The organism is Nocardia sp. NBC_01499, from assembly GCF_045040275.1.
Lineage (GTDB): Bacteria > Actinomycetota > Actinomycetes > Mycobacteriales > Mycobacteriaceae > Nocardia.
This window is the reverse complement of record NZ_CP109426.1, coordinates 2700091-3622836: the sequence shown is the minus strand read 5'-3', so window position 1 is coordinate 3622836 and position 922746 is coordinate 2700091. Positions and strand designations below refer to the sequence as shown.

Here is a 922746-nt window from a genome sequence, read left to right as displayed (position 1 = left end):
AGGCTCTCACCCCCCGGGACAAGCCGGAGGCCATCGACTGATGTCTGCTACTTTCGTTGTGGCGGTTCAGGAAAGACTTCGCTGGGCCCAGGTGCTCCTGACGGCATGGGGGTTTGGATGGGGTTCATGCAACTGCGCCGACGATGTCAATCGTTGGTGAGCCAGATGGATCTGCCTTCTTTTTCAGACGCTCAGGCCCTGTGCCGCAGCCTTTCCGAGCAGCGGGGGCGGCCGATTTTCCTGCACCCGCTCCCGCCGCAAAACGAGACTCAGGCGTGTGGGCTGTGGCTGGAAACCGATGAAGACGACCACATCTTCTTCGAGCAGAAGACCTCTCTCCTACATCAGGACCACATCCTGTACCACGAGCTCGGCCACATGTTGTGCGACCACGACATGCAGGGAATCGCCGAAAGTGATGCCGTCGGTTACGTATTCACCGATCTGGGTCCGGGGTTGATTCGACGGCTGCTCGGGCGAACGAATTACACGACTCGGCAAGAGCAGGAAGCCGAGATGATTGCCGGTCTGCTGCACGCACGCGCCCGCAACGCGCCCGCACCGCCGTCGCCCGGACTGCTCGGCGAATTGGAATCCCGGCTCCGGTTCCAGCCGCCGTCGCGCTGACACCATCGTCACCCGACTGCATCGTGCGCGTACCCCGGCACTTCTTAGTGCCCCATTTCGGGCAAGCGCTGCCTTCGTAACGGTCGCCTGCCACGCCGGAGCTGGGGACTGCCTAGCAGGTTCTGAGACTCTGTCGGCCCAGCGGGTCGAGTGCCTTATGCAACGCCTCGAACAGGGCGGTTCGACGCGGGTCGTGGCCGTATCCGGAGATCAGGCGGTTGGGGATGTAGCCGACTGCGAGCTGGTAGGCGGGGTCGACGAAGGCTAGGGAGCCGCCTTTGCCGCTGTGTCCGAAGGAAGTTTCGGTGAGCAGCGGGAACGTTCGGCTGGGGAGGCTGTAGCCGAGGCCGAATCGCGTCGGTGCTTGGAGAGTGAGGTCGTGACCACCGGCTTGTTCAGTGGTCGCGGCCGTGATCGTCGCGGGCGAGAGCAGGGGTGCTACCGGATCGATGAGCGCGGCGTAGAGGTGGGCCAGGGCGCGGGCAGTGGCGACACCGAACGAGGGGATTTCGGCGAGATAGGTTCTGGTGTCGGTGAGGTCGATCGGTGACGTGGTGACCGTCGGCGACGACGGTCGAGATGCCGAGCGTTCCGGTGATTCGGTGAAGATGAGGTGCGCAAGGCGGTGATGCTGATCCGCAGGCAGCGCGAAGTGCAGATCGAGCTGTAAGGGTTGCGCGATCTCCTCGGCGAGGAATGCCGATACGCTGCGGCCGTCGATACGCCGGATGAGCTCACCGGCCAGCCATCCGAAAGTCAGTGGGTGGTAGCCGTGGGCGGTTCCTGGTGTCCAATAAGGCTTTTGCGCGGCGAGCGCGGCGATCATCGGCGTCCACCGCAAGGCTTGCTCTAGTGGCAAGGGATTGTCGATTCGGGGCAATCCGGCTTGGTGGCTGAGCAGCCACGCCACAGTGACCTCGGCTTTGCCCGATTGAGCGAATTCGGGCCAGTAGGTGGCCACAGGTGCGGCGGGATCCAGCACACCGCGGTCGATGAGACTGTTCACACAGGTAGCTGTCACGCCCTTCGCGGTCGAGAAGAGCCCGCACAGAGTGTCTTCTTGCCAGCGGCGGCCGGTGCGGGGATCTGCCATACCACCCCACAGATCGACCACGCATTCACCGCGGTGAAAGACACTCAACGAGGCACCGATCTCACCGTGCTGAGCGAAGTTCTCAGCGAAGGCGTCGCGTACAACGGCGAACTGGGGAGCACAGCTGCCGTGAATCGGGACGGTAGCGGTCACGGGGAGCCTCCTACTCGTTGTGATGGAGTGTCGATGACGTTATTGCGCGACAGTGTCGCCAGCCGGGGTGAGCTGATCGACGAAGCCTTTCACCAGCGGTGAGTTGCGGGCCCGAGTGACTTCGAGCAGGAAGATGAGTTCGGCTTCGAGATCCGCGCCTCCCAGCTCCGCTATGTTCGCAATCCGCGGATGGCTGTGGCTGTACAGCCTGGCGCGTTGCGCGGCGTAGATGAGGCAGGCGGCGGTCACGGCATCGACGCGGTCGGAACCGACATTCTCGACCGTGCGGCTGACGCGATCGATCACCGATGGCGCGATGTGATCGGTGAGAATCAGTAGGGCATCACGGATTTCGATGACCATGCGATACAGACGAAATTCCGGTGAGTACACTGCGGTGAGGGTGTCGACGGCCCTGGCTCGGGGCCGCATGAGTGTCACCTGTGGGGTGGTCGTGATGAGTTCGGACCATAGTGGCCACAGTGTCCACCCCCTCTGGAGGTTCTTCGCCCACAGGTATACGGCGGGCGCCATCGGCAGCGCTACGCCGACGGCTTGCAGGATCTCTTCGATCCCCGTGAGTGGCGGCACGTAGCTGAGGATCGCCCGGTTAGGGGTGATCAGATAGCAGATGAATACCGCCCACAGCAGGCAGGCGAAGCCCGCACCGATGCCGAATATGAGCAAGCCCCAACGGACTTGCCATTCGCGCGCGCGGCGCCAGTACCGCCAGCAGATCACCGCGACGATGGCGTCGGCGATCAGGTGATACCCCATCAGCAGGTACCAGCACAGGACAGGGATCTCGGGTGTCCGCCCGTTGAAGTGCTGGTGCGGGGCTGAGGAGAGATCGAAGTAGATCAGCACAACCGCCATCACCGCGGCAGCGGCGAATAATGCCCTGGTGTGCTGACGGCGATCGGCTGCTCGCAGCACGAGATGAATCAACACGGTGGCTGCGGCGACGTCGCACAGATTCCGGCCCAGATCAATGAGATGGACCGGACCGCCGACGATCCTGCTCAACCCCTCGCTGATCGGATCCTGATACAGGGTGGTGGTCAGAGCGATGAGCCCGACAGCGAGCCACAGATCACGCTGACGTCGATCACGCACCGCCGCCGGTGCCCGCAGAACCGTGACGACCCACATACATACGAATCCGGCGGTTTCCAACCACGGCATCATGACGGACCGAACTCCTCGATCATCCGGCGGCGGTAACCCAGCGCGGCCTCGAGTCCTCCCAACATCCCCGCCGACGGTGGGGTGACCGGGTTGGTTGCCGGTGCGAAGATCAGGCTGGCCAGCATTTCTGCTTCTCGTTCCTGAACGGTGCTGTAACCCGTTGGCCCGAGCATGTTATGGACCGCGCCGAGGACCAGCTGGTCATCAGTCGGCCGGTCCGGCGGTGTATCAAGCACGAAAATCGTGTGGCCGCAGAGAAAGTGCGCGAGTTCGTGAACGATGATGTGGTCGCGGTGTGGCGCGGTGGTCCGATCCTGGAAAAACAGAAAATCCGCACGGTCGGTGCGCGCACACAACCCGCGCAGCGGAGGCTGTTCTCCCGCCTGTGTCGCACGGGTCAACGAATGCAAAATCAGCTCCCGGCCACGCCGTTCGGCGACAATCTGGCACAACCGCTCGACCGAGAACGGTTGTGGCAGACGAAGTTCGGCGGCCAAGTGACGACACCGGCGAAGCATCCTGCGGTCCTGCGCGTACCCCCGCCCCCAGCGCGCTCCCACCCAGCCCCCTCACTCAACCAACTGTGCCGTTGCGTCCTGTTGCGGCACCGATGTCCGATCGACTCTAGCTCTTCGCGCGGACGCGCGCCGATCGGCCGATCGGCCAGAAGTCCGGACTGCATCATGTGCTGCCCGGCGGGCAACGTACACCGAAGTCGCATTTCAATGCACCCGCTTAAGCTGACAATTTGTTTCAATCTTACATTGCCGCAAGGGGATTGGCCCGATGATAGTGTCTTGCCTAGTACCGCTTTATCCGCTTTAGTGGACGGCGTTGGGGACGACAAGTCGGCCGTTCACGGTCCGTGATCGTCACGTCCGGCGAGGGGGAAGCCATGGATTGACCGAGGGTCTCCGGATTTACGGCACGGGGGCCTGCCGACTGCCGGACGCAGGTCGGGGTGTCCTACACCTCTGTCAGTCCGCCACGAGGCCAAACACTAACCACCACAGAACGTTTCGAATCGCGAATCAGCGCCGCACCCGATACCGGCCGTCGCATGCGGAGAGTGGATCCCGGAGGGGAGGATCCACTCTCCGCCGCATCGGGCCTCACCGTGATCTGGTCGACGCAGCAAACACGTTGTTGCACAACGGAATATCACCGACCAGTGGCAGGAAGTGACCGCATCGAGAAGGGTCGGGGTCTATATCTGGCCCGCGTCCCGGGCGAGCAGTGCGGCCTGGACCCGATTGGTGACGTCGAGGGTGGTGAGGATGCGGCTGACGTGCGCTTTGACAGTGCTCTCGCGCATACCGAGCGTATCGGCGATGTCGGCATTCGTCGCGCCTTCGGCCAACAGGCGCAGGACGTCTCGCTCACGTGCGGTGAGGCGGTCGATATGCGCTCGCGCGGTGGCGGTTTCGCGGTGGGCGGTGTGGTGGTAGCGGTCGATGAGTTTGCGGGCGGCGGTGGGGTGGAGCATGGCGGAGCCCGCCGCGACCAGGTGAACGGCGCGCATGATTTCGGCGGGGTCGGTGTCTTTGAGCAGGAATCCGTCAGCCCCGGCGGTGAGCGCGTTGTAGACGTATTCGTCGAGATCGAAGGTAGTCAGCGTGATTATCTTCGGTGGGTGCGGCAACGCACGAAGGCGGGCGGTGGCGGTGATGCCGTCCATTCGAGGCATGCGCACATCGACCAGCGCGACGTCTACGCGGCGGGCTTGCGCCTCCTCGATCGCCTGCAGGCCGTCGGCGGCTTGGGCGACAACCTCGATGGCGGCATCGCTATCGAGAAGGTCGGCCAGTCCGAGCCGGACCAGAGCATCGTCGTCGACGATCATGACGCGAATCATGGTGCGGCGCCTTCCTGTTCGGTTCGGCGGCGGTCCTCGGCACCGGGGTGCGGAATGCGAGCGGCGACCCGCCAGCTCCCAGCCCCTGATGGCCCTGCTTCGAGGTGCCCGCCAAGGGTCATGATCCGTTCGCTGAGGCCGATGAGGCCGAAGCCTGAGGTCACTGGGTTACCTCCTTGTGCGGCAACGGTATTGGTGACTTCCACTACGGTGGTCGGCGGCCCGTAGTCGACAGAAACATGCACCGCTGCGTCGAGGGCGTGCTTGCGAGTATTGGTCAGCGCCTCCTGGATAACACGAAAGACAGCGAGACGGTGGGCGGCGGGCGCGTGGGTGGCGCGACCTTCGCAGGTCATCTCGATGTGCTGCCCGGCGGCGATCGCCTCCTCGATCAGCTCGTCGACCTCCCGAAGGACTGGAGCCGGGGGCGCGCCTCGCGCGACGTCGTCGGTATCGCGCAGGGCGCCGAGAACATCGCGCAGATCGGCGAGGGCATCGGTGGCCGCGGTGCGCAGCAGGGAAATCCGTTCGGACACGACCGGGGGTATCGGCTCTTTGTGCTTGCTCAGTGCGCCGGTATGCAGCGCGATCAGGCTCAGTCGATGAGCGAGTACGTCGTGCATTTCCGCGGCGATCGCCGCACGTTCGGCGAGCCTGGCCGCTTGCTCACGCAGCGTCCGTTCGCTGCGCAGATGCTCCACCCGCGCGACGAGGGCCTCGACCAGGCGACGTCGGCTGCCCGCCCACAAGCCGAGGACCACCGCAAGCAGCAAAAACATCGTTGGACCGTATGGCTGCGGAGCCCACAGACTGATCCGGGGGTTGAACAGTAAATTGCCTGCCATGGCGAGCACGACGCAACCGGTCGCCGCCCAAGCCCGGCCGCGCGCAGCGAGATAGAACAGGGCCAGCAGAAGTGGAGGCAGCATCAGCCACCCCCAAATACCTGCCGCAACGGTCGACAGTACGGGTGCTGGGGCGGAATACCGCGGCTGCACAAGCAGGGCGACACCACAAAGCACCACAGCGACGCTGTACCAGGTGACGTACCCGTCAAACGACATCGCACCGTTTATTGCCGCCAGGTAGCTCGCCAGCATGACAAGCACCACCCGGCCGACGGCTACCGCACGCGGTGGCACTTCGCTCCAATGCACTGTCCGATCGTATTCAGATATCGGCAGGCCGCACGTCCGACGATCGGGCATCTTCACCCCCTACTTTCGTCGGTGATCATGGTCGTACAACGGTGGATTTCCCGGGCGCGCACCGGCAATAGCGTCAGCAGAATGAAAGAATCACTCCTCGCTGAGGACCGTATCCCCTTGCGGCACAACGCTGGTGGACGAACGTTCCTCATCGAGGCACTGACGAATTTCCGGACAACCGGCGCCATCGCGCCGAGCAGCCGTCGTCTGGCCACTCGTCTCGCTGCCCCGTTGCAGGCTCGAACCGGACAGCCACTCACCATTCTGGAAGTCGGCGCCGGTACCGGCTCGATCACCCGCACGCTCATTCCGTTACTCGGCTCCGGCAGCCGCCTCGACATTGTGGAGGTCAACCCGCGCTTCGCCGCTCACCTGCAGCACCTCGTGCACACCCATCCAGCCGCCGCAAGTCGGGTGCGTGTACATCGAACGCCCGTCGAGCAGTTCGAGACCGGTCACCGATACGACAGCATCGTCTCCGGGCTGCCCTTCACCAACTTCCCTGCGGACCAGGTCCGAAAGATCATGGACCGATACCTGGAACTGCTGTATCCCGGTGGGGCGCTTACCTATTTCAGCTATCTCGCCACCGGCCACGCACGACGGCTACTGGCCTCCCGCGCTGAGACAGCCCGGCATCGAGCCGTCGACGAGATCTTGGCCGACTACCACCGCCGCTACGCCACCGGTTGCTCGACGGTCTGGGGCAATGTTCCACCGGCGCGGGTGTGGCAGCTACGGGCTCCGGTGCTGTCCGCAGTACCGCACTCCGTCCAAGCCGAGCCCGGCGCGCTCCGGTGAGTTCGCTCGCGCATCATCTGGCCCAACTCCCAGCGCTAGCCGCGTATGGATTCGTTGCCATGGCGATCTTGGCCGAATCCGTCCTGCTGGTAGGGGCGTTTGTCCCCACTTTGACGATAATGCTGACCGCGGGCGCCCTTGCCCGCACCGGCCAACTCGATCTCCCGATCGTCGTTGCCGTTGCCGCGGGCACCGTGCTGTTCGGGGATGCGCTCGGCCACCGGACCGGCCATCTGCTCGGCAGCCGCGTCCGCATCGGCCGCCTTGGACGCCGCATCCCGACCACAGCATGGCAACGCGCCACCGACCTGATGAACCGCACAGGCGGCCAGGCCGTATTCATCTGCCGGTTCCTGCCTGTCCTGCGCACCCTCGCTCCGCACCTTTCCGGAGCCACCGGACTGCCCTACCGGCGTATCGCGCCCTACAGTGCGGCCGCCGCACTCCTGTGGGCGGCAGCCGAAGCCGGTGTCGGATACTCAGCCGCCGCTACCTTCGGGCGCCGCGCCGACGCCGGTACCGTGACGGGCGTCGCCGCGGCGGTGGCCGCAATTCTCCTCGCAACAGCAGCGATCGCAACATTCCGACGCACTCGACATCCCAACCCGGATCGACTTCACTAATGGATTCAAACCCCCTGCGTTACTTGAGCTTTCAGCGTTCATCACGCCAGTAGGTGGACGCGACCGCACTGCCCGGACCACGGGGACTCGGATCGCTGTTCGGCCGCCCATCCGTAGACAGCGTTGCTACGAACTACAGCATGGCTTCGCATATCTCAAGCAAGACTGGGTGCTCGTAGAGAGGGTAAGTATGCGTCGGAAATCAGCAAGTGTCGTTGTGGCAGGACTTGCGATCGCGACTTTGGTAGGTGTTCTCCAGGCCGGTAACGCCGCCGCAGCAGGCAATCTCGCGGAGGAGTGAGTGGCAGGCCCGGCGTGCGCGATCGTTGCCGTGTCGATCCCGGCGCTCAGCATCGCCGCGGTCACCACCAACGCCAAGCCGATCCCCACCATACGATCACCCATTCCAGCCTCCCGTGATAGCGACGAAACCGAAGTAGACCGATCACACCGAAAGACCAGGACCGGTCCAAGAGCCTATTCGGAACCACGCTGACCATGGATGGGGCACGCTACAACGCACGCTCATCGGCAAGGGCGGACGTTCTATCAATCGAGATGATCTTGTCCCGTTGGTCTTCCCAGGGCGAACGGAGAGAACTCGGGGAAGTCGAATACTTGCCAGACCGGAAACCGGTGGGGCGGGCCGGATTCGGCCCGCCCCACTGCTTCGATACCGAAGCCTGCCTGGCTAGTAGTAATGAGCCCGGCCGGCCACCGGTCGTCCCAGCGCGCCGAACAAGGCCAGGGCCGCACCGACCACCAGGGCGACAATGCCTAATGTCCACAGAACCGGGATCCCGAGCAGGAAACCGAGTACCAGCAAGACGACACCCAACGTAATAATGACGAACTCCTAACCGTGATGCTCTCGCATCGCATCCGATCGGCTGCGCTGGTGCGAGACTCTGATCGACCAGCTGATACCCGGCGTTGTTGATCTCAAACTGGCGAGTGACTGCATCTGCCACGCAGCCGATCTCGCGCCGGAGATCGCCCGGCCAGCGGCATGAGCGGATGGCGCGATAGGTGGTACAAACTGTCTGGTGGCCGGTTGATCGAGGCTGCGATCAGAACCCCGCCGACGGAACGTGCGTAGTCGGGGGCGAATGGTTGAATCAGATGTCCGCGCGAGCACGCGCGCGGTCGCCGAGCCAGCACAACACGAACGCGGCAATCAGTGCGACGGTTAATCCACCGTCCCACGCGACGGTTGTGCCCGCTTCCGCGATCCCGCCTCTGCCGAGGAAGTAGATCGCGGTCACCGTCAGGGCGAGCTTGTTCGCGATCATCAGCACCCAAATCGCGCCATTGCGGTCGGGCTGGCGCGCCAGCACCGCGAACAACCCGGCACACAGGAACAGGCCGTACATACGCCACGCCTGAACCACCAGTGTGTCGTTTCCGGCGTGGCGCAGGTCGGCGACGCTGGAGAGGGCGGCGGCCAATGCCGAGAGAGCGGCCAGCCAGGCCAATGCCTGTCCAGTCGGGCGAAGCATGGGGTGCATCCCGTCACGATAACAACCCGGCCTCGCTATGCCCGAGACACATTTCAGGCGGTGAGACGTTCGGCGAACCGTCCGGCGGTGCCGCCGATCCGGGCATGAAGGGGTTACGACAGAACTCGGCTGCAATGCGCGCGTCTCGGCATGTGCGTGCGTTGGGAAGCCTTGTCGACCAAGGTATCTGGACGATCGAGTAACGCGCTGCTCCGCAGCGGCATTTCAGTGCGTAAGTGCAACACGCGGCCGGTGGCTGCGAGTGCGCGCGTGGCGGGCAGTCACTCGGGGTGCCGGTGCCGCACGGGGGCCGGGAGGCTGGTTCGTGGTGACGGTCAGCGGTTGAGGTAGGCGGCCAGGCCACCGAGTTCCTCGTTGGCGATGAACGCCGAACGGAGGGTGATGATGGCCTCTTCGACATGGGTGGTGCAGCCCCAGGCCGAGTCGCCCCACGAATCGGCGACCTTCAGCTCGGCCGGCGCGGTGCAGCCGGCGGTGCCGCCGAGCTGGCAGTGCTCAGGGTGCGGCGTGGCGGCCTGTACGGCAGCCGCGGCTCGTATCTGGGCGGCGAGCTCGGCGGCGGCAGCGGCGCGTTGCTCGGCCTCGTCGCGCAACTGGGCATGGCAACGAGCAGCGTGTTTCCCGCGAACGCGACGTTCGGCTCGCACGAGTGGTTGATGAACAGCATCACGCGCTCGTACTCGTCATCGGTCTTCGCAACGAGGTGCAAGGTGTCATCGATCTGAATCTCCGAATTCTGCAAAGCTCGAGCCAGCGAACTGCACGCCGGCCCGAGCTTTCCGCACCCATCGACAGCGATCGTCGGGCCGTGACGACCGCCGACTCGTCCTCGTAGCATCGTTCGAGTCGATCTTCCGACCGTTATGCTGCGCTCGGCAAGCCGTTGCGACGTCTGCACGGCCACCAGAGGAGGAAGCTCATGTCGAATACCTGACGCCCGATCGTGCGGGCGTGGAGTGGACATGTACCCGCGGATCAGGCGGAGCCCTTCCATAAATACCTCGTGACCAACGCGATTGCCGAGATGCGCGGTATCGAGGGCATCACCTCGGTGACAGCCCCTCTCGGAGCCACATCCTGTAATCGGCTGCTTAGAGCGTGCGTTGGGAAGTGCTGTCAGCCAACCAGTTTGGACGGCCGACGACGCGCGCCCATCGGCAGATCCGGACGTTCCGGCACGCCCTTTCCCCACCCGCCTGCAATGCTTCGGTGAAGTCGTCGTAATCGGTCGACTTAGATGTCTCCTCCACCACGAGATCGGAATCCCCACGAGGACCGTTTCAGCACTGAACGATTGCTACATTTCTGACCTCACGGTAGCTGCACGCGAGGTAACCCGATGCAAGCGATGAGCACCGCAGACGAGCGGTAGCGGAATCCGAGTGCCAACTCGATCGCCCGCTGCCGGTCCGAGACCTGCTCGACGTCGGTGTCTTCGTCGGGTGCCGCGGGCCTTCGGCCGCGCAGCAGCCGAAGCGCCTCTGCGACGACCATGTCCGCGATCGGGCGTCGCTCGGCGTCGTAGGTGTCCAGCAGTCCCGGACCAGCCGTCGAATCGAGCACTGCGGCGAGTTTCCAAGCCAAGTCGTAGCCGTCACCGATGGCTGTGTTGCCGCCGAACCCGCCGCTGGGTGGCGTGACCTTCGCTGCGTCACCGGCCAGCAACACCCGCCCCACCCGGAACCGGTCCGCGACCGCGGCCGCCATCTCCCACGGTCGCACGGCCCGGATCTCGGGCTCGAGATCGGGCAATTCGGTGATCATCCGAATCAGCTCGATACAGCGCTCGCGGGTGAAGTCCGCTGGAGATTGTCCATCGCCCGGGTCGTAGCCGACAGAGAGCAGATGCCGGTCGATGGCATGATCGACGGTGATGAACACCCCGTCGACCTTGGACAGCACGTGCAGCGTCGGCCGCTGCGGTTCGACCAGATCGCCGAGATCGGCGTCGAAGATGACGCTGACGTTCTGTGACAGGGCACCCGGGCCGTGCCGGTCGATGCCGAGTGCGTCGCGCACGCTGCTGCGGCTGCCATCCGCGGCAACGAGATACTGGGCGTGCACCCGGCTCGTTCGGTCATCGTGGCGGCCATGCACCACGGCGATCACGCCGTCGTCGCCGTGGCTGAAGGACACCAGCTCGGTGTCGAAACGCAGTTCGGCACCGAACTCCTCCGCACGGCGACGTAGCAGTGGCTCCAGCTTGTCCTGACCGGCCGTACCCAACCCGGCCGACGAGAGGTTCTCGGAATCGGTTGGGGCAGTTTCGGAGACGTCCTCGTGAAAGGTCGGTTCCGAAAGACCGGCCGCGATCCTGACCCGAAATGTGGCCGGACTCGACGTGACCGTCGGTACGTCTCCGGCGATTCCACCGAACCCGAGCAGTTCCATTGTGCGCTGGTTCTGCCCGACCGCCCTGGGGAACAACGAGCTCCCCGAACGCCGCTCGACCAGCAACACCGCTACGCCCCGCCCCGCCGCGCCAGGAACATCGCACTGGCCAGACTGGCCAGTCCCGCCCCCACAACCAGCACCGAAACCCGTTCCCGCACAACTGTTCCCCTTCGTCAACGAGCGACTTGCGTCGATGAATCCGGACCTACGGTACGACCGAGCTCAGTTATAGTCAGTCTTGAATAATCAAGAGCTTAGCCGCGAAACGGCCTCTTCTGCCACGGAGCGGGCGTTGGTCGGCCGTCCAGAATCGTTGGCTGACAGCGCTTCCCATTGCGCGCGAGTAGGCCGATGAGCGTGTGTGCTGGACCGGGGAAGCCGCGCCCCGCCCGCAAGTGGCTGGGGTCGTTCGCATCGACAGGGACCGGTACTCACAGGCGAGTATTGCGGACCGTGACGGCCATCCGGCGCGGCCGACCGTGCAGCAGACTGTCCGTGTTGGGTGCCACCGTCAGGCCGATGGTGTCGGCGATACGGTCGGCTACTACCGCGATGCAGCTCGTGCGCGGTCTGGGTCTTTCCTCGCCGAAGGGCCCGTTGATCCAAACCGGCATGGCCACAACCCTATCGACGGATTCCATTGACGGAGCCTCGAGTACGGCCGCGCCCCGCATACCGATCGCTGCGCCACGCCGAGGCTCGAACGTTCTGGTACTAGTGCATCGTCAGGCAACCTTCAGTAGGTAATCGGGATGTCGGATCTTGGAGCCGACGGCGAAGTCGCGGATCGGGCCGGCGTGCTGGTTGCGCCAGCGGATATAGGTGCCGATCGCGTCGTCTTGCTCGTCGTGGCTGCGGTGGTCGGTGCCGTTGAGCGCGAAGTACCGCAGCGCGGCGAACTCGCACTCGATGCGGTTCAACCACGACGAATACGTCGGCAGGAACACCAGTTCCATGTCGTTGGCCGCGCACCACGCCCGGACCTCGGCACGCTTGTGGACCGAGTAGTTGTCGAGGATCAGGTACAGCTTCTGCCCTGGCCAGCGAGACCGCAGCGATTTACAGAAGGCCAGGAACTCGGTCCACCGTTTCCGGTCGCGGATCCGGTAATACAACTGGCCGGTGGCCAGATCCAGCGCACCGAACATGTGTCGCACGCCTTGGGTGCGGTGATAGGTCGCTCGCAGCCGCCGCGGTCGGCGTTGGGTAAACCACCCTCGCCCGGCGCGGGGCTGCAGGTTCAGTGGCCCGAACTCGTCCACACACACCACCCGCCCGTCAGCGGGCGGATGATCGTACAGATCAAGTACCCGAGCCATTTTCGGGCCGAACTCGGGATCGTTGCTGGCCTTCCACGTCTTGGTCGCTTGCCACGACACCCCACCGACCCTCAGGATCTGCCGCACCGTTTCGCGACTGATATCGGCAATCCCGTTGATACGCAACACGTCTGCCAGCTTCGACAAACTCCACGTCGAGAACGGCCACCCCAGGTCACGGGGACAGCACCGGGCGATCCGACAGATCCGCTCACGCGTTTTCGGATCCGCTTTGGCCGGCCTGCCCCCGCTCCATTTGGGTCCAAAGCACCGAACCCATGGGCGTTGAAGTCGTGAATCACTTGCCGCATATAGCCTTCGGAGACCTGCATCAACTTCGCGATCAACCCGACCGGTTGATGCTGCGCCGAAGCCATCACCACCACCGCCCGCCGCATCCGCACCGGCTGCTGGCTACGCCGCGCGATCTGAGCCAGCTTCCGCCCCTCTTCCGGGGTCACCGCTCTGACGAACACATCCGGCTTCCTCGCCACCGGCCATCACCTCCTCCGGCAGCATCACCGAGCAAGCCCGGCCAGGGCAACACGACACCCGGTTACCGCAGCAACCTATCCGGACGAGGCACTAGCCGCGGAGCGCGCGTTGGTCATCCGTTCAAACTGGTTGGCTTACAGCACTTCTCAACGCGTGTAGCCGAATACCGTGCGGTCTACGTCGGTAGTCCCGCTCACCGCTGTGGTGCGATAACCGCGAAGCCGCCGGACAGTGCCGTGACTGTTTGTCGGATCCGCTGATGGAGATCGGATCCGGTCTTGGCGGTCAGCGCTATGTGCTGCACGACGCCGACGAACGCTTGCGCGAGCAGTTCGGGCTCGGCTGATGCCGCGACCCGACCGAGCCGTTGCTCGGCGAAAAAATAAGCGGCAGCTGCGCTTTCGACCGCCTCCAGCCCCGCGGTGCGGTCGCCGAGCACCGCACGCACACGATCGACCAAGTCGGGCCGGGCGACCAGCAATCGGGTCGAGGCCATGACGGTGATCGGCGGGACGGCCGCCATGACATCGCACAGATTCGCCACGACCTCACCGCTGCCCGCGCGCTCCGCCAGCGTGGCCGCCCGAGCCGAGACCACGAAGGCGCGATCGAGGGCATAGTCGGCCAGGAAACCGTCCAGATCCGTGAAGTGGGCGTACAACAGCCCGGTTGCCACTCCCGCCGCGCTGGTCACAGCCCGGCCGCTCAGCTTGCCCGGTCCGTCGCGCACGATCAGCCGCTCGGCGACGGCGAACAGTTGCTGCCGGATTTCGGGAATGGCCACACCTCTGGGCACGCCGTCCAGTGTATGGGTATGGCCGCTGCTGTCGGGAGCAGGCTTGACCACAGTTTGAACGTGCGCTCATACTTCGGTTTGAACACAGGCTCAAACCGGGTCGGCACGCTACGACGGCATCAGGAGACGCATGAATTCCGAGAACAGACGCAAACGAGCAGTGATAGCCGGTGCGGGAATTGCCGGTCTGGCCACCGCGCTGCGACTGCATCGAGCGGGCTGGGAGGTCCTCGTGATCGAGCGCGCCCCGGCTCGGCGCAGCAGCGGCTACCTGGTGAACCTGGGCGGCTCCGGCTACGACGCGGCCGAACGGCTCGGGCTGCTGCCAGCGCTGACAGCGCACGATATCGGCTGGTTCACCAGCGTCCTGGTGCACGCCGACGGACGGAAGAAGTTCACGGTACCGACCGCGATCGCCGAGACAGCCGGGGGATCGCGCACGCTGTCGCTATTCCGCGGCGATGTGGAAACCGTGCTGTACGAGGCGGTTCGAGACGCGGTCACGATCCGCTTCGACACCACCGTCGATACCGTCACCCAGCATGCGGACGGCGTGCGGGTGGTGCTGAGCGACGGCGAGGCGGTGCAGGCCGAATTGCTCGTCGGCGCAGACGGTGTGCACTCGCGGGTGCGCAAACTGATATTCGGGTCCGACACCGACCATCGGGTCGACCTGCAACACATCGTGGCGGCACTCCCGCTGCCCCGGATGCCCGTCGACGTGCCGGAGGGCGCGGGCGCGACCTACATCGGTCCGGGCCGCACCGCAGCAGTGATCAACATGGGCCCGCGGCGATCTTCGGCCTTCTTCACCTACCGCGCCAGCGATTCTGCGGCCGAGGTGGCGCGCGGACCCGTGCTGGCGTTACGGGAGATCTTCGGTGATTTGGGCGGCGGCGTGCCAGATGTGCTGCGGCACCTCGAATCCGACCCCGACACAGCCTATTTCGATTCGGTGAGCCAGATCGTCATGGACCGCTGGAGCAGCGACCGAGTCGTCCTGGTCGGCGACGCCGCCTGGTGCGTCACCCCGTTCGCCGGATACGGCGTCGCCCTCGCGCTGCTGGGCGCCGAGCAATTGGGCACCCTGCTCGATGAACACGGCGACGACATCCCCACCGCGGCGGCACACTGGGAGCAGTTGCTGCGACCCGAGGTGCGCAAGCGGCAGGCGTTGGCTCGCAAGGGTGCAACTCGGTTCGCCCCGCCCTCGAAGCTGCACGTACTGATCGGCGATCTAACGATGCGGGCCATGGCACTTCCCGGCATTCGCGGTGTAATTCTGCGCTCCATTCAGCGCGCGAATGCCTAGGAGTCAGGGTGTCTTCTCATATGTGGTGTCGGCGATCACCGTGCCGAGTTGCCGACGTCGTCGCGAGGTGGGCGGGGCGAGAATTCCTTCCTGCCTGCACTCCGAGCACGGAATCGACCCCGCCCCGCGACGATCTCCCTAGAGTCGATTCTGTACCACGGCCACTTGCTGGGGCCGGTCTGGTCAGCGCGACAGCATGTCGCGGATCGCCTGACCCACGGCGTCCGGGCGGATCCAGGCCATGCCCGCGATATCCGCTCTATGCCGCTGCGCGGGCGTTGGCCAACCGTCCAAGCGCGCGTCGGATCGGTTGGCCCGGTTACAGCTCGTTCAGTCGCTTCCAATCGTGGGACCAATGCGCATCCGCCCACTCCACAAGTCGATCCAAGTGCTGACGCACCTGAATCTCGAGAGCCGCGCCCTTCTCTTGGAGAGTCAGGCGACCGAACAGTGGACGCGTACTCCCGTCGACAACGCCGAAGATCCCAGGGACGGAATCGAACCAGAAATCCCGCCACTCATGCTGGTCCGCGTCGACGCGGATCCTCGCAAGCACCCACCGACCCTCATACTCCAGCGCCAGCCGCTCGAGGAGGTCCTTCAGGATGGTGGACGGCTCGTGCCCATCGGCCCAGTGAAGCATCGCCACCGGCACTACAACCGACCGTTGGAGTACATCCCTCTCGAAGGCCGCATCATCCACATCGAAATAAGACTTGCCATAAAGGATCTCCAGGATGGTGCCGACCAACGGGCGCCAGAGTATTCGGTCGGCGGGTGGGATCTCGAGGCGGAGGGGTTAACGGGCGCTGCTCGCCCCGCGTGTGGGCAACAGGCCGACATCTCGACCAATGCGCGGTAGCCGCTTATCGCGCGGTCGGACGCTGAAACATACTGCCGCCCAACAGGTCGGTAGCCGATGTGCGTGCGTTCGACCGACCGTGATCAACAGTTGTCACCGAATACTTGCTGTGGTCCGCTGTCAACGGCACGCGAATAGTTGGCACAACCTTGGCGAGGCGGTCGAACGCATCGTGGCCAGTCTTCAAGGGGAACTGTCTGGGGAGGCAGGTCGTTTCGAGTCGGTACGTTTGATTCGTAGTCACATCGAGCGGGGACGAGGTGGAGGGGTCTAAATGATGACACTGGGTGCTGCTGGACAAGCGATGGGATTGGTCCGGCGCACGGTGCAGCCGTCCATACCGCTCGCCGATTCGCTACCGTGCGTGATTCGGCTGCGCGCGTGCATGTTTGGCACCCCGGTGACTGAGTGCGAGTCCAGATTAGAGGCGGCCTAGGTGTTCACGTGGTGGGGCGATCTGGTTTGTCGGCTGCGATTCGGGGTCATCGGTGTCGCGGTGGCGGGCCTGTTGGCGTTGGGTGCTTATGGATTCGGGTTGGAGGATCATCTCAGCTCCGGTGGCCTGTTCGATCCGGGATCGGAGTCATCGCAAGCCGGGCGGCTGGCGGATGAGGCGTTCGGCCGCAACCATGACGTCGATGTAGCACTGCTTTTTACCGCGCCTGACGGTGAGACGGTCGATGATCCGGAGTTCGCCCGTACGGTCACCGACCATCTCAACAGCCTGCCGCGCGACTATCCCGACCAGATCGCCGGGATCAACGCCGCGTACTGGCGGACCGAGACCGGCAAGGCCAGCGGCTCGGCCGCGGCCACCAAGGACCGCAAGCATGCGATCGCGTTGATCGCCATTCGTGGCGACAGCGACACCGAGATGGTGCGCAACTACCGCAAGGTCAAAGACGTCTTCGCCATCCCCGGTGTCGACGTGCAGGTCAGCGGGATACAAGCGATCGCAGGCACTTTGAACGATCGGATGTCCGACGATATCCGCCGGATGGAAGTTATCGCGCTGCCTGCGGTGGGGTTGTTGCTGTTCTTCATCTTCGGTGGGATCGTCGCCGCAGCATTGCCCTTGACCATCGGTGCCTTGACGATGATCGGCTCGATGGGCATCATGCGGATCTTCACCAACTTCACCGAGGTGAACTCCTTCGTTTCCTCGGTAGTGACAATGATCGGCCTGGGTCTGGCGATCGACTACGGGCTGTTCATCGTGAGCAGATTCCGCGAAGAGATCGCCGAAGGTTATGACACGCGCGCAGCGGTTCGCCGCTCGGTCATGACTGCGGGCCGCACCGTGGTGTTCTCCGCGACGATGATCATCGCCAGCCTCGGCGGCATGCTGCTGTTCCCACAGGGCTTCCTCAAATCCATGGCCTACGGCGCGATCACCACGGTGACGCTGGCCGCGTTCACCGCGATCACCGTGCTGCCCGCGATGCTCGCCGTCCTCGGCAAACGAGTGGACGCGTTGGGGTTCAAACGGTTCCGCAAGACCAAGACCGCCGAACAGATCGAGAACGGGTTTTGGGGCCGGATGACGGTCTGGGTGATGAAGCATCCGATAAAGATCGCCATTTCTATCTGCGTCGCGCTGGTCCTGTTGATCCTGCCGGTGCAGCATCTGCTCTTCGGCGGGCTCAGTGAGAAGTACCTGCCCCCTGGCGACGAGGTCCGCCAGGCGAAAGAACAGATCGACACCTACTTCCCGGGGCGCAGATCCGACCCACTCGAGCTCGTCTTCGTCGCCGACGACAGCACTGCGGTAGGGGCAGCGTGGAAACAAGCCAACCAGGCTCCTGGGCTCACCACCCCATTCGAAGTGCCCTCCCGCGCCAACACTCGACCCGACGTCTACCGCACCAAGGCAAGCGTGGCCGACATCAACGACGCAGGAAAGACGATCAACTACCTACGGACCCTCGAACTGCCAGAAGGGGTGACCATGCTGGTCGGTGGGCTGCCCGCGATGCAGAAAGACAGCATCGACGCCCTGCTGGTCCGCATTCCGTTCATGGTGGCCCTCGTCCTGTTCCTCACCACAATGCTGATGTTCCTGACCTTCGGCTCGCTGGTGCTACCGATCAAGGCAGCTTTGATGAGCGCGCTCGGATTAGGTTCCACGCTCGGCATTTTGACCTGGATCTTCATCGACGGACACGGCGCGGGCCTGCTCAACTTCACCCCGCAACCGATCATGGCACCGGTACTGGTGCTGATCATCGCGATCATCTACGGCTTGTCCACCGACTATGAGGTCTTCCTGCTGTCGAGAATGGTCGAGGCACGAGCACAAGGCGCCTCAACCACCGAGGCGGTACGCATCGGCACCGCACATACCGGCCGCATCATCACCGCGGCCGCGCTCATCCTGCTCGTGGTGACCGGCGCGTTCGCGTTCTCCGATCTGGTGATGATGCAGTACATGGCCTACGGCATGATCGCCGCACTGTTCATCGACGCCACCATTCTGCGCATGCTGCTCGTGCCGGCCACGATGAAGCTGCTCGGCGACGACTGCTGGTGGGCACCGGCCTGGATGAAGAAGATCCAGCAGAAGATCGGCCTCGGCGAACCCATACTCGAACACGAACATCCCGGCGGCGAGGTCGTCGACCTGGTGAAGACCACCCCGATCACCGACCCGGTCACCGAACAGCTCACAGCAGTCAGCGATGCGCGATCAACGACGAGTAAACCGATCTCCCACAGCCCCCTGCCCAGGATCGAACAGCCTCGTGGACACCGATTACCACGGCCACCACGCACTTTTCACACCGACGACTCCGACGCACCCACCCGACCGATCGGCAAATGACCCCTCGGCCTGATCATCAGCGGTATGAACAGAGCAATCGAGTCACTCGGCACTTGCCTCCGGCGCTCCGGATGACCAATCACAATCTGAGGCTCGACCCCGACCGATTCCCGACGGTGTGGTCCAAACCGGGCGTTCAGTCATCCGTGTTCGACAACTTCCTGCTCGGGCAAGGCAAACCTTGGCCGACAGTTAACCCCGCAAACGTCCGGTATTGGCCGCAGAGTGCGCGTTGGTCATCCGTCCAAAACGGTTGGCTGACAGCGCTTCCCAACGCACGATATTGCCGAATTGAGGATGATCGCTTGGGAGTTCCTACCTTGCAGATCGATCCGAGCCTCGGAATAGGCTTCACCGGGTGAGTTTCAGATTGGCGGCGTACGCCGTCTGCCTTGAAGATGGCCGCGTACTGCTTGCTCGTCATGTCGTCGGAAACGGCGAAACCACTTGGACGCTTCCGGGTGGAGGGGTCGAGCACGCAGAAGATCCTTTCGACGCGGTAACCCGGGAACTCCGCGAGGAGACCGGATACGACGGGGTCGTCGAACGTCTACTGGGCGTGGATTCGAGAGTGATCCCCGCAGCTGCAGCCCGTGCAGGCGCCGAGCATCAAAACGTTGGAATCTTCTACCGCGTCCGCGTCGCCAGCGGCAGGCTCAGAGCCGAATTGAACGGGGCGACCGTCGAGCCGACCTGGACCATGATTCCTCAGGTGGCCTATCTGCGTCGATCATCGCTCGTCGATACAGGCCTAGCTCTGGCACAGGTGTCGCCTGCCAGGGTGATGGGACCACCGGTTTGCCATGAGCATGGGACCGGGTTGGACCCGGTCGCGGGCCGTGTGCTGATGGTGACTGACGACCGAGTCGCTGGTCAATCGGTTGCGGGCTTGCCGTGGCGTGGCTTCTGGCGTTGCCGGTAGGACTCGCCCTCGACGACGAGTTCGTAGGCGGCTGATTGCAGTCGGTCCATCGCTGATTGGGCCAGCAGCGGGTCGGCCATCATGGTCAGGATTTCGGGTGGTTCCCGGTTGCTGGTGATGATGGTGGAAGCTTTGCGGTGACGTTCGACGATCAGTTCGTAGAAGTCGTTGGTCTCGGTGGCTTCGAGCCGGTGCAGGGCCAGGTCGTCGAGGATGAGCAGGTCGACGCGGTGGAGTTTGCGCATCTCGTCTTCGTAGCTGCCGTCCAGGCGTGCCCCGCGCAGGCGTTTGAACAGCTTATCGCTGCGTTCGGTGTGAACCGAATGGTGGCGGCGGACCGCGATGTGTCCTAATGCGTTGGCCAGGAACGTTTTTCCGACGCCCACCGGTCCCATGATGAGGATGTTGTAGGCGTCGGCGAGGAACCGTAGCGAGGTCAGCTCCGCCCAGAGTTCGGAGTCGAAATTGACTGCGGTGGTGTCGTCCCAGGCTTGCAGCTGCATCTGCGGGTCCAGATGCGCGGATTTCGCGCGGCGTTGGGCGGATTGGCGGTCGCGGCGGGTGACCTCGTCGGAGAACAGCATTTCCAGGAAGTCGTGGTGCGGCAGCCGATTCGATCGCGCCAAAGCCAGGCGTTCAGGCAGGGTGTCGAGCAGTTGCCCGAGCTTGAGCCGGCGCATCAACGTTTTGAGTTCCGGTGAGATATCGATCGGTTTGACCGCCGGTGTCGCGGCGGGTCGGCGGGTGGTCATGACGGCCTCCTGATCTCGAAATCGGTTGTCGCGCGGACGAACCGGGACGGAGTCGGCGGTGGTGGCAACAGACTGAGCTGCTGGCCGACCGCGCTGCGGGTCAGCATGCGATCGATGACGCCGACATCGACGACCTCAGCGTCCAGGGCGCGGCGGCAGGCGTCGTCGACGGCGGCGGCGCCGTGACGGCGAACCAGCCCGAGCAGCCGGTAAACCTGGCGCATCTTCGTCCAGGGCAGCGGATGTTCCAGCACCTCCGCGGCGTAGATCCCGACATGAGCGCCATGCTCGGATGCCTTGCGCTGCAAGGTATTCAAGTCCCGCATCGCATAGACGCTGACTTCACTGGGCAGGTCGGCGGGATCGGTGTGCCGGCGGCCCGGCGCCATGACCGGGTGGACCTTGATCAGCTCTCCGCGCCAATACAGTTTCACCGTGGTCGAATCAAGGCGGGCATCCAGGCGGACCCCGACGAGTTCACCGGGAACGCTGTAGAGAGCTTTGGCGATCTGAACATGCCTGTCGGGAGCCACCTTCGGTCGAACCCAGGTCGGGATGTCGAACGGCTCCTGCGAGAGTGGTTTCAACTGCGGGGCCTCCTCGGCGGCGAACACCTCCGCCGGGCGCAGCCGGGTCGTGCCATGGATCCGCATCCCCGCCGTTTCCGCGCACCACTTGGCGGCTCTGGACCGGCAGTCCGACAGGTCCCGGAATTGTTCTCCGGCAAAGAAATTAGACCGCGCATAGGGCACGCAGCGTTCGACGCGGGGTTTGTCGCGGGGGCTGCGGATGCGGGCCGGATCGATGGCGAACCCACGCGTCTGGGCATACTCACGAAACGCGTCGTTGAGTTTCGGATCAGTCGAATCTGCTTTGTCCACAATCGTTTTCATGTTGTCCGGGATCACCACCGCGAACACGCCACCGAAGAATACCCACGCCGACTCGAACCCGTCGATCACATCGTTGAGGGTCTGCCGGTAGCTCGGATAGATCAGCATGTGCCGCGAATAAACCGCAGTGAAGATCAACCCCTGCACCACCCGACGCCGACCATCATCGGCATCGGTGAGCATCCCCAGCCTGCCGAAGTCGACCTGCACCTCAGCACCGGGTTCGCAATCGGCAACCCGCACTGTAGTCCGGCGTTTCCCGAACCCCAATTCTGTTGTCGCATAACGGTTCAAAGTCCGATATGACACCACCACACCACGGCGTCCCAGCAGGATATGGATTTTCGTCAACGTCAGGCCCTCATCGAGCCACGCCTTGATCTGATCATGTTGCGCGGCAATGGTTTCCCACGCATCACTCTTCCCGTTCGGGCGTTTGCGCCGAACCCCGGCTATCACCGCCGCGACTAGCTCATCGGTCAACTGGGCTGCATCACCCTCACGATCGAGCCCACACGAACGCGCCACCTCCACATACCGGCGCACCGTCTTGCGGTCGGTCCCCGACAACCGGGCCACCTCCCGCAAACCCAGCCCCTGCAGCCACAGCCGCAGCATCTCCACGATCTCGATCACCGAAACCTCCCGGTAGCTCATTGGGCCAATACAGCGGCCGAACGACCGGGAACCCCGCAGCCACGCCGGGTGGTCCCATAACTGGCAAAACCCCTACCCAGGTGGTCCCATCAGTGGCAAACAAGCGGTCCCATACTCATGGCAAAACCGTCTCTGAAGTGGTCCCTTCTCCCTGGCAGCCGACACACAGGCGGTTCCGCCAACCGGTCATGTAGCGTCCACTCCGGTCGGCGGCCTGATCCAGCATTGAATCGCTGCCAGCTACTTCTTGAGCGGGAACCGCGGCTGTGGAACCACCGGACCGACTCCGGATGAGTGCACCATAATGCCGCGTTGCGCGCTGATCGAACCGGCCAGTGCGGCTCTGCGGAAGATCGACCAGCGGTACCGATCCGAGGCTGGGTTCAACGCCGAAACTGCCGATTTCACGTCGTGGGTGAAGGCCGGACCGTGGGGGCCGATCGCGGTCGGGTTGAGGCGCGGATGTCTGCTCAGCTGAGATAGACGGCCATCCCGGCTGCTGCGAGACACGCTGCGGCTAAGAGCTGCAGAATTCGGTCGCCCAACACGATCTCTTCGGGTTCACCGGCCTGGCCGCCATCGACGTCGACCGCGTAACGCAGGAGGCTGATCGTGAAGGGAATCATCGAGATTGCGAACCATGGGTTGTCCTGGTGATCGGGCTCGAACGCCCACAGCCCGTAGAAGACCACGACCGCGGTACCGGACAAGGTCCATATGAAACGCAGATAGGTAGGCGTGTAGTACTGCAGCGACTTGCGAATCTTGGCACCGGTGTCGAGCGCGATCCTCAGCTCGGCATAGCGCTTGCCCGCGGCCATGAACAGCGAGCCGGAGGCCGCGATCAACAGGAACCATTGGGACAGATGAATGTTCGCCGCCACACCACCAGCGACCGTGCGCAATACGAAGCCCGACGACACGATGCAGATGTCGAGCACCGCTTGATGCTTGAGCCCGAAGCAGTAGGCGAGCTGGATACCGATGTACACCGCCATCACCACTGCCAGCTGCCACGTGGCCGCGAATGAGATCAGGATCGAGGCGCCCAGGAGTACCACCGACAGCGCGTACGCCAGATTCACCGGCACGACACCGGCGGCGATCGGCCGGAAACGTTTGGTCGGATGAGCTCGGTCTGCCTCCACATCGAGCGCGTCGTTGACCAGATAGATCCCCGAGGCCGCCAGACAGAACACCACGAACGCGATACCGATATGAAGGACGCGGGTCAGGTCGGACAAGACGAAGGTGTCAGTACCCGGAATCGTGCCTGCGGCCAGCGGCGCGGCCAGCACCAAGACGTTCTTCACCCACTGGCGTGGCCGCACAGCTTTGACCAGTCCACCAGCCAAGGTCTTGGGCGGTCCGGAAAGGACAGCGTCGTCGAGTTCGATGGTTGTTGGCTCTTCACTCATATCAACCTGCCTGCTTCCCGTCGCGGTGCACTAATCTCGTTGCGCGGCTGGCACTGCCGCCATTACGCCGCCGGGATTGTGTCGACCGTAGAACCGCCCACGACATACTCCCAAACATCCACCCGTATGCCTTCGGTCAACCTTTCTTCTACCTCCGCCAGTTCGACGGAACGGGCGCGAAGCCAGCAGCACAGGCAGTTGAGCGAGCGATCGTCAAGTCGAGATCGACTGACCCGCAGAACGTCCGCTACCGCTGGGCGGGCGTTCTGAGCGACGAGATCAACAACATCCGATATTGCCGTTGCGCCGCATCATACGGTTGTCCGACCGCAACCAATTGTATGTAACTATGGGTATCGGTTACCTCTGAGGCTTCGGTTGCTGGGCCTGGCCTCCAAGGCCAACCCGCCGACCTCACGTCACGACCTTAGGAGACTGCCCCATGTCTGACGGCACCGCGGATTCGCCATGGCGACGGCCCACCCTCATCGCGACGCTCGTCGCCGCGTTCATCACGCAGAACTCGATCGCGCTGCCCTACCTATGGCGCAACGGGCCGAAGTCGGTGCTGGATTTCTTCGTTGGCGACATCTACAAGACGGTGCCGGGCCGCTTCGCCATGGTCGACCTCGCCTTCGTGGTGCTCGGCTTCCACCTATGGGCCTTCTCCGAAGCACGGCGGCTCGGCATCGTGGGTTGGTGGGCTATCTCGTTCGTGATGACCTTCTCGGTGGGTATCGCCACCGCGATTCCGTTCTTCCTGCTGGTCCGCGACTTCACGATTGACAAGGCAGCAAGCAGGCAATGAGTCACGCCGCCGACCGTCTTCCACGCCAAAGATAGTCGCCATCCGGTAGCCGATTGCAGGTCGTTTGGCGGGCCGCCGTCTGGTTGGTGGGTCTTGTTCAGTGGGGTGTTTGGGGGTGGAGGAGTTGCTCGTTGAGGTGCCTGCGCACGGCGTTCATATCTGTGGGTGTGTCGGTGGTCAGGATGCCGGACAGGTCGGCGCAGGCATGGGCTGCTGCGCTGGATCGCGGCAGCATGACGGTTTCGTAGGCGCGAACGGCACTGTCCACTTCGGAGTGTGTGGTGAGGGCGTCGGCCAGGTCGACGCCGTCGAGCATGGCGAGGTTGGCCCCGATGCCGAGCGAGGGCATGAGGTGGGCGGCGTCACCGAGCAGGGTGAGACCGGGGGTGTGGTCCCAGGTGTGCCCGAGTGGCAAGACGTGCAGGGGGCGGTTGACGAATCCTGCGTCGCTGTCGCGCAGCAGGTCGAGCAGGCTGTCGTGCCAGCCGTCGAACTCACCCAGCAGGTACTCCCGCACGGCCTTGCTGTCCTGGAGGTCCACGCCGGCGGCAGCATGCCAGTCGAGCGGGATGTCGAGTATGGCGTAGACGCGGACACGGCCGCCGCTGTTGCGCATGGCGCACAGAGCTTTGCCGGCGGAACTGGCTCTCAGGGTGCCGTGGCCGACCAGGTTCGCGATGGCGGGGTGCCGGGCGTCGACGTCGTCGAATTGGGTCTCGACGATGGTTGTGCCGAGGTAGCCGGGCACGGCGCCAGATAGGGCCGGGCGGATCCGTGACCAGGCTCCGTCCGCGCCGATGACCAGGTTGAAGTCCTCGGCAGTCCCGTCGACCAGGTGTAGGCGGGCGGCGCCGTCGACCAGCGGCGTCGCCCCGCTGGCAGCGCGGCCCCAGCAGATGGCACCGTCGGCGAGAGATCCCAGGAACAGAGCCCGCAGCTGACCGCGATCGATTTCCGGCGCGTAGTCCTCGCCGTCGGCGGGCTGGTCATGGCGCAGGACCGCCGCGGTGGCGGGGTCCAGCACGCGGCGCTCTTGGCCCTCGGGGCGGGCCAGGGTGCGGAACTGTTCGAGCAGGCCCGCGGCGCGCAGGGCTGCCTGGCCGGTGTCGGGGTGCAGGTCCAGGGCGCCGCCCTGGACGCGAGCGTCGGGGGATAGCTCGCGATCGAACACGGTGACGGGCAGGCCGCGCAGCTGCAGGACGCGAGCGCAGGCCAGGCCGCCGAGGCCGGCGCCGATGATCGCGATACGAGGGTTGCTCATGGCGAAGTGATCCCTTCTGGGTGAGCACGCCCGGAGTTCCGGCACGTTCACTCACAAAATCATATTGACTACAAAAGTGCAATGAATAGCCATTCGTTGTGGCTACGCCTTTGCGATATGGTGGGCGGCATGAGCGAGCCAATCGGGCGCCGAGAGCGTAAGAAGGCCCAGACGCGCCAGGCCCTGTCCGATGCTGCGGTGCGGTTGTTCGTCGAGCGCGGCTACGACCAGGTCGGCGTCAAGGACGTCGCTGACGCCGCCGACGTGGCGGTGACCACTCTGTTCAAACACTTCCCCAGCAAGGAAGCCCTGGTCTTCGACCTCGACGACGACATCGAGGCCACGCTCGTCGCGGCGGTGCGCGACCGCACCCCCGGCCAGTCCATCCCCACCGCCCTGCGCGAGCACATCCTGCGCCGACGCGAGCACATGCTGCGTCGGGCGGTCACCGACATGCGCACCGCTGGCTTCCTGCGCATGGTCGAGGACACCCCCGCGCTGCGCGACTATGCCCGCCGCATGTGGCAGCGCCACGAGACCGCCCTCGCCCACGCTATCGCCGAGGACATCGGCGCCCCCGCTGACGACACCGCCTGCACGGCTCTGGCCCGTTTCGCACTGGAAGCGGCCGATCTCGTCCACCGACACACCAACCCGCAGCAAGCCGCACACACGATCTTCGCCCTACTCGAGCGCGGCTGGGCAGCCGACCACCCGACAGGCTGAGTCAACCAAGCCTCGACGACGGCCACCGCGCACGCGACATCTCGGCGAGGATTGTCAGCGCCGCACGATCACGGATCAACTATGGCCGCCCCAAGCATCCGGGCCCCGCACACGCTTATGCCGCGAGCCGGGCGTACTCGGTGACCCCGTTGATGGTCGGCAAGCATGCTCTGCGTGCGCCGGGAGATCGGTGCGATGCTCGTATCCGAACTGGCGCAACACGGTGCTCGTGCGAGCGATGCACCACCATGCATTCGGAGGCACTGCCCGGTTGGATTGCTCGACGCCCCCCGGGGCGCGTGCGGGCTGGTGTTGCCCGGCATCGTTGAGCATGGGTACTTCATCCGATATCGACGTCACCTTCGCCGGTGACGATCTCGTATTGAGGCTGGCTAGCGCGGTCTATCTGGCCCGGTTCACCGGAAGCTCCCGTATCCACTGCGGATCGGACCTGCGCCTGTACTTCTGCTGGTGCACCGAACACAACCTCCTGCCGTTGCTGGTGGTGCGGGCTGAGATCGAACGGTATGTGCGGTGGATGCAGGAAATCCGCCGGTTCAAACCCTCCACCGTCGCCCGCCGCACCGCGGTCGTCACCGGGTTCTACCGCACCTGCGTCATCGACGGCGTCATCGAGCACTCGCCGGCCGAGTATGTTCGCCGCCCGCGAGTACCGAACGAGTCACCGACACTGGGGCTTTCGCACCTGCAATTCGAAGCGCTGCTCACCGCAGGCCGTGATTCAGCGAATCTGTTCGACTTCGCACTGGTAGCGATGCTCGGACTGCTTGGGTTGCGGATCTTCGAGGCGTGCAAGTCCGACGTCGAGGACATCGGTGAGGAACGTGGCCACCGCGTGCTGCGAGTGATCGGGAAGGGTTCCAAGCTCGCCCTGATCCCGCTCCCTCCAGCTGTCGGGCGGGCGATCGACCGCGCCGTCGGGGACCGTGATCGTGGGCCGATCCTGCTCAACACCCGTGGACGGCGCATGGATCGTCATTGCGCCACAATACGATTGCGGCGCCTGGCCCAGGATTCGGCGACGCGGCTACCGAGGATGCACCCGCACATGCTGCGCCATTCCTTCGTCACCACCATGCGCTACGACCGCGCCCGCACCAACATCGACCGCCACCCCAACTACATCCTCGCCGCCAACATGGCCTCAGGCACATAACAACTCAACGCATGCACATAGCCGATTACACGATGTGGGGATTGCGCCAGTCGGGTTCGTAGGAGGCAACGGGGCCGGTCAGATCGTGGTGGCGACCTGGTCATGAATGTCCGCCAATGCTGTTGCCAGTTGGCGAATTCCAGGATCTTCGACCGGGTAGTGCCCTGCCTGCTCGAGGACGAAGAGTTGCTTCGGTGCGGCGATGCGATCGAAGAACATCCGACTGACCGCCAGCGGCGTCCAGCGGTCAGCGCCGGGGTGCAGCAACCACACCGGGCAAGCGGTGAAATTCTCCGGCTCGACCAGCGGAACCGATCGCAGGTAGGTGCGCAAGAATCCCAAGGGCACCCACACACCGCCGCCTCGTGGATCAGCGGTGACGATAGCGTTGAGGTCGGAAAGGTTGGACATCGCAGTCACGTTGGCCACCAACCGCATTGGCACACGAATACCATCGAACGCCGGGACCAGCAGTCTCGGGCCATAGTGTCCGAGCCAGCGGTGTCTGCCGATACAGCGGCGAGCTCGACGCGATCGAGGGTCGAGTAGACAGGTGACCGCGAGAGCATCGACCATGCCGGTACGGGCCGCGGCCTCGTAGGCCAGCATTCCGCCCATGCTGGCCCCGAACACCACCAAGGGGCGTGGATCGGCCGTCTTCTCGGCCCGAACCAGATCGGCGACGCAGTCGACCCAGTCCGGATAACGCACTGCCCGAGCCGATCTCGTCTCGGTGTGCCCGTACCCCGGCAGATCGGGGACCAATACCTCGAAGCCCAGCTGTGCCGCCATGGCCGCGAACGGCCACATCACCGCCGCGTGCCCGCCTCCGCCGTGCACCAACAGCATGCGCACCGGGTCATCCGGTCGAGCAACACGCTCGACGTGGATGCGTGCGCCACGCCAGAGCCACCACGTCGACTCGGGTCGAAGGCTCGGGTCCGGACGGAGATCATCGGGGAGAAATGCCAGGTAGGAGTCATGCATGCCATAATGATTCGAGTAATCCTCGGTTTTGACAACTCGGTTTCGGGAGACCATGTCGACCCCACGCAAAACCCCGCGCCAGCAGCGATCGGAGTTCACCTTCGACGCGATCCTCGACGCGGCTGCTCGACTTTTCCAACAACATGGCTACGCCGCGACCACCACCAACAAGGTCGCCGAACTGGCCGGGGTGTCGATCGGGACGCTCTATCACTACATACCGAACAAAGACGCGCTGCTCTACGCACTCGCCGAACGTCACCTCCGCGACGGCGCAGCGGACCTCTTGCCCGAAGCGGCCCAATTACGCAGCGAGCAGCCACCTTTGGTCGATACCGTGCGGCGGCTGATCACCGCAGTCGCACGCCTGCACACTGCCGAGCCGCAAATGCATCGCCTGCTCTACGAACAGGCACCCCGCACGCCCGCAAGCATCGAAAAGCTCAAGCAGTTCGAACAACTGTTGGTCGGCGAAGTCGCCTTCCACCTGAGCCGCCTCGGCGCCGGCGGAACCGATCCGACACTGACCGCGGTACTGCTCGTCCAAGCTGTCGAAGCCCAAATCCACGGCATCGTTCTCGACCCACTCGACGGTCGCACGATCGACGATTCTGTCGAGACCGTGATCGACTTCTGGACACGAGCACTCACCGCACAGATCGCCTGATCGCACAGTAGAGCACTCAGTCGAATATCCGGTCATGCCGCGACCCGCGCGTTCCGAACGGATGATGTCCAGCCGTTATTCATAGGCGCGCCAACGCATCTGGAGCGTCCAGCCACTGCCGAACAACGCGCACGCTCAGGTCCACCTGTCGACCGTCGGATCGATAAGCTACTGCCGTGAAAGAGACGTCGGGAAAGGGCGACGGCTGTGAACTGCCCGCCATCGCTGTCTATTGGCTCAGCGACGATCCGCAACCGGGCATCGTCCTGGTCGAGTTGGTAGATGCACACGGCCGACCTCACCAACTGGTCGACAAGACACCCTCGTTCGGCGGGGAACTGCTTCCCACACCCGCCTATCCATGCCCCACCACGAACCAGTGCACTATCGAGGACATCGACGACGGCATAGCTACCGTCAGCACATGGTGGCTATCCGGCGGCCCCGACGATGTGCCGTTCGTCTTCGAGATACGACTCGACACCCTCGGTCCAACTGACCGCCTACCACTGTCGAAGGTTCTGCCGTAGCGCGCTTTGGTCGGTCGTCTAGATCTTGTTGGTAGACACAGCTTCCCAACGACCCGAGCGCAGCAAGCTGCCGAACGCTAGTGGATGGATCGCGGCGCTATCTGGTCACACTTCGTGGGTGTGATTGCCCTTTCCGACACCGACTGCCGCCCACCCACTCGCAACCTCAATCGGCCCGTGCGCGGCTTCGACGATCTCGGTCCAATCGCTGAGCGGAGGCACACCCCATCGGATCCTATGATCTCCGTCGAATTCGATCTCGTCGTCGATCCTGGAGGTGTACCAGTGATCGTTACATCGAATCGCGACGAATGTGTAGATGCGCCGACTGCCCTCCCATTTGAGCTGAACGGAATGCTGGACCGAGAAACGGACAGTTGAACCCTCAGTCGGTTCAGGTGGACGGTCTTTGGGGTCGGACATGGTCGGGCTCCTCAGTTTTCACTCGCCTATTCGAACTACATCCATAGCCCTGCGGCCTCACTACCGGGCCCGGCGACGAACGACGCCCGTCGTAATGGGTTCCGCGCCCATGGATTCATAGCGTATGACTCTTACATCGAAGACTGGGAACACTTCGTTTCTACTTCTCAGGGCTGACGACCTACAGGACGTTCACACCGATACCTGGGGTGGAGGCGCCGATCCCAACCTCGTCGAAAACACTTACGCTCTTGGCGTTGATTGATCAACTACCAGGTCTCGGACGCCCTCGCCACAGGCCTCGTGCCCGCGATCGGGCACATTCGATGCGCCGGGTGTTCCACCTGCCTGCGGTAGGGTGTTGGGCGTTCAAGCTCGACATTCGACCGTTTGACCTGGGGGGCGTATGGCTACGTTCAAGGCCGATCTGGAGACACTGGGGAAGCTCGCAACAACCCTGCACGATCTGGCCCGTCAAGCCGGGAGCACCAAGCCGAAACGGGTAGCTGCTGTGAGCCCGCATGAGCAGCTGCAGTCAACCGCCGCTGGCTTGTTCCTCGAGAGCGAACAGCTTCTCGGAGTGCTGATTCCGACGATCAAGGAGCGCCTGGGCGAGACCGGGGACGTGATGGCCAACGTTGCTCGTCAGTACAAGGACACTGACGAGAGCAATGCCAACAGCATCTTGGATGTCTACCGCAAATCGACCGGCGACTGGACTGCGTAGGAGCGGGGATGACTCTGAAGATTTGGATCGACTACGCCGATCCGTCGAGCCTGATCGCCCTCGGTGATTCCTGGGTCGCTTTCGGTACCGACCTCGAGCATCTGTTCGACCGATACGTAGACGCTGTCACGAAGGTGAACGACACGTACTGGGAAGGCCAATGTGCGCAAGCGGCCCAGGACCGAGCGCTGGCTGACCAGAAGACCATGCAGACCCTTGCCGACAAAATCAGCACCGTCGCCCAACGCGTCAAGAACGGCTACGACGAGATAGATGCACCGCTTCGACGGGCCCGGGGAGCTCTCATCGAAGCGGAACGTCGCGGCTATTCGATCGCCGACACGCTCGCGCTGAGTATTCCACCTGGGAAGTCGGTCAGCGACGAGGACAAACAGGCGCTGCTCGACCTCCAAGCTGAACTCAACGACGCCGCCCGTTCCACTGTGCAGGCCGACAGCAAACTCCGCGACGACCTGAACAACGCTCACGCAGACCTTCGAGCGGCCTTCATCGCTTCTCCGGCTGCCCTCGGCACCGATCAAGGCAAAGCCGACGGATCGAATCTGATCACCCAACCGGTCAACCTGAGCCAAGACGGCATACAGCGTCTTATCCAGGCTGGTCAGCTGACGCCTGATCAGGTGGCGGCATTGCAGCGTGGCGAGACGACTACGATCCCCGCCTCGCAGATGGAGTACTTGAACGGGCTCAGCCACTCGCTCGACGGCAAAAGCCCTCAGGAAATCCAGCAGATCATGAGCAAGCTCCCGCCAGATGGACAGCGCGCGTTGGCGAACTCGCTGCAGATCCTGTCGAACCCGTCGATCAACGCGGGAGCGGTGGCAGCCGATGACAAAGACCTGCCCAACAGCGGCAAGGGCGGACTCGGCCAGCTGCCGAAACAGATGCAGGCCTCACTGACCCGCAGCGACCTCGTCACGGACAAGTCGAAATACGGCATCGCCCATGAGGTCAACCTCAACGGGGTAGCCGACAACCAGGCGATCGCAAAGATAGTCGGCGCTGGCGACCCGCAGTACCGTCTCGGAACTGACGTCGACCGCAAGCTGCTCGACGTGGGAGCGAAGTACCTCGACGGCTACGAGAACTTCAAAAACTCCGACGACTTCATCCACCCGTCACTGAAGATCGACGGAGCTGATCCCAGCGTCGTCGGGCAGTTCGGGCCGCGTATCAGTGAGGACATGTTCGCCGTCGCCGGTACCGACAAGGCAGCGGTTGAAGGTCTGGTGACCGGCCCAGACCACGAGAAGCTCATGCATAACGTGCTCACTCACGAGTGGAGTGACCGCGGTACTGCTGTGTCCACACTCTTCAAGTTCGACCCGCAGGATTCGGTCGTCGAAGACCCGAACAACCCGATCGATGTGAAGACAGCCCAGCGGACCGGCCACATCATGAGTTCGGTCGGTGAGTACCTCGCCGGTGGCGGAGACCCGAACGCACGCTGGAACGAACTGACCAAGATGGACAACCACGGCATCAACGGCCACAGCATCGGTCAGCTCAATCCGACACTGGTTCAAGAGATCTCAAGAGGAATGTCGCCCTACGTCGACGTGCTGGCTGGCACCCCGCGCCCCGAACTGCCTGGCTTCGACGTGCCCCATCACATCAACAGCGATGGCAAGATATCGACCTGGCTCGACCCTCAGGGGAATGGCTCCTACAAGGGCGCAGCCAACATCTTCGGTCTGATGAACACTGACCACGACCTTACCGGTGCTGGCAAGACTTTGAACGGCGCCGCCATGTTCGGCGTTCTGCGCAACGAAGGGGTGTACGCGCACGATCCCCAGCTGCCGGGATCTACCGACAGCTTGGCCACCGCCGGGCGGCTGAACGCACTTGTCGACAAAGGCATCTTCGCAGCCTCCGAGTCCAACCACAGCAACAACTATGCCGATGCGCAAGATATGTATGACCGCAAGCGCGCGGCGTACGACGAGATGAAGGCGATCACCAGCCGGAGTCTGACCGAGTCTCTGCCGGGAGGCAAGTATGGCGGCGATATTCTGACTGGGGGTGGCGACAATCTGAAGGAGTTCTTCACCGGCGCCAAACCAACCGAGTCGGAACTGCCAGCTGTCGCACCACCTAACTTTGCGCAACGAAGCCACGAGGTGCTCTCACAGGCGCAGATCCCGGAGAATCTGCAGAGTAGATATTCTGATCTGTTCGAAAACGGTGGGCTGAAGTCTTGGGAATCGATTCAGTTCGACCCGAAGAATGAACACCTGACAACTGAGCTGAACGAGCTGTTCAACAAGATCGGCCAAACCGACGACGGTCACGGTGCTACGTTGCGCAATGCTTACAGTCAGGTCATCCTCGATGTTCAGGGCAAAGGTAAATGAGCCGGAACAATCGTATCCTCCTCGCCTGCCTCGCCGTCGCCACTGTCGGCACGGGGGTATCCGCCTGCGATCAAGAGGAGCCATCGAAACCGGACCCCTCGTACTCCAACGTGTGGTCGGCCGACCATGGAATCGACCTGTTCTCGCGCGGAGCAGAACTAATACGCGCCGCTCACGAATCCGGATGGATCGTTAGTCATGTCGGCATCAACAACGCATACTCCGGATACCGTGAAGCCCTCGCGCCTCCCGACAACGATCACAATATGGACGTCCTGTTCACCGAAGTGGCGCCAGATGAATCGGCCGAGTACTGGCTGCAGACCAAAGAGACGCATCATAGCCACATCACCGCATACTCCGCCGACGACAAGACAGTGACGGCCACTGTATGCCGATACGTAGTCCCCGAAGATAGTGTGGGTGCGAGCGGAAGCGATCTCCGTGACTTCACCTCGAACATGTCCGTGGTTGATATCCGACTAGAGAATGCGACCGGCAACGCAGGCAAACCAGGGATAGCCGACCGCGATCCCAACCAGCATGATCCGGCGGCACACCGGCCACCACGATGGAATGTGTTCGGAGACTGGAAGATTACTAAGATCAAAAAGAATCTGGACTCCGATCCCGAAGGCTGCCGGACCTGGTTCCAGCAGCAGATCCCTGGCCTTATCGCGGAGCCGGACTCGAAAACCCTGAAGCTGTCGCCTACCGTCCAGATCCCTCCACAGCCTGTCGCTGTCCAGTATCCGGAATGGATTGGTCCATCTAAGTGATAGACCAAGAAGGTCGAGCCAATAACCTATTTGGCGAGAAGAGCTGACGGGGACTGTACAAACAACGGTGTAACTCCGAAACAAGGAGTGGCACATGAACTCTGATGTGGTGGCGGTCGAGGTGGCCGATACTGATTCGGTGGCCAGACCCAGGAAAGCGAAGACGTCGGTGGTGGATGCCGAGCTGGTGGGCCGGCTCGTGGCCCAGGCCCGCGCGAGCGGGCTGCAGTTGACCGGCGAAGACGGTCTGTTGGGGCAGCTGACCAAGATGGTGGTCGAATCGGCTCTGGACGGGGAGATCACCGATCACCTCGGCTATGACCACGGCGATCCGGCGGGTCGTGGAACACCGAACTCCCGCAACGGAACCCGCTCGAAGACGGTCGTGACCGATGTCGGTCCGGTCGAGATCGATGTCCCGCGTGACCGCGACGCCAGTTTCGAGCCGCAGATCGTGCGTAAACGCCAGCGCCGGTTGAACGGGGCGGAGAACATGGTGTTGTCGCTCTCGGCCAAGGGCCTGACTCATGGCGAGATCTCGGCGCATCTGCGCGAGGTCTACGGCGCCGAGGTGTCCAAGCAGACGATCTCGACCATCACCGACAAGGTCATCGACGGCATGACCGAATGGCAGAACCGGCCCCTGGACCGGGTTTATCCGGTGATCTTCCTGGACGCGATCCATGTCAAGATCCGCGACGGGAAGGTCGCCAACCGGCCGATCTACCTCGCGTTGGCCGTCACGGTCGAGGGCGGCCGCGAGATCCTCGGGCTCTGGGCCGGTGACGGCGGTGAAGGCGCGAAGTTCTGGTTGCAGATCCTGACCGAGCTGAAAAACCGTGGCGTCGATGACGTCTGCATGCTCGTCTGCGACGGGCTCAAAGGACTACCCGAAGCGATCGGGCAGACCTGGCCGGCCGCGGTCGTTCAGACCTGCATCGTTCATCTGCTGCGCGCGTCGTTCTCCTATGCCGGGCGCCAGGACTGGGCCGTCATCGCCAAAGCCTTGAAACCGGTCTACACCGCCGCGACCGAAGCCGCGGCGTTGGAACGGTTCTATGAGTTCGCTGAGGTCCGGGGCGCGAAATATCCTGCTATCGTGCGGCTTTGGGAAACCTCGTGGGCCGAGTTCACTCCGTTCCTGGCCTTCGACACCGAGATCCGACGGGTCATCTGTTCGACGAATGCGATCGAGTCGGTCAACGCTCGTATCCGCCGCGCGGTCCGTGCTCGCGGCCATTTCCCCAACGAGCAAGCCGCCCTCAAATGCGTCTACCTCGCGGTCATGGCCCTCGACCCCACCGGCGAGGGCCAGAAACGATGGATCACCCGATGGAAAGCCGCGCTCAACGCCTTCGACATCACCTTCGAAGGCCGACTCACCGCCGGCCGAAAATAGTTCAATCAACCCGAGTTACACCGTTACCTGGACAGACCCAGCTGACGCGACGATCCCAGCGATATCTTGGACGTGTTCGCACGCGTTCCAATCTGTGAGCGCGGCAGTGCTGCTCACTGATATATCGAGAGTCCCGTCCGGGTCGGTCAAGACTACGAAGCAGGCTTCACTCTCAGGCCGCTTGTAGGTGATTGCGTCGCTGCCGTTTACCTTTATTTCGGTGGCTGCGGCGCCTTCGCGCTTCCGGAAATCGTCCAGTGTCAAATTGGTTGATGAGATCGTCAAGGAACCTACTGTCCGCGTCTGGCCGCGCACGTCTTGTTTGCGATCAAAGGAGCAACCGATGAACGCGTAGTCGTCGTGAACCTGATCGGCGCGCTCGCGGGTCTTGGGCTCGAATCCGGCTTTGGTGACGGTGTCATCGCCTACCTCGACACACGGATCTAGTTGGACCGGCTTGCGCGAGTTGCGGGGCTGATCAGGGGCAGGCCCTATCGGCACCGCGAGAACGGGTTTCGCAGTTGTCGATGTGACTGTGCTGGTCGGCTCGCTTTTGTGATCACTGCTTGTGCAACCGACAGTGATGATGGCAGTGGAGGTCAAAGCCAGAGCAATCCCGAGGTATTTCATTGCTCTCAGCTACCAGTCCCTGGCGTGTTCTCGAGAAGCTTGATTCTGCCCGCATTGAGCTGATCTGCTTCTGAGATGAGCTGACCAGCCCGCAAGAAGGCTTCCTGAAGACGCATTGCGCCGTCGATCAACTGGTTGATCACACCTATCCCTTCAGCAGCCTTGTTCGAGAATCCTCGTTGCAGATCTTGCCCAGAAGCAAAGCCACCGAACCCGGTCGCGTCCTGAGCACGAGTCAGCTTGGTCCGTACCTTCGTCAGCCCGTCGATCATCTGGTCGTAGAGCTGAACCGCCTCCCGTACGGTGTGCTCCTCGAACCGGATCGAGCCAGAGCGCGCGGCCTCGTTGAATGCCGCGATCTCAGCCTGACCGAGTTTGATATTCGCGCTGGTCACGCCCAGTCCGTCGAAATGATCCGGAGAGGGCACAATCACACAGCTGCCCCGCCACCGCGACAACGCATCCAACAATGCCCACAACGCCGACGTTGGAGGCGCGGCGCCCAGCAACCGCTTCAGATCGAATCCCTCGCGCCAGGCGAGCTGGCGCAGTTGCTCGGCCGCTCGGCCGCCCGACCGCTCATCCAACGCGAGCAGCATCGACCACAACGTCGCGATCGGTGGCCCCTCTTCACAGAACACCCGTCCCTGGACAGTTCCGCCGTTACTCGCGGCCAGCTCCTCCAGTCGACCTTCCATCTCCGCACGCTGGGACCCCACCAGCCGCAACTGCATGTACCCGTACATTTCAACAGTCACGAGACACCGCCACGAGACTCTCGAGCACCGCTCGCTGCGGCGGCAGAACCCGAGACGGCTCGTCCAGCCACACCCGGTAGCCAAGCCGCTCATCGACCGGGGACGGCAAAACGGTGTAGGTCGACGCGATCCCGATGTTCAAACGCAGCAGTAGAGCGAACAACTCCAGCTCTCTACCGTCGGTTGGCCCGGTAAGAAACGTCGCCCGAGCCGAGCCCGGGTGCGCAACCACCGGTCCGGGACGTCCCATGCATGCCCGTACCCTCAACGCCAGAACTGACGGCATCGCCACCGCGCCGACGAAGTCTGCGTGTACGACGATTCGTCGCGTCCCGGGCGCCACAACCGCCGGAAAACCCAGATCACGCCGGTACTGCCGGCAACGGTCGACCGCTCTCTCCGTCTCCGCCGAGACCGGACCGATGGTGCACGTCGGCCAAGGCCCGCGGCAATGACTTGCTCTAGTGCGCATCACACACCGCCTCGACGCGCTTCCCCATCGCCGGTTCTAAAACGTGCTGCATAACCATCACCCCTACTGATTCCGGTTCCCGCGTCGTATCTGCGACACGAGTGCCGACCTGCGCAGCTGAGATGTGACGGCCGACACAGATACCATAGAGTGGTCAAGATGACCAATGCAAGAGATAGTCCCTAAAACCGGTTCATCAGATGCTTACAGATGCCCGTGTAGTCTTTGTTCCTCAGTTGCCTGACCTGGAAAGGACCGATGTGGCGCCGCTTTCGCCGACCGTCGCTCGCTGGGAACTGACCTCACGAATCCGGATGCACAGCGCCGAGCTCGGCTTCACTGGAGCGATGATTGCCCAGCATCTCGGGTTCTCACCGACCTACTGGTCCAAGATCGACAAGGACCGCAAGGTCCTGGCCGAAGACAAACTTCGACTGCTCTTGGACCTGTTCGCCCTGAGCCAGGAAGAGCGCGAGGACCTACTCACCCTCAGGGCCGCCACCACCCAGCGAGGCTGGTGGGTCAAGTTTCCGAATCTGTTCAGCACCGAGCACCAACGACTGTGGGGCCTGGAATACGGTGCATCGGAGCTCAGCTGCTACGAGAGCCTGCTAATTCCGGGGCTACTGCAAACCCCGAACTACGCCAAGGCGCTCATCGACGGCGACGATATCTTCATTCCAAAGAAGGAAGTCCCGAAGCGCGTTGAAGCCCGCATGATCAGGCAGCAACGCTTGACCGGCGACGACCCGCTGCAACTGAACGCTGTGATCAGCGAAGCTGCGCTGCATCAGGAGATCGGCGGCCCCGAGGTTCTTCGCGAACAGCTGCTGCACCTAGCGACGCTCATCCGAAATCACCCGGACACCATCGACATCCGGGTGATGCCGTTCAAGTCGCCCAAGGGCTACCTGATCGGCGGAGCCGCTTTCTACGTGATCGAGTTTGACCGGCCTTTGCTGCCAACGGTGGGATGGCACGAGTCGGCCGCAGTCTCCGGCATCATCGAGAACCCGGACCTTGTGCGCGATCTCTCGGTGGCATTCGAAGCGGCCCAGCGTAATTCGCTGGATCCAACGGATACGCTGGCATTGATCGAAGACGTCGCAAGCAGGTTAGGACAGTAGCTATGGGTAACGGCGGTGAGACCGGACACCGCGGGTGGTTCAAGTCCTCGTTCAGCAAGGACGCGAACTCCTGTGTGGAAGTACGGTTCTCGGACGATGGCACGGTCCACATTCGAGACAGCAAGTACCAAGGGCGGCGCGACGATCAACCGACGATTGCTATCCCTGCTGACGACTGGGACGAGTTCCTCCGTCTCGCCGCAGACGGTGACGAGTCTCCGAGCGAACTTATCGTTCCCGTAGTTGAGCATGACGAGCACACGGGCAGCACGACCGTGCGCGATGCCGTTGGCACCAAACTTGTGTACACCGCACGCGAATGGAACGCCTTCACCTCGGGGATTCGGGCAGCGGAGTTCGCCCTTACATCAGCCTGACCGGTCGAACTTGTAGGTTCTCAGAAGTCGTGGCGGAATCTCAGAACGTTTGGCGGTGACGTGGCGGATCCGCCACGGTTCTGAGATTCCGCACACTTCGCTGGCACATTGGCATGCTCGGCAGGTGCGGTGATCGAAGCGACCTCCGCCGACCGGCTGCCCTGGTTGTTCGTCGGCATTCCATCCGATGATCAGCTCGAAGTGCGGTGGTCCGACTGCCCCGTTAAGTAGCCGAATACCGTGCGTTCAGTTGGCCGTACTGGTCCGCCATCACGATCGCACCGAGATGCGCTTACCCAACTGACCGCCTGAACCCGCACCGCCTACCGCGCCGACCAGAACGGTCACGACGGTGGCCTGCCGAGAACTATTGCAACACAACACATTCTGTTAGATTCTCGCCGGGCCCTCGGTCAGCGCCCCGGGCCGAGGACACAGAACTCGTTGCCCTCCGGGTCGGCCAGGACTGTCCACGGCACGTCGCCCTGGCCGATGTCGCTGTCGGTGGCGCCCAGCGCCCGCAGCCGGGCCACCTCCGCCGCTTGATCGTCACCGGCGTACGGCAACAGGTCGAGATGCACGCGCGTCCACACGGTCTGCACGCCGGGCGTACGGACGAACTCCAGATAAGGGCCGACACCCTTGGCTGAACGCAATCTCGCGTGATCATCGGTCACCTCGTGCAGGGTCCAGTCGATCGCCGCGCCCCAGAACCGGGACATGGCCCGCGGATCCGCGCAGTCGACCACCACCGCGGCGATAGGCCCGGTGTCGCGGTAGATCTCCCGAGGCTCCAGCACACGGAACATGTTGCCCTCCGGGTCGGCCAGGACCGTCCACGCGACGTCGCCCGGGCCCACGTCGGCGGGCCTCGCACCGAGATCGGCGAGGCGCGCGACCAACTCCGCGTGATGGGCCGCGGAGGTGGTGGCGAGATCGACGTGGACCCGGTACTTCACCGTTTCGGGGTCCGGGACGGCAACGACATCGACCCAGACAGCGACGGGGTCCGGCCAGACCAATCCGACGGGTTCAACGTTGGTCACGCCGGGTCCCTCGCTGGAAACACCCCAGCCCAGCGCCTCCGCCCAGAACCGGCCTAGCGCGGAGTCATCTCGGGCCTTGATGTTGACTTGAACAAGCCGTGTCGCCATGCGGGTGATCCTATGCACGTTGTCCTGCAACGGCATACACAAATTTCGACGCCGAGTAGAGATCAACTCACTCCCCACCGCGACACTCAGCTCGCCCAGCACAACCCGAGCTATCGCGCTGCTGTCCTCGCCACGCTCGGCAAGCATCACGGGCTCAGCGGTACTCGTCGACGCGGGCCTGAGTAAACCGTCTGACTCCCACCCGGTCGCCTTGACGATTCCGTCTGGCCGGCCGGTGTTCAACAACGATTGATTTATCGACACAGCTATTATGCTCGGAGCCCCTAATCGACCCTGCCCCACTGAGAGTGCCGGAGAAATCCTTTGAGAGGGATGGCGGTTCAGCGCCGCGACCACCCTCAAACGAACGTCCGGTATGCCGCTTACCGCGCGGTCTGTCGACGAAAAATGATGCGGCTCAACATATCCGGCACTAGCCGATGAGCGGGTGTTCGGGAACGCCGCCTCAGCCAATCGATGCACCGCAGTCCATGACTTAACCTCGACACAGGACCTGGAGTAGGTGGAACAGGTGGGCTTCCCCACCAGTAAATACTGCTGTCATCGACTCGGAGGTTGTCCAGTGCCCTGCTGAACGGTTCGCCGATGTCGGAGTCCGCGACGTCGCGACCATACCCCCGGATCCGGAGCAGCGGTCAACCGGGGGGAGTACATGCTCGAAACGTGTTGTCACGAGGGTCATAAGCCGAGCTCCCCAACGCAAGGCGGCCATCGAAATACGGGGGTCGGTAGACGACCACGAAGGTCCACTCATCCTCGCGGCCCCTGTCGGGTGTGGCAGCATGGGCAGTACTCAGATCGACCACTGCCCATGCCCGACTAGTTCGCCACAGGTTTCTCTGCCGAGTCTTTTCGGAGTCTGATGTCCTGGAGGAGCCCCCATCCGAATCTCAAACGGTACCACTGATCACGATCGGTATCTCGGGCATTGTAGGTGGCGTAGCTTCCCCAAGTCTCTGTACGTGTTATCTGATCAAAGTTGCCTACCAAATCTCTTTCGGTAAAATTCCATGGCGTTATGCCACTTTCGGTATAGTGGCCAGTAAATCTTACGAATTCAGCATTCGACAGCACTTTTCCCGAAGGGTCGAAGGTTAACACTACATCGAATTCCGGCCAGAGAGGAAAATTGTACGCGTAAGCTTGATGGTCCGGGCGGGCAGGGGAGCTCACGCAAACCTCGCTCAGCATTGTTCGGATCTTCTCCGCCGAACCACCCAGCGAAAGCTGGGTCGATCTTTGAATATTTTCGAGGCTGGCATCCATGTCGTCGATCGAACACCCTAGCTCGGCCAAAGCGGTAGTCAGCAAAGATTCAGGCGGGTCCATTGTCTTCAATAGATATAGTTGAAAATCCATTACTCCAAGACTGTCCGAGGACACAGGAATCCTTTCAACGATCAGAAATGATAGGGCTCATTATTATAGATGTCGACATCAGCATGGAGGGGATCGGGGACTTCTGCCGAAGGGTAGACGCTCACTTTACCTGCGTGCACTGAACCATCGAGGGAAATGATCAGAGCGTCTGTCTTTGCTCCCAATCTTGATCCGTAAACAACCACGCTGCCATCTCTCAACACATGTGGTTGACCAACCCCGTAGAACGCCGCCGTCGCAGCCGCAAGAGCGACTAGCGCGGCATCTCTCTGACCGAGCCCGAGTTCACTAACCTTCGCACTGATCTCCTCCGATACACTTTCTATTTCACCCGCCGATTTCGCTGCTTTGGCGTCCTCGCCAATCACCCGACCCACCTGAGCTAGCTGCTCATCTTTGTTAGGTGGTGTCTTGCCCGACTCGTAATTATCAGCTAGTGACTGCGCGACCCTCAGAAGAATGTGTCCCAACGCGTCGCCCGCTGCTATCGCCGCCCCGGCCCCGGCTCCGATCGTTGCCACCATGAGCGATGCTGCACCTGCCAACGTGCTCCAACCGACGGGCATTTCCCCGGTGTCTGGTGTCCGCCCGTTCAGGTCTTTGCGGTTGATGGGGTCGGCGTTGGCGTAGTCATAGTTGTTGGCGGATCCACCGGAAACTGGATCGGTTTGCAGGAATCGTCCGAGTATGGGCAGGTAGGTGCGGGCGCCCATTTCAAGGGCTTGTTGGCCGGCGAGGTGTTCGACGGGTATTCTGTGCTCACCCAGATATCCGAAATCGAGGCCGCCGGAGGCGGTGTCTGGAATCGGAATGTCGCCGATGACGCCGGTGGTGGGGTTGATATTCTGACCGAACGGGTCATACAGGTGAATGCTGCCGGTACGTGTGCCCGCGCTGTCGGCGGTGAACAGGATATCGCCGTGGATGTTTGGATAGGAGAACGTGCTGGGCTTGTTATCGGTGTACGTCTTTGTGAGAAGTACGCCGCCGGATAGCGGCAGGGTTCGCTGGAGCAGGTTCCCGTTGCCGTCGAGGACGAATTCAATGCTTCCTGTCGGGCCGGTGTAGCCGTAGCGGTTAGTGCTGGAGGTCGGTGAGTCGTTGCTCTTGGTTTGGACCGACCGCATCATGATGCGGTCGTTGACGTCACGCGTGTAGTTGACGGCGGTCCCGTCTGCGGTGCTGGTCGAGAGGTGGCGGCGGGTCGAGTCATAGCCGAGCGTGTCACCGCCGATCTTCGTCGCGTTGCCGTAGGCGTCATAGCTGAATGCCAAAGTGGTGGCACCGTTTGTTGAGATTAGCCTGTCCGCGTTGTCGTAGCAGTAGTTGGTCGTAGCTGCCGGAGCACTGTCGAAGCTGTCGGTGAATGATGTGCGGTTGGAGTTGAGTCCTGCTTTTTTGTCGGGTCCGCACCCGTTGTCCCCTGCATAGGCGTACGCCAGCTGGTGGTGTGGGACGGCGGCGGCGATCAGGCGACCGACACCGTCGTAGGTGTATGACGACTTGGCTGTCGCTCCGGAGCTGTCGGTGATCGTGTCGTCGGTTATTCGCTGGTCACGAGCCCGAGTCACCGTGTCGGAAACCGTCGACCCGCCTGCCTTCCAGGTGAGGGCGCTGAGAACACCAGCGTCGTCACGGCCGATCGCCAGACTGGAACCATTGCCGTAAGTTGCGCCGCTCAAGATCCCGGCGTCGTAGCCTGGTGTAGCCACTGTGACCCCGTCCAAATCCATGCTCGTGAGGAGAGTGGCGCTGTCCCAGTGATAGTCGATGGTGGAGGTGACGCCCTTGATGATGCTGGTGTCGCGAACCTTACGACCCTCACGATCATATCGACTGGTCGTGACCACACCATTGGCGTCGGTATAAGACACGAGCTGCCCAACCAGGTCGACCATGATGGTGGTCGGACCGGATTCATCACTGACCGTCTCGACGAGCGGGTTCCCGTTGACGGCGTAGTCGTAGGTGACTGTGCGAGCGGGACGGCCGTCCATCGCCGGGTAGGACTGTTTGATTATCCGGCCTCGGGCGTCGAAGCTGGTGCACGACCATGGTTGAGTGTTGATCCGTGACGCGACTACCCGTCCGGCGCCGTCATACACGGTTTCGGCAGCATTGGCCGATCCGTCAGCGTTCTTGGCCGCAGTGAGGGTCTTGACCATGCCGGCCTGGCTCACCGCCGCAGACTGCGAGTCGCACGGGTTGACACGGGTTTCATTGTCCCCGTAGTAACTGTAGGTGGCGCGTTGAGCCGCATCGGTGATGTCGCCTCCTGGCAATGCTTGTGCAAGTTTCCGCAGGTAGCCTTGGCCGGGGCGTTCATAACCGTTGTGGCGCACGAGGTTCACACCATCCGGGTCGTATGTCGCCGAGGTTTCCAGTGCGAGCACCGGATCGATCCCGTTCGCGGGATCTGCGAATCCGGTCACGACTTTTTTCGATGGCGCGTGCCCCGCGTTGGGGTCAGCGGCGTTGTCGGCTACGTTGCTGGTCTGCAGACCGTACCGAGGTGCCAAGCTTTGACCGGGCACGGTCACCGGATTGTCGGTGCCGGGAGGTGTCCAGGTGAAGTTGAGTGCACCGGTCTTGCCTGAATGGTTGTAGTAGTCGATCCGGATCCGGTGCCAAGTATCCGCGGTGGTGTTGGTGTATGTGCCCGGGACGGCGGTTGAGTTCTTGTCGGTCCAGGAGTTGATGATCGAGACGTCATCGATCCATAGCCGAACACCGTCAACCGCGGTCAGGCCGAGCTTGTAGGCGCCTGCTGCGGGGAACAGGGTCTCACCGGTGAACCGGCCTGACCAGCCGTTATCGTTTGCGACGGGTGGATTGGCACCCCAGTTCGCCGACAAAGAGCCGTCTTGGGTGCCGACGCCGGTCTGCCAGATAGCAGGGGTACCCGACAGGAGCGGGTTGGCGTAGAACTGGGCTTGCAACCCGGCTATTCCCTCGTCGTATCCGGTGTGAGCGTGCGGAATCGTGCTGGCACACGCCGTTGTCGGCAGCTGACCTTGGAAACACGACGCCGGAGCCGGGCCGTAGGTGTCGGTCAGTCGATCCGCGTGATCATAGACATTCGTCGTGCGCCGCCCGGTCGTGTCCACCACGGCGGTCGGCTTGTCCTTCGCATTCCATTCCATATTCGCGGTGAATCCGTCCGCATTGGTCGTCGCCAACGCACGGCCGGAATTATCGAAGGTCACCTTCTTGGCATTCGTAACGTCGGGAAGGTAGACGCTCGCGTTGTACTCGCCAGGTCCGCCGTAGAGGTAGCCGTGGCTCATTTGGTTCGTGCTGGGCCTGGCGTCGCCCGTCGGCATCGTGATCTTCGTGGGTCGAGCGCCAGGCTGATCGCGGCCCACGACCTCCCACGCGTCATAGAACGAGTCGTACTCGATCTGAAAGCGGTCATTGAGACCATCCGGATTCGCCGACGCCGTCGCCAGCCAATCATTGATCAACGGCGTGCGCATCTGCATCAACGGGCCAATGGCATCACGCAACTTCTGTGCCTGTGCACTATCGGCGCCGACCTTAGGGATCTCAATATTGGCACTGAGCTCGTCCAGATAGGTGTAATCGCCGACGTCGTTGCCGGGGTTCTCGACCCGGTCCAGCGTTCCCGCGATCGAATACCACAACCGTGTCTCCGTGCCATCCCAGTACTTGATCCGGCACAACATCTGCGACGGCGCACTGCCAATCGCACCCGGCGGTTTTGTCGCGCCACCGTAGCAGCTGTCACTGCTGTCGGTGTTGTAGTACAGAGTGTGTGAACGCTTTGACACCGGATCCTTGACCTGTATCAACCGCGATGGTGTACCACCATAGACGTACTGCAATGCGGCAGGCTTCTTCGAATCCAGTACCGACGATACCGCTCCCAACGTGCCATCGGAATTAAACACCGAAGCTATATCGCCCTCGGTGACAGTGATCTTCCCCGAGTTGTCGACAGCGAGCACACCATCCTCATTCGCGGGTGGTGTATAGCCGCCAGCGGAAGCTTTGCTCCAGGTGTGTTTGGCCCCGGTGCCGTCAGTCAGTACGACCGAGCCGTCCAGCATCTCCGCCTTGCTGTAGTTACTGCCCTGCACCGACAGTGTCCAACCGTTGGGCAGTGGTGATGGATCCGAAGAGAACAGCCAATCGGTCTGGACAATCTGCGGACTGAGATTGAAGCTTCGCCCGCCACTGTTGGTGGCGCTCCTGGTCCATAACACCATCCGTGGCGTGTCGGTCGTGTGGTGATATAGCTCGATCTTGATCGGAACCCGCACACCGGCAGTCAGTGACACATCCTGGGATCCCTTGGGGCCCGCAGTAGAGAAGTCGCCGGCCAGACCGGAAGTGTTCGGGTTGTCGTAGACCAACTGGTTGTTGATCCAGATCCGCGCGCCTTCGGCGTGTACGCCATCGAAACGGAAATCGCCCGTGGAAGGTGGCTTGAACTGACCTTCCCACCGAACTACATACCAATCCGGATTCAGCCCTGAGGGAATCGGATTCGGCTTCCATGGCAGGTTGTCAGAGGAATTGCTGAGTACGTTGCCCCAGTCCAGGTTCACCTGCGGCTCGGTACGCACCATCACCGGAACGTCATCCGGCTTACCGGTGTGAGTGGAATCGTTGAAATATGAAGCCCGCACGCCATGGGGCTCACCCTGCCGAGAGTTATAGGCCAGAGCAACACCCGATTTTCCACCGACCGAAACGAACTGGGGACCTCCCGTGCCAGTGTGGACATTGCCATTGAAAAGATTCACTTCGATGGGGCCTACTGCATCGATCGTGGCCTTCCCCGTATCACCAACACGCTGATTTACGGTGAAGTGTCCGACCCATTGCGGAGTCGTCATGGTCGCACCGCCAGACAGCGCGGTGAGCACCGTCCATGTGTACTTGCCTCCATCATGAAGCACATTCGTAGGCACAGACCAGGTCGGATCCTTCAGGCAGCCCGAGTCCACTACGCTGCCGGAGCGGCCATCGAATCCGGTCGCCACCTTGAAGCAGTACAGGGTGCCGTCGCCGGACGGGTTCGTGACCGGGCTCACCGCCAATGTTGGTGTGGGCGTGGCAATCACGCTCTCATCGGCCGGTGCAACCAGGGTGGTCGGCGGTGGTGCGGTGCCGTAATCGACAACCAAGCTGGCCTGTAACGTCTTGAACGAGACGTCATCGGTTTCCCCACCCGAGAGCAGGAACCAGGCGTTGTTGTCCTTCGCGGTCACGCGATCGGCGATGTAGCCGGTCAGCGTCGAGGAGAACATCGACCCCGAATCGCCCAGCAACGCTGACGCCAACTGCGGGCCAGTGGCTTTGTAGCCCAAAGGATTCGACGCCTGATACAGATTCGATGTCACCGGCGCCGAGGTTCCAGTCTGGCCGGTGCGCTGAAAATCCATCCGGGCGCCGATCACAGTCTTGCCGAACAACGCAGCGAAATCGAAGCGAAATGCCGAGCGCCAGAACAGATTCGCGTTGTCCGGCCGGGAGTTGCCGACCTGGATCCCGCACGTGTTGTCGCATTCGGGGGCGCTGCCCGAGGAGTACGCTCTTGTCTCAGCGGTATTGCCGAACCCGTAGGTGTAAGTAGGGTCGACCGTAATCGGGAAGGCTCGCTTCTTGTCGGTCAACCAGCCCTTGTCCACCGACACCGTCAACGACCACGAATCCCCTTTACGCGCAAGGGAATACTTCCCACCCGTACGCGCCGAAGCGGCCCTCTTCTTGTCCTTAGCGTTTTTGTCGGCCGAATCGAACACCTGAATGGGCGGTAACGCCGCGACCTGCACAGCCTTGCCGTCGGTGACTACTACACCATCACCCTTGACCTGTGGAGTCAGACCGTTACCGAGCTTCATCGTGAACACCCAACGGCCGTCACCAACAGCCTTGGCCTCCTTCACGATCACCGCCTCTTTAACCGCGCCTGGCTCCACCGTGTACTGCAGGTCCTGCCCTGGCATCACCTCGCGGTAGGTGACCGTCGAACCCGACACCTCCCGCTGCGTCTTGTGCGCACCATCGAGCCCCAGCGACACCGGGGCGTTGCCCGCGTCGACCTGAACCAGCGCCGGATCATCTGCGTAAGGCGCGAACTGTGCGTGCGCACCATCACGCGCCGCGGCCGCGGTCTTCGAACCGGGCTTGTCCAGCACCCGGGTGTCCATCGGCACCCACCCACCGTGCTCGTCACGCACACTCACCGGTGTCTGCGACAACACCACCGAATGCGAACCATTCTTGTTGACGTACTCGACCGAGTTCTCGGTCCGTGACGCCTCCTTCGACGTCTTCGGATCGAAACCCTCGTGCGTCCCGGACGAGGTCGTCCCCGCCCCCAGCAACGGCGCGAAATCGGCTTTCGGCTGCGCAGCAGGGTTCTGCCGCAACGGTTTCGGATTGTCGACCGGACTCAGCACCGGCACGTCACGAGGTTTCGACGGTCCGGCCAGCGCAGGTGGCGACAACACCACGTGCACCAGCGATACCGCCATCGCCACCGCCACCACGAACACGGCAATACGAACAAACGACGACCACGCGACATGACGCAGCCGGGCGCTGGGGTTTGCGGCGGCGGCACTTAGCCGTGCCAGCGCGGTAATCGTCGCGGGGACGGCGGCGACCCGAAACTTCCGGGCATGTCGACGCTGACCGCGTATCTGGTTATACCGACTGAATGTCATAGTCCCCTCCTGCTCACCGCTGATCAGGAGACATCCGCACTTGGCCGTCGAAATGCCCACAGGCCCAAGGGAATTACTCCTAGCTCGATGCTAGGGCGACAAGATCACCGGAGGGAATGAGGCGTCATCTGGGGAAGGAGCGTGATCGGGGTGGAGCAGGGGTCATGCACCGAATGTGCAGAAGGCGGCAGCCAGGACTGGGGAAGTCGTGCCCCGGCCGAAACACACCGCGAATTGCGGAAGAATTTGTGCTACAACAGAAGTCGGCCGGGCTGCAACCTGGCGCAAGCAGGATCGAAGTAAGCGAACAACAACAGGTCAGCCCGCAATCGAGACGTGTAGACAACGGGGATAGTTCGAGGCCCGTCGCTTTGTGCCAGCGAGCCCCGGATAAATTGGCAGAGCCCCGGCGGGGTCGATTCCCGCGCGAAGAAATCGAGGCTGCTTTCAGAATCTCGTTGGCCTCCTTCAGATCTCGGACTTCTCGTTCGAGCTCCTTGATCCGCGCCTGCTCGACACTTCGTCACACCGGGAGCCTTCCCGGTGTCGATCTGGCCTGCTTCACTCGAAGGGGACAAACGCTTCTCTGAACTATGAGATCCGGCGGGTAGGCAGGGTCGGGCGGATGAGTTCGAGCAACTGGCCGTGCAGGGAGCGGGTGCTGATCAGCGCCGAACTGGTCCGGACAGGAGCGGGCCGCCGTCGAGATCGGTGACCACACAGCCAGCCTCTTCGACGATCACCGGCAGGGGTGCAAGGTCTTCGTAGCCTTGCTCGGTTCCGCCGATGACGATCGCATCGATCAGTCCGATGAGGAGCCCGGTTATCCCACCGAGGTAACCCGTGATGTTGACGTTCAGGTGCAGGATCGTGAGTAGGTCGCTGGGCCAGCGGCTGGGATTGACCATCTGAACGCGGGTGTCGGCCATCTCGGTGGTGTGCCGCAGGATCGGTGTGGTCTCTGCGCTGCCGGTCCGAATCCGGCAGCAGCAGCCGGAGGATGCGGCGAAGCTGATGCGGCTCTACGGTGCGGATCCAGATCAGGTTGACCGCATCGAATCGCTTGCTCGAAGAGCGGACGAGGGGACTCAGCTTGCCCCATACAGCGAGGTATTGCCCGACTGGTTCCGCACCTTCGCCGGCCTCGAGGCTCTGGCGGCAAGTCAGTTCACTTATCAGGCAATGACGCTGACTGGCCAGCTTCAGACCGAGGCTTACGCCACCGCCTTGCTGAGTGGTGGTTTGCAGATCGCGCCGCTGGATCTGCCACGGGCCATCAAGGCTCGGATGGCTCGTCAGCGGCTGATGAACGCTGAGAACCCATTGCATCTCGAGGTTGTGGTAGAAGACGACACCCTTGGACGGCTCGTCGGCGGACCCGAGGTGATGTTGACGCAACTGCGGCATCTGCTCGATCTGATGAAGCAGCCCAACGTCAAACTGCAAGTCATGCCGAAAACCGCAGCGGTCCATGTCGGTCTCGACGGAGACTTCACGCTGCTGGGATTCAGTGAGGCGGAAAGCATCGGCTACATCGAGTACCAAACCGGGTCCGTGTACGTGCAGGATCCTGCCCAAGTCGCGCTGTATAAACTGATTGCTGATCGGCTCCGGGCGTTGGCTCTGTCCACTGATGAGTCGGCTCAGGTCATCCTGGACCACGTCGATCGTCTTCAACGAGCGTAGGAGCACAGAATGATTTCCCGGGACCGCCTCACATGGCGGACCTCCAGCCGCAGTGGGACAAACGGCGGGCAGTGCGTCGAGATAGCGTTCGACGCCGAGGCACGACTCGTGCTGATGCGTGACAGCAAATTCCGGCGCATCCCGCAAGACTTTCGCGTTGATGAGCCCGTGATCGAGATACCTGAGGCCGATTGGTCAGCCTTTCTCGCTGCGGTGACCAGCACGACGGTACGAACGCCCCGACAAACTCCCGCGATAGTGCCGCGCTCCTCTGGTGAAGTCGCGGTCCGCGGAGCGGATGGAACCACCCTGACCTTCACGGCTGAGGAGTGGTCCGCCTTTGTGGAGGGTGTTTTGGACGGTGAGTTCGCAGCCGCATAAGGGTCGGAACCGATTGATCACCTCAGGAAAGCGAGACCTTGATCTGTGGATGGCAACGCGATCGACGTGGGTATGTCTGAGACTGGGCGTAGTTTGCGTTTGATCGTCGCAGGTGGCGGCACCGGCGGGCATATCTATCCAGCATTGACCACCATCCGGACCCTGCGTGCTCAGCTTGCTGCCACGGGCGGCCATCTGGAGGTGTTGTGGATCGGGAAGGCGGACGGACTCGAGGCCAGGATTGCCGGGGCCGAGGATATTCCCTTCGCGGCAGTCGCCACCGGAAAGATCCGCCGCGCCGCGAATCCGCTGAAGATGTTCAGCCGCACCAACATCACCGATATGTGCAGAGTGCCGGTCGGTGTCGTTCAGGCTTACCGGCTGGTCTCCAGATTCCAGCCTGACGTTGTCCTGGCCACGGGCGGGTACGTCGCGGTCCCTGCTGGCTTCGGCGCGTGGTTGGGCCGCCGCCCGCTGATCGTTCACGAGCAGACGGTGCGCCTCGGGCTGTCCAATCGGGTCCTCGCGCAGCTCGCTACCCGTGTTGCGGCGTCCTCCGAGTCCTCTATCCCTCTGCTGCCAGCAAGGGTGCGTTCGTCGGCCGTAGTGACCGGCAATCCCGTTCGTCCGGAGCTTCTCGACGGTGACGCTGACAAGGCCGTTGCGGCCCTCGGACTCGTGGGGTTCGACCGCGGATTGCCTACGATCTACGTCACCGGCGGAGCGCAGGGCGCGGTGCAGATCAATCGCGTTGTGCGCGAGCTGTTGCCTTGGCTTCTGCTGCGGGCCAACGTCATCCACCAGTGCGGAAAAGCTTCCGCCGGGGAGCTGAAAGCGTACGCTGCGACCCTCGCACCGGAGCTTGCCTGCCACTACCTGGTGACTGAATTCGTCGGCCCGGAATTGGCTGACGTGTTCGCGTTGGCCGACGTGATCATCTCCCGAAGTGGCGCAGGGACGATCGCCGAGATTACCGCCCTCGGCAAAGCTTCGGTGCTCATCCCGCTCGCCTCGGCGGCGGGCAACGAGCAAACGCACAACGCGAGGACTCTCGCCGATCGCGACGCGGCGGTGGCGTTGCTTGGGGAGGTGTCGAGTCCGGCGTTGCAAGCCGCGATCACGTCGTTGCTCGCCGATCCGGACCGCCGCGCTGCCGTCGCCGAGCAAGCTCGTCTGTATGGTCGCCGCGACGCCGCAGAACAGCTCGCTCATCTCGTATTCTCCGTCGCCGATCGCCTGGTGTCGGCTCGGGCCTGAAGATGGTGATCGGCGCCGGATTCGATGAGCGTCAGGCACTTTTCGAATACGGTATACGGGTGCCCAAAAGGGGCAGGTACATCGTCGTCACCGAGGTAGAGCGATAGCTTCGGCAGTGCGCGGGCATCGCAGCGCTCACGCAACGCAGTCAGGTTCGTGCGGTCCATCGCTAGAACGATGTCGGCCCAGTGCAGCAGTTCGGCGGTGACCGCGCAGGCCCGGTGCGCCGTGAGGTCGTAGCCATGGGTCGCCGCAATCGCAATCATCGCTGGATCGGCGGGCCTGCCGACCCATTTGTCGGCCAGCAACCCGGCCGATCGTAGGTCGACAGCCGCGCCGCCGCGCTGGGTCAGGACGGCAGCGGCGAGAGGAGACCGACAGCTGTTGCCCAAGCACACCGTCAGGATCCGCTGTCTCGGTGGCATCGACACGATGCTCATAGCGTCTCCGGCCGAGGTATCAGGACGGCTTGTTCGAGAACGCTCGCCACGTGGTGGACATCGTTCTCGGTCATCGCGGGATGAAATGGCAGCGACATGATCTCGGTGGCGGTGGTCTCGGTGACCGGTAACGGTCGATACCAGCGCAAGAACGCGGGCTGCGTGTGATTGGGCGGATAGTGCACTCCCACACCGATGTTCAGATCGCGCATGGTCGCGAATATTCGGTCGCGGTCAGGAACTCGGACTACGCAGTTGAAAGGGACGCTGTGGTCGACGTCGACGTCAACCAAGTTCACGGTTTCAATGGCGGCCAACTCGCGAGCGTAGGCACGCCACAAGGCTTTTCGTTTCTCCTCGATCACCGGGAAGTGTGCCAGTTGTACGCGGCCGACCGCCGCGTGCACCGCTGAGAGGTGGTATCGCCACCCACGTACATCGACCTGGTAGTCAGTGGTGCGGATACGGGCGGACTGCGATTGGGTGACACCCATCAGTCGTAGAGCCCGAACCTGATCAGCGTCGTGCTGGTCGCGTGGGATCAGCGCGCCGCCTTCGATGCACGTGAGGTTCTTGATCGGCCCGAACGAGAAACACGTCAGCGCTCCGGTCGTTCCGACCAGCTCGCCACCGAGGCGAGATCCGAAGGCGTGCGCCGCGTCCTCGATCAGGGTGATGCCGAGATCGGTTAGCTCAGTGCGGATTTCGCTGAGGTCGACTGCGCGTCCGCCATAGAGCACCGGAAGTACCGCGCGGGTGCGTGGTGTCAACGCCGCTCGTACCGTGGTGCTGTCGACACACTGAGTGTCGGCGGTTATGTCTGCAAAGCGTGGTTGCGCGCCTGCCATCAGGATCGCGTGGACTGTCGCGCAGAAGGTCTGTGACGGCACCACGACCTCGTCTCCAGGGCCGACTCCAGCAGCCAGCAGACTCAGATGCAAAGCCGCCGTGCACGAGTTCACCGACACGACATCGGGAACGCCCAGGAATTCGGCGAGTTCGGTTTCGAATGCATCGGTCGCGGTGTTGTGCCCGAATTGCCCAGCCCGCAGCGCCTCCGACATCGCAGCGAATTCCGGGCCATGAAGGAACGGCGCCGCGTTGCGGCTCGCCGATTCGAAGAGTGTCACCGTTGGCTCCTTTCACGACAACCCGGAACAATCGCGCTCTTATCTGGCTGGGTGTCGCTGATATCCAGCGTGGTCACGCATTTGGTCAACCGGACCCCGGAGCGATACGACAGCCGCTCGTGCACCACCGGCTGCCCCCACAACCCAGCCAGGGCCTCGGCGACGAGATCGGCACCGGCCGCTTCGGCGAGCCGGAAACCGCCCGCGATACGGGCGTTCATCTCGGTGATGAGGACCCGTTCTCCTGGGCATTCGCGCACAAACCCTTGCACACAACACAATCCGGTCGCCTCCACCGCCGTCAACGCCTCGGCGACACGGTCGCGGACCTGCACGTCGTGGAACGTTTCCCCTACCATCGACAGTCCACCTTTGGTCAGCAGCCGGTACCGCAGAATCACCGACGCCTGTCCCGCGCGGTCGACCAAGCAATCCGCGGTGAACTCGCGGCCCTCGATACGGGCTTGCACGATCGGTTCGGGTACCACCTCACACAGCACGCGGGCCTGACGAGGCGTCTGGCAGAACACCACGTCCTTGGACCCCTGCCCGCGGCGAGGCTTGACGACCAGCACGCACCTTGGCGGGATCGAATCGATCTCCTCAGGCCCCCACGTCACCGGCGTCGGCACACCGTGTTCGGTCAGCAATCGATAGAAGAGGGCCTTGTCCAGGCACGCCTCAACCATCGGCCATGACGGCAACCAAGTTCGCACTCCGAACTGTTCGAGATCGCTACGCAGCATGAGCAGCTGCGGCAACTCGGACTCGACCGCCGACAGGATGCCACCAGGACAGAGCTCCCGGCACAGCGCCAGCAGTTCTCGTCCGTAACCGTTGCTGGTCACCGGCATGGTCAACCGAGCCGTCACACCGGGCAACGAGAGCCCGCACGCCAGCGGGTCGGCGTCAGTGGCGATGACCTCGCAGCCGAGTTCCATCAGCCGTTGCGCGAGGTCGAATCCCGGCTGCCCTCCGACCCCCGTCACCATGACACGCTGCGTCATCGCATTCACCCGCGCGTGTTCTCGATATTGACCGCAGCGATCGGAGCCGCTGGGTTGCGTGGCTCTGGCGCCCACCGATCAGGGTTGTCGCGATACCAGTCGATGGTGTCAGCGAGGGTGTCGTCCAGCGATCGCTGCGGCCGGTATCCGAGGTCGGCAATTTTCGACCAGTCCATCGCGTAGCGACGGTCATTGGAGCGACGGTCCTCGACGAATCGCACTCGATCCCAACCGGCTCCGAGCTTGGCGAGGATGCGGTCGGTCAGTTCCTGGTTGGTCAGGTCCGTACCACCGCCGAGGTTGTATATCTGTCCCGGCTCGCCACATCGCAGAACCAACTCCAGGCCCGCGCAGTTGTCTTGAACGTGCAGCCAGTTGCGGACATGTCCGCCGTCACCGTGTAGCGCGACCGGCTCGCCCTTCAACAACCGGGTAACGAACAACGGAATGATCTTCTCAGGATGCTGTCCGGGCCCGAAGTTGTTGGAGGACCGCGTGATACACACCGGCACGCCGTAGGTGTGGAAGTACGACAGTGCGATCAGATCCGAGGCCGCCTTGGAGGCGGCGTAGGGCACCGTAGGGCGCAGCGGGAACTCCTCGGTCGCCTTACCCGAGAGTAGAGGGCCGTACACCTCGTCGGTCGATACGTGCACGAATTTTGCTATACCGCAACGCATTGCAGCGTCGAGCAGTATCTGGGTACCGAGGACGTTGGTGGTGACGAAGTTCCCTGCCTCGAAAAAGCTGCGGTCGACGTGAGACTCGGCCGCCAAGTGCACCACCGCGGTGTGCGTTTCGATGAGCCGTTCAACCAGCGGTCCGTCGAGAATGTTGCCTTCCACTACCGTCAGGCGGGGACACGACAGCAGTTCGCCGAGGTTTTCGCGGTGACCGGCGTAGGTGAACGCGTCCAGGACGGTGACCTCGATGTCATCGGCGGCCAGCAGTTGCCGTACGAAATGTGACCCGATGAAGCCCGCCCCGCCGGTGACCAGGACCTTGCCCGATCGCAAAGGGGGCGTACGTGCGGTTCCGCTGAGGACAGCCGCCCGCCCCCTGGGACGGCATACGTCTGGTGAATGGTGCTCGGCTGCAATGTACTTCGCTGTGCAGTGACTCGCAGAGTTGTTGCTCACAACCTGATCCCTTCCCGCGACCACGCCGTGACGGCATGGTCGATTGACCAACGGCGGGGCGGTGTCGTGTGAGCCTCTACGAAGCTGCCGCTGCGGTTGACTACCCGGCGCTCTGTTCGCTCGCCGCCGGGATCGTCAGCTCGTACACCGCCCGTGTCTTTCCCGGCCCCTTGAAATCAGTAATGACTGAGACCCCGTCAACGGTCCGGTCGCCGGGGACATTGCAGAAGCCCAGTGCCGACCACGCCTGATGGGCTGCGCTGTTGTGTGGCTCGGAGGTCAGATAAATCCGGCGACAGCCCATCTCCACTGCCCGCTCCCGCACACGCGCGAGTAGCCCCCTGGTGATGCCGCGCTTGCGATGGCCGGGGTGGGTCATCACATCCTGGACATACATCTCGCTCGGATCGTCCTGACTGCGGAAAGCAATTACCACTCCCGCGACCTGGCCCTCGACCAACGCCACAGGACATGTCGAGGAAAACAAGGTCGCGTACAGCCAGTAATCGGAGTAGGTGCGTGCGGTGATGAACGGATCTCCCAGCTGCATGAGGGCGATCACGTCGGTAATCATCTGAGGGCGCAACGGTTGGATAATCATCACAACAGTGTCCAGGCGCAACCAGCACGGCGTGCGGATGCGCCTCGACCGTGGCCCCCGAGTTCGGCAGCGATGTGCCGCCCTGGAGAGGTTCCACCAGTCTTCCTCCGATCTCATTCGCGCTCAACGGCTTGCATATCCAGTGAAGCGGTGGCGGCGCAGGTGAGGGAATGATGAACTGGACTCATTCACGGTTCACTCAACTCATGCGAGCGCGGACAGCCGGGGGCCAGAGGCTTGAACACACCATCGCCAACCAGCACGGTCGAGGAGGCCGTCCGGGCGTTCGCGGCCGAGGTCACCTACTGGCGTGAGACGCACGGGCTGGACAAGAAGGCCCTCGCCATCCAGATGGGATTCGACCCCTCCTACGTCAGCCACATCGAGTCTCGTCGGCACAAGCCCACCGAGGACTTCGCCCGCAAAGCCGATGCGGTGCTCAACGCTGGCGATGCCATCGTGCGACGGTGGAGAGACTACGAAGCGGCCAGAAAGCCCCTGTCCAAAGCGACTCGCGACCCGACCTTGGCGATCACCCCGGTGTATCCAGGTGCGGACCTGGTTGTCGAGCACGATGCCGCTCGGCTCGACTACGACGGCGCCACCTACCGGCCCACGATGCACCGCCGCGTGCGCAACACCGGCACCGAGCCGATCACCCGTTATCTCATTCGAATCAGCGTCGATCGCTATCCCGACCAACCGGACCGGTCCAAGGTCCACTACCGCCAAAATCCCTTGACGTGGGACGAGCTCGGTTTGTCGGCAGCTTGCCAGGGCGAGCCGATGCGGTGGGAGATCAAACTAGATATGGACTCCTGCAAGGAAGCATGGTTGCTGTTCGAGAACGACAACGGCAAGTTCCCGCTCTATCCTGGCCAGTCGGTGTGGATCACCTACAACTACGGTGTCGGCGACAACAAATGGGGACACTGGTTCCAGCGCGCGGTCCGTCTGCCTACGGAGCGATTGGAGGTCCAGCTCGCCTTCCCCGCAGCCTTGGATCCAGTTGTTTGGGGTACAGAAACCTCGATGACAGCCAACGCTAGGCCCATTCCGACCGCGCCGACCCGGAATGAAGAAGGGGACATGGCAGTCTTCGTGTGGAACACCACCCGCCCGCCGCTGCACACCAGATACCGCATGGAATGGCGCTTCCGCTCGCAACCCGAAAACACAACACAGGGAGAGGAGTTCTCGTGATCGAGACCAAGCCCAGCGACTCCATGCGTGACCTTGGAATCGTCCAGTCCAACGCCCGGAGCCTCTATGAGCGCTGCACGGCGCTCGACCTCCCTGCCGAACTTCCCCTAGCGGAAGCGATTGTCTCTCAACTGATCACGGCGATGCGCCGCGTCCGCCGCGTGCATGACTTCGCGAAGGGATCAGGCATCGCGGCCCCTCAGATCGGGATCCACCGACGCGCGGCCATAGTCCAACCACCCGATGAAAACGCGCCGACCATCGTGATGCTGAACCCACAGATCACTTCCTGGTCAGATGCCGAAGACGAGCAGTACGAAGGGTGCCTGAGCTTCTTCGACGTACGCGGCCAGGTCCCACGTCCCCTATCAATCACCGTCGAAACCAACACCCCCGCAGGCGAATCCACAGTCGCCGAATATCACAACGGGCTCGCTAGACTCATCCACCACGAAATCGACCACCTCGACGGCATCCTGTACACCGCACGCATGCGAGCAGGCATTGAGCCCATTCCCGTCGAGCAGTATCGCCAAACTGGACACACCTGGAACTACGACCATCAGTAGCTGGTGAGCTTATAAGTGGCGGTGCCCCCTAGCGCTTCGCCCTGTCGGCACTGTCACAACAGGAGGGGTGGTAGTCACCGGTTGAGTGGTACGTGCTGGCCGTCGTCGGCGGGGTGACCACACTATCTGTCATCGTTCTTTCATCATTGTTGTCACGAATCCGCTCGCTTCCCCACGGCTGACCGGTCGAGCGCATGCTTAGCAAACATCCGCTCATGCCGATGTGCGTGCGTTCGACCGACCCGGATTAGGCGGTCGGCCGAACGCTCGTAGGACATCCGATCATGGCAATTGCGGGGTGCAACCGCGCGGTGCGGCTACTCCGAGCGAGGCAGCGAGCCGCGTTCTCGGGGTGTGGATGGGTTGGGATGTCGCGGTGACATATTCATCGGGCCGATGCTGCGGGCTTTCAGGACTTCGGGGCGATCCGGGGGATCTTTACCACCGGATGCGGGAGCCCAAGAGCCTTCGACGACGCCTTAACAGCCTTCTCCTCCGCCTCGGCAGCCTTGTCGGCGAGTGCTGCATCCGTAGGCGTTTCGGCGGCCTTCGCGGCGGCGTCTAGGGCGGCACCGGCGGAGTCTGCGTTGGCGGCGGCGTTGGAGTCGGCATTAGCCGCGGCGGTGGCGGCGGTGGAGGCGGCGTTGGCGGCGGCGTAGGCGTAGGCGGCAGCAGGGGCGGCTTTGGCGGCGGAGCTGGCGTTGATGGCAGCGGCCTCGGCGTCGGCGGCAGGGGCGGTGTCGCGGTTAGTAGTGGCGGCGGCGGCACGGGCGGCGGCGCTGTAAGCGCGCTGGCAGGCTTGTATGACCAGTTTCTTTTCCTCTGATTTGGCCTTCTCGCCCGTGCAATGGCCCTGCCACGGCGGATCCGCGTATACCAGCTGCGGATCCGCGTATGCCGGCGCGGCCGCAATACCCACTCCCAGACACGCGGCAGTAAGGGTCACCACCGACATCACCCCACGCATACCATTCTTCACACGTACCTCCATGACAAGTGATGAACTTGAACAACTATGGACAACGGCGGGCATGTGTACATCAGCAACCAGCATCACCAACCCACGACTTATTCGACGCAACAGCCGTGACGGATGGGACACCGTCCCCAAGGACCGTAGCCAAACCCAACCCCAACTCACCCCCCATCCGCCTCCGACAGGCCGGACTCGAAACGTCCGCATCTGCCGCATACCGCGCGTTGGTCAAATGTCCAGAATTGTTGGCAGGCAGCGCTTCTCAATGCGCGCTCATGCTGAATGCGGGATGTTCAAGTAGGCGTCCGCACTGCCGCTACCAGTTGGTACACCGGAATCGGCAACAAACCCACCCACCGGCGCCAGGCACCGTAGCCTCATAGTAAATGCCGCTTCCCGACCGGTTGCGGAATCCATTGTGTGAGAGGGGAACAGGCCGATGACCGACGGGCGATTGGTGGATTTCTACAGTTGCGAGGGCAAAGCGGACGGGAACTATATCCACCCCACGGACTGCCACCAGTGGATAACCTGCGTGGACGGGATGTACGCCTACGAGAACGACTGTCCGGATTGCCATATCGACCCGAACAACTGTCCGGAGGGCAAGCTGTTCTACGACCACGGGACCGACCACTGCCTGTTCCTCAGCGAGGCCGGCTGCGTCACGGATCCTCAAGGCTACTAACGCGATATCGGGAGGTCGTCCACCAGATCCCGGATCGCGTAACTGCCGCCCCGGGTCGGGGACGCGATCCGTCCTCGGGCGTCGACCAGCACCGCCGCGGGCGTGCCGCGCAGCCGGTATCGGGCAATCAGTTCGGTGTTGTCGAGCACCAGCATCGAGGCCACGTTGTGCTCGCGCGCCCATTGTGTGGAGGCGACGGGATTGTTGTTTCCGATGACCACGATGGTGGTGGTATCGAGCAGGCGTTGCCGCCATCGCGGGAGTTCGGCGGCCACAGTCGCACAGGGTGTACAGCCGGGGTGCAGGAACAGCAACAGTACCGGCTTCCCGGCCGTCAATGCATCGCCCAGACTGCGGCGTTCCCCGTTGAGGTCGCTCAACTCGAAGGTCGGTGCGGGTTCGCCGATCGGCAAGCCACCGGTCCCCGGTTGTCCGGCGGAACGTTCCGCCATCCGACGACGCAACTGCCGCAGTTCTAGCTGTTGATGACATAGCAGCGCGGCGAATCCGGCGATGGCTGCGAGGCCGACCCACCGATCGGCCGGCAACGCTTGTGGCACAGTGTTCTTCGCCAGCGAACCCCATACCGCGAGTCCGGTCAAGGCGATGATTGCTGCGTTGCGGACCAGCGTCGCCCGCCCGATCGGGGCGGTACTGGCCGCGCCGAAACACGAGCATGCGGGTCGTTGCCCCCGCGCGAGTAAGACCGCCACAGCTGTACTGAAGCCGATCAACAGCACCAGCGCCGCCAGCCCACCCCACACCGCCGTCCACGACGGCAGTACCGCGGCCGCGACAACGAGCTCCACCGTTGGCAGCGCCCACCCCACTGTGGCGACCCAACGGGCCGGTACGCCGAACTCCTGGACTGCCTTTCGCGTTCCGTCGCGATCAGTCAATTTCGCGATACCGGCCCACCCGAACACCACAGCCACCAGGAGTCGTGCGATCCACACGCCATAACTGATCACGCGATCATTGTCGTGCACGGCAACCCTTCTCGCCGGAGATTGCCGTCCCTACGCCAGGGAGCCGGTTGGTGGCTGGTGTGTTCAGGCGAGGGCAACGACGGGGACGTTCATCGCGCCGCGGCGCAGATTGATCACCGGATCGGTCGAGGCGCGGGACCAGAAACCGGCGAATCGTCCGCCGAATACGAAAACGTCTAGGTCGTAATACCATTCGGGTGCACCGGGTAATGCTGGTGGGTGGATGTACTGTTGCACGACGTAGCGTTGTCCACTACATGCGGCGGCGATCGCGGCTCGCCAGCGCGCGGGGGCGGTTACCGGGCCGATCAAGACTCCGGTGCCGCCGGAGCGGTCGGCCGGTTTGATGACCAGTTGGTGCTGGTGGTCGGCGACGTACTGTGGCGACGAGATGGGATTGTGGTCCGGATCTGTGGTGGTGTCGTCGCTCAGTAGGCGGGTCCATGGCAGATGTCGGTCGATCAGAGCCTGCTCGGTGTCGGTCCACAGGTGCGCTGAGCGCGGATCGCTCAGCGCGGCGAGCATCGCCTTGTCGCTGTGCAGATACAGCGACGCCAACGGGTTGACGAAACAGCCCGAGGTGCGGGTTTCGGCGAACAGATACTCCGCAGCCGCTGGAAGGGCGAGCAAGGCCGCCGGGTCCATGTTGTTACACAGCAGATCCGCTGTTCGGCCGCGACTGTCGCGGATGGTCCCGGATCGGATGCGTAACTCGGTCGCGTTCACCTGGTCGGCAGCGATTCCCTTGCCGCGCAACATTTTCAGCATGGCGGGGACCTCGACCTGGTACTGCCCGTCCAGGCTGACCACGAAGACCTCATCCGGTGTGCCCCGATGTTGTTGAGCGTAGGCGTCGAGTAGCTGATCGATGTAGAGATCGGGCTGCTCGAGCAGAGGCTGAGCCATCTCCACCGCTTCCGGCGGGTCGGCGACCTCACGCCAGATGCGCATCAACTGCGCCGTGTAGAGCACACCACCAGGTCGACACGCGTTGATCTCCACGATCTTGTACTCACCGTTGACGTCGAGCAGCCCGTCGAACCGGCACACTTGATTGATCGGCTCGAACATCGGAAGTCCCAGACGTTCACCCGCGAGACCGGCGGGGAACCCGGGCCCGCCCTCGAGCCGATAGCGAACTGCCTTCTCCAACACCGCATGTAGTCCTTCGGTGGCTGTCCGCACCGCGTGCGCTGTCGAGGCCGGCACCACCAGCGGCTCGAACCGGCACGGATGCACCGAACCGTAGAACATCATGCCCGCGCGTTCGAGTGCCTCGCTCAGGACCGCGTCCCCGGCACCATCTCGACCGTGCGGTGCCATCTCGAGCTGGTCAGCTGACACGACCAAACCGGCAGCAGGGTCGGTTTCGTTGATGGTCACAAGCACTCCTTGGTCGGACCTTGTTGACCATTGAAGCTGATACCACCCGCCGGCGATGCCACCCGCACAACAGTCGCATCCTCGGAGGTCGACCACACTCGAAACCGCGACTGAACGAACATCCTGAAATGCCATGCCGCGGCCCGCGCGTTCGTGAATGTCCGTATCTGCCTGCCGGGGCGTTCGCCCGGTCGCCCGGACTCGCGTCAGATCCGCTTGGCCGACATGGCCTCCGGCACGGCTAGCCGCTTGCCACGAGGGCTATTTGCTGTTGTCCTGGTGGAGCCAGGGTGCCGACGTGGCCCAGAAGATGATGTTCGCTCCTAACGTTGTCCGCGGATAAGGATTCCGCCATATTCGGCATGGGATGACCGAGAAGCGGGGCGGTTCCGATGTCCGCGCCAACACAACGGTGGCCCGGCAGAGCTCCACTGTCCAGGAGCTAGTGGCAGGCGTGCAGCCTGACATCGCGCAGCCAGGTGCACTTACCTTCTCGTTGGACCAGAACAGGTACCGCCGATGGAACAAGGTGTTGCATCCGCCCAGGACACCGCCCTCGTCATCTCGGATGACAGCGGCAACCCCATTCACCGAGTCGCGCTGATCAACGCGTCGTCCGCTTCGGCAGACGATCCCAGCGCGGCCGCGACCGAGTTCGTGATCACTTTCGATGACATCAGGACCGAGAACATCGAATAGCTGCGGCCGTGACCGGGCCTGATGTCGTCCAGCGAGACGGGCGCCCCGACATGAGCGGATACCCATGCGTCGCAGTGCATCTCGCTCCAGCGCCCGAGCACTCAGCGCCATAGCGTGCGTTCGGCCCGGCCATCCGCGACAGAGCCACGGATGGCCGAACGCGTTGCGGTCGCCGGCTGGGAGAGCGCGCGGCATTCGGCAGTTGCGCGAACGTTCCAGAGGAGTTGGCGGCCAACCGTTCTGGACAGTCGACCAACGCGCGCTCAGCGGCATGGGATGTTCATCAGACCCTGGCCAGAACTACTCGTATGGCCCGGTTTCGAAAACGGCCGGGGCATACAGCTGATCGTGTCGCCGATGCCCCGGCCCGTGCAGTGGTTAGAGGGTTCTGACGTTGTTCGCTTGCTTGCCCTTCGGCCCGTCGGTGATGTCGAACTGCACCCGCTGGCCCTCCTCGAGAGTCTTGAAACCTTCCATGACGAGCGACGAGAAATGCACGAAGATGTCTTCCCCGCCTCCGTCTGGGGTGATGTAGCCAAAACCTTTGGTGTTGCTAAAGGACTTCACAATGCCAGTGGCCATAGCTGCTCCCTCGTGAAAAGCGCGCGAACTGTAACGACCCGTCGGCCCCCACAACACTCATCGTCTCCTGATCACCTTCGCTGGAGCAGAGCTTCCGGAGCTCGCAGCGACCAGATCCATCCGAACTCGCTACCGCTCGGCGGTGCCCTGCTACTTCGACGTCCTGCTGTCGTTGAAGCCTTCTTCATAGCCTGCCGAGAAGTCGGGAGTGGCATCCGGCGGCGACGAGGTGTACCTGGCTCGCTTCTTCTCGCCGTCGCTGGAGCCAGCCTTGTAACCGGCCTGGTAGTCCGCAGTTTGTGCCACAATTCCTCCGATGTCGACGTGTCGGCGACAGAGCGCGCCGATGTGAACCTCTACTCGGTTAATTGCCTTGCTAGACAAGGTTATCCGAGTGACTCGAGGCGCCGGGGCGAAGTTCGAAAAACGCTGCAAGTGCACCAGTCGCCCCACGGGCTGTGTCGCTGAGGGTGAAGGTCATCCGCCCCCGGCCGGTGTCGCTCGCGACGTAGGCTTACCCGATCGATCTGAAATGCGTAGGGGTACAATATGAACCGGTAAACGGCCTACGGCTCTGATGGTGTCGCCGTCGAGGTTCCCGCAGCCGTGTCACCGTGTGACCTGCCGGATGGTAACTATCCGATGCCCGATGTTCGAACCAGCGACTACCGTGTAGAGGGCGGGGAGGTCCCGGTCCGCGACTGCTCCCCGTGCTCGATCGATCCGAATAACTGCCCAGACGGGTGGTTGTGGTACGACGGGCCCACAGATAGTTGCTTGTTTACCTCCGAGGCGAGTGGTAGCGGATATAGCTCGCAACCGCCATCCCGACGATGACACTCACCATGGCGGACAACCACTCCGGCTGGAAACCCACAGCCGACGCCCACACCTTGCTACTCGAGCGGCGGGTTCAGACGTCGCCCAAGCAGGCCCTGCACCCGGCGGCGATCGACATCCCGCGTGCTGTCGGTGTGAGGCGGACTCGAAGTTCGGGGACCGCACCGTCCGCACCGAGGAGCTCGGGGCTGCTCACCGAATCGACCAGGCTCGGTAGTTGATCCGCGATCTCGGCGGCCAACTCCGCGGGATCTTGCCCCAGCGCGTCGGCCGCTTCTGCCAGTTGACTCTCCCCGATGATCAGCACGACCTGATCTGCGGTAACGGGTGCGTTCGCGCCGGCGCCGAACCATGACTGCGCGTGTGACTCCAGCCCGGCCTCGGCCAGGCTTTCGGTCGGGATCGTCAATATCATCGGGGATACTTCGCCACCATCGTTCGCCACGGAGTCATTCATACTGAACATGGTCGCGCACATCGGCACTGCCACAGGGACTTTCAGGCATTGCCGGTGCGGACTCGCCGACAACACCCCGGTTCGGTGGGGTGAGACCGGTTGTGTCTCAGGGCATCAGACAAACGGGTAGTGGATGATTGGGCTGGGTTCTCGTTTCGACTCGAGGGGGTGTCGTGCGCAAGCAGTTAGATATTCGGCCAATGTCGGGCGAGGTGCCGATCGCCGTGGCACCGCACGGGCTTCCGTTGCTGGGGCATCTGGTCCCGCTGGTGCGCGACCGGCTGGGGTTCCTGGCGTCGCTGCCCGCGCACGGTGACCTGGTCAGCATCAGGATCGGACCGGTCACCGCAGTGGTGGTCTGCGACCCCGGCCTAACTCAGCAAGTGTTGCGACAGGATCGCATCTTCGACAAAGGCGGACCATTATTCGACGCGGGCCGGGAGGTAGCAGGGGATGGCTTGGGCACGTGCCCCTATTCCGGGCATCGCCGTCTGCGGCGGCTGATGCAGCAGGCGTTCCATCCGGACCGGATCGCCGGTTACGCGCCGGTGATGAGCCAGCGGATCACGGAGATGACCGAATCCTGGCACGACGGGCAAGTCGTAGACGTCAAGGCGCAACTGCACACCCTCACCTCGACGGTGATCGCCGCGACACTGTTCACTCAGTCGATACCGGGGCCAATCCTGGAACGGCTGCTCTGCGCTGTCGAGACCGTCTTCGACGGTGTGATATCGCAGACGTTGATGCCGCGGTGGCTGCGGCGGTTGCCGATTCTCGGTAACCGCGCTTACTGGCGGGCGATCACCGATGCGCGCGTCGTCCTCACCGAGATCATCACCGAGCGCCGCGCCGCGGGTGTGGATCATGGTGATCTGCTCTCGGCGCTGATCGCCGCCCGCGACAGCGATGGCAGCCGACTCAGCGATGTCGAGATCTGCGATCAGGTCTTCACGTTTTTCTTCGCCGGTACCGAAACCACGGCCACGACGCTGGCGTGGGCGCTGCATCTGCTCGCCTGCTATCCCGACGTCGCCGAACGGCTACATACCGAACTCGACACGGTCCTTGCCGGACGGTCCGCGCGCCATGAGGATCTGCCTCACCTGCCGCTGACCGGCCGGATCATCACCGAGACTCTGCGCCTGCGGTCACCGGCGTGGCTGGTCACCCGGATGGTCAGTGAAGACACCGAGCTAGGTGGCCATCGCCTCGCCGCGGGTACCACGGTGATCTACAGTCCCTACCTGATCCATCATCGTAGCGACCTCTACCCTGATCCCGAGCGATTCGATCCCGACCGCTGGGACCCTGCTACGACAACTCCGCCGCCCCGAAATGCCATGGTGCCGTTCGCCGACGGTGCCCGCAAATGCATCGGCGACGTTTTCGCCGTCACCGAGACGACCCTGGCCCTGGCTAGCATCGCCGCTCGTTGGCAACTGCACTCCCTGCCCGGTAGCGACACCAGCCCGAGTCTGTCTATAACGTTGCAGCCCAAGCAGTTACGTATGCGCGCCACCGTCCGCGGGAGCGTCTGATATCCCCGGCAGCGCGTCCGAACTGCGGACTGATCAGTCGAGTTGATCCCACCACCAGGCGATGTTCGGGTACGGCGGTGGCGTGAGCCCGTATCGCGACGGCTGATCGGTGCGGGTTACGTGCGGGCGGCCCGCCGCGGCGGCAAAGCGGGCGGTCATTGCGCACCAGTCGAGGACTCCGCTCAGCGTGGTACCGAGGTTGGTCAGATAGACCGAGGTCGAGGAGCTGACCCGGGGCAGGGTCTGCCTGCGTAATTCGAGGAACAGCAGCATGATCCGGTCGCACAATTCGACCGCTTCGGCCAGGGCTTGGTCACGACTGCGTCCTTCGGCCCGCAGTACGTTGACGATGTTGCGGTCGGTCGGGGTTTCCTTGGCGTGGGAAGACACGTCGGCGTACAGGTTTATCAGCATGCCCGCTGCGTGGGTCAACGCGGTGACGGCAGGGCTTTCCCGTTCGGCCGCAGGAAGTTCCGTGCCACCACACACCTCCACGGTGATCGTGACGGTGCGGGCGGCGCCGTCGAACAGCTTGGTGAACAGGTACTCGTCGATGCCGGGCAGTGTTTCGGTGAGCGCGTCGTCCAATTCGAGTGCTACGCCGAGCAGCCACGCCTGATTCGCGTCGACCCACAACCGGACCAGAGCGGCCGAGACGTTCTCGTCCAGATAGCGGCGCATGCCACGCAGCAGCGCCACGTGCGGCGGATCATCTGCGACCTGCGCCAGCGGTGCTTCGAGCGCCCGCAGTAGGCGGGGGATCAGCGCACGGTATTGGTGGCGGCGTTGGGTGACGGTGCCGGTATCGAAGAAATCGTCGACCTGGTAACCCCAATACATGTAGGTCACATAGAGGAGCAACAGTTCATCGGAAGCTTCCGGGATCATGCTCCCGGTGACTCGTGCGCTGTCGGTGGCCAGTGCGTTCTCTCGCGGCATGGTCGCATCGCCGAACAGCCGCAACCGCTCCATCCAGTCGAACGAACGGTCTTGCACGAGTTTGGCGTTCGGATGAAACGACAATGGGATGGGGCAGTAGAACGCGAGCGCCGTCGGCCCACTCTTGTCGAGGACTCGATCGTCGGGAACGGACTGAGCGGTCACGGGCGACTCCTCGGGTAGTGGCGAATCAGGTTGTGCAACTGAGGCGATCAGGTGGACCTGGTGGCTGCGGCATGGACGAGCTGACGTAATGCGAGCTCGGCGTCGGGTTCCAGCGTGCCGGTGCCGAGGGCGGCGAGGGCCTGCGCGACGCGAGTGTCGATCATCTGCTCCACCGCGTCGCGCGCACCGGTCTCTGTGACCACCCGCCGGATATGGCAGGCACCCCGCTCGGTCAGGCGCGGATTACCGAGATACCTTCGCAACAGCCGTCTTTGGACCGGAGTGGCGAGCTCATAGGTGGTGGCGATCAGGACGGTATGCTTGCCCTCGCGCAGGTCGTCGAGCGTGCTCTTACCGGTGTCACCGGAATCTCCGAACACTCCGAGCAGATCATCACGCAACTGGAACGCATCACCCAGCGGGATCGCGTAATCGGTGAGCGTTTTCAGCTGAGCGCTACCGGCCCCGGCGAGCATCGCGCCCAGTTGCAGCGGACGTTCGATGGTGTACTTGGTCGTCTTGAGCCGGATGATCCGCCACGCGACATCCAGATCCGCGGTATCGCGCCCCGTCGCGGACAGGTCCAGAAACTGCCCGATCAATGTCTCGGTACGTAACGCATTGAGCGTCGAGCGGACCGCCGCGAACCGCCCCTGGTCGCCGTCGCGATCCTGCAGCAGTTCGTACGACCACCCTAATGCGATGTCCCCCAAAAGAATTGCCGCATGCTCACCGAGACTGTCGGCATCGCAGCGTTGCTGATACCGAGCGGCGAACACTCGATGCGCCGTCGGCCGACCACGCCGCAGCGCGGAGTGATCCATGATGTCGTCGTGGATCAGCGCGAACGCGTGGAACAACTCCAGCGACGCCGCCACCCGCCACACGATCGAAGTCGGCGGTTCACCTGTGACCGCTTGCCAGCCCAGCACACACAGCTGCGGTCGAATCCGCTTGCCCCCGGCGGCAAGCAGATCCCGCAATAACCCCGTGAACACGGCCAACTCCGGCAGCTCCACCGCGAGCCGATCCTGCTCGTCGAGAAACCCCCGCAGCAATGTCTCCACCACCGAGCCGATCCCCGCCGCGTCCAACGCCATCCCGGGCAACTCCGTCGCGACCGGCCCTGGACCGGAACCGCTCCCTTGGTCGGGATCCACCATCGTCACGATCAGCCTCCCCACCCGCGCTCGCCTACCGAGATTTTCGCAGAGTGCGGGTTGACGCGGAGCGAAATCCCGATGCTACGACAACGACAAGCACCCAACCTTGGTCCGAAACATGTTCCGCCTGTGACTGATTCACGAGGTAGGCCAGGTGCGCCCCGCGCGGCGCGCATCCGACAGCGAGTGGTGCTGGACGAACAACCAGCGAAGGCAGACCCGACGGCATATTCGTAACCATCGCGGGTTCCGGATGGCACAGATTCTCCTACTACCTAACCAAGCCCAGCGGTTACTCCACCCCGCAGGCATGTCGATCGACCTCGCGGTCTCACGCTCACGAAGGTCCGGAAATGCCGCATGGCGCACGTTGGCCAAATGTCCAGAATCGTTGGCCCTTCGTGCGACGCGCGCGGTATCTTGTTGGCGCCGAACCGATTTCGGGTACGCCTCAATCCGGCATGCGTCATGCTCAGTATCGGGCCTTGACCGACAGTGGGCCAGACACCTTACTGATGTGGAGAGCGCAATGGCGAGTGTCAATTTCCGGGAACCAGCAAACGGGGCGACCGTACCCAGCTCGTTCGACGCCAGCTTCGGCGTGAGTGGGATGGAAGTCAAACCCTCAGGTGACATGACCCCCAACACCGGGCACTTCTGCTTGATCATCGACGGAGCCCCGGTCCCGAAAGGTCAGGTCGTCCCAGTTGCGGAGACGTCTATTCACTACGGAAAGGGGCAGACTCGGACCACAGTCAACCTGTCACCCGGCCAGCACACCTTGACCTTGCAGTTCGATAACGGCGCGCACCTGTCCTACGGGCCCGACCTGAGCCAGACGATCACCGTGACGGTGCAGTAATTACGCGGCCGACCACGAATCCGCTTCACCAGTAGCGATCATCGGAGCACGCCGCCGCAGCGACGCTGAGCCGACGATCCTGTCTACCGCAACCGACCCGGTCGACCAGGCTTGCAAGGTTGACCGGGCAGGTCTGCGAACGTCCGGTATTGGCACCCCTACTTATCTCCGAACGATCCGTTCTGTGAGGTCGGTCGTTCAGGTCCGGTGCGGTGACCCCTTTGGCACCCCTTGGTCCTTGAGGCCTTCATAAAGGCCGCGGGCGCCGCGCCCGGACCTCTCTCTGACGGCGGATCCGGTTGGCGCGGTGTGTCTTCCGGCTCCAGCGTTGGTGAGCAGCTGAGATTGTTCGTGGTTCGAGCCCTCCCGCGCGACCAGACGCCCTGCTGAATCGAGAGCCTGTCGAGCTCTGATGCAGACCGGTGCCGTGCGGGTGCGCTGGGATCGCGAACAGCTCATCGGAGGCAAGCCCAACAGGCTCGTAAGTAGGGTGCTGCGCGTTCTCGCCAGGGTTTCGACCAGCGGTAACCATCTGATGGAGGACGGATTTGAACCGATATTGCGGAATCGACTGGGCCGAAGGCCATCACGACATCGCGGTCGTCGATCGCGACGGTGTGCTGGTGGCGAAGAAACGGATCGCCGACGACCCCACGGGTTTCGCCGAGCTGGTCGAACTACTGGCCGAGGCCGGTGACACCGCCCAGGATCCGATCCCGATTGCGATCGAGACTTCGCGCGGGCTGATGGTCGCCGCGCTGCGCGCAAGCGGGCGACCGGTCTTCGCGATCAACCCGATGGCGGTCGCGCGTTATCGCGAACGCCGTAGCCTGGCCCGCGCGAAATCCGATCACCTCGACGCGATGACCTTGGCCAACATTTTGCGTGTCGATGCCCATATTCACCGACAACTGCCTGCCGATAGCGAACTCGCCCAGGCGATCACGGTGTTGGCTCGGGCGCAGCAGGATGCGATCTGGCGGCGAACCAAGGCCAGCAACGAGCTGCGCTCTCTGTTGCGCGAGTATTACCCATCGTTCCTGACCACCTTCGCGGCGAGATCTGTCACCAACCTCGCCAAAGCTGAAGCGCGAGCTGTTCTTTCGATCGCGCCAACCCCGGCGCGAGCGATGAAACTGACCAAGACCCGCGTCGCAGCGGCATTGCGCCGGGCCGGACGTCAACGCGGCATCGACCAACTCGCCGCCGACATCGTCGACGGATTGCGCAAACCGCAACTGCGCCAACCAGAGTTGGTGGAAACTGCGATGGGCCGCCAAGCCGTGGCACTGCTGGCCATGCTCGATGCCGCCTGTGCCGGTGCTGCTGACCTGGAGCAGGCCGCCGCCGAGGAGTTCCGCAAACATCGCGACTACTCCATCATCACCAGTTTCCCTGGCTTGGCCGACCTCACCGGGGCTCGGATGCTCGCCGAGCTCGGCGACGACCGCACCCGCTTCACCAACGCCCGAGGGTTGAAGGCCTATGCCGGCTCGGCGCCGGTCACCCGAGCATCCGGCAAGACCATCTCCATCACCCACCGCCGGATCAAAAACGATCGCCTCGCGGCCGTCGGCTGGGTGTGGGGTACCACCCTGGTTGTCTTGTCCGGTCCGGCCTATGAGCACTACCGGCGTCGCCGCGACCACGGCGACCGGCACGCCCCCGCGGTCCGGCACCTGTTCAACAAAATGCTCGGACAGCTCTACCACTGCCTGCAAACCGGCCAAACCTACGACCCGACAAAAGCTTTCAACCAACCTCCCACCACGCCAACGACATCCGCCGCAGCTTGACAGTTAGCGGAATCGGAGGTCTCTATGTCAAGACGTCGGTGTGGGTGTGGGGTTAGCCTGTTTGGTGGGTCCGGGTTGTGGCTTGTCCGAAGGATCGGTGTTCGGGTTGGAGCCGGTCGCGCTGGAGTCAGTAGTCGTTCCCGATTGCCCTCCCGGGCCCGCCCATTCGCGTTGTCGTTGATCGGTGAGCATGCGTGTGTAGATGGTGTTGGAGAGTCTGCGTTTGAGCGCGCGTAGTGCTTCCATCGACGTCTTTCCGCTGGTTCTGCGGGTGTCGTAGTAGACCCGGCCGGCGGTGGGGTGGCGTAGTTGGACGACGGCCATGATGTGCAAGACCCGGTTGATTTTGCGGTTGCCGGCGCGCGAGAGCCGGTGGCGTTGTTGTTCTCCGGAGGAGACGTCCAGGGGTGCGGTGCCGTTCCAGGAGGCGAACCGGTCCCGGTTGGCGAAGCGGTGGATGTCGCCGGTGTCGGCCAAAAGCCTTGCCGCGCTGGAAGGTCCGATGCCATTCAAATCCATCAGCGTCGAGCCGCGGTCGAGGACGAGCTGGCGTAGTTCTTTGTCGGCGGCTCTGATCCTGCGGTCGATGGTTTCGAGGTCCTCGATCAATTCCGTCGCCAATCGCTGCTGGACCGTGGTGACCGGGTCGGTCGCGGTGATCGTGGCGAGCAGTTCGCGGGCTTGGCGGGCGGAGAGGAACTTCTTGGCGCCACCGGGAATCAGTTCCAGCAGTACCCGGTGCAGGCGGTTGAGGGTGTCGGTGCGAGCGTGACCGAGCCCGTCGCGTCGATCGGCGAGCATGCCGAGCGCGATCAGTTCCGGATCAGCGGCAACGCGACGCAGATTCGGTGCGTGCAAGGCTGCGAGGGCAACTGAGTGCGCGTCGACCGGATCGGTTTTGCGGCCGTTGCCGGTGGCGAAGACCCGCACTTGCGCGGAGAGTTTCGTGGGAACGTCCAAGACGGTTTCTCCGTCATGGATCAGGCGATGTGCGAGGTGACGGCCCACACCGTTGCAGCCCTCGACCGCCCAGATCCGGTCGGTGAATCGTTGTGTGGCGGTGCGCATTTCCGCATAGCCGTCGGTGTCGGTGTCGTATCTGCCGGTGGCTAGGATCCGTCCGGTTTTGTCGATGATTTCGATGGTGGCCGAGCGTTTGTGTGGATCCATTCCGATGATGACGGTCATCGCCGTGGCCTCCCGTGGTCTGCGATCGTGTTGGTGTCCGTGCCGGGAGGGCATTGCTAGTTCGAGCGTGGGGCAGATCCCTTTCGAGCCACTCCGGCACGGCACCCGGTGGGAGGCAAACCAATTAGAGAGCCACACCAATCACGACGGTGGGCAGCCGCTGAGAGAGCACCCCACCGGGCACCTGAACCAAATCCTGGCCGGGATCTGATCCTGACACCAGTCTCTAACTAGCCGCTGCGCGGGCGTTCTGCGCGACGAGATCGACTGCCGCGCAGAACATCCGATATTGCCGATGTGCGCGCCTCCATCTGCGGATCGGCAATATGGTGCGTTCCAGGCCCCGCGCAGCCCGTTAGGTATCCGAAGTACTGCGAGTGGTTTTGGAGGACAATGAAGCTCGCCGTCTCCGCCGAGGCGGCGATCATCCCGAGATCGGAGTAGCTGTGGCCGAGAACGACAAGGACGACAAGAAGAACGATGTCGTTGACGTACTGGTCGACCTCAAAGTGGCCCTCCAAGCCGAGGGCGAAGGGGATGACGACAGCGAATAGCTGCGTCGACCGTTAGCGCTTGCTAACGAATGCTCCCGTGCTGAGAGGGTCGCACGGGGGCGTTCCTGTCTCAGTGCGGCTGAAACCCACGCCAGATATTTTCGCTCATACATCCGGAAATGCCGCTGGGCGTGCGTTCGACCGACCGAGATGAAGTGGTCGGTCGAACGCCCGGAGAACACCCGTTCTCAAGTCCGCGGGCGCAGGGCATACGCCGGAACCAGCTGATCCGGCACCCGAAGATCCGGACGGCCATCGGCGTACTGCACGGTGAACGTCACCCTGCCCAGCCAATCGCCATCCACCGTCGGCACCCAATGTGTCAGCAAGCCCGGACGCTCACCACGCATCACCACCCCAGCGCCATTGGTGTGCTTCGGCGTGCCCGGATCACGAATCACGATGGCATCCAACCGAACCCACACCGGCTTCGGCTGCTCCACCGCCGTCCGGTAGTAGTGACCCATCGCATTCGGATACGCCAACTCCGGCTCCGTACCCTCAGTCCGCTGCGGCCCATCACTCGAACCCATGTTCGAATACTAGCGATGGGTACTCACGCGACGCCAGCAAACCTACGCACGCCTGGCAGCTAACGCCCCATCAGCACGGCACTTATCGTAGGCACTCGGTGTCGGCTTCTTAATCTTCGCCTCGCATGCGGCGTAGGCCTTCTGATATGCAGCGCCAGCCTTCGCATCCTGGGTTTTCAGCTTGTCCAGACATTGCTTAAAGCCCGCGTAATCCTTCGCCGACGAACATCCCACGATCTGCTCGTCGTCGACACCGGCGAAGGCAGTTCCCGCGCCGCCGACAGCCACCAACACCGTCGCGAACGCGACAACGACAACACTGCTGAACCTACGGTTTGCCATGATCCTCCTGCTACTCAGTTCTGAATAGGAACACCAGGTGCCCACCGAGAGACCACGAGGCGCAGACACCACCTCCCTATTCGTTACTGCCACCAGGAAAGACTTGTGCCCATCACCCGAACCCACCAGACTCCGTCGTTCGATCACGGAAAAACGCCAGCCAGTCGACAACGCCGCGATCCTCCTCGGGTCCGCGATCCGGCTCCGGCTCACACCTGGGAGCAGGCATCAACCGAGGGCGAAGCTTCTTCTCATCCGTCATGCCAACTTCGACGCCGCCACCCACGCCACGGTCCCAGCCGAACCCGGTGACACCAGCGGACATTCCCCCGCCTCCTCATTGCCGAAGTATCTGACCTCACTCGCACGAGTCAAGAGCGCCGATGAGACCCCCGGCTGCACCAGCACAGGCGATAAACCGGCGTCGCTGCTACTGGATCTGATGGAATCGCCACGCGTCACGGACGATGTTGACGATGTCGGGGGTTTCCGGTGTCCATTTGAGTTCTCGCTGAGCCAGTTCAGACGAGGCATACAACGTTGCCGGATCACCTGGCCGCCGAGGGGCGTGCTCGACCTCGAATGGCAGTCCGGTCACCTTCCGAATCGCTTCGATCACTTGGAGATTCGAGAATCCGATGCCGTTGCCAAGGTTGTAGATCCGGTGTTCTCCGGGGTGAATACGGTCCAATGCGAGCAGGTGTGCGCGGGCGAGGTCGGTGATGTGGATGTAGTCGCGTACGCACGTGCCATCTGGGGTCGGGTAGTCGTCGCCGAACAGCGAGAACTTGTCGGCGCGGCCGAGGGCGGCGTCGAGTGCCAATGGGATGAGATGGGTTTCGGGGTTGTGGCGTTCGCCGATCATGGTGCCGTCGCCGCAGTCGTGGGCACCGGCGACGTTGAAATAGCGAAGCGAGGTCGCGCCGAAGGGGAACGCGCGACAGAAAGTGGTGATGGCCCGGTCGATCGCGAGTTTGGTGTCGCCGTAGGTGTTGACCGGGTTGGTCGGCGAGGTCTCGGCAAGTGGGAGCTCGGTCGGGTCCTCCTCTTCGGCGCTTCCCTCGGCTTCTCCGCAGGCCTGACCCTCAACGTCTACGGCGACCGAATTCCACGCATCCAGCAGTACACCGCCGACGAGAAGCAGTTCCTCGACGGGCTCGACTCCTACGACGGCCAACTCTCCGTCATGGCGAGGAAATACCGGCGAGAAAGCGTGGACCTCGCCAAAGCCGTCGTCGCCGACCTGCGAACCGAAATCGCCGCCCATCCCAACAGCGACCGCGGCCCGCAACAAGTCTTCGTGGCCCGCCGCGTCACCAACGAATACGCCGTATCGGCGGAGGAGGCCAAGACCTTCGTCGCCCTGGCCGCCACCTATTTCGCACCAGAATTGCTGTAGGCCGCGTCTAGGGTTGCCGCGGCGCGCCAACGCCTCGTCGATGGGGGGTGTCGAAGACCGAGGTCAACGGACAGACACGGCACCCAGCCCCGGAGCCGGTGGCGATGAAGCACAATTTCGACCGCGAGGGCTGCCTGGCGAGGTCAAACGCGTACCCGGAAAACTGGCGATGGTTGCCACGGATCCCGCGCTCGGTTGAACCCCATCGACGTCGCAAGGATCGTCGGAGCATCGGCGGACACCTCACTACGGTAACAAGGCAGCGCGCTCGAGATCGTGTCTCCTAATGGCCTGAGCCATTCGACGACTCGAAGTTATCTGGGTCTGTCCGGCGATTTTCGACAGGAGATGTGCCAGTGCATTGACGCACGCGGACTTCCGTCGATCAGGAGGGTGGCTTCTTATGCTCTGGACCTCGCGCCGACTCCCATACACCTTCGGTAAGCGCGTCGGTCAATCTCCGCTGGCGTTGAGCGCTTCAGCGCACCGGTCAGGCACGGGCAATTGTGGGGTGCCCGCTATCCCAGGTTCAGCGTTGGCCTGTCGCGGCTACCACCTGACCCGCACACCGTGTCCGGAATACATGCCGCTGTCCGGCGGGCGGGCCGCGCAGATCCGTGGTTGCCTGTTTCCGCCCAATGCCCTGATTCAGGGCGGCACAGGGCCACGCGGAGGCGACTCGAGCAGGGCCGACTTGACGATTCCGCCCGTATTGAGGGTCGATCGTTCCGCGTCCGGATTCGTATCGGCCGAACTGACGGGAATGCGGCGATGAAGCTCAGGGCCAACGAGTTTGGCGTGGGAGATGGCAAGCGGTGGCTCACTCGTGAGGAAGCGGGCGAATACATGAGTGTTCACCCTCGCGAACTGGGCTGTCAAGGGGCACGGACCCCGCTACTCGAAGCCGTCCGGCAACTCGTGCATGTATCGGCTTGTAGACCTGGACGCCTACCTCGAGGCACGCATGGTGCACACCGAGGAGCAGCCGGAAGCAGCGTGAGCAACAGGAGGGAGAACCGCAATGCCAAGACCAGCTACCGAACTCGGCGGCTACGGCGACATAGGTGCTAAAGAGCAGAAGGACGGGAAGTGGCGGGCGTGGGCCACGTTCCGCGACTATGACGGAAAGAGCCGCCTCGTGGAAGCATCCGGGCCGACGGAGAGTAAAGCGAAGGCAGAATTGCGGAAGAAGCTCGCGGCTCGGCAGAAGCAATACAAGGGCCGTGCTCGAGGCAAGGTCACGCGGGATACGCGCCTTGCGCTCCTGATGGATATGTGGCTCGAGGAGGTGAAACGAGATGAAGGTGTCGGTCAGCAGTCCTATGACCGGTACAAGGGTGAAATCGACGCGAGCGAAGACAAGCGCGCCAAGAAGAAGGCGGTCAAGCTGCGCCCTGCACTCGGCAATCTTCGTGTGTGGGAAGCGGATACAGGCCGACTCGATGACCATATCCAATCGATCGCCGCTGCCGGGCTGAAGTCGAAGGCGCGACTGCACAAGGTCATTCTGACCGGCATCATGGGGGTCGCCGTCCGACACGGTGCTCTCACCGAAAACCCGGTGCGTGACACGTCGCGTATGCGCAGGCGCAAGCTCAAGCCTCAGCCCATCGAACGGGAACGGTTGGACGGCTTGCGTGCTCAGCTTCGAGAGTGGCTGGCAGGGAATGAGATTCCGGGAACGCCCGCGTACACGTACGGGCCGCAGCGGGATCGACTTGTACTCGATGTGGCTGATCTGGTTCTCGGCTCCGGAGTGCGGCCGGGCGAAGCGCTGGCGGCAGCATGGGACCAGTTCGACCTCGAGGTGAAACCGGCGACGTACACGGTGTCGGCGACGGTCGTCAGGCTTGCGGGGAAGGGGCTGTTCCGTCAGGAGTGGGCGAAAACCGATGCCGGGCACAGGATTGTCGCGCTCCCGGAGTTCACGACCCGCATGTTGAAGCAGCTGCGAGCCGATCCGAAGTACGGCGGGATGTGTGAGGTGAAGGCGCTGCGCGAGGTCGATGGCGAGGTGGCGGAGGTGGAGGACAAGGTTGCACTGGTCTTTCCGGGCCGGGGTGGAGTGCTCCGCGATCCGCACAACTTCAACCGGACGTGGCGGGAGGCGCGTGGCACGCTGTACAAGGATGTGACGCAGTACACGTTCCGGAAGACGGTCGCGACGCTGATCGCTGAGGCGTCGGATTCGAAGACGGCTGCGAAGCAGTTGGGGCACTCGCGGGAGAGCGTCACGGAGCGGCACTACATTGCTTCGCCCGCACAGGCACCGGACTCATCGGCCGTGCTCGAGTTGGGGTTTGGCGGAACCAGCTGACGGACAGTCGTCGCTGAATTCTTGTAGTATTTTTGGAAATCGCCCTATCTGACGGGCCTGGTCCAACCGGTAAGCCGGTTCTGACCTGCCATTTATGGTGCGCCATCAGGGACTTCGACACACTTTGTCCATCCGCAGCCATAGCTGCGGTGTTCATGCGCTAGAAGGTAGCCCTCGGATCGGGGCCGGTCAAGGGCATCGATTATGCTCGTCGACGGTCGCCTTGGCGAACGCCTGGAGTGCGAACCACACGGTCGACAACACTCCGTCGTTCGGCCCGAATTTCAGCAGCCAGCCGGGGTATGTGTCCGTGAGGCTGTGACTCCAGACGCTCTCTGCCATCTGACGGGTCGTCCACAATTAGCCAGGCGCGGACGTTCGCGTCCGCACGCTCCGCGGCGTGTCCGGCCAATTACATCGTTCGCCACGAAGTCTCCCGCAGCGGATGTAGCCCGGCGGCGGGCAAGGCGGGTAAGGACTCTGGGAGGTGGCGGGCCAGCCCGGTCAGGTTCGCGGTGCGTTCGCGGCGGTCGAGTAGATCCCGCTGGATTGTTGTCTGTATCGCTGAGGATTCGCGCGAAGATGACCCGTGCTCTCGAGTTGGCTACCCTCACCAGCTCAGAGGTGGTCGAGAAAGTGTTGGGGGTGGCCGCGGTCGCGGGCCGCTTCGATGACGGTGACCTGACCGCGATCCTCGATCACCTCCCGAAGTTCTCCCGTGTTGGCGAGGTGGTGCGTGTCGACGAGACGCATTCGGCCCAACCCGGCACCGCTAAGGCGTCGAACATCGTGGTCAGTCTAAAACTGTGGTGCGCGGCCACTGGTCGCCGTAACATTGGTGTCAGGCGACGTTCTGTGGCCTGGTAGGACGTTCAGTTGGTGTGATCCTGGGTGGTCGCCGTTCAGTGCGTTTTCGGCTGGCGGTGCCGAAGGTTGCGCGCGACATAGTGCTGATATTTTCCCCATAGCCAATCAACCGATTCGGCGACGCTGGTGGCGCTGCCCCGTGCATGTTCGCGTTTGGGTCGATCCCGGTGATGTAGTCCGGTTCAACCAATTTCCCGGGTCGATTATTCGCGTGTCGGTGGTGTTTGTCGGCGTATGCCAGTCGCGGTGCTGTGCCGTGACTTCGGTGTTTGGCTGGACAGTGAGAGGAAATTAGAAGTGGCCAGTCAATTCGATACTGCCGCACGCGCATACGAAGCGTCTGCGACGGTCATTCCGATCCGGGAGTATATCGAAGCCCCTTCGATTCGTGCTTTGTGTGGTGACGTACATGGAAAACTGGCGTTGGATCTGGGCTGCGGCACCGGTCTCTACACTCGCCGATTAGCGCAGTGGGGCGCCAAACAGGTTATCGGCGCCGACATCGCGGAGGGGATGCTGACGCAGGCTCGAGTGATAGAGGCCGCCGACCCTCTGGGGATCACTTATCTCAACCGCGACCTCACCGAACCGTGTCGTTGCGATGCGGAGTATGCACATCTGAGCGGGCAGATCGACCTGGTGTTGGCGGTGTACGTGCTGTGCTACGCCACCACCGTGGAAAACCTGGAAGCGATGTGCCGCAGCGCCAAGCAGGACCTGAAACCCGGCGGGGTGTTCCTGGCTCCGACGCTGAATTCGGGGTACGCCGACGAAAGCGAACACCCCGGGTATTACGCGGACTATTACGCCGCCTACGGGTTCGGGATGTCCGCGGTCACGCCACCAGCACAGGAGGGCGCCACGGTCACCTTGTCGATGTGGTTTCCCGACGGTTCAGGTGTGGACCCGGTCGCGCTCGACGCGGTGTGGTGGTCGCAAGACACCTACGAGCGAGCGCTGCGCACAGCAGGTTTCACGAGCATCACCTGGCATCGGATGGAGGTCTCGCCCGAAGGGGTACAGGCCTTCCCGGCACCGTACTGGGACCGATATCTGGCTAGGCCACACGCGTTGGTGGTGGAAGCGCGATGACCTGTGTTCTGGACAGGGTGGTGCTACACGGGCCGACGGCGCACGAGAGAGCGGTGATCGATGCCGGTGAGGCGATCATGCTCGGGGTCTCGCCGTTCAATTCCTTCTATCGTCCGGCCACTATCGAGTCCCTGGTGGGCTGGGCGGCGGCGCGCTTTTGTCACGTCTACGTCCTGCTGCCGGGGATGGAGGCGTCGCAACGGTTCATCGCGGCCGGTATGGCGCCTCGGCAGGCGGTACGCAAGATCATCACCGCAGTACATCAGCAGCGTTGCGCAGCGCGCGGGGCTCTGCTCCGGGCCGGGCGTAGTGACCCGGACCGGTATGTGCTGGTGTGGTCGCGCTTTGCTGGCAACCCTCGCTACCGTGCTCTGCGCGGTCACGTCGAGGACGCCTACTACACCGTGCCGCCCGTGCAGGTTCTGATCAGATCGATGGTCACCAGCGTGCTGACCCAGACCCACGGCACTGCCCCGTCGGCGGCAGCGATCGATATGAATGTGCCCTACGTGTTCGCCGAAGCACCGTTGCTGATCGATGCACCCGGTGTGCTGGGCCATCAGAATGTCGTGTTCACCTACCATCAGCCCGTCCCGCTGCATGACCTGTTCGCCACCGGCATCGTCGCTGACCTGCTGCCGGGTGCCGGTCACGCCGTGGCCCAGCTGACCCTTGACGGAGGCACCGCGTGAGCACCTTTGAACGATCCGTAGAACCGCTGCCCGATGTACTGACAATGCCACTGCAGGACGGTACCCATGGTACGGAGCCGCCGATTTTCACATGGTTACGACGAGAGCGGCCAGTCGCGAAAGTTGTTCTGCCCTCAGGCGATCAGGCGTGGCTGATCACCCGCTTCACCGATATCACCGCCATCGGCTCGGACCGGCGGTTCTCCCGAGACCTCACCGGCAGCGGCTCGATACGTTTGGCCGGTGAGGACTTCAACAGTGTCCGAGGCGGCATCTTCAACCTCGATCCACCCGACCACACCCGGGTGCGCCGCGTCCTGCAACGCTATTTCTCCCCTGCTGCTGCGGTGTCGTTGCAACCGATCATCGCCGGGCATGCCAACCGGTTACTCGACGCGATGCAAGCCGGCCCCAACCCCACCGACCTGATGAGCGCCTACGCCTTCCCACTCGCCCTGCACATGGCATGCGAGGTCATGGCTGTGCCAGTCGAGCAGCGCCGCAAGATCATTCCCGACATCCATGTGCAGATGGACTTGACGCAGCAATCGGCGATCATCGGCGCTTCCACCCAACGGATGATGGAGTTCGCCGATGAGGTCCTCGAATCCAAACGCGCTCAAGGCGCGACTCTCGACGATCCGATCGGCGCTTTGATCTGTGCCAATGATGTCGGCGACATCACTGCCGAAGAACTGCGTGGCACAGTGATGTATCTGTTCCTGACCTCGGCTGAACCGGTTACCGGCCCGACCGCCGTCGCCGTGTATACCCTGCTGCGTCACCCTGACATCCTGCGTGCCCGACCGCCCGACAACGACACTCCCAATGACTTCTGGGAACAAGCCGTCCGCGAAATCTTACGGCTACACCACAATTCGGCGACGTCGCTGCCGCGGGTCGCCACCGAGGATGTCGAGATCGCCGGAGTCACCATCCACAAGGGCGACTCGGTGATCACCCCATGGATCGCGGCCTCGTGCGACCCGCAGCAGTTCAAAACGCCAGAAAAATTCCGATTGGGCAGAGGCCGCGGCGAACACTGCGAAGTCACCTTCGGCACCGGACCACACTTCTGCCTCGGCGCCAACATCGCCCGCATGCACCTGACAACCGCGCTGCAGACCCTATGGTCACGGCTGCCGGAACTGACACTGGCAGTCAAACACGAAGACATTGCCTGGGAACCCCCCGACTTCCTCTTCACCCGCCCAGTCGAACTACCCGTCTCCTGGTAGGCGAGGAGGAATTCGAACAGGGGTTCGCGTAATATCAATCGGCCAAGCTCTATATCTGTCATCTCGGCGACAGGACTGTCACCGAGCGGCATCGGGGTCAAAGGCGCAGCACCCGTGTGCGTCTCGCTGATTCAGGGACGAAAACGGTTGCCCTACGGAATGATTGCGTGCGCGCGCGTTGGATGACCGGAGCTTGCGAAGGAGTACTGCCATGGCCCCTGCGGTGCAATTCACGGTCAATCCCGCAGGGCCGACCTCGTTGGTCGTCGGCGGCCCGAGCGGGCAACCGGGCGTGGAGGTACGGAATACCGGCGGCGGCAGCGTTGCACCGCAAACCGTCCGTGTGACCCTTCCGGCAGGGGGCATCCTCCGGTTCGCGCCCGAGGTGGGCTCGCAGCTCGTGCTGACGGTGTTCACCCCAGGTGGAAACAGCTCGTACTACGCCGAGCTCGACCCGAATTCCAACCCCACATCTCTGACCTTCCGCAACGTCGACGTGAGTTCGTCTGAACCTGGCGCGGTGTCAGCCTTGTGGGTTTCGGTGTCGGCCTTGCAGGTTCCGGCCGGCCCGACCGCCCTGACATTCAACGTCGGCGGACAAATATCGCACTCCGGCGAGATAGACGTCAGCCGGACCGACCGCTCTTGAGTGACAAGTAGTCAGCGAACTCGCTGACGCACAGCTGGTTTTCCGGCGAGGAACCACCAGGAACACTGATTTGCCGACGTTCGGACGAGATATCTGAACAAGGCCGGTGCAGGGCGCCGACTCGGTCAGCTGGTGTGGTCGGGAGTGGCGAGCGCTCGGATGAGATCGGTGAATCTTGTTGTGAGTTAGACGAATTCGGTGATCGCTTCCGTCGTCACACCACCGCACTGGAAGGCCGTCGGCTGTCGCGGCGGCGCATTGATCAGGTGAATGCCCGGACCTCGCGAGGATCGGACCAGATCCATGAGCAGTCGATCAGCGAGGCGCGTCCGCTGCGCTGTCTGGTCCGAGGGGAGAGCCGGATACGACGATCCGTCTCCCTCGGTGGCGGGCGAGGCGGGCGAGGACTCTGGGGTGCAGGAGGGTGAGGGGGTTGTTGATCATTTGTCCAGTCAGCATGACGCGGCGGTAGGTGTCGGGGTCGGTGGGGAGTAGTTGCAGGAGCTGGTCGAAGTACCAGTGTGCGAGGCGAGCGGACAGTCCGGCGTGGGTGGGGTTCCAGGCGAGGTCGGCGCTGGCGGCCATGAGCCAGGGCAGGCGTAGCGAGCGGGCGGCGCGGCGTTGGAACTGGCGGCCGAGCCCGGTCAGGTTCGCGGTGCGGTCGCGGCGGTCGAGCAGATCGCTCAGGATTGTCGCCTGTATCGCTGCCACCGTCATGCCTTGGCCTTGAACAGGGTTGAGTATGCAGACCGCGTCGCCCAGGCACAGTAGCCGGTCGGGCCATCGGCGCATCTGGTGGTAGGGGGTCCATCGGTTGGCCAGCTTGACGAACCGGTAGAGCGCCCCGGCGGGTGTGGCGTCGGTGATGCTGCTGGCGATGTGGGGGTTGTGCAGGGATCGGGCGTAGTCGAGGAATCCGGCTTCGTCGGTGGGGGTCGGTTCACCGCCCGCGCCGATGAGGCAGACGATCCAGTGTCCTGATTCGACGATGGCGATGCCGCCACCGCGGCGCACGGCGGGGGCGTAGGTCACCTCTCCGGTGAGTGTCCAGTCGGGGTTGATGTCTGGGGGACTGTCGTACAGGCGTGAGGTGTAGGACAGGTTTCCGTCCACGACGCGTTCAACCGGAGGCGAGAAGCCGGCCTCGGACAGCCAATGTGGCAGTTTCGAGGTCCGGCCGCTGGCGTCGATGACCAGGTCCGCCTCGATCGTCTCAGCCGGGCCGGGTGAGGTCGGCGAGGCCTTCCGTGGACGTCCGCACACTCCGGTGACCCGGCTCCGCGCGGCATTCCAGCACAGGTCTTCGACGCGAAAGCCACCGCGGATGGTGACCCCGGGCAGGGCCATGACCCGGCGTCGGATGCATCGCTCGAGGGCGACCCGGGTGCAGGTCTGTACCGACTGGCCGATGGCGCGTCGCGGTGCCCAGCCGGTGGGCAGCATCACCAGGGTCAATTCCCCGTAGTCGAAGACCGGTGCGCCCATCTCGGCGAGTTCGGTGCGGATACCGGGGAACAGTTCTTCCAGAATGCGGGCGCCCCTGGCGAGTAGGCCGTGCGGGTGGCGGGCTTGCGGTATGCCGCTGCGGTATTCGGTGTCCGCCGACACCTGGTCTTGCTCCAGGACGGTGACTCGATCGAAGTAGTCGGCCAGGACCCGCGCGGCGAGCAGCCCGCCGATTCCGCCTCCCACGACAGCAGCGTGCTGCCAGACCCGTGTGCTCGAGGAGTTCGTGACCGACATCGAGATGCACCCTCCGTTCAACCAGTCGGCAACAGCGTTGTTCGTCGGTGGGTCACCGCCGGATGCGCTCGATTGCCTTGCGGGTGGCGCGCTGGGCCTGCGCGACGGCGTTGAGACCGAGCAGGAGCGGGCGGGCTTTCCAGCTGGTCAATGTGGGTGCCAGCCCAACATTGTGCAGCAGGCTGAGGAGGTCGTAGTCGGCTTTGCCATGGCGGACCTGGAAGCCGCCGGGGCCGTCGGTGGTGCGGACGAAGGTGTAGCGGTCCACGCCGTGGAATTCGAAGCTGGCGCCGTTGGGGGCGAGTTTCGGGCTGGTGCTGGTGCAGGGCCACAGGTGCAGCGGTCCGGTGAAGGTGCCGATCGCGGTCCAGGGGATGCAGCACCGGGCGTTGCCGTCCTGCACGTCGATCCAGGGGTCGTCGGCGGGGTAGCACCGCAGGTCGGGCATGGCATTCCAGAACTGGCCACAAAATGTGCGGAAGTCCTTGCGTCCGTTGACGTGCTGGTCGTAGCTAGTCGGATGTTCCCACTGAACATCCGGAGTCACGCAGGCATCCACGGCGTCGTAGTCCTGGCTGTTGTTGGCACTCAGCCATGCCCTGGCCCATTCGGTCATGCCGTGCGCGGGCATACCCTGCTCGATCAGTTCCTGTTCCCGCGCGGTGGCGCGGGCGAGGAGGGTCTCGGACCTGGTTTCCCACCAGCTTCGGCGCTCGTCGAGGTCAGTGACGGACATTAGGACACCGCTCCAGCGGTATTCGGGGTGTGCAGCAGCTCTTCGGCTGGGTTTACCGACATGTCTGGCTCTCCGTTCGGCCATGTCCGGCGGTCGGGGCGAAGACATGGCGGCTACCGCGAATACCGGGCCCGCTTTTATTGGCGTCAGCCCTTATTGGCTGCCGCCGTCGGTCACGCTGTTTCGCTCAATCCACAAATGCATATTCCGCACGCGCAAGCCTTGCGTACCAGTAAAAATGGAGTATTGCCTACTATTCACCCGGAGGAGCGAAGGATCAACCGCTATGACGCACAAGCGTGATCTTCACCGGGAACGGCTCGCGCACCTCGCGACACAGGCGATACGTCGTGACCAGTGAACCCACCGGGGCAGCGGTAGGACATCAGATGTTCGCGCACCTGCAGGAATGGCGGCTGTATGAGGCCGCGCACCCCCTGCTGGTCGCCGTCGCGGCGATATCGTTGACCGGGCACCATATTTGGGATTGGCGGGTGCTCCTGCTGTGCTTCGCCATTCTGACGGGCTGGATAGCTGGGCTGTATCTGGGGGACTACCTGGGGCGAGGACAGGACGCGCTGGTAAAACCTCACCGTCCCATCCCGTCCGGGCGCATCACCGCGCGCACCGCGACCCTGTGTGCCCTCGGTTGTGCCAGCGCGGGATGCCTGGTCATTCTCGTAATCAACTGGCATGGGCTGATTATCGTGGCATTGATGGTCGGCGCCTACTGCGCCTACAACGTTTTTCTGAAGTCTCACGGCATTGTGGGCGACGTGGTGGAGGCGCTGTCGACATCGGTCTGCGTGTTCCTGGTCGGCACGACCTTCGGCGCGTCATGGCCACCGCTGCACCTGGTGCCGGTTGCGACGGTGTTCTTGCTCCAAGCCAGCTTCTCCAACGTTGCCCTGGCCCTGACCGATATCGAGGGCGACCGCCGCGTCGGCTGGCACACGCTGCCGGTTCGTCGAGGCGTACCCACCACCCTGGTTGTTCTTGTCGGGATCGGTGCCTTACAACTCATCTTGGCCGCGTTGGCCCCGGTCTATCTCCCCGACATCGGCTATGTGCCGGTGTTCGGGCTGTTCCTGCTGAGTTCCACCGCGTTGACGGCGACCTCGATCCTCATCCTCGCCACGGCACCGCGCCCACTGGCGCGTACCGATGCGTTGCGGGCATTCGAATATCACCTGATCGACAAAGCGGTGCTGCCCGGCGCTTTCATCGCTCTCGCGACCGGCCCGCTACCGGCGCTGGCCCTCACCGGCGCGGGCGTGCTGCTGACCTGGCCTGCCGCGCGCACTCTGCTGTACCGGTACGAACTCGGCCGGCCACGGCCCACCCAACCTGCTTAGTACCGGCGTATACCTGCGCCATGCACCAGCATGACCTCGGCCGAACAGCTGCGTCCAAACAGTGTCGACCTGCGCAAAAGGCAACAGTGGCCGGACGGCACCACGCTTGACCGCCGCCCGGTGGGGAGCCGCCCGAATGACTGCGGAACAGGCAGTGCCGCCACTATCGTTGTTGATCGTGACCCAACGAGCCGGGGGGAAACCATCATCGGCCGGGGACCTGCCGCCTGCACTGGCACCACGGCTGGCGGCGTTGCTCGAGCGTGTCTTCGACCGGCCGCTACCGTACCGAGTCAGCTTGTGGGACGGCAGTTCCGCCGGCCCGGCCGACGCCCCGACGCTGGTCATCCCGACCCCGCGAGCACTGCGTCGCCTCTACTTTCCCCCCAGCGCCCTCAACTTTGTCCGCGCCTACAGTGCCGGAGAGATCCGCGTCGACGGAGACCTCGTCCAATTCCTGTACGACATATTCGACTTCCTGACCGCTGCCATGCCGCGTACTACAGCCCAGCGGGGCGCACTGCTGAAACGAGGACTGCCCGCCGGGCTCGGCCTGCTGCGTCTCGGGCTGGAAAACAAGGCAGTCGGATGGCCCCTGCCGCGACCCGAGTCGGAGATGCGACGCTCGCTTCGCGGGACCGCCGCCGTGCGCTACCACTACGAACTGAGCAACGACTTCTACGCCATGATCCTCGGACCCACCATGGTGTACTCCACCGCGTGCTGGTCACCGACCACCCCCGACCTGGACTCCGCCCAACGCAACAAGCTCGACATCATCTGCCGCAAACTCGAACTCCGCCCCGGTTCGCGACTGCTCGACATCGGATGTGGTTGGGGCTCACTGCTATTGCACGCCGCCGAGCACTACGGCGTGACCGCGGTCGGTGTCACCCTCTCACCACAGCAGGCCGAATACGCCACCACCCGCATCGCGGCCACTGCGTTCGCGGACCGGATCGAGGTCCGCGTGTGTGACTACGCGCTGGTAGACGACGGGCCCTACGACGCCATCAGCAGCATCGAAATGAACTCACACCTGCCCCGGGCCTCGTTGCCCGGCTACGCGCGCACACTGCACCACCTACTGAAGTCAGGCGGTCGGCTACTGCAGCAAAACATCTCCACCAGCGACGAAGGTATGCGCCACGCGCGTCGCATGCGCTGGCTGAACCGATACGTCATTCCCGACACGTCAACGACAACACTGCACGACTGCCTCGACGCGCTGGGCCAGGCAGGCCTCGACGTCATCGACATCGACGACATCACCGCCGACACCGAACCGACCTACCGAGCCGTGCTCGCCAACTTCGATCACCACTGGGACTCAGCGGGCGCCGAGATCGGCATCGAGCAAGCCAGGGCCTGGTATCTGTTCCTGGCCGCCTTCCTGGGCACGGCCTACGCAGGCTGGTTCACCTTCGAACAGATCACCGCCGTGAAACCGTAAGAGTTCGTATTCGCGCTGGGATCGGATTGGCCTGGTCTCGCTGAATGCGGCCCTACGACGAGCTGATAACGACACGCGGGCAGCCAACGAGGCCGCGACACAAGGCCCAAGTGACCGCCGAATCGCCTCGGCTCCAAGGACCTTCGAGTCCGGATGAGCAGGTCACTATCAGTGTCGACCGTCAGGCAATTCCCCCAGGCTGCCGTCACGGAATTCCTCCAGTAGACGTGCCTCGCTGCGAGCGTAGCGAGCCGCTTCGAGGTGGTCAGCTGGCGGGTCGGCCTGGCCGTTTGCGGGGCCGGAACGAGGGTCCGTCCATCAAGACCTGATGGCTGGTGTTGATCAGTCTGTCGAGCAGGCTTTCGGCGACGACCGGGTTCGGGAACAGGGCATACCAGTCCTTCGGAGCGCGGTTGCTGGTCAAGATCAGCGGCTTGGCGCTGAGCGCGCGTTCGCTGATCAACTCGTAGAGGTCATCGGCGTGCAGGGCGGTGTGCTCGCGCATCGCGAAGTCGTCGAGGATCAACACGTGCGGGCGAGTGTATTCACGAATCCTTTTGCCCCAGGACCGATCCGCGTGACCACCGGCCAGATCAGCCAGAACGCGACTGGTCTTCGCGAAGCGGACGTCACCGCCGCGGCGGGCGACGGCATGGCCCAGTGCTTGTGCGACATGGGTTTTCCCGACTCCGACCGGGCCGTAGAGGATGACCGATTCCCCGGAATCGAGCCAGCGCAGCGCGGCCAGGTCGCGGATCATCGCCGAGGGGAGTTTCGGGTTCGCGGCGAAGTCGAAGTCCTCGAAAGTGGCTTGTTCTTCGAACTTCGCTCGCCGGATCCTCCTTGTCAGGGCATTGGTTTCGCGGCGGGCGATCTCGTCTTCGCAGAGGACCTGCAGGAACTCGAGGTGCCCGAGTTTCCCGTCGCGGGTTTGGGCCAGGCGGGCGTCGAGAGTGTCGAGCATGCCGGTGAGTTTCAGCGCGCGTAGAACATCGCGCAGGGCGGGGTCGCTGATGGACATGAGTGTGTATTTCCTTGCTGGAGTGAAGAATTAGGAAAGAATTGTTGGCCGGGTGGCGGGCGGGTCAGTTATTGGCGAACTGGTCGGGACCGCGCAGGAACGCCGGGACCTCGGCGATATCGCTGGTAGCGGTGCCGCCGAATGGGTCTTCGGTCTCGGTGCCGACCGCGAGGATGCCTTTGACGGTGCGGTAGGACGGGTCGCCGACCTCGATCGCGCGTGAGCAGGCCGCTTCGAGGCGGTCGAGACCGTATTTCTCGCGTAGCCGAAGGATGCCTTGCGCGGCGCGTAGATGGTGGATCGCGTTGGGTGACAACAGATCACCGATCACCAGCTCGCAAGCCGGGCCGACATCGATGGCGATCTTGCGGCACCAGGTCGGGCCTTGCAGGTGGAACGCGATGGTCTCGGGCGGATAGTGCTCCATATTCGTCGCCCGCCCCGCCAGGCGGCGGACATGGGTCGCGACGACGTGCTGGTCGCGGAAGATCTGCACGATGTCACCGCTGGTGCGGGCGTGCAGGGTTTGCCCGATCAGCCGCCACGGCACCGAATACAACGCTTTCCCGATCTTGATGTGGGTGTCGAGCCCGACTTTCCCGGTCGACCACACCGACAACACGAACGGCGCCGCCGGCAATGGCATCAGCGCGTCGCGTTCTGTCGCTTCGAACACCGGCAACGGTTGCCCACCGTCGAGCGCCCGCGAATTCCGCAACCCCGCGACGTCGCAGCACCACCGGATGGCTTCACCTTGCATCTGGGCCAGGGTGCTGAATTCCCTTCCACGCCAGAAGGAATCGCGAATGTACTGCATTTGACGTTCGACGCGTGGTTTATCCTTCGGTTTGCGGACCCGAGCCGGGTCGATCAACGTCTGGTAGTGGACGGCGAGTTCGGCGTAGGTGCGGTTGAGTTTCGGGTCGTAGAGATCGGGTTTGTCGACGCCGGTGCGTAGGTTGTCGATCACGAGCCGGGCGGGGACTCCGCCGAAGAACTCGAATGCCGCGACATGGGAAGCGCACCACGATGTTTGATCCATCGACAGCACCGGTTGCAGGAACGGCATCCGCGAGCACGAGAGCACCATCACGAACGCCTGCACCGTCACCCGCCGCCCCGAGGTCGGATCGAACCACGACCCGAGCCGGCCGTAATCGATCTGGGCTTCGCTGCCCGGTGGCACCGGCGGGCGCATCACCGTCACTTTGGCCCGGGCGGCCTCGTCAGCGAAATGTGTTGCTATCCAACGGCGTACAGATGATTCCGATACGTCCACCCCGTGGTCGTCGCGTAAGCGTTGCGCGATCGTGGCGACCGTGACACGGTGACCCAGCCAGGACTTGATCCGCTCAGCGTGCGGGTCGATCAACGACCATGTCACTGCCCGCGCGCCCGGATCATGCAGTGCGGGAAACCATTCCGCGACTCGCTCGGCCCACTGCTCAGCAGAAAGGGGTGGGCTCGCGCCCGGTGTTATGCCAGCGGCAACCGCTGGCGCGACGTACTTCCGGATCGTTTTCCGGTCGATCCCCAGCGATGCCGCCAGTTCGCGTTGTCCGCGACCGGCCTGCCAGTGGGTGTAGAGCTCGACAAGATCGAACATCGAGAAACTCCTCCTCGCCATCTCTTTCTCGCTCTCCTCGCCGGAACAACCGTCGAGGACAAGCGAACATGTGTGCGAGACACGCCGACCGGCGACACACCGCCAGGTGGGGGAATTACGTGACGGCCGGTGGAGGAATTGAGTGACGGACAGTGGGGGAATTCCGTGACGGAACTACCCCTCACCTGGGGGAATTACTTGACGGCTGACACTATCAGCTGTGCGGAGATGAAAGCCGACTAACACGGCTCGGCATGAAGGGTGGGTCGTCGGTCGCCTCCACCATCGACCCACTCGAGGGGGCCCAGCGGTTACCGAGCTCTAACCCTTGTCGATCCGGCCTTGGAATCTATACAGTCTAATCTGACTGTTTAGTGACGGGCTCGACAGCAGGCGACTGTTGGTGCGCCGAGGGCAAAGGATTCAACAATGAGCGAAGCTTTGGCTGTTCAGCGTGTCGAGCGGACACAGGATCGAATGTGGCATGACGTGTGGCTGCCCGCGGAAACGGTCGAGGTGCGGGCTTGGGCGCGGAAGGCGGTCGAGCGGGTGGTTGCGCCGGTGGCGCGGCGGATTGGGTCGGTCGAGGAATCGGTGGACAGTTTCCCGTGGGATGCGTTTCGTGGGCTGGCGGACTCAGGTCTGTTCGCGGTGCCGTTCGACGCGCCGTTCGGCAAAGGGCTGGAGTATCCGATGCTCGGTACGTGCACGGTGACCGAGGAGATCGCTTATCACTCATCCTCGATGGCGGGGGTGTTCGATGGTCAGTGCATTCTGGTGCCGCAGGCGTTGAGTTTCGCCTCGGCGGAGATCCGGGCGCGGTTGCTGCCGAAGTTGATCTCGGGGGAGGAGGCGTTTTCGTTCGCGACCACCGAACCTGATGCCAGCAGCGATCTTTCGGTGTCGGCCCTGCAGACGGTGGCTGCCGAAGTCGAGGGCGGGTTCGTGGTCAATGGCCGCAAGCGGTGGATCACCAACAGTGTGGTGGCGACGTGGGCGGCGGTTCTCGTCCGCACCGGCGAGCGGATGAACATGCTGCTGATCGATCTGAAGAACTCGCCAGGGGTGCGGGTCGGTGTTCCCGATTTGAAGATGGGACATCGCGGCCAGTTGACGGCCGACATCGTGTTCGACAACGTCTTCGTTCCCCGCGAGAATCTGCTCGGTGCTGCGGGAGCGGGGCTTTCGGTGGCGTTGTCGTGCCTGACACGTGGGCGGATCGGCATCGGCGCGGCCGGTGTAGGGGTGGCGCAGGCGGCGGTCGATCTGGCAGTGCACCGGCTGCGGACTCGGCAGTTGTTCGGTGGGCCGTTGGGCAAGATGCAGTACTGGCAGTTCAAAATGGCCGAGCGGGCGACCGAGATCGAGTGTGCGCGAACGCTTTACCAGAAAGCCGCGACCCGGCTCGACCAGGGCGACCGCAACGCCGAGCCGGAAGCGGCGATGGCAAAGGCCTACGGCACCCGGATCGCGGTCGATACCGTCCGCGATGCCATGCAGATCTACGGTGCTTTCGGATTCGCGCGCCAGGTCTCCGAGACCGGGGAATCGGTGCGGTTGGAGGAATTGTACCGGGACGCCAAGATCCTGGAGATCTTCGAGGGCGCCAATGAATTGCAGCAGTGGGTCGTGGCGCGGCAGCTGATCGGCCGCGACGTGACCGGGTGACGGTAATTTGATGCCGATGACGCACAACGAGGAGACCCGCAAACGCGCGGTGCAGCAGCGCAGCACCTCGAGCAAACGCCGGATCCTGGACGCGGCGGTCAAGGTGCTTATCGAGGAAGGTTACGCAGGGGCGACGACCATCCGGATCCAACGCGAGGCCCAGGCCTCGCGTGGCGGTCTGCTGCACCACTTCCCGTCGCGCGATGAGTTGCTGGTGGCGGCGGTGCATCACCTCGCCGCCGAGCGGGTGCGTGACCTCGGCGCACGCACCGACTGGCCGACCCCACTCGGCGACCGGATCGACGCCGCCGTTGAGGCCATGTGGCAGACCTACGCGCAGCCGTACTTCTGGGCGTCGATCGAACTCTGGGTGGCCGCGCGCATCCACGACGAACTCCGCACCGCGCTCGCGCAGGAGGAGAAAGTGATGGGCTCGATGGTCCGCGTGGCCACCGCCAACTTTTTCGGCGCGCAGATCTGCGCTGTCCCGGCCTATCCGACGGTCCGGGAGCTACTGAACACCAGCATGCGTGGTGTGGCCATGACCTACACCTTCGAGTCCCGAGACCCACGCACCGACCCGCACCTCGTCGAGTGGCAGACACTGGCTCGAAATCTGTTGCTGTCCAGCTGACTCGAGTATCCGACCGTGGCGCTCGACCGCGGTTGAATTAGGACTCTCGAGGTGGACCTAGCAGGAAGTTATCGCGAGCGTTGCTGTTTGGCGTCCGGAGTCTCGGTCACGGCGACCTGATGTCGTGACCTTGTAGAAACCGTCACGTCAGCTTTCATTTTGCCCGGAGTGCTCCGTCCAGTCCGCCGACGTCGGTGATTTTCCATCCTGCGTTCTTGTCGATGGTCACCGTGTAGGTGACTGTTGTCTGTACGCCTGCGGGTGTCTGTGCGCTGGTCGAGTTCACGTCGAGGAAGGCGTTGACCTTGTAGATGCCGTTTGCTTCGGCGGTAACTACTGAGGTGATCGGGGTGGCCTTGGAGGTCCATTGCAGCGGCAGCAGGACTTGCTGGAGTTGTGCGGTGGTGGCGTCGAACTTAGCGGCAAGCTGGGGGGTGGTGTTGATTTTGAGCTTGTCGAACCAGGCTTTGGCGTCGCGGTAGTCGATGGTCGATGCGCCGATCGCATAGTCGGTGGCTAGCTGCTGGGCATGCTTGGTGTCGGCTGCACGGGCGTCGCGATCGGACAGATCACTCGCAGTCGACCAGTAGAGGCCCGCGAAGACACAGGTAGCCGCTGCCAGTCCTGTGATGATCAGGGCGGTGAGGACGGTCGAGACTTTGATCGCGATCTTGCGAGGCTGTTTCGTGGTCGTCTCGTTCGTTTGCCGCACGGATTCTGCTGCGGCATCATCTCTTTCGACTATTGCTGTGCTCATATCTCCAGTACTCCTATGTTGTGCGGGGATCGGAAATCGTTCGGCGGGCGGCTATTTGACGTTGATTCGCAGGTGTAGTGCGCCGTCGTCAGCGGTGGTATCGAGCGCTTGTGCGATGAGTGCGCTGATGTCGAGCCGACTCACGGCGTTGGTCGCCTGGCCGATCAGCGGTTGGATTGCTGGTACCAGCGGGGCCAGGTCAGGTCCCATCTTGTCGAGGTAGGCGTTGAGATTGCCGAGGAACGGGACGACGCCGTCGCCGGTGGTGTAGGCGCGCGGGTCTCGACGATCGGCCAGTTGCGCGACCTGGTCGATGACATCGTTGGCTTGCTGGCCGAAGAACGTCAGCAGTGGCCCGATTTCTTGCAGGGACGGACCTGCCCAGTCGATGTCCGCGCCGACGGTCTGCAGGTCGGTGAGCAGTTGCCGGAACGCGGCGGTGCGGCTGAGGACGGTCGCGGCCAGCAATTGGGTCGAGCGTTGTAATTGCGGTATCACGGGCTCGGTTCCGGTGAGGGCTTGGTCGAGGGTGCCGACCAGGGATTGGACGACGGTGGGGTTCAGTCGATTGATCAGGTCCACGACGCGCACAGCGACCTCGGGGATCGACATGGGGGCCTTGGTATTGCGCAGGTCGAGATGCTGATCGGCGGCTATGTAGGGTCCGTCGCCGTTGGCGGGAATGAAGACGATGTAGGCCTCGCCGAGGGCTGAGAGATTCTCGATCCGCACGGTACTGGCGGTGGGTACCCGATAGGCGCTGTCGAGGCGGATACCTGCTTCGACGCCGCTGGCAACTTTTCGAATGGCGGTTACCTTGCCGACTTCGACGCCGGCGAGCAGGATCGGCGAGTTCGCCGCGAGCCCACCGGAGTTCGGGAGCAGCATGGTCGCGTTCGTGTAGTCCTTGATCGGGTCGAAGCGCAGCACCCCGAACGCCAGGTAGCCGATGCCGACGATCAATACGAGCAGGATGGCCCCCAGTGAGCAGGCCGATCGTAGTTTCATCGCACGGCTCCGATCATCCGCAGCATTGCGATGATCTGATCAGTGCGATCTGTCGCCGAAAGGGACGCGGGATCGGAAACTGTCGCGCCGACCACGTTCACCTTGGGTCCCATCTGGGTGAACGGAATGAGTTTGTTCTGAATGAGATCGACGAGCTTGTTCAGGTTCGATGGCGTGCTCAGGTCCAATGGGCTTCCGGTGAAAAGCACTGGCACAACAGCTTTGGCCGCATTGTCGAGTGATTGGACCAGTGATGTCAGCCATAACGCATTGTGGGAGAGCGGTCCTAGTCCTGTCAGGACGAGGATGATCTGCACCACCGAGTTGTAGGTGTCCGCGACATGCTGGGCGCCGTAGTCGGTCAGCATGTCGTTGAGGATGGCTTTGTCGTCGAGGAGTTGCTGGGCGTTGAGCTCGAGTCCGTCGAGTACGGAATCGACGGTCTGGAGGTTTCCCGCGACGTCGGTGAGGTTGTTGCCCAGTACGCCGAAGATGCGGGCGGTCTCGTTCGGATCTTGTGGAAGAGCGGTATTGAGCTGTCGGATGATGTCTTGGAAGTTGGTGACGATGCCACCACCGGCGGTAGCCGCGAGTCCGGCCATGGTGTCTTCGATCTGGGGCGCCTGCGATGTCTGTGTGATCGGGATGGTCGCTCCGGAGGCGTAGGTCGCCCCTGCGGTGGCAGGTGGAGTGATGAGCGCGATGTGGACGTCACCGAGTGGGGTGTCCTGCCGGAGTTCGGCCGTGGTGGTTGTGGGCAACAAGATGGTGTTCTCGATCGTGACGTCGGCGACGATATAGCCGCGCTTGCCCGGGACCCCGGCGACCGGGCTGTGCACGGTTGCTGCGGTGAGGTTGCCGACCTGGACTCCGTTGGCGATGACCTTGGCCCGGTGTGGCAGATTCAGCACGTTCGCGAATTCGATGTGCAGCGGGTAGGTCGCACTGGAAACGGTCGTTCCGGGAACCGGTATCGAGGACGGGTCGAATCCGCAGCCGCCTACAGTCAGGGCCGTCGCTACGGTGGCGGTGGTCAGGCGGAGGAATCGACGCCGCCGGGGGTGGTGGTGTGTCATCGTGCACCTGCTGATTCGAGCACCCATCGGGTGAGCGAGATATTGACCAGACCATTGGTGGTGTCGGTGCACTGGCCTGGTGTGATCAGGTTGATCGCCGAACACAGTTGCGGTAGTTGTGGTTCTGGGATCGCGACTCGCGGTGGCGCGTAGGTCAGTGACACGCGTTTCGTCGCGGGGTCAACGGCGGTGGCGAACGCGTCGGCGATAGTGGGCATCATGTCGATGGCTTCGCGCAGGGAGCTCAGGCCGGCCGTCATCAGCTGAGGCAGATTCGGTACCGCGTCCAGTCGGCGCAGCAGCGGACCGCCGAACATGATGGTGAGGTCGTTGAGCGGTGGCAGCACATCGCGCAGCTTCTCGAAGATCGTGATGATCGGTGCCATGACAGTGTCTTTGGCGGTGCGGAGTGTTTCCGCGAATCGGGTCAGGGTGGATTTGATGTCGGCCCAGCCGTTGCTCGCGCTGTGCGCGAGACCTGACAGGGCGTCGAGCAGCGCGCCTATGTGCCCGATCGCCGCATCCGGTGAGTTCAGCACGGAACCGAGGTGGCGGATGATGGTATTGATCTGTTCGCCGGTTCCTGCGGTCGCGTTGTCGAGAGCAGCCAGTCCGCCGACGGTGAGATGGGGGTGGTCGGTGCTATTTGCATTGTTCAGTTGATCCGCGAGATCGGCTATGGCCGTGAAGGTTTGGGACATGCTCTTGGGAGTCACCGTCTTGGTGATGCAGTGGGCGGGGTCCCGGCCCGCACCCGTGGGCTCGGCACCGATGAGCGCCAGGCGACGGTCGGCGACGAGGGTGTCCGACAGTGTGGTCGCGCCACCGTCGGGCGGGAGTTTGCGCGAGGCGGGTATCTCGAATTCGACCCGAGCAGAGCCACCTTCGACTGTGATGTCGGTGACCTTGCCCTGCGGGATGCCCATGATCGTGACGGCGCTGTCCTTGTACAAGCCGATACTGTCGGGCATCAGCGCGCAGTAGCTGCGCATCCGCGGTGTCGGTTGCACCAGTTGGTAGCCCGCCACCACCGCCCCGGCCAGGCAGATGACCAATGTGAACGACAGCAATCCGCGCGAGTCCAGCATACGGTTGATCATCAGCATGTCCTTCCCGGTACGGGGACACACAGCGCCGCAACGGAAATGGTGGCGCTGGACTGGTCGATCGTGACCCCGCCCGGCGCGGTGAGCAGTGGCTGCACTTGGCGCTCTAGCGCGGCGATGGAGTCGAGCAGCGCACCGAGTTCGGCGCCGATCTCGTCGAGTTTCGGGATCGCATCGGCCAGGCCCTGTGCCATGGGTTGCAATGTCGCGTCCCACGCCCGCCCCAGCGGCGCAATCCGCGACAGCACCTCAGCTACTGTGCGCAGCGTCCGGCCAATCTCGGCGGCGTGGTCGGTGACGATCGTCTCCAGCAGGCCCAGTGAGGTGATCAGTTGCCAGACAACCGCTTTGCTCGCATTGAGGGAGGTGAGGTATTCATCGGCGATGGCGAGCGTGCGCGATACGTCGGCGTTCTGCTTGTCGAGGATCTCGACGATGTCGCCGACCGCGCTCACCAGCCTTTTGAACGAGTCGGGGCTATTGTCGATCGAGCTCGCCACCGCATCAAGATTGTGGCGCAAGACATTTCCGTCGATTCCTTGGAGAGGTTCGATCGCATCCTGGAACAGCGCCCGGCAGGTTGTAGGGCAGGGTCACGTGATCCGACGGGATCTTCGCCGAGCCCAGTGGCCGGGTTCCTGCCGGGTGCAGTGCGACATAGTGGCCACCGACGATGGTCAGCATCCGGATATCGATCGTGGACTGGGCCCCGACGAAGACGTCGTTGTCCACGGTGAGCGTCATTTCGACGCGGTCGGCCAGCAGTGACAGTGATTTCACCGTCCCCACGGTCATTCCGGCGACGCGCACCTCGTCTCCGACTCGAGTCGCTCCCGCGTCGGAGAGTTGCGCTGTGTACGTTGCGGCGTCGCCATCAGCCACATACACCAGTCCGAACGCGGCCGCCACGACGACTACACCCAGCAATCCCGCGAATCCCCAGCGCACATCCGAACGTTGTTGCGTGACACTATCTTTTGGCGTCTTCGCGCCGCGGGACGGCCGAAATGACCGCAGTCGTTGCCTCAGCGATTGCACAGTGTGATCCTTTGTCCGCCGATGAGCATCTGCAGAGGTTGGGGAGCCTGCGCCGTACCGTGCGCGCAGGTCAGGTCTACGCTCGGGCCGCTCGCCGGAATCAGATTCGCGAGCGATTGCAGTAGCGCGGGAAAACGATTCATCACCTCGACCGATGTCTTCGGGTCGGGGAAGGCATTGCGCAATGCGGCGTCCAGGTCGGGATCGGGGTCGCCGTTGAGGCCGAGCTGCGCGAGCAGGTTGTCGATTGGTGCCAGCACCGGCGGGATGGTCAGCGCGAAGTCGACGAGCCCGTCGATCTTCTGTTGCAGGTTCTGAAACAGCTTGGTGAGCTGTGTCAGCAATACCAGGGCGTTACCGGACTTTCCGGCGAGCTGGTCGCAGACCTGGGCCAGGTTGTGCACGAGCGTCGAGATCACCTGCTGGCGATCGCTGGTGTAGCGGCTGAGCTTGTCGATCGCGTCCAGCGCCGGACCGACGCCGGTACCTTGGCCCTCGATGACCGCGAGCATGCTGGTCGCGAATTGGTTGATATCGGCCGGTGCCAATTCGGCCAGTACCGGTTGCAGACCATTGAAGAGTCGGGTGATGTCGAAGGAGGGCACGGTCCGGTCGGTGCCGAAGGTCTGGTTCGGGCTGTGCCGGTTGCCGGGGGCGGTCGGCTGCTGGATGTCGAGATAGCGCTGACCAGCGAGGTTTTGGTATCGGATGGCGAGGGTGCTGTTGTCGAAGAGGGGTTGTGCGCGCTGCACGGTGAACCCGATCTTGACCTCGGCGCGGTCCAGGTGCAGTTCGGTGACCTTTCCGACCGGGGCCCCGTACATGCGTACGTCGTCGCCAGTCTTGAGTCCGTTGATATCGGTGAATATCGCCGTGTAGGTGTCGGTGTCGCCCTCGACCGGCCTGATGATGGTCTGGAAGACCCCGATCAGCAGCACAATCATTGCCGCGGCGAAGATGGCGGTCCGCAGTAGAAGTGAACGAGTCGATCTCACCGGCCGCTCCCCGGCAGCGGTGCGGGCAGTCCGGCCAGCAGCGGCACTGCCAGCCCAGGGACGCTCCGCAGCTCGACCGCAAGGTCCAGGACTGGGCCGTTGGCGGTGTCATGGAAGGCCTGTGCGAGCTGGTCGAGCAGTTGGCTCAACTCATGGCCGGAACGTTGGGGTGTAGCAACTGATTGCGCGACCGCGTTCAGTAGTGGCGCGAGCGCGTCGGTGTATCCGACGTAGTATTGCCCGCCGGTGGCGAGTGCACCGCTGAGTGCGGGAATCAGGCCGTCTGTGACCGCAGCGATGGTCATATCGAAGCGAGCCCGGTTGGCGTCCGAGGCCATGTAGGTATTGGCGTACGGGCCGTGCAGCAGGCGAAGCCCGCCGTCCAACGTCGAAGGTGTTCCGGCAAGGGGCTGCTCGAGCTGTCCTAACAGGAATGACGACGGAAGTTTCTGGGTATCGGCCATCGCACGAACAGTCACGACGATCGACTCGAACAACGGGGCGAATCCTTTGAGATCGCCCGAGAGTTGGGACAGCACTGTAGCCAACTGCGGTGTGAGTACGTTGTCGGTCAGACCGCCGACCCCACGCAGGAGCGTCGAGATCGTGGCGTCCCGGGTGCGTGCGGCCTCTACACCGCTCAGATCCACCACCGAGTCATTGCCGAGAGCCGTTCCCCCCGCCCCGGGCCGCAACTCGATTTCGCTGATGCCGAACAGATTTCCCGGTGCGAAATCGACACCCAACGTGTCGGTGAGGCCGAACAGCTGAGACTCGTCCAGGCGCAACATGATTCGCTGGCGGCCGCCCGGGATCGGGTCGATCGAAGCGACCGCTCCTACTTTGACACCGTCCAGGCGCACGTCGGCACCGGACTTCAGACCGGAACCGGTCTGCTGGGTCAGCAGGCTGACTGACATGTCGTTCGGTGCCTGGTCGGACGATATGACTCGCCCCCCGATCGTCACGAGCACCGCGATCGCGATCGCGCAGAGACCGAACAGCCTCGCGCGAGGCTGATCGACTGCCGCTCCCGACATTTCGAATTCCGACATCAGCTCACCCCGTGAACGACAGGGGTGTGCTGAAACCCCATAGAAGAATGGTCATCATCATGTCGAGGGCGATGATCGCGACCAAGCTCGCGCGGATGGCCCGGCCCGAGGCGATACCGACGCCTTCGGGGCCCCCGGTGGCGAAAAACCCTTGATAGCAGTGGATCAGGATGACCGCGACTGCGAACACGACCACCTTGATCACCGCCGCTGCGATGTCCCAGCCGAGCACGAACTGGAAGAAATAGTGGTCATAGACTCCGCGTGGTTCGCCATGGACCGCGGTAATCACCGCCGCACAGGCGATGTAGCTCAGGATCAAAGCGATCAGGAATGCCGGAACGATCGAGACGACACCGGCGATGATCCTGGTGGTGACCACGAACGGCACCGATCGCACCCCCAGGGCCTCGACCGCGTCGATCTCCTCCGAGATCCGCATCGACCCGATCTCGGCGGTCATCCGGCACCCGGCCTGTGCGGCAAACCCGACTCCAGCTGCGATCGGCGCCAGCTCGCGGGTATTCGCGAACGCTGAAATGACGCCGCTGACCTGGCCCAGGGATACCAGGTTCAACGCACTGTAGGCCTCGATGCCGATCGAAGCACCGACAGCGCCGCCCATCACCACCATCACCGCCGCGGTGCCGCCGCCGACGATTACCGAACCACGACCCCACATCATGTCGGTGATCGTCAGCATCGTCTGAGCGCGATAATGCTTGAGCGTCAACGGAATCGACGTCAGCGCTTGCCAAGAGAAACCGAGCACCAACCCGAGCTTGTCGATCGGCGACCAGAATCGGAGGCGGCGTCGCAACCTAGCCAGCGGCCGCAATGCGGGCGGCACATAGGAAGTCGCTGTCATTACGCGAGCCTGGTGGGGAAGAACATGGTCACCAGCTGAGTGATGACCACATTGACCAGCGCGATGGACACCACCGACAAGATGACCGCAGCGTTCACACCGTCGGCTACACCACGCGGACCGCCCTTGGCCTCTAATCCGCGCTGGCAACCGATCACCACGACCAGGTAGCCGAAGATAGTCGACTTGCCCAGCGACACCCATACGTCGATCGAGGTAGTGAACGAGCCGAAGGACGCCCAGTAACTGCCCGGCGTCACATCCAGAGCTGCGATCGCGACGATGTAGCCGGCGGCGATACCGACCACGATGATGAGGATGTTGAGCAACGGCGCAACGATCAGCATCGCGATCATGCGTGGCACCACAAGGCGTTGCACCGGATCGATGCCCATTACCCGCATGGCGTCGATTTCCTCGCGGATCGTGCGAGCGCCCAGGTCGGCGGCGATCGCCGCGGACCCCGCACCGCCCAACAACAGCCCTGTCGCCAGCGGCGCGCCCTGCTTGATGACGCCGAGTCCGCCCGCAGCACCGATCAGGGAGTCCGCACCGAGCTGGTGAACCAGGTTGCCGACCTGCGCGGACACGATCACCCCGAACGGAATTGCCATCAGCACACCGGGAATCGCGGTCACCGTGATGAGAAACCATGCTTGCGCCAAGGTTTCGTGGGTTTGCAGTCGCAGCCGCACGAGATCGACCACACCGATCTTCGTCGCCTCGGCACCCGAACGCATCGCACGACCGAATGTCGCGACGCTGGACAACACGGTCGTCGAAACATTGGACCGCAGAATATCGAGCGACGACTCGGATTTCCTGCGAGGTCGCGCCGCGACGTCGCGCCCGTCACCCACTGTGGGCACCTGAGGGTTGAATGGGGGCCAGGTCGAGCGAGGTGTCGGCAAGTGTCTGCGAATCAGTGCGGTCCACGGTCGTCCTTTGTGCTCCTGAGCGGGCGTTCTTTGGTCGCAGGCAATGACTTCGAGCATGATCTCGTCGGTGCCTGCGCGGCGGTGAAGACGGCACGGTCGATCCAGCGTGCCGCGTCCCCCGTTCGTGGTGATGGACCGCCTCGCGGAGGAGGAACTCGCGCAGTGGACGTGGGAATCGGGATGAGATGGGTATCGATGCCGACCATGCGGTGCCACCCTTAGTCATAGATCGAGGACGACACGGGTGTTCGCAGGTGCTCGGGACACGCATATCATCATCGCTTGGCCCGAGACCCGTTGCGGGTCATCGAGGTAGGTATCGTGGTGTTCGACAGTTCCTGACAGCACCCGTGTTTCGCAGGTGCCGCATATTCCGGACCGGCACCGAAACGGTGGCGTGAGCCCTGCTGCTTCGAGTGCTTCCAGGACTGATTTTTCTGGTGGCACCCGCACCGTTCGCGCACCCCGGAACAGCTCTACTTCGAACGCTGCTCGGGCAGCGCCGTCGGCGATGGTGTGCGGCGGCGGGCCCGGTTTGCGAGGCTGGCTGCGTCGAAACAACCAGTTGCCCATGGCAGTTCAGTTCATCCCGATGGGGCAACCGGCAGGGGTGTGCGCGGTGGCGTCGTGATGGTCGTAAGGGGTGGTGTGAATGTCTTGTCGGGCAGCTAACGCCTTGGCGAAGCGGACGTTCAGATTCCAGAACAGATCACTGCGACGAGCTCGCCGTATCATTCGCTGCTCAGCGAAGGGAAACCGATCCAAGACCCTGCGGGTCACGATGTTGGCCTTGACCGTCAACCCTGTCAGGGCGATCCACGGCCGAAGGTTCACCTCAGCCACACTCGTTGTCTTCGTCAGGGCGCGCACCAGTGGTTCGCCCGCGAAGTAGGCCAACGCGCCCAGCATTGGTCCTACTGCTGCTCGACTCAATAGCCCGCGCACACCGGATGTGTTGTCCAGCGCCGAATCTGCGGCACCGGCCATGACACCGGTCCACTCTGTCGGCCCGCCCGTATATGCGCCGATGTAGTCGAACATCTCTATCGCTTCGGCGCCCGAACGGGGAATGAGTTCTTCAGCGACACCGAAGACGTAGGCGATGTAGGACCAGTAGGTCATCACCGCGTCGAGATCGTCGGTGCTGCAGCGGCGCCCGTACGCATGATCAGCCAGCAGCGGCATCAATCCGAAGTTGGTCGCTGCCCCCATCATCGTGCCGTTCGAGATCGGGTTGCCGTGCTGCTCGAAATGCTCGTCACCCCACGACTTGCGTAATCCGGCCCGCGCCTGGGAATGCATCAACCGCACTCGGACGGTGTCTTTGAACACCGGGGAATACCGATCCATCCCACCCGCTCGGGTGGCGTTCAAGAACCATGTGTTGGTTTCGAACGTGCGGCGAACGAAGTCGTTGACCAATCTGCCGGTCGCTCCCGTCGCCGAGGACACTTCGGCGCCAACGAACGTGGCCAGGATATCTAGGGCCAACATGGCCGTTTTCCCGGCGAAGGACGCATTGATCCAGAGTTGACGCCCGCGCTCCCACACCGCTGGGTCATACCATTGGGGTGGATTGTCGAGCCGGTCGAACAACGCCACCAGCTCCGCGGGTGGATCGAGCACCGACCCGATTCCGTCATCGAGTGCGGCATCGAGCATGGCCCGGCCCTCGGCCATCCCGACCCGCCGGAACGCCTGCACCACCGCGTCCATCTGCTCGTCACCCTGCCACAGGTGATCGACCATCAAGCGAGTCGATCGAGTAGCGACCGGTTCCTGCTGCCAGTGCATCCACGGAGAAGTCAGTTGACGCCGCGGAAAATCCCATAGCGCCGTGGTCGACCTCGCGCGCATCGGTGCCAGGCGCAGGTCCATTCCCGCACGGTAGTAGTAGTCGAATCGGTGCGGCCTAACGTCTCTCGACGGCGGGATCGGTACTGCTGCTGTCACCATGACGTTGGACTCCTTTGTCGCTGGTCGAGTACACCGAGAGTAATAGTGAGTATCATTCAGTTTCAACTCAGTTTCAGGTACTCCACGACACGGCACCGGTAAGGCGTATATGAGCAGCTCCAAGCGATATCGGCCAGTTCAGAAAAGAGCTGAAGGCACGATCGAGAAGATTCTCGACAGCATGGCTCAGCTTCTCGAGGTGCACGGTTATCGGAGTTTGACTACGAACATGATCGCTGAGCATGCCGAGGTCAGTATCGGGACGGTCTACCGCTACTTCAGTGATAAGGACCAACTGCTGATCGCGTTGAGTGATCGGGCCACCGCCGACATCACCCACATGCTGCTGGTCACGCTGACCAAGATGGTGAACCTCGGCACCGACGAGATGGTACGGCTGTTTGTGGAGGCACTGGTTGGTGCGATCGAAGCCAATCGCGGCGTCATTACTGCGGTGGTCGGCGAAGTCCCGCTCGGGACTCAAAGCAACATGCTGCCCGGGGTCGAACAGCAACTCGAGCAATTCGCGCGCATACATCTCGCGATCCAGTTTCCCGAGCTCGACGACGCGACCATCGACGAGCTCGTCTACATCGGCATGGGCGTGGGCCTGTCGGCAGCATTACGGATCGCGATCGACAGACCAGCCAACCTCGACAGAGACCGCCTCATCGATCGCACCGCGACCTTGCTGACCAAAGGCCTATTCGCAATCGCCTGACCTATCGCCACCCTTCGCCTCCAGTCCGCGCTGGTACGCGATGACGACCACGGGATGGCCGAAGATGATCGACTTGCCGACGCGGATTGGGGACGCTTCTTGTGGCGAGGCCCGTTCCGGCATCTCGATCTCCCTTCGGCTAACCGGGAGTACTCAATATCGTGTCCGGTGACGCCGAGGTCGGTACGGTCCTGACCGAAGATCCGCGAGTCGATGTCATCAGCTTCACTGGCTCCGAAAGAATCGGTGCGCGGGTGCTCGCGCAGGCTGCGCCGAACATCAACCGTGTGCTGCTCGAACTCGGTGGCAAGTCGGCGCTGATCGTCCGCCGCCGACGCCGACATCGCCGCCGCGGTCGGGTACGCCGTCCGCCAGATCATCATCCAGGCCCGTGAGGAGATCTTCGGACCGGTCGCCGTCGTCCTGCCGTTGGACGATGACACTGAAGCGGTAGCGATCGCCTACGACAGCCCCTACGGTCTCGGCGGCCACGTTTACAGCGCGGATACCGAGGTGGCGTTCGCGATGTGCCGCCGCATCCGGTCGGGTTATCTTGCGATCAACGGTGGAGCGGGCGGCATGCACCCGGCATTACCGTTCGGCGGGTACAAGCGCAGCGGACTCGGGCGTGAGTTACCCGGAGAGGACGATGTCGAGCAACGCCTGGGGTCTGTCTTCGCTGTTTCGTAGAGCGAGCCAGCAGCCGTCGACCGTAGTCCAGTCGTCCCGGTTGCTGAAGCGCATTCGAAACGTGGCGGTTGCAGTTGAGGTGCCGCGAAGGAGTTCTAGTCGGCACTGCCCGATAGCGGAGAGGTCGTCGGGATGGATCTCTGGGTTGCTGCGGCGCAGATGGTCGGCGAATGTTGTTGCGACGGTGATCCAGTCGTAGATGAGCCCGGTTTGGAGATCTATCATGCCGATCGAGTGTCCGAGCGATGTTGGTACCGCGTGTAGTGCCAGTGATCCGACGTCAGCGGGTGGGGCGGGTTCGATGAAACTGATATCGACCAGTAGGCCCCTGATGGCAGGACCTGTGTTGATTGGATCGGTAGTCGCAGCGATGTGGAGGTGGCGGCGGCCGCGGGTCTCGGTGCCGGAGAGGGCGATATTGCCGCTCCATCGTCGACTGTCGCGGACCGGGTCGAACAGGGCAAGGAAACCGTGCCGGTCATCCCATCGGTCAACGTGGGACATCAGATCGGGAAGTGTTCGTGCAGAAAGTGTTTCGCTGGCCGGGAGCCCAATTAACGCTTCGGCGTCAGCGGCCATGTGTGCGACGCCGGTCAGCGCGTTCCATTCGATGGTGCCAACCAGCGGCATTGGTGGTGTTGCCTCGTTCTTGGTCCCCGCCCACAACCCGACGCCGTAAACGCTTCCGGCGGGTCCCAATACCGGCATTGCCGCGATTCGCAGGATGGATCCGGAAGGCAGGTGCACGGTATCGCGCTGGGACTGTCGAGTGATCGCACAACGATCGACGACGGGTTGCAGTCGTCGGGCTACCCCCGCGCTGGTGGCGATGCCGACCCGGCTGAGGTTGGCGAAGTGCCGTCGGTAGCGGCCGTCGATGATCACCGAAGGGCGTGCATCGACAGACAGCGTTTCGACGATGACCCATTGTCCGCGAGCGGTAGAGCTTCTCGGTTGCAGGTCGCGTACGTCAGACCGATGACGTGGCATGTCGGCAGGGGAGGGACTTGAGGTATGGGCGAGGTCGCAGGCGTAGTGGCCTCTAGACGATGGACGCGTGTCAACGGGCAGCGGGACCTCCGGGCGGGTGGACTTGACGGGTCCGGTTGGGTGGACAGCAGATCTTCGGGCCGGTGGACATCAGTTCTCCGGCTGAATCAGGTCAGGTCAGTGGCGTCACCCCCTTGCCGGCGAATGCTTCGGCCAGCCGGTGGGAATCACCTTTCGTCAGCACCAGGTGCGCATGATGCAGGAGCCGATCGACGGTCGCGGTGGCCAAAGTTTTGGGCATGATCGAATCGAATCCGCTGGGGTGGATATTGCTGGTCACCGCGATAGAACGCCGCTCGTAGGCGGCGTCGATGACACGGTAGAACGCTTCGGCGGCGTCAGCGCCAACCGGCAACATGCCAATGTCATCAACCACGATCAGATCGCAAGAGCAGATGCGGGCAACCGCGCGAGCGATCGAGCCGTCGACCTTGGCCTTGCCGATCATGGTGGCCAGGGATTCGAGGGTGAACCACGACACCCGCAGATCTTTCTCGATCGCCGAATGCGCGAGGGCTTCGACGAAGTGACTCTTGCCCGTGCCGGAGGGGCCAGCGACAGCTAAATTCTCATGTCGCCCAACCCATTCCAGAGTGGAAAGCGCATTCTGCGTTGCTTCGGAGATCGTTGACTCCTCCGGCAGCCACGACGAAAACGTCTTGCCAGTGGGGAAATTCGCGCGTTTGCGGCGTTGGCGGCGGGTGGCGGAGTTGCGTCCGGTGACCTCCTCGTTGAGTAGTACCCGAACTACCTCTGCGGGGTCCCAGCGTTGGGCGCGGGCGGTGGCCAGGACATCGGGTGCGGCCTTGCGCAGATACGGCAGCCGCATCCGGCGGCAGATCGCTTCCAGTTCGTCGGGCAGCGCCGGGGCTTTCGGGTGGCTCATGCTCCGAACCTCCCCCAGCCCGCGGTCCCGGGTTGGACCGAATGCGCCTCGTCGGCGCGCACGACGTCGGCGAGGCTGGAGAACTTGGCGAGGTGATCGAGGATGGCGGCGGTGTCGCCGTCGTCGAACCGTCCGGCGACCGCAGCGGCACCGAGAGCTTCGTCGACCGCATCGGCCCCGGTGATAGCGGCGAGCTCGAGAGCCCGGGTCATCTTCGCCCGGATCCGCGACACCCCGGTGGCCGAGGCTTCGGTGAGCCAGCGGCGGGCGCCTTCACCGAGGTCGAGAAACGCGATCTCCTCAACCGTCCGAGGCCGCAATTTCCGCACCCGCGGTAGATCCCCGCCCGCGTGATGGGGATAGTGCTCGTCGAGGATGCGCGGATTACCGGGCGTCGAAAGCTGGTGGCGGGCAATCTCGGCCAGCCCGTGCGGGGTTCGGGCGGTGATGACCAACTCCTCACCGGCGACGCGGCACCACACCTTGGCGCCCTGGTGCCCGTCCGGGGTCGAATACCGCACCGACCCCCATCGAACAGTCTGGTCGTCACCGACGAGGCGTTCCTCACCCAGAGCGATCGCATGCGGTTCGCCCGGCAGCACATGCAGATGCTGACGCTCGATCCCCAGGCGAGCGATCGGCGCGACACCGGTCTCGCGATGCGGGCGGGCGTTGATGCGTTCACACCACGCCCAGCACGCATCCGCCAGCTCGGTGAACGAGGAATACTCGGGCAGCAGATTCGCCGTGGTCGGCACCAGATCGGCTTTCGCGATCTTCACCGTGTGTTCCGCGCCGCCCTTGGACTCCGGATCGAAGGGCTCGCATGTTTCCACCTTGCAGCCGTAATGCCTTCCGGCCGCGACCATTTCCGGATGCCGCACCGGCAGCCCTGCGATCCGGTCCACCGTCACCGTTCTCGGGTTGTCGGTGAGCAAATACGTTGGGGCGCCACCGATCCGGCGCAACGTCACATCAATGCCCAGCACCAGCGAACCCAGGGTTTGATCCCACGACGGGATCACCACCCGATATCGTGACCACGCCAGCCAGGCGCAGAACAACTGGGTCCGCCGACCAGCCACCTTCGGGCCCTCACCCCAGTCGAATTGCAGCCACATGCCCGGCTCGGGCAGCCACGGCCGATATTTTCTGCGGTGGCCGGCCTTCCACGCCGTCTTCGCCTCGGCGACCGCGCGGCGCGTCGAGCGGTCGGTGCCGGTGAACCCCATCGCCTGCAGTCGTTGATGCACCACATCAGCGCGCACCTTGCCCTGGGACTTGTCGACCCACTCCTCGATCTTGCCCACGAACGGGTCGATCGACTTCGGCCGCGGCAGTTTCACCAGCGGATCGCGGCCCGCGTCGCGGATCGCGACATACCGGGCCACCGTCTTCTCATCCACCCCCGACAACGCTGCCGCCGAATGCGCGCAGCGTGTCAAATCGAACGCTTCCAGAATCTCCATGATCTCCCTGTCAGACTTGGTCAACGGGATCCCTTCGACGCAGTTGGCGAGCGATCACACACCACTCAGCCAACCCGCCCGAAGAGATCCCGTTTCGCATTTACTCAGGCGTGTCCCGGAGACCCAGACGTCCGCCCATCCGGAGAAATCATGTCCGCCAGCCCGGACCCATATGTCCATCCACCCGGATTATCCGGCGTCCGCTGGCAGACGCGCGTGAGGTGGGTTGGGCCGCCTTGGACGGTAGGTCGGCGCGCTGCCATCGGAAGGCGACAACGCGTCGTCAGCAGTGGTCATTGTGAACCTCCGCTGATGACGTTCTCGCTGCAACTTCGGGGCGCCTCGGATGCTGCGGTCGGTAAGGATCTGCTGCTCGAGGCGGCTTTGCGGTATCGATAACGGTGCAGCACGCTGACACGAGCGATCGTTTGGACGAGCAGCGCACGCACGCATACGGGGCAGCCGGGATCGGCCAGAGGGCTGGTCCCGTGGTGATGGCGTGTATCGGAATAGACATGGGCGCCGCCTCCTCGCGTGAACACGATGCTGGTTCTGGCCTTCGCCTAGGCGAAAGCGCCACCATGTGTCAGCGGGACGTGCGCTGCCGAGAGAAACAAGCAACTGCCGTCTCCAGCGGATATTGATAGCTGGATGCTATATGGCAGAGTAGTGAGTTTGCCGGAAAATGTCCAGCGAAATGGGCAGGCAGGTTATGAACTATCCGCACGAACCTTGACCAGCGCCGCGGTGGGGGTCACGGTTTCGTCCAGGATTACCAGGGACGCGACAATGTTGATTCTGATCCAGCCTCCATCGCTGCTGCGTACTCGGATATGGCCCTCGGCCGGTGCTGTCCGCACCGCCTCGGCCAATGCCTTCGCTTTGGCGACATCCTCAGGATGTATTGCCGGATCGCGTTCGGGATGTCCCGTCATTTCGCATTGCACCGTTGGCATCGGGGCGGATAGCCAGCGGATCGCGGTGAGCGTTCGCAGGTCCACGAGTGCTGCGTGCGCGCCTGCCTGCGAAGCCATCTCGGCCTCCATGAGGCTGTCGGCGAACGTCAGCGGGTCCGCGATCGCGGACGATCCCTCGGTGATGTCCTGGGTCACGCCATGGAGCCAGCGTTTGCCGTCGTCATCGACGGACAATCGGGCGGCGAAGTGAAAATCGCGCAGTACGTCGTCGTACCGCCATATCTTCCATACTTCGTGAACTTGCGTTCCGACCTGGCCGGCCATCACCCGCGCCAGCGCAACTTCCTGGTGTCGCGCCGCGGTCGTCACGCCAAACATCGACTGCACCCTAGAGATCTCGGTAAGGGCTTTCTCTGGTGGAATTCGATACACCGAATGAACGTCAGCGCTGGCCAGGCATGTGCCGCGGTCGACATCCCACACCCATGCGCCGGTGGGCAGGCGTTCGGGTGGCGCCGAGGACTCCGGCCCTGCCCACACTTGGACAGCGTTGACCATACCCAGGGGAGATAGAAACGGCTCCGCGATGACTTGGACGCCCTTGGATCTGGCCTTGGCGCGGTAGGGCTCTTTCGATTGGTACGCCCCGGCGACCGCATCGATGATCGCTTCGCGGTGAGCTCCACGAAGCTCGTTTTCCAGCGGCCGCAGCGGTCGAACGTGTCGCCCGATCGCGATGACACGAGGCGGTCCGCCTCCAAGCGTTTCGACCAGAATCCAGCTGGCGACCATAGCTTCGACGATAGGTCAGGATGCGGTGGATGTGGGCGATACGGGCGATCGCTTTGGATTGCACTTCGGCTACGTCCGGCATGGCCGGAGCCGGTTCCCCGGACGCAGGTCTGCATCTGTTGTCGGTAGATCGAGTGCCGCGAATGATGCTGTTTGCTTGCCCCTCGAGCGTTCGAATGTGGGACGCCACAGCGTCGCCGTCCAAGAGTTGCATAGGTGAGTTGATGCTCGGGTGGGTTACCCCGTCGCGTTGTCCAAAGCTGTCGGGAACTCCCGCTGGCGGATTGCGCGAAGGTTGCGCACAATTGTGATGTGAGTTACATTCGTGAATGCCCCGTCTGAGGGGTTTCCCGGTAACCGCAGTGCGGAACCGGACGAGGGCTGGACGATTCTGACGCGAATTTCGCTGTCAACCCATACGGGTGGGGACTTCATATTCCACGCGGGACAAGCGCTTTCGACCGGCATGGCAGCTCTGTGCTCGACCAGGGTTCAATGTGCTTCCCATGTAGGAAGTTTCGATTCTCCTGGCTCCGGGTGGAGGAGGCGGTCGCTATGAAACATTTCTCTCGGCAATCTACTGCGGTGATGCATCCCGGCAATCGGAGTGCGGATCAACCGGTGACTCAACGTTTTCAGCGGCGCCCCGATGTTCTGCGAGATGCGGGACTCAGTGAGCGCCTCGAGCGGCTGTACGACGCGATGGTCGATGATGACCGGCGTCTGCGGAGGCTGGTTCAGGAACGTCGCCGACTGCAAGACGGCCGGGAGCGTTCATGCGGTTGTGGGCTGCGCCAGCATCGGATCGCAAATCCGAACGAAGGATAGGGCTTTCGCGTAACTCACAGGTCCGTGGGCGGAATTCGGGCTTGGTGTGGTGGCGCGGTTGCTGGCGTCTGCCTCGTGAGTAGATGCGTTGACGAGGCCCCTGCACGTCTATACGGGTTCGATTGATGGCGGTTCGGTACGCGAAATGTGTTGCGAACCAGTGTCAGTGGAGGTGATTGAATGGGCGATAGTGCTGCCGATGGTATGAATAGTGCTCCGACCGAGCGGATCCTGCGGATCCGGGAGATCAGTGCTCGAACGGGAGATACGCCAGATCGTATCCGTCATCTGCGTGTGGTTGGGCACGAGTTGTATTCGCGGGCTTGGAAATCGGGACTTGCGAAGAATTCTCCGCTGAAGCTCGAGGCGTCGGCAGTTGATGCCTGGGTGGCGGCACGGAAGCGGTCAACCGGCCGGGAGGCGTCGTGAAGCCCGGCATCAGCGTCGGGAGCCGGGGCCGATTTCCCGTTGCAGTGCGGTTGTTGATCGGTGGAACTGTGTGCGCTGTCGGGGTCGGTGGCTTGACCGGTGCGGGAGCGGCCACCGGAAGTCCTTGGCCTGGTGCGGGATTGGCGGTTTCTGACTGTCCTACAGTGGCCGGTGTATTTCTGCCTGGTACGTGGGAAACGAACGCTCAAGCCGATGAGACGAAGCCGGTTGGGTTGCTAGGTCCGGTCGCGACTCGTTTGTCGGAGCAGTTCGGCGACAAGTTCGCCTTCCGGTTCCCGGCATATGCGGCTGCGGCGTTCGATGGGATGGCGTATGGGAACAGCAAAGCGACCGGGGTCGCTGCAGCACGTCGGGTGATTGGAGATTTCGGGCAGAGTTGCGGTGCAACGAAGTTCGTGCTGGCGGGTTACTCGCAGGGCGCTGACGCGTTAGGCGATATCGCAGGATCGATCGGTTGCTCAGGCGACCCGATCAGTGCGGAGCGGGTGCTGGCGGTGGGATTGATCGCTGACCCACGGCAGGGGACCAACGGCGGGAAGCTGGTTGGTCCGCAAGTCGACGGTGAAGGTATCGCTGGTCCACGCCCGGGTGGGTTCTGTGCCTTGTCTGCCGTGACGGCCGAAATATGTGCACAGCAAGACAAATACTGCGCGACCAACGCGTCGGCCAATCCCATTCTGGCGGGCCTGGGGCGGATCCTGTCGCAACCTGTCGGCGCCGCGGGCACGGCCACCGAGCAAGACGCTGGCTCAACGTCGGATCTGATCGGGTCATTGGTCTCCGATGTCGGCAACATCGACCTGACGGGTCTGCGGTCCAGCATCGAAAAGGTTGTCGCCGCTGCGGGACAAGGACAGGTCGACGCCAACGGTGTGTCGGCGGCGGTGCACGAGATGCAGGCAGCATTAGGGCCCCTCGGTGAGCTGGCCTCGTGGGCGAAGGTGAACCCTGGGGCAGTATCAGGTTTGTCGAATGATGCTGCGGGCTCACCTCAACGGGTGGCCGGCGAGGTGGTCGGGGGACTGTCGCGATCGGACCTGCCCGCTGCGCTGACCTCGTTGTCCGAACTCGCCGGGTCGGCAGCGGGCACGCCGAGCGGTGATGACGGCGCGGCAGCTGCGAGCCGGTTCGCCTCGGCGACAGCGCCGTTGACCGAATCAATGGGCTCGTCCTCGCCGGAGGCGTTGTCACAAGCGTCGCGGGCGCTAGGCATCCTGAAGCCCTCGGTTGTGGTCGGGCAGGTGAGCAATATCGCCACCAACGGGTTGAAGTTCGCAGGGAATCTGCCCGCGGTCGTGGATACGGTGTCGCGGATCGGCGTGGCGATCACGGAGACAAACGACGTCGCGGCGAAGGTGACGGTCTTGCACGGTCTGTTCGGTGAACTGAACACCCTGTTCAAGCCCCTGGTGGTGCTGGCTGACGGTGTTGATCTGCGGACGGTGTCGCAGCTGGTCGCGATGATCCCGGATACCTCCGGCACCGCGCAGACCGCCTCGGTCCTCGTCGGGCTCTTGGACAACCTGAACGTCGTCAAGCTGGCCCGTCAGGTCGGGCGACTGCAGGAGGACCTGTGGAGTATCGCCGAGGCGATCACCAAGGGTGCCAACCCGATAGAGGTCGGGACGCGACTGGTTGGACTGGTGCCGACGATGCTCGGGTTCGTCAGCTTGGCGGTGGACACCCTGACCGACACCGCCAGCCACAGCGACGGATCCGAGCCGACAGCACCTAACGGTGCCGGGGGCTTGGGTGCGGTGGCGCAGCAGTTGAGCGATAGCCTCACCGGGCAAGGAGGCGAGGACCTTGCTCAGCTCACCTCCGAGGGGGTGAGCGCGGCGAACTTCTTCGCCTCCGGTGTTCATCAGGGCTACGAGCACTATCTCGTCGATGGACAACGCAATGCCGTTGACTGGCTGACTGATTGGTTCTCCGCCCGTATCCGCACCGTCGCGGGGGTGGTGTGATGGCCGCCCCGTTGATTGGCCTGCTCGGTGTCGGCGGTGTGGCACTCGTGGCCGCGGTCGCGTTCATGCTCGGGTCAGGAGACCGCAAACCGCCGAACCCGAACTGCCTACCCGAAATTCCCCGTACCTATCAGCGGGTATCGACGGGCGGGGTGGTGATGCCGCTGGCGCAGGGCACGTACACGGTGTCCTCGCCGTTCGGGTCGCGCGAGGGAGCGGTGCATCGCGGTGTCGATCTCGCCGCGCCGTTGGGGACACCGATCCTCGCTGCAACCGATGGCCGGGTGGCCGCGGCGGGCCCCGCCGAGGGGTTCGGGCATTGGATCATCATCGACACCGTCTACGACGGAGCCCCGCTCTCGACGGTGTACGGGCACATGAGCGCCGGTGGGGTCTTCGTCAAGACCGGCGACGAAGTCCGTGCCGGGCAACCGATCGGTGCGGTCGGCAGTGACGGTGAATCCACTGGTCCGCACCTGCATTTCGAGGTCGTACCGGGTGGGCGGCTGCAGGGTGGGCAACAGATCGATCCGATGCCGTGGCTCGAGCAGGCGACGAAGGCCGTGCCCGGCGGGCACGTGATGCCGGTGGCGCACGTGGGTGCACCGGGTGGTTCCCGGGCGAGTTCGCGATCTCGCTGGATGCTGGGATCGGCTACGGCGATGGTGGGGTGTGGCCCGAGTTCTGCTGTGGTGGCGGGGGTTTCGTTGCGCCCAGGCTCGGTGCCAGCTGAGTACGAACTCTGGATCGGCAAGGCCGCGAGGACCTGCCCAGAGGTGACGGCCCCGTTGCTGGCGGCAGAGTTGAAGCAGGAGGCGGGATTCAACCGGTTCGCCCGATCGCCAGCCGGTGCGCTGGGGCCCGCGCAGTTCATGCCGGATACGTGGGCGCGCAACGGTGTCGACGGTGATGGTGACGGGCGTGCCGATATCTACTCGGTCCCGGATGCGGTGATGTCGCAGGCGCGATATGCCTGCTCGCTGGTGGAGATCGCGAAAGCTGGCCTGGCAGAAGGAAAACTGCGTGGTGATCTCACTGAGTTGTGGCTGAGTATGTACAACTGTGGACCCGAGGGCACCCTGAGCCAGGGCGGGGTGTGTCAGAACGCGGAGACCTTGGGATATGTGAAAGCCATTCCCCGCATGGCCGCCGAGTACGCCGCGGCAGAGACCACGCCTGCCGCCGAACAGCGCCCCAGCCGGAGCGCTCAGGCGAGCGTGGCAGGGGGTGAGCGCTGATGACCGGCCTGAACCCCGAGGCAGAGGCCAGTCCTCCCGTCACGGCATCTGATCGCTGGGTCAAGGAGGCGGATATGGAAGAGACCACTGTTCGCGCCGGGGATACCGAGGCGGAATACACCGCCGAACGTCCGGTGGACCTGCGGCGACAACGGCTTCGCCGACCACCGCCCACCGAAACCGAGGACGAAAGCCTCGAGGCGCCGACGACACAGGATGGCCTCGACGAGCCGTCGGTATCGAACGATCCCTATGGCGTCGGGGAAGCGAACCTGTCGCCCACTCCGCCGTCGGCACATGATGTCGCGGCAGCGCGGGAGATCCGGTTGTCGATGCTGCTGCGACCGGCACAGGGAGCGGAAACCGATCCGGCCCAGTGGGGGTGGCGCGGCATCCTCAATGCTGCTGGGCTGCGGCTCAAGCCTGTTCGATCGAGTCCGGAGGTCGCGTATCGGCATGCGGTGGAACGGATTCGGCAACCGTTGCCCGGCACATCGGTGGTCGTTGTGGCCAACCCGAAGGGCGGATCGGGAGTGACGCCGGTGACGGTGGTGCTCTCGGCACTGTTCGGACGGTTGCGTGGCGGGCAGGTAGTGGCCTGGGACGCCAACGAAGCCTGCGGCACCCTGGCCGCACGTGCCGCGACATGCAGCGGCCCGGAATCGGTGTGGGACGTACTGGCGCATGCACGAGAGTTGTGCTCTGCCAACGGAGATGCCTCCGCCTTAGGTCGGATGTTGCAGCGACAGCCAAGCCTGGACGAGATACTCGCCTCCGAGCAAACCCCCGGCGGCAGTGTGAATATCGGGCGCGAGGAGTGCGCGGCGATCCTGGCCGTGTTGCGGCGGCACCGCTCGATGATCCTGATCGATACCGGCAACAACGAACGCGCACCAGCGTTTCGCTGGAGCGTCGAGAACGCCACCCAACTCGTGGTGCCGGTCGTGAACCGCCGCGACGTCGTGGTGGCGGCGCTACGGCTGCTCGATGGCGTCGCTGATGCCGGGCACGAAACCTTGGCCGCCAACGCGATCATCGTGCTCGCCGAGCACGGCGACATCCGCCAGGAAAGCGAGGTTACCAATGCTTTGGATCGTGCGGACATCGGGCGTGTCCTGCGGGTTCCCTATGGCCCGGTGCTGGCGGGAGGGGAGCGGATCGCGGTGTCGCGGTTGGACCGTGCGGCACTGTGGGCATGGTCGCAGGTTGCCGCAGCGGTCGCCGATGGCGTGGCGGAAACCCTTGCGGCGCAGCACGCACCGATAGAAACGGCCTTCGTGCCGGATTCGCTGCGCCTGGGTGAAAGCCAGGAATCGTTGACTCATCGGCGTCTGCTGGCCTACGCGTTGCACGAAGGGGCGGGATCCCGCACAGGTCGCTACCAGGTGCCCACGTGGGCCCAACCCGACCATGACCAGGCGCCGGGCTGGTGAGAGACATCAGCGGCAGCAGAGCACGGGAAGCCGACCGACCCCGACGAAACCAACAGAGCGGCCCCGCGAAGATGCCCGGACGCTTCTGGGCAGGAGGTGAAGCAATGATGGGTAAAAATGTTGTGCCACAACGGCTATCAAAGTGCTATCGCAACGCGGTGGTGGTCGCAATGAGCGTGGCGATGGTGGCGTTGGCTGGGGTGGTGCCGGCGTCAGCGCAGGGCATTCAGAACCCGCTGGGTGGGGTGAGCCCGGATTTCGGCTTGTTCGGGGGAGCCCTGGACGCCACCTGGAAACGGATCGTGGCGTTCCTGTGGGCGTTGGTCATCATCGGCGCGTCGGTACGCGTGATCGTGGGCGCGTTCAAGGTCAAACGCGCCAAGAGCCGCGGCTATGCCAACGATCTGTCCGAAGGCTCCGAAGAGCTGCAAGACGCACTGATCTCGGTCGGACTCGTCGCGGCGGCTTCGCCCCTGGTGGCGACCATCCTTTTCGTCGTCGGGGGATGACGCCGTTGGTTCAGCACGTGAGCTGTGTGAGCGATGGAACTGGTGAGACGGACAGGAGGTGGGCAGATGCGATGGACAACAAGCAGATTCGCCGATATTGGTCCGGAATCGATAGCAAGTAGACAGTGTGACTCTCGGTCGGATGAGGCAGGTGAGCAGACCGACCGGCGGCGGGCGACGGTGATGCGAAAGGTGCTGCTCGGCGGGGGTGTGGTCTTGTCTGTGGGGTTGGCTGGGTTGTTGATTGTCGGGTCCTGCGACGCAGATAACGCCACTGAGCGCGGATCCGGCGCGACGGTGCGGCTGGCACACGGACCGACCAGCGTCCGCGAGGGCGTCCCGGTGGGATACGCCCATGACCGTGAAGGCGCGGCGACCGCGGCGGTGAACACGATGCAGGCGTTGACCCAAGCAGGGCAGGGCCGGATCGCGATGGACGCGGTCGAGACTGCGTTGCTGGCGCGAGATCCTGGCCCGCATTTGCGGGATTCGATGCGGATCGGACGGGACCGTCCCGCCGGCTCGGATGTGGTCAATGTTGTTCCGGCGGCGGTCAGCGTCACCGCGTTCACCTCGTCGTCGGCGCGGGTGATGGTGTGGACGATGGCGGTGTCGCGCTCGGCGATCACCGAGGGTGCGCCGGTGTCGGTGGTGACTGCGTGGGCGACCCACACGGTGGAGTTGGTGTGGGAACGCGGGGACTGGAAAGCCAAAGACGCGATCGGCCGCGTCGGGCCCTCCCCGGACGAAGTCGTCGCACCGGGCGCGGATTCCCCGCTGAGCCAGCCGCTGCAATCGGGCTACTACACCGTCTACGTCAACTAACGGGGGTGAGCGCGATGAACCGACACCAGGTGATCACCGTGATCGCGACGGTGTTGTGCGCGTTAGCGATCGGTGCTGGCACCGGCGCAGCGACCGCAGTTGCCCAACCCGATGCCCCGCCACCTGCACCGAAATCGTTGCCCCACGGATTCCCGCCCGAGTTGCGGCAGTTCGTGGCCGGTACCGATGAATTCGGCACCGCACCATGGTTTTCCGGAGCTTGCGCGAACCGGGGCGGCGATATCGGCGGCTATGTCAACGCCGTGATGGGTGTCGAGGACCGGCTGGCGTACTGGTCGGCCAGCGACGAACAGAAGAAGACATTGCTGGGTGGCACGAGCGCGAATCCGGACGCCGGACGTTGGATCCAGGAGGGGATCGAGCCACCGAAAGAAATGCTGCCCAGAGTGTTTCCGGCAGGGGATGGGACATTCCATTTGCCTTCACCGGCGTGTGCGGAGGATATGAAGCGGTGGGGGACACCAGCGTGGAACGCCTGGGGTTTCGACTGGGCCAAGACCCCGGACCGGCAGTCGATGCACGAGATCACCAAAGCCACCGGCGAAGACTTCTCCGCGGTGCCAGGGCGGGTGTGGACCGATCCGTGCGGTGTGGATCAGTCCTACTGTGTGCACGCGTTTTTCGTCGACTGCACCCACGCAGACCCGGCGAGCGGGGATCTGGTGCGATGCCTGGACTGGAATCGAGCCGTCGGCAAGTTGTTGGTCGGGACCGCGCAGTGGCGTGACCGCAACACCTCCTTTGGTGATCGTTTCGGCAAAGCGATGTTCGGGGCTGCCGGGCAATCGGCTGGCGGGGCGTTCACTCAAGCGTTCGCCTGGCTAGTGGATGTCACCGGCAAGGTGGTGCGGTTTGTTGATGATCCGCAGTCGGTGATCGATGACTGGGCCAACTCCTCCAAAGCCAGTGCTTCGGAGTTGAGCGCGAAGGTCCTCGACGGGCTGGCCGCGACCGGGCGCTTCGACCCGAGTGCGGGGTGGTTTCTGCGCTGGTACGCCTTCAGCACCGGGATCGGGGTGATGGTGATGGGGTTGATGACGCTGATGGCGTTGTGGCGGACCACCTCTCGCGGCGAAACCGTGAAAACCATCGCCGGGGACCTGTTCGGGTATATGCCCGCCGGGGTGCTGATGATGCTGTTCGCACCCATGCTCGCCGCGATGCTGGTCGAAGCGGCGAACCTGGCCTCGGAATCGGTTGCGAAGATGGTCGGCCCGGACATGGGCGAGATGATCGACCACCTCAAACGCTTCACCGGCGAACTCACGGCCACCGACATCGCCGGCGGTGTCTTGGTCGGGTTGTTCTTGTTTCTGCTGTTGATCGTGTGTGCGTTGTCGGTGTTCGCGGGGTTGTTGATGCACCAGGTGGCGTTGCCGTGTCTGGCGGTGGCCGCGGGGATCGGGTTCGGGATGTGGGTGCACCCGCAATGGCGCAAGAAAGCCCTACGCCCGGTGCTCGTCTTTATCGCGATCGTGGTGTCCAAGCCACTGCTGTTTCTGCTGCTGGCCACCCTGACCGGAGTCATCGACGCCGGACTTACCGATACCGCTGAACAACAACCACTGGGCACGCTGGGGCAGTTGTGCCTGGTCGTTGTCGCCTTCGGAGTCGCAGGTCTGGCGCCGTGGTCGCTGCTGCGTTACGCGCCACTGTTGCCGTCGCGCTCGGATGCTGCCGGGTTCGGCCAATCACCCTCGCTGATGGCCGGCGCGGTGGGCGGTGCGGGTACGGCGATGTGGTGGAGCAGCCGAGGGGCCGGGGGCAAGGGGGGTGGTGGGCGCGAGAGCGCGCCCCCTGATAGCGGAACCGGCGCGGGAGGCGGCACGAGTGATCCAGGGTGGCGTACCGCGGGCAGTAGCGACGGGCGGTCAGCGACCGAATCGCGGTTCGGGCAAACCCTGGCCCGCAATACCGACGGTTCCGCGGGTTCAGGCGGTGGAAAGCGTGGCCCTGGCGAGGCGGGACGGTCCGCGACAGCTCCGGTCCGGCGGTTGGGTTCGGCGGCGTTGTCGGCGGGAATGGTTGCCGCCCCGGTCGCGGCGCAGGCGGCCAGTGGCGCGCTGAGCAAGGCACGCTCGACCGCAGAAGCCGCACCGGGAGACGCCGAGGAGTCCTCATGAGCACCGGCGCACGGACCTCGATCCTCGGCGGGGAGATCGCCCGCCGATCCTGGCTGGGCCTGTCACGCCCGGTCCTGATCAGCTGGGCCGTCGCCTTTGCCGCCGCAGTCGCGATCTACGTGCTCGGCGGCGGGCAGGTGTGGGCGATCGCCACCGCGATCATCACGCTGGTGTCGGTGTTCGCGGCCACGATGGAATGGCACGACAAACCCTCATGGGCGGCCCGCCGCTCCCACACCGCACGCACCCGGTTGCGGCGTCGACGCGGTGAGCACATCTACCGCCATCGCAACGACCCCCACCACGGTGACCCGCAGCTGGACCCGGGCTGGGCATTCCCACCACCCCTAGGTAACACCGCACCGTTACCGGTGACAGGAACGGGTTTGGACGACATGTTCATCGTCCGCACCGCCAATCCTGGTGAACGCACAACGTATTCGGTGATGGTCGCGGTGGAAGGAGTCGCTGACGGCTTACGCGGCGACAGCGCCTATGCGGCCACGTCGGCATCGTTCGGGACGTTCCTCGCGCAATTAGCGCGCGCCGGCTCTCACATCCGGGGCATCCAACTGCTGCATCGCAGTGTCCCGCACGACATGACCCGCCACACCCGATGGGCCCACGCCCGGGTCACCCAGCTGACCGACCCACGACTGGGGCCCGCGGTCGAATCCTATGGCGCACTGATCGACCTCACCGCACCCCTGGCCGAGGAGCACAGATCGTTTGTGGTGCTGCGGATTCCGCAGACCGAGACCTTCATGGCCGAGACCGCACGGCTGGCCAGAACCAAACACGCCACCACCGCCGCAGCGATCGCGCAACTCGTACGTGACGAAACCGAACGCGCCACAAGACTTCTCGTCATGGCGGGCATGGGACGCATAGATGTGCTCGGTGAACGTCGGGCATGCGCGATCATCCGTGCCTTCCTGGACCCCAGCTTCAAGATTGATCGCCATCGCGACGCCACCTGGACCAGCTGCTGGCCCACCTACATCGGCGGGCCCGAGAGCGTTGCCGTGGGAGCCACAGGCGCCTGGCGGACTCGGGTCGGCTATATCCGGCCGCGTGCGATCGAGCCCGTCGAGCTCGGACCGTTGTGGTTGGCACCGTTGCTGACCGGAGTGGAAGCCGATCCCGGCGATGACGAGACCGCGCCGATGCCCACCATCCGCACCATCAGCGTCCGGCTGGATTTCGTGCCCGCCCACCGGGCACGTGCAGCCGCACGCGGGGACTTCACGGCCGATCAAGCACGCAAGACCAAGGAGGCCAAGCGCGGCAAGCTCGACGACGGTTCGACCGAGGTCTTGACCAATGCCTCCGGTCGTCGCCGCCACGATCTGGTGCCCGGATCCGGACACCACGGTGCAGTGTATGCCGTGGCGATCGCAGTGACCGGCCGTGACCCCGATGACCTAGATCGCGCGTGCATGCGGGTCGAAGAGGCCGCCAACGATTCGGCTATCGCCGGAATCGACTGGGCCACTGACGATCACGACGTAGCGATGTTCACAACCCTGCCTCTAGGACGCGGCCTCGCCGCCACTCCCTACACACGATAAGGAGGCGAGCGACCATGCAAAGACACCCTCGCACCTGTAGTCAGAAGCGCGACAGCGACGAATCCCGTTGGCATCGAACTGGTTTCGCGTACCGGAAACCTCCGACCCGCCAGCCTCACGCCCTGCGCGAAGAGGAGAAAGGCAGCAGACCAACCTCAGCGGAGGATATCGCCGAGCGCGAGCTCGCGCGGTGCCCGGGGCCGAAGCGGCGACGTGGGCTGGACCGGTATGGCTGGTACGAGCCGCGGTTGGAGGGGGCGTGGTCGACCACTCGCCAAGCCGAGGCATGGAACCTGGCCACCAGCCGACGCCGCTCGCGCCAGGACGGTGTGCTCGCGGGCCTGAACACCATCTCCCAAGAACTGGAAATCGTCGACGCCTTCGCCGCCTACGGCAGTGAAACCAGCGGCATCAACGTCGTCGTTATCGGTGACATCGGGCGCGGCAAGAGCTCCTGGATCAAAACCGTTTGCGTCCTACGGCAATTGGTGGCCAACCGCCAAGTTGTCATCCTGGATAAGAAGCCCCAAGCTGGCGTGGGCGAATACACCCCACTGGCCCAGACGCTGGGCGCGGAAAGCATCCGATTCCGGGTCGGCGGCCATGGAGCGTGCCTGAACCTGCTGGATCCGGCCATCAGCGCCCGCGGCGACCATAGCGGTGGCATCGACGGAGTCGTCCCGGCCGGGCAAGAAGCACTCGTGATCGCGGTCCTGACCGACGCCATGGCCCGTGAGCTGGACGAGAAAGAAAAGGCCGCCGTCGGCGCCGCACTATCGGCTGTCACCACCCAAGCCCGCCAGGCAGGCAGGGATCCCATCATCCGCGACCTGGCCCTGCGGCTGCTGGACCCGAACCCCGAAGACGGCAACGGATTCGGGCCACGCTGGAGCGAGCGAGCCCTGGAATGGGGACTCGAGCCAGGGCTAGCGCTACTGCGCCTGGCCGAACGCGACCTACGCGGACTCGTCGATTCACCCACCAGCCCCGCCGTGCGCACAGCGCTGGAGAGCCATCCGCTGGTGCACTTCGATCTCAGCGCCCTGCCCACCGAAGGCCCCGCGCTGCGGGTGGTGATGACCACCGCCAACACCTGGCTGGCCAACAAGTTGGCCGCACGTTCCTCGCGGTACCAGCAGACGATCCTGGTGGTGGAGGAAGGTTGGCACGTCGCGGCCGGATCGACCGGTGAAGTGTTTCGGGGCAACGTCAAACTCTCTCGCGGACTGGGCCTTTCGACTATCGCCGCGTTCCATCATCCTGCCGACCAGCCTGCGGATTCGCCGGCGCGGGCGTTAATGAGTGAGGCGAGCATCGTGGTGTTGTTCGGGCAGTCCCGGGCCGACGATGCGGCCGAGACGGTGCGCCTGTACCGGCTTCCCGCCGGCACCGAGGACACGCTGATGCGGTTGGGGCGCGGGCAGTGCCTGGTCAAGATCGGTACCCGAGATCCGTTCCTGCTCACCCACATTCGCTCCCCGCAAGAGATGGTGCTCACCGACACCGACGCCGCGATCACCGGCCGACAAACATCAGACGACACCAACACCATCGTCGAGGACATCGCGTCATGACCGGGCGCCGACTACCGAACCCAGTTCGCGGGGAACCGGTGCTGCCCGCCGGAGCTGTCCTGGCGATCTATGCCGTGACCACGGTCGTTGCAGGTGTAGTCGGCGGCGGCGCGGTCTCGGGCGTGCTCGCCGGGCATGGGATCGGGTTGCTCGCGCCCGTGCAGATGATTCCGACGCTGGGGCGCCTGGTGCGCAGTCCTGGTAACCCTGCTGCGGCGTGGCCTGGTGAGCCTCGACCGGGACCGGCCTGGTTGACCTGGTTGTGCGTCGTCGTGGTCGGCACGGTGTGGTGTTCAGTGGCGGTCATCTGCAGTGAGGAGCTCGATAGCCGACGCCGCCACCGCCACCGGCCCGGCCTGGCAAACCGATCCGACCTGCGACGCGTCGGTCTGAACCGGCACGGAGCTCTCCAACGCGCCCGGCACGAATTCCCCAGCCTGGTCCCGCGATCAGAGCTCAGGAGGAGGTGGCGGCGATGAGGAGTCGGTACTTGTCATGTCCACGCGGCACAGACCTCTCACTGGCAGCGGTCGACCTCGGTGTCCTTGCCGACAGACCGAGCGAGCACGTCTACCTGCAGCACCGCGACGGAGTGATCGTCCACGGACCGACCGGCGCGGGCAAGACCTGGCGAGTGGCCTACCAACGCGTATGTGACGCACCAGGATTCGCCCTTGTCACCACCACCAAAGCTGACCTCGTCGCCGCGACCATCGCCCACCGTGCCCAACGAGGCCGGGTAGCTGTGTTCGATCCGGAAGGGTTGACCGGCTGGCCCGCCGGGCTGCGCTGGTCGTTCTTGGCCGGCTGCACCGACCCCGACACCGCGATCCGCCGCGCCGACGCCGCAGCACGCGCGATGCCCCTCGAAGGCACCCGCAACGGCGCCTACTTCGAGCAGAAAGCCTCCACCGTCCTGCGGTGCTGCCTACACGCCGCCGCGACGGCGAACTACTCGATCCGCGATGTCCGAGTATGGATATCGGCACGCACCAACCGCACCCCCGTCGACATCCTGAGCCAGACCTTGCCCGATTGGGCCAGCGAACTCGACCAAATCCTCGTCTCCAGCAGCGAATCCACCGACGACGTCCTGGCCGCCGCCTCACGACTGCTCGAACCGCTAGCCTCGCCGAAACTGCTGGCCGCCATCGACGTCGAGCTCTCGGAATCCTTCGATATCGAACAGTTCGTACTCTCGGGCGCGAACACCCTGTATCTGGTCTCGCGGGGCAGCACCCGATCCATGGCACCCTTCGTCGCCGCGCTGGCCGCCGAAGTCCATCACGTCGCCGACCGCGCTTCTCAACGGATGCCGGGCAAACGCCTGGATCCACCGGTCCGGCTTGTTTTGGACGAAACCAATAATGTCGCCCCGATCCCGGACCTGCCCCAGATCATGACCGACTCCGGCGGCAAAGGAATCTGTGTCTGGGCCTTCGCCCACAACCAAGACCAGAACGAATTACGTTGGGGGACAGAGGGCGGACGCGTCCTGCCCCAATCGGCCCCGGCGATGCTGATTCTGCCCGGCCTGCGCGGCACCGACGAACTCGCCGCCATCTCGCGACTGATCGGAGAACGCCGCAGCTGGGAAGCCAGCCTGCACCAAGGCGGACGCACCTACCAACTCCACGACGACACCGTGCTGCGCGCCGACGAGATCCGCGAACTGCCCAGCGACCACGGGCTGCTGCTGTATCGCAACGCACCCGCTTGCCTGCTCCGGCTGCCCAGCGTGTGGGAGATCCCACGCTGGCGCAGACAAGCTCTTGCCTCCACCGCGCTATTCGACCAGATCATCGCCAGCGGAACCGTTCCCGCACACCTGCGCCCGGCCGACGAACACGGAGGCTCGCGATGAACACGGCATCGTCGGACCCGAAACCTTCAGCGCCGCAGTATGACCCGTGCCGCTACAGCTGGCGCCACCTCGACCGCGACGAGGCCGCAGCGTTGTGGCGGGAACTGATCGACTGGGTCGGCTGGCTGCGAGCGACCTACCAACTCGGCTCGCGCATCCCTTCCTGCTGGTTCCAGCATGACGGCGTACGTGAGGAACTGACCGCCCTGATGGCCGCCCACACCGCGGCCTACTGGTGCGAGCCCGAAACCACGGAGCTGCCTCGTGAAGACCCGACTGCCTGGCACACCCAATGGCTATGGCCCACTGTCGAACGCCTCACCAAAATCTCGGACTTCTCCGCATGCCAACCCAACTACTGCCGCTACACCCACCAACCCCAACCCACCCAAGCCAGCCTCGCCGAATACGTCGCCGCCGACCTCGATCGCCACAGTGAGGGCACACACGGCGGCGGGCAGTGACCGCCGCCGTTGACGAGCCAACAACGCCGACATGAACAGTGAAAGGAGCTGGTACACGACATATTTCGCGACCGAGAAGGAGGCGATTGCATGGACGACGACAGGCAGGCCCCACACCTGGGACACGACTTCAGCGAATCCGGGATGCGTGAGGCATATGACGATCTCTACCGGCTGCGTCAACGCTCCATCACTACCGAGTCCGCCACCGAATACCTGGCACTGAATACTGCAGCGACCCAACTGGAACGGGCCTGGCTGACCGGTCCACCCCAATGGGCACTACGGTGGCGCTACCTCGACGCCGCCATCGAGGACTGGGCAAACGACCCGGACCTGGCGCGTCAGAACCTCGACGAAGCCGTCCACGGCTCCGTGCACAACCCTCCCAACCTCACCCCGACCGTACGAGCGAGCCTGGAGCAGGCCGCACGGCTGGTCCGCCGCGCCAGGATGGCCGAACCCACCGACACCAGCTCCCTGGCCTACATCGCCACCTACACCCACACCGCAACTACCACGGGCGACCTCGGCGCACATACCAGCTGGTGGAAAGCCCGCGAATGGGTGCGCGAACGCGCGGTAGCCGACGCTGACACCCCCGTCGACCTGACCGTCGCCGCCCATGACGTGGTCAGCGGGAAACGACGTCTGTTGACCATCGCTACCGCGATCCCCGCCGCTGAGGTGGTCACCGAGCTCGACCGTCTTACGACGGTGCTCAGTGGTGCTCGGGAGCGCGACGGGAAACCCTTCGTCGACGACCTGCACTACGAGGTCCTGTGTGACGACTACCAGGCCGCGATGATCTCAGCCCGCCATCCCGACGCTGGAACCCTGCGATTCGAACACAAGCTGTACGCCGATGACCTGCGCGACCAAACCCTCGACTTCGCTACCAGTCTCGGCAGACAGGACACTGTCGCGGAACTGGCAGACATCGACCGCACCGCACGCCGCGATGTCGTCTTCCTCCCGGCGCCGGGTTCCAGCTGGCTCGATCAGATCACCGACCACGCCGAACAAGCCCACCAACAGTTGGACTGGCAGGGCATCGAGATCCATTACCCCCATCCCCACGACCCCACCCTGATCATCCAGGCCGGACACACCCCCGTCCACCATGCCAACCGCTGGTACGGCCACCAGCTCCGACTGACCCAACTCGGCGACGCCCACACCGGCGAGCTACACCAGATCGGGCGATACAACTCCTGCGAAGAACTACTCACCGCACTGCAATACCACACCAATACAACAGATCCCGGCCATGACGGAGAATCCAGGGTTCCCGCCGATGTGACGGCTCGGCTGCGCGAATTCGACCAGCAACTCCGCGAACTCGGCACAAACCTGGCCACCAGCAGAACCATCCGGGTCGCGATCCGATCCGGACAACCGATCCAGTGGACGCGATCCGGAAATCACTCGAACACAACAGGATTCACCTCATCAGGTGAGCGCGACCCGGCCCAAAGACTCATCGACCCGGCCGTCACTGTCAGCCAGCGCCACCGCACCAGTACTGACAGCACACGAACGCCACGACCAGAGGACAGCCCAGCCCGTGATGCCGCAAGGAAACGCCGCGAGCGAATAGCACGCCAGCCCAACCGGACCCGGCCTCACCGCCGCCACCCGTGACCCAACGTCGAGGAGGTTCTCATGGCGCAGCCACACCACAACGACACCGCCGCGGGGGCCTCCGCGGCCGCCGCCAGCGACGCGATCCAAGCCATCCGAACCCTGGTCGATGCCCGCGACATTCGCGCTGCCAAACAACAACTGCGGCGAACCCAATCCCACCTCGACGACCCCACCTGGGCCATGATCGGCGAAATCGCCAACACCCTGCGCTACAAAACCCACGACGTCGCCCTCACCAAACTCCGCAAACTCTGGCGAGACAACGAACAACACCGCACACTCATCGAAGCATGTGTACCGAAAACCGATCAACACCAATACATTCCAGACGTTCAACCCGCCGCGACGCGACGAGCTGACCCACCGTGGCGTCGACCCGGACGCGTCGAGCGCCGAGTCGATGAAACCAAGCGCACCGAACTCCGCCAACGCACCGGAAGTGCTGGCGCGACCCGCGTGGACGCCTACGAAGACCAACTCGCCACCGAGGAACGCGTAGAGCCAGGGACACCGCGTCCCGAACTGATCGTTGATCGCCGAGACTACGATCGCGACGCCGCCGCCAAGGTCACCGAACCCTTGTGCGTGTCATGCCGACTCGAACGCGCCTGCATCGACCGCTGGACCGGCCAAATCACCACAGGCCACGGCGACGACGGCCTGTGCGGAACCTGCCGCGAAGAAGCACGCCCAGGCATCCCCGAACTCCCACTCGGGCACAATCGTTCTCAAGCCATCCAGGCTCGCCTGGACACCATCGCCACGAACTTCGACAGTCACAATCCCGAGCTGTTCCGGCAAGAGTGGCGCTATGGAGACCGCCTCACCAAGTCCGTCACGCAGGCCTGGGTCAAACAGCGCAATCCGAATGGGGGCGTAAGTCACACGGCGACAACCGAATCGGTCGACTTCAACGGTGAATGCACTGAATGCGGTGACTGGAGACAGCTGCGCGCCGACTTGTGCGTGGACTGCCACAAAGGCTTGAACGGCGACGTAGTCGTCGCCGGGGCACTGGACCCCCTCACGATCAAAGGATCGTTCAAGAGAGACCTCAATGACGACGCCGCGATCGAGGAGCAGACGCGCGTGCATGGTGGTACCGGTCAAGCAAACCAGGACCGGTACCTGGAGGAATTCATGCAACGAGTCGAAGCTGGGGGATCGCGGGACGACTCGGTGGCAGCGAAGCCGACGGAACACGACGCAACTGGCCCAATCAACGATCTTCGAGGACAAGGGGCGCGGGCATCGCAATCGAACCGCGCAGACCGGACCCGCATTGAGCCCGATGTGCGGGCACCAGATGCAATGCAGCGCAATGGAAGAGCCCTAGAGACACCGTCCAACGGTGCGAAAAGGGAAGTGCGCAAGTCCAGAGAGGCGACAGTACGACAACGTCAGGAACTTCACAGACATGCCACCGCCGCGACGCGCAGCCGAGGTCGGCGAATATGAGTGGAGCGGTGACAGCGAGCTTCGTCTCTTCTTGGTGACAGGAACAACCTGTAATCGGTGACAACCGTCGCCTGCAACACTCACCGAATGCGGTGGTCGGTAGCAAACGGTGGTGACAACTAGGACCTGCCGACACAGCGAGTTGAGCGCGGAGGGCCTTGATCTCGTCGGCCGGTTCCTTGACCCGGTTGCGTGCGAGTTGGAGGCGGCGGCGGCGCGCTGGGCCGCGAATTCGAACACGGCACGGAGCAGACAGCAGATCGCTTCGCCGACGCCCCGGCCCGTTCTGTGGTCAGGGATTCTGGACGTTGGTCGCCTCCCGACCCCTTGCCCCGTCCACGACATCGAACTTGACCTTCTGGCCCTCCTTGAGCGTCTTACGACCGTCCATGTTGATCCCTGAGAAGTGCACGAGGAGGTCTTCCCCGCCAAAGTCAGGGGTGATGTGCCCCATCCCTTTGCTGTCGTTGAACCACTTCACGATGCCGGTGGCCATAAATGCTCCCTATGAACTCGTGCGAACTGTGAAGACCAGGCGGCCCCCACCATGCTCATCGTCTCCCGAAAACCTCTGCGGGCGCTGAGCTTCCGCAAGGGTCGCTGCCGCTGAAACCGTCGAACCGTACGCGTCCCGGTCATCACCGATGGCAAGCAAGGACATGGCTCCCGCTTCGAGGACACCCGAGCACGAACGCTCGGTAACTAGCCGAATATCGCGCAACTGGCGCTGTGCTTCGCTCAACGGCCAGAACAGCTACCACTCCAGAATGTTGAACCGCGCGGATTCGTCGTCAGCGCTGGGCTCGCCGCCGCCGAACGCCCGAAGGTAGAAGGCTTTGGGCGCGACTTCCTCGGCGGTGACTTTGACGAACTTGTCCGTGGGTACCTGTTGCCAGTAGTAGTGCGGGCCTTTGTCGATGAACCGCCAGCGGCAGGTGCTGGATGACCAGGCTTGCGGGTATCCGTCCTTGGAGTCGAGCCAGTAGTCCTTGTAGGGGCCCTCGGTCATTTTGAGCCGGCAGGTGAACCCTTCCTCCTCTTTCTCGAGGTCTGAGAACCGGAAGCGCTGATGGTCGACCGCGGTGCCGGCGTTGGTGAACAGCAGGTATGAGGTGTAGGTGCGACCACCAGGCGGGTTGTACACCTTGTGGTATTCGAACGACAGCTTGTCGTAGCTGCTGATAGCGCCACCGGTGATGATGATGCGAACGTCGCCGTTGCTGGGTGCCATGGGCCATCCCCTTCCATCCCACGGCGGTCGCGGAATGCGTACTGCCGCTTGGTCAATGGTCCCTCACCGCTCGCGGCTGAGGTGCCGATCAGCCAGATTGACCGAGGGCCGGGTCTTTGGGTGGTTTTATGTTCAGGTCGCGGACTCCTTCGCGATCTTGTGGATGAGTGAGCGACTACGAGCCTCATCCAGGGCCGGGCGTTGCAGCTCGGCGTACGCCTCCTGATACCGCTGCAGTTCGTCGATCTTGTCGAGATACAGCGTGTCGGTGAAGCTCTCCAGGCATACGACGGGCGGTTCAGTCAGACGTGCCGTTGAGTGCCTCGGGAATTCGAGCAGCCCGAACGAGGCGACGTCGATTCCTCCGTAAGCTTCGGCGCTCAGCGGTATGATCTGTACGGAGACATTCGGCAGCTCCCCAGCTACGGCCAGGTAGTTCAGCTGGTCTGCCATGGCAGACCGCCCGCCGACGGCCCGGCGCAGGGCGGCCTCGTCGATGACAGCATGCAGCGACAGTGGTTTGGCGGGGTCGTAGAGGTGAGCCTTTCGGCGGTTGAGCAGTTCGATGCGACGTTCGACCTCAGCAGTAGGCATCGTCGGTGTCCTCAGCCAGATCAGCGCTCGGTGGTATTCGTCGGTGTGCAGTAGTCCGGGCAGGAGTGTCGTCTGATACGAAATGATCCTTTTCGCAGCGTCTTCCAGCCCTACGAAGAATTTGAAGTGCTCGGGAATCACGTCCTCAAATTTCTGCCACCATCCCCTTTCGCGAGCTTCCTCCGTCAATTCGAGCAGAATGCTCGTCGTGGCCTTGCTCGCCCCGTATGTGTCGCATAGCCGCTCTATGAACAGCGGATTCAGCCGTGTGGGCTGTCCGGTTTCCATCCGCCACAGCGTCTGTTTGGCAACGTCGATCGCTTGGCGGGCGAGTTCGGCGCTGACGCCTGATTTCTCCCGTAGTTCGCGCAGCTGACGTGCCAGCATGCGGCGGGCGAGGGTGGGTCCGGTGGAGGTCATAGCAATTCCCTTTCGTGTATCGGCGGAGTTTGTCGCGGCTTAGCTCCGTTCTCCTTTGTCGCGGATAGTGTCTGCAGTGCAGTCGATTTGGCGGCGAGGTCTGTATACGTTCCGTGTCTTGCCCGTTGGTCGTGCTGGTGGCGGATGTGAGATATGTTGTGCAGCAGTACTATTCAGCATGGAATAGTGATCTCTGGAAGGCGGCGAGTTCTCTGCTCGAGCTCGTCAGCTAGGTCTTGGTAGGCGTCACCGAGGTCGGCGAGCTGCACAGAAGCCTCGTGGAAAAAAGCATCCGGCGCGGCAGCCAGCGCGATATAGGTTTGGACGGTCGCGTGCGCGAGCCGGTCGATGACCTGACCCATCGTGTGGGTATGCACTCGTGCGCCCGGGAACGGAATCGGCGTCACCGAGACCACCCATTCATCGATATCGCACATCAAACGAGCGTGATGCCAGTCGGTCTGCTCGAGCGCGCAAAGTGGTGTGTGCTCGCGCGTTTGATGCAGTGCGGCGAGCTCGTCGGCCGCGTCCAACAGCGCGATGTCCTCGATCGGTGGGAAGCCCCTGCAAGCGGCTAAGACTGCGTCCTTGCCCGGAAGTCCCGTTCGACTATCCATCGGCCGATGGATGCCCATCTCTGATCATCGACCGTTCGGCCTCGGAGCTGTTCTGGTCGGCGGCGGACAACTTCCCTTTGATGTAGGCCACCGTTTCGATGAGCGCACGCTGATGCGCGTCGGAGGGGAGGGCGTCGTGCTCGATGTCCAATCTGTTGAGCACCTTCTCCACATGCTGGTCGGCAAGTGCACGGAACTCGATGTCGGTGTCTCGCGGCTTAGCGACGCCGAGGGGAAGCCGTGGGTCGAGAACGGTTCGTAGGGTCAGGTCGTAGTTGAAGCAGTGGTTTGCGACCAGGTCTTCGAGGTGCTCGATGCGGTGCGGGTCAGCCGGTTGGCCGCGATATTCCAGCGCTGCCTCGTAGTAAGCGAGCGCGTCGGGCACGCTGCGGTCGATCAGGACGACGTCTGCATTGGTCCATGCTTCGATTTCGTTGCTGATGCCGCGGGTGACGATCCACAGGGTCGACGCCCAGGTGTGGCGGTACAGGATCGGCAGCCCGATCTGTTGCGCGTGGAGACCGAGGTCCGCGACCATGGCGACCTCGATCCGGTCTCGGCGCAGCTCAGATGCTACGCGTTTGAGCCAAGATGTCTTGCCGGTCGAATGAGTGCCGGTCAGGGCGATCGTGACCGGGCGTATGACCTCGGGACGGGTCTCGTTCACCACAGACCGCCCTCGGGTTCTGCCTTGGGCACGAATTCTTTTGGCGCCGCTGCACTCACCAGTCCGGTCCAGTCCAGTCCGCCATCCTCGACCAGCCTGGACAGCAGTTGCCACGCAGCCCACGCGTCGTAGCCCGCCCTGTGATATCCCTGCTCGGTGACCGCCGAGGTGTCGAGCTGTCCGTGATCGATGAGCTTGTCGAGGCTGTAGCTAGGCAGACCAGGCCACACCACCTTCGCCAAGCGCAAGGTGTCCAGGACCATCGGTGGGTTCCAGTACGGCAGATGCGACGCGAGTACTCGCTGCTCCACTCCCGCGTTGTGCGCCACCAGGGTTTGTCCGGCGAGGGCAGCATCCACGTCCGGCGCGACCTCGACCCACAGTGGACAGCTTTCGACGTCGGAGTTCTTGATGCCGTGCACCTTACGAGTGACGATCTGCGTGATCGGCTGCTGTGGCTTGATCAGCCACGCCCGCATGTCATCGATGCTGACCGACTTGCCGGAGGCGGAGAGAATGGCGATCTCGATGATCTCTGGCGGCGTCTGACCGTTGCCTTCAACGTCGACGACAGCGATATCTTTGCCGCGCAGCGTGTTCGGAATGTCGGTCACAACGTCTCCTTCGTGATGGGCCAGCCGAGGTCTGCGCGGCCGTGCCGGTGGGGGTGGTGTGGTTTGCTCGCGTCGTGCACCTGGTAGCCCAGGCTGTGTTGCAGTAGATAACGCGGCTGTTCGGATAGGCCGGTGACGACGATGGCGCGGTCGTTGATCTCCACCAGGCCTCCGCCGAGCTTTGCAGCGAGCACGGCAACCTGGTCGGTATCGGGGCGGTGCCAGGCGTTCGCGCAGCGTTTGATCTGTGCGGCAGGGCAGATGTCGCACAGTTCGCGGATACCGTAATGGCCGTTGTAGTCGGCGACGCTGTGGGCGTAGGTGACCGCGCAGCTAGTCTTGCGGAACAGCGGTGAGCCGGTCCCGTGTTCGGCGGCCGCGGTGAGGATGCGCTTTTCGAGGTCTTCGGGGAAGACCTTGCGTCGAGCGCCCTCGATGTACGGTTCGGGAAGCCCTTGTGCCTGGTAGTAGTCGCGGATCTGGTTCTTGTAGAACAAGCCGGTGAAGACTGTTGCGTGTGCGTGGTAGCTCAATTCAAACGCGCGCTGGAGGTGTTCGTCGGAGTCGTTGAGCACGGGCACGATCGGCCGCCAGTACAGGACGACCCGGTACCGCTTGGCGTGCCCGAAGGCCGTCCGCAGTGAAGTTGCCGCGATGTTGGAGTCGACCGGCTCGATGCGGTCATCGTCGATGCCGGAATGGGTGACCAGTACGGTGAGTCGAATGTTGTTGAAGCTGTTGAGGATCGCGCAGTCCTCTGGCTCGATGCGCCACCGGGTGATGACAAGGACATGGTTGGTGAGTCCTCGCTGGTCGAGTAGGCGCAGCATCTCGAACGTATGTGGCTTGACCGGCGGCAGCATCGGGTCGGTCGCTCGATTGAACAGCTGGATCGGTGTGACGTGCGGCTGGAAGTAACGATGTTCGAACAGCGTCGTGGCCGCCTCGGTATCCGTCATTAGGGCGCGCGGCACTTTCATGTCGAAATTGTCGAACACATGTCGGATGCAGTAGCCGCAGTCGAGCGGGCAGCCGACGATGTGGTTCACGCTCAGACCGGATTTGCGGTACTCGATAACGTCACGCAGTTCGGGTTGCAACCCTTCCAGCTGTGCGACGGTGAGGACAGGCAGTTTTCGACCGGCGCGGGGTGGGGGCGCTAACTGCTGCTGATCGGCCATTCTGGCCACCTTTCAATCGGGGAAACTTTTGTCCGTGGTGTTTGGCCAGAGGAGTCCGAGGGCGCAACAGCCGCCCGCCGCCGATGCGGAGTAAGCGTTCGATTGATGGCGCGCTTCTTGTGACACCGCGCCACGCTGCACTCGCTGTGCTCCGGCTCCTCGGCTATCGCCTGCTCGACAGACAGCGGCCAGATCGGCTTCTCATGCGAGAGACGTCGTTGGATGTCGGAGACGGTGACCTTCTTCGATCGCCGTTCCAGCAGGTTGAGAACGGCCCATGCGAGCCCAAATAGGCTCGCCGCCAACGCGATTCCACCCAGAAAGACTGACAGGCCAACCAGCAGTGCAGACGTCATCACTAGTCCCCGCCCTCCGTGATGCGGGGACGCCACGGTCCGGGGTTCTGGGCAACCAGATCGTTCCAGCGGCACGCAAGGTCACCTACTTGCTGCCAGGCTGTATGGACTGAAGGTGTGGATACGTCCTTTGCTGCCAGGAGGCAGTACTCGGCAGCGACGTAAGCGGCTGCCACTGCATCGAGGGCCGCACCGACCGACTGTGCCGGCGCGCGCCTGCGGCTTGGCTCAACCACGTAGAGTTCGGTCCAGTTGTCGATCAGGGTCGCGACTTCTGCTCGGCGGCAGTCAATTTCGGCAAGACGCTTTGCGGACAGGTGCCGTTCCCGGTGCAAATTCGCGAAAGCTTTCGCCCACTTGATGATCTGGTGGTCGCCCGGCGACCAGCCAACCTCGCCGCGGAACGCAGCTAGAATCTGATGCCAATCCGGCAGCGACTCCTGACTTGAGCAAATCGGCATGACGTGCCTCCCCTTGCGGCGGTAGGAACACCCGATGCCGGAGTGGTCACGCGGAATCGACCCAGCCGATCTTTTCGGGCGCCGGATTCGCGTACCGAGATGAGGAAATCGCCAATACCCGGCACCGGGTGCGGTCTCACGATGGCTCGTACAGCCGGTCCATGACCGGTCCATAACCGGCCCATTTCGGCTCATATTCGGCCCATTTCGCATCCGCACCTGCCACCGCGCGGTGAAATAGGCATACCGTTGGCCGTGGGTGGAGGTAGGCATGAACACAGAACCGCGTACCCGCTTGGAACAGCTCGCGATACAGAACAGCCTTGGGCCGATTGACTTCGTCCGAGAGTTCAAGCGTCAGGCACAGGCCCTGGGGCTCGACCTCGACGTGTCGCTAAGCGCTGCGAAACGATGGATGAAAGGTGATCCGGGTAAGCCTCGCGACGCTTTGTCAACGGGCAGCGGGACCTCCGGGCGGGTGGACTTGACGGGTCCGGTTGGGTGGACAGCAGATCTTCGGGCCGGTGGACATCAGTTCTCCGGCTGAATCAGGTCAGGTCAGTGGCGTCACCCCCTTGCCGGCGAATGCTTCGGCCAGCCGGTGGGAATCACCTTTCGTCAGCACCAGGTGCGCATGATGCAGGAGCCGATCGACGGTCGCGGTGGCCAAAGTTTTGGGCATGATCGAATCGAATCCGCTGGGGTGGATATTGCTGGTCACCGCGATAGAACGCCGCTCGTAGGCGGCGTCGATGACACGGTAGAACGCTTCGGCGGCGTCAGCGCCAACCGGCAACATGCCAATGTCATCAACCACGATCAGATCGCAAGAGCAGATGCGGGCAACCGCGCGAGCGATCGAGCCGTCGACCTTGGCCTTGCCGATCATGGTGGCCAGGGATTCGAGGGTGAACCACGACACCCGCAGATCTTTCTCGATCGCCGAATGCGCGAGGGCTTCGACGAAGTGACTCTTGCCCGTGCCGGAGGGGCCAGCGACAGCTAAATTCTCATGTCGCCCAACCCATTCCAGAGTGGAAAGCGCATTCTGCGTTGCTTCGGAGATCGTTGACTCCTCCGGCAGCCACGACGAAAACGTCTTGCCAGTGGGGAAATTCGCGCGTTTGCGGCGTTGGCGGCGGGTGGCGGAGTTGCGTCCGGTGACCTCCTCGTTGAGTAGTACCCGAACTACCTCTGCGGGGTCCCAGCGTTGGGCGCGGGCGGTGGCCAGGACATCGGGTGCGGCCTTGCGCAGATACGGCAGCCGCATCCGGCGGCAGATCGCTTCCAGTTCGTCGGGCAGCGCCGGGGCTTTCGGGTGGCTCATGCTCCGAACCTCCCCCAGCCCGCGGTCCCGGGTTGGACCGAATGCGCCTCGTCGGCGCGCACGACGTCGGCGAGGCTGGAGAACTTGGCGAGGTGATCGAGGATGGCGGCGGTGTCGCCGTCGTCGAACCGTCCGGCGACCGCAGCGGCACCGAGAGCTTCGTCGACCGCATCGGCCCCGGTGATAGCGGCGAGCTCGAGAGCCCGGGTCATCTTCGCCCGGATCCGCGACACCCCGGTGGCCGAGGCTTCGGTGAGCCAGCGGCGGGCGCCTTCACCGAGGTCGAGAAACGCGATCTCCTCAACCGTCCGAGGCCGCAATTTCCGCACCCGCGGTAGATCCCCGCCCGCGTGATGGGGATAGTGCTCGTCGAGGATGCGCGGATTACCGGGCGTCGAAAGCTGGTGGCGGGCAATCTCGGCCAGCCCGTGCGGGGTTCGGGCGGTGATGACCAACTCCTCACCGGCGACGCGGCACCACACCTTGGCGCCCTGGTGCCCGTCCGGGGTCGAATACCGCACCGACCCCCATCGAACAGTCTGGTCGTCACCGACGAGGCGTTCCTCACCCAGAGCGATCGCATGCGGTTCGCCCGGCAGCACATGCAGATGCTGACGCTCGATCCCCAGGCGAGCGATCGGCGCGACACCGGTCTCGCGATGCGGGCGGGCGTTGATGCGTTCACACCACGCCCAGCACGCATCCGCCAGCTCGGTGAACGAGGAATACTCGGGCAGCAGATTCGCCGTGGTCGGCACCAGATCGGCTTTCGCGATCTTCACCGTGTGTTCCGCGCCGCCCTTGGACTCCGGATCGAAGGGCTCGCATGTTTCCACCTTGCAGCCGTAATGCCTTCCGGCCGCGACCATTTCCGGATGCCGCACCGGCAGCCCTGCGATCCGGTCCACCGTCACCGTTCTCGGGTTGTCGGTGAGCAAATACGTTGGGGCGCCACCGATCCGGCGCAACGTCACATCAATGCCCAGCACCAGCGAACCCAGGGTTTGATCCCACGACGGGATCACCACCCGATATCGTGACCACGCCAGCCAGGCGCAGAACAACTGGGTCCGCCGACCAGCCACCTTCGGGCCCTCACCCCAGTCGAATTGCAGCCACATGCCCGGCTCGGGCAGCCACGGCCGATATTTTCTGCGGTGGCCGGCCTTCCACGCCGTCTTCGCCTCGGCGACCGCGCGGCGCGTCGAGCGGTCGGTGCCGGTGAACCCCATCGCCTGCAGTCGTTGATGCACCACATCAGCGCGCACCTTGCCCTGGGACTTGTCGACCCACTCCTCGATCTTGCCCACGAACGGGTCGATCGACTTCGGCCGCGGCAGTTTCACCAGCGGATCGCGGCCCGCGTCGCGGATCGCGACATACCGGGCCACCGTCTTCTCATCCACCCCCGACAACGCTGCCGCCGAATGCGCGCAGCGTGTCAAATCGAACGCTTCCAGAATCTCCATGATCTCCCTGTCAGACTTGGTCAACGGGATCCCTTCGACGCAGTTGGCGAGCGATCACACACCACTCAGCCAACCCGCCCGAAGAGATCCCGTTTCGCATTTACTCAGGCGTGTCCCGGAGACCCAGACGTCCGCCCATCCGGAGAAATCATGTCCGCCAGCCCGGACCCATATGTCCATCCACCCGGATTATCCGGCGTCCGCTGGCACGCTTCTCGACAAGTCCTGGAGGCGTGGTTCGGCGAGGCGATCGCTGTTCTGACCGGACCACCCCTGTACCAATGTCGACAAGTCACTGAACAGGAGCTCGCGGTGAACGCAGCACATGACTCGGTGAGCCACGCCATCGAAGCGGCCTCAGCGTTGGATCCCTCAGCACTAGAGCACTTGCACGCAGCGGCGGGGGCTGCTGCGCGGGCGTACTGCGTTACACCGCCGTTAGAGATGCTGACGGATCTCGTCGCGCTACGAGACACCATCTACGTCCAGCTCGATAGAACCCACAAGCCGCTACAGCAGGCTGAGCTGTATCTACTCGCAGGTCAGGTGTGCGGACTGTTGTCGTCGGTCTCGTGGGATCTCGGGTTGTTGAATGCGGCGGAGGAACAGGCAAGGGCGGCATATACCTACGGCAATGTCATCGATCATCTGTCGTTGCAGGCATGGGCACGCGCGCTTCAAGTAACTGCCGCATTCTGGTCCGGCTATCCGCGGCGTGCCACGAAGATCGCGGCAGCAGCGCTGGACCAAGCGCCGGTGGGAACGGCGCGAGTGAGGTTACATAGCGTGAACGCACGCGCGCTGGCCCTCATCGGTGCTCGAGGCGAGGTTCGTCACGAACTCGATGCCGCCGCAACCGAACTCGACCGGGCGGGCACTGACCCCTTTTTGGACGAGATCGGCGGAGAGCTGGCCTTCGACCGAGCCAGGCGGGGCCTGTGCGCGGGCGCATCTTATGTAGCACTCGGAGACGGTGACCAAGCGCAGCAGGAAGCCGAAGCCGCAGTGGAGCTGTTCGCCTCTATCCCCAACGACCAACGGTGGGAAGCTGGCGCACTCAGCGCGCAAGTCGACCTCGGCGCCGCGCGTACGCTTCGTGGCGACCTGGCGGGAGCAGCGGCAGCGCTCGAGCCAGTCTTTCTACTCAAGCCTGCGCGTCGGACGGAGGCCATCGCGCAACGGCTCCTGACGCTGGCACAGGTGTTGGGTACCACCAGATTTCGAGGTGCCAGCGAGGCGGTCGCGCTTGGCGGGACAATCGAGGATTTCACGTCTATTTCGTTGTCGCGCACGTCAATGCGTGCTCTTCCGCCATCGTCGTAGGCGGCCCGCTATTCGGCTCCGCAGTGGTCGAGTTGGGCGGCGTCCCACAGGCCGAGGATGGATTGCTCCCGCTCGGGGGAAATCCCGAGTTCGCTCGCCCGTTCGTGATCGATCGCAGCGCCTCCGCCAGTGAGCCACGCCCAGGTGTCCGCCGCTGTCTCGCGGACCGGGCGAGCACTGAATCCCGCGTCACGGGCGTGCTGGGAGTCAACTTTCCACGCCCCCTTATAAGTGCGCCAGAGCGGTAGTTCGGTCCATTGCCGAATCCCTTGTGCGGCAAGCCATTCTTCGTCGGTCACCCACTCCAATGCGGCCGTCGATCCGGTCACGGATCGACAGACGTTCAGCAGGTCGCCCATCGTCTCGCGGCCGGGCGCGGTCACGTTGAAGGTCCCCGTCAGCTCGGGGCCGAGGGCAAATTTCGCGACGTCGCGCACATCCACTGGCTGAATCGAACGTTCGGGACGTCCCGGAGCCAGAACTCGACCACCCCGCTGCATTCGGCGCAGCCACCATTCCAACCGCCCCACGTACTCCATCGGCCCTAAGATGACGCCAGGCCGAAGAATCGTCGCACGGTCGTCTCCGAAGACCTCCAATACCGCCCGTTCGCACCCGGCCTTACCGAAACCGTAGGTCGATGGGCCAGGATCACCGTCGTATCCGTAGTCAGGGCCTGCATCGGAGGGGCATTCCAGCACAGGTGACGCCTCCGTCAGTGGCTCGACTGGCCAACCTTCGTACACGGAAACGGTTGATATCAACAGGTATCGGGCGGCGACCGGCTCCAGGACACGTGCCAGTTGGAGTGTTTCGCGAGGGACAAAGCTCGACGTGTCGATCACGAGATCCCAGTCGCCGGCCTCGGCCAACCGAGCCAAGTCATCGGAGTTTGTTCGATCACCTCGGACGGTGGTCACACCGTCGACGTCTGAACCGCTTCGGCCCCGTCTGAAGGTTGTAACGTCGTCGCCGCGGCTCACCGCCTGCTCCGCGATCGTCCGGCCGAGAAACCAACTTCCGCCCAAGATGAGAACTCGCACCCTTGCCATTGTTACCACCGATCACTCGATAGGCGAGCGGTTCCCCAGTCGAGCCAGTAGAGCAGACAGCAATGCAGCGCGTTCGGGCATCGCGGTTACGTCGACGTGTTCGTTGCGAGCGTGAGGGTGCCCACCGATCGCGCCGAGACCATCCAGTGTGGGGACGCCGATTGCCGCGGTGAGGTTGCCGTCCGAGCCACCGCCGGAGCGAACCGCAGTCACTCCGGCCAATCCCAACCCTTTGGCCGCCTCTGCGGCTTCAGCCACGAGCAAGTGCGCCATCGGTTCCTCAAACGGCGGCCTGTCGATACCGCCAGTTACAGTCAGGATCGACTCGGGGAGATGTGGCGATAGCGTTGATATAGCCCGGTCGACCTCTTCCAGGCCAGCAGTTGTCCAGGAGCGAGCATCGACATGACACTCCGCGTACTCCGGAACTGTGTTGACCGTCGTTCCCGCAGACATCACTGTTGGCGTCACGGAGGTTTCGCTTGTCGTCAGGCTCGCGATGGTGATGATCTGGTGAGCAAGCTCTAACGCTGCGTTGACTCCAAGCTCGGGTTCAAGTCCAGCGTGAGCTGCCTTGCCGGTGACTTCGATCCGGTAGTTGGCGATACCTTTTCGACTCGATTTCACGGCTCCGCCGTCGGCACTGGGTTCGCAGACGAGGACCGCGCCGGCTTTGCGTGCTTGTTCCTCGATGAGCTTCCGCGACGTCGCAGAGCCGACCTCTTCGTCGCTGGTCAGTAGCACGCTGACGTGCGATGAATCGGTGAGAAGTTCGATCGCGGTGATGGCTTGCACGATGCCGGCCTTCATGTCGAATGCGCCGGGTCCGCTGGCAATACCGTTGGTGAGTGTGAACGGCCATTCGGCAGCGGTCCCGACTGGCCAAACGGTGTCGAAGTGACCCAGCACAAGCACCTTCGGGTGTTCGGCCTCAGACAGGAGGTGGACGTTTTCGCCGACACGGACTTGATCGACCGGCCGACCAAGCGCCTCAGATAGCCACGGTTGCAGTAGCGACGCACATACGTCCAGGTGAGCCGGAGAATTCGACGGCGATTCGCAGTTCACAAGCGTCTCGAGTCGTTCTTGCATCTGCGGAAGCTGGCGCGCAGCCGCTTCTAACAGGTCCCTGTTGATACCCATACAGCGATCTTCCTCGTCTGCTGTTAGGGATTCTTCTCGGGCCATGCCACGGACAGGGCGCCTGACGGTCCGGTATGCGACGCCGAGCATCGCGGAGAGACCCTCTACTCTGCGTGATCTGCCCACGGGCATGCAGCTACAGCGGCGTCTATCCGGCTGGAAGGACGTCGGTTAAGAGACTCGGCGCCCTTGCTCGCAGATCACCGTGATGCCTAGGCGAACCGCATCGAGGGTTGCTTCGAGCCGGTCTGCCAACAACGGCTTCACCTTGCTGCGGGCTTCTTCCACCGTGTGGAAGTCCGCAGACAGGATCTCGGACTCGGTGAACTTCATTGCGGCAACGTCGTCGTTGGTGAGCAATCCTCCGTCGAAGACGAAGATCACGCCTTCCGGGCGCGAATCCTGCGGGCGCACATAGTCGACTACCAGTAGCCGCCCAAGAGGCTGGTCGCGGCCGATCTCCTCACGCAGCTCGCGTTGCGCCGCTGCCCAGGGCGCCTCGTCCTCCTCGACTGCGCCGCCGGGAATCTCGAAGTTCGGTTTGTAGGAGGGTTGCACCAGCAACACCCGATTCGAGCTGTCTCGAAACAACACCCCGGCGGCCATTCGCTTGCGCGGCAGCCCCGCCACATATTGCTCAACGGGCAATACAGCAGCGGTTGATCGAGGTGAGGAGTTCGATGTCGTCACCATCCGCACTTTAGCTAGTCCGTGGGCAACTCTCATCGGAATCTCTTTGTGTTAGCGCACATCAAGGTCTGGCTATGAGCGGGATTGGGCGGCACCGCCAAGGCGATCAACTGTCCGAGTTCGAGTCGCAGGTGGAGCGGGTCGTCGGTTAGCGTCCGCGCCGGATTCGGTTCGGCGGCGATGGGGTCGGCAGGTGTCGGCGTCGCCGGTGTCGCGTCGGTAACGGCGGGCGGCGGGGTTCGTCGACAGGGGGAGATGTGGCAGTACCGTGAGGTGCCGCTGCCGTCGGCTCGGCAGCGAGGATGCGGAGCCGAAGTTGTTCGGCGTAGCTGGCGAGTTCGATGTCCATTCCAGGATGGCGCGTGGGTACGGGCAGAATTTTGCTGCGGTGCGGGTCGTCGTGAAGAGCGTGGAAGTGGTCTTGCGGCGCACCGAGGGTGGGGTTGACGTTGATCCTGGCGAGGAGTGCTGTTGCTGCCTGCTGGGATAGGTCGGTGAGTGTGTCGAAGCGGGCGGTAGCGGTTGCTGGCGGCGTGACCGGGCGATGGTTGTTGATCCAAATGTCGGCTCGGGAGCGTAGGACAGCGGCGGTGTCGCGTGCGGTGGCGAGGGATTGGCCGAGGTCTTGATAGTCGTTGGTGGCGATCGCGGCGACGAGTTCGGGGGTGTCGAGGCCGTGGGCGTCGGCGAGTGCGATGGTGTCGAGTAGCTGCTGATACTTCGGTGACCGTGCGGCGTCACGGGCGAGCACGACTGGTAGCGCGCGGTCGAGAAGATAGGCACCGCGTGCGTGGGCGAGTAGCTGGTAGGCCTGGTCGTAGGCTGCGCGGGTTCGGCGGTCGGCGGCGGCTTGTTCGGCGCGCATAACGTCGACGGCGGACAGATTGTCGTCTTCTCGGGCCAGGACGCGGGCGAACATTTGTAGGGGCTCAATGGGGTCCTTGGGTTGTTGGTTGCCGGTGGGGTCGATGAGGGTGTCGGTGGCGAGGAAGATCTGGTTGAGTTCGGATCCGCGGGTAAGCCCGACATAGGCGAGGGCGCGTCCGAGGATCTCGTTCATCAGTACGTAGCAGCGACGGACGGTGATGCCTTGGGCGCGGTGGACGGTGGTGGCGTAGCCGAGTTCGACGTGGTGCCGGACGTAGTGGGTGGGGAGGTGGACGCTGCCGCGATGGTTGGTGCCGACCGCGGTGACGCTGCCATCGGGATGGACGGTGTGGATCCTCCAGAGGTCGCCGTTGTCGATATGGGTGCCATGGCGGAGGCCGCCGGCGATGCGTATGAGTGGGTTGTTGAGGCGGGTGACGATGGTGTCACCGACATAGCCGGTGTGGTTGTCCGACAATCGGACTCGGCCTTTGGCGGTGTCTATGCGGCCGGTGAGAGCGTGCCGGGCCTGGGTGGCGGCGTTGAGTGCGGAGACATCGTCGAGGGTGGCGGCGATCATGATCGAGGAGATTCCAGCGACGGTGTCTTCGAGATGTGCGGTGAGTATGGCTGCTCGAAGTTCATCGCTCATTCCCGATGCCACGCGGTCGTGGCTGTCGTAGAACTCCCATGCGTGTTCGAGGTTGCCGTTGCGGACGGCGAGGGTGGCCTCGGCTTCGTCGGGGTCGGTGAAGCGGACGACCTCACGGAGTTGGGGTGCTCGGGTATCGCGGGCGAGGGTGCGGAAGATGCCGCCGGCCTCGACGGCGGGGAGTTGTTCGGGGTCACCGATTCCGCGCACGACCGCACCGTGGGTGTGGGCCAGGGCACGCACGGCGTCGAAGTCCGCGGTGGCGGCCATCGATGCTTCGTCGATGAGCAGCATGGTGCCGCGGGTGATGCCGGTGGGGACGCCGTAGGCGGCTTGGGTGAGGAGTCGGTCGACGGTGTGTGCCGGGATGGTGAGGGTGGTGGAGAGTTCACGGGCCGCTGAGGCGGAGGGCGCCAGGGCGATGACGTTGCGTCCGGAGGCGCGCCAGGCTTCGGCGACAGCTTTCATCGCGGTGGTTTTGCCGGTGCCTGCGGGCCCGACCGCGACCGCGAGTTCGGTGGAGCAGCAGCACAAGTAGTGGGCGATCTCGCGTTGCCCGTCGTTGAGGACGACTCGGTCTTTGTTCCTGATCTGGGTGATCGCGACATCGACGAGGTGGGCAGAGATTGCTTGGCTGCTGGGGGTGTGAGCGGATTGGAGGAGTCGGGTTTCGGCGTCGAGAACAGCGTGGGAGGTGTAGCGGGTGGCGCCGGTGAGGGTGAACACGCTGTGGCCATCGCGGCGAGCGAGCGCGTGGGGGACAGGGTCAGGGTGGAGGGTGAGTTGGATGCTGTGCTGATTCCGGACCATAACGGTGATGTGTTCGACGGCGGCACGATGGTTGGTGTCGGTGGGGAACTCGATGACGGCGAGGCGGTCTTCGACCGCGGAGCGGATGTTGGCTTCGGTCCAGGTGGCTCGGCGCCGCGCGACGGTGTCGGCCACGTCTCGAGCAATCCGATCTGGTGCCCAGATCGCGCGTAGTCGTGCGGTGTGTACGGCTGAGATGCGGTCCAGGAGCTCGAGATCCGGATGCGGATAGAGCAGCTTGCGGACACTCTGAGCGGCTCGCGCCCGAGCGGCCGGTGTAGCGAAGGCCGCGCAGTCGAGGTGGCGGTCGATGCAGTGGTCGAGTTGCTGGCCAGCACTGTCGATGATGGCACGAGGGCCGCCGAGGTCGACCCCGATCGCGATGGCGATCTGTTCTGGATCGGCGGGGTGGTGGGTGTCCGGGTGGGTGTGAAGGTGGAGGAGGTCGCGGGCGAAGCTGGCTCCGTTGCGGCCTTCTGCGAGGAACCGGTGGAAGCGCGCGTCCCATTCGGTGACCATCTCCCGCAACGATTTCGGGAGCGGTTTCGCGGCGCGGGTCTGCAACGTTGCTTGCTGGGCAAGGCGGTACTGGACTGTGGTGCTCGGGTTGCGGCCGTGGCGGGCGCGGTAGTCGGCGACGAGTTGTTCGGTGCGGGCGATGATGTCGGGAGTGCGGGAGAACTCCTCGATCATCTCCTCGGTGATGCCGACGACTTCGAGGACGGGTTGCTTGCCCCGGCCGCGGCTGCGTTCCTCGCTGCGGAACCCGACTTGGCGCCGGACCTTGCCGATGATGATGGCGTTGTAGCGCGAGGAGAACGACACCGCAGACGCATACAGCGGTCGCGCGTCCAGGGCCGACCATTTGCCGTCGGAACCGAGAACCTTGCCGGAAACGACGGCATGCGTGTGGAGATTCGGGTCGCCGGATCGGTTGTCGAAGTGATCGAACGCGGCGATCACGAACCCTTCGGCGTCGATTTGGCGGGTGCCGTTGTGACCGCGGCGGGTGACCGCGCATTGGGATTCGGCCCACGCCAGGACTTCCCGCACGGCCTCGGTGTGGCAGCGCCAGATCGCGTTGCGGAGCTTGTCGTCGCCCAGGCCCCACAGGATTGAGATCGACTTGGGTGGAGTGAAGACCAGATCGAACCCGGCCACGGCTTTGCGGCTGTCCGACTTCTCCTCGGCCAGAACGGTTTCGATTTCGCTGCGTTCGGGTTCGCGACCGAGAGTGGCGGTGAGGTGCTCGCGGGCGGCGTCGGTACGCAGAATGCTGCGCTCGTCCCAGGTTGGGCGACGCAGATGGACGCTGGTGAAGGTGTCGATGTTGCGGGTGAGGAGGTCGGTGATCGGGGAGGATTTGTTGGTGAATTCGTAGAAGCTGGCACCGAGTTTGGCGGCCTCGATCGCTTGCTTGGCGGTCCGAGTGGCGGCGATTTCAGCGGCGATGATCGTATTCGCGTGCGGATGTAATCCTTCGCCGAACAAGGCTTGCATTTGAGCCTCGGTGACATTCCCAGATATCCCTAATCGGGCGGTTCCGGTGCCGAGCCATATGCCGGGTGGGGTGCCGCTTTCGAGGTAATAGTCGGTGAGATCACGGGTTCGATCCCGTAGGCGATCACCGCTGGCTACCTGGCCAGTAAGGTACTGGTAGCCATCGCCTGCATGGAGTCGATGGATCGTCATCACGTATCGAAGATAGCGCGGAAATTGACGTCGAATAGAACATTACCGACCGGTAGCATCCGGATGCAAGAGGTGTGGCAGTTGGAAGAAATGGAACCCATATGGGAAGTGGAGGGGAATGGTGGCGATGGTTGTGTAGGTAACAATTCGATGAGATTGTGGAAATGGAGCAAGAATTGATCAGATGAGAATTCCCGTGCCTCGCCGCGCGTAGCGCGGCGGCGATGCGGGTGCGAGGAGGTGGGGTATGGGTGCTCAGGAGGTGTCGGCGCGGAAGTGGGCGCGCAGTGCGATGGCAGGGCTGCTGGAGGCGCAGATGCGGGCGGCGCGGGCTGCCGAGGCGGACCTGGTCGAGTTCCATAAACACGCGGGCCGATTGCGGCGAGCCGCGGATCGCCGCGACGCGGTGATCGGGAGTGCGGTCACTCGATACGAGGCGATCGCGGCCGAAGCCGAGGCGGCGCAGGGCGCGGTGTTGAACAGGCTGGAACAGCGTGGCATGGACGAAGCACAGCTAGAGGAAGTGACCGGAGTTGGTGCGACGGAACTGAAGAGGTTGCGCCGCATCGGCGCAGCTGCCGCGACCCCGAGGGGCAACCGTCCAGAGCCAGCGCGGACGATGCGACGGTCATCATCGCGGTCGCAGCGCGAGTTAGTCGATCAGGACCGAGTGAGGGACCAGGTGTCGCAGCCCGGGGAGTCGGAAGAACGCGCGAGCCAGTCGGGATCCCCAGGCACCGTGTTTGGCGGCCCAGGCCCAGTTCCCGGCTAGCCACAGCAGGAACCCGCCGGCGAGCCAGGGTAGACGAGCGGGTAGGGCGTAGTCGGGGAACAGCACGATCCCTAGTAAGGCGTCGAGGACGATGAGGAATCCGAGGATGCGGGCGAGCATGGGGAACAGCGACCAGATCACCAGCAGTACGAGAGCGATGAGTGCGACGAGCCAGATCAGCGACATCGGTGGACCTCCGATCATGCCGAACATGCAGCGGGGGAGTCATTTCATTGCAGCGCTAAACCGGTCGGTATGGAAGTGATTGCGGGGAACCGAGAGAAAGTCGTGGACCTGGGCGACCGGACCGGGGCGGGTGGCAGATTGGTGCGGTATAGCGAGGCGTTCGTGTTGAGAGCACAGTGCGTGGGCGGATTCGCGGTCAAGCGAATCATCGAGCGCGACGGTGAGCTGGCGAACATGCTCGCGCAGTAGGTGGATGTCGGAAGTCAGAGTGCGGATGCGTGATTCGAGTATTCCGATCAGCGTGAACTGGGCGGCGGCCTGCGTTGCGGGGTAGCAGGCTGACGAGACATATGTTGGAGGCTTGTCGAGCGGCGCAGGGAGCGCGAGGTTGTGTGATCGGTCGTGCTCACGCGGGAGTGGGAATGGGGTGGTGTCTTGGGCGGACATGATCAGTCACCTCCAGCGGGGGAGAGACGTACTACGAAGCGGCGTGTTCAGGTGTGCGCCGTTGTGCGACGAAGCGGTGGCCGGGCGGGGCACCGTAGTGCCCCGCCCGGTAGGTCAGAACGGCGGTTCGTCGTCGGCGCCGACACCGACGAGTTCTCGGTCCTCGGCCGGTGCGTCATCGGCACCGGGCTGGGAAGACGAGTGCGGGACGGAGCCGCTGTCGCGGGGGTCGATTGCTCGGCGATCGAGCTTGGCGACCTTCGCGACGGCGTAGCGCAGGTCAGGGCCGATGCTGTCGACGACCAGCTCGTTGACCCAGCGCTTCTCACCTTCAGGGGTGTCGTAGGTGCGCTGCTTCAACTTGCCGTAGACGATCACCCGCATACCGCGCCGCAGGCTCTCGACCGCATTTTCGGCCATGTCCTCCCAAATAACGCAACGCATGAACACGACGTCGCCGTCTTTCCATTCATTGTCCTGGCGGTCGAAGATTCGGGTGTTCTGCGCGACCGAGATGGTGGTCACCGACTTACCGCCGCGGGTAAAGCGCTGCTCAGGGTCCTCGGTGACGTTCCCGACGACGGTGATGAAAAGGTCTCCAGCCATGACAGATCTCCTAACAGATGGGTTTGCTCGGAAAATGGAATGGACCGACAACCCCAAACCCGATCGGTGATCGGAGGGGCTGTCGATCTGCGGCCGTGGCCATCAGAGGTGGGTCGGGCCCGCAGGGCCGGCGAGGGTTCCGCGCCGTCGGTAGGGGATCGCCGTAGGCGACCTGAGCGCAGCGAAGGCTTGTCCGCTACCCGTCGCGGCGCGGGTTCATCGCTGGTTTACCCGCCCCGGCTCTGATCCCCTGTGGGGCTGATCGACAGCCACGTCGGACACCGATCAAAACGCAGAACGGAAATGCTGTACTTCGGGTTCACAGCCAGGCGCGAGGATCACTACGGCGACATCGAATCGGACTCGCCACCATGGCCCTGGTTGCTCGGCCAACCACAGCAACGAGAGGCGGCGCAGGCGTTGCTGTTTGGCGAAGCTGACTGCCTCTGCCGGAGCCTGGAAAGGCGGTCCGGTGCGTGCGCGTATGTACACGAACATGGTGGTGCCCGCGTCTTCGGCGATGAGGCTGATCTCGCCGTAGGTGCAGCGCCAATTGCGGGCGAGGATCTCCATCCCCGCGTCGGTCAGGTATTGGGCAACGAGTTCGTCGGCGGGAATCTTCGGTGTCGGATCGGGTTTCATCTCGCGGGTCCTTTCTGACCGAGGTGGGGTTGGTTGGGTGTTGTTGCGGGCGTGTGCTGTTGGTGGTTCAGGGGTCGGGGATGAGGTGGCGAGGTCGGTGGGCGCCGTAGGTGAGGCCGTTGGTGATCGCGCGGTCGAGTTCGTTGTGGGTGAAGCCGTCGATGCCGACGTGTTTGACCGCGGCTGTGGTGAGTTCGGCGCGGACCTGTTGTTCGGTGAGTTCGCCGGCGGCGACGAGTCGTCCCAGAGCCAGGGCGGCGCGAAAGAGGGTGGCGTTGCGGGTACGTGGTGCAGCATTGGCGACCTGTCTGGCCTCGTCGGTCACGATCGCGGCGAGGTAAGCACTCGGATGTCCAGGTGGCGGATCCGATGAAGGTTGGGGTGGGGGTGGGGCCAGCAACTCGACAAGTGCAGGGGGCAATTCGGCTATCGGGTGTGTATCGATGAGCCGATAGGTTCCTGTTCGTGTGCGCGAGCCGGCAGCGACGACGTATCCACCGCGTCCTCGCGAATCGATGAGAGGCCCGATGCGCCCGACCGAGCAGCCGAGTTCCGGTGAGGTCGGCGCGCGATAGTAGAAGTGCGCTCCGCCTGACGGAGTCCGCACCGCGAATGTGTGCACGGCGGACGGATCACCCGTGATCGCCGCCAGTCGAGCCAGTAGCTGCTGTGTTGTGGGCACGGCCGACGCGGGATCGGCCCGGCGGATGTCGATGTCGATGACCAGCAGGCCGCTGAGGCCGGTGGCGATGGCGATATTGCGGCGCGGGTTCTCGTTCCACCAGCGCCGGATCTGGTCGGGATCGGTGGTGGCATGGCCTGACCAGTCGCCTTGGAGGGCTGGGGTTTTGGCGTTGGGACGCAGCGGGAAGACGTACCAGCCGCGCCCTGCGGCGCGCATCGCCGCTTCGCGCAACGGATTGGCCGCAGACACGGGAATCCTCCTGGGAAAGTGTGGGTGCGATGAAAGGCAGCGGCGCGCGCCGTGGTGGCCGTGCGCCGCTGCGAATGTGAGGGTGGGGTGGGTCGGTCAGATTTCGATGCAGTCGGGGTCGCGGTCGCCGACCGCGACTTGCTCGATGGGGGTGAGGGTGTGCCCGATCTCGGCGAGGAATCGCAGGTAGCGCTGGACTCTGGGGTCGTCGTAGCGCCAGGCCTTCTTGCCGGTGCGCTGCTCACAGGCGGCGAGCACCAGCGCGAGCAGCACGACCCGGCACCGCGGGGGTCGGGCGTTCTCGATGCTGCTCAGCAGTTCTGAACGCCATCCCTTGACGCCCAGTAGATCCATCGCGAGGACCGTTGCGTCGTGGCTGTCGAGTAAGCCGGGCTCGGTGATGACGGAGGTGACGACGAACGACGACGCTTGTTGGGGAGGGTCGTTGTTGCGGGACAGCAGCTTCTGCAGGAAGTCCCGTCGTGCTTCCATTGCTGCTTTGCCGAGTTTGTCGAGCTCAGTCGCGCGCTGCTCGGCGAGTTCGCGTTGGCGGCGTTCTTCCTCGGCCCGGGCTCGCGCTTCGGCTCTCTGTTGGGCGAGCGCCTCCGCGCGTGCCGCAGCGTCAGGATCGTCCTCGGCGGGCGCGGTGTCGCTCGAGTCGGCCTCGTGACGGTCGCTGAGATCGGTGACCGTGTCGGGTTCGATGGTGTCGGTGAGTTCGTGGAGCCCGGCGGCGTCGAGTTGGTCGGTGGGTAGGTAGTAGTAGGCATCCCACAGGTCGTGTTGTTCGACTTCGCGAGCGTGGCGCATGCCCTGGGTGGGTGTGGCATCGGGATAGCGTGCGGTGGCCCAGTCGACCGTGTCGGGATCTACTGGTTCGCCGGTTTCGCGGTCGAGGGTCGCGACGTCTTCGAGCAGATCGCAATAGACCGCCCACCGCTGCGGTTCGGCCTGAATCTGGGCCAAGCTGACGGGCTGATCGTCGGCGGTGTACAAGCGCGTGGCAGAGAGGAATTTGGGGTCGGCGTAGTCGAGGTCGTGGGTGAGGATGGTGAACCCGGCTGCGGCGTAGGGCAGTGAGGCCTGCAGCAGTTTGCGGCGTTCCTCGCGTTGGTTGGCGATGCGGCGTGCTTCGAAGGTGAACATGCTGGGTGGGGTGTTGAGCAAATGCTGTACCGCCTCGGTGTCGCCGACGAGGTCGTACTCGGCGAGGATGGCGGCTTGTTCGAAGTCGAGTTGCCCTTCGTCCACGATCTGTCGAGCGGTTGGCGAGTGGCCGACCTTCTCGGCGAGTTTGACCTCTTCGCGGTCGGTTTGCAGCTCACGCGCGACCCGGGTGACCGAGGCGCCGAAGTCGAGCATCTGGGCGATGCCGGCGGCGCGATCGCCATCGGTGAGCGGGATACGGCGGTCGTTGACCGTGATCTGATCGCTGATGCGGGTGATCTCGGCTTCCGCGGTGCCGGGATCGGCAGCCGTAGTGATCCACACCGGCACCCGTGTGAGCCCGAGCTCGAGCGCGATCAGGGTCCGTAGCTGGCCGTCACGGACCTCGATAGTGCCGTCGGGCATCCGTTCTGCCTTGATCGGCAACAAGATGCCGCGCTCGCCGATCGATGCCTTGTATTTGGGATGGTCGAATACGACATCACTTGAGTTCGATTAGGTTCCGCGGGTCGGGGGAGCCACGGGCCGGGGGTTTGCTGGTTTCTGCAGCTTGGTCGGTGTGTCGAAGTTGCTTCGGGATTTCTGAAGTGATCTCATCAGGGTCGATCTCCTCTCGCATGTTCCGAAGGCAAGGAGCGTGGGTTGGCTGTTGCTGTGGTTCAGGATCTACGGGTGCATCGACCGGCGGCGTCGCCGGAGGAGCTGGAGGCGTTCGAGACCGATGTGCTGGCGGGGCTGGTGCTGGCGCGGTCGGCGGCGGGGCTGACGGATGCGACGATCCGCGGTGATCTGAGCAATCTGGGACAGATCCGCGAGTGGTTCGGGCGCCCGTTGTGGGGGATGGAGCCTTCGGACGCGGACGGCTATTTCGGCCGCGAGCTGCGCGGCGCGCCGACCGGGACGCGGTTGGCACGCGCGGCGGCGCTGTCGGTGTATTTCGAGTTCCTGGAATTGCGGCACAAGGTCGAGCTGCACGCGATGACCGGCCGGGTTATCGAGTGCCCGCTCGATGAGATGAACCGTCCTCGCGGCCGCAAGGACGCCAAGTTACGGATCCCGCCGTCGGAAGCCGAGATCGGGACCTTGTTCACTGGGTGGGCGCAGGAGCTTGCGACATGCCGGAAGTTCGCGCCGGCCGCGCGCAATTATGCGGCAGCCCGGTTGATGGCTGATGTGGGGGTGCGGGTCAACGAGGCCCGCCATCTGGACTTGGCCGATATCCGTTGGGAGCTGGGGCGATTCGGCAAGCTCCACGTCCGGGTCGGGAAAGGCGCCCGCGGGTCGGGGCCGCGGGAGCGGATGGTGCCGTTGATCAACGGTGCCGACCGCACCCTGCGCTGGTATGTCGAGGACGTGTGGGGTCAGTTCGGCGATGACCCAGCCCGCCACGGCGTGCCGTTGCTGCTGTCCGAACGCGCGTCTGCGACTGGAGGGCGGTGCCGGGTCGGCTACGACACACTGCGGGCGGGACTGGCCGAGGCGACCGCGACGCACCTCCCGGGATGGGCCGGGCGGCTGACTCCCCATGTTCTGCGGCATTTTTGCGCCAGCCAGCTTTATCTGAACGGGATGGACTTGTTTTCGATCCAGGAGCTCTACGGGCACGCCTGGGTGGCTTCCACGATGAGGTATGTCCACGTGCACCGCAGCCGGATCGAGGACGCTTGGATCGCCGGTCAGCAGCGAGCCGCGACGCGGCTGGAAGGACTGATGTGAATGCGCTGGAACCTGCGCCTGGCCGCGGCTAACCGCGGTATCTGGCAAGCCTCCGAGTTGCAGCGTCAGCTGGCCCAGCACGGCCTGGTGATCTCGGCAGGCAAGATGTCGCATCTGTGGTCCGGACAGCCGGCCTCGATCAAACTCGCCGACCTGGACGTCCTGTGTGCGGTGCTCGGGTGCCAGGTCGGTGAACTGCTGATTCCGGAGCCCAGCGCGGTAACGCGCCCCAACGCTGGGGCCGATGCGGATCCGGCTGTGGTGAACGCGCCACCGCGCGTGGTCCCACGCCGCCGCGACGGACGTTCGATTCCACCGCGGTAACCGGTGGTCACACGAAACGGCAGCGGGCCGAGGATCGCCCGATCGGTGACCAGCTGCGTCGAATGTCTGGCCTGGGGCCTGACCTATGCCCAAGGGGTGTGCACGGCCTGCTACAACTTCTCCGCCGACGGGCGGCACCCAGTCGGCGACTGCGGCGCCTGCCACCGGCGGATGCCACTCAAAGACGACTACTGCCGGCTGTGCTGGTGCCAGGCCGTCGAGGACCGCGCGGTCACGGCCGACAACCCTCGCGACAAGGCTGTGCTGGCTCCCTATCTCCCGCAGGTGCGCTATCACCAACTGTTCCTCGCCGACCTGTATCACCGACACAAACCACCACACATACCCGCGCGGCGCGGAGCGAAAGGGCCCCGGCTCGAGCCGGCCGCGTTCGCAAGCCGTCTGCGCCCTGACGGGGTGCAACTGATCATGTTCACCGACCTGCTACGTACCTACCGCTACGGCACCATCGATCTCAGATCAGTTGCACCACCGAATAATTCATGGCTATCGTGGGCGCTGCACCTGTCCGAGGCTATGAGTGAGACACACGGATTCTCACCGGCGACGCGTCGGGCGCTCAATCGGAACCTCGTGATGCTGCTGGCCAACCACGTCGACGGCGACACCGTGCGAGTATCGGAATTTCACGATGTGCTGCGCGGGCGGAAGGCTGGTTTGGTCCACGTCATCGATGTCCTGTCGAGGATGGGCGTGCTCGTCGACGATCGACCGAACGTGTTCGACACCTGGCTCGAGACCAAACTCGCCGATCTTGCCCCTGGAATCGCCGCCCAGGTCGAGCGCTGGGCCCACCTGCTCCGCCACGGCGGACCCCGCCGCCCGCCGCGTCGGCCGCACACCGCACTCGGCTATGTCTACGGAGTGCGTCCCGCGCTGCTGGAGTGGTCGAGCCGCTACCAGCATTTGCGCGAGGTCACCCGTGACGACGTACTGGCCCACCTCGACACCGTGCGCGGAAACCAACGCCATCTGATCATGGTGACGCTGCGGTCGCTGTTCGGCTGGGCCAAACGCGACGGGGTGATCTTCCGCAACCCGTGCGCCCGGATACGCATCACGAAACCGCCACCGCCGATCTGGCAACGACTCTCGCGCGAGGAGATCGCCGCAGTCCTCGAGGCCGCAACCACTCCGCACGCGAAGCTGTGCATCGTGTTGGCTGCAGTGCATGCTGCCCGCCGCGGCCACATCCAGGCCCTGCGACTCGACGATGTCGATCTCGGCAACCGGCGCATCAGCATCGACGGGCGGACCCGCCCGCTCGACGAGCTCACCCACCAGGTGCTCATCGAATGGCTCGACCATCGGCGGCGCCGCTGGCCCAACACCGCCAATCCGTATGTGCTCATCAACAAGTCCACCGCACTACGGACTGTCGCGGTCAGCCCGAACTTCTTCAGGCGCTTGGGCGTAGTACCCGCGAAGCTGGAGCGACTGCGAATCGATCGGCAACTCGACGAAGCGATCACCTGCGGCGGCGATCCGCTACACATGGCTGCCGTCTTCGGGCTCGCCGAACCCACCGCCATCCGCTACGCCACCAACGCCCAGCAACTACTCGCTCACGATCATGCCACCGCACGGCCAGGTTCCTTGCCAACCCAAGTGCCCACACCCCAGAATGAGGTAGATCCACACTTGGGTTCGACTCGAAAACACTTGGGTTCCAACGAACTCCGGTAAGTTGTGTCGTCGAAAGTTCGGCGGACGTTGTCGTCCACCACCAGAGTGCGGGGGTCCAACGAAGGCGGCTGGACCAGGAGTTGTTCGAGAGCGTCGGTGGATTCGGAAACTGGTGCGGATTCGGCGATGTCTATCGACATGGTTGTCTCCCTTGATGTTTCAAAGGTTGCCGGTGATCGACGCGCGGATTCGGCCGGGCGTTGCAGTCGTGTATTGCTGTGCGCGGGCGCGGAGGTGCGGGCCTACGGTTCGTGGAAGCCGGTCTCGTAGCCGTGGCCCACGCAACGCAGGCAGGCCAGGTGACCTTCTTCGCCGACGCAGTTGAGACGTCGAACAAGATGGAAGTCGCACCGTGCGGCGGCGACCGCGTCCGCGAGCCAGCTGTGGTACTCGACGAGCCAGAGGTCATCGCCGCAATGGCCGCACACGCGACGAGACTCAGCTGATACACTGGTGAAGGTCATGTATTCGGTGAGTGCGCTATTCCCCGTGCAGCTGCACGGGTCTGCTCCGGGGGCAGCCACTGGCTGGCTTGCACGTCGCCAAACTGACGCTGAGGGGCCAGGTCGGTGAAAGTTGTGTCGGCGATGGAAGCGTCCGACGAATCCGCCGCAATGCTGCGGATTTAGGCGTCCGGCTCGATGAGCCGCAACACCCGAGTCGACGCGCGCTGAACGAGGTCGCGCCGACCAAGTCGGCGGGGGTGAAGCGGTGTCAGGCTTGTGCGGAAGACGCCGCCAGAGTCTGACTTGGCACGACGGACAGGCCGCGGCGGGTCACTCGCATCCGTAAACCGTTGGTGCGAATCATGATCCAGCCGACTGCGGCTGCTGCGCATGCGGATACCGCACCGCAGGCCAACAAGCCGATTCGTGGGCCCCACTCTTCGGTGACCCAGCCGATGATCGGTGCGCCGATCGGGGTGCCCCCAATGAAGACGATCATGTGCAGCGACATCACACGGCCTCGCATCGTCGGTTCGGTGGCCAACTGGATCGTGGAGTTGCTCGACGTAAGGAAGGTGAGCCCGAGCAGACCCACGGTTGTCAGCATCGCCGCGAACAACCAGTAGTGCGGCGCGAACGCCGTGACGGCCTCAAGGACACCGAAGCCGAAGGCGGTGCCGACCAGCAGGCGCATTCGCACCCGCGGGCGCCGCGAGGCCAGTAACGCGCCCACCAATGCCCCCACCGCCAGCGCCGTGTTGAGCAGCCCGTAGCGTCCGGCGTCGATATGGAAGACGTGATACGCGAAACCCGATAGCACGGTCGGGAAGTTGTATCCGAAGGTGCAGACGAACCCCACCAGCACGAGCGGTCCGATCAGGTCCGGACGCGCAGCGACGTAGCGCAAACCCTCGCGCAGCTGTCCCTTCCGGCGGGGCACCTGCGGCACCGGCCGCAGCTGTGCGGGCCGCATCAGCAGCAACCCGCCGACCACCGCTATGAAGGAGAAAGCGTTGATCGCGAACGCCCACCCGGTACCGACCGCCGCGATGACCGCACCGGCCACCGCTGGCCCGGTCATCGACGCGGTCTCGAAGTTCACCGCGTTGAGGCTGACTGCATTGCGCAGTTGTTCTTGGCCGACCATTTCCGCGACGAACGTCTGCCGGCTGGGACTGTCCACCGCCGTGACCAGCCCGAGCAGGAAGGCCAGCAGGTAGACGTGCCAGACATGCACCGACCCGGTGAGCGTCAGGATCGCGAGAACTCCGGCCAGCACACCCATGCAGCTCTGGGTGAGCATCAGCAATTGTCGCTTACCGAAGCGGTCCGCGATCACCCCGCCGTAGAGGCCGAACAGTAGTACCGGCAAGAACTGCATGGCGATGGTGATCCCGACAGCGAAGGAGCTGCCGGTCAGGCTGAGTACCAGCCAATCCTGAGCGATGCGCTGCATCCAAGTACCGGTGTTGGAGACCACTTGCCCGGCGAAGTAGTAGCGGTAGTTGCGGACGGCGAGTGAGGCGAACATGCCGCCCGCGCGGCGGGACGGTTGCACCACCGGGGCGGCGGTGTCCGCGATGTCCTCGTCGGCTGCGTAGGCTATCTCGTCGTCGCGGGTGGTGTCGGAGACGGCCGAGGTATTGCGGGCAGAGCTATCAGGTGCGGAGGCGCTGTGGTCGTGATCACTGCGGCGGCAGCCACCGCGGACAGGGTCTTCCGTGTGAGCGATGTCCGGGCCGTATTCGCCGTCTCGGATCGTCGAGCTCACTGCTATCTCCCCTGGTGTTTGAATCCCTCGGTGTTCGGCCGGTTGGAATGGTGGAGACCGACTCAAAAGTCCATGGATAACACCACATTCGCCGTCTCCTGCGCCCTGATGCTGCGCCCCACCCCGGACCTGGTCGACCACAACTGGCGACGCCTTCAAACTAATCGATGAGGTTGCCTCAACGGGGCGGACGCCTAGTCTTCAGCCCAATCCCACTGGTACGACCCGGCAGCCACCGAGGCGCGGCTGGACACCATGACCGTGCAGCGCTCCGGGTTGTGGACTCCGGGACGGTTGAACTTCGCAATCAGATAGATACAGTGCTGAAGCTAGCCGCCACCTCGGCACTTTGCGTCTATTCTTCGGTGGCGCAGGGTGTTTGGGTGTCGAGGTAGTCGGTCCAGCTGGCTTGGGCGAGGCGGGCCCAGGCGTTCGCGGTGTTGGGGGATATGCCGAATAGGTCGCTGACCACGATCGGTGGAAGCTCGGTGACGGCTGCGATCATGGCACTGTTGTGCGCGATCGCGCTTGGCAGGCCGTATCGCGCCATAGCACCGCTCATCGCGGAACGGCTTCGTGGTCGGCTGGGTGGGTGCCCGGGGAAGAGGTAGACCTGTCGTGCGTCGGCTATGTCAGAGGGGGTGGTGAGGCGCCTTGGCCGGGCGATCTGGTCTTCGATCAGTAGCGTCAGTTTCGGTGGAAGCAGAACCGGATGTGCGCCAAGGGTGAGATAGGAATTGGTCTTCCCGCGTTGGAAGCTGTTGATGGTCAGTTTCACAATGCGAGTGACAGGGATTGCATAGAGACGGACCAGCGCACCGACGATGCGGACTTCGGTAGGGAGGCTGGTGTCGTTGAGGCATCGGCGAAGTTGGTCGCGCAGTTCGTCGTTGCTGATGAACCGTCCGGGTGGGCTGTTTCGTCTGGTCGGGAAATCGAGGGGACCGGTGAGTCGGCGCGCGCGAGCCCAGCGCAGCAGAGCGCTGGTGTGCCGGTGGGCGCCCGGGTTCGTGTCGAGCCAGAGATCGAGCTGTGCCTGGGTGAGGTGATGGAGGGGCGTATCGACGCTGTCGATCCAGTTCATGAACACGATGGCGGCGTGGATGTCGCGGCGGTCGGCCCCTGCGGCGTCGTGGCTGTAGCGGCCGCGGGCGGCCCGCCGGCGGGCGTCGCGCACGATCTCCCACTCGGCGAACGGCGCGATCAGCGCCCGCTGGTGTGCGGGGAGATCAGCGAGAGTGCGGCTCACCCAGAGCTGTAGTTGGTGGAGCGGCTCCGGTCTGGGCTCGAGAATCGTTGTGGCGACCAGCAATTCGCGGAAGTAGCGGATGCTGCTGGATTGCGGTAGCTCGTCGAGTAGTTCATGAGTGATGCCGTCGTGCTGGCTGACCAGGCGGGCCAACAATGTAGCGGCGGGACTGGTGGCCAGCCATGAGAGCGTGGAGAACGGCCGTGCGGCGCTGAGTGTGTCAGCCAAGGGGCGTAGCCGTTCGGCCACGGTGCCGTCGTCGCCGCTGAGAAGATCATGGACACGGTCGTGGGCGACGCAGCGAGCGCATGCTCCTGCGCTGTGCAGCATTCCGGGTTGCCCGCATCGGCGGCAATCGTAGGTCGTGTCGGCACCGCAGCAGGGTCCGCAGATGTCACGACCGTGGTCGTCTCGGCCGATCAGGACCCGGGGCATGTCGCACATGGGGCAGGGTGTGGGGTTGAGTTCACGGCGCTGATAGCAGTCGCGGCAGACGGTACCCAACGGCCAGATCGCGCCCAGACGCCGTGTTTTTCGGCACAGAGTACAGAGGCTGGGTCGGTAGGGTCGGCACGAGTTGCAATGGAAGGCACCGCCGCGCAGCTTGCTACCGGCGCGGATGCGCCCACAGACCACGCATTGGCCGAGGTTGCGGTAGCAGCGTGTACAGGACGCGGGTCGGCCGTCACCGCCGCGATGGCGGATCGTGCCCAGTTCGCCACAGATTCCGCACTCCTTGGGTGGAGCGGTGTAGCAGCGACGACAGACCGGCCCGGCGTCGCCATGGGCCACTATGACCGTGAGTTGTGCGCAGTGTGCGCAGTGCTGCTGTGGGCTCGGGGCGCATGCCCAGCACAGCGGAGCGCCGTCCTCGCGGCGGCGACCCTGGGCCACGCGCCGATTCCCGCAGCCTGCACATTCTTTGAGGAATCCCGGTTCCCGGCAATAGCAAGCGTGGCAGATCGGACCTTCCTCGCGGCGGGCGGTGATCCGCCCAGTAAGTCCGCAGCGCGCACACTGTCGTCCCTCGCTGTCGAGGCACAAACCGCAGCAGCGGCCTTGTTCGGACAGCCTGTCGAGTCGACGGTCGGTGCGGCCACAACGTGCGCAGCACAGCAGGGTGACCGCGTGCCCGTAGCCGGCAGCGTCGAGCAGCCGCAGCAGTCGCGGAAGCGAGGCCGGGCAATGCGGCGAAGGCGCTGTCAGCGCGGCCGGGTGATCCGCGAGATGATCAGCCAATCGCCGGGCTCCCCGCGGACTCCACCCTTGCGCTTGTGCCAACATCGCCTGAGCCTGTTCTGCACCGAGTACTGGTCCGACGATTGTCTGCAGATACACAACGAGGTCGGTGCGGATCGCGTCGAGCTCACAGCGAGCCGCGGCTAGTCTCTCCTCCGCCCGAGTCATGGCTTCCCGGGTCTGCGGACCGTCGAGCGCCGTGAGGTGATCGAGTGCGAAACGCTGGTGCCGTCAGCGGTCTTGCGGACTTGTTGGTTGACCACCTCGGGCCGGAGGAGATCGTTCGGTGTGCAGTCCAGGATGTCGCACAATGCGACCAGGGTGTCCATGCTCATCCGCTGGGGCGGCTGAGTGACCAGGCGGTAGACCTGCTCACGCGACAAAACCACGCCTCGCTCGGCCAGCAGCGGCACCAGGTCCGAGGTCTGGAACAACTCCCGCTCGGCCATGACCCGCCGAAGCTGCCACTGGTACCCCATCTTCTTGTTCACCAGCGTCATCCTTCCCAATCGTCGCCGAGGCGTCCCCGTAACGCGGTCTCCAGCAGCTTGTTGCGGTACTCGTTGGAGACCCCCATATAGATCGCCGTGGTCGCGGCGTGAGAATGCCCGACTTGCTCCTGCACGAAGCGGGCCGGATATCCGAACTCGGTCAGATGGGTGATGTAGGGGCGCAGGCAATGCAAATCCAGCGAATCATCCAGGCCTGCAGCGCATCTGGCCGCAACGAACGCCTCATTGATCGAGCGCGGAGACAATCGTCCGGTTCGTTCGGTCACCCACAGCGCGGGATGGTTCCTCGGACCGAACAACGGACGATGCTCTCCGAGCCAGTCCCCAAGCGTGTCGAGAACCCAATCCATCTCCGGCACCAGAAGCACAGTCCGCCGCTTGGCCGGTGCACCCTTCGGCGCCTTGCCGTAACGCACCATAAGGCAACCCATATTTCCGAAGGTCGGTGCCTTACGGTTGCGCCGCAGATCCGTCAAATCCAGGCCGGATGCCTCGCCACGGCGTAACCCGAAGGCGTACACCGTTTTCAGCACCGCCGCATCCCGCGCCGCGCCCAGGGCGCCCTTGCGTCCCGAGCCCCTGATCCGGGACGGTCGGGCGTCGGCGGCGTCGAACAAGGCCTGGACCTCGTCGTAGGTCAACGGCCGACGGCGCGGGTCCGCCTCGAACTCCAGCTTATGCGCGACCGAGTTGCCCTCATGAAAGATCAGCTGCGGAAAATCACCGAAATGCTCCTCGCACAACGGCATCCAGTCATAGCGCGGATCCAGAAGATATTCGACGAACAAGCTGATCGTCACTTCGTAGTTGCGCGCCGTCGAGGACCGGATTCCCTGATCACCTCCGCGCAGATGATCAATGAACGCTTCGCCATCCGCCGGAGCCCACTCCCACGGATACAAGCCCGTGAAGCGGCTGAAGCGTTGTATCAGCGCCAATCTCGGGCCGATCGTCGCTGCGCGCAGGTACCGCGCCGATTGCTGACGACGCCAACCCTGCAACATCGCCTCGAACATCGCCGGAGCCGGATCGAGATGAACAACGTTGTCCGCCAACATCAACCGCGCCGAACCGGGCGCATCGGAAGTCACGAACCTGTTGTATCAGATGCATCATTGATGCATTGCTGAAACGGGCCAGGGCAAACGAAATTCCGATCCCACTGTCATCCCGTATCGAGCACGCAACAAGCAGGGGAGACGGCGGTTCTACAAAGTTGCGCTATGTTGCATCAAATGCAATTCCTCCTAATGCGGCGTGGGCGGAGCGCCCCATAGGCGAGGCCGTCGTCGATTGTCCGGGCGGCCTCGGCTTCGGTGAATCCGTCGTATCCGATGTGCTGGCGGGCGGCATCGTGCAGGACCGCGCGAGCCTCATGTTCATCAAGTTCTCCGCCGCCGACGAGCCGTCCCAACGCCCCCGCGGCACGCAGCAGTGTCAGATGCCGTTGGCCGGTGGGTGCTGAGGTGACCGCGTCCGCCTCGCTACGGAGAACCTTCGAGATGTAGGCGTGGGCGCGATAGTCGGGTAATACCAAGGGATGTCGCGGCGATCGTGGCGGCGGCGTGAGCGCGTCGGCCAGCCAGTCGGGCAGGTCCGCGACCGGTGTGCGGCGAACGATCCGATACACGCCGCTGGAGCAGCGCGACCCGGGCGCGACGACATAGCCGCCGACGCCGCGGGTGTCCACATGCCAGCCCAGCCGGGCGGTGCTGTTGCCGAGATCGGACCGCGGTGGCGGCCGGAAATAGAGATGCCATCCTGCGGGGGTTCGAACGGTCAGGGTCTGCGAGGGAATCGGCCTGCCCGCGCCCTCGGCCAGGCGGGTCAGCACATCGCGTCCGTCGACGGCGCCGGACCATTGCGGAGGTGGGTCGCCGTCGGCGCGCGCGTCGAGGTCGAGGATCAGTAGTCGGCTGGGATCGCAGGCGATACCGATGTTGAACGGCATCGTGCGCCAGAATCGGCGGATAGCAGCCTGCTCTCGGGTGGCGGCGTCCTGCCAGCCTTTGATGGCCGGGCGTTTGTCGGCTGGGCGCAAAGGAAACACATAGTTCCCGGCCGCCGCCGCGGCCAGTGCCATCTGCATCATCGGCGCGACCCGTTCGGTGAAAGGGGCACCCGGCGCGATGTGGGCTAATTGCACGTCGACCGCGTCCGCCCACTGTTCGACGGTCATGATCGGTGGCCCGTCGGCTGGCGATCGGGACGCGGATCAGTGGGGTCGTATCGGCCGGGATTCCAGTCCTCGACGTCGGTCCCGCATACCGCGCACTCGGGATAGGCGGAGCCGTCGGCCGTGACCTCCACATGGTGGCGATGTGTGCTGTAGATGCAGCTACAACCCGGTTCGGCGTAGCATTCGCGTTCGCCGCCGTCGGGATGATTGTGGTGCCACTCCCGCGCCGAGACGTCCTGCTCGTCGAGGATCGGGCAGTCCTGTAACGCGGTGATGATCCGGTCGAGCTCACGCAGCGCGGCGGCGTCGTCGGCACGCACGGTCAGGGTGTGGATCTGTCCGCCAGGCCAGAGATCGATGCGATAGTCGGTGCCGAATGGTGAGACGGCGGCGATGCAGTGTTGCGCGACTGCGTAATTGGATTCGTGAATTGCTGTGTCGCCGCGGGCGTTGACCGACAAGGGTGTGGTCAGCCAGAACCAGTCGTGCCGATCGCTTCTGCGGGCCCACCAGACGTTATCGCATTCGCGGCCGTGGGTTTGGAGGTCTTTCCCGAGCGGAATGGCTGCGGCGATTCGATCGGCATGGCGCTTACGTGCTCCCGGCATAAGATTTGTCCCTTCCTACGAGCAGGGCGTTCGGGATTCGGCGGTGCCCACGTGAGGTTCCGGCGGGCTGTTGCTCGTCGCGCGGCCCGCCGGAAATCGGGCACTGATCGGTTGGTCGGGGAACCTCAGACCAGGACGGGCACGCGGCGGCGCCGCGCTGCGACGGTATGCGGGGTGGTCGTGCGGCGAGCTACGTAGCGGGGTGCCAGATATTCGTCTGCGTACCAGCGGCCCGGTGAAAGCCGCGGGTGATTGGCGTGCTCGCCGTCGACCGCCGGATCCACGCCCGGTCGAAAGATCCGCAAGTGGCCGGGACCGACGGCGTGGTCAGGGCCGAGCGCGTCGTTGAACCCTGCGACGCTGGCGGGGTCGACGACCACGACATTGGCCACGCCCGCGACCGCGGCAGCGGTGCGGTTCGCGATCGTGTCGAAGCCGGACGCGCTACGGCGCAGGCGGGTGAACAGGTCGGGCATGTGCATCATCACCACGATCGGCACGCGACGATCGAACGCCGATACCTGCTCGGCAAGCTGTTCACCAGCGGCGGCCGACCCGGCAATATAGCGGGGCGCCGTGGTCAACAGGTCCTCACCGACAGCCGGCCGCAAGCCGTGACCGAGCAGCGAGGCCACGATCGACGGCGCGCCGCACGACCGACCCTCACCCCGTACCTCGACACTGATGGTCGTGGAAGACGTGCCCGACAGGCGGCGGTCTTGCACAGCCCACAGCCGTGTCCGCTGAATGGTGCCTCCGTCACGCAGCTCGACCAGCGACGCCGAGTACTCGTCGTGATCGGGGCGCGAAAGCTGTTGGCGTGCTGTGATAAAAGAGTTGACCGATGCTTCGGCGGCGACCCAGGTCGTGAACGCCGCCATCGCGGAGGCGAGTGCGTGCTGGGCGTGGTCGGTCCACGTCGCGGTGTAGAGAAGTTTCATGGCTCACTCCAGTGACGAGGGGCAGTGCGAACACCCGCAGAGGCGGGGCTCGGCCCGTGTGGCGGGCGCGTCCCCCTCGCCACGGCGTCGGGAAGGGTGTCAAGCCTGCGGGCGCTTTTCCCGCAGGCTTGACACACGACCGAGCGCCGTCGGCAGCATCACAAGCGCCCGCCACACGGGCGGACCCGACCACAACACCGACACGTCAGTCGGAACTCAGGAAGTAGCGACAGACGGCCAAGACAAGACCGCCATGCCGTCAGCCCGAGGGTCGTGGATGTGGTTGCGGCGGTGGGTCTTCGGGACTGTGGCACGCGCCCTGGTATGGCGATGTCGTCCGGTCGTCGTGTCGTGCAGCGTTATCGCGCCGGACGGTCGGGGGGTGTACGGAGTCCGTGCGGGCTCCCGGTGCGCGGCCAGCTGATGGTTCAAGGTCGGCGGCGCAGTCGTCGCAAATGCCGATCAGGTTGCCGAGAATCAAGTGCTTCGGGGAGATGGTGACGTTCTTGACCGCGTGGCAGTGCTCGCAGTATCCGATGGTGCGCATGTGTTGATGCCTTTCTGCCGGACTGTGTTTCGCGCGTTCCGTGGCCGGCGTGCGTGCGGGGTGTTGAAAGGGTCTGGTAGCGGCGCGGGCTCATGTTCGAAATCGCCGCCGGAGATGATCACCAGCACGCAGGTTGTCCGGCCGGGAGCGCGCAAGTGCGCCGTCGATGGCCTCGTAGTCAGCGATCTACGAGTGGAACGACCAATCGCCGGGTTGGGGTGCGTCGAATGGATAGCTCGGCACATGCGCGTGGTCGAGAATCGGCGCGTCGTCGTAGGGCTTGCACCAGGATCCGTCATCTGATGCGGTCGCGTGGCAGGCGGGGTCGGTGCAATTGCGGTGCCATCCGTGGAATACCGCGGCGTAGGTCAGGTGGTCGCAGTTGACCAGTAGCGAGAGACGACCGTCACGCGTCACGGTGGTGTCGGTGCCGCGGCGGGTGGCGAACAATCCGACCACCAGGCTGTGCCAACTGCGCATCGCGTCGAGGTAGTGCGTCGATGTGTGGCCGTAGTAATTGGCCAGCGACGAGAGGTGGTCTTCACACTTGGCTATTTCGTCGGCAGCATCCCGGCTGAGGTGTATTTGGAATTGGTGCGGGCGACGGTCGATGACGGTCGGCTGGGGTTCGGGCACGGCCGGGTCGTCGAAGGTACTCGGCCAGATATTGACCAACTCGAATCCGATCGTGGCGGCGGCGCCCCATTGGTCGGCGCGGGAGGTGACCGCGCCGGCGAGTGCCTGCCACTGGATGCTGGGAATCGCGAACTGTCGAGGATCGAGTGGATGGTCGTGGTCGAAGTCGTCGAACCGGCGGCCATGGTCGGCCAACAGCGTGTCGAACAGGCCGCGAACCGCGGCGGAGAACAACTCCGGCATCGATGCCGCGTTGGCGATCCTCTGGGCGAGGGCACCGATTTCGGTGTCGGTCAACGCACGACGAACCTCTATCGCAGGGATGGGCATCACAGACTCCTGGTGAGTTGGAGCGCCTGGGGCGCAAGGCAATTGGCGTTGCGTGCGGGTTTGGTGCATAGCCTGGACGCAAGGCGGTCACACTTCGACGGTCCGTGGGCGTTGTTCGGCGGCCGACGAGGTGGGCAGACGTGGCCCGGTCACGGTGGCGGCGATTCGGTGTGAGTGGATAACGGTCGAGGGTCACCGGGATCGGCTCCGTGGCAGGTGATTCGGAAGCTGGTGGACCACGCGGGAAAGCGCGGTCCTGAGAGTGGTCTCGGCGAGGAGGTCGGGCGGTGCCGGACCGCCCGACCCGACTGCGTCAAGCGGCGGCGCGTTCGGCGTAATGGGTCTGGACGTGGTCACGTAGTTGGTTGTGGACCTCCTCGACCCACGCGATGTCGCCCTCGATTGCGATCTCGGAGACCGCGACCGCGACAGGTTCGCCGCGGGACACGAATGTGGGTGTTTTCCCGGCTCGATACGCCGTGATGTGAATGACGCCCGGCTCGGTCACCGGCTCGTGCTCGCCGCGCCACCAGTTCTGCGGATGACGCCAGAACGCGCGGTACTCGACGTCGCCGACCCGCCATTCCCAGCGTTCACCCTCGGCGGCGTGATGGTGATCGAGTTTGACGCTGCCGCGCTTCTTGCTCGGACGCGGACGGACAGGCGCGGCGTCGAGGTTCACGAACACCTCGGGGAACTGCTCACGGGCCTGCGCGGCGGTGAGATGGCCGACCACCTTGTGATACGGCAACGGCTGCGGACGGCAATTGCGGCGGGTCAGGGCCCCCATGGTTTGGATTCGCCCGCCGACGGTGTCGTAGAGACCGGCCACACTCACCGACTTCGGATTGACCCGAGCGACCTCGTGCCAGCTTCCGTGAGCCCACGCGACGAAGTCCCCCACCGCGAAATCGTCCGGACTCCAGACATGCACACCCGCCTCGTCGAGGACGCGCCACCAGTAGTCGATTTCCTCGAGTTTTTCCACGATCTCGGCGCGCGTGATCGCCAAGACGTGATCCGACCACCGGTCGCCATGCTCTTCCAGTGCCTTGCCGATTCGGCAGAGATCGGTTTCGATGCCGAGGATGCGGCGCTGCGTGGTGCCTGGGTCTCCTTGTAGGCACGGAAATTCGCTGCCGCCGTCGCACGGTCGATGCGATGTTTGGCCTTGTCGTAGAGGGCCCACGCCTTGCCCTCACGCTGCCACAGCCGATCCAGCAAGCGCCGGTGACGATGCTCGGAATGATGGCCAACGAGAATCGGCTGACCGTTGAGCATGTCGTAGGTGCGCTGGTTGGCCGCTCGGATGGTGTCGGATGTCCAGAACTCGCGCCGCGCCATGTACTGCTGGTAGGCGGCCCGGTCGCTGGCCCGGTCGTATTTCTCCTCCATGAACCCGGCAAAGTCGACCGCCGGCGTCGTGTCATCGATTTCGACATCGACCTCGTGACCGAGTTCGCGCAGACGCGCGACCGCAGCGTCGATCTTGTAGGTGTCGGCGCGGCGGCGCCGCGAGTGCGGCAGATACCAGAACGGGTCACCCAACTCCTCGTCGTCGGGAAGGTTCTCTGACCCCCGGAAATTGCAGGGCCACTCGGTGAGCGCCTTCCCGATCCCGGTCATGCCGCGGCAGGTGCCGTAGACAAGCGTGCCGAGTTGACGGTTGTGGCGAATTGTGATGCGACTCATCTGATTACGTCCTTCCAATGAAGGTGCAGTCGAAAAATCAGAGAGCGCGCCGGACGTGAGCGGTGTCGGGCGATGCTCGAGCAAGCCGATCCCGGGTGCGGGACCAGGGAGGCGCCGGAGTCGCAGTCGGGACTGGCGCGGTGTGCTGGCTGTCGGTGTCAGCGGGGGCGATGCCGACGATCCGGATGACGAAACAATCCGTGTTCTCGGTGCGATCCCTTCTCGAACCGCAGACATCTTTAAGTGGGTGTGAGGGTTGTTCAGATAGCGCGGCTGGTGGCGAAGCGCGGTTCCCGGCGCCGCCCGCGCATCAGATCGGTGCTGAGCTGGTCATAGCCGGTAGCGAGATCGATCAGCGCGGTCTCGATCTCACGGATCCGCGCAGCCCCGGCCCCGGCGAGAACGGCACGGGTGATCGTGAGTGCGACAAGCCGGTCGATCACCGCGACCAGCGGCTCGGTGTGCACGCGGGCGTTACGGCGACGGCGATGCGGCAGCCGCTGGCGGATGTGATGGTCGAGCTCAGCGAGCAGTACCTCGTGGGTGAGCGCTGATTCGGTGGCCGCGGATTGTTCCCCGGGCTCGAATCCGGGATGTTCCTGGTTGTGGCTGCGCCAGCTGATGGCCGCCAAATCCCTTACCAGACCCAGCATTTCCGGATCGCTACCGGTGATGAGAGTGCGAGAAAAACACGCGGCGACCAGCAGTGGGGAAGCAGGCAGCCGGTGTCCTGAATGGCGAGAACGTGTACGCAGCCACCAGCGCGCTGTTGCGCGGGCGTGTGCCAGCGGGAGACGCCGGGACATCATTGCCCCGCCTTGGGGCGCGAGGCTACGTTGACCGGTTCCGACCGCAACGGTCGAGCGGTGTCGGGGTCGGTGAGTGCGGAGACCGGCCCGGCGTAGCCGAAGTGAGCGCGGCGGTCGAATCCGTCGCGAGTGATGGTGTCCGTCATCGCAATTACCTCCTGTGGTGGATGGGGGATGAAGCGGGGTTCAGGCCAGGCACATCGCGCGGACAGCGAGATCGTCGATGGAGTCGGCGCGGTCGGGCCGGAATCGGTTAGAAGAGCTGTCGGGCACGCGGTGGCGGTGTCGAAGACGGCTCATCGGTGTGGCAGTGGTGTTACTGATCGCGGATGCGCTCTACGTGCCCCAACGGTGGGTGCCAGCGCACGGCAGCGCGTGCGTGCCGCGCAGCCATGCCAGCACCGCGCTCAGCGTCGGTGCGCCCAGGACAAGGAATTCGGTCGACGCACCGAACTCGGGTAGCAGCGCTTGCGGCACGACTGCATGGGTGATTCCCAGCAGCGGAGCAGCATCGAACGCGGCCCAGGTCCCCTCGACCGCACGCAGTGCGCCATCGAGTCCGAGCTCGGCCACGAACAGGATCTTCTCCAATGGCATCGAACGAAATCGCCCTGCCGCCGCGAGGACTGATACCGCCACTGCCAGATCGGCGATGCCCGCGGGATGCGGCATACCTGATATCGATAGCTGAACTTCGACTGGCGGCCACAGCTCAGCGCTGTTGAACAGTGCGGCTCGTACCCGATCTCGACACTCTTGAGCCAAGTCCGTGTATCCGGATTCCGTAGGTGCGGGGGCGCCGAGGGTGGCGGTCACCGAGAAGGGCTGGGCCACTGGGTTTCCCAGCGTGACCGACCACGCCATCGCCCGGGTCATCGCGGGCCTGCCTGGCGGTCGAGCGCGATCGGCCAATCACCGGCTACCACCGCGGCGGCGAGCTCCACGCCCAATCGTGCTATCAAATCCTGTATCGGACGGCACGCCTCCGACGCCTTACGCGACAACAATGCCGACGCACGGTGCCGCGTATCGGCCTTCACCGCGATACCTTCCCGAACAACGACCACCGGCCATGACAACTCTGCGTGGCGCTGAATCGTAGATTGGGCGAGCGGCCGGCTCGACGACGACCGGTGGTCCTGCGGCGGGTGAGAGTAGGTGTCAGACCGATCTTGGTCACCATCGAAAAGTGAACGAACAAACGGTGATTCATGAAATAGCTCCTTCGGGTTGGTCCCGGAGGTCGGAAGTGAGTAGAGGAGCTGCTGACTGATGGGTCTCCAGGACGCAGTAAGCAGGAATGGGGCCCAGCGAAACCGACTGGTATGCAAGCACATTCGATAAAGTCGCGTGCGTAGACTCAGCGGATGAACCGCTGCGGTGCGGTGGGGCTGGTGGGCGCACTCAACAGGCACCCGCGTCCGCCGGTGTAGAGGGTGCCGCCCACCGACCGCGCGCACGAAACAGCGTCGTGAATTATGTTTGAGCTGAATCGGTTTCGTATCGTTCGCGGAGGTTCGGGGATCGTCGCTCGACGCTGCTGGAAAGGGTGCTGATGTCGAGGGCGGCTTGCCAGTTGCGCCACGCGCCCTCGATCGTGGGTCGCGAGCGCTGCGATCCAATCAAAACCGCGTACGCATGTCCGAAATCGATGGCACCAGCAGAGCTGATGCCGATGGCGTTGCAGTACCCGCGCGCGTAACCGATAGCTTCGAAGCACAGCAGGTGGGCTTGGCGATCTGTGATCGCGTGAAGCCACTGCTAATCGGTTGGTACGCGACTCATGAGGAAGGCTCCGGCCAGTCGGTGTCGATACCGAGTCCGTTGACAAATTCGGCACCGGAGCGACCGAGGCGACGCATGCTTTCCGGGTCCAGACCCAACTCAAGCGCCGCATCGAGCATGACCGCGAACGAATGCTCGGGATCAGCCTGCAGCGCCGCCTGCACCGCGACACCCGCTAATGCGCCGTCGCGACGAACATAGGCACTGTAAGCCAGCAGGGTCGCTGCCTCAGCGCGTTCCGGATCGGGCAAAGTACGGGTCAAATACGACCACAACGATTCGGCAGGGTGTGCAAAGTTGCTTAGCGCTGTGGCCAGCAATCCATCTCGAGTACGACGATCAGCCAGCAAGGCAGCCGCTTCGGCGGTCTGCGAAACCGTTGGCGGACGGCCGGAATCGAGCCCGGCGATAAGTTCGAGTACACGCTGAAAACCCCAACGAGTACCGCCGTCAGGATCTCCGTCACGTCGGCTTGCGGCATAACGGCGGAGAACTGCCGCTCTCGCCGCAGGCAACCGGAGGCTGACGCGTTCGATTGTTTCCTGATCCGGTTCGATCAAGGCAAGAAGTTCCGAACGCGAAGCGTAGACCGGTTTGTCCTCGGCGCTCGTTGCCATCGAGGTTGTCGGGTCCGGAATCAGCCCTTGGCGAGGGGGCCCGAGGATGGTCCACCACAGCCCGCCAGGCTCGATCGCCGCAGTCGCCCACCCGCTGGCTACACCGATCGGGTAACCAGCGAGATTCTCGACGAGGGAATCGATCAATGTGGCGTGTGCTCCGCGATCACGGCTGCCTCGCTGCGGAGCAGGGCCTGTGACCCGGTCATCGACGATCACCGCCAAGACCTCGGTGGAGTCAGCCGAAGAGCAGATCGTGGCGACAGCCTCGGCAGCAAGTTCAGCAAGACCGCGGATGAGCCCGTCAGGCAGATCGAGATCGAACCGCATAACTACGAACACATGAGCATTGTCAGGAGGCGGATCACACTCCGGATCGGTCAACACCGCGATCAGGAGGGAACGTTCAGGAACAAAGCCGAGGATCGCCGGTATCGCGGCGATCAGATCACCAGCATCATCAAGATAAGGCACGGGAACTCCTCTGCTAGAGAACAGGATTGGAGAGAGAGCAAACCGAATCTCTCGGTTCGTCACCGCTCGCCGACGGCGAGCAATCAACCCACCCCAAGACGGTGTAATGAGTCGTTGGGCGGTGGGTGTCGCCTGGAGGCACGCCCGCGGCGCGCGAGTGCTGGCCACGGACCTCCGCGCCGAAATGGACGAAGTCGCTACCCGGTTCGACCGGGTGTCTGCCTGGTAGGCGATGTGTCCAAGGAGGACACCGCGGTGCGGTCGGTGGCCGCAGGTCGAACAAGGTGTCACTCGCGAACTTGGTCGGCCACGGTCGGGGTATCGGTGGTGCGGAAGATCCGCGTTGGGATGCCCGCTTGCTGGGCCATGCGGGCGGTGTGGGTGGCACCGGCCGAGTCGTTACGAATGAACGCCACACACAGATCGGCGCCGGCTCGCACCATCTGCTCGTTACGTACGAACCCGGCGCGGCGTCCGAGCCGGTCCCAATCGGCAGGATGTCGCTCGACCCGGCCGCCCCATGCCTGCCAGCACGCCTCGCATTGGGCGTCGGCGCCACGCGGGCAGGTCCCCGATACCAGCACCACGTCCGGGGACCAGAGCTCGGCCAGCGCCGCCCGGATGGTGGCGTGGTCGGTCCAACTGCGGGAGCCAGTGATCAGGATTCGGCGGCCGCGACGCAGCGGGGCGTCGGGAGCCGGCGGTGGAGTGTGCGAGATGGTGACGGCCAATTCCAGGCGCATGCCAACGGTGTCGAAGGTGGGCTGGCTGAACATTGCTCTGTACACGACAACCTCCAGGAAGTGAAGCATGTACCGGTGCCGGAGAGAGCCGGAAAGTGGTTGAGCGCAATCGGTCTCGACGCCGGGCCCGTTCTGTGGGGCGCGCGTCGGCAGCCGCGGCGGCGGGAAGGGTGTCAAGCCCGCGGGCGCTTTTCCCCGCGGGCTTGACACACGACCGACCGCCGACGGCACCATCTCCGAGCGCCCGCAGAACGGGCCCGGCGACGCGACTATTCAGAAATCGGTGTAGTCGGTGAACCGCTCGCCGGTCGCGGGGTCGCCGTGATAGACGGCTGGTCCATCGTTGAGGTTGATGCGGATCGGTCCGGTGTGATCGAAGGTGTCGATATGCACCACCGGGCGATCGTCGCGTTCCCCGCGATACACCGTGACGTCGATGTCGTCGCGGGTGATCCGGTCACCGACGAGTTCGGTGCCGCGTAGGAAGAGTCGCGCCTTTGTTTCGGGGTCGACTGGATCGATGTGCAGCACAGTGTGTCCCGATCGATCCTGTTCCGCGCGAAGAGATCCCCACCGTGCGTCGGTGACGACGATCGGCGTGCGGGTGGCGGACGAATCTGCCGGTGGGGTTGTACTCGACCGACGGTAAGGTTCACGGTCGTCGGTGAGTGCGCTGATCGGGTTGGGCAAGTTGGCGCGGGCCTCGGCGATCGCCTCGCCGAGAAGATCGGAGGCGACGGTGGCGAGCTGGTCTTCGAAGTCGGCGTTCGGATCGAATTTTGCTCCGACGGACGCCTCTAGTGTTGGTCGGCTGAGTAGATCGGCGCGTACCTGTCTGCCGGGTCGCGCGTCGGTCTTTATGTGGGAGCCCACCGCAGCTCGATAAGCGGCTACTTTCGTACGTTGAGCCGCGCCGTCTCGAGCGCCACCGTCTCGAGCATTCTGCCTCGGCAATTTGCGATTGGGGCTGGGGTTCACGCCCGCGTGGACTGACTTGGTCTGCACGTGCGTGACACCAATGCTGCGGCGATTGAAATGCATTGTGCGTCAGCACTATCGGGCTGTGGGGCACACGTTCCATCCCGACGCCGGTGTTACTTCGTTGACGATGATGCGTTCGATCCCGGATCCTGGGAAACGAGTGGCTGCCGCCCCGACGGAGGTGTCTGGCGGCGCCGCAGCTAACGTGTTTGGCCAATAGCAATCAGGTATGACTGTTGAGGAGTGATGTGTCCGAAACTTCTAAGCTCGTCCCGTCAGTGTCCTCGGCCGTAGTCGCGATTGACTTCGGCACCAAGGGATCCGGCTACGCATGGGTGATTGTGGACACGGAATCGTGTGAGGGCGAGTGACACCGAAGCAGTGCTCTGTTGTAGTTCATGTCGACTTCGGCACCCACGGGTCCGGCTATGCATGGGTGGTACTCGGGACTGCAAACGATGACCCCATGACCCGGCAGATCAGTCTTCTCGACCATTGGCCGGGCCAGCCGTTCAAGTACCCCAAGACGCCCAGCTGCCTTCTTCTCAACACCAAGAACAAGGTGGTTGCGTGGGGCGCCGAAGCGAAAAACCTCGCGCGGACAAGGCAAACCAACCGTCGGATGGCGAATTACAAACTGAAGAAAGGTTCGAAGATCTCGCTGCATCGCCGACATACTGGATCTCAGCCGGGTGGTGTCCTTGCCATCAACGACCAAGAGCGATCGCGGGAAAGGCTGGCGGCGATGATGCTCAAACAGATCTATGACACGGCCGTCAGCGAGGTCAGCCTCAGCGGCTACGGTCCAGATGACATTCGCTGGTCGATCAGCGTTCCCGCAACATGGGAAGACTCTTCCAAGCAGGCCACTCGCCGTGCTGCCGTTGCCGCAGGGTATCCCGACGAGCGCCTGACGCTAATCTATGAACCCGAAGCGGCGGCCTACTATGTCCGCGTTTCCGGAATCAAGCCAGTAGGGATCGACGGTGCCCCGCTTCCGGATATGAACGATCCCGGGGCGCGCTTCGTGGTGGTCGACTGTGGCGGTGGGACAGTCGATATCACGACCTATCAGGTCGAAGATGACGGCGGGTTGGGCGAGATCGGAAAGCCCACCGGCGGACTGCTCGGATCTCTGATTCTCAACAAGGCATTCCAGCAGCGGATACTGACCTCCCGCTTGGGCGGAAAGGTTGAGTACAAGCGTCTCAGCGCCGTCATGCCGTCGATCATCGGGGACCTGATCGATGCTTTCGAGCAAGCGAAGTATCACGTCAGTGCTCAAACGCCAGCCTCGATCGATATCCCGATTCCTGTAGAGCTGCACAGGAATCTGACCGATGAAACTATCGCTGGCCTTCGTACGGTCCAGGACGGTGTGGACACCCGCATCGTGGTGAACCCCGACGAAGTCCGGTCCTTGTTCGAAGAAGTGATCGCTCCGATCACCGAGATGATCGACGTCCAACTGGACGAACTCCAGCGACAAACCACGCCGCGTGCTGGCGGTGAACTCATCATTTTGGTGGGGGGATTCGCCAGATCCTCCTATCTGAAACAGCGCTTGAATACTCACTTCCGGGGCCGTGCATCGATCCTCATTCCGCCTCACCCGGAAGCCGCAGTCTTAATTGGCGGGGCACATTATTCCTACGACCCTCAGACGCGGCGCCGCCGGTCGAAATACACATATGGAATCGCGATGGCGAAGCCATTCGAGTCCGGCGATCCCGAGAACGCTGCAGCGATCACTTGGGAGGGCGACAAGGTATGCACAGAACGATTTGGAATATTTGTCCGAGCAGGTGACTCGGTCGCGGTTGGCCAAGAGGTAACAGAAGAGGACCTGGAACCAATTGGCGAGAAAACCCGGAAGGTGAGCGTGCGCCTTTTCCGAACCCGCGATCGCGATCCGAGGTACGTGACCGACACAGGCTGCGAAGAGATCGGTTCAATGTCACTGAATCTTCGCGATGTCATGCATCTGGAAGTGCCCAAGCGAGGCTTCGATGTCTCGATATCCTTCGGTGAGACAGAACTCTCGGCGACAGCCACCCAAAAGGCAAACGGTGTACGTAAACAGATGCAGGTGGATTTCCACGACCGATAGGAGCTGCCCCCGACGTCCGTGTGGCGATCCAGTCTGATGTGGTCTTGGTTTACTGGCCGAACGGTTCTGGCACAGTCAGCTTGAATGAGCAGAATGGATTGATGCGGGCCAACGGCAACTGCAGTTTAGTCGATAGAAGAAAGAAGCCGGTCGATAGCGAGGAATGCGGGCCGGCTTCTTCTTTCGACTCTTGGATGCCGCGGTTGGCAGATTCGGCGCCCTGTTAGCTTCGAGCTCGACCGGTGATTGTCAATCCTGTGACGCAGCCTGCCAGGTCCTTGCGCGGCGCCGACGAATCTCGCGGGTTGGGAAGGCCTCACGACCAGGCGGGTCCGGCAAGACCCTGGCAAGCCACGTTTGGTCGGAGCTGATGGCAGCGAAGTCTCGGTGCGCGTGGTGATCGTGTCCGTAAACGTGGGCGAATCGCAGTTGTAGGAGCCCTAGGCCTGTTCGCTGTCGACTCGAGTGTGTAGGTGCAGTGGGGTAGAGGACGTGGGTAGCAAGGTGCGGCCAGCGGTCGGCGGTCTCGGTACGGGGTTGGTCAGGATCGGGTCGATCCACGGGGCAGGGTGCCTGTTTGGGACGTGGCAGCTCGTGTGGGAGTGTGGGCGAAACGCGAGCAACGGTTTCGGCGATCTCTCTGTACGACCTGCGGTCGAATTCGCAGAGCACGCATCAGGGGTGCGGCGAGGTTGGCTGCCCGATAGCAGAGAAGGACGGTAATGTCTGGAGCGGACTCTGCGGTGTTGCTGCATCCTGAGGATCTGATCGACGACAGCGAGCTTGAGTCCGCGGCAGGAGATCGCCTGGCGCATGAACGGTTCTCGGCACAGCTGGCTGCTGTGGTGAAAGCTGTTCCAGCACGGTCGAATATCGCCTTATACGGCGCGTGGGGGTCGGGCAAGAGCAGTATCGCGAACATGTTGCGCACCGAGCTGACAGCGCATCGATCCGGCATCGCATGGTGTGGTGGCGGCCGGAAGGTAAAGTTCGCGCGCTTCGACGCTTTCAAATATGCCGAGACGCCGCTGCGCCGCAATTTTATTTCCGCGATCGCCACCGAGCTCGGGAACTACGATTCCCGATTCCACGCCGGCATGTATTCGGCCACGACCATCACTACGATCAACCCGTCCACGACACAGTGGCGGCGAGTGATCCTCGTCTTCCTAGGGTTGCTAGCGGCGGTCGCTGCGGTCGCAATCGCAGCGGTCGCGGTACTGGCATGGCTTCGTCACGGTCCGTTCTGGGGAAACTTCCGGTCCATGGTGGGCACGGTGGCCATGGCTGGGCTGGTTCCTGCCACCTTGGTCAGCGGGCTGGTCTCCTTGGCGGCCAAGCCGTTGCAGGTTGAGCAGAAAAATGACAAACCGGACAGCGGTGAGCAATTCGAAGCGCTGTTCAAGGCTCTTATCGATGGGAGCGGAGCCGATCGTGTAGTGGTTTTCGTCGATGAGCTCGATCGCTGCTCAGCCTCGACTGTCGCCACGACGCTCGACACCATCCGTACTTTTTTCCAGGCTCCCAAATGCGTCTTCGTCGTGGCGGCTGACCGGCGGATGCTTGAGGAGGCGTTGACCAGGGCCGAGCCGGCCCAGCCGACACCGGCCGATCTGGTCAACCCGTACTACAGCACCGGTAGCGCATATTTGGACAAGATTTTTCAATACCAGCTCAGTCTGCCCCCACTGTTGCCGCAACGCGTCACCCAGTTCGCGCTCGATGTCGTCGAGGGACATGGCGGGGTGTGGTCGGAGATCAACGCCGCCTACGTGGTGTCGGTACTGGTCCCCACCCACGTCCGCAGTCCGCGCCGGGTCAAGCATCTGCTCAACACGTTTGCGTTGACATACCGCAGCGGACAAGATCGCCACCGGCAGGGACTGCTGATTGAGGATCCCCGGGACAATGCGGGAGCGCTCGCGAAACTCGTGTGCTTGTGCGTGGAGTTCCCGTTGTTCGCTCGCGACCTCGAAATCGACGCTCGGCTGCCCGAGTACGTCCTGGCGCTGCACGCCAAACCCAGCGCCTCCCAGCCTGGTTCGGTTTCAGATGCGGCCTGGGCCCTGGCCAGGCGGTACTCGCTTGAACAAGCCCCGCCCGCAACTCTCCTCACCTCCATCGCAAGCGAAGGCTCCGAAAGCGGCGACAGCGGTGAAGCCGAAGGTGACGAGGTCGTCACCGTGGCCGAGGTACACAACAAGCAGCTCATCGACTACCTCACCCGCACCCGCGCTATCAAGGGCCCGTCGCGGGATCTGGTGTTTCTGCACAGCAGCGGCACCGCGTTCGGGCTCGACGGTGAGCTCTCGACCGCGATCGAGGAGGCGGCCGAGAACGGCTCCGTCGACTCCATCGGCACCCGGATCGCAGCTTTGACCGCCACCGAGCAACGCGCCGCCCTCAAACTGCTTGTTGCGCAGATCAACACCGGGATCGGTGTCGGGGTCGCCAACGCGGCGCACACTCTGCTCACGCTGGTAGCTAAATATCCGTCCCTGCCACTCGACGAGGTCGCCGATGCCGCCGCTGCCGCGGTCAATCACGCATTCGCCACCTCCGAGGGTCTGCTCGATAGTGACACCGTCGGCCCAGCCTGGTCGCTAGCCACACAGGGGACCGAATCGGAATCCAAAGCACTGCGCGCCAACATTTTGGCCACCGTCCGCGCCGACAGCTCGAACTACGATGCGGAGTTCGTGCTGACCGACCCGATGCCGGCGATCGACACCGACGCGGACGCGGTTGGCGAGATCATCGCCGCCTATGTGGTATCCCCGACCGGCCCCGACGATGTCCGTCTGCTGGCGAATCTCCCCGACCCCACGCTGTCTCGTGTCATTGGGGTTAGTGGCGTACGGATCACGCGCCTGCTCGGTGCTGACCTGTCCGCTTGGAGCCGCGAGTCCACCGCGACATCGGCCGAACCAGCGGCCAGCGGACATGACGATTACGACCCGCGCCGGATTGTCACGGCCATGGCCGAGCTGGCACGCGACCGTGCCCACGCCAGCGCCTCGCTGAGCGAAGCGATCGTGTCAGTGCTGCTGGGTTGCAATCACCAGAGTGCTTTCGATGCGGTTTCCGGAGTGCTACCAGCGATGCAGCCGAGCACCGACCCCGCCCTCGTGGGTACGCTACTGACCGCCGCACACGGTTATCGGGTCGGGACCCGCCGGTGCTGGCTCGACACGATCGCTCCGGCCGCGATCACTGCACAGCACGCTGGCGAGTTGAACAAAAATCTGCTCCAGCTGTGGTCAGACACGATCTCCGAGGAGCCGAGCGAGGCAATCGACGCCGTAGCTAACGTGCTGGAGCCGCTGCTCGCGGCCGCCGGATCCAGGCAGGACTTCGACATCACCGACCAAATCACCGCCGACCTCGCCAGTGTCGCGACCGATCCCGCCGATGCCGCCCAGCGTCTGCTGCTGCTTGAGCGGACCGGCCCGTTCGCGGCCCTCGGGGTCCTCAACCTCGCACTCTTGGCTCGCGAAGTCGCCACCTCCCTGACTGAGGCTGCAACCCGGAATTGGGTTGTCGGCCCCCATGATTTGTTTGTACGGCGGCTGCGCGGCGTCGGCTCGAAGCTTTTCGAGACGCTGGCCGCCTCCAGTGACGACAGCGACCTGGCGCGGAATCTGGTCACTCAGCTGCAGGCCTGTTCGTGGCTGGCCGAACCTCAAAGGTCCACTGCGGCATTAGGGTTGGTGGCCGTAGCGGGATTCTCGCGGATCGCTGCCGAGTGTGTGCCGACCGCCGGGCAGATTGCTGACCTGCTCAGCGCACACCGGGACGAGGCGGTGGACGCGAGCGCGCTGTGGGTGCAGGTGCGCAACCCCTCGCGTACCGAGTTGCAAATCGTGCTGCGCCACGTCTTGGACCACAATCTGTTGACCGAGCAACTGGCGACCGCGATCGGCGAGGTCCGCGGTCAATGGAGCAGGAACGAGCAGTTCAGCTTCCTGATCGACCATCTCGGAGCCCACGACCGAGGACTGCCTGGTCCGCACGTATTGACAGCCACCGGTCTGGCGCAACTCAGCGACGACCTCGTCGCCGAGCTGCTCATCGCCCGCTATCGGGCCTGCACCACCAACCAGCAGCGCAAGTGGGTCATCGAGGTGTGGGCAGCTGCCCGAATCACCGACTCGCAGGTCCTACGGCGGCTCATCGAAGAGATAATCCTGCCGCTGCTGGAATCCGACACTCATCGACATTTCAATAAAGGACAGGTCGACATCGCTTTGGACGCACTGCCGATCGTAGGAACGCCGTTGCCAAGCGGTGTCAAGAATAAGCTCGGTGCCGCGCTCGGCAAGGCCACCGCCGACGACGAGCGTTTGTCCAAGAAGTGGCATTCAGTCGCCGAGGTACTCGGATACAAGGTCTCACGCAGCGGGGGTCTGCTGCGCAGACGCACAGATGTCGAATACGGCGGCGAATCCTGAACTGTCGATCGACCAACGATAGACCAGCCGACAGCTTCACCGTGACTGGAACCCGCCTCAGGTTGGGGCGAATACACTCGATGCACCTGCAGGTTCCTGCCACCAGCGTTGCGAGAATTTGCGAACCCGCCCATTTCAGGTGGCCTCGGGCATGATCCGCATACCGATCCGGACGTACTCCGGATTGAAGCGTTCCACGCAGACGAATTCGCGAAGGCGCTCACCGTTCCAACGGTGGTCGAGGAGGTTGCGGCACGCGAAGCTCAAGTGCCCGATCCCAGCGCACAGGTCGATGATGCGGGTTCCCACGACGTCGATCCGCATGTCGCCCGCCAGCCCCAGGGGCGTGAAATACGCGCCGTCCAAACAATGTTCGGGATTGGCGGCCTCCTGCCAGTGATCGAGTACGAACCTCTTCTCCTCGTCATCGAGGTCGCGGTCGGCATCGACCAACGAGCAAGCTTCACGATGCAGCTTGGCTTGGCTCCTGCTCAATGTCGTAGACATACAAAACTTCCTTCGCTGAGGGCCCCGTTGCTGATGGCTGGGCGGTGGGGTTGGATCGTGCCGATGCGCCGCGCGGGTGGGCAACGCATCGAAGAGCGAAATCTGGTTGTACGCCGGGACTCCGGAGCGCACACCGGTCGTTATGGCACGGCGCGGTGGGCGTGGGATCGGTTGCGTGGGAACGGGATCGGACCACAGACGGGGGTCGGCGGCGGCCACAGGCTCGGCGCAGGCACACAACGCGTCCATGGCCTTTTCCGCCAGTAAAGGGCATAGCGGAAACAATTTCGGCAATCGGTGATCATGCGTTCGCCGGTGACCGGGCCGGAGCGAGAGAGATGCTGACAACCAGGCAGCCGGAGATGGGCAGTGCGTGAGACCATCGACCAGGCTTGACTACCACTGCTGTGGGGCAGGTGACCGGCCAACGCGAGCGCAGACTGGGATTGGAGGAAATCTCAGACGGGACAGGACGAATGGAAACTCCCGCCGCCGAGAAACGCGCTCTCTCCAAACAGAGGTCGGGTTCGCGGGTTGGCGGGCCGGCCGTTCAGTCAGCCTCGGCGGCGGAAAGGGGTGTCAAGCCGCACGCTTTTCGCGGCTTGACACCCCCCGCCGCCAAGGCAGACTGATAAGGCCCGCCGACCCGCGAAGACTGCCCTGTCGTCTACCTCAATCCGCGTCGTTCTCGCCTAGGAGCATGTGCGTGAGCGCGGCTCCCATTCCGAGCACCACAACCGGCAGGCACGCGACCATTGTCGTGATCGGCCACGGTGCGATCCGGGTTCCTGCGGCCTGCAACAGGTGGTAAGCGATCTGTCCGGCAGCGCCGAGCGTCAAGCTACCGATGGCCGACCACTTGGCGTAGTTGACGGTCTTCGCGGTCCGGATGCGACCAGACAACCAGACATACAAGGCGTACGACGCGTAAGCCTCGACGCCGATCGGCAGCGTGATCGCGGTGTTGAGGCGGGCGGAATCCCAGATGCCCGGCAACGGATGGATGACACCGAATCCGGTCAACTCGCCCAGACCGACCCACCCGGACCACACCGCCACCGCTGCGGGCAGCGCGATCAATAGTACGGGCCAGATCCTGACCGGGCGAGACGACGTTCGCGGTGCCTCAACTGCTCGCGCGTCGCGACCGGATTCGTCGTCGGTGACCTCGTCAACCGTCAACTCGCCGAATGATGACGCATCGACCAGGCGGTCTTCCGGCCGGGGTTCATCGGCAGGCGACGCGTCGACCTCATCATTTGTACGAGACTCTGTCATTGCCGCGTCCACCAGCTGCTGTTCGAGCTCGAGTGTCGTCACCTCAGTGACCGTGTCCTCCCTGTCCGCGAGGCCGACGCCGTCAGGCGCCTCAGGCAGGATGGCGGCGACCCTGGCGGGAGCCAGCCGATCCGGGCCGGCAGGGCGAGACCGGCGATGGTGAGTTCGCCGCCAATCGTTTACCACGTTCGATGCGTGCTGACGCGAGACCTGCGCTCCGCAGCGCGCCAGTACCGAGCGCACGTCGTCGGTCTTCGGGTCTCCGAACAGCTCACACACGAGCTGCATCATGTCCTTCTTTGTCGAGCAGCCTTCGAGAGCTGTTCGGAGCATGACATCATCGGGCACCTCCTCCAACTGGTTGAAATCTTCGGAAAGCAGTGCCACCGCGCCTTCACTGCCGGGGCATGTCGTAGGACACGTCGCTTCGATGCTCATATTGATGTCCCCGTCCGAAGGTCGGAGCCGTGTGTTCGGCGCGGGTCTGGTCCTGCATGGCAGGCCGCAGGCACCGCCGCATCAGGGACTTGTCCGGGCGCGGTGTATCTGGATAATCGCCAGCGTCGCGACCTGCGGGTTGCCAGAGACCATGAGCCGCCGTTGCCGATGGTGGATCGACGTACCTGGTGAATGCAGAATGAAGCCCTGGGTCGCCGTTCCGGGAAGGTGCAGGTCACGACTTTGTTGGCCAGATTCAGTGAGGCATTGGCCAGGTAGCGCGGCAGACTCGCCATATGTCGTGAGTTTTGGCCAGATACCTTGAGCCAGGACAGGACTTGCCGCAGGGACCGTCGCCGCCACTGATTGATAACTAACGGATTGCTGCGCTCGGAAACTGTCCGGCGTGTCGCATCCGACACGCCGGATGGATCTCTCGGATCGAGAGCTGGGCCGACGTCCATGCCTGACGCAGTCAGCGGGTTGTGAATGGCGGCAAGGCGGTATCGGCTTGTAGGTGAAAGCAGTGTCGAAGAGGTGATGCTGGCAAGAAGCCGAAGGCCAGGGCGAGGTCTGCGGAGGGGGTCTGCCACTGAGGTCGGACGACTTGACGACACCCACGGTTTCCCCCATGGTTTGAATGGAAATCGTCGGGATTTGTCAGGAAGTGCTGGGTACTGTCGTGCGGCTAACGTCGCAGGTGCTGGGCTGTTTTGAGAAATGTTGAGTCGTCCGCGGATCCTTCGAACCCCCGCGTGGGGGTCAGGGGTTCGAGTCCCCTTAGCTCCACCAAATGTCCGTTACTCGAACCCGGCATCGAAAAAATGCCGGGTTCGAGTAACGGGCTTTTTTGGTTTTTGAGGCTCTTGTCGATGGCTGATGTATGTTTCGCTGGCGTCGGTGTAGGCGCACAGCGACTGATTTTGTCTCGTGTGCGCTGTTTCGCTGCTTGGTGGAAGTCGTTGAATGGGTTGCTGAGCGTGCCTCTGATCGAAATCTCCTCGTCGATATAGAACCGTTGGTAGAACGTCTGATTCATGAGTCGGCGGGTGTCGTCGGACGCGTTGCTGTACATCGTATGTGGGTCGGACATGAAGCTGATAGCAGTCCGCAACGCATTGGCACCGACTCCCAGTTCGGCGTGGGTGCCGAGGAGTCCTTCATTCGCGCGATCGCGCTCGACCTGGATCCGCCGCAGACGTATCTTGATCTTCTCCTGGGGGATTGAGCCGTCACCGGCCAGATCGAGCAGCCGTTCCTCTTGGCCATCGAGCTCATCGAGTCGCTGCTTCAGGCTGTTGTGCATGGTTCGGACGGTGCTCTGCTCGTCAGCGAGGACAGCGTCGAGTAGCGCGTTGACTTTGGAACTCTGTCACGCTGCCCGGGACGACTGCGTATGTTGCGAACGTCTTGGACTCGGTCGAACAGCTCCTGATCGACCAACGGTTCGTGTCGGCCTGGATAGACCTGCCCCTTGTAGATGATGTAGCCGCGGAGCGGGCGTTCAGCGCGGTGTTCGGACGTGCAAGTACGTACGGCGGCTGCGAGGATTCACAGCATGATCTGGCCGATGCGAATACCCGTCGATCGACTAGATGACGGCGGGGTGTCGTTGCGTTTGTATTCATCCGCCGACGCTCGGCAGTTGTTCGATGCGTTACAGGACGAACGTGCGTGGGAACACATTCCTCGCAGAGTGCCAAGAGATTTCGGCGAGCTCGATACCGATGTTCGAGCTGCGTTGGCCGACGGCCGTCGTCTGACGTTCACTGTGCGCAGCGCGGCGACGGTGGTGGGCAGGACATCCGTGATCTGGGAACCGTCGGCTCCCGATGGCGTCGAAATCGGTGGGACACAGTTTGGTCCCGCGGTGTGGGGTGCTGGTGTGAACACGCGGGCGAAAGACATGTTGATCCGCGAGGTATTCGATCAGGGGGCAGCGTGGATCCGGTTTCGGACCGACGAACGAAATGACCGTTCAGCAGCCGCGATCCGAAAGCTCGGTGCAGTGGACCTCGGCGTCCACCAGGACATCCGTGTGCGTCGGGACGGCACCGTACGTCGTAGCCGGTTCTTCCGCCTCGATCGTCGCGCAACGTAATCGCAGCGCGGATCCATGTACGGACACTGGGCTCTGATACGCCGCAAATGCTGCGGTGCGGGCGTTCGGCCGCCGCTCGCGTCCGCTCCAGATCGGTTGGTCGGCACAGCCTCCGGGGCGGCTTACCAACGCACGATATTAGCCGCTGGGCGAGCGGTTCGAGACGAATATTGGATGGGCGACACACCAAATCAACTCGCGCCACCGCACCCCCGTCAGGCAAGCTCACCGCATGACCGACGCTTCTCCGGCCCGCTACGACTGCTCCGTGCTCCTGGGTGCGTATCTGGATGCGGTAGGAGAGTTCGCCACGCTCAATGGCAAGACCGGTGCGGAAGCCGAATCTGCTTATGCGAGTTGGTCACCCGACGCGGTCATACGCTCGAAGTCCCGTCTGGCCTACCTCGCTGGCCTCGAAGGATTGTTCGGCGTGGATCTCGGACTTCCCGACCCCCTTTCCGGATCCGGCGACGCTCGCCATCGAGTCCTGCTGATATTCCTGCACAAAGCAGCACGGGTGTACCGTGCGATCGGAACGCCCCTCGACGGATACATGGAGGCAGGACTGCTTGTGAGAGCGATGGAAGATGTCGGCATCTCGGAAGCGGTCATCGACAGCTGCGCGCGCATGCAGCGCCCCGCCGAAACCCTGCGGCGGCAACACCTGGAATTGCTCGGCACTGTTCTCCGCGGATTGCTCGGTGAACGAGCTGATGCGGTCTACGCACTCGATGACCCGGCCGCCGCTGACATCGTCGTCCCCGAGCCCTGGGATCCGTGGGCTTCCTGATGATCTGCCCAGTCGCGCGCACGGTAGGCCACCGGATCACTGAACTGCTGTTCACGGCAACACCCGGCTCACCGAACATCCTGTACTAGCCGCTGGGCGCGCGTGCTGTGCGGCGGATCGGGGGTGTCCCTATGGTTTTCGTCAACTCGGCCTGATCGCTGATCCGGCAAGCCCGGTCTTCGGTGGTTGAGCGATGAGATGGTCTGCGGCGCATAGTGTGTGTCCTGTGCAGTCCGAGACCGCTGAACACATTGCCTCGTAAGCGGATGGGTCTGGTGCGTTGTTCGTCGATGAGTTGGACCGGGTGATGTTGGTCGAACCGACACCACCCGGCAGCTCCCAGTAGTCCTTATACGTCGGTGTTGTGGAGGCTGAGGAGTCTCCCTATGTCGCGCGGGGGTCTGACGGACCGGTCAGCTATCGGAATTTGGCTGGTGCAGAACAGGTTCGAATCAGCCCGGGCGGCACGAGAGTGCGAGTTCGCCTGCGGGCCGCGCAGCACTTCGCGGACAATGAGTGTGCGACCCCGGTTGCGTCGAATGTTGTTCGCCGCGACCGACGTTCATCACAGCGGCGAGCTGTTACCCCACATCGTGGTGCGTGTGGTGATGGTGTCGTCGAGATACCAGAACAGGGGACATCGATGGACACTTCAGGGATTCCCGAAGGCGAACAGCTGTACTTGTTCACGGGCGGAACGATATTGACCGTCGACCGGACCTTCTCGATTGCCGAGGCAATAGCGGTTCAGGGCGATCGGATCGTAGCGGTCGGCGCGGAGGCGACGGTACGCGACATCGCAGGGGTGGGAGCCACGGAGATCGACCTGGCGGGCCGAACGATGTTGCCGGGCTTCATCGATGCGCATACCCACGTATTGACGGGCAGCATGGTGGCGGCTCTGATGGAGTACGTCGGCATGGCGCGCTTCGCCACCGTGCGAGAGGTACTCGATCATCTGACAGACATGGCAAGGCAAGCGCCCGAAGGCAAGTGGATCCTCGCTCGCAATTTCGATCCGGCAGTGCAGCCGGATCTGGCAGCGCTGACGTTCGCCGAACTCGACGCGGTGTCGACCACGAACCCGGTGTTCGTCCTGAACGCCTCCGGACACATTGCCTACGCGAATTCCGCGGCGTTCGCCGCCGCAGGCATCGGGGAGGATGTGGCGGATCCGGAAGGGGCCGAGTTCGTTCGCGATGCCGACGGAAAACTCACCGGGACAATGAAAAACGGTGTCGCGTACAACCAGGTCCTGGGGAAATGTGACGCCGCTGCCGGATTGAACCCGGTCGACGCGCTGATCGACCTACTCGAAAGTTGGCGGCAGGTCGGGTTGACCACGGTGAGTGAACTGGGATTGGGCACCTTGAGCCACACGCCCGACGACCTCACCGTCCTGACGCAGGCGGCTGGCACCGGCAAGCTCGAGACCCGTATCCGCGCCTACCCCTTCTACACCCTCGGGACCGACACCTGGGACGCGGCGGGGGTGCGGCCGGGCGATGGTGACGCGTTGGTGCGTATCGCGGGCTACAAACTCGTCGCCGACGGCTCCAACCAGGGATTCACCGGCCTGCAACGCGAGCCGTATCTCAATACCGACAACTACGGAATCGCCTACATGGAGCCTAAGGTGCTCGCCGCGGAGGCGGTCGACCGCGCGAGCAAGGGCTGGCCGCTCGCGATCCACGGCAATGGCGACGCCGGTATCGACAACATCCTGGATGCCTGCGACGCCATACGCGATGCCGGGGTTGAGCCGGGCGCCGCGCGAGTCCGCATCGAGCACTGCTCGATCCTGCACGACGAACAGATCACCCGCATGAAAGACCTGGGCGTATCCGCCAGCTTCCTGATCGGGCATGTCCATTACTGGGGTATTGCGATGCGAGACACAGTCTTCGGCGCACAGAAGGCATTGCTGCTCGACCGGTGCCGCAGCGTGGAGGCAGCGGGAATCGGGTTCACGCTGCACTCCGACTTCATGGTCACCGACCCCCATCCATTGCACATGATCGAGATGGCCGTCACCCGTCGTACGTGGAAAGAACCCGACTATGTGCTGGCACCCGAAGAGCGCATATCGGTGGAATCAGCAATCCGCGCCGTGACCTCCGAGGCGGCGTGGCAGCTCTCCTCCGAACATGAAGTCGGCAGCCTCGAAGTCGGCAAATACGCCGATTTCGTCATCCTCGACCGAGACCCCCGCGTCGTCCCACCGGATCAGATCAAAGACATCACGGTCCTGGAAACCTGGATGAACGGCAACCAGGTCTATTCAGGGAGCTACCGCCGACCGTCGACAAGCTGATCCGGCGGTTGGATCACGTCGACGTGGGCGACTTCCTCTGCCGCAGGCCCACTCGGGTCGGTCAGCGACGAGGACAGGTAGAACGGGCATTGCGGCGATACGGCAGTGACCGCAGCAAATCACGACAGGTGTCGTGCACATGACCGTGGATCGAGTTCTCAATATCCCTGGGGACAACGACGGTTGCTTGGGTGTGGCTGCGGAATCTCGACATTGGGCGAAATGCCAAGCAGAGACCGGATCCGGTTCCGTTGACTGACAAGGCTTTACAGTGCATGGTCACGCTGGCGTGTGAGGATGGGGCGATGACTCAGGTTCCAGAAGGTTCGGCAATTCCCATCGATACCGCCCAGGCATACAACTACGACAGCATCGCCGAGGGCTACACCGCTGAGAATGAGACCAGCCTGCTGAACGCGTATTACGAGCGGCCCGCGACCCTGGAGCTCGCCGGCGACGTGGCTGGCCGGCGGATCCTCGATGCCGGATGCGGCTCGGGTCCCCTGTTCGCCGAGCTGCGCGATCGAGGTGCCATCGTGACCGGCATCGACGCGAGTGCCGAGATGCTGGAGCAGGCTCGTCGGCGGCTGGGCGCCGCCGCGGACTTGCGGGTAGCCGATCTCGCGGACCCGCTGCCTTTTTCCGACGATGTGTTCGACGATGTCGTCGCATCCCTGGTGTTGCACTACCTGCAAGACTGGGGACCGACACTGACCGAGCTGCGTCGCGTACTGAAACCTGGTGGCCGACTCATCGCTTCGGTCGAGCACCCTTTCGCCATCTGGTTCTGGCAGCGCTCGGAGGGGCAGAAAACGGACTATTTTGAAACTCGCAAGCGGACCGACGAGTGGAACATGGACGGGCAGATCACCCAGTTGACCTTCTGGGACCGGCCGTTGCACGCGATGACCGACGCCTTCACCGCAGCAGGCTTTCGCGTCAATATGATCAGCGAGCCGCCGCCAGCGCCCGCCGCCCGCGATCAGTTCCCCGAGATCACCGGCACAAGCTTCCTTGCCTTCCTGTTCTTCGTCTTGCAGGCCGACTGAATATCGTGGCTTCGGAACAGCACGGAGCCATAGAGCTATATGCCTCAGAGAACCGATGTAAAACTCCGCCGGAGTATCTGCGATGCTCGGCCATCACCACCGACCGGTTGCCGGGAACCCACCGGACGGATCACGATGTTCGGCCCGTCGACCAGTACCGCACGGTTCGTATGCTGGTCCGTCAGGTCCACCAAATCGGTCATTGCACGAACCGAACCCTCCGGGGTCGGTACCGCGGATTCTGCGGTACCAGCCCCGGAGTCGTTTTCGGGTTGAGATGTCCCGCAACCGAATTGCGGCCAGATCCATGCGCCACCGCGTCAGGTAAGTCGGCGCGGTCCGGCTGGCTATGCGCGCAGAATCGTTCGGCGAGCTACCGGCTGTGGCCTAGCGGACAGCCGCTTTCAGTGCGGCCTCGATCACGGTGGTGAGTGTGTCCAGGTATTCGTCGTCGCTGTTGCCGTCCATGATCAGCATGCGGAAACCCAACGGTGCGATCAGCAGATCCACGGCCAGGTCCTCGTCCAGCCGGGCCGGGAGTTCGCCCCGATCGATCGCGGCCCGCAACATGGCCCACGCCGCTGTCCGGCGTGGTTGCGCCACGTCGGTGTGCATCACGTCCGCGAGCGCGCTCGTGTTGCGGGTCTCGACGAACAGCCCGAGGCCGGTGCTGCTGACCAGTGGGTTGGACATTTGGCCGCGCAGGGTACCGAGGTACTCGCGCAGATCGGTGCGCAGGGCTCCGGTGGCCGGGATCGGCGGCAGTGTGTCCTCGACCGCCTTGCGGATCAGTTCGGTGAGCATCTCCTGCTTGGATGACCAGCGCCGATACAGCGCGGCCTTGCCAACGCCGGCGCGCCGGGCGACCGCCTCCATCGACAACCGCGCATAGCCGGACTCGGCGAGCTCGGCGAAGGTCGCCTCGGTGATCGCATCGGTCACCTGCTGCCGCAGGGCCGCGCCGCCGGTTGCCGTCCGCTCTGATGCCATTGGCCGAGCCTAACCGAGACGGAACGGTTGCGTTCCGTAGGGTGCCGGTGCTAGCGTCGTTTCCATCAAATGGAACGGCTCCGTATCGTTCCGATATTGAAGGGAAGCGGGCAATGAGGTTCCTCTACGACAACGAGTCCTTCTCCTTCGAGGCGCTGCGGGCCGCCGGTTACGCCACCTACGGCGGCGCCGAGCTCGGCGAGGTCCTGGTGACCTGCCGCCGGATCCCGGAAGGGGACGAGGAGGCCTGGTCGGCCCAGTGGGCCGCGACGGCGGCGCGGGTCGAGCGCATCGGCCGCGACGCGCTGGCCGCCGGGCATCGGGTGAGTGCGCGCGAGGCGCTGCTGCGCGCGTCGAACTACTACCGGACCGCCGACTTCTACCGGCGTGCGGACCCGGCGAACGACACCGAATCCGCGCGGCTGGCCAAGGCCTCCCAGCAGACCTTCGCGGACGCGGCGGCCCTGCTCGACACCCCCGCCCGCGCCTTGCGCATCCCGTACGAGGACACCACGCTGCCCGGGTATCTGTTCCTCGCCGACGATTCGGGGCGGCCTCGCCCGACCGTGCTCTACCACGGCGGTTACGACTCCACCCTCGAGGAGGACTACCTCGCGCTCGCCGCGGGGGCGCTGCGGCGCGGCTACAACGTCCTCGCTTTCGACGGCCCCGGTCAGGGTTCGAACGTGCGCGAGCAGGGCCTGCACTTCCGGCCGGACTGGGAGGCCGTGGTCACCCCGGCCGTCGACTTCGCGTTCGCCCTGCCCGAGGTGGACGCGGACCGGCTCGTGCTCGTCGGCACCAGCCTCGGTGGCTACCTCGCCGCGCGGGCGGCCGCGTTCGAACACCGCATCGCCGCCTGCGTACTGCACGACGGCGTCTACGACTCCCACGACGCCGTCGTACCGATCGCCAGGATGGCGGCCGAGACCCCCGGCGGCATGGAAACCGTGATGGCGCAGAGTATCTCGGCGCGCTGGTTGGTCAACAACGGCCTGTGGACCTTCGGGGTCTCCGACGCCGACGAACTCGTCAAGGCATTCCAGGCCTACACGATCGAGGGACTCGCGGACCGGATCACCTGTCCGACGCTTGTGCTGGATGCGGAAAACGACCAGTTCTTCACCGGTCAGCCCCAGCGCATCTTCGACGCACTGACCTGCCCCAAGGAACTGATCACCTTCCGCGAAGACGAGGGCGGCGGCGAGCACTGCCACGAAGGCGCGGTCGCCCTGTGGCACCAGCGCACCTTCGACTGGCTGGACACCGTGCTCGCACTCGCGTCCGCGGAATAAACGGCGGGCCCGCGCCGCCGCCTTCGAGCGATCGGCTGTTCTGAATTACGAGTGGCCGCCCACGATTTCGTCGTTGCAGCCGCGCTATCGTTCTCTACATGGGCAGGGTGCTGGTGTAGCGCCGCATGGTGGCGGTCGTCTCGTCAGCAGGGTTGTGGCGTGTCTGTCTGTGCTCGTTGCTGGGCGACAATGCCATCCGGAATAACCTTCGCTACGAACAATCTCCGAATGAACATTCAAACCATCGCAAATCCAATTGCGGGCAAATCAAAGCAGACGGTGCGGACGAATGCTGGGTTCCGGCAATCCGAGTGTATGAGCCCGCTGGCTCCCTGTACGGTAAACAAGGCTGACCGGCGGTGGCGGTTGCGCGACAGCTGAAGTTCGCCGCATCCGCGTGCCGAGCTCATTGCGATCGAGGCATTCAAGGCATAATTTCTCGATCAGGACATGATGTGACAACCGTCTTGGTTGGGCTGCAAGGTGCCCCTGCGGTGCGTGACTTTTATCAGCGTTTTTGCGTCTGACAAGGAGTGCGGCGACATGTGCGTGACCGGCTGGAGGCCACTGAATCAATAAGCATCACAACAGCTTTGCCGGGCTCTGGGGTCGCGAGGCCGGTCCATCCGAACAATGGAGGTCGAGATGTCCAGTAAGGCGCAACGACGCGTCCGCTGGTTCGGTGTTGCCGCCGTGGCCGTCATGGTGACGTTTGCCGGGCCGGTGATTGTGTCATCGAGTCCGGCGGGTGCGGCGCCACCCCTTCCACAGGTGGATGAGTTCTATCAGCCACCAGCCGGTTTCGAGGCCGCGGCGCCGGGCGCGATTTTGCGATCCCGGCCGATCGAGTTGGTTGCGCCGTTGCCGGCGCAGGCTTGGCAACTGCTTTATCGCACCACCGACGTGTTCGATCGGCCGGATGTCACCGTCACCACGGTGTTTCTGCCCAACAATGTCCGACCGGACCGGCCGTTGGTGTCGCAGCAAATGTTCGAGGACGCCTCCGGTCCGCTGTGCGTCCCGTCCTACGGGCTGCAGGCCGGTGCCAAGTCCTCTACGGAGACCACGGGGCAGATAACGGATTTGCAAACCATCCTGCAGAACGGCTGGGTGGTATCGGTGCCCGACTTCGGAGGGCGATTCGGTCACTTCCCGGTTGCCCAAGAGCCCGGTTACATGACGCTGGATGGCATTCGCGCGGCCTTGCAGTTCGCTCCGCTCGGTCTCGGCTCCGAGTCCCGCATCGGTTTATACGGGTATTCGGGCGGCGGGTTCGCGACGGGGTGGGCGGCTGAGCTGCAACCCAGTTACGCACCCGAGCTCAATATCACCGGCGCCGCGTACGGCGGCCCCGGAGCTGACATCAACGCGGCATTGTTCACCACGAACGGCGGACCCTTCTCGGCCATAGTTGGTAGCGGTCTGTCCTCCTACTACGCCACCTATCCCGAGGTCAAAGCGGCGATGGGACCGCACCTGACACCCGAGGGAGCGGCCGTGATGGATCAGATCCAGACGCAATGCCTATCGGTCACTCTGGTCCAGCAGTTCATGTCCGACTGGAAACGGTATTTTGACATCCCGCTCGACCAGGTCCTGGCGTTGCCGCCGCTCGCCGAAGTGATCGACAAGGCCAGGTTGGGTACCCACGCGCCGGCTGCGCCGCTTTATGTCATGCAAGCTGTGCAGGACGAAGTGATTCCGGTGGGCTCGACCGACCGGATGGTCGAAGATCTCTGTGCTCGTGGGGCTCGGGTCACCTATATACGTGATCAGCTAGCCGAGCACTTGAGCATGATTCTCTCGGGCGCCCCTGCCGCGTTCTCCTGGCTGGCGGAACGCCTCAACACCGATACTCCGGCGCCGGCCGGATGCAGCACAACTACCGTGCTGTCCCAACTCATCGCCCCGAAGTAACCGGTCGGGCAGTGCGCCGGGCCCCGTAGTCGCGGCTCGGCGCACTGTCAGCCGGATCCCGAGGCGTCGCGGGAGGATTCGTTATGTCGTCTGAAGAGTCGGTTCGGGTGGCTCGAGGTGGGTCCACGGGTGTGCGGCCTCGAGCTGGGCTGCGAGTTGTAGCAGCAGGAATTCGCTGCCGGGCGCGCCGACGAACTGACTTCCCAGCGGCAGTCTGGCTGCGGTCCAGTGCAGCGGAACGGTCATCGCGGGCCTGCCGGTGACATTGGCCAACTGTGTGAACGGTGCCCACGACAGATTGCTCAGGATATTGTCGTAAGGGTTGTCGGTGGCCGTGATGGCTTCGCCGACACCGGATTCCAGCAAAGGCCCGAGTATCTCTCGTGTCATCGCCGGAATGTTTTGGGTGCCTGCCCGCGGTGGTGGCTCGGTGAGGGTTGGGGTGAGCAGCAAGTCGTAGGTGTCGTGGAATGCGGACAGAGCCCGGGTGTGCAGGTTCCATCGCTCGCACGCGTCGACTAGCGATGTCGCCGGCAGCGCGCGTCCGATGGCGGCCATCAGCCGGGTGTCGAAATCGAAGTCGGCTGGGGTCGCGCCGGTGCGCTGGCATGCCGCGGCGATGTCGCAGGCGCTATGGGCCAGCCAGACCGTGGCGAAGTCCTTCGTCAGCTGGCGGTCATCGATGTTCGGCGCGCCGGGTTCGACGTGGTGGCCCAATGATTCCAACAGTGAAGCGGTGTGTTCGAGCGCGCGTATCGCCTCCTCGTGAACCGGTGTGCCCAAAGGGGATTCATGCGTGAACCCGATTCGCAACCGCGGCGGGGTCGTATGCACTGCCTCGCCGTAGGCGTATCGGTGTGTTTCGGAGTAGTACCGTGTCGCCGGATCCGGACCGGCCATGATGTCGAGCATGACGGCCGAATCACGCACGCTGCGCGAGAGCACGCCCTCGACGGCTGCCCCGTGAACGGCGTCGCCGCCGTCCACGCCGCAAGGGACCAGGCCTCGTCCGGACTTGAGGCCGAACAGGCCGGTACACGCCGCCGGGATGCGGATCGAGCCGCCGCCGTCGTTGGCGCCGGCCATCGGGACGATTCCGGCCGCGACGGCGGCGGGGCCGGCGGAGGAACCGCCGGATGTGTGGTCGAGGTGCCATGGGTTCCGGGTGATGCCGAAGGTTTCGGTCTCGGTGACGCCCTTGCTGCCGAATTCGGGTGTGGTGGTCTTGCCGAATACCACCAGCCCGGCGTCGAGCCATCGTTGCACCAAGAGGCTGTTGCGCTCGACCGGGAGGCCGCGCAGTGGGCGGGTACCCGAGCTGGTCGGGTAGCCGGCGAAATCCTGGCTCAGATCCTTTATGAGGAATGGTGCTCCCGCGAGCGGTCCATCGGCAGGCCGGTCTGTGAGGGTACGGCCGACCTCGGCCATGAGCAGGCTTATCGCGTTGATCGCCGGGTTGACCCGCGCACAGCGTTCGAGTGCGGCGTCGAGCAGTTCGTTCGGATGAACCTCGCCTTTGGCGACCAACTGGGCTACCGGTCACCCTGCCGATCGACGCCGCCATGGTCACCGGAATACCAACTCTCGCAACACATCTCGAACAAATCGGCCAATTCCTCAGCACCACTGCGCGCGCCATTGGCACACCCAAGAACAAACCGGCGACCGCCTGACAACTTCCCGGGGGTAAAGAAAACTTTTGGGTATGCTTTCTGTGGGCTTCTGGAAGTAAAAATGATAGTGACCCGCACGACGTGAACAGGAAGATCGTCCTGCTACTCGGGAAGTCTTAAGGCAAACAGACCAATTTTTGTCGCTCAGGCCGGATGCCGCATCGGTAGTCCCGGAGACCCTACTGATGACGAGAGGTGGTTTCTTTTTATGGTCGCGAACGGCCAAGATCGTGTCCCAGGTCCGGAAGAAGCGGTGACGGAATTGACGATCGACTCCCAACAGCCGGTCGTGGCTCTCGACGACGCCCCCTTCGGCCGGGCCTGTGCGTTGACCGAACTGCCCTCGGGTAATCCGGCATCGCCGTCGGACAATTCGACCATCGTTCATTACAGCGGCGTCATCGATGCGATCTGGACCATCGGCAAGAAGCTGCACGGCGGCACTATGGTCGCCACCAGCGCCGCCGCCGCGACCCGAGGGTTGCGCACCGCTCATCCGGAATCGGCAGAGATGTTGCCGATGGCGGCCAGCACCGACTTCCTCGGGGCGCCCGACCCCGGCCGAGTCGACTACGAGGTGCGCATCCGCAAGACCGGCCGGCAGATCTGCCTGGTTGACGCGGATCTCGTGCAGGGTGGGCGCACCCTGGTGCACACCGCATTCACCTTCGGTCACCTCGACGACGCGCCACCGGTCTACGCCCCCGAGAGCTATACCGATATGACCACCGAACCGACCGTCGACGCCGTCGCCTACGGGCCGGATTCGCCCATGCGCATCGCCCACCTCAGTCAGGGCGCCTCGGTGGCCATCGATCCGATCTGGGCTCGCTTCCTCGACGGTGAGCAGGGCGAGCCCCGGCTACGGCTGTGGATCCGCCCTCGTCAAGCCGATGAGCAGAACCCCGAGGTGGCGACTTACTTCGCGATGATGGCCGGCGATATGAGCCCGCCGGTATCGATGAATCTGGGACGTTTCGGCTGGTCGCCGACCGTCCAGCTCACCACTCATCTGCATCGCCGTCCAGCACCCGGCTGGCTGCGTGTCATCGCGACAACGCCCGAGGTCGGCGAGCGGATGTTCGTCCAGGATCAGCTCGTTCTTGACGTCACCGGGGCGGTGATCGCGCAGACGCGCCAGCTCGCCCTCATTCCGCTGCCGCGTTGACAGCGCCGCTGCTGCCTGCCGCACACCGATAGCCTCAGGACGATGAACAGCTGGCCTCGCTGATCGAGAGAACCCTGCTCGCCGTGCCGCGTCCGGCTCGGACTATATGCCGCACCCGGTGCACGACCTTCAACCGTTGGTGCGGGCCTCCGCTCGTCGGGCGCAGTGATCGCTTGGTTGTGTGAGCGCTCTCTCTAGACCGGTAACCGCGACGGGCAAAGTGACGGGCCCCGTGGCCTGCGAATTCTCGCGCTGCGCAGGCGATTTGACGTAGCGTTCTCCGCCGCGTAACTTAGTTCGAGTCAGAGCGACACGGACACCGACCCGGAGCCGAGAAGCACAGCGGAAACGCTGAGTGGATGGCCTGGGAAACGAGGTAGGACGAGGAGCGCCTGAAATCACACTAGCTCTCTCGGAGGCAGAACTTGCTTCTTGGCTGAGCTAAGCTGGATAAGTTGCCTCATCGACCAAGCGAACATAGTTCGGGCGGTGGTGTGTGCGTGTGTTCTTTGAGAACTCAATAGTGTGTCGATGAATGTCAGTGCCAATATTTTTATTGGTTCCGGCCTCGCATACCCCCCGGTTGTTGAGGTCGGACATTTAGTCAGCAAATCTTTTTGCTGGCGTTTTGTTTTGCTAGGTTTTCGGACTCTAGTTATTCTTCTGATTAGCCCTTCGGGGTAGGTCAAGAGTCTTCAACGGAGAGTTTGATCCTGGCTCAGGACGAACGCTGGCGGCGTGCTTAACACATGCAAGTCGAGCGGTAAGGCCTTCGGGTACACGAGCGGCGAACGGGTGAGTAACACGTGGGTGATCTGCCTCGCACTTCGGGATAAGCCTGGGAAACTGGGTCTAATACCGGATATGACCATGGGACGCATGTTTCGTGGTGGAAAGATTTATCGGTGCGAGATGGGCCCGCGGCCTATCAGCTTGTTGGCGGGGTAACGGCCCACCAAGGCGACGACGGGTAGCCGACCTGAGAGGGTGACCGGCCACACTGGGACTGAGACACGGCCCAGACTCCTACGGGAGGCAGCAGTGGGGAATATTGCACAATGGGCGAAAGCCTGATGCAGCGACGCCGCGTGAGGGATGACGGCCTTCGGGTTGTAAACCTCTTTCGACAGGGACGAAGCGCAAGTGACGGTACCTGTAGAAGAAGCACCGGCCAACTACGTGCCAGCAGCCGCGGTAATACGTAGGGTGCGAGCGTTGTCCGGAATTACTGGGCGTAAAGAGCTTGTAGGCGGTCTGTCGCGTCTTCTGTGAAAACTTGGGGCTCAACCTTAAGCTTGCAGGCGATACGGGCAGACTAGAGTACTTCAGGGGAGACTGGAATTCCTGGTGTAGCGGTGAAATGCGCAGATATCAGGAGGAACACCGGTGGCGAAGGCGGGTCTCTGGGAAGTAACTGACGCTGAGAAGCGAAAGCGTGGGTAGCGAACAGGATTAGATACCCTGGTAGTCCACGCCGTAAACGGTGGGTACTAGGTGTGGGTTTCCTTCCACGGGATCCGTGCCGTAGCTAACGCATTAAGTACCCCGCCTGGGGAGTACGGCCGCAAGGCTAAAACTCAAAGGAATTGACGGGGGCCCGCACAAGCGGCGGAGCATGTGGATTAATTCGATGCAACGCGAAGAACCTTACCTGGGTTTGACATACACCGGAAACCTGCAGAGATGTAGGCCCCCTTGTGGTCGGTGTACAGGTGGTGCATGGCTGTCGTCAGCTCGTGTCGTGAGATGTTGGGTTAAGTCCCGCAACGAGCGCAACCCTTATCTTATGTTGCCAGCGCGTAATGGCGGGGACTCGTGAGAGACTGCCGGGGTCAACTCGGAGGAAGGTGGGGACGACGTCAAGTCATCATGCCCCTTATGTCCAGGGCTTCACACATGCTACAATGGCCGGTACAGAGGGCTGCGATACCGCGAGGTGGAGCGAATCCCTTAAAGCCGGTCTCAGTTCGGATCGGGGTCTGCAACTCGACCCCGTGAAGTTGGAGTCGCTAGTAATCGCAGATCAGCAACGCTGCGGTGAATACGTTCCCGGGCCTTGTACACACCGCCCGTCACGTCATGAAAGTCGGTAACACCCGAAGCCGGTGGCCTAACCCCTTGTGGGAGGGAGCCGTCGAAGGTGGGATTGGCGATTGGGACGAAGTCGTAACAAGGTAGCCGTACCGGAAGGTGCGGCTGGATCACCTCCTTTCTAAGGAGCACATCTCCAGAGCCGTCCAACATAGGTTGGATCGTGCCTGGCAGAGACCGTTTAGTTCTCATATGTAGAACTGCGGACGCTCATGGGTGGAACACTGACTACTTCTCACGCATATGGTTGGTCCTCAGTGATCGACTGCGGGGGATATATCGACACACTGTTGGGTCCTGAGAGAACACGCGAGTGTTTCTCTGGGCAAGATAACGATCCGCTCGGATCTTCCTCGATACCGCCAGTTTCGACTGGTCAGGTCAAGGAGCCCGATCTGAGTGGGTGTGTTGTTTGAGAACTGCACAGTGGACGCGAGCATCTTTGTTAGTAAGTGTTTAAGAGCGTACGGTGGATGCCTTGGCACCAGGAGCCGATGAAGGACGTAGGAGGCTGCGATAAGCCTCGGGGAGCTGTCAACCGAGCTGAGATCCGAGGATTTCCGAATGGGGAAACCCAGCACGAGTGATGTCGTGTTACCCGCATCTGAATATATAGGGTGTGTGGAGGGAACGTGGGGAAGTGAAACATCTCAGTACCCACAGGAAGAGAAAACAATAGTGATTCCGTGAGTAGTGGCGAGCGAAAGCGGAAGAGGCTAAACCATGCACGTGTGATACCCGGCAGGGGTTGCGTGTGTGGGGTAGTGGGGCTCACTTTCTTACTACTGCCGTAGTGGGCGAGAGTCAGAAACCGTTGTGTTAGTCGAAGTGGTCTGGAACGGCCTGTCGTAGAGGGTGAGAATCCCGTAGACGAAAACTCAGCGGCTCTTGTAGTGAGTACCCGAGTAGCAGCGGGCCCGTGAAATCTGCTGTGAATCTGCCGGGACCACCCGGTAAGCCTGAATACTCCCTGGTGACCGATAGCGGACTAGTACCGTGAGGGAAAGGTGAAAAGTACCCCGGGAGGGGAGTGAAATAGTACCTGAAACCGTGCGCTTACAATCCGTCAAAGCCTGTGAGTCATTTGGTTGACTGTGGGTGATGGCGTGCCTTTTGAAGAATGAGCCTGCGAGTTAGTGGCATGTGGCGAGGTTAACCCGTGTGGGGTAGCCGTAGCGAAAGCGAGTCCGAATAGGGCGGTAGAGTCGCATGTTCTAGACCCGAAGCGGAGTGATCTACCCATGGCCAGGGTGAAGCGACGGTAAGACGTCGTGGAGGCCCGAACCCACTTAGGTTGAAAACTGAGGGGATGAGCTGTGGGTAGGGGTGAAAGGCCAATCAAACTCCGTGATAGCTGGTTCTCCCCGAAATGCATTTAGGTGCAGCGTCACGTGTTTCACGCCGGAGGTAGAGCTACTGGATGGTCTAGGGGGCCTACAAGCTTACCGAAATCAGCCAAACTCCGAATGCCGGTGTGTGAGAGCGTGGCAGTGAGACTGCGGGGGATAAGCTTCGTAGTCGAGAGGGAAACAGCCCAGATCGCCGGCTAAGGCCCCTAAGCGTGTACTAAGTGGAAAAGGATGTGAAGTCGCGAAGACAACCAGGAGGTTGGCTTAGAAGCAGCCACCCTTGAAAGAGTGCGTAATAGCTCACTGGTCAAGTGATTTTGCGCCGACAATGTAGCGGGGCTCAAGTACACCGCCGAAGCCGCGGCATTCACACAATACGTCCGCACATCTCTACGGGGGTGTGTGCAGCGGTGTGGATGGGTAGGGGAGCGTCCTATAGCCATGGAAGCAGCAGGGTGACCTAGTTGTGGAGGCTATGGGAGTGAGAATGCAGGCATGAGTAGCGAAAGACGAGTGAGAAACTCGTCCGCCGAATGACCAAGGGTTCCTGGGCCAGGTTAATCCGCCCAGGGTGAGTCGGGACCTAAGGCGAGGCCGACAGGCGTAGTCGATGGACAACGGGTTGATATTCCCGTACCCGTGTATCCGCGCCAAATATCGAATCAACTTTGCTAACTGTCCAAATGTTCTCTTATCAAGCCTTCGGGCGAGAGGGAGGATTGCTGCACAGGACCCGGGTTGTAGTAGGTAAGCGATGGGGTGACGCAGGAAGGTAGCTGGGCCAGTCAGTGGTTGTACTGGTGTAAGCCTGTAGGGCGTGGTGTAGGCAAATCCGCACCGCATGAAGCCTGAGAGGTGATGCGTAGCCGATTGAGGCGAATTCAGTGATCCTATGCTGCCGAGAAAAGCCTCTAGTGAGTTGGTACACGGCCCGTACCCCAAACCGACACAGGTGGTCAGGTAGAGAATACTAAGGCGATCGAGAGAACTGTGGTTAAGGAACTCGGCAAAATGCCCCCGTAACTTCGGGAGAAGGGGGACCACAACCGGTGACGGAACTTGCTTCCTGAGCTGGGGGTGGTCGCAGAGACCAGTGAGAAGCGACTGTTTACTAAAAACACAGGTCCGTGCGAAGTCGTAAGACGATGTATACGGACTGACGCCTGCCCGGTGCCGGAAGGTTAAGAGGACCGGTTAGCACTTTTGGGTGCGAAGCTGAGAATTTAAGCCCCGGTAAACGGCGGTGGTAACTATAACCATCCTAAGGTAGCGAAATTCCTTGTCGGGTAAGTTCCGACCTGCACGAATGGCGTAACGACTTCTCAGCTGTCTCAACCACAGACTCGGCGAAATTGCATTACGAGTAAAGATGCTCGTTACGCGCGGCAGGACGAAAAGACCCCGGGACCTTCACTATAGCTTGGTATTGGTGTTCGGTACGGTTTGTGTAGGATAGGTGGGAGACTGTGAAGCGGGCACGCTAGTGTTTGTGGAGTCATCGTTGAAATACCACTCTGATCGTATTGGACTTCTAACCTCGGACCATGATCTGGTTCAGGGACAGTGCCTGGTGGGTAGTTTAACTGGGGCGGTTGCCTCCTAAAATGTAACGGAGGCGCCCAAAGGTTCCCTCAGCCTGGTTGGCAATCAGGTGTCGAGTGCAAGTGCACAAGGGAGCTTGACTGTGAGAGCGACAGCTCGAGCAGGGACGAAAGTCGGGACTAGTGATCCGGCACCGGCAAGTGGAAGCGGTGTCGCTCAACGGATAAAAGGTACCCCGGGGATAACAGGCTGATCTTCCCCAAGAGTCCATATCGACGGGATGGTTTGGCACCTCGATGTCGGCTCGTCGCATCCTGGGGCTGGAGTAGGTCCCAAGGGTTGGGCTGTTCGCCCATTAAAGCGGCACGCGAGCTGGGTTTAGAACGTCGTGAGACAGTTCGGTCTCTATCCGCCGCGCGCGTCAGAAACTTGAGGAAGGCTGTCCCTAGTACGAGAGGACCGGGACGGACGAACCTCTGGTGTGCCAGTTGTTCCGCCAGGAGCACTGCTGGTTAGCTACGTTCGGAAGGGATAACCGCTGAAAGCATCTAAGCGGGAAGCCTGTTCCAAGATGAGGTTTCTCACCCTCTTGAAGGGTTAAGGCCCCCCACAGACCATGGGGTTGATAGGCCAGAACTGGAAGCCCGGTAACGGGTGTAGGTGACTGGTACTAATCGGCCGAGGACTTACCAACAAAGAAGCTACGCGTCCACTGTGCAGTATCTGAAACAACACACATTTGTGTGACAGTTTCATAGAGTTACGGCGGCCATAGCGGCAGGGAAACGCCCGGTCCCATTCCGAACCCGGAAGCTAAGCCTGCCAGCGCCGATGGTACTGCACTCGACAGGGTGTGGGAGAGTAGGACACCGCCGGAACATCATTCACGAAAGCCCCCCAGCTCACGCTGGGGGGCTTTCGTCGTTTGCGCGTCTATCGGCGGCGGGTGATACGGCTAATCGGCCCCGATGCTCGAGGGCCGTAGCGGATCGATAGCTATGGGTTCGCCAGGTCGCCAACCGCTCGGGTCGCGACCTGAGCGCGTTGAGAAGCTTTGCGAGCCAAGTATTTTGGACGACTGACCCAACGCGCGCTCCGCGGCGTGAGCGCGCATTCGGTGACCGGTGACGGAGCGGTCGTCTGCGCATTGGTTTTCACATGACAATGACTTGGCATCCGTCGAACATGCCGTAGGACGCCAAGGTCTGCGTATTTTGAAGTAGTACGAGATTCTGATTCTTGGTGTCGTCGAAGTAAAGATTGGCGCTGTCGGGAAGGAAGCCGGGCTTGGTCTGGGCAGTCTGTTTCACGATGGCCGCCTTGAGCTGGGCCACCGTCGCGCTGGGAGCGATTGCCACCGAGATCGTGGCGGACTGTCCCACAACGTTGACCGTGATGGTCTGGACTGCTTGTCTTGCCGGGCTATCGAGGAAGGTCCCGGATAGAGCGGGCGTTGCCTGGGCAACAGCGGGAGTGATGATGATTCCGGCAATGGACAACACGAGCAGTGCTCGGCAAATCATGTCTGGCCCCTTCACATCCTGCATGGGCGTCCGTTCCCTTCGGCGCGAAGAGGAACGGGAACAGCGTACGGTCGGGTTCGCCGACGGCGTCAGCATTCGGGGCAGTGGCGCGTTGCCGAGATCGAGACGATCTCGAGCCGCTCCTGTTCCACTCCGGACAGCATTCGAACCGCGCAGTATGCGGCTATCGGATGTTCTGTGTGGTTCGGCCGACCGCGTGATGGTGGTCGGCCGACCGCGTGGCTCCGTGGCGCAAGCGGTGTGCCACGAGCGAATGGGATCACGCAGGGCGAGATGCGTTGCTGGAGTGTCGTTTTACCAGATCAGCGCAGGGCCCTCTCAGGGTCGACACCGCACTCGGGCTGAACGCGCGGGTCGCGGCAGAAGAGTGCGCTCGGCATGTGATCGAAAGATTGGACAACACCCCGCCCCATCCCGGCTGCCGGTAGGTCCGAATACATAGAAATACGGCGGACCAGATCGGCTGGTCTACCACTACGGATGGGAACCGCTATGCGTGCAGATAGCATTCGATCCATCGCTCTGCTTGCCGCAACAGCCTTGATTGGTACTGCCTGGGTGGTCGGTGCGCCTGCCGCCCATGCGGCTGATATCGGATACGAATGCTCGATCGTGTCCTTTGGGGGGAGCAGCGTATACGCGCACAACTGCAAGGCGATCGGTGGAGCACCTGCGAACGATAAGTACGAGAAGACCGTGGAGAGCAAAGGGGACGGCGATCCGCTGCCAGCCATCCCCATCAAAAGCACCAAGAGCGGCAAGACTGTGTTTTGCTCGCAAACCTATATAGACGCGCCCGATCTTGTCGGCGAAGCGTGCGATACCGCGGACCGTCGCTGATCCGTTGAAGCTTCGGTCCGTTCACTAAAGTCTGGAGCGATCGTCCCCGATCAGCTCAACCTCTCCGAGCCCGGTCAAGATGGCCGATGAGCGCATATCTGCTTGGATGCGCACACATCGGCACTATCGGATGTTCCAGAGGCGTTGGTGGCCAGCTGATCCGAGGCCGGGCCACCAACGGCTCCGAGCGCGCGGGTCGCGGCAGATCCGGACGTTCCAGAAACGCCGGTGGCCAACCGACAGCGGTCAAGTCACCATCTGCTCGGAACGTGTGGGTCGCGGCTACTTAGCTCACTCGTTCTGACTGAAGTCCGCATGGGCGAGCGCGATACAGCAGTGCCTTTCGAAACGAGCCGGCCCGTGCTGGCGCTTGCACGGTGAACGGACGGTCGGTCCGTGCGGCCCTCCGAATAGAGGTCGAGGCACCTGGGCTCGGCATCAACTTGCTGCCGCGAGCACCCGCCACTTCTTTCTGGGACGTGAGCGGGGCTGCGGAGCCGCGTATTCGATTCGCCGACGCGCTTCGTAGGCACTGATCCGCAGCAGATCAGTCAATAGCTCAGCGGTATCCCGATAGCCGGTGTCGGCGGCGAGGCCACGACGCTCGGCTTCGGCGACGGCCGCGCGCATGGCAGCGTCCAGTCGCCTCCGGCGACGTTCGGTTTCGACGAGGGTGCGCAGCAAGTCGACATCGGCCAGTTCCGGCAAGCCCGGCGCTGGAGCATCCGGCGCCAGCGCGGTCGAATGTATGTTCACCCGAACGAGCCTACCGCAGAATAGAACATATGTTCGATGATTCAGCCTGTCGGGCATGTCCAAGCCCGCGCCACTGTCGGTGCACCGTCGGCACCCTGTCGGCGGCGCGTACGCACGATGTCGGTGCCATGTGTGGCTGACCAGCATATTTGTCACTTTTTGCGCTATCTGTCACCGTGGTGGCAGGGGTGTGACTGGATGTCGGCGGCTGTTGTCGGGAGCTTCCGGACCTCATGGCGGCGCGGACCTGGACCGTTCTACGCAACCACGAGGCTCCTCGGCTTGCCCAGGGCCGCTTCGGATCGATGATCTCGACGGGCTGGGCGTCGGTTACCGGTGCGCGGCCAGAAACGGCAGGACGACGTCGGCCATCTTGTCTGGCACTTCCTCGGCGAGGTCGTGTCCGGCGTCGAATACGTGGCCGGTGACGTCGTGGGCCATGAGTCGCATCTGGGATTCGTTGCGGTCGCCGATGAACGCGGATCCGCCGAGCGCCAGGACCGGGATGTCGAGTTTCTTCTGTGCGGCTTGTCGGTTCTGTTCGGCGTCGACGAGCATCGCCCGGTAGATCGAGAGCATCGCGCGGATGCCGCCGGGCATGGAGTAGCAGCGCACGTATTCCTCGACCGCGTCGGTGGTGGCGGTGTCGGGGTGGCTGCGTTCGAACTTGATCATGTAGGTGATCAGCTCGCGCTCGTGTCCAGCGATCAGCATTTCGGGTACGTCGGGCTGGAAGTAGAAGCCGAGATGCCACAGATGCATGCCGCTGGAGACGTTTTCGGGGGTGAGGGCGGTGTGGTCCTCGAAGCCGAATCCGGGGAACAGGGCCTCGGCGGATACGAGGGCGGTGACGTGGTCGCGGTGGCGGGCGGCGAGCTGGTAGCCGATCACCGCTCCCCAATCCTCGCCTGCAACGGCGTAGGTCTCGTGTCCGAGGTAGGTCATCAATTCGGCGATGTCGTCGCTCATCGTCGCGGAATCGTAGCCGTCCGGCGGGCGGGCGGAGTCGCCGAGACCGCGCAGGTCCGGCACGACGACGGTGTAGTGGGGCGTCAGCTTCGGGACGAGGTGGCGCCAGTGGTAGCCGGTCTTGGGCACGCCGTGCAGGAGTACCACCGCGGGGCCGGAACCGGCTGTGCGGTAGTACAGACTCGTTCCGTTCACGGCGGCTCGGCCTGTGCGGACGGGCGTTCCAGCATGGTCGAACATCATGTTTTCCAACTTTCCTGGTGACTTCGCGTCGGCCTCGGCATCGACGCCTTTTCTGGATCATCTGATACAGATTGCGGGCATGGAAAAGTCAGCCGAGGGCGACCAGGGCTACCTCCACGAGGGGTTCGAGGGTGTGGGCATCCGGCGTGATCTTCGATGAGACCAGTAGTCCGTTGAGGAAGGTGACGAGGAAGGTGGCGAGGGTGTGTGGATCATGCTGCGCCGCAATCTCACCCCGTGCTATCGCGACCCGCAGCACCTCTGCGAGCGCGTCTCGGCTGGCCTCCTGCACGTCGCGCACCATGCGCCGGATCGCCGGATCCGCAGGCAGTCGCTCGCAGGCGGCATTGACCACCAGGCAGCCCCGGCCGTCGTGTTCGACGGCGATGCGGATTCGCTCGATCAGCATCGTGCGGATCGCCGAACGGGCATCCGCCCCCTGCTCGAGGCTGCGCAGCGCGGCCGCCGCGAGGGTGCTGCGGTAGTGCTCCAGCGCGGCGCGGTACAGACCGTCCTTGTCGCCGAACGCGGCGTACAACGATCCCTGCCCGATCCTCAAGTGTTCGGTCAGGTCACGCACCGAGGTCGCCTCATAGCCACGCGACCAGAACAGCTCCATCGCACGGCCCACCGCCGCCTCGGTGTCGAACTCCCGGGTCCTCGCCATGGAGCAACCGTAGCTTATCTGGATCGTTCGCTCAAGAAAAGGCCTACGTGCTCGGTCCATGGCCCGGGAACCGTATCGTAGAAGCCCAGTCTCATTGAGCTCGAGGCAGTCTCGTGGATCCATTACCGTGACGCCACAAAAGGGGGGAGCGTGCGCGATGAGCGATCCCATCGCCTCGCGGGCGCGGCAGATCGCTCGTTCTGATGTAGTTCTGCACGGCGAGGAGGCCGGGGCGGGACCGACCGTCCTGCTGTTGCACGCCGGTGGTGAGCGCCGTCAGGTGTGGCGGCCGGTCATCGGCGTACTCGTCGATGCGGGGTTCCGTTGCGTAGCCTTCGATCAGCGCGGGCACGGTGACAGCGATGGCTCGCTGAACGCGCTCGCGCCCTGCGCGGCCGACGTCGCCGCCATGGTCGACGCCGAGCCGCAGGGATGCGTAGTCGTCGGCAACTCGCTCGGCGGGCTCGCCGCCCTCGGCGATCCGGCGGTTCGAGCGAGGGTTGCGGGCCTGGTGCTGGTGGACATCGTCCCCAATCTCGCTCCGGACCGGGTCCGTCGTCACCTCGGGGATGTCGGCATGCTCGGCAGATATCCCGAGTTCACCGACGACACCTTTGCTCAGACTCCACGACTGCGGCAGATCGCCACGGAGCTCGACCTGCCCGTCCTGCTCGTCCGCGGCGGCCGTTCGCCCCTGACCGACGATGACGTCGACGGGTTGCTGCGCCTGGCCCCGCAGACCACGGTGACCCGCATCCCCGGTGCGGGACACCTCGTCGCCCGAGATCAACCGGTGGCGCTGGCCGAAACCATCGCCGCGCACGCCACCGAGTGGGCCCGCATCGACACTCTGTGAACGCGTAAGCCTCGATGGCAGAACGGATCAGTGCGACCCGTCATCGAAACCCTGGGCAGCCACGCCATTTACGTCTCCCGCCCCGACGTGGTCGCAGACATCATCCGGGACCGATGACAGCGACGCGCAAGCCATTCGAAACACGGCTAGCCCGAGAACGACTCATTCGACGCGATTACCTTGCGGCCGAGAGGTTTTCAGAGCTCAGCCTTGCGGAAGCACTGTGCCCTGGCAGATCGTGGCCGCGCGACTGGTCGGGTCGGACAAGGCGCTCGGATCCGCGAGCGGGTCGCGGTCGAGTAGCAACGCGTCGGCCACCGAACCCGCGGTGATCGTCCCGGTGTAGGAGGGCATCGCGATCCGTTCCGCGGCGTGCCGGGTCGCCGTGACGATGATCTCGGCGGGGGACAACCCTGCCTTGGCGAACAGTTGCAGTTCGCGCAGCAACGCCAACGGCGGCGACGGTATCGTCAGCGCGATATCGCTGCCAGCAACGATTTTCACCCCGGCCGCGTGCATGATAGGCAGCGTGCGCATCCCGTACCGGAAACGTGCCATGGATTCCTGCGCCGGGTGGTGCGGGAACGGTCGCCCGAATCCCGGCCGTGCCGCCACCGCCCGCGCTCCGGCTTCGTCGATGATTCCGTCGACAAGAAGTTCCCGCAGGTAGCCGGTGTCGCCGCCGTGCCCGAGCTGTTCCCAGGTCACCAGGGTCGGGCAGTAGTAGGTTCCGGAACTGGCCAGCAGATCGGCGAGTTTCCCGGCTTCGGTCAGATCGTCGTCGCCCGACGGCAAGGGGGCGTGTTCGACGCAGTCCGCCCCGGCCGCTACCGCGTCTTCGATGTCGGCGTGCGTGCGGATATGCACGAGCACTTTCTTCCCCGCCTCGTGCGCGGCCTCCACCATGACGTGTAAGGCGCGGCGGGACAGTTTGTCCGGAGCCCCTGGGTCGCCGTCGTAGATGAATTTGACGAAGTCGACGTCCTCGGCCAGCTCGAGCACCAGCCGACGGCCCTGGTCGGGATCGCTGACCTGACGGGCCATGGCCGGATTGCCGTGTGCCTGCAGCGGCCAGCCCTCGACCCCGGTGAACACCGGACCGGCGAAGAAGAGTTTCGCCGCCCCGCCCGGATCGGCTTGCGTGCGCACCGCGTGGTCGATGGCCAGCGATCCGCCCAAGTCCACGACCGTCGTGATCCCCGTCGCCAGGAAATCGGCCAGTGCCCGCATGACGAACGGAACCTGCTCCGGTTCCGGCAGGCTGGCCGCGTAGCCGGCCAAATGTGTGTGGCTTTCCCACAATCCGGGGATCAGGTATCCGCCGCGGCCGTCGACGACCTCGTCACCGGTCGGCACCGCGTCCGGTGCACTGGGCCGGACCTCGGTAAACCGTTCGCCGGTGACGACGACTTCCGCGTCTTTGATCGGCGCTGCGCCGGATCCGTCGATGACTGTCACGTTCCGAATGATCATATGAGCAAAGTACATCGGATCCGATATTAATTCTAGATCGGATCCGATGTATCTTGGACGGCATGACGGATTGGCGCCCCGAAGCGGCACCCGCCCAGCTGATCAACCATGCGGCCCGGCTCTTCGCCCTGCTCCATGACGGTCGCCTTCGCTCACTTGGCATCGCGGCCGGGCAGATCCCCGTCCTCGGCGCGCTGGCGGACGGATCCGCGCTTACCCAAAAGGAGCTGGCCACGCGATCCAGCGCCGGGCAGCCCGCCATGGCCGAACTGCTGGCCCGCATGCAACGCGATGGGCTGATCCAGCGCACACCGCACCCGAAGGATCGGCGCAGCAGCTTGGTCGCGCTCACCGACCGGGCACGGTCGCTGCTGCCCGAGGCGCGGACCGTGTTGTCGCAAGGTCACGCGGACGCGCTCACCGGCTTCGACGAGAGCGAGATTCAGCACCTCGCGGCTCTGCTGACGCGTTTGATCGCGAACTTGGAGCAGGCCGTGTCGTCGGCTGGTGAGAGCCGAACGGACAGCACGCCGACGGAGGACTGACCCTGCCTATCGCTGCTGGTGCCGCGAGCGCCGGCGTCACCAGGATGGGGCTGATGCAGAAATTATGTCGCTACGGGTAGAACGAACAGTCATGCGCCCTTTGATGATTTTGCACGGTGCCTGGCTGCAACCGGCCCACTACGACGAGATCGCCAAGCACCTGCGCGGCGACGGCATCGATGTCACGGTGCCCGACCTGGCGGGGCATTCCCTCGAAGACAGCACCCGGCTTGTCCAGGACCTCATCGATCAGGCGGCCGAAGCGCCGGTGGTACTGGCGCACTCCTTCGGCGGTGTCACTGCGACGGGTCTGAAGGGAATCTCGCATCTGCTGTATCTGTCGAGCTTCGTCTTCGACGTCGGCGAGAACGCCCAGCAGTGGATCACGCGGATCGAACAGGAGACCGGTCGCCAAGGTGCCCCGCTGCCCGTCACCGTCGACGACGCTGGCATGACCCGACTGGATCCGGCTGGTGCCCGCGAAGGCCTATTCGCCGACTGCGCAACGCAAGTCGCGGACCGAGCGATCGATTTGCTACGCCCGGAACCCGCTTCGATTTTCACCGCCGCACCCGCACATGCGGCATGGAAGGACACCCCGTCGACCTATATCGCGGCGACTGAGGATCAGGCGATCCTGCCCGAAATGGTCGCCCACTTCACCCAACGCTGCGACACCACCGTGACGTTGCCGGGCGGTCACTGCGCGTTCCTGAGCCGACCCGCCGACGTCGTGCCCATAGTCCGCGACCACCTGTGACCCACACCCGCGCACGACCGCGGGCTCGCTGTCACGCGAAGTCGAAAATCGGTGGCAGCACGACGATCACGGCGGCGGCCCACGCCCCGTAAACCGGCAGGTACTGGGTCTGCCAGCGTTCGACGTCGGCGAACCCGCGCCGACCACGGACGAACCCGAAGCCGAGCCGAACCGACCACACCAGATTCACCAGCAGCACCAGGTTCATGCCGAGCGCCACCGCCTTGTTCGGGGTGAAGCCGAATTCCGCGATACGCGAGAGCATCGCGGCCAGCATCACCACATCGACGGCGAGGGCGCTGACGATGAGGACCAGTTGTAGCCGGTCGAAGGTATCGGGCGCGGCCTGCGGATCGCGCGCGGAGATCGCGTACAACAGCAAGCCGAGCACCACCACGAGAATCAGGTCCATCAGGATCAGCAGATTGCGGTCGATGTCGATGACGCTGCGGTTGGCCGCGAAAGCCCCGAGCAGCGCGAGCAGCATTATGACGGTGAGCGGGGTGAACACGCGCGTGAGTACCGGGGCGATGTTCTCCACCACGTTCTGCTTGGCCTCGACCAGCCAGGCCGCAACGATCACCGCACCCGCGACACCGAACGGCAGCACCCAATCACCGATGACCCCTTCGATATCCACGTCGAGGGTGCCGAACGCATTGACGGTCAGTGCCATCAATACGCCACCGCCGAAGGCGAGCAGGGTGAGGTAGACAATCCATTCGCCGGTGAATCGGATGAAATCCATTCGGCGCCGGTCGGATCGCCACTCCCCGCCGACGTACGCGAGGCCGACGACGAACCACAGCGCGATCGGCGCGTGGATCGCGGCGATGATCTCGGTCGATCCGTCCGGGTCGAAGGGAAAGACGTTGAGCACCACAGCGGCGAGCGCGAACGGCACGAGCAACGCGGCGGCGACGCGCGGCGTCACCTGACGTTTCCACGCGAAATACCCAGCGAGGAAAGGTAATACGAACAGACTGGCATTGCGCGCTACCGCGGCACCATCGAGTACCGCGAGGCCGAGCTTCAACGTCAGCGCCGCGATGACGGCCAGGGCGAGCACGACGATCAGCTCACGCTTGGGCCGGGCGTCCCCGCCTTCGGGTTCGGCGGGCAGCAGTACCAGCTGTTTCCACAGCCGATCGGAGTGTTCGCGCGCGAACTCGCGGGAGATCGAGTCCACGCTGCCCATTCGTTTGACCGCGACAAGGAACGCCTCGTCGGCGGCGAGTCCGACGCCGGTCAGATCCGAAACCTGCTCGCGCAGATGGTCTTCCATCTCCTCGACGTCGACGGCTGATATCGCACGATGCCGCTGGACATATCCGCGCCACTGTCCGATCTGCGATTCCAGCTCGGCATCGGTACTCATCACGCCCATCCCTTCGCCGTGTTCGGCGGCTGCTCGACGCTGCGCCAGACCTGTCCGAGTGCGTCTGCCACGACGGCCCATTGGATGCGGCGTTCCGCGAGCGCGGCCCGGCCGGAATCGGTGATCGCATAATGTTTGCGCCGTCGCCCGCTGTCGGCGGACTGCCAGGTCGACGTCACATGGCCGAGCCGTTCCAGCCGGTGCAGCAGTGGATAGAGCATCCCGTCGGTCCATTGCATACGCCCACCGGACAGCTCGTTGACCCGTTTGAGAATGGCGTACCCGTAGGACTCGCCGTCGGCGAGTATCCCGAGCACGAGCGGCGTTGCCGACGCCGCCACCAAGTCTTTGTCGATATGCACCGGACTCCGATACCTAGATCTGCTAGGTATCGACGTTAGCAGAAACGCGGCAGGCAGCGAGTCGGGATGGTCTGCGTGCCGCCACGTCCCGTGGCATCCCAGCGAGGCGAGCGGACTGTGAATGGCAAGATCAAGCGTGACGCCGTCGTGAGCTCGTTCGCACGCTGATCGACGAAATGTGCGGCGTGCACGACGACGCCGCGAGCCGGGTGCGCTCGAGGCTGAACTAGGCACGGACGCATCCGACCACTCGGCGTCGATTCGCCGGATTTCCTTCGAGGAGCAAGCCGATGACCGACCTCACCGAGCCGAAATACCAGGGTGCCGCAGCGGATCTCGACGCCCTGTCGGAGATCGAGCGCCGCACGCGCTGGCTGGCGGTGGCGATGATTCATCACGCCAACCGGGTGCGGCCGAACCCGTCGGGACTGAAGGTGGGCGGTCACCAGGCGTCGTGTGCGTCGATGACCACGATCATGACCTCGTTGTGGTTTACCGCCTTGCGATCCGGCGACCGGGTTTCGGTCAAACCGCACGCCTCTCCGGTACTGCACGCCATCAACTACCTGCTCGGCGAGTTGGACGAGTCGTACCTGACCACCCTGCGTCAATTCGGCGGCCTGCAGTCCTATCCCAGCCGATCCAAGGACCCTGATCCGGTCGACTACTCCACCGGATCGGTCGGGATCGGTGCGACCGCCCCGATCTGGGGAGCGATCGCCCGCCGCTATCTCAACTCCGCGCTGAGCGTCGATACCGGCACCGGCCGTCAGTACTCCCTGGTCGGCGACGCGGAACTGGACGAAGGCGCGGTGTGGGAGGCCATTGTCGATCCCGGTAACGCCGAGCTCGGTGAGATCGTGTGGATCGTCGATCTGAACCGTCAATCCCTGGACCGGGTGGTGCCCAATATCGCAGTGGGCCGACTGGAGGCCATGTTCGCCGCCGCGGGCTGGCAGGTGCTCACCGCCAAGTTCGGGCACCTGCTGGAATCGCTGTTCACCCGGCCGGGCGGTCCCGCGCTGCGCACCCGGGTCCTCGAAATGCCCAACCCCGAATACCAGCGACTGCTGCGCTGCGATGCCGACGAGCTACGGCGCCGACTGCCCGGCACCGGCGCCGACCACGCGCAATTGACGGAATTGATTGCTGGACTGGACGATTCGACCCTGCTGGCCGCGATCCGCAACCTCGGCGGGCACGATATGCAGGCCTTGATCGATGCCTATGCGCAGATCGATGACACCCGCCCGACGGTGATCATCGCCTACACCATCAAAGGCTATGGACTGCCGACGCAGGGCCACCCCCAGAACCATTCGTCGTTGCTGTCGGTGGCCGACTACGAGTCCCTCGCCGCGGAGCTTGGTCGGGATCCGCAGCACCCGTGGGAGCGGCTCGCCGACGACAGTCCCGCCGCCCGGTTGTGCACGGATACCGCGGCGCGGCTACGTCGCGACCCCGTTCACCCGATCGAACCACCCAGTGTGCCAGGGGATTTCGGCCGCACGCCGAAAGGCAACGCCACCACCCAGGCGGCATTGGGTCGAACGCTGCTCGATCTGACCCGTGCGGCCCCGGAACTAGCGCGGCGCGTGATCACCGTCAGCCCCGACGTCAGCTCCACCACCAATCTGGCGGGCTGGATCAACAAGGTCGGCGTGTGGTCGACCGCCGAGCGGCACGACTGGTTCGCCGACGACGCCGAAACGCTGGTGCGGTGGCGCGAGCAACCCACCGGTCAGCACATGGAACTCGGTATCGCCGAAACGAATCTGGTCGGACTCATCAGCGAACTCGGTGCGACCTGGAGCCGGTGGGGGCAGCCCCTGTTCCCGATCGGCGTGCTCTACGACCCGTTCGTCGAACGCGCACTGGAGCCGTGGACCTACGGCATCTACGCGGGCGGTCAGTCCATTCTGATCGGGACACCGTCCGGTGTCACCCTCGCCGCCGAAGGTGGTGCCCACCAATCGATTACGACACCGTCGATCGGAATCGAGACCCCCGGCCTGATCTGCTACGAGCCCGCGTTCGCCATCGATGTGGAATGGACTCTGCTCGCCAGCATCGCGCGGCTCGGCCGACCGGACGGGACCTCGGCGTATCTGCGGCTGTCCACCAGGCCGGTCGAGCAGCACCTCGCCGAGGTGCCCACCGATCCCGCCGCCAGGGAACGCCGTCGCAAACAGGTTGTCGCAGGCGGATATCCGCTGCGCCGACGCGACGGTGCGGTCGTCACCATCGTTGCGATGGGTGCCGTCGTGACCGAGGCAGCGGCGGCCGCCGAACGTCTCGATTCGGCCGGAGTCGTGGCCGACGTCGTCTGCGTCACCAGCCCCGGGCTGCTCTTCGAGGCGATGCAGGCCAGGCAAGGACGCGGCCATGGCGACAGCTGGATCCTGGATCAGCTGTTTCCGGCCGGCCGGGCCACGCCGATGGTGACCGTCCTGGACGGCCATCCGCATACGTTGTCCTTCCTGTCCGGGATCAACCGGGTACATCACATCGATCTCGGTGTGACTCGCTACGGACAGGTCGGCTCTCTCGACGAGGTGTACCGCTACCACGGCCTCGACACCGACAGCATCGTCTCCGCCGCGCTCGACGTCCTCGGCGCCGCTGGCTGACGGTTTGAACCGGGCCGCGAGTCTAGGTGCGGCAGCCGCTACCCGGAATGGTTCGGCATGTCCTGCGATGCGTGGAGCCACGCCTTGCGCACGATAAGCCGTATGACCAGTACTGACGAAGGCGGGCCTGGCGCATCGGCCGCGTGGTGGAGGCGTGCCGCCTGGAAGTTCTGGGCATTGCTGATCTGTGGGGTGCTCGGGTGGGTTGTGTTCGTGGTCGGCCTGGTCGCAGCCATTCAGAACGGGCGGAATCTGCACGCTTACCAGGCGGAACCGCACCAGCAGATCGCGGCAACGGTCACCGGGACGGTCATCCGTGAACAACTGTCCAGGTCCTCGACCTACGAACTGACGGTGACCGCAGCCGACGGCGCCTCCCGCATCGAGTTCCCCCGCGACAACCCGATCGTCCGCCGCGCACGCTTCGGTACGCTTGTCACGCTCGAACAATGGCACGGGACCACCGTTGCGGTGCGTGCCTTCGATATTCGGGTGCAGACCACCCGCTCGCCCTCCGTCGCATTGCCCCGGTCACTGGGCTACGCGCTCGGCGGGGCGGGGTTCGGGTTGATCGGTTCGGCATTGTGGTTGCTCGAACGCGACCGCACCCGATACGCGCCACGTCGCGAAGCGGTCTGCGTCGCGCTGACCTTCGACGCGATGATACTCCTCGCCGCTGCCCTGCTGGTGATACGAGATCCCTTGCGGGAGAGCCGGTTCACGCCTTGGGGCCTGTCAACGGCAGCGGCAGGATGTGTCGCGGGTATCGGCGTCGGCCTGTGGCACTATCACCGGTCTCAGCGGAACCCACCACGTCATGGCAGGCACAGCGCGATCGGATGAACCCGCTGAACTAGGGCGGAAGTGCTCAACGCATTACAGCTCAGTCATGCGACTGCAGCCAGTGCGCGGGACGGCCGAGCCGAACCGCGCGACGCGCACCCGGGTAGCGCCGGGCCACCGGTCAGGCCGACCGTCGCTTCGATCGTGATGGGAAGCTCGGTCAAGCGGTGATGTGCTCTTCGACGATGAAAGACCGTGTGCGAGAACGATCGAGGAAGGTGCACTCGTCCTCGGCGATCCCCGAGCCGGGTGCGTACATGACCGCCACCCACGACTCATAGGCCGCACGGTCGGGAAAGGTCAGCTCGGTGATGATGTCGACGTCTCCTTCGGCCGCCTCGTCGGAGACGACGTAGTTGCGCCGATAGCTCATCGGCACCGGAGCCAGGCCGGTGACAAGGGGAACATGGTGGTGTTCGTAATGCTCGATCAACTCGTCTCTACTCAGCCCCGACTTCTTCACAAGCAGGGCAATGACCTTGAACATCCTGCTCAGTCTCCTAACTCGATGGCGATCAATTCTCAGCGTTCGGTCGCACACCCTGCATGGCGTGGTCAATCGCGCATGAGCGGTTGTGCGGGGAGGCCGGTATTCTCCAGATCCGGCCTACGCGTACATAATTCGCCCAAGGTGTCGGGAAATCGCCGCGAATCGGCCGATAGTGTCCGCTCAGACCGGATGCCTGACAGCGTGTCCAATCCTCGGCTAGCGCAGCACTCGAGTGACGAGCCGGTCGGTGAACTCCTTCGGGACGGGCTCGCCGGTCACCAGCACGCGGTAGTAGATCGGTCCGACAAGCTGGTCTACCAGGAAGTCGAGGTCGGTGTGTGGTGGCAGCTCGCCGCGGTCGAGAGCGCGCTGCAGGGGTAGGCGATCGCGTTCGCGCTGCTTGCCGAGGTGGTCTGTGCGGAGCCTGGTAGCGACCTCCGGGTCGTGCTGCGCTTGGCCGGCGAGGGCGCGGAAGACGGCGCCGGCGTCGGAGGTCGTCAGGAATTCGGCGAGGTTGCGCAGGTGTTGGCGCAGGTCTTCGCTGAGGTCGCCACTGTCGGGCGGCGTGAGGTGCTGTGCGGCGTCGTCGGTGAAGGCGTCCATGAGGATCTCGGTTTTGGATGGCCACCAGCGGTAGATGGTCTGCTTGGCGACACCGGCCCTGGCCGCGATTCCTTCGATCGTGAGTCCGGCGAACCCGCGCTCGGCCAGTAGGTTGTCGGTTGCCTCGAGCACCGCTTGGCGGGCTTCCTCGCTGCGCCGGTGCCGGTTTCCGTGGTGGGCGCGGCCGGTGTCGCCTTCCATTCGGGTTCTCCTCTCGGGTGTTGGAGCGGCGTTCTCAGACCTAGACGCAACGCAGCGTTGCGTCTACTCTAGCGGCATGACCAACACCTTGCAGAGCTACCCGGCCGCCTGACCATGTGCAACGCCTGCGGAGTCGCCACCCACGTCCTCGAACCCGCCGCTCCGGCCCGCAAGTTCGCGGCCCTGCGCAACCGCGACTGCCGGCCGTACCTGTTCGGTGCCGGACTGTCGATGATGGCCGACAATATCGAGCACGTCATTACCTATTGGGTGCTCTGGCAGAAGTTCCACTCACCGGCGCTGGCCGGGTTCGAGGTCATCAGCCACTGGGTTCCATTCCTGCTCTTCTCCGTCTACTTCGGATCGCTCGCGGACCGCCACGATTGCCGTCGGCTCATCCAGGCGGCGCAGGTCCTGTTCATGGCCGTCTCCGCAGCCTGGGGCGTGCTGTTTCTCACCGACTCGCTGCAGGTGTGGATGGCGTGCGTGCTGCTCGTCCTGCACGGTTGCGCCGGGTCGCTGTGGGGTCCGGGGGAGCAGTTGATGCTGCACGACTTCGTCGGGCACGAGGACCTGCCGAGCGCGGTCCGGCTCAACGCCACCTTCCGCAGCCTCGGCATCCTGTTCGGCCCGGTGGTCGGCTCGGCGCTGCTGCTCGGTCTCGGCCCGACCGCCGGCATCTTCGCCAATATCCTGTTCTACCTGCCGCTCACGCTGTTCCTGTTCCGGACCAAGTTCACCGGCCACACGCGCGACGGCGGCGTGGCACGGCCGCGGCTCGGCGTGCTCGACGCGCTGCGTGTGTTCCGCGAAGTCCGGTCGAACCACACGATGGTCAGCATGATCGTGCTCGCCGGGCTCGGCTCGCTATTCGTCGGAGCGTCGATGCAGTCGTCCATGCCGATCTTCGCGCACGACCTCGGTGCGGGCGATGCCGGACTCACCTACGGTGTGCTGCTTTTCGCCAACGGGGTCGGCGGTGTGATCGGTGGGATTCTGCTCGAAGCCACCGGACGCATCAAACCGACCGTCAAGGCCGCCGTCGTCAGCACCGCGATCTACGGACTGACGAGCGTGTTCTTCGCCGCCACCACCAGTTATCCGTTCGCGGTCGTGATGCTGGTGATCGGCGGGGTGGCCAACCTGGCATCGATGTCGATCGGGCAGACCATCGTGCAGCTGCTCGCCCCGGCCGCCGACCGAGGCCGAGTGATCGGGCTCTATGGCATGTCTTCCAGCGGACTGCGCGCAGGCAGCGGCTTCACCGTCGGACTCGCCGGCGCGGCCATCGGCGTCCACTGGTCGCTCGGGCTCAGCGCCGCCGCCCTGTGCCTGGGCACCGCGGCCGCCGCGTTCTACGCCCGACAGGGCAGGGTGCGTCAGGACTAACGGCTCCCAGTGCCTGAGTGGGCGGTGTGAAAGGTACTGATCATCTGCGCCCACGCATGACCGGTCGCGCAACGCTCGCCACCTGAACTCGCCGAGAAGCGCACGGCACCAACGGTTTACCGGGTTGTCTGCGCGCTGGTCGTGAGGAATTGCAAGGTGCTGTTCAAGACGGGGGAGAAGCGGTCGATGGTGTCGGCGCGCAGGCGGTCGGGCATGCCTAGCATTCGATGGTCCACGCCATCGTCAGCAGGTGCTGGGAGCGGGCTTTCCGGCGAAGCGGTCGGCCAGGTAGGTCAGGGCGGCGGGTAGTCCGGCCGCGGCCTCGGTACCGTGCTCGCCGATCGGATTCTCCGCTCGCTGCACTGGAGTTCCTGCGGCACAGTACTTCTCGGCGAGTGCCCGCGCGGCGCCGATGGGGGCGAACTCGTCAGCGATCGCGTGATAGAGCAGCACCGGCGCGGTGGGCGCGCCTTCGCGGAAGAGCGGGCTTGCCTTCCGGACGACCCTGCTCAACTCGGCGTTGTTCGTGATCGAACCGGGCCAAGCCTCCAGGTCTGTCGCGCTGAGAAAGGGGTGCGCGAGTGCGGCGTCATGCAGGCAATCTGTTCGGCTGGCGGCAAGCATCTTGCGCCCGGATTCGTTGAGGTACTGACCAACGTCGGCCTCCGGATAGGACCGGTTCAGGCCAACCAAGCCGATGACGACCGCGCCGCCCGCGATTCCGCCGCTGAAGCCCGACATGGTGGCCTCGAGGTCGGCGACAACCCCGCCCAATGCCGCGCCGGTCAAGTGAAGTTCTGGGGCGTAGGAGCTTTGCGCTTGGGCCGCGATAGCGGTGGATTGCGCACCGCCGGAGTACCCCCACAGGCCGATCGGGGCAGCGTGGTCGATAGCCGCAGGCGTGAATGCTTTGGCGGCGCGAATACCGTCAAGGACGCCGTGGGCGTAACCGTCGGCACCGAAGAAGTCGGAGTCCGGCCCCTGATAGTCCGGCACTACCAGGGCCCAACCTTGTTGGAGCGCAAGACGAATCACTCCGGTCTCGGCGAACGCGTTACTCGGACCGGCGTCGAGACCGCCGCGTAACGCATAGGACGGTGCGCACTTCGAGCCGACACCGTCTTCCGCGACCTGATACGACAACAGCGGACGAGGGCCGGTGCCGGTCCATTCTTGCTGCGGCACAAGGATTGTGGCGAGGTAGGCGCTCGGCCGTCCTTGATTGTCGATCGTCTTGTACTGCACCTGCCACGCGTTGGCTGGCAGCGGCTGCAGGAAGGACTTGGCGTCGATCGATCGGGACGCGAGCACTGTGCCGTTGGGCAGGTTCGCGATACCGGGAGGTGTGGTGTAGAACGAGTCCTGGTCCGGCAGCGGCACTGCCGTTGCCGCGGAGGCACACGCTGTCACCAGTCCGAAAACCGCGGTGACGACAGCAGCCTGCAACGTCACGATCCACCCTGTCCGCATCGCGGAAGCCCCCTGAGAACCTGTTCTAGTTCACGTATTCGGGAACCCTATCGCACCTGGCTGTCGACCGTACCCAGTTCTTCTCGCGCAGTTCGTTTCTCGCGCGCCCGACAACGAGAGCGTGTCGGCGAGTTCGGTGGACCTGCTCGTCGCGGCGAGTCGACTAGTACTCCAGCCGCACTTCGTGATGTTGTTGGGTAGCATACGGTTTCGTGCTGGTTGATGAGGATCTGGCTGCGTGGACGGCCGGGTTGGATGAGTTGTTTGCGCGGGTGGCGGGCCGGTTTTTGCGGGCGGAGCCGCGGTTGCGGGCGCGGGCGTATGTTCGGGGGCTGTTGGCGCCGTTGGCGGGAAAGAACAGTTGGACGCTGGCCGAGGTGGCCGGTGAGGCGACACCCGACGGGATGCAGCGGCTGCTGAACATGGCAGCGTGGGATGCCGATGGCGTGCGCGATGACGTTCGGGCGTATGCGGTTGAGCATCTGGGCGACCCCGATGGCGTGCTGGTTGTCGATGAGACCGGATTTCTGAAGAAAGGCGTGAAATCGGTTGGGGTGCAACGGCAATACTCGGGCACTGCTGGGCGGATCGAGAATTGCCAGCTCGGTGTGTTCTGTGCTTACACGAGCGTCAAGGGCCGCACTCTGATCGATCGGGAACTGTATTTGCCCAAGTCGTGGACCACCGACCGGGAACGCTGCCGAGCGGCCGCGGTGCCCGAGGAGGTCGACTTCGCCACGAAACAGGTTCTGGCTCAACGGATGCTGGCTCGCGCTCTGGATGCCGGCGTGCCTGCCCGGTGGGTCACCGCCGACGAAGCCTACGGGGGTGATTCGAAGTTCCGCAGGTGGCTCGAGCAACGCCAGATCGGGTATGTGGTGGCCGTGCCCAGCAGCGCGCCGATCGTGAGCCTCGGGGGCGACTCGCGCGCGGACCGCCTCGTCGCCGACGCGCCGCAGAACGCATGGAAACGCCTGAGCTGCGGAGAAGGAGCGAAAGGGCCTCGGTTGTTCGACTGGGCTGTGGCCACACTGCCCACTGAGAGCGAGGCGGGCCCGGGGTGGCGACGTTGGCTGCTGGTCAGGCGCTCGCTGACCCGCAACACCAAGGGCGAGCTCGAGATCGCCTACTACCTGTGCGGTGCACCGATCGGCACCAGCGACGCCGAGCTCATCCGGGTCGCCGGCGCCCGCTGGTCGGTCGAGGACTGTTTCCAGACCGCGAAAACCGAGGTTGGTCTCGACCAGTATCAGGTCCGCCGCTACGACGCCTGGTACCGCCACATCACCCTGGCGATGCTTGCCCACACCTACCTCGCCGTGACCGCCGCCATCTCCCCAAAAGCATTGGCAGCGGCCTCATTCCACTCACGCTCGGTGAAATCAAGCGTCTCCTGGCACACCTGATCACCCCGACCCCGAACCTCGCCCAACTGCGACGCTGGTCGACCTGGCGACGAAGACACCAACACCGCGCCAAACAAGCCCACTACCAGCGAAGACAGACCCAACATCACGAAGTGCGGCTGGAGTACTAGTGCTGCAACGGCAGATCGGTTGCTGCGATGGCCTGGATTGCGTTGGCGAGTGTGTTCGTGATTCGCGAGATGGCCGATAGTTCCGTCGGGTCGAGGTCGGTGAGTATCGCGGTTGTCGCGGTGCGCACTCGCGAGAAGAGGGGACTTGTTGCGGTGGCCGCCGATTCGGTGGGGATGACACGGATAATGCGGCGGTCGCGGGGGTCGTGTTCACGGCGGATGTAGTCGAGGGTTTCGAGTCGCCGTAGCGCGGCGCTGAGGGCCGATGCCGACAGTCCAACAGCTTTGGCCAGGGCGCCGGCCGGGAGCGGGCCCTGTCGGTTCAGCACGTCGAGGCAGCGGAGATCGCTGCGGGCGACGCCGAGTCGGGTCGCCGCAACCTGATCGAGAAGGTCGAGGCTTGTCGCGAGATCGCGAAAAGCCGCGACCGCGCAGGTCACCGGGTCCGGATTCGGGTCTGTCGCATCGCTCCGTATTGATTCCACCATTTGACTATTGTAGCGTGGAAGTAATTGCTCGACGTGTTCGGAGGAGGTAGCCGATGTTGTCGGAAGCGGCGTGGTTCGACATTGTGACCATCCAGGACTTGGTGAGTCGTGAGCGGTACTGGCGCGATCGCGAGGATTGGGATGCCATGCGGTCGGCGTATACCGATGACGCCCAGATTCGGGTGACATGGTTCGAGGGCTCGATCGATGACTACATCGAGGGCTCGCGCAATCCGAGTTGGGATGCCGCGTCGTGGTCCAAGCACCGGCTCTCACCCAGTGTCGTCACCGTGGATGGCGACCGGGCGCTGGCAGAGACCTCGGCACTGGTTGAACTGCGAGTCGAATTCAACGACACATTGATCGACCTGATCATCAGCGTGCGCTTGCTGTCTCGGATCGCTCGGACGCCGCGAGGTTGGAAGCTGGCGAGCATGGACGCGATCTACGAAAAAGACGTGGTGACGCCGGTCTATCCCGCCGATCGGTTGGCCATCTCCGCCGTCGACACCGCACCGTATCGACGCTCATATCAGTTCCTTGCCTACGGCGGACAGGGACAACTGCCCGAAGACATTCCCGGCGACGACAAGCCGGAGTTGGTTGACGCTCTTTACGACGCCGCCCATAAGTGGCTACGCGCGTAAGACTGACGCGCCCGCCCGGCATCGACAACTCATCGGGCGGTTGGCCTTGTCGCCGGTAGTGGCCGAGGCGGCCTGGTGTTGCCGCGCGGTTTATATGGATGTTCGCCGGACAGGTGGAGCCCGTATGGTCTTGTTCCGATGGCAAAACCGACACACGACCACAGATTCCTGGTAGGCACCGATACCACCAGAGCGCCGCTCGTTCTGTTGCACGGCTCAGACGGCACCGAATCCGATCTGATGCCGCTGGCCGAGGAATTGGCGCCAGGGGCAACGAAACTCGGCATTCGTGGAGCAGTTGCCATGGATGGAGGGTATGGCTTCTTTCGTCGTTTTCCCGATCGCCGGGTGGACGAGGCAGACATTGCGGCCAGGGCGCCGGTGCTGGCGGAATTCATCGAGACATCCTGCGCCGGTTACCACCTCACCAGACGACCTATCGCAATCGGCTTCTCCAACGGCGCGATCATGGCCGCAGCCCTGTTGATGACCCGTCCTGACCTGCTGGCCGGAGCGATCCTGTTCCGACCCCTTTCCCCATTCACCCACGATCCCGACTACCGCCTGGACAGTGCACCGGTCCTGATAATCGACGGTGCGAAAGACAGCCGCAGATCATCCGGCGACGGCCTACGACTGGCCGAACGCCTCCGTCACGCTGGCGCGCGGGTGACCCATCATTTGCTGCCGGTCGGCCACGCGGTCACCGCCGAGGACAAAGAGATCGCACACAAATGGCTTCGGACGCTCGAGCTTTGAACGTCGCCGACGACCTCACAACGCGCAACGTCCGGACACGCACCCGCGCACGACTATCCGGTGGGACGTTCGAGGGCCTTGCGCCGCACAAGGCTTCGCACTCTGTGGTCTGTCGGCCCCGCACTCCGCGGCAGCTACGACGTTCGCGAGATCGACTGCCGCCCACCGGTTGTGGCTGGCCGGTCGCGGCGGATGCGAACGTGCGCTGCGCAGTAGATGGGTGCGCAGGACGAAGGCTGTCGAGCAGGATGTCAGGATGATCGCACCCAGAGTCACCTACGACGCGGTAGCCGACGCCGCATACATATACCTCACGCGCGAGATCCTGCCCGGCGGTGTGGCCACGACCGTTTCGGTTGATCCGATCGCGATCGACGGCATGGTCAACCTTGATCTAGACGCTGAGGGCCGCATTGTCGGGATCGAGGTGCTCGACGCCAGGGCGAGGCTGGATCCGGACCTGCTGTCCGACGAGTGACCCCTGGGCGACCGATCATGTACGGCAACATCGGGCCGGAGAGGCAGCCTGTATTCGGCGCGTGCCTGTGTTCGGTTGGCAACCTTCCGAGATGCACTGTTGGACAACTGATCACGGGGAACTGAGGTAACTCTCCTCTCGGCCGATACCGCCCTCAGTTCCCCGTGATCATCCGACCAACAGCGGTTGGTGCTGGAAGTGCCTCGAGTACTTGCGCGCCTGGCGACACCCCGGTGGTGTCGTCACTGGCTCGGCTGCGCTCTGCAGGATCTGATCTCGATCGTTGCCGGACTAGGCAAGCGCGGCCTCGGATTCCGGTCCTTCTCCAGCGACCCGGCTGCGGCGAGCACCAGGAGTGCGCGGGTGGATATCGGTTCTGATTTTGCCGCGTCGCTGAGACTGGCGACAATGGCTGCATGGTCGAACTCGTGCTGGTCCGCGGCGATATCACCGAGCAGGAGGTGGATGCGGTGGTGAACGCGGCGAATTCGTCGCTGCTCGGCGGCGGGGGCGTCGACGGGGCCATTCACCGCAAGGGTGGTCCCGCGATCCTGTCCGCGTGCCGTGACCTGCGGGCGTCGCATTATGGGAAGGGGCTGGCGACCGGGAAGGCTGTCGCGACGACCGGCGGGAATCTGCCCGCACGATGGGTGATTCACACGGTCGGGCCGGTGTGGTCGGCGCAGGACGACCGATCGGCGCTGCTGGCCTCATGCTACCGCGAATCACTGCGGGTAGCAGACGAGTTGGGTGCGCGAACGGTAGCGTTTCCTGCCATCTCCACCGGCATCTTCGGCTGGCCGATCGACGACGGCGCCCGCATCGCGATCGAGACGGTGCGGGCCGCCGACACCGCGGTGCGGGAGGTGCGTTTCGTACTGTTCGGCCCGGATGCCTACGACTCCTTCGCCGCGGCAGTGTGATTCGCGACGCTGTCGATCACCCTCGCAGCTCCGTGTTCCGGTTGTCGATGGTTTCGGCATTGCCGCTCAACCAAGTCCGCGAAGTTTGCGCTAATGGGCTGAGGTGTCCCAATGGCGGACAGCCCAGCCGACAGTCAGCGGCGGCGCACGATCAGCTTTCCTCGGGCCTGACCTTTTCGGCGTAGCTTCTCACGAACTTTGACAGGCCTTCGCGGCAGTAAGGATCACGTCGATCACCAGGCTTGGCTGGGACAGCATGGGGACATGGCTGCTGTCCGCCTCATAGACGGTGGCGTCCATGCGCTTTGCGCAGAAGCGCTCCAGCTCCGGCTGGACGGTGCGGTCGTGCTTGCCGACGATGTACCAGCTCGGCTTCGACTTCCATGCGGTGCCTTCGACCTTCTGGTCGAACAGGTCTGTGGCAGGCACGCCCTGGGTCGCCCAGACGATCTTCTGCTCCTGCTCGGAGAGGTCTCCCGCGAAGCACTCGATACCGTCCTTGCACAACCAGATTCGACCGTCCACGATCTCGATGTGGGCGAACACGTCGGTGGTGGGGAACTTGGCCTGCAATTGTCTCCCGGCTATGCGCACCGGCGCTGCGCTTTCGCGAGGTTCGCCAGCCGAAGCCTTTGCACCGCAAGCCTTCTCGATCATCGCCTAGTTGCGCTGAGCCTTACGCTTGGCCCACGCCATCCGCAGCAGATAGACCGGGGTCGGCGGCACCCACCCGAGCTGCATCGCCTGCCCGAGATCGTCCCGGTTGGCCCAGTGCTCGATCACCTTGCCGTCCGCGATCCGCAACCAATGTGACTGTGTGACAGCGAAAGTCTTGCCGGTCGGCGGGAACACCTGGTCCACCTGCCCGTCCTCGCCGTACGCCACGAACGGACCGGTGTGGCGACCGTGCATGGTGGTGTGCAGCACCACCAGATCGCCGTCCACAACGGCAGTCTCGATGGTGTGATGGAGTTCCGCGTATGCGTCGCGCAGCCAGATCGCCGTGGCGTAGTACGCGGCGGGTCCGCGCCCCCGGGAGGCGGGCGGCTCGGCCTTGGCCTCCCGATTGGTCGCGTCCGGGTGGATTATCGCGTCGAAGTCGGCGCGCGCACCGTCGGCCATGATTTCCAACGAGCGGATGGCCACTGCGCGCGCGGTATCGGCCGCGGTCCGGGAAATGTTGTCCATAAGGACCTCGCAATCGAGTACGGGCAAACTTGTCTGCACTGTGTATCGACCGCGACGCGCATTTGGTTAAATCCCGTCGGCCGCAGCGCCGATCATCGCCGCCGACAGCGGTTGGCAGGGTCCGCGTTCGCGGCCGAAACGCCCACCGACAGAACGAATCCCGTGCGACTGGCAGTTTGTCGGTCATGGCCAGTATGGTCGGGGCATGTCGACGACGTCGGACTCCTTCCCCCGCCGGAGCGCGCGCACCCAGCGATTCACGCTCGGCGCCCCGCGTGCTTTCACCGTGGCACCCGACGGCGCGCGCGTCGTCTTCCTGCGCTCTGCCTCCGGTACGGACCGGGCGAGTTCGGTGTGGGTCCTCGATATGGCGCTGGGCGAGGAGCGGGTGGCGGCCGACCCGCGCGTCCTGCTCGGCGGCGCGGCCGAAGACCTGCCACCCGAGGAGCTCGCGCGTCGCGAACGCAGCCGCGAGGGCGGCGAGGGCATCGTCGGCTACGCCACCGATAACGCCGTGGAGTTGGCGTCATTCGCATTATCGGGCCGGTTGTTCGCGGCCCAACTGCGGGATGGCACGGCACGTGAACTCCCCGCCGCCGGACCGGCGATCGACCCGCGCCCTTCCCCCGACGGTCGGCACGTCGCCTATGTCGCGGACGGTGCGCTGCGGGTCGTGCGCACCGACGGCGAGGACGAGCGGGCGCTCGCCGAGCCGGAGTCGGCCAACATCACCTATGGTCTGGCCGAGTTCATCGCGGCGGAGGAGATGTCCCGCTCCCGAGGCTTCTGGTGGTCGCCGGACTCGCGGCGGCTGCTGGTCGCGCGCGTGGACGACACACCGGTACGGCGCTGGTGGATCTCCGACCCGGCCAGGCCGGAGGTCGACCCTCGGTCCGTCGCCTACCCGGCGGCGGGCACCGACAACGCGGACGTACGGCTGTTCGTGATCGGCCTGGACGGGGTGCGCACGGAGGTCGTCTGGGATCGGGCGCGCTATCCGTACCTCGCGCATGTGCACTGGTCGGAAGCGGGTGCTCCGCTGCTGCTCGTACAGGCGCGTGATCAGCGCAGTCAGCTGTCGTTGGCGGTGTCTCCGGAGACAGGCTCGACCCGGGTCGTGCACGGCGACGACGATCCAGTCTGGTTCGATCTCTTCCCCGGCGTGCCCTGCTGGAGCCCGTCGGGACAGCTCGTACGGATCGCCGATGAGGGCGACGCACGTGTCCTCACGGTCGGTGAACGCCCGCTGACGGGCCCAGAGTTGCACCTGCGCGCGGTACTCGACGTCGGGCCGGACGACGTGCTGGTCACCGCGTCGGCCGGGGCCGAAGCCGCCGAGCCCGAAACCGGCGAGATACACGTCTATCGCGTCAATGAGCTCGGCCTGGAGCGTGTTTCGCACGAACCGGGCGTGCACTCGGCGGTGCGCGCGGGGGGCGTCACCATGCTGGTGTCCGCCACCCTCGACCGGCCGGGCACCCAGGTACAGGTGCTTCGCGAGGGGACGCGGGTGGCGACGATCGCCTCGTTTGCGGAAGATCCCGGTCTGTCCCCGAGGGTGACCCTGACCGAGGCGGGCAAACGGCGCATCCCGTGCGCCGTCCTGCTCCCCAGTGATTACGACGGCACGGCGCCGCTCCCTGTCCTCGTCGATCCCTACGGCGGTCCGCACGGTCAGCGGGTGCTCGCCGCGCACAATCCGCATCTGACCTCGCAGTGGTTCGCCGACCAGGGATTCGCGGTCGTGGTCGCCGACGGGCGCGGCACCCCGGGTCGCTCCCCGGCCTGGGAGAAAGCGATCCGCGACGACCTCGCGGCAGTCGTCCTCGAAGACCAGGTGGACGCGGTGCAGGCGCTCGCCGAGGACTTCCCCCTCGACCTGAACCGGGTCGCCATCCGCGGCTGGTCCTTCGGCGGTTATCTGGCGGCGCTCGCGGTGCTGCGCCGCCCGGACGTCTTCCACGCGGCCGTGGTTGGTGCGCCGGTCACCGATCTGCGTCTCTACGACACCCATTACCAGGAGCGCTACCTCGGCCACCCGGACGAGCAGCCGGAAATCTATCGGCGCAACTCGCTGATCGACGACGCGGGCCTGGTCGACGCGGTCGAGCCGCACCGGCCGATGATGATCATCCATGGCTTCGCCGACGACAATGTGGTGGTCGCGCACTCCCTGCGGTTGTCCTCGGCTCTGCTGGCCGCCGGTCGGCCACACGAAGTGCTGCCACTGTCCGGCGTCACCCACATGACCCCGCAGGAGTCGGTCGCCGAGAACCTACTGCGCCTCCAACTGGACTTCCTGCGGCGCTCGCTCACCTAGCCGAGCAAACCCGAAGCGGGAGTTGCGATCTGGTCGGTGCCCGAGCTGGTTCGGGTCGCGCTCAGTCAGCGACTGGATTGCGGCGGGTGACGAGTACGTGTTCACGCACGTAACGGACCGACCCGGCCGAGCACGCCAGCGGTGGCGCCCATTGCTTTCGACGGCGAAATGTTGCGGATCACCGAAATGGGCCGGTCACGCCGGAGTTCGGCCATTATGGCTGTGGCACAACGGGTTACAACCTTGCTGACGGCACGGGCATCGAATAGTCCTGTCGGCCAACCGATCTGGAGCGGTGGTGGTCGACTGTCCGGGTCCGCGAGCCATGGCCCGGTTCTGGGGAGCCCCGACACCATGCTCGTTGACACTGGCCTACGCCCCTCAACACCTCCTGCTCGACCCCGCGGCACCCATGTGTGCCACCATCGTCCTGCTCGGTGAGCCCGGCTGGTGAACCGACGCTTGACCCATTGAGAGCGGACATCCGCCCGGCGACCCGGATGTATTGGCCGATAACCGATTACCAGCCTCGATCCGCGGTTAGCATCCGATATCACACCACGGTCCGATACCACGTCATACCAAGGGATTACGGGCAACGAGAATCCGGCGGATAGCTTCGGAGTATCGAAATCGGCGCCCTGGTCCGAACATCGACCGGCCTGGCATTGTCGACGGACGGAGGTGGCGTCTCCGACTCAGCTCTCAGGAAGATCTATGACGACACCTGCTTTGGTCCCCGAGTCACCCGCGCGGACACCGCGGCGCGGCGCCGACGGCGATTACCCCCGCCTGTTGCGCCGGATCTCCGAGGCGGGGCTGCTGAACCGGCGTCCGGTCTACTATGCCGTCCGGCTCAGCCTCGTCGGCATCGCGTTCGCGGCTGGCTGGGCGGCGTTCGTCCTCATCGGCGATTCGTGGTGGACGCTGCTGGTCGCTGGCTTCATGGCCGTGACGTTCGCGCAAGTCGCGCTCGTCATGCACGATGTCGCACACCGCCAAGTCTTCCGGCTCCGGCAGCCGACGGAGTTGGTGGGACGACTCGTCGGCAACGCGGGCATCGGCCTCGGCTACGGCTGGTGGCAGGACAAGCACACCCGCCATCACGCCAACCCGAACCACGAGGAACTCGACCCCGATGTCGCGCCCGACATTCTGGTCTGGTCACAACGGCAGGCACGGTCCAGCCGCGGTCTGGCTCGTCTCATCGGAAGGGCGCAGGCGTTCCTGTTCTTCCCGCTCCTGTTGCTGGAGGGCCTGAACCTGCACGTGGCCGGCGTACGTGCGCTCAGAAGTCGATCGGTCAAACACCGCGGCGTGGAGGGCGCACTGCTGTTCGGCCACTTCGCCAGCTACCTGACCGCACTGTTCGCGATTCTGCCCGCCGACAAAGCCTTCGCGTTCATCGCCGTACACCAAGGCCTCTTCGGCCTGTACATGGGCTGCATCTTCGCCCCGAACCACAAAGGCATGCCGACCTTGACCGGCGACGACCGCCCCGACTACCTCCGTCGTCAGGTGCTGACCTCCCGCAACGTCCGCGGTGGCGTGTTGACCGACCTCGCCCTCGGCGGGCTCAACTATCAGATCGAGCACCACTTGTTCCCGAGCATGCCGACGCCGAACCTGCGCCACGCCCAGGTGATCGTCCGCGACTACTGCACCGAAATCGGCGTGCCCTACCACGAAACCGGGTTGATCTCCTCGTACCGCGAGGCGCTGACACATCTGCACCACGTCGGCGCCCCGCTGCGCGCCCCCGATAGCCGAAGTGCCACAACGTAATCGTTGAACACAAGCTGGCCTCTGCTAGCCGCCATCAAGCCTCAGGGCGTTGAGCCACAGGTGGGTGAGGGTCGCCGCGGTGTCGTCGAGTGAGCTGCCGGCCTTCGACGCTTGATAGAACGCGCGCTCGGTCATCCACACGAGTGCGGTCGTGATGGCGTGCGCGCCGGTCGGACCGTGGTCATCGGCAAGCCCGGCGCGCCGGCCGATGCCCCGGGTGATGTCGCGAATGGCGGCGACGGCCGAATGCCAGCTCTCGCCGACGGCCTCGACGGTGGGGCTGAGCTCGACGGCGGCGCGCATGACATTGCCGTGGTCGCGCCACATGTCGCGGGTCTGGTCGATGCTGCGGCGCAGGGCGAGCGCCGGTTCGCCGGAGGCGTCGGCGGCTTCGATCTCCGTGCGCAGCGTGGCCACGGTTCGCGCGACCAGGGCGGCAAGGACCGCGTTCTTGGAGGCGAAGTAGAAGTAGAACGCTCCCCGGGTGATGCCAACCGCCTTGGTGATCGTCTCGATCGTCATCCGATCGAATCCGATGGCGTCCAGCTGCTTTTCGGCGGCGTCGAGGATGGCTTGCTCGCGCTGGTCGCCCTTGGTTGGCGCGGTCCGGCGGCGGCCGCGGGGGGTTCCGGTCTCGGGCACGAACGCCATCCTACCCCGGGAAGATTATTTTCTACACTGTGTTGATTTTATATAACAGAGTGTAGATTTGCCGGATGACTGATCGAATCACCGGCAAGACCTTCCTCATCACCGGCGTGAGTTCCGGCTTCGGACAGGCGATCGCGCGCAAGGCCATCCAGGACGGCCACGTCGTGGTCGGCACCGTCCGCCGCGAAGCCGATGCCGCGCAATTCCGAGCACTGCATCCGAGCCGCGCCCTCGCGCGGATTCTCGACGTCACCGACGACGCGGCGGTCCTCGACACGGTGAATGACATCGAATCGACGGTCGGCCCGATCGACGTCGTTATCGCCAACGCCGGATACGGCCACGAAGGGGTCTTCGAGGAATCGCCACTGGCCGAACTGCGAAACCAGTTCGCGGTCAACGTCTTCGGCGCGGTCGCCACCATCCAGGCGGTGCTGCCGCACCTGCGGGCCCGGCGATCGGGCCACATTCTGGGCATCACTTCCATGGGTGGGCTCATGACGGTGCCGGGCCTGGCGTACTACCACGGCAGCAAATACGCCTTGGAGGGAATTCTCGAGACGCTCGGCAAGGAGGTCGCCGGGTTCGGCATCCACGTCACGGCCGTCGCGCCCGGTTCGTTCCGCACCGACTGGGCGGGGCGATCCATGGTTCGCACCGAACGTTCGATCTCGGACTACGACGAGCTGATGGATCCGGTGCGCGCACACCGAAGGGCGGCCGACGGCAATCAGCTCGGAGATCCGGAAAAGGCCGCGGCCGCAATACTTTCGGTGATCGGGGCGGCGGAGCCACCGGCGCACCTGGTACTCGGCTCCGACGCCCTGCGGCTGGTGCGAGCCGGGCGAGCGGCCGTGGACGCCGAGATCGACAAGTGGGCCGACCTCTCGCGCACCACGGACTTCGCCGAAGGCGCACAACTGCCGGGCTGACCCGACAGCCGCACCGGCGCAGTAGCGTTCGGTATTCACCGAGTAACCAACCGGCCAGCAGCGCCGGTACCGAAGGAAAATCGCGCGGCTGCTCGGCACGGCAACGCCGAGCAGCACTCCCCAGTTGCGCATTGCCGCATGTCAGACGGTGGGGAGCAACGGTTTTCGTGGTGGAGCCGGAGGGGTTCGTATCGTGACTCTGTCCTCATTTGTCTCTCCGCACTGCACATAGCCGTTTTCGCTGAACGGCAGTGCTCCCATTACTTCCGCGCCGCTGTTGCCTTTCCTTGGAGCAAAACAATGATTCGCGCCCGTGCATTGCAGGCGACCTTCGCCGCACTCGTGACCGCCTTGCTGCCCGCTACCGTCGCCCTTGCCGACACCCCGGCATCCACCGACTATGTCGCACTTGGCGACTCATACTCGTCCGGCGTCGGCATCGGCGACTACCGCCCCGACAGCGGTGACTGCCTTCGCAGCGACTCCGCCTACCCCGCACTATGGGCGGGATCCCACGCGGTGGGCTCCTTCACCTTCAACGCCTGCAGCGCCGCAACCACCCAGGACGTGCGCAACAGCCAACTGGGCGCGCTGAACGACCGGACCGGCCTGGTCACCATCACCGCCGGTGGCAACGACGCCGGCTTCTCCGACATCCTGCGCTCCTGCGTGTTCCCCGCCAGCGACGCCAGCTGCGACGCGGCCGTCAACGGTGGCATCTCCTACGCCAACCACACACTGCCCGGCCGCCTCGACGGGCTCTACCAAGACATCAAGGCCAAGGCGCCGAAAGCCAAGGTCGTCGTCCTCGGCTACCCGAGGCTCTTCGAACGTGATGCCTGTCCGTTGAGCTTCAGCCTGCACAAACGCGACTCCCTCAACCGCGGGGCCGACGAACTCGACCGGGTCATCGCGGCCCGTGCCCAGTCCGCCGGATTCAGCTTCGCCAACCCGACCTCCCGCTTCGCCGGGCACGGCATCTGCGGTGAAGATCCGTGGATCAATCAACTGAACATCGCCGACCCCGTCGAGTCCTATCACCCCAACGAGGACGGCCACGCCCACGGCTACCTGCCAACACTGAACGCGGCGACCGGGCAACTGAGCCAGCGGGTAGCCGGCTGATCGTCTCGCTCAGGCCTGGACTTCGGCCGGTGCGACCAGGCCGAGCCAGGCCGCCGCGAGTGCGGCGTGACCAGCCGGTGTCGGGTGCACGCCGTCCTCGGCCAAGTACTCCGGTCCGGTCGTCGCGGCGAGCTCGGCGAACATGCCGTCCGCGGCAAGCAGCCGCGCGCCGTACTCGCGGGCGAGTTCGCGCACGACCTGGATCTTCGGGTCCAGGTCGGCGCGCCACTGCTTGCGGCCCGCTTCGTCGATAATCGCGTAGCCGTTGCCGACCTCGATGGCGCCGCTGATCGGCAGGAGGAACGGCTCGATGAGGATCAGCTCGGCACCGGTGTCGGCGAGGGGTGCGAGCAGCCGTTCGTATCCCGCCGCGTAGTCCTGCGCGGAGATCAGGTAGCCGTCCGGGGCGAGCGAATGCCAGCCGACGTCGTTGATGCCGACGAGAATCGACACCACGTCCGGGCGTGCGTCGAGAACGTCTGCCTGCCAACGTGTTTCGAGGTCCATCACCTTGCAGCCTGCGAGCGCGGAGTTCAGCCAGGTCACCGGCCGGTCCGGGTGCCGCAGTCGCCACTCGTCCGCGATGCGCAGCGGATAGCCGAATCGGTGGCCCTCTTCGTTCTCGAGCCGTTGCGGGTCGGTGATCGAATCGCCGGTGAACAGCACGGTGCTGCCAGCTCGGAGGGTGATCGGCCTCCGCTCGTGCACATCGAATTCATCCATGAGCCAATGCTTTTCGACACCTCTTGCACCGCCCTGGCGCGACGCTTGCGGCGCGAATTCGTTGCCACGGCGCACGATCCCCCCGACCATTGCGCCCGGCCTTCTGCGGTCTTGTCGCAGGTCGGCTCGGTTTCTAGCGTTGAGAGTCGAGGCCGCTATTCCATCAGAGCAACGGAGTACATGATGAATGCAACTATCCGCGCCGGTATCGCTGGCGCCGCCGTGATCAGTGCGCTGATTCTCGGTAGCGCACAGGCTTGGGCGAACAATGACAGCCGCTCGCAGGTCGCACCGGGGGACAGCAGCTCGCAGAGTGGGAATCCGAATGCGACTCGGGAGGGCGTCGCGACTCGGGACGGCGCCGACACGTGGACTCCGAACAATCGGGACGGCGCCGACACATGGACTCCGAAGACTCGCGACGGCGCCACTACTCAGGACGGCATCCGCGTCAACGCGAGTCCGGACGGCATCCGGGTGAACTGATCCCGGCGGGATCGACCGGGGCGGGACCCAGCAACCTACGCCGGACCGGCGTTGGCCGTTCGCGTGTGCTGGCTCCCGCTCGCGAGTCGATGGAGTCGGACCGGCTCTGCTAGCGTGGAACTTTGCTAGCAAATTGCTGGATCCGCAGTGGCGGCGTGGTCCGAGGGGATCGACCCGCGGCTGATCCGCCCGAGGACGGGAGTCATGATGCGAGGCGTTCTGAAGTGTGCGGCAGTATCGATTCTTCCGATGGTCACGTTCGTCATATCCGCTGGTCCAGCGTCTGCGGATCCGACGTCTTTCGAACCTGCGCACGTCGACGCTGGACCGGGGTGTTCCGGAACGGTCAGCGCCGAGGTGTCGTACAGTCAGGGCCAACAGGCCCGTGAGTTTGCGAACTTCATCGATAGCTCGGCAAGGGTAACGGTGAATTTCGCTCCCGATGCCGCCAGCAATCCGTTCAGCTCGTTGTCCGCTTCGATGGGCAACAACTGTCAAATCTCCACGACGGTCACGATGCGCAATCTGGATACCGGTGTGAGCAATACCGAGACGCGGACAACCGAGCACGACAGCCATTACGGGTGGAACGCCGCCTTCTTTACGCTCGACGGTGCTGGCCGCGTCGCCGTCCAGGTGAGCACGAACCCCAACCCGTCCGAGCTGACCATCGACGTGCCCCCGCCCTTCTAACCGCCGGGACCCGCGACGCCGCGGACGTACGATGCGTAGGTGCAGAGCCGCGAGGTCAGCTGGTCGCTCGGTCCGACCACCGTGTACGGGACGCTGCTGCGGCCCGACGGCGAGGGTCCGTTCCCCGGCGTAGTGCTGGTGGCCGGTAGCGGTCCCACCGACCGCGACTGGAATTCGCCGCTGCTTCCCGGATCCAACGGAAGCGGCCGCCTGCTGGCGGAGGCGCTCGGTCGGGCGGGCATCGCCTCGTTGCGCTACGACAAGCGCGCGTCGGGACCCCATGTGCGGGAGACCATTCCGCTGCTGATCGGCAAGATGAGCATGCAGAGCCACCTCGACGAGCTCACCGGCGCCGTGCGCGCCCTCGCGGCCGAGGACAACGTCCGCGCCGATCGGATTTTCGGACTCGGCAACAGCGAGGGGACGCTGCACGTTCTCAATTACGCGATGCACGACGTCGAACCCCCTTTCGCCGGGTTGGTGCTCACCGGCCCTCCTGGTCGCGCCGTCGGTGACGTGGCCAGATCGCAGTTGGCCGCGCAGGCGACGGCGATCCCCAACGGCGCGGAGCTGCTCGGCCTGTACGACGCGTCGATCGCGCGGTTCCTGGCGGGCGAGCCCATCGCCGCGGATCCCGTTCTCCCCGAAGATGTTACGAATATCCTGCGCGCCTTGGAAAGCCCGGCCAATCTGCCCTTCGCCCGCGAGTTGTGGACGGCGGATGCGGTGGCCCCGCTCGGCCGGGTGAGCGTGCCCGTCCTCGTCGTCATCGGCAAGAAGGACGTTCAGGTGGACTGGCAGGTCGACGGCGATCCGTTGCGACGTGCGGCCGCGGGGCGCGAAGACGTGACGTTCCTGTTCCCCGAGAACGCGAACCACGTGCTGAAGCACGAGCCGAGACCGCGTTCGGAGCTGGTTCAGGCCCAGGTCATGGTCGGTTACAACGCTGACGATGCCAGCCTGGATCCGGAGGCGGTGGCCGCCATCGTGGCGTGGCTGGCAGCCCGCGAATGACGACTCCGCCGTCGACGCGGACCGTGCTATCCGAATCGCTTGCGGTGCAGCAGATTACGCATCTTCCGAGCCGACCTTGCGGACTCGGGTGGTCGCCGCGGTGACGCGCTCGCCCTCGTGATTTTCGGTGCGCAGTCGGGCGACGGGGCCGCCGTCATGATCGACGAGTGTCGAGTGCGGTTCGTTGCCGGTGAAGGCGTGGCGTTCGCCCCACTGGCGCAACGCCACGACGATGGTGAACAGATCCTGCCCGGCTGAGGTGAGTTCGTAGCTGTGCCGCTTGCCGCCCGGAGCGGTGCTCGTGGCGAGGATGCCGTGCTCGACGAGCCTGCGCAGGCGATCGCTGAGGATGTTCCTGGCGATCCCGAGCCGCTGCTGGAATTCGGTGAACGTCGCCGCGCCGTCCATGGCGTCACGCACGATCAGCAGGCTCCATCGGTCGCCGACGAGGTCGACGGTTCGCGCGACCGGGCAGGTGGGGTCGGTCCACTCGCGGCCGGAACCGAGCGTCGTGGTCATGACCCTCCTCCTGATTGGTTGCACTTCGAAACCATTATGCCCTACGCTCCAATGGTTGCATTTTGCTACTAATTTTGGAGGGTGTGGTGGCGACAGGAGTTACCAGGTCGCAGCGGTTCGTCCTGGCACTGGTGTGCGCGGTGGCCGTGTCGACGATCTATGCGATCCAGCCGGTATTGGCGACAGCGGGCAGCAGCCTTGGATTGGCGCGCGGGTCGCTGGGCTGGCTGGTGGCCGCCGGGCAGGTCGGCTACTTCGTCGGTCTCGTGCTGCTGGTCCCGCTCGGCGACGTGGTGAATCGGCGTCGGCTCATCACCGTGCATCTCGCGCTCACCGCCGTCGGGGCCGCGGTCGTTGCCGTCGCGCCGAACGGTGCCGTCGCGGTGACGGGGCTGGCGATCGCGGGTCTGTTCGCGGTTGTTGTTCAGGTGACCGTTGCCTACGTCGCCGCCGTGTCCGCGCCGAACGAGCGGGGCCGCAATATCGGCGCGGTCACCTCCGGTGTGGTGATCGGCATCCTCGGCGTCCGCGTCCTCGCGGGAGTTCTTGGCGACACGGTCAGCTGGCGCGCCGTGTACGCACTGCTCGCAATGCTCTGCGTGGCACTGGCTTTCACCGTCCGCGCGACACTCGACCCGGACCGCGGCACTCCCGGCGCACGCTACGCGCAGGTGCTGGCATCGATGGGGCGGCTCGTGCGCACGGATCGCCTGTTCCTGAGCCGAGGGCTGATCACCTTCTTGCTCTTTGCGTCCTTCGGAACCCTCTGGAGCGGGCTCGCTTTCCCGCTCGGCACCGATCCCTGGAACTTCGGCACCACCCAGATCGGCCTGTTCGGACTGGTGGGCCTGGCCGGAGCACTCGGCGCCGCCCGCGCGGGACGATGGGCCGATTCCGGTCGCGCACAAGCGATTACCGGTTCCGCCCTGGCGCTGCTCACCGCCTCCTGGCTACTCATCGCCCGGACCGAAGCAACCCTGTGGTTGCTCATCATCGGCATCATCCTGCTCGACTTCGCCGTCCAGGCAGTACATGTCAGTAGCCAACACCTACTGACCGCAGCCCATCCAGACCAGGCCAGCAGCGTCATAGGCGCCTACATGTCCTTCTACTCCCTCGGATCCGCCCTCGGCGCGATCACCACCACCTGGGCATACGGCACCTGGGGCTGGTCGGGCTCCTGCTGGGTCGGCGCCGCCTACTCCTTTGCCGCCCTGGCCCTGTGGGGCCTGGCCCAGGCGACCCGCATTGCCCGACCGGCCGCGCCAGACCGCGCCCGCCCTTTGCCGGTCGAGTTGGCTGCATCGAACGAATGCTGTTGGTAGAGCTGAACTTCAGGCGCGATTAGGTGGGTCTTAACGACACCGCCGGGAGTGGTTTGTTTCGATACGCTGACCCATGAAATAGCTGCCGCTGCGCAATGGCGCGCTATCGCCGGGTGTGCTGAAGCGAGTGGCTGAAGCGGGTGGTGCGGCCGCGAATGATGTTATGTGGGAAGGGATTCAAGTGATGAGGGCGCGGCGAATGCTGGCGGGAATGGTGGCAGCGGTGGTCGCTGCGTTGTCTATTGGGGTGGCGGCTCCGGCACAGGCTGATCCGCTGCCGCAATTGACGACCGTCGGAACCTCGCTCTACACCTTCGGCGACGCGAGCTTCTGCGCGGGCGCGATCGATGTCGCACTCGAGGCCGCGCCGCGGCGGCCCGGCCACGTGCTGGCACATGTGACACCGCGCGGTTACCTGGGCGGCCCGTGCGGCAACCAGGTGAAGCTGGGCTGGGTGGGTTCGGCGGGTCCGCGAACCCAGGATGTCTATGTCGGCGCCGACGCGACGCCGGGCGACACCGTCACGGCGGACCTGTGGGTGGGGATGGGACCGGCCAAGGTCATGGCGGCCGCATGGCCCATCAAGGGCACGTTCGCGGAGTGGTATCTGCTGGTGCCGTAGCGCGCCTCCGGCAGCCAGCAGTGGACCCGGGATCCGGCGGCATCGGCGGGCGGTCCTGACGCCGCACGAATTCGATGCCGCCGGAATCCCTTTGGTCGAATGCGCCCACGGACTCGGCATACAGGAAGCACACCGGTGATTCCCAGCTGACGTTCAACTTTGTGTGCGACCTTTGCGGTTCCTGCTTGCTGTCGAGGATGAGGTTTGATGAGGGTGCTTGATGGTGTCGGCCGCGGCGCGGCCGGTATCGGCGTCGGGCTGGCAGTGCTGATGCTCGGATGTGGGGTGGCGGGCGCCGATACCGTGGTGCCGCTGCCTGCCGGTGAGCAGGCATTGACCACGGCGACCGGTATTCCGGTTGACCTGACCAGGACCGGTGAGACCGCGATCATCTCACCGTCGCTGGCCGCCAACGGCATGTCACGGACGGCGCAGCTATCGGGTACCGCGTATGCCACGGTCCCGGGCGCGACGGGCGGCACCTTGGAAACCGGGTATCTGGTCGGCTGCCAGGTGGATCTATCCGGTGGGTTGTCGCTCGGCGGTGATGTCTACCTGTCGCCCGAATCGATGTCGCCGGAATTGAACCCAAGTATCAAGCTGGTGCCCGGGGGAGTGGCGGTGGTGAAGTTCGGCTCCAAGACGATCGATCCCGCGGCGGGTGCCGTCGGTATCGCGTACCGCAATCGCGGTATTCAGCTGAGCGGGTGCGGTGGATTCGCGGAGGCGCGCGCCTACAGCGCGTTGACCGTCACCAACGACAAGGGTTCGGCCGAAGTGACGTTGTACGGCGACCCGTTCAGCGTCGGCTGAGCGACGTGAATCGATCGAACGAGAGGAACAGCGCGATGCGCGGTTCACTGTGCGCCGCGCTGGTCGCGGGCGCCTTCCTGCTGGTGCCGACCGGTCTGGCACGAGCAGACACCCCGGTGACACTCCCCGACGGGCACGACCAGTTCACCACTCGCGACGGTGTCGCCGCCGCGGTCGACCGCACCGGCGAGCAGGCGACGATCTCCGGGTCGATGGCGTCGAGCCCGCTCTCCCGCAACGTGTGGGTGTCCGGTGTGACGTCGATACACCTCACCGTGCCCGCCGGTGTCACGGTCAGCGGCGGCCGGATCGAGACCGGCTATCTCGTTGGCTGCCAGGTGGATCTGGGCAGTGCCACGCATGCGGACGGCAGCGGCGATACGCCGAGCGACCCGAAAACCGACACCCCCGCCGGCCCCGATAAGGGCGGCAACGGGGGCAGCGACGGCCTCAGTGCTGGCGGTTACGCCGGTGGCACCGTGAACAATTCGGGCGTCTCGCCCTACGCCGACCCCTCTTTGAGCATTCAGCTGAAGCCAGGCAAAGTAGCCACCAAGAAGATCGAGGACTACACCTTCACCGGCACCTCCGGCATCACCCAATACGTGAATCACACGCTGTCCGTGGAAGGTTGCGCAGGCGCCGCCGAAGCCCGCGCCTACACGACGGTCACGGTGCACGACAACGTCATGGACGACACCGAAACACTGTGGGGCCAACCTTTCAGCATCGGCTAGGGCAATGTCTGAATACTGCTGGACCGCAAGGGGATTCGCGGCACGGTCCCGTTCGGCAAATCTCCGCGACACTGCGCGGCCAAATCCGGCAGACTGTCGGACATGGACATGGTGACCATCCGTAAGGCGACCCTCGCGGACGATGCCCAACTGGCCGATCTCAATTGGCGCAGTTGGTCTCCGGTGTCCGAGATTGCTCCGCGCCCACCTCGGGGCCGTCCGTTCTTCGGCGAATCCGACTCGCCGGAGCACTACCTGGTCGCGGTACTCGACAACCGGGTCGTCGGCTATCTTCGCCTGATTCAACCGATTCCGGTCCCGAGCTGTGCCCACGTCCGCCATATTCAGGGCTTCGTCGTCGATGAAGAATTCCGCGGCAACGGTATCGGCTCCGACCTCATCGAGAATGCCGTCGCCGAATCCCGTCGCCAGGGCGCGACCCGCCTCAGCCTCCGTGTCCTGTCCCCCAACACCGATGCCCGCCGACTCTACGAACGCATGGGCTTCGTCGTCGAAGGCACCCTGCGCGGTGAGTTCCGCATCGACGGCGAATACGTCGACGACATCGTCATGGCGCGCACGGTCTGACCTCGGCACTTGCTACGGCACCATGGAGATATCCCAGAAAGCGGCGTAGCGGCCATCGCGATGCAGTAGTTCTTCGTGGCTGCCCTGTTCGACGATGCGGCCGCCGTCGAGGAAGACGATGTGGTCGGCGCGTTGCACGGTGCGCAGGCGGTGCGCGACCATGACCACTGTTCGGCCCGCCATCAGGCGCTCGATACCCGCGTGGACGGCCGCCTCGTTGGTCGGGTCCAGCGCCGAGGTCACCTCGTCGAGTAGCACGATGGGGGCGTTCTTCAGCAGCGCGCGTGCGATCGAAACACGTTGGCGCTCACCGCCGGACAGCAGTGCGCCGCCTTCGCCGACGTGTGTCGCCCAACCGCCGGGCAGGCGCTCGATCACCTCGTCGAGTCGCGCGGCGGTCGCCGCGGCGCGCACCTCGGCTTCGCCGGCGTCGGGACGGCCGAGGCGTACGTTCTCCTCGATGGTGCCGTCGAAGAGATAGACATCCTGGAAGACGATGGCGATCTGCCGCATCAAAACCTCGGTGCTGATGGCGCGCACATCGACGCCTCCCACCCGCACCGCACCTTCGTCTACGTCGTAGAACCGCGCGAGCAACCGCAGCAAGGTGGACTTGCCCGCACCCGATGGTCCGACAATGGCGAGCCGCTGTCCCTGTGGAACAGCCAACGACAGGCTGTCGATCAAGGTGCGGTTGTGCTGCCGGAAGGTCACAGAGTCGAACCGCAGGTCGCGGCTCACCGGCTCGATCGGTTCGCGAGCTTCCGGCAGCGGCTCGGCGCGCAGCACCGCGTCGAGCCTGGCCAGTTCGGCACGTGCGCCGCGCAGTTTCCCGCCGATATCGGTCAGCGAGAGCAGCGGATCGGCACACCGGGCGGTGAGCACCAGGATCGCCAAAACCTCTGCCGCGCTGATGTTTCCGCCGAGTGCGAGGTAGGTGGCGAGGATCAGCAGCGCGGTGAACATCGCCTGCACCGTGAGCGTAAGGCCCACCGCGCCGGGCAGCGCCGACAGCGTGGAACGCCGGGCCGCACGCTGGACGTCGGACAGCGAGTCGTCGAGCAACCTGAACCGCGCACCGGTCCGGCCGCCAGCCCGCAGCACCGGCTGGGCCTGCAGGTATTCGATGACTCGCGCCGAGGCCTCGCGCCCGCGTTCGGCGCTGTCCGCATCGGCGGCGGCCATCGAGCGTCCCGTCCAGATCTGCACCGCCGCGACCAGCGGCACGGCGACCAACGCGGCCAACCCCAGCTGCCATTGGAAGGCGAACATCACGACGATGATCGTCAGCGGAGTGACACACGCGGAGATGAACGGCGCAAGCAGATGCGCCGCCACACTCATCGCCTGCAAGAGACCGCGACTGGCCAGCACGGACACCTCACCGACCCGGTTGGCGCTGTACCAGCCAATGGGCAAGCGCGCCAGATGATCACCGAGCCGGTGATACATCCCGCGCAACATCGTCGCCCCGACCCGGAACCCGGACAGGTCGCTGCGATAGCGCAGCGCCGCGTACACCGCGACCGCGACCCCGAACGCGATCAGCCAAGGTTCGGCAGCGCCGGGGTCACTCCCGAACAGCGCCCGCAGCACGGGAACCAGCAGTGCGTAGGACAACCCCTCGACAATCGCGGTGAGCGTCATCAGGGCCATGGTGTGGCGCATCGACCGGGCGTACTCAGGGCCGAGCACCTGCAGCAGCATGCGAATCATCGGAGCTCATCTCCTCGCGGTACTTGGGTTTCGATCTCTGCGGCCTGGTGCGAACGCCAGAACTCCGCGAATCTTCCGTTCTGCGTGAGCAATTCGCCGGGCCTGCCCCGTTCGACGATCACCCCGTCGTCGAGCATCACCACGGTGTCGGCGTCGGCGACCGTCTCGAGTCGATGCGCGATGACGAGAATCGTCCGATCGCCCGCCAGCGTCGAAAGGGCTTCGCGCACCGCGTGTTCGGTCTGCGGGTCGGCGAAGGCGGTTGCCTCGTCCAGCACAAGCACCGGTGCGTCGGCGAGCAGGGCGCGCGCGATCGAAATGCGTTGCGCCTCACCGCCGGACAGTTCGACATCCGCGCCGATCACCGACTCGTAGCCGCGCGGCAGCTGGAGAATTCGATCGTGGATATTCGCCAGCTTGGCAATGCGAACCACCGCATCGAGGTCGGCATGCGGAACCGCCAGCGCGATATTGTCCGCGATCGACGCGCGCAACAGGCGAACGTCCTGGAAGACGAAGGAGACCGTCCGGTAGAGGTCCCGACTGCTCAGTTCCCGCAGATCGACACCACCCAGGACGACCGAACCGTGCGTCGGGTCGAAGAATCGCGGCAAAAGCTGTACCAGCGTGGACTTTCCGCTGCCCGAAGGCCCGACGAGCGCGGTGACCGTCCCCGGTTCGAGCACCAGGTCGATGCCGCGCAACACCTCGTGATCGGCCTCATAGCCGAATCGAACATCCCGCAGCTCGACCCGATGTCCCTGCGCCGCAACCGGATTCATCGGCTCCGGTAGGGGTGGCACGGCAAGCACGTCCTCGATCCGCCCGACCGCGCGCCAGGCGGCCTGCATATCGTCGAAGCCGTGGCCAAGTGCCGCCACCGGAGCGGTCAGGCCCAGACCGAGCAGCAGGAACGGCAGCAGATCCGCCGGGGCCAGTGCGCCGTTCGTGATCAGCGCGGTACCGCCGATCAGCACGACGAGCAGCACGAACGGCGGCGACAGCGCCAACTGCATCCCCGCGGCGATCGCGGAGACCGCGCGCACCCAGTGCAGGAAGGTATCGACGAAAGTGTCTGCGGCCGTGCGGAATTTACTGTGCGCGCGCCCGGATCCGCCGAACGCCTTGACCACCGAGATGCCCTGCACGAACTCGACCACCGAACTCGCGATCTGGCCCATGGCCGTATCGAACTCCTGCTGTTCGCGCAGCCGGATCGGCGTCATCATCAGGGGGACAAGCGCTATCGCCAACACCACCGGTATCAGCGTGATCAGCGTGAGCCGCCAGTCGACGGTGCAAAGATAGCTCAGCGATACCAGCGGCACCACGAACGCGGAGACGAGCTCGCCCGGCGCGTGCGCGATGAACGGGTGCACGGCACCGACGTCCTCGCCGACCACCTTCGCCAGCTCGCCGGTTCGGCGCCGCGCGAACCAGCCGATCGGCACCCGCCCGAGCCGCGCGGCCAGCTGCCTGCGAAACGACAGTTGCACCCGGCTGTCGACGACATGTCCGATGCCCGCCGAAGCGGCCGTGAACAGCAGTCGCACGAGTAAGCCGACCGCACCCGCGATCACCACGGCCCAGACATGACCGTGATCGAGCGGACCCGGCGACAACAGCGTGCGACCCAATTCGACGACCGCGAGCAGCGGTGCCAGACCCGCGACGGCACCGATGACCTGCAGCACGATCACGGCGGTGAAACTCAACAGATGTGGGCGCAGTAGACCCGAAATACGCTGTCCCGCTGCGGAATCAGCACTCGGTGGTGGTGTGGACTGCTCCCTCGCCTCGGCAAGGTCGATCACGGTCATCGTTCCCCCGTTCACAGTTTTAGTACGCGTATAAATAAGGTACCTCGAGCGGAACCGGTAGGCCACAGATCGTGTTTTGCTAACTTGCCCTGAGAGAAGAGGGGTGGCCGTTGACAGACCACGAGAGTTTCGAGCACCAGGAACTGGTGGCAATCGACCGGTTGCTGCGGCTGGGCGCCGACCCGGGCGTTGTCACGTCCTACGGTTCACACCCGGACCAGGTGATGGAGGTGTTCGGCGAATCGGGACCAACCGTGGTGAACATCCATGGCGGCTACTTTCGGCCAACCATTGATCGGACCCATGCCAGGCCGCTCGCCCGCGCCCTCGCCCGCGAAGGGTTTCGGGTCGTACTGCCGGAATATCGGCGCGTGCCAGGCGAACCCCAGATCGCGATCGAGGATCTGGACCTGTTCGAGACCGGCTTGACCGAGCCGGCGCTGTGGGTCGGCCATTCCGCGGGCGGGATGCTTGCGCTGACGCGGGCCTACCAGCGCCAGGCCGAGGTCCTCGCCTTGGCGCCGGTGGCGGATCTCGCACGCGCGTCCCGGCTGCACCTGGCCGACGATGCCGTCACCAGGTGGATGGGCGGGACTCCCGAACAGCACCCGCGCCGGTATGCCGACCTGGACCCCCAAGTGCGCCTGTCGCCGCGCCAGCCCGGTGTGCTCCTGGTGCACGGCACCGACGATCAGTCCGTTCCCGTCGCGTTGAGCCAGGACAGCCCGGCCGAATCGGTGGTGCTGCCGCACACCCACCATTTCGATCTCATCGACCCCGAGTCCGAAAAATGGCCGACGATACTGGAATTGGTGCGCTCGGCAGTGCGGGGGCTGACGGAAACGCGGTGAGCTGCCAGGTGCGAGCCGCGGCGGTGTCGGCGGGGTGAAATACGGTGTCCGTATCACGACTGACGACGCGACGCAGGGAGACACATGCCGAATCGGCCACCAGCCAGTTCGTTGACCAGCGCCGAGGCCCTGGATCAGCTGGAAACGCGCTACGCCGAATCCGTCGCCGCGTTGCGCGATGCGATCCGGGCCTTCGTCGAGAACGGCACGGTGCCGGACGAGGCCACCCGCGCCGCCGGGCTGTTCGTCTATCCCGAACTGCGCATCAGCTGGGACGGCGCGACGCCGTCGAAGAATCGTTCCCGCGCGTGGGGACGATTCACCCGCCCCGGCAGCTATGCCACCACGATCACCCGCCCGGACCTGCTGCGGCACTACCTGGCCGAACAGCTGGAGATGATCGAGCACGACTACGACGTGCGCATCGAGGTATCGCCGTCGCGGCAGGAGATCCCGTTCCCCTACGTTATCGACCGCGCCGACCTCGCGTTGGACAGCTCGATGGCCGCGGTGATGGCGCGGTATTTTCCGACCACCGATCTGGCAAGCATCGGTGACGAAACCGCCGACGGCATCTTCAATGCGATCGACACATTCCCGCTCAGTCATTTCGACGCGCTGCGCACCGATTTCTCGCTTGCCAGGTTGCAGCATTACACCGGAACGCCGGTAGACCATTTCCAGCCGTTCGTGCTCTTCACCAATTACACGCGTTATGTCGATGAATTCGTGCGCTGGGCGTGCGAGCAGATCGCCGATCCCGACAGTCCCTACGACGGTCTCTCCTGCCCGGGCGGCACGGTGATCGACGCCGAAACCCTCGGCGCGGCAACGACTTCGGATCTCGCGTGGAAGAAGCATCAGATGCCGGCCTGGCACCTGACCTCTGCCGATCGACGCGGCATCACCCTGGTGAACATCGGCGTCGGGCCGTCGAACGCGAAAACCATCTGCGATCACCTCGCGGTGCTGCGCCCGCACGCGTGGCTGATGATCGGCCACTGCGGTGGCCTGCGGGAGAGCCAGGCGATCGGCGACTACGTGCTCGCGCACGCGTATCTGCGCGACGATCACGTGCTGGATTCGGTGCTGCCGCCGGATATTCCGATTCCGAGCATCGCCGAGGTGCAGCGGGCGCTGTACGACGCCACCAAGATCGTCAGCAATATGCCGGGCGAAGAGGTGAAGCAGCGGCTGCGCACCGGCACCGTGGTCACCACCGACGATCGGAACTGGGAACTGCGCTACTCCGCGTCGGCCCTGCGTTTCAACCTGAGCCGCGCGGTCGCCATCGATATGGAAAGCGCGACGATCGCGGCGCAGGGGTATCGCTTCCGCGTGCCCTACGGCACCTTGCTGTGCGTCTCGGACAAGCCGCTACACGGCGAGATCAAACTGCCGGGCCAGGCGAACCGCTTCTACGAAGGGGCCATTTCGGAGCACCTGCAGATCGGCATCCGTGCCGTGGAATTGTTGCGCGCCGAAGGGGATCGGCTGCATTCGCGCAAGTTGCGCACCTTCAACGAGCCGCCGTTCCGGTAGTCAACCCTGGTCGCCGCGGCTCGGCCTCGCTGATCGCCGGGCCGCGACATGGTCGGGACGGCAGGGCACATGGGCGCGGGCGGCGATGGTCGCCGCGGCGTGGTGCACACCGGGTACGAGCGCGGGTTGGTCCAACGCCCAGGTGGAGTGGGTCTTCGGGCCCTTCGTGATCCGATGTGATCGGGGCGTTATCGGCCCGTGATCGACTGTGGCGCTGTTAATCAGCCCTCAACTCGATTTTAGAATTCGACTCACAACTCGTGGGTTGCTTCGTCGCGTCTTAACCTCATTTGCGGGATCAACAATTTGGTGGCACCAGCGAGCTAGGCCACCCGACCAACGGCGATCGGTAGGTCCCGACATGCAGCTCGACTCGGCAGCACCGAGCCTGTGCCTTTGGGGGACAGGCGATCCGACACGCGATCGACCACTCCGAAAGAAGCGTCTCATGGGTAAGCACAGCGCACCTAGCAAAAACCAGATCCCGGCCCGACTTGCCATTCTGTCGACGGCGACCTTGATCGGCCTCGGCGTCTCGGCGCACAGCGGAGCGGGACAGGCCGTCGCGGAATCGACGACGACCACCACCGCCAACCAGGGTGACCAGGTAGCACCGGCGCCCGCGAAGGCGAAGCGGGTCATGGCCGCCTCCGGGCACTCGGTCAGTCGGCAGGCGGGACACACCAGCCGTGCCGCGACAACGCCGAAGAAGAAGAAGCCCGGCGCCAAGCCGAAGGCCACCCCGACCGCGCAGCCGGGCGGCAACCCCCTCGAGCTGCTGAACAGCGGCAGTGCCGCGCTCGGCGGATTGGCCAAGACCCTCGAAACCGGCAGTGCCGCAATCACACCGCTGGCCAAGGCGCTCGCCACCGGCAGCACGGCGGCCAGCGGTAGCGCCGCGACCGGCAGCAAGGCCGCGGGCGGACTCGCGCCCCTGCTCGGCCTGCTCACCGGCAGCGCTTAGATCTCAGGCCACTCGAGGCCGCCAACCAGCAACAAGAAGGCATCTCATGGGTAAGCACAGTGCACCGCGAAAAGTTTCGCCGACCACAATGCTCACATTGTCCACCGCTTTCGGAGTATCAGCTTTCGCTGCCACTTTTGCTGGAGCTCCTACGGCCTCGGCGGGTCCTGATTCGCCCGCCGATGAGGTGATCAGCCTTACCAACGCTGCACGCACCAAAGCCGGCTGCTCTGCTTTGAAATCCGAGGAGCACCTCACCGAAGCCGCGCAGGCCCATACCAAAGATATGGCGGCCAGCGGCAACCTGGACCACAACTCGTCGAAGGGCGATCCGGGCGACCGGATCGGCGCGGCGGGCTACAAGGCGCAGACCTGGGCCGAGAACATCGCCGAGGGACAGACGAGTGCCTCCGAGGTTGTCGACGCGTGGATGAACAGCGAGGGCCACCGCGCGAACATCCTGAACTGCGGGCTCAAGGACATCGGCGTCGGCTACGCCAAGGCCGGCGACGGAACTCCTTACTGGACACAAGATTTCGGTGCGTCCAATGGTGCTGACAAGGACAAGGACAAGGATAAGGACAAAGAGAAAGACAAAGGCAAGCCGTCCGGAGGAGGGGACAAGCCTTCCGGCGGCGGTGACAAGGACAAGCCCGCTGGCGGTGGCGACAAGCCTTCCGGTGGTGGTGACAAGGACAAGCCGTCCGGCGGTGGCGACAAGCCTTCCGGTGGTGGTGACAAGGACAAGCCGTCCGGCGGTGGCGACAAGCCGTCCGGTGGTGGCGATAAGGACAAGCCCTCCGACGGAGGCGACCAGCCTTCCGATGGCGGCGACGATTCGTCCGAGGATCCTTCGGGCGGCGGCGGCGACGATTCGTCTGAAGACCCTTCGGGCGACGGTTCGGACGACTCTTCCGGCGACGATTCGTCGCAGGATCCTTCCGGTGACAGTTCGGACGAATCTTCAGACGGTGAGGGTGATTCGTCCGAGCAGCCATCCGGTGACGGCTCCGATGAGTCTTCGGATGACGGAGGCGATTCCGCCGAAGGCGCTGGGGGCGATGGTTCGGACGAGTCTTCCGACGGTGCCGGCGATTCGCTCGGGGATTCCTGGAGCGACCTGTTCTCCGACGGCGCGGGCGATGCGTCTGAAGCGGGCGATGCGTCCGACGCGGGCGATTCGGCTTCCGACAGCTTCGACTGGTTCGGCAATGGCGGAGGAGGCGACGCATCCGAGGACGGCCTCGGGGCGCTTACCGGCGGAGGGGACAACTTCGGCGGACTCGGCGACCTGTTGGGCGGACTCGGCGGCGGCGGAGACGCTCTCGGTGGACTCGGTGACGCGGGAGACGCCTTGGGCGGACTCGCGGGTGCCGGCGACGCCCTTGGCGGACTCGGTGAACTGGGCGAAGGCCTTGGCGGACTCGGCGAAGGCCTCGGCGCACTCGCCGGTGGTTTATAGCTAGTCGGCTTACTCCGATTCGATCGCCGAACAAGGCTGACTGCCAACCTTGTTCGGCGATCGTCTGCGTTGCGGTCGGGGTGCTCAGCCGAGTTCGGCGAGTTGCGCGACCGCGGGAGCCATCCCGTCGATCCACGCGGCGGGCGAACCCGTGGTCGGGTTGATGATGACGGCGTGCACGCCGAGCTTGGCGTAATCGGCCATCTGCCGGACGAACTCGTCGCGGGTGTCCGGGGTCGGCCGCGGATTGTTGGCCATGATGGTGATCCGGAGGTCGTGGTAATCGCGGCCGACGTCGTCGCAGTGCCGCCGCAGCACGTCGAGCTTGTGCTCGACGTCGGAGGGCGAGCTGCCGAAGAGGTTGCACGCGTCGCCGTACTGAGCGACCAGCCGAAGGGTCTTGCGTTCGCCGCTACCGCCGATGAGGATGTTCGGCCGGTGCAGCGGCTGTGGCGAGCAGAGCGTCTCGGCCAGCTGGTAGTGCTTGCCCTCGAACGGCCCGTTGTTCGCCGGATCCCACATCTGCAGACAGATGCGCAGCGCCTCCTCCAATCGCTCGAACCGTTCGGCGATCGGCGGGTACGGCACGCCGAGCGCGAGGTGCTCGCGCTCGAACCAGGCGGCGCCGATCCCGAGCGCGGCCCGGCCACCGGAGAGCACATCGAGCGTGGTGACGATCTTGGCGAGTAGGCCGGGGTGGCGATAGGTCACGCCGGTGACGAGCAGGCCGAGTTCGATAGTGGAGGTGTGCGCGGCCAGGAAGCCGAGCGTGGTGTAACCCTCGAGCATGTTCGACTCGGCGGGTAGCCCGGTCGGCTCGATCTGAAAGTAGTGGTCCATGAAGGACAGCCAGGTCGCACCGGACGCCTCGGCCGCGGCGCCCACCCTGGCGAGTTCACCGGCGATCGCGGTGTCGCCGCCGTCGATGTCGAAAACAGGGATATGAAAACCGAGCTCCATTGAAGGATCTCCTCGCGTGTCGGTAATCCAGAACTGTCACGCTACGACCTGGAGTGCACTCTAAGTCAAGTGTCGCCGCCGCCGCAGGTCTGCCACGCTCGAGCGAGCGGCGAATGTACGTTCGTAGATGTTGCAATCCCCTGGGAGCCGGTCGACGAGGAAGTAGGTGCGATGCACTGGGACCAGATGACCGCCACACCGGACGAGCTACGCGAGCGCGCGAACCGAGTCCGGCGCGCTGTCGGACAGCTCGGCGTGCTCGAGTCGATCATCAACGCGGCGGACGGCCCGTGGCTCGGCGCCATGGACGCCGACGGACGCGGCGCCGCGGAGCTGAAGATGCACCTGGCCGGGCGTTATCGGCTCACCGCCGTGGTGACGACCGCCGGAAAGCTCAGCCTCGTGCAGATGAACGCGCCGACGCCGGGTCTTGCCGCGGAACGAGTGCTCTCCCCGAAGACCGCGTCCCGGCGGGGCTGGGACGCCACCGAGGAGATGCCCAAGCAGCCGGAGTGGCTCGACTACGTCGTGGAGTGGGTCCGCAATGCCAGCGAAGACGTCGACCGCCGTGCCGTCATCGAATGGCGGTTGAACGGGGCCGACCAGAAGCTGGCCGCCATGGACGACACGATCGACAGCATGCGCGCCAGCCTGCTCGAGCGCGAACAGCTGCGCGATGAACTCGCCACCGAGGTGGTCGAATTACGGACCGAGCTCGAATCGCTCGACAAAGCCGACGCCGGTTGACGCACCGCGGAACGCGCCGTACTCGGCGCGTCCGCTCGTGCGTGAAAACCACTGGGCGAGTTGCTTGATCGGGCGGTAGTGGAATTCGCGGCCGGCGTCGACGCCCGCGATCGGTGCCCGTTCGTTCACGCGGTGGATGCGGTTGGCGTCGGCGGACGCCATGAACATTCCGCTGACTCCGTACATCGGAATCCCTTTTGCCGCACGCGAATTTGCTGTCGGTGGCGCCGGTGGACAGGAAAGAACTCACTGCGGCGGTGGGGAACAATTCTTTCGTCAACGCCGTGACGGCGGTCATGACATCGGATTCGGTAAAGCCAGCGTCGAGTGGCTTGTCAGCGTGTTTGCTTGACTGGCGGCCGAATTTATCCCACAGTGATCTCGTTTCCGCGACCGTCGAGTCGCGTTCCCTTGTTTACATTCTGTGGAAACGAGAGGTGAGAGTTTGCGTACCGAACGACTCGGAAGGGGTTGGCCGACAAAAGCTGGCCGCTCGCTAGGCGCTGTCTTTCTCGCGGCGACAATTCTGGCCGGTCTTGCGATCGGCGCGGCGCCGGCCGCCAGCGCCGAGGACGGTTTCGCGCCGGGCGACGTTCCGTTGAGCCGGTATGCCGAACTCGGCCCGTACGAGACGGCGCAGACCACCGCGACGCACAGCTGTGATTCGTCGCCGTATGGCTCGGCGGTCAACAACACGTGGCGTTTCTGGGGTAATCAGTCGGAACTGCAATGCACCAATATATTTCCGTCGGGAACTGATTCGCCATTCGGTGTCACCTTCTATTACCCGAAGGACATCACGACTATGAGCCCGCTTCCGGTGCTCGTCTACTCGCCTGGTACCGGTCAGGAACCTGGGTATTACGACTCGAGTGCCCGCTTCTGGGCGAGCTACGGATACGTGATCGCGATGCCGTACGACCTGCTCAATTCGACTCCGGAAATGGGTCTCGGTGGCGTACAGGCACTTTCGAATGCCAACAAGAATCCCGAAAGCCCGATGTTCGGGAAGGTCGATCTGAGTCGCGTCATCTTCGCCGGACATTCCGGCGGCGGCGGGGCAACCCAGCTCAATGCGAGCGTGCCGCCCGACGCGTGGCACCTCATCGATCCGGACGTGAAGATCATCGGCGCGGTGCCAACCGAGCCGAGCCCGTACGCACTCGGCATCCTGCTCACCGTGCCGACCCTCTACCTCACCGGCTGCAACGACGCGATCGTATGGCACTGGTACTACCCGATGTGGACCCAATACCACACGGCGATAACAGTTCCGGCCTACCTCGCGTGCATCAGAGGAGGCACCCACATCACGCCGATGGACGACCCGGCGCATAATCCGTTCGCCCCGCTCACCCTGGCCTGGATGCAGTATCTAGCCAAGGGCGACAAGGACGCGGCAGCGTATTTCGTCGGTCCGAATTGGACGCTGCCGGGTGACCCCGGCGTGGAATACGTGATGCGTAATGCCTTGGCGGATCGTCTTCCCGAATAGAGCTACCTACGTGCGGGGACCGGCGGTCCGCAGCCAGCGGGCCGTCGGCCTCGACAGCACCGAGACGACCGTCAGGCACAGCAGCACCAATCCCGCGGCCATCGTCATCCCGGTGGTGCCGTTCGGGCTGTCGTACAGGTAGCGGACGGGCACCAGGCTCGCCAGATAGCTCGCGCACCCCACAAGCACCAGCACCCGACCGAACCGCCTGCGGGCCAGCAACAGCACCGCCCCACCGAGGAGCAGTAATGCCGCGCCCGCGGCAAGCACACCCGACGCGGCCCACGGCGCGATGTGCGGATCGTGACGCTCGACGAGTGCGCGCATGACATAGACCCGCGGATAGGCAACGAGGTACGCGGCCACAGCGCCGAGGAGCAGCGCGAAAACGCAGGCACTGAACACGCTGCGGCGACCACTCGGCGACGGTCGATCAGGCTTGGGCGTCGGGACACGGTCGGCAACCGGTGCCGCTGTGCGCTCGCCAACGGGTCCCGCCGTGCGCTCGCCAACGGGTCCCGCCGTGCGCTTACCAACCGGTGCCGCCGTGCGTTCGCCAACCGGTGCCGCCGTGCGTTCGCCAACCGATCCCGCCGTGCGCTCGGCGACCGGTGCCGCCGGCTGCTCGTTGACCGGTGCCGGCGCCGCCGGTCGATTCTGACCGTTCTGATTCAACGCCGTCGGCGCGATTCGAGCGGCCGCAACGGCCGTTCGAGCTGGCGTCGCGGCGGGTCGGCTGTGCAGGGAATCCCAAGCCGCCGAGGCGAACTCGCGGCAGCTGCCGAATCGGTCGGCGCGCCGCTTCGCCATCGCTCGGATGATCACCTCATCCAGTGCCTGCGGGGCACCGGGGCGAACGGAACTGAGCCGAGGCACCGGCTTACTGATGTGCCCGGCGACGATCTGTCCTGGATTGGTCGCCGCGAAGGGCGGGCGGCCCGCAAGCAACGTGAACAGGGTGCAGGCGAGCGAGTATTGATCCGACCGGTGATCGACCAGCTCGCCGGAGAGTTGTTCCGGGGAGGCGTAAGCGAGCGTGGCACTGAATGTTCCGCTCGCGGTGAGCTGGGTGTTCGAGTCGAGCAGGCGGGCGATCCCGAAATCGGTCAGCACCGCGCGCTCCGCGCGACCGGTGTCCGGCGACGACAACAGAATGTTCGCCGGTTTGATATCGCGGTGCAGCACCCCACGGCTGTGCGCGTAGTCGAGCGCGGAGCCGGTTTCGGAGACGATGCGCAGGACGCGGTCGATCGACACTTCCCTCGGGTTCAACCGCGCGGCATCGGAGCCGTGGATGTACTGCATGGCGATCCACAGGTGCCCGTCGTGGGTGCCTCGATCATGGATGCCGACGATCCCCGGATGATCCAACCGCGCGACAACATTGGCTTCCAGCTCGAACCGCCGCCGCACCTCCGGATCCGACGACACGTCGCGATTGAGCAGCTTGAGCGCGACCTGTCGCGGCAGCCGTGGATGCTGCGCCAAATAGACGGTGCCCATCCCGCCCCGCCCGAGTACACCCTCGATGCGGTACTCCGCGAACGACTCGTTCACCCCGAGCTGCATCACGCCTATCCCTACTCCTTTCGAACAGAACTATCCGCTGAGGAGTTAACCACCCCCATCCGCAACACGCACCCTCCGAATCTGCTCCCCGCTGCCGTTGCGCCCCCGGTTCAGCGACAATCCGACCGTTGCTCATGAGTTGCGCGGGCAGTTGTTCCATGGAAATCGGCGGACCGCCAGGTCAGTAGCGGTCCGCCGATGTTCACCAGAGAACCACCGACAGGTTGTTCGCCGTGGCGATCGGATCGGTTTTGACGTGTACGACGCCGCCGCGATCGTTCGGGTCGAACCACCAGCCGTTGGGCGCTCGATTCAGTTCGTCGAGTCCAGCCCGCTGGGGCAGTGCACCAGCCGAGGTGTGGGCGGCCTTGGGTGCGGTGTTGGTATGCACCGCGAGTTCATAGCGACGGGCGGCAGGCTTGCCCGGATACGATCCCGAACTCGCGCCGATGGTCACCTCGACCGAACCGGGCGCGGGCGATCGCACGGCGAAGTCCTGCGAGGCCTGCTCGCCGCGCTGATAACCCCGGGTTACCCCGTCGTCCTCGACCAGCTTGAAGCTACCGGCGGCCTGCGGGTAGATGTCCAGATCCAGCACGCTCTGGTCGCGAGTCCGCCATGACTGGGTGCCCTCCGCCCACATCGGCACCACCGCGCCGGCGCGTACGAACAGCGGAAGCGTGTCCAGCGGAGCGTGATAGCCGTTCACCGTGGTCGGCCCGGTCCAGGTGCGGCCGGTCCAGTAGTCGATCCAGGTGCCTTCCGGCAGGTATATCCCGTCGCGCTTATCCGAGTCGTTGTACACCGGCGCGACGAGAAAATCCTTCCCGGAAAGGAATTCGTAACGCGCCTGATCGCCCCACGTGGCGGGATCGTGCGGATACTCCAGCGCGAGCGGCCGAACCTGGCCGACGCCGGTGCGATTCGCCTCCGCCGCATACGAATAGGTGTAGGGCAGCAGTCTTTCCTTGAGCTGCAAGTACTTTCGGTTGATCGCGGTGTACGGCTCGCCGTAGCGCCACGGCTGCTTGTCGTTCTTCGCCCAGCCGTCCATCGACATGATGGTGGGCAGGAACGCCTTCCACTGCAGGTCCCGCGTGTAGGTCTGCGGGCTGCCGCCGAAGATTCCGTCGACATCGCCGGAGTTGTACGCGATGCCCGACATCGTCGAGCCCGCGTAGGTGGGAATCTGCCAGCGGATGTAGTCGTAGGAACCGGATTGGTCGCCACTCCAGAGGACCGCACAGCGTTGCGCGCCAGCCCAGCTCACCGGGGTCCAGACGAAACCACGGGCGTCGCTGTTGTCTTCGATGCCTCGGTGCGCGCTGTCGCAGCCGTCGAGTGCGAACTGGTAGCCGGGACCCACCCAGGCCACGTCCAGCTTGCGCACTCGCACACCGGCTTTGACCTCGTCGGCCTGATGCGGCAGCCCGTTCTCGGTCCACAACCCGAGCTGCATGTTGTCCTTGCGCAGCTCCTCGCCGACCTGCGGCAGATTCTCGTAACCGCAGCCGTAACCGTCGTTGACGAGCATCCAGCCGTTGGGCATCTGATTGCGCACATACCCGTCGGCGATGCCGACCGCGTCGAGGGTGTGCCGCTCGCCGCGGTTGGCGTTGTGCAGGTAGCAATCGGAGTCGCCCATCTCCAGCCCGTAGATCGGCGGCAGGAACGGCCTGCCGACCAGCGCGGTGTAGGCCGAGATCACGGCCTTGGGACCGTCGCCTACGACGTAGACCGCATCGAAGCGGCGTTCCTGATGGGTGGTGCGCGCCGGGTCGGTGAAGGCGTAGCTGCCGGGCGCGAAGGTGTTGCGCAGCACGCCATACCCGTTGCTGGACAGGTAGAACGGCTGCGAGTTCGGCGCGCCGCCGTCGTTCCAGTTGTCGTCGGCGAAGATCTTGACGGTCTGGTCACGGTGGCTGAACCGGCCGTTCTGCTCACCGCCGCCGAAGAACTGTTCGCCCTGTCCGCGGCCGAGGCTCTGCGTTGTCGCGTCCTTGGTCCAGGACAGCGGTGCCGACTCGGCCCAGATCTGCCTGGTGTCGGCGCCGTCGTAGAGGGCGAAGCGCAGCGGCGACTTGTAGGCGCGCAGCGTGAGATCGGCGGTGGCGATGGCCCAGTACTTGCCCTTGTCCACTCGCTTCGAGGCGGCGGGCGGGACCTTCGTCGGCAGGACGATCTTGTCGGCGGCCGGGTCGGTGAACGTGCCGTCGGGCGCCATCTGCACGCGCACCGCGCCGGAATTGGGGAAGCTCACCCGGACCGCGGCCGCGCCGGAATGCAGGGTTGTCGTCGCGCCGTCGTCGGCGATGCCGCTGAGATCGGCGAGCTGGCCGGAATCCGAATCGGCCAGGGCGGTTGGCATGGCGACCAGGCTGCTGGCGACAACCAGCAGGCCCAGCGTGATGTGCGTGATTCTGCGCATTCAGAGACCTTTCACACGCGAGCATGCCGCACTTCGAGGGGTGCGAGTCATGATCAAGTAGAACCACACCTGGGCGGCCATCTCGACTGGCGCGCAACTGGGGATAGCTGTCCCAAAAGCGGAATCTGTTGTGCGAGAGGTGCTTACGCTATTCGAACAGCACGCAGGTTGCGGCGGTCGCGTCGAGTGAGCCCGACGGCGCGGCAGGCAGGCCGGTGGTGGGGTCGAGGTTCAACCAGGTCACCGAGTTCGACTTCTGATCGGCGGCATACAGTCGCCGCCCGTCCGGGCTCAGTGTCAGGTCACGGGGGAACTTTCCGCCACAGGGCGTGGTGCCAACCGGCACCAGCATGCCGCCGACGATGGCGAAGGTCGCGACGTTGTCATGGCCACGATTGGCGAGGTAGAGGAACCGGCCGTCGATGGCGACCACCGGCGCGGACGGGTAGTTCCGGTCGCCGCCGCTGTTCAGATCCGCGGGCAGCGACTGCCCTGGTCGCAGTTCACCACGATCGGCCTGCCAATCCAACACGGTGACAGTGGAATTCAGCTCGTTGGCGAGGAAGGCGGTGCGCCCGTTGGGATGGAAGGTCAGGTGCCGCGGTCCGCTGCCCGGCGCCAGCGTGACCTGCGCGTGCTGATTCAGCTTGCCACCGGCCAGTTGGTAGACATAGATCGAGTCGACGCCCAAATCCACCGCAAGCACCCAGCGGCCGGAGGGATCGATGGACACCTGGTGCGCGTGCGGTGCGGACTGCCGATCCGGATCGGGTCCGCTGCCGGTGTGTTGGATGACGTCGACGACCGCGCCGAGCCGTCCGTCGTCGGCAACGTCGAGCACGCTGACGCTGCCCGACTCGTAGTTCGCGGTCAGCACGTAACGGCCGTCCGGGGTGACGCACAGGTGAGTGGGCGCATTGCCCTGTACCGCAACAGTATTCAATATGGTCGGCCGCGACGAACGCAGGTCGATCGCGGTGGCCGTGCCCGCGCCGGAGCCCTCGTTCACCGCGTACAGGTAACGCCGATCGGGAGACAATGCCAGGAAGGACGGATCCGCGACGTCCACCGTGCTTTCCACGGTAAGCCGACCCGTGCCGGGATCGACGGTGGCGACACTGATGCCGGAACCGCCTGCGCCACTGGAGGTATAGGAGCCAATGAACGCGCGCGTCCCGTTCGCCGCGCGTGCCACCGTAGGCCGTATCGCTCCGGTCGCCACCGCGACGCCGACGCCGACCACGCCGCCGAGTAGTCCGAGCAGATGCCGTCGTCCGAGCTCACCATCGCGCATCGTCTTCTCCTTTTGCCCCGCGTTCGGGTCAGAATGTCCCACGTCACCCCAGTCCGCAAGTGGCGCAACATATATTGCATAGTCCGCAATACAACTCGGCCGCCGTTGCAAGTGGTGTGCCCTCTTCGGTCGGTCGCCACGAAATGCCTCACCAGGGTTCCCCAGTTTGCAGTGGGGAGATCAGAAAACCTGCCGGTCTGCCACGGGCATTCGCTCGGAATGGTGCACCTCGGCCCAACTTCCCCAGTTGAGTGTCTGGACGCGGCGGGGATCCAAGGGGAATCTTGTGGCTGCCAACATCCCATAGTCACGGCACCTGAGCTCAGGTGCTGCTCGGTGTAATACCGTTACAAGACAGGCGGTTTGAGACATGTCGACTCTCCTCAGCGTTATGGACACCGTTAATTACATTGCCACGAGCTCGGGTTCCAGCGATGCCGGCGATTCGCTCAGCGGTGGTGGGTCATCGACCGGATCCCTCGGCACCGGGCTTGATATTGCCAAAGTGGCCCTCAAACTCCTCAGCCTGCTTGTCGGCAATTTGTCCTGACCGGTAAATCGCGATATTCAGCGCGGCGCCAACGGTCGCCGCGCTGAATATGCGTTGGCACTGCCAAGGAATCCCGGCGATCGGCCGACTCTGCCATTCGGCGATGAGCGGCCGACCGAGTTCGGTAGTGAGGTTCAGATGTCAGTCATGCATTCGTCCAATCGCTACGTGGTGGCGACGATGGTTGCCATCGGGGTAGCCGTCGCTTCCGCTACTGTCGCCGCTCCGGTTATCGCGCACGCGGCACCGGCTGACTGCGCGGAGACGTTCAATCTGTTCATCCCCGGCACCTGGGAGACCAACGAAAACGCCGACCCCGCAAAGCCGATCGGCATGCTCCGGCCGATCGCCGAGGCCATCCAGCGTCAGCAGGGACCTAAATCCGACATCTACTTCACGCCGTACATGGCCCGCGCCTTCGACAACGGCCACACCTACGCGGACAGCAAGAACACCGCGCTGGTCAATGCCCGCAAAGCGCTGCGCGACTACGACAACCGTTGCCCCGCTGCGAAGTTCACGATCACCGGTTACAGCCAAGGCGCGGACGCGGCGGGCGATGTCGCCGCCGAGATCGGCAACGACCGCGGACCCGTGCCACCGGACCGGGTCCTTGCCGTCGGTCTCATCGCCGACCCGGCGGCAGGCACCAAGGGCGAAACCGCCGTCGGCCCGCACACCGCTGGCTCGGGGATCGCCGATCCCCGGCCGTCGGGCATGGGCAAGCTCACCGGCCGGGTCAGCTCGATCTGCGACCCGGGCGACCTGTATTGCTCGATCAAGAAGGGCGACAACCCGTTACTCGGGAAACTCGGCTCGCTGCTGAGTAAGGTGCTCGGCAACTCCAGCATGGCCAAAACCCTGACGTCGAATGTCACCAAGGCCGACCTCCCCGGTCTGGCCGGTGCCGTCGACGAGCTGTCTACCAGCCTCACTGCGCCAGGCGGTATCAACCTGACCCACGTCCGCGACACCGCCGCGAAGCTGGAGGTTACCCTCAAAACGCTTGCCGGTCTGCAAGATTCCGGCGCCGCCGACCGATTGTCCGCTGCCCCAGCCGGATCGGCCGAGAACAACGCGGGCCGGGTGCTGATCAAGGTCGGGGAATCCAATCTGACCGGCGCCGCGACAGCGGTGGGCACGATTGCCGACACCGCGACCAGCCTGTTGAACAGGGGCATTCGCACACTCCAAGCGAACTCGCCTGACGCGACCACATTGACGATCAAGATCGACGCACTCGTCGGTCAGGTCGCACCGCTTGCCGACCTTCCTGCGGCCATCCTCGGATCGGCATCGAAGATCCTGGCGATGCTGAAACCCACTGTGCTGGTTGACCAGACCCTAGACGTCGTCGCCAACGTCACCGCGCTCGACTTCCACGCCATCCTCGACAATCTCGCGCTGCTACCGCAGAAGGTGGCGGCGATGGACGCCAAGGGCGCCCATCAAGTCGCCGGTGCCCTGAACAACGAGTTCAAACCGTTGGTCGATCTGGTCGCGAGTTCCGACCTGAAATCGGTCGCACAGGTGCTCTCAACGGTCCCGAACTCGCAGGGCTACGTCCAGATCGCGACGTCGATGACCGCGATCCTGTCCACTGTCGATGTCATCCGGATGGCGACCCTGGTCGGCCAGATCCAGGAAATCGCGTGGTCGGTGCTGGAGAAGCTGGCGCCGCCGCCGGGGCAGGCACCCGACCCGGCCGGTGCGGCGGCGATGCTTTCCGGCCTGCTTCCGGCCGGCCTCGAGCTGGCCACGGTCGCGACCGGCCTGCTCACCAGCAACAACACCCAGCACCTCGACCTCGACGACCTGAGCGCCGCGCTCGCCAAGACCGCGCCGCCTACCCGGGGCATCAACCTACTGTCACTCATCCGCGACGGCCTCAGCGCCGCAAGCTTTTTCGCTTCCAACGCACACATCAACTACGGCGCCCTAGTCGTAGACGACAAGGGCCACAACGCCATCCAGTGGCTTGGCGACTGGATGAACGGCCAGATCGGCCAAGGTAATTGAGGCCAACGTGGTTAGTGTCGGGGACATGCGAATTGCTGCGGCGCAGGCACGGCCTGCCTGGCTCGACCCAACGGCGGGAACGAAGATCGTCGTCGACTATCTGACTCAGGCCGCGGCGGCCGGGGTGGATCTGGTCGCCTTCCCGGAGACGTTCCTGTCCGGCTACCCGATCTGGGTGGCGGACACCGGGGGAGCCCGGTTCGACGACCCGGCCCAAAAGGCCGCCTACGCCTACTATTTGGACGCGGCGGTCACCCTCGACGGACCGCACCTCGCCACGATCCGCGAGGCGGTCGCCGACCTCGGGGTGTTCTGCTACCTCGGCATCACCGAGCGCGTGCGCGGCACGGTGTACTGCACCCTGGTCGCCATCGACCCGGCCCGCGGCGTAGTCAGCGCGCACCGCAAGCTGATGCCGACGCACGAGGAACGGATGGTCTGGGGCATCGGCGACGGCAACGGGTTGCGCGCCCACGATGTCGGCGAGTTCCGCGTCGGCGGGCTGTCCTGCTGGGAGAACTGGATGCCGCAGGCCAGGCACGCGCTGTATGCCGACGGCGCGACCCTGCACGTTTCCACCTGGCCCGGGTCGGTCCGCAACACCAAGGACATCACCCGTTTCGTCGCCATGGAGGGCCGGGTGTATTCCCTGGCCGTCGGCGCCGTTCTCGACTATGCCGACGTGCCAACGGATTTCCCGCTTCGCGACGAACTCCTCGCACTCGGCAAGCCCGCGGGCTACGACGGAGGCTCCGCCATCGCGGGCCCGAATGGCTGCTGGTTGGTCGAACCGGTGATCAATGACGAACGACTCGTCATCGCCGATATCGACCTGGCCGAAATAGCAAGGGAACGACAGAATTTCGATCCGACCGGACACTACTCTCGCCCCGATGTTTTCACCGTGACCGTGGACCGTCGGCGCCGGAATGCCGCGAATTTCGTGGAGGAATAGCGGTATTCGGCGTCGGGGCCTGAACATCGGCGGTACTGCGGGCGAACTGTAGCGCCAGACGGTGTCAGCGGCGTCGCGAGTCCTTTACATTTATTTTCATGTGGAAATATCTACTATGTCTATTCGTCACTCTGGCGGTGATCACCGCCCCCGGTCTGGCGTATGCGGCGGATGCATCGGTCGAGGTGCGGGGCACGGTCTTCATCGATAAGAACGGCAATGGTGTTCGCGACAGCGGCGAGGGGGGACTGCCGGATGTATCGGTCACCGATGGATCGGTGTGGGCGAAGACCGATAAGGACGGCGGCTACCGCCTGCGGATAGATCCGGGTCGCCGGGAAACCGATCTGGTCCATATCGTTTCGCCGGACGGGTACACCCCGGCGCTGCGCGAGGACTCGGTCCCGCGTTTCTTCCGCGCGCTCGACGAGGGCACACCGCGGCAGGACGGCATCGACTTCGCCCTGGTCCCCGACAAACGGGCGGACGATCCGCGCGAGGCGTGGATCATGTTGTCCGACACCGAAACCGACAATCGCAGCGACGCCTCCGCCGCGGCAACGCAGGCCCAGTGGACCGGGCAGGTCGAGGCGATGGCGCGCAACCGGGAGGCCACCGTCGCCATCGCGACCGGCGACATCACCGTCACCGACTACACCGCGCCCAACCGGCGCCAGGGCAGTTACGACATCCTGCGCAGCGGCCTGACCAAGGGCCGCTTCGGTCGCCCGTTCTACCCGGTGATGGGCAACCACGACGCGGGCGGGACCGGCAGCACGTCCGGGTATGCCGCGAGCATGGAGATCTACCGCAGGAACATGGGGCCGGAGTGGTACAGCTTCAATCGCAACGGCCGCCACATCGTGGTGTTGGAGGACAACTACGACACCACCGGGCTTGCCCCGCAACTGCAATGGCTACGCGAGGACCTGAGCCGCCATGCCTCGGGTAAGCAGGTGTTCGTCTTCGCCCACCGGTCGCTGTTCACCAAATGGGGTGCGGGACAAGCTATCCAGCCGATCGTCGACGAACTCGCCCGCTACGACGTGCGGATGTTCGCGGCGGGCCACAACCAGCAGAGTGAGTTCCGCCGCGGCGCGTTTCCGCGCTCGGTTGAGGTGAACAACATGGGCGCCACCTACGGCATCGACGGCGCACAGCCCGGGTACAAGGTGCTCGACTCCGCTGGCATCACCGACAATCCGACGACACCGGCGAACGAGGACACCGGTTACGTGTCCGGCACGCACCGGCAGTTCTTCGTGCGCGACCGGACGGCACTGGTAAGTCCGGCACCGGACAGCGCTCATCGGGCAGGTGCCTCGATCCCGGTCGATCTGTATGTCGAGGACGCCGGTCGGACTCCGGCGAATGCGCAGGTCGTGGTGCGTAATGAGCGCAACGGCGAGGCGTGGCGCGCGGATCTGCGCTTCGGCCGCACGGAGGCCACGCCCGGTTGGGTGAACTGCTACACACCGCCCGGTGGGCGGGCCGAGTCCTGCCCTGCCGTCCGAGCCAATTGGGCGACCGCGCACGGGAGCATCCTCTTTCTGCAGCCGGGGACCTACCGCGTCGAGGCGACCGCGACCGATACCGCGGGCGGGAAATGGCCTGTGCTGCAAGGTAGTTTCCGCGTGCTGCCCGTCGGCGCACCACCGGCGGCCGGAGCGGACTGGCCACGTCAGGGCGGAACCGAATCGGGTGGATCCACCGCGGTATCGGACCCGGGTGCGGTGCTGGATCAGCGGTGGTCGGCCAACACCGGCGAGCAGTTCGGCCTCAACGGCGCCGCCGTGGCCGGTGACCTGGTGATCGTGGCGTCCCAGGCCTTCGCCTCGCCCTACAACCAGGTGCTGGCCTATCACCGCGACACCGGCAAGGAACTGTGGCGGACCTATCTGGATGGTGACGCCGAGTCCTTCCCGACCGTGCGGGGCGGCCAGGTGTATCTCACCACCGGAGTCGGCCGGGTCTACGCGCTCAACTCGCGCACGGGTGTCATCGACTGGCAGACCATCGATGACGAGAACCGCACCGGGAAGACGGTGCGTCGCTACGGCCGGGCGGGCGGGCCGGTGAGCGTCTTCGACGTGCCTGAGCAGAACCGCGCGGTCGCGATCTACCAGGCCTACGACCAGATCGTCTGCCGGGACGCCAAGACCGGGAACCGGCTCGGCGGCGGCTTCCCCGCGCCCGCCGGTTGGGGCGAGTTCCACAGTGCCGCCGTGCGCGGGACGGACGCGAAAACGGCCTACCTGCACTCGGGTTCGAGTCAATCCCTCGTCGCGATGGATCTGACCACCTGCACCCGCGGATACTCCGTCGACACCGCGGGCGGCCTGTACAGCCACTCGTCCCCGGCGTTCACCGACGGGGCTCGTCAGCTGATCACCATGACCGGCGGTGGTCTGAACGGCCATGACCCGAGGGACGGGCGCGCGCTGTGGCACGCCGATATCCCGGGCAGTGCGTGCGAACCGGGACCGCCGCCGGTGACCAGTCCCTCGGTGCGCGGGCAGCAGGTCTATGTCGCGGCGATCGACGGCAAAGTCCGTGCGTTCGACACCCTTTCCGATAAACCGGCCCAGCCCGTGTGGGAGACCGGCGTCGGCTACCTGCCGGGTACCGGTCCGCTCGATGACCCCGCGCGGGTGGCGGCGGGCTGCACGGCCGCGCCGAACGCGCCCGCGATGCACGCGCTGACCACCGAAACCGTTGTCTACGCGGGCACCTGGGACGGCAGGTTGGTCGTGCTCGACCGTCAGACCGGAAAGCTGTTGAGCCAGTACACCTTAGGCGGCGCGGTCGCCTCGGCGATGTCGGTGACCGGCGACTGGTTGTTCGTCCTCACCACCGACGGCACCGTGCACGCACTGGCGCGCCGCGCTAGCTGAACCCCTGAGCGGCCCGTCGATCGCGGCGGGCCGCTCAGGTGTCAGTGCTGGGTCCAGTCGGGCTGGGTGAAGTGGGCAACGCGGGCGTTCGTGTGATCTCGGCCGAGTAGCACCACCTCGCGGAACTGCCAGAGCATCGCGCCGGTCGGTGCGTGAATGGTCATGCCGTCGCCGAGTCGCATCTGTAGCAGGCCAACGTTTTCCGGGACGGCGGCCGCCGCGTCGCGGAGTTCGGGTTGCGGCACGGCCTCGTGCGGGGCGACCCAGTGCGGCACCTCATCGGCGGCCAGCCGGGCGAGCCGGACCAGGTGCACCGAATGCACTTCGTCGGGGCTCGGCGTCAGCTCGATCGCGCCGGGCAGTGCCGCGACGAACGGCGTGATGACGAAACCCGATGCCGCGGGGAAGTCGTCGAGCCTGCCGAGCAGGTCGGCGGGAGTGGCGGTCAGGCCGAGTTCCTCGTGCAGCTCACGCAATACGGCCTGCGCCGCGGTCTCGCCCTCGTCCAGCCGACCGCCGGGCAACCCCCACTGTCCGGCATTGCGGCCACGATAGGCGCGCCTGATGACGACCACCGATGGTGCGCCATCGCCTTCTTCGACCACGCACAGCAGCACCGCCGCACGGCGAATACCCGGGGCGGCGGGAACTTCGGTATGCGGGAATGCGCGCAGTCGGGTGCGCGCGAGGTCGCGGAAATCGTGCACGGTCTCGGGTACCAGCGGTCCGGCGGTTGGGCCCATGCCGTCGATCTTGCCCCACCCGCCCACCACTACATCTTGGCGTATCGGGCCATGACGAAGCTGTAGAGGCCGTAGGTGATGATGCCGAGGCCCGCCACGATCAGCAAGATCAGGCCATAGGGTTGCGCCCCAAGGGTTTTCAGCGCACCATCGAGTCCGGCCGCTTTGTCCGGTTCGGACTGGCTCACCGCGAGGATCACCAGCAATCCGATGGCGGCCACGGCAAGCCCCTTCGCGATGTATCCGGCCATCCCGAGCCGTCGCACCAGGTCGCCGGTGTTGCCCTCGAGATCTTTGAGGAACTTCTTACCGATCCCCTTGTAGACGTGATAACCACCGACCCCGATGACGATCAGTCCGGCAATGACAAGAACGATCGTGCCCGCGGTGTTCTGCATCAATCGCCCTGTGGTTCCGGCACTCTGCTGGCTACTCGACTTGCCACGGCCGCGCGCGAATCCGAACGCGGACAAGGCGAACGAGAAATAGATCACCGCCAATGCGACCGCCTTCACTCGGCGAAACGCTTCCGACTTCTTGCTGTCAGCATCGGGTTTCGACGCACTGCCGAACGCCGCCTCCGCAAGCCGCCACAACCCCATCAACACAAATGCCACCACACCGATCCACATGACAACGATCCCGCCGGGCTTACTCGCCAATTCGGCCAACGCTCCGGACTGATCAGCAGTGCCACCCGGCCCGCCGAGCGCGATCCGAATAGCGATGTACCCGATGATCAGGTGCACGATGCCGGTCATGACGAACCCCGCCCGCGCGAACCGCTCGAAGACGCCGTTCTGCGCGATCTGCCCCGCTGTGGAAGACAATGTGCTGCCCCGTTGACCCCGGGACCTGCCCGTCCCCGTCGACAACCCACTCATCAGACGCCCTCATCTCCCTCGAACCGGACGTCGGGCAGATACCCGGCACCGAGGGATCGAAACACCGCTCAGCCGCCGGCACCGCACCACCGCTGGCCTACGGGCACGCGGAAACTTACGAGTTATTGATGTGGCGGTAATCACCGATGTTCGCGATTGGCGGTTACGGTACATTGGCGTAGGAATACCTGTATTCGCTGGGAGCAAGAGCTTTCCAATCCGCCAGGGAGACAACCTGTGCCGGATGCGTGACTATTCGGTGCCTAACCGGAATCCGCTATTTGGGTGTATTGCCCGAAATTCTCGAAACCGACGGCAATGTCGGTCTTGGCTGCGGACGAAAGACGTGATCGATCGCGCGGCCTGATGCACAGGAGTGTTCATGGCAACCATCACTCGCGGCTTCCGCGCCGAACGGGACAACTCCACTCGCCACGGTGGGTCGGCGGCCCCGGTGTATGTCAATCTCACCGACAAGGCCTTCCTGCGCCTGCATCACGGTTACGGCATGCCCGTTGTCACGCAGACGCTGACTGTGCTGGACCGTCGACCGAGCGACGATCAGCTGAATTCGATGTACGCACGGCTGAAGTCCGGACCGCTGTCGCGGCGCGTGCGCCGCTCGGTGGTGCCGTTCGCGCGAGCCCGCTGGGTGCACGCCGGCACCGCCCTGCCGCTGTCCGTTGCCGCCGACCCGATCGACGAGGCCGACGCATTGACGTGGGCGAACGAGCAGGCGCAGTATCGCCTCGATCCCGATGGGGGATATGGGTGGCGATTGTCTGCCGTGCCAACGCATTCCGGCGGCATGGTGGTCTGCCTGACCAAGTCGCACGCCCTCGCCGACGGTCACGCGGGACTGATGGCCGAGGCCGGTCTGGTCGACCCGGGACTCGCCACGAACCGCGGCCTCGATGCCAGGGTCGGCGTATGGGACCAACTCTCCGACGGCGCCCACCGCGGCATTACCGTTGCGCGACAGGCGGTTACGGAGATGCGCCGCGCCGCCCGCGACCCGCTGCACCGCGCGGCCGTACGCACGGCACTGTTCTCCCGTCCGCCGGAGCCAGAACCCGACCCGCAGGGTTGGCGTGAGCAGTCGGTGGTCCTCACCTTCGATGCGGCGCAATGGAAATCGGCGGCCGAACGCGACGGCGGCACGACCAATACGCTGTACCTGGCGCTGACCGCCGATCTCCTCCGGCGCTGCCCCCTGGTGGACAACATTCCGCCCGTGCTGACACCCGCCGTGCGAATCCTGCGCGAACACGATCAGCAGGACGCCAATTCGTTTACCAGGGTGCCGATCGTGGTGCAGCGCGAATGGCTGGACAACCACGACCTGACCTCGCTGCGCGCGGTGAGCAAGGCGGCGTTCGCGGCGGTGGCGACGGTCGGCTCCGGCGTACTCTCGCAGCCACGCCAGATACCACCCGATCTGCTCGACGTCCTGCCCGACGGCGTCGTCCATCGACTGCTGGAAACCGTGCCGATCACCGTCGGAATGTGTTCCAACATGGGTGTTCTCGACTCCTTTGTCGCGCCGCAACTCGGCCGGTTCGAGCCGTCGCTGCACATGAAGCGAGCCGTCGTCCAGGGCATCGACGCGCCGCGCACCGCCAGGCAGCCGGTCGCGCTCGCGACGTGGCTGTCCGAATCCAACGGCAAAGTGCACTGGGCCCTGGAGAGTCTCAAGCCCGAGATGGCGCACACCGCTGCGGAATTGGCCGATATGGCGAAGAAGGTCGCCAGATCGTGGGGCCTGCACCCGCTGCACATCTACACCGGTGACACGAGCAGACTCACCTGAGGTCTACTGGAACAGCTTGAGCAGGTTCACGATCAGGCGGTCGAGCCCATAGGCGAAGGGCGCGGCGACCCACAGCCAGGAGAAGATCAGCAGCGGAACGCGCCGCGCCGCGGCCATTTCCTCGGGCTCGCTCATGCCGGATTTCCTTCCGTGACAACGTCCTCGGTGGGGACCTTCCGATGGTGTTTCGCCGCGACCGGGCGAATCAGCTCGTTGGCGACGAAGCCGACGCAGAGCAGCGTGATCATGATGGCGAACGAGGCACCGTACAGCTCGGGCCCCGTCTTGCCGTGCCGCGCACCGGAATCCGCGATCGCGTTGACGATCAGCGGCCCCGCCACACCGGCCACCGACCACGCCGTGAGCAGCCGGCCATGGATCGCACCCACCTGATAGGTGCCGAACAGATCCTTGAGATACGCCGGAACCGTGGCGAATCCACCGCCGTAGAACGACAGGATCACCATCGCGCCGAGAATGAACAGGGGCTTGTTGGTCTGGCCGACCGACCACACCAGCGCGTAGGCGAGCGCACCGACGCCGAGATAGATCCGGTACACATTCTTGCGGCCGATCACATCGGACAGCGACGACCAGCCGATCCGCCCGGCCATATTGGCCGCGGACAGCACCGCGACGAAGCCAGCAGCGGCGGCCGCCGTCACCGGCGTCGAGGTCTGCTTGAAGAAGTCGGTCACCATCGGCGCCGCCTTCTCCAGGATGCCGATGCCAGCGGTCACGTTGAAACACAACACAATCCACAGCAGCCAGAACTGCGGCGTCCGGATCGCGTCGTTCGCCGCGACATCGTGCACGCTGATCAACTTCGCCGTTTTCGGCTGCGACACCCACCCCGCAGGACGCCAACCCGGCGGCGGCACCCGCACGAGCAACACGCCGACCGACATGAACACCGCGTAGACCACACCCATCACCAGGAAGGTCTCGGCGATGCCGACGTGGTCCGTGCCGAAGGACGACAGCAACTGGGCGGTCCACGGCGACGCGATCAGCGCGCCACCACCGAAGCCCATGATCGCGAAACCGGTTGCCATGCCTGGCCGGTCGGGAAACCAGCGGATCAGGGTGGAGACGGGGGAGATGTACCCGATACCGAGTCCGATCCCGCCGACGAACCCGTAGCCGAACACGATGAGCCAGTAGGCATTCGCGTACGCGCCGAGCGCCGAGATCAGCAGCCCGGACGAGAAGCAGACCAGCGAAACGGTCATCGCCCAGCGCGGGCCACGGCGTTCCACGAGCGTCCCGCCGAAGGCCGCCGACAACCCGAGCATGACGATGGCGATCTGGAAGGGCAGCGCACTGCCGGTCCCCGAGATATCCATCGCCTTTTCCAGCGGCGGCTTGAACACACTCCAGGCGTAGGCCTGCCCGATGGCGAGATGAATGGACAGCGCGGCGGGCGGAACCAGCCAGCGGCTCCATCCCGGTGGCGCGATGACGCGGGAGTATCCGGTGGTAACTGCGGTCATACGACGATCTCCACTCTCACTGTGTGGCGATCATAGGACTCGCGTCCCATCGTGATGGAGGTTCTGCGGCAACAACTTTCACCAGCCACCGGTCTGCCGACATCGCCGCCCGGAAATCCATGCCTTACCAGCGGCAACCCGCCCCGCACGGTGCGCGGGGCGGGCCGGGTCGAATCAGACGCCAGCGGTCACCGGGTAGTGGTCGGACAGGTTGGTGTAGGTGTAGTCCTTGCCCTGGCTGGTGACCGTCCAGGCGGGACAGGCCTCCTTGACGACGCGGTTCTGCCAGCTCGCCGGCTTGGCGTGGCCCTGACGGTGCAGGACGTAGTCGAGATCCTCGCGCGGATCGTTCGGGTAGCGGAAGTTCGCGATCGAGTTCTCCTTGGTGTCGAAGGAGAACGGGTGTCCGGTGCGGGCGGTCGCGGGCTCGAGGCGGGCGTTGGCCAGCATCGAACCGTATTCGGCGCTGTGCGAGTCGACGTTCAGATCGCCTGCCAGCAGCACCTGCTCGTTCGCTGGGATGTTCTTCGCGGTCAGGAAGGCGTCGATCTCCTTGAACTGCGACGCCCGATCACGCGCGGCCTCACCGGCGCCACAACCGGAGTCGGTCGACTGGCTGTGCGTGCCGACCAGGTGCACCTTGCTGCCGTTCACCGAGAGCACCACGTAGGCGATGCCCTTGTTGGCCCACCAGTCGGCGCCGCAGGCATCGGCGAAGATGAACTGCTCCTTGCGGATGATGGGCCACTTGCTCAGGACGGTGACCCCGCCGTCCTCCGGCGTCGCGGAGCTGTACTTGCCGCCGGTGGCGTCCCAGCCGTCCTTCGAGCGGCCGACGACCGGAGTCTGGTGCGGGTATTCGGCTTTGGCTTTCGCCTTCAGTGCGTCGGAGGCCTCGTTGTCGAACATCTCCTGTAGGACGACGACGTCGTTGCCCTTGAAGAAGTCGGTCTTCGGGATCTCCGCGGCCCGGTGGTCCTGGCCCCAGTTGGGGTACAGGTTCTTGCTCATCAGGAAGGTGTTGTACGTCAGCACCCTGAGCTCAGGGGTCGATGCTGGTGCTGCGGAGGCCTGCGGGGCACCCACCATGAGGGTGGTGGCGAGTGCGGCGATGATGCTGAGCCGGTTGGGCTTTGGTAGCGGCAAGGCACTTCCTCGAGTCTCATAGATTCCGGATATAACAGGCATGATCCGACCAGGCGTCGATGACGCGTTCGTGACGTTTTCATGATCTTCCGTCCGCTGTCGGGCGTCGGATCGATGGCAAACTGGACGAAACAGCTTGGCCTGGATCGGTTCTCAGCTCGATGTGAATTTGCTGGTCGCGGTACACATCGAACTTGTTTTGGGTAACACGGAGTGGCACAGCAGGTTCGATCACTCCTGCTGCGCTCTAGATAGGCGAATATCAGCGCTGGCGAACGTGCGTATAAGCCCGTCGCGCCGTGCCGTTCGCGGCATCGACGGTGTAGGCGTCGACAGTGACGGCGTTGCGGCGGATCTTCGCGAGCATGAAACCGAGGCTCGAAAAGTCCTGCCAGAACGACTGATTCGTGACCGAGGACGAGCCGTCACTCTTCTTGGCTGACGCACCGCAGACGATCTGCTGGGTACCACGCGCGGTGCCAGCGGTATCCAGGATCTGCATGGTGTGGTCATGGCCGGAGAGGATGTAATCCGCTCTGCCGCAGACGACTTCTTCGAACAGTTCCTTCAGATGACGGCCGCTCATGTAGTCGCCGGTGGTGACCCCGTCGTAAGCGCCCGCGTTGCCGTGCTTTCCATTATTGCGGTACGGGTGATGGGTCAGCACGATCTTCCACGTCGCGCGGGAGGCGGTCAGCGCACGATCCAGCCACTCGCGCTGCTGGCGCATGTACGGGCCGTCCCACTGGTAGTTCGGATCGGTCTGCAAGACCGTCGAGGAGACGGGAACGGTGTCGAGCGCGAAGAACTCGACCAGCGGCGCACCCGCTGCGGGCAGCGCCACCTGGTAATACCGGGACGGCATGTACCAGCGGGCGGAGCGCTGGTGATAGGCAACCTCGTGATCCCCCTTGCTCGGATTCCCGCCGCTGCCGGCGAACGCCCCGCTGCAGTCGTGATTGCCGAGGACCATCAGCCACGGCACGTCGATGCCCGCGTTTGGCTGCTCGAACTTTGTCGAGAACTCGTCGTCATCATCGCTTTCCGCGCCGTCCTCATAGATGTTGTCGCCGAGCCCGACCGCGAGCGACACCCCCTCGGCCTGGCAGATCCGCTTCGCTGCGGCGGCCACCGCCAGTTGCCCGGCCGCGCCGGTGCCCGCGTCGCCGGTGATGAGCACGTTGATGTCCGCGCCGGTCGGCATCGGAAACTTGCCGTCCGCCTTGGCGATACCGGGCAGCGCCAGGCTGCCGGCCAGCACGCTCGCGCCGACGAGCAGCCCGCGCCTGGAAATACACAGCTGGGTATTTCGGTCCACTTAATGCTCCCCTGTGTCCGGTGGATTGAAGTGACAACGTTTAACTGGACCGAGCGAACTGCGCACGGTAAACATCGGACGAATCGCCATCTTTCGGGCAAACAGGAGGTTGCGGGCAGTCCGCTGCGACGCGGTGCGTGGTCAACGGCCCGACCTCGGTCCGGCAATGCGGTGGCCCGGCACCTGGCGCGACCCGACCGCGGGATGCTTCGATCGGGGGTATGACGGATAACATCGAGCCTGCGCGCACCGTGACCGCCAGCCGCGATATCGCGGCAACGCCGGAACGCCTCTTCGAGCTGATCGCGGACCCGGTACAGCAGCCGCTGTGGGACGGCAATGAGAATCTGGCGAAAGCCGTGACGCGACAACGTGTCCGCGCGGCGGGTGAGGTGTTCACGATGACGCTGACCACCGGCGCCGACCGCGACAACCGCGTTGTCGAGTTCGACGAAGGGCGGCGCATCGCCTGGCTGCCGTCGGCGCCCGGCCAGCAGCCGCCGGGGCACCTGTGGCGCTGGGAGCTCGAGCCCGTCGACGCGACGCACACCCGGGTCACCCACACCTACGACTGGTCCGAGCTGACCGACGAGAAGCGCATGGTTCGTGCCCGCGCTACCACCCCGGCAAAGCTCCAGGCATCCCTCGACAAGCTGGCCGAACTCGCCGAGCGTCGGTGAATTCGGCTGCGGGACACCCGGGATCGGCGGTAGTTGTCGGTGGCTCGGTCTAGCGTGATCCACGGTGACGAATGCTGTTCGGCCAGTAGAGGAGAACCAACATGACCGTGCTCTCGGATCGACCCAATACCGCCTTGGTGGTGATCGACGTCCAGAACGGCGTGGTGGCGGTGGCGCACCAGCGTGACGCCGTTGTCGCCACCATCGGCACGCTCGTCGACAAGGCCCGCGAACAGGGTGCCCCGATCGTCTGGGTCCAGCACTCCTCCGAGGAACTGGTGCGGGGGACCAAGGACTGGGAGTATGTCCCGGAGCTGGTCCGGCTGGAGTCGGAACCGTTGGTGCACAAGATGTTCGGTGACTCCTTCGAGGACACCGATCTGGAAGAGGTGTTGGCGAAGGCCGGCGTCGGGCGCTTGGTGGTGACCGGCGCGGAGACCGATGCCTGCGTCCGATCCACGATTCACGGCGCCTTCGCGCGCGGCTACGACGTGACCCTCGTCGGCGACGGGCACACGACCTTCGACAAGAGTGAATGGGGAGCCCCGCCGCCGGATCAGGTCATCGCGCATACCAACCTCTACTGGCGCTACGAGACGGCGCCCGGCCGCACCGCGGGTGTCGAGGACGCGAAGGATGTGACGTTCAGCGGCTGAACGTGGCCGTTCCATCGCGGATCGACCTGCCCGGCCGGGCATGCCGTGAGATAGCTGGTGCGACAAAGGAATTCGTCGTGGCGACAACTGCGACAACCCAGCGAGACCACCTTGTTCCGGATATCCTCGGAGCATGGGTACCTCGGTGGCAGACCCGCATCCGCCAGTGGCCGTGTTCCGGGGACTGAAGGACGGGGGAACCGTCCCGACGTTGAATGCTCGTATCCGATCCGAAGCGCGCCGGACCGCGCAGGCGCTGGCCGAAGTGCCGACGCACGCCGGTCCGAACGAACGCACGGCAGCCCTTCAACGCGCCGCAACCGCCGCTGGCGAGCTGGTCGACGCGCTGTCGGTGGAGACGGGTCCGATCATCGGTGCGGATCTGCCCGCGGAATCGGTGAGCCAGTCGTTCTTTCGGGTCCGCGAGGTCGACCTGACCGATCAGCAGGCGGCCCTGCACGGACTGCTGGTTGTCCATCGCGGATTGCAGGATCTCTGCCGCGCCCCGCTCTCTGGTGCCGACCTGGCGGTGGAGGTCGCGGGAATGCGGCAGGCCGCGCTAGACCTCACCGGTGCCACGGAGTCCGACGAGCCGCCGGTCGCGGACTTACCCAATTCGGCGACAGCGCAAGGGATTTCGTTGGAGAGCGAGTGGACGGCGCGGTGGCTCGTCGGACACCAGGTGCACGTGCTGTTCAATATCTGCGCGGCGGTCGCGGTGACCGATGCCGCGCAGCATCTGCGGGACGGCGCGACCGACGCGGCACTGTCCCGGCTCGAGCATGCGACGACCTATGTGCGCGGCTTTCCCGCGGCGATGACCCACGCCAGCACCATCCCGGTGGAGTACTACATGGCATCGGTACGGCCGACCATGCAGCCACCGGATGTGTCGATCCCCTTGAGCGGACGACAGCATCGCGGCTACAAGACCTTCCGCGGCGCGATGAAAGACCTGCTCAGCGTGGTCCCAGACACCTTCGCGGAGTTACACGCCCGCGACCCGGAACTCGCCGAGGCCAGGGACGCGCTGCTGGAGGCCGACCTCATCGACAGCGAACGCCATGTCACGCTTGCCTATTCGATGGTGCGGCTGCGCCGTTCCATCGCGCAGTTGACCACCGGCCCGGACAACGCCGTCGGCGAACTCCGGCTGATGCGGCACCGGCGGGCGGCCCAGTACGCGCCGCTGATCCGGTTCGGCGACCACTACATCGCCGACGCCATGTCGACCCTGCGGCAGCGATGACGCACGAGATCGCCGAAGCCGCCGTCTACACCGTAGATCTGACAGTGGACCCCGCCGACACGGCCGACATCGACCAGCTGGCGCGTGCGCTCTGCGGCGATGCGCGAGACCGGGTGGACGATCCCGAATGGGTCGCCCGCGCACGACATTCCTGGGACGCGCTACCGCTGCCACTGCGCCGCGGCGTGCGCGAATTCCGGCGGCACTCCGGCCAGCGCGGCACGCTGGTGATCAGCGGCCTACCGGTCGACGAGCCGATGCTCCCCGCCACCCCTTCGACACCGGACTCGGTGCAGCGCGTGGCGACCGTCGCCGCGGCGGTGCTCACCATGCTGGCGTGCGGACTCGGTGACCCCGCCGCATACCTTGCCGAGAAGTCCGGCGCCCTCGTGCAGGACGTCGTTCCGGTGCGCGGCAAGGAAACCTTCTCGGGCAACGCCGGTTCGGTGCTGTTGACCTTCCACAACGAGAACGCCTTTCACCAGCACGAACCCGACTATGTGCTGCTGCTGTGCCTGCGCGCGGATCACGACCGGATCGCCGGTCTGCGCACCGCCTGCCTGCGCGAAGTGCTGCCACTGCTGACGGAGGCGAGCCGCGAAGCGCTGTTCGCACCGGAATTCATCACCGCGCCACCGCCGTCCTTCCCGTCGGACAGCGAGGCACGCGCGCCGAAACCGTTGCTGTCCGGCGCGGTCGACGACCCGGACATCCGGATGGCCACCATCGCGACCACACCGCTGACCCCGCGCGCCGAAGCGGCACTGACCGAATTCGGTCAGGCCTGCAATACCGTCGCCCACATCACCCGACTCGCCCCCGGCGACCTTGTCATCGTGGACAATCGAGTCACCGTCCACGGCCGCACCGCCTTCCACCCCCGCTACGACGGCGCGGACCGGTGGGTGCAGCGCACCTTCGCCGTGGCCGATCTCCGCCGTTCCCGCGACCACCGCCCCGACGACGGCTACGTCATCGCCCGATGAGCAGAACTGAATAGTGGCCAGGCAGCACACCTGAGGAGTTGCACGATGGCACATCCCGAGAGTCCGACCGACGAACGCACGTCATTGCCGGATGCGGCGGTTCCCGCCGTGCTCGACCCGGCTCCCAACGGCGATCTGCGCCGAGAGTTGTTGCTGATGCGGGCTTTTCAGAGCCGGATCGGCGGCCCACTGCTGCGGCGTTTCGCCGATCCGCAGCAGATCCTGGAGACCGGGATGGGGTTCTGGCCGTCCAAGGTCGTCCTGACCGCGGTCGAGGCGGGTGTGTTCACCGAGTTGGCGGTGCGTCCGCTGTCACAACAGGATTTGATGGAGCGGCTGGACTGGCAGCCGCGCGCCGCTGGCCCTTTCCTCGGCGCGCTCGTCGACATGGGTCTGCTTCGCCGCGATCGCACTGGGCGCTATACGAATTCGCGGCAGGCCGCGCTGTTCCTCGACCGGGCCAAACCCAGCTACATCGGCGGCCTGATGGAGCTGTCCAGCACTCGACTCTACGATCTGTGGTCCGGGCTCGGGGATCTGCTGCGGACCGGCAAACCCGGTGCCGAAGAGGAACAGGGCGAGAGCGAATTCTTCTCCTCGCTCTACGGCGATCAGGTCGCGCTGCGGAAATTCCTGGCCGGAATGACCGGGATCTCGACCGGCGAGGCGATGCTCATCGCCGCGCGCTTTCCCTGGAAGCGGTTCCGGACGTTCCTGGATGTCGGCGCGGCCCAAGGGGCATTGCCGGTGCGGATCGCACTCACCCACTCGCACATTCGCGGGGTCAGCTACGACCTCCCTGCGGTGCGGCCGATCTTCGAGGAGTACGTCGCGTCGTTCGGACTCAGCGATCGGATCCGGTTCACCACCGGTGACATGTTCGACGGTCCGCTGCCCACCGCGGACGTGATCTCCTTCGGCCACGTCCTGCACGGCTACAGCGAAACCGTGCGGCGTGAACTGATCGCCAAGGCGTACGAGGCTGTCCCGCCGGGCGGCGCACTGCTCGTCTACGACGCGATGTCCGACCCCGGTCGCAAGCGCAACCTCGTCAGCTTCCTGTCCAGCCTGAACATCATGCTGGAGATGCGCGAAGGCTTCGAGGCCAGCACCACCCAGTGCGCGAACTGGTTGCGCGAGGCAGGCTTCGAACAGATCAAGACGCGGCACCTGATCGGCCCCACGTCCATGGTGTTCGGGCGCAAGCCGGGCCGATTGGCGGATCGGCGGTAGTCGCCTACAGGACGTCGTCGTCGGGGGCGTTACCGGCGGCCCAGATGCCGCGGACATGCCCGATGTGTTTGCGGAGGAATCGTTCGAGTTCCTCGTCGTGGTGCTGTTCGATCAGGTCGATGATGGTGTGGTGTTCCTGCGCTGATTTGTCCAGCTCGCCGCGCTCGACGAGCGCGGCGAGACCGAACAGGCGGGTTTGGGCGCGCAGGTCGCCGACGATCTGCGACAGGCGCGGGTTGCGGCAGTAGTCGAGCAGCATCAGGTGGAATCGGCGGTCGGCGTCGACGTATTCGACGAGATCGCCGCGCTTGGCCGCGTCGACGATCTTGTCGGCCTGCACCCGCAGGCCCGGAATATCGGCTTCGGGGATTTCGCCGACGATCGAGCGGACGCTCGGCGGCTCGAGCAGCATCCTGATCTTGGCGATCGAATCCAGGTCGGCGTCGGAGATCTCGGTGACCCGGAAACCCTTGTTCGGCACCGAGATCACCAGACCCTGCTTGACCAGATCCAGCATGGCCTCGCGCACCGGCGTTGGGGAGACCCCGAAGCGCTCCGACAGCCACGGCGCCGAATAGAGCACGCCGGGCTCGAGCTCACCGGAAATGATCGCGGCACGCAGCGCGTCGGACACGTGATCGCGCAGCGTTGGCCGCCTGGGTATATCCAACCGTTCGATCATCAATGCGCTCCGGGTTTCTCCTGGGTACGAGCACCGCTGGTATCAGATTAGTTAACTGTCAACAGTGTTCAGCTTCGAGTGCCGGTAGCTGAACGCGACGTACACGCCGAGGCCGATCAGTAGCCAGACGACGAACCGTAGCCAGGTGACCCAGGTGAGGTGGCTGATCAGCCAGATCGAGAAGACGATCCCGATCAGCGGCACCACCGGAACCCAGGGCGTGCGGAACGCGCGCTCGACCTCAGGGCGGGTCCGGCGCAGCCGCATGACGCCGAGCGCGACCACGATGAACGCCATCAGGATGCCGACATTGGTGAGCTCGGCGGCCTCCCGGATCGGCAGGAATCCGGCGATCAGCGCGGACACGATGCCGACCGGCCAGATCACCCGGGTCGGCACCTTGCGGACCGAGCTGGACTTGGCGAAGTACGACGGCAGCAGGCCGTCGCGGCTCATCGCGAAGCCGACCCTGGTCACGGCGAGCATGTTGGCGAACGCCGATGTGGTGACGCCGACAACCGCGCCGACCGCGATGATCAGGCCGAGGACACCCATCCCGACCGAGTCGAACGCGCTGGAGAACGGTGACGAGACGTTGATGTCGGTGTAGTTGACCATGCCGACGATCACCAGACAGACCAGCAGGTAGACCACCGACGCGATGCCGAGGCTGATCATGATCGCCTTGGGCATCAGCTTCTTGCCGTCCTTGGATTCCTCCGCGGCGGCGCTCATCGCGTCGTAGCCGTAGACCGCGAAGAAGGCAAGCGCCGCTCCGGATACCGCGCCGCCGACGCCGAACGGGAAGAACGGCTGGTAGTTGCCCGCCTTGATGTGGAACGCGCCCGCCACCACCACGATCGCGACGATCACCATCTTCAACGCGACGAGTCCCGTTTGCACACGCGCGGATTCGCGGGTGCCGCGCGAGAGCAGGAAGGCGAGCAGCAGGCACAGCAGGACGGCGAACAGGTCGACCTTGTGTCCGGAGCCGGTGCCCGGCGCGCCGAGAGCCCACGTGGGCAGGTCGAATCCGATGTAGTGGGTGATGTAGTTGAGATACCCGGACACCGCGATCGCCACGACGGACACGATGGCGGTGTACTCCAGCAACAGATCCCAGCCGATCATGAATCCGATGATCTCGCCGAGCGCGACATAAGAGTAGGTGTAGGCCGAGCCCGCGCGCGGGACCATGCCCGCGAATTCGGCGTAGCAGAGCCCGGCCGCGCCCGACGCGACGATCGCGATGGCGAACGAGACAAGCACCGCCGGACCGGCCACCTCGTTGGCCACGACACCGGCCAGGGAGAACACGCCCGCGCCGACCAGCCCGCCGAGGCTCAGCGCGACTAGCTGCCACAGCCCCATGCTCTTCTTGAAATCGCCGGTGTCGGCGACGATTACCGGCATGCGCCGCATGACGCCGCCCTTGGTGAGTGGTTGGCGTGCGGGTCTGGTGACGACTGTCTTCATTGACGGTGCCTTTCGGGGTGGAGCTAGTGGAGCGGGTGGTGATGGCTAGAAGACGAAGCCCTCGGGGAAGGGGTCGGTGGGATCGAGGAGGTAGTTCGCGGTGCCGGTGAGCCACGCTCGGCCGGTGATCGCGGGCACGATCGCGGGGCGGTCGCCGACCGTTGTGGTGTCGACGGCGCGCGCGTAGAAGGTGGTGCCGATGAACGAATCGTTTTGCAGCACTTGGTCATCGGTGAGGAAGCCGCGGGCGTGCTGGCGGGCGAGCAGTGCGGAGGTGCCGGTGCCGCAGGGGGAACGGTCGAACCAGCCGGGGTGGATGGCCATCGCGTGGCGGGTGTGTGCTGGCTCGGCCGCGGGGTCGAGGAACAACACGTGTTTGCATCCGGCGATGCGCTCGTCCTCGAGATGTACTGGACGCCGGAATTCGTTGATGGAAGCCATGATTCGCAGGCCCGCGTCGAGGATGCGGTCCTTGTGCGCGCGGTCGAACGGCAGTCCGAGCTTGCCGAGGTCGACGATTGCGTAGAAGTTGCCGCCGTAGGCCATGTCGTAGCGCACCGTGCCGAGGCCGGGCACCTCGACTTCGTTGTCCAGGCTGTCGCAGTACGCGGGCACGTTGCGCAGGGTGACCGAATCGGCGTGGCCGCCGCTTACCGCGACCGAGGCGACGACGCGTCCGGCGGGGGTGTCGAGGCGAATCTCGGTGACCGGCTCGGTGATCGGAACCATGCCCGCCTCGACCAGCGCGGTGGCGACACCGATGGTGCCGTGCCCGCACATCGGCAGCAGGCCGCTGACCTCGATGAACAGCACGCCGTAGTGGCCGTCGTCGGTGGTCGCCTGCTGCAGGATGGCACCGCTCATCGCGGCGTGCCCGCGCGGCTCGTTGACCAGCAGTTTGCGCAGGCCGTCCAGGTGCTCGGCGAAGTGAATTCGCTTGGCCGCCATGGTGTCACCGGGGATGGTGCCGACGCCGCCGGTGATCACCCGGGTCGGCATGCCCTCGGTGTGCGTGTCGATGGCGGAAATGATGGTGTTGCTGCGCATCAGTGTCCTTTGTCCGCGTTCGGTGTCGGGTTTACGCAGGTCCCGCAGGCCGCGTCGTTGTCGAGTTCGGCGAGTTCACGCAACCGCACGGGAGCGGCGAGCGGGCGCCACGCTGGACTGGCGGCGGCGAGACCTGTTGCGGCGGTTGGCTCGTCGGCCACGCCGTCGGAGTAGGGCCGATCGCGCAAGGCATCGATATTCGCCGCACACATCCGGCCCTGGCACGGTCCGAGTCCGGCGCGCGTGGCCAGCTTGGCGGAGCGGTAGCCCTCGCCCGCGGCGGTGGACCAGGCGGTGGTCAGTTCGCCGCAGGTGGTGCCCTCGCAGCGACAGATGACGGTGTCGGGGCGGGACCAGGTCAGCACGCCGGGCCGGATCGGGTGCGCGGCCGCGAGCCGGGCCACGAACTGCTCGGCCGTGCGGTGGCGTACTCGCAGCGCCCGGTCCGCGGTGGCGCCCGCGGCGGCCAGACCGGCAACGGCGCCCTCGATGGCGGCGACCTGTGCGCCGCCGATGCCGGTGATTTCCCCTGCGGCCCACACACACTCGGCGCTGGTCTGCTGATTGTCGCCGACCTGTACGAAGCCGTGCGCGGTCAGTCGCGCCCCGGCGGCGACCGCGAGTTCGTGCTGCGGGGTGAAGCCGTGCGAGACCGCGACTGCGTCCACCGGCACCGTGCGGTGGCTGCCGGGGATCGGCGCCCAGTTCTCGTCGAGCCGGGCGACGGTGGCTTCTTCCACCCGTCCGTCACCCGCGACCGCGACCACCGCGTGCGCGGTGCGCAACGGAATCCGGTGCCGCACACCGCATGCCACGTACTCGATCAACTCCAGGGCCTTACCCGCGCTGTGCCGCAACTCCCACGGCCGCGCGGCCCAGTGCCTGGCGATCCGGCGTCCCGGGTTGGCTTCGAGCACCGCGCGCACCTCGGCGCCGTTGTCGGCCAAGGATTGTGCGACCGGCAGGAGGAATGGGCCGGTGCCGGAGAGCAATACGGTCTGACCGACGAGTAGCCGCTGGGTCTTCGCGAGAGTTTGTGCGGCACCGGCGGTGTAGACGCCGGGCAGGTCCCAGCCGGGGAACGGGCATACCCGGTCGTAGGCGCCGGTGGCGAGAACCAGTGCGTCGCCTTGCACTACGCGGTGCGTCCGCCGATCGCCCTCGGCGCCGATCAGCAAACGGACTGCGGGACAACCACCTTCGAGGTGACGCTCGACCTGATAGACCGCCGCCAACGGAAGGTATTCGCAGCGCGGGTGTTCGATCAGCAGGCGGGCGCGGCGGGCGGCCTCGGCATACCCGTGCCCGATACTGAGCGGCTGACGGACGCTGTACGCGGCCGGGATGCGCCGGTTGTACTGGCCGCCGAGTGCCTCGTTCGAGTCGATCAGCGTCACGGTCGCGCCGTGCCGCAGCGCGGATTCGGCGGCAGCGGTACCGGCCGGGCCGCCGCCGATCACCACAACATGTCTGGTCACCGCGCGTCTCCCGCCAGCCTGGTCTGGGTGGTGACGGTGTCGCCGTCGCGGGCCTGGCGCCTGCACAGCCGGACATCCGGCACGCCGTTGACGGTGGCGACGCAGTCGAAACACACTCCGATGCCACAGAACACGCCGCGCTGGCCGCCGGTGGGTGCGGTGCGCCATTGCGAACGTCCGTCGGCAAGCAGCACCGTCGCAAGGGTTTGACCGTGTACGCCAGGAATCGGGGTCCCGTCGACGGTGACCGTCAGCGGCCGGTCGCGGCGGCCGACGGGATCGGTATCCGGCCGAATGATATTGGGGCTCATGCCGTCACCGCCCTTGTTGCCGATAGACCGCCGTGCCAGGTCGAACCACTCGTCGGCTGAAGGTCATCATCAGCGTGCCTGGTCGACCGGATGCCGCCCTCGGTCGAACGCGCGCTGGCAAGCCCGCTCATCTGTAGACCTTCTCGTTGCTCGGTTCGGTGGGGCTGGTGATGACGGCGGGGCGGTCGACCGCGAAGGCCGCGATGTCGACCTCGTCCCGCCGACCGGCCAGCGCCGACGAAATCAGTTGGGCGGTACCGACCGACAGGCCGATGCCCGCGCCCTCGTGGCCGGTCGCGTGCCACAGGCCGGGCAGTCGCGGATCGGGCCCGATCACCGGGAGGTGGTCGTCGACGTAGGGGCGGAAGCCGCCGTAGGCGCGCATGATCGCGACGTCGGCGAGAATCGGGCACAGCCGCAACGCCTTTCGGGCAATCGCGGCCAGGCTGTCCGGGCGGATCCGATCGTCGAAGCCGCACTGGCGGCGTGACGAGCCGAGCAGCAGCGGGCCGCCCCTTGTCGATTCGACGACCGCCGACGATTGCAGGGCAGCATCCGAGCTGCCAACGGCACCAACATAATCGGCGTCGTAGACCTTGTGGAACACCGTCGGCGGCATGGGTGCGGTGATGAGTACATCGCCTCGCCGTGGCTTGATCGCGATCGGCGCGCCGAGCAGCTCCGACACCGCGCCCGACCACGGGCCCGCCGCGTTGATCACGACATCGGCGTGCCGTGGTCCTCGGGTGGTCCGCACACCGATCAGCCGGCCGTCCCGGATCAGCGGCGCGGTCACCTCGCAGCGGGTCTCGACGACCGCGCCCGCCGCGATCGCCGAACCGAGCAGGGCCGTCGCGGCACCGGCCGGTTGCACCTGCGCGTCCTCGGGGTAGTACACGGCCGCGCACACATCGCGGGTGAGTGCGGGCTCGGCCGCCGCCAACTGATCGGCGTCGAGATGTTCACACCGCACCCCCGCGCCGCGCTGGCCGTCGGCGAACGCCGTCAGCGCGGTGGCGCCCGCATCGGTGGTGGCAACGACTATGCCGCCCTTGGGTTCCCATTCGATGGTGGCCGCGTCATGGCCGAGCCGCTCGAGGACGGTGGGCCACAGCCGCCGGGAGAGCTGGGCGAGTGCCAACTCGGGGCCAGGCCCTTTGTCGGACACGAGCACATTGCCTTCACCGTGCGCGGTCGTGCCCGAGGCGACCCCGCCCCGCTCGCAGACGCGGACCGAAGCACCGTCCAGGGTGAGCCGCTCCGCGAGTGCGCAGCCGATCATGCCGCCACCGACGATCAGGACATCGGTTCCCCGCAGGGTGGGCGAGGCCACGGTCATTGCGCGCGTGCTCCGTTCACCGACCGCGGCACGGAAAGCGGGTTGTCCGTGCGTAATTCGAGCGGCAGCAACTCCTCGGGCACCGACTGGTACGTCACCGGGCGCAGGAAACGTGAAATCGCCGCGGTACCAACGGAGGTCGCCGTCGGGGCCGTCGTCGCGGGGTAGGGTCCGCCGTGCTGCTGCGCGTAGGTCACCGAGAGCCCGGTCGGCCAGCTGTTCCACAGCACCCGCCCGGCCGTACTCACTGCGGCGGTGGTCAACGCGCGCGCGGTGTCATCGACGTGATCGCCGAAGAGGGAGACGGTCAGCTGCCCACCTACCGAACGGGCCAGCTCCAGCAATTCGGCGGTATTCCGATAGCTGACGAGAAGCGTTGCCGGGCCGAACATCTCGTGCAACAGCGCGTCGCGATCGGACAGCACCGTGCGCGCTGTGGTGGCGAGCAGCATTGCCTCGCCCGGTCCGCCGCCCGCGAGCAGTTCCACGTTCGGGTGCGCGCGTACCTGCTCGACGGAGCGCGCGAATCCGGCGGCGATCTCCGCGTTGAGCATGTCCCCGGTCGGCACCGGACGGCTACGGATCAGCTCGGCCAGTTCGCTGAAAACCGGTGCTTCCTCGGGTATCGCGACCAAGCCGGGTTTGGTGCACAGCTGACCAGCGCTCGCACTGACCGCCGTGAGCAGCCCCGACGCGATCTCCGCCGCCCTGCTCCGCGCGGCCTCCTCGGTGACGAATACCGGGTTGATCGAACCGAGTTCGCCATAGAATGGAATCGGCACCGGACGGCGCGACGCCAGATCATACAGTGCCCGCCCGCCCGCGGTGGAGCCGGTGAACGCCGCGGCGGCGACGGCGGGATGGGTCAGCACCCGCACCCCCGCGTCGCGGCCGAAGACGAGCCCGAAAGTCGCACTCGGGGCGCCACATTCGGCAAGCACGGCACTGATCAGCCGACCGACCGCGACGGACAGCGCGGGATGTCCTGGGCTCGCCTTGACGATCACCGGGCAACCGGCCGCCAGCGCGGCGGCGGTATCGCCGCCCGCTACCGAGAAGGCGAACGGGAAGTTACTCGCCGCGAAGTTGACCACCGGGCCGAGCGCGATATTCATCCGCCGCAGGTCCGGCCGCGGCGCACCCATCGGCCATTCGGCGTCCGCGGTATCGATGCGCACGTCGAGGAAGTCGCCGTCGAGCACGGTCCGCGCGAACAGGCGCAGCTGGAAACTGGTACGCCGCAGTTCACCGACCAGCCTCGGCTCGGACAGGTGCGTCTCCCGCATGGCGAGGGGGATCAGCTCGGCGGCGTGCGCGTCGAGCCGGTCGGCGATGCCGCCGAGCACCCCGGCTCGATCGGGCAGTTCCATTGCCGCCCAGGGTCCCGCGGCCGCCGCTGCCGCGACGGCAATGGCGTCGACCTCGTCGGCGGTCGTGTCGCGAACGGATTCGACCGTGCTCTCGGACATCGCTAGCTCCTCGTCTTTCGTGTGCAACCGGCTACGGACTGCTTACCGGTAACCCTTGGCGAGCACGTCGCGGGTGTCCTCGGTGATCTTCGCGACCAGTTCGGGTGCCAGCGGAACCCGAGGCGGACGGCACTTGCCGCCCGTGCGCTCGGCCAGGTCCATCGATAGCTTGATCGCGTGCACGAACTCGGTCTTCGAGTCCCAGCGCAGCAGCTTGTGCAGGTCGCGGTAGAGCGGAAGCGCCTTGTCCAGATCCCGGTTGACCGAGGCGTTGTACAGCTCGACCGTTGCCCTGGGGATCGCGTTCGGGTAGCCGGCGACCCAGCCGACCGCGCCGGCGATGCCGAGTTCCAAGACCACGTCGTCCGAGCCGACGAGCACGTCGAGTTCGGGGGCGAGCTCTTTGATTTCATAGAAGCGGCGCACGTCGCCGGTGAACTCCTTGACCCCGACGATCAGCCCCTCGCCGTGCAGCTCGGCCAGGATGTCCGGGGTCAGGTCGATGCGCGTGTCGATCGGGTTGTTGTACGCCACGATCGGCAGGCCGACCTCGGCCACCGTGCGGTAGTGATCGAGGATCGAGTCGCGTCCGCCGCGATAGGTGTTGGGCGGCAACAGCATTACCGCTTGAGCTCCCGCTTCGGCGGCTTGCGCGGCCCACTTGCGCGCCTGCAACGCCCCGTACGCCGCGATCCCCGGCATCACCGTGAAGCCGGCGGGCGCGGCCGCGACGGCCGTCGCCACCACCCTGGCCCGCTCCTCGTCGTCGAGGGTCTGGTATTCGCCGAGCGACCCGTTCGGGCTCACCCCGTGGCAGCCGTTGGCGGCCAGCCACTGCACGTGCTGAGCGTAGGCGTCGTAGTCGACCGAGTAGTCCTCAGCGAACGGCAGCGTGGTCGCGACCAGGATCCCGTGCCAGGGCTTGGTCACGGCTGAGGTGATCGGTTCGGACATGTGAAGCCTCCATCTGCGCGATTGTCCGGACCAACAATCAGTCCGGATGTCATGTGACGTGTGACATTGCACAAGGTAGCGGAGTGATGCCTGTCACGCAAGAGGGCGGAAGTGACTGGGGACACTGAGATTTTCGCGCTACCGAACGCACAAAAGCGCCAAGCCCCGGCGGCGGCGCTCGCCGTCCCCTTCTCGAGGATGGCGTTGCGGCTGTTCGACTTTCGAGCAGCGCGCGCTGTGCCGGGGCTTGGCGTTATTCGGATCCTGATCAGCGAGGGACCGGGGTGACCGCGATCGGCGGAATGGCCTCGACGCAGGAGGTCGGTCCGGTGGCGCCGGTTCGGATGAACCGGGCGACGATATCGGTGACGCAGCCGCTGGGTTCCAGGTCCGGGACGTGGCCGGTGTTGGGGACCGACAGGAACGTGGCCCTCGGGAATCCGGCGGCTACCCGCTGACCGTTCGCGTCGGGGGTGATGGCGTCGAGGTCACCCGACATGACAAGCACCGGGACGTTCGGCAGCGCCTCGCGGAGATGGCCGGGCACCGACCGGGTGAGCCCTGGCCACCGGATGCACGCGTCGCCGCCGTCGCGTTGCCCGCCGCTGAATCCTTCGGCGCTGAAGGCGCCGACGCCGTCCGGACCGGCCGCCGCGAGCCCGCTTCGATACTGCTGAATCCGCTCGGGCACCGCGGCCTGCCGCGACCAGAGGTTGGGGTAGTCGTTGCAGGCGACGGTGATGAAGAGGTCGATGTTCTCGGCGGTCGGCTCCGCGCCAGCGTGCTCGGCCCATTGCCGCAGCCCGGTGTCGTCACCGTTGGCGGCCGCGTGCAGTGCGGCGGGCAGCGTGCCCATCAGGGTCGGCTGCTGTGGATCGGCGCCGACGTTGGTGCTTGCCACCTCGAAGACGAGGGTGGCGAGCTTGCTTTCGCTGAGCTGCAAGGGATGCTGGCCGGTGATCGTGAGGGGGTGCGTGGCAAGTCGTTGCGCCACCGTGCGCAGATGGTTGACGGCGGTCGCGCCGTCGCAGGCCTTGCTTCGATCGCAGATCCGTTGCAGCGCAAGCGATACCGCTTCGGCATTGGGTCGCGACAGCAGGTCGACATCGGGCGGGTACGCGCCGGAGAGCACGATGGACTGCACGTGGTCGGGGTGGCGTTCGGCGTAGATCGGCATCAGGTAGGTGCCGTAAGAGATGCCGTACAGCACCAGTTTCGGGATGCCGAGCCGCTCGCGGACCGCGTCGAAGTCGTCCGCGGTCGCCGCCGAGGTGTATCCGACGGCGCGCTCGCCGAGCTGTTCGGCGCAGCGTGCGACCGTCTGCTGCTGGTACTCACGGGTGCCGAGCTCGTACCCGGCCTCGTCCGCGCCGCAATCCAACGGGCTCGACAGCCCGGTACCGCGCGGGTCGATGAGCAGCAGGTCGTGATCGTCGAGCAACTGCGCGGACAGCTGGGTGGCCTGTGCGGCGTGCGCGATCAGCGGAACGCCGGGCCCACCCGGATTCGGTGCGATCGTGCCTGCCGAGGGCGCGTCGAGTTTGCTCCGCCGGATAAGCGCGTAACTGACTGCGACAGTGCCTAATTCGGGTCGATCGGCGACCAGTGGTCGGGACTGCACGCCGCAATCGACCTGATGTCCCGGCACGGTCGGGCACCAGTCGGGACCGGGTGGTTCTCTGTCGCCGCATGCCGTGACCAGAGTCGCGGCGGCCAGTGCGGCTAGCAGGCATGCGACTGCCCGCATTCCTTTGCGCATCCTCGAAATCCCTTTCCTCGGTACATCTCCCGCATTCGACGGGGTGTTGAGAGGAATCCTGGGCGGTCGAGGTCAATGCTCGGCGAGCGTCACGGAAGAATCAGGTAAGAATCCATTCGCCGTCCGCCGATCGGGATTCTTACCGCAGTGACGGCGGTCACGAAGTGAATAGCCTGATACCCACAGACGCGCTACTCACCAGCAACAATGACAGCGTGACCACACCGAGCTCGTCAGTACCCGCCGCGTCGGTGCTCGTCGTCGAGGACGACCCGCACGTGCGCAGCACCCTGGACCAGCTGCTTCGCTTCGAGGGCTACACCGTGCACCTGGCCGGGGACGGGCAGCAGGCCCTCGAAATGCTCGAGGGGATACAGCCGGACATGGCGGTGGTCGACGTGGTCATGCCACGTATGGACGGACTGTCGCTGTGCAGGCTGCTGCGCCGTCGCGGTGACCGGTTGCCGATCCTGGTGCTCACCGCCCGCCACCAGATCGGCGACCGCGTCGCCGGGCTGGACGCGGGCGCCGACGACTACCTGCCCAAGCCGTTCGCCACCGACGAGCTGCTCGCCCGGCTGCGGGCGCTGCTGCGGCGCAGCACCCTGGACGAGGACGGCACCGTCCTTTCCGTCGCGGATCTGACATTGAACCCGGCGACCCGTGAGGTGTACCGAGGTGATCGGGCGATCGAGCTCACCAAAACCGAATTCGACGTGCTCGAGCTGCTGCTGCGCAATGCGCGAATCGTGTTGACCCGCAGCCGGATCTACGAACACATCTGGGGTTTCGACTTCGACACCGATTCCCGCTCGCTCGATGTGTACATCGGCTATCTGCGCCGCAAGACCGAACAGGACGGGGAGCCTCGGCTGATTCACACGGTCCGCAACGTCGGTTACGCGGTCCGTCCCGCCTGATGTTGCGCGCCAGGATCACCCTCGTCGTCATCGTGGCCGTGGTCGCCGCGATCGTCGTCACGCTCGCGACGTCCTATCGCGGGGTCAGCGAGCTGGTCGGTAATCAGATCGACCGCAGCCTCAACGATCGCGTCGACGCCGTCATCGCCGTGCTGCCCGCCGTGTTGCCCGAGCGGGTCGACACCATCGAACAGCTGCTGTCGGCCGACGGTACCGCCCACCCGCTGGCGCCGGATCGGATGCCGCTCCCGGTGGCCGAGGCCGACCGCGTCATAGCCCGAACCGGTAGCGGCACAGCCGAATACAATCTCGACCTGGACGGCGAGCCGTACGGAATCCTCACCAAACCGCGTCCCGGCGGCGGCGCGGTGATGGTGGCGCAGCGCTATCACGAACCCGAACGGATCGACAACGAATTCCTGTGGCGCACCGGCGGTATCACCGCGATCGCGGTGGCGCTGTCGGCGCTGCTGAGCTGGCTGGCGATCGGGCGCATCCTGCGACCGGTCCGCCGCTTGCTCGCCGCCACCGAGCACATCAGCTCAACGCAGGATCTGTCGGTGCCGCTGCCACCCACCGGTCGCGACGAAATCGGCAGGCTCACCGGCAGTTTCGATACCATGCTCACCGCACTGCGGCGCTCGCGCGCGCAGCAGCACCGGCTGGTGCAAGACGCGAGCCACGAGCTGCGTACCCCGCTGACCTCCATCCGGGGCAGCGCCGAACTCCTGCAACGCGCCCGAGGCCGACTCGGCCCTGACGACGAAACCCAGGTCCTCAACACCCTCGTGCAGGAGTCCGCCGCGCTCGACGCGCTGGTCGCCGAGCTCGTCGAACTCGCCACCGACCAGCACACCGCCGAAGAGCCCACCGTGCTCGAGCTTGCGACGCTTGCCGAGGACTGCGCGCAACGCTTCCGGCACCGCAGCGGCCGCACCATCACCGTGACCGCGGATAATCCGGTGCCCGTGCTCGCCAGGCCGAGGGCACTCGCGCGATGTGTCGACAATCTGCTCAGCAACGCGATCAAGTTCAGTCCGCCGGATACCCCGGTCGACGTGCACATTCATCGCACCGAGTTGACGGTGCGCGATCAGGGTTCCGGCATCGCCGCCGACGACACCGCCGCCATCTTCGATCGCTTCTATCGTGCCGCGAACACCCAGGGCACACCGGGATCCGGGCTCGGTCTCGCCATCGTCGCGGATATCGTCGCCGCGCATGACGGCACCGTTTTCGCCGAGCACGGTCCCGGCGCGCGCATCGGTTTCCGGCTCCCGCCGGTCGAGCAGCCGTCGAACGGGCGCCGCCGCAGTTGACCGGGGGGGTCAGCTGGACTTGTGGCCGATGCCGCCGTAGATCACCAGTCGGGTGGCGGGCAGGTCGTCATCGAGCCATTCCTGCGCGGGCACCACACCGGGATCGATGAGGTCGAACCCGTCGAAGAACGCCGCCGTCTCCGCCCGCGTTCGGTACACGACCTGGGAGGGGGAGTGGTTGGTGTCGTCTTGTGACTGGTCGATGAAGTCCGGATGAGTCTCGTTGGAGCCGTGGGTGATCGCGAGGTAGCTGCCCGGCGCCATCACGTCGCGGAACTTGGCCATGATCTGGGCCGGGTGCTCATCGTCCATCACGTAATGCAGCACGCCGATGATGAGCAGCGCTACCGGCTCGTTGAAATCGATGAGCGAACCGGTCTTCAGCCGATCGATGATGTCGTCGGGTTGGCGGATGTCGGCCTTCAATGCCGTCACCCCAGCGGAATTCGCCAGTAGCGCGTCGCAGTGCGCGTGCACGATCGGGTCGTTATCGATGTAGACCACGCGCGCCGACGGCTCGATCTTGCGGGCCGTCTCGTGCACGTTGGGCGAGGTCGGGATGCCGGCGCCGAGATCGATGAACTGCCGGACACCGGACTCGGCGGCCATCTGGACCGCCTTCACCAGGAACTGTCGGATGAACCACGCCAGCGTCTTGGTGTCGGGCGCGATGGCTAGCATGCGGTGCGCGATTTCACGGTCGATGTCGTAGTTGTCTTTGCCGCCGAGCATGTAGTCATAGATCCTGGCCGAGCTCGGCACGTTCGGATTGAGCCCTGGTGCTCGGTCTACGTCCGACAAGGTGTCCTCCCGATCCTCGACCACAATCGTAGCGATCTTCCCGGCTGGATGGTGTGCTATGCCACAGTGCGACAGACCTGGTGCGGCGCACGCACCGAATCACCCTTTCGCGGCAAGTGTATTCGCTCGCGCCATCAGCGCGTCGGCCACCGGACGTGGGCGGCGGCCGAGGCCGCACGCGGTGGCGACGCCATCGACCGGCCTGCCGAGCGCCTGCTCGATAACCTGCAATGTTTTCAACTGTTCCACTTCGGTGGGACTGTCGTGCACCATGCCAGCGTAAAAGTCGGTGCCCGCGCTGAGCTTCAGATTCGCAAGGGGCGCATAGAATTTCGGCTTATCCGACGGTGGTATGTCGCCCGCCGCGAACGGTGCGTGCACGAACGCCAGAGTGCGATCCGCCGGCCAGTGCCTGACTATCGAATTGGCCAGATCCACGAACGGTCGAACAGTGCGTAGCGTGGCACGGGCCTTGTTGTTCATGCTGCCGAGACACAGGTGCACCCCGAAGCGGGTGCCCGGCGGAGCGGCCGCGGCCAGCGCGGCGATGCCCTTCCCCAGTCCGAGCACCCGATTGGCGAGTTTGTGCAACGGCTGCGTCTGCGCCATCAGCACCAATTCGGCGGTCGCTTCGAACTGTATGACGACGTCGTCACCGGCCAATTCACGGATCGCGACGATATCGCGCACCGTCGCGTCGGTGAAAGCCTTTTTGTTTCGCAGCACACCGGCAGCACCCATGGCGACGAACGCCATGGTGAAATCGGTCGCCATCCCGATCTGCAGTGCGAGCCCGGACAAATCGCGCTCCGCGCGCAGCGCGTTGAATACCGGAATCGCTTCCTGCGCCTCGCGGAAATACCCGAGATCCATCATGTCGCCGGTGAGTTTCTTGCCGCCGGCGGCCTGGTAAATTGTCCGTTCCCGGCTCGTGCGCCACTGGCCAGGTCGCTTCGATTCCAATGCGCCCTGCGTCATCAGATTCTCGATGATGGGGCGGATGTAGAACTCGTAGCGCGCCGTCTCGCCGGTGGGCAACGTGCGCAGCTGGGCACCGGAGCTGTCCAGCATCGCTCTCATCGCGGCATCGGTGCTCTCGGCTGGAAAACTTCCCACGTAGTGCACCGCTCGCGTACCCATGGGTCGGATACTAGACCGACGGTTTGCTTTGTGCGCCCCTCCTGGCTGACCGATACGACTCGTTGTCGTACTGTGACCTCGCGTAGTCACCGGGGCGCGGGCGCGCTCCGCGCTACCATACGGCTGCCGCGAATCAGGTTGGGGGGTACCATCATTCGCCGTGTGATGGTTCGCAGCTCTACCGGCCCATGTCAAGGAGGCGGCTCGACCATGAAGAAGCTCTACGCACGGATGATGAAGGCATCGTGCCCCATCGATCCCGAAACCATGGCTACCACAGTCCCATTCCTGCAGCACGACACCGTGCCGTACGCGATGGCCGACCACGGTGCCAGGCAGATGTTCTTCTTCGTCGATCATCAGGACAATACGGTCTTCTCCATCACGATCTACGACACCAAGGAAGACCTCGACAACGCGATGCGCGACTCCGACAGCGAGTTTCGGTTCTCGACCCTCGCCAAGCTCGGTTGCACGGCGGTGGACGCACGTACGTTCGAGGTGGTCGCCGGAGCCGTGAATCCGGACGCACCCGAGGTCGATTTCGCGAAACTCATTCCGCCGATGAACTCCTGAGCGGTCGTCCAACTGGTCGGGCCGGTTTAGTAAGCGCGCCAAGGTATCTCCGTCGGCGGTTCCGACAGTAACGAGTATTCGAAGTCTTCGCGATAGGTATTGCGTATCACCAGTACGGGGGATAACCTCCGGACTGACAACTGAAGCAGGATGCCAAAGTGGTTATCCTCGTGTAACTCCGAGGGGAGCGCGTCGCGTGCGGGCCTTCTTAAAAGCGTTTGTCATGTCATCAATTCTCTGTCTGGTGCCGGTGGTTGCCCACGCCGACGACACCGTCCTACCGAATAACTGCTCCGCAGTGACCTTTCCGGTGCCGCCGACGGGCAATCTGGCCGCGACCCTATGCATGCCGTCGACGCCGACGAGCACCATCATGGTGTTGATGCCGGGTTCCAATTACAATCACACCTATTGGGATTTTCCGTACGCCCCAGAGACTTACAACTTTCGGCGCGCGATGAATGCCGCGGGTTATGCGACGCTGGTGGTCGATCGGTTCGGCGACGGTGCGAGCACCCGCCCGCCGAGCGCGACGCTGACGGCGACCGGATCGGTCATCGCCCTGCATCAGCTGGTCGGTGCGGTGCGGCAGGGGCTGCCCGGCGTGCAGCCGTTCAGTAAGATCATTACCGGCGGCCATTCGCTCAGTTCCGGCGTCGCGGTCATCGAGGCGAGTACGAACCATGATGTCGATGGTGTTCTGCTCACCGGATTTTCACACGCGCTGAATATCGTCGGGACTTTGGGTGTTGTGTCCACCTACTATTCGGCCGCGGGAGATCCGAAATTCGCCGGCCAGGGATACGACCCCGGCTATCTGACCACGCGGCCCGGGACTCGCGCCGGTGATTTCTACGGTGCCGGTGACTACGATCCCGCGGTGCTGGCGACCGACGAGGCGACCAAGGAGGTCTTCTCGCTGACGGAGTATCCCGACGGTCTGACATCCACCCTGCCGCCGACAACCAACTTCATCGACGTGCCGGTCATGGTCGTCAACGGAAGTGAAGATCGCTTGTGCCTGAACGCATGCGCGAGCACGGCGACCCTGGCCGCCGAGGAGGCACCGTATTTCGGTCCGGCTGCGAAGCTGCGCACGTTCGTGTTGCCGGGTTCCGGACACTCGGTGAATCTGGCACTGAACACCGGCGCATACCAAGCGGCCGTTAGCGATTGGATGAAGTCGACATTCTGACAATCACCTAGTACCGAGGGCGGGAGCTTCGACAGCTCCCGCCCTTACTGGTTCGCGGACCGACCGTCCTCGCCGCCGTCAAGTAAGTTCGGCTAGTCGCGAACTCGCTTCTTACGCACGGGGTTTCGGATCGATGGGCGATCCGTCGGCGGGCTCGATGCGCGGGTCGGCGAAGATCTCGGTGCCTGGTGCGTCGGTGGTCATGCGGGCCGCGGCCGCATCGGTCACCCGTATGGCGTACAGATCGTTCGCCGGGTCGACGGCGACCAGGCCGTAGGCGGTATCTACGTCGTCAGCGGTGAGTTTCAACTCCCGCAAGGCGGCCTCCAGGGTCGCCTCCTGCGGGAGCCGAATGGTGAGCAACGGCATGCCACTACGTTACGCGCGGGTGGCGGTTCGTTTCAGCTCCGCGAGGATGGCCGAGGCGTCGGCGATGCCGTATCCGTAGTCGTAGTTGTAGCCGCCCGGCTGCGCGATCGCGGTGCGCTGCAACAACGCTCGCAGCTGGGCGGGCGGCAGCTCGGTCGCCGACCATTTGGTCCGAATGGCGGTGACCAGGCCCGCCGCCACCGGCGTTGCCGCGGAGGTGCCGGTGTCCGGGTCGGTGGCGCCGAAGACCGTCGACCCGAGGAAGTGGGTGTAGGCGCAGATATCCGGCTTGCGATCGGTCAACCGGCCTGGTCCCTGCGAGGAGTAGCCGACCCGCTGATTCTTGGTGTCGACCCCGGCGATGGACAGGACGCTCGGATGCGAGTTGGCCCCGCCGATCGGCTTGCTCGGGTAGGCGCAGCGACTGTCCGGGCAGTCACGCCCGCAATTGCCCGCGGCGAAGATGATGTCGGCGCCAGCGGATTCGAGCGAGCCGACGATCACGTTGAACGGGTGATTCGGATTGTCGGAATAGTTGCCAGGCTGTCCGACGGGGAAGTCCCAGCTGGGTGAGAATGCGCCCCAACTGTTACTGATCACCAATGCCCGCGACGCGGCTGGCTGATCGCTGAGCACCGTACGCAGGTGCGCGTAGCCAGCGAGTGCGTCCGACAGCAGTCCGTCCATGACGGTGCCGCCCTGCCGTTTGCTCTGCAGCACCGGCAGATCGAGCAGGGTGGCCTTCGGTGCCGCGATGAGCGCGTCGAACGCGCACATCGAGCCGTGGTCCACCGGAAACTCGCCAGCGGTACCGGTGACGCCCTGCGGATTCCAGCTGCGCGCCTTGTCGATGTTCACGGTGCCGCCGCGGACCTGCTTGACCTTCGCGGCGTTGATGCCGGTGTCGACGATCGCCAGTGCCACCGAATTCCCGTCGAGTCCGGCGGCCGTCAGATCGGCGCTGTGCAGCAGCGTTTCGACATCGTGCCAGGTGCCGACCGCGGGCGTGTCGCCGCAGGTGAGATTGGTTTGAATGATCGGATCGGCGAATACCCCGGTGACGCTGCGGGCCGCCGACAGTTGCGTCACGCTGTCCGCGACGCCGTCATCATCGATCTCGCCGCGCACCAGCACGGACGCGTCCTCCGGTGCGAGCGAAAAGGTCGGGCGATCGGTACCGGACACCGCGGGAACGGATTTCGGCACCGCGACCGGACGATAAGAGTGATCTAGCACGATCACGGGCAGATGCCCGGCAACGTCGGCGGAAGCGACCGAAACCGCACGGTCGGCCACTGCGGTAATCAGATCGACGGACGGACGAAGCTGAATAAGTACGCGCATATCTGCCATGATGCCGCGCCGCGCCGCAAAGTTCCCGCCGGGCACGCCAAGTACTGGTGCGGTGGATGCGGTATACCGACCGATGATGGTGAGAAGTGCAAGCTGCCAGCAATTTCGCCGGATGACGTGGCGTGGATCACAGTACGGTGTACCGCCGAGGTTTGCCGGATCTGCGGTCAGGCATATCGGGCAGTGGTAGGTGGTCGGTACTGTCTGTGTCTCCGCGCAAGGTTGCTTACATTATCGCCGCACGTCAGCGGCCAGAAGTGCTGTGCCACCACTATATTGATGTCTTGTGAAGTGAAATCCCTTTTACTGCAGCATCTTTCGATTTCCGATCCGTTGCCGAGTGGCCGCTTCGATCGCTAGCCTTGTTGCGGTTGCCGACGTCGTCGACCTTTATTCAGCAGGGCGGCAACCACGTTCATCCAGTACATCTCGAACAGCCGCCATTGGCGCCCGGCGAGGCCAAGATATACACCAACGGCAAATGCGACGGGGAGTACCAAGCCCATTGACCCGCAAGAACTGACGAGCACCCGGCCGATCGATGGCCGGGTGCTCAGGGGAACGTGTTCAGTCCGTTTGGATTTCGGTGCGGTCGGCGCTCCACAGGGTGTGGTACTTGCCGGGCATGTCGATGCGCTCGTAGGTGTGGGCGCCGAAGTAGTCGCGTTGGGCCTGGGTGAGGGCGGCGGGCAGGCACTTGGCGCGCAGGCCGTCGGACCACTGATGTGTGCTGTCCATGTTATGAATCCATTACCTGGCGAAGGCGTAATTGATCCGGAACATTATGCTCCGCAGTATCGGTCCTTGACTTGGGCAATGTTATGGATACATGACATGAGTTGCAAGTGATGGTACTGTAACGTCATGACGCAACCTCGGACGCGACGGCAGCTGGTTCAGCTCGGCGCGGCGTTGCGTAAGGCGCGCATCGATGCGGGGTTGACCCAGGATCAACTGGGAGAGCTGGCGGGGGTCTCTCGCCAGCTGGTGAGTCGCGCAGAGACCGGCAGCCCGCGCGGCGAAATCGGTCGTGTCATCCAAGTCGTCAGCGCATTAGGTCTGCAATTGGTCGCTGTGCCCATGTCGCGCCGCACCACGGCATCACGTGATCAGCAGGCGATTCAGGATGTATTCGCCCGGATACAGCAGGGCGTGGCGCCGAACCCGCAAGTTCCAGAGTCCCATGAGTGATCTGGTAGTGATCCTCAACCGAGTATTGATCGGGGCCGTCACGCATGCAGGCGGGCGGCCCCGCTTCACCTACCTCGACGACTATGTCGTCGATCTCGACGCCACCCCTTTGTCGTTGTCGATGCCTCCGGTAGAGGGCCGAACCTACGACCATCGCGTCACTGAGCCGTGGCTGATGAACCTGCTGCCCGATGATGCCAATGTGCGTGAGCGTCTGGCGCGTGAGTTCGATGTGTCGTCGCGCAGTGCGACCGCGCTGCTCGAGCATATCGGTCGCGACTGTGCCGGGGCTGTGCAATTGGCGGCACCCGAGGACGTCGAGGATGTGCTGAACCGCCCCGGCAGCGTGGAAGAAGTCACCGACGTGCAGATCGGTGAGCGGCTGCGCGGGCTGCAGAGTGCGCCGACGCAGTGGACCCGCGCCGACGAGCGTTGGAGTTTGGCGGGAGCACAGTCCAAGTTCGCTGCTGTGCGTACCGTCGGCGGGTGGGCGTACGCGCATGGCAACGCTGCCAGCACGCACATCATCAAACCGGGAATCGGACGCTTTCCGGGCCAGGCGTTCAACGAGCATCTGTGCCTACGCGCACTGGCGGCACTCGGGATTGTTTCTGCGGCATCTGAATTCATCGAGTTCGATGGCGTCGCGGCGATTGTCGTCGAACGGTACGACAGGCTACGTAGTGCTGATGGCCGTGTGCTCCGGCTGCACCAGGAAGACATGTGCCAAGCACTGTCGGTGCCGCCCGAGCGCAAGTATGCCTCCGAGGGTGGGCCGTCGGCCACCGCGATCGCAGGCCTACTCGCACGCAAGGCCAGTCGGCGCGATGTCGACCGATTCACCGACATCGTTATCGCTCAGTACTTACTCGGCGCTCCAGATGCCCATGCCAAGAACTACTCGGTGATCCTCAATGGAGTCGACAGCACGCTCGCGCCGATCTACGACGTAGCGAGTTCACTGCCATATGATCCCGAACGAGGATCGGATCTAGGTCGAGCGGCGATGCCGATCGGCGGTTGGTCGAAGTTCGGCGAAGTCACCTTGCATCACATCGAGAAGTTCGCGCACAAGGCGGGCACTGATCCTGATCGACTTGTCGCACGGACTCGCGAAATTGCCGCCGGATTGCCCGGGGCACTGGCCGAAGCCGATCGCGGCATCACCGACCCGGTACTTGTGTCGCTGCGTACGCGGCTCGTCGACACAGTAGCCGAGCACTGCGCCACCATCGACGCATAGTCGAGAACGACTGTCGCGCAATCTTTTTCGTGCCATACACGAAATCATTGGCTAATTCGGACGCGGTGAGTGAAGTGGCGTGGGGAATGTGACGAGCACCCGGCCGATCGATGGCCGGGTGCTCAGGGGAACGTGTTCAGTCCGTTTGGATTTCGGTGCGGTCGGCGCTCCACAGGGTGTGGTACTTGCCGGGCATGTCGATGCGCTCGTAGGTGTGGGCGCCGAAGTAGTCGCGTTGGGCCTGGGTGAGGGCGGCGGGCAGGCGCTTGGCGCGCAGGCCGTCGTAGTAGGCGAGGGAGGAGGCGAAGGCGGGGACGGGGATGCCGAGTTGGACGGCGGCGGCGACTACCCGGCGCCAGCTGTCGATGGCGTTCTCGATGGCTTCCTGGAAGAAGGGGTCGAGGATGAGGCTCGGCAGTTGGGCGTTGGTGTCGTAGGCGTCTTTGATGCGGTTGAGGAAGCGGGCGCGGATGATGCAGCCGCCGCGCCAGATGGTTGCGAGGTCGCCGGGGCGAAGGTTCCAGTCGTATTCGGTGCTGGCGGCGGCGATCTGGTCGAAGCCCTGGGCGTAGGCGACCACCTTGGACGCGTACAGCGCGCGCTCGATGTCCTTGGTGAACTGCTCGATATCGGTCGGCTTGTCGGCGAGCTGACCCGAGGCCAGTCCGACGGCGGCGCGGCGCTGGTCGGTGGCGCCGGACAGCGCGCGGGCGAACACGGCCTCGGCGATGCCGGTGACCGGGACGCCGAGATCGAGCGCCGCCTTGACGGTCCAGCGGCCGGTGCCCTTCTGCTCGGCCGCGTCGAGGATGACGTCGACGAGCGGCTTGCCGGTCTTGGCGTCGGTCTGGTTGAGCACCTCGGCGGTGATCTCGACGAGGTAGCTTTCCAGCTCGCCCTGGTTCCAGCCGGTGAACACGTCGGCGATCTGCTTGGCGTCGAAGCCGAGGGCGTCGCGGAACAGGTGGTAGGCCTCGCCGATGAGCTGCATGTCGGCGTACTCGATGCCGTTGTGCACCATCTTCACGAAGTGGCCCGAACCGTCCGGCCCGATGTGCGTGCAGCACGGGGTGCCGTCGACCTGCGCGGCGATCGACTCCAGCAGCGGGCCGAGTACCTCGTAGGACTCCTTCGGCCCGCCGGGCATGATGGCCGGACCGTTGAGCGCGCCTTCCTCACCGCCGGAGATGCCGGCGCCGACGAAGTGCAAGCCGCGCTCGCGCAGCGACTTCTCCCGGCGGATGGTGTCGGTGAACAGCGCGTTGCCGCCGTCGATGATGATGTCGCCCTCGTCCATCGCGGCGGCGAGTTCCTCGATCACCGCGTCGGTCGGGTCGCCCGCCTTGACCATGATCAGCACTCGGCGCGGCTTCTGCAGCGCGCCGACGAACTCCTCGATCGTCTCGGTGCGCACGAAATCGCCCTCGCTGCCGTGCGCCTCGAGCAGCGCGTCGGTCTTGGCGATGCTGCGGTTGTGCAGGGCGACGGTGTGTCCGTGCCGGGCGAAGTTGCGCGCGATATTGCTCCCCATCACTGCGAGGCCGGTGACCCCGATGTGGGCGCGTGCGTTCGATCCCGCCGATGACGTCATGCTGATGGGCCTTTCACTCGGCGCGGACCTCGCCGCGCTCCACCGACTTCTCGACTAACGGGCAGCTGATCGCCCGAGCAAGCGGTTCGCACCGAACCCGCAGGTCGCGCGGGTCCGATGGTTCCGCTTGTGCCGCAAGAGAACCTGCCGTCCAACCTACATGGGTGGCTTTTCGGGCTTGTCGGGTCGGCCTCGATTGGCGCGGCCGCGCGGTCGGACAGGGCGCGGTCCCAGCGGCGATGGCAAGGGGTCTTGTCATAGGATCATCCGATGCCGTTACGCCGCTGGATAGTCGCTTTGACCGTGTTCGCGACGGCCACCATGGCCGTCGGTTGCGGCGGCGGGGGAGCGTCGACCGCCGCGCCGGTGAAGGTCGGCGTGCTGGTCATCACGATGTTCGACCCTGAGGTCGAGCCGTGGCTGCAGCGCGAGTCGCTGCCGATCACCGTTGACGTCCCCACCTCCTATAAACCGGTGCACTGCAATGCCGACGGGCTGTGCGTCGCCGAGACCGGGCAGGGCAAGACCAACGCGGCGGCCACCATGATGGCTGTGCTGGACAGCCCGAAACTCGACTTCAGCACCGCCCACTTCCTCACGGTCGGCACCGCGGGCGCGCCGCCGGACCAGGTCACCCTCGGCTCCGCGACCTGGGCCCGCTGGGTCGTCGACTTCGACCTCGGCAACCACCTCGTCCCGGCCGAGGCGCCGGGCCTGCCGCACGGCTACCGCCCCGTCGAGAACTACAACACCGCCGCCTATCACCTGAACGAGCAGCTGGTCGACACCGCGTTCGGCCTGACCGAGCACGCCCCCTTGACCGACAGCCCCGAGGCCGCCGCCGAACGCGTCCTGTTCGGCCAAGGCGACCGCAAGCCCTCGGTGACCAAGTGCGACACCATCACCGGCGACGACTGGTTCTCCGGCAAGGAACTCTCCGACACCGCGCGCTACATCATGGGCGTGCGCACGAACAACCAGGGCAACTACTGCACGACGCAGATGGAAGACAACGCCACCGCCGCGGTACTCGACCGGCACGGCTACCTCGACCGCTATCTGTCGCTGCGCACCGTGAGCAACTTCGACCAGCCCTACCCCGGCCAAAGCGTGGCCGACCACCTCGACCAGCATTCCGCGGGTTTCCGCCTGTCCCTCGACAACGGCTACACCCTCGGCCGCACGGTCGTCGACCACTTCCTGAAGAACCCCTACCAACCGGCTCGCTGACCGCCTTGTCTGTGAAATTAAGTTAGGCTACCCTCATGTTTTGCGCGCGAGGGGTGCGTAGTCGACCCCGTTGGTCGATGGGTTTCGGTGGAACGCAAGGGAAGTCACACATGACGAAGAACGGTGCGGCCGGATGAACCGAGGCGCTCATCGCGAACGAATCGCCGAGGTACTCGATGCGGCGGCGGGCGGGGCCAAGGTGCCGTACCCGATCGGGCTGCGCGAGGCGACCGTGCGGGACGTGCGCATGGTCGGCGCCGGGCTGCGGCGGTTGACCTTCGCCGGGCCGGAGCTGGCAGGGTTCGAGAGTCATGCGCCCACCGAGCACGTTCGGCTGATCTACCCCGACGCCGATGGCACGTTGCGGCTACCCGAGCAGGTCGATTTCAAGCTGAAATGGCCACGCCCGCTGCCGATTTCGCGGGAATACACGGTGCGCCGCTACGACCGGGCCGCCGGCGAACTCGACATCGATTTCGCGCTGCACCCCGGCGGACACGCGGCGGAGTGGGCCGCGGCGGCGACGCCGGGGGACACCGTCTACATCGCGGGCCCGCCCGGCGGATTGATCGTGCCGTTCATCTACGACCGATACCTGCTGGCGGGCGACATCACCGCGCTCCCGGCCATCGCCAGCTGGCTGGAGGCGCTGCCCGCCGACGCGGCGGGCTTGGCGTTCATCGAGGTGGTCGATGCCAGCGAGGAGGTCGACCTGGTCGCCCCCGAAGGCGTCGAGGTGCGGTGGCTGCACCGCGGCGCCGTGGCGGCCGAGCGCTCGGATCTGCTCGAGCAGGCCGTGCGCGCGGTATCGCTTTCCGAGGGCGAGCGGGTGTACGCGTGGATCGCCGCGGAGGCGGGCGTGGTGCGGCCGTTGCGCCGCTGGGTGCGTGAGGTGCTACGGGCCGGGCCCGATGACGCCGAGGTGTCCGCCTACTGGAAGGCGGGGCAGGCGGACTTCGACGAAGACGACGACCACTGAACCACGCTGTGACTCGCTGAACCACGCTGTGTCCCTGGCATTTTCACTTCCGCCATGTCCGCCACGGTGCGCGCCTTAACGCGGTGGCCAGGTTCGCGCGCAGGATGATCAGCACCAGGAACGGACCGCCGATCGCCGCCGTCACCACCCCGACCGGTAGCGGATCGGCAAATAGGCTCCGGGAGCAGAGGTCCGCCGCTGTCAGCAGCAGCGCGCCCATGATGCCGGAGGCGAGCAGCGGCGGCGACGCGAGTCGGCTCAGCCGCACGGTCACCTGGGGTGCGATCAACGCGACCGCGAAGACCGGTCCGGCCGCCGCGACCGCGATACCCGTCAACAGCACCGCGGTGAGCAGCAGCGACAGCCGCACCGCGGTGAGCCGGACGCCGAGCATGACGGCGACATCCTCGCCGAGGGTGATCGCGCGCAGCGGGAAGGCAAGGGCGACAGCGATTACCGTCAACCCCCCGATGCCCCACACCGTCATCCACACCTGCGACCACTGCCGCGGCTCCAACGCACCGACCAGCCACAGCTGCGCCTGCCCGACATCGCGAATATCGGCCTTCGCCAACATCCACTGCGTCAGGGCCGACACGATGGCGGTGACCGCGACACCGACGAGTACAAGCCGCTGATGTCCAACCCGGCCGAGCGCGCTCACCACGAGAACGAATATCCCGGTGAGCAATCCGCCGGCCATGGCCGCCAGCGGCAGGCCGAGCGCGGACAGCGTCGAGATGGTGTGGCCGCCGACCCCGGTCACCACGGCGACCGCGGCGGCTCCGGCACCACCGGTGACACCGAGCACATCGGGGGACGCGAGCGGATTGCGCGCGATGGTCTGCACGATCGCTCCGCTCAGACCGAGCGCAAGCCCAACCAGCACGCCGAGCACGGCGCGTGGCAGGCGCAGTTCGTGAATAACGAAGGCGTTCATGCTGTTTCCGCGCCCGAACAGGGTGGCAAGCACATCGGGCAGTGAAATCGCGAGATCGCCCGTGCCGAGGCTCACGCAGAACAGCGCGAACGTCGCCGCCGCGGCCGTCACGGCCACCACGACAGGGCGCAAGCGCCAGCGGACCGAGATCTGCGTACCCGGTATGCGCACCGCGGGTGTCGGGCGCCTGGCCTCGAGCTGCGCGGTCATCGCGCACCCGACTTGCGCCACAGGACGACCGCGAGAAAGAACGGGGCCCCGAGCAGTGCGACGACGATGCCAGCCTGCAGTTCCCCCGGCCGCACCGTCACGCGCCCGACGATATCGGCGGCAAGCAGGATGACCGCACCGATGACGGCCGAGCAGGGCAGCAGCCACCGATAGTCGGGTCCGGTCAGCGCGCGCGCCAACTGCGGAACCATGAGACCAAGGAAGGCGATACTCCCGCACGCCGCGGTCGCCGCCCCCGCGAGCAGGGTGACGGTCAGGATGCCCACCAGCCGACCACGGAACACGTGGACGCCGAGCGACGCCGCGACATCATCACCGAGATCGAGCGCATTGAGCACCGGCGCGCACAGCGCCGCGAGCACGAAGCCGATCACCAGGAACGGCAGCACCACCCGGAGCACCGGCCACGCCAAGCCGCCCACCGATCCGGCGCCCCAGAACCGCAGCGCGTCCAGCGACGTGCGGTCGCTCAGCGCGATCGCGCCGGTCACCGCCGACAGCGACACCGAGATACCGGCACCGACCAGCACCACCGACAGCGGTGACGCACCCGACCCGAGCCCCGCGATGGCGAAAACCATTGCCGCGGCGAGCGCGGCACCGAGGAACGCGAACCAGACGTAGGCCGTCGGTGACGTGAGGCCGAAGACCGTGATCGCCAGCACCACGGCGAGCGCCGCGCCCTGCGTGATGCCGAGCAGACCTGGGTCGGCCAGGGGATTGCGCGTGTATCCCTGGGTCAGCGCACCGGCGAGTCCGAGTGCAGCGCCGACGACAACGGCGAAGACGGTGCGCGGAATGCGAATAGTGCCAAGGACATCGGCCGCCTCACCGGAGGCGCCCAACAGGCCATCCCATATCTGTCCCGGCGTCAGCGATCCCGACCCGATCATCAGGGACGCGACCATCGCCACCGCCAGCCCCGCCGCCAGCAGCCCGAGGGCGAGCGGCGGGGCGACGGTGCGGGAGCTACGGCGTGGCATGAGCGGCGGCGCTCAGCTTCGGTAGTGCATGCGCGATGAGCCACGGGATGTTCAGCACGTTCGGCGCACTGATCGCGTACACCAGCGGCGGATCGGTCAGCGCCACATACGCATTCCCCTTCACCGCGGTCAGCGAGCGGAAGATGGGATTGGCCTCGACGCTCGTCTGCAGAGCCGGTTGCAGAAACCAGGTGAGCAGCACATCCGGGTTGTAGCGGGGGATGTTCTCCCAGCTGACCTCCGCGGCGAACTTGGCCGAGTCGGTCTGCTGACGCAACTGCGCGAGCTCGGGCAGCGGGGTGAAGCCAAGGGTCTTCAACAGTTCGATGCGCGGATCGGTATCCAGATAGACGTTCAGCCCGTCCGGCTTGGTCGCGCTGACCACCGTCGCGGTCTTCCCGGCGAACTCGGGATGCTGCGAACGCGCCTGTGCGAGTTGCGCATTCGCGTCGGCGACGAGCGCGGTGGCCTCCGACTCCTTGCCGAGGGCCTTGCCTGCCAGCATGGTCTGGTCCTGCCAGCTGGTCTGCCATGGCTTTCCGGGATAGCCGACGGTCGGGGCGATCGCCGACAACTTGGCGAACTGGTCAGCGGTGACGCCGGATTGCACGGCCAGAATCACATCCGGGCGCAGGGCGGCGATCTTCTCGTACGGCATCGACTTACTCGTCGCCTCGAACGTCTCGGGCGTCGCCGAGCCGAGTTTGTCGCGCACCCAAGGCATTACGGGGTCATCGGAGCCGGAGTCGGACTTCATGTTCGGGATGCCGACCGGCGTCACGCCCAACGCGAGTGCCACCTCGGTGGAACCCCACCCAAGGGTGACCACTCGCTTCGGCGCACTGGGAATCGTCGCCGGTCCCAGCGCCGACCCGATGGTGACCGGGAAGGCCCCGCCCGCCGGTGCGCTCGACGTGTCGGTGGCTTGCCCGCCGCTGGTGCAGCCGGTCGCCAGCAACACCGACACCGCCGCGGCACAACCTGCCACGGCCCGCAGCACGCGTCGGCGAGAGGGTAGCTCCGGTCTGGTGCGAAGGGGACTTTCTAACATAGGGGGCTCACTCTCCTGTCGACCAACGCCCGAGGGCGTCGTTGATGACTGGCTCCATGCTCACCCGACAGCACCTCCACGATGCGTTGGGCGTAGGCGGCACGATCCATCACGGCTTTTCCTTTCCCAACAGCGGCGCGGCGGCCAGTGACGTCAACGCGACGAGTACCAGTGCGGCCAGTCCGTAGACCATGAGAGCGGTTCCGGGACTGAAGAATTGGCCGACGATCCCGGCCACCATGGAGCCGATGGCGGTACCGGCGACGGACTGCACCATGAGCAGGCCCGAGACGCGGCCGCGCAGCTCCTCGGGCGCGTCCCGCTGCAGAATCGCGTAGCGCAGCACCATGTTCAGTGCACGGGCCAAACCGAATCCGGCCAGGCCGAGGAATACGAGCGCGGCGTGCGGTGCGAGCCCGGCGACGATGACTCCGATCGGCATGAGCGCCAACGAGATCAGCAGTGCGAGGCCAGGACGGCGACTGCGGCCGATCCACCCGCTGGTGAGTGAGCCGAGTACCGCGCCGGCACCGGGTGCGGCATAGAGCAGGCCGAGAGCGGTATCCCCAACGCCGAGTTCGTTCTCGGCCAAGGCGGGCAGCAATACCAGCGGACCGCTGACCATCATGGCGACGGTGCCGGTCAGCAGGGCTGCGCGAATGACCTTGTGCCGGGCCGCGAACGCGATGCCGACGGCCAGCTCACGCAGCGGATGCGCGACTTCCCGCGCGGGCGGCGGCTGCGGTCCGATGGACCGGATCAGTCCCACGGTGGCCGCGGTAGCGCCCGCACAGAGGAAGAACGGCAGTGCCACACCGGTTTTCGCGATCAGCAGGCCGGCGATCGCCGGGGTGACCATGGTGCCCAGATCGGTAGTGAGCGAGGTCAGCGCACCGGCGGCCGCCACTTTCTCCCGTCCGACGAGCATGGGGATGAGCGCCATGAGCGCCGAACCGCTGACCCCGCCGGCCAGGCCGTCGACCACGCCCGCGGCGTAGACGACGGCCAGCGACGGATGCGGCAGCAGCGCGTTCACACCGAGCGCGAGAAACCCGAAACCGGCTGCGCTGCGCGACCATTGGATGACATCGCGCCGATCGTACCGGTCCGCGACTACCCCGCCCGCCAGACTCCCGGCGAACAGGGCGATCGCGGTGACCGTGGTGACGCCGGCGACATGCAGGGACGATCCGGTGGCCTGGTAGACCTGCACGGGCAGTGCCACCATGAGCAGTCCGATACCGAGCACCGAGATCAGCCGGGCCGCGAAGGCGTTGCGGAATGCCCGGCTGGCGTGCAGGGGCGAGGTATCGATCAGCAGGCCGCCGAAGCGTGTCACCTGAAGCGCTCCGCCAGCAGGTCGAGGGTGGCCATGGCGCCGCGGTAATCCGGACGCAGGCTGGTGGCCGGCAGATCGTAGACCTGTCCGGCCCGGAACGCCGGCAGCTGAGCCAACATCGGGTCTTCCTTCAGCTGGGCAATGTTGCGGCCGCCGTCGACCATGATCACGAACAGCACCGGTGCGTCGACGACGGTGCTCAGCAGTTCGGGGCTGAAGGTCACCCAGTCGCCGGCCGCGGGCCGGGCCGGGTTGCCTGCCTTCGCCTCGACCTTGTCGTCCATGGTGATGCCGACCGAAGACAGCAGTGTGGCCAGCAGGGTGTTGGGGGCGATCAGGGTGGGCTTGTTGTCCTTGCGGGACTGCATCACCGCGGTCGCGCCCTGCGGCACCTTGATACCGGCCTTCACCTTCGCGACCTTGTCGTTGTACGAGGTGATCAGGCCGTCCACCTTCGCGGACTGGTTCACGATGTCGGCCACCGACTTCAACTGGTCCTGCCAGTTGGTGCTGTTGGACGGCACCAGCGCGGTCGGGGCGATGGCGGTGAGCTTGTCGTAGTCGTTGATCGACTGCTGGCCCGGGTAGCCCGGTCCGCCACCGATGATCAGGTCCGGCTGCTTGGCAGCGATGAACTCCAGGTTCATGCTGTCACCGGACGGCACCACCTCGGTGCCCTGTTGCTTGGCGTCCGCGGCCCAGGCGGCGGGGAACTCACCGGGCTGCAGCGTGACGCCGAGCAGCCGTGGATCCGCGGCCTTCACCTTCACCCCCAGGTCGTAGAGGTATCCGGCGAGTGCGCCGTTGACGACCACGATGCGCTGCGGGGCGGCGGGCACGGTGACGACGCCCTTCGCTGTCTGCACCTGGCGAGTGCCGGATTCACCCGGCTGGTCCGAGGTGGAGCTACCGCAGCCTGCCGCCGTCGCGGCCACCGCGACGATCAGCAGAGCAACGGCGGCACGCACGCGTGTCGTCATTCGGTGAACTGACATGAAAAGTGTTCCTTCTTCTAGGGGGAGGTTCAGGTGCGGAGCGCCGGATCCACATCGAGGAGCGCCGCGACCTCGATCAAGCCGATTGTGGCGATATCGTTGTGCGAGTATGGAAGTCGGCGCACAGTCAGCCGTGCGCCTGCGGCCTGCCACCCGGTCATCTGGGCGGCGACGCGTTCGGGTTCGGCGCCGGTGTCGCCGGAGTACAGGACCATGGTTCCGCTGTAGCGCGGTGACTCGGATTCGGTGACCATGCGCAGCAGCGCCGTCGCGGCGGTGCGCACAGCGACCGACAGTTCCGGTGAGTACTCGGCCATTTCCGGTAGCAGCGCGTCCAGCCCGGTGGGGTTCGCGAGGGACTGGGCGGCGCGATCGGTGAGATTCGACAGCGGATACGAATCGAGCAGACCCACGTAGCCGACCGGCTCGCCCTCGGCCTCCAGGATCGCCGCCATCGCGTGGGCGATATTGCCGCCTAGCGAGTAGCCGAGCAGATGGTAGGGACCCTGCGGCTGGATACGGCGAATGGCCGTCAGGTAGTACCGCGCCAGGTCGTCGAGGGTGCGAACGTGGAAATCCCTATCGGTCAGGCTGGGCAGCTGCAAACCGACGATCGGCCGGTCGACGCGCAGCAGCCGGGCCAGCGGCGCGTACTTCCACGCCGTGCCGCCGATCTGATGGACGCAGAACAGCGGTGTGGCCGAACCTCCGGTGCGCAGTTCCAGGACCGGATCGAGGCGGCGGCCAAGGGCGGCGAGGCCGTCCGCCGGCCGTGCGGTGCCGGTTTCCGCCGTGCCGATCCGCGATGCGAGCGCGCGCGGTGTCGGGGCGGCGAAAACATCGTCGAGTACCACCGCGAAGCCCGCGCGGACCAGTCGGCCGATCAGGCGCACGGCGATGAGCGAGTGGCCGCCCTCGGCGAAAAAGTCTGCGTCCACGTCGATCTCGGGGATCGACAGCACGGCGGCCATGGTCTCGCGGACGGCATCGAGCGGACCCGCATCGCGCATGACGGTCGTTATCATCGGCTCGGGTGCGGCGGAATCCGGCGCCGGGAGCGCCTTGCGGTCGATCTTCCCGCTTGCGGTGCGCGGAATATGGACCAGCAACAGGAAGGCAGCCGGAATCATGTACGCGGGCAAGGCCGTACGCAGCTGTTCGCGCACCGCCTCGGTGTCGAGCTCGACCCCGGACCGGGCGACGAGATAGGCGACCAGGCGCTGATCGCCCGGGGTGTCCTCCCGCAGCAGCACGACGGCCAGGGCCACACCCACGCAGGCGAGCAGTGCCGATTCGATATCACCCAGTTCAATCCGCTGGCCGCGCAGTTTCACCTGGCTGTCACTGCGGCCGACGTAATCGAGTTCACCGGCGGGGGTCCATTTCACCAGATCGCCGGTGCGGTACATCCGTTCGCCGCCCGCTCCGCCTGACCGCGCCCCGAACGGGTCGGCCACGAAGGCGCCCGCGGTCAGATCGGGGCGGGACCGATAGCCGCTGGCCAGTTGGATGCCGGTCAAATACAGATCACCGATGGTGCCGACCGGGACCGGCCGCAGCCGATCGTCGAGGACATGGACGCCGGATCCGGCGGCCGGGACGCCGATCGGGACCGATCGAGTGTCGGCGTCGACGGTCTCGTGATAAGTAATGTTGACCGCGGCCTCGGTGGGGCCATACAGGTTGTAGACGACGGCTCCGGTCAACGCGCGCATCCGATGCGCCGTCGCCGGGGGCAGCGCCTCTCCGCCGATGTAGACGCAGCGCAGATCGGTGCAGCCGGACAGGTCGGCCTCCTCAGCGAGCACCGTGAGCATGGAGGGCGTCATCTGTATGGCGGTGACCCGCTCCGCGCGCATGAGCTGAGCCTGGTAGAACGGGTCGCGGTGACCGCCGGGGCGGGTCAGCACGATTCGGGCGCCGACGTGCAGCGGGAGGAACAGTTCCACCATGGCGGCGTCGAAAATCGGTGGGGTGCGGTACAACACTGTGTCGCCGGGGCCGAACCGGCATTCGCGCTGCAGCCATTCGAAGGTGTTGACGATCGCCGCGTGCGGCACGCTCACACCCTTGGGTACACCTGTGGAGCCTGAGGTGAACAGCAGATAGGCGGTGTTGGCGGAGCGCAGCGGTGTAAGCCGATCGGCATCGGTGAGTCCGGAGTCGGGGAATCCACCGGTGTCGATGTCATCGAGGGTGCGCAAAACCAGTGCTGGAGCGGCGGTTTGGAGGATCTTCTCGATGCGCTGCGCGGGCTGGTCGGGATCAACGGGCAGGTAGACGCCACCGGCTCGGCAGATGGCGTGTGCGGTGACGACCGCATCGATGGTGCGCGGAATGGCCACCGCGACAACCATTTCGGGACCAATGCCCCGCGAGACGAACCAGCGGGCGAGCCGGTTCGCGCGGGAATCGAACTCCCGGAAGTCGATCGTGACACCCTCGGCCGTGACGGCCGGGGCGGCCGGGTCGACGGTCGTGCCCCAGTCGGCCAGGGTCGAGCCGCGCAGATCCGGTTCGGACGCTTCGGCGGCTACCGGCCGATCCAGGAAGACCGCGGCCCGCACATCCTCGGTGACGGTGACGGCGGTCAGGATCTCGTTGAGCCGCTCGGCGATCCACCCCAACGTGGCATCCGAGACCCCGCTGCGGTCGTAGCCGATCAGCAGGGTCAGCTGGTCGCCCGGTGGGGCGACCAGGGTCATCGGATAGTGCGTGCCACCGTGGTTGTGGAAGGCCCCCCGCCGAAGCTCGTGCGACTCCGGTTGCCCGACACCGGAATTCGGGAAGTTCTCGAAGGTGACCAGGGTGTCGAAGAGGGTCCCGACCCCGGCGATACGTTCGATTTCCGCCAGACCCGCGTGATCGAACTCCTGCATGGCGAACTGGTTTTCCTGCAATTCGGCCCACTGCTCGAGCAGTGCGCGGTCCGGGTCGAAACTGCAGCGGACCGGCACAGTATTGGCGAACAGGCCGACCATGGCCGCCACGCCAGGCAGTTCGGCGGGGCGGCCGGAGACGGTCGCGCCGAATACGACGTCGGTGCGTCCGGTGAGTGCGGCGAGCACCAGCGCCCAGGTGCCCTGTACCAGTGTGTTCATCGTCAGACCGCGACGGCGGCCGAGATCGGTCAGCGCTGCGGCAAGCGATTCGGGCAGTGGGACTTGCCACTGCCGGAACTCGCGATCGCGGAAGGTGTTCGCGCGCACCAGCGTCGGCGCGGTGAATCCGGCAAGCCGCTCGGACCAGGCTGCTCGGACCGCCGCGTGATCGCGGGTGGCGATCCAGGACAGATAGTCGCTGTACGGTGCGGGCGAGGGCAGTCTGTCACCGTGATAGACAGCGAGCACTTCCCGCAGCACGATCGGCGTTGACCAGCCGTCGATGACGAGGTGATGGGTATTGAGCACCAGTCGGTGTTCGTTACCGGGCAGGCGAATCAGCGTGGCGCGTAACATCGGCGACCGATCCACCGTGAAACGGTGTCGGGTCGCTTCGGCTTCCAGCCGGTCGGCGGCGGCAACCGCGGCGCGCAGTGGCAGCCCGGACAGGTCGACCTCACGCCACGGCATTCCCACCGACTGGGGGATCGCCTGCACCGGCTGATCCAGGCCTTCGTAGTGGAAGGCCGCGGCCATGGTGGTATGCCTGCCGACCACGGTGTCGAAAGCCGCCGACAGTCGCGGCCCGTCCAGCGGACCGTGCAGGTCGACGCGTGCGCTCAGGTTGTAGACGTCTGCCGCGCCATCGCGAATCGCGTGGAACAGCAAGCCTTCCTGCAGCGGCGACAGCGGCAGCAGTTCGGCAAGCGGACCGTGCGCGGTCTCCAGAACGTCGATGTCGCCCTGGGAGACGGACACGCCGGGGCAGTCCGACGGCGTGAGACCGCCGGGAAACAGCACCGCGTGTGCGGCGAACGCCTCCAGGGCGAGTTCCCAGTGCCGCTGGAGTTCCGCGACCCGGTGTGTGCCGAGAATCCGGCTCGCCGCAGTCCACTCCACGGCGATCCGGGGCGCACCCGGCTGTGCGGTAGTGGGTTCGTGCACGAAGACGTTGAGCGAAAGTACTTCCGTCAGCGCCTTTTCCGGTGGCTCCGTCACCGCGAAGGGGTCGTGTTCGGGCAGGCTCCAGCCGAGGGCGGCGCCCCCGCCGAAGCGGCCGAGATAGTTGAGCAACACCTCGGGTGCTCGCCGCGAAGTGAGCAGCGGCGCGGTCTCCGGGTCGAGCATGCGCAGCACGCCGTAGCCGACCCCGTTGCCGGGGACGGCCCGCTTGGCCTCCTTGACCGCGCGCAACAGCCGCCCGGCCGCCGCGCCTCCGGCCAAGGCGTCGGCGAGCCCGTCCGGGTCATCGATACCGGTCGCGGGCGTCCACACGGGGTACTCACTGGTGAACCAGCCGATGGTGCCCGCGAAATCGGTATCCGCACGCAGAGGCTCACGCCCGTGTCCTTCGACCGTGACGGGTCGACCCGATTCGAGTGCCTCGCCACGCTCGTGCCGCCAGGCATTGAGCGCCAGCATGAGGGCAGCGAGCAACACCTCGTCGGTCTTCGCCCGATACGCGGCGGGCAGCGTGGTCAGCAGCGCCTCGGAGACTTCCGGCGCGGCGAAAGTCCTTGTACAGTCCGCACTCTCGACGAGATCCAGGCCATGGTCGAGCGGCCGTGCCCCGAGCGCCGCGACCATGCCGTCACCGAGAGCCTGCTGCCAGTGCGCCAGTTCTGAGCGATACCCGCCCGCAGCACCGGACTCGGCAAGCAGCGTGGCGTACCGTCGCCACGAACTCTCCTTGGCAGGCAGCGCCGCCGGACGGCCGTCCCGCGCCGCCACGCACGCCTCGTACAGCTCGGGCACCAGAATTCGCCACGAAACACCGTCGACCACCAGGTGATTGGCAACCAAGATGAGGCGGTCGGCCACGTCCGGCGCCATCCGAACCAGCGCGGCACGGATCTCAATGCCCTCGGCGGGAGCCAATCCCGTCGCCAGATCTGCCACAACCCGTTCGATGAACGCCGCGCCGGACTCCGCCGACCCTCCATGCGGAGCAACAGAATTCGAGACAGCAGCCGACCCATCCGCAGATCGAGGTCGGTCGTGGAACGCCATCTCACGGACCAGATCGGACGCGCGTATCGCGCCCATGTCCGCGATCACCAGTCGGGGACCGGTGTCGGTTTCGTCGAACACCAGCCGCAACGCGTCGTGGCGGTCGAGCAGGGTTTGCAGGCCGGTGATCAGGTGGTCGAGCGAGAGGTCCTCGTGCAGGGTCAGCGCGGTCCACTGGGCGTATCCGGCGATGGTGTTGCGGCTCCGGTTCACTTCGAGCAGTGCGCCCACCATGGGCGGGATCGGGACCGGGCCGGTGGCCTCGTCCGGTGTCGCGGTGCCGGACGCGTGCTCCACGGGTTGGGCCGCGGCGGCGATGGTGGCCAGATCGCGCTGGGCGAGTAAGGTTTTCGGCTGGACGGCCAATCCGAGGGCACGCAATCGGCTGCTCACGCCGATGGCGGTGATGCTGTCGCCGCCGAGTCCGAAGAAGTCGTCGGTGACGTTGACGCGCGCCACACCAAGCACCGCGGCGACCACACCGCAGACCGCGCGCTCCGCATCGGTATGGGGTGGCCGTCCGGTCGAAATCACTTGGGGCGCGGGTAGTGCCGCCCGATCGAGCTTGCCGTTTACGGTGGTCGGCAGGGCGGCCAGCACCACGAGCGCCGACGGGATCATGTGGTCGGGAACTACGGTGGTCAACCGATGCCGCAGCTGGTCGGTATCCAGCGTTGCGCCCGCCTCTGGGACCAGATAGCCCACCAATCGGTTGCTGTCGCCGGTCTTTCGGATGGTGGCCGCCGCGGCGGCCACGCCGGGCAGTGCGCCTAGCGCGGCCTCGACCTCGCCCAATTCCACGCGATAGCCGCGCACCTTGATCTGCTGGTCGGCACGGCCGAGGTAGTCGTAGCCATGGCCGGGCAACCAGCGCGCCCGGTCGCCGGTGCGGTACATGCGCTCGCCCGCCGCGAACGGGTCGGCGACGAAGCGGTCGGCCGTCAACGCGGCACGGCCGAGGTAGCCACGCGCCAATTGGGTTCCGGCTAAATATAATTCGCCGATCTCGCCGTCGGGCACGGGTTGTAGCCCACCGTCGAGCAGATAGGCGCGGGTGCCGGCCAAGGGGCCGCCGACGTGCGGGAGCGCACCGGTCACGGGCGCGCTGAGCGCGTCGACGGTCGCCTCCGTCGGACCGTACATATTGCGGGCCGGCACATCTGACGCGGCGATCGTCGACCACAGCGCGGGCGGGGTCGCCTCGCCACCGAGGAGTAGCAGCTCGGGGCGGTGCACGCCACCGAGTAACCCGTTGTCGATCAAGGCGGCCGCCATCGACGGGGTGGTGTCGACGACGTCGATGCGGTCGGCGGCAAAGGCGGCGACCTGTGCGGCGGCATCCTTCTGAATGTCGTTGTCGTACAGGCAGATCCGGTGACCGCACCATAGCCACAGTAGCTGGTCCAAGGCCGCGTCGAAAGCGAAGGAGTAGGTGTGGGCAATGTGCAGCTGCCGTCCGCCCGCACGGGCGGCGGCGTCGGCGTAGACGGTCGACAGGTGGTGATGCAGCAGCTGCGCCATCGCACCGCAGGAGATCTGGACACCCTTGGGCCTACCGGTGGAGCCGGATGTGTACACCACATAGGCGAGATGCGCGGCCGAGCGCGGCGCGGCGAGTTCGGCCTCGGTCAGCGGACCGCTTACGAGCTCGGCGACAGCGTCCCGAATCGCGCTGTCCGACAACCGGATCAGCCGGTCGGATCGGTCAGCGAAAGTCGCGTCCGCCACCGCGTCGTTGGTCAGGATCAGCACCGGTGCGGCGTCGTGGACGATGTCGGCGAGCCGCTGCGCCGGGTGCTCGATGTCCAGCATGAGGTAGGCCGCGCCCGCGTGCCGCACTGCGAGCAGGGCGACCACGATGTCCACGGTGCGCGGCAGCGCGATGCCGACGATGTCCTCGGGACCGACGCCTCGGCCGCGCAGATACCGCGCCAGCCGGTGCACTCGCGCACCCAGTTCGGCCGCAGTGTGCTGCTCGCCGCCGCCGACCAGCACGATGTCGTCCGGCCGTGCGGCGACCATGCGGTCGAAGACCTCGACCGTGTCCTCGGGGTGACCGGGCAGTGGCGCACCGGCCCGCTCGACGGCGATGCGCGCGCCGAGCTCTGCCGGATACAGGGTGATTGCGCCGATGTGCCGGTCCGCATCATCGACCAGTTCGGTGATCATCCGGACCAGTGCGTCCAACCGGCGGCGCACCGTCTCCGCGTCGAGCGACCGCGCGTCCACCTCGAATCCGAGCTGGATCCGATCCCGCGACAACGGCGTGACGGTCAGGCCGAGATCCTCTGGCGGGCCGCCGGCGACATTGCGCAAAATGCCTGTGGCGCCGTCGAAATCGAGGGCGAAGTCGAAAGCCTTCAGATTGATGCCGATGCCGTGCAGCAGCGCGCCGGTCTGCGTACCGCCGAATTCCCGCGCCAGATCCTCACCGCGGAATCGCTGGTGGGCGCGCACCTCCCGCAGCGCGTCGGTCACCCGCTTGCCGAGTTCGCCGAGGCGGTCCTGACCGGACGCCGGAATCCGCAGTGGCAGTACATTGACCGCCATGGACGGTGTGGTGAGCGCGGTCTTGCCGACTCGCGCCATCACGGGCAGGGCGATGACCACATCGGTCTCACCGAGCAGCCGATGCACGAATCCCGCATAACCGGCGACAAGTACGTCGGCCCAGGTGATGCCGGTCGCGGTGGCCGCCGCCTTGATGCGTGCCACCAGGTCGGCGTCGAGGACGGCGCGCGCCTCGTTGGTCTGCTCGACAGTTCCCTCGGGTGCGCGGCCACGCCCGTCCAGCGGCGGCAGCGGGGCGAGCCGATCCCGCCAGTAGTCGCGGTCGTGCCGATAGGCCTGGCTCGCACGGTATTCGAGGTCTTCCTCGACGAGCGTCCGGATCGAGCCCCACCGCGGCGGCGGTGCCTCGCTGCCGCGGCGCAAGGCGGTGTAGTGGGTGGCGACGCGGCGCGACACCATGGCCGCGCTGTATCCGTCGATGATCAAGTGGTGGTAAAGCTGAATGCACCACACGTCGCGGTCGGTGAGTCGCAGCAGCGTATAGGTGTACAGCTGCCGGTCGACCATGGCGCGGCAATAGGTTGCGGAGCGTTCGCGTTCGGCCGCGACCAGCCGGTGTGCGGCGGCGGTCGGGTCGGTCTCGCCGCGCAGGTCGACGAGCGGACGCAGTTCGGGTTCCAGGTCGGTGATCTGCTGTCGCGGGCCGTCGGCGGTGTCGCTGAACCGCAGTCGCATGGTGTCGGTCTCGGCGATGGTCCGGCGGATGGCGGTGTCGAGCAACGCCACGTCGATGGCCTCGGGTCCGGAGATCTCGAGCACCTCGCCGACCAGGTAGCTGAGCGATTCGGGGTCGAGATGCTGGGCGTTCCAGATCCCCAGTTGCGCTCCGGTGAGCGGTAATCCGAGATGACCTGCGCTCGCGTCGTCCCGTTCCACCGGTCTCACGGCAACTCCTTCACCATCAACGTATTGCGACCCCTCCCTCGGTCCACCCGGGCTCGAGGAGAGTCCAACAACGGAGGAAGGAAACATAGGCTAACCTAATTTAACTACCAATAGGAAATAGAAGCCCCTCATCACCGGATCGGCCACTTCCCGGTGCTGCGTCAGCTCACGCCCGCCGCGTTCTCGGCGAGCGGAATCACCAGCGGTGCACCGGTTTCCGGGTCGTCGATGATCCGGCAGCCGAGGGCGAAGACGTCCCGCACCAGTTCGGCGGTCGCGATCTCACGCGGCGTACCGGTGGCGATTACCCGGCCGTCCCGCATGGCGATGAGGTGATCGGCGTAGCGGAAGGCGTGATTCAGGTCGTGCAGGACGGCGACCACGGTCCGGCCGGATTCCCTGTTCAGCTTGCGGCACAGATCCAGCAGGTGGATCTGATGCGCGATATCCAGGTAGGTGGTCGGCTCGTCGAGCAGAATGATCGGCGTCTCCTGCGCAAGCACCATGGCGATCCAGACGCGTTGCCGCTGTCCGCCGGACAACTCGTCCACCGAGCGGGCCGACAGGTCGGTGACGCCGGTGGCCGCCATGGCCGCGGTGACCGCCACCTCGTCCGCCTGCGACCACTGGCGTAGCAGGGTCTGGTGCGGATATCGGCCGCGCGCGACCAGATCCGCGACTCGGATGCCGTCCGGGGCGGTGGAGGACTGTGGGAGCAGACCGATGCGGCGGGCGACCTCCTTGGCTGGATAGGCGGTGATGTCCTTGCCGTCGAGCAGCACGGCACCGTCTTCCGGGGTGAGCAACCGAGCCAGCGCACGAAGCATGGTGGATTTCCCGCAGGCATTGGGGCCGATGATCACCGTGAAGGCCCCGTCCGGAATATCCACCGAGAGTTGGTCGCTGATGGTACGGCCGCGATAGCCGAGGCGCACCCGGTCGGCCCGCAATCGGCTCCGATCCTCCTGTGCGCTGTGCCCATTCGTCTGCGCCAGCGCTCGATCCGCGCCATCGGTATCCCATTCGATTCCGGCGCTGTGGTTCTCGTTCATAGTCGCTTCCTCTAATCCCGTCGCGCCTCGGCGACCAGCACATATGCCAGATACAGCCCGCCAACCGAGACGGTGACGACGCCGACCGGCAGCGTGGTGGGTGCGAATATCCGCTGCGAGATCCAGTCGCAGGTCACCAGCAGCAGCGCACCCATGGCAGCGGCGGGAGCAAGTGCGGTGGAGGCCGTGCGAGCCAGGCGGCGGCCCAATTGCGGTGCGGCCAAGGCCAGGAAGGCAATGGGTCCGGCGACGGCCGTGGCGACGGAGCAGAACGCGACGCTCAGCACGATCAGTAGCATGCGGTCACGTCCGACCCGGATGCCGAACGCCTGCGCCAGATCGTCACCCAATTCCAGGATCCGCAAGCGGGGCGCGGCTGCGAGAGCGGCCACGCCGAGTACCGCCAGCAGGATGAGCGCGGGCGCGACCTGTGCCGTGGTGACCCTGCTCAGCGACCCGGCGCCCCATGCGGCCGCCGACATGGCAGCGGTGAGATCGGCGCGCAGAATGAGCCAGGTATTGATCGAGGCCAGCATGGCGCTGACGCCGATGCCAACGATGATGAGCCGGAAGCCGGTGACATTGTGCCGGAAGGCCAAGAGCTGAATGGCAAGGGCCGCAGCCAATCCGCCGAGGAACGCACCCACTGAGGTCTGGAATCCGCCGCCGCCCAGCGCCAGCATGACGATGAGCGCGCCAGTGTAAGCGCCGGTGTTGAAGCCGACCAGATCTGGGCTGCCGAGCGGATTGCGGGTCACCGATTGCAGGATCGCGCCGCTCACACCGAGTGCCGCGCCCAGCGCCAGCGCCAGCACTACGCGCGGAAATCGCCAGTCCCACACCACGAGTCGGTCGAAACGCTGATCTCCGACGAACAGCGCACGCAGTACCCGATCCGGTGGAATCGGGTAATCGCCGGTGCCGAGCGACAATACGGCCACGACCAATGCCGCGGTGACGAGGATCGCGCACACCACCACGGTGCGAACACCCACACGGGCGGCGAGACCGCGGGTTCGGACCACCAGCACCGAGCGGCCGAAATCGATTGCGGTCATTGCGCACTCACCCGGGTACGCCGCGTCAGCCAGATCAGGATGGGTGCACCGAGGAAGGCGGTCACCAATCCCGCCGGCACTTCATCGGGCCGAACGAGTATGCGCCCGAGCATATCCGCACCCAGCACCAGAATCGGCGCGAGCAGCATGGAGTAGGCGATGATCCAGCGCTGGTCGGGTCCGACGATCCAGCGCGCGATATGCGGCACCGCCAAGCCTACGAAGGTGATCGGCCCCACCGCGGCAGTCGCGGTGCCGCACAGCAGGGTCAGCGACGTGACAGTGAGCAGCCGGGTCCGCCTGATGTGCACCCCCAGCGCGTGGGCGAGGTCGTCACCTAGGGCAACGGCATTGAGCGAGCGCGCGGCGATCACCGCCGCCACCAGGCCTACGAGAATGAACGGCGTGGCGCCGGCGATGACGTCGTGGCCGCGCCCGGTCAACGCGCCTGCATCCCAGTTCCGCATTTGGTCGAAGGCCTTGGGGTTCAGCAGTATCAACCCCTTGGTGAGTCCGGACAGCACGGCCGTGATAGCGACCCCGGCCAGTGTCAGCCGGATCGGATCGGTCCCCTGCCTGCCCGCGGTGCCGAGCCGATACACCACAACCGACGCTACTGCGGCACCGATGAACCCGAACCACACGTACGACGTGATCTCGGTGACTCCCAGGAAAGCGACCGCCATCGCGATGACGAAGGCCGCTCCGGCATTGACGCCGAGCAGACCAGGATCGGCCAGCGGATTGCGCGTCAACCCCTGCATGAGGCATCCGGCCACGCCAAGCGCCAGTCCGGCGAGCAGTCCGAGCAGCGTGCGCGGCACCCGATACTCGGTGATGACCAGCGCGTCCGCCGATCCGTCGGCGCCCCATAGCGCATCCCACACCTGCCCGGCCGGAATGGCCTTGGTTCCGACCATGAGGCTGAGTAAACAGGCAGCCATCAGTACGGCAGCCGTCAGCAGCCACCCAGGCCAGCGCCTTGTCCGTGCGCGCGTACCTTCCATCTGGTAATTTCTCCACGATTTCCGAGCTGTAACAGGGCCTTCGGCGACGGTTCCGCCGGGCAGGGAACACAATCCTCGAGCAACGTTAGAATTTAGGTTTGCCTATCCTAGCGTGCTAACTCATTCGGAAGTAATCGCCAAGTAGGACGACCAGTGAGCAGCCCTGTGCCGCACGAGAGACGATCTCTCACACTCGGCGTGGTGGAGCTTCGAGCATGGCGAGATAAGTTGTCGCGGTGTCGGTTTCGGCGGCGCCGAGGCGGCGGTAGATGTCGATGGCGTGGCGCAGGTTGGTGGTGGCGGTGGCGGTGTCGCCGAGGGCGGCTTGGCAGCGGGCGGTGCCTTCCAGTGCGCGGGCTTGCTGGATTGGGCTGTCGATGTCGCGGGCTGTGGTCAGTGTGTCGGTGAACATCGTCAACGCCTCGCCGGGTTCGCCGGTCGCCAACAGCAGCTTCGCGGTGCTGATCAGTGTCTCGACTTCGCCGAAGCGGTAGCCGATCTCGCGGAACAAGGCCAGGGCTTGCCGGGAGAGGTCGGCGGCCTCCGCGTTTTTCCCGGTTTCCCGGCACACGGCGCCCAGGTTGGCGAGTGCCTCGGCTTCGCCGATGCGATAGCCGATCTCGCGGAACCAGGTCAGGGCTTGCCGGGAGAGGTCGGCGGCCTGCTTGTGGTCCCGGGTTTCCCGGCACACGGTGGCGAGGTTGTTGAGGTTGATGGCTTCGCCGAGGCGGTACCCGATCTCCCGGAACATGGCCAATGCCTGCTGGATCAGATCGGCGGCCTGCCCGTAGTCCCCGGTATCCCGGCGCACCAGGCCGAGGTTGCCGATCCAGCGGGCTTCGCCTCTGCGGTGGCCGATCTCCTGGAACGCAGCCGTGGCGCGCAGAAAGAAGTCGGCGGCCTGCCCGTAGTCCCCGGTCTCGCGGCGCACACTGCCGAGGAAGCCGAGGGCGTCGGCCTCCCCGAGGGCGGAGCCGGTCTCCTTGAACAGGATCAAGGCCTGCTGGATCAGATCGGCGGCCTGCTCGTAGTCGCCGTTGTCGCGGAGTACGCCACCGAGTCTGGTCAGTGTGCCTGCTTCGCCGACGGGGTGACCGATCGACCGGTACAGGGTGAGCGCCTCCCGGAGCACGTCGGCGGCCTGCCCAATGTCACCGGCGTATCGGTAAAAACCGCCGAGGTTTGCCAGGGTGTCGGCTTCGCCGATGGGATAGCCGGTCGACCTGTACAGGGCGCGAGCCTGCCAGAGCACGTCCGCGCCTTGGTCATGGTTCCCGGTCTGCCACTGCAGGACGCCGAGGTTGGTGAGTGCGTTGGCATGGCCGAAGCGGTTGCCCAAGCGGTCCGCGGCCTCAGCGGCACGCCGGTGCAGTCGCAGCCCTGATGACCACGGCCCTTCGCGTTCCAGCAATTCCGCGAGTACCTCGGTCAGTCCGACCAACCGGGCAGGATCGTGGTCAGCGGCGTACTCGACGCAGGCGAGCAGGTTGGTTCGCTCGGTACGCATCCACGCCAGCGCGTGCACCGCGTCGTTGAATTCCCGCACCAGGGCACCGCGCACGCCGGAGCTGCGGTTGCCGTCGGCGGGGCGGGGTCTTCGCGTCAGCCATTGGTCCGCCGCTGCCGCGGTGTGGCGGTAGTAGTCCAGCAACCGCTGCACCGCCGCGGCGACGTCGCTGGTCGACGTTGCCGCGGCGAGGGCGCGCACGTATTCGCGCACCAGGTCGTGCATGCAATACCGGCCGGGTGCGGTCTCCTCGATGAGGTTGTCGGTGTAAAGAGCGTCCAGGTCGGCTCGTGCTTCGGCGAGCGGTATGTCGTTCAGCGCGGCCACCGCATAAGCATCGAAATCGGTGCCAGGGTGCAGTCCCAGCGTGCGGAACAGTCGCTGCCTGCCGGGTGGCACCTCGTCGTATGAGGCGGTGAACGCGGCACGAACCGCGCGCTGACCGGCGTCGAGTTCACCGAGCCGATCTCGGGCGGCGCGGAACTCCTCGGCCAGGCCGGTGAGAGTCCACACAGGATGATGGGCGAGTCGGCCGGCCAGTAGCACGATCGCCAGCGGCAAGTACCCGCACAACCGGACGATCTCGGCGACGGCCGCGATGTCGTCGCCTTGTGGGTTGCGTTGGGCCAACTGGCAGAACAGGTCGACCGCGCTGTCGGGATCGAGGGTGTCCAGTGGCAGCGGGAGGGCGCTGTCCAAGGCGATGAGTCGGCGGCGACTGGTGATCAAGGTGAGGCATGCCGGCCCGGCCGGTAGCAACGGTTCGATCTGGTCCTGGTCGCGGGCGTCGTCGAGGATCAGCAGTACCCGTTTGGTGGAGACGCGGTCGCGCCATAGGTCACGCCGTGCGTCGAGAGAGTCCGGGATGTGGCTCGGTGCGATGCCGAGGCCGGTGAGCAGGGTGGCCAGTACCTCGGTGGGATCGGCGGGCACTTGGTCGGGGGTGTGGGTGTTGAGTTCGACGAAGAACCTGCCGTCGGGAAACCGGTCTGACAGCAGGTGCGCTGCGCGGGTGACCAGCGCGGTTTTCCCGACGCCAGGCATGCCGTCGATGGTGTGGATGGAGACCACCCGACCTGGCCCTGCCGCATCCATGATCCGCTCCACCTCGACCTCACGCCCAACAAACGTGGGGACATCACGTCGCAATGAGGTCAGCACCGTCGGGCGTACGGGCTGAGCGCTTGCCGCCTTCCATAAACGCCGCCAGGCCGACCGGTTCGTCAAGACCGACGGCACGGGACCGGATGTGTTCCGCGCTAGCGCGATCAACGTCACCAGCACCGGATCCAACGATTCGAATCGGGAGGGCACATTGCGCCCGCTTCGCCAATCGCTGATGCGCTGCATCGATGAGCGCTGGTTCTGTGCTTGGGTGCGGGTGGCCTTGAGCCGTTCCTCGGTGGCGGTCGTGACCCGCTGCAGTGTGGGGTTGCCTGCGGCTTCCCACAGTTCCGTCAACCTGGCCACGAACAGCGTCCGCGGCGAAGCGTCTGTACCACGACCTGCATTCGGACCGGTCTCGCTCATCATGACGTGCACGTCAACAGACGATAAGGGCACAATCCATCGATTGGGACCCGAGCTCGCCCATCTTTGCTCTGGATGGCGACTGTGCCCGATATGGCGACGTCAGTTCCTGTCGCCGTCGGCGGCCCTGAGCGGACAGTCGCACGCCACATCCCGTCCCTTCCCGATGTCGGGGGCGACGCCTACGACATCGGTGCGGGGCGAGGATTCCGACGACCTACGCGGCGACCGCGGGTCAGGTTGCGGACGCTTGCGCGGTGAGCGCGGCCCGTAGGGAGCGACGGCTGATCTTGCCGACGCCGGTCTCCGGGAAGCTCTCGACCACCTGGAGCAGGTCGGGGATCTTCCAGGTGGCCACACCGCGCTCCCTGACGAACTGGCGGATCTGACCGAGCGCGGGCGGTGTGGTGGGATCGGCGGCGAGCACGAATACGCAACTGCGTTCGCCGAGCCGCTCGTCGGGCACCGAGACGACGATCGCGTCTCGAATCAACGGATGGTCAAGCAGATGCTCCTCGATCTCCTCGGCCGAGATCTTCTCGCCGCCGCGGTTCACGCGGTCGCCGAGCCTGCCCTTGACCACCAGATTGCCGTCCGCGCGCAGGTTCACCACATCGCCGGTGCGGTACCAGCCGTCCTCGGTGAACGAGGACGCGTTGGCCTCGGGATTACGGTAGTAGCCGCGAATCGTGTACGGCCCCTTGGTGATCAGCAGACCGTCGGTGCCGGGCGGGACGTGGTTGCCTGCCTCGTCGACCACCGCGACCTGATCGTGCGCGGACATCGGGCGACCCTGGGTGGCGAGCACCACTTCTTCCGGATCGTCGAGCCTGGTGTAGCAGACCAGGCCCTCGGCCATGCCGAACACCTGCTGCAGGGTCGCGCCGAGGGCGGGCCTGATCCGGCGGGCCAGCTCGTCCGGGCAGCGAGCGCCACCGACGAGCAGCACTCGCAGGCTCGAAATGTCGTATTTGGTACTGGCTTCCGCGCGTTCGACCCACAGCCGGGCCAGCGGCGGGACCAGTCCGGTGATGGTGACCGAGAACCGCTCGATCGCGCTGAACGCGGTGGTGGGGGAGGGGTCGATGGCCATTGCCACCGTGCCGCCCGCCCACAGCGCGCCGAGAATGCCCGGCGAGCTCATCGGGAAGTTGTGTGCCACCGGCAAAGCCGCGAGGTAGACGCTGGTGCTGTCGAGTTCGCACAGCTCCGCGCTGCGGCGCACGCTGTAGAGGTAATCGTCGTGCGTGCGCGGGATGAGCTTCGGCGTCCCGGTGCTGCCGCCGGACAGCTGCAGGAACGCTACGTCGGAGGCCGCGACGGCCGGCAGGTCCCTCGGCGCGGCGCGCAGGGTATCGAGGGCATGCGTGCCGCCGGGTAGTGCGGGGCGCTGGTGGTCGGGAACGATGATCAGGTGCCGCAGGTCCGGGGCGTGGTCCCGCAGGATCGCGGCGAGGGTGGCGTGATTGAACGTCTGGTGGTGATGGCAGGTGACCATCGCTACCGCGCCGCTGGCCTGCGCGATCGGGATCAGCTCGGACTGGCGATGCGCAGGCAGGCAGAAAACCGGCAGCGCACCCGCGTAGAAGAGGCCGAAGATCACCTCGACGAACTCGGCGATATTGGGCAGCTGGACCAGGACCCGATCACCCGGCCGCACGCCGAGTTCCAGCAACCCGGAGGCCAGCGATGTGGCGCGCGTCGCCAGTTCCGCGTAGCTCCAGCGATTTCGGTCGTCTACCACGGCAATCGCGTCCGGCGTCGCCGCGGCGCGGGCGCTGAGCATACTGCCGAAGGTCTCGCCGGTCCAGTACCCCAACGCTCGATATTGCTCGACTTCCGTTGCGGGCCAAGGGGTTAGGTCGGATTGAGACGGCACTGTCGAACTCCTTCATACCGAAACGTCGTTGATTTACTTCTATCGAGAATTAAGGTTAGGCTAAGTATATGTCTAGGGCGAGTAAAGCCGATGGCGGTGTGATCATCACCGGCGCGGCCCGTGGTATCGGCCGCGCGGCGGCGCAGATCTTCGCGGCCAGGTCGGCGTCACCGGTCGTGCTGTGGGATCAGGATCCTTCCGTGCACGACACCGCCACCGAGCTCGGCGCGACCCGGGGCGAGAGCATCACCCGTGCGCAACAGGTCGATGTGACCGATGCCGATTCCGTGGACAAGGCGTTCGTCGCGGCCGTCGAACGGGTCGGTCCGATTGAGGCCGTCGTGCACGCGGCGGGCATCTTGGAAACCGGTTCGGTGGCGGAACTGACCGGCGCCCAATGGGATCGGTGCCTGGCGGTGAACGCCACCGGGACGATGAACGTCACCCGACGGGCCGCCGCCGTGCTCGCCGCGAACGGCGGTGGCTCGATCGTGGTCGTCACCTCGAACGCCGCCGGAACACCTCGAGTCGGCATGGCCGCCTATGGCGCGTCCAAGGCCGCGGCGCGGGCGTTCGCGATGGCACTCGGCCTCGAGGTGGCCGCCGCGGGCGTCCGGGTGAACATGGTGTCACCGGGGTCGACCGACACACCCATGTTGCGTGGCATGTGGACCGCGGATGCGGCCGAATTGCCCGAGTCGGCCCGCCACCGCCTGCTGGCGGGTGACGCGGAGAACTTCCGCCTCGGCATCCCACTGCGCCGGGTGGCGCAGCCCGAGGACGTAGCCGAAAGCATCTACTTCCTGACTTCCCCGCGTGCTCGCCACATCACCATGCATGACCTGCGTGTCGATGGTGGCGCGACGTTCGACGCCTGACACTGTCTGAATCACTGAACAGGAGAAGACTGTTGGCCATCCCGCCGATAGCACCGTATTCGATACCGGCGCGCGAGGACGTCGTGGCGAATCATGTGCCGTGGTTGGTGGATCCGTCGCGTTCCGCGCTGCTGATCCACGACATGCAGCGGTATTTCATCGACGCGTATCAGCCGGACCTCGAACCGATCGCCACTGTCATCGCGAACATCCGGCGGCTGCGCGAGCAGTGCAACGCCGCCGGTGTTCCGGTGATCTACACCATGCAGCCCGGCGATCAACATCCCTCGCGCCGTGGCATTCTCGCTGATTTCTGGGGTAGCGGACTCAGCACCGGGCCGTCTACCGAGGTGGTCGGCGACCTGACCCCCGGCCCGGCCGACATCCAGGTCACCAAGTGGCGCTACTCGGCGTTCCAGCGGACCGACCTGCGCGAGTTGCTGAACCACTACAACCGCGACCAGCTCATCATCACCGGCGTATACGCGCACATGGGCTGCATGCTCAGCGCCGCGGACGCGTTCATGAACGACATCAAGCCGTTCGTCGTGCTCGACGCGACCGCCGACTTCGGCCGCGATGAGCACGTGATGGCCATGAACTACGTAGCCCGCCGCTGTGGCGCGGTGACGACGACCGACGCGCTGGAATTCGCGCTGCGGCAATCGAATGCGGCCTGACGCGGGTCTGCTGAGTTACACGGAGGATGAACATGAGCGAGCCGGTTAGCATCGGCCGCCAGGACGTGATCGCCGATATCGCGGCCGCGTTGGGCGTGGCACCGCATGAGGTGCCCGAAGACGCGGATCTCACTGACGCGGGCCTGGATTCGGTGCGATTGATGTCGCTGGTGGAGAAGTGGCGCTCCGACGGCGCGGATCAGGCGGACTTCGCGACCTTGGCGTCCGAGCCGGTGCTGAGGGCCTGGCTCGGCGTCCTCGTGCCCGCGGACCGGGTAATGACAGGCCGAGCCGTGGACCAGATCGTCGATGAGGGCGTGCGGGTCGATGTCACGCACGGGCCGACCGGCCTTACCGAGACGCGGGCAGGGAGCTAAGAGCACGTCAGCTTCGCTACCCGCCGATCGGCGGTGATTCGCGTAACCCGGTGTGCACCTTGGCATCTGGGGCGATGACGGGCGCCAGGAACTGGATTCGCCGGCAAAAACGTACCGCTTGACAGGATTAGGTGTGCCTACCCTAAGCTCACCGCATCCCGACCACACCTAAGAAGGACCTGAGAATGTTGATGAGGAACTTTGCCGCGACGGCCACGCTGCTGATCGCAGCGCTCGGCGTCACCGCCGGCACCGTCAACGCGGCCCCGGCCGCGGACGCACCGATCAATTTCACCGCCGAATCCACCGAGACCCAGTCCGTCGTTTCCATCGACTCCGGCTCCCTCGTCGTCGAGGACAACGCGCTGAAGATCAAGGCCGCCAACGGCACTGTCGTCGCGGGCACCCCGCTGCAGTTCCGGCTCGATGACTTCACGTTCCCCATCGCCGCCGACGTCGCGGGCCGCACCGCGACGCTGACCCCGCAGCTCGACATGAACAAGGCCGTCTACACCCCGGTCGCCCTGCCCTTCGAGGACAAGGCGCCGTGGAAGTCGGAGTACGACCGTGAGCAGGCCGCCTGGTCGCGGATGACCGGCACGATCAGCCTCGGTGCCAGCATCGCCACCCTGGTCGGCGGCATCGGTGGCGCGGCCGTCGGTTGCGTCCTCGGCGGCATCGTCGGCGGCGCGGTCGTCGGCGGCACCATCATCGGCCTGTTCGGGCCCTTCATCGGTGGCATCGCGGCAGGCTGCCTCGGCGGCGCGGCCGCCATGGGTGCGCTCGGCACCGTCGCGGGCCAGATCCTGATCACCGCCCCCGTCGCGATCGGCGCGGTGATTCAGTACTTCACCACGATCAATGCCCCTTTCCAGGGTAAATGATCTGACCTGCGGAAACAGGGCGCGCTAGAGCCCTGACCAGGTACTATTGCGGCAGCGTGATTACCATCACAGTTCAGCTCCGGTGTCGGTGAGTGTATCTCGCTGGCACCGGAGCCTTTTCATGTGCGCGGCTCGTGGATGCGATGGCAAACGCGAGGGAGGGGGCGCGGCCAACTAGTAACAGGTACCAGCTCGGCGCATCCCAGCCGAACCGCGCGCCCAGCGGCAATATCGGATGTTCGCGAAGTCGACCGGCGGCTAACGGCTACGGCGCACTCGAACGCCCGGAACGCGGCATGACACGATACAGGGCGGCCCTCAATCGGCCCTTCAGGACGGCACTGAGGGCTTAAGAGAGTCCGCAGATGTATGCGGACTCCCTTCGGACTCGGCCTGACTCGAACAGGCGGCTACCCTCTCCAAACTGCGGGCGCATTCATCCGGGAGCCAGTGCACCTTAAGCGAGGACAGAGCAGACCGTATCGCCCAAATCGAGCGGATGGCAACGAGATATCCCCTGCCTTGCCGCTCTGCCTCAGAAAACGGGCATCTGGCCATCGGTGCAGGTTCCTTCGGCCTGGCCGCACTCGGCTCGTTCCGAAGCGACCCGTAAGCGGCTACCGGATGTGCCGACGGTGCGCGTCTATCGTGGTGGTGATCATGTTCGACCTGCTGTAAGGAATCTTTGTGACCGCGGTATTCGTGAACGGCAACCCAGAGAGCGCGGCGATCTGGGATCCACTGCTCGCCGAACTGAACCGCACCGACGTGCTGCGCCTGTCCCCGCCCGGGTTCGGAGCGTCCATCCCGGCAGGTTTCGACTGCACGGTGGCGGGCTATCGCGACTGGCTGGTTGGCGAGTTGGTGGCGCTCGGTGAACCGGTCGACCTGGTCGGCCACGATGTCGGCGGCAGCACGGTTGTCGGCGTCGCCATGACCCGGCCGGACCTGCTGCGGACCTGGGCCAGCGACTCTGTGGGGGTGTTCGATCCGGAGTACGTCTGGCACGGATTGGCCCGGGAATGGCAGACATCCGGGGTGGGTGAGAAGTCGATCGCGGACTGGATGGGCGGCACGGCCGATGAGCGTGTCGAACGCATGGTCGCGGTGGGCCTCAGCAGGGCAGTCGCTACCCAGCTCGCCCCAGCCCAGGGGCCGGAGATGGGCCACGCGATTCTCGCGTTCTACCGTTCCGCCGCCCAGCCGACCATGGCCGAACTGGGCCGTAACCTCCCCGCCGCAGCCCAACGTCCCGGTCTGGCCATCATCGGCACCGAGGATTCGTTTGTCGGCTCAGTGGAGATGCGCCGCCGGTCCGCAGCCCGCGCAGGTGCTCGCGTCGGCACGCTGGACGGTCTGAACCACTACTGGATGGTGCAGGACCCCGTCCTCAGCGCACGAGTACTCACCTCGTTCTGGGCTGAATACGACTGACCGATTCACGGGCCGTAATCGGCTAGGTGCGGATGTTGGGAAGCCTTGCCCGTCAACCGATCTGATCGACTGACCAACGCCCGCGCAGCGGCATGAGCGCTCACTACTTCCGAACGTAGTCAGCTCCTAGCTGTTCGACTGTATGCGGGTTAGCCGAAGCCACTTGTGCCAGCATTGGCTGCAGTCGGCTGAGCGGCAGTGCATCCAGCCGTCGCACACCTCGTCCGGCATCCACAGCGTGTGCTCGGAGATCGGATGCGGGCATTGGTCACAGACCTCGGGCGGAGTCCACTGCGGGTTGGGCTCGCTCATGAGCAGCAATCATCGACGATCGGCGCAGATACCGGCAGGCCGGGGCCAAACGTCGAGTAGCGCAGTAGCCGTTCCGATCAGCGCCATAAGCGTCAGTTCAGTGGTTTCTCAACGAGTCGCAGTCGGCTCAGGAACTTTCGAGTCCGAGTGCCTTCGCGCGGAACACGAGCGCGTCCATCGCCCAGTGAAGGCTTGGCTTCGGCTCCATCCCCGACCCGTCGCGCAGCGCTTTCACTGCTTGGATCTTGCGCCCTTCCTGAAACAATCGATCGAACTCGGCACGAGCCTCGACAGGCAATGCAGGCCACTCGGCACGCACGATGCATTGGCTACAGATTTCGGAGAACCTGGACCGCAGAGAGGTCTGCAGCACACCGCATCCCAGACAAGGAGCCGAGATGTACTGCTCCGCGCAAGCAGCACAGAGCACCGCAAGCCCAGCTTCGGGCGCGTTTCCTTCCGCTCCGCACATCCAGCAAGTAAGTCGCACGGCTCCAGTTTGCACTGCCAGCCTCGGATCGACACGGCCACTTGATCTTCCACCGCCCAGGCTGGCCGGTTCGGTCAGCGCGGTATGCGGCTACTCAATACTGGCGGTAGGACTTGACCTCGGCCAGGATCGGGTCCAGGTGCCCGGTGAGAAGCTCCCAACATTCGGCTGCCCACCGTCGGTATTGGTGTGGCTCTCTATTGGGTTGTCTCCCACCGGGTGCCGTGCAGGGAGTGGCTGAAGAGGGGCCTGCCCCAAGCTCGAACTAGCGGTGCCCTCCCGCACGGACACCACACTGTCGACAACGGGAGGAACCAGCGGTGACCGTCATCATCGAGTGTGGGCGGTGGCAACCGACCCTGAATATTTCACGGCACCCTAGCCCCGCAATCGCGCCGTAACGCGCGCAAAAGCCTTGCCCGGCAACATCTCTCATGATCAGCCCGGCTTCGCGCCGCCGATTTCTGTAAGCAACCCCCACAACATGAGGCAATGAACATGCGCATGCACCCCAACTTTTACACCGTTGACCATCGGGGTCCCGGACGGCTGAGCATCATGGCCAAGCCGCGCGGCGGAGAGTGGCTCGAAGACGAGATGACCGCTCTGAAGGCGTCCGGTGTCGACCACTTGGTCTGCGCGCTCACCACCGCTGAACTCTACGAGTGCGACCTCGGAGCCGAAGAGCGCACAGCACGTGAGGCTGGCCTGCAGTTCGTTTCCATCCCGATCGTTGACCGCGGCGTCCCCGACCGGGCCAGCGTGCTGCCGACTCTCCAGCACCTCGCTGCGGAACTGAACGACGGCGCACACGTCCTCACCCACTGTCGCTTTGGCATCGGCCGCGCATCGCTGCTGGCCGCCGCGCTCCTCGTCATCAACGGCACCGACCCCGACACGGCATGGAACCGACTCGAACAAGCTCGTGGACTCACCGTCCCCGACACCCCCGAGCAACGCGAATGGACCGACAAACTGCCTCGACGGCCGCTGTCCTGACTAGCGCTGTGGGACCACCCATCGCACTGCTGACCGATGATCACCGAGCGTCGCGTACGGGCTGCCGCACCCCTTCGGGGCTTGCCACTCAGCCCGTCGCTGATCGATAGCTGTGGCCCGTGTGCGACGTTCAGGAACGGACGTTGTCCGCGGGCGCGGTCCAGCCGGTGGAGCGGATCCACTCGGCCAGGTCCCGGGTGGCCGGCTCGATCGCCCGCACCGCTGCGAGGTCCGACGGGTATTCGGACGCCGCGGCGAACTGGCGGAACATCGCCTTGTCGAGGTCGTTGCCGAGGACGCTCAGCGGCAGGGCCTCGTAGCGTGACGGTAGCCCGGCGTGCGCGCCGAACGCGGCGGCGATCTGGCTACCCGTCAGCTCGTCGCCGACGACCTCGACCGCTCCGCCGGGCACGTCCGCTGTGCCGAGCAGGATCGCGGCGGCGACCTGTCCGATGTCCTTGATCGAGATCATCTTCAGGGCGATGTCGTCCGGCAGCGGCACCCTCAGCACGATCGTTCCGTCCTCCAGGCTCGGCGCCATCACGGTCGCGAAGTTCTCCATGAAGGCGGTCGAGCGAACCATCGTGGCCCGCAGGCCGGAATGCTTCAGGTATTCCTCGATCCGGAGCTTCGAGTCGTGGTGCGGCACGCCCGTTTCGCGATCCGCCCCGAAAACCGAGTTGAACACGACGTGCGGCACCCGCGCCGCCACCGCCGCGTCGACGAGGGCGATGCCCACTCGGACCTCCTCCTCGACCTCCTCGAGGCTGTTCGCCTCCGGGGTCATGAAGGAGAACGCGTCGACCGCCTTCAGCGCGGCGACCAATGACGTCGGGTCGTCGATCCGGACAGTCGCCAGCTCGACGCCTCGGGCGGCCAGCGCTTGTGCCCGGTCGGAATCGGGGGAGCGGACGAGGGCCCGCACCCGCGCTCCTCGGGCCAAGAGCGCGTCGATGACCGCCCCGCCCTGCTGCCCTGTCCCACCGAAGACCGCGATCACGCCGGTTTCCTGCGTGTCCATGTCGCCCACCTCTCATTGGTTCATGCCATGAACAATATTAGTTCATGGCATGAACTTCCGCAAGGCGTGCGGGTCTGCCGAGGGTTCTGCGCGGTAGGTCAGGACGTGGCGGACCCCGGAACGCCCGCCGCGTCGACGATAGAGGTGGCGACGCGTTCGAAGTCGCGCTGGTCGTCGGCGTCGAGGTTCTCCGCGATGTCGGGCAGGCGCTTGGTCGTCTCGGCGAAGATGGCTTCGGCGAGCACCTTCCCCGAGGGTGTCACGCCGAGCATGATGACCCGCCGGTCCTGCTCCGAGTTCACCCGGCGGACCAGGTCGCGTCGCTCGGTGCGGTCGACGAGTTGGCTCAGCGCGTTCTTGGTCATGCCGAGCGAGGTGGCAAGGTAGGCCATCTGCCGCGACTCGTCCTTGATCGCGCACAGCAGTGTGGCCTGCGTGGGGGTCAGGTCGTACTCGGCGCAGATCTGCGCGTATCTGCGCTGGATCAGGACCGAGAGCCAGAAAAGCTTGTCGCCGTAGCCCACGCCCGCCTCCACTCGTCCGGTGCCGAACGCCCAGTCTACCGCCGCGGACTGGCTCGCCCGACCGCTCACCTGCCGGTGAAGTCCGGCTTCTGCGTGGTCTGGAACGCCGCGACCCTCTCGGCGAAGTCCTCGGTGCCGAACAGCCCGACCTGCCCCCGCGTTCACGGGCGAGCGCCGCGTCGAGCCCCGTGAGCGCGGTGGCGTTGAACGCATCCTTGGTCCGCGCGTGCGCGGCGGTCGGCCCAGACGCCAGCCGCCGCGTCTTCGCGCCAGGCTTGAGCCAAGAGAGCCTCCGGTGTGCGCCCCAACTACCGCTTGCTCGCCACCTCTCTGTGGGACCTCGTGGCTAAGTTCGTTCCCCGCCTCTGGCGCACCGTCATCCGAGTCGGCATGGGCAGCCTGCTCAGGTCGATCGACTTCGGGGTGCGGCTGGCGCACGACTCGTGGCGCCGATCGCTCGCAAGAGGCCAGGGCCGACCTCCGACCAGCCGATCAACAGGAGCGGCCCTACCGCGTCGAACGCCGCTTTACCAAACTCGCCCGCGACCAGAGGCTCTGCCACGTTCAGCGCGAGCGTGACCACGCTAGCGAAGATCAGCAGCCGGCGAGCAGACCGCAGCACGTCCGGGGACGCACCGGTGAGCGCCAGGTGCCGCGTGCCGAGCAGCAGCCCGAGGATCGAAAGGTCAACCGCGGGAGCCACCAGCGGCGCGACCCAGGCAGGCACGCCGAGCCGGAGGGCGAGGTTGAGGACGTCGCCGAAGCCGAAGAGAAAGGTGAGGCCGATGACGACGCCGATGATCACGGTGACAGCCTGAACCACGGCAGCCCCGTCCGAACCTGATCGAGTCGACATAGCTGCAGGACGGGTCATCGGGCACCACCTGCTTCGATGCGCGGACGTCCGTGGCTGTCTCGGGTGGGGATGCCGCGTTCGCGCAGCTTGTTCAGGACGGTGGTGTGGTTGACGCCGAGGTGCCAAGAACTGCCCGAACCTGTCTCCCGATCAGGTGCGCGGTCTTCGACTAAAGATCTGGACGGATGACCAACGCGCGGTATGCGGCATGACAGGATGTTCACGATGGGTATGGAGAACATCGACGACAGCACCACGCTTCCAGATGGTTGGACCATCAGCGATGTGCGGCGACGCGCCGGGATCGACGCGGCGCTGCTGCTGGACCCGAGTACCCCGGTCTATCTGGCCCCCAACGGACCTGACCAGAGCACACCGCTGAACGTCGACCTCATCCTGGACTTCTCCTGCCTGTATCTCGCACGCTGCGTAGATGACAGTGAGTGGTACATGTGCCAGCGTGCCGCTCCAGAACAACCGATCTTCTGCTGGTCGAGCTACGGCGCAGACCTGGGTACCGCGATCGACAATCTCTGACGCGGAGGTTGGCTCGACCTTCTCCACAGGCGGAAAGCTTTGCCCGGCAAGCGATCAGGAGACGGCCACTACGGTGGCGCAGGGCTCCGACCGCCGGTCTCAACGACCCCGCTGCGGTATGTGCGGACGTTCATAGTGGGGTATCGCAGCAGGCAAAAGAACGCGGGTAAGCGGCGAAAATCGTAAGGCACTGCACTTCTGTCCGTCGATCGGTGGACAGCCGATTCAACTTCCCGGCTGTTCCGGGAGGTCCAGCGCGGCAACAGACTTGAGTCATGACGGCAGTGCGGGTGCGTGGATTGCGCAAGGAGTATCCGGGGCAGGTCGCGGTGGCCGGGCTCGATTTCGATATCGGGCAGGGTGAGGTGTTCGCGTTGCTCGGTCCGAATGGCGCGGGCAAGACGACGACCGTGGAAATCTTGGAGGGGCACCGGGATCGGACGGCGGGTGAGGTCAGTGTCCTCGGTGAGGATCCTGGCCGGGCGGGCCGGGCTTGGCGGGCGCGGCTGGGCATCGTCTTGCAGACCGCGACCGACGTGGCCGAGTTGTCGGTGGCGGAGACGGTCCGGCATTTCGCGAAGTACTACCCCGATCCGCGTGATCCGGAAGAGGTGATCGACAAGGTCGGGCTGAGCGAGAAGGCGGGGGCGCGGGTGAAGTCGCTGTCGGGTGGGCAGCGGCGGCGGGTCGATGTTGCGCTGGGCATCATCGGCCGTCCCGAGCTGGTGTTCCTCGATGAGCCGACGACCGGGTTCGATCCCGAGGCTCGCCGCCGGTTGTGGACGCTGATCGGCGGGCTCGCGCGGGAGGGCACCGCGATCCTGCTCACCACGCACTACTTGGACGAAGCCGAGGCGCTGGCCGACCGGGTCGCGGTGATCGCCCGCGGGCGGGTCGTCGCCGAGGGCACCCCGCGTGAGCTCGGTGGCCGTGCCGGTGCGGAGGCGACTGTGCGCTGGGTGGATGAACGCGGTGAGCACGTCGAGCGCACGGCGTATCCGACGAAGCTCGTCGCCGAGCTCTCCGCTGGGGGTGGGGAGCTCGGCGAGCTGACCGTGACCAGGCCCAGCCTGGAGGACATCTACCTCGAGCTGATCGCAGAGACGCCATGACCACGCTCGCTCTGCCCGGCACGTTCTCGCTGGGCCTGACCCGCGGCGGCGCGGAGCTGCGGCAGTTCTTCCGCAACAGGGAACAGGTGGTCTTCACCTTCTCCATGCCCGCGATACTGATGATCCTGCTCGGGTCCATTCTGGACGGTCCGACCGCGCAGGTGTCGGTCAGCTCGGGGCAGCTGCTGGCCGCGGGCATGATCGGCGCGGGCATCGTCTCGACGTCGTTCAACAGCATGGGCATCGGCCTGGCCGTCGACCGGGAGAGTGGCGCGCTCAAACGGCTTCGCGGGACACCGATGCCCGCGGGGTCGTATTTCGTCGGGAAGATGGTGCTGGTGGCGGTGTCCAGCGCGGTCCAGTCGGCGTTGATGATCGCGGTGGCCGTGCTCATGTTCGAGCTGCACCTGCCGTCTGAGCCGGCGCAGTGGCTGACGTTGGCCTGGGTGTTTGTGCTGGGCACCGTGTCGTGCACGCTGCTCGGCATCGTGATCGGCTCGGTGCCCCGGTCGACGAACGGGGTCGTCGCGGTGGTCAACCTGGTCTATCTGGTGTTGCAGTTCATGTCGGGGGTGTTCGTCACCCCTATCACGCACCTGCCGAAGGTTATGGTCGACGTTGCGTCGGTATTTCCGCTGAAGTGGGTGTGTCAGGGCTTCCGCTCGGTGTTCCTGCCCCCGGAGGCAGCGGCTCAGGAAATGGCGGGGACATGGGAACTTTCGAGGGTGGCGCTGGTGCTCGGCGCCTGGTGCGTGGTGGGACTGCTGCTGGCGAGGCTGACGTTCCGCTGGACGAACGAGGGCCGGTGAACCCGTCATCGCGCAGCGCGTGGCAGCGCTTCCGCTGGGTCTGGGACGTGGTATTCGGGGTGGCCTACGTCGGGACAGTGGCCTACGTCCTCACCGACGAGCCGACGACGGCGATAGCGGCCAGACTGGTCAGCGTCGCGGCGCTGACCGGGATCGCGATCGTCTACTTGTCCCAGGGCCGCCGAGCCCTCACCCGCGAGGACAACGACACACAGCGCTGGCTGTTCGCCGGGGTTCTGTCGCTGCTCATCGTCGTCGCGATGTTCGCCGACCCCAAAGCGAGCTTCGGTCTGTTCATCGTCTGCCCGCTGGTGTACATGACGCTGGACTTCGCACCGGCCGCCGCGCTCACGTCATTGACGATCATGCTGAGCCTGGTCGCTTCGATCGTCCGCGACGGGGCCGAGGCCCTGGCCATCGTGGTGCCGATGATCGTGATCGTCTTCAGCATGCTCACCGGGCGCTACATCACCGGGATCATCGAGGAGAGCCATGCCCGCGCCGGGCTGATCGAGCGGCTGGAAGCCAGCCAGGCCGAGGTCGCCCGGCTCTCCCTGGAGGCGGGCACGGCCATCGAGCGCGAGCGATTGGCCCGCGAGATCCACGACACGCTGGCGCAGGGATTCACCAGCATCGTCACCCTCACCCAGGCGATCGAGTCCGAAATGGACACCGACCCCGCCGCAGCGAGACGGCATCTCGGCCTCGCCGCGCGCACCGCGCGAGAAAACCTCGGCGAGGCACGGACAATGGTGGCCGCACTCGCGCCTACCGGGCTGGCGGCGGGATCGCTGGAGGAGGCGCTGCGACGCCTCGCCGACCGGCTCGCCGAGGAGAGCACCCTCACGGTGACCTACGAAGTGCACAGTCCGTTGCCGACACTGCCGATGGCGACCGAGGTGGTCCTGCTGCGTGCCGCGCAGGAGGCACTGGCCAACATCGGCAAGCACGCGTCGGCGTCGGCGGTGCTCGTCCGAGTCTCCGCCGTGGACGACTCGGTACGTCTGCTGGTGCACGACGACGGCGCGGGTTTCGACCCCGGCGCACCGACCGGGGGGTTCGGACTGTCCGGGATGAGGTCGCGGGCGGGGCAGATCGGCGGACGACTCAGCATCCGCAGTGGATATTCCGAGGGGACCGACGTGGAACTGCAGGTGCCCGCGTGATCACGATCATGCTGGTCGACGACCATCCCGTGGTGCGGGAGGGACTGCGCGGGATGCTGGAGTCAGAACCAGACTTCAGTGTGGTCGGCGAGGCGGGGTCCGGCGACGAAGCCGTCGCGCTCGACCGAGTCAAGCAGCCAGACGTAATCCTGATGGACCTGCGGATGCCCGGCCTCGACGGCGTCAGCGCGACCAGGAAGATCCTGCGGCAGACACCGCGGCGGCGGGTCGTCGTGCTGACCACCTACGAGACCGACGCCGACATCCTGCGCGCGGTCGAGGCCGGCGCGTCGGGGTACCTGCTCAAGGACGTGTCGCGGACCGAGCTGGTCGGGGCGATCCGGGCGGCAGCCCGCGGGGAGACCGTGCTGGCGCCGTCGGTGGTCGGGAAGTTGGTGAACCGGGTGCGGAACCCGGAGCCGCCGCCGTTGTCGGCCCGCGAGACGGAGGTGCTGCGGCTTGTCGCGAAGGGCGGGACGAACGCGGACATCGGGCGCGCGCTGCACATCAGCGAGGCGACAGTGAAGACGCACCTGCTGCGCGTGTTCGGAAAGCTCAGCGTGTCCGACCGGACCGCCGCCGTCACCACCGCCATGGAACGCGGCCTCCTCAGCTGAACAGCCAAAGCCCGCTGTCTATCGGCGGTCAGTAGCGGGGAGGCGGACTCGGGACCGACGTACTGGAATCGGCATAAGCGCGCTTTGAGAAGCGCTGTCAGCCAAACGTTTTGGACGGATGACCAACGCGCGGTATGCGGCAGATACGGACATTCGCTGCGGGTCGGCTGGCGTGAGGCCCCGTCGATGTGGACGGCTTGGCTACTAGGCGGAAGCAAGCCTGGGATCTTGACCGGTTCGGGGCCGCCGAAAGCCTTCTGCGACGCTTCGACAGCTTTCTCCTCGGCCTCTGCTGCCCTGTCGGCGACCGCGACATCGGTGGGTTTGTCGTATGAATCGTGGGCGGCGGTGCGGGCGATTTCCGCGCGGCCTGGTCGTAGGCGTCGTCCTCAACGGCGGCATAGTCATAGGCGCCGGGATCGATCCTTACCCGGCGCTGGACGAATAGCCGCTGCTAATTGCTCAATCCAGGCTCGGACCAGTCCACACTGAACGCCGCTTTCGCCGCCTTTTCCTCGGCATCGTCGGCCAGCAGGCGCTCGTCCAGGTCGTCGTGTTCACTCATATCCTTGCCCGTCTCGTAGGCAGCCACAGCCCTGGACTTGAGTTCCTGCCACACCATGGGCAGTTTATTGTCGTCATGGACCAGGCCGTCACTTCTGGAGCCGCCGGCCTGAAATTCACAAAGGGCGGCAGGGTGGTCGTCTTTACAGGGAAAGCACAGGCTTCCCCCATGCTCTACCAACGCGAAGCAGTGGATATATACCACTTCAGACGCCAGAGCCGCATAGGCGTCTGCTGGAGAATCGAACTCGGACTTGCGCTCTGTTCCTGTGACGCCCATCGTCCCTTCTATCTCGTAGGGCGTGCGATCCCGCAATTTCTTTGCGTTGGGTACGTTGTCGAAGCGTGCCTGAGCACTGGCCAAACGCTTTTTGTGACAGGCGTCCACGGCCTCTTGGTCACCGTCGGCAGCTTTTTCCTCCGCCGCGGTGCACACCTTGGGTGCCTTGGCAGGGTCGGCGGTGACCACCGTCGATGGCACCAACATCCCGACAACGACACCAACTGTGCAGGCCACAGCGGCGAGAACACGAGAACGAGCGAACATGGGATCCTCCGGATTCGATGTCGAAGTTCAGTACCTGCACCATCTGAGCACAGGCGCACACACCACCAGCCAGGACACGGCGGCGCGACACAGCTGACATTCGTTCCGACTGGTCATTCGGATGGGTCGGGTACCGAGGGAGTTCGAACAAGCCGAATCGGGTCGCTCGGTGCCGCCAGCCCAACCACCGGTCGGACGCCACCTTGGTCGGCGGCGCGGCGCTGGACGCCCTGCCGAGCGGGTCCGCCTGCTCGCCGCGGCGCTGCTGCTGTACTGCCCGTTCGCCGCAGTACCCACCTGCTGAGCGCGATTCAAGTGCGCGGTAATCGGCATTATCGGATGTCCGTGAGCTGCGCTGACCGCCTGCGACGACCGGCGTCGACACCCGAGAGCCGTCCGTCGCCGGATGGGTTCAAAGGCAAGCCCCGGAGGGGCGCGGCAGTACCTCAGGGTTGGCCCTGAGGTTTGGGCGTGCTGTGGTGGTTCGGTCCCCCACCATGGTTACGGGCCAATATCCCCCCGAACCGAGGTACAGGGTGGGGGAGGCACCCTCCCTAGCCCTCGGTGGCCCACCCTCAGGCATACGGGCCAATCACGCACCCGACAGGGGGAGGGGGTGGAAGTGTGCACTGCCCGACACGGGAGCGGCAGCGTGCCCTCTGGGCGGGCAGGGTGGCACTGGGTAGCCGGGTGCAGGCTCCGGCCTGCCGGGTGAGACTCGGTCTGTGTCGGCACAGATGCGTCCGGCTTAGCGTTGCTCGAATCCGACTGTGACCGTGACGGGTTGGCTTAGCTCCGACGCTCAGGGCTTAGCCCCTGGTACCCCCAGGGGAGGGAATCCCATCCCCTGTCCTTAGACCGGCTCGTAATGCGGGTGCCTGGTTCTGTACGGGTTTCAGGGCTTTCGTCCATCTAAGCCGCGGTGCACTGTTTGCGCTGCTCAGAGCAGGTTTCTGAGCTTCCGGACGATTGTGAATCGAGATCGCTCGTTCGCTGCCGAACCATCGGTAACCGACCGCACGTAACACCCCATCCGGAATCACGGCTGGTCCGAATACGTGGAAGTACGGTGAGCTGGACAAGCTAGCCCGCCGACCACACGATTGGAGCTACACATGATTCGCCGTGTCGTGATCGCCTCGCTTGCCGCGACGTTCGCCATGGGGGGAATTGCATTGGCCGGACCCGCCTCCGCAGATTGGGCTGACGAGTGCGCGAAGGAATCAGCTACCTATGCCGCCTTCAAAAAATGTGTGATCGACAAAGAAGCCGCAGCGGCGAAGCGGCGTGGCGACAATGAGTACGATGGACCTAACTAGCCACTAATTAAATCCCCGGTGGTAAACGCATCGATTTACCACCGGGTGGTTCCACCCTACCTTGAGGAATTGACGATCCCGCTCCATTCGGATCGGGCTCGACTCATAGCTAGGCGTTGTTAGAGCTGTGAACGACATCACCGGTCGCGGGATTGTCCTCGGTCGCGGCCCTGCCCCTGTTGTCTGCCGTGTCCTTGAACCGGAGGTGCGTGCCCGGGTGGTTCCCGTACCGCTCCGCGTGGGTCGGTGGCTTGACCTAGCCAGTGGAGCCGTTGTATCTCTGTGAGCCGTCCTTGTTCCTGGAGTCGTTGGTACGCGGCGTTTCTGGCCGCGTCTTGTTCTCTGGCCGCTTCGCGTGCTGCTGCCTGCGCCTTGTCTGCCGCCTCACGTTCAGTGGTAGCGGCCTGGTTCAGCTCCGGGGTAGGTCGTTCCCCAACCTTCGGGGTTTCGCGCTCCTGGGGCCGATCAGGCACTGGGAGCGGGAATTCTCGCAATACCTGTTCGCGGGCTTCACGTTCGACTCTTTCCCGTGCGGTTTCGGGCGACTCTCGTTCCGGAGTGGTCTTCTCGGGTGCTTTGTCAGCCGACGGCGCAGGGCCGGACTTGAGTAGGGCCTGAAATTCCCGCACGACCTTCTCAGCAGCTACACGGGCCGCCCGATCGCGCTCGGTCTCCGGTGCTTCACGCTCCTTGGCCCGCTGTTGTGCCTGCTGGGTGCGTTCGGCTTGTACGCGTTGTGGGGCTTCGGCTCGGCCACGTTCGGCGCCTTGACTGAATCTTTGCACCGCCTGGAACTTGCCCTTCACTTCACGAGCCTTCGTGAGCGTGACTTGCTTTTCCCGGCGTTTTTGAAGGTCTACACCCTTTTGTTCTCGCGCTTTCTGCGCAACCCCCGGCAGTTCGAGTTGTTGTGCGTTCTTCTCGCGATTGAGTCCTTTTGCGAACACGTCGCGGGCCTGCGCCCGAGATATTTCGACGTGAATCACTCTGGCGCCGAATTCTTTACGTAACTCGTTCAGATGTCTTTCGTAAGCCGCCGACATTTTCTCACCGGCGACAGTCCGAACGGTAAGCGTCTCGATCTCACGTTTCGCGAGAAGTTCGCGATCTTTCTTCAATTCCCGGATATCGTTTTTACTGCCAGTCTGGCCCGACTTGTCATCGATGGCATGAACCTTGCCCAGATCGTCGGTCCTGGCCTTGTCGTAGAATCTCAGGCCATGCAGCGTGGAATACGGGTCCGGGTGACCGACATATCCTTTTTCTCGGTCGTGAAAGACTGCTTCGGTGCCGTTCTCGAAGATTCTTCCGCGTTCGGGTGGGTTGAAGTTCTCTCGAATCTTGTCGTATTCATCAGGCATGCCAGCCCACCCCCCGAATGTGAACTCCGAGCTAGAACAACCGGCTACGCGCCGTCGCGGGACGCCGCGTATCGCTCCGCGAATTCGCGTATCATCTCTGCCATACCGGAGAACATTCCGCCGTCGGCCGGGTCGTAGTCTTCAATCATGAGTTCCATCAACCCGTATGCGGTGTCGCCGCCGGTGTGAAATCCGTAGTTCAGAATCGGATTCACATGATCGTAGAAAGAATTCTCACGACCGAACCATTCGTAGTCTTCCCAGTGTGCACCCGCGAACTTGATAAAGCACTCACCGAGAAAGCAGATGAACGCATCGGCTATATCGGCGTTTTCGGGTGCCATCGCGGTAGCCATGTCCGGGAACAACTCCGCAACTGTCGCATCGAGCCGTTTCACTTCCGGTGAATCTTCCGGCCATGGCTCGGAAGGAATCTCCCGTATGCCTGCACGGTCCATGAATTTCTGAGCTTGTGCTTTGCGCCGTTCGGGGTCGACCCATTTACCCCACTCGGTTCGCTCGACGCCGAGATCCATAGTCAGTTGTTCGTCGTCACTCACATCTACCCCTCTCGTTGCGGCCAGAGTCCCGCGTCCACGGGCCAAGGTACAAGCAGACTGACTCTGTCATGGCGGGCCTTGGCTGGTGTCGCTCCACCGTGTCGGGTTCAGCGCCCAACGGGCGTAAGTCTGTTCAGGTGACACGGTGACCACGTCGACAACTCGCGTGAGTTCACAAGGGATCTCGTTGTCATCGAAGTGCGTGGCGTTAGGCACGATGACGGCGTCGGCCCTAGCTCGTCGTGCTGCGGCTATCAGGTCCGTTAGCGGATGCTCAGTGCTCGCACCGAAGACTACGGTTTTGGTGAGGTTGTAGCCGAGTCGCTTTGCGAGATTACGGATTTGGGTCTCGTTCCAGCCCTGCGCTATTCCGGCGATGTCTTTGCGGAGGTAGCCGATGGCTACGGGCTTGCTCCCAGAACCAAGCATCGTCATGGCCCTTCGTAGAGTCGTTCGTTCGGGAGTCGATCCAATCCCGTTGTGGCACCGGGGATCAGGCACACGCTGTCGATGTAGTGCCGCTGGCGTTGCTCCTCCAGGAAGAACAGCGCCGAGGTAAGGCAGGCAGCAAAGTCCAGCTGTTCGCCCCGCAGCGTGACGCGTAGGTGCAGGTCCGGCTCGTCAGGATGAGGGGATCGCTGCTCGGCAGTCATCGCGACTGCCGATCGCTGCCGCTGTCGGCACCGGGCTCCACCCGTGCGAAGTCGGCGCGGTCGTCTACGACCCGCGTCCCGATCCACGGGCAGCGGCCCGGAACTATCCCGTCGTGATCGCCGATCTTGCCGTCGACCACCGGGACCATGCCGGAACAGAGCATCGACGGGCAACCGACCCTGAATATTTCACCGGCCTTGTGGAACAGCACGGCCCCGCCTTTGCACTGCGACGCCTTGATCCACGGGCCACACCCGCACCCACATCCGCAATCAGCCATGATGCACCGCCAAGGATCGCGACTCGCGATTGATACCGGTACATCCGAGGATCGCGTCCACGACGACACGGGCCGAGGGACGAAAGGTGTTGCGTGGTAGCTCTATCCAGCGTCTGCTACCCCCTCCCGGTTCACCTGTGGGCGACGGCAACGCGATGGCACCCGCACGAACGATGCTTACGTTCAGCGGGAAAAGCTGGTTGAACAGCCGCGTGTCGTCATCGGGCACATCAGGACGAACCAGGAACGTCCACCGGTTCGACCCGACGTGCAACACGATCGGCCCGACCGCGACGCCGTGACGCTGCATATGTTGGCGCAGAACACTTCCCAACGTTCCGGGCATCGTCAGTGCGCCGGTACCCCCGGCAAGGAAGGTGATTCGCCCGGAGCCGGGCGGGTCGATGTTGGCGGCTAGACCGCACACCAACCGGTAGTAGACGCATCGCGAAACTGGTGTATCCCCAAACGAAATGTTCTTCATCGTGATTCAAGCCCCCTGCTGGCATCGCACGGTTTAGGTGTGCCCAGCCCCTAGCGGTTTGAGGGTTGCTCCGTCTTGGGAGCGCGTTCCGGGCACGTATTCAGACAACCACCCGATATGCCCGGAGATGCGCGGCTTCGTGTCCACATGCGTCCTCAGCTCCCGTTACGCTGGAACTGTGGAGCCTGGACCGCTGTTGCGGGCCGCCCGCGAGGCGGCGGGTATTTCGCTGCGTGGCATGGCTGAACGGACTTTCTACAGCCGCACGTACCTGAGTGCGATCGAGACTGGACAACGCCCGGTGCCTGCTGGGGTGACGGCCGCGTACGAACGCGTGCTTGCAACGACAGACCTCGGACGGCTCACTGCCGCGTCGAGTTCGGCGGCCAGCGTAGACGCCAACGCCTTGTCCGACGTAGCGGTGATGCTGGCGGCTATCCGCCGGATAGAGGACACAACCGGGGCTCTGGCGGTACTTCCGGCGGTGCGTGGCATGTCATCGATGACCGAGCAATTCGTCCGCGAGGCCCGTACCGGACGAGACACAGCAGCAGCGGTCGCGTCTGAGGTCACGCAATACCGGGGCTGGCTGGAACACGCAGTCGGAGCGGACACAGCCGCTCGCCGGAGTCTGACGACAGCAGTGGATTTGGCGGCGGAATCTCATGACCCGGACCGACTCGTACACAGCTTGGGTTTTGCCGGTTACGTCGCGTGGGGTGCGACCGGGGACTACGACGAAGTCATTGGGTTATCGGACGCGGCACTCAATGTGCGCGGGGCACACCCTGTCCTAGTCGCCTACGCCCGTATGCGGCGGGCCGAACTACTGGCCGCACGCGGAGAGACACTCGAGGCGCAACGCGCTCTGGCCGCTGCTGACGAAGCGACGGCATCGGCGGACGGCATCGAACCACCGGACGCAATGTACTGGTGGACACCCGGTTTCGGAGCTGTGCAACGAGGCGGTGTTCTCGCGCTGCTCGGAGACTCTGCCCAAGCAGTCGAAGAAGCTACGGCGGGCCTTGCTGAGATGCCGATCGAGCACCGCCGAACGGAGTGGCTCGCATCCGCGCTGCGACGTGTGGACCCGGATCTTACCGGGACCTGATTCCGAGTCAGGATCACGAGGCATTGGCACGGCGGCCGGGGCAGGGTTTACCAGTCGATATCGTGTCCTGTGTCAGGTTCGGACTGGTAGGGGGGATTCTGATTGGCGCTGTAGTCGTCGGTGTAGTCGGTGTGGTGGCCGAGGTCGGCGGCGTCGATCGCGTCCGCGATTTCTTGCCCCGCCGGGTCGGGATTGTGGGGTTGTGGAGTGGGTTCGGGTTGGTGAACAGTGATGCCGTTTAGGTCGATTTCCAGGCGTGCCCAGAGTGCGGCGGCGGGCATTTCGTCGGGGAGTGGTCGTTGCTGTGCGGCTTGGGCGAGTTGGTGTTCTATGTCGATTCCGGCGCGGGCGGCGGCGTCGACGTGGCTGGCGATGGCAGGCCACGTCGGGTCGGTGCTGATGCGAGGGTCGATTCGGTCGGCCGTTGCGGCCCAATGATGTTGGGGTAGTTGGGTATTGTCGTCGTGGTCGAGGATGCGGCGTTGGAGTTGTTGCTGGTGGGCGCGTTCGATGGTGGTGTGGCGGGTCGGTCCGGTGGGGCGGTGATCGGTGTCGGGGATGTGGAGTCCGGCACGCCAAATAGCTAGGTCGGCAAGCAGTTTGGGGTCCGCGAGCAGAGCTCGCGCCCACCTAGGGGCGGTGGCCGGGGTCCACGCTTGGGCGGTGTCGCTGATCTGGGTGGCGAGTTCGGTCACGATCTGCTGGCGGGCTCGCACGGGCGCGAGGGTGTCGGGGTCGAGGGTGTTGGTGGGTAGTCCGGGTATCCATGGGAGTGGGCCGGGTCCGGTCGAGTGCGCGCCGGTGGGGTCGATTCGCCAGTCCAGCACGGCGGCGGGGTCGGTGGCGGTGTCGAGTTCGCGGCCGGTGATCGCGGTGTGCAGGGCGGTGATCGGGTCGCCTCCGGCGAGGGTGAGCATCGCCAGGTGCTGGCGCAGGACCGGGTAGGCGGGGCTGTCGGTCAGCCCTGGCAGGAGCTGTTCGGCGACGAGGTCGATGGTATCGAGTTGTTCTGTGCCGCAGGCGTGTTCGGCGGTCATGGCCAGGGTGTCGAGGTAGATGTCGATGGCGCGGCCGATGCGGCGTGCGGGGTCGAGGGCATCGCGGAGTTCGGTGTGGGCGGATGTGGCGGCACCGTCGCGGTCGAGGATGTATTGCAGGTGTTCGGTAGCGGTGCGCGGGTAGTGGGCGGGAAAGGTGTAGATGTCGCCTTCCTCGCCGCCCATGGCGGTGGCGAGGTAGGCGTGGTTCGCGCGGCGTCCGCGTGTCATCGCCACATAGAACTGTTGGCGGGACTCGCGCCCGGACAGGGCGACGTGGCAGGTGTCGGCGGTGATGCCTTGGGCGGAGTCGATCGTGGCGGCGTAACCCAAATGCAGGTGTTCGCTCACGTACTCCGCAGGCAAGCGCACGACGGCAGTGGTGTCGCGGCCGTGGACGCGCCGCGCGAGGGTCAGTGCGCCGTCTGGGTGGACTTGGCGGATGGTCCAGGTGTAGCCGTTGCGGACCCAATCGTGTTCGCCGACGCGCAGGCGGGGGTCGTTGCGGCGGGTGCGCACAGTGTCACCCGCCGAGGCCACCAGGCCGTCCGCGAGGGCGATAACGGGACCGGAGGGTGTTGCGGTGTGGGCGAGCCGCTCGGCGCGGGCACGCATGTTCAGGGCGGTCACGATGTCGCGGGTCGGGGCCAGCATCACCGCGTGCGCGCCTGCGGCGGTGTCGGCGGCCCAGCCAAAGTAGGTGTCTTCATAGACGCTGCCCAGGTGCCCGGCGTGGATACGGCCATGGTCGAGATACCAAGCCAAGGCGAGCGGATCACCGATGCGTATTCCCTTGGACGCCAACGCTTCCCCTCGACTGGCGAAGCGCACCACCTCGGTGAGAGTGACCGGCTGTGTGGGTGCGGCGTGGGCCATGTCGGCGGCGGCGCCACCGGCATCGATGGCCGAGAGTTGGTGGTCATCGCCGAGGCATCGCACGGTCGCGTCCCGGCTGGTCAGATACCGCAACAGGTGCAGACGTTTGGAGGTCGGCACCGTGATGTGTTCATCGATGATGACCAGGGTGGTGTCGTCGATGTCGAGCACCCATTGCGGCAAGTGAGGCGGATACTCGCCGGTGAGAGCGGCAGGGTGATGAGCGTCGAGGACGTGGAGAAGTTTGTCGACGGTTTCCGCGCGGGTACTGATCGCATGGCCCAGTTCTGCGGCGGCGTTGGCGGTGGGAGCCAAGCCCAGCACGGTCCCGCCGGCCGATCGCCAGGCGGTGGTGAGCACTGCCATGGCGGTGGTCTTGCCGGTCCCGGCTGGGGCGTTGGCGGTGTGCACGCCCATCCCGGCAGCGGCGAAGGATTCGATGACACGGACCTGACCGAGGTTCAAAGGCTGGTCCAGGTGCGCGGTGTTGTAGTCATCGACCGCGACGGCGACATATCCGGGGTCCAGGATGCGCCCGCCGGGTTCGACGGCCAGGGCGATGAGTTCGGCTTCGGCAGCGAGAGTGGCGGCGGTGGTGTAGATCTGAGAGTTCACGCGAGTGTGGGTCGGGGTGCCGTCGTCGCGGCGCAACCATGCCGGGACCGCACGCAGATCGGGCTGCTCGGCCACGTCGGGATCGCCGCGCGCGAGTGCCGATGTCGGCGCGAGCGCGTGCGCGCAGACCTCTGCGGTGACGCGGGCCCAGTCCGCGGGAGCCACCTGCCCGCGGAGTTGGCGTTCGACCTCGGCCCGCAGATTGAACGCACGCCAGATCGCGCGCTTGTCCGACACCGCCGCCAACGCCCGACCGCTGATACGGGCGACGAACGCGTCATCGGGTGCCGGACGCGCGACGGGTGCGACAGACAAGACGCGCGCGATGATGTCGTCCACAGCCTCGGAGCCGCCGAGTAGTTCGGCGGCTTCCTCGCGCCAGTTCGCGCGTTGCTGGGTGCGTGAACCCGGAAGATGTTTGCCGGGTCGGGTTTCCAGAGTCGCGCGCTGGGCCAATCGGTGCACTTCGCCGGGCTCGGGTTCGCGTCCGAACGCGGCCTGCCATGCGGCAGTGAGGGTATCGAGGCGATCGGTGATCGCGGCCCCGCGCCGAGACCACAGGTGGATCAGCGGCAGCGGCACACCGACGATCTCACGGACACGAACCCGTTCGGGGTCGCGGTCGAGGCGGTCGGTAAACCGCAGGCCGAGCGCGGTTTCGAGGTGGTGTTCCAGGCGGGTGTCATAGATTTCGGAGACCGTGACCACTGCCTCGTGGATGGTGGTGCCGTCGATGGTGCGCCACTTGCCGTCGGTGGTTTGCACGCGGTTGGCGATCAGGACGTGGGTGTGCAGGTCGGGATCGGAGGCGCGGGAGTCGCGGTGGGTGAAGGTCGCGGCGACCGCGCCTTGCACTTGGACTTGGCGAATACCGTTGCGACCCAACCGGGTGAACAACGCCTCCGATTCCAGCCAGGTCAGCGCATCGGTGACCGCGTGCCGGTGCGCGGTGGCGATCATGTCCGCCAACGGTGGTGAGGCAATCGCCCACAACGCTGACACACTCTTGACGGGACTGAACGTGAAGTCGTATCCGGCGACCGCCGTGCGGTCGGGACGGGAGTTCTTGACCACCCACCCCGACAACTCACGCGCATCGAGCGGTGCGCGCCGGTACTCGGCGGTGAACATGTCGGTGGCGACTCTGGTGCCGATCCGAGCGCGGACAGCCTCGGGGATCGGCGCGGTGACGCACGCGCCCACGCTGGTGTTGTAGTCGCGGTATGCCTGAGCCTTGGCCGCGCGGTAGCCCGATGTAGAGGTATAGACCGGATAGCGGTTGCCGAGTCTGGTTGCCTTCTCAGCCATCCGGGCGGCCTGGGCGCGCGGCATACCGGCAGCGCGATGGCGGGCGGTGGCGCGTGCGCGGACCTGTTCGGCATCCGGGTGGATCCCTTCGCCGAACAGATTGCGCATCTGCTCCTCGGTCACCTCCGTACCGGGGTCGATACCGAGGGCGGAAAGTCCGGTGCCGCGCCAGGTTCCGGGGGCTTCGCCGTGTTCGTTGTAGTACTCGGCCAGTGAGGCGCGCCCGCGCGCGCTGGTGTCGTTGGCGGCGGTGTTTCGCAGGTAGTACTGGTAGCCGTTGCCTGCGGCGACTTTGTGCATCGTCGCGACCATGCCTCCATGAAGCGCCTACTACACTTCGTAATTCAAGAGATCAACCCTTAAAACTAGCTGAGAACAACGATTTCCGGGGCGATATGACCCCGAGATGCAAGATGTCTGATTGTTGATAAGTGAGGTGATAGGGGGGTGGGGTATGTGGTGGGAGGGCGAGAATGGGTGCGCGGGTGAGGCATACAGCAGATGAAGGTGAAGGGGTGCGGAAGTCGGTGGTAGCGATGCGTGTGGGGTGAGTACGTGTCGGCCGGGAGTAGGGAAGTGAGTCCGGTGGACCCGGCGCGCCGGACGGCGCGGGGCACGCGACCAACGGGCGCGGCCCGCGCGACGAGCGGGAGCCCCGAGGGCTCAATCCGGGTTACTCGGGCACTGTCGATCTACAGGCATACTGGACTCAGGGAATCAGGTTGACGGGTCGGTCGGAGAAGAGAACCGCCATGTCACCTGACAGGAACCCTCGCGCACACACCAGCGGGTTCGACCTAGCCACCAACAGCGATAGCGATCAGCAGATTCTCCGATGGCGCGTTCGCAGGGCTGCTCGAGGGAGCGGGTCACCGGACGGCGGACGCGCAGGTCAACGGCCACGATGGCGGGCTGATGTCGGCTCGGAAATCCGATGACGGACAAGCCTAGACAGCGGCGGAACTGGTCACCGGAGGAGCTCGAATACCTCGATCGGGTACAGCAACGGTTGTCCGGACCGCTGACCGACCAGCAACTCTCGGTGCTGAGGCGGTGGTGGCGCGGCGGCTACCGTACCGACACCACCACCGATCTCACGCGACCAGACGGGCAATCACGATCGTCTCCACGCCGGGCGAACCGCCGAAACCGCGACGCTTCCCGGCCGGATAGATCGTGATCGACAGCAACGACCGGATGATGTCGCGCTTGGCCTGCAACGGTGTCTGTTGCTCGTCGTCCCACTTCGCGCGGGCGTCCGGCCCAGCGGCGGCGACCACGTGCGGCATCGGCATCGCTGCCTGAGCGCGGGCCTCGGCTGCCTTGATCGCGGGCAGCTTACGGTCCTTGTACTGCTTGATCTCCATCGGCGACAACTCCGCCTCGATCGCTTCGCCAACCCACTTGTCGTAGGAGGCGCGCAATGCCTTGGCTTCGGCACCAGCGGCGGCGGCTTCCTCATCGCTGCGTTCGAGCGCGGCCAGCAACTCCGGATCCTCGAGCCGCCGCAACACCGTCTCTTCCACCAGGTCATCAACGAGCTCAGCGTTGCGGGCCACACAGAACCGCTCGCACTCATAGGTCCTCGCCTTGCCCGCCGACCCACCCGAACGCGACCGGACCTTGCCGCCATCACACTTACCGCAGCGAGGGATACCCGAAAGCAGCCAACGCGGCGCGCAACCCCGATTGCTCGTCAAGCGAGCTGGGTCGGTGAACATCGCCACCAACCGATCGTGATCCTCGACACTGATAATCGAATCCCACTGCGCTGCAACAGTTTCGGTCTTACCCGTCGCCTTGTCCTTGTGGGCGCGCAAACCAGCGATAGTCGCACTGACCAGCACATTGCGGACCGCGACATGATCCCAGAGAGTCATCCACCCCTTGTCACACGGGCAGTGACGGCGGTCGACTGCTTCGAGGACCTTACGGCCCTCGGTGACCGAGCACACCCGGCACGGCAACCCCATACCCGCGCTCGGCACCGGAACCGCCTCGCCGGTCAACCACCGCGCGATACTGGTAGCAGACTCCAATCCCAAGGCACGTCTGGCCATTTCACGCACAATCGGCGCGGTCACCTCGTCGGGCACCCGCTCTACCGCCTTACCGCGCTGGTAGACGATGCGATACCCGAACGCTTCCTTACCGTGTGGCTTGCCGTCGAGGAAGTTCTGCTTGAGCTGCTGCATCGAATCGAAACGGTTCTGCTCGGGCTGGTACTCGTTGTCCACAGCCTCCTGCGCCAGAACCCGGCGATCCTGCGGGTTGTTCATGTCGTAGAGCTGACCGCCCGAATACCAGAACACGCCCAGCTTGGCGCACATCTCGCGCAGCAACGCGAAGTCCAGCAACTGGCGATTTGCTCGCGAGGACGAGCGAGTGATCAACACCCACTGCTTACCCTCCGGGGCAGGCTCGGCCAACCCGGCCACCAGATCCTTATAACCAGGACGTTGTTTGACGGTGTGCCTCGTCGCGCCGATATCGGTGTCGGTCGTCACGCGTGGGTCCGGCCACCCGAACCGAGCGCACTCCTCCCGGCCCCACCGCACCTGCTGCGGCACCGACAGACCCTTGTTCTTGTCCTGCGAGTTCCGCCCATAGATCCACGGAACTAAATCGGGGAAATCCTTGGGGTTCAACGGCATAACCCCAGCGTACGCCGCTACCACCCCTAACTGAAGTTAACCACGATCAACCAGCCGTTCAACGCCCCGGCCAAGTAAGACGGTTTCGTATTCAGGTCAGGCCCCGCTTCGGCGGGGCCTGACTCGTATGTCCGGTTGTCTCTGTATGCAGCTGAATCCGACTGTGGCGCCGAGGTTTCGCGCTGCTGTACGCCGGGTGTCAGTTGGGTAGCGGGCCGACGGGCACCGGTGTGCGGTGCGCCACTTCGGATTCCGGTCGCCGGATCTCCAGCAGTCCTGCGGCCCCGAACTTCCGGACGAGGTCCGAGTCGGTGATCACCTCGAGGAACTTTTCGACATGCAGCGACTTGTCTCGCGCGTGCACCGTCAATTCCCGGCGAATCGGACGGGCCAGTCGAATGATGGACAGCAGCCTTGCCGAACCGTGCAGTGCCATCTTCGGCACCAGTGCGACGCCGACGCCGTGTTCGACCAGGCTGAGCGCGGTAGTCACATCGGGCGCGCGGACGGCGAATCGGACATGCACGCCCGCTCGGCCCGCCTCGCGCGAAACGGTGTCGGTGAGATCGGAATTCGCGCCGCAGCGGATCCACGGCGCCTCGACCAACTGCTTCCATGAGCCGTCGAAGCTGCTGCGCTGGCTGGGATGGCAGACGACGACGAGTTCTTCCTCGCCGAAGCAGTGCACGACGCGCGAGCTGGATTGCTCCAGCGGGCCGAGCGCGACATCGAGTGCGCCCTCTTCCAGGGTCGCGTTGAGCTCGCGCAGGTCGGTGAACGCCCTGACCTCGATGCTGTCGATATTGCGTTCGTGGCGCATCCGGTAGATGAGCGGCGGCAGCAGCTTCTGGGCGATGGTCGGCGTCGTTCCGACGGTCATCACACCGTCGCCGAACGTCTGCCCCATCGCCATTGCCTGCCTGGCGGATTCGACGACGTCGGAGGCCTGGGCGAAGAACTCTCTGCCGAACTTGGTCAGCCTCGACCTGCGTGACCGCGGGTCGAAGACCTTTCGGCCGAGCGAGGTCTCCAACGCGTCGATCTGTTGGGACATCGCGGACGGCGTTATTCCGAACCGCCTGGCGGCGGCCGAGAGCGAGCCGAGTTGCACCGCGTTCACAAAGTAATCGAACTGTCGCAACGTGATCGTATTGGAAGTTAGCAAGGGGTAATCAGACATCGGCAACCTTTGTATCGAGCCGGGGCTCATCCGCAGCACCTTCGGTCCATCACTGAAAATTAAGTGAGCATTCCGTCACCGAGTCATGGCACCTGCCGGTCGGCGTGGACCGGCAAACACATCACATTCTTTCGTTAACTGTGCGTTCATCCGCGAATTGTGGCGAGAGTCTGAAGGACTGCCTTCGAGGTGTTACGCCGACTTGTGTGCAAGCAGTATCTACTGCGGCGGTCATTCCGTCAAACGTTACGCCAAGCTAAACCTTCCTGTCGTACAGATCACATTTTAGCTTCAACTGAATTACTGGTTCTCGCTCCGACCTGGGGATCGCCATTGGAGAACGGTCGCTCGCCAAGTGAGGGCGCATGACCTTCCTTCGGGGCCGCAGGATGGGCGCTATACCCCTATCTTGACCACAAATGGCCTTGGCTAGGTGCTGATTCAAGGGAAATCTGAAAGGACTTTAGCCCGCCTAACAACAGGAGGTGGGGGCCATTCGTGGAGCCTATGCTCGGCATTCACTCTGTTCCGTGTGAAAGGGTCATCGGCACCGTTCGTAGCCGTGCTGTGATGCTGTGGTGATCTGCTGGAGCAGGGTGTGTGATCTGGTCGTGATCAGCTGTTTGTCCGACTGTTAATCGGATCTTGATTCGATGTAAGAATGTCCGTTCTTCTTGTTCGTCACACCGGCGAGTTCTACGCTCGGAAATGGAAGCCGACAGCCCGTAGGACCGCGTACTTGACCGCAGAGCGGCGGTCGAACGGCTCCGACCGGCAGTTCGAACCAGGTCGTACCACGTGGAGGGCTGTCGGCTTCGCCAGCGATCGGTCATTTCGAAGGAAGGCACTCATGGGGAAGCACAGCGCGCCGCGAACCACTGTCGTCCCAGCGCGTTTGGCAATGCTCTCGACGGCCACGCTCATCGGCCTCGCGGTCTCGGCCAACGGCGGAGCCGGGCAGGCCATCGCGGACGACACGAGTTCCACCGTCTCGGGGGACGGGGTGTGGGTCACGCCGCCGAAGCAGGCGGTGGCCGCGCCGCCGAAGCAAGCGGTGGCCGCGGTGGTCCCCGCGTCCTATCAGCACCAGGCCCGCGCGGAGCAGGTCGCGCCGATTGTCCGAGCGGAGCGTGTCGCGCCCGTGTCGAGCAAGCGGCCGATGCACCGTGCCGATCGGCCGACCGCCAAGCCGGGCAAGGCCACCAAGCCGGGCGGCGCTGCGAAGCCGGGCGGCACCCCTAAGCCCGGTGGCACCGCGCCCCTGGCCACCATCGTCGACTCGCTCAATACCGGCAGCGCGGCGTTGCCCCCACCGCTGCGCGCTGTGCTGGAGGATCTGGCCAAGCAGGTCGGCCCGGTACTGGCGAAGGGCTTGCTGCAGTTGATCAACAGTGGAAACCTGCCGAGCTCGAACGCGCCGGCCCCGACAGCGCCGAGCCCGAAAGTGCCGAGCCCCAAGGCCAGGCACGCGGCCCCCGCTCCGGCCGCGCCAGCCGCCGCTGCTGACGAAGACGACGACGAAGACACCGGCGGCGTCGACAGTGTCGGCGTCCTCGGGAATCACGGTGGCGCTGGCAATACCGACGCCACCGACAACACCGATGTCCGGGACAGCAGTGAGGTTCCGGACGACGACGCCGATTGGACCCCGCTCGCGCTCGGTCCGAGTACTAACGGCTGATCTGTATCTATAGGTTCGACAACTCTCGAAGGAAATAGTGCGTTTCTCTCCCGCTACAATGCTGTCCTTTTCCACCGCCGTCGGCATCTCGGCTTTCGCCCTCACCGTTGCGGGGGCCCCAGCGGCCCTTGCCGCACCACAATCCACCTCCACCGCCGACGAGGTGGTCAGCCTCACCAACAATGAACGCGCCAAGGCTGGCTGTTCCCCGCTGAAAGCGGAAAGCCACCTTACCCAAGCCGCGCAGGGCCATTCGGAAGATATGGCAGCTGGCGGCTTCATGGATCACAACTCATCGAAGGGCGATCCGGGCGACCGGATCAGCGCCGCGGGCTATCACGCGCAGACCTGGGCGGAGAATATCGCCGCGGGTCAGCGCAGCGCCTCCGAAGTGGTCAGCTCGTGGATGAACAGCGCTGGCCACCGCGCCAACATCCTGAACTGCGGGCTCAAGGACATCGGGGTCGGCTACGCCAAGGCCGGGAACGGCACGGCCTACTGGACGCAGGACTTCGGCACCTCCGACGGCCAGGGTGACGAGCAGCCCGCGGAGCCGGGCGGTAAGCCGGGTAAGCCGGGCGGCGATACCGGTAAGCCCGGCGGCGATACCGGAAAGCCCGGGGGTGACACCGGTAAGCCGGGCAAGCCCGGCGGTGGTTCGCCTTGGGATCCGTGGAACCCCGATGATGGCTCCGGTGACAATGGCGGCGATCCGGGCGGCGACGGTTCCGACGACAATTCGGACAATGGCGGCGATTCGCCGTGGGATCAGTGGGGCGACGGCTCCGATCCCGGTAATGGCGGCGACTCCTGGAACCCCTGGGGTAATTGGAATCCGTGGGGCGCCGCCGATTCGAAACCGGGTAACACCGGCGACGCGTCGTGGGACCCGTGGAGCAATGGCTTCGATAAGCCTTCGAGCAACGGCGGCGATTCGCCGTTCGGTGGTGCGTGGGGCCAAGAGTTCGACGACCTCCTCGGGCAGCTCGCGGGCAAGGGTGGCTGGTAGTACGCCTCACTAGCGGTGCCGCCGGATTCAATGACGCGTCCGGCGGCGCCTTTTTGTCCGCTGACCACTGCCCACATCGGTCAGCGGATTCTTCGCGCTTGTGGGACTTCTCTCAGTCCGTAGTCGACGAAAACCCGCCGCACCGAAGGGGTTCAGCGCGGCGGGCGGTGAGTTATGTTGTGAAGTCAGCTGTTCGGCGGGGTGCTCGTGCAGGTGGGGTACGCGGTGTTGTCCGCGTCCAACGCGTTGAGCACGAGCTGGGCCACCACCTTGTCGTAAGGCAGCAGGAGATGGTCGGTCAAATCGCCGGGGCAGTAGTCCTGGACGACGTAGTTGCTGATGCTCGGCCCCTGCTGGATCCCGCTGGTGTACGGCACCACGAATTCGTCATGGCTGGTAACGATGTTGGTGTAGGTGACGCCGGGAACCGTTGTGCCACTGGCGGTGAGCTTGCGCAGGAAGTCCGAGCCGGTCTGAATCTGTAAACAGGCGGCGCAGATCGGGTCGACGACGGCGCCGAGCGCGGGTGCCAGCCGCAGTCTGGCGGCAAGAGCGGTGAAGAGGGCGCCGAACCCGAGGGAATTGGTGCCGTTCCAGCCAGGGCCGATCGAGATGAAGCGATCTATCTTTTTCGCGCCACCGAGGAACTTGGCGTAATAGTCGGTGACCAGGCTGCCTTCCGAATGCGCGACGATATCGACGCTTTGCACACCGGTCGCCGCCCGCACCTTGATGATGAAGTCGCGCAGCTCCTGCGCGCTCTGCTCGATCGGCAACAGCCCGCCGAGCGCGCCGAGCGGTCCTGGCATGCCTGGAATCGCACCGTAGGTCAGGGTGTAGACGCAGTAGCCATTGTTCGCAAGCAGCGGTGCGAGCGCACCCCAGTCCAGCCGAACGGTCTCTGGCCCGCCGTGTACAAGAACGATCGGATTCGGGTGCAGCGCAGTGGGTTTGCACGTCCAGTCGTTGGCGCCGGGCGGTGCCGCGCCTGGGTTGTCCCGCTCGGCGTCCACCGCATCGCTGAACAGATAGGAGACGGGCCGCAACCCCGCGGAATCGCCCGGCTCGCCCGTCGCGGCGGGCGCGGCAAGGAGACCGGCGAACATCGCGGCAATGGTCATCGAGACAATGGGAGTAAGGCGCATAACAAGGCCCCTTTCTGCGAATTAGTCCAGACCAACTATCTGTCCACAGAGTGACAACAACAACACACTTCAGTTGACATCGTGTTGTCTTTGTCACCGCCGACTCCGCTGAATATCACTCCTACTTAATTTGCTTAACCGGCACCTGAAAACTACGTCGGATCAAGGTGATTCGCGGTCACCGAACGGCAGCGTCCGCTACGAAGAGCAGTGCCTCTTCGTAGCGGACGCCATCGGCTCCGGCGATCAGCGCCACCCTGTCTCAGGCGCTGAACAGTCCGCCGTCACCGAATGCCAAGTCGGCGAAGCGTTCTCCGATGCGGCGGTGGGTTGCCGAGTCCGGGTGCAGCTCGTCGGGCAGTGGCAGCTCGACGAAATCGGTTTCGCCGTAGAGCGAACGACCGTCGAGATAGTGCAGGTTCGCGTCGTCGGCCGCGCGCTGCTTGACGATGCGGGCGAGCTCGTCGCGGATGACGTTGAGGGTCAACCGCCCGGTGGCTCGGTCCGCCGGGTCGCCGGTGGCGCGGAAACTCACTCTCGTGCCGTCGAATTCGATCGCACAGGGGCCTGGGGTGTCCTCGTGGATCGGGCAGAGAATGGGGGAGACGACCAGCAACGGTGTGTCGGGGTGGCCTTCGCGAATGGTGTCGAGGAAGCCGTGCACCGCGGGACCGAACGCGCGCAACCGCATCAGGTCGGCGTTGACCACGTTGATGCCGAGCTTGAGGCTGATCAGATCCGCCGGGGTGTCGCGAATGGCGCGCGCGACGAACGGATCGAGCAGGCTGTTGCCGCGCAGACTCAGATTGATCAGCTCGACACCGCCCCGCGCGGCCGCCAGCGCGGGCCAGGTGGCCGTCGGTACCTCGGCGTTGGCCCCGTGGCTGATCGAACTGCCGTGGTGCAGCCACGTTTTGCGGCCACGGTCCGGCGTCGGCTCGACCGGTGCGTCGGTGCGCAGCACGACCAGCTCGGCGATTTCCGTGTGCGGCAGCCAGATCTCGATGTCCTTGGGGTCGGCGGGCAGGTCGGCGAATCGGACGGTGCCGACCGATCCCTGCTCGGTGACCTTGGTCTGGGCCGCCATATCGATGATGTGGCGGGTGCCGCCGGGCACGCTGGCCCGACCGGAATGCGTTCCGTCGACGAGCAATTCGTACACACCGTCGGGCGGCGGCGGTGCGCCCCGGTAGACGGTCCGCGTCGGCAGCACGTCCAGCTCGATGACGGTCGCGCTGGTCCGGAAGGCCACTCGGACGCCGCTGGGTTGGGCCTCGACCATCGCCAGATAGTCGTCGGGGAACTGCTTGCGTGCCCACTCGGGCAGCCGGTGCGGCAGCACGCCGTGCGCGGTGCGCTCGAGGTCGAGTGCGCCGCGGAGGATGGGGGATTCGATGGGGGTGGTGATCCAGGTGGTCATTGGGGTGTTCCTTAATGAAGTCGCGGAGTTTACCGCGCCAGCCGGTAGGTTCGGCGGGCAGTCTCCGAGAACAGCGAGGCCAGTTCGGTTTCCGAGGCGCCCGAGGCGAGCCGTTTGAAGGTGTTCCACAGCGTCGCGTATCGGGTTCCCATTTTGTCTACGGGGAAGTTGCTTTCGAACATGCAGCGGTCGGGGCCGAACGCGTCGATGCAGGTGTCGAACCACGGATGCCACAGGGCGGCAAGCTCTTCCGAGGTCGGCGGGGTCGGCGTGGTGCGGTAGTCGAAGGCGGCCGCGGTGGCGAGGATGCCGCCGAGCTTGCAGACGACATTCGGCCGTTCGGCCACTTCCCGGATGCCGCGCGCCCAGGTGGCGAAGTGCTCGGCCCGGTCGGTGGCGTAGGGGCCGAAGCCGAGCGGCGCGCCGCAGTGGTTGAGCACCAGGCGCAGCTCGGGAATCGCCTCGGCCAACTCGGCGGCGTCGGCGAGTTGGGGCGACAGGATCCACAGGTCGAGCGTCAGGTCGCGGTCGGCGACCACCCGCGCGCAGTCCCGAATGGCTGGTTCGGCGAGCATGTGCGGGCGATTGCCGGGATGACTGAGCTTGATCTCCTCGCTCGCGTCCCAGCTTGCCCCGAACCTGAGCCCCCGAAACCGACCCTGACCGGCCGTGATGTGGTGCTCGACGACGTTATCGACAATGGCGGCGCCGAGCCCGAAATCGGCCCGCCCGATGATCCCGGCGGCCACCTTGGTCGGGCCACCGGCCGCGTCGCTGGTCGCGGCCAAGCGCGCGATGGTCTCGGTCTCGCCGACCGGACGCAACTCCGTCGGCCCATCGGTGCGGTAGCCCGACATGGCTTCGGCGTGCACCGTGCCGATCACGGTGTGCCCGCTGCCGGTGTCCGCCGCGAATTCCTCGAGCAGATAACGGAATCCGGGGTGGTACCAGAGGTGATGGTGCGCATCGATGATGGGCAAGCCGGGCAGCAGGATCTCCTCCTGCGGCTGCCGCGCGAGCCAGTTCTCGTCCGGCGGAAAGATTCGGCCGAACTCGGTCGGGCGCGTGGTAGGGGAAGCCGGTGCGTTCATGGTTGGTCTCCCGTCGGTCGCACTCGCTAGCTGATTTAACAAGTCTATACGCTAAACTACCTAGAGACATTAGGCAAATGAGTTAGATATGTAGGCAAATGAGGAGGACGGCATGGCACGCGCGCGGATGACCGACGAGAGCCTGATCCAGGCGGCGGCGGAGCTGGCCGACGAGGTCGGCTTCGACAATGTGACGGTCTCGGCGCTGGCCCGCAGGCTCGGCGTCAAGGACGCGAGCCTGTACTCACGCCTCGAAAATGCCCGCGACCTGCGGGTCAAGGTCGCGGTGCTGGCGCTGGCCGAACTCGCCGACCAGGTCGCGGACGCGCTGGCCGGTCGCGCGGGCAAGGACGCCCTCGTCGCCTTCGCCAACGCCTATCGGGACTACGCGAAGAAGCACCCGGGCCGATACGCCGCGACCCAACTCGACCTCGACCCGGAAACCGCCGCCGCCAGTGCGGCCATGCGGCACGCGGAGATGACCCGCGCGATCCTGCGCGGCTACGACCTGTCCGAGCCCGACCAAACCGACGCGATTCGCCTGCTGCACGGCACTTTCTACGGATACGTGAGCCTGGAAACGACGGGCCGCTACGACAGCCACCCCCGCAATGTCGAGGACTCCTGGTCGAGGGCGTTGGACGCGCTCGACGCCGTCCTGCGGAACTGGCCACCGGCCTGACCCGCGTCCGCTTGTCGTACCCGGCTTCTAGATTGGTGCGGGTGAACCGTACAGATCGGCTCTATGCCTTGGTCGAGGAAATGCGAGCGGTCGCGCCGCGCCCGCGAAGTGCGCGCTGGCTGTCCGGTCGTTTCGAGGTCAGCGTGCGCACGATCGAACGAGACATCAACGCGCTGCAGCAATCCGGGGTGCCGATCTATGCCGAGCCCGGTCGCACAGGCGGCTATTGCCTGGACAAGGCGCGCACGTTGCCGCCGGTCAACCTGACGCCGGGCGAGGCGGTCGCGATGGCGGTGGCACTTCGGCAATTGGCGGGCTCGCCGTTCCAGGCGACCGCGGGCTCGGCACTGCGCAAACTGGTCGCGGCAATGCAGCAAGACGATGCCGCCGCGGCGCACGACCTGGCCGGTCGCGTCCACCTGCTCGCCGACGTGTCCGCCATACCGTCGATGCCGCGCATGGTGGCCGACGCGGTGGCCACCCGCCGCGTCCTGCGCATCGGCTATGGCGACCGCGCGGGTGCCGCCACGATGCGCGACATCGAGCCGCTCGGCTATATCGGCAAGGAAACCCACTGGTATCTGGTGGGTTGGTGCAGGCTGCGCGACGCACTGCGGGTGTTCCGCACCGACCGGATCAGCTCGGTCTCGGTTACCGCCGAGATCCCCGCGCAGCGCGCGCTGCGCAGGGAGGACCTCGACATCCCGTACGGCGTCGTCGAACAACTCAGTTTGAGTTGAGTGGCCGGCCCCGAAGCGGGACCGGCCAGCCGACTCAGGAACGGACGGAAGGCGGTGTGAACACCGCGAACTGATTGCCGTCCGGGTCAAGCAGGTGTGCGAACGTCACCCCGGTCGAGTTGACCACGGGCTCGCGCTGAACCTTGCCGCCCGCCGCTTCGGTCCGTCGGCACGTCGCCGCGACGTCCTCGACCAGCACGCCGAAGACCGCGTAGTTGGCCAGCTCGCCCTGTGTCGCGAAGATCGCGCCGCGCAATCCCTGCGCGTCACCCGTCGAGATGACCTGGTACGCGGGGTCTGTGCTCGTCGTATTGTCCTGCGCGGCAGTCCAACCGAACACCTCGCCATAGAACCGCTTCGCACCTTCGGGGTTGTCGGTGCCGATCTCGAACCAGCCGATGCCATTGAATGCGGGCATGTCATCCCTCTCGTGTCGCGCCGGGCTCATCCCGGCTTGTTCCACTGTCGAGGGCGTTGGCGACAACCCCCTGTCGGTGTTTTCGCGACTTTCGGGACAACGTTTACCTGCGGCGCAGCAGCACGCCGCGGAGGAAGGCGGCCTGGCCCGCGTGCTGGATGTCGTCATCGACGACACTGATCAGCCGGACGGCGAGCGTGACCGGGGGATCCCAGCGGGTGTCGACGACGCGGGGGAGATCGGCGTCGGTCAGCGCGGAGACGTATTTGATCGTCTGCTCATGCACCGCGTCGTAGTAGCCGAGGAGCAGCTCCGCCGACACCGCACCGAGCTGGGCGACCTCGTCCGGGTTATCGCCGTAGCCGGTCGCGGTGTCGTCGAACGGCAGGCCGAAGCGTTCGGCCCAGCCCGCGGCCGTCCACACCTGCTCGATGTCCGCGACGTCGGCGATGTGGTCGTCTTGCACGCGGGTCAGATGCCAGATCAGCCAGGCGATGGAGTTGGCGCCCGGATCCAGTTGGACGGCCAGTTCGTCGCTGGTCAGGCCGGACACGGCGCCGTGCACGTTCTCCTGCACGCGGCCGAAGGCGTCGATCAACAAGTCAGCGCTAGTCATGATCGGGTCCAATCGTGTGGTGGGCGTTCATTATTCCCGCACACGGTGGCGCGCCGCACAGGGGCGCTGGCGCGGCTATCACCCGGTCCGTTCGCCAGAGACCGCGCGAGGGTCACTCACGCGCAATGAATTTCGCCGGAGCGCTCCGTGAGTGGAAGGTGAATTCTTCGCGTCGGCACGCGCTCGGATAGACCGTTGCTACCACCACCATTACGCTGACCGCACGTCGGCAAACGGATGGACAACCCGGGACTGCGCTACGGTCGGGTAATTGCCGGTAAACGCAGGAAAACTGTTTCAAGTAAAACTACATACGCTTTCAAGTCGCTCTAAAGAGCGGCCGGCCGATCTGATCCGGTAGCCGAGCGCGACGCTGCGCGGAGGCCAAACTGCCTGGCCAGCAGACTGTTAGCCCTTGGTAACGGCCTGCTGGCATTACGAGCGTAGCGCAACTTTAATTCGTATTAAGACCGGCATGTAATCTGCGACACTTCGACACCGGCTCGGCCACGACAAATCATGGGACGATGACTATTGTCGTTTCGCGCACGTGAAATGCAGTTCACCGGATCACCTGAAAATTATCGCGATGCAGTGGAGGTAAAGCCCAGTGGGTAGACGACTTTTTCGGCAGGCAACAGGTGGCCGGAAACTCAGACCGATCCTCGCGGCGTTCGGTGCGCTGACGATCAGCGCGGTCATGGCCACCGCTGGCACGGTCACCGCCAACGCCCAGCCGATCTGGCCGAACCCGGACCCGGATCCGTTCTACGCCGCACCGGCCGACATCGCCAGCAAGTCCAACGGTGACGTGCTCGACGCCCGCCCGATGCCGCCGCTGTTCTACTTTCCCGGCGCCTCGGTCACGCTGATCAAGTTCCGCTCGACCAACTCTCAGGGCAAGCCGATCGCGGCGACCACCACGGTGATCACGCCGATCATTCACCGCGCGGACGCGCCGCTGCTGTCGTTCCAGCACATCATCAACGGGCTCGGCACCCAGTGCGCGATCTCGCACGGGCTCTACGCCAACGACACGAACTTCATCGTCCCGTTCGCACCGGCGCTGAACGTCGCGCTCGCCCGTGGCTGGTCCGTCTCCCTGCCCGATCACCTCGGCCCGAACAGTGCTTACGGCGCAGCGAGATTGGGTGGCCAGATCACCCTGGACGGCGTCCGTGCCGCGCAGCGACTGCCGCAGCTCACCCTCGGGAAGAGCCCGGTGGCGCTGGCCGGTTACTCCGGCGGCGGCATGGCGACCGCGTGGGCCGCCGCGCTCGCGCCGAAGTACGCGCCGGAGCTGAACATCGTCGGCTCCGCCGAGGGCGGTACCCCGATGAACCTGCAGACGATGGGCTGGGCCATCGGACACAACCAGCACCCGGCGTTCGGCCTCGGCTTCGCCGCCGTGCTCGGCCTGGAGCGGGAGTACCCGGACCGGCTGCCGATCACCGACGCGCTGAGCGAGCGCGGCCTCGCCGCAGCCAGGGAGATCGCCAACAGCTGCACCAACGACCTCATCGCGCGCGGTGTCGGGCACAGCTTCGACGATTACGCGAAAGACAATGTGATGGCTCATGATCCGAAGGCGTGGGCGGTGGCCGACGAGAACAGCGTCGAGCTCTACAACGGTGTGCCCAACGCGCCGATCTTCGAATGGCACTCCCCGCAGGACAACCTGATCCCGCTGGACGCGATCGCGAACACGGTCAACCGGTACTGCCGTGCGGGTGTGCGGGTGGAATCCGAGCTCTTCCCCTCGCCGGACCACCTGACCACCGCCGTCATCGGCTTCCCCTCGATGCTGAACTGGCTCGACGGTCGATTCGACGGCAGGCCTGCGCCGAGTAACTGCGCCTAGTCGGACAGCTGCCCCTGATCGGTAGCTCGCGCTGCCGGTCAGGGGCATTGTGCTGCGTCGATGTGCTTGTCCGACAGATCAATCGCGCGCCGGCAGCTCGCATCCGTCCGGACCACACACGTCCGCACCACCGATCGTCTGGATAGCAGGTTCGCGATCGGCCCACGCCTGATCGAGAGCCTGAGCGAACACGGCGGTCGGCTGCGCGCCGGAGACGCCGTACTTACGATCGAACACGAAGAACGGAACGCCGGTCGCCCCGAGCTGCGCCGCCTCCTTCTCATCGGCCCGCACGTCGTCGGCGTAGGCATTCGGGTCGGCGAGCACCGCGCGCACGCTCGACTCATCGAACCCCGCGGCGACCGCAAGCCGAACAAGTCGCTCATGATCGCCGAACAGTGACTCCTCCTCGGCGAAATTCGCCCGATAGAGCGCATCGAGCAGCGCTTCCTGCCTGCCCTGCGCCAACGCGAAGTGCAGCAGCCGATGCATATCGAACGAGCTGCCGTAATCGCGCCCCTCGGTCAGATACGGCAACCCGACCTCCGCCGCCTGCGCCCCGATCCCACGCTCATTGGCTGCGGCCTGCGCCGCACTGATCCCATACTTCCGCGCGATCTCCTCGATCACCGGCCCCGACTCCCCAACAGGCAACGTCGGATCCAACTCGAACGACCGATGCACCACCTCGACATCGTCGCCATGCGCAAACCCCGCCAACGCCTGCCCGAACCGCTCCTTCCCCAGGTAGCAGAAGGGACAGTTGATATCGGTCCAGATCTCAACCCGCACGCCAAAACCCTCACTCTCGCCTAACCCCCCCCAGCTAAGCAACACCCGAGCAACCAAGTCTGTTCCAACGGATTGCGCTCGCCCACGAGTGGCACATGGTGGCGATCCGTTCTCGACGTTCGCCGCCATGCGCCACTTACGGCGGTTACGTCACCGGTGGTGGCTGGACGAATACCACGCTGTCCGGAATCGCCGCACCCACCTTCGGATGCGGTGGTGGCGGAGTGACCGGGGCTTCCTCGGTTTCCGCCTCGTCCTGAATCTCGTCGGGTGTCTCATCCGCCATGGGGATCACTCCTGATCTGTCACATCGTGACAAGAGTCGGTGCCTGACCAGTCCAGTTTCCGCCCCTCCTCAGCGACACGCCAGATCGTGGGTGTCTCGGGTAGGTCAGTTCAGGCGAGCGACATACGCGAGCGTTCTTGGGGCGCCGTCTACTTCGAGTTGAAGGTGCAGGGTGGTGTCGGTGCGCTGAGTGCGCAGCAGGACTTGGTCGCCTGCGGTGATCGCTCCGACGTGTTCGATGATGGCGCGGTATGGAGCGATGTGGGTGGATTGTTGGTTGGCGAGTCCTTCTTCGACGGCTTGCCAGTGGACGGCGTTGTTGACGTGCCCGTAGCGGTCGAAGTCCGCGACGCGTAGTTGGAATGAGGTGGGGGATGGGGTGGTAGCGGATATTCGCTGCAGGGCTGGCTTCCAGCGGAGGCGGTGCTCGGTGGTGCTTGCGAGCATCGGCGCCATGAAGCGGTCTGTCATGCGGGCGGGCCGGGCGGCGACCGGGTCGATGTTGATGAGAAATTGTTCGGCTTCGATCAAACCGCCGTTGCCGCTTCGGATTTGGATGCGCGCGGTGAACCAGCGATTGGACAGGGCCGATGGCCAGCGGCGTAGGTGCACTCGGTCGCCGAACTCGATCGGGCGGAGTACGTCGATCACAGTGCGCGACACCAACCAGGCGGGATGCAGGTCGCCGTCGTCGACGACCTGTAGCTGTTCGTAGCCCAAATCCATTGCGTAGCGGGCGATTGCGTCGAGGCGCAGCCGTTGTTCGGTATCGGTGTCGGCGAGACGCACCGGCCACGCGGATTCGAATGCGGCGTGCCCGTCGGGGCACGGTGGCAGGGGATAGGCGATCTCGGCGCCCATCAACGATCCTTCGAGGCTTGCGCTGTCGATGGGGTAACAGGGTGCTTGCGTCGTGCGCGCAGGACTTCCGCGCTCCGATTGCACCAGTCGAGGGCTTCCCGCTCGAATGAGATACCCCGCAATCCGACGAGATATGGCCCAACCCAAGGGCTTTGGGTCAGGAAGGTCTCCTCATCGAGGTCGCCCCTCGCCTGGATCAGCCGCCGCTCGAATTGCTCGATCTTGCCGCGCGCCTCGTCCGCCCGCTCTTCGAGCTGTGCGATCAGCCGCGCGGAGTCACCCGCCTCGGCACCCTGCATCTTGACGAGCAGGTCGTCGCGTATCGCCGAAGGCTTACTCGGGCCCGCGATGAACGCGGACATCTCCGCTGTGCCCGCCTCGGTGAGCGTGTAGACCCGCTTGTTGGGCCGACCACGTTGCGCCACTTCGCGTCCCGCCACCAGACCGGCCGACTCGAGCTTGGCCAACTCGGTGTAGAGCTGCTGGGGCAGCGCATGCCAGTAGTTCGAGATGTTGACGTCGAACAGTTTCGCCAGCTGGTACCCGGACAGTTCGTTGCCGAGCAGTGCCGCGAGCACCGCGTGTCGTAGTGCCACCACATGCCTCCCGGGAAGTCGGGGCCGAGCTTATAGTCAAAAATTGACTTAGGTCAATCGTTGAATATCACCAAAGGGGATCTTTCGGTCTAGAAATGAGTGAGACAGGCTGTTACTGTAAACAGGTGTCACATTAACCTCGACTGGATATGAGGTAGACGTCATGGCTACTAAGTCGGCAACGGCGCCGTCTCGGAGTGCGTATGCGGGGATCCTGACTACGTTGTCCGAAGGGTCGGTGAACAAGCACTTCGATCCGTATACCGAGATCGATTGGGACGCGCCGGAGTGGGCGGTGGTGCCGAACGATCCGCGCTGGATTCTTCCGGCGGACAGTGATCCGCTCGGCGCGCATCCCTGGTATCTGGCGCTGCCGCAGGCGCGCAAGATCGAGATCGGGATGTGGCGGCAGGCCAACATCGCGAAGGTGGGGCTGCAGTTCGAGGAGGTGCTGATCGGCGGCGTGATGAACTACCTGTTCGCCGTGGTGCCCAACGGATCCGGCGAATTCCGCTACCTCAACCACGAGGTCGCCGAGGAAATCAACCACACCTTGATGTTTCAGGAGATGGTGAACCGGATCGGCGCGGACGTGCCGGGTATGAGCCGGATCATGAAGGTGCTCGGACCGCTGGTTCCGCTGCTCGGCCGGTTCTTCCCGACGACCTTCTTCGTCGCCGTCCTCGCGGGCGAGGAGCCCATCGACCACGTGCAGAAGCAGGTGCTGCGCGCGGGGGAGAACGTGCACCCGATCATGCGCGACGTGATGCGCATCCACATCGCCGAGGAAGCACGCCACATCGCCTTCGCGCACGAATACCTGCGCCACCGCGTGCCCGAACTCGGTCGCGTGCAACGGGCGACGCTGTCGCTGGCCTACCCCATCATCATGTTCATCGCCTGCGACCTGATCGTGAAGCCGCCGCGTTCGCTGTTCCGCGAGTTCGACATTCCGCTGCGCATTCGCCGAGAGTTGTTCTGGCGCAGCGCCGAAGCGCGTTCTCGCCGCCGCGACTTCTTCGGCGAGGCGCGAATGCTCGCGAACGATATCGGACTGATGAACCCGGCCGCGAAGCTGACCTGGCGGCTGCTGCGGATCAACGGCGGCGAGTCAAGGTACCGGGGCGAACCGGTGCGCACCCGCTCCTGAATTCGCGAGGCTCGGCGCTCATCCCCACGAGCGCCGGGTCCCCGGCATTCCGGTGTGCCCCTGCGCATCCGGCACCACGCCGAGCACCTGGTGCAGCCCGAGCCCACCGTCCTCGAAACCGAGCGCCGAGGCAGCCATGTAGAGCCGCCAGATCCGGGCCCGCCCTTCACTGGCTAGCGAAACCGCTTGCTCCCAACCACTTTCGAGGTTGGCGATCCAGGCCCGCAACGTCAGCGCGTAGTGCTCACGCAACGCTTCGACGTCGCGCACCTCGAATCCCGCCCGCTGCATCGCCAACGCGACCTCGCCGACATCGACGAGCTCCCCGTCCGGAAAGACATAGCGGCCGACGAACGACCGACTCCCCATGACGGATCCGCCCGCGGAGGAGATCGCATGGTTGAGTAGTCGTCCCTCGGGCCGCAACAGCGCACGCAGGGTTTCGAAGTACGCCGCCGCCCGCTTGGTACCGACATGCTCGAACATGCCGATCGACGAGATGGCATCGAACTGCTCGCCGCGCAGATCGCGATAGTCGGCAAGCCTGATCTCGACGTTCTCGGACAGCCCCGCCTCGGCGACCCGCTTGCGCGCGAGCTCGACCTGAGCACTGCTGATCGTCACCCCGACCACCTGCACGCCATATGTCGCGGCCGCGTGCATCGCCATGGAACCCCAACCGCACCCGACATCCAACAGCCGCATCCCCGGCCGCAGATCGAGCTTGCGGCAGATCAGATCATGCTTGGCCTGCTGCGCGTCGTCCAGCGAAACGGTGTCGTTCGCACCGCCGTGACCGTCGTCGTCCGCCGCGACGAACCGCGCACACGAATACGTCATGCTCGACCCGAGCACCAGCCGATAGAAGTCGTTGCCGACGTCGTAGTGATGACTGATCGCCGCCGCGTCCCGCCGTTTGGTGTGCAGCGGCCCGCGCTGCGGCCGCGCCTCCTCCGGCGGCAGCTCCGGGCGCCGCCCGAGCGCGCCGAGCTGCCTGGCCGCATCGATGGCCTGCCAGGCCGCGCCGGCGCCGAGCTTGGCATCGCCTGGCGCCGTCGACGCCAGTGATCGAAGGATCGTGAAGATGTTTCCGTCCAGGTCTACCGCGCCGGATACGAAGGCCCGGCCGATGCCGAGTTCGCCTGGCGCCCACACCATATGACTCAGCGCGTCCTTGGAATTGATCCGGATGGTTCCGGCGCATTCGCCCTCGGGTTCGATCGCGCTGCCGTCCCAGAACTCGAAGCGCACCGCCGAATGAGACCCGAGCGCGGCCCGCGCCAACGGCTCGAACACGGCCGCAACCGTCATCTTGTTGCCCATAGGACCACTATGGCCCGCACCGCCCGCTGACCACAGCAACGACTTGCCAGGAGTGTCGGGGGTGCGTCAGCGATCGGCCAGGCTCACCGCAACATCTCGCCAGCGTAGAGGGCGTAAACGGCTGCGGCGGCGCGCATCTTCTGCTCGTCGACGTATTCGTTCGGCCCATGGGAGACGTCGAGACGTCCGGCGCCGTAGCCGAAGGCGGGGATGTCGAGTTGGGCGTACCAGCGGGTGTCGAGGATGCCTGCGCACATCTCGAAGGGCGGTTGCGCGCCGACCACGCGCGAAACGCAGTGGGCCAGAGCCTGTCCCGCCGGATGGTGTTGATCGGTGCTCGCCGACGGCTGGAATTGGGTGAGTTCAACGGTCACCTCGGCGCCGATGCTGTCGGCGGCGTTCTCGATGATCGTTGTCAGATTCTTCAGTTCGACCTCGAGATCTTCTTCGGGATTGAACCGGCTGTCGATGGTGAACCAGCTCGTGCCGGGGACCACGTTGAAGTTCGACCCGCCGCCGGACAGCCCGCCGACGACGACCATCGATCCACGCGCGTCATTGCCGTCCATCGCGAACGCGGTGTGCTTGTCCATCATGGTGCGGACGTACTTCTCCAGCGGCGCCGCGATCCGCACCATGTGCTGGAACGAGTTGATGCCCAAGTTCGCCTGGCCGACGTGCGCCGCACGCCCGTGCACGGTGACCCGCAGGCTGACCGCCCCGCGCGCGGCGTGCCAGATCGTGCCCGCGCTCGGCTCGGCGGTGACCATGGCGACCGCTGCCGGAGCGATCAGACCGTGCTGGCGCAGGTAACCCGATCCCGCGACGCTGCCCGTCTCCTCATCACACACCAGGTGGATGACGATCTTGCCGTCGCCGAGCAGCCCGAGATCCTTGGCCGCGGCGGCACCGTACAGCATGCTGACGATCCCGCCCTTCATATCGGCGGTGCCACGTCCGATGATCTTGCCGTCCGCCCGCCGAGCGGTGAACTGCTCGCGATCCTGGACCGGCACAACATCGAAATGCCCATGGAAATATAGTGTTTTCGCGCCGGAGCCGACGGTCGCGCGGACGATGCACGGATCCTCCTGGGCGTCCACCGCTGGCACCCCGATGATCTCACCGCCGAGACCTAAACCGGTCATGGCGTCGCTCAGCGCACGGGCACAGTCACGCAGGCCGCGACCGGGCGGATTCTCCGTCTCGTGCGCTACCAGCGCGGTCAGCAGGTCGGCCATCTCGTCGGCGCGTGGTTCGAGCCAGGCGTGCACCTGGGTGGAGCTGTCGATCGTCACGAATTCGAGTGTCGCCGACGGCGGATGATTCCGTGCGCGGTTCACCCGAGAGCTTTCGCCTAGCTCGCCGGTTGCTCGGTGTTTCGGCCTGAACCGAATCATGGTGACCGCGCCCCGTTCTCGTTCATAGGCTCTGAACAGTGACAACGAGGAGTTGGAAGATGATGGAGAACACAGCGGTACGCGCCGACGGCGGTGTCGCGATGGCGGTGGCTCGACTGGCCGACAGTCTGGCGGCGGAATGGAAACGGGGGCGGCTGCGGTTGACCCCGATGTGGTCGCGTCGCGACGAGCTGGCGGCGAAGGAGTCGCTGACCGCAGCGAACACGGGCGACCTTTTGTTACGGCTCGACCCGCTCGTCGCGGTACGGTGGCGAGGTTCTTGGTGATCGGAGGTGCCGTCGTGCGGTATCGAGTTGGCGCGGCGCGGGGTGGCGGCGCGGGTGGTTCGGGCGTTGCCCCGCGCGGGCGAGGTAGCCGCGAATGAAGCGGATCTATTGCACGCCAGACGATTTGCTGCGCATCCGCGTCGGCGCCCCACTCGGTGCCGTCGCGGAGACGATGCTGGCCACCCGGGTGGTCCAGCGTAGAAACGTCGCCGGTTTCGCGGGCTGGCGCAGTCAGGTGCGCAGCGCGATTCCGGCCAACTTCGGTGTGCTCGCCGACATCTTGCCCGCCGACGATTCGTTTCTCGACCTGATTACGCCGATTCGGGGTGCCAGGTCGATCGCCGCGGGCATCGAGGCGTTGCATCTGGTGTCCCGCGACGAGGTGCGGATGGAGGTGGAGAGCCTCATCCGCAACCGGGCGCGGGAAGGGCGAGCGCCCCTGCCCGCATGGACGGCCGAGCTGGCGGACCGGGACGGCACCGCGCGCCGCAATGTCGCCGACGCCGTCGAGGCGTTCCATTCGGTGGCGTTCGCCGGACGCTGGGCCCATATTCAGTCCTATCTCGAGCAGGCCGCCGAACGGATGGCGCGCACGGTCGCCACCGAAGGCGTTGAACGGATGTTCGCCGAGCTGCACCCCTACGTGACCTGGCGCGCACCGGTGCTCGAAGTCCACAGGCAAGGCGATTGTCTCCACGATGAGTACCTCGACGGCCGGGGGATGGTCATCATCCCGTCCATGTTCGCCTGGCCCCAACCGCTCACGCTGACCTCCCTGGTTGACAAGGACGCGCCGCTGATGGTGGTCGTTCCGGTCCTGCGTGACATCAACGATTTCACCACCGCGTGGGGTCCGCGCGCGACCAACGAGACCCTGACCGCCCTGCTCGGCCGCACCCGCGCGGCCGCACTGCAGGTGATCGCGGAAGGGTGCAGCACGACCGAACTCGCGCGGCGACTTGGGGTTTCGCCGGCGACGGCGAGTGAGCACGCGTCGATCCTGCGCGAGTCAGGACTCATCGACAGCTGGCGGCACCGCAATGCCATGCGCCACGAGGTGACGACCCTCGGCGCGGCGTTGCTCGACGGCAACGTCGGCAACCTCGGCAGCAACGTCCGCATCGCGTAAAACCTTGCGCGGCAGTGGCGTAACTCAGAACGCATCCGCACAGCCGCAGGAACCACGGGTCTTCAGTTCCGCACCAAGGCTGACCACTCCCGGCTCGGCGGATCCGGTGTCGATCTGTTTCAGCAACAGCTCGACCGCGAGTTCGCCCATCTTCCTGGTCGGCTGGACCATGGTCGTCAAACCCGGTCTGGTGTAGCGGGAGTACTCGATACCGTCGAACCCGACGATCGCGAGATCGTCAGGGACGCGCAGGTTCGCGTCGTAGGCCGCCCGCAGCATGCCCATCGCTTGAAGGTCGCTGGTCACGAATACCGCAGTGGGCGTGGTCTTTCCGCTCATCAGCTCGCCGAGCGCGCGATAGCCCGCGGCGCCGCCGAATTCGGCACGTACGACAACACTTTCGGGCAGTCCGGCCTCGTGCAGCGCCTGCCGATAGCCGACCACCCGCTCGTCGGCGGTCGACACGTGCGGTCCACTGAGACAGGCGATTTCGCGATGCCCGTGGGATATCAAGTGCTCCACGGCAATTCGGGCACCGGCGAGAGAGTCGCACATGACGTGCGCGCAGCGTGCCGGGTCGATGATCCGGTCTACCGCGACCAAGGCCATGTCGGCCGCCGCGCAGGCGTCGGCGATGCCCGACTCCCAGGACGACGAGATCGCAAGCAGCCCTTCGACTCGACGGTCGATGAACGCGCTCACATACGCGCGCTCCCTGCCCTCGTCGCCCGCGGCGTTCCCGACGATCAGCGGATATCCCCGCCCGAACGCGGCCGCCTCGACGACCGCGGACAGCTCGGCGAAGAACGGGTTCGCCCCATCGGGGATGACCATCCCGAGCGCGTGGCCTCGGTTCATTCGCAGGCTGCGTGCCGACATGTTGGGCCGGTAGCCGAGCTGCTCGATGGCGGCTTCGATGCGGGCCCTTGTCGCGGGCGCGACCCGCCGCGGACCGTCGTTGAGGACGTAGCTCACCAGGGCGGGTGAGGTGCCTGCGAGCCGGGCAACATCGGCTCGGGTGACTGCCATCGGGGCACTCCTGTCGTGCTGGCAATTCGTGCGAGCTGTCGAAGAACCCTTGACAGCTTCGTGATTCGGGTCACACACTACACATCAATTCGTGTTGTCAACACGAGTTGAAACTCGTACAGGATAGGTCGAATACCAGATGAGCACTCGATACCGGTTCGGGCTTGTTGCCCTGGCACTCGTCAGCGCGGTCGCCCTCACCGCCGGATGCGGCCGCGGCGGCAACGCCTCGGCCGACTTCAAGATCGCCGTAGTCACCCGCAACTTCACCAACCCCTACTGGGCGGCGCTGCGCGACGGCGCGATGGCGGAGGGCAAGCGGCTCGGCGTCGACGTCGCGGTGCAGGCGGGGCAATCCGAGACCGACGCCGACGGCGAGAACGCCCAGATCTCCACGCTCGCGGCGCAGGGCTACGACTGCTTCGGTGTGGTGCCGGTCAACGCGACCAACGTGATCACGCCGCTGGTTCCGGTGGCCCGCAAGAACATTCCCATTCTCAACCTGGATACCCAGATCGACGCGAACGCCTCGAAGCAGGCCGGGGTCGACTACGCGAGCTTCATCGGCTCCGACAATCTCGCGGCGGGCAAGATCGCGGGCGAGAAGATGCTCGCCGCACTCGGCGGAGCCGGGAAAGTGATTGTGCTGCAAGGCATTGCCGGTGAGCAAAACGGCATCAACCGGGACAAGGGATTCACCGACGCGGTCGCGGGCAAGCTGGAGATCGTGCAGCGCGCGCCCGCCGACTACGAACAGGACAAGGGCCTCACGGTCACCGAGGCGATCTTGAAGGCGCATCCCGACATCACCGGCGTCTTCGCGGCCAACGACACCATGGGGCTCGGCGCCGCGCAGGCGATCAAGAACGCGGGCCGGACCGGGCAGATCAAGGTGATCTCCGTCGACGGCATCCAGGCCGCGCTCGCCGCGGTCAAGGCGGGCACCGTCTACGGCACCGTGACCCAATACCCTTACGCCGAAGGCCAACTCGCGGTTCAGGCCTGCCTCGCGAAGCATCAGGGCAAGGCCATCCCCGACCGGGTGGTCGCGCCGATCGCGTTCATCGGCCAGGACAACGTCGACCAGCAGATCGCCGCGTTTCCCCAGCCCATCGCCGCGTTCGACAATCCGCTGGCCGGGCTGGTGAACAAATGAGTAGCGTCGCCGACATCGCGCGCGCCGCACCGGGGCGGCTCGGTGAGCGGCGCATCCCGGCCAAGCTTGCCGACTACGCGGCGCCGATCGCGCTGGTGATCGTGTGGCTCGGGTTCTTCATCGCCACGCCGAACTTCTTGACCGCCAGCAACATCGACGATCTGCTCGTCGCGTCCACGATCCTGACCGTGCTCGCGCTCGGTCAGCAGTTCGCCGTGGTGGTCGGCGGCATCGACCTCTCGGTCGGCGCGACGCTGCCGTGGTCGGCGGCGCTGCTCGGCTATTTCACCAGTCACGGATACCCGGTGGTGACCGGCATCGTGGTCGCGATTCTGGGCGGTTTGCTGGTCGGGGTGATCAACGGGGTGCTGATCGGGCACTTCCAGATGACCGACTTCGTCGTCACGCTCGGCTCGCTGAGTGTGCTCAGCGGCTGCACCCTGCTGCTCACCAGCGGCAACAGCGTCGCGGTGAATTCGTCCTTCCTGCAGAGTCTGGCGTTGGACGGCGCCGGACCGCTGCGCTGGTTCTGGCTGCTCGCCTTGGTCGCGGCGCTCGGCGTGGCTGGCATTCTGTTCCGCACCAGGGTCGGCACCCACCTGCTCGCCACCGGCGGCAATATCGACTCGGCCAGGGAGACCGGCATTCCGGTGCGCCGGATCCGGTTGCTCGCCTACAGCGCCTGCGGGCTGCTGTGCGGCGTCGCGGGTGTCATGCTGGTCGCCCGCAACGGCGGCGCGGACCCGTCCCTGCAGACCACCTATCTGCTGAGTTCGATCGCCGCGGTGGTGCTCGGCGGGTCCTCGCTCAGCGGCGGCAAAGCGTCGGTGCTCGGCACCGTGTGCGGCGCGATCCTGTTCACCTCGCTGATCAACGGGTTCACCATCCTCGGCATCTCGCAGTACTACCAACCGATCGCGGTGGGCGCGGTATTGCTTCTCGCAGCGGCTATTTCGCGATTCCGGAAGTAGGGCAAGTCATGACAAAGCCGATGCTAGAGGCGCACGGCCTGACGAAGTCGTTCGACTCCGTCCGCGCGCTCGACGATGTCACCCTGACCATTCCGGAGGGTGAGGTCACCGCGCTCGTCGGTGACAACGGGGCGGGTAAATCCACCTTGGTGCGCTGCCTCACCGGCGTGCAGCCACCCGATTCCGGCGAAATCCTGTTCCGTGGCACACCGGTGCGGCTCGGATCGCCGGAGGACGCGCGGAAGATGGGCATCGAGACCGTCTATCAGGATCTCGCCCTCATCGACGACCTGACCGTGTGGCAGAACCTCTTCCTGAACCGGGAACTTGTCTATCCGTTCTGGCCGATCAAGATCGTGAATCGGAAGGCGATGATCGGCAAGAGCGGGGAGATCCTGCGCGATCTCGACGTCGACGTGCCCTCGGTGCGCACCACGGTGCGGCGGATGAGCGGTGGTCAGCGGCAGAGTATCGCCATCGCCCGCGCGGTCGCCTGGGGTAAGTCGATGGTGATCATGGACGAGCCGACCGCCGCGCTCGGTGTGCGCGAGACCGCCGCGGTGGAGAAGCTGGTGCGCGGCCTGCGGGACCGCGGGGTCACCGTGCTGATCATCAGTCATGACCTGGCTCAGGTGATGCGTATCTGCGACAACGTGGTTGTGCTGCGCCGTGGTCGTTCGGTGGCCGCGCATCGGGTCGGCGAGATCGATGGTGATCGACTGGTCGCGTTGATCACCGGGGCCGCGCCGGGCAATCTGGAGGCGAAGTCGACCGTGCAACAACAGGTCTCGTGAGCGAGCGGCAGCGGGCGAGCCGAAGGCGCAGCGCGCCACCTGGCACGACGGGACCGAGCGGCAGCGTCACGGTCATCGGATCGATGAACCAAGATGTGGTGTGCGAGGTGGCGCGGCTGCCCGGGCCCGGCGAGACGGTGCTTGCCCTCGGCTCGCGGACGAATCCGGGTGGCAAGGGAGCCAATCAGGCGGTTGCCGCGGCGAAGGTGGGCGGGAGCGTGGAGTTCGTCGGCCGGGTCGGTCGTGATCCGGCCGCCTCGGCGCTGCGGGACTCGATGGGCGAGGCGGGGGTGAAAACCACTGGGCTGCGCGAGGTTCCGGGCGTGCCGACCGGGCGGGCGTACATCTCGGTTGCCGGAGGCGAGAACCAGATCGTGGTCGATCCCGGTGCCAGCTTCGTCTGGGAATCGAGCAGCGAACTGGCTGCGATGGCCGAGGGCGAGCTGCTCGTATCGGCGGATGTGGTTGTCGCACAGCTGGAAATACCGCTGGCGGTGGTTACCTGGGCCGCGGGTCTGGCCCGCCGGTTCGTCCTCAACGCGGCACCTGCCGCCGAGATCGGCGATGAACTGCTGCGCCGGTGTGATCCGCTGGTGGTGAACGAGTACGAGTTGGCGGCGATCAGCGGTGCGGCGACCGGAAGCAGGGAGCAAGCAGGCCGAGCCGCGCGTTCGCTGTGTTTGCGCGGAGCCCCGTCCGTCGTTGTCACGATGGGTGCGGTCGGTTCGATCCTGGCGCGCCGAACGACGGAAGTAGTCGAGGTCGCGTATCAGGCTGCGCCACAGGTGGAGTCGGTGGATTCGACCGGGGCGGGTGATGCGTACGTCGGCGCGTTGTCCACCGCCTTGGCGGACGGAGTCGACCTGGGCGAGGCGGTGGCCTTTGCCACGGCCGCCGCCGCACTCTCCGTCCAGTCGCCGGGCACCCAGGCCTCCTATCCCACTCGCGAGCAGGTCATCGCGGCCCTCGCCGCGGTGCCGCCCGCTCATCGACTCGACTGAACTTCGTATCACCACAAGCAGATTGGAAGCCCTGTGCGTACCGGTGGATTGATTCACGCCGAACTGATGTCGGCACTCGTCGCCCTCCGCCACACCGACACCTTCGCCGTGAGCGACTCGGGCCTGCCCGTGCCGCCCGGGGTGCCGGTGATCGACCTCGGAATCAGCTACGGCATGCCGCGATTCGCGCCCGTGGTCGAGCTGATCCTGGATGAGGTTGCCGTCGAGGCCGCCTGGGGGAGTGCCGACGTTGTCGCCGCGAACCCGGAGGCGGCCGAGTTGCTGACTCGTTTGAACGCGGAGTTGCTCGACCATGCAGAGTTCAAACGGCGGATCGGTCAGTGCCGCTTTGTCGTTCGGACCGGTGAGGCGCGGCCGTATGCCAACGTGCTGCTCCGGGCGGGCGTGCCATGGTTATAGAAATCGACCCTCATGACGCGCGGTGATCGGACAGACTTTCCGTGACGGCCTTGCCCCCTGATCGAATGCGGGGCTGTGCCGCCTATGAGGGAGGCAACGATGATCCGACGTGGACCGGTTTCGGTCGCCGCGCTCGCCGCCTTGGCCATGCTCACCGGTTGCGCGAGTTCACCGGCGAATGTGGCTGAGCCGGTCGCCAGGACAGACATTTTCGCGTATGCGACCAGCACGGAACTGGTTGTCGCGGACGGAACCGCAATCGTGTCCAGGACGCCGGGGACGTTCGACACGACCCGCGATGTCGGCGTCACCAAAGACGCGAAATTCGCTTTTTGGAAGGAAGATTCGCCGGACGGACCGGTCATCGCGGCAGTATCCACAGGAGCACACGCCCAGCCTCTTCGGCTGCCCTGTGGTTGCCGTCAGGTCCTATCGCTCAGTGGAAGCACCATAGTGTGGTTGCAAGCGCCCGCCACCGTGATGCGCATGGATCTCGCGGCGGCGCAGCCGAAACCGAGCACGTGGCGCGCGATCAGCCCGGAACCTCAAGCGCAACAGCGCATAGACCTGCTGGCCGTCCACGGCGATCAACTACTGCTGAACCGGTACGGGATAGAGCAGCAGTACGACTCGATCAAAAGCCAGCTCTTCTCGATCGAAGCCGACGGCACAACACACCTGCACGGACCGCTCTCCGACACGAAGGCGTACTTCTACAGCGCCGCATTCAGTCCCGACGGTCAGACGGCCGCACTGTCCCAATATGCGGTTCCCAGCAGCTATCTGCGGGACATGGCGTGTAGCCAAGCCGTAGTGTTCTTTCTCGACCTGTCGTCGGGCGCCTTGCAATCCACGGTCCCGGCACCCGAGAACTGTTCCAGCGCACTGAAACTCCGATGGGACACTCCCGACGGTCCCACTCTCGCCGTCGATCGGTGGCCCGCCTTCACCAAGCCGACCGACGCACAGACAACGCGCTGGCAGAGCAAACAGCGCAGCTGGACACCCCTCGACCCCCAGATCGCCGACCGTGCCCAGACCTCGGCGGGCACGACTGTCGAACTGTCCAAGCCAGGCAGCGCCGGTTTCTATGACGTCTACTTCATCAAGGACGGTCAACGCACCAAGCTCGCCGAACAGGTCTATTCGATCGCTGTCCCATGAGCGACGACCACCCCGACGCGGTGTCCGAAAACCGCGTGAGTTCGCGCGGCCGGTGATCTAGCGTTCGGTAAATGGAGCAAGTCGTTCGTTCGGGCGATCGGAAGGCCGTTGTCGCGGCCGCGGTCACCGTGGTGCTGTGGGCCTCGGCCTTCGTGTTCATTCGGGTTGCGGGAGAGGACTTCTCGCCGGGATCACTGGCGTTGGGCCGACTGCTGACCGGGGCGATCGCGCTCGTCGTGATCCTGGTCAGCACGGGCGAGGGTATGCCAGCGCGGGCCGCGTGGCGCGGCATTCTCGTGTCCGGGGTGCTGTGGTTCGGGGCCTACATGGTGGCGTTGAACTGGGGCGAACAGTATGTCGACGCGGGCACCGCGGCGATGGTGATCAACATCGGTCCCGTCATGATCGCGGTGTTGAGCGGATGGCTGCTCCGGGAGGGATTTCCGGCGCGCCTGATGGCCGGGATCGCGGTGGCGTTCGCCGGAGCGGTCGTGGTCGGCCTGTCGAACTCCGGTGGCGGCAGTGCCGCGGTACTCGGCGTGGTCCTGTGCCTCACCGCCGCTGCGGTATGGGCGGTGGCGGTGGTCGCGCAGAAACCCGCGCTCATGCACGCGTCGGCCCTACAGGTAACCACCGGCGGCTGCGTCATCGGCACAATCGCCTGCCTCCCGTTCGCGGGCCAACTGGTCAGCGAAGCCGCCGCCGCACCACTGTCCGCGACCTTGAGCGTGGTGTACCTGGGCGTATTCCCCACCGCATTGGCATTCACCACCTGGGCCTACGCCCTGTCCCGCACCACAGCCGGAAAGATGGGCGTCACCACCTACGCCGTCCCCGCCTTGGTAGTACTGATGTCCTGGATCGCCCTAGGCGAAGTCCCCCACCCACTAGCCATAGTCGGCGGCCTACTGTGCCTATCCGGTGTCGCGATCACCAGATCACGAGCAGACAAGCCCGTCACCCCGGAAGACGCGGTAACACAAGAGGTAGCGAACCCAGCAAAGTAGTCACGCCACGGCAACGGCCTACCGAACACCACACCCGCACCGCTTCTCGTCCCCGCCCCGCCGAGTCGGTTCCCACCCGCCCTTTGATTCACCGCGCGGCAACCCAGAAGCCGTGCGGCCTGAGCTGCGTGCCGGGGGTATCGGTCGATGCCGTTGCCTAGGATTGTCGCGGATGACGACCCCGAGGTGGCAATGTCGACGTAGTTAGGTCAGCGCGTACTGAGTGGAGGGGTTGCTGTGGCAGATGATCGGAACTGCCGGACCTTCGCAGCAACGCGGCGCCGTTGGGGGCGCAGGTTGTTGGGGGCGACGGTTGCTACGGGGACTGGTCTCGTTCTGGTGGTGGTTGGCGCGAACATCCGGTTGTGGATGGTGTCGGCGGGCCACCGGTTCGGCCCTGATAGCGCGCCTTCCGTTCCGGTGGTGATCGTGCCGGGGGCGAAGGTTGGGCCGGATGGGGCGCCGATGGCGTATTTGCGTGGACGGCTCGATGTCGCGATTGAGCTCGTGCGGTCGGGGAAGGCGAGGGAGATCTTGATATCCGGCGATGCGGCTGGTAGCTCGGGTGACGAGATCGCTTCGATGGCGAAGTATCTCGTCGACCATGGAATCGATTCGGCACTCGTGCGTTCCGACGGTGCGGGCTTGTCGACCCGCGCCACCTGCGAACGCGCCAAACAGTTGTTCGGGATCGACCGCGCGATCATCGTCACCCAGTACCGGCATGTGCCGCGAGCCGTCGCGCTGTGCCGCGCCGAAGGCATCGACGCCGACGGAGTCACCGCCTACTGCGACTGTCGGCGGACAACGTTGATACGCAACAACATCCGCGAATGGCTAGCCGCCCCCAAGGCGGTCGCCGCGATGATCTGGCGCTGACCATGCGACCCGTGGTTGTCCAGGTGTACGCCGAGATTTCCGCTGCGCCGCAACGACTCTGGGAGTTGCTCACCGACTGGGAACACCAGGGGGAGTGGATGCGCGAGGCCTCCGACTTCGAAGTGGTGTCGCCACAGCGCGCTGGCGTCGGAACCACGGTAGCGACCACCGTACGGATCGCCGGAATAACCACCCGCGACCGGATCCGCGTCGACATATGGCAGCCCCCGACCGGATCCGCCCCCGCCCACCTCGGAATCGTGCACCTGGGCTGGGTGAAAGGCCGCGCCGACATCCACCTGACCGAACTACCCGACGAACGCCTACGCCTCGACTGGACCGAACAACTACACCCACCCCTCGCCCTACTAGGCGCAACCGCAATGCGCCTGCTCACCCCACTCCTCACCCACACCTTCCGCCGCGACCTCACCCTCCTGCGAACACTGGCCGAGCAAACCTGACCCGCCACCCCCATACCCGAGATCCGCACCCCCACTCGGGATCCGCACCCTCTCCCTAGGCACTCAGAAGGGGTGCAGATCTAGCGAAGGAACCCAACTGCCCCAACACGTCCCCCTCCATGATCAACGAGATATGACGGCGTCCCCACCCACACCCTCCCGCCACCATGTCCCGCTCGCCGTCAACCCCGCCCCCGTGCGGGACATGAGGGCGGCCCTACTCGCATTTGCGCGCCACCATGTCCCGCTCGCCATCAGCCCTGTCCTCGTACGGGACATGAGGGCGGCGTCACTTGCACTTTCGCGCCACCATGTCCCGTTGAATCGTGATCGCCGCTGCCCGGCGCACCATCAACCACACGGGACCCATCCGGGCGGCCATCAACGGGCCGTTGTCGATCAAACGGGACATAGTGGCGGGCTCACTCGCAGGTTGCCGCCGTCATGTCCCGCTCGCCGTCAACCCTGTCCTCGTGCGGGACATGAGGGCGGCGCCACTTGCACTTTCGCGCCACCATGTCCCGTTGAATCGCGATCGCCGCTGCCCGGCGCACCATCAACCACACGGGACCCATCCGGGCAGCCATCATCGGATCTTTGACGATCAAACGCGACATAGTGTCGGGCTCGCTTGCCCTTTGCCGCCACTATGTCCCGTTCGCCGTCAATCCCGCCTTCGTGCGGGACATGAGGGCGGCCCTACTCGCACTTTCGCGCCACTATGTCCCGTTGGTTTGCTGTCGCCGTCCTTCCACACCACCAACCACACGGGACCCATCCGGGCGGCCACCAACGGATCGTTGACGATCGAATGGGACATAGTGGCGGGCTCGCTAGCACTTTGCCGCCGTCATGTCCCGTTCGCCGTTGACCCCGGCTCCGTGCGGGACATGAGGGCGGCGCCACTCGTACTTTCGCGCCGCCATGTCCCGTTCGTCGTCGATCCTGCCTCCGTGCGGGACATGAGGGCGGCGCCACTTGCACTTTCGCGCCACTATGTCCCGTTCGTCGTCGACCCTGCCCCGTATGGGACATGAGGGCGGCCCTACTCGCACTTTCCCGCCACTATGTCCCGTTGGATCGCGGTCGCCGCTCCACGGCGCACCACCGAGGGCGCGGGCCCCAGCTCGGCAGCCATCAACGGATCGTTGACGATCGAACGGGACATGGTGGCGGGCTCCACTTGCACTTTGCCGCCACCATGTCCCGTTGATCATGAAATTCCACTATCTAAAAGACCCACTACCCGAATGACGCTCGAGAACAGCACCACAGCCAGTCCTCCCCTCGGAAACCGCAACCTCACCACCTAGGCCGCGGCAGAGAAAGCCGGGAACCCCACCTCACGCGCTCAGCACTACCCGGGCATCCCACGAACTGTCGAAAACCAAGGGACAGCACACCATTGGACTTCCCTCAGTACTCAACTCAGAGACACTCGGCGGATCAGGACTGGCGCTGCGTGGTGAGCCCGGCGGTCAACCCGCCGTCGATGACGAACTCCGACCCGGTGCAGTACCGCGCCTCATCGCTGGCCAGGAACAGCACCAGATCGGAAACCTCCGCCGGCTTCGCGGCTCGCCCCAACGGAATACCGAGTTCCTCGGCCTTCAACCCCTCGGTCATCTGAGTGTCGACGAATCCGGGGTGGATCGAGTTCACCCGCACATCGAATCGGGCGTACTCCAGCGCGACGGACTTCGTGATGCCGCGGACACCGAACTTCGACGCGACGTAGGCGTGCAGTCCCTGACTGCCGCGCAGCCCCTCGACCGAGGAGATGTTGACGATCGATCCGCCGTGTTCGAGCATCGCGGGCACCGCCGCCTGCATGCCGAGGAACGTCCCGGTCAGATTGATATCGATGATCTTGCGCCACGACTCCGGCGTGGTCTCGGCCAGCGGCGCGATGCCCGCGATGCCCGCGTTGTTGACCAGCACGTCCAGCCGGCCGAACTGTTGTACGGCGGCCTCGACGGCGGCCTTCCACTGCTCGGGGTCGGTGACGTCGAGCTGCACGTATGCCGCGTTGTCCCCGAGCTCATCGGCCAGCGCTTTGCCGTCGTCGGCGAGGATGTCGGCGATCACCACCTTGGCACCCTGGCTCGCCAGCAACCGAGCGTGCGCGGCACCCATTCCCCGGGCACCACCGCTGATCAGGGCAACCTTGTCTTGAACTCGACCCATTCCAACTCACCTCTAGCTTTCGATTCGATCAGTTAATATTGAGCGTGCTCATTTTTGAGCTTACTCAGAAATCGGGACAGGCCGCGAGGTATGCGAGCATGAGCCTGATCACTACCGAAGGGAGATGCCGTGCCGATGGCCGCCGAATCGACGACACAATCCCCCGGCCGCCGCGAGCGCAACAAGCAGGACAAACAGGACCGGATCTTCCTCGCCGCACAGCAGCTGTTCGTCGAACGCGGCTACTCGGCGGTCACCACCCAGGAGATCGCGAAGGCCGCCGACGTCGGCGCGGGCACGCTGTTCACCTATGCGTCCTCGAAGGCCGAGCTGTTGCTGATGGTGATGAATACTCAGGTGGAAGTGGGGACGAGCCGAGGCAAAGCGGTGGCGTCGAGCGAGGAGTCGATCGTCGCGGCCGTGATGGCACTGTTGCACCCGCTGGTCGCGATCAGCTTGGCGCAACCGGAGAACACCGCCGTCTACCAGCGCGAGATCCTGTTCGGTGCGCCCGGCCGACATCGCACGGAAGCGCTGAACCGGATCCGGGAGTTCGAGCACGCGATCGCCGACATCCTGCGGCGCGGTGACATTCGGGCCGACATCGATGCCGAGGGCGCGGCCCGCACCATCTTCTCGGCCCTGCACATGGAAGTCATTCGGATGGGGCTCGGCGCGGAAAGCGCGGAGACCCTTTCGGCCACACTGCGTTTCCACGTCGACGTGCTGCTGCGCGGTGCCCTCGTGCCCGGCGGATCCTGACCGCTGGCGGACGGTCAGGATCGCGGTGGTGGCTACTTGTCCGGGTTCGGCGGGAACTGTCCGTTGGCCGTGACGGTGGTGCCGTTCAGGGTGAACGTCACGTTGGTCGGTCCGCCGGACGGGCAGCACAACGCGTCTTCGGGCTTGGCCCAGCGGTACTGCACCGAAACGGTGTTCCTGGTCTTACCGAGCACCGTCGTGTAGCTGTAGTACTTCGACGTTGCCGTCCCGAGGTACTTACCATCGGTGAAGTACAGGATATGGACCCCGGGATGAGTTCCGTCCCAGTCCACCAACATCCAGGACAGCACGCCGGAGCAGCCTGCCGAGATCGGATCATTGCTGGCGTCCTCGATGATCCACGGGTAGCCCCCGGCGTTCGGCGCCAATCGGGCTACCGCGCTGTGCGCGAGTTCGGAGTTCCGGTCGAAGCACAATCCGTGCCCACTGCCGTTAGGGCCTTGGTCCGCGGCCGGTGGCGGGGCAGGCGCGGGTTCCTTCTGATCGACCGGCACGCTGGCGGGCGGCGATCCGACCTCGGGTGTATTCGGCTGTGCCTGTGGCGGATTGGTGGGCTGATCGGCGTTGCCCGACTGGGCCGGGGCGAGCGCGTTGCCCGATGCGGTGGGAACCGCCGACGGGATCGGGGTCCTGGTGGCCTGCGATGCCGGGCTTGAACCGCAGCCGGTCGCGCCGAGTACGACGCTCGCGGCTAGTGCGGCAAAAGCCCATGACTTGATGTTCATAAAACCCCCGGAATAGGTGTGGGCGGTGTGCGATTGTGCCGCCGCAACTGCCTCGGTCTCCCGAAGCACGAACGCGGTCCTCCATCCACGAACCTGCGATGACAATTGGTCATCGGGTGAATTGCGGGCCACGTTACCAAGTTTCAGGCACGGCGCGACGCCACAAATAGCGCCACTACCGTCGGGGCCACCGACACAAAGGGCGCGAATTGATGCCGCTGCCGAGTGTCGCGTTGCTCCCGCGCCGTCCGCTGAGAAAGAATCTGAACACCGAGCACTACCGGTGACCTGGGTTTTCCGTCTAGCGACACTGCGAAGCGAGGACGTGCATGCGGAAGTCGAGGGTTCCTCTGGTGCTATCCGGTGTGCTCGTCGCCGGTTCACTGGTCGCGGCCGCCCTGATGTACGAGCCGCGCGGAGCAGAGCACGAGGGCCCGGGTCGTACGGGCCCGGCGCGCGAGGAGATCGGCCCGTCGCGCGGTTTCGATCCCGCTTTCAAGATGCGTATCGCGCAGGCCGAGGCTTACGCGAAGAGCCGTCCCGGATTCACCGGGATCGTGGTGCGCGATCGCCGCACGGGTGCGGTGTGGCGCAATGCGAATGCGGCGACACCGATCTGGGCGTGCTCGACGCCGAAGCTCGCGATCGCGGCGGATCTGCTGCTGCGCGACGACCTCGGTTCGATCACCCTCGGCGACGAGGACCGCGAGCTGATGCACCGGATGCTGCACGCCAGCGACAACGACGCGGCCACCACCCTGTGGGATCGCTACGGCGGGGAGAAGTCGTTCGCGCCGCGGTTCCGCTCGTTCGGCATGGCCGGGATCAAATTCGCCGACCGGCACCCGGATTCCTGGGGGTGGATCCAGGCCTCGGCGAACGATCTCGAGCAACTCATCGACTTCGTTCTGGAGAAGATGCCCGCGCGGCACCGGAACTATCTCGTCGAGGAGATGCGCTCGGTCGACGGCGCGGACTCGCTCGATACCAACCAGCGGTGGGGTGTCTGGGGCGCGGGCGACGCGGCCGCGCCGGGAAACAAGAACGGCTGGTCCGACGACAACGACGACGGCTCGTGGCTGATGAACTCCGTCGGGTTCGTCGGGCCGCGTGAGCAATTCACCGTCGCCCTCATGAACAACACCCAGCGGGTCGAGGACGGTTACCAGGTCGGTAAGGAGACCGTCACCAAGGTGAGCGAGATCCTGTTCAAGGACTACTTCAGCTAGCTCACGGCCGGTAGGGCGGTGCCACGCCCCAACCCCAGTGCGGCATCGGCGCTGCCAGCGGCGGCGTCGCGTCGGGCTGTGAGTTCGCGTGTGCCAGCCGGGTGCCCCACTCGATGTAGGAGGCGAAGGCGGCACGGAATTCCGGGTCGCCGGGCAGGCCGACCTCGTCGGCGGCGTCCATCAGCAGATTGACCCACCGGCGGCGCTGCGGCTCGGTGATCGCCTTGCCGAGGTGCTCGCGGACCATGTGCGCGTAGCCGCCGCGCTGGGTGCTGTAGGTGTCGGGTCCGCCGAAGACCTCGGCGAGCCACATCGCGACGTATTTCGGATGTCCGGGATCCATGCCTCGGAACAGCGGTCCGACCAGATCGTCCTTCAGGACTTCCCGATAGAACACCTCGGTCAGTGCCTCGAAAGCCGCAGTGCCGCCAGCCCATTCGTACAGGCTGGGCACCGCCTCCGCCGCGCTGGTTGCCTCCGTCATCGTCGGTCTGTTCAGTTCCACTGCGACTGGGTGCGGGTCCGGCCGGAGGATCCGGTGTTCGCCATGGTCTGCAGGTCGTCCAGGAACTTCTCGACGGCGTCCGACTTGATCTGCGGCGATTGGACCTGCTCGCGCACGCTCTCGGTGGTGTGGCTCATCACCTGCTTGGCGAAGTCGGTCTTGAGATCGCGGATCAGCTGCCTGCGCATCAGCTCGATCTGGTCGCGGCCCTGCTTGCCGACCCGTTCGACCTCGGCGGCCGCAGTCTCCCGCATCTTCACCACGATGTCCTCGGCGTCGGCGTGCGCGTCCTCGAGGAGTTGGGCGAGTTCGGCTTTCGCCTCGGCCATACCCTCGTCGTATACCTGCTTGGCCTTGCTGAGCCGGGCCGCGGCCTGCTCGTTCTCTTCGATCTGCTTCTGAATGTCACCCTGCGCCTTGGTCATCATCCGTTTGACGATCGGCACGACCCATTTGGTCATGGCCCAGACGATGACCGCGAAGCCGAACAGCTGGCTGAAGAACACCTGCCACTCGAAATGGATCTGGTAAATGCCCTCGGCAAGGATGTCGCTGCTAGGAGTCATGACGACGCCCGTCCTGTCTGCTGACCTCGGCTTGTTTCGGCCCGGCGATCATCGTCGACACCGACCACACGGTTGGCGAGTGATCGAGCCAGTGGCTCGACGTTCTCGCGCAGTTCCGCGGCGATCTGATCCGCCTGCGCCCGCAATTGCGCCTCGGCCTCAGCGACAACGCCGTTGGCCTCCTGCTGCGCCTGCCCGCGCATCTCCTCGAGAATCTCCCGGCCCTCGGCTCGCGCCTTGCTCCGGATCGCGGCCGCTTCCGACCGCGTCTTCTCCAGCGCCGCATTATGTTTGGCTTCGGCCTCGGCGAAAAGCTGCCTCGCCTCTTTGGTCGTCGCCATGGTCTCTGCGGCCCGCTCTTCGCGTTCCTCCAGAACCTTGCGGATCGGTGGAACAACGAAGAACCAGATGACGCCGAGCACGATCAGGAAGATCAGCAGCTCGACGAAGAAGGTGCCGTTGGGGATGAGGAAGTTCTCCGCGGCAACTACATCGGTTCTCGGAGACATACCCGGTTACTTGCCGGGAGTCGCGAATACGAAAAGAGCCATGAAGGCTAGGTTGATGAAGTACGCCGCCTCGACCAGACCGACGGTCAGGAAGAAGATGCCGCGCAACCGACCCTCGGCCTCCGGCTGACGGGTGACACCATTGATCAGCGCGGCACCGGCCAAGCCGTCACCGATGCCTGCGCCGATGGCGCCACCGGCCATGATGATGCCGCCGCCGATGAGGGCGCCCTGGATGATGGACGCGGTGGTTGGGTCTGCCATTTTCTACTTCCTATTCTCGGATGTGGGCTCGATCGACGCTCGCCGATCAGTGGTTTTCGTTCTCCAGTGCCATCGACTGGCTGAAGTACAGAACAGTCAGCAGTGAGAAGATGAAGGCCTGAATAGCGCCGACGAACAAGTCGAACATTTTCCAGACAGCATTGGGGCCCCAGCTGATCCAGAAGGGGAACAACGTGATCACCGAGAGCATCACGCCGCCGGCGAACATGTTTCCGAACAATCGCAGCGACAGCGAAAGCGGCTTGGCGATTTCTTCGATGACATTGATGAACACCATCGGGCCCCAGCCCGTGTGTCCCTTCAGTGTCGCCTTCAGGTGTCCGAACAGACCGCGCCGCGCGACGCCGGCGGACTGGTAGGCGATGAACACGAACAACGCGAGCGCGTAGACGAAGTTGACGTCCGAGGCGGGCGGCGCGAGCAACTCGCCGTCGCCGATCTGCACCGGAAGCACCGACAGCCAATTCGACAGCAGGATGTAGATGAACAGGGTGACCGCGAGCGGGAGGGCGAACGGCGCGACCTTCATGCCGATGGCGCTTTCCACCTGGTTGCGCATCTGGACCGTCACGGTTTCGAAGAACAGCTGCACGCCGTTCGGTACCCCGGAGGTGATCTTGAGCCGCAGGTAGAAGGCGAGGCCGAGGACGATGAGCGCGGCGACCGAGGTCGACACGATGGTGTCGACGTTGAAGGCCATGCCGAAGAGGTGCGCGACCGCGTGATGGCCGACCTTGATCTTCGGTTCCTCTGCGGGGGCCTCCTGGCCGAGCAGCGTGACGCTCGAGGCCATCTTGGCTAACGAAATGGCTGGGATCGTCATGGTGTCTGGCGAAGCCCTTTCAATTCAGGCAGGACAGTGTTGAGGACCAGGGCGACTTGAAAGAGGGCAAGGCCGAAGAAGATGCCGACGCCATTGGGTCGTGCGAAGAAGGCGACCAGGATGGCGACGGCGGTTATGCCGAGCAGCCGCAGCGCCGAGGAACCAACCAACCGCTGCTTGCTCGGTGCTTCCGAACTGGCAATTCGGGTGATGGCCCACAACGTGAGTTGGGCATTCAACCAACCAACCGCGAGTCCGGCGCAGATGAAGGTACCGAGCAACAGTCGGTCGATCAGGCCGGTTATCCCGAGGGCCAGCACACCCAGAGCGATCGCGGCAATAGCCGCGCGACGTATCTGAATCTTATTCACGTCCACACCGACACCGCCCTCGCCCATACCCCCACCTCATAGTGGGGGACGTGATGAATCGATAGCATACACATGTGAACCACCCTGCGTGGCAAGGTTTTTGATCTTTGTTGACCCGATCTTGAATTTGGCTACAGACATCTTCTGGTTACTGTCGTGAGCCGTTCTTTGCGCACATCACATACAAGCGCAGCGCTATTCCCGAAGTCCCGCAGAGCCTTTACGAAACGGGCTGACATGGGGAAAGTCTGTTGCCCGCTGAGTCAACTCGTGTGCGATCTACGGAGCCGGGTTATATATGCGAGGAGTATAGCTAGTAGGGTGGTGAATCGGTGGCAACTTAGCGCTCTCTGGTCAGTGGCCTTGTCGGTGACGGGTTACCACCGAATCGGCTTGTCCAATTAGTTCCATTTGTCTGAATTGTCCTAATTTGAGATGCTAACTACTTGCTGCCGGGGGCTGCTGATCCACCGCTCGGGGCGAGTCACTCTCGGGCAAGTGCACAAGAATCAGCCCGACCCCGGCGATCAGGAAGTTCTGCAGCGCCGCCGAGGACGCGTTCACCTCTTTGTTCGCCCACATCCGGAACCATTCGCCCGCGATGGTCAGGAATCCGCCGAGGAACAGCAGCGCCACCATGGTCCAGCCGAGGCTCGACAGTTTGGCTGCCACACCGGGACCGGAGCGCAGGCGCCGCGGCCATCCGCTCAGTTCGCGGATCCATGCCACGGTGGCGGCCAACAGCACGAAGGCGATCAGGAACTCCCAGATCACGATCAGGATGTAGGCGACAAGAGCGACGTTGCCGCTGGTGATCGCCCGCCACTCGGTGCCGGAGTGGTGGATCGTCGACCGCATGGACAGCACGTCGGCCACGCCGCGCCGGTTGGTGTCGGTGTCGACGCAGTTGGTGACCGCGACGAACAAGTAGTAGAAGCCGGTCATCGCCGCCAGCGCCGCGACCGCCATCCGGCGGCTGCCAACGACGTCGAGCATTCTGGTACCGCTGAGTGTCATCTGCCCTGCCTCGGATCGGCTATCGACGAGTAGTGCGGGAACGGCCCGGTTTGCGGGTACCGGTCTGCGTCGAACAGGTCGACAAGATCGACAAACCTGGATCCGACCCTATTTTAGGGTCGGCTCGGCCGTGCGTGGTCCCGTATCTCGCCGTCGACGGGTGGTCGCACGATGGTCGGCGGGTGATCAGCCTGGGACGTAGGGCTCGCCGTCGGCCTTGGGCGGACGCACCTGCCCGACCGCGCCCGCGACGGCGATCACCGTAAGCAGGTACGGCGTCATCTGCAGCACCTCGGTCGGGATGGGCGTGGCCAGCACTTGCAGCTGACCCTGCAAGGCCTTGGTGAAGCCGAAAAACAGTGCAGCGCAGGTCGCGCCGAGCGGATGCCAGCGGCCCATGATCACCGCGGCCAGCGCGATGAACCCGTTGCCCGCCGTCATCTCCTTGGTGAAGCCGCCGGTGGATCCGATGGTGAAGTAGGCGCCGCCGAGCCCGGCGATGGCACCGGCGAGCAGCACGGCCTGATACCTGACCCGCAGCACCTTGATCCCGACGGTGGCGGCGGCGCGCGGATGCTCGCCGACCGCGCGCACCCGCAGCCCCCATCGGGTCCGATACAGCACGAACCCGAGCAGGACGACCGCGACGACCATCGCGTACACCAGCGCGGTCTGGTCGAAGATCGTCGGCCCGATGATCGGGATCGACGACAGCACCGGAATGGCAAGCGGCTGCATGGTTCCCGGGTTGTTGAACCGGGCCGTGCCGTCGGTCAGACCGGTGAGCTGATCGAACAGGAAGCCGGTGATACCGGTCGCGAAGACAACGAGCACCACGCCGAGCACGATCTGATTGACCAGGTAGCGGATCGAGAACACCGCGAGCAGCCAGGCGATGAACACACCGGCGACCACCCCGGCCAGTACCCCGACGAGGAAGCTGCCGCTGACCGTCGCGATGATGGCGGCCGCGAACGCACCGGCCAGCAGCTGACCCTCGATGGCGATATTGATGACGCCCGCGCGTTCACACAGCACGCCCGCGAGCGCACCGAGGATCAACGGCGTCGACAGCGCGAGGGTGCCCTGAATCTGGTTGGTGAGCGGGAAGATCTTGCCCGACGCCGCCCAGCACACGAACGTCACCACGAACGCGATGCCGAACACGGTGAACAGCACGGCCGCCCACCGGCCGGACAGGCCGCGCCACAGGTGTGCGATCGCGATCGCGAGGGCGATCACCGACAGCACCAGGGCCGCCGGCTTGGCCGCGACGTTCAGATCGGACGGGCCGGCGGTATCCGGTGCGGCCAAGCGGAAGTCGACGGTGCCCGACCTGGTGAACACCGCGAGCGCGACCGCGGTGACCGCGAGGATCAACAGCAAGATCCCCAGGCGCAGACGCTGTCGGTGCTTCTCCGGTGACTCGAGCCCGTGGGCGGCGACGACACCGGCTGTGGTTGTCGCCATTCAGTTCCACCCTTTCGCGAGTACCGCGTCCGCGCGCTCGGCGCGGATCCGGAAGACGGCGCGCACCAACGCCGGTGCCGCGACCAGCACGACGATCACCGCCTGCAAGACGGTCACCAGGCTGAGCGGGGTGCCCGTCGCGGCCTGCATCTCGTTGCCGCCCGCGTTCAAGGCACCGAACAGCAGCGCCGCGTAGACCGTGCCGATCGGACTGCCTCGGCCGAGCAGCGCGACGGTGATGCCGTCGAAGCCGAAGGATCCGGCGATCCCGTTGGTCAGCGGCAGGTCGGTGCCGAGCACCTGTTGGGCACCGGCGAGCCCGGCGAGGCCGCCCGCGATGAGCATCGCGAGCACATACGCCCGGCCGACATTCATCCCGGCCGTGCGCGCCGCGTCGGGATTGGCGCCGACCGCCCGCAGCCGGAAACCCAGCGTCGATCTCGACAGCAGCCACCACACGAACGCGGCGGCGCCGAGGGCGACCAGCAGCCCGAGATGCAGTCGGGTATCGCCGAATCGGGGCAGCTGCGCGGTGTCGTCGACGACCGGGCTGATCGGCTCGTTGCGGCCGGGCCGCTGCAACCATGAGGTGGTGAGCAGCCAGGTGAGCGCGTACAGCGCGACGTAGTTGCCCATGATCGTGGAGATGACCTCGTGCGCGCCGGTGCGCGCCTTCAACAGTCCGACGATCCCGCCCCACAGCGCGCCACCGGCGACACCGGCCACCAGCGCGACCACCACGTGCAGCACCGGCGGCAGGTGCACCGCGAAACCGACCCAGCCCGCGAACAGCGCACCGGCGATGAGCTGACCCTGCGCGCCGATATTGAACAATCCGGTGCGGAACGCGAGCGTGACGGCAAGGCCGGTGCAGATCAACGGGGTTGCCGCGACCAAGGTTTCGGCGATCTGATGCTTGCCGCCGAACGCGCCGAGAAACAGTGCCTTGTACGTATCCGAGACGGCGCTGGTCGCCGCCGACACCGAATCCATCGGTCGCGCAAAGAAATAGCCGAGCGCGCCGGTCACACTCGGATCGCTGACGATGATCAGCAGCGCGCCGACGACGAGTGCGAGCAGCACCGCCAGCGCGCTGACGATCAGTTCCCGCACCCAGGGCCGGTCGGGTCCACTTCTTTTCGAATCGCTGCGCGCTGGTTCAGTCACGGTCGCTCCCCGGTAGCGCGCCCGCCATCATCAGGCCGAGCTGATCGCGCGGGGTGTCCGGGCCGACGATGCCGACGACGCGCCCGCGATACATGACGATGATCCGGTCCGACAGCGCGTAGATCTCGTCGAGCTCGGTCGACACGATCAGCACCGCGGTGCCCTGATCACGTTCGCGGACAATGCGTTTGTGCACGAACTCGATCGATCCGACATCGAGGCCTCGGGTGGGTTGTCCGGCGATCAGCACCTCGAGCGGCCTGGACAGCTCCCGCGCGAGGACGACCTTCTGCTGATTGCCGCCCGACAGGGTGCTCACCGAATCCCCGATGGCGCGGGTGCGGATGTCGAACTCCTCGATCCGTTGTGCCGCATTGTGTTTCATTGCGGCGCGCGACAGCACGCCGTGGCGGGAGAACTCCGGCCGGTCGATCAGATCCAGCACCAGATTCTCGGCGACGCTGAAGGTGCCGATGCAGCCGTCGTGCGAACGATCCTCGGGCACATAGCCGATACCGGCGTCCAGATGCTGGCGCGGTGATCGGCTCGCCACGTCCAAGCCGCCAACCGTGACCGTGCCGGCCACCGGCGTGCGCAGCCCGAGCAGCGCGCTGACCAGTTCCGACTGCCCGTTGCCGACAACGCCTGCGATGCCGACGATTTCGCCGCCGTCGACGCCGAAGGACACCTTGTCGACCACCACGGTGCCTGCCGTGTCGACCACGGTCAGATCGGTGACGACCAGGGTCGGCCCGGTCGGCTCGGCGGGCGTCTTGGCGACAACGAGCTCGACCGAACGGCCGACCATCAGTTCCGCGAGTTCGCCTTCGGGAGTGGCTGGTTCGACGGTGCCGACCACGGTGCCGCGGCGGATGACGGTGATCCGATCGGCGATCCGGGTGACCTCTTTCAGCTTGTGCGTGATGAAGATGATCGACGTGCCGTTCGCGGCGATGGCCCGCAGCACACCGATCAGCTCGTCGATCTCCTGCGGGGTGAGCACGGCCGTCGGCTCGTCCAGAATCAGCACTTCGACGTTGTTGGCCAACGCCTTCAGAATCTCCACCCGTTGCTGTTCGCCCACCGACAGGTCCGCCACCAGCGCGTCCGGATCCACCGGAAACCCGTAGCGCTTGGACAATTCACGCACCTGCGTGCGGGCCGCGCCGCGATCGAGCAGGGCGAAACCCTTGGTCGGCTCCCGGCCGAGGATGATGTTCTCCGCGACGGTGAACACCGGGACCAGCATGAAATGTTGGTGCACCATGCCGATTCCGGCGGCGATCGCGTCGCTGGGCGACAGACAGGTCACCGGCGTGCCATCCAGGAGGATCTCGCCGTCGTCGGGCTGTAACAGCCCGTAGAGCATGTTCATCAACGTGCTCTTGCCCGCGCCGTTTTCCCCTAGCAGGCAATGGATTTCGCCTGGTTCGACGACAAGGTCGATGTGGTCGTTGGCCAGCAAAGTGCCGAATCGTTTGGTGAGACCGCGTAATTCGAGCCGCATATCGCTCCCCGTTGTGACGGCCGCGGCTCACTTGGCTGCGGGCTGGGCCTTCGACGTGAGGGTGATCTTGCCGCTCGCGATATCGGCTGCCAGCGCGGTGATTTCGCTCTTCAGCTCGGCCGGGATGGTGGCGTCGAAATCGTGGTACGGCGCAAGGCCGACACCTTTGTTCGCCAACGTGCCGACATAGGCCTGGTTGCTGAACTGCTTGTTGTAGGCGTCGGTAACCGTCTTCGTCACCGCCAAATCCATCGCCTTCTCGACGCTGCTCAGCAGGGAGGAACAGTATTCGGCGGCGCTGACACAGCCGTCGGTGTCGACCCAGATCGCGGTGACCTTGCCGCCGGAGGAGTGCGCTGCCTCCAATGCGCCCAGGCCCGCCGGGCCTGCCACCGGCAGGATGATGTCGGCGCCCTGGCTGATCAGATCGTTGGCCTTGGTCTTGCCGATGTTCTTGTCCTGGAAGTCATTGGTGATCACGCCCTGCTGGGTGGCCTCGTCCCAGCCGAGCAGCTGGACCTGCTTGCCCTTGGCCTTGTTGTAGTACGCGACGCCCTCGGCGAAGCCGTCCATGAAGATGGCGACGGTGGGGATGTTGATCCCGCCGAACGTGCCGACCTTGCCGGTCTTCGTCTGCGCCGCGGCCAGGTAACCGGCCAGGAACGACGGCTGGGCGGAGTTGAACGTCAGGCCCTGCAGGTTCGGCAGCGGCGGGTTCTGCTGCGTATCGGTGTAGGCGTAGTCGACGATCGCGAAGTTGACATCCGGATTGGCCTTGGCCGCGGCGTAGGTGGCATCGCCCTGCTTGAAGCCGACCGTCACGATGATGTTGCACTTCTGCCGGACCATCGTGTTGATGTTGGTCGGATAGTCGTTGTCGGACTTCGACTCCAGCTGCGCCTTCGAGATGCCGAGCGCGGTCACCGCGTCGGTGAGCCCCTTGAAGGAGGTCTGGTTGAACGACTTGTCGTCGAACCTGCCCGAATCCGACACCATGCAGGCCTTGAAGTCCTTGGCGCCCGCGTCGCCGTTCTTGGCCTGCTCGGACGGCGGACTACCGCACGCCGCGACGGTCAGCACGAGAACACCGGCAGCGGTGAGGCTGTGCGGCCACCTACCCATATTTGCCTCCTGAAACGCGATACCCCGCAACCCAACTCACCCAATTTGCCGAGAGAGTGCGGTAGTGGGAGGAGTTTAAGACGCGGAACCGATCTTGGCTCGGTTTCCGCGTCATCTCCGACCTCGGGTCAGGGGGCCTATTTGCGCGCGGGTGCCGAACGCAGGATCAGGACGGTGACCTCGCTGGGGGCGAAGACGCGCAGTTGGGGGCCCCAGAAGCCGGTGCCTCGGCTGGTGTAGAGCTGGGTGTGGTCGCCGTGGCGGCTCAGGCCCGCGACAACGGGTTGATCGAGGCGAACCAGGTAGTGGAACGGCCAGATCTGGCCGCCGTGGGTGTGGCCGGAGATCTGCAGTGCGATGCCGGCGGCCGCGGTGGCGGCGATCTGCTTGGGCTGGTGGGCGAGCAGCACCACCGGCAGTGCCGGGTCGGCACCGGCGAGCGCGGTCGGCAGGTCGGGTCCGTGGCCGGGCAGGCCGACGCCGGTGGGGTCGTCGATGCCGGCGATCACCAGTCGGTCGCCGCCTCGGGTCACCGTCTGGTGCTGGTTGTGCAGTGGCTGCCAGCCGATCGACGCCATGTGGTCGATCCAGCCCTGTGCGTCGCCGAAGTACTCGTGATTGCCGGTGATGTAGAACCGGCCGAGTGGCGCATCGACCTTGCCGAGCGGGTCGACCTGCGGGTGCCGCTTCGCGACCGAGCCGTCCGCGAGATCGCCTGCGTGGCAAGCGATATCGGGCCGCTGCTCGTTGACAAGGGCGACAACCTTCGCCGACCAGCGCAGTCGATCCAGGGCGGCGAAGTGCGTATCGGTGACCACCACTAGGCGCAGCCCATCGAGTCCTTGGCCGAGCCCGGGTATCGACACATCGACCGTGCGCACCCCTGGCACCCGCCGCGCCTCGAAGATTCCCCAGGCCACCAGGACGATCGACACCGCGAGCACGCCCACCGCGACGACGCGCGAGCGAGCCGGATCGTGCACGCCCGCGATGGCGAGCACCAGCCCGACGATATTGCCGATCACCGACCAGCTGAACACCACCCACGCCACGCCGAGCAGCGTGTCGCCCACGATGGACGCGGCATCCGACTGCCTCGGTCCGTGTCCGAGGAACATCGACGCCGGCAGGCCGACAAAGGTGAGCAGGAAGACCGCGGAACCGAGCCAGAACAGCGGCCCGGTGCCCTCGGTGGGCGCGCCGACCAGGGTCCACCACGGGACCAGGAACAAGAGGGCGGGGATCGCCAAGAACAGGGCAACGCGGGGAACGTATTTCAAGAGACCATCCTCGTCGGCACGGAGTGCTGCGCGCGGTCCCTCCGCCCGGCGCGGGCGCTATCGACGATAACAGCGCCGACCGGACAGCTCAGCGACGAACCACACCGCACGGTCTGTGCGATGTGGTTCGGGTCGATTCGGCGTGGGTCAGCAGGAACCGCTGCCGCTGCCGCCGGTGCCCGGTGCGCCCGCGTGCAGGCCTGCGCCGCCGCTGCCGCCCGCGCCGCAGGCGCCGAGCACGCCGGTGCCGGTCTTGGCTCCGCCGTTGCCGCCATTACCGCCTGCCCCGCCGGTCCCGAGAGGTCCGGCGCCGCCGTTACCGCCACGTGCGGCCGCGCCGCCACTGTTGTTCGCGCCGGAGGCGTTGCCCCCGTTACCGGCCTTGCCGCCGCGCCCGCCCGTGTCGACAGCCTGGGCGACACCGCCGAGGCCGCCTGCGCCGCCGGGTGCACCGGCTGTGCCCGATCCGCCGGTCGCGCCCGCGCCGCCGTTGCCGCCCGCGCCGCCTGCCCCACCGGAGCCGCCGGTGGGTCCGCCGAGTCCGCCGAAGCCGCCTGCGCCACCCGCACCGTGCAGTCCGAGTCCGCCGCTTCCGCCTATCCCGCCCGCGCCGCCTGCACCGCCACCGAAGCCGTTGCCGCCGTTACCGCCCGCGCCGCCGGGACAATCCGGAGTGCCGTTGGTGCCGTTGCCGCCCGCGCCGCCCGCTGGCTGGGAGGCCGTGCCGTTGGCGCCGTTGGCGCCGTTCATGGCGCTGCAGGTGGCGAAAGCCGGTGGGGCGATGGCGATCATGGCGCCGGTGGTCAGGATGATGCCGCCGAAGAGGGCGGCGATACGGGTGCGTGCGGTGCGCTGGGTGGTCATGTTTGTGCTCCTAAATCGCTGATGCGCTGCTGAATTGCTGATGCGCTGCGGCCGATATGACATCGACCATGGCGGCGCGCGTTATCGACTTCTCCGCTTCGGTGTGAAGTAACGGCGAATACGCAGCGCGTCACGGCGCATTCACCGGCTCGCCGTTTATTGACAAGCCAATTACTTCGCCGGTTTCGTCAGCGGTGGTGGAAGCTGGAACTCTGCCGTGGACATCAATCTGATGTCGCCATGGGCTGGAGCAGCAAATTCAGCCTACGCCTTTTTGGTGTCGATTACTACGGAGTTCGCGCCCGATAAATCGAATTATGTATTTTCACATGGCGTTTTACGAAAATGGGTAGGATATTGCTTGCGGCGTCGGCTATTTCGTCGGATCGAGCCGAGTCTGCTGCTCACGGGCTGGTTGGGGCGCAATCGGGTGTCCGCGTGGTTAATACGGGATGGTCGGCGGGGTGCCTGTTTGTGACAACTCTTACTTGGCGAACGACCCTTTCCTTTGTTGACGTGTCTTGAATTCTGGCCATACCGTGCGTCCCATGGATGCTCGATCTGCGGCGGTGCCGCGTTTGTCCAGATTCGTTCTGGGAGTTGTTATTTGTGCATTGGCGGTGCCCGTTGTAGTGGCGTCGGCCGCGAACGCCGACCCCGATACGCGGGATCTCGACACGCTGTTCGGCGGAATGGGCTCGCACCAGGTGATTCAGACCGCCGCCACGATGGCCTGTCCCGGGCCGGGTGCCCTGAGCGGTGAGAATATGGTCGTGCCACGCCGATGTCAGGGCACTTTTCCGTCCGGGCCCGGATCGCCGGTCGGTGTCCAGTACTACTATCCGGCCGATATCGACCAGTTGGGCAGGGCACCCTCGATCGTTTTCACCCCGGGTATCCTTGCCGAACCCGGCTTTTACGACGCGATGCTGAAGCAGTGGGCCAGTTACGGTTTCGTCGTCGCCGTGTCTTTCGATTACTTCAATACCATGTCGGAAATGCAGTTCGCCGGTCTTGCCGGGTTGAAAGAGCGCGACCTCGATCCGGCCTCGCCGCTGGCCGGAAAGGTCGACTTCGGTCGAATCCTGTTGGCCGGTCATTCGGCAGGCGGCGGTAGCGCATTGCTCGCCTCGAATATCGCGCCGCGATTCCACGCGCTCGACGCCACCTTCCAGGTGGTCGGCTCGCTGGCCATGGAGCCAGGCCCGTTGGCGGCCACCAACTTCGTGCCGACGCCGACCTTGATCATCCAGAACGCCAGGGACTCGGTGGTGCCCGCGGGTGGCTGGGTCGACTGGTATCAGTACCCGGGGCTCGGCGCCGCGCCCGCCTACGTGGCCACCCGTAAAGCGGTGACGCACAACGATGTCGAGAACGCGCTGCTCGCGTTGAACGCCGAGCACAGCCTCGCGCTGGCCTGGCTGCTCACCGTCGGCATGCGGGATCCGGTGGCGAGTCAGTTCTTCGTCGGCCCGGACTGGAAGCTGCCGGGCGAACCGAATTACGCGAACGTCCGGCGCAGCCCGAAGGCCGACCAATGGCAGCTCGCGCCGCCCGCCGGAGCCGACACGATCGTCGGCGCTCGCACGGTGACGGGGCCGATCGAGCAGACGTTCCTCGAAACCGGCGGCCAAGTGGTCTGGGGCGCACCGCTCGACGACGTACGCGACACCGCCGACGGCGGCCAGTTCCAGCGATTCGAGCGCGGCGTCTTCTACCGCAAACCGAATGTCAACGGCGGCAAGGCCTATGCCGTGAACGGGCCGATCCTCGCGAAGTGGGGCGAGCTCGGCTGGGAGCGCGGACCCCTCGGATATCCGACCAGCGATGTCTACACCCTCTCCACCGGAGGCTTCGTCGTACCGCTGATCGGCTACTTCGGCGACACCCCTGGCCGGTGGAGCAAGTTCGAGCACGGCGTGATCTATTGGACCGAAGGCACCGGCGCGCACCCGATCTCGGGCCCGATCTATGACATCTGGCGCAAGACCGGTTACGAAAGCGGCTCCTACGGATACCCGATCGGCGACGATTACCGCACCCCGGACGGCGGTATCGCGCAGCGGTTCCAGCGCGGAACCATCACAGTCACACCATGATTCGGCCATCGAGGGCGGGATGGTCGAGCATCACCGCAGCGGCATGAGACTCGGGCTTGACTCGGTTGCAGGGGCAACTTACCCTCGAACCGCCACGCGGCAACCATCGTCGATAGCTTTCATTCAGTGGCGTTGATTACGAGTGGGGGGCGAGCGGTTGGCGGAGTTGAAGGCAGCGTGAAGGCCGAACGCGAGTTGCGTCGCCGCCTCCGTCGTCTGCTCGTCGAGCTGGATATTCAGCCGCCATTGGATGTGGCCATCCTGTGCCAGCGGGTTGGTGCGCAGCGCGGGAAACCGATCCAGCTGGTGGCGCACCCGATCCCGATACCCGGCCCCTTCGGGGCGTGGATCGCCACCGCCACCGTCGATTACATCCTGTACCAGCAGGAGACGACCAAAGCCCACCAGGACCACATCATTCTGCACGAACTCGGGCACCTGCTGGCCGGTCACCACAGTGACGAGCAGGACGATTCGCTGATGACCGAGCTGTTCCCGTTCAGCGGGCTGAGCCCCGACGACGTGCGAACCGTCCTGCGCCGCACCTGTTATGACACCGTCGAGGAACGCGAAGCCGAGACGGTGGCCACGATCATCCTGGAATGGGCTTCGGTGCTCGACTGCATCGCCCCCCGGCCGATATCGGACGTGGCCGCACAACGCCTCGGCGCCGCACTGAACGACCGGCGGGGCTGGCTGTGATCGGCATACAGATCGTGGTCGGTCTCGGTCTCCTCACCCTGGCGTGGATGCTGTCGCTGGTGGCGCGCAAACCGCGTGACGTGCGGCTGCGTTCGATCACCGCCGCGGTCGCCTGCTGGACCGCTGGCTTGCCCTTCGTGGTCTACGCCTCCAAGGGCGTGGATTTCCTCGGTCTCGAACCCATGTGGTCCCAGCTGATCAATCATGTGCTGATCCTGACCGGCGCGTACTGCCTCGTGTGTTTCTTTTCCTACAGTGCTTTCGATCGTCACCAGGCCGGTGTCCGAGCCAAGTGGCACGCGCTCGTGCTGGTCGCGGTGGTGAGCACGGTGATCGTCGCGGCCGTGATCATGCCAGCGGAATTACGCACCATCGGCGCGCAAGTGACAACGGGCAAGGGTCAAGAGGCGCGCGGCGTATTCAGTATCAGCCTGTTCTACACAACCGCGAATTGCTATCTGCTTGCCGCGTTCCTGAGCGCGGCGATGGCGACCCGCCGCATCGTGCGGCACGCCAAGGGCGGGCTTCGGCTCGCGCTGCTGATCACCATGGCCGGGCTGGCCACGCTGATCGTTGCCTTCGCGATCTTCACGATCAGCAGCAGTCTGCACTTCGCGAACACCGACCTGCCCGACGCCGTCCGGGTGGCCGGAGTGATGTTGCTGCTGCCCGGCTTCGGGCTGTTTCTGCTCGGCATCACCGTGCCCGCCGCCGTCACCAGGGTGGCCGCCGGACGCGTCTGGCTGCGTCACCTGCGGGCTTATCACACGCTCACTCCGCTGTGGACGCTGCTGCACGCCGAATTCCCGGAGGACGCGCTGATCCGCGTGCCGACCAGTCCGCGACTCGACCGACTACGGGTCACCGGTGTGCACCGCCGCTTCTACCGTCGGGTCATCGAATGCCGGGACGGGCTGGTCCGGATCAGCCCGTACATGGCCCACATTCAGGCCGCCGACCTCCAGAACGCCGCCGCGCCAACACAACTGGCGCAGCAGCTCCGGCAGGCCCTGCATGCCCGCGCGTCCGGCGTCGAGGTCCGCGGTCGGCCGATGCCGATCGCCAGCCCGGTGGCCGCTGGGCTGGACGCCGACGTCGACGAACTTCTCGCGCTGGCCAGCGCGTTACCGCCGGTCGGTGCTTCCGCGCGCTGAGATCGTCACGACGAGGTCAGTCGCGCGCCCCAGCTGGTCCGCACGGTGGCACCCGGGGTCAGCCGGATCAGGCCGTCGCCGCTCTGAAAAGCGTTGGGCGGGCAGGTCATCGGCTCGGCAGCGAGGCCGGTGCGCCGGTGTGCCGTAGCGAGTGTGTCGCCGGTGAACAGCTGAATCACCGAATAGGAGTCGTCCACCCATAGCTCGGCGACCGCATCATCGTTGCCTCGCAACCGAACCCAAGCCCGGCCGTCGGCATCGCGGGCGAGATCGGTGAACGGATCGTCGATCACCAACGCGGCGAGCGGCTTTGGCGTTGCGAAGTCGAACGGAGTACCGCTGACCGCTTCGGTGCCGACCGGAAGGTGGCGGTCGGGGTCGGTGACGATCCGGGTCGCCGCGTCGAAATGCAGGACCGCCGTGTCGATTCGGCCGCTACCTGGCGAGAGATATGGGTGCTGACCGCAGCCGTACGGTGCCGCGGTATCGCCGAGATTGGTCGCGGTGGTGGTGACCGTGAGGCCGTCGTCGGCGAGTACGTAGCGGATGGCGACATCGAGATAGAACGGATATCCCTTGCGCGGGTGCAGCGTGGTCCGCATGGTGACCTCGTTCTCCTGCGCGTCGGTCGCCCGCCACGGCCGCCAGCGCAGCAGCCCGTGGATCGCGGTCTGCTTCGCCGGTTCGGTCAGCGGAACCTGTTGGTCGACGCCGTCGAAGCGATACTTGCCGTCCGCGAGCCGATTCGGCCACGGAATCAACGCGGTGCCGCGACCACCGTCGGCCATATCCATCACGTCGTAGGGCTCGAGCACGTCGCGGCCACCGACCCGGAACTCCCGGATGCCGCCGCCGACTTCCACGATGACCGCCCGCTGGTCGCCCCGGCCGATCGAGAATTGCTGTCCGGAAGGTGGCGGCGTCATAACTGACGACGGTACCGCCGCCGAGCACCTCGCTGATCAGGTGGGCGGAACTCAGTCCGACGTGGTCGCGGGCGCGCCGTTCGGCACCGGTGTGACAGCCAGGCTTTGGGTCGCGGCGTGCAGGGTGCCCGCAGCGGCGGTTTCCCTGGCGAAGAAGGTGCCGACGTCGGCGACCGCATTCATCAGCTGGGCAGGGAAGACGACGGTGGTGTTCTTGTCGACGCCGAGTTCGATGAGCGTCTGCAAGTTGCGCAGCTGCAGGGCAAGCGGGTGCGCCATCATCGTGTCGGAGGCGTCACCGAGTGCCGCCGCCGCCATCGATTCACCCTCGGCGGCAATGATTTTCGCACGCTTCTCGCGCTCGGCCTCGGCCTGGCGCGCCATCGCCCGCTTCATGCTTTCCGGCAGTTGAATGTCCTTGAGTTCGACCAGCGTGACCTCGACACCCCATTCCAGCGTGGTGGTATCGAGGATCTCCCGAATGCCGGCGTTGATGATGTCGGTCTCGGCGAGCGCCTCATCGAGGGTGTGCTGTCCGACCACCTTGCGCAGTGTGGTCTGCGCGATCTGATCGATGGCCGCGTAGACGTTTTCGATCGCGACGACCGATCGCTCGGCATCGACGATGCGGAAGTAGGCCACCGCGGAGATATCGACGCTGACGTTGTCTCTTGTGATGATCCCCTGCGACTGGATCGGCATGGTGATGATCCGCATCGTCACCTTCCGCAGCTGGTCGATGACCGGAATGATGAAGTTGAGGCCGGGTTCGCGGACCGCGATCACCCGCCCGAGGCGGAACAACACGCCCTTTTCGTACTGGGTCACTATCCGAATCGACAGCGCCGCCCCGATCAGCGCCAGCACGACTATGACCGCGACGATGACGAATACATTCATGACTTGCGCCTAACTCGGAGCTAGTGGTTCGGGGGGTTTGATGGTGGCATCAACTCCAGTAGACGCCGCGTATGGCATAGTGTCAACGTCGTAGGCCTACACCCGTGACCTACCGAGACGCTGAGGGAATGAGGACCGCCGGTATGACCGTGCCCCCCGCCAAACGCGGCAATTCTCGATCGGGAAACTCGCGAACCGACGGCGCGACTTCGGGTCGGGGCGAGGGTCCGGTGACCAGGGCGGCCGTGTTGGACGCGGCGCTGGCGATCATCGACAGCGATGGTGTGGACGGGTTGTCCATGCGGCGACTGGCCGACGCGGTCGGGCGGGATCCGATGGTGATCTACCGGCACGTGCCGAACAAGGCCGCCGTCCTCGACGGTGTCGCCGAGATCGTGTTCGCCCAGCTGTCGGTCGACCCCACCGACTCGGACTGGGTCGCGCAATTGCGAGCGGTCGCGCGTGACTTCCGTGGGCTGGCGCTGGCGCATCCAAAGGTGGTGCCGCTGTTGGTGACTCGCCCGCTGGCGACGCCGCTCGGCTTGCGCCCGACGTCGGTGGTGCGGCCGCTCGAGGACATGCTCGCGCTGCTCACCCTGGCCGGTTTCGCGGGGGCGGACGCGCTGCATATCTATCGCGCGCTGTTCGGGTTCCTGTACGGGCACGTGCTCAACGAGTTGCAGGAGATCGTCGAACGCCCCGACGAGACCGACGAGGTGCTGCGGCTCGGGCTGCATCGGCTGCCGATCGCCGAGTTCCCGCTGCTGCGTGAGCTCGCGCCGGTGCTCGCCGCCTACGACGGCGCCGTCGAGCTCGAACGCGGGCTCGACATCCTGCTCACCGGCCTCGCCGCGACGCTGCCAGGGCCGGGCTGACGGCCTAATCCGGCCCGCTCCCACCCTCGGCGTCCCAACGCTGCTGTGCGGCAACCAGTTCGGCGATTCGGGCGGTGTCCTCATCGGCACTCAGGTTCGGCAGCGGCGCGTCCGGGGTCATCGTCGTGTTGAGACCGTCGATCAAGATATCCAGGCCGAGTTCGAGTTCGGCGAGACCGTCGTAGGCGGCGAGGTCCGAGGCGAGGCTGCGGAGCAGGGGGAATTCGCCGATGGGCAGGCGGTTCAGTCCCATGCGCAGTAGGTCGGTCGTTTCCTCCGGTCGTTCGACGACTTCCTGTAACTCGGTGAGGATGTGGCCGTAGAGGAAGCCGAACAGCGCCCGATAGATGTGTAGTGCGTCGGTGCCGCTGAAATCGGCGTGGGTGAGCAACTCGAGCATGTGCTCCAGTGGCCGCAGGGTGCCCGTCGGCCGCAGTCCGATCGGCGTCGCCAGCGGGTGGGTGACCAGTAGCGGAACCACATTCGGATGGGCGACTGCCAGCCTGCGGAAATCGCGTGCGACGACCCGCAATTGGTGCTGCCAGTCGGGGTCGGTGGCGTCGACCGACAGCTGAGCGAACACGATCTCGGCGACGCCGTCGAGCACCGCGGCCTTGTTCGCGGCGTGCCGATACAGCACCATAGGATCTCGGCCGAGTGCCGCGCCGAGACGCCGCATGGACAGCTGGTCGACGCTGTCCTTGTCGATGATCTCCAACGCGGCCGCCAGCATCGCGGCCCGCGTCAGCGGATTGTTCCTGCCGTTCTTGCGTGCGGGGGGAGGCGCCTCGGCGTCCAGGGGGTCGTCGGGTCCGGCCCTGATTCGATTCATGGAATCGAGCACCTCTTCTGCTAAACGATGCGCTGTTAACGTTGTAAGCCTACGCTGTAGACATACGCTGTGACGGAACTCGAGGACACCAAGAATGGCAATTACTGAAGTTGCTGCCTATGCGCACCTGAGCGCGGCGGATGTCGAGGCGCTCGGGCTCGAACTCGACGCGATCCGCCGCGACATCCAGGAGCAGCGCGGTGCCAGCGACGCGACCTATATCCGTCGCACCATCGCGTTCCAGCGCGCGCTCGACGCCGCGGCCCGGCTCACCATCGGGCTCAGCCGAGGCCGGACCGGCTGGCTCGCCGGGACCGCCGGGCTGGCGCTGGCGAAGAGCATCGAGAACATGGAGATCGGCCACAACGTCTGCCACGGCCAGTGGGATTGGATGAACGACCCGGAGATCCACTCCAGCACCTGGGAGTGGGACATGGCGGGTGTGTCGGCGCAGTGGCGCTATTCGCACAACTATCGCCACCACATCTATACCAACGTGCTCGGCATGGACGAGGACATCGGGTTCGGCGTCATGCGGGTGACCCGCGACGAACGATGGAAGCCGGGACATCTGCTGCAACCGCTGCGAAACCTGTTGCTGGCGGCCACCTTCGAATGGGGCATCGCGCTGCACGGCCTGTATTCCGAACGCGATCGTGCGGTGGGCGCGGCGGAGAAGGCCGCGCACACCAAGGCCTTCCTCGGCAAGATCGCCAGGCAGACCGGCAAGGACTACCTGCTCTTCCCGGCGATCTCCGGACGACGCTGGCGGCGCACGCTCGCCGCCGACGCGAGCGCGAATGTGCTGCGCAATCTCTGGGCCTACGTGGTGATCTTCTGCGGCCACTTCCCTGATGGCGCAGAGAAATTCGAGCCGACCGTCGTGGCGGACGAGACGAAAGGGGAGTGGTATCTGCGGCAGATGCTCGGCACCGCGAATTTCGACGCGGGCCCGGTTCTTGCCTTCCTCAGCGGCAACCTCTGCTATCAGATCGAACACCATCTGTTCCCCGACCTGCCGAGTAATCGGTATGCCGAGATCGCGCTGCGGGTGCGGGCGCTGTGCGACAAATACGACTTGCCCTATACCAGTGGGTCATTGCTTCGTCAGTACCTGCTGACCCTGCGCACCATCCACAAACTGGCGCTGCCGGACAGCTTGCTCACCGCGACGGCCGACGACGCCCCGGAGACCGCCTCGGAACGAAAGTTCTACGGCGACAAAGTATTCGACGCACCCGATAGCGGTCGGCCACTCGGCCGCAGCGGGCTGCGCACCGCGCTGCGGCGGGCCGAGAAGTCCCGCGTCGCCGTTCGGCGATCGCAGCACCGCCCGATTCGGATCAATCCGGCCGATACTCGGCCTAGGCAGGAGGATCGGCCATGACGAAATCGAAGACTCGCGTCGTCGAACGCACGCTGCGCCTGCGGCTCAAGCCCACAGCGCCCAAAACCGGTTACGTCGACGGCGCCTGGTGGCCGCACAGCGATGAATTGGCGGCCGAGCTGCCCGCGCTGCTCGCGGCCGTCGCGGGGCGGGTCGGGACGATCCATCATGTTGCCTATCCGCTCGGCGAGTGGGCACGCACCCCCGATGAGCTCGTCGTCGCAGGTCAGACGGTGCGGGTCGAGGGAATTCGGCAGGGGACCGGGCACACCGTCGAGCTGCTCGGCGTGAAGAATCGCAGGGTGGTGCTGTTGGTCGTGCCGCCCGGCACGGTCGAGCGCGACGCGATGGCGACGATGACGTCGGCCTCCGCCGTCGACAATGAATCTGCGGTCGATGAGCTGCTGACGGCGGGCACCCGCCAGCGCGGCGATCACGCCGAAGGTGTTGCCGCGGTGCAGCGTTGGGTTACCGAAGGTGGTGCCGACCGAGGGTCGCGCTGATCAGGGAATGCGGGCGACCGCGCCGAGCATGGAGACCGCCTCCGGCCTCGGGTGCGGGCGCCATTCGCCGGGACGCCACGTCATCACCGAGCCGATGCCCGGCGAGACGAGTTCGAAGTCGGTGAAGAAGCGGGTGAATTCCTCGGTGGTGCGTAATCGGAACGGAACCCCGCTGCGTAGGTTGGCCGCGTTCGCCTCGGCGAGCTCGTCGGGGGAGAGATGGTCGCTGGTGGCGTGGGTCATCACCAGGTAGCTGCCCGAGGGCAGCGCGTCGCACAGCTTGCGCACCAGCTCGTAGGGGCCGTCGTCGTCGGTCATGAAGTGCATGATGGCGACAAGCATCAGCGCCACCGGCTGGTCGAGATCGAGGACTCGGAGCAGGTCGGGGTGGGTGAGGATGCGGTCGGGATCGCGGATATCCGCGTCGAGGTAGGCGGTCGCGCCCTCGGGGGTGCTGTTCAGCAGTTCACGGGCGTGCACGAGCACGATCGGGTCGTTGTCCACGTAGACGACGCGCGATTCGGGGGCGATGCTCTGCGCGATCTCGTGCACATTGCCCGCGGTGGGCAGGCCAGCCCCGATATCGAGGAACTGCCGGACGCCCGCGTCGGCCAGGTAGGCAACCACGCGCCGCAGGAAGCTGCGATTCTCCAGCGCGGCCAGGCGAATGGTGGGAAACGCCTCGGCAACCATATCGGCCGATTCCCGGTCGGCGGGGAAGTTGTCCTTGCCGCCCAACCAGTAGTCGTACCGGCGCGCCGGATGTGGCTTCGACACATCGATCTTCGCGGCTGACGGCTCCGAGTTCACAACGCCCTCAATTCATCTCGACTATTGTCATCATGTCAGCTCGAGTTGCGAACCGGTAGCGATGGTGGTGTCGCACCGCCCGGAAGGCTCCGCCATGTCATTGCAATACAGCCCATACGACTTCGACGTGCACAGCGACCCGTACCCGTACTACGCCAGGCTGCGTACCGAGGCGCCGGTCTTCCGTAACGATACCGATGATTTCTGGGCGCTGTCCCGGCACGCGGATGTCCTTGCCGCACTGCGAGATTCGGACCGATTCTCGAACGCGAACGGTTCCATTCGGATGGAACCGGCGTTCTGGGGGCCGCAGGCGGAGCAGATGTTCTCCTTCGTCGCGATGGACCCGCCTCGGCACACCCGGCTGCGCGGGCTGGTCGCGCGGGCCTTCACCCAGCGTCGGGTGCAGGGTCTCGAGCCCCGGTTGCGGGAGATCGCTCGCGGGCTGCTGGCACCCCTGCTCGAGCGCGGCAGCTTCGATCTGATGGCCGAATTCGCGGGTCCGTTCCCGACCGAGGTGATCGCCGAATTGGTCGGCGTTCCCCAGGGGGACCGGGACATGCTCCGCAAACTCGGCATGGAGATCATGTACAACGACGAGGAATCCACCGACCTGCGGCCCGAGGCGGTGCAGGCGATCGGCGCGGTCATCGGCTACTACACCGAGCTGACCATCGCACGGAGCCAGGACCGGCGCGACGACCTGCTCTCCGGCCTGCTCGACGCGGCGGACGGCGACGATCGGCTCACCCCCGAGGAGATCGTCGGGGTGCTCATCCTCCTGGTCGGTGCAGGCATCGAGACAACCATGCTGACCATGGGCAACCTCTGGCACGCCGCGTGGCAGCACCCCGACCAGCGGCGCAAGGCGTTCGACGGGCAGATCGACGCGTGGATCGCCGAGGCGATGCGCTACGAACCGTCGACGCAGACCGTGCTGCGCACGGCGACCGAGCAGTTCGAACTGCACGGGGTGACCGTTCCGGCGGGCGCGCGCATGCTGCTGGCGATCGGGTCGGCCAACCGCGACCCCGAGGTGTTCACCGACCCCGACCGGTTCGACCTTGACCGCGACACCAGCGCGTCGCTGGTGTTCAGCAGCGGCAGGCACCACTGCCTCGGCGTCAACCTCGCCCAGTTACAGATGCGCGTCGCACTCGAGGAGATCGTCGCCAAGGTCGCCGACTACGACATCGACCCCGACGGCCTGCGCCGCATCCACGCCTCCAACACCAGAGGCTTCGCCGCCCTGCCCACCACGATCACGGCCCGCTGAACCGACTCGGCCCTCAGCCAGCTGCGGTCGCGGCCGTGCGACACCCGGGTTGACCGGGCTGGCCGGGGCGGGCAAGGTGGGCCGATGGGCAGTGAAGAGGTCCGTGCCGGGGTTGCGCTGACCAATCTCGACAAGCCATTGTTCGACGGTGCCGAGGCGACCAAGCGTGATTTGGTCGATTATCTCGAGGCGGTTGGTGAGCGGCTTGTGCGGCAATTGCGGGGTCGTCCGCTTTCGGTGATTCGGGTGCGGCCGGGGCAGGAGCCGTTTATGCAGAAGAACCTGCCCAAGTACACCCCGGATTGGGTGCCGCGGGTGACGGTGTGGGCCGAGAGTTCGCACCGTGAGGTGACTTACGCGCTTGGCGACGATGTGCGGACGCTGCTGTGGTTCGGTAATCAGCGTGCGGTCGAGTTCCATCCGACGCTGCTGCTTGCCGACCACAGTAAGGGTCCGACGCATCTGATCCTCGACCTCGACCCGTCGCCGGATCAGCCGTTCCGTCAGGCTGTGCTGGCCGCGAAGCTGATCCGCGAGGCCCTCGCCAACGACGGGCTCGCCGGTGCGGTGAAGACCAGCGGGGCCAAGGGCGTTCATGTGTTCGTGCCGTTGCGACCCGGCCTCGCCATCGATGACGTCGCTGCGGCGACCCGTGCGGTCGCCGCGCGGGCCGAGCGGCTCGATCCGGACCTCGCCACCACCGCCTTCATCCGTGAGGATCGTGGCGGACGTGTCTTCCTCGACTCCACCCGCGCGGGCGGAGCGACCATCGTCGCCGCCTACAGTCCCCGAATACGTCCGGGCACCACCGTGTCGTTCCCTGTCGCCTGGGCCGACCTCGACGACGTCACTCCCCGCGATTTCACCGTCCGCTCAGCGCCAGCTCAACTCGGCGACCGCGATCCGTGGGCCGATGAAATGCCCGAACCGCAAACCCTGCCCGCCGACCTCATCGCGGAAGGGCACACCATTCCCATCGCCCGCGTGCAAGCAATGCACGAGGGTAAACGCCGTGCCCGTGCGCGCCGCGCAAATGCCGAACCGGAGTCGTAAATAGTATTGCCTCCGCGTGCCAGCACCGATCGGCGCGAATTCTCTTGCCATACTGCTGGTCAGTTATAGCGGCCACCGGAAATGGAAGGGATTCTCAACTGTGCTACGTGGAAATCTGAGCTCCGTCAAGGGTTTTGCGCTGGTGTTGGCCGGTGTGTTCGGCCTTGGGTTGCTGGTCGGGGTAGCGCCGCCCGCACACGCCACTACCTGCGCGGCGGTACCGGATCGCAATGCCTATGACGGGGCTTGGAAAGGCGGCGAGCACAATACGCTGGTGACCGGATTCAATGGTCTCATCAGCTTCGGGGAGACCAAGTACACCAAAGCGGGGGCGGAGCCGGTGGTCTGGCTCGGCCAATTCACGGTAGACGCGAAGAATGTGCTGACAAAATGGACCGGAACGCAGTTTATCGGCGACGGCAGCACCCTCGACGCCCTCGTGTCGACGGTGACGTGCGATGCGAGCAACAAGCCGATCAGTTTCACCGCCGACGTTATCAATACGACCACAGACCACAAGAAGACAGATCTGGGCACTTTCACCCTGAACAAGGTCGCGATCGGTTCGATTTCGCGGTAGTTCCAGCGGTGGGCCCCAGCCGGATACGGATGCGGCTGGGGCCTGGTGGATCGGCATCGCCGGCCGTTAGTCGGGCAGCACGAGGCCGGTGGCGGGTGCGGTGCCGTCGATGAGATAGCGGGCGATGGTGTCCTGGGTGTGGCCGGGGTGGAGGAAGGACGTGTGTCCGTCACCGTCGCGGGTTACCAGGACGGCACCCTGAATCTGCGTCAGCATCAGTTGTGCCCAGCCGTAGGATGTGGACGGGTCGTGGGTGGCGTTGACGAGTAGCGGTGCGATGGTGGGTTTGGCGGTGGTTTCCCTTGGGGGATTGGTGAATTCGGCGGGCCACCCCTGGCACCACGCGACGTAGCTGTAGGACTGGCCGACGCCTCGGGTGTGCGGCGCGATGGTGCTGAGCAGTGTCTGCTGGGCTTTCAACGCGGGATAGGTATCGAAGTCGGCCTTGAAATCCGCGCAGCCGACGGCGAGGTCGGCGCGATTGCTGTCGGCGACCTGCTTGGCCGGGGCGAGATCGCTCGCGTCACCGTTGCGGGCCCGGTCGAGCGCGGCGGCCAGGCCGGGCCAGCCCTCGACGCCGACGTTCGGGATGGGATCCTTGAAAAGCAGATGGCCTTGGATGCCGCCGAGCAGGTCGACGGCCCCGACCTCGTCGCGGCAGTTGCCGGAGATCTGGCAGCCCGGCGCGGGCAACGGCTTTTGCTCGGCCCTGGCGACTAGATCATCGAGGACCTTGGACGGATCCTGGTCGCGCAGTACGCATTCCGCCGCGGACCGGCACCAGAGTGCGAAGCGGTTCCAGCTGTCCTCGAAGGCGATGGATTCGTAGTAGCTCATCGTGCCGGCGGGTTGCGAATGGACGAGCGCCCCGTCCAGCGCCAGGGTGCGGCTCTTGTCGGGGAAGAGGCGGGCGTACTCCGCGCCGATCTCGGTGCCATAGGACAGGCCGAGGTAGTTCAACGGCGCCCCGCCGAGGCGTTGACGCAGCACCTCCAGATCGCGGGCGACGTTGACCGTGTCGACATGATCGATCAGATCACCGGTCAGGCGACGGCAGGTTTCGCCGAACGCGCGGTTCGCCGCCACCAGGTTGTCGAATTCCTGTTGACTGCTTGGGAATTGGTTCGGCGGCCGGTTGGCGAGGTCGGGGTCGCAATGGATGGCCGGTTGGCTACTGCCGACGCCGCGTGGATCGAATCCGATCAGGTCGAAGCGCTGCCGGATACTTGCCGGGAAGAGACCCGGTTTGCCGCTTTCAGCGGCCACGATCTCCGTTCCCGCACCGCCGGGTCCGCCCGGATTGAAGACCAGGTCCCCGATCTTCTGACCCGTATCGCTGGCCGGCAGCCGGTTGACGCCGACCTGAATCTTCTTGCCGCCCGGGTTGTTCCAATCGAGTGGCACGTCGATGGTCGCGCATTGCACGGCGGCGCCATGGCCCGGTGGGCAGGCGACCCATTTGATGGGCTGCGTGTTGTTCGCGGCGTCGTCGGACGTCCTGTCGGAGCTGCATCCGGCGCAGAACGCGACGGCGGCCAGCGCGGAAAGCGCCAGCCGCGCCGCGGTTGTGATACCCATCAGCGGATACCCCCTCCATGTTTCTGTCTACTGACGGATCCGCGGCCCCGCGCTCAGACGGTGAGCGGGAGCATCGGGATCGAGTCGTCGCCGAAGTCGACCGGCGGCGCGGGCATGAGCTGGATGTCGCGTTCCTCGGTCCAGGCGTAGTGGCGCAGGGTGTTGAACTGTGCGACGAAGTGATCGCGCCAGGGCTGCGCGCCGAAATTCATCGCGGTATTGACCTGCAACCAGCCACTCGTACTGAAGTTGACCGAGCCCTCCCAGCATTGCGGGCCGCTCGGGGTATCCGCCACCATGCCTTTGGTGTGGCAGATGTACTTGCGGCCGCTGGTGCTGGTACCGATGGTGACCTCGATACCGGCGTCGACGAGCTGCTGCACGATCGGCTTCTGGGTCGGGCCGGCGGATTGGGTGCGGTCGAGGTAGAGGTGTAGCGGTACGCCGCGCTTGTGCGCGGCGATCAGGTTGTCGGCGGCATCGGTCAGGGTGAAACCGTAGGCGATGAGCCAGGTTTCGCCGGGCGCCGCGACCAGCTCGAGGAACCGTTTCTCGGCTTCCGCGTGGTCGTCGGGCATCAGGTAGCACGTCATCGGACCATTGATCACGAAGGGCATAACTGCACCGTACCGGCGATGTCCACCCCTGAGCAGGAGGCGACCTCGAGCAAGTCGCCGCGCAGCGCCTAGCCGTCGCCCCGGACGGCGGTTCGGACGAATCCGCCGGCTCCGGCAAGCAGCTTCCTGGCCGCCGCCACATCGACGCCGGTCAGCTGCATGACGATCGCGGTCTTCGGGTGGCCGTCGGCGGCGTCGAGCAGCGCTGCCGCGGTGGCGTAGTCGACGCCGGTCGCGTCGGCGATGATGCGGCGCGCCCGGTCGACGAGCTTGGCGTTGGTCGGCTTCAGGTCGACCATGAGGTTGCCGTAGACCTTGCCGGACTGCACCATGGTCGCGGTCGACAGCATGTTGCACACCATCTTCTGCGCCGTGCCCGCCTTCAAACGGGTGGAGCCGGTCAAAACCTCAGGGCCCGTTTCGATTTCGATGCCGACGTCGGCGTGCGCGCTCAACTCGGCATGATGATTGCACGAGACGCCGACGGTGGCGGCGCCGATGGACCGGCCGTGCCGTAACGCGCCGATCGCGTACGGGGTCCGTCCGCTCGCGGCCAGCGCGACGATCACATCGTCGGCGGTCAGGTCGATATCGGAGAGATCGTGCACGGCCCGCGCCGGGTCGTCCTCGGCGCCCTCGACCGCGTGCGCGAACGCGACCGGGCCGCCCGCGATGATCCCGATGACCTCGTCGGGCGCGGTGCCGAAGGTCGGCGGGCACTCGACCGAGTCCAGCACGCCGAGCCTGCCGCTGGTCCCCGCGCCGACATAGATCAACCGGCCGCCGTGCCTGCGCGCGGCGACGATCAGGTCGACCGCCCTGGTGATATCCGGAATCGCCTGCGCGACAGCGGAAGCCACCCCGGCGTCCTCGGAGTTCATGGTGCGCAACAACTCATCGACCGACATCGAGTCGAGTGCGGTAGTCCGCGGATTCGCTTCCTCGGTAGTCAAAGTACTGAGCTCGCGCATATCGCCTCCTGTGTCGTGCCGGAATATCGGTCGAACGAGTGCTGCTTTCATGGCGCCTTTCGCGTGGTACGGGAAATCCTGCGATCCGCGACCGCGTCATGGGTCCGGCGCAGCGCGATCGCCGCCGACGGCGTGCGTTGCAGGACACCGATATACAGCGCGTCGACGATGAGCAGCTGGCTCATCCGGCTCGCCATCGCGGCCGAACGGAAGCCATCCTCGCGGCCGGCGACCAGCACGGTATGCGCCGCCGTCCTGGCCAGCCTGGACTGCGCCCCCGCCGTGACGGCGACGGTCGTCGTCTGCCTGCCTGCGGCCCGGTCGACGGCGTCGACGACGGCGGCGGTCTCGCCGGAATGGGAGAAGGCGATGATCACGTCGCCGGCTTCGAGCAGGCTCGCCTGCACGAGTGCGTCATCCTCTGATGTGCAAGCGACACACCACATTCCGATTCGGGTCAGCTTCTGCGCCATGTCCATGGCGACCAGCCCGGACGCGCCGATCCCGATGAGTTCCACCCGCCGCGCGCTGACCAAGGCGTCGACGACGGCGGCCATGGTGGCCGGGTCGGCGAGGTCGGCGGTGGCCACCATGCCCTCGGTCTCGAAGGCGGTGAGCTTGTGCAGGACCTTCGACAGCGAGTCGTCGATGTCGATATCGGTCGCGAACACCGGCGAACCGTCGTCTTTGCTGGTGGCCGCCAAGGCCAGTCGCAGCTGCGGATAGCCTTCGTAGCCAAGTGCTTTGGATAATCGGACGACCGCGGAGGTGCTGGTCGAGGCGCGCTCGGCGAGTTCGCTCACGGTCAATTGCGCCGCGGCGGCGGGGTCGTCGCGAATGACCTGGGCGACCCGCAGCCCGGTCGGCGTGAGCCGAGGGATCGCCCCGAGTAACCGGGTGCGCACGTCGTCACCGTCAGACATGGCTCACCAACCTGAGCTGTCGCGGTGCCGCGCTTGGCGATTCGGGCAGGGTGAGCGGCCCGGCGCCGGGCGTGATCGAACCGAGCACCGTCGCTCGGGTCGCGCCGGTGCACGCCGCATCACTGCCCGCGAGGCCGTGCATGGTGAGGAAGCCGAGCACGGCGAACGCCGTGGCTTCCTTGGCGGCCGACGGCAGCCCGAGCTCGTCGGAGGTGCATAGGGTCGCGTTACCCAATCGCTGGCCGAGCATGCCCATCAGCGTCGGATTTCGCGTCCCGCCGCCGGACACGATGACTTCGTCCGGCTCGAAGGGCGCCAGTGCGTCGGCGATGGTATGTGCGGTCAGCGCGGTCATGGTGGCGACGATATCGTCCGTCGGCAACCGGTAATCCGGCAACACTCGCTCGACATACGCGCGGTTGAACAGCTCCTTGCCGGTCGTCTTCGGCGGTGCCGCCCGGTAGTAGCTATCGGCGAGAAGCGCTTTCAGCAGTCGCTCGTCGACCGTGCCGCGGGCCGCGCGCTGGCCGTCCCGATCGAAATGCTCCGCGCCGTCGGTCGCGAGTTCGACGGCGGCATCGATCAGCGCGTTGCCAGGGCCGGTGTCGAAGGCGACGGGGGATTCGCCGGTGACGGTCGCGTTGGCGATGCCGCCGATATTGAGTGCGGCCGAACGGCCGGGCCGTCCCGCGAGCCACAGCAGGTCGAACAGCGCGACGAGCGGGGCACCCTGCCCGCCGGCGGCGATATCGCGCGAGCGGAAGTCGTTGACGACCGGTAGCCCGGTCAGCTCGGCGATCCAGGACGGCTGGCCGAGTTGCAGTGTGCCGTATGTCTTTCCGTCGGTCACCCAGTGATAGACGGTCTGGCCGTGCGATGCGACGAGATCGGCTGTGCCGTCGAAGAACTCGCGCACCGCCGCGTCGGCGGTCGCCGCGAACTCCTGCCCGATCGCGGTGTCGAGTCGGCACACCGTAGCGATGTCGACCGTGCCCGGCGGCAGCGCGGCGATCAGTTCGGCGCGCAATCGATCGGGGTAGGCGCGGCTCAGCAGGCCGACCGTGTCGACGTGAATAGTGTTGTCCCGCAGGTGAATATCCGCGCCGACCGCATCGATCGCATCGTGCGATGTGCCGGACATCAAGCCGATGACGCGCACTAGGCCACCGCCTCCTTGATCGGCTCCTGCGGCGTCGGTTCGGGCGCCGGATGGAAGACGCTCGAGATCCCGCCGACGACCAGCGTGACGATCACCCCGATCGGCACCAGCCACTGCGCGGCGATGCCCTTCTCGGTCACCTTCCCGGCGACGGTGACATCGATCTTGATGACCCGCACGACGAACGTCATCACGATCACCGTGACCACGAACGCGAGCACCGCGTCGAACTGGTTGGCGCGCTTGATAAGTCGGCCGAGCAGGAACGCGCCGAGCAGTGCGCCGTAGGTGTACCCGGCGATGGTCAGCGCGGTGAGGTACACGTTCCCGGTCGTCGCGCTGAACCCCATCGCGAACAGCGCCATCAGCACCGCCCAGACGAGCGTCATGTAGCGCGCGAGCTTCAGCAGCGACTCGTCGGAGATCTCGCGGCGCGAGAAGCTGCGAACGATATCGGCGACGGTCGAGTTCGACATCGAGTTCAGCGCCGAGGACAGCGATCCCATCGCGGCGCCGAGGATGCCGGCGACCAGCAGCCCGGAGATCACCACCGGCAACCCGTGCAGGATGAAGTTGGGGTACAGGTTGTCGGAGGTGGCCAGGCCGAGCTCCTTGGGCGACTTCCCGCCGTTGTACGACCACAGCAGCGCGCCGACCAGCGAGAAGGCGGCGAACTGGATGGCGACGAAGATGCCGGAGCCGATCATCGCCTTCTGGCTGTCCCGCAGCGACCTGGTCGACAGGATGCGCTGCACGATCAGCTGATCGGAGCCGTGCGAGGCCATCGCGAAGATCGCGCCGCCGATGATCGCCGTCGGCAGCGCGAAGGTGCTGGTGAGCACGTGGGCCAGGCCGAAGTCGGTATCGAAGATGTGGAACTTGCCGTTGTGCAGCGCGTCCGACCAGCCCTTCGCGCCGACGTGCCCGGTGAGCACGCCGATCGCGATGATCGCGCCGGACACGTACAGACCCATTTGCAGCGCGTCGGTCCAGATGACCGCCTTGATGCCGCCGAGGTAGGTGTACACGACGGTCAGCACCGTCAGCACGATGATGATCACGTCGTAGCCGAGGTCGAGGCCGAACTCGCTGAGCAGCAGTTTGATCGGAATGGCGGAGGCGAACAGCCGAACACCCTCGGCGAGCAACCGGGTGAACACGAACGTCACCGACGCGACGCCCTGCAGGTAGCGGCCGAATCGCAGCTCGAGATACTGGTAGGCGCTGACGAATCCGCCGCGCTTGTACAGCGGGATCAGCGCGGTCGCCACGATGGTGCGGCCGATGATGTATCCGATGGCCAGCTCGACATTGCCGAAGGCCTGGTCGGTGTACGCGCCGCCGGGCACCGAGATGACCGTGAGCACGCTGGTCTCGGTCGCCACGACGGAGAAACACACCGTCCACCACGGCATCTTGCCCTCGCCGACGAAGTAGTCGGTGCTCGACTTCTGCTTTCCGGAAAGGCGAAGGCCGATCCACGCGACGACGACCAGGTAGACGACGATGACGGCGACGTTGAGTGCGTTCATCGCAGCTCCTCGGTAACGCGACTGGCGGATTGAAAGTAAGTGTCAGGGTCGATACAGATTCTGTCAACGAGTGTCACGTGATTCGTACCACCAATGCCTCCAGCACCGTTGTCGTGTCAACGGCGAGCAGCGCGGCACCGTCGATCGGGCCGCCGCGCGCCGTCCGTCGATCGATGACCTGCGCTATTGCCGCATCGAGCGGATCGAGGAGCGCCGGGCCGAGGTTGGCCAGTCCGCCGGTGATCGCGTAGGGCACCGGCGGGTGGATGCCGGACCGGTCGATCGCGGCGAGGACGGTGCGTGCGAGTGCGCGTCCGGCCGCCGTCATGAGGGCGGCCGCGGTCTCGTCCGTCGCGGCGGTCGCGGCGACGACAGGGGCGAAGCGAGCGGCGAGCAGGGCTGGGTTTTCGTGCTGGCCTAGGTGTTTCGGCAGTTCGTCGAGCTGCACCCCATAGTGCTCAGTGGCTTTCGCCGCGAGTTCGGTGTGCCCGCCGCGCCCGTCATAGGAGCGCAGCGCGGCACGCAATCCCTCGACCCCGATCCACGCGCCGCCGCCTTCGTCGCCGAGCAGTGGACCCCAGCCGTCGGTCCTCGTGAATCGTCCCGTCGCATCGACCGCCGTAGCCACGGCGCCGGTTCCGGCGGCAAGAACAACGCCCGGCGCGCCGCCGAGTGCACCGGCGTGCGCGGTCACCGCGTCGGAGGTGACGGCGACGGCTCGTGCGCCGGGGATATCGGCCAGCTGTCGCGCGAGGAGTTCGGCCGCGTCGGGCGCGGCGGCGGCACCCGCGGCACCGACGAACAGCGTGAAGGTCGTGTCGGCCAGTGCCAGTCGACCGACCACAGCGCGTATCGCGCGGTCCGCCGCCGCGACACCTCCGGCGTACGCCAGCCCGGGTGCGCCTGGCCCATCGGCGGACCGCGTCTCGCGTCCGTCGAGCCGAAGGGAGCCCCGGCACCCGGTCTTGCCGAGGTCGATCGCGAGCACGTGGTCGGTCATGCGGACCATCCTCGCGCGATTGCCCGCGCCGCGGTGTCGCACGTCGGGAACATTCGTTCAAGACACGCGCCGGGCGAGCGGCGACACCGACCTGGCCACCTCGGACTGGGAGCGCCACCCGGACATCGACGAACTGCTGATGGTGGGTAGATGACCGGCTGCCGGACTGTCGCCGTGCCCGGCGCGCATTCGTGGCGAGCGGGTCGAATGCGCGCAGCTGCGGCTTATCGACGGTGGCGGCGTATTCGCTGCTCGGCGTCGCGCTGTCCGACCTCGATGACGCGGTGGTCGATGTCGGCGAGCTGTGCGGCTGCGACACGCGCCGGTTGCGCGCGCAACTGCCATGCTGGTGCGCTTCGATCACGCGGCCGCCGGTTTGGCCGCGGGCGTCGACTTCGCCGAGGTCGCCTTCGCGTGCGGGTACGCGGATCAGTCGCACATGTATCGCGACGTAGTGAGCTTCACCGGGCGCACTCCCGGTGCGTTGATCGGCTGACGCGCGGTCCGAGGGGTACGCGCGTCAGCCGATGATCAGCGAATCACGGTGTGGAGTAACCGATCAGGGCGCCGATGCCCGCGCCGATGGGGATGGTGACCAGGGCGCCGACGCCGCCGAGGAAGAAGCCGATCACCGCGCCGATGCCAGCGCCGATCAGGGCGCCGATGCCGGCGTTGTACTGCTTGCGTGCCACGGTGTCGTCTTGTTCATCGACGAGTTGTGCCAGGCGCGAGCTGGTTTCCGGGGCGCTGACGGGGGTCATCGTCAGTGCGCGCCCGCTGTCGCTGATTTGTGGCCGCAGGCCGAAGGTTTGGCCGTTGGCGGTGAAGGACGTTGGTAGCGTCGCGACGACATTGCCCGCGCTGTCGGTCAGGGTGATCGCGGCGGCGTCACTGGTCAACGCGAAGACACCCGCGTCGACGGTGGTGATCACCCCGCTGCCATCCGTTGCCGTGGTGTATCCGATTCCATGATCAACGCTGGACACGCTGACCTCGGCCGACGGCTCCGATAATGGTTGGGCGTGAACGATGCCCGCGGTAATTCCGGTGGCGCCCACTGCGAGAAGGGCGGTGGCAAATCCTTTGACTTTCATCGTGTTTCCCCACATGTTCGGTCGGCCACGACAGCCGATACGTCCCCGTGAAGCCGGATCAGGCCACCTCCATTCTCACTCCGCGGCCTGCGTCGAGTGATCGATTCCGCGAATTCCGCGCAACGAAATTCGGTGAATTTGCAGGTGTTGAATTGCCACGAGCGCAGGGTATTCAGGCCGCGATGGTCAATGCGAAGGGAGCGAGACCCCGGTTTCGGATGAGCGAAGGGATAAGCAGCATCATGGCTTCCGTGCCGCGAGCGGTGCTGAGATCGCCGAGATCCTCGATCCAGTCGGTAGGCCAGCCGAGGTCGGTGAGTAGCGCGGTGACCACTGTTTTCGCCGCCGCGTCATTGCCGGAGAGGAACGCGGTGGGCGGTATGCGCAGGCTGTGCGGGTCGGTCATCACGGTGAAGAACATGGTGTTGAGCGTCTTCACCACTCGCGTCGCGGGCAGTGCCGTCTGCAGGAGTTCGGCGAGACTGTGCTCGGATCCGCTGGGGCCGTGGGTATTCGAGACGTCGACGAGGATCTTGCCGTCCAGCGCCGCCGACAGCGCGCCGAATCGTTGGATCGCGCCGTCGCCCGGAGTGGCGTTGATGACGAGTTCCGCACGGCGCGCCGTCGACTCGTAATCGGCGACGGTGATGGGTGCGCCGGTCCAGTTCAGTGCGTCGGCATTTCTGGTTCCGATGGTGACGTCGTGTCCCGTGGTGGCCAGTTTGTTCGCAAGCACGGTAGCTACTCGTCCGGACCCAAGGATTCCGATGGTGCTCATGGTCTGTTCCTCAGTGGTTGTAGGACAAAGGATTTCGATGGTCAACGGACTGTGGCGAGGACCTGCCGCGCCGCCGCGTGCAGTCCGGGAGCGGACGCGAGGAAGTCCGGGCTGCTCAGCTGCCACGGGTTGCCCTCGGTGTCGGTGACCGTGCCGCCCGCCTCCGCCACCAGCAGTGCGCCGGGCAACAGTCCCGAGCGGACGGCGCTGTACTGCCAGAACACATCCGAGCGCCCGGCGGCGACCTGGATCAGTTGCAGTGTCGCCGGGACCGACACCTTGATGACGAGTGCGGCCTCGAGCATGGCGGTGACCGATTCGCCGATGCGGCGGAAGGTATCTCGGTCCTCGCCCGGCTTCGCCTGCCCGGTGCCGACGAGCGCGGCATCGAGTCCCGTCTTGGCCGACGCGCGCAACGCGACGCCATTGCGGAAGGCGCCGCCGCCGCGCACCGCGGTGTAGGTCTCGTCGACCAGCGGGAGGTGTACCACGGTCAGGACCGCCTGGTTGTCGCGCACGAGTGTGGCGGTCACCGCCCAGTCGGTCATGCCGTGGATGTAGTTGATATTGCCCTCCACCGCGTCGGCGACCCACCATTCGCCTGCGGGAAGGTCGCCCGCCGCGAGTTCGTCGTCGACCCAGCCTGCGCCCGGCCTGGCCGCGAGCAACGGCTCGCGCAGGAACGGCAGCGATTCGGCATCGGTGGCGGTGATCGCGGCGAATACGGCTGCGCGGTTGTCAAGCTCGGTCCGCGGCACGAAGCGTTCGCGCAGGTGTGCGCCCGCGGCGCGTACCGCGGTAACCACCGCTGGCAGGAGTTCTCGGTCCGCCTCGACGGTGGCGTTCAGCAAAGTCGACATGGTGATCCTGTTCGAAAGAGAAATCGGGAGAAGTGTTTTCGTGAGTTGCTGCCTTAACGCTAGAAAACGTGACCGTTGTCGTCAAATGCATTCCAGTAAGTAATAGAGTTACTCTCATGCAATTGGATTTGAACCTGCTGACCGCGTTGGACGCGCTGCTGGAGGAGGGCAGCGTGGCCGGTGCGGCGGATCGGCTGCATCTCACGGCGCCCGCGGTGAGCCGGGCGCTCGGGCGGATTCGGCGGGTGATGGGCGACGAGATCCTGGTCCGGACCGGGCGGACGATGACGCCGACGCCGCGTGCGCTCGCGGTCCGCGAACAAGTGCACGCGCTGGTCCAGCAGGCACAGCTGGTGCTGTCGTCCGAACACGACCTCGACCTGACCACGCTCGAACGGACATTCACGCTGAAATGGCATGACGCCGTGGTCAATACGATCGGTCCCGACCTGCTCGCGACGGTCCGCGCGCAGGCCCCCGGCGTCCGGCTGCGCCTACTCGCCGAGGCGGACGCCGACACCGACGAACTGCGGCACGGACACGTCGATCTCGAGATCGGCTCGAATCCGCCTGCGTCGGCGGACATTCGGCACGAGATCATCGCGAACGACCGACTGGTGGTCGCCATCGGCCGGGACCATCCGGCGCGCACGTTCACTATCACCAATTACGTTGGTGCGGAACACATCACGGTATCGCGGCGCGGACGCCTGCACGATCCGATCGATGATCTCCTGCACGCGCGCGGGCTGACCCGCCGGGTCGTCGCCACCGTGCCGACGGTCGCCGCGGCGCTGCGGTTCGTCCGCCGCGGCGATCTGGTGGCCACCGTGCCGGAGCGGATGACCGAGGCGATGACCGCCGAACTGGGACTGCGCCTTGTCCCTCTTCCGCTGGAGCCGATATCGATCCCGGTGATCGCGGCCTGGCATCAGCGCTACGACGGCGATCGGGCGCATACCTGGCTGCGCGAACAGGTCCGCACCGCCGTCCATCAGGCCGTTGACCGCCCGGCAGCTCAGCACGGCCGCGAGTAACCGATCGTCGTTGTGTTCGCGCGATCGTCGCTCCGGCGACGCCAAGAACATCCGGACCGGTTGGTCGATTACCGTACGATGCCGCAGTGATTACCGAAGCTGCCGTCTATCTCGATGGCCTGACTCAGGTCGAGATGACGGAATACGGCCCGAACTGGCGTCAACCAGGTGCGTTCGCCTGGGTGAGCGTCCAGGAGCCGGACGCCGGGGATCTCGCGCGCCTGCACGCGGCGGTCGGTGTCGCCCCGCAGGCACTTTCGGCGGCGTACGAGGATCTGCAACGGCCCGGCATGCAGGTCGTCGAGGACGCGGTGATCGAGGACGGCCGCGCCGAACTGCGCGGCGGCCCGCTCGCCCTGTTGCGCGGCGTCCTCGATCTCGTCATCGACAGCTATCTGCTGCTGATCGACGACATCGATCGGGAGATCAGGTCGGTAGAGCGTGAAGTCTTCCCGCTGCGCGGTACCAACCCGGTGGAGCGGATCTACCGGCTGCGGCGACTCCTGACGGATCTGGAGCAGGCCACCGGGCCGCTGGTCGACGAGCCGCTCGAACGTCTCGTCCGCCGCCGCCTGCCGACCTGGGTGAGCGCGGACCCCTACGCCGCGGAAATCGGCGAACAGGCGCTGCACGAGATCGACCGGCACTTCCGCCAGATCGACGGGCGGGTCCGCAGCCGCCGCGAACTGCTCGATGGTGTGTTGAACGCCAACCTCACCCAGGTCGGGATCCGGCAGAACGACTGGCTCTGACCCGACACACCCGACGCCGGGAGCTGCGATCTGATGACAGCGCTCGGTGGAATCGCTACTGTCCGAGGACATTCAAGGCAGATCGTGTCGGCAAGCGCTGGTGATCTCACGCGTGTCGCGGGTTCTGCCCCTTCTCGACCTGGGGAGAACGCAGTGAGATTCACAAGAGCTGGCGCGTTGACGGCGGCGGTGTTACTGGCCACAAGCCTTGGGCTGTCCGGATGCTCGTCCGACGACAACACCGACTCGGGCATCGTCACGACCAATATCACCGAGCCGCAGAACCCGCTGCTGCCCGCCAACAACAACGACAATAACGGCAGCCGCATCGTCGACCGGCTCTTCGCCGGGCTGAAGTACTACGACGCCGACGGCGTTGCCCACGACGACATGGCGCAGTCGATCGACTCGACGGACCGGAAGAACTACAAGATCACCATCAAGCCGGACTGGAAGTTCACCGACGGTACGGCGGTGACGGCGAAGTCCTTCGTCGACGCGTGGAACTACGCCGCGCTCGGCACCAACGCGCAGCTACAGGGCTACGCCTTCTCGAACGTCGTCGGCTACGACGACGTTGCGGCGGAAAAGCCGACGGCACAGACGATGTCGGGCCTGAAGGTGGTCGACGACCACACCTTCACCGTCGCGCTGAAGAGCCCGTCGATCGACTTCGAACTCGCGCTCGGCTTCCAGCCGTTCTATCCGTTGCCGGAGGTGGCGTTCAAGGACATCAAGGCGTTCGGCGAGAACCCGATCGGCAACGGACCGTACAAGATGGCGCGCACCGGAGCGTGGGAACACAACGTCAAGGTCGATCTGGTGCCGAACCCGGACTACAAGGGCGCACGCCCGGCCAAGAACAAGGGCCTGCGGTTCACCATGTACCAGTCGTTCGACACGGCGTACGCGGACCTGCTCGCTGGCAACCTCGACACGCTCGACACGATTCCGGACAGCGCGGTGTCGTCCTATAAGAAGGACCTCGGCGATCGGGCCATCACCAAGCCGACCGCGCAGAACCAGCACATCAGCAGCCAGCCCAACATCCCGCACTTCGGCGGCGAAGAAGGCGTGCTGCGCCGCAAGGCGCTCTCGATGGCGATCAACCGAGAGCAGATCTGCGACAACATCTTCCACGGCACCAGGGTTCCGTCGCGCGACTTCACCGCGATCACGCTGCCCGGCTTCAACGGGAATCTGCCTGGCTCGGAGGTCTTGAAGTACAACCCCGAAGAGGCGAAGAAGGTGTGGGCACAGGCCGACGCGATCTCGCCGTGGTCGGGTCGCTACGAGATCGCCTACAACTCCGATGGCGGCCACCAGGCCTGGATCGAAGCGGTGGCGAACAGCATCAAGAACACCCTCGGTATCGAGGCGATCGGGTCGCCGTACCCGACGTTCAAGGACATCCGCACCGCGATCACCGCGGGGACCATCGGTAAGGCGTTCCGCTACGGCTGGCAGGGCGACTACCCGACGATGCTGCAGTTCCTCACCGCGGAGTACTACACCGGGGCCGGGACCAACAACGTCGACTACAAGAATCCCGAGTTCGACAAACTCATCGACGCCGCGCTGGCCGCGCCGAGCCTCGACGAGTCCTACAAGCTGGTCGCACAGGCACAGACCTTGCTGTTCCGCGACATGGCCGACATCCCGGTGCTCGACTACATCGCCACCGCCGGCCGGGGCGAGAAGGTGAAAAAGGCCGAACTCACCTGGAACGGCCAGTTCGATTTCGAGAACATCGAGAAGTAATCGCCCGGTGTGCCGCGCCGTCGGAAACGGCGGCGCGGCGGCACGGGTGTGCCCGCTGCCGAGCGCGACTCGGTCCGGGTAGGCTGACCCGTCGATCGGACACGCGCGCGTAAATGAGGTGGTGGCGGAATGAGTGAACGGGTATCCGAATCCGTGACGGAGACAACAACGGTCGCCGTCACGGTGCCCGCGTCGCCGGAGCAACTGACGATGCTGCGCGCGCTCGCCGAGACGGTGCTGCTGATCGCCGATTTCGGGCTCGACGAGGTGACCGATATCCGTCTCGCGCTCGACGAGATCGCGACCGTGCTGATGCAGGACGCGGCGCCCGGTTCGACCATCGATTGCGCGTTCACCTATCGCGAAGGCGTGCTCAGCGCCACCATCCGCGCGGTGGGTAAGTCCGAAACAGAGGTCGGCGCAGGAAGTTTCGGCTGGCATATCGTGCAGACCCTGACCGATTCGGTCACCGCGACCAGGGCGCCGTTCGATGCCGCCGTTTCCGGCTACCCGACTGTCGTCGACTTCGTCTGGGCCCGGGGCGACCTCGATGAGCAATGAGGCGACAGCGTCCGGCGTAGGCAGTGAGCCACGCCGACGTGGTGGGGACAGCTACGACAATATCGAGCCGCTGTTCCTCGAGCTGAGTGAACTCGACGCCGACGACCCGCGACGCGCGGTCGTGCGCGACGAGCTGATCAGTCGCTGCCTGCCGCTGGCCGAGCACATCGCGCGCAAGTTCACCGGCCGCGGCGAGAACTTCGACGACCTGCTGCAGATCGCCCGCGTCGGCATGGTCGCAGCGGTGGACCGTTTCGACGCCTCGCACGGTTCGCCGTTCCTCGCCTTCGCGGTGCCGACCATCATGGGTGAGGTACGCAGGCACTTCCGCGACTACACCTGGTCGGTGCGAGTTCCGCGACGGCTCAAGGAGATTCAGCAGACCATCGCGCCCGCGATCGAGACGCTCGCGCAGCGGCTCGGCCGGATGCCGAAGGCGCGCGAGATCGCCGACTATCTCGACGCCGACCTCGTCGAGGTCACCCAGGCGTTGATCGCCCGCAACGCTTACCAGACCACCTCGATCGATGCCGGTCTGGACAGCGACGACGACAGCGCGCCGCGTTCGCCGCTGGACACCCTCGGCGCCGAAGAGCCCGAATACCAGACCGTCGAGGACTACCTCGCGGTGAAGCCGCTCATCGCGGCGCTGCCCGAACGCGAACGCCAGGTGCTGGTCATGCGGTTCTTCGAGTCCAAGACCCAGGATCAGATCGCCGCGCAGCTCGGGGTGTCCCAGATGCAGGTCTCGCGGATACTCTCCAAAACGCTGAGTACGTTGCGGGAACAGGCATTACGCGACTGACACTGCCTGCGGCGGTGTTTCGTGGACGAGCGGTGGCCGGATCGGTTTGAGCGCGATGGCGGCGCCGGTCACCGCCATCCAGGTGGGCCGCGGGTAGAAGATGAGCCGCTCGGTGATGCCGATCTGCGGGCCGATCGCGAGCAGAGTCATGGAGCGTGAGTTCTCAACTGTAGTTCATCAGTGTAGGCCTACACTGTTGACAGTAGGACCTGGGCGGCGTGTACTGGGAAGACACAGACAGATCTGAGGATCATCATGCTCGTCATCATCGGGCTCGTCGTCCTGCTCGCCGCCGTGATCATCGGGGTTATCGGCGTGTTCGCCAATAGCGGCGGCGCGCACGCGTTGACCGATAACTTCGCCGTCTTCGGCTATCACGTCACCGGCTCCACCGGGGTGCTTTTCCTGTACGGCATCGTCGTCGGCGCCATCGGACTGGCCGGGCTGAGCCTGCTGCTCGCCGGTGCCCGCCGCACTGCCCGCCGCGGCGCCGTCGCGCGTCGCGAGCTCGCGGAAACCCGCCGGACGCCGGTCTTCGGCAGTCGCCGTATGCCCGACCAGCCGCCATCGAACCCACCCGTCCGCGCCGATCTGCCCGGCACCGAAGCCGGGGCCGGTGCGGTCAGCAACGTCGCCGGGCAGGGTACTGGCGGTCAACCCCTACCCGGCGGCCAAGGCCGACCGGCCGCCGGTCCGCAACCAGCCGAGGGTGACGGCCGGCCCGCACGGACCAGCCAACGCCGGTTGTTCAGACCGAAGTCTGCCGATTCGCTGCCGGCGGACACCGCGCGTAAGTAACCGCGCGGCGGTAGTGTCGGTCGGTCGGCGAGGGTGTGGCGGGCTACCGTTGTCCGGTAGCCGACCGACGAATGGGGAATGCCTTGAGCAGCGACAACGCTACGCGGCTTGCGGTGCTGATCGACGCCGACAACGCCCAGCCCGCCATCGCTGACGGGTTGTTGGCCGAGGTGGCCAAGTACGGGACGGCCCATGTGAAGCGGGCCTATGGCGACTGGACCAGCACGAACCTGAAGGGGTGGAAGGATCAGCTGCTCGCGCAGTCGATTCAGCCGATCCAGCAGTTCGGCTACACCACCGGCAAGAACGCCACCGACTCGGCGATGATCATCGATGCGATGGACCTGCTCTACACCGGCAACCTCGACGGCTTCGTTATCGTCTCCAGCGACAGCGATTTCACCCGCCTGGCCAGCCGCATCCGCGAATCCGGCCGCACCGTCTACGGATTCGGCCAGCACAAGACGCCGAAACCCTTCGTCGCCGCCTGTGACAAGTTCATCTACACCGAAAACCTCACCGGCACAACGGATGAGTCGCCGACGCCCACCCGTCGGCCCGCCGCCAACCAACTCAAGGGTGACGCGAAACTCATGAACCTGCTCCGCAACGCCGTGGACGCCGCCTCCGACGATTCCGGCTGGGCCACGCTGTCCAGCGTCGGATCGATCATCAACAAGCAGCGGCCCGACTTCGATCCGCGCACCTATGGTTACAGCAAGCTCGGTGAACTCTTCGTCGCCACAACACTTTTCGATTCGGATACGCGCAGCCCCGGCGAAGGCAAGCAGGCCGTCACCTACGTCCGCGACATCCGTAATCGCCCGGCGACCAAGTGACGGTCTCGGCCATTCAGCCGTGATGATTCATGCCAGGCGTGCCCTCGGATTCCATGCCTGGCATGTCCATTCGCATCGGCGCGGGCTGCTGGCCGGGGGCGAGCACGAGGAATTGCCCCATCATGCCGTGGTCCTCGTGCAGCAATAGGTGGCAGTGGAACATGTAGGGATAGGTCGGGTCGCTGTGCTGCGCGAAACGCATTGCCAGCCGGTAGGTGAACCGCGGCTCGGTGTAGAGGGTGTCCTTCCAACCGGCGAGGGCGGGCGGCGGGGCCTTGCCGTCGATGTCGACCACTTGGAACTGGACGTCGTGCACGTGGAAGTTGTGTGGCCAGTTGTCGTTGTTGCGCACCGTCCACACCTGGGTGGTGTCGACCGGGATGGTCATGTCGATGCGGTTCATATCCATCCGACGGCCGTTGATCATGAACCATTTCAGTTCGAAGGTGTGGTCCGGGGTGGTGCCTGGCGCGGCGAGGGCGGGGATCGATGCGAGCGAATCCGGAACGGGCGCGGACGTTTTCGGGCTGGGTGCGGCGCGAAGCTGCAGGATGTCGAAGGTGTCGTCGAAGCCGAACGCGGCGGCGCGGTCGATGTCCCTGCGTTGCTCGATCGGCAGTGATCGCAACATGACCCGCTCGGCGCCGCGCAGTTCGACCACGATCTCGACGCGTTCGCCGGGGCTGACCTGGATGCTGCTCAGCGTTGCCGGTGCCGTGAGCAGGCCGCCGTCGGTGGCGATGAGCTGGAAGGTGCGGTGGTCGTCGAACGCCAGGTGGTAGATCCGGCCCGACGATCCGTTGAGCATTCTTAGGCGAACCCGGTCGGTGCGAACGTCCAAATACGCTCCCGCGATACCGTTTACGACGATGGTGTCGCCGAGCAGGCCGATATCGGTCGGATCGGATTCGTCCAGTGCGCCGTCGGCGGTGAAGCGCCGGTCCTGGATGACGAGCGGAATATCATCGACCCCATACTCTTTCGGCAGATCGAGGGTGTCTGTTGACTCGTCATCGACGATGAACATGCCCGAAAGTCCCCGGTAGACATGCTTTTCCGTGGCGCCGTGCGGATGCGGGTGATACCAGAGCGTCGCGGCCTGCTGGTCGACGGTCCACGCGGGCTCCCAGGTGCCGCCGACGGCGATCGTCTGATGCGGGCCGCCGTCGCACCGCGCGGGCAGGTGCATGCCGTGCCAGTGCACGGTGGTCGGCTCGGGCAGGGAGTTCCGGATGGTGAACGCGACCGATTCGTTGCGCTTGGCCCGCAGCGTCGGGCCGAGGATCGCGCCGTTGTAACCCCAGGTCGGCGTGCGCTTGCCCGGCAGCATCTCCGACGTGCCCTGCTGGATGTCGAGGGTGAATCGGCGGACGCCGTCGGCACCCACCGACGACGAGGCGAGCGGTGGTATCGGAAGCGGCCTCGAGGTACTCGTCGCGGAACCCGGGATCGGCGCGCCCGACCGCGCCGCGCATCCGGCGAGCGGTACCACGGCGAGTCCGGCCAGGAAGCCTCGTCTCGAGACCACGTTCACTCCTTCGATCGGTGTTGCATCCAGCCTCGATTGCCGATGAGTTGCGGGGATCGTCCGCGTAGTCGCCTTTCTGGGGCGTTTACTCCGCCCGCGGACCCTTGTGGAAGCGGGCATGACGTGCTAGCGACGCATCGTCGGTCGTTCGAGCACGGCATGCCATCGCCGACGACGAATCCGCGGTCCCCTACCGTTGACGTGTGATGGAGATCCGGTTGCGGCGCGACCTGCGGCTGGTCGTGCGCTGCCTGCCGCTCGTGCTGGTCCCGTTGCTGTTGGTGGCGAGCACCTTTCCCGGCCAGTACCGGGTGCCATGGAGTTACTGGCTGCTTGCCATGCTCGCGAGCGTGCTGTTCGTGGCGGGGGATCGGTGGCCGCTCGCGGTCTCGGTGGCGCTCGCGGCGCTCGCCGTGCCGATGTTTCGCACGCACGCGTGGGGACTATCGGGTCTGGTGCCGTTTCTCGGTGCGGTCGCCCTCGTCGACGTGGTGATGCGCACCCATCGGAACCGGCGGGTTGCGCTAGCGGCGGTGTGCTGGGCGGCGGCCGTGCTGCTCGGCCGGTGGGGTAGTCACGAGGCCAGCCTGTGGGGCGCCGCCACCGTGGTCGAGGCGGGTACCTATATGGGGGTGCCGTTGTTGCTCGGGCTGTATCTGCGTGGTCAGCGGGATCTAGCGGCGACCCTGCGGCTGCGCGCCGCCGACGCCGAAACCCGTAGGGCCGAAACAGAATTGCGCACTCGGGCGGCCGAGCGCAGCGCGATGGCGCGGGAGTTGCACGATCTGATCGCGCACCACATGGCCTCGATCGTGCTGCGTGTCGGTATCGCAAGGCATGTCGTCGCCGAGCAGGATCCTCGGGTCGACGCGGTGCTCGACGACGTGCGCGATACCGCCGCCGACGCGCTCGCCGATATCCGCCGGTTGCTCGCCGCGCTGCGCGATCCGGAACTCGGCGAGGTCGCGCTCGTGGACGCGGCGGCCGTGCGGGCCGAGATCTCGGCGGCGGTGCGCCGGGTCGAGGTGGCCGGATTCACCGTCGAGGCCGATATCGCGCCCGATCTGGGCGGACTCGACGCGATCGGCAGGCTCACCCTGCTGCGGCTGGTGCAGGAATCGCTCACCAACGTGATGAAGCACGCCGCGCCCGCCACCTCGGTCCAGGTCGGTGTGCTCCGGCGCAGCGAGGGGGTCGCGGTGCACGTCCGCAGCGGCACCGGCGTCTCCGGGACGAACCCGGCCGGGCACGGCATCATCGGTATGCGGGAACGGGTCGAACTCGCGGGCGGCACCTTCGCCGTCGGGGCGACCAGGCAAGGATGGGAGGTGCTCGCCTGGCTGCCCGGCGTCGAGACACCGGCCGGGGCGGGGGCCGCGCGATGATCACCGTATTGCTGGTCGACGATCAGCGCCTGGTCCGCGCCGGGCTGCGCATGCTCATCGAATCCATCCCGGATTTCGAGGTTGTCGGCGAGGCCGCGAACGGCATCGAGGCCATCCGGCTGAACGCGGAACTGACCCCCGACCTGATCCTGATGGACCTGCGCATGCCCGGCCTGGACGGCGTCGCGGCGACCGAACAGATCGTCGGCGCCCGCCCGTCCGCGAAAGTCTTGGTACTCACCACCTTCGACGACGATGACCACCTCTTCCCAGCGCTGGCCGCGGGCGCCACCGGCTACCTCGTCAAAGACACCGCCCCCGCCGACCTGCTCACCGCCATCCGCCGCACCGCCGACGGCGACATCCTCTTCTCCCCACCCCTGATGCGCCGCCTGGTCGACCGCGTAATCGAAACCCGCCCCACCTCCGAACCCCCCGCCACCCACCCAAACCTGACCCCCCGCGAACACGAAGTCCTCACCCTCATCGGCGAAGGCCTGAGCAACCAAGAAATCGCCACCCACCTCCACCTGGGCATCACCACCATCAAAACCCACGTAGCCAACCTGATGGACAAAACCGCCTGCGACAACCGCGTCCGCCTAGCCGTCTACGCCCACAAACTCGCCTAGTCGCGCATCGCCAGTTCGATCGCCTCGGTCAGCTGAGCTGCCAGCGGGCCCAGGGGTGTTGCACTTATAAGTTGCGGATTCGGCCGGAGTCCTCATCGGCCTCCGAGGCGGCGACACAATAGAGATGCCCGCCGAACTGTCTTCGCTTATCGGCCAGGTTCTCGACCTGGTCAGCCGCGGCTGCACGGTGACAGTGGCCAGTGTGCCCAACGAACTGACCACGGCGGTCGGAAGGCCGCCTGTGCGCCGTCGCGCGTGACTCGGAGTCGGGTGTGCTGGCTGCGGCGGCGAACCCTCGCGGCATGCGGGGTTACGTCGTCGGCTGGTGATTGCCGCCTATTTTGGTGCGGAGATCTCGAGTTCGCTCAGGCTCGGATGGATGGCCGGGTCTGTGGCGGTGACGTCCAGTCGGATGTAGCGGGCGGAGATCGGGCTGGCGGTCGTGCCGGATGTCGCGTCGACGGTGACCGTCGTCCAGGTCTTGTTGTCGGGTGACACCGAGAGGGTGGATGCCGTCGGTGCGGGATCCGACCAGCGCGGGAGTATCCGGCCGACAAGGGTTTCGGCGCCGAGGTCGACGGTGAGGGTGCCTTGCGCGGCGTCGGGAGCCCAGCCGGTGGCGGTACTGCCGTCGACGGCCGCCTCGGCGTATCGGCCGGGTTCGGACGAACTCGCGGACACGGTCTTGCAGCGGGCGATGTTGTCGGTGGGCGCCAGGTCAGGGCGGCGGGTCTTGACGCTCAGCGGATGATCGCCGCTGACCAGTTGGGTGCCGGTCGAGGTCCGAACCTGCATTGCCGCACCGTCTTTCAGTGTGAGCCTGGTGTCGACCGGTCCTATCTCGGCGTCGAAAGTCCGTCCCTGCCAATGCATGCCGCGGATGTGCAGCCCGTCGCTCAGTTCCGGCGGCAGCATCGGATCGATGCGAATCTCGTCGGCCCGCAGGCGCAGCCCGAGCAGGCCGTTGGTGAAGGTCTGCAGGAATCCGCCCGCGGCGGTGACGAAGGTGAAGGCGGGCGCACCGGCCAGCGCGTCCTTGACGCCCGCCTTGTTGCCGCGCGCCTCCGCGAACTGCCCGAACGGCGCCCGCTCGAACGGCCGGACCGCGCGTTCGAGATAGGTGTCCGTCGCGCAGCCCGGCGTGCCGATCGCCGCGGCGTCGATGGCGTGCACCGAGTCGGTCATCGCCGGACCGTCGGGATCGGTGCGTTCGGCATAGTATTCGAGGGTATTGGTCGAAACCTCTTGCGACATAGGCCATTCCAGCGGATAGATCAGCAGTACGGTGTCGGCCTGTTTGATGGGTGTTCCCGGATAGCCGTCGTACTGGGCGAATATCTGCCGCGCCGGATCGAAGGGCATGCGCAGGTGGTCGGCGATCGCGGTCCACTCGGGCGGGGCGGGCTCGCCGACGATCTCGGCGGCGCGGGCCGCATTGCGCAGTGCCAGTGCGGCTACCGCGTTGGTGTAGACCCCGTCCTTGACGCCGTTGCTGTATTCATCAGGGCCGGCGACGTTCTCGATCGAGTAGCTGCCGTCCGGGTTCGGCGTGACGCGCGAGGCCCAGAATTCGGCCAGGTTCCGCATGATCGGCCAGCCGCGCTCGCGCAGGTAGGCGGTATCGCCGGTGGCCAGGTAGTACTGCCAGGCCGCGAGGGAGATATCGCCCTGCAGGTGGATCTGGGTCAGGCAGTGCGGCGGATCCCAGCTGTGGCATTCCGCGAGCGCGCCCCGGCTTTCACTGGTCCACGGGTAGAAGGCGCCACGGTAGCCGAGCTGTCGAGCGTTCGCCTGCGCGGCGGGCAACGTCTTGAACCGGTATTCCACCACGGATTTCGCGAGATCGGGCGCCAGCTGGAGCAGACCGGGGAACATCCAGATGTCGGCGTCCCAGAACACGGCACCCGCATAGTTGTCGCTGCTGAGTCCGACCGGCGAAATACTGTTGTCCTGTTGGGAATTCGTGCTCGAGTACAGCGAGTACAGCGCACCGCGGGCCCACGTCTGCAGGTCGGGACCGCCGGGGATCTCGATGTCGCCGCGCCACAACGATCGCCACGCCGCCGCGGTGTCCGCCAGCAGGTCCGGCCAGCCTTTACGTGCCGCTCCCTGCGCCGCGTCCTTGGCCGCCGCCAGGGGATCGCGTGTGGTGAGCGCGGTGTCGACGCCGACGAATTTGGTTGCCTCGTAAGTCTTTCCGTCCCGCACGGTGAGACGGTTCTGCTGGCTGACGGTGAGATCGTGTGCCGGGGCTGGCTGCCGCGTTGCTCCGGTGCTCAGCACGGAGGCGATCGCGCCGACGACTCCGGTGCCGTCGGTGCGGAAGCCGACCCGGATATCGCCGTCGCTCGCGCCACCCTCGGTCTGCGTCATCCGGCGAGCGCCTGCGCCGTCGAGCAGATCGGTCACGGCGATCTCGCCGGACCAGTGCGGGACGAGCGTGAGATGGACCGCGCCGACATGCTGATCGACCCGATCCGCGACCACGTCGTACACCAGATCCGTCGCCTTGCCGTCCCGGCTGGTCCAGGTGAGCGCCGTGCGCACCAACCCGCACCGCAGGTAGCGGGTCTGCGAGAAGTTCGTGATCTGCGCGGCCGGTGTGTTCGCGGCGTACGTCTCGTCGCCGACACCGACCGTGAGCGCGGACCAGTTCGGGATCGCCGCCGCGACCTCCCGATCGTCGGCCAGCCCCGGCGTGTGCCCATACAGACCGGCGACGAAAGCGCCGTCGTACCGCGGCGTGTACAGCGGCCAGCCGCTCGTCTCACCCGTCGACGCGTACCCCGCGCCGCGCGGCGGCACCCGCAGGCCGAGGTACCCGTTGCCGACGAACGGATGCTGCTGGAACGAGGCGTCCACCTCGGTATTGGTCGACGTCCACCCCGGTGCGGACGCGGCATCGTCACCCGGGCAGACCGGCGCGGCATCCGCGCGCGAGCCGTGCCGGACGGCGAACAGAATCCCGCTCGCCACCAACGCGACTACCGCGACAAGCGCGATGCCGATCAGCACTGTGGTGCGAGAACGCAATCCCTACCTCCATGTGACGCATGGACGATCGTGTCGTGCCCGGCTGCTCCGCCTGAGCTCCATGCAATCACGACCAGGGACAGCCCGCCAACAGCCGCCCCAAGATCGACCGAGGCACCCGAACGGCGACGTTACGGGGTCGCGGTGCGGGCGTTCGGGTCGAATCCGCCGGGGATCTCGTAGACGACACCGGTGAAGGTCGCGCCGAAGAGGCGGCCCGCCGAGAAGCCGTTCGTGCCGCGGCCGTAGGTGAGCACGCTCGTCAGCGGGTTGCCGCCGCCGAGGACGCAGTACTGGTTCGGGGCGTCGATCCGGATGACCTGGCCTGCCGTATTGAGGGGGACCACCGGGCGGTCCAGCGAGTCGAGGGTCAGGCCGTCCGGCGCGGCGAGCGCGTCGGCGCCGCCGAGGTCGAGCAGTGACTGGGGAGCGCCGGGGTTGGCGGTGGGAATCCGGCTCACGCCCGGGTTGACGAATGTCCTACTGACGTAAAGGTATTCGTCGTTCTTGCCGAGAACCGCGCCGTTCGCGCTCGGGAACGACGTCCAATCCGCTTGGACCGCTCCGTTCGGATAGACCCGGCCGACGAGATCGCCGAAGTCGTTGGTGGCGTAGACGGTTCCGTCCTGCGCGACGTCCATGCCGTTCGCGGCGCTGAGCCCCGAGGCAAAGGGCGTGACCGCGCCCGTATCCGGATCGAGCTCGATGATTCCGGCATGGCGCAGCGTGTCGCCGACGAAGGACCGTGCGTCCGCGCCATAGCCGACCAGCAACTTGTCGCCCGGTGTCCAGGCGAGCGCGCCGCCACCGCCGCTCGGCACCGTCGCGATGGGGACCGGGATCGCGCCGGGTGCGTCGATCCGATACACCCGACCGGTCGCCAGGTCCGTTGTATAGGCCCGCCCACGCGCGTCGACGGTGAGCCCCTCCAGCGCGCCGGGCAATGTCGCCGCCAGCACCGTCGGCTGACCGGCCCCGCCGCATACCGGCGCGGCGCTCGCCGCGGGCGCGGCCACCCCCGACAACGCGGCGAAGGTCAGTGCCGCCACGGCGACCGTTGCCTTGTCCATGCTGCTCATTGCACACCTCAGCTGTCTGGTGGTGGGTGCGATTCGCCGCCACGGAGCACGAATCGCCGAATGGTGCCGGGGGAATCCAGTGCAGTATGCGCCCGTTGCCGCGGAGATCCGCGCAACGCCGGTGGTCCTGGCGTGGCACTGCGAGACGATCAGCGCCGCACCGGGTTTGCGGTCGGACGGCGGCTAGGCTGCAGCGACGAGGTGCTTGTCGCCTCCGGTGCGAAGGGATGGTGCGGTATGGGTGACGAGGTGGCGACACCGCCGTTCGCGGAGATCGTCAACGGGGCACTGGAATTCACCATTCCGGTCGCGCACCGGATGGGGGTGACGGCGGTCGAGGTGCGGCGGGGATTCGCGGCGACGACGGTGCCGATCGAGGGCAACGGCAACCACTTCGGCGTGATGTACGCGGGCGTGCTGTTCACGGTGGCGGAGATCCTCGGTGGCGCGATCGCGGTCGCCACGTTCGACAACGCGGAGTTCTACCCGCTGGTCAAGGATCTGCACGTGTACTTCCGCAAGCCCGCGAAGACCGATGTGCTCGCGCAGGCGAGTCTGTCGGCGGCGGAGATCGCTCGGATCACCGAAGAGGCTGCCGCCAAAGGGAAGTCGGACTTCACCTTGACTGCCGTTGTCACCGACGACGACGGCGTGGTTGTCGCGGAGACCGAGGGGCTCTATCAACTGCGAGCGCACGGCAAGTAGGCGTTCGGCGCGGCCCCGTTCCTCGGAGAGTTCGCCGATATTCGAGGCATTGCACGGCGAAGTTTTCATCGGCGTCCCGCTGAGCGGGACGCCGATGCGACCGAAGACACAATTCACCAGTGATCTCGGGCACATAACGTAACAATTACCTCGGGTAATGAAGATTCCTTTTGCCTGCTCGAGATGCATAAACGGCATAACTCTCCAGTTTCGGTTCAGGTAGTCCCTTCGTGATCGCGACGTGATTCGCAGCGACTTCTTCGCTACCGTCGCCGGGGCCCGATCGATGACGGGCTCGAACTCGAACCGCTGAATGCCGGCAACCCTGCCCCGCGGCTCGAGGGTCCCCGACCTACCTGGGGGCAGGGACACGGCGAGCAGGTGCCGTGCCGGTGGGCGCAGGCAGGAACTCCTATGTCGCATAACCGCAAGATCAGCACCCGCGTCCTCGGCTTCACCGCCGCACTCGGCACCCTCGTCGCCATCCCCTTCGGTCTGTCCGCCACCGCGTCGGCCCACGACTGGGACGCCGTCGCACAGTGTGAGAGCGGCGGCAACTGGGGCACCGAGACCGGCAACGGCTTCTCCGGCGGCCTGCAGTTCACCCAGAGCACCTGGTCCGCCAACGGCGGCGTCGGCAACCCGAGCAACGCGAGCCGGGCCGAGCAGATCCGCGTCGCGGAGAACGTGCTCGCCACCCAGGGCCCCGGCGCGTGGCCCGTCTGTGGCGCGTACCTCTAAAGTGTGACCGGGGCCTACCTCGAAAAGCGGTAGGCCCCGGGCTATTTCAGGGCGACTGATTGTCTGGTGCAATTGGCCGACTTTTACGCCTTCTTCCGCACGCTGAAACTCTTGTCGAATTATCGAACCGGGATGTGCCGAGCGAGCGCTCAGGTATTTCATCCCACGATTTCGAACTAGAACACGTTTCGGTCTCGTGGCGCGAAATGCCTGCGGGTCGTGATGCCTATCACTAGCCTGTTGCCACCCGGCTCATTCGTGCTGGCTCGAGGGAGAGCCGGACGAGATGCCGTGGCTAGAAAGGCATCTCGACCATGAGCTCGACCCAGACCTCGGCACCGCCGACCATTCTCACCGGGCTGTGGCAGCGCAAGCTACCGCACTATCCCGATACCCCCGCCCGATCCTGGTATCTGACCGTCGTTGTCATCGCCTCGATCGCGCTCTACTACCAGCTGTTCGTCACCGGTGCGGTGGGCAATGAGCTGATCGCCTATTTCCACCTGTCGTTCGCCTACTTCGTCTGGATCTTCATCATCGGTGCCGCGTTCGGCGCGATCGCCTCGGTGGCGGCCGGTCTGCTCGATCGGTGGGGCCGGGCGAACATCGTGGCCTATGGCGTGGTGATCTGCTCGCTGCTGACGCTGTTCGCGGTGCCCGCGACCACGACGAAGGAGCAGTACCTCGTCGTGTACTGCGTGGTGAGCATCGTGGAGGGCGCGGTGCTGGTGGCAACGCCCGCGCTGATCCGTGACTTCTCGCCGCAGCTCGGCCGGGCCTCCGCCATGGGGTTCTGGACCCTCGGTCCGGTCATCGGCGCCCTGGTCACCACTCAGATCTCCACCCGGACGCTGGACGCGCATCCCGACTGGCAGTACCACTACCGGCTGTGCGGCGTGATCTGCCTCGTCATCGCGGTGATCGCGCTGGTCGGCCTGCGTGAGCTCAGCCCGCGACTGCGCGACCAGATCATGGTGTCGCTGCGCGATCGGGCGTTGATCGAGGCGCGGGCCCGCGGACTCGACGTGCAGCAGCTGGAGCAGGGGCAGTGGCGCCAGATGCTGCGCCCCAACATCGTCGGTTCGGCGTTGGCGATCAGCCTGTTCCTGGCGTTCTTCTATACGATCGTGTCCTTCCTTCCGGTCTACATGGCGACGAACTTCGGCTTCAGCCCGGCCAAGGCCAACGCGCTCGGCAACTGGTACTGGACCGCCAACGCGGCCGCGCTGGTGCTGGCCGGGATCGCCTCGGACTACCTCAAGGTGCGCAAGCCGTTCATGATCGTCGGCGCGGTGATCAGCGTCGTCGGCATGTATCTGTTCATCGGGTACACCGACAAGCCGGGCACCGACTACTACACCTTCGGCTGGGTGTTCGTCATCATCGCCGTCGGCACGGGCATCGCCTACTCGACCTGGATGGCCAGCTTCACCGAGACGGTCGAGGAGCGCAATCCGGCGGCGACCGCGGTGGGTCTCGCGGTGTGGGGCGGCACGCTGCGCAGTGTCGTGACCGTGGTGCTGTTCGGCTTGCTCGTGGTCGTGAACGCGGCCGGTCCGCTCGTCAACTACGGTCCTCGGCTGCAAGAGATTCAGGCGAAGTACGGCCCGCAGCTGGCGACCATCCAGCAGGTCGGGCCGGAAACCCTTGCGGCACTGACCAAGAACCCGAACGAACCGGCCGCGCAGGTGGCGGCGCTGAACAAACTGACCGGCGCGGCACCCGCCGACATCCAGGCGGCGTTCGCGCTCACCGCCCGATATTCGACGGAACTCGCGACACTGCAGGCGATCGACCCGGCCACCCAGGCGACACTGGCCGCCAATCCCACTGACGGGACGGCCGGGCTCGCGGCGGTGGGTCAGGTAGCGCAGAAGTTCGGCATCCCGGTGGATCAGGCGATCGCCCGGCTGACCGCGGTCCAGCAGATCCCGCCCGCCGACCTCGCTGTCCTCAGCACGGTGGGTCCCAAGCTCGCACAGGCCGGTGCGCAACTCCAGTCGGTCGGCACCATCCCCGCCGACGACCAGGCCTATCTGGCCGCGCACGCCAAAGAAGTGCAGCAGGCCAAGGCCGATTCGCCACACCAGTGGGCCCGCTGGTGGTGGATCTGCCTGCTCGGTCAGGTCGCGTTCATGCCGTTCGTGTTCCTCATGGCAGGTCATTGGAACCCGAAGAAGGCCGCGGCCGAGGCCGCCGCGCACGACCGGATGGTGCAGCGGGAACTGGCGGAACTGACACCGCTGCCTGTCGATCGGTAACCGGCGGGCTACTCGACGCCGAGGGTTACCTCGGTCGACTTGATCAGCACCTTCACCGGGACGCCGTCGGCGAGCTTCAGATCGTCGACGGCGTCGCGGGTGATCGAGGAGGTGATCTCGTCGCCGCCGGTGAGACGGACCCGGACCACGGCCATGGCCTCGCCGCGGGTGACCGAGATGACGGTGCCGTCCATTTGGTTCCGGGTGCTCAGTCGCATGTCGGCGAGCATACGCAGGCCGACCGCGGCGGGGCGGGATATGCGGGCGGTGTCTATCGGGGGATGGCGGAGGGCAGCGGGTGGTCCGGCTCGAGCGCGGGCAGGCCGTCGAGGCTGGCGGCGTTGTCGCCCGCGATGCGGCGGGCGAAGTCGTCGTCGGTGCGGCGGGCGTGCAGCGTGTCGAGCACCGGGCGTTCGTCGACGAGCTCCAGATAGGGGACCGAGTAGCCGCAGGAGTCGGCGATACGGTCGATGCTGACGACGATGGCGGCCCGGATGCCGGGGTGCTGCAGGCCGAAATGCGGTCGGAGGGTGTCGAATTCGGCGGAGTCGGGGCGAACGACGCGGCCGGTGCCGAAGAGCCGCAGGATCTTCGAGGTGCGGGTGAACGAGCAGAACATGATGGTGATGCGGCCGTTCTCGCGCAGATGCGCGATGGTCTCCGAGCCGCTGCCGTAGAGATCGAGGTAGGCGATGGTGTGGTCGTCGAGGACGGCGAAGGTGTCGCGATAACCCTTGGGGGACAGGTTGACCCGGCCGCCGTCGACGGGTGCGGTCGCCACGAAGAACATCGACTGGTCGCCGATGAACTTGCGTAGCGCGTCATCGAGGTACGGAAAGACCTTCGCCATCAGGGCCCCTTCCCTAGTCGTCCCATGACAGGGCTTCGCTTCGAGGGTAACGCCGGGGCCGGGTCTCGATGGGCGGCTGAGGCTCAGATCACGTGTCAGGCCCGCCAGAGTTGGTCGCCCGCGCGGGAAATCACGATGTTCGGCACCACCGCGTTGCGGGACAGACGGGTGATGGCCAGGACCATCTCGGCGATGTCGCCGGTGCTCAACATGGCCGACTGGTCGAGGACGTCGCGTTTCCACGCGGTCATGTCGGTGTCGACGTAGCCGGGGGAGATGGCGGTCGCGCTGACGCCGTTGGCCGACTCCTCCAGGGAGACGGTTTCGCAGAGCGAGATCAACGCGGCCTTGGTCGCGCCGTATGCGGCGAGACCCGCCTCGCCCGCGACACCCGTGATGGAGGCCAGCGCGATGATTTTCGCGCCGTGCCGCGGATCGTCCTGTGCGCTTTTGCGTAGCAGTGGAAGTGCGGCCTGGATGAGGGTGATGGGCGCGCGGAAGTTGACGTCGAGCATGCGCTCATAGGTCTTCACCGGCATGTCGGCGACCGCGCCCGCGGTGCCGGTGCCCGCGCTGAGGACGAGGGCGTGCAGTCCGTCGAAGTGCTCGGCGTGCGCTTGGACCAGCGCGCGTACCTGGTCGAGGTCGTTCATCTGGGCGGCAACGGGATTCACCTCGACGCCGGTCTCCTCCCGCAGCCGGGTCGCGGTCTGCGCGAGCACCTCCTTGTTCCGTGCCGCAATGGTCAGCTGGTAGCCCTCTTTCGCCAGGCGGCGGGCCACCTCGGCGCCGATGCCGCGCGAACCACCGGTGACCAGTGCGCTGCGGAGGGTCATCCGAGCGTTTCCAACCCGGCGTCGAGCAGCAGCGGCACGGCCGCGCCGATCGTGGCGAAACCGTCGCCCACCGTCTTGCCCGCGAGGAAGCGCTGATGAATGCCCTCCGCGATGACCGCCAGCTTGAAGTAGCCGAGTGCGCGGTAGAAGGGGAGCTGTTCCAGCGGGTAACCCGTTGCGGTGGCGTAACGTTCGGCGATCTCGTCGGTGGACAGGAAGCCGGGGTTGGCGCTCGGGGCGTGCCGGACGCCGAGCACCGGCTCGCAGCGGTCGTCCCAATAGACCTGGAGCAGGCCGAGATCGGCGAGCGGGTCGCCGAGTGTTGCCATTTCCCAGTCGACAACGGCGGCGATCCTGCCGAAGTCGGTGCGGTCGACGATCGTATTGTCCAGGCGGTAGTCGCCGTGCACGATGGTCTCGGCTACCTGTTCGGGCAGCTCGGTGCGCAGTGCGTCGGTGAGGCGGTCGAGCGCGCCGAGTTCGCGGGTGGCGACCCGGTCCCATTGGCCGCGCCAGCGTTTGACCTGGCGGGCGAGATATCCGGCGGGGCGGCCGAATTCGGCGAGGCCGACCGCGGTGTAGTCCACCGCGTGCAGTGCGGCCAGGGTATCGATGAGGGCTTGCGAGCAGGCGCGGGCCTGGTCGACGGTGAGTTCGGCGGTCTGGTCGCCGTCCTGTAGGACATGGCCGTCCACGAAGGCGACGACGGCGAACGGTACGCCGATCACCTCGGTATCCTCACACAGCGCGATGGCCTGCGCGACAGGGACATTCGTGTCGCGCAGCGCCGCGACGATGCGGTATTCGCGGGCCATGTCGTGCGCGGTGGGGGTGAGCGGGCCCAGCGGTGGGCGGCGCAGGACCCAGTCGTTCGTGCCGTCGTTGAGCCGGTAGGTGAGGTTGGATTTGCCGCCCTTCAGTAGCGCGGCGGTCAGTGGTCCGGCGGTCTGCGGCACGTGTGCTTCGAAATACCGTTGCAGTGCGGGGAGGTCGAGTCCGGCCAGTGCCGCCGTCATCGGTTCACCTGCTCGGTGATCCGGCCCGCGCTTCGCTCGACTTGGCAGGGCGTCATCCGAGGCGCTCGATAATGGTGGCGTTGGCCAATCCGCCTGCCTCGCACATGGTTTGCAGGGCGTAGCGGCCGTTGGTCTGCTCGAGATGGTTGACCATGGTGGCCAGGATACGGGTGCCGGAGGCGCCGAGCGGATGCCCGAGGGCGATCGCGCCGCCGCGCGGGTTCAGCTTGGCCGGATCCGCGCCGAGTTCGTGCTGCCAGACGAGTGGCACCGGCGCGAACGCCTCGTTCACCTCGTAGGTGTCGATATCGTCGATGCTCAGCCCGGCGCGTTCCAGGACCTTGCGGGTGGCCGGGATGACGGCGGTGAGCATGAGCAGCGGATCGTCACCGACCACCGAGAACGCGTGGAATCGGGCCCGGGGTCGCAGGCCCAACTTGTTCGCCGCTTCCTCGCTCATGATCAATGCGGCCGAGGCACCGTCGGTGAGCGGCGACGAATTACCCGGCGTGATCGACCATTCGATCTCCGGGAACCGGCGGGTGAACTGCTCATCCACGAACGCGGGCCGCAGCGCCGCCAATCCCTCGGCGGTCGTTGTCGGGCGGATGGTCTCGTCCGCGGTCAAGGTGCCCGCGGCAACCAGCTCGTTCGCGAACCCGCCCGCCGCCGCCGTTTCCGAGGCAAGCCGATGTGAGCGAGCGGCGAACTCGTCGAGCGCGGCCCGATCGAACTTCCACCGCGCACTGATCACCTCCGCCGCAATCCCTTGCTGCACAAGCCCTTCCGGATACCGATGCGCCAGCGGTCCCTGATTCGGATCCTTACCCTGCGCATTCGAGAACATCGGCGCCCGGCTCATCGACTCCACACCGCACGCGATCGCGACGTCATACGCCCCCGAGATCACACCCTGCGCCGCGAAATGCGCGGCCTGCTGACTCGACCCGCACTGCCGATCCACCGTCGTCGCTGGCACCGACTCCGGAAACCCCGCGGCAAGCGCGGCCGTCCGACTGATATTGAACGCCTGCTCCCCGCTCTGCGTCACACACCCGCCGACCACATCATCGACCACCGCCGGATCAAGCCCGTTCCGCGCCACCAACTCGGCCAACACCCCGGCCAGCAGCGTCGCCGGATGCACCCCCGACAACCCACCCCCAACCTTCCCCTTGCCCGACGGGGTACGAACGACATCGACGATGACGGCGGACCTCATGGTCGCCTCCGATCAGCTAAGTTAGTTGCGATTCTCGTCTAAGTTAACACGGATTCGCGTTGCGCTGTGAGGGTACGACCACGTCCGCCGAGCGTCACGATCAGTCGTCGAAGATGGCATTCATTGAGTCGGCGACGACGGCCTTGTCCATCCAGGCTTCGAGCTGTTCGGTATCCAGGCACGAAACAATGCGCGTGCGAATGTCGTCCGGGACCGAGAGGCCGCGCGCCATAAGGATGCGCAGCAGTGCCTTCGCTTCGCCTTCGGCGCGACCTCGGTCGAGTCCTTCGGCGCGGCCTTGATCGAGCAGCCCGTCGACCCAGTCGTCGCGGTATGTGGGGCTGGCCATGAGTTCCTCCAGGGCTTTTCTGGCCGCGTCCGAGGCGGCTTGTCGGACAAATCGAGTGTAAGTGGTGCGGGTCTCGCGATCGAGGGCTGCGAGGTTGTCGAGGACCATGCGGCGGTTGGCGTCCTGGTCCAGGTCAAGGGCGTTGGTAAGGGTTGCGAGGACGGTGAGTTCGGGTGTGACGGAGTCGAAGGCGGGGTTGGTCGGATCGGGGGTGTTTTGTGGGCCGATGACGATGGGGTCGAGGTCGAATCCGGGGTGGCCGGTGCGGACTGTGCGGCGGCAGGCGCGTGCGGTGGCTCGGGTCGAGGCGATGACTACGAGGACGGCATCGCAGTTGTGTTGGGATTGGGCGATGGCTACATAGGCGGGCCATGCTCTGCGCTTGCCGCGTTTGGGTGGGGCGGACTGGGATTCGGTGACGACGACCAGCTTTCCGTGGGTTCCTTCCAGGAGGGTGACGGCGTCGGCGTGGTACTCGGGCGGGTCGCAGGTGCTGAGGTTGCTGTCGGTGATGGTGGCGCGGGTGTCGTCGGCCAGTTCTATGCCGGTACCCGCTAGCAGTGCGGCGGCCAAAAGCGGGTTGTGGCGCAGCAATTCGAGAGGGGCTTCGTGGCGGATGCTCGGCATGGCGGGAAGGTTGTCACGAGCCACCGACAGGTTTTTGTGGCTCAGGTCGCCTCGGCCGAGACACGCCGATCAGCTTCGCACACAGTTTATTTCGGCATCCGGGGGTGGGTGGTGGTGGCCGTGTGGCGGAAATGCGAATTACGCCGGATAGGTATGTGTTTCTGTGGCTTTCACAGCGGCCCACAGTTTGAGGCCTGGGCGGAGGCGGAGGTCGGCGACGGTGGCGGGGGTGACGTCGGCGAGGACCGGTGGGGTGCCGTCGAGGCGGAGGCGGATGGTGTGGGCGTGTTGTTCGATGCCGGCGATGGTGACCGGCCAGGTGTTGCGTTGGCTGCCGGTGGGGTGGTCGGGGTGCAGGCTGACGGCGGTGGGCGGGAAGGCGATGTGTACCGCGCCCCGGCTGGGTTCGGCGGCTGTGAAGGTGCCGCCGGTGTCGAGGTCGACGGTGGTGCCGTTGGCGATGCCGCGATAGAGGTTGAGGCCGACCAGGTTTGCGACGTAGTCCGAGCGGGGGCGGTTCGCCACTTCGCTCGGGGAACCCTCCTGGACGACGACGCCGTCTTCGAGGATGACGAGTCGATCGGCCAGCACCATGGCATCGAGCGGGTCGTGGGTGACCAGTACGGTGTGGCCGGGGTAGTCGGCGAGGTGGTGGGCGAGGTCGGAGCGCACGCGTAGCCGGGTGCTCGCGTCGAGTGCGGCCAGCGGCTCGTCGAGGAGCAGCAGCGCGGGGTCGGTGGCGAGGGCACGGGCGAGGGCGACGCGTTGGGCTTGACCACCGGACAGGGCACGCGGTTTGGCCTGCAGGTGCTCGGCGAGTCCGACGCGTTCCAGCCACTCGGTGGCGCGGGCGCGGGCGGCGGTGCGGCGCTGGCCGCGAGCGCGCAGGCCGAACGCGACGTTGTCCAGCGCGCTCAGGTGGCCGAACAGCAGGTAATCCTGAAAGACGACGCCGACCTCGCGGCGCTCGGCGGGCACGAACACCTTAGGCGGTGCGTCCCAAGTCTTTTCGCCGATCCGCAGGACGCCACCGGTGAGCGGGGTCAGCCCGGCCAACGTGCGCAACGCGGTGGTCTTGCCCGCGCCATTAGGCCCGAGTAGCGCGACGACTTCCCCTGGTGCCACGGACAATTGGATGTCGAGCTCGAATTGACCTCGGGTGACCAGCAATTCGGCGTCCAGGCTCATACCGCGCCCCGAATCCACCGCTCGCGCAACGCGACGAGCACGGCGACCGACACCGTGAGCAGCACCAGGCTGAGCACGATCGCGTCGTCCGGATCGGCTTCCAGCGCAAGATAGACCGCAAGCGGCATCGTGGTCGTCTTTCCGGGAAAGTTACCGGCGAAGGTGATCGTGGCACCGAATTCGCCGAGCGCCCGCGCCCAGCACAGCACCCCGCCCGCGACGACACCCGGCAGCACCGAGGGCAGCGTCACGCGCCGAAAGGTCAGCCAGCGCGACGCGCCGAGCGTCGCCGCCGCCTCCTCGAACCGCGGATCCGCCGCTCGCAGTGCGCCTTCCACCGAGATCACCAGAAACGGCATCGCCACAAACGCTTCCGCGACCACAACGCCCGCCGTCGTGAAAGGCAGTGAGACACCGAACCATTCGTACAGATACCGCCCGATCAGCCCGCGCCTGCCGAGCACGAGCAGCAGCGCGACACCGCCGACCACGGGCGGCAGCACCAGCGGCACGGTGACCAGCGCCCGCAACACCCCGCGGCCAGGCACCTCGCCGCGCGCGAGCAACCACGCCAACGGCACGCCGAACACCAGGCAGAGCACCGTCGCCAGGCTCGCGCATTGCAGCGAAAGCCGAAGGGCCTGACCGACTTCGGCGTTGAACAGTCGGCTCGGCATGCCGCGCCACGGCGCCCGCCACAGCAGTCCTACCAGCGGAACGAGCAGAAACGCCAGTGCGCACAGCGCGGGCAGCAGCAGCACGAGCGGTCGCCGTCCCTGTGCCGCCCGCCGCCGCGGCACCCGCGTCACGGTGCGTCGAATCCCGCCTTGGCGAACACCGCCCGCGCCTGATCGGACTTCACGAAGTCGACGAACGCCGCGGCCGCTGCCGAATTCGGCGCGTGCGCCAGCGGCGCGACCGGGTAGTCGTTGATCGCCTGTGACGCCTCGGGGAAGTCGATACCCTGCACCTGATCGCCCGCGGACAGCACGTCGGTCCGATAGACCAGTGCGGCATCGACCTCGCCGAGCTTGACCTTCGTCAGCACCGCCTTCACGTCGGCCTCGCGGGTATCGGGCTGTGGGTTGATGCCTGCGATGTCGAACACCGTCTTGGCGGCGGCGCCACACGGCACCTGTTCGGCGCACAGCGCGATCTTCGGCTCGGTCTTGCCGAAGTCGGCGAGGCCGGTGATGTGGCCAGGGTTGCCCTTGGGTACCGCGATCTCGAGCCGGTTGCGCACGAAGGTGAACGGCGCGCCGCTCACCTCGCCCTTGTCCTGCACCTGCTGCATGTTCTTGGGTGCCGCTGAGGCGAATACGTCGGCCGGGGCGCCCTGGTTGATCTGCTCGGCCAGTGCCGAGCTGGCACCGAAGCTATAGACCACCTTGACGCCGGGGTGCGCGGCCTCGAACTGCTTGCCGAGGTCGTTGAACGTCTCGGTCAACGAGGCCGCGGCGAACACCGTGACGGTGCCGCCGACCTTATCGGTGGCCGCGGGCGCCGCCTTGTCGTCGGAGCCGCAGCCAACCAGGGTCAGCGCGGCCACACCGGCAACGGCGGCGACGCTCAGCGAACGAATCATTTTCGACCTCATCAACTTTCCGGAATCTCGACTACGACATGTGTCGACTTGACCGATGCCACCGCGACGCTGCCGACCTCGAGCCCGAGCTCGTCGACCGATTCCCGGCTCAGCAGCGACACCAGCCGGAACGGTCCGGCCTGCATCTCCACCTGCGCCATCACGGTGTCCTTGAGTACCCGCGTCACGATGCCGCGCATCCGGTTGCGGGCGGACGCGGCGACGGTGACGCCCGGCTCCGGGGTCTCGGCGGTGGCCTGCAGGAATTCGGCCAGTTCCCGGCCGCGCACGCCCTTGCGTCCGTTGCCGAGCTGGATCGCGGTGAGCCTGCCCTGATCGATCCAGCGCCGCACGGTGTCGTCGCTGACTCCCGCCAGCACCGCCACCTCACTGATCCGCAAATTCGACACGAATCGCAGTTTATTGCCGTATCTGCGGAAAGCAAGGGGCGGCTGTTGGGCGGCGTGGCGGGCCCGGGTACGTGCGGAGGTCATCGTCTCGACTGTGTGGGCGGGGGCTCGCCCGGCATCGACCCACGTGTGCCCGCGCGATATACAGCGGCCGCGCGACCGATTTCTCCGATATGTGCCTGCTGTGGTTGTTGTGGTGGAATTTCCGGTGAACTGTCTCACAAAGGCCACCGCCCGAACTTCCAGCGGTGCTTCTCAGGAAAACGCTGAAACCCTTGTTGGGCATATCATTTCGCGTCGCATTCACGGATCGTGTCGTGCTCCGTTCCGCTGATCGAACCGCCGGACACACCCCGCGATCATTACATTGGAGGGGATTTCGCAGTCCCATCTGATGGAGGAATTTCGGTGCCGATTATCGATCTGGGTTCGTCAGCGTTGAATCTCGCGAACGTAGTGACGTCCATTGCCGCCAACATCACCTACCTGTTGCAGGCCTGGCACGTCATCTAATCGACCCCGTGACCCGGCGGCACCGCACCCTTCGCGTCGCCGCCGGGCACAGGCGATAGATCGTCAACGCCGCCGCGAGCAGCCGCGAATCGGGGGGCTCGGTCGGATCGATGCCGGTGAGTTCGGCGGTCCCGGCCTGGTGAGCTGATGTTCGAGCAGTAGGTCAGCGGGCCGATAGACGCCCGGCGATTTGCCGAGCAGACGGGCCAGTTCGGCGAGATCGCTGGCCTCGCACGCGGTCCGCGGCCCGTCGGTGGATCGGCCGCCGTACGCCGCGACCGTCGAGGCGAAGCCCGGTGCGTCGTTCCCGCAGAGTCCGCGCTGAAGTTTGTGTGTCCGATCACAAATGTCCGGCTTTTGCTCTAGCGTTGGGGCGGTTGGTGCCGAGAGGGGCTGTGGATGCGTAGCGGGATGTTGAGTCTGGCGCGGTTGCGGGAGCTGGTCGCGGTAGGGGAGATCGACACGGTGTTGGTCGCGATGACCGACATGCAGGGTCGGTTGCAGGGAAAGCGTTGCGCGGCACAGTATTTCCTGGACGAGGTGGTGCGGCACGCGACCGAGGCGTGCAACTATCTGCTCGCCGTCGACGTGGATATGACCACGGTCGACGGGTACGAGATCTCGTCGTGGGACACCGGTTACGGCGACTTCGTCCTGCGGCCGGACCTGAACACGCTGCGGCTGGTGCCGTGGTGGCCCGGCACCGCGCTTGTCCTGTGCGATGTCGAGAAGGTGCAGCCGGAACGCGAGCCCGTCGGGGTGTCGCCGCGGCAGGTGCTGCGTGCGCAACTTGACCGGCTTGCCGAGCGCGGGCTGCGCGCGTTCGTCGGGACGGAACTCGAATTCCTGGTATTCGACGACAGTTACGAGGCGGCGTGGTCGGCCGGCTATCGCGACCTGCGCCCGGCCAACCAGTACAACGTCGACTACTCGCTGCTCGGCACCGGGCGCATCGAGCCGCTGCTGCGCCGCATCCGCACCGAAATGGACGGCGCCGGAATGTATGTCGAGTCGGCCAAGGGGGAGTGCAACCCCGGTCAGCACGAGATCACCTTCCGCTTCGACGAGGCGCTTGCCACCTGCGACAACCACAGCATCTACAAGACCGGCGCGAAGGAAATCGCCGCGCAGGAGGGGCGCAGCCTCTCGTTCATGGCGAAATACAATGAGCGCGAGGGCAATTCGTGCCATATTCATATCAGCCTGCGCGGTGAATCCGGCGAGGCGGTACTCGCGGGCGACGAGGCGAACGGATTCTCGCCACTCATGCGGCATTTCGTCGCGGGCCAGCTGGACTGCTTGCGCGAGTTCACCTATCTGCTCGCGCCGAACATCAACTCCTACAAGCGATTCGTGCCTGGCAGCTTCGCGCCGACCGCCGTCGCCTGGGGACGCGACAATCGAACCTGCGCGCTGCGCGTGGTCGGGCACGGGCAGTCGCTGCGGCTGGAGAACCGGGTGCCGGGCGGCGATGTGAACCCCTACCTCGCCGTAGCCGCCGCTATCGCGGCCGGGCTGCACGGTATCGAGCAACAGCTGCCGCTGGAGCCGGAGTTCAACGGCAATGCCTATCGTTCGGAGCGGCCGAGGGTGCCGCGCACGCTGCGCGAGGCCGCGCAGCTCTTCGGGGACAGCAAGGTGGCACGAACCGCGTTCGGTGATGATGTAGTTGAGCACTACCGCAATGCGGCGAAGGTCGAACTGGACGCCTTCGACGCCGCCGTCACCGACTGGGAGCGAATTCGTGGATTCGAACGACTCTGAGGTTCTGAACACTGGAGTTGTGCACGCCGGGCCGCGGCCCGTGATCGGCCTGCCGACCTACCTGGAGCCGTCCCGTTTCGGGTCGTGGAATGTCGACAGTGCCGTGTTGCAGGCCAGCTATGTCCAGATGGTGGTGGACGCGGGCGGCGTTCCGGTGCTGCTGCCACCGGCCGGGGTCGCCCGACCGGAGCTGGTCGCGCGGCTCGACGGGCTGGTGCTGACCGGCGGCGCCGACGTGTCGCCGTCCCGATACGGCGAGCAGGCGCACGCGCTCACCTACACCAGGCCCGATCGGGACGAGTCCGAGTTCGCGCTGTTCGCGCTGGCGCGCGCGGCCCGGCTGCCGGTCCTCGCGGTGTGCCGTGGTTTGCAGGTGGTGAACGTCGCGTTGGGCGGCACGCTGGTGCAACATCTGCCGGACGTCGTCGGGCATGCCGAGCATTCGGGCACCGTCGGCGGCTTCCTCGTCACCGAGGTGGTGACCGTGGCCGGAAGCCGGGTTGCCGCCATCGTCGGGTCGCAGGTCAAGGCCAACTGCCACCATCATCAGGCGATCGACGCGCTGGCAACGGATTTGGTGGCTACCGCGCACGCGGCGGACGGCACGATCGAGGCGGCCGAAACGGCGGACGGGCCGTTTCTGGTCGGCGTGCAATGGCATCCGGAGGTGGATGCGGTGGACCGTCGATTGATCAGAGCACTGGTCGCGGCGGCCGAAGACTATCGAAGGGAGCGGATTTCGTGACGACAGCGCAGGTGGTCAACCCGGCGACCGAGCAGGTCGTGGCGACGGTCGAACTCGTCGGCGAGGCCGAGACCGACGCCGCGATCGAACGGGCCAAGCGCGCCGCGCGTACCTGGCGCGACGTGGCGCCTGGCGATCGGGCCCGGCTGCTGCGCCGGTTCGCCGACGCCGTCGACGCGGATCTGGAGCGGCTTGCCCAGCTGGAGGTGACCAACTCCGGGCACACCATCGGCAACGCGCGCTGGGAGGCCGGCAATGTCCGTGACGTGCTGCATTATGCGGCGGGCATCCCAGAACGGTTGTTGGGCAACCAGATTCCGGTCGCAGGCGGTGTCGACATCACCTTCCACGAGCCGCTCGGCGTGGTCGGGGTGATCGTGCCGTGGAACTTTCCGATGCCGATCGCGGCGTGGGGGTTCGGGCCCGCGCTGGCGGCGGGGAACGCGGTGGTGCTCAAGCCCGCCGAGCTGACGCCGTTGACCGCGATTCGGCTTGGCGAGCTGGCGCTAGAAGCTGGCTTGCCGGAGGGCGTTTTCCAGGTCCTGCCCGGCAAAGGATCGGTGGTTGGGCACCGGTTCGTGACTCATCCCGCGGTGCGCAAGGTGGTGTTCACCGGGTCCACCGAGGTCGGCACCCAGATCATGGCCGGTTGCGCGCGGCAGGTGAAGCGGGTGACGCTGGAACTCGGTGGCAAGAGCGCGAATATCGTGTTCGCCGATGCCGATCTGGAGCGGGCGGCGGCCACCGCGCCCTACGGTGTGTTCGACAATGCCGGGCAGGATTGCTGCGCGCGGTCACGAATCCTGGTGCAGCGCAGTGTCTTCGACAAGTTCTTGGCATTGCTGGAACCGGCGGTTCGCGGGGTGAAGGTCGGTGATCCGGCGCAGGAGTCCACCGAGATGGGCCCGCTGATCTCCGCCGCGCACCGCGAGCGGGTCGCCGCGTTCATCGAGCCGTCGACCAAGGTCGCGTTCACCGGCGAACGGCCCGACGGACCCGGATTCTGGTATGCGCCAACGGTTGTGCTGCCGGACGCGCCCACCGACCGGGTGCTTACCGAGGAGGTGTTCGGCCCGGTGGTCGCGGTGCTGCCGTTCGAGGACGAGGCCGACGCCATCCGGATCGCCAACGACACCGAGTACGGGCTGTCCGGCTCCATCTGGACCAACGATGTCGGCCGGGCGCTGCGGGTTTCCCGTGCCGTCGAGGCCGGGAACCTGTCGGTCAATTCGCATTCCTCCGTGCGGTATTGGACGCCGTTCGGCGGATTCAAGCAGTCCGGGCTCGGCCGCGAACTCGGCCCCGACGCCGCACTCGCGTTCACCGAAACCAAGAACGTCTTCATCGCCACCTAGTTGACCCAACTCTGAACTTACCCACCCCGGCCGACTCCGTCGGCCTACCGTCCCCCTAACTTGACAGGAGATGCCTTGCAGCGCTTACAGGATCGAGTCGCCGTCGTCACCGGCGGCGGGAGCGGCATCGGTCTCGCCACGGTCCGCCGCTTCGCCGCCGAGGGCGCGAAGGTCGTCGTCGCCGATATCGACGCGACCACCGGTGCGGCGGCGGCCAGCGAGGTCGGCGGCTTGTACGTCAAGGTCGACGTGACCGACGAGGCGCAGGTCGAGGCACTGTTCCAGACCGCCGTCGACACCTACGGTGGACTCGATATCGCCTTCAACAACGCGGGAATCTCACCGCCGGAAGATGATTCGATCCTCACCACCGGACTCGACGCGTGGCAGCGCGTCCAGGAGGTGAACCTGACCTCGGTCTACCTGTGCAGCAAGTACGCCATCGGCCACATGCTGGAACGCGGCAAGGGGTCGGTCATCAACACCGCCTCGTTCGTCGCCGTCATGGGCGCGGCCACCTCGCAGATCTCCTACACCGCCTCCAAGGGTGGTGTGCTCGCGATGAGCCGCGAACTCGGAGTGCAGTTCGCCCGCAACGGAATCCGGGTCAACGCACTCTGCCCCGGCCCGGTGAACACGCCGTTGCTGCAGGAACTGTTCGCCAAGGACCCGGAGCGGGCCGCCCGCCGCCTCGTGCACATCCCGACCGGGCGCTTCGCTGAACCCGAGGAAATCGCGGCCGCCGTAGCGTTTCTCGCCAGCGACGACGCCTCGTTCATCACGGCATCCCAGTTCCTGGTGGACGGCGGGATCTCCGGCGCGTATGTGACACCGCTGTAGACCACGGGCGCTGCTCGTCGTTGGGGTTGCCTGTACTACTTGCTCGGGATCCGCACTGGCTCGAGTGTCGCGTCGTCGCCGAGCTTCAGGCTCGGCGACGACGCGCACTGTGGTTCTCGGCAGCCGCTTACAAGATGTTGTTCAGCTGCTGCAGCTTTTCCAGCAAGCCGCCGCCCGGTGCGCTCGGGGTGGCTGGGTTCGCCGGGTTAGCTGGGTTCGCCGGATTGGCCGGTGTGGCCGGGCTGGCCGGTGTTGCCGGGGTACCTGGCGTAGCCGGGTTGGCTGGTGTGGCCGGGTTAGCCGGGTTGGCTGGCGCGGCAGGCGGTGCGGGTGCTGCTTGCCCGCCCGGTGCGGGTGCCGCTTGTGCGGGTGCCGGTGCCGCCGGTGCGGGTGCCGGTTGGTTGGCTGCGGCGACGCCGGTGAGTAGCAGTGATGCGGTCAGCCCGGCGGCGGCCGCGGTTCCGATCAAGATCTTCATGTGTAGCCCCTTCTCGTCTCGAAGTGGTACATGAGTGCATGTTTATCAAACGCTCAACCCGCTAGTGGCTCGGCACAATGCGCAAAACCGTCCGCCTTGCTGGGCCTACGCCGACGGCAGTTACCCACGGCCCGCTGGGCGCGCGTGGTCCTCTACCGGATCGGTCGGGAGTGCGGCCGAGCGTCGTCGCCGAGCGCCACGCTCGGCGACGACGCTGACCAGTGTCGGTTTCCGCTGCGACGGCAACCCGTATCGCTCGAGCGTGAGCGGCTGCCACCGCGGCGGCGGCTCGGATTGTCGATGATGACGTCGAGCGGACCGATTGCCAGTTCAGTCGCGGGTTCGCACCCCGGTGACGATGGGGCCGCAAGCGCGCCCCGGCTGGACTGGCTGCGTCGCCCTATGATGCTCAGCCGCCCAAGCGAGGCAGGTTGCCGAAGCTCGGCATGTTCGGAGCGCCAGGCGCGCTGGGTGCTGCGCCGGGTGCGCCACCGGGTGCTGCGCCGGGTGCGCCACCGGGTGCACCACCGGGTGCGGCGCCGCCTCCGCCCGGCAGGTTCACGCCAGGGATCTGCGGCAGGTTCACGCCGGGGATCTGGGGGAGTTGGGCGCCGCCTCCTGCGCCGCCGCCATTCGGGCTGACCTGCCCGCCGCCTCCTGCGCCGCCGTTGGGGGTCAGGATGTTGCCCTGCGCCCCGCCGCCATTCGGGTTGACCTGCCCGCCGCCTCCTGCGCCGCCGTTGGGGGTCTGGAGGGTGCCCTGCGCTCCGCCGCCATTCGGACTGGCCTGTCCGCCGCCTTGCGCGCTGCCCTGTGGACCTTGGGCGCCGCCTTGCGCTCCGCCCGAGGGTTGGCTGACTGTCGTGATCCCAGCGATCTGGGACGCATCCGCTGCGGCGATGCCGGTGAATATGAGTGACGCGGTCAGCCCAGCGGCGGCCGCGGTTCCGATCATGATTTTCATGTGGAGCCCCTTCTCGTATCGAAGTGGTACATCCGTACATGCTGATCAAACGTTCAACACGTTAGTGGCTCACATCACAATGAGCAAAACTGGTCGGTATGAAATGGGCCCGAGGTCGGGGAATTGGTTTGCCGCCGACGCCGCTCGGCATCGCCTTTCAGCGGGACTATCGCGAAAGTGGGCGGCGAGGGCCGGCCGTGAAGGATTCGGTCAGCTCGACACGCCGATGGCGGAGCTGAAGCCGGTGGGCGTCGTCGCCGAGCGGAGGCGCGGCGACGACGCCGAGCAGTTATGGCTTCGCTTCGACGCCCTACCCGCTACCGCTTGGGGAGCGGTCGCCACCGAGGTGGCGAGGTTCGTTCGTGCACACGTCGGGCGGGCCGATCGTCTGTTCAGTCGCAGGACTGCACCAGAGTTGTTATCAGCGGGTGCGAGCGGCAGGAGTGCCGTTGTTCGTGCTGGGAGTGCCCGCGCCTGCGCCGGTCCCGTTGCTCGTGCTCGGGCTGTTCGCACCGGCGCCGCTGTTCGCGCCGCCCGCGCCCGCGCCGCTGTTGGCACCGCCTGCACCGGCGCCGCTGTTGGCACCGCCTGCACCGGCGCCGCTGTTCGCGCCGCCTGCACCGGCGCCGCTGTTCGCGCCGCCTGCACCGGCGCCGCTGTTCGCGCCACCTGCACCGGCACCGCTGTTCGCGCCACCCGCGCCCGCACCGCTGTTCGCGCCGCCTGCACCGGCACCGCTGTTGGCACCGCCCGCGCCGCTGTTCGCACCGCTCGCGCCGTCTGCTCCGCTGTTCGTGCCGTCTGCGCCAGCGCCTGAGGGGTTGTCGCTGCTAGCGCCGTTGTCGGTACTAGTGTCCGGGCAGTTCTTCTTCGGGTCCGCCTTCTCTGCGGACGGGTCGCTGGGCTGCTCGGCAGCCGGGCCGGCGCTGCCGGTGCCAGTCAGGCCAGCCGCTCCGCCTGGCAGTCCGCCGCCGTTTCCGACACCAGGGGCTGCTCCGCCGGGAGCGGGTTGGGCCGGCTTGTTCGTGCCGGACTTGTCGCCCGAGCCTTCTTTGCATTTCTTGGGATCGGGCTGGCCGATCAGTGTGAATCCACCGACCGAATGATCGGGCTGGAATGTATTCGCTCCGGCGGCACCGGCTAGCAATAGTGTCGCGGTCAGCCCTGCGGCGGCCGCGGCTCCGATCTTGCAAATCATATGTGTAGCCCCTTCTCGTTTCGAAGTGGTACATGCTGATCAAACCCTCAACACGTTAGTGCTGATACTTCGAAATGAGCAGGACGCCGGTAGCGCAGGCAAGTCACCGCCGATCGGGCCACATCAGCCCATATGGCCTGGAATTCGAATTAATTTGGTCCTGCCATTTCCAGGGCACGACCCATTCCCGAATCGAACGAAATTAAACCGCCGGATTCAGAGAAAATTGGCGAGCGAACGGGACATGGCTGAGGCGAACATTGCGAACGCGCTCGGCCATGTCCCGTTCGTGCCAGGCTATGGGGCTACGGCGGCCTTGCCGGGGAGTAATGAGTCCAGGCTGAGATCGTCGCCCGCGTCGGGGACTTCCGTGCCACGCAGCGACGTGCCGGCCGTCTCGCGGAGGAAGCACCAGGCGACCAGGCCGACGAGGCTCGCGCCGACCATGTAGAGGGCGGGGAACAGCGACCAGCCGGTCCATTCGATCGCGGCCTCGTTGACCAGCGGCGCGGTGCCGCCGAAGGCCGCGGTGGACACGTTGTAGGCGAGCGCGAAGCCCGCGTAGCGGACCTGGGTCGGGAAGATCGCGGGGAAAGTAGAGCTGATCGTCGACAGCTGCGGGACATACAGCAGGCCGAGCACGACGAAGCCGGTGATGGCCCAGCCGGTGCCCTTGCCCATCAGCCAGTACATCGGAATCGCGAGCAGGCCGAGACCGACCAGCGAGAACAGCCACATCGGACGACGCCCGACCCGGTCGGACAGTCGGCCGAAGAACGGCAGCACCAGCATCATCACCGTCTGCCCGATCAGCATCATCGTGGTCGTGGTCGACTCGCCAAGGCCGATGGTTTTCTGCAGGTAGGTCGGCTGGTAGGTGAGCAGCGTGTAGTTCACGACATTGAGGGCGACGACCAACCCGGCCATCGTGAGCAGCTCGCGCCGGTAGGTGGTCACCAGTTCGCGCAGGCCGCGCAGGCCGCCGGGCGGATGCTTCTTGTCCTCCTCGGCGACTTCGCTGAACACCGGGCTCTCGTCGAGCTTCGAGCGCAGGTACCAGCCGATCAGACCGAGCGGGACGGCCAGCAGGAACGGGACGCGCCAACCCCAGGTGTGCATCGCGTCGGAGCCGAACGCGAGCTGGCAGACCAGCACGGTCGCCGAACCGCCGACAAAGCCTGCGAGCGTGCCGAATTCGAGGAAGCTACCGAGGAAGCCGCGCCTCTTGTCGCTGGCGCATTCGGCCAGATATGTTGCGGCGCCGCCGTATTCACCGCCGGTGGAGAAGCCCTGCACGACGCGCAGGGTAATGAGCAGGATCGGCGCGAGCACGCCGACCTGGGAGTGGGTCGGCAGGATGCCGATGGCGCCGGTGGCCGCGGCCATCAGCAGAATCGTGGTGGCCAGCACGGCTTTTCGGCCGATCCGGTCGCCGAGCGGACCCCACACCATGCCGCCGAGCGGGCGAAGCAGGAACGAGACGGCGAAGCCGAGCATGGTGCCGAGCGTGCCGAGATTCCCGGGGAAGAAGGCGTCGGTCAGGTAGGTGGCCGTCGCGGCGTAAACGCCGTAGTCGAACCATTCGGTGGCATTGCCCATCGCGGAAGCGGCGACCGATCGCCGTAGCGGAAAACTCTCCGGGTCCCCATCAGTCACGTGCGCGTCCTCTCCAGCCCGTCGAGCGGACCTCGTTTCGGCCTACCTCCGGGTCCTGACACCAGAGACTGGGCACGAATTAGACCGATACCCACGTTTCAATCAGCGCAAACCGCGATCTCCTGGCGCATACGCACCGTGTGGACGTCACGACCTGCGATGAAGTGCATGGATGCGACGATGGTAACGAATTGATAACGGAGCCGCAACCGGACAGCGCCGGTTCGTCGCCGCAGGTCGCCCGCCAGCGGTGCTCGATGCCGTTCGCCGTCGCCGCCCGGCCCCGCCGAGTGCGGCACCGAACAGCGCAAGGCAGGTCCAACCGAACCAGTTCCCGAACCGGGCGTACACCGTGCTGCCCGAGGTCAGCGGAATATCGGCGAGCACGGTCCGCGTCATCGTGACATCGGTTGTCGCGGAAGCGAGTACATGCCCGCGCGAATCACTCGCGACGAGTTCGCCGAGTTGTGGTGCCCGCGCGACGCCCATGCCGAATTCGACGCCACGCATGACGGCCATCCGGCTGTGCAGCCAGTAATCGCTGGTGAAATCGAGCGCGGGCACCAGCAGCAATGTCGTACCGCGGCGCTGGTTTGCCAGGACGAGGTCCGGGTGGTCGAGGTCGAAGCAGACCGCCAAGGCCCATGGCTTGCCCGGGACGCTCTGCCATCGCGTGCCCGGCTGGTTCTCGTCCTCCAGTCCTGGAATCAGGTAGTGCTTGTCGTACCGCACGCCGGAGGGATAGTCGATCGCGGAGTTGTAGCTCTCGCCGCCCGTCGTCAGGACCAACCCGGCGATGACCTCGATGTTGCGGCGAGTCGCGACATCGGTCAGCGGCCCGGACAGCAGTGCGATAGTGGAATCGTCGGCGCGCCAAGACTTTTCCGGCAGCACTACTACCCGCGCACCCTGGTCGGCCAGCTGGTCGATCTCGACGACGGCCCGCGCCACCATGTCGCGTCCGTCGGCCGAATCCACCGGGACGTAATCCGGCGGTTGTGCCACCGCGACCAGCCCGACCCGCACCGTGTCGCGCTCCTGCGGAACGGCCAATCGCCAGAAACCGAACGCGCCGAGTGCGATCAATACCGCCGCCGTCGCTCCGGCCACTCGAAGTCGTTGCACCCGAGTCACTTCCGGTGCGAACAGCACCGCGATCGCCGAGGGCACCAGCAGGATCAGAAAGGTGACACCCCACACGCCGGTGAGCGCGGACGTCTGGATCACCGGCAGCACATCGGCCTGGGTGTAGCCGATGCTCCACCACGCGCCGAACGGACCCGCCACCGCGAGCAGGAATTCCACGCTCACCCAACCGGCGGGCAGTGCCACCACCGCGAGACCTGGCCGTCCGCGCACCAGCAGGGCGCGCGTCACCGTGCTGACGCCGCCGAACAGCAGCGCGGTCCCGCCGAGCAACAGCACCGTCACCGGAACCGGCTGTTCGATGGATTCGGTGAGGTAGCCCCACAACTGGAGCGCACCGCCGAGCCAGGACAGTACCCCCGCGACGAATGCCGTGCCCGCGGACACCCTCGGCATCAGCAGCAACACCGGCATCGGGGCCAGAAAGGCCAACCCGGTCAGCGGATGTAGCCCGGTGCCGAAATGCCACAGCAGCGCGGAGGTCAGGACCGCGAGCGCGGCCAGCAGAAAGCGTTTCACCACTTCGATGTTCGACGCATGACGCGTCCAGCACATCGCCGAGACGAGCCAACCCGACCTCCCTCCTGCGGTGGCTCAACCGGCTTCGGTCGCGGCCCCCGGTTTCACCAGACCGGCCTCGTACGCGAACACCACCGCCTGCACCCGATCGCGCAGACCGAGCTTGGCGAGCACCGAGCTGACGTGCGTCTTCACCGTGTGCTCGCTGACCATCAGCGCCGCGGCGACCTCGGCGTTCGACAGCCCACGCGCCAACTGGCGCAACGTATCCCGCTCCCGCTCGGTCAGCTCGTCGAGGCGGCGCGCGAGCTCGGGTCGCGGGTGTCCGCGCTGGGTGAGTTCGGCGATCAGCCGCCTGGTCACCGTCGGCGCGAGCAGTGCCTCACCCGCGGCGACGACGCGAACCGCGTCGACCAGCTCGTCGCGGCGGACATCCTTGAGCAGGAACCCGCTCGCCCCGGCCCACAGCGCGTCGAAGACATACTCGTCGAGGTCGAACATGGTGAGCACCAACACTTTCGCTGAGGTCTCGGCACAGATGCGGTGGGTAGCGGCCACGCCGTCCAGGCGCGGCATCCTGACGTCCATGACCACCACATCGGGCATGAGCACGCGGGCTTTCTCGATCGCTTCCAGTCCGTCGGCGGCCTCACCGACCACGGTGAGATCGGGTTGGGCGTCGAGGATCAGGCTGAAACCGGCTCGGAACAGGTCTTGGTCGTCGACGACGAGTACGCGCATGCTCAACTCCATTGTCCGAGCGGAAGTTCGGCGGCGACGTCGAAACCGTTGTCCGAGGGGCCATGTCGCAGCGTGCCGCCGTTGCCGGTGACCCGTTCGCGCATGCCGAGCAGTCCGTACCCGCCGGACTCCGTGCGCACCGGGCCGACGCCGTCATCGGAAACCCGTACCGTCAGTAGCTGATCCGACCAGCACAGCGAGACCCGCACGCCGGTGGCCCGCGCGTGCTTCATGGTGTTCGTCAACGCTTCCTGCACAACGCGGTACGCGGTGACGGCGACATCCTCGGACACCGTGCGCCTCGGTCCGTCCTCGTCGAGCGACGCGGTCAGACCGCCGCGTCGCGACAGTTCGACAAGGTCGGCGATCGCCTCGATGCCTGGCTGGTGTCGCGGGTCGCCGTTGTCGTCGCGCAAGGTGCCGAGGCTGCGCCGAAGTTGTTGCACCGCGACACGACCGGTCTCCGCGATGCTCGCGAAGGTGGCGTCCGCGCGCTCGCGGTCGGTGCCGGTGAACAGCGGGCCGGTCTCGGCCTGGACGATCATCGCACCGACCGAGTGCGTGACGATGTCGTGCATATCCCTCGCTATCCGCAGGCGTTCCCGGTTCAGCGCCGCGAGGCGTTCCTCGTCGAGGCGGCGGGCGCGTTCCTCGAGCATCTCGATCTGCGCCCGCCTGGCCCGGACGCCGGTGCCGAGCGCCCACGCGGTGAGGAAGGACATGGCCGCGTAACCGTAGGAGTCCGGGCTCTCGTTGGGGACGACCAGGGAGAACAGAATGCCGACGGCACCGGCGACGAAGGCGCCGCGCCGTCGCACCGGCGGGCTGTACGCGGCAATGGTGTACGCGCAGACGATGGTGCCGTAGGGCAGGTCGGGCATGGCGTGCAGGCAGGCGAGCGCGGTGATCGCCGGGCCGACCACGAGGAATACCGTCACCGGCGCGCGCCGCCGCCACAGCACCGGCACCGACGCGACCGCTGACAGCACGAGCACCAACCACGGCCGACCGTCGAGCACGGCGGGCCCGATGGTGGCGACGGTGATCATCACGGTCAGCGCGAGATCGACCGCGCTCGGCGGGAACCGCTCGAACCGTTCGGTCACCCGCCGTGTCGCGTCGTCGACGGCACCCGCGGCCCGGGCGATCGCACTGGTAACCCTCACAACCAGTCAGTGTGGCCTGTCCGTGCGCCCCATGGCTTCACTCTCCGGACTGATAACCCCTCACCCCTGCGGATGAGGCCGCGGCATCGCGCCGTGAGCCGACCTCCCTGCGACCCCATCGGCCCTTCACCCCAGGCCACGGGCTACGTCGCCCAGCCGCGAGTACAGCACGCCGAGATCACGGCGATACTGCGGATTAGACGGATCCGCCAGGATCAAGTCCTCGGCCAGTTGCAGGCCTCGGCGATAGTGGCGCTCGGCTTCGGCGCCGTCGCCGGTAGCGCGCGCGAGATTGCCGAGCTTGTCGCAGCAGACCAGGAGGTCGCGGTGGTACGCGAGGCCGGTGGTATCGGCGGCGATCAGTTCTTCGATGATGGTCATGGTGAGCCGGTAATGCTCCGCCGCCGCATCGAACTCGCCGCTGAGGTGCGCGACGTCGCCCAGTTTGCGGTAGGTGCAGGACAGGTCGAGTCGATACGTCGAGTTGGCGGGTTCGGCCTCCACCAGGCTCATATCGACGGCCAAGGCATGCTGGCACAGACGATTCGCCTCGACGAATTCGCCACGGGCGGCGGCGATGTCGCCGAGCTTGATGTACAGGACCGACATGTCGCGACGGTGTCCGCGGTCGACCGGCTCGACCTTTGCCAGCTCTTCGGCCATGGCCAGTGCGCGGTTGTATAGTCGCGCCGCCTCCCTCGAGTCACCCAGCGCCACAGCGGTGTTCCCCCACGCGTTGGCGGTGATCAGCAAGTCGCGGCGATGGGCGTGATTGCCGGGCTCGGCCGCAAGCAGCTCCTCGGTGATGGTGAGCGAACGCCGGTAATAGTGGGCGGCTTGCTGGTGGCTGCCACGGTCGCGGGCTAGATTGCCGAGTTTGTCGCAGGTGACGGACAGGTCGCGACGGTAGGCGAGGTTGCCGGGTTCGGCGTCGACCAGAGCCTGGGCGACATCGAGGGCTCGCTGATACAGGCGATCCGCCTCGCCGACATCGCCACCGCGCCGAGCGAGGTCGCCGAGGCGGTCATACGAGACCGAGAGCTGTTGGCGGTAGTCGAGATCGGCGGGTACGGCCGCGACGAGCTCTTCGGCGATGGCCAGTGCGCGGCGAAAGAGTCGGTCCGCCTCGGCGACATCGTCATTCGCGCGGGCCGTGCGACCCGCCCTGTCGAAGCAGGACCAGACATCGCTGAGGTATGTGGTGTCGGCGGGTTCGCTCGCCGCGAGTTCTTCAACGATCGTGAGGGCCAGCAGATGTAGGCGCAGCGCCTCGTCGCCCTCGCCGCGGGCCAGCGCCAAGGTGCCCAGTTTGTCGTAGGAGATGGAGATGTCGCGGCGGCAGCGCCGATTGGTCGGGTCGGCTTCGACCAGCTCCTCGGCCAGGGTCAGCCCGCGCCGAAAGTAGCGGTCCGCCTTGTCGAAGTCGCCCTCGGCGAGGGCGAGTTGGCCGAGCTTGTCGCAGGGGACCAGGACGTCGCGCCGGTAGGTGTTGTTGGTCGGGTCGCTGGTGAGTAGTTCCTCGGCGATGGTCAGTGTTCGCTGGTAGAGACGCGCCGCTTCGCCGCTGCCGCCGGGCTCCGAGTCCGCCATTTCGCCACCCCCACAGAGAAATTGGTCGAGCGATTCACCTCTCTTCGGCAGCGTAACAACGGGGTCCGACAAGGCGTCGAGATCGCGTGATCAGCTGCTCGCGGGCCAGGTCTCCTCGACGATCAGGCGGCCGGCGCGTACCGCTGCCGCGTGGTGGTCGGCGACCAGGTCGGGTGGGTAGGTCGGCCAGAGGGTGATGGCGCCGGTGGCCTTGTCGATGGTGCTCACCGTGCCGCCGATGGGCAGCGGGCTTGGCGGAGTGCGGGTTTCGGTGGGTGGGGGTGGGGTGAAGATGGCGACGACGACGAAACAGCTGTCGAATTCGGTGATCCGGTTGGTGATCCCATGCCCGGCGTCGTCGTCGAAGGACAGGTAGCGCTCGGTGAGGCGCTCTGCTTCGGCGAGGGTCACCGGGGTGATGCACTCGGTCGGGTAGGCATGGATGTCCATGGTGTCGACGGCGGCCACCGGGGGTGGCGCCAGCTCCTTTCCGCAATCCTGGTGCCCCACTGTGCCGTACGCGCGTGGCGGTTGTTCGCGTTGTCCGGGATTTGCTGCCGGACGGCGCGGTGTGCCGGTCAGTCGAAGTGCACGGTGGCGAGCATACGGCGGGCAAGGACCTCGGTGTCGGTATCGACCGTGGATCAGGCGGTGACGCGCAGTTCCTCGGCGGTGATGTCTTCCAGCGAGCGGCGGCGGGTCTCGATCAGGAAGACGATGCCAGCGACGGCCGCGATAGCCATCGGGACCGCGCTGATGAGCGCGGTCACCGAGATCGACGGCGTCGCAACGGCGAACACGACGAGCGCGATCACGATGACGCCGCCCGCCTTACTCATACCCGCCGCCAAACCAGTTCCGCGGGACCGTATTCGGGTCGGATAGGCCTCGGCACCGTAGGCAACGAGCACCGCGACCACCGAGCTCGCGCCCCAGATCGGCGGAATGAGCAGCGCGTACAGCAGCGTCTTGTTGTCGGCGACGTTGTCGCCGAACGCTACGAAACCGAACAGCGAGACCGCGAGCAACGCGCTCAGTATCACCATCGTCCACTTGGACGAGCGGTGATAGCAGTAGGCGACAAGGAAATTGAGCGGTACGCCGATCAACGCCGAGTCGCGCAGGATCTGATCGGCCGAGACGCCGCTGTACCCGAGCTGGCGCAGATTGGTCGGTAGCCAGAGCTGGAAGCCGTAGACGACCAGGCCGACACCGAGCCCGACCAGCACGAGCACGGTGCTGATGCCGCCGAACGGCGGCTGCCATAGTCGGCGGTACCCGCCGTCGACGCCCGATTCGACGGTGAGCTCGGAGTGCTCGACCGTGACGATGGACGCGTTGTAGGCGCGCAGCACCTGCTCGGCCTCGTCGCGACGGCCGAGGGCGAGCAGGAAGCGCGGCGACTCCGGGACCCAGCGGGTCAGCATGATGGTCAGCAGTCCGGTGGGGAAACCGATCAGCCACATCACCCGCCAGCTGTAGGTGTCGCCGATGGTGGACGACAGCCAGCTGGTGATCACGTAGGCGCCCGCGATATCGCCGCCGATCAGCACCATCAGCCAACCGCGGTGCCGCGCCGGAATCGTCTCGGCGAGCAGCGTGAACGCGATCGGCAGCATGCCGCCCGCGCTGATGCCCATGATCAGGCACATCAGCAGATTCAGCTGGAAGATCGGCATGGTGCCGCAGATCGAGGTGGCGACGAAGAAGACCCCGGCCAGCAGGATGGCCGCCTTGCGTCCGATCCGGTCGCCGAGCCAACCCCAGACGAACGAGCCGATCACCGTGCCCGTGATGCCCGCCAGCGGCAGCAGCGCGGCGGGCAGGCCGCCGCCGGGATTGGTCGCCGTCTTCAAGCCGTATTCCTTGGCGACGCCGGGCACCACGAACGCCAGCGTGGTCGGCTTCATCACGTCGATCGTGACGGCCGCGGCCATCGCGAGCAGCAGCACGATGTGCACCCGATTGATCGGCGCGTCGTCGAGCGCGCGCACCTGCAGGTTCGACACCTGATCACGGTGTGCGCCAACGGGAATCAGGCTGTAGGTGGTGACAACGAGGCCGATGACGATCAGCACCATGCCGACGATCATGCTGACATCCATGGGCATATCCGCCATGTGATAGCCCATGTCCCTGGACTGCCAGAACATCGGGAGGTGCAGTGTGGTGCCGAGAGCGGTTGCGGCTAGACCGAACCAGAAGGCACGGGTGCGCCGTCTGATGGGTGTCTCAGTACGGACAAACATCACTCAGGCTATCCGAAATACATTGCCACATTCTGGATTTCGAGATCCTTCGGACAGCGGATCGGCTGGCTCAGGTCTATAGCACGGCTTGGGTCTGGGTCACCTTCGCGACGAGCTTGCCCGTGTCATCACGGATCTCGGTTTCCACCACGATGAACGAGCGACCCGCGTGCAGCGGCGTCGACGAGCCGGTGGCATAGCCGGAGCGGACCGCGCGGACGAAGTTGGTCTTCGATTCGACCGTGGTGGTGCCCGCCTTGCCTTCCGGCAGGTTCAGGTAGGCACACACCGCGCCCGTCGCGTCCGCCAGCGACATCAGCACGCCGCCGTGCAGCACGCCGCCCAGCGTGCACAGCGATTCGGCCCAGGCGACGCGGCTGCGCACCAGCTCGGGCCCGTGCTCGAGCACCTCGATACCGAGCCGCTCGGTGAACGGCATGGTCTGGTGGAAAAGCTTGGTGCCCGGCTCATCGATCATGATCGCGATACTGCCCGATCCGGCGCCGCCGGTCGATTACCCGCGAGGTAATGCTTATCGGTCCGGCCAGGTGCGCCGTTGCGCGGCATGGGTGCCCACCGCGGCGATCACCAGGGTGGCGGTGAGCCCGCCGAGCAGCATCACGGTGGCGGGCGAACCGCGGTCGACCACCAGGCCACCGGCTAGTGCGCCGAGGGAGAACGTCGCCTGGAAGGCGGCGGTGAACAGCACCGAGGCCGCTTCCGGCGCGTCAGGGACCGCCTTGGCGAACCAGGCTTGCGAGGACACCGGCACCGCACCGTATCCGATGCCCCAGATGACAAGCAGGACAAGGGCACCCGCCTCCCACCGGCCGAGCACCGGCAGCAATAGCGTCGCGGCCGCGATCAAGGCCGCGGCGCAGCCGAAGGTGAGGTGCGGTCGCCGCGTGATCGCGGCGCCGCCGAGGAAGTTGCCGAGAATGCCCGCGCTGCCGTAGATCAGCAGCAGCAGCGTGATCATGCCCGGTCCGAGATGGGTTACCTGTTCGAGGAACGGTGTGACGTAGGTGTAGGCGCCGAACTGGGCAAGCACAACGAGAAACGTTGCCAGCAACGCGAATCGGACGTTGATGCCGCGAAGTAGCCCGCACAGCACCGACGCTCGAGTGACAGTGCGGGCGGGCAGCGGCGGCAGGAACGTCGCAAGCATGCCGAGCACCACGGCCGTCAACACCCCGACGACCACGAAAGTCGTTCGCCAGCCCGTGATCTCGCCGAGCAGGGTACCCGCCGGCACGCCGAGCACGGAGCCGAGCGGCACCGAGGAGAAGATCACCGCATTGGCCCGGCCCACCGACGGCGCGGGCACCAGGCGCTCGGCCAGCCCGGCCGCGATGGACCAGAATCCGCCGATGGTGATGCCGACCAGCACCCTGGACACCAGCACAACCCAGTACTCGGGTGCGACAGCGACCAGTACGTTGGCGAGCACTAGTAGAAACATGAACAGGCACAGGATGATTCGCCGATCGATCCGCCCGGTGGCGACCGTTGCCACCGGCGCGGTGACGGCGGCGACCAGCCCGGGCATGGTCATCATCAGCCCGGCCATGCCGTCGGAGATGGTGAAGTCGGCGCCGATCGAGGTGAGCAGGCCGATCGGCAGGATCTCGGTGGTGACGATCGAGAAGATCCCGATCATCACCGAGACGACGGCGAGCCAGCTGGTCAGTGTGCTGCGGGCGGGCGCCTCGGGAGGGGGAGTGAGAACTGTGGTCACGCCGCCAAGTTCAGCAGCGGTTCGGCCGGAGATCTGGCGGGTTTACGCCACGACCGTATCGATGGCGGAAAGCCGCTCAGCCGCGTGCGGCACGCATCGGGGCGAGGAATTCGGCGTTCGTCTCGGACTTGCGCAGGCCTTCGAGCAGCAGGTCGAGGCCCTGCTGGTTGTCCAGGGTTGCGAGGGTCTTGCGCAGGGCGTGAGTCGCGGTCAGCTCGTCGGGTGCGAGCAGCAGCTCGTCCTTGCGGGTACTGGACTGGCCGATATCGACGGCGGGGAAAACCCGGCGGTTCGCGGCGTTTCGGTCCAGTTTGAGTTCGGCGTTGCCGGTGCTCTTGTACTCCTCGAAGATCACCGTGTCGGCCAGCGAGCCGGTCTCCACCAGCGTGGTGGCGATGATGGTGAGCGAGCCGCCGTTCTCGATATTGCGGGCGGCGCCGAGGAAGCGCTTGGGCGGGGCGAGCGCGGAGGCGTCGACACCGCCGGAAAGCACCCGGCCGGAGCCGGTGCTCGCCAGGTTGTAGGCGCGGGCGAGGCGGGTCAGCGAATCGAGCAGGACCACGACGTCGCGGCCCATTTCGACGAGTCGTTTGGCGTGTTCGATGGCGAGTTCGGCGACCGCGATGTGTTCACGGGCCGGTTGGTCGAAGGTGGCCGCGGCGACGTCGGCGGGCACGGCCCTGGTCAGGTCGGTGACCTCCTCTGGACGCTCGCCGACCAGCACGAGCATCAGCTCGCACTCGGGGTGGTTCTTCGCGATGCCGTGCGAGATCGCTTGCAGCACAGAGGTTTTGCCTGCTTTCGGGGGAGCGACGATGAGTGCGCGCTGCCCCTTGCCGATCGGCATGACCAGGTCGGTGACACGGGTGGTCATGGCGTGTCGTTCGGTTTCCAGGCGCAGGCGTTCGTTGGGGTAGATCGGCACCAGGTCGGCGAAATCGGGCCGGTGCCGGATCTTGTCCGGGTGCTGTCCGTTGACGGTGCCGACGGTGTGCAGCGGCGCGGGTTTGCCGTTGTCGCCGGTGGATTGTGTTGTACCGGTGAGGAAGTCGCCGCGACGCAGGTGGTGTTCGCGGATCAGTCGTTGTGGCACGGTGATGTCGTCGGGGCCGGGCAGGTAGCCGTCGAGGCGCAGGACGCCGCGGGTACCGGCGAGGTCGAGGATGCCGGTGACGGTGCGGGCCTGGTGCTGTTCGGCCGCTGGGTCGTCGGTGGGATTGTCGTTGATTGTGTTGGTATTCATGGGATTTCCTTCTGGGGAGTGAGTTTTGGGTACGGCGAGCAGCCGTGAATGCGACGGCACGAGACGCGTCGCGGGGCAGGATCCTCGGAGGTATTCCGGAACGGCTCTGTTGACCGGGTCGGAAAGGGAGGGATCTCGAAATTCTTGTGGGAGAACTACCTACATCCACAAGTAGAAGACGTGGCCGAGAGTACAGGTTCGATCTTCGGCGCGCAATGGTGTGGATAGCCGGACGGGCGGATGCTGCACACCTTCGTCGGCAACACGTTCAACGACCTTCGTCATAGGGATATTCCCGTGCGGGTAGATACAGCGAGGCCCGGCAGGCGACGCGGGGAGCGTCACCGGCCGGGCCTCGGCGGTGTTCGGGGCTGGGTTTAGCCGTAGACGGAGCTGAAGAACTGGACCGCGCTGGCGATGCCGACCGGAACGCCGAGCAGGATCATGCCCGCGGCGGCACCGAGGGCGATGCCGACACCGGCGCCCGCGATGCACAGGCCGACCGGACCGGCGAAGAACGTCGGAACAACCAGCGGCGCGCCGATGATCGCACCCGCGACACAGCCGAGGGCGCCGCCGACGATGGTGCCGACCAGGGTGCCGATGGCGGTGGCCAGGCCGAACTGGGTGGCGGCCGTGCTCAGCGCGGTGTTGAAGTCGACCCCAGCGACGTCCTTGGCGTCGACCGGCTTGAGCATCGCGGCAGGGTGGGCGTCGGCCACGTTGGTGCTAGGCGTGAAAGTGGCGGTGTTGCCGTCGATCTGGGCCGCAATGGGCCATTCCATACCGTCTTTGAGGTAGGTCAATGGCATGCCAGCAACCAGGTGTCCCTGATTATCCAGAACCTGGAATTGCGTGCCCTGTGTCGTCAACGATCCGGCCTCGGTCTTCAGCACAACCGATTTGTCGACCACATTCGCGGTGTAGTGGATGCCGGGCAGAATGTCGGTCTGCACGGTCGACCCCGGGGCGGGGGCCGGTGCGGCAGGCTCGGCGTAGGCGGTGCCGCTCGTGATCCCTACCGCCGCAATAACCAGTGTGGACGCGGCAGCGAACTTCTTGACCCTCATACTTTTCAAACACTTTCCTCAGCAGGAGCACCTTCGGCCCATCAGGGGGCCCTAGCAGGCGCGGCCCATCAATACGAACCTTTGGAAAGGGTCGTCGCACATTATTACGAAGGTGTAACGAGAGGCGCTAGAGAAACGTCAAATAGCAGTGGAATGTGTTAAAGAAACATAAATTCGGACATTTGGTTAACTTTTAGCATCCGATAATGTGGCGCGCGACACGTTATTTCGTGTTTGAACGAGTCGCGCGTGGATCAGCTGATGCGCGCGACCACCGCGCCGGGCAGCAGCGGCAGCACCACATCCAGCAGCCGCCACGGCCACGCGGGCACACACGCCCGCCGCTGTTCCTTCTCGATCGCACCGACCATCGCGGCGACGCCCTTGTCCAGCGGCACCACCAGTCGCGTGTCGCCCGCCTTGGCGGCCATGTCGGTGGCGATGAACCCCGGCAGCAGCGTGGTGACCGCGATCGGCGACTTCGCTAGTTCGGTGCTGAGCGCCTGGCCGAGCGCGGCGAGGCCCGCTTTGCTCGCCGAGTATGCGGCCTTCTTGCCGGGCAGTCCGCGCACCGCGCTCATCGAGGACACCAGCACCAGATGCCCGGCGTTCTGCGCGCGGAAGATCTCCAGCGCGGCCTCGGCCTGCGCGAGGGCGCTCACGAAGTTCGTTGTCGCCGTGGCGATATTGGCGTTCGCCCGGCCGCTGCCGATTACCGCGCCCTTGCCGAGACCCGCGTTGACGATGACCCGGTCCAGTCCGCCGAGTTCGTCGCGCAGTTCGCCGAAAACCCGAGGCACGGCGACATGTTCGTCGACGTCGAGCGCGCGGACCGCGACGGTGATGTCGGGATGTGCCGCGACCAGCTCGTCGCGCAGTGACTCGAGCGCGTTCAGCCGCCGGGCGCACAGCGCGAGGTCGCGGCCCCTGCTCGCGAAGTCGCGGGCCATCGCGGCGCCGAGGCCTGCGCTCGCGCCGGTGATCAGAATCTTGGTCCTCGTCATGGGCCCGACCCTAGCGAGGCGTCGGCGTCAGCCGCCGGACGATCCTGTGCGCGGCGGCGGGGGAAGCAGCCGCCACGGGCCGCAGCTCACCGTCTTGAAGGCCACGTCGGTCGGCTTGATCTCCGCCCGGATCGGGCCGAGCCGGGTGAAGTTGTTGCCGATGATGTAGTTCATATCGGTGTTGTCGCCCTCTACCTTCCACAGCCTGCGCCAATCGCAGCCGTGTGCCGGGTCGGGTGTGCCTGGCGCCTCCCAGATACCGGGGAAGATGTCGACGCCCACCAGGTAGACGCCGTCCTCGGGCATCGTATTCGCGGGTTCGGCCGCCGCCGTTCCGGCGCCGAGCATGGTCATCGCGGACGTCATGGCGCCTGCGATCAGGAGCGTGCTTGCACGCATGGCGATGTTCTCCTCGAATCGTGCCGCAACCGCCGCGCAGCGGCTGACCTGGGAGATCCCCAAATCTCCGGGGCCAAGATCTACCAGACGGCACGGCTGAATGTGCCACATTCCACTTTTCTTGTGTGCACGCATAATTAAATCGCGCACGATGTTGTCATCGGTCGGTCCCGCCGCGATATCCGAGGTATGACATGTGCTCGGCTCGAGTCCGTCCGGACGGTGCGACGGTCTACATCGTGTGGCGCGCGGTGCGCGGGGTTATGTACCGACGCCGGTCTGGCCGCGGTGCTGTCGACCGACCGGGCGCTGCTGCACTGGCGGGCGATGCGTGCGCTGGGCGATAGCGGGCTGGCCGAGCAGGCGGTGCAGGAGGCGCTGCTTCGGGCCTGGCGCTCATGCGGGTTCTTCGATGAGAGCAAGGGCAGCGTCCGAACCTGGCTGCTGGCGATCCTGCGCAATGTCATCATCGACATGATTCGCTCGCGGGCCGCGCGGCCGGGCGATACCGGCTGGGACGAGGTCGGCGAGCTCAGCGACGTTCGCTACGCGCATCCCGATTTCGCGGACGGTTTGATCGACGGGATGCTGGTCGCGGAGTTGCTCGCGCAATTGCCCGACCCGCAGCGCGAGGCCGTTGTCGAGGTGATCCTGCGCGACAGGGCCTATCAGGAAGTTGCCGATGACATCGGTGTTCCGGTCGGCACGGTGAAGACGCGGGTGCACTACGCGCTTCGCTCGCTGCGCAGGCTGCCGCGCGGCGCCTGATTCGCCGGTGAACACGCCGCGCTAGCGGTAACGGTTGAATAACTGGGGTTGCTATGCTGAGGCACGCGTTGCGAGAGTGAACCACTGGGTTTGGTGTTACTAATGGGAAGGGAGGGGTGCCCTGTCCCGGGGCACCGACCGAACATGAAACAGCCAAGCATCATCAGGGCCGGTATCTGTTCCGCCGTCACGGCCGCGGTCACGGTGACGCTGTCCGGGTTCGTTCCGGTCATCGCTACGGCCGATCCGGCGGTGCCGGAACTGGCCAACAAGCTCGCGGGCAAGACCGTGTTCCTCGATCCGGGCCATCAGGGGCCCGGGCATACCGAGAACGTCGCCAAGCAGGTCAGCGACGGTCGCGGCGGGACAAAGGACTGTCAGACCACCGGCATGGTCACGGTGAACGGGGTTCCCGAGCACACCATCAATTGGAATGTGGCGCAGTTGGTGAAGACCACGCTGGAGAAGTTCGGCGCGCAGGTGAAGCTGAGCCGCCTTGATGATCAGGGTTGGGGCGGTTGCATCGATGATCGCGCCAGGGCCGCCAATGCGTCCGGTGCTGCCGTCGCGGTGAGTATTCACGCCGACAGTGCGCCCGCCGACCAGCGCGGCTTCCACCTGATCATTCCCGAGCTGCCGATTCCCGACGAGGCGATCAACGCGATCCAGTCCAACGCGGGACGTGCCGCGTCGACCGCGATGCGCGACGCCTACCTGGGCGCCGGGTTCCTCCCGGCGAAGTACGCGAGCGCGGATGGTTTGATGCCGCGCAAGGACATCGCCGGGCCCGCGCTCACCGCCGTGCCGGATGTGTTCATCGAGATGGGCAACGGCGCCAACGTCGATGACGCTGCGGTGCTGGAGAGCAAGGAAGGTCAGCTCAAGCACGCCATCGCCATCACCACCGGGCTGGTCGGCTACCTGCTCGGCCCGCAGTCGGTGACGCCGAATGTGACCGGTGACAAGCCCGCCGCGGCTGCTGTGCCGCAACAACATCCGGCGGCGGCCGAACCGCAGGCGGGGGCACCGGCCCCGCAGCCAGCGGCGGCCGAACCGCCCGCGCAGTCGGCGCCGCAGCCACAAGCCGTACCGCAGATGCAGTTCGCGCCGCAGGTTCAGTCGAATTCGCCGCAGTGGCAACCGCATCCGGCGGTGACCGAGCCGCCGACGGTGACCGAGCCGCAGTCGCAGGTGCAGGCCGCACCTCAGGTTCAGTCGAATTCGCCGCAGCTGCAAACACATCCGGCGTCCGCTGAGCCTCCGGCGGGCGTACCGGCGGTGAGCGAGCCGCAGTCGCAGGTGCAGTTCGCGCCGCAGGTTCAGTCGAATTCGCCGCAGCTGCAACCGCATCCGGCCTCGACCGAGCCTCCGGCAGGGGTGCCGGCGGTGACCGAGCAGTCGCAGGTGCAGGCCGCGCCGCAGGTTCAGTCGAATCCGACGCAGTGGCAGCCGTATCCGGCGTCGACCGAACCGCCAGCGGGCGCCCCGGCACAGCAGGGGCAGACCGCACCGCAGGGCCAGTCGTCACCCTTTACCCAGCAGTCGCCGTGGCCGGGCACCCAGCAGTCGCCGACCACACCGGGCACCCAGCAGAGCCCAACCGTGCCGGGTGAGCAGAGCGACATGTCGTCAGTCCGCGAAATCATGGACATGGTGCTGACCCTGTTGATGCCGCTGGCCAAGTCCCTCGGCGTGGACAACAACATGGTCACCGCCGAGCTGATCAATCTCGCCTACGCTCTGGCGGCCAAGTTCATCGCCCCCGCCAAGTAGCGGCTCCGCACGGCCGAACGTCACCCTCGACGAGGGTGACGTTCGGCATTTCCCGGCCAAGTATGGTGGTCGGCGTGGCTGACCGGATACCTGTTGTGATCGTCGCGGGTTTTCTCGGTTCCGGGAAAACAACGCTGCTCAACCACCTGCTGCGCAACAGTCGAGGCACCCGAATCGGCGTGGTCGTCAACGACTTCGGCGCGATCAATATCGACTCGATGCTGGTCGCCGGGCAGGTCGACGCCATGGTTTCGCTCGGCAACGGCTGCGTCTGCTGCGCCGTCGACGTCAGCGAATTGGACGAGCTGTTCACCCGGCTCGCGCAGCCGCGCGCCAAGATCGACGTGATCGTGGTCGAGGCAAGCGGTCTCGCCGAGCCGCGCAATCTGATCAGGATGGTGGTCGGCAGCGACAATCCGCGCATCCGCTACGGCGGACTGGTCGAGGTGGTCGACGCCGAGCAGTTCCCGGCGAGCAGCGCGCGCCATCCCGAGCTGACCACGCATCTGCGGCTGGCCGATCTGGTGGTGGTCAACAAGGCAGACCGGGTGCCCGAGGCGCAGCTGAGCGCATTGCGGGGCGATATCGCGGAACTGATCGGGCAGGTACCGGTGTACGCGACCACGCACGGCAGGCTGGAGCCCGGCCTGCTTTTCGACGAGCCGTTGCGCGAAACACCAAGGGTCGCCGAGCAATTGAGCTTCGACGAACTGCTCGACGACCACGATCACGACCACACCGAGCACCGTCATCTGCACGACGACTACCTCAGCGTCTCCTTCACCAGCGAGCGAGCCCTTGATCCGCGCCGGTTGATCGGTTTCCTGGAGGACCCGCCACCCGGCCTGTTCCGCGCGAAGGGTTTCGTCGCCTTCGCCGTCGCGGACGAGCGCCGCAAGTTCGTGCTGCACCTGGTCGGCCGTCATCTCGTGTTCGAGCCGGAGAACTGGGCGCGCGGCGAATCCCGCACGACCAATCTTGTGCTGATCGGCGCCGGCCTGGATACCGAGGTGGCGACGAAACGGCTGCAGGACACCGCCCACCTCGACGACGACCCGCTCGACCCGCAAACCATGCTCGGCGTGTGGCGCTACACGCCACACTGAGTTCACCCACCCGTCGGCTTCGCCTCCTGCCGTCCCCCTGACGAATTTGGCGCGTTCGGCCCGAAGCTGGCGCGTTCGGTGCTAGCGGCGGCGCCGGGCGGACATGAGACTGTCCTGGTGCCCGCCGCGTCGGCACGTGCGCAAGGGTGCGAGCAAGCCGCGCGCGGTGTCGGGTCGGCGCACCGATTCATGATCGAGACGATTCGTTTTGCGACCGACGGGAGTTTTCCATGTCAGATTCGCTGGAGAGCGCCACGGCGTACGTGATCGAAGTGCTGGAGGCCAAGGGCACCGCCACGCGCTACGACTTCGACGTGCCCGGCATTGTTGCCGAATCGCATGCGATTGCCAACGGCTGGGATTTCCGCGCGATCGAGGACGCCACGTTCTGGGGGATCGTGGCGCGTTTCCTCAAACCGTGAGGCTTCAGTAACCGTGAGGCTTCAGTCGAAGCGGGCGGCCTGTTGCCCGCGTGGCGCCGCCGTCCAGCGCCTGGCCGCGCGGCGCATCGAGCCCGCGTCGGAGTAGCCGAGGAGTTCGGCCTGGCGTGACCTGGTGAGCGGACCCGCCGCGCTGAGCCGGGCTGTGCGCGCCCGATCGAGTTCCTGCCGCCACGTGGTGCCCGCCTCCATCAAACGGCGCTGCAGCGTGCGCGGGCTGGTGGCCAGCCTGCGCGCCACGTGATCCAGCGAGACGTCGCCGGTTTCCAGCGCGTCGGCCAGCGCGGCGGCGACCCGTTCCGGCCAGGCGGTGGCCAGCGGCGGCGGTGGCGGCAATGCCTCGGCCAGCGGCTGCAGTATCGCGGCGAGTATCGGATCGCTGGTGGTCAGCGGCAGGTCCATATCGCTGGCGCGAAAGACCATGGCGTCCACCGGTGCGTCGAATTCGATCGCGGCGGTGCCGAACACCTCGACGAACGTCTCCACCTTGACCGGTGCCGACTGCCGCAGCGAAACCCGCAGTGGCACAACCGGTTCACGGACCACCCGCCTGGCCCGGCTGAGCACGGCGGCCAGGCCCCACAGCTGGGTGAGGTCGCGGCCACGGCCCTCGCCCCGGATAATGTCCAGGTAGAGGGTCACTTCGCCGTCGTGCTCGGCGACCAGGTCGAAGCGGTGGTTGGTGGTGACCGCGGCGACATAGGGCCCGCAGGTCGCCAGGCCGGCGCCGAGCGTCGGCGCGGTGGAGAACAGGTAGTCGTACAGGCCGAGGGTAGGCAGTTGGTAGCGCCGGGCCACGTTCAGCGCGACGTCCGGATCGCCGAGCCCGTGCTCGCCGATCTCCCACAGCCGGGAGAAGGTGTGGCTCGGCAGGTGCACGTCGTCACCGGCCATGGTCCATTCGGGCAGCCCGGTCTCGCGGATCAGCCGTTCGCGATCGAGACCGGCCGCGCTGAGCTGAGAGATGACGAACCGGTGCAGCAAAACCTGATCGGTACCCATCGCGTCCTCCCGCGCCTCCGGCGAACTGCGTGTGCGGAAACGCTATCTTCGGCGTGTTGATTCGTCATGGGGTCGGTGTGACGGCTTGGTTAACCGCACGCATTGACCCATTCGGACAATCCGTCGGCGAACAGCTGTCTTTTCCAGATCGGCACGTCGTGCTTGATCCGATCCACCAATGCGGCGCAGGCGGTGAACGCCTCGGCGCGGTGCGCGGCGGCGACCGCGACCACGATCGCGTCGTCGCCGATGGTCAATGCGCCGACGCGATGCACGGCGGCGACCGGCAGGCCAGCCGATTCCGCCAGCTCGGCGCATACTTTGTGCAGGAAGCGCTCGGCCTCGGGATGCGCCGAGTACTCCAACGCGGAAACGGCCTGTCCGCCATCGTGATCGCGGACCTTGCCGGTGAACACCACGACGGCGCCGTAGTGCGGCCCGGTCACCGCCGCCTCGACCGCGGCGGCGTCGAGCGGCTGGTCGCTGATCCGGGCCAGCCGGACGGTTGGTTCAGTTGTTGTCATGGCTTCCGCCTCCGGCTACTTGCGCGAGCAGATGGTCGAGCAGCGGTTCGAGCACCGCGATGCCGTCCTTGACGCCGCCGGGGGAGCCGGGCAGGTTCACCACCACCGACCGTCCGGCCAGCCCGGCAACGCCGCGGCTCAGGGCGGCAAGGGGGAACTTCGCGGTGCCGCGCTGGCGGATCGCCTCGGCGACGCCGGGCAGTTCGCGGGTCAGCACGGCGAGGGTGGCCTCCGGGGTGGCATCGGTGGGGGAGGCGCCGGTGCCGCCGGTGCTGATCACCAGCGACGGTTCGAAGCGCAGCGCGTCGGCCAGTCCGACGGTGATGTCGGCGTCCGCGTAGACCAGCGGTCCGCGCACCGAAAAGCCAAGCCCGGCAAGCCATTCCGTGAGCACGGGGCCGGTGGTGTCGACCCGGGTGCCCGCGGCGGTGCCGGTCGAGGCGACGAGGACAACCGCGGAACGTGCGTCTTCCGGCAGTGTGTTGTTCGCGGATTCGGTTGCGTGGGAGTGTGAATGAGGTCCGTCGGTGACACCCGCAGCGGAATCCGTTGTGCCGCTGACTTGGTGGAGCCCGTCGGCGGGAACAGCGGTCGGCTCCGACTCGGGCCGCACCCAATGTCCGTGCTTACCGCCCTCTTTGGTGAGCAGCCGCACCCCGTTGAGCGTCGCCGCCGGATCGACCGCCTTCACCATGTCGTGCAGCGTCAGCCCGGCGACCGCGACCGCGGTCAGCGCTTCCATCTCGACACCGGTGGGCCCCTTGGTCTTCGCGGTGGCCTCGATGGTGATGGTGGTGTCGGTGAAGCCGAATTCGACCTTCACCGAGGACAGGGCGAGCTGATGGCACAGCGGGATCAGCTCCGAGGTCTTCTTCGCGCCGCCGATGCCGGCGATCCGCGCGGTGGACAGCACATCGGCCTTGGGCATGTCGTCGGCCCGCACCAGCGCGACCACCTCGGCGGTGGTCAGCAGCTCGCCCGCGGCCACCGCGATGCGGACGGTGTCGGACTTGGCGCTGACATCGACCATCCTGGCCCGGCCCTCGCCGTCGACATGGGACAACTCACTCATCGAACTCTCCTGGGACACAGCGGATCACAGCGCCCACACGCGCACGATGGCGCCCGCGGGCAGCGAGGTGACCTCGGCCGGAATATCGATCAACACGTCGGCCCACGCCATGCTCGCGACGAGATGCGACCCTGGCCCGGACACCACCTCCACCGCGTCCGGATGCCAGTGCAGCGCAGGCAGATCGCCGTGTGTCTTGCGAATCAGCTTGCCGCGCAAGAACTGTCGCTTGCCCTGCGGTGAGCGGGCCACCTCGTTGCGCAGCGGCAGTTCATAGATGTCGACGTGGGGCAGTCCGGCGAGACCGCGCAGGATCGGCCTGGCGAACACCTCGAACGACACCATGGTGCTGACCGGATTGCCGGGAAAACTGAGCACCGGGACACCGTCGACGACGGTCAGGCCCTGCGGCCCGCCCGGCTGCATAGCGACCGAGCCGAACGTGCCGCCGAGCGGTTCGAGGACGTCCTTGACCACCTCGAAGTCGCCCTTGGACACCCCACCGGAGGTGAACACGACATCGGCGGACCTGGTCGCGTCCGCGAGCAGCTCGCGGAACTGGGCGGGATCGTCGGTGCTGTGCGCGACCGAGACGACGCTGACCCCGTTCGCGGTGAGCGCGGCGGCCAGCGCGATGCCGTTGGAGTTGTAGATCTGTCCAGGGCGCAGCGTGCTGCCCGCCGGGACCAGTTCGTCACCGGTCGTGATGACCGCCGCCCGCACCGCGCGGAACACCGGCACGGTCGGCAGGCCGACCGCGGCGAGCGCCGCGATATGCCGGGGCTCCAGGGTGGTGCCCGCCTTGGCGAGCAGGTCACCGGCCCGCACGTCGGTGCCCGCCTCGCGCACGAATTCCCCAGCGCTGCGGCCGCGTTCGATGGTGACGGTGCCGTCGTCGGCGTGCGCGTCCTCCACCGGGACCACACAGTCCGCGCCGGGCGGGATCGGCGCGCCGGTCATCACCTTGATCGCGGTGCCTGGCGGCAGCGGAGTGCGTCCGGCCTTGCCCGCCGCGACGACACCGGCCAGCCGCAGCGTCACCGGCGCGACGACCACGGACGCGGCGCGCACCGCGTAGCCGTCCATCGCCGAGTTGCGGAACACCGGCAGATCGACCGGCGAGCGGACGTCGTCGGCGAGTTGCCTGCCGAGCGCGTCCGGCACCGAGACGGTTTCGACCGGGCGCGCGGCCAGCGGCCGCAACAACTGTTCGATGGTGTCTCGGTAGTCATCGACGGGCCGGGCCGAGACGCTGGCGGGCCGAGGGTTCATGTGAGCAAGCCTAACGTCCGCTGATCGAGGTCAATCGGCCGTCTGGCTTGTGTGAACCTCACAATCTCCCGGCGCGCGCGGTGCGCGATTCCGTACCTTCTGCGACTGACCAACGACGGGCGGAGGTCATAATGGACAGGTGACTCTGGTCGAGATGGGGATTCCTGCCGTGCGTTCCGGGCGTCCCTCGCTCGACGGGCGCCCCGATACGCCGTTTCTGCTCGACCGATTCGGGCGGGTGGCCCGTGATCTGCGCGTCTCCATCACCGAGAAATGCTCGCTCCGGTGCACGTATTGCATGCCTGAGGAGGGCCTGCCCGCGATTCCGCACCACGAACTGCTGACCGTCGAGGAGATCGTGCGCCTGGTGGCCATGGCGGTGCGCGAGCTCGGGATCGAGGAGGTCCGGTTCACCGGCGGTGAGCCGTTGATGCGGCGCGACCTCGAGCAGATCATCGCGGGCTGTCACGAACAGGTGCCCGACACGCCGCTGGCGATGACCACCAACGGCGTCGGCCTCGAGCACCGCGCGCACGCGCTCGCCGCCGCCGGACTGCACCGGGTGAACGTCTCGCTGGACACCGTCGACCAGGCTGGATACGCCAAGCTGACCCGCCGCGATCGGCTCGACTCGGCGCTGGCCGGTATCCGGGCCGCCCGCGACGCCGGGTTGGCCCCGGTCAAGGTGAACGCCGTGCTCATGCGCGAAACCCTGTCCGGCGCGGCCGATCTGCTCCAGTGGTGTCTCGACGAGCGGTGTGCGCTGCGGTTCATCGAGGAGATGCCGCTCGACGCCGACCACGAATGGGCCCGCACCAACATGGTCACCGCCGCCGAACTCCTGGATGTGCTCGGTGCCCGCTTCGAGCTCACCGCGACCGGCCGCACCGACCCCTCGGCCCCCGCCGAGACCTGGCTGGTCGACGGCGGTCCCGCGACGGTCGGCATCATCGCGTCGGTCACCCGCAAGTTCTGCGACACCTGCGACCGCACCCGCCTCACCGCGGACGGCATGCTGCGCTCTTGCCTGTTCAGCGACCAGGAGTACGACCTGCGCCAGGTGCTGCGCTCCGGCGCCGACGACGCCGAACTCGCCACGCTGTGGCGCGGCGCGATGTGGAACAAGTGGGCGGGCCACGGCATCGACATCGAGGGCTTCGTCCCGCCGGAACGTTCGATGGGAGCCATCGGTGGTTGAGATCCGCTACTTCGCCGCCATCGCCGACGCCGTCGGCAAGGACCGCGAGACCCTCGACCTCCCGGTCGGCGCCACCGTCGCCGACCTGCGCTCGTCGCTGTCCGCCTCGTACGGCCCCGATCTCGACAAGATGCTGTCGGTCTGCGCCTATCTTGTCGGTGACGAGCTCACCCGCGACCCGCACACCGCGTTGACGCCCCGGGTGGACGTGCTTCCGCCCTTCGCGGGCGGCTGACGTGTAGAGAAAGCCATGCGTTGTTCGTCGTCTGGGTAGGGAAGGGTATCGGGCTCTTCCGTTCGAGGAAGGTTGGCGACCATGCACTACTTGGCGACGATTGCGGGAACCGAGCAGACGGCTCAGCCGGGAAGTCCGGAGTTCGCCGCGGGGCTCGAGAAGTACGCGGCATTCCAGGAGGCGGCCGGCGCGGCGATCGCGGGTGGTGCGGCATTGTTCCCGGCGACCACGGCGGTCAACGTCCGGCGCAGCGGCGATCAGACGTTGGTGACCGACGGTCCGTTCACCGAGCAGGCCGAGGTGGTCACCGGGTTCTACGTGTTCGACGTGCAGGACCTGGATGAGGCCATCGAGCTCGCACGGCGGATTCCGTCCGCCCTGCACAGCGCGATCGAGGTGCGTCCGATGGTGGGGTGGACGCCGCACGACACACCGGGCGCGGACTGGTGGACCGCGCTGCTGTGGGAGTCGCGGGCGGACATGATCGCCCCGGACAGTCCGGAGTGGGCGAAGATGGCGCTCGAACATGGGCAGTTCGCGGAGAAGGTCGGCGAGGCGATTCGCGGCGGCGGGGCGTTGCAGCCGCCGGATACCGCGACCATCGTCCGCGTGCGCGACGGGAAGTTGCTGCTCACCGATGGCCCGTTCACCGAGGGCGCCGAGGTGGTCGACGGACTGTACGTTTTCACGGCGGCGAGTCCGGCGGAGGCCACCGAGATCGCGGCCCAGATTCCGCGGCGACCGCAGGGACGCTCGGAGATTCGGCGCATCGTCGACATCGGCTTCTGATCGTGCCCGTCCCGGCCGTCGACGGCATCTATCGTGCCGAATTCGGCCGGGCCCTGGCCACGGTCGCCAGGTTGGTCGGCGACATCGGGCTGGCCGAAGACGCGGTGCAGGAGGCGTTCGCCGACGCGTTGCGCACCTGGCCGGACCGCGGTGTGCCCGCGAATCCCGGGGCCTGGATCACCACCGCGGCCCGCAATCGCGCACTGGACCGGCTGCGGCGCGAGTCGGCCAGGAGCGGCAAGGAGCAGGACGCGGTCCTGCTGACCGCGCCGAGCGAGGAGATCGACATGTCGCCGGTAGCGGACGACCAACTGCGGATGATCTTCACCTGCTGCCATCCGTCGCTGTCGCCGGAGTCTCAGGTCGCGCTGACGCTGCGGCTGGTGTGCGGGTTGCGGACGTCGGAGATCGCCAGGGCCTTCCTGCAACCGGAACACACAGTGGCCCAACGTCTTACCAGAGCCAAGGCGAAGATCCGCCAGGCGGGTATTCCGCTGCGGGTACCGCCCGCGCCCCTGCTGCCGGAGCGACTGCCCGCGGTGCTTGCCTGTATCTATCTGGTCTTCACCGAAGGCTACTTCGCCACCTCCGGTCCGACCGTGGTCCGAGATGAGCTGTGTGACGAGGCAATTCGGCTCGGCAAGCTGTTGTGCGCGCTGCTGCCCGACGAGTCGGAGGCGCGGGCGCTGCTGGCACTGATGCTGCTCAACGACAGTCGTCGCGCCCAACGGCGAAGTGCGGAAGGCGAATTGGTGCCGATCGAGGAGCAGGATCGGCTCGACTGGAATCGGGCGCAGATCGAGTCGGGACTGCGCTGCCTGATCTCCGCCGCCGCGGCTGGCACCGGCCCCTATCTTGCGCAGGCGCGGATCGCCGGTGCCCATGCCGTCGCCGCCACGTGGGAGCAAACAGACTGGGCCGCAATAGTTTCCGGATACAACGAGCTGTGCGCCTACGCTGACTCGCCCGTCATTCTGGTGAATCGCGCGATCGCCGTAGGGTTCCTGCGCGGCTTCGACAGCGGTCTCGCCGCCCTCGACGAGGTCGCCGACCATCCACGCTTGGCCGCTTCACATCTCGTCGCCGCGACCCGCGCCGATCTGCTTCGGCGCGCCGGGCGCTACGCGGAATCCGCGACGTACTACCGCATCGCGCTGGACCGCGCGTCCAACGAGCAGGTCCGCCGCTTCCTGTCCCGTCGTCTCACGGAGGTGACGGCGGCCTCGTAGCGGAATCGGCTGGCCGCCGGGCGAGGCGCGCGGTCCGACCGCGGTAGCGGGTTAGCATCGGCGCGCCAACGTGTTTCGCCGCCCGAGGAGGCCGATCGGACATGGTTCAACCGCCGCAACTCGCCCGTCACCCCGCTGTGCTCAAACTGCAGGAGATGCGGGCAGCCAGCCTGCAACTTCGGATCGCCGACGCGATAACCCAATTCGCCGGATCAATGCAATTCGTCTACATCCACGCCATCATTTTCGCCATCTGGATGGTGTGGGGCGAGGCGACACCGTGGCCGACGCTGACGCTGGTCGTCTCGCTGGAGGCGATCTTCCTGTCCACCTTCGTGATGATCGGCCAGAACCGTCAGGCGCAGTTCCAGCAGATCAAGGCCGACCACGATTTCACCCAGCAGGAACTCGAACTCAAGACCAACACCGAGCTCACCAGGGCGATCCACGCGATGACAAGCGAACTTCTTCGCCGTGACCAGGCCGGGCACGATCGCTAGTCGCGCCACCAGGTGTCGAGCGGGGTCACCGGGACGGTGCGCTTGTGCCGGGTGTTCAGGTAGATCGATTCGATCCGCTCGGCGACCTCTGGGGTGACGTCTTTACCCTCCAGATAGTCATCGATCTCGCGATAGGTGAGGCCGAGGGCTTCCTCGTCGGGTAGCGCGGGCCGGTCGTCCTCCAGGTCGGCGGTCGGCACCTTCGACCAGATGCTGTCCGGCGCCCCCAACTCGCGTAACAGCTCCGCCCCTTGATGTTTGGTGAGACCGGTCAGCGGCGTGAGGTCGACGCCACCGTCGCCGTACTTGGTGAAGAAGCCGGTGACCGCCTCCGCCGCGTGGTCGGTGCCGACCACGAGCATGTTCTCCTGACCGGCCAGCGCGTACTGGATCACCATCCGCTCGCGCGCCTTGATATTGCCACGCACGAAATCACGCAGCTTGTCGATCTTCAGCGCGGAGGCGACCTCCCCCGCGGCCGCGTTCGCACTCGGGCGCACATTCACCGACACCGTCTTGTCCGGCTGAATGAAACGCAAAGCGGCGCGCGCGTCGGCCTCATCGGACTGCACGCCGTAGGGGAGGCGCACCGCGATAAACGTCGCGTCCACCTCGTCCGCGCGCAGTTCCTCCACGGCGAGCTGGCACAACCGCCCGGTCAGCGAGCTATCCTGGCCGCCGCTGATGCCGAGCACGAAACCCTTTGCGGGAGTGGCGTTCAGATAGTCCTTGAGGAAATCGACCCGGCGCCGTATCTCGTCCTTCGGCTCGATGCTCGGTTGAACGCCCAACTCGGTGATGATCTGTTCGCGCAGGTTCCGCATGGCAGCCCACTTTACTGTCAGTTCACCGCGAGACAACGCGACGAACGATCGCTTCCCAGTTATCACCGATCTGGTCGCGGGAATACCCCTGTGCATCCATCTGATGCATGACGAGCGCGGCACTGAGCGTGCCGAGCAGACTGTCGGCGACCAACGGGATCTCGCCGGGGATGCCGGCCTGCCGCAGCAGGATCGACACGTGCGTCTTGAGCAACAGATACGGCGCGCCCGAATAGCGGTCCGCCGCCTCGCCGACCTCCGCCGCGCGATACAACTCGCCCTCCACATCGATATCGAGCAGCCGAGCCCGGCCGAACGCGATCAGCCGATCCAGCGGCGGCGCGCCGGGCCCGAGCGGCGGCGGCCCGAACATGAACGCCTCCTGCGTCTTGCGGTCGGAATGATCAAGCAGCGCGAGCAAGAGCCCGGACCGGCTGCCGAACCGGCGGAACACGGTGCCCTTGCCGACACCGGCCAGCTTGGCGAGTGCGTCCATGGTGAGACTGTCGACGCCCTGCTCGCGCACCAACTGTTGCGCGGCGTCGAGCAGCAGCTGCCGGTTGCGTGCCGCGTCGGCGCGCTCGGCGGGTCCGGCCGCGCCGGGCGGGGGCGGCCCGATCCCGAGCAGCGGACGCTCCCCGGGCAAGGGGACATCCGATGTGGGGTAGCTCACAGCACTCACTCAATCTCCGCGGGAAGTAATCGGACCACGGTCCGGTTAGTCATCAGTGAAAGTTCGGACAGCACACCACTCAGTACACCAGGAGTCGTCATGGGCCAGACCCGCATCCTCGCTCTCGTCGGCAGCCTCCGCGCCGCCTCGATCAACCGCCAGCTTGCCGAGACCGCCGCGCAGACGGCCCCGGAAGGCGTCGAGGTCACCCTCTATGAAGGCCTCGCCGACATTCCTTTCTACAACGAAGACCTCGATGTCGTAGGCGCCGTGCCCGCGGCGGCCCAGGCGCTGCGCGATGCGGTCGCCGCGTCCGACGGCCTGCTCGTGGTGACCCCGGAGTACAACGGCACCATGCCCGGCGTGTTGAAGAACGCCATCGACTGGGCCTCCCGCCCGTACGGTGCCGGTGTGCTCAAGGGTAAGCCGACCGCCGTGGTCAGCGCGTCGATCAGCCCGAACGCCGCGCAGTGGGCCCATGGCGACGCGGTGAAGTCGCTCGGCGTCGCCGGTGCCAGCGTCGTGGAATCCGCGCATCTGCACTTCGCCACGATCGGCGAGCGGTTCGCCGCGACGCACCCGCGCGAAGACGCCGAGGCGCTCACCGAGCTCGCGGCCACCCTGCACGAGCTGGTGCAGGCCACTCGGGCCGAATTCGTCGCGGTGTAAGCTTCGCGTCCGGTCTTCTCGAGGGTCATCTCCACGCGATGGAGGTGGCCCTCTTCGTCTGTTCAGGGAGTTTGCTGGAAATCAGCTACGGTACGAAATTGTGATCTGCACCACGGTCGTGTCGGGTTGCGAATCGAGCGTCCAGGTACTTACCGCCTTAGAATTTCATCAATGTGACTCGCAACATGTCGTGTTGGATGAATCTGTCGGCCACTAGGTGTAGTGTCTTCGGTACTGGAAGACGGCAAGGCACCCCGCTCTGCGAACACCAGCCCGAAGGGGCTGAGCAGGGGATTCGAGTCCAGATCCAGGAGTTTGCGCAGCAAGGTCGGAACGTGCATCGCTAGGTCGCTAGAACGATCGGCATACGGATCACAGGCTGTGGATCAGGCACAAGGAGAAGAGGGATACCAATGACCGTCACCGTGTACACCAAGCCCGCTTGCGTCCAGTGCAATGCCACCTACAAGGCCCTCGACAAGGTCGGGGTTGACTACGAGGTGATCGACATCTCCGAGAACGACGAGGCACGTGACTACGTCATGGCCCTCGGCTACCTGCAGGCTCCGGTCGTCGTCGCCGGTGAGGATCACTGGTCCGGCTTCCGCCCCGACCGCATCAAGTCGCTCGCCACCGTGGCGGCCTGACCGCTTCCACTTTTCGTTCCTCCGAAAGGAGAGGTGACCGTGTCCGAAGAGGCCGCGCTCGTCTACTTCTCCAGCGCCTCGGAGAACACGCACCGTTTCGTCGAGAAGCTGGGTCTCCCGGCAACTCGCATTCCACTGCACACCGCCGATTCGCTGCGCGTCGACGAACCCTTCGTGCTGATCGTCCCCACCTATGGGGGCGGTCGGCACGTCCTGGGTGGGAACAGATCCGACAAGGATCTCGTGCCGCGGCAGGTCGCCAAGTTCCTCAACGATCCGCACAACCGCGCGCTGCTGCGCGGGGTGATCGCGGCGGGAAACACGAACTTCGGCGATACCTACTGCTATGCGGGAGACGTGATCTCGCGTAAATGCGGGGTGCCGTACCTGTATCGCTTCGAACTCATGGGAACCGCCGAGGACGTCGAGCGCGTCCGAGAGGGATTGGGATTGTTTTGGCAACAACAACGACAGCACCGGCCGGAAAAACGGCTCGCTTAGAGCAGTCTTCCGCCCGCGGTGCGGACGCCACCGAGGTCATGGACTACCACGCCCTCAACGCGATGCTGAACCTGTACGGCCCGAACGGCGAGATCCAGTTCGACAAGGACCGCGAGGCCGCGCACCAGTACTTCCTGCAGCACGTCAACCAGAACACCGTCTTCTTCCACAACCTGGACGAGAAGCTGGACTACCTGGTCGACGAGAAGTACTACGAGCCGGAGGTGCTGAACCAGTACAGCCGCCCGTTCATCAAGCAGCTGTTCCAGCAGGCGTACGCCAAGAAGTTCCGGTTCCCCACCTTCCTCGGCGCGTTCAAGTACTACACCTCGTACACGCTCAAGACCTTCGACGGCAAGCGCTACCTGGAGCGCTTCGAGGACCGCGTCTGCATGGTCGCGCTCACCCTCGCCGCCGGTGACGAGGTGCTCGCGGGCAAACTGGTCGACGAGATCATCGACGGCCGCTTCCAACCCGCCACCCCGACCTTCCTCAACTCGGGTAAGAAGCAGCGCGGCGAGCCCGTGTCCTGCTTCCTGCTCCGCATCGAGGACAACATGGAGTCCATCGGGCGTTCCATCAACTCCGCGCTGCAGCTGTCCAAACGCGGCGGCGGTGTCGCGCTGCTGCTCACCAACATTCGCGAGCACGGCGCGCCGATCAAGCAGATCGAGAACCAGAGCTCGGGCGTCATCCCGATCATGAAGCTGCTCGAGGACTCGTTCTCCTACGCCAACCAGCTCGGCGCGCGACAGGGCGCCGGCGCGGTGTACCTGCACGCGCACCACCCCGACATCTACCGCTTCCTTGACACCAAGCGGGAGAACGCGGACGAGAAGATCCGCATCAAGACCCTCTCGCTCGGCGTGGTGATCCCCGACATCACCTTCGAGCTCGCGAAGAAGAACGAGGACATGTACCTGTTCTCGCCGTACGACGTGGAACGCATCTACGGCGTGCCGTTCGCCGACATCAATGTCACCGAGAAGTACTACGAGATGGTCGACGACAAGCGCATCCGCAAGTCGAAGATCAAGGCCCGCGAGTTCTTCCAGACCATCGCCGAGCTGCAGTTCGAATCCGGCTACCCGTACATCATGTTCGAGGACACGGTGAACCGGGCGAACCCGATCGCTGGCAAGATCACCCACTCGAACCTGTGCTCGGAGATCCTGCAGGTGTCGACGCCGTCGATCTTCAACGACGACCTGTCCTACGCCAAGGTCGGCAAGGACATCTCGTGCAACCTCGGGTCGCTCAACATCGCCAAGGCGATGGACTCACCCGACTTCGCGCAGACCATCGAGACGTCCATCCGCGCGCTCACCGCGGTCTCCGATCAGACGCACATCTACTCGGTGCCGTCGATCGAGCAGGGCAACAACGAGTCGCACGCGATCGGCCTCGGCCAGATGAACCTGCACGGGTACCTCGCTCGTGAGCGGGTGCACTACGGGTCGGAAGAGGGCATCGACTTCACCAACATCTACTTCTATACCGTTGTCTACCACGCGATTCGGGCGTCGAACCTGATCGCGAAGGAGCGCGGCAGCTACTTCGGTGGCTTCCCCGAGTCCAAGTACGCCAGCGGCGAGTACTTCGACAAGTACACCGAGCAGGCGTGGGAGCCGAAGACCGAACGGGTGGCGCGGCTGTTCGCCGACGCCGGGGTACGTATCCCGACCCAGGACGACTGGCACGAGCTCAAGGCCTCGGTCATGGAGCACGGCATCTACAACCAGAACCTGCAGGCCGTCCCGCCGACCGGCTCGATCTCCTACATCAACCACTCCACCAGCTCCATCCACCCGGTGGCGTCGAAGATCGAGATCCGCAAGGAAGGCAAGATCGGCCGCGTCTACTACCCGGCCCCCTACCTCGACAACGACAACCTCGAGTACTACGACGACGCCTACGAAATCGGCTACGAGAAGATCATCGACACCTACGCGGCCGCCACCCAGCACGTAGACCAGGGCCTGTCCCTGACGCTGTTCTTCAAGGACACCGCCTCCACCCGCGACCTCAACCGGGCCCAGATCTACGCCTGGCGCAAGGGCATCAAAACCCTCTACTACATCCGCCTGCGCCAAATGGCCTTGGAGGGAACCGAAGTCGAGGGCTGCGTGTCCTGCATGCTGTAGGCGTCACCGCCTACCGATCGTCCGCGAAAACCTCAGTGCCGTTGCGGTACTGAGGTTTTCGCGTTTCATGCTGACGATCGGCGGCGGTCGAACTCTCCCTCGGTTACCTTCTCCGGTCGGCACCCGTCATATAGGCGACGACCGAATACGCCTGAGGCGACAATGGAGTGGAGAACACTGGTGCTGACAAACGTTATGTTCGCGACGATCTACGTCACGGATCAAGACCGCGCGTTGACGTTCTATACCGAAGCGCTCGGCCTGGAGAAGCAGATCGATTACAGGGGGCCCGATGGACGCTTCCTCACCGTCGGCTTTCCCGGCCGTCCGGTCCAGATCATCCTGTGGTCGCACGCGCCGTCCGCGGGGCAGCCGGTCGGGGCGCGCCAGGGTGTGGCTCCGGGTCTGCTCGTTCTCGAATCCGATGATCTGCGAAAGGATTTCGAGGTGCTTCGGCAACGAGGCGTGACATTCACGCAGCCCGAACCGCAGGTCTATCCGTTCGGCGTCCGTGCCGAGACGCTGGATCCGGACGGCAACCGGATCTCGTTCCGCCAACCGCGCCGTACCGATGGCTGACCGCCCGGACCTGGTGGCGCAGGCGTTCGAGGCCCAGCGCGATCGGCTGCGCGCGGTCGCCTACCGCGTGCTCGGATCGCATGCCGACGCCGAGGACGTGGTGCAGGAAGCCTGGCTGCGGCTCGCTCGCCAGGACGCGGCGGCCATCGAGAACCTGGCCGGGTGGCTGACCACGGTGGTCGGCCGGATCAGCCTGGATGTCCTTCGATCCCGCCAGACCCACCACGAGGCGCCCTACGACGGCCTGCCGGAGCTCATGGTGACCGCCGAAGACGAACCCGAGCCCGCCGAGCACGTGGCACTCGCCGACTCGGTCGGCCTCGCGCTGCTTGTCGTGCTCGACTCGCTCGGGCCGAGCGAGCGGCTTGCCTTCGTCCTGCACGACATGTTCGCGGTGCCGTTCCACGAGATCGGCCAGATCCTCGGCAAATCCGCCGACGCCACCAAGATGATCGCCAGCCGCGCCCGCCGAAAGGTGCAATCGACCGAGCGCCCGGCAGTCGCGGGCCGGGCGCGGCGAGAGGTGGTCGAAGCGTTCCGCGCGGCAGCGTTCGGCGGCGATTTCGCGGGGTTGCTGCGCGCGCTCGACCCGGAAGTGAAGCTGACGGTCGACACTCCCGGCGGCGTGATCGTCCGCCTCGGCGCCACCGAAGTCGCCGCGGGCGCGCAACTGTTCGCCGGCGCGGTCGCGCAGCAGCGGGCGGTGCTCGTCAACGGCCTGCCCGGCTATGTCTCCTGGCGCGAGGACGGATCGATACTCTCGCTCATCTCGTTCACCGTCGTCGGCGACCGGATCACCGCCATCGCCATCGTCACCGACCCCGCGAAACTCGCCGCGACACACCTGCCGGACCCTGCGTAAATCGACTGCGCGAAAACCTCAGTGCGACAGCCGCATCGAGGTTTTCGCGATCAGTCCATTCGCTCGATCTGGCGGATCTTGTTCATCGCGTCCAACGCGGCGACCTTGTAGGACTCGGCCAGCGTCGGATAGTTGAACACCGCGTCGACCAGGTAGTCCACCGTGCCGCCGCAGCCCATCACGGCCTGGCCGATGTGTACCAGTTCGGTTGCGCCGGTGCCGAATACGTGCACACCGAGCAGCGACCTGTTCTCGCATGAGACCAATAGCTTGAGCACGCCGTAGGAATCGCCGATGATCTGACCCCTGGCCAGCTCGCGATACCGGGAAACGCCGACCTCGAACGGAATTCGCGCCGCGGTCAGCTCGTCCTCGGTCTTGCCGATGAAGCTGATCTCCGGGATCGTGTAGATGCCGATCGGCTGCAACGCCGAAAGCGCCTGCACCGGTTCGCCGCACGCGTGATGCGCGGCAAGGCGTCCCTGCTCCATCGAGGTCGCGGCCAGCGCGGGGAACCCGATCACGTCGCCGACCGCGTAGATGTGCGGCACCTCGGTGCGGAAGAACTCGTCCACCTGGATCCGGCCGCGCTTGTCCGCGCTGAGTCCGGCCTTCTCCAGCCGCAGGCCGGCGGTCATGCCCTGCCTGCCCGCCGAGTACATGACCACCTCGGCCGGAATCTTCTTGCCGCTGGCCATGATGGCGAGTGCCCCGCGCGGGTGCCGCTCGACTGCGGTGACCGTCTCCTGGAAGCGGAAAGTGACCGCGAGGTCACGCAGGTGGTATTTGAGCGCCTCGACCACTTCGATATCGCAGAAGTCCAGCATCCGCTCCCGCGATTCCACCACGGTCACCTTGCAGCCGAGCGCGGCGAACATCGAGGCGTATTCGATGCCGATCACGCCGGCGCCGACCACGATCATCGACTGCGGCACCCGCTCCAAATCCAGGATGTCGTCGGAGTCGATGATGGTCTTGCCGTCGAAGTCCACCGTGTCCGGCCGGGCGGGCTGGGTGCCGGTGGCGATCACGATGTTCGCCGCGGTCACCTTGGCCTCCTGACCGGTGCCGTCGATCACCTCGATGGTGTGTTCATCGACGAAGGCGCCGAGACCGGGCAGCAGGGCGACCCGGTTGCGGGAGAGCTGATTGCGGACCACATCGACCTCGCGGCCGATCACGTGCTGTGCGCGGGAGAGCAGGTCGGCGACGGTGATGTCGTCCTTGACCCGGTAGCTCTGGCCGTACATCTCGCGCTGGCTCAGGCCGGTCAGGTAGAGCACGGCCTCGCGCAGCGTCTTGGACGGGATGGTGCCGGTATTGATGCACACCCCGCCGACCATGTCGCGCCGCTCCACCACCGCGGCCAGTTTGCCCAGTTTCGCGGTGGCGATCGCCGCCTTCTGGCCGCCGGGACCTGACCCGAGAACCAGCACGTCGAAGTCGTACATGCGCCAAGTCTGACAGTGGAATATGAAATCCACGGTCACTTCGGGTAACCGGTCGAGCGAACACGGGGGACTGGTGGTGACGCCAGTCCCCCGTGCTTGCCGATCGCGGTCGGATACTCAGGCGAGGGCGGGGGCTACTTCGCGCTCGAAGAGTTCGATCCCGGACGTGTCGTAGGCGGCCTCGGGGAAGTTGAAGATGGCGTAGCCGAGGCCGAGGTCACGGATGGCGGTCAGGCGTTCGATGACCTGCTCGGGGGTGCCAACCGCGAAGGACGGACGGAACATGTTGTCGACGAAGGTCTTGGCTTGGCCGTCGCCGATCACCGAGGCCAGTTTGGCCTGCACCGCCGAAAGGCGTTCCTCGACTTCGGCTTCGGTGGACGCGATCACCACGTTGAAGTTCGAGGAGCGCACGATGGCGTCGAAATCGGTGCCGACGTCGGCACAGTGGGCGCGCAGGATCTCGGACTTCGCCGCGAATTCGTCCGGTGCGCCGCTGAAGTTGGTGTACTGCGCGTACTTCGCCGCGATCCGCAGCGTCTTCTTCTCGCCGCCGCCCGCGATCCACAGCGGAATCCCGCCGTCCTGCAACGGAAGTGGCCGCACGATGGCGCCGTCGACCTGATAGTGCTTGCCGTCCAGGGTTGCCTTACCCGTTGTCCACGCCTGACGGAAGATCTGCACGCCCTCGTCCAGCCTGGCGAGTCGCTCGCCAGCGCCGGGGAAGCCGTAACCGTAAGCGCGCCACTCGTGTTCGTACCAACCGCCGCCGATGCCCATCTCGACCCGGCCGCCCGAGATCAGGTCGACGGTGGCCGCGACCTTCGCCAGGTAGGCCGGATTGCGGTAGCTCATCGCGGTGCACATCTGCCCGAGCCTGACCCGCGAGGTGGACGCCGCGAACGCCGACATGAGGGTCCACGCCTCGTGCGTCGCCTCCTCGGTCGGCTCCGGAACGGTGTGGAAGTGGTCGTACACCCAGACGGACTCCCAGGTGTCATTGGCATCCGCGCGTTGCGCGAGATCCCGCATCACCCGCCACTGGTCCGCCGGGTCGATGCCGACCAGGTCGAGTCGCCAGCCCTGCGGAATGAAGATGCCGAAGCGCACAGATTTCTCCTTCGTATGTTTGCCCCAAACCTACTCAATCGTCCCGTGCTCGGCTGATCGAGGCGTGGTGGCAGCGCCGGCCGGGCGAGGCTCAACGCCCACTGCGTCTAACCCCGCACCCGATCAACCAACGGGTTTCTCCCAGACAGAGACGTGCTTGCGGCTCTCGTTGGTGAAGGGCTCGCGCAGCCAGCCACCCCAGCGGTCGCGCAGCCGTAGCCCGGCGAGCTTGGCCATCAGATCGAGCTCGGCAGGCCACACGTAGCGGAAGGGAATCGATCGGTATTCGCCTGTGCCGTCGACGATCTCGAGGTAGTTCGAGCTCATCTGCTGGGTGGCGATATCGTAGCGGTCGAATGCCCAGCGAGTCGGGCCGTCGTGGAACGGGACCATGGTCTGGCCGGGTGGCAGGCTGCGCAGATCGGGGACGCCGACCTCGATGACGAAGCAGCCGTCTGGTTCGAGGTGGGCGGCGGCGTTGGCGAAACACGCGACCTGCTCGGCTTGCGTCGTCAGGTTCATGATGGTGTTGAAGACCAGGTAGGCGACGGAGAACGGGCCGTCGACCCTGGTCGTCGCGAAGTCGCCGATCGTCACGCCGATCGCGGCACCGCCGGGTTTCGCGCGCAGCCGGGTGACCATGGCGGGTGACAGGTCGATGCCGTGCACCGGGACGCCGCGGCGCGCCAGCGGTAAGGCGATGCGCCCGGTGCCGATACCGAGTTCCAGTGCTCGGCCGCCGTCGGCGAGCCGCACGAGCAGATCGACCATCGGTCCGACGACGTCCGGCTCGAACAATTCCGCGTACGACTCGTCGTATTGGGCCGCTACCCGCTCGCCGAAGTGGTCGTCCATCACCGGACGGTATCGCGCCAAACACGCACGGCGCACATGGTTTTCACGCGGACGCGGCCGAAGGGGTCAGCGGTCGCGGCGTTGCCAGGTTGTCCAATAGCGGTCGTCGGTGGGGGGAGAATCGTTGGGCGGGAGGACGATTGGGTCCGGCTCGCCGGGGGTGATTTCCGGTGCGACCTCGTTCGTCGGGTAGGGGTGTGTGCTGTGTACCGGCGTGGCACCGGTCCAGGCTCCGTGCGCGGTCGGGTGTCCGGCGAAATGGCGTTCCAGCAGTTCGGCGCCGCGCAGCGTGCCGCCTGCCGCCGTGAACCCGGCGGCTACGCTGGCCGCGCCCGCACGGCAGGCCACCGCCTTGTCGATACCGGCGCGAAGAGTTGCGGCGGTGAGCCGTTTCGCGGACACCCAGCTGCCCGCCTCGTTGCCGACCACGCGCCGCGCGACCTCGGACTGGCTCCGCCCGAATGGCACCACACACACGGGAACGCCTGCGGCCAAGGCCTTTTGGGTGATTCCCATGCCGCCGTGCGAGACGACGACGGCGGCACGGTCGAGGAGGAGATGGTGTGGCACGAACTGCTCGACCCGCGCGTTCGGCGCGACCGTGAAGGTGCCGGCGTCGATGGCGCCTGCGGTGACCACCGTGTACAGCCCGCTGTCGGCCAGCGCGTCCATGGCGGCCTGGGCGAGTCTGCCGTCGTCCTGGAACTGGGTCGAACAGGTCACCAGCGCGAGCGGCCGATCGATCTCGTCGAGCCAGGCGGGCGGCTCGGCGTCGGGCGCCCACAGGCCGGGACCGATCTGGTGCACCGTCAGCGGCCAGTCGGTGCGCACATCGTCGAACGGCGCCGCGGTGAAGTTGAGCATCAGCGGTGGCTGCCGCAGGTAGTCAACGGTGTTGTCCAGCGGGTCGAGCCCGTAGTACTGGCGCATGTGATTGAGCTGCGGCAGTACCTCGTTCCATCGGCGATTGAGGAACCACTGCAGGCTGTTGTCGCGGACGCGGCCGAGCAGGTCGGCGCGCGGTCTCAGCCCCGGGCCGAAGGGCGGCGCGTCGCGCGAGGGGAGCGGCAGCAACATCGGCGCCCAGGACGCCCACGGCAATCCACTGGCCGCGGCGAGGATCTGCGCGCCCGGCGCGCTGACGTCGATCAGCAGGGCGTCCGGCCGCTCGGCGATGATCGCGCTGCGCAGCGCCTGGATCTCGTCCGGGATGCGGCCGACGAGCGAGCGAAGGGCCGCGCGCAAGGCCGCGATCCGCGAGGTGGTTGCCCAGTCGTACAGAGTGTCGCGTGCCAACTCGGGCGGGAGCTCGCGGGCAGTGATGCCGAACGTCTCCAGTGCCTCTTCGCTGCCGGGCAACGTCAGCACGGTCACGTCGTGGCCGCGCGATACCAGCTCCGCCAAGACCGGCGCGACTGGATACAGGTGTCCTTGTGCCGGTGAGGTGAATGCCAGTATTTTCGTCATGACACAGGCTAACTTGTAGCTAACCATCACGTCACCCGTACTGGCGATACGTTATAGACCAGTTAAATAGATTGCCGTACACGGATACCCTCGTATTATGCGATATGGCAGCGGTTTCCATCCGTAACGTCATGGTGGCCGATACGGTGCATGTCGAAGAAACAAACTTGAGGTATGAGAATGTCGTGAGCTCGCCAGTCGCTTGTGGCAAATAGTTAGCTGACTCTCGAGTGGATACCGGCTCGCCGAGGACGTCACCTGACCGATCGAGACGAACCGCTACCGTCGATATGGCACCCGCCGGGCGAGAGGACGAAGTATGACGAACACCATCGGCCTGCTGCTGTTCCCCGGAGTCGAAGAACTCGACGCCGTCGGCCCGTGGGAGGTCCTCGCCTTCTGGACGCAGTACTACCCCGACGACGGCTACACGGCATTCACGTTCTCGATGGACGGCGGCCCGATCAAATGCGCGAAAGGCATGACGATCGAGGCGGAGTACTCCTTCGCCACCGCCCCGCGCCGGGACGTGCTGATCTTCCCGGGCGGCAAGGGCACCCGGCCGATGGTCGACGACGAGGCGATGCTGTCGTGGACGCGCGCACAACCCGAGACGACCCCGCTGATCACCAGCGTGTGCACCGGTTCGCTGGTCCTCGCGGCGGCGGGCCTGCTGTCCGGCCGGCCGGCGACCACGCACTGGAAGTCGCTGGATCGGCTTGCCGAACTCGACCCGACCATCGAGGTCCGCACCGAGGACCGCTACGTCGACGACGGCGACATCATCACCTCCTCGGGTGTCTCCGCCGGCATCGACATGGCACTGCACCTGGTGCGGCGGCTCGCCAGCGCCGAGCGCGCCAAGGAGATCCGCAGCCTCATCCAGTACGACCCGATGCCGCCGGTCTGATCCTGCGCCCGAACGAATTCGCTCGCCACGGCACCGCTGCCCGAGTCATGCTTGGACGCAAATGAATACAGATGGACAACCACGACTCGGCGTCGATTTCGGCCGAGTCATCCAGGGGCGGCCCTGCTACCCGGCGACGAGGACACGGTCTTCCTCTCCGGCGGACTGGACGAGGCCCTGCGAACTCCGCCGAGCCCCAACGCCTTCGACGTGCTGCCCCGGCTGGTCCAGCTCTTCGGGGGCCGGGCATGGGTGATCTCCAAGTGCGGGCCACGGATCGAACAGCGCACCCGGCAATGGCTCGACCACCACGACTTCTACGACCGCACCGGCATCCAACGCGAGAACCTGCGCTTCTGCCGCCAGCGCGCGGACAAGGCGGGGCACTGCGCCGACCTCGGCATCACGCACATGATCGACGACCGGATCGACGTGCACCACGCGCTGCGCGGCCAGGTGCCGCACCTGTACCTGTTCGGCGCGCAATCGGAACCGGTGCCCGACTGGGTGCACCACGTGCCGACCTGGATCGACGCGGAGTCCGCCGTCGCTGCCATGGTCGACTGACCAGCAAGATCGTTCGTGGTGAAAACTTCACCGAAATGCCTGTATCCTGCACAGGGATGCTTTCGCATCCGATCAACGTTTCACTGATGGTGCGGACGTGTCACGTCTGCGGCAGCGACGAGAAGGAGGTGGGGTTGCCATGCGCAGCGAACCTCCCAGTCGAAGGCCGCGCGGCGCCGCCCCTTCGCACTCCTGAGTAGTTAGCGACAGTGGGGCCGGGCGCCCGCGGTGTGAATTCTCGCGCTCCCCATTCACTCACGCATATTGCTGAGGACACCTCATGTCGCAGACCGATGTCATCGAAGTACGTCCGACGCTGTCCGAATCACTGCAGGACATCGCCGACAGCCACCGTGTCGACGCCGCGCTTGCCTGGCTCGACAATCACCCGCCGCACGTCATCGCCGACCAGCTCGCCCGGATGGACGCCGTCCAGGCCGGGATGGCGTTCCGGTTGCTCGACAAGGACCTGGCGCTGGCCGTCTTCGAAGAACTCGAGCCGGTCGACCAGCAGCAGATCCTGCAGGGCCTGCGGGACCAGAGCTTCCGCGACCTGATCGAGGGCATGGCGCCCGACGACCGGGCCAGGATGCTGCGTGAGGCGCCGGCGAAGGTCGCCAAGAAGGTGCTCGCCGGGCTGAGCCCCCGCGAGCGGCGGATGACCGCCGCGCTGCTCGGCTACCCGGAGGGATCGGCGGGTCAGTACATGACCCCCGAGGTCGTCGCGCTGCCGCAGAACCTGACCGTCGCCGAGGCGCTGACCATGGTGCGGGCCAAGGGCGCCACCGCCGAAACCGTCTACACGCTGCCCGTCGTCGACGCGGGCCGACGGCTGACCGGCATCGTCGAACTGCGCGAACTGGTGCTCAGCAAGCCGGACGCGATGATCGCCGAACTCGTCGTCACCGAACCGGCCTGCGCCCGCGCCACCGACTCCGCCGAGAAGGCGGCCAGGCTGATGCGCGAGACCAACGACATCAACATGCCCGTCGTCGACAGCGAGAATCGGCTCGTCGGCCTGCTCACCATCGACGACGCCGTCGAGGTCATCGAGGCCGCCGACAGCGAGGACGTGGCACGGCAGGCGGGCTCGGCGCCGTGGGAGGGCCACTACATGGCCGCGGGCGTGTTCCAGCTGGCCCGCTATCGCGCGATGTGGTTGCTGCTGTTGCTGTTCGCCGCGACGCTCACGGTCAGCGTCACCGACATGTTCGAGGGCACGCTGCAGCAGGCCGCGCATCTGGCGCTGTTCATACCGCTGCTCATCGGCGCGGGCGGCAACGCGGGCGCCCAGGCCGCCACCTCCTGCGTGCGTGCGCTGGCCGTCGGCGAGGTGCGGGTCACCGACCTGTTCAAGGTGATCTGGCGCGAATGCCGCGTCGGCCTGGTGCTCGGATCCATGCTCGCCGCAGCGGGATTGGTGATCGGCGGGCTGTTCGTCGGCCCGCGCGTCGCGGTGGTCGTCGGCATCACGCTCGTGCTGATCTGCGGCTGGGCCGCCACCATCGGCGGCACGATGCCGCTGCTCGCCAAGAAGCTGCGGATCGACCCCGCGGTGGTTTCCGCGCCCATGGTCACCACCCTGGTGGACGCCACCGGGCTGATCATCTACTTCACCACCGCCAAGCTGGTGCTCGGCATCTGAGCCGAACTACCCTCCGGCGCAAGTGATTCCGAATCACGGGTCGTGCGGTAGCGGCCCGGGGTGGTGCCGATGATGGTGGTGAAGGCGGCGATGAAGCTGCTCGGATTCGCCCAGCCGCAGGCGTGGGCGACGCGGATGGTGTCGTGACCGTCGGCGAGCAGAACCAGTGCGTGATGGATGCGTAGCTGGGTGCGCCACTCGTAGAAGGTCATGCCGAGTTCGTGGTGGAACAGTCGGCTGAGGGTGCGGGCGCTTGCGCCGATCGTCCGGCCTAGTTCGGCCAGCGAGGTGTTGTTCGCGGGTTCCTCGTACAGGATCTGGGCGATGGCTTGTAGCCGGTCGTCGCGTGGTTCCGGCAGCTGCAGTGGTTGCTCGTGTGCTGCGTGGAGCTCATCGACGAGGACCCGACGGAGGCGAGTGCGTGCGGCGCGGTCGTAGTTGGTCGCGGCGCGGTCGTAGTTGCGTGGGCCGGTGAGGCTGAGCAGGATTTCGCGGGCGAGGTCGGAGGCCGTGAACACGGCGGGATGATCCGGTACCAGCCGGGCCAGGGATGCCGGTAGGAACACGATCCGCATATCGGTGTTGCCGTGTGCGCGGTGGTAGTGCGTGAATCCGGCTGGGGTCCAAGCGATTCGATTCGCCGGAACGATAGACGTGCGATGTTCGGTGTGCACCGACAGGACGCCGCGTGCCGCGTACACCAGGTGTCCCCGTGGATGGGCATGCATTGAGCTCGTTTCCCCCGACGACCACAGATGCGCGCCGCCGGACGGCCATATCCGCGATATCGGACCCGGTGCGGGAGGTTGGCGGCCAACGAGCATGAATTGGCATTCTAGCGGTGGCAGGCCACCCCGCGCGCTGGCGATAGTGAAGGCATGGGCGATTACGAGATGGGGACGACAATGCGAGCTGCGGTCTGTGTGCGAGCGGGCGGTCCGGAGGTGCTGGAGATCCGCGAGCTGCCGGTTCCGGCGGTTCGAGCGGGCTGGAGCCTGGTGCAGGTGCGGGGCACGGGCCTGAACCGGTCGGAACTGCGCACCCGGCAGGGACATTCGCCGAACGTGGCATTCCCTCGGGTACTCGGGATCGAATGCGTGGGAATCGTGGCGGCCTCGACCGATCCACTGTTGCCGGAGGGGACGACGGTCGCGGCGGTGATGGGTGAGATGGGCCGGGACTTCGACGGCGGCTATGCGGAGTACGCGTTGTTGCCGAATTCGCTGCTGATGCCGATCACTACCACGTTGCCCTGGGACGTTGTGGCCGCGCTGCCCGAAACGTACTTGACCGCGCAGGGTGCGTTGGACGCGTTAGGAGTCGTGCATGGACGTTTGCTGATCCGCGGCGGGACCTCGTCGGTGGGAATGGCCGCCGCATCGATCGCGTCCGGCAACGGTGTCGAGATCGCGGCCACCACTCGGCGGCCAGACAAGATCGACGCGTTGACGATGGCAGGCGTCGACCACGCACTCGTCGACGACGGCGCATCGCTGACGGAGCAGGTGCACGCGATCTGGCCCGAGGGCCCGGACTATGTGCTGGATCTCGTCGGGTCGAGCACGGCGGTGGACTCGCTGCACCTGGTCCGTCGTGGCGGAACGGTGTGCGTTTCGGGCTCGCTCAGCGGGTGGCTGATTCCGGACTTCGAACCGATCGCAAAGATTCCGTCCGGGACCAAGCTCACCGCTTTCCACAGCGACACTATGAAGGGCAGCGCGGGCAAGGCCGTGTTGCAACGCATCGTCGACCAGGTCGAGGCCGGTGTCTACCGCCCCAACGTCGACCGAGTCTTCGGCCTGGACGACATCGTCGCGGCCCACCGCCACATGGAAGACAACCAAGCCACCGGCAAGCTGGTCGTCATCCCCTAACCGCCCGCAGCTCCCGGCGCGCACGTATTCGCTGACGACTTCGTGCGCGTCGGCTCCCTGCGGTCACGATTCGGCCACTTGTCACGCCGCATTACCTCCGCTGTATGCAGTTATACGTGCGTGGCATGTGTGATCAGGTCGGACACACCACTGGGCTCCCGGTGCTCCCACGCGGTTGGGCGGTGAAAAGGAGTCCGTGCGTTGATGTTTGAATGACTCGACTGACCGATGACGGCCGCATGAGGGGCGAATGAGACAGATTTTGTTCTCGGCGATGATCGCGCTAGCGGTGTCCATCACCTTGACACCATTGCTGATCAAGCTGTTCACCAGGCGAAAGGTCGGGCAGGAGATCCGGGCCGACGGACCGGCCAGCCATCAGGCCAAGCGCGGCACACCGACCATGGGCGGCATCGCGATCCTGGTCGGCATGTGGGCGGGATATCTCGGGGCGCACCTGATCGGAATCCGGCATGACGCGGAGGGGATATCCGTCTCGGGGCTGCTCGTGCTCGGTTTGGCGACGGCGCTGGGCGTTGTCGGTTTCCTCGACGACTTCATCAAGATCCGCAAGCAGCGCAACCTCGGGTTGACCGCGACCGGCAAGTACGTCGGCCAGCTCGCCGCCGCGGTGGTCTTCGGCATCCTCGCGCTGCGCTACCCCGCCAGCGGTCTGACGCCAGGCAGTCGGCACATGTCCTATGTCCGGGACGTGGAAACCATTTCGTTCGGAGTGGTCGGGTTCCTGCTCGTCGTCAGTTTCCTCGTGGTGGCCTGGTCCAACGCGGTGAACATCACCGACGGCCTCGATGGTCTCGCCGCCGGATCGATGAGCTTCGCGCTCGGCGCCTACGTGATCATCACCTTCTGGCAGTACACCAACGCCTGCGCGACCACGCCGGGCGCCGGGTGCTACAACGTCCGCGACCCACTCGACCTGGCACTGGTCTGTGCCGCTGGCACGGGTGCCTGCGTCGGATTCCTCTGGTGGAACGCCGCACCGGCCAAAATCTTCATGGGCGATACCGGTTCGCTGGCGCTCGGCGGACTGCTCGCGGGTCTGTCGATCACCACCCGCACCGAGTTGCTCACCGCGGTGGTCGGCGCACTCTTCTTCGCCGAGATCCTCTCGGTGCTGCTGCAAATCGTCGTCTTCCGCACCACCCGCAACCGACTGTTCAAGATGGCGCCCTTCCATCACCACTTCGAACTCAGCAAGTGGGCCGAAACCACCGTCATCATCCGGTTCTGGTTGCTGGCGGGAATCGCCTCCGCGGTCGGCCTGATGCTCTTCTACGGTGAATACCTCGCCGCGATCGGTTGACCACCGCGTTCATGCCTGCGCCTCGCTAGCGCTCGGCTCCGGCACGAGCGCGTGCTCGGCTGTGCCTATTGTTCGCTCGCGCATGAGCGGTGCCAGCGTTCGACGACCTGGGCCATCTGCTGGCCGAGGTAGTCGAGGTATCGGCCTATCCCGTCCAGCCTGGCGCCCGCTGGCGTTGTCACACCGAGGAGTTCGGCCCCGCGGCGGGCGGTCTCGGCCTTGACGTCGGCGGCGCGGGCGAGGTTCAGCGTGGTGCGGTACCAGGTGTCGTCGTCGATGCAGTATCGCTCGCGTCGCGAATCACGTTCCCGGCGAAGGAGATCCCGTTTCGCCAGCGCGCCGACGGCGGTGGAGACCGAGGCCGGGCTCACGTCGAGCTGGCGCACCAATTCGGCGGCGGTGAGACTGCCGGAATCGGTGAGATGCAGACAGGTCATTATCCGAGCCTGCATCCGTGGCATGCCGTCGTAGACGAGCAACTCGGCGAAGTGTGCCGCGAAATCGCGCACCGCGTCGTTGTCGATCGTGAATCCCGTTGCGTCCGAGTGCGGTGCCGCCGCCGCTTTGCTTCGTCGGGCCCGTGCCGCGGTGGCCCGATGGGCGCGGTCGGCGCGATAACGACCGGGTCCGCCGTTGCGGGTCACCTCGCGGCTGATCGTCGAGGCGGGCCGCTCGAGCTGGCGTGCGATCTGGGTGTATCCCAGCCCATCCGCCAGTCCGGCGGCGATGCATTCCCGCTCGTGCAGGGTGAGCCTGCCGCCCGGCATCGGTCCTCCTTCTGGTTCCCCGTGCGGTATGCGTTCAGTGGCATCTCATTGCATGCCGGGTGTCCGGTGTGTGCGTTCGATGGCAAGGTCATTGCACGGATGAAATCGAATATACCTGCGGGGATTGTGAATTGCTGAGCCATCTCTGTTGAGCAATCCTTGAACGCAACCTAGCGTTCGGTCGATACTGAAACTTGTGCGCCAGTGAGGAATCCGATGACCGAACCGCTGACCACCGTCGTCGCGTTGCCTACCACCCGTCCCGCGGGTTGCCCCTTCGATCCGCCCGTCGAACTCGCGCGGATTCGTGAGCGAAACCCGTTGACCCGCATGGTATTTCCGGACGGGCACCACGGCTGGCTGGCGACCGGGCATGCCACGGTGCGCGCCATCCTGGCCGATCCTCGGTTCAGCGCGCGATCCGAGCTTCTCCACTCCGCGCTGGCGGATCTCGGCCCGATGCCCCCGGCGCCGCCCGGCGACTTCCTTTCCCTCGACGCACCCGAGCACACCCGTTATCGAAAGCTGTTGTCCGGCAAGTTCACCGTTCGACGGATGCGGCTGCTCACCGAGCGGGTGGCACGGATCAGCACGGACCACCTCGACGCCATGGCACGAGCCGGTGGTCCGGTGGATCTGCTGACCTCGTTCGCCTATCCCGTTCCGGCGCTGATGATCTGTGCACTGCTCGGTGTGCCCGAACCCGACCGCGATCGGTTCCAGCGCCTGGTCACCAGCCTGGTCGCCACGCTGAACGACCTGGACCTGCCGCCGGAGGAGCGTCTCGAGCAGTGCCTCATCGCTTTCGAGGAAGCTCAGGAATACATGCGGGACCTGGTCGCCGCCAAACGAACCGAACCGACCGACGACCTGCTCAGCGATCTGACCGACACCGATCTCGCGGACGCCGAACTCGCCGGAGTGGGTGTACTGCTGCTGATCGGCGGCTTCGAGACCACCGCGAACATGGTGGCACTCAGCACTTTCGCGCTGCTGACCCACCCGGAACAGTTGACGGCGCTGCGCGCCGACCCCGATCGGGCGGTCGATGAACTGATGCGCTATCTCTCCGTCGTCCACACCATGACGCGTTCCGCATTGGCGGATGTCGAACTGGCCGGTCAGCTGATCAAAGCCGGTGAAACGGTGGCCCTTTCACTACAGGCCGCCAATCGAGATCCGGCCGAATTCGACCACCCGAACACCCTCGACCTGTGCCGTAACGCACTGGGACACCTGGGTTTCGGACACGGCGTCCACCAATGTCTCGGCCAGCAGCTGGCCCGCATCGAATTGCGAACCACCCTGCCCGCCTTACTAACCCGATTCCCCACCCTACGACTAGCCGTACCCCCGGACGGCATCCGCATGCGCCCCGACGGCATCGGCGTCCACGGCGTCCAACAACTCCCCGTCACCTGGTAGCACAATCCCCGGTGGTCACCTGTTGGTCAGTCGATCATGGGGAACTGGTGGCGGTGGTCTCTCGGCCGATGCCGCCACCAGTTCCCCGTGATCACTTGTCCAGCAGTACTTCTGGGATGGATGCCGAGGCGTCGGTAGGTATCACGGGCGGTTGAATTCGCCGTCTACGACACCAGCGGTGAAGGTGTCCCATGCGCCGGGGGTGAAGACCAGCGCTGGACCGGTGGGGTTCTTGGAGTCGCGCATCCCGACCATGCCGTCGTCGAGATGCGCTACCTCCACACAATCTTTCGTAGCAGTGCTGCGCGTGCTCTTGAACCATCGTGCATTAGTTGTGTCGATGTTCATGCGGCGAACTCCTCTGCAATGTTGAGGATGAGAGCGCGGCTGTCGGCCTCACCCAATGCCAGACGCTTGAGATCTGTGCAAACCATACGATACGCGGCAACCTCCTCTGGGCGCTCCAAATATAGATCGCCGGTAAATCCCTGGACGTAGACCACCGGTGGCTCGGTCAGGTACGCGGTCGGGTGTGGTGGGAACTCGAGTAGCACGAATGTGCCCACCGTCAGAGCCTGATAAGTGCCTGTCGAAGTTGGTACGACGCGCACTGAAACAGTCGGTAGTTGTGCGATATTGGCGAGATGTGTCAACTGGTCGGACATCACTCCGGTGTTGCCGGTCGTGCGGCGCAGCGCCGATTCGTCGATGAACACGTCCAGCGTCATGGGATTGGCTTCACTGGTGAGTCGAGCCTGTCGTTGTGCGGCGACATTGATCGTCGTCTCTACGTCTGATGTCGGCTTGTTCGGGTGCTCGACCCAAAGCATCGCACGGCGGTACTCGGTGGTCTGCAACATTCCAGGCAGGAACGTTGTCTGATACGAAATCGCGCGGTGCGCAGCGTCTTCCAGCCCGACGAACAGCCCAAAGCTCTGTGGTATCGCGTCGTCGAACGCATGCCACCATCCTTTCGCCTTTGTCTCTTCGGTGAGTGTCAGCAGCACCTGCGTCAGCTCTGTCGATACTTCGTATATTTCGCATAACCGTTTTACGAATAGTGCGTTTAACCTGATCGGGATCCCGTTCTCCATGCGCCAGAATGTTTGTTTACTGACACCGATCTCGCTCCGCGCAGCTTCCAAGCTCACACTCGCCGCTTCGCGGGCTCGGCGGAGCTCGCGGGCCAGTAGCCTGCGGGGAAGGGTCGAACCAGTCGTCATGGTTGCATCTCCGAAGGGTAGCTAACGAGGCAGGTCCATTTTGGAACCCACATGTGGCAGCAACTGTGGAACCTTCCAGAAATGCTGGCGAGTTCAGTCCCGGAAGGGTTCCGATCGTTTGGCTGCGGTGTTGCAATGCTTGTGTGCCTGGAAAACCGAACCGATCGGCTTCCGGGTTCATACAACCAGCAGACCCTAATGGAGGTTCGAAGAATTGCCGAATTGCCCAGCGCGAGAGCGCAACAGGAACAGTCCAGAATGGAAATCCCATGCCGGAAAAGAGCTTTGGCCAGTGTGCAAAGATATGAAATGCCAGCTGGATGCCATGGAGAATCGCGAGTCCCACATAGAGTTCGGACTATCGGCGCTCGCGGACCGAGCACGAAGATTCGATGAGCGATTGCGATCGCTGGAGCTAGCAGTCGGTGCGGTCCGGTTCGATGTCGGCGGGCTCACCGCGGACAGCGCGGAGGTGTTGAGCATCCTCCGGAAAGCCTATGGCGAGGGGTAGTTCGGAGGGGAACCCGAGCGGGAGACCGCTCGGCCCCGACACTCGAGGGGAGTGCCGGGGTCGAGTACGGCAGTTCGGTGCTAGCGGACGTCCGATGCGAGATGGCGGCCGGATCGGTACGTCACCTACCGAGGTCGAATCGTTCGGCGAAGCGCGACATTTCGTCGAGTTGGGTGTCGGGGTCGGTGCTGCCGATGACGATTCGGGTTACCCCTTCGGCGGCGAGCCCTTCGACGCGTTCGGACGGCATGTCGATCGATCCCCAGCGGGTGTACTGCAATGCTTCCGGATCGCGGCCTGCGGCAACGGCTTCGGACTTGGCGAGGTCGAGTTGGCTGGCGCGTTCGTTGGGGCTGAGCATGCCGCCGGGGAAGTAGCCGTTGCCCCGTCGACCGGCTCGGCGAGCGGCGGCGCGGCTGGAGCCGCCGATATGGATCGGAAGGTGGGGGACGCCAAGGGGTTTCGGGAAGCTGACCAGGGAGTCGAAGGCGAAGAACTCGCCGTCGAAGCTGATGCCGTCGGCGCCGCCGGACCACAGTAGGCGCAGTACGTCGATGGCTTCGTCGGCTCTGCGGCCACGGGTGGCGAAATCGACGCCGGTCGCGGCGGCTTCGCCGGGCATTGTGCCGAGCCCGACGGTCAGCAGTCGCATGCGACCGCGAGACAGCACATCGATGGTCGCGAGGCGTTTGGCCAGAATCACCGGGTGGCGGTACGGCAGTAGCAGCACGCCCGTGCCGAGCAGGATTCGCTCGGTGGCCGCGGCGACGAAACTGAGGCAGTCGAGCGGGTCGGGATAGGGCAGGGTGGTCGGCATCTCGAAGTCGCCGACCTTCGCACCCGGATACAGCGCGATGTGATCGGGAAGATACAGCCCCTCGAATCCGCAGGCTTCCGCGTGCTGCGCGAAGGCGATGATCCGATCGGGGTCTGTTCCGTAATGCGGTGTGCTGTAACTGATCGCGAACTTCATCGGTGTTCCTCGGGTCACGTAGGCAGCGACGATCGCACAACCGGCCTACCGAGACCAGTTGCCGGACAGGTGATTACGCGAATTCGCAAGCAGGCGAATGCTGCTCGGCGCCGTCGAGCCGGTGCCGGAGTTGGGCACGCAGCGCGGTCAACCGGACCAGCGCGTCGTCCACCTCGTCGAGCTTGCGCCGCAGCACCGCGACCGAATCCGGGCAGACGTCACCGGAGCTGTTCCCATCGCGCAGGCAGCTGACGAAGGGCCGGATGTCGTCGAGGTCGAAACCGGCCTCGAGCAGCGTCCGAATCTTCAGCACCACCGGCAGCTCCGTCGCGTCGTACACGCGATACCCGTTGGTGGAGCGGCGCGCCCGCACCAGCCCGTGCTGCTCGTAGTACCGCAGGGTGCGGGTACTCGTTCCGGCCTGTTGCGCCAGCTCACCGATCAGCATCCGACCTCCTCCGAGCGACCGTCACGGCCACGCTAAACGTTGTCGCCGGTGTCAACGCAAGCGCCGCCGCACGCCATCCCCAGACGCGAAACGGCGACGGAAGAATCCGCCGCCGTCTCAACCGGGTGTGTCGCTCAGAACTCCCAGTCTTCGTCTTCGGTGTTCACGGCCTTGCCGATGACGTAGCTCGAACCCGAGCCCGAGAAGAAGTCGTGGTTCTCGTCCGCGTTCGGGGAAAGCGCCGACAGGATGGCCGGATTCACCTCGGTCTCGTCCTTCGGGAACAGCCCCTCGTAGCCGAGATTCATCAGCGCCTTGTTCGCGTTGTAGCGCAGGAATTTCTTGACGTCCTCGGTGAGGCCGACCTCGTCGTAGAGGTCCTGGGTGTATTCGACCTCGTTGTCGTACAGCTCGAACAGCAGCTCGAAGGTGTAGTTCTTCAGCTCGTCGCGCTCGGCCTGGCTGACCAGCTCCAGACCCTTCTGGTACTTGTAGCCGATGTAGTAGCCGTGCACGGCCTCGTCGCGAATGATCAGCCGGATCAGGTCAGCGGTGTTGGTGAGCTTGGCCCGCGAGGACCAGTACATCGGCAGGTAGAAGCCGGAGTAGAAGAGGAAGCTCTCCAGCAGCGTCGAGGCCACCTTGCGCTTGAGCGGATCGTCGCCGTTGTAGTAGTCCAGCACGATCTCGGCCTTGCGCTGCAGGTTACGGTTCTCCTCCGACCAGCGGAACGCGTCGTCGATCTCCCTGGTTGAGCACAGCGTGGAGAAGATCGAGCTGTAGCTCTTGGCGTGCACCGACTCCATGAACGCGATGTTGGTGTACACCGCCTCCTCGTGCGGGGTCAGCGCGTCCGGGATCAGGCTCACCGCGCCGACGGTGCCCTGGATGGTGTCCAGCAGCGTGAGGCCGGTGAAGACCCGCATGGTCAGCTGCTTCTCATCAGGGGTCAACGTGCCCCACGAGGGGATGTCGTTGGACACCGGAACCTTCTCGGGCAGCCAGAAGTTGCCGGTCAGCCGGTCCCAGACCTCGGCATCCTTCTCGTCGGGCACCCGATTCCAGTTGATGGCCGATACCCGATCGATCAGTTTCATCCTGCCTCCACACCTTTCCCGAGCCCGCTGCCGTGACGGATCTTCTCTCCCCGGGACACTACTCCTTGGGGGTGACAAGTCCGTGCAGCACAACACCTTGTGTCGCAGCGATGCGTGTCACCGAGGCGAGAAACGCCGGGAGCCATCGCGTGCGGCCCCCATTCTGCGCCACGATCGCGCGAACAGCCACATCGGTGCTGGCGCGCCGCGCGAGATCGCTCATTGTTTGCCTGCGGACCACCGCGTGCTCGCACCACTGCCTGCTCGGCGCGCGGCACGTTTGCCCGACCCGAACCGGCGGGCCGCGCGTCCCGGTGACCCGCCCGCCGACCTGCGCCGGTTTTGCCTGATCAGAGGCTACGTTGGGCCGAAAGATGTCTCACGCGTTTCGGAAGGAGTGTGTGTTATGACTAGTCCCGGACCTGTCCGGACCGGCCCGGTGCTCAATGACATGACCATCTTCGCGGGCGTCCTGATCCTCATCACCGGTGTGCTGCACCTGCTGACCGCCATTGCCGCCATCGCGGGTCGCGACATCTTCGTGGTGCACGAGGATCAGGTGTTCCTCATCGACGTCTCGGCGTGGGGCTGGGTCCATCTGGTGATCGCCGTGCTCATCCTGATCGCCGGTTTCGGCATCGTCACCGGAAAGACCTGGGGTTACCTCGCTGGCATCGTGATGGCCTCGATCAGCATCCTGGACAACTTCCTGTTCGCGCCGATCTACCCCTTCTGGGCGCTGGTGATCATCGCCATCGATGTCCTGGTGATCTGGGCGCTGGCCCGCCAGTTCTCGGTCCAGTAGTCGCGCGAATTCCTCGGCCCCGGTGACCCTTTGGGGGTGCCGGGGCCGAGTCGTGCTGGTGGATGGCACATTATGGAGACCTCTGCTCGGCCAGGAGCCACTCAACGGTGGGGATCCATCCCGGCCCCGCGCGAAGTCTCGCGGCGCGCTGGAGAATCATCGAAATCTGATCCCCCCGTTACCTTCTTCGTGGCCCTGACACGGGGCCACGGTCGCCAGGCCCGGTATGACTTCTTCCCCCTGTCGTTCGCATGATCCGGGGGGTGGTGTCGCCGGGTTCCTGGTGGCGTCGACGGACCGCTGATGGGGACAGGGCTGCTCGTAGGTCTCTTCGTAACGTGGGTGCCGGGCGTTGACGCTGGATCGGCGACCGACCGGGTTTCGACGCGATGAGGAAATGCGAAGTGGCACAGGCGTATGCCGTGTTCTGCGGCATAGACGTGGGAAAAGGCGAACACCACGCCGTCGGTATCGACACCGGCGGCAAGCGGCTGTTCGACAAGGCACTGCCCAACGACGAAGCACGGCTACGAGCTGTCTTCGACCAGCTCGCCGCCCGCGGCCCGCTATTGATCGTGGTCGACCAGCCCAACACCATCGGCGCCCTGCCGGTCAGCGTCGCTCGCGCCTGCGGCCACGACGTCGCCTACCTGCCCGGGCTGTCGATGCGGCGCATCGCCGATCTCTATCCAGGACAAGCCAAAACCGACGCCCGCGACGCCTACATCATCGCCGACGCGGCCCGAACCATGCCCCACACACTGCGCCGCGTCGACACCGGCGACGAAACTCTCACCGAACTCGGGGTCCTGGTCGGCTTCGACGACGACCTCGCAGGCGAGGCGACACGCACCAGCAACCGCATCCGCGGCCTGCTGACCAGCATCCACCCAGCACTCGAACGCGTTCTGGGACCGCGCATCTCGCATCCAGCAGTCCTGGAAATCCTGTCTCGTTGCGGCGGGCCACAAGGAATCAAAGCGGCGGGCAGACGCAAACTGACCACGATCGCGACCAAACACGCCCCACGCATGGGCGCGCGGCTGGTCGAGGAGATCTTGGCCGCGTTGCCCGCGCAGACGGTGACTGTTCCCGGCTCGAATGCCGCCGAGATCGTGCTGCCGAAACTCGCCGATTCTCTGAAAACTGTTCTGTTGCAACGCAAGAGCGTCGCCGAGGATATTGAGAGGATGCTCGATGATCACCCTCTTGCCAAGGTCCTGACCTCGATGCCCGGCGTCGGCGTCAGGACCGGAGCCCGCATCCTGCTCGAAGTCGGCGACGGCACGGCCTTCGCCTCGGCCGGCCACCTCGCCTCCTACGCGGGCATCGCCCCGGTAACCCACCGCTCCGGCAGCTCGATCCGCGGCGAGCACCCCGCCCGATCCGGCAACCACAAACTCAAACGCGCCTTGTTCTTGTCCGCATTCGCCGCCCTACACGACCCGGCCAGCCGCGCCTACTACACGCGGAAACGTGACGAAGGCAAGAAACACAACGCCGCCCTCATCTGCCTGGCGCGGCGCCGCTGCGACGTCCTCTACGCCATGCTGAAAACCAAACAGCCCTATCGCATCCCGGAGGCCGCCCAGGCTTAACCGGTCGACAAGACCGCACCACGGGAGGCGTCACGGCGTTGCAGGCTGTCGATGTCACCTGACAGCGAATCCATCCTCCAGATATGCCATCACACCCTCAGAACGAGCGCGACGCGCTGCCACCGTCCGTCGAGCCAACACATCCGGGAGTCGCTTTGCGACCTCGGCATCATCGCACCACGCCCAGCTTCGAAGCTCTTCCGCCTGAAGGTTTATCGCCGCCGTGTGCTCAGCACTCAACGCTCCACCGTCATAGACAAACATCACCCCGTCACCGGGATAGAGACCAGACGGAACCCAATCCACCACCAACAGTCGCCCCAGGGCCACCGTCAGGCCCAACTCCTCACCGACCTCCCGGACAGCCGCGGCATAGGGCGACTCATCGGCCTCCACCACGCCACCCGGCAGCTCCCAGTAGTCCTTATACGTCGGTTCGACCAACATCACCCGGTCGACCTCATCGACGAATAACGCACCGGCCCCCATCCGCTTACGAGGCAGCGAGGCAATGTGTTCAGCGGTCTCGGAGTCCATCGGCACACACTATGCGCCGCAGCTCATCTCACGCTCAATCGCAGACCGGGCCCTACCGGACGCGCGATCCATCCCGGCCGAATTGACGAAAACCATAGGGACACCCCCCTGTGAAAAGCGACGTTTGGGTAGAGCGCTGGTTGCGGTGGCGGCGATAGCGCAGAGTGCGGGTGTCGAGGGCTACGCAGGGTGCCAGGGCGGACGCGGACATGAGCAGGCCGGTGTCCTCCATGCCGCGCATGGCGGCCCACCCGCCGGTGGCGAGGAGTAGGTCGCGGTGCCACAGCACACCGGCGGGATGTACCGGTAGGCGATAGTGATCCGGGTCGGTCACCCAGGCGTCGACCACTGCGCCGCGGGCGAGTAGACCGGCTTCGAAGGGGAGCGGAACATCCATCAGCTCACCGGAATTCAGCAGGTCACCGGCCAGTCCGACGGTGAAACCGGCGGTCGGGTGCTGCCGCAGCGCGGTGGTGAGTACGGCCAGGGCCGTTGGTTCGAGTTCGTCGTCGGCGTCGAGGTTTTGGATCAGGGTCGCGGTGGCGCGACCGAGCGCGACATTGCGGGTGACCGCCGGTCCCTCGCGAGTGCCGTTGAACGCCAGGCGCGTCCGCGGGTCGTCCGCGGCGCCGCATTCGATCAGTGCCGCGCGTACCGCCGCGGCATCGCCGTCGACCTGTACCAGCCAGGTCCAGTCCGGATGCGTTTGCGCGCGCAGCGATCGCCATGCCGACGGCAGGTAGCGGGCGTACTCGGCGTGCACCGCTGTGACGACCTCTACCCGCATAGCGAGCAGTGTGCCATCGTGACGATCATGGTTCGGATGTGGTAGGCAGTGAGCTCGGGCGTTCGGTGGTCGTCGGGAGGCAGGGGCACGGATGGATCACGAAGTGGTCGAACAGGCACTCGCGGCGCTGGCGGCGTCGGGTTCGCGGCAGTTGGATCGCGATTGTGATCGGTACGCGCGGCGCTATATCGATGAAGGGGTGGAACCGCAGTTCGAGATCCGCTCAACGGATTTCGGCGGCGATCCGTACTTCATCTGCGCCGACCGGTACTGGAATCACCGGCTGACCGACGAGCCGACCCTGCACATCGCCGTCGAATGCGCGGGGTGGTTGCGCGAGCATGTCGCGGCGGGTTGCCGCGACGCGATACGCGAAAAGTGGGCGCTCGGTTACGCATTCATCACCCGCAGCTCGGTGGAGTCGCTGGACGAGGTCGCCGACGCGACCCGCGATATCGTCGCCAACGACGATCGTGACTGCAGCCGAGCCTATTTCGCCACCCTGTATCACGCCGACAAGCTTGCCGCGAACTTCCAATTCGACGAACTGCATCAGTTCCTGGAGTCGTCGCCGCTGTCGATGGCGGCCGGAACCCACCGTGCGGCACCGCTTTTCATCGCCCTACAGGCCTTCGCTGCATTCGGTAGCCGCCGCATCACCGAGGAATACGCGCGCAGCCTGTTCGACCGCGCATGGCACGCACCCGACCGCACGCACGCGACAATCGACGTCGCACTCAACGGACTCGCCGTCGGCGTACCGTTCGACGCACAGGGCGAACTGCTGCGCACCCACGCCGCGGAAGCTGTCGCGGCGTACCCCGAAAACCACATCTTCCACTACCGACTGGCCACCGGCCAGTACCTGTGCGCCGCCTATGACGCCGCCCTCGACAGCATCGACGCCGCTCTACGCCTGCTGCCAGCGATCGGCTGGCGAGTCAGCCACGAACTACTGCAGGGCCAATACCTCACCAAACGCGAAGCAATCCTCAACGGCCGCACCGAAGCTCACCGCGCCGCCGCCGACCGAGAACGCGTCCAACACCACGAGCACACCATCGCCGGAATGGCCGACACCGTCCGCAACTCGATGCTGCGCACCGTAGAAGTAGTCTCCGTCTTCGCCGCCATCATCGCCTTCGCCGTAGGCTCCCTGAACGTCTCCCTCAACGGCAACCTCCACCTCTCCGAACGACTCTGGATAGTCACCCTCCTAGGCGCAGGCCTCCTCCTCTTCGCCCTCCTCATAGTCGGCGGCAGCTGGCTCATCGCCCGCCGCCTATCCGGCGAACACACCGACTAGCCTGCCCGCGAGTAGCGCCGGTCAGCGGCGTGCCGTCTAAAGACTTGGCAAGACTTCTGAAAAAGTTCAGAATGGAGCCATGGTTACTGAAGTGCAGTGGAGCGAGCTACAGCGCGACCCCAAAGCGGTCGCCAAGCTGGCCGATCAGGGCGATGTCCGGGTGCGGCGTCGTGACGGCGCGCCGCTCTTACTGATTCGGGAAGACCGCGCCCAGGAGACGTCCGAAGGCTCGATCACGGCAGCAAGGGCGCTGCGCAACGTGTTGGTCCACTTGCCGGTCGATATCGCGGCGCGAGCGCTACTGGACGAGTTCCCCTGGGTGGATGTGCTCCCGACGGAGGCCCAGGCGCGTTTCGTGAAGGACTTCGCCCGTGCTTTCCAGGCTTCGGCCGAACTCGGGCAGTGGTCGGTCCTTGCCCAGACGATCGTGGAATGGCGAAGTACTGCCGCGATCTATGCCGATCCCGTCCTTGCCGAGCAGCTGTCCGGGCCCGTGGATAACGACTTCGGTCCGGTGACCGAACCAATGGGGGAATGAAAGTATGTCGGCCAAGCGTGGTGACCGAGTAGCGCCGCCTGCGCGGCCAGGTGCGTGGGAGGCGCGATTCGCGACGTCTGAGGCGGCAAAGGGGTGGGAAGACCTATGCCGGGCGGCGCCAGGCGGCATCACCTCCTGCTGGCTCGGCGGTAGCCGAGGGTGGCGGGGATGGCGAAGAGGGTGATTGCGCCTAGGGACCAGAGGAGGGTGAGGGTTAGGGGGCGGGTCAGGGGGCCTTCTAAGGCTAGGGCTTTCATGGCGTCTACGGCTACGGACATGGGTTGGTTGCGGACTACCGGTTGGATCCATTGGGGGTAGGCGGCAAGGGGGACGAAGCCGGTGCTGAAGAACATCATCAGGGAGGTGAGGATGGTGATGCCTTCTACCAGGGCGGCTTTGGCGGTGAAGACGGCGACCGAGGTGACGACGGTGGCGAAGGCCAGGCCGAAAAGCACTGGGATGAGCAGGAATACGAGAGTGGCGAGGATGCCCTGGTGGAAGCGGAAGCCGAGCAGGTAGCCGACGAGGATGATGGCGAGGGTGCCCGCGAAGATGCGACACCCCTCGGCGAGGATGCGGGAGGCGAGGCCGGAGGCGCGGTGCACCGGCAGCACCCAGAAGCGGGCCAGCAGGCCCGCCTCCCGTTCCCGGCCGAGCAACACACCGCAGGCGACGGCACCGGAGACGGCACCGGCGATGGTGACCATCGGAACGGAACCGTAGAGCGCGCTGTCCCCGGTGAACTTCCGAATCTGGCCGCCGACAACAGTTTCCAGCATGACCAACAGCAAGCACGGGATGATCAGCGCTTCCAGCAGCGTGATCGGATTGCGCACCCAGCGCAGCAACAGGCGTTGCGTCTGAATCAGGGTGTGCCGCACCAGCGACGCGTACGACACCTCCGAATCGGTACGGGCAGTGCGATCGGCCAGCAGCGCCATCACGCCCTCCCCGAACTCAACCGGACGGTCAAGGGAATACACAGGACGAGAATCGCGGCCGTCCACGCCAGCGACGGCCCCATCAGCGACCACGTCGCCGTGCCCGCGTTCCCCAGCGTGTCACCCGCCAACGCGCGCAGCGCGAGCACGAACTGCGACACCGGCTGATTGCGCACGAACGGCTGCACCCACGCCGGAAACTGGTGTGCCGGAGCAAGGCCCGCCGACAGCATGCCGAATATCAAGGGCGGCAACACAAGTGCCTGGGTGACCGCCTCCGGACTGCGTGACACCGTGCCGATCACATCCGCGCCGAGCGTCAACGCGGTGCCGATGAGCATCGACAACAGCAGGAACCCGACGGTGTGCGCGGCATCCAGATAGAACCGAAACCCGATGACGTAGCCGCAGGCGATGGCGGAGCACAGCGACAACGCCAGCCGGAAGACGTTGCCGGACATCCGCGCCGCCGCGGGCACGAGCCGACCGACCGGCATCGACCCGAACCGCCGATTGAGCCCGGCCACCGAGTCGGTCGCCGATCGGAACGCGGCCGAGATGGCGGTGAACGCGGCGGCCTGCAGCACAACGAGGGGCATCATGAACTGCGCGTAGCTGCTGAATCCGGTGCCGGCGAAGGTCATCACGGTCTTCAGCGGAATGTAGAAACCGGCCGTGAAGGTCGCGGGCGCCAGGATCGAGGTCAGCACCTCACCGGTTTTGACCGAGGGCACGATCAGCCGCGTCGTGAGCACCCACCACTGCCGCGCCCGAGCCGGGGTGGCACCGACGTCGGCCAACCAGGTCCCCGTGGTCATGAAACTGCCTCCACATCAACGACATCGGCCTTGGCGCCGTCCGTAGTGGCGAGGTGGCCGGTCAACTGCAGGAACACGTCATCGAGCGACGGCCTGCGCAGCGCGATATCGACCAGTTCCACCTCCGCCCCGTCCAGGCGACGCAATGCCTCCGCGAGCGTCTTCGCACCGTCCGGCGCCGGGATGGTGATACGGTCCGAATCCGGTGTCAGCGCAACGCGATTCTCGTCCGGCAGCAGCGAACCGAGCGCGGCGGCGATGACGTCCAGATCCTTCAGATCCAACGGCACCACCTCGCAGTAACTTCCGCCGGTCCGCGACTTCAGTTCGTCCGCGGTGCCCTGCGCGATCACCACGCCGTGATCGATCACGATGATCCGATCACTCAGTGCATCAGCCTCTTCCAGATACTGTGTGGTGAGCAGGGTGGTGATGCCCGCCTTCTTGAAACTGCGCACCAGGTCCCAAACCCCTTGCCTGCTGCGCGGATCCAAGCCGGTAGTCGGTTCATCGAGGAACACCACGTCCGGACGGACAACGAGACCGCAGGCGATGTCGATGCGCCGCCGCATACCTCCCGAATACGTGCCGACCCGGCGCCCCGCCGCGCCGACGAGATCGAACTCGGCGATCAGCTCATCCGCGCGGGCGCGGGCGGCGCGCTTGCGTAGCCCCATCAGCCTGCCGAACATCACGAGATTCTCGTAGCCGCTGAGCATGTCGTCGAGCGCGGCGTACTGCCCGGTCAGCATGATGGATTTGCGCACCGCCGCCGGATCGGCGACGACATCGTGCCCGGCGACGAGCGCGCGTCCCCGGTCCGGCGCGATCAACGTCGACAAGATGTTCACCATGGTGGTCTTGCCCGCGCCGTTCGGGCCGAGGATGCCGAGAACCTCGCCCGTCGTCGCCGCGAAATCGACTCCGCGCAAAGCCTTTACGGCGCCGAACGACTTCTCGATGCCCTCGACGACAACTCCCTGATCGGAATTCATGCCTGTCCCTCCAAATGTTCGTCGAGTACGCGCGCGATGATCGGCAGCACATGCGGCGCGGTCAGCTCGTTGTGCGTGACGTCGATGTCGTAGTTGACGACCGCACCGGTCGCGTACGGCCGCCAGCCGTCCGGACCGACGAGGTCGGAGCTGTCCACGGTCGCGCTGAAATACAGCACCTCACCGTCGAATACCGGACGCTGGTAGCCCGCTCGTGCGCGCGCCGCCGCGTTGTACGACTCGGTCAGCCGCTCGATCATGTCCGCGTCCACGACCGTCACGCCCCCGAGCCGGTCGCGGATGAGGTCGGCCGCCTGCTGCGCGGTGGCCTCGGCGGGCACTTCGTGGATCCCGAAGATCGAACCGAAACTGTTGACGAAGGCGCCCGCCGTGAGTTGCTCGACGTCGGCACCGTCGACATCGGCGGACTCGGTGTCGAGCAGCGCGACAATGCCGACCCGGCTGCCGGTCTCCTGTAGCCGGGCCGCGATCGCGTGCGCGATCAGCCCGCCGAACGACCAGCCGAGCAGGTGGTAGGGGCCGGACGGCTGGATGGCGCGGATCTCGCGGACGTACCGGTCGGCGAACTCCTCGATCGAACGCAGCGATGGTTCGCGGCCGCTGAGATCCGGTGCCTGTAGCGCGATGATCGGGCGGCCGGGGCGTAGTACCTGCGCGAATCCCAGGTAGCTCCACGATATTCCGGAGGACGGGTGGATGCAGAACAGCGCGGGTTCGGTGCCGTCCGAGCGGATCGGCAACACCACGTCCAGGCCGAGGGTGGCTTCCATCGCTGGCTGGTCGGCCGCGACCGCCACCGCTTCGTCGGCCGCGGCCGTCTGCGCGGCGGCAGTTCCGGTGAACTCGGCTGCCGCCCGGAGCACATCGATCCACAGACCCGCCAGCTCGGCGATCTCGGCACGGTGCAGCAGCGTCTTCGGGAAGGTGAAGTCCGCACGCAGCCGAGCACCGACCACCACCGTGCTCACCTCCAGCGCCGACAGCGCCGGGATCTCGGGATCGTCGACGGCCGACAGCTCGCCGAACTCGTCGGTCGGCGTCCAACCAAGGCCGTGCAGTCCGGCCGGGACATCGCCGACCGACCGCCGGCCCCGATGGCTGAAGCCGACTTCCGGAAGACGGTGGGCTCCGCTCAGTTGCGCTGTCGTGTCGGGATTGAGGTAGCGCAGTAGCCCGAACCCGATTCCGTTGTCCGGCACCGACATCAGCTGATGTTTCACCGCACGGATCGCCGTGCCCATCGCCGCACCGCCCGCGAACGCCGCATCGACGTCGACCTTGTCCAGCTCGAGCCGCACCGGATAGCTTGTGGTGAACGAGCCGATTGTGCGGGAAAGCACCGCGCCGGGGATCGCCTGCCTGCCGTCACCCGTGAGCCGGACCAAGACGCCCGTGCCGGTATCGCCGGATCGGCTTGCGCGCCAACGCATCAGAGCGAGCGCGAGCGCGGCGAGCAGGGTGTCTTCGGCGTCGCCGCCGAACAGGGTTGGCAGCGTGGTGAGTACCGCGGTGGTGACCTCCTCCGACACCTCGCATCGCACGGTGCGCAATGCGGGTGCCATATCGACGGTCGAGTCCAGCGCACGGGAACCGAGGAACGGGTCAACGCCCGCGAGCACGCCTTGCCAGTATCCAAGCTCGAAAACCCGGTTGGCCGTGCGGGATTCGTCGACCAAGGCATGTGCCCACCGGCGCATCGAGGTGCCCGTCTCGGCGAGCACCGGGGTGTTGCCGACCGACACCTGCGCCCAGGCGGCCACCAGATCCGGCAGCAGAATGTCCAAGGAGGTGTCATCGATCAGTAACTGATGCGCCAGCACGATGAGCCGACCCGTCCTGGTCCTGGTTCCGGCGTCGCCGACCGGATCGAGCCAGATGAACCGCAGCACAACGCCGTTCGCCGGATCCAGCCGGTTCGTCTCGGAATGCAGTTCGGCCACCGCGTATTCGCGCAGATCGACACGATCGGCGACGGCATCGAACTCGATGCGGTGCACCAGTGGGTCGACATCGACAGCGCCGGGCTCGCTCACCATGATGCGCCAGCCATCCTGGTCGTTCGCCAGCCGGGCGCGCAGCATGTCGTGCCGGTCGACGGCCGCCGTGAGGGTGGCGACCAGTTGCGCCCGCTCGATGCCGACCGGAAGTTCGAGCACCGCTGTCCGAACCGAGCGGGGGATACGTCCGCCCTGCTCGATCAGGTATCGCATCATCGGCGTGAGCGGCAGTTCGCCGATGCCGCCGCCGGGCAGCTCGGGCAGTGCCACCACCGCGTTGGCGGCGTCGACGACCGCCGCGAGTGCGGCAACGGTGCGGTGCTCGAACACCTGCAACGGTGTGCAGGCGATGCCCCGCTGTTTCGCCAGGGACACCAGCTGGATCGCGAGAATACTGTCGCCGCCCAGCTCGAAGAACGACGCGTCGACACCGACCTTGTCGAGACCGAGTAGCTCGGCGACGATCTGTGCCAGTGCCTCCTCCGTCGGCGTCCGCGGCGCCCGGTACTCGGCCTCCTCGGCACTGAATTGCGGTGCGGGCAAGGCCTTTCGGTCGAGTTTGCCCACTGCGGTGAGCGGGATCTCGTCCAGGACGACAAACGCGGACGGGACCATGTAGCCGGGCAAGGTGTCGGCCGCGATGGCGCGCACCCGCGCTATATCGAGTTCCACGTTAGGTTTACGCACCAGGTAGGCCGCCAAGGCGGTCGATCCGGCCGGTCCTTTGACGCCGAGTGTGAGGGCGAAGTCGACGCCGTCCATCCGGCCGAGCACGGCATCGACCTCGCCGAGTTCGATCCGCTGGCCGCGCACCTTGACCTGGAAATCGGTGCGGCCGAGGTATTCCAGGGCCAGCGTGCGGTCAGCGGCGTGCGTCCACCGCACCAGGTCGCCCGTGCGATACATCCGCTCACCCGGTGCCCCATAGGGATTCGTGACGAAGCGTCCTGCGGTCAGCCCCGGCCTGGCGTGATAGCCACGGGCCAGCGCGTGCCCCGCGAGGTAGAGCTCGCCCGCGACGCCGACCGGAACCGGGTGTAGCCGACCGTCGAGCACCATGGCGGTGGCGCCGCGTATGGGCGGACCGAGCGAGACCTGTGTGCCGGTGGTCAGCGCGGAACCTGTTGCCGCGATGGTGAACTCGGTCGGCCCGTACAGGTTGACCATCCGCCGGTCCGGTGCGCGTCGATGCGCGATGCGACCGTGCTGATCGGCTGTGCCGGGTCCACACCAACGCTCGATGAGCTCGGCGCCCACCGCCTCACCGCCCACCGCGAGCACCCGCACACCCGACACCTCCGCGGGATCGATCGTCGCGAGCGCGGACGGCGTGATGATCATGTGCGTGACGTGCTCGGCGTCGATGAGCTCGGCCAGCTCGCTGCCGCCGTACACCTCCGCGGGCGCGACGACCGCCGCCGCGCCCCACCCGAACGCCATCAGCGCCTCGAAGATCGATGCGTCGAAACTCGGTGAGGCAACATGCAATACCCGGGCGTCTTCGTCCAGATCGAGCAGGTCGTGTTGCATCCCGAGCAGGTCGGCGATGCCACGATGCGAGACGGAGACGCCCTTGGGCGTGCCGGTCGATCCGGAGGTGTAGATCAGCCAGGCGGGGTTGTCCAGCCGGATCGGTCCCGGCAACTCGTTGTCCCGCAGTGGACGTGCGCTCGCGGCGGACCAGCGCTGCACGAGGTCGATGTCGTCGAGCACGAGCCACCGGGTGCTGTCCGGCAGCGACGGCCGGTAGGCGAGCGTCGTGAGGCCGACGCGCGCACCGGAATCGGTCAGCATGTGGTCGATCCGCTCGATCGGGTGTTTCGGGTCGACCGGCAGGAAAGCCGCCCCGATCTTGGCCGCGGCCCAGAGGCCGGTAAGCAGATCGGGCGAGCGCGGAAGGCCAAGGGCAACTACGGTTTCCGGTCCAGCACCCGCTTCGAGGAGTAGCCGGGCCAGCCGATTGGCGTGTGCGTCGAGTTCGCGGTAGGTCGTCGTATCCCCGGCGGCAATCACGGCGGGGCGATCCGCGTACCGGGCTACGGTGGCGGCGAGCAGCTCGGGAAGTGTTGTCGTTCCTACACTTTCGAAGCCGCGCACCGGTATCAGCGTCGCGCGTTCGTTGTCGTCGAGGATGTCGATATCGGCGAGCCGCACGTCTGGCTCGGCCAGCACGGTCGCGAGCACGCGCCGCCAGCGGGTGGCGAACGACGCCACCGTCGCCTCGTCGAACAGGTCTGTCGCATAGGTCAGCACACCGGCCAGTCCGGCCGGACCCGTGGCGTCGAAACGTTCGCGCAGGTCGACCGTCAGATCGAATTGCGAAGCGCGCCGGTCGAAGTCCTCCACCTCGAACCGCAGCCCTGGCAGCTCGAGCACGGGCTCGATGAAGTTCTGCAGCGACAGCGACACCTGGAACAGTGGATGGTGCGCCGTCGACCTGGCCGGATTCAACGCCTGCACCAGCCGCTCGAAGGCAACATCGGTGTTCGCGAACGCGTCGAGATCCGCCGAGCGGACCGCGGTGAGGAAGTCGAGGAAGCCGACGTCGGGATCGACCGGCGTGCGCAACGCGAGGGTGTTGACGAACATGCCGACCAGCTCATCCAGGGCTTGCTCACCCCGCCCGGCCACCGGCGTGCCGACGACCACATCATCGGTGCCGCCGAGCCGGGCGAGCAGCACGGCGAGTGCCGCGTGCACGACCATGAACAGGCTGACGTTGTGTGCCGCGGCGAATTCCACCATGGTGCTGTGCAGTTCGGCATCGATGCCGAACTCGACGTCGGCACTGCGCATCGTCTGCACGGCGGGCCGTGGCCGGTCGGCGGGCAACTCCAGCACGTCCGGCGCACCGGCGAGAGTATCGGTCCAGTACCGAACCTGCTGTGCCGCCAGCGATTCCGGATCGGCTTCGCTGCCGAGCACCTCGCGATGCCACAGTGCGAAATCGGCGTACTGGACGGCGAGTGGCACCCTGGTGGTGTCGGCGCCGGACGCCCGCTCCGAGTACGCGGCGACCAGGTCGGTAGCCAGCGGTGCCATCGAGGCGCCGTCCGCGCTGATGTGGTGCACCACCAGCACGACTACGTGCACCGACCCGATTTCGGTTGGTACAGCGGCGGATACCGGTGCGTCATCCACCGGAGCGAGGGGGTTCGAATCCACGGAATGGCCAGAGGACACGGCAGCCACCCCCGCCGAATGGCTGGATATGGCTGGAACGCCGCCGAACGGCCCCGAGGACACCGGCCCGGAACCCGCTGTATGCGCGGGCGGCACCGCTCCGGTGGTAGCCGACGCGAACGACGCAGCCGGATCTGTTGAATCGGTGATACGGAACAATCCGACCCGTAGCGGCGGCTCCGAGCTGATATCGAATCCCTTCCCCGCCAGGGAACTGATCCGATCACGCAGGGCCACACCGTCTTCGGTGGCCACCACGGTCAGCGCGGGAGCTGCCGTCTCGATGCCGACGATGACCTGACGTGGGCCGTCGGCGTCGGCGGGGTAGATCGTGCGCAGGCTCTCGTGCCGCCGCACGACATCGGTCAGTGCCAGCCGCATCGCGTCCACATCGAGGTCGCCGGTCAATCGCAGCGCGACCGCGATGTTGTAGGCGGGCGAGGCCGGGTCGAGCCGGTTGAGCACCCACATGCGCTGCTGCGCAGGGGACAACGGGATGCGGTCCGGCCGAATCCGCGGCGCGAGGGCGAAGCGACCCGGTACGCCGTTGGTGGCGGGCACGACGCGTGCGGACAGTTGCGCGACGGTGGGCGCGTCGAACAGGTCGCGCAGCGCGATGGTCGAGCCGAGCGCCGAATTGACCCGCGCGACAACCTTGGTCGCGCTGAGCGAGTTGCCGCCGAGCTCGAAGAACGACTGGTCGACGCTGACCCGCTCGCTGCCGAGCACCTCGCCGAACACCGCGGCCACCGCACGCTCCACCGGTGTGCGCGGCGCGAGGTAGGGCCGATTGGTGTCCGAGAAGTCCGGCACCGGAAGGGCTTTACGGTCCAGCTTGCCGACCGGCGTCAGCGGAATCGAGTCGAGGACGACGAGGTAGCCGGGCACCATGTACCCGGGCAGCTCACCGGCGATCCGCACGCGCAGCCGCTCGGTATCCAGCGTGACACCCTCGGCGGGCAGCACATACGACACCAGCACGGTCGCACCGGCGGGCCCGGCCCGTCCGATCGTCACCGCGTACTCGACCTGCTCGTCGCGGGACAGCACGGCGTCGATCTCGCCGAGTTCGATGCGCAGGCCACGAATCTTGACCTGGAAGTCGCTGCGGCCCAGGTACTCCAGCTCATAGCCGTCGCGGCCGACAACCCAGCGCACCATGTCCCCGGTCCGATACATCCGCTCGCCTGGCTCGCCGAACGGATCGGCGACGAATCGACTCGCCGTCATCTCGAAGCGGTTGAAGTAGCCGCGAGCCAGGGCGGGTCCGGCCAGATACAGCTCACCGGCGACACCGACCGGTACCGGGCGCAACCAGGTGTCGAGCACCATGTTCGCCGCACCGCGGATCGGGCCGCCGATCGTGATCGGTTCGCCAGCAACGAGTTCCGCCGGTCCGGTCGCCCAGATGCTGAACTCCGTCGGACCGTAGAGGTTCACCATCCGCCGACCGACGGACCACCGTTCGATCAGCTCCGGTGTGGCGGCCTCACCGGCCACCGAGAGCACCCGCAGGTGGTCGAGATCGGTCGGTTCCATGGTGGCCAGCGCGGACGGCGTGATCACCGCGTGGGTCACCCGTTCGGTGCGCAACAGTCGTTCGAGTTCCGTGCCGCCGTAGACATCCGGCGGCGAGACCACCAGCCTGCCGCCCGCGCCGTGCGCGGTGAGCAACTCGAACACCGAGGCGTCGAAGCTCGGCGACGCCACCTGCAACGCGCTCGCGGTCGGATCCAGCTCGAGCGAGTCACGCTGGGTGGAAACAAGATTCGCGATACCGCGATGACTGAGCAGCACCGCCTTCGGTTTGCCGGTGGAGCCCGAGGTATAGATCAGGTACGCCGTCTGGTCGATATCGATCGGGCCGCCGCGTTCCTCGTCGGTGATGGGTGCCGCGGAGACCGTCATGACCCGGCGGATCGTGTTGAGGTCGTCGAGCAGCAGCCAGTCGATGCTGCCGGGCAGCGTCTCGCCGGTCGCGGTGACCGTCACGCCGATCGGCGCCTTCGAATCGGTGAGCATGTGCTCGATCCGTTCGACCGGATAGTTGGGGTCCAGTGGCGCGAACGCCGCGCCCGACTTGGCCAATGCCCATACCGCGACAACGGATTCCAGCGATCGGGTGAGGGCGAGTACGACGAACACCTCGCGCCCGACACCCCGGTTCAGCAGCAGCCTCGCGAAGCGATTCGACCAGGAGTCGAGTTCGCCGTAGGACATGGTGAGGTCGCCGACACTCACCGCGATGGCATCGCTGTCGATCGCCGCACCGGCCGCGAGGATTTCGGGCAGCGTGCGCGCGGGCAGCGACTCCGGCCCCCGAACTGGCAGCAGCGCGGCACGTTCGGCGTCGTCGCAGTACTGCAGTTGCGAGACGAGGGCGCGCGGATTGTCGGCGAGCTGGGTGAGCAACCGGACGAAGCGGTCGAGCAATGGTTGTGCCGCAGCGGGATCGAGCTGGTCGGCCATGAATTTCAGGCTGACCCGCAGGGTGTCGTCGCCGTCCGTGCCGCGCAGCGGAATGACCATGAGGTTCAACGGATATGGCGTCGCGTCGGTGCCTTCGACGTCGAGCACCCGCATGCCAGCGATGTCCAAGGCCTGAGAGAGGGCTTCGCGGTCGATCGGATAGGACTCGAAAACGGTGAGGGTGTCGAACAACTCGGCGAGACCGACGGCCTGGTGGATCGCGGCCAGCCCGACGTGCTGGTGATCCATCAGCCGCGCCTGCTCGGCCTGCAGACGAGCGAGCAGGTCGACCACCTTCTCCGCCGGGTCAAGCCGCACCCGCACCGGCAGGGTGTTGATGAACAGCCCGACCATCTCTTCGACACCGGCCAGCTCCGGCGGCCGACCGGAGACCGTGCCACCGAACACTACATCGGTGCGGCCGGTGCGCATGGCGAGCAGCATCGCCCAGCTCGCCTGCACGAGTGTGTTGACCGTGGCCCCGGATTCGCGCGCGGTCGCCTCCAATCGGGCGACCGTGTCGGCGGATAGGTCGGTGGACAGCATCCCGGTCTCGGTCGACTCGATGCCGGCCAGGGTTGGCACCGCGCGGGTCGGGGTATCGATCCCCGCTAGGGATTCCGACCATGCGGCAATAGATTCGGCGTCGTTTCGTTCATCGAGCCAGGACAGAAACTCGCGGTAGGAGTGCGCGGGCGGCAGCGCCGACGCGTCACCCGAGGTGACGTAGAGAGCGAGCAGTTCGCGCACCAGCAGTGGCGTCGACCAACCGTCCAGCACCAGATGGTGATTGGTGAGGACGAAGCGATACGCGTCGGGCTCGGTCCGGATCAGGGTGCAACGCAGCAAAGGCGGACGGGTGAGCTCGAATCGGGTGCGGGCGTCGAGTGCGATCACCCGGTCCAGTTCCCGCTGCCGCACCGCGGGATCGGCGATATCGGTCAGATCCACGTCCTGCCAGTGGATTTCGGCGTCGGCTAACACCAGCTGACGGGGACCGTCGTCGGTTTCCACGAACGCGACCCGCAGGTTTTCGTGCCGGGCCACCAAAGCCTGTGCGGCGGTGCGTAACCGGGCCGAGTCGACGGTGCCAGCCAGGGTGAGCAGCGACTGCACGGTGTAGCCGTCGGCGGTGTCGGAGTCATAGAGCGCGTGGAAGAGCAGCCCGTATTGCAGCGGCGAGAGCGGCCACACGTCGGCGAGGTTCGAGTAGTCGCGTTCCCAGGTGTCGATCTGCCGCTGCGTCACCGAGACGAGGTCGAAGTCGGACGGTGTGCGCCCGCCCGAGCCAGCGGATTCGGCGTGCTGCGCGAGTGCCCGCAGCGCCTCGGACCAGAGCTTGGCGAGCCGATCGACATCGTCCGCGTCGAGCAGCCGAGACGCGTAGGCCCAGGTCACTTCCAGGCCCGTGTCGGTCAGCATGGCATTGATGTCGACGACAGCGGCCAGCGGTGCGCGATCGTCCTGCGTCGCCGTAAAGCGTTGCGGCAGCCAGTGTCCCGCCTTCGCGCCGGTGTCAGCTCGGCCAAGGTAGTTGAAGCTGATCTGCGGGGTCGGGCTGTTGGCAAGTGCCGCAGCGGATTCGGCGCTGAGGTAGCGCAGCATGCCGAAGCCGATGCCCTTGTCCGGCATCGTCCGAAGCTGTTCCTTCGTGGCCTTGATGGCGATGCCCGCCGCCGGGCCACCGGCGAACGCCTCGGCGAGATCGATCCCGGCCAGGTCGACCGTCACCGGATACACGCTGGTGAACCAGCCCACTGTCCGCGCGACATCGGCACCGGGCAGGATCTCCTCCGCGCGGCCATGACCCTCGAGAGTGAACAGCGTCGCCGTCCGGTCACGCCACCGGCCGACCGCCATCGCCAGCGCGGCGAGCAGCACATCGTCTGCGCCACAATGGAATCGATCGGGTGCCGTGGTGAGTACGGTATGCGCGATATCGGAGGCGATCACCGTCTGCCGGTGTGCCATGGTCGCGACGACATCGACGGCCGGATCGGGCAGATTGGTGCCGAGCGCCGGGTCCGGGGTCGCCAGGATCTGTTGCCAGAGCGGCAGTTCGGCGGCACGCTCGCCCGCCTGCTCGGCCTGGCCGTGCGCCCAGCGCCGGAACGAGGTGCCGACGGGCGCGAGCGTGCCACCCATGGCGGCGGTGGCCAGATCAGGCAGCAGGATGCGCCAGGAGACACCGTCGGTCACCAGGTGATGCAGCACGAGCCAGAGCACCGGCTCCGCCTCTTCGATGAGCACGAAGCGTGCCACGACACCGGCCGCCGGGTCGAGCAGGTCCGCGGCGCGCTGCAATTCGCGCTCGCGCACCTCCGCGCTATCCGCACCGGTCGCGACCGCCTCGACCAGCGATTCGGCGTCGATGGCACCGCGGTCGGCCACCGTCCATTCCCAGCCGTCGTCGCCGCGCCGCAGCGCGGAACGCAGCAGATCATGGTGGTCGAGCAACGCCTGCACCGCCGTGACCAGCTGCCCCCGCTCGAAGCCAACGGGCAGACCGACGAGCACCGCCTGGCTGAACCTGGGCCAGCTGTCACCCTGATCCAGCATGGCGTGCACGATCGGCGTGAGCTCGACCGCGCCGACACCGCCGCCGGGCAGCTCGTGCACCGCCTGCGTTCGCACCTCGGTCGCGACGGCGGCCAGCGCGGCAACGGTCTTGCGCTCGAACACATCCCGCGCGCTGAGCCCGATGCCCGCCGCCTTGGCCCGTGACACCAGTTGGATGGACACGATGCTGTCACCGCCGAGTGCGAAGAAGCTTTCGTCGACCCCGACCGATTCCAGCCCGAGCACCTCGGCGAACAGTGCCGCCAAGGCCTCCTCGCGCGGCGTGGACGGCGCCCGGCTGACAATCGCCCGCGCCCCGAAATCCGGCGCGGGCAGCGCCTTACGGTCCACCTTGCCGAGCGGCGTGAGCGGGATGCTGTCGAGCACCATCACAACGGCGGGCACCATGTACGCCGGAAGTGTCTCCCCGGCAGCGGCTTTCAGTGCTTCGGGATGTAGCTCGGCACCGGGCTTCGGCAGCACGTACGACACTAGTGCGGTAGCGCCAGAACCGGTCTCGGCACCAAGGGTGATCGCGAAGTCGACGTCCGGATGACGCTGCAGCGCGGCGTCGATCTCGCCGAGTTCGATACGGAAGCCACGGACCTTCACCTGAAAGTCGCTGCGGCCCTGGTGCTCCAGCTCGAGACGGCCACCGCGGGTGCGCCAGCGCACCAGGTCTCCGCTGCGATACATCCGCGCACCGGCCTCGTACGGGTTGGCGACGAACCGCCCTGCGGTGAGCCCATTGCGCCGGTGGTAGCCGCGCGCGAGCCCGGGGCCCGCGAGATACAGCTCACCGACGGTGCCGGGCGGCACCGGCCGCAACCACGGGTCGAGCACCACCGCGGCGACACCGCGCACGAGTCCGCCGATGGTGACCGGCGCCCCGGGTACCAGCGGCTCGCTCAACGTCACGGTCACGGTGGTCTCGGTGGGCCCATACCCGTTCAACAGCGTGCGACCGGACCACTTGGCCACCAGCTCGGGCGGGCAGGCGTCGCCGCCGACGATCACGGTGCGCAGGTCGGGCAGCGTCGCCGGATCGAGCGAACCGACAACGGCCGGCGTGACGTTGAGGTGCGTGACGCGGTGGGCGCGCAGCACTTGCGCCATCTCCTCGCCCGCGTACGCGGCGGGCGGCACGACGGCGAGGGTGGCACCGGCGGCCAGGGTCACCAGGATCTCCTCGACCGAAATGTCGAAGCTCGGTGAGACCGCATGTGCGACAACGGAATCAGCGGTCACGCCGAAACCGGCACCGGAGCCGGTCGCCAGGTTGGCCAGTCCGCGATGGGAAACCAGCACGCCCTTGGGCAAACCGGTCGATCCCGAGGTGTAGATGATGTACGCGACCTGATCGAGGTGCGGCGGGGCAACGACGGCTGTCGAATCCTGGTCGCGCACAACGCGTGAGGTGGCCTCGTCGTCGAGGATCAGCCAGTTCACCCGATCCGGCAACGACTTGCGGGCGGCGGTGACGGTGACACCAGCGGCAACGCCGCTGTCGCCGACCATGTGCTCGATCCGATCGGCGGGATAGGTGGGATCGATCGGCACGAACGCGGCACCGGTCTTGGCCACCGCGATCATCGCGAGTACCGACTCGGCTGAACGCGGAATCGAGATCGCCACGGCGCGTTCCGGTCCGGCACCGGCCGCGAGGAGCACCCTGGCCAGCCGATTCGTCTGCTCGTCGACTTGCCGATAGGTCAACATGGCCGCTTCAGCCCGGATCGCCACCGCGTCGGGGTCGAGTGCCGCACCGGCCGTGAGGATTTCGGGCAGCGTGCGCGGCGTGACACCGGCGGGCCCACGGGCGGGCACCAGCTCGGCCTGCTCGTCGTCGGACACCACCGGCACCGTCGAGAGCGCGGCCTCCGGTCCGGCGGCGAGGAATCGGTGCAGGAACACCAGGAATCGGCGATGCTGCGCCGCCAATTCGGCGTCGCTGTACAGGTTTCCGTTGCCCTGGAAGTCGATGTGGGTGCTCTCGCCACCAACGCCCGGATACAGGTTGACGAACAGATCATCGATCAGCCCGGAGGTCAGCACATGCAGCCGCCCGGTGACCGCACCGAGCTGAATTCTGGTGTCCACCATCATCAAGTTCACCGAGGGACCGAACGACGCGGCCTCATCCATCGGCCAGCCGAGATCGCGGAAGATGTCCTCCTGACGGTAGCGCTGCCGCCGCAACGCCCCGGTCAACTCACCCTGCGCCGCCCGGATCACCTCGCCGACCGTCGTGCTCGGCGTCAGCGTCAACCGCAGCGGAACGACATTGGCGATCATCCCGCCCGAACGGCGAAGTATCGCCGTCGTGCGCGCCGAAACAGGAAGGCTCAGCACGACTTCCGGCGCGCCGGTCATGGCGGCTAGATACGCGCCGAACGCCGCGACCACGGTCGGCGCGACACCCGACGAGGCGGCCTTCGCGACGGAATCGAGCAGCGCCGCGGTCTCCCGCGGCAGCGCACCAGCGACCCGATTCGGGTGCGCGTCGACATCGGCGGTGCGACCGGCCAGGCTCACCGGATCGGCCATCCCGTCGAGATGTTCGAGCCAATGCTCCCGATCGGAGGCGAAACGATCCGAATTGCGGTACGCCAGATCGGCTTCGACGATTTTGCGCAGATCCTCGGCCTTCGCGGCGGGCGGCTGTTTGCCCTCGACCGCCGCGTTGTACAGCTCGCCGGTGCGCTGCACCACGGTCAGCGCGCCCATGCCGTCGAGCACGATGTGATGGATGCGCGAATACCAGTACCAGCGGTCGTCGGCGAGCCGCAGCATCGCGACGCGGACCAGGCGGTCCCTGGTCAGTTCGAGCGGCGCCTCGTATTCCGCGCGCATCCACGCGTGTGCGGCGGCCTCCGGGTCGCGTTCGCCGCGCAGATCCACCGTGAGCAGGCTGTCGTCCAGGGTGGTGTCCACGAACTGGTACGGATGGCCGTCGACCTCGAGCAGCCGCAGATACCCGGTGCCGAACTCGCGCCCGGCCTGCCGCGCGGCGCCGCCGAGCAGGTCGAGGTCGATCGGTCCGCTCAACTCGACGTACTGCGCGATGGAGATCGGAGTGTCGCCCGCAATGTGCTGGGCGAACCAGATGCCGCGCTGGGCCGCCGACAGCGCGAAGGCGCCATCGGGCAGAGCTCCGCCGGTCTCGAGGGGCGAGGGGAGAGGCTGTTGCATGAATAGTCCTACGTTCTTACCGCCCGCAGCTACCGCGGCGTGACCGCCGCCAGCCACCGCGGTAGTGGTAGTACCCGCCGCACAGCTCGCGACAGGATTCATTCTGAACCGATGACGTGTGCACCGATGGCGATTGCCGACAAGTAGGGGCGAACATGCCGCCGGGCGCGCCCGAACGTCTTCGGGCGCGCCTGGCGGGTCAGGCCGCCAGGGGCAGCTGGTCGGCCTCGGTGAGTGGCGCGTCGGAACCGGCGAGGTAGCGCTGCAGGGTCGAGCGGTCGTCGAGCACCAGCCAGGAGATCGCGTCGGTGAGCTCGCCGCGCTGCGCCTTGGTTGTCACGCCGAAGGTGGTGCCGAGCAGGAACGTTCCGTCCGCGGCGGCCGGTACCGGTGTACCGCCGATCTTCACGATGGCTCGTTCGGCGACTACAGACTCGATCTCGTCGGTGATGACGATGGCGACGCGGCTGTTGGCGCCGGCGCCGATCCCGAGCAGCAGCCTGGCCAGCCGGTTCGACCAGCGATCCAGCTCGGCGTAGGTGAGGGCGCAGTCGGCGGTGGACACCACGACCGCGTTCGGATCGACCTCGGCGACGGGCCGCGCGAGCGGCAGCAGGCGGAGGTTGTCGGCGAGCGATTCGGTCAGCGTATGCATTGTGGTTGTCCCTCGGAGTCTCGGTGAAGAGGTCTTTTGCGTACCTCTAAATCTCGTCTACGAGGGAGAACTTCGACAGCAACCCAAGCGCTGGTGGTTGTCCCTCCGAGGGTGGGGAAATTCGCACCCAAGGGGGTACTGCGGAACTACATCAATCTGTGACGAAGCCGTTGAGTGTGCCGTTCAGATCGGTCAGTAGCGCGCGGGCGGCGACCAGACCGTTGCCGTGCCAGACGGTGTCCTCGACGGCGAAGACGCGTTTGTCGGTGGCGGCGCCGAGGTCTTTCCACTCGTCGGTGCGCATCACCTTCTCGCCGTGCTGCTTGCCCTGTTCACCGGCGAGGATCACGTAGATCAGGTCGCCTTCCACCTTGGTGGCGAACTGGTCGGGGTTGACGTCGAAGGACGGGCCGCGCTGGGCGGTCGGCCGCTGCACACCCGCGTCGCTGATGACCTGACCCGCGAAGCTGTTGTTGCCCTGAATCTCGTTGGTATCACCGGTGAATCGGATGAGCGAGGCCTGGGTCTGACTGGACGAGATCGCGTTGCCGGTGTCGGTGGCCTCGGTGCGGTAGTTGTCGAGTGCGGTGTCCGCGGCCGCGCGTCGGCCCAAACCCGTTGCGAGCGCGGTGAATTCGGCCTGCCAGCTGTTGTTCGCGCCGACAAGCACGGTGGGCGCGATGGCCCGCAGCGTGTCGAAACTCGCAGTGGTGGTTGGGATATCGCCGAGGATGAGATCGGGATGCAGATCGGCGATCAGCGCCGGATCGGGCTGCGCGGCCGAGCCGACGCCGGGGATCTTCAGCACGCCGGTGCCGAGATAGGCGGGCTGCGGGCTCGGGCCGTCCAGGGTGACCGCGCCGACGACGCGCTCCCACAGCCCGACCGCGCACACCGCGTCCAGCGCCGAGGTGGTGAGCACGACGATGCGCTGCGGATCGGCGGGCACCTCCGAGACACCGGCGGCATGGGTGACGGTGCGGGTGCTGCCGTTCGCCGGATCGGGTGCGCTCGGCAGCGCACAGGCCTTGGTGGTGTCGCGCTCGAGCCCGATGACGCCAGCACCCGCGATATTCGTGGTGGTGCGCACGATGCTGCTCGCGTCGTCGGGCTTGCTGCTGCAGCCCGCGGCGACAACGGTGACGCATAACGCCGCGACGGCGACGATCCGGCGCGCCACGCGGGCGGTGCCGGATCGGGGAGAAGCTGTGCGGTTTCGGGTGCGAACGAAGGCGCTCAGCGGCATGCGGGTGAGGGTACATGCGTCGGCGCGGCAGGAAGGGGAGAGGTCAGTGTCGCCGCGCCGTCGCGGGAGTCGTCAGGCCTTGTCCCCGCCGAGGCTGAACCGGGCGCCGGTGATATCGGTGACCGTGGCCAACCGGCCGAATTGGGTGTCTTCGGGCGGACGCACCACCGAACCGCCCAGCTCGACGACCTTGGCGACCGTCTTGTCCACCTCGTTCGCGCCGAAGTACACGCCCCAACCGCCTGGCACGCCCTCGGGCAGGAAGGCCGAGGCATCGAGGACACCACCGAGCATGGGGCTGTCCGAGTGAATGGTGGTGTAGCGGAACTCCGGTGCGTCCGAGATGGTGAACGGGTCCTGCCAGCCGAAGACATCGCGGTAGAAATCGAGCGAGGTGTCGTAGGCGCGGGTGTGCAGCTCGAACCAGGAGGGCACGCCGTCGTTGTCGCCCCAACGTCCGCCGGAGACCGGGGCGACGGTCTCGATACCGCCGAAAGTGCCTGCCTGCCAAGCACCTACGCCGACTCCGCCCGCGTCGCCGAGCACCGCCATGCTGCCGAGATCGCCGACCCGCATCGGCGGCACGACCACGGTGCCACCCTGTGCGACCGCCTTGTCCGCGGTGGCCTGGATGTCGGTACTCGCGAGGTAGACGGTCCACTGCTCCGGCGCGTCGACATCGTCCTCGCTGTGTCCCATGGCGCCCGCGACCGCGAGACCGTGCTGACGGAACGTGACATAGCCGCCGAACTCCTCGGCGGCGCGCTCGGCGGTCCACCCGAACAACTCGCCGTAGAAGGCGATGCTGCGATCGACATCGGAGGTGTAGAGATCGACCCAGCAGGGATCGCCGGGCTTGGGCTGGTTCTGGTCGGTCATGGCTGATCTCCTGGACAGGGGTGGAAGACTGATCACCGATATAGACGCCTGCCGCGGACGAAACTCATCGCTGCCGTCGATCAGCCCGGCCGACACGGTGGCCGACCGGCGCGGTGTCTGATCAACGCAGTGCCCGATCAACGAAATACGACACAGAGTAGGACCCGTGCGGATTGCTGCGGCAGCACGGTTTACGATTCCAGGAGCGCAAGCGAACTGTCGTCTGTTCCGACACGGGGATGGATGCAAGCAGCGGAGCCTGCGGAGCGACCTAAAGGCACCTTCAGGAGGATCAGTGACTGCGGTAGAGCCCCAGCCAGTCCAGCAGTTGGAAGCGACTCGGCCGTATCCGGCGCGGACCGGGCCGAAGGGTTCGTATCTCTACAAGATGGTCACCACCACCGACCCCAAGGTCCTCGGCGTCATGTACCTGGTGACGGCGATGAGCTTCTTCCTCATCGGCGGCCTGATGGCGCTGATGATGCGGGCCGAGCTCGCGCGGCCGGGTCTGCAGTTCCTCTCGCCGGAACAGTTCAACCAGCTGTTCACCATGCACGGCACGATCATGCTGCTGTTCTACGCGACGGCCATCGTGTTCGGCTTCGCCAACATCGTGCTTCCGCTGCAGATCGGCGCCCCCGACGTCGCCTTCCCGCGACTGAACGCGTTCAGCTACTGGCTGTACCTGTTCGGCGGCACGATGGCGACCGCGGGCTTCATCACCCCGGGCGGCGCGGCCGACTTCGGCTGGACCGCCTACACCCCGCTGACCAGCATCCTGCACTCGCCCGGTGTCGGCGCTGACCTGTGGATCCTTGGCCTGGCCGTCTCCGGTCTCGGCACCATCCTCGGTGGCGTCAACATGCTGACCACCGTCGTCTGCCTGCGTGCCCCCGGCATGACCATGTTCCGGATGCCGATCTTCACCTGGAACATCGCCGTCACCAGCGTGCTTGTCCTGCTTGCCTTCCCGCTGCTCACCGCGGCGCTGTTCGGCCTCGCCTACGACCGGCACCTCGGCGGCCACATCTACGACCCGGCGTCCGGCGGCGTCCTGCTCTATCAGCACCTGTTCTGGTTCTTCGGGCATCCAGAGGTGTACATCATCGCGCTACCGTTCTTCGGCATCGTGTCCGAGATCTTCCCGGTGTTCTCGCGTAAGCCGATCTTCGGTTACACCACCCTCGTGTACGCGACGCTCGGCATCGCCGCGCTGTCGATCGCGGTGTGGGCGCACCACATGTACGCCACCGGTGCCGTGTTGCTGCCGTACTTCTCGTTCATGACGTTCCTGATCGCCGTGCCGACGGGTGTGAAGTTCTTCAACTGGATCGGCACCATGTGGCGCGGTCAGTTGACGTTCGAGACGCCGATGCTGTGGTCGATCGGCTTCCTGGTGACCTTCCTCTTCGGTGGTCTCTCGGGTGTCATCCTGGCCAGCCCGCCGCTGGACTTCCACGTCACCGACTCGTACTTCGTTGTCGCGCACTTCCATTACGTGCTCTTCGGCACCATCGTGTTCGCCACCTTCGCCGGTATCTACTTCTGGTTCCCGAAGATCACCGGCCGGATGATGGACGAGCGCCTCGGCAAGTGGCACTTCTGGACCACGTTCGTCGGCTTCCACACCACGTTCCTTGTGCAGCACTGGCTGGGCGCCGAGGGCATGCCGCGTCGCTACGCCGACTACCTGCCAAGCGACGGCTTCACCACGCTGAACACCATCTCCACCATCGGCGCGTTCATCCTCGGCGCCTCGATGCTGCCGTTCCTCTGGAACGTCTTCAAGAGCTTCCGATACGGCGAGGTCGTCACGGTGGATGACCCGTGGGGCTACGGCAACTCCCTCGAATGGGCGACCAGCTGCCCGCCGCCGCGGCACAACTTCTACGAGCTGCCGCGGATCCGGTCGGAGCGTCCGGCCTTCGAGCTGCACTACCCGCACATGGTCGAGCGGATGCGCGCCGAAGCGCACGTCGGCTGGGGTTCGGGCAAGCACGCCACCGACGTCCACGAAGGCGCAGTGGTCACCAAGTAGGAATTCAATTACGACGACGAGTGTGCACCTGCTGGTCAACGGCGGGTGCACACTCGTTTGTGCAGCACAGCAGCGACGTGACAACGAGGTCAAGCGCAACCAACTTCTAGCCTGGAGTACTTCAGTTGGCCGACACCACCGTTCTCGTCACCGTCACCGGACCCGACCGTCCCGGTGTGACGTCCGTGCTGCTCGCGGCGATGTCCCGGCACCACGTGAGCCTGCTCGACGTCGAGCAGGTCGTCATCCGAGGTCGGCTGACCCTCGGCGTGCTGGTCACCTGCCCAGGTGACCCCGAGTCGCTGCAGGACGAACTCGAGGAAGCGATGAACACCGTCGGCGTGCACGTCGACGTGGAGGTCGACGCGGCGATCGGCAGAGAGCCGATGTCCACCCACGCGGTGGTCATCCTCGGCGCCCCGGTCACCGCACACGCGTTCAGCGCGGTATCGCGGCAGCTGGCCATCCTCGGCGCCAATATCGACACCATCCGCGGCATCGCGGACTACCCGGTCACCGGGATGGAACTGCTGGTGACCGCGACCGACACCGGCGCGGACACCGACTCGAGGTTGCGTACGGCGCTGGCCGAGGTCGCGGTGGCCGAGCGGGTCGACGTCGCGGTGGAACGGGCCGGACTCGCCCGCCGGGCCAAGCGGCTCATCGTGTTCGACGTGGACTCGACGCTCATCCAGGGCGAGGTGATCGAGATGCTCGCCGCGCACGCGGGTGTGGAGGCGGAGGTCCGCAAGGTCACCGAATCCGCCATGCGCGGCGAGATCGACTTCGGCGAATCGCTGCGGCAGCGGGTCGCGACTCTGGAGGGCCTCGACGCGTCGGTGATCGAAGAGGTGGCCGATCGGATCGAGCTGACTCCCGGCGCCCGCACCACCATTCGCACGCTGCGCAGGCTCGGCTTCCGCTGCGGCGTGGTGTCTGGCGGTTTCCGTCAGGTGATCGAGCCGCTGGCGCACGAACTCGAGCTGGACTTCGTGCAGGCCAACACCCTGGAGATCAAGGGAGGCAAGCTGACCGGCCGGGTCGTCGGCGAGATCGTCGACCGCGCGGCCAAGGCCACCGCGTTGCGCAAGTTCGCGGCCGAGGCTGGGGTGCCGATGGAGCAGACGGTCGCGGTCGGCGACGGCGCCAACGACATCGACATGCTCAACGCGGCCGGGCTCGGGGTCGCGTTCAACGCCAAACCCGCGCTGCGCGAGATCGCCGACGCGGCACTGTCGCACCCCTACCTGGACGCGGTGCTGTACGTGCTCGGCGTCACGCGGCACGAGGTGGAGGCCGCCGACGCCCGCGACGGCGGCGTGCGGCGGGTGCCACTCGATCAGTGAACGGCCGGTAGCACGGGCACCGTAGTTTTCGCTGTTGTTAATCTAATTCGACAGTAGTGCAGTGATTTTCGTCGCTAGCGTCGCTGCATGACGAACAATGAAGTGGCAGAACTGGTCCTGGCTCCCGCAGCGGATCTCGCGCGGCGGATCCGCGGTCGCGCGATATCTCCGGTGGAGGTGGTCGAGGCGTATCTGTCCCGGATCGAGGACAAGAACCCCGCGCTCAACGCCTACGTGAGCGTGCTCGCCGACGAGGCGCGGGCCGCGGCGAAGACGGCCGAGGACGAGGTGGCCGCCGGGCGGGTGCGCGGACCGCTGCACGGGGTGCCGATCGCGATCAAGGATCTCTTCGACTTCAAGGCCGGTGTGCCGAATACGTTCGGCGTCAAGGAGTTCGCCGCCTATGTGCCGGAGGAAACCGCGCCGCACGTGCGCAGGCTCGAGGAACTCGGCGCCATCGTGCTCGGCAAGACGAACACCCCCGAATTCGGGCACAAGGCGACCACCGACAACCGGTTGTTCGGCCCGACGAGCACCCCGTTCGCCCTCGACCACAACGCGGGCGGTTCGTCGGGCGGCAGCGCGGCCGCGGTCGCCGCGGGACTGTGCGCGTTGTCGCAAGGCTCCGATGGTGGTGGCTCCGTACGCATTCCGGCCGCCATGTGCGGTGTGGTCGGCCTCAAGCCCAGTTACGGACTACTCGCCGGGGTGGTGCGCCCCGACGCCTTCTTCACCATGGACCCGTTCATGGGCAACGGCCCGCTGGCCCGTTCCGTCGAGGACTGCGCGCTGATGCTCGACGCGATGGCGGGATTCGACGAGCACGATCCGGGCAGCGTGCCGCTGCCGACGCAGCGGTACAGCGACGCGATCTTCGCGCCCGTCGCCGGCCTGCGGGTGGCGTATCTGCCGACGCTCGGCGGGTTTCCGGTCGAGGCCGAGGTGCGCACGGTCGTCGACGCGGCGGTGCGCGCGTTCGACCTTGCTGGCGTCGAGGTCGAAACACCCGAATTCGCGCTGCCCGCACCGCATCAGGAGGTCACCGACCTGTGGCTGCGGCTCACCGGGTCGGCCATGGTGTCGCTGATCGAGATGTTCGGCGATCTCGGGCTCGATCTGCGCACCGTGTCCTGGGACAACCTGCCGCCGCAGCTGCGTGACGCCGCCGACCGCGGCGCCGCGATGACCATGGCGCAGAATCGCCGGGATCAGTTCCTGCGCACCGCGATCTTCGATGCGATCCTGGCCGTCCTCGATCGCTACGACGCGATCATCACCCCCACCCTCGCGGTGGCCGGGGTGCCCAACGCCGACGACGGCTGGACCGTCGGGCCAGACTCGGTCGACGGGGAGACCGTCGATCCCGTACTCGGCTGGTGTCTGACTCATCCGTTCAACTACAGCGGCCACCCGGCGATCTCGGTCCCCGGCGGCACGACAGCACAGGGGCTGCCGGTCGGCATGCAGATCGTCGGGCGCCGTTTCCGCGACGACACCGTGCTGAGCCTTGCCGCGGCGTTCGAGCGGATTCGCCCCTGGCAGCACACCTACCAGGGGTTGCTCGGCTGACCGGGCGCACGAGGAGCCAATGGCCGGATTCGTCGGACACCGTCGGTAAGCTGGCGCCGACCAGGATCGTCAGGGCGAAATCGGAGGGTGCGTTGCGGAAATCTCTGCTTGTGCTGCTGCTCGGATTGGCTGTTGCCGGGTGCGGTAAGAACGATTCGTCCTCGGACGCGACCTCCTCGGCCGCGCCGACCTCGGCCCAAGGGCCTGCCGCGGTGACGGCGGGCCAGGCCGATAACGGGCAGGAACGACAGGTCGCCGTCGGGCAGTCGCTCGTGGTGACGCTGCCAGCGAACCCGGCGACCGGATACCTGTGGCAGATCACCGAGCTGGACGCGAATCTGCTTCAGGCGCAAGGCGATCCGGGGTACAAGCCGGATCCCAACGTGCCGGTCGCGCCCGGCTCCGGCGGCGGTACGGTGTGGACCTTCGTCGGTAAGGCCCCTGGTACCACCAAGCTCTCGATGGATTACCTGCGGCCGTGGGAGCAGGGTGTCGAACCCGCGCAAACGTATTCATTGACGATCAAGGTGGAGTGATGTCGAGCATCCCGGAATGCGGTGCCGGAGTCCGGGACGCCCTGGAAAACCCTGTGCGGCCAGTCGAATTCGATGCGGAGGGCTTCCGCGTCCGGCACGCGGAACTCGCGCGGGGCTACGGCGGCGCCGGCGACCCCGACGATCCGGCCATGGTGCAGGCCATGCAGATCGTGCTGCACCTGCCCAAGGTGGATCCGCCGCCGCGCAGCGTGCTGCTCGCCGCGGCGGCCACCGCCTCGGTGGCGCTGTGCCTCGATCCGAGGGTCGGTCCGGACGGCGAGTGGGCGTCGCGCTACCTGGCCTGGAAGCGTTCACGCATCCGCAAGGTGAGTCGGCGCGCCCGTGGCGCCCAGTGGCTCGCGGCGAACGAGGTGGACGGCATCACCGTCGACCTCGACGGCGCGCAGGCCCGCGCACTCGTCCCTGGACCGGTCCGCGACGTCGACCCGCGGATTCGGCGTTTACAGATCGGCGGCACCGACCTCGAGCACGACGACCCGGGGCCCGCCGATCCGGAACTGCCGGTGCTGTGGGTGAATTCGGCACTCGGCATGACGCTGGGCAAGGCCGCCGCGCAGGTCGGGCACGCCAGCATGTTGCTGGCCGGTGCGTTGACCGCAGAGCATGCGCTGCGCTGGGCCGAGCGGGAATTCCGTTGCTCGGTAAGGGAAGCCGATGCGCGACAATGGAAGGCGTTGGCCGATCAGGTCGCGCGCGGCACGGCGGTAGCTGTGCGCGACGCCGGGTTCACCGAGGTGGCGCCCGGCTCGATGACGGTGATCGCGGTGCCAGCCCGATCGTCGTAACCGTCGCAAAGACGCCCGCGCGGAATGTGCGTTGCGCGGGTCGAATTGGGGTATCACTCTGAGCAACTTCACCGAGGACGTTGTGCCCTACCCACGCCGAGCTCTCCCAGTGGAGGCTTGTAGTTATCGCGGCATCGCGTCCTTGCCGACCGAAGGAAGGACCAGCTATGACGACGCTGCTGGTGATTCTCGCCCTGTGGGTGCTCCTGTCGGTTCCCTTGGCCCTCATCGTGGCCCGGCTGCTGCACAAATCGGGCGATGACGACCATCAACCTCCGGAACAACCCGACGACCAGCGCCTTCGCGATCTCTTCGCGCTCGGCCGCCGCCGCTGACCCCAGCGACACGCTTTTCGCACCGCCCGCGTTGGCGAGTAGTCGGGCGGGTGGGCCAAGATGGACCGCGTGCCGCAACCGGATCCCGATCTGCTCATCGATTTCACCGACGTCACCGTCCGCCGCTCGGGCCATACGCTCGTCGGCCCCGTCACCTGGCAGGTCGAGCTCGACGAACGCTGGGTCGTGCTCGGGCCCAACGGCGCGGGCAAGACCTCACTGCTCCGCATGGCCGCCGCCGAGATGCATCCGACCTCGGGTACCGCCCATCTGCTCGGCGAGGTGCTCGGCAAGGTCGACATCAGCGAGCTGCGCCCGCGCATCGGCTTGTCCTCCGCGGCGGTAGCGGGCCGGGTGCCGCGCGAGGAGAAGGTCAGCGATCTGGTGGTGTCGGCGGGATACGCGGTGCTCGGCCGCTGGCGCGAACGCTACGACGACGTCGACACCGATCGCGCCGTCGACATGCTGGAAAGCCTGGGTGCCGAACATCTTTCGGACCGCACCTACGGCACGCTGTCGGAGGGCGAGCGCAAACGAGTGATGATTGCTCGCGCGCTGATGACCGACCCGGAACTGCTGCTGCTCGACGAACCGGCCGCCGGCCTCGACCTCGGCGGTCGCGAGGAACTGGTGGAACGGCTCGGCGATCTCGCCGCCGACCCGGACTCACCCGCCATCGTCCTGGTCACCCACCACGTCGAGGAGATCCCGCCCGGGTTCACCCACGGGCTCCTGCTCAACGAGGGTGAAGTGGTCTCGCAGGGACTGCTCAGCGACGTGCTGACCTCCGAAAACCTGAGTGACGCCTTCCGCCAATCCATCGCACTCGATCGCGTGGACGGCCGCTACTTCGCCCGTCGCTCGCGCCGCGCCGGAAAACACCGCACCCGCTGACACCCCCGTGCCGTAACCCCGACCGAAGGCGCCCTTCATCGCGTCCGCCCCCTAAAGGTCGCCTTCGGTCGCTGCCTGGTCCCCGACTGAAGGCGACCATTTGCTGGTGTGGGCGGCTGAAGGGCGCCTTCGGTCGGTCGCTTGCGGGACCAAGCACGCGTTAGGGTGCAAGGGTGAGTGAGACAAATGCGCAGGGTGACTCTCAGCTGGTGCCGCCCAAGGATGCGTCGACGGTGATGCTGGTGCGCGATGGCGCCGCAGGGCCCGAGATCTTTCTGCAGCGCAGGGTTGGTGCGATGGCGTTCGCGGCCGGGATGACCGTGTTCCCTGGCGGCGGCGTCGACCCCGCCGACGGCACGGCCGACATCGAATGGGCCGGGCCCGAACCCGCTTGGTGGGCAGAGCGTTTCGCCACCACCGAGCCGAGGGCCAAGGCGCTCGTCTGCGCCGCCGTGCGCGAGACATTCGAGGAATGCGGTGTGCTGCTTGCCGGTCCGACCGCCGACAGCGTGGTCTCCGACACCGCGGGCTATCGCGAGGCACGCGGCAGGCTGGAACGACGCGAACTGTCCCTCGCCGGTTTCCTCGCCGCGGAGCATCTGGTGTTGCGCGCGGATCTGCTTCGGCCGTGGGCGAATTGGATCACGCCGGTGGTCGAGCCGCGGCGCTACGACACCCGGTTCTTCGTCGCGGTACTGCCGGACGGACAGCTGGCCGACGGCGCGACCACCGAGGCGGCGGAGGTGCAGTGGCGTACTCCGGCCGAGGCACTGGACCGGTGGCGCGCCGGTGCCGACATCCTGCTGCCGCCCACCTGGTCGCAGTTGGACGCGCTCGCTGAATTCGGTTCCACCGCAGAGATTTTCGGCGCCGACGCGGTGATCGAGCCGATCATGCCGATACTGTCCGACACCGTGGGACAGCGGGTGCTGAGCTTCCCGGACAGTCAGCGCTACTTCGCCGATCTCCCGGATAGAAGCAGGCTCAAGGGATCCGTCCGCAAGTGAGTCCTCGGGTGCGCACCCGGTAGCGTTTCCGTCCATGGCCGAATTCGTGACCCTGGATCTGCCCGAGGGTGCTACCGCGCGCCGCGTCGCCGTCCTCCGGATCGCCCGCCCGCCGATGAACCTGCTCAACGCGCAGCTGGTGCGGGAGCTGGCCGCGGCGGCCGAGACCGTCGCCGAGGACCCGTCGATCGCCGCGGTCATGCTCTACGGCGACGAGCGGGTGTTCTCGGCGGGCGACGACCTGACCGAGCTGGCCGGACTGAGCGAAGACCAGGCGCGCGCGATGGCGAGTGATCTGCAGCATGACCTCGGTTGCCTCGCCCGGCTGCCGCAGCCGACCGTCGCGGCGATCAGCGGCTACTGCCTCGGTGGCGGGCTCGAGCTCGCGCTCGGCGCGGATCGGCGGATCATCGGCGACAACGTCAAGCTCGGCCTGCCGCAGATCAAGGCCGGGCTCATCCCGCTCGCCGGGATCCGCCGCCTTTCCCTGCTGATCGGCCAGGGACCGGCCAGGGACCTCGTCTACAGCGGTCGCTTCGTCGAGGCCGACGAGGCGCGCACGCTGGGTCTGGTCGACGAGGTCGTCGCGCCCGACGATGTCTACACCGCCGCGCTGCAGTGGGCCGGGCAGTTCACCGACGGCCCGGCCCGCGCCCTCGCCGCCGCGAAGGCGGTGTTCGAGGCGGGCCCGCACGGCCTCGACCGCGCACAGACCGAATGGTCTGATTTGTTCGCCACCGAAGACCGCCGGATCGGGACCGAGTCCTACCTGGCGGACGGTCCGGGCTCGGCGGCATTCGTCGGTCGATGAGCCGTCCCGAACGCGATCTTTGAAGTCCGGTTTGTGACGGTCTGAGCAGCGGGTTGTCGAAGATCACCTGATCGGAACAGGTTCCTATCTGGCCAACGGTCCAGATGTGGCCGGAAATCATGGGCCGACAGCAGGCCGGATCTGCGTGTTTGGGTAGGCTTGGCGTCCATGACGGTACGTCCCGACGACCCCGCGCCTCACCCGCACGCCACCGAGGCAGAGGTCGAAGCAGCGCGCAAGGATACGAAGCTCGCCCAGGTGCTCTATCACGACTGGGAAGCGGAGACCTACGACGACAAATGGTCGATTTCCTATGACGAGCGCTGCATCGAATATGCCCGCGGTCGGTTCGACGCTGCCGTCGGTCCCGCCCCGCTGCCGTACGACCGCGCGCTCGAACTCGGTTGTGGCACCGGCTTTTTCCTGCTGAACCTGATGCAGGGCGGCGTGGCGAAGACCGGCTCCGTCACCGACCTGTCGCCGGGCATGGTGAAGGTCGCGCTGCGCAACGCGCAGAACCTCGGCCTCGACGTGGACGGCCGGGTCGCCGACGCCGAAACCATCCCGTACGAGGACGACACCTTCGATCTCGTGTGCGGGCACGCGGTGCTGCACCACATCCCGGATGTCGAACTCGCACTGAAGGAATGTCTGCGCGTGCTCAAGCCGGGCGGCCGCTTCGTCTTCGCGGGCGAGCCGACCACCGCGGGCAACTTCTACGCACGCTGGCTCGGCCGGGCCACCTGGAAGGCCACCACCACCGTCACCAAGCTGCCGCAGCTGGCCGGTTGGCGGCGTCCGCAGACCGAGCTCGACGAGTCCTCCCGGGCCGCGGCGCTCGAGGCGGTCGTCGACCTGCACACGTTCGACCCGCGCGACCTGGAGCGGATGGCGAGCTCGGCCGGTGCCGTCGACGTCAAGGCGACCACCGAAGAGTTCGCGGCCGCGCTGTGGGGCTGGCCGGTGCGCACGTTCGAGGCGGCCGTGCCGGACGAGAAGCTGACCATGGGCTACCGGTTGGCCATGTACAAGGCGTGGCTGCGGCTGAGCTGGCTGGACGAGAACGTCATGCGCCGGGTGGTGCCGCGTCAGTTCTTCTACAACGCGATGATCACCGGCGTGAAGCCGGGTAGTTCTGCCAAGTAGTGGGCTACGGCTTCAGTCGCGAGGACGTCGCCTTCCTCGGCAGCACGGCGGGCACTGCCGCGCTGACCGAGGTGGACCGGCTGGAGCTGTCCCAGGCAACGCATCTGCGTGATCTGGAGCGGGTGCGCCGCGAACACGGCGGGCGGGCGGCGGCGCTCGTCGAAACGGTGCGCCTGCGCCGCAAGGCGGGTGCCAAGCTCGCCGGCGCGGGGGACTGGTTGTTCACCGACGACGCCTTGCAGCAGGCGACCCCGACGCTGGTCGCGCGCCAGCGGGCCGCCCGGTTGGCCGGTCGTGCGGTGCACGACGTGACGTGCTCGATCGGGGCGGAACTCGCCGAGCTGGCGCGGGTGTGCACGTTCGTGATCGGCAGCGACCTGGACGATGTGCGGTTGTCGATGGCCGCGCACAACCTCGCCGGACGCCGAAATGTATTGCTGGCCAAGGCGGATGCGCTCGTGCCGGTGAGTAGGGATACCGTCGTCATCGCCGATCCGGCGCGGCGAGCGGACGGGCGGCGCACCCACGATCCGGCGAAACTGCAGCCACCACTGCCCGACCTGCTCGCCGCCTACCCCGGCCGCGATCTCGCCGTAAAGTGTGCCCCCGGACTGGATTTCGACCGACTCGACTGGTCCGGCGAGATCGAAGTGGTCTCCCTCGACGGCGCCGTCCGCGAGGCCTGCCTCTGGTCGGCGGGCCTGACCGACCCCGCCGTCACCCGCCGCGCGACCGTATCGTCCTCGGCCGGAACATCTTTCACCCTCACCGACGCGGACACCGACGACATCCCCGAACGGGAACCCGGCGACTGGATCATCGATCCCGACGGCGCCGTCGTCCGCGCCGGACTTGTCCGCCACTACGCCGCGAAACATGCCCTCTGGCAACTGGACCCACGCATCGCCTACCTCACCGGCGACACCGTCCCACCCGGAACCCGAGGCTTCCGCATCATCGACCGCCTCGACTACCGCGAGAAAACCCTGCGTGCCGAACTCCGCCGCCACGACTGCGGCCCCCTGGAAATCCTGATCCGCGGCGTAGACGTAGACCCCGACAAGCTCCGCCGCACCCTCAAACCCCAAGGCACCCAACCGTTCACCCTGGTGATCACCCGAATAGGCCGCACGCCGACGGCCTTCCTGTGCACCGCCGTCGCGGCTACTCGCTGACGCGTCAGCGTTCGGGCTTGAAGACGAACAGTTCGCCGATGCGGGTGGCGACGATGACCTCGCCCTGCGCGCCGATGGAGGTGCCGGTTGTGCTGCCTTGCGCGCCGGGGAGCACATCGGAGTCGATGGTGGTGCCGGTCTTGGTGTCGAAGGTGATGAGGTTGAGGCCCTCGCCGATCGCCGCGGCGGTGTAGCCGGTACCGCCCGCGGTTTGCACGGGCGTGCCGCGCAGGTCGAGATCCTTACGCTCCCAAGCGATCTCCGCGGCATTGCCCTTGTCGCGCAGGGCGAGCAGATAGCCCTCGTCGCCGGACGGGATGATCAGGCCGTCGCTGGACACCGAAATGCCGCCGCGCGGTGTCCATTCCAGCGGCTGCACCCATTTGGTGCGCCCGTCGGCGGTATCGACGGCGATCAGCCGCTTGCTGTTGTCGCCGACGTAGACGGTCTTGCCGTCGGGCGACAGGGTCGGGCTGGTGGAGCTGCCGCCGGACAGCAGGTCGGCACGCCATTCCTGTTGGATCTTGTTGTCCGCGTAGCGAAGTGCGACCAGGGCGGCGGTCGGTTTGCCCGGCTGCCATACCGTGACGTAGAAGCGTCCCGTCGCGGCGTCGACGGCCGAGATGTTCGCGACCGGGCACTGCGGTTCGCCGACGTGGCAGTCGTCGAGGCCCTGCCCGGCCGCCGGCCAGGTGAGGTTCGGGTTGTCCAGGAAGTCGGGCTCGCCGAGCAGCTGCATCGTGGACACGACACGGTCGCCGGTCTGCCGGGAGAGCACGTCGACCTGACCGGATTGGGTGATCGTCAACAGGTTTCCGTCGCCGGTGAACTGCGCCGAGACCGGGGCACCGGCCACCGTCGTGCGCCACCTCGGCTGGCCGAGGTAGTTGAACGAGATCACCGCGCCGACATTGTCCTTGTCGTCGCCGACATAGACATTCGTCATGCCGTCCACCACCGACGGCGTCGCGATCGCGGTCGGACCGAGCCCGCTGCAGAAACGCTTGCGCCCGGTGGCCATCTGGAAGGAGTAGAGGGTGCAGCTCGGCGTGTTCGTGGTCAGGAACATCTGTCCGTCGGGGCCGATCGTGACCGGCTCGGCGATCGGCCCGCCGATCGGGCGCGACCAGCTCAACGCGATCTTCCTGGCGCCGACCACCGGGCTGCTTCCGCCGTTGCGTCCGTCGTGATACGCGGCTGGCCAGCCCTTTCCCGGACCGACCGCGATGTCGTCGACGTCGGTGCCGCAGCCGGCCAACGCCAGCGCACCGACCGCGGCCAGCGACGCAACCACCCGCATCCGCGACGGTCGCCACATGGAACTAGCCAGTACGCCACTTCGCACCTGCTGCACTCCTGTCGTCGTTTCCGCTCGCACGAGACTAAAGCGTGCCGACCCACAGCTCTGGAGCGACCCGGTTCGGGTGTACGCGTGTGGATTCGGGGGCGCCGCCCGCGGCGCAGCAGTCACTGTACGGTAGGCGCCCGCGCGGGTGTACGTGTCCCGCCGTTGTGGTTCGCGCGTGGCCCGCACCCGCGTGCGCGGTCTGCGGACGGATCGCGTCCGGGCGCGCCCGTTATGCTCTACCCGTCGCCGCCGAGGTGGCGACGAGCCGTTGGACCACGACAGGAGAGCCGTTCGTGACGAGCATGTGGGGCGCACCGTTGCGCTCGCGCTGGCGGGGATCGCGCCGCCGGGATCCGCAGCAGGCGCGCTTTCTGACCGCTGCGTCGCTGCGCTGGGTGCTCGCGAACCGGGCATACACCCCCTGGTATCTGGTGCGCTACTACCGGCTGCTCAAGTTCCGGCTGGCCAACCCGCACATCGTGTTGCGCGGCATGGTCTTCCTCGGCAAGCGGGTGGAGATCCATGCGACGCCCGAGCTCGGCCGGATGGAGATCGGCCGGTGGGTGCACATCGGCGACGGCAACGCCATCCGCTGCCACGAGGGTTCGCTGCGCATCGGCGACAAGGTGGTGTTCGGCAAGGACAACGTCGTCAACACCTACCTCGACATCGAGATCGGCGAATCCACCCTGGTCGCCGACTGGTGCTACATCTGCGATTTCGACCACAAGATGGACGACATCACGCTGCCGATCAAGGATCAGGGCATCGTGAAGAGCCCGGTTCGGATCGGTCCTGACACGTGGATCGCCGCCAAGGTCACGGTGCTGCGGGAGACCCGGGTCGGCCGCGGTTGCGTGCTCGGCGCGCACGCCGTCGTCAAGGGCGAGATCCCGGACTACAGCATCGCGGTCGGCGCACCGGCCAAGGTCGTCAAGAACCGCAAGGCCGCCTGGGAGGCGAGCGCCGAGGAGCGCGCGAAATACCTTGCGGCACTGGAAGATATCGAGCGTAAGAAGAACGGCGCCAAGACGGCATGACGCGCTACGCCGCACTGTTGCGTGGGATCGCACCGAGCAACCCGAACATGAGCAACGAGAAGTTGCGCGGCGTATTCGAGGGGCTCGGGTTCGAGAAGGTCGCCTCGGTGCTCGCGAGCGGCAATATCGTGTTCCAGACCGAGGACACCGATGTCGGCGATCTCGAGGATCGGATACAGCAGGCGCTCAACGCGGAACTCGGCATCGCCGGTGGCACGATCATCCGCAGTTACGAAGAGCTGCGAGCCCTGCTCGACACCGACCCGTTCCCCGGCCTCACACACGGACGTGGCACCTATCTCGTGGCCACGTTCCTCAAGGACCGTAAAAAGGTCGCCCGCAAGCTGCCCGACCAGCCCGATCCGCTGACCCGCGTCGTCGGCTACGACAAGCCGTGCAGCACCTACCTGGCGGTGATCGACAACAGCGAACCGGGCAAGACCCCGGACTTCATGAGCTGGCTGGAAAAGTCCCACGGCAAGGACATCACGACGCGTACCTGGCTCACGGTCCAGCGGGTCGTCAAGAAGATGGACGCCTAGCCCCGAGCTACTTCAGGTCGCAGCCCCGAGCTACTTCAGGTCGCAGCGCCGAGCTACTTCGGGTCGCGCTCGGGGAGGGGGCGTTCGATGATGTTCGGGCGGCCGAGGGGGTTGCGGACGCGGCGTTTGGCGGAGTGGTAGACCTGTGCGGTTTCGGCGGCAACCACGTCCCAGGCGAAATCGGCGGTGAGGCGTTCGCGGGCGGCGTAGGCGCGGTCTTGCGCGGCAATGGGGTCGTCGAGGGTGACGCGGGCGGCGTCGACCAGGCCGTCGACGTCGGCGGGGGCGAAGGAGGCGCCGGTGACGCCGTCGATGACCGCTTCGCCGAGGCCGCCCGCGGTGGAGGTGATCAGCGGGGTGCCTGCGGCGGCCGCCTCGAGCGCGACGATGCCGAAGGGTTCGTAGCGGCTCGGCAGCACAATGGCGTCGGCGCCGTGCAGCCAGCCGAGCAGTTCGCAGTGGTCGAGCTGGCCGACGAAGTTCACCGCGCGGGCCACCCGATGCACGCGAGCGCGCTCACGCAGCCACTCGAACTGGGTGCCGACACCGGCGACGGTGAGCGTGGTGCCGGGGTGGGCGCGGCGGATGCGCGGCAGCGCGGCGATCGCGTCCTGCACACCCTTCTCGTATTCGAGCCGACCGACATACAACAGTCGCGGCGGGCCGGTGCGCGGCGAGCGCGGCCGAAATGTCCAGGCGCCCACGTCGATTCCGTTGCGGATCACCGTCATCGGCACCCGCTCCGGGCCGTAGAGCCGCTCCACCTCGTCCTGCATCGAGGCCGAGCAGGTGATCAGCGCGTCGGATTCGTTGGCGAGCCACCACTCGACGGAATGCACCTGCCGGTTGACCTTGCCGGCGACCCAGCCGCTGTGCCGTCCCGCCTCGGTGGCGTGAATGGTCGACACCAGCGGCACGTCGTAGTACTCGGCCAGCGCGATACCGGGGTGCGCGACCAGCCAGTCGTGCGCGTGCACCACGTCGGGCGCCCAGCCGTCACCGATGCCTGGCTTGCCGAGCGCGATACCGGCGCGCACCATCGCGTGCCCCATCGCCAGCGTCCAGGCCAGCATGTCCTCGCCGAAATCGAAGACCGGCGGGTCCTCCGCGACCGCGACAACCAGCACACCCTCGGCGATGAAGGAGTGGGTGGGATGGGTCGAGGAGTCGGTGCCGGAGGGGCGGCGTGCCAGCACGACCACCTCGTGGCCGGCGACGGCCAGTTCGGTCGCCAGGTGATGCACATGCCTGCCCAACCCGCCGACCACGACCGGCGGGTACTCCCACGACACCATCAAGATCTTCATGCATGTCCTTCTGCGCTGGACGCGGCGTGCTCGGCAGCCGCGGCGAAGCTTCCTCCGGACCCGGCGCTCCCGAGTCGTCGCGCGTCCACACCGGGGAAGAGTCCGTCAGCCGCCCCCCATCCTGCCGCCAACTGCTGTGCTTTCGCGAGTTGACCCGCTCCGACAGCGGCCGCGATCTCCCGCACGGCGTGCGCGTGCCGGTGCGCGCGGTCGCGCGCGTAGCCTGCGGCGGAGTCCTTGCTGACCATGAACGCCCAGTCGCTGGACACGGTGAGGATGGCTTCGCGCAGCAACTGATCGGCGACCTTGTCGCGCAGCGCGGGCCCGCCGTCGGCGGCGCGCATCTTGTCGACCGTGTCGAGGGTGACCCGCACGATGTCGTCGTTGAGTTCGACCAGGTCGCTCACCTGATCTCCGGCCCAGACCCGCCAGTCCTTGCCGGAGCCCCAGGACGAATCCGCCAATGGCACCGGCGCACCGACGAATCCGCGTTCCCGCGCATCGGCCAGCGTGCCGACCGTGACGCCCGCTTCGGGCAGTGCCCGCAACACCTGGGCCAACCATTGCGGTCCCTCGTGCCACCAGTGGCCGAACAATTCGGTGTCGAACGCGGCGACCACCAGTGCGGGCCGACCGATCCGCGCGGATTCGCTGATCAGTCGCTCGCGCACCGTGTGCACGAAGTCGTCGACATCGCGGACGATCGCCGCGGCCGCCAGTTCCGGGTCGTACGGAGCCTTGTCCGGACCGGCTACCGTCTTGCCGGTGACCCTGGACGGTTTGAGACCCGTCGCGTGGTCGTAGTGATGAAAGTCACGGTAGGCACTCTGGCCCGGGTAGCCCGATTTCGGCGACCAGACCCGATAGCTCACCTGCAGATCACGCCCGAACGCGACCACATCGGACTCGCGGACCGGCCGTCCCAGGGTCGTGTCACCGCGCAGCGCGGGTCCGTCGACCATGAAGTGGGTGACACCGGCGGCGGCGTAGCCGACCTCCATGCCCGGCGTGTAGCCGCATTCCGGGGCCCAGATGCCGGTGGGGGTGTGGCCCCAGCGGTGTCGCGCGTCGCCGAGACCCTCGGTGAGCTGGAACTGGCGCAGCCGCGGATCGAGCAGTGGCTGGAACGGATGGGCGAGCGGCCCGCCGAGCAGTTCGATCGTGTCGGCGTCGATGAGTTCACGCCAGACCGGTGCGGCGCCGTGCCGCCAGCGGTGCTCGAAATCAGCCAAAGCCGCTGTGGCCAAACGATGTTCGTGCCTGCCGAGGGCGACGTTGCCGGACATGGCCGCCTCGTCGGCGCGCAGCTGCCAGTTGCCGAGCCAGTGGTGCATCCCGGCCAGGCAGTGCGGGTCGTCGAGCTGGGCCGCGAGCACCGGCGTGATGCCGAGGCTCAGCAGGCGTGAACGTCCTTCGGCGGCAAGGGTTCTGAGCACCTCGGCGACGGGAAGGTAAGAGGCGGCCCAGGATTGGTAGAGCCATTCCTCGCCGACCGGCCAGCGGCCGTGGTGCGCGAGCCAGGGCAGATGGGAGTGCAGGACCAGGGTGAACTGGCCAGGAACAGCCTCGTTGGTCAAGGCTTCACCGCGATGGCGACCAGATCCAGGCTCGCGTCGATGTCCTCGGCGATCAGTGTGAAGTCATCGATGGTGACGGCCGCGACGTCGGCGGTGAGCTCGGCGGGCCACGGCTCGCCGGCCAGCGCCCGCTCGATCTGCGCGTCGATGAACGACCCACCGTGCTTGGCGTCCAACGCTTTCAGGCTCGCGCCGTGGTGAACGCCGGTCATCTGCGCGACCTCGAATCCGGCCTCGACCAGCAGTTCGGTCAGCTCGGCCGCGTTGAGTTCGCGGGTGTGGAACGGGTTGAGCGGGGTATCGCGACCCGGCGAGAAGGTGATCCGGTTGGGCGTGCTGATCAGCAGTTCGCCGCCGGGGCGCAGCACCCGAAGGCACTCGCGGAGGAACTGGCCTTGGTCCCAAAGATGTTCGATCACTTGGAAGTTCACCACCACGTCGACCGAGGCGTCGGGCAGTGGCAGTGCGGCGAGGTTGCCCTGGATCATCTCAACGCGCGGGTAGCGGGCGCGCACGTGCTCGACCGCGCCGGTGTCGTAGTCGACGCCGGTGACCTTGGTGGCCACCGAGGCGATCATGTCCGCGCCGTAGCCTTCGCCGGATCCGGCCTCCAGCACGGTTTTTCCGGCGCAGCGAGCGAGCAGCCTCGCGTAGGCGATCTCGTGCCTGCGGAACCAGTAGTTCTCCTCGGCAATGCCGGGGACGGTCCGTTCGCCCGTCAACGGCAGCGGTTCGACGGCGCCGATGGTCGTTTCCGGGGCGCCGGTCATGCCCGTCGGGTCGGCCACTGCGGCAGGGATCACAGCCTCGCTCATCGTTCCGACGTTACTGGCACTGAGTGTTTGCGGGATACCCGCACCCGTTCACCGGGATGCCCCTACCCAGTCGCAATGGGCCGTTCGGCGGGGGTCGCGCGGCAGGGCTCCAGCCCGGCACGATATCGCTGGGTCTGGTGCTGTGAGAGAGAAGCGGCTAAGTTACCCACGAGTAACTTAACGTAGGGTAGTGTCACGCCCTGAGCTACTCACACGGACGTACGGCGCCCGCTCGTGCGACCACTCCATACGTGTAACCAGAACAGGAGGTCGACGAAGACCGATGCCGAACATCGTCGTACTCATCAAGCAGGTTCCCGACACCTGGTCCGAGCGCAAGCTGACCGATGGTGACTACACCCTCGATCGCGAAGCCGCCGACGCCGTCCTCGACGAGATCAACGAGCGCGCCGTCGAAGAAGCGCTGCTGATCAAGGAGGCGCAGGGCGGCGAGGTCACCGTGCTTGCCGCCGGTCCGGACCGGGCAACCGAGGCCATCCGCAAGGCGCTGTCCATGGGCGCCGACAAGGCCATCCACATCAACGACCCGGCGATCCACGGCTCCGACGCCGTGCAGACCGCCTGGGTGCTCGCGAGCGCGCTCGGCCAGGTCGAAGGCGTCGAGCTGGTCATCGCAGGCAACGAGGCGACCGACGGTCGCGCCGGTGCGGTGCCCGCCATCATCGCCGAGTACCTCGGCCTGCCGCAGCTGACCCACCTGCGCAAGCTCACCGTCGACGGCGACAAGGTCACCGGCGAGCGCGAGACCGACGATGGCGTCTTCAAGCTGGAGGCCACCCTCCCTGCCATCGTCAGCGTCACCGAGAAGATCAACGAGCCGCGCTTCCCCTCCTTCAAGGGCATCATGGCCGCGAAGAAGAAGGAAGTGCAGACCTTCACGCTGGCCGATCTGGGCGTCGACCCGTCGACCGTCGGTGTCGCGAACGCGGGCACCACCGTCACCGGAGCCACCCCGAAGCCGCCGCGCACCGCGGGCGAGAAGATCGCGGACGAGGGCGACGGCGGCACCAAGATCGCCCAGTACCTCGTCGGTCAGAAGATCATCTGATCCCGCCGATCTGCTTAGGAGAGAACACAAATGGCTGAAGTACTTGTGCTCATCGAGCACGCGGACGGTGCGATCAAGAAGGTCAGCACCGAGCTCCTTACCGCTGCCCGCAACCTGGGTGAGCCCGCTGCCGTCGTGCTCGGCACCGCAGGCACCGGCGAGAAGCTGGCCGACGCGCTCGCCGCGGCGGGTGCGGAGAAGATCTACATCGCCGAATCCGACGACGTGGAGAACTACCTGCTCACCCCGAAGATCGACGTGCTCGCCGCGCTGACCGAGCAGGTCTCCCCGGCCGCCGTCATCGTCGCCGCCTCGGCCGAAGGCAAGGAGGTGTCGGGCCGCCTCGCCGCCCGCATCGGCTCCGGCCTGCTCGTCGATGTCATCGACGTGAAGTCCGACGGCACCGCCGTGCACTCCATCTTCGGTGGCGCGTTCACCGTCGACGCCAAGGCCACCGGCGACGTGCCGGTGATCTCGGTGCGCCCTGGCGCCATCGAGGCGTCCGCGCAGGCCGGTGCCGGTGAGAAGGTCACCGTCGAGGTGCCCGCGCAGGAAGACGGCGTGGTCAAGGTGACCGCGCGCGAGCCGATCGTCGCGGGTGACCGTCCGGAGCTCACCGAGGCGAACATCGTCGTCTCCGGTGGTCGCGGTGTCGGTTCCGCCGAGAAGTTCTCGGTCGTCGAGGAGCTGGCCGACTCGCTCGGTGCCGCCGTCGGCGCCTCGCGTGCCGCGGTCGACTCGGGCTACTACCCTGGCCAGTTCCAGGTCGGCCAGACCGGTAAGACGGTCTCGCCGCAGCTCTACATCGCCCTCGGCATCTCCGGCGCCATCCAGCACCGGGCAGGCATGCAGACCTCGAAGACCATCGTCGCGGTCAACAAGGACGAAGAGGCCCCGATCTTCGAGATCGCGGACTACGGCATCGTCGGCGACCTGTTCAACGTCGCCCCGCAGCTCACCGAAGCGGTCAAGACGCACAAGGGCTGATCGCTCGCTTAGCGCGATGATTGGTGGCTCCGACTGGGAATTCAGTCGGGGCCACCTTTTTCGTTGCTGGGGGACGGGCAGAACAAGGCAGCTACTGTCTGCGTGGAGCGCCACGCGGTGCATATTCTGGGGAATCAGGGGAGGGTTACATGGTGGACGTCGATGGCAGCGGGAGCCTGCCCCTGGAGTCGGTGTCATCGGCACTGGACGGTGGTCTGCCGATGACCGCTCGACAGGAACAGTTCAGCCTCGCCTTCATTCAAATGGTTGCCGCCGCCGCGGGCTGTTCCATCAAGCATCATCTGACCGACTATGACGGGGTCGACATCACGATTGCGTCGTCTGCTGAGTACATGCGGTACTACTGCCCTGAGTTCGAGATGCAGCTCAAGTGCACGACACAGTGGCGGCTGCTCGGAGCCGAACACCTGGCATGGTCGCTGGGGCGCGATCGGTTTCTCAAGCTGGTGAACCCGAAACGGTTCGCCCCGGCACTGCTTGGCGTCCTGCTGGTCCCTGAGGATCCTGAACAACTACTGGACCTCTCCGAAGCAGGCTTGACCAGTTCAAGCCGAATGTACTGGCAGCATGCGAGAGAACTCGGCGCGATCGAGGATGGTAAGGCCAGCAAGACGGTCCATCTGCCTAGGAGCAACCTGTTCGACGTGAGCAGCCTTCAAGGGATCATGCAGGTAATCGGCGAAGGAGGTCAGTGGTGAAAGAGGTTCCGCTCGACGGTCTCCAGGAGATCGCGTCCACTTTGTCGCCGCCCGCCGTGTCTCAGTACCTCGCGAGCCAGGATTGGCAGCTCGAGGCTAGGGACCAAGACGTCAGAGAGATCTGGCGGCTTCCGGGCGCGGACGGTCCGCTAGGCCGTGTCATGCTGCCGTTGGCTACTGATTACGCTGACTTCCCTGTGCGTTTTCGCGACACGCTTCAAGCTCTCGCCACCATTTATGATTGGAATATCGGGCAGCTGGCCGAGCGTATCGCTGCGGCACGTGCTGATCTTTTCTTCGTGCGTCTCGACCAGGAAATGACGGATGGGACAATCCCTTTTCGGCAAGCCGAGAAGACTCTGGAAGCACTGTTGACGATGATGCGGGCCGCCGCTACAACTGCTGATGATCCCACTCATTCGCACCGTGGCAGTAGGTCGGCCATTGTCACCGACTTTCTTGAAGATGATATCCGGCTGGGGCACACGAAACGGGGCAGTTTTGTATTCACTGTCGTGACTCGTCTCGGTGAAGTTCTGCCGCCGCACGAGGACGGGTCGCCGACTGTGCCATTTCCGCGCAAGGTGATGACAACGCTGGCCACGGGTTTGCAGTCGACGCGGCAGCTTGCACTCGATTGGGACGAAGGTGCACTCGACCGGGCGGGACAGCTGGGCTTGAGCGCAGGCTTGGTGGAGTCGGTGCTGGATCTCACCCAGCCGGAAACACTACGTGCATTGGAGCTGTCGTTCGATTGGGCGGCCGCTGAACCGCGCCCTGACGTTGGCACTTCGCGAATCATCGTCGATCGCAATGCAATGGCAGGCCTGCCCCGCGTACGGGAACGATTGGTTCGGCGCGAGGAGCCGCCTCGTTATGTGACGCTGCTCGGCACGGTTCGTACGCTTAATCGAGATGATTCCGGTGACGAGGATCAGGAAGCCAGCAGTATCGTGTTGTCTACTCATGTGGACGGCCGCCCGCGAAAGGTGCATGTTCCGCTGGCCGGCGAGGAATATGCGTGGGCAATTCGTGCGCATCAGAGCAAGCAGCCGATTGTAGTGTCTGGTGATCTGATATTCGAGCGTGGTGTTTGGCGGCTGACCGGAACAATCAATGTAGATCCCAACTTTGTGGACCGTCGGATCTGACCGCTGCCGTGATCAATGGCCGGTGTCGGTGGACGCTCCGATACTGGGTTCTAGTCTCCGGCCAGCTGGAACGAGTTGCGCGGGAACGTGTTCCAAGAAGGCGCTGCAGGTGCGATAGCCTGCCGGTATGGCTGTTCCTACTACTCGGATGCTGGTGCTCGCCATCGTCCGGCTGCTGCAACCGGTGCACGGGTACGACGTTCGGCGTGAGCTGCTGTCCTGGCATGCCGATGATTGGGCGAATGTGAAGCCGGGGTCGATCTATGGTGCGCTGAATACCTTGCAGCGCGACGGACTGATCGCGATCGAGGGGGTCGCGCAGGAGGGGGCTCGCCCGGAGCGGACCACGTATCGGCTCACCAGCGAGGGGGAGAAGGAGTTCGGCGAGATGCTGCGTGAGTCGCTGTTCTCCGCCGAGCAGCCGAAGAATCCGTACTTCGCCGCGGTCGCGCTCTTTCCTGCGGCGCCGCGCGATGAAGTCATCGCCGCGTTGAACAGCCGGATTCTCAAGTTCGAGGCCGAGCTGGTCTTCACCGAGCGGGAGGTGGCCCGGATCTTGGCGGGCAGTGGTGATCCCGCCGAGGCCGTGCCGTACCACGTTGCCGACGCGATGCGCCTGTCCGCCGACCACATCAGGGCGGATCTGAACTGGTCGCGAAAGACGTTGGAGCGCATAGAAACCGGTGAGCTCGACGCGTGGGGCGGCGGTATGTACGGGATGAACACCTGAGACCCACTCGATATGATCAAGCCTGAATAGTAAAGCTTGACTATTTGGTCGATCGTTCCTACCGTAAGCGGTGTGGAAACGATCGACACTGTTCGTGGCCGCACACGCACCGCGGTCATCGAGGTGCGTGGGCTTGCCAGAACCTTCAAAACCAGAACCGGTCCCGTCGAGGCGGTCAGGGGGGTCGATTTCGCCGTGCACGACGGCGAAATCCTCGGTCTCCTAGGCCCGAACGGCGCGGGCAAAACCACTACCCTGCGGATGATCAGCACGCTGATCGCGCCGACCGCGGGCGAGGCGACCATCTCCGGCGCCGATCTGCGCACCGAGGCGCGGACCGTGCGTTCGCGCATCGGGTATGTCGCGCAGGGCAATACGACCAACGATCTCGAACTCGTCATCGACGAATTGGTCTTGCAGGCAAGGCTTTTCGGCCTCGATAAGGCGCAGGCGACACGCAATGCCGAGGAGCTGCTCGCGGCGCTCGACCTGGCCGGCCTCGGCGGGCGCAAGTGCTCGCAGCTGTCCGGTGGACAGCGGCGACGGGTGGACATCGCGCTCGGGCTCGTGCACGGTCCGAAGCTGATCTATCTGGACGAGCCGACCAGCGGCCTCGACCCGCAGAGCCGGGCCAATCTGTGGGAACACATTCGGGGACTTCGGGATCGGGGCACCACCATCGTGCTCACCACGCACTATCTCGAAGAGGCCGACGCACTGTGCGACCGGTTGCTGGTCATGGACCACGGCGGCATCGTCGCCGAGGGCTCGCCCGACGAACTCAAGCGGCGCATCTCCGGCGACGTGGTCAGCCTCGAAATCGCCGACGAGCACGCCGATCTCGCGCTCCGGGTGGCCGAGTCCGTGCTCGACGTGCGATCGGGGGTACGCGCCGAGGACGCGGGCGCGACGGTGGTGCACCTGACGGTCGAGCGGGGCGACGCCGCCGTCGTGCCCCTGCTGCGGGCGCTGGACGAACGGGGAATCGCGGCGGGCGCGATCACCGTCAAACGGCCGAGCCTCGACGATGTCTTCCTCACCATCACCGGACGTTCACTGCGAGAAGGGAATCGGTCATGAGATTCGCGCATGACACCGGCCTGATCTTCTGGTCTCAACTGCGCAGCAACCTGCGCAACCCCATCTGGGTGATGATCGGGCTGTCCCAACCGATTCTGTATTTGGTGCTGTTCGGTCCGTTGATCAAAGGGATCGCGCCCGCGCTCGGCACCGACGTCGACCCGTGGAAGATCCTCACGCCAGGATTGGTCATCCAGACCGGGCTGATGGGTTCGTTGTTCGCCGGATTCGCCATCATCTCGGAGCTGCGCGCGGGTGTCATAGAGCGACAACGGGTTACGCCCGCGGACCGGGGCGCGCTGTTGCTCGGCCGGGTGCTCAAGGACATGGTGGTGCTGATCGTGCAGGCGCTGGTCCTGGTCGGGGTTGCGGTGCTGGCGTTCGGATTACGGCCGGACCCATTGGGTTTGGTGCTGTCGGTGCTGTTGATCGCGGTGATGTCCGCCGGACTCGCAGCCGCGTCCTATGCACTGGGGCTCTGGGCCAGGCAGGAGGGCACGCTCGCTTCGGTGCTCAACACCCTGACCCTGCCGATCATGCTGCTGTCCGGGATCCTGTTGCCGATGGCCGTCGGGCCGAACTGGTTGCGGGATATCGCGAAGGCAAACCCGTTCTCGCACACCGTCGATGCCGCGCGGGCGCTGTTCCGCGGCGACTTCGGCAGCACCGATGTCTACCTCGGCACCGGCGTTACCGTGGCGATTGCCTTGGTGCTCATGGTGATCGGTGCCCGCAGCTTCGCCAGGGAGAACGCCTGAGTGAGACATGCTCGCGCACTGCGTGATTCATAGCGAACGACCCCGGGCCCAGGCTCGGGGTCGTTCCGTCGATCAGGTGCGGTGCGCTCAGGGGCGGTGGAGCCCGGCGAGCAGGGTGGTGAGGATGGGAGAGCGACGGACGTCGCTGCGTAGGACCGCGGAGACCGGGATGCGGAGCTTCTGGTCGGCCAGTTTCAGGACGACCAGGCCCTCGGTGGAGCTTTCGGCGTAGAGGACCGTCCAGGCGTCGGGCCGGTTGATCAGTTCGAGGGTCGCGGTGTGATCGGGCGGAATCGGCGGACCGAAGGTGGGTCCGGTGGGCAGCTCGGCGAACGCGGACCGAATCACGGTGTGCAACAACACCTGTTCCTGCTCCGGCGGCAGCAGCAGCGGATACCTGCTCAGATCCGACAGCGTCACCGTCTCCCTGGTGGCCAGCGGATGTGCGCTGGAGGTGGCGATCACGAGGTCCTCGACCCACAGCTGCTCCACCTCCAGGCCAGGCTGATCGACGCTGCCGCGGATGAGCGCGAGATCGCAGTCGCCGTCGGCCACCGCGGTGATCCGCTGCCGGAACGGCTTGATCACGAACTCGATCTCCGCCTCGGGGTGCGTCGCGCGGGCACCGGCGATCGCCGACAGCGATCGCGTCGCGAAGGACATGTTCGCCGCGAGCCGGATGCGCGGGCCGACCGTGCGCACCGCCGCCCGGATCGCCGACTCGAGGCTCAGCATTTGTTTCGCAAGGGGAAGTAGCCGCGCGGTGGCGTCGGTGGCAACGACTGATCTTGTCGATCGCTCGAACAATTGCACGCCAAGATCGCGCTCGAGCCGGGAGATCTGATGGCTGATCGCGGACTGTGAGATAAAGCACCTCGCGGCCGCCCCGCTGAAGCTGAGCTCCTCGCAGACGGCCACGAAGTAGGTGAGCTGCCGAAGTTCCACAGCGCCTCCGATTAATGACGGATCGAGATAAGAGTCATCTGAATTATGCGCCCTAACTCCTGAAATATCCTCGTTCCCGATGACGGTTGGTAATGAGAGAAGGAGGCTGTCATGCAGTACGTGGATGCGGGAATCGAAACCGCGGGTGTCGTCATCGTCGGATCGGGGTTCGGCGGACTCTCCGCCGCCAAACAACTTGCCAAGTCGGGTATCGATTACGTGCTGATCTCCAGCACGCCGGAGCACCTGTTCCAACCGTTGTTGTACCAGGTAGCGACCGGTGTGCTGGCATCGGAGGAGATTGCGCCGCCGATCGCCGCCATTCTGCGGCGCCACCGCGAGGCCGATGTGCGCCTCGGCAAGGTGGTCGCCATCGATCCCGATAAGGCGATCGTCACTTATGAGCAGAACGGCGAACAGCGCCGCATCCGGTACGGCTCGCTGATCGCCGCCACCGGCGCAAGCCAGTCCTACTTCGGCCGTGACGATTTCGCCGAGAAGACCTACTCGCTCAAGACCATCGACGACGCGAAACTGCTTCGCGCACAGATCCAACGGGTCTTCGCCGAGGCCAAGGGCGCCGATGCGGAGACCAAGCGCAGGCTGCTGAGCTTCGTGGTGGTCGGGGCTGGCGCGACCGGCGTCGAGGTGGCCGGTCAGCTGAAGGAACTGGCGAAAAGGTATTACCACCAAGAAGTTTCGGTCACCCTCGTCGAGGGCGCCGGTGAGGTGCTTCCGCCGTTCGGCGGCGGGCTGTCCGAGTACGCGAAGAAGTCGTTGACCCGCACCGGCGTCGACGTGCTGCTCGGCACCTTCGTCACCGACATCGACGAGGGCAAGGTCACCGTCAAGGACAAGAGCGGCGTCGAACGCGGTATCGCGGCGGAGACGATCGTCTGGTCGGCGGGCGTGCAGGTCGGCGGGTTCGCGAAGGTCCTCGCCGAGGCCACCGGCGTCGAAACCGACCGCGCCGGAAGGCTGTTGATCAATCCCGACCTGACCGTTGGCGGCTACGCCGACATCTACGCGATCGGCGATATGACCTCCCTGAACGGCTACCCGGGGCAGTCGCCGGTGGCCATGCAGGAGGGCAGGCACGCCGCGGACATCATTCGCCGAAAGAAGCAGGCTGGCACCGCGTTCAAGTACTGGGACAAGGGCAGCATGGCGGTGATCAGCCGGTTCAGCGCGGTGACCAAGCTGAACGACAAGATCACCTTCCGCGGTCTGCTCGCCTGGTTCATGTGGCTCGCGGTACACCTGTTCTACCTGGTCGGCTTCCGCAACCGGTTCGCCGCGGTCGCCTCCTGGCTTGTCGCCTTCATCGGCACCGGGCGCCCCGGTTTCGCCGAGGTCGAGAAGGCGCCGCGGCGGGCGGGTGCTGAGGAACGTAGCGCCGCCTGAGCTCGGACTCGGGCCTGTTGGGCGCAACTGAACAACGCAACCTGGACGCAACGTGAAGTCGCATCGCGAGATCCGCGCGACGCGACTTCACGTTGTTCGGCGTCTGTTCGAATCGTGTTCACGGACAAGGCTTCCAGCAGTTCAAGGACGCGATTTCGGCGCGCTGACGCGAACATGGCGCGACGGTCCGGTGAACGCTCGGTGTGATCAGCGTCTCGTTCACCGAACCTGCATCGCGGTGACACTTCGAGGTTGCTCCAGCGCAGTTTAGGCCTGGCTTCATCACGGATATGACTATTACGTCCGTGTTGACAGCCCCGGCGCGCTCGACGGACTCCGGGGTGGAACGGTCACGGTACTCGCTGGTCGTCTCGTCCGACGCGGAGCACCGCGCGGCGGCGCAGCGACTGCGCTACGGCGTGTTCGCGAGCGAGCCCGGATTCCACATCCCCGACAACGGTACCGGCCTCGACGCCGACCGATTCGATGAGCACTGCGACCACCTACTGGTTCGCGACGACCTGACCCAAGACTTCGTCGGCTGCTACCGGATGTTGCCGCCGGACAAGGTCGCCGCGGCGGGCGGTTACTACACGGCCACGGAATTCGATCTGTCCCAACTGGATCCGCAAGGCCGGCGGATCGTCGAGATGGGCCGCGCCTGCGTGGTGCCCGATCACCGCAACGGCTCGGTGCTGACCCTGATGTGGGCTGGCATCCTGCACTACATCCAGCTCACCGGTTACGACTGGGTGATGGGCTGCGTCTCGGTACCGATGCAGGACAGCGCAACTGACGAACCCGGCGTGAACGTGCGCGGCGTGCGCGACATGCTGCTCGGCAGGCACGCCTCCGATCCGGAACAGCGGGTGCACCCGATCCGCCCGGTCGTTGTCGACGGCAAGACCCTCGACGACATGACACCGCCCGCGCGCCCCAAGCTCCCCCCGCTGCTGCGCGGCTACCTTCGTCTCGGCGCGGAGATCTGCGGCGAGCCCGCCCACGACCCCGACTTCGGCGTCGCCGACTTCGTCGCCATCCTCGGCCTCGACACCATCAACACCCGCTACCTGAACCGATTACAAGACGCCGCAGCGACTTTCGACGGGGGACGGTGAGCGACATGGTGTTCGACGCGCCGCTCGCCAAGGCCACCGCGCACGCGTGGATGCCGTCGAGTCCCTGCGGGGCCGGGTGCATCGAGTCGATCGATGAGGTCGGCACCGGCCGGGTGATCGGTCGGCTGCTCGGTGTAGCCGGGCTGCTCATCAGCTTCCCGATGGTGAATCTGGTTACCCCGCAAGGCAAACGAGAACGTCTGCAGCGCGGTTACGCGCGAACGCTATTGAGTTGTCTCGGAATGGAATTGCGGATAGTCGATCGCCGGATCGACACGAACGGGCGCGGTGCTGTCGATGAGGGCAGCACCGCGCCTTCTGTTTACGGGGCATCTGGTACCGGGGTCATGGTCGTTGTCGGGCATATCGGCTGGACCGACATCGTCGCGCTCGCCGCGGTGCAGCCGCTCGGCTTCGTCGCCCGCGCGGACATGGTCGACTGGCCCGTGCTCGGCAAGCTGGCGACGCTGATGCGGGTCATCCCGATCGAACGGGAGAAGTTGCGCGCGCTGCCCGGTGTGGTCGCCCAGATCGGCGCCAGGCTCAGCGCCGGCGAGCGGATCGCGGTGTTCCCCGAGGGCACCACCTGGTGCGGTCGCGCGTACGGCAGCATGCGTCCCGCGCTGTTCCAAGCGGCGATCAACACCGATACCCCGGTCCAGCCGGTGCGGTTGCGCTACCTGGACCGGCATGGCGTGCAGTGCACGGTCCCCGGATTCGTCGGCGAAGACTCCTTCGCCTCGTCCGCCCGCCGCGTGCTGCGTTCGCGCGGCATGGTCGCCGAGGTAGTCCTGGAGACGGTCCAGCAGCCAGGCACCGATCGCCGAGACCTGGCCCGCCGCTGCGAGGCCGCCATCCGTGGCGCCGAACTGTCCCGGCACGGCGCGCTCGACGCCACGGTCTGGATCGAGTCGGGCAAGACCCGCGTCAAGGACCCGTCGGTCTCCTCGGACGCACCGGAGGTCCGCAGGCCACCCCGTCGCCTGCGGCCCGTATTGCGCGGCCGAGGTCGCCGGGTCGAGACGGTCGGCAGGTAAGCCGAGAACTGCGCGCAGCCGCAGGCAATGGCCTGCGGCTGCGCGCTGTCCTACCGAGCGAGTCGCAGCGCCACGGCGGCGGCCGGGATCAGCACCGGGAAGATCGTGATCTGGTACGAGCGTGCCGAATGGCGGTCGCTGGGGAACCGGACACACGGGTCGAGCGCCCAGGACGCGCCGGTTGCGGGAATACCGCAGGGCGGTAGGCGGGTTGCGCATCGTGGGTGAATCACAGACAGCCGGGGGAGACCCCAAAGATGCGCAGGTCAACGCTGGGATAGGCTTATTTGGTCATGAAGGCGGCTATTTCGGGTTCGGTCCACGGTGCGGCGACCCATACGGTCTACCTCGATCATGCGGCCACCACACCAATGTTGCCTGCCGCTATCGAGGCGATGACGGCTGCGTTGGCGATGGCGGGTAACGCCTCGTCGCTGCACGGATCGGGGCGCGCTGCCCGGCGGACGCTGGAGGAGGCGCGTGAGTCGATCGCCGCCGATCTCGGCGCAAGGCCCTCGGAGGTCATCTTCACCTCCGGCGGGACCGAGAGCGACAATCTGGCGGTCAAAGGCATCTACTGGGCGCGCCGCGACGCCGACCCGCGCCGAACCAGGATCATCGTCAGCTCGGTCGAGCATCACGCGGTGATCGACGCGGTCGAGTGGCTGGAGCGGCACGAGGGCGCCAGGATCACCTGGCTGCCGGTGGACGCCGACGGCGTCGTCTCGCCGCGCGTGCTGCGGGCCGCGCTGTCCGCGAACCCGGACGATGTCGCGCTTGTCACCATCATGTGGGCCAACAACGAGGTCGGCAGCATTCAGCCGATCGGTGAATTGGCCGCCGTGGCACAGGAATTCGGCGTCCCCATGCACAGCGACGCGGTACAGGCCGCGGCCCAGCTGCCGATCGACTTCGCCGCGAGCGGATTGTCGGCGGCCAGTTTCGCCGGGCACAAGGTCGGCGGCCCGCACGGCGTCGGCCTGCTGCTGCTCGGCAGGCAGGTGCCGTGCGTGCCGCTGCTGCACGGCGGCGGGCACGAGCGCGACCTGCGTTCGGGCACCTCGGACACCGCGGCCGCGGTCGGCTTGGCCACCGCGCTGCATCAGACGGCGATCGAATTGCCAACGCGCACCGCGGAACTGACCGCGTTGCGGGACGCGCTGATCGACGGCGTGCGGCAGATCGTGCCGGAGGCGGTGCTCAACGGCGCGCCCGGCGATCGACGGCTGCCCGGCAATGTGCACTTCACCTTCCCTGGCTGCGAAGGGGATTCGCTGCTGATGCTGCTCGACGCGGCCGGGATCGAGTGCTCGACCGGGTCGGCCTGTACCGCCGGTGTCGCGTCGCCGAGTCACGTGTTGATCGCGATGGGTGTCGAACAGTGGCAGGCCCGAGGGTCGCTGCGATTTTCGTTGGGGCACACCTCGACGCGCGCCGATGTCGAGGCGTTGCTCGATGTGTTGCCCAAGGTTGTTGAGCGGGCCATGGCCGCGGGTCTGGCCGGTGCCAAGGGAGGTGTTTGATGCGAGTACTTGCCGCGATGAGTGGTGGTGTTGATTCGGCGGTGGCGGCGGCACGTGCCGTCGAGGCTGGTCACGAGGTGGTCGGTGTGCATCTGGCGCTGTCCGCGTCGCCGGGCACATTGCGCACCGGGTCGCGTGGCTGCTGCTCGAAGGAGGACGCGGGCGACGCGAGGCGGGCCGCCGACGTGCTCGGCATCCCGTTCTACGTCTGGGATTTCGCCGATCGCTTCAAGGAAGACGTGATCGACGATTTCGTCGCCGCCTACGCGGCCGGTGAGACGCCCAACCCGTGCCTGCGCTGCAACGAGAAGATCAAGTTCTCCGCGCTGGCCGACCGCGCGCTCGCGCTCGGCTTCGACGCCGTGGTCACCGGTCACTACGCGCGGCTCGACGACGGCGTGCTGCGCCGGGCCGTCGACGCCGACAAGGACCAGTCCTACGTGCTCGCGGTGCTGAACGCCCAGCAGCTCTCGCGCGCCATGTTCCCCGTCGGCGACACCCCGAAGCCTCGGATCCGCGAAGAGGCCGCCGAGCGCGGCCTTGCCGTCGCGAACAAGCCGGACAGCCACGACATCTGCTTCATCCCGTCCGGCGACACCCAGGCGTTCCTCGGTGCCAAGATCGGCATTCGGCCGGGCGCCGTAGTCGACGCCGACGGTCAGAAACTCGCGGAACACGAAGGCGTGCACGGGTTCACGATCGGCCAGCGCAAGGGCCTCGGGCTGCCCGGCCCGGCCGCGGACGGCAAGCCGCGCTACGTGACCGGCATCGATCCCGACTCCGGCACCGTCCGGGTCGGTTCGGTCGAGGACCTGCAGGTGTGGACCATCGAGGCGGAGCGCGCGATCTGGACCTCCGGTGCCGCGCCGGACGGGCCGATCGAATGTGTCGTGCAGGTGCGCGCGCACGGCGGCACCGCACCGGCGATCGCCGAGGCGGTCGGCGACGGGCTGTCGGTTCGCCTGCGCGAGCCGCTGACCGGTGTCGCGCGCGGCCAGGCGGTTGTGCTGTATCGACCGGATGAGCTGGGGGACCTGGTGATCGGCAGCGGAACCATCTCCGGTACCGGCAGCGCGGCGATCGGCAGCGAGGCGGAGTCGGCCGCCACGCGGTGACCACGACCAACGCGCCGATGTGCGAGGGTTACCCGAGACCGGCTGCCGCGTCGAAGGGCAGCGATTCGCACCGGATCGCGGTCGGCGAATCCGCCTGCCGCGCACACTGATCAGACCGCGACCGGGTATCCGGATGGCGCGCACAACGATCGACTGACGGAAGCGACAACGGTGTACCAGAACGCGAAAGGCACGGAAATCGACCGAGCGAGCGACGCTGCGGACCAGCCAGCGGCGAGCGGGTTGCGCGGCGGGATCGCGACCGGCGTCGGCTCCTGGCCCGGCACCGATTCCCGCGAGGCCGCCGCGACCATTCTCGGCGAATTGCCGGATCTGCCACACCTGGTGGAACTTCCGGGGCGCGGGGCGGGCGCGGACATCATCGGGCGGATGTCGGCGCTGCTCGTCGACATGCGCTTCGACACCACCACCCGCGGCTACCGGCTCGCGCCGCGGCCGGGCGGAGTGTCGCGGCGGGCTCGCGATTTGCTCCGCGGCGATCTCGACGCGCTCGAAGAGGCATGGGAGACAGCGGGTTCGGCGGGTTCGGGTCGTCCGATCAAGCTGCAGGTCGCCGGTCCGCTGACGCTCGCGGCACAGGTCGAGCTGCCGAATGGACACTTGGCCGTCACCGATCCCGGTGCGCTGCGCGATCTTTCGGAATCCCTCGCCGAGGGCCTGGTGAACCATGTCGCCGAGGTCCGTAAGCGGCTCGGCGCGGAAGTCGTTCTGCAACTGGACGAACCGTCGCTGACCGCCGTGCTCGAAGGCTCCCTGAGCGGTGTCAGCATGCTCGACAGCGTCCGCGCGATGCCCGAACCCGAAGCACTCACCATCCTGGACACCCTCATCGCGACCCAGTCCGCACCGGTGCTGATCCACAGCTGCGCCGAACCCCCCGCCCTCGCGTTCCTGCGCGGAAGCACCGCCGCCGCAATCGGATTCGACATCGCCACCATCGGCACCCGCGAATTGGACAGCATCGGCGAAATCCTGGACTCCGGCAAACATCTAGTACTCGGCCTAGTCCCCACCACCGCCCCCGCCACCCCGCCGACCTGGCGCGACATCGCCGAACCCGGCGTCCGCCTCATCGATCGCCTCGGCTTCGCGCGCACCACGCTGGCCACCCAGATCCTCGTCGCCCCGGCCTGCGGCCTCGGCAACACCACACTGACCTGGGCCCGCAAGGCCATCGGCCTCGCCAACGAGGTAGCCCGCGCCTACGCCGAAGACCCCGAGTCCCTCACCTTCGACGAGCCGTCGGGCATCGCCTGACCCGCTCGCCGTCGCGCATCCCGTCGGTCGGCTCGGTTCCGCCGCATTCGGTGCGGCGACGTGCGGGAACAGTGCCGGAGGTTGTCGGGGGGCTCCGCTAATGTGCGTTGGGTGAGTGACAGCGGTGCGGTGAACAGTGACGCGAGTGCGGTGAGCCCGGCTACGGCGGAGCAGCGCGTCGAATGGCAGCGGTTGGCGGATGAGGTGCGTGAGCATCAGTTCCGCTACTACGTGCGTGACGCACCGATTATCTCCGACGGTGAGTTCGACACGTTGCTGCGGCAGTTGCAGGCGTTGGAGGAGCGGCATCCCGATCTGCTCACCCCGGATTCACCGACCCAGCTCGTCGGCGGCGGGTTCGCGACCGACTTCACCGCGGTCGACCACCTCGAGCGGATGCTGTCGCTGGACAACGTGTTCGACTTCGACGAGCTGCGCACCTGGGCGAGCCGGGTGGAGGTGGAGACCGGGCCGAACCTGCACTATCTGTGCGAGGTGAAGATCGATGGCGTTGCGCTGAACCTGGTCTACGAGAACGGCAAGCTGGTGCGCGGCGCGACCCGCGGCGACGGACGCACCGGCGAGGACGTCACGCTCAACGCGCGCACCATCGAGGACATCCCCGGCGAGTTGACGCCGACCGACGAGTTCCCCATCCCGACGCTGCTCGAGGTGCGCGGCGAGGCGTACATGCGGCTGGCGGATTTCGAGACGCTCAACGCGTCGATCGTGGCCGAAGGCAAACCGCCGTACGCCAATCCGCGCAATACCGCGGCGGGCTCGCTGCGACAGAAGGACCCGTCGGTCACCGCGCGCCGCAGGCTGCGGATGATCTGCCACGGCTTCGGCCGCATCGAGGGCTACACCCCGACCTCGCAGCACGAGGCCTACCGCGCGCTCGCCGCCTGGGGCCTGCCGGTCTCCGACCACACCAAGCTGGTGCATGGCATCGACGCCGTCATCGAGCGCGTCGAGTACTGGGGCGAGCACCGCCACGATATCGAGCACGAGATCGACGGCCAGGTCATCAAGATCGATGAGATGGCGCTGCAGCGTCGTCTCGGCGCCACCTCGCGGGCCCCGCGCTGGGCGATCGCCTACAAGTATCCGCCGGAGGAGGCGACGACCAAGCTGCTGAACATCGAGGTGAACGTTGGCCGCACCGGCCGGGTCACCCCGTTCGCGGTGATGGAACCGGTCTCCATCGCTGGCTCGACGGTCGAGATGGCCACGCTGCACAACGCCTCGGAGGTCAAGCGCAAGGGCGTGCTGATCGGCGACACGGTCACCATCCGCAAGGCGGGCGACGTGATCCCCGAGGTGCTCGGCCCGGTGGTCGACGCGCGCACCGGCGACGAGCGCGAGTTCGTGATGCCGACGCACTGCCCGGCGTGCGGCACCGAGTTGGCGCCGCAGAAGGAGGGTGACGCCGACATCCGCTGCCCCAACCAGCAGTTCTGCCCGGCGCAGCTGCGCGAGCGCGTCTTCCACGTCGCGGGCCGCGGCGCCTTCGATATCGAATCGCTCGGCTACGAGGCCGCCAATGATCTGCTGAAGTCGGGTGCGATCACCAACGAGGGCGACCTGTTCGACCTCGATGAGGCGACGCTGCTCACCACCACGCTGTTCGTGAACAAGGACGGCGAACTGTCCGCCAACGGCAGGCGGCTGCTGGAGAATCTGGAGACCGCCAAGAATCGGCCGCTGTGGCGAGTGCTCGTCGCACTGTCCATCCGGCACGTCGGTCCCACCGCGGCGCGGATACTTGCCCGCGAATTCGGCAGTCTCGACCGGATCCAGGACGCCTCGTCCGAGGAACTGGCCGCCGCCGACGGTGTCGGCCCGACCATCGCGGCCGCGGTCGCGGAGTGGTTCACCGTCAACTGGCATCACGAGATCGTGGACAAGTGGCGCGACGCCGGTGTGCGGATGGCCGACGAACGCGACGAGTCCATCGAGCGCACCCTGGCAGGCCTGTCGATCGTGGTGACCGGCTCGCTGGAAGGATTCTCGCGCGACGGCGCCAAGGAGGCGATCCTGATTCGCGGCGGCAAGGCCGCGGGTTCGGTGTCGAAGAAGACGGCGTTCGTGGTGATCGGTGATTCGCCGGGGACGAAGGCCGCGAAGGCGGAGGAGCTCGGCGTGCCGATCCTCGATGAGGACGGGTTCCGATTGCTGTTGGCGGAAGGGCCGGACGCGGTGGTACCCGCCGCGGCGAGCGCGGATGCCGAGGCGGAGGCGGAAGAGTAAGCGAGCGAGCGGTATTCGCCGGGCGCGGTGCGCTGTCGGCGAACAGTGCTTGACCTGAACTTCACTTCAGGTATGAGGATGGAGCGGTAGGTAACTACCAGGAGGTTCTCATGGCTCGTCCCACGGCACTGATCACCGGCGCGTCCGCCGGACTCGGGTTGGCGCTCGCTCGCGCACTCGTCCAACGCGGTTGGCGAGTGATCGGCACCGGTCGACGGGCCGAGCGGCTGACGCGGGTGTCCGAGGAACTCGGCGCCGCGTTCATCGCGATTCCCGGCGATGTGACCGATCCGGCGCATCGCGCGCTGCTGGCCGAAACAGTAAGCGGCGCCGGGGAACTCGCGCTGATCGTGAACAATGCGAGCAGGCTCGGGCCGAGCCCGCTCGCCCGGCTCGACGACTATCCACTCGACGAACTCGAACTGGTCTACCGGACGAATGTCCTTGCCCCGCTGGCAATTCTGCAGTTCGCGCTGCCACTGCTCGCCGCGGGCGGCAGCGTGGTGAACATCAGCTCCGACGCCGCGATCGAGCCGTATCCCGAATGGGGCGGCTATGGTTCGTCGAAGGCCGCGCTCGAGCAGCTCACCGCGATTCTGGGCGCCGAGCATCCTGAGCTGTCGATCTACGCGTTCGATCCCGGCGACATGCGGACCGAGATGCAGCAGGCCGCGTTCCCCCGCGACGACATCTCCGACCGGCCGGAACCCGACACCGTCGTGCCCGCATTGCTGCGCCTACTGCACGAGAAACCGAAGAACGCGCGCTATTCCGCCGCCGATTTCGCGGTAGGTCGCGCCTCATGACGGTCACGTTGGCGCAGCGCTCCTTTGTCCTGCCGCCCGAACGCAATGCCGTCGCACCGCCAGAGGCGCGCGGGTTGGCCCGCGACGAGGTCCGCCTGCTCGTCGCCGGAGATCAGCTCACGCACGCACGGTTCCGCGAACTGCCGCGGCAGCTGCGGCCGGGTGACCTTGTGGTGGTGAATAATTCGGCAACCATGGCGGCAGCGGTCGACGGCCGGATGGCTGATCGACCGATCGCTGTGCACTTCGCGACGTGGCTGGACGACGGCGGCTGGGTGGTGGAGGTCCGCACCACCGCGCGCACTCCTTTTCCCGCAGAGGAGCTTTCGGCGGGGATGATCATTCAGCTGCCGGCGGGTGCGCGAGCCACGCTCCGTGAACCGTGGCTGGCCGGTGCGCGTCGCCTGTGGGTGGTTGATGTCACGACTGATCCGCGTTGTCTACTGGAGGTTTACGGCTACCCGATCACCTATTCCTATGTGCCGCAACGGTGGTCAGCGTCGTACTACGCGACTGTCTTCGGACGGGTCCCGGGTAGCGCGGAAATGCCCAGCGCGGCAAGGCCGTTCACCGAACGACTGGTTCTCGACCTGATCTCCGCCGGTGTCGGGATCGCGCCGATCACCTTGCATACCGGGGTGTCCTCGCCGGAGGCGGGTGAACCGCCGAGCCCGGAACGTTTCGTCGTCTCGGATTCGACAGCACGCACGGTGAACGACGTGAAAGCCGCGGGCGGTCGCATCATCGCTGTCGGCACCACCGTCACCCGCGCGCTGGAGACCGTTACCGACCCATCGGGCCGCGTACGTGCGGCGCACGGGTGGACCGAGCTCGTCCTCGGCGCGGATCGTCCGGCCCGCGTGGTCGATGGGTTGATCACCGGCTGGCACGCGCCCGGTGCTTCCCACCTGGATCTGCTGGTCGCGGTGGCCGGCGAAACCGTTGTCCACGAAGCATATTCGGTGGCATTGGACACGGGGTATCTCTGGCACGAGTTCGGTGACAGTGCCTTGCTACTGCGCGAGCGGTGAGCGGCTACCCGGCATTCGGAAGTCGCAGGGGTCAGTTGGGCGTAACGGCGACAGTCGCGCTCTGCTGGCCCGCGATCGGGAATCGCCCGCAGGTTCCGTTGCTCAGTTCGAGCCTGGTGGTGACGGGCTTCTTCTTGGCGTTCAAGTAGACGGCCTCGGCGACGACATCGGCCCCGGTCATCGAGCAGACCTTCGAGATCGTCTCCGCGCTGTAGCTCGCGCTCCCCGTCTGACACGAGGGATCGGCGTTGGCGAAGAAGATCCGCGCTGAGCCGTCCGGACACGTCTCGGCGACGGCCTGCGGCGCGACGACCACTATCGACCCAAGGGTGATGGCGGCGGCGACGGAGCTTCGGACTACAAGACGACGAACCGTCATACCTATCGCTACCCATCAGTTTCGAACGTTCCAGCAATAACGGCACACGAACAAGTCGTGGCGTCCAGCATGCTAACCCGTAACCAGCGTCTTTGTCGGCCTATCGGCGCGCACCACCCGCCAACGCTCGTGCTATGCGCATTCGCTATGAATCATCTTCCGTCCAGTGCGTGGCAGCCCCTGCTGTCGCGGCGTGTCGACGGGGACGAAAGGATGGCGGGATGCTGCGCAGTTTTCAGGTGACGAATCACAGATCGCTGGCCGAGGGGCAGGAACTACGGCTGACCAAGGGGGGTGGGCCGGTCGCGGTGCCGGTGACCGCCATCCACGGTGCCGCGGCGGCGGGCAAGACGAACCTGATCGATGCGCTCGGGCAGATGCGCGACGCGGTGCTGCATTCGGTGACCGGCTGGGACCCGTACGCCGGACCTGCGCGGGCGCCGCATCTCGGATTCCCGGACCGCCCTTCGGAATTCGTGGCGGGCTTCGTGGCCGAAGGGGTGCCCTACACCTACGGCTTCCGGCTCGACAGTGCCGACGTCACCGCCGAGTGGCTCTACACCCAGCCGCGCTCGCGCAAGCGAATTGTGTTCGAGCGCAACGGTGATCAGATCAAGATCGGTCCGATGTTCGAGGCGGCGCGCTACGGGATCGCCGCGCTGGTGCCGCTGGTGCGCCCGAATGCGTTGCTGCTCAGCCTCGCTGGGCAGATGTACGCCGATGCGCTGGTGCCCGCCTACCGCTGGTTCGAGTCGATGCTGGAGGTGCAGCTCGGCCCGGCCGATCCGGCGGCCATCGCGCATCGGCTCGGCGGGCACATTTCCCGCTCGCCGGAGAATGCCGCGCGCCTGCTCATGCTGCTGCGCACCGCCGAGCTCGGCATCACCGATCTGCTCATCGCCGAGAACGATCCGATGTACGCGGACTACCTGCGCGACCTGGACGCCGACATCGCCGCGCTCGGCAAGCAGATCGAACTGTGCGCCACCTCGGCCGACTTCGCCGACCGGCTGCTGCGCGAGAACGGCTTCACCCCGGTGCTGCTCGAGCGTGAGCTGACCAATCTGAAGGCCGCCAGGGACGCGCTGTACACGCGGATGGTTGCCCGGCGCGGGGTCGGGCTCGGTCTGGTGCACGACGGCATCACCAACCCGTTCGACATCACCGATGAGTCCGCCGCGACCCAGTCGCTGCTGCGCGTCCTGCCGACCATGCTGGACGCACTCGACTCCGGGCGTGTCCTCGCCATCGACGATATCGGCGCGCACCTGCCCGCCGAGGAGACCGACCGCCTGATCCAGCTTTTCCAGAACCCGGAAACCAATTCCCATGGCGCCCAACTGATTTACACCACCAACAACCGCGCGCTGATCGATCGTGGCAACGGGCGTTCTTCGCGCACCCGCAGCGCGGTCTGGCAGGTTCGTCGCACCGAACACGGCACCAGCGAGCTCGCCACGGTGTAGCGACCGGCGGTGGTCGGGTTTGTCCGCCGGGCGCAATAGCATGGGGCCATGCTGGAGTTCGGAATGCTGCTGATCATGATCGTCGCCCTGGTCGGCGTGGTCGCGGTGTATCTGCGCGGGCGCGGCAGCTTTCGGCCAGCGCAGGGGGAGACCGGCACGCTGTACGTCACTGGGGTGAGCCCGCGGCCGGACGATGTGGTCGGCGAGCAGTACGTGACCATCACCGGCAATGTGACCGGTTCGTCCGTGCAGGGCACCGTGGTCTACGGGCGCTTCGCGTGGGACGTCAACGCGTGGCCGTCGATCGGGGATCTGATCACCGTTGTCTACCCGGCGGGCAAGCCGGAGCGCTGGCGGATCGCGCATCCCGGTGCCCGCCCGAGCCTCGGCTCCTGACGTTGGCATGTGTGACGTAGACCGTTCTACGTCGGATGGCACGATGCCTGGTATGGATGCGAAGGCAGGTACCGGCGCCGAGAACGTGGGATTGGTCATCCGGACGGCGGAGCCGGACGAGTACGACGCGGTCGGCGCGCTGACCGTGGATGTCTATGTCGGGGAAGGCTTTGTCCGCGCGGACACCCCGTACGCCGCTGAGCTGGCCGATACCGCGCATCGCGGCGCGTCCGCGCAACTCCTGGTGGCGACGCACGCCGACCGGATCGTCGGCTCGCTCACCGTCGCCCGCCCCGGCACTCCGTACGCGGAGATCGCGCGCCCCGGCGAACTCGAGTTCCGCATGCTCGCCGTCTCGAAGACGGCACGCGGCCTCGGCGCGGGAACCGCGTTGGTGCGCACCGTAATCGACATAGCCAAGGCCGAGGGCTTCCACGCAATAGCCCTCACCACCATGCCCGCCATGACCGACGCCCGCCGCATCTACGACCGCTTCGGCTTCACCCCCACCCCCGACCGCGACTGGCACACCCCCTCAGGCGAACTCCTCACTGTCCTCCGCCTAGACCTCCAGAGCTAACGCCCAACGGGACATGACGGCGCGGCTACCCGCACATTCGCGCCGCCATGTCCCGCTCGCTGCGGAGGAGTCCGTCGAACGGGACATGAGGGCGCTGCCACTCGTGCTTTCCCGCCATCATGTCCCGCTCGCGGCAAAGCCGTCCGTCGAATGGGACATGAGGGCGGCGCCACTCGAACTTTCGCGCCACTATGTCCCGCTCGGGGGCGGAGGTGTTCTTCGGATGGGACATGAGGGCGCTGCTTCTCGTGCTTTCGCGCCACCATGTCCCGCTCGCCGTAGAGGTGTTCATCGGTCGGGACACGAGGGCGGCGCTTCTCGCACTTTTGCGCCACTATGTCCCGCTCGCCGTAGAGGTGTTCATCGGTCGGGACACGAGGGCGGCGCTTCTCGCACTTTTGCGCCACTATGTCCCGCTCGCCGTAGAGGTGTCCGTCGCTCGGGACATGAGGGCGCTGCTTCTCGTGCTTTTGCGCCACCATGTCCCGCTCACTGTGGAGAAGACGTCGGACAGGGAGATGACGTCGATCGGGGAGATGACGGCGCTGCTTCTCGTGCTGTCCCGCCACTATGTCCCGCTCGCCGTGGAGTTGTCCGTCGGACGGGACATGAGGGCGCTGCTTCTCGTACTTTTCCGCCACCATGTCCCGCGCGTGGCAGAGCTTTCCATCGGATGGGACATGAGGGCGGCGCTGCTCGTACTTCTCCGCCACTGTGTCCCGTTGGCGGCGGGGAAGGGTCAGCCGAGGACGGTGGCGACTATTCCGGCGAGGTAGCCGAGGCGGGCTACTTCGGAGGGGCGGAAGTCGGGGCCGCCGGGGCGGCCGAGGAGGAGGACCTTGCCGGTGTTGCCGAGGGGGGCGGCGGCGAGTTTGGTGTCCATGTCGCGCCAGATCTCGGGGACCCATTCGGACTCGGGGTCGAGGGTAGCTGGCTTTTCCAGCGGCATCCACGGCGCCGAACCCGCTTGTGTCTCCGGCGCACTCGGGCTGCCGACCACGCGGTAGGCGCCTTGCGGGCCCATGTCGATGATGGTGCTCCAGCCGACGCGCAGCACTCGGGGCACGCCGTCGACGAGCACCTGCAGCCGGTCGTCCTTGGCGCTGGCGACCTGGTCGATGAGTTCGAGTTCGCGGTGGGTGTCCAGCACGCCGGAGTACGGGCGGATGGAGTCGACGCGCACATCGCCGATCGATTCGGCGGCGGTGATCAGTGTGTCGGGTAGCGCGCCCTGGGGCACCTCGACGACGAGGTCGTCGACGGCGAAACCGGCGCCGCGTTCCACCACGTCCAACGAGAGAATGTCGGCGCCGACGGAGCCGAGCGCGAGCGCGAGGGCACCGAGGCTTCCCGGTCGATCCGGAAGTTGCACGCGGAGCAGATACGACACGTGCGTTCCTTTCCTAGGGCGGCCGAGGCTCTCAACGGATACCCGGGTCACGCAATACTTACACCCCCGCGCCCCAGTAATCGACTCGAAGTACGGCCAGTGATGTACGCCACGCGGCGATTTCGTGACAATACGGCGTGTCGAACTAGTTGGGAAACCGTGTCGTAGAACCGGATCGACCGAATCATTGCCGTGCGCGGCTCGCCAAGCCTACCGCCGGGTTCGGACACAAGCGGCAGGTGTCGCACTGTTGTAGCGAGGCTGCGCCCGATATGCGATGTTCGCCCGGAATGGTCCGTATCCCGTTGTGCCCCTGCGACACAATCGCACTGGCCGAGGCGTAGGCATCGCGCTGTTGCCGATGGGAAGGGTTGCACCGATGGGATGTGTCGTGTCCTGTGGGATCGGGTGTATCCCCTCGTGCGCGGGTGGCGCGATCGCGTTGGCCAGGGGCGCGGGGGTCGGTGTCGCGTTGTTGGCGGTGGCAAGGCAGCACCGATTGGATATGCCATGTCCCGTCGGACTGTGGGTGTCCCGTTGCGCCCGCGTGACGCGATCGCGTTGGGTCGAGGCACGGGCGGCCGGTGTCGCGTTGTTGTAGCTACGCTGCGCCCGATATGCGATGTTCGGCCGGAATGGGCGTATCTCGTTGTGTCCCTGCGACACAACCGCGCTGGCCGAGGCGTAGGCATCGCGCTGTTGCCGATGGAAGGGCTGCACCGATGGGATGTGTCATTGTCCTGTCGGATCGGGTGTATCCCGTCGTGCCCGTATGACGAGATCGCGTTGGGCCTGGGCCTGGGCCTGGGCGCGGGTGGTCGGTGTCGTGTTGTCGGCGGTGGCAAGGCGGTCCTCGATGGGTATGTCATGTCCTGTCGGATCGGGCGTATCCCATCGCGACTGTGCGACTCCCATTGCGTCCGTGTGGCGTGATCGTGTTGGGCCGGGGTGATCGGTGTCGTTGTGTTGGTGGTGGCGATGGATAAGTCATGTCCGGTCGGATGGGTGTATCCCGTTGCGCCCGCGTGATGCGATCGCGTTGGGCCGAGACATGGGCGGCCGATGTCGCGCTGTTGCGGCCAGGCTGCGCCCGATATGCGATGCTCGCCTGGATGGTCCGTGTCCCGTTGTGCCCTACGTCGCGACCCGCGCGGGCCGAGGGCATAGGCGCCGTGCTGTTGCTGGTGGCAAGGCGGCATCGACGGGATACGTCATGTCCCGTCTAGATACGTCACGGCCCGTCGGGTCGGGTGTATCCGGTCGTGCCCGTGTGGCGTGATCGCGTGGGCTGAGGCGCGGGTGGTCGGTGTCGTGGTGTCGGTGGTGGCAAGGCGGTCCTCGATGGATATGTCGTGTTCTGTCGGATCGGGCGTATCCCATCGCGACCGTGTGACGCGATCGCGTTGGGCCGGGGTGCGGGTGGTTGGTGTCGGTGGTGGCAAGGCGGTCCTCGATGGATAAGTCATGTCCGGTCGGACTGGGGTGTATCCCGTTGCGTTCGTACGATGCGATCGCGTTGGGCTGAGGGATGGGTGGCCGGTGTGGTGTTGGTGTCGGTGGCTAGGCTGTACCGGTTGGATATGTCGTGTCCTATCGGATACCTCGTATCCTGTTGCGTCCCTGCGACGCGATCCCCACTGTTGAAAACGAAGCCGAAAGGGGTCCCGCGGTGCCCGCCATCTCCCGTGACGAGGTAGCACACCTCGCCCGGCTGTCCCGGCTCGCGCTGTCCGAAGCCGAACTGGATCAGTTCGCCGGTCAGCTGGATTCGATCCTGAGCCACGTGCGGACCATTTCCGAGGTCGCCGCCGCCGATGTCCCGGCCACCGCGTCGCCGAACCCGACGACGAACGTGACCCGACCCGACGTGGTCGTGCCGTGCCTGACCCCGGAGCAGGCGCTGTCCGGCGCCCCAGCGGCCGAGGAGCAGAAGTTCATGGTTCCGCAGATCTTGGGAGAGCCCGAATGAGCGAGCGCAGCGAGCGAACAACAGGCGCAGCCGACTGGTCGGTTATGCCGGAGCCGAGCGTCAGCGAGGCGCAGGCAATGAGCGAGCGCAGCGAGCGAACAACAGGCGCAGCCGACTGGTCGGTTATGCCGGAGCCGAGCGTCAGCGAGGCGCAGGCATGAGCGACCTGACCGCGCTGTCCGCGGCGGAACTGGCCGACAAGATCCACGGCGGCGAGGTGTCCTCGGTGGAGGTCACCCGTGCGCACCTGGATCGGATCGCCGAGGTCGACGGCGAGTACCACGCGTTCCTGCACGTGTCGGGGGAGCAGGCGCTCGAGGCCGCCGCCGCGGTGGATGCCGCGATCGGCTCCGGTGCCGCGCCGGCGTCGCCGCTGGCCGGAGTTCCGTTGGCGCTCAAGGACGTTTTCACCACCACCGACATGCCGACCACCTGTGGATCGAAGATCCTCGAAGGCTGGGTTTCGCCCTACGACGCGACGCTGACCACCCGGTTGCGCGCGGCGGGCATCCCGATCCTCGGCAAGACCAACATGGACGAGTTCGCGATGGGTTCGTCCACCGAGAACTCCGCCTACGGCCCCACCCGCAACCCGTGGGACACCTCCCGCATCCCCGGCGGCTCCGGCGGCGGTTCGGCGGCCGCGCTTGCCTCGAACCAGGCGCCGCTGGCCATCGGCACCGACACCGGCGGCTCGATCCGCCAGCCCGCCGCGGTGACCGCGACCGTCGGCACCAAGCCGACCTACGGCACGGTGTCGCGCTACGGCCTGGTCGCCTGCGCGTCCTCGCTGGACCAGGGCGGCCCCTGCGGACGGACGGTGCTGGACACCGCGCTGCTGCACGAGGTGATCGCCGGATACGACCCGCGCGACTCCACCTCGCGCAACGTGGCGGTGCCGCCGGTCGTCGCCGCGGCCCGCGAAGGTGCCAAGGGCGACTTGAGTGGCGTGAAAGTCGGTGTGGTGAAGGAACTTCACTCCGACAGCTACCAGCCGGGCGTGCTCGAATCCTTCGACGCCGCCGTCTCGGTGCTGAAGGAACTCGGCGCCGAGGTGATCGAAGTGTCTTGTCCGCACTTCGAATACGCGCTGTCGGCCTACTACCTGGTGATGCCGTCCGAGGTGTCGTCGAACCTGGCGCGCTTCGACGCGATGCGCTACGGCCTGCGCGTCGCCGACGACGGGCAGCACAGTGCCGAGCAGGTGATGGCGGCCACCCGCGCCGCCGGATTCGGCCCGGAAGTCAAGCGCCGCATCATGATCGGCACCTACGCGCTGTCGGCCGGTTACTACGACGCGTACTACGGTCAGGCGCTGAAGGTCCGCACGCTGATCGCGCGCGACTTCGACAAGGCCTACGAGCAGGTCGACGTGCTCGTCTCGCCGACGAGCCCGTTCACCCCGTGGAAGCTTGGCGAGAAGGTCGACGACCCGCTGGCCATGTACCTGTCCGACCTGTGCACCCTGCCGACCAACCTGGCGGGCCACCCCGCCATGTCGGTCCCGTCCGGGCTGAGCAAGGACGACGGCCTGCCGGTCGGCTTCCAGATCATGGCCCCGGCCTTGGCCGACGACCGCCTGTACCGCGTCGGCGCGGCCTACGAGGCAGCCCGCGGCCCCATCGCCTGACCGGTACGCGAACTTCGCACACCTGCTTGGGACTTCGCACACCGGCCAGCTAGCCGACTGGTGTGCGAAGTCCCGACGCGGTGTGCGAAGGAAACCCGGGCCGAGCTGGACGACCTCGAATTGGCCACCGACCGGCTTTGTCGACGTACGCGATATCGCCGAGGTCGCGGAGTTGACCGCCGGACGCCCCGTCGGCGGCGAGATCGAGTTGAGCGGTCCTCGAGAACTGCACCTGAGCGAGGTGGCCGCCGCGCTCGGCAGACCGGTGCGCTATCTCGACGTCCCGCTCGACGAGCACTGGCGGGCGCGGTTCACCGAAGCGGGTGCGTCGAGTTCACGGTCGATGGTTTGGCGGGTCTGTACCGGAACTACCGGGCGGAGCGAGCATCTGGACTCGGCGACGGCGTGCGCCGGGTGCTCGACGTGACCCGAGGTCGATCGAGGTGTTCGCCACCGAGGTACTGGCCCCCGCTGCCGCCTGACTCACACTCCGAGAGCAGCGATGAGGTGCTCGCCCGCCAGAAAGCACGTTCCCGCACACCTTTTCGCGGGGATGCCGGTCGTCTTCAAGATCATGGGGAACTGGTGGCGGGGGCTTCTCGCACGATGCCGCCACCAGTTCCCCATGATCTTGGTCAGCTGACGCGCAACGACTCGGCTCGCTGTTTGACGCCCGCGGTCATGCCCGCGAAGCCGCGTTGGAGGTGTTTGCCGAGCAGGGCCACCACGACGGGGTGCAGCCAGCCCGCGAGTTCGAAGTGGGACTCGTAGCGGGTGCGGTCGCCGTCTAGCGGGGTGAGGGTGTGTGAGCGCAGGCTGTGCAGGGTGCCGAGGGGGACCGGCTTCATCGAGTAGCTCAGCTCGTGGCCGGGGGTGTGCGAGCGGATGAATTCGCGCTGGCGGCGGGGCTTGGGGCCGAGGTGCACGAGCATGTCGATCGGCTCGCCGGGGACCAGCGAGCTGCGGCATTCGCTGACGAAGGGGTTCCACTCGCCGTAGCGGGGGAAATCGGTGATCACCTGCCAGACGAGGTCGGCGGGCGCGTCGATGTCCACGGTGGCGTCGATGACAAAGGCCATGTCGGCAATTAGAACATGTTCTATGTCAGCAGGTGCCCATCGCGGTGCCCTGGTCGGTGCCGTAGCGGTGGCCGTGGCCAGCCGGCGCGTCGAGGGCCGCGAGCAGGTCGGCGGTCGTCTGCACGAAGCTGACCACCGGAAGCCACTGGGGCAGTGGGGCATCCAGACGGGCGCCGGTCAGCTCGGGCGCGCGCCACAGCAGGGCGGGGGACCAGTGGACCACCGGGTCCGAGCTGTTGGCGAGCACGGTCGCACCGGCGCGGTGGACCTGTCCGGCGGGCGGTCCGGCCCAGAGGGCGGCACAGGTGCGGCGATCCTGGTCCGCGTCATCGGCGAAGACGGAGCTGCCGCCGATCGCGCCGAGGCTTTGTCCGTAGAGGTAGAGCTTGGGCCTGTGGTCGAGCGTGCGGATCCGGTTCGCCACGGCGGTGAACAGTGCCCGCGCGGCGTCGACCGCCTCGTCGCGGCCGAAGACGAAGGTCACCCAGCTCGGTGCGTAGGAGTACTGCAGGCCGACGAGGGCGACGTCGCCGCCGAAGCGTTGGTCGAAGCCGCGCACGGCATTGCTGTCGATCCAGCCCGAACCGGTCGGCACCATCACCACGAGGTTCGATCGTTCGAAGGCGCCGGAGCGTTCCAGTTCCCGAACGGCCAGCGCGACACGGGATTTCAGATCCGGTGCCGATTCCACCCCGACGTAGACCCTGGCCGGGCCAACGGGCGCACCGCTGACGAACTTGCGCCCTTCGGCACCGAGCGACGACCAGCTCACCGCCGATTCCGCACTACCCGACCTGGCATCCGAAACGGGCTGCACCAGAGTCGGATCCAGCTCCGCATTGGCACCGGCATACGCCGCCTGCTGCCACCCGACCACCGCGGGCGCCGCAAGGAGGTACACCAACGCCGAGGTGACCACGGCAAGCGAAACCCCACGCGCCCAACCCAACTTGCGCAGCATCCACCCCACCGCCTGGGCGACCCCCGCGGCCGCCCCGACAATAAGCGCCGACTCGATCAACCACCGCGGCCAGTAGCCGACCCCGATCGGCGCCGTACTCATGGCCGCCCGCAACAGATTCTGCCAATGCCCGGCCAGCGCGACCGCGCCGACAACCAGCGCCGAAGTCGCGATCAACAACGGCAGCCGGACCCGAGGCAGTCGGTGATTGATGTCGAAACCCCAGCGCCGCACCACGAATCGAACGATCCCCGCGATCCCCAACGCCAGCGCGACGAGCAACCCGGTCAGAATCGCCTGCGCCCCAGGCGTACGCGGCAGCAGTCCCGGCGCGAGCGACACCAGCGTGCCAACCCCGATCGCCAGCGTCGTCCCGATGCGGGGCAGCGAGAGCCGTTGTGTCGCAGCCGATACCGCGGTGACCACCCACTGCGGCCAACGGACTGCACCGTGCCGCAGCGTAGTTCGTGCCCGGAGGTCGTCGAAGCCGAACGGGATCGGTCCCGACGGAATGCTGGTCATCGCTGAACCCCCAGTAGCTCAGTGGTATTCATCGGCGCCGAACCGGCGCTAGCCCGCTTCCTATTGCGCATCGTGAGCACCGCACCGAGCCCGGCCAATCCCGCACCGAGCACCCCGAGCAGCGGCCACCTGGTGGCCGAGCCGTTCTCGGCCGCATCGAAGACCGGTTCGACAACCGGGGCGCCGTAGTCCTGACGGCGCGAATTCAGATCGACGAAGGTGCTGGCGATCGAGGCCATGGCATTGCAACGGGCCCGCGAGAACGGATCGACCCGGCCTTCGCACGCCTCGTGCATGTGCCGATCGAGGGTGCTGTCCAGCGCCTGCCGCGCCCACGGCCCGAGCGGTTCGCCGCGCTGGTCGGCGTAGCGCAGCAGGTCGTAGCCGAGGTCGTGCGCCTTGCACGAGGTCTCGAACTCGGCGGGCAGCGTCACCGGCGACGAGCAGTCACCCTGCGGATTCACCACAAGTCCGTCCAGGGTGCTCGGCCGGTAGCCGAACTCCGCAGTGAAGTCGTCCGAGATGTCCTCAACCGAACCGGGCCCGCCCGAGGTGAGGTCGGCGACCGCGGCGCTGGCCATGGCGCTCTCGACCGGCGCGGACACGCTCGCCGCCGCGGCATGCGGCGCGGGCGCGAGAAATACGGTGGCCGCCATGGTGGTCAGCGCGGCGGCGGTCAGTGCCGCGGCCCGTCGCTTCGCGGAACCGGTTGTGGCGGAAGAGGAAAGGGGGGCGCCTGCGGCCGGTGCGGACCCGGTCGCGGGTCCCGCGTTGGTCGGTGTGCTCATGATCTAGAGGCTAGGAACCCACCCCGCGTACGGGCCTCACGCCGGGGACCGGTTTCCGGGCCCGTGCCGCCGGGTGAGCCCGGTCGCACCCTCGCACCTGGGTACGGGGTGCGAAATCACCCGGGGGTATGACGTGGCAGCACGCTGGACTTTCTAGGGTCGTAGGTATGAAGCAGCAGAACCGTGCCCAGATAAAGCGAATGAATGGGCGGATGTGGTTCGACGTCATCACGGTGCTCGTCGCCCTCATCTTCTTCGCGGTGGCGTGGCCGACGCTGCACATCACCCATTCGGTGCCGATCGCGGTGCAGCCGTTCATCGCGGCGCTGGCCGCGTTCCCGGTGCTGCTCGTCCGGATCAACCCGGCGCTCGGCTGGGCGATCTCGGCGGGCGCGGGATTGCTGATCTCCCTTGCCATTCCGCATCAGCCGAACAACGATATGCCGATCCAGGTCGTGCACATCCTGGCGTTGTTCGTGCTGCTGCTCGCGGTGGCGGTGCGCGCGACGGTCCCGATCATCGGCGTGGCCTGGGTCGCGACATCGCTGCTGCTCGGTACCACGATGGCGAGCGCGGGCGGCGGGAGTTCGGCGTGGGGCTGGCCGATCGCACTCGGCGCGGTGGTGCTGTTCGGCCTGCTGGTGCGGTGGCTGGTGCAGTCGCGCAGGCAGTTGGTGCAGCAGGAAGAGGAGACCGAGGTCGAGCGGGCCCGCCGGGCGATCCTGGAGGAGAAGGCCCGCATCGCCCGCGACCTGCACGACGTGGTGGCACATCACATGTCGCTGGTGGTGGTGCAGGCACAGACCGCGCCGTATCGGGTGGAGGGCGTAACCCCCGCCGCCCGTGCCGAATTCGAATCCATCGGCGCCACCGCCCGCGAGGCGCTCAACGAGATCCGCGGCATGCTCGGCGTGCTGCGCAGCGACGGCCAGGCCCCCGAGCACGCGCCGCAACCCAAGGCCGCCGACGTGCCGACTTTGTTCGAGGGCGCGTTGCGCGCGGGCGTCCCGATCGCGTGGACGATCGACGGTTCGTTGGAGACCGTCCCCGACGCCGCTGGCCTCGCGCTGTATCGGATCAGCCAGGAGTCGCTGTCGAATGCGTCACGGCACGCCCCGGAGGCGCCGATCCAGGTGCACCTGCGCGTCGGCCCCGTGCTGGAGCTGATCGTCCGCAACGGCCCGACCGCCACCGTCGCCCGCCCGGTCGGCAATGGCGGGCACGGCATCGCGGGCATGCAGGCCAGGGCCCTCGCCGTCGGCGGCGACCTCACCGCCGGCCCGCGCACCGATGGCGGCTTCGAGGTGCACGCGCGCCTTCCGCTGAGCCAGTCGGTGACCCTGGACCCCGCCCTGCTCGGTCAAGCCGGTAACTGAGCCGTCTCGCTGGTACTGCCCGCGTCCGCTTAGGGTAGGGCCGTGGCAATAACCGTGTTGATCGCTGACGATCAGGCGATGGTGCGGCAGGGCTTCGGTGCCCTGCTCGCCGCCCAGACCGACATCAGTGTGGTGGGGGACGCGCCGGACGGGAAGATCGCGGTGGCCGAGGCCAAGCGGCTGCGTCCGGACGTGGTCCTGATGGACGTGCGGATGCCGGAGATGAACGGACTCGACGCGGCGCGGCTCATCCTGGCCGCCGGGTTCGATCCGCCGGTGCGGGTGCTGATGCTCACCACGTTCGATATCGACGATTACGTGTACGAGGCGCTGAGCATCGGCGCGAGCGGCTTCCTGCTCAAGGACGCGCCCGCCGAAGAGCTGGTGCGCGCGGTCCGGGTGGTCGCCGACGGTCAGGCGCTGTTGGCGCCGACGGTCACCAGGCGGCTCATCGCCGACGTCACCCGCCGCCGCTCGGCCACCCGCGCGAAGCCGACGCCCGCGCTGGCCACGCTGACCCCGCGTGAGCGCGAGGTGCTGGAGCTGATCGCGAAGGGCATGTCCAACACCGAGATCGCGGAATCGCTGTTCGTCGCCGAGCAGACCGTGAAAACGCATGTCTCCAAGGTCTTTTCGAAGCTGAATCTGCGCGACCGCGCACAAGCGGTGGTGCTGGCGTATGAGTCGGGTCTGGTCACGCCGGGCTGAAACCCGCAGTGCCGGGGCACAACCCGCCGCGCTGGGCGCTGACCTGTAGTGCTGGGTCCCAACCCGCTGCGCTCAGCGCTAACTCGCGGTGCTGGGCGCTAACCCACGGTGCTGGGCGCTAACCCGCCGCGCTGGGCGCCAACCTGTGGTGCTGGGCGCCAACCTGTGGTGCTGGGAGCTAACCCGCTGCGCTGGCGCGTATCAGTGCGCGCAGGTCCCGCCGCGCAGCTCGGTCAGGTGCCGTCCGAGCAGCACGGCTATCCGGCTCAGGATGGCGGTGGCGTCGTCGTAGGTGCCCGAATCGGCCTGTGCCGCAAGGGCGACCGCGACCATGCCGGATTGCGTCGGCACCACCCCGAATTGGCGGACCGTGTAGATGCCGGTGTCGTCGTCGGGCCCCCAGCCGCCCTTGAACGCGGAGCCGGCCAAGGTGCCCAACCCCCAGGACTGATCGGGGGTGATCTCCGACATGAGCTCGGTCACCTTGAACGTCTGCGTCAGGCACGGCAGCCGGGAGGCGAACCGCACCTGGTTGGCCAGCGTCCATTCGGTCTGCCCGAATGCCGTGTAGTCCAACTTGGTTCGCGGTCCAGCCGCGCTCGTGGTGGCGTCGCCGCCCTCGTCGAGCACGTCCTGCACCGCCTGCGCGGCTTCGAGGCCGTCGCCGAGGGACTGCCAGAGTTCCTCGGCCGCATCGTTGTCGGAGACGGTGATGGCGGCCTCGGCGTCCTCGAAGATGCTGGTGTTCGAGTCGTGCCGCAGCGCCGCGATGGCCAGCGGGACCTTGATGGTCGACCAGGCGATGCCACTGGTCCAGTCGCCGAACATGGTCATCCGGCCGCCGCCGACCGGCATGATCGCCAGGCCGACCTGGCCGCCGAGGGTTGGCTGCAGCTGGGTGAAGTCGGCGGCCAGCGAATCGGGGATGGACACCGACAGGCCTGGGCGGAACGATCCGGCGGTGTCGACGACGACAGCGGGCCGGTCGGCCTGGTGCCGATCGCCGGGGAGCAGCGCGCACGAGGTCAGCCCGAGCAGCGCGACCAGGGCCGAGCCGCGCAGCAACCCGCGCAACGCGGAACCTGTTCCCGTCGACTTCACCACGCGTCCTCCCCACCACCAGTAGTGCGTGTCATCGCTGTCAGTCGGCGGTGCAAAATTTAGCTCATCGGTCCGACCCGGTCGGTAACCGGGCGTAAGGCCATTATGAACGCGCCGTACTTCGTTGACGTGACCATGATGTCTCCGCCATAGTTTCGCCGATTTTCCCCGAGAATTCGAAACCGCGTGGCCACGGGGTCAGCGGCTATGCTCCAAGCTCTGTATGACGCGCTCGGACGTGACATCCGGGGGCCGCGGTTGACCTGAAGGGATTGTGTTGCTGACCAGCGGTGAGATTTTCGCCGGATTCACCATCGAGAAGCTGCTCGGTCAGGGTGGCATGGGATCGGTGTACCTTGCCCGACATCCCAGATTGCCACGGCAAACCGCGCTGAAGCTGCTCAATCGCGAGTTGTTCACCGATACCGAGGTGCGGGCGCGGTTCGAGCGGGAGGCCGATCTGGCCGCGCAGCTCGACCATCCGAACATCGTCGCGGTGTACGACCGCGGCGTCGAGGACGACCAGCTGTGGATCTCCCTGCAGTACGTCGACGGCGTCGACGCGGCGACGGTGAACCCGCACAACCTGCCGCCGGAGCGGGCCGTGCAGATCATCGAGGGCGTCGCGGGGGCGCTGGATTACGCGCACGGCATGGGCGTGCTGCATCGCGATGTGAAGCCGGCCAACATCATGCTGGCCAGGTCCAGCGGTGGGCGCAAGGAGCGGGTGTTTCTCACCGACTTCGGAATCGCCAGGCTGCGTGAGGATTCCACGCACCTGACGCAGACCGGCATGTTCACCGCGACCCTTGCCTATGCCTCGCCGGAGCAGATGACCGGCGCGCATCTCGATCACCGTTCCGACCAGTACTCGCTGGCGTGCGCGCTGTACTGGCTGCTGACCGGCGTCGCGCCGTTCGACGCGCCGGCCCCCGCCGACATCATCCGCGGGCACCTGCAGTTGCCGCCGCCGTCGGCGGCCGCGCTGCGGGCGGGCCTGCCGCCCGCGCTGGACATGGTCATCGCGGTGGCGATGGCGAAACGGCCCGACCACCGGTTCGGGTCCTGCCTCGAATTCGCCGCTGCCGCACGGCAAGCGCTCACAGCGCAGGTGGCACCGGCGGGATACATCCCGCAGCCCGCCCCGACGGTGCTCGCTCAGCCGCCGATACCAAACCAGGGGCAGTACCCGCCGTCGAGCCCGACCTATTCGCCGCCGCAGACATCAAGCCCAACCTATGTGCCGCCGCAGACATCGAGCCCGACCTACCCGGCGCCACCGCAGTATGGATCGAATCGGGTTGCCGCGCAGCAGTTCCCGTCCTCCGGTTACTCGGCTTCGCCGCAGAACGCGGCTGTCGGCCAGTCGTTTTCCGCCAATCTGGGAAACGGCTACTCACCACCCAATCCCGCTGCCGGACAGTCTTACTCGCCACCTCCGGTAGGTTATGGCCCGTCGAATCCCGGTCCGGGTTACCCGCCACCTCCGGCCCGCCGCTCGAATACGGGCCTGATCGTGGTGATCATTCTGATCGTCGTGGTCGTGCTCGTCGCCGCCGGAATCGCGATAGCGAAATTCGGTAAATCGGATTCGTCACCACTGGACTTCGGCAAGGCGCCCGCGGCGGGCACGGCGGCGGATCCGACGACCGTCGCTAAGGCTTTCCCGAATGTTCTCCCGCAGGGTGTCGACACCAAATTCGGGTTCGGCAGCGGCAAGGGTTATCACGACAAGACCTGCTTCTTCGACACCGCCAAGTCGAGCGACAAGATATCCACCGACAGCGATGTGCCCGCCTTCCGGAAGTGGGAGACGGGCTGGAATTGCTGGGGTGTGCCGATCAACGAGCCGGACTTCATCGCGGTCGCCTTCAAGACGCCCGATGCCGCCAAGGCCGCGGTGCGCGACCTGCCGTCGAATACCAAAGCGACCGAACGCAATGGCGGCAAGTCCTACACCACCTATCGGTGGCAGCAGTCGGCAAGCAGTTTCCCAGACGGGTTCCTGGTGGTGAGCTTCGAGTCCGATCCGGCGCGGTCGAGCTATCTGTTCTTCGCCAAGGTGACGCTCACCGACAGTCAGCCGGACTCCGGGCTGGGTCTGACCCAGTCCAAGTTCAAGGCCTGGTTCGCCGACTTGCCCTTGTAGTCAACGGGATTCAGTCGACGGCCAGCGCCTCGACGATCGGCATCCGCCCCGCACGCAGCGCGGGCGGGATCGAACCGAGCAGCGCGAGCGCCAGCGCGGCCGAGCCGTAGACGAGCAGCATCGGGCTCGGCCGATAGACGACGTCGATGGTCAGCGCGTGCCCGATGGCGACGGTGGCCAGGTACTGCACGGCGATGCCGACGACGAGACCCAATGCGGCACCGACCAATCCGATCCCGGCCGCCTCGGCGAGCACCGAGCGCATCAGGAACCTACGGCTGGTACCCATGGCCCGCAGCACGCCGAGCTCCCTGCGGCGTTCGAGCACCGACAGCATCAACGTGTTCAACAGGGCAATGGTGGCCACCAGCACCACGATCCAGAGGATGGCGTTGCTCATCGCCGAGCCCTGCCGAATGCTGGCGACGGCCGCGGTGACCGTGGCGGCCCCGCTGTCCACGTGTATCTCCGGCGGCACCAGCTGCCGGATCGCCGCCTGCACCGCCGCTCGATCCGCGCCCGGCGCGAAGTCGACCGTCACGACCGTCTCGCCCGGCCGCTGGTACCAGCGGCGCAGCAGATCGAGGTCCATCATGACCACACCAGAGACCGCCGAGAAGTACGGAATCACCTGCAGCACAGTCACTGTGCGTTCGCCGGTCGGCGTCGGCAGGGTCAGCTCGGCGCCGACGCCGATGCCGAGTGATTTCGCGACATCACGCGAGATCGCCACGCCCTGACCGGCGGACAGTCGTGCGGCGACCGCGTCATCGAGCCTGCCCATCTGGGATTCGCGCGCGTTCGGTGGAAAGCCTTGCAGCATCACGCGTCCGGTGCCGAGGGTGGCGAAGGCCATCTGCGCCGGGCTGACCGCGGCGACGCCGGGGACCGCGGCGATCTTGTCCGCCAGCCCGGTGGGCAGCAGCGGACCCGTCGGGAACTCCGCCATCGATGCGGGGCTGACGTACAGATCGGTCTTGCCGAGGTCCGCGAACGTCGTGGTGGCGGAATCGATCATGTTCCTCGACGCGCCACCCATGGCGACCGTGGCCGCCACGCCGATCAGCACCGTCATCGCGGTCGCCCACACCCGACGCGGCGCCCGTTCCAGCGTGGTCGCGCCGAGGGCCCCGGACGCGCCGAACGCGCGCGCGGTCGCCGCGGCGGCCCGGACCAGCGGCCCGGTCGCGGCGAAACAGAGCACGATGGCGGCGACGAACGAGGTCGAGATGGCGCCGAGCGAATAGCGGCCGAGATCGAGTTCGGCAATCGTGATCGCCGCGGCGGTCAGCCCGAGACCGGCCACGATCGCGGCCCACCGCAGCAGCGGGCTCGTCGTGTCGGTGCGGCCGACGCCGACCGGAACCAGCGCCTCGATGGGTTCCACCTTGTACACCTGGCGCGCGGCCAGCCCGGCGGCGCTGACGCTGGCGACCACACAGGCGAGGATCGCCACCGGAATGGCGTAGCCGGGTACCAGGTACTGGGTCCGCGCCTCCACCGACGACATGATGGCGACGGGCAATTGTTCGATCGCCATGCGCCCCATGAAGATTCCGATCCCCGCGCCGACGGCGCCGCCAAGCACCCCGAGCAGCGCGGCCTCGGCGAGCAGATCTCGCACCATCGGCCCGCGCTTGCCGCCGATCGCGCGCAGCAGCGAGAGCATCGGCCTGCGCTGGGCGATCGCCATGCTCATGGCGTTGTAGATGAGGAACGCCGAAACGATCAGTGCCGCAGCCGAAGCCATCATGGTGGAATACCGCACCAGCTGGATCGCGCCGCCCGCCTGCGCGGTGCGCAGGCTCGGCTCGGCGACCACCGCGCGACCGTCCACGACCTTGGTGAGTTCCGCGCGCAACGTATCGACCGAGGTGCCCCGCACCGGGATGACCTGGATCGAATCAAGCCGCCCGGTCCGCCCGGTCACCTGCTGCGCGAGCCCGAGTGGCGCGGCGACGATGTGGCCGTCGTTGAGCTGCTTCGACGTTGCTTTGTCGAGAACGCCTGCGACGGTGACGGTTCCGGAGCCAAGGGTGAACCGTTCGCCCTCCGCGTGCCCCATGCCCGCGCCGACCAGGACGCCATTGGGGACCGCGAGCAGCTTGCCGATCTGCTTGGTCATCGGCCCGGCCAGCTCGCCGCCCAGCGCGCCGATATTCTGATCGGCCCCGATCAGCAGCGCCCGATCAGGGCCGCCGCCGATCTGTGCGCGCAACATCGGCACCGCCTTGTCGACTCCCGGTGCCGTCGCGATCCGTTGCAGCAGTTGCTGATCGAAGCCCGCGTCGGTGATGCCGGTGACCTCGAGCGCGGCCCGGCCGCCGAGGCTGTGCGTGAGGCGGTCCACCGACCCGGTGACCGAACCGGAGATGCTGAACACCGCGACGAGCAGGCCCGCCGACACCCCCATCACCACGAGCGACATCATGGTCCGCCCGCGGTGCACGAGGAGTTCGCCGATATTGAACAGCCGCAATCGATCCCATGCGGCGCCGATCACGCGTTGACCGATCGCGTCACGGTGTCGTCGGAGCCGATCCGGCCGTCGCGCAACGTGATCACCTGGTCGCAGTAGGCCACCGCGCCCATATCGTGGGTCACCATCACCACCGAATTGCCGGAACCGGTGATCTCGCCGAGCAATTCGAGGATGGCCGCGCCGGTCTTGGAATCGAGGTTCCCGGTGGGCTCGTCGGCCAGGATCAGCGGCGGATCCATGATCATCGCCCGAGCCACCGCGACCCGCTGCATCTGTCCGCCGGACAGCTCGGCGGGCCGATGGTTCGCCCGATCACTCAACCCGACGCGGTCGAGCAGCTCCAGCGCGCGCGGCTTGGCCTTGCGTAACCCGGTGCCGTCCAGCAGCTTCGGGATGGCGACGTTCTCCCACGCGGACAGGGTGGGCAGCAGGTTGAAGAACTGGAAGATGAAGCCGACGCGGTGGCGGCGGAACTCGGACTGGCGCCCGTCGTCCAGCGACCCGATCTCCTCGCCTCGGAACAGGATCGAGCCCGCGTCCGGGGTGTCCAGCGCGCCGAGTAGATGCAGCAGCGTGCTCTTGCCCGAGCCGGACGGCCCGATGATCGAGGTGAATCGGCCAGGCTCGATGCGCAAGCTGATCTCATCGAGCGCGCGGACCGTCTGCCCGCCGACCCGATATTCCTTGGTAACCCCGGCTAACTCGAGCATCGCCGAATTCGACATCGTTGCCCCACACCCTGTTCGGTCGGTGACCAGTTGGTCGTTCCTCGTCGCGCACTATCGCGCCATGGCCTCCGGCGCGTGGTGGCGGCGACGATACTGGGCATCGAGCACCGCGCGCAGCACCGGCTGCTCGGCGGCCAACTCGAGGTAGGCCGTCAGCACCGATTGTCCTTGGGCCAGCGCCTGATCCAGTTTCGCATCGAGGTGGATGTTCCAGCGGTAGCGCAGCGCGAGCAGCAACCCGTCCGCGTCGCCGAACAGCCGCTCCAGATCCGGGATTCCGGTGAACAGCCGCGGATCGGCCGGATCGACGGCGGCGCGGGCCAGCACCGTGTGCACAACTTCGGTACGGGCGTGTTGATCTTTCCAGGACATGAGCCTCGCCTTCCGTGTGATGCTGTGACTCACGTTACGGACGGGCAGGTCGGGCTGTCTTCGTGCCAGGGACCCGTATTGATCTCCGCCCACGGTAGGAGAAACGACCCGCTTCAGGAACGATGTGCGGGCCGGAACCGGCGGTTAGCCTTACCCCATGGGTGTGATCGGCGTCTCCGCCCAGCCGAGGCTGGTAGGCCGCGCGTTGCGGCGCGTGGTCGTCGGTCTACGCCGTTCCGGTGGACGCGTCGCCGAGTTCGTACGACAGCCGGTGGCCTCGTTCCGGCGCAGGGTCGAGGAAATGCCCTTCGATTACCCGCCGTCGGTCATGATCGTGATCGATGTGGCACTGATGATGGTCGCCGTCGCGGCGGCGATCCAGCGGCACAGCTACTTCCCGACCGCCCTCCCGATCCTCGCGGTGCTGCTGACCTCGGCGTTCGGTCCGATGCACGCGTTCCTCGGCGTGATTCCCCGGCCGGTGACGCTCGGCGTGTTCGCGATGATCGCCGAGGCCCTGTTCCTCGTCCAGCCGGTCTCGCCCGACCTCGCGCCCTTCGTGCTCGTCGCCGCGGCGGGTGAGGTGTCGGCGATCGCGGCGAAGTGGGTCAGCGTGCCGACCGCCGCCGCGATGATGCTCGAACTGATCGTGTTCGACACCTACGGGCATCTGTCCCAGGGCTTGCCGACCTATCTGGTCAGTGTCGCGTTCGGGTGGATGGCCGGTGTGCTGCTGCAATACCAGCGCCGATTCCTCTACCAGGAGCGCGGCTACCAGGACATCCGCGCGGCACAGGCCGCCGACGAGGAACGCCGCCGGATCGCCCGCGAGGTGCACGACGTGATCGCGCACTCGCTGAGCATCACGCTGCTGCATCTCACCGCGGCGCGGCACGCGTTGCAGACCGATCGCGAGGTCGACGAGGCGGTGGAATCGCTCGTCGAGGCCGAGCAGCTCGGCCGCCAGGCCATGGCCGACATCCGGCGCACCGTCGGGCTGCTCGACGCGCGGCCGTCGAAACACGTGCCGGAGCCGGGCGTCGAGGACATCGAGGGCTTGGTCGGCGACTTCGCCAGGGCCGGGCTCGACGTGCGATTCGTCTGCGCGGAGGATCTGCGCCCGGTCTCGCCCGCGGTCGGGCTCGCGCTGTACCGGATCGGCCAGGAGTCCCTGGCGAATGTCATCAAGCACGCGCCGGGTGCGTCCGCGTTCGTTCAGGTCGCGGTGGACGCCGCGGCGGCGGTATTGACCGTGCACAACACGTTGCCCGCCGGGCTGCCCGCGCAGCGGGGCGCTGGAATGGGTATCTCGGGGATGGTGCAGCGCGCCGAACTGCTCGGCGGTCGAATGATCGCTGGCCCGATCGACGGAGGCTGGTCGGTCCGGGCCGCCATTCCGCTCGCTCCGGCCCGCGCGGGATTCGCGTGCACGTTCTTATGGGCCGGTGGCCCGTCGGCGATACGGGAGGCGTGATGCGACACAAGGCACAGGAGGTCAGGTGTTAGCGGCATCGCCCGCGGGCGTCGAGGACGCGGTCACCGTGCTGGTGGTCGACGACCAGGAGTTGGTCCGCGGCGGTCTGCGCCGAATCCTGCGCCGCCGCGACGGGTTCGTGGTGAGCGAATGCGCCGACGGCGACGAGGTGCTCGCCGCGGTGGCGGCCGAGCGGCCCGATGTGGTGCTGATGGATCTGCGGATGAAACGCGTCGGCGGCATCGACGCCACCCGCATCCTGCGCTCGCGCGACGGATCACCGCCGGTGCTTGTGCTGACCACGTTCGACGACGATCAGCTGCTCTCCGGCGCGTTGCGGGCGGGCGCGGCCGGGTTCATCCTCAAGGACTCACCCGCCGAGGACCTCATTCGCGCGGTGCGGATGGTCGCGGGCGGCGGCGCGTGGCTCGACCCGTCGGTCACCGAACGTGTGCTGTCGGCGTATCGGAGCGTGCGGCCGAGCACGACACGCACGAATGCCCGGCTGTCGGACCTCACCGCGCGCGAGTACGAAGTGTTCGAATTGATCGGACGCGGCCGCGTGAACTCCGAGATCGCCCGCGAACTGGGTATCTCCGAAGTCACCGTGAAAAGCCATGTCGGACACATATTCGGCAAGCTGGAGCTGCGGGATCGGGCCGCCGCGATCGTCTTTGCGTTTGACCACGGGGTGGTGACACCCGGAGAATCCACTCTTTGACGGGCAGGCGTCGCGAGAGTTATGCGTGCACTCCTGGCCCGGGATGTGGAGGATTGACGGGGTGGAGGCACCTGGGCCGAGAACCGGTACACGGTTTGGGCCGTACGAATTGCGATCGCTGCTGGGCAAGGGGGGCATGGGCGAGGTATACGAGGCCTATGACACGGTGAAAGATCGCGTGGTGGCGGTCAAGCTGCTGCACGAGGAACTCGCGGGTGACCCCGCGTATCAGGTCCGGTTCCGGCGGGAATCGCAGGCGGCCGCCCGGGTCGCCGAACCGCACATCGTGCCCATTCACGACTGGGGCGTCATCGACGGTGTGCTGTTCATCGACATGCTGCTGGTGCGCGGCGTCGACCTGCGCACGCTGCTGCGCACCGAGGGGCCGCTGACTCCGGTTCGCGCGGTCGCCATCATCGAACAGATCGCGACCGCGCTGGACGCCGCGCACGCGGGTGGCCTGGTGCATCGCGACGTGAAACCGGCGAACATCCTGGTCACCGCGGCGGATTACGCCTACCTCGCCGACTTCGGCATCGCGCACACCGAGGGCGACAGCGCCGTCACGATGGTCGGCATGGCCGTCGGCTCCTACATCTACATGGCGCCGGAACGATTCGACGTCGCGCAGGTCACCGGCCGTGCGGACATCTACTCGCTGTCCTGCGTGCTGCACGAGTGCCTGACGGGCGCATCGCCGTTCCCGGCGGCCAGCATGAATGTGCTGATCCGCTCGCACCTTTCCGATCCGCCGCCGCGACCGAGCGCACAGCAGGCGGGCATCCCGGCCGGGCTCGACGCGGTGATCAGCCGCGGCATGGCCAAGGATCCGGCCGATCGATGGCCGACCGCGGCCGCGCTTGCCTTGGCCGCGCGGGCCGCGCTCTCCAGTGCGCCCTCGACGACCCCGCTGCCGGACGTGCCCACCGCGGCAGACGCGCCCGCGAGCAACGTGCCCCCGCCGACCGGTCCGATGCTTGTCGTGCGCGCGCCAGGGACGCCGCGCGGGTCGGGGGTGGTGCCGCCGGAGTCGACCGGCGAGATCTCCGCCGTGATCCTGCCGAGCGCGCCGACCGTGGTGCGGCCGACCGAGATCCAGTTCACGACGCTGTCGTCACCGCAGGAGCCCGCACCCCCCTTCGGGCCGACCGCGCGGTGGACACCCGAGCAGGGACTGCCGCCGGTACGGCCGTTTCCTGACGCGCATCTGTACTCGGAGCAGTCCGGCGGGCAGGCGTATTCGGAGCGGCCTGGTGGTCAGCCGTTCGTGGATCAGCCTGGGGGACAGTCGTACTCCGAGCGACCTGGCGGTCAGCCGTACGGGGAGCAACACGGGGGACAGTCGTACTCCGAGCGGCCTGGCGGTCAGCCGTACGGGGAGCAACACGGGGGACAGCCGTACTCCGAGCGGCCCGATGGACAGCCGTACGGTGATCAGCCCGGCGGTCAGCCATATTCGGAGCAGGCCGGTGGTCAGCCGTACTCCGAGCGGCCCGGTGGGCAGCCGTACGGGGAACAGCCCGGTGGGCAGGCGTATTCGGAGCGGCCTGGTGGTCAGCCGTTCGACGAACAGCCCGGCGGACGACCGTACCCGGAACAGCCTGGCGCCCAGCGCTATTCAGAACCGCCCGGCGGACAGCCATACCCGGAACAATCCGGCGGACAGCCGCATCCGGGTCATCCTGGCACACAGGCATACTCGGCACAGCCCATACCGCCGCATACAGAACATCCTGGGGCGCAGGCATATTCGCAGAATGACCCCTTCGTAGGCGGCCAAGCGTATTCGGACGCCCAGCAGTACGAGACGACGCGATTCCCGGACGCACCGGGCTTCCCGCCGCCTCCGCCTTCCGACGACTATCCCCCCGATTGCCAGGCCACCCAGGCCTATTCGGCCCCGGCCGGATACTCCGCTCCGGCGGCCTATTCCGAGCCCGACGAGTACTACGGTGCCGGAGGGTATTCCGCGCACGGCAGCCATGCCCGCGCCGAGCAACCGCCGCAGAGCAACTACACGATTCGCCGCGAGTACCCGGAGCAGGGCTACGAAGGGGAACAGGGCTACGCGGACGACTACGACGACTATGGGCCAGCGGAAGATCAGTACGAAGAGCCGGGCAAACGCCGATCCGTCGTGCTACCCATCCTGGTCGGGGTGGTGGTGATCGTGGTGATCGCCGTCGTCGGTGCGATCGGCTGGCAGGTGTTCAGTTCCCGCAATGTCGCGAAGCCGACCGAACAGCAGGCCGGTGCTCCGGTACCGACGGCGGGCCCGCAGCAACCGTCGCCGGGCAGTTCCTCGGCGCCGCCGGTCGCGTCGACCCCGGCCAAGCCGACGACGGTCACCCTGCCCGCCGGTGCGAAGCCATGCGATCAGAGCAACTCGGCCTCGGGCCCATTCACCAAGTCCGCCACCGGATCCGCCGCGACGAGCTGCGCGTTCGCCGAGGCCGTCCGGCAGGCCTACGCCGTGGCGAACACCGCGAGCACGGTCTCGCGGGATGCGCCCCGCTCAGTAGTAGCGACCAGTCCGGTCACCGGCCGGACCTACACGATGAATTGCCTCAGCGAAGGCCAGCTCGTCACATGCAGTGGCGGCGAAAACGCGGTGGTGTATGTATATTGATCGACCCCGTACTGCTCGTGTGCGAAAAGCATTGAGCGGTGCGGTATTAGCCGTACTCCTGGTGTCCGGTTGCGGAACCGGCACCGACAGTTCATCCTCGGACGACACCAGCATTACCCAGGCCGCCTCGCACGCGGACCAAAAGGGTTTGTCCATCAACGTTCCCGGCACCCTGGCCGCGGACGTCGCCACGTTGCAGGCGAGTGCGCGCGGACATCTCGGCATGGCGATCATGCCGGTTGGCGGCGACCAGGTGGTCACCTTCGGCGACTGGACCACCGGCCCGGCGTGGTCAACCATGAAGGTGCCGTTGACGATTGCCGCGCTGCGCCACAACGCGGGCAACACGACCTATGCCGCGACGGCCGCGATCACCGCGTCCGACAACGCCGCCGCCGACACGCTGTGGCAATCGCTCGGCACCAATCAGGAAGCGGCACAGGCGGTGCAGTCGGTGCTGCGCGAGGGCGGTGACAGCAAGACCACCGTGCCCGATACCAGGACCAGACCCGAGAACTCGGCGTTCGGCCAGGCGGATTGGTCACTGGCCGATCAGGTCAAGTTCGCCTCTCGACTGCCATGCCTGCCACAGGTCGCGCCGGTGATCAACCTGATGGAACAGATCCAAGCCGCGCAGCGCTGGGGTCTCGGCGTCTTCACCAGCGCCGAGTTCAAGGGCGGCTGGGGCCCGGACGCCTCGGGTGCGTACCTGGTCCGGCAGTTCGGGTTGATCTCGACACCGTCGGGTCAGATCGCGATCGCGTTCGCGGCACAGCCGGATTCCGGCGCGTTCTCCGACGGGATGACGATGCTGGACAAGCTGTCCACCCTCATCTCCCAGCACCTGAACGAGCTGTCCGGCGGACAGTGTCCGGCCTGATCCGCCTAACTTGACCGGGTAACGGGTACCCCGGAAAATCCCGACGTATCGGATGTAGGCCGCCGGGCCTACAGTGCGGCCGGGTCGCGTACGTGAGGTGGAGGTGGACGGGGTGGACGGACCGCAGACGAGGATCGGGACTCGATTCGGTCCTTATGAGCTGCGCTCGCTGTTGGGCCGGGGTGGCATGGGCGAGGTGTACGAGGCCTACGACACGGTGAAGGATCGGGTCGTCGCGGTGAAGCTGTTGCCGGAAGCGCTCGCGAAAGACCCGATGTTCCAGGCGCGGTTCCGCCGCGAATCGCAGGCGGCCGCGCGGGTGGCCGAACCGCACGTCATCCCGATCCACGACTGGGGCGAGATCGACGGCGTGCTCTACATCGACATGCGGCTGGTGCGCGGCCACGATCTGCGCTCGGTGCTGCGTGGCGGCGGACCGCTGACCCCGGCCCGCGCGATCGGCATCATCGAGCAGATCGCCGCCGCGCTGGACGCCGCGCACGCGGAGGGCCTCGTGCACCGCGACGTCAAGCCCGCCAACATTCTCGTCACCGCATCGGATTTCGCCTACCTGGCCGACTTCGGCATCGCCAGGTCAGCGAAGGATCCCGACATGACCGGCACCGGTGCCGCCGCGGTCGGTTCGTACAGCTACATCGCGCCGGAACGTTTCGAGAACGGCCCGGTCACCGGCACCGCCGACGTCTACTCACTCGCCTGTGTGCTGTACGAATGCCTCACCGGCGCACAGCCTTTCCGTGCCGACTCGATGAGTGTGCTTATCCGCATGCATCTTTCGATGCCGCCGCCGCGACCGAGCGTTATCCGAGCTGGTGTGCCCGCCGCTTTGGACGAGGTGATCGCCAGGGGGATGGCCAAGCGGCCGCTTGACCGCTACTCGACCGCCAGTGGGCTGGCGTCAGCGGCGAAGTCCGCGCTCACCGGGCGGCCCGTCGTCGCGGTCACCGAGTTGCCGACCGATCGGATGGGGACCGTGCGGCCGAAGGCGCCGCCCACCGTGGTGTTCCCGACCGTCGGGCATGAACAACTGCGCGCGAATGCCCTTCCCACGGACGCGATTTCGCGTCAGCCGGGCACGAGTCAGCCAGGGGCAAACCCGATCATGCCGCGCCAGGATCCGAGCCGCGAGGCGGGTCACCGCGGCGAAGTTGTTCGGCGGGAGCCGAACCGGGTTCCGGAGCCGAGCCGCGAGGTCGGCCACCGCGGCGACGTGGTTCGGCGCGAGCCACGCCACGTCGAGGAGCCGGGACCGAGTCGCACGGACCCGAAACCTGCCGTGGTAGCGCCAGGCGCCGACAAGCCCGTTGCCACACCGAAGCGCCGGTCCCGCACCAAGTGGCTCCGGATTGTCGTCGCGCTCATCGTCGTGATCGCCCTCGCGGGTGTCATCGCCTGGTTGCAGCGGTCCGCGTTCGGCACCGGTGCCACCGCACCGACGCTCGCGCCGGTGCCGTCCACCGCCAGGGGATGCGCGACGAAATACCCACCTGCGGGCCGCTTCACGTATTCCGCGATCGGCAACGGGGTCACCTCGTGCGATTTCGCCGAGGAGCTCCGCAAGGCCTACGGCACCGGATCCGACGCCGACGGCACCCGAACGGTCACCGCGTTCAGCCCGGCCACGCAGCAGAACTACACCATGCAGTGCGTCACCCGCGACGGTCTGGTCACCTGCACCGGCGGCGAGAACGCGTTCGTCTATATCTACTGACGTACGCGAAAGATATTGGCCCACCGGGGATTCCGGTGAATTCTCGACACTCGCCGAACCGATAGCAAACGTCGGTGCGGCCGACACACGCTTGCCTTCTTCCGAAATTAGCTTATGCTAACCTCACTTTCTCCGAACTTTATCCGGTTTGTCTGGTTGGGAACGGTGAATCGGACAGGAATGAAGTTCCGCGAGAGGGATGTCGTGCACGTTTTACCCGCAAGAAGAGGCCGTTCCGTGCGACGGATCATCGCGATAGCTCTGGTGGCGACCGCAGCGCTGTCCGCGTGCTCGAGCCGCGAATCGAACAGCGCGGACAAGGCGGCTTCGGCCACCATCCAGGTCGTTGATCAGCGCGGACAGCCGGTGACGATCACCAAGGACGTCAAGAAGATCGCGTTCGCGGTCATTCCGGCGCCCGCGATCTTCGCCGCGGTGGATCGCGGTTACGACCGGATCGTCGGCATCAACCAGTCCACCTTGGTCGCCAACAAGGGCGGCATGTTCGCCACCATCTTCCCGCAGTCGGTGCACTCGACGGTCGTTGCCGGGAACAACTTCATCCCCAATGTCGAGACCCTGCTGAAACTCAACCCGGATGTCGTTGTGCAATGGGGAGATCGCGGTCCCGATGTCACCGAGCCGATCACGAAAGCCGGATTCCCGGTGGTCGGATTGAAATACGGCACGCAGGAAAACCTGGAAGGCTGGATCAAGCTCTTCGCCGATATCGCCGGCAAGCCAGCGCGCGGAACGCAACTGGTCGACTGGCTGCACACCGAGATCGACGCGACCCGCGCCGAGGTGGCCGCCGAGAAGACGCCGCGGCCGCGCGCGATGATTCTGTCGCGCGTCGGCGAGGCGTATTCGACCACCTCCGCCAGCGGCTACGACGGGTTCCAATTCGACCTGGCCGGTGCGGATCTGGTGACCAAGGGATTCCCCGGTGATGCCCCGCAGATCACCCCCGAGCAGATCCTCGCGTGGAACCCGGAGGTGATCATGCTCAGCGGATTCGACGAGAGCACGCCCGCGCAGATCTATGCCGATCCTCGGCTGGCCGGGGTGAGTGCCGTGCAGAACAAGCGGGTGTACAAGACGCCGCTCGGCGGCTACCGGTGGCAGGTGCCGGGCGTCGAGTCGCCGCTGATGTGGCAGTGGATGCACGAGGTGCTCTACCCGAAGACCACGCCAAGCGATATGCGCAAGAACGTCCGCGACGGCTTCGACAACCTGTTCGCCTACAAGATCTCCGACAAGGAGATCGATCAGGTGCTGCGGATCGACCTCAACGCGAACTCCGCGGGCTATGACCACTTCCGCGGTTGAGCGCGACGCACCGGTAGTCGACGAGGAGAAGTTCACACCACCTCGGCGGTGGCGTGCCGCAACGGTGATGCTGGTGCTTGTCGTCTTGCTGGTGGTGGTGGCGATCACCGCGCTGGCCGTCGGCCGGTATTACGTGCCGCCCAACGAGGTCGCGCGGTTGCTGCTCGGGCAGGTGTTTCCGCTCGATGAGACCTGGTATCCGCAGGAACGCAGCGTGGTGCTCGACATCAGGTTGCCGAGGGTGCTGCTCTCGATGATCATCGGCGCCGGGTTGGCGGTGACCGGCGCGGTGATGCAGGCGGTGTTCCGGAATCCGTTGGCCAGTGCGCAGGTTCTCGGTGTGTCCTCCGGTGCGTCGTTCGGTGGGGTGCTGGTTTTGCTGGGCGGTGTCGGCGGCGTCTACCTCGTCGGCGGCGCGTTCGCCGGCGGTGTGCTCGCGCTCGTTCTTGTGCTGGCGATCGCCAGGGCGACGCCGGGCTCGCCGCTGTTGATGATCGTGCTCGGCGGCACCGTCGTCGGCGCGATGTTCCAGGCCATGGTGTCGTTCGTGACCTACATCGCCGACCCGTACCGGGAACTGCCGTCGATCGTGTTCTGGCTCTTGGGTTCGTTCGCCACGGCCAGCTACGGCAAAGTGCTGGTGGCGCTGGTGCCGATCGCGATCGGCGGGACGGTGGTGCTCGCGTTACGCTGGCGGCTCAATATCCTGGCGATGGGTGACGAGGACGCGCTGTCGCTGGGTTTGCGACCCGCCAGGATGCGCCTGCTGCTGCTCGGTTGCGTCGCGCTGATCACCGCCGGTGCGGTGGCGGTCGCCGGTGTGATCAGCTGGGTGGGATTGATGGTGCCGCATCTGGTCCGAATGATGGTCGGCACCGATAATCGGATCGTGGTGCCGATGAGCGCGCTACTCGGCGCGTCATATCTGACCCTGATCGACACGTTGTCCCGAACGCTGAGCACCGCCGAGATTCCGATCGGCATTCTCACCGCGATGATCGGGGCACCGTTCTTCGTCGTGCTGCTCATCCGCAGTCGGCGCCAGCTGTGGGGTGCCGATGGTTGAGGCGCGCTCGATCTCGTTTCGCTATTCGGCCAAGGGGCCGTGGATCTTCCGGAACGTGTCCGTGGACGCGCGACCGGGCGAGGTGCTCGCGGTGCTCGGGCCCAACGCGCGCGGCAAGACCACGATGCTCAAGTGCCTGTCCGGACTGGTGCCGCCGACCGAGGGAACGGTGCAGCTGTCCGGGAACGTCGGCTTCGTGCCGCAGAGCCATGCGGTCGTGTTCTCGTTCTCGGTGGCCGACACCGTGCTGATGGGCCGGGCCAGACAGGTCAGGATCTACGGCGCGCCGACCCGCGCCGATCGCCGCGCCGCCGCGGCCGCGCTGGCCAGGGTGGGGATCACCCATCTCGCCGAGCGGGATTACGCCCGGCTCAGCGGCGGGGAACGGCAGTTGGTGCTCATCGCGCGGGCGCTGGTATCCGACTGTGCCACCATCGTTCTCGACGAACCGGCCTCGGCGCTCGACCTGCGCAACCAGGCGCGGGTGTTGACATTGCTGCGCTCGCTCGCCGACGAGGGGATGGCGGTGGTGATGACGACCCACCATCCCGATCATGCGTTGCACATCGCCGAGCGGGTGGTGCTGATGGTCGACGCGGACGATCAGCGGGTCGGTCCGACGCGAGAGTTGTTGACCGACAGCGTGTTGAGCGAGTTGTACGAGCTGGATATCGTGACGGCGGACGTCCGGACCGCGAGTTCGATGCGCCGGTTGATCGTGCCCGACTTCGGTAGGGGTGTGTCGTGACGGTGCTGCGGGTGGTGATGGAACCGGGCGTCGCCGAGTCGCAGGGGTGGCGGCGGATCGACGTATACGACCTTCCCGCAACGGATATCACGACGGTGACCGGGCTGTATCTCGCCGCCGATATCGATCAGGAGTTTCTTTTCGAGCATCGGGAGTGGTTGGGGCGGTTCGTGTTCGAGGGCGGTCGGGTCGTGGTGAACGGCCATGTGCAGCGGGTGTTCCTCGACGGGCTGACGCGCTGGCGGAAACTGGATTTCCGCAAGCCCGCGGATCTCGTAGTGACGCGGGTGTCGGAGCATCCGGTGTTCGCGGGTATCGATCCGCGAGTTTTGTTGTACAGCACGGGAACTCCGGGTCGGCTGTCGTTGGAGGAGCTCGAGCGGATCGGCGTCGCCGGATTCTATGGTCGCGGTTACTACCTGGACCTCCCCGACGGGGCGCAGGTGATCCACACCATCGGGCCTACCGCCTGTCCGATCGACTACGTGTACCCCTTGGGTGCCGGACAGGTACTCGTGCACGGCGGTAATGATCTGTTGCAGTTCGCCAGCGACGATCGCGGCACGAGTTTCCTTACCGGACAGGTGCTGTCGTGGTTGGGGCAGCGATGAAGCGGGTTGCCTTCGTACACGGCGGATCACACGGGCAGTTGGCCACGCTCGCCGATCCGGCATTGGCGCCGTACCGAATTCGGCCGGTGCACGTCCGCGAGCTGTCGGCGGACGCCGCGGCCGATGCCGATGTGGTGGTGGTCAGTGATCGGCTGCGGCCGGACCTGCTGATCCCGAATTCGGCAGCACTGCTTGGGTGCCTGGATCGGGGTGCGACGGTGGTGGTGTTCGGCGTGAACGCGGTCGGCGACTGGCTACCCGGCGTTCGCGAAGAAGCCCGGCCGACCGTCTTCTGGTGGTGGCGGACCGGCGAAGACCATCGAGTCCGGTTGCGCGCGCCCGACCATCCGTCGTGGCCGTACTTCGCCGAACGATCGGTGATCTGGCACTACCACGGTGTGCTCGAGCCGCCCGAGGGAGCGGTGAGTCTGGTCGACCTCGAGACCGGCACGGGGGAGCGTGACGGATCGTTGCTCTACCTCGACGAGACCTCGCCAGGGCGGCTGCTCGTGACCACGATGGACCCGGTCTATCACCACGGCTCCGGATTCATGCCTGGCGCAACCCAATTGCTGTACTCCGCGCTGCAATGGGCCACGCGGAGCTGACGAGGAGATGGCATGTCACTGATCGTTCGGGAAGACACGACCACCTTGGACTTCACCTTCGATGACCTGATGAAGTACCACGGCCCCCATTTCCCCGGCGGTGTCGCCCACGCGTACTCCGCGATGCGGGTGGCGCTGCCGCGGCTGGCACCGCTGGTGGAACGCCGAGAGGTGCAGGTACGGACCGCATTCCGCGGGCCAGGCGGCCGGGACGCGGTCGAGATGGTGCTGCGCGCCGTCACCGAGGACCGCTACATCGTCACCGCGGAGCTGGAGAAGCCGGAGCGCGGGCAGGTGCTCGAACGCTACGTATGGGAATTCGGCTACCTCGGCAATAGCGTGACGGTGCAGCTGCGCGACAACGGTTTCGTTGTCGAGGAGTTCATCGCGCTCGGGCGCAAGCCGGATCGCACCGAGGACGAGGAAGCCCGCCTCACGCAGCTCAAGCGGGAAATGACCGCGCGATTGTTGAGCAGGGACGCCGACGAGGTCTACGAGATCGTGTGACACCGCGACGGCTACCGAATGAGCACTGTTACCCAGGCTTCACGGGGGTCGTCCTGCCGTTCGCGGCCCGGCGGGGCAAGATAGCGGCCATGCGCATCGGAGTCTTGACCGGAGGCGGAGACTGCCCTGGACTGAACGCGGTCATCCGTGCCGTCGTTCGCACCGCGAACGGCCGCTACGGCGACGCGATCGTCGGGTTCGAGGACGGTTGGCGCGGTCTACTGGAGGATCGCAAGATCCAGATCCACAACGACGACCGCACCGACCGGCTGCTCACCAAGGGCGGCACCATCCTCGGCACCGCCCGCACCAACCCCGACGTGCTGCGCGCCGGGCTCGGCCGGATCAAACAGACCCTGGACGACAACGGCATCGACGCGCTGATCCCGATCGGCGGCGAGGGCACGCTCACCGCCGCGAGCTGGCTGTCCGACGAGGGCGTCCCGGTGGTCGGCGTGCCGAAGACCATCGACAACGATATCGACTGCACCGACGTCACTTTCGGCCACGACACCGCGCTGAGCATCGCCAGCGAGGCCATCGACCGGCTGCACACCACCGCCGAATCACACCAGCGCGTGATGCTGGTCGAGGTGATGGGGCGGCACGCGGGCTGGATCGCGGTGAACGCGGGCATGGCGGCGGGCGCGCACCTGACCCTGGTACCCGAGGTGCCCTTCGATGTCGACGAGGTCTGCGCCATGATCAAGCGCCGCTTCCAGCGCGGCGACAAGCACTTCATCTGCGTCGTCGCGGAGGGCTCGCACCCTGCGGAGGATTCCGGTTTCACGTTGCGCGCTGGCGGTATCGACGAATTCGGGCACGAGCGGTTCACCGGCGTCGCCCAGCAGCTCGGCGCCGAGATCGAACGCCGCATCGGCAAGGAGGTCCGCACCACCGTGCTCGGCCATGTGCAGCGCGGCGGTAGCCCAACCCCCTACGACCGCGTCCTGGCCACCCGCTTCGGCCTGCACGCGGCAGAGGCCGTGCACGCCGGTCAGTTCGGCCAGATGGTCGCCCTGCACGGCAGCAATATCGATCTCGTCCCGCTGTCGGAAGCGACCAAACAGCTCAAGCGAGTCCCCGACGAGCGCTACCGCGAAGCCGAGGCCTTCTTCGGCTGACCCCTCGAATTCACCAGGGGCACAACCGATCAGCGTGTGCCCGGCCGTGCCGTCCCGGCCGCCGGGCTATTCTGGCGGTCATGGCCGACTTACACGTGAACGACCTGCCGGACGCCGACGTCGCCGTGCTGCGCCGTCGGGCCGACGCCGCCGGACTCCCGCTCCTCGGTTACGTGCGCGAGGAACTGATCGCCCTGGCCCGCAGGCGATCCGCCGACGACACGGTCGTCGAATTCCTCGAATCCGAAGGCCGCGAACTCATCCCGGAGATCGACTCGTCCGCCGTCGCCCTCATCGACACCTACGACCTCCCCGCCGACACCCTCGCCACCTTCGGCCGCCGCGCCTACGCCACCGGCCACCCCCTCAGCGACTACGTCCGCCACGCCCTCACCACCTCCGCCCGCCGCAGCACCTTCGACGACGTCATGCTCGAATTCCACGAAACCCAAGACGGTGAGCCGAGTCTGAACATCGATATGGAGTCCGTCGCGGCCTCGGTCCGCTACGCGCGTGGGGAGTGAGCACCCAGCACCACCAGCGGTCGCTAAGGCAAGCAACGAACCGGCGCTCACGACGGCCGAACTTCGGCAGCGCATGGCCCGTTTCGCCGATGGGCCGAGCGGGGCATCGATAATCGCCGAAATCGACGCCGTCTTCGGTGCGGTCCGGTTGGATGACTGATACCGGGCGCATTGTCTCGGGACATCTCGGTGGGGAGGGCATCGTTGACGTCGCCGATTTCCGGGTCTATCGCCTGGTTGGTGATCGGGTATGTGGCGATTGTGGCTGTGGGCAGGGTGTTGTTCACCAGGGATACGGTGATCGATCGGTTGGTCAATCGGTTGCCGGTGTGGTGTCTGATCGGGCTGGTTCTGTATCGGTGTACGCCGACGCCGAGTGTCAGCAGTGTGACGAATGAGTTGGCGTTGGGGTGCATCGTCATGCTGGGGATGTATCTCTATGGGATGGCTCGGTTGTGGGAGTCCGGCCCGGAAGGCACTTGGCGGCGGCAACGGGTCTACTGCGCTATAGCTGTTGGTTCGGCGTTGTTGATCGTTCTCGCCGGTCCTGCGGCGGGTAGTGCAGGTCGCTTGTCCGAGCAGCTCAATTGGGGTGGGATCGTCGTCTGGACCGCCTTTGCCGCACCGCAGGCGGCGACGGCGGTGATCTTCGCTCGGCTGTGTATTCGAGAGCTGCGCGGTGGCAAGCTCGGGCCATTGGCGAGGGCGTTCTGCTATCTCATGCTGCTGGCTTTTCTGCCGTTCTGGATCGACCTGGCGCTCTTCGTCTTTCAGCTGATCCTCGGGTGGGACTACTTCCCTCCGCACATCGTCCGGGCGGAGCTCATCTTCACCAGCACCGCCGTCGTCGCTTCGACGCTCATCGCCAGCCCGGTGGTCGAACTCCTGCTGGCGCAGGCCGGTTGGGATCGTGACGGGCGGATCTGCCACCGTTTGCGACCGCTGTGGCGTGCTGTCACCGCGGCGGTGCCTGAGGTCGTGATGTCGGCGCCGTCCGATCGCCTGACCCGAGGGGATTCCACCGCCCGGCTGCTTCGGATGATCGTCGAGATCCGCGACGCGCTACTGCATCTCGGTCCATATCTGCCGAATGCCGTGTCCGCGCCCCTGGATGGCCCCGATCGGGAGATCAAGGTCTACGCCTGTCGGCTCGCGAGCGCGGTCCGCGCGCGTAAGGCGGGACTGCGACCCATGGACTCGGACCCCGTGCCGCAAACGTTCCTGACCGCACAGGATTTCGACACCGAATTGCGGCAGTTGCTGGAGTTGGCGCGGGTCTGGTCGGCCGCACGTGCGGCACCGAAAGTTGTCACCGGCGATCGGTAGTGTTGATTCATGCGCACTGGGCGGCTGATCGCGGTGGTTCTGTTCGTTGTTGGTGTGCTGGTCGCGGGGTGCTCGTCGGACTCGAATCCGCCCGAACCGACGACCGGTGACTGGCACGGGATGATCGAGATCCCTGGTCAGCCGCTCGCGGTCGGGGTGACGTTCACCGGTAAAGACACGGCGACCATCGACATTCCGTTGCAGGGTATGGCGGGTGTGCAGCTGAAGGACGTGCAGTCGACGCGCGACGCGGTGTCCTTCGCGATCGCCGATATTCCAGGTGACCCGAAGTTCCACGGGAGCTACGACAAAGGCACCGACAAGATCTCGGGCGACTTCACCCAGAGCGGCAAGACCTTCAAGCTGTCGTTCGAGCGTGGCAAGGTCGCCCCGTTGAACCGCCCGCAAACGCCGCAGCCGCCGTTCCCGTACAAGTCCGAGGATGTCACCTACCGCAGCGGCGATATCACCATCGCGGGCACGTTGACCGAACCGCAGGGCAGCGGCCCGTTCCCCGCGGTCCTGCTCATCACCGGCAGCGGCCCGCAGAATCGCAACGAAGAACTGTTCGGCCACAAGCCTTTCCTGCTGGTCGCGGACACCCTGACCCGGGCGGGCTACGCCGTCCTGCGCGCCGATGACCGAGGCGTCGGCGGGACCGGCGGCAAGCTGGACGACGCGAACTACACCGACCTGGCCAACGACGCCGCGGCGGGCGTCGGGTTCCTGCGCGGCCGCCCGGACATCGATCCGGCGCGCGTCGGCTTGTTCGGCCACAGCGAGGGCGGTTATCTCGCGCCGCTGCTTGCCTCGCGTCCGGACAGCGGTGTCGCGTTCGCCATTCTGATGGCCGGACCGGGTGTGCAGGGCGCCGATGTGCTCATCGAGCAGACCCGGTTGATCGCCGCCGCCGGTGGCGCTGCCCCCGATGCGGTGGACACCCAGGTGCGGCAAACCACCGAGCTGGCAGCACTTTTGAAGGTGGGCGACCTAGCGGGCGCCAAGGAACTCGTCCGCAAGCAGAATGATGCCCTGCCACCCGAGAAGCGTGTGTCCGACGCCGAGGTGGCCGCGTCGATCACCCCGTACTTCGCCGCCCTTATCGCCTACGATCCGGCACCGGCACTGAAGGCGCTGCGCATTCCGGTGCTCGCGTTCTTCGGCGGGAACGATCTCCAGGTGCCGCCCAGCCAGAGCGAACAGCCGATGCGCGACAACCTCGCCGCCGACCCCGACGCGACGGTCCACGTCTTCCCCGGTCTCAACCACCTGATGCAACCGACCAAGACCGGCCTACCCAGCGAGTACGGCAGCATCGAGACGACCATCTCGCCGGACGTTCTCACCTTCGTCACCGGCTGGTTGACGCAGCGCATCCAGCCGAAGTAGGTGTCGAAGGGCGGGGGCGTTCCCGTCCGAGGGTTTACATAGAATGTTCCGCATGAGCACACCCACACTCGACTTGATGGACTACTCGGATGTCATTGCCCGGTTCGAGCCGGTGCTTGGCCTGGAGGTCCACGTCGAGCTGAACACCGCGACCAAGATGTTCTGTGGCTGCCCGACCGAATTCGGTGCCGAGCCGAATACCCAGGTGTGCCCGGTGTGCCTCGGCCTGCCCGGCGCCCTGCCGGTGGTCAACGAAAAAGGTGTGGAGTCGGCGATCCGGATCGGGCTTGCGCTGAACTGTTCGATCACCCCGTGGGGACGGTTCGCCCGCAAGAACTACTTCTACCCTGATCAGCCGAAGAACTACCAGATCAGCCAGTACGACGAGCCGATCGCCACGGAGGGCCACCTCGATGTGCTGCTCGACGACGGCAGCACCTTCCGGGTGGAGATCGAGCGCGCGCACATGGAAGAGGACACCGGCAAGTCGACCCACGTCGGCGGTGCCACCGGTCGCATCCACGGCGCCAGCCACTCGCTGCTCGACTACAACCGCGCGGGTGTGCCGCTGGTCGAGATCGTCACCAAGCCGATCACCGGCGCGGGCGAGCGCGCGCCCGAGGTGGCCCGCGCCTACGTGACCGCGCTGCGCGAGGTGCTCAGGTCGCTCAACGTGTCCGACGTCAAGATGGAGCAGGGTTCGCTGCGCTGCGACGCCAACGTGTCGCTGATGCCCATCGGCGCCAAGGAATTCGGCACCCGCACCGAGACCAAGAACGTGAACTCGCTCAAGAGCGTCGAGGTCGCCGTCCGGTTCGAGATGCGCCGCCAGGGCGCGGTGCTCGCCAACGGCGGCACCATCGTGCAGGAGACCAGGCACTTCCACGAGACCGACGGCACCACCTCGCCGGGCCGCATCAAGGAGACCTCCGAGGACTACCGCTACTTCCCCGAGCCCGACCTGGAACCCGTTGCGCCCGAGGCGGAATGGGTGGACCAGCTGCGCGACACCATCCCGGAGTACCCGTGGCTGCGCCGGTCCCGCATCCAGTCCGACTGGGCGTTGTCCGACGAGGTGATGCGCGACCTGGTCAACGCGGGCGCGCTCGACCTGATCATCGCCACCGTCGACGCGGGCGCTTCCGCGGGCGAGGCGCGCTCCTGGTGGGTCAACTACCTCACCGAAAAGGCCAAGGAGCGCGAGGTTCCGCTGGCAGACCTGCCGATCACACCCGGCCAGGTGGCCGAGGTGATCACCCTGGTCGAAGCGAAGACGGTGAACAACAAGGTCGCCAAGCAGGTCGTCGACTTCGTGCTGGCCGGTGCGGGCGAGCCGACCCATATCATCGAGGCCAAGGGCCTCGGCATGGTCAGCGACGACAGCGCCCTGCAGACCGAGGTCGAAAAGGCCCTCGCCGCCAACCCCGATATCGCCGAGAAGATCCGCTCCGGCAAGGTCCAGGCCGCGGGCAAGATCGTCGGCGACGTCATGAAGGCAACCCGCGGCCAGGCCGACGCCGCTCGCGTCCGCGAACTCGTGCTTGCGGCTTGCAGCTGAGTTCGTCTGGCCCGCAACAGCTTCGGCTGTCCGGCGCCGCGTAGGTCCGGCGTGCCTGTGCGATGAGACGGGCGTAGCTGACCGAACCTGTTCGTGCACAACGGCAAGGGGGCCGACTCCGTAGAGTCGGCCCCCTTGCCGTCGGCGCCTAGTCCGGGCCGTTTCCACCGGCCTGCGGCGGCGGAATGCGCACTACGCGATCGTCAGTTTGGCCCGGCTGACCGTCGGTCTTGTTGACGGTGCCCACCCAGATGGCGCCGTCCGCGCCGACCGCGGCACCGCCGAGCTGACCGTACTTGTCCGTCGCGATCAGGGTCGGGGCCGAGGTGATCGCGTGGGTGGTGGCGTCGGCCGCCGCAAGAGCGAGCGCCTTGCCCTTGGTCAGCGCGATCGCGACGCCGTCGGTCGCGGCGGCGCAGCCCGCGACACCGGGGCGGTCGGGCCAGGTCCACGCCGTGGTGACCACGCCGTCGCTGCCAAGCCGCTGCAGCCGGTCCTCGACCGGGGTGCGGTCGGTGATCCAGATGCTGTCCTTGCTGTCGCGGCAGACATCGCCCGCGACGCCGATGCCCGACACCGCGACCTCCGCGGTAGCGCCCGGCGCGGGGGAGTTCACCCGCAGCAGCTTGCCCGCCAGTGAGGACGGGGAATTCGCGGCGCCGGGATTGCCGGCGTCGCCGGTCAGCACCAACATCTGGCTCGGCGTGGCGAATTCGATGGCGCCGTGATTTCCGCTTGGCCCCTTCGGTATTCCGGTCAGGATGTCCTTCGGCGGCCCGCCACCCTGGGCGATGCGGACCACCCGATTGTCGCTCGGCGTGGTGATGTAGGCGTACATCAGCCCGTCCTCCTGAAAGGTCGGGGAGAGTACGAGGTCGCTGAGGCCGCCGTCGCTGGAGCCGTCCACGTCGACATGCGCGAACTCGCTCGGCGGCGTATCCGGCGCCACCTTGAGGATGCGTCCGGTGCGCCGCTCGGCGACCAGCGCGCCGTCACCGAGCGCGACCAGCCCACCCGTGGTGTCGAGGCAGGTGGCGACCACCGCCGGATCCGGGTCGATGCACGGCCCGCTCGGCCGGGTGGTCGACGTCGGCGGCTGCGACGGTTTCTGCGGGTCGATGTTCGCCCCGTGCAGCGTCGGCTCCGGCGTGAACGGGCTCGACGCCGAATCATCGAACCGCGCGCATCCGGTCACCAGCGCGGACCCGAGCACCAAGCTCACCGCAACGCGACCAACGACAACCAACCTCATAACTCAGACGTTACGGAAAACCATCCGCCCCCGCCCCTCCGGGGGCCCGCGCGTCGTAAGTCGGAAAACCTCTCGGCCACGCCGCGCTGTTAGGGGCCCGCTGTGGGGCGGCGCAGCATAGGGTATTGGCCGTGACCGAGAAGCCGAAAGATACATCCGACCCCTCGGCGGCCCGTAGTTCCGTGCCGTCCATGGCAGAGCAGTCGGCGGTGTCGTCCACCGGTCGAGGCGTCAGCAGTCCGTTTGATTCGCCCACCGAGCAGTTTCCCAAGTTGACCAAAGACATCCCGCACACCGACGACGAGCTCGGCCTTGATCCGCAAGTACCGTCGGTCGGTGCGAGCGGCACCTCGCCGGACGCGCCCCCCGCCTACGCCTACGCCAGCATCCCGCCCGCCGCGAACGCCCCGAACGAGACGGGCCGACTGCGCCGCCGCAATGGCGAAAACCGCCGTGGCACACTGGATTTCGGCCTGTTCCTGCTGCGGCTTGTCGTCGGCGGCATCTTCATTTACCACGGCCTGCAGAAGCTGACCGGATGGTTCAACGGCCCCGGCCTCGACGGCACCCGCGATATGATGGCCAGCGGTGGCTGGGACCACCAGACCCTGGCGGCCATCTTGGTCACCATCGGCGAACTCGGCGGCGGCGCACTGCTCGTCCTCGGCCTGGCCACCCCGTTCGCCGCGGGCGCGGTGCTCGCGGTCATCCTCGACGCCTGGGCCTGGAAGCAAGGCATGATCCCCGGCTTCCAATTCAAGGACGCGGTTCCCACCGGCGTCGAACTCGAAAGCATCCTCGCGGGCACCGCCACCGTCATCATCCTGACCGGCCCCGGCCGCTGGTCCTTCGACCGCAACCGGGGCTGGGCCACCCGCCCCTTCGTCGGTTCCTTCGCGGTCCTGGTCGTCGCCATAGCTGCCGCGGTCCTCACCTACTGGTACCTCCACGGCGGCAACCCGTTTACGGGTATCGGCCCTTTCGACTAACCAAGCCCACGAACGGCGAAGGCCCCCTCCTGAATCGGGAGGGGGCCTTCGCCGTCGAGTGGCTGGGGGAGAACGGGATCCGGCGCCCCTCGATGAGAACGGCGCCGGATGATGTTGGGCGGGGTGTCTTTACGGCACGTAGCGGACCGCGCCCTTGTCGGCCGAGGTCGCCAGGGCGGCGTAGGCACGAAGGGCGGTGGTGACGGGGCGGTCGCGGTTGACGGGTTGCCAGGGGCGTTCGGAGGCTTCCATTTTGGCGCGGCGTTCGGCGAGGACGGCGTCGTCGACCAGGACCTCGAGCGCGCGGGTGCTGACGTCGATGCGGATCTGGTCGCCGGTTTCGATCAGGCCGATGGTGCCGCCGCTGGCCGCCTCGGGGGAGATGTGGCCGATGGACAGGCCCGAGGTGCCGCCGGAGAAGCGGCCGTCGGTGATCAGCGCGCACTGCTTGCCGAGACCGGCGCCCTTCAGGAAGGCGGTGGGGTGCAACATTTCCTGCATGCCGGGACCGCCTGCGGGGCCCTCGTACCGGACAACGAGCACATCGCCCGCCTTGATCTTCTTGCCGAGGATGGCCGACACGGCTTCCTCCTGGGATTCCACCACGAGCGCGGGACCCTGGAAGCTGAACAGCTCCTCATCGATGCCAGCGGTCTTGAGCACGGCACCGTCGGGAGCGATGTTGCCGCGCAACACAACCAGCCCGCCCTCCGTGGTGTAGGCGTGTTCGAAGTCGCGGATGCAACCACCGGCGGCATCGGTGTCGAGCGAGGACCAGCGGTTCTCGGTGGAGAACGGCTCGACCGTGCGCACGCCGCCCGGCGCGGCATGGAACAGCTCGATCGCTTCGTCAGATGCCTTGCCGGAGCGGATATCCCAGGTGTCGAGCCACTCGTCGAAGCTGCGCGTGTGCACGGTGCTCACGTCGGTCTCCAGCAGACCCGCGCGTCGCAGCTCGCCGAGGATGGCGGGGATGCCACCGGCGCGGTGCACGTCTTCCATGTGGTAGTCGGAGTTGGGCGACACCTTGGACAGGGTCGGCACCCGGCGGCTGGTCTCCTCGATGGTGTGCAGATCGAAGTCGACCTCACCCTCCTGCGCGGCGGCGAGGGTGTGCAGCACGGTGTTGGTGGAGCCGCCCATCGCGACGTCCAGGGCCATCGCGTTGCGGAAAGCCTTGGCGTTGGCCACATTCCGCGGCAGTACCGACGCGTCGTCCGCGCGGTACCAACGGTTGGCGATGTCGACGACCACGGTGCCCGCCCGCTCGAACAGCGCCCGCCGCGCGGCATGAGTGGCCAGCGTGGATCCGTTGCCGGGCAACGCGAGTCCAAGCGCCTCGGTGAGGCAGTTCATCGAGTTCGCGGTGAACATGCCCGAACACGAACCACAGGTCGGGCACGCGGACCGCTCGACCTCGCTCAAACCCTCTTCCGACACAGCCGGATTCGCGCTCGCCGAGATCGCGGTGATCAGGTCGGTCGGCGCCTGCGCGACGCCGCCGACGACAACGGCCTTACCGGCCTCCATCGGCCCGCCGGAGACGAACACCGTCGGAATGTTCAGTCGCATAGCGGCATTCAGCATGCCCGGGGTGATCTTGTCGCAGTTGGAGATGCACACCAGCGCGTCGGCGGTGTGCGCGTTCACCATGTATTCGACCGAGTCGGCGATGATTTCGCGCGACGGCAGCGAGTAGAGCATGCCGCCGTGGCCCATCGCGATGCCGTCGTCGACGGCGATGGTGTGGAATTCGCGTGGTACGCCACCCGCGGCGCGCACCGCCTCGGCCACGATCTCGCCGACGTTCTTCAAGTGCACGTGGCCCGGCACGAACTGGGTGTAGGAGTTCGAGATGGCGACGATCGGCTTGCCGAAGTCGGAGTCGGTCATACCGGTGGCGCGCCAGAGTGCGCGGGCGCCTGCGGCATTGCGGCCGACGGTGGTGGTGCGTGAACGAAGCGGTGGCATTGATGGTCCTCGATCTGGGTCGCGGGGGCTGGTGTGCGACTGCGCAGAGTTAGCTCGGCGGCCGCTCCACGGTACTCCCGCGTGGGTATCGGCCTACCTGCCGGTCAGGGCGGCTCGTGGCCGTCATCCCGAACCGTTCTCGGTGTCAGTCCGTGCTGGTGTCGCCGCGAAGGGTGTTCGTCGGCGCTGACGGTTTCGCCGGAGTTGCCGGGCCGTCGGGCTGCGGTGCGTGCGTCGGAGATCGCTCCTCCCGACACGCTGACCACATCGCCGACAACATCCTACCGTCGGTGATTGTTCCTGATCGCGGGCCGCCGCGGCCGCAGTGTCATCGCCGCGCGGCCAACTACTCCGAGCTGTCCTTGCCTGGGACGTCAGCGACCTCGGCCTTGCTGTCTGTGCTCTGGTCTGCGGCTTTGTCGTCATCGGAGGTGGCCTTGCTGTCGGCCTCGACCGCCTCGGTGTCCGACTTCGCCTCAGCCGGTGGCACCGCATACGGATCCGGGATCCGCCCCTGCGACGCGACCGCGAGATCGCGCACCCGGTCATAACTCACCGCGGGCAGTTTCGCCTCGGTGCCATCGATCAGATCGGCCCGCACGTATCCACGTTTCGGGATACGCACCCCCTTCAGCTGAGACCAGTCCAGGTGCCGCGACCCGAACACGGTCCGCAAATCCAGCCCGGTTTCGGAGACCGTCGTCTGCGTCCGCAGCACCCACACGGTCACCGCCACGGGGATAAGCAACAACCACCACAGGCCGATGGGCCAGCCGACGAACATGAAGAACACGCACATGAACAGGATGAACACGCCTAGGAACGCCAGGCGTGGGATGCGGATCACAGTGGCGGCCGAGCCGCCACCCGTATCCGATCCCTCGGGCGCGGTGTGGGACGATTTAGCCGGTGGCACGGACTGATGCGGTGATGACACACCACCATCCTCGCATCCTGGTGAAGGACCCAAGCAGCCGCACTATCCCACATAATGGGACCTGTTTGACTCTTCGGCTCACGCACACATACCGTCATGCGCGTGAATCGAAACGAGCTTCTCGTAATCGGCCGGCGCGTCCAGCGTTGAGCCTGACTATCTGAGTCGAATACGTCAGCTCGCGTTGCGACGCGCCACCCTCGAACAGCCATGCGCTGTCGGGGGTTTTTTGTGTTCGGGCGAAAATCCGAACCGGGCGAATCGCAAGACACCGCATGTCAGATACAAATCCGGGGTCAGAACGACAAGCAGTTAGGAACGAAGACGGTGAGTGCACCAACCGCACGGCCCGGGCCCTCGGCCCGCAGGCCAGCGCCCTCGGCTAATCAGCCGACAGCGCCCGCTGGCAACGCGACAACGTCGGCCAACCGCCGCCAGCTCCCGCCCGAGCGGGTTACCGGCGCGCAGTCGGTCGTCCGCACGCTAGAGGAGCTCGGCGTCGACACCGTATTCGGCATTCCCGGCGGCGCGATTCTCCCGGTCTACGACCCGCTGTTCGACTCGACCAAGGTGCGCCACGTGCTGGTCAGGCACGAGCAGGGCGCGGGTCACGCCGCGACCGGCTACGCCCAGGCAACCGGCAGGGTCGGCGTCTGCATGGCGACCTCGGGCCCCGGCGCGACCAACCTGGTCACCCCGATCGCCGACGCGCAGATGGACTCGGTGCCGATCGTCGCGATCACCGGCCAGGTCGGCCGCGGCCTGATCGGCACGGACGCCTTCCAAGAAGCCGACATCTCCGGCATCACCATGCCGATCACCAAGCACAACTTCCTCATCACCGAGGGCGTCGACATCCCGCGCATCATCGCCGAGGCGTTCTACCTGGCCTCCAGCGGTCGCCCGGGCGCCGTGCTCGTCGACATCCCGAAGGACGTGCTGCAGATGCAGACGACCTTCAGCTGGCCGCCGGAAATGCGGCTGCCAGGCTACCGTCCGGTGACCAAGCCGCACGGCAAGCAGGTGCGCGAGGCCGCGCGGATGATCTTGGAAGCCAAAGCGCCCGTGCTCTACGTCGGCGGCGGCGTGATCAAGGCCGACGCCTCGCCTGAGCTGCTCGAGCTGGCCGAGATGACCGGCATCCCGGTGGTCACCACGCTGATGGCGCGCGGCGCGTTCCCGGACAGCCACCAGCTGAACATGGGCATGCCAGGCATGCACGGCACCGTGGGAGCCGTTGCGGCACTGCAGCGCTCGGACCTGCTGATCACCCTCGGCGCCCGCTTCGATGACCGGGTCACCGGCCAGCTCGACTCGTTCGCGCCGGACGCCAAGGTGATTCACGCCGATATCGACCCGGCCGAGATCGGCAAGAACCGGCACGCCGATGTCCCGATCGTTGGCGATTGCCGTGAGGTGATCGTCGAACTGATCGAGACCTTGAAGGCCGATCCTGCCGCGAAGTCTCCGCTGCTCGACCTCACCGAATGGTGGAAGTACCTCGACGGCATCCGCAAGAGCTACCCCCTCGGCTGGTCGACGCCGAGCGACGGCTCGCTCTCGCCCGAATACGTCATCGAGGCGCTCGGCCGCCTGGCCGGACCCGACGCCATCTACTGTGCCGGCGTCGGCCAGCACCAGATGTGGGCCGCGCAGTTCATCAAGTACGAAAAGCCGCGCACCTGGCTGAATTCCGGCGGTCTCGGCACCATGGGCTACGCCGTCCCGGCCGCCATGGGCGCCAAGATGGGCATGCCGGACAAAGAGGTGTGGGCGGTCGACGGTGACGGCTGCTTCCAGATGACCAACCAGGAGTTGGCCACCTGTGCCGTCGAGGGCGTGCCGATCAAGGTCGCGCTGATCAACAACGGCAACCTCGGCATGGTCCGCCAGTGGCAGACGCTGTTCTACCAGGAGCGTTACTCCAACACCGATCTCGGCACGCACACCCTGCGCATCCCCGACTTCGTGAAGCTCGCCGAAGCCCTTGGCTGCGTTGGCATCCGGGTGGAGCGCGAGGAGGACGTCGAGGACGCGATCCGGCAGGCACAGTCCATCAACGACCGTCCCGTGGTGATCGACTTCATCGTCGGCAAGGACGCCCAGGTGTGGCCGATGGTCGCCGCTGGCACCAGCAACGACGAGATCATGGCCGCCCACGGCATCCGCCCGCTGTTCGATGACGACGAGCAGGCCGCCGAGCCTGCGGTTATCCACGAGGCGATGTCGCATGAGAAGAACAAGGTGAGCGAGGCATGAGCGAGCGCAGCGAGCGAATCAAAGACACAGCTACGAGGGTGCTCGTGGCGGAGCCGAGCGCTAGCGAGGTGGAGGCATGAGTACCACCCACACCCTGAGCGTCCTCGTCGAGGACAAGCCGGGCGTGCTGGCGCGAGTCGCGGCGCTGTTCTCCCGCCGCGGCTTCAATATCGAGTCGCTCGCGGTCGGCGGCACCGAGATCCCCGAGATCTCCCGGATGACCATCGTCGTCACCGTCGAGGACCTGCCGCTCGAGCAGGTCACCAAGCAGCTCAACAAGCTGGTGAACGTCATCAAGATCGTGGAGCAGGATTCCGACACCTCGGTGGCCCGCGAACTGATCCTGGTGAAGGTCCGTGCCGACGCCAGCGTGCGGACCCAGGTGATCGAGGCGGTTACGCTCTTCCGTGCGAAAGTGATCGACGTCTCGCCGGACGCGCTCACCGTCGAGGCGACCGGAACCCGGTCCAAGCTCGACGCGCTGCTGCGCATGCTGGAACCGTACGGAATCAGGGAGATTGTGCAGTCCGGTGTTGTCGCCGTCGGCCGCGGTCCCAAGTCGATCACTGCGACGCGTTAAACGCTTTTAACTAAACAACTTTCAGACCTAAGCAAAGTATCCAGAAGGGAACCAACCAAGTGGCAGTCGAGATGTTCTACGACGACGACGCCGACCTGTCGATCATCCAGGGCCGCAAGGTCGCTGTCATCGGCTACGGCAGCCAGGGCCACGCGCACTCGCTGAGCCTGCGCGACTCCGGCGTCGAGGTCAGGGTCGGCCTCGCGGAGGGTTCGAAGTCGCGGCCGAAGGCCGAAGAGGCGGGTCTGACCGTCGGCACCCCGGCCAAGGTTTCGGCGTGGGCCGACGTGATCATGGTGCTCGCTCCCGACACCGCGCAGGCGTCGATCTTCACCAACGACATCGAGCCCAACCTGAAGGACGGCGACGCGCTGTTCTTCGGCCACGGCCTCAACATCCACTTCGGCCTGATCAAGGCGCCGGAGTTCATCACCGTCGCGATGGTCGCGCCGAAGGGCCCCGGCCACCTGGTGCGTCGTCAGTTCGTCGACGGCAAGGGTGTGCCGGCCCTGATCGCGGTCGATCAGGACCCGAAGGGTGAGGGCCAGGCGCTCGCCCTGTCCTACGCCAAGGCGATCGGTGGTGCCCGCGCCGGCGTCATCAAGACCACCTTCAAGGAAGAGACCGAGACCGACCTGTTCGGTGAGCAGGCCGTGCTCTGCGGTGGCACCGAAGAGCTGGTCAAGACCGGTTTCGAGGTCATGGTCGAGGCGGGCTACGCGCCCGAGATGGCGTACTTCGAGGTGCTGCACGAGCTCAAGCTCATCGTCGACCTGATGTACGAGGGTGGCATCGCCCGGATGAACTACTCGGTCTCCGACACCGCCGAATTCGGTGGCTACCTGTCCGGCCCGCGGGTCATCGACTCCGACACCAAGAAGCGCATGCAGGACATCCTCAAGGACATCCAGGACGGCACCTTCGTCAAGCGCCTCGTCGCCAACGTCGAGGGCGGCAACAAGGAGCTCGAGGGTCTGCGCAAGGCCAACGCCGAGCACCCGATCGAGGTCACCGGCGCCAAGCTGCGCGGCCTGATGAGCTGGGTCGACCGGCCGATCACCGAAACCGCCTGAGTTCCAGCACAATAGCGGCCCGGCACCGATTGGTGCCGGGCCGTTGTGCGCTAGCTGCTGCCGAACAGTCCCTGCGGACGGTTCTGGCGGAACTGCCAGAACGGATCCTGATCGTGGCCACGGTTCGAGAACGGGCCGTTGTTGCAGCTCCAGTCCTTGAACGGGCCGAAGTCGCAGTTGCGGTCGTGGTGTGGATGGTGGCGGACCTGGGTAACGACCGGCACGCCGAGCTGCGCGTCGGCCGACGCGGGAATGGCCAACGCGGTCAACGGAACCGCGGCGATGGCGCCGGCGACAGCCACTCGAGCCAGCATGCGGCGCGAATTAGTGGACTTGGTTGTGGAGAACAACATGGATCCTTTCACTCTGCGGTGAACTGTTCGTTCACCATCCCCCGCTGCGGTCTGCCCACGTGATGCGCGCATCACGCCGACAGGTCGGGATCAACTGTGTCGCCGCTGCTTTGCGGGCGCCCCCGGCATACCCGGCCCGGCACCGACTGCACGGTCTCACTCTTGCGCATTTCGTCCGAAAGGTCACGGGTGCTGACCGGTCTGCGGAAACTTTCAACCTCGGGTACTAGGGGTTAACCCCCAGGGGCGCAACAGGCCCCGAGAATCGACGGCAACAGTCTCGGGGGCTTGATTCTGTGCTGCCCAGGCAGTCGCTGTCGAGTCCCGAATATCGGCAGCAATGTGTCGACGACGGTTTCGGGAGAGGGTAGACCGGCCACGGCTCCCGGTGCGTCAGGGCGGGGTCTTCACGACGTCTGCTCTCGTCGTCTGTTGCGGTGTGGGCGCGACCGGGAGCGGGTCAGCTGTCTATCACGTTGTCGCGCCGACGTTTTCCCAGGTGTTCGGCGATGAGCGGTGCGCCGATTCCGTGCAGGACGACACTGCCGACGACCACCACCAATGTCACGCCGATCACGAGGTAGGCGTCGTCATCTTTGTGTAGTCCGTTGAAGGCGAGCAGTGCGAACACGATCGACGCCACCCCGCGCGGTCCGAGCAGGCCGATCATCAGCCGTTCGCGCCGCGTGAACGGCGACCCGAGCAGCGAGATCGCGACCGGAACGAGGCGGACCACCGTCAGCGCGAGCAGTCCGTACACGATGACCTGCCAGGTGAGCCAGGTGAGTGTGGCGGCGACGTTCCCGACCGCGAACCACATTGCCAGACCGCAGAATTCGGCGACATCCTCGGTCGACTGCAGTGGTTCACCCGGTATCTCCCGCCGCGTCGCGCTGTAGGCGATGCCAGCGAGGAATGCGGCCACGAAACCGTTGCCGTCCAACCACACGGCGACGCTGTAGGTCAGCACCGGTATCGCGATGGTGCCGATGCGCACGGCCCGCGCGTCCGTCCATCGCTTGCGCACGGCGATCGACATGCAGTATCCGGCCACCGCGCCGATCGGCAGGCCGATGAGCACCGACTTCACCACCGCGGGCACCGCCTGCCCGAGCGCGTGCAGCGCTTGATCGGACTCCGCGCTTGCTTCCGCCGCCGCAAGCGCGAACAGGAAGATCGGTGCGACGAGTCCGTCGTTGAAACCGCTCTCCACGTTGAGCGCGTGCCGAACCCGTTCTGGCACACGCAGATCCCGCACGATCGCCTGCGCGGGCACCAGGTCGATGGGGATGACGATGCAGGCGATCAGCAGGATCACCGACCACGAAATGCCCGGCAGCAGAATGAATCCCAGTAGGTAGGCGGCCGCTAGGCTCAGCGGGAAGGCGATGAACAGCAGCCGGAAGATCCCGGTGTGCCGACGACCGGACAGCCCATCGCGCACCTCGGTCGCGTCGGCGAAAAGGAACAGCGCCAAGATGAATTCGACGATCCGCTGCGCCGTGTCGGTGTTGATCGCCGCGGCGAGCCAGTGATCGCTGCTCCAGCTAACCAGCGCGCCGACCACCACCATCGCCAGCGGTGCGGTCACCTTCCAGCGGGCCATCGAGCGTGACAGGCAGGACCACACCAGGATGACCGTCATCGTCGCGGCGATCGCAATGAACATGAGGCTCCCGATCCGTCAGGGCCGCAGGATGAGTCGGATCGGGTCGCCCTCTTTGCGGACGAGCCGGTCGACGACCGCCGGCGCGTCGGCGAGCGGGAACACCCCGCTGATCGAGCGTGAAAGGTCAAGGCGCCCACCGGCGGTCAGCCGAATCAGCTGCGGCACATGGGTCGCATCCGAGCCGTAGTGTCCGCGAATCTGCTGCTGCGCGACCACGAACGGCGCGCTGTACTTGATGGTCAAGGGCTCATTTACGATACCGACCAGGACGAGCCGCCCCTGGCGCGCGAGTACCCGGACCGCTTGCTCGCGCACCGCGGGAACTCCGGCGAAGTCGAACGCGACATCGATACCGCCGCCGCCGGTGGCCTCCGCGACCTTCTTCGCCAAGTCCGGGTCGGCCGAATCGAGCGCCAGATCGGCCCCGAACTCGACGGCCCGCTCCCTGGCGGCGGCGTTCGGGTCGACCGCGATGATCGGATACGCGCCGACAACGCGCAGCAACTGCACCGCATGCGCACCGAGCCCGCCGACGCCCCACACCCCGACGGCCTGCGCGGCCCGGACGTCACCGGTGACCGTGATCGCGGCCCACGGCGTCGAGACCGCGTCCGGAATGATCGCCGCCTGCTCGAACGGCAGGCTGTCCGGTATCGGAATCGCGGTCGCCGCCGTGGCCAGCGCGTATTCGGCCCACCCGCCGTCGTAGTCGACACCACGCGTGTAGATCGTGCCGTTGCGTACCTCGCCCGCCTGCAGCGCCACTCGATCCCCGACCGCGAGCCCGGTGACCTCCGGCCCCACCTGCGCGACCGAACCGGCGACCTCGTGCCCGAGCGTCACCGTGTCGCCCGCCAGTAGCTGCGGCTGCAGTCCGCCGTCGATGAGATGCACGTCGGACAGGCACACCCCGGCGGCCGCCACCTTGATCACGACCTCACCCGCCCCGGGCACCGGCTTGGGTACCTGCTCCATGGACAAGGTGCGCGAGGGGATGTGCAATCGGGCCGCAAGCATTGTTTCCATGCGAGTCCTCCGCAATCAGTTACTCGAAAAGGCCAGTCTGACAGAGATTTCGGGTGACAGGTTGGTCGTTGAACTGGCGTGGATAAGGGATTCTCGGTGCTAGTTTGCCGCACTTCGCACGCTATCAGCAAACATAGGGCTCGGCCTGGTCGAATACCGACTGCGGCCGGTCACGAGCCGTTTTCCACTGCGGCTGTCTTCGTGCCCTGGAGGAGCAATGTGCCGACTCTGGGTTCGGACAAGCGTCAGCGATCACGCCGTTCGGCTGAGCGGGCGTGTCGGCCGCGCATGAAGTGGGCCCCGCGAGGGCTGAGCGCGACTCCACCGCACGGGCATCCACGTGGCCAGCGGGACATGGTGCAGCAGTGCGTGGCGCAGGATCGCTGCGAGTGTCGAGGTCGGCGGCGGTGGTGGGGGCGGGATGACAGGCGTCATCGTGCGAATAGCCACTTCACTATGTCCCGTTCGAGCATCGCCCGGCCGCTCTCTCGTAGGCCTGTTGCCTAGATGTCTAGGGGGCGGCTGGGAGTCTGCTTCGACGGCTAGGCGGTATCGAGGCGGCCGTGACCTACCCCAGCGGCGTCTACCCGACGTTGCGTGCGCCGCCGTCGGGGTTGGCCGGGTCGATGTGCCAGCTCCGGATGCGGCGGGGGTGGATTCGGATGATGTCGTTGGAGAACCATTCGGGCGCGACCGGCGCAACGTCCACCGTCAGGGTCTCCACGACACCGCGGATCTCGACTCCGCGTCCCCAGCCCGGCTTGATCGCGCCGGGCTCGTCCGGGGTCAGGTCGTCGATCAGGAGGCTCACCAATGGGTTGGCCAGAATGTTTCGATAGCGTTGTGTGGCAGCGTGATTCGGCCCGCCGATGTCGATGGTGTCGTCGGGGTTGAGGCGGAAGCCGAGTGGGCTGACCTGCGGGGCGCCCTCGGGTGAGACGGTAGCGAGGCGGGCCAAGCTCTGGCTGGCCAGATAGGCGCGTTCGACGTCGGTGAAACTCATACCGTGACCCTAGAACCTCAAGCACAGTTCAGATCAACCCTCGGTCGGCCGATCTCGGCTCGCGACTATCGAATCCGGGCGATCTAGACTCTTACTGATGAGTAAGTTCTTCGGCTCCGTCGATGAGGTGACTCGGCGGCTCACCGATGCCGGGTACCTCCCGTCCATCGATATCGCCACCGCCGTCTTCCTCGCCGACCACCTCGGCAAGCCCCTCCTGATCGAGGGGCCCGCCGGCGTGGGCAAAACGGAGCTGGCCAAGGCCGTCGCCGCGGCGTCGACCGCCGACCTCATCCGCCTGCAGTGCTACGAAGGCATCGACGAGGCCCGCGCCCTCTACGAGTGGAACCACGCCAAACAACTGCTCCGCATCACCGCCACCGACCACGAGGCCTGGGACAGCACCCGCGACCACGTCTTCACCGAGGAGTTCCTGCTCGCCCGCCCGCTGCTCGCGGCCATCCGCAACCCGCGCCCCACCGTGCTGCTCATCGACGAACTCGACAAGGCCGATGTCGAACTCGAAGGCCTGCTCCTCGAGGTGCTCGGCGACTACCAGGTGAGCATCCCCGAACTCGGCACCATCACCGCCGTCCGCAAACCTTTCGTCATCGTCACCTCCAACGCCAACCGCGACCTCTCCGAAGCGTTGAAGCGCCGCTGCCTCTACCTCCACATCGACTACCCCACAGCCGAATTGGAACGAGCCATCGTCCGCATGAAGGTCCCCGAACTAGACGAAGCCCTTGGCGAACCGGTAGTCCGCGTCGTCGGCGCCTTACGCGAAATCTCCCTTCGCAAGCCGCCCTCGATCGCCGAAACCATCGACTGGGCAAGAACTCTCGTTGCCCTCGGCACCCGCTCGCTGACCGGCGGTGTCGTCCGCTCCACCCTCGGCGTCCTGCTGAAATACCAAGCGGACCACCGCATTGCGTCCGAACGCCTGTCGCTGGACTCCGATGAGGGGACGCAGAGGTGAGCGGTCACTCAGTAGTCGGCGTTGGCCGGCTCGATGCCGGTCAGCAGAGTGGCCACCACGGCCAGATCGCCCGCCTGGGCGATCATCACGACATCATCAGCGCCTCACCCGGTTGGCTTCTTCCGATCTCGCACCACGCAGACACCGCGCTTTCGGAGCCGCTCGAGTCGGAACCTGTGGGCTGGGACAGCGCGGCGATCGTCGATCACAGCGCGGCCGAACTCGTGTTGTCCGCACCGACCCCGATGGTCCAAACGGAGGCCGCGGCATGACGTCGACTCGCCACGGTCCAGCTGCTCCGCAACAACCCTCCGACACGATCACTGATCGCCTCGTCGAGTTCGTAGGACTCCTACGTGACCACGGAATCACTGCGGGCCCCAGCGAAACCATCGACGCCGCGGAAGCCATGCTCGCCCTCGGACTGTCGGACCGAAACCGACTGCGTTCGGGTATGGCCGCTTGCTTACTCCGCCGCAACGGTCAGCGTGCGGTCTTCGATCAACTCTTCGACCTCTATTTCTTGACGACCGAACAGCCGCGGTCGGCATTACCCGCAACGCCGGAATCCATTGATTCACTTCGAGATCGACTCGCCGCCGCGCTCACCGAGGACGACCCGTCCGCCGCCGCTGACCTCGCCCGTCAAGCACTGACCGAACTCGGCGCGTACGGGGGAGCGGGCACCGGCCAGTCCGACACCCCCGTCACCACCGCCTCCGGCGCAGGCTGGTCCTCCTACCTGACCATGCGAGCCCTGAACCCAGACGACCTCCTCGCCCGCATCACCGCGGGCACAAGCGGCACAACCGAACTCGACACCGCCGTCCGCACCATCGAAGCCAACCGCCGCCTCACCGAATTCCGCACCGCCGTCCAAACCGAGGCCCGCCTACGCTCCGCCCAACTCCGCGGCACCGAATACATCGCCCGCCGCGGCGTCGAATCCAGCGCCGACCAGATCGATTTCCTCGGCGCCCGCGAACAAGACCTGGCCGAAATGCGCCGCCTGGTAAACCCTTTGGCCCGCAAACTAGCCACCCGTCTAGCGGCCCGCCGCCGCAAATCCGTCCGCGGCCACATCGACATGCGCCGCACCCTCCGCCGCTCCATGGCCACCGGCGGCGTCCCCATCGACCCCGTCCTGCGCGCCCGCAAACACGGCCGCCCCGACCTGGTAGTCCTAGCCGACCTCTCCGGCTCGGTAACCGGCTTCGCCGAATTCACCCTCCACCTGATCCAAGCCCTCCAAGATCAATTCACCAAGGTCCGCAGCTTCGGCTTCATAGACACCTGCGACGAGGTAACCCCCTTCTTCACCCGAGGTGACCCACCCACTCCAGGCCTGGCCGCCCGAATCGTGCACGAAGCCAACGTAGCCCGCTACGGCAGCAGCAACTACGGCGAAGCCCTCCAATCCTTCACCGACAACTACCTCGAAGCCCTAGGCCCCCGAACCTCCCTCCTAATCCTCGGCGACGCCCGCACCAACCGCACCACCCCCAACCTCCCCGCCCTCCAAACCATGTGCGACAGAGCCAAACACGCCTACTGGCTAAACCCAGAACCCGCCCGCTCCTGGTCCACCGGCGACTCCGCCGCCCACACCTACGCCGACCACATCACCATGCACGAATGCCGCAACGTCAAGCAGCTCGCCGAGGTTGTTGGACGACTCTTACCGACGTAGGAGGACAATTTGCTCCCGCCGGGTACGGCCTAATGGGTTGAACATGGTTTACGCCAATTCAGGCATGCGCGCCCTCGGCGCACTGCGGTTCGTATCGTCTGATGGCTCACCCAGCAGCAATGTAGTCAGCAAATCGTTCGGCAAGCCGCTCTTTGGAAGGGCGGTCGCCTCGTCGATGTGGCAGCGTCAACTCTGTGCCATCCATGGACTGAAGGCCATGGATGAGCATGAGCCCGTCGTTCGGATCCTGCATCAGCTTGTCGCTGATGTGAACTTCATACTGTGGGGATATGCCGAGCAGGTTCGCATCGAAGGCTGCGTGGTGAATCTTGCAGAGGCACAGTCCGTTGGTGACGTCAGGCGAGCCATGCTCCTTACTGTCGGAGATGATATGGGCCGCGTCGAGAAGTTGCGCATGCCCGATACTGCACACCGAGCACCTGTTGTCGTAGGCAAGTAGCACTCGACCTCTGAACTCCGGCTGATGCAGTCGCTGCTTCGTGAGGCGCCGGGCGTATGCCCGCTCGATCGGGTCGAGGTGGAGCGGATCTGAAACTGATCGAAGGGTCTCGTCCAGTGCCAGGATGAATCTGCGGCGGCCGGGGTCATCTCTGGTTACATAGACTGGGAACACCGGGACATAAGCTCCGTCGCGAATCCATCGGAGCAGAATGATCGGTAGTTGGAGCTCGTAGGCGCGCCTCAGCTTCGTGTTGTCCCCGTTGATGCTTCCGTCGCGGTAGGCGTAGGCATACAGAGATTCGCCGATTTCCTCATCTGAGTAGGGGCTGCCTGGCTTTGAGACGATCGACAAGGTGGCCTGAAGCGCTCGCGGGTTCCAGATTCCTTTGTTCTGATCGATCAGCCGATGGGTGGTGTCTCCGACCGTGAACGCCGAGAGCTCACTTCGCGTGAGCGACCCTTTCTCTGCAACCTCTCGCCTCAGCTGATCGAAGATCATCTGACGTAGTTCTAGCTCCGCCCCGCTGGTCACGAGTGGAGTGTGCCACGGTCGCTGGCTACATGGGAACGTTCCACTTGGTGATGTGTGCGATTGGATTGTTCCAGATCAGGATTTGCGGCATCCCTGGCTGAGTGTCCCGGTCTACATGGACACTTTTGAAGGGTCCGGGCCATGTATCCGACCTCCGCATGGGAAATTGTCCGCCCAGGCCGTCATGCTTGGCGCCGTCGGCCCCGAACCACAGCAACCACCTCATCCGCGCATCGATCGATCGCGGCGTAGATGTCCGCAGCGGCATAACGGAGAACCAGCCACCCCTGGAGCTGGAGCCAGTTCTGTCGCCGTCTGTCATGGCGGAAAACTTCTGGTGCGCTGTGGAACTCGCGGCCGTCGACTTCTACGACGGTGCGCGAGCGTTCGTCGACGAAGTCGCATATGTACGGACCGATCGGATGGTTTGCCAGCATGTGCAGACGACGTTTGGCGAGCGCCCGTGCGAACAGTCGCTCCGGTTCCGATGCGGAGTAAAGGGCTGACTCTCGGAGCTGTCTACGCAGCGCGGGCGAGCCACGGTGTCGACCGTCAGGCAATTCCCCCAGGCTGCCGTCACGGAATTCCTCCAGTAGACGTGCCTCGCTGCGAGCGTAGCGAGCCGCTTCGAGGTGGTCAGCTGGCGGGTCGGCCTGGCCGTTTGCGGGGCCGGAACGAGGGTCCGTCCATCAAGACCTGATGGCTGGTGTTGATCAGTCTGTCGAGCAGGCTTTCGGCGACGACCGGGTTCGGGAACAGGGCATACCAGTCCTTCGGAGCGCGGTTGCTGGTCAAGATCAGCGGCTTGGCGCTGAGCGCGCGTTCGCTGATCAACTCGTAGAGGTCATCGGCGTGCAGGGCGGTGTGCTCGCGCATCGCGAAGTCGTCGAGGATCAACACGTGCGGGCGAGTGTATTCACGAATCCTTTTGCCCCAGGACCGATCCGCGTGACCACCGGCCAGATCAGCCAGAACGCGACTGGTCTTCGCGAAGCGGACGTCACCGCCGCGGCGGGCGACGGCATGGCCCAGTGCTTGTGCGACATGGGTTTTCCCGACTCCGACCGGGCCGTAGAGGATGACCGATTCCCCGGAATCGAGCCAGCGCAGCGCGGCCAGGTCGCGGATCATCGCCGAGGGGAGTTTCGGGTTCGCGGCGAAGTCGAAGTCCTCGAAAGTGGCTTGTTCTTCGAACTTCGCTCGCCGGATCCTCCTTGTCAGGGCATTGGTTTCGCGGCGGGCGATCTCGTCTTCGCAGAGGACCTGCAGGAACTCGAGGTGCCCGAGTTTCCCGTCGCGGGTTTGGGCCAGGCGGGCGTCGAGAGTGTCGAGCATGCCGGTGAGTTTCAGCGCGCGTAGAACATCGCGCAGGGCGGGGTCGCTGATGGACATGAGTGTGTATTTCCTTGCTGGAGTGAAGAATTAGGAAAGAATTGTTGGCCGGGTGGCGGGCGGGTCAGTTATTGGCGAACTGGTCGGGACCGCGCAGGAACGCCGGGACCTCGGCGATATCGCTGGTAGCGGTGCCGCCGAATGGGTCTTCGGTCTCGGTGCCGACCGCGAGGATGCCTTTGACGGTGCGGTAGGACGGGTCGCCGACCTCGATCGCGCGTGAGCAGGCCGCTTCGAGGCGGTCGAGACCGTATTTCTCGCGTAGCCGAAGGATGCCTTGCGCGGCGCGTAGATGGTGGATCGCGTTGGGTGACAACAGATCACCGATCACCAGCTCGCAAGCCGGGCCGACATCGATGGCGATCTTGCGGCACCAGGTCGGGCCTTGCAGGTGGAACGCGATGGTCTCGGGCGGATAGTGCTCCATATTCGTCGCCCGCCCCGCCAGGCGGCGGACATGGGTCGCGACGACGTGCTGGTCGCGGAAGATCTGCACGATGTCACCGCTGGTGCGGGCGTGCAGGGTTTGCCCGATCAGCCGCCACGGCACCGAATACAACGCTTTCCCGATCTTGATGTGGGTGTCGAGCCCGACTTTCCCGGTCGACCACACCGACAACACGAACGGCGCCGCCGGCAATGGCATCAGCGCGTCGCGTTCTGTCGCTTCGAACACCGGCAACGGTTGCCCACCGTCGAGCGCCCGCGAATTCCGCAACCCCGCGACGTCGCAGCACCACCGGATGGCTTCACCTTGCATCTGGGCCAGGGTGCTGAATTCCCTTCCACGCCAGAAGGAATCGCGAATGTACTGCATTTGACGTTCGACGCGTGGTTTATCCTTCGGTTTGCGGACCCGAGCCGGGTCGATCAACGTCTGGTAGTGGACGGCGAGTTCGGCGTAGGTGCGGTTGAGTTTCGGGTCGTAGAGATCGGGTTTGTCGACGCCGGTGCGTAGGTTGTCGATCACGAGCCGGGCGGGGACTCCGCCGAAGAACTCGAATGCCGCGACATGGGAAGCGCACCACGATGTTTGATCCATCGACAGCACCGGTTGCAGGAACGGCATCCGCGAGCACGAGAGCACCATCACGAACGCCTGCACCGTCACCCGCCGCCCCGAGGTCGGATCGAACCACGACCCGAGCCGGCCGTAATCGATCTGGGCTTCGCTGCCCGGTGGCACCGGCGGGCGCATCACCGTCACTTTGGCCCGGGCGGCCTCGTCAGCGAAATGTGTTGCTATCCAACGGCGTACAGATGATTCCGATACGTCCACCCCGTGGTCGTCGCGTAAGCGTTGCGCGATCGTGGCGACCGTGACACGGTGACCCAGCCAGGACTTGATCCGCTCAGCGTGCGGGTCGATCAACGACCATGTCACTGCCCGCGCGCCCGGATCATGCAGTGCGGGAAACCATTCCGCGACTCGCTCGGCCCACTGCTCAGCAGAAAGGGGTGGGCTCGCGCCCGGTGTTATGCCAGCGGCAACCGCTGGCGCGACGTACTTCCGGATCGTTTTCCGGTCGATCCCCAGCGATGCCGCCAGTTCGCGTTGTCCGCGACCGGCCTGCCAGTGGGTGTAGAGCTCGACAAGATCGAACATCGAGAAACTCCTCCTCGCCATCTCTTTCTCGCTCTCCTCGCCGGAACAACCGTCGAGGACAAGCGAACATGTGTGCGAGACACGCCGACCGGCGACACACCGCCAGGTGGGGGAATTACGTGACGGCCGGTGGAGGAATTGAGTGACGGACAGTGGGGGAATTCCGTGACGGAACTACCCCTCACCTGGGGGAATTACTTGACGGCTGACAGCCACGGTTGCCTGAGCGACTCAGGCCGATGAGTTCGGACACCGCGACTGTGCGATCAACGTGGTTGTCGACCAGGCGATCAGCGTCGTCCTCTGGCATGACCGAAATGCAGTCGATCAGGGTTTGCGCAACATTCGTTGACGGCAGACCCCACGTGTCCTCCACTACGTCGGGAGGTAGCTCTCGGCGATACAGAGTCAGCCATTTAGGGCTTCGACGATGCACACTCGCCGGCACGGTTGCCTCGAAGACAGTCGGCTCCGGCAGCATATTGTGCAGCCATCCAGCTGTTCGGTGGCTCAACGCTGCTGTCGGGATCCAAGTTACGATGGCCGCGCATTGTGCCAGACCCGTGGGGGCGCCAAGCAAGTACGTGCGCGGTAGAAGCCGCACGTATGTACCGCGCCGACAACGGTCGTCGATCGTTGTTCCCGGTACGCCTTCGGCAATAAGTTGCGCGCGCGACCGGACGCCGTAGAGGTCCATGGGCGGAGAGTGCACCGGAAGCGCTCCCCGGGGGATAGGCGGTGCTGGGGAAACAGTGGAGCTGTGGATAAACGCTGGGTTGTTAGTAACCGGATTCAGTGCGGGCGGTGTACATCGGTGAATCAGTCCGATTCGAAGCTATCCTGACCCACATGGTGTCCGATCCTGACTGGACTCGAGATGAGTTGATCCTCGCCTGTGACCTCATGATAGGGAACGACTGGCGACAGATCAGGGAGACCGATCCGCGTGCGGCGGGGCTGTCTGAGCTGCTTCGTTCGTTGCCTATCCATCCGGTTGAGCGCCGGAGCGAGAAGTTTCGCGGACCGGGGAGCGTTTCGCGCAAGACGGCTGATATCGCTGCCGTCCATCCGGGCTATGTGGGTGCAAAGACAAGAGGATCAAGACTTGATGGTGAAGTTTTGGATGACTTCCTCGACTCGCCGGACGAGATGCGCGCGGCCGCGGAGGCTATTCGCCAGGCCGCGGCAGGCGGCGAGTTGGTGGAGGAGTCGACCAAGGGCGGCTTGGACATAGTGTTCCTGGAGGACATCGAGGTCCGGGAGGGGCGGCTGCTGGCGACCCGATACTTCCGCAGAGAGCGGGATCTGGCTTGCGTAAGAAGAAGATCGCAGCGTTCCTGAAGTCGGAAGATCGCGTCCGATGCGAGGTATGTGCGTTCGATTTCAAGGCGACCTACGGCGAGCGCGGCGAGGGATACATCGAGGTTCACCATGTGATCCCGCTGCATGTTTCCGGCGAGACGAAGACCAAGCTGTCCGACCTGATCCTCTTGTGCTCCAACTGTCACAGGATGATTCATACGGGGTCCCAGTGGCTACACCCGGATGAGTTACGAGCACTACTGGTCCAACATAGCGGTGCGGACTGAATGCGAGCCCGGGACCTCTCGAGCTCGAAGAGTGGGCTGCTGCTGAAACCGTAAGGGGCATTTGCGTTCCGAGGGATGCCGACTGTTGCCGGTAGGCGGGGGATCTACCGGCAACGGGAGTCAGCGGCGGACTTCGGTGATCTGGACCGGACGATGCTCGTGGCGGGAGAGTTCGCAGGCTTCGGCGACGTAGAAGGCTTCGAGGGCATCGGTTGGGCTGCAGGGGTTTTCGAGGGTGCCGTTCACTACGGAGATGAAGGCGATTAGTTCTTCGGTGTAGGCGTTGCGGAAGCGGTCCATGAAGCCGGGGTAGGCGGGGGAGGAGGAGGGGGTGTAGTCGGGTTCTACTGAGGTCAGGGGGGAGCGGTTGTCTAGGCCTACTATGGCGTTTCCCTTGGAGCCGAGGGCTTCTAGGCGGACGTCGTAGCCTGCGCCGTTGTAGCGGGTCAGGGAGACGGTGGCCAGGGTGTTGTTGTCGAGGTGTAGGAGGATGGCGGCGGTGTCTACGTCGGCTGCTTCGGTGAAGAATGGGTCGCCCTGGTTGGTGCCGGTGGCGTAGACCTCGGTGATTTCGCGGCCGGTTACCCAGCGGATGATGTCGAAGTCGTGGACGCCGCAGTCGCGGAAGATGCCGCCGGAGCGGGGGATGTAGTCGGCGGGTGGAGGTGTGGGGTCGAGGGTGGTGGCGCGCAGGGTGTGCAGCCAGCCGAGGGAGCCTGCGGCGATGGCGGCGCGGGCGGCTCGGTAGCCGGCGTCGAAGCGGCGTTGGAAACCGATTTGCACTGGGACGGTGGAGGTTTGGATGTGGTCGAGGACGGCGAGGGTGCCCGCGATGTCGGCGGCGACGGGCTTTTCGCAGAAGACCGGGATGCCCGCGTCTACCGCCCTGGTGATCAACTCGGGGTGTGAGTCGGTGGCGGTGGCGATGATCAGGCCGTCCAGGTCGGCGGCGAAGAGGGTGTCGAGGTCGGGGGCGAAGGTGATGTCGAGTTTGGTGGCGACGGTGCGGGCTCGGTCGGGGTCGGCGTCGGCGACGATGATGTCGGCCACGTTCGGGAGGTTCTTGAGGGTTTCGGCGTGGGAGGTGCCGATGCGGCCGGTGCCTGCGAGGCCGAGGGTGACGGCTTTGTGGGATGTCATCGACTTCCTTCTGGTGAAATCTCAACGTGCGGTTGGGGAAACTGCCCGGGGGCAGGGGGATTCAGATGCTCGGGGTGCTCGTCGTCGCGCGGACGACGAGGGACGGTTGTAGTCGGTGACGGACCGGTTCGGTGCGATCGGCCTGTAGGCGTTCGACGAGCGCTTCGACGGCGAGGCGGCCCATTTGGACGCGCGGCTGGTCGATCGTCGTCAGCGAGACCTGGCGGAGCGAGGCCAGGGAGGTGTTGTCGTAGCCGACGATGGAGACGTCGTCGGGGATGCGTAACCCGGCCTCTTCCAGCGCGGACATGGCACCGACGGCGTTGAAGTCGTTGCCGCACACCAAGGCGGTGGGGAAGTTGTCGCGAGAGAAGATGTTCAGCAGCTTCTGCACGGCGGCCGCGCCTGCGGAGTCGGTGTGCTCGCTCGGGATGACCATCGGCTCGAAGCCGTGGCGTTCCATCGCGGTGCGGTAGCCCCTGCGGCGCGGCGCCGCGGTGAACGCGCTGCCGCCGTCGAGGTGCACAATCCGTCGATGCCCAAGGGAGGCAAGGTGATCCACGGCGAGCCCGGCACCGACCTCGCCGTCGTCGTTGACGGTGTCGACGTCGGCGACGGCCGAACTACGCGACACCAGGACCAGCGGAGTCTGTTGCGCCGCATCGCGAATGGCGGCGGCGGGCAGGATGGGGGACAGCAGGATGATGCCGCCGGGCCGGAACGAGAGCAGGCTCTCCAGCGCGGTGCGTTCGCGCGCGGCGCTGCGGCGGCCGGTGTTGAGGATCAGCTTGAGGCCGGATTCGTTTGCGGCGCTGTCCATTCCCTCGACGACATCGGCGAAGAAGGCGTTGCGCAGGTCGGAGACCATGACACCGACGATGTTCGAGGTTCGGCTCGCGAGTGAGCGCGCCATGATGTGGGGCTGGTAGCCGAGGTCTTTCGCGGCCTCGAGCACGGCCCGGCGACGGTGATCGCTCACCTTCGGTGAGTTGCGCATGACGAGTGAGACGAGCGCGCGGGAGACGCCGGCGCGTTCGGCGACATCCTCCATGGTCGGTCGCGCCATGTCGCCTCCGTTCCGCGTTCGTTTATCCGTGCGGTGTCGGACGTTACAAGGTCAGCGCGTACTAATCAATAGAGCGCTCTAACCGGACTTTCTACCCATCGACGATTCGGGCATTTCCCCAGGAAATCACAGAAAGTACCAGGTGGTAGCGCTATTGTTGGCTCCGTACCACCTCTTGACACACTATGACCCACGTTACATAGTTGGAGCGCTCCAATCCGCTTGGAGCGCTTCAACTCGACATCGAAGGTCGGAGAAGTCCTGATGACCGAACCGCTCTACCCGCTGCGCATCGCGGCCGCACCCATCTCCTGGGGAGTATGCGAAGTTCCCGGCTGGGGTCACGTGCTCGACGCGCACACCGTGCTCGCGGAAATGGCCGCGCTCGGCCTGTCCGCGACCGAACTCGGCCCGCCGGGCTATCTACCGCGCGACCCGGACGAATTGCGCTCGCTGCTCACGACATTCGACATCGCCGCGGTCGGCGGATTCCTCGCGCTGGTGCTGCACCAGGAGCCCGAGCGCGTGATCGCGGAGGCGAAGCAGGCCGCCGACCTGTTCGCCGCGACCGGCGCCGACGTGCTCGTCCTTGCCGCCGCGACCGGGCTCGGCGGCTACGACGCCCGCCCGCAGCTCAGCGAGGCCGAGTGGGGCACGCTCATCGACACTTCCGCCGCGATCCGCGATATCGCCGCCGAATACGGCCTGCGCACCGTGCTGCATCCGCACGTTGGCACGCAGGTGGAGACCGAGCCCGAAGTCGAACGCTTCCTTGCCGATTCGGATCTCGATCTCTGTCTCGACACCGGACATCTGTTGATCGGCGGCACCGACCCGGTACTGCTCGCGCAGCGACATGCCGACCGGATCGGCCACATTCACCTGAAGGACGTCAGCCGCGCGGTGGCCGACGAGGTACGCGGTGGCGCAATGGAATACAGCGAGGCGGTGCGCCGCGGACTGTATGTCCCGCTCGGCGAAGGCGATGTCGACATCGCCGCCCTGGTGCAGAGCGTGCAGGCCGCCGGTTACCGCGGCTGGTACGTGCTGGAGCAGGACACCGCCCTGCGGCCGACCGACTCGGCGGAGCTGCCGACCCGGGATACCGAACGCAGCCTGCGCTATCTTGCGGGCATCGCGACTTCGGCCGCACGAATCTAGTTGGGAAGTGATGACAACGATGTCTCTTCGAGTTCGCCGAGGGTGGCAGCGATCGCGCCGCTTGGTGCCGTGGCTGGCCGCCGCCGCGGTGCTCGCCGCGTGTAGCGGGCCAGGCTCCGATGTGCCCGCACCGACCAATTCCCCGGTCGCCGCGGGCAAACTGAACTCCGTCGCGGTGGTCACGCACGGCAGCCCCGGCGACGCGTTCTGGAACGTCGTCAAGAACGGCGCGGAGGCGGCGGGCAAGGACCTAGGCGTCCGGGTGGAATACAACTCGGCTGGTGATCCCGGCCAGCAGGCCAAGCTCATCGACAACGCGGTGGCGCAGGGCGTCGACGGGCTCGTCGTCTCGATGGCCAATCCCGACGCACTGCGGCCCTCGATCGAAAAGGCCATCGCCGCAGGCATTCCCGTGGTGACCATCAACTCGGGCGAGGCCGAGAGCGTCCAGTACGGCGCCATCGGCCATGTGGGGCAGAGCGAGTCGCTGGCGGGACAGGCGGCGGGCAAGCGGCTCGCCGACGCCAAGAAGACCAAGCTGCTCTGCGTGATCCACGAGGCGGGCAATATCGGCGCCAACCAGCGGTGCGAGGGCGCGACCAAGGCCTTCGGCAACGGCACGACGCTGCAGGTGGACATCAACAACCCGACCGACGCGCAGTCCCGCATCAAGGGCGCGCTGGAGGCGGACAGGTCCATCGACGCTGTGCTGACCCTGAATTCGCAGGTCGCCGCTCGTGCGGTGGACGCGGTGGGGGAGGCGCGGTCCGGTGCGACGGTCGCGACGTTCGACCTCAATACCGATGTGGTCGAGGCGATCCGCGCGGGCAAGCTGCTGTTCGCCGTCGACCAGCAGCAGTACGAGCAGGGCTATCTGCCCGTGGTGTTGCTGCAGGCATACCGGACGAACCTGAACACCGTCGGTGGTGGCACACCGGTGCAGACGGGTCCGGCCTTCGTCGACAAGAGCAACGTCGATGCCGTCGCCGCGCTCGTGGCACAGGGCACGCGCTGAGGTCAGGGAGTAAATGAAATGACTGTTGCCACAAAGGCATCCGAGACCGACGTGCAGCCGAAAGGCCCGACGATCTGGCAGCGTATGGTCGTCCGGCCGGAGATCGGTGCCGCGCTCGGCGCGCTGCTCGTGTTCGTGTTCTTCTCGATCATCACCGATCGCTTCCTGAGCCCGCTCGGCGTCGCGACCTGGCTGGACGATTCGTCCACGCTCGGCATCATGGCGATCGCGGTGGCGCTGTTGATGATCGGCGGCGAGTTCGACCTGTCGGCCGGTGTGATGACGGCGTCCACCGCGTTGGTCACCGCGCTGCTCGCGGTGCACGCGGGCTGGAACGTCTGGTTCGCGCTGCTGGCCTCGCTGGTACTCGCGCTGCTCGTCGGCGCGTTCAACGGGTGGCTCGTGATGCGCACTGGACTACCGAGTTTCATCGTCACGCTCGGCACTTTCCTTGCGCTGCAGGGGCTTAACCTCGGCGTGACCCGCATGGTCACCGGAACCGTTCAGGTGTCGGGGATTCGGAGCGCGGACGGCTACAACTCGGCTGGTTGGGTGTTCGCCTCGACGCTGAACATCGGTGACGCGCGCATCCAAGCCTCGGTCATCTGGTGGATCGTGTTGACCGTGATCGCCTCGATCGTGTTGGTGCGCACCAGGTTCGGTAACTGGATCTTCGCGGTCGGTGGGGCGCTGTCGAACGCGCGGGCGGTGGGTGTGCCCGCGAATCGAACCAAGATCGTGCTTTTCATGACGACGGCGTTCGCCGGTTGGGTGGTCGGCTCCTGCAGCATCTTGCGGTTCGCCAGTGTGCAGGCCAATCAGGGTGTCGGCCTGGAGCTGCACTACATCATCGCCGCGGTCGTCGGCGGCTGCCTGCTGACCGGTGGTTTCGGTTCGGCCATCGGCGCCGCGATCGGCGCCCTCATCTTCGGCATGGCGCGGCAGGGAATTGTGTTCGCGCGCTGGGACAGTGACTGGTTCATGCTGTTCCTCGGCGTGCTGCTGCTTGCTGCGGTGCTGGTCAACAACAGATTCCAGAAGCGAGCCGAAAGGGTACGCCGATGACTCCACTCATCGAGACCGTTGATATCGGCAAGAGCTACGGCGGCGTCGTCGCACTGCAGGACGTGTCGACCGTGGTGAACGCGGGGCAGGTCACCTGCATCCTCGGCGACAACGGCGCGGGCAAGTCCACGCTGATCAAGATCCTGGCCGGTGTGCACCAGCACGATCGCGGCGAGTTGCGGATCGACGGCCAACCGGTCCGATTGTCCTCGCCGCGTGCTGCTTTGGACTACGGCATCGCGACCGTCTATCAGGATCTGGCGGTGGTTCCGCTGATGAGCGTCTGGCGCAACTTCGTGCTCGGCTCGGAACCGACCTCCGGTCCCTTCCGGCTGCTCGATCGTCGCAAGGGACGCGAGATCGCCCGGCAAGGGTTGGCGGACATGGGCATCGAGATCCGCGATATGGAGCAGCCGGTCGGCACGCTGTCCGGCGGTCAGCGCCAATGCGTCGCCATCGCGCGGGCCGTGCACTACGGCGCCAAGGTGCTGATCCTGGACGAGCCGACCGCCGCGCTCGGCGTGAAGCAGGCCGGGGTGGTGCTGAAATACGTTGTCCAGGCGCGCGATCGCGGGCTCGGGGTCATCCTGATCACGCACAACCCGCACCACGCCTTTCCCGTCGGCGACCGATTCCTGCTGCTCAAACGAGGCACGACGCTCGGCTCGTATGAGAAAAACGAGATCGACCTGCCGGAGCTGACGAGGCAGATGGCGGGCGGCGCCGAGTTGGACGCGTTGCAGCACGAACTGCAGCGGGTCGTGTCGTGAAGCGCCTAAGCCCCGAATTGCAGCGGAAGGTGTTGTCGTGACCGGTCTGGAAGCGTTGACGATCGGACGCGTCGGCGTCGATCTCTACCCGCAGCAGAGCGGTGTCGGCCTCGCCGAGGTGGAGTCCTTCGCGAAGTTCTTGGGCGGCACCGCGACCAACGTCGCGGTGGCCGCCGCGCGACTCGGCCGCCGCAGCGCCGTGCTGACCAAGGTCGGCCCCGACGGCTTCGGTGACTACGTGCGAACGGCGTTGGAGGACTTCGGCGTATCGGCCCGCTACGTGGGTACCGCGCCGGATCTCCTTACGCCGGTGGTCTTTTGCGAGTTGAAGCCGCCCGCCGACCCGCCGCTGCTTTTCTATCGCGCCCCCATTGCGCCCGATCTCACCATCACCGAGGACGAGGTGCCGTGGGAGGTGGTGGATTCCGTTCCGCTGCTGTGGGTTACCGGCACGGGAGTGAGCGCCGAACCCGGACGCGGCACCCAGCGCGCGATCCTCGAACGGCGTGACCGGCGCGGGCACACCGTGCTCGACCTCGACTACCGGCCGATGTTCTGGCCTGACGTCGACACGGCCCGGTCCGAGATCGGCTGGTTGGTCGACCACGTCAACGTCGTGGTCGGCAATCGCACCGAGGTCCAAGTCGCCGTGGGGACAGCCGATCCCGACGAGGCCGCCGACCGGCTGCTGTCGCGCGGGGTCCGTCTCGCGGTGATCAAGCGCGGTGCCGAGGGCGTGCTCGTCGCCACCGAATACGAACGCTGGACGGTGCCACCGTGCCGCGTCGAGGTGGTCTGCGGACTCGGGGCGGGCGACGGATTCGGCGGTGCGCTGATCCACGGCCTGCTGTCGGACTGGGATCCCCATCGCATCGCCACCTACGCCAATGCCGCTGGCGCGCTGGTGGCGTCGCGATTGGCTTGCGCGGACGCCATGCCGACGGACTCGGAGATCGAGGAACTGCTGTGCCGCTGATGTGGCGAGCAAACACGGAACTGGAGGAACTACGGTGCATTTGACCGACGAACGCTGGCGTGAGCTGCTTCGCGTCCGCGCGACGGACCCGGCGGCGGTCGAGCGGGCTTATGCGAAGCGGGTCCGTCGCCCGAATCTGTTGGCGAACAAGGAGACCCTGTTCCTGATCGCCGCGGACCACCCGGCCCGCGGCGCCCTCGGGGTTGGTTCGGATCTGACCGCAATGGCGGACCGGCGCACGCTGTTGGAGCGGTTGCTGATCGCGTTGGCGCACCCGGACGTCGACGGTGTGCTCGGTTCGCCGGACGTGGTCGAGGAACTGCTGCTGCTGGACGCGTTAGACGACAAGGTCGTCATCGGCTCGATGAATCGCGGCGGCCTGGCGGGCGCGGAATGGGAAATCGACGACCGCTTCACCGGTTACGACGCGGACTCCCTCGCGCGATTCCGCCTCGACGGCGGCAAAATGCTGCTGCGCCTTGTCGATTCCGACGCGGGCACGGTGCCGACGCTGCAGGCCTGCGCGCAGGCGGTCTCCGAACTCGCGGCTAACGGCCTCATGGCGATGGTCGAGCCACTGCCATACCACCGCAACGAATCCGGCACCCTGGTGATGAGCAGGGACGCGGCATCGCTGGCCCGTGCCATCACGGTCGCCTCCGGCCTCGGTGTCACCTCCGCCTACACCTGGCTGAAGATCCCTGCCCCGCAAGACATCTCGGTCCTCGACGCGACCACCCTGCCGGTCGTCGTCCTCGGCGGTGCTCCCTCCGGCGACCAGGTCGCCGACATCGCGTACTGGGACGGCGCTCTCGGCCACGACGTAGTCCGCGGCCTGGTAGTCGGCCGAACCCTGCTCTACCCGCCGGATGGTGACGTCGGAGCGGCGGTCGACGCGGCCGCGAAGATGCTGAAGGAGGCCAGATGACCCCCGGGCGCCGTAGCCGAGCCGGTGGCATTGCGCGGCGTAGTGGCCGTCTGCCGCGCACGAACCATCATGGTGCGCAGGGAATTACCCGCAGTTGTGTGCGCGGGGCGCGAATTCGGACGCGGCGGCTGGTCGGTGCGGGCGTTGGCCGTGGAGTAACTTCGGCGGGCCAAGGGGCGATCGCCACTGACCGAAACGGAGGGGTGCGATGAAGTTGCATCGACCTGCTGGAACGCTCAGTGATGGTGGTGATTCGATCCACCTCACCCCGGAGGGCGCCGGGTGGACCTATACGGGCTTGCGGGTGCTGAACCTGCCTGCCGGTGAGGCCAGGACGGTCGAGACGGGGGAGTTCGAAGCGTTCGTCTTGCCGTTGGCTGGGTCCTGCACCGTGCGGGTCGACGGTATGACGTTCGAATTGTCCGGCAGGGACACGGTTTTCACTAGAGTGACGGACTTCGCCTACGTCCCGCGTGACGCGCACATCGAGTTGATAGCCGAAGCAGACGCGGAACTCGCTCTTCCCATGGCGCGCTGCACGAACCGCCTGGATCCGAAATATGGTCCCGCCGAACAGGTCCCGGTCGACATCCGCGGTGCGGGGCAGGCCACCCGGCAGGTCACCAACTTCGGCATCCCCGGCGTCTGGGACCATGCCGACAAGCTGAACGCCTGCGAACTGATCACCCCGGACGGCAACTGGTCCTCCTACCCACCGCACAAGCATGACGAGGCGAGCGACTGCGAGGTCATCAACGAGGAGATCTACTACTTCCGCATCGCCGGACGGGACGGGATCACTCCGTCACGTGACGGTTTCGGAATGCATCGGACGTACACCGCGGACGGCGCACTCGACGAAAACGTCGCGGTGCGTGATGGCGACGTTTTCCTGGTCCCGCAGGGCTATCACGGACCATGCATCGCCGCACCGGGCTACCCGATGTACTACCTCAACGTGCTCGCGGGCCCCGCCCAGCAGCGCTCGATGGCCTTCTGTGACGACCCGGCGCACAGCTGGGTGCGTGGCAGCTGGGACGACGAACCGCTCGATCCCCGCTGCCCGGTCACCAACCATAAAGGACGGCTCGGATGAAACTGACCGCGGCGCAGGCGCTGGTGGCCTGGCTGGTCGCCCAGCGCTCGGAAACCCTCGACGGCCGCGAAGTCCCGTTGTTCCCTGCCGTTTTCGGCATCTTCGGACACGGCAATGTGCTCGGCCTCGGCACCGCCTTGCAGGAACGACGCGACGAAATCCCGGTCTGGCGCGGCCACACCGAGCAGGGTATGGCCCTTGCGGCCGTCGGCTACGCCAAGGCAACTCATCGACGACAGATCGGGGTGGCCACCTCATCGATCGGCCCCGGCGCGCTGAACATGGTGACCGCCGCCGGCGTCGCGCACGCGAATCGCCTTCCGCTGCTGCTGCTTCCGGGTGACACCTTCACCACCCGTGCCCCCGATCCGGTGCTCCAGCAGGTCGAGCATTTCGGCGACGCGACCGCGACCGTCAACGACGCCTTCCGCGCGGTGAGCCGCTATTTCGACCGGATCACCCGTCCAGAGCAGCTGATTTCCACGCTGCCCCAGGCGGTTCGGGTGCTCACGGACCCGGCCGAGGCCGGTCCGGTGACCCTGGCCCTGCCCCAAGACGTGCAGGCCGAGACCTACGACTTCCCCGATGCGTTGTTCGCACCGGTCGTCCATCGCATCCTGCGCCCACGCGCCGACGAGCGCTCGCTGACCGACGCGGCCACGGCGCTGCGCGACTCGGCCCGGCCACTGCTGGTGCTCGGCGGCGGTGTCCGCTACTCGGGCGCGGGGCGTACCGTCCTCGAATTCGCTGAGCGCCATGGCATTCCGATCGTGGAGACGACGGCGGGCCGCACCATGGTGCCCCATGAGCATTCGCTCTACGCCGGTCCGCTCGGCGTCACCGGCTCGACATCGGGCAACGTGCTGGCAGCCGAAGCCGACCTCGTCCTCGCCGTCGGCACCCGGTTGCAGGACTTCACCACCGCGTCGTGGACCGTGTTCGCGCCGGAGGTCCACCTCGTCACCATCAACGCCGCCCGCTTCGACGCGGTCAAGCACGGCGCCCTCGCGGTAGTCGGCGACGCCGACGCAACGGTCCGTGACCTGGCCGAACGCACGCAGCAATGGCGCGTCGACCCCGAATGGACCGCCCGCGCCAGCGCCCAACGCGGCACCTGGGACGCGCACATCGACAAGCTGCGCGCGCACACCCCTGGCGTCCCCAGTTATGCCCAGGTGGTCGGCATCGTCAACGAGTTGAGCGGACCGAACGACTACGTCATGACCGCCTCGGGCGGCATGCCCGGCGAACTCGTCGGCGGTTGGCGTGCCAGCGGCGGCGCACCGACGATGGACGTCGAATACGGATTCTCCTGCATGGGTTACGAACTCGCCGGAGCCTGGGGCGCGGCCATGGCGCGCACCAACGGCCTGGTCACCACCATGCTCGGCGACGGCTCCTACCTGATGCTGAACTCCGAACTGTTCTCGGCCGCCTTCGCCGGTCATCCGTTCGTCGCGGTCGTCTGCGACAACGACGGCTACGCCGTGATCGCCCGCCTACAGGAGGGGCAAGGCGGCGCACCGTTCAACAACTTCTACGCCGACTGTCGCAGCATCCACGACGAGCCGCCGCGGGTTGACTTCGCCGCGCACGCCCGCGCGCTGGGCTGCGCGGTCTTCACCGCCACCGACCTCGACGAATTCCGTGACGCCTACGGCGATGCGCGGGAAACCGCGGCCCGCGAGTCCCGTCCGGCCGTGCTGGTGGTCCGCACCAAGCCGTCGTCCTGGACCGAGGCGGGTGCCTGGTGGGAGGTCGGTGTCCCCGAGCATCTGTCCGGTCGCACCGCCTACGCCGAGTCGAAGCCGCGTCAGGTGCGCTACCTTCGCCCGTGAACATGGGGCGAATCGTGGGGGCTGCACGACTCGGCAGAAAGTCGTAGGATGACTTATCGGCGCGTTAGTGCGCTGGTAGCGATGGCCTTTGCGGCACAAGATAACTGGACCTAGCCGAGCATCGGCGACAACTTGCGTCGAGAAGGGGAAGGCCTGTGCGGACCGAGGCGATCAGAGCGGGCCGGTGACTCTCAACAGAGTCGACCACACGGCGCTGGCGCTGTGGGCGGCCGCGTGCGCCGAGCACGTGCTGCCGCTTTTCGAGCGCGAGCGCCCGTCCGACGTGCGCCCGGCCGCGGCGATCGAGGCCGCCCGCGCATGGGTGCGCGGCGACCTGACAATGCCGGAGGCACGCAAGGCCGCCTTCGCCGCACACGACTCCGCCCGCGAAATCGACGGCGCCGCATCGCTTGTCGCGCGCTCGGCCGGGCACGCGGCGGCGACCGCCCATGTCGCGGGCCACGCGGTGCACGCGGCGAACTATGCGGTGCAGGCGGTACAGGCCGATTCGTCGGAGGGGGACGACGAACGGGCCTGGCAAGAAGCTCAGGTACCTGAACGGCTGTTCCGGGTGGTTTTCCCGGATCGGGGCCTGTCAGAGCAGGGGAGGTGAAGGCAACAATCCCTCGTCAGCGTTGTTTTGCTCACAGTTGACCGAGGAAGATGTGGAGAAATTCGTCGGATCATGGCATCGTTGATCACGAGACCAGGCCATTCCATTTGGCAGAATCTGGCTCGTCTACAGAAAGTATGAAATGGCTCAGGGCATTGTGAAGTGGTTCAACAGCGAGAAGGGCTTCGGCTTCATCGCGCAAGACGGCGGAGGCCCCGACGTCTTCGTGCATTACTCGGCCGTTAGCGGCGCGGGTTTCCGGTCCCTCGATGAGGGGCAGCGCGTGGAGTTCGAGATCGGCCAGGGCCAGAAGGGCCCGCAGGCGCAGGACGTTCGCGTTCTCTGATCGCTCCTAAGCTTTTGAAAGGCCCCACACCGGCATGGTGCGGGGCCTTTCCCCGTTTCCGGGGAGTGCTTACGCCCTGGTGAACGTCACATGGGTGACCGCGGGGGAGCGGACAACCGAACTGACCTGGTAACCGGGCAGGTTGCCGAGGTCGTCGTAGAGGCGCTCGCCGCCGCCGAGCAGGACCGGCACGACGGCCAGGTGCAGCTCGTCGACCAGACCAGCCCGGAGGAACTGGCGCACGGCCGATGAGCCGCCGCCCAATCGCACATCCTTGCCGTCGGCGGCCTTGAACGCCCGCCGCAGCACCTCTTCCGGGGTGTCGTCGACGAAGTGGAATGTGGTCCCGCCGTCCATCGGCAGCGACGGCCTCGGGTGATGGGTCAGCACGAAGGTGTCGTGGTGGTACGGCGGGTTGTCACCCCACCAGCCCTTCCACTCTTCGTCCTGCCACTCGCCCCGAATCGGGCCGAACATGTTGCGGCCCATGATGGTTGCGCCGATCCCGACGTCGCCCGCCTTGACGAAATCGTCGTCTGTACCGGTCTCGCCGTCCCCGTTGCCGAACCACTCGCTGCCGGTCCGCGTGGCGAAAACCCACTCGTGCAGGCGCATGCCGCCCTCACCGATCGGAGTGTCGGCACCTTGGTTCGGTCCGGCGACGTAGCCGTCCAGTGAAATGGACAGGTTGCGTACGAAGAGCTTCGGCATGATGACGTCTTTCTCGCTACCGCTTGCAGTTTGCAATCGCTTGTGCAGAGCCTAAAGCCAACTGATTGTATATTGCAAGCAGAAGACCTGAACGATTTCGCGGAGTTAGGAACGGTGGATGCGCGACGAGGGACGCTCGGGCTGCCCGATCAACGCGACGATCGAGGTGATCGGTGATCGGTGGACCCTGCTGGTGCTGCGCGACGTGATGTTCGGCAACCGGCGCTATTTCCGGGAACTGCTCGCCGGGTCGGAGGAGGGCATCGCCTCGAACATCCTGTCCGACCGGCTGAAACGGCTGGTCGCGGCGGGTCTGCTCAGCCGAGCGGACAGCAGGCCCGGGCAGAAGGCGGAATACCGGCTGACCGAACCAGCTATCCAGTTGGTGCCGATCATGGCGCAGCTCGGGGCGTGGGGGTTGCGGCACCGGTCGACCACCAAGCAGCTGCGGGTGCGGGCCGAGCTGCTCGAGGAGGGCGGGCCCGAACTGTGGGCGGAGTTCATGGACGAACTGCGGGAGGCGCACCTCGGGATTCCGCGTCCGGATCAGGACCAGCCGACCGCAACGCATCGGCTGGCACAGGCATACGCGGCGGCCGTCGCGGAATCCTAAGGCGCGCCGGCGGCCTCGGCGCGGAAGAACTCCGCGGTGAGTTTCCTGGCCAGGTCGAAGTCCGGGTCCACCGTCTTCGGGAAAGCGTCTGCGGCCAGCTCGAATTCGGACTCGATGAATGTGGCGATCGGCACCGGCATTGTCCCACTGCCCATTTCGCGGGTCCGCGACTTGAGCTCGGTCAACTCCGCCACTGCCGCAACAAGTTCGGCGGGCAGGTCGCACTCGCTCATCAGCGTCGGCAGGTGCATCGGCGCCACCGCCGCACCTGGGTGCTCGCGCAGCCAGCGCAAAGCCATTGCCGGACGCACTGCGTAGAACACCTTCTTCAATGATCGGTTGCGGTCGAGCAAATCCCACTGCTTCTCGCCCAGGTGCAGGTAGTGCCTGGCCACCCGGTTGCGGTCGGCGACCTCGTCGGCCAACGCGCGCAGGTCGTCGCGGAACCGGCTGTCGCCGCGGTACACGATCGGCGACATCAGCCATTCGATGAGCACGGCGTTGCCGGCGACCAGCAGGCGCAGCGCCTTGGCCAGGTCCCAGCCGTTCACGTCGAGCAGACCGGCAAGAGGCGTCTCGATCACGTCGCGGGTGCGCCAGGGCGACAGGTAGGTGTCCAGGCTCGCGACGTAGACGAACCGGCAGTCGTAATCGGAATCCGGTGACGGGAAACCCCAAGCCCGGCTGCCGCTTTCGATGGCGAGCCGCACCGAGACGCGGTGCTCGCGCTCGATTCTGTCCAGCTCGAAGTCGATGGACCCGACCACCGTCGGGTCCATCGAAGCGGGTATCGCGCGTAGGGCCATGGCGTTGATGCTATGTGCTGGCTACCTCGAAACGCAGTTCATTTTCCGGCTATCGGCGCAGTTCAGGGGAGCGGCCGACCGCGGCGATGGCCATCGCGACGAGCACAAGCACGCCGCCGAGCCACATCGCCGAGATGACGCCGAACCAGTCCGCGGTGCGCCCGCCCACCAGCGCGCCGAGCGCTATCGCGCCGTTGAAGACACCCGCGTTCAAAGCGGACGCGGCCTCGCGCGCGTCGGGTGCGGCGGCGAAGGCCCAGTTCTGCGTGGTGACCGACACGCCGCCGTAGGACAGACCCCACACCACCATCAGCACGACGGCGAGCCAGAGCGAACCGCCGAGCGCCGGTATCAACAGCACGGTGACGGCCAGCGGGAGGCCGATGGTGATCAGCGTCCGGCGCGGGCCGCGAACGCCAACGGCGCCCATGCCGAAATTGCCGAGGACACCGGCGATTCCGTACACCAGGAGCAGGGTTCCGATGGTGCTCGCACCGATGCCGGTCACCTTCTCCAACAGTGGACGGATGTAGGTGTAGGCGGCGAAGTGGCCGGTCACCAGGAACGCGACAACCAGTAGCGCGGTACGCAATTGGGGCCTGCGGGCCAATCTCAGCACGTCGCGTAGCGGAACCACCTGTGCGACAGCCAATCTCGGTAGCAGTGCGGCAATGGCGATCAGCACGACCGACGCCAGACCGGCGGCGACGACGAAGGCAACGCGCCACCCGGCGAGCGCGCCGATATAGGTCCCGGCGGGAACGCCGATCACCGAGGCCACCGCGACGCCGCTGTAGACCAGCGCGGTGGCCGGACCGACCGACTTCTCCGGTACCAACCGCGCCGCCATGCTCGCCGCGATGGCCCACACGCCGCCGATGCCGATGCCGACCAGCACCCTGGCCCCCAGCATGACGCCGAAGTTCGGCGACCAGGCCGCGCCGAGATTGCCGAACATCAGCACCGCGAGCAGCACGCCGAGCACGAGCCTGCGGTCGGTGCGGCCGAGCGCGGCGGTGATCAGCGGCGCGGACAGGGCAGCGACCAGGCCGGTGGCCGTCAGGGAAAGCCCCGCCGCACCCTCGGAGACCCGCAACGTGCCGCTGATCGGAGTGAGCAACCCGACCGGCAGCATTTCCGAGGTGACGACCGTGAAGGTGGCCCCGGTCACGGCGCCGACGCCGAGCCAGCCGCGCAGGGCCGAATCGTGCACTGCCGGTGCCGGACTCGCGCCGTTTTGAACCTGTGTCATGCCTCCAGCCAACCGATCGGCCTGGGTGGAAACAACGGCGAAGACCTCATCGTTCTATGAGCTGAACTCATCGACGCTGGAGAGGACGCCAATGACCGGCCTAGAGGTACGTGAGCTGGAGGCCTTCCTCGTTCTCGCCGAGGAACTGCATTTCGGGCGCGCGGGGGAGCGGCTGTACGTCTCGCAGAGCCGGGTGAGCCAACTGCTGCGCGCATTGGAGCAGCGGGTCGGCGCGCGGCTGATCGAGCGCACCAGTCGCAAGGTCACGCTCACGCCGCTCGGCGCGGACTTCCTCGCCGACCTGCGGCCCGCGTACGCCGCGTTGCGCGCGACGGTGGACGGTGTGCGCGCCGCCGCCCGCGGGACGGAAGGGGTACTGCGGATCGGCGTTCAGGGCTCGTCCACCGAGAGTCTGACCGCCGCCCTCGCGCTGTTCGAGCGCCGGTTTCCCGCCTGCGTCACCGAGGTGGTCGAGATTCCGCTGGCCGACCCGTTCGGTCCGGTGCAGCGCAGTGAGGTCGATATCGCGGTGGTGCTGTTGCCGATGGGTGAGAGCGATCTTGTTCTCGGACAGGTCTTTTCGGAGCAGCCGCAGCTGTTGGCGATGCACAATACTCATCCGCTCGCGGCGCGGACCAGCCTGTCGCCGGAAGACCTCGCCGAGTTCGCGCTGATCGGCGTGCACGGGCCGGCGCCGCACTACTGGCGGCGCGCTCAGTCGCTGGATGTCACCCCGGGCGGTCGGCCCGTTCAGGCCGGTCCCGGAGTAGGCACATTGCGGGAGGGGATCGAGTTGGTCGCGGCCGGGCAGGGCGCGATGCTGCTGTGCCATCCGACCGCCGTGTTCCACGACCGGCCGGAGGTCGAGTTCGTGCCGGTGGCCGGGTTGGCGCACTCTCGGATGGGTTTGGTCTGGCATCGCAATCGCGAGACCGCGACGGTGCGCGCCTTTTCAGGAGCTGTCGCCGCAGTGAGCTGAACGTTATTGTCCGTCGGACGAACAGTATTGTGCGACAGGTTTATCCAGTGCTCGTGTAGTCGTGCCGATTGCGTATTCCGGTGATGTGTACACGACTCCTTGTAGGAGTTGCCATCGAGGAATTCGGGGCACCCGTTACAGGGCTTTACCGCTCGACCGTGATTGCCGGAAATGTCCGAGTCGACCGATCGGGCAAACCGCTCTTATCCGGCTGCTATCGATCTCTTAGAAACTCTTTATGTTTACCTAGTCGTCGGCTCGGCATCCTGCCGGTTGGACACATATGTAGTGGTCAAGCCCATGGTTCTCGGGGCGCGCACCCCTGTTGGTCATCTGACCAGGGGTTCTTCGTGATGTGACTGTAACCTGCATCACTAAATAGCCGAATTTCGTAACCGTCTTTGTTCGGCCGCCGATGAGTCTTGTGTCAGCCAGTACGACTGGATTGTCTTTCAATGAAGAGGTATTTAAATGATCCCCGTTATCATCGACACCGGTAGCGCTGCCCTCGGCGGTTTCCTTGACACCTTCGGTGCCGCTTTCCACGGAGTTCTCAACACTCTGTGGACGGGCTCCTTCGGCGGCCGCTGATTCAACGTAATGGTCGATTGATCGACCGGGTCTCGCGCCCACTGAGCGCGATTCCGGAGAGGGCCCCGCACCCAAGTGGTGCGGGGCCCTCCGTGTTCGCTAGCGCGCGGGCGCCCTCGTCGCGCCGACCCTGGTGATCTCGGCCGCGACCTGTGCGGGATGGGTCAGTTGCGGGTAGTGACCGGCGCCATCGATCACGGTCGGTTCCCGCCGCGTGGCCGTCGAGAGCGGATCCTGTGCGCCGACGACCAGCCGCACCGGCACAACTACCTTCGCGAGCAGTTCGGCCAACTCGTTTCGCGCTCCGAGCGCACTCGCGTGCCGCAGCGCGGCGACCGTGCGTGCTGCCACCCCGGGCCTGCGCAGGTTGGCCGCCGCACTGTCCACCGCGGGCCCTGCGGGGATGCCGAGCCGTGTTGCCAAGGCGGCGGCCGACATTCGCCGCAATGCCACCGCCGCCAACGGCGACCGCGGGAGCCAACCGGTCCGCGGCTGCAGGAACGCGGGCGACACCAGAACGACACCCGAGACCCGGTCCGGGTGTGCGGCGGCGTATCTCAGCACCGGCCCGCAGCCGAGCGAATGGCCGACAAGCACCGGACGACTGCGTACAGAGCTCATCAATCGCGGTAGTACGTCGTCGATTTCGCCGGGTGCGGATCGCCCGAGCCCGGGAAGATCGGCGACCAGGCTCGGCGCCGCGAGCGCGGCCCGCACCCCGGTCCACGATTCACTGTCGACGGGCAGGCCGTGTAGCAGGACATAGTCCGGATGCTCCCGATCCCCGGAAACCCAAGTGCCGTTGACGAATCCGGCGCTCGGATCCGCCTCGACGGCGCCGAACCGGCTCGACACCAGGTGATCGGCCCAGGTGCGCAGGACGGTTTCGGCGTCCGGCATCGTGATTCCGGCCGCGCGCGCGACCGCATCCGCCGCGGTGGTGTCGTACCGATCGTCGGCGATGAACGGAAGTGTCTCGGGGTCGGCACCGGTCAGCGCCCTCGGCAGCTTCTCGATAACACGGACCGGAACCGAGAAGCGCGGAGCGCGCACGCCGAGATGCCCGGCGAGCACCCGAATCAGGTCCGGCAGCACCGGGGTTCGGGAATCGAGGACGGTGAAGGACCGCCCCGCCGTGTCGTGCTGGTCCGGCAGATTGATCAGGAAGCTCGCGAAGTAGTCCAAATCGACTATCGGAACAAAGGTTTCGCGACCACCGGGGATCGCCGCGAGGCTGCCGTGCCACAGATCGTCGACAATACTTGCGAGCCCGACGTATTGGCCGGGGCCGAGCACGCTGCTCGGATTGGCGATGGTGAGGGGAATGCCGCGCTCGGCCGCGTGGCGGCGCAGCATCGGATCGGCCTCGAACTTGGACGCGCCGTAAGCCCCTCTCTCATAGTGCTGTTCGTTGGAGTCCTCGACGGTGATGCGATAGCCGGTGATGTGGACGACGCGCCGCAACGCGGGCAGTGTCGCGGCCCAGTCGAGCACGTTGAGTGCGCCGGTCACGTTCACCGCGTATGCGTCGTCCTTGCCGAGACCGAAGGCGAAACGCGCCGCGCAGTTATAGACGTCGCCGATGTCGGCGGTGCCGAGATCGGCAGGCAGGCCCAGATCCGTTGCGGTGATATCGCAGGACACGACGCTGAGCCGGGTCTGGTCGACGTCACGCAACGCCGAGATGAGCCGATCCTCGCCGCCGGGACGAACGGCGGCGAGGACGGAACCGCCCTGCTCGAGCAGTTGCGCCACCACTGCGCGGCCGATGAACCCGGCGGCGCCGAGCACGATGCTGTGCGACATGATTCTCCTTAATAGACCGGTCTACATATTCTGTCGACCTGCGAAAACTGTTGGGCTAGCGATTGATTCGTTCAGAGCATCGTGCGAATGGTCCGCGCTACCCGCTCGAGCGGCGCACGGCTGCGCTGCGCGCGCGCCAAGAGCAGGCCGCCTTCGATCATCGCGAGAATGGCCGCGGCCAAGTCCGCCGCATCCGACCGCCCGTCGGCCTGCAGCCGAATGCGCAGTGCCTCTTCCCATCTCGCGTACGCGGCGGCGCATTCGGCCTGGATCGTGTCGTTGGCCGCCGAAACATCGAGGGTGACGGTGGCGACCGGGCACCCCTGCTGCCACTGCGAGGCTTCGAGTCGATCGCCGAACGCGGTGAGCAGACTTGTCGCCGCCGCGGCGGTATCGCCGGGTTCGATCGCATCGATCAGCGCCGCGATCTCGTTGCCCGCCTGAGCGACCGCCTCGGCGACGAGTTGGTCCTTGCCGCCGGGGAAGTGGAAGTACAGCGAACCGCGCGGCGCGCCACTGGTCTCGATGATCTGGTTGAGGCCGGTGCCGAAGTACCCGTGCTTCTCCACCAGCCCGCGCGTGGCGCTGATCAGTTGGCAGCGCGTCTCGGTTCCTTTGGCACCCATGTGGGTAACTGTAGACCGGTCTTCATATTTTAACTAGTGGCATACTGAGGACGGCCGCCTTACCAGGGGGTAGAACATGCCGAAACGACGCCCACTAAGCTGATCGGCGGTAATTGCCGACCCCTTTCCCCAGGAGTACTCCACAGTGAGCCAAGCAGGCCGTCCTGTTGTCCTGATCGCCGACAAGCTTGCCAAGTCGACCGTCGACGCGCTCGGTGACGGAGTCGAGGTTCGGTGGGTCGACGGCCCTGACCGCCCCGCTCTACTCGCCGCTGTCCCCGCCGCGGACGCGCTACTTGTGCGCTCCGCGACCACGGTGGACGCCGAGGTGCTCGAGGCAGGCAAGAACCTGAAGATCGTCGCTCGCGCCGGTGTCGGCCTCGACAATGTCGACGTGCCCGCGGCAACCGAACGCGGCGTCATGGTCGTCAACGCGCCGACCTCGAACATCCACACCGCCGCCGAGCACGCTGTCACGCTGCTGCTTTCGGCCGCGCGCCAGATCCCGGCCGCCGATGCCACGCTGCGCGAGCACACCTGGCAGCGCGGCAAGTTCAACGGTGTCGAGATCTTCGGCAAGACCGTCGGCGTGGTCGGCCTCGGCCGCATCGGCCAGCTGTTCGCCGCCCGGCTCGCCGCCTTCGAGACCAAGATCGTCGCGTACGACCCCTACGTCTCGCCCGCCCGCGCCGCCCAGCTCGGCATCGAGCTGCTGAGCCTGGACGAGCTGCTCGAGCGCGCCGACCTGATCTCGGTGCACCTGCCGAAGACCCCGGAGACCAAGGGCATCATCGGCAAGGAAGCCATCGCCAAGACCAAGCCGGGCGTCATCATCGTCAACGCCGCGCGCGGTGGCCTGGTCGACGAGCAGGCGCTGGCCGATGCCATCAAGTCCGGTCACGTGCGTGCCGCCGGCCTCGACGTGTACGAGACCGAACCGTGCACCGACAGCCCGCTGTTCGAGCTGCCGCAGGTCGTGGTGACCCCGCACCTCGGCGCGTCCACCTCCGAGGCGCAGGACCGGGCAGGCACCGATGTCGCCAAGTCCGTATTGCTCGCGCTCGCCGGTGAATTCGTGCCCGGCGCGGTGAACGTCACCGGCGGCAGCGTCGACGAGGACGTCGCGCCGTGGCTGGACATCGTGCGCAAGCAGGGTGCGCTGCTCGGTGCGCTGTCGGACGAACTTCCGGTCAGCGTCGAGGTACAGGTGCGTGGCGAGCTGGCCGCGCACGACGTTGCGGTGCTGGAACTTTCGGCGCTGCGCGGCATCTTCTCCGCGCTGGTCGAGGACCACGTCACCTTCGTCAACGCGCCGACCCTTGCCAAGGAGCGCGGCATCACCGCACAGGTGAACACCGTGCCGGACAGCCCGAGCCACCGCAGCGTCGTCGACCTGCGTGCCGTGTTCGGCGACGGCCGCACCCTGAATGTCGCCGGCACGCTGACCGAGCCGCAGCAGGTGCAGAAGATCGTCAACATCAACGGCCGCAACTACGACATGCGCGCCGAGGGCATCAACATGGCCGTGCTGAACTACGAGGACCGGCCGGGCGCGCTCGGCAAGATCGGCACCAAGCTCGGTGAATCCGGGATCGACATCCTGGCCGCGCAGCTGAGCCAGGACGTCGACAAGGAAGGCGCAACGGTGATCCTGCGGGTCAACCGCGAGGTCCCCGGTGAGGTCGAGGCCGCGATCGCCGAATCCGTCGGCGCCGCAAAGGTCGTCGTCGTCGACCTGTTCTGATCGCGTGCGGGGCGCGCCAACGGCTTGGCGCGCCCCGCTTAACAACGGAGCGTTGCAATGAAGCTTGCTGTCATCCCCGGGGACGGCATCGGACCCGAGGTCATCGCCGAGGCGCTCAAGGTGCTCGACGTGGTCCAGCCCGGCGTCGAGAAGACCGAGTACGACCTCGGTGCCAAGCGTTACCACGCGACCGGTGAGATCCTGCCGGATTCCGTGCTGCCGGAGTTGAAGCAGCACGACGCGATCCTGCTCGGCGCGATCGGCGATCCGTCGGTGCCGAGCGGCGTGCTCGAGCGCGGGCTGCTGCTGCGCACCCGGTTCGCGCTTGATCATCACGTGAACCTGCGCCCGTCCAAGCTGTTCCCCGGCGTGACCAGCCCGCTGGCCGGTACCCCCGACATCGACTTCGTGGTGGTCCGCGAGGGCACCGAGGGCCCGTACACCGGTACCGGCGGCGCGATCCGCGTCGAGACCCCGCACGAGGTGGCCACCGAGGTCAGCACCAACACCCGCTTCGGCATCGAGCGCGTGGTGCGCTACGCCTTCGCGAAGGCGCAGGCCCGCCGCAAGCACCTCACGCTGGTGCACAAGACCAACGTGCTCACCTTCGCCGGTTCGCTGTGGCAGCGCACCGTGGACGAGGTCGCGGCCGAATTCCCTGATGTCGCAACGGCTTACCAGCACATCGACGCCGCGACCATCCACATGGTGAACGATCCGGGCCGGTTCGACGTGATCGTCACCGACAACCTGTTCGGCGACATCATCACCGACCTCGCGGCCGCCGTCAGCGGTGGCATCGGCCTGGCCGCCAGCGGCAATATCGATGCCTCCGGCACCAACCCGAGCATGTTCGAGCCGGTGCACGGCAGCGCCCCCGATATCGCGGGCCAGTCCAAGGCCGATCCGACCGCCGCGATCCTCTCGGTGTCGTTGCTGCTCAACCATCTCGGCAATACCGAGGCCGCCGCCCGCATCGAATCCGCTGTCGCCAAGGACCTCGCCACGCGCGCGGGCGCGGCGTCGACGGTCGAGGTCGGCGACCGTATCGCCGCCATCGTCTGAGCGAAAACCTGATGAGGTCCCGTGCCGGGTTCCGGTGCGGGACCTTATTGGCGCGTGTGAAACGCACGTGAGGTGGTAAACCATGGACTGGGTCCATGACGTGTGCCGCGCTCGGCCGCTCGTCGATGGGCTTGCCTGGTGAGACGGAGGTTCGATGAGCGGACAGCGCGGGAATCGCAGATCGCAGGTCGGTCCGTATGCCGGGTTCGACCTGCGTGACGTGCCAGGTGGCGGCAAGGGTTTCGAACTCGAAGACGGCTGGCTGGTCGAGGTCGCGTGTGGTGCTCGGCACAATCACGTGACGCAGCGGCTCGGCCGGTTCATCGATGCCGGCGCCGTCGGCGCCGCCGTTCATCTCTGCGTGGGGAGCGGCTGGGAGGTCAGCACGCGCAGCGGGGTGCGCAAGCCCGACATCATCGTTATTCCGCGTGAGGTCGCCAGGGCCGCGGTTGTCGCGGAGGTGCCAAAGCGGATTCCCGGATCCGAGGTGCGGCTCGCGGTCGAGGTGATCGCGCCGGGCAGCGGGACCGAACGCACCGATCGGGTCCGGAAGGTGCGCGAGTACGCGGCGGTCGGTATTCCGCAGTATTGGATCGTCGAGCATCAGCCCGATGTGGTTGTGCATCGGATGGTGTTGGGCGAGGGCGGGTACGGCGCCGATCCGGTTGTCTGTTCCGGCAGTGTCTTCGACGCGGTCGTCGATGCCGATGTCCCGTTTCGGGTTACATTCGATCCCGCTGCGCTGCTTGCTGTTTGAGCCGGGGCTGCTTGGGTGCGCCGCGACCCTGTTCGTACCGGCGGCGAGCGTTAGTAGTCGAAAGACGTTGTGTCGTGCTGGCGTAAATGGTCGGACGAATTCATCCCATGCCGTGGTGGCGGGTCGGGCGCTGGTTGATGCCGACCGCACGGCGGACGAACCCGATTGTCTCCCTGGCGATCTCGTCGTGGTGGCAGCCCGCGTCGATGTGCTCGATGGCGCGGGCGAGCGCGCCGTCGACCAGATCGGCGGTCAGGTCGGGGTTCGGGTTGTCGAGCGCGACGAGTGCCGCGCGCAGTGGGGCGGCCGAATCGTGGTGTGCGTCGGCGAGATCGCGCCGGGTCGCCTCGTCGCGGGGGAGTGTGTTGCCGAGCACGGCGATGCGGTGCGCGCCAGATGCGGCCAATGCCAGGGTGGTTCGCACGTAGGCCTCGACCTGGCCCGCCGGGGTCTCGGCGCGTTCGACCGTGTCGCGCACGCGCGCACCCCACTCGATCAGCGCGTCCGACACGATGCGGAACAGGATTTCGTCGCCGGAGCCGAAGTATTTGTAGACGCTGCTGCGCGCGAGTCCGGCGGCCGCGCCGACCGTGGCGGGTGTCACCGCCTGTGGCCCGTTCTGTAGCAACACCATACGTGCGGCGTCGAGCAGCGCGCGTTCTTGGTTCGCCCGGTGTTCGGCGACGGTCGGTGCGTCGATCCTCGGCATCGCACTCCTGGTGATAGCGACGGAAAGGGCTCCATCATACCTATGGCGACAGGGTGTCACTAAAGGCGACAGTGGTGGTCGAGGGAGTGGCTCGACCATGCTTCTGTCTGAGTGTGGCGCGAGGGTTCGCCGATGGTGAATTGTTCAGTGGGCTGAATGGTTCAGTCGTACTAAAAGTGTTGTGGCCTAGTCGTTCCCGAGCCGCTGCGGTGATCTACGTCGCACCGGGCTTCAGTGCGGCGCCCGCGCCAAGGTGTCGAGCGGGCGCCAAACCATCAGGGCTGAACCACTATTGGGGGCGACGATCGGTCGGCACCAAGGGGACGGCGGCTGCCGCGAGCGCTGCCGCCAGTAGGTAGGCGGCGCCGAATCCGCTTGCGCTGATGAGCGCGCCGAACACCGGTGGCACCGCGGCCATCGCCAGATTCTGGCCGGTGTTGTGGATGCCGAGGCCGCGGCCACTCCAATAGGGGCCGGCGATTTCGGCTACCGCGGTGAAGGAGAGCCCGTTGTCGGCGACCGTGATCACCGAGGCGGCGACTAGCAACGGGATTGCGGCCCACCACATGTGGGTCCAGGCCGCCAGCGCCAGCGCCGCCATCGACAGCACGGCGGCGATGGCGACCGTGCGCAACGGACCCAATCGGCTGCCGACGCGGTCGGACCAGGCGCCGGCACCGATTCGGCCTGCGGCACCCAGGATTTGGGTGGCGGTGACCAGGATTCCGGCGGCGGCCAACGACCAGCCGACGTCGCGGTGCAGCCACAGCAGTGCGAAAGTCCACACGGTGCCCTGCGGTATGACAAGCAGCACAGAGACGGCGTGGATGCGCCACAGCGTCGTATCGCCGCGATAAGGATTGGCGCGCAATGCCGCATCGGTGGCGGCACTGTCGGGGCGGGGTGGATCGATGATGCCGACCAGACTGCCGACAGCGGCGATGCCGGCCATCGTCGCGGGCACCAGAATCGCCGCGGCCACACCGTATGTCGCGGCGACGGCGGGTACGGCCAGCGCGCCGATCCCGACGCCGAGCGGCTGCGCGGTCTGCCGGATGCCCATGGCCAACCCGCGCCGATGGGGCGGGAACCAGCCGACGATGAGGCGGCCGCTCGCTCCGTTGGTGCTCGCCGCGCCGACGCCGCCGAGGAACAGCAGTGCGCCCAAAGCGATGTCGTTCGTCGCGGTGGCCGCGACGCCGCCCGCGACCAGCATCAGCAGTGGCCCGCCGATCAGCACTTTGCGCTCGCCGATCCGATCGACCACGAACCCCCACGCGATCAACGTGCAGACCAATCCGAGTGTCGGCATCGCCACCAGCAGTCCGGCGGCGGCCAACGGCGTACCGCGATCGGTCAGCGCGGGCAGCAGAAACGCGACGCCGTTCACGAAGACCGAGCTCGCGGCCTGCGCGAAGACGCCGAGGCCGAGCATTGACCACCGTCGAGTCTCGTTGATCTGGGTAACGGTAGTCATCGGCCTCACCTCAAAATCTCATAATTTGGGATCATATTCCCATTGGGTGAACTGTGCGGCTTACGTTACACCGCGCGCGCAAATGGATTAGGCGAGCCTGCTGTCAGACTCCTCACACCTGGCGGAATTCGGGCGGGCGCGGGGCGCTCGTACCGCTCGGTTGGGCGCGTTCGAGCAGGTGGAAGCCGGTCGATAGACTGCCCGGCATGCGTCTAGGTCGAGTAGCCAGTCCCGATGGGGTCGCCTTCGTCAGCATCGAGGGGGACGGAAGCGACAGCATCGCGAAGGAAATCGCGGAACACCCGTTCGGTACGCCGACGTTCACCGGGCGGAGCTGGCCGCTGGCCGATGTGCGCCTGCTCGCGCCGATCCTGGCGAGCAAGGTGGTCTGCATCGGTAAGAACTACGCGGCGCACGCGGCCGAAATGGGCGGCCCCGCACCGGAAGACCCGGTGATCTTCCTCAAGCCGAATACCTCGATCATCGGGCCGAACGCCCCGATCATCCTGCCGCCCAGCTCCTCTCAGGTCGACTACGAGGGCGAGCTCGCCGTCGTCATCGGCCGCCCGTGCAAGGACGTGCCCGCCGCCCGCGCGCTCGACGTCGTGCTCGGTTACACCGTCGCCAACGATGTGACCGCGCGCGATCAGCAGCGCCACGACGGACAGTGGACGCGGGGCAAGGGCTACGACACCTTCTGCCCGCTCGGCCCGTGGATCGAAACCTCCTTGGATCCTTCGGATCTGGAGATCGTCACCGAACTCGACGGCGAAGTCCGCCAGCGCAGCCGCACTTCGCTTCTACTGCACGACATTCCGAAGCTCATCGAGTGGATCAGCACGGTGATGACGCTGTTGCCAGGCGATGTCATCCTCACCGGGACGCCCGAGGGCGTCGGTCCCGTGCAGGCCGGACAGCAGGTGTCCGTGACCATCGAGGGCATCGGAACCCTTATCAATCCTGTTGCCGCCAAGCCTCGCTAGTCGAAAGAGAGCCATGACTGAAGTACGGGTCCGCTTCTGCCCGTCACCGACCGGGACGCCGCACGTCGGCCTGATCCGGACGGCACTGTTCAACTGGGCCTACGCCCGACACCACGGTGGAAAATTCGTCTTCCGCATCGAAGATACCGATGCGGCACGGGATTCCGAGGACTCCTACCGCGCGTTGCTCGACGCACTGCGCTGGCTCGGCCTCACCTGGGACGAGGGCCCGGAGGTCGGCGGTCCCTATGCGCCGTACCGCCAGTCGCTGCGCAAGGATCTGCACCAGGATGCGGTCCGGCGTTTGCTGGCGGCCGGGGAGGCCTACGAATCCTTCTCCACCGCTGAGGAAGTCGAGGCGCGCCATCGCGCGGCGGGCCGCGACCCGAAGCTCGGCTACGACAACTACGATCGCGAGCTCACCGCGCAGCAGATCGAGGCGTATCGAGATGCCGGGCGGCCCGCGGTGATTCGGCTGCGGATGCCCGACGAGGACATCACATGGCACGATCTGGTGCGCGGCGAGACCACCTTCAAGGTCGGCTCCGTGCCGGACTTCGCGCTCACCCGTGGCACAGGTGATCCGCTGTACACGCTGGTCAACCCGCTCGACGACGCATTGATGAAGATCACTCATGTGTTGCGCGGCGAGGATCTGCTTTCCTCGACACCGCGCCAGATCGCGCTCTACGGCGCCCTGCGTCGCATCGGCATTGCCGAGTTCACGCCGGAGTTCGGTCACCTGCCGTTCGTCATGGGACAGGGCAACAAGAAGTTGTCCAAGCGCGATCCCGAGTCGAATCTGTTCGTCCATCGCGACCGCGGATTCATCCCGGAAGGTTTGCTGAATTACCTGGCACTACTCGGTTGGAGCATCGCCGACGACCACGACCTGTTCAGCATGGCGGAGATGGTTGCTGCCTTCGACATATCGAAAGTAAATTCGAATCCGGCCCGATTCGATCAGAAGAAGGCGGACGCGCTCAACGCCGAGCACATCCGATTGCTGGAACCCGGTGATTTCAGCAACAGACTGCGCGAGTACCTGACCGTGCACGGTCATATCGGCGCCGAAATCGATGAGAAGATGTTCGCCGCCGCGGCAGATCTGGTACAGACACGGATCGTCGTGTTGTCCGACGCTTGGGAACTGTTGCGTTTCCTGTTGGCGCCCGCCGAACAATTTGCGATCGATGACACTGCGGGAGCCAAGAATCTCGGTGCGGACGCAACTCCGGTATTGCAATCCGCTATTGCCGCTCTCGAGCCACTGACACAGTGGTCGACAGTCGCTATCGAAGAGGCGCTGAAAACCGCGCTGATCGATGATCTGGGGCTCAAACCACGCAAAGCATTCGCGCCAGTGCGCGTCGCGGTGACCGGGTCGCACATCAGCCCGCCACTGTACGAGTCGCTCGAACTGCTCGGCCGCGACACCAGCCTCGCTCGACTGCGCTCGGCACAGGAGTGGTCCGCAACGGTCTGAAATCTGCGTATCGGGCCAAAAACATGGCTTTGACCAGGCGATTTGTAGTTAACCCGTAGCCGTTTGGTAGTCTTCTTCTCGGCTCGGAACAAGGCCTCGCAGTCATCCAGACGCGAGGCTGAAACGCCTGGTCATTGGGGTATGGTGTAATTGGCAACACAGCTGATTCTGGTTCAGCCATTCTAGGTTCGAGTCCTGGTACCCCAGCGGAGAGATTGTTGTCGAGATCGGTCGCGCAGCCGAAATCAGAACAGCAGCTGGCGATTTGGTCGCCACGCTCCGGCCAGCTAAGCTAGCCGAGCCTCCTGATCGAGAGATCAACCAAAGGTGCTCCTCGTGTCAACGAGAAGCAGTCCTGGCCCCGTCGTCTAGCGGCCTAGGACGCCGCCCTCTCAAGGCGGTAGCGCGGGTTCGAATCCCGTCGGGGCTACAAACCAGTGCAAGGCTCATGCTCATTGCGAGCATGAGCCTTGCTGGTTTTCCGCGTATTTTTTGGGGGTGCAACCCCCAAACCCCGCCCGGCGGGCTGCGCCCCCGGACCCCCTGGCCGGGAGGCTTCGCCCCCGGCGCTCATGTGGGCGGGTAGACGATGGATGTTTTGTTCTTGCGGTTTTGCTCAACGGTCTCTGGTTGGGCGGGGTGGTGCCGGGCCTCTGGTCGGGTGGCTTCGTCTCTGGCGCGCATGTGGGTGGGTGTGCGGTTGATATTTCGTTCCTGGGGTTTGCCGTCGGGCGGGGCTGTTTCGGCTGCCTCGCCTAGGCAAAGCGAAGGCCCCCCGGTCTGGTGACCAGGGGGCCTTTTTTGTCTGATTTATCCGCTCTTGCGGCGGAATTCGCGCTTGGTGCTTGCGTTGCCGTGGGTGGCGTTGGCGCCCTTGGAGCGGCCGTCGAGGTGGTCGGCGGTGCGGGCGTTGTGCTGGTTTTTGCGGTCGAGGGCCTCTTTGAACTTGCGCTTCACTTCGTCGGCGCTGGTGGCCTCGGGGGTGCCTGAGCCGTTGGAACTATCAGATTCCGTCATCGCCGTCTCCTCGTGGTGGCGGTCGGGGTGCGCCCGTGCGGGCGGCGGTGCCCGGCCGATCGTGTCGAACGGTTCGACGTTAGTCGTCGGAGGGGGGTGATGTCAGTTCGATATCGGGGCGCGTCGGGGGCTGTGGCTCAACGCATAGGCAGGTCAGTCCATGGGTTGGGCGGTGGTGCCGCCGAGGGGGAGCTGGGGCAGGCCTAGCTTGCGGTGGTCCCAGCTGCGGACGCGGTCGGGGATGACGCGGATGGCGGATCGCTTGTGCAGCATGGTCTCGACCATCGGGCGGACGTCTTCGCTGTAGGGGCCGGTGTAGCGCTCCCAGACGCTGACGCCGACGGCGTAGAGCTTTTCGGGGTCATCGATGATCTCGGCGTGGCCCTCGATGGCGACGCCGCGCAGCTGATCGTAGGTCTGGCCCGCCTCGACCATGCAGGTGATGCGGGGGTCGCGGCGCAGGTTGACGGCCTTCTGGGATTTGGTTTTGGTCTCGAACCAGAGTTCGCCGTCGAGGAGGGCGTACCACATGGCGGTCAGGTGCGGCCTGCCGTCGGGGCCGATGGTGGCCAGGGTGGCGACGCGGCTTCGCTCCAAGAACTCGCTGATCTCGGTGTCGGACATGACGATCTGTGCCCGTTGGTTGACTCCCATTGGCTTACTCTAGAACGTGATTTCTAGAACGTGTTACAGGCGCTTGTGTAATGCGTCGGCGGCGGCGACCAGGTCGGCCGCCCAGCGTGCGCCTGGTCGGCGGCCCATGCGGTCGATGGGGCCGGATACCGAGACGGCCGCGATCACGGTGCCGCCAGCGTCGCGCACGGGAGCGGACACGCTTGCCACGCCGGACGCGCGTTCGGCGGCGCTCTGTGCCCAGCCGCGCTTGCGCACCTCGGTCAGCGCGCGTTCGCCGAAGACGGCGTCGGCGAGGATGGTGTGCTGCAGGTCGGCGTCGGCCCAGGCGAGCAGGACTTTGGCGGCGGAGCCCGCGGTCAGCGGCAGCCGGGCGCCGACGGGGACGGTGTCGCGCAGTCCGACTGGCGGTTCCAGCGCCGCCACACAGATCCGCGCATTGCCGTCCAGGCGATACAGCTGGACGCTTTCGCCGGTGATCTCGCGTAATCGGGGCAGCACGGCCGCCGCGGCCTCCAGCAGCGGATCGGTGGCTCCGGCGGCGAGTTCGGCGAGGGCGGGGCCCGGTCGCCACATTCCGGTGTTGTCGCGGGCGAGCAAACGGTGTACTTCCAGGCCGACGGCCAGGCGATGTGCGGTGGCGCGGGGTAGGCCGGTGCGGGCGCACAGCTCGTTGAGACCGCAGGGGTGCTCGGCTACGGCGTACAACACCGCCACTGCTTTATCGAGGACACCGATGCCGCTATGCTGTCTCATAGAACGATACTAACGTCTCGGATGCTGGGAAATCCACTGCCGGAGCAAGTGGCGCGGAATCTCCAACGAGGCATCCGACCTCGCATATCCGAAAACTTGTGCAGCCGCGCGCTCCCAGCCCGGAACGCGACGGGATGCTCGTCGAAAGGTGATCGAGAATGGCAGAGCCACGCACCATGGCCGAAAAGGTGTGGGAGCAGCACGTCGTAACCCACGGCTCGGGTGAGGGGGCCGGGCGCGAACCCGACCTGATCTACATCGACCTGCATCTCGTGCACGAGGTGACCAGCCCGCAGGCGTTCGACGGCCTTCGCGCGGCGGGCAGGCCGGTGCGCAGGCCCGATCTGACGATCGCGACCGAGGACCACAATGTCCCGACCACCGACATCGATAAGCCCATCGCGGACCCGATCTCGCGCACCCAGGTGGACACACTGCGCCGTAACTGCGTGGAATTCGGTGTGCGCCTGCATCCGATGGGCGATCTGGACCAGGGCATCGTGCACGTCGTCGGCCCGCAGCTCGGGCTGACCCAGCCGGGCATGACGGTGGTGTGCGGGGACAGCCACACCTCGACGCACGGCGCGTTCGGCGCGCTGGCGATGGGCATCGGCACCTCGGAGGTCGAGCATGTCCTTGCCACCCAGACACTCTCGCTGCGCCCGTTCAAGACGATGGCGATCACCGTCGACGGCACGTTGGCGCCCGGCGTGACGAGTAAAGACCTGATTCTGGCCGTCATCGCGAAGATCGGCACCGGTGGCGGCCAGGGCTACGTGCTGGAGTACCGCGGCGAGGCGATTCGCGCCATGTCGATGGAGGCGCGAATGACCATCTGCAACATGTCCATCGAGGCGGGCGCACGGGCGGGCATGATCGCTCCGGACGAAACCACCTATGAATTCCTCGAAGGACGCCCGCACGCCCCGCAGGGAGCCGACTGGACGGCAGCAGTGGCCGCCTGGGAGGCGCTCAAGACCGACGACGGCGCGACGTTCGACGCCGAGGTGCACATCGACGCCGCCGAGCTGACCCCGTTCGTCACCTGGGGCACCAACCCGGGACAGGGCGCGCCCCTTGGCGAATCGGTGCCAGACCCCGCCCAGATCGCGGACGAGACGGCGCGCGAGTCCGCGGCGAAAGCGCTGCGGTACATGGATTTGGAGCCGGGCACTCCGCTTCGCGATGTGGCGGTCGACACGGTATTCGTCGGATCGTGCACCAACGGACGCATCGAGGATTTGCGTGCTGTCGCTGAGGTTTTAAAAGGACGCCGAGTCGCGGACTCGGTGCGAATGTTGGTTGTACCGGGGTCTATGCGGGTTCGTGCGCAGGCCGAATTAGAAGGACTGGGCGAGATTTTCACCGCGGCGGGCGCCGAATGGCGGCAGGCAGGCTGCTCAATGTGCTTGGGAATGAATCCGGATCAGCTGGAGCCGGGCCAGCGATGCGCGTCGACGTCGAACCGTAACTTCGAGGGTCGACAGGGCAAAGGTGGCCGTACGCACCTGGTTTCGCCGCTGGTGGCGGCCGCGACAGCGGTGCGCGGAACCCTGTCCTCACCTGCGGATCTGGACTGACCGGACGCGATACCCCTACCGACTCAGGAGAATCAATGGAAGCCTTCACCGTGCACAAGGGGATCGGCGTGCCGTTCCGCCGTTCCAATGTCGATACTGATCAGATCATCCCAGCTGTGTACCTGAAGCGGGTGACCCGCACGGGATTCGAGGACGGACTCTTCGCCGCATGGCGTAACGATCCGGAGTTCATTCTGAACAACGAGCCCTACAACCGGGGAAGTGTGCTGGTAGCGGGCCCCGATTTCGGCACGGGATCCTCGCGTGAGCACGCCGTATGGGCGCTGTCGGACTACGGCTTTCGGGTGGTGATCTCGTCTCGCTTCGCCGACATCTTCCGTGGCAATGCCGGTAAGGGCGGGCTGTTGGCCGCTCAGATGTCACAGAACGATGTCGAAATGCTCTGGAAGTTGCTCGAGGAACAGCCAGGACTCGAATTGGTTGTGGACCTCGAGGCGCGCACGGTGACCGCCGGAACCGCCGTGTTGCCGTTCGATATTGATGACTACACACGGTGGCGTCTGCTCGAAGGATTGGACGACATCGGCCTCACGCTGCGCCGCAGCGACACCATCGCTGAGTTCGAAAACGCAAGGCCAGCATGGAAACCCACTACCCTCCCAGCACGTATTTCGCAGTCCTAAACACCCTTGGGTGTTAGCTGGATGGCACCGGGGCCGATAGCTGGACGTGTGCTAAACCACATGAATTTTGGCGTGGCACATAGACTCTTGCCCATTGTGGGTTTACCGTGGTACCTAGTCGGTCCGACGACGGGCCATTAGTCTGCGGAGGATTCAATGAACAAGGCGGAACTGATCGACGTTCTGACCGAAAAGTTGGGTACTGATAGGCGCACGGCCACCGCGGCAGTCGAGCATGTGGTCGACACCATCGTGCGCGCGGTGCACAAGGGTCAGAGCGTCACAATCACCGGATTCGGTGTGTTCGAACAGCGCAAGCGTGCGGCTCGAGTTGCCAGGAACCCGCGCACCGGCGAAACCGTCAAGGTGAAGCCCACTTCGGTGCCTGCGTTCCGTCCGGGTGCTCAGTTCAAGGCCGTGATCGCGGGTAAGCAGAAGCTCGCCCAGAGCGGTCCCGCCGTCAAGCGCGGCGTGAATGCCCCGGTGGCAGCCAAGAAGGCGGCCGCCAAGAAGACGGCGGCCAAGAAGGCCGCCGCCAAGAAGGCCACCCCGACCAAGGGCCCGGCCAAGACGACGGCGAAGAAGGCTGCCAAGAAGGCACCCGCAAAGACCGCTGCTCGCAAGACGACTGCGGCCAAGGCGCCCGCCAAGAAGACGGTCGCCAAGAAGACGGCCGTGAAGAAGGCTCCGGCCAAGAAGGTCACCGCCGCCAAGAAGACGGTGGCAAAGAAGACCGCCGCCAAGAAGACGGTCGCCAAGAAGGCTCCGGCCAAGAAGTCGGCCGCCAAGAAGGCGCCCGCTCGCGGTCGCCGCTAGATACTGCGCCAGTACGGTATTGGCGCCGGTTGATCGGCCGTAAGGCCGAATCATCCGCTGTACCGATCGAACACGGCCCCGGAGGTTCACCTCCGGGGCCGTTTCGTATGTGTGGGTGTGTCTTTCAGGCCTTCACGAAGTCGGAGTTCAGCGACCGGTCCAAGTGGTCGGCGGCAACCAGCTTGCCGTCGACGAAGGACAGCACCCAGACGCTGCCTTTGCGGTTGCGCGCGGACGGTAGCGTGATGCCGTCGCGCTCGGCCCACCACCGCAGCAGATCGGGAATCACCTTGCCCTGACTACAGATAACGGGCACCTCGGTATCCGGCACCAGCGAGACGATCCGCTGCCGCGTCTCGTCCTGCGCTGCGGCATAACCGATTTCGGAAAGCAGCGGCTCGAGGATGATCTCGGTACCGAGCTTCTCGGCCAGCGGCGTCACGGTCTGCACGCAGCGCACCGGATCGGCCGAATGGATCTCAGATGCCCCGAACGCCAGCAGATTCGAGACCAAGGCCCGTGCTTGGGCCTGGCCGGACCGATCCAGTGGGCGCAGCGGGTCCGGGCCGGAGAAGCGGTCTCGCCGACCAGCTTTCGCGTGCCGGACCAACAGCATCGTGCGGGTGTTCGGTGGCAGCCTGGTGAACGCGCGCAGCACCTGCCGGTCCATCGGGTAGGACAGCTGCTCCATCACGCAATCCAGCGAATACCAATTCAGCACGTCCACTTCGTCATTCGAGGTGAACTCGCCACCGGCCACCTCGGCAGCCCAGTAGTCGACCCGCTTCAGCTTGCGGTGTCCCGGAACGGGATAGGTGACGTGGCCGAGGTAGCGCCCGAGCTTGCAGTCGAGCCCGGTCTCTTCGCGGACCTCACGGACCGCGGCGAGCACCGGCGTCTCACCGGGATCGAGCTTGCCCTTGGGCAGCGACCAATCCTGGTACTTCGGCCGGTGCACGACGGCGATCTCGATGGCGCCCTTCGGCGTCCGTCGCCACAACACCGCACCCGCGGCGTGAATGTTGGCAGTAATACGGGGATCCCAGAAGGGTCCCCCTTCCATCTCGTACCCCGTAGCACCACTCACTGTTGTTCTGGTCTCCGCAGTCGCATCAGGAATTCTTGGTGGTCACGCACTTTGACGTCGTCGTCGCCCGCGTGCTCGGGCCAGGCCAACCAATTGCCATCCGAGCTGAGTACCCAGCAGCGGGTGTTGGGATGCAACGCGGAGTCGAAAACCTGGCCGAGCTGCTCGGTCAGCCGCGGATCCTTCACCTGCGCCATCACTTCCACGCGCCGGTCCAGGTTGCGGTGCATCATGTCGGCACTGCCGATCCAGTACTGGTCCTGGGCCTGGAAGTGCATGACCCGCGAGTGCTCGAGGAAGCGGCCCAAGATCGAGCGCACTTCGATATTCTCGCTCATCCCCGGCACGCCGGGGCGCAGCCCGCAGATGCCGCGCACCACGATCTGCACCGGCACACCGGCCAGCGAGGCGCGATACAGCGCATCGATGATCTCCTCGTCGACGATCGCGTTGGCCTTCAACCGGATTCGGGCGTCCTTGCCCTGGGCGGCCAGTTCGGTCTCGCGCTGGATCCGCTCGATGATTCCGGCGCGCACACCGTGCGGTGCGACAAGCAGGTTGCGGTAGTTCTCTTTTCGCGAGTAACCGGTCAGCGAATTGAACAGGTCGGTCAGGTCGGCACCGATTTCCGGTGCGGCGGTGAGCAATCCGACATCCTCGTAGAGCCGCGCGGTCTTCGGGTTGTAGTTGCCGGTGCCGATGTGGCAGTAGCGGCGGATGGTCGCGCCCTCGCGTCGCACCACCAAGCAGGTCTTGCAGTGCGTCTTCAAGCCGATGAGGCCGTAGACCACGTGCACGCCGGCCTGTTCCAGTGCGCGGGCCCATTTGATGTTGGCCTGCTCGTCGAACCGCGCCTTGATCTCGACCAGCGCGACGACCTGCTTGCCCGCCTCGGCCGCGTCGATGAGCGCGTTGACGATCGGTGAGTCACCGGAGGTGCGGTAGAGCGTCTGCTTGATGGCGAGCACCTGCGGGTCCGCGGCGGCCTGCTCGATGAACCGCTGCACGCTGGTGGAGAACGAATCGTAGGGGTGGTGCACCAGCACGTCGCCCTCGCGCAGCGCCGCGAACACGTTGCGCGGAGTCTCCCGCTCGCCGAACGCGGGCGGGGTGGCCGGTACGTAGGGCGCGTCCTTGAGGTTCGGCCGGTCGACCCCGTACACCTGCCACAGGCAGGACAGGTCGAGCAGGCCGGGCACCTGGATGACGTCGCCGGGATCGACATCGAGTTCGCGCAACAGCAATTCGAGCATGTGCTCGGTCATGTCGTCGGAAACCTCTAGGCGCACCGGCGATCCGAAGCGTCGCCGCGCCAGTTCGCGTTCCAGCGCCTGCAGCAGGTCTTCGTCGCGGTCCTCGTCGACCTCGAAGTCGGCGTTGCGGGTGATCCGGAACGAGTGCTGCTCAACCACTTCCATGCCGGGGAACAGCAGATCGAGGTGCGCCGCGATCAGCTCTTCCATCGGCAGGAAGGCGGCGATGGTCGAACCGGCGTCGGTGCGGCGCACCCGGACGAACCGATCGACGTTGTCGGGCACCTTGACTCGCGCGAAGTGCTCGCCGCCGGTGGCGGAATCCTTCACTGTCACCGCGAGATTCAGGCTCAACCCGCTGATGTAGGGGAACGGGTGCGCCGGATCCACCGCGAGCGGGGTGAGCACCGGGAACACCTGATCCTGGAAATGGCCCGAGAGACGTTGGCGCTCATCGTCGTTCAGGTCGGTCCAGTCGATGATCGCGATGCCCTCCGCGGTGAGGGCTGGCAGCACGTCGTCGAGGAAGACCCGCGCGTGCCGCACGGCGATCTCCTGCGCGCGGGCGGCGATCAGTTCCAGCTGCTCGCCGGGGGAGCGCCCGTCGGCCGAGCGAACAAGCAGACCGGTCTCGGCGCGACGCTTGAGGCCAGCGACGCGCACCATGTAGAACTCGTCGAGATTCGACGCGAAGATGGCGAGGAATTTGGCGCGCTCCAGCAGCGACAGCGAGGAGTCCTCGGCAAGGGCGAGTACCCGGGCATTGAAATCGAGCCAGCTCAGCTCTCGGTTGAGGTAGCGATCACGTGGCAACTGCTCGACCGTCGCGTCCGAAGGCACCGGTGTCGCCGCGGGTGGCGGCGTAGGAAGCAACTGCTGCTTGACAGTTTCCGTATCGCTCATGCCCTTACCTCGCTGGCGCTCGGCACCGACACGCGCGATGCGCGCTGGCAGACGGATAGCTCGCTTCGCTCACTCACGCCAACGATCATCCCCTACGAACCGGGTGGCGTGGAGCCCGACACTATGATTGACGTGAGCATCACCTCACTCTGGCGATCTCCTAGCACACTCGGCGGACCGGTTGGTGAACGCGGTCTGGCCAGCCGATGTCGTGCAGCGCCACTCTGGTCGCGCAGCCCGCGCCGAGGTCAATGGCCAGGTCCAGGTCGTCGGCCGTGTCGACATCCAGTCGCAATCCCGGCCAATCCCCGGTCAGATCGACCGCGCCCGCGGCGATGTGTTTGCCCGCCGAGCCGGGCCCGAAACGCGGCTCGAGGGCGGCGTCGGGGTCGCGGACAAGTAGCGCGGCCGTGCCGGTGCCCGCGTGGTCGACCACGATCGAGCGAACTCCGCGCGGCGCGATGGTCAGTACGTCGGCCAGTTCGGCTGCGCGCAACGCGGGCAGGTCCGCCTGCAACGCGAGCAGATCGACCGGTCCGTGCCGGTGCCGCAGCCCGGTCGCGGCGTCGGCGAGGGCGTTGTTCAGCCCGTCCAGACCCGCCGAACTCGGCTCGGGATGCACCGAGGCGCCCATCGACAGTGCCAGGTCGGCCACCGCCGGATCCGGCGTGACCACGGTGACCGAGACGATCTCCGGAACGGCCGCGGTGGCGGTCAAGGTGTCGGCGAGCATGGCGAGGACGAGCCGGGCCCGGTGTTCCGGGCGCAGCCGGTCGGACAGTCGGCTCTTGGCCTGATCGAGGCTCTTGACCGCGATCACGGCATGCACAGCGTGCGGGCGCATGCGTCCAATCCTTCCATGGCATATTGGGCAGATGACGAGGGCGGCAGTTATGGGCGCGGGATCATGGGGGACCGCGTTCGCGAAGGTGTTGGCGGACGCGGGAACCGAGGTCACCATCTGGGCGCGACGACCCGAGGTCGCCGAAATACTGCACACCCAACATCGCAATCCCTCTTACCTCACCGATATTCCGCTGCCCCCGATGGCGGCCACCCACGACCCGGCCGTCGCGCTCGACGGCGCGGACATCGTGGTGCTCGGGGTCCCGTCTCAGTCGTTGCGCGCGAACCTCGAGCACTGGAAAGAGTTGATCGCCCCGGACGCGTCCATGCTGAGTCTGGCCAAGGGCATCGAAAACGGCACCCTGCTGCGGATGAGTCAGGTGATCGGCGAGGTCACCGGCGCCGACGAGGGGCGAATCGCGGTGCTGTCCGGCCCGAATCTGGCGCACGAGATCGCCGTCGGTCAGCCGGCGGCCACCGTGATCGCCTGCACCGACGCCGACCGTGCGGTCGCGCTGCAGCACGCGAGCGCTACCGGATACTTCCGGCCGTATACCAACACCGATGTGATCGGCTGCGAGGTCGGCGGCGCGAGCAAGAACGTGATCGCCCTCGCCTGCGGCATCGCGTCGGGAATGGGGTTGGGGGACAACACCGTCGCCAGCATCATCACCCGCGGCCTCGCGGAGATCATCCGGCTCGGCGTCGCGCTCGGCGCCGAACCGGCCACCCTCTCGGGCCTGGCCGGAGTCGGCGACCTGGTCGCCACCTGCACCTCACCGCTGTCCCGCAACCGGTCGTTCGGGCGGGCACTCGGCGCGGGCGGTTCCATGGACTCCGCGCAGGAAGCGACCCACGGACAGGTGGCCGAGGGCGTGAAATCATGCACGTCCATTCGCGCGCTCGCCGTGAAACACGATGTCGATATGCCACTCACCACCGCGGTGAACCAGGTCTGCCACGAGGGCATGGCGGTGAGCGAAGCCGTCGGCAATCTGCTCGGGCGGCGGATCAAGCCGGAGTAGCGGTGTGGTGAATTCCACACGTTCCCAGCCGGATTCGAGTGCTGATTGGTATCTTGACCTCGTCTGGTCGCGGTGCATCGATACTGTCGATGAATAGCTACCGAGGGGCCGGTATGCAACTGGCGAAGGCACCGCCAGCGTTCGACGCGGCGTTGCTTGCCGCGGAATGCGGCGCGATTCGAACCGGGATTCGTAATCGGTGCTCGGAGTCGACACGCCTACGGCTGATGCACGGAAACGGCAACATCATCGCGATCCTCGAGGGACGCCGGTATCCGGGCACCCGGAGTGATCGGGCGGCGCTGGCCTGCGAGATCTGCGGTCGAATCAGCGCGGTCCGGGTCGACGGTGTCGGGTATCTGTGTTGGACCGACACGACAGCCCGCTTCTGGTTTCACGATCGGGACGGCACCTACGAGCCCACCTGTGGCAACGGCTTGCGGTGCGCCACTCGCCTGCTCAGTGATATCGGGTGGCTCACTGGCCAATCGGAGATCCTTACCGACAATGGCCCCCGCCGCATCCGGATGGAGCACAGGGAGGCCGTCGCGTCCGTCGGAACAGCGAGGGGCTATCGCGCACTCGGACCGGATCGGTACTTCGTCTACACCGATATCCCGCATGTTGTCGTACTGTGCGAACGGCTCGAGCAGGTCGATGTCAGGACCGAAGGCTCGCGACTGGCTCATGACGGCCGACTATGTCGGATGGTTGGGCATCCGGAAGGGGTGCATGTCGATTTCGTCGAGTCGACGGCTGTCGGGATAGCTGTACGTACCTACGAGATCGGTGTCGAGGACGAGACAATGGCCTGCGGTACCGGCGCCGCAGCGGCGGCATACGTAGCGAATCGGCTTGGGCTCCACCGTATGCCGATCGAGGTCGGCATGCGGGGCGGAACCCTTGTCGTCACGGTCGAGTGCGCTGAACTACTGATCACCGGGCAAGTCGGCTACCTACTGCGTGCCCCATCGGAGGAGGGCGAATGCGTGACTTCGGGAAACTGATCCGGCGCGTGGTGGAACATCTCACCAGGACACGCGCCAGGGCAGGCTGGGCCCTCACCGCGGCGTCATTGCTGGCCTATATGGCATCTGGTCACAACGAAGGCCTGCGTCAGTTCTGGTTAGTGTTGACCGGTGTCGCGGCCGGAGCGATCTTCCTCCCGGAGCGAGACGAGTCGGTCTGGCGGATGAGTTCCGCGCAGTTGCGTGCCATGGTTCCCGAGCATCGAATCGCGGCGCTGCAGCGGCTGCTGATCGGCGCGCGATGCGAGTCACCGCAGTGGGCCGACATCGTCTGGCAGCGTGGGCTCGAGCCGCTACTGGAGGTGGGCCGCAACGCCGAACTGGTCATCTGGGATGCCAAGTACGACATCGCTATTCACCTCATCGAGCGTCGGTGCGGTGACGTCGATGTGTTCAGGGTGGACACGTTGAGCCGGGCTCGTCGTGCGCTGCCCACCGCGGCGACGCGGAAATACTGGGTCAGCGTGGCGCGTACCGAGGAAGCGCTGCAGGTGGAGTACCAGTTCTCGAACTGCCTTACGCGAGAGTTGGTCATGATGCCAGGAGTCGACCCCGCGGTCTGGCGAACCGCGGTGGCCGATTTCTGTCTGGTCCGGATGTGGTTCGACGGAGTGGCCGCGCAGGTACACGTGGACAATTCGGAAGGCTTGTCGGACGTCGTGCGGTGGTACATCGATATTCCGGAAGAGCAGCAGGTGTCGACGGCCGTTCCATACACCCTGCAGTTCGACTTTCCGATACCGAGCGCAGAGCGCAACTTCCCAGTGCTGTTCAACGGCTACTACAGCGCGGGTGCGAGTGAGGTGACGTTGCGAATCGATGACCCCTCCGGCGCCAGTGAACTCAGGTACGAGCAGTTCCTCGCCTACGGTCTCGGGGCCTATGTCGGTGAGTTCTCGCGGAGTGTCGACAGCACCCATTCCCAGCAGATCAGTTTCTCGACGCCGCGGGAGAGCTTGCTCTGGCCGGGGTCGGGGATAGTCTTCCACTGGTGAGTTGGCCGTACGGTGTTGTGACGGGCTCGCACCACGTTTGCTGTCGGCGCAGCGGGCCCGTGTAGCCTGCTCGGTTGTCGATGCAGGCTGAAACCGAGCGCGGATCAAGGCGGAAACACATGCGGGTAGCGGTGCTGTTTGGCGGGACGAACAGCGAGCGGGATGTCTCGATCGCGACGGCAGGGCAGGTCTTCCGTGCACTGCGCGAGCGAGGACATGACGTCTCTGCCTTCGACACCACGGCGGGCAAGTTGAAGCCGAGTGACGAGGATCGCCTTATGGAGGCAACGGTTCCCATAGAGCCGCCGGATCTGAGCATCATTCCCGGCGAGGATGTGACCATGCAGCTACTCAGTGAGCCGGGTGGGCTGCGGGCCGTCGACGTCGTGTTCCTTGCGCTGCATGGCGGCACCGGTGAAAACGGCACGATTCAAGGACTGCTCGACCTTGCGGGCGTGCCTTACACCGGAAGTGGCGTGCTGGCCAGCGCGATGGCGATGGACAAGGATGTCTCCAAGAGACTGTTTCGGCTCGCGGGTGTGCCGACACCAGACTGGTACATGGTTGGTCCCACCGCCGAGTTCGACGATCAACTCGGCTGTCCGGTGGTCGTTAAGCCGAACAAGCAAGGTTCAACGGTCGGCCTGACGGTGGTCAAAGATCCCGCGTTGTTCGCCGACGCCGTGCGGGTCGCGCGGATCCATGATCAAGAGGTCATGGTCGAGAAGTTTGTTCCAGGGCGCGAATTCGTCATCGGAGTCCTCGGCGGGGAAGCGCTTGCCGTTGGCGAGATCATTCCGCAGGGCAGTGAGATCTTCGACTACCGCAACAAGTATCAAGTCGACGGTGCGGTAGAGATTTTTCCGGCTCAGATTCCGGACGCGCAGGCGGACGAGATGCGTAGCTTGGCAGTGCAGGCGCACCGTGCTCTCAAACTGGGCAACTACAGTCGCGTCGACTTCCGAGTGGACAGCGAAGGTCGCATGTGGTGCCTGGAGGCGAACACATTGCCGGGGATGACCGCGACAAGCCTGCTCCCGCAATCCGCGGCGGTTGTCGGTATCGGTTTCGCCGAACTGTGCGAGAAGATCTGCCAAAACGCACTGACCAACAAGTGATCATCCCAACCCTCGCGCGCGGCACCGGACTTCGCTAGCTGACCTCAGTTGGGGAGGGGGCCCGGGTCGAGGGGGGTGGCGGGGAGGTTGGCGGTGATGGTGTCGGAGACCGCTTGGAGTGGGGTGGGGCCGGAGCCGTCGGGGACGGTCAACGCGATGTAGGTCTCGCGGTCGACGGCGAACCAGGTGCTTGCCTTGGCGGCCTGGTCGCGGGCCTCGAACCATTGGACGCCGTTCACGATCTGCAGTGCCGAGGCGCGGTTGAACTCGAGCGGGCGGTCGAGGCCGCAGCGCAGCACGATCGGGTCGCCGCCGTCGGCGTGCTGCCAGGCGCGGGTCGCCGGTGGAGAGGGTTCGACCAGGGTGGATTTGGTGTACTCGCCGAGTTCGGTCGGCAGTGCGGGGAGCAGGTTGGTGCAGGCGGTGCCGTTCGCGGCGGGAGCGGGGACCGGGCCGAGGACCAGCGGTTCGCGTTCGACGGGGGCGCGGCGGGCGAAGATCGCGATCACGAGCACGGCGACCACCAGCGCGACCGGCAATGCCACGGCGGTGGCGATGAGTGCGGGTGAGTACTGGCGCGTGTTCGCGGTCTCGGCTTCCGAGGTAGCAGGTTCAGTGCCAAGCGGGCCGTCGGCGGGCGTGGTGCTCTCGGCCTCGGCGAGTTGCCCGGCCGTGTCCTTCGACGAATCGTGGTCCGACGATTCCGCCGCCATGCTCACCGATCCTTTCCGTTTCGCTGCCGAGCGGCCGGCGGCCGCATAAGCGCGGCGGCGCCGTGACCGGCCCGGTAGCAGTCGATTGCCCTGAAAAGGGTACCTTCGGGTCGATTCCAGCCAGCAGCGCGTCTGAGAGGACCGGTCATCAGCGAGCACACGGGGCCAACGACGGTGCGTGAACTGGGGGAGTTCGCGCTGATCGATCGGATCAACCGCGGTCGGGTCCAGGCGCCGAGCGTACTGCTCGGCCCGGGCGACGACGCGGCCCTGGTCGCCGCGCCGGACGGCCGATTCGTTGTCACCACCGACATGCTCGTGCAGGACCGGCATTTCCGTCTCGACTGGTCGAGTCCCGAGGACATCGGAGGTAAAGCGATCGCGCAGAACGCGGCCGATGTGGTCGCGATGGGTGCGTGGCCGAGCGCGTTCGTGGTGGCGCTCGGCTGCCCCGCCGACACCCCGCTCGACGTGATCGACGGGCTGACCGACGGCATGTGGGCAGAGGCGACCCGCGCGGGTGCGTCCATCGCCGGCGGCGACCTGGTCCGCAGCCGCGATCTCGTCATCTCGGTCACCGCGTTCGGTGACCTGCGTGGCCGCGCGGCCATCACGAGAGCCGGTGCGCGCGTGGGTGACACGGTCGCCGTCGCGGGCCGCCTCGGCTGGTCGGCCGCTGGCCTCGCGATCCTGACCGCCGGCGCGGCATCCGACGACTTCGCCGAAGCGCTTGCCGCGCACCGTGTCCCGCGGCCGCCCTATTCGGCGGTGCTGAATGCGCACACCGAAACCGGGTTGAACGCACTCACCGATGTCTCCGACGGCCTACTGGCGGATCTCGGCCATATCGCCGAATCATCCGGTGTCGCTATTGATCTGGATTCGTCCGCGTTGCACGACCGAACACTCGCGGACCTCGCCGCCCGGATGGATGCCGATGCGGCGCAATGGATTCTGACCGGCGGCGAGGATCACGCGTTCGTCGGCGCCTGGTCAGCGGAGTGTGAGCTGCCCGACGGATGGGTGCCGATCGGCCGGGTGTCCGCCGGTCATGGCGTCACGGTCGACGGCGCGGCGCGGGCGGGCAGCGCCGGGTGGGAATCGTTCGGTGGGGCGGACTCGGCGGCCGCGAGCGAACCACGATAAGTTGTGCGGTCATGGGCGCGAAACCACTGTCGGAAATCATGGATCCGGGATGGGCGAAGGCACTCGAGTCGGTGGCGGAACGCATTTCCGCCATGGGCGAGTTCCTGCGTGCGGAAAACGCGGCGGGCCGCGGCTATCTACCGGCCGGTGAGAACGTGCTGCGTGCCTTCCAGCGCCCGTTCGACGCGGTGCGCGTGCTGGTCGTCGGGCAGGACCCCTACCCGACCCCCGGCCATGCCATGGGCCTGAGTTTCTCTGTCGCACCGGATGTTTCGCCGGTCCCGCGCAGTCTGTCCAACATCTTCGCCGAATACACCAAGGACCTCGGCCATCCGACGCCGTCCTGCGGCGACCTGAGCCCCTGGTCGGATCAGGGTGTGCTGATGCTGAACAGGGTGCTGACGGTGGCGCCAGGCCAGCCCGCCTCGCATCGCGGCAAGGGCTGGGAAGCGGTGACCGAACAGGCGATTCGCGCGCTGGTCGCGCGGGACGAACCGCTGGTCGCGATCCTCTGGGGCCGTGACGCGTCGACGCTCAAGCCGACCCTGGTCGCGGCCGAGGTCCCCTACATCGAGTCCGCGCATCCGTCACCGCTGTCGGCGTCGCGCGGCTTCTTCGGTTCCCGCCCGTTCTCCCGAGTGAACGAACTGCTCGACGAGCTCGGTGCCGAACCCGTTGACTGGCGCCTGCCCTGAGTCGGCGTCTGTGTGTGATCTACCTAGATTGATTTCGAGTGAGGAGCTTTTCCATGCCCAACAACACCGTTCGCGGCGCACTGCGCGGCACCACCGCCACCCTGGCCCTCTGTGCCGCCCTCGCGGGTGGCGCCGCGACCGCGAGTGCGACGGGCCTGCCGCTGGAGCCTGCCGCCGACACCAGCACCTCGGCACCGGCCGCCGACACCTCGTCCACGCAGATCGGCGAGGAGTTCACCTCGAACGGTTCGTCCACCATCTCCTCCTCGGTCAACGCCAAGGTCGCCTGCCTGCTGCAGCGCACCCTCAGCGCCTCGGGCAAGTGGGACTGCTGACCTGAGCCCGTTTCGAGAGGCTCGCCCGCAAACCGTAACCGGTTCTATGCGATCCTCGGTTTGTGAGTAATGCGAACAATCATCTAGAGCCCGCGCCATTGCGGCTGCGCGGTTCGGGTGGGATCGAACTGGCCGCCGACCAGTTCGGCCCGGTCGACGGTCAGCTCGTCGTCTTCTTGCACGGCGGCGGGCAGACCAGGCACTCGTGGAAACAGACCGGCGCGAAGCTCGGCGCCGCCGGTATGCGCGTGGTCACGCTGGACGCGCGCGGCCACGGCGACAGCGCGTGGTCCGAAGACGGCGACTACCGCCGCGACACCATGGTGGACGACCTGCTGCTCGTGCTCGAACAGCTCGGTGCGCCCGCCGTCGTGGTCGGGGCGAGCATGGGCGGCATCACCGGCCTGCTCGCCACCGCCGTCCCCGGTGCGGCGATCAGCGCGCTGGTGCTCGTCGACATCGTGCCAAGGCCGGAGCGGGCCGGTGGCGCGCGGGTGATCGACTTCCTCGGCAAGCACCGCGACGGATTCGACAGCCTCGAGCAGGTGGCCGATGCCGTCGCCGAATACCTACCGCACCGGCCGCGTCCGAAGAACACCGACGGCCTGCTGCGCAACCTGCGCGAGCGCGACGGTCGCTGGTACTGGCACTGGGATCCGAACATCCTGGCCCAGCGCGTCGAGGACCCGTCGGATATGACCGATCAGCTGGAAGCCGCCGCGCGCAAGCTGACGATGCCGGTGCTGCTGGTGCGCGGCATGCAGTCGGATGTGGTGAGTTCCGAAGGCGCTGCGGCGTTTCAGGAGTTGGTGCCGCACGCGCAGCTGGTCGAGATCGGCGGTGCGGCACACACCGCGGCCGGTGACGACAACGACTCCTTCACCGACGCGGTCGCGAAGTTCGTGCTACAGACCTACGCGTAGTTCGGCTTGCGCTTCTCGACGAACGCGTCGACACCTTCGCGGCCGGTCGCACCGTTGGCCGCCGCCGCGATGGCATCGCGTTCGCGGTCGAGCTGATCACCGAGCGCCGACGAAGTGGATTGCGCCAGTAGCGTTTTGATGCTCGCGTAGGTGGAACGCGGTCCGGCGGCGAGGGTTCGGGCCAGGTTCAGCGCCTCGGCCTGCACCTCCTCGTCGGCGACCAGTCGGCTGAGGATGCCGAGCCGCACCGCCTCGTCGGCGTCCAAAACCGCGTCGGTGAGCAGGATTTCACGGGCTCGGCCGACTCCGACGATGCGCGGCAGCGTCCAGGACATGCCGCCGTCGGGGCTGAGGCCGATGCCGGGGTAGGCCGGGCGCAGCTTGGTGCTCGGCCCGCCGAGCGCGATGTCGGCCGCGCAGACCAGGCTCATCCCGGCGCCCGCCGCCCAGCCGTGTACACCGGCCACCACCGGGACCGTGGTGGCGTCGAGTGCGCGCACGAAGTGGTGCAGATCCGTTGCCAGGCCGTAGATGTGGGCGGCCCGGTCGGCTGCGGCAGCGAAGCCGCGCACGTTGCCGCCCGCGCAGAAGTTCGCGCCGGTGCCGGTCAGCAGCACGGCGCCGACCTCGCGGCCGAGCGAGCGCAGTGCGGCGGTGCCAGCGACGATTCCGCCGAAGTCCATGGACGTGCCGTTGGCCGCGGTCGCGATGGTGATCTGCAGAACGCCGTCGACGGTAGTCACGTACCCGGCTTGTTCGGTGGAGGTCATGATCAGCACCCTAGGGCCTACGGATACGGTCGATCCAGGCGACCTGGCTCGCGCACCATTCTGACCTCGATCGAGGGCGAGAAGGCCTCGACCCTGCTCGTGCCGTCCAGCTCGAAACCGTGTTTGCGGTAGAAGGCGAGGGCGCGCGGGTTCTGCTCGAACACCCATAGCGAGTATGTCGCCGACGGATCGAGCGCGGCGCGCAGCAGATCATCCGCGACGCCGGTGCCGTACCAGGGCGACCGGACGTACATCGCCTGCAACTGGAGCGGGGGCACCGGCGGCTCGTCGAGGGTCTCGCCCGCGCTGGCAAAGCCGATCACCTGTGTGCCGACGAGCGCGACCCAGGTGCGTCCGGGGTACTTGACCCGGTTGCGTTCCCATTGCTTGGCGCGCCGTTCGACATCGAAGGCGTCGAGCACGTGCGCGGGCACCAGGTCTCGGTATGCCTCCCGCCAGCAGGCGATGTGGCATTCGGCGAGGCTGTGGGTGTGCTCGGCGGCAAGTGCGGCGATGCGCCAGTCGGGCTCGGTCATACCCGCCTATCGATGACTACGCCCCGGATCACCCGTGAGGGTGCCGGGGCGTGCGTCGGTCTCGTACTGGTCAGCCGTGGCTGAATCAGCCGCGGGCGACCTTGCCTGCCTTGAGGCAGGAGGTGCACACGTTCATGCGACGGGTGTTACCCGGCGCAACCTGGGCGCGAACGGTCTGGATGTTCGGGTTCCAGCGACGGTTGGTGCGCCGGTGCGAGTGCGAGACCGACTTCCCGAAGCCGGGGCCCTTGGCGCAGACGTCGCAGACGGCAGCCATAGTCGCGAACTCCTTCATGTCATGTGGAGGACCGTCGCCCGCAGGCGGCATGTCCGGAAACAATGTATTGACCTGCCCCTGCCGACTGACATCGGCCAGCGCAAACCGGCAACGGCCACGCGAGGCAACCCTGCAAGGGTAGCGGGACGGCCCCCGATCCACCAAACCGGGTGCGCCGCGGACCTTGCTGGCACACGTGGTGGGTACCAACAGTATGTCGGTAACGCCCGCTAACCTTGCGGGCGGTGCAGGTGGCGACCGCGGCGCGAGCGGCAGGCCAGGAGGCAGCAGCTTGCGTAACCACGTAGCCACCGGGAGCGCCGCAAATGGAACACGGAAGGGGTGACGGGTGCCCGGAGTGCGGGATGTGATGGACGGCACGGCGTTGCTGCGCTGGGGCCGAACCTGCCTCGACGGTCTGGAGAACCGCCGCGAGGAGATCAACGCACTCAACGTCTTCCCCATCCCCGACGCGGATACCGGCACCAACCTTCTTGCCACGATGCGCGCCGCCATGGACGCCGCGGCGACGCGCGGTCCGGCGGACACCTTGTCGGCGCATGATGTCGCCGCCGCGATGGCGCGGGGCGCGACCATCGGCGCACGCGGCAACTCCGGCATCATCCTGTCGCAGGTCCTGCGGGGTATCGCCGAGGCGGTCCGCAGCGAGCCGCTGACGGCAACCACCCTGCGCGAGGCCCTCAGCCGAGCCTCGATCCTGGTTCGCGAGGCATTGAGTGAGCCGATCGAGGGCACCATCCTCACCGTCCTCGACTGCGCGGCCGCCAGCGCGGCGGCGTGTAGGGACACCTCGCTCGCCGACGTGGCCTTGGCCGCGGCCGACGGCGCGGCCAAGGCGCTCGGTGACACGCCGTCCCAGCTCGGCGTGCTGCGCGCGGCCGGAGTCGTCGACGCGGGCGCGCGCGGGCTCGTTGTGCTGCTGGACAGCCTGGTGTCGGTCACCCTCGGCGAGATCCCGTCCCGGCCGGAGTACACCCCGCGCGAACCGGTGCCCGTGCCCGCCGCCGAGGACAACGGCGAAACCGGCTCGGCGACACCGCAATACGAGGTGATGTACCTGCTGGCCGACACCGACCAGAATCGGATGACCCAGCTGCGCGCCCGCCTCACCCAGCTCGGTGACTCCGTGGTGGTCGTCGGCGACGGCGAGCGTTTCTGGTCCGCCCACGTGCACTGCGCCGACCCGGGCGCCGCCGTCGAGGCCGGTATCGCCGCCGGAAAACTTAGCGGGATCCGCATCGAGAGCTTCGCGCTCACCAGGCACGAGGCACCGCACGATATGACCTCCGGGCACCTGGTCACCAGCACGAACATCGACTCCGCGAAGGAAACCGACGGACCGGCCGACCGCGGAATTCTCGCGGTCGCGGCCGGAGCCGGTGCCGCCGAGCTGTTCGAGGACGCCGGAGCGGTGGTGCTCGCCGGTGACGGCGCGGTGACCGCCGCGGCCTTGCTCACCGCGATCAGGGCGATGCCGAACCGTGAGGTGCTCGTGCTGCCCAACGGCGCGCTACCCGCGCACGACCTGGTCGCGGTCGGTGTCGCCGCCCGTGACGCGCACCGCGACGTGCTCCTGCTGCCGAGCGGGTCCATGGTGCAGGGACTCGCCGCGCTTGCCGTGCACGATCGCGGCCGGATCGCCGTCGACGACGCGTTCGCCATGTCGGAGGCCGCCGCGACCACCCGGTGGGGTTCGCTGCGCGCCGCACCGGAACGGGCGCTCACCATGGTCGGCACCTGCGAAGCGGGCGACGGACTCGGCCTCGTCGGCCACGATGTCGTTGTGATCGACCATGATGTGCGCACGGCGGGCTTGACGTTGCTGGATCGGATGCTCGCCTTCGGTGGCGAACTGGTCACCTTGTTGATGGGTGCGGCGGCGCCGGACGGCCTGTCCGGCGAACTCGCCGCACACATCGGCGAAAGCTTTCCCGGCGTCGAGGTCACCGTGTATTCCGGTGGGCAGCACGGGAATCTGGTGCAGATCGGAGTGGAGTAGATGGCGACCCTGAGTGACCGGCTCGACCATATTCTCGGCGTGAAGGCGGCGGGCTCGCTGGTCGACGCGTTCGACATGCACACGGTGGAGGACCTGCTCCGGCACTACCCGCTGCGCTACGCGACGCAGGGCCAGCCGCTCACCGAGGAAGAGCCAGAAGACGGTTCGCACATCACCGTGATCGGCCGGATCACCAAGGCCGAGCTGCGGCCGATGCGCAACCGGCGCGGTTCGCTGCTGAAAGTGGTGTTGGACACCGGATCCGGCACCGGCCGTGGTGTCGACGTCACCTTCTTCAACGGCGACAAGGTGAAATACGTTGTCCGGGAAGGTCTTCGGGCGATGATGTCGGGCACGGTCAACTACTGGCGGCCCGGCCAGTGGAACCTGAGTCATCCCGGCTATCTGATCCTGCCCGAGGCCGACGACGAGTCGGTCGGCGCGGTGAAAACCGTGCGCGGCGGCGGCGACCTGCGCGGGCTCGCGCAGAGCGCGAAAGGCGCTGAGGGCATTGACACCTCGTTCATGGAGCGAGAGTTCATCCCGGTGTATCCGGCCACCGCGAAGGTGCAGAGCTGGGACGTCCTAGCCTGCGTGCGACAGGTGCTCGATCAGCTCGATCCGATCGACGATCCGCTGCCGGACGCGATCAGGGACGACCGTTCGCTGATGAAGATCTCCGACGCGCTGCGCCTGATCCACCTGCCGGAGCACAAGACCGATATCGAGCAGGCGCAGCAGCGTTTGCGTTTCGACGAGGCGCTGGCGTTGCAGCTGGTGCTCGCCGAACGCCGCCACGAGGTGTCCGGCCGGGCCGCACGCCCGTGTCCGCCGCGACCGGACGGTATCGCCGCGGAGTTCGAGAAGCGTCTGCCCTTCGAGCTGACCGCGGGGCAGCGGCAGGTGATCTCGGAAATCTCCGCGGACATGTCGCGCAGTCATCCGATGCACCGGCTGTTGCAGGGTGAGGTCGGCTCGGGCAAGACGATCGTCGCGCTGCAGGCGATGCTGCAGATCGTCGACGCGGGCCAGCAGTGCGCGTTGCTCGCGCCGACGGAAGTTCTTGCCGCCCAGCACTATCGGTCGCTGCGCGGAATGCTCGGCGACCTCGGCAACGCCGGTGAACTCGGCGCTGGCGACAAGGCGACCAAGGTCGTGCTGGTCACCGGGTCGATGTCGACCGCGACCAAGAAGGCCGCGCTGCTCGAGGCGATGACCGGCGAGGCGGGCATCGTGATCGGCACGCACGCGCTGATCCAGGACAACGTCGAGTTCTTCGACCTCGGCATGGTGGTCGTCGACGAACAGCACCGCTTCGGCGTCGAGCAGCGGGACGCGTTGCGCGCCAAGGCGAAAGCGGGCACCAGCCCGCACCTGCTCGTGATGACCGCGACACCGATCCCGCGCACCATCGCTATGACCACCCTCGGCGATCTGGAGACCTCGACGCTCACCGAACTACCGAGGGGTCGTTCACCGATCACGTCGAAAGTCGTTCCGCGCAGGCAACATCCGAACTGGGTGGACCGTGCGTGGGAACGCATCGTCGAGGAGGTCAAGGCCGGTCGGCAGGCCTACGTGGTGTGCTCACGCATCGGTGACGACGAGGAAGGCTCCGGCAAGTCACGCAACGGCAAGGCGAAGGCCGCGGAGCCCGAAAAGGAAGGCCCCACAACGCAGGCCGCGCTCGACGTCTTCGAGACGCTCAGCACCGGCCCGCTGTCCGAACTGCGCGTCGGCCTGCTGCACGGGCGGCTGCCAGCGGACGAAAAAGACCAGGTGATGCGCGCTTTCAACGACGGATCGGTGGACGTGCTCGTCTGCACAACCGTCGTCGAGGTCGGCGTCGACGTGCCGAACGCGACCGTCATGGTGATCGTCGACGCGGACCGCTTCGGCGTCAGCCAGCTGCATCAGCTGCGCGGGCGCATCGGCCGAGGCAAGCACCCCGGATTGTGCCTGCTGATCACCGATTCCGCGCCCAACGGTTCGGCGATGGCGCGGTTGGACGCGGTCGCCGCCACCACCGACGGCTTCGAACTCGCCGTGCTCGATTTGCGCACCCGGCGCGAGGGTGACGTGCTCGGCGCGGCCCAGTCCGGCACCGCTCGCTCGCTGCGCCTGCTCTCCCTGCTCGACGACCTCGAAGTCATCACCGCCGCACAGGAACTCGCGCGCGAGATGGTCGAAGCCGACCCGGGCTTGAAGAAGCACCCCGGCCTGGCGAGCATGATGCACGCCGCCGTCGACTCCGAGCGCCTGGAGTACCTGGCCAAGTCGTAAACGGTGGCCTGTCGATTACCTGTCGGGTAATCGACACGGCCCCACCGCGGGCGGACGATCATCGGATGATCGAGGTCGGAATTCTGCTGCCGAGCCGGGAAACGGCGATGACCGGGCGGCATGACGTGGCAGGGCTGGTTGCGTTCGCGAAGGTCGCCGAGGAGGCCGGATTCGATTCGGTGTGGACCGGTGATTCGCCGTTGGCACGAACCAGGGTTGATCCGCTGACGCTGCTCGCGGCTGTCGCGGCGGCGACCAGCCGGATTCGCCTCGGCACCGCGGCGTTGACCGCGACATTGCGCCATCCACTACTCGGCGCGCACCAGGCCGCGACCGTCGATCAACTCGCTCCGGGCAGGCTCGTACTCGGGCTCGGTGCCGGATTCCCACTGCCGGAGAGCCGCGCCGAGTTCGACGCGATCGGTGTCCCGTTCGGCGAACGGGTCGGCCGGTTGGACGAGACGGTGCGGATCTGGCGCGCGGCCTGGTCAGGTGCGCCGGATTTCGACGGAAAGTTTTGGCGGATAGACGATCTGGCGCGGGCGCTGCCGACCCCGGCGGGTGGGCCGCCGCTCTGGCTCGCGGGCAGTGACACGCCGAAGGTGCTCGCCAGGGTCGCTCGTCATTACGACGGTTGGCTGCCGTATCTCCCTGACCCGAGCGCGTATGCCCGTGCCTGGGCGACGATCCAGCAGCAGACGACCCGCGCGGTGACCCCAGCGATGTACGCGACGATCGTGCTCGACGATGACCCGGAACATGCGCGCGCCGAGCTGGAAGGCTATGTGCGCCAGTACTATCGCCAGCCGCTGGCGGTAATGTCTGCCATCCAAGCCTATTTCGGCGGCACCGCCGAAGAGTGCGCCGACTGGCTGGCCCGCTACCTCGACGCGGGCGCGACCACCCTCATCCTGCGCCTCGGCTCCCTGAACGTGCACCGCCAACTCGACCTGGTCGCCGAGAAACTGTTGCCCGCCTTACGATCACGCGTCATCGCATGACGCTACCGATCACCGCCCGACGCGCGGATAGGGCAGGTCGGTGCTGGTGTTCTCGGTGACCGCCAGCGGGCTGCCGATATGCGGGAAGGCACGCTGCGGGCACGACGGCCGTTCGCAGACCTTGCATCCCGCGCCGATCTGCACCGCCGTCGCCGGGTCGTCGAGCTGGCGGCCGGACGAATACACGAGTCGCTCCGCGTATTCGATGTCGCAGCCGAGCCCGATCGCGAAGTTCTTTGTCGCGGTGCCGAATCCGTGCGGCACGGACATCGCGGTGCGCGCGAGCCACAGATAGCGTCGCCCGTCCGGCATTTCCGCGATCTGGGTGAGGATGCGGCCTGGATGGGCGAACGCCTCGTGCACCACCCACAGCGGGCAGCTGCCGCCGACCCGGGAGAAGTGAAAGGCCGTGGCGGACTGGCGTTTCGAGATATTGCCCGCGCGATCGGTGCGCACGAAGAAGAACGGCACCCCGCGCTGACCCTGGCGTTGCAGGGTGCTCAGCCGGTGGCAGATGGTTTCGAAACCGACCTCGAAGCGCAGGCCGAGCAGGTCGATGTCGTAGTGCAGTTCCTCGGCCGAGCGCAGGAACCGCCCATAGGGCAGCACCAGCGCTCCGGCGAAGTAGTTGGCGAGCCCGATCCGCGCCAGGGTGCGGGATTCGCCGGTGAGCGAGGGTGTTTCGGCGAGGACACCGTCCAGTTCGGTCCCGTACAGCAGGAACGCGAGGGTGGTCGCGATCTGGAAGGCGCGCTGCCCCGGCCGTAGTCGCCTGGCCAGCGTCAGCGTGCGGCTTTCCGGATCGTAGTGCCGTTTCGGGATGGACGGATCGGCGCCGTCGCCGCGGACGAGCACGGTGACCCCGGCGCGTTCCTCGGCCACCCTGGCGAGCTGGCGATCCAGTGAGCCGATGGTCAGGCCGGACTGCTCGAACAGCTGCTCGGCGGCGATATCGAGCTGCGGAATGTGATTGTGGTGATCGTAGAAGAAGTCCCGCACATCCTCATACGGCATGGGCATGCCCGGCGCGCCGGTCGGTGCGGACACCCGGGCGGAGAGCAGGTCGAGCTGGTCGGTGGCGGCGCGCAGGCGGCGGTGCATCGCGACGACGATCCTGGCGACCTCGGGTTGCCTGGTCGCCAGCTCCTCCACCTCGGTGAGCGGCGCCGTGTGCCCGCCCGCGGCGTCGATGAGCACCTCGTGCAAGTCGGACACGAGGCGCGCGTCCGAGTCCGCGGCGAAGAACTGGACGTCGAGGTCGAAGGTGGAGTTCAGTTTCAGCAGCACCGGGATGGTGAGCGGCCGCTGATCGCGCTCTAGCTGATTGAGATAGCTTGGCGATAGATCGAGCGACTTGGCCAGTGCCGCCTGGGTGAGTCTGCGTTCCTCGCGCAGCCGTCGAAGGCGAGCACCCGCATACATCTTCCGCACGGAAAGATCGTAGCCCCGGACCTTCGCAATCATCGCAATATCCGCACTTCTTCCGCCTAGAAATATGCGCTGCAAGGGATTTTGCGCGCGAAGTCGGCTGCGTAGCGTGCGAAGAGAGGATCTTACCGCCGCGATCTAGCGGGGCACGGTTGGACACGCGCAATAAGCGCCGGGAGCCGCTGAGTGTCAAGCCCTTCCGTACCGAGCAATTGCTTGGTTGAATCGAGGGGGCGGTGCGGACAGCGTGGTTCGCCCGCCCCTCGGCATCGGAAAGTGAGTCAGCCCTATGACAACCCCCGACGAACTCGTCCGCGATATGTGTCGAAGCTGGTCCGACCCAGACCCCGACCGAATCGCCGCGTTCTTCGCCGAAGACGCCGTCTACCACAACATTCCGCTCGAACCGGTGGTCGGTCGTACCGCCATCCGCGACTTCATCGCTGGCTTCCTTGCCACCTTCGAGGGCATCGACTTCGACATCCACCACCAGATCACCTCCGGCAACCTGGTCATGAACGAACGCACCGACACCCTGCGCGGCGCGGACCGCGCCATCCCGCTTCCGGTCACCGGCGTCTTCGAGGTCGCAGACAACACCATCGTCGCCTGGCGCGACTACTTCGACATGGGTGTCATCAACCGCGCTTTCAGTCCGGAGGGCTGACCGGGTTCAGCCCCGGGAATTCGTGGCAACTGGTCGGAACCGAATCGTAGGTTCGCGCGTCGAAGGTGGATAGGGGCGAATCATGGTGTGGTTCACAACGTGCGAAAAGGGGTTGGCATGGATCGGTGTCCGGGGTGTCATACGGCGTGGCGACGGGGGATGAGTGCCAGGTCGCGGCAGCAACCGGTCAAGCGGGCCGAGGAGCCGTGTGAGCGGTATACCTCACGGCGCAGGCGGGTGCCTCGGTCCGAGCCCGAGGCGGGCTGAGAACGAAGGTGATTGGGGTAGTGCGGGATTCGTGAGCTCCGCCGGGTGGCACTACCAACGGCTCAGCACCTCCTCCGTGAATCAGGAGGAGGTGCTGAGCGTGTCAGCGAACAGCCGAAATGTCAGCGCACGACCTGGACGGTCAGCGCACCGCCGTCGCGGCGGCAACCATGTTGCGCAGCGACGCTTCCACCTCGACCTGGCCGCGGGTCTTCAGTCCGCAGTCCGGGTTGACCCACAGCCGTTCGGCGGGAACGGCTTTCAGCGCCGCGCGCAAGGAGGCGGTGATCTCCTGCACGCTCGGCACGCGGGGCGAGTGGATGTCGTAGACGCCCGGCCCGACGCCGAGGTCGAAGCCCGCCGCGTTGAGGTCGTCGAGCACCTCCATACGCGAGCGCGCCGCCTCGATCGAGGTCACGTCGGCGTCCAGTCCGGCGATCGCGTCGATCACCTCGCCGAACTCCGAGTAGCACAGGTGGGTGTGCACCTGGGTGGCGTCCGAAACACCGGACGTGGCAACCCGGAACGACTGCACCGACCAGTCGAGGTAGGCCTGCTGGTCGGCCTTGCGCAGCGGAAGTAGCTCGCGCAGTGCGGGCTCGTCGACCTGGATGACGCGAATACCAGCGGCCTGCAGGTCCACCGTCTCGTCCCGGATCGCCAGCGCGACCTGCCGCGCCGAGTCACCGAGCGGCTGATCGTCGCGCACGAACGACCAGGCGAGGATGGTGACCGGCCCGGTCAGCATGCCCTTGACCGGCTTGTCGGTCAACGACTGCGCGTAGCTGCTCCAGTCGACGGTCATCGGCGTCGGCCGCTTGACATCGCCGAACAGGATCGGCGGCCGCACGCAGCGGGTGCCGTAGGACTGCACCCAGCCGAGCTCGGTGGCGGCGAAGCCGTCGAGCTGCTCGGCGAAGTACTGCACCATGTCGTTGCGCTCCGGCTCGCCGTGCACGAGCACGTCGAGGCCCAGCTTCTCCTGCAGCGCAATGACATCGGCGACCTCGGCGCGCATCCGGCGGATGTATTCCGCCTCATCGATCTCGCCCTTGTTGAACGCGGCCCGTGCCAACCGGATGGCCGAGGTCTGCGGGTACGAGCCGATGGTGGTGGTCGGCAGCGGCGGCAACTGCAGCCGCTCCTGCTGCAGCACGCGGCGTTCCTCGGCGGGCGCACGCCGGATCGCGTCCGGGCCGAGCGCCGCCAACCTGGCCCGCACCTGCGGGTCGTTCAGCCGCGCGTCGGCATGGCGGGCCGCCAATGCCGCACGCACCTCGGCCAATTCGGCGCCGATCGCCTCGGTGCCCTCGGTCAGTGCGGTGGCGAGCAGCCGGACCTCGGCCACCTTCTCGGTGCCGAACGCCAGCCACGACCGCAGCGCCTCGTCCAGCTTGGTCTCCGCGGTCAGCGTGTACGGCACATGCAGCAGCGAGCAGGAGGTCGAAACCGCCACCGACGCAGCGGAACCCAGCAGGGTGCCGAGGGTGGACAGCACGGCGTCGAGATCGGCGCGCCACACGTTGCGCCCGTCGACCACACCGGCTACCAGTAGCTTGCTCGCCAGTGCCGGGATGCCGGCCACATCGGAAACGGTTGTGCCGGAGGTGAAGTCGAGTGCGACGCCCTCGATGTCGGTGCTGGCCAACGCGGTCAGCGCGGCATCGGTGTGGCCGAAGTAGGTGGCAACCAGGATCGCCGGTCGCCCGGTCGCCGCTGCCAGCTCGGTGTAAGTGCTTCGCACCAGGGCGAGTTCGTCGTCGGTGAGGTCGGTGACCAGCACCGGCTCATCGATCTGTACCCATCCGGTGCCCGCCTCGGCCAGCAGCCCGAGCAGCTCGCGATACAGCGGCACGAGTTCGGCGAGCCGATCGAGGGGCGCCCCGCCGGTGGCCTTGGCCAGCTTCAGGAAGGTGATCGGGCCGATCACCACCGGACGAGCGGGCGCGCCGAGCTCGAGCGCCTCGCGCACCTCGCCGAGCAGCTTCTCCGGGTTCAGCGAGAACACGGTGTCCTGGTCGATTTCCGGGACAAGGTAGTGGTAGTTGGTGTCGAACCACTTGGTCATTTCCAGCGGTTCGACCGTGTCGTTACCGCGCGCGGCGGCGAAGTATCGGTCAAGCGGATCGGCGATCCCGGCCACTCGCGGCGGCAGCGCGCCGAGCAGCAGGGCCGTGTCGAGGACCTGGTCGTAGTACGAGAAGGTGCCGACCGGGATCGAATCCAGGCCCGCCGCTTGTAGTTCGGCGAGTTGGGCGTGCCGCAGGTCGCGCGCGACCGTGTGCAGCTGTTCGGCGTCGATCTTGCCTGCCCAGTAGGCCTCGGTGGCCCGCTTCAGCTCACGCCGCGGTCCGACCCTAGGTAGCCCGAGAACCGTTGCGGTGAACGGTGTCTGATTTACAACAGTCACGTTGTCTCTCCAGTGCTGGTGTCGTGGGCCCTCGCCATACGGGCTTGCGCGGCTACCGGAGATACGTCAGGAGATTCCGACAACAGAGCCCCGACACATCAAGTACTGGTAGAACCGCGCGCCCAGATCCACGAGGCGGTGGCCGTCGGATACGGCGTACCCGACACGGCTGGCAGGTCTTCGGACTCACAGGCACCGGCCTTGTCGGCCGACCTACTGGCCGTCGCTTCCCGGGTGTCGCGCCCAGTGCGTGTGACGGCGGTCGTTCCTGCTTACCGCTGCGGGACAGTCCCGGATTCCCACCGGGTTCCCTCTCGCCCGTCCGCCCTTTCGGGGCGAACGAACTCGGCTCCGCAACGCGACGACGGGGCTCCATCTCGTACGCGCGCGGTGAACCAGCTGCACCAACCAGCATAGGGCGTCGCGCGTGGCGGCGGTGTGGGCGGGCGCGGAAGCGGTGGCCGTCGATCATCCCGCCGACACGATCTGGTCATGTGTCCAAGTCTGTGAGGAAGCCCACGGAAGTTGGGTGTAGCCCAACTTTCTGAAACATGTTTAAAGTTATGCCCTCGGGGGAGGGGCTCCCGCATGGGGATCGATAGCAGGAGTACTTGTGGTGACTGAGCGGTCGGTATCGATCGTCATTCCGACGTACATCGGGACGGCGGAGGGCCTTGACTTCCTCGATGTGCAACTAGACGCCTTGACGTGTCAAGACTATGTGGGGGATTTCGACGTCGTAATAGCCGACAACGGCTCACCGCTCGACGTGAAAGTCCACCTCGACAATCACCCGACCAGTGACCGACTGAAACTTCAGTATGTCGACGCGTCCGGGACACAAGGCGCCGCATTTGCGCGCAACGTCGGAGCCGACAGTGCCGCCGGCGAGATTTTACTGTTCTGTGATCACGACGATCGCGCGTACCCGACTTGGGTCAGCCACCTGGTCGCGTTTCTGAACGAGGGCTACGATCTGGTTTGTTCTGCGGTCGAAGGTGATTCGCTCAACACCGACAATCCGCGACACGTTGCCAATGTCCCCGCACCCGACAAGTTCCAGCCCGTCGGGCTTTATGCTCCTGTGATTGCCGGTGGCAGCATGGCGTGCCGTGCCGAGGTCTACCGGAAGCTGGGCGGCCAGGACGTCACCTACGTCGCCAATGAGGACCTCGAATTCGGCTGGCGCGCGCATCGGGAGGGCTATCGCACCGGGTATCTGCCCGAGGCGCTGCTTGCCTATAGATACCGTCAGGGTTTCCGTCCCGGCTATCGTCAGGGTCGCACCAGAGGTTTGGCCCTGACGCGGATCAGTGTCGAATTCCCGGACAGCGGATTTCCCGAAATTCATCTTCCCGAAGTCGTGTTACGCATGATTCGTCTTCCCTTTACTCGCGGATTAGTTCCCGAGGAACGCGGATTGATGATCGGCCTCGCCGTCGGTCAGTTCCGTGGCGCGCTCAGGCATCGCACGATGCGCTGGATCTGACGATGTGACGTCGGAGGTGCAAGCGTCCGCACCACGTCGCCGGATCGCGTGGTGCCGATGCTCGCGAAGGCCCCTTCCCTGCCTGCGCGGGGGCCGGGTCCGGGTACCTTAGGCCAATGTTCACGAAAGTCTTGGTTGCCAATCGCGGCGAGATCGCCATCAGGGCCTTCCGCGCGGCCTACGAGCTCGGCGTAGGGACGGTGGCCGTCTTCCCGTACGAGGACCGCAACTCGGTCCATCGGATGAAGGCGGCCGAGTCCTACCAGATCGGTGAACAGGGGCACCCGGTCCGGGCGTACCTGTCGATCGACGCGATCATCGACGCGGCGAAGTCGGCGGGCGCCGACGCCGTCTACCCCGGATACGGCTTCCTGTCCGAGAACCCGGACCTGGCGGCGGCCTGCGCGCGCGAGGGCATCACCTTCATCGGTCCGTCCGCCGAGGTGCTCGAGCTCGCGGGTAACAAGGCACGGGCCATCGCGGCGGCCAAGGCCGCCGGGCTTCCGGTGCTGCGCTCCAGCGCGCCGTCGGCCGACGTGGACGAGCTGCTCGCCGCGTCGCAGGAGTTGGACTACCCGATCTTCGTCAAGGCGGTCGCCGGTGGCGGCGGTCGCGGCATGCGCCGGGTCGCCGAGGCCGAGCACCTGCGCGAGTCCATCGAGGCGGCATCGCGCGAGGCCGAGTCGGCGTTCGGCGATCCGACCGTGTTCCTCGAGCAGGCCGTGGTCAACCCGCGCCACATCGAGGTGCAGATCCTGGCCGACCAGCACGGCAACGTGATGCACCTGTTCGAGCGCGACTGTTCGGTGCAGCGCCGTCACCAGAAGGTGATCGAGCTCGCGCCAGCGCCGAACCTGGATCCCGCACTGCGCGACCGCATTTGCGCCGATGCCGTCGCCTTCGCCAAGGAGATCGGCTACAGCTGCGCCGGCACCGTCGAGTTCCTGCTCGACGAGCGCGGCAACCACGTCTTCATCGAGATGAACCCGCGCATCCAGGTCGAGCACACGGTGACCGAGGAGATCACCGATGTCGATCTGGTGCAGTCGCAGCTGCGCATCGCGGCCGGGGAGACCCTCGAACAGCTCGGCCTCAGCCAGGAAACGGTCAGCATCCGCGGCGCCGCGATGCAATGCCGGATCACCACCGAGGACCCGAACAACGGCTTCCGCCCCGACACCGGCCGCATCACCGCCTACCGCACGCCGGGTGGCGCGGGCATCCGGCTCGACGGTGGCGCCAACCTCGGCGCGGAGATCGGCGCCTACTTCGACTCGATGCTGGTGAAGCTCACCTGCCGCGGCCGTGACTTCGCGGCGGCGGTGTCGCGGGCGCAGCGAGCCCTCGCCGAGTTCCGAATTCGCGGTGTTACCACCAACATTCCGTTCCTGCTCGCGGTGCTCGACGACGCTGACTTCAAGGCGGGGCGGGTCACCACGTCGTTCATCGATGAGCGTCCGGAGCTGCTCAACCAGCGCGGGTCGGCTGATCGCGGCACCAAGATCCTTACGTATCTGGCCGACGTCACGGTGAACAAGCCGCACGGTGAGCGGCCGACCACGGTTTATCCGCACGACAAGCTGCCCGCGATCGATCTGTCGGTGCCGCCGCCGGACGGTTCCCGGCAGCGACTGTTGACGCTGGGTCCTGCGGGTTTCGCGCAGGCGTTGCGCGCGCAGAAGGCAGTTGGGGTCACCGACACCACGTTCCGTGACGCGCACCAGTCCCTGCTGGCCACCCGCGTGCGCACCAACGGATTGCTCGGCGTCGCGGGCCATGTCGCCCGCCTGACCCCTGAGCTGTTGTCGATCGAGGCGTGGGGTGGTGCGACTTATGATGTGGCGCTGCGGTTTTTGTATGAGGACCCGTGGGAGCGGTTGGCCGCGTTGCGTGAAGCGGTACCCAACATCTGTTTGCAGATGCTGCTGCGTGGCCGTAATACCGTGGGCTACACCCCCTATCCCGAGCAGGTGACTCGGGCGTTCGTGTCCGAAGCCACCGCGACGGGTATCGATATCTTCCGGATCTTCGACGCGCTCAACAACGTTGACCAGATGCGCCCGGCGATCGACGCCGTACGCGAAACCGGCACCGCCATCGCCGAAGTCGCGATGAGCTACACCGGGGATCTGTCCAATCCTGATGAAACCCTCTACACCCTGGACTATTACCTCAAACTCGCCGAGCAGATGGTCGACGCCGGTGCACACATCCTGGCGATCAAAGACATGGCCGGACTGCTCCGTGCCCCTGCGGCAGCGACTTTGGTGACCGCGTTGCGTAGCAACTTCGACCTGCCGGTCCACGTGCACACCCACGACACCCCTGGCGGGCAGTTGGCCACCTATCTGGCGGCGTGGCAGGCCGGTGCCGACGCGGTCGACGGCGCCAGTGCCGCGATGGCCGGAACCACCAGCCAGCCAGCGCTTTCCGCGATCGTCGCGGCTGCGGCACACAGCGACTACGACACCGGGTTGAACCTGGCCAACGTGTGCGACCTCGAACCGTATTGGGAAGCCCTGCGCAAGGTCTACAAGCCTTTCGAGTCCGGACTCCCCGCCCCGACCGGCCGCGTCTACACCCACGAAATCCCCGGCGGGCAACTGTCGAACCTGCGCCAGCAAGCCATCGCCCTCGGCCTGGGGGACCGGTTCGAGGAAGTCGAAGCCAAATACGCTGCCGCGGACCGACTCCTTGGCCGCCTGACCAAAGTCACGCCCTCCTCAAAAGTCGTCGGCGACCTCGCCCTTGCCCTGGTCGGCACCGGTGTCGATATCGACGACTTCGCCGCCGACCCCGGCCGCTTCGACATCCCCGACTCGGTCATCGGTTTCCTGCGTGGCGAACTCGGCACCCCGGCTGGCGGCTGGCCAGAACCCTTCCGCACCAAGGCACTGGCCGGACGCGGCGAAGCCAAACCGGAAACAAAACTCACCGCCGACGACGAGGCAGGTCTGGCAGGCACCTCCGACCAGCGCCGCGCCACCCTGAACCGACTGCTGTTCCCCGCGCCCACCGCCGAATTCAACGCTCACCGCGAGAAATACGGCGACACCATGGGCCTGTCGGCCAACCAGTTCTTCTACGGCCTGCGCCACGGCGAGGAACACCGCGTGCAACTGGAGAAGGGCGTCACCCTGCTCATCGGCCTCGAGGCCATCTCCGAACCCGACGAGCGCGGCATGCGCACGGTCATGTGCATCCTCAACGGCCAGCTGCGCCCCGTCGCCGTCCGCGACCGCTCCATCGCCAGCGACGCGCCCGCGGTGGAGAAGGCGGACAAGGGCAATGCGGGGCACATCGCGGCCCCGTTCGCCGGCGTCGTGACATTGGCTGTGTCCGAAGGCGATTCGATCGCGGCGGGCGACACCATCGGCACCATCGAGGCGATGAAGATGGAGGCCGCGATCACCGCGCCTCGGTCGGGCACCGTCGGCCGGGTCGCGATCGGCCAGGTGCAGCAGGTCGAGGGCGGCGACCTGCTGATCGAGCTCGCGCTGCGCGAGTCCGAATGACCCGGATCGTCGCCGGAACGGCGGGCGGGCGGCGGCTTCGGGTGCCGCCCGCCGGCACCCGCCCGACCTCCGACCGGGTCCGCGAGGCCGTGTTCAGCGCGCTCGACGCGCGGATCGACTTCGACGGCATCCGGGTGCTCGACCTGTACGCGGGCTCGGGCGCGCTCGGATTGGAGGCGTTGTCCCGCGGTGCCGCCCACGCGCTGCTGGTCGAGGCCGATCGGAAGGCGGCCGAGGTCGTGCGCGGCAACATCGCCGATGTCGGGCTGCCCGGTGCGGAACTGCGCGTCGCGTCCGTGGCGAGCGTGCTGGCACTTGGCGGCGCTGGTGAATTCGATCTGGTCTTGTCCGACCCGCCCTACGCCGTCGAGATCGATGCGGTACTCGGCGACCTGCGGGCGCTGGCCGACGGCTGGCTGCGGCCCGACGCCCTGGTCGTCGTCGAGCGGGCCCGCCGATCGCCGGAAATCGAATGGCCAGCGGGCTATTCGGCGATGAAGCCGCGCAGGTACGGCGAAACCCGCATCGAAATGGCGACTTTCGACTGACGGTGTGGTCTTGTGCACCCTCCGTGGCGCGCGAACAGTCCCGCACGATAGCGTCTGACCATGGCAGGAGCACTGTGCCCCGGGTCCTTCGACCCCGTGACCAACGGACACATCGACGTCTTCGCTCGGGCCGCGGCCCAGTTCGACGAGGTCGTTGTCACCGTCATGATCAACAAGAAGAAGCAGGGCATGTTCAGCGTCGACGAACGCATGGAGATGCTGCGTGAGGCGACCGCGCACCTGCCCAACGTCCGGGTGGAGTCGTGGTACGGCCTGACGGTCGACTTCGCCAAGGAGCAGGGCATCACGGCCATCGTGAAGGGCCTGCGCGACGCGAGCGACTTCGGCTACGAGCTGCAGATGGCTCAGATGAACAAGAAACTCTCCGGCGTCGACACCTTCTTCATCGCCACCAACCCCGCCTTCAGCTTCCTGTCCAGCTCCCTGGTCAAGGAGGTCGCGACCTTCGGCGGCGACGTCACCGACATGCTGCCCCCCGCCGTCCACAAGCGCCTGCTCGACCGTCTCGCGGAGAACAAGAGCTGACCACGGACAAAAATCAGCCCCGGTCCCAAAAGCTTTGGGGCCGGGGCTGATTCCCCTCACTCGACGAGGTTCAGAAGACCAAACCACGCAGGGCCAGGAAGCGCATGCCGCCGACCGCCGCGGTGATGCCCAGGATGGCGGTCGCCTCAGCCGTGCCGCCGATGGTGGGTGCCCAGACATCGAGGGCCGCCAGTCCTGCGGTGGTGATGGCGAGGCCGACCAGTGCCAGGCCGCCGCCTTCCCACTGTGCGGTGAACCAGCCGACCCGGCCGCTCGCGTGGAAGGTGAGTTGACGGTGCAGCTCGTTGGCGATCACGGTGCTGACGATCGAGCCGACCACGTTGGCGAGCAGCGGGCCGATGCCGTGCATTGCGAAGAACAGCAGCACGTAGGCGATATTGCTGGACCCGCCGACCAGCGCGAAGCGGATCAGCTGGGCGAAGGCCCGGTCGCCGCGCAGGTAAGCCATCATCTGCTCGAACCGCGCCGACATCGGTACCGTTTTCAGCACCGGATATGGGCCTACCCACGGCATGAAGTAGCTGGTAGTAGTGCTAGCTCCTGCCGATCTCTGTAGATCCAGAACAGTCATGGTGTTTCCGATCGAACATAAGCCTTCGATGGGGACAACAGCGATGGTGATCGCTTCCTTCCCACCGACTCTTGATAGGTCCCGCTTGCACAGTCGGGATCTGTCAACACTCGGCGGACCGGGTAGCCCTTCCCTCTGGCTTCCTCAATCCCGCAGTCCCGGTGGGGCCTGCGCTCGGGATGAAGACCTTGTCGATCTTCCTGACCAACTTTAACACGAAGCGGAGACAGATCCTCCACTTGATTTGTGTGGCGTACGAGACACTGCGACGACACACCGGAGGATGACTCGGCACAGCCCGTGATGAGGGGCACACTTGGTCTCGGCGGAGAGTTCGCCACAGAGTCGTAGGAGAGTGGGGTAGTCAGCATGTACCGCGTATTCGAAGCCCTCGACGAGCTGGTGGCCATCGTCGAGGAGGCGCGTGGCATCCCGCCGACCCGCAGCTGCATCGTGCCGCGCGGCGACGTGCTCGAGCTGCTCGACGACGTGCGTGACGCGCTGCCGGGCGAGCTCGACGATGCCCAGGACGTGCTCGATATCAGAGACAAGATCGTCACGGATGCCCGCTCGGCCGCCGACGTCACGGTGACCAGCGCCAACGAGCAGGCCAGCCACACCATCGGCTCGGCCCGCGAGGAGGCCGACCGCATCCTCGCCGACGCCAAGGCGCACGCCGACCGCATGGTCGCCGAGGCGAGCGCGCACGCCGACCACCTCGTGAACACCGCGCAGGCCGAGGCCGACCGGGTCGTCGCCGACGGCAACGCCGAATTCGAGGCCGTCACCGGCCGGGCCAGGCTGGAATCCGAGCGAATGATCGACGCGGGCAAGGCTTCCTACGATCGTTCCGTCGCCGAGGGCGAGGCGGAGCGAGACCGGCTGGTCGCGCAGACCGAGGTGGTGCGCGCCGCGCACGCCGAATCCGCGCGGGTGATCGACTCCGCGCACGCCGAGTCGGATCGGATGCGCGAGGAGTGTGACGTCTACGTCGACTCCAAGCTCGCCGATTTCGAGGAGACACTGAGCAACACCCTGCGCACCGTCGGCCGCGGCCGCCACCAGCTCCGCTCCGGCGCCGGCGCACCCGACTACGCCGCCGACTACCGGCGTTAGACCCCGACAGCCGCACACCTTCCGATCTCCCGCGGGCCGTCGGCAGGCGTGCGGCTGCCGCATTTGGGTCGACGCGGACCCTCGCGTATCGTGGTGTGGTTGCCCATTCCCCCGATAGTGAAGTGAGTTCGTGATGCCCGCCGGTTCCGGTTCCGCCCCACGTCAGAGCTCGGCCGCGCGCCGAGAGCCTGACGCGGCCTTCGTGCTGGACGTCCGCAGTCTCGGCCGCAGGGCAGGGACGATGCGCGAGCTCCAGCGCACCATCACCACCGTCGACCGGATCGGGCTCGACCTGGTCGGCGTTCCGGTCGGCGCCGAAATCGAGCTCGACCTGCAGCTGCAGGCGGTGTCGGAGGGGGTGCTCGTCACCGGAACGGTGGCCGCGCCGATCGAGGGTGAGTGCTCGCGCTGCCTCGAACCGTTCACCGACGAGGTGCACCTGCGGATCACCGAACTGTTCGCCTACCCGGACAGCACCACCGAGCAAACCACCGACGACGACGATGCGTACCGCATGATCGACGACACGATCGACCTCGAACCGGTGATCATCGACGCGATCGGCATCGAGCTTCCGCTGCAGCCGCTGTGCTCGCCCGACTGCGCCGGACTGTGCGCGGAATGTGGCGTCCGGATGGCGATTGCGGGATCCGAGCACTCGCATGAGATACTTGACCCTCGCTGGGCCGGGCTGGCGAAATTCGCCACATCGCCCGGCAACGGCAGCCCCGACACGGGTGCGGCCACAGCAACAGACCAGTCAGCCGAAATGGCAAGCAATATGACAGAGGAGAAGTAGTCGTGGCCGTTCCCAAGCGCCGGATGTCCCGTTCCAACACCAGGTCGCGGCGCAGCCAGTGGAAGGCCACCGCGCCGACCCTGATCACCTGCCCGAACCGCGCCTGCGGCGAGAAGACCATGCCGCACATCGCGTGCCCGTCCTGCGGCACGTACAAGGGCCGTCAGGTCACAGCAGCTGTCTAGCAGTACAACCTGTCGTATCGACGTGACTGACGAACCCGACTCGTCTGATGACCACGCGACCTTGCTCGCGGCGCTCGGCGTCGAGGTGCAGCCGGATCTGCTGCGCCTGGCGCTGACGCACCGGTCGTACGCATATGAGAATGGTGGCCTGCCGACCAACGAGCGCCTGGAGTTTCTTGGCGACTCCGTCCTCGGGCTGAGCATCACCGAGCGGCTTTACCACGAGCACCCGGACAAGTCCGAGGGCGAGCTGGCGAAGCTGCGCGCGAGCGTGGTGAACATGCACGCGCTCGCCGAGGTGGCGCGTCAGCTCGGCCCTGGCGGTCTCGGCGTGCACCTGTTGCTCGGCAAGGGCGAAGAGCTCACCGGCGGCAGGGACAAGCCGAGCATCCTCGCCGACGGCATGGAGTCGCTGCTCGGTGCGGTGCATCTCGAACACGGCATCGACGTCGCGCGCGAGGTGGTGCTGCGGCTGTTCGCCGACCTGCTCGAGCGCGGTCCCCGGATGGGGGCTGGCCTCGACTGGAAGACCAGCCTGCAGGAACTCACCGCCGAGCGCGGCCTTGGCGTGCCGAGCTACGAGATCACCTCGACGGGCCCCGATCACGACAAGGAATTCACGGCGACCACGGTGGTCGGCGGCCGTGCCTACGGGCAGGGCGTCGGTCGTTCCAAGAAGGAAGCCGAGCAGAAGGCAGCGGGCACCGCCTACCAGGCGCTGACCGCCGAATCCTGACGTGCCCGAACTTCCCGAGGTAGAGGTCGTCCGGCGCGGCGTCGCCGAACACGTGGTCGGTCGTGTCATCGAATCGGTCGCGATCACCCATCCCCGCTCGGTGCGCCGCCATCTCGAGGGCGCCGCCGATCTCGCCGCACGGCTGACCGGCCTGAAGGTCGAGTCCGCCGAGCGGCGCGGCAAATACCTCTGGCTCACCTTCGACGAGCCGGACACCTCGCTCGTCGTGCATCTCGGCATGAGCGGGCAAATGCTGGTCCAACCCGCCGACGCGCCGCTGGAGAAGCACGCGCACATCCGCGCCACCCTCGGCGACGGCACCCAGCTGCGCTTCGTCGACCAGCGCACCTTCGGCGGATGGGCGCTCGCGCCGCTGGTCGAGGTGGACGGCACCCGCGTGCCGGAACCGGTCGCGCACATCGCACGCGACCCGCTTGACCCGCGCTTCGACGCCGAATCCGTGGTGACCGCGGTGCGCGCCAAACAGACCGAGATCAAACGCGTGCTGCTCGATCAGACCGTCATCTCCGGCATCGGCAACATCTACGCCGACGAATCCCTGTGGCGCGCAAAGCTGCACGGCAGCCGCATCGCCGCAAGCCTGTCCCGCCCCGTCGTGCGCGGTCTGCTCGCCGACGTCGGCGCGGTGATGGGGGAGGCGCTCACCGCAGGCGGCACCTCGTTCGACGCGCTGTATGTGAACGTCAACGGCCAATCCGGCTACTTCGAACGCTCCCTCGCCGTCTATGGCCGCGAGGACGAGCCGTGCCGTCGCTGCGGCGCGCCGGTGCAGCGGGAAAAGTTCATGAATCGTTCCTCGTATTCTTGCCCACGGTGCCAACCGAAGCCTCGTCGTCGTTAGCGGGCGCGAGTTACCTTTCTTGTAGGCGGTTCGGGAAGTCGGTCCGGCCGTGGAGGAAGGACACATGCGCAAGCTCACGTACTACGTAGCGTCGACCATCGACGGATACATCGCCACCGAGGACGGATCGGTCGATTTCTTCCCGGTCGGCGGCGACCACGGGCCTGCGATCACCGCGCAATACCCCGAAACACTGCCTACCAAGGTGCGCGAGTCGATCGGTATCGACAAGCGCAACCGCTACTTCGACACGGTGCTGATGGGGCGCAAGACGCATGACTTCGGCGTGCGCACCGGCACATCGAGCCCGTACGCGCATCTGAAGCAGTACGTGGTGTCGACGACGCTGCCGGAAAACCCCGACCCCGATGTCGAGCTGATCGCGGCCGACCCGCTGGCGAAGGTGCGAGAACTCAAGCGCGCCAACGGTCTCGGGATCTGGCTGTGCGGCGGCGGCGAGCTGGCGCAGGAGTTGCTTCCCGAGATCGACCAGATCTTCCTCAAGCTGTACCCGGTGCTGCTCGGCCGTGGGAAGTCGCTGTTCGGGGCCGGTCCCCGGCTGCCAGACGCGGCCAAGTTCCGGGTGATCACCAGCCGCGTTTTCGAGGACGGAGTGGCCTTCATGAAATACAGCAGGATGCGATAACCGCTGTGGCGGAAGATGACTCGATAGCCGCGGACCCGACGACAGCGCCGGGTCCGGTGGCGGTGCTTCGCGAGATCGGCTTCTGGCTGGAGCGCTCGCGAGCCGAGACGTATCGGGTCAAGGCCTACCGCCGTGCCGCCGACATCGTCGCGGAGCTGTCGGACGACGACCGCGCGGCGCACCAGAGCGCGCGCAGCTGGCGCGATATCGCCGGGATCGGGCCGAAGACCGCCGCCGTCATCGAAGAGTCGTATTCCGGTGTGCTGCCGCAGGTGTTGCTCGATCTGCGCAAAGCGGCGAAGCCGATCGGCGCACCCGGTAAACCGCTGCGCGCTCAGCTGCGCGGCGACCTGCACACCCATTCGGACTGGTCCGACGGCGGTAGCCCGATCGCGGAGATGATGGGTGTCGCGGCCGCCCTCGGGCACGAATACTGCGCGCTGACCGATCATTCGCCGCGCCTGACCGTCGCCAACGGGCTGTCCGCCGACCGGCTGCGCAAGCAACTCGACGTGGTCGCCGAGCTCAACGACCGCCTGGCGCCATTCCGTATCCTCACCGGCATCGAGGTCGACATCCTCGACGACGGCACCCTCGACCAGCAGGCCGATCTGCTCGCCGAACTCGACATCGTGGTGGCGAGCGTGCACTCACACCTGCGCGCGGACAGTGCGACGATGACCAAACGCATGGTCTACGCGGTGGCCAACCCCCATGTCGACGTGCTCGGCCACTGCACGGGACGGCTCGTCGAAGGCGGGCGCGGCACCCGCCCCGAGTCGAGCTTCGACGCCGAGATGGTCTTCGAGGCGTGCCGCACCTACGGCACCGCCGTCGAGATCAACAGCAGGCCGGAACGCCGCGATCCGCCGTCGCGGCTGATCCAGCTCGCGGTCGAGATGGACTGCCACTTCTCCATCGACACCGACGCGCACGCCCCCGGCCAATTGGATTGGCAGGGTTACGGTTGCGAACGCGCCCTCGCGAATGGTGTTGCGGCCGAACGGGTCATCAATACCTGGCCGCTGGCCGATCTGCTGGCGTGGACGGAGTCGCCCGGCGTGTGATGGCCGTCGGGTTAACTGTTGCCTAATAGTTCTGCCGTTGTGGGGATGTGCGTCGATCGCGGCTGAAAATGGTTGTCGGACAGATCTTGTGGGGTGGGTTGATCGTTGGGCGACTTTCCAGTCGAAATCGTGCTGGCGGTGATCGGTATCGTGGTGCCGATCGGCGCGTTCCTGTGGGAGTTCGTGTTTGTCGGGCGCAAGCGGCTCGGCTATCGCGTACAGATGGATACGCCCGTCACCGGTGAGGTCGAATCGGTGTTCCCCGGCGTGCTTCCGCAGCTGCGTCCGTCGCTGGACGGTGCGAGTCCGGATCTGAAGGATCTCTCGGTTGTCCTGGTGCGCATCGAGAACAGCGGCGCAACCACCATCGACACGCACGACTACAAGGCGCCCGATCCGGCGCGGATCGGGCTGCACCTGCGGTTCCCGCAGCGCCTGGTCATCGGCATGGCGGTGACCGAACTCAGCGATCCCGGCCTGGCGGACAGCCTCGATGGCGACTCGGGGATCGCGGTGCGCGAGGACATGGCCGGGCATATCGGCGTCATCGATCTGCCCAAGGTGCCGTTGAATCGTGGTGAGCACTACAAGATCCTGGCCATCCTGCAGCGCTCCGAGGGCGCGGGGGAGTACCCCGTTCCGGTGTTGACCGGCGGCATCAAGGGCGGGCGTGTCCTCGAAACCCGAAGCCAGACCGGCATTCCCCGAATGATGCTGGGGCTGACCATCTTTCTGGTGCTGGTGATCGCCATCCAGCTCGTCGTCGCCGCGGTCGAGCCGTCGCCGACCCCACTGGAATGCGCCTCGGGCAAGCTCACCGTGATCGGATCGTCGGCCTTCGCGCCGGTCATTCAGGAGGCCGCCGGTCAGTACGAGAAGCGGTGCACCGGAGCGGAATTCGTGTTCGGCTTCGAGAGCACCGAGCGCGGGCTCGACCGGCTGGCTGAAGAGGGTAAGGACAACCCTGGCCTGCTCGCCATCAGCGACGGCCCGAAGGGCAGCGGATATCCCGCGCTGGTGCAGCGCCCGCTCGCACTGTCGCTGTTCAGCATGATCGTCAATAAGGATGTCGGCGTGCGAAGCCTCACCCAAACCCAGATCCAGGACCTCTATCAGGGCCGGGTCGGCAATTGGCGCGACGTCGGCGGCCCCGATCTCCCGGTGGTGCTGGTGAATCGGATTCCGGGCTCCGGCACTCGAAATACCTTCGAGCGCAGGCTACTCGGTGCCGGACAGCCCGACCGGCCGCACGTGAGTTGCACCGCGATCAAGGGCACGGTGCTGTCCGACGCGGCGCACTGTGATGTCCAGGTGACCACCGACATGCAGAAGGCGGTCGGCGAAATCCCCGGCGCCATCGGCTATTCCGAGTCCTCCGAGGCGATCGATGCCGGACTGCCGACCGTCGCGATCAACGGGGTCGCCGCTGGCCGTGACGCCGCCATCAGTCGCACGTACCCGTTCTGGGGCGTCGAGTACGCCTACAGCTACGGCGAGCTGCCCGGTGACTCACTGGCCGCGGCCTTCCTGCACTACCTGGTCGATCAGACCGGCAAGGACGTGCTGCGCGCCCACGGCAACGCGCCGTGCGGTGAACTGCCCGATCCGGCCAGGTGCCTGCCCGATTCGTGAGCGGGCGTCACACTTCCGGCACCTGTCTCGTCCCTCTGGTGTAGGAGAACACCGACGAAAGGACGACAACGTGTCACGGATGAAGCTCGCGAAGGTTGCTCCGGAGTTGTACCAGGCGTGGTTCGCGGCCGAGGCGGCCATCCGCCGCGGCCCGCTGAACCCGGTCGTCCGCGAGCTGGTCAAGATTCGTGCCTCGCAGATCAACGGCTGCGTGTACTGCATCGACACGCACACCACCGATGCCAGGCTGGCCGGTGAAACCGAAAAGCGCATCTTTCAACTCGACGCCTGGCGTGAGTCGGCGCTCTACACCGACGCCGAACGCGCCGCGCTCGCCTACACCGAAGCGGTGACGAAGCTCGGCGACCATGGCGTCAGCGATGAGGTGTGGGCCGACGTCGAGCGGCATTTCGAGGAGGGTGCCGTGGCCGGATTGGTCGCGGTGACCGCGATGATCAATCTGTGGAACCGAATCGGCGTTCCGCTGCGCATGCAGCCCGACGTGGACTGACCCAACATGTCCGATGACCGAAGGCCACCATCATTCGGCTAGGCAGGATGAGGGGGCGCCTTCGGTCGCGGGCTTCAGTCCGTGGGCGGCAGCATCGGGCGGGTGAAGTAGTCCTCGACCGGTAGTGGGCCGGTGTAGCGGCGGCAGGGGCAGCGGACCCATTCCCATGTTGCGGGTGCGATGGACCGCCGCTCCTCCGCGTGGCACGCGCCGGCCTGCGGATCGTGGATCGCCAGGTCGTGGCCGCAGCCGCATTTCGCGACGCTCTGCAACGCCTTGCCGCCGACCGAGCCGCGGTGGCCGTACCGTCCGACAGCCCAGCCCGCGCCGAGGATGGCGGCGCCGACGGCCAGGGAAATGGGATCGAACATACGTCGATTGTACGTATACGTATGCGGGTTCGGCGCCGAAGGCCCCCGTTTTGTCGGTGGTATCGGCGAAGATGGCAGACATGACGGAACTATCGCTGCGAGAGCTGAACCGAACCCTGCTGGTGCGTCAGATGCTGGCGCGGCGGGCCGCGATGACACCGTTGGAACTGGTGCGGCATCTGGTCGCGGTGCAGGGGCAGGAACCCAACTGGCCCTACGTCGGGCTGTGGGCCCGGCTGACGGATTTCGCGCACGACGACCTGGCCGCCCTGCTGCGCGAGCGAAAGCTGGTGCGCTCCGCCATGATCCGCCGCACGGTGCACCTGGCCGACGTGCACGACTTCCGCTGGCTGCGCCCGACGGTGCGCCCGGTCGTGCACGCCGCATTGCAGGCGCCCTACTACCAGGACGAGATCGAGGGCATCGATCTCGACGAACTCGCCGCCGCGGGGCGGGAATCGTTGTCCGGGCGCATCCTGTCGCGCACCGATCTCGGAAACCTACTCGCCGAGCGCTTTCCGGACCGGCACCCGCGTCGGCTCGCCGAGTCGGTGGAGCTGCTGGTTCCCATCGTGCACAGCCCGGTGACCGGGGCGTGGGGCAAATGGCGCAACCGCTCGGTGACTGTCGCCCTTGCCGACGAATGGATCGGCGCGCCGATGGAGACGACGCCGCAGGCGCAGACGCTGATCCTGCGCTACCTTGCCGCGTTCGGGCCCGCCACGGTCGCCGACATGCAGGCGTGGGCCGGTGTCACCCGGCTGGCCGAGGTGGTCGACGAGATGCGCACCCGCCTACGCGTTTTCACCGACGACCAGCATCGGGTGCTGTTCGACCTGCCGGACGCCCCGCTGGCCGACCCCAATCTGCCGGTGCCGGTGCGCTTCCTGCCCGCCTTCGACAATGCGCTACTCGGCCACAAGGACCGCCGCCGGATCATCAGCGACGAGGATCGTCAGCGGATCGCCAAGGAGGCCTCGCAGGGCGTGCCGATGTACCTGGTCGACGGTTTCGTGCACGGCCGGTGGTCCTTGGACGACAGCACTATTCGGGTTACCCCGTGGCATCCGCTGTCCGTCACCGACGAGGGGGCGGTGCGTGCCGAGGCCGAGCGGCTGTTGGCCTTTGTCGTGCCCGGTCAAGACGGAAAGATCGTGATCGAAGGCTGAGCGGATGTCCAGACCCGTAGACACTTTGGATTGAAACTCGCAAAGGCCGCTCCCACCTGGCGATCTCGGCAATCGATCAGCAACGTAATCGACTGCATGGTTTGAGAAGGCTCCGGTGAGGTACATCACTGGCGGCCCCCCTGATCGTGCGGCAAGCGACCAGGCCAACCAAGCCTCAACGGACCGGCGGTGCAGCTGAGCTCCACCTCCGCCGCGGCGGCCACCAGCTCGGCGCCCTGCGCTTTCCGAGTGCTGGGTGTGTGCGCGAATTGCTAGCGGTTGTGCCCAAGCAAATGGTTGTGTCCCTGCACGGTTGTGCCCTTTGGAAGGAGGGTCCATGAGCGAGCCCCGGCGAGCGAATCGACAACACAGTGCGCCTTCGCGAGTGACGGAGCCGAGCGCCAGCGAGGTGGAGTCATGAGCGAGTTGCCCATGTCGGGTTCGGGTCAGGTTTCTACGTCGGATCTGCTGTCGATCGATCACAGCGGCTCCCGATTCCGGATCGCGATGGTTGTTCCGCCGTACTTCGATGTGCCGCCCAAGGCGTACGGAGGTGTCGAGGCCGTCGTCGCCGATCTGGTCGACTCGCTGGTGGCAAGAGGCCACGACGTGACCCTGCTCGGCGCGGGTGAGCCGGGTACCAAGGCGGCGAAGTTCATTCCGCTGTGGGACCACATCTGCCCCGAGCGTCTCGGCGAGCCCTTCCCCGAGGTCCTGCACGCGCTGCGGGCCCGGCGGGCGATCGAGAAGCTCGCCGCCGACGGCAGCATCGATCTCGTGCACGAGCACACCTTCGCCGGGCCGCTGAACGCGCCCGCGTATAGGGGGCTTGGCTTGCCGACCGTGGTGACGGTGCACGGTCCGGTCGAGGGCGAATGTTATGAGTACTACCGGGAAATGGGCGATGAGGTCTCGCTCGTCGCGATCAGCGACCGGCAGCAGGAGCTGGCTCCGGATTTGAATTGGGCTGGGCGCGTGCATAATGCTCTGCATCCCGAGGAGTGGCCGTTCCGAGCCGACAAGGACGACTACGCGCTGTTCCTCGGCCGCTTCAACGAGTGCAAGGCGCCGCACCTGGCGCTGGAGGCCGCGCACGCCGCGGGCATGCCACTCGTGCTCGCGGGCAAGTGCAGCGAGCCGCCCGAGATCAAATACTTCGAGGAGCAGGTACGCCCGTTGTTGACCGACCAGGATCATGTGTTCGGCCTCGCCGACGCCACCGACAAGCGAAAGCTGTTGGCGGGAGCGAAGTGTCTGCTCTTTCCGATCCGTTGGGAGGAACCCTTCGGCATGGTGATGATCGAGTCCATGGTGTGCGGCACCCCGGTGGTCGCGTTGCGCGGCGGCGCGGTGTCCGAGGTGATCGTCGACGGGGTGACCGGGCGCGTGTGTGACGACCCGGCCGAGCTCACCGCCGCCATCGCCGAGGTGCAGACCATGGACCCGGCGGCCTGCCGCGCGCATGTCGAGGCGAACTTCGGCGCCGACACGCTGGGTCGCGGATACGAGCAGGTCTACCGAAAGCTGATGCGGGCGCGCAAGCGGACCGGATTCCGTTGGTACAAGGATCAGGCCGTGCCCATGCAGGCCGCGGCGAGCGGACTCGCGTGACGGCGGATTCCACCGCGCTCAGCCCCGCCCCACTGAACTCCGGTGAGTCAACGGGTTTCGGTGGGGCGGGCTCGGTGACGCTGGTGGAGGGCGGCACCTTCTGCCTGTCGAACCGGCTCGGCGACGTCGAGCCGGGCCGCCCGCACGGACTCTTCTTCCGCGATGCGCGCGTCGTCTCGCGGTGGGAGCTGCTGGTGGACGGCCAACTGCCCGAACCGCTTTCGGTGCTCAGCCCGGAGGCGTTCGCGGCGCGGTTCGTGCTGCGAAGACCGCCGACGGCCGGGCTGGCCGACAGCACGCTGCTCGTGGTGCGCGAGCGCATCGTCGCCGACGGCATGCACGAGGTGCTCACGCTGGAGAACATGGGCCGCGAGCCGACGGCGGTCACCCTCGAATTGCATGTCGACGCCGATTTCGTCGACCTGTTCGCGGTCAAGGAGGGGCGCGCCGGGCACGGCCGCTCCGAGGTGACGGTGGCCGAGGGGGAGCTGCTGTTCCACGATCGGGCCGATCGGATGCGCGGCCTCTCGGTGTCGGCGACCGTCGAACCCACCGTATTGCCAGGCACTTTGATGTGGCGCGTCGTTGTGCCCGTCGGCGCGAGTTGGCAGACCGAGATCACCGCCCAGCCCACCCTTGGCAACCAGCGATTCCAGGCGCCGCTGGCCCCGGGCGAGCACTACGGGGTCAGCGCGCCAGGTCGCAAGATCGCCGCGTGGCGTCACACCGCCACCGATATCGCCGCATCGCATCCGGAACTGAGCCAGGTTTTGCGGCGTACCGAAAGTGACTTGGGCGCCTTGCAGATTCACGACGACACCGGCGAGAACAGACCGTTCGTCGCGGCGGGCGCGCCCTGGTTCATGACCTTGTTCGGCCGTGACAGCCTGCTGACCGCGTGGATGGCGCTGCCGCTCGAGGTCGATCTCGCCGTCGGCACGCTGCAGCAGCTTGCCGAACTGCAAGGGCAGACGGTGAATCCGCTGACCGAGGAGGAACCGGGGCGGATCATGCACGAGATGCGCCGAGGCCCGGCGGGCGGGCTGGTGCTCGGCGGCAACATCTATTACGGAACCGTCGACGCCACACCACTTTTCGTGATGCTGCTGGCCGAATGTCATCGCTGGGGCGCGGATTCGGAGGCGATCAGGCAGCTGTTGCCCGCCGCCGACGCGGCGCTCGACTGGATCAGCGACTACGGCGACCGTGACGGCGACGGGTTCGTCGAATACTGCCGGGCGACCGACCGCGGCCTGATCAACCAGGGTTGGAAGGACAGCTGGGACGGCGTCAACGACCTGCAAGGCCATGTCACCGAGGCGCCGATCGCGCTGTGCGAGGTGCAGGGTTATGTGCATGCCGCGCTGCTTGCCCGCGCCGAGCTCGCCGAGGCGTTCGACGACCCGCACCGGGCCGCGGAGCTGCGCGACCAGGCCGACGAGCTGCGCGGCAAGTTCGCCGAGGCGTTCTGGCTGCCGGAACAGGGCTGGTACGCGATCGCGCTCGACAAGGGCAAACGGCGCGTCGACGCACTGACAAGCAATGCGGCACACTGTCTTTGGTCCGGCATCGCCAGCGACGCGCACGCCGCCGAACTGGTGCAACGACTTTCGGGGCCGGAGATGGACAGCGGCTTCGGGTTGCGCACGCTCTCTTCGGAAATGGGCGCCTACAACCCGATGAGCTATCACTGTGGCTCGGTGTGGCCGCACGACACCGCCATCGCGGTGGCCGGTCTGCTCCGCTACCGTCATGTGCCGGGCGCGGTCGACCTGGCGACTCGGCTCTCGACCGGATTACTCGACGCCGCAGCGGCTTTCGACGGCAGACTACCCGAGCTGTACTGCGGCTTCCCGCGCGCGCGATTCCCGTCGCCGGTGCCGTATCCGACCTCCTGTTCACCGCAGGCGTGGGCGAGCGCGGCCCCGCTGCTGCTGGTGCGATCGTTCCTCGGCCTCGACCCCGACGTGCCGAACCGCACCATCACCGTTCGCCCGCTGGTGCCGCCGGAGTGGGGCCGAATCACGTTGTCCGCGTTGCGTCTCGGCCCGATCACCGTCGACCTGGAGGTGGAAGGCGCCCAGGTCACCGCCGCGCGCCTACCCGACGATTGGCAGTTGATCACGCGATGAATGTCAGATCTCGGTATGAATAGCCTGACAACGGGTACCCCGCCGGTGTAAGCATCTCGGGCAGGCTTTTCAGGCTGATAGACAACGCAGGCTGGAGGCGCACCATGCAGACATCGCTGGATATGCGGGACCTGTGGAGCACACAGCACCGCGACTGCACCATCGAGCCCATGGATCTGGACATGGACCTTGCCCAATTCGTCCGCAGCACGCACGCGGGCCACGGCCCCGAATGCTGCCAATACCTGGCAGCCTCGGCCTACTACTTCGGCCACGCCGAGGTCGCGTCTTGATATTCGAGGGTGCGGACGACGGTGCCCCGGCTCCGTGCGCGGAGCCGGGGCACCCTCGATTCAGGGGTCTACTGGGTGGCGGGTTTGGGGCCGCCGAGCCCGCCGGACAGGCTCGACAGGGTCTTGGCGAAGGTGCCCGAGGAGCCGGTCGCCGCGTCGTCGATCGGTTGCGCGCTGGGTGCCGTGCTCGTGGCAGGCTCCAGGGGCAGGCCGGATTCGGCGGTCGCGTGTGCGGCGCCGAACAGTGCGCCGAGCGCGATCGCGCCGATGATGGCGCTGTTCGCCACTATCCGCTTCATGAATATCCTTTCCTCCGTTAGTGATACGGCGTTATCGAGCCCGCAGTATCGACAGCAGGGTCAGGGGCGGTTGGCACCGACCCGGACAGGCTGAGGTTTGCCGTGCCGCCCACGCCGGGGGACACCGGCGATCTCGGCCGTGCAGGGTCCGTTTCGGTAAGCATTCGTTGCAGAGGCGGTTCCGGATGGCTGGCAATTCCGGGAGGGATCGGCGAGCGGTATCTATCGGCGATGAGGAATGACGAAAGTCTGACGCTGCGGCGTGGTCAGCCCCGAGTGGGGTGCGGACCAGGCACGATCGGCGTATGACGTCAGCAGCGGAAATGGTCGTGACCATCGCCCAGGCTGGGCCGCAGCCGGAAGCGCGCGGGTGAGCGGCATGCGAGTGCTGCTGACCGGCGCGGCCGGATTCATCGGGTCCCATATCCGCCGCGACCTGGTCGGCGCGGGACACGAGGTGACTTCGCTCGACCTGATGCTTGCCGCGGCGCACGGTCCGACCGCGTCCACCCCCGAGGGGGTCGCGCGGGTGGATGTCCGCGACGGCGCGGCGCTCGACGCGGTGCTGCACGGCATCGACGTCGTCTGTCATCAGGCGGCGGTGGTCGGCAACGGAGTGAGCGCGCAGGACGCACCCGCCTACGCGAGTCACAACGACTTCGGGACCGCGGTCCTGCTGGCGGCGATGGATCGTGCCGGATGCCATCGGCTGGTGCTCGCGTCCTCGATGGTGGTCTACGGCGAAGGTCGCTATCGCGGGGAACGCTGCGGCACAGTCGATGTGGGTACTCGTCGCGCCGAGGATCTCGACGCCGGGATGTTCGAATACCGCTGCCCGGACTCCGGCGAGATACTCACCTGGGATTCCGTGCACGAGGACGCGCCGTTGCGCCCGCGCAGTCTGTACGCGGCAAGCAAACTCGCGCAGGAGAATTACGCGGCGGCCTGGGCGTCGGTGACCGGTTCCAGCGTCACGGCGCTGCGCTACCACAATGTCTACGGCGACGATATGCCCAGGGACACACCGTATTCCGGGGTGGCGGCCATCTTCCGATCGGCGCTGGAGGCCGGTCAGGCACCGCAGGTGTATGAGGATGGCAGGCAGACAAGGGATTTCGTGCACGTCACCGATATAGCCGCGGCGAACGTCGCCGCCGTCGAACAGCCGCTGCCCGGCTTCGTCCCGCTCAACGTCTCCTCGGGTCGCCCGATCACCATCGGTGAGGTCGCGACCACGCTGGCCGCCGCGCGTGGCGGGCCTACGCCGGTGGTGACCGGGCGCTACCGGGCAGGCGATGTGCGCCATATCGTCGCCGACCCCGATCGGGCCAGGCGCGCGGTGGGTTTCGCCGCACAGGTGGATCCGATCGCCGGTCTCACCCAGTTCGCCTTCGCGCCACTGCGCGACAGTGCCGGCACGTTCGCCCCGACGTTCTGAAGCCGTCGCTCAGTTATCCGACAACGGCAGCCGAACCTCGAAACGGCAACCCTGATCCCGGTTTTCGACGGTGATGCCGCCGCGGTGCGCCTCGATCAGCCCGGCGGCGATCGCCAAACCCAGTCCGCTGCCGGTGGGTACGCCGTCGGCAGCGACCGGCGACCGCGCGGCGGTGCCCCGATAGGCGACCTCGAAGATCCGCGGCAGATCCGTCTCGGAGATCCCGGGCCCGGTGTCGTCGACCCGTGCCCACGCCTGCCCGTCGGACGCGCCAGCGGAGATGGCGACCTCGCCACCGGGCGGTGTGTGCGCGATCGCGTTGGACACCAGGTTGGTCAGCACCCGCCCGAGCGCCTGATCGCTGGCCGCCACCACGATTCGGGTGTCCGGTTGTTCCGCGCGCAACGCGACCTGCGCGCGCTCGGCGGTCGGGCGGTTGGCGGCGAGCACCTCGTCGATCAGTTCGCGCAGGTCCACCGGTTCCAGGTCGAGCCGAAGCGCGCCCGCGTTGATCTTCGACATCTCGAACAGGTCATCGACCATCCTGGCAAGCCGATTGGTTTCGCAGCCGATCTGCTCGGCGTAGCGGGCCACGTCGGCCTGCCCGGTGACCACACCGTCCGACAGTGCCTCGGCCATAGCGCGAATACCGGCCAGCGGGGTGCGCAGATCGTGGCTGACCCAGGCGACCAGCTCGCGCCGCGAACGCTCGGCGGCCCGCTCCTGCTCGCGGATCTGCTTTTCCCAGACCATCTTTCGCGCCTGCTCCCGCCCGAGCAGGATCGCGGCCGGCACGGTGACCACCGCGACGACGGCCAATACCACTGCGGTGCGCTGCAATTCGTGGGTGAACATCAGCCCGCTCACCCCGATGATGCCCGCCAGCGTCGCGAGCGTCGGAATGAGCACAAGCACAACCATGCTCGTGGTCAGCGAGCGATTGCTGGCGGCGCGCAGGATCACCGCGCCGATCAGCACCACCAGCGCGGAGCAGGCGAGCGCGTAGGCGATGAGCTGGGCGGTGTTCTCAGGCATCGGCTGCTCCATTCCCGTTCCCGGTGCGCGCCCATGCATAGCCGCGGCCCCATACGGTTTCGATCCGGTGGCGATCGCCGAGTTTCGCGCGTAATCGCTTGATGTGCACGGTGACCGTGGACAGGTCGCCGAAATCCCAGCCCCACACCTGGGCGAGCAGCTGTTCCCGGCTGAACACCTGCTGCGGATGCCGCAGCAGAAAGACCAGCAGATCGAATTCGCGTGGCGTGAGGTCCACCGGCGCGCCGTCGACCAGCGCGAGCCGGAACGCGGGCCGCACCTCGACCGCGCCGTCACGCAGCGACGGATGGGTGTTGTCGCGCACCACCTGCGCGCGCCGCAGCACCGACGCGACCCGCAGCGCGAGCTCACGCGGACTGAACGGCTTGGTGACGTAATCGTCGGCGCCCGCCTCCAGCCCGAGCACCCGGTCGTCCTCGTCGCCGAGCGCGGTGAGCAGGATGATCGGCGTCTGCGGGCGCGGCCCAGAGCGGATCGCGCGGCAGATCTCGATGCCGTCCGGCGCGGGCATCATCACGTCGAGCACGGCAAGCTCGATCTCGTCGTCGGTGTCCGCCAGTGCCGCCAAAGTTGCTGTGCCGTCTGCGGTTTCGCGGACGGTCAGGCCGTCGCGCTCGAGGTAGCGGCGGACCACGTCCCGGACAACGGGATCGTCGTCGGCGATCAGGATGGACATCGTTTCACCAATTCGTCAGGATCGTGTGGACCAGCACGAGAGTTCCGATGCTCTGCACCGCGAGCCAGCCTCGGGCGGTGGACCTTGGCAGGAACGCGGTCGCGGCGAGCAGCCACATATCGAACGGTAACCAGATGCGTTCAGTCTCCGCCTTACTCAGGCCGCTGATATCCGCGGCCAGGATCGCACACAGGGCGGCGGCAACCAGCAGCGCCGTCGGATCGAGGGCACGCAGCACTTTAGGCGACAACGCGCGGTGCAGCGCCGCCGCCGTCGCGAGGCCGACCGCGCAGACCGTCGCGGCTAGATTGCCCCACCACCAATACGCGTACGGCCGGTTCTTGGCGACGCCCTGGTAGTAGCGCTCTACCACCAGGTGATAGCCGTCGACCCACCAGAATCCGGACAGCGTGAAGGCCGCGACGACCACCAGCGCGCCGGCCACCGCGGGCAGCAGCGGTCGGAGGGTCCGCCGCGCGATCAGGACGGCCACCGCGGGCAGCGCCATCAACGTCAGTCCATAACTGAGGTAGATGCCGAGGCCGAACAAGATCCCCGCCGCGACCGCCGAGACGTGACTGCCCGCAGGGCGAGCGGCGAGCGCGAGCAATGCGACCGCCCACGCGGTGACACCGGCGAACATCGCGTCGGCGGAGACGGCGATCCACACCGCGGCGGGCGCCAGTGTCAGAAACGGCAGCGCGGCCCGCGCTCGATCCTCGGCGCCGAGCGCGCGCAGTGCGACCGCGACCGCGACCACCGCGCTGGTGCCGATCAGCATGCAGGCCAAGGCCGCCCAGGTGCTGCCGCCGAGACCGATGCGATCGAGCAGCACGAAGAACAGCAGTGCGCCCGGCGGATGCCCGGACACGTGGGTGGTCCACGAGTCCGGCTGGAAATCGAGGATGCGATCGGCGAAACCGTGCAGCATCGCGCCGATGTCGGTGACGCCGCCGACCTCGTGCAGGTATTCGTTGGGGTCGTTGAATCGGTTGGTGAAACCGCGACGCCAGCCGTCGACCATCGCCAGCGAGAACGTCCAGCCGGTCGCGGTGATCCACGACATCGCCAGCAGCCGCCGCCACGGCAACCGCTCGGCCAGCGCCGGGCCTTGCACGGCAACGAAAGCCGCGATGACGATCGCCGGACCGGTGCCCCAGCCGATATGCGGTATCCAGGAACCGAAGATCGGCGCGGAGGCCGCATAGAGTTTGCTAACCCATTGCGGATTGGCGATTCGCGGGACGATGAACGCTGTTGCTACCAGTGCGGCAGCGATGCCAGCACCGACTAGGTCGCCGCGGATGCGGACACGCGGCGGGGCTGCGACCTCGGAGACGTCATGCACGGTTATCACGATAGGTTGGCCATCGGCCCGTTATCGCTGTTCCGGACGCATATTCTGACGATGTCACTGTTTCGTCACAGGTTTTTCGGCCGTCCGGCGGGTTCGACGGCATAGCGTCGTTGCCGTGACTCGAACCCAGGTTGATCCGGCCGGAGTGACTGTGGTGATTCCGTGCCGAGACGAAGCTGACGCGTTGCCGGATGTCCTAGCAGCCATCCCCGCCGGGTATCACGCCCTGGTCGTGGACAATGGCTCGACCGACCAGACGGCGGCCGTCGCCCGCGCGCGTGGTGCCACGGTGGTGCGTGAGGACAGACCGGGCTATGGCGCCGCGGTCCAGGCGGGCATCGCCGCGGCGCGCACCGATGTGGTCGCGGTGCTCGACGGTGACGGATCGATGGACCCGGCCGAACTACCGGGGTTGGTCGAATTGGTCCGTGGCGGAGTCGATCTCGCGGTCGGGCGACGGCGGCCGACGAGCGCCGGTGTCTGGCCGTGGCACGCGCGGCTCGGCAATCTGCTCATCGCGCACCGGCTGCGCCGCAAATACGGTCTGCCCGTGCACGATATCGCCGCGATGCGGGTGGCGCGGCGGGCCGGGATGCTGTCGCTCGGTCCGTTGCATCTGCGTTCCGGGTATCCGCTCGAGCTGCTCGTCGGCGCCGCGGGTGCGGGCTGGCAGGTCGTCGAACGAGACATCGCCTACCGGCCGAGGGTCGGTGGTGTATCGAAGGTTTCCGGCTCCTGGCTCGGAACATTGCGCGCCACAAAGGATTTCCTGGCGGTGCTGCGATGAGTCCCTGTCCGGCAACCTTGCTCGTCATCGCCAAGGCGCCGATCGCCGGTTTCGCCAAGACTCGGCTGACGCCGCCGCTCACCCCGCGTGACGCCGCGCGGGTCGCGGCCGCGGCGCTGCTCGACACCCTCGACTCGGTGCTGCGCAGCGACGTCACGCATCGGGTGGTCGCCTTCACCGGGGACCTCGCCGCCGCCGAGTGCAGTGACGAATTGGCAAGGGAGCTGGCCAAATTCGAGGTGATGCCGCAGCGGGGCGCGAGCTTCGGCGCTCGCCTGGCCAACGCGCACGCCGACGCCGCCCGCTTCGGTGCACCGGTGCTGCAGATCGGCATGGACACCCCGCAGATCGGTCCGGAGGTATTGACCAGCGCGGCCGAGCAACTCGCCGCCGGTGACGCCTGCCTGCTCGGTCCAGCCGAGGACGGCGGCTGGTGGGCTCTCGGCCTTCCCACGCCGCAGCCAGCCCGGGTACTCGTCGACGTGCCCATGTCCACCGATCGCACCGGTGAATTGACCCGAAAGGCGTTGCGACAGTGCGGGTGTCGGGTACGTTCGCTGCCGAAGTTCAGCGATGTCGACACGTTCGCGGACGCGGTCCGAGTGGCGGCGGAGTCCGGTGGTCGCTTCGCCGAGACGTTCCACGAGTTACGCGACCGTGGTCTGGTGCTGCGGTGATCGGCGCGGACTTCGATATCTTCGACCGCGCGCTCGCCGGTGAAAGATGTTGGATGCGTGGGGCGGATGGCACCAGGCAGCGATTGCCGACCGGACGGTGGCTCGGGCTCGCCGGTGTCGGCGACCGTCGGGCCGACCACGCCCTCACCCACTGCTGCGACGGCCCGACGGTGGACCTCGGCTGCGGGCCAGGACGATTGGTCGCCGCCTTGATGCAGCGCGGCGTCCTCGCCCTCGGCGTAGACATCTCGCCGACAGCGGTCGCCATCACCAGATTTCGCGGAGCGCCCGCGCTACGCCGAGATCTGTTCGGCCCGTTGCCCGGAGCGGGCCGCTGGTCCTACGCACTCCTGGCCGACGGCAACATCGGGATCGGCGGCGACCCGCAGCGCATCCTGCGCCGCACCGCGGACCTGCTCGCCCCCGACGGCCTGGCGATCGTCGAATTCGGCCGTCCCGGTACCGGTTCGGTAACCCGCCAGATCCGCCTGGAGTCCCGATCACACATCGGATCCTGGTTCCCGTGGGCGTCGGTGGGCATCGATCACGCCGACCAACTAGCCCGCACCACCGGCTTCCGGATACTCAGCACCGCCGATGTAGGCGGTAGACACATCGCGTGGCTGCGCCGTCACCGCGCCACCGAGGCGGTGACCGTCCGATGAGCCGCGCAATGTATCTGCCGCAGCAATGGCGCCTGGTGTCCGGTGAGTGTGCGCGAAACCGTCGAGCGCAGTGGGACATCGGCGCACCGTTGGTTTCGGCTGCTCAGCACCGTCGACGTCGCCAGTGGGCATATCGTGTCGCCGCGCCGCCCTTGCGGCACCAGGACGGTGACGACTCGATGGGTCGCACTCCCTGCCGCCCGGCAGGTGTCCGATGAGCGTGCGCGAATCAGTCAAGCGCAGTGAGGCATTGGCCGCGCGATGGTTTCGCGTGTCCAGCGCCCGCGGCCCGGAGGTCGCCAGTCGGGTAGGCATCGCCCTCGGCACCGCCATCCTGATCTGCTTCGTTACCGGTCTGCTGAGCCACTGGATCCAACACCCGCCAACCTGGTTCTGGTGGCCCGCCCACCCGGTGTGGTTGTACCGGCTGACCCAAGGGCTACACGTCATTTCGGGCGTAGCCGCGATCCCACTGCTACTGGTGAAACTGTGGGCGGTATACCCAAGGCTGTTCCACCGCCCCCTGATCGGCTCGCCCCTACGCATGCTGGAACGAGGCTCGATCGCCCTGCTCGTCGGCGCGATTATCTTCGAGCTATCAACCGGCCTACTGAACATCGCCCAGTACTACCCATGGAAATTCTTCTTTCCCCCCACCCACTACGCCATGGCCTTCGTCGCCCTGGGCGCACTAGCGGTCCACCTAGCAGTCAAGCTGCCAGTGATCCGAGAAGCATTGAGTCGTCCGATCGACTCAGACGCGGACATTGCCTCAGCCTCGAACCTGGACGCGGCCCCGGGCTCGCCCCTCAGCCAGGGCCCTGCCGCGGCCCCGGACCCGCGCGTGGTCGCCACGTCGGCCCCAGACGTGGCATCCAACTCAGACGCGGCTGCAAACCCAGGCATGGCTGCCAGCTCGGACGTGCCGTTGGGCTCAGGCTCAGGAATGGTCCCCCGCCCGGGCATGGTCTCGGCGTCGGACCCGCACCCGGACTCGGCCTCGCACCTGGCCGCGACCTCGGGCTCGGCCTCGGCCTCGGCCTCGGGTGTGTCTTCGGCCCCAGCCCCGGACTCGGACGAAGTGTCGGGCGTGGTCTCGGCGTCGGACCCGCACCCGGACGCAGCCTCGCTCCTGGACGCGGACTCGGCTTCGGTCGCGGCTTCAGACCCGGGTGTGGTCTCGGCATCGGACCTGTCCCAGGACTCGACTTCGCCCCTGGCCGCGGCCTCGGGCTCGCATCAGGGTGTGGCTTCGGCCTCGGGTGTGGTCTCGGGCTCGGCGCCAACTGCGGCTCTGGACTCGGCGGCGGCCCCGGTTTCGGACCTCGGCGCGGCCTTGGACGTGGGCGTAGGTGCCGACCCGGTCGCGGCCGCTGACCTTGCCTCGCCCTCTGACTCGGACTCGGACTCGGGCCCGGATCGGGTCGAGGTTGTGCGTGCTGGAGTCGATTCCGTTGGGGCGCGCCATGTTTCGCGGCGGACCGTGTTGGCTGCGGCGTGGGTTTCTGCGGGGGTTGCGGGGTTGGCGGTTGCTGGGCAGACCGTTCCTTGGCTGCGTTGGGCTGCGGTGCTTGCGCCGCGTAGTGGGGAAGGGGCGCAAGGGGTTCCAGTTAATAGGTCGGCGCGGGCCGCGGGGGTTGTCGAGTTGGCGCGTGCTGCTGACTACCGGTTGACGGTGTTGGTCGGCGATCGGCAGCGTAGCTTCACCAGGGACGAATTGGTTGCCATGCCGCAGGTGCATGCTCGGCTGCCGATCGCTTGTGTCGAAGGGTGGAGCGCGTCGGCCGACTGGTCGGGTGTTCGCCTGCGTGATCTCCTGGCCGCCGTGGGTGCGTACCCCGGTGGCGACGTGCGATTCCGCTCGCTGGAGACGAGCGGAATCTACGCCAGTTCGGTTCTGCCGCAACGGCATGCGGTCGACTCCGACACGCTGGTGGCGTTGTCGTTGAACGGGCAGACTCTCGATGTCGACCACGGCTATCCGTGTCGTCTCATCGCACCGAGTCGTCCGGGCGTGCTGCAGACCAAATGGCTTTCGACGATCGAGGCACGGTCATGATCGCGATCCGAATCCTGCTGCTCCTGGCCGGGCTATGGCTCGGCTGGTACGGAATCACCTTGCTGCTCGACTTCCCTCGAGCCGATCTGTTCTCGGTCGCACTGTGGTTCGCGAGCGGAATCCTGTTGCACGACGCGGTATTCGCGCCGCTCTGCGCCGCCGTCGGCGTTACCGCGCGCCGATTCCTGCCCAACTCCTGGTGGGGGCCGACCGCGTGCGGCGCGGTCTGCACAGCTGCATTGCTCCTGATCGCCGCCCCCGTACTCGACCGCGGCCACGCCATGCCGGACAACCCCACCGTGCTCGACCGCGACTACCCACTCGGCCTCACCGTGGCCCTCATCCTGATCTGGACTCTGGTAGCCACCGCAACGGCGGCCAGGCTGGCAACCAACCGAAAACGGCCATCGCGGCGACCAACGACACCAACGAGCTGACCCTCCCCATCGAACGGGACATAGTGGCGGCAAAGTGCGAGTAGCCGCGCCCTCATGTCCCGTTCGCGGTGCCGTCCGGTTGTTGATGGCTGGGCTAGATTTGGCTGGGTGGGGACGTAGCTGAGGAGGGTGGTGGCGGTGAGTTCTGGTTTGGGAGTGCGAATCGCTCGGTTGCGGGCGCTGATCGATCATCCGGGTACTGGGGGCAGTGAACGTGCGGTGCGCAGCGGATGCTTGATCGGATTCTGCATAAGTCAGGTGGCAGTGCGGGAACAGTGCCGGTCGGCGACCGGTCGTACGGTGCGCGCCACGACCGGGCCGGGCGGCATGCCGACCTGCCGCGCATCGCGGAGATGATCCGTGCGGACATCGCGTTCGCTCGAACATTCTCGGTGTTCGGGTCACCCACCGAAGTTGCCTTGCGTAGCCCCATCCGCGATGCCCCAGAAGGGATTTCGTACTCCGTCGAGACACCGTCATTCGGCCGGATCGTCATCACCGTCGAGGGAGTTCCGCCGGGGTGGGGCCGGGCAACCGAGGACGAATCCGTCAGCCCGGAGCTACAAGCGCTGGCCGACGAACTGGCAGAGATCATGAACAGCTACAACCGAGACGGCTCAGATGTGGGCAAGAGGTTCTTCGGAAGCGTCCGCATCGGTGACGTAACCCTGGTCTGGTAGGCCCCCGGAGGCTTGACTGCGAAGAGGCCTCGCGCCAGGTCCCGAGGACGTCCCGGATGATATGGCCGTGGATCTGGATTCGATCAGTGCATGTGCCAAGGAACTCGCGGCGCGATTCGATGTGCGGCCGCCGCACATCGAGGCAGGCTTCGTGCCGAAGTGGCTGCCCGACGGCGTGCATCCGCTCCTGCGGAGACGACAGCCGGTCGTCGTGATCGGCACCGGCTTCGGCGACTCCCTCTCAGCGGCCGAGCAGGAAGGCGCGCTCGCGTCCGCCGTGGTCGGCTTGGAGCTCGCCTGGGCCGGGCGGCAGAAGTTCGCGCTCACGGTCGGTCTCGTCGGTGCCGTGGCGATTTTGTTCCTGATCGGCGTCACCGGCGGCCCGAACTGGCAGTCGATAGTGGCGGCCACAGTGGCGTACGCGGTCTGGTCGGTCGTGGCGACTGTGGTCCGGAGTCGGCGCATCGCATACGAGGTGGACCGCAGGGTCGCGGAGGTGATGGGCCGACCGTTCCTGGACCTGATGTTCGAACTCGACGCCCGCCAGCGATCGCAACGCCGGAGCCTCGCGGGCAAGATCGTCAATCTGCGGGTGCCAAGCGAAGCTCGACGGGCAAAACGACTGGACGCCAACTCTTAACGGCGCGGTCGCGGTGACGATCCGTAAGATCGTTTTCGTGGCTATCGCTCAATTGAGTCTGATCACTTTGAACTGTGCCGACAAGGAGGAGCTGGCGGTGTTCTGGGCCGCTTTGCTCGGAGGGGAGATCGTTTATCGCGCAGACGATTTGGCTGTGGTGCACACCGAACGCGGTTCGCTGTGCGCGGTGCTGGTACCGGACTATCAGCCGCCGACGTGGCCCGCGGGGGACACTCCGAACAACATCCATCTAGATCTCAAGGTAGACAATCTGGACGACGCGCAGGCGGAGGCCGTCCGGGTGGGGGCACGGGTCGCCGAGGTACAACCTGACCCGGATGCGTGGCGGGTGCTGCTCGACCCGGCAGGCCACCCGTTCTGCCTGGTCACTCGCGCCCCCTTGCTTCCCCTCGGCCCGCAGCCGAAGAAGCAAGACGACTGAGTTCAGCGCCAAAAGGGTGGCGGCGAAACGCATGTGCGCCCCGCCATGATGTGCCACTCGAATAGCAAGAGGGCCGGTGACGTGTTGTCACCGGCCCTCTTCGGGTTCTGGATCAGCCGCGGAACGGATACCGCTGGTCGAGGTCGAGGTTCAGCTCGACCACGTTGACGCGGGGTTCGCCGAGGAAACCGAGGGTGCGGCCGGTGGTGTGCGCATCCACCAGCTGACGGACCTGATCACCGGAGATGTTGCGGGCCTTAGCGATCCGCGCGATCTGGATGTCCGCGTACCTGGGGGAGATATGCGGGTCCAGCCCACTGCCACTGGCGGTGACCGCGTCGGTGGGGACCGGTGTATCGACGGGCGCGTCGCCGAAGATCGGAACGATTCGTCCGGCCGAGTAGTCCTCGCCCGGCTTGGCGCACTCGACCCGCACACCCTTGTAGGTGGCCAGGAACGGCGTCGCCGGCCACGCCTCGTTGACGCTCACCACCTGGGTGGGATGGGAAACCTCACCGTCGGTGTCGCGCGGTCCGATCACCGAGAGCACCGCGCCGACACCGTCTTTGGTGCAGAACGGGCGGGCGCCGTCGACCCCTTCACGGTCGCCGATCGCCTTGCTGCGCGCGCACACGGTGGACAGCAGGCTCAGCTTCACGTTCGCCGGGTCGGCGTCGAGGGTGTCCACGATGCTCTCGGGGCCGAGATTGCTTGCCGCGGTGGCCATCGGGTCGTAGCCGCTGCTGCCCGCCGAGGACGGACGGCTCTGGAAGTACTGCACCAGCGCCTTGCCGTCGGGGTCGGTGAAGGACTGCCCGAGCAGGCTGGAGCCGACGACCTTGTCATCGACCTTGATCAGCGACCCGTCCGCCTTGTCGTGCAGGCCCGGTATCTGCGCGATCGCGAAAACCGCGAGGGGATAGACGATTCCGGTGATCACGGTGAGCACGAGCAGCGCGCGCAACGCGGCCAGATGCTGCCGGATCCAAGTTGAAAACTGCATGTCAGGACATCCCAGGGAGGAGTTGGACAACGAGGTCGATGATCTTGATCCCGATGAACGGTGCGATGATGCCGCCGAGGCCGTAGATCAACAGGTTGCGGCTCAACAACTTCGACGCATTGCTCGGCGTGTAGTTCACGCCGCGCAGCGACAGCGGGATCAGCGCGACGATGATGATCGCGTTGAAGATGACCGCGGACAGGATCGCCGACTGCGGGCTGTGCAGCCGCATGATGTTCAGCGCGTCGAGCCCGGGGAACAGCGCGATGAACAGCGCGGGCAGGATCGCGAAGTACTTGGCGATGTCATTGGCGATCGAGAACGTGGTCAGCGCACCGCGAGTGATGAGCAGCTGCTTGCCGATCTCGACGATTTCGATGAGCTTGGTCGGATCCGAGTCCAGATCGACCATGTTGCCGGCCTCTTTGGCCGCCGAGGTGCCGGTGTTCATGGCCACGCCCACGTCGGCCTGGGCCAGCGCCGGTGCGTCGTTGGTGCCGTCACCGGTCATCGCGACCAGTCGGCCACCGTCCTGCTCCTTCTTGATCAGCGCCAGCTTGTCCTCCGGCGTGGCTTCGGCGAGGAAGTCGTCCACGCCTGCTTCGTCGGCGATCGCCTTGGCGGTCAACGGATTATCGCCGGTGATCATGACGGTGCGGATGCCCATCCTGCGCATCTCGTCGAAGCGCTCCCGCATGCCTTGCTTGACAACGTCTTTCAAGTGAATGACGCCGAGCAGGCGCGCGGTGCCGTCCCTGACCTCGCCGACGACCAGCGGCGTGCCACCGGAGGCGGAGACGCCGTCGACGGTCACGCCGACCTCGCTCGGCACGTTACCGCCTTGCGCGCGAACCCATTCGATGACCGCGCTGGCCGCACCCTTGCGCAGCTGGTGCCCGCCGGTCAGGTCGACACCCGACATCCGGGTTTGCGCGGTGAATTCCACCCAGGTAGCGCCCTTCAGCTCGCCGGGCGTGCGCTCGCGCTTGTTGAACTCCTGCTTGGCGTACACGACGATGGAGCGACCCTCTGGGGTCTCGTCGGCGAGGCTGGACAGCTGGGCCGCATCGGCCAGCTCGTCGGCCGAAATACCAGGCATCGGAACGAAATCCGAGGCCTGCCGGTTGCCGAGGGTGATGGTGCCGGTCTTGTCCAGCAGCAGCGTGTTCACGTCGCCCGCGGCCTCGACCGCGCGCCCGGACATAGCGAGCACGTTGCGCTGTACGAGGCGGTCCATGCCCGCGATACCGATGGCCGAGAGCAGCGCGCCGATGGTGGTCGGGATAAGGCAGACCAGCAGCGAGACCATGACGATCCCGGTGATCCCGTTGACGTCCAGCGCCGAAGTGTCCGCCACGCCAGGGTTGTTCGCCTTGGAGAAGATCGCCAACGGCTGCAGGGTGACCACGGCAAACACGAAGATGATCGTGAGCGAGGCGAGCAGGATGTTGAGCGCGATCTCGTTGGGCGTCTTCTGCCTGCTCGCGCCTTCTACGAGGGCGATCATCTTGTCGATGAAGCTCTTGCCCGGTTCCTGGGTGATCTTGACGACGATCCGGTCCGACAGCACGGTGGTGCCGCCGGTTACCGCGGAACGGTCACCGCCGGATTCCCGGATCACCGGCGCGGATTCACCGGTGATCGCCGATTCATCCACCGACGCAATGCCTTCCACGACGTCACCGTCACCGGGGACGACCTGTCCGGCCTCGACCACGACGTGGTCCCCGCGCTGCAGTTCCGGTGCGGCGATGCCCTCCTCGACGACCTGACCGCCAGGCGTCCAGTCCACCAAACGCCGTGCGACGGTGTCGGTCTTGGCCTTGCGCAGCGTGTCGGCCTGCGCCTTGCCTCGTCCCTCGGCGACGGCTTCGGCGAGGTTGGCGAAGATCACGGTGAGCCACAGCCACACCACGATCGCCCAGGCGAAGAAGGTGGGATCACTGATCGCGAGCACGGTCGACCAGACGGCGCCGAGTTCGACGATGAACATCACCGGGTTGCGCCACATGGTGCGCGGATCCAGCTTGCGTACCGCGTCGGGCAGCGAGGTCAGCAGCATCTTGGGATCGAGCGCGCCACGCGGGACGCGACCCGACTTCTGCTCCAGCTGCTTCTTCGACTCGTTGAACTCGTCCGGAACAGTGATTTCGGTAGTGGGACTGGTCATTTCAGTGGATTCCTTCAGCGAGCGGCCCGAGCGCGAGTGCGGGCAGGAAGGTGAGCGCGACCAGGATCACGGTGGTGCCGACGACCATGCCGATGAACTGCGGCCGGTGCGTCGGCAGCGTGCCGATCGACTCAGGGGTATTGCCCTGCTTGGCCAGCGAACCGGCGAGCGCGAGCACGAAGATGATCGGCAGGAACCGGCCGAAGACCATGGCCAGCCCCAGTGCGGTGTTGTACCACTCGGTATTGCCGGACAGACCCGCGAACGCGGAGCCGTTGTTGTTGGCCGCAGAGGTGAAGGCGTACAACACTTCCGAGAGCCCGTGCGGCCCGGAGTTCGCCATTGCCGCCCGTTGACCGGGCATCGCCATCGCAATCGCGGTGCCTATCAACACGATCAGCGGGCTGACCAGGAAATAGGAAGCGGCGAGCTTGATTTCGCGTGGGGTGATCTTCTTGCCGAGGTATTCCGGTGTGCGCCCGACCATCAGCCCGGCGACGAAGACGGTGATCACCGCGAGGATGAGCATGCCGTAAAGCCCGGAACCCGTTCCGCCGGGCGCGACTTCGCCCAGTTGCATGTTGAACATCGTCATCATGCCGCCGAGGCTGGTGTAGGAATCGTGGAACGAGTCCACCGCACCGGTGGAGGTCAGCGTGGTCGCGCCGGAGAAGGTGGCGGAATCGGCTACGCCGAAACGGGTTTCGACGCCCTCCATGGACGCACCGATCGCGGTCGGCACCGTGCCATGGTGAGCGAGCTGGAAAACGTTGCTCAACGCGATGCTGACGATCGCGATCGTGCCCATCACCGCGGCGATGGCAACGCCCTGCTTCTTGCTGCCGACCATCCGGCCGAAGGTGCGTGGCAGCGAGAAGCTGATCACCAGGATCAGGAAGATCTCGAGCCAGTTGGTCCAGGTGGTCGGGTTCTCGAACGGGTGCGAAGAGTTCGCGTTGTAGAAACCGCCGCCGTTGGTGCCGAGTTCCTTGATGACCTCCTGGCTGGCCACCGGCCCGCCGGTAATGGTCTGCTCGGTGCCGTTCAACGTCTGCGCGACCTGGTCGTGCAGGTGGAAGTTCTGGATCACACCACCGGCGACCAACACGATCGCGAAGATGAACGCGATCGGCAACAGGATGCGGATGGTACCCCTCACCAGGTCCACCCAGAAGTTGCCGAGATCGCCGGTGTGGCGGCGAGCGAACCCGCGGACCAGCGCGACCGCGACGGCCATGCCGACAGCGGCGGAGACGAAGTTCTGCACCGCGAGTCCGGCCATCTGCACCAGGTGGCCCTGGGTGGATTCACCGGAGTAGTTCTGCCAGTTCGTATTCGTCACGAAGCTGACCGCGGTGTTCCAGGCCAGCGCCGGGGTCATCTCGGTGCCGGGATTGTTCAAATGCAGTGGCAGTTTGCCCTGGACCAGTTGCAGGAAGAACAGGAACAGAATGCTGACTCCGGAGAAGGCCAGCACACTGCGGGCATACACGCCCCAGGTCTGCTCGACCTCGGGTTGCACGCCGATGGCTTTGTAGAGGACGCGTTCGGCGCGGGAGTGTTTGGTGTTGTTGTAGACCCGGAACATGTAGTCGCCCAAGGGCACATGCACCAGGGCAAGCGCGATGATCAGGGACGCGATAAAGGCGATCCCCGCTGTGGTCGTGTTCACCTAGAACCTCTCGGGGAAAAGCAGCGCCGCGACCATGTAAATCGCGACGGAGATGGCGAGAACCAAACCGATCAGGTTCGCGATCACAGCTTCTCCACCCCTCGCTGGATCAGGCCCAACAGGGCGAAGATCGCCACGGTGAGCACCGTGAACACCACGACAGACATGTTTAACCAACCTCCATCACAGCGCTCCTGTTGTGAAGCGCGCCCAGGCGAGTCAAGTCTTCGATCCGGCCCCAGCCGAGGTTCCTTACGACTCCTTTGCGCGACCAACCATTGCCTTTGCGCTTCGTTTACACCACGGCCTTGGATAGCTGAAAGGATGCCGTCAAAGTGTGCGGCGATGCCGTCAACACACCGTAAAGATCCGCGTGATCTCCATATGGGCGGGTAGTAGTGGAGGGCCGGCCAGGCGGACCACTCCAGCGCAACCGGTTGTTCGCATAGGTCGCCAGAGAGGATCGAAATGTCGGCTGTCGCCGTCGCCGTCATCGTCGGGTTCGTGTGTTGCGCGTTGCTCATTCGCGCGCTGGGGGCACGCGTCGAAGACAGGCAGGTACAGAGCATGGTCGTCGACAACGACCAAGGACACACCTGGCACGGTATCGGGCCAGGGCCGTTCGATGCTTGAGCAGCGAATGCAGCGCGCCGTTATGTCCACGTGGTGCTCGGTTCAAGGACCACGACGCGCAATGATGGACGAGTGAAACGCGGACAACTCCGTATCTACCTTGGCGCCGCGCCGGGAGTCGGCAAGACCTTCGCCATGCTCGGCGAGGCACACCGACGGCTCGAGCGCGGCCGCGACGTGGTGGCTGCGGTGGTGGAGACACACGGGCGGGCCAAGACCGCCGGTCTGCTCGAAGGCATCGAGCGGATTCCACCCAAGATGGTGGAGTACCGAGGTACCGAGCTGCCCGAACTCGATGTCGACGCGGTACTGCGCCGCCATCCGGCCGTAGCACTTGTCGATGAGTTGGCGCACACCAACGCGCCCGGCGGCAGGCACGAAAAGCGTTGGCAGGACGTCGAAGAACTCCTCGACGCGGGCATCGACGTGATCTCGACGGTCAACGTGCAGCACCTGGAAAGCCTCAACGATGTCGTCGAGCAGATCACCGGCATCCAGCAGCGCGAAACCGTGCCGGACGCGGTGGTGCGCGGCGCGGATCAGGTCGAGCTGGTCGACCTCACCCCGGAAGCATTGCGGCGCAGGCTCTCGCACGGCAACGTATACGCGGCCGACAAGGTCGACGCCGCGCTGCGCAACTACTTCCGTCCCGGAAACCTCACCGCGCTAAGGGAATTGGCGCTGCTGTGGTTGGCCGATCAGGTCGACGCCGCGCTGTCGAAATACCGGGCCGACCACAAGATCACCGATCTGTGGGAGGCGCGCGAACGGGTCGTCGTCGCGGTGACCGGCGGGCCGGAATCGGAGACGGTGGTGCGCCGGGCCAGTCGCATCGCGAGCAAGGCAAGTGCCGAGCTCGTCCTCGTGCACGTCGTGCGCGGCGACGGGCTGGCCGGGGTATCCACCGAACGGCTGGCCAGGCTGCGTGAACTCGCCGCCAGCCTTGACGCCTCGCTGCACACGGTCACCGGCGACAATGTGCCGAGCACGCTGCTGGAATTCGCCCGCGAGGTGAACGCGACGCAGCTGGTGCTTGGCACCTCGCGGCGGTCGAGGTGGGCGCGGATGCTCGACGAGGGCATCGGCTCCACCGTTGTGCAGCAGTCGGGCAAGATCGACGTGCACATGGTGACGCACGAGGAGGCGCACCGCGGTCTGCGCCGGTACTCGCTCATGCCGCGACAGCCGATCCGGGCCTGGCTCGCCGCCGTACTCGTGCCGCTCGCGGTGTGCGGGATCTGTGGCTGGCTCCTCGACGGATACCTTCAGCTCGGCGGCCTCAGCGCGGTGTTCTTCATCGGCGTCGTCGCCGTCGCGTTGCTCGGTGGTGTTGTCCCAGCGGCCTTTTCGGCGCTGCTGTCCGGTCTGCTGCTGAACTGGTTCTTCGCCGATCCGCGGTACAGCCTGACCATCGCCGCGCCGGACAGCTTCGTCACGGTGGTGGTGTTGCTGTTCGTCGCGGTCGCGGTGGCCGCGCTGGTCGATGTGGCCGCGCGGCAGACCAGGCAGGCGCGCCGGGCTTCTCAGCAAGCCGAATTGCTGACGCTGTTCGCCGGCGCCGTGCTGCACGGTGCGGACCTGCCCAATCTGCTGGAACAGGTCAGGGAGACCTACGGCCTGCGCGCGGTCAGCATGATGTGCGGCGAACAGGTGGTCGCCGCGGTGGGTCCGAATCCGCCGCAGCGCGCCGCCGAGGCCGAGACCGCTATTCAGGCAGGCGACGCGTCGAGCTGGCTGCTGCTGGCCGGACGGCCGTTGGCCGCGGGCGACCGGCCGGTGCTCAACGCCGTCGCCAACCAGGCGGCGGGGCTGGTGCGCCAATCCAGGCTCGCCGAGGAGGCCAGCGCCGCCGCGGCGCTACTAGAGGCGGACCGTTTACGCCGGGCGCTGCTCTCCGCGGTGAGCCACGACCTGCGCACCCCGCTGGCCGGGGCCAAGGCCGCCGTGTCCAGCCTGCGCAGCGACGACATCGAGTTCTCCGCCGAGGACACCACCGAATTGCTGGAGACCATCGAGGAATCGGTGGATCAGCTGACCGCGCTCGTCGGCAACCTGCTCGACTCGTCCCGGCTCGCCGTCGGCGTGGTGAAACCGCAGCTGCAGCGGGTGTACATGGACGAGGTGGTGCATCAGGCGCTGGTCAGCGTCGGGATGGGCGCGCGTGGGCTGCGGCGCGCCGCGATGGATCGGGTAAAGGTCGAGGTCGGCGACGTCTCCGTACGCGCGGACGCCGGGCTGCTCGAGCGAGTGGTGGCGAACCTGATCGACAACGCGTTGCGGCACGCGACACGCGACACGCCGGTGCGGGTCACCGCCGAACGCGAGGGGGAGCGCGTATCAATCGCTGTGGTTGATGTCGGTCCCGGCGTGCCGTCGGGCACCGAGGAGCAACTGTTCGAGCCGTTCCAGCGGCTCGGCGACCGTGACAACACCACCGGCGTCGGGCTCGGCCTGTCGGTGGTGCGCGGTTTCGTCGAGGCGATGGGTGGCACCGTGCACGCCGAACCGACCCCTGGCGGAGGATTGACCATGATCGTGGACCTGCCTGCCGACGAAACGGAAGCGAGCAGCTGATGATGGACGCATCGACAGTGGGAGCCCCGCAGCCCCGGACCACACAGGAAGCCGTGATGACCGACAAGAAGCAGGATGCCCCGGCGATCAAGGTGCTGGTGGTCGACGACGAACCGCAGATCGTGCGCGCGCTGCGGATCAACCTGTCCGTCCGCGGCTACGAGGTGATCACCGCGGGCACCGGCGGCGCCGCGTTGCGAGCGGCCGCCGATAAGCACCCCGACGTGGTCATCCTCGATCTCGGGCTGCCCGATATCGACGGCATCGAGGTGCTTGCCGGTCTGCGTGGCTGGACCTCAGCGCCGGTGATCGTGCTTTCCGCGCGCACCGACTCGGCGGACAAGGTCGAGGCACTGGACGCGGGCGCCGACGACTACGTCACCAAGCCCTTCGGGATGGACGAACTGCTGGCCCGGCTGCGCGCCGCGGTCCGGCGCGGCGCCGCCGACACCGACTCGTCCGATCCGGTGGTGGTGACCTCGTCGTTCACCGTCGACCTCGCCGCCAAGAAGGTGACCAAGAACGACGAGACCGTGCATCTCACGCCGACCGAGTGGGGCATGCTCGAGATGTTGGTGCGCAACAAGGGCAAGCTGGTCGGGCGCAAGGAGTTGCTGCGCGAGGTGTGGGGACCGTCATACGCGACCGAAACCCATTACCTGCGTGTGTATTTGGCTCAGTTGCGGCGCAAGCTCGAGGACGATCCGTCACACCCCAAGCACCTGTTGACCGAGGCGGGAATGGGTTACCGGTTCCAGGAGTGAGTCGGAGACTCGACAGGGCAACTGATATCGCAAGGACATGGGTAACTCACCGGGAACGGGCTGACTCGGCACTTCCTTGCCGCCGGTCGCCAACGAAACTCGGGTGGCACACGAGTCTGGCCTGAAGACTCGGAGAGGCGGGGGAGCTGGCAGGATCGAGCCCATGGCTGAACAAACACCCGCGACTGCGGCACAACAACCGACCGAACTATGGGTCGAACGCACCGGGACGCGGGCGTACACCGGGCGCAGCTCGCGCGGCGCCGAGGTACTGATTGCCTCGCAGGGCGTGCCGGGCGCTTTCACCCCCGGCGAATTGTTGAAGATCGCGCTGGCCGGTTGCTCGGGACTGAGCGCTGACTTCTCGCTCGCGCGCAAGCTCGGCGACTCCTTCGACGCGACCATCCGGGTGTCCGGTGACGCGGATCGGGAGAACGAGCTGTACCCGCAGCTGGACGAGACGTTCCAGCTCGACCTCAGCGAATTGGACCAGGAGGCGAGGGAGCGGCTGCTGGTTACCGTGCAGCGTGCCATCGATAAGGCGTGCACGGTCGGCCGGACTCTGCAGGCGGGGACGAAGGTGACCTTGTCCTTCGATATCGAAGCCTGATGGGCGAAACCGCTGAGCTGGTTCGGCTGAGCGCATGGGTGCACGGCCGCGTCCAAGGTGTGGGATTCCGCTGGTGGACGCGGTCACGTGCGTTGGAGCTCGGGTTGACCGGGCATGCGACGAACGCGCGGGACGGGCGGGTCCATGTCGTCGCGGAGGGGCCGCGAGACGACTGCGCGCGGTTGCTCGGACTGCTACGTTCCGGTGACACACCTGGTCGGGTGACCTTGGTTGTGGAAAGCTGGGACCCCGTGCGGGGTGATTTGACCGGATTCGAGGAGCGGTAGTTGTGAGCCGGGATAGGACGAGGACTCGACAGTGAGCACGCACAATCCCGGTGACGAGCGTCCGGGGAACGAACATCCCGCCGAGGCGGAGCAACCGTCGAGCGCGCACGAGGCGACCACTCCCGAGCCGAGCGATACGGCCGAATTCGGTACGAACGAGCCGAATCCGGCCGGACTCGGCGCGGCACCGGGACAGCTGGCGGCCCCGCCTACCGATGTTCCGGAATCGCCTGCGCCGCAACAGGTCCGGAAAGGCAGTGTGCAGCGGCAGGAGCCTGGCATCACCCAGCCACGCCCGCCGACGGTGGCCGAGGCGCGGGCCAGGGACAAGGCCCGTAAGCGGGCCGAGGAAGCGCAGCAGGCCGCCGTCGCGGCGGACGAGGCCAAGAAACGCACCCGCAAGCGGGTGATGATCGGCGGAGTCGCGATCGTCGGTGTCGCGGCGATCGTCGGCGGCGGTTACCTCGCCTACAGTGCGATCACCGCACCCGACAAGGTCACCGCGTCGTGCGTGAAGACCGAGAACGGCCAGGAAGTCGTTGTCGCCGACAGCTATTGCGGCGACGGTCGCCAGGGCTTCGTCGGTGACGGTGGCATCGGACCGGGGCTGATCCTACTCGGCGGCGGCCCGCAATACCGCTACTACTACGGCGGCACCCCCACCATCGGCCAGCCGCCGACGGGTGGCACCACCGTGAAACCCAAGAGCGCCGAGATAAAAACGAAGAGCGGCACCACCATTCAGCGCGGCGGACTCGGCAGCAAGAGCACTGGCGGAGGATCGTAGTGCGGCGAGTACGCAGTACGCCCCGGCCGGATTGGCAGCAGATCACCGAGAGTCAGGGCCTCGTCTACGGTGTGCCGGGCCGCGATGCCAGCGGGCGGCCGCGACCGTACTGGGACGAGTCGGTGCACTACGAGTTCGAGATGGACGAAATCCTCGCGCTCGAAGCCGATGTCGAGCTGCTGCACTCGATGTGCCTGGACGCCGTCGAGCACGTCGTGCTCACCGAGCGGTTCAAGGATTTCGGTCTGCCCGAATGGAGTTGGGGGCCGATCGCCGAATCATGGCGGCGCAGTGACCCTTACGTGTACGGACGATTCGATCTGCGCTACGACGCGCGTCGTCCGGCGAAACTACTGGAGTACAACGCCGATACGCCGACGTCGCTGCTCGAGGCGGCGATTGTGCAGTGGCACTGGCTCACCGCGCTGTATCCCGGCGGCGATCAATGGAATTCGTTGCACGAGAAGCTCGTCGAGCGCTGGGCCGCGCTGCGCGACACCCTGCCGACCGCGCAGCTGCACTTCAGCTGGTCGGGGGCCGACGCCACCGGCGAGGACAACGTCACCACCGCCTACATGCAGGAGACCGCGGCCGAGGCCGGGTTCGACACCATCGCGTTGCCGATCGAAGAGGTCGGATTCGACACGGAGCTGGAGCGTTTCGTCGATCTGGCCGAGGCGCCGATCGAGTCGATCTTCAAGCTCTACCCGTGGGAATGGGCCCTGGACGATGACTTCGGCAAGCGGGTCGTCGCCAGCCTGCCGCAAACCATGTGGATCGAACCGCTGTGGAAGACGTTGCTCAGCAACAAGGCGATCCTCGCGGTGCTGTGGGAGATGTACCCGGGGCACCCGAATCTGTTGCCCGCCTACCTGGATCAGCCCAACGAGCTCACCGAATACATCCGTAAGCCGAAGCTCGGCCGTGAGGGCGCCAACATGACCATCGTCGGCGCCGGACTGGAGACCGCCACCGGCGGTGTGTACGGCGAAGAGGGCTACGTCTACCAATTGCTTGATCCGCTACCGGAATTCGACGACATGCGCCCCGTGCTCGGCGCCTGGGTCGTCGGCGACGCCGCCGCGGGCCTCGGCATCAGGGAGACCGCCGGCCTGATCACCGACGACGGCTCCGCCTTCGTTCCGCACCGCATCGCCCAGCCCTCATCGGAAGGAAAATGATGACCGCAGTCGCCCTCGAATCGGGGTACTGGAATTCGCTCGGCGAGGGCGTTGGAGCGATCATCCTTTACGCACTCATCGGTCTGGTACTGATGCTCGTCGGCTTCTACGCAATCGACCTGACCACCCCGGGCAAGCTGCGTGCCCTAGTCGTCGCGGGCAAGCCCAACGCGATCATCGTCGCCGCCGCGGGCATGATCAGCATGGCCTTCATCGTTGTCCTTGCCATCCTCGCGGTAGGCAGCGGCGGCAAACTCTCCGAGGGCCTCATCGCCGCCCTCATCTTCGGCCTGGTCGGCATCATCGCCCAGGTGATCTCGGTCCGCGTCATCGAAAAGGTCCTCGGCATCGACATCGGCGCCGTCCTCCAATCCGCCACCTACACCACCGAAGTCCTGGTAGTAGCCGCCGCCCACTTCGCCCTCGGCCTCGTCGTAGCCTTCGCCATCCTCTAGCCGCTGGCGCGTCATGGAGCACCACCCGCTCAGCACCTTGTCGATAGATCCCACGCACGGGTGGTCAGGGATGGTCTCCGAGAGTGCCGAACCACTGCACCATGAGAAGGTGCACTTCTCGTGCGCGGTCATCGATGAGATAGACGAGTTGTCCGGCGTGGGCGGGCCCGAAGGTCCAGCGCCGGACCGCCCCATCGGGGTTGTCGGCGTTTTGTGGTTGGCCTGCCCACGGTGTCAGTTCTAGGACGGTGAGGACTTCGGCGAATTCGCGCAGCACCTCAGTGGGGAGTGCCGCGATCTGTTCGGTTGTGTCAGGGTCGGGAACGATGAGATACACGTGGCGTGGTGCCTCAACCTGCCTGCAACCGGTGCGCCAGCAGCACGCGGACGTCCTCAATCGAGACATCCGTCACGCGGCCGCCGTCGGCTTGGATCCGCGCGGCTTTGTTGAGCATCCGCTGGTAGGAGCCGGGTTCGCGGATCTCCATGACGGCGGTGTGCTGCCACTTGTTGAGCAGCGCGTGGATATCTTCGAGGGTATGGGAGTCCTTTGCCTGCTCGAGGACAAGATCCCATTCGCGGTCGAATTCGGCCCGTAGTTCGGGAGCAAGGGCAGCCCGCAGCGCTTTGGGTTCCGCGGCGGGCACGGGGGTGTTTGCCGGGTCGGAGTGAGGGGCGGCCATGGCTTTCACGATAACCGGTGGGGGTGACAATGTCGCCGACCACGGCTCTGCACGTATCCGCCCTCGGCGGCGTGCAGATGCGGGTGGTCGGACCGTGAGTGGTACACCGTGGTGTGGGCTACTCGGCGTTTGCCGCAACCGTGTGCCACTCGTGAACTAGTGGTCAGTGTGGGATCGGGGTTGTTGTGCCGGGATGTTGCGGCGGGTGTGCGTTGTGAGCGCACCGACGACGTGCGCCGCGATGAACAACGACAGGCATCCGGTCAGCGCGTAGCGCGCGGGCCAACGACCGGCGACCATCGCCATCGGCGGGGCGCCGATGATCATGCCGACCGCGAACAGCGAGGTCAGTAACCCGGCAGAGCCGAGCGAAACTCCGAGGTCCGCCGCGATGGGCTGGATCAGGCCGGACAACATGAATTCCGATGTCCCCTGCGCGAATACGGCGACACCCAAGACAACAGGCATGCGAAGACTCCAGACTCGACAGGTGGCTAGCGTCTGGACGCCTCTGGGGAAGTCACGATCGACACCAGGGCAACGGCATCGCCGGTGACCGCAAGGGAATTAGTGGCCGCGGGCGATCCAGTCTGCGAGAGAGGGCTTTTCGGTGCCGATGCTGGTGGCGTCGCCGTGGCCGGTGTGCACCGTTGTCTCGTCGGGGAGGGTGAGTAGGCGGTCGCGGATGGAGGCGATGATGGTGTCGAAGTCGGAGTAGGAGCGGCCGGTGGCGCCGGGGCCGCCGGAGAACAGGGTGTCGCCGGTGCAGAGGGCGGCTGCTTCCGGGAGGTGCAGGGAGACCGAGCCTGGGGAGTGGCCTGGGGTGTGCAGGATGTCGATATCGGTGTCGGCCACCGTGATTCGGGGGGTGTCGGCCAGGGAGCGGTAGTCGACGTCGGGGTGGGTCATCCGCCAGAGTGGGTCGTCGGCGGGATGCAGCAGGATGGGGGCGTCGAGGCGCGTGCTCAATTCCGGTGCGACGGTGACGTGGTCGTTGTGGCCGTGGGTGCACAGGATGGCGACGACGTTGCGGGTGCCGACGGCGTCGGCGATCGCGTCCGCGTTGTGCGCGGCATCGACGATCAAGACGTCGTTGTCGTCGCCGATGAGCCAGACATTGTTGTCGACGTCCCAGGTGCCGCCGTCGAGGGTGAAGGTGCCGGAGGTGACGACGCGATCGATCCTCACAGGACCACCACCGAGCGCAACACATCGCCCGCGTGCATCGCGGTGAACGCGGCTTCCACCTGGTCGAGTGAAATGCGTTCGGTGACAAAGCGTTCCAGCGGCAGGCGACCCTGCAGGTGCAGGTCGATCAGCATCGGGAAGTCGCGCTCGGGCAGGCAGTCGCCGTACCAGGAGGACTTCTGGGCGCCGCCGCGGGAGAACAGGTCGATCAGCGGCATCTCGATGGTCATGTCCGGCGTGGGGACGCCGACCAGGACCACGGTGCCCGCCAGGTCGCGGGCGTAGAACGCCTGCTTCCAGGTTTCCGGACGGCCGACCGCCTCGATGACGACGTCGGCGCCGAAGCCGTCGGTGTACTCCTGAATCTTCTCGACCACGTCCTCGCTGGTCGCGTCGATGGTGTGGGTCGCGCCGAAGTCTTTGGCCCAGGTCAACTTTCGCGCATCGCGATCGACCGCGATGATGGTCTTCGCACCGGCAAGCCGCGCGCCCGCGATGGCGGCGTCGCCGACGCCGCCGCAGCCGAGCACCGCAACGGTGTCGCCGCGGGACACGTTGCCGGTGTTGAGCGCCGCACCGATGCCCGCCATCACGCCACAGCCGAGCAGCCCGGCCACCGCGGGGTCGGCCGCGGGATCGACCTTGGTGCACTGACCTTCGTGCACGAGCGTCTTGTCGACGAAGGCGCCGATGCCGAGCGCCGGGCTCAGCTCGGTACCGTCGGTGAGGGTCATCTTCTTGCTCGCGTTGTTGCTCGCGAAGCAGTACCAGGGGCGACCGCGCTTACAGGCCCGGCATTCGCCGCACACCGCGCGCCAGTTCAGGATCACGTAATCGCCGACCTCGACGTGGGTGACCTCGGTGCCGACGGTTTCCACGATGCCAGCGGCCTCGTGCCCGAGCAGGAACGGGTACTCGTCGTTGATGCCGCCCTCGCGGTAGTGCAGGTCGGTATGGCAGACGCCGCACGCCTGCACCCGAACGACCACGTCGTGTGGGCCGGGATCGGGAATCACCACGTCGACGATCTCGACCGGCGCGCCTTTGCTACGGGCGATGACACCGCGCACGGTTTCCGACACCTATGCCTCCTGGGAGATTTCGTCGACGCGGACCCTGTGCGTCCGCGAACTGAGCACCGTCCATACTGCCGCGCGCCGGATCGCGACACCACCGCCGGGTCGTCGAGGGGTTGACATTCCACAATGGAGTGTTCATTCTTGATGCATATTCCACTGGGAGGGTGGAACCGTCGATAAGGATTTCTGATGGACATCTCGACCGGTACCCGCGCCTCGAACGCCGAACGTGACAAGGTGGTGCGCCTGCTCGCCAGGCATCTGGAGGATGGGCGCATCGACCTCACCGAGTACGACCAGCGCGCCGCCCAGGTGTACGCGACCATCACGACTGACGACCTGCAGCTGGTGTTGTCGGACCTGCCCAAGCTGCCGAAAGAGACTGCCGGAAAAGCGGATTCGCGCTCCCGGATCCCGATCTGGCAGAAGATCGAAGGCAGCAGCTGGCTCGGTGTGAGCGTGCTCGTTGTGCTGATCTGGGGCACGATCTCGCTCAGCGTCGGCGAATTCACCTACCCGTGGCCGATCTGGGTGATCGGACCGTGGGGTGCGGTCCTGGTGTTCCGCATGCTGACCGGGTTCGAGTCCGGGCGGTATTCGCGTCACACGAGCTGAGTTCGGTCGTTCAACGGGTGTCGGCAGCGCCTACTGCCACGGCGGGCTGGCGCTGTGCGATGCCGAATGACGGCCGGAGCCAGGGGAATTCGGCGGCGGGCTCGACCGATGGCGGCGCGCGGGCGGCGGTTCGTCGTACTCGGAAGGCTGGTCGGCCCAGGGGTATTCGTCGCGCTGTGGTGGTTGTTGGGGTGCCTGCCGCTGCCTCGGCATAGAGCGCTCGGGCCAGGACGGACCGGGTCGTTGCCCAGGCGGCGGAAGCTGCTCGTATCGAGCGGCTTCCGCGTGCTGCGGTACGGCGGAGCTGCCTCTGCGTTGTAACGGCAGGAAATCGTCGGGCGCACTGTGGCGCGAATCGTACTGCGGCTGTGCGGCTTCCCTGCGGTACGACTGCTCCGGCTGTGCGTGCGACTGTTGTTCCAGCTGCGCCTGAATGGCATCGAGGCGTTGGCGTCGTGCCCACGCCTCAGCTGGGTCCTCGTAGGGGGACTGTGCGGGCGCGGAGTCGTCGTGGCGGGACCAGTCGCTTGCCGGTTCCACCTGCCGAGACCGTTTGCGCCGCTCGAGCGGGGGGCGCGCGTTCTCGTCCCGGACCGGCCATCGAGGTTCGGGGTCCTCGTGAGATGGTGCGGGATCGTCCTCCCACGCCGATCGGGCCGGGGTTGGGTCCTCGTATGGTGACCGTGCGGGTCCGAAGTCTTCGCGTGCCGAGGAACTCCACTGCGAGCGTGCGGGTTCCGGCTGATCGTGTGGTGATGGTGTGGGCTCGAAGTCGTCGCGCGTCGAGCGGGCGGGGGAGTTCCACTGGGAGCGTGCGGGTTCCGGCTCGTTGCGTGGTGATCGTGTGGATCTGAAGTCTTCGCCTGCCGAGCGCGTAGGTACGGCGGAATTCCACTGCGAGCGTGCCGGTGCTGACTCATCGTGTCGTGATCGGGCAGGCATGGAGTCTTCGTGCCGGGATCCGGAGGACGCGACCGCATCTCGCCGCGAGCGTGCGGAGTACTCCCGTTCGATCGGGATGGGGGCCGAGTCATCGTCCAGTGGCGGTGCGGAATTCCGATTCGCACGACGGGAACGGCTGGGCGGCAGCTCATTTCGGCGCGCACGCGGCGAAACGGGTTCATCACGCCGGGGTGTCGGGTCGGGGAGGCCGGGCTCGAGGAGCGGGAGTTCCCGGGTTTCCTGGGTGGCGCTGACCCCCTTCTCGCGATAGGTGGCCGGGATGTCGTGCGTGCGCAGCCAGGCACCGGGATCGTGCCGACCGTGCCGATTCAGCTGCGGCACAACATCTTCGAGGAGTTCCAGGATGTCACCCTCGTCATCGCCGAGGGCAATACGGATCTCGGCGAAGGTGTCGGAATGGAAGACCCACATCCATTCGTAGGCGGGATAGGTGCCGCCGAGATCGTGTCCATGGAAGATCAGATCGCCGGACCGGGCGATCTTGGCGCGCATCGACCAGCCCTCGGATTCGACCAGGAATTCCCGGGTTCCGGTGCTCGGTTCGTCGGCGCGGACGTTGCCGGGTATCCATCGGTTCTTGCGTTTGCGGCCATGGGCTGCACCTCCCGCGGTGCGGTCGCCGCGACCAACCGCACGAGCCTTCGCCGCCTCGGTGCGGACTTCCGCACGACTCTTGATGTGCCCCCCGCGAACCTCCGCGCGCTCCAGCTCGTCGTCCTCGTCGAAATCGCGATAGTCGTTCAACTTGATCTCGAACCAGGCCGCCCCCAGCCCGGCCGCCAACAACCCGCCCGCGATCGCGACCTCGACCCACTTGTCGGCCAGCACGGCGCTCTTGCTGTTCTCGCACGCGTAGAGAAACAACAGACTGCCGAGCACGAGCGCCGCGATTCGGGCAAGCCGGAACGCCGTACTGGTCCCGGCTGGGGCTGGCATCCTCTGGCGCTCCAAACATTCCCGCTGGCGAATCAGACTGGATCGTATGCGGCGACGTCGCCGGGCGTCATGGCGTGCGGCGAGTCCGTTGGTCTATTGGTGTAAAGGTTCCGCTGAGGTCGAACAAGATGCCCGAGTTCGTTACCTGCGGGCAGCAACGGGCCCTGTCGGGGCGCGCTACCGTCCTGCATGCGGTGGGCGCGTCGGTCGCACCACCGGATCCGGTGGGGTAGACACTAAGGCGACGCGTCCGGCAAACCTCGGGCACATTGAAATACGCGATATTGCGGGATGACTCGATAACCTACGTGTATCGCCGAAGCACCATACGGTCACGTGGGCTGTCCCGCGTCCGAGGTATTCGACACTCGACGGATACCATGGCTGGTCGCCCGCGTCTGCTGACCAGGCAGAACACGGCGGCGTGCGCGACGGGCACGCTCGTGGAACCGACGAAGGCCGCCAATCGAAAACGGAAAGGTCGTCGAACTTGCATCTCAAGAGCCTGACGTTGAAGGGCTTCAAGTCCTTCGCGTCCGCGACGACGCTGCGGTTGGAACCCGGTATCACGTGTGTGGTCGGTCCGAACGGATCCGGCAAGTCGAACGTGGTCGACGCGCTGACCTGGGTCATGGGCGAGCAGGGCGCGAAGGCGCTGCGCGGCGGCAAGATGCAGGACGTGATCTTCGCAGGCACCGCTGGCCGCGCGCCGCTCGGCCGCGCCGAGGTCACCCTCACCATCGACAACTCCGACGGCGCGCTGCCGATCGACTACGCCGAGGTGTCCATCACCCGGCGGATGTTCCGCGACGGCGCTGGCGAATACGAGATCAACGGCAGCTCCTGCCGACTGATGGATGTGCAGGAGCTGCTCAGCGACTCCGGCATCGGCCGTGAGATGCACGTCATCGTCGGGCAGGGCCAGCTCTCGGCCATTCTGGAATCGCGCCCGGAGGATCGGCGCGCGTTCATCGAAGAGGCCGCCGGCGTGCTCAAGCACCGCAAGCGCAAAGAGAAGGCGGTCCGCAAGCTCGACGCCATGCAGGCCAACCTGGCCCGCCTCACCGACCTCACCACCGAACTGCGCCGCCAGCTCAAACCGCTCGGCAGGCAGGCCGAGGTCGCCCGCCGCGCGCAGACCGTGCAGGCCGACCTGCGCGACGCGCGGATGCGCCTGGCCGCCGACGACCTGGTGACTCGCCGCGGCGAACTGGAGAGCCAGCAGAGCAAGGAAGCCTACGCCCGCGAGCAGCACATCAACGTGCAGAGCGAACTCGACGCCGCCAATGCCGCACTGGCGCAGCAGGAATTCCAGCTGTCCAGGCTGACGCCGAGCGCCGAGGCCGCCGCGCAGATCTGGTTCCAGCTCTCCGCGCTGGCCGAGCGGGTCAACGCGACCATTCGGATCGCGCAGGACCGGGCCCGCCATCTCGATACCGAAGCCCCGGTCGGCAACGGACGCGACCCGGAGCAGCTGGAGGCCGAGGCCGAGCGCGTCGAGGCCGAGGAGGCCGAGCTGCGCGAGGCGGTCGAGATCGCGACCGAGACCCTCGAGGCGGCCAGGGACGCGCTTGCCGAACGCGAGCACACCGCCAAGGCCGCCGAGCAGGCACACTTGGCCGCGGTGCGCGCGATCGCGGATCGTCGCGAGGGCGTGGCACGGCTGGTCGGCAAAGTCGACACGCTGCGGACAAGGGCCCAGTCCTACGACGGCGAGATCGCGCGGCTGACCACGTCGATCGCCGACGCCAGGCAGCGCGGCGACGCCGCACAGGCCGAATTCGACACGGTGCAGGCCGAACTCAGCGAGCTGGACGCCGGTGAGGCTGGCCTGGACGCGCAACACGAGCACGCGACGCAGGCGCTCGCGCTGGCCGATCAGCGGGTGACCGAACTGCGCGAACAGGATCGTGAGGCGAGCAAGCGGGTCGCGTCGCTGTCGGCGCGGATCGAGGCGCTCGGCATGGGCCTGGCCCGCCGGGACGGTGCCGCCTGGCTGGTCGAGCATCGGTCGCAGGGGCTGCTCGGCCCGCTGTCCGGACTGTTGCGGGTGCACGGCGGGTTCGAGGCCGCGGTCGCCGCCGCGCTCGGGCCGCTCGCGGATGCCGTCGCGGCCGACACCGGCGAGTCGGCGCACGACGCCATCCGCGCCTTGAAGGACGCCGACGGTGGGCGTGCCGCACTGGTATTCGGTGCCGACGGGGTCAGCCGTCCGCAGCTCGGCCCGCTGCCGGGTGCGGCGCGCTGGCTCGCCGACGTGGTGGAGTGCCCGGACAGCGTGCGCGGTGCGATCACTGCGCTGACCGCCGGTATCGCGGTCGCCGACGATCTGTCGACCGCCAGGTCGGTGGTCGCGGCGCGGCCGGACGTGCGGGTGGTCACCCGCGACGGCGACATCACCGGAACCGGTTGGCTGCTCGGCGGATCCGACCGCGCGCCGAGTCAGCTGGAGATCCAGGCCGATATCGACGGGGCCAAATCCGATCTCGTCGCGGCGCAGCGGCGGGCCGAGGAACTCGAGGCGGCACTGTCCGGCGCGCTAGCCGAACAGGCCGATCGCAAGGACGCCGTCGACCAGGCACTGCTCGCGCTGCACGAATCCGATCAGTCGCTGGTCGCCATTTACGACCGGCTTGGCAGGCTCGGCCACACGGCGCGCACCGCGCAAGCCGACAGCGAGCGGTTGCTCGCCCAGCGCACCGAAACCGAGGCGAGCAGGGAGGAATCGCTCACCTCGCTGGCCGAGATCGAGGACCGGCTGCGCAATGCCGAACTCGAACAGAGCGAGATCGACTCCGACGGCACCTCGGCGGGCACCGAGACCGCTGGCCGCGAACGCGAGGAGGCCGCCGCCGCGCTGGCCGAGGCTCGGTCGATGGAGGTGGAAGCGCGACTTTCGGTGCGCACCGCCGAGGAACGCGCGGAATCGGTTCGTGGCAAGGCGGATTCGCTGCGCCGAGCCGCGCGCGCCGAACGCGAGACCCGCGCCCGCGCCGAACGTGCTCAAGCATCGCGTAAGAAGGCGGCCGAAGTCGCTGCGGCCGTGGCGGAATCGGGTGCCAGGGTGGCCGCGGAGCTGGAAAAGGTTGTCGCCGAGGCGGGTACCCGCCGCGACGACCTGGTTCGCCGTCGCGGTGAGGCTGCCGCCCAGGTCGAGCAGGTCAAGGAGCGGGTGCGCGCGCTGGCCACCCAGCTGGCCCAGCTCACCGACGCGGTGCACCGCGACGAAGTGGCGAAAGCCCAAGCGGCGCTGCGCATCGAGCAGCTCGAGACGACCATCTCCGAGCAGTTCGGTATCGCCCTCAGCGACCTGATCGCCGAGTACGGCCCCGACGTGCCGCTGCCGCCCTCGGACCTGGAATGGCAAGAGTACGAGCAGGCCAAGGAACGCGGCGAGCAGGTCACCGCGCCCGCGCCGATGCCATACGACCGGCCGACCCAGGAACGCCGCGCCAAACGCGCCGAGAAGGACCTCACCACCCTCGGCAAGGTGAATCCCCTTGCGCTGGAAGAGTTCGCGGCGCTCGAGGAGCGCTACAACTTCCTGGCCACCCAGCTCGAGGACGTCAAGAGCGCGCGCAAGGACCTGCTCGAGGTGGTCGCCGAGGTGGACGCCAGGATCCTGCAGGTGTTCACCGAGGCGTGGGAGGACGTCGAGCGCGAGTTCGTCGGCGTGTTCTCGAAGCTGTTCCCCGGCGGCGAGGGCAGGCTGCTGCTCACCGACCCGTCCGACATGCTCACCACCGGCATCGAGGTGGAGGCCAGGCCGCCTGGCAAGAAGGTCAAGCGGCTGTCGCTGCTGTCCGGTGGCGAGAAGTCGCTCACCGCGGTGGCGTTGCTGGTGGCCATCTTCCGTGCCCGGCCGTCCCCGTTCTATGTGATGGACGAGGTCGAGGCCGCGCTCGACGACACCAACCTGCGCCGCCTCATCGGCCTGTTCGAGCAGCTGCGGGAGAAGAGCCAGCTGATCGTCATCACCCACCAGAAGCCGACCATGGAGATCGCCGACGCCCTCTACGGCGTCAGCATGCGCGGCGACGGCATCACCCAGGTCATCTCGCAGCGCATGCGCGGCCAAAACCTGGCCCCGGTAGGCGCTGCCAGCTGACCCGCGCCGCACGCTTTTCATGCGCCGCACCGGGAATCGCATGCGAACAGCTGATGCGGGCAGCTGGAGGGGGTGCGGCTGGTTTTGGCGGCAGTCGTCCATTGCCGCGGCGCTGACCCGACACTGATGGGCGCCGCGAGCTGTGCCGCACGCTTTTCATGCGCCGCACCGGGAGGATGCGAAAGGTGGTGCTGCAAGCGGAAAGCGCGCGGCTGTCCTCGGCGGGCTGTTAGTGCGGGGTGGGGATTTGGTCGCTGTCGAGGAGCGATTTGATCTGGGCGGCACCGGTTTCGGTGAGCCAGGTGTCGAATGTGCGCAGGCCCGGGTGGATTTCGCGGATGGCGGGGATGTCGGCGCGCCAACCGCCGGTCGAGCGCAGCAGGCGCCAGGTGTGCGCGATCGAGTCGCCGAGGCTGGCGGCGGCTGACTCGTCGAGTTCTTGGTAGCGGACCGGGTGACCGGTGGCGTTGGTGATCGCTTCGGCCGCGGCGGGTGGGGTGAGCGCGTCGCCTGCGAGTTCGAGGGTCTTGCCGTGGAAGCGGTCGGGGTCGGCGAAGGCGAGGGCGGCGATGTCGGCGATGTCGGACAGGGCAATGACTTTCATCGGCTGGTCGGCGGGGAACAGGTGCCGATGGACGCCGTCGATGATGCCGTCGACCGGCATGCCGCGCAGGAGGTAGTTCTCCATGAAGCGAACCGGGCGCAGCAGGGTGTAGCGAGTTCCGCTGGCCGCGATGGCCTCCTCGATGCGGCTCTTGCCTGCGGCGCCCCAGGTGTCGTCGCCGTTGAACGAGGCGATGCCGGTGAACACGATCTGTTCGACACCGGCTCGGCGGGCGGCATCGACGAGCGCCAGGCCGCGTTGCGCTTCGAGTTCGGCATCCCAGCCCTGCGGGCCGAAGGCGGCGGGCGGTACCGCGAAAAGCGCTGTGGCACCGGCGAGTGCAGCGGGCAGGGTGTCGGGGGCGTCGAAGTCGCCGACGGCGAGTTCCGCGCCAGCGGCGGCCAGCGACTGCGCGGCAGGTGCGTGTGGGTCGCGGACCAGCGCGCGCACCGCCCGGCGATCCGCGAGCAGTCTGCGGGTGGCCGCGCCGCCCTGCTTGCCGGTAGCTCCGGTGACCAGGACGAGGTTGTGCTGAGGGGACATGCGTGCCTTCTCTGTCGATAGAATCGGGTGGGACAACCCGTATTTCGGACCATACGGGTGCTGTGACCCGGTTGGCCAGGTCACGCAAGGGAAGGCCGTAACGAAATGACCGTTTCAGTCGACGCCGCGCCGAATACCGCGGCCCGTGCCGATGCCAGGCGTAACCGCGCGCTGGTGCTTGCCGCCGCGCAGCGAGCGTTCGCCGAATACGGCGCCTCGGTGTCGCTGGCCGAGGTGGCCCGTCGAGCCGGGGTCGGCGCGGGCACCGTCTATCGGCACTTCCCGACGAAACTCGATCTGCTGGAAGCGGTTATGCAGCAGCGTGTCGACCGGCTGGCCAAGCTGGCCGCCGACTACCTCGACGCGCCGGATCCCGGTGCCGCGTTCTTCGACTTCTGCACCGAGGTGGTGGCGTCGACGCCCGGCAACGAGGCGCTGTGCGAACTGATGCAATCCGATGACGGCTGGCCGCGCGCTCTGCTGATGGGCGCGGGTGCGCGCTTCCATAAGGCGTTGGCTGCGCTGCTGCTGGCCGCGCAGCGTCAGGGCGCGGTGCGCACCGATATCGAGGTGTCCGATGTGCTTGCCATTTTCACCGGATGTGTTGCCATCCAACGGCTTCAGCAATCCACAGGTGGAATCGACCGAACCGCCGCGATTGTCCTCGACGCGATGCGTGCCGCGCCGGGCGTAACGAATCTCATTACTGCGATCGATGCGCGTAACGAATCATCGAATCGTAACGAAATCGATGACCACTGCTGCCCGGTCTGCGACGCCGAGGTCCGACACACCGGCACTGGCCGCCGTCCCCGCTACTGCTCGGCGGCCTGCCGCCAGAAAGCACACCGCCGACGCACCGCCGCCCGCCGCTCATGAACGCCCCGCTGTTGCCAACTGCCACACCCCTTCTCAGAATCCGCCCCTCTGAGGGTGCCCACCGAGGGTGCGGATCCCGAGAGCTGGTGCCGATCGGCAATGACCGCGACGGACAGGTCGGGCCGCGCGTGCCGTCGGGCGGGGTGTGATTTGGATCGCTATGTGAGACGGCGCGGTGGTGTGGCACAAAAGCGACGCGGGTCGCAACGGGACATGGCCCGAACGGGCAGGGTCAGCGGGCGGGGACAGGGCCGGTCGGCAGCCGGGCATGGGCCGCGGGCTGCCGCCGGGGATGGGCGATTTACAACAGGTCGCTGACGTCGTTGGGCACGTCGACGGCGTACTTACGCAAGATGTCCATCGAGATCACTTCCAGGGCGTTTTCGTGCGTGGCGGCCAGCACTACGGGTGCGGCGACACCGTCCTCATGCGCGTGTAGCCATCGCACGGCCACCACGCACCACCGGTCTCCTGGTTGCAAGCCCGGGAAGTTGTTCTCCGGACGCGGCGTACTCAGATCGTTGCCGATGGACGCCTGGTGCTCCAGGAATTCGGCCGTGACGACGGTGCACACGGTGTGGCTACCGAGATCCTCCGGCCCGGTGCTGCAGCAGCCGTCCCGGTAGAAGCCGGTGAGAGGATCGGTGCCGCACTCTTCCAGCGGCCCCCCAAGCACGTTTCGATCGGTCACGTCGCCGATCCTATTGCCACCTCGCGAGAAGTTCCGCAGGACAAGAAATCTCGGGGGTTGTGTCTCGGCGCCGGGGCGGCGTGGTAAAGCAGGTCGCTCCGTTCTGCAAGGATGGGCGCGTGAGTTCCGAAGCCTGGATCCTGATCGCCGTCGTCGCCGCCCTGCTGCTCGTGGTGCTTGTTGTCGGTTTTGTCCGGTACAAGCGCTCTCGGGTATCGCTGACGCCGCCGCCCGTCGACAAAGAACTGACCGACAAGTCCGGTGGTTACGCGGCGTCGGGCGGATTCAGCTTCAGTCAGGGCGGTACCGCGACGAAGCCCGCGCCGCAACCGGTCGAGCGGACCGACACAGACGGCCAGCCGCACGTCGGCGACGACGCGGCCATCCCGCGGGACGCGCCGAAGCGCGGCATCACGAATGTGTCGCTGCCGGACACCGACATTGTCGAGGCGCCGGAAACCGAGCCGGCCGCCGAATCCGGCGCGACTGCCACCGACGTTGGGACGGAATCGGGGGCGAAAGAGGCTGGCACGACGGCGGCCGCTGACACGGTCGAATCCGGCGCCGCACCCGCTGGAGCGGGCACAGCACCCGCTGAGTCGAGCACAGCACCTGCCGAATCCGGCACTGCGCCGACGGGGTCGGGCACTGCGCCGACTGAATCAGATACTGCATCGACCAGGTCAGGTACTGCGTCGAATGAATCGGGGACTGCGCGGACCGGGTCAGGTACTGCGTCGACTGAATCGGGGACTGCGCCGACCGGGTCAGGCACCGCGTCGACTGAATCGGAGACTGCGCCGACCGAGTCGGGCACCGCGTCGACTGAGCCGCGCACCGCACCTGCTGAGTCGGGCACGACACCGGCTCCGACGGCAGCAGCTGCGGCTCCGAGCGGAACAGGCACGGCGTCGACCGGCACCGCCGCCCCCGACACCGCCGCAGGTGCCGAAGCTCCAGCCCCCCTCGAAGACATCGACCCCACCGCAGGCCGCCTCGTCCGCCTGCGCGGTCGCCTGTCGCGCTCGCAGAACGCGGTCGGCAAGAGCCTGCTCGGCCTGCTCGGCGGCGGCGACCTCGACGACGACTCGTGGGAGGAGGTCGAGGACACCCTTGTCCTCGCCGATCTCGGCACCGCGAGTACCGCCGCCGTGGTGTCGCGACTGCGCGAGGAGATGGCCTCCCGCAGCGTCCGTACCACCGACGCGGCCCGCGCGGTCCTGCGCGACGTGCTGATCGAGGCGCTGCGCCCGGAACTCGACCGCTCGATTCGTGCGCTGCCGCACGCCGACCACCCGTCGATCCTGCTCGTCGTCGGCGTCAACGGCACCGGAAAGACCACAACCACCGGCAAACTCGCGCGCGTGCTCGTCGCCGACGGCCGCCGCGTGCTGCTCGGCGCGGCCGACACCTTCCGTGCCGCCGCCGCTGACCAGCTGCAGACCTGGGGTGAACGGGTCGGCGCCGACACCATCCGCGGCAAGGAAGCCGCCGATCCGGCGGCCGTCGCCTTCGACGCGGTGAGCGCGGGCATCGAGCGCGGCGTCGACGTGGTGATGATCGATACCGCGGGCCGCCTGCACACCAAGACCGGCCTGATGGACGAGCTCGGCAAGGTCAAGCGCGTCGTAGAGAAGAAGGCCGCCGTCGACGAGGTCCTGCTGGTGCTCGACGCCACGGTCGGCCAGAACGGTCTGATGCAGGCGCGGGTCTTCGCCGAGGTGGTCGACATCACCGGCGTGGTGCTCACCAAGCTCGACGGAACGGCCAAGGGCGGCATCGTCTTCCAGGTCCAGCACGAACTCGGCGTTCCGGTGAAACTGGTCGGCCTCGGCGAGGGCGCCGACGATCTGGCGCCGTTCGAACCGGGCGCGTTCGTCGACGCACTCCTCGGCTGAGTCGCCCGGCCCGGCCAAAAGCCGGTGGCGGATTCCGAGTCAGCGTGCTGATTCTGCGTTGGCCTGGATTGGCGGGGCGGAGCGGATCAATTGGCGGTGCGCGTCGAATTCGGCGCGGCATCCGTTGAGTTTTCGGTGAAAGGCATCGCAAACGGAATGTTTGCTAGCTCTACTCGCAAGTAACCGCATATCCCTTTTGTCCGATGCTAGCTTTTGCTCAGCCCGGAAACTCGGGGCGTAAACCACGAAACGTGGAAGCAACACAACTGGCCCATCCGTTCACGCAGGTGAAACACGCCAGCTCTGTGGATGAAACACCAAGTGAGGACCCTTCTGTGCAGGTCCATTTGCCGGAGTCGGCAGGGCCCGAGATGAGGAGGACTTTAAGGTGGCATTTCCCCTTACCGGTGCACCGGACACCGGTGACACCGCTTGGATGCTGGCGAGTTCAGCGCTGGTGTTGTTGATGACGCCCGGTCTGGCATTTTTCTACGGCGGCATGGTTCGTTCGAAGAACGTGCTGAACATGATCATGATGAGCGTCAGCGCCATGGGTTTGGTCGGCGTCCTATGGTCGCTGTACGGATACTCGACGGCATTCGGCGACAACAAGTTCGGCGTGATCGGTGACCCCGCGCAGTTCTTCGGCTTGAAGGGTCTGATCACCGGCAGCTCGGTTGCCGAGGTCAAGGACTCCACCGGCACGGTCACGTCCGCGGCGGTGAACATTCCACTTGCGGGCACCATCCCGATGAGCGTGTTCGTCGCCTTCCAATTGATGTTCGCCATCATCACGGTCGCCCTCATCTCGGGTGCGGTCGCCGACCGCCTCAAGTTCGGCGCCTGGCTGCTCTTCGCGGGCATTTGGGCCACGGTCGTCTACTTCCCGGTCGCGCACTGGGTCTTCGACTTCGACGTGACAGACCCCAACACCAAGGAGATCATCCATCATGGTGGGTGGATCGCGAATCAGTTGAAGGCGATCGACTTCGCAGGCGGTACCGCGGTGCACATCAACGCCGGTGCGGCGGGCTTGGCCCTGGTGCTGGTGCTCGGTAAGCGCAAGGGCTGGCCGACGACGGCGTTCCGTCCGCACAACCTGACGTTCGTGATGCTCGGCGCCGGTCTGCTGTGGTTCGGCTGGTACGGCTTCAACGCCGGTTCGGCATTGGGCGCCAACGGCACCGCGGGCTCGACCTTCATCACCACCACCTTCGCGACCTGTGCGGGCATGCTCGGCTGGCTGCTCGTCGAGAAGCTGCGTGACGGCAAGCCCACCTCACTCGGTGCCGCGTCGGGTGTCGTGGCTGGTCTGGTCGCTATCACCCCGTCGTGTTCCTCGGTGAACGTGCTCGGTGCCCTCGCGGTCGGTGTAGTCGCCGGCGTTCTGTGCGCCCTCGCCGTCGGCCTGAAGTTCAAGTTCGGCTTCGACGACTCGCTCGATGTTGTCGGTGTCCACTTGGTCGGCGGCATCGTCGGCACTCTGATGGTGGGTCTGTTCCTCGCACCGGAGTCGCCCGCGGCCGTGTCGGGGCTGTACGCGAACACCAAGGGACTGTTCTACGGCGGCGGCATCGACCAGCTGTGGCGGCAGGCGGTGGGTGCCGGTGCGGTACTTGCCTTCTCCTTCGTCGCCAGCCTGATCATTGCCTATATCGTGAAGTTCACCATTGGGCTGCGAGTCAGCGACGAAGCCGAGGCAGTGGGCTTGGACGAGTCCGAGCACGCGGAAACCGCCTACGATTTCGCCGCGCTGGGCAGCACGGCACGTTCGGCCGTCAAGGAGGCATGACGAACATGAAACTGATCACCGCAATCGTCAAACCGTTCACACTCGAGGACGTCAAGACCGGGCTCGAGCAGGCGGGCGTGCTCGGCATGACTGTCAGCGAGGTGCAGGGTTACGGCCGCCAGAAGGGTCACACCGAGGTCTACCGAGGTGCCGAGTACTCCGTGGATTTCGTGCCCAAGGTTCGGGTCGAGGTGGTCGTTGACGACGCGTCCGTTGACAAGGTCGTCGAGGTGATCGTCGAGGCCTCGCGTACCGGCAAGATCGGTGACGGCAAGGTCTGGGTCACTCCGGTCGACACGATCATCCGAGTGCGTACCGGCGAACGCGGTACCGACGCTCTGTAACGAATATCGATCGAGCGGCGGCCCCGCCTCCCACCGGAGCACCGGTCGGGGCGGGGCCGCCTTGCATGGATGGGTGGTGTGTTGTGGGCAGCAACGGGCACGACGGCAGCCGGGGGACCGGAGAAGCCAACGGCGGCAAGGTATCCAATGGAGCGGCCGATCTGGTCCGCGCTCGAACTCAACTGCTCGACGGCGGCATGCCGCGCAACCCCCGCCTCGACGCCGAATCCTTACGACAAGCCCTGGTCGACCTTTATGAACTGTGGCTCACCAGCAAGGGCACCGAACTCGGCATCGCCAGGGAAAGCGGCCTGGCCGTGGTCGCCGTCGGTGGCCTCGGCCGCAGGGAGATGCTGCCGTACTCCGATCTTGACCTGGTGCTGCTGCACGACGACGTCGACCCGGCCAGGGTCGCCGAGGTGGCCGACCAGCTCTGGTACCCGCTGTGGGACGCCCACATCAAGCTCGATCACAGCGTGCGGACCGTGCCGCAGGCGCTGCGGGTGGCGTCCGACGATCTCATCGCCGCGCTCGGCATGCTCGAGGCCAGGCACATCGTCGGCGATCAAGACCTGAGCAATCTGCTGATCGGCGGGGTGCGCCGGGAGTGGCGGACCGGGATCCGGTCCCGATTCGACGAGCTGATCGCCCAGGCCGAGGCGCGGTGGCAGCGCAGCGGCGAGATCGCGCATCGCGCCGAACCCGATCTGAAGAACGGGCGCGGCGGCCTGCGCGATATCCAACTGCTCGACGCGCTCGCCATCGCCCAATTGACCGATGCCATGCCGGGACTCGGTCCTGAGGTGCCAGGCGGCGGCGTGAAACAGGCCCATCGTCGGTTGCTGGATGTTCGCACCGAGCTACACCGGGTGGCGGGTCGAGCCCGTGACCAGCTGCGAGCCCAGGATGCCGACGAGATCGGCGCGGCGCTGCGCATCGGCGACCGCTTCGATCTCGCCCGCACGCTGAGCGATTCCGCGCGAACGGTGAGCTACTCGGTGGATGTCGGATTGCGTACCGCGGCAAACGCTTTGCCACGCCGCGGTCTGGCCCGCCTTCGTCGCATGCCGGTGCGCCGACCACTCGATGAGGGGGTGGTCGAGCACGCCGGCGAGGTGGTGCTGGCCAGGGACGCGCGGCCGCAGCGCGACCCCGGCCTCATCCTGCGGGTGGCGGCCGCGTCGGCGCAGACCGGGCTGCCGATGTCGGCCACCACGCTGAACCGGCTCTCCGAAGACGCGCCCGAGCTACGCGAACCGTGGCCCAAGGACGCCCTCAACGACCTGCTCGTGTTGCTCGGCGCGGGCCGCGGCGCCATCGACGCGATCGAGGCGCTCGATCGAACGGGCTTGTGGGGCAGGCTACTTCCGGAATGGGGCGCCGTCCGTGACCTGCCGCCGCGCGACGCCCTGCACACCTGGACCGTCGATCGTCATCTGATGGAGACGGTGTCCTACGCCAGCGCGATGAGCACTCGCGTCGCCCGGCCGGACCTGCTCGCCCTCGGTGCGCTGCTGCACGACATCGGCAAGGGTCGCGCGGGCGATCACAGCGTCGTCGGCGCCGAACTGGCCACCCACATCGGCCGCCGCCTCGGCCTGTGGCCGTCGGACGTGCGCACCCTCAGCGCCCTCGTGCGTCATCACCTGCTGCTCCCGGACACCGCGACCCGCCGCGACCTGGCCGACCCAGCCACCGTCCAGCTCGTGGTCGACGCGCTCGGCGGCGATCCGGAACTCCTTGAACTGCTGCACACCCTGGCCGAGGCGGACTCGCTGGCCACCGGCCCCGGCGTGTGGGGCGACTGGAAGGCCTCGCTGATCGGCGATCTCGTTCGACGTTGCCGACTGGTCATGGCGGGTGGCGAGCTGCCGACGCCAGAACCGATCGCGCCGGAGCTGGTCGCCAAGGCCAAGGCGGGCGGCGTGCACGTCGAATTGAAGCCGGGGGAGAGCAAGTACGCCTATATCGTCACCGTGATCGCGCCGGACAGCGCTGGCCTGCTCTCCGACGCCGCCGGGGTGCTCGCGCTGCACTCGCTGCGGGTGCTGTCGGCCTCGCTCGGTGTCGAAGGTGATTCCGCGATAGACACTTTCGTGGTGTCCCCGAAATTCGGTGACCCGCCGGATGCCGGACTGTTGCGCCAGGAATTGATCCGCGCCATCGCCGGTGACCTGAACGTGCCTGCCGTGCTCGCGAAACGCGAACGCGAGGCGGGCGGCCTCGGACCGAGCCAGTACGCACAGGCGCAACCGCGGGTGCTCTGGTCCGCTACCTCGGTGCCGGGGCAGGTGCTGCTCGAACTGCGCGCTGAAGACCGGCTCGGTGTGCTGAGCCGCCTCGCCGCCGCCTTGGAGGACTCAGGCGCCGACGTCCGCTGGGCGAAGGTGGTGACCATGGGCTCGGCCGTGGTCGACACCTTCTGCCTCGAACTCGGGTCCGCGGACAGCCCAGATCGCCGGGCGGACATCGAAAAGGCGATTCTGGCCGTCGTCCCGCGCCCGGCGCCGAAGAAGCCAGAAGACGGCATGCCCGGGCCGGAGATCATCGGTTCCTGACCTTCGCTATCGAGTAACCAATCTGTTGCACATGATTTGCTGGAACTCATATCTCGAGGCTCCCTCACGTTCTACTATCAGAGCGTCTGGCTATCGCTAGCATGAGGGGAGTACGTCGGTGGCAATAGAAGTTGTTTCGGCGTCGATGATGACGAGCGACGAGACCACGCACATGGCGCGGTGCGTCGGCGGGGATCGCTGGGTTGTTTCCTGGCTACCGGGTCGGACATTGACCGGACAACAGGCTGTGACCGCCATGACCATCGCCTCGACGGTCGCCAACTCACGAATCCCCACCACCACGGAATGGGCCATCCTCGATGATCTTGCACTCGAGCTCGGATTGACCGCACGCGAAGCGGTCTACATGGTGGCCAAGGAGAATCACGACTATCGCAAGACGGCGAAACCGCGTCGCCGGTCACTCGAATAAGACCTGCCGTCCGCGTGGGAAATAGGTCGACCGGGAAGCGAAACGCCCCGGTCGATTTCCGGCGTGTTCATCCCCGTGCGCGGTCATGCGGGAGATCCCATTACCCTGGGAGGCAATTGACGTCCCCCGAGATCAGGAGCGCGATCGGTGTTCGAATCCCTGTCCGACCGGCTTACCGGTGCCCTCAAGGATCTGCGTGGTAAGGGGCGTCTGTCACCGGCCGACATCGACGCCACCTGTCGTGAGATCCGGCTAGCCCTGCTCGAAGCCGACGTCGCGCTGCCGGTGGTGCGCGGCTTCATCGCCCGAATCAAGGAGCGCGCCAAGGGCGCTGAGGTCTCCGCGGCGCTGAATCCGGCGCAGCAGGTTGTCAAGATCGTCAATGAGGAACTCGTCGGAATCCTCGGCGGCGAGACGCGTCGGCTGACCCTGGCCAAGAACCCGCCGACCGTGGTCATGCTGGCCGGTCTGCAGGGTGCCGGTAAGACCACCCTCGCCGGCAAGCTCGCCAAATGGCTTAAGGGACAAGGACATCAGCCGTTGCTGGTGGCCTGCGACCTGCAGCGTCCCGGCGCCGTCACCCAGCTGCAAGTGGTCGGCGAGCGCGCGGGCGTGCCTGTGTTCGCCCCGCACGGCGGCACCTCCATCGGCGGCGGCGACAACGCGCTCGGTGTCAGCGCCGCCGACCCGATCGAGGTCGCCCGCGCCGGTATCGACGAGGCCCGCGCCAAGCAGTACGACGTGGTCATCGTCGACACCGCCGGTCGCCTCGGCATCGACGAAGAACTGATGCGGCAGGCCGCCGGCATCCGCGACGCCGTGCAGCCGGACGAGACGCTGTTCGTGCTCGACGCGATGATCGGTCAGGACGCGGTCACCACCGCGGAAGCCTTCCGCGACGGCGTCGGCTTCACCGGTGTCGTGCTCACCAAGCTCGACGGCGACGCCCGCGGTGGTGCCGCGCTGTCGGTGCGTGAGGTGACCGGCGCGCCGATCATGTTCGCGTCCACCGGTGAGAAGCTCGAGGACTTCGACGTCTTCCACCCGGACCGGATGGCGAGCCGCATCCTCGGCATGGGCGACGTACTCAGCCTGATCGAGCAGGCCGAGCAGATCTACGACCAGGGACAAGCCGAGGAAGCCGCCCGCAAGATCGGCAGCGGCGAGATGACGCTCGAGGACTTCCTCGATCAGATGCTCGCCATCCGCAAGATGGGCCCGATCGGCAACCTGCTCGGCATGCTGCCCGGCGCCGGCCAGATGAAAGACGCCCTCGCCGCCGTCGACGACAAGTCCCTGGATCGGGTGCAGGCCATCATCCGCGGCATGACCCCCGCCGAACGGGACAACCCGAAGATCATCAACGCCTCCCGCCGCCTGCGCATCGCCAACGGCTCCGGCGTCCAGGTCTCCGAGGTCAACCAGCTCGTCGACCGCTTCTTCGAAGCCAAGAAGATGATGGCCATGATGGGCCGCCAAATGGGCATGCCCGGCTCCCGTCGCGCCAACAACAAAAAAGGCAAGAAGGGCAAGAAGGGCGGCCGCGGCCCCACCCCACCCAAGGTGCGCGGCGGCCTGCCCGGCATGCCGGCGGGAATGCCCGGGCTGCCCGCCGGCATGCCCGACATCTCGAACATGCCCGCCGGACTGGACCAGTTGCCGCCCGGCCTCGAAGGTTTCGACTTGTCGAAGCTCAAGTTCCCCAAGAAGTAAGACCGGTTACGCCGCCCCGCACCGAGATCACCGGTGCGGGGCGGTTTTTCATGCGAGCGCCCCGCACACGAGATTTGCGACGATTCCTACGCAGCGCAGGATTCCGCGCGCGGCCACCTCCACATTGCTGCCAGCACGCGAGTCGGCCTCGGTCAGCCCCAAGCGAGCGTCCCGGCGCGCGGTGTGTTCCGCTGTGCACGGATCCGCTAGCAATTCCGTGCGCGGCGGCAGAACTCATGCGCGGCGGGAGTGTCGGTGCGCGGCATGGTTGTGGGGCTGCCGGTGGTGGGGCTGTTGTCGTCAGGGCCCCTGGGTCTGGCCTAAAGTCGCGGGAGGCGGGGTCGGCGACGTCCAGGAGGTTGATATGCATCTGCGGGGTGTGGTTCTCCCTGGTGCGGAAGTCCGCGATCTGTGGGTGCGGGATGGGCTGGTGTCGTTCGAGCCGGTGCCAGGGGCCGAAACGCTGTGTCGCACAGGGTGGATCGTGCCGGGGTTGGTCGATGCGCACTGTCATGTCGGGATTCGGTACGGCGGGGGAGACGAGGACCGCGAGGGTGCGGTCGCGCAGGCCGAGACCGAGCGGGATGCGGGCGCGCTGCTGTTGCGTGACGCCGGGTCGCCCATCGACACCCGGTTCATCGATGAGCACGAGGAACTGCCGCGGATCATCCGTGCGGGCCGACACATCGCCCGCCCCCGCCGCTATATCCGTGAACTCGGCATCGAACTCGACGACGAACGCGACCTGCCGGAGATCGTCGCCGAACAGGCCCGCTTCGGCGACGGCTGGGTGAAGATCGTCGGCGACTGGATCGACCGCTCCGTCGGCGACCTGGCCCCGCTCTGGAGCGACGCCATCCTCAAAGAGGCCATCGACGCGGCCCACGCCAATGGCGCCCGCGTCACCGCGCACGTCTTCGGCGAGGACGCGCTGCCCGGCCTGATCGACGCGGGCATCGACTGCCTCGAACACGGTACCGGCCTCACCGACGACACCATCGAGATGATGGTCGAACACGGCACCGCCCTGGTCCCGACCCTCGTCAACATCGACACCTTCCCCGAAATCGCCGACAGCGCAGGCAAATTCCCCACCTATGCCGCGCACATGCGCGACCTGCACCGCCGCGTCCGCAACACCGTCGCCAACGCACACGACGCGGGCGTGCCCATCTTCGCGGGCACCGACGCGGGCGGCTCTATCCGGCACGGCCGCATCGCCGACGAGATCAGCGCCCTCGGCAAGGCGGGCCTGTCCACCCACGACGCCCTCGGCGCCGCCTCCTGGAACGCTAGAACCTGGCTCGGCCGCCCAAGTATCGAACCCGGCGCCCCCGCGGATTTCGTTGTCTACCAAGAGGACCCGCGCATCAATCCCGAAGTGCTCACCACTCCCTACGCCGTAGTCCTGCGCGGCCGCCTCTACTCCAACCACGGCCCTATCACCGGCCACCGGTAGCGGGGCCCTCCGATCGGAGGCGGCTTTGGCCCCTACCCTGTAGTCCTGCGCGGTCGCCTGTACTTCCGCCACGGCGACGGCCCCTTCCGCCGGAGGCGGCCTTCACCCCTACGCCGTAATCCCGCGCGGTCGCGTTGTTGGGCCGATTTCACCTGATCATGATCGGAGGGCGGGCGCGCGCGTATCGTCGGGCGGTATGAGCATTCGTCTCGGTTATCAGATGCCCAATTTCAGTTACGGACAGCCGGTGGGTGAGCTCTTCCCGACGGTGGTCGCGCAGGCCAGGGAGGCCGAGGCGGCGGGGTTCGACACCGTGTTCGTGATGGATCACTTCTATCAGCTGCCCGGTATCGGTACGCCGGAGGATCCGATGCTGGAGTCCTACACCGCGCTGTCCGGTATCGCCGCGTCGACCGAGCGAATTCAGTTGTCCGCGTTGGTGACCGGCAATACCTACCGTAATCCGGCGCTGCTCGCGAAGACCGTGACCACGCTCGACCTGGTCAGCGCGGGCCGCGCGATCCTCGGCATCGGCGCTGGCTGGTTCGAGCTCGAGCACAAGTCCTTCGGCTTCGAATTCGGCACCTTCACCGATCGTTTCGAGCGGCTCGATGAGGCATTGCAGATCATCAAGCCGATGTTGCGCGGCGAGCACGCCACCTTCGACGGCAAGTGGTACCACACCGACAACGCCATCAACGAGCCGCGCCTGCGCGACGACCTGCCGATCCTGCTCGGTGGTTCCGGCGAGAAGAAGACCTTCGCGCTGGCGGCCCGGTACGCCGACCACCTCAACATCATCTGCAACGCTTCGGAACTGCCGCAGAAGATCGCGGCTCTGCATCAGCGCTGCGCCGAGGTCGACCGCGATCCGGCCACCCTGGAGGTCAGTTACCTGTGCTTCCTGATGGTCGACGAGGACGGCGATCAGGCCCGCAAGGAACAGCGAGACATGCTGCAGGGCATCGGTATAGACGTGGACGCCCTCTCGGAGGAAGAACGCAAGCAGAGCATCGCCGATCGCCAATTCGTCGGCGCGCCCGACGAAGTCGCCGAGCAGCTGCAGACCAGGGTGCTCGACCAGGGCGTGCAGGGCATCATCGTCAACATGATCACCAACGGGCACCAGCCCGGCGCGGTCGACCTCGCGGGACGCACTCTCGCTCCGCTGGTCCGGTGACCATTCGAGCCCTGAAAAGTGTTGGGGCGCGAAATCTTTTGGGCTCGATAGAATTGGCCTTGTGACCGCGACCACATCCAGGCGGCGAGCGTCCTACGGCTTCGACGCGCCACCCATCATGCTGATGCTCGGCGTACTCGCGGTCGGCTTCCTGGTCGCCGCGATCGCCAACGCGCTGGTCGGCAACGCCGTACCGGCCTGGCTGACGTTCCTGCTCGGCCTGGCCATGGCCGCGCAGTTCGGACTGTTCCTGCACGCGACCCGGCGCGGCAAGTTCCGCGCCTGGGACGGCCTGCTCGACGACCTCGGACTGCGCGGCGACGAGCGCCTGCTCGACCTCGGCTGCGGGCGCGGCGCGGTGCTGCTCGCCGCCGCGAAGCGCCTACCGGAAGGCCGGGCCGTCGGCATCGACCTGTGGCGTTCGGTCGACCAGTCGGGCAACAGCCTCGCCACCACCGAGCGCAACGCCGTCGCCGAGGATGTCGCCGATCGAATCGAATTGCACACCGGCGACATGACCGCGCTGCCGTTCCGCAACGGCGAATTCGACGTGATCGTCTCCAGCCTCGCTATACACAACATCAAAGCGTCCGCTGGCCGGGCCGCCGCGGTCCGCGAGGCACTGCGCGTGCTGCGGCCGGGCGGGCACCTCGTCCTGGTCGATATCGGCAGGACCGGCGAATACGAGACCACCCTCACCGCTAACGGCGCGCAGACCCTCACCGCGCGTTCCCTCGGCTGGCAGCTGTGGTGGGGTGGGCCATGGATGCGGACCCGCGCCCTCACCGCCGCGGCGCCGACCGCGTGAACGCTCGACTCTCGGGGCGCCTCGAGGGACGCGATTTCGGGGGAACGCTGCCCATCTGGCAGAATGAACAACCGTCCTTCCGGACAAGTGTCAGCCCGTCTCCGGTTACGTACCGCGCGGCGGTCACACACTCCATGCGCTAAACCGGGCTCGCAGACCGTGCGGGTCGCTGAATTGCGCCGTGACCAGACTATGAAAGAGGCAGAACAAGCATGGCTGTTCGCATCAAGCTCACCCGCTTGGGCAAGATCCGCAACCCGCAGTACCGCATCGTCGTCGCCGATGCCCGCACCCGCCGGGACGGCCGGGCCATCGAGTCCATCGGCCTGTACCACCCGAAGGAAGAGCCGTCGCTCATCGAGATCGATTCCGAGCGCGCTCAGTACTGGCTCGGTGTCGGCGCGCAGCCGACCGAGCCCGTCCAGCGACTGCTGGAGATCACCGGTGACTGGCAGAAGTTCAAGGGCCTGCCGGGCACCGAGGGCACGCTGAAGGTCAAGGCCGAGAAGACCTCCAAGCTCGACCTGTTCAATGCCGCGCTCGCCGCCGCCGACAACGCCCCCACCGGCGAGGCCGTCACCCCGAAGAAGAAGGCCGCCAAGAAGGAAGAGGCCGCCGAGGCGCCCGCCGCTGCCGAGGCCGCTGAGTAATGAGTGCAGTCGTCGCCGATGCCGTGGAACATCTTGTTCGCGGCATCGTCGCCAATCCCGATGACGTCCGCGTCGAGCTGATCACCGGCCGCCGCGGACGCACCGTCGAGGTGCACGTGCACCCCGACGACCTGGGCAAGGTGATCGGTCGCGGCGGTCGTACCGCGACCGCGCTGCGCACCCTCGTCGCCGGTATCGGCGGCCGGGGCATCCGGGTCGACGTGGTCGACACCGATCAGTAGATGGAACTTGTCGTAGGACGGGTCGCCAAGTCGCACGGCGTGCGCGGCGAACTGGTCGTCGAGATACGTACCGATGAGCCGGAAGCCCGGTTCGCGCCGGGCAGCACGCTGCGCGGACGGCTTGCGCGATCCAAGGAAGTCCGCGACTTCACCGTGGAGTCGGCTCGAGAGCACTCGGGCCGACTTCTGGTGTTTCTCGCCGGTGTCGCCGGCCGGGACGCGGCCGATGCGTTGCGCGGCACGCTGTTCTTCGTTGACAGCGCGGACCTGCCGCCGTCCGGCGACCCCGACGAGTACTACGACCACGAACTCGAGGGGCTGACCGTCCAGCTCACCGACGCCACCGTGGTCGGCACCGTCAGCGAAGTACTGCATTCCGCTGCGGGAGAACTGCTTTCGGTGAAAGCCGCCGAGGACGGCCGGGAGATCCTTATCCCGTTCGTCACCGCCATCGTGCCCACCGTGTCGCTCGCGGACCGGCTGATCGTCATCGATCCGCCTGAAGGACTCCTCGATCCGGAATGAGGGGGTGGGCACGACGTCTACCTACTCGATGTCCCGCAGAACACGGGGGATTACATGAAACTCGACGTTGTCACGATCTTCCCGGAATACCTCGAGCCGCTGCGAACGGCGTTGCTGGGCAAGGCCATCGATAAGGGCCTGATCTCCCTCGACGTGCACGACCTGCGCGGCTGGACCCACGACGTGCACAAGTCCGTCGACGACTCACCCTACGGCGGTGGACCGGGCATGGTCATGAAGCCCACCGTGTGGGGCGACGCACTCGACGAGGTCTGCCCCGACGACGCACTGCTCGTCGTCCCGACGCCCGCCGGTGTCCCGTTCACCCAGGAGACCGCGCAACGCTGGGCCACCGAAGACCACCTCGTCTTCGCCTGCGGCCGCTACGAAGGTATCGATCAACGCGTCTTCGACGACGCGGCCCGCCGAGTTCGCGTCGAAGAGGTCAGCATCGGCGACTACGTCCTCATCGGCGGCGAAGCGGCCGTCCTCGTCATGACCGAAGCCGTCGTCCGCCTGCTGCCCGGCGTCCTCGGCAATCAGCAGTCCCACCAAGAGGATTCGTTCTCCGACGGCCTCCTCGAAGGCCCAAGCTACACCCGTCCCGTCACTTGGCGCGACCTCGAGGTCCCCCCGGTGCTCCTGTCCGGTGACCACGCGAAGGTGGCCGCGTGGCGCCTCGAACAATCCCTCGAGCGCACCCGAGAACGTCGCCCAGATCTCCTCCCCGACGCCAACGCGAACTGATTCCCCAGTACGCCAACGACATTCGCTAAATGGGCGTGGCCCCTTGAATCCGTCTCAGGGGAGTAGCCCGTGGCGGCGGGCGGTGACGACGGCTTCGTGGCGGGAGTGGGTGTCGAGCTTGGTCATGGCGTTGCGGAGATAGCTCTTGACGGTTTCCGGGGACAGCGAGAGGCGTTGGGCGGCTTCCTGATTGGAGCAGCCAAGGGCGATTTGCGAGAGGACGTCCAGCTCGCGTCGGGACAGGTGGGGCGCGTCGGGGAGGGGATCGCCGACCATCACTCGAGTCAGGCGTTCGCAGACGGTATGGAGGCGGCTGCGGAGGTGGTCGTCGGCGGCGGTGCGGGCCATGCCGCGAAGTTCGGCGTGGATATCGCGGAGTTCCTCGGCGACGGCTGGGGCGGCACCCGGGGTGGGGGTGGTCGTCTCGAGCAGACGCAGGCGGCGGTCGACCTCGTCGCGGATGGTGATTTCAGCGGCAAGGCGACGCCCGGCCTGGACAACGAGGTCGGCGGTGCGGTCGCCGAGCGGACTCACGCCGCGGGTGGCGGCATAGAGGACGGCGCGGGAGCGTTTGTCGACCACCACCGGCACCGCGACGATCGAGCGGAGTCCTTCGCCGGAGACCGGCCCGTCGTAATGGTGGGTGATGGTGGAGGTGTTGACGTAATCGGTCACCGAGGCGGGCCGCCCGGAATCCATCACGCGCCCGCCGAGCCCCGAGGTGCGCAGCACGGACAGCCCGCGCAGTCCATTGGTCAGCGTGCCGAAGAATTCGGAAAGCAACAACGCGTCGTCGTGCACTTCTCCGCCGAACGCAACCGGCACCCGGGCCGCCCCCGCTACCCAGCGGATTTCGGCGCGCAACGCGTCGGCGTCGCGCGGACGCAGCAGTGCGGTGTTGGTCATCGGACTCACCCCTTTTCGGGGGTAGTAGCGGAATCGGTGTGACCCACATCCTATTGGGTGAGCTGGATCACGATGAGGAGTGGCGAAGATGGGCACCGATCTGAACTCGCGGGTGCGCGAACTGCTGGACATGTACGACCGGCCCGAGGCGTCCGCGGCGGAGCTGCTGTGCGACCGGCATCCGGCCGACGCGGTCGCCTTCACCATCGTCGAGCGCGACCTGTCCGCGATCGACCTCACCTACGGCGAACTGCGCGAGCGTTCGGCGCGATTCGCCACGGGGTTGGCCGAACTCGGGATCGCGCAGGGTGATCGAGTCGCGACGTTGATGGCGAAGTCGGCGGATCTGGTGGTGGCGTTGCTCGGGATCTGGCGTCGCGGGGCGGTGCACGTTCCGCTGTTCACCGCGTTCGCGCCGCCCGCCATCGCGTTCCGGCTGACGGCGAGCGGCACATCGATCGTCATCGCCGACGCGGACCAGGCGCCCAAGCTGGCCCCGGGCCCTGACCTGCCCGTCGACGCACCGTGGCAGGTCATCGTCAGCGGTGACGCGCCCGAGGGCACGCTTGGCATGGCGGACCTGCTCGCCGACGACGCGCACAGCGAACCGGCGGTGGTCGGCGGCGATGGACTGCTGGTCGAGCTGTTCACCAGCGGCACCACCGGAACCCCGAAGGGCGTGCCGATTCCGTTGCGCGCGTTGGCTTCCTTCCAGGCGTATCAAGAGTTCGCGTTGGATGTCCGTGCCGACGACGTCTTCTGGAACGCGGCCGATCCGGGCTGGGCGTACGGGCTCTACTGGGCGATCATGGCCCCGCTGGCCAGCGGCGTCCGCAGCATTCTGTTGCACGCCGCGTTCTCGCCGACGCTCACCTGGCAGGTGCTGGAACGTTTCGGCGTCACCAACTTCACCGCCGCGCCGACGGTGTACCGCGCCCTGCGCGCCGACACCATCACGCCGGTGCACGCCACGCTGCGCCGCGCCTCCTCCGCCGGGGAACCGCTGACCCCCGAGGTCGTCGCCTGGTCGCTGGAACATCTCGGTGTCGCCGTGCGCGACCATTACGGGCAGACCGAGCACGGCATGCTCATCTGCAATGCCTGGCACGCCGCGCTCGACGCCGACGTTCCCGCGGGCTCGATGGGCCGCTCGCTGCCCGGTTGGTCCTGTGCGGTGCTGTCCGACGACGCCGACACCGTCGCGCCCACCGGCGAACTCGGCCGGGTCGCCATCGACACCGAAAACAGTCCGCTGCTGTGGTTCCTCGGCTACCTCGACGCCCCGGAACGCACCGCGCAGCGCTACACCCCCGACGGTCGCTGGTATCTCACCGGCGACGCGGGCTCGCAGGACGAGAACGGCTTCTTCCGCTTCTCCGCCCGCGACGACGACGTGATCATCATGTCCGGCTACCGCATCGGCCCGTTCGAGGTGGAGAGCGTGCTCGTGCTGCACGAGCAGGTCGCCGAGGCGGCCGTCGTCGGCATGCCGGACGAACTGCGCGGCGAGGTGCTCGAGGCATTCGTGGTGTTGCGCAACGGTTCTGACGGTAGCGGCGACCTCGCGGCCGCGCTGCAGGATCTGGTGAAGAAGAAGTTCGCCGCACACGCCTATCCGCGCACGGTGCACTTCGTCGAGGAGCTGCCGAAGACACCGAGCGGCAAGGTGCAGCGATACGTGCTGCGGCAGAAGGGAAACAAGTGATGTCGCACCCGAGCTATGCGTCCGGCACCTCCGACATCCCGCTGCTCGGTGACACCATCGGCGGCAACCTCGACCGCACCATCGCCGCCCATCCGGATCGGGAAGCGTTGGTGGACAAGGCAGCCGACCGACGCTGGACCTACCGCGAGCTCGGCACGGCGATCGACGCGCTTGCCAGCGGACTGGCCGTGCGTGGCGTCGGCAAGGGCGACCGGGTCGGCATCTGGGCGCCGAACTGCGCGGAGTGGTTCTTCGTGCAGTACGCGACGGCGAAGATCGGCGCGATCCTGGTCAATATCAACCCGGCCTACCGCACGAGCGAGCTGGAATACGTGCTGCGCCAGGCGGGTGTGCGGGTGCTTGTCGCGGCGCCGGAGTTCAAAACGTCGAACTACGTCGCGATGATCGACGAGGTTCGGTCGAACTGTCCCGTGTTGGAGCAGGTGCTGGTGCTCGGTACGCCGGACTGGGATGCGCTGGCGCGAACGGAGATCGACACGGATCGCTTGGCCTCGCTCGCGGCGGAACTGTCCATCGACGACCCGATCAACATCCAATACACCTCGGGTACAACAGGTTTCCCCAAAGGCGCGACGCTGAGCCATCACAACATCCTGAACAACGGCTTCTTCGTCGGCGAACTGTGCGGCTACACCGAACAGGACCGGATCTGCGTTCCGGTGCCGTTCTACCACTGCTTCGGCATGGTGATGGGCAACCTCGCCAGCACGAGTCACGGTGCGGCGGTGGTGATTCCGGCACCGGCATTCGACCCGGTCGCGACCCTGGCCGCCGTCGAGTCCGAGCGCTGCACCTCACTCTACGGCGTGCCGACCATGTTCATCGCCCTGCTCACCGAATTGGATTCCGCCACAACGGATCTCTCCACCCTGCGTACCGGAATCATGGCGGGCTCGCCATGTCCCGTCGAGGTGATGAAGCGGGTGATCGACCGGATGGGCATGCACGAGGTGTGCATCTGCTACGGCATGACCGAGACCTCGCCGGTGTCCACCCAGACCCGTCGCGACGACGGCATCGACCGGCGCACCGCCACCGTCGGCCGGGTCGGCCCGCACCTCGAGGTCAAAATCGTCGACCCCGCAACGGGTCTCACGGTACCGCGCGGCGAGCCGGGTGAACTCTGCACCCGCGGCTACTCGGTAATGCTCGGCTACTGGAACGACCAGGCCAAGACTACCGAGGCCATCGACACCGCCCGCTGGATGCACACCGGCGACATCGGCGTGATGGACGGCGACGGCTACCTGGCGATCACCGGCCGGATCAAGGACATGGTCATCCGCGGCGGCGAGAACGTCTACCCGCGCGAGATCGAGGAATTCCTCTACACCCATCCCGACATCCTGGACGCCCAGGTGATCGGCGTGCCCGACCCGAAGTACGGCGAGGAACTGATGGTCTGGGTCCGGCTGCGCGAGGGCGCGAAACCGTTGGACGCCAACGCTGTTCGCGACTACTGCGCGGGCAGGCTTGCGCACTTCAAGATCCCGCGCTACGTGCACGTGGTCGACGAATTCCCGATGACCGTCACCGGCAAGATCCGCAAGGCGGAGATGCGCGAGCTGTCCAGAGCACTCCTCGGGTTGGCCGATGAGACCTGAGATCAGGTGCCCCGATTAGTGCGGTCATGTGATCATCCGACGTAACACATAACGTGGGACAAGGTCGTTCGTCGGGGATCTGATTTTTATCTGGTCGCGAAAGGTCTTATATGTCTATCGGTTCGTTGTCACGTGTCCTGTCTTGTGTTATCGCCAGCGCCACACCACTTCTCGTGCTCGCGCCCGCTGCCGTCGCCCAGCCGGGCAGCTCATACCTCTGCGCGGGTCCTTATCCGGCCAGAGATGGTTCCGCAAACTTAGATTCGTGCATTTATGCGGAGGACGGCACGGTACGAGCATTCGGTGAGCTCGAGATCAAAGACGGCACCATCGACAAAACAAATTGCGTCATGTCTGTGCGGGTTATCGATAAAGATGCCTACAAGACCGGGGAGAACGAAGACGTCGCGAACAGCGGTGACTTCCCCTGCTTCAACGGAAGGTATCCATCCCCGCCGTTGACGATGGATATCGCAAAGGCGAGGCCCGGACACGTGTACGTCACTGTCACTACGGTCACCAAGCGCGGGCAAGATCATTTCACTCCTATGTACAGCCCGGAATTGGTCCTGTAGTAGGCGATTCGGCACATGTGCAGGAACTACCGAACCCGGTCGAGCGTGCTCGGCCGGGTTCGGCGCGTCTGGGGGCGCGGGTGGCGAAGTTCGCCGGACCAGCGGACGATGCGGCACGCACGACCCGGTTCCGTCGGGTGTGAGCCTCTTGTCAGGCGGCCCCGGTAGTGTCTCCGGACGTGACGACAGCGCCCGAGACTGTAAGTGCAGAGTCCGACCCCGCCGTGCCCCCACCCGCGACGTCCTCCGGTGTCGCGAGCCAAGCCAGCGTGAACCGTCGCATCGCCGACGAGCTCGCGGTGCGGGAGAGCCAGGTGCGTGCCACCGTCGAGCTGATCGACGGCGGCTCGACCGTGCCGTTCATCGCGCGATACCGCAAGGAGGTCACCGGCGGTCTCGACGACGCGCAACTGCGCCTACTGGACGAGCGTCTGCACTACATCCGCGAACTCGACGAGCGACGCGGCGCGATCCTCGAATCGATCCGTGGCCAGGGCAAACTCGACGACGCGCTGCACCAGCAGATCATGCTCGCCGAGACAAAGGCCCGGCTCGAGGACATCTACCTGCCGTACAAGCCGAAGCGGCGCACCAAGGCACAGATCGCGCGCGAGGCGGGCCACGAGCCGGTCGCCGACGCACTGATCACCGATCCGACCACCGATCCCGCGCAGTACAACGCCGAGCAGCTCGACGGCGCGCGGTCGATCCTGGTCGAGCGTTTCGCCGAAGACGCCGACCTGGTCGGTGAGCTGCGCGAACTGATGTGGAACCGCGGTCAGGTCAAGTCGACCGTGCGCGCGGGCAAGGAGGAGGCCGGCGCGAAGTTCGCCGACTACTTCGAGTTCGACGAGCCGTTCACCAAGCTGCCCTCGCACCGCATCCTCGCGCTGCTGCGCGGCGAGAAGGAAGAAGTGCTCTCGCTGCACCTCGAACCGGACACCGAGGAACTCGAGCCCGGCGAGCGGTCCATCTACGAGGGCCGGATCGCGATCAAGTTCAACATCGCCGAGAAGGGCCGCGCCGCGGATTCGTGGCTGCTCGACACCGTGCGCTGGGCCTGGCGGACCAAACTGCAAGTGAGCCTTGGCATCGACACCAGGATGCGGTTGCGGCAGGCGGCCGAGAAGGACGCCGTCGACGTGTTCGCGGCGAACCTGCGCGACCTGCTGCTCGCCGCGCCCGCGGGCACCCGCACCACCATGGGCCTCGACCCCGGCTACCGGACCGGCGTGAAGGTGGCCGTCGTCGACGCCACCGGCAAGGCGGTCGCCACCGAGGTGATCTACCCGCACAAGCCGCAGGGCCAGACCGAGAAGTCCCTCGCCGTGCTCGGCGCGCTGGTCGCCCGGTTCGGGGTCGAGCTCATCGCCATCGGCAACGGCACCGCCTCGCGCGAGACCGATGCCCTTGCCACCGAGCTGATCTCGCGCATCCCGGAGAACAAGCCGACCAAGATCGTGGTGTCCGAGGCGGGCGCCTCGGTGTACTCCGCCTCGGCATACGCCACGCAGGAACTGCCGGACATGGACGTGTCGCTGCGCGGCGCGGTGTCGATCGCGCGCCGCCTACAGGATCCGCTCGCCGAACTGGTGAAGATCGATCCGAAGTCGATCGGCGTCGGCCAGTACCAGCACGACGTGTCCGAGACGCTGCTCGCGCGTTCACTCGGCGCGGTGGTCGAGGACGCGGTGAACGCGGTCGGCGTCGACGTCAACACGGCCTCGGTGCCGCTGCTGTCGCGGGTCTCCGGTATCGCCGGGTCGGTCGCGGAAAGCATTGTGGCGCACCGCGATCAGAACGGACCGTTCCGCAGCCGGACCGCGCTGCTCGAGGTGCCCCGGCTCGGCCCGAAGGCGTTCGAACAGTGCGCGGGCTTCCTGCGGATCCGCGGCGGCGACGACCCCCTGGACACGTCCTCGGTGCACCCGGAGGCGTACCCCGTGGTCCGGCGGATCATGGAATCGACCGGACGCGACATCACCGAGGTCATCGGCAATACGACCGTGCTTCGCGCGTTGCGCGCCGACGAGTTCACCGACGAACGCTTCGGCCTGCCGACCGTCACCGACATCATCACCGAGCTCGAGAAGCCGGGCCGCGACCCGCGGCCCGAGTTCAAGACTGCGGAATTCGCCGCCGGCGTGGAGAAGGTGGGCGACCTCGAACCGGGCATGGTGCTCGAAGGTGTTGTCACGAACGTCGCGGCGTTCGGCGCGTTCGTCGATATCGGTGTGCACCAGGACGGCCTCGTGCACGTCTCGGCGATGTCGCACAACTTCATCAAGGATCCGCGCGAGGTCGTGAACACCGGCGACGTGGTCAAGGTGAAGGTACTCGAGGTCGATGTGGCCAGGCAGCGCATCGGGCTGTCGCTGCGGCTGGACGACGAGCCCGCGCCGAAGGGCGAACGCGGCGACAATCGGCAGCGTGGGCAAGGTGAGCGCAAGGGTGGCGCGCCCGAGCGGCAGAATGGTGGGCAAGGCAAGAACCAGGCTCGCAATCAAGGACAGCGCACTCAGGGTCAAGGCCAGGCACGCGGCGGTGGCAATCAGCGCCGCAACACCCCGCCGCCGAGTGGTTCGATGGCGGACGCGTTGCGCCGGGCAGGTTTCGGACAGTAGGTCGGACGGAGGTTTCAGGCGGCCATGCGACGGTGGCTCGATGAGGATGTGATCGCGCAGGGCAGGCTTCCGCTGCTGTGCTTCCTTCTAGGGTTCATCGTCGGCTTCCTGTTGATCCGGCTCAGCGTCCGGCTGATCCGGAAACAGGTGCGCTGGTGGCCGGGCAACGTGCGCTCCGGCGGCGTGCACATCCACCACATGGTGTTCGGGGTGATCCTGGTGCTCGCCTCCGGCATCGGCATGGTCACCCTGTACCAGACCGCCGACACCACAACGGCATCCGTGCTCGCCGCCGCCTTCGGTGTCGGTGCCGCGCTGACCCTCGACGAATTCGCGCTGATCTTCTATCTGCGCGACGTGTACTGGGAGGAGCAGGGGCGAACATCGGTGGACGCGGTGTTCGTCGCGCTCGCGGTTACCGGGTTGCTGCTGCTGGGTTTTCATCCGCTGTGGTTGCTCGATATCAACGACTTCCGCCGTGACCCGAGCATGGAAGTCCGGGTCTTCGTCATCGCCTTCGCGGTGGTGAACCTGTGGCTCGCCGCGATCGTCATCGCCAAGGGGAAGATCTGGACCGGCCTGTTCGGCATGTTCTTCCTGCCGCTGCTTGTCGTCGGCGCGTTGCGGTTGAGCCGACCGGGCGCGCCGTGGGCCCGCTGGCGTTACGCGGACCGCCGCCGCCTCATGTATCGCGCCATCGTCCGCGAGCGGCGCTACCGTCGGCCGGTTATCCGCGCCAAAATCTTCGTTCAAGACCTGGTCGCCGGTAAGCCCGACGTCGAACACGTGCGCACCGCCGCCGAGGCCGAGCTGACGCGCACTGTCGTGCCCGCCCCGCCCGCGCCGCACCGCGTTCACCTCTCGCTGTTCGCCTCGGACCACGAGTCCGAACCGGTGGCGCACGCTCCTGAGCGGGACTGAGCGTCTCGCCGCGAGTCCTGTCGGGGCGCTCGGCGGTGATCGCCTCGAATCAGCATGACGCTCTGGCAATTCCGGCGGTGTCGGGCAAGACTGAACGAATGAATGATCTCGGGGAGGAGACATCGCGGCGCGCCAAGGTCGTGCGGTTCTTGGGGGAACGTGGGGCCGGGGCGATAGCGCATCCGGGCGGAACATTGCTGGCTCATCTCGTTCGAGTCGCCGATGTGCTGGCCGAATGGGGCGCTGACCGGGATATCCAGCTCGCCGGACTCTGTCACGCGATGTACGGCACAGACGGCTTCGCTCAGTCCTTGGTCGATCTAGCCGATCGCAAGACCGTTGTGGAGCTGATCGGCGAGCGCGCCGAAGCCCTGGTCTACTTCTACGGAAGCTGCGACCGGACGGCGGTGTATCCACGACTCGACACCCAACCGGTTGTCTTCCGCGACCGATTCACCGGACTCGAATACGAGCCCGCCGACGCCGACCTGCGGGTATTCCTGGAAATCACCGTCGCCAACGAACTCGACGTACTGGCACACAACGCCGACCTCGCCGCCCAGCACGGATCGGCGCTCTACCAGCTGTTCGCCCGTACCAAGAACTACCTGTCCGCACCGGCGTGGCAGGCCTGCCACGCTGAACTCGCCTCGGCCACTTCCTGATCGGCGCGGCAACTCGCCGCTTGTTACCTTCTCGCCCCGCCTTCCGTCAGACAGACAGCACCGACGGAAGGGACGGAAATCATGAACGCCAACACGAAGGACCTCGCACTGCGCGCCACCTACCTGGGTGCCACCGCGTTCGTGCTCACCGAATCCGTAGTCGGCTCCTGCTGGGACATCGCCCGGATCGCTTATGTTCGTGAGGTTTTCGACCGGCTGGAATACCCGATGTACTTCGCGACGATGCTCGGCGTTGCCAAGCTGGCGGCGGTGGCCGCGATCGTGCTGCCCAGCAATCCGCGGGTCGAGGAATGGGCCTATGCCGGACTGACTTTCGTCTACCTCGGCGCGGTGGTGTCGCATCTGTCGGTCGGTGACGGGCCGACGGTATGGGTCGCGCCGTTGGTCTTCGCCGGACTCAGCCTGACGTCCTTGGGCCTGCGCCCGCCTGCCGGTCAGCGCAATCCGCTTGCGCTGCTGCGCCGTTCAGCACGGGCCTCGTCCGGCCAGGTGTAGTTGGTCAGCGAGTGATTCGCCGCGTGCGCGTGCTGGCGCCGCCTGGTCGTTCGGTGTCAGCGCGACGTGCATGCACGCGGTGATCAATGCGGTCTCGGCCACCGCGCAGAGCAGCGATTGCGCCAACGGGGCTCCCGGGTCGGCGGTGACCACGTCGAACCACAGGTCGACCACCGCGATACCGGCGACCGCCGACGCCACCAGCCGCGCTCGGGAGTCGTTGCGGCGCAACAACCCTGTGGTCAATGCGCAACCGGCGGCGAGGAAGAGGTCGAGGCCGACCCACGCCGACGACCAGTTCCGCACCTGCGCGGTGTCCGGCAACGTATTCGCGAGAACGGCCGCCCACGGGATGAGCGCCACCGCGCTGGCGGCGATGAACCAGCGCGCCTTGTCGCGGAGGAAACGGGTTCGGGAAGGGAGGAGTGCTGTCATTCGCATGACGGCAACGCTACGTCCGCAAATAGTTCTTTGCAAACATTTCTTTGCAAAGAAACGTTTGCTATCCTTCCGGCTATGACACCGCGCAAACCTGACGACATGACCAGCGCCGAGCGGACCGCGCTCTACCGCACGCTGGCACACCCCTTGCGCGGTCGCATCCTGCAGTACCTGGGCAAACACGGCGAAGCCAATTCGGCGACGCTGGCCGAGGTGCTCGGCGAGAGCACCGGCAGCACCAGCTATCACCTGCGCAAACTCGCCGAACTCGGCCTCATCACCGAGATCGCGGAGAAATCGGCGGGCCGCGAGCGCTGGTGGAAGTCGCTGCCGTTCGAGCACACCACCCCTGATCCGGCGACCATGGAACCGGCCGAGTACGCGGCGGCGGAGCATCTCGGCAGGCTGAAGACCGGCCACGATATCGATCTCTACCTGCGGGCGGTGCGCGAATGGGCGGGCCCCGACGGCTGGGCACAGGTGCAGCGCACCGGAACCTACATGGCGAAGTCCCAGGTGAGAGAGTTCGTTGAGGAGTACAAGGCGCTGCTCGCGCGCTACAGTTTCAGTCGCGAGGACGCGCCGGCGGAGGCCAAGCCGATGAGCGTTCGCCTGTTCGCGGTACCGGACAACCAGGCCTGATCCGGGGGCCGATTTTCCTCGCGAGCCGCTGATCTGGCACAATACTCAGGTTGCCCTGGGTGAGTCTCTACCCGGCGCACCCCCTTAATCGGAGCATGAACCGGTCGAGCACGTCCCGTGCCGCCAGGGTCCTCTGTTCGCGCGAACCCATAAGGATGGAAATGAACACCCTTGACTTCGTCGACGAGAAGTCGCTGCGCAGCGACGTCCCCGACTTCCGGCCGGGCGACACCCTCAATGTGCACGTAAAGGTCATCGAAGGCTCGAAGGAGCGCATCCAGGTCTTCAAGGGCGTCGTCATCCGACGCCAGGGCGGTGGCATCCGCGAGACCTTCACGGTCCGCAAGGTGTCGTTCGGTGTCGGCGTGGAGCGCACCTTCCCGGTGCACACCCCGAACATCGACCACATCGAGGTCGTCACCCGTGGTGACGTCCGCCGCGCCAAGCTGTACTACCTGCGCGATCTGCGCGGCAAGGCCGCCAAGATCAAGGAAAAGCGCTGACGTAGCTTTCGACGCGTTCGCGCGTCTGGTAGCCCGGCATCGGAACTCAGTTCCGATGCCGGGCTACTGTTTTCGGTGTGACACACCACAGCGAGTCATCGGCGGATTCAGGTGACCGGGGGACAGGGCGGCGCGGCAGGCGACGCGGGAAGAAGCAGCGGCCGTTCTGGCAGGAGTTGCCGGTCCTAGTGGTGATCGCGGCGGTGATCGCCGCGCTACTCGTCAACTTCGTTGGGCGGCCGTACGTGATTCCGTCGGAATCGATGGAACCGACGCTGCACGGGTGCGCCGGTTGCACGGGCGACCGCATCTACGTGGAGAAGCTGAGCTACTACTGGGGCGACCCGAAGCCCGGCGATGTGGTCGTGTTCGTCGGGCCGCCGTCGTGGAACGACACCTACCAGTCGACACGTTCGCACAACTCGGTTGTTCGCGGTGTGCAGAACTTCTTCTCGTTCTTCGGCCTGGTGCCGCCGGATGAGAACGACCTGGTCAAGCGGGTAATCGCGGTCGGCGGGCAGACGGTACAGTGCTGCGACGCGCAAGGCCGGGTCCTGGTGGACGGCAAGCCGGGGGATGAGCCATACGCCCGCTACACCATTCCGTACACGCCCGGCCAAACCTTCGGTGTCGGTGGCGGGCGGGAGTTCGCCCCGATCAAGGTGCCCGACGGCAATATCTGGGTGATGGGCGACAACCGCAACAACTCGCGAGATTCGCGCGCGCACACCAGCGATGACCTGCACGGAACCGTGCCCGTCAGCAACGTCCGTGGCGAAGCGGTGTTCAAGATCTGGCCGCCGGGGCGGATCGGGCCGGTGCGATCGGAGAGTCCGCAACCGAAATAGTGTGACGCCGGTCGCCCGGCGTCGAACGACTCTCAGGGTGCCGGGCTAATCTGTTCGGCGTGGCAGACGAGAGTGGGTCGGTGTCGGTGTCCGATTCGGACGACGAGGGGGTGCGGCGGCGTCGCTTCAGGCGGCGGCGCGAGAAGAAGCAGCGGCCGTTCTGGCAGGAACTGCCGATCCTCGTCGTGATCGCCGCGGTGATCGCCGCGCTGATGGTCACCTACATCGGACGCCCGTACGTGATCCCGTCGCAGTCGATGGAAACCACGTTGCACGGCTGCCCCGGTTGCACTGGCGACCGCATCTACGTGCAGAAGCTGAGCTACTACTGGGGCGACCCCAAGCCCGGCGACGTGGTCGTCTTCGTCGGCCCGCCGTCGTGGAACACCCACTACCAGTCGATCCGCTCGGACAACGCCGCGATGCGCGGTGTGCAGAACTTCTTCTCCTTCTTCGGCCTGGTGCCGCCGGACGAGAACGATCTGGTCAAGCGGGTCATCGCGGTCGGCGGTCAAACCGTTCAGTGCTGCGACGCCCAGGGGCGGGTGCTGGTGGACGGCAAGCCGCTCGACGAGCCGTACGCGCGCTACCTCTTCCCGTACGTCCCCGGCCAGCCCTACGGCCCTGGCGGCGGACGCGAGTTCAAGCCGGTCAAGGTGCCCGATGGCAATATCTGGGTGATGGGCGACAACCGCAACGAGTCCGCCGATTCGCGTGCCCACATCAGCGATGAACTGCAGGGCACGATCCCGGTGGACAACATTCGCGGCAAGGCCGTCTTCAAGATTTGGCCACCGAGCCGGATCGGTCCCGTGCGGTCACAGAACGCCCAAGCGAACTGATCATCAGCGGCCGCAGCATAATTGGACGGTGGGGCAGAGCCGAGTGGTACAGAGCAATGGGTGGCCGCCGCGCGTGGTGATGCGTAAGGCGGGTGGGTTGCGCACGCTCGAAGCGGCGCTGATCCGCAGCGGGCTAGGCCCGGTCGCCGGCGTCGACGAGGCGGGTCGCGGACCGTGTGCGGGGCCGCTGGTCGTCGCGGCCTGCCTGCTCGCGCCCAAGGCCTACGACAAGCTGGCTGGGCTCGACGACTCCAAGAAGCTCACCGAGGCCGTCCGGGAAGAGTTGTACCCGGTTATCGTCCGACTGTCGCTGGCCTGGAATGTGGTGGTCATCCCGGCCTGGGAGATCGATTCGATCGGCATTCACGTCGCCAATATCGAGGGCATGCGGCGCGCGGTCGCCGGGCTCGGCCAGTCGCCCGGTTATGTGCTGACCGACGGGTTCCGGGTGCCTGGCATTCCGGCGCCGTCGCTGCCGGTTGTCGGCGGCGACGCGGCCGCGGCCTGCATCGCCGCCGCCAGCATCCTGGCCAAGGTCACCAGGGACCGGATGATGGTCGATCTCGATGAACGGTTCCCCGGCTATGGTTTCGCGGTCCACAAGGGCTACAACACGCCCGACCACCTCGCCGCCTTGCGCCGCCTCGGCCCCAGCGACGAGCATCGGCGTTCCTGGCGCAATGTGCGGGAGCTGGCGGGCCTGCGACCGGTCGCCGCGGTGGCCGAGCAGGCCGACGCGATGCTCGCGGGCGAGGCCGACCCGATGATGTCCGATGAGTTCCAAGACGCGCGTCCGGATAGCCGAGTGGCTACCGGCGCTACCCATGCGCGATGATGTCAGCACACGACGCAGCGCGGCGAGAAGGAGGACGTCCCACCCGATGAGTGCCGAGGACCTCGAGAAGTACGAAACCGAGATGGAGCTCTCGCTGTACCGAGAGTACAAAGACATCGTCGGTCAGTTCTCGTACGTGGTGGAGACCGAGCGCCGCTTCTACCTGGCCAACTCCGTGGAGCTGCGCCCGCAAAACGCCGACGGTGAGGTGTATTTCGAGGTTCGGATGAGCGATGCCTGGGTGTGGGATATGTACCGCCCGGCCCGCTTCGTCAAACACGTCCGAGTGATCACCTTCAAGGACGTCAACATCGAAGAGCTGGAGAAGCCGGACCTACGCCTGCCGGAGTAGTCGCCTAGCACGGCCTACCGACAACTCGACGCTCCCCGGTGCCAACGCACCGCGAGTTGTGCACAGGGTGCCTGTTATCAACAGGCTTTGTATTTGCCCAGGTCGGCGCCCGAAGCCGAGGCGCGGAGCTGGGCACGCTGGCCGAGTGACAGACAGAAGAGCGCTCGGCGCGCACGGGGAAGAGCTGGCGGCACGGTTCCTGCAGGCGGCGGGGATAGAGATCGTCAGCAGAAACTGGCGATGCAGATACGGTGAACTGGACCTGATCGTCCGGGACGCCCAATTCACCGCGTTCGTGGAGGTGAAGACCCGGTCGGGGCTCGGGTTCGGGATACCGGCCGAGGCGGTCACCTTCACCAAACAACAGCGCATCCGGCGGCTCGCGCTGCTGTGGCTGGCCGAGCAGGACGGCCCGTGGCGGCACATCCGCTTCGACGTCGTCTCGGTGCTGCTGACCCACGGACACGAGCCGGTGATCGACCACCTCAAGGCGGTGTTCTGATGGCGCTCGGCCGGGCCCACTCGGTCGCGGTCACCGGGGTAGACGGGCTACTGGTCGAGATCGAGGCCGATATCGGGCAGGGCCTGCCCTCGGTGCACCTGGTCGGGCTGCCGGATACGGCGCTGCAGGAGTCGCGCGACCGGGTGCGGTCGGCGGTGGCGAACTCGGGGGAGAAGTGGCCGGACGGGCGGGTGATCCTGGCGCTCTCGCCCGCGACGCTGCCGAAGATCGGCAGTGTTTACGACCTGGCCCTTGCGATCGCGGTGCTCGACGCGTCGGGCGCCGTACCGTCGGAGCGACTCGCGAAGACGGTGCTGCTCGGCGAACTCGCGCTGGACGGCCGGGTGCGGCGGGTGCGCGGCATCCTGCCCGCCGTGATCGCGGCCCGCAATGCCGGATGGCCCGCGGTCGTGGTGCCGGAAGCGGCGATGGCCGAAGCCGGATTGGTCGACGGCGTCGATGTTTTCGGGGCGGCGAGCCTGCGCACGGTGGTGGCCTGGCTGCGCGGTGAAGGCACGCTCCCCGAACCGAGTGGGCAGCTGCCCGATCCGGTGCGTACCTGCGGCGATCTGAGCGAGGTGGTCGGGCAGGACGAAGCCAGGTGGGCGTTGGAGGTGGCCGCGGCCGGTGGGCACCACCTGCTGCTCACCGGACCGCCCGGCATCGGGAAAACCATGCTGGCGCAACGTCTTCCTGGGTTGTTACCGCCGTTGTCGGAATCCGAGTCGCTGGAGGTGACCGCCATCCATTCGATGGCGGGGGTGTTGTCCGGCGATCATCCGCTCATCACGATGCCGCCGTTCGTCGCGCCGCACCATTCGACGTCCGTCACTGCGATGGTCGGCGGCGGCTCGGGCACCGCGCGGCCCGGTGCGGTGAGCAGGGCGCATCGTGGCGTGCTCTTCCTCGACGAATGTGCGGAGATCGGCACCAAGGTGCTGGAAGCGATGCGAACTCCGTTGGAGGAGGGCGAAGTTCGCATCGCCCGCCGCGATGGTGTCGCGCGATATCCGGCGCGATTCCAGCTGGTGCTCGCGGCCAATCCGTGCCCGTGCGCGCCCGCTCGGGACGTCGACTGCATCTGCGCGCCGCTCGCTCGGCGTCGCTACCTCGGGAAACTGTCCGGGCCCCTGATGGATCGCATCGACATCTGGGTGCAGATGCGGGGACAGTCCGGCGCCGCGTTCAGCACCGACGAGGCCGAAAGCAGTGCGGTGGTGCGTGATCGGGTCGCCGCGGCCAGGCGGGCGGCGGTGCAGCGGTGGCAGGAGTTCGGCTGGCTGACCAATGCCGAAGTGCCCGGCCATATTCTGCGCCAGCGATTCCGCCTGCCGCAGGAGGCGATCGCACCGGTCGAAACGGCACTGCGCCTCGGACGGATGTCCGCGCGTGGTGCCGACCGTGCCATTCGGGTGGCGTGGACGATCTGTGACCTGCGTGGTGCGGGCCTGCCGACCGCTCAGGATGTGCTGGCGGCGTTGAACTTTCGTCAGCGGGGTGCGCAATGAGTGCGGGGTGGGGCGTCGGCACGGCGGTCGTCACCGGCAGCGCGCTATTCGATGTCGACGCTTACGAGCGGCGGCTGGCGTGGGTGTATCTGTCGCGGGTGGTTTCGGGGCCGTGTGCGGCCCTGTCGGCGTTGATCGAGTCGGTCGGGGTGATCGAGGCCGCACGTGCCGTGCGCGAGTGTGACCTGCCGGAGTCGTTGCGCGGGCCGACGGAGCAGCGGCGCGGAACGGATACGGCCGCACGGGATCTGGACTTGATGGAGCGGATAGGTGGACGGGTCGTGACACCGGACGATCCGGAATGGCCCGCGTGGCGGCTGCTGGGTCTTGCTCAACTCGATTCGGGTCGCGACCGAGACGGTGCGGTGCCGCTTGTGCTGTGGGTGCGCGGCCCGAGGTCGCTGCTGGAATCGAGCGAACGTGCGCTCGCGGTCGTCGGCGCACGATGCAGCAGTGGGTACGGGAATCAGGTCACCGGTGAGATCGCGGGTGACCTCGCGGCCAAAGGCTGGACGATCGTGTCCGGGGCGGCATTCGGGATCGACGGCATGGCCCATCGCGCGGCATTGGCTGTCGGCGGCTCCACCATCGCGGTGCTGGCCTGCGGTGTCGACCGCCCCTATCCTGCACAGCACGACCGGCTGCTTGCCGAGATCGCCGCGACCGGGCTGGTGGTCAGTGAATATCCGCCGGGAACCACCGCACACAAACACCAATTCCTGGCCCGGAATCGGCTCGTCGCCGCCCTGGCCGACGGCGTGCTGGTCGTCGAGGCCGGATTGCGCAGCGGGGCGCGCAACACGGTGAAGTGGGCGCGCCGCCTCGGCCGTCCGGCGCTGGCCGTGCCCGGACCGGTCACGTCGGCGTCGTCCGTCGGTTGTCACCGGATGATCCGCGAAGGCGAAGCCCTGCTCGTCACGCGGGCGGAGGAGGTCATCGACGAAGCGGGGCCGCTGCGCTTGCCATTGCCCGGCTCGACCGCGAGCCCTAAGGATTCCCTGTCCGGCGAGGAAGCCCTCGTCTTCGCCGCTTTGCCGAAGATCGGTTCGCGCACTCCCCGCGAACTGGCCGAGCAGTCCGGCCTGTCGCTGCCTACGGTCCGCGCGGCACTCTCCGCCCTCGAACTCGCGGAGTTCATCGGCACCACCGAGGGCGGTTGGTACCGGAAAGCGACCCACCGCCGCCGGTCCGAGGACACCTGACCGATGCAGCCCACCCCAGAAAAGAAAGCTGACACAAATGTATGGTGCAGGTACCATAACCTCCATGCTGAAAAAGACGACAGTGATGGTCGACGAAGAGGACCTGGCCCTCATCAAGGCGGCTGCCGCGCGGGAGGGCAGGCCCGAGTCCGAGATTTTCCGCGAGGCATTCCACATCGCCGCACTACGCACAAAGCGCTGGGACGAAGACTGGGACATCCCGAGGCTCGAAGGCGGCAGGGCAAGGACCCCCGAGTACATCAAGCAGGTGGTGCACGAGGAGATCGTGCGGCGGAACAGTTGATCGTCATCGGCGATACTTCCGCCCTGGTCGCCGCGTTCGACACGAATGAGCCGGAACACGAAAGTGCGCGCGCCGCACTGGCGGCGGCGTCGCTGACGGTTGTCTGCTCGCTCGTGCTGCTCGAGATCGAGCACATCGTGACCCGAGACTTCGACTGGTCGTCGGCGGCCGTCGTCAACGACTGGCTGCTCGCCCAGGAACCGCTCGGCCGGGTCGCTGTCCCGGCGCTGCCGAGCGACTACCTGCGCAAGGCGCGCAGGGTGCAGGACCGCTACGCCGATTTGCGGCTCGACCTGACCGACGCGGTAAACGTTGTCCTGGCAGCCGAATACGAGACCGACGTGATCCTCACCCTCGATCGCAAGGACTTTCGCGCGATCCGGCCATTGACCGGCGCCAAGGCCTTCCGGGTGCTGCCCGACGACCTCTGATCGGCGCGGTGGCTTGCCAATGATGACGACTGTCGGGACGGTGGTGAGATGGAAGAACTGCCCGAGGACCTGGAAGCGCTGCTGACGGAGTACGGCAGGCACCTGCGGCTCGGACGGAACCGGTCGGCGCATACCGTGCGCGCCTACCTCGGCGACGCGCGCTCGCTGCTGGCACACCTGTACGCCAGGTCTGCGGATTCCGCGGTGCGCGAACTGGATCTGATGTTGATGCGTTCCTGGCTGGCGCAGCAGGCGACTGCGGGGGTGGCCCGAACGACGATGGCGCGGCGGGCCTCCTCGGCCCGGACCTTCACCGCGTGGCTCACCCAAACCGGACGGTTGACCGTCGACCCGGGATTGCGGCTCGGTTCCCCCAAAGCGCACCGGGTGCTACCCGCCGTGCTCGGCCGCCAGCAGGCGCTTGGCGCGATGGATGCCGCGGAATCCGGTGCCGCACAGCATGATCCGATGGCGCTACGGGACCGGTTGATCGTTGAGCTGTTGTACTCCACCGGGATTCGGGTCAGCGAGCTGTGTGGCCTCGACATCGACGACGTCGACCGCGAACGCCGGGTCGTTCGAGTACTCGGCAAAGGCAACAAGGAACGCTCGGCCCCCTTCGGCATCCCCGCTGACGACGCGATCGGCAACTGGCTACAGCACGGCCGCGCCGCCTTCGCGACACCCGAGTCCGGCCGCGCCCTCCTACTCGGCCGCCGCGGTAAACGGCTCGACCAACGCCAAGCCAGAACCGTTGTCCACGAAGTAGTCTCGTCCATCCCCGGCGCCCCCGATATGGGCCCGCACGGCCTACGCCACACCGCGGCCACCCACCTCCTCGAGGGCGGAGCCGACCTGCGCGTCGTCCAAGAACTCCTAGGCCACGCCAGCATGGCCACCACCCAGCTCTACACCCACGTCTCCATCGAACGCCTCAAAAAGGTCCACGACCAAGCCCACCCCCGAGCCTGAGACCCAGCAATCCGCTTGCTGCAGTAGGGTTCTCCGTTGCCGTTGCCGTTGCCGTTGCCGTTGCCGTTGCCGTTGCCGTCGCCCGTCGCTTGTTGGCCGTCGCCCGGTCGCCCGTCGCTTGTTGGCCGTCGCCCGGTCGCCCGTCGCTTGTTGGCCGTCGCCCGGTCGCCCGTCGCTTGTTGGCCGTCGCCCGGTCGCCCGTCGCTTGTTGGCCGTCGCCCGGTCGCCCGTCGCTTGTTGGCCGTCGCCCGGTCGCCCGTCGCTTGTTGGCCGTCGCCCGGTCGCCCGTCGCTTGTTGGCCGTCGCCCGGTCGCCCGTCGCTTGTTGGCCGTCGCCCGGTCGCCCGTCGCTTGTTGGCCGTCGCCCGGTCGCCCGTCGCTTGTTGGCCGTCGCCCGGTCGCCCGTCGCTTGTTGGCCGTCGCCCGGTCGCCCGTCGCTTGTTGGCCGTCGCCCGGTCGCCCGTCGCCTGTCAGCCGTCGCCGGTCGCCGGTCGCCTATTGCCGGTCGCCGGTCGCCTATTGCCCGTCGCCGGTCGCCGGCTGCTCTTTGCCCGTCGGCTGTTGCCCGTTGGCCATCGGCTGTTGCCCGTCAGTCGTTGCCCGTTGCCCGTTGCCCGTTGCTCGTCAGTCGTTGCCTGTCGGCTGCGGACCGGCGCGGTCGCTCACCTGCGGCATGGCAGTCCACGGACGGTGCGTGGGATGCACCGTCCGTGGACTGCCGTCAGCTGCCACCGGCCCGCCACTGCGTTGCGGCACAGCGGGTTTCGCTCGACACCGCCGCCTCTCCCATGGTGCTCGGAGAGGCGGCGGTGACGCCCTACTTATCCGACTTCGACCGGCTCGGCCAGCGGTTCCGCGGGTGTGCGTCGCGGGCGGAGCAGGGTCAGGCCGAGCAACGCGGCCGCGACACAGAACCCGGCGCTGATCCATGATCCGGTGGACATGGCGGCGGTGAAGGCCGCCTTGGCGGGTTCGCCGAAGCCGAGTTGGAATGCGGCACCGATGGATTCGCGTGCCGCGTCGGGTACGTCCGTCGGCATATGGTCGGTGAACACGCCCGCCAGCACGCTGCCGAGGATGGCGATGCTGATCGCCATGCCGACCTGCTGCAGCGTGTCGTTCATGGCCGAGCCGACGCCCGCGTGTTCGAGCGGAATGGCGCTCATGATCGAGGCGTAGGCGGCGGGACCGGCCAAACCGCCGCCGATTCCCATGACCAGCATGCCGACCAGGACCAACAGGTATCCCTCGCTGACGGCGAGGATCGCGAATGCCGCCGCCATGACCAGCAGCCCCGAGACAATGAGCGTCTTGTTACTGAGTGTCTTGCCCAGTGTCGCGCCGAGCCCGTTGCACACCGCGGCGGCCACCGCGTAGGGGAGCAGCGCAAGTCCGGCCTTCATCGGCCCGTAGCCGAGCACGAACTGCAGGTACTGGGTGAGCATCAGCATGACCGCGCCCATCCCGAACACCATCAGCAACAGGGTGAACGCGGTGCCGGTGAAGTCGCGATTGCGAAAAACCGCCAGCGGCAGCATCGGATGCTCCGACCGGCTCTCCCACACCACGAACCCGAGCGCGGTCAACACGGCCAGCGCGATCATGCCGAGGTTCCACTCGCGCTCGATGATCACGTAGACCGTCGAGGCGAGCGCCACGATGGACAGCAGCACGCCGACCAGGTCGACCGGCCGCTGCTCACCGGTGGACTCGGGCATCAGCACCAGCGCCGCGACGATGGCGAGCACCGCGACCGGGATATTGAGCAGAAACACCGACCCCCACCAATAGTGTTGCAGCAGAAAACCACCCAGCGTCGGCCCGGCGACGATGCCGACCATCGAGACGGTGGACCAGGCGGCCATCGCCTTTCGCCGCTCGTCCTCGGCGAAGGTGGTCATCAGGATGGAGATGGTCGACGGCATCAGCAGCGAACCGCCGACACCCATTGCCGCCCGCGCGACGACGACATGCCACGGCTCGGTGGCGAGTACCGCGCCAAGCGAGGCCACGCCGAATACGGCCAGACCGTAGATCAGCATCCGTCGCCTGCCGAATCGATCGGACAGGCTGCCCGCGGTGAGCAGGAGTCCGGCGAAGACGAGCACGTAGGCGTCCAGGATCCACTGCACGTCCGACGGCGTGGTCCCTAGCTCGCGAATCAGCGACGGGATAGCGAGATTGAGCACAGTGCTGTCGAGCATCAGCACCAGCAAGGACAGACAGAGGACACCCAGAATCCACCAACGGCGGGGGTCTCGTACAGTGTTCGATTCCACTCGAACACTGTACGATCAGCTCGAACAATGTGCGAGCGAATATACGATTGGTCGGTGCCCAAGCAGTTCACCTCGGTATGGATCCGCGAACCCCGACAGCCGAAGGCCTCGGGTCTACGCCTCGACCAGATCATCGCCGCCGCCGTCGAGCTCCTCGACGCCGAGGGCCTCGATGCGCTGAGCATGCGCAAAATAGGCGCCAAACTCGACGCGGGCGCCACCAGCCTCTACTGGCATGTCGCGAACAAGGACGAATTGCTGGAATGGGTGCTCGACGAGTTCTGGGGCATGGTCGAGGTGCCGGAGCCCGACGAGGCGCCGTGGCGCGAAGTGTTGTCGAACTTCGCCTACAACTTCCGCGACACCTTGCGCGCCCACCCGTGGGGTGCGTCCCTGATCGGCCGACTGCCAAGCATGGGCCCGAACTCGTTGCGGCTCACCGACCGTCTGCGCCGCACGTACATCCGCATGGGTTTCCGCGGCATCGACACCTACCTCGCCAGCGGCACGGTGATGTCCTACGTACTCGGCGTGGTGACGCCGGAGATCGCCTGGTCCAAAACGTATGGCGACGCCACGATCGACCGGGAGACGGTGATCACGATGATGGAGAGCGTGTCCGGGGACTATCCCGAACTGATGGCGGACTATCGGGAAATCTCGCCGACCGACACCGACGTCGCTCGCGCGATGGCCTTCGATTTCGGACTGCTGTGCATCCTGGACGGTCTCGAACATCGCGTCCCCGGGACTCGACCCGAACGGTAGCGCGTGGCGTCGATCGCCCCGTCCGGGCGAACTCGCGCACCGCGCACTCATCGACGGCCCGGTGCCGCACATGCTTCCGCACCGACCGACTGACCGCAGGCACTCTGCGATCCATGCTGCTGCACGCCAATGGCGACCCTCGGTGCCCGCCCTTTGGTAATCTATAACGTGTTCTAGTTATCGGACCACGCAGTTCCGAGAATCGGTGTACCTCGCACCTCCAACGAGGTGCACAGGAAGGCGTTCGCGTGAGCACCCACACCGTTCTCGGTCAGGAAGTTCGGATGCCGGTTCGGATCCGGCTCGCGCACGCGTTCATGGCGAGCTACCTGGTCCCAGCCGACGCCGCGCAGCAGCTGATCGAATACTCCGGGCTGCGGGTGCTGCGATTGCCGGGTGGTCGGGCGATGTGTTCGCTCGTTTTCGTCGAGTACGTCGACGGTGACCTCGGTCCGTACAACGAGTTCGGCGTCTCGTTCATGGTCCGGCACCACACCGCCGATCCGGGCGTCCGTTTCGGCGACATCCGGGCTTTGGCGACGAACCAGGCCGGAGTCTTCATCCATCAGCTGCCGGTCGACGGCGACTTCACGCTCGCGGCCGGTCGCGGAATCTGGGGATTCCCCAAGGAACTCGCCGATTTCACCGTGCGTCACGCCGCCGGAACGCGCCACGGCGCACTGCACCAGGACGGCAAGCTCGTCGTCGATCTGACTGTCCGCCAGGGCATTCCCACGCCGCAACGCCGAAACACAGCCTCCTCGTTCGATGCCTATTCGCACATCGACGGCGTCACTCGATGCACACCATGGCGGATGGAACCGTCCGGCCTGCACGCCCGTCCGGGCGGTGCCGCCCTCGCCCTCGGCGACCACCCCATCGCCGATGAGCTGCGGTCGCTGCATTTGCCTCGCCGCGCCGTCATGACCTCAACCATCGCCGAGCTCGCGATGACCTTCGAGGACGCCGTCACGGTGTAGAGACGGCCGCGACCAGCGGGAACAGGTCGGAGTCCGGTCGAGTAACCGCATGGTCACGGCCTCGCGCGGTTCGTGGACGGGCTTCGGATGTCCGGTTAGTGTGACGTAGCGGATTGTTTGCTCGCAGCACGAAACCGACCTGTGTGGGAGAGATGCCCGTGAATCCCGACGACCAGCGTGAGGTGCTGGATCGAGGCGACGGCCTAGCGGATTCACGCGGTGTGCTTGCGGAGAAGTGGGGGAAGTTTGCGGTGCGGCTGGTGCGCGGCGATTCGGTGCGGGTGGTCGCGCTCGCGGTGCTGGTGATTCTGGTGTTCTCGCTGTTCGTCGAGATCACCGGGGAGGGGCGCGGTTTCTATCGGCCCGAAGTAGCGTTGAGCGTCGTGATGACCGTGCTGTTCGGTGCGACGCTGCTCACCGGCAAGCCGCTGAGCTATACCGTGACTCGAGAAATCCGGCTCGAACCGGCCGAGCCCGCGGCCCGGCTGCGGCGGCATCGCCGAATCACCTTCGCCTGGTTCGTGTTCTGGGCGGTGCACGTGACGGTGATGGTTCCGCATTACCTGGCCGACAAGGTCGTTCTCCTCGGTACCTTCGCCCTGGTCTTCGGCAAGCCCGCGCTCGCCGCCATGCTCGCGCTGACGTCGCTGTGGGTGCGCGACAAGTCCACCGCCAGGGCCGTGGCGATATGACGCTCCCGAGCCCCGACGCCGAGTCGGAGGACGGGGAAGAAGAGGTGGACTACCGGTTCACCCTCGCCAACGAGCGGACGTTCTTGGCGTGGATGCGCACCGCGCTCGGCTTGCTCGCCGGTGGTGTCGCGGTGCACACGCTGGTGCAGCCGTTCCGGATGGGCGGCGTGCGGCGGGCGCTCGCGCTGACCTGCCTGGTGCTGGCGGTGATCATTGCCGTTGGCGCGTATGCGCATTGGCGGCGAGTGGGCGTAGCGATGCGGCAGGGACGTCCGCTGCCCGACACGGTGCTGGTGCCGATCCTGTCCGCTGGTATCGCCGTCGTCTCGGTGCTCGCTGGTGTCGCGGTGTTGCTGCGATGAGCCCCGCCGGACTCGCCGCGGAGCGCACCGCCCTGGCGTGGCGGCGGACGGCGGTGGCCTCGATGATCACCGGCGCGCTGTTCCTGAACCACGCCGTGACCAGCGGGTGGCGTCCCGCGATGATCGCGCCGATCGGTGCGGCGATCGCGATGGCGGCGCTGGCGGGCATGAGTTATCTGCGCAACCGCAGCTTGCACGAGGGCCGCTACGGCCACGGCAGAGGGGTCGTCGCCGCGGCGACTGCGGCGGTGGTGGCCGTCGCCGGCATCGCGGCCGTCATCCAGTTCACCGATCCATGGCCCTGAATCCCCACCGGCACCGCAACTTTGCACCGACTCCCAGGAGGATGACATGAGCGAACGAAGTGAGCGAATCATCTGCCAGCGCGCGTCGCGCGTGCCGGAGCCGAGTGCTAGCGAGGTGCGGGCATGAGCGAGCGTAGCGAGCGAGCAATAGGCACAGCTACGAGTGTGCTCGTGCCGGAGCCGAGCGTTAGCGAGGTGCGGGCATGAGCACAGCGACCGAGCCGAGCGACTTCATCGTGGCGGAGCAGCAGCGCGCGGCCGCCGCACTACCGTTCGCCGACACCGCCGATCTCGCGGATGCCGACCGAGGTTTCATCGCCGCACTGGAGCCCGGTGTCGTGACCGCGGCCGACGGAACCGTGGTGTGGGACAACGACTCCTACGACTTCCTGAGCGAATCCTGTCCCGCCTCGGTCAATCCCAGCCTGTGGCGTCAGGCCGGATTGGTCATCAAACAGGGACTGTTCGAGGTCACCGAGGGGATCTATCAGATTCGCGGGCTCGACCTGTCCAACATGACGCTCGTCGAGGGCAAAACCGGTGTGCTGGTGATCGATCCGCTGATCTCCGCGGAGACGGCCGCCGCCGGGCTCGCGCTGTACCGGGCGCATCGCGGCGATCGTCCGGTGACCGGTCTCATCTACACCCATTCGCACGTCGATCATTTCGGCGGCGCGATGGGCGTCACCACCACCGAAGACGTTGCGGCAGGGCGTTGTCCGGTGATCGCCCCGGCCGGGTTCCTGGAACATGCTGTGGCCGAGAACGTTTACGCGGGCACCGCGATGGCGCGCCGGGCAGGCTACATGTACGGCGCCGTGTTGCCGCGTGGACCGCTCGGCGCGGTGGGCGCTGGTCTCGGGCAGACCACCTCGGTCGGCACGGTGACCCTGATTCCGCCGACCGTCGACATCACCGCGACCGGGCAGGAGGAGACGATCGACGGCATCCGGATCGTCTTCCAGATCACCCCCGGCACCGAAGCGCCCGCCGAGATGAACTTCTACTTCCCGGACCACCGAGCCCTGTGCATGGCCGAAAACGCCACGCACACACTGCATAACCTGCTCACCCTGCGCGGCGCCCTGGTGCGTGATCCGCACGTCTGGGCGAAGTACCTGACCGAGGCGATCAACCTGTACGCACGCCAATCCGATGTGGTGTTCGCCTCCCATCACTGGCCCACCTGGGGTACCGAACGGCTGGTGGAATTCCTTGCGCTGCAACGTGATCTATACGGATACCTGAACGACCAGACGCTGCGCCTGCTGAACCAGGGTTACGTCGGCGCGGAGATCGCCGAAATGCTCACGCTGCCATCGGCTGTCGAGGGCAGCTGGCACACGCACGGGTACTACGGGTCGGTCAGCCACAACGTCAAGGCCATCTACCAGCGGTACATGGGCTGGTTCGACGGCAACCCGGCGCATCTGTGGGAGCATCCGCCGGTCGAATCCGCCGTTCGGCACGTGGAATTCATGGGCGGCGCCGAGGAGGTGCTGCGCAAGGCGCGGGAGTCCTACGCGGCGGGCGACTATCGGTGGGTGGCCCAGGTGGTCAACTACGTGATCTTCGCCGATCCCACCAACGATGCCGCGAAAGCGTTGCAGGCCAGCACGTTCGAGCAACTCGGCTACGGCGCGGAGAATGCCACCTGGCGCAACTTCTACCTCAGCGGCGCCTACGAACTGCGCTACGGCTCGTTCGGCACGCCGACCAAGGCCAACGCGCCGACGCTGCTCGCCGCGCTGAGCGTGGAGCAGATCTTCGATGCCATGGCGTTGCGCGTCGACGGCCCGAAGGCGTGGAACCAGCGGGTCGTCGCGGACTGGCAGATCAGTGACGAGGATCGCGTGCATCGTCTGGAGCTCCGCAATGGGCGGTTGACTCATTACGACCGGCCCGACGGGGTGCCGCTGCCGGAGCCCGACGCTTCCTTCACGCTGAGCAAGTCGACGCTCATCCGAGTGCTGTTGGTTGGCGAGGATTTCGGGGTCGCGGCCGCTGCGGGCGACATTCTCATCGAAGGTGACGTGACCAAGCTCGCTGAGCTGGTCGGGGTGTTCGATGCGCCGGATCCGGACTTCACCATCATCACGCCGCGGGGAACGATCGGTTAGCCCCGCGAAATCAGTTCGACTCGGAATCCGACTCTCCTTACGGTGGTGAGCATGTCAACCGAACCGTCGACCGATCGGCCACCGCTGCGCGAGCGCATGCGCGCCGCGCTGTCCGCTGCGATGAAATCCCGTGACCGTCAGGTAATCACTGGCCTGCGGTCCGCTTTGGGAGCCATCGACAATGCGGAGGCCGTGGATGTCGGCGAGCATCGGGCGGGTGCGGTGGAGGGCAGCGCGGTCGGCTTGGGTGTCGCCGAGGTCGCCCGACGCGAGCTCACCGAAGGCGATATCGAACGGATCGTGCGCGCGGAGATCGCCGAACGCCACACGGTCGCCGAGGAGTACGAGGGGCTAGGTCGCTCGGAGCACGCTGAGGACTTGCGCGTTCAGGCAAAGGCGTTGACCGACCTGCTCTAGGCCGCACCCGCAGCTATCCCTGAGGTGACCGTCGAGTGAGTTGGTTACGGGCCGAGTAGGGACGCCCGGCGCTCGATCATCGGCCACCAAGAGCGGGACGCGCTTCGAGTCAGGCCGATGTTGGCAGGGTTTTGATGTACCGCACGGCGATGAAGCGCTGGATGAGGCGCACCACCGGGCCGCCGAGCCGGGCGTACCAGGCCGCGGGGCGTGAGAACGCGGTCACGATGCCGTAGACGGCGTCATCGGCAGGGTCGTACTCGACGGCGAACAGCTCCTCGCCGGTTTCCGGATGTCCCGGCAGCGTGCCGTAGGCGAACCCGCGTTGGTCCGGCGCGGCCAGTACGTACACCACCCGGCACGGCGCGATGATGGTCAACGGCCAGAATCCGATCCGCACGGTAATACGGGTGCCCGGCTCGGCCTTCAGAGTCGACGCGTCATGAAAGATCCCCGTGCCCTTCTGCATTCGATAGTCGAGGATCTCCGCACCCGCGTGCTCGAACAGCGCACGCCCGTACCCGATCCGGCGCCGCAGTCGAAATCGGTGATAGCCCTCCGGCAACTCGCCGCTCGTGGCACCGACCTCCGGATAGGTGAACGGCGGATCGCTGGGCACATGCTCCATGGTCTGATCTTCACCCTCGCTCGGCACGCTTGGGAAGCATTCGGCGGCGTTGGGTTCGACACGCCGCACGCCTCGCATGCACGAGTCAGCGGCGCGGCTTGCCTGGTAGCGGCCGAACGGCGCGGCTTGCCTGGTAGCGGCCGAACTGGGGCGCAGACATTACGGGCCAACCGGTTTCAGGCGCAGGGGAGCGAGGTGCAACAACCCCAACGGATCCAGGTATTCACGTCGGCGCCGACCACCGCCCTCGCTGCGCAGTCCCCAGTGCAGGCACGTCCCGCAACCTTCGTGCCCGGCTTCCAGCGTGCCGATCTGGGTGCCACGTCCAACGCGCCGCCCGACCGAAACCTCGGCCCGCACCGGCTCATACGTGGTCCGCAGCCCACCCGGATGATCGATCGACACCACCGGCTTGTCCGCCACCGTCCCGGCGAACACCACGATCCCGTCCCCGGCCGCCAGCACCGCCTGCCCCGGTGCACCAGCCAGGTCGACCCCGCGATGTCCTGGCAGCCAGTCCTGCGCGGGCTTGTCGAACCGCCGAAGCACGGTGGGCCGAGGCTGTAGCGGCCAGCCGAACCGCCCTACCGGCGCGGCCGTCGCCACCGGCTCCGCACCTGTCAGCAGGACCAGCACGAGTCCCATGAGGACTGTGGCGAACGGTTTCGGGCGCGAACTGTTCGTCATCACGGGAGATCACTTGTTCGCCGCCGGTGGCAACGCCAGCGGGGCGGGCGAGACGAGCCCGCAGAACTCCGAATCGCTCGGTGACATGAAAAACGGTGCGGGACCGACGTATTCGCAGAACTCGGGATCGAGCGGAGATATCGCGAACGGATCGAGACCGGTCGCCCCGCGCCCCGCCTCCGCGCTACCTGGCACAGCGTCCGCGACGCGGAGCGGTGCCGGGCGCACCGACCCGCAGACCGAGCCGGTGCACGCCACCTGCGCGGTTCCTTCGTTCTGTGGGCCAACCACGGCTCCGGTGCAGAACGAACTTGCGCAGGTCCCGAGCGCAGCTACCCCCAGCTCGACTGCGGGCGCGGCTCCCGCTGGCCCACCCAGCACGGCTTCCGCCACATGGCTATACGCCCCACCTCCGGCAAGCACCCCAGCCGAAACAGGCGGTGCCGTCAACACGGCGAGCACAAAGAAAAGCGGGATAACCAGCGTCATCATCGAAGAAATCGGATTCGAAGGCATGCCACAAACCCTCATCCGCCCGCACCGATCGCGGTACCCCCACCACCCCGATTGTGGACAACTTTCTCGATTGTGGACATCCTCCGTTCCATCTGCCGAAACCACCACCACGTACCCCCTGACAGGCCGATTTAGAAGCTAGGCCGCCTACCCCGTAGACTGATCGAGCGGTCTGTGCGTGCATGGACCGACTTCGCGCGCCACCCCGTGCTTGTTCGCAACGGCGCTGTTCGAATCGAGCTCATCACCATTCGGTTCGTGACGGTGCCTGTGCGGAGCAGGGAGCCGTCGGCTGGTCCCACCCTCAAGGTCGGGTCCGACGGTTCGGAGGCGCCAGGGCAGCGAATCACCGATTCGCTGCGTCAACCGGCAACGAAAGAGAGATACGGGAGCTATGGCTGTCGTAACAATGAAGCAGCTGCTTGACAGCGGCGCGCACTTCGGACACCAGACACGGCGCTGGAACCCGAAGATGAAGCGGTTCATCTTCACCGACCGCAACGGCATCTACATCATCGACCTGCAGCAGACGCTGACCTACATCGACAAGGCCTACGAGTTCGTCAAGGAGACCGTCGCCCACGGTGGCACCGTTCTCTTCGTCGGCACCAAGAAGCAGGCCCAGGAGTCGATCGCGGCCGAGGCGACTCGCGTCGGTATGCCCTACGTCAACCAGCGCTGGCTGGGTGGCATGCTCACCAACTTCTCCACCGTGCACAAGCGCCTGCAGCGCCTCAAGGAGCTCGAGGCGATGGAGCAGACCGGTGGTTTCGAAGGTCGCACCAAGAAGGAAATCCTCATGCTCACGCGTGAGATGAACAAGCTGGAGCGCACCCTCGGTGGTATCCGCGACATGGCCAAGGTGCCTTCGGCCATCTGGGTCGTCGACACCAACAAGGAGCACATCGCCGTCGGCGAGGCGCGCAAGCTGAACATCCCGGTCATCGCGATCCTGGACACCAACTGCGACCCCGACCTGGTCGACTACCCGATCCCGGGTAACGACGACGCGATCCGTTCCGCCGCACTGCTGACCAAGGTCGTCGCCTCCGCGGTGGCCGAGGGCGTGCAGGCGCGGGCCGGCCTGTCCTCCGGCGACGACAAGCCGGAAGCGGGCGCGGGCGAGCCGCTGGCCGAGTGGGAGCAGGAGCTGCTCGCTTCGGCCGCACCCGCCGCCGACGCGCCTGCCGAAGCCCCGGCTGAGGCCCCCGTCGAGGCTGCCGCTGAGGCCGCCCCGGTCGAGGCTCCGGTGGAGACCCCGGCCGAGGCCTGAGTCTCGTAACCCGCTGTTCCAGCGGTGATCATGATCGCGTGCGATGGTGATCACCGCTGCCCAGTATTTCCAGAACTTTCTCCGAAGGAGGCTCGCCACCGATGGCGAACTACACCGCTGCCGATGTGAAGCGGCTCCGGGAGCTCACCGGCTCCGGGATGATGGACTGTAAGAACGCGCTGGCCGAGACCGACGGTGACTTCGAAAAGGCCGTCGAGATCCTGCGCATCAAGGGCGCGAAGGACGTCGGCAAGCGTGCCGAGCGCACCACCGCCGAGGGCCTGGTCACCGCCAAGGGCGGCGTCATGGTCGAGATCAACTCCGAGACCGACTTCGTCGCGAAGAACGCGGAGTTCCAGGCGCTGGCCGACCAGATCGTGGCTGCCGCCGCGGCCGCCAAGCCCGCCGACCTCGACGCGCTCAAGGCCATCGACCTCGGCGGCCAGACCGCCGACCAGGCCGTGCAGGCGCTGGCCGCGAAGATCGGCGAGAAGCTCGAGCTGCGTCGCGTGATCTCACTCGACGGCCCGGTCGCCACCTACCTGCACAAGCGTGCCTCGGATCTGCCGCCCGCCGTCGGCGTGCTGATCGAGTACCAGGGCGAGGGTGACGCGGCCGCCGAGGCCGCCCGTGCCGCCGCCATGCAGGTTGCCGCGCTCAAGGCGAAGTACGTTACCCGCGACGAGGTTCCGGCCGACATCGTGGAGAACGAGCGTCGCATCGCCGAGCAGACCGCTCGCGAAGAGGGCAAGCCAGAAGCCGCGCTGCCGAAGATCACCGAGGGCCGCGTCAACGGCTTCTTCAAGGACGTCGTGCTGCTCGAGCAGTCGTCGGTCACCGACTCGAAGAAGACCGTCAAGGCCCTGTTGGACGAGGCCGGGGTCACCGTGACCCGCTTCGCCCGCTTCGAGGTCGGCTCCAACTGATCGCGCCCCGCGATCGTCCCGGCGAACACCGGGACGGACACGCGGGACCGGGTCTAGCCGCACTCACAGCACCATAGCGAGCAGGCCCCCCGTCGACCGATATGCCGGTTGACGGGGGGTCTTCTTATGCCGCCGAACACACATAGGGCAGGATAGGGGCCGCTCCGTGTTGAGGAGCCTTTCCGAGCTGCCGAATTCTTTGACGCACTTGCCTGCCGAGAACAACGTTGACCGCCGAAGGAGAAGAACACCCATGACGGACCCGGGGATCGATCGCCCAGGATATCGCCGGGTGCTTCTCAAATTAGGTGGCGAGATGTTCGGCGGCGGCCGAGTCGGCCTTGACCCGGACGTGGTGGAGACGGTCGCCGAGCAGATCGCCGAGGTGGTCGCCACCGGCGTGCAGGTGGCCGTGGTGATCGGCGGCGGTAACTTCTTCCGCGGCGCCGAACTGGAGGAGCGCGGTATGGAACGCGCCCGCTCGGACTACATGGGCATGCTCGGCACCGTGATGAACAGCCTTGCGCTGCAAGACTTTCTGCAGAAACAGGGCGTCGAGACCCGGGTGCAGACTGCGATCACCATGGGCCAGGTCGCCGAGCCCTACCTCCCGCTGCGCGCCAAGCGTCACCTGGAGAAGGGCCGCGTGGTCATCTTCGGTGCTGGCATGGGCATGCCGTACTTCTCCACCGACACCACGGCCGCCCAGCGTGCGCTGGAGATCGGCGCCGAGGTGGTGCTGATGGCCAAGGCGGTCGACGGGGTGTTCAGCGCCGATCCCAAGGTCGACGAAAACGCCACCATGTACTCCGAGATCACCCACAAAGAGGTCATCGAGCAAGGGCTCAAGGTTGCCGACGCGACGGCCTTCAGCCTGTGTATGGACAACCAGATGCCGATGCTGGTGTTCAATTTGTTGACCAAGGGCAATATCGCCCGAGCGGTCGCCGGTGAGAAGATCGGCACATTGGTTCGGTCCTGACCCCGCGACCCGCGGATCATGACGATGACGACGCAGTGGAGGAAACGGTCGTGATTGATGAAGCGCTCTTCGACGCCGAGGAGAAGATGGAAAAGGCTGTCACAGTAGCGAAGGACGATCTCGCTGGCATCCGCACCGGACGTGCGAACCCGGGGATGTTCACTCGGATCGTCGTCGACTACTACGGCTCGCCGACCCCCATCACCCAGATGTCCAGCATCACGGTGCCGGAGCCGCGCATGGTTGTCATCAAGCCGTACGAGCAGGCTCAGCTCGGTGCGATCGAAACCGCGATCCGCAACTCCGATCTCGGTGTCAATCCCACCAACAACGGTGACATCATTCGCATTTCGGTGCCGCAGCTGACCGAGGAGCGTCGCCGCGAGCTGGCGAAGCAGGCCAAGGGCAAGGGGGAGGACGCGAAGGTGTCGATCCGCAATGTCCGCCGCAAAGCCATGGACGAACTGTCGCGCATCCAGAAGGATGGCGAGGCGGGTGAGGACGAGGTCGGGCGTGCCGAAAAGGATCTCGACAAGACCACCGCCAAATACGTCGGCCAGATCGACGAACTGGTCAAACACAAAGAATCTGAACTGCTCGAGGTCTGACGCTGACGGTGGTGTGAGCGAAGGGCACCGCGAATGCCACCGATCGAACGCAGCAGGCCCGCCCGGGCGGGGGACGAACGGAACGACGAGTTGAGCGACGGGACAATCGTGGCCGAGAACGCCGCCGCGACCGGTGCGGCTGAGGAGCCGAGGCCGGTGAACGGCACAGCTGATGCGAGGCAAGAGCACGTGCGCGGCGCGGGAGCGTCGAGTACCGAGCCCTTAGCCTCGGCTGCGGCGTCCGATCACGACGCTCCGGCCGGTCCCGATGGTGCCTCGGCACCCGCGGCTTCGGTCGCCGGTCACGATGGTCTTGGGGCTTCGGTCGTCGGTCACGATGGCGCTCCGGTCGTCGGTCGTGACGGTGCTTCGCCGGTTACCGGTCATGACGGTGCGCCGACCGGCGCTTCCTCCTGGGCACCGGATGCCGCGTTCGCTGAGCACGCTGTTCCGGCCGCCTCGGCAGCCGAGCACGACCCCGAGGCGCACGGTCCCAACGCGGTGCTCGCCGCCGCCCCCGCGTCCGGCTCACGCGCGGGCCGGAATCTGCCCGCGGCGCTCGCCGTCGGATTCGGCCTCGGCCTCTCGCTCATCGCGATCCTGCTGTTCGTACCGAAGGTGTTCATCGGTGTCGTCGGCGTCGCGGTCGGCGTCGCTACCTGGGAGGTCGCCAAGCGCCTTCGCGAAGCCGACGTTCTGGTACCGCGCATCCCGCTCATCGTCGGCGGCCAAGCCGTGTTCTGGCTCGGCTGGCCCTACGGTGCCAGCGGCGTCGCGGGCGCCTTCGCGGCCACCGCGCTGACCTGCATGGTGTGGCGCCTGTTCGACCACGGATTACAAACCGCGCCACGAAACTTCCTGCGCGACACCGCCATCGCCATCTTCACCCTGGCCTGGATCCCGCTGCTCGCCTCGTTCGCGACGCTGCTGCTGCTGGAGCCGGACGGCAACCTGCGGGTACTGACCTTCATGATCCTGGTCGTCTGCTCCGACGTCGGCGGCTACGTGGCCGGTGTTCTGTTCGGCAGGCATCCGATGGTCCCGTCGATCAGCCCGAAGAAGTCCTGGGAAGGTTTCGGCGGCTCCCTGGTCTTCAGCGTGATCGGCGGCCTGCTCACCGTCACCCTGCTGCTCGACGCCAACTCGATGATCGGCGTCGTCCTCGGCGTCGGCCTCGTCCTCGTAGCCACCTGCGGCGACCTGATCGAATCCCAGATCAAGCGCGAACTCGGCATCAAGGACATGGGCACCCTGCTCCCCGGCCACGGCGGCATCATGGACCGCCTCGACTCCATGCTCCCCTCCGCCTTCGTCTCCTGGCTGGTCCTCTCAACCCTGCTCTGACCTGGCACTATGTGCGGACAGTCAGTGCCTACTTCTTCGCGGCGCGGCGGAGTTGGAGGATGCGGACGCCACCGACCAGGGCCATTACCAGTGCGCCGCCGATCACCGACAGCAGCACGGCGACACCGAGTGGCAGCGAGAAGTGCCAGAAGAACAGGCTGACGTCGACCCGATCGAGGTTCTGCAGGATGAATACCAGCAGGACGATCAGGATCAGCGCGCCCGCGATCAGAGCTATCCAGGTGTTGCCGGCGCGTGAGGACAGTGACTGGCGGTGCTTGCCCGCCGGGATTGTGGTCGGAGGTGCGGTCGTCGTCGGCGGTGTCGTAGCAGGCGGAGCCGTGGTCATCGGCTCATCCGGGAATGCCGGTTCGGGATCCGGCAGGTGGTCAGCATTGGTGGACATATCCCGATCATTGCCCACTGCTATGACAGTTACACGTATTTCCCCGCATCGAACTGGTCATGTCGGATGCGGTGTGTGCGGGCGAGTGTGCGCCACATTCGCTCAGATGGGAGAATAGAAGAACTATGACCGTCTCCCTGCCCCTCGTTTTCGATGCTCCGCGCCGTGGCATGCCGCCCCGGCACCTCGCCGACCTCGACGCAGCGGGCAGGCAGGCGGCCATCGAGGAGCTCGGACTGCCGAAGTTCCGCGCCGACCAGATCGCCCGCCAGTACTACGGCAGGCTGCAGGCCGACCCGGAACAGATGACCGACCTGCCCGCACCCGTGCGCGAAAAGATCGGCGAGGCACTGTTCCCACCGCTGATGTCGGTCGTGAAGCACGTCGCCTGCGATGCGGGCGAGACGCGAAAGACGTTGTGGCGCGCGGGCGATGGCACCCTCCTGGAGAGCGTCCTCATGCGCTACCCGGACCGCGCCACCCTCTGCATCTCCAGCCAAGCAGGCTGCGGCATGGCCTGCCCCTTCTGCGCGACCGGCCAGGGCGGACTCAACCGCAACCTGTCCACCGCCGAAATCGTCGACCAGGTCCGCGCCGCGGCAGCCGCGATGCGTGACGGCGAAGTCGCCGGTGGCCCCGGCCGCCTCTCCAACATCGTCTTCATGGGCATGGGCGAACCCCTAGCCAACTACAAGCGGGTAGTAGCCGCGGTCCGCCGCATCACCTCCCCGCCGCCGGACGGTTTCGGTATCTCCCAGCGCAACGTGGTCGTCTCCACCGTCGGCCTAGCCCCCGCGATCCGCAAACTGGCTGACGAAGACCTCTCCGTCACCCTCGCCGTTTCTTTGCACACTCCCGACGACGAACTGCGCGACACTTTGGTCCCGGTCAACAACCGCTGGCCGATCGCCGAGGTCCTCGACGCCGCCCGCTACTACGCCGACAAGTCCGGCCGCCGAGTCTCCATCGAGTACGCGTTGATCCGCGACATCAACGACCAGCCGTGGCGCGCGGACATGCTCGGCCAAAAGCTGCACAAGGCCCTGGGCTCCCGCGTGCACGTCAACGTGATCCCGCTGAACCCGACCCCGGGTAGCAAATGGGACGCCAGCCCCAAACCCGTTGAGGCCGAATTCGTTCGCCGAGTCAACGCCCAGGGCGTCCCTTGCACCGTCCGCGACACCCGCGGCCAAGAAATCGCCGCCGCCTGCGGACAACTCGCCGCAGAAGGCTGAGCGCGGCACTGATCGTGCGTGAGCGCACGAACATGCCTCCAGCACCTTCTTGTCGTAGTCGACCTCGCCGTAGATGAGCTCCGTCAGATGGGTCGATACCCACCAACCTGGTCAGGTCTTCGCGTTGCTGTCGGTGCTGGACATGGACGTTGTTGCATACACGTCGAGCGTGAGCGGGTATAAGTACGCGGAACTCAGCGGGATCGGATTCGTTGAATCCTGGTTGTGGAGGGGACGATGCCGTGACAACGGCAGGTGTGCGTAGCAGGCACGATGCTCACGGACTGATGAAAGCTGCCACATGTCCGGTACGCCCGCCGATACACTGGTCAAGCCCGATAGATGTCACTCGAACGGGGGATGAGTGTTCATGATGGATGACGGTGAACTAGAGGCGTTTGAGGGCGGCGTGCGAATCATTCTCTTGGAACTCGGGCTGGACTGGGTCCGTCAGAGCATCGATGAAGGAATCGCAGCGGGTGTTAACAAGGCCGTTACGGTCCCACGTGGTAGCAAGTGGAGGGAAGATCCGACATGGCAGATGGAGGAGCTTCCTTTCTCACATGAACTGGAACAGCCTCCGGGTAAGGGGCAACTGATGGTTGGGAATACGCGGCTCGGAGGTGAGCAACGCGTCGCCTTGATCATCCAGGCGCTTAAGCGCCTGATCGTCGAGGTACCTGAAATTCATCAGGATATGGCGAAACGTCTTATGGCGGTCGATGATTCCGGCGCACAGGTGGATTCCATCAGCTTTCTTCCCGATCAGGATGACTCCGCGTCTCCTCCACCTAGCCTCGATCAGATCCTGGCACCGGCGGCGCAGGAAGCGCGTGCCGCTGCGGCGGCATTTCTCAATCGGATGAGCCAGGAGGTGAGCGATGGCCGCAGTAGATGAACTGCTGGCAGAGTTGCGCGCGCATCTCCGAGCTGCGGTTTCGTATACGACGGCGTCGATGCCTAACGATGTCTATGAGGGGTTCCTCTTCTCCCTGGTTATCGCAACTGCGCGCAAGAGCGGAGCTCAGATCCGCTACCAGGACGTCAACGGATCCATGGCAAGCAATCTCGTCTTCCGGACCAGCCCCGGATGGCTGTACTCCACGGCTCGGAACTACACACATGCGGTTCTTGAATTCGGAAGAGCACCAGAGCTAGAGGTCCACATAGGGGTCAAGGTTCAGGGCAACTCAGGAGTCGAGCATGAGTGCGATGTCGTCGTTCTCGATGCAGAAGAGGCGGATCTCTGTCGATTTGCGAGAACATCTCCACGTGCAAGCAAGTGTCTTCTGGTCATAGAGTGCAAGTACTACACAGGCCATCTGCCGCTCGGGCAAGCTCGCGGATTCGCGGGCCTTAGCGCCGATTTAGGTCGTCGAGCTCATCCCATTTTCGTCGCCAACACGGGCTCCGGATCTGTCACGAAATACCTTACGGGCCGCACTCTTTCACGAGAGCTCCATGTGGTGCCTAGGGCTTCCGAGGTGGAAGGCGTCCAGAGCCTGATTCGTGAGGCGTTCAAGGACCACGTGGGGCGGCGGGACTCCGGTTTGCGGGTGTACTAAGGGCTGGAAATTCAGTGCCTAGCCGTGTGCGATAAGAACAGTTACTTGTTACGGCGTCTGGAGTATCTGGCGCCAATCGGCGAACCGACGGCGTATGGCGGTGATGTGCTCGGGTGTGATGTCGTACTCGGCGAATGCGTCGTCGGTGATCTGGCTGAGTGCGCCCAGGGCGTCGGCAAACATGCGTGGGTCGAAGCCGCTATCGGCATTAACGGCGAGTTCGAATAGCCGGTCACGGTTGTAGCGGCCGCTGGTGATTGCGGCGTCGATGTCGAGGAAATCTCGAGGAAGTGCGCGCCCGTAGAGTGCGCACATCTTGTTGGCGACGGCGTCGTCGGGGTGTAGGACTGGTCCGATGTCGAGCAGGACTGGAGGGTGTGCTCGCCAGTCGGCCGACAGCTCTAGTTTGTCTGCGCTGGCATCGGGTTCGGTAGGGGAGGAGACCAGTAGACGTGCGAAAGTGTCGCCGCTCATCGTGGTGGCGACAACGTATCCGTGTTGTTCAAGGGCGGCGATGACCGCCTTGACGGCTCCGGGAAAGTCCGCTCGGCGGTGCCAGTCGGTGAACAGGTCGACATCGCCGCTGGGGCGGTTACCCATTCCGTGGGCGCGGATGGCGTAGCCGCCAGCGAGGGCAAAACCTTGATCACCGGCTACCGCGAGTGCGATTTCTGCCAGTTTGCGATGGCGTGGTTCCACTGGATGCCTACGCCGAGGCCAGTCGGCTGAGTTGTGCGAGTTCGGGGAATCGGCTTTCCCAGGCGCGTTTGATCTGCAGGGGAAGCCAGATGTAGGACCAGAGCCGTTTGAGAACTGCTTCGTTGAGGTAGGAGTGCAGGTCGGTTGGGCTGGCGGCTTCGTTGATCACCGTGCGGTAGAGGTCGACGATTCTGCCTGGCCGGTCGAGGTCGTACTCGGCGTGGCCGGACCAGTCGAGATGCGTCGGGAGGTTGACGATGCCACTGGTCGGCCCCGTGAGCAGGTGCAGGTCTTCGGGTACCGCGACAGGCCTGTGGTACATCGGCTGGCCGTGCGTCATTTCCGGCATCTTCCCTGCTCTCTGGGATGTTGCTTACTTAGCCAGCTTACCGTCGACTCAGGACGGACAGTGCTCGGCGACGCGCGTCTATTTCCGCAGGTCAACCATTTTGTCAAGGGGCGCGATCGGCGAACCTTTGGCCAACTACAAGCGGACTCCAGAATAGGATTCATTGAGGGGCGGGGCGGGCGCGGGCGAGAACTTCCTCCTCGGTGAGCGCGCTGGACGGGTGGTAGCTGAGGCACATGGGGGTTGTGATCTTGCTGAAGCCGGCACCTTCGGTCGCGCCGTAGAACCTGCCTGCGGGTAGGCGCGAGATGTCGTCGACTCGGCCGCCTTTTGCTCGGGCCAATTCTTGGGCGGCCTGGATCTGCGCAGAGGCATTCAGTCTGCCGAAGAGTTGGGTTGCGGCATTGCCGGTAACCATGTTGTGCAGTGCTTTCGGCGCTTGGGTTGCGTACACGAGGCCGAGGCCGTACTTGCGGGCCTGGGTTGCGAGCTTGAGGGTGCTCTCCGTGGACGCTGTTGTACCGCGTGACGGGGCGAAGGTCTGTGCCTCATCGAGAACGAGCAGGCCGCCGAGCGGTTTGTCACCGGCGGGATTTCGCTTGATCCAGGCGAACAGCGCCAATTCGAGCTGGTTGACGAAGGTCTGGCGTTGTTCGTCGGTGGGCAGCCCGATACAGCTGATCACCGAGATCCTGGCGCGTTTACCCGCGGTCGGAGTGAGCAGCTCGCCGGGGTCGAGGCGGGCGCCGACACCGCCGAACACGGGATCGTTGATCATGGCCGCGTGGAGTTCGTCGGCCATGTCCGCTGCCAGGTTGGCACCATTGCGGACAGTGCTCACCCCTTCGGGCAGATTGCCGAGCAATGCGACGAAAGCATTGAGGTCTGATCCGCCGTTCCTGGCGAAAGAGGTCAGCGCCTGGGTCAGCACCGCGGTTCCTGTTCGCAGTTTTCGCGCGGTCAGGCCGGTGCGGGAGATCAGGCCGGCGACTGAGGCGTCGATAGAGGTTCGGAACTCGTCAGGATCGTCGAGCACTCCGCCGAAGTCGGGGAGCGGGTTCAGTGCGAGCGGGCGGCCCGCTTCCCGCCGGGGCGTCCAGATGATCACTTCGGTGTCGGCGAAGTAGCGGTCGGCACGGTCGGGGTCGTTGTTCCCCCAACCGTCCGGCATCGACGGCCACCGGTCGCCCAGCCGGGACAAGTCATTGTTGGTATCGATCAGAATGGATGAAACACCATGAATCGCAACCTCTTCGACCAGGCGACGGAGCAGGACGGTCTTACCTGATCCGCTGCCCGCGAACACTGCGGTGTGCTTCCTCAGCAGTATCAACGGAATCTGGAAGCTGAGCCCGGTCTCGACATTGCGCCCGAGCACGATCGACGGTTCGTCACGATCGGTGGGCGCGGCAGATGCCGACGCCGTTGTGGCGGCGACGGCGGATGTCGATGCTTCCGTCTCGCCGGTGGAAAGCGATTCCGGCGCAACGACTCCGGCCCGATCGTCAGCGAACACTCGGCTGAACAACTGCGATCCGCTTGCCGGTCGCCGAACTGCCAGCCAGCCGAGAAATTCCGGCGCACCCTCGCTGAGCATCGTGCGCAACGCCGAGAAGGTTCGTAGATCCTCGGCGGATATCGGTAGCGCGATTCCTTGGGAGACTTCGAATTCGGCGACGGCCGCAGTCGTTACCGGACCGGTCGAGAAGGGTGCGTTGCGCAGAATGACGAGGTGCCTCTTCCTGGCCCCCGGATGGATCCCGGCCTCTAGGCAGGCCGAACGCATCCGGGTCAATACGGCTCGGTGGTGGCTGTGGGCGATGGCACGGAAGCTCCAGTGTTCCTCATCCTCATTGGCCTCGTCGAGCGTCCGGCGTAGCCGGGCGTGCAGGGCGGGCTGGACGATCGTCGCCGGGTCGACTGTCAGTTCCTGCTCGCCTCGCCGCTCGAGCACGTAGCAGTGCAGCGCGGCGTTCAGCAGCGAGAACATCAGGGTGTCTTCGTGTTTGGGATCCATCGGTTCGATCACGTCCGCGGCGGAGCGCAGGTCGGTGAACCGCTTGTCCAGGGTTGTCAATTCAGCAGGGGCTGGTACCGCGGGGGTTGGCGCCTGCTGGTCGGATGTACCGAAATGGGCGAGCTCGCTGACCGTGTTCTCGGCCAGACACCGGCTTGCGTGCATCTCCACCAGTTGGAGCAGCCGACGCGGCGTGAAGTTGGGTACATCCGGATCGTCGAATGCTTTCGGCAGTACCGGCCATGTCGGGTACGGCGGCTCGAAACCCACCTCCCCGTAGAGGCTTCCGAGATGTCGTTCGACGATCGCGGAGGCCAGTGCCGCGGAAGGCATGGCGGTCGAGAGTCCAAGAACCTTGAAGCGGTCTTCGACTGAGTTCGTCGCACGCGTCGCGATCAGATCCCACGATTGCGGGAGGCATGCGGCGACTATCAGTGTGCGGACGGTTTCCTCACGCATCTGCATGAGACCATCGGCGAGCTGGCTCGCCAGGTTGTTCTCGTCGTCCTCGCCGGACTCGGCTATTACGGTGTCGACTTGGTCGAGTGCCAGCACGACGGGCCCGGTCAGCGCGAACAACCGGATCATGTGTTGGAATATCAACTGTGGCGCGTCGTTGCGACGACGGAATCCCCAAGCGGCGCGGTCTGATTCGTCGATGCCATCGGCAAGGGCGAGGAAGCTGTACCCGACCTCCCGCAGTTCCCGCTTGGCTTGGTAGAGCACCAATGCGCGCAGTGTGTCCTTGCACTGCAACGCTACTTGCTCGTCGAGTGCTTCGATCCGCTCGATGAATTCGTCGAGTTCCGGCCTGCGAACGGCCATCGTGCCGTGCAGTCGCATGCGCAGCTCTTTCCCGCAGCCCGCGATGTCGGCGAGGGTGTTGAGCATCCGGCCGAGTTGCCCACCGTCGGGAGCGAGCAACTGGTTGACGACACCGTGTACCGCACCGGCCCAAAATGACTGACCCACAATCAGTTTGGGCATGAAGAACGAGCCACCCTGCTGCTGAACATAGTGCCGGAGCCAGCCGAGCATATGTGTCTTACCGACACCGCGCTCGCCGCTGAGCACCAGCCCACGCGGTGTGCTGTCAGGCCGACGTTCGGCAGCCTGTACCGCGCGGACGATCTCGTCCACCGCCACCGGATGCAGGCCGTCGACATGATAGTTCAGTGGGCTCCACACTTGATCGGCGCTGAGCACGCTGCTGAACTGGATCGATGCGAGCGCGTGGTGATGTTCCTCGTTCACTGTGCGGCCTCGATGGTAAGCACATGTCGTGGCGTGCCACCCAGTACCACCGCCGCTTCCCGGTCGAGGTCCGTCAGGGTCTTCTGGTCTGCCTCGGCGCGTACATGTACGTCGCCGCGGCGGGCGAGCACCGCGAGGGCCCGGTCGACATCCTTGCGAGGTATGGCATCCAACCGTTCGCGCAGTACCGAAAGTCGCAGCGGCATACCGATTTTGCGCGTCAGCTCCGCATAGGCTGCCTCCACCTGGCTCGCCACATCCGGCCGGAAAATGTCGGCGAGTGTCTGTCCGGAATCGTCGAGATGGCGCCGCAGACCGCCTAGCACGGAGTACAGGGCGCCGCCGGCGTAACCGGATCGAGCGGGGCGCGGGTTGGCCAACTCTTCGGCGCACCACACTGCCCCTCGATCCGTTAGCTCGTGCACGAACGCGCGATTCACCGTCGTGCTGCTGACCAGGTCGAGAGCATTGAGGTGCCTGCGGTTTTTGCCGTCAAGCTTGATGCCCGCGACCGCGTGTAGTTCGGCATTGGTGAGCTCACGTGCCTCGGCCATCAGGACGAGCAAGACACAACGTTCACTCGAGGTCAACCGGTCATCGAACATGTCAATCCCGTTCCGTTCCAATAGTTCACATCTGTGTTCGGTCAGCCACCGTGAATCCCGCTGCGGTGACGTTGATTCCAGCGGGGCTACCGGTGACGGTTCCTACCGCTCGGACCGTGTGCCCATTCCGGTGGGCGGTGATGGCGGCCTCGTAATTGGTACTGTCGCCGAGCGATACGTTCACCAGCCGTGTTCTTCCGGTCGCGGCACCGTCGACTACGAGCACGCCACGCACCCTGATGTGCCATCGGCTGCTACTCGGGTCGTCGGACAGGCTGATGACGGGTCCTTCGACGACGCCAACCGGAGGCAGGGGTGCCGGTTCGACGCGCCTGCCTCCCCGGCGAATTCGCTCGCCTGCCCCTGGTGGAAACTGCACGGTCACGTCTCGCCTCGGCATCAGCCAGGACCAGTGGAAACCCAGTTCGAAAGCGAGAGTTTCGCCAGGACCAGCCAATTCGGCGAGAACCTCGCACTCGGTCGGCGAGATGCCTTGGCGAAGGATTTGTTCGAAGGCATCGTCGTCCGACGAGTACGTGGCATGCCGCACAGCAGTGGAGCCGTGCAGCAGCCGCAACGCCGTCAACCGTCCGAGTGGATCCGGATCGTCCGCGTCGATAGGCAGGGCGATATCGAGACCAACCACCCCCTCGCTCGGCGTCAAGAGCGACCGTTCCAGCAAGGCCCCGACCGCGCTATCCGGGATGTCGTGATGAGTCGAATTAGATTCGCCCGCAACCTCTTGCGCGCAGAACGTAATCAGATCGCGCACCGCGAGGATCGTGCGGGTGCCCGCCGGAAGCGTGATCGACTCGCGGTCGGCCTGCGTGCGATAGGCGATGATGTCTACCCCCGGAGCGGTCATATCGCGCCAGACAGCGGTCGGCGACCGACCTTCCGCGTCGGCGACGCACTGCACCAGCTCGCGCAACCTGATTGTCGCGTCGGCGACACCATCGCTGGGTGGGACGAGCACGTCGAAGTCCTGCCAGGTCCACACATTCGCGGTGCGCCATTGGCCGGTGACGGACCAGCCGTGCCCACGCAGGTATCCGGCCACATCATCGATTGTCGGCACTCGTCTCATCGGTACCGTCATCCGATCGGTAGTGAGGCGTTTTCAGTGACGAGTGCGCGCAGGCTGGTCGCAGTAAGGATGTTGCTCATCGGGATCTTCACCCGTAGTCGCCGTCGGACGTCCGGGTCAGGCAGTGTGTCGAGGCTGCTGAGCGATGTGTAGTAGCCGATATGCCGAAGTAACAACCCGGCGGTGCGCAGATCGGCATAGTGATTCGAACTGCGCGGAACATGAACGACGAACAGGTAACGCGGCACGGTGAAGCCAGGACCCGCGAGCTTGTTGAATTGTCGCTGGTTCAGCCCGTCGAAGTTGATCAACCCGCTTCGGGTTTGGAGGGTAGAGACCGTCTTCACCTGTACATCTATCCGCGGCGAGAAACCGCGCGGGGTACGGCCAGGTAGCTTGATGCACAGATCGACGCCGTCCAAGTCCACGTCGTCCTGTGACCAGCTCAAGCCCGCGGCCGAAGCGAGGACGCGTATGTAGTCGGCGCCGAACTTGCCCTGGTGATTACCGGCGTCGAGTTGGTGATCACGCGCGTCGACCACTGTGCCCCCTTCAAGCCGTAACCACCCCAACAGCGTTGACCACAATACTGTAGCCATCGGCCAGTCGATGCCCTGGGTATTCCCCCAATTACCTTCCGGTGCAACGGATTCACAGTGAGTGGACGGTATCCGGAGGTGTCGATCTGCAATCCCCGATTCGATGACGTTTATCGGTCGCGACCGGGAAATCGTTCGGTATGCGGGTGGTCGTATGCTCGCTCCGGCTCAGCCTCCGCGGTGATGATTGTGTGGCCGACGAGTTGGCGAATGAGTTCGAGATCGATGTTCGGCATTGGATCGACCGGGGATTCGTGGGTGCACTGAGCTACTCGGTCTACGCGCACGTGGTACTGACTCGCGCTTGATCGACTGCCGCCCCGACCTCGATCCTGATCTCGCCGCCGATGGCCCTAGGCGGCCAGTGCTCCACCGAGTAGCACCCCGCCGATGATTATCGCGGGCACGCCGAAGACGATGGTGCCGACGATGGCGCCGAGGGCGGCGCCGGGGATGGCGGTCACGATGCAACCGCCGAGGAAGCCGGGGATGGTGAGTGCGCCGAAGGTGGGGACGGTGGCGGCGCCGCCGACCAGCAGGCCGCCGAGCAGGCAGCCGAGGGAGGCGCCGACGAGGGTGCCGATGATCGTGCCCAATGCGGTGCCGATACCGACGATGGTGGAGAAGTTGGACAATGCCGCGCCGAAGGCGGGGGACTGCGGGTCCAGCGCGATGTCGTTCAACTGGTCGGTGGTGCCTGGTGCCGGTGTCGCGCTCGCGGGGTCGACACTCGGTGTCAAGGTGGCGGTGTTGCCGTCGATCCGGGCGGCGATCGGCCACCGTTGGTTGTCCCGGTAGTAGCCGAGCGGGAACGCGGCCATCAGGTTGCCGTTGTCGTCGCGTATCTCGAGGCGGTCGTCGGCGGTATCGAGTGAACCGGCGTCGGTGGTCAGGATCATCGAGTCGGTACTTGCCCGTGCTGTGTAGTGAATGCCCGCCGGATCGGCATCGGCACGCGCTGTGGTCAGCGAACCTGCCACGATGGCGGCGGAAATCACTGACACGGCAACGAATTTCGTCGATCCATTCATGCGCACACCACCTTCGATTCGGCCTGCTGGCACGGCGATACCGCGCATCAGATCGGGTTTTCGACATGTCGCGGGACAGCATGGGCACCTGACAGCCCTGCTGACGATAGCCATCCCGTATGAAAGTATGCGCCTAACCTAAGTCGGCGATGCGTCATACGCAAGACTTGCCAGTTGTTAACTGTGGCACACGGCGGTTGCTGAGAGTGGTGACAATGGGCACAGGCCGCGTGAATCCTGCGTCAGTGCAGGGTCTGTCGGTACGTGTTGTCGTAGGGCACGAATTCATCCGTTCGACCCGCACGAAGCTTGTTGACCCACTCCGGGTCTGAGATCAGGGCACGGCCTACCGCGGCGAGGTCGAATTCCGCACGCTCGTACTGCTGCAACAGTTTGTCGATGTCCGCGACACCGGCTGTGCCGTCCGCGGTTCGGAGGGCGGTGGTGAACTCACTGTCGAGACCGATTGAGCCGACGGTGATTGTCGGAACGCCGGTCACCTTCTTGGTCCATCCCGCCAAACCGAGTACGCCGTCGGGCCCAGCGAGATCCTCGAAGGCGGGGAGCCAGTGGCGGCGGGTCGATGCGTGCAAGATATCGACTCCGGCGTCCACCAATGGAGTCAGAACCTGCTCGAGTTCAGCCGGTGTCTGCGCGAGCCGAGCCCGGTAGCTGTTCGATTTCCACTGCGAGAAGCGGTAAATGATGGCGAAATCGGGGCCGACGGCCTCGCGGATCGCGGCCACCACCTCTGCGGGGAATTTGCTGCGTGACGCTATCGAGCCACCGTAGGAATCGGAGCGCAGATTCGTTCGTTCCCACATGAACTGATCGAGCAGGTAACCGTGCGCGCCGTGCAATTCCAGTCCGTCGAACCCGACCCGCTGAGCATCGACCGCCGCGTCGACATACCACTGCCGCAACTGATCGAGGTCCGCGCTGCTGAGTTCATGTCCCAGCGGATCGCCGTCGAGCGTGCGACCGGACGGGCTGACCGACGGTACCTCGGGATTCAGGTCCGGTCGTTCGCCGCGGGTGACACCGACGTGCCACAGCTGCGGAACGATCGCGCCGCCCGCCGCGTGCACGGCATCGACGACGCGACGCCACCCCGACAAACTGTCCTTGCCGTATATCCGCGGCACCCGGGGGCTTTCCCCGGCTGCCGGATCGGGGATATACGTCCCCTCGGTGATGATCAGCCCGACGCCGCCGGCGGCCCGGCGCCGGTAGTACTCCGCGACGTCCTCGCCCGGCACCCCCTCCGGCGAGAACTGCCGAGTCATCGGTGCCATCGCGAACCGATTGCGCAGGTGTAATGATTTCAGCTCGAACGGCGCGTACAAGCCGTCAACACCTGTGGTGTGCGAGTCGACAATTTCGTTCGCAGAGGTCATGAACAAAGCCAACGCCGCCGAGCGCCTGGCCCGTTCCTCTTTCCGTTATGACCTGGACCACAGTCATAGTTCGACAGCCGCCGAGCGGATCAGCGCGAGTCTGATTCGGAGTGTCGCTCGTAGCGGGAGCGCGCGCGGTCGTAGGCCGTCTGCAGCAGTTCGCGGGTCGCAGCGTCGGTCCGGGTGCCGGGGTTCACCACGGCGAGCCAGCCTCCCATGCCGTAAATGGGGTGTGGGATGACTGTGTCGGTGACGCTGTAGTCCACCTCCTCGGTGACTGTCTGTTTCGGTGAGTGGCCGATCCGGTCGATGAATGCCTCTTTTCCGGCGGCGATGTTGACCCGGAAGGTGTCCGGGCGGTCCAGGTGCGACCTCTGATCGTCGGGGTAATCCTTCGTCACGATCGTTGCGAAGGGCTGCGTTTTCGTCGGGACGACCCCATCGGGGGAGTAGTAGAAGAACGAGTCGCCCCAGCTGAGTTCCGGCCAGGGATCTCCGGCGGTGGGGCTGATGGCCAGCACGCCGTCGAGGCTGGAAACGAAGTCGATGATCTCATCTATGGTCATAGCTTCCAGCGTCTCATTCAAGTGCTTGTGTGGACCTTATGCGCAATCACGAGGAGTTCCGGTTGATAAACCTCAAATCGCAGTACAAGCGCACCGTCGATATCGCCCGACGCGCCGGGTACTCGGTGCAGCAGGTGCGCAATCTGGAACGCGACGGCGTGCTGCCGCCCGCGACCCGCACCGCGACCGGCCACCGGATCTACGGCGAGATACACCTGCATTCGGCACTCGCCTACCGAGCACTCGCGGTCGGCGCGGGCCCGACCGAGGCCAAGAAGATTCTCCGGGCATTCCACACGGCTCCGATCGCGGAAGCACTCGCCCTGCTGGACGCGGCGCACGCGCGACTGCACGCCGAGCGCATCGAGCTCGGTCACGCCAAACAAGCCGCCGCGTCCATCTCCTTCGAGCCGATCGATGACGTGCACAGCAGCGACTCGATGAGCATCGCCGAACTCGCCGACGCACTCGGCGTCCGCACCTCGACGTTGCGACACTGGGACACCGAAGCTCTGGTCGTCCCCGAACGCACCAGACAGGGCGCGCGGCACTACACCCCGAATCAGGTCCGAGACGCCCGAATCGTGCATCAACTCCGCAAAGCGGGCTACCCCATCACCCACCTGCGCGCCGTGCTGCCGGAATTACAGCACGCACATCGATCCGACGACGTGCGTGCGGCGCTGGCCACCCGCGACGCCAGCATCACCACTCGCGCCACCGCATTCCTCGACGCCGCCGCCGCTCTACACGCCGTGGTTTCCCTTGCCGCACCGATCAATTCGGCGATATGAGATGCACCGCCACGGTGACCTACTCCACGACTTGCGCCCGTTCAACGGTAATGGCACGATTCCCGGGTTCGGGGGGCTCGTTCGGAATCGCCGAACTCTGTGTATGACTACTTCGATGGGGGAAATCCGTGAATCTCGACTTCAGTGCCGACCCGCAGTTCTCGTGGTACGTGGTTCTGCTGCTGGTGAGCGGCGTGGCGATGATCGCGCTGTCGTTCGCTAAATCCCAGGGCAATGTGGGTCAGCTGCTCAACGCCATCTTCGGCACCCTGTTCGTGGGCTACGGCATCTATCTCGCCTTCATCTTCGACGGCGGCTCGTACTGGATGTTCTTCCAGGCATTCATCCTGCCCGTGCTGCTGGTGTTCCAGTGGGTCAAGTCACTGGGCCGGTCCGGCAACCGGTCCGCGTAGCGGGTATCGAAACGTGCTGCTGACCGCTAGCCGAGTGGGTGCGGCCAGCGTCACAATTCGCCCCTGAGCTGGGGGAATGACGCCGACGGTCAGAAAGATAGTTTCGCGAGGCCGCATGTGGCTACCCCTTGGAGAACGCCAGTGCTGGCTGCCGACGCCAATGATGGCGTGTGCGGCTGGTCGGCGTGATGGAAGTTCGCCAGTACTTGGCGGACTGTCACGACAGCGGGAAGGAACCACATACATGTTGATGCTCACCCCCACCGCCATCGAGGTCGTTCGCAATATCACGTCCGCGGAGGGCGCGCCGGAAGAGGCCGGGCTACGCATCTCCACGGCGGACGGTGCCGAGACGCTACAGCTCGAAGTTGCCGCGGTACCGGCTGAGCAAGACCAGATCCTGACTGCCGAAGGCTCACGGATCTTCCTGGACCGAGAGGCCGCTGCGTTCCTGGACGACAAGGTCCTCGACACCGGAACGGACCGCAATGGTGAAGGCGGGTTCGTCATTGCCCAGCAGAGCCAATTCACCTCGGGCAACTAGCTAGGTGCCGTATTAGCCGGTTGGCAAGGCCAACCGGCTAATACGGCACGATTCTCGTTGTCCGGCAACGACTATCGGATTGCCGAGTCGCGAAAACCGCTACGCCACGAGTGCGAGGTGAGCCGCCTTGCGCCGACCGCTACCGCCCGCCCGCGTCAGCAACCGGGCAATGGCCTCGGCAACCCGACCCGGCTGCTCGAGAATCACCGAATGCCCGGCGCCATCGACCATGACGAAATCCGAGTACTCGACGGCGGCGGCCATCGCGACGGAATGCGACGGCGGCGTCATCAGATCCGCCGTACCGCACAGCACCAACGTTGGGATCTTCGAGAGCACCGCGAGCGCGTCGGTCTGGTCATAAACCATGAAGCCGCTCAAGAAGCTCGCCATCGTCACGATCGGTGTCTCGTTGTGCATCGCGTTGGCAAGAGCGAGCACACGAGCGCTGACCGTGCGATCGCCGAATTCCGCGGTCCGGATGATGGGCGCGAAAACCTTGCAGGCCAACAGCTTTGCGCGATGCATCAGAACCGGAGCGCGGCGGACGGCGGCCTGGAATACCGAAACGACCGGGTTGCGCAGCAGACGCCCGAAACCCGCGTCGGCGAGCCCGCTCGCCGCGGTCGCGATGAGCGCGACGCCGACGATGCGAGTGCCGATCTCGTGCGGACGCTGGCTGACGTAGGTCAGCACGGTCATGCCGCCCATCGAGTGGCCGACGAGGACGACCGGCCCGGTCGGGGCGACGGCGTCGAGCACGTGGCTCAGGTCGTGGCCGAGCTGCTCGAGGTGGTAGGTCTGCCGCGATGCCGCCGCCGAGTCGCCGTGGCCGCGATGGTCGTAGCAGACGACCCGGGCGCCGGGATACTCGCGCAACAGCGCGTCACGGACGTAGGTCCAGGACTCGGTGCGCAGGCAATGTCCGTGCAGGAGAACGACCGTGAGCTCCGCGTCCCGTGGCCCGTACTCGCGAACCGCAAGCGCCACACCATCTTTCGTCGAAACCGTGGCACGACGTTCTGCCGAGGTGACGATGGTGCTCGGTATCGGCATCGGAGGCTCCGGTTCGCTGGCGGTGACACATCCAACTTTCCGCCGCATCCGTCGCCGATATCAGGACCCCGAGTACTGAGCTCGGTCCTCCAAGGTGGAGTCGATCACCACCCAAGGTGAGGGTCATTCCTGGACGCCGTGCGTGACCTTGTTGGTCAGGTCTGGCGATCGGAGGGTTGCAGGAGTCGTTCGTTGAGCTGTCTGCGGATTCCGTCGACTTCGATCGGCGCACCCGAGGCGATGACCTGGTCCAGGTCGGCGCAGGCTTGGGCGGCCGCGGTGGAGCGGGGCAGCATGACGGTTTCGTAGGCGCGAATCGCTTCGTCGATGGTGGGGTGGGTGGCGATGGCCGCGGCGAGGTCGACGCCGTCGAGCATGGCGAGGTTGGCGCCGATGCCGAAGGGCGGCATGAGGTGGGCGGCGTCGCCGAGCAGGGTGATGCCGGGGGTATGGTCCCAGGTGTGTCCGACGGGCAGAACGAACAGCGGGCGGTTGACGAATCCGCCTTCGCTGCAACGCAATAGGTCGAGCAGACTGTCGTGCCAGCCGTCGAAGATGGTCAGTAGGTGTTCGCGGACGGCAGTGGTGTCGTCGAGGTCCAGACCCGCGGCGAGGTGCCAGTCGTGCGGTATCTCGAGCCCGGCGTAGACGCGGATGTGGCCGCCGCTGTTGCGCTGCGCGGACAGCATCGTCCGACCGGACTTCGCGATGATGGTGCCGTTGCCGACCAGGTGCGCCAGCGCGGGATGGTGAGCGTCGGCCTCGTCGAGGAAGGTTTCGACGAGGGTGGTGCCGGTGTGCGTGGGGGTGGCGGCGGAGAGGGCGGGCCTGATGCGCGACCAGGCGCCGTCGGCACCGACGACGAGGTCGAACTGCTGGGTCGCGCCATCGCGAAACCGCAGGGCGGTGCCGTCGGGACTGACCGACTCGACGGTTTGTCCCCAGTAAATCGTTCCGGGAGTGAGGGATTCGAGGAACAGGTCGCGCAGCTGGCCTCGGTCGATCTCCGGCGCGTAGTCTCCGTCCGGTTGTTCGTGATGCAGGATTTCGGCGGTGATGGGGTCGAGCGCGCGCATCTCCTGACCTTCGGGACGCGCCAACGAACGGAACATCTCGAACAGCCCCGCCGCGCGCAGGGCGACCTGCCCGGTATCGGCGTGCAGATCGAGGGTCCCGCCCTGGGTGCGAGCGCCGGGGGAGATCTCTTGTTCGAACACGGTGACCGAGTGACCGTGCAGTTGGAGGCCGCGAGCGCAGGCAAGGCCACCGAGCCCGGCACCGACGATCGCGATGCGGGGGGCTGAAGCGGAACTCATGGCACCATAAAACCTCACTCACTAAAAAAGTTCAACCACTAAACTTTGTTATTGAATGCACCTTGGTTGGGTAGTGTGAGGGGGTGGACGAACCGATCGGGCGCCGCGAGCGCAAGAAGGCCCAGACCCGCCAGTCATTGGCCGATGCCGCGTTGCGACTGTTCCTCGAGCACGGCTATGACCAGGTCGGCGTCAAAGACGTCGCGGAAGCCGCCGACGTATCGGTAACCACCCTGTTCAAGCACTTCCCCAGCAAAGAGGCCCTGCTCTTCGACCTGGACGACGACATCGAGGCGGCGGTCGTCGCTGTGGTCCGCGAGCGTGCCCACGGCCAGTCCATCCCGCAGGCCTTGCGCGAGCACATCTTGTGGCGGGCAACCAACGTGCCAGCCGGCGACACGCAACCAGCCGCCTTCACCCGTATGGTCGCCGACACCCCTGTCCTACGCGAGTACGCCCGTCGCATGTGGCTGCGCCACGAAACCACCCTGGCCAGAACGATCGCGGAAGACATCGGCGCCCCCAATGACGACATCTCCTGCGCCGCGCTGGCCCGATTCGCCCTCGACGCCAGCGACGTGATCGAACGCCACGCCAACCCCCAACGCGCCGCGGACGAGATCTTCGCCCTACTCGAAAACGGTTGGAACGCAATCCATCCCGCGCAATGAGACTACCTGTTCGATTCACCCGCAGGCGGGGTGATCGGGCATAAAGGCGGGCCTCGTAAACGAGGCCCGCCTTAGTGTTTGCCGGTTCTTACTTCAGCGTGACGTCATCCACGCTGTACGACCCTTGGCCGTACCAGCCGTGCACCCAGACCGTGACCTTGGTGGTCGAGGCGCCGGTGCTGAACTTGGTCGAAAGTTGTTGGTACGCACCGCCGGTGCCGGGTGTCCAGGTGGACGTGTCGTTGGTGCCCGAGCCGGTGACGCCGAGGTAGACGTAGTTACCGTTCACCCACGCGGACAACGTGTACGCGTGATTCGGCTCGACGGTGACCTCCTGGGAGCATTGAGCATTATCGCCGCTGCTCGCCGCTCCGGTCAGCGCGTTCTTGCCGCCGTGCACCGGACTGGTGGTGATTGTGCCGAGGTTGCCCGCGCAGGTCCACGGTGACAGTGCGCCGCTCTCGAAATCACCGTTGATCACACCGTTTCCGGTTGGTGGTGTGGTCGTGGTGGTCGGCGGGGTCGTTGTCGTTGTTGTGGGCGGCGTGGTGGTTGTGGACGTCGGCGGAGTGGTTGTCGTGGTGGTCGGCGGAGTCGTCGGCGTTGTTGTCGGCGGCGTGCAGCTGGCCGCGCTACCGTCGACGGTCTTGATCACCTGGTTGAACAATGTCGACGCCGGATCCATGTTTTCCAGCGAGTACATCATCGCGCCGCCGAGACCCTTGCAATGCAGGTAGTCCGACTTGGCCTGGATGGATTGCAGCGAGTCGCCGCCCCAGAAGTTCGTGCCGTCATAGAAGTAGGCGGCCTGCGCGACGGGGTCGTAGAACGTGGTCGACGGATTGTCGACGACACCGGACAGCTCCTTGTACATCCTGATGCCAGGCTCGTTTCCGGACTGCGGGCCGCCGGGCGCCGGACCCGACGCGGGCTGGAAGAGCCCGTGGTTACTGCCCGGCTGCACACCGGTCCAGCCGCGATAGTAGAACGGATACCCGATGGTCAACTTGTTCGATGGGAAGCCGCCCGCGATGCCGTATGAGCTGTCGCCCGCGGTCCACGCGGTGATCGCCTCGTCGATGTTGTACTTCGCGTTGCCCGGCGGCACCGGCGCCATCGGATCGTCCGGCCTGCTGTAGATCGGATCCTGGAAGTTGGTCGGGCCCTTCGCATCCCACGCTCCGTGCATGTCATAGGTCATGACATTGGCGAGGTCGAGGTAGTTGCCGAGATTGTTGGTCTCGTAGTTGCGAATCTTGTCCTGGCCCGCCGAGACGGCCGCGGTCAGCGCGTAGTGCTTGTTGTCGGCCGTGCCCTGGGCATCCAGCTGCTTGCGTAACTCGGCCGCCAGCAACGTGAAGTTGGCCTTGTCGGCAGGCGTCGCGTGGTTGCCGAGATGACCCCCACCGCCCGGATACTCCCAGTCCAGATCGAGGCCGTCGAAGATGCCCTTACCGGTGCCTTGGCCGCCGAAACCGCCCTGCTGCGGCAGGTTGCCCTTGATGAACATGTCGATGCAGGAGGAGGCGAACTTCTTGCGCGCGGCGTCGGTCGCGGACACATCGGAGAAGTACTTCGAGTATGTCCAGCCGCCGATCGACAACAGCACCTTCAGATTCGGATGCTTCGCCTTCAGTTGCTTGAGCTGTTTGAAGTTGCCGACGATCGGGTCGTTCCACGCGTCCGAGGTGCCGTCGACGCTGATCGACGAGTCGAAGGACTTGCCGTAATCGGCGAACGAGTCACCGGCGCCGTCACCGGCATTCGGATCGTTCTCGTCCTGGCTCGCCGCCTTGTTCGCCTCGAAGCAGGTCAGGTTGACCGGATCGATGTTCGCGAACGCGTACATCATGTAGTCGAGCTTGCCCGCCATGCCCGAGGTATCGACATTCTTGGGGTAGAACTGGTTTTCGTAGATCGACCACTGGTTGTAATAAGCGATCTTGACACCGCCCGATGTCGCCGCAGGCGACGCGGTGCGTACCGGCGGTGCGTTGGTAAATCCCACCAACACCGCCGATATGCCGATCAATAGACTCGCGACCGTCGCGACGAGCCCGGTGGATTTCGCCGTTCTCATGGGGTCCTCCCTGTGGGGACGTTGGATCGGTCCCCGATGAACTGAGTCGCGGAGCAGGTCAGCGAATCGTCCACCGCGACATTGCTGTGCGCGCGGCGATGGCCCGAAGATCATAGGCGAACGAGAACCGAAAACTGTTGTGCTAGTGGATGTCCTGGCCGACTGGCCTGTCGCCGAAATCTGGACAACCATTTGAATCATGACATGAATAGGCGCGCGCGGATCCCCAGTGTAGGAGTGGGGAATGCAGCCGCGAAGCCCGGTGAATTCCCCAGTCGATCAGGTGTGGACGTGGACGCGGCGGCAAGGGAGTCTTGTTGCGGGCAATCCGGTGCACCGCAGCACATTTCAGCGCCGATTAAACGGATCTAGAACGCCCGGTTCCTGCCGGCGGAGCAGCCGACAGGAATCAGGACATCAAACTTCGTATGGCATTGGCAATTATCCGGTGACAAGTCGACCCATCGAGTGAATTTCGTCGACGTCGCTGCCTGTTATGAAGGACCATGGTGCGGTGAAGAATCCGTTGTCACCCCAGCTCGATCCCCAGGAGTTCTCGATCGTCACGCCCTTTGAGTCGTATCCAACGATCGTCACCTCATGGCCACCGAGCGTGCGCTCGTTGGGCGACGGGTTATACCGGGAGTTGCTCTGGTTCAGATTCTCGAAGCTCTCCCTTACCTCGAACCCGATCGGGACAGGCAGGCCTGCGGCGATCGCGGCCTTGATGTTGGCCACCTTGTCGCCGGAAGTCAGATCCTTTGAGCCGGAGAGCTTGTAGTGCGCGGCATTCGCGATTTCGTTCTGGTCGGGCTGAGTGGTGTAGTCGAAATCGCCCTGCCAGTAGTCGGACTTGGTGTCGATTCCCTGGTCACGCTCCATCGGCAAGGCGACACCCGCCCACGTGCCCTGGTCATTGCCCTGCGCGATCTGCGCGTAGATGAACATCGGGGCCATCGGGCCACCGGTGATCTGCTGTTCATTCATCAACACGCCGTAGCCGGTGTAGCCGGTCGCCCATGTCACGCAGGCCCCGACCGGACCTTGGTCGCCCGGGGTTCTCGCGTACTGCTTGAGCGAATAGGACGCCGGCGGCGCGCCGGAACCCACCCGAACGGGCAACGCGAATCCGTTGCTTGTGTCCCTACCGAGGGCGGCTTTCGCCGCTTTCACGTCGAAACCGAAGGAATGGTGCTTGAGCTCGGGCGTGGTTGGCGGCGCTGCGTGCGCGATTCCTGCCGAGACGATTCCGACGCCCACCGCGAATGCCATTGCGGCAGGCAGGACTGAATTACGCATGGTGACTCCTAGCTGATGTTGTCGACTTGGGGCATATGCCCCTGATGCGCGCGGGACGTCCAGAATTGTTGATCAGTGGGGGTTGTTCAGACGTTCCGTTGCTACTCTGCGAATGCTCCTCGCAAAACAACAGTGCGGCAACAGTATTCGGTGTTGACATCTTGTTTCGCGTTGGGGAACTTCCCCACTTGCCGCTGCGCGAAGCGGCGGCGTAACTTTCCCTGAAATTCAGCGAAAGTGGGTGCCCAAGTGCTGCCGCGACGAAAACTACATGCTGCTCTCATCGCCGCCACGGTGATGTTTCTCTCCTTCGGTCATGGTACGTCCATCGCCGAACCAATCTCTGCCGGAAAGGATTTCACGTCGCGCTCAACTGGGCTGAAGGTCACCACGGCACTGCCCGGTGTCATCGAGCCGCGTTCGGTAGCCGTCGGTTCGAAAACCCTGCCCTACGCACAACAGGTGCAGGAGTGGAATCAATGGTGCTGGGCCGCCGACGGCGCCTCGATCTCCACCTACCTCGGTCACAAGATCGCCCAGACCGACTACTGCAAACTGGTACACAGCACCGCCAAGGGCGCGCCGTGCCCCAATGAAAGCGCCTCCCTGGAGGAGATCGCCGCCGCATTCAAAAAGATCGGCTTCGCCGCATCGGTCGGCTCGCCATTCTCCATGACGAAAATCGCCGCGGAAATTACGGCAAATCGCCCAATCCTCACCGGAATAGCGTGGACCGCGGGTGGTGGCCACGCCCAAGTCGTCTACGGGTACGACGCCGACGCGAGCACCGTGACGTACGGGGATCCATGGCCGACCTCGCAGCGAATCGTCACGCGGACGCTCGCGTCGTATACCCAAAACCCCGACTGGGCATGGTTCGGCGAAGACTACGGAATCACGAAGAGTAAATGAGGGTGCGCCCGCTCTGCGCGACGGCATTCCTGTGCGCCGCCTTGACAATTCAGGGCTGCGCCACGGCGCATGACCCCCCTGCACAGGCGACCACCGCGGCTGCCCCGGACCTCGGCACGATCGATCAAGTGCTCGAATCACCAGCAACCGCGCAACTCGCCGCCTCATTTCTCAGATCGCAACACCCGCCCACCACCGCCGAAAACGCGCCGCATCTGCGCCGGACCGGCACACCCGTCATGGTCTATGCAACCAACCTCGAGTTCGCGACCGATCCCGACTCCCCGTTGAGCACCGCTGGCACTCCGTCCTACATCGCCGTGCCAACAAGAATCGACCCGCGAACCGACACCGACACAACACAACTCACCCCGACCCCGCCTTACACCCCGCAAGCCATCGCCACCGGAACCGAGGAATCCCAAGTGGCCCAAGCGCTCCCCACCAACGCCAACCTTCTCCTCGACTACCCCTCGCACACCTGGTTCGCCTGGACCGAAACCCGTGTCACCGCAATCTCATCCAGCACGAACACCGACCTGAAGGGGCGGGAGTTCGATACGAAGCAGTTCAAGAAATGGCTGATGTCGCGGTGAGACCCGCATGCGCACATCAGGTTTCCGTGATGCCGATCCAGACGTAGTCCCTGGCGCGGGTGATCGCGACCAGTCGCTGCCGGGCGGCGAGTTCGGCGCGATCGCGATCGGGCCCGGTGTGAGGTCCGGATGGATTGAGCTCGGTGGGGTGCAGGACAGCCGCGAAGTCGAGGCCCTTGGCTCGGTGCACGGTGCCGACTTTTACCGCCCCGCAATAGGTTCCGCGGTAGCCATCCAGGTAGCAGATGGGAATCCCCGCCGCCTCCAGCGCACCCGCGATCCGTTCGGCCATCTTGCGTGTTCTGGTCAGTACGGCAATGTCCGACAACGGTTTTCCGCAGGTATGAATGGCGTCGACGAGTCCGGCTTCCAGGTATTGGTTCGGTCCACGCCAGGTGACAACCTCCCCGCCGGGGAGCGTGACCTCGGCGTCCCGGAGCAGGACCACGGGTTCGTTGTCGAAGTCGCCGAGCGAGTTCACGGCGTCGACCTGTGCGGCGTGTGCCCAAACACGTTGCCGATTGCGGTAATTCACCCGCATGACCGCGCCCCGGCCGCGAAGGTTGATGTTCGCGTCGGTCAGCCGCCAGCCACCGGCGTAAACCTGCTGCTGACCGTCGCCGAGCAGCAGCAGTGGGCTGGTGTTGTCGCCGCCCGCGATGGCATGTGTCAGCTGCAACCCGGCGAGGGTCATATCCTGCACCTCGTCGACGACAACCATGTCGTACGGCTTGTCCAGCGGATGGTGCTGAATCACGGCGAGCGCGATACTGATGACATCGCTGTAGTCGGATACTCCGCGTCTGCTCATCTCCCGAACGTATGGCGCGTAGAGCTTTTCCCAGACGGCTCTGCGCTGGTCACGGTCGAGCGCGACGCCGTTGCGTCCGGTGCGGTCGATGCGCTGATACACGTCGAGGTCGTTGATGTTGCGGCCCTTGATGACGCGGTCGATCTCCTCCCGCCAGTAGTAGGCGTGCGGTTCGAGTGGTTCGAAATAGGCTCTGGCGCTGTCCCATACGTCCCGGAAGACGGCGTCGGAATCCTTCGGACTCAACTCAGGCGGCGGCAGATGCTCCTTGACGAAGTGCATCGCCCACGAGTGCAGGGTCGCGAACTCGACCCGTTCCTCGGTACCGGGCGCGAGTTGGCGAAAGTAGGTTTCCTGACAGGCCGCCAGGGTGGTGACGAACGTCGTGTACAACAGGCGACCGGTCGAACGCTTTGCGTGACTTGCCATCCGGTGCAACGCGACGACGGTCTTGCCCGTCCCCGCAGGACCGGCGAATCGCGCAGGGCCGGAATAGTTTCGGGAGACAAGCTCGAGCTGATCGGGATCGAGAAAGACCATCCATTCGTGGAAAGGCTTGAGCAGAGCCGCATCCCGTTGCAGCGTGGCCGCATCGGCTCGTCCGAACAGTGCGGGTGCGGCATCCGGATGCTGTTCCGCGGCGACCTCGAGCAGCCGATACTCGGCCGTGTGGCCGCTCACCGCGCTGACGATTGTCTCGATCTGTTTGGGGCGGAACTCGCGCTGGTGTGCCCGGATGACCTGATCGAGCTGCATCAGTGAGGCGACCGAAAAACGGCCGTCCTCTTGAATACTGGTGTGATCGGGAACCATCAGCACAACCTGCACATCGTGCGCCGCGTACTGGTTACGGCCGAACAAGAGGTTACCGAGCAGAGCCTCGGCGTGGTGCCGAATCCGATTCAACTCATCAGGGGCGGTGCTGGTGCAGACCAGCGCGAAGATTCCGGTCCGACACACGAGCAGCGCATCCGCCCGGTCCTTCGGCGTCCCGGGCATACCGCGATGAATGAGAAGCTGCCTACCCGGCTCGAGCAGGGCCGCACTGAAGAAGTTCCTATGATCCGATTCGAGACCAGGCACGCGACGCAATGCATCCGCCACCCTGACCTGCCATCTTCGAGAAGCATCGCCAACCATCGATCCCCCTTCGATCGAACTGTGCCGAACTTTCGACGGTAAGTCCGAAGGAAGGAGAGCGCGGAGGGCTTCGTCACTTTCAAATGGAACGGTTACCCACGCCCACAAACTGACAGCCACAACGTTGCCCACCCGCCACCCAAATGTGCCCTTGGTGCGCACCGGTGGACTGAAGGCCGGAACTGATCGAAACCGGCAGGTTACGGCCTTTGACAACCGGCAGAACCGCTACGCTCGGGAGACAACACTGTGCGGGAGGGCGCCTTGAGCGACGTCGGATCGTTGTGGAAAGCACTGGACAAGCAGCTGGTGCCGTTGCTTCGCCGATACCGCCGCAACCTCGCTTCGCTGCACGTTGACACAAAAGCTGACAACACGCTGTTGTCCGAGGCGGATCTGGCCACCCAGGCCGCCATCATCAAAACGATCAGGCGGCACTTTCCCGAGTCTCGATTCGTCGCGGAAGAAGACGAGGCGGAGCTGCCCAGCTCGGGCGAGCCGACTTGGATCATCGACCCGATCGACGGTACGAGCGAGTTCGTCGCACCCAATGGGCGCGAATTCTGCAGTGTCGTATGCCTTCTCGAAGCAGGTGTACCGACTGCCGCGTACGTCCTCGCGCCCGAGTTGGGTGTTGATCGCACACCGATCACCATCCAATGGTCGGGGGAGGTAGTCGTGAACGGGCGAACGGCTAAGCCGCTTGGTCGTGCGGCAAGACCGAGACGCGCCTCGGTCACGCGCAGCAAAGGCTCCGCCGCACGGAAGTTCGAGATCGATCTTGCCGAGGTCGGTTGTGCCATGAAGACCCGCACCACATCACAAACCCTCGACATGGTCCGAACCTGCATTGACCTTTCCACCTGGGCTCAGACTCCGGAGTATCAGTTCGACCTGTTCTACCGGCCACGGCAGAAGGTGTGGGATGGCGCCGCGGGCATCGGACTGGCGACAGCGATGGGCCGCACCGCCACTGACGGCCGCGGGATCAGCCCGTTGCCGCTCGACGAGCAGTTTCTGAACCAACGCGAGCCCACATTTCCCGAGACGGTTGCTGGCGATCCGGACTGCGTGCGGTGGTTCGTAGATCTGCTGGCGGAGTCGCGGAGCGGTTGATGTCGAATCGTGTCATGGTGGACGTCACGACGTTCATCAGCGCAGAGGAATTCATCCTCTCCCAGAACCACAGCTCCCCATCCCGGCCACGCGATCCCTTTGCGCAACAGTGTTATGCGGAGCTCGTCCAGTCCCTGATCTACTTCGATGAGGTGCTCGTACCGCACCCGACCAAGCTGAACCCTGTTGCCGCTGACTACGGTGACTTCCCTCGGATCCTTCGCCATCTCTTCGACCTGCGGATCGCTGTGCCGCTGTCGATCGGTCCGAGCGAGGAGGCAGGCCTCGCAACGGCCGAGCGCACCGCCATGGAGACGCTCAAAACAACCGGCGTCGAAACCATGCTGCGGTTCATCGACAAGACCCGCCGCGCCGATCGCGAAGTGCAAGAGCGCGGTGGTGGCCAGCGAATGCTGGCGAACATTACGGCGTGGGCGGACTACCAGTGGGAGAACGTCAGGATCGAAGGCCATCACCGTGCTCGGATCGGTGGTGTCGATGGTGTTGAACTCGATCCCTTCGGTCAGTGGGCGCGTGCGTCATCGTTCGCGATGGAGGGGCAATTCCGCAGCCTGATCGCGGACAGCGAACAGCAGCTATGGCTCATCGCCACGTTGGTGCGGTCACTGCGCTACTCGGCGCGAGCGAAGGTGAAAAGCATTGCGTACACACCACATCCGCTTCGTCGCGACTTTTCGGTGATGTTCGACCTCTTCGATGACGGCGTCGCGGAGAGCGCAATCGAGGAAGTGATCTCGGCAGTCCGCGGGATACCCAGCGAGATCCGCAAGGTGGCCGGGGCACGGCAGGGGCGGCGCCTGCAGATGCTGGAGTACCAACTGCCGCTGCTGGGCGGACGGTTGTGGTCGTTGCGCGACCGAGGACGGTTCACCGATGAACGCTGGTTACAGATGATCTGCGGACGGATCGATGAATACCGCTCGCGAGCAGTCGATTTCCGTCGCGCCCTATCCCGCTGTGACACCGAAGAGGAAGCTCGCCGCCTGGAACTCGACGTGGAGGGCGTCCGCGACCAGCTCCTCAGGCGCCTAGGTCTCGAATCAGCCGAGCCAAACGAGACAGAGACCACATTGATCGAGGCCGCGGCCTCGGTAGCGGAACTGGTCGGGCCCGGGATTCCCATCACCCGACCGCTTCGGCTCGCCTTGGTTCCCTTCCGGCGGTACTCGGGAACCTTGGAGAGCCTGCACCAGAAGTTTCTCTATCGCGAGTTCGTCAGCGGGATGTGAGGAGTCCGAGGGCTGATGTAGACCTACGTGCGGTTCTTTGCGGGCCGGTTGGTGGCGGCGCGGCGGTCGGCTTCCTTGGTGGCGATTCGCTCGTTTTCCTTGAGGACCTCGGCGTAGTTGGCGCGTTCGCGGATGAGCCATTCTGGCGGGTCGGCGAGCAGTGCCGCGATTTCGTCGGCGGTTAAGGCGTCGGAGACTTCGGCGCGGGAGAGGCCGGAGTTGGAGACGCCTAGTTTGCGGGCGGTGGTGTCGCGGGGGAAGGGGCCGGTGCGGCGGAGGTCGGTGAGCCACTCCGGGGGGTTGCTGCGGAGGGCTTCGAGGTCGGCGCGGGAGAGGGGGGCGTTGCGGAAGGATTCGGGGGCCGCGGGGAGGTAGATGCCGAGCTTGTTGGCTGCGGTCAGGGGCTTCATCAGCTGAGGGTTAGGGTCCGGGCTCACTGAGACAGCGTATCGGGTGGCGATATGGTTCCTGGCATGAGCCGGTTGGAGTCGATTGATGTGGTGCGGCTGCGGTGGTTTGTCGCGGTTGCCGAGGAGCTGCATTTTGCGCGGGCGGCGAAGGGGTTGAACATTTCGCGGCAGCGGTTGAGTCAGACGGTGATCGATGTGGAGTCGGAGCTGGGGACGAAGTTGTTTGTGCCGGGGGCGCAGCCGACTCAGTTGAGTGCGGAGGGGGCGGCGTTGCTGGGGGAGGCGCGGGAGTTGATCGCGCGGGCGGAAGCGGCGGTGGTCGAGGAACCGTCGGACGGGCCCGCCGCGTTGCGGGTCGGGTTTGTGCCCGGTGTCACGGTGTCGAAGTGGACGCGGATCTGGAGTGAGCGGTTTCCGGATACCTCGCTCGAGGTGGTCGGGGTGCCGATGGGGGAGCAGGACGTGGCATTGCGGGAGGGGCGGGTCGATCTGTGCTTTGTTCGGTTGCCGATTGATCGGGACGGGATGAGCGCGATTCCGCTGTATCGGGAGTTGGCGGTTGTCGTGGTGCCGAAGGATCATCCGATCTCGGTGTTCGAGCAGGTGAGCATGGCGGAGCTGGCCGATGAGCGGATGCAGGACGCGTCCGATATCGATGCGGTCGCGGGTGCTATCGAGCTGGTGGCCGCCGGTGTCGGTGTCGCTGTCGTGCCGCATTCGATCGCTCGGCTGCATGCGCGCCGAGACCTCGTGTATCGCACGGTGACCGATGTCGCGGACACGGAGATCGCCTTGGCGTGGCCGACGGATCGGACCAGCGATGTGGTCGAGGATTTCGTGGGTGTGGTCCGCGGGCGTTCCGAACGTAGCTCTCGATCTCCGGCCGCTCGGACCAAAAGCGCTGAGCCGCAGAAGAAGTCGGCTGCGAAGCGGACGGGTGGACGACCGAGTCCTGCCAGGAATTCGGTCGCCAAGAAGAAGCCCGCGAAGCGCCGGGGGCGTTAGTCGCGGGCTTTGATCGGCGGTCGCCTAAATGTCGCGGCCCCCGCCGAACCTGTTCGCCCCCAACGAGTTCGGGTCAGCCCGCGCAGACGCGGTTGAGTTCGTTGGTGAACGGGTCCATGTCGCTGACGTGGTCGTCGGCCAGCGCGTTGGCGTAGGCGGTGATGACGTCCTTCTCGGCCTGTTCGCCACCGCTCGCGGCGATGGACAGCAGCGTGCCGTGCAGCGCCTGCGCGACCGGGCCCTCCAGAACACCGTTGGGGGATCCGTCGATGGCCTTGTTGACCGCGTCGATGGCGCGGCCGCAGGTCTCGGACTGGGCGTAGGCCGGGGCGGCGGGCAGTAACAACAGCGAACCGACGGCGCTTGCGGTCAGCAGCGCGGCGGCGAACATCTTGGGCATGGCGTCCTCACGGGTTGGTCAGCAGCGAAGGTCCGCGACTCGATGGAGTCGCGGACCTCTCGACCCGAACCGTACTAGGCGCCCCTGGCCTGGCGAAAGCCGGTATATCTCAGGGCATTCGGGCGAATGCGGGCCACGTCACGGTGGCCGCTGTTCGCGAATGACCGTGGCGCTCGACTAGCGAGGCTTGCGGCGCAGGAACGAGTCCCGGACCAGGATGCCGACGATGGCGGCGGCGAAACCGACAAGGAAGATGTCCTCGACATGGCCCTTGTGGTTACCGATGACCATCGCGACCAGGATGAACGCGACGATCCACCCGGCGACGCGGAAGGTGCGGGGCGACTCGCCGCTCCACCCCCACTCGGCGGAGGGAACCTCGGCGGTGTCCACGTGAGTGACGATGCCGCGCTCGGTGCTGGCGGGTTCGAGTTCCGTGGCGGCCACGATTCGCTCCTTAGCTGGTTCGGGATGGACTGCTGCTCGTTATCGTGACATACGACGGTGCGTCGTTGTAAGTCGGGACACGCCGCTTGGCGGTCGGTAGCCGGTGGAGCGGGTACGCACCGTGCCTATTTCTTTGTGCGCCACAATGAACTCGTGTCCGACATCGTGAGAGTCCTGCTCCTCGGCAGTACCGGATCCATCGGTACCCAAGCGCTCGAGGTGATCGCCGCCAACCCCGACCGGTTCGAGGTGGTCGGCCTGGCCGCGCGCGGCGGCAATACCGAACTGCTAGCCGCGCAGATGGCGGCCACCGGGACGCGCAATGTCGCGGTCGCCGATCCGAAAGCCGCCGAGCAGCTCGATATTCCGCTGGCCGGTCCGGACGCGGCGACCGAGCTGGTGCGGCGCACCGAGGCCGATGTCGTGCTCAACGCGCTGGTCGGCTCGCTCGGCCTTGGACCGACCCTGGCCACCCTGCACTCGGGCACCCGGCTCGCGCTGGCCAACAAGGAATCGCTGGTCGCGGGCGGCTCGCTGGTCACTCGCGCGGCCGCGCCCGGCCAAATCGTGCCGGTCGATTCGGAGCATTCCGCGCTCGCGCAGTGCCTGCGTGGCGGTCGCGCCGACGAGGTGGATCGGCTCGTGCTCACCGCGTCGGGCGGCCCGTTCCGCGGCTGGACCGCCGAGATGCTGGAATCGGTGAATCCCGCTGAGGCCAAGACACATCCGACCTGGTCCATGGGGCCGATGAACACGCTGAACTCGGCGTCGCTTGTCAACAAGGGCCTCGAGCTGATCGAGACGCACCTGCTGTTCGGTGTGCCCTACGACCGCATCGACGTCACCGTGCACCCGCAGTCGATCGTGCACTCGATGGTCACCTTCACCGACGGCTCCACGCTCGCCCAGGCCAGTCCGCCGGACATGAAACTGCCCATCGCGCTGGCCCTCGGCTGGCCGGACCGGGTTCAGGGTGCCGCGCTGGCCTGCGACTTCGGCACCGCCGCCACCTGGACCTTCGAGCCGGTCGACAACGAGGTCTTCCCCGCGATCGAGCTGGCCCGCCGCGCCGGCGAGGCGGGCGGCAGTGTCACCGCCGTCTACAACGCCGCCAATGAGGTTGCGGTACAAGCCTTCCTTGACGGCGCCAGCCGCTTCCCCGACATCGTCCGCACCGTGGCCGCCGCCGTCGAAGCCGCCGACCAATGGCGCACCGAGCCGACCTCCCTCGACGAGGTGCTCGCCGCCGACACCTGGGCCCGTGAGTTCGCCCGCGCTCGGGTGACCGCCTGACACACCGCCTACCTGACCACTCATCCGTGAGTGGCACATGAACACGGGAGCACCTCTCCACCACGTGCCACGGACGGAACCTGACCCGTTCGCGGCGTGATCCGCACTGCTGGGAAGGCTCGGACTCGCCCGTCGACCGCCGCCTGGCACACTGAATACGCAGGGCCGGGCGGGGTCCGGTTACTGTGGTCGGGGTGCTCGCGGCCGTGACGGGATGTGCGGGTCCAGAGGTTTATGGGCGGCCGATCCGGCGGTCGCCCTTCGTCGAGGCGAGCTGCGCTATGCAGGAGGGCTGCTAAACACATGGTCTACGCGTTGGGGTTCGTGCTGTTCGCGCTAGGCATCACGATATCGATCGCGTTGCACGAGTGCGGGCACATGTGGACCGCCCAGGCCACCGGTATGAAGGTGCGGCGATACTTCATCGGTTTCGGACCGAAGGTGTTCTCGTTCCGGCGCGGGGAGACCGAGTACGGCCTCAAGGCGCTGCCGCTCGGCGGCTTCTGCGATATCGCGGGCATGACCGCCCTCGACGAGCTGGAGCCGGAAGAAGTCGACCGCGCCATGTACCGCCAGGAGACCTGGAAGCGGATGGTCGTGATGTCGGGCGGCATCGCGATGAACTTCCTGCTCGGTTACATCCTGGTGGTCATCCTCGCGATCGGCTGGGGCCTGCCCCGGTTCGACCAGCCGCCTGCCACCCAGCTCGGCAACATGAGCTGTGTGCCGCAACAGAATCCGGACGGCAGCACCCAGCCGTGTTCCGGCGCGGGCCCGGCTCAGCGTGCCGGTCTGCAGCGCGGCGACATCGTCAAGTCGGTCAACGACGTGAAGGTGACGACCTGGAAGGACTTCACGTCCGAAACCCAGAAGCAGTCCGGCCCGTTCACCTACACCATCGAGCGCGACGGCAAGACCCTCACCGTCCCGGTCACCCCGGAACAGGTCATGCGTTACGTGGACGGGGTCGGTCGCGAGGTCGGTGCCGTCGGCGTCGGCTCGGACTTCTACGGGCCGGTCAAGCACAACGTGCTCGGCGCGATCCCCGCCGCGGGCTCGTTCACCGGCGATATGTTCGTGCGGACGTTCCAGTCGCTGGCCCAGTTGCCGCAGAAGGTGACCGCGCTGTGGAGCGCGGTGACCGGCGGCGAGCGCGACCCGGAGACCCCGGTCAGCGTCTACGGCGCGAGCAAGATCGGCGGCGAGACCGCCGAACGCGGCCTGTGGGGCGTGTTCATCCTGGTCCTTGCCAGCCTGAACTTCTTCCTCGGCGCCTTCAACATCCTGCCGCTGCTGCCGCTGGACGGCGGCCACATGGCGGTGGTGCTGTACGAGAAGATCCGCAACACCATTCGCGGCTGGAAGGGTCTGGCACCCGGCGGTCCGGTGGACTATCTGAAGCTATTGCCGTTGACCTACGTCGCGGTGGTGATCGGCGGCGCCTACATGGTGCTCACGTTGGTCGCCGACATCGTCAATCCGATCAAGTTGTTCTGACGTTCCCCTCGACGCGGTACCCTGTCGCGGGCACTTGGGGGACAGCACGTTGTCGTGGGCGTCACAGGGTGGTCGTTCGGCGTGCGCGACTAAGCTCGGAAGGCGAACGGCCCGGAATGTACGTACGAAAGTAGGCAGCCGAAAGTGACCAGCACAATCGGATTGGGGATGCCCGCCGCTCCTGCGGCCGTTCTCGCTCCTCGACGCAAGACTCGCCAGCTGATGGTGGGCAATGTCGGGGTCGGAAGTGATCACCCGATCTCCGTGCAGTCCATGACCACCACCAAGACCCACGACGTCAACGCCACCCTGCAGCAGATCGCGGAGCTCACCGCTTCCGGCTGCGACATCGTCCGGGTGGCCTGTCCGCGTCAGGAAGACGCGGACGCGCTGGCGACGATCGCGCGCAAGAGCCAGATCCCTGTCATCGCCGACATCCACTTCCAGCCGCGCTACATCTTCGCGGCTATCGACGCCGGCTGCGCCGCGGTGCGCGTAAACCCGGGCAACATCAAGGAATTCGACGGCAGGGTCGGCGAGGTCGCCAAGGCCGCGGCCGCCGCAGGTATCCCGATCCGCATCGGCGTCAACGCCGGTTCGCTGGACAAGCGGATGCTGGAGAAGTACGGCAAGGCCACCCCGGAGGCGTTGGTGGAATCCGCGCTGTGGGAGGCGAGCCTGTTCGAGGACCACGGGTTCGGCGACATCAAGATCTCGGTCAAGCACAACGACCCGGTGATCATGGTGGAGGCCTATCGTCAGCTGGCCGCGCGCAGCGACTACCCGCTGCACCTCGGCGTCACCGAGGCGGGCCCCGCGTTCCAGGGCACCATCAAGTCCGCGGTGGCGTTCGGTGCGCTGCTGTCGGAGGGCATCGGCGACACCATCCGCGTCTCGCTGTCCGCGCCGCCCGCCGAGGAGATCAAGGTCGGCGATCAGATCCTGCAGTCGATGAACCTGCGCCCGCGCAAGCTCGAGATCGTGTCCTGCCCGTCGTGTGGCCGCGCTCAGGTTGACGTGTACAGCCTGGCGAACGCGGTCAGTGCCGGGCTGGAGGGCATGGAGGTGCCGTTGCGGGTTGCCGTGATGGGTTGCGTCGTGAACGGGCCCGGCGAGGCGCGTGAGGCGGATCTCGGTGTCGCGTCCGGCAACGGCAAGGGCCAGATCTTTGTCAAGGGCGAGGTCATCAAGACCGTGCCGGAGGCGATGATCGTGGAAACCCTGATCGAGGAGGCGCTGCGCATCGCCGAGCAAATGGGCGTGGACGCGGGCGCTGGCGAGCCGGTCGTCACGGTCGGCTGACGCCGCACCCAGGCTGTAGCCGGACTTCGTCTGGTTCAGTTGAACAACACACGAACTGTTGCGTTCGGCATAGCCGTACCACATCGCCGATTTTCGTGGCAGGCTAGCAACGTGCGGAGTCTGCTGGAGCCGACGCGTAGGGCGAAGTACGTTCCCGCGCGGCAGCTCGCGAACCGGGACCTGGGGCAGGTCCTTCGAGTTCTGGATGCCGACCCGGTGGCCTCGTGCATGGTCGCCGCTCGGCTCCAGGAATTCGGCCTGGACACGACCCGATGTGGCCAGGGCGAACTATGGAGTCGAGGCGGACCTTCGGAGTCGCTGTGTTTCTCCGGTGCGAACCTGGTCCCTCTGCGCGGTGATCATGACGCGCTACGGGCGTTCGCGGACCGGGCGATCAGGTGGCCGCGCATCGCGTCATCGGTGGTCGGACGCCGTGAGCTGGCATTACCGCTCTGGGAGATGCTGGCCGACCACTGGGGTCCCGCGCGGGAACTGCGCGGCGAACAGCCGCTGCTCGCCCTCGCGCAACCGCCGCTGGTGACCCCGGACCCCAATGTCCGGCGCGTGCGTCCGGACGAACTCGACCGCTACCTCTGCGCCGCGATCGCCATGTTCATCGAAGAGGTCGGCGTCGATCCCCGCGCCGGTGACGGCGGCCGCGGCTACCGGCGCCGCATTCAGAGCCTGATCGAATCCGGCCGCGCCTGGGCACGTTTCGAGGACGGCGAGGTCGTATTCAAGGCCGAGGTGGGGTCCCTGTCCCGGCGCACCGGCCAGATCCAAGGCGTCTGGGTGCATCCCGAACATCGCGGCACCGGACTCGGTACCACCGGTACGGCCGCCATCGCCAACGCGGTGGTGGCATCCGGGCGCACCGCGAGCCTGTACGTGAACGACTACAACGAGGTCGCCCGCCGCGCCTACAGCCGCGTCGGCTTCCGGCAGATCGCTACCTTCTGCACCGTCCTGCTCGACTGACCGCGCCGACGCTGAAAGCTGTTTCAGTGGAAAGAAACACGGAGCGGCGCGGAGGTTTGCTCGACATTGGCTACTACCATCGGTGCCGATGTCGACCAGGACCTATCCGCTGAGGACGCCGCTGCTCGTCACGCTGGCTGTCGCGCTGCTCGCGCTGCCGGTGGCCGGTTGCGCGCGTGGCCCGCAGGGACCGGTGCCCGCGGCCGACGACTTCGTCGAGGCGTTCGCCAAGCACGACCTGGCGGCCGCAGCCGACCTCACCAATCAGCCCGAAAAGGCCAGTGCCGCACTGGGTTCCGCGTGGGACCACCTGCAAGCCGAGAAGCTGACGGCGCGCACCGGCTCGGCCAGGGTCAGCGGCGACACCGCGACCGTCGACTACACCTACGAGTGGCACCTGCCCAAGGACCGGACCTGGCGCTACACCGGACAGCTGCAGATGGGGCGCAGCGGCGGTCGCTGGAAGGTTCGCTGGACCTCGTCGAACATCCATCCCAACCTGGGTGACACTCAGACGATGTCGCTGCGGGCCAACCCGGCGCCGCGCGCGCGGGTGAACGAGCAGGCTGGCAGCGATGTGCTGGTGCCTGGCAAGATTTCCCGCGTCGCGTTCACCGCGGCCAACGCCGCCGACCCCGGCGCGGTCGCGACCTCGCTGGCGGCGGCGCTGAGCCAGTTCGACCCGCAGCTCACGCCCGAATCCATCCGGGACACGGCCATCTCGACCAAGGGCGCCTACCCCGTCGCGATGCTCAGCGAGAGCGAATTCGACCAGGTGAGTACCGATCTCATCGGCCTGCCCGGTGTCGTGGTCACCACGCAGTGGGACCTGGTCCCCACCGACCGCAACTTCGCACCCGATCTGCTCGCGCAGATCCGCAAGACGGTGATCGCCGAGGTGGACGGCAAGGCGGGCTGGAGCGTGGTCACCATGAACGCGAACGGTGCCGACACCGATGTGCTCACCGAGGTGCCGTCGCAACCGGCCCCGTCGTTCTCGCTCAGCGTGGATCGCAACGTGCAGAACGCCGCGCAACGCGCCGTCGACGGGCGCGCGGAGCAGACCATGATGGTGGTGCTTCGTCCGTCGACCGGTGCGATTCTGGCGATCGCGCAGAACAAGGCGGCCGATCAGGACGGTCCGGTCGCGACCATCGGCCAGTATCCGCCGGGTTCGGTGTTCAAAACGGTGACCGCGGCCGCCGCGATGACCACCGGCCTCGCCACCCCGGACACGGTGTTGCCCTGCCCGAGCCGAATCACCATCGGGGACCGGACGATTCCCAACTACGACCTGTTCACGATCGGTGACGTGCCGATGATCACGGCCTACGAACGGTCCTGCAACACCGCGTTCGCCAACGTGGCGAGCAGGCTGCCCGGCGACGCGTTGCACGCGACCGCCGCGAAATTCGGTGTCGGCCCTGGCTATACGGTCGCGGGGCTGCCGACGTTCTCCGGCTCGGTGCCGCCGTCGGACGAGCTGATCCAGCGCACCGAGGACGGCATCGGCCAGGGCAAGGTGGTGGTCAGCCCGCTCGGCATGGCGCTGATGGCGGCCACCGTCGCGCACGGCTCGGTGCCGGTGCCGTACCTGATCGCGGGCCGCAGCACGACGGTCGACGGCGAGACGCCCGCCCTCGCGCCGCAGGTGATCACCGGGCTGCGCGCGATGATGCGCAGGGTGGTCACCGGCGGCACAGCCGAGCGGATCGCCGATCAGGGTGAGGTGTACGGCAAAACCGGCGAGGCCGAGGTCGACGGCGGGTCGCACTCGTGGTTCGTCGGCTACCGAGGGGATATCGCGTTCGCGACGCTGCTGGTCAAGGGTGGCAGCTCCGACAACGCGGTCGCGGTCAGCCGGGACATGATCGCCGCGCTGCCCCCTGGTTACTGAGGCGCGCTGGCCGGCGCGGCTGCCTGGTTGCTGGTGGACGAGGAGTGGTCCGTGATCGCGGCACCGGCGTCGCCGCCGTCGAGGATCTGGACGGTCGCGGCGCCGCCGAGAACGATGGCAACGCTGGCCAGGATTGTGGTGGAACGCTTCATGGTTCGTCTCCCTCGGGTCAGGGGTGTCGACGGGGGAAGGGTTCTATCCGGTCCGCGCAGGGATTGCCGCGCGAAGTTATCTGAAAGTTTGCTGCTTCGGAACCGTAAACCGTGATCGATTCACCGAACAAGCCCAAGTGATCGACGGCACATGGCAGCAAGAAAATACCGCAGGTCACATTCCGGAGGAATCCCGGTGAGAGTACCGCCTAGCGGTCCGGCATTTTCGGGAAATTCGCCGATCGCGAAACAACTCCGTGGGACGGGCTATTCGGCCAGATAATGTTCCGGATCCTTCGCCGGTCGGCGGAGGGTGTTCGGATCCCGGCCCGCCGGGCCTTACGGTGCGGCGAGCGGGCCGGGCGGATCGGGCGCTTTAGTCGGCCCGGCGCAATGTGGCGGCGAGGTGGTGTTGCAACGGCTCGCCGACCGCGGCCATGCGCAACGTGTAATCGATGGTGTCGCCCTTCAGCTGAAATGTGCGGCCGAGGGCGGTAACGAGTTTCGCGGTGCTGGTGCGGCCGATGCTGGTGGAGTCGAATTCCATGTGCAGCGCGCCATCGGCGACATCGAGTGCGCCCTCGCATATCTCGGTGATGCCGGTGGGGTGGGCCAAGATCAATTCCACTCGGTCCGGGCTCGGGCAACGCAGATAGCCGGTTTCGGCGTGCATGGGGCGGCTGCCGTCGGCGGCGCGGGTGCGCTGCCGGTAGGTGAGGAATGGGCGGCCGAGGTGGCCGAACCGGACTTCTTCCAGGTAATCGAACGACTGGATGGTCGGGTATTCGCCGTGCCCATCGCCACGCCAGGTGCCGAGCAGTGGGGCCAACGGGGCGATATCGGGATGGGGCGCGATTGACGGTTGGGGTTCGACCACGGCGCACAGCCTAAACCTGTTGGTTCATGAGGTGTTCGTATACTGCTGAATTCGGTGTGGCGCTAAGGTTAGCATCGCCTATCGCCAATCATGTTGTTCGGCAGAAGTTCCTGGTCGGCGACTTCGGCGGCTACGGTCTGGCTTTCGGTGAGGCAAACGGCCCGCACTCCGAGAAGCGCGGGCCGTTCGTGTTCGCTCAGAAGCTGAAGTCGGCGTTTCCGCCGCCCTTCAGGATCCAGGGCACCCCACCAAACGCCGCTGGTGATTCGGCTATCCGCGGCCGGTCGGAGCGGACGCTCGGGGGCTGGTGTCGTGCGCTTGGATCGCTGCTTCGACTTCGTCGACCGCAGTGCGAATCATGGTGCCGTAAGGGGTATCGGGGAGGGCATGCAGCGTGGCTTTGGCGGCGGTGAGTTCGCGTTGCGCGGCGGTGAAGGAACTCAGTTTGCGGTAGTTGTCGGCCAGGTTCAGATGCAGGGACGGGTAGAACCCTTGAACGTCGAGGGAGGCATGGTATTGCTTGGCGCGGGTATTGGTCAGCGAGTCGGCGGCGTCGAGGGCGCGGATGTCCCAGGCGAGTGCCTCGGCGGCGTCGTCGTAGAGGTCGGCGAGGTAGTGGGCGAGGGTGCAGCGGTGTAGCGGATCGCCCTGCGGGCCAAGGGAACTCCAGAGGGTGAGCAGGGATTCGCGGGCCGCGTCGGGTTTGCCTTCGCGGCCGAGTGTGACTGCGTCGGTGATCGCGACCATGGTGTCGTCGGTCATGGCACGGGGTCCTATCTTTCGGCTGGCTGCCGGGTCGGCATGGCCAGGGTCGTGAGGTCGCCGTCGGTGGCGGAGCGCAGCACGATCGGGTGATCGGCTGCGGCGATGTCGAGCATGAGATCTGGGCCCAGTGCGGTGTGCACGGCGGGGAGCAGTGTGGCGACATCGAAGTGGAGATCGATGTCGGAGCCGGTGACCGTCGCGGGCAGGTGGTTGCCGGACACCGTGAGACCGATGTTGTTGATCTCGAATCGCACTGTGGGGGAGGTGTTTTCGAGAAGGTCGAGCAGCGGTTTGCGGGCGGTGACCACCCGTGTTCGTACCGGCGCGAGGTTCGACAGCACTACTCGATAGTCGGGGAACGGTTCATCGATCACCCGGCAATGCCGTTCGGTGCCGTCGCCGATGAGTCGTAATCCTTGTTCTGTTGGGGCAGTGACGATTTCGTCCAGGCCGCGCAGCCACGTGATGATCGGATCGAGATCGCTCGCGTCGACGACCAGTGCCCAGTCCGCGCCCTGCCGGTCTCGTGACACCACGGTCCGCGTCGAAAGCCGATAGCGATCAGTGGCAGTGAGCGTCAGCGAATTCGCGCTCGCCTCCAGCAGAATGCCTGCGAGAACAGGTATTTCGCGGCTACTCGCCGCGGCGGCCCGCACCTGCTCGAACGCCTCGGCCAGCAATGTGGCAGACAGCTCGACACGGTCGCCTATCGATCCGACGCCGAGCGCCTGCTTGATTCTCTCGGCCACGAGTGCGGCGTCGAGGGCTCGTTGTTTCAGTTCGTCGACGTGCTCGTCCAACAACCGTTCGGCGCGCCCCGTATCGCCGGACAGGATGTCCGAGATCGTATCGAGCGGCACCTCGATCGCCCGCAGCCGCCGGATCAGTGCCGCGCGTTCCCGTTGCGCCTCCGTGTAATACCGGTACCCGGTGAGCGGATCGACCCGCGCGGGTGCGAGCAGCCCGCAGTCGTCGTAAAACCGCAGCGCACTCGCGGTGAGCCCGCTCGCTCGCGCCAGCACGCCTATCGTGATCAACCCATCGGACTCAGCCACCAGGTCATCATGGAGTCTCAGGTAGGCGGAAGGTCAAACCGCTCAGTCGTTCGGGTCGGTGAGTGATTTCTCCCACCGCCGCGACCAATCCCACACGTCTTGCATCGCGGCGCCGAGTTCGGTTCCCGCGGTGGTGAGTTCGTAGGACTTGTCGGCGTTCTTGACGATGAGCCCAACGCCCTGCAAATGCTGCAGGCGCACCGAAAGCATGCTGGAGGAGCAGTTGTCCATGCGACGCCGCAGCTCGAGGAACCCGAGCTGGCCGGGCGCCAACTCCCACAGCACACGCAACGTCCACCGCTGTCCCAGCAGTTCCATCGCGGCCAGTACCGGCGCGTCGGCCGAATCATTGGGCGGCTTCGCCCCGCTTGCACTTCTCATTTAGAACTACCATAGTGATTCTGATTTAGAAGCAATCTGCCGGGCCGACGGCCCGCCATCGAGAGGGAAACGTGGGCGAACCAGCCGGACAGCGAATCGTTTTGATCACGGGTGCCTCCCGCGGCATCGGCGCCGAAACCGCGCGCATCCTCGCCGCCCGCGGCGACCACGTGATCATCAACTATCGGGAAAAGCTCAAGCGCGCCAAGGCAATCGCCGATGAGATCGTCGCCGCGGGCGGCAGCGCCGCCACCGCGGGCGCCGACATCTCCGACGAAACCTCCGCCCGCACCCTCATCGAAACCATCACCGAGCAGTTCGGCCGCCTGGACGTCCTCATCCTCAACGCCTCCGGCGGCCTCGAACGCAACGCGGCCCCCGACTACGCCATGTCGATCAACCGCGACGCCCAAACCCGCCTGGTCCACCTGGCCCGACCGCACATGCCGACCGGATCCCGCATCGTCTTCGTCACCAGCCACCAGGCCCACTTCCACGGCCGCAAACCGGTCCCCGCGGACTACGAACCCATCGCCGCCAGCAAACGCGCGGGCGAAGACGCCCTGCGCGCCATGATCCCCACCCTCGCCACCCACGGCATCACCCTGCACACCGTCTCCGGCGACATGATCGACGGCACCATCATCGTCCAACTCCTCGAACGCCGAAACCCAGCCGCCGTCGCAGCCCGCCGCGACAACGCCCCCCTCCCCACCATCCCCGAATTCGCCGCCGCCGTAGCCGAAGCCACCACCAGCCAAGCCGAATCCGGCCACACCGTCTACATCGGCGGGCCCGACTACCTCACCGCTCCCGCTTGACCGAGAGGCATGGTCGACTACGCGGAGTCAACTCCCGGCAACCAACGCCAGAGCACGCACCGCACCCGTGCGCGCATCAAGCGTGATTTGCCCGACTCACCCGGGGTTGGCTGGGACGCCGGGGCGGCTGGGCATAGCCGCAGGTGATTACTTCCGAGTGGCAGATTAAGGTGTGGTCACTCTAAGTTTGCCGAGCCTGGATTGTTGTGGCGGCGGACCGGTGGGGAGGCGGCTGACCAGCGTGTGTCGGAGAAACGGAAGTGGGTGAAATCGACGTGGAGGGGGGAACTCTCGTTCACGCTATCGATGTGTGCCAGGTGCGGGATGTGCCGCTGCGGCGGCGCGGTATTCGTCACCACCCGACGGCGGGGGCGCGCCGACGCGCGGCCAGGTGGGGGCGCTGAGGTGGACCACTCGGGTAACGACCGGACGATTCCGAGCAGAGATCTGCTGCTGGCCGCCTTCCGCGGCTTCCCGCACGAGGACCATCCGATGCTCGAGGCGGCGGGCGAACTGGCCCAGCTGCACCTGGTGCGCGAGCGGACCCCGGCCATCGAGTCGGTCAAGATCGATCGGCGCCGCATCCAGCTGGTGCGCACCATCGATCGCTGGGTCACCCTGGCGACCCCGGTTCCGGAGATCGCGGCACCCGAGCACGTCGAAACCGTCGGCAGGCTGGTCGACCGGCTCGCGGGAATGACCGCGCAGGCGGTCGCCGCGCTCGCCTTCGCTCCGGAGGCGGTGTTCTATGACGCGTGGGTGCAGATCGAGGCGCTGGCCGACGGCTACCAGGACCTCATCGACGACCTGCGCAGCGGCATCCGGCGGCTACCCGACGACCCGTACGAGTGCTGCTGACTACTTCCCGCGCCCGAACAGCCGGAACGACCGATTCCGGCGCTGCGGCAATGTCGCGTAGACCATGGTCATATCGGCGAACACCTCCGCCTCCCGTTCCCGGTCGACGCCGAATTCGCTGCGCCCGAGCACATGCTCGATCGACTGCGGCGAAATCGAGGGCAGCATCAGCGCCAGTGTCGGCGGCACCGGAGCACCGCGATCGGACTCCTGCGTGCCGTGACCGAGCAGCATGTGCCCCACCTCGTGCAGGATGATGTGATCGGCGTTTCGATCGGTGGCATCATCGTCGTAGACGATGATGTCGTCGTGTTTGCGCGCGACCCACAAACCGCCTCCGCCGCAGCCGATCTCGTTCAGCAGTGCCCTTGGCGCGGTGTGCAGGCTGATGGAGCGGCCACGGTGCGCGGCGACGGCGGCGAGATAGGCGGTCAGATTCCACGGGTTGGGGAGGGGCACGGTCCGGGTCGCGTCACCGAAACGAGCTTCCATGCTGGTCATCTCGGCACACATTACTCACAGGGTGGCCACTAGTCATCCACTGATCCGGACGAACACGACGTGAGTTGGTGCACTGTCCAACAACGAGATCCGCTACTCGGCGGGCGGCGGGTTCGGCATGAACCGAACCGCTTGCTGTCTCGGTATCTCTCTGGGCAACCACCCGCGACATGCGGACAACTGCCGGTTCCCGGCAAACCGGCGCGGATATCCGCAGGATGAGAGCGTGCAGATGAGCCTGCTGACGGTGCCGTCGCGGATCGGGGCGATCGCCCAGTGGTGGGTGCTGACCTGCCGCCTGATCCGGCCGTCCTGGCGCAACGGCGAACTGGTCACCGCCGTCGTCGCGCCCACCGTGTTCACCCTCGGGTTCTATGTGCCGTTGAACCTGGTGATGACCGTGTACGGGCACGGACTCAGCAGCTACGCGCAGTACCTCATGCCGATGATCGTGATGCAGGCGGTCGCCTTCTGCGCCACCTCGGCCGCGTTCCGGGCGGCCAGCGATGCCAAGGACGGGCTCACTATCCGATTCGGATCGATGCCGATGCCCGCGGTGGCACCGCTGGCGGCGCGGATCACCGCCGCCATGTACCGCGCCGCGGTCTCGTTGGCCGTCGCCGTGCTGTGCGGGTGGGTGATCGGCGTGCATTTCTACGGAAGCTGGTGGGATACGGCGGGATTCATGGCGTTCGCGCTGCTGGTGGCGTTGGCGTTCTGTCTTGGCGCGGATTTGATCGGCAGCCTGGCCAGGAGTCCGGAGGCGATCACGCAGGTGCTCATCTTTCCGCAGCTGATCCTCGGGTTGGTGTCCACCGGTATCGTGCCGGCGCGCCAATTCCCCTCGTGGCTACAAGGTTTCGCACGCAATCAGCCGGTGTCGCAGTTCGTGTACGGATTGCGCGCGCTGGCCGGTGATTCGACCGGCAATGCGGGCGTTGTCGGCCTTCCGGTCCTCGGACCCGGTCTGGCCTGGGCGGCAGGGATACTCGTGGTGTGCGGCGCGCTCGGCACGGTGGTCGCCGTGCGGAGGTCGGCATGACGAGCACGCACGATCGGGCCGCAGATCTGCCCGTGGTGTCCGGCCGGACCGAGACCTGGCGACTGCTGGTGCCGCAGACCGTCATTCAGACCAGGCGGCTGTTGCTGCGCTGGTGGCGTGACCCGCTGACGATGGTGCAGTCGCTTGCCTTCCCGGCGTTGCTGCTGATCGTGCTGAATACCGTGCTCGGCAAGCAGATTTCGACATTCTCCGGCGCGAGCGCGCTGTACGGTTCGGTGCCGATGGTCGCGCTGGTCGGGGTGATGTCGGGGTCGCTGGCCGGTGCGGTCACGCTCGGCAGGGAACGCGATCAGGGGCTGCTCGCCCGATTGTGGGTGTTGCCGGTGCATCGCGCGTCCGGGCTTGCCTCGCGGATCGTCGCCGAAGGAGTCCGGATTCTGTTGTGCACCATGGTGTTGTTCGCGGTGGGCGTGGTGCTCGGTTTCCGGTTCGAGCAGGGCGTGCTTGCCGGTATCGCGCTGTTCGGTGTGCCGCTGCTGTATGGGCTCGGCTTCGCGACGCTTGTCACCGCCGTCGCGGTGTACAGCGCGAAAACGGCGCTGGTGGAGGCGGTTTCGCTCGGCTCGTCGATCATGATGTTCTTCAGCACCGGTTTCGTGCCGCTGATCGCGTATCCGCGCTGGGCCACACCGATTGTCGCGCACCAGCCGATGACCTACGCGATCGACGCCATGCGCGGGCTCTCGCTCGGCGGGGCGGTCCGTGCCCCGCTGCTGGCCACCGTGGCGTGGTCGGTCGGCGCGATCGTGCTGTTCGCGGTGCCAGCGGCGGTCGGATACCGGCGGGCAAGCCGGAGCTAGTCGCCCATCCGCGCGGCGGCGTCCATGATCATCTCCGCGGAGTCGCGCGGGCTCAACGCCATCGCACGCAGCTGGTCGAAAATCACGCCGAAGCGCCGGATTTCGGGATGGCCCTCGATCAACTCGTCACCCGCGATGCCCTCCACATACACCAGCTCAGGATCGGCCGGATCATGAAAGTCCAGCAGGGTGAACGAGCCGGCCATGCCGGGATGGGCGCCAGCGTCGAACGGCAGGATCTGCAGAATCACGTTCTTGCGCTTGGTTTCCTGGAGCAGCCGATCCAGCTGGCCGTGCATGACGACGGGCCCGCCGACGGTGCGCCGGATCGCCGCCTCGTCCATCACCACCCACAGCTCGAGCGGCTCCTCCTTGGTCAGGTTGGCGGCCCGATCCATCCTCGCGCGCGCCCGGTCCTCCATGATCGCGGCCTCCACCTTGGGCATCGAGGTGTCGATCACCGCCGTCGCGTACTCCATCGTCTGCAAAAGCCCCGGGATGGTCGAGGTCTGATAGTGCCGCGCGGACAATGCCTCGGCCTCGAAATTGATGTATGCCGCGTACACCTCCGACACACTGCCCTCGTAGGCCCGTGACATACCCGGCTTCAGCGCGTCCGACAGCAGTTCCATCGCGTCGTCGCGCTGCTCCTCGGTCACCGCGTACAGGTCGAGCATCGCCTGGAGGGTGCGCCGCTGCGGCCGCGCCTGCGCGGTCTCGATCCGATACAACGTGGTGACGTTGATACCGGTCTTCGCACTCACCTCCTCTTTACTGAGTTCGGCATGCTCGCGCATCTCGTGCAACATCGCCGCCAACCGGCGTAATCGCACGGTCAGGACGGTGCGCTTGCCTGCCATCACAACATCCCTTCGGCGCGTTCGTAGGACGAAAGCGTACGCGTTCCAACTCGGCGAGTTCCAAGGTTTCAATACCAAAGTTCTCGATGCCAAAGTCGCTGGTTCCCTGGATAGGGATCTCGGGTGACATCCGCCGCGCACCAAGGCTTCACGCGTCGGAAACCTGGCGAAACCTGGAGTTCGACTTGGGCACGTAGCTTCAGGCGTTATGACTGGGGCGGGATCGACCTCGAAGCGGTTCGTGCACATTCTCGCGGTGGTGGCCGCGGCCTTGACGCTGGTCTTCGGCCTGTCGACGGGGGAGCAGTCGCCGAGGCCGGTGCATGGCGAGTCGGTCACGCTGGTCAGTGCCGCTGTGCCGCAGCGGGCTTGGGACACCCTCGCGCGGATCGACGCGGGTACCTGGCCGCCGAATGACGGATCGGGCACCAAAGGTGGTGGTACCTGGACGAATCAGGAGAAGTCGCTGCCGAGCACCGATTCGGCGGGGCGTCGGATCTCTTATCAAGAGTGGGACGTCAATATCAAGAAGCCGGGACACAATCGCGATGCCGAACGCATTGTCACCGGAAGCGATAAGTCCGCTTGGTACACCGGCGATCACTACGTCACGTTCACCCGAATGCGCTGACCCGGAGAAAACCGACTCGTACGCGGTTCGTAACCGGTCTTGACACCTTTCCCGGCCGCGATCGGCGGCCGCGGTGCCGCAGAGCAACCGATCGGCATCCCTTCTGGCGCTTGCTGATCGACCATCGCGACCGACGACGGGCGCACTGAACACACACTCGGCGCTGGCCGGCGAAGTCGGCCCGCGCATCGCCTGAGGTCATTCGGCGACGTTGCTGCTCAGCGGGCGCTGAAGCTGTTGTCCGGCTGGGAAACCGGGCCTCTTAAGGTGCGCTAACAGACGAGTCGCAGCAATGCGGACGCACTCTTGCGTTCTTGCATCAGTAAGTGCATGATCCAGCTAGCCTAGTTGTGAACAACCGATCCGATGACCGGGATAACCGAATCGAGAGCCAATTATGTTGGTACAAAGCGTGTTGGTGTCGGGCGAACTTGGGGTGAAGGTATGAGTGCGCCTACGGTGGGGGTACTACCGACAGCTCCACAGTTATTGTGTGCCTTTCAAGGACGCCGTTTCCAAGATCGGGAAATGCTGCGGTCCGCGCACGCCCTCGCCGAGTTGCACGCGCGCAGGCAGCAGGTGCGTGACGCCGCGTTGATCGTTGAAATCGACTGCCGCCGAAGTGAACTCGTCGACGACATCAATGATTGGATCGGCAAGGAGATTCCGCAGCATCGCAACGGTGCGTCGCTGCACACGGAAAGCCTCGGCGCGGTGGTTGACCGGATGGCCCGCAGTTGGGTCGATGCGAACCAGGCCATCGACATCGAGGGCGTGCGCAGTGACAATACCCATAAACATTGGTACCACCTGGCAGAACTTGTCGATGGGTACACTGATTTGGTAACCGACGTGGCCGGTGGCCGTCGCCGATTGCCTGAGCAGTGATCTTCTCGACCAACGGATTCCCTCTCGATAGTGACACTGCCCCGACAGCGTCGCTTGCTCAAAAGGGCGACGTCCCAGGGTTGTCATCCGACCAGTGACCCCCTCTGGACGATTACGTCGCCCGCACAGTGACGGCGGGCGCAACGGGGCGCCCCGCCCGGCGTGCCGCGTGGTCGACTGGCGCGGCACGCCCGCTGAGAATCCCGCCGCACTCACTCGGTAACGGTGAAGATCTCGTGCGCCGCCACCCGGACATTGCTCTGCCCATGCGTCCGCATTCGGGCGAGTAGCTCCACCCAGGTCGGCGTCCAGCCGAAGTGATTGCCGCACTGCGAGATCAACGCCAGCGCGGCTAGCGCGGTCGCACTGTCGACATCCGTGGACAGATCGCGCGCGACCGTCGTCATGGTCGCGGCATCGACCATCTGCCCGGTCCGCGCCAGCTGTATCCGCAGCTGTTCGGCCGGATAGACCACCAGCGCCCCTCGCGCGAGCCCGCACGCCTGCTGGATCGACCGCACACTCGACGCCGCATCCGCCCACCGAATCTGGGCGAGCAGCAGATCGATCGCAAACCGCCGCCACTGCGTTTCCCCGGCCAGCCGCTCGGCAACGACGACCGCCGTCGTCCGCGCCTCGTCGGACAGCGCCGCCGAGCTGCCGAGACTGCCGAGCAGTGTCGAGAGTCGTTGCCTGGCAGGAAGATCACGACCGGCGATGATGATGTCCTCGGCGGCGAGCAGCCGGTCCACCGCCGCCGGCACCTCCGCCCGGAAATCGCCGCCGACCAGCACCTGCGCGGCCTGTCGCCATAGCCCCGCCTCGCTGAGGTCGGCGAGCCTGCGCACCAGCATGTCGCCGGTGTCGGCGGGCGCCCAGCGCTGCCAGCTACCGAGCACCCGCATCGCCTCGGTGGCCAGCTGGACGTCGGCGCCGCCCGCCATCTCCCGCACCAGCCCGGCCATCCTGCGCCGCTGCGGAACCGGCAGCAGGGCGGGCGTGAGATTGAGTGCCTCGCCCGCCACCGCGGGGTCATGGGACGCGTCGGCGAGGATCAGCCACGCCGCGTCGTGATCGAGCAGCCAGCGGCACGCGAACACGACCGCGCGTTTGACGTCGCGATGCTGGTTCGGCCGGTCCCAGATGGCCCGGATCGTTGCCATCGCCTCCGGCACGTGCAGCGCCGCGAGCAGCCGAACGCCCTCCTTCACCGAGGTGATCTTCGGCGAATCCACCAGCGGCGTGAGCGCGACCGCGAGCCGATCCGGTGCGATGCTCCTTGCGCGGGAAGCGATGCCGCTCACCGCGACTCGCGCCCGATCGGAGTCGACGTGCCGACCGAGCACACCGATCGCTGCCTCGGCGTCCTCGCTGCGGCCGAGTGCGGTGAGCGCCGCCTCGGCCACCGTTAGCTCGGGATGGTCGGTGTAGCCGACGAGGCGCGCGAAACTACCGGGCAGACGACCCAATCGCTGTATCGCCCAGGCCTTCTCCCATGCCGAGGACTCCTTCGCGCGCACAAGCGCGGTGAGCGCCCGCGCGTACAGTTCGATCTGGCGTGGGGTCCAGCCGTCGAAGCCGTCCCAGAAGTCGGGCACCAGACGCACTTTCGGCGCGATGAAACGGCCCGGTGTCGCGCCGTTGAGCGCGATGTCGAGCAGATCGGTTCGGCGCGTGGCGATCAGCCGTTGCACCCGGGGTAGCGAGAAGAGCGAGCGGTCCCGGTTCAGCAAGGTGGCGAGGTGATCGTCGCGGGTGGCCGGGTTGGCCAGGACGAGGTCGACCGCGCCGCGGATCACGGCGTCGTCGCGCGCACCGCAGGCCCGTAACAGCAACTGCTGCAAGGGGACGACGTTCCAGGCGCGTTTGTGCAGGCCGTTGGCCAGGCCGAGGGTGAGGCTCCATGCATCGCGCACCGCGTCGCCGTCCAGTCGCCGACGTAGTGCCGCGAACAGTCGATGTTCGGCGCCGTGCGGCAGATTGCGGTCGAGGTCGGCCAGCGGGATCGAGCTCGCATGCGCCGCAAGGCTTTCGACCAGCCGCAGCGCCGACTCGGTGCAGGCCGGATCGTCGGTGCGGGCGCCGTGGACCAGCAGCCCGCGGGCCATGACGCCGACCGCGCCGGTGGTCATGGCCGACCTGTCCCGGGCCTGCAGCGCGTCCGTACCCAGAATCTCCAGCGCGGGCAGGTGCTCGGGGCGAAGCAGGGTCGGCGGGATCTGATTGATCGCTTGTAAAGCGGTGCGCCGCACCGGGTCCTGCTCGTTGCGCAGGCGGCGCAGCGAGTCGAGCAGCGTGCCGACCACCGCGGGGTCGCGGCTGCCGATCGCCGCGACGACGAGCAGCGGGTACGCCTGCGCCCGCTCGTCGGCCGTCGGACGCCGGATGCTCTCGTACAGAATGGGTTCGGCTTCCTCCCACGACAGCCGCGCGATCAGCCGCTCGCGGACCGGTCGATCGTCGGATCCGCCTTGGCGAGCCAGCAATTCGCGGGCAAGCGCCGCCCGGTCGAGCAGGGGCAGGCTGTCGAGCGCGTCGAGATCGACCTGCGCGGCATCGACGCCGGGCCGGATGAACACCTGCCGCACCACCTCGGTGCGCCGCCCCGGCGGCAGGGCATGTAGGAATCGTCGCCGGTGATATCCGGAATACGCGGCGCACACCGCGATCAGCCGATTGTCGGGGAGTTCGCGCAATGCGGTGAACAGCGCACGTCCGGCGAGAGCGGTGCCGCGCCCACTCGGATGCAGGATCAGTTCGACGACGGCACCGGGGTTGTGCCGAGTCAGGCTGCCCGCGATCGCGTCAAGGCCGTTGATCCGCACGTACCGCACGGCCTGAGTGGCGAGCGCGAGCAGGCGGTCCGGTTCGCGGATCGCGAAGGTGCCCGCTCCAGCGGCGATGCGCGGCCACAGTTCGGGCCAGTCGGTCTCGCCCGCCTGCGCCGCGAGGTTCGTCAGATAGGTGAGCACCGCCTCGGTGTGCCTGCGGCTCAACGTTTGCCAGTTCGGCGCCGCGTAGGCGAACTCGGGTAGGTACTGGGTGACAAGCCGGGTCGAGCAGTACGGCAGAATCCGCGCTGCCTCACCGTCCCCGAAGAGGCGCCGGACCTCGGGGAACAAGGCGTCGGCCAGACCGGCGTCGCGGGTGCGCCGCCCGATCGCGCGATACAGCACCCGCCGCGTCCGCTGCGCCATCCGCGGCAACCGCTCGACCAGCACCCCTGGCTCGACGCCGATCCGTACCAGCGCGACGACCGCGCGTGAAACGAACTCCTGTCCCATCGAATCCACTTGGGCAACAAGATGATTGCGATCGGCAGCGATCGCGGCCAGCTGAATCGAGAGGATCCGCTCGTAGCGATCGCGGCGCGCAAGATCGGCGAGCAGCGCGCCGAGGTCCGGCGTACCGGCCAGCCGCAGCGCCACCGTCGCGATGGCCCGGCGCCGCTGCGGCGCGGACAACGGCTCGATGTCCTTCACTAGCTTCGTCGCCGGTGCTGCCATTGTTCGACCGCCAACCTTCCCTCAGATGCGGAGGAATCCCCCGTGGTCGTTGTGAGGATATGTCGCGCACACCGGGTTTCGCCGGACCGAGATCGAAACACCCGGCCCGCGCGGAACCCGCACCGTGCTCAGGTCGCGGTAACGCCCCGCGCCTGCCTGCGCTGTCTGCGGCGGCGGAGGTAACGGCGGATGCGGGTGGCGAACAACGACACCAGCAGCAACCCGATCACCAGCAGGATGCCCGCGATAATCGCGGCGGCCAGTGGATGGAAAATGGCCAGGGTGACGATCCCCGCGACGGAGACGTCCTCGGCGGTGCTCGTCACGATATTGGTCACCGGTTCCGGCGAGGTGTTGATCGCCATCCTGGTGCCAGCCTTGACCAGGTGGCTCGCCAGCGCGGTCGTTCCGCCGACCGCGCCCGCCGCGAGTTGGGGCAGCGAACCGTCTTGTCCCGCAAGCAATGCCGCGACGACGGCACCGGCGGCGGGCCGGATCACGGTGTGCAACGCATCCCAGAACGAGTCGAAGTACGGGATCTTGTCCGCGACCGCCTCGAGCAAGAACAACACCGCCGCGGCGATCAGCACGTCGGTGCGCTGCAGCGCGTCCGGCACCGAGTCGGACAGGCCGGTGCGGCCGAACAGGCCGAGCAGCAGCACAACGGCATAGGCATTGATCCCGCTCGCCCAGCCCGCGGTGAAGATCAGGGGAAGTGCTGACACGTCGTCATCCTAGGTCGAGACCCGGACCACCGCCCTGACCATCGAGAACACGCTGAGGTCAGCGCAGGGCGGCGCGGCTGCGCAGGCGACCGAGCAGGATCAGGGCGAGGAGGGTGACGAGGACGAGCAGCGTGGTGCTCGCGGCGGCGTCGAAGACCTCGCCGCGATCGGTTTGCGCGAAGATGCCGACCGGCAGCGTCTTCCAGGTGGCCGGGTAGACCATGATGGTGGCGCCGAGCTCGCCCATGGACAGCGCGACGGCGAGTCCGGCGGCCGCGCCGAGCGCGGGGAGCAGCAGCGGCAGCGTGACCTGGCACAGGACGCGCACCGGACTCGCGCCGAGCGATTCGGCGGCCTCGCGGTAGCCGGGGTCAAGGCGATCGAGGGCGGCGGCGACCGCACTGAATGCGTAGGCCAGCACGAGCACCGAATGCGCAAGGATGACAATCCATTTGGTGCCGCCGAGCAGCACCGGGCGCTCGTTGAACGCGATCAGCACGCCGAGGCCGATGGCCACCGACGGGATCGCGACGGGCAGATGGAACACCGCGTCGGTACAGCGCCGCCACCAGCCGGGCGCCGCGCGCGAGGCCAGCGCCGCCCAGGTGCCGAGTATCAGCGAGACGGCGCCCGCGAGCAGCGCGGTCTGCAGGCTCACCGAGAGGCTGGCCGCCTGCTCGCCGGACAGCGCGCGCCCGAAGTTGGCGAAGCCGAGGTTCGACGGCAGCGGGCCGGTCCACTGCCCGGCGAACGCGGCCCCGACGACGGTGGCGATCGGCGCGACGAACACCACGAACACTACGAGCGCGAACACCGCGAGCACCGCGGCCCTGCCGCGCTTGGTCCACATCAGCATCGCCTCAGTTCTCCTTCCTGGCCGTGAACCGGGCGAAGATCAGCCGGTACCCGATGTAGAGCGTGAGCGACAGCAGCACCTGCACCGTGGCGAGCACCGCTGCGCCGGGCAGATCGAAGGTGACGATGCCGCGGGTATAGATCAGCGCGGGCAGCGTGATCACGCCCTTCGCGCCGGTGAACAGCACGATGCCGAACTCGTTGAGCGTCAACAGCAGCACCAGGCTGCCGCCCGCGGCGAGCGCTGGCCACGCCTCGGGCAGCACCACCTGGCGCAGCACCCGCCACGGCGATGCGCCGAGACTCGCCGCCACGTCGAGCTGTTCGCGCGGCAGTTGAGCGAACGCGGCGAGCAGCGGGCGCACCACGAACGGCGTGAAAAAGGTGATCTCGGCGAGGATTACGCCGAGCGGGGTGCTCAGGAAGTTCAGCGCGGGCTCGTTGTTCCCGGTGATGCTGGTGATCAGCGCGTTCACCGCGCCCGCCGTTCCGTAGAGGAACGTGAACGACAGTGTGACGAGAAACGACGGCAGCGTCAGCACGGTATCGATGAGACGCCCGACCACCTGCGATCCGGGAAACGGCACGAATGCCAGCACAATTGCCAGAAACGCGCCGAGCACCAGGCATCCGGCGGTCGAGGTCACCGCGATGAACACGGTGCGCCACAACGCATCCCGGAACGACTCGGAAACGAGCACCTGGGACCAGACCGATGTGCCCCGGCCGGTCGGTGTCACGGTGGACTCGGCGAGGATTCGCACGATCGGGTACACGGCGATGAACAGCACTACCAGCAGTGGCGGCAGACTCCACAGCACCGGCTTCCAGTTGCGTTGTCGCGCAGATAGACCGGGGGACTCGGGCGCGGTAACCGGCTCGAGCAATGCGGGCGCACTCACGACTGCACCTCCGCCGCTCGCGCACTCATGACCGCACCGCGCCGACCGCGCGGGGGATCAGCACCCCGGCGGGGTCGGGGAAGCGGACGCCGACAACGGCGCCGATGGCGGTGTCGACCTGGCCTGGCACGTCGGCGGTGACCTCGTCGGCCAGGCCGTCCACCGCCACGTGCAGGCGGGTGGACGCGCCGCGCCAGACGGCGGAGACCACCGTGCCGCGCAACGCGTCACGCTCGGAGGTGGCGACGATCCGCACCGTGTGCGGGCGCACGCACAGCAGCGTGGGCGCGTCGAGGATCCAATTCTCTTGACCGACACCGGGTGTTGGCGCCTCCGCACGCAGCGTTTGGCTGCCAACGGTGACCAGCGCCGACCCGCCGGACAGGCGATTCACCGTGCAGGGCAGCAGGTTCGCGCCGCCGAGGAACGCGGCGGTGAAGTCGCTGGGCGGCCGCTGCCAGAGGTTCTCGGCGGTGTCGATATCGACCAGGTGCGAGTCATGCATCACGGCGATGCGATCGGCCAGTGCGAGCGCCTCGGACTGGTCGTGGGTCACGTACAGCATCGCCGTGTCCGGCAATGCCTTTCGCAGCTGTTGTAGCTCGCCGAGCATGGACTGGCGCAGCTGCGCGTCCAGCGCGGCGAGCGGCTCGTCGAGCAGCAGCACCTTGGGCCGGATGGCAAGCGCCCTGGCGATCGCCACCCGCTGCTGCTGGCCGCCGGACAGCTCCCTCGGCAGCCGCTTGGCATAGGAGCCCATGCCGACCATGGCCAACGCCTCGGTCACCCTGGCGCCGATCTCGGTGCGCGGCACCCGATGTGACTTCAATCCGAAGGCGACGTTGCCGTGCACACTCATGTGCGGGAACAGCGCGTAGGACTGTACGACAACGCCGATCCCGCGCTTGGCGGGCGAGAGATCGGTGACGTCGCGGCCGGCCAGCCGGACCGCGCCCGAGGTCGGCCGGACGAATCCGGCCAGTGCCTTGAGCGCGGTCGACTTGCCGGAACCGCTCGGACCGAGCAGGGCGACGGTCTCGCCCTCGGCGACGCGCAGCGTGAAATCGGCCAGCGCGACAGTGGTTTTGCGGCCGCTGCGGTAGCTGACCCCGACCCGGTCGAACACGATCGCCGGTTCGGTGGCGGCGGGTCGCGACGGGGCGGTGGTGGATAACTTCGTAAGCGCGTCACCGGTGGACATGGTCGACTCCCTTGTGGTTGACGGCGTTTCAGCTACCGGTGGCTTTCTGGTAGGCGGCCAGGTCGCCGTCCAGGTCGGTGAGCACCTTGTTCCAATCGACCGGAAGCACCTCGACACCCTTGAGCGCCGCACTCGGCGACGGACCCGACCCGGTGGCCGGTGCGTCGCGCAGTTCGGCGCGGGCCGGTACCGCGAAAGCGTCCGGGCCCAAGGTCTTCTGCACCGCGGCCGAGAGCAGGAAGTCCATCAGCTTCGTCGCGTCGGCCTTGTGCGGTGCGCCCTTGGCCAGGCCCATCACGTAGGGGACCGCGACGGTCGACTTCTTGCCGTCGGCGGCGGCCGGGAAGAAGACGGTGAACTTCGAGCTCTTCTCCTTGATGGTGCTCAGGTTCATCTGCACGTCGCCGTTGGCGACGGTCAGCTCACCCTTGTCGACCTTGGCCTGCAGCTTGCCGGTGGACGAGGACTGGCCGACATTGTTGGCCTGCAGCTTGTTCAGGTAGTCGAGCGCGCCCTGCTTGCCGAGCAGCTTCTGCAGCAGGATCAGCACGGCGGTGCCGTCACCGGCCTGGCCGGGCGTCGAATACTGCAGCTTGCCTTTGAATTCCGGCTTCAGCAGGTCGTCCCAGGTGAGCTTGGTTGCGTCGACCGACGGGTTGGCGATGAAGCACAGGTAGTTGTTGGCCAGGGTGACGTACTTGCCCTCGGCGTCCTTGTCGGCCGAGGGGACCGCGCTGGTGTCGATGCCGCTGTCCTGCAGCAGCCCACTGGCTTTCGCCTTCTGGATGAACGGCGGCAGCGTGACGAGCACGTCGGCCTGCGGGTTGGCCTGCTCCTTGTCGACCCGGTTGACGACCTCGCCGGAGCCCGCCTCGACCAGGTTGACCGCGATCCCGGTCTGCTTCTTGAATTCCGCGAACTGGGTCTGGTACCAGGGGCCGACACCGTCGGCGGAGTAGACCGTGATGGTCTTGCCGCTCGCGCTGTCGGTGCCGGTGCCGCCGCAGGCCGCGGTGGCCGCCACGGCGGTGGCGGTGGCGACGAGCAGCGCGGTGCGGGCGAGGGTGCGTGCCAGCTTGACCGGCTTGTACGAAGTACGCACGATGACTACAACTTTCGGTTCGTGAGGAGTGTCGGAGTCGAAGGGGCGGAGGGACCGTCGGCGGCGGAAACCGGTCGACGGGGTCAGGTGAGGTCGGCGAGCACCAGTTCGGCGAACTCGACCACCGACGGCACGACATGGGTGGCGCCCGCCGCGCGCAGCTGGGCCTCGTCGTGCGCGCCGGTGAGCGTGCCGGCGACGATCCGGGCGCCCGCGGCAAGGCCGGTGGCGATGTCGCTGGTCGTATCGCCAAGTACCGCAACACGATTCACGGCATCGGCGCGCAGGCGCAGCAGCGCGGTGAGGACCAGGTCGGGGTAGGGGCGCCCGCGCCCGGCGTCCGAGGGCGCCAGCGTCAGGTCGGCGATGTCGTGCCAGCCGAGCGCGTTCAGCAGGCGGTCCTGGGTGGTGCGGCTGAACCCGGTGGTGAGCGCGACCTTGACGCCCGCGTCGCGCAGCGTCGTAATGGCCTCGGCCGCACCGGGAATCGGGGTGATGTCGACCTCGTCGATCAACGCCTCGTAGGCGGCCTCGAAGGCGCGGTTGGCCTCCTGCGCCCGGTCTTCATCGCTCAGCAGCGCGCGGAAGACGGCGATCTTCGACTGACCCATCGTGTCGAGCACGTAGGTGCGGGCCTGCTCCCGTTGCGGCCCTTCGGTGTCGATGCCCGCCGCGGTGGCGGCCACGTCGAACGCGCGAAGGACCAGTCCGCCGTCGGCGACGGTGGTGCCGGCCATGTCGAGGGCGACCAGTTGAATGGTGTTGTCAGACAACGCAATCCTCACAAATTCAGCAGGTCGGCGGTTTGCTCGCCGAGCGCGGGTCCAAGGGTCATGCCGCGGCCACCCGGTCCGGTGATCACCCAGGTGTGCGTGCCCGCTTCGGCGCGGGTGACGATCGCGGTCGGGTCGACGCTCTGGCTGTACACACCGGCCCAGCGCCGAACCACCTGCGGCAGTTTGCGTCCGAGCAGTTCCTCGGTGACCGCCGTGAGGTGCTCGTAGGGCGCCTCGTCCACGTCGAACGCGAACGGCTCGTCGTACTCGTGGGTGTCGCCGATGGTGAGCCCGCCGTGCAACCGCTGCACGCAGAGCAGCTGCATCTTGTGCTCGGCGGCGGTAGCCGATTGGGACTGTTCACGATTCAGCGTGTCCACCGCCTCGCCCGCGAAGCCGGGGTAGTAGCGGAAGCTGTCGCCGTCGGCGATGGCGGTGGTGAGCGGTTCGCCGAGCGGCGCGGTCTGCATCATCTGCAGCCGGACCCGGCGCACCGGCAGGTCGTCGACGAGCTCGCGGGTCAGGCCGCTGTGCGCGGCACCGGGGCAGACCAGCACCAGATCGGCGTCGAAGTGGCGGCCCTGATCGTCGCGCACCGTGGCGCCCTCGGCGGTATCGATGACCGACCTGGCCTCGGTGGCGGCATGGCAGGTGTAGCGGCCGGTGGCGGCCATATAGGCGCGCAATGCGGGCAGCACCTGCCGCGACTCGACCGCGGCGTCGGTCGAACAATGCAGTCCGGCAAAGAATTTCCCGCGCAGCGCGGGGTTGAGCGCGCGCACCTGCTCCGGTTCGAGCAACTCGAACCCGCGCGCGGCGGCCGACGGACCGGCCGCGGCGGCCTCGGCGACGGCCAGCTCGGCGGGGGTGCGCACCAGCGTGATCGACCCGGCGGCGCGGAATCCGACACCGGGGACCTGGCCGCCGATCTCCTCCCACAGCTCGCGTGAGCGCAGCGTCAGCTCCAATTCAGCGGCCGAGCGCCCGGAGACCCAGACCAGGCCGAAGTTGCGTACCGTCGCGCCGCGGGCCTCGGTCTCCCGCTCCAACTGCACGACGTCGTGACCGCGGCGGACAGCGGCCAGGGCGTGTGCGGTGCCGAGGATCCCACCTCCGATGATGACCAATCGCATGGCCCCTATGGTGCACATTGGTCTAGACCAAGGGGTGTTGCCGACGCAAACGTCAGGTTAACAATTGGTATAGACCAATTGCGGGTAGGCTGTGCCACATGGAAGCAACGGAGGTGGGCGGGGTCGGTGCCGAGGTGGCGCCCGGCGATACGCGCGGCGCGCGCGCCGAATTCGCGCTGCCCGACCGGCTGCCGAAGTCGTATCGCGTGCGCACCGAGCTGGAAACGATCCTGAGTGATCTGGCCGAGGGCGATCCGGTCCCGTCGGAACGTGACCTGGCCGTGCGGTTCGAGGTGGCGCGCGAGACCGTGCGTCAAGCGCTGCGAGATCTACTGGTGGAGGGCCGAATTCGCCGACAGGGGCGCGGCACCGTGGTCTCTCGGCCGAAAATGGTTCAGCCGCTGTCGCTTCGCTCCTACACCGAGGGCGCCATCAGCTACGGCCGCGTCCCCGGCCGCCTGCTCGTCAGCTGGGACGACGTGTCCGCCGACGCCGACACCGCCCGCGATCTCGATGTGCCCGTTGGTACTTCGGTCATGCACCTGGAGCGCGTCCTACTCGCCGACGGCGAACGCATCGGCCTGGAGAGCACCTACCTACCCCTGCACCGCTTCGCTACGCTGCGCACCACTTACGACCCGACAACTTCGCTCTACGCGGCGGTGCGCGGCTCCGGCGTGATCTTCGGCCGGGCCACCGAACGCATCGAAACGGTGCTTGCCTCCCCGCGCGAGGCCGCCCTCCTCGAATGCACCACGGCCCTACCGCTTTTGCTGCTGCACCGTCGCAGCCTCGACGCCGACGGCGCCCCGATCGAACGCGTCCGCGGCCTCTATCGTGGCGACCGCATCGCCTTCGAAGCGCACCTCACCAAGTAGCTCAGGCGGGCAGCAGCCGGCCCATCGAGTGGATTTCGTTCACGTCGGCGCTGGTGATGAAAGACCAAGGGGCGGTGAAGAAGCCGTTCTTGCCCCAATTCGGGCCCCAGGAATTCTCGACTGTCACCCCTTTTGCGTCGTACGCGACGATGGTGACCTCGTGGCCGCCGAGGATTTTCTCGCCGGCTGCGGGGTTGTAGTTGTCATTGGTGCTATCGAGGTCCTCGAAGCTCTCTCTGACGTCGAATCCGAAGGGCACCGGCAGGCCGGATGCGATCGCCTTCTTGATGTTGGTGACGATATCGCCCTTGGTGAGATCCAGTGCGCCGGACAGTTTGTAATGGGTGGCGTTAGCGCGTTCCTTGGCGTCGGGCTGGGTCGTGTAGTCGAAATCGCCCTGCCAGTAGTCCGATTTGGTGTCGATGCCCTGCTGCTGCTCGATCGGCAACGCGACTCCGGCGTAGGTGCCTTGATCGTCGCCCTGCGCGATCTGCGAGTAGATGAACATGGGGGCCATCGGATCGCCTGCGATCTGCTGCTCATTCATCAACACCCCGTACCCGGTATATCCGGTTGCCCAGGTGACGCACGATCCGACCTGACCCTGATCGCCCGCGGGTAAAGCGTACTGGCGCAGCGAATATGCGGCAGGTGGCGCACCGATCGTGCCCACCTGAACCGGCAGCGCCGAACCGACGGTGGTATCCCGGCCGAGGCTGTCGTGGGCGGCCGCGCGGTCGAGCCCGAACGCATGGTGCTTGAGCTGCGGAGCTGGCACGTCCGGGGCGGCGTGCGCGGTGGCGAATACCGCGAGGCTGATGCCGAGGGCGGATACGAAAGCGGCGGACAAGCGCGAATACTGCAAGGTTCCTCCTGCTGAGCCCCACGATCCATCACTTCCGGATGGAATGATCGGTGAACTGAACAGGGAGTGTTCCACGGCATTTTGGCGGCGACAATATAAAAGTCACCCTGATTCATTTAAGTCGGTGTTAACGGCGGTGTCTCGCAAGTAAATTCACCCAAGTCGCCCAGCCGCACTGTGATTCTTTGCGGCCCGATTGCGGCCGAGCGTAGGGATATGTACCGTGCCATGGTATTTCCGCTCGGAAGGATGAGGCATGGCGTCGAAATGGAAGCTGTTCTGCTGCCCTGTCGCGATATTCCTCGCCTTCGCACTCCACGGCTCCGCCGCGGCCGAGCCGGATCCCGCTGTCGGGCATCCGCACGGTTTGGCGGTGACACCGAACCTGCCTCGGGTTCCGGAACCGCGCAGCGCCGTCTTCGGTGCGCAGACGCTGCCCTATCTGCAGCAGACCCAGAGTGCGGACCAGTGGTGCTGGGCCGCCGATGGATCATCGATAGCGACGTATCTGCACCGGCCGATCAGCCAGAATCAATACTGCGCACTGGTGCACGGCGTCAGCGGGGACGGCGCCTGCCCCAATGAGGAGGCATCGCTCGAGCAGATCGCCTCGGCTTTTCGGGGGATCGGCTTCGACGCGGCCGTCGGCGCGCCCTTGACGATGGCCAAGGTCGTCGATGAGATCTCGGCCGATCGGCCGATCCTCACCGGTATCGCGTGGGCGGCAGGCGGCGGGCACGCACAGGTGATCTACGGCTTCGACGTGGACGCGGGCACCGTCACCTATGGGGATCCGTGGCCGTCCTCGCGGCGCAGCGTCACGCAGGCGATCGACTCCTACACCCGGAATTCGGACTGGACATGGTTCGGCGAGGATTACGGCATCGCACCCCGATGAGCGGACCGGTTCCGCGCTTCGCGATCGGTCTCGCGGCCGTCGGTCTTGCCCTGTCTGGCTGTGCGAATCACGGTCCACCCGCGACGGCATGGGAGAGCGAGCCGGACAGCAGTGCCATCGACCGCGCGATCGATACTCCGGCGGCGCAGCGGCTCGCGGGATCGTTCCTTCGATCGTTGGGTGCGTCGAATGATGGCGGGGCCGCGATATTCCGCCGAGATGGCGCATCGGTCACGGTGTACGCGACCGATCCGTCGTCCCGCGACGATCTCGAGCGCGCCGGAAACAAGTCCTATATCGCGGTGCCGGTGCACGTGGCCGGGCGCAGTGCCACCGACACCGTGCAGTTGGAACCGTTGCCACCGTACCTGCCTCGGGCCATGGCAACGGGGGTGGAAGAGACGAGCCAACCACGTGCTGCCGACGTCCGGTTGCTACTCGACTATCCGACCCACACCTGGTTCGCCTGGACGCGAACCGGAGTCACCGTGATCTCCTCGCAGACGACCCCCGCATTGGCGGGCAAAGAATTCGACGGCGCGGGGTTGCGTGCCTGGCTGCAATCCCGTTGACCCGCCACGTCGTTCGCGCGCCTCATTGCCTGCCGCGCACGGAATCGTCATCGATTTCGTGCGCGGGCGCCAATCCGTGCGCGGCGCAAGGGTTTTCGGTCAGCCGACCTGTGGTGCGACCTTCGCGCCGAGCAATTCGATGTTGTGCAGCACCTTCTCGTGCGGCAGGGTGCCGACGCTGGTGTGCAGCATGAAGCGGTCCAGGCCGAGGGTGTCGCGGATGTCGGCGATCTTCTCGCCGACGTAGTCGGGAGTGCCGACGAACAGTGAACCCTCTTTCGAGCGCAGGCCGTCGAACTGTGCCTTGGTCATCGGACCCCAGCCGCGTTCCCGGCCGATGACGCTCATGGCGAGAGCGTACGGCTCGTAGAAGTCGGCGACGGCCTGTTCGTCGGTGTCGGCGATATAGCCGTGCGCGTGCACCGCGACCGGCTGCTTCTCGTGGCCGCCCTCGGCGAGCGCGCGGTGGTACAGATCGACAAGCGGCTTGAACCGGGCGGGCTGGCCGCCGATGATCGCGATGGCCAGGGGCAGGCCGAGCAGTCCGGCGCGGACCACCGACTCTGGGCTGCCGCCGACCGCGATCCACACCGGCAGCGGCCGGTTGTCGGTGCGCGGGTAGACGGTGGCATCGCGCAGCGGCGCGCGGAACTTGCCGTTCCAGGTGACCGGCTCGTCCTCGCGGATGTGCAGCAGCAGTGCCAGCTTCTCCTCGAACAGCTCGTCATAGTCGGACAGGTTGTAGCCGAACAACGGGAACGACTCGGTGAACGAGCCACGTCCGGCCATCAGCTCCGCGCGACCGTTGGACAGTCCGTCCAGCGTCGCGAAATCCTGGTACACCCGTACCGGATCGTCGGAGCTCAGCACGGTGACCGCACTGGTCAGCTGGATCTTCTCGGTCCTGGCGGCGATGGCGGCCAGGACGACGGCGGGGGAGGAGGCGGCGAAATCCTTGCGGTGGTGTTCGCCGACGCCGTAGACGTCGAGTCCGGCCTGCTCGGTGGTGACGGCCTCCTCGACCACCTCGCGCAGTCGGGCACCCGCGCTCGGCGCGGGCCGGTCGCCTACCGGGTACAGCTCGGCGAACGTCGTGAGTCCCAATTCCACGGTCGAGCCTCTTTCCTGGGTTTGTGTCGATGTCAACCAATAGCGTAAACGGACCATGGTCCGTAGGTATTCCGGCTGGCTTCCGGCACTGGGTAGGTCTGGCGCTTGGGCGCGCACGCCGGGGTCCGATTACGCTGTTCCCATGTCTGTCCGCACTCGCAAGCCGCTCGTCCCCGGCACCCAGTCACCCACCCGCGAGGTCCCGCGCACGATCGAGCGCCCGGAGTACGCGTGGAAGAAGACCGTCAACGAGGGCCGCGAGCCCTGGGTGCAGACGGCCGAGACGATCGACAAGATGCGGATCGCGAGCAAGATCGCGGCGCAGGCGCTGGAAGAGGCGGGCAAGGCGGTCGCGCCCGGCGTCACCACCGACGAGCTGGACCGGATCGCGCACGAGTACATGTGCGACCACGGCGCCTACCCATCGACCCTCGGCTACAAGGGTTTTCCGAAGTCGTGCTGCACCTCGCTGAACGAGGTCATCTGCCACGGCATTCCGGACTCGACGGTGATCGAGGACGGCGACATCGTCAATATCGACGTCACCGCCTACATCCACGGCGTGCACGGCGACACCAACAAGACCTACCTCGCCGGTGACGTGGCCGAGGACGTCCGGCTGCTCGTCGAGCGGACCGAAGAGGCGACGCTGCGGGCGATCAAGGCGGTCCGGCCGGGCCGGGCGCTGAACGTCATCGGCCGCGTGATCGAGTCCTACGCCAACCGATTCGGCTACGGCGTTGTCCGCGACTTCACCGGGCACGGCGTCGGCCCCACCTTCCACAGCGGCCTGGTGATCCTGCACTACGACCAGCCCGCCATCGAGTCGATCATCGAACCCGGCATGACCTTCACCATCGAGCCGATGATCAACCTGGGCGGCATCGACTACGAGATCTGGGACGACGGCTGGACCGTGGTCACCAAGGACCGCAAGTGGACCGCCCAGTTCGAGCACACCCTCGTGGTCACCGACACCGGCGCAGAGATTCTGACCCTGCCGTGAAACGAGTGGGCCGCCCAGTTCGAAGCTCGCGCCGTCGGGTGGTCACCGACACCGGCGCGGAAATCCGCACCCTGTCGTGAAAGGCGCCCTGCTCGTCGCGGGGACCACGTCGGACGCGGGCAAAAGCGTTGTGGTGGCTGGCATTTGCCGGATGCTGGCGCGGCGCGGGGTGCGGGTAGCGCCGTTCAAGGCGCAGAACATGTCGAACAACTCCGTGGTCACCCTCGACGGCGGCGAGATCGGGCGCGCGCAGGCATTGCAGGCGCAGGCGTGCGGGCTCGAGCCGAGCGTGCGGTTCAATCCCGTGCTGCTGAAGCCGGGCAGCGATCGGCGCTCCCAGCTGGTGGTGCGGGGTAAAGCGGTCGGCACCGTCGGTGCAAGGGACTACTTCCAGCACCGTCGGGAACTGCGCGAGGTGGTCGCCGCCGAACTCGCCTCGCTGCGTGCCGAATTCGACGTGGTGATCTGTGAGGGCGCCGGATCGCCCGCCGAAATCAATCTGCGGGCAACGGATCTGGCGAACATGGGTCTCGCGCGGCCCGCGCGGCTTCCGGTGCTGCTCGTCGGCGATATCGATCGCGGCGGCGTGCTCGCCCACCTGTTCGGCACCGTCGCCATCCTGGAACCCGAAGACCAGCAACTGATTTCCGGGTTCGTGATCAACAAGTTCCGCGGCGACGTCGAGCTGCTCCGCCCCGGCCTTGACCGCCTGACCGAACTGACCGGCCGACCAACCCTCGGCGTGATCCCGTACGCCGAGGACCTCTGGATCGACGCCGAGGACTCCCTGAGCACCATCGCGGACGCGCCGGTCGGCCGCCCGTGCCCACCGGTCGGCACCGAGTGGCTGACCGTCGCCGCCATCCGGCTGCCGCGCATCTCCAACTCCACCGATATCGAGGCATTGGCCTGCGAGCCAGGGGTTTCCGTGCGCTGGGCCAGCGAGCCGTCCCGGCTGGCCGGGGCCGACCTCGTCGTGCTGCCCGGTAGCAAGGCGACCGTATCGGACCTGGAGTGGTTGCGGCGCACCGGAATCGCCGACGCCCTGCGCGCCCGCGCGGCGGCGGGCGGCCCGATCCTCGGCATCTGCGGCGGCTATCAGATGCTCGGCAAGCGGATCGTCGACCAGGTCGAGTCGGCGGCGGGCACGGTTGACGGGCTCGACCTGCTGGACCTGGAGATCGAATTCACCGATCCGAAAGTGTTGCGCCGCAGTAGCGGACACGACACCGACGGAATTCCGGTGCACGGCTACGAGATTCACCACGGACGAGTGATCGGCAACGCCGACCCGGCCTGGCTCGACATCGACGGCGCACCGGAAGGCAGTGTGCGCGGCCCGCTCTGGGGCACCCACCTGCACGGCCTGCTCGAATCCGACGAGTTCCGGCGCACCTGGCTCCACTCGGTGGCCGCAGCGGCCGGACGCGCGGGTTTCGTTGCCGCCCAAGGTACTTCCGTCGCCGAGGTGCGTGCGAGCCAACTCGATCTGCTCGCCGATCTGGTCGAGAGCCACCTCGATCTGACCGAACTCGACCGCCTGCTCACCGACGGCGCGCCCGCCGACCTGCCCACGCTGGCGACCCACGCGATCCCCACTTCCGCAACCTAGCGTCCATGAACTGTTGACGCGACGAACGCCGCCCCTTACCTTTCAGTAAGGAATTCGGCTCCGGGTAAGGCGCGGGCCGGTGGGCGCGGGAGAAGCACGGGTCGGTGAGCGAAGTGGCAGCAGACAAGAAGTCCGGCGGCAGAGCGGGAAACGTGGTGTCCGCGACCGTGACCAGCAAGGGACAGATCACCATCCCGGTCGACGTCCGGGTCGCCATGGGCCTGCGCGCCGGGGTCAGGGTCGCCTTCGTGCCCACCGTCAACGGCACCTACGAACTGGTGCCCGAGACCCGAACCATCAAGTCGCTCAAGGGAATAGTCGGCTGGTCCGGCTCGCCGATCGGCCTCGCGCAGATGAACGAGGCGATCTCCGGAAATGTCGTGGAAGGCAAGCAGCAATGATCGGTCTCGACGCCAATGTGCTGATCCGCTACCTCACCCAGGACGATCCGGAGCAATCCGCGCGCGCCAACCAGGTGATCGACGGCCTCAGCGAGAGCCGCCCCGGATACGTCACGATGATCGTGCTCGCGGAGATCCACTGGGTGCTGCGCCGCGGCTACAAACAGGACCCGGAGGCGGTTACCGACGTGTTGCTCGGTCTGCTCGATTCGACCGAGATCGTGGTCGAGCGCGCCGACACCGTGCGCCAGGCGCTGCGCCAGGCCGCCGACGGCGCGGATTTCGCCGACGCGCTCATCCAGCAGCTCGGCCAGGAAGCCGGCTGCGACCTCACCGTCACCTTCGACCACAACGCCGGCGAACGCGCGGGCATGCGGCTACTGGCCTGACCCGAAGATAGGGCTTCGTTCAGGTGACCCGTGTAGCGTCATTCGGCATGAAATCTCGGCAGATCACGGTGGGCGACGGGACATGGACCGTGCGGGTAGACGGCCCGGAATCCCGGCACAGTGTGCTGCTGCTGCCCGACGCGGGTGACCCGGTGGACGTCTACGACCAGGTATGTGCTCGATTGCACAATTCGGATCTGCGCACGGTCGTGCTCGAGTCGATCGATGGTCTCGATGCCGCCGGCGTCACCGCGATCCTGGACGAGCTCGGGGTGCCATGGGCGAACGTGGCCGCGCGCGGGACGGGCGCCGAGCTGGCGTGGCGGGCGTGCTCGGCCGGATTCGGGCGCTTCATCAGCCTCGTGGTGGCCGATCGCGGCCATCCGGCGGCTCCGGGCCCGGACGGGACCGTCGCCGACGCCACGGTCCGTCCAGTGGAGTTGCCGACCACGGTGCTGGTGACCAAGAACCTGCCGCGCTCGGTCGCCGACGCCTCGGGGCGTTTCGTCTACGGCGAGTTCCGCGTGGTCGATGTCGACGTCACCAATGTGGCGACCGAGGCCGACCACGAGCTGGCCACCGAGATCGTGTTACGCACCAGCACCTGGTGACTTGGCCTGGTAGGCGGTCAACCAATCAAGCCAGCTGTCCAGCTCGGCGAAGGCATTGGCGAGCGGTTGCGCCGAGGACAGGAACACGTCGTGCTTGGCGCCGTCGATCGGCACGATGTTGGTGCGGTCGCCCAGGCAGCCGGACCAGCGCTGAATCTGCTTGACGTCCAACACCGCGTCGGCCACGTCGACCGCGGGACCGTACTGGCGGGCGAACCTCGTCATCCGGGAACGCAGGATCAGTGACGGCACACCGATATCGAGTCCGGCGTGTAACTGTGCGTGGCCGTTGCGGATCGCGCGCAGCCAGCCGAACCGAATCGGGAAGCCGTGCAACGGTTTCCAATCCAGGTTGTAGTCCCATTCACCGGCAACGCTGTGATGCAGGCTGTCGCCGTAGGTGCTGACCTTCGCGCTCGGCAGCGCGAACATCTTCCGAAACCGGCCGAGCCCCTTGATGATCGGTGTCCCGACGGTCCGGTAGTAGGACGGCCCGTGCAGATCGAACCATGGGCTGTTGAGCACCACCCCGGCGATCCCGGCCGCCGCGGTGCCACCGGCCCGATTGAGCCGGTCCAGCCACAGCGGCAGGATCAGTCCGCCGGTCGAATGCGCGTTCAAGACAACCGGCGCGCCGGTCTCCTCGCGAACGATTCGCAATGCCTCGTTCAGCTCGTCGTCATACAGTGCGAGATCGGTCACATAATGCGGTGTCTGCCCGTCCCGCAGCGAACGTCCGCACTTACGCAGATCCAGCGCGTAGAAGTGGTAGCCGAGCGCCGCGAAATGCTCGGCGAGATGTTCTTGGAAGAAGTAGTCGGTGAACCCGTGCACATACAACACCGCCCCCGCGGTGGCCTCGACCTCATCGCCGGGCAGATAGCGCACCAAGGTGGCCACTGCCTCGCCTTCTCCGTCGGGATCCGGCCCGAAACTCAGCGTGCGCTGCTGGTACTTCTCGCCGAGGACATCGGCTTTCCACTGGCCATCGCCCTGGGTGTCGGATTGCGGAGCGGCAAGTGAAGTTTCCTTTGTCACATACACAATCTAGGTCACATTCGGCGGGTTCGGCGCGGGGGATCGACGTGGTGAGGTGCACAATTGGGGCTAGGTGAACGGCGGGTAACCTAACTCCCGCCATGGTTTACGAACCGGAACCGAGGCAATAACACGCAAGCACCGTGCCCAGGCAGGTCCACCCGCCCGGTGGGCCCGCGTAGAAGGACAAGGAAGTCGATCTAGCCGTGCCGAACGCTGCCATGACTGAAAAGACCGATGTTGTACTCATCGGCGCCGGCATCATGAGTGCCACCCTCGGTGCGCTGCTGCGCCAGCTGCAGCCCGATTGGTCGATCTCCCTGTTCGAGCGGCTCGACGCCGCGTCGGCGGAGAGCAGCGACCCGTGGAACAACGCGGGCACCGGCCACTCCGCGCTGTGCGAGCTGAACTACAGCCCGCAGAACCCAGACGGCTCGGTGGACATCAGCAAGGCCATCGACATCAACGAGCGGTTCCAGGTGTCGCGCCAGTTCTGGTCCTACGCGGTCGAGAACGGCGTCCTCGGTGACCCGTCCCGGTTCATCAACCCGATCCCGCACGTCAGCTTCGTGCACGGCGCGGACAACGTCGAGTACCTGCGCAAGCGCTACGAGGCGCTGTCGCGGCATCCGTTGTTCGAGGGCATGGAGTTCATCGACAGCCCCGACGAGTTCGCGCGGCGGCTCCCGCTGATGGCACGTGGTCGGGACTTCTCCGACCCGGTCGCGCTGAACTGGTCCGACGGCGGCACCGATATCGACTTCGGCTCGCTCACCAAGGAGCTGCTCGCCTACCTCGGCTCCACCGGCGCCGACCTGGCCTTCGGCCACGAGGTGCGGGACCTGACCAAGCAGTCCGACGGGTCATGGCTGGTCAAGGTGCGCAACCTGCGCACCCGCGAAACCCGTACGCTCATCAGCAAATTCGTCTTCGTCGGCGCGGGCGGCGGCGCGCTGCCGCTGCTGCAGAAGTCCGGCATCAAGGAGATCGTCGGTTTCGGCGGCTTCCCGATCAGCGGTCAGTTCTTCCGCTGCACCAACCCCGAGCTGATCCAGCAGCACGAGGCCAAGGTCTACGGCAAGGCCGCCGTCGGCGCGCCGCCGATGTCGGTGCCGCACTTGGACACTCGCGTCATCAAGGGCACCCCCGGCCTGCTGTTCGGCCCGTACGCGGGCTGGACGCCGAAGTTCCTCAAGGACGGCAAGCTCACCGACCTGTTCAAGTCGGTGAAGCCGAACAACCTGTTCTCGCTGCTCGGCGTCGGCGCCACCGAGCTCGGCCTGACCAAGTACCTCGTCAGCGAGCTGCTCAAGTCGCAGGCGGACAAGGTGGACACGCTCTCGGAGTTCATCCCGCGGGCCGACGGCCGGGACTGGGAGCTGATCACCGCGGGCCAGCGCGTGCAGGTGATCCGGCGCAAGGGTGCGGGCGGTGTGCTCGAATTCGGCACCGCCGTCGTCGCCGCCGAGGACGGCACCATCGCGGGTCTGCTCGGCGCCTCCCCCGGTGCGTCGACCGGCGTCACCGCGATGCTCGATGTCATGCAGCGCTGCTTCCCCACCGAGTACGCGGACTGGACGCCGAAGCTGAAGGAGATGATTCCCTCACTCGGCGTCAAGCTGTCGGAGAACCAGGCGTTGTTCCACGAAATGTGGGATTGGACGTCCAAGACGCTGAACCTCACCGGTGGCAGGGATAACACGCCAAAGCACGCGGGGGTCGCGGCGAACCGCTAGGTGTGATAGCAACAGGCGATGATGTCAACGGTTGCTCTCAAACGGTCATGGGCGTTGGATCTCGACACCGCCACCCTCTATCAGCTGTTGAAACTTCGCGTCGAAGTCTTTGTCGTCGAGCAGAAATGCGCGTACCCGGAATTGGACGGTCTCGACCTGCTGCCGGAGACCCGGCACTTCTGGCTCGATGACGAGGGCGAGGTGATCGCCACGCTGCGCTTGCTCGAAGAGCACGAGGACGGGGTGAAGTCCTTCCGCATCGGCCGCCTCTGCACCGTCGTCGCCGCCCGCGGTCACGGGTACACCACGCGTTTGCTGCAGGCCGCGCTCGCCGAGGTCGGCTCGGCGACCGTGCGGTTGAACGCGCAGGCCTATCTGGTCGACATGTACGCCAAGCACGGCTTCGAGCCCGACGGCGAGGAATTCGACGAGGACGGAATCCTGCACGTGCCGATGCGCAAGGGGTGATCGCCGGACCGCTGATCAGCCGCCGCCCTCGTCGCGAATCCGCGACGGGGGCGGTTGTGCGTTATCGGGGCCCATGATCGGAAGGGCAGCGTCGGTGGGCTGTGCGTGCGCGCATAGAGTTGGGGCGTGTCCTTGTCCCATGCCGAAACTGTGCCGTCGCCTCACTCGCTGACCGGATCACGCGCGCGTCCGGCCGCCGACGGGGAGGCGGGTTTTCCGTTCTCCGCCGTGGTCGGGCAGGAGCGGCTGCAACTGGCGCTGATTCTGTGCGCGGTGCATCCCGGTATCGGCGGTGTGCTGGTCCGCGGCGAGAAGGGCACCGCGAAGTCGACCGTGGTGCGTGCGCTCGCGCACTTGCTGCCACCGGTCGTCGACGAGACCGGTGCGCGACCCGCGCGGCTTGTCGAACTGCCCGTCGGCGCCACCGAGGACCGCGTGGTCGGCTCGCTGGACTTGGAGCGGGTGCTGCGCGACGGGGAGCAGGCGTTCCGGCCTGGATTGCTGGCGGCCGCGCATCACGGCGTGCTCTACGTCGACGAGGTCAATCTGCTGCACGACCATCTGGTCGACGTGCTGCTCGACGCCGCGGCGATGGGCCGGGTCCATATCGAGCGTGACGGCGTCTCGCATTCGCATCCGGCACGATTCGTGCTCGTCGGCACCATGAACCCGGAGGAGGGCGAGCTGCGTCCGCAGCTGCTCGACCGGTTCGGGCTCACCGTCGACGTGGCTGCCTCGCGGAACGTGGACGTGCGGATGTCGGTGGTGCGGCGGCGGCTCGATTACGAGGCCGATCCGGCCGGGTTCGCCGACAGCTACGCCGCCGCGGATCGAGCGGTCGCCGAGCGCATCCTCGGCGCCCGCGACCGGGTCGCGCAGGTGCTGCTCGATGACGGCGAGCTACGGCGAATTGCCGCGCTGTGCGCCGCATTCGACGTCGACGGCATGCGCGCCGACCTGGTCGTCGCGCGGACCGCGACGGCGCACGCCGCGTGGCGTGGCGCGGACGCGGTCACCGAGGAGGACGTGCGGATCGCCGCGGAACTCGCACTGCCGCACCGGCGTCGGCGCGATCCGTTCGACGAGCCGGGCATCAGCGAGGACCAGCTCGACGACGCGATGCGTGACGCCGCTGAAGAAGTGGAGCGCGAGGCTCAGTCGCCGAGTGACACCGATGAGTTGTCGCCAAATGACACAGGCGAATTCGATTCGAACCGGTCGCCCGAGGAGCAGAGCGGCGCCAATCAATCGCCGGACTCCGATGATTCCGGTCAGGCGCCTGACGATGGCTCTCCGGACGACGATCCCGACTCGCCACCCGACGGCCCCGGTGGTGGGCAGCGGCCCAGCGCCCGCGAAGGTCGCACTGGCGCACCGAGTTCCGCCGCCGCGACACCGCCGCGCTGGGAGGTGCCAGGCATCGGCGAAGGCGCGCCCGGCCGCCGCTCGCGGGCCGAGTCCAGGCACGGCCGCGTCGTTCGCTCCAGCACCGATACCGCCACCGGCCTGCACCTGCTCGGCACCATCTTCGCCGCCGCACCGCATCAGCGCTCCCGTGGTCGCGGTGACGGTCCGCTGAAGCTGGTTTCCGAGGACCTGCGCGGTGCGTATCGCGAAGGCCGCGAAGGCAACCTGGTCGTCTTCGTGGTCGACGCCTCCGGTTCGATGGCGGCCAGGGACCGGCTCTCCGCCGTCACCGGCGCCGTCGTCGCACTGCTGCGTGACGCGTATCAGCGGCGCGACAAGGTCGCCGTCATCACCGTGCGCGGGCAGGACGCCGAACTCGTCCTTCCGCCAACGTCTTCGGTCGATATCGCGGTGCGCCGTCTGTCCGGCATGCGCACCGGCGGCAAGACCCCCCTCGCCGCGGGACTGCTGAAGGCGCGCGAGATCGTCCTGCGCGAACGCGTCCGCGACCCGCGCCGCCGCCCGATGCTGGTGCTGCTCACCGACGGTCGCGCCACCGGCGGGGTCGACCCGCTCCCGCGTGCCCGCGCCGCCGCCGCCCAGCTGGCCAACGACGCGGTCACCTCGATCGTGGTCGACTGCGAGCGCGGCATGATCCGGCTAGGCCTGGCCGCCGAACTGGCCCGTGAACTGCGCGGCGGATACCTGAGATTGGCTGAGCTGACCGGAGATTCGGTCGCGGATGTGGTGCGCGCCGGGTCCGGGCGACCCGCGACCCGCGCCGCCTGATCGGGGTTGCGCCGACGCCGGTGCGTCGGCGGTCGGTTCGATGCAGAACCAAGGACTATCAAGGAGATTCGATGCCCAAGGGTGTTCCGGAGACCGTGCCCGAGGACGGGCTCACCACGCGGCAGCGGCGCAATCAGCCGGTGCTCGCGGTGCATACGGGCCCGGGCAAGGGGAAGTCGACCGCGGCGTTCGGGATGGCGCTGCGGGCCTGGAACCAGGGTTTCGATGTCGCGGTGTTCCAGTTCGTGAAGAGCGCCAAGTGGAAGGTGGGGGAGGAGGCGGCCTTTCGCACCCTCGGCACCTTGCACGAGGAGACCGGCGCTGGCGGCGCGGTCGAATGGCACAAGATGGGCGAAGGCTGGTCCTGGACCCGCAAGCAGGGCACCGACGAGGACCACGCGGCCGCCGCGCTGGCCGGCTGGCAGGAGATCGCCCGCCGCCTGAAGGCAGAACAACACCGCTTCTACGTCCTCGACGAATTCACCTACCCCCTCAAATGGGGTTGGGTCGACATCGACGAGGTCGTCGAAACCCTCACCACCCGCCCTGGTAACCAGCACGTGGTGATCACCGGTCGCGACGCCCCGCAGTCGCTCATCGACGCCGCCGACCTCGTCACCGAGATGACCAAGCTCAAGCACCCCATGGACGCGGGCCGCAAGGGTCAACGAGGCATCGAATGGTGAACTCCCGCACTGACTTTGCAGCGAGTGGGACATGGCGGCGGCAAACGTCGAGTAGGGCCCGCCACCATGTCCCGCTCGCGGACGGATTCCGCCGGGGTGCGGCGCTGTCGCTGGGACGCTCTGGCGCGAGGCGGTGCTGGTGAGCGCGGGGGTGCCTGCGGTGGTGATCGCGGCGCCCGCTTCGGGGAGCGGGAAGACCACGGTGGCAACGGGATTGATCGGGGCACTGCGGCGGGTCGGGCATCGGGTCGCGCCGTTCAAGGTGGGGCCGGACTACATCGATCCGGGGTATCACGGGTTGGCGGCCGGGCGGCCTGGACGCAATCTCGACCCGGTGCTCGTTGGCGCGGAACGTGTTGTGCCGCTGTATCAACACGGAGCGCGGGACTGCGACCTCGCGGTGGTCGAGGGCGTGATGGGGCTGTTCGATGGCCGCATCGATGAGAACCATGCCGGGCCGGTCGCCGAGGGATCTACCGCGCAGGTCGCGAGTCTGCTCGGCGCGCCCGTCGTGCTGGTGGTCGACGCGCGCGGGCACAGCCAGAGTCTGGCCGCGCTGCTGCACGGGTTTGCCACCTTCGACAGCGGCATTCGCCTCGGCGGGGTGATCCTGAACCGGGTCGGCAGCGAACGGCACGATCAGGTGCTGCGCGCGGCCTGCGACCGAGTCGGACTCCCGGTGCTCGGTTCACTCCCGCGCATGACCGAATTAGAGGTGCCCTCACGGCATCTCGGGCTCATCCCCGCGGTCGAGCACGGCACCGCCGCCACCGCGGCGGTGTCGGCGATGACGGATTTGGTTGCGGCCCACGTCGATCTGTCTGCGATCGCGGCGCTGGCCCGCTCCACGGCGGCCGGTCCGGCCTGGGATCCGGTGGAAGCCGTGCAGGGGCCAGACTGCGAGGTACCTGTCGCCGCAGACGGCTCAGGACCGCTGATCGCGATGGCAGGCGGACCCGCCTTCACGTTCGGCTACGCCGAGCATCGCGAGCTGCTGCTGGCAGCCGGCGCGCAGGTGGTGGTGTTCGATCCGCTGCGGGACGAATTGCCTAGCGGAACAGCGGCTTTGGTGTTGCCCGGCGGATTTCCGGAGGAGCATGCCCCGGCGCTGGCGGCGAACACGGCCTTGCTGAAGGCGGTGGCCGAGCAGGCCCGACGAGGGCTGCCCGTGCACGCGGAATGCGCGGGATTGCTCTACCTGACACGCTCGCTCGACGGACATCCGATGGCCGGGGTCATCGATACCGACGCCGAGTTCGGCCCGCGACTCACCCTCGGCTACCGGGATGCGGTGGCGCTGGCGGATTCCCCGCTGTGGCGAGCAGGCGAACGCGTCCGCGGGCACGAGTTCCACCGAACCCGCCTGATCGACGCGGCCGCGGACAGTCCGGCCTGGGGCTGGCACGGCAGCGACGGCGCACGGGTGCGGGAAGGCGCACTCGTTCACCGAGTCCATGCCTCCTACCTGCACACCAACCCCGCCGGAAACCCCGAAGCGACAACCCGATTCGTGGCGGCAGCGAACGAGTACGTCGGTGCTCGTGCGAACCACTGAAGGCGCGCCTGAACTGGTTGTCGGCCTGGGCCTGCGCCCGGGCACTTCCGCTGACCGCATCGTGGCGGTGGTCCGTAAAGTGCTGGGCTTCAACGAGATCAGCTGCTTGGCGACCATCGACCGACGGGCGGGCGAGCCGGGTCTGGTCAGTGCGGCGGCGGAGTTGGGGGTGCCGATACGTACCTACAGTGCCGCCGAACTGGCCGAAGTGCCTGTGCCGAACCCGGACTCGCGCACGGTGGCCGCAGTGGGCACCGCGAGTGTCGCCGAGGCGGCCGCCATCCTCGCGGCCGCGGGCGGCACCCTGGTCGTCCCCAAACGTACCGTCCACGGCGTTGTCATCGCCGCGGCGCAACGCAACCCAGCTGCGCCCGAACGGCACCGCACGTAGCCGACACTGCCCTGAACCAGGTGAGCTCGCGGTCATCGGGTGGTTTGATGACGGAGTGGATATCCGAGGGATCGACAATGTCCTGGTCCCCGTGGGGGATCTGGCCGCGGCGGTGGAGTTCTATGAGAGCGGGCTCGGGCTTTCGGTGCGTTTCACGGTGCCGGAGCGAGGGATAGCGCTGTTCGGGGTCGCGGCGGAGACACCGGGGATCATGGCGATGGTGGATCCGGCCGCGGGGCAGGGCTCGCCGCCCGCGATGCGGGTCTGGCTCGAGGTGCCGGACGCACAGGCCGCCGCGGCCGAACTCGAAGAGCGCGGCGTCGAATTGCTCACCGCGCCCTTCGAAGTCGCCTCGGGCTGGAGTGTCGAGGTATCCGACCCGTGGGGCAATGTGATCGGATTGACCGACTACATCAAGCGCCCCGAACTGGCCCGCCCCGCGTTCTGACCTACGGCGCGACCGAACCCCAGTCGGCGAAACCGGTGGGATCGTGGCGCCCGAGGCTGGCGTGTTCGAACAGGCCCCAGCCCTCGGCATCGCCGCAACGGGCATGCGCCACATGGTCGATGACGCCATAGGGCGCGCGGGCGACGATGGCCGGGTCGGTGAGGTCGTACCGGCTGGCCAACGACCAGTCGCGGCCCTTCCACTGCCCGTGCTGCCAGTCGGGATCCCCGCCGTAACCACAACCGACGTGCAGCGGCACATTGGTGCCCGTGGTCACCTCGATCTCGAGCGGCTTACCGTCCGGTGTGGTCAGTTCCAGCCGGGCACCGACGGGAAGCCTTGTGCCGGACCGGTAGTCGATCGAGATGCGCGGCCAGCCGAGCTGTTCGGTGCGCCCGTCCGACCAGATCCGCACCGCGTCGTTCAGCGTGCGCGTGCCGTCCGGATCCTCCTGCACGATGATCACCACCGCGAAGTCGTCGAACCGCAGCGGCATATACATCCACCAGAACCCGCCGGACGGTTCACTGGCCGTGCGGCCGGGCGGCTCGCTCTCGCCGACCGGACGGATGCCCCACGACCGATCCCTGGTGCCGGTCCACACCGCCGGGTCGACGGTGATGTCGTCCCCGTCGACGTGCAGCGTGCCCGCCCACGAGCCGAGCTGGGCGAACCGGGTCGCCTGGATGATCGGCCGGTTACCGGCCAGGATCAGATGCGGCTGCTCCTGCACGGTGGGGAAGGCGCCCTCCCAGGTGAGGTCGAAGGACAGCTCGTCGTGCTCGCAGATCGCCCGGATCCGTTGTAGCGGCTCGACCACCTCGATGCGATAGCCGCCGACCCGCTGCTCCAGGCTGCGCTCGCCGAGCGCGTCGGAGAAGCGGACGGTGCGCTGCACGTCCCCGCGCCGGACGCAGGCGTAGGCATCGGTCACCCCGAGGTTCGGGTACACCCCGAATCCGGTGATGAAGAAGGTGCCGCCGTCGCGGTTGTGACCGTTGAAATAGCTTCGGTCATAGAAGTTCCGGTCGGTGCTCGCTACCCTGGCCAGCGATAGGCCGGTCTGGTGAATCGGGTACTCGTCCAAAGGAACTGGCATGGTCAGCTCTCAATCCCACTCGTAGGTTCCATCGAGCAGCCGTTCCAGGCTGGCTCGGTGCATCACATAGTCGTCCCGGTCCGTGGTGTCGGTGTCCTCGCCGAAATGGATCATCCGGCGCTTCACCCTGGCCATCACGATGCCGTGCCGCAGCGCGGCGTAGATGATGTGCCAATCCAGGTTCCGCACCGTATGACCGGTCAGTTCTTCGTATTTCGCGACGACGTCGGCGCGGCGCAGGAAGTCGGGCAGGCCAGGCTGGTCGAATCGGGTGGCGATGTCCTGGAAGAACCGGTGGATGAAGATCACCCAGGCGATATCGAGTTCGCGCGGACCCAATGCGGCCATCTCCCAGTCCAACACCGCAGCCGGCTCGAAATCGCGGAAGATGATGTTGCCTGGTCGCGCGTCACCCCAGCTGAGGACATCCGGTCCTGGGTCGGTCGGCCAGTTGTTGTCGAGCCACGCGAAAGTCCGCTCGAGCAGCGGGATCTCGAAGCCGTCGTCGGCCAAAGCCCAGCGGTACCAGGCCTTCTGGGCTTCGACGTGCCTGCGCAGCGACTGCCCAGGCCCGCGCAGGGCGGTGAATCGGGTTGCCGGATCGGGGATGTCGTGCACCTTGGCGATCACCTCGACGGTGCTCGCGGTGAGCCGCGCGCGTTCCTCGGGGCTCGCGTCGAACAGCCAGCCGATGAACACGTACGGCGGATTGTCCGTCGGAACCCTGCCATCGACCCGCTTCATCACGAAAAACGGTGTGCCGAGCGCCTTCTCGTCTTCCTCCAGCCAGCACAACCCGGGCACCGGGACGTCGGTGGTCTCGGCGACGCCGGCCATCACCTTGTACTGGGTGGCCAGATCATAGGTCTCGAACACCGGGAACGAGCCGGTCTCCGGCGCCATCCTGGCGACGAACGACCCGCTCTCGTGGCGTCCGTCCACGCTCCACTCGGCGTCGAAAAGGATGGAGGTGCTCGACATCCCGCCCGACTGTGGGCGCGACAGATTGGAGACCTTCGGCGGATGATCGGCGCAGACCCTCGAATCCAGCCAGCGCGCCAGATCCTCGGCGAGCACGTCGAGATCGCGCTCGCTGACGGTCAGCTGCTGCCGCTTGGCGGGATCCGGATCTTCGGCCATCGTTGTCCTCCTGACGCCATGCACCGCGGGCGTGCCTCGGCACAGCCCACATCGGCGGCGGTCCGCCGCGATAGGCGACAGTAACCCGTTCCAGTCGGCCCGCGGGCGGAAAACGAGCGCGGCCGACGAACCCGCTCACTGTCCGGAACCGGGCCTTGACATGGGCGTACCTCGCCTGCGCTCGAGCTGGCCCCCGTGCCGGGGTTGGGTTAGCACGTACGACTGATGGCGTAGGGGAAGACCAGGGATTTCCTGGAGGCTCGCCGCTATCCCGCCTCGATACCGTTGCCGCACACGCAGTGTTCGGGATGAGGGGATCGTTGTGAGTGCCGTCAGCACGGAGTCGGTCGATCGGGCCGGAGTCATCGGAACGGGGGATACCGCCGACGCCAGGGACGCGAGGTGGAACCTGTTGACCCGCATCGCATTCCGGTTCTGCTTCACCTACTTCGTCCTGTTCTGCGTGGTGTTTCCGCAGTTCCTGTTCGCCTACACCGGGCTCCTCGGCCAGAAACTGCCGGAAAACGCGATCCTGTGGCCTTTCTCTGCGCTCGCTCCGGTCTTCGAGTGGGTGGGGCGGCACGTCTTCGACGCCGACGTTGCGCTGAACCTGAATTCGCATAGCGGGGACCAGGGGATCATCTGGGTCTTCCTCTTCACCATCCTGGTGATCGCCGTCGCGACGACCGGAGTGTGGACGGCGCTGGATCGGCACCGTCCGAATCACTCTCGGCTGAACGCCTGGTTCCTGCTCTTCCTGCGGCTGGCCCTCGGCGGGCAGATGCTCTCATTCGGGATGAGCAAGGTCATTCCGACCCAGATGCCGGAGCCGTCGCTGATGTCGCTGCTCACGCCATACGGGAACTTCACGCCGATGGCGGTCCTCTGGACGCAGGTCGGCAGTTCCCCCGTCTACGAGATCCTGCTCGGGTCCGCGGAACTGGTCGGCGGTCTGCTGCTGTTCCTGCCGAGGACCGCGACGTTGGGCGCGATGCTCAGCCTGGTGAGCATGGCCCAGGTGTTCATCCTGAACATGACCTTCGATGTGCCGGTGAAGATCCTGGCGGGCCACCTCATGCTGATCTCGCTGGTGCTACTCGCGCCGCAGGCCGGGAGGCTGGCGAATGTGCTTGTGCTGCAACGCTCATCGGAGCCTGCCACGCAGCCGGAGCCGTTCCGTTCGCGTCGCGTCCGGTTGGTCGCCGTCGGTGTGCAGGTCGCGCTCGGCCTGTGGATGCTGCTCGGCGTAACGCTGGACAGCATGAAGTTCTGGAACGAAGGTGGTGGTGGCGCGCCGAAGCCCGCGCTGTACGGGATTTGGACGGTGTCGGAGTTCAGTCAGGACGGCCTGCCACTCCCGCCGCTGACCACCGATCAGAATCGTTGGCAGCGTGTGGTTTTCGATATCGGTGGGATGGCATACCAGAAGATGGACGGCACGCTGGTGCCCATTGTCGGTGCGGTCGACAGCCAGGCCCATACGATCACGGTGTCGCAAGTGGCAGGCGATACGTTGCCCGGGCTCATCGCCAAGGCGCAGCCGACTCAGATCGGCAGCTTCACCTTCGTGCAACCCGTACCTGACCGGTTGCGCCTGGATGGTCAACTCAACGGCCACCACGTGACGCTGTCCATGGAACAGGTGGATCTCAATTCGTTCCCGTTGCGCGGCACCGGCTTCAAATGGGTCCAGGACGACCCCCACTTCAGCTGAGCCGACGGCGCGTACCACTCGAGGAGGAGGCGGAATTCGGGGATTTCCTGGAGGTGCGATCCACTACCGCTCGATAGCGTCGGCTAGTTGGAGTTCGGGGATTCGGAGGTTCGTTGTGAGTGTGATCAGTGCGAAATCGGTCGAGCAGGACAGCGTCGAACGCGTAGACACCGAGTGGAACGTGTTGACCCGCATCGCCTTCCGTTTCTCGTTCGCCTACTTCGGCCTGCTCTGCCTCGGACTCGGGCTGCCGCGCGTCTACGCCGGGATCTTCCTCGACAAACTGCCGGCCTGGGCGTCCAATGGGCCGCTGTACCCGCTGAGTCCGGCCCTCGAGTGGGTCGGCAGGGAGGTCTTCGACGCCGACGTCGCGTTGCACCTGAGTTCGGGCAGCGGCGACCAGGCGATCATCTGGGTGTTCGTGTTCTGCGTCCTGGTGGTCGCGGTGCTGGCGACAGTGCTGTGGTCCGTGCTGGATCGCCACCGCCCCAACTATCAGCGGCTGCATGCGTGGTTCCTGGTCTTCATCCGGTTGTGCCTCGCCGGGATGATGATCGTATACGGCACCGAGAAGCTGATTCCGCTGCAGATGCCCGGGCCGTCGCTGACCGCGTTGCTGACGCCGTACGGGAACTTCCCGCTGGCCTCGGTGCTGTGGCTGCAGGTCGGTAGTTCGCCGGTCTACGAGATGCTGCTCGGGTCAGCGGAAGTGGTCGGCGGCCTGTTGTTGTTCCTGCCGAGGACCGCGACGTTGGGCGCGATGCTCAGCCTGGTGAGCATGGCTCAGGTGTTCGTCCTGAACATGACCTTCGATGTGCCGGTGAAGATCCTGGCGGGTCATCTGGTGCTGCTCTCGCTGGTTGTGCTTGCGCCGCAGGCGCGCAGGCTGGCGAATGTGCTTGTGCTGCAACGGTCCACGGACCCCGCGCGGCAACCGGAACTGTTCGGCTCGCTACGTTTGCGGTGGATCGCGGTCGGCGTGCAGGTCGCGCTCGGCCTGTGGGCGGTGATCGGTATCGTGCCGGATGCGCTGAAGGCATGGAACGAAGACGGGGGCGGTGCGCCGAAGCCCGCCTTGTATGGGATCTGGTCGGTGTCGGAGTTCAGTCAGGACGGTCAGCCGGTTGCTCCGCTGACCACGGATCAAAACCGTTGGCAGCGGGTGGTGTTCGATGTCAGCGGCATGGCGTATCAGAAGATGGACGGTAGCTTGGTGCGCGTTGTCGGCGCGGTCGACAGTGCGGCGCACACGATCACGATGTCGCAGGCCGCAGGCGGTTCCGGCGCGCAGCCGTCGCAGATCGGCACGTTCAGCTTCGCTCAATCGGCACCGGACCGGCTGCGACTGAATGGTCAACTCAACGGCCACCCGGTAACCCTGTCTCTCGAGCAGCTGGACCTGAACTCGTTCCCGTTGCGCAGCACCGGCTTCAAATGGGTCCAGGACTACCCCCACTTCAGCTGATGCGGTCAGCCGATGGTGATGGCGTCGAGGCGGGTGCGGAGGAACTCCGCCGAGACGACCGGGGGTAGACCGCTGACCCGTCCGATGGGTGGTTCCAGCGGGGTGACGACGGCGTCGTGGTCGAGTTCGTAGAAGTAGATCAGCGACACCAGGTCTTCCTCTGGTGCCTGCGCCTGCGGTGGCAGCACCCGGTGCCGCCCGGACGGCCAGCGTTCGCCGCTCCAATAGGCAAGCAGGTCACCGATGTTCACCGTCAGGGCGGCGGGATCGTACGGTGCGTCAGCCCAACCCTCGGCCTCGGTGTACACCTGAAGTCCGCCCGCGCCCGGCTCGCGATCGAGCACGGTGACGGTGCCGAAATCGGTGTGCGGCCCGATCCGGAACTGACCGGGCTCCGGCGCGCCGACCACGGTCAGCGGCGGGTAGTGGTTGATGTTGCAGGTCCACGTCGGGCGGCTGGCCAAGTCTCGAAAAGGGTTGGCGGGCAAGCGAAGTGCGGCCGCGAACAGGGCGAGCAATTCGTCGGACAAAGTGTGTACGGCGTCGGTGTAGGCGGTCAGCAACTCGCGCAGCTCGATCACCTCGTCCGGCCACGTATTGGGCAGGAACCAGACGTCGTCGACGTGCGGATCGCCGGTCGCGGTGTCCGCGCCGACGGCGAAGGTCTCCTTCAGATCGGGCGGCGTCTCGGTGCCTTCCGCGTAGCCATTGGCCTCCTTGCCGGGCCCGATCCACCCGCGCCCGCCGACCGTGACGGCGTAGCGCTGCTTCACCGAATCCGGCAGCGCGAAGAAACGCCGAGCCGCCGCGCGCACCGCACCGGCCAGGCCTTCCGGCACGCCGTGCCCGTTGACAAGCAGAAACCCGGCGCGACGCAGCCCATCGTCCACCTCGTGCTCGACCTCGGCCGCCGCGGCACCTCCGGCGCGCCACCTGGACAGGTCGATCGATGCGATCGCGTTCATCTCGTCTCGACTTCGTCCGCGACGCCGATGTCTTCATTCCAGAGCGCGGGGTTTTCGGTGATGAACCTGGTCATCATCTCGACGCAGCGATCGTCCTCCAGGACGGTGACCGCGACGCCGTTCTCGGCCAGCCAGTCGTGGCCGCCGTGGAAGGTCTGCGATTCGCCGACGATGACCGCGCCGATGCCGAACTGGCGGACCAGCCCGCTGCAATACCAGCAGGGCGACAGGGTGGTCACCATGATCGTCGAACCGTAGTCGCGGCGGCGGCCAGCGGCGCGGAAGGCGTCGGTCTCGGCGTGGATGCTCGGATCGCCGGACTGCACGCGGCGATTGTGGCCGCGGCCGAGCAGCGTGCCGTCGGCGGCGAACAGTGCCGCGCCGATCGGGATACCGCCCTCGGCGAGCCCGCGTTGGGCCTCGTCGTATGCCACCTCGAGCAGTTGTCGTGCCTGGGTCATGGGGTTAAGCCTGCAAGGGAACGGCCCCTACCGCAACGTACAGATCGTCCGCACGGTCCGGGGGCGTGGATGACAGGATGACCGTATGTTGCCCACCGTACGTGACTTGCTCGATGACCAGTTCGCTGCGGCCGATCCGTTCGTCTTGGCAGGTCACAGCGCGCTTCGGCGGGTGGTGCGCTGGGTGCATTCGAGTGAGATCTACGAGATCAGTCCGCTGTTGTCCGGCGGTGAACTGCTGCTCACCACGGGGCTCGGCTTGGCCGGGGTGGACGCGGGGACGCGGCGGCACTACCTGCGCGAGATCGCCGGGCGCGGGGTGGCCGGGGTGGCGTTCGAGTTGGGCCGCACCTTCGATGCCATCCCGCAGGACATGGTGGCGGAGGCGTCGAGCCACAGCTTGCCGTTGATCGCGTTGCGCAGTGTGGTGCCGTTCATCGATCTGTGTCGCGCCGCGAACACCGAGATCGTGTCGCGCGAGGTGCGTTCGCTGCGGCTGCTCAACGCACTGGCCCGCGACCTCACCGGCGAGCTGGCGGCGGGCAATGGGCTCGCGCAGTTGCTCGCCAGGATCGGCGAGGTTGTCGGATGCGCGCTGATCGTGACGAGCGGCAATGGCGCGTTGATCGCCGCGCACGGTGTCGACGATGATCGATCCGCCTGGGCCGCAGTGGAATCCGCGGCTGCCTCGGCGACGATCCGTGCCAAGGAGAACACCTGGGGAACACTCACCGCGGGTCCCGGCTCGGCACTGGACGGTGCCACGCTCGCTGCCGTGCTAGCGCAATCCGCGCCGATTCTCGGCCTCGCGCTGGCGAATTCGGGCGCCCCGACCGGACGTCCACAGCTCGCGGCGACCACGTTGCTAGCGGATCTGTTGGACGGCAAGCCGATCCGCCAGGCCGACCTGAAGGTGCGGGCCGCGGCGGCGGGTGTGTCCGCGCTGGCGGGGCGGGCGCTGGTGCCGGTGGCCGCCGACGCTCCCGACGCCCGCATCGCGACCCGCCTGATCGACACCGCGGCAAAAGAACTCGGCAGGCCCGGCCTGGTAGCCGAGGTGCACGCCACCACCTACGGGGTGCTCGTAGTGGACCAGGCGACCGCCGACCCGGTCGGCGAAACGGTCCGGCTACTGCGAAACGCCTTCGCCACCAACACCATCGAGGGCGTCACCCTGGTGGTCGGCGACCCCTGCGAGTTCACCTCCGCCGCACTCACCGGCGCACTGGACGCCACCAGATCCGCCCTCCGCCTCGCCACCCGCCATCGCCGCGACTGGCTGGCCGGCAGCCCCATCTCCACCTGTCGTGAACTGGCCGCCGAACTCGTCGTCGAATCCCTGCCCGCAGGCGAACGAACCCGCCTGATCGCCACCACGATCGCCCCGCTGATCGCCTGGGACACAACCCATCACAGCAACCTGACCCGCACCCTCGAGGTCTATCTACGGCACGGCGCCAGCCCAACCCGCTGCGCCACCACCCTGCACATCGGCCGCCAATCCCTCTACCAGCGACTGGACCGCATCCGCGACCTCCTCGGCTACGACCCCACCGCCCCCGCCCTCACCGGCACCCTCCTGCTCGCCCTGTGCGCCCACCGCCTGACCGCCCCCGCCTGAAATCGCGTGCGCTAGGCGGGGATGCGGCGGCGGGCTAGGAGGAGGTATGCCGCGGCGGCGAGGAAGAAGCCGACGAAGAAGGTGATGTCGCCAAGGTCGGGGAGTTGGCGGACGAGGTAGCCGGTGAACTTGGCCTGGTTGGCGAACAGCAGCACCGAGATCGCCAGGCCGAGGAGGAATGCCGCTACGCCAGGCCAATTCGTATAAGCACGGTTATAGAGCAGGTCCTCGATCTTGCGGCCGCGGCGCAGGTACTGGTCGGCGAACATCACGCCCAACCACGGGCCGATCCAGTACGCGACGATCAACAGGAACGCCTCATAGCTGGCCGCGGCGTCGGGCAGTGCCCACCAGGCGACGAGAAAACCGATGGCGCCGAAGCAGATCGAGACGACGGCCCGCTGCGTGCGGACCGGCAGCCTGATGCCGATCGTCACGAATGCCATTGCGCCCGAATACACATTCAGCGCGTTGGCCGCGACGGCACCGAGCGCGATGGCGAGCAGCGTCAGGTTGGCAAGCGTGCCAGGCAGATTCGCGGTGAAGACATCCGTCGGACTGCCCTGCGCCGAACCGACGATGGTCGCCGAGGCCGCACCGAGCGCCGAAAGCCACAGGCACGAGACGAACAACCCGGCACCGGCATACCCGCCGGTGGCGACCCGCGACACGGACTTGGGCAGATAGCGGGAGTAGTCCGCCGCGTACGGATTCCAGCCGCCCGCGTAGCCGAACGCGGTCCCGACGGTCAGCAGGAACCCGCCGACCCCGCCGACACCACCCGACGGCGCGGCGGCACCGAGGTCGGCCTTGCTGACGATCACGATGGTCACCACGAGGAACACGACCGCGAGCACCGGGAAGACGAACCGCTCGAACGCGTGCACCAGATTGTGCCCGAACGCCGCGAAACCGGTCTGCACCACCACGATCAGAATCAGCGCGGTGAGCTTCGGCAGGCCGGTCAGCGTGCTCAACGCGAACGCGCCGCTCACGCTGTTGGTGGCGAACCAGCCGACCCCGCACATGATCGACATGAACGCCGCGGGCAGCGCATTGCCCCGATACCCGAATGCCAAGCGCCCCAACACCATCTGCGGCACACCGTGCACGGGCCCGCGCCCCGACAACACGTAATGCGCTGCCGCACCGAGCCCGACGCCCACCGCGAGACCGAGCGTCGCCTGCCAGAAGTTCATCCCGAACGCGGTGACCGACAGCACGCCGATGAAGACGGTGGCGAATTCCAGGTTCGGCGACATCCAGGTCCAGAACAGCTGACGCGGGCTGCCGTGCCTGGCGTCGTCGGGGATCTGCTCGTTGCCGCCGGGTTCCACCGCGATGACGCGGTCGGCGTATTCGGACGCCAGCGGCGTGTCATCGGTCAAAGCCATGTATGAACACTCGTCGCTGACGGCCGGGTGGGCAACGGACGAACCGTACGTCAGTCGGTACTCTGCGACGGACAGTTCGCCCGCCTGGTGCGGCTCATCCGGTGACGTTGCCGACCTGATTGCGCCAATTCGGTGAGGGTGTGAAGAACTCGCTGCCGGAGCGGAAGGCGTCGCGCGCGGTGGCGTCCCCGCACAGCTGCGCCAGCAGCCACGCCGTCGGATACCCGAGATAGCCGTACACCCCGGTCGTGCACGGCACCGACGCGGCCGCGCAATCCGGCTGTCCCTGCACGTCGTTGTGATTCGGGCCGTTGAGCGTGCCCCACACCTTCGCCAGATTCGCCGGAGTCGCCTCGTAGTACGCCTGATTCGACTGCAAGCCCTCCGCCTGCCACGGCACGAGCTGCTGCGAAGGGGAGATGAGTCCGTCGGCGGAACCGTTCACGAAGAACACCGAACCCGTTGTCAGCGAACGGGTGTCGGCGCAGGAGGTCGAGGTGGAACAGAAGTGCTGCGCCGGAAGCTCCAGCGGCACCGCGGTTTTGATCGCTCCGCCCGAGTCACGCATGGCATTCAGCACGCCCGACGCGCCTTGTGAATGTCCCACCGCACCGACCGCCGTCTTGTCCAGCTTCCCGAAGAACATGCTCGTCGGATCGTCGTCCTGGGCAAGCAGGTAGTCCAGCGACTTCCGGATATCGACCCCGGACCCGGTGTTCTGATTCTCGGTGCCGATCACGACAAACCCCCACGACGCCAAATGCCTTAGCAGATAGGCGTATTGGCTCGGCACCGCATTGGTTCCGTCGCCCCATACGACGATCGGATGCCGAGTCGCACTCAGACCTGTCGGATACCAGATGTCGAACTTCGCGCCGGTGCTGTCGCAACAGCCGAACCCGAGCCGCTCGGTCACCGCCGAGGGGCCAGGCTCGAAGTACGTCGACTCGACCCCCGGCGTCGGCACGTAGATCGCCGGATCGGCGTGTGCCACACCGGCCGCGGCGGGCACGCAGACTAGAGCCATCGAGGCGACCACCATATGTACTGTCCGACTCCAGCGGTTCATGCGCCCGAGTATAGGAATGATCTTCGACGCCGACGGTCCGCCTCGGCCGCGGCCATTTCCCGCTGGTCGAGCGGCCCGCATCGGCGGCGACCGAGTCGATTGCCGTCGCGCCGACCGCAGGCCGTAGGCTCGAAAACTGTGCCGAACACGCCAGACCACGCCGATGACCAGGCGGTATCCAGTGCCGCGCCGCAAGAGGGCGACCCGAACTACTTGGTCGGGCTCGACCTCGACGGCCGCCGCGTCGTCGTGGTCGGCGGCGGCACCGTGGCGCAGCGCAGGCTCGGCCTGCTGATCGCCTCCGGCGCGGACGTGCACGTGGTCAGCCGCGAGGTGACCCCAGCGGTCGAGGGAATGGCGACCTCCGGTCAGCTCACCGTCACGCTGCGGGCCTACGCCGACGGCGACCTGGACGGCGCGTGGTACGTGATCGCCTGCACCGACGAACCGGCGACCAACGCGGCCGTCGTCGAGGAGGCCACCCGCCGCCGGATCTTCTGCGTGCGCGCCGACAACGCGCGGCTCGGCACCGCCGTCACCCCGGCGACCGCCCGCTACGACGGCATGACCCTCGGCGTGCTGGCAGGCGGCCAGCACCGGCGCTCGGCCGCGGTGCGCAACGCACTCCTTGAGGCGCTGCAATCCGGTGTGGTGACCGATGATTCGACGCCGATCACCCCGGGCGTCGCACTCGTCGGCGGCGGGCCCGGCGACCCGGACCTGATCACCGTGCGCGGCCGCCGCCTGCTCGGGCGCGCGAACCTGGTGGTCGCCGACCGCCTCGCCCCACCGGAACTGCTCGCCGAACTCGGCCCCGACGTCGAGGTGATCGACGCGGCGAAGATCCCCTACGGCCGCGCGATGGCCCAGGACGCGATCAATGCCGCGCTCATCGAAGGTGCCAAGGCTGGCAAATTCGTCGTGCGACTCAAGGGCGGCGACCCGTACGTCTTCGGCCGCGGCTTCGAGGAACTCGAGGCCTGCGTCGAAGCGGGCATCCCGGTAACCGTTGTCCCCGGCATCACCAGCCCGATCTCCGTCCCCGCGGCCGCTGGTATCCCGGTGACCCATCGCGGCGTCACCCACGAATTCGTCGTCGTCAGCGGCCACGTCGCCCCCGACCACCCGGACTCACTCGTCGACTGGCCCGCCCTCGCCCGCCTGCGCGGCACCCTCGTTTTGATGATGGCCGTCGAACGCATCGAGCAGTTCGCCACCGTCCTCATCGAGAACGGCCGCCCCGCGAACACCCCGGCGACGGTCATCCAGGAAGGCACCATGCGCACCCAACGCGTCGTGCGCGCCGACCTCGGCACCGTCGCCGCCCGCGTCAAAGCGGAAGGCATCCGCCCACCAGCCATCGTGGTGATCGGCCCCACCGCGGGGTTCTCGGCCGCTCCCACCGAGCCGCGCGCCGCCGAGTAAAGCGGTCCGAGCCATGCGGATCTGTCGTGTTGCCGACCGTCACATCGACAATGAGGGTCGTCCCCGGCTCGGATACAGTGGCTCACTGTGCTCCAGAATCCCGCTGCGACGATGCAGTATCCGATGAAGCAGCGGGCCTTCGGGCTCGCCATCCTCGTGCTGAGCGGGCTGCAACTCATGGTGGTGCTCGACGGCACCGTGGTGATCTTCGCGCTGCCCCGCTTACAGGAGGAGATGGGGCTGTCCAGCGCGGGCAGCGCGTGGACGGTGACCTCCTACGGCCTCACCTTCGCCGGGCTGATGCTGCTCGGCGGACGGCTCGGTGACGCGTTCGGGCGCAAACGGATGCTGATCATCGGCGTCGGGCTGTTCACCTTCGCCTCGCTGCTGTGCGGACTGGCGCAGAACGAAGGCATGCTGCTCGCCGCACGCGCCATCCAAGGTGCCGGTGCGGCGATCGCGGCACCGACCGCATTCGCCCTCGTGGCAACGACTTTCGCGCCGGGCAAGGCGCGTAACCAGGCGATCGCGATCGTCGGCTCGATGGTCGGCATCGGCTCGGTCGGCGGCCTGGTGGTCGGCGGCGCGCTGACCCAGGTGTCCTGGCGCTGGATCTTCCTGATCAACGTGCCGATCGGCGTGCTGATCATCCTCGGCGCGATCTACAAGCTCGCCGACACCGCACACCATCGCTCGCCGCTCGACGTGCGCGGCGCCATCCTCGGCACGCTCGCCTGCGCCGCCATCGTGTTCGGCGCGACCGAGGGACCCGAGATGGGCTGGGACAACCCGGCGATCATCGGCTCGCTGGTCGGCGGCGCGGTGCTGCTCATCGTCTTCGTGATCATGGAACGGCGGATAGCCGATCCGCTGCTGCCGTGGTCGCTGTTCGACAGCCGCGATCGGGTCGCGACCTTCCTGCTGATCTTCCTTGCCGGTGGCGTCCTCGGCGCGATGACCTTCTTCGTCGCGCAGTTCCTGCAGAACGTGATCGGCTACAGCCCACTGCAAGCGGGCGTCGCGGCCATCCCGTTCACCATCGGCATCGGCATCGGCGGCGCGCTGGCCTCCAAGGCCGCGATGCACGTCGCGCCGCGCTGGCTGCTGGCCGGGGCGGCGACCGTGCTCGGCATCGGCCTGCTGTTCGGTGCGACGCTCGACGGTGACGTGCAGTACCTGACCACCCTGCTTCCGCTGCTGGTCGTGATCGGCTTCGGCGTCGGCATGGCGATGGTGCTCGCGCCGCTGTGCGTGCTCGTCGGGGTGTCCGCCGAGAACATCGGGCCGCTGTCCGCGGTGGGGCAGATGTTCATGAACCTGGCGACGCCGGTGGCCATCGGCCTGCTCAGCCCGATCGCGGCCTCGCGCACGCTGTCGCTCGGCGGCCGGACCGGCAAGGTGACCGAGATGAACGCGACCGAGATCGCGGCGCTAGGCAGCGGTTACACGCTGGTTCTTTTCGTCTGCGCGTTCGTCGCGTTCGTGGCCGGTCTCATCGCGTTGACGGTGCGGTTCACCCCGCAGCAGCTCGCGCAGGCGCAGCACGCGCAGGAAGAGGCCCAGCAGGCCTGAGCCTGCCGAACCTGCGGTTTCAGAAGCGACCGGCGACCTTGCGTGGGGTCACGCGGACGATAACGCGCGGGCCGTCGTTGACCGAGGCGGGGTTGAAGTCCCGGTACTTCTGACCGGTGTACTTCACCGACAGCTCGTCCGGCAGTGTGTTGTCCGGATCCGGCGTGAGTGTCACGGTGCCGCGGACCTCGGCGTACTTGTACGGGTCCTCCGGCGGGTTGATCAGCACCGTGATCCGCGGCTCGCGCGCCAGGTTCTTGCCCTGCTGGCGATCGGTGGTGGTGGAGAACACGAGGTCGTTGCCGTCGCGCTTGAGCCAGATGACGGTCAGGTGCGGTTGCCCATTGGGCCCGATCGTCGCCGCGGTCGCGAACACCTTCGACTCGTCGAGATACTTCTTCAGATCGTCGGAAAGCTCAGTAGTATCGGTCACGCCTGACTGAAACGCCCCGGGAGCCAATGGCATTCCGGCCCGGCGAAAGCCGGGACCGACCATATGGTCAGCCCCGGCCGTCGCCAGGACGTGTGTCGTCAGGAAGTGTGCCGATCGGCAACGGTCAGCGTCTGGTCGAGAATCGCCAGGCCCTCCTTTGCCTCGGCCTCGCTGACGATGCACGGCGGCACCACGTGCAACCGGTTGAAGTTCACGAACAGCAGCAGTCCGGCGGCCTTACTGGCGGCGACGACCTCGGTCATCGCCGGGCTGGTTCCGCCGTAGGGCGCGAGCGGTTCGCGGCTCGTCCGATCGCGGACGAGTTCTAGTGCCCAGAACACCCCGGTGCCGCGCACCTCGCCGATGCTCGGGTGCCGACCGGCGAGCTCACGCAGGCCGGGGCCGAGCACCTGGGCACCGATCTCGGCCGCGTTCTCGATGACGCGTTCGTCAGCCATCGCGTTGATGGTCGCGACCGCGGCGGCGGTGGCCAGCGGATGGCCCGAGTAGGTGAGACCGCCAGGGTAGGGCTTGTCGTCGAAGCTCGCGGCGATGGCCGGGCTGATCGCCACGCCGCCGAGCGGAACGTAGCCGGAGTTCACCCCTTTGGCGAAGGTGATCAGATCGGGCACGACGCCCTCGAAATGCTCTATCGCGAACCACTTTCCGGTGCGACCGAACCCCGACATCACCTCGTCGGCGATGAACATGATGCCGTACTTGTCGCACAGCGCACGGACACCCGCCATGTAGCCGGGCGGCGGAACCATGATTCCTGCTGTGCCGGGGATGGATTCGAGCACGATCGCCGCGATCGTGTTCGGCCCCTCGAACGCGATGGTCTGTTCGAGATGCGCCAAAGCGCGTTCGGTTTCCTCGGTTTCGTCGGTCGAGTGGAATTGCGTGCGGTAGAGGAACGGACCGAAGAAGTGCACCACGCCGCTGTTGCCGTGATCGTTGGGCCAGCGCCGCGGGTCACCGGTCAGGTTGACCGCGGTCTCGGTGCCGCCGTGATACGAGCGGTAGCGTGCCAACACCTTGTAGCGGCCGGTGTGCAGCCGGGCCATCCGCACCGCGTGCTCGACGGCCTCGGCGCCGCCGTTGGTGAAGAAGATCTTGTTCAGTTCACCGGGTGTCCGCTCGGCGATCAGCCTTGCCGCCTCCGAGCGGGCGTCGTTGACGTGCGGCGGTGCGACGGTGCACAGCTTGGCCGCCTGCTCCTGCACCGCCGCAACGACTTTCGGGTGCTGATGGCCGATATTGGTATTCACCATCTGCGAGGAGAAGTCGAGCAGCCGGTTGCCGTCGCCGTCCCAGACGTAGCAGCCCTGAGCGGCACTGATCGTCATCGGGTCGAGGTGTGCCTGGGCGGACCAGGAGTGGAAGACATGGCGGCGATCGAGCTCGTACGCGCGTGCCGCCGCCGCGCGGGCGGTCTCCGGTGTCAATCCGTTCGGGAGGGTCATCGGCGAGTTCTCCTGCATCGCTTGGATTGTCGGGGTTATTTACTTGTTCTCGGGGAAGCCGAGATTGATCCCACCGTGACTCGGGTCCAGCCAGCGCGTGGTGACCGCCTTGCCGCGGGTGAAGAAATGCACCCCGTCGGCGCCGTGCGCGTGCGAGTCGCCGAACAGCGAGTTCTTCCAGCCGCCGAAGCTGTAGTAGGACATGGGAACCGGAATCGGCACATTGATGCCGACCATGCCGACCTCCACCTCGTTGTGGAAGCGCCGGGCCGCGCCGCCGTCGTTGGTGAAGATGGCGGTGCCGTTGCCGTAGGGGTTGGCGTTGATGAGCGCGAGCGCGTCGTCGTAGCTGTCCACCCGCACCACCGACAGGACGGGACCGAAGATCTCGTCGGTGTAGACGCTCATCTCCGTGCCGACGTGATCGAGAATCGTTGGCCCGAGCCAGAATCCGTCCGCCGCGCCGTCGGCCGCGATGCCGCGCCCGTCGAGCACCACACTGGCACCGGCGGATTCGCCCGCCGCGATGTACTCGGCGACCTTGTCGCGGTGCGCGCGGGTGACCAGCGGACCCATGTCGGTGCCTCGGGTGCCGTCGCCGGTCTTGATGGTGCTGGCCCGCTCGGTGATCTTGCCGACCAGGTCGTCGGCCGCGTCGCCGACCGCGACCACCACGCTGATCGCCATGCATCGCTCACCCGCAGAACCGAATCCGGCGTTCACCGCGGCGTCGGCGGCCAGATCCAGATCGGCGTCCGGCAGCACCACCATGTGGTTCTTCGCGCCGCCGAGCGCCTGCACCCGCTTGCCCGCGGTGGTCCCGCGCTGGTAGACGTACTTCGCGATCGGCGTCGAGCCGACGAACGAGACCGCCTTGATGGCCGGGTTGTCCAGCAGCTCGTCGACCGCGACCTTGTCGCCCTGCACCACATTGAAAACGCCTGCGGGCAAACCGGCTTCGTCCCACAGCTCGGCCAGCCACAGTGACGCCGACGGATCCTTCTCACTCGGCTTGAGCACCACCGTGTTTCCGGCGGCGATGGCAAGCGGGAAGAACCACATCGGCACCATCGCCGGGAAATTGAACGGTGAGATGACGGCGACCGGGCCGAGCGGCTGGCGGATGGAGAAGATGTCCACCTTCGTCGACGCGTTCTCGGTGTAGCCGCCCTTCAGCAGATGCGGTACGCCACAGGCGAATTCGACGACCTCCAGGCCGCGGCTCACCTCGCCCATGGCATCGGCGAGTACCTTGCCGTGCTCCGCGGTGATCAGCTTCGCCAGGTCTTCCTTGCGCTCGTTCAACAGTTCGCGGAACCGGAACAGGACCTGGGTGCGCCGGGCCAGCGAGGTGTCGCGCCAGGCCGGGAAGGCGTCGGCCGCGGCGTCGATCGCAGCGCGGGCGTCCGCGACATTGGCGAGCGCGACCTGACCGGTCACCACGCCGGTCGCCGGATTGGTCACCGGCGCGGTCGCCTCGCTGGTGCCTGCGAAAGCCTTGCCGTCGAGCCAATGCGCGATTGTCTGCATTTCTCCTCGTTTCGATTCGATCCGTGCGCGTCGCGGTGCGTCGGCGGATGGACGCGTCCTCGGTACTACTCTCCGGCATCAACCATCCTCGATGGCCCGACGATTTGTACGTGATTTCGGATTTCGTATTACGATTCGTCGATGCTTCCCTCCGTGGCCGATGTGCTGGCAATGCCGGTGGTGTGCGCGGGGGAGCCCGAGGTCGTCGCGGGCGGATCGTTGGACCGGCCGGTGCGGTGGGTGCACGTCAGCGACGTGGCCGATGTCGCGCAGCTGCTGGTCGGCGGGGAGCTGATTCTCACCACCGGGCAGGCCATGAGCCACGGCGATATCGCGACGGTCGGCTATCTGACCGCGCTGGCCGCGGCCGGGGTTGCGGGGCTGGTTATCGAGCTCGGCGGCTACGTGCCGGAACTCGCGCCCGTCGTCGCCGCGACCGCCGACGCGCTCGGCCTTCCGTTGATCGTGCTGCACAAGATCACCCGGTTCGTCGAGATCACCGAGGCGGTGCACCGGGTCATCGTGGCCGAGCAGTACGCCGAACTCGAGTTCGCGCGCACCGTGCACGAGACCTTCACCGATCTCAGCGTGCGCCGCGCCTCGCTCGCCGAAATCGTGAAAACCGCTGCGGGCATGCTCGATTCGTCGGTGGTGCTGGAGGACCTGGCGCATCGGGTGCTCACGCTCACCGCCAAGCACGCGTCCACCTCGGCGCTGCTCGACGACTGGGAGACCACCTCGCGGCTGCTGCCCGACGGCTGGGACGCGGTCGCCGTCGGCCCGCACACCCAGCCGTGGGGGCGGCTGATCCTGCCCTCTGACAACGTGCCGACCGCCCGCGCCAGAATGGTCCTGGAACGGGCCGCCCAGACGCTCACCCTGCACCGGATGATCGAGAAAGACCGCTTCGGCCTGCACCGGCAGGCGCAGACCGGGCTCATCGACGACATGGCCAACGGCCGCGTGCTCGACGAACGGGACGCGGTGGCGCGGGCCGCCGCGCTCGGCCTGGCCCGCCGTGCCGCCTACGTTCCGCTGGCCATCGATATCGCCGCGGTCGCGGAGACCGATCCGGTGGCCAGGCAACGCCGTGCCGCTGGCATCCTCGACGCGGTCACGCACGGCCTCGGGTTGGCGAAGCTGACCGCGCTCGCCGCCGCCGACCAGGGCGACCGGGTCGCCATGATTCTGGCGTTGCCGCGCACCGACGCTTCGGGGACGGCAGTCGGCGGTGCCGACGGGGTGGGTGGATACAGCCTGACGGCCGCCTGCACGGCGATCATCGGCGAGGTGCGCCGGGTCGACGGCGTCGAGCGGGTGGTGATCGGCGTTGGCGCGGAATCGGATTCGCTGCTCGACACCGCGCACGAGCTGCCGCACGCCGCGCACGTCGCGGAAGTCGCGCTGTCGCTGGAGACTTCGGCGCCTCGGCCGTTCTACCGCAGCGGCGACGTGCGGTTGCGCGGACTGCTCTCGCTCATCCGCAACGAGCCCGGCGTCCAGCGCTTCGCCGAAACCGAGCTGAGTGCGTTGCTGCGCTACGACATTCGGCACACCGCCGACCTGACCCGCACCCTGCGCCAGTTCCTCGACCTGGCGGGCAACAAGACCGAACTCGCGCGCAGGCTCACCATCAGCAGGCCAACCCTCTACGACCGGCTGGCCCGCATCGAGCGCATCCTCGCCGTCGATCTCGACGACGGCGAGTCCCGCACCTCGCTGCACGCCGCGCTGCTCATTCGCGACCTCACCGCCAACGCTGATACCAGGTAGCCGGTGCGAACCTGCCCACGCGGTCGGATCCGAGCCATGTGGTGTGGCTCACGCCGCTGAGCTGCCCGCCTTGCGCACGGGAACATCGCAGGTCGCGGCGTCGTTTTATGGTGTATGACAACGCTTGGATTGATCGGTAGCGGGAATATCGGCGGCACGTTGGCGCGTCTTGCCATCGCCGCGGGCTTGGACGTGGTGCTCAGCAACTCGCGTGGTCCGGAAACCCTGGCCGATCTCGTCGCGGAGCTCGGCCCTCGGGCTCGGGCGGCGACCGCCGAGGAGGCGGCCGCGGCGGGGGACATCGTGGTGGTGACCGTGCCGCTGCGCAACTACCAGCAGGTGCCGGTGGCGCCGCTTGCGGGCAAGGTCGTGATCGACACCAACAACTACTACCCGGATCGGGACGGGACGTTCCCGGAACTGGCGGACGGGTCGACGACGAGTAGCGAACTGCTGCAGAAACATCTGCCGACCTCGAAGGTGGTCAAGGCGTTCAACAACATCTACTTCGTGCACCTCGGCACGCTGGCGCGACCCGTCGGCTCGCCGGATCGCACGGCGCTGCCGATCGCCGGCGATGACGCGGACGCGAAAGCCGCTGCGGCACAACTACTCGACGTGCTCGGATACGACGCGGTCGATGTCGGACCGCTGAGCGAGAGCTGGCGTTTCCAGGTGAGCACGCCGGTCTACGCGGACGCGTACGCGTCCGCACTTCCGTTCTGGGAGAACGACGGTGCGCCCGCCGACGCCACCAAGATTCGCACCCTGCTGGCCGCCGCTGAGCGCTGATACCAGGTTGCCCTGAACCCGGGAGCGTGGCCGCGCTCCCGGGTTCAGTTCTGTCATGCCCTAGTCTTTCGATGTCGCGTCAGCTATTTCGACGGCCTGATTCGTTGTCGTGCAGGCGAACTCGCTTTCTGTTGAGTTAGTGACCACTCAATTACCTCGGCGTTATGTGCTGTGCCGATTGCCTAGTCCGCGCCGCTGCCCGCGCGATGATCTTGCACCCATGACGGAATGTCGGATGTCATGCCCGCAAAAGTGGGGGCAGCGGCACTAAATGTTAAGGGGGGCAACGCAATTCGCTTCACTTCCGAGGGTCCGCTGTTATTCTTGGGACGTCCGGTGAACCGGACATTCCGCTAGCCGCTCGGCGTCAGCCCACCCAGCGGTTGGCGCTAGCGCATGGTCTCCGAGGGGAGGTTTTGTCATGAAAATTCGTCGTACTTCGAAGGTTGTTGCTCTGACCGCAGTTCACCTCTGAGTTCGCAGCAGAGTAAGGATGGGGCGGCCCTGTATCGGGGCGCCCCCTCCGCCCCTTGAATTCCTGGTACGAAAGGTCGACGGCGCGGTGACTCGAACAATCCCGGGCAAGCCCAAGCTCTTGGCGGAGGTATCGGAAACCTCCGCCGATACCCTCGAATTGCGCAGTGGGGAGGTGACATTCGAGGTCGAGCCGGAAGGCGATATCACCGCCGCGCAACTCGGCGCGGTACTGCGCTCGACCGACGGCGCCACCTCGCTCGCGGAGATCTCGGCGAAGACGGGCGTCGCGCCGGACAAGCTCGCGACGATCCTGCTGCCCGCGCAGATCAGCGGCCTGCTCGCCGACCGCTCGGTGCCCGAGGCCGAATCGCCGATGGTGGTACTCAGCAGCGTCGAACACGTGGTGAACCGGCTGCTCGAAGAACTGATCTACGACGGCCCGTTCTGGCGCGCGATACTCGATCATCCGGAAAAGGTCGCGCCGAACGTGTATTACGGCTTCGGCCTTGAGAATTGGTTCTTCCTTTCCCGCGAAAGCGAATTCGACTCCGCGATCCTGTCCTATCCGAGCAGCGACGCGATCCGCACCATGGCGAACGACTTCTATCACGAGGAGCACCGCCACGACGATATCGTGGTGCGCGCCTTCGAAGGTTTGGGTATCAGTCGCCAAGACCTGGTCGCGGCCCGTCCGCTGTCGACCACATCGGCTTTGATCAAATTGCTGTCCTGGTGGGCGCGTACCGATCCGCTGTTCTTCATCGCAACGATCGGCATTCTCGAAGGACGCCTGGAAAAGGCCGAAGGTGAAGGGGCTTACTACGATTCGTTCCTGCACGCATGTGCCACCGCCGGTATTCCCGCGCATTTCGTCGAGCCGCTGCGTCAGCACGCGAAGGTCAACGCCGGCCATGATCACGGCAGTGTGAGCCGGGAGTTCTTCGCGGAACTGCCGCCGCTGCCCGTCGGAACCGAAGCTCGACTGGTCGGTAAGGCCCATCTGTTCGTCGAGGCCTATGCCGAGTTCTTCAACGGAATTCTCGAGTATTACGGCGATCCCGGTCGGCCGCTGGTGCGCACGATCGGTTCGTCATCCGTCACCACCACCGCAGGAGTTGAAGATGGCAGGCCATGAAATGCTGCGGCGCCCGACATTGCGCCGCGAGGTCGAACGGACCGAGACGGCCGACGGCATCCGGCTGTCCTATCTGGCCGACAAGCATTGGATCGAGCTCGAATACCTCGAGGGACACGCCGACGAATCGCGAAAGTTCTTCCTGTCGTTGGCATCCGGCGCCCGATCGGCCGACGATCTCGCTGCCGAGTTCCCCGGCAGCCGGGAAGAGTTCGACGCGGTACTCGAGGCACTCGACGAACAAGGCATGCTCGCCGACTCGGACGTGGTCGATCCGGCGAGCGGAATCACCGGCGCCGGTGCCTACGGCCACCTCAAGCGGGCGGCCGATGCGGCGCGGGCGACCATCACCAGCCCGTTCAGCGACGCCCTGGTGTCCGGGAAGCTGAGCAGGGAACAGATCATCGGCTATGCCATCGAGTACTGGCACGTCACGCATTTGTGCCCGCGTGCGCTTGCCCCGCTGCTGGCGCGCGACGATATCGACATCGAGGTGTGGCAGCAGTTCATGGCCTTCTATCAGGCCGAACGCAATCACGATCGGATGCTGGAGAAGTCGCTGAAAGCCGTTGGCATCACCCGGGATCAGCTGCTGCGGATGCAGCCGCTGCCCGCGACGATGGCCATCATGGCGACGATGGGCGTGCACGCCTACCAGTTCCCGCTCGGCATCATCAGCACACTGTTCCCGATGGAGGAACCGGAACCCGACTTCCTCGATCTGTTCCTCGCACGCTGCAAGGAACACGAGCTGTCGGAGGAGTTCTCCAGGCCGATCGCCGCGCACTCCGGTGTCAACGAGGACGAGGAACACGAGGCCGTCACCCTCGATCTGCTCGCCGAATTCTCCTTCGTCGGCCACGAAGAACTCAACGAATGCGCGAAAGCGGTGGTCGACATCATCGAGCTGCGTGCGCGGCTCGACGGCCAGATCATGTCGTGGTACGCCGACGGCGGGCTGCGCATATTCACCGACGCGTATCCGGTGGCGACGGGAAGGGCGCTGACGTGCTCGCCGCTAGCCGCCTTGCTCTGATCGCTCTGGCGGCTATCTGGGGTTCCAACTTCCTGCTAGTCGACGTGGCGTTGGGTGGTGCCAATCCGGCCCAGATCGTGGCGGCACGACTGTGGCTGGGTGGGGCCATCCTGCTGGCCATTTGCGTGGCGATGCGGCGGCAGCTGCCGCGCGGCGTCGGTATCTGGGCGCGGCTGCTGCTGATGGGGATTCTCGGGCAGGCGTTGCCGTGGATGTTGTTCGCCTGGGGTCAGCAGAACGTGTCGGTGAGCATGGCCGGCATCTACAACAGCATCACGCCGCTGGCGTCACTGCCTGTTGTCTGGCTGTTGTTGCGGCACAAGGGGAGTCGTGGCGAGGTCGTCGCGTCGGTCTTGGGGTTCGGTGGGATCATCGTGCTGATGGCGCCGTGGGGTGAGCAGTCGAACTCGTCGCTGACGGGGCAACTCGCCTGCCTCGGCGGCGCCGTCTGCTACGCCGTCGCCTATGCGTACGCGAAGTATTTGATCAGTACGCTCGGCTACTCCAAGGTCGCGCTGGCGGCGAGTCAGGCGCTGGTCGCCGGTCTGCTGATGCTCGTGGTCACCGCGCCGCAGCTGCTCGATCCGATGGATCCCCGTGCCGCGGTGGTCGGTTCGCTGGTCGCGATGGGAATCGGAACCGCGGTGGCGTTCCTGCTCAACTACTGGTTGATCGGCGCGGTCGGACCGTTGCAGGCCGGGCTCGCCTTCTATCTGATGCCGCTGGTGGCGGTCGGGCTCGGTGTCGGACTGCGCGGAGACGTGCTCTATACGCATCAGATTGCCGGTGCCGCAGTCGTATTCGGCGCGCTAGCGTTGCAGTACGTCATCGACCGGCGGGAGACCGTCGAGAGCCCGGAACCCGAGGTCGCGCAGGAGAACGTGGTCGAGCAAGGAGAAGCCGGGGCGTCGACTCGAGTTGAGCAATAGCACCGGGCACGCGGCGGTACTCCTAGGCCTAGCTGCCGAGCCTCGTCCGAACCCCCACTGCTCGAACGTGATTCGAGGCCATGGCGCGGGCCGACGCCGACCGTGCACTGACGGCGCCGCTCAGGTGATGATCAATAGCTCGGTGGGCGAGGCGATTTCGGCGCGCAGGCCCGCCTTGCTCGCGACGTTCGCGAGGCCGCGGACATCGGTGGGTTCGGCGCGGGTGAGGACGAGGGCGCGGGCGAGCAGGCCCTTGTGGTGTTTGTTGAAGTGGCTCACCACGGTGCGGGTGCCGTCGGGGTGTTCGGTGAGCACGTTGGCGGTGACGGCGCCGGGGACGCGGCCGAGCTGCTGATAGGTGCCCGAGCGCAGGTCGACGACGAGGTCGCCCGCGGCCTCGGCGAGCAGTGCGTCGGCGAGTGAGTCGCGCCAAACAGCCGAAAGGGTCGGCAGGCCGGGCAGTTTCGAGCCGCCGGAGAGCCGGTAGGCGGGGATCGGGTCGCTCGCGCGGACCGCGCCGAACAGGGCGGAGCCGATGCCGAGGCGCGCGTACGCCTTGGCGCGCTGGGCTTTGCTGAACGAGGGTGCGTCGAGTGCGTCGTAGAGCACGCCGGTGTAGCGCTCGAGCGCGGGCCGGGTGGGGGAGGTACGCAGGGCCGCGTTGCGCGCGATCTCGCTGTCAGCCCCCTTGCCGAGGCCGAGCACGGCGCGACTGGCGTCCGGGTCGGTGGCTAGCTTGCTCACCTCATCGATGAGACGGTCGCGCACCGCTGTGAGCTGCGGCATCGACAGCTCGCGGAGGTCGAGCGGGACGTCCGTACCACCGTCGGACTTGGTTTCGGAGGGAGGCAGCAGCACCAGCACGAGCGATAACGGTAATGCGCTGTGAACACCGCTCGGCCAGCGACTACCCTGTGCATCCGTGATCACCCGCCTCTCTCGCCTTTTCCTGCGTACCCTGCGCGACGATCCCGCCGACGCCGAGGTGCCGAGCCACAAACTGCTCGTCCGCGCCGGATACGTGCGGCGCATCGCGCCGGGCGTCTACTCCTGGCTGCCGCTTGGCCTTCGGGTGCTGCGCCGGGTCGAGAACGTGGTGCGCGAGGAGATGGACGCGATCGGCGCCCAGGAGATCTCGCTGCCCGCGCTGCTGCCGCGCGACCCGTACGAGACCACCAACCGGTGGACCGAGTACGGCGACAGCCTGTTCCGGCTGCAGGACCGCAAGGGCGCGGACTACCTGCTCGGCCCGACCCACGAGGAGCTGTTCGCGCTCACCGTGAAGGGCGAATACAACTCGTACAAGGACCTGCCGGTCACCCTGTATCAGATCCAGAACAAGTACCGCGACGAGGAACGGCCCCGCGCGGGCATCCTGCGCGGCCGCGAGTTCATCATGAAGGACTCCTACTCGTTCGACCTGGACGAGGACGGCCTCAAGGCGAGCTACGCCGCGCATCGCGAGGCCTACCAGCGCATCTTCGAGCGGCTGCACGTCAAGTACGTCATCGTGGCGGCCACCTCGGGCGCGATGGGCGGCAGCGCGTCCGAGGAGTTCCTCGCCGACAGCCCGGTCGGTGAGGACACGTATGTGCGCTGTGTCGAGTCCGGCTACGCGGCCAATGTGGAGGCCGTTGTCACGCCCGCGCCCGCGCCGCTGGCCCTCGAGGGCCAGGCCGAGGCCGTCGTGCACGACACCCCGGATGCCCCCACCATCGCAACGCTGGTCGACTGGGCCAACGGCGCCGGGATCGCGGAGCAGTTCGGTCGCCCGGTCACCGCGGCCGACACCCTGAAGAACGTGATGGTGAAGCTGCGCCACCCGGACGGCAAGTCCGAGATCGTCGGCATCGGCATCCCCGGCGACCGCGAGGTCGACGACAAGCGCCTCGGCGCGTCCGTCGAACCAGCCGAGGTCGAGTTGCTCACCGAGGCCGACTTCGCCGCGAACCCGTTCCTGGTGAAGGGCTACATCGGGCCGAAGGCATTGCAGGCCAACGGCGTTCGCTACCTGGTCGATCCGCGTATCGTCACCGGCACCGCCTGGATCACCGGCGCGGACGCAAAGGGCAAGCACGTCGTCGGCCTGGTCGCCGGGCGTGACTTCACCCCCGACGGCACCATCGAGGCCGCCGAGGTCCGCGACGGCGATCCCTCGCCCGACGGCCGCGGTGTCCTGGTGGCGTCTCGCGGCATCGAGATCGGCCACATCTTCCAGCTCGGCCAGAAGTACACCAACGCGTTCGACGTCGACGTGCTCGGCGAGAACGGCAAGCCGGTGCGCCTGACCATGGGCTCCTACGGCGTCGGCGTCTCCCGCATGGTCGCGGTGATCGCCGAGCAGCAGCACGACGACAAGGGCCTGCGCTGGCCCGCCGAGGTCGCGCCGTTCGACGTGCACGTCGTCATCGCGAACAAGGACGACGCGGCCCGCGCCGGCGCCGAGGAAGTCGTGGCCGGTCTCAACGCCCAAGGCCTCGACGTCCTCTTCGACGACCGCACCGCCTCACCCGGCGTGAAGTTCAAGGACGCCGAATTGCTCGGCATGCCACTGGTTCTCGTCGTCGGCCGCGGCTGGGCCGAAGGCAAGGTAGAACTCCGCGACCGCTTCACCGGCGAAGCCGAAGACCTCCCCGCCGACTCGGCCGTCGCCGCCGTCGTCGCCAGAGTCCGCGCCTAACCCCCCTCGTCACCAAAATCCGCACCCTGACTCTGGACCCGCACCGGCTTTATGCCCCTATTCCCGGTGCGGCTCCCGAGTCAGGGTGCGGATTTCTGCGCGAGGGTGGAAGGAGACCGGCGGACCTACGGTGGCGTAGGGGGGATTTGCACTGTGAGGTACGACAGAGCTGCTCCGGAGTGCGATTACTCGCTGGTAAGTTAACGGCATGACGAGCATCGATGCGTTGTTGTTCAACCCGGCCACTTACGACCCGCAGCAGTTCGACGCCGAGACACGGCGGCTGCTGCGCGCGACAGTCGAGTGGTTCGAATCGCGGGGTAAGCAGCAGCTGCTCGCCGACGATGCGGACGCGGTGTGGACGGCGGACTTCCTCGACTTCGTCGCGAAGGAGAAGCTGTTCGCGACCTTCCTGACCCCGGCCGCGTACGCCGACGGCGACGAGAACCGGCGCTGGGACGCGGCGCGCAACGCGGCACTGTCGGAGATCTTCGGCTTCTACGGCCTTGCCTACTGGTACGCCGAGCAGGTGACCATCCTCGGCCTCGGCCCCATCTGGCAGAGCGACAACGAGGAAGCCAAGCGGCGGGCGGCCGCGGACCTGGCCGAGGGGCAGGTGATGGCGTTCGGGCTGTCCGAGCGTGAGCACGGCGCCGACATCTACAACACCGACCTCGTGCTGACCCCGAGCGAGCCGGGCAGCGCCGACGCCGAGGCGGGAATCCTGTTCCGCGCCAACGGCGAGAAGTACTACATCGGCAACGGCAATGTGGCGAGCATGGTTTCGGTGTTCTCCCGTCGCGAGGACGTCGAGGGCGCGGACGGCTACGTGTGGTTCGCCGCGGACAGCAGGCATGAGAACTACCGACTGCTCGGCAACGTCGTGCACCAGCAGATGTATGTCAGCACCTTCCGTTTGGAGAACTACCCGGTGCGCGCGGCGGACATCCTGCACACCGGACCCGAGGCGTTCTCCGCGGCGCTGAACACCGTCAACGTCGGCAAGTTCAACCTGTGCCACGGCGGCATCGGCATGGTCGAGCACTCCTTCTACGAGGCGATCACGCACGCAAACAACCGCATCCTCTACGGCAACCCGGTCACCGAGTTCCCGCACGTGCGAACGAATTTCGTCGACGCCTACGCCCGCATCGTGGCGATGAAGCTGTTCAGCGACCGCGCCGTCGACTACTTCCGCAGCGCGAGCCTGGAGGACCGGCGCTACCTGCTGTTCAACCCGATGACGAAGTCGAAGGTGACCTCCGAGGGCGAGACGGTGATGACGCTGCTGCTGGATGTGCTGGCGGCCAAGGGATTCGAGAAGAACACCTACTTCGCCGAGGTGCAGCGGCTGATCAACACGCTGCCCCGGCTCGAGGGCACCGTGCACGTGAACGTCGGGCAGATCCTGAAGTTCATGCCGAACTACCTGTTCAACCCGAAGGACTACCCGGAGATCGGCACCCGCCAGGACGCCGCCGACGACGAGTTCTTCTGGCATCAGGGCCCGGCGCGCGGCGCGGGCAAGGTGCAGTTCGCCGACTGGACCCCGGCCTACGAGAAGCACGCCGACATCCCGAACGTCGGCCGCTTCTTCGAGCAGGCCCAGGCGCTGCGCACGCTGCTGAGCACCGCAGCGCCAAGCGCCGACCAGCAGAAGGACCTGGACTTCATGCTGACCATCGGCCACCTGTTCTCGCTGGTGGTCTACGGGCAGCTGATCCTGGAGCAGGCGGCGATCACCGGCTTGGACCGCGATCTGCTCGACCAGATCTTCGACTTCCAGATCCGCGACTTCAACAGCTACGCCACCACGCTCTACGGCAAGCCCTCCGCCACCCCCGACCAACAGGGTTGGGCCGCTTCGGCTTTGCGTCCGCCGGTCGCCGACCGTGCGCGCTTCGACCGTCTCTGGGCCGAGGTCGCGTCCTACGACGGCGCGTACGAAATGCGCCCGTAGGTTTAGTGCTTCAACGAAAAGGCCGGTCCCGCAGTCAGTGCGGGACCGGCCTTTTCGCGAATATCAGGCTTTGCCTGGGAAGGGGATCGTCGGCGGGTTGGTGCCCAGAATGGACTGCCAAGTGGCAAGGCGCACAGCGCTTTCGGTCAGCGCGTCGACGCCCATGCGGCGGGTGGCCTCGGAGCCGCTGCGTTCGACCACCGACCGCCAGACCACCGCGGTATCGGTTTCCACCGTCGCGGCCAGGCGGGCGGCCGGGATCGGGTCGTTGACCGGAAACGGGACCGTATAGGCGGCGTCCGGCGGGGGAGCGGTGACGCCGGCCGCCGTGAGGGCGTCGATCGTGGTGTCCCGGCGGGCACGGTGGGCGGCGGTGTTCTCGGCGACGAGGCGACCGCGTTCGGCGGAGGCGTACGCGGCGATCACACCGTAGGCGTAGACGGCGCCGTATTCGGCGTGCAGCGCGTCGAGCAAGGCTTGGCGTTCGTCGTCGATCATCCGAGCAGCACCCCCGCGTGCACGGCACAGGCCGCGCTGATCGAGGCGAGCAGGCCGGCCCGGTAGCCGGACTGGCCGTGCGCCAGATCGGCGGCCGACTGCCGCGACTTGGTGAGCTGAGCGCGTAGCGCGTCGACGGTCGGCGGCGGGCTCGGCGGGATGGCCGTGCCCGAGGCCACCGTGGACGGGCCCGAGTCTTGTCCTGGGCCGTTCGCCCTGGTGCGATGGACCGGCTTGGTGCCGTCGCCGTAGACGCCGACCAGCCGATCGATCTCGGCTTTCAAAGCGTCTGCGTGCGCGGTCCTTTCGGTCGCGATCGAGGTCAACGCGCTGTGCCGCTGCGGAGCGAGCGCGATGGCCGCGGTCGCCGCTGCGGCATCGGCGCGGGCCTGAACCTCTTGGGTGGCAAGCGGATCCGGCTCGTAGATCTTGTTATCGTCGCCACAGCCTGCGGCCGCGCCTAGCGCGAAGACGCCGACCGTGCCGCCACCGGCGAGCCGTAACATGCTGCGGCGGTCCAAGGCGAACCGGGAATGGTGCCGGTCGGAGGTGCGCAGGACGATCGGCTGCGCGGGAAGGCGGATGGGCACGGCACCATCGTGCCAGATTCGCGAAGCACCGCAGGACCAGGCATAGTCGTGGCGCGCGTAGTGCCTGCCCACTGGTCCTTTACACTCTCTGGGCGCGTTACGCTAGACCTTCGGTAGAAAATTCCGACCGCTTGCGACTGCTTGCAGGTCACTAGAAACAACACCGTCGTCACAACTGAACCAGGAGCCGCCCCATATGCCGATGCCGACCGAGGAAAGGCTGAGCCAGCTGGTAGCTGGACTCGTCGAACGCCGAGGATTCGACCTCGAGGGCGTCGAGATTTCGACGACCGGCAAGCATGCGGACGCGCAGGCTCGACTGAAGGTGACCGTCGACAGCGACGGCCCTTCCGATTTGGACACCATCGCCACGCTCAGCACCGAACTTTCGGAGTTGTTCGACGAGGCAGGCGATTTCGGCGAGACGCCGTACCTTCTGGAGGTCACCACGCCGGGCGTCGACCGGCCGCTCACCGCGGACCGGCACTGGCGTCGCGCGCGCGGGCGCAAGGTGCGCGTTCACCTACGCGAGGGTGCGCAAGCACCCGAGCCGGGCGGATCGGCGAAGTTCGAAGCCAGGGTGGGTGAGCTCGGCGCCGACACGGTCGCGCTGGTGCTCGGCGGCAAGCACAAGCCGCACCTGGTGCACGTTCCGCTGGCCGATATCGCCGAGGCAGTGGTGCAGGTGGAGTTTTCCAAACCGGGCGCCAAGGAATGGGAACTCGCCGGTGGCGTCGTCCCCGGTCGCCCGGTCCCAGGCCAGGACAATGATGAGCCGGCGGTCGACGCCGCGGATGTTCGAGGATCAGCACAATTACTACCCGAATCAGTACCAGCGTCCGATTCGCCGACCGAAGGGATCGTGGAATGAACATCGAAATCGAAGCCCTGCGTGCGATCGTCGCCGACAAGGGGATCTCGATCGAGACCGTGATCTCCGCGATCGAGTCGGCGCTGCTCACCGCTTACCGGCACACCGAGGGCCACCAGCCCAACGCGCGCATCGACATCAACCAGAAGACCGGAACGGTCAGGGTGATGGCGCGCGAGCTGGACGCCGACGGCAACATGGTCTCCGAATGGGACGACACCCCAGAGGGTTTCGGCCGGATCGCGGCGACCACCGCGCGCCAGGTGGTGCTGCAGCGGCTGCGTGACGCCGAGAACGAGAAGTCCTTCGGCGAGTTCTCCACGCACGAGGGCGACATCGTCGGCGGTGTGGTGCAGCGCGATGCCAGAGCCAACGCCCGAGGCACCATCGTTGTCCGCATCGGCAGCGAGCTGCACGGCGCCGAGGGTCTGATCCCGCCCGCCGAGCAGGTGCCCGGTGAGACCTACGAGCACGGCGACCGGATCAAGTGCTACGTCGTCGGCGTCTCACGTGGTCCGCGCGGCCCGCAGATCACCCTCTCGCGCACGCACCCCAACCTGGTGCGGCGGCTGTTCGCGCTCGAGGTACCCGAAATCGCCGACGGCTCGGTGGAAATCGTCGCGGTCGCGCGCGAGGCCGGGCACCGGTCCAAGATCGCGGTGCGCAGCACCGTGTCCGGAGTCAACGCCAAGGGCGCCTGCATCGGGCCGATGGGACAGCGGGTGCGCAACGTGATGAGCGAGCTGGCCGGCGAGAAGATCGACATCATCGATTACGCGGAAGATCCGGCGACGTTCGTCGGCAATGCGCTGTCGCCATCGAAAGTGGTGTCGGTCACCATCGTCGATCCCGAGGCGCGCGCCGCGCGGGTCGTGGTGCCGGACTTCCAGCTATCGCTCGCCATCGGCAAGGAGGGCCAGAACGCCCGCCTCGCCGCTCGGCTGACCGGCTGGCGGATCGATATCCGCAGCGACGCCGCCCCGGACATGGGCGGCGGCTCGGTGCGGACGGAGGCGCACCGGAGTTGACCGGAACCGACGCCGCGCACCGTCCGTTGGACATCGCGGGTCGCGAATCGGACCGTCGGGATGACATGTTGGTAACTTCCGCGGGGGAGCGGTTCGTTGATCCGACCGGGTCGGCGGTAGAGTGGACACAGGTTCAGCACGCGCAACCGATTCGGACCTGTATCGGATGCCGGAAGCGCGAGTTGGCCGCCGATCTGTTGCGGATCGTGGCACGGGAAACGGATACCGGAAACGGCCCGAATTCCGTCACGATCCTTCCCGATCCGCGGCGCAGACTTCCCGGACGGGGTGCCTGGTTGCACCCCGTCTCGGCTTGTCTGACTGCGGCAGAACGGCGCCGAGCATTCGGCAGAGCACTAAGAGTGTCCGGAAATCTGGATATCTCAGCCCTGGAGAAGTACCTCGAGAACAGGCACGAGCACTCATGAGCACACCGTGAAGCACCAACGATGAACGTCCATCGGAGATAACCCGAGGTCGTGCGGGCCCCGTCCCTGAACAACGGGTGCACCTGCTCGACCTCTCAGTGAGGAGAGCAGTGGCAGGCAAGGCCCGCGTGCACGAGTTGGCTAAAGAACTCGGTGTCACCAGCAAGGAACTACTCGCACAGCTCAAGGAGCAGGGCGAGTTCGTGAAGTCGGCGTCCTCGACGGTGGAAGCTCCCGTCGCACGCCGTCTGCGTGAGTCGTTCGCATCCAAATCAGCCCCCGCGAACGGCACCAAGTCGGGATCACGCCCCGGCCCGTCCTCGTCGGCCCGTCCGGCCGCGAAGCCCGCAGGAAACGGTCCCCGTCCGGGACCGCGTCCGCCGGCTCCCGCGCCCGCCCCGGCCGCGGCAGCTCAGCAGGAAACCGTTCGTGAGACCCCGCGTACCAGTGAGGGACCGGCTGTGAAGCCGGGCCCAGCAGCACGTCCGACCCCGGCTCCGGCGCCCAAGCCGGCCGCCGCCCAGGAAGTCGCACCGGCACCCGCCGCGTCGGCGTCCACCGAGGCGACCGCGAGCTCCGCGCCCGCGGCACCGGCCGGGCCGCGCCCGACGCCGAACGCCGCGCGTCCGGGTCAGCAGCAGCAGCGTCCCGGTGCTCCGGCACAGGGTTCGCCGCGGCCGGGTGGTTCGGGTCCGCGCCCGGGTCCGAAGACCCCTCGGGTCGGCAACAATCCGTATTCGTCGGCGCCCGAGCGTCCCGCGCCGCGTCCGGCCCCCGGCCAGGGTGGCCCGCGTCCGGGTCCGGCTCAGGGCGGTCCCCGTCCCGGCCCGGCTCAGGGTTCGCCCCGTCCGGGTACTCCGGCGCAGGGTGGTTCGCGTCCGGCGCCCGGCCAGGGCGGTCCCCGTCCCGGCGGTCCGCGTCCGAGCCCCGGCTCGATGCCGCCTCGTCCTAACCCCGGTGCGATGCCGTCTCGTGCGGCACGTCCTGGCGGTGCCGGTGGACCCGGTGCCGGTCGTCCGGGTGGTCCCGGTGGTCGTCCCGGCGGCGGTGGCGGCGCGGGTCGTCCCGGTGGCGGCGGCGGTGGCGGTGGCTACCGCGGCGGCGGCGCTCCCGGTGGTGGCGCGGGTGCAGGCACGGGTGCGCCCGGTGCCGGTGGCGCTCCCGGCGGTTTCCGCGGTCGCCCCGGTGGCGGTGGCGGCGGTCGTCCGGGTGGTCCCGGTGGTCGTGGCGGAGCGGCCGGTGCGTTCGGTCGTCCCGGTGGCGCGCCTCGTCGTGGCCGTAAGTCGAAGCGGGCGAAGCGCGCTGAGTACGAGAGCATGCAAGCGCCAGCCATCGGCGGCGTTCGGCTGCCCCGCGGCAACGGTGAGATCATCCGGCTCGCCCGCGGTGCGTCGCTCTCGGACTTCGCGGAGAAGATCGACGCGAACCCGGCTGCCTTGGTACAAGCCTTGTTCAACCTCGGCGAAATGGTCACCGCGACCCAGTCGGTGAACGACGACACCCTCGAGCTGCTCGGCAACGAGATGAACTACGTCGTGCACGTGGTCAGCCCGGAGGACGAGGACCGTGAGCTGCTGGAATCGTTCGACCTGACCTACGGCGAAGACGCGGGCGGCGAAGACGATCTCGAACAGCGTCCGCCGGTGGTGACCGTCATGGGTCACGTCGACCACGGTAAGACTCGACTGCTCGACACGATCCGTAAGGCCAACGTCCGTGAGGGTGAGGCCGGTGGCATCACCCAGCACATCGGTGCCTACCAGGTGATGACCCACCTCGGCGAGACCGACCGGCTCATCACCTTCATCGACACCCCGGGTCACGAGGCGTTCACCGCCATGCGTGCCCGTGGTGCGAAGGCCACCGATATCGCGATCCTGGTGGTCGCCGCCGACGACGGCGTCATGCCGCAGACGGTGGAGGCGATCAACCACGCGCAGGCGGCCGACGTGCCGATCGTGGTGGCGGTCAACAAGATTGATAAGGAAGGCGCGAACCCGGACAAGATCCGGCAGCAGCTGACCGAATACAACCTGGTTGCCGAGGAATACGGTGGCGACACCATGTTCGTCGACATCTCCGCGCGGGAGAACATCAACATCGAGGCTCTCCTCGAAGCTGTGTTGCTCACCGCGGACGCGGCACTGGACCTGCGGGCGAACCCGGACATGGACGCGCAGGGTGTTGCCATCGAGGCGCACCTCGACCGCGGCCGTGGCCCGGTGGCGACCGTGCTCATCCAGCGCGGCACGCTGCGCGTCGGCGACTCGATCGTGGCGGGCGACGCCTACGGTCGCGTCCGGCGCATGGTCGACGAGCACGGCGAGGATGTCATCGCGGCACTCCCGTCGCGACCGGTCCAGGTCATCGGCTTCACGTCGGTGCCGGGCGCCGGTGACAACCTGCTCGTTGTCGACGAAGACCGGATCGCTCGCCAGATCGCCGACCGCCGCAACGCACGCAAGCGCAACGCGCTGGCCGCACGCAGCCGCAAGCGGATCAGCCTGGAAGATCTCGATGCGGCGCTGAAGGAGACTTCGGAGCTCAACCTGATCCTCAAGGGCGACAACTCCGGTACCGTCGAGGCCCTCGAAGAGGCGCTGCTCGGTATCCAGATCGACGACGAGGTTCGCCTGCGGGTCATCGACCGCGGTGTCGGTGGTGTCACCGAGACCAACGTCAACCTGGCGTCGGCGTCGAACGCGATCATCATCGGGTTCAACGTCAGGGCCGAGGGCAAGGCCACCGAGCTGGCCAACCGCGAAGGCGTGGACATCCGGTACTACTCGGTGATCTACCAGGCCATCGACGAGATCGAGAAGGCCCTCAAGGGCATGCTCAAGCCGATCTACGAAGAGGTCGAGCTCGGCCGGGCGGAGATCCGCGCGATCTTCCGTTCGTCGAAGGTCGGCAACATCGCCGGCTGCATGGTCACCTCGGGTTCGGTCAAGCGCAACGCCAAGGCGCGCTTGCTCCGCGACAACGTGGTGATCGCCGAAACGGTCACGATCTCCTCCTTGAAGCGGGAAAAGGACGACGTCACCGAGGTCCGCGAGGGCTTCGAATGCGGTTTGACGTTGACCTACAACGACATCAAGGAAGGCGACATCATCGAGGCCTACGAGCTGCGCGAGAAGCCGCGCGACTGAGTTCACTCGCCGCACGTCACGCCGGGCATCCGCCTGGCGTGACGTGCGGGATGAGCTCCTCGAAGCTTGCGCCTCATTCGACACAAAGAGGTATGTAGTTGTTCCTGGGGGCACTCGAGTTCGACCTCCTCCTCGGAGACGTGCACTCACTGAAAGAGAAGCGCTCCGTGATCCGGCCGATCCTGGCCGAATTGCAGCGCTTCGGGGTGAGCGCCGCCGAGGGTGGAGAGCAAGACCGCCATCGTCGCTCATTGCTGGGGGTTGCCCTGGTCAGTTCCGGTATGGAACACCTGACCGAGGTACTCGACCGTTGTGAGCGGCACGTCGCGGCACGTCCGGAGTTACAGTTGCTGGCAGTGCGCCGCAGGATCTTCGGACCCGAAGACTAACTAAGTAGTGAGGAGGGTTCCGCCATGGTGGATCAAGCCAGGGCACGCCGACTCGCCAAGCGGATCTCCTCGATCGTGGCCACCGCGATCGAATACGAGATCAAGGATCCGCGGCTGGGTTTCGTGACCATCACCGATGCCAAGGTCACCGGCGATCTGCGCGAGGCGACGGTGTACTACACGGTGCTCGGCGAAACCTTGGACACCGAACCGGACTATCAGGGCGCGGCCGCGGGCCTGGAGAAGGCCAAGGGGGTGCTGCGCTCCAAGGTGGGCGCCGGCACCGGTGTGAAGTTCACGCCGACCCTGGCGTTCGTGCTCGACAAGGTGCCCGAGGTCGCGAAGGACATGGAAGAGCTGCTGGCCAGGGCCAAGGCCGCGGACGAAGAGGTGGCGAAGGTCGCGGCTAACGCCAGGCACGCCGGCGACGCCGACCCGTACAAGGTCGAACGCGACGACGCAGAGTGACATGCGGTAGACGATGACGACAATGCGGGACGCGGTCGACCTCGAATCTGCTGTCGAGGCGTTGAACGCCGCCCGCTCGGTCACCGTCGTCTGCCATGTGCAGCCGGACGCCGACACCGTCGGCAGCGGTCTCGCGCTGGCGCTGGTCCTGCACCGGCGCGGGATACCGGTCTGGGTGTCGTTCGCCGAACCGGCCGAGCTGCCCGACTCGATGCGGTCACTGCCCGGTGTGCACCATCTGGTGCCGCCCGCCGACGTGCCCGCCGAGGTCGATCTGCTGATCGCGGTCGATTGCGGCAGCGCGGGGCGGCTCGGTGCACTGGCCGATCGAATGGCCGGGGCCACAACGACTTTGGTGCTCGACCATCATCGATCCAATACCCGGTTCGGGTCGATCAATGTGGTCGACGCCGGGGCGGAGTCGACCACAAGCCTGATCGTGCGGCTGCTCGACGCGTGGGGCGTGCCGATCGATCCTGAAGTGGCGCACTGTCTTTACGCCGGTCTGGTCACCGACACCGGCTCGTTCCGCTGGGTTCGTCCCGGTACGCACGAGCTGGCCGAGCGGCTGTTGGCCACCGGAATCGACCCAGCGGAGATCGCCAGGGCCCTGCTGGACACCCATCCGTTCGGGTGGTTGACCATGCTGTCCCGGGTGCTCGGCACCGCGCAGCTCGTTCCGGGCGTGCACGGCGGCATCGGGCTGGTGTACGCGTTCGTGCGGCTCGCCGACATCGCCGACGTGAGTTCCGAGGAGGCGGAGAGCGTCATCGACATCGTCCGCACCACCTCGGAGGCGGGGATCGCCGCGGTGTTCAAGGAATCCAGTACCGGAGCCGACCGGTGGACGGTGTCGCTGCGCGCCAGGGACAGTCAGCCCGGTGCGGACGACGGGGTGGATGTTGCCGAGGTCGCGACCGCGCTCGGGGGTGGCGGTCATCGCTTCGCCGCCGGGTACACGGCGTACGGCAGTCCTGATGCGCTCGTTGCCGAACTGCTGGCTGCTCTCGGGTGATCGTCGCGCTGACAGAACTTGTCGGTGGCTCGTGGCAGGGTTCCTCGTGGGCAGGATGGTTGGCGGTGACCGGGGAGGTTTCGTGAATTCGATTGGTGCTCGTGGTTTCGCGGACTCTGGCGGAGCTAGTGGTCCGATATCTCGCTACGGCGTGGCCGATACTCGCCTGCCAGTCGAATGTGTTGCGGGAGGGCGGCCCGTATGAGTGGGGACGGGCGCGAATCCGAACTGGTTGCGGCGGTGAGCCCTGCGACCTCGATCGAAGGTCCGGTGCTCGCTCCTCGTGATCCAGCCGCCGAGGCTGGACCGGGACGCATCCTCGGTCTCGCGTTGCCAACGCTCGGGGTGCTGGTCGCCGAGCCGATCTATCTACTGTTCGATCTCGCGGTGGTCGGGCGGCTCGGTGCGTTGGCGTTGGCCGGGCTCGCGGTCGGGGGATTGATTCTGGCGCAGGCGAGTTCGCAGTTGACGTTCCTGTCCTATGGCACGACGGCGCGCGCGGCGCGCAGGCACGGCGCGGGCGACGAACGCGGCGCGGTGGCCGAAGGGGTGCAGGCGACGTGGTTGGCGGTCGTGGTCGGCCTACTGATTCTCGTACTGGTTCAGGTTTTCGCGAAGCCGCTGACCAGCGTGATTGCCGGTGGTGGCGACATTGCGGCCGAGGCACTGACGTGGGTGCGGGTCGCGTTGTTCGGGGTGCCGTTGATCCTGATCTCCATGGCGGGCAACGGGTGGTTGCGCGGGGTGCAGGAGACCCGTCGTCCGCTCATCTATGTGGTTGCCGGGCTTGGTGTTTCGGGGGTGCTGTGCCCGGTGCTGGTGCACGGGCTGCTCGGGGCGCCGCGGCTGGAGTTACCCGGGTCCGCCGTCGCGAACGTGGCCGGTCAGCTGGTGATGGCCGGGCTGTTTCTGAATGCCCTTGTTCGTGAGCGTGTTTCGCTCGCCCCGCACTGGTCGGTGATGCGTGCGCAACTGGTGCTCGGCCGTGACCTGATCGCCCGCAGCCTCGCCTTTCAAGCCTGCTTCGTCTCGGCTGCCGCCGTCGCCGCCCGCTTCGGCGCCGCTTCGGTCGCCGCCCACCAGTTGGTGCTGCAACTCTGGAATTTCCTTGCGCTGACCCTGGATTCGCTCGCCATCGCCGCGCAAACCCTGGTCGGCGCCGCCCTCGGTGCGGGTGACGCGCGTGGTGCGCGCGGCCTGGCCGGTCGGGTCACCCGCTGGTCCGAAATCTTCGCCCTCGTCCTCGCCGCGTGCTTCGCCGTTGGCGCGGGGATCATCCCGAAACTCTTCACCGACGACCCCGACGTGCTTGACCGCACGCATGTCGCCTGGTGGTTCTTCGTCTGCATCATTCCGGTGGCAGGCATCGTCTTCGCCCTCGACGGTGTCCTGCTCGGCGCGGGCGACGCCGCCTACTTGCGCACCAGCACCCTCGGCGCCGCCATCCTCGGCTTCCTCCCCTTCATCTGGCTTTCCCTCGCCTTCGACTGGGGCATCGCCGGAATCTGGACCGGCCTGGTCGCCTTCATGGTCCTACGCCTGGTCGCCGTCTCGTGGCGCGCTTGGTCCGGGCAGTGGGCGCAGGTCGGGGCCGATATCCCTCGAAAGGTATAGCGCCACAACCACTTCGATGCACTTTGCAGACGGGCGGCTGGCACGGATGGTGTGTGCCGGGTGGATGCTGGGTGCGGTTCGTTTGTGGGTCGATGTTCTTGTCCGACTGCAGGCGTGGGCCTGGATACGTCGCGGTGGCCGGAGGACGCGGGTCGATGCGGTCGGCCGGGCGATTGGCATGTGTGCTCGTTCGATGCGGGTCGCGGTTCGTTTGTGGGTTGATGTTCCTATCCGATTGCACGGCGCGGGCCGAGTACGCGGTAGTGGCCGAGATGGTGCGGGCGATGCGGCTGGTCCGGCTGCCGGGCGCAAATCGGGGCCGAAGTTCCTCGCCGACAGGTCTAGGCGTCTCCCGACGTCCGCTGTGAATGGCACATGGCTGCGGCAAAGGCCGAGTAGCGCTTTCCATGGTGTGCCACTCGTCCGTGCTGCGTAGCGGGGTGCAGGGGGAAGATCGGTGCGCGTATGCCTAAGGTAGGTGTGGTGATACCCAAGTTGATGGCGGTGAGCGACATTCATGTCGGGCACCAGGGGAATCGGCCGGTGGTCGAGCAGATTCATGCCGACTCGCCGGAGGACTGGCTGATCGTCGCCGGGGACGTGAGCGAGAAGACCGACGACATCCGGTGGGCGCTCGAGTTGCTGCGCGGCCGGTTCGCCAAGGTGATCTGGGTGCCGGGCAATCACGAGCTGTGGACGACCGCGAAGGACCCGGTGCAGATGACCGGTGTCGCGCGCTACGACTACCTCGTGTCGATCTGCCGGGATCTGGACGTGCTGACCCCGGAGGATCCGTTCCCGGTGTGGGAGGGCGCGGGCGCCGAGCAGTACGGCGGATCGGTGACGGTAGCGCCACTGTTCCTGCTGTACGACTACTCGTTCCTCCCGAAGGGCGCCACCACCAAGATGGAGGGGCTCGCCATCGCGCGGGACCGCAACGTGGTGGCCACCGACGAATTCCTCCTCTCCCCGGACCCCTACCTGACCCGTGACGCCTGGTGCCACGCCCGCGTGCAGGTCACCAAGCGCAAACTGGACGCGCTGCCCGAAGGCACGCCACTGGTGCTGGTCAACCACTTCCCGATGGTTCGTCAGCCGACGGACGTGCTGTTCTACCCCGAGTTCGCGCTCTGGTGCGGCACCGAACTGACCGCCGACTGGCACACCCGCTACAACGTGGTCTGCTCGGTCTACGGCCACCTGCACATCCCGCGCACCTCGCACTACGACGGCGTCCGCTTCGAAGAGGTCTCCCTCGGCTACCCCCGCGAATGGAAACGCCGCGGCCTCCCCGAACGCCTACTCCGCCAAATCCTCCCCGCCCCGGAATACCCGCCCGGCTCACTCAACAAGTGGGGCGGACACTTCAAGGTCACCCCGGAGATGGAAGCGGCCGCCGAGGAGATGCGCAGCAAGGCCGAGCGCCGCCGCGGGGTGTGATCGGAGAGCAGGCGCCCGGCACAGTGCTGAGCCGCGGCTGCGACTACCGGCGGGGCTGCCGGGTGCGTCGCGGCTCGGTTAGGCTCGTGGGTGATGATCGAGAACATACTGCCGTCCGGTGTCGCGTCGGCTGAGCTGCTGGACTACCCGGAGGACCTGAAGGCGCATCCGGCGGAGGAGCATCTCATCGCGAAGGCGGTGGAGAAGCGGCGCCGGGACTTCATCGGGGCCAGGCATTGCGCGCGGCTGGCGCTGGCCGAGCTCGGTGAGCCGCCGGTGGCGATCGGCAAGGGGGAGCGGGGCGCGCCGATCTGGCCGCGCGGGATCGTCGGCAGTCTGACGCATTGCGACGGGTATCGGGCTGCGGCGCTGGCGCACAAAATGCGTTTCCGCTCGATCGGCATCGATGCCGAGCCGCACGCTGCTCTGCCCGAGGGCGTGCTGGATTCGGTGACACTGCCGCCGGAACGGGAGTGGTTGAAGACCAACGATTCCGCGCTGCACCTGGACCGGTTGGTGTTCTGCGCCAAAGAGGCCACCTTCAAGGCGTGGTGGCCGTTGACCGCACGCTGGCTCGGTTTCGAGGAAGCCCACATCACCTTCGAAATCCAGGACAGCTCCGGCGATTCCGGCCAAGGCACCTTCCACAGCGAGCTGCTGGTGCCTGGACAGACGAACGATGGTGGGGTGCCGTTGCTTTCGTTCGACGGCCGTTGGCTGATCACCGACGGGTTCATCCTCACCGCGATCGTGCACGCCTGATGGATGGTCTCGGCGGGCTGCTCATCGTCGACAAGGACAGCGGCATGACCAGTCACGACGTTGTCGCGAAGTGCCGGAAACTATTGCGCACCAAGAAGATCGGCCATGCGGGCACACTCGACCCGATGGCGACCGGTGTGCTCGTACTCGGCGTGGAACGGGCCACCAAACTGCTCGGCCTGCTCACCCTGACTACCAAGGCGTACACCGCGACCATCCGCCTCGGCCAGGCGACCACCACCGACGACGCCGAGGGCGAGGTGCTCTCGACCACCTCCGCCCTGCACCTCGTCGACGACGAAATCGCCGCGCACACAACGAAACTCACCGGCGACATCGAACAGGTGCCCGCCACCGTCAGCGCGATCAAGGTGAACGGCGAACGCGCCTACGCCCGGCACCGCGCTGGCGAAGAAGTGCAGCTGGCCGCCCGCCCGGTCACCGTGTCCCGCTTCGACATTCTTGCCCGCCGCGACGTCACGGACGGCGAATTCGTCGACCTCGACGTGATCGTCGAATGCACCTCCGGCACCTATGTCCGCGCCCTGGCCCGCGACCTCGGCGCCGCCCTCGACGTCGGCGGCCACCTGACGGCCTTGCGCCGCACCAGAGTCGGCCCCTTCACCCTCGAACACGCCCGCACCCTGGACGAATTGGCCACAGCCGCCGAATCCGACGCCACCATGCTCAGCCTCGACATGGACGAGGCCGTGCGAACCGCCTTCCCGCACAGGGAAATCGACGAAACCCAAACCAACGACCTCCGTAACGGCCGCTGGCTCGAGCCCATAGGCATCCCCGGCGTCTACGCCGCCATCGATCCGGAAGGCCGCGCGATCGCCCTGCTTCAGGAAAGCGGCAAGCGCGCGGCATCCGTCATGGTCGTGCGCCCGTCGAATCTGTAGTTCCGCGTCGGGACGGGTGTAGCCGACTGGCCGACCGGCGACTTTCGTAGTGATGCAGTTGGTTTCGTGGCGAGACTTGTCGGGTTGCCGTGGTTGCCACCCCTGCGTCAGTTCGACCCGACCGGTGGAAACTCGGGTCCGAGGATCGGCTGCAGGGCACCGAGGAGTGCGCCGACGGTGATGTCGAGTAGTTCGGCGCGGGTGAAGTGGTGGTTTTCCAGCCATTCGACCGTGAGGATGCGGACGAAGGTGAGCCAGCTCATCAGTACCGAGGAGACCTGGGTTCGGAGGGGGCCTTCGACGCCGAGGGCATCGAGGAGTCGGCGGCGGAGCTCGCCGAGTTCGCCGGCGATGATGGCCTGGATAGTCGGGTCGCCCGCGAGGACGCGGTTCGCGGCGAGCACGCTGTTGGCGTTCGCCTCGAAGTAGTCGAAGTGGGTGCTCAGCCCGGCGGTTAGTTGTTCGGCGAGCGGCTTGCTGTTGTCGAGCGGGGTGGCGACCAGCAGTTGGTCCGCCGCCTGCTCGTAGACCCCGGCGAAGAGATCGCGCTTGCTCGGGAAGTGGCGGTAGAGCAGAGCCCGGGACACCCCGGCGGCGGCCGCCACGTCCTCCATCAACACCGCGTCGTAAGCGCGCTCGGCGAACAGTCGCGCGCCCGCCTCCAGCAGCACCTGACGGCGCGCGTCAGGGGAGAGGCGGCGGCGAGTACTCATTCGGAAAACTCTAGTTGACGTCTGTCTACTAAGGGTCGTAGGGTCTGTTATTAGACAAACGTCAACTTGTGCGCGGTCGGTGGTTCGGATGGGGAAACCACTGTCCGCCAACAGGATTCGTCGCATACCTGCGGAGGAACAGATGGCTACCACACTAAAATGGCTTTCCATGGTGATGGGCGTCGCCTGCGTCGCCATCGGCATCTTCCACCTGGCACTCGGCATCGACGGCATCCCCGACATGGGCTCCTCCGGTGTCACCGCCGACAGCCAGACCAGGTTCTTCGGCGCGATCTTCCTCGGCTACGGTGTCGCCTGGATCTGGGTCGCCCGCCAGACCCCGATCCCCGCCACCGCCATCCGCTGGCTCGCGGGCATCTTCCTACTCGGCGCCGTCGGCCGCTTCATCTCCGTGGCTGTCTACGGCTGGCCGCACTGGTTCCAAATCGTCCTCACCGCCCTCGAAGTAGCCCTCCCGCCGATCTACTTCTGGCTGGCCACCGCCGACGAAAAGCGCACCGCCCCAACCCCGATCGCAGGCACAACCCCCGCCTTCAGCTAACACCACCCCACACCGCGATTGCCGCCGCGTCGTCTGCTGGGCGGTAGGCAGTATGCCTTATTGGAGGCCGCCGCCGACCAAGACGCCGACGGCTACCTCTCCCTCCCCGAATTCCGCACCCTCCTAAACTTCCTCTCCCACTGACCGCCATCGAACGGGACATGGTGGCGGCGACACACCGATTCGTCCGCCCTCATGTCCCGTTCGACAACGGCAGGGCGTGCGCCGCCATGGGATCGCTTGGCTGCCAGGCGGTTCAATTCGCCGAGCGGGACGTGGTGGCGGCGACGCGCCGGTGATCGCGCCCTCATGTCCCGTTGGATGACGGCAGGGCGTGCGCTGCCGCGGATTCGCTTGGCTGCCAGGAGGCTTGGTTCGTCGAACGGGGCATGGTGGCGGCGACACGCCGATCGGGCCGTCATGTCCCACTGGACGCAGTCGGGTGCGCGCCGTCGCGGGATCGCTTGGCTGCCAGGCGGTTCGGTTCGACGAGTGGGACATGGTGGCGGTGACACGCCGATCGGCCCGCCCTCATGTCCCGTTCGACGGGAGGCGTGCCTTGCTTAGCTGATGGTTGGGGTGCGGTCGGTGGCCAGGCGGTGGATTGCGTCTTGCATGTGTTCGATGAGGAGGGTGCGGGCTTGGGTGGCGGGGCCGGTGCCTATGGCGGTTCGGAGGGCGACGTGTTCGCGGGCTTGGTCGTTCAGGTCGGGATAGATTGTTTGCAAGGCGCCCAGGCACATTCGGGTTTCGATGAGCAGGGTGCGGGCGGCGCGGGCCAGGCGCGGGCTGCCCGCGCTGTCGACCAGCGCGACGTGGAAGGCTTGGTCGGCGTCGGAAAGTCCGGCGGCATCGCCTATTTCGGCGGCCGCGCACATCTTGGTGACGCTGTCGGCGAGGGCGGCGTAGGCGACCTCGCGGCGGCCGTCCAGGATCAGCTCGAGCGCGCCGCCTTCGATGGCGGTCCTGGCCTGGTAGATGTCGACGACGTCGTCGAGGGTGAGTTCGATGACGAAGATGCCGCGATGGCGAATGCTGTGCAACAGTCCCTCGGAAACGAGTCGCTGCATCGCCTCGCGCACCGGCCCGCGCGAGACGTCGAAGCGGGCCGCGAGGTCGGCCTCGCCGAGCTGGTCGCCCGGCGCGAAGCTGCCGCGCATGATCGCCTCGCGGAGCCGATCGGCGATCACCTCCGCCGTCGACTGTCTACTGACCGGCTCGATCTCAACGAGCGGCATGCGCGTGCCTTTCTGTGAATAGAGTGCCGAGGGCCGGGCAGGTCACGGCGGCGCCGACGAGCCGCAGCCCCGCCCAGATGGTGACCTGGTTGGCGGTCAGCACCGGCTTGCCGAGGGCGGCCTCGAGTTCCGGCAGCACCGCAAGAGTATGCATGGCGGTATCGGGGATGAGCAGCGCCTCGGCGTCGGGATGATCGTTGGCCAGGGCAAGCTGTCGAACCTGGTCTGCGGTCAAGGTGCCGACCTCGGCGGCGGTGTCGATCCCCGCGCTGCGCATCGAGACCACCGTGATCCCGGCGTCGGCCAGGAATTCGACGAACAGCGCCGCGACGTCGTCCGGATAGCTGGCCGCGATGGCGACGGTGTGCACGCCGAGCGCGTGCACCGCATCGACGAACGCCAGGCTGGTGCTGGTCGCGGGCACACCCGCGGCCTCGGCCAGCGCGTCGACCTGTTCGCGGGCGCCACGCGGTCCGTAGACGAAACTGCCTGAGGTACAAGCCCATACGACAGCCTCGGGCTCATGCGATGCGAGCAGTTCGGCGCCGTGCCGCAACTTGTCCGGGCTACCCAGATCCAGCAGCTCAGGGATCGCGTGCAAATCGGTGCCATAGATATGAGCCACCGGCAGTCCGGCACCGAGCGCGTCGGCGGCCAGCGGGTAGTCGTCCTCGGCCGCGTGGTCCGGGTAGATGAAACCGATGGTGGGTGTCCGCATGTCCTGTTCTCCTCAGAAGACGTTCAGTAGCCACTTGCCCGGACCCATCATCGGCAGTTTCATCCGGCCGAGACAGGCCCACATGGTGAGCTGGTTCGCGGTGAGCACGGGTTTACCGAGTGCCTGTTCCAGCGGCTCGATGACGTCATAGGTCGGCAGGTTGGTACAGCTGACGAAGATGGCCTGGGCGGCCGGATCGTCGGCACCCACAATGCGCTCGGCGATGGTGCGGTAGTTGACTTTCCAGATGCCACCGCCGAGCCCGAGATGGTCGGACCGGATGACGGAACAGCCCGCTTCGCCGAGGAACTCGTGCAACTTGTTGGTCAGGATCTCGTCGTACGGGGTGAGCACCGAGACCCTGGTGATGTCGAGATGCCGGATCGCCTCGATCAGCGCGCCCGAGGTGGTGACCGCGTCCAACGCGCCTGCCGCGCAAATCGTTTCGCGCAGCGACCGCTCGTACTCGAGGCCCTTGATGAAGCTGCCCGAAGTACAAAGGTAGGCAACCACTTCCGGCTCGACGTGCAGCACATCGCGGGTCGCGGTGGTCAAATGCGCAGGGTTCGATACCAGTTCGGCCATCGCCAACGAGACCGGAACAGGCTCGTAGGGCGTTCGGGCCAGATGCAGGCTGACCTCCATCGGTGCCCAACGCCAGAGCTCGCGTTCGAGCGCGAGGTCGAACGGAGCGATGATGCCGATGCCCCGTTGCGCGACGGGGCCCTCGATATCCGGGAAGCTGAGTTCCAAAACGGCCCCTCTCGCACTCAGCTGGGCAGGCCTCCGAGCAGAGTCAGATTGTTGACAATCATACGATGCGATCTTAGTGTGTCAATGTGGAAACGGGCCCCATTGTCACCGTCCTGCACAGTGACCGCGTGCCCGAGGCGGATCTGATGGCCGCCGTGACAACTCGGGCGACTGTGCGCTACACCGAGGCATCCGGCCTCGCGGTAGCGCTGCGCGGTGCCGACGTGCTGTTCGTCTACGACTTCCTGACCCGCGCGATCCCCGCCGCGTGGCCATCCGCCGACCGGCTGCGATGGTTGCACATGGGATCGACCGGGGTAGACCCCGCGATGTTCCCAGAACTGCGGGCCAGCGACGTCGTGGTGACCAACACGCGCGGCCTATTCGATACGGCCATCGCGGAATACGTGCTCGGACAGATCCTCGGTTTCGCCAAGGACCTGCCCGGATCGATGCGCAGGCAGCTGCGCCACGAGTGGGAACATCGAGAGAACGAACGGGTCGCGGGCAGCACCGTCCTCGTTGTCGGCACCGGCTCCATCGGCCGCGCCATCGCGCGACTACTGCGCGCGGCCGGGCTGAATATCCGCGCGGTCGGCCGCCGAATGCGTTCGGACGACCCCGATTTCGGCTCGGTCGGCACCGACCTACATGCCGAATTACCCGCAGCCGACTACGTGGTGGCGATCGCCCCGCTCACCCCACAGACCCGGAATATGTTCGGCGCCAGAGAATTCGCCGCGATGAAACCACATGCGAGGTTTGTCAACGTGGGCCGAGGGGAACTCGTAGTTACCGACGATCTGGTCGCCGCACTCGGCGCCGGATCGATCGCCGGGGCGGCGCTCGATGTGGTCGACCCTGAGCCGCTGCCGCCCGACCACCCGCTGTGGGATCTGCCGAACGTGTCGATCACACCGCACAATTCGGGCGATTTCATCGGCTGGCGGACCGAGATCGTCAGCGCGTTCGCTGAGAACTTCGACAACTGGATCACCGGCCGACCACTGCACAACGTGGTCGACAAGGAGCTGGGGTACGTGCCCGGCTGAAGGAGCCAACAGATGAGCGAGCGTCAGCGAGCGAATCAACAACACAGCGCCCCGTGGGGCATGACGGAACCGAGCGCCAGCGAGGTGGAGTCATGAGCTACCCCGACATCAACATTCCCACCGACCCAGCGGCGATGACCGCCGTCCAGCTGGTCTCGGCCTATGCGGCGGGCGCGCTCTCACCGGTCGAAGCGACCGAGGCCGTCCTCGACGCGATCGCCGCGCGCGATCCGGCCGTGAACGCCTACTGCCTGGTCGATCCCGATCGTGCGCTGGTGCAGGCCAAGGACTCCGAGGCGCGCTGGCACTCGGGTCACGCCCGCGGGCTGCTCGACGGCGTGCCCATCTCGATCAAGGACATCTTCCTCACCGAGGGCTGGCCGACCAAGCGCGGCTCCACCTCGGTGGACCCGGCCGGACCGTGGACAGTCGACAGCCCGGTCGCGGCGCGGCTGCGCGAGGACGGCATGGTCTTCCTCGGCAAGACGACGACGCCGGAGATCGCGTGGAAGGCGGTCACGGACAGCCCGTTGACCGGCATCACCCGGAATCCCGTCGACCCGACGACCACCGCGGGCGGCTCCTCCGGTGGCAGTGCGGCCGCCGTCGCGGGCGGTATGGGACCGGTCTCGGTCGGCACCGACGGCGGCGGCAGCATCCGCATTCCGGCGGCGTTCTGCGGCATCGTCGGATTCAAGCCGACGCACGGCCGGATCCCGCTGTATCCGGCGAGTCCCTTCGGCCCGCTGGCCCACGCGGGGCCGATGACCAGGACCGTCGAGGACGCCGCGCTGCTGATGGACATCCTGTCGCTGCCCGACCCGCGCGACCCGACCAGCCTCGCGCCGACCCTGACGACGTTTCGCGGACAGGTGGTCCGCGAGGTTCGAGGACTCACCGTCGCCTACTCGCCGACCCTCGGTTACGCCACGGTCGACCCCGAGGTCGCCGCGCTGGTCGACGCGGCGGTGCGAAAGCTGTCCGAAGCCGAATTGCGGGTTGTCGCAGCCGATCCCGGCTTCGCCGATCCGCGCGAGGCGTTCGAACTGCTGTGGGCGGCGGGTGCGGCCACCATGCTGTCGAAGTTCCCGGAGGGCTCGCGCGAACGGGTAGATCCGGCACTGCGTGAGGTCTGGGAACAGGGCGATGCCGTCCGGGCTGTCGACTACCTGGATGCCCGCAACGTGGCAGCTGAAATCGGAATCACCATGGGCTCCTTCCACACCGCCTACGACGTGCTGATCACGCCGACAATGCCGATCACCGCCTTCGAAGCAGGCCACAACGTACCGCCGGGCAGCGGACTGACCAGCTGGCCGCAATGGACGCCATTCACCTACCCGTTCAACATGACTCAGCAGCCCGCCATCAGCATCCCGGTCGGCACGACGAAGGACGGCCTCCCCGTCGGTATGCAGATCATCGGCCCGCGCCATTCCGACGACTTGGTCCTCGCCGTAGCCCGCTACGCCGAACACGTACTGGCACCCTGAAATACGAAACCGTCGCCGGTCCGGTAGCCCCGGGCCACCGACGGTGCGCGCACGTCTCGTGATGTCGCGTACGAATTCGTTAGGGAGTCGCCGCGCGGGATGCGAGTCGTTTGCGGCGAGCGCCAGCGGTAGGCGAATGCGGTTCGCGGTGGGCGTCAGTGGTTGGTGCGCCGCAGTGAAACCAGCTCGTGCTGGGGTGAATACAGCTGCACCGCGCGTCAGCGGTTCGCGCTGTGGCGAATAGCTTGGGGCCCGACCTAAGGCGGTCGGGCCGTGAGTCAGCGGTGTAGCGATCAGGCGCGGGCGAAGGACAAGGTTTCGCCCGAAACCCCGTGTAACCACAGGTCGTTGCAGGCGGCGGCGATGTCGGACAGCCCCTCTTCGATCGTCGCGAACACGTTGCCGGGGACCCAGCCCATGTCGCCGTTGATGAGTAAGTTGTTGCGGCCGTAGAAGATTGCGAGGTCGGTGGCGCCTTGATCGTGGTGTGCGGTCGAGCCGGGCTCGTAGCCGTAGGCGGGGTTGCCGATCTCCCATGCCTCGAAGTCGAATAGGCAGACATCGCCGGGGATGGGGGTGACGGTCGGGTTCTCTCGGTGCGGGGCCGCACCGATGCGGGGGACCAGCGTGTACACCTCGTTGCGGGCGTATTTGGCGTGGAACGCGTCCCCTTCCTGTGGCAGCGCGTCCCACACCGCGGCACAGGTGTGCGGCGCCTCCGCGTCGAGCAGCCGGGCGCGGCAGGTGACGGCGGCCTTGGTCAGGGTGATGGTGAGGTAGCGGGCCATCGGTTTCTGCTTTCTGGTCGTCGGTCGGGGCCTTCTGGTCGATCGAGGTGCGTAGTGGCCGGGTAGAACCCGAACGCCAACGGCGGCGCGATCACCGTCGCCGTGGCTCAGGTTGCCGACTAGAGCTCGGCCAGCACCTCGTTCCAGATCGCGAGCGCGTCATCGATCTGAGTATCGGTCACGATCAGCGGCGGGATCATCCGCACCACATTCATGTGCGCGCCGCAGGTGAGCAGCAGCAATCCCTTTTCGACTGCGCGCCGTTGCGCGGCACTCGCCGTCTCGGTGTCGGGTTCGCCTGTCGCGGTGGTGAATTCGGCTCCGGCAAGCAGCCCGAGGCCGCGTACGTCGCCGATCGCCTTGGTGGCGCTCGCGCGCAGCCCGGTGAGCAGCTGCGCGCCGCGCGCCGCCGCGTTGTCCACCAACCCCTCGGATTCGATCACCTCGAGCGTCGCCACCGCGGCGGCGCAGGCCACGGCGTTGCCGCCATAGGTGCCCCCCTGCGAGCCGGGCCACGCCTTCGCCATCAGCTCACCCGAGGCCGCGATACCGGACAGCGGGAACCCACTGGCGAGGCCCTTCGCGATGGTGATGATGTCGGGTCGCACCCCGAAGTGCTGATGCCCGAAGAACTTTCCGGTGCGGCCGAACCCGGTCTGGATCTCATCGATCACGAGCAGGATGCCGTGCCGGTCGGCCCGTTCGCGCAGCCCATGGAAGAACGCCGTGTTGCCCGGTATGTAGCCGCCCTCACCGAGCATCGGCTCGACCACGAACGCGGCGGTTTCCGCGGGCGAGGTGATCGTGGCGAACAGGTAGTCGAGCTCGCGCAGCGCGAACGCGGTGGCCTCCTCCTCGGTCCAGCCGTAGCGGTACGCGGTCGGAAACGGGGCAACGTGCACGCCCGACATGAGCGGGCTGAACCCGGCCGAGAATCGGGTGCCCGAGGTCGTCATGGTCGCCGCCGCGACGGTGCGGCCGTGGAAACCGCCGTGGAAGACGACCACGTTCGGCCGTCCGGTCGCCTGACGGGCCAGCCGCAGCGCCGCCTCGATCGCCTCGCTGCCGGAGTTGGCGAAGAACAGCGTGTCCAATCCGTCCGGCAGCACCGCGCCGAGTCGCTCGATGAGCCGCAGCATCGGCCGGTGCATGACGGTGGTGTATTGGCCGTGAATCAGGCTGGCCACCTGCGCCTGGGCCGCCTCGACCACGTGCGGATGGCAGTGGCCGGTGCTGGTGACGCCGATACCGGCGGTGAAGTCGAGATAGCGGCGCCCGTCGGTGCCGTAGAGGTAGCAGCCGGATCCGTGGTCGACGGTCACCGGTGTGGCCTGCCGCAGAACGGGCGAGAGTTCGGTCATGGTGATGCGCCTCCCGGGAAGTGGTGCGATCGCAACATCCGCAGATTGTCTATTGTCGGATTGTTGACAATATGCATAACATGGCGGCAGAGGTCGCGGCAATAGCCCGCGGCCACGTCCGGTAGCGAAAGGAGTCCCGCGCCGATGCTCACCGAGACCTTGTCCACCGAGGAACGAGCCGTAATCGACACTGTGCCAACGGGTTTGTATATCGACGGCCAGTGGTGCGAGACGAATACCGAACTGCCCGTGCTGGATCCGGCCACCGGCCAGCCGCTGTGCGCGGTCGCCGACGCGAGCCCGCAGGACGGACTCGACGCGTTGGCCGCGGCCTACGCGGCGCAATCGGAGTGGGCCGCGACACCGCCGAGGCAACGCGCCGATCTGCTCATGCGCGCGCACCACGCGCTACTCGACGACACCGACCGGCTCGCGCTCATCATGACCCTGGAGATGGGCAAGCCGCTGGCCGAGGCGCGCGGCGAAATCGCCTATGCCGCAGAGTTTTTCCGCTGGTCCGCCGAAGAAGCCGTCCGCCTCGACGGTGGCTATCTACCCGCGCCGACCGGCGGTGCGCGGTTCCTGGTGACCAAGCAGCCGGTGGGTCCGAGCTTGCTGATCACGCCGTGGAACTTCCCGATGGCGATGGGCGCCCGCAAGATCGCGCCCGCGCTGGCCGCCGGCTGCACCTGTGTGGTGAAACCCGCTGAGCAGACACCGTTGTCGATGCTCGCGCTGGCGGACCTGCTCGATCGGGCTGGGCTGCCGCGCGGGGTCGTCAACGTGCTCACCACCGCCGACCCCGGCGCGCTGATGACGCCACTCATCCTGGACAGCCGCTCGCGCAAGCTGTCGTTCACCGGCTCGACCGCGGTCGGCAAGCGGCTGCTCGAACAGTGCGCGCACACGGTGATGCGCACCTCGATGGAGCTCGGCGGCAACGCGGCGTTCATCGTGTTCGACGACGCCGACCTGGACGAGGCCGTCGAGGGCGCGCTCGCCGCGAAGATGCGCAATATCGGGCAGGCGTGCACCGCCGCGAACCGAATCTTCGTGCAGCGCGGCATCATCGACGAGTTCGCCGACCGACTCGCCACCAGAATGGCGGCCTTGCCGATGGGCCGTGGCACCGAGCCTGGGGTTGTCGTCGGCCCGCTCATCGATGCCGACGCGGTGGCGAAGGTCACCGAGCTGGTCGCCGACGCGTGCCGCCGCGGCGCGCGGGTACTGACCGGCGGCGTCGCGATCGAGGGGCCCGGCAACTTCTATCCCGCGACCGTGCTGACCGGCGTGCCCGACGACGCGCAGATGTGCCACACCGAGATCTTCGGGCCGGTCGCGTCGATCGCCGTGTTCGACACCGAGCCCGAGGTCGTCGCCCGCGCCAACAACACCCCGTATGGGCTGGTCGGCTACGTCTTCACCGAGCATCTGCGGCGCGGACTCAGGGTCTGTGAGGCATTGGAAACCGGTATGGTCGGCCTCAATCAGGGTGTCGTGTCCAACCCCGCCGCGCCCTTCGGCGGCGTCAAAGAGTCCGGGCTCGGCCGCGAGGGCGGTTCGACCGGGATCGACGAGTTCCTAGAGACCAAATACATCGGAGTGCGCCTGTGACGGAACGTAACTACCGCATCGCGACCATCCCCGGCGACGGCATCGGCGTCGATGTCACCGCCGCGGCCGTCACGGTGCTCGACACCGTGCTGCCCGGGATCGAGTGGACCGAATTCGATTGGTCCTGCGCGAATTACCTGCGCACCGGCCAGATGATGCCGCAGGACGGTCCCGAACTGCTGGCCGGGTTCGACGCGATCCTGCTCGGCGCCGTCGGCTTTCCCGGTGTGCCGGACCATGTTTCGCTGTGGGGGCTGCTGATTCCCTTGCGACGCGCCTTCGGTCAGTACGTCAACCTGCGCCCGGTCCGATTGCTGCCGGGCACCGAGTCGGCGTTGCGCGACCGGACCGCCGAGGACCTGGACATCCTCATCGTGCGGGAGAACTCCGAAGGCGAGTACTCCGAGATCGGCGGTAAGCACAATCCGGGCCGGTACGACGAATTCGTGCTGCAGGAGTCGGTTTTCACCCGCGTCGGTTGCGAACGGATCATCCGGTACGCGTTCGAACGGGCCCGCGAGCGCGGCGGCAAGCTGTGCTCGGCCACCAAGTCGAACGGTCTCATCCACTCGATGCCCTACTGGGACAGCGTGTTCGACCGGATCGCCGCCGAATACCCCGACGTGCGGACCCGGCAGATGCACGTCGACGCGCTGGCCGCGGAGATCGTGCTGCACCCGGACCGGCTCGACGTGATCGTCGGCTCGAACCTGTTCGGCGACATCCTTTCCGACCTGGCCGCCGCGGTGACCGGCGGGCTCGGGCTTGCCCCGTCGGGCAATATCAATCCCGAGGGCACCGCGCCGTCGATGTTCGAGGCGGTGCACGGCAGCGCGCCCGATATCGCCGGGCAGGGCATCGCCGATCCGGTCGCGCAGATACTCGCTGGCGCGATGCTGCTCGACCATCTCGGCGAACACACCGCGGCCGCGGCGGTGGACCGCGCCGTCTGTGACGTGCTCGGCGAGGGCCGTGTCCGCACCCCAGACCTCGGTGGCACCGCGACAACTACGGACCTCGCCAAGGCCATCGCGAGCCGCGCGGCCGAACTGGTTGCAGCTCGCTGACGCGAGCCGCGATCAGGTGCTGAGCCAGATCGCTTCGGCGGCGGGACTGCCCAGGTCGGTAGGGGTTTCGCTGGCGCCGATGCGAATAGCGATGGTGCCGGCGAAGTCTCGGCGTTCCAGCACGGTGATGGCGGTGTCGAGGGCGATGCCGACGGAATCGAAGTAGCGCAGCATCTCCGGATCCGAATCGGAGATGCGCGCCACCCGGCCGGACTCGCCCGCGCGGAAGTCGCTGAGCTGGCGGGCCGGTGGCGTCGGCACCGCGCCGTCGACCGAGGGGATGGGGTCGCCGTGCGGATCACGGTCGGGGTAGCCGAGTTTGGCGTCGATGCGGGCCATCAGCAGTTCGGACACCGCGTGCTCGAGCACCTCGGCCTCGTCGTGCACCTCGTCCCAGCCGTAGCCGAGCTCGTTGACCAGGAATGTCTCGATCAGCCGATGCCTGCGCACCATCGCGATCGCGGCAAGGCGACCGCCCTCGGTGAGGGTGATCGAACCGTAGCGGGCGTGCTCGACCAGGCCTTGGTCGGCGAGCTTGCGCACGGCCTCGGAAACGGTGGACGCGGACACCCCGATGCGCTCGGCGAGCAGCTTGGTCGACACCTTCTCCTGTGACCACTCCTGTGCGGTCCAGATCACCTTGAGATAGTCCTGCGCGACCGAGGAGAGCACCGGCGCGATCGTCGCGGTGCCGCCGGTGGCTTGTCCCGGCGCGGCAGCGTCGGCTAACTCACGGCGGGTGGCGATGTCTCGTTTACCGGGCACATACTCGAGCTTAAGCACATGGCCGCCGAATGACACAGCTCGCCGCACAGTGGAACCAGGGATTCACCACCCGTACACGACACCGGAAGCGCGGCGTGACATCGCAGGCTTCGGTCGAACCCCGTTCAGCTGCGCGATATAAGCTGCCGACTGTGCAGAGATGGCGAGGTCTGGACGATGTGCCCGCGGACTGGGGCCGATGTGTGCTCACGATCGGCGTGTTCGACGGGGTGCATCGTGGTCACGCGCAACTGATCAGCCGGGCGGTGAAATCGGCCGCCGCGCGCGGTGTCCCCGCGGTGCTGATGACGTTCGATCCGCACCCGATGGAGGTGGTGCGGCCCGGCTCACATCCGGCGCAGCTGACCACGCTGACCCGCCGGGCGGAGCTGGCCGAGGAACTCGGCATCGACGTGTTCTGCGTGATGCCGTTCACGCAGGCCTTCATGAAGCTGACCCCGCAGCGCTACGTGCACGATCTGCTGGTCGAGCGGCTGCACGTGGCCGAGGTCGTGGTCGGCGACAACTTCACCTTCGGCAAGAAGGCCGCGGGCACCATCGACACCATGCGTGAGCTCGGCGGTCGCTGGGGTTTCGAGGTCGACGGCGTGAAACTGCTCGGCGAGCACGCGGTCACGTTCTCCTCCACCTACATTCGCGCCTGCGTCGACGCGGGCGATATGGCCGCCGCGGCGGAGGCACTCGGGCGCCCGCATCGGGTCGAGGGCGTGGTGGTGCACGGCGACGGCCGCGGCCGCCAGCTCGGCTTCCCGACCGCGAACGTCGCGCCGCCGATGCACGCCGCGATCCCGGCCGACGGCGTGTACGCGGGCTGGTTCACCGTGCTCGGCCCCGGCCCGACCATCGGTACCGTCACACCGGGCGAGCGGGCGATGGCCGCCATCTCGGTCGGCACCAACCCCACCTTCTCCGGTCGCGCCCGCACCGTCGAGGCGTATGTGCTCGACGGCGAGGCCGACCTCTACGGCCAGCACGTCGCGGTCGATTTCGTCGACCACGTTCGCGGCCAGCGCAAGTTCGACTCGATCGACGAACTCGTCGAGCACATGGGCCGCGACGTGGAGACCACCCGCAAGGTCCTCGCCGCCGTCGACGACCGGTAGCTGACCAGCTGAGCCCCGCCCGATTCGGTTCACCGGACCCTGTCCGGTAAGGTGGATCCTCGGGTTTGCTGCGGTCCGCGGTGGCACCCGACCCGGGTAACCGGAACTTCGAGCGCGGGACTGAAATAGGGAGTGGATGCCTCATGGCTCTGACCACTGAGCAGAAGTCGGCAATTCTCAAGGAATACGGCCTGCACGAGAAGGACACCGGCTCGCCGGAGGCCCAGATCGCGCTGCTGTCCAAGCGTATCTCCGACCTCACCGAGCACCTGAAGGTGCACAAGCACGATCACCACACCCGGCACGGCCTGCTCGCGCTGATCGGTCGTCGTCGTCGGCTGTCGAAGTACCTGGCCGCCAACGACATCGCGCGTTACCGTTCGCTGATCGAGCGTCTCGGCCTGCGCCGCTGATAGCTTCACACGCCGGTTACCCGAGGTAGCCGCAGACCCGGCCAACGGGGAGACGTACAATCTCCCCGTTGGCTATTCGTGTATGCGGGTCGCAGTCCTTTTCGCGGGCCCGGAAACACGACGACATTGCACAGCCGTAAGCACCCGCCCGCGTGGCGTCGGTCTTCGGTAGTGGCCTCCCGGCAGGGCAAACACCGCCGGCGGGCTTCGATCGATGACCGCCTCCGCGTCGCCGTGATCCAAGGGGATCCGGCCGGGTGCTCGTGCCGTAGCCAGGATGGTTGCCGCGCGTCCGTACCAGGTACGGCTGACGAAGAGCCGGATCGCGCCACCGGGCGCTTGATCCGGCGAAGACGAGAGGTTGAGAGAAGAGAATGACCGAAACAACTGAACGCAAGTCCTCGGCCGTAGAGGTCGAGCCCGGTGTGTTCGAGTCCGTCGCGCTGATCGACAACGGCAGCTACGGCACCCGTACCATCCGCTTCGAGACCGGCCGGCTGGCCCGTCAGGCCGCGGGCGCGGTCGTGGCCTACCTGGACGACGAGACCATGCTGCTGTCCGCCACCTCGGCGGGCAAGCACCCGAAAGACCAGTTCGACTTCTTCCCGCTGACGGTCGATGTCGAAGAGCGCATGTACGCCGCGGGCCGTATCCCCGGCTCGTTCTTCCGTCGCGAGGGCCGTCCGTCCACCGACGCGATCCTGACCTGCCGCCTGATCGACCGCCCGCTGCGCCCGTCGTTCGTCGACGGCCTGCGCAACGAGATCCAGGTCGTCGTCACGATCATGAGCCTCGACCCCAACGACCTGTACGACGTGGTGGCGATCAACGCCGCGTCCGCGTCAACCCAGATCGCCGGTCTGCCGTTCTCCGGCCCGGTCGGCGGCGTGCGCGTCGCGCTGATCGAGGGTCAGTGGGTCGCGTTCCCGACCGTCGAGCAGCTCGAGGGCGCCGTGTTCGACATGGTCGTCGCCGGCCGCGTCGTCGAGTCCGGTGACGTCGCGATCATGATGGTCGAGGCCGAGGCCACCGACAAGGTGATCGCGCTGATCGACGGTGGCGCGCAGGCGCCGACCGAGGCCGTCGTGGCCGAGGGCCTCGAGGCCGCCAAGCCGTTCATCGCCCGCCTCTGCAAGGCGCAGGCCGACCTTGCCGAGCTGGCCGCCAAGCCGACCGGCGAGTTCCCGCTGTTCCCGCCGTACGAGGCCGATGTCTACGAGGCCGTCGAGGGCACCGCCAAGCGTGAGCTCGGCGAGGCGCTGTCGATCGCCGACAAGCAGGAGCGCGAGGCGAAGATCGACGAGATCAAGCTCGACGTGCTTTCCCGGCTCGGCGACGACTTCACCGGTCGCGAGAAGGAACTGGGCGCCGCGTTCCGCTCGGTCACCAAGAAGCTGGTGCGCCAGCGCATCCTGACCGACGGCTTCCGCATCGACGGCCGCGGACTCGCGGACATCCGCGCGCTGTCCGCCGAGGTCGCCGTTGTCCCGCGGGCGCACGGTTCGGCGCTGTTCGAGCGTGGCGAGACGCAGATCCTCGGCGTCACCACCCTCGACATGGTGAAGATGGCCCAGCAGGTCGACTCGCTCGGCCCGGAGACCAGCAAGCGCTACATGCACCACTACAACTTCCCGCCGTACTCGACCGGTGAGACCGGCCGCGTCGGCTCGCCGAAGCGTCGCGAGATCGGCCACGGCGCGCTCGCCGAGCGGGCCCTGATGCCGGTGCTGCCGAGCCAGGAAGAGTTCCCGTACGCCATCCGTCAGGTGTCGGAGGCGTTGTCCTCCAACGGTTCCACCTCGATGGGCTCGGTCTGCGCCTCGACCCTGTCGCTGCTGAACGCCGGTGTGCCGCTGAAGGCGCCGGTCGCCGGTATCGCGATGGGCCTGGTGTCCGACACGATCAAGAACGACAAGGGTGAGGACGAGGTGCGCTACGTCGCACTGACCGACATCCTCGGCGCCGAAGATGCCTTCGGCGACATGGACTTCAAGGTCGCGGGCACCCGTGATTTCGTCACCGCGCTGCAGCTCGACACCAAGCTGGACGGCATCCCCTCGCAGGTGCTCGCCGGTGCGCTCAGCCAGGCGCACGACGCACGCACCGCCATCCTGGAGGTCATGGCCGAGGCCATCGACACCCCGGACGAGATGAGCCAGTACGCCCCGCGCGTCACCGCGATCAAGATCCCGGTCGACAAGATCGGCGAGGTGATCGGGCCCAAGGGCAAGGTGATCAACCAGATCACCGAGGAGACCGGCGCCAACATCTCCATCGAGGATGACGGCACGGTCTACGTCGGTGCGACCAACGGCCCCGCGGCGCAGGCGGCGATCGATCAGATCAACGCCATCGCGAACCCGCAGCTGCCGAAGGTCGGCGAGCGCTTCCTCGGCACGGTCGTCAAGACCACCGCCTTCGGCGCGTTCGTCTCGCTGCTGCCCGGCCGCGACGGCCTGGTGCACATCTCCAAGCTCGGCAACGGCAAGCGCGTCGCCAAGGTCGAAGATGTGGTGAACGTCGGCGACAAGCTGCGCGTCGAGATCGCCGATATCGACAACCGCGGCAAGATTTCGCTGGTCCCGGTCGAGGAGAACGCCGAAGAGCCGGCCGAAGCCGAGACCGTTGATGCGGGCGCGGCAGCGACCGAGTAGTACTTGTCTTTGTGACGACGAAGAAGACGACAGCCCCCCTGCTCCGACGCGAGCAGGGGGGTTCGTCACTGGAGCTGCGAGCCAACATGACCGATCCCGGCGTACAGCGCACCGTGCTACCCGGCGGACTGCGCGTGGTGACCGAGCATGTCCCCGGCGTGCGCTCGGCCTCGATCGGCGTCTGGGTGGGCGTCGGCTCGCGCGATGAAGGCCCCACCGTCGCCGGTGCCGCCCACTTCCTCGAACACCTGCTGTTCAAGGCGACCCCGACGCGCACGGCGCTGGACATCGCGCAGGCGATGGACGCGGTCGGCGGCGAGCTCAACGCGTTCACCGCGAAGGAGCAGACCTGCTACTACGCGCACGTGCTCGACGAGGACCTGCCGCTGGCCGTCGACATGGTCTCCGACGTGGTGCTCAACGGGCTGTGCCGGGCCGAGGACGTCGACGTGGAACGGCAGGTGGTGCTCGAAGAGATCGCCATGCGCGACGACGACCCGGAAGACCTGGTCGGCGACGCGTTCCTGTCCGCCCTGTTCGGCGAACATCCGATCGGTCGGCCGGTGATCGGCTCCGTCGAATCCATCGAATCGATGCACGCCGCGCAGCTGCGCGGTTTCCACCTGCGGCGCTACCGGCCGGACCGGATGGTCGTCGCGGTCGCCGGCAATGTCGAACACGAGCACACGGTGGAGTTGGTGCATCGCGCGTTCGAGAATCGGCTCGACCCGGCGGCTACCCCCGCCAAGCGCCGCGAGGGTAAGTTCCGCCCGGCCAGCGATCCCGAACTGCACTGGAGCCACCGCGACAGCGAGCAGGCGCACCTGGCCTTCGGGGTACGCGCCTTCGGGCGGCACGAGGGGGAGCGGCGCTGGCCGCTGTCCGTGCTCAACACCGTGGTCGGCGGCGGCCTGAGTTCCCGGCTGTTCCAACGGATTCGGGAAGAACGCGGGCTGGCGTACTCGGTGTACTCCAGCGTGGACACCTTCGCCGATACCGGCGCGTTCTCGGTGTACATCGGCTGTCAGCCCGAAAACCTCGGCAAGGTGGCCACCTTGGCTCGTGGCGTACTCGAAGAGGTTGCGGCCAACGGCATTACGGATGCCGAATGCGCTCGCGCCAAGGGCTCGCTGCGCGGCGGTCTGGTGCTCGGTCTCGAGGATTCCGCGTCGCGGATGAACCGCATCGGCCGCAGCGAACTCAGCTACGGCAACCACCGCAGCGTGTCGGAGACCCTCGCTCGGATCGACGCGGTCACCACCGACGAGGTGTCCGCCATCGCGAGCACGCTGCTCGGTCGTCCGTTCGCGGCCTCGATTGCCGGGCCGTACAAGCGAACTCGCGAACTGCCCGCCGCGGTGCGCCGGTTGGTCGAGGGCTGACGGCGGCTACGCCGCGCTGAAGTTCGCGGGCGCGTACAGCGTCACAGGGGGCGGATGCGACATCGTTTGTGCGCGCCACCCGCTCGATGATGCTGCATCGATTCCCGGTTTCGGCGGACCCAGCGGCGCGTGTGCCGAGTGTCTCAGGCGTCGCTGGCGCGGTTGGCGTTGTCGACCACCGAGGCGAGCAGGCCGGGCAGGGCGGTTTCGACGTCTTTCGCGCGCAGGCGCTGCCAGATCTGTCCGTCGACGATGACCCGCTCGATGACGCCGGCCTCGCGCAGGATCTTGAAGTGGTGTGTCGCGGTCGACTTGTTGATCACCTCGTACAGCTCGTTGCAGCGAACCGCGACGCCCGCGTTGCTCAATCGGCGCACCATCTCGAGGCGGATGGGATCCTGGATCGCGCCGAGCACGGTGGACAGCGGGGCCACCGGCGTGGCTTCGGCCGCCGCTTCCTTAGCTTCGGTCATGATCTACCTCACTCCGGGGTTTGATGATCGTCATACTAACTGTAAGGTCATACGAGGTTCGATCATTATCAAACTTACCTGATCGGAGTTTCGATGGCAGCGACGACGGCGGTACCCGCCGCTGACGAGCAGACATCACAACGCTGGGCCTACGGGCTCGTTTTAGCCGCGGGCGCGGTGGCGCTCGGGGTATCCGGCGTGCCGGCCCCGCTGTACGGCATGTACCAGAAGGAATGGCACTTCTCGCCGCTGACGACGACCTTCGTGTTCGCCGTCTACGCGTTCGCGGCCCTCGGCGCGGTGCTGGTGTCGGGCAAGATCTCCGATGTGGTCGGCCGCAAGCCGGTGCTGCTCGGTGCGTTCGTGACCATGATCGCCGGGCTCGCGGTGTTCCTGATGGCCGATAACGTCGTCATGCTGTTGATCGCGCGTGCGTTGCACGGCTTCGCGGTCGGCGCGACGGTGGTCGCCGGTGCGGCGGCGCTGCTCGATCTGCGCCCCAAGCACGGCGCGCGCTCCGGCCAGCTCACCGGTGTGGCGTTCAATATCGGTATGGCCGTGGCGATTCTGGGCTCTGCCCTGCTCGCGCAGTACGCGCCGTATCCGCTGCGCACCCCCTACGTCGTCATCACCGTGGTGTGCCTGCTCATCGGTATCGGCGTCATCGCGCTGGAGGAACCGCACACCGGCCGCATCCCCGGTCGCATCCGGATCGCGAAACCGTCTGTGCCGTCGGAGATTCGGGGCGACTTCTGGTTCTCCGCGCTCGGCGTGATGGCGGCCTGGTCGGTGCTCGGCGTGCTGCTCTCGCTGTACCCGTCGCTGGCTTCGGCCGAAACCGGCATCCACAACCTGGTTTTCGGCGGCGCGGTGGTCGCGTCGACCGCGCTGGCCGGTGCCACCTCGCAGCTGTTCGCCACCAAGATTCCGGCCCGCCGCGCTGCCATCGGCGGCGATACCGGCATGGCGGTGTCGCTGCTGCTCACGGTGCCCGCGCTGCACACCGGCAACTGGGTCGTCGTGCTGCTGGCCGGTGTATTGCTCGGCGCCACTTTCGGACTCGGCTTCGGCGGATCGCTGCGCCACCTGTCCGAGGTTGTGCCGCACCACAAGCGGGGCGAGACCATGTCGGCGTACTACCTCCTCGCCTATACGGCCATGGCATTGCCGACCATCCTGGCCGGTTGGGCCGCCACCACCTGGGGTCTGAGCACAGTGTTCCCGTGGTTCGTCGTGGTCGTTTCGCTGGCCTGCCTGACCGCCGCCGGACTCGGGCTGCGCAGCACCCGGGCGGCCGTCGAACAGGCCGCATGATCACGGATTGGCATTTTCCGCCGCCGATCGGCTAAAGTTTCATCTCGCATCGCGGAGTCACCCGGGATGCGATTGCGGATGTAGCGCAGTGGTAGCGCATCACCTTGCCAAGGTGAGGGTCGCGGGTTCAAATCCCGTCATCCGCTCAACGTAACCCCGGTCCTCAGCGGCCGGGGTTTCGCATTTCCGCCGAATTCGGTTGTCGGAGTTGCTCGCTCAGGGCGCTGCCGTGTTCTTGAAATCGGGGTCGGAGATCCGGCGGGTGTTGGTCACCAGGATGTCGGTGGTTCTGCGAATCCAGTCGCTGATCGCGACCAACTCCGCGGGGGTGTACCTCGACATCAGTTCGGTCATCTCCGCGCCGAACGGGATGAAAGCCGCGCCCATCAATGCGTCGGCCTGCTCGTTGGGGACGAGCTCCACCAGCACCTTGCGCCTGTCCTGTTGGTCACGAGTGCGCTTGGCGTAACCAGCCTTCTCCAGCCGATCCACCAAACCGGTGACCGCGCCGGAGGTCAGGCCGGTGTGTTCGGCGATGACGCCCGCCGTCACCGGGCCGAGGATGCGCAGCGTGTCCATGCACTTGCGCTCGACCGCGCTGAGCCCGAGGAGCTTGCCCGTAGCGGCATGAAAGTTGACCATTGCCGACGCGAACTCGCGGCCGAGGATGGTCGGGTCTGCGGCCTGCGCCGGTGGTACCTCTTGCGTCATGTCCTCAATATAGCTTAGCCTCTCGCTATCTTACAAACTAAGATAGTTATCTACTGAGAGATTTAGGGGATTCATGAACGGCACGATCGGCAAGCGCGAGAAGGCCCGGTGGCTGGCCCTGAGGGTCGCGAACACGGCCATCGATCTGCTGCTTCCAACGGTGGTTTTCGCTCTGCTCGCACCGACCGGACTGCCCGCCGCGATCCGGCTGTCCCTCGGCGGCACGCTGCTGGGCGCCAAGGCCATCGGCGGTGGCATGCAGACCGGCCAATTCCGTTGGCGATTGGCCACCGTCACGGCCGTCGCGTCCACCGCGGTACTCATCGGCTGCTACCTGGGCGGGCTGGGGGATACGGCAAGCATGGTGGCGGGTGCGGTCGTTGTCGGGCTGATCGTCCTCGGTGAGCTACTGCGAAATAGGTTGCGGCAGAGCGATACACGCCGGATCGATAGGTTCGCGGTCCTGGTGGTCGCCGAAGTCGCCGTCGGTGTCGTGGTGACCTCGATCAGTGGCGACGCACGGTTCGTGCTGGCAAGAAGTTCGCTGTACATCGCCGTCGCCGGGATCCTCATGCTCGCCACTACCTGGACGGATCATCCGCTCATGCGCGACGCGCTCAAACCCGTTGCCGCGAAGGGAGATCCATTGCGGGCCGAGGGGTTCGACCGAACCTGGCTGAAATCGGCGCGGTTCCGGGCTAGCTACCGATTCATCACCGCCACATTGGGTTTGGCGCTGCTGGCCGACGCGGTGTTGCGCGTGGTGGTGATCTACAGCTACTCGCCCGACGAGGCGGGCAAGTCGTCGCTGCTGTCGGGTCTGCCGCTGATCGGGCTGGTCGGGCTGTGGCTCGTCGTCAATCGCACCTTCGTCGTGCCTCGGGCAAGGCGGCTGCTCGATCTGGAAATGGCGGAGTCGCAGCGGATTACCGTATGCGAACTCAGCGCAGGGTGATCGGGCGCGGCACTCCGGCCGGTGGCGTCGCGGTGTGAATCAGCGCGGGAACTCGCAGCGCTCCCGTTTCGAAAGCCGCTCGGATGCTGTCGATTTCGGTCGCAGGGTCGCGGAGTAGCTCGCTCAGGGCGTCCATCTCGGTGATTGTTCGTGCGTCGACCTCCGCGGAGGTGTCGAGCGGTCCCCATAGATCCCAGAGGATCATCTCGTGCTTGTTCAGCGCGGCGAGGTCCAGTACGAGGTTGTGCAGTAGGTAGGGCCAGCCGCGCAGGAAGGGTGCGGGTTGGTCGGGGGAGACGACGAAGCGGGCTGGGTCTGCCGCGCCGCCACGGCACGCGGCCCAGGCATCGGCGCCGACGAGGAACCGGTCCCTCGGAATGTCGAGCAGGTCAAGCGGTGTGCCGTCGGTGGGATCCTGGTAGCCCGGCGCGAACTGCGGGTCCATGAGTCGCCAGCGCCCCTGCTCGGTGTCCCAGATCTCGGCGATCGTGTGGTCCGTTGCCAAGCCCGGCATCAGATACGTGGCGAATCCGGTGCGACTGCGAGCCGGAATCCCGTGCTGGCGAGCCATGGCGACGAACAGCAACGTGAAGTCTCGGCAGCAGCCGACTACCCGCTCGGTCGGCGCGCGTTCCGCGTCGAGGGGTGCCGGATTCAGCTCGTGCAGCCTGGCGAAGATGTCCGCGGCGTAGCGGAGGTCGATCTCCGCGCGCCGCTGCGCGGCGAAGCCATGCTCGGAGATATCACCGTTGCCCCAGAAGTGGAACACCAACCCGGCGGCGGCCTCGCGTAGCGCCGCCGGATCCGGATCGATCGCGGCGACCCACGGCACGAACGCGCCCGGGTCGGTGAACCTGCTCTGCGTGGCGTAGTCGAGTTTCATGGCCGTGGCCCTCCGGTCGGAACTATGACCATCCACGTCTATGGCCTGACACGGTGTCAGAGTCAACGATCGGCGAGCATCCCAGCGACCTCGCGAGCGCTGCCCCAGGAGAGACTGACGCCCTGCCCGTCGTGGCCGTAGTTGTGCACGACCCTGGCCGTGCCGACGCGTTCCTCGTCGAGCCTGGCTTCGGTGCGGCCGGGGCGAAGGCCGACCTCGTGGCCGATCACCTCCGCGTCGGCGAGTTTCGGCTCGACCGCGATGCAGCGGCGCAGGATCTGTTCGGCCACTTCGGGATCCGGCTCCAGGCTCCACTGTCCGCGTTGCCGCACGCCGCCGAGGATCAGCCGTTCGCCGTGCGGGAAGTAGGCCGCCCACTGGGGTTGGCCGCCGAGTTCGACGTAGTAGTCGGAGATGCCGGGATTGCGGACGATGACGTGCTGTCCGCGTACCGGCTGCACCGCCGCGTCGCCCGCGAGTTCGCCCGCCGCCACGCCGGTGCAGTTCACCACGACGGGTGCCGCGGCCGCGGCCTCGGCGAGATCGCGCACCGTCCGCTGCTCGATCTCGACGTTGCGCGCCGCGAGGCGTTCGGTCAGGTATCGCAGGTAGCGCGGCAAATCGATGAGCGGGGCCGTGCACCGGAAGCCGATCAGCATGCCGTCGGGCAGCTCGTCCGGGGCGCACACTTCCACATCGACCAGATCGTCTATCCACGAGGGTATTTCGGACCAGACGCTCGAAACCTGAAGTCCGCGTTCGAAATGCAGTCCCGACGCCGGATCGTCGGCCAGCCGGGAGAACTCGGCGAATGTCACCCGACTCCACGCCGAATCCCTCGGCGTGGCACCAGGTCCCCACAACCCGCTCGCCACCGCCGAGGTCGTTCGGCCAGGCAGTCTTTCCGCCCACACCCGAACCCGATGCCCTTCCTCCGCCAGGCACACCGCGGTGGTCAATCCGATCACGCCCGCCCCGAGCACCAACACATCATTAGCCATGATCGCGACGGTACCGACGAACCAACCCCGCTGGCTCGGAAAGTTGGAATGTGCACCGCGCGCTAGTGATTGGCGGGATTCCGGCATCGGGCGGCAGGATGCCGGTGGTGAGCAGTGCGGGGCGTGCATAGCGTAGTGGTATTCCCGCTTTGGGCGATACCGCGGGCGCTACGCGGGTGATCAACTCCGAGTTCGTCGCTGGCTGTGACGGTGACCGTGGCGTCAGCAGGGCAGCCATCCCCAGCGCGTCCCTCACCCGGTACGCCCACGAATACGGGTACGCGTGGCTGACGATCTTGGCCGAGGTGGCCGTAATCCGTTACCAGGAACACGATTCGAGCCTGCTCGACAGTTACTCGTCGACGTGCCTTCGCCACGTGTGGAACTATCAGGCGTATGCGACGTGGTTGACCGAATTGGTGCACAACTCCGGGGACACCTCGTATCACGGTGAATTCCGGCGCCAGGTCGCTCGGGCGGAAATGGAGCGGTTGTTCGAGCCAGGCGCGGCGAACCGTCGTTTCGGCGAGTTCATCACCGGGCTGAACTAGTTCTCACCGCAGGCGATTCAATCGTTGGGCGCGTCGGTCTCGTGCAGTACTCGCCAGCTGTAGCGGGGCGGGTTGGCCTCGGCGGTCAGCACCGCGGTCGTCCAGCGGTCGGCGTGCCTTCCAGCGAGGTGATGTCGCTCCAAGAAACGGATCACGGTCACGTTCCCCGCGGCGAACAGCACCTCGGCCTCGGTGATCTCGATATCGAGACCTGGGCTGGAGTGCCGGGCGCGGCGCAGGCCCGACAGCAGTTCGGAGCGGCTGAGCCGGGCGCCGGAGGTGGTCACCATGGAGAAGGTGTCGTGCTGGGTCGCGGCGAAACGCTCAAGGACCTCGGGTTTCGCGTCGGTCCCCAGCCACGTGGACAGCAGCGCGTGCACGGCCTCGACCTCGGCCACCGGATCGAGCGAATCGGAAGCGGACATGTCGGCAGACTACTCGAGCGGAACGTATGAGTAGCCCAGCGACGCGGGTCCTGAACTGGACCCGCGTCGTTCGGTGTCCGTGTTGTCGCAATGACGCCGTCGAGCGGCACCCGCCTGCGGCGAACGTCGGCATGGTGCGCCACTCGTGGATAGAGGACATTTGAAAGGGTTTGGGGCGCAGCGATAGCCGATCTTGTCCGGTAGTCGACGGGCGGCAATGCGGCTACCATGCGCTAATGCGATGGGGGAGGTTGGGCGACCGACTGCACCGCGCGGCGTTGCTGCTTGCGGTGCTGGTCGCGGTTGTCTGCGGCCTCGGTATCGCGGCGCTCACCTGGTGGCTGCTGTGGCTGGCGTTCGGTGCGAAGGCCGAGACGCCGAATCAGCTTGATCTCACCAAGATCGCATTGTCGGTGGCCGCGGGAGTCGGTGCCACCGTTGCTTTGGTGGTGGCCTATCGGCGGCAGCGCGATCTCGAACGCGGGCGTTTCGCCGACTTGTTCGGGGCGGCCTCGCGGCAACTGGGCGACGCGGACGTCGCGGTGCGGATCGCCGGGGTGTACGCCATGGCCGGGGTCGCGGACGAGTTCCGTGCGCGCGGCCGCCGCCAGCAATGCGTCGACGTGCTGTGCGGGTATCTGCGACTGCCCTATGATCCGGTCGCCGGTGCGAACCATCTTGTGTCGCAGGCGGAAACGGTGGACGAGTCCGGTCTGAAGGTCGAGCGCGTCTACCAATTCAGGCAGAACGATCGCGAGGTGCGCCGCACCATCGTGCAGGTGATCGCCGATCATTTGAAGCGGTCGGCCGACATCTCCTGGTCCGACTGTGAGCTCACCTTCAACAACGCCGTTATCGAGCGGGCCGATTTCCGATACGCGATCTTTACCGGACGGCACACCTCCTTCGCCCGCGCGGTGTTCATCGGGCGCACCACGTTCGAGCACGCGATCTTCGCCGGACCGCACGTCACGTTCCGCGATGCGCGTTTCGAAGACGGGCCAGCGCTGTTCGACCACGCGCGCTTCGGTTCGACCCGCGTCGAGAAGGTCGAACGCGCCGGTTATGGCACAACCTTCGACGGCGCGACGTTCGACGGCTCGGTGTCGTTCGAGAACGCCACCTTCGTCGGCCCGCGCACGACCTTCATCGGCATCAGCTCGGCCGGGGCCCGAACCTCGTTCCAGGACACCAAGTTCCACGCCGACCTCACCTCGTTCGAGCGCGCCACCCTGGACGGTCAGCACCTCGCCTTCACCGGCGCGGAGATCTCGAGTCCGCGAATCACCTTCGCGGGCGCGCACTTCGAGGCGGGCACCGTGGCGTTCGACGACACTCGCATCGGCACGCCCGCGCGCATGCGCAACCGAGGCACTCGCGAAACAGACTTCAGCCGAGCCGAATTCCACGGCACCACCACGTTCGCGGGCACCACGTTCGCCGGTCGCTCCGTCGATTTCAGCGAGGGCGACTTCTTCGGCGACATCTCCTTCGTCGACGCCCGATTCACCGCCGGCGAAGTCAGCTTCGAGCGTCCAACGGCCTGGGTCGGCACGCATTTCGACTGGGACGACATCCCGACGCGCAAACCGGCCAACGTCAAACCCAATCCGTGGCCGCCTGAGCTGTCCGACGAGTGAAACGGGGCGGCGCCCAGCTGAACGCCGCCCCTGATCTTTCAGCTCGGCCAACCGCCGTACGGAACGGTGATCAATTCCATGAAGTGGCCGTTGGGGTCGAGGAAGTAGACGCCGCGGCCGCCGTCGTTGTGATTGATCTCGTTGACACCCTGTTGACGAGGGTCGGCCCAGTGATCCAGTTTGTAGCGCTGGATCTTGGCGTATGCCACGTCGAATTCGGGTTCGGAGATCAAGAACGCGTAGTGCTGAGGCTGGATTTCGGTGACATGTGGCGGCACGTTCGCGAAATCGAAGGTAACCGAGTTGTCCAAGGGGAGCGGAATGAACGGCCCCCATTCGGTCCCGAGTTCCGAATCGAGGAGGTCCGCCCAGAATTCGGCGGTCACTCGATTATCGCGGCATCCGACAATGGTGTGATTGAACTGTACTGACAGTGGAGTTTCTCCTTGTGCCGTGACGGTCCCGACCCCGGGCTCGGTACAAGGCGGCCAACGGGAGCACCGTCACGGTCATCGACGCTAGCAAAGGTCCCGTGGATTTCGCCAGTACCCAGTGTTCCGCAGCGTGTTTCGGGTCAGCGGGGCACGCGCAGCGCCGCGCGATAGCCGCGGTCGGCGGTCGGGCCGGACTCGAAACTACCGCCGAGCAGTTCGGCGCGTTCGGCGAGGCCGATCAGCCCGTGCCGAGAGCTGGGCAGTGCCACCGCGGGCCTGGTCGGCTCGGTATTGGTGACCGTGACGCCGAGGGAGTCGGCGTCGTGCCACAGCGACACGGTGGCGGTCGCGCCCGGCGCGTGCTTGCGGACGTTGGTGAGCGCCTCCTGCACCGTTCGATAGATCGCGCGCTGGCCGGGCGCGGCAAGCTCGTCGGGCAGCTCGCCGCGCAGCTCGACCTGAATACCGCTGGAGTCGAGCAACTTTCGCAGATCGGCCAGCGTCGGCTGTGGCGTGAGCTCGGTGCTCTGACCGCCAGCGGCGCGCAGCAGCGTGACCATATGGCGGAGCTCGTCCAAGGTGTCGACGCTGAGCCTGCGGATGGTGCGTGCGGCCTCGATCGCGTCGGCGTCGGTGGCCGCGACCTGGAGCGCGCCCGCGCGCACCGCGATCAAACTGACCTGATGCGCGACGACGTCATGCATTTCGCGGCCGATCTGCGCCCGTTCGCGCGCGAGCACGGCCTGGGCGTGCAATTGCCGTTCGTGGTCGCGCGCCTCCTCGATCTCGACCAATCGGGCGGACAGGTCGCGGCGGGTCCGCACGAGCTGGCCGAGTAGCACCGGGGCACCCGCCCAGGCCAGCGAGTACGCGAAGGTGACGAGCATGCCGCGCTGGTCGAGGGGATGGCCCGGCGGCCACGGCGCGGACGCGGCGATCGAGGTGGCGAGCACCGAACCCCACAGCAGCGCGCGGTTGCTCGTGCGTCCGGCCAGGGTGTACAGCGCGATCGCGGGGGCGGCGAGGATGGCGAGCATCCAGCTCGCGGGCAGCGTCAGCGCGAAGGCGAGCAGCGGAAGGCGGCGACGCAGCAGCAAGGCGGCGCAGGCGAGGCCTGCCGCGGCGAACTCGACGGGCGAGCGGGCCTCGCCGTCGGCGAGCACGTCGGCCACGGCCACGGCGACCAGCGCAAGGTCGACGAGCCACGGCGGGAGCCGGTTCACGGCAGCAGTCCCGCTCGCTGTGCGAGCAACGCCGCCTGTACCCGGCTGGTCACCCGCAATTTGGTGAAGATCGCGCTGACATGGTCCTTGATCGTGCCGACGCTCAGGTGGATCCGCTGACCGATCTCGGCATTCGACAGCCCGTCGGCGAGCAGCACCAGCACCGCGCGTTCCCGTTCGGTGAGGCGTTCCACGCGCGCGGCGTCGATGTCGGTGGTGGCGGCGGGTTCTGCGTTGCGCAGCAGGGTGGCGGAGACCTTCGGCGACAGCACGACGCCGCCCGCCGCGAGGGTGCGCGTCAGCTGGGCGAGCTGCTCGGGTTCGGTGTCTTTGAGCACGAAACCCGCTGCGCCGGAACGTAATGCGGACAGGATGTAATCGTCGGTGTCGAAGGTCGTCAGCATCGCGACCACCGGTGGGTTCGGCACGGCGCGCAGCTGTCGCAGCACCGTCAGGCCGTCGACGTCGGGCATCCTGATATCGAGCAGCACGACGTCCGGCCGCGTCGCCGTGACCGCCGCCAGCGCCTCCGACCCGGTCGCCGTCGCAACCACCTCGATGTCGGCGGCCGCGTTCAGAATCAGCTCGAAACCCGAGCGCACCAGCGCTTCGTCATCGACGACCACCACCCGGATCACCCGCAACACCTCCATCGCCCCCCATCGCCGCTTCCACCCGTGCACGAGCGAACCAGAAATACCGCGCCCCGGTGCGCACGACGAAGCCGAGCGTCAGCGAGGCGCAGCCGTGAGCCTAGATCCCCCCGATACGCCGACCCGTCGGCGAGGCGGTGGGACGACCGACCGGCGGGGATGGTCCAGCCGGTCGGCGGGGTACCAGCCACCGATCGGGGGAACGATCCGGACGTATGCCGGATACCGGATGGATCAGGCCTTCTGAACGCTGAAAGGATGCCACAGAACGGACTTCCGGCTGCAGTCGATGTCGGTCAGGGTGCTCGGGTGGGTGATGTGAATCGGGTGGGTGATGTTGTGCGGGCCGATGACGCGGCGCGGGTTGATGGCGCAACGCGGGCCGGTGAGGGAGCACGGACCGGTGGCGCAACGCCGCTTGGTGAGATAGCGCTGGTTGGTGAGGCAACGCGGGCTGGCGAGGTCGCGCAGATTGGTGAGGCCGCACCGGTTGGTGAGGCAACGCGGGCTGGTGACGTAGCGCCGGTTGGTGGCGCAACGCGGGTTGGTGAGGTCGCGCGGGCTGGCGAGGTAGCGCGGGCTGGCGGCGCAACGGGGGCTGGTGACGTAGCGCCGGTTGGCGTAGCGCGGGTTGGCGAGGGAGTGCAGGTCGGTGGCGTAGCGCGGGCTGGTGAGGGAGCGCAGGTCGGTGGCGCAACGGGGGCTGGTGACGTAGCGCCGGTTGGTGGCGCAGCGCGGGTTGGTGAAATGGCGTGGGCCAGTGGCGCGACACAGGCTGGCGACGTAGCGCAAGTTGGTGAAGTAGCGCGGGTTGGTGAGGTAGCGCGGACGGGTGAGGTAGCGCGGGTTGCTGATGGTGCGCCGGTTGGTGACGCGGTGCGGGCTGGTGCGCGGTTGATCGGGGTTGATCTTGCGCGGGGGCTCGCGGTGCTCGGGATGTATGCGGCGCATGTGGGGCCGGAGCCGGCGGAGGGTGGGTTCGTCGGGTTCGTCATGGAGGTGACGCATGGTCGGTCGTCGGCGCTGTTCGCGTTTCTCGCGGGGTTCTCGATCCTGCTGATCACCGGTCGTCGGGCGCCGAAGGCGGGGCAGGCGGGCCGGCAGGCGCGGGTGAAGATACTGATCCGGGCGGGCATCCTGCTCGTGCTCGGTACCGCGCTGACCGCGTCCGGCACGAAGGTCGAGGTGATCCTGGCCTACTACGGGCTGTACTTCCTGCTGGCGCTGCCGCTGTCCCGGCTGCGCGCCGCCACCTTGGCCGTGGTCGCGGCGGTGAGCGCGCTGGTGCTGCCGCAGCTCGCGTTCCTGGTGATCGCGACGGACCCCGGCTGGACCTCCGCCGTCAATCGGTTCGATCCGCTGGCCTGGGTGGCCGGGCGCGGCGATCCGATCGGGAGCAACGATGGACTGGTCGGGCTGCTGTTCACCGGCGGCTACCCGGCGCTGGCCTGGATGCCGTTCGTGATCGCGGGTATGGCGGTGGCGCGACTCGACTTGGCCGCCACCGTGATTCGCGTTCGACTTGCGGCGACCGGCATCGGCCTTGCGGTGCTCGGCTACGGCGGCTCCGCGTTGGCACTGCCTTCCGCGCCCGACGTGGCAGAGCGCGGAATCATGTACGCACCATGGTGGTCCGACCTG

At 66.0% G+C, this 922746-nt stretch carries 855 protein-coding genes, 3 tRNA genes, 3 rRNA genes, 6 pseudogenes and 1 riboswitch (2 of these 868 cut by a window edge); of the genes and pseudogenes, 461 read left to right on the top strand and 406 right to left on the bottom strand.

All coding sequences use genetic code 11. From position 1 onward, the window contains the following. Both OG203_RS16700 and OG203_RS16695 read left to right on the top strand, forming a co-directional pair. On the top strand, positions 1 to 41 hold the 3' end of the coding sequence (locus tag OG203_RS16700) for a hypothetical protein (protein ID WP_405166570.1). 412 nt of this gene lie to the left of the window's left edge; 41 of the gene's 453 nt are visible here — the last part of the coding sequence; its start codon lies off the left edge, out of view; the stop codon is at positions 39 to 41. 115 nt (positions 42 to 156) lie between these two features. Next, positions 157 to 627 carry a hypothetical protein gene (locus tag OG203_RS16695; protein WP_405166569.1) on the top strand — a complete coding sequence of 157 codons (471 nt, stop codon included), beginning with the start codon at positions 157 to 159 and terminating at the stop codon, positions 625 to 627. 112 nt (positions 628 to 739) lie between these two features. Here the strand turns inward: OG203_RS16695 and OG203_RS16690 are convergent, their stop codons facing one another. The 5 genes from OG203_RS16690 to OG203_RS16670 all read right to left on the bottom strand — a co-directional run bounded on the left by OG203_RS16690 (position 740) and on the right by OG203_RS16670 (position 6073). Beyond that, positions 740 to 1873, bottom strand: coding sequence for a serine hydrolase domain-containing protein (locus OG203_RS16690; RefSeq protein ID WP_405166568.1), 1134 nt, complete (start codon positions 1871 to 1873; stop codon positions 740 to 742). A gap of 39 nt (positions 1874 to 1912) precedes the next feature. After that, positions 1913 to 3061, bottom strand: coding sequence for an MAB_1171c family putative transporter (locus OG203_RS16685; RefSeq protein WP_405166567.1), 1149 nt, complete (start codon positions 3059 to 3061; stop codon positions 1913 to 1915). Further along, complete coding sequence (locus OG203_RS16680) at positions 3058 to 3558, bottom strand: hypothetical protein (protein ID WP_405166566.1); 501 nt, start codon at positions 3556 to 3558, stop codon at positions 3058 to 3060. Before OG203_RS16680 ends, OG203_RS16685 begins: the two co-directional genes overlap by 4 nt. Positions 3559 to 4268: 710 nt before the next feature. Beyond that, positions 4269 to 4916 (bottom strand): response regulator, encoded by a 648-nt coding sequence (locus tag OG203_RS16675; RefSeq protein ID WP_405166565.1) that lies wholly within the window; start codon positions 4914 to 4916, stop codon positions 4269 to 4271. Beyond that, positions 4913 to 6073, bottom strand: coding sequence for a sensor histidine kinase (locus tag OG203_RS16670; RefSeq protein ID WP_405166564.1), 1161 nt, complete (start codon positions 6071 to 6073; stop codon positions 4913 to 4915). The genes OG203_RS16675 and OG203_RS16670 overlap by 4 nt, the downstream gene beginning before the upstream one ends. Positions 6074 to 6205: 132 nt before the next feature. Here OG203_RS16670 and OG203_RS16665 point away from each other — a divergent pair, with 132 nt between their 5' ends. Then, positions 6206 to 6925 (top strand): class I SAM-dependent methyltransferase, encoded by a 720-nt coding sequence (locus tag OG203_RS16665; protein WP_405166563.1) that lies wholly within the window; start codon positions 6206 to 6208, stop codon positions 6923 to 6925. A 59-nt stretch (positions 6926 to 6984) separates the two neighbouring features. After that, positions 6985 to 7548 carry a DedA family protein gene (locus OG203_RS16660; protein ID WP_405166562.1) on the top strand — a complete coding sequence of 188 codons (564 nt, stop codon included), beginning with the start codon at positions 6985 to 6987 and terminating at the stop codon, positions 7546 to 7548. Positions 7549 to 8666: 1118 nt separating this feature from the next. Here the strand turns inward: OG203_RS16660 and OG203_RS16655 are convergent. From OG203_RS16655 to OG203_RS16625, 7 genes and pseudogenes are all read right to left on the bottom strand, one after another. Next, positions 8667 to 9047, bottom strand: coding sequence for a hypothetical protein (locus tag OG203_RS16655; protein ID WP_405166561.1), 381 nt, complete (start codon positions 9045 to 9047; stop codon positions 8667 to 8669). Positions 9048 to 9382: 335 nt separating this feature from the next. After that, entirely contained in the window at positions 9383 to 9661 is a 279-nt protein-coding gene (locus OG203_RS16650; protein ID WP_405166560.1) for a hypothetical protein, read from the bottom strand. Positions 9662 to 10379: 718 nt separating this feature from the next. Continuing rightward, a complete protein-coding gene (locus tag OG203_RS16645; protein WP_405166559.1) occupies positions 10380 to 11528 on the bottom strand; it encodes an FAD-dependent monooxygenase in 1149 nt (382 codons plus the stop codon). 365 nt (positions 11529 to 11893) lie between these two features. After that, complete coding sequence (locus tag OG203_RS16640) at positions 11894 to 12076, bottom strand: hypothetical protein (RefSeq protein ID WP_405166558.1); 183 nt, start codon at positions 12074 to 12076, stop codon at positions 11894 to 11896. 111 nt (positions 12077 to 12187) lie between these two features. Next, positions 12188 to 12988, bottom strand: a complete 801-nt coding sequence (locus OG203_RS16635; protein ID WP_405167891.1) for an IS630 family transposase — start codon at positions 12986 to 12988, stop codon at positions 12188 to 12190. 86 nt (positions 12989 to 13074) lie between these two features. Continuing rightward, positions 13075 to 13158 (bottom strand): annotated as a pseudogene (locus OG203_RS16630) (helix-turn-helix domain-containing protein); the annotation flags it as partial. Between the two features lie 311 nt (positions 13159 to 13469). Continuing rightward, on the bottom strand, positions 13470 to 14072 hold the full coding sequence (locus OG203_RS16625) for a TetR/AcrR family transcriptional regulator (RefSeq protein WP_405166557.1): 603 nt from the start codon (positions 14070 to 14072) through the stop codon (positions 13470 to 13472). A gap of 130 nt (positions 14073 to 14202) precedes the next feature. Here OG203_RS16625 and OG203_RS16620 point away from each other — a divergent pair, with 130 nt between their 5' ends. After that, complete coding sequence (locus OG203_RS16620) at positions 14203 to 15384, top strand: FAD-dependent oxidoreductase (protein WP_405166556.1); 1182 nt, start codon at positions 14203 to 14205, stop codon at positions 15382 to 15384. Between the two features lie 319 nt (positions 15385 to 15703). Here OG203_RS16620 and OG203_RS16615 read toward each other — a convergent pair whose 3' ends face one another. Beyond that, positions 15704 to 16135, bottom strand: coding sequence for a hypothetical protein (locus tag OG203_RS16615; protein ID WP_405166555.1), 432 nt, complete (start codon positions 16133 to 16135; stop codon positions 15704 to 15706). A 547-nt stretch (positions 16136 to 16682) separates the two neighbouring features. Here OG203_RS16615 and OG203_RS16610 point away from each other — a divergent pair. Both OG203_RS16610 and OG203_RS16605 read left to right on the top strand, forming a co-directional pair. Further along, the gene (locus OG203_RS16610) at positions 16683 to 19067 is read left to right on the top strand and encodes an MMPL family transporter (RefSeq protein ID WP_405166554.1); all 2385 of its coding nucleotides are present in this window, start codon (positions 16683 to 16685) and stop codon (positions 19065 to 19067) included. 358 nt (positions 19068 to 19425) lie between these two features. Then, positions 19426 to 19989: an NUDIX hydrolase gene (locus OG203_RS16605; RefSeq protein WP_405166553.1), complete on the top strand. Its 564-nt coding sequence runs from the start codon at positions 19426 to 19428 to the stop codon at positions 19987 to 19989. Here the strand turns inward: OG203_RS16605 and OG203_RS16600 are convergent. The 3 genes from OG203_RS16600 to OG203_RS16590 all read right to left on the bottom strand — a co-directional run bounded on the left by OG203_RS16600 (position 19941) and on the right by OG203_RS16590 (position 23709). Further along, entirely contained in the window at positions 19941 to 20741 is an 801-nt protein-coding gene (locus tag OG203_RS16600; RefSeq protein ID WP_405160806.1) for an ATP-binding protein, read from the bottom strand. The genes OG203_RS16605 and OG203_RS16600 overlap by 49 nt on opposite strands. Then, positions 20738 to 22291 carry an IS21 family transposase gene (istA, locus tag OG203_RS16595; protein ID WP_405160805.1) on the bottom strand — a complete coding sequence of 518 codons (1554 nt, stop codon included), beginning with the start codon at positions 22289 to 22291 and terminating at the stop codon, positions 20738 to 20740. The genes OG203_RS16600 and istA (OG203_RS16595) overlap by 4 nt, the downstream gene beginning before the upstream one ends. Positions 22292 to 22761: 470 nt before the next feature. Next, positions 22762 to 23709 (bottom strand): decaprenyl-phosphate phosphoribosyltransferase, encoded by a 948-nt coding sequence (locus OG203_RS16590; RefSeq protein WP_405166552.1) that lies wholly within the window; start codon positions 23707 to 23709, stop codon positions 22762 to 22764. Positions 23710 to 24151: 442 nt separating this feature from the next. On the opposite strand from OG203_RS16590, the gene OG203_RS16585 reads away from it, so the two are divergent. After that, on the top strand, positions 24152 to 24517 hold the full coding sequence (locus OG203_RS16585; protein ID WP_405166551.1) for a DUF2834 domain-containing protein: 366 nt from the start codon (positions 24152 to 24154) through the stop codon (positions 24515 to 24517). A gap of 97 nt (positions 24518 to 24614) precedes the next feature. On the opposite strand, the gene OG203_RS16580 is transcribed toward OG203_RS16585, so the two are convergent. Continuing rightward, the gene (locus tag OG203_RS16580) at positions 24615 to 25778 is read right to left on the bottom strand and encodes an FAD-dependent oxidoreductase (protein ID WP_405166550.1); all 1164 of its coding nucleotides are present in this window, start codon (positions 25776 to 25778) and stop codon (positions 24615 to 24617) included. Between the two features lie 129 nt (positions 25779 to 25907). Here OG203_RS16580 and OG203_RS16575 point away from each other — a divergent pair, with 129 nt between their 5' ends. Both OG203_RS16575 and OG203_RS16570 read left to right on the top strand, forming a co-directional pair. Continuing rightward, positions 25908 to 26504, top strand: coding sequence for a TetR/AcrR family transcriptional regulator (locus OG203_RS16575; RefSeq protein ID WP_405166549.1), 597 nt, complete (start codon positions 25908 to 25910; stop codon positions 26502 to 26504). 331 nt (positions 26505 to 26835) lie between these two features. Next, on the top strand, positions 26836 to 27681 hold the full coding sequence (locus OG203_RS16570) for a tyrosine-type recombinase/integrase (RefSeq protein ID WP_405166548.1): 846 nt from the start codon (positions 26836 to 26838) through the stop codon (positions 27679 to 27681). Between the two features lie 78 nt (positions 27682 to 27759). On the opposite strand, the gene OG203_RS16565 is transcribed toward OG203_RS16570, so the two are convergent. Continuing rightward, a complete protein-coding gene (locus OG203_RS16565; RefSeq protein WP_405166547.1) occupies positions 27760 to 28668 on the bottom strand; it encodes an alpha/beta hydrolase in 909 nt (302 codons plus the stop codon). Positions 28669 to 28720: 52 nt separating this feature from the next. Here OG203_RS16565 and OG203_RS16560 point away from each other — a divergent pair, with 52 nt between their 5' ends. Together OG203_RS16560 and OG203_RS16555 are read left to right on the top strand one after the other, a co-directional pair. After that, the gene (locus tag OG203_RS16560) at positions 28721 to 29335 is read left to right on the top strand and encodes a TetR/AcrR family transcriptional regulator (protein ID WP_405166546.1); all 615 of its coding nucleotides are present in this window, start codon (positions 28721 to 28723) and stop codon (positions 29333 to 29335) included. Between the two features lie 176 nt (positions 29336 to 29511). After that, complete coding sequence (locus OG203_RS16555; protein ID WP_405166545.1) at positions 29512 to 29865, top strand: hypothetical protein; 354 nt, start codon at positions 29512 to 29514, stop codon at positions 29863 to 29865. Between the two features lie 105 nt (positions 29866 to 29970). Here the strand turns inward: OG203_RS16555 and OG203_RS16550 are convergent, their stop codons facing one another. Further along, a complete protein-coding gene (locus OG203_RS16550) occupies positions 29971 to 30288 on the bottom strand; it encodes a hypothetical protein (RefSeq protein WP_405166544.1) in 318 nt (105 codons plus the stop codon). Between the two features lie 406 nt (positions 30289 to 30694). On the opposite strand from OG203_RS16550, the gene OG203_RS16545 reads away from it, so the two are divergent. From OG203_RS16545 to OG203_RS16530, 4 genes are all read left to right on the top strand, one after another. After that, positions 30695 to 31015: a hypothetical protein gene (locus OG203_RS16545; protein WP_405166543.1), complete on the top strand. Its 321-nt coding sequence runs from the start codon at positions 30695 to 30697 to the stop codon at positions 31013 to 31015. An 8-nt stretch (positions 31016 to 31023) separates the two neighbouring features. Continuing rightward, a complete protein-coding gene (locus OG203_RS16540; RefSeq protein ID WP_405166542.1) occupies positions 31024 to 33393 on the top strand; it encodes a hypothetical protein in 2370 nt (789 codons plus the stop codon). Then, complete coding sequence (locus OG203_RS16535) at positions 33390 to 34172, top strand: hypothetical protein (protein ID WP_405166541.1); 783 nt, start codon at positions 33390 to 33392, stop codon at positions 34170 to 34172. The genes OG203_RS16540 and OG203_RS16535 overlap by 4 nt, the downstream gene beginning before the upstream one ends. A 94-nt stretch (positions 34173 to 34266) precedes the next feature. Beyond that, positions 34267 to 35571, top strand: a complete 1305-nt coding sequence (locus OG203_RS16530; protein WP_405166540.1) for an IS256 family transposase — start codon at positions 34267 to 34269, stop codon at positions 35569 to 35571. 15 nt (positions 35572 to 35586) lie between these two features. On the opposite strand, the gene OG203_RS16525 is transcribed toward OG203_RS16530, so the two are convergent. Continuing rightward, positions 35587 to 36201, bottom strand: coding sequence for a DUF3558 family protein (locus tag OG203_RS16525; protein ID WP_405166539.1), 615 nt, complete (start codon positions 36199 to 36201; stop codon positions 35587 to 35589). Positions 36202 to 36206: 5 nt separating this feature from the next. Then, on the bottom strand, positions 36207 to 36959 hold the full coding sequence (locus tag OG203_RS16520) for a hypothetical protein (RefSeq protein WP_405166538.1): 753 nt from the start codon (positions 36957 to 36959) through the stop codon (positions 36207 to 36209). A 672-nt stretch (positions 36960 to 37631) separates the two neighbouring features. Between OG203_RS16520 and OG203_RS16515 the strand changes: the two genes are divergently transcribed. Together OG203_RS16515 and OG203_RS16510 are read left to right on the top strand one after the other, a co-directional pair. After that, complete coding sequence (locus OG203_RS16515; RefSeq protein WP_405166537.1) at positions 37632 to 38558, top strand: Scr1 family TA system antitoxin-like transcriptional regulator; 927 nt, start codon at positions 37632 to 37634, stop codon at positions 38556 to 38558. Positions 38559 to 38560: 2 nt separating this feature from the next. After that, positions 38561 to 38935, top strand: coding sequence for a DUF397 domain-containing protein (locus OG203_RS16510; protein WP_405166536.1), 375 nt, complete (start codon positions 38561 to 38563; stop codon positions 38933 to 38935). Between the two features lie 413 nt (positions 38936 to 39348). Here OG203_RS16510 and OG203_RS16505 read toward each other — a convergent pair whose 3' ends face one another. The 4 genes from OG203_RS16505 to OG203_RS16490 form a co-directional block, all read right to left on the bottom strand. Continuing rightward, a complete protein-coding gene (locus OG203_RS16505) occupies positions 39349 to 40089 on the bottom strand; it encodes a VOC family protein (RefSeq protein WP_405166535.1) in 741 nt (246 codons plus the stop codon). An 840-nt stretch (positions 40090 to 40929) separates the two neighbouring features. Next, positions 40930 to 41469 (bottom strand): hypothetical protein, encoded by a 540-nt coding sequence (locus tag OG203_RS16500; protein ID WP_405166534.1) that lies wholly within the window; start codon positions 41467 to 41469, stop codon positions 40930 to 40932. Positions 41470 to 41510: 41 nt separating this feature from the next. Then, positions 41511 to 48188 carry a PA14 domain-containing protein gene (locus tag OG203_RS16495; RefSeq protein ID WP_405166533.1) on the bottom strand — a complete coding sequence of 2226 codons (6678 nt, stop codon included), beginning with the start codon at positions 48186 to 48188 and terminating at the stop codon, positions 41511 to 41513. A gap of 665 nt (positions 48189 to 48853) precedes the next feature. Further along, the gene (locus OG203_RS16490; protein ID WP_405166532.1) at positions 48854 to 49117 is read right to left on the bottom strand and encodes a hypothetical protein; all 264 of its coding nucleotides are present in this window, start codon (positions 49115 to 49117) and stop codon (positions 48854 to 48856) included. Between OG203_RS16490 and OG203_RS16485 the strand changes: the two genes are divergently transcribed. The 3 genes from OG203_RS16485 to OG203_RS16475 all read left to right on the top strand — a co-directional run bounded on the left by OG203_RS16485 (position 49107) and on the right by OG203_RS16475 (position 51512). Continuing rightward, a complete protein-coding gene (locus OG203_RS16485) occupies positions 49107 to 49874 on the top strand; it encodes a DUF5753 domain-containing protein (protein ID WP_405166531.1) in 768 nt (255 codons plus the stop codon). The genes OG203_RS16490 and OG203_RS16485 overlap by 11 nt on opposite strands. Before the next feature lie 9 nt (positions 49875 to 49883). Then, the gene (locus OG203_RS16480; RefSeq protein WP_405166530.1) at positions 49884 to 50255 is read left to right on the top strand and encodes a DUF397 domain-containing protein; all 372 of its coding nucleotides are present in this window, start codon (positions 49884 to 49886) and stop codon (positions 50253 to 50255) included. A gap of 72 nt (positions 50256 to 50327) precedes the next feature. Further along, a complete protein-coding gene (locus OG203_RS16475) occupies positions 50328 to 51512 on the top strand; it encodes a UDP-N-acetylglucosamine--N-acetylmuramyl-(pentapeptide) pyrophosphoryl-undecaprenol N-acetylglucosamine transferase (RefSeq protein ID WP_405166529.1) in 1185 nt (394 codons plus the stop codon). Here OG203_RS16475 and OG203_RS16470 read toward each other — a convergent pair. The 5 genes from OG203_RS16470 to OG203_RS16450 all read right to left on the bottom strand — a co-directional run bounded on the left by OG203_RS16470 (position 51464) and on the right by OG203_RS16450 (position 55829). Beyond that, entirely contained in the window at positions 51464 to 51952 is a 489-nt protein-coding gene (locus tag OG203_RS16470; RefSeq protein WP_405166528.1) for a low molecular weight protein-tyrosine-phosphatase, read from the bottom strand. The genes OG203_RS16475 and OG203_RS16470 overlap by 49 nt on opposite strands. Then, positions 51949 to 53082 carry a DegT/DnrJ/EryC1/StrS family aminotransferase gene (locus OG203_RS16465; protein WP_405166527.1) on the bottom strand — a complete coding sequence of 378 codons (1134 nt, stop codon included), beginning with the start codon at positions 53080 to 53082 and terminating at the stop codon, positions 51949 to 51951. The genes OG203_RS16470 and OG203_RS16465 overlap by 4 nt, the downstream gene beginning before the upstream one ends. Further along, entirely contained in the window at positions 53079 to 54089 is a 1011-nt protein-coding gene (locus OG203_RS16460) for an ATP-grasp domain-containing protein (protein WP_405166526.1), read from the bottom strand. Before OG203_RS16460 ends, OG203_RS16465 begins: the two co-directional genes overlap by 4 nt. 5 nt (positions 54090 to 54094) lie before the next feature. Further along, positions 54095 to 55105 (bottom strand): dTDP-glucose 4,6-dehydratase, encoded by a 1011-nt coding sequence (gene rfbB, locus OG203_RS16455; protein WP_405166525.1) that lies wholly within the window; start codon positions 55103 to 55105, stop codon positions 54095 to 54097. Positions 55106 to 55328: 223 nt separating this feature from the next. Next, complete coding sequence (locus tag OG203_RS16450; protein WP_405166524.1) at positions 55329 to 55829, bottom strand: GNAT family N-acetyltransferase; 501 nt, start codon at positions 55827 to 55829, stop codon at positions 55329 to 55331. 237 nt (positions 55830 to 56066) lie between these two features. Here OG203_RS16450 and OG203_RS16445 point away from each other — a divergent pair, with 237 nt between their 5' ends. Together OG203_RS16445 and OG203_RS16440 are read left to right on the top strand one after the other, a co-directional pair. After that, positions 56067 to 57032: a helix-turn-helix domain-containing protein gene (locus tag OG203_RS16445; protein ID WP_405166523.1), complete on the top strand. Its 966-nt coding sequence runs from the start codon at positions 56067 to 56069 to the stop codon at positions 57030 to 57032. After that, positions 57029 to 57601 (top strand): peptide deformylase, encoded by a 573-nt coding sequence (locus OG203_RS16440; RefSeq protein ID WP_405166522.1) that lies wholly within the window; start codon positions 57029 to 57031, stop codon positions 57599 to 57601. Before OG203_RS16445 ends, OG203_RS16440 begins: the two co-directional genes overlap by 4 nt. Positions 57602 to 58010: 409 nt before the next feature. On the opposite strand, the gene OG203_RS16435 is transcribed toward OG203_RS16440, so the two are convergent. Further along, positions 58011 to 58580 carry a hypothetical protein gene (locus tag OG203_RS16435; RefSeq protein ID WP_405166521.1) on the bottom strand — a complete coding sequence of 190 codons (570 nt, stop codon included), beginning with the start codon at positions 58578 to 58580 and terminating at the stop codon, positions 58011 to 58013. A 436-nt stretch (positions 58581 to 59016) separates the two neighbouring features. On the opposite strand from OG203_RS16435, the gene OG203_RS16430 reads away from it, so the two are divergent. After that, positions 59017 to 59265 (top strand): chitin binding peritrophin-A domain-containing protein, encoded by a 249-nt coding sequence (locus tag OG203_RS16430; RefSeq protein ID WP_405166520.1) that lies wholly within the window; start codon positions 59017 to 59019, stop codon positions 59263 to 59265. Here OG203_RS16430 and OG203_RS16425 read toward each other — a convergent pair. Next, complete coding sequence (locus OG203_RS16425) at positions 59262 to 60254, bottom strand: MauE/DoxX family redox-associated membrane protein (RefSeq protein WP_405166519.1); 993 nt, start codon at positions 60252 to 60254, stop codon at positions 59262 to 59264. The two genes, OG203_RS16430 and OG203_RS16425, sit on opposite strands and share 4 nt — an antisense overlap. A 63-nt stretch (positions 60255 to 60317) precedes the next feature. Next, entirely contained in the window at positions 60318 to 61637 is a 1320-nt protein-coding gene (locus OG203_RS16420) for a hypothetical protein (protein ID WP_405166518.1), read from the bottom strand. Positions 61638 to 62156: 519 nt separating this feature from the next. Between OG203_RS16420 and OG203_RS16415 the strand changes: the two genes are divergently transcribed. Beyond that, entirely contained in the window at positions 62157 to 62336 is a 180-nt protein-coding gene (locus tag OG203_RS16415) for a hypothetical protein (protein WP_405166517.1), read from the top strand. Positions 62337 to 62714: 378 nt separating this feature from the next. Here OG203_RS16415 and OG203_RS16410 read toward each other — a convergent pair whose 3' ends face one another. The 3 genes from OG203_RS16410 to OG203_RS16400 form a co-directional block, all read right to left on the bottom strand. Next, positions 62715 to 62918: a cold-shock protein gene (locus OG203_RS16410; RefSeq protein ID WP_405166516.1), complete on the bottom strand. Its 204-nt coding sequence runs from the start codon at positions 62916 to 62918 to the stop codon at positions 62715 to 62717. Positions 62919 to 63068: 150 nt separating this feature from the next. Further along, the gene (locus OG203_RS16405; protein ID WP_405166515.1) at positions 63069 to 63224 is read right to left on the bottom strand and encodes a hypothetical protein; all 156 of its coding nucleotides are present in this window, start codon (positions 63222 to 63224) and stop codon (positions 63069 to 63071) included. A 607-nt stretch (positions 63225 to 63831) separates the two neighbouring features. After that, positions 63832 to 64215 carry a YidB family protein gene (locus OG203_RS16400; protein WP_405166514.1) on the bottom strand — a complete coding sequence of 128 codons (384 nt, stop codon included), beginning with the start codon at positions 64213 to 64215 and terminating at the stop codon, positions 63832 to 63834. Positions 64216 to 64388: 173 nt separating this feature from the next. Between OG203_RS16400 and OG203_RS16395 the strand changes: the two genes are divergently transcribed. Further along, a complete protein-coding gene (locus OG203_RS16395) occupies positions 64389 to 65756 on the top strand; it encodes a cytochrome P450 (RefSeq protein WP_405166513.1) in 1368 nt (455 codons plus the stop codon). Between the two features lie 33 nt (positions 65757 to 65789). Here OG203_RS16395 and OG203_RS16390 read toward each other — a convergent pair whose 3' ends face one another. Together OG203_RS16390 and OG203_RS16385 are read right to left on the bottom strand one after the other, a co-directional pair. Further along, complete coding sequence (locus OG203_RS16390; RefSeq protein ID WP_405166512.1) at positions 65790 to 66860, bottom strand: hypothetical protein; 1071 nt, start codon at positions 66858 to 66860, stop codon at positions 65790 to 65792. A gap of 47 nt (positions 66861 to 66907) precedes the next feature. Beyond that, positions 66908 to 68023, bottom strand: a complete 1116-nt coding sequence (locus OG203_RS16385) for a polyprenyl synthetase family protein (protein ID WP_405167890.1) — start codon at positions 68021 to 68023, stop codon at positions 66908 to 66910. Positions 68024 to 68276: 253 nt separating this feature from the next. On the opposite strand from OG203_RS16385, the gene OG203_RS16380 reads away from it, so the two are divergent. Both OG203_RS16380 and OG203_RS16375 read left to right on the top strand, forming a co-directional pair. Next, a complete protein-coding gene (locus tag OG203_RS16380) occupies positions 68277 to 68885 on the top strand; it encodes a DUF4399 domain-containing protein (protein WP_405166511.1) in 609 nt (202 codons plus the stop codon). 548 nt (positions 68886 to 69433) lie between these two features. Beyond that, on the top strand, positions 69434 to 70681 hold the full coding sequence (locus tag OG203_RS16375; protein WP_405166510.1) for an IS110 family transposase: 1248 nt from the start codon (positions 69434 to 69436) through the stop codon (positions 70679 to 70681). 27 nt (positions 70682 to 70708) lie between these two features. On the opposite strand, the gene OG203_RS16370 is transcribed toward OG203_RS16375, so the two are convergent. From OG203_RS16370 to OG203_RS16355, 4 genes and pseudogenes are all read right to left on the bottom strand, one after another. Further along, the gene (locus OG203_RS16370) at positions 70709 to 71869 is read right to left on the bottom strand and encodes an IS110 family transposase (protein ID WP_405166509.1); all 1161 of its coding nucleotides are present in this window, start codon (positions 71867 to 71869) and stop codon (positions 70709 to 70711) included. A 742-nt stretch (positions 71870 to 72611) separates the two neighbouring features. Beyond that, on the bottom strand, positions 72612 to 72956 hold the full coding sequence (locus OG203_RS16365; protein WP_405166508.1) for a hypothetical protein: 345 nt from the start codon (positions 72954 to 72956) through the stop codon (positions 72612 to 72614). A gap of 42 nt (positions 72957 to 72998) precedes the next feature. After that, a complete protein-coding gene (locus tag OG203_RS16360) occupies positions 72999 to 73298 on the bottom strand; it encodes a hypothetical protein (RefSeq protein WP_405166507.1) in 300 nt (99 codons plus the stop codon). A 430-nt stretch (positions 73299 to 73728) separates the two neighbouring features. After that, positions 73729 to 74340: pseudogene (locus tag OG203_RS16355) on the bottom strand (NAD-dependent epimerase/dehydratase family protein); the annotation flags it as partial. Positions 74341 to 74484: 144 nt separating this feature from the next. Between OG203_RS16355 and OG203_RS16350 the strand changes: the two are divergent. From OG203_RS16350 to OG203_RS16315, 8 genes are all read left to right on the top strand, one after another. Next, positions 74485 to 74697 carry a hypothetical protein gene (locus tag OG203_RS16350; RefSeq protein ID WP_405166506.1) on the top strand — a complete coding sequence of 71 codons (213 nt, stop codon included), beginning with the start codon at positions 74485 to 74487 and terminating at the stop codon, positions 74695 to 74697. A gap of 850 nt (positions 74698 to 75547) precedes the next feature. Continuing rightward, the gene (locus OG203_RS16345; protein ID WP_405166505.1) at positions 75548 to 75697 is read left to right on the top strand and encodes a hypothetical protein; all 150 of its coding nucleotides are present in this window, start codon (positions 75548 to 75550) and stop codon (positions 75695 to 75697) included. 21 nt (positions 75698 to 75718) lie between these two features. Next, positions 75719 to 77014 (top strand): tyrosine-type recombinase/integrase, encoded by a 1296-nt coding sequence (locus OG203_RS16340; protein ID WP_405166504.1) that lies wholly within the window; start codon positions 75719 to 75721, stop codon positions 77012 to 77014. Positions 77015 to 77596: 582 nt separating this feature from the next. Then, on the top strand, positions 77597 to 77881 hold the full coding sequence (locus OG203_RS16335; RefSeq protein WP_405166503.1) for a hypothetical protein: 285 nt from the start codon (positions 77597 to 77599) through the stop codon (positions 77879 to 77881). A 234-nt stretch (positions 77882 to 78115) separates the two neighbouring features. Continuing rightward, entirely contained in the window at positions 78116 to 78973 is an 858-nt protein-coding gene (locus OG203_RS16330; RefSeq protein ID WP_405166502.1) for a class I SAM-dependent methyltransferase, read from the top strand. Then, a complete protein-coding gene (locus tag OG203_RS16325; RefSeq protein WP_405166501.1) occupies positions 78970 to 79665 on the top strand; it encodes a tRNA-dependent cyclodipeptide synthase in 696 nt (231 codons plus the stop codon). The genes OG203_RS16330 and OG203_RS16325 overlap by 4 nt, the downstream gene beginning before the upstream one ends. Positions 79666 to 79970: 305 nt before the next feature. Next, positions 79971 to 80903, top strand: coding sequence for a cytochrome P450 (locus tag OG203_RS16320; RefSeq protein ID WP_405166500.1), 933 nt, complete (start codon positions 79971 to 79973; stop codon positions 80901 to 80903). 211 nt (positions 80904 to 81114) lie between these two features. Then, positions 81115 to 81552, top strand: coding sequence for a hypothetical protein (locus OG203_RS16315; RefSeq protein WP_405166499.1), 438 nt, complete (start codon positions 81115 to 81117; stop codon positions 81550 to 81552). A 315-nt stretch (positions 81553 to 81867) separates the two neighbouring features. On the opposite strand, the gene OG203_RS16310 is transcribed toward OG203_RS16315, so the two are convergent. Together OG203_RS16310 and OG203_RS16305 are read right to left on the bottom strand one after the other, a co-directional pair. Beyond that, positions 81868 to 83244 (bottom strand): NAD(P)/FAD-dependent oxidoreductase, encoded by a 1377-nt coding sequence (locus OG203_RS16310; protein WP_405166498.1) that lies wholly within the window; start codon positions 83242 to 83244, stop codon positions 81868 to 81870. Between the two features lie 103 nt (positions 83245 to 83347). Continuing rightward, the gene (locus OG203_RS16305; RefSeq protein ID WP_405166497.1) at positions 83348 to 84031 is read right to left on the bottom strand and encodes an ester cyclase; all 684 of its coding nucleotides are present in this window, start codon (positions 84029 to 84031) and stop codon (positions 83348 to 83350) included. Positions 84032 to 84381: 350 nt separating this feature from the next. Here OG203_RS16305 and OG203_RS16300 point away from each other — a divergent pair, with 350 nt between their 5' ends. Together OG203_RS16300 and OG203_RS16295 are read left to right on the top strand one after the other, a co-directional pair. Continuing rightward, a complete protein-coding gene (locus tag OG203_RS16300; RefSeq protein WP_405166496.1) occupies positions 84382 to 85386 on the top strand; it encodes a UbiA family prenyltransferase in 1005 nt (334 codons plus the stop codon). Positions 85387 to 85522: 136 nt separating this feature from the next. Next, a complete protein-coding gene (locus OG203_RS16295; RefSeq protein WP_405166495.1) occupies positions 85523 to 86839 on the top strand; it encodes a class I SAM-dependent methyltransferase in 1317 nt (438 codons plus the stop codon). A 265-nt stretch (positions 86840 to 87104) separates the two neighbouring features. On the opposite strand, the gene istB (OG203_RS16290) is transcribed toward OG203_RS16295, so the two are convergent. Further along, positions 87105 to 87860 carry an IS21-like element helper ATPase IstB gene (gene istB, locus OG203_RS16290; protein ID WP_405159506.1) on the bottom strand — a complete coding sequence of 252 codons (756 nt, stop codon included), beginning with the start codon at positions 87858 to 87860 and terminating at the stop codon, positions 87105 to 87107. A gap of 64 nt (positions 87861 to 87924) precedes the next feature. Then, on the bottom strand, positions 87925 to 89466 hold the full coding sequence (istA, locus tag OG203_RS16285; protein WP_405159507.1) for an IS21 family transposase: 1542 nt from the start codon (positions 89464 to 89466) through the stop codon (positions 87925 to 87927). A gap of 429 nt (positions 89467 to 89895) precedes the next feature. Between istA (OG203_RS16285) and OG203_RS16280 the strand changes: the two genes are divergently transcribed. Then, positions 89896 to 91134 (top strand): acyl-CoA dehydrogenase family protein, encoded by a 1239-nt coding sequence (locus OG203_RS16280; RefSeq protein WP_405166494.1) that lies wholly within the window; start codon positions 89896 to 89898, stop codon positions 91132 to 91134. Between the two features lie 16 nt (positions 91135 to 91150). After that, entirely contained in the window at positions 91151 to 91768 is a 618-nt protein-coding gene (locus OG203_RS16275; RefSeq protein ID WP_405166493.1) for a TetR/AcrR family transcriptional regulator, read from the top strand. 154 nt (positions 91769 to 91922) lie between these two features. Here the strand turns inward: OG203_RS16275 and OG203_RS16270 are convergent, their stop codons facing one another. The 12 genes from OG203_RS16270 to OG203_RS16215 all read right to left on the bottom strand — a co-directional run bounded on the left by OG203_RS16270 (position 91923) and on the right by OG203_RS16215 (position 102565). Then, on the bottom strand, positions 91923 to 92525 hold the full coding sequence (locus tag OG203_RS16270) for a hypothetical protein (RefSeq protein ID WP_405166492.1): 603 nt from the start codon (positions 92523 to 92525) through the stop codon (positions 91923 to 91925). A gap of 51 nt (positions 92526 to 92576) precedes the next feature. Continuing rightward, positions 92577 to 93533 (bottom strand): MlaD family protein, encoded by a 957-nt coding sequence (locus tag OG203_RS16265; protein ID WP_405166491.1) that lies wholly within the window; start codon positions 93531 to 93533, stop codon positions 92577 to 92579. Next, complete coding sequence (locus tag OG203_RS16260; protein WP_405166490.1) at positions 93530 to 94609, bottom strand: MlaD family protein; 1080 nt, start codon at positions 94607 to 94609, stop codon at positions 93530 to 93532. The genes OG203_RS16265 and OG203_RS16260 overlap by 4 nt, the downstream gene beginning before the upstream one ends. Beyond that, positions 94606 to 95709, bottom strand: a complete 1104-nt coding sequence (locus OG203_RS16255; RefSeq protein ID WP_405166489.1) for an MlaD family protein — start codon at positions 95707 to 95709, stop codon at positions 94606 to 94608. The genes OG203_RS16260 and OG203_RS16255 overlap by 4 nt, the downstream gene beginning before the upstream one ends. Further along, positions 95709 to 96170, bottom strand: coding sequence for a hypothetical protein (locus tag OG203_RS16250; protein WP_405166488.1), 462 nt, complete (start codon positions 96168 to 96170; stop codon positions 95709 to 95711). Before OG203_RS16250 ends, OG203_RS16255 begins: the two co-directional genes overlap by 1 nt. Before the next feature lie 49 nt (positions 96171 to 96219). Continuing rightward, positions 96220 to 96663, bottom strand: coding sequence for an MlaD family protein (locus OG203_RS16245; protein ID WP_405166487.1), 444 nt, complete (start codon positions 96661 to 96663; stop codon positions 96220 to 96222). Between the two features lie 77 nt (positions 96664 to 96740). Next, positions 96741 to 97748 (bottom strand): MlaD family protein, encoded by a 1008-nt coding sequence (locus OG203_RS16240; RefSeq protein WP_405166486.1) that lies wholly within the window; start codon positions 97746 to 97748, stop codon positions 96741 to 96743. Then, positions 97745 to 98668 carry an MlaD family protein gene (locus tag OG203_RS16235; RefSeq protein WP_405166485.1) on the bottom strand — a complete coding sequence of 308 codons (924 nt, stop codon included), beginning with the start codon at positions 98666 to 98668 and terminating at the stop codon, positions 97745 to 97747. The genes OG203_RS16240 and OG203_RS16235 overlap by 4 nt, the downstream gene beginning before the upstream one ends. 139 nt (positions 98669 to 98807) lie before the next feature. After that, complete coding sequence (locus OG203_RS16230) at positions 98808 to 99671, bottom strand: ABC transporter permease (RefSeq protein WP_405166484.1); 864 nt, start codon at positions 99669 to 99671, stop codon at positions 98808 to 98810. After that, positions 99671 to 100531 carry an ABC transporter permease gene (locus tag OG203_RS16225; protein WP_405166483.1) on the bottom strand — a complete coding sequence of 287 codons (861 nt, stop codon included), beginning with the start codon at positions 100529 to 100531 and terminating at the stop codon, positions 99671 to 99673. The genes OG203_RS16230 and OG203_RS16225 overlap by 1 nt, the downstream gene beginning before the upstream one ends. 300 nt (positions 100532 to 100831) lie before the next feature. Next, a complete protein-coding gene (locus tag OG203_RS16220) occupies positions 100832 to 101182 on the bottom strand; it encodes a 2Fe-2S iron-sulfur cluster-binding protein (RefSeq protein ID WP_405166482.1) in 351 nt (116 codons plus the stop codon). Positions 101183 to 101188: 6 nt separating this feature from the next. Next, positions 101189 to 102565 carry an oxygenase MpaB family protein gene (locus tag OG203_RS16215; protein ID WP_405166481.1) on the bottom strand — a complete coding sequence of 459 codons (1377 nt, stop codon included), beginning with the start codon at positions 102563 to 102565 and terminating at the stop codon, positions 101189 to 101191. A gap of 109 nt (positions 102566 to 102674) precedes the next feature. Between OG203_RS16215 and OG203_RS16210 the strand changes: the two genes are divergently transcribed. The 3 genes from OG203_RS16210 (at position 102675) to OG203_RS16200 (ending at position 103976) form a co-directional block, all read left to right on the top strand. Then, positions 102675 to 103286, top strand: coding sequence for a TetR/AcrR family transcriptional regulator (locus tag OG203_RS16210; RefSeq protein WP_405166480.1), 612 nt, complete (start codon positions 102675 to 102677; stop codon positions 103284 to 103286). Between the two features lie 161 nt (positions 103287 to 103447). Then, on the top strand, positions 103448 to 103681 hold the full coding sequence (locus tag OG203_RS16205; protein WP_405166479.1) for an aldehyde dehydrogenase family protein: 234 nt from the start codon (positions 103448 to 103450) through the stop codon (positions 103679 to 103681). 34 nt (positions 103682 to 103715) lie between these two features. After that, positions 103716 to 103976, top strand: a complete 261-nt coding sequence (locus OG203_RS16200) for an aldehyde dehydrogenase family protein (protein WP_405166478.1) — start codon at positions 103716 to 103718, stop codon at positions 103974 to 103976. Here OG203_RS16200 and OG203_RS16195 read toward each other — a convergent pair. The 5 genes and pseudogenes from OG203_RS16195 to OG203_RS16175 all read right to left on the bottom strand — a co-directional run bounded on the left by OG203_RS16195 (position 103920) and on the right by OG203_RS16175 (position 109090). Beyond that, positions 103920 to 104606: a hypothetical protein gene (locus tag OG203_RS16195; RefSeq protein ID WP_405168220.1), complete on the bottom strand. Its 687-nt coding sequence runs from the start codon at positions 104604 to 104606 to the stop codon at positions 103920 to 103922. The genes OG203_RS16200 and OG203_RS16195 overlap by 57 nt on opposite strands. Before the next feature lie 12 nt (positions 104607 to 104618). Further along, a pseudogene (locus OG203_RS16190) lies at positions 104619 to 104966 on the bottom strand (GAF domain-containing protein); the annotation flags it as partial. A gap of 172 nt (positions 104967 to 105138) precedes the next feature. Next, positions 105139 to 105912: an IS21-like element helper ATPase IstB gene (gene istB, locus OG203_RS16185; protein ID WP_405160819.1), complete on the bottom strand. Its 774-nt coding sequence runs from the start codon at positions 105910 to 105912 to the stop codon at positions 105139 to 105141. Then, positions 105909 to 107381 carry an IS21 family transposase gene (gene istA, locus OG203_RS16180; protein ID WP_405167889.1) on the bottom strand — a complete coding sequence of 491 codons (1473 nt, stop codon included), beginning with the start codon at positions 107379 to 107381 and terminating at the stop codon, positions 105909 to 105911. Before istA (OG203_RS16180) ends, istB (OG203_RS16185) begins: the two co-directional genes overlap by 4 nt. A 710-nt stretch (positions 107382 to 108091) precedes the next feature. Beyond that, positions 108092 to 109090 (bottom strand): GAF domain-containing protein, encoded by a 999-nt coding sequence (locus OG203_RS16175; RefSeq protein ID WP_405166477.1) that lies wholly within the window; start codon positions 109088 to 109090, stop codon positions 108092 to 108094. A gap of 1253 nt (positions 109091 to 110343) precedes the next feature. On the opposite strand from OG203_RS16175, the gene OG203_RS16170 reads away from it, so the two are divergent. From OG203_RS16170 to OG203_RS16115, 12 genes are all read left to right on the top strand, one after another. After that, a complete protein-coding gene (locus OG203_RS16170; RefSeq protein WP_405166476.1) occupies positions 110344 to 112335 on the top strand; it encodes a cutinase family protein in 1992 nt (663 codons plus the stop codon). After that, positions 112335 to 113573: a peptidoglycan DD-metalloendopeptidase family protein gene (locus OG203_RS16165; RefSeq protein ID WP_405166475.1), complete on the top strand. Its 1239-nt coding sequence runs from the start codon at positions 112335 to 112337 to the stop codon at positions 113571 to 113573. Before OG203_RS16170 ends, OG203_RS16165 begins: the two co-directional genes overlap by 1 nt. 74 nt (positions 113574 to 113647) lie before the next feature. Further along, the gene (locus tag OG203_RS16160) at positions 113648 to 115006 is read left to right on the top strand and encodes a hypothetical protein (RefSeq protein WP_405166474.1); all 1359 of its coding nucleotides are present in this window, start codon (positions 113648 to 113650) and stop codon (positions 115004 to 115006) included. Positions 115007 to 115176: 170 nt separating this feature from the next. After that, the gene (locus tag OG203_RS16155) at positions 115177 to 115515 is read left to right on the top strand and encodes a hypothetical protein (protein WP_405166473.1); all 339 of its coding nucleotides are present in this window, start codon (positions 115177 to 115179) and stop codon (positions 115513 to 115515) included. A gap of 216 nt (positions 115516 to 115731) precedes the next feature. Then, on the top strand, positions 115732 to 116340 hold the full coding sequence (locus tag OG203_RS16150; RefSeq protein ID WP_405166472.1) for a hypothetical protein: 609 nt from the start codon (positions 115732 to 115734) through the stop codon (positions 116338 to 116340). 14 nt (positions 116341 to 116354) lie between these two features. Then, positions 116355 to 118484: a hypothetical protein gene (locus OG203_RS16145; RefSeq protein WP_405166471.1), complete on the top strand. Its 2130-nt coding sequence runs from the start codon at positions 116355 to 116357 to the stop codon at positions 118482 to 118484. Next, positions 118481 to 120055: a hypothetical protein gene (locus OG203_RS16140; RefSeq protein ID WP_405166470.1), complete on the top strand. Its 1575-nt coding sequence runs from the start codon at positions 118481 to 118483 to the stop codon at positions 120053 to 120055. Before OG203_RS16145 ends, OG203_RS16140 begins: the two co-directional genes overlap by 4 nt. A gap of 248 nt (positions 120056 to 120303) precedes the next feature. Then, on the top strand, positions 120304 to 121629 hold the full coding sequence (locus tag OG203_RS16135; RefSeq protein ID WP_405166469.1) for an ATP/GTP-binding protein: 1326 nt from the start codon (positions 120304 to 120306) through the stop codon (positions 121627 to 121629). A 475-nt stretch (positions 121630 to 122104) separates the two neighbouring features. After that, the gene (locus tag OG203_RS16130) at positions 122105 to 123493 is read left to right on the top strand and encodes a type IV secretory system conjugative DNA transfer family protein (RefSeq protein WP_405166468.1); all 1389 of its coding nucleotides are present in this window, start codon (positions 122105 to 122107) and stop codon (positions 123491 to 123493) included. Next, positions 123490 to 123957, top strand: a complete 468-nt coding sequence (locus OG203_RS16125) for a hypothetical protein (protein ID WP_405166467.1) — start codon at positions 123490 to 123492, stop codon at positions 123955 to 123957. The genes OG203_RS16130 and OG203_RS16125 overlap by 4 nt, the downstream gene beginning before the upstream one ends. A gap of 90 nt (positions 123958 to 124047) precedes the next feature. After that, a complete protein-coding gene (locus OG203_RS16120) occupies positions 124048 to 125601 on the top strand; it encodes a hypothetical protein (RefSeq protein ID WP_405166466.1) in 1554 nt (517 codons plus the stop codon). 183 nt (positions 125602 to 125784) lie between these two features. Beyond that, positions 125785 to 127062: a hypothetical protein gene (locus OG203_RS16115; protein WP_405166465.1), complete on the top strand. Its 1278-nt coding sequence runs from the start codon at positions 125785 to 125787 to the stop codon at positions 127060 to 127062. A 292-nt stretch (positions 127063 to 127354) separates the two neighbouring features. Here OG203_RS16115 and OG203_RS16110 read toward each other — a convergent pair whose 3' ends face one another. The 10 genes from OG203_RS16110 to istA (OG203_RS16065) all read right to left on the bottom strand — a co-directional run bounded on the left by OG203_RS16110 (position 127355) and on the right by istA (OG203_RS16065) (position 135999). Further along, complete coding sequence (locus tag OG203_RS16110; protein WP_405166464.1) at positions 127355 to 127558, bottom strand: cold-shock protein; 204 nt, start codon at positions 127556 to 127558, stop codon at positions 127355 to 127357. 258 nt (positions 127559 to 127816) lie between these two features. Continuing rightward, a complete protein-coding gene (locus OG203_RS16105) occupies positions 127817 to 128293 on the bottom strand; it encodes a hypothetical protein (RefSeq protein ID WP_405166463.1) in 477 nt (158 codons plus the stop codon). A gap of 132 nt (positions 128294 to 128425) precedes the next feature. Then, a complete protein-coding gene (locus OG203_RS16100) occupies positions 128426 to 129307 on the bottom strand; it encodes a helix-turn-helix domain-containing protein (protein WP_405166462.1) in 882 nt (293 codons plus the stop codon). Between the two features lie 173 nt (positions 129308 to 129480). Continuing rightward, positions 129481 to 129942 (bottom strand): DUF4254 domain-containing protein, encoded by a 462-nt coding sequence (locus OG203_RS16095; protein ID WP_405166461.1) that lies wholly within the window; start codon positions 129940 to 129942, stop codon positions 129481 to 129483. After that, complete coding sequence (locus OG203_RS16090) at positions 129917 to 130591, bottom strand: AAA family ATPase (RefSeq protein WP_405166460.1); 675 nt, start codon at positions 130589 to 130591, stop codon at positions 129917 to 129919. The genes OG203_RS16095 and OG203_RS16090 overlap by 26 nt, the downstream gene beginning before the upstream one ends. Then, positions 130588 to 131205 (bottom strand): exonuclease domain-containing protein, encoded by a 618-nt coding sequence (locus OG203_RS16085; RefSeq protein ID WP_405166459.1) that lies wholly within the window; start codon positions 131203 to 131205, stop codon positions 130588 to 130590. Before OG203_RS16085 ends, OG203_RS16090 begins: the two co-directional genes overlap by 4 nt. Beyond that, positions 131202 to 132386: a radical SAM protein gene (locus tag OG203_RS16080; protein ID WP_405166458.1), complete on the bottom strand. Its 1185-nt coding sequence runs from the start codon at positions 132384 to 132386 to the stop codon at positions 131202 to 131204. The genes OG203_RS16085 and OG203_RS16080 overlap by 4 nt, the downstream gene beginning before the upstream one ends. Before the next feature lie 358 nt (positions 132387 to 132744). Next, positions 132745 to 133203 carry a hypothetical protein gene (locus OG203_RS16075; protein ID WP_405166457.1) on the bottom strand — a complete coding sequence of 153 codons (459 nt, stop codon included), beginning with the start codon at positions 133201 to 133203 and terminating at the stop codon, positions 132745 to 132747. Positions 133204 to 133756: 553 nt separating this feature from the next. After that, on the bottom strand, positions 133757 to 134530 hold the full coding sequence (gene istB / locus OG203_RS16070; protein WP_405160819.1) for an IS21-like element helper ATPase IstB: 774 nt from the start codon (positions 134528 to 134530) through the stop codon (positions 133757 to 133759). After that, a complete protein-coding gene (gene istA / locus OG203_RS16065) occupies positions 134527 to 135999 on the bottom strand; it encodes an IS21 family transposase (RefSeq protein WP_405167889.1) in 1473 nt (490 codons plus the stop codon). Before istA (OG203_RS16065) ends, istB (OG203_RS16070) begins: the two co-directional genes overlap by 4 nt. A gap of 444 nt (positions 136000 to 136443) precedes the next feature. Here istA (OG203_RS16065) and OG203_RS16060 point away from each other — a divergent pair, with 444 nt between their 5' ends. Beyond that, complete coding sequence (locus tag OG203_RS16060) at positions 136444 to 137322, top strand: hypothetical protein (RefSeq protein ID WP_405166456.1); 879 nt, start codon at positions 136444 to 136446, stop codon at positions 137320 to 137322. An 8-nt stretch (positions 137323 to 137330) separates the two neighbouring features. On the opposite strand, the gene OG203_RS16055 is transcribed toward OG203_RS16060, so the two are convergent. From OG203_RS16055 to OG203_RS16005, 11 genes are all read right to left on the bottom strand, one after another. Continuing rightward, positions 137331 to 138374, bottom strand: coding sequence for an NAD-dependent epimerase/dehydratase family protein (locus tag OG203_RS16055; protein ID WP_405166455.1), 1044 nt, complete (start codon positions 138372 to 138374; stop codon positions 137331 to 137333). A 12-nt stretch (positions 138375 to 138386) separates the two neighbouring features. Next, positions 138387 to 139517 (bottom strand): M20 family metallopeptidase, encoded by a 1131-nt coding sequence (locus OG203_RS16050; RefSeq protein ID WP_405166454.1) that lies wholly within the window; start codon positions 139515 to 139517, stop codon positions 138387 to 138389. Between the two features lie 171 nt (positions 139518 to 139688). Continuing rightward, a complete protein-coding gene (locus OG203_RS16045; protein WP_405166453.1) occupies positions 139689 to 140207 on the bottom strand; it encodes an NUDIX domain-containing protein in 519 nt (172 codons plus the stop codon). Positions 140208 to 140355: 148 nt separating this feature from the next. Next, complete coding sequence (gene mobF / locus OG203_RS16040) at positions 140356 to 144228, bottom strand: MobF family relaxase (RefSeq protein ID WP_405167888.1); 3873 nt, start codon at positions 144226 to 144228, stop codon at positions 140356 to 140358. Positions 144229 to 144483: 255 nt separating this feature from the next. Then, on the bottom strand, positions 144484 to 144729 hold the full coding sequence (locus OG203_RS16035; protein ID WP_405166452.1) for a hypothetical protein: 246 nt from the start codon (positions 144727 to 144729) through the stop codon (positions 144484 to 144486). Positions 144730 to 144880: 151 nt separating this feature from the next. Continuing rightward, complete coding sequence (locus OG203_RS16030) at positions 144881 to 145186, bottom strand: hypothetical protein (RefSeq protein WP_405166451.1); 306 nt, start codon at positions 145184 to 145186, stop codon at positions 144881 to 144883. A 39-nt stretch (positions 145187 to 145225) separates the two neighbouring features. Continuing rightward, entirely contained in the window at positions 145226 to 145633 is a 408-nt protein-coding gene (locus tag OG203_RS16025; protein ID WP_405166450.1) for a hypothetical protein, read from the bottom strand. Between the two features lie 114 nt (positions 145634 to 145747). Beyond that, positions 145748 to 146239 carry a single-stranded DNA-binding protein gene (ssb, locus tag OG203_RS16020; RefSeq protein ID WP_405166449.1) on the bottom strand — a complete coding sequence of 164 codons (492 nt, stop codon included), beginning with the start codon at positions 146237 to 146239 and terminating at the stop codon, positions 145748 to 145750. A 285-nt stretch (positions 146240 to 146524) separates the two neighbouring features. Next, positions 146525 to 146881: a YraN family protein gene (locus OG203_RS16015; protein WP_405166448.1), complete on the bottom strand. Its 357-nt coding sequence runs from the start codon at positions 146879 to 146881 to the stop codon at positions 146525 to 146527. Positions 146882 to 146948: 67 nt separating this feature from the next. After that, on the bottom strand, positions 146949 to 147815 hold the full coding sequence (locus OG203_RS16010; RefSeq protein ID WP_405166447.1) for a bifunctional DNA primase/polymerase: 867 nt from the start codon (positions 147813 to 147815) through the stop codon (positions 146949 to 146951). A gap of 96 nt (positions 147816 to 147911) precedes the next feature. Next, positions 147912 to 149387, bottom strand: a complete 1476-nt coding sequence (locus OG203_RS16005) for a hypothetical protein (RefSeq protein WP_405166446.1) — start codon at positions 149385 to 149387, stop codon at positions 147912 to 147914. Positions 149388 to 149624: 237 nt separating this feature from the next. On the opposite strand from OG203_RS16005, the gene OG203_RS16000 reads away from it, so the two are divergent. The 4 genes from OG203_RS16000 to OG203_RS15985 all read left to right on the top strand — a co-directional run bounded on the left by OG203_RS16000 (position 149625) and on the right by OG203_RS15985 (position 153175). After that, positions 149625 to 150698 (top strand): tyrosine-type recombinase/integrase, encoded by a 1074-nt coding sequence (locus OG203_RS16000; RefSeq protein ID WP_405165546.1) that lies wholly within the window; start codon positions 149625 to 149627, stop codon positions 150696 to 150698. Beyond that, on the top strand, positions 150699 to 151022 hold the full coding sequence (locus OG203_RS15995; RefSeq protein ID WP_405165545.1) for a helix-turn-helix domain-containing protein: 324 nt from the start codon (positions 150699 to 150701) through the stop codon (positions 151020 to 151022). Positions 151023 to 151067: 45 nt separating this feature from the next. Next, positions 151068 to 152729 (top strand): tyrosine-type recombinase/integrase, encoded by a 1662-nt coding sequence (locus tag OG203_RS15990; RefSeq protein WP_405165544.1) that lies wholly within the window; start codon positions 151068 to 151070, stop codon positions 152727 to 152729. A 251-nt stretch (positions 152730 to 152980) separates the two neighbouring features. After that, entirely contained in the window at positions 152981 to 153175 is a 195-nt protein-coding gene (locus OG203_RS15985; protein ID WP_405166445.1) for a hypothetical protein, read from the top strand. A 268-nt stretch (positions 153176 to 153443) separates the two neighbouring features. On the opposite strand, the gene OG203_RS15980 is transcribed toward OG203_RS15985, so the two are convergent. The 17 genes from OG203_RS15980 to OG203_RS15900 form a co-directional block, all read right to left on the bottom strand. Next, a complete protein-coding gene (locus OG203_RS15980) occupies positions 153444 to 154946 on the bottom strand; it encodes an MFS transporter (protein ID WP_405166444.1) in 1503 nt (500 codons plus the stop codon). 355 nt (positions 154947 to 155301) lie between these two features. Continuing rightward, positions 155302 to 156423, bottom strand: a complete 1122-nt coding sequence (locus OG203_RS15975; RefSeq protein WP_405166443.1) for a hypothetical protein — start codon at positions 156421 to 156423, stop codon at positions 155302 to 155304. Between the two features lie 1175 nt (positions 156424 to 157598). Beyond that, entirely contained in the window at positions 157599 to 157925 is a 327-nt protein-coding gene (locus OG203_RS15970; protein ID WP_405166442.1) for a helix-turn-helix domain-containing protein, read from the bottom strand. Between the two features lie 5 nt (positions 157926 to 157930). Beyond that, positions 157931 to 159004: a tyrosine-type recombinase/integrase gene (locus OG203_RS15965; RefSeq protein WP_405167887.1), complete on the bottom strand. Its 1074-nt coding sequence runs from the start codon at positions 159002 to 159004 to the stop codon at positions 157931 to 157933. 173 nt (positions 159005 to 159177) lie between these two features. Next, positions 159178 to 160125 (bottom strand): bifunctional DNA primase/polymerase, encoded by a 948-nt coding sequence (locus OG203_RS15960; protein ID WP_405166441.1) that lies wholly within the window; start codon positions 160123 to 160125, stop codon positions 159178 to 159180. Next, positions 160122 to 160733, bottom strand: a complete 612-nt coding sequence (locus OG203_RS15955) for a hypothetical protein (protein ID WP_405166440.1) — start codon at positions 160731 to 160733, stop codon at positions 160122 to 160124. Before OG203_RS15955 ends, OG203_RS15960 begins: the two co-directional genes overlap by 4 nt. Positions 160734 to 160858: 125 nt before the next feature. Next, positions 160859 to 161674: a hypothetical protein gene (locus tag OG203_RS15950; RefSeq protein WP_405166439.1), complete on the bottom strand. Its 816-nt coding sequence runs from the start codon at positions 161672 to 161674 to the stop codon at positions 160859 to 160861. A gap of 733 nt (positions 161675 to 162407) precedes the next feature. Next, positions 162408 to 163187: a hypothetical protein gene (locus OG203_RS15945; protein ID WP_405166438.1), complete on the bottom strand. Its 780-nt coding sequence runs from the start codon at positions 163185 to 163187 to the stop codon at positions 162408 to 162410. Between the two features lie 313 nt (positions 163188 to 163500). Further along, positions 163501 to 164025, bottom strand: coding sequence for a hypothetical protein (locus OG203_RS15940; protein ID WP_405166437.1), 525 nt, complete (start codon positions 164023 to 164025; stop codon positions 163501 to 163503). Then, on the bottom strand, positions 164022 to 164963 hold the full coding sequence (locus OG203_RS15935; RefSeq protein WP_405166436.1) for a DUF3560 domain-containing protein: 942 nt from the start codon (positions 164961 to 164963) through the stop codon (positions 164022 to 164024). Before OG203_RS15935 ends, OG203_RS15940 begins: the two co-directional genes overlap by 4 nt. Positions 164964 to 165139: 176 nt before the next feature. Then, complete coding sequence (locus tag OG203_RS15930; RefSeq protein ID WP_405166435.1) at positions 165140 to 165532, bottom strand: hypothetical protein; 393 nt, start codon at positions 165530 to 165532, stop codon at positions 165140 to 165142. A 152-nt stretch (positions 165533 to 165684) separates the two neighbouring features. Continuing rightward, the gene (locus OG203_RS15925) at positions 165685 to 165834 is read right to left on the bottom strand and encodes a hypothetical protein (RefSeq protein ID WP_405166434.1); all 150 of its coding nucleotides are present in this window, start codon (positions 165832 to 165834) and stop codon (positions 165685 to 165687) included. Positions 165835 to 166024: 190 nt separating this feature from the next. Beyond that, entirely contained in the window at positions 166025 to 166552 is a 528-nt protein-coding gene (locus OG203_RS15920; RefSeq protein ID WP_405167886.1) for a magnesium chelatase domain-containing protein, read from the bottom strand. Between the two features lie 8 nt (positions 166553 to 166560). After that, positions 166561 to 166728 (bottom strand): hypothetical protein, encoded by a 168-nt coding sequence (locus OG203_RS15915; RefSeq protein WP_405166433.1) that lies wholly within the window; start codon positions 166726 to 166728, stop codon positions 166561 to 166563. 741 nt (positions 166729 to 167469) lie between these two features. Further along, positions 167470 to 168564, bottom strand: a complete 1095-nt coding sequence (locus tag OG203_RS15910; protein ID WP_405166432.1) for a DUF4192 domain-containing protein — start codon at positions 168562 to 168564, stop codon at positions 167470 to 167472. Between the two features lie 287 nt (positions 168565 to 168851). Beyond that, positions 168852 to 169352, bottom strand: a complete 501-nt coding sequence (locus tag OG203_RS15905) for an SLOG family protein (protein ID WP_405166431.1) — start codon at positions 169350 to 169352, stop codon at positions 168852 to 168854. A 228-nt stretch (positions 169353 to 169580) separates the two neighbouring features. Further along, a complete protein-coding gene (locus OG203_RS15900) occupies positions 169581 to 170180 on the bottom strand; it encodes a hypothetical protein (RefSeq protein WP_405166430.1) in 600 nt (199 codons plus the stop codon). A gap of 574 nt (positions 170181 to 170754) precedes the next feature. Between OG203_RS15900 and OG203_RS15895 the strand changes: the two genes are divergently transcribed. Then, positions 170755 to 172398: an Hsp70 family protein gene (locus tag OG203_RS15895; RefSeq protein WP_405166429.1), complete on the top strand. Its 1644-nt coding sequence runs from the start codon at positions 170755 to 170757 to the stop codon at positions 172396 to 172398. 722 nt (positions 172399 to 173120) lie between these two features. Then, positions 173121 to 176849 carry a P-loop NTPase fold protein gene (locus OG203_RS15890; protein WP_405166428.1) on the top strand — a complete coding sequence of 1243 codons (3729 nt, stop codon included), beginning with the start codon at positions 173121 to 173123 and terminating at the stop codon, positions 176847 to 176849. A gap of 135 nt (positions 176850 to 176984) precedes the next feature. Here the strand turns inward: OG203_RS15890 and OG203_RS15885 are convergent, their stop codons facing one another. From OG203_RS15885 to OG203_RS15875, 3 genes are all read right to left on the bottom strand, one after another. Further along, positions 176985 to 177302: a hypothetical protein gene (locus OG203_RS15885; protein ID WP_405166427.1), complete on the bottom strand. Its 318-nt coding sequence runs from the start codon at positions 177300 to 177302 to the stop codon at positions 176985 to 176987. Positions 177303 to 178028: 726 nt separating this feature from the next. Further along, positions 178029 to 179072 carry a hypothetical protein gene (locus tag OG203_RS15880; protein WP_405166426.1) on the bottom strand — a complete coding sequence of 348 codons (1044 nt, stop codon included), beginning with the start codon at positions 179070 to 179072 and terminating at the stop codon, positions 178029 to 178031. Between the two features lie 688 nt (positions 179073 to 179760). After that, positions 179761 to 180378, bottom strand: coding sequence for a hypothetical protein (locus OG203_RS15875; protein ID WP_405166425.1), 618 nt, complete (start codon positions 180376 to 180378; stop codon positions 179761 to 179763). 252 nt (positions 180379 to 180630) lie between these two features. On the opposite strand from OG203_RS15875, the gene OG203_RS15870 reads away from it, so the two are divergent. From OG203_RS15870 to OG203_RS15855, 4 genes are all read left to right on the top strand, one after another. After that, positions 180631 to 181173 (top strand): GNAT family N-acetyltransferase, encoded by a 543-nt coding sequence (locus OG203_RS15870; protein ID WP_405166424.1) that lies wholly within the window; start codon positions 180631 to 180633, stop codon positions 181171 to 181173. A gap of 232 nt (positions 181174 to 181405) precedes the next feature. Continuing rightward, the gene (locus OG203_RS15865; RefSeq protein ID WP_405166423.1) at positions 181406 to 181963 is read left to right on the top strand and encodes a hypothetical protein; all 558 of its coding nucleotides are present in this window, start codon (positions 181406 to 181408) and stop codon (positions 181961 to 181963) included. Between the two features lie 643 nt (positions 181964 to 182606). Then, complete coding sequence (locus OG203_RS15860; protein ID WP_405166422.1) at positions 182607 to 184277, top strand: amidohydrolase; 1671 nt, start codon at positions 182607 to 182609, stop codon at positions 184275 to 184277. A gap of 275 nt (positions 184278 to 184552) precedes the next feature. Continuing rightward, positions 184553 to 185326, top strand: coding sequence for a class I SAM-dependent methyltransferase (locus OG203_RS15855; RefSeq protein WP_405166421.1), 774 nt, complete (start codon positions 184553 to 184555; stop codon positions 185324 to 185326). A 387-nt stretch (positions 185327 to 185713) separates the two neighbouring features. Here OG203_RS15855 and OG203_RS15850 read toward each other — a convergent pair whose 3' ends face one another. Beyond that, positions 185714 to 186316, bottom strand: a complete 603-nt coding sequence (locus tag OG203_RS15850) for a TetR/AcrR family transcriptional regulator (RefSeq protein ID WP_405166420.1) — start codon at positions 186314 to 186316, stop codon at positions 185714 to 185716. Positions 186317 to 186429: 113 nt separating this feature from the next. Here OG203_RS15850 and OG203_RS15845 point away from each other — a divergent pair, with 113 nt between their 5' ends. Together OG203_RS15845 and OG203_RS15840 are read left to right on the top strand one after the other, a co-directional pair. After that, positions 186430 to 187611: an alpha/beta hydrolase family protein gene (locus OG203_RS15845; RefSeq protein WP_405166419.1), complete on the top strand. Its 1182-nt coding sequence runs from the start codon at positions 186430 to 186432 to the stop codon at positions 187609 to 187611. A 633-nt stretch (positions 187612 to 188244) separates the two neighbouring features. Beyond that, positions 188245 to 189528 (top strand): lipase family protein, encoded by a 1284-nt coding sequence (locus tag OG203_RS15840; RefSeq protein WP_405166418.1) that lies wholly within the window; start codon positions 188245 to 188247, stop codon positions 189526 to 189528. 81 nt (positions 189529 to 189609) lie between these two features. On the opposite strand, the gene OG203_RS15835 is transcribed toward OG203_RS15840, so the two are convergent. Continuing rightward, positions 189610 to 191055, bottom strand: a complete 1446-nt coding sequence (locus OG203_RS15835) for an amidase (RefSeq protein ID WP_405166417.1) — start codon at positions 191053 to 191055, stop codon at positions 189610 to 189612. A gap of 399 nt (positions 191056 to 191454) precedes the next feature. On the opposite strand from OG203_RS15835, the gene OG203_RS15830 reads away from it, so the two are divergent. The 4 genes from OG203_RS15830 to rrf all read left to right on the top strand — a co-directional run bounded on the left by OG203_RS15830 (position 191455) and on the right by rrf (position 198229). Next, on the top strand, positions 191455 to 192369 hold the full coding sequence (locus tag OG203_RS15830) for a thioesterase family protein (protein ID WP_405166416.1): 915 nt from the start codon (positions 191455 to 191457) through the stop codon (positions 192367 to 192369). A gap of 695 nt (positions 192370 to 193064) precedes the next feature. After that, a 16S ribosomal RNA gene (locus tag OG203_RS15825) occupies positions 193065 to 194581 on the top strand. Positions 194582 to 194906: 325 nt separating this feature from the next. Continuing rightward, positions 194907 to 198045 (top strand): 23S ribosomal RNA (locus OG203_RS15820). A gap of 67 nt (positions 198046 to 198112) precedes the next feature. Continuing rightward, positions 198113 to 198229: ribosomal RNA gene (rrf, locus tag OG203_RS15815) — 5S ribosomal RNA — on the top strand. The 16S, 23S and 5S rRNA genes sit together here, the layout of an rRNA operon. 276 nt (positions 198230 to 198505) lie before the next feature. On the opposite strand, the gene OG203_RS15810 is transcribed toward rrf, so the two are convergent. After that, on the bottom strand, positions 198506 to 198898 hold the full coding sequence (locus tag OG203_RS15810) for a ubiquitin-like domain-containing protein (protein ID WP_405166415.1): 393 nt from the start codon (positions 198896 to 198898) through the stop codon (positions 198506 to 198508). A 489-nt stretch (positions 198899 to 199387) separates the two neighbouring features. On the opposite strand from OG203_RS15810, the gene OG203_RS15805 reads away from it, so the two are divergent. Then, complete coding sequence (locus OG203_RS15805) at positions 199388 to 199735, top strand: hypothetical protein (RefSeq protein ID WP_405166414.1); 348 nt, start codon at positions 199388 to 199390, stop codon at positions 199733 to 199735. Between the two features lie 438 nt (positions 199736 to 200173). Here OG203_RS15805 and OG203_RS15800 read toward each other — a convergent pair whose 3' ends face one another. The 3 genes from OG203_RS15800 to OG203_RS15790 form a co-directional block, all read right to left on the bottom strand. Continuing rightward, the gene (locus OG203_RS15800; RefSeq protein ID WP_405166413.1) at positions 200174 to 200491 is read right to left on the bottom strand and encodes a DUF222 domain-containing protein; all 318 of its coding nucleotides are present in this window, start codon (positions 200489 to 200491) and stop codon (positions 200174 to 200176) included. A gap of 330 nt (positions 200492 to 200821) precedes the next feature. Beyond that, the gene (locus tag OG203_RS15795; RefSeq protein WP_405166412.1) at positions 200822 to 201655 is read right to left on the bottom strand and encodes an alpha/beta fold hydrolase; all 834 of its coding nucleotides are present in this window, start codon (positions 201653 to 201655) and stop codon (positions 200822 to 200824) included. 136 nt (positions 201656 to 201791) lie between these two features. Continuing rightward, positions 201792 to 202370, bottom strand: a complete 579-nt coding sequence (locus OG203_RS15790; protein WP_405166411.1) for a TetR/AcrR family transcriptional regulator — start codon at positions 202368 to 202370, stop codon at positions 201792 to 201794. Positions 202371 to 202527: 157 nt separating this feature from the next. Between OG203_RS15790 and OG203_RS15785 the strand changes: the two genes are divergently transcribed. Further along, a complete protein-coding gene (locus OG203_RS15785; RefSeq protein WP_405166410.1) occupies positions 202528 to 203226 on the top strand; it encodes an alpha/beta fold hydrolase in 699 nt (232 codons plus the stop codon). Between the two features lie 204 nt (positions 203227 to 203430). Here OG203_RS15785 and OG203_RS15780 read toward each other — a convergent pair whose 3' ends face one another. Beyond that, complete coding sequence (locus tag OG203_RS15780; protein ID WP_405166409.1) at positions 203431 to 204699, bottom strand: amidohydrolase family protein; 1269 nt, start codon at positions 204697 to 204699, stop codon at positions 203431 to 203433. A 62-nt stretch (positions 204700 to 204761) separates the two neighbouring features. Here OG203_RS15780 and OG203_RS15775 point away from each other — a divergent pair, with 62 nt between their 5' ends. Then, positions 204762 to 205244: a MarR family winged helix-turn-helix transcriptional regulator gene (locus tag OG203_RS15775; RefSeq protein ID WP_405166408.1), complete on the top strand. Its 483-nt coding sequence runs from the start codon at positions 204762 to 204764 to the stop codon at positions 205242 to 205244. A 103-nt stretch (positions 205245 to 205347) separates the two neighbouring features. Then, positions 205348 to 206004: an alpha/beta fold hydrolase gene (locus OG203_RS15770; protein ID WP_405166407.1), complete on the top strand. Its 657-nt coding sequence runs from the start codon at positions 205348 to 205350 to the stop codon at positions 206002 to 206004. A 31-nt stretch (positions 206005 to 206035) separates the two neighbouring features. Here the strand turns inward: OG203_RS15770 and OG203_RS15765 are convergent, their stop codons facing one another. Both OG203_RS15765 and OG203_RS15760 read right to left on the bottom strand, forming a co-directional pair. Continuing rightward, positions 206036 to 207382: a permease prefix domain 1-containing protein gene (locus OG203_RS15765; RefSeq protein WP_405166406.1), complete on the bottom strand. Its 1347-nt coding sequence runs from the start codon at positions 207380 to 207382 to the stop codon at positions 206036 to 206038. Next, positions 207382 to 207744, bottom strand: a complete 363-nt coding sequence (locus OG203_RS15760; protein ID WP_405166405.1) for a PadR family transcriptional regulator — start codon at positions 207742 to 207744, stop codon at positions 207382 to 207384. Before OG203_RS15760 ends, OG203_RS15765 begins: the two co-directional genes overlap by 1 nt. Positions 207745 to 208034: 290 nt before the next feature. Between OG203_RS15760 and OG203_RS15755 the strand changes: the two genes are divergently transcribed. Next, positions 208035 to 210374, top strand: coding sequence for a transketolase-like TK C-terminal-containing protein (locus OG203_RS15755; protein WP_405166404.1), 2340 nt, complete (start codon positions 208035 to 208037; stop codon positions 210372 to 210374). Between the two features lie 102 nt (positions 210375 to 210476). Beyond that, positions 210477 to 211217, top strand: a complete 741-nt coding sequence (locus OG203_RS15750; RefSeq protein ID WP_405166403.1) for a hypothetical protein — start codon at positions 210477 to 210479, stop codon at positions 211215 to 211217. Between the two features lie 160 nt (positions 211218 to 211377). Here OG203_RS15750 and OG203_RS15745 read toward each other — a convergent pair whose 3' ends face one another. Together OG203_RS15745 and OG203_RS15740 are read right to left on the bottom strand one after the other, a co-directional pair. Continuing rightward, positions 211378 to 211704: an EthD domain-containing protein gene (locus tag OG203_RS15745; protein ID WP_405166402.1), complete on the bottom strand. Its 327-nt coding sequence runs from the start codon at positions 211702 to 211704 to the stop codon at positions 211378 to 211380. Between the two features lie 219 nt (positions 211705 to 211923). Then, on the bottom strand, positions 211924 to 212511 hold the full coding sequence (locus tag OG203_RS15740) for a TetR/AcrR family transcriptional regulator (RefSeq protein WP_405166401.1): 588 nt from the start codon (positions 212509 to 212511) through the stop codon (positions 211924 to 211926). 114 nt (positions 212512 to 212625) lie between these two features. Here OG203_RS15740 and OG203_RS15735 point away from each other — a divergent pair, with 114 nt between their 5' ends. Then, on the top strand, positions 212626 to 213900 hold the full coding sequence (locus OG203_RS15735) for an MFS transporter (protein ID WP_405166400.1): 1275 nt from the start codon (positions 212626 to 212628) through the stop codon (positions 213898 to 213900). Between the two features lie 243 nt (positions 213901 to 214143). Here the strand turns inward: OG203_RS15735 and OG203_RS15730 are convergent, their stop codons facing one another. Next, the gene (locus OG203_RS15730) at positions 214144 to 215352 is read right to left on the bottom strand and encodes a lipase family protein (RefSeq protein ID WP_405166399.1); all 1209 of its coding nucleotides are present in this window, start codon (positions 215350 to 215352) and stop codon (positions 214144 to 214146) included. A 248-nt stretch (positions 215353 to 215600) separates the two neighbouring features. Here OG203_RS15730 and OG203_RS15725 point away from each other — a divergent pair. Then, positions 215601 to 216907, top strand: a pseudogene (locus OG203_RS15725) (IS701 family transposase). On the opposite strand, the gene OG203_RS15720 reads toward OG203_RS15725, so the two are convergent. Continuing rightward, a complete protein-coding gene (locus tag OG203_RS15720) occupies positions 216904 to 217395 on the bottom strand; it encodes a MarR family winged helix-turn-helix transcriptional regulator (protein ID WP_405166398.1) in 492 nt (163 codons plus the stop codon). The pseudogene OG203_RS15725 and the gene OG203_RS15720 overlap by 4 nt on opposite strands. 53 nt (positions 217396 to 217448) lie before the next feature. On the opposite strand from OG203_RS15720, the gene OG203_RS15715 reads away from it, so the two are divergent. The 4 genes from OG203_RS15715 (at position 217449) to OG203_RS15700 (ending at position 220202) form a co-directional block, all read left to right on the top strand. After that, positions 217449 to 218042 (top strand): nuclear transport factor 2 family protein, encoded by a 594-nt coding sequence (locus OG203_RS15715; RefSeq protein ID WP_405166397.1) that lies wholly within the window; start codon positions 217449 to 217451, stop codon positions 218040 to 218042. Between the two features lie 240 nt (positions 218043 to 218282). After that, the gene (locus tag OG203_RS15710) at positions 218283 to 218801 is read left to right on the top strand and encodes an alpha/beta hydrolase (RefSeq protein ID WP_405166396.1); all 519 of its coding nucleotides are present in this window, start codon (positions 218283 to 218285) and stop codon (positions 218799 to 218801) included. Positions 218802 to 219057: 256 nt separating this feature from the next. Continuing rightward, positions 219058 to 219279 (top strand): DUF2283 domain-containing protein, encoded by a 222-nt coding sequence (locus OG203_RS15705; protein WP_405166395.1) that lies wholly within the window; start codon positions 219058 to 219060, stop codon positions 219277 to 219279. A 416-nt stretch (positions 219280 to 219695) separates the two neighbouring features. After that, entirely contained in the window at positions 219696 to 220202 is a 507-nt protein-coding gene (locus OG203_RS15700; protein WP_405166394.1) for an O-acetyl-ADP-ribose deacetylase, read from the top strand. A gap of 189 nt (positions 220203 to 220391) precedes the next feature. Here OG203_RS15700 and OG203_RS15695 read toward each other — a convergent pair whose 3' ends face one another. Continuing rightward, the gene (locus OG203_RS15695) at positions 220392 to 220859 is read right to left on the bottom strand and encodes an alpha/beta fold hydrolase (RefSeq protein ID WP_405166393.1); all 468 of its coding nucleotides are present in this window, start codon (positions 220857 to 220859) and stop codon (positions 220392 to 220394) included. Between the two features lie 3 nt (positions 220860 to 220862). Next, positions 220863 to 221390, bottom strand: a complete 528-nt coding sequence (locus OG203_RS15690; protein ID WP_405166392.1) for an ester cyclase — start codon at positions 221388 to 221390, stop codon at positions 220863 to 220865. Between the two features lie 205 nt (positions 221391 to 221595). Here OG203_RS15690 and OG203_RS15685 point away from each other — a divergent pair, with 205 nt between their 5' ends. Together OG203_RS15685 and OG203_RS15680 are read left to right on the top strand one after the other, a co-directional pair. Further along, entirely contained in the window at positions 221596 to 223710 is a 2115-nt protein-coding gene (locus OG203_RS15685; RefSeq protein ID WP_405166391.1) for a prolyl oligopeptidase family serine peptidase, read from the top strand. 717 nt (positions 223711 to 224427) lie between these two features. Beyond that, positions 224428 to 225495, top strand: a complete 1068-nt coding sequence (locus OG203_RS15680) for a fatty acid desaturase family protein (RefSeq protein WP_405166390.1) — start codon at positions 224428 to 224430, stop codon at positions 225493 to 225495. 24 nt (positions 225496 to 225519) lie between these two features. Here OG203_RS15680 and OG203_RS15675 read toward each other — a convergent pair whose 3' ends face one another. Further along, positions 225520 to 226137: a TetR/AcrR family transcriptional regulator gene (locus OG203_RS15675; RefSeq protein WP_405166389.1), complete on the bottom strand. Its 618-nt coding sequence runs from the start codon at positions 226135 to 226137 to the stop codon at positions 225520 to 225522. Positions 226138 to 226211: 74 nt separating this feature from the next. Here OG203_RS15675 and OG203_RS15670 point away from each other — a divergent pair, with 74 nt between their 5' ends. Beyond that, entirely contained in the window at positions 226212 to 227078 is an 867-nt protein-coding gene (locus OG203_RS15670; RefSeq protein WP_405166388.1) for an oxidoreductase, read from the top strand. 300 nt (positions 227079 to 227378) lie between these two features. After that, on the top strand, positions 227379 to 228203 hold the full coding sequence (locus OG203_RS15665; RefSeq protein ID WP_405166387.1) for an SGNH/GDSL hydrolase family protein: 825 nt from the start codon (positions 227379 to 227381) through the stop codon (positions 228201 to 228203). 9 nt (positions 228204 to 228212) lie between these two features. Here the strand turns inward: OG203_RS15665 and OG203_RS15660 are convergent, their stop codons facing one another. Beyond that, the gene (locus tag OG203_RS15660) at positions 228213 to 228926 is read right to left on the bottom strand and encodes a GDSL-type esterase/lipase family protein (RefSeq protein WP_405166386.1); all 714 of its coding nucleotides are present in this window, start codon (positions 228924 to 228926) and stop codon (positions 228213 to 228215) included. 183 nt (positions 228927 to 229109) lie between these two features. Here OG203_RS15660 and OG203_RS15655 point away from each other — a divergent pair, with 183 nt between their 5' ends. From OG203_RS15655 to OG203_RS15645, 3 genes are all read left to right on the top strand, one after another. Continuing rightward, positions 229110 to 229412, top strand: coding sequence for a hypothetical protein (locus tag OG203_RS15655; RefSeq protein ID WP_405166385.1), 303 nt, complete (start codon positions 229110 to 229112; stop codon positions 229410 to 229412). Between the two features lie 249 nt (positions 229413 to 229661). After that, positions 229662 to 230105, top strand: a complete 444-nt coding sequence (locus tag OG203_RS15650; RefSeq protein WP_405166384.1) for a hypothetical protein — start codon at positions 229662 to 229664, stop codon at positions 230103 to 230105. A 39-nt stretch (positions 230106 to 230144) separates the two neighbouring features. Then, complete coding sequence (locus tag OG203_RS15645) at positions 230145 to 231119, top strand: alpha/beta hydrolase (protein ID WP_405166383.1); 975 nt, start codon at positions 230145 to 230147, stop codon at positions 231117 to 231119. A 54-nt stretch (positions 231120 to 231173) separates the two neighbouring features. On the opposite strand, the gene OG203_RS15640 is transcribed toward OG203_RS15645, so the two are convergent. Further along, the gene (locus OG203_RS15640) at positions 231174 to 231638 is read right to left on the bottom strand and encodes a winged helix-turn-helix transcriptional regulator (protein ID WP_405166382.1); all 465 of its coding nucleotides are present in this window, start codon (positions 231636 to 231638) and stop codon (positions 231174 to 231176) included. Between the two features lie 86 nt (positions 231639 to 231724). Here OG203_RS15640 and OG203_RS15635 point away from each other — a divergent pair, with 86 nt between their 5' ends. The 5 genes from OG203_RS15635 to OG203_RS15615 all read left to right on the top strand — a co-directional run bounded on the left by OG203_RS15635 (position 231725) and on the right by OG203_RS15615 (position 235723). Then, entirely contained in the window at positions 231725 to 232963 is a 1239-nt protein-coding gene (locus OG203_RS15635; protein WP_405166381.1) for an MFS transporter, read from the top strand. 184 nt (positions 232964 to 233147) lie between these two features. Beyond that, positions 233148 to 233585 (top strand): hypothetical protein, encoded by a 438-nt coding sequence (locus OG203_RS15630; RefSeq protein WP_405166380.1) that lies wholly within the window; start codon positions 233148 to 233150, stop codon positions 233583 to 233585. 207 nt (positions 233586 to 233792) lie between these two features. Next, positions 233793 to 234398: an MspA family porin gene (locus OG203_RS15625; RefSeq protein WP_405166379.1), complete on the top strand. Its 606-nt coding sequence runs from the start codon at positions 233793 to 233795 to the stop codon at positions 234396 to 234398. Between the two features lie 35 nt (positions 234399 to 234433). Then, a complete protein-coding gene (locus OG203_RS15620; protein ID WP_405166378.1) occupies positions 234434 to 235135 on the top strand; it encodes an MspA family porin in 702 nt (233 codons plus the stop codon). A 102-nt stretch (positions 235136 to 235237) separates the two neighbouring features. After that, positions 235238 to 235723, top strand: a complete 486-nt coding sequence (locus OG203_RS15615; protein ID WP_405166377.1) for a GNAT family N-acetyltransferase — start codon at positions 235238 to 235240, stop codon at positions 235721 to 235723. Positions 235724 to 235735: 12 nt separating this feature from the next. Here OG203_RS15615 and OG203_RS15610 read toward each other — a convergent pair whose 3' ends face one another. Together OG203_RS15610 and OG203_RS15605 are read right to left on the bottom strand one after the other, a co-directional pair. Further along, on the bottom strand, positions 235736 to 237439 hold the full coding sequence (locus OG203_RS15610; RefSeq protein ID WP_405166376.1) for an ABC transporter ATP-binding protein: 1704 nt from the start codon (positions 237437 to 237439) through the stop codon (positions 235736 to 235738). Beyond that, a complete protein-coding gene (locus tag OG203_RS15605) occupies positions 237436 to 239259 on the bottom strand; it encodes an ABC transporter ATP-binding protein (RefSeq protein WP_405166375.1) in 1824 nt (607 codons plus the stop codon). Before OG203_RS15605 ends, OG203_RS15610 begins: the two co-directional genes overlap by 4 nt. Before the next feature lie 110 nt (positions 239260 to 239369). Here OG203_RS15605 and OG203_RS15600 point away from each other — a divergent pair, with 110 nt between their 5' ends. The 4 genes from OG203_RS15600 (at position 239370) to OG203_RS15585 (ending at position 244078) form a co-directional block, all read left to right on the top strand. Next, the gene (locus tag OG203_RS15600) at positions 239370 to 240110 is read left to right on the top strand and encodes an alpha/beta hydrolase family protein (RefSeq protein WP_405166374.1); all 741 of its coding nucleotides are present in this window, start codon (positions 239370 to 239372) and stop codon (positions 240108 to 240110) included. An 84-nt stretch (positions 240111 to 240194) separates the two neighbouring features. Next, positions 240195 to 241652 carry an AMP nucleosidase gene (locus OG203_RS15595; protein WP_405166373.1) on the top strand — a complete coding sequence of 486 codons (1458 nt, stop codon included), beginning with the start codon at positions 240195 to 240197 and terminating at the stop codon, positions 241650 to 241652. A 448-nt stretch (positions 241653 to 242100) separates the two neighbouring features. Beyond that, entirely contained in the window at positions 242101 to 242616 is a 516-nt protein-coding gene (locus OG203_RS15590; protein WP_405166372.1) for a hypothetical protein, read from the top strand. Positions 242617 to 242662: 46 nt separating this feature from the next. Further along, positions 242663 to 244078, top strand: a complete 1416-nt coding sequence (locus OG203_RS15585) for a CAP domain-containing protein (RefSeq protein ID WP_405166371.1) — start codon at positions 242663 to 242665, stop codon at positions 244076 to 244078. Between the two features lie 84 nt (positions 244079 to 244162). Here OG203_RS15585 and OG203_RS15580 read toward each other — a convergent pair whose 3' ends face one another. Next, positions 244163 to 245038 carry an LLM class F420-dependent oxidoreductase gene (locus OG203_RS15580; RefSeq protein WP_405166370.1) on the bottom strand — a complete coding sequence of 292 codons (876 nt, stop codon included), beginning with the start codon at positions 245036 to 245038 and terminating at the stop codon, positions 244163 to 244165. 186 nt (positions 245039 to 245224) lie between these two features. On the opposite strand from OG203_RS15580, the gene OG203_RS15575 reads away from it, so the two are divergent. Then, positions 245225 to 245785: a hypothetical protein gene (locus tag OG203_RS15575; RefSeq protein WP_405166369.1), complete on the top strand. Its 561-nt coding sequence runs from the start codon at positions 245225 to 245227 to the stop codon at positions 245783 to 245785. Here OG203_RS15575 and OG203_RS15570 read toward each other — a convergent pair. Beyond that, positions 245741 to 245947: a hypothetical protein gene (locus OG203_RS15570; RefSeq protein ID WP_405166368.1), complete on the bottom strand. Its 207-nt coding sequence runs from the start codon at positions 245945 to 245947 to the stop codon at positions 245741 to 245743. The genes OG203_RS15575 and OG203_RS15570 overlap by 45 nt on opposite strands. On the opposite strand from OG203_RS15570, the gene OG203_RS15565 reads away from it, so the two are divergent. Both OG203_RS15565 and OG203_RS15560 read left to right on the top strand, forming a co-directional pair. Further along, on the top strand, positions 245946 to 246137 hold the full coding sequence (locus OG203_RS15565; protein ID WP_405166367.1) for a hypothetical protein: 192 nt from the start codon (positions 245946 to 245948) through the stop codon (positions 246135 to 246137). The genes OG203_RS15570 and OG203_RS15565 overlap by 2 nt on opposite strands. Positions 246138 to 246230: 93 nt before the next feature. Beyond that, positions 246231 to 247280, top strand: a complete 1050-nt coding sequence (locus tag OG203_RS15560) for an alpha/beta hydrolase (RefSeq protein ID WP_405166366.1) — start codon at positions 246231 to 246233, stop codon at positions 247278 to 247280. 6 nt (positions 247281 to 247286) lie between these two features. Here OG203_RS15560 and OG203_RS15555 read toward each other — a convergent pair whose 3' ends face one another. The 3 genes from OG203_RS15555 to OG203_RS15545 form a co-directional block, all read right to left on the bottom strand. Next, the gene (locus tag OG203_RS15555; RefSeq protein ID WP_405167885.1) at positions 247287 to 248849 is read right to left on the bottom strand and encodes a protein kinase domain-containing protein; all 1563 of its coding nucleotides are present in this window, start codon (positions 248847 to 248849) and stop codon (positions 247287 to 247289) included. A gap of 202 nt (positions 248850 to 249051) precedes the next feature. Continuing rightward, complete coding sequence (locus OG203_RS15550; RefSeq protein WP_405166365.1) at positions 249052 to 251277, bottom strand: TIM-barrel domain-containing protein; 2226 nt, start codon at positions 251275 to 251277, stop codon at positions 249052 to 249054. A 148-nt stretch (positions 251278 to 251425) separates the two neighbouring features. Next, positions 251426 to 252571, bottom strand: coding sequence for a lactonase family protein (locus OG203_RS15545; RefSeq protein WP_405166364.1), 1146 nt, complete (start codon positions 252569 to 252571; stop codon positions 251426 to 251428). A gap of 391 nt (positions 252572 to 252962) precedes the next feature. On the opposite strand from OG203_RS15545, the gene OG203_RS15540 reads away from it, so the two are divergent. The 4 genes from OG203_RS15540 (at position 252963) to OG203_RS15525 (ending at position 258989) form a co-directional block, all read left to right on the top strand. Next, complete coding sequence (locus tag OG203_RS15540; protein ID WP_379290129.1) at positions 252963 to 253121, top strand: hypothetical protein; 159 nt, start codon at positions 252963 to 252965, stop codon at positions 253119 to 253121. Between the two features lie 147 nt (positions 253122 to 253268). Further along, positions 253269 to 255140, top strand: a complete 1872-nt coding sequence (locus OG203_RS15535; RefSeq protein ID WP_405166363.1) for a cutinase family protein — start codon at positions 253269 to 253271, stop codon at positions 255138 to 255140. A 25-nt stretch (positions 255141 to 255165) separates the two neighbouring features. Next, positions 255166 to 256095 (top strand): carbon-nitrogen hydrolase family protein, encoded by a 930-nt coding sequence (locus tag OG203_RS15530; RefSeq protein ID WP_405166362.1) that lies wholly within the window; start codon positions 255166 to 255168, stop codon positions 256093 to 256095. Between the two features lie 98 nt (positions 256096 to 256193). Next, a complete protein-coding gene (locus tag OG203_RS15525) occupies positions 256194 to 258989 on the top strand; it encodes a PQQ-binding-like beta-propeller repeat protein (RefSeq protein ID WP_405166361.1) in 2796 nt (931 codons plus the stop codon). 41 nt (positions 258990 to 259030) lie between these two features. Here the strand turns inward: OG203_RS15525 and OG203_RS15520 are convergent, their stop codons facing one another. Together OG203_RS15520 and OG203_RS15515 are read right to left on the bottom strand one after the other, a co-directional pair. After that, on the bottom strand, positions 259031 to 259732 hold the full coding sequence (locus tag OG203_RS15520; protein WP_405166360.1) for an NUDIX hydrolase: 702 nt from the start codon (positions 259730 to 259732) through the stop codon (positions 259031 to 259033). 29 nt (positions 259733 to 259761) lie between these two features. Continuing rightward, positions 259762 to 260616 (bottom strand): DUF1206 domain-containing protein, encoded by an 855-nt coding sequence (locus tag OG203_RS15515; protein ID WP_405166359.1) that lies wholly within the window; start codon positions 260614 to 260616, stop codon positions 259762 to 259764. Positions 260617 to 260998: 382 nt separating this feature from the next. Here OG203_RS15515 and OG203_RS15510 point away from each other — a divergent pair, with 382 nt between their 5' ends. Further along, the gene (locus OG203_RS15510; protein WP_405166358.1) at positions 260999 to 262426 is read left to right on the top strand and encodes a hypothetical protein; all 1428 of its coding nucleotides are present in this window, start codon (positions 260999 to 261001) and stop codon (positions 262424 to 262426) included. A gap of 3 nt (positions 262427 to 262429) precedes the next feature. On the opposite strand, the gene OG203_RS15505 is transcribed toward OG203_RS15510, so the two are convergent. From OG203_RS15505 to OG203_RS15490, 4 genes are all read right to left on the bottom strand, one after another. After that, complete coding sequence (locus OG203_RS15505) at positions 262430 to 262561, bottom strand: hypothetical protein (protein ID WP_405166357.1); 132 nt, start codon at positions 262559 to 262561, stop codon at positions 262430 to 262432. Next, positions 262558 to 263919 (bottom strand): OFA family MFS transporter, encoded by a 1362-nt coding sequence (locus OG203_RS15500; RefSeq protein WP_405166356.1) that lies wholly within the window; start codon positions 263917 to 263919, stop codon positions 262558 to 262560. The genes OG203_RS15505 and OG203_RS15500 overlap by 4 nt, the downstream gene beginning before the upstream one ends. Positions 263920 to 264093: 174 nt before the next feature. Next, entirely contained in the window at positions 264094 to 265065 is a 972-nt protein-coding gene (sph, locus tag OG203_RS15495; protein ID WP_405166355.1) for a sphingomyelin phosphodiesterase, read from the bottom strand. A gap of 262 nt (positions 265066 to 265327) precedes the next feature. After that, positions 265328 to 266383, bottom strand: a complete 1056-nt coding sequence (locus tag OG203_RS15490; RefSeq protein WP_405166354.1) for a metallophosphoesterase — start codon at positions 266381 to 266383, stop codon at positions 265328 to 265330. Positions 266384 to 266604: 221 nt separating this feature from the next. On the opposite strand from OG203_RS15490, the gene OG203_RS15485 reads away from it, so the two are divergent. The 5 genes from OG203_RS15485 (at position 266605) to OG203_RS15465 (ending at position 271187) form a co-directional block, all read left to right on the top strand. After that, positions 266605 to 267063 carry an SRPBCC family protein gene (locus OG203_RS15485; protein ID WP_405166353.1) on the top strand — a complete coding sequence of 153 codons (459 nt, stop codon included), beginning with the start codon at positions 266605 to 266607 and terminating at the stop codon, positions 267061 to 267063. 101 nt (positions 267064 to 267164) lie between these two features. Beyond that, the gene (locus OG203_RS15480) at positions 267165 to 267719 is read left to right on the top strand and encodes a cysteine hydrolase family protein (RefSeq protein WP_405166352.1); all 555 of its coding nucleotides are present in this window, start codon (positions 267165 to 267167) and stop codon (positions 267717 to 267719) included. 133 nt (positions 267720 to 267852) lie between these two features. Next, complete coding sequence (locus OG203_RS15475; protein WP_405166351.1) at positions 267853 to 268968, top strand: hypothetical protein; 1116 nt, start codon at positions 267853 to 267855, stop codon at positions 268966 to 268968. Further along, positions 268965 to 269954, top strand: coding sequence for a TauD/TfdA family dioxygenase (locus tag OG203_RS15470; protein ID WP_405166350.1), 990 nt, complete (start codon positions 268965 to 268967; stop codon positions 269952 to 269954). The genes OG203_RS15475 and OG203_RS15470 overlap by 4 nt, the downstream gene beginning before the upstream one ends. A 45-nt stretch (positions 269955 to 269999) precedes the next feature. Continuing rightward, positions 270000 to 271187, top strand: coding sequence for a methyltransferase (locus tag OG203_RS15465; RefSeq protein ID WP_405166349.1), 1188 nt, complete (start codon positions 270000 to 270002; stop codon positions 271185 to 271187). Positions 271188 to 271191: 4 nt separating this feature from the next. Here the strand turns inward: OG203_RS15465 and OG203_RS15460 are convergent, their stop codons facing one another. The 9 genes from OG203_RS15460 to OG203_RS15420 form a co-directional block, all read right to left on the bottom strand. Beyond that, positions 271192 to 271869 carry a GntR family transcriptional regulator gene (locus tag OG203_RS15460; protein WP_405166348.1) on the bottom strand — a complete coding sequence of 226 codons (678 nt, stop codon included), beginning with the start codon at positions 271867 to 271869 and terminating at the stop codon, positions 271192 to 271194. Between the two features lie 51 nt (positions 271870 to 271920). Continuing rightward, positions 271921 to 273345 (bottom strand): amino acid permease, encoded by a 1425-nt coding sequence (locus tag OG203_RS15455; RefSeq protein ID WP_405166347.1) that lies wholly within the window; start codon positions 273343 to 273345, stop codon positions 271921 to 271923. Between the two features lie 45 nt (positions 273346 to 273390). Then, positions 273391 to 274392 (bottom strand): proline racemase family protein, encoded by a 1002-nt coding sequence (locus OG203_RS15450; RefSeq protein ID WP_405166346.1) that lies wholly within the window; start codon positions 274390 to 274392, stop codon positions 273391 to 273393. Continuing rightward, positions 274392 to 275870 carry an FAD-dependent oxidoreductase gene (locus tag OG203_RS15445; RefSeq protein WP_405166345.1) on the bottom strand — a complete coding sequence of 493 codons (1479 nt, stop codon included), beginning with the start codon at positions 275868 to 275870 and terminating at the stop codon, positions 274392 to 274394. The genes OG203_RS15450 and OG203_RS15445 overlap by 1 nt, the downstream gene beginning before the upstream one ends. After that, positions 275867 to 276181 (bottom strand): (2Fe-2S)-binding protein, encoded by a 315-nt coding sequence (locus tag OG203_RS15440; protein ID WP_405166344.1) that lies wholly within the window; start codon positions 276179 to 276181, stop codon positions 275867 to 275869. The genes OG203_RS15445 and OG203_RS15440 overlap by 4 nt, the downstream gene beginning before the upstream one ends. A gap of 127 nt (positions 276182 to 276308) precedes the next feature. After that, positions 276309 to 277520, bottom strand: coding sequence for an NAD(P)/FAD-dependent oxidoreductase (locus OG203_RS15435; RefSeq protein ID WP_405166343.1), 1212 nt, complete (start codon positions 277518 to 277520; stop codon positions 276309 to 276311). Further along, positions 277517 to 278989 (bottom strand): aldehyde dehydrogenase (NADP(+)), encoded by a 1473-nt coding sequence (locus tag OG203_RS15430; RefSeq protein ID WP_405166342.1) that lies wholly within the window; start codon positions 278987 to 278989, stop codon positions 277517 to 277519. Before OG203_RS15430 ends, OG203_RS15435 begins: the two co-directional genes overlap by 4 nt. Positions 278990 to 279031: 42 nt before the next feature. Then, positions 279032 to 279943 carry a dihydrodipicolinate synthase family protein gene (locus OG203_RS15425; protein WP_405166341.1) on the bottom strand — a complete coding sequence of 304 codons (912 nt, stop codon included), beginning with the start codon at positions 279941 to 279943 and terminating at the stop codon, positions 279032 to 279034. A 268-nt stretch (positions 279944 to 280211) separates the two neighbouring features. Continuing rightward, a complete protein-coding gene (locus OG203_RS15420) occupies positions 280212 to 281690 on the bottom strand; it encodes an alpha/beta fold hydrolase (RefSeq protein ID WP_405166340.1) in 1479 nt (492 codons plus the stop codon). A gap of 227 nt (positions 281691 to 281917) precedes the next feature. Between OG203_RS15420 and OG203_RS15415 the strand changes: the two genes are divergently transcribed. Together OG203_RS15415 and OG203_RS15410 are read left to right on the top strand one after the other, a co-directional pair. Beyond that, positions 281918 to 282622 (top strand): response regulator transcription factor, encoded by a 705-nt coding sequence (locus OG203_RS15415; RefSeq protein ID WP_405166339.1) that lies wholly within the window; start codon positions 281918 to 281920, stop codon positions 282620 to 282622. Beyond that, complete coding sequence (locus OG203_RS15410) at positions 282622 to 283941, top strand: ATP-binding protein (RefSeq protein WP_405166338.1); 1320 nt, start codon at positions 282622 to 282624, stop codon at positions 283939 to 283941. Before OG203_RS15415 ends, OG203_RS15410 begins: the two co-directional genes overlap by 1 nt. A gap of 9 nt (positions 283942 to 283950) precedes the next feature. Here OG203_RS15410 and OG203_RS15405 read toward each other — a convergent pair whose 3' ends face one another. Then, entirely contained in the window at positions 283951 to 284742 is a 792-nt protein-coding gene (locus OG203_RS15405) for an SAM-dependent methyltransferase (RefSeq protein ID WP_405166337.1), read from the bottom strand. Between the two features lie 99 nt (positions 284743 to 284841). Then, entirely contained in the window at positions 284842 to 285882 is a 1041-nt protein-coding gene (locus tag OG203_RS15400; RefSeq protein WP_405166336.1) for a hypothetical protein, read from the bottom strand. Positions 285883 to 286092: 210 nt separating this feature from the next. Here OG203_RS15400 and OG203_RS15395 point away from each other — a divergent pair, with 210 nt between their 5' ends. Together OG203_RS15395 and OG203_RS15390 are read left to right on the top strand one after the other, a co-directional pair. Beyond that, positions 286093 to 286458 (top strand): hypothetical protein, encoded by a 366-nt coding sequence (locus OG203_RS15395; protein WP_405166335.1) that lies wholly within the window; start codon positions 286093 to 286095, stop codon positions 286456 to 286458. A gap of 223 nt (positions 286459 to 286681) precedes the next feature. Next, the gene (locus tag OG203_RS15390; protein ID WP_405166334.1) at positions 286682 to 287653 is read left to right on the top strand and encodes an alpha/beta hydrolase; all 972 of its coding nucleotides are present in this window, start codon (positions 286682 to 286684) and stop codon (positions 287651 to 287653) included. A gap of 111 nt (positions 287654 to 287764) precedes the next feature. Here the strand turns inward: OG203_RS15390 and OG203_RS15385 are convergent, their stop codons facing one another. The 3 genes from OG203_RS15385 to OG203_RS15375 all read right to left on the bottom strand — a co-directional run bounded on the left by OG203_RS15385 (position 287765) and on the right by OG203_RS15375 (position 290122). Further along, positions 287765 to 288022 carry a hypothetical protein gene (locus OG203_RS15385; protein ID WP_405166333.1) on the bottom strand — a complete coding sequence of 86 codons (258 nt, stop codon included), beginning with the start codon at positions 288020 to 288022 and terminating at the stop codon, positions 287765 to 287767. Between the two features lie 9 nt (positions 288023 to 288031). Continuing rightward, positions 288032 to 289366: a S8 family serine peptidase gene (locus OG203_RS15380; RefSeq protein ID WP_405166332.1), complete on the bottom strand. Its 1335-nt coding sequence runs from the start codon at positions 289364 to 289366 to the stop codon at positions 288032 to 288034. Positions 289367 to 289942: 576 nt separating this feature from the next. Beyond that, positions 289943 to 290122 carry a hypothetical protein gene (locus OG203_RS15375; RefSeq protein WP_405167884.1) on the bottom strand — a complete coding sequence of 60 codons (180 nt, stop codon included), beginning with the start codon at positions 290120 to 290122 and terminating at the stop codon, positions 289943 to 289945. 117 nt (positions 290123 to 290239) lie between these two features. On the opposite strand from OG203_RS15375, the gene OG203_RS15370 reads away from it, so the two are divergent. After that, positions 290240 to 290566: a helix-turn-helix domain-containing protein gene (locus tag OG203_RS15370; RefSeq protein WP_405166331.1), complete on the top strand. Its 327-nt coding sequence runs from the start codon at positions 290240 to 290242 to the stop codon at positions 290564 to 290566. Next, positions 290559 to 291809, top strand: coding sequence for a type II toxin-antitoxin system HipA family toxin (locus tag OG203_RS15365; protein ID WP_405166330.1), 1251 nt, complete (start codon positions 290559 to 290561; stop codon positions 291807 to 291809). The genes OG203_RS15370 and OG203_RS15365 overlap by 8 nt, the downstream gene beginning before the upstream one ends. 136 nt (positions 291810 to 291945) lie before the next feature. Here OG203_RS15365 and gndA read toward each other — a convergent pair whose 3' ends face one another. After that, entirely contained in the window at positions 291946 to 293400 is a 1455-nt protein-coding gene (gndA, locus tag OG203_RS15360) for an NADP-dependent phosphogluconate dehydrogenase (protein WP_405166329.1), read from the bottom strand. A 270-nt stretch (positions 293401 to 293670) separates the two neighbouring features. On the opposite strand from gndA, the gene OG203_RS15355 reads away from it, so the two are divergent. After that, positions 293671 to 294630, top strand: a complete 960-nt coding sequence (locus OG203_RS15355) for a purine-nucleoside phosphorylase (protein ID WP_405166328.1) — start codon at positions 293671 to 293673, stop codon at positions 294628 to 294630. Positions 294631 to 294763: 133 nt separating this feature from the next. Continuing rightward, positions 294764 to 295609: a siderophore-interacting protein gene (locus OG203_RS15350; protein ID WP_405166327.1), complete on the top strand. Its 846-nt coding sequence runs from the start codon at positions 294764 to 294766 to the stop codon at positions 295607 to 295609. Positions 295610 to 295652: 43 nt separating this feature from the next. On the opposite strand, the gene OG203_RS15345 is transcribed toward OG203_RS15350, so the two are convergent. The 11 genes from OG203_RS15345 to OG203_RS15295 all read right to left on the bottom strand — a co-directional run bounded on the left by OG203_RS15345 (position 295653) and on the right by OG203_RS15295 (position 317655). After that, the gene (locus OG203_RS15345) at positions 295653 to 296759 is read right to left on the bottom strand and encodes a FecCD family ABC transporter permease (RefSeq protein ID WP_405166326.1); all 1107 of its coding nucleotides are present in this window, start codon (positions 296757 to 296759) and stop codon (positions 295653 to 295655) included. Next, positions 296756 to 297763: a FecCD family ABC transporter permease gene (locus tag OG203_RS15340; protein ID WP_405166325.1), complete on the bottom strand. Its 1008-nt coding sequence runs from the start codon at positions 297761 to 297763 to the stop codon at positions 296756 to 296758. The genes OG203_RS15345 and OG203_RS15340 overlap by 4 nt, the downstream gene beginning before the upstream one ends. Continuing rightward, complete coding sequence (locus OG203_RS15335; protein ID WP_405166324.1) at positions 297750 to 298751, bottom strand: iron-siderophore ABC transporter substrate-binding protein; 1002 nt, start codon at positions 298749 to 298751, stop codon at positions 297750 to 297752. Before OG203_RS15335 ends, OG203_RS15340 begins: the two co-directional genes overlap by 14 nt. Positions 298752 to 298923: 172 nt before the next feature. Continuing rightward, positions 298924 to 300153 carry an enterobactin transporter EntS gene (gene entS, locus OG203_RS15330; protein ID WP_405166323.1) on the bottom strand — a complete coding sequence of 410 codons (1230 nt, stop codon included), beginning with the start codon at positions 300151 to 300153 and terminating at the stop codon, positions 298924 to 298926. Then, positions 300150 to 301148, bottom strand: a complete 999-nt coding sequence (locus tag OG203_RS15325; RefSeq protein ID WP_405166322.1) for an ABC transporter substrate-binding protein — start codon at positions 301146 to 301148, stop codon at positions 300150 to 300152. The genes entS and OG203_RS15325 overlap by 4 nt, the downstream gene beginning before the upstream one ends. A 29-nt stretch (positions 301149 to 301177) precedes the next feature. After that, entirely contained in the window at positions 301178 to 309715 is an 8538-nt protein-coding gene (locus OG203_RS15320; protein WP_405166321.1) for an amino acid adenylation domain-containing protein, read from the bottom strand. Positions 309716 to 309876: 161 nt separating this feature from the next. Further along, on the bottom strand, positions 309877 to 310767 hold the full coding sequence (locus OG203_RS15315) for an ABC transporter ATP-binding protein (RefSeq protein WP_405166320.1): 891 nt from the start codon (positions 310765 to 310767) through the stop codon (positions 309877 to 309879). Between the two features lie 11 nt (positions 310768 to 310778). Then, complete coding sequence (locus OG203_RS15310; protein WP_405166319.1) at positions 310779 to 311825, bottom strand: FecCD family ABC transporter permease; 1047 nt, start codon at positions 311823 to 311825, stop codon at positions 310779 to 310781. Then, positions 311822 to 312832 (bottom strand): iron chelate uptake ABC transporter family permease subunit, encoded by a 1011-nt coding sequence (locus tag OG203_RS15305; RefSeq protein WP_405166318.1) that lies wholly within the window; start codon positions 312830 to 312832, stop codon positions 311822 to 311824. The genes OG203_RS15310 and OG203_RS15305 overlap by 4 nt, the downstream gene beginning before the upstream one ends. A 187-nt stretch (positions 312833 to 313019) precedes the next feature. Continuing rightward, positions 313020 to 315809 (bottom strand): tetratricopeptide repeat protein, encoded by a 2790-nt coding sequence (locus OG203_RS15300; protein WP_405166317.1) that lies wholly within the window; start codon positions 315807 to 315809, stop codon positions 313020 to 313022. 295 nt (positions 315810 to 316104) lie between these two features. Continuing rightward, positions 316105 to 317655 (bottom strand): (2,3-dihydroxybenzoyl)adenylate synthase, encoded by a 1551-nt coding sequence (locus OG203_RS15295; protein WP_405167883.1) that lies wholly within the window; start codon positions 317653 to 317655, stop codon positions 316105 to 316107. Positions 317656 to 317816: 161 nt separating this feature from the next. Between OG203_RS15295 and OG203_RS15290 the strand changes: the two genes are divergently transcribed. The 5 genes from OG203_RS15290 (at position 317817) to OG203_RS15270 (ending at position 322001) form a co-directional block, all read left to right on the top strand. Beyond that, positions 317817 to 318626, top strand: a complete 810-nt coding sequence (locus tag OG203_RS15290) for an SDR family oxidoreductase (protein ID WP_405166316.1) — start codon at positions 317817 to 317819, stop codon at positions 318624 to 318626. A gap of 32 nt (positions 318627 to 318658) precedes the next feature. Next, complete coding sequence (locus OG203_RS15285; RefSeq protein ID WP_405166315.1) at positions 318659 to 319306, top strand: isochorismatase family protein; 648 nt, start codon at positions 318659 to 318661, stop codon at positions 319304 to 319306. A gap of 32 nt (positions 319307 to 319338) precedes the next feature. Then, the gene (locus tag OG203_RS15280) at positions 319339 to 319683 is read left to right on the top strand and encodes a phosphopantetheine-binding protein (protein WP_405166314.1); all 345 of its coding nucleotides are present in this window, start codon (positions 319339 to 319341) and stop codon (positions 319681 to 319683) included. 185 nt (positions 319684 to 319868) lie between these two features. Beyond that, positions 319869 to 320567, top strand: a complete 699-nt coding sequence (locus OG203_RS15275; RefSeq protein WP_405166313.1) for a hypothetical protein — start codon at positions 319869 to 319871, stop codon at positions 320565 to 320567. Between the two features lie 687 nt (positions 320568 to 321254). After that, the gene (locus OG203_RS15270; protein ID WP_405166312.1) at positions 321255 to 322001 is read left to right on the top strand and encodes an alpha/beta fold hydrolase; all 747 of its coding nucleotides are present in this window, start codon (positions 321255 to 321257) and stop codon (positions 321999 to 322001) included. A gap of 439 nt (positions 322002 to 322440) precedes the next feature. On the opposite strand, the gene OG203_RS15265 is transcribed toward OG203_RS15270, so the two are convergent. Then, the gene (locus OG203_RS15265; RefSeq protein ID WP_405166311.1) at positions 322441 to 322632 is read right to left on the bottom strand and encodes a hypothetical protein; all 192 of its coding nucleotides are present in this window, start codon (positions 322630 to 322632) and stop codon (positions 322441 to 322443) included. Positions 322633 to 323295: 663 nt separating this feature from the next. On the opposite strand from OG203_RS15265, the gene OG203_RS15260 reads away from it, so the two are divergent. Then, entirely contained in the window at positions 323296 to 323802 is a 507-nt protein-coding gene (locus OG203_RS15260; RefSeq protein WP_405166310.1) for a hypothetical protein, read from the top strand. A gap of 130 nt (positions 323803 to 323932) precedes the next feature. Here OG203_RS15260 and OG203_RS15255 read toward each other — a convergent pair whose 3' ends face one another. The 3 genes from OG203_RS15255 to OG203_RS15245 form a co-directional block, all read right to left on the bottom strand. Then, the gene (locus OG203_RS15255) at positions 323933 to 324823 is read right to left on the bottom strand and encodes an NmrA/HSCARG family protein (protein ID WP_405166309.1); all 891 of its coding nucleotides are present in this window, start codon (positions 324821 to 324823) and stop codon (positions 323933 to 323935) included. Positions 324824 to 324921: 98 nt separating this feature from the next. After that, entirely contained in the window at positions 324922 to 325347 is a 426-nt protein-coding gene (locus OG203_RS15250) for a MarR family winged helix-turn-helix transcriptional regulator (RefSeq protein WP_405166308.1), read from the bottom strand. Between the two features lie 403 nt (positions 325348 to 325750). Continuing rightward, complete coding sequence (locus OG203_RS15245) at positions 325751 to 326152, bottom strand: hypothetical protein (protein ID WP_405166307.1); 402 nt, start codon at positions 326150 to 326152, stop codon at positions 325751 to 325753. A gap of 276 nt (positions 326153 to 326428) precedes the next feature. Between OG203_RS15245 and OG203_RS15240 the strand changes: the two genes are divergently transcribed. From OG203_RS15240 to OG203_RS15220, 5 genes are all read left to right on the top strand, one after another. Continuing rightward, positions 326429 to 326740, top strand: a complete 312-nt coding sequence (locus OG203_RS15240) for a hypothetical protein (protein WP_405166306.1) — start codon at positions 326429 to 326431, stop codon at positions 326738 to 326740. A 275-nt stretch (positions 326741 to 327015) separates the two neighbouring features. Then, positions 327016 to 327852, top strand: a complete 837-nt coding sequence (locus OG203_RS15235; RefSeq protein WP_405166305.1) for an ABC transporter ATP-binding protein — start codon at positions 327016 to 327018, stop codon at positions 327850 to 327852. Beyond that, positions 327849 to 328661 (top strand): ABC transporter permease, encoded by an 813-nt coding sequence (locus OG203_RS15230; protein WP_405165497.1) that lies wholly within the window; start codon positions 327849 to 327851, stop codon positions 328659 to 328661. The genes OG203_RS15235 and OG203_RS15230 overlap by 4 nt, the downstream gene beginning before the upstream one ends. Then, positions 328658 to 329827, top strand: a complete 1170-nt coding sequence (locus OG203_RS15225; protein WP_405166304.1) for a sensor histidine kinase — start codon at positions 328658 to 328660, stop codon at positions 329825 to 329827. Before OG203_RS15230 ends, OG203_RS15225 begins: the two co-directional genes overlap by 4 nt. Next, positions 329824 to 330444: a response regulator gene (locus tag OG203_RS15220; RefSeq protein WP_405166303.1), complete on the top strand. Its 621-nt coding sequence runs from the start codon at positions 329824 to 329826 to the stop codon at positions 330442 to 330444. Before OG203_RS15225 ends, OG203_RS15220 begins: the two co-directional genes overlap by 4 nt. 454 nt (positions 330445 to 330898) lie before the next feature. Here OG203_RS15220 and OG203_RS15215 read toward each other — a convergent pair whose 3' ends face one another. Beyond that, positions 330899 to 331555 carry a hypothetical protein gene (locus tag OG203_RS15215; protein WP_405166302.1) on the bottom strand — a complete coding sequence of 219 codons (657 nt, stop codon included), beginning with the start codon at positions 331553 to 331555 and terminating at the stop codon, positions 330899 to 330901. A 121-nt stretch (positions 331556 to 331676) separates the two neighbouring features. On the opposite strand from OG203_RS15215, the gene OG203_RS15210 reads away from it, so the two are divergent. Continuing rightward, complete coding sequence (locus tag OG203_RS15210; RefSeq protein WP_405166301.1) at positions 331677 to 331859, top strand: hypothetical protein; 183 nt, start codon at positions 331677 to 331679, stop codon at positions 331857 to 331859. 811 nt (positions 331860 to 332670) lie between these two features. Continuing rightward, positions 332671 to 332874: a hypothetical protein gene (locus OG203_RS15205; protein WP_405166300.1), complete on the top strand. Its 204-nt coding sequence runs from the start codon at positions 332671 to 332673 to the stop codon at positions 332872 to 332874. Between the two features lie 137 nt (positions 332875 to 333011). Here the strand turns inward: OG203_RS15205 and OG203_RS15200 are convergent, their stop codons facing one another. The 6 genes from OG203_RS15200 to OG203_RS15175 form a co-directional block, all read right to left on the bottom strand. Further along, the gene (locus OG203_RS15200; protein ID WP_405166299.1) at positions 333012 to 334235 is read right to left on the bottom strand and encodes a hypothetical protein; all 1224 of its coding nucleotides are present in this window, start codon (positions 334233 to 334235) and stop codon (positions 333012 to 333014) included. A 44-nt stretch (positions 334236 to 334279) separates the two neighbouring features. Continuing rightward, positions 334280 to 334795 (bottom strand): hypothetical protein, encoded by a 516-nt coding sequence (locus OG203_RS15195; protein ID WP_405166298.1) that lies wholly within the window; start codon positions 334793 to 334795, stop codon positions 334280 to 334282. Positions 334796 to 334861: 66 nt separating this feature from the next. Next, positions 334862 to 335230 (bottom strand): hypothetical protein, encoded by a 369-nt coding sequence (locus OG203_RS15190; protein WP_405166297.1) that lies wholly within the window; start codon positions 335228 to 335230, stop codon positions 334862 to 334864. Then, positions 335227 to 335448 (bottom strand): hypothetical protein, encoded by a 222-nt coding sequence (locus tag OG203_RS15185; RefSeq protein WP_405166296.1) that lies wholly within the window; start codon positions 335446 to 335448, stop codon positions 335227 to 335229. The genes OG203_RS15190 and OG203_RS15185 overlap by 4 nt, the downstream gene beginning before the upstream one ends. Continuing rightward, positions 335445 to 335660 (bottom strand): hypothetical protein, encoded by a 216-nt coding sequence (locus tag OG203_RS15180; protein ID WP_405166295.1) that lies wholly within the window; start codon positions 335658 to 335660, stop codon positions 335445 to 335447. The genes OG203_RS15185 and OG203_RS15180 overlap by 4 nt, the downstream gene beginning before the upstream one ends. A 61-nt stretch (positions 335661 to 335721) precedes the next feature. Beyond that, positions 335722 to 336213 (bottom strand): DNA-directed RNA polymerase subunit beta, encoded by a 492-nt coding sequence (locus tag OG203_RS15175; RefSeq protein ID WP_405166294.1) that lies wholly within the window; start codon positions 336211 to 336213, stop codon positions 335722 to 335724. Positions 336214 to 336340: 127 nt separating this feature from the next. Between OG203_RS15175 and OG203_RS15170 the strand changes: the two genes are divergently transcribed. Next, entirely contained in the window at positions 336341 to 337324 is a 984-nt protein-coding gene (locus tag OG203_RS15170) for a helix-turn-helix domain-containing protein (RefSeq protein WP_405166293.1), read from the top strand. A gap of 47 nt (positions 337325 to 337371) precedes the next feature. On the opposite strand, the gene mobF (OG203_RS15165) is transcribed toward OG203_RS15170, so the two are convergent. From mobF (OG203_RS15165) to OG203_RS15155, 3 genes are all read right to left on the bottom strand, one after another. Continuing rightward, entirely contained in the window at positions 337372 to 341460 is a 4089-nt protein-coding gene (mobF, locus tag OG203_RS15165; protein WP_405166292.1) for a MobF family relaxase, read from the bottom strand. 794 nt (positions 341461 to 342254) lie between these two features. Beyond that, positions 342255 to 343814, bottom strand: coding sequence for a recombinase family protein (locus tag OG203_RS15160; protein WP_405166291.1), 1560 nt, complete (start codon positions 343812 to 343814; stop codon positions 342255 to 342257). 199 nt (positions 343815 to 344013) lie between these two features. Continuing rightward, positions 344014 to 344994 carry a LysR family transcriptional regulator gene (locus OG203_RS15155; RefSeq protein WP_405166290.1) on the bottom strand — a complete coding sequence of 327 codons (981 nt, stop codon included), beginning with the start codon at positions 344992 to 344994 and terminating at the stop codon, positions 344014 to 344016. Positions 344995 to 345844: 850 nt separating this feature from the next. Between OG203_RS15155 and OG203_RS15150 the strand changes: the two genes are divergently transcribed. Together OG203_RS15150 and OG203_RS15145 are read left to right on the top strand one after the other, a co-directional pair. Further along, positions 345845 to 346675, top strand: a complete 831-nt coding sequence (locus tag OG203_RS15150) for a hypothetical protein (protein ID WP_405166289.1) — start codon at positions 345845 to 345847, stop codon at positions 346673 to 346675. Between the two features lie 58 nt (positions 346676 to 346733). After that, positions 346734 to 347684 carry a CAP domain-containing protein gene (locus tag OG203_RS15145; RefSeq protein WP_405166288.1) on the top strand — a complete coding sequence of 317 codons (951 nt, stop codon included), beginning with the start codon at positions 346734 to 346736 and terminating at the stop codon, positions 347682 to 347684. A 185-nt stretch (positions 347685 to 347869) separates the two neighbouring features. Here OG203_RS15145 and OG203_RS15140 read toward each other — a convergent pair whose 3' ends face one another. The 3 genes from OG203_RS15140 to OG203_RS15130 form a co-directional block, all read right to left on the bottom strand. Beyond that, positions 347870 to 348805, bottom strand: a complete 936-nt coding sequence (locus OG203_RS15140; protein ID WP_405166287.1) for an esterase/lipase family protein — start codon at positions 348803 to 348805, stop codon at positions 347870 to 347872. A 286-nt stretch (positions 348806 to 349091) separates the two neighbouring features. Further along, the gene (locus OG203_RS15135; RefSeq protein WP_405166286.1) at positions 349092 to 350249 is read right to left on the bottom strand and encodes a GDSL-type esterase/lipase family protein; all 1158 of its coding nucleotides are present in this window, start codon (positions 350247 to 350249) and stop codon (positions 349092 to 349094) included. A 29-nt stretch (positions 350250 to 350278) separates the two neighbouring features. Further along, entirely contained in the window at positions 350279 to 351340 is a 1062-nt protein-coding gene (locus tag OG203_RS15130; protein ID WP_405166285.1) for an amidohydrolase family protein, read from the bottom strand. 112 nt (positions 351341 to 351452) lie between these two features. Between OG203_RS15130 and OG203_RS15125 the strand changes: the two genes are divergently transcribed. Then, positions 351453 to 352022, top strand: a complete 570-nt coding sequence (locus OG203_RS15125) for a TetR/AcrR family transcriptional regulator (RefSeq protein WP_405166284.1) — start codon at positions 351453 to 351455, stop codon at positions 352020 to 352022. A gap of 41 nt (positions 352023 to 352063) precedes the next feature. Then, entirely contained in the window at positions 352064 to 352762 is a 699-nt protein-coding gene (locus OG203_RS15120) for a helix-turn-helix transcriptional regulator (protein ID WP_405166283.1), read from the top strand. Positions 352763 to 352796: 34 nt separating this feature from the next. Here the strand turns inward: OG203_RS15120 and OG203_RS15115 are convergent, their stop codons facing one another. Both OG203_RS15115 and OG203_RS15110 read right to left on the bottom strand, forming a co-directional pair. Next, the gene (locus tag OG203_RS15115) at positions 352797 to 353180 is read right to left on the bottom strand and encodes a VOC family protein (protein ID WP_405166282.1); all 384 of its coding nucleotides are present in this window, start codon (positions 353178 to 353180) and stop codon (positions 352797 to 352799) included. Between the two features lie 103 nt (positions 353181 to 353283). Beyond that, positions 353284 to 353796, bottom strand: a complete 513-nt coding sequence (locus tag OG203_RS15110) for a DUF664 domain-containing protein (RefSeq protein WP_405166281.1) — start codon at positions 353794 to 353796, stop codon at positions 353284 to 353286. Between the two features lie 700 nt (positions 353797 to 354496). Here OG203_RS15110 and OG203_RS15105 point away from each other — a divergent pair. Beyond that, the gene (locus tag OG203_RS15105; RefSeq protein WP_405167882.1) at positions 354497 to 355657 is read left to right on the top strand and encodes a lipase family protein; all 1161 of its coding nucleotides are present in this window, start codon (positions 354497 to 354499) and stop codon (positions 355655 to 355657) included. 78 nt (positions 355658 to 355735) lie between these two features. Here OG203_RS15105 and OG203_RS15100 read toward each other — a convergent pair whose 3' ends face one another. From OG203_RS15100 to OG203_RS15085, 4 genes are all read right to left on the bottom strand, one after another. Next, positions 355736 to 356449: a DsbA family oxidoreductase gene (locus tag OG203_RS15100; RefSeq protein ID WP_405166280.1), complete on the bottom strand. Its 714-nt coding sequence runs from the start codon at positions 356447 to 356449 to the stop codon at positions 355736 to 355738. A gap of 145 nt (positions 356450 to 356594) precedes the next feature. Beyond that, positions 356595 to 356735, bottom strand: a complete 141-nt coding sequence (locus tag OG203_RS15095) for a hypothetical protein (protein WP_405166279.1) — start codon at positions 356733 to 356735, stop codon at positions 356595 to 356597. A 105-nt stretch (positions 356736 to 356840) separates the two neighbouring features. Further along, positions 356841 to 357596: an acyl-[acyl-carrier-protein] thioesterase gene (locus OG203_RS15090; protein ID WP_405166278.1), complete on the bottom strand. Its 756-nt coding sequence runs from the start codon at positions 357594 to 357596 to the stop codon at positions 356841 to 356843. Next, complete coding sequence (locus tag OG203_RS15085) at positions 357596 to 358192, bottom strand: PadR family transcriptional regulator (protein ID WP_405166277.1); 597 nt, start codon at positions 358190 to 358192, stop codon at positions 357596 to 357598. Before OG203_RS15085 ends, OG203_RS15090 begins: the two co-directional genes overlap by 1 nt. A gap of 163 nt (positions 358193 to 358355) precedes the next feature. Here OG203_RS15085 and OG203_RS15080 point away from each other — a divergent pair, with 163 nt between their 5' ends. Further along, positions 358356 to 359342, top strand: coding sequence for a diiron oxygenase (locus OG203_RS15080; RefSeq protein ID WP_405166276.1), 987 nt, complete (start codon positions 358356 to 358358; stop codon positions 359340 to 359342). Positions 359343 to 359360: 18 nt separating this feature from the next. On the opposite strand, the gene OG203_RS15075 is transcribed toward OG203_RS15080, so the two are convergent. Both OG203_RS15075 and OG203_RS15070 read right to left on the bottom strand, forming a co-directional pair. Continuing rightward, positions 359361 to 360665 (bottom strand): class I SAM-dependent methyltransferase, encoded by a 1305-nt coding sequence (locus OG203_RS15075; protein ID WP_405166275.1) that lies wholly within the window; start codon positions 360663 to 360665, stop codon positions 359361 to 359363. A gap of 83 nt (positions 360666 to 360748) precedes the next feature. Then, a complete protein-coding gene (locus tag OG203_RS15070) occupies positions 360749 to 361963 on the bottom strand; it encodes an ArgE/DapE family deacylase (protein ID WP_405166274.1) in 1215 nt (404 codons plus the stop codon). 161 nt (positions 361964 to 362124) lie between these two features. On the opposite strand from OG203_RS15070, the gene OG203_RS15065 reads away from it, so the two are divergent. Next, the gene (locus tag OG203_RS15065; protein WP_405166273.1) at positions 362125 to 362352 is read left to right on the top strand and encodes a hypothetical protein; all 228 of its coding nucleotides are present in this window, start codon (positions 362125 to 362127) and stop codon (positions 362350 to 362352) included. Between the two features lie 94 nt (positions 362353 to 362446). Next, on the top strand, positions 362447 to 363481 hold the full coding sequence (locus tag OG203_RS15060; protein ID WP_405166272.1) for an ArsR/SmtB family transcription factor: 1035 nt from the start codon (positions 362447 to 362449) through the stop codon (positions 363479 to 363481). Positions 363482 to 363505: 24 nt separating this feature from the next. On the opposite strand, the gene OG203_RS15055 is transcribed toward OG203_RS15060, so the two are convergent. Then, positions 363506 to 364510 carry a LacI family DNA-binding transcriptional regulator gene (locus OG203_RS15055; protein ID WP_405166271.1) on the bottom strand — a complete coding sequence of 335 codons (1005 nt, stop codon included), beginning with the start codon at positions 364508 to 364510 and terminating at the stop codon, positions 363506 to 363508. A 139-nt stretch (positions 364511 to 364649) separates the two neighbouring features. Between OG203_RS15055 and OG203_RS15050 the strand changes: the two genes are divergently transcribed. The 9 genes from OG203_RS15050 to OG203_RS15010 all read left to right on the top strand — a co-directional run bounded on the left by OG203_RS15050 (position 364650) and on the right by OG203_RS15010 (position 372366). Then, positions 364650 to 365666: a substrate-binding domain-containing protein gene (locus tag OG203_RS15050; RefSeq protein WP_405166270.1), complete on the top strand. Its 1017-nt coding sequence runs from the start codon at positions 364650 to 364652 to the stop codon at positions 365664 to 365666. Further along, positions 365663 to 366637, top strand: coding sequence for an ABC transporter permease (locus OG203_RS15045; protein WP_405166269.1), 975 nt, complete (start codon positions 365663 to 365665; stop codon positions 366635 to 366637). Before OG203_RS15050 ends, OG203_RS15045 begins: the two co-directional genes overlap by 4 nt. A gap of 8 nt (positions 366638 to 366645) precedes the next feature. After that, positions 366646 to 367431: an ATP-binding cassette domain-containing protein gene (locus OG203_RS15040; RefSeq protein WP_405166268.1), complete on the top strand. Its 786-nt coding sequence runs from the start codon at positions 366646 to 366648 to the stop codon at positions 367429 to 367431. After that, on the top strand, positions 367428 to 368432 hold the full coding sequence (locus OG203_RS15035; RefSeq protein WP_405166267.1) for a ribokinase: 1005 nt from the start codon (positions 367428 to 367430) through the stop codon (positions 368430 to 368432). Before OG203_RS15040 ends, OG203_RS15035 begins: the two co-directional genes overlap by 4 nt. 33 nt (positions 368433 to 368465) lie before the next feature. After that, on the top strand, positions 368466 to 368852 hold the full coding sequence (rbsD, locus tag OG203_RS15030) for a D-ribose pyranase (RefSeq protein WP_405166266.1): 387 nt from the start codon (positions 368466 to 368468) through the stop codon (positions 368850 to 368852). A gap of 99 nt (positions 368853 to 368951) precedes the next feature. Further along, positions 368952 to 370016, top strand: coding sequence for a hypothetical protein (locus OG203_RS15025; protein ID WP_405166265.1), 1065 nt, complete (start codon positions 368952 to 368954; stop codon positions 370014 to 370016). A gap of 71 nt (positions 370017 to 370087) precedes the next feature. Continuing rightward, the gene (locus OG203_RS15020; protein WP_405166264.1) at positions 370088 to 371023 is read left to right on the top strand and encodes a DMT family transporter; all 936 of its coding nucleotides are present in this window, start codon (positions 370088 to 370090) and stop codon (positions 371021 to 371023) included. A 465-nt stretch (positions 371024 to 371488) separates the two neighbouring features. Beyond that, the gene (locus tag OG203_RS15015) at positions 371489 to 371902 is read left to right on the top strand and encodes a vancomycin high temperature exclusion protein (RefSeq protein WP_405166263.1); all 414 of its coding nucleotides are present in this window, start codon (positions 371489 to 371491) and stop codon (positions 371900 to 371902) included. Continuing rightward, a complete protein-coding gene (locus OG203_RS15010; RefSeq protein WP_405166262.1) occupies positions 371857 to 372366 on the top strand; it encodes an SRPBCC family protein in 510 nt (169 codons plus the stop codon). The genes OG203_RS15015 and OG203_RS15010 overlap by 46 nt, the downstream gene beginning before the upstream one ends. 1446 nt (positions 372367 to 373812) lie before the next feature. Here OG203_RS15010 and OG203_RS15005 read toward each other — a convergent pair. Continuing rightward, entirely contained in the window at positions 373813 to 374553 is a 741-nt protein-coding gene (locus OG203_RS15005; protein ID WP_405166261.1) for a glucose 1-dehydrogenase, read from the bottom strand. A 135-nt stretch (positions 374554 to 374688) separates the two neighbouring features. Between OG203_RS15005 and OG203_RS15000 the strand changes: the two genes are divergently transcribed. Further along, the gene (locus tag OG203_RS15000; protein WP_405166260.1) at positions 374689 to 375315 is read left to right on the top strand and encodes a TetR/AcrR family transcriptional regulator; all 627 of its coding nucleotides are present in this window, start codon (positions 374689 to 374691) and stop codon (positions 375313 to 375315) included. 32 nt (positions 375316 to 375347) lie between these two features. Here the strand turns inward: OG203_RS15000 and OG203_RS14995 are convergent, their stop codons facing one another. Beyond that, positions 375348 to 376061, bottom strand: coding sequence for an LppP/LprE family lipoprotein (locus OG203_RS14995; RefSeq protein ID WP_405166259.1), 714 nt, complete (start codon positions 376059 to 376061; stop codon positions 375348 to 375350). Between the two features lie 329 nt (positions 376062 to 376390). On the opposite strand from OG203_RS14995, the gene OG203_RS14990 reads away from it, so the two are divergent. After that, a complete protein-coding gene (locus tag OG203_RS14990; RefSeq protein ID WP_405166258.1) occupies positions 376391 to 377290 on the top strand; it encodes a serine hydrolase in 900 nt (299 codons plus the stop codon). 1 nt (position 377291) lies between these two features. Here OG203_RS14990 and OG203_RS14985 read toward each other — a convergent pair whose 3' ends face one another. From OG203_RS14985 to OG203_RS14925, 13 genes are all read right to left on the bottom strand, one after another. After that, positions 377292 to 377774, bottom strand: a complete 483-nt coding sequence (locus OG203_RS14985) for a group II truncated hemoglobin (protein WP_405166257.1) — start codon at positions 377772 to 377774, stop codon at positions 377292 to 377294. An 11-nt stretch (positions 377775 to 377785) separates the two neighbouring features. Then, on the bottom strand, positions 377786 to 378361 hold the full coding sequence (locus tag OG203_RS14980; RefSeq protein ID WP_405166256.1) for a hypothetical protein: 576 nt from the start codon (positions 378359 to 378361) through the stop codon (positions 377786 to 377788). Beyond that, positions 378358 to 378870: a F0F1 ATP synthase subunit B gene (locus OG203_RS14975; RefSeq protein WP_405166255.1), complete on the bottom strand. Its 513-nt coding sequence runs from the start codon at positions 378868 to 378870 to the stop codon at positions 378358 to 378360. The genes OG203_RS14980 and OG203_RS14975 overlap by 4 nt, the downstream gene beginning before the upstream one ends. Positions 378871 to 378876: 6 nt before the next feature. Further along, positions 378877 to 379134 (bottom strand): F0F1 ATP synthase subunit C, encoded by a 258-nt coding sequence (locus tag OG203_RS14970; RefSeq protein ID WP_040742384.1) that lies wholly within the window; start codon positions 379132 to 379134, stop codon positions 378877 to 378879. A gap of 46 nt (positions 379135 to 379180) precedes the next feature. Next, the gene (gene atpB / locus OG203_RS14965) at positions 379181 to 379948 is read right to left on the bottom strand and encodes a F0F1 ATP synthase subunit A (RefSeq protein WP_405166254.1); all 768 of its coding nucleotides are present in this window, start codon (positions 379946 to 379948) and stop codon (positions 379181 to 379183) included. A gap of 26 nt (positions 379949 to 379974) precedes the next feature. Then, positions 379975 to 380376, bottom strand: coding sequence for a hypothetical protein (locus tag OG203_RS14960; protein WP_405166253.1), 402 nt, complete (start codon positions 380374 to 380376; stop codon positions 379975 to 379977). A 411-nt stretch (positions 380377 to 380787) separates the two neighbouring features. Next, complete coding sequence (locus tag OG203_RS14955; RefSeq protein ID WP_405166252.1) at positions 380788 to 381366, bottom strand: DUF2165 domain-containing protein; 579 nt, start codon at positions 381364 to 381366, stop codon at positions 380788 to 380790. Positions 381367 to 381552: 186 nt separating this feature from the next. After that, complete coding sequence (locus OG203_RS14950) at positions 381553 to 382836, bottom strand: ABC transporter permease (RefSeq protein ID WP_405166251.1); 1284 nt, start codon at positions 382834 to 382836, stop codon at positions 381553 to 381555. Next, positions 382837 to 384003, bottom strand: a complete 1167-nt coding sequence (locus tag OG203_RS14945; protein WP_405166250.1) for an ABC transporter permease — start codon at positions 384001 to 384003, stop codon at positions 382837 to 382839. Continuing rightward, a complete protein-coding gene (locus tag OG203_RS14940; RefSeq protein WP_405166249.1) occupies positions 383996 to 385510 on the bottom strand; it encodes an ABC transporter ATP-binding protein in 1515 nt (504 codons plus the stop codon). The genes OG203_RS14945 and OG203_RS14940 overlap by 8 nt, the downstream gene beginning before the upstream one ends. Before the next feature lie 27 nt (positions 385511 to 385537). Beyond that, on the bottom strand, positions 385538 to 386632 hold the full coding sequence (locus OG203_RS14935; protein ID WP_405166248.1) for a BMP family protein: 1095 nt from the start codon (positions 386630 to 386632) through the stop codon (positions 385538 to 385540). A gap of 137 nt (positions 386633 to 386769) precedes the next feature. Continuing rightward, the gene (locus tag OG203_RS14930; protein ID WP_405166247.1) at positions 386770 to 387912 is read right to left on the bottom strand and encodes a metallophosphoesterase; all 1143 of its coding nucleotides are present in this window, start codon (positions 387910 to 387912) and stop codon (positions 386770 to 386772) included. Between the two features lie 147 nt (positions 387913 to 388059). Beyond that, positions 388060 to 388776, bottom strand: coding sequence for a hypothetical protein (locus OG203_RS14925; protein ID WP_405166246.1), 717 nt, complete (start codon positions 388774 to 388776; stop codon positions 388060 to 388062). 620 nt (positions 388777 to 389396) lie between these two features. Between OG203_RS14925 and OG203_RS14920 the strand changes: the two genes are divergently transcribed. The 3 genes from OG203_RS14920 to OG203_RS14910 all read left to right on the top strand — a co-directional run bounded on the left by OG203_RS14920 (position 389397) and on the right by OG203_RS14910 (position 392731). Then, entirely contained in the window at positions 389397 to 390875 is a 1479-nt protein-coding gene (locus tag OG203_RS14920; RefSeq protein ID WP_405167881.1) for a hypothetical protein, read from the top strand. A 177-nt stretch (positions 390876 to 391052) separates the two neighbouring features. Next, on the top strand, positions 391053 to 391577 hold the full coding sequence (locus OG203_RS14915) for a hypothetical protein (protein ID WP_405166245.1): 525 nt from the start codon (positions 391053 to 391055) through the stop codon (positions 391575 to 391577). Continuing rightward, positions 391574 to 392731, top strand: coding sequence for an MAB_1171c family putative transporter (locus OG203_RS14910; protein ID WP_405166244.1), 1158 nt, complete (start codon positions 391574 to 391576; stop codon positions 392729 to 392731). Before OG203_RS14915 ends, OG203_RS14910 begins: the two co-directional genes overlap by 4 nt. Positions 392732 to 392736: 5 nt before the next feature. On the opposite strand, the gene OG203_RS14905 is transcribed toward OG203_RS14910, so the two are convergent. Both OG203_RS14905 and OG203_RS14900 read right to left on the bottom strand, forming a co-directional pair. Further along, entirely contained in the window at positions 392737 to 393657 is a 921-nt protein-coding gene (locus OG203_RS14905; protein WP_405166243.1) for an aldose 1-epimerase family protein, read from the bottom strand. Positions 393658 to 393708: 51 nt separating this feature from the next. Beyond that, positions 393709 to 394557 (bottom strand): slipin family protein, encoded by an 849-nt coding sequence (locus tag OG203_RS14900; RefSeq protein WP_405166242.1) that lies wholly within the window; start codon positions 394555 to 394557, stop codon positions 393709 to 393711. 143 nt (positions 394558 to 394700) lie between these two features. On the opposite strand from OG203_RS14900, the gene OG203_RS14895 reads away from it, so the two are divergent. Beyond that, positions 394701 to 395432, top strand: coding sequence for a TetR/AcrR family transcriptional regulator C-terminal domain-containing protein (locus tag OG203_RS14895; protein WP_405166241.1), 732 nt, complete (start codon positions 394701 to 394703; stop codon positions 395430 to 395432). Positions 395433 to 395436: 4 nt separating this feature from the next. Here OG203_RS14895 and OG203_RS14890 read toward each other — a convergent pair whose 3' ends face one another. Next, positions 395437 to 396264, bottom strand: a complete 828-nt coding sequence (locus OG203_RS14890) for a TetR/AcrR family transcriptional regulator C-terminal domain-containing protein (RefSeq protein ID WP_405166240.1) — start codon at positions 396262 to 396264, stop codon at positions 395437 to 395439. Between the two features lie 94 nt (positions 396265 to 396358). Between OG203_RS14890 and OG203_RS14885 the strand changes: the two genes are divergently transcribed. Together OG203_RS14885 and OG203_RS14880 are read left to right on the top strand one after the other, a co-directional pair. Further along, positions 396359 to 397651: a fatty acid desaturase family protein gene (locus tag OG203_RS14885; protein WP_405166239.1), complete on the top strand. Its 1293-nt coding sequence runs from the start codon at positions 396359 to 396361 to the stop codon at positions 397649 to 397651. Next, complete coding sequence (locus OG203_RS14880) at positions 397648 to 398154, top strand: DUF5994 family protein (RefSeq protein ID WP_405166238.1); 507 nt, start codon at positions 397648 to 397650, stop codon at positions 398152 to 398154. Before OG203_RS14885 ends, OG203_RS14880 begins: the two co-directional genes overlap by 4 nt. On the opposite strand, the gene OG203_RS14875 is transcribed toward OG203_RS14880, so the two are convergent. After that, a complete protein-coding gene (locus OG203_RS14875; protein WP_405166237.1) occupies positions 398155 to 398964 on the bottom strand; it encodes an SAM-dependent methyltransferase in 810 nt (269 codons plus the stop codon). Between the two features lie 94 nt (positions 398965 to 399058). On the opposite strand from OG203_RS14875, the gene OG203_RS14870 reads away from it, so the two are divergent. From OG203_RS14870 to OG203_RS14860, 3 genes are all read left to right on the top strand, one after another. Continuing rightward, positions 399059 to 400240 carry a cytochrome P450 gene (locus OG203_RS14870; protein WP_405166236.1) on the top strand — a complete coding sequence of 394 codons (1182 nt, stop codon included), beginning with the start codon at positions 399059 to 399061 and terminating at the stop codon, positions 400238 to 400240. 84 nt (positions 400241 to 400324) lie between these two features. Next, positions 400325 to 401293 carry a non-homologous end-joining DNA ligase gene (gene ligD / locus OG203_RS14865; protein WP_405166235.1) on the top strand — a complete coding sequence of 323 codons (969 nt, stop codon included), beginning with the start codon at positions 400325 to 400327 and terminating at the stop codon, positions 401291 to 401293. Positions 401294 to 401309: 16 nt separating this feature from the next. Further along, positions 401310 to 401873, top strand: a complete 564-nt coding sequence (locus OG203_RS14860) for a hypothetical protein (protein ID WP_405166234.1) — start codon at positions 401310 to 401312, stop codon at positions 401871 to 401873. Positions 401874 to 401939: 66 nt separating this feature from the next. On the opposite strand, the gene OG203_RS14855 is transcribed toward OG203_RS14860, so the two are convergent. The 7 genes from OG203_RS14855 to OG203_RS14825 form a co-directional block, all read right to left on the bottom strand. After that, positions 401940 to 403451, bottom strand: a complete 1512-nt coding sequence (locus OG203_RS14855) for an alpha/beta hydrolase (protein WP_405166233.1) — start codon at positions 403449 to 403451, stop codon at positions 401940 to 401942. A gap of 53 nt (positions 403452 to 403504) precedes the next feature. Then, entirely contained in the window at positions 403505 to 404068 is a 564-nt protein-coding gene (locus OG203_RS14850; RefSeq protein WP_405166232.1) for a phospholipase D-like domain-containing protein, read from the bottom strand. A gap of 68 nt (positions 404069 to 404136) precedes the next feature. Continuing rightward, a complete protein-coding gene (murQ, locus tag OG203_RS14845) occupies positions 404137 to 405039 on the bottom strand; it encodes an N-acetylmuramic acid 6-phosphate etherase (protein ID WP_405166231.1) in 903 nt (300 codons plus the stop codon). A gap of 47 nt (positions 405040 to 405086) precedes the next feature. Then, the gene (locus OG203_RS14840) at positions 405087 to 405962 is read right to left on the bottom strand and encodes a MurR/RpiR family transcriptional regulator (RefSeq protein WP_405166230.1); all 876 of its coding nucleotides are present in this window, start codon (positions 405960 to 405962) and stop codon (positions 405087 to 405089) included. Next, positions 405955 to 407121, bottom strand: a complete 1167-nt coding sequence (locus tag OG203_RS14835; protein ID WP_405166229.1) for an anhydro-N-acetylmuramic acid kinase — start codon at positions 407119 to 407121, stop codon at positions 405955 to 405957. The genes OG203_RS14840 and OG203_RS14835 overlap by 8 nt, the downstream gene beginning before the upstream one ends. After that, positions 407121 to 408653, bottom strand: coding sequence for a sodium:solute symporter (locus tag OG203_RS14830; RefSeq protein WP_405166228.1), 1533 nt, complete (start codon positions 408651 to 408653; stop codon positions 407121 to 407123). Before OG203_RS14830 ends, OG203_RS14835 begins: the two co-directional genes overlap by 1 nt. 73 nt (positions 408654 to 408726) lie before the next feature. Then, positions 408727 to 409653, bottom strand: a complete 927-nt coding sequence (locus tag OG203_RS14825; protein ID WP_405166227.1) for a BadF/BadG/BcrA/BcrD ATPase family protein — start codon at positions 409651 to 409653, stop codon at positions 408727 to 408729. A gap of 343 nt (positions 409654 to 409996) precedes the next feature. On the opposite strand from OG203_RS14825, the gene OG203_RS14820 reads away from it, so the two are divergent. Then, entirely contained in the window at positions 409997 to 410149 is a 153-nt protein-coding gene (locus tag OG203_RS14820) for a helix-turn-helix domain-containing protein (protein ID WP_405166226.1), read from the top strand. A 43-nt stretch (positions 410150 to 410192) separates the two neighbouring features. Here OG203_RS14820 and OG203_RS14815 read toward each other — a convergent pair whose 3' ends face one another. The 3 genes from OG203_RS14815 to OG203_RS14805 all read right to left on the bottom strand — a co-directional run bounded on the left by OG203_RS14815 (position 410193) and on the right by OG203_RS14805 (position 412385). After that, positions 410193 to 410747 (bottom strand): hypothetical protein, encoded by a 555-nt coding sequence (locus OG203_RS14815; protein WP_405166225.1) that lies wholly within the window; start codon positions 410745 to 410747, stop codon positions 410193 to 410195. Positions 410748 to 410919: 172 nt separating this feature from the next. Continuing rightward, positions 410920 to 411525: an NADPH-dependent F420 reductase gene (locus tag OG203_RS14810; RefSeq protein WP_405166224.1), complete on the bottom strand. Its 606-nt coding sequence runs from the start codon at positions 411523 to 411525 to the stop codon at positions 410920 to 410922. Between the two features lie 41 nt (positions 411526 to 411566). Next, positions 411567 to 412385: an inositol monophosphatase family protein gene (locus OG203_RS14805; RefSeq protein WP_405166223.1), complete on the bottom strand. Its 819-nt coding sequence runs from the start codon at positions 412383 to 412385 to the stop codon at positions 411567 to 411569. 116 nt (positions 412386 to 412501) lie between these two features. On the opposite strand from OG203_RS14805, the gene OG203_RS14800 reads away from it, so the two are divergent. From OG203_RS14800 to OG203_RS14780, 5 genes are all read left to right on the top strand, one after another. Beyond that, complete coding sequence (locus OG203_RS14800) at positions 412502 to 413422, top strand: LysR family transcriptional regulator (protein WP_405166222.1); 921 nt, start codon at positions 412502 to 412504, stop codon at positions 413420 to 413422. 86 nt (positions 413423 to 413508) lie between these two features. Continuing rightward, positions 413509 to 414174, top strand: coding sequence for a CorA family divalent cation transporter (locus OG203_RS14795; protein ID WP_405166221.1), 666 nt, complete (start codon positions 413509 to 413511; stop codon positions 414172 to 414174). A 153-nt stretch (positions 414175 to 414327) separates the two neighbouring features. After that, complete coding sequence (locus OG203_RS14790) at positions 414328 to 415935, top strand: ABC transporter substrate-binding protein (RefSeq protein ID WP_405166220.1); 1608 nt, start codon at positions 414328 to 414330, stop codon at positions 415933 to 415935. Positions 415936 to 416064: 129 nt separating this feature from the next. Then, positions 416065 to 416496 carry an ATP-binding protein gene (locus OG203_RS14785; protein ID WP_405166219.1) on the top strand — a complete coding sequence of 144 codons (432 nt, stop codon included), beginning with the start codon at positions 416065 to 416067 and terminating at the stop codon, positions 416494 to 416496. Beyond that, positions 416486 to 417301, top strand: coding sequence for an RNA polymerase sigma factor SigF (locus tag OG203_RS14780; protein WP_405166218.1), 816 nt, complete (start codon positions 416486 to 416488; stop codon positions 417299 to 417301). The genes OG203_RS14785 and OG203_RS14780 overlap by 11 nt, the downstream gene beginning before the upstream one ends. Here the strand turns inward: OG203_RS14780 and OG203_RS14775 are convergent. Continuing rightward, on the bottom strand, positions 417290 to 417451 hold the full coding sequence (locus OG203_RS14775; protein ID WP_405166217.1) for a hypothetical protein: 162 nt from the start codon (positions 417449 to 417451) through the stop codon (positions 417290 to 417292). The genes OG203_RS14780 and OG203_RS14775 overlap by 12 nt on opposite strands. 105 nt (positions 417452 to 417556) lie before the next feature. On the opposite strand from OG203_RS14775, the gene OG203_RS14770 reads away from it, so the two are divergent. Together OG203_RS14770 and OG203_RS14765 are read left to right on the top strand one after the other, a co-directional pair. Beyond that, positions 417557 to 418099 carry a hypothetical protein gene (locus OG203_RS14770; protein ID WP_405166216.1) on the top strand — a complete coding sequence of 181 codons (543 nt, stop codon included), beginning with the start codon at positions 417557 to 417559 and terminating at the stop codon, positions 418097 to 418099. A gap of 83 nt (positions 418100 to 418182) precedes the next feature. Next, positions 418183 to 418938: an NYN domain-containing protein gene (locus OG203_RS14765; RefSeq protein WP_405166215.1), complete on the top strand. Its 756-nt coding sequence runs from the start codon at positions 418183 to 418185 to the stop codon at positions 418936 to 418938. Positions 418939 to 418951: 13 nt separating this feature from the next. On the opposite strand, the gene OG203_RS14760 is transcribed toward OG203_RS14765, so the two are convergent. Next, positions 418952 to 420472: a multicopper oxidase family protein gene (locus OG203_RS14760; RefSeq protein ID WP_405166214.1), complete on the bottom strand. Its 1521-nt coding sequence runs from the start codon at positions 420470 to 420472 to the stop codon at positions 418952 to 418954. Positions 420473 to 420672: 200 nt separating this feature from the next. Between OG203_RS14760 and OG203_RS14755 the strand changes: the two genes are divergently transcribed. Further along, a complete protein-coding gene (locus OG203_RS14755; RefSeq protein WP_405167880.1) occupies positions 420673 to 421851 on the top strand; it encodes a sensor histidine kinase in 1179 nt (392 codons plus the stop codon). After that, positions 421848 to 422483 (top strand): response regulator, encoded by a 636-nt coding sequence (locus OG203_RS14750; RefSeq protein WP_405166213.1) that lies wholly within the window; start codon positions 421848 to 421850, stop codon positions 422481 to 422483. The genes OG203_RS14755 and OG203_RS14750 overlap by 4 nt, the downstream gene beginning before the upstream one ends. A 336-nt stretch (positions 422484 to 422819) precedes the next feature. Here OG203_RS14750 and OG203_RS14745 read toward each other — a convergent pair whose 3' ends face one another. Continuing rightward, positions 422820 to 425516 carry a discoidin domain-containing protein gene (locus OG203_RS14745; protein WP_405166212.1) on the bottom strand — a complete coding sequence of 899 codons (2697 nt, stop codon included), beginning with the start codon at positions 425514 to 425516 and terminating at the stop codon, positions 422820 to 422822. 131 nt (positions 425517 to 425647) lie between these two features. After that, positions 425648 to 426595: an SMP-30/gluconolactonase/LRE family protein gene (locus OG203_RS14740; RefSeq protein ID WP_405166211.1), complete on the bottom strand. Its 948-nt coding sequence runs from the start codon at positions 426593 to 426595 to the stop codon at positions 425648 to 425650. A 132-nt stretch (positions 426596 to 426727) separates the two neighbouring features. Between OG203_RS14740 and OG203_RS14735 the strand changes: the two genes are divergently transcribed. The 3 genes from OG203_RS14735 to OG203_RS14725 all read left to right on the top strand — a co-directional run bounded on the left by OG203_RS14735 (position 426728) and on the right by OG203_RS14725 (position 430302). Next, complete coding sequence (locus tag OG203_RS14735) at positions 426728 to 427300, top strand: PaaI family thioesterase (RefSeq protein WP_405166210.1); 573 nt, start codon at positions 426728 to 426730, stop codon at positions 427298 to 427300. 414 nt (positions 427301 to 427714) lie between these two features. After that, complete coding sequence (locus OG203_RS14730) at positions 427715 to 428041, top strand: transglycosylase family protein (RefSeq protein ID WP_405166209.1); 327 nt, start codon at positions 427715 to 427717, stop codon at positions 428039 to 428041. A gap of 314 nt (positions 428042 to 428355) precedes the next feature. Next, the gene (locus OG203_RS14725; protein ID WP_405166208.1) at positions 428356 to 430302 is read left to right on the top strand and encodes an MFS transporter; all 1947 of its coding nucleotides are present in this window, start codon (positions 428356 to 428358) and stop codon (positions 430300 to 430302) included. Between the two features lie 8 nt (positions 430303 to 430310). On the opposite strand, the gene OG203_RS14720 is transcribed toward OG203_RS14725, so the two are convergent. From OG203_RS14720 to OG203_RS14675, 10 genes are all read right to left on the bottom strand, one after another. Then, positions 430311 to 430520, bottom strand: a complete 210-nt coding sequence (locus tag OG203_RS14720) for a molybdopterin-binding protein (protein ID WP_405166207.1) — start codon at positions 430518 to 430520, stop codon at positions 430311 to 430313. Positions 430521 to 430573: 53 nt separating this feature from the next. After that, positions 430574 to 431152: a pyridoxamine 5'-phosphate oxidase family protein gene (locus OG203_RS14715; RefSeq protein ID WP_405166206.1), complete on the bottom strand. Its 579-nt coding sequence runs from the start codon at positions 431150 to 431152 to the stop codon at positions 430574 to 430576. Between the two features lie 95 nt (positions 431153 to 431247). Beyond that, on the bottom strand, positions 431248 to 431988 hold the full coding sequence (locus OG203_RS14710) for an SDR family NAD(P)-dependent oxidoreductase (protein WP_405166205.1): 741 nt from the start codon (positions 431986 to 431988) through the stop codon (positions 431248 to 431250). Next, positions 431985 to 433004, bottom strand: coding sequence for a phosphotransferase family protein (locus OG203_RS14705; RefSeq protein ID WP_405166204.1), 1020 nt, complete (start codon positions 433002 to 433004; stop codon positions 431985 to 431987). Before OG203_RS14705 ends, OG203_RS14710 begins: the two co-directional genes overlap by 4 nt. A gap of 52 nt (positions 433005 to 433056) precedes the next feature. Next, positions 433057 to 434226 carry a thiolase family protein gene (locus OG203_RS14700; RefSeq protein ID WP_405166203.1) on the bottom strand — a complete coding sequence of 390 codons (1170 nt, stop codon included), beginning with the start codon at positions 434224 to 434226 and terminating at the stop codon, positions 433057 to 433059. A 100-nt stretch (positions 434227 to 434326) separates the two neighbouring features. Further along, positions 434327 to 435202 (bottom strand): hypothetical protein, encoded by an 876-nt coding sequence (locus tag OG203_RS14695; RefSeq protein WP_405166202.1) that lies wholly within the window; start codon positions 435200 to 435202, stop codon positions 434327 to 434329. 138 nt (positions 435203 to 435340) lie between these two features. Beyond that, positions 435341 to 436390, bottom strand: a complete 1050-nt coding sequence (locus OG203_RS14690) for an ABC transporter ATP-binding protein (protein WP_405166201.1) — start codon at positions 436388 to 436390, stop codon at positions 435341 to 435343. Beyond that, the gene (gene modB / locus OG203_RS14685; protein WP_405166200.1) at positions 436387 to 437199 is read right to left on the bottom strand and encodes a molybdate ABC transporter permease subunit; all 813 of its coding nucleotides are present in this window, start codon (positions 437197 to 437199) and stop codon (positions 436387 to 436389) included. The genes OG203_RS14690 and modB overlap by 4 nt, the downstream gene beginning before the upstream one ends. Then, positions 437196 to 437975 (bottom strand): molybdate ABC transporter substrate-binding protein, encoded by a 780-nt coding sequence (gene modA / locus OG203_RS14680; RefSeq protein ID WP_405166199.1) that lies wholly within the window; start codon positions 437973 to 437975, stop codon positions 437196 to 437198. The genes modB and modA overlap by 4 nt, the downstream gene beginning before the upstream one ends. Positions 437976 to 437986: 11 nt before the next feature. Further along, entirely contained in the window at positions 437987 to 438385 is a 399-nt protein-coding gene (locus tag OG203_RS14675) for a molybdopterin-binding protein (protein WP_405167879.1), read from the bottom strand. Between the two features lie 912 nt (positions 438386 to 439297). On the opposite strand from OG203_RS14675, the gene OG203_RS14670 reads away from it, so the two are divergent. Genes OG203_RS14670 through OG203_RS14655 form a run of 4 tightly spaced genes read left to right on the top strand, consistent with a single transcriptional unit; the run spans position 439298 to position 443602 of the window. Continuing rightward, positions 439298 to 440662, top strand: coding sequence for a glutamine synthetase family protein (locus OG203_RS14670; protein WP_405166198.1), 1365 nt, complete (start codon positions 439298 to 439300; stop codon positions 440660 to 440662). 19 nt (positions 440663 to 440681) lie between these two features. Then, positions 440682 to 441407, top strand: coding sequence for a gamma-glutamyl-gamma-aminobutyrate hydrolase family protein (locus tag OG203_RS14665; RefSeq protein WP_405166197.1), 726 nt, complete (start codon positions 440682 to 440684; stop codon positions 441405 to 441407). Further along, positions 441404 to 442762, top strand: coding sequence for an aldehyde dehydrogenase family protein (locus OG203_RS14660; RefSeq protein WP_405166196.1), 1359 nt, complete (start codon positions 441404 to 441406; stop codon positions 442760 to 442762). Before OG203_RS14665 ends, OG203_RS14660 begins: the two co-directional genes overlap by 4 nt. A gap of 60 nt (positions 442763 to 442822) precedes the next feature. After that, positions 442823 to 443602: a 3-oxoacyl-ACP reductase gene (locus OG203_RS14655; RefSeq protein ID WP_405166195.1), complete on the top strand. Its 780-nt coding sequence runs from the start codon at positions 442823 to 442825 to the stop codon at positions 443600 to 443602. A gap of 127 nt (positions 443603 to 443729) precedes the next feature. Here OG203_RS14655 and OG203_RS14650 read toward each other — a convergent pair whose 3' ends face one another. The 16 genes from OG203_RS14650 to OG203_RS14575 form a co-directional block, all read right to left on the bottom strand. Continuing rightward, positions 443730 to 444080 carry a hypothetical protein gene (locus OG203_RS14650; protein ID WP_405166194.1) on the bottom strand — a complete coding sequence of 117 codons (351 nt, stop codon included), beginning with the start codon at positions 444078 to 444080 and terminating at the stop codon, positions 443730 to 443732. A gap of 409 nt (positions 444081 to 444489) precedes the next feature. Further along, positions 444490 to 445044: a hypothetical protein gene (locus tag OG203_RS14645; protein WP_405166193.1), complete on the bottom strand. Its 555-nt coding sequence runs from the start codon at positions 445042 to 445044 to the stop codon at positions 444490 to 444492. 421 nt (positions 445045 to 445465) lie between these two features. Further along, positions 445466 to 446242, bottom strand: a complete 777-nt coding sequence (locus tag OG203_RS14640) for a hypothetical protein (protein WP_405166192.1) — start codon at positions 446240 to 446242, stop codon at positions 445466 to 445468. A gap of 297 nt (positions 446243 to 446539) precedes the next feature. Continuing rightward, positions 446540 to 447841, bottom strand: a complete 1302-nt coding sequence (locus tag OG203_RS14635; protein WP_405167878.1) for an MFS transporter — start codon at positions 447839 to 447841, stop codon at positions 446540 to 446542. Positions 447842 to 448045: 204 nt separating this feature from the next. Continuing rightward, positions 448046 to 449563, bottom strand: coding sequence for an apolipoprotein N-acyltransferase (locus OG203_RS14630; protein WP_405166191.1), 1518 nt, complete (start codon positions 449561 to 449563; stop codon positions 448046 to 448048). A gap of 75 nt (positions 449564 to 449638) precedes the next feature. Then, a complete protein-coding gene (locus OG203_RS14625) occupies positions 449639 to 450304 on the bottom strand; it encodes a response regulator (RefSeq protein ID WP_405166190.1) in 666 nt (221 codons plus the stop codon). Between the two features lie 2 nt (positions 450305 to 450306). Beyond that, complete coding sequence (locus tag OG203_RS14620) at positions 450307 to 451470, bottom strand: sensor histidine kinase (RefSeq protein WP_405166189.1); 1164 nt, start codon at positions 451468 to 451470, stop codon at positions 450307 to 450309. Positions 451471 to 451596: 126 nt separating this feature from the next. Beyond that, positions 451597 to 453060 (bottom strand): tetratricopeptide repeat protein, encoded by a 1464-nt coding sequence (locus tag OG203_RS14615; RefSeq protein WP_405166188.1) that lies wholly within the window; start codon positions 453058 to 453060, stop codon positions 451597 to 451599. Positions 453061 to 453150: 90 nt separating this feature from the next. After that, the gene (locus OG203_RS14610; RefSeq protein WP_405166187.1) at positions 453151 to 453570 is read right to left on the bottom strand and encodes a hypothetical protein; all 420 of its coding nucleotides are present in this window, start codon (positions 453568 to 453570) and stop codon (positions 453151 to 453153) included. Between the two features lie 134 nt (positions 453571 to 453704). Beyond that, positions 453705 to 455165: an MFS transporter gene (locus tag OG203_RS14605; protein ID WP_405166186.1), complete on the bottom strand. Its 1461-nt coding sequence runs from the start codon at positions 455163 to 455165 to the stop codon at positions 453705 to 453707. A gap of 220 nt (positions 455166 to 455385) precedes the next feature. Next, positions 455386 to 455787: a PaaI family thioesterase gene (locus OG203_RS14600; RefSeq protein WP_405166185.1), complete on the bottom strand. Its 402-nt coding sequence runs from the start codon at positions 455785 to 455787 to the stop codon at positions 455386 to 455388. 54 nt (positions 455788 to 455841) lie between these two features. Further along, positions 455842 to 457047, bottom strand: coding sequence for an MFS transporter (locus OG203_RS14595; protein WP_405166184.1), 1206 nt, complete (start codon positions 457045 to 457047; stop codon positions 455842 to 455844). A 76-nt stretch (positions 457048 to 457123) separates the two neighbouring features. After that, positions 457124 to 458290 (bottom strand): transcription termination factor Rho, short form, encoded by a 1167-nt coding sequence (locus OG203_RS14590; protein ID WP_405166183.1) that lies wholly within the window; start codon positions 458288 to 458290, stop codon positions 457124 to 457126. A 377-nt stretch (positions 458291 to 458667) separates the two neighbouring features. After that, a complete protein-coding gene (locus OG203_RS14585) occupies positions 458668 to 459360 on the bottom strand; it encodes a hypothetical protein (protein ID WP_405166182.1) in 693 nt (230 codons plus the stop codon). 254 nt (positions 459361 to 459614) lie between these two features. Next, complete coding sequence (locus OG203_RS14580) at positions 459615 to 460364, bottom strand: SDR family oxidoreductase (RefSeq protein WP_405166181.1); 750 nt, start codon at positions 460362 to 460364, stop codon at positions 459615 to 459617. A 27-nt stretch (positions 460365 to 460391) separates the two neighbouring features. Further along, positions 460392 to 460763 carry a hypothetical protein gene (locus OG203_RS14575; protein ID WP_405166180.1) on the bottom strand — a complete coding sequence of 124 codons (372 nt, stop codon included), beginning with the start codon at positions 460761 to 460763 and terminating at the stop codon, positions 460392 to 460394. A gap of 222 nt (positions 460764 to 460985) precedes the next feature. On the opposite strand from OG203_RS14575, the gene OG203_RS14570 reads away from it, so the two are divergent. The 4 genes from OG203_RS14570 (at position 460986) to OG203_RS14555 (ending at position 464832) form a co-directional block, all read left to right on the top strand. Next, a complete protein-coding gene (locus tag OG203_RS14570) occupies positions 460986 to 461531 on the top strand; it encodes a sigma-70 family RNA polymerase sigma factor (protein ID WP_405166179.1) in 546 nt (181 codons plus the stop codon). A 144-nt stretch (positions 461532 to 461675) separates the two neighbouring features. Next, a complete protein-coding gene (locus OG203_RS14565) occupies positions 461676 to 463304 on the top strand; it encodes an N-acetylmuramoyl-L-alanine amidase (RefSeq protein ID WP_405166178.1) in 1629 nt (542 codons plus the stop codon). 62 nt (positions 463305 to 463366) lie between these two features. Beyond that, on the top strand, positions 463367 to 464410 hold the full coding sequence (locus OG203_RS14560; protein ID WP_405167877.1) for a CobW family GTP-binding protein: 1044 nt from the start codon (positions 463367 to 463369) through the stop codon (positions 464408 to 464410). A 230-nt stretch (positions 464411 to 464640) separates the two neighbouring features. Then, the gene (locus OG203_RS14555; protein WP_378723561.1) at positions 464641 to 464832 is read left to right on the top strand and encodes a hypothetical protein; all 192 of its coding nucleotides are present in this window, start codon (positions 464641 to 464643) and stop codon (positions 464830 to 464832) included. Between the two features lie 21 nt (positions 464833 to 464853). Here OG203_RS14555 and OG203_RS14550 read toward each other — a convergent pair whose 3' ends face one another. The 4 genes from OG203_RS14550 to glp form a co-directional block, all read right to left on the bottom strand. Next, positions 464854 to 465852 carry an AraC family transcriptional regulator ligand-binding domain-containing protein gene (locus tag OG203_RS14550; protein ID WP_405166177.1) on the bottom strand — a complete coding sequence of 333 codons (999 nt, stop codon included), beginning with the start codon at positions 465850 to 465852 and terminating at the stop codon, positions 464854 to 464856. Between the two features lie 89 nt (positions 465853 to 465941). Beyond that, positions 465942 to 466376, bottom strand: coding sequence for a molybdenum cofactor biosynthesis protein MoaE (locus OG203_RS14545; RefSeq protein WP_405166176.1), 435 nt, complete (start codon positions 466374 to 466376; stop codon positions 465942 to 465944). Next, positions 466363 to 467448, bottom strand: a complete 1086-nt coding sequence (moaCB, locus tag OG203_RS14540) for a bifunctional molybdenum cofactor biosynthesis protein MoaC/MoaB (protein WP_405166175.1) — start codon at positions 467446 to 467448, stop codon at positions 466363 to 466365. The genes OG203_RS14545 and moaCB overlap by 14 nt, the downstream gene beginning before the upstream one ends. Positions 467449 to 467472: 24 nt before the next feature. Beyond that, positions 467473 to 468720 (bottom strand): gephyrin-like molybdotransferase Glp, encoded by a 1248-nt coding sequence (gene glp / locus OG203_RS14535; RefSeq protein ID WP_405166174.1) that lies wholly within the window; start codon positions 468718 to 468720, stop codon positions 467473 to 467475. 139 nt (positions 468721 to 468859) lie between these two features. Here glp and moaA point away from each other — a divergent pair, with 139 nt between their 5' ends. From moaA to OG203_RS14510, 5 genes are all read left to right on the top strand, one after another. Continuing rightward, on the top strand, positions 468860 to 469918 hold the full coding sequence (gene moaA, locus OG203_RS14530; RefSeq protein WP_405166173.1) for a GTP 3',8-cyclase MoaA: 1059 nt from the start codon (positions 468860 to 468862) through the stop codon (positions 469916 to 469918). Continuing rightward, entirely contained in the window at positions 469911 to 470153 is a 243-nt protein-coding gene (locus OG203_RS14525; RefSeq protein WP_405166172.1) for a MoaD/ThiS family protein, read from the top strand. Before moaA ends, OG203_RS14525 begins: the two co-directional genes overlap by 8 nt. 81 nt (positions 470154 to 470234) lie before the next feature. Beyond that, positions 470235 to 470942 (top strand): YciI family protein, encoded by a 708-nt coding sequence (locus OG203_RS14520; RefSeq protein WP_405166171.1) that lies wholly within the window; start codon positions 470235 to 470237, stop codon positions 470940 to 470942. 2 nt (positions 470943 to 470944) lie between these two features. Further along, entirely contained in the window at positions 470945 to 472171 is a 1227-nt protein-coding gene (locus OG203_RS14515) for an RNA polymerase sigma factor (protein ID WP_405166170.1), read from the top strand. A 101-nt stretch (positions 472172 to 472272) separates the two neighbouring features. Further along, the gene (locus tag OG203_RS14510; RefSeq protein ID WP_405166169.1) at positions 472273 to 472671 is read left to right on the top strand and encodes a DUF1003 domain-containing protein; all 399 of its coding nucleotides are present in this window, start codon (positions 472273 to 472275) and stop codon (positions 472669 to 472671) included. Here OG203_RS14510 and nadE read toward each other — a convergent pair. Both nadE and OG203_RS14500 read right to left on the bottom strand, forming a co-directional pair. Continuing rightward, positions 472668 to 473495, bottom strand: a complete 828-nt coding sequence (gene nadE / locus OG203_RS14505) for an ammonia-dependent NAD(+) synthetase (RefSeq protein WP_405166168.1) — start codon at positions 473493 to 473495, stop codon at positions 472668 to 472670. The two genes, OG203_RS14510 and nadE, sit on opposite strands and share 4 nt — an antisense overlap. Before the next feature lie 22 nt (positions 473496 to 473517). Beyond that, a complete protein-coding gene (locus OG203_RS14500; RefSeq protein WP_405166167.1) occupies positions 473518 to 474168 on the bottom strand; it encodes a TetR/AcrR family transcriptional regulator in 651 nt (216 codons plus the stop codon). Between the two features lie 99 nt (positions 474169 to 474267). Here OG203_RS14500 and OG203_RS14495 point away from each other — a divergent pair, with 99 nt between their 5' ends. The 6 genes from OG203_RS14495 (at position 474268) to OG203_RS14470 (ending at position 479570) form a co-directional block, all read left to right on the top strand. Next, positions 474268 to 474837 (top strand): NAD(P)H-dependent oxidoreductase, encoded by a 570-nt coding sequence (locus OG203_RS14495; RefSeq protein WP_405166166.1) that lies wholly within the window; start codon positions 474268 to 474270, stop codon positions 474835 to 474837. 413 nt (positions 474838 to 475250) lie between these two features. Then, on the top strand, positions 475251 to 475484 hold the full coding sequence (nrdH, locus tag OG203_RS14490) for a glutaredoxin-like protein NrdH (protein ID WP_150407919.1): 234 nt from the start codon (positions 475251 to 475253) through the stop codon (positions 475482 to 475484). A gap of 33 nt (positions 475485 to 475517) precedes the next feature. Beyond that, complete coding sequence (nrdI, locus tag OG203_RS14485) at positions 475518 to 475985, top strand: class Ib ribonucleoside-diphosphate reductase assembly flavoprotein NrdI (RefSeq protein WP_405166165.1); 468 nt, start codon at positions 475518 to 475520, stop codon at positions 475983 to 475985. 38 nt (positions 475986 to 476023) lie between these two features. Beyond that, positions 476024 to 478129, top strand: a complete 2106-nt coding sequence (gene nrdE, locus OG203_RS14480; RefSeq protein ID WP_405167876.1) for a class 1b ribonucleoside-diphosphate reductase subunit alpha — start codon at positions 476024 to 476026, stop codon at positions 478127 to 478129. Between the two features lie 180 nt (positions 478130 to 478309). After that, complete coding sequence (locus OG203_RS14475) at positions 478310 to 478708, top strand: VOC family protein (protein WP_405166164.1); 399 nt, start codon at positions 478310 to 478312, stop codon at positions 478706 to 478708. Next, positions 478701 to 479570 carry a sigma-70 family RNA polymerase sigma factor gene (locus OG203_RS14470; RefSeq protein ID WP_405166163.1) on the top strand — a complete coding sequence of 290 codons (870 nt, stop codon included), beginning with the start codon at positions 478701 to 478703 and terminating at the stop codon, positions 479568 to 479570. Before OG203_RS14475 ends, OG203_RS14470 begins: the two co-directional genes overlap by 8 nt. A gap of 50 nt (positions 479571 to 479620) precedes the next feature. Here OG203_RS14470 and sthA read toward each other — a convergent pair whose 3' ends face one another. The 4 genes from sthA to OG203_RS14450 form a co-directional block, all read right to left on the bottom strand. Further along, positions 479621 to 481021 (bottom strand): Si-specific NAD(P)(+) transhydrogenase, encoded by a 1401-nt coding sequence (gene sthA, locus OG203_RS14465; protein WP_405166162.1) that lies wholly within the window; start codon positions 481019 to 481021, stop codon positions 479621 to 479623. A gap of 117 nt (positions 481022 to 481138) precedes the next feature. After that, on the bottom strand, positions 481139 to 482131 hold the full coding sequence (locus tag OG203_RS14460; RefSeq protein ID WP_405166161.1) for an LLM class F420-dependent oxidoreductase: 993 nt from the start codon (positions 482129 to 482131) through the stop codon (positions 481139 to 481141). A gap of 123 nt (positions 482132 to 482254) precedes the next feature. Further along, positions 482255 to 482986, bottom strand: coding sequence for a class I SAM-dependent DNA methyltransferase (locus OG203_RS14455; RefSeq protein WP_405166160.1), 732 nt, complete (start codon positions 482984 to 482986; stop codon positions 482255 to 482257). 66 nt (positions 482987 to 483052) lie between these two features. After that, positions 483053 to 484453: a glycosyltransferase gene (locus OG203_RS14450; RefSeq protein WP_405166159.1), complete on the bottom strand. Its 1401-nt coding sequence runs from the start codon at positions 484451 to 484453 to the stop codon at positions 483053 to 483055. A gap of 319 nt (positions 484454 to 484772) precedes the next feature. On the opposite strand from OG203_RS14450, the gene OG203_RS14445 reads away from it, so the two are divergent. From OG203_RS14445 to mgtE, 3 genes are all read left to right on the top strand, one after another. Further along, positions 484773 to 485363: a DJ-1/PfpI family protein gene (locus tag OG203_RS14445; RefSeq protein WP_405166158.1), complete on the top strand. Its 591-nt coding sequence runs from the start codon at positions 484773 to 484775 to the stop codon at positions 485361 to 485363. Between the two features lie 51 nt (positions 485364 to 485414). Next, positions 485415 to 485930 carry a hypothetical protein gene (locus OG203_RS14440; protein ID WP_405166157.1) on the top strand — a complete coding sequence of 172 codons (516 nt, stop codon included), beginning with the start codon at positions 485415 to 485417 and terminating at the stop codon, positions 485928 to 485930. A 280-nt stretch (positions 485931 to 486210) separates the two neighbouring features. Beyond that, positions 486211 to 487575, top strand: coding sequence for a magnesium transporter (mgtE, locus tag OG203_RS14435; RefSeq protein WP_405166156.1), 1365 nt, complete (start codon positions 486211 to 486213; stop codon positions 487573 to 487575). Here the strand turns inward: mgtE and OG203_RS14430 are convergent. After that, complete coding sequence (locus OG203_RS14430; protein ID WP_405166155.1) at positions 487539 to 488303, bottom strand: AraC family transcriptional regulator; 765 nt, start codon at positions 488301 to 488303, stop codon at positions 487539 to 487541. The two genes, mgtE and OG203_RS14430, sit on opposite strands and share 37 nt — an antisense overlap. 150 nt (positions 488304 to 488453) lie before the next feature. On the opposite strand from OG203_RS14430, the gene OG203_RS14425 reads away from it, so the two are divergent. Together OG203_RS14425 and mraY are read left to right on the top strand one after the other, a co-directional pair. Beyond that, on the top strand, positions 488454 to 489449 hold the full coding sequence (locus OG203_RS14425) for a zinc-binding dehydrogenase (RefSeq protein ID WP_405166154.1): 996 nt from the start codon (positions 488454 to 488456) through the stop codon (positions 489447 to 489449). Positions 489450 to 489699: 250 nt separating this feature from the next. Next, the gene (mraY, locus tag OG203_RS14420; RefSeq protein ID WP_405166153.1) at positions 489700 to 490773 is read left to right on the top strand and encodes a phospho-N-acetylmuramoyl-pentapeptide-transferase; all 1074 of its coding nucleotides are present in this window, start codon (positions 489700 to 489702) and stop codon (positions 490771 to 490773) included. Between the two features lie 65 nt (positions 490774 to 490838). On the opposite strand, the gene OG203_RS14415 is transcribed toward mraY, so the two are convergent. Continuing rightward, a complete protein-coding gene (locus OG203_RS14415) occupies positions 490839 to 491540 on the bottom strand; it encodes a helix-turn-helix domain-containing protein (protein ID WP_405166152.1) in 702 nt (233 codons plus the stop codon). 216 nt (positions 491541 to 491756) lie between these two features. On the opposite strand from OG203_RS14415, the gene OG203_RS14410 reads away from it, so the two are divergent. Beyond that, positions 491757 to 492965 (top strand): cytochrome P450, encoded by a 1209-nt coding sequence (locus OG203_RS14410; protein WP_405166151.1) that lies wholly within the window; start codon positions 491757 to 491759, stop codon positions 492963 to 492965. A gap of 141 nt (positions 492966 to 493106) precedes the next feature. Here OG203_RS14410 and OG203_RS14405 read toward each other — a convergent pair whose 3' ends face one another. The 5 genes from OG203_RS14405 to nrdF form a co-directional block, all read right to left on the bottom strand. Beyond that, the gene (locus OG203_RS14405; RefSeq protein ID WP_405166150.1) at positions 493107 to 493313 is read right to left on the bottom strand and encodes a DUF397 domain-containing protein; all 207 of its coding nucleotides are present in this window, start codon (positions 493311 to 493313) and stop codon (positions 493107 to 493109) included. Next, a complete protein-coding gene (locus OG203_RS14400) occupies positions 493310 to 494188 on the bottom strand; it encodes a DUF5753 domain-containing protein (protein ID WP_405166149.1) in 879 nt (292 codons plus the stop codon). Before OG203_RS14400 ends, OG203_RS14405 begins: the two co-directional genes overlap by 4 nt. Positions 494189 to 494820: 632 nt before the next feature. Then, a complete protein-coding gene (locus OG203_RS14395; RefSeq protein ID WP_405166148.1) occupies positions 494821 to 495672 on the bottom strand; it encodes a TIGR03619 family F420-dependent LLM class oxidoreductase in 852 nt (283 codons plus the stop codon). 73 nt (positions 495673 to 495745) lie between these two features. Beyond that, the gene (locus OG203_RS14390; RefSeq protein ID WP_405166147.1) at positions 495746 to 496120 is read right to left on the bottom strand and encodes a MerR family transcriptional regulator; all 375 of its coding nucleotides are present in this window, start codon (positions 496118 to 496120) and stop codon (positions 495746 to 495748) included. 134 nt (positions 496121 to 496254) lie between these two features. After that, positions 496255 to 497217, bottom strand: coding sequence for a class 1b ribonucleoside-diphosphate reductase subunit beta (gene nrdF / locus OG203_RS14385; protein ID WP_218470757.1), 963 nt, complete (start codon positions 497215 to 497217; stop codon positions 496255 to 496257). 406 nt (positions 497218 to 497623) lie between these two features. Here nrdF and OG203_RS14380 point away from each other — a divergent pair, with 406 nt between their 5' ends. Together OG203_RS14380 and OG203_RS14375 are read left to right on the top strand one after the other, a co-directional pair. Continuing rightward, positions 497624 to 498022 (top strand): hypothetical protein, encoded by a 399-nt coding sequence (locus OG203_RS14380; RefSeq protein WP_405166146.1) that lies wholly within the window; start codon positions 497624 to 497626, stop codon positions 498020 to 498022. 389 nt (positions 498023 to 498411) lie between these two features. Further along, entirely contained in the window at positions 498412 to 499620 is a 1209-nt protein-coding gene (locus OG203_RS14375; protein WP_405166145.1) for an IS110 family transposase, read from the top strand. Positions 499621 to 499674: 54 nt separating this feature from the next. Here the strand turns inward: OG203_RS14375 and OG203_RS14370 are convergent, their stop codons facing one another. Then, positions 499675 to 500157 carry an NUDIX domain-containing protein gene (locus tag OG203_RS14370; protein ID WP_405166144.1) on the bottom strand — a complete coding sequence of 161 codons (483 nt, stop codon included), beginning with the start codon at positions 500155 to 500157 and terminating at the stop codon, positions 499675 to 499677. A gap of 52 nt (positions 500158 to 500209) precedes the next feature. Continuing rightward, positions 500210 to 500944 (bottom strand): glycosyltransferase, encoded by a 735-nt coding sequence (locus OG203_RS14365; RefSeq protein ID WP_405166143.1) that lies wholly within the window; start codon positions 500942 to 500944, stop codon positions 500210 to 500212. A gap of 91 nt (positions 500945 to 501035) precedes the next feature. Here OG203_RS14365 and OG203_RS14360 point away from each other — a divergent pair, with 91 nt between their 5' ends. Both OG203_RS14360 and OG203_RS14355 read left to right on the top strand, forming a co-directional pair. Continuing rightward, positions 501036 to 502250 carry a hypothetical protein gene (locus tag OG203_RS14360; RefSeq protein WP_405166142.1) on the top strand — a complete coding sequence of 405 codons (1215 nt, stop codon included), beginning with the start codon at positions 501036 to 501038 and terminating at the stop codon, positions 502248 to 502250. A 79-nt stretch (positions 502251 to 502329) separates the two neighbouring features. Continuing rightward, positions 502330 to 502788, top strand: coding sequence for a hypothetical protein (locus tag OG203_RS14355; protein WP_405166141.1), 459 nt, complete (start codon positions 502330 to 502332; stop codon positions 502786 to 502788). A gap of 128 nt (positions 502789 to 502916) precedes the next feature. Here OG203_RS14355 and OG203_RS14350 read toward each other — a convergent pair whose 3' ends face one another. The 7 genes from OG203_RS14350 to OG203_RS14320 all read right to left on the bottom strand — a co-directional run bounded on the left by OG203_RS14350 (position 502917) and on the right by OG203_RS14320 (position 521743). Beyond that, positions 502917 to 503729, bottom strand: coding sequence for an ABC transporter permease (locus OG203_RS14350; protein WP_405166140.1), 813 nt, complete (start codon positions 503727 to 503729; stop codon positions 502917 to 502919). Further along, positions 503729 to 504547 carry an antibiotic transporter gene (locus tag OG203_RS14345; RefSeq protein WP_405166139.1) on the bottom strand — a complete coding sequence of 273 codons (819 nt, stop codon included), beginning with the start codon at positions 504545 to 504547 and terminating at the stop codon, positions 503729 to 503731. Before OG203_RS14345 ends, OG203_RS14350 begins: the two co-directional genes overlap by 1 nt. Further along, positions 504544 to 505542 carry an ATP-binding cassette domain-containing protein gene (locus tag OG203_RS14340; protein WP_405166138.1) on the bottom strand — a complete coding sequence of 333 codons (999 nt, stop codon included), beginning with the start codon at positions 505540 to 505542 and terminating at the stop codon, positions 504544 to 504546. Before OG203_RS14340 ends, OG203_RS14345 begins: the two co-directional genes overlap by 4 nt. Continuing rightward, positions 505539 to 518963: an amino acid adenylation domain-containing protein gene (locus OG203_RS14335; protein WP_405166137.1), complete on the bottom strand. Its 13425-nt coding sequence runs from the start codon at positions 518961 to 518963 to the stop codon at positions 505539 to 505541. The genes OG203_RS14340 and OG203_RS14335 overlap by 4 nt, the downstream gene beginning before the upstream one ends. Positions 518964 to 519162: 199 nt before the next feature. After that, complete coding sequence (locus OG203_RS14330) at positions 519163 to 519618, bottom strand: AMP-binding protein (RefSeq protein WP_405166136.1); 456 nt, start codon at positions 519616 to 519618, stop codon at positions 519163 to 519165. Between the two features lie 151 nt (positions 519619 to 519769). Beyond that, on the bottom strand, positions 519770 to 520864 hold the full coding sequence (locus tag OG203_RS14325) for an ABC transporter substrate-binding protein (RefSeq protein ID WP_405166135.1): 1095 nt from the start codon (positions 520862 to 520864) through the stop codon (positions 519770 to 519772). Between the two features lie 72 nt (positions 520865 to 520936). Further along, positions 520937 to 521743: a VOC family protein gene (locus OG203_RS14320; RefSeq protein ID WP_405166134.1), complete on the bottom strand. Its 807-nt coding sequence runs from the start codon at positions 521741 to 521743 to the stop codon at positions 520937 to 520939. A gap of 295 nt (positions 521744 to 522038) precedes the next feature. On the opposite strand from OG203_RS14320, the gene ctaD reads away from it, so the two are divergent. The 11 genes from ctaD to OG203_RS14265 all read left to right on the top strand — a co-directional run bounded on the left by ctaD (position 522039) and on the right by OG203_RS14265 (position 533406). Then, complete coding sequence (gene ctaD, locus OG203_RS14315; RefSeq protein WP_405166133.1) at positions 522039 to 523781, top strand: cytochrome c oxidase subunit I; 1743 nt, start codon at positions 522039 to 522041, stop codon at positions 523779 to 523781. 125 nt (positions 523782 to 523906) lie between these two features. Beyond that, positions 523907 to 525127, top strand: coding sequence for a phosphoserine phosphatase SerB (gene serB, locus OG203_RS14310; protein WP_405166132.1), 1221 nt, complete (start codon positions 523907 to 523909; stop codon positions 525125 to 525127). Between the two features lie 87 nt (positions 525128 to 525214). Continuing rightward, entirely contained in the window at positions 525215 to 526696 is a 1482-nt protein-coding gene (locus OG203_RS14305; RefSeq protein ID WP_405166131.1) for an amidase, read from the top strand. A 92-nt stretch (positions 526697 to 526788) separates the two neighbouring features. After that, entirely contained in the window at positions 526789 to 527232 is a 444-nt protein-coding gene (locus OG203_RS14300) for a protease inhibitor I42 family protein (RefSeq protein ID WP_405166130.1), read from the top strand. Then, the gene (locus tag OG203_RS14295; RefSeq protein ID WP_405166129.1) at positions 527232 to 528038 is read left to right on the top strand and encodes an aminoacyl-tRNA hydrolase; all 807 of its coding nucleotides are present in this window, start codon (positions 527232 to 527234) and stop codon (positions 528036 to 528038) included. Before OG203_RS14300 ends, OG203_RS14295 begins: the two co-directional genes overlap by 1 nt. 167 nt (positions 528039 to 528205) lie before the next feature. After that, the gene (locus OG203_RS14290) at positions 528206 to 528373 is read left to right on the top strand and encodes a hypothetical protein (RefSeq protein WP_405166128.1); all 168 of its coding nucleotides are present in this window, start codon (positions 528206 to 528208) and stop codon (positions 528371 to 528373) included. 60 nt (positions 528374 to 528433) lie between these two features. Beyond that, a complete protein-coding gene (locus tag OG203_RS14285) occupies positions 528434 to 529267 on the top strand; it encodes an ABC transporter ATP-binding protein (protein ID WP_405166127.1) in 834 nt (277 codons plus the stop codon). Between the two features lie 236 nt (positions 529268 to 529503). Next, positions 529504 to 530274, top strand: a complete 771-nt coding sequence (locus OG203_RS14280) for an NUDIX hydrolase (RefSeq protein ID WP_405167875.1) — start codon at positions 529504 to 529506, stop codon at positions 530272 to 530274. 34 nt (positions 530275 to 530308) lie between these two features. Then, the gene (locus OG203_RS14275) at positions 530309 to 531085 is read left to right on the top strand and encodes an enoyl-CoA hydratase-related protein (protein ID WP_405166126.1); all 777 of its coding nucleotides are present in this window, start codon (positions 530309 to 530311) and stop codon (positions 531083 to 531085) included. Positions 531086 to 531253: 168 nt separating this feature from the next. Further along, complete coding sequence (locus tag OG203_RS14270; protein WP_405166125.1) at positions 531254 to 532231, top strand: class I SAM-dependent methyltransferase; 978 nt, start codon at positions 531254 to 531256, stop codon at positions 532229 to 532231. Next, complete coding sequence (locus OG203_RS14265) at positions 532231 to 533406, top strand: THUMP-like domain-containing protein (RefSeq protein ID WP_405166124.1); 1176 nt, start codon at positions 532231 to 532233, stop codon at positions 533404 to 533406. Before OG203_RS14270 ends, OG203_RS14265 begins: the two co-directional genes overlap by 1 nt. A gap of 4 nt (positions 533407 to 533410) precedes the next feature. Here OG203_RS14265 and OG203_RS14260 read toward each other — a convergent pair whose 3' ends face one another. After that, positions 533411 to 534751, bottom strand: coding sequence for a PQQ-binding-like beta-propeller repeat protein (locus tag OG203_RS14260; protein WP_405166123.1), 1341 nt, complete (start codon positions 534749 to 534751; stop codon positions 533411 to 533413). A gap of 296 nt (positions 534752 to 535047) precedes the next feature. On the opposite strand from OG203_RS14260, the gene OG203_RS14255 reads away from it, so the two are divergent. Beyond that, positions 535048 to 535794: an acyltransferase gene (locus tag OG203_RS14255; RefSeq protein ID WP_405166122.1), complete on the top strand. Its 747-nt coding sequence runs from the start codon at positions 535048 to 535050 to the stop codon at positions 535792 to 535794. Continuing rightward, positions 535791 to 536336: a DUF1697 domain-containing protein gene (locus OG203_RS14250; protein WP_405166121.1), complete on the top strand. Its 546-nt coding sequence runs from the start codon at positions 535791 to 535793 to the stop codon at positions 536334 to 536336. Before OG203_RS14255 ends, OG203_RS14250 begins: the two co-directional genes overlap by 4 nt. Positions 536337 to 536389: 53 nt before the next feature. On the opposite strand, the gene OG203_RS14245 is transcribed toward OG203_RS14250, so the two are convergent. Genes OG203_RS14245 through OG203_RS14235 form a run of 3 tightly spaced genes read right to left on the bottom strand, consistent with a single transcriptional unit; the run spans position 536390 to position 540035 of the window. Then, positions 536390 to 537643: a glycosyltransferase family 4 protein gene (locus tag OG203_RS14245; RefSeq protein WP_405166120.1), complete on the bottom strand. Its 1254-nt coding sequence runs from the start codon at positions 537641 to 537643 to the stop codon at positions 536390 to 536392. Beyond that, positions 537640 to 539220, bottom strand: a complete 1581-nt coding sequence (locus OG203_RS14240) for a 1,4-alpha-glucan branching protein domain-containing protein (protein WP_405166119.1) — start codon at positions 539218 to 539220, stop codon at positions 537640 to 537642. The genes OG203_RS14245 and OG203_RS14240 overlap by 4 nt, the downstream gene beginning before the upstream one ends. Next, the gene (locus tag OG203_RS14235; protein WP_405166118.1) at positions 539217 to 540035 is read right to left on the bottom strand and encodes a methyltransferase domain-containing protein; all 819 of its coding nucleotides are present in this window, start codon (positions 540033 to 540035) and stop codon (positions 539217 to 539219) included. Before OG203_RS14235 ends, OG203_RS14240 begins: the two co-directional genes overlap by 4 nt. A 283-nt stretch (positions 540036 to 540318) precedes the next feature. Between OG203_RS14235 and OG203_RS14230 the strand changes: the two genes are divergently transcribed. From OG203_RS14230 to OG203_RS14200, 7 genes are all read left to right on the top strand, one after another. Continuing rightward, on the top strand, positions 540319 to 541104 hold the full coding sequence (locus OG203_RS14230; protein ID WP_107658547.1) for an electron transfer flavoprotein subunit beta/FixA family protein: 786 nt from the start codon (positions 540319 to 540321) through the stop codon (positions 541102 to 541104). Positions 541105 to 541134: 30 nt separating this feature from the next. Beyond that, positions 541135 to 542091, top strand: coding sequence for an electron transfer flavoprotein subunit alpha/FixB family protein (locus tag OG203_RS14225; RefSeq protein WP_405166117.1), 957 nt, complete (start codon positions 541135 to 541137; stop codon positions 542089 to 542091). A 149-nt stretch (positions 542092 to 542240) separates the two neighbouring features. Beyond that, positions 542241 to 542810, top strand: coding sequence for a DUF4365 domain-containing protein (locus tag OG203_RS14220; RefSeq protein WP_405166116.1), 570 nt, complete (start codon positions 542241 to 542243; stop codon positions 542808 to 542810). Further along, positions 542807 to 543961 carry a hypothetical protein gene (locus OG203_RS14215; RefSeq protein WP_405166115.1) on the top strand — a complete coding sequence of 385 codons (1155 nt, stop codon included), beginning with the start codon at positions 542807 to 542809 and terminating at the stop codon, positions 543959 to 543961. Before OG203_RS14220 ends, OG203_RS14215 begins: the two co-directional genes overlap by 4 nt. Positions 543962 to 544088: 127 nt before the next feature. Next, the gene (locus OG203_RS14210) at positions 544089 to 544691 is read left to right on the top strand and encodes a PadR family transcriptional regulator (RefSeq protein ID WP_405166114.1); all 603 of its coding nucleotides are present in this window, start codon (positions 544089 to 544091) and stop codon (positions 544689 to 544691) included. A gap of 72 nt (positions 544692 to 544763) precedes the next feature. Then, positions 544764 to 545771: an ATP-binding cassette domain-containing protein gene (locus tag OG203_RS14205; RefSeq protein ID WP_405166113.1), complete on the top strand. Its 1008-nt coding sequence runs from the start codon at positions 544764 to 544766 to the stop codon at positions 545769 to 545771. After that, positions 545768 to 546529: an ABC transporter permease gene (locus OG203_RS14200; RefSeq protein WP_405166112.1), complete on the top strand. Its 762-nt coding sequence runs from the start codon at positions 545768 to 545770 to the stop codon at positions 546527 to 546529. Before OG203_RS14205 ends, OG203_RS14200 begins: the two co-directional genes overlap by 4 nt. 87 nt (positions 546530 to 546616) lie before the next feature. Here the strand turns inward: OG203_RS14200 and OG203_RS14195 are convergent, their stop codons facing one another. Beyond that, positions 546617 to 547474, bottom strand: a complete 858-nt coding sequence (locus OG203_RS14195; protein ID WP_357377962.1) for a LysR family transcriptional regulator — start codon at positions 547472 to 547474, stop codon at positions 546617 to 546619. 111 nt (positions 547475 to 547585) lie between these two features. On the opposite strand from OG203_RS14195, the gene OG203_RS14190 reads away from it, so the two are divergent. The 9 genes from OG203_RS14190 (at position 547586) to OG203_RS14150 (ending at position 559036) form a co-directional block, all read left to right on the top strand. Continuing rightward, positions 547586 to 548878 carry an NAD(P)/FAD-dependent oxidoreductase gene (locus tag OG203_RS14190; RefSeq protein ID WP_405166111.1) on the top strand — a complete coding sequence of 431 codons (1293 nt, stop codon included), beginning with the start codon at positions 547586 to 547588 and terminating at the stop codon, positions 548876 to 548878. Positions 548879 to 549168: 290 nt separating this feature from the next. Further along, positions 549169 to 549996, top strand: coding sequence for a GNAT family N-acetyltransferase (locus OG203_RS14185; protein WP_405166110.1), 828 nt, complete (start codon positions 549169 to 549171; stop codon positions 549994 to 549996). After that, a complete protein-coding gene (locus OG203_RS14180; protein WP_405166109.1) occupies positions 549993 to 551033 on the top strand; it encodes a lysophospholipid acyltransferase family protein in 1041 nt (346 codons plus the stop codon). Before OG203_RS14185 ends, OG203_RS14180 begins: the two co-directional genes overlap by 4 nt. Before the next feature lie 293 nt (positions 551034 to 551326). Then, on the top strand, positions 551327 to 552556 hold the full coding sequence (locus OG203_RS14175; RefSeq protein ID WP_405166108.1) for a cysteine desulfurase family protein: 1230 nt from the start codon (positions 551327 to 551329) through the stop codon (positions 552554 to 552556). Then, positions 552556 to 553671, top strand: coding sequence for a tRNA 2-thiouridine(34) synthase MnmA (gene mnmA, locus OG203_RS14170; RefSeq protein WP_405166107.1), 1116 nt, complete (start codon positions 552556 to 552558; stop codon positions 553669 to 553671). The genes OG203_RS14175 and mnmA overlap by 1 nt, the downstream gene beginning before the upstream one ends. A 243-nt stretch (positions 553672 to 553914) precedes the next feature. After that, on the top strand, positions 553915 to 554949 hold the full coding sequence (locus tag OG203_RS14165) for a methionine synthase (RefSeq protein WP_405167874.1): 1035 nt from the start codon (positions 553915 to 553917) through the stop codon (positions 554947 to 554949). A 129-nt stretch (positions 554950 to 555078) separates the two neighbouring features. Beyond that, complete coding sequence (ligA, locus tag OG203_RS14160; protein ID WP_405167873.1) at positions 555079 to 557199, top strand: NAD-dependent DNA ligase LigA; 2121 nt, start codon at positions 555079 to 555081, stop codon at positions 557197 to 557199. Between the two features lie 110 nt (positions 557200 to 557309). Further along, positions 557310 to 558005, top strand: coding sequence for an SDR family oxidoreductase (locus tag OG203_RS14155; RefSeq protein WP_405166106.1), 696 nt, complete (start codon positions 557310 to 557312; stop codon positions 558003 to 558005). Next, positions 558002 to 559036, top strand: coding sequence for an S-adenosylmethionine:tRNA ribosyltransferase-isomerase (locus OG203_RS14150; RefSeq protein ID WP_405166105.1), 1035 nt, complete (start codon positions 558002 to 558004; stop codon positions 559034 to 559036). The genes OG203_RS14155 and OG203_RS14150 overlap by 4 nt, the downstream gene beginning before the upstream one ends. 31 nt (positions 559037 to 559067) lie before the next feature. Here OG203_RS14150 and OG203_RS14145 read toward each other — a convergent pair whose 3' ends face one another. After that, on the bottom strand, positions 559068 to 559415 hold the full coding sequence (locus OG203_RS14145) for a hypothetical protein (protein ID WP_405166104.1): 348 nt from the start codon (positions 559413 to 559415) through the stop codon (positions 559068 to 559070). 221 nt (positions 559416 to 559636) lie between these two features. On the opposite strand from OG203_RS14145, the gene OG203_RS14140 reads away from it, so the two are divergent. The 4 genes from OG203_RS14140 to OG203_RS14125 all read left to right on the top strand — a co-directional run bounded on the left by OG203_RS14140 (position 559637) and on the right by OG203_RS14125 (position 562633). Next, positions 559637 to 560881: an ATP/GTP-binding protein gene (locus OG203_RS14140; RefSeq protein WP_405166103.1), complete on the top strand. Its 1245-nt coding sequence runs from the start codon at positions 559637 to 559639 to the stop codon at positions 560879 to 560881. Positions 560882 to 560929: 48 nt separating this feature from the next. Continuing rightward, positions 560930 to 561277, top strand: a complete 348-nt coding sequence (locus tag OG203_RS14135; protein ID WP_405166102.1) for a hypothetical protein — start codon at positions 560930 to 560932, stop codon at positions 561275 to 561277. Between the two features lie 52 nt (positions 561278 to 561329). Further along, positions 561330 to 561857, top strand: a complete 528-nt coding sequence (locus tag OG203_RS14130) for a GNAT family N-acetyltransferase (RefSeq protein ID WP_405166101.1) — start codon at positions 561330 to 561332, stop codon at positions 561855 to 561857. A gap of 230 nt (positions 561858 to 562087) precedes the next feature. Continuing rightward, the gene (locus tag OG203_RS14125; protein ID WP_405166100.1) at positions 562088 to 562633 is read left to right on the top strand and encodes a hypothetical protein; all 546 of its coding nucleotides are present in this window, start codon (positions 562088 to 562090) and stop codon (positions 562631 to 562633) included. On the opposite strand, the gene OG203_RS14120 is transcribed toward OG203_RS14125, so the two are convergent. Beyond that, positions 562597 to 563247, bottom strand: coding sequence for an amino acid-binding protein (locus OG203_RS14120; protein ID WP_405166099.1), 651 nt, complete (start codon positions 563245 to 563247; stop codon positions 562597 to 562599). The two genes, OG203_RS14125 and OG203_RS14120, sit on opposite strands and share 37 nt — an antisense overlap. Before the next feature lie 1669 nt (positions 563248 to 564916). Between OG203_RS14120 and gatC the strand changes: the two genes are divergently transcribed. The 4 genes from gatC (at position 564917) to OG203_RS14100 (ending at position 567273) form a co-directional block, all read left to right on the top strand. Continuing rightward, positions 564917 to 565216 carry an Asp-tRNA(Asn)/Glu-tRNA(Gln) amidotransferase subunit GatC gene (gene gatC / locus OG203_RS14115; RefSeq protein WP_405166098.1) on the top strand — a complete coding sequence of 100 codons (300 nt, stop codon included), beginning with the start codon at positions 564917 to 564919 and terminating at the stop codon, positions 565214 to 565216. Continuing rightward, complete coding sequence (locus OG203_RS14110; RefSeq protein WP_405166097.1) at positions 565213 to 565377, top strand: hypothetical protein; 165 nt, start codon at positions 565213 to 565215, stop codon at positions 565375 to 565377. The genes gatC and OG203_RS14110 overlap by 4 nt, the downstream gene beginning before the upstream one ends. Then, on the top strand, positions 565374 to 566846 hold the full coding sequence (gatA, locus tag OG203_RS14105; RefSeq protein WP_405166096.1) for an Asp-tRNA(Asn)/Glu-tRNA(Gln) amidotransferase subunit GatA: 1473 nt from the start codon (positions 565374 to 565376) through the stop codon (positions 566844 to 566846). The genes OG203_RS14110 and gatA overlap by 4 nt, the downstream gene beginning before the upstream one ends. An 82-nt stretch (positions 566847 to 566928) precedes the next feature. After that, complete coding sequence (locus OG203_RS14100) at positions 566929 to 567273, top strand: hypothetical protein (RefSeq protein WP_405166095.1); 345 nt, start codon at positions 566929 to 566931, stop codon at positions 567271 to 567273. 208 nt (positions 567274 to 567481) lie between these two features. Here OG203_RS14100 and OG203_RS14095 read toward each other — a convergent pair whose 3' ends face one another. From OG203_RS14095 to OG203_RS14085, 3 genes are read right to left on the bottom strand one after another with little or no spacing between them, the layout of a single operon-like run. Next, complete coding sequence (locus tag OG203_RS14095) at positions 567482 to 567925, bottom strand: SRPBCC family protein (protein ID WP_405166094.1); 444 nt, start codon at positions 567923 to 567925, stop codon at positions 567482 to 567484. A gap of 25 nt (positions 567926 to 567950) precedes the next feature. Next, positions 567951 to 569408, bottom strand: coding sequence for an alpha/beta-hydrolase family protein (locus OG203_RS14090; protein ID WP_405166093.1), 1458 nt, complete (start codon positions 569406 to 569408; stop codon positions 567951 to 567953). After that, positions 569405 to 570196: a hypothetical protein gene (locus OG203_RS14085; RefSeq protein WP_405166092.1), complete on the bottom strand. Its 792-nt coding sequence runs from the start codon at positions 570194 to 570196 to the stop codon at positions 569405 to 569407. The genes OG203_RS14090 and OG203_RS14085 overlap by 4 nt, the downstream gene beginning before the upstream one ends. 167 nt (positions 570197 to 570363) lie before the next feature. Between OG203_RS14085 and OG203_RS14080 the strand changes: the two genes are divergently transcribed. Together OG203_RS14080 and OG203_RS14075 are read left to right on the top strand one after the other, a co-directional pair. Continuing rightward, positions 570364 to 571572, top strand: coding sequence for a sensor histidine kinase (locus OG203_RS14080; RefSeq protein WP_405166091.1), 1209 nt, complete (start codon positions 570364 to 570366; stop codon positions 571570 to 571572). A 42-nt stretch (positions 571573 to 571614) separates the two neighbouring features. Then, positions 571615 to 572280: a response regulator gene (locus OG203_RS14075; RefSeq protein ID WP_405166090.1), complete on the top strand. Its 666-nt coding sequence runs from the start codon at positions 571615 to 571617 to the stop codon at positions 572278 to 572280. Positions 572281 to 572481: 201 nt separating this feature from the next. Here OG203_RS14075 and OG203_RS14070 read toward each other — a convergent pair whose 3' ends face one another. Next, positions 572482 to 573384, bottom strand: a complete 903-nt coding sequence (locus tag OG203_RS14070) for a hypothetical protein (protein ID WP_405166089.1) — start codon at positions 573382 to 573384, stop codon at positions 572482 to 572484. 274 nt (positions 573385 to 573658) lie between these two features. Between OG203_RS14070 and OG203_RS14065 the strand changes: the two genes are divergently transcribed. Continuing rightward, positions 573659 to 575530: a serine/threonine-protein kinase gene (locus OG203_RS14065; protein WP_405166088.1), complete on the top strand. Its 1872-nt coding sequence runs from the start codon at positions 573659 to 573661 to the stop codon at positions 575528 to 575530. Positions 575531 to 575540: 10 nt separating this feature from the next. Here the strand turns inward: OG203_RS14065 and OG203_RS14060 are convergent, their stop codons facing one another. The 3 genes from OG203_RS14060 to OG203_RS14050 form a co-directional block, all read right to left on the bottom strand. Continuing rightward, positions 575541 to 578033, bottom strand: coding sequence for an FtsX-like permease family protein (locus OG203_RS14060; protein ID WP_405166087.1), 2493 nt, complete (start codon positions 578031 to 578033; stop codon positions 575541 to 575543). Beyond that, the gene (locus tag OG203_RS14055) at positions 578030 to 578722 is read right to left on the bottom strand and encodes an ABC transporter ATP-binding protein (RefSeq protein WP_405166086.1); all 693 of its coding nucleotides are present in this window, start codon (positions 578720 to 578722) and stop codon (positions 578030 to 578032) included. The genes OG203_RS14060 and OG203_RS14055 overlap by 4 nt, the downstream gene beginning before the upstream one ends. Before the next feature lie 69 nt (positions 578723 to 578791). Next, complete coding sequence (locus OG203_RS14050) at positions 578792 to 579112, bottom strand: hypothetical protein (protein ID WP_405166085.1); 321 nt, start codon at positions 579110 to 579112, stop codon at positions 578792 to 578794. Between the two features lie 157 nt (positions 579113 to 579269). Here OG203_RS14050 and OG203_RS14045 point away from each other — a divergent pair, with 157 nt between their 5' ends. From OG203_RS14045 to gatB, 16 genes are all read left to right on the top strand, one after another. After that, complete coding sequence (locus OG203_RS14045) at positions 579270 to 580586, top strand: sensor histidine kinase (protein WP_405166084.1); 1317 nt, start codon at positions 579270 to 579272, stop codon at positions 580584 to 580586. Positions 580587 to 580653: 67 nt separating this feature from the next. After that, on the top strand, positions 580654 to 581307 hold the full coding sequence (locus OG203_RS14040) for a response regulator (RefSeq protein WP_405167872.1): 654 nt from the start codon (positions 580654 to 580656) through the stop codon (positions 581305 to 581307). A 43-nt stretch (positions 581308 to 581350) separates the two neighbouring features. Beyond that, complete coding sequence (locus OG203_RS14035; RefSeq protein WP_405166083.1) at positions 581351 to 583936, top strand: protein kinase domain-containing protein; 2586 nt, start codon at positions 581351 to 581353, stop codon at positions 583934 to 583936. A 19-nt stretch (positions 583937 to 583955) separates the two neighbouring features. Then, on the top strand, positions 583956 to 584816 hold the full coding sequence (locus tag OG203_RS14030; RefSeq protein ID WP_405166082.1) for a hypothetical protein: 861 nt from the start codon (positions 583956 to 583958) through the stop codon (positions 584814 to 584816). A 112-nt stretch (positions 584817 to 584928) separates the two neighbouring features. Further along, positions 584929 to 586548: a protein kinase domain-containing protein gene (locus OG203_RS14025; protein ID WP_405166081.1), complete on the top strand. Its 1620-nt coding sequence runs from the start codon at positions 584929 to 584931 to the stop codon at positions 586546 to 586548. Between the two features lie 237 nt (positions 586549 to 586785). After that, positions 586786 to 587877: an ABC transporter substrate-binding protein gene (locus OG203_RS14020; RefSeq protein WP_405166080.1), complete on the top strand. Its 1092-nt coding sequence runs from the start codon at positions 586786 to 586788 to the stop codon at positions 587875 to 587877. Further along, positions 587858 to 588943 (top strand): FecCD family ABC transporter permease, encoded by a 1086-nt coding sequence (locus tag OG203_RS14015; RefSeq protein ID WP_405166079.1) that lies wholly within the window; start codon positions 587858 to 587860, stop codon positions 588941 to 588943. The genes OG203_RS14020 and OG203_RS14015 overlap by 20 nt, the downstream gene beginning before the upstream one ends. After that, positions 588936 to 589691 carry an ABC transporter ATP-binding protein gene (locus tag OG203_RS14010; protein WP_405166078.1) on the top strand — a complete coding sequence of 252 codons (756 nt, stop codon included), beginning with the start codon at positions 588936 to 588938 and terminating at the stop codon, positions 589689 to 589691. The genes OG203_RS14015 and OG203_RS14010 overlap by 8 nt, the downstream gene beginning before the upstream one ends. Further along, positions 589688 to 590302, top strand: coding sequence for a hypothetical protein (locus tag OG203_RS14005; protein WP_405166077.1), 615 nt, complete (start codon positions 589688 to 589690; stop codon positions 590300 to 590302). The genes OG203_RS14010 and OG203_RS14005 overlap by 4 nt, the downstream gene beginning before the upstream one ends. Next, positions 590299 to 590910 carry a hypothetical protein gene (locus OG203_RS14000; RefSeq protein WP_405166076.1) on the top strand — a complete coding sequence of 204 codons (612 nt, stop codon included), beginning with the start codon at positions 590299 to 590301 and terminating at the stop codon, positions 590908 to 590910. The genes OG203_RS14005 and OG203_RS14000 overlap by 4 nt, the downstream gene beginning before the upstream one ends. Positions 590911 to 590922: 12 nt before the next feature. Further along, positions 590923 to 591417 carry a hypothetical protein gene (locus tag OG203_RS13995; protein WP_405166075.1) on the top strand — a complete coding sequence of 165 codons (495 nt, stop codon included), beginning with the start codon at positions 590923 to 590925 and terminating at the stop codon, positions 591415 to 591417. Positions 591418 to 591506: 89 nt separating this feature from the next. Continuing rightward, positions 591507 to 592541, top strand: a complete 1035-nt coding sequence (locus tag OG203_RS13990) for an ATP-dependent 6-phosphofructokinase (RefSeq protein ID WP_405166074.1) — start codon at positions 591507 to 591509, stop codon at positions 592539 to 592541. 80 nt (positions 592542 to 592621) lie between these two features. Further along, positions 592622 to 593065, top strand: a complete 444-nt coding sequence (locus OG203_RS13985) for a hypothetical protein (RefSeq protein WP_405166073.1) — start codon at positions 592622 to 592624, stop codon at positions 593063 to 593065. A 204-nt stretch (positions 593066 to 593269) separates the two neighbouring features. After that, positions 593270 to 594391, top strand: coding sequence for an MAB_1171c family putative transporter (locus OG203_RS13980; protein WP_405166072.1), 1122 nt, complete (start codon positions 593270 to 593272; stop codon positions 594389 to 594391). Positions 594392 to 594400: 9 nt separating this feature from the next. Continuing rightward, on the top strand, positions 594401 to 595780 hold the full coding sequence (locus OG203_RS13975; protein ID WP_405166071.1) for an alpha/beta hydrolase family protein: 1380 nt from the start codon (positions 594401 to 594403) through the stop codon (positions 595778 to 595780). A gap of 52 nt (positions 595781 to 595832) precedes the next feature. Continuing rightward, positions 595833 to 597338 carry an Asp-tRNA(Asn)/Glu-tRNA(Gln) amidotransferase subunit GatB gene (gene gatB, locus OG203_RS13970; protein WP_405166070.1) on the top strand — a complete coding sequence of 502 codons (1506 nt, stop codon included), beginning with the start codon at positions 595833 to 595835 and terminating at the stop codon, positions 597336 to 597338. Between the two features lie 148 nt (positions 597339 to 597486). On the opposite strand, the gene OG203_RS13965 is transcribed toward gatB, so the two are convergent. After that, a complete protein-coding gene (locus tag OG203_RS13965) occupies positions 597487 to 598590 on the bottom strand; it encodes a PQQ-dependent sugar dehydrogenase (protein ID WP_405166069.1) in 1104 nt (367 codons plus the stop codon). 131 nt (positions 598591 to 598721) lie between these two features. On the opposite strand from OG203_RS13965, the gene OG203_RS13960 reads away from it, so the two are divergent. Beyond that, on the top strand, positions 598722 to 599579 hold the full coding sequence (locus OG203_RS13960) for a DoxX family membrane protein (RefSeq protein WP_405166068.1): 858 nt from the start codon (positions 598722 to 598724) through the stop codon (positions 599577 to 599579). A gap of 129 nt (positions 599580 to 599708) precedes the next feature. On the opposite strand, the gene ilvD is transcribed toward OG203_RS13960, so the two are convergent. After that, positions 599709 to 601550, bottom strand: coding sequence for a dihydroxy-acid dehydratase (gene ilvD / locus OG203_RS13955; RefSeq protein ID WP_405166067.1), 1842 nt, complete (start codon positions 601548 to 601550; stop codon positions 599709 to 599711). Positions 601551 to 601896: 346 nt separating this feature from the next. Next, entirely contained in the window at positions 601897 to 602487 is a 591-nt protein-coding gene (locus OG203_RS13950) for a PH domain-containing protein (protein ID WP_405166066.1), read from the bottom strand. 327 nt (positions 602488 to 602814) lie between these two features. Here OG203_RS13950 and OG203_RS13945 point away from each other — a divergent pair, with 327 nt between their 5' ends. The 3 genes from OG203_RS13945 (at position 602815) to ilvC (ending at position 606399) form a co-directional block, all read left to right on the top strand. Beyond that, complete coding sequence (locus tag OG203_RS13945; RefSeq protein WP_405166065.1) at positions 602815 to 604746, top strand: acetolactate synthase large subunit; 1932 nt, start codon at positions 602815 to 602817, stop codon at positions 604744 to 604746. Between the two features lie 76 nt (positions 604747 to 604822). Then, positions 604823 to 605326, top strand: coding sequence for an acetolactate synthase small subunit (gene ilvN / locus OG203_RS13940; RefSeq protein WP_107658505.1), 504 nt, complete (start codon positions 604823 to 604825; stop codon positions 605324 to 605326). Positions 605327 to 605397: 71 nt separating this feature from the next. Beyond that, entirely contained in the window at positions 605398 to 606399 is a 1002-nt protein-coding gene (gene ilvC / locus OG203_RS13935) for a ketol-acid reductoisomerase (protein WP_405167871.1), read from the top strand. 50 nt (positions 606400 to 606449) lie between these two features. Here ilvC and OG203_RS13930 read toward each other — a convergent pair whose 3' ends face one another. The 4 genes from OG203_RS13930 to OG203_RS13915 all read right to left on the bottom strand — a co-directional run bounded on the left by OG203_RS13930 (position 606450) and on the right by OG203_RS13915 (position 610450). Next, complete coding sequence (locus OG203_RS13930) at positions 606450 to 606752, bottom strand: hypothetical protein (protein WP_405166064.1); 303 nt, start codon at positions 606750 to 606752, stop codon at positions 606450 to 606452. 460 nt (positions 606753 to 607212) lie between these two features. Beyond that, entirely contained in the window at positions 607213 to 608421 is a 1209-nt protein-coding gene (locus OG203_RS13925; protein WP_405166063.1) for a cation:proton antiporter, read from the bottom strand. Positions 608422 to 608436: 15 nt separating this feature from the next. After that, the gene (locus OG203_RS13920) at positions 608437 to 609447 is read right to left on the bottom strand and encodes a zinc-binding dehydrogenase (protein ID WP_405166062.1); all 1011 of its coding nucleotides are present in this window, start codon (positions 609445 to 609447) and stop codon (positions 608437 to 608439) included. Positions 609448 to 610030: 583 nt separating this feature from the next. Continuing rightward, positions 610031 to 610450, bottom strand: coding sequence for a PPOX class F420-dependent oxidoreductase (locus tag OG203_RS13915; RefSeq protein ID WP_405166061.1), 420 nt, complete (start codon positions 610448 to 610450; stop codon positions 610031 to 610033). A gap of 97 nt (positions 610451 to 610547) precedes the next feature. Between OG203_RS13915 and OG203_RS13910 the strand changes: the two genes are divergently transcribed. Both OG203_RS13910 and OG203_RS13905 read left to right on the top strand, forming a co-directional pair. Continuing rightward, the gene (locus OG203_RS13910; RefSeq protein WP_405166060.1) at positions 610548 to 611429 is read left to right on the top strand and encodes an AAA family ATPase; all 882 of its coding nucleotides are present in this window, start codon (positions 610548 to 610550) and stop codon (positions 611427 to 611429) included. 268 nt (positions 611430 to 611697) lie between these two features. Next, entirely contained in the window at positions 611698 to 613119 is a 1422-nt protein-coding gene (locus OG203_RS13905; protein WP_405166059.1) for a vWA domain-containing protein, read from the top strand. Positions 613120 to 613225: 106 nt separating this feature from the next. Here the strand turns inward: OG203_RS13905 and OG203_RS13900 are convergent, their stop codons facing one another. The 4 genes from OG203_RS13900 to istA (OG203_RS13885) form a co-directional block, all read right to left on the bottom strand. After that, complete coding sequence (locus tag OG203_RS13900; RefSeq protein WP_405166058.1) at positions 613226 to 614113, bottom strand: HNH endonuclease; 888 nt, start codon at positions 614111 to 614113, stop codon at positions 613226 to 613228. Positions 614114 to 614295: 182 nt separating this feature from the next. Further along, complete coding sequence (locus tag OG203_RS13895; RefSeq protein ID WP_405166057.1) at positions 614296 to 614673, bottom strand: endonuclease domain-containing protein; 378 nt, start codon at positions 614671 to 614673, stop codon at positions 614296 to 614298. Between the two features lie 76 nt (positions 614674 to 614749). After that, complete coding sequence (gene istB, locus OG203_RS13890) at positions 614750 to 615505, bottom strand: IS21-like element helper ATPase IstB (RefSeq protein WP_405159506.1); 756 nt, start codon at positions 615503 to 615505, stop codon at positions 614750 to 614752. Positions 615506 to 615569: 64 nt separating this feature from the next. Beyond that, positions 615570 to 617111 carry an IS21 family transposase gene (istA, locus tag OG203_RS13885; protein WP_405159507.1) on the bottom strand — a complete coding sequence of 514 codons (1542 nt, stop codon included), beginning with the start codon at positions 617109 to 617111 and terminating at the stop codon, positions 615570 to 615572. Positions 617112 to 617960: 849 nt separating this feature from the next. Between istA (OG203_RS13885) and OG203_RS13880 the strand changes: the two genes are divergently transcribed. Further along, a complete protein-coding gene (locus tag OG203_RS13880) occupies positions 617961 to 618452 on the top strand; it encodes a hypothetical protein (RefSeq protein ID WP_405166056.1) in 492 nt (163 codons plus the stop codon). Further along, complete coding sequence (locus tag OG203_RS13875; protein ID WP_405166055.1) at positions 618422 to 618700, top strand: HNH endonuclease; 279 nt, start codon at positions 618422 to 618424, stop codon at positions 618698 to 618700. The genes OG203_RS13880 and OG203_RS13875 overlap by 31 nt, the downstream gene beginning before the upstream one ends. A 120-nt stretch (positions 618701 to 618820) precedes the next feature. On the opposite strand, the gene OG203_RS13870 is transcribed toward OG203_RS13875, so the two are convergent. Then, positions 618821 to 619840, bottom strand: coding sequence for a Gfo/Idh/MocA family oxidoreductase (locus OG203_RS13870; RefSeq protein WP_405166054.1), 1020 nt, complete (start codon positions 619838 to 619840; stop codon positions 618821 to 618823). Positions 619841 to 619901: 61 nt separating this feature from the next. Beyond that, positions 619902 to 620906: a LacI family DNA-binding transcriptional regulator gene (locus tag OG203_RS13865; RefSeq protein ID WP_405166053.1), complete on the bottom strand. Its 1005-nt coding sequence runs from the start codon at positions 620904 to 620906 to the stop codon at positions 619902 to 619904. 264 nt (positions 620907 to 621170) lie between these two features. Between OG203_RS13865 and OG203_RS13860 the strand changes: the two genes are divergently transcribed. The 10 genes from OG203_RS13860 to OG203_RS13815 all read left to right on the top strand — a co-directional run bounded on the left by OG203_RS13860 (position 621171) and on the right by OG203_RS13815 (position 630714). Next, the gene (locus OG203_RS13860) at positions 621171 to 622067 is read left to right on the top strand and encodes a TIM barrel protein (RefSeq protein WP_405166052.1); all 897 of its coding nucleotides are present in this window, start codon (positions 621171 to 621173) and stop codon (positions 622065 to 622067) included. Positions 622068 to 622086: 19 nt separating this feature from the next. Next, positions 622087 to 623082 carry a sugar ABC transporter substrate-binding protein gene (locus OG203_RS13855; protein WP_405166051.1) on the top strand — a complete coding sequence of 332 codons (996 nt, stop codon included), beginning with the start codon at positions 622087 to 622089 and terminating at the stop codon, positions 623080 to 623082. A gap of 18 nt (positions 623083 to 623100) precedes the next feature. Further along, on the top strand, positions 623101 to 624147 hold the full coding sequence (locus tag OG203_RS13850) for an ABC transporter permease (protein ID WP_405166050.1): 1047 nt from the start codon (positions 623101 to 623103) through the stop codon (positions 624145 to 624147). Continuing rightward, positions 624144 to 624917 carry an ATP-binding cassette domain-containing protein gene (locus tag OG203_RS13845; RefSeq protein ID WP_405166049.1) on the top strand — a complete coding sequence of 258 codons (774 nt, stop codon included), beginning with the start codon at positions 624144 to 624146 and terminating at the stop codon, positions 624915 to 624917. Before OG203_RS13850 ends, OG203_RS13845 begins: the two co-directional genes overlap by 4 nt. Before the next feature lie 37 nt (positions 624918 to 624954). After that, entirely contained in the window at positions 624955 to 625893 is a 939-nt protein-coding gene (gene iolC, locus OG203_RS13840) for a 5-dehydro-2-deoxygluconokinase (protein WP_405166048.1), read from the top strand. Between the two features lie 34 nt (positions 625894 to 625927). Beyond that, complete coding sequence (locus tag OG203_RS13835; RefSeq protein WP_405166047.1) at positions 625928 to 626821, top strand: aldolase; 894 nt, start codon at positions 625928 to 625930, stop codon at positions 626819 to 626821. A gap of 208 nt (positions 626822 to 627029) precedes the next feature. Beyond that, positions 627030 to 627917 (top strand): 5-deoxy-glucuronate isomerase, encoded by an 888-nt coding sequence (gene iolB / locus OG203_RS13830; RefSeq protein ID WP_405166046.1) that lies wholly within the window; start codon positions 627030 to 627032, stop codon positions 627915 to 627917. Next, positions 627914 to 629755: a 3D-(3,5/4)-trihydroxycyclohexane-1,2-dione acylhydrolase (decyclizing) gene (iolD, locus tag OG203_RS13825; protein ID WP_405166045.1), complete on the top strand. Its 1842-nt coding sequence runs from the start codon at positions 627914 to 627916 to the stop codon at positions 629753 to 629755. Before iolB ends, iolD begins: the two co-directional genes overlap by 4 nt. 184 nt (positions 629756 to 629939) lie before the next feature. Then, positions 629940 to 630368, top strand: coding sequence for a putative immunity protein (locus tag OG203_RS13820; RefSeq protein ID WP_405166044.1), 429 nt, complete (start codon positions 629940 to 629942; stop codon positions 630366 to 630368). 142 nt (positions 630369 to 630510) lie between these two features. After that, a complete protein-coding gene (locus OG203_RS13815; RefSeq protein WP_054814460.1) occupies positions 630511 to 630714 on the top strand; it encodes a cold-shock protein in 204 nt (67 codons plus the stop codon). Positions 630715 to 630783: 69 nt separating this feature from the next. Here the strand turns inward: OG203_RS13815 and OG203_RS13810 are convergent, their stop codons facing one another. After that, a complete protein-coding gene (locus OG203_RS13810; RefSeq protein ID WP_405166043.1) occupies positions 630784 to 631425 on the bottom strand; it encodes a dihydrofolate reductase family protein in 642 nt (213 codons plus the stop codon). Between the two features lie 118 nt (positions 631426 to 631543). Here OG203_RS13810 and OG203_RS13805 point away from each other — a divergent pair, with 118 nt between their 5' ends. Then, positions 631544 to 632038, top strand: a complete 495-nt coding sequence (locus tag OG203_RS13805) for a winged helix-turn-helix transcriptional regulator (protein ID WP_405166042.1) — start codon at positions 631544 to 631546, stop codon at positions 632036 to 632038. Here the strand turns inward: OG203_RS13805 and OG203_RS13800 are convergent. Together OG203_RS13800 and OG203_RS13795 are read right to left on the bottom strand one after the other, a co-directional pair. After that, the gene (locus tag OG203_RS13800; RefSeq protein WP_405166041.1) at positions 632035 to 632844 is read right to left on the bottom strand and encodes a DNA polymerase beta superfamily protein; all 810 of its coding nucleotides are present in this window, start codon (positions 632842 to 632844) and stop codon (positions 632035 to 632037) included. The two genes, OG203_RS13805 and OG203_RS13800, sit on opposite strands and share 4 nt — an antisense overlap. Before the next feature lie 49 nt (positions 632845 to 632893). Next, positions 632894 to 634096 carry an MFS transporter gene (locus OG203_RS13795; RefSeq protein ID WP_405166040.1) on the bottom strand — a complete coding sequence of 401 codons (1203 nt, stop codon included), beginning with the start codon at positions 634094 to 634096 and terminating at the stop codon, positions 632894 to 632896. A gap of 91 nt (positions 634097 to 634187) precedes the next feature. Here OG203_RS13795 and OG203_RS13790 point away from each other — a divergent pair, with 91 nt between their 5' ends. Beyond that, complete coding sequence (locus OG203_RS13790; protein ID WP_405166039.1) at positions 634188 to 635075, top strand: LysR family transcriptional regulator; 888 nt, start codon at positions 634188 to 634190, stop codon at positions 635073 to 635075. A 690-nt stretch (positions 635076 to 635765) separates the two neighbouring features. Here OG203_RS13790 and OG203_RS13785 read toward each other — a convergent pair. Next, on the bottom strand, positions 635766 to 637472 hold the full coding sequence (locus tag OG203_RS13785; protein WP_405166038.1) for an alpha/beta fold hydrolase: 1707 nt from the start codon (positions 637470 to 637472) through the stop codon (positions 635766 to 635768). 71 nt (positions 637473 to 637543) lie between these two features. Then, on the bottom strand, positions 637544 to 638098 hold the full coding sequence (locus OG203_RS13780; protein WP_405166037.1) for a TetR/AcrR family transcriptional regulator: 555 nt from the start codon (positions 638096 to 638098) through the stop codon (positions 637544 to 637546). 145 nt (positions 638099 to 638243) lie between these two features. On the opposite strand from OG203_RS13780, the gene serA reads away from it, so the two are divergent. The 3 genes from serA (at position 638244) to OG203_RS13765 (ending at position 641664) form a co-directional block, all read left to right on the top strand. Then, positions 638244 to 639842, top strand: a complete 1599-nt coding sequence (gene serA, locus OG203_RS13775) for a phosphoglycerate dehydrogenase (protein WP_405166036.1) — start codon at positions 638244 to 638246, stop codon at positions 639840 to 639842. Between the two features lie 57 nt (positions 639843 to 639899). Further along, positions 639900 to 640907 (top strand): 3-isopropylmalate dehydrogenase, encoded by a 1008-nt coding sequence (locus OG203_RS13770; RefSeq protein WP_405166035.1) that lies wholly within the window; start codon positions 639900 to 639902, stop codon positions 640905 to 640907. A 154-nt stretch (positions 640908 to 641061) separates the two neighbouring features. Further along, positions 641062 to 641664 (top strand): Uma2 family endonuclease, encoded by a 603-nt coding sequence (locus OG203_RS13765; protein ID WP_405166034.1) that lies wholly within the window; start codon positions 641062 to 641064, stop codon positions 641662 to 641664. 100 nt (positions 641665 to 641764) lie between these two features. Here the strand turns inward: OG203_RS13765 and OG203_RS13760 are convergent, their stop codons facing one another. After that, the gene (locus tag OG203_RS13760; RefSeq protein WP_405166033.1) at positions 641765 to 642373 is read right to left on the bottom strand and encodes a TetR/AcrR family transcriptional regulator; all 609 of its coding nucleotides are present in this window, start codon (positions 642371 to 642373) and stop codon (positions 641765 to 641767) included. Positions 642374 to 642662: 289 nt separating this feature from the next. Beyond that, entirely contained in the window at positions 642663 to 643850 is a 1188-nt protein-coding gene (locus OG203_RS13755; protein WP_405166032.1) for an MFS transporter, read from the bottom strand. Positions 643851 to 644056: 206 nt separating this feature from the next. Between OG203_RS13755 and OG203_RS13750 the strand changes: the two genes are divergently transcribed. The 4 genes from OG203_RS13750 (at position 644057) to OG203_RS13735 (ending at position 646749) form a co-directional block, all read left to right on the top strand. Then, positions 644057 to 644833, top strand: coding sequence for a fumarylacetoacetate hydrolase family protein (locus OG203_RS13750; protein ID WP_405166031.1), 777 nt, complete (start codon positions 644057 to 644059; stop codon positions 644831 to 644833). A 13-nt stretch (positions 644834 to 644846) separates the two neighbouring features. Continuing rightward, positions 644847 to 646319 carry a glutamate--tRNA ligase gene (gene gltX / locus OG203_RS13745; protein ID WP_405166030.1) on the top strand — a complete coding sequence of 491 codons (1473 nt, stop codon included), beginning with the start codon at positions 644847 to 644849 and terminating at the stop codon, positions 646317 to 646319. Between the two features lie 135 nt (positions 646320 to 646454). Continuing rightward, positions 646455 to 646526, top strand: a tRNA-Gln gene (locus OG203_RS13740). Between the two features lie 150 nt (positions 646527 to 646676). After that, positions 646677 to 646749: transfer RNA gene (locus tag OG203_RS13735), tRNA-Glu, on the top strand. 380 nt (positions 646750 to 647129) lie between these two features. On the opposite strand, the gene OG203_RS13730 is transcribed toward OG203_RS13735, so the two are convergent. The 3 genes from OG203_RS13730 to OG203_RS13720 form a co-directional block, all read right to left on the bottom strand. Beyond that, a complete protein-coding gene (locus OG203_RS13730; protein WP_405166029.1) occupies positions 647130 to 647336 on the bottom strand; it encodes a DUF5302 domain-containing protein in 207 nt (68 codons plus the stop codon). Positions 647337 to 647489: 153 nt separating this feature from the next. Further along, positions 647490 to 647990: a pyridoxamine 5'-phosphate oxidase family protein gene (locus OG203_RS13725; RefSeq protein ID WP_405166028.1), complete on the bottom strand. Its 501-nt coding sequence runs from the start codon at positions 647988 to 647990 to the stop codon at positions 647490 to 647492. 33 nt (positions 647991 to 648023) lie between these two features. Next, the gene (locus tag OG203_RS13720; protein WP_405166027.1) at positions 648024 to 648725 is read right to left on the bottom strand and encodes an IclR family transcriptional regulator; all 702 of its coding nucleotides are present in this window, start codon (positions 648723 to 648725) and stop codon (positions 648024 to 648026) included. A gap of 158 nt (positions 648726 to 648883) precedes the next feature. Between OG203_RS13720 and leuC the strand changes: the two genes are divergently transcribed. The 3 genes from leuC to OG203_RS13705 all read left to right on the top strand — a co-directional run bounded on the left by leuC (position 648884) and on the right by OG203_RS13705 (position 651765). Next, entirely contained in the window at positions 648884 to 650305 is a 1422-nt protein-coding gene (leuC, locus tag OG203_RS13715) for a 3-isopropylmalate dehydratase large subunit (protein WP_405166026.1), read from the top strand. Between the two features lie 35 nt (positions 650306 to 650340). After that, positions 650341 to 650949 (top strand): 3-isopropylmalate dehydratase small subunit, encoded by a 609-nt coding sequence (leuD, locus tag OG203_RS13710; RefSeq protein WP_405166025.1) that lies wholly within the window; start codon positions 650341 to 650343, stop codon positions 650947 to 650949. Positions 650950 to 651105: 156 nt separating this feature from the next. Continuing rightward, positions 651106 to 651765 carry an HU family DNA-binding protein gene (locus OG203_RS13705; RefSeq protein ID WP_405166024.1) on the top strand — a complete coding sequence of 220 codons (660 nt, stop codon included), beginning with the start codon at positions 651106 to 651108 and terminating at the stop codon, positions 651763 to 651765. Between the two features lie 124 nt (positions 651766 to 651889). Here OG203_RS13705 and OG203_RS13700 read toward each other — a convergent pair whose 3' ends face one another. The 3 genes from OG203_RS13700 to cofC form a co-directional block, all read right to left on the bottom strand. Continuing rightward, on the bottom strand, positions 651890 to 652828 hold the full coding sequence (locus tag OG203_RS13700; RefSeq protein ID WP_405166023.1) for an NUDIX domain-containing protein: 939 nt from the start codon (positions 652826 to 652828) through the stop codon (positions 651890 to 651892). 20 nt (positions 652829 to 652848) lie between these two features. Next, positions 652849 to 655008, bottom strand: a complete 2160-nt coding sequence (locus OG203_RS13695) for an RNA degradosome polyphosphate kinase (protein ID WP_405166022.1) — start codon at positions 655006 to 655008, stop codon at positions 652849 to 652851. Positions 655009 to 655168: 160 nt separating this feature from the next. Continuing rightward, positions 655169 to 655852 (bottom strand): 2-phospho-L-lactate guanylyltransferase, encoded by a 684-nt coding sequence (cofC, locus tag OG203_RS13690; protein ID WP_405166021.1) that lies wholly within the window; start codon positions 655850 to 655852, stop codon positions 655169 to 655171. 31 nt (positions 655853 to 655883) lie between these two features. On the opposite strand from cofC, the gene OG203_RS13685 reads away from it, so the two are divergent. The 4 genes from OG203_RS13685 (at position 655884) to OG203_RS13670 (ending at position 660020) form a co-directional block, all read left to right on the top strand. Then, the gene (locus tag OG203_RS13685; RefSeq protein WP_405166020.1) at positions 655884 to 656879 is read left to right on the top strand and encodes an NAD(P)H-dependent glycerol-3-phosphate dehydrogenase; all 996 of its coding nucleotides are present in this window, start codon (positions 655884 to 655886) and stop codon (positions 656877 to 656879) included. 113 nt (positions 656880 to 656992) lie between these two features. Then, on the top strand, positions 656993 to 657886 hold the full coding sequence (locus tag OG203_RS13680) for a hypothetical protein (RefSeq protein WP_405166019.1): 894 nt from the start codon (positions 656993 to 656995) through the stop codon (positions 657884 to 657886). Then, positions 657865 to 658902, top strand: a complete 1038-nt coding sequence (locus OG203_RS13675; RefSeq protein WP_405166018.1) for a hypothetical protein — start codon at positions 657865 to 657867, stop codon at positions 658900 to 658902. The genes OG203_RS13680 and OG203_RS13675 overlap by 22 nt, the downstream gene beginning before the upstream one ends. An 80-nt stretch (positions 658903 to 658982) precedes the next feature. Next, positions 658983 to 660020, top strand: coding sequence for a D-alanine--D-alanine ligase (locus OG203_RS13670; protein ID WP_405167870.1), 1038 nt, complete (start codon positions 658983 to 658985; stop codon positions 660018 to 660020). A gap of 44 nt (positions 660021 to 660064) precedes the next feature. Here the strand turns inward: OG203_RS13670 and OG203_RS13665 are convergent, their stop codons facing one another. Continuing rightward, positions 660065 to 660733: a DUF3515 domain-containing protein gene (locus OG203_RS13665; protein WP_405166017.1), complete on the bottom strand. Its 669-nt coding sequence runs from the start codon at positions 660731 to 660733 to the stop codon at positions 660065 to 660067. Between the two features lie 174 nt (positions 660734 to 660907). Between OG203_RS13665 and OG203_RS13660 the strand changes: the two genes are divergently transcribed. The 4 genes from OG203_RS13660 (at position 660908) to OG203_RS13645 (ending at position 663832) form a co-directional block, all read left to right on the top strand. After that, a complete protein-coding gene (locus tag OG203_RS13660) occupies positions 660908 to 661879 on the top strand; it encodes a thiamine-phosphate kinase (protein WP_405166016.1) in 972 nt (323 codons plus the stop codon). Positions 661880 to 661890: 11 nt separating this feature from the next. Continuing rightward, on the top strand, positions 661891 to 662574 hold the full coding sequence (locus OG203_RS13655; protein ID WP_405166015.1) for a uracil-DNA glycosylase: 684 nt from the start codon (positions 661891 to 661893) through the stop codon (positions 662572 to 662574). A gap of 53 nt (positions 662575 to 662627) precedes the next feature. After that, positions 662628 to 662909 carry a hypothetical protein gene (locus OG203_RS13650; RefSeq protein WP_405166014.1) on the top strand — a complete coding sequence of 94 codons (282 nt, stop codon included), beginning with the start codon at positions 662628 to 662630 and terminating at the stop codon, positions 662907 to 662909. A gap of 62 nt (positions 662910 to 662971) precedes the next feature. Beyond that, on the top strand, positions 662972 to 663832 hold the full coding sequence (locus OG203_RS13645) for an alpha/beta fold hydrolase (RefSeq protein ID WP_405166013.1): 861 nt from the start codon (positions 662972 to 662974) through the stop codon (positions 663830 to 663832). Here OG203_RS13645 and OG203_RS13640 read toward each other — a convergent pair. The 3 genes from OG203_RS13640 to rpmB all read right to left on the bottom strand — a co-directional run bounded on the left by OG203_RS13640 (position 663823) and on the right by rpmB (position 665415). Next, positions 663823 to 664602: an enoyl-CoA hydratase/isomerase family protein gene (locus OG203_RS13640; RefSeq protein WP_405166012.1), complete on the bottom strand. Its 780-nt coding sequence runs from the start codon at positions 664600 to 664602 to the stop codon at positions 663823 to 663825. The two genes, OG203_RS13645 and OG203_RS13640, sit on opposite strands and share 10 nt — an antisense overlap. Before the next feature lie 17 nt (positions 664603 to 664619). Further along, the gene (locus OG203_RS13635; RefSeq protein WP_405166011.1) at positions 664620 to 665138 is read right to left on the bottom strand and encodes a GNAT family N-acetyltransferase; all 519 of its coding nucleotides are present in this window, start codon (positions 665136 to 665138) and stop codon (positions 664620 to 664622) included. Between the two features lie 85 nt (positions 665139 to 665223). Beyond that, complete coding sequence (gene rpmB, locus OG203_RS13630; protein WP_039799620.1) at positions 665224 to 665415, bottom strand: 50S ribosomal protein L28; 192 nt, start codon at positions 665413 to 665415, stop codon at positions 665224 to 665226. 370 nt (positions 665416 to 665785) lie between these two features. Between rpmB and OG203_RS13625 the strand changes: the two genes are divergently transcribed. The 3 genes from OG203_RS13625 (at position 665786) to OG203_RS13615 (ending at position 670719) form a co-directional block, all read left to right on the top strand. Further along, positions 665786 to 667435, top strand: coding sequence for a DAK2 domain-containing protein (locus tag OG203_RS13625; protein ID WP_405167869.1), 1650 nt, complete (start codon positions 665786 to 665788; stop codon positions 667433 to 667435). Further along, a complete protein-coding gene (gene recG / locus OG203_RS13620; protein ID WP_405166010.1) occupies positions 667436 to 669718 on the top strand; it encodes an ATP-dependent DNA helicase RecG in 2283 nt (760 codons plus the stop codon). Between the two features lie 65 nt (positions 669719 to 669783). Continuing rightward, the gene (locus OG203_RS13615) at positions 669784 to 670719 is read left to right on the top strand and encodes an LLM class flavin-dependent oxidoreductase (protein ID WP_405166009.1); all 936 of its coding nucleotides are present in this window, start codon (positions 669784 to 669786) and stop codon (positions 670717 to 670719) included. A gap of 9 nt (positions 670720 to 670728) precedes the next feature. Here OG203_RS13615 and OG203_RS13610 read toward each other — a convergent pair whose 3' ends face one another. Then, a complete protein-coding gene (locus tag OG203_RS13610) occupies positions 670729 to 672150 on the bottom strand; it encodes a short-chain fatty acyl-CoA regulator family protein (protein ID WP_405166008.1) in 1422 nt (473 codons plus the stop codon). A 286-nt stretch (positions 672151 to 672436) separates the two neighbouring features. Between OG203_RS13610 and OG203_RS13605 the strand changes: the two genes are divergently transcribed. Next, positions 672437 to 672814 carry a nuclear transport factor 2 family protein gene (locus OG203_RS13605; protein WP_405166007.1) on the top strand — a complete coding sequence of 126 codons (378 nt, stop codon included), beginning with the start codon at positions 672437 to 672439 and terminating at the stop codon, positions 672812 to 672814. Between the two features lie 409 nt (positions 672815 to 673223). On the opposite strand, the gene metE is transcribed toward OG203_RS13605, so the two are convergent. Beyond that, on the bottom strand, positions 673224 to 675491 hold the full coding sequence (gene metE / locus OG203_RS13600) for a 5-methyltetrahydropteroyltriglutamate--homocysteine S-methyltransferase (RefSeq protein ID WP_405166006.1): 2268 nt from the start codon (positions 675489 to 675491) through the stop codon (positions 673224 to 673226). A gap of 153 nt (positions 675492 to 675644) precedes the next feature. Continuing rightward, a riboswitch (cobalamin riboswitch) is annotated at positions 675645 to 675851 on the bottom strand. Between the two features lie 256 nt (positions 675852 to 676107). Between metE and OG203_RS13595 the strand changes: the two genes are divergently transcribed. The 4 genes from OG203_RS13595 to coaD all read left to right on the top strand — a co-directional run bounded on the left by OG203_RS13595 (position 676108) and on the right by coaD (position 681589). Then, positions 676108 to 676980 carry a glycosyltransferase gene (locus OG203_RS13595; protein WP_405166005.1) on the top strand — a complete coding sequence of 291 codons (873 nt, stop codon included), beginning with the start codon at positions 676108 to 676110 and terminating at the stop codon, positions 676978 to 676980. 116 nt (positions 676981 to 677096) lie between these two features. Continuing rightward, positions 677097 to 680495, top strand: coding sequence for a pyruvate carboxylase (locus OG203_RS13590; RefSeq protein ID WP_405166004.1), 3399 nt, complete (start codon positions 677097 to 677099; stop codon positions 680493 to 680495). Continuing rightward, complete coding sequence (rsmD, locus tag OG203_RS13585; protein ID WP_405166003.1) at positions 680492 to 681043, top strand: 16S rRNA (guanine(966)-N(2))-methyltransferase RsmD; 552 nt, start codon at positions 680492 to 680494, stop codon at positions 681041 to 681043. Before OG203_RS13590 ends, rsmD begins: the two co-directional genes overlap by 4 nt. Before the next feature lie 60 nt (positions 681044 to 681103). Beyond that, positions 681104 to 681589, top strand: coding sequence for a pantetheine-phosphate adenylyltransferase (coaD, locus tag OG203_RS13580; protein ID WP_405166002.1), 486 nt, complete (start codon positions 681104 to 681106; stop codon positions 681587 to 681589). Positions 681590 to 681659: 70 nt separating this feature from the next. Here the strand turns inward: coaD and OG203_RS13575 are convergent, their stop codons facing one another. Beyond that, the gene (locus OG203_RS13575) at positions 681660 to 682124 is read right to left on the bottom strand and encodes a GtrA family protein (protein WP_405166001.1); all 465 of its coding nucleotides are present in this window, start codon (positions 682122 to 682124) and stop codon (positions 681660 to 681662) included. Between the two features lie 426 nt (positions 682125 to 682550). On the opposite strand from OG203_RS13575, the gene OG203_RS13570 reads away from it, so the two are divergent. The 9 genes from OG203_RS13570 to OG203_RS13530 all read left to right on the top strand — a co-directional run bounded on the left by OG203_RS13570 (position 682551) and on the right by OG203_RS13530 (position 689735). Further along, a complete protein-coding gene (locus OG203_RS13570; protein ID WP_405166000.1) occupies positions 682551 to 683297 on the top strand; it encodes a DivIVA domain-containing protein in 747 nt (248 codons plus the stop codon). A 133-nt stretch (positions 683298 to 683430) separates the two neighbouring features. Continuing rightward, a complete protein-coding gene (locus OG203_RS13565; protein ID WP_405165999.1) occupies positions 683431 to 684096 on the top strand; it encodes a YceD family protein in 666 nt (221 codons plus the stop codon). A 2-nt stretch (positions 684097 to 684098) separates the two neighbouring features. After that, the gene (gene rpmF, locus OG203_RS13560; RefSeq protein ID WP_405165998.1) at positions 684099 to 684281 is read left to right on the top strand and encodes a 50S ribosomal protein L32; all 183 of its coding nucleotides are present in this window, start codon (positions 684099 to 684101) and stop codon (positions 684279 to 684281) included. Between the two features lie 22 nt (positions 684282 to 684303). Beyond that, positions 684304 to 685017 (top strand): ribonuclease III, encoded by a 714-nt coding sequence (gene rnc, locus OG203_RS13555; protein ID WP_405165997.1) that lies wholly within the window; start codon positions 684304 to 684306, stop codon positions 685015 to 685017. A gap of 1 nt (position 685018) precedes the next feature. Next, positions 685019 to 685879, top strand: a complete 861-nt coding sequence (gene mutM, locus OG203_RS13550) for a bifunctional DNA-formamidopyrimidine glycosylase/DNA-(apurinic or apyrimidinic site) lyase (protein WP_405165996.1) — start codon at positions 685019 to 685021, stop codon at positions 685877 to 685879. A 64-nt stretch (positions 685880 to 685943) separates the two neighbouring features. After that, on the top strand, positions 685944 to 686525 hold the full coding sequence (locus tag OG203_RS13545) for a dihydrofolate reductase family protein (RefSeq protein ID WP_405165995.1): 582 nt from the start codon (positions 685944 to 685946) through the stop codon (positions 686523 to 686525). A gap of 5 nt (positions 686526 to 686530) precedes the next feature. Beyond that, entirely contained in the window at positions 686531 to 687592 is a 1062-nt protein-coding gene (locus OG203_RS13540; RefSeq protein ID WP_405165994.1) for a PHP domain-containing protein, read from the top strand. Positions 687593 to 687697: 105 nt separating this feature from the next. After that, positions 687698 to 689224 carry a PstS family phosphate ABC transporter substrate-binding protein gene (locus tag OG203_RS13535; RefSeq protein WP_405165993.1) on the top strand — a complete coding sequence of 509 codons (1527 nt, stop codon included), beginning with the start codon at positions 687698 to 687700 and terminating at the stop codon, positions 689222 to 689224. Between the two features lie 79 nt (positions 689225 to 689303). Next, positions 689304 to 689735 (top strand): carboxymuconolactone decarboxylase family protein, encoded by a 432-nt coding sequence (locus OG203_RS13530; protein ID WP_405165992.1) that lies wholly within the window; start codon positions 689304 to 689306, stop codon positions 689733 to 689735. A 74-nt stretch (positions 689736 to 689809) separates the two neighbouring features. Here OG203_RS13530 and OG203_RS13525 read toward each other — a convergent pair whose 3' ends face one another. Beyond that, positions 689810 to 690106: a hypothetical protein gene (locus OG203_RS13525; protein ID WP_405165991.1), complete on the bottom strand. Its 297-nt coding sequence runs from the start codon at positions 690104 to 690106 to the stop codon at positions 689810 to 689812. An 80-nt stretch (positions 690107 to 690186) separates the two neighbouring features. On the opposite strand from OG203_RS13525, the gene OG203_RS13520 reads away from it, so the two are divergent. From OG203_RS13520 to OG203_RS13505, 4 genes are all read left to right on the top strand, one after another. Next, entirely contained in the window at positions 690187 to 691275 is a 1089-nt protein-coding gene (locus tag OG203_RS13520; protein WP_405165990.1) for a winged helix DNA-binding domain-containing protein, read from the top strand. Positions 691276 to 691707: 432 nt separating this feature from the next. Beyond that, positions 691708 to 692886, top strand: coding sequence for a glycosyltransferase family 4 protein (locus OG203_RS13515; protein WP_405167868.1), 1179 nt, complete (start codon positions 691708 to 691710; stop codon positions 692884 to 692886). Next, positions 692883 to 695018: a glycogen debranching N-terminal domain-containing protein gene (locus OG203_RS13510; RefSeq protein ID WP_405165989.1), complete on the top strand. Its 2136-nt coding sequence runs from the start codon at positions 692883 to 692885 to the stop codon at positions 695016 to 695018. The genes OG203_RS13515 and OG203_RS13510 overlap by 4 nt, the downstream gene beginning before the upstream one ends. A gap of 104 nt (positions 695019 to 695122) precedes the next feature. Continuing rightward, positions 695123 to 695311 carry a hypothetical protein gene (locus OG203_RS13505; protein WP_405165988.1) on the top strand — a complete coding sequence of 63 codons (189 nt, stop codon included), beginning with the start codon at positions 695123 to 695125 and terminating at the stop codon, positions 695309 to 695311. 68 nt (positions 695312 to 695379) lie between these two features. On the opposite strand, the gene OG203_RS13500 is transcribed toward OG203_RS13505, so the two are convergent. Beyond that, entirely contained in the window at positions 695380 to 695610 is a 231-nt protein-coding gene (locus tag OG203_RS13500) for a hypothetical protein (RefSeq protein ID WP_405165987.1), read from the bottom strand. Positions 695611 to 695980: 370 nt separating this feature from the next. Here OG203_RS13500 and OG203_RS13495 point away from each other — a divergent pair, with 370 nt between their 5' ends. Further along, a complete protein-coding gene (locus tag OG203_RS13495; protein ID WP_405165986.1) occupies positions 695981 to 697048 on the top strand; it encodes an NAD-dependent epimerase/dehydratase family protein in 1068 nt (355 codons plus the stop codon). 9 nt (positions 697049 to 697057) lie between these two features. Here the strand turns inward: OG203_RS13495 and OG203_RS13490 are convergent, their stop codons facing one another. The 3 genes from OG203_RS13490 to OG203_RS13480 are packed head-to-tail and all read right to left on the bottom strand — an operon-like array spanning position 697058 to position 700128. Continuing rightward, positions 697058 to 698083: a sensor histidine kinase gene (locus OG203_RS13490; RefSeq protein ID WP_405165985.1), complete on the bottom strand. Its 1026-nt coding sequence runs from the start codon at positions 698081 to 698083 to the stop codon at positions 697058 to 697060. Then, a complete protein-coding gene (locus tag OG203_RS13485; RefSeq protein WP_405165984.1) occupies positions 698076 to 698780 on the bottom strand; it encodes a response regulator transcription factor in 705 nt (234 codons plus the stop codon). Before OG203_RS13485 ends, OG203_RS13490 begins: the two co-directional genes overlap by 8 nt. Positions 698781 to 698784: 4 nt before the next feature. Further along, positions 698785 to 700128, bottom strand: a complete 1344-nt coding sequence (locus OG203_RS13480) for a hypothetical protein (protein WP_405165983.1) — start codon at positions 700126 to 700128, stop codon at positions 698785 to 698787. Between the two features lie 124 nt (positions 700129 to 700252). Between OG203_RS13480 and OG203_RS13475 the strand changes: the two genes are divergently transcribed. From OG203_RS13475 to OG203_RS13435, 9 genes and pseudogenes are all read left to right on the top strand, one after another. Beyond that, a complete protein-coding gene (locus tag OG203_RS13475) occupies positions 700253 to 700924 on the top strand; it encodes a glycosyltransferase family 2 protein (RefSeq protein WP_405165982.1) in 672 nt (223 codons plus the stop codon). Continuing rightward, positions 700921 to 701601 carry a DUF2064 domain-containing protein gene (locus OG203_RS13470; RefSeq protein WP_405165981.1) on the top strand — a complete coding sequence of 227 codons (681 nt, stop codon included), beginning with the start codon at positions 700921 to 700923 and terminating at the stop codon, positions 701599 to 701601. The genes OG203_RS13475 and OG203_RS13470 overlap by 4 nt, the downstream gene beginning before the upstream one ends. Before the next feature lie 53 nt (positions 701602 to 701654). Further along, positions 701655 to 702266, top strand: a complete 612-nt coding sequence (locus OG203_RS13465) for a methyltransferase domain-containing protein (RefSeq protein WP_405165980.1) — start codon at positions 701655 to 701657, stop codon at positions 702264 to 702266. Positions 702267 to 702480: 214 nt separating this feature from the next. Continuing rightward, a pseudogene (locus tag OG203_RS13460) lies at positions 702481 to 703026 on the top strand (molybdopterin-binding protein); the annotation flags it as partial. A 144-nt stretch (positions 703027 to 703170) separates the two neighbouring features. Then, positions 703171 to 704325 carry a molybdopterin-dependent oxidoreductase gene (locus OG203_RS13455; protein WP_405167867.1) on the top strand — a complete coding sequence of 385 codons (1155 nt, stop codon included), beginning with the start codon at positions 703171 to 703173 and terminating at the stop codon, positions 704323 to 704325. Next, positions 704322 to 704762, top strand: a complete 441-nt coding sequence (locus OG203_RS13450; protein ID WP_405165979.1) for a hypothetical protein — start codon at positions 704322 to 704324, stop codon at positions 704760 to 704762. The genes OG203_RS13455 and OG203_RS13450 overlap by 4 nt, the downstream gene beginning before the upstream one ends. Positions 704763 to 704992: 230 nt before the next feature. Continuing rightward, positions 704993 to 705442: a hypothetical protein gene (locus tag OG203_RS13445; protein ID WP_405165978.1), complete on the top strand. Its 450-nt coding sequence runs from the start codon at positions 704993 to 704995 to the stop codon at positions 705440 to 705442. Between the two features lie 67 nt (positions 705443 to 705509). Next, complete coding sequence (locus OG203_RS13440; RefSeq protein WP_405165977.1) at positions 705510 to 706082, top strand: hypothetical protein; 573 nt, start codon at positions 705510 to 705512, stop codon at positions 706080 to 706082. Positions 706083 to 706119: 37 nt separating this feature from the next. Beyond that, positions 706120 to 706524 carry a VOC family protein gene (locus tag OG203_RS13435; RefSeq protein ID WP_405165976.1) on the top strand — a complete coding sequence of 135 codons (405 nt, stop codon included), beginning with the start codon at positions 706120 to 706122 and terminating at the stop codon, positions 706522 to 706524. 112 nt (positions 706525 to 706636) lie between these two features. Here OG203_RS13435 and OG203_RS13430 read toward each other — a convergent pair whose 3' ends face one another. The 4 genes from OG203_RS13430 to OG203_RS13415 are packed head-to-tail and all read right to left on the bottom strand — an operon-like array spanning position 706637 to position 711456. Then, positions 706637 to 707527: a potassium-transporting ATPase subunit C gene (locus OG203_RS13430; protein ID WP_405165975.1), complete on the bottom strand. Its 891-nt coding sequence runs from the start codon at positions 707525 to 707527 to the stop codon at positions 706637 to 706639. 1 nt (position 707528) lies between these two features. Then, the gene (kdpB, locus tag OG203_RS13425) at positions 707529 to 709697 is read right to left on the bottom strand and encodes a potassium-transporting ATPase subunit KdpB (RefSeq protein ID WP_405165974.1); all 2169 of its coding nucleotides are present in this window, start codon (positions 709695 to 709697) and stop codon (positions 707529 to 707531) included. A 1-nt stretch (position 709698) separates the two neighbouring features. Further along, positions 709699 to 711369 (bottom strand): potassium-transporting ATPase subunit KdpA, encoded by a 1671-nt coding sequence (gene kdpA, locus OG203_RS13420; protein WP_405165973.1) that lies wholly within the window; start codon positions 711367 to 711369, stop codon positions 709699 to 709701. Continuing rightward, positions 711370 to 711456 (bottom strand): potassium-transporting ATPase subunit F, encoded by an 87-nt coding sequence (locus OG203_RS13415; protein ID WP_357379335.1) that lies wholly within the window; start codon positions 711454 to 711456, stop codon positions 711370 to 711372. A gap of 381 nt (positions 711457 to 711837) precedes the next feature. On the opposite strand from OG203_RS13415, the gene OG203_RS13410 reads away from it, so the two are divergent. From OG203_RS13410 to OG203_RS13375, 8 genes are all read left to right on the top strand, one after another. Further along, positions 711838 to 712002: a hypothetical protein gene (locus OG203_RS13410; protein ID WP_405165972.1), complete on the top strand. Its 165-nt coding sequence runs from the start codon at positions 711838 to 711840 to the stop codon at positions 712000 to 712002. A gap of 72 nt (positions 712003 to 712074) precedes the next feature. Further along, positions 712075 to 714576: an ATP-binding protein gene (locus OG203_RS13405; protein WP_405165971.1), complete on the top strand. Its 2502-nt coding sequence runs from the start codon at positions 712075 to 712077 to the stop codon at positions 714574 to 714576. A gap of 56 nt (positions 714577 to 714632) precedes the next feature. Beyond that, on the top strand, positions 714633 to 715340 hold the full coding sequence (locus OG203_RS13400) for a response regulator (protein WP_150405534.1): 708 nt from the start codon (positions 714633 to 714635) through the stop codon (positions 715338 to 715340). Positions 715341 to 715503: 163 nt separating this feature from the next. Next, complete coding sequence (locus OG203_RS13395; RefSeq protein WP_405165970.1) at positions 715504 to 715950, top strand: OsmC family protein; 447 nt, start codon at positions 715504 to 715506, stop codon at positions 715948 to 715950. Continuing rightward, the gene (locus OG203_RS13390; RefSeq protein ID WP_405165969.1) at positions 715950 to 716237 is read left to right on the top strand and encodes an acylphosphatase; all 288 of its coding nucleotides are present in this window, start codon (positions 715950 to 715952) and stop codon (positions 716235 to 716237) included. The genes OG203_RS13395 and OG203_RS13390 overlap by 1 nt, the downstream gene beginning before the upstream one ends. Positions 716238 to 716268: 31 nt before the next feature. Next, on the top strand, positions 716269 to 717024 hold the full coding sequence (locus OG203_RS13385) for a hypothetical protein (RefSeq protein WP_405165968.1): 756 nt from the start codon (positions 716269 to 716271) through the stop codon (positions 717022 to 717024). Continuing rightward, complete coding sequence (locus OG203_RS13380; protein WP_405165967.1) at positions 717024 to 718205, top strand: glutathionylspermidine synthase family protein; 1182 nt, start codon at positions 717024 to 717026, stop codon at positions 718203 to 718205. Before OG203_RS13385 ends, OG203_RS13380 begins: the two co-directional genes overlap by 1 nt. Then, positions 718205 to 718660, top strand: coding sequence for a DUF350 domain-containing protein (locus OG203_RS13375; RefSeq protein WP_405165966.1), 456 nt, complete (start codon positions 718205 to 718207; stop codon positions 718658 to 718660). Before OG203_RS13380 ends, OG203_RS13375 begins: the two co-directional genes overlap by 1 nt. Positions 718661 to 718724: 64 nt before the next feature. Here OG203_RS13375 and OG203_RS13370 read toward each other — a convergent pair whose 3' ends face one another. From OG203_RS13370 to OG203_RS13350, 5 genes and pseudogenes are all read right to left on the bottom strand, one after another. Beyond that, positions 718725 to 718997 (bottom strand): hypothetical protein, encoded by a 273-nt coding sequence (locus OG203_RS13370; RefSeq protein ID WP_405165965.1) that lies wholly within the window; start codon positions 718995 to 718997, stop codon positions 718725 to 718727. Positions 718998 to 719010: 13 nt separating this feature from the next. Continuing rightward, entirely contained in the window at positions 719011 to 719343 is a 333-nt protein-coding gene (locus tag OG203_RS13365) for a DUF6247 family protein (RefSeq protein ID WP_405165964.1), read from the bottom strand. Positions 719344 to 719553: 210 nt separating this feature from the next. After that, positions 719554 to 719811, bottom strand: a pseudogene (locus OG203_RS13360) (MFS transporter); the annotation flags it as partial. Between the two features lie 99 nt (positions 719812 to 719910). Then, positions 719911 to 720531 carry an MBL fold metallo-hydrolase gene (locus tag OG203_RS13355; protein ID WP_405165963.1) on the bottom strand — a complete coding sequence of 207 codons (621 nt, stop codon included), beginning with the start codon at positions 720529 to 720531 and terminating at the stop codon, positions 719911 to 719913. Beyond that, positions 720528 to 721613 carry an S-(hydroxymethyl)mycothiol dehydrogenase gene (locus OG203_RS13350; protein WP_405165962.1) on the bottom strand — a complete coding sequence of 362 codons (1086 nt, stop codon included), beginning with the start codon at positions 721611 to 721613 and terminating at the stop codon, positions 720528 to 720530. The genes OG203_RS13355 and OG203_RS13350 overlap by 4 nt, the downstream gene beginning before the upstream one ends. 186 nt (positions 721614 to 721799) lie before the next feature. Here OG203_RS13350 and OG203_RS13345 point away from each other — a divergent pair, with 186 nt between their 5' ends. Further along, entirely contained in the window at positions 721800 to 722225 is a 426-nt protein-coding gene (locus OG203_RS13345) for a DUF1707 domain-containing protein (protein WP_405165961.1), read from the top strand. A 30-nt stretch (positions 722226 to 722255) separates the two neighbouring features. Here the strand turns inward: OG203_RS13345 and OG203_RS13340 are convergent, their stop codons facing one another. After that, positions 722256 to 724124, bottom strand: coding sequence for a hypothetical protein (locus tag OG203_RS13340; protein WP_405165960.1), 1869 nt, complete (start codon positions 724122 to 724124; stop codon positions 722256 to 722258). A 490-nt stretch (positions 724125 to 724614) separates the two neighbouring features. Between OG203_RS13340 and smc the strand changes: the two genes are divergently transcribed. Beyond that, entirely contained in the window at positions 724615 to 728232 is a 3618-nt protein-coding gene (smc, locus tag OG203_RS13335) for a chromosome segregation protein SMC (RefSeq protein WP_405165959.1), read from the top strand. Between the two features lie 229 nt (positions 728233 to 728461). Here the strand turns inward: smc and OG203_RS13330 are convergent, their stop codons facing one another. Beyond that, on the bottom strand, positions 728462 to 729379 hold the full coding sequence (locus OG203_RS13330) for an NmrA/HSCARG family protein (RefSeq protein ID WP_405165958.1): 918 nt from the start codon (positions 729377 to 729379) through the stop codon (positions 728462 to 728464). A gap of 105 nt (positions 729380 to 729484) precedes the next feature. Between OG203_RS13330 and OG203_RS13325 the strand changes: the two genes are divergently transcribed. Then, the gene (locus tag OG203_RS13325) at positions 729485 to 730258 is read left to right on the top strand and encodes a TetR/AcrR family transcriptional regulator (RefSeq protein WP_405165957.1); all 774 of its coding nucleotides are present in this window, start codon (positions 729485 to 729487) and stop codon (positions 730256 to 730258) included. A 301-nt stretch (positions 730259 to 730559) separates the two neighbouring features. On the opposite strand, the gene OG203_RS13320 is transcribed toward OG203_RS13325, so the two are convergent. Next, on the bottom strand, positions 730560 to 730949 hold the full coding sequence (locus OG203_RS13320) for a DUF2237 family protein (RefSeq protein WP_040737431.1): 390 nt from the start codon (positions 730947 to 730949) through the stop codon (positions 730560 to 730562). A 119-nt stretch (positions 730950 to 731068) separates the two neighbouring features. On the opposite strand from OG203_RS13320, the gene ftsY reads away from it, so the two are divergent. The 13 genes from ftsY to trmD all read left to right on the top strand — a co-directional run bounded on the left by ftsY (position 731069) and on the right by trmD (position 745298). After that, complete coding sequence (gene ftsY, locus OG203_RS13315) at positions 731069 to 732847, top strand: signal recognition particle-docking protein FtsY (protein ID WP_405165956.1); 1779 nt, start codon at positions 731069 to 731071, stop codon at positions 732845 to 732847. Positions 732848 to 733283: 436 nt separating this feature from the next. Further along, on the top strand, positions 733284 to 734639 hold the full coding sequence (locus OG203_RS13310) for an ammonium transporter (protein ID WP_405167866.1): 1356 nt from the start codon (positions 733284 to 733286) through the stop codon (positions 734637 to 734639). 5 nt (positions 734640 to 734644) lie between these two features. After that, positions 734645 to 734983, top strand: a complete 339-nt coding sequence (locus OG203_RS13305) for a P-II family nitrogen regulator (protein ID WP_040737447.1) — start codon at positions 734645 to 734647, stop codon at positions 734981 to 734983. A gap of 65 nt (positions 734984 to 735048) precedes the next feature. Beyond that, the gene (locus OG203_RS13300) at positions 735049 to 737541 is read left to right on the top strand and encodes a [protein-PII] uridylyltransferase (protein WP_405165955.1); all 2493 of its coding nucleotides are present in this window, start codon (positions 735049 to 735051) and stop codon (positions 737539 to 737541) included. A gap of 118 nt (positions 737542 to 737659) precedes the next feature. Then, positions 737660 to 737974: a hypothetical protein gene (locus OG203_RS13295; RefSeq protein WP_357378324.1), complete on the top strand. Its 315-nt coding sequence runs from the start codon at positions 737660 to 737662 to the stop codon at positions 737972 to 737974. Between the two features lie 147 nt (positions 737975 to 738121). Continuing rightward, the gene (gene ffh / locus OG203_RS13290) at positions 738122 to 739687 is read left to right on the top strand and encodes a signal recognition particle protein (RefSeq protein ID WP_405165954.1); all 1566 of its coding nucleotides are present in this window, start codon (positions 738122 to 738124) and stop codon (positions 739685 to 739687) included. Between the two features lie 364 nt (positions 739688 to 740051). Then, entirely contained in the window at positions 740052 to 741146 is a 1095-nt protein-coding gene (locus tag OG203_RS13285; protein ID WP_405165953.1) for an amidohydrolase family protein, read from the top strand. Between the two features lie 196 nt (positions 741147 to 741342). Beyond that, positions 741343 to 742326 carry an LLM class F420-dependent oxidoreductase gene (locus OG203_RS13280; protein WP_405165952.1) on the top strand — a complete coding sequence of 328 codons (984 nt, stop codon included), beginning with the start codon at positions 741343 to 741345 and terminating at the stop codon, positions 742324 to 742326. A 61-nt stretch (positions 742327 to 742387) separates the two neighbouring features. Further along, a complete protein-coding gene (locus OG203_RS13275) occupies positions 742388 to 743134 on the top strand; it encodes a class I SAM-dependent methyltransferase (protein ID WP_405165951.1) in 747 nt (248 codons plus the stop codon). A 212-nt stretch (positions 743135 to 743346) separates the two neighbouring features. Beyond that, a complete protein-coding gene (gene rpsP, locus OG203_RS13270) occupies positions 743347 to 743784 on the top strand; it encodes a 30S ribosomal protein S16 (protein WP_405165950.1) in 438 nt (145 codons plus the stop codon). After that, entirely contained in the window at positions 743784 to 744026 is a 243-nt protein-coding gene (locus OG203_RS13265) for an RNA-binding protein (RefSeq protein WP_011210690.1), read from the top strand. Before rpsP ends, OG203_RS13265 begins: the two co-directional genes overlap by 1 nt. Next, the gene (gene rimM, locus OG203_RS13260; protein ID WP_405165949.1) at positions 744027 to 744551 is read left to right on the top strand and encodes a ribosome maturation factor RimM; all 525 of its coding nucleotides are present in this window, start codon (positions 744027 to 744029) and stop codon (positions 744549 to 744551) included. Positions 744552 to 744605: 54 nt separating this feature from the next. Then, entirely contained in the window at positions 744606 to 745298 is a 693-nt protein-coding gene (trmD, locus tag OG203_RS13255) for a tRNA (guanosine(37)-N1)-methyltransferase TrmD (protein WP_405165948.1), read from the top strand. Positions 745299 to 745352: 54 nt separating this feature from the next. Here trmD and OG203_RS13250 read toward each other — a convergent pair whose 3' ends face one another. Further along, a complete protein-coding gene (locus tag OG203_RS13250; protein WP_405165947.1) occupies positions 745353 to 746204 on the bottom strand; it encodes a LuxR C-terminal-related transcriptional regulator in 852 nt (283 codons plus the stop codon). Positions 746205 to 746292: 88 nt separating this feature from the next. Between OG203_RS13250 and OG203_RS13245 the strand changes: the two genes are divergently transcribed. The 7 genes from OG203_RS13245 to OG203_RS13215 all read left to right on the top strand — a co-directional run bounded on the left by OG203_RS13245 (position 746293) and on the right by OG203_RS13215 (position 754835). Then, positions 746293 to 747909 (top strand): AMP-binding protein, encoded by a 1617-nt coding sequence (locus tag OG203_RS13245; RefSeq protein WP_405165946.1) that lies wholly within the window; start codon positions 746293 to 746295, stop codon positions 747907 to 747909. Continuing rightward, the gene (locus tag OG203_RS13240) at positions 747909 to 749534 is read left to right on the top strand and encodes an AMP-binding protein (protein ID WP_405165945.1); all 1626 of its coding nucleotides are present in this window, start codon (positions 747909 to 747911) and stop codon (positions 749532 to 749534) included. Before OG203_RS13245 ends, OG203_RS13240 begins: the two co-directional genes overlap by 1 nt. Positions 749535 to 749644: 110 nt before the next feature. Continuing rightward, positions 749645 to 750109, top strand: coding sequence for a hypothetical protein (locus OG203_RS13235; RefSeq protein WP_405165944.1), 465 nt, complete (start codon positions 749645 to 749647; stop codon positions 750107 to 750109). Positions 750110 to 750333: 224 nt separating this feature from the next. Beyond that, entirely contained in the window at positions 750334 to 752733 is a 2400-nt protein-coding gene (locus tag OG203_RS13230) for a Tex family protein (RefSeq protein ID WP_405167865.1), read from the top strand. A gap of 24 nt (positions 752734 to 752757) precedes the next feature. Next, entirely contained in the window at positions 752758 to 753654 is an 897-nt protein-coding gene (locus OG203_RS13225) for a hypothetical protein (protein ID WP_405165943.1), read from the top strand. Between the two features lie 98 nt (positions 753655 to 753752). Continuing rightward, on the top strand, positions 753753 to 754319 hold the full coding sequence (locus OG203_RS13220; protein WP_405165942.1) for a DUF6817 domain-containing protein: 567 nt from the start codon (positions 753753 to 753755) through the stop codon (positions 754317 to 754319). A gap of 81 nt (positions 754320 to 754400) precedes the next feature. Next, the gene (locus OG203_RS13215; protein ID WP_405165941.1) at positions 754401 to 754835 is read left to right on the top strand and encodes a DoxX family protein; all 435 of its coding nucleotides are present in this window, start codon (positions 754401 to 754403) and stop codon (positions 754833 to 754835) included. Here the strand turns inward: OG203_RS13215 and OG203_RS13210 are convergent. Then, positions 754806 to 755276: a hypothetical protein gene (locus OG203_RS13210; RefSeq protein ID WP_405165940.1), complete on the bottom strand. Its 471-nt coding sequence runs from the start codon at positions 755274 to 755276 to the stop codon at positions 754806 to 754808. The genes OG203_RS13215 and OG203_RS13210 overlap by 30 nt on opposite strands. Positions 755277 to 755351: 75 nt before the next feature. Between OG203_RS13210 and OG203_RS13205 the strand changes: the two genes are divergently transcribed. The 12 genes from OG203_RS13205 (at position 755352) to OG203_RS13150 (ending at position 764217) form a co-directional block, all read left to right on the top strand. Beyond that, complete coding sequence (locus OG203_RS13205; protein WP_405165939.1) at positions 755352 to 755918, top strand: helix-turn-helix domain-containing protein; 567 nt, start codon at positions 755352 to 755354, stop codon at positions 755916 to 755918. A 161-nt stretch (positions 755919 to 756079) separates the two neighbouring features. After that, the gene (gene rplS, locus OG203_RS13200; protein ID WP_029893064.1) at positions 756080 to 756421 is read left to right on the top strand and encodes a 50S ribosomal protein L19; all 342 of its coding nucleotides are present in this window, start codon (positions 756080 to 756082) and stop codon (positions 756419 to 756421) included. A gap of 77 nt (positions 756422 to 756498) precedes the next feature. Next, positions 756499 to 757269, top strand: coding sequence for a signal peptidase I (gene lepB / locus OG203_RS13195; RefSeq protein ID WP_405165938.1), 771 nt, complete (start codon positions 756499 to 756501; stop codon positions 757267 to 757269). A gap of 80 nt (positions 757270 to 757349) precedes the next feature. Continuing rightward, positions 757350 to 758111 carry a signal peptidase I gene (lepB, locus tag OG203_RS13190; protein ID WP_405167864.1) on the top strand — a complete coding sequence of 254 codons (762 nt, stop codon included), beginning with the start codon at positions 757350 to 757352 and terminating at the stop codon, positions 758109 to 758111. Positions 758112 to 758190: 79 nt separating this feature from the next. Further along, a complete protein-coding gene (locus OG203_RS13185) occupies positions 758191 to 758946 on the top strand; it encodes a ribonuclease HII (protein ID WP_405167863.1) in 756 nt (251 codons plus the stop codon). A gap of 46 nt (positions 758947 to 758992) precedes the next feature. Further along, positions 758993 to 759298 carry a DUF2469 domain-containing protein gene (locus OG203_RS13180; protein ID WP_011210678.1) on the top strand — a complete coding sequence of 102 codons (306 nt, stop codon included), beginning with the start codon at positions 758993 to 758995 and terminating at the stop codon, positions 759296 to 759298. 145 nt (positions 759299 to 759443) lie between these two features. Then, on the top strand, positions 759444 to 759800 hold the full coding sequence (locus tag OG203_RS13175) for a YraN family protein (protein ID WP_405165937.1): 357 nt from the start codon (positions 759444 to 759446) through the stop codon (positions 759798 to 759800). Continuing rightward, positions 759800 to 761308 carry a YifB family Mg chelatase-like AAA ATPase gene (locus OG203_RS13170; RefSeq protein WP_405165936.1) on the top strand — a complete coding sequence of 503 codons (1509 nt, stop codon included), beginning with the start codon at positions 759800 to 759802 and terminating at the stop codon, positions 761306 to 761308. Before OG203_RS13175 ends, OG203_RS13170 begins: the two co-directional genes overlap by 1 nt. Then, complete coding sequence (gene dprA / locus OG203_RS13165) at positions 761305 to 762510, top strand: DNA-processing protein DprA (RefSeq protein ID WP_405165935.1); 1206 nt, start codon at positions 761305 to 761307, stop codon at positions 762508 to 762510. The genes OG203_RS13170 and dprA overlap by 4 nt, the downstream gene beginning before the upstream one ends. A gap of 64 nt (positions 762511 to 762574) precedes the next feature. Next, positions 762575 to 762814 carry a ribbon-helix-helix protein, CopG family gene (locus OG203_RS13160; RefSeq protein ID WP_405165934.1) on the top strand — a complete coding sequence of 80 codons (240 nt, stop codon included), beginning with the start codon at positions 762575 to 762577 and terminating at the stop codon, positions 762812 to 762814. After that, the gene (locus tag OG203_RS13155; RefSeq protein WP_405165933.1) at positions 762811 to 763245 is read left to right on the top strand and encodes a PIN domain-containing protein; all 435 of its coding nucleotides are present in this window, start codon (positions 762811 to 762813) and stop codon (positions 763243 to 763245) included. Before OG203_RS13160 ends, OG203_RS13155 begins: the two co-directional genes overlap by 4 nt. Positions 763246 to 763293: 48 nt before the next feature. Beyond that, positions 763294 to 764217, top strand: a complete 924-nt coding sequence (locus tag OG203_RS13150; protein WP_405165932.1) for a tyrosine recombinase XerC — start codon at positions 763294 to 763296, stop codon at positions 764215 to 764217. Between the two features lie 820 nt (positions 764218 to 765037). Here OG203_RS13150 and OG203_RS13145 read toward each other — a convergent pair. Beyond that, a complete protein-coding gene (locus OG203_RS13145; RefSeq protein ID WP_405165931.1) occupies positions 765038 to 766495 on the bottom strand; it encodes an MFS transporter in 1458 nt (485 codons plus the stop codon). A gap of 54 nt (positions 766496 to 766549) precedes the next feature. Between OG203_RS13145 and OG203_RS13140 the strand changes: the two genes are divergently transcribed. The 7 genes from OG203_RS13140 to OG203_RS13110 all read left to right on the top strand — a co-directional run bounded on the left by OG203_RS13140 (position 766550) and on the right by OG203_RS13110 (position 772139). Then, on the top strand, positions 766550 to 767263 hold the full coding sequence (locus OG203_RS13140; protein WP_405165930.1) for a TetR/AcrR family transcriptional regulator: 714 nt from the start codon (positions 766550 to 766552) through the stop codon (positions 767261 to 767263). A gap of 248 nt (positions 767264 to 767511) precedes the next feature. Beyond that, entirely contained in the window at positions 767512 to 768243 is a 732-nt protein-coding gene (locus OG203_RS13135) for an acetoacetate decarboxylase family protein (RefSeq protein WP_405165929.1), read from the top strand. Between the two features lie 158 nt (positions 768244 to 768401). Continuing rightward, positions 768402 to 768935, top strand: coding sequence for a DUF3159 domain-containing protein (locus tag OG203_RS13130; RefSeq protein WP_405165928.1), 534 nt, complete (start codon positions 768402 to 768404; stop codon positions 768933 to 768935). After that, complete coding sequence (locus OG203_RS13125) at positions 768932 to 769297, top strand: YidH family protein (RefSeq protein WP_405165927.1); 366 nt, start codon at positions 768932 to 768934, stop codon at positions 769295 to 769297. The genes OG203_RS13130 and OG203_RS13125 overlap by 4 nt, the downstream gene beginning before the upstream one ends. Continuing rightward, positions 769294 to 769602, top strand: coding sequence for a DUF202 domain-containing protein (locus OG203_RS13120; protein ID WP_405165926.1), 309 nt, complete (start codon positions 769294 to 769296; stop codon positions 769600 to 769602). The genes OG203_RS13125 and OG203_RS13120 overlap by 4 nt, the downstream gene beginning before the upstream one ends. A gap of 203 nt (positions 769603 to 769805) precedes the next feature. Then, positions 769806 to 771722, top strand: a complete 1917-nt coding sequence (locus OG203_RS13115; RefSeq protein WP_405165925.1) for an alkyl/aryl-sulfatase — start codon at positions 769806 to 769808, stop codon at positions 771720 to 771722. A 51-nt stretch (positions 771723 to 771773) separates the two neighbouring features. Continuing rightward, on the top strand, positions 771774 to 772139 hold the full coding sequence (locus tag OG203_RS13110) for a hypothetical protein (protein ID WP_405165924.1): 366 nt from the start codon (positions 771774 to 771776) through the stop codon (positions 772137 to 772139). 109 nt (positions 772140 to 772248) lie between these two features. Here OG203_RS13110 and OG203_RS13105 read toward each other — a convergent pair whose 3' ends face one another. The 3 genes from OG203_RS13105 to OG203_RS13095 all read right to left on the bottom strand — a co-directional run bounded on the left by OG203_RS13105 (position 772249) and on the right by OG203_RS13095 (position 773946). Beyond that, the gene (locus tag OG203_RS13105) at positions 772249 to 772767 is read right to left on the bottom strand and encodes a DUF1990 domain-containing protein (RefSeq protein ID WP_405165923.1); all 519 of its coding nucleotides are present in this window, start codon (positions 772765 to 772767) and stop codon (positions 772249 to 772251) included. A 159-nt stretch (positions 772768 to 772926) separates the two neighbouring features. Then, a complete protein-coding gene (locus OG203_RS13100) occupies positions 772927 to 773412 on the bottom strand; it encodes a M23 family metallopeptidase (protein ID WP_405167862.1) in 486 nt (161 codons plus the stop codon). A gap of 51 nt (positions 773413 to 773463) precedes the next feature. Continuing rightward, on the bottom strand, positions 773464 to 773946 hold the full coding sequence (locus OG203_RS13095) for a hypothetical protein (protein ID WP_405165922.1): 483 nt from the start codon (positions 773944 to 773946) through the stop codon (positions 773464 to 773466). 418 nt (positions 773947 to 774364) lie between these two features. Here OG203_RS13095 and rpsB point away from each other — a divergent pair, with 418 nt between their 5' ends. The 5 genes from rpsB (at position 774365) to OG203_RS13070 (ending at position 779103) form a co-directional block, all read left to right on the top strand. Continuing rightward, positions 774365 to 775243 carry a 30S ribosomal protein S2 gene (gene rpsB, locus OG203_RS13090; protein WP_405165921.1) on the top strand — a complete coding sequence of 293 codons (879 nt, stop codon included), beginning with the start codon at positions 774365 to 774367 and terminating at the stop codon, positions 775241 to 775243. Positions 775244 to 775344: 101 nt separating this feature from the next. Further along, positions 775345 to 776169: a translation elongation factor Ts gene (tsf, locus tag OG203_RS13085; protein WP_405165920.1), complete on the top strand. Its 825-nt coding sequence runs from the start codon at positions 775345 to 775347 to the stop codon at positions 776167 to 776169. Positions 776170 to 776422: 253 nt separating this feature from the next. Continuing rightward, entirely contained in the window at positions 776423 to 777151 is a 729-nt protein-coding gene (pyrH, locus tag OG203_RS13080) for a UMP kinase (protein ID WP_405165919.1), read from the top strand. A gap of 50 nt (positions 777152 to 777201) precedes the next feature. Further along, complete coding sequence (gene frr / locus OG203_RS13075; RefSeq protein WP_405165918.1) at positions 777202 to 777759, top strand: ribosome recycling factor; 558 nt, start codon at positions 777202 to 777204, stop codon at positions 777757 to 777759. A 501-nt stretch (positions 777760 to 778260) separates the two neighbouring features. Beyond that, positions 778261 to 779103 carry a phosphatidate cytidylyltransferase gene (locus OG203_RS13070; protein ID WP_357379340.1) on the top strand — a complete coding sequence of 281 codons (843 nt, stop codon included), beginning with the start codon at positions 778261 to 778263 and terminating at the stop codon, positions 779101 to 779103. Positions 779104 to 779131: 28 nt separating this feature from the next. On the opposite strand, the gene OG203_RS13065 is transcribed toward OG203_RS13070, so the two are convergent. Beyond that, complete coding sequence (locus OG203_RS13065) at positions 779132 to 779509, bottom strand: lipopolysaccharide assembly LapA domain-containing protein (protein ID WP_405165917.1); 378 nt, start codon at positions 779507 to 779509, stop codon at positions 779132 to 779134. Positions 779510 to 779634: 125 nt separating this feature from the next. On the opposite strand from OG203_RS13065, the gene rlmN reads away from it, so the two are divergent. The 3 genes from rlmN (at position 779635) to OG203_RS13050 (ending at position 782309) form a co-directional block, all read left to right on the top strand. Continuing rightward, a complete protein-coding gene (gene rlmN, locus OG203_RS13060) occupies positions 779635 to 780744 on the top strand; it encodes a 23S rRNA (adenine(2503)-C(2))-methyltransferase RlmN (protein WP_405165916.1) in 1110 nt (369 codons plus the stop codon). 370 nt (positions 780745 to 781114) lie between these two features. Continuing rightward, on the top strand, positions 781115 to 781642 hold the full coding sequence (locus OG203_RS13055) for a hypothetical protein (protein WP_405165915.1): 528 nt from the start codon (positions 781115 to 781117) through the stop codon (positions 781640 to 781642). Continuing rightward, positions 781626 to 782309, top strand: coding sequence for a hypothetical protein (locus OG203_RS13050; protein WP_405165914.1), 684 nt, complete (start codon positions 781626 to 781628; stop codon positions 782307 to 782309). Before OG203_RS13055 ends, OG203_RS13050 begins: the two co-directional genes overlap by 17 nt. Before the next feature lie 48 nt (positions 782310 to 782357). On the opposite strand, the gene OG203_RS13045 is transcribed toward OG203_RS13050, so the two are convergent. From OG203_RS13045 to OG203_RS13005, 9 genes are all read right to left on the bottom strand, one after another. Beyond that, positions 782358 to 783008, bottom strand: coding sequence for a nucleotidyl transferase AbiEii/AbiGii toxin family protein (locus OG203_RS13045; protein WP_405165913.1), 651 nt, complete (start codon positions 783006 to 783008; stop codon positions 782358 to 782360). 7 nt (positions 783009 to 783015) lie between these two features. Further along, the gene (locus OG203_RS13040; RefSeq protein WP_405165912.1) at positions 783016 to 783357 is read right to left on the bottom strand and encodes a hypothetical protein; all 342 of its coding nucleotides are present in this window, start codon (positions 783355 to 783357) and stop codon (positions 783016 to 783018) included. A gap of 160 nt (positions 783358 to 783517) precedes the next feature. After that, complete coding sequence (locus tag OG203_RS13035; RefSeq protein WP_405165911.1) at positions 783518 to 786628, bottom strand: helicase HerA domain-containing protein; 3111 nt, start codon at positions 786626 to 786628, stop codon at positions 783518 to 783520. Beyond that, positions 786625 to 787182, bottom strand: coding sequence for a hypothetical protein (locus OG203_RS13030; protein ID WP_405165910.1), 558 nt, complete (start codon positions 787180 to 787182; stop codon positions 786625 to 786627). The genes OG203_RS13035 and OG203_RS13030 overlap by 4 nt, the downstream gene beginning before the upstream one ends. Positions 787183 to 787258: 76 nt before the next feature. Next, positions 787259 to 788311, bottom strand: a complete 1053-nt coding sequence (locus OG203_RS13025) for a hypothetical protein (RefSeq protein ID WP_405165909.1) — start codon at positions 788309 to 788311, stop codon at positions 787259 to 787261. Between the two features lie 17 nt (positions 788312 to 788328). Further along, on the bottom strand, positions 788329 to 788862 hold the full coding sequence (locus OG203_RS13020) for a DUF4365 domain-containing protein (RefSeq protein ID WP_405165908.1): 534 nt from the start codon (positions 788860 to 788862) through the stop codon (positions 788329 to 788331). 410 nt (positions 788863 to 789272) lie between these two features. Next, on the bottom strand, positions 789273 to 789923 hold the full coding sequence (locus tag OG203_RS13015; protein WP_405165907.1) for a hypothetical protein: 651 nt from the start codon (positions 789921 to 789923) through the stop codon (positions 789273 to 789275). Between the two features lie 269 nt (positions 789924 to 790192). Next, positions 790193 to 791347: an NADH:flavin oxidoreductase gene (locus tag OG203_RS13010; protein WP_405165906.1), complete on the bottom strand. Its 1155-nt coding sequence runs from the start codon at positions 791345 to 791347 to the stop codon at positions 790193 to 790195. Positions 791348 to 791436: 89 nt separating this feature from the next. Further along, positions 791437 to 791913: a DUF6194 family protein gene (locus OG203_RS13005; protein WP_405165905.1), complete on the bottom strand. Its 477-nt coding sequence runs from the start codon at positions 791911 to 791913 to the stop codon at positions 791437 to 791439. Positions 791914 to 791951: 38 nt separating this feature from the next. Between OG203_RS13005 and OG203_RS13000 the strand changes: the two genes are divergently transcribed. From OG203_RS13000 to OG203_RS12990, 3 genes are all read left to right on the top strand, one after another. After that, positions 791952 to 792707 (top strand): MerR family transcriptional regulator, encoded by a 756-nt coding sequence (locus OG203_RS13000; RefSeq protein WP_405165904.1) that lies wholly within the window; start codon positions 791952 to 791954, stop codon positions 792705 to 792707. Positions 792708 to 792835: 128 nt separating this feature from the next. Then, positions 792836 to 793120, top strand: a complete 285-nt coding sequence (locus tag OG203_RS12995) for a hypothetical protein (protein WP_405165903.1) — start codon at positions 792836 to 792838, stop codon at positions 793118 to 793120. 244 nt (positions 793121 to 793364) lie between these two features. Next, a complete protein-coding gene (locus OG203_RS12990; RefSeq protein WP_405165902.1) occupies positions 793365 to 793664 on the top strand; it encodes a hypothetical protein in 300 nt (99 codons plus the stop codon). Between the two features lie 99 nt (positions 793665 to 793763). Here the strand turns inward: OG203_RS12990 and OG203_RS12985 are convergent, their stop codons facing one another. Beyond that, positions 793764 to 794720, bottom strand: coding sequence for an alpha/beta fold hydrolase (locus tag OG203_RS12985; RefSeq protein ID WP_405165901.1), 957 nt, complete (start codon positions 794718 to 794720; stop codon positions 793764 to 793766). 155 nt (positions 794721 to 794875) lie between these two features. Continuing rightward, positions 794876 to 796036, bottom strand: a complete 1161-nt coding sequence (locus tag OG203_RS12980) for an FAD-dependent oxidoreductase (RefSeq protein WP_405165900.1) — start codon at positions 796034 to 796036, stop codon at positions 794876 to 794878. Positions 796037 to 796119: 83 nt separating this feature from the next. Between OG203_RS12980 and OG203_RS12975 the strand changes: the two genes are divergently transcribed. Further along, complete coding sequence (locus OG203_RS12975; RefSeq protein WP_405165899.1) at positions 796120 to 796707, top strand: TetR/AcrR family transcriptional regulator; 588 nt, start codon at positions 796120 to 796122, stop codon at positions 796705 to 796707. An 88-nt stretch (positions 796708 to 796795) separates the two neighbouring features. On the opposite strand, the gene OG203_RS12970 is transcribed toward OG203_RS12975, so the two are convergent. After that, entirely contained in the window at positions 796796 to 798787 is a 1992-nt protein-coding gene (locus tag OG203_RS12970; RefSeq protein WP_405165898.1) for a glycosyl hydrolase family 18 protein, read from the bottom strand. Between the two features lie 441 nt (positions 798788 to 799228). Continuing rightward, positions 799229 to 799735 (bottom strand): C1 family peptidase, encoded by a 507-nt coding sequence (locus OG203_RS12965; protein ID WP_405167861.1) that lies wholly within the window; start codon positions 799733 to 799735, stop codon positions 799229 to 799231. A gap of 588 nt (positions 799736 to 800323) precedes the next feature. Here OG203_RS12965 and OG203_RS12960 point away from each other — a divergent pair. Continuing rightward, positions 800324 to 800998 (top strand): papain-like cysteine protease family protein, encoded by a 675-nt coding sequence (locus OG203_RS12960; RefSeq protein ID WP_405165897.1) that lies wholly within the window; start codon positions 800324 to 800326, stop codon positions 800996 to 800998. Continuing rightward, positions 800995 to 801594: a hypothetical protein gene (locus OG203_RS12955; protein WP_405165896.1), complete on the top strand. Its 600-nt coding sequence runs from the start codon at positions 800995 to 800997 to the stop codon at positions 801592 to 801594. The genes OG203_RS12960 and OG203_RS12955 overlap by 4 nt, the downstream gene beginning before the upstream one ends. Before the next feature lie 16 nt (positions 801595 to 801610). Here OG203_RS12955 and OG203_RS12950 read toward each other — a convergent pair whose 3' ends face one another. Beyond that, positions 801611 to 803404 carry a UvrD-helicase domain-containing protein gene (locus tag OG203_RS12950; RefSeq protein WP_405165895.1) on the bottom strand — a complete coding sequence of 598 codons (1794 nt, stop codon included), beginning with the start codon at positions 803402 to 803404 and terminating at the stop codon, positions 801611 to 801613. A gap of 405 nt (positions 803405 to 803809) precedes the next feature. Between OG203_RS12950 and OG203_RS12945 the strand changes: the two genes are divergently transcribed. After that, positions 803810 to 804661 carry an inositol monophosphatase family protein gene (locus tag OG203_RS12945; protein WP_405165894.1) on the top strand — a complete coding sequence of 284 codons (852 nt, stop codon included), beginning with the start codon at positions 803810 to 803812 and terminating at the stop codon, positions 804659 to 804661. Beyond that, the gene (locus tag OG203_RS12940) at positions 804661 to 805911 is read left to right on the top strand and encodes a hypothetical protein (RefSeq protein WP_405165893.1); all 1251 of its coding nucleotides are present in this window, start codon (positions 804661 to 804663) and stop codon (positions 805909 to 805911) included. The genes OG203_RS12945 and OG203_RS12940 overlap by 1 nt, the downstream gene beginning before the upstream one ends. Before the next feature lie 23 nt (positions 805912 to 805934). Here OG203_RS12940 and OG203_RS12935 read toward each other — a convergent pair whose 3' ends face one another. Next, the gene (locus OG203_RS12935; protein ID WP_405165892.1) at positions 805935 to 806321 is read right to left on the bottom strand and encodes a DUF5997 family protein; all 387 of its coding nucleotides are present in this window, start codon (positions 806319 to 806321) and stop codon (positions 805935 to 805937) included. 63 nt (positions 806322 to 806384) lie between these two features. Between OG203_RS12935 and OG203_RS12930 the strand changes: the two genes are divergently transcribed. Then, the gene (locus OG203_RS12930; RefSeq protein ID WP_405165891.1) at positions 806385 to 807326 is read left to right on the top strand and encodes a LysR substrate-binding domain-containing protein; all 942 of its coding nucleotides are present in this window, start codon (positions 806385 to 806387) and stop codon (positions 807324 to 807326) included. Between the two features lie 73 nt (positions 807327 to 807399). Here OG203_RS12930 and OG203_RS12925 read toward each other — a convergent pair whose 3' ends face one another. Together OG203_RS12925 and OG203_RS12920 are read right to left on the bottom strand one after the other, a co-directional pair. After that, the gene (locus OG203_RS12925; protein WP_405165890.1) at positions 807400 to 807726 is read right to left on the bottom strand and encodes a hypothetical protein; all 327 of its coding nucleotides are present in this window, start codon (positions 807724 to 807726) and stop codon (positions 807400 to 807402) included. A 177-nt stretch (positions 807727 to 807903) separates the two neighbouring features. Continuing rightward, positions 807904 to 808173, bottom strand: coding sequence for a DUF2631 domain-containing protein (locus OG203_RS12920; RefSeq protein ID WP_405165889.1), 270 nt, complete (start codon positions 808171 to 808173; stop codon positions 807904 to 807906). Positions 808174 to 808326: 153 nt separating this feature from the next. Between OG203_RS12920 and dxr the strand changes: the two genes are divergently transcribed. From dxr to OG203_RS12895, 5 genes are all read left to right on the top strand, one after another. Then, positions 808327 to 809466, top strand: coding sequence for a 1-deoxy-D-xylulose-5-phosphate reductoisomerase (gene dxr, locus OG203_RS12915; protein WP_405165888.1), 1140 nt, complete (start codon positions 808327 to 808329; stop codon positions 809464 to 809466). Between the two features lie 303 nt (positions 809467 to 809769). Then, positions 809770 to 810963: a M50 family metallopeptidase gene (locus OG203_RS12910; RefSeq protein ID WP_405165887.1), complete on the top strand. Its 1194-nt coding sequence runs from the start codon at positions 809770 to 809772 to the stop codon at positions 810961 to 810963. A gap of 144 nt (positions 810964 to 811107) precedes the next feature. Next, complete coding sequence (gene ispG, locus OG203_RS12905; RefSeq protein ID WP_405165886.1) at positions 811108 to 812265, top strand: flavodoxin-dependent (E)-4-hydroxy-3-methylbut-2-enyl-diphosphate synthase; 1158 nt, start codon at positions 811108 to 811110, stop codon at positions 812263 to 812265. 111 nt (positions 812266 to 812376) lie between these two features. Beyond that, on the top strand, positions 812377 to 813243 hold the full coding sequence (locus OG203_RS12900; RefSeq protein ID WP_405165885.1) for a GNAT family N-acetyltransferase: 867 nt from the start codon (positions 812377 to 812379) through the stop codon (positions 813241 to 813243). Between the two features lie 88 nt (positions 813244 to 813331). Further along, positions 813332 to 815140: a penicillin-binding transpeptidase domain-containing protein gene (locus tag OG203_RS12895; protein WP_405165884.1), complete on the top strand. Its 1809-nt coding sequence runs from the start codon at positions 813332 to 813334 to the stop codon at positions 815138 to 815140. On the opposite strand, the gene OG203_RS12890 is transcribed toward OG203_RS12895, so the two are convergent. From OG203_RS12890 to OG203_RS12870, 5 genes are all read right to left on the bottom strand, one after another. Next, positions 815134 to 815292, bottom strand: a complete 159-nt coding sequence (locus OG203_RS12890) for a hypothetical protein (RefSeq protein WP_405165883.1) — start codon at positions 815290 to 815292, stop codon at positions 815134 to 815136. The genes OG203_RS12895 and OG203_RS12890 overlap by 7 nt on opposite strands. 376 nt (positions 815293 to 815668) lie before the next feature. Continuing rightward, positions 815669 to 816169 (bottom strand): peroxynitrite isomerase, encoded by a 501-nt coding sequence (locus OG203_RS12885; RefSeq protein ID WP_405165882.1) that lies wholly within the window; start codon positions 816167 to 816169, stop codon positions 815669 to 815671. 270 nt (positions 816170 to 816439) lie between these two features. Next, positions 816440 to 816931: a hypothetical protein gene (locus tag OG203_RS12880; protein WP_405165881.1), complete on the bottom strand. Its 492-nt coding sequence runs from the start codon at positions 816929 to 816931 to the stop codon at positions 816440 to 816442. Between the two features lie 11 nt (positions 816932 to 816942). Continuing rightward, the gene (locus OG203_RS12875) at positions 816943 to 817989 is read right to left on the bottom strand and encodes a MerR family transcriptional regulator (RefSeq protein WP_405165880.1); all 1047 of its coding nucleotides are present in this window, start codon (positions 817987 to 817989) and stop codon (positions 816943 to 816945) included. A gap of 42 nt (positions 817990 to 818031) precedes the next feature. After that, positions 818032 to 818370 (bottom strand): winged helix-turn-helix transcriptional regulator, encoded by a 339-nt coding sequence (locus OG203_RS12870; protein WP_405165879.1) that lies wholly within the window; start codon positions 818368 to 818370, stop codon positions 818032 to 818034. 71 nt (positions 818371 to 818441) lie between these two features. Here OG203_RS12870 and OG203_RS12865 point away from each other — a divergent pair, with 71 nt between their 5' ends. Together OG203_RS12865 and OG203_RS12860 are read left to right on the top strand one after the other, a co-directional pair. Further along, a complete protein-coding gene (locus OG203_RS12865) occupies positions 818442 to 819191 on the top strand; it encodes an SDR family oxidoreductase (protein WP_405165878.1) in 750 nt (249 codons plus the stop codon). A 405-nt stretch (positions 819192 to 819596) separates the two neighbouring features. After that, on the top strand, positions 819597 to 820049 hold the full coding sequence (locus OG203_RS12860; protein WP_405165877.1) for a hypothetical protein: 453 nt from the start codon (positions 819597 to 819599) through the stop codon (positions 820047 to 820049). Here OG203_RS12860 and OG203_RS12855 read toward each other — a convergent pair whose 3' ends face one another. Further along, positions 820050 to 820550, bottom strand: coding sequence for a hypothetical protein (locus tag OG203_RS12855; protein WP_405165876.1), 501 nt, complete (start codon positions 820548 to 820550; stop codon positions 820050 to 820052). Positions 820551 to 820782: 232 nt separating this feature from the next. On the opposite strand from OG203_RS12855, the gene OG203_RS12850 reads away from it, so the two are divergent. Further along, positions 820783 to 821592 carry an ABC transporter permease gene (locus OG203_RS12850; protein WP_405167860.1) on the top strand — a complete coding sequence of 270 codons (810 nt, stop codon included), beginning with the start codon at positions 820783 to 820785 and terminating at the stop codon, positions 821590 to 821592. Then, on the top strand, positions 821589 to 822413 hold the full coding sequence (locus OG203_RS12845) for an ABC transporter permease (RefSeq protein ID WP_405165875.1): 825 nt from the start codon (positions 821589 to 821591) through the stop codon (positions 822411 to 822413). Before OG203_RS12850 ends, OG203_RS12845 begins: the two co-directional genes overlap by 4 nt. Here the strand turns inward: OG203_RS12845 and OG203_RS12840 are convergent. Further along, positions 822410 to 823273, bottom strand: a complete 864-nt coding sequence (locus OG203_RS12840) for a helix-turn-helix domain-containing protein (RefSeq protein WP_405165874.1) — start codon at positions 823271 to 823273, stop codon at positions 822410 to 822412. The genes OG203_RS12845 and OG203_RS12840 overlap by 4 nt on opposite strands. Positions 823274 to 823481: 208 nt before the next feature. Between OG203_RS12840 and OG203_RS12835 the strand changes: the two genes are divergently transcribed. Together OG203_RS12835 and OG203_RS12830 are read left to right on the top strand one after the other, a co-directional pair. Then, complete coding sequence (locus tag OG203_RS12835) at positions 823482 to 823904, top strand: ribonuclease domain-containing protein (RefSeq protein ID WP_405165873.1); 423 nt, start codon at positions 823482 to 823484, stop codon at positions 823902 to 823904. Positions 823905 to 824432: 528 nt separating this feature from the next. Further along, on the top strand, positions 824433 to 824792 hold the full coding sequence (locus tag OG203_RS12830) for a DUF4254 domain-containing protein (RefSeq protein ID WP_405167859.1): 360 nt from the start codon (positions 824433 to 824435) through the stop codon (positions 824790 to 824792). A gap of 212 nt (positions 824793 to 825004) precedes the next feature. Here OG203_RS12830 and OG203_RS12825 read toward each other — a convergent pair whose 3' ends face one another. The 8 genes from OG203_RS12825 to OG203_RS12790 form a co-directional block, all read right to left on the bottom strand. Beyond that, complete coding sequence (locus OG203_RS12825; RefSeq protein ID WP_405165872.1) at positions 825005 to 828298, bottom strand: hypothetical protein; 3294 nt, start codon at positions 828296 to 828298, stop codon at positions 825005 to 825007. Between the two features lie 128 nt (positions 828299 to 828426). Beyond that, the gene (locus OG203_RS12820) at positions 828427 to 829023 is read right to left on the bottom strand and encodes a DUF4126 domain-containing protein (protein ID WP_405165871.1); all 597 of its coding nucleotides are present in this window, start codon (positions 829021 to 829023) and stop codon (positions 828427 to 828429) included. A 58-nt stretch (positions 829024 to 829081) separates the two neighbouring features. Further along, a complete protein-coding gene (locus tag OG203_RS12815) occupies positions 829082 to 829879 on the bottom strand; it encodes an ABC transporter permease (RefSeq protein WP_405165870.1) in 798 nt (265 codons plus the stop codon). Between the two features lie 4 nt (positions 829880 to 829883). Next, positions 829884 to 830780 carry a 2-aminoethylphosphonate ABC transporter permease subunit gene (locus OG203_RS12810; protein WP_405165869.1) on the bottom strand — a complete coding sequence of 299 codons (897 nt, stop codon included), beginning with the start codon at positions 830778 to 830780 and terminating at the stop codon, positions 829884 to 829886. Positions 830781 to 830805: 25 nt separating this feature from the next. After that, positions 830806 to 831981, bottom strand: a complete 1176-nt coding sequence (locus tag OG203_RS12805) for an ABC transporter ATP-binding protein (RefSeq protein WP_405165868.1) — start codon at positions 831979 to 831981, stop codon at positions 830806 to 830808. 28 nt (positions 831982 to 832009) lie between these two features. After that, positions 832010 to 833083: a 2-aminoethylphosphonate ABC transporter substrate-binding protein gene (locus OG203_RS12800; protein WP_405165867.1), complete on the bottom strand. Its 1074-nt coding sequence runs from the start codon at positions 833081 to 833083 to the stop codon at positions 832010 to 832012. A gap of 83 nt (positions 833084 to 833166) precedes the next feature. After that, the gene (locus OG203_RS12795; RefSeq protein WP_405165866.1) at positions 833167 to 833856 is read right to left on the bottom strand and encodes a phosphonatase-like hydrolase; all 690 of its coding nucleotides are present in this window, start codon (positions 833854 to 833856) and stop codon (positions 833167 to 833169) included. Positions 833857 to 833864: 8 nt separating this feature from the next. Beyond that, positions 833865 to 834992: a TIGR03364 family FAD-dependent oxidoreductase gene (locus OG203_RS12790; protein WP_405165865.1), complete on the bottom strand. Its 1128-nt coding sequence runs from the start codon at positions 834990 to 834992 to the stop codon at positions 833865 to 833867. Between the two features lie 98 nt (positions 834993 to 835090). Here OG203_RS12790 and OG203_RS12785 point away from each other — a divergent pair, with 98 nt between their 5' ends. Then, positions 835091 to 835870 (top strand): GntR family transcriptional regulator, encoded by a 780-nt coding sequence (locus OG203_RS12785; protein ID WP_405165864.1) that lies wholly within the window; start codon positions 835091 to 835093, stop codon positions 835868 to 835870. 1 nt (position 835871) lies between these two features. Here OG203_RS12785 and OG203_RS12780 read toward each other — a convergent pair whose 3' ends face one another. Further along, positions 835872 to 836720, bottom strand: a complete 849-nt coding sequence (locus tag OG203_RS12780; protein WP_405165863.1) for a C1 family peptidase — start codon at positions 836718 to 836720, stop codon at positions 835872 to 835874. A 271-nt stretch (positions 836721 to 836991) separates the two neighbouring features. Here OG203_RS12780 and OG203_RS12775 point away from each other — a divergent pair, with 271 nt between their 5' ends. Both OG203_RS12775 and OG203_RS12770 read left to right on the top strand, forming a co-directional pair. After that, positions 836992 to 837633: a papain-like cysteine protease family protein gene (locus OG203_RS12775; RefSeq protein WP_405165862.1), complete on the top strand. Its 642-nt coding sequence runs from the start codon at positions 836992 to 836994 to the stop codon at positions 837631 to 837633. Beyond that, positions 837630 to 838205: a hypothetical protein gene (locus tag OG203_RS12770; protein WP_405165861.1), complete on the top strand. Its 576-nt coding sequence runs from the start codon at positions 837630 to 837632 to the stop codon at positions 838203 to 838205. The genes OG203_RS12775 and OG203_RS12770 overlap by 4 nt, the downstream gene beginning before the upstream one ends. Before the next feature lie 99 nt (positions 838206 to 838304). Here OG203_RS12770 and OG203_RS12765 read toward each other — a convergent pair whose 3' ends face one another. Then, positions 838305 to 839315, bottom strand: coding sequence for an LLM class flavin-dependent oxidoreductase (locus tag OG203_RS12765; RefSeq protein WP_405165860.1), 1011 nt, complete (start codon positions 839313 to 839315; stop codon positions 838305 to 838307). 142 nt (positions 839316 to 839457) lie between these two features. Between OG203_RS12765 and map the strand changes: the two genes are divergently transcribed. The 5 genes from map to OG203_RS12740 all read left to right on the top strand — a co-directional run bounded on the left by map (position 839458) and on the right by OG203_RS12740 (position 843334). After that, the gene (gene map, locus OG203_RS12760; protein ID WP_405165859.1) at positions 839458 to 840321 is read left to right on the top strand and encodes a type I methionyl aminopeptidase; all 864 of its coding nucleotides are present in this window, start codon (positions 839458 to 839460) and stop codon (positions 840319 to 840321) included. A 76-nt stretch (positions 840322 to 840397) separates the two neighbouring features. After that, positions 840398 to 841933: a cobyric acid synthase gene (locus tag OG203_RS12755; RefSeq protein WP_405165858.1), complete on the top strand. Its 1536-nt coding sequence runs from the start codon at positions 840398 to 840400 to the stop codon at positions 841931 to 841933. Positions 841934 to 842037: 104 nt separating this feature from the next. Next, positions 842038 to 842334, top strand: coding sequence for an AbrB/MazE/SpoVT family DNA-binding domain-containing protein (locus OG203_RS12750; protein ID WP_405165857.1), 297 nt, complete (start codon positions 842038 to 842040; stop codon positions 842332 to 842334). Further along, entirely contained in the window at positions 842331 to 842723 is a 393-nt protein-coding gene (locus OG203_RS12745) for a PIN domain-containing protein (RefSeq protein ID WP_150405688.1), read from the top strand. The genes OG203_RS12750 and OG203_RS12745 overlap by 4 nt, the downstream gene beginning before the upstream one ends. A 47-nt stretch (positions 842724 to 842770) precedes the next feature. Next, complete coding sequence (locus OG203_RS12740) at positions 842771 to 843334, top strand: alpha/beta hydrolase (RefSeq protein WP_405165856.1); 564 nt, start codon at positions 842771 to 842773, stop codon at positions 843332 to 843334. Here the strand turns inward: OG203_RS12740 and OG203_RS12735 are convergent. Next, complete coding sequence (locus OG203_RS12735) at positions 843314 to 844372, bottom strand: alpha/beta hydrolase (protein WP_405165855.1); 1059 nt, start codon at positions 844370 to 844372, stop codon at positions 843314 to 843316. The two genes, OG203_RS12740 and OG203_RS12735, sit on opposite strands and share 21 nt — an antisense overlap. 206 nt (positions 844373 to 844578) lie before the next feature. Here OG203_RS12735 and mqo point away from each other — a divergent pair, with 206 nt between their 5' ends. From mqo to OG203_RS12700, 7 genes are all read left to right on the top strand, one after another. Next, positions 844579 to 846108: a malate dehydrogenase (quinone) gene (mqo, locus tag OG203_RS12730; protein WP_405165854.1), complete on the top strand. Its 1530-nt coding sequence runs from the start codon at positions 844579 to 844581 to the stop codon at positions 846106 to 846108. An 18-nt stretch (positions 846109 to 846126) separates the two neighbouring features. Then, positions 846127 to 846576: a GNAT family N-acetyltransferase gene (locus OG203_RS12725; RefSeq protein ID WP_405165853.1), complete on the top strand. Its 450-nt coding sequence runs from the start codon at positions 846127 to 846129 to the stop codon at positions 846574 to 846576. 150 nt (positions 846577 to 846726) lie between these two features. Next, positions 846727 to 848772 carry a magnesium chelatase subunit D family protein gene (locus OG203_RS12720; RefSeq protein ID WP_405167858.1) on the top strand — a complete coding sequence of 682 codons (2046 nt, stop codon included), beginning with the start codon at positions 846727 to 846729 and terminating at the stop codon, positions 848770 to 848772. A gap of 71 nt (positions 848773 to 848843) precedes the next feature. Further along, on the top strand, positions 848844 to 849458 hold the full coding sequence (gene cobO, locus OG203_RS12715; protein ID WP_405165852.1) for a cob(I)yrinic acid a,c-diamide adenosyltransferase: 615 nt from the start codon (positions 848844 to 848846) through the stop codon (positions 849456 to 849458). Between the two features lie 136 nt (positions 849459 to 849594). Further along, complete coding sequence (locus tag OG203_RS12710) at positions 849595 to 851013, top strand: cobyrinate a,c-diamide synthase (protein ID WP_405167857.1); 1419 nt, start codon at positions 849595 to 849597, stop codon at positions 851011 to 851013. Beyond that, entirely contained in the window at positions 851000 to 851404 is a 405-nt protein-coding gene (locus OG203_RS12705; RefSeq protein ID WP_405165851.1) for a cobalamin biosynthesis protein, read from the top strand. Before OG203_RS12710 ends, OG203_RS12705 begins: the two co-directional genes overlap by 14 nt. Positions 851405 to 851459: 55 nt before the next feature. After that, positions 851460 to 851852: a VOC family protein gene (locus OG203_RS12700; RefSeq protein ID WP_405165850.1), complete on the top strand. Its 393-nt coding sequence runs from the start codon at positions 851460 to 851462 to the stop codon at positions 851850 to 851852. A gap of 1 nt (position 851853) precedes the next feature. On the opposite strand, the gene OG203_RS12695 is transcribed toward OG203_RS12700, so the two are convergent. Next, positions 851854 to 852951 carry a hypothetical protein gene (locus OG203_RS12695; protein ID WP_405165849.1) on the bottom strand — a complete coding sequence of 366 codons (1098 nt, stop codon included), beginning with the start codon at positions 852949 to 852951 and terminating at the stop codon, positions 851854 to 851856. Between the two features lie 9 nt (positions 852952 to 852960). After that, positions 852961 to 854091, bottom strand: a complete 1131-nt coding sequence (locus OG203_RS12690; protein WP_405165848.1) for a phosphotransferase family protein — start codon at positions 854089 to 854091, stop codon at positions 852961 to 852963. A 322-nt stretch (positions 854092 to 854413) separates the two neighbouring features. On the opposite strand from OG203_RS12690, the gene OG203_RS12685 reads away from it, so the two are divergent. Both OG203_RS12685 and OG203_RS12680 read left to right on the top strand, forming a co-directional pair. After that, positions 854414 to 855805, top strand: a complete 1392-nt coding sequence (locus OG203_RS12685; RefSeq protein ID WP_405165847.1) for a DoxX family protein — start codon at positions 854414 to 854416, stop codon at positions 855803 to 855805. Positions 855806 to 855920: 115 nt separating this feature from the next. Beyond that, positions 855921 to 857270, top strand: coding sequence for a DoxX family protein (locus tag OG203_RS12680; protein ID WP_405165846.1), 1350 nt, complete (start codon positions 855921 to 855923; stop codon positions 857268 to 857270). Between the two features lie 5 nt (positions 857271 to 857275). Here OG203_RS12680 and OG203_RS12675 read toward each other — a convergent pair whose 3' ends face one another. Next, positions 857276 to 858235, bottom strand: a complete 960-nt coding sequence (locus OG203_RS12675) for an isopenicillin N synthase family dioxygenase (protein ID WP_405165845.1) — start codon at positions 858233 to 858235, stop codon at positions 857276 to 857278. After that, positions 858232 to 858696 carry a nucleoside deaminase gene (locus OG203_RS12670; protein WP_405165844.1) on the bottom strand — a complete coding sequence of 155 codons (465 nt, stop codon included), beginning with the start codon at positions 858694 to 858696 and terminating at the stop codon, positions 858232 to 858234. The genes OG203_RS12675 and OG203_RS12670 overlap by 4 nt, the downstream gene beginning before the upstream one ends. An 85-nt stretch (positions 858697 to 858781) precedes the next feature. On the opposite strand from OG203_RS12670, the gene OG203_RS12665 reads away from it, so the two are divergent. Further along, the gene (locus OG203_RS12665; protein WP_405165843.1) at positions 858782 to 860317 is read left to right on the top strand and encodes a PucR family transcriptional regulator; all 1536 of its coding nucleotides are present in this window, start codon (positions 858782 to 858784) and stop codon (positions 860315 to 860317) included. Between the two features lie 11 nt (positions 860318 to 860328). Here the strand turns inward: OG203_RS12665 and OG203_RS12660 are convergent, their stop codons facing one another. Both OG203_RS12660 and OG203_RS12655 read right to left on the bottom strand, forming a co-directional pair. Next, positions 860329 to 861711: a purine-cytosine permease family protein gene (locus tag OG203_RS12660; RefSeq protein WP_405165842.1), complete on the bottom strand. Its 1383-nt coding sequence runs from the start codon at positions 861709 to 861711 to the stop codon at positions 860329 to 860331. Positions 861712 to 861805: 94 nt separating this feature from the next. Beyond that, positions 861806 to 862780, bottom strand: coding sequence for a hypothetical protein (locus OG203_RS12655; protein ID WP_405165841.1), 975 nt, complete (start codon positions 862778 to 862780; stop codon positions 861806 to 861808). Positions 862781 to 862993: 213 nt separating this feature from the next. Between OG203_RS12655 and cobA the strand changes: the two genes are divergently transcribed. Further along, positions 862994 to 864205 carry a uroporphyrinogen-III C-methyltransferase gene (gene cobA / locus OG203_RS12650; RefSeq protein ID WP_405167856.1) on the top strand — a complete coding sequence of 404 codons (1212 nt, stop codon included), beginning with the start codon at positions 862994 to 862996 and terminating at the stop codon, positions 864203 to 864205. Between the two features lie 111 nt (positions 864206 to 864316). Continuing rightward, positions 864317 to 865777 carry an MFS transporter gene (locus OG203_RS12645; protein ID WP_405167855.1) on the top strand — a complete coding sequence of 487 codons (1461 nt, stop codon included), beginning with the start codon at positions 864317 to 864319 and terminating at the stop codon, positions 865775 to 865777. 19 nt (positions 865778 to 865796) lie between these two features. On the opposite strand, the gene OG203_RS12640 is transcribed toward OG203_RS12645, so the two are convergent. From OG203_RS12640 to OG203_RS12630, 3 genes are all read right to left on the bottom strand, one after another. Further along, complete coding sequence (locus tag OG203_RS12640) at positions 865797 to 866210, bottom strand: PPOX class F420-dependent oxidoreductase (protein WP_405165840.1); 414 nt, start codon at positions 866208 to 866210, stop codon at positions 865797 to 865799. 98 nt (positions 866211 to 866308) lie between these two features. Next, on the bottom strand, positions 866309 to 867694 hold the full coding sequence (locus OG203_RS12635) for an aspartate aminotransferase family protein (protein WP_405165839.1): 1386 nt from the start codon (positions 867692 to 867694) through the stop codon (positions 866309 to 866311). Positions 867695 to 867715: 21 nt separating this feature from the next. Continuing rightward, positions 867716 to 869206 carry a CoA-acylating methylmalonate-semialdehyde dehydrogenase gene (locus tag OG203_RS12630; RefSeq protein WP_405165838.1) on the bottom strand — a complete coding sequence of 497 codons (1491 nt, stop codon included), beginning with the start codon at positions 869204 to 869206 and terminating at the stop codon, positions 867716 to 867718. Positions 869207 to 869347: 141 nt separating this feature from the next. On the opposite strand from OG203_RS12630, the gene OG203_RS12625 reads away from it, so the two are divergent. From OG203_RS12625 to OG203_RS12605, 5 genes are all read left to right on the top strand, one after another. Then, positions 869348 to 870979, top strand: a complete 1632-nt coding sequence (locus OG203_RS12625; protein WP_405165837.1) for a PucR family transcriptional regulator ligand-binding domain-containing protein — start codon at positions 869348 to 869350, stop codon at positions 870977 to 870979. Positions 870980 to 871093: 114 nt separating this feature from the next. Next, positions 871094 to 871771 carry an NADPH-dependent F420 reductase gene (locus OG203_RS12620; RefSeq protein ID WP_405165836.1) on the top strand — a complete coding sequence of 226 codons (678 nt, stop codon included), beginning with the start codon at positions 871094 to 871096 and terminating at the stop codon, positions 871769 to 871771. A 562-nt stretch (positions 871772 to 872333) separates the two neighbouring features. Continuing rightward, positions 872334 to 873383, top strand: a complete 1050-nt coding sequence (locus tag OG203_RS12615; protein WP_405165835.1) for a hypothetical protein — start codon at positions 872334 to 872336, stop codon at positions 873381 to 873383. Then, positions 873370 to 874419: an iron-containing redox enzyme family protein gene (locus tag OG203_RS12610; protein ID WP_405165834.1), complete on the top strand. Its 1050-nt coding sequence runs from the start codon at positions 873370 to 873372 to the stop codon at positions 874417 to 874419. Before OG203_RS12615 ends, OG203_RS12610 begins: the two co-directional genes overlap by 14 nt. Then, positions 874392 to 875348 carry a DMT family transporter gene (locus OG203_RS12605; protein ID WP_405165833.1) on the top strand — a complete coding sequence of 319 codons (957 nt, stop codon included), beginning with the start codon at positions 874392 to 874394 and terminating at the stop codon, positions 875346 to 875348. Before OG203_RS12610 ends, OG203_RS12605 begins: the two co-directional genes overlap by 28 nt. 120 nt (positions 875349 to 875468) lie before the next feature. Here OG203_RS12605 and yaaA read toward each other — a convergent pair whose 3' ends face one another. Continuing rightward, entirely contained in the window at positions 875469 to 876212 is a 744-nt protein-coding gene (yaaA, locus tag OG203_RS12600) for a peroxide stress protein YaaA (protein ID WP_405165832.1), read from the bottom strand. A gap of 58 nt (positions 876213 to 876270) precedes the next feature. On the opposite strand from yaaA, the gene OG203_RS12595 reads away from it, so the two are divergent. After that, on the top strand, positions 876271 to 878028 hold the full coding sequence (locus OG203_RS12595) for a proline--tRNA ligase (RefSeq protein WP_405165831.1): 1758 nt from the start codon (positions 876271 to 876273) through the stop codon (positions 878026 to 878028). A 208-nt stretch (positions 878029 to 878236) separates the two neighbouring features. Beyond that, on the top strand, positions 878237 to 879988 hold the full coding sequence (locus tag OG203_RS12590; protein ID WP_405165830.1) for an acyl-CoA dehydrogenase family protein: 1752 nt from the start codon (positions 878237 to 878239) through the stop codon (positions 879986 to 879988). Between the two features lie 63 nt (positions 879989 to 880051). Here OG203_RS12590 and OG203_RS12585 read toward each other — a convergent pair whose 3' ends face one another. Together OG203_RS12585 and OG203_RS12580 are read right to left on the bottom strand one after the other, a co-directional pair. Then, a complete protein-coding gene (locus OG203_RS12585; protein ID WP_405165829.1) occupies positions 880052 to 880486 on the bottom strand; it encodes a ferritin-like domain-containing protein in 435 nt (144 codons plus the stop codon). Then, positions 880483 to 881076: a hypothetical protein gene (locus tag OG203_RS12580; RefSeq protein WP_405165828.1), complete on the bottom strand. Its 594-nt coding sequence runs from the start codon at positions 881074 to 881076 to the stop codon at positions 880483 to 880485. The genes OG203_RS12585 and OG203_RS12580 overlap by 4 nt, the downstream gene beginning before the upstream one ends. Positions 881077 to 881272: 196 nt before the next feature. Between OG203_RS12580 and rimP the strand changes: the two genes are divergently transcribed. The 11 genes from rimP (at position 881273) to truB (ending at position 893145) form a co-directional block, all read left to right on the top strand. Further along, positions 881273 to 881947, top strand: coding sequence for a ribosome maturation factor RimP (gene rimP / locus OG203_RS12575; RefSeq protein ID WP_405165827.1), 675 nt, complete (start codon positions 881273 to 881275; stop codon positions 881945 to 881947). After that, a complete protein-coding gene (nusA, locus tag OG203_RS12570) occupies positions 881944 to 882975 on the top strand; it encodes a transcription termination factor NusA (RefSeq protein ID WP_107658281.1) in 1032 nt (343 codons plus the stop codon). Before rimP ends, nusA begins: the two co-directional genes overlap by 4 nt. 68 nt (positions 882976 to 883043) lie before the next feature. Then, positions 883044 to 883403: a YlxR family protein gene (locus OG203_RS12565; protein ID WP_396992593.1), complete on the top strand. Its 360-nt coding sequence runs from the start codon at positions 883044 to 883046 to the stop codon at positions 883401 to 883403. 110 nt (positions 883404 to 883513) lie between these two features. After that, entirely contained in the window at positions 883514 to 886552 is a 3039-nt protein-coding gene (gene infB, locus OG203_RS12560; protein WP_405165826.1) for a translation initiation factor IF-2, read from the top strand. A gap of 98 nt (positions 886553 to 886650) precedes the next feature. Further along, entirely contained in the window at positions 886651 to 886941 is a 291-nt protein-coding gene (locus OG203_RS12555) for a DUF503 domain-containing protein (protein WP_150405719.1), read from the top strand. A 24-nt stretch (positions 886942 to 886965) separates the two neighbouring features. Beyond that, entirely contained in the window at positions 886966 to 887409 is a 444-nt protein-coding gene (gene rbfA / locus OG203_RS12550; protein WP_107658279.1) for a 30S ribosome-binding factor RbfA, read from the top strand. 13 nt (positions 887410 to 887422) lie between these two features. Continuing rightward, positions 887423 to 888424: a bifunctional oligoribonuclease/PAP phosphatase NrnA gene (locus OG203_RS12545; protein ID WP_405165825.1), complete on the top strand. Its 1002-nt coding sequence runs from the start codon at positions 887423 to 887425 to the stop codon at positions 888422 to 888424. Positions 888425 to 888625: 201 nt separating this feature from the next. Continuing rightward, positions 888626 to 890038 (top strand): MATE family efflux transporter, encoded by a 1413-nt coding sequence (locus OG203_RS12540; protein ID WP_405165824.1) that lies wholly within the window; start codon positions 888626 to 888628, stop codon positions 890036 to 890038. Positions 890039 to 890503: 465 nt separating this feature from the next. Continuing rightward, entirely contained in the window at positions 890504 to 891478 is a 975-nt protein-coding gene (locus tag OG203_RS12535; RefSeq protein ID WP_405165823.1) for a metallophosphoesterase family protein, read from the top strand. A gap of 93 nt (positions 891479 to 891571) precedes the next feature. Then, a complete protein-coding gene (gene npt, locus OG203_RS12530) occupies positions 891572 to 892240 on the top strand; it encodes a 4'-phosphopantetheinyl transferase Npt (protein WP_405165822.1) in 669 nt (222 codons plus the stop codon). Beyond that, positions 892240 to 893145: a tRNA pseudouridine(55) synthase TruB gene (gene truB, locus OG203_RS12525; protein WP_405165821.1), complete on the top strand. Its 906-nt coding sequence runs from the start codon at positions 892240 to 892242 to the stop codon at positions 893143 to 893145. Before npt ends, truB begins: the two co-directional genes overlap by 1 nt. 107 nt (positions 893146 to 893252) lie before the next feature. On the opposite strand, the gene OG203_RS12520 is transcribed toward truB, so the two are convergent. Then, positions 893253 to 893858, bottom strand: coding sequence for a TetR/AcrR family transcriptional regulator (locus tag OG203_RS12520; RefSeq protein ID WP_405165820.1), 606 nt, complete (start codon positions 893856 to 893858; stop codon positions 893253 to 893255). Between the two features lie 142 nt (positions 893859 to 894000). On the opposite strand from OG203_RS12520, the gene OG203_RS12515 reads away from it, so the two are divergent. After that, a complete protein-coding gene (locus OG203_RS12515; protein ID WP_405165819.1) occupies positions 894001 to 894420 on the top strand; it encodes a DUF4345 domain-containing protein in 420 nt (139 codons plus the stop codon). Between the two features lie 563 nt (positions 894421 to 894983). Here the strand turns inward: OG203_RS12515 and OG203_RS12510 are convergent. The 3 genes from OG203_RS12510 to OG203_RS12500 are packed head-to-tail and all read right to left on the bottom strand — an operon-like array spanning position 894984 to position 897129. After that, positions 894984 to 895658: a GntR family transcriptional regulator gene (locus OG203_RS12510; protein ID WP_405165818.1), complete on the bottom strand. Its 675-nt coding sequence runs from the start codon at positions 895656 to 895658 to the stop codon at positions 894984 to 894986. After that, on the bottom strand, positions 895645 to 896376 hold the full coding sequence (locus OG203_RS12505) for a maleate cis-trans isomerase (protein WP_405165817.1): 732 nt from the start codon (positions 896374 to 896376) through the stop codon (positions 895645 to 895647). The genes OG203_RS12510 and OG203_RS12505 overlap by 14 nt, the downstream gene beginning before the upstream one ends. Positions 896377 to 896388: 12 nt before the next feature. Next, on the bottom strand, positions 896389 to 897129 hold the full coding sequence (locus OG203_RS12500) for an Asp/Glu/hydantoin racemase (protein WP_405165816.1): 741 nt from the start codon (positions 897127 to 897129) through the stop codon (positions 896389 to 896391). An 86-nt stretch (positions 897130 to 897215) separates the two neighbouring features. Between OG203_RS12500 and OG203_RS12495 the strand changes: the two genes are divergently transcribed. Together OG203_RS12495 and OG203_RS12490 are read left to right on the top strand one after the other, a co-directional pair. After that, positions 897216 to 898181, top strand: a complete 966-nt coding sequence (locus tag OG203_RS12495; RefSeq protein ID WP_405165815.1) for a D-2-hydroxyacid dehydrogenase — start codon at positions 897216 to 897218, stop codon at positions 898179 to 898181. A 92-nt stretch (positions 898182 to 898273) separates the two neighbouring features. Next, a complete protein-coding gene (locus tag OG203_RS12490) occupies positions 898274 to 899674 on the top strand; it encodes an amidase (protein ID WP_405165814.1) in 1401 nt (466 codons plus the stop codon). Positions 899675 to 899967: 293 nt separating this feature from the next. Here OG203_RS12490 and OG203_RS12485 read toward each other — a convergent pair whose 3' ends face one another. Together OG203_RS12485 and OG203_RS12480 are read right to left on the bottom strand one after the other, a co-directional pair. Next, positions 899968 to 900462 (bottom strand): DUF3830 family protein, encoded by a 495-nt coding sequence (locus OG203_RS12485; RefSeq protein WP_405165813.1) that lies wholly within the window; start codon positions 900460 to 900462, stop codon positions 899968 to 899970. Positions 900463 to 900581: 119 nt separating this feature from the next. Further along, positions 900582 to 901823 carry an aspartate aminotransferase family protein gene (locus OG203_RS12480; protein ID WP_405165812.1) on the bottom strand — a complete coding sequence of 414 codons (1242 nt, stop codon included), beginning with the start codon at positions 901821 to 901823 and terminating at the stop codon, positions 900582 to 900584. A 144-nt stretch (positions 901824 to 901967) separates the two neighbouring features. On the opposite strand from OG203_RS12480, the gene OG203_RS12475 reads away from it, so the two are divergent. Both OG203_RS12475 and OG203_RS12470 read left to right on the top strand, forming a co-directional pair. Beyond that, positions 901968 to 903437, top strand: a complete 1470-nt coding sequence (locus OG203_RS12475; protein ID WP_405165811.1) for an NAD-dependent succinate-semialdehyde dehydrogenase — start codon at positions 901968 to 901970, stop codon at positions 903435 to 903437. Continuing rightward, positions 903434 to 904504 carry a tartrate dehydrogenase gene (locus tag OG203_RS12470; RefSeq protein WP_405165810.1) on the top strand — a complete coding sequence of 357 codons (1071 nt, stop codon included), beginning with the start codon at positions 903434 to 903436 and terminating at the stop codon, positions 904502 to 904504. The genes OG203_RS12475 and OG203_RS12470 overlap by 4 nt, the downstream gene beginning before the upstream one ends. Positions 904505 to 904516: 12 nt before the next feature. Here OG203_RS12470 and OG203_RS12465 read toward each other — a convergent pair whose 3' ends face one another. After that, on the bottom strand, positions 904517 to 905185 hold the full coding sequence (locus OG203_RS12465; protein ID WP_405167854.1) for a metal-dependent transcriptional regulator: 669 nt from the start codon (positions 905183 to 905185) through the stop codon (positions 904517 to 904519). Positions 905186 to 905421: 236 nt separating this feature from the next. On the opposite strand from OG203_RS12465, the gene OG203_RS12460 reads away from it, so the two are divergent. The 4 genes from OG203_RS12460 (at position 905422) to OG203_RS12445 (ending at position 910842) form a co-directional block, all read left to right on the top strand. Next, positions 905422 to 906393, top strand: a complete 972-nt coding sequence (locus OG203_RS12460; protein ID WP_405165809.1) for a bifunctional riboflavin kinase/FAD synthetase — start codon at positions 905422 to 905424, stop codon at positions 906391 to 906393. A gap of 143 nt (positions 906394 to 906536) precedes the next feature. Next, positions 906537 to 906806 carry a 30S ribosomal protein S15 gene (gene rpsO, locus OG203_RS12455; protein WP_405165808.1) on the top strand — a complete coding sequence of 90 codons (270 nt, stop codon included), beginning with the start codon at positions 906537 to 906539 and terminating at the stop codon, positions 906804 to 906806. Between the two features lie 374 nt (positions 906807 to 907180). After that, positions 907181 to 909460 (top strand): polyribonucleotide nucleotidyltransferase, encoded by a 2280-nt coding sequence (locus tag OG203_RS12450; protein WP_405165807.1) that lies wholly within the window; start codon positions 907181 to 907183, stop codon positions 909458 to 909460. A gap of 86 nt (positions 909461 to 909546) precedes the next feature. Then, on the top strand, positions 909547 to 910842 hold the full coding sequence (locus tag OG203_RS12445) for a M16 family metallopeptidase (RefSeq protein ID WP_405165806.1): 1296 nt from the start codon (positions 909547 to 909549) through the stop codon (positions 910840 to 910842). 143 nt (positions 910843 to 910985) lie between these two features. Here OG203_RS12445 and OG203_RS12440 read toward each other — a convergent pair whose 3' ends face one another. After that, positions 910986 to 911315, bottom strand: a complete 330-nt coding sequence (locus tag OG203_RS12440) for an ArsR/SmtB family transcription factor (protein WP_405165805.1) — start codon at positions 911313 to 911315, stop codon at positions 910986 to 910988. 93 nt (positions 911316 to 911408) lie between these two features. On the opposite strand from OG203_RS12440, the gene OG203_RS12435 reads away from it, so the two are divergent. Together OG203_RS12435 and OG203_RS12430 are read left to right on the top strand one after the other, a co-directional pair. Beyond that, positions 911409 to 912629, top strand: coding sequence for an MFS transporter (locus OG203_RS12435; protein ID WP_405165804.1), 1221 nt, complete (start codon positions 911409 to 911411; stop codon positions 912627 to 912629). Positions 912630 to 912703: 74 nt separating this feature from the next. Beyond that, positions 912704 to 912775, top strand: a tRNA-Gly gene (locus OG203_RS12430). A 70-nt stretch (positions 912776 to 912845) separates the two neighbouring features. On the opposite strand, the gene OG203_RS12425 is transcribed toward OG203_RS12430, so the two are convergent. Then, positions 912846 to 913340, bottom strand: coding sequence for a MarR family winged helix-turn-helix transcriptional regulator (locus OG203_RS12425; RefSeq protein WP_405165803.1), 495 nt, complete (start codon positions 913338 to 913340; stop codon positions 912846 to 912848). 73 nt (positions 913341 to 913413) lie between these two features. Here OG203_RS12425 and OG203_RS12420 point away from each other — a divergent pair, with 73 nt between their 5' ends. Further along, positions 913414 to 914295, top strand: a complete 882-nt coding sequence (locus OG203_RS12420) for a VC0807 family protein (protein WP_405165802.1) — start codon at positions 913414 to 913416, stop codon at positions 914293 to 914295. Here the strand turns inward: OG203_RS12420 and OG203_RS12415 are convergent. Both OG203_RS12415 and OG203_RS12410 read right to left on the bottom strand, forming a co-directional pair. Further along, positions 914282 to 915178, bottom strand: coding sequence for a transglutaminase domain-containing protein (locus OG203_RS12415; protein WP_405165801.1), 897 nt, complete (start codon positions 915176 to 915178; stop codon positions 914282 to 914284). The genes OG203_RS12420 and OG203_RS12415 overlap by 14 nt on opposite strands. A gap of 62 nt (positions 915179 to 915240) precedes the next feature. After that, entirely contained in the window at positions 915241 to 916179 is a 939-nt protein-coding gene (locus tag OG203_RS12410; protein ID WP_405165800.1) for an FAD-dependent oxidoreductase, read from the bottom strand. Positions 916180 to 916328: 149 nt separating this feature from the next. On the opposite strand from OG203_RS12410, the gene OG203_RS12405 reads away from it, so the two are divergent. After that, positions 916329 to 916730 (top strand): hypothetical protein, encoded by a 402-nt coding sequence (locus OG203_RS12405; RefSeq protein ID WP_405165799.1) that lies wholly within the window; start codon positions 916329 to 916331, stop codon positions 916728 to 916730. A gap of 17 nt (positions 916731 to 916747) precedes the next feature. On the opposite strand, the gene OG203_RS12400 is transcribed toward OG203_RS12405, so the two are convergent. Beyond that, positions 916748 to 917155, bottom strand: coding sequence for a hypothetical protein (locus OG203_RS12400; RefSeq protein ID WP_405165798.1), 408 nt, complete (start codon positions 917153 to 917155; stop codon positions 916748 to 916750). 236 nt (positions 917156 to 917391) lie between these two features. On the opposite strand from OG203_RS12400, the gene OG203_RS12395 reads away from it, so the two are divergent. Continuing rightward, positions 917392 to 918795 carry a pentapeptide repeat-containing protein gene (locus OG203_RS12395; protein WP_405165797.1) on the top strand — a complete coding sequence of 468 codons (1404 nt, stop codon included), beginning with the start codon at positions 917392 to 917394 and terminating at the stop codon, positions 918793 to 918795. A 38-nt stretch (positions 918796 to 918833) separates the two neighbouring features. On the opposite strand, the gene OG203_RS12390 is transcribed toward OG203_RS12395, so the two are convergent. From OG203_RS12390 to OG203_RS12375, 4 genes are all read right to left on the bottom strand, one after another. Then, on the bottom strand, positions 918834 to 919229 hold the full coding sequence (locus tag OG203_RS12390) for a VOC family protein (protein WP_405167853.1): 396 nt from the start codon (positions 919227 to 919229) through the stop codon (positions 918834 to 918836). A 140-nt stretch (positions 919230 to 919369) separates the two neighbouring features. Next, a complete protein-coding gene (locus OG203_RS12385) occupies positions 919370 to 920452 on the bottom strand; it encodes a sensor histidine kinase (protein WP_405165796.1) in 1083 nt (360 codons plus the stop codon). Further along, positions 920449 to 921105 (bottom strand): response regulator, encoded by a 657-nt coding sequence (locus tag OG203_RS12380; RefSeq protein ID WP_405165795.1) that lies wholly within the window; start codon positions 921103 to 921105, stop codon positions 920449 to 920451. Before OG203_RS12380 ends, OG203_RS12385 begins: the two co-directional genes overlap by 4 nt. A gap of 234 nt (positions 921106 to 921339) precedes the next feature. Next, entirely contained in the window at positions 921340 to 922056 is a 717-nt protein-coding gene (locus OG203_RS12375; protein ID WP_405165794.1) for a hypothetical protein, read from the bottom strand. Here OG203_RS12375 and OG203_RS12370 point away from each other — a divergent pair. Further along, positions 922042 to 922746, top strand: the 5' portion of a protein-coding gene (locus OG203_RS12370) for a DUF418 domain-containing protein (RefSeq protein ID WP_405165793.1). 381 nt of this gene lie beyond the right edge of the window; the window shows 705 of its 1086 coding nt (coding positions 1-705); it begins with the start codon at positions 922042 to 922044; the stop codon falls past the right edge of the window. The two genes, OG203_RS12375 and OG203_RS12370, sit on opposite strands and share 15 nt — an antisense overlap.

Coding starts and splice junctions, on each gene's coding strand:
- OG203_RS13975 (WP_405166071.1), top strand. CDS start 594,401: ATGCGCACTGGGCGGCTGATCGCGGTGGTTCTGTTCGTTGTTGGTGTG.
- OG203_RS13310 (WP_405167866.1), top strand. CDS start 733,284: ATGCTGGCGAGTTCAGCGCTGGTGTTGTTGATGACGCCCGGTCTGGCA.
- OG203_RS13635 (WP_405166011.1), bottom strand. CDS start 665,138: ATGACCGAGCCCGACTGGCGCATCGCCGCACTTGCCGCCGAGCACACC.
- OG203_RS16210 (WP_405166480.1), top strand. CDS start 102,675: ATGAGCAGCTCCAAGCGATATCGGCCAGTTCAGAAAAGAGCTGAAGGC.
- OG203_RS13400 (WP_150405534.1), top strand. CDS start 714,633: ATGACCGACAAGAAGCAGGATGCCCCGGCGATCAAGGTGCTGGTGGTC.
- OG203_RS15000 (WP_405166260.1), top strand. CDS start 374,689: ATGGCCGCCGAATCGACGACACAATCCCCCGGCCGCCGCGAGCGCAAC.
- OG203_RS15700 (WP_405166394.1), top strand. CDS start 219,696: ATGGTCGAACTCGTGCTGGTCCGCGGCGATATCACCGAGCAGGAGGTG.
- OG203_RS13575 (WP_405166001.1), bottom strand. CDS start 682,124: ATGCCGTGGGTAGGCCCATATCCGGTGCTGAAAACGGTACCGATGTCG.
- OG203_RS15040 (WP_405166268.1), top strand. CDS start 366,646: ATGACAAAGCCGATGCTAGAGGCGCACGGCCTGACGAAGTCGTTCGAC.
- OG203_RS15210 (WP_405166301.1), top strand. CDS start 331,677: ATGGGTCGGGTACCGAGGGAGTTCGAACAAGCCGAATCGGGTCGCTCG.
- OG203_RS14410 (WP_405166151.1), top strand. CDS start 491,757: ATGACCGAACCGCTGACCACCGTCGTCGCGTTGCCTACCACCCGTCCC.
- OG203_RS14890 (WP_405166240.1), bottom strand. CDS start 396,264: ATGAATCGAATCAGGGCCGGACCCGACGACCCCCTGGACGCCGAGGCG.
- OG203_RS13185 (WP_405167863.1), top strand. CDS start 758,191: ATGCGTAAGGCGGGTGGGTTGCGCACGCTCGAAGCGGCGCTGATCCGC.
- iolB (WP_405166046.1), top strand. CDS start 627,030: ATGAAGTTGCATCGACCTGCTGGAACGCTCAGTGATGGTGGTGATTCG.
- OG203_RS14035 (WP_405166083.1), top strand. CDS start 581,351: ATGTGGAGGATTGACGGGGTGGAGGCACCTGGGCCGAGAACCGGTACA.
- OG203_RS13515 (WP_405167868.1), top strand. CDS start 691,708: ATGTCGGGTTCGGGTCAGGTTTCTACGTCGGATCTGCTGTCGATCGAT.
- OG203_RS12815 (WP_405165870.1), bottom strand. CDS start 829,879: ATGCTGATGTGGACCAAGCGCGGCAGGGCCGCGGTGCTCGCGGTGTTC.
- OG203_RS15055 (WP_405166271.1), bottom strand. CDS start 364,510: ATGGCAGTCACCCGAGCCGATGTTGCCCGGCTCGCAGGCACCTCACCC.
- OG203_RS13115 (WP_405165925.1), top strand. CDS start 769,806: ATGAGCACAGCGACCGAGCCGAGCGACTTCATCGTGGCGGAGCAGCAG.
- OG203_RS12400 (WP_405165798.1), bottom strand. CDS start 917,155: ATGTCCGCTTCCGATTCGCTCGATCCGGTGGCCGAGGTCGAGGCCGTG.
- OG203_RS13110 (WP_405165924.1), top strand. CDS start 771,774: ATGTCAACCGAACCGTCGACCGATCGGCCACCGCTGCGCGAGCGCATG.
- istB (WP_405160819.1), bottom strand. CDS start 105,912: ATGAGCCACCCGAAAGCCCCGGCGCTGCCCGACGAACTGGAAGCGATC.
- OG203_RS15790 (WP_405166411.1), bottom strand. CDS start 202,370: ATGGCGAGGACCCGGGAGTTCGACACCGAGGCGGCGGTGGGCCGTGCG.
- OG203_RS12850 (WP_405167860.1), top strand. CDS start 820,783: ATGAGCCTGCTGACGGTGCCGTCGCGGATCGGGGCGATCGCCCAGTGG.
- OG203_RS12585 (WP_405165829.1), bottom strand. CDS start 880,486: ATGATCGACGACGAACGCCAAGCCTTGCTCGACGCGCTGCACGCCGAA.
- dprA (WP_405165935.1), top strand. CDS start 761,305: ATGAGTGCGGGGTGGGGCGTCGGCACGGCGGTCGTCACCGGCAGCGCG.
- OG203_RS13485 (WP_405165984.1), bottom strand. CDS start 698,780: ATGTCCATCCTGATCGCCGACGACGATCCCGTTGTCCGGGACGTGGTC.
- OG203_RS13150 (WP_405165932.1), top strand. CDS start 763,294: ATGGAAGAACTGCCCGAGGACCTGGAAGCGCTGCTGACGGAGTACGGC.
- OG203_RS15370 (WP_405166331.1), top strand. CDS start 290,240: ATGACGCAACCTCGGACGCGACGGCAGCTGGTTCAGCTCGGCGCGGCG.
- iolD (WP_405166045.1), top strand. CDS start 627,914: ATGAAACTGACCGCGGCGCAGGCGCTGGTGGCCTGGCTGGTCGCCCAG.
- OG203_RS15255 (WP_405166309.1), bottom strand. CDS start 324,823: ATGGACACGCAGGAAACCGGCGTGATCGCGGTCTTCGGTGGGACAGGG.
- OG203_RS15275 (WP_405166313.1), top strand. CDS start 319,869: ATGTTGATGAGGAACTTTGCCGCGACGGCCACGCTGCTGATCGCAGCG.
- OG203_RS14900 (WP_405166242.1), bottom strand. CDS start 394,557: ATGAATGTATTCGTCATCGTCGCGGTCATAGTCGTGCTGGCGCTGATC.
- OG203_RS14425 (WP_405166154.1), top strand. CDS start 488,454: ATGGGCGATTACGAGATGGGGACGACAATGCGAGCTGCGGTCTGTGTG.
- OG203_RS15565 (WP_405166367.1), top strand. CDS start 245,946: ATGAACATTCCGCTGACTCCGTACATCGGAATCCCTTTTGCCGCACGC.
- OG203_RS15175 (WP_405166294.1), bottom strand. CDS start 336,213: ATGAAGAACATTTCGTTTGGGGATACACCAGTTTCGCGATGCGTCTAC.
- OG203_RS13565 (WP_405165999.1), top strand. CDS start 683,431: ATGCCCGCCGGTTCCGGTTCCGCCCCACGTCAGAGCTCGGCCGCGCGC.
- OG203_RS12540 (WP_405165824.1), top strand. CDS start 888,626: ATGAGTGGGGACGGGCGCGAATCCGAACTGGTTGCGGCGGTGAGCCCT.
- OG203_RS15090 (WP_405166278.1), bottom strand. CDS start 357,596: ATGGGCGCCGAGATCGCCTATCCCCTGCCACCGTGCCCCGACGGGCAC.
- OG203_RS13220 (WP_405165942.1), top strand. CDS start 753,753: ATGAATGATCTCGGGGAGGAGACATCGCGGCGCGCCAAGGTCGTGCGG.
- OG203_RS16360 (WP_405166507.1), bottom strand. CDS start 73,298: ATGGCAAACCGTAGGTTCAGCAGTGTTGTCGTTGTCGCGTTCGCGACG.
- OG203_RS14575 (WP_405166180.1), bottom strand. CDS start 460,763: ATGCGTGCAAGCACGCTCCTGATCGCAGGCGCCATGACGTCCGCGATG.
- OG203_RS13675 (WP_405166018.1), top strand. CDS start 657,865: ATGCGTGACTTCGGGAAACTGATCCGGCGCGTGGTGGAACATCTCACC.
- OG203_RS16545 (WP_405166543.1), top strand. CDS start 30,695: ATGGCTACGTTCAAGGCCGATCTGGAGACACTGGGGAAGCTCGCAACA.
- OG203_RS16080 (WP_405166458.1), bottom strand. CDS start 132,386: ATGGCCGATCAGCAGCAGTTAGCGCCCCCACCCCGCGCCGGTCGAAAA.
- OG203_RS14640 (WP_405166192.1), bottom strand. CDS start 446,242: ATGATTTGCAAGATCGGAGCCGCGGCCGCCGCAGGGCTGACCGCGACA.
- OG203_RS16120 (WP_405166466.1), top strand. CDS start 124,048: ATGGACGACGACAGGCAGGCCCCACACCTGGGACACGACTTCAGCGAA.
- OG203_RS15590 (WP_405166372.1), top strand. CDS start 242,101: ATGGGTAAGCACAGCGCACCTAGCAAAAACCAGATCCCGGCCCGACTT.
- OG203_RS12825 (WP_405165872.1), bottom strand. CDS start 828,298: ATGGCAGCACCGGCGACGAAGCTAGTGAAGGACATCGAGCCGTTGTCC.
- OG203_RS13845 (WP_405166049.1), top strand. CDS start 624,144: ATGACTCCACTCATCGAGACCGTTGATATCGGCAAGAGCTACGGCGGC.
- OG203_RS16500 (WP_405166534.1), bottom strand. CDS start 41,469: ATGGATTTTCAACTATATCTATTGAAGACAATGGACCCGCCTGAATCT.
- OG203_RS12415 (WP_405165801.1), bottom strand. CDS start 915,178: ATGAAACTCGACTACGCCACGCAGAGCAGGTTCACCGACCCGGGCGCG.
- OG203_RS13225 (WP_405165943.1), top strand. CDS start 752,758: ATGCGACGGTGGCTCGATGAGGATGTGATCGCGCAGGGCAGGCTTCCG.
- OG203_RS15115 (WP_405166282.1), bottom strand. CDS start 353,180: ATGCCCGCATTCAATGGCATCGGCTGGTTCGAGATCGGCACCGACAAC.
- OG203_RS14190 (WP_405166111.1), top strand. CDS start 547,586: ATGCAGTACGTGGATGCGGGAATCGAAACCGCGGGTGTCGTCATCGTC.
- OG203_RS13530 (WP_405165992.1), top strand. CDS start 689,304: ATGAAGCTCGCGAAGGTTGCTCCGGAGTTGTACCAGGCGTGGTTCGCG.
- OG203_RS15290 (WP_405166316.1), top strand. CDS start 317,817: ATGTCTAGGGCGAGTAAAGCCGATGGCGGTGTGATCATCACCGGCGCG.
- istB (WP_405160819.1), bottom strand. CDS start 134,530: ATGAGCCACCCGAAAGCCCCGGCGCTGCCCGACGAACTGGAAGCGATC.
- OG203_RS13780 (WP_405166037.1), bottom strand. CDS start 638,098: ATGGGTGCCAAAGGAACCGAGACGCGCTGCCAACTGATCAGCGCCACG.
- OG203_RS12505 (WP_405165817.1), bottom strand. CDS start 896,376: ATGCGGACACCCACCATCGGTTTCATCTACCCGGACCACGCGGCCGAG.
- OG203_RS16660 (WP_405166562.1), top strand. CDS start 6,985: ATGGCGATCTTGGCCGAATCCGTCCTGCTGGTAGGGGCGTTTGTCCCC.
- OG203_RS15535 (WP_405166363.1), top strand. CDS start 253,269: ATGCATTCGTCCAATCGCTACGTGGTGGCGACGATGGTTGCCATCGGG.
- OG203_RS15095 (WP_405166279.1), bottom strand. CDS start 356,735: ATGGCGGATGAGACACCCGACGAGATTCAGGACGAGGCGGAAACCGAG.
- OG203_RS14340 (WP_405166138.1), bottom strand. CDS start 505,542: ATGAATTCCGATCAGGGAGTTGTCGTCGAGGGCATCGAGAAGTCGTTC.
- OG203_RS16060 (WP_405166456.1), top strand. CDS start 136,444: ATGCTGACGGATCTCGTCGCGCTACGAGACACCATCTACGTCCAGCTC.
- OG203_RS13655 (WP_405166015.1), top strand. CDS start 661,891: ATGGGCGCGAAACCACTGTCGGAAATCATGGATCCGGGATGGGCGAAG.
- rimM (WP_405165949.1), top strand. CDS start 744,027: ATGGAACTTGTCGTAGGACGGGTCGCCAAGTCGCACGGCGTGCGCGGC.
- OG203_RS14345 (WP_405166139.1), bottom strand. CDS start 504,547: ATGACCACGGGGACCTGGTTGGCCGACGTCGGTGCCACCCCGGCTCGG.
- OG203_RS14325 (WP_405166135.1), bottom strand. CDS start 520,864: ATGCCGCTGAGCGCCTTCGTTCGCACCCGAAACCGCACAGCTTCTCCC.
- trmD (WP_405165948.1), top strand. CDS start 744,606: ATGAAACTCGACGTTGTCACGATCTTCCCGGAATACCTCGAGCCGCTG.
- OG203_RS15585 (WP_405166371.1), top strand. CDS start 242,663: ATGGGTAAGCACAGTGCACCGCGAAAAGTTTCGCCGACCACAATGCTC.
- OG203_RS13805 (WP_405166042.1), top strand. CDS start 631,544: ATGCGCGACGAGGGACGCTCGGGCTGCCCGATCAACGCGACGATCGAG.
- OG203_RS14755 (WP_405167880.1), top strand. CDS start 420,673: ATGGAGATCCGGTTGCGGCGCGACCTGCGGCTGGTCGTGCGCTGCCTG.
- OG203_RS13870 (WP_405166054.1), bottom strand. CDS start 619,840: ATGACATCCCACAAAGCCGTCACCCTCGGCCTCGCAGGCACCGGCCGC.
- OG203_RS16160 (WP_405166474.1), top strand. CDS start 113,648: ATGGAAGAGACCACTGTTCGCGCCGGGGATACCGAGGCGGAATACACC.
- OG203_RS15580 (WP_405166370.1), bottom strand. CDS start 245,038: ATGGAGCTCGGTTTTCATATCCCTGTTTTCGACATCGACGGCGGCGAC.
- leuC (WP_405166026.1), top strand. CDS start 648,884: ATGGCAGAGCCACGCACCATGGCCGAAAAGGTGTGGGAGCAGCACGTC.
- OG203_RS16665 (WP_405166563.1), top strand. CDS start 6,206: ATGAAAGAATCACTCCTCGCTGAGGACCGTATCCCCTTGCGGCACAAC.
- OG203_RS15510 (WP_405166358.1), top strand. CDS start 260,999: ATGGCAACCATCACTCGCGGCTTCCGCGCCGAACGGGACAACTCCACT.
- gltX (WP_405166030.1), top strand. CDS start 644,847: ATGACTGAAGTACGGGTCCGCTTCTGCCCGTCACCGACCGGGACGCCG.
- OG203_RS14015 (WP_405166079.1), top strand. CDS start 587,858: ATGACCACTTCCGCGGTTGAGCGCGACGCACCGGTAGTCGACGAGGAG.
- nrdE (WP_405167876.1), top strand. CDS start 476,024: ATGGACTACCACGCCCTCAACGCGATGCTGAACCTGTACGGCCCGAAC.
- OG203_RS12830 (WP_405167859.1), top strand. CDS start 824,433: ATGCTGCGGTCCGCGCACGCCCTCGCCGAGTTGCACGCGCGCAGGCAG.
- OG203_RS12490 (WP_405165814.1), top strand. CDS start 898,274: ATGAGCTACCCCGACATCAACATTCCCACCGACCCAGCGGCGATGACC.
- OG203_RS12425 (WP_405165803.1), bottom strand. CDS start 913,340: ATGACGCAAGAGGTACCACCGGCGCAGGCCGCAGACCCGACCATCCTC.
- OG203_RS12835 (WP_405165873.1), top strand. CDS start 823,482: ATGACTGGGGCGGGATCGACCTCGAAGCGGTTCGTGCACATTCTCGCG.
- OG203_RS12980 (WP_405165900.1), bottom strand. CDS start 796,036: ATGAGTTCCGCTTCAGCCCCCCGCATCGCGATCGTCGGTGCCGGGCTC.
- OG203_RS16580 (WP_405166550.1), bottom strand. CDS start 25,778: ATGAGCAACCCTCGTATCGCGATCATCGGCGCCGGCCTCGGCGGCCTG.
- OG203_RS15845 (WP_405166419.1), top strand. CDS start 186,430: ATGAGGTTCCTCTACGACAACGAGTCCTTCTCCTTCGAGGCGCTGCGG.
- OG203_RS15875 (WP_405166425.1), bottom strand. CDS start 180,378: ATGCACAACAGCCTGAAGCAGCGACTCGATGAGCTCGATGGCCAAGAG.
- OG203_RS12725 (WP_405165853.1), top strand. CDS start 846,127: ATGATGTCAACGGTTGCTCTCAAACGGTCATGGGCGTTGGATCTCGAC.
- OG203_RS12410 (WP_405165800.1), bottom strand. CDS start 916,179: ATGGCTAATGATGTGTTGGTGCTCGGGGCGGGCGTGATCGGATTGACC.
- OG203_RS13525 (WP_405165991.1), bottom strand. CDS start 690,106: ATGTTCGATCCCATTTCCCTGGCCGTCGGCGCCGCCATCCTCGGCGCG.
- OG203_RS16620 (WP_405166556.1), top strand. CDS start 14,203: ATGAATTCCGAGAACAGACGCAAACGAGCAGTGATAGCCGGTGCGGGA.
- OG203_RS16570 (WP_405166548.1), top strand. CDS start 26,836: ATGGGTACTTCATCCGATATCGACGTCACCTTCGCCGGTGACGATCTC.
- OG203_RS15625 (WP_405166379.1), top strand. CDS start 233,793: ATGAGGGTGCTTGATGGTGTCGGCCGCGGCGCGGCCGGTATCGGCGTC.
- OG203_RS15420 (WP_405166340.1), bottom strand. CDS start 281,690: ATGCGGGCAGTCGCATGCCTGCTAGCCGCACTGGCCGCCGCGACTCTG.
- OG203_RS15345 (WP_405166326.1), bottom strand. CDS start 296,759: ATGACCGCGCAGCTCGAGGCCAGGCGCCCGACACCCGCGGTGCGCATA.
- OG203_RS15025 (WP_405166265.1), top strand. CDS start 368,952: ATGATCCGACGTGGACCGGTTTCGGTCGCCGCGCTCGCCGCCTTGGCC.
- OG203_RS15920 (WP_405167886.1), bottom strand. CDS start 166,552: ATGGCGTGGTCGGTCACGCTGGGAAACCCAGTGGCCCAGCCCTTCTCG.
- OG203_RS14955 (WP_405166252.1), bottom strand. CDS start 381,366: ATGACACTCAGCGGTACCAGAATGCTCGACGTCGTTGGCAGCCGCCGG.
- OG203_RS14905 (WP_405166243.1), bottom strand. CDS start 393,657: ATGACGCCGCCACCTTCCGGACAGCAATTCTCGATCGGCCGGGGCGAC.
- nrdH (WP_150407919.1), top strand. CDS start 475,251: ATGACCGTCACCGTGTACACCAAGCCCGCTTGCGTCCAGTGCAATGCC.
- OG203_RS14820 (WP_405166226.1), top strand. CDS start 409,997: ATGCTGGTGCGCTTCGATCACGCGGCCGCCGGTTTGGCCGCGGGCGTC.
- OG203_RS13205 (WP_405165939.1), top strand. CDS start 755,352: ATGACACCGCGCAAACCTGACGACATGACCAGCGCCGAGCGGACCGCG.
- OG203_RS15895 (WP_405166429.1), top strand. CDS start 170,755: ATGACCCGGCAGATCAGTCTTCTCGACCATTGGCCGGGCCAGCCGTTC.
- OG203_RS14430 (WP_405166155.1), bottom strand. CDS start 488,303: ATGCATGCCCATCCACGGGGACACCTGGTGTACGCGGCACGCGGCGTC.
- OG203_RS12935 (WP_405165892.1), bottom strand. CDS start 806,321: ATGAAGCCCCTGACCGCAGCCAACAAGCTCGGCATCTACCTCCCCGCG.
- OG203_RS15385 (WP_405166333.1), bottom strand. CDS start 288,022: ATGCCGTTGCTCACCATTCGGCTCCCGCAGGAGGCGACCCTGGAGGCC.
- moaCB (WP_405166175.1), bottom strand. CDS start 467,448: ATGAGTGAGTTGTCCCATGTCGACGGCGAGGGCCGGGCCAGGATGGTC.
- OG203_RS15570 (WP_405166368.1), bottom strand. CDS start 245,947: ATGGCGTCCGCCGACGCCAACCGCATCCACCGCGTGAACGAACGGGCA.
- OG203_RS15340 (WP_405166325.1), bottom strand. CDS start 297,763: ATGCCACGCCGTAGCTCCCGCACCGTCGCCCCGCCGCTCGCCCTCGGG.
- OG203_RS16525 (WP_405166539.1), bottom strand. CDS start 36,201: ATGAAATACCTCGGGATTGCTCTGGCTTTGACCTCCACTGCCATCATC.
- OG203_RS15010 (WP_405166262.1), top strand. CDS start 371,857: ATGGCTAGCCGCCCCCAAGGCGGTCGCCGCGATGATCTGGCGCTGACC.
- tsf (WP_405165920.1), top strand. CDS start 775,345: ATGGCGAACTACACCGCTGCCGATGTGAAGCGGCTCCGGGAGCTCACC.
- OG203_RS16115 (WP_405166465.1), top strand. CDS start 125,785: ATGATCGGCGAAATCGCCAACACCCTGCGCTACAAAACCCACGACGTC.
- OG203_RS13125 (WP_405165927.1), top strand. CDS start 768,932: ATGACGCTCCCGAGCCCCGACGCCGAGTCGGAGGACGGGGAAGAAGAG.
- OG203_RS14550 (WP_405166177.1), bottom strand. CDS start 465,852: ATGGGTACCGATCAGGTTTTGCTGCACCGGTTCGTCATCTCTCAGCTC.
- OG203_RS13810 (WP_405166043.1), bottom strand. CDS start 631,425: ATGCCGAAGCTCTTCGTACGCAACCTGTCCATTTCACTGGACGGCTAC.
- OG203_RS15045 (WP_405166269.1), top strand. CDS start 365,663: ATGAGTAGCGTCGCCGACATCGCGCGCGCCGCACCGGGGCGGCTCGGT.
- OG203_RS13410 (WP_405165972.1), top strand. CDS start 711,838: ATGTCGGCTGTCGCCGTCGCCGTCATCGTCGGGTTCGTGTGTTGCGCG.
- OG203_RS15530 (WP_405166362.1), top strand. CDS start 255,166: ATGCGAATTGCTGCGGCGCAGGCACGGCCTGCCTGGCTCGACCCAACG.
- OG203_RS15955 (WP_405166440.1), bottom strand. CDS start 160,733: ATGCCGGGAGCACGTAAGCGCCATGCCGATCGAATCGCCGCAGCCATT.
- OG203_RS13280 (WP_405165952.1), top strand. CDS start 741,343: ATGAGCATTCGTCTCGGTTATCAGATGCCCAATTTCAGTTACGGACAG.
- nrdF (WP_218470757.1), bottom strand. CDS start 497,217: ATGAAACTGATCGATCGGGTATCGGCCATCAACTGGAATCGGGTGCCC.
- OG203_RS14375 (WP_405166145.1), top strand. CDS start 498,412: ATGAGGAAATGCGAAGTGGCACAGGCGTATGCCGTGTTCTGCGGCATA.
- OG203_RS13965 (WP_405166069.1), bottom strand. CDS start 598,590: ATGAGGTTGGTTGTCGTTGGTCGCGTTGCGGTGAGCTTGGTGCTCGGG.
- OG203_RS15080 (WP_405166276.1), top strand. CDS start 358,356: ATGGCTACTAAGTCGGCAACGGCGCCGTCTCGGAGTGCGTATGCGGGG.
- OG203_RS16415 (WP_405166517.1), top strand. CDS start 62,157: ATGGAACAAGGTGTTGCATCCGCCCAGGACACCGCCCTCGTCATCTCG.
- OG203_RS15185 (WP_405166296.1), bottom strand. CDS start 335,448: ATGACTGCCGAGCAGCGATCCCCTCATCCTGACGAGCCGGACCTGCAC.
- OG203_RS14985 (WP_405166257.1), bottom strand. CDS start 377,774: ATGACGGAGGCAACCAGCGCGGCGGAGGCGGTGCCCAGCCTGTACGAA.
- OG203_RS12515 (WP_405165819.1), top strand. CDS start 894,001: ATGGCTACCACACTAAAATGGCTTTCCATGGTGATGGGCGTCGCCTGC.
- OG203_RS12970 (WP_405165898.1), bottom strand. CDS start 798,787: ATGAGAACGGCGAAATCCACCGGGCTCGTCGCGACGGTCGCGAGTCTA.
- OG203_RS13065 (WP_405165917.1), bottom strand. CDS start 779,509: ATGTCCACCAATGCTGACCACCTGCCGGATCCCGAACCGGCATTCCCG.
- kdpB (WP_405165974.1), bottom strand. CDS start 709,697: ATGACCAGTCCCACTACCGAAATCACTGTTCCGGACGAGTTCAACGAG.
- OG203_RS15620 (WP_405166378.1), top strand. CDS start 234,434: ATGCGCGGTTCACTGTGCGCCGCGCTGGTCGCGGGCGCCTTCCTGCTG.
- OG203_RS13915 (WP_405166061.1), bottom strand. CDS start 610,450: ATGAGTTTCACCGACGTCGAACGCGCCTATCTGGCCAGCCAGAGCTTG.
- OG203_RS13995 (WP_405166075.1), top strand. CDS start 590,923: ATGTCACTGATCGTTCGGGAAGACACGACCACCTTGGACTTCACCTTC.
- OG203_RS13605 (WP_405166007.1), top strand. CDS start 672,437: ATGACAACCCCCGACGAACTCGTCCGCGATATGTGTCGAAGCTGGTCC.
- OG203_RS13860 (WP_405166052.1), top strand. CDS start 621,171: ATGACCGAACCGCTCTACCCGCTGCGCATCGCGGCCGCACCCATCTCC.
- OG203_RS14670 (WP_405166198.1), top strand. CDS start 439,298: ATGCGTAGCGGGATGTTGAGTCTGGCGCGGTTGCGGGAGCTGGTCGCG.
- OG203_RS12745 (WP_150405688.1), top strand. CDS start 842,331: ATGATCGGTCTCGACGCCAATGTGCTGATCCGCTACCTCACCCAGGAC.
- OG203_RS14805 (WP_405166223.1), bottom strand. CDS start 412,385: ATGTCGACTTTGCTGAACGCCACCGTCGAGGCGGACCGAGAACTCCTG.
- OG203_RS14125 (WP_405166100.1), top strand. CDS start 562,088: ATGAGGGCGCTGCTTCTCGTGCTTTCGCGCCACCATGTCCCGCTCGCC.
- OG203_RS13700 (WP_405166023.1), bottom strand. CDS start 652,828: ATGGAAGGGGGACCCTTCTGGGATCCCCGTATTACTGCCAACATTCAC.
- OG203_RS14925 (WP_405166246.1), bottom strand. CDS start 388,776: ATGACCACCCAGCGCACCGCACGCACCCGTATCGCCGCCCTCTTCGGC.
- OG203_RS15840 (WP_405166418.1), top strand. CDS start 188,245: ATGGAGGTCGAGATGTCCAGTAAGGCGCAACGACGCGTCCGCTGGTTC.
- OG203_RS14560 (WP_405167877.1), top strand. CDS start 463,367: ATGGTGGTCGGCGTGGCTGACCGGATACCTGTTGTGATCGTCGCGGGT.
- nadE (WP_405166168.1), bottom strand. CDS start 473,495: ATGCGGAACCTGCGCGAACAGATCATCACCGAGTTGGGCGTTCAACCG.
- OG203_RS15015 (WP_405166263.1), top strand. CDS start 371,489: ATGGCGTATTTGCGTGGACGGCTCGATGTCGCGATTGAGCTCGTGCGG.
- OG203_RS13785 (WP_405166038.1), bottom strand. CDS start 637,472: ATGTCGCACAGCATCGTGCTCGGCGCCGCCGGGTTCATCGGCCGCGCA.
- OG203_RS16315 (WP_405166499.1), top strand. CDS start 81,115: ATGGCCCCTGCGGTGCAATTCACGGTCAATCCCGCAGGGCCGACCTCG.
- OG203_RS15190 (WP_405166297.1), bottom strand. CDS start 335,230: ATGACGATGCTTGGTTCTGGGAGCAAGCCCGTAGCCATCGGCTACCTC.
- OG203_RS14635 (WP_405167878.1), bottom strand. CDS start 447,841: ATGGGCAATGCCACCGAATGGTTCGACTACGGCGTTTACGCCGCGACG.
- OG203_RS13000 (WP_405165904.1), top strand. CDS start 791,952: ATGCGCAATCACGAGGAGTTCCGGTTGATAAACCTCAAATCGCAGTAC.
- istA (WP_405159507.1), bottom strand. CDS start 89,466: ATGTTCGATCTTGTCGAGCTCTACACCCACTGGCAGGCCGGTCGCGGA.
- OG203_RS15325 (WP_405166322.1), bottom strand. CDS start 301,148: ATGTCAGTTCACCGAATGACGACACGCGTGCGTGCCGCCGTTGCTCTG.
- rbfA (WP_107658279.1), top strand. CDS start 886,966: ATGGTGGATCAAGCCAGGGCACGCCGACTCGCCAAGCGGATCTCCTCG.
- OG203_RS13490 (WP_405165985.1), bottom strand. CDS start 698,083: ATGCCTGAGAACACCGCCCAGCTCATCGCCTACGCGCTCGCCTGCTCC.
- OG203_RS14970 (WP_040742384.1), bottom strand. CDS start 379,134: ATGGCAGACCCAACCACCGCGTCCATCATCCAGGGCGCCCTCATCGGC.
- OG203_RS16030 (WP_405166451.1), bottom strand. CDS start 145,186: ATGTCGCTGATCTGGCTCGTCGCACTCATCGCTCTCGTACTGCTGGTG.
- OG203_RS12485 (WP_405165813.1), bottom strand. CDS start 900,462: ATGGCCCGCTACCTCACCATCACCCTGACCAAGGCCGCCGTCACCTGC.
- OG203_RS13665 (WP_405166017.1), bottom strand. CDS start 660,733: ATGGCGGCGGAATCGTCGGACCACGATTCGTCGAAGGACACGGCCGGG.
- OG203_RS16050 (WP_405166454.1), bottom strand. CDS start 139,517: ATGGGTATCAACAGGGACCTGTTAGAAGCGGCTGCGCGCCAGCTTCCG.
- OG203_RS15710 (WP_405166396.1), top strand. CDS start 218,283: ATGCCGCTGGCCGAGGAATTGGCGCCAGGGGCAACGAAACTCGGCATT.
- OG203_RS15960 (WP_405166441.1), bottom strand. CDS start 160,125: ATGACCGTCGAACAGTGGGCGGACGCGGTCGACGTGCAATTAGCCCAC.
- OG203_RS13180 (WP_011210678.1), top strand. CDS start 758,993: ATGAGTGCCGAGGACCTCGAGAAGTACGAAACCGAGATGGAGCTCTCG.
- OG203_RS15365 (WP_405166330.1), top strand. CDS start 290,559: ATGAGTGATCTGGTAGTGATCCTCAACCGAGTATTGATCGGGGCCGTC.
- OG203_RS13450 (WP_405165979.1), top strand. CDS start 704,322: ATGATCGCGATCCGAATCCTGCTGCTCCTGGCCGGGCTATGGCTCGGC.
- OG203_RS15575 (WP_405166369.1), top strand. CDS start 245,225: ATGACCGCCACACCGGACGAGCTACGCGAGCGCGCGAACCGAGTCCGG.
- OG203_RS15380 (WP_405166332.1), bottom strand. CDS start 289,366: ATGCGCGTACTTATTCAGCTTCGTCCGTCCGTCGATCTGATTACCGCA.
- OG203_RS15050 (WP_405166270.1), top strand. CDS start 364,650: ATGAGCACTCGATACCGGTTCGGGCTTGTTGCCCTGGCACTCGTCAGC.
- OG203_RS16480 (WP_405166530.1), top strand. CDS start 49,884: ATGATTTCCCGGGACCGCCTCACATGGCGGACCTCCAGCCGCAGTGGG.
- OG203_RS13730 (WP_405166029.1), bottom strand. CDS start 647,336: ATGACGGAATCTGATAGTTCCAACGGCTCAGGCACCCCCGAGGCCACC.
- OG203_RS12940 (WP_405165893.1), top strand. CDS start 804,661: ATGTCGAATCGTGTCATGGTGGACGTCACGACGTTCATCAGCGCAGAG.
- OG203_RS14990 (WP_405166258.1), top strand. CDS start 376,391: ATGCGGAAGTCGAGGGTTCCTCTGGTGCTATCCGGTGTGCTCGTCGCC.
- OG203_RS12965 (WP_405167861.1), bottom strand. CDS start 799,735: ATGTTCATCTACGCGCAGATCGCGCAGGGCAATGACCAGGGCACGTGG.
- OG203_RS12535 (WP_405165823.1), top strand. CDS start 890,504: ATGCCTAAGGTAGGTGTGGTGATACCCAAGTTGATGGCGGTGAGCGAC.
- gndA (WP_405166329.1), bottom strand. CDS start 293,400: ATGACGTCATCGGCGGGATCGAACGCACGCGCCCACATCGGGGTCACC.
- OG203_RS16130 (WP_405166468.1), top strand. CDS start 122,105: ATGAGGAGTCGGTACTTGTCATGTCCACGCGGCACAGACCTCTCACTG.
- OG203_RS16515 (WP_405166537.1), top strand. CDS start 37,632: ATGCTTACAGATGCCCGTGTAGTCTTTGTTCCTCAGTTGCCTGACCTG.
- OG203_RS14520 (WP_405166171.1), top strand. CDS start 470,235: ATGCACTACTTGGCGACGATTGCGGGAACCGAGCAGACGGCTCAGCCG.
- OG203_RS15150 (WP_405166289.1), top strand. CDS start 345,845: ATGGGGAAGCACAGCGCGCCGCGAACCACTGTCGTCCCAGCGCGTTTG.
- OG203_RS14815 (WP_405166225.1), bottom strand. CDS start 410,747: ATGAAAGTCAAAGGATTTGCCACCGCCCTTCTCGCAGTGGGCGCCACC.
- OG203_RS14995 (WP_405166259.1), bottom strand. CDS start 376,061: ATGAACATCAAGTCATGGGCTTTTGCCGCACTAGCCGCGAGCGTCGTA.
- OG203_RS15745 (WP_405166402.1), bottom strand. CDS start 211,704: ATGTTCAAGGTCATTGCCCTGCTTGTGAAGAAGTCGGGGCTGAGTAGA.
- OG203_RS13095 (WP_405165922.1), bottom strand. CDS start 773,946: ATGATGACGCTGGTTATCCCGCTTTTCTTTGTGCTCGCCGTGTTGACG.
- OG203_RS13245 (WP_405165946.1), top strand. CDS start 746,293: ATGGGCACCGATCTGAACTCGCGGGTGCGCGAACTGCTGGACATGTAC.
- OG203_RS16410 (WP_405166516.1), bottom strand. CDS start 62,918: ATGGCCACTGGCATTGTGAAGTCCTTTAGCAACACCAAAGGTTTTGGC.
- OG203_RS14455 (WP_405166160.1), bottom strand. CDS start 482,986: ATGGACGACCACTTCGGCGAGCGGGTAGCGGCCCAATACGACGAGTCG.
- OG203_RS15655 (WP_405166385.1), top strand. CDS start 229,110: ATGAATGCAACTATCCGCGCCGGTATCGCTGGCGCCGCCGTGATCAGT.
- OG203_RS12675 (WP_405165845.1), bottom strand. CDS start 858,235: ATGAACGCGATCGCATCGATCGACCTGTCCAGGTGGCGCGCCGGAGGT.
- OG203_RS14380 (WP_405166146.1), top strand. CDS start 497,624: ATGACTAGTCCCGGACCTGTCCGGACCGGCCCGGTGCTCAATGACATG.
- rpsB (WP_405165921.1), top strand. CDS start 774,365: ATGGCTGTCGTAACAATGAAGCAGCTGCTTGACAGCGGCGCGCACTTC.
- OG203_RS15020 (WP_405166264.1), top strand. CDS start 370,088: ATGGAGCAAGTCGTTCGTTCGGGCGATCGGAAGGCCGTTGTCGCGGCC.
- ilvD (WP_405166067.1), bottom strand. CDS start 601,550: ATGCCACCGCTTCGTTCACGCACCACCACCGTCGGCCGCAATGCCGCA.
- OG203_RS16255 (WP_405166489.1), bottom strand. CDS start 95,709: ATGATCAACCGTATGCTGGACTCGCGCGGATTGCTGTCGTTCACATTG.
- OG203_RS15595 (WP_405166373.1), top strand. CDS start 240,195: ATGCCGAATCGGCCACCAGCCAGTTCGTTGACCAGCGCCGAGGCCCTG.
- OG203_RS16140 (WP_405166470.1), top strand. CDS start 118,481: ATGAGCACCGGCGCACGGACCTCGATCCTCGGCGGGGAGATCGCCCGC.
- OG203_RS14980 (WP_405166256.1), bottom strand. CDS start 378,361: ATGACTCCTAGCAGCGACATCCTTGCCGAGGGCATTTACCAGATCCAT.
- OG203_RS15545 (WP_405166364.1), bottom strand. CDS start 252,571: ATGCGCGATGGTGAGCTCGGACGACGGCATCTGCTCGGACTACTCGGC.
- OG203_RS14615 (WP_405166188.1), bottom strand. CDS start 453,060: ATGGCGGACTCGGAGCCCGGCGGCAGCGGCGAAGCGGCGCGTCTCTAC.
- OG203_RS14130 (WP_405166101.1), top strand. CDS start 561,330: ATGGATGCGAAGGCAGGTACCGGCGCCGAGAACGTGGGATTGGTCATC.
- OG203_RS13725 (WP_405166028.1), bottom strand. CDS start 647,990: ATGGGAGTCAACCAACGGGCACAGATCGTCATGTCCGACACCGAGATC.
- OG203_RS14355 (WP_405166141.1), top strand. CDS start 502,330: ATGGTTACTGAAGTGCAGTGGAGCGAGCTACAGCGCGACCCCAAAGCG.
- OG203_RS13545 (WP_405165995.1), top strand. CDS start 685,944: ATGCGCAAGCTCACGTACTACGTAGCGTCGACCATCGACGGATACATC.
- OG203_RS16165 (WP_405166475.1), top strand. CDS start 112,335: ATGGCCGCCCCGTTGATTGGCCTGCTCGGTGTCGGCGGTGTGGCACTC.
- OG203_RS14290 (WP_405166128.1), top strand. CDS start 528,206: ATGACGACGCTGCTGGTGATTCTCGCCCTGTGGGTGCTCCTGTCGGTT.
- ligD (WP_405166235.1), top strand. CDS start 400,325: ATGGGCAGTGAAGAGGTCCGTGCCGGGGTTGCGCTGACCAATCTCGAC.
- OG203_RS16385 (WP_405167890.1), bottom strand. CDS start 68,023: ATGGTGGATCCCGACCAAGGGAGCGGTTCCGGTCCAGGGCCGGTCGCG.
- OG203_RS12990 (WP_405165902.1), top strand. CDS start 793,365: ATGTTGATGCTCACCCCCACCGCCATCGAGGTCGTTCGCAATATCACG.
- OG203_RS16145 (WP_405166471.1), top strand. CDS start 116,355: ATGAACCGACACCAGGTGATCACCGTGATCGCGACGGTGTTGTGCGCG.
- OG203_RS15155 (WP_405166290.1), bottom strand. CDS start 344,994: ATGTCTGATTACCCCTTGCTAACTTCCAATACGATCACGTTGCGACAG.
- OG203_RS14605 (WP_405166186.1), bottom strand. CDS start 455,165: ATGGATGTCAGCATGATCGTCGGCATGGTGCTGATCGTCATCGGCCTC.
- OG203_RS15945 (WP_405166438.1), bottom strand. CDS start 163,187: ATGCCCATCCCTGCGATAGAGGTTCGTCGTGCGTTGACCGACACCGAA.
- OG203_RS14415 (WP_405166152.1), bottom strand. CDS start 491,540: ATGCCGGGCGGCAGGCTCACCCTGCACGAGCGGGAATGCATCGCCGCC.
- OG203_RS14895 (WP_405166241.1), top strand. CDS start 394,701: ATGACCGTGCCCCCCGCCAAACGCGGCAATTCTCGATCGGGAAACTCG.
- OG203_RS12740 (WP_405165856.1), top strand. CDS start 842,771: ATGAAATCTCGGCAGATCACGGTGGGCGACGGGACATGGACCGTGCGG.
- OG203_RS13770 (WP_405166035.1), top strand. CDS start 639,900: ATGAAGCTTGCTGTCATCCCCGGGGACGGCATCGGACCCGAGGTCATC.
- OG203_RS13040 (WP_405165912.1), bottom strand. CDS start 783,357: ATGCCGGAAATGACGCACGGCCAGCCGATGTACCACAGGCCTGTCGCG.
- OG203_RS13465 (WP_405165980.1), top strand. CDS start 701,655: ATGCGTGGGGCGGATGGCACCAGGCAGCGATTGCCGACCGGACGGTGG.
- OG203_RS14365 (WP_405166143.1), bottom strand. CDS start 500,944: ATGCGGGTAGAGGTCGTCACAGCGGTGCACGCCGAGTACGCCCGCTAC.
- OG203_RS14960 (WP_405166253.1), bottom strand. CDS start 380,376: ATGGGCGAGGGCGGTGTCGGTGTGGACGTGAATAAGATTCAGATACGT.
- OG203_RS13030 (WP_405165910.1), bottom strand. CDS start 787,182: ATGGCCGAGGCACGTGAGCTCACCAATGCCGAACTACACGCGGTCGCG.
- OG203_RS14810 (WP_405166224.1), bottom strand. CDS start 411,525: ATGAGCACCATCGGAATCCTTGGGTCCGGACGAGTAGCTACCGTGCTT.
- OG203_RS14330 (WP_405166136.1), bottom strand. CDS start 519,618: ATGCATACGCTGACCGAATCGCTCGCCGACAACCTCCGCCTGCTGCCG.
- coaD (WP_405166002.1), top strand. CDS start 681,104: ATGGCAGGAGCACTGTGCCCCGGGTCCTTCGACCCCGTGACCAACGGA.
- OG203_RS15690 (WP_405166392.1), bottom strand. CDS start 221,390: ATGGACAACATTTCCCGGACCGCGGCCGATACCGCGCGCGCAGTGGCC.
- OG203_RS12620 (WP_405165836.1), top strand. CDS start 871,094: ATGACAACGCTTGGATTGATCGGTAGCGGGAATATCGGCGGCACGTTG.
- OG203_RS12445 (WP_405165806.1), top strand. CDS start 909,547: ATGACCGATCCCGGCGTACAGCGCACCGTGCTACCCGGCGGACTGCGC.
- OG203_RS16540 (WP_405166542.1), top strand. CDS start 31,024: ATGACTCTGAAGATTTGGATCGACTACGCCGATCCGTCGAGCCTGATC.
- OG203_RS16575 (WP_405166549.1), top strand. CDS start 25,908: ATGAGCGAGCCAATCGGGCGCCGAGAGCGTAAGAAGGCCCAGACGCGC.
- OG203_RS12380 (WP_405165795.1), bottom strand. CDS start 921,105: ATGGAGGTGTTGCGGGTGATCCGGGTGGTGGTCGTCGATGACGAAGCG.
- OG203_RS13760 (WP_405166033.1), bottom strand. CDS start 642,373: ATGCCGAGGATCGACGCACCGACCGTCGCCGAACACCGGGCGAACCAA.
- OG203_RS15855 (WP_405166421.1), top strand. CDS start 184,553: ATGGTCACGCTGGCGTGTGAGGATGGGGCGATGACTCAGGTTCCAGAA.
- atpB (WP_405166254.1), bottom strand. CDS start 379,948: ATGGCCTCGAGCGTCACGCTGCTCGGCCAGGAGGCCCCCGCAGAGGAA.
- OG203_RS14305 (WP_405166131.1), top strand. CDS start 525,215: ATGACGAACAATGAAGTGGCAGAACTGGTCCTGGCTCCCGCAGCGGAT.
- OG203_RS13695 (WP_405166022.1), bottom strand. CDS start 655,008: ATGAGCGATACGGAAACTGTCAAGCAGCAGTTGCTTCCTACGCCGCCA.
- OG203_RS14880 (WP_405166238.1), top strand. CDS start 397,648: ATGACGAAATCGAAGACTCGCGTCGTCGAACGCACGCTGCGCCTGCGG.
- OG203_RS13300 (WP_405165955.1), top strand. CDS start 735,049: ATGGATGGGTGGTGTGTTGTGGGCAGCAACGGGCACGACGGCAGCCGG.
- modA (WP_405166199.1), bottom strand. CDS start 437,975: ATGATTCGTTCGCTGAGCGTCGCCGCCGTTGCCGGTGTGGCCGCGCTG.
- OG203_RS13430 (WP_405165975.1), bottom strand. CDS start 707,527: ATGCAGTTTTCAACTTGGATCCGGCAGCATCTGGCCGCGTTGCGCGCG.
- OG203_RS15640 (WP_405166382.1), bottom strand. CDS start 231,638: ATGACCACGACGCTCGGTTCCGGCCGCGAGTGGACCGACCCCACCTGC.
- OG203_RS14155 (WP_405166106.1), top strand. CDS start 557,310: ATGGCTCGTCCCACGGCACTGATCACCGGCGCGTCCGCCGGACTCGGG.
- OG203_RS15110 (WP_405166281.1), bottom strand. CDS start 353,796: ATGACTAGCGCTGACTTGTTGATCGACGCCTTCGGCCGCGTGCAGGAG.
- OG203_RS13210 (WP_405165940.1), bottom strand. CDS start 755,276: ATGCGAATGACAGCACTCCTCCCTTCCCGAACCCGTTTCCTCCGCGAC.
- map (WP_405165859.1), top strand. CDS start 839,458: ATGTCTGTCCGCACTCGCAAGCCGCTCGTCCCCGGCACCCAGTCACCC.
- OG203_RS16550 (WP_405166544.1), bottom strand. CDS start 30,288: ATGTCCGACCCCAAAGACCGTCCACCTGAACCGACTGAGGGTTCAACT.
- OG203_RS14830 (WP_405166228.1), bottom strand. CDS start 408,653: ATGAACGCACTCAACGTCGCCGTCATCGTCGTCTACCTGGTCGTCGTC.
- OG203_RS13880 (WP_405166056.1), top strand. CDS start 617,961: ATGGTGTCCGATCCTGACTGGACTCGAGATGAGTTGATCCTCGCCTGT.
- OG203_RS15065 (WP_405166273.1), top strand. CDS start 362,125: ATGATGGAGAACACAGCGGTACGCGCCGACGGCGGTGTCGCGATGGCG.
- OG203_RS15605 (WP_405166375.1), bottom strand. CDS start 239,259: ATGACCGTGATCGACCTTGCCGAGGCGAGGGAGCAGTCCACACCACCA.
- OG203_RS14110 (WP_405166097.1), top strand. CDS start 565,213: ATGAGCGAGCGCAGCGAGCGAACAACAGGCGCAGCCGACTGGTCGGTT.
- gatA (WP_405166096.1), top strand. CDS start 565,374: ATGAGCGACCTGACCGCGCTGTCCGCGGCGGAACTGGCCGACAAGATC.
- rpmB (WP_039799620.1), bottom strand. CDS start 665,415: ATGGCTGCCGTCTGCGACGTCTGCGCCAAGGGCCCCGGCTTCGGGAAG.
- OG203_RS16105 (WP_405166463.1), bottom strand. CDS start 128,293: ATGGCACCCAGCAACGGCGACGTTCGCATCATCATCACCGGTGGCGCT.
- rplS (WP_029893064.1), top strand. CDS start 756,080: ATGAACACCCTTGACTTCGTCGACGAGAAGTCGCTGCGCAGCGACGTC.
- OG203_RS12930 (WP_405165891.1), top strand. CDS start 806,385: ATGAGCCGGTTGGAGTCGATTGATGTGGTGCGGCTGCGGTGGTTTGTC.
- OG203_RS15890 (WP_405166428.1), top strand. CDS start 173,121: ATGTCTGGAGCGGACTCTGCGGTGTTGCTGCATCCTGAGGATCTGATC.
- OG203_RS14590 (WP_405166183.1), bottom strand. CDS start 458,290: ATGAATACCAACACAATCAACGACAATCCCACCGACGACCCAGCGGCC.
- OG203_RS15350 (WP_405166327.1), top strand. CDS start 294,764: ATGAACCGAGGCGCTCATCGCGAACGAATCGCCGAGGTACTCGATGCG.
- OG203_RS16340 (WP_405166504.1), top strand. CDS start 75,719: ATGCCAAGACCAGCTACCGAACTCGGCGGCTACGGCGACATAGGTGCT.
- rimP (WP_405165827.1), top strand. CDS start 881,273: ATGCCGATGCCGACCGAGGAAAGGCTGAGCCAGCTGGTAGCTGGACTC.
- OG203_RS12895 (WP_405165884.1), top strand. CDS start 813,332: ATGTCGACCAGGACCTATCCGCTGAGGACGCCGCTGCTCGTCACGCTG.
- OG203_RS16275 (WP_405166493.1), top strand. CDS start 91,151: ATGACGCACAACGAGGAGACCCGCAAACGCGCGGTGCAGCAGCGCAGC.
- OG203_RS16475 (WP_405166529.1), top strand. CDS start 50,328: ATGTCTGAGACTGGGCGTAGTTTGCGTTTGATCGTCGCAGGTGGCGGC.
- OG203_RS13705 (WP_405166024.1), top strand. CDS start 651,106: ATGAACAAGGCGGAACTGATCGACGTTCTGACCGAAAAGTTGGGTACT.
- OG203_RS12840 (WP_405165874.1), bottom strand. CDS start 823,273: ATGGCAGGCAAGCGCACCGTCCTGACCGTGCGATTACGCCGGTTGGCG.
- OG203_RS16640 (WP_405166558.1), bottom strand. CDS start 12,076: ATGCCGGTTTGGATCAACGGGCCCTTCGGCGAGGAAAGACCCAGACCG.
- OG203_RS15525 (WP_405166361.1), top strand. CDS start 256,194: ATGTGGAAATATCTACTATGTCTATTCGTCACTCTGGCGGTGATCACC.
- OG203_RS15610 (WP_405166376.1), bottom strand. CDS start 237,439: ATGATTCGCATGCTGCTGCAGGTGCTCGGCCCTGAGTACGCCCGGTCG.
- OG203_RS15440 (WP_405166344.1), bottom strand. CDS start 276,181: ATGAGCCCCAATATCATTCGGCCGGATACCGATCCCGTCGGCCGCCGC.
- OG203_RS14405 (WP_405166150.1), bottom strand. CDS start 493,313: ATGAACATCGACACAACTAATGCACGATGGTTCAAGAGCACGCGCAGC.
- OG203_RS14935 (WP_405166248.1), bottom strand. CDS start 386,632: ATGGGTAGGTGGCCGCACAGCCTCACCGCTGCCGGTGTTCTCGTGCTG.
- OG203_RS16195 (WP_405168220.1), bottom strand. CDS start 104,606: ATGCCGCTGGTTGGCACCATCGAATGGAACGCGCTGACCGGCGTCGCA.
- OG203_RS12475 (WP_405165811.1), top strand. CDS start 901,968: ATGCTCACCGAGACCTTGTCCACCGAGGAACGAGCCGTAATCGACACT.
- OG203_RS14350 (WP_405166140.1), bottom strand. CDS start 503,729: ATGGCGCTGCTGGCCGATCGCACTGCCCGTACCGATTCGGAGGTGTCG.
- mnmA (WP_405166107.1), top strand. CDS start 552,556: ATGCGAGTACTTGCCGCGATGAGTGGTGGTGTTGATTCGGCGGTGGCG.
- OG203_RS15680 (WP_405166390.1), top strand. CDS start 224,428: ATGACGACACCTGCTTTGGTCCCCGAGTCACCCGCGCGGACACCGCGG.
- OG203_RS15425 (WP_405166341.1), bottom strand. CDS start 279,943: ATGTCCGAACCGATCACCTCAGCCGTGACCAAGCCCTGGCACGGGATC.
- leuD (WP_405166025.1), top strand. CDS start 650,341: ATGGAAGCCTTCACCGTGCACAAGGGGATCGGCGTGCCGTTCCGCCGT.
- OG203_RS15450 (WP_405166346.1), bottom strand. CDS start 274,392: ATGCGCAGCAACACCATCATTTCCGCCATCGACACGCACACCGAGGGC.
- OG203_RS16380 (WP_405166511.1), top strand. CDS start 68,277: ATGGCACAGATTCTCCTACTACCTAACCAAGCCCAGCGGTTACTCCAC.
- OG203_RS14270 (WP_405166125.1), top strand. CDS start 531,254: ATGACGGTACGTCCCGACGACCCCGCGCCTCACCCGCACGCCACCGAG.
- OG203_RS12420 (WP_405165802.1), top strand. CDS start 913,414: ATGAACGGCACGATCGGCAAGCGCGAGAAGGCCCGGTGGCTGGCCCTG.
- OG203_RS13235 (WP_405165944.1), top strand. CDS start 749,645: ATGTCTATCGGTTCGTTGTCACGTGTCCTGTCTTGTGTTATCGCCAGC.
- OG203_RS14510 (WP_405166169.1), top strand. CDS start 472,273: ATGGTTCAACCGCCGCAACTCGCCCGTCACCCCGCTGTGCTCAAACTG.
- murQ (WP_405166231.1), bottom strand. CDS start 405,039: ATGCGCGAGCTCAGTACTTTGACTACCGAGGAAGCGAATCCGCGGACT.
- OG203_RS13855 (WP_405166051.1), top strand. CDS start 622,087: ATGTCTCTTCGAGTTCGCCGAGGGTGGCAGCGATCGCGCCGCTTGGTG.
- rpsP (WP_405165950.1), top strand. CDS start 743,347: ATGGCTGTTCGCATCAAGCTCACCCGCTTGGGCAAGATCCGCAACCCG.
- OG203_RS16530 (WP_405166540.1), top strand. CDS start 34,267: ATGAACTCTGATGTGGTGGCGGTCGAGGTGGCCGATACTGATTCGGTG.
- OG203_RS15925 (WP_405166434.1), bottom strand. CDS start 165,834: ATGACGGACACCATCACTCGCGACGGATTCGACCGCCGCGCTCACTTC.
- truB (WP_405165821.1), top strand. CDS start 892,240: ATGGATGGTCTCGGCGGGCTGCTCATCGTCGACAAGGACAGCGGCATG.
- OG203_RS13670 (WP_405167870.1), top strand. CDS start 658,983: ATGCAGGCTGAAACCGAGCGCGGATCAAGGCGGAAACACATGCGGGTA.
- OG203_RS14090 (WP_405166093.1), bottom strand. CDS start 569,408: ATGACCAGCATTCCGTCGGGACCGATCCCGTTCGGCTTCGACGACCTC.
- OG203_RS15125 (WP_405166284.1), top strand. CDS start 351,453: ATGGCACGCGCGCGGATGACCGACGAGAGCCTGATCCAGGCGGCGGCG.
- OG203_RS14400 (WP_405166149.1), bottom strand. CDS start 494,188: ATGACGACTGGTTCGACCCTTCCCCGCAGGCTACTGGCCCGCGAGCTC.
- OG203_RS15500 (WP_405166356.1), bottom strand. CDS start 263,919: ATGACCGCAGTTACCACCGGATACTCCCGCGTCATCGCGCCACCGGGA.
- OG203_RS16365 (WP_405166508.1), bottom strand. CDS start 72,956: ATGGGTTCGAGTGATGGGCCGCAGCGGACTGAGGGTACGGAGCCGGAG.
- OG203_RS16305 (WP_405166497.1), bottom strand. CDS start 84,031: ATGTCCGTCACTGACCTCGACGAGCGCCGAAGCTGGTGGGAAACCAGG.
- cofC (WP_405166021.1), bottom strand. CDS start 655,852: ATGCGCCCGCACGCTGTGCATGCCGTGATCGCGGTCAAGAGCCTCGAT.
- OG203_RS12375 (WP_405165794.1), bottom strand. CDS start 922,056: ATGCGCCGCATACATCCCGAGCACCGCGAGCCCCCGCGCAAGATCAAC.
- OG203_RS16600 (WP_405160806.1), bottom strand. CDS start 20,741: ATGACCACCCGCCGACCCGCCGCGACACCGGCGGTCAAACCGATCGAT.
- OG203_RS13050 (WP_405165914.1), top strand. CDS start 781,626: ATGGCCGCAGTAGATGAACTGCTGGCAGAGTTGCGCGCGCATCTCCGA.
- OG203_RS16590 (WP_405166552.1), bottom strand. CDS start 23,709: ATGAGTGAAGAGCCAACAACCATCGAACTCGACGACGCTGTCCTTTCC.
- ssb (WP_405166449.1), bottom strand. CDS start 146,239: ATGGCTGGAGACCTTTTCATCACCGTCGTCGGGAACGTCACCGAGGAC.
- OG203_RS15230 (WP_405165497.1), top strand. CDS start 327,849: ATGACCACGCTCGCTCTGCCCGGCACGTTCTCGCTGGGCCTGACCCGC.
- OG203_RS14220 (WP_405166116.1), top strand. CDS start 542,241: ATGGTGGACGTCGATGGCAGCGGGAGCCTGCCCCTGGAGTCGGTGTCA.
- OG203_RS13445 (WP_405165978.1), top strand. CDS start 704,993: ATGCTTGATCGGATTCTGCATAAGTCAGGTGGCAGTGCGGGAACAGTG.
- OG203_RS13505 (WP_405165988.1), top strand. CDS start 695,123: ATGCAGACATCGCTGGATATGCGGGACCTGTGGAGCACACAGCACCGC.
- OG203_RS14250 (WP_405166121.1), top strand. CDS start 535,791: ATGACGCGCTACGCCGCACTGTTGCGTGGGATCGCACCGAGCAACCCG.
- OG203_RS12790 (WP_405165865.1), bottom strand. CDS start 834,992: ATGCGATTGGTCATCATCGGAGGTGGGATCCTCGGCACCGCACACGCC.
- istB (WP_405159506.1), bottom strand. CDS start 87,860: ATGTCCATCAGCGACCCCGCCCTGCGCGATGTTCTACGCGCGCTGAAA.
- OG203_RS15170 (WP_405166293.1), top strand. CDS start 336,341: ATGCGCGGCTTCGTGTCCACATGCGTCCTCAGCTCCCGTTACGCTGGA.
- OG203_RS14280 (WP_405167875.1), top strand. CDS start 529,504: ATGCTGGTGCGCGATGGCGCCGCAGGGCCCGAGATCTTTCTGCAGCGC.
- OG203_RS14850 (WP_405166232.1), bottom strand. CDS start 404,068: ATGCCCTTCGTGATCAATGGTCCGATGACGTGCTACCTGATGCCCGAC.
- OG203_RS16260 (WP_405166490.1), bottom strand. CDS start 94,609: ATGACACACCACCACCCCCGGCGGCGTCGATTCCTCCGCCTGACCACC.
- OG203_RS13470 (WP_405165981.1), top strand. CDS start 700,921: ATGAGTCCCTGTCCGGCAACCTTGCTCGTCATCGCCAAGGCGCCGATC.
- OG203_RS13375 (WP_405165966.1), top strand. CDS start 718,205: ATGACCGCAGTCGCCCTCGAATCGGGGTACTGGAATTCGCTCGGCGAG.
- OG203_RS15470 (WP_405166350.1), top strand. CDS start 268,965: ATGACGCACGAGATCGCCGAAGCCGCCGTCTACACCGTAGATCTGACA.
- OG203_RS13330 (WP_405165958.1), bottom strand. CDS start 729,379: ATGTCCCCTCAGCACAACCTCGTCCTGGTCACCGGAGCTACCGGCAAG.
- OG203_RS14185 (WP_405166110.1), top strand. CDS start 549,169: ATGACTATTACGTCCGTGTTGACAGCCCCGGCGCGCTCGACGGACTCC.
- OG203_RS15315 (WP_405166320.1), bottom strand. CDS start 310,767: ATGAACGAGAACCACAGCGCCGGAATCGAATGGGATACCGATGGCGCG.
- OG203_RS15240 (WP_405166306.1), top strand. CDS start 326,429: ATGGGTATGGAGAACATCGACGACAGCACCACGCTTCCAGATGGTTGG.
- OG203_RS14395 (WP_405166148.1), bottom strand. CDS start 495,672: ATGAAGTTCGCGATCAGTTACAGCACACCGCATTACGGAACAGACCCC.
- OG203_RS12450 (WP_405165807.1), top strand. CDS start 907,181: ATGACCGAAACAACTGAACGCAAGTCCTCGGCCGTAGAGGTCGAGCCC.
- OG203_RS16270 (WP_405166492.1), bottom strand. CDS start 92,525: ATGAGCACAGCAATAGTCGAAAGAGATGATGCCGCAGCAGAATCCGTG.
- OG203_RS15715 (WP_405166397.1), top strand. CDS start 217,449: ATGTTGTCGGAAGCGGCGTGGTTCGACATTGTGACCATCCAGGACTTG.
- OG203_RS15435 (WP_405166343.1), bottom strand. CDS start 277,520: ATGACCGTGGCCTCGCCCACCCTGCGGGGAACCGATGTCCTGATCGTC.
- OG203_RS16430 (WP_405166520.1), top strand. CDS start 59,017: ATGACCGACGGGCGATTGGTGGATTTCTACAGTTGCGAGGGCAAAGCG.
- OG203_RS14095 (WP_405166094.1), bottom strand. CDS start 567,925: ATGGCCTTTGTCATCGACGCCACCGTGGACATCGACGCGCCCGCCGAC.
- OG203_RS14275 (WP_405166126.1), top strand. CDS start 530,309: ATGGCCGAATTCGTGACCCTGGATCTGCCCGAGGGTGCTACCGCGCGC.
- OG203_RS14870 (WP_405166236.1), top strand. CDS start 399,059: ATGTCATTGCAATACAGCCCATACGACTTCGACGTGCACAGCGACCCG.
- OG203_RS16235 (WP_405166485.1), bottom strand. CDS start 98,668: ATGTCAGTCAGCCTGCTGACCCAGCAGACCGGTTCCGGTCTGAAGTCC.
- OG203_RS14295 (WP_405166129.1), top strand. CDS start 527,232: ATGTCGAGCATCCCGGAATGCGGTGCCGGAGTCCGGGACGCCCTGGAA.
- OG203_RS15995 (WP_405165545.1), top strand. CDS start 150,699: ATGCGCTGGAACCTGCGCCTGGCCGCGGCTAACCGCGGTATCTGGCAA.
- OG203_RS16295 (WP_405166495.1), top strand. CDS start 85,523: ATGACTGCGGAACAGGCAGTGCCGCCACTATCGTTGTTGATCGTGACC.
- OG203_RS16505 (WP_405166535.1), bottom strand. CDS start 40,089: ATGGCGACACGGCTTGTTCAAGTCAACATCAAGGCCCGAGATGACTCC.
- OG203_RS13285 (WP_405165953.1), top strand. CDS start 740,052: ATGCATCTGCGGGGTGTGGTTCTCCCTGGTGCGGAAGTCCGCGATCTG.
- OG203_RS12695 (WP_405165849.1), bottom strand. CDS start 852,951: ATGCCAGTTCCTTTGGACGAGTACCCGATTCACCAGACCGGCCTATCG.
- OG203_RS14555 (WP_378723561.1), top strand. CDS start 464,641: ATGTCAGATTCGCTGGAGAGCGCCACGGCGTACGTGATCGAAGTGCTG.
- OG203_RS12950 (WP_405165895.1), bottom strand. CDS start 803,404: ATGCCCGGGACGCCGAAGGACCGGGCGGATGCGCTGCTCGTGTGTCGG.
- OG203_RS14825 (WP_405166227.1), bottom strand. CDS start 409,653: ATGACCGACCACGTGCTCGCGATCGACCTCGGCAAGACCGGGTGCCGG.
- OG203_RS12440 (WP_405165805.1), bottom strand. CDS start 911,315: ATGACCGAAGCTAAGGAAGCGGCGGCCGAAGCCACGCCGGTGGCCCCG.
- OG203_RS14225 (WP_405166117.1), top strand. CDS start 541,135: ATGGCTGAAGTACTTGTGCTCATCGAGCACGCGGACGGTGCGATCAAG.
- OG203_RS15750 (WP_405166403.1), top strand. CDS start 210,477: ATGACCAGTACTGACGAAGGCGGGCCTGGCGCATCGGCCGCGTGGTGG.
- OG203_RS13345 (WP_405165961.1), top strand. CDS start 721,800: ATGGACATCTCGACCGGTACCCGCGCCTCGAACGCCGAACGTGACAAG.
- OG203_RS14050 (WP_405166085.1), bottom strand. CDS start 579,112: ATGTCCTGGAAAGATCAACACGCCCGTACCGAAGTTGTGCACACGGTG.
- istA (WP_405167889.1), bottom strand. CDS start 107,381: ATGGAGATTCTGGAAGCGTTCGATTTGACACGCTGCGCGCATTCGGCG.
- ilvN (WP_107658505.1), top strand. CDS start 604,823: ATGAGTACCACCCACACCCTGAGCGTCCTCGTCGAGGACAAGCCGGGC.
- OG203_RS14445 (WP_405166158.1), top strand. CDS start 484,773: ATGACGAACACCATCGGCCTGCTGCTGTTCCCCGGAGTCGAAGAACTC.
- OG203_RS14235 (WP_405166118.1), bottom strand. CDS start 540,035: ATGAGCGAGGCTGTGATCCCTGCCGCAGTGGCCGACCCGACGGGCATG.
- OG203_RS13250 (WP_405165947.1), bottom strand. CDS start 746,204: ATGACCAACACCGCACTGCTGCGTCCGCGCGACGCCGACGCGTTGCGC.
- OG203_RS14645 (WP_405166193.1), bottom strand. CDS start 445,044: ATGAAAATCATGATCGGAACCGCGGCCGCCGCTGGGCTGACCGCGTCA.
- OG203_RS13590 (WP_405166004.1), top strand. CDS start 677,097: ATGTTCACGAAAGTCTTGGTTGCCAATCGCGGCGAGATCGCCATCAGG.
- OG203_RS14230 (WP_107658547.1), top strand. CDS start 540,319: ATGCCGAACATCGTCGTACTCATCAAGCAGGTTCCCGACACCTGGTCC.
- OG203_RS13615 (WP_405166009.1), top strand. CDS start 669,784: ATGATCGAGGTCGGAATTCTGCTGCCGAGCCGGGAAACGGCGATGACC.
- OG203_RS12890 (WP_405165883.1), bottom strand. CDS start 815,292: ATGAAGCGTTCCACCACAATCCTGGCCAGCGTTGCCATCGTTCTCGGC.
- OG203_RS16535 (WP_405166541.1), top strand. CDS start 33,390: ATGAGCCGGAACAATCGTATCCTCCTCGCCTGCCTCGCCGTCGCCACT.
- OG203_RS13865 (WP_405166053.1), bottom strand. CDS start 620,906: ATGGCGCGACCGACCATGGAGGATGTCGCCGAACGCGCCGGCGTCTCC.
- OG203_RS14650 (WP_405166194.1), bottom strand. CDS start 444,080: ATGAAGATCTTGATCGGAACCGCGGCCGCCGCCGGGCTGACCGCATCA.
- OG203_RS15780 (WP_405166409.1), bottom strand. CDS start 204,699: ATGATCATTCGGAACGTGACAGTCATCGACGGATCCGGCGCAGCGCCG.
- OG203_RS15650 (WP_405166384.1), top strand. CDS start 229,662: ATGGTCACGTTCGTCATATCCGCTGGTCCAGCGTCTGCGGATCCGACG.
- OG203_RS13010 (WP_405165906.1), bottom strand. CDS start 791,347: ATGACCTCTGCGAACGAAATTGTCGACTCGCACACCACAGGTGTTGAC.
- OG203_RS14285 (WP_405166127.1), top strand. CDS start 528,434: ATGGACCGCGTGCCGCAACCGGATCCCGATCTGCTCATCGATTTCACC.
- OG203_RS16035 (WP_405166452.1), bottom strand. CDS start 144,729: ATGCCACGCTGTTCCAGCCTGTTCAACACCGCGCCCTGCGCCGCCTCG.
- OG203_RS13925 (WP_405166063.1), bottom strand. CDS start 608,421: ATGTTCATTGCGATCGCCGCGACGATGACGGTCATCCTGGTGTGGTCC.
- OG203_RS13650 (WP_405166014.1), top strand. CDS start 662,628: ATGCCCAACAACACCGTTCGCGGCGCACTGCGCGGCACCACCGCCACC.
- OG203_RS16325 (WP_405166501.1), top strand. CDS start 78,970: ATGACCTGTGTTCTGGACAGGGTGGTGCTACACGGGCCGACGGCGCAC.
- OG203_RS16015 (WP_405166448.1), bottom strand. CDS start 146,881: ATGAAACCCGATCCGACACCGAAGATTCCCGCCGACGAACTCGTTGCC.
- OG203_RS16125 (WP_405166467.1), top strand. CDS start 123,490: ATGAACACGGCATCGTCGGACCCGAAACCTTCAGCGCCGCAGTATGAC.
- OG203_RS14200 (WP_405166112.1), top strand. CDS start 545,768: ATGAGATTCGCGCATGACACCGGCCTGATCTTCTGGTCTCAACTGCGC.
- OG203_RS15305 (WP_405166318.1), bottom strand. CDS start 312,832: ATGGAAGGTACGCGCGCACGGACAAGGCGCTGGCCTGGGTGGCTGCTG.
- OG203_RS15410 (WP_405166338.1), top strand. CDS start 282,622: ATGTTGCGCGCCAGGATCACCCTCGTCGTCATCGTGGCCGTGGTCGCC.
- OG203_RS14705 (WP_405166204.1), bottom strand. CDS start 433,004: ATGACGGCGGCACTGGCCGGACTCGACCTCCCCGCACTGCAACGGTAT.
- sthA (WP_405166162.1), bottom strand. CDS start 481,021: ATGTACGACTTCGACGTGCTGGTTCTCGGGTCAGGTCCCGGCGGCCAG.
- OG203_RS14080 (WP_405166091.1), top strand. CDS start 570,364: ATGAAGCAGCAGAACCGTGCCCAGATAAAGCGAATGAATGGGCGGATG.
- OG203_RS15005 (WP_405166261.1), bottom strand. CDS start 374,553: ATGGGTCGAGTTCAAGACAAGGTTGCCCTGATCAGCGGTGGTGCCCGG.
- OG203_RS15850 (WP_405166420.1), bottom strand. CDS start 186,316: ATGGCATCAGAGCGGACGGCAACCGGCGGCGCGGCCCTGCGGCAGCAG.
- OG203_RS14585 (WP_405166182.1), bottom strand. CDS start 459,360: ATGAGGGTCAAGAAGTTCGCTGCCGCGTCCACACTGGTTATTGCGGCG.
- OG203_RS14700 (WP_405166203.1), bottom strand. CDS start 434,226: ATGAGGTCCGCCGTCATCGTCGATGTCGTTCGTACCCCGTCGGGCAAG.
- OG203_RS15280 (WP_405166314.1), top strand. CDS start 319,339: ATGAGCGAGCCGGTTAGCATCGGCCGCCAGGACGTGATCGCCGATATC.
- OG203_RS13985 (WP_405166073.1), top strand. CDS start 592,622: ATGGCCGACTTACACGTGAACGACCTGCCGGACGCCGACGTCGCCGTG.
- OG203_RS14710 (WP_405166205.1), bottom strand. CDS start 431,988: ATGACCCTCCGCAGCGCACTGGTCACCGGTGGTTCGCGCGGCATCGGC.
- OG203_RS12545 (WP_405165825.1), top strand. CDS start 887,423: ATGACGACAATGCGGGACGCGGTCGACCTCGAATCTGCTGTCGAGGCG.
- OG203_RS13215 (WP_405165941.1), top strand. CDS start 754,401: ATGAACGCCAACACGAAGGACCTCGCACTGCGCGCCACCTACCTGGGT.
- OG203_RS16585 (WP_405166551.1), top strand. CDS start 24,152: ATGTCTGACGGCACCGCGGATTCGCCATGGCGACGGCCCACCCTCATC.
- OG203_RS13390 (WP_405165969.1), top strand. CDS start 715,950: ATGGGCGAAACCGCTGAGCTGGTTCGGCTGAGCGCATGGGTGCACGGC.
- OG203_RS13005 (WP_405165905.1), bottom strand. CDS start 791,913: ATGACCATAGATGAGATCATCGACTTCGTTTCCAGCCTCGACGGCGTG.
- OG203_RS16335 (WP_405166503.1), top strand. CDS start 77,597: ATGACCCGTGCTCTCGAGTTGGCTACCCTCACCAGCTCAGAGGTGGTC.
- OG203_RS15355 (WP_405166328.1), top strand. CDS start 293,671: ATGCCGTTACGCCGCTGGATAGTCGCTTTGACCGTGTTCGCGACGGCC.
- OG203_RS13240 (WP_405165945.1), top strand. CDS start 747,909: ATGTCGCACCCGAGCTATGCGTCCGGCACCTCCGACATCCCGCTGCTC.
- OG203_RS14010 (WP_405166078.1), top strand. CDS start 588,936: ATGGTTGAGGCGCGCTCGATCTCGTTTCGCTATTCGGCCAAGGGGCCG.
- OG203_RS16460 (WP_405166526.1), bottom strand. CDS start 54,089: ATGACGCAGCGTGTCATGGTGACGGGGGTCGGAGGGCAGCCGGGATTC.
- OG203_RS15400 (WP_405166336.1), bottom strand. CDS start 285,882: ATGGGTACGCGAGCGGTGCACTACGTGGGAAGTTTTCCAGCCGAGAGC.
- OG203_RS14840 (WP_405166230.1), bottom strand. CDS start 405,962: ATGTCTGACGGTGACGACGTGCGCACCCGGTTACTCGGGGCGATCCCT.
- OG203_RS14625 (WP_405166190.1), bottom strand. CDS start 450,304: ATGCGCGTACTCGTCGTCGACGACCAAGACCTGTTCCGAGCCGGTTTC.
- OG203_RS13500 (WP_405165987.1), bottom strand. CDS start 695,610: ATGAAGCGGATAGTGGCGAACAGCGCCATCATCGGCGCGATCGCGCTC.
- OG203_RS14085 (WP_405166092.1), bottom strand. CDS start 570,196: ATGAGCACACCGACCAACGCGGGACCCGCGACCGGGTCCGCACCGGCC.
- npt (WP_405165822.1), top strand. CDS start 891,572: ATGATCGAGAACATACTGCCGTCCGGTGTCGCGTCGGCTGAGCTGCTG.
- OG203_RS14055 (WP_405166086.1), bottom strand. CDS start 578,722: ATGCTCGAGTTAGCCGGGGTTACCAAGGAATATCGGGTCGGCGGGCAG.
- OG203_RS14725 (WP_405166208.1), top strand. CDS start 428,356: ATGAGCTCGACCCAGACCTCGGCACCGCCGACCATTCTCACCGGGCTG.
- OG203_RS15770 (WP_405166407.1), top strand. CDS start 205,348: ATGATTTTGCACGGTGCCTGGCTGCAACCGGCCCACTACGACGAGATC.
- OG203_RS13325 (WP_405165957.1), top strand. CDS start 729,485: ATGACCGTTTCAGTCGACGCCGCGCCGAATACCGCGGCCCGTGCCGAT.
- rpsO (WP_405165808.1), top strand. CDS start 906,537: ATGGCTCTGACCACTGAGCAGAAGTCGGCAATTCTCAAGGAATACGGC.
- OG203_RS12520 (WP_405165820.1), bottom strand. CDS start 893,858: ATGAGTACTCGCCGCCGCCTCTCCCCTGACGCGCGCCGTCAGGTGCTG.
- mobF (WP_405166292.1), bottom strand. CDS start 341,460: ATGCACAAAGTCGCCGCAGGCAACGGCTACCAGTACTACCTGCGAAAC.
- OG203_RS12645 (WP_405167855.1), top strand. CDS start 864,317: ATGCAGTATCCGATGAAGCAGCGGGCCTTCGGGCTCGCCATCCTCGTG.
- OG203_RS16450 (WP_405166524.1), bottom strand. CDS start 55,829: ATGATTATCCAACCGTTGCGCCCTCAGATGATTACCGACGTGATCGCC.
- OG203_RS15310 (WP_405166319.1), bottom strand. CDS start 311,825: ATGACCGCAATCGATTTCGGCCGCTCGGTGCTGGTGGTCCGAACCCGC.
- glp (WP_405166174.1), bottom strand. CDS start 468,720: ATGAACCCTCGGCCCGCCAGCGTCTCGGCCCGGCCCGTCGATGACTAC.
- ilvC (WP_405167871.1), top strand. CDS start 605,398: ATGTTCTACGACGACGACGCCGACCTGTCGATCATCCAGGGCCGCAAG.
- OG203_RS12670 (WP_405165844.1), bottom strand. CDS start 858,696: ATGACCCAGGCACGACAACTGCTCGAGGTGGCATACGACGAGGCCCAA.
- OG203_RS16490 (WP_405166532.1), bottom strand. CDS start 49,117: ATGGCCGACACCCGCGTTCAGATGGTCAATCCCAGCCGCTGGCCCAGC.
- OG203_RS13685 (WP_405166020.1), top strand. CDS start 655,884: ATGACGAGGGCGGCAGTTATGGGCGCGGGATCATGGGGGACCGCGTTC.
- OG203_RS15685 (WP_405166391.1), top strand. CDS start 221,596: ATGTCGACGACGTCGGACTCCTTCCCCCGCCGGAGCGCGCGCACCCAG.
- OG203_RS15740 (WP_405166401.1), bottom strand. CDS start 212,511: ATGGAAGGCGACACCGGCCGCGCCCACCACGGAAACCGGCACCGGCGC.
- OG203_RS13455 (WP_405167867.1), top strand. CDS start 703,171: ATGGCTGCCAGCTCGGACGTGCCGTTGGGCTCAGGCTCAGGAATGGTC.
- OG203_RS15460 (WP_405166348.1), bottom strand. CDS start 271,869: ATGATCGAACGGTTGGATATACCCAGGCGGCCAACGCTGCGCGATCAC.
- OG203_RS13910 (WP_405166060.1), top strand. CDS start 610,548: ATGAGTAAGTTCTTCGGCTCCGTCGATGAGGTGACTCGGCGGCTCACC.
- OG203_RS13170 (WP_405165936.1), top strand. CDS start 759,800: ATGGCGCTCGGCCGGGCCCACTCGGTCGCGGTCACCGGGGTAGACGGG.
- OG203_RS15860 (WP_405166422.1), top strand. CDS start 182,607: ATGGACACTTCAGGGATTCCCGAAGGCGAACAGCTGTACTTGTTCACG.
- OG203_RS14140 (WP_405166103.1), top strand. CDS start 559,637: ATGCTGCGCAGTTTTCAGGTGACGAATCACAGATCGCTGGCCGAGGGG.
- OG203_RS16075 (WP_405166457.1), bottom strand. CDS start 133,203: ATGCCGATTTGCTCAAGTCAGGAGTCGCTGCCGGATTGGCATCAGATT.
- OG203_RS15720 (WP_405166398.1), bottom strand. CDS start 217,395: ATGGTGGAATCAATACGGAGCGATGCGACAGACCCGAATCCGGACCCG.
- OG203_RS12770 (WP_405165861.1), top strand. CDS start 837,630: ATGAGCGGACCGGTTCCGCGCTTCGCGATCGGTCTCGCGGCCGTCGGT.
- OG203_RS15465 (WP_405166349.1), top strand. CDS start 270,000: ATGGCACATCCCGAGAGTCCGACCGACGAACGCACGTCATTGCCGGAT.
- cobO (WP_405165852.1), top strand. CDS start 848,844: ATGCCCAAGGGTGTTCCGGAGACCGTGCCCGAGGACGGGCTCACCACG.
- OG203_RS15765 (WP_405166406.1), bottom strand. CDS start 207,382: ATGAGTACCGATGCCGAGCTGGAATCGCAGATCGGACAGTGGCGCGGA.
- mraY (WP_405166153.1), top strand. CDS start 489,700: ATGAGACAGATTTTGTTCTCGGCGATGATCGCGCTAGCGGTGTCCATC.
- OG203_RS14450 (WP_405166159.1), bottom strand. CDS start 484,453: ATGACGAAAATACTGGCATTCACCTCACCGGCACAAGGACACCTGTAT.
- OG203_RS16095 (WP_405166461.1), bottom strand. CDS start 129,942: ATGGGCATCCATCGGCCGATGGATAGTCGAACGGGACTTCCGGGCAAG.
- istA (WP_405167889.1), bottom strand. CDS start 135,999: ATGGAGATTCTGGAAGCGTTCGATTTGACACGCTGCGCGCATTCGGCG.
- OG203_RS16510 (WP_405166536.1), top strand. CDS start 38,561: ATGGGTAACGGCGGTGAGACCGGACACCGCGGGTGGTTCAAGTCCTCG.
- OG203_RS13640 (WP_405166012.1), bottom strand. CDS start 664,602: ATGACCTCCACCGAACAAGCCGGGTACGTGACTACCGTCGACGGCGTT.
- rlmN (WP_405165916.1), top strand. CDS start 779,635: ATGACCGTCTCCCTGCCCCTCGTTTTCGATGCTCCGCGCCGTGGCATG.
- OG203_RS14145 (WP_405166104.1), bottom strand. CDS start 559,415: ATGACGGTTCGTCGTCTTGTAGTCCGAAGCTCCGTCGCCGCCGCCATC.
- OG203_RS15775 (WP_405166408.1), top strand. CDS start 204,762: ATGACGGATTGGCGCCCCGAAGCGGCACCCGCCCAGCTGATCAACCAT.
- OG203_RS15615 (WP_405166377.1), top strand. CDS start 235,238: ATGGACATGGTGACCATCCGTAAGGCGACCCTCGCGGACGATGCCCAA.
- OG203_RS15105 (WP_405167882.1), top strand. CDS start 354,497: ATGGCCACCGCTGGCACGGTCACCGCCAACGCCCAGCCGATCTGGCCG.
- OG203_RS15160 (WP_405166291.1), bottom strand. CDS start 343,814: ATGCCGTTGAACCCCAAGGATTTCCCCGATTTAGTTCCGTGGATCTAT.
- OG203_RS14940 (WP_405166249.1), bottom strand. CDS start 385,510: ATGCGGCTCGAATTACGCGGTCTCACCAAACGATTCGGCACTTTGCTG.
- mobF (WP_405167888.1), bottom strand. CDS start 144,228: ATGACGATCCATCGACTCCATGCAGGCGATGGCTACCAGTACCTTACT.
- OG203_RS13850 (WP_405166050.1), top strand. CDS start 623,101: ATGACTGTTGCCACAAAGGCATCCGAGACCGACGTGCAGCCGAAAGGC.
- OG203_RS13800 (WP_405166041.1), bottom strand. CDS start 632,844: ATGGCCCTACGCGCGATACCCGCTTCGATGGACCCGACGGTGGTCGGG.
- OG203_RS13265 (WP_011210690.1), top strand. CDS start 743,784: ATGAGTGCAGTCGTCGCCGATGCCGTGGAACATCTTGTTCGCGGCATC.
- OG203_RS13305 (WP_040737447.1), top strand. CDS start 734,645: ATGAAACTGATCACCGCAATCGTCAAACCGTTCACACTCGAGGACGTC.
- OG203_RS15555 (WP_405167885.1), bottom strand. CDS start 248,849: ATGCAGCTCGGGGTGAACGAGTCGTTCGCGGAGTACCGCATCGAGGGT.
- OG203_RS14720 (WP_405166207.1), bottom strand. CDS start 430,520: ATGCGACTGAGCACCCGGAACCAAATGGACGGCACCGTCATCTCGGTC.
- OG203_RS14855 (WP_405166233.1), bottom strand. CDS start 403,451: ATGGGTATCACAACCGCGGCGCGGCTGGCGCTTTCCGCGCTGGCCGCC.
- OG203_RS13755 (WP_405166032.1), bottom strand. CDS start 643,850: ATGACTACCGTTACCCAGATCAACGAGACTCGACGGTGGTCAATGCTC.
- istA (WP_405159507.1), bottom strand. CDS start 617,111: ATGTTCGATCTTGTCGAGCTCTACACCCACTGGCAGGCCGGTCGCGGA.
- nusA (WP_107658281.1), top strand. CDS start 881,944: ATGAACATCGAAATCGAAGCCCTGCGTGCGATCGTCGCCGACAAGGGG.
- OG203_RS12925 (WP_405165890.1), bottom strand. CDS start 807,726: ATGCCCAAGATGTTCGCCGCCGCGCTGCTGACCGCAAGCGCCGTCGGT.
- OG203_RS14715 (WP_405166206.1), bottom strand. CDS start 431,152: ATGGCGAAGGTCTTTCCGTACCTCGATGACGCGCTACGCAAGTTCATC.
- OG203_RS13795 (WP_405166040.1), bottom strand. CDS start 634,096: ATGACACAGGTTCAAAACGGCGCGAGTCCGGCACCGGCAGTGCACGAT.
- OG203_RS15670 (WP_405166388.1), top strand. CDS start 226,212: ATGACTGATCGAATCACCGGCAAGACCTTCCTCATCACCGGCGTGAGT.
- rsmD (WP_405166003.1), top strand. CDS start 680,492: ATGACCCGGATCGTCGCCGGAACGGCGGGCGGGCGGCGGCTTCGGGTG.
- OG203_RS15515 (WP_405166359.1), bottom strand. CDS start 260,616: ATGAGTGGGTTGTCGACGGGGACGGGCAGGTCCCGGGGTCAACGGGGC.
- OG203_RS14335 (WP_405166137.1), bottom strand. CDS start 518,963: ATGCAACAGCCTCTCCCCTCGCCCCTCGAGACCGGCGGAGCTCTGCCC.
- OG203_RS13920 (WP_405166062.1), bottom strand. CDS start 609,447: ATGGAAACAATGCTTGCGGCCCGATTGCACATCCCCTCGCGCACCTTG.
- OG203_RS15930 (WP_405166435.1), bottom strand. CDS start 165,532: ATGCTGGGTCTGGTAAGGGATTTGGCGGCCATCAGCTGGCGCAGCCAC.
- OG203_RS14740 (WP_405166211.1), bottom strand. CDS start 426,595: ATGAGCAGCATGGACAAGGCAACGGTCGCCGTGGCGGCACTGACCTTC.
- OG203_RS15060 (WP_405166272.1), top strand. CDS start 362,447: ATGAAGCGGATCTATTGCACGCCAGACGATTTGCTGCGCATCCGCGTC.
- OG203_RS13100 (WP_405167862.1), bottom strand. CDS start 773,412: ATGGGACTCGTGCTGGTCCTGCTGACAGGTGCGGAGCCGGTGGCGACG.
- OG203_RS16220 (WP_405166482.1), bottom strand. CDS start 101,182: ATGGGCAACTGGTTGTTTCGACGCAGCCAGCCTCGCAAACCGGGCCCG.
- OG203_RS15140 (WP_405166287.1), bottom strand. CDS start 348,805: ATGACCATTGCCGCGATGTTCGCCGGTCTCCTTGCCGCGCCCGCCGCG.
- OG203_RS14695 (WP_405166202.1), bottom strand. CDS start 435,202: ATGCCGAGCATCCGCCACGAAGCCCCTCTCGAATTGCTGCGCCACAAC.
- OG203_RS15630 (WP_405166380.1), top strand. CDS start 233,148: ATGAGGGCGCGGCGAATGCTGGCGGGAATGGTGGCAGCGGTGGTCGCT.
- istA (WP_405160805.1), bottom strand. CDS start 22,291: ATGAGCTACCGGGAGGTTTCGGTGATCGAGATCGTGGAGATGCTGCGG.
- OG203_RS12655 (WP_405165841.1), bottom strand. CDS start 862,780: ATGAACCGCTGGAGTCGGACAGTACATATGGTGGTCGCCTCGATGGCT.
- OG203_RS15540 (WP_379290129.1), top strand. CDS start 252,963: ATGGACACCGTTAATTACATTGCCACGAGCTCGGGTTCCAGCGATGCC.
- OG203_RS14565 (WP_405166178.1), top strand. CDS start 461,676: ATGAAACAGCCAAGCATCATCAGGGCCGGTATCTGTTCCGCCGTCACG.
- OG203_RS15965 (WP_405167887.1), bottom strand. CDS start 159,004: ATGTTGGCGGACAACGTTGTTCATCTCGATCCGGCTCCGGCGATGTTC.
- OG203_RS14750 (WP_405166213.1), top strand. CDS start 421,848: ATGATCACCGTATTGCTGGTCGACGATCAGCGCCTGGTCCGCGCCGGG.
- OG203_RS16230 (WP_405166484.1), bottom strand. CDS start 99,671: ATGACAGCGACTTCCTATGTGCCGCCCGCATTGCGGCCGCTGGCTAGG.
- recG (WP_405166010.1), top strand. CDS start 667,436: ATGGCGACCCTGAGTGACCGGCTCGACCATATTCTCGGCGTGAAGGCG.
- OG203_RS15480 (WP_405166352.1), top strand. CDS start 267,165: ATGACCGTGCTCTCGGATCGACCCAATACCGCCTTGGTGGTGATCGAC.
- OG203_RS14600 (WP_405166185.1), bottom strand. CDS start 455,787: ATGATCGATGAGCCGGGCACCAAGCTTTTCCACCAGACCATGCCGTTC.
- OG203_RS15075 (WP_405166275.1), bottom strand. CDS start 360,665: ATGGGCAACAAGATGACGGTTGCGGCCGTGTTCGAGCCGTTGGCGCGG.
- OG203_RS13105 (WP_405165923.1), bottom strand. CDS start 772,767: ATGGAGCATGTGCCCAGCGATCCGCCGTTCACCTATCCGGAGGTCGGT.
- OG203_RS15395 (WP_405166335.1), top strand. CDS start 286,093: ATGAAGAAGCTCTACGCACGGATGATGAAGGCATCGTGCCCCATCGAT.
- OG203_RS13570 (WP_405166000.1), top strand. CDS start 682,551: ATGTACCGCGTATTCGAAGCCCTCGACGAGCTGGTGGCCATCGTCGAG.
- OG203_RS15665 (WP_405166387.1), top strand. CDS start 227,379: ATGATTCGCGCCCGTGCATTGCAGGCGACCTTCGCCGCACTCGTGACC.
- pyrH (WP_405165919.1), top strand. CDS start 776,423: ATGACGGACCCGGGGATCGATCGCCCAGGATATCGCCGGGTGCTTCTC.
- OG203_RS12880 (WP_405165881.1), bottom strand. CDS start 816,931: ATGACCGACGACACCATGGTCGCGATCACCGACGCAGTCACACTCGGC.
- OG203_RS12625 (WP_405165837.1), top strand. CDS start 869,348: ATGCTTCCCTCCGTGGCCGATGTGCTGGCAATGCCGGTGGTGTGCGCG.
- OG203_RS14690 (WP_405166201.1), bottom strand. CDS start 436,390: ATGAGCCTGGACGCCGAATTGCTGGTCACCCGAGGTCAATTCGAGCTC.
- OG203_RS15520 (WP_405166360.1), bottom strand. CDS start 259,732: ATGGGCCCAACCGCCGGACCGCTGGTACCCGAGACCGTGCACGATTTC.
- OG203_RS14000 (WP_405166076.1), top strand. CDS start 590,299: ATGAAGCGGGTTGCCTTCGTACACGGCGGATCACACGGGCAGTTGGCC.
- OG203_RS12590 (WP_405165830.1), top strand. CDS start 878,237: ATGACGAGCATCGATGCGTTGTTGTTCAACCCGGCCACTTACGACCCG.
- OG203_RS15295 (WP_405167883.1), bottom strand. CDS start 317,655: ATGCTCAGCGCCCGCGCCGCGGCGACGCCGGACGCGATTGCCGTGGTA.
- OG203_RS16155 (WP_405166473.1), top strand. CDS start 115,177: ATGAGCGTGGCGATGGTGGCGTTGGCTGGGGTGGTGCCGGCGTCAGCG.
- OG203_RS16215 (WP_405166481.1), bottom strand. CDS start 102,565: ATGGTGACAGCAGCAGTACCGATCCCGCCGTCGAGAGACGTTAGGCCG.
- OG203_RS12510 (WP_405165818.1), bottom strand. CDS start 895,658: ATGCCGCTCGTTGAGATCGAGCCGGTCAGTAGACAGTCGACGGCGGAG.
- OG203_RS12635 (WP_405165839.1), bottom strand. CDS start 867,694: ATGCAGGAGAACTCGCCGATGACCCTCCCGAACGGATTGACACCGGAG.
- OG203_RS15485 (WP_405166353.1), top strand. CDS start 266,605: ATGACGGATAACATCGAGCCTGCGCGCACCGTGACCGCCAGCCGCGAT.
- OG203_RS13520 (WP_405165990.1), top strand. CDS start 690,187: ATGACGGAACTATCGCTGCGAGAGCTGAACCGAACCCTGCTGGTGCGT.
- OG203_RS16400 (WP_405166514.1), bottom strand. CDS start 64,215: ATGAATGACTCCGTGGCGAACGATGGTGGCGAAGTATCCCCGATGATA.
- OG203_RS13395 (WP_405165970.1), top strand. CDS start 715,504: ATGGCTGAACAAACACCCGCGACTGCGGCACAACAACCGACCGAACTA.
- OG203_RS13625 (WP_405167869.1), top strand. CDS start 665,786: ATGGACGGCACGGCGTTGCTGCGCTGGGGCCGAACCTGCCTCGACGGT.
- OG203_RS12435 (WP_405165804.1), top strand. CDS start 911,409: ATGGCAGCGACGACGGCGGTACCCGCCGCTGACGAGCAGACATCACAA.
- OG203_RS14390 (WP_405166147.1), bottom strand. CDS start 496,120: ATGCTGATCGGTGAGCTGGCGCAACAGGCCGGAACGAGTACCCGCACC.
- OG203_RS16330 (WP_405166502.1), top strand. CDS start 78,116: ATGCCAGTCGCGGTGCTGTGCCGTGACTTCGGTGTTTGGCTGGACAGT.
- OG203_RS12805 (WP_405165868.1), bottom strand. CDS start 831,981: ATGTCCACCGGTGACGCGCTTACGAAGTTATCCACCACCGCCCCGTCG.
- OG203_RS16110 (WP_405166464.1), bottom strand. CDS start 127,558: ATGGCCACCGGCATCGTGAAGTGGTTCAACGACAGCAAAGGGATGGGG.
- OG203_RS15805 (WP_405166414.1), top strand. CDS start 199,388: ATGCGTGCAGATAGCATTCGATCCATCGCTCTGCTTGCCGCAACAGCC.
- OG203_RS15235 (WP_405166305.1), top strand. CDS start 327,016: ATGACGGCAGTGCGGGTGCGTGGATTGCGCAAGGAGTATCCGGGGCAG.
- OG203_RS12845 (WP_405165875.1), top strand. CDS start 821,589: ATGACGAGCACGCACGATCGGGCCGCAGATCTGCCCGTGGTGTCCGGC.
- istB (WP_405159506.1), bottom strand. CDS start 615,505: ATGTCCATCAGCGACCCCGCCCTGCGCGATGTTCTACGCGCGCTGAAA.
- OG203_RS16280 (WP_405166494.1), top strand. CDS start 89,896: ATGAGCGAAGCTTTGGCTGTTCAGCGTGTCGAGCGGACACAGGATCGA.
- OG203_RS14775 (WP_405166217.1), bottom strand. CDS start 417,451: ATGACTCTGCTCGCGATCGGCCCGCAGATCGGCATCACCGAGCGGCTC.
- OG203_RS13120 (WP_405165926.1), top strand. CDS start 769,294: ATGAGCCCCGCCGGACTCGCCGCGGAGCGCACCGCCCTGGCGTGGCGG.
- OG203_RS16055 (WP_405166455.1), bottom strand. CDS start 138,374: ATGGCAAGGGTGCGAGTTCTCATCTTGGGCGGAAGTTGGTTTCTCGGC.
- OG203_RS15260 (WP_405166310.1), top strand. CDS start 323,296: ATGAACATGCGCATGCACCCCAACTTTTACACCGTTGACCATCGGGGT.
- OG203_RS14785 (WP_405166219.1), top strand. CDS start 416,065: ATGAGTGAACGGGTATCCGAATCCGTGACGGAGACAACAACGGTCGCC.
- OG203_RS14495 (WP_405166166.1), top strand. CDS start 474,268: ATGGGCCAGACCCGCATCCTCGCTCTCGTCGGCAGCCTCCGCGCCGCC.
- OG203_RS13990 (WP_405166074.1), top strand. CDS start 591,507: ATGCGCATCGGAGTCTTGACCGGAGGCGGAGACTGCCCTGGACTGAAC.
- OG203_RS15950 (WP_405166439.1), bottom strand. CDS start 161,674: ATGAAACTTCTCTACACCGCGACGTGGACCGACCACGCCCAGCACGCA.
- OG203_RS13790 (WP_405166039.1), top strand. CDS start 634,188: ATGACCGGCCTAGAGGTACGTGAGCTGGAGGCCTTCCTCGTTCTCGCC.
- OG203_RS12630 (WP_405165838.1), bottom strand. CDS start 869,206: ATGCAGACAATCGCGCATTGGCTCGACGGCAAGGCTTTCGCAGGCACC.
- OG203_RS14580 (WP_405166181.1), bottom strand. CDS start 460,364: ATGACGAGGACCAAGATTCTGATCACCGGCGCGAGCGCAGGCCTCGGC.
- OG203_RS15205 (WP_405166300.1), top strand. CDS start 332,671: ATGATTCGCCGTGTCGTGATCGCCTCGCTTGCCGCGACGTTCGCCATG.
- OG203_RS12955 (WP_405165896.1), top strand. CDS start 800,995: ATGAGGGTGCGCCCGCTCTGCGCGACGGCATTCCTGTGCGCCGCCTTG.
- OG203_RS16565 (WP_405166547.1), bottom strand. CDS start 28,668: ATGCATGACTCCTACCTGGCATTTCTCCCCGATGATCTCCGTCCGGAC.
- OG203_RS16560 (WP_405166546.1), top strand. CDS start 28,721: ATGTCGACCCCACGCAAAACCCCGCGCCAGCAGCGATCGGAGTTCACC.
- OG203_RS15880 (WP_405166426.1), bottom strand. CDS start 179,072: ATGAGCATCGAAGCGACGTGTCCTACGACATGCCCCGGCAGTGAAGGC.
- OG203_RS12480 (WP_405165812.1), bottom strand. CDS start 901,823: ATGACCGAACTCTCGCCCGTTCTGCGGCAGGCCACACCGGTGACCGTC.
- OG203_RS13905 (WP_405166059.1), top strand. CDS start 611,698: ATGACGTCGACTCGCCACGGTCCAGCTGCTCCGCAACAACCCTCCGAC.
- OG203_RS15390 (WP_405166334.1), top strand. CDS start 286,682: ATGTCATCAATTCTCTGTCTGGTGCCGGTGGTTGCCCACGCCGACGAC.
- OG203_RS14320 (WP_405166134.1), bottom strand. CDS start 521,743: ATGACCGACCAGAACCAGCCCAAGCCCGGCGATCCCTGCTGGGTCGAT.
- OG203_RS14210 (WP_405166114.1), top strand. CDS start 544,089: ATGGCTGTTCCTACTACTCGGATGCTGGTGCTCGCCATCGTCCGGCTG.
- OG203_RS14975 (WP_405166255.1), bottom strand. CDS start 378,870: ATGTCTCCGAGAACCGATGTAGTTGCCGCGGAGAACTTCCTCATCCCC.
- OG203_RS16350 (WP_405166506.1), top strand. CDS start 74,485: ATGGCGAGGAAATACCGGCGAGAAAGCGTGGACCTCGCCAAAGCCGTC.
- OG203_RS15810 (WP_405166415.1), bottom strand. CDS start 198,898: ATGCAGGATGTGAAGGGGCCAGACATGATTTGCCGAGCACTGCTCGTG.
- OG203_RS14770 (WP_405166216.1), top strand. CDS start 417,557: ATGCTCGTCATCATCGGGCTCGTCGTCCTGCTCGCCGCCGTGATCATC.
- OG203_RS13750 (WP_405166031.1), top strand. CDS start 644,057: ATGCGTCTAGGTCGAGTAGCCAGTCCCGATGGGGTCGCCTTCGTCAGC.
- OG203_RS16675 (WP_405166565.1), bottom strand. CDS start 4,916: ATGATTCGCGTCATGATCGTCGACGACGATGCTCTGGTCCGGCTCGGA.
- OG203_RS12870 (WP_405165879.1), bottom strand. CDS start 818,370: ATGAGAAGTGCAAGCGGGGCGAAGCCGCCCAATGATTCGGCCGACGCG.
- OG203_RS16495 (WP_405166533.1), bottom strand. CDS start 48,188: ATGACATTCAGTCGGTATAACCAGATACGCGGTCAGCGTCGACATGCC.
- OG203_RS13055 (WP_405165915.1), top strand. CDS start 781,115: ATGATGGATGACGGTGAACTAGAGGCGTTTGAGGGCGGCGTGCGAATC.
- OG203_RS12910 (WP_405165887.1), top strand. CDS start 809,770: ATGGTCTACGCGTTGGGGTTCGTGCTGTTCGCGCTAGGCATCACGATA.
- OG203_RS14045 (WP_405166084.1), top strand. CDS start 579,270: ATGGGTGTGATCGGCGTCTCCGCCCAGCCGAGGCTGGTAGGCCGCGCG.
- OG203_RS13365 (WP_405165964.1), bottom strand. CDS start 719,343: ATGGCCGCCCCTCACTCCGACCCGGCAAACACCCCCGTGCCCGCCGCG.
- OG203_RS15865 (WP_405166423.1), top strand. CDS start 181,406: ATGACCGACGCTTCTCCGGCCCGCTACGACTGCTCCGTGCTCCTGGGT.
- OG203_RS12610 (WP_405165834.1), top strand. CDS start 873,370: ATGGCAGGCCATGAAATGCTGCGGCGCCCGACATTGCGCCGCGAGGTC.
- OG203_RS12785 (WP_405165864.1), top strand. CDS start 835,091: ATGGAAGCAACGGAGGTGGGCGGGGTCGGTGCCGAGGTGGCGCCCGGC.
- OG203_RS12775 (WP_405165862.1), top strand. CDS start 836,992: ATGGCGTCGAAATGGAAGCTGTTCTGCTGCCCTGTCGCGATATTCCTC.
- OG203_RS15550 (WP_405166365.1), bottom strand. CDS start 251,277: ATGCGCAGAATCACGCACATCACGCTGGGCCTGCTGGTTGTCGCCAGC.
- OG203_RS12660 (WP_405165842.1), bottom strand. CDS start 861,711: ATGGCTTTGACCGATGACACGCCGCTGGCGTCCGAATACGCCGACCGC.
- OG203_RS15505 (WP_405166357.1), bottom strand. CDS start 262,561: ATGAGCGAGCCCGAGGAAATGGCCGCGGCGCGGCGCGTTCCGCTGCTG.
- OG203_RS15870 (WP_405166424.1), top strand. CDS start 180,631: ATGATCTGGCCGATGCGAATACCCGTCGATCGACTAGATGACGGCGGG.
- OG203_RS15735 (WP_405166400.1), top strand. CDS start 212,626: ATGTGCAACGCCTGCGGAGTCGCCACCCACGTCCTCGAACCCGCCGCT.
- OG203_RS13160 (WP_405165934.1), top strand. CDS start 762,575: ATGCTGAAAAAGACGACAGTGATGGTCGACGAAGAGGACCTGGCCCTC.
- OG203_RS16265 (WP_405166491.1), bottom strand. CDS start 93,533: ATGAAACTACGATCGGCCTGCTCACTGGGGGCCATCCTGCTCGTATTG.
- OG203_RS13680 (WP_405166019.1), top strand. CDS start 656,993: ATGCAACTGGCGAAGGCACCGCCAGCGTTCGACGCGGCGTTGCTTGCC.
- OG203_RS12855 (WP_405165876.1), bottom strand. CDS start 820,550: ATGACCAGCATGGAAGCTCGTTTCGGTGACGCGACCCGGACCGTGCCC.
- OG203_RS15475 (WP_405166351.1), top strand. CDS start 267,853: ATGGGTACCTCGGTGGCAGACCCGCATCCGCCAGTGGCCGTGTTCCGG.
- OG203_RS15705 (WP_405166395.1), top strand. CDS start 219,058: ATGATCGCACCCAGAGTCACCTACGACGCGGTAGCCGACGCCGCATAC.
- OG203_RS14800 (WP_405166222.1), top strand. CDS start 412,502: ATGCAATTGGATTTGAACCTGCTGACCGCGTTGGACGCGCTGCTGGAG.
- OG203_RS16100 (WP_405166462.1), bottom strand. CDS start 129,307: ATGACCTCCACCGGACCCACCCTCGCCCGCCGCATGCTGGCACGTCAG.
- OG203_RS16175 (WP_405166477.1), bottom strand. CDS start 109,090: ATGGTCGCCAGCTGGATTCTGGTCGAAACGCTTGGAGGCGGACCGCCT.
- OG203_RS14135 (WP_405166102.1), top strand. CDS start 560,930: ATGCTGGAGTTCGGAATGCTGCTGATCATGATCGTCGCCCTGGTCGGC.
- mgtE (WP_405166156.1), top strand. CDS start 486,211: ATGTCGCAGACCGATGTCATCGAAGTACGTCCGACGCTGTCCGAATCA.
- OG203_RS12690 (WP_405165848.1), bottom strand. CDS start 854,091: ATGGCCGAAGATCCGGATCCCGCCAAGCGGCAGCAGCTGACCGTCAGC.
- OG203_RS14470 (WP_405166163.1), top strand. CDS start 478,701: ATGGCTGACCGCCCGGACCTGGTGGCGCAGGCGTTCGAGGCCCAGCGC.
- OG203_RS14950 (WP_405166251.1), bottom strand. CDS start 382,836: ATGGCGACAACCACAGCCGGTGTCGTCGCCGCCCACGGGCTCGAGTCA.
- OG203_RS14885 (WP_405166239.1), top strand. CDS start 396,359: ATGGCAATTACTGAAGTTGCTGCCTATGCGCACCTGAGCGCGGCGGAT.
- OG203_RS15455 (WP_405166347.1), bottom strand. CDS start 273,345: ATGAAGACAGTCGTCACCAGACCCGCACGCCAACCACTCACCAAGGGC.
- OG203_RS12665 (WP_405165843.1), top strand. CDS start 858,782: ATGTTGCCCACCGTACGTGACTTGCTCGATGACCAGTTCGCTGCGGCC.
- OG203_RS16655 (WP_405166561.1), bottom strand. CDS start 9,047: ATGCTTCGCCCGACTGGACAGGCATTGGCCTGGCTGGCCGCTCTCTCG.
- OG203_RS14175 (WP_405166108.1), top strand. CDS start 551,327: ATGAAGGCGGCTATTTCGGGTTCGGTCCACGGTGCGGCGACCCATACG.
- OG203_RS15200 (WP_405166299.1), bottom strand. CDS start 334,235: ATGCCTGATGAATACGACAAGATTCGAGAGAACTTCAACCCACCCGAA.
- OG203_RS15695 (WP_405166393.1), bottom strand. CDS start 220,859: ATGATCGAGAAGGCTTGCGGTGCAAAGGCTTCGGCTGGCGAACCTCGC.
- OG203_RS15755 (WP_405166404.1), top strand. CDS start 208,035: ATGACCGACCTCACCGAGCCGAAATACCAGGGTGCCGCAGCGGATCTC.
- gatB (WP_405166070.1), top strand. CDS start 595,833: ATGAGCACACCCACACTCGACTTGATGGACTACTCGGATGTCATTGCC.
- OG203_RS15430 (WP_405166342.1), bottom strand. CDS start 278,989: ATGTCCGAGAGCACGGTCGAATCCGTTCGCGACACGACCGCCGACGAG.
- OG203_RS14360 (WP_405166142.1), top strand. CDS start 501,036: ATGGATCACGAAGTGGTCGAACAGGCACTCGCGGCGCTGGCGGCGTCG.
- OG203_RS15145 (WP_405166288.1), top strand. CDS start 346,734: ATGCTGTCCTTTTCCACCGCCGTCGGCATCTCGGCTTTCGCCCTCACC.
- OG203_RS15785 (WP_405166410.1), top strand. CDS start 202,528: ATGAGCGATCCCATCGCCTCGCGGGCGCGGCAGATCGCTCGTTCTGAT.
- OG203_RS16470 (WP_405166528.1), bottom strand. CDS start 51,952: ATGAGCATCGTGTCGATGCCACCGAGACAGCGGATCCTGACGGTGTGC.
- OG203_RS13720 (WP_405166027.1), bottom strand. CDS start 648,725: ATGAGACAGCATAGCGGCATCGGTGTCCTCGATAAAGCAGTGGCGGTG.
- OG203_RS14370 (WP_405166144.1), bottom strand. CDS start 500,157: ATGGACTCCGAGACCGCTGAACACATTGCCTCGCTGCCTCGTAAGCGG.
- OG203_RS14780 (WP_405166218.1), top strand. CDS start 416,486: ATGAGCAATGAGGCGACAGCGTCCGGCGTAGGCAGTGAGCCACGCCGA.
- OG203_RS16685 (WP_405166567.1), bottom strand. CDS start 3,061: ATGATGCCGTGGTTGGAAACCGCCGGATTCGTATGTATGTGGGTCGTC.
- OG203_RS13765 (WP_405166034.1), top strand. CDS start 641,062: ATGAGCGGACAGCGCGGGAATCGCAGATCGCAGGTCGGTCCGTATGCC.
- OG203_RS14730 (WP_405166209.1), top strand. CDS start 427,715: ATGTCGCATAACCGCAAGATCAGCACCCGCGTCCTCGGCTTCACCGCC.
- OG203_RS16005 (WP_405166446.1), bottom strand. CDS start 149,387: ATGCCCGACGGCACTATCGAGGTCCGTGACGGCCAGCTACGGACCCTG.
- OG203_RS16370 (WP_405166509.1), bottom strand. CDS start 71,869: ATGACCGTCATCATCGGAATGGATCCACACAAACGCTCGGCCACCATC.
- OG203_RS15660 (WP_405166386.1), bottom strand. CDS start 228,926: ATGGATGAATTCGATGTGCACGAGCGGAGGCCGATCACCCTCCGAGCT.
- OG203_RS14245 (WP_405166120.1), bottom strand. CDS start 537,643: ATGAAGATCTTGATGGTGTCGTGGGAGTACCCGCCGGTCGTGGTCGGC.
- OG203_RS14150 (WP_405166105.1), top strand. CDS start 558,002: ATGACGGTCACGTTGGCGCAGCGCTCCTTTGTCCTGCCGCCCGAACGC.
- OG203_RS13930 (WP_405166064.1), bottom strand. CDS start 606,752: ATGTTGTTCTCCACAACCAAGTCCACTAATTCGCGCCGCATGCTGGCT.
- OG203_RS15130 (WP_405166285.1), bottom strand. CDS start 351,340: ATGAACGCACCGGCTTCCCCTACCACGCGCCCGACCGAGTTCGGCCGA.
- OG203_RS13340 (WP_405165960.1), bottom strand. CDS start 724,124: ATGCCAGCCCCAGCCGGGACCAGTACGGCGTTCCGGCTTGCCCGAATC.
- OG203_RS15215 (WP_405166302.1), bottom strand. CDS start 331,555: ATGTTCGCTCGTTCTCGTGTTCTCGCCGCTGTGGCCTGCACAGTTGGT.
- OG203_RS12395 (WP_405165797.1), top strand. CDS start 917,392: ATGCGATGGGGGAGGTTGGGCGACCGACTGCACCGCGCGGCGTTGCTG.
- OG203_RS13815 (WP_054814460.1), top strand. CDS start 630,511: ATGGCTCAGGGCATTGTGAAGTGGTTCAACAGCGAGAAGGGCTTCGGC.
- OG203_RS16025 (WP_405166450.1), bottom strand. CDS start 145,633: ATGTCCGCCCAAGACACCACCCCATTCCCACTCCCGCGTGAGCACGAC.
- OG203_RS15135 (WP_405166286.1), bottom strand. CDS start 350,249: ATGACCACCTGGATCACCACCCCCATCGAATCCCCCATCCTCCGCGGC.
- OG203_RS14545 (WP_405166176.1), bottom strand. CDS start 466,376: ATGACAACAACTGAACCAACCGTCCGGCTGGCCCGGATCAGCGACCAG.
- OG203_RS12985 (WP_405165901.1), bottom strand. CDS start 794,720: ATGCCGATACCGAGCACCATCGTCACCTCGGCAGAACGTCGTGCCACG.